The organism is Burkholderia contaminans (assembly GCF_029633825.1).
Taxonomy (GTDB): Bacteria; Pseudomonadota; Gammaproteobacteria; order Burkholderiales; family Burkholderiaceae; genus Burkholderia; species Burkholderia contaminans.
Genome location: NZ_CP090640.1, coordinates 623919 through 1546664, shown reverse-complemented (window position 1 = coordinate 1546664; position 922746 = coordinate 623919). Strand labels below are relative to the sequence as shown.

At 66.2% G+C, this 922746-nt stretch carries 818 protein-coding genes, 13 tRNA genes, 6 rRNA genes, 30 pseudogenes and 4 riboswitches (1 of these 871 cut by a window edge); of the genes and pseudogenes, 371 read left to right on the top strand and 496 right to left on the bottom strand.

Annotation, left to right across the window (positions count from 1 at the left end; translation table 11 throughout):
• Positions 1-257: 257 nt before the first annotated feature.
• The 3 genes from gabP to LXE91_RS07250 all read right to left on the bottom strand — a co-directional run bounded on the left by gabP (position 258) and on the right by LXE91_RS07250 (position 3810).
• Complete coding sequence (gene gabP, locus LXE91_RS07260) at positions 258-1649, bottom strand: GABA permease (RefSeq protein ID WP_039352153.1); 1392 nt, start codon at positions 1647-1649, stop codon at positions 258-260.
• 414 nt (positions 1650-2063) lie between these two features.
• Complete coding sequence (locus LXE91_RS07255) at positions 2064-2408, bottom strand: MmcQ/YjbR family DNA-binding protein (protein ID WP_039352150.1); 345 nt, start codon at positions 2406-2408, stop codon at positions 2064-2066.
• Between the two features lie 82 nt (positions 2409-2490).
• Complete coding sequence (locus tag LXE91_RS07250) at positions 2491-3810, bottom strand: MFS transporter (protein WP_039352147.1); 1320 nt, start codon at positions 3808-3810, stop codon at positions 2491-2493.
• A gap of 192 nt (positions 3811-4002) precedes the next feature.
• Here LXE91_RS07250 and gcvA point away from each other — a divergent pair, with 192 nt between their 5' ends.
• The 3 genes from gcvA to ettA all read left to right on the top strand — a co-directional run bounded on the left by gcvA (position 4003) and on the right by ettA (position 7181).
• Positions 4003-4920, top strand: coding sequence for a transcriptional regulator GcvA (gene gcvA, locus LXE91_RS07245; protein WP_039352144.1), 918 nt, complete (start codon positions 4003-4005; stop codon positions 4918-4920).
• A gap of 80 nt (positions 4921-5000) precedes the next feature.
• On the top strand, positions 5001-5309 hold the full coding sequence (locus LXE91_RS07240) for a DUF3761 domain-containing protein (protein ID WP_039352141.1): 309 nt from the start codon (positions 5001-5003) through the stop codon (positions 5307-5309).
• 204 nt (positions 5310-5513) lie between these two features.
• Positions 5514-7181, top strand: a complete 1668-nt coding sequence (ettA, locus tag LXE91_RS07235) for an energy-dependent translational throttle protein EttA (RefSeq protein WP_039352138.1) — start codon at positions 5514-5516, stop codon at positions 7179-7181.
• Between the two features lie 136 nt (positions 7182-7317).
• On the opposite strand, the gene LXE91_RS07230 is transcribed toward ettA, so the two are convergent.
• Genes LXE91_RS07230 through LXE91_RS07215 form a run of 4 tightly spaced genes read right to left on the bottom strand, consistent with a single transcriptional unit; the run spans position 7318 to position 10632 of the window.
• Complete coding sequence (locus LXE91_RS07230) at positions 7318-7941, bottom strand: HAD family hydrolase (protein WP_039352135.1); 624 nt, start codon at positions 7939-7941, stop codon at positions 7318-7320.
• Positions 7938-8489 carry a cysteine hydrolase family protein gene (locus tag LXE91_RS07225; RefSeq protein ID WP_039352132.1) on the bottom strand — a complete coding sequence of 184 codons (552 nt, stop codon included), beginning with the start codon at positions 8487-8489 and terminating at the stop codon, positions 7938-7940. Before LXE91_RS07225 ends, LXE91_RS07230 begins: the two co-directional genes overlap by 4 nt.
• 55 nt (positions 8490-8544) lie before the next feature.
• Positions 8545-10359 (bottom strand): aminopeptidase P family protein, encoded by a 1815-nt coding sequence (locus LXE91_RS07220; RefSeq protein WP_039352246.1) that lies wholly within the window; start codon positions 10357-10359, stop codon positions 8545-8547.
• A gap of 18 nt (positions 10360-10377) precedes the next feature.
• On the bottom strand, positions 10378-10632 hold the full coding sequence (locus LXE91_RS07215) for a hypothetical protein (RefSeq protein ID WP_039352130.1): 255 nt from the start codon (positions 10630-10632) through the stop codon (positions 10378-10380).
• Positions 10633-10803: 171 nt separating this feature from the next.
• Here LXE91_RS07215 and LXE91_RS07210 point away from each other — a divergent pair, with 171 nt between their 5' ends.
• The 7 genes from LXE91_RS07210 to LXE91_RS07180 all read left to right on the top strand — a co-directional run bounded on the left by LXE91_RS07210 (position 10804) and on the right by LXE91_RS07180 (position 16930).
• A complete protein-coding gene (locus LXE91_RS07210) occupies positions 10804-11565 on the top strand; it encodes a response regulator transcription factor (RefSeq protein ID WP_039352126.1) in 762 nt (253 codons plus the stop codon).
• Positions 11566-11591: 26 nt separating this feature from the next.
• Positions 11592-12890 (top strand): glutamyl-tRNA reductase, encoded by a 1299-nt coding sequence (gene hemA, locus LXE91_RS07205; RefSeq protein ID WP_039352123.1) that lies wholly within the window; start codon positions 11592-11594, stop codon positions 12888-12890.
• A gap of 93 nt (positions 12891-12983) precedes the next feature.
• Complete coding sequence (gene prfA / locus LXE91_RS07200) at positions 12984-14066, top strand: peptide chain release factor 1 (RefSeq protein WP_039352121.1); 1083 nt, start codon at positions 12984-12986, stop codon at positions 14064-14066.
• A 7-nt stretch (positions 14067-14073) separates the two neighbouring features.
• Positions 14074-14916 (top strand): peptide chain release factor N(5)-glutamine methyltransferase, encoded by an 843-nt coding sequence (prmC, locus tag LXE91_RS07195; protein WP_039352118.1) that lies wholly within the window; start codon positions 14074-14076, stop codon positions 14914-14916.
• Between the two features lie 75 nt (positions 14917-14991).
• On the top strand, positions 14992-15303 hold the full coding sequence (gene grxD / locus LXE91_RS07190) for a Grx4 family monothiol glutaredoxin (protein ID WP_021161789.1): 312 nt from the start codon (positions 14992-14994) through the stop codon (positions 15301-15303).
• A gap of 28 nt (positions 15304-15331) precedes the next feature.
• Complete coding sequence (locus tag LXE91_RS07185) at positions 15332-15928, top strand: UbiX family flavin prenyltransferase (RefSeq protein WP_039352114.1); 597 nt, start codon at positions 15332-15334, stop codon at positions 15926-15928.
• Between the two features lie 210 nt (positions 15929-16138).
• On the top strand, positions 16139-16930 hold the full coding sequence (locus LXE91_RS07180; protein ID WP_039352112.1) for a DODA-type extradiol aromatic ring-opening family dioxygenase: 792 nt from the start codon (positions 16139-16141) through the stop codon (positions 16928-16930).
• A gap of 111 nt (positions 16931-17041) precedes the next feature.
• Here LXE91_RS07180 and LXE91_RS07175 read toward each other — a convergent pair whose 3' ends face one another.
• Positions 17042-18640 carry an APC family permease gene (locus LXE91_RS07175; RefSeq protein ID WP_039352109.1) on the bottom strand — a complete coding sequence of 533 codons (1599 nt, stop codon included), beginning with the start codon at positions 18638-18640 and terminating at the stop codon, positions 17042-17044.
• A gap of 420 nt (positions 18641-19060) precedes the next feature.
• Between LXE91_RS07175 and LXE91_RS07170 the strand changes: the two genes are divergently transcribed.
• Positions 19061-19264, top strand: coding sequence for a cold-shock protein (locus LXE91_RS07170; protein ID WP_006477070.1), 204 nt, complete (start codon positions 19061-19063; stop codon positions 19262-19264).
• Positions 19265-19363: 99 nt separating this feature from the next.
• On the opposite strand, the gene LXE91_RS07165 is transcribed toward LXE91_RS07170, so the two are convergent.
• The 3 genes from LXE91_RS07165 to LXE91_RS07155 form a co-directional block, all read right to left on the bottom strand.
• Positions 19364-20614 (bottom strand): Hsp70 family protein, encoded by a 1251-nt coding sequence (locus LXE91_RS07165; protein WP_039352103.1) that lies wholly within the window; start codon positions 20612-20614, stop codon positions 19364-19366.
• A 187-nt stretch (positions 20615-20801) separates the two neighbouring features.
• The gene (locus tag LXE91_RS07160) at positions 20802-21407 is read right to left on the bottom strand and encodes a nitroreductase family protein (protein ID WP_039352100.1); all 606 of its coding nucleotides are present in this window, start codon (positions 21405-21407) and stop codon (positions 20802-20804) included.
• 164 nt (positions 21408-21571) lie between these two features.
• Positions 21572-22855: an MFS transporter gene (locus LXE91_RS07155; RefSeq protein ID WP_039352098.1), complete on the bottom strand. Its 1284-nt coding sequence runs from the start codon at positions 22853-22855 to the stop codon at positions 21572-21574.
• 219 nt (positions 22856-23074) lie between these two features.
• Here LXE91_RS07155 and LXE91_RS07150 point away from each other — a divergent pair, with 219 nt between their 5' ends.
• Positions 23075-23695 carry a TetR/AcrR family transcriptional regulator gene (locus LXE91_RS07150; protein WP_039352095.1) on the top strand — a complete coding sequence of 207 codons (621 nt, stop codon included), beginning with the start codon at positions 23075-23077 and terminating at the stop codon, positions 23693-23695.
• Positions 23696-23750: 55 nt separating this feature from the next.
• On the top strand, positions 23751-24323 hold the full coding sequence (locus tag LXE91_RS07145; protein WP_039352093.1) for a DUF1415 domain-containing protein: 573 nt from the start codon (positions 23751-23753) through the stop codon (positions 24321-24323).
• A gap of 79 nt (positions 24324-24402) precedes the next feature.
• Here the strand turns inward: LXE91_RS07145 and LXE91_RS07140 are convergent, their stop codons facing one another.
• The 3 genes from LXE91_RS07140 to LXE91_RS07130 form a co-directional block, all read right to left on the bottom strand.
• Positions 24403-25293: a class I SAM-dependent methyltransferase gene (locus tag LXE91_RS07140; RefSeq protein ID WP_039352243.1), complete on the bottom strand. Its 891-nt coding sequence runs from the start codon at positions 25291-25293 to the stop codon at positions 24403-24405.
• An 89-nt stretch (positions 25294-25382) separates the two neighbouring features.
• Positions 25383-26516 (bottom strand): methyltransferase, encoded by a 1134-nt coding sequence (locus tag LXE91_RS07135; protein WP_039352090.1) that lies wholly within the window; start codon positions 26514-26516, stop codon positions 25383-25385.
• A gap of 133 nt (positions 26517-26649) precedes the next feature.
• The gene (locus tag LXE91_RS07130) at positions 26650-27144 is read right to left on the bottom strand and encodes an LEA/WHy family protein (RefSeq protein WP_039352087.1); all 495 of its coding nucleotides are present in this window, start codon (positions 27142-27144) and stop codon (positions 26650-26652) included.
• A 644-nt stretch (positions 27145-27788) separates the two neighbouring features.
• Between LXE91_RS07130 and LXE91_RS07125 the strand changes: the two genes are divergently transcribed.
• The gene (locus LXE91_RS07125; RefSeq protein ID WP_039352084.1) at positions 27789-29957 is read left to right on the top strand and encodes a M1 family metallopeptidase; all 2169 of its coding nucleotides are present in this window, start codon (positions 27789-27791) and stop codon (positions 29955-29957) included.
• Between the two features lie 124 nt (positions 29958-30081).
• Here LXE91_RS07125 and LXE91_RS07120 read toward each other — a convergent pair whose 3' ends face one another.
• Both LXE91_RS07120 and LXE91_RS07115 read right to left on the bottom strand, forming a co-directional pair.
• Positions 30082-30237, bottom strand: coding sequence for a hypothetical protein (locus LXE91_RS07120; protein ID WP_278068124.1), 156 nt, complete (start codon positions 30235-30237; stop codon positions 30082-30084).
• A 65-nt stretch (positions 30238-30302) separates the two neighbouring features.
• A pseudogene (locus tag LXE91_RS07115) lies at positions 30303-31001 on the bottom strand (LysR family transcriptional regulator); the annotation flags it as partial.
• Between the two features lie 161 nt (positions 31002-31162).
• Between LXE91_RS07115 and LXE91_RS07110 the strand changes: the two are divergent.
• Together LXE91_RS07110 and LXE91_RS07105 are read left to right on the top strand one after the other, a co-directional pair.
• Positions 31163-32140, top strand: a complete 978-nt coding sequence (locus tag LXE91_RS07110; RefSeq protein ID WP_039352079.1) for a quinone oxidoreductase family protein — start codon at positions 31163-31165, stop codon at positions 32138-32140.
• Between the two features lie 24 nt (positions 32141-32164).
• Positions 32165-32314, top strand: a pseudogene (locus LXE91_RS07105) (DUF1427 family protein); the annotation flags it as partial.
• A gap of 27 nt (positions 32315-32341) precedes the next feature.
• Here LXE91_RS07105 and LXE91_RS07100 read toward each other — a convergent pair.
• Positions 32342-33367, bottom strand: coding sequence for a transporter (locus LXE91_RS07100; RefSeq protein WP_039352239.1), 1026 nt, complete (start codon positions 33365-33367; stop codon positions 32342-32344).
• A gap of 206 nt (positions 33368-33573) precedes the next feature.
• Complete coding sequence (locus LXE91_RS07095) at positions 33574-34530, bottom strand: hypothetical protein (RefSeq protein ID WP_039352076.1); 957 nt, start codon at positions 34528-34530, stop codon at positions 33574-33576.
• 121 nt (positions 34531-34651) lie between these two features.
• Between LXE91_RS07095 and LXE91_RS07090 the strand changes: the two genes are divergently transcribed.
• From LXE91_RS07090 to LXE91_RS07075, 4 genes are all read left to right on the top strand, one after another.
• A complete protein-coding gene (locus tag LXE91_RS07090) occupies positions 34652-35497 on the top strand; it encodes a M15 family metallopeptidase (protein WP_039352071.1) in 846 nt (281 codons plus the stop codon).
• 301 nt (positions 35498-35798) lie between these two features.
• A complete protein-coding gene (tssM, locus tag LXE91_RS07085) occupies positions 35799-39743 on the top strand; it encodes a type VI secretion system membrane subunit TssM (RefSeq protein WP_039352067.1) in 3945 nt (1314 codons plus the stop codon).
• Positions 39740-40729, top strand: coding sequence for a type VI secretion system-associated protein TagF (gene tagF, locus LXE91_RS07080; protein ID WP_039352064.1), 990 nt, complete (start codon positions 39740-39742; stop codon positions 40727-40729). The genes tssM and tagF overlap by 4 nt, the downstream gene beginning before the upstream one ends.
• 4 nt (positions 40730-40733) lie before the next feature.
• Positions 40734-41696 (top strand): OmpA family protein, encoded by a 963-nt coding sequence (locus LXE91_RS07075; protein ID WP_039352061.1) that lies wholly within the window; start codon positions 40734-40736, stop codon positions 41694-41696.
• A gap of 81 nt (positions 41697-41777) precedes the next feature.
• Here the strand turns inward: LXE91_RS07075 and LXE91_RS07070 are convergent, their stop codons facing one another.
• From LXE91_RS07070 to LXE91_RS07010, 13 genes are all read right to left on the bottom strand, one after another.
• A complete protein-coding gene (locus LXE91_RS07070) occupies positions 41778-44039 on the bottom strand; it encodes a DUF2235 domain-containing protein (RefSeq protein WP_039352058.1) in 2262 nt (753 codons plus the stop codon).
• Positions 44026-44946 carry a DUF3304 domain-containing protein gene (locus LXE91_RS07065; protein ID WP_171026756.1) on the bottom strand — a complete coding sequence of 307 codons (921 nt, stop codon included), beginning with the start codon at positions 44944-44946 and terminating at the stop codon, positions 44026-44028. Before LXE91_RS07065 ends, LXE91_RS07070 begins: the two co-directional genes overlap by 14 nt.
• A 155-nt stretch (positions 44947-45101) precedes the next feature.
• The gene (locus tag LXE91_RS07060; RefSeq protein ID WP_039352052.1) at positions 45102-46151 is read right to left on the bottom strand and encodes a DUF4123 domain-containing protein; all 1050 of its coding nucleotides are present in this window, start codon (positions 46149-46151) and stop codon (positions 45102-45104) included.
• Complete coding sequence (locus LXE91_RS07055) at positions 46151-48709, bottom strand: type VI secretion system Vgr family protein (RefSeq protein WP_039352049.1); 2559 nt, start codon at positions 48707-48709, stop codon at positions 46151-46153. Before LXE91_RS07055 ends, LXE91_RS07060 begins: the two co-directional genes overlap by 1 nt.
• A gap of 122 nt (positions 48710-48831) precedes the next feature.
• Complete coding sequence (gene tssA / locus LXE91_RS07050; protein ID WP_039352046.1) at positions 48832-49953, bottom strand: type VI secretion system protein TssA; 1122 nt, start codon at positions 49951-49953, stop codon at positions 48832-48834.
• A gap of 42 nt (positions 49954-49995) precedes the next feature.
• On the bottom strand, positions 49996-52665 hold the full coding sequence (tssH, locus tag LXE91_RS07045; RefSeq protein ID WP_039352044.1) for a type VI secretion system ATPase TssH: 2670 nt from the start codon (positions 52663-52665) through the stop codon (positions 49996-49998).
• A gap of 43 nt (positions 52666-52708) precedes the next feature.
• A complete protein-coding gene (tssG, locus tag LXE91_RS07040; protein ID WP_039352040.1) occupies positions 52709-53809 on the bottom strand; it encodes a type VI secretion system baseplate subunit TssG in 1101 nt (366 codons plus the stop codon).
• Positions 53773-55608, bottom strand: coding sequence for a type VI secretion system baseplate subunit TssF (gene tssF, locus LXE91_RS07035; RefSeq protein WP_039352038.1), 1836 nt, complete (start codon positions 55606-55608; stop codon positions 53773-53775). Before tssF ends, tssG begins: the two co-directional genes overlap by 37 nt.
• Before the next feature lie 77 nt (positions 55609-55685).
• A complete protein-coding gene (gene tssE / locus LXE91_RS07030) occupies positions 55686-56171 on the bottom strand; it encodes a type VI secretion system baseplate subunit TssE (RefSeq protein ID WP_021161818.1) in 486 nt (161 codons plus the stop codon).
• A 62-nt stretch (positions 56172-56233) separates the two neighbouring features.
• Positions 56234-56737 (bottom strand): Hcp family type VI secretion system effector, encoded by a 504-nt coding sequence (locus tag LXE91_RS07025; protein ID WP_006477093.1) that lies wholly within the window; start codon positions 56735-56737, stop codon positions 56234-56236.
• A gap of 70 nt (positions 56738-56807) precedes the next feature.
• Positions 56808-58298, bottom strand: a complete 1491-nt coding sequence (tssC, locus tag LXE91_RS07020; protein ID WP_006477094.1) for a type VI secretion system contractile sheath large subunit — start codon at positions 58296-58298, stop codon at positions 56808-56810.
• Positions 58299-58313: 15 nt separating this feature from the next.
• Positions 58314-58829: a type VI secretion system contractile sheath small subunit gene (tssB, locus tag LXE91_RS07015; protein ID WP_027783377.1), complete on the bottom strand. Its 516-nt coding sequence runs from the start codon at positions 58827-58829 to the stop codon at positions 58314-58316.
• Between the two features lie 46 nt (positions 58830-58875).
• Positions 58876-59505: a tetratricopeptide repeat protein gene (locus LXE91_RS07010; protein WP_039352030.1), complete on the bottom strand. Its 630-nt coding sequence runs from the start codon at positions 59503-59505 to the stop codon at positions 58876-58878.
• 373 nt (positions 59506-59878) lie between these two features.
• Between LXE91_RS07010 and tssJ the strand changes: the two genes are divergently transcribed.
• The 3 genes from tssJ (at position 59879) to icmH (ending at position 62719) form a co-directional block, all read left to right on the top strand.
• Entirely contained in the window at positions 59879-60490 is a 612-nt protein-coding gene (gene tssJ / locus LXE91_RS07005) for a type VI secretion system lipoprotein TssJ (protein WP_039352027.1), read from the top strand.
• 103 nt (positions 60491-60593) lie between these two features.
• Positions 60594-61940 carry a type VI secretion system baseplate subunit TssK gene (tssK, locus tag LXE91_RS07000; RefSeq protein ID WP_039352024.1) on the top strand — a complete coding sequence of 449 codons (1347 nt, stop codon included), beginning with the start codon at positions 60594-60596 and terminating at the stop codon, positions 61938-61940.
• A complete protein-coding gene (gene icmH, locus LXE91_RS06995; protein ID WP_039352021.1) occupies positions 61937-62719 on the top strand; it encodes a type IVB secretion system protein IcmH/DotU in 783 nt (260 codons plus the stop codon). The genes tssK and icmH overlap by 4 nt, the downstream gene beginning before the upstream one ends.
• A gap of 89 nt (positions 62720-62808) precedes the next feature.
• Here icmH and LXE91_RS06990 read toward each other — a convergent pair whose 3' ends face one another.
• From LXE91_RS06990 to LXE91_RS06925, 14 genes and pseudogenes are all read right to left on the bottom strand, one after another.
• A complete protein-coding gene (locus tag LXE91_RS06990; protein WP_039352016.1) occupies positions 62809-63126 on the bottom strand; it encodes a DUF7716 domain-containing protein in 318 nt (105 codons plus the stop codon).
• A gap of 66 nt (positions 63127-63192) precedes the next feature.
• Positions 63193-63345, bottom strand: coding sequence for a hypothetical protein (locus LXE91_RS06985; RefSeq protein WP_157644956.1), 153 nt, complete (start codon positions 63343-63345; stop codon positions 63193-63195).
• A 77-nt stretch (positions 63346-63422) separates the two neighbouring features.
• Complete coding sequence (locus tag LXE91_RS06980; RefSeq protein ID WP_223274415.1) at positions 63423-64145, bottom strand: hypothetical protein; 723 nt, start codon at positions 64143-64145, stop codon at positions 63423-63425.
• A gap of 630 nt (positions 64146-64775) precedes the next feature.
• A complete protein-coding gene (locus LXE91_RS06975) occupies positions 64776-65117 on the bottom strand; it encodes an immunity protein Imm33 domain-containing protein (RefSeq protein ID WP_039352014.1) in 342 nt (113 codons plus the stop codon).
• 58 nt (positions 65118-65175) lie between these two features.
• The gene (locus tag LXE91_RS06970) at positions 65176-65505 is read right to left on the bottom strand and encodes a hypothetical protein (RefSeq protein WP_135370751.1); all 330 of its coding nucleotides are present in this window, start codon (positions 65503-65505) and stop codon (positions 65176-65178) included.
• 21 nt (positions 65506-65526) lie between these two features.
• Positions 65527-65806: pseudogene (locus LXE91_RS06965) on the bottom strand (RHS repeat-associated core domain-containing protein); the annotation flags it as partial.
• Positions 65807-65838: 32 nt separating this feature from the next.
• On the bottom strand, positions 65839-66309 hold the full coding sequence (locus LXE91_RS06960) for a hypothetical protein (RefSeq protein WP_039352008.1): 471 nt from the start codon (positions 66307-66309) through the stop codon (positions 65839-65841).
• Positions 66306-66500 carry a Tse2 family ADP-ribosyltransferase toxin gene (locus LXE91_RS43885; RefSeq protein ID WP_439710996.1) on the bottom strand — a complete coding sequence of 65 codons (195 nt, stop codon included), beginning with the start codon at positions 66498-66500 and terminating at the stop codon, positions 66306-66308. The genes LXE91_RS06960 and LXE91_RS43885 overlap by 4 nt, the downstream gene beginning before the upstream one ends.
• A 173-nt stretch (positions 66501-66673) precedes the next feature.
• Positions 66674-66975, bottom strand: a pseudogene (locus LXE91_RS43740) (RHS repeat-associated core domain-containing protein); the annotation flags it as partial.
• 117 nt (positions 66976-67092) lie between these two features.
• A complete protein-coding gene (locus LXE91_RS06950; protein WP_039352006.1) occupies positions 67093-67476 on the bottom strand; it encodes an Imm10 family immunity protein in 384 nt (127 codons plus the stop codon).
• Between the two features lies 1 nt (position 67477).
• A pseudogene (locus LXE91_RS06940) lies at positions 67478-68652 on the bottom strand (RHS repeat-associated core domain-containing protein); the annotation flags it as partial.
• A 46-nt stretch (positions 68653-68698) separates the two neighbouring features.
• The gene (locus LXE91_RS06935; protein ID WP_135370750.1) at positions 68699-69202 is read right to left on the bottom strand and encodes a hypothetical protein; all 504 of its coding nucleotides are present in this window, start codon (positions 69200-69202) and stop codon (positions 68699-68701) included.
• Positions 69171-73772, bottom strand: a complete 4602-nt coding sequence (locus tag LXE91_RS06930) for an RHS repeat-associated core domain-containing protein (protein ID WP_223274414.1) — start codon at positions 73770-73772, stop codon at positions 69171-69173. The genes LXE91_RS06935 and LXE91_RS06930 overlap by 32 nt, the downstream gene beginning before the upstream one ends.
• 37 nt (positions 73773-73809) lie before the next feature.
• Positions 73810-76989 carry a type VI secretion system Vgr family protein gene (locus LXE91_RS06925; RefSeq protein WP_046543639.1) on the bottom strand — a complete coding sequence of 1060 codons (3180 nt, stop codon included), beginning with the start codon at positions 76987-76989 and terminating at the stop codon, positions 73810-73812.
• Positions 76990-77310: 321 nt separating this feature from the next.
• On the opposite strand from LXE91_RS06925, the gene LXE91_RS06920 reads away from it, so the two are divergent.
• Positions 77311-78111, top strand: a complete 801-nt coding sequence (locus tag LXE91_RS06920) for a transporter substrate-binding domain-containing protein (RefSeq protein WP_039366599.1) — start codon at positions 77311-77313, stop codon at positions 78109-78111.
• A 59-nt stretch (positions 78112-78170) separates the two neighbouring features.
• On the opposite strand, the gene LXE91_RS06915 is transcribed toward LXE91_RS06920, so the two are convergent.
• Both LXE91_RS06915 and LXE91_RS06910 read right to left on the bottom strand, forming a co-directional pair.
• On the bottom strand, positions 78171-78374 hold the full coding sequence (locus tag LXE91_RS06915) for a hypothetical protein (protein WP_039366802.1): 204 nt from the start codon (positions 78372-78374) through the stop codon (positions 78171-78173).
• A gap of 356 nt (positions 78375-78730) precedes the next feature.
• Positions 78731-79273 carry a hypothetical protein gene (locus tag LXE91_RS06910; RefSeq protein WP_039366603.1) on the bottom strand — a complete coding sequence of 181 codons (543 nt, stop codon included), beginning with the start codon at positions 79271-79273 and terminating at the stop codon, positions 78731-78733.
• Positions 79274-79749: 476 nt separating this feature from the next.
• Between LXE91_RS06910 and LXE91_RS06905 the strand changes: the two genes are divergently transcribed.
• Positions 79750-80772 carry a sensor histidine kinase gene (locus LXE91_RS06905; protein ID WP_371295957.1) on the top strand — a complete coding sequence of 341 codons (1023 nt, stop codon included), beginning with the start codon at positions 79750-79752 and terminating at the stop codon, positions 80770-80772.
• 1 nt (position 80773) lies between these two features.
• Positions 80774-81508 (top strand): LytR/AlgR family response regulator transcription factor, encoded by a 735-nt coding sequence (locus tag LXE91_RS06900; protein ID WP_039366605.1) that lies wholly within the window; start codon positions 80774-80776, stop codon positions 81506-81508.
• A 69-nt stretch (positions 81509-81577) separates the two neighbouring features.
• On the opposite strand, the gene LXE91_RS06895 is transcribed toward LXE91_RS06900, so the two are convergent.
• From LXE91_RS06895 to LXE91_RS06860, 8 genes are all read right to left on the bottom strand, one after another.
• Entirely contained in the window at positions 81578-82129 is a 552-nt protein-coding gene (locus tag LXE91_RS06895; protein WP_039366608.1) for a hypothetical protein, read from the bottom strand.
• Between the two features lie 82 nt (positions 82130-82211).
• Positions 82212-82287, bottom strand: a tRNA-Thr gene (locus LXE91_RS06890).
• Between the two features lie 18 nt (positions 82288-82305).
• Entirely contained in the window at positions 82306-82833 is a 528-nt protein-coding gene (locus LXE91_RS06885) for a ClpXP protease specificity-enhancing factor (protein WP_039366611.1), read from the bottom strand.
• Between the two features lie 71 nt (positions 82834-82904).
• Complete coding sequence (locus tag LXE91_RS06880; protein ID WP_006400565.1) at positions 82905-83516, bottom strand: glutathione S-transferase N-terminal domain-containing protein; 612 nt, start codon at positions 83514-83516, stop codon at positions 82905-82907.
• A 92-nt stretch (positions 83517-83608) separates the two neighbouring features.
• On the bottom strand, positions 83609-84367 hold the full coding sequence (locus LXE91_RS06875; RefSeq protein WP_039366615.1) for a cytochrome c1: 759 nt from the start codon (positions 84365-84367) through the stop codon (positions 83609-83611).
• 21 nt (positions 84368-84388) lie between these two features.
• A complete protein-coding gene (locus tag LXE91_RS06870; protein WP_095145952.1) occupies positions 84389-85771 on the bottom strand; it encodes a cytochrome b in 1383 nt (460 codons plus the stop codon).
• Complete coding sequence (gene petA / locus LXE91_RS06865; RefSeq protein WP_039366620.1) at positions 85768-86388, bottom strand: ubiquinol-cytochrome c reductase iron-sulfur subunit; 621 nt, start codon at positions 86386-86388, stop codon at positions 85768-85770. Before petA ends, LXE91_RS06870 begins: the two co-directional genes overlap by 4 nt.
• Positions 86389-86606: 218 nt before the next feature.
• Positions 86607-87353: a Nif3-like dinuclear metal center hexameric protein gene (locus LXE91_RS06860; protein WP_039366622.1), complete on the bottom strand. Its 747-nt coding sequence runs from the start codon at positions 87351-87353 to the stop codon at positions 86607-86609.
• 21 nt (positions 87354-87374) lie between these two features.
• Here LXE91_RS06860 and LXE91_RS06855 point away from each other — a divergent pair, with 21 nt between their 5' ends.
• Entirely contained in the window at positions 87375-88580 is a 1206-nt protein-coding gene (locus LXE91_RS06855; RefSeq protein WP_039366626.1) for a Do family serine endopeptidase, read from the top strand.
• A 210-nt stretch (positions 88581-88790) separates the two neighbouring features.
• Here the strand turns inward: LXE91_RS06855 and tatC are convergent, their stop codons facing one another.
• From tatC to LXE91_RS06710, 29 genes are all read right to left on the bottom strand, one after another.
• Entirely contained in the window at positions 88791-89579 is a 789-nt protein-coding gene (tatC, locus tag LXE91_RS06850) for a twin-arginine translocase subunit TatC (protein ID WP_039366629.1), read from the bottom strand.
• Between the two features lie 41 nt (positions 89580-89620).
• Positions 89621-90142 carry a Sec-independent protein translocase protein TatB gene (gene tatB / locus LXE91_RS06845; RefSeq protein ID WP_039366632.1) on the bottom strand — a complete coding sequence of 174 codons (522 nt, stop codon included), beginning with the start codon at positions 90140-90142 and terminating at the stop codon, positions 89621-89623.
• Between the two features lie 26 nt (positions 90143-90168).
• Positions 90169-90399 carry a Sec-independent protein translocase subunit TatA gene (tatA, locus tag LXE91_RS06840; RefSeq protein ID WP_021161850.1) on the bottom strand — a complete coding sequence of 77 codons (231 nt, stop codon included), beginning with the start codon at positions 90397-90399 and terminating at the stop codon, positions 90169-90171.
• A 93-nt stretch (positions 90400-90492) separates the two neighbouring features.
• A complete protein-coding gene (locus LXE91_RS06835; RefSeq protein ID WP_039366637.1) occupies positions 90493-90858 on the bottom strand; it encodes a histidine triad nucleotide-binding protein in 366 nt (121 codons plus the stop codon).
• 31 nt (positions 90859-90889) lie between these two features.
• On the bottom strand, positions 90890-91282 hold the full coding sequence (locus LXE91_RS06830) for a DUF4870 family protein (RefSeq protein ID WP_011350734.1): 393 nt from the start codon (positions 91280-91282) through the stop codon (positions 90890-90892).
• Between the two features lie 69 nt (positions 91283-91351).
• Positions 91352-91717, bottom strand: coding sequence for a phosphoribosyl-ATP diphosphatase (locus LXE91_RS06825; protein WP_006485344.1), 366 nt, complete (start codon positions 91715-91717; stop codon positions 91352-91354).
• Entirely contained in the window at positions 91714-92130 is a 417-nt protein-coding gene (hisI, locus tag LXE91_RS06820) for a phosphoribosyl-AMP cyclohydrolase (protein ID WP_039366640.1), read from the bottom strand. Before hisI ends, LXE91_RS06825 begins: the two co-directional genes overlap by 4 nt.
• On the bottom strand, positions 92130-92903 hold the full coding sequence (gene hisF / locus LXE91_RS06815; RefSeq protein WP_039366643.1) for an imidazole glycerol phosphate synthase subunit HisF: 774 nt from the start codon (positions 92901-92903) through the stop codon (positions 92130-92132). Before hisF ends, hisI begins: the two co-directional genes overlap by 1 nt.
• A 105-nt stretch (positions 92904-93008) precedes the next feature.
• A complete protein-coding gene (hisA, locus tag LXE91_RS06810) occupies positions 93009-93764 on the bottom strand; it encodes a 1-(5-phosphoribosyl)-5-[(5-phosphoribosylamino)methylideneamino]imidazole-4-carboxamide isomerase (protein WP_039366646.1) in 756 nt (251 codons plus the stop codon).
• 163 nt (positions 93765-93927) lie between these two features.
• Positions 93928-94569 (bottom strand): imidazole glycerol phosphate synthase subunit HisH, encoded by a 642-nt coding sequence (gene hisH / locus LXE91_RS06805; RefSeq protein ID WP_011350730.1) that lies wholly within the window; start codon positions 94567-94569, stop codon positions 93928-93930.
• Positions 94566-95186, bottom strand: coding sequence for a YchE family NAAT transporter (locus LXE91_RS06800; RefSeq protein WP_039366649.1), 621 nt, complete (start codon positions 95184-95186; stop codon positions 94566-94568). The genes hisH and LXE91_RS06800 overlap by 4 nt, the downstream gene beginning before the upstream one ends.
• Before the next feature lie 66 nt (positions 95187-95252).
• Entirely contained in the window at positions 95253-95840 is a 588-nt protein-coding gene (gene hisB / locus LXE91_RS06795) for an imidazoleglycerol-phosphate dehydratase HisB (RefSeq protein WP_039366652.1), read from the bottom strand.
• A 65-nt stretch (positions 95841-95905) separates the two neighbouring features.
• A complete protein-coding gene (gene hisC, locus LXE91_RS06790; protein WP_039366656.1) occupies positions 95906-96979 on the bottom strand; it encodes a histidinol-phosphate transaminase in 1074 nt (357 codons plus the stop codon).
• A 144-nt stretch (positions 96980-97123) separates the two neighbouring features.
• Positions 97124-98440: a histidinol dehydrogenase gene (gene hisD / locus LXE91_RS06785; RefSeq protein WP_039366659.1), complete on the bottom strand. Its 1317-nt coding sequence runs from the start codon at positions 98438-98440 to the stop codon at positions 97124-97126.
• Between the two features lie 24 nt (positions 98441-98464).
• Entirely contained in the window at positions 98465-99118 is a 654-nt protein-coding gene (hisG, locus tag LXE91_RS06780) for an ATP phosphoribosyltransferase (RefSeq protein ID WP_011350725.1), read from the bottom strand.
• Positions 99115-100464 (bottom strand): UDP-N-acetylglucosamine 1-carboxyvinyltransferase, encoded by a 1350-nt coding sequence (gene murA, locus LXE91_RS06775; protein ID WP_039366660.1) that lies wholly within the window; start codon positions 100462-100464, stop codon positions 99115-99117. The genes hisG and murA overlap by 4 nt, the downstream gene beginning before the upstream one ends.
• A 14-nt stretch (positions 100465-100478) precedes the next feature.
• Positions 100479-100718, bottom strand: coding sequence for a BolA family protein (locus tag LXE91_RS06770; protein WP_006477131.1), 240 nt, complete (start codon positions 100716-100718; stop codon positions 100479-100481).
• Positions 100719-100774: 56 nt separating this feature from the next.
• Positions 100775-101530 carry an ABC transporter permease gene (locus tag LXE91_RS06765; protein WP_039366662.1) on the bottom strand — a complete coding sequence of 252 codons (756 nt, stop codon included), beginning with the start codon at positions 101528-101530 and terminating at the stop codon, positions 100775-100777.
• A complete protein-coding gene (locus LXE91_RS06760; RefSeq protein ID WP_011350722.1) occupies positions 101527-102453 on the bottom strand; it encodes an ABC transporter ATP-binding protein in 927 nt (308 codons plus the stop codon). Before LXE91_RS06760 ends, LXE91_RS06765 begins: the two co-directional genes overlap by 4 nt.
• Before the next feature lie 192 nt (positions 102454-102645).
• A complete protein-coding gene (locus LXE91_RS06755) occupies positions 102646-102921 on the bottom strand; it encodes an STAS domain-containing protein (RefSeq protein ID WP_039366665.1) in 276 nt (91 codons plus the stop codon).
• Entirely contained in the window at positions 102918-103547 is a 630-nt protein-coding gene (locus LXE91_RS06750) for an MlaC/ttg2D family ABC transporter substrate-binding protein (protein WP_039366807.1), read from the bottom strand. The genes LXE91_RS06755 and LXE91_RS06750 overlap by 4 nt, the downstream gene beginning before the upstream one ends.
• A gap of 111 nt (positions 103548-103658) precedes the next feature.
• Positions 103659-104624, bottom strand: a complete 966-nt coding sequence (locus LXE91_RS06745) for an MlaA family lipoprotein (RefSeq protein ID WP_039366809.1) — start codon at positions 104622-104624, stop codon at positions 103659-103661.
• A 30-nt stretch (positions 104625-104654) separates the two neighbouring features.
• Positions 104655-105215: an outer membrane lipid asymmetry maintenance protein MlaD gene (gene mlaD / locus LXE91_RS06740; RefSeq protein ID WP_039366668.1), complete on the bottom strand. Its 561-nt coding sequence runs from the start codon at positions 105213-105215 to the stop codon at positions 104655-104657.
• 24 nt (positions 105216-105239) lie between these two features.
• Positions 105240-106007 (bottom strand): lipid asymmetry maintenance ABC transporter permease subunit MlaE, encoded by a 768-nt coding sequence (mlaE, locus tag LXE91_RS06735; RefSeq protein ID WP_039366670.1) that lies wholly within the window; start codon positions 106005-106007, stop codon positions 105240-105242.
• The gene (locus LXE91_RS06730) at positions 106004-106825 is read right to left on the bottom strand and encodes an ABC transporter ATP-binding protein (protein WP_039366673.1); all 822 of its coding nucleotides are present in this window, start codon (positions 106823-106825) and stop codon (positions 106004-106006) included. Before LXE91_RS06730 ends, mlaE begins: the two co-directional genes overlap by 4 nt.
• A gap of 84 nt (positions 106826-106909) precedes the next feature.
• Positions 106910-108034 (bottom strand): thiamine phosphate synthase, encoded by a 1125-nt coding sequence (gene thiE / locus LXE91_RS06725; protein ID WP_278068123.1) that lies wholly within the window; start codon positions 108032-108034, stop codon positions 106910-106912.
• Entirely contained in the window at positions 108031-108846 is an 816-nt protein-coding gene (locus LXE91_RS06720) for a thiazole synthase (protein WP_039366676.1), read from the bottom strand. Before LXE91_RS06720 ends, thiE begins: the two co-directional genes overlap by 4 nt.
• A 38-nt stretch (positions 108847-108884) precedes the next feature.
• Positions 108885-109082 carry a sulfur carrier protein ThiS gene (gene thiS / locus LXE91_RS06715; protein ID WP_039366679.1) on the bottom strand — a complete coding sequence of 66 codons (198 nt, stop codon included), beginning with the start codon at positions 109080-109082 and terminating at the stop codon, positions 108885-108887.
• Between the two features lie 32 nt (positions 109083-109114).
• The gene (locus LXE91_RS06710; protein WP_278068122.1) at positions 109115-110251 is read right to left on the bottom strand and encodes an FAD-dependent oxidoreductase; all 1137 of its coding nucleotides are present in this window, start codon (positions 110249-110251) and stop codon (positions 109115-109117) included.
• Between the two features lie 225 nt (positions 110252-110476).
• Positions 110477-110600, bottom strand: a riboswitch (TPP riboswitch).
• A gap of 269 nt (positions 110601-110869) precedes the next feature.
• Between LXE91_RS06710 and LXE91_RS06705 the strand changes: the two genes are divergently transcribed.
• The 4 genes and pseudogenes from LXE91_RS06705 (at position 110870) to LXE91_RS06690 (ending at position 116255) form a co-directional block, all read left to right on the top strand.
• Positions 110870-112639 (top strand): ABC transporter ATP-binding protein/permease, encoded by a 1770-nt coding sequence (locus tag LXE91_RS06705; RefSeq protein WP_039366685.1) that lies wholly within the window; start codon positions 110870-110872, stop codon positions 112637-112639.
• A pseudogene (locus LXE91_RS06700) lies at positions 112636-113411 on the top strand (SDR family NAD(P)-dependent oxidoreductase). The gene LXE91_RS06705 and the pseudogene LXE91_RS06700 overlap by 4 nt, the downstream one beginning before the upstream one ends.
• Before the next feature lie 236 nt (positions 113412-113647).
• Positions 113648-114910, top strand: coding sequence for an MFS transporter (locus LXE91_RS06695; protein ID WP_039366691.1), 1263 nt, complete (start codon positions 113648-113650; stop codon positions 114908-114910).
• Positions 114911-114935: 25 nt separating this feature from the next.
• Complete coding sequence (locus LXE91_RS06690; protein ID WP_039366695.1) at positions 114936-116255, top strand: D-amino acid dehydrogenase; 1320 nt, start codon at positions 114936-114938, stop codon at positions 116253-116255.
• A gap of 100 nt (positions 116256-116355) precedes the next feature.
• Here LXE91_RS06690 and thpR read toward each other — a convergent pair whose 3' ends face one another.
• Both thpR and LXE91_RS06680 read right to left on the bottom strand, forming a co-directional pair.
• The gene (thpR, locus tag LXE91_RS06685) at positions 116356-116922 is read right to left on the bottom strand and encodes an RNA 2',3'-cyclic phosphodiesterase (RefSeq protein WP_039366704.1); all 567 of its coding nucleotides are present in this window, start codon (positions 116920-116922) and stop codon (positions 116356-116358) included.
• A complete protein-coding gene (locus LXE91_RS06680; RefSeq protein ID WP_039366708.1) occupies positions 116919-118409 on the bottom strand; it encodes an alanine/glycine:cation symporter family protein in 1491 nt (496 codons plus the stop codon). The genes thpR and LXE91_RS06680 overlap by 4 nt, the downstream gene beginning before the upstream one ends.
• Before the next feature lie 534 nt (positions 118410-118943).
• On the opposite strand from LXE91_RS06680, the gene LXE91_RS06675 reads away from it, so the two are divergent.
• Complete coding sequence (locus LXE91_RS06675; RefSeq protein ID WP_076841678.1) at positions 118944-120077, top strand: lipid II-degrading bacteriocin; 1134 nt, start codon at positions 118944-118946, stop codon at positions 120075-120077.
• A 75-nt stretch (positions 120078-120152) separates the two neighbouring features.
• Positions 120153-120536, top strand: a complete 384-nt coding sequence (locus LXE91_RS06670; protein ID WP_039366710.1) for a hypothetical protein — start codon at positions 120153-120155, stop codon at positions 120534-120536.
• Between the two features lie 56 nt (positions 120537-120592).
• Here LXE91_RS06670 and LXE91_RS06665 read toward each other — a convergent pair whose 3' ends face one another.
• The 3 genes from LXE91_RS06665 to LXE91_RS06655 form a co-directional block, all read right to left on the bottom strand.
• Positions 120593-122059, bottom strand: coding sequence for a glutamate synthase subunit beta (locus LXE91_RS06665; RefSeq protein WP_039366713.1), 1467 nt, complete (start codon positions 122057-122059; stop codon positions 120593-120595).
• An 85-nt stretch (positions 122060-122144) separates the two neighbouring features.
• Positions 122145-126848, bottom strand: coding sequence for a glutamate synthase-related protein (locus LXE91_RS06660; protein WP_039366715.1), 4704 nt, complete (start codon positions 126846-126848; stop codon positions 122145-122147).
• Positions 126849-127137: 289 nt separating this feature from the next.
• Complete coding sequence (locus LXE91_RS06655) at positions 127138-127851, bottom strand: transposase (RefSeq protein ID WP_006477151.1); 714 nt, start codon at positions 127849-127851, stop codon at positions 127138-127140.
• A 192-nt stretch (positions 127852-128043) separates the two neighbouring features.
• Here LXE91_RS06655 and LXE91_RS06650 point away from each other — a divergent pair, with 192 nt between their 5' ends.
• Positions 128044-128775: an OmpW/AlkL family protein gene (locus tag LXE91_RS06650; RefSeq protein WP_039366719.1), complete on the top strand. Its 732-nt coding sequence runs from the start codon at positions 128044-128046 to the stop codon at positions 128773-128775.
• Positions 128776-128963: 188 nt separating this feature from the next.
• On the opposite strand, the gene ugpQ is transcribed toward LXE91_RS06650, so the two are convergent.
• The 12 genes from ugpQ to LXE91_RS06590 all read right to left on the bottom strand — a co-directional run bounded on the left by ugpQ (position 128964) and on the right by LXE91_RS06590 (position 141079).
• A complete protein-coding gene (ugpQ, locus tag LXE91_RS06645; RefSeq protein WP_039366722.1) occupies positions 128964-129734 on the bottom strand; it encodes a glycerophosphodiester phosphodiesterase in 771 nt (256 codons plus the stop codon).
• Between the two features lie 28 nt (positions 129735-129762).
• Positions 129763-130848 (bottom strand): sn-glycerol-3-phosphate import ATP-binding protein UgpC, encoded by a 1086-nt coding sequence (locus LXE91_RS06640; protein ID WP_039366725.1) that lies wholly within the window; start codon positions 130846-130848, stop codon positions 129763-129765.
• Positions 130849-130880: 32 nt separating this feature from the next.
• Positions 130881-131726 carry a sn-glycerol-3-phosphate ABC transporter permease UgpE gene (ugpE, locus tag LXE91_RS06635; protein ID WP_039366729.1) on the bottom strand — a complete coding sequence of 282 codons (846 nt, stop codon included), beginning with the start codon at positions 131724-131726 and terminating at the stop codon, positions 130881-130883.
• Entirely contained in the window at positions 131723-132607 is an 885-nt protein-coding gene (gene ugpA, locus LXE91_RS06630) for a sn-glycerol-3-phosphate ABC transporter permease UgpA (RefSeq protein ID WP_039366730.1), read from the bottom strand. Before ugpA ends, ugpE begins: the two co-directional genes overlap by 4 nt.
• A gap of 103 nt (positions 132608-132710) precedes the next feature.
• A complete protein-coding gene (ugpB, locus tag LXE91_RS06625; RefSeq protein WP_039366734.1) occupies positions 132711-134045 on the bottom strand; it encodes a sn-glycerol-3-phosphate ABC transporter substrate-binding protein UgpB in 1335 nt (444 codons plus the stop codon).
• 90 nt (positions 134046-134135) lie between these two features.
• A complete protein-coding gene (locus tag LXE91_RS06620; protein WP_039366737.1) occupies positions 134136-135344 on the bottom strand; it encodes a deoxyguanosinetriphosphate triphosphohydrolase in 1209 nt (402 codons plus the stop codon).
• 41 nt (positions 135345-135385) lie between these two features.
• Complete coding sequence (aroB, locus tag LXE91_RS06615; RefSeq protein WP_039366738.1) at positions 135386-136465, bottom strand: 3-dehydroquinate synthase; 1080 nt, start codon at positions 136463-136465, stop codon at positions 135386-135388.
• On the bottom strand, positions 136462-137016 hold the full coding sequence (aroK, locus tag LXE91_RS06610) for a shikimate kinase AroK (RefSeq protein ID WP_039366741.1): 555 nt from the start codon (positions 137014-137016) through the stop codon (positions 136462-136464). Before aroK ends, aroB begins: the two co-directional genes overlap by 4 nt.
• Positions 137017-137056: 40 nt before the next feature.
• Positions 137057-138688 (bottom strand): type IV pilus secretin PilQ, encoded by a 1632-nt coding sequence (locus LXE91_RS06605; protein ID WP_039366744.1) that lies wholly within the window; start codon positions 138686-138688, stop codon positions 137057-137059.
• Positions 138685-139551 (bottom strand): hypothetical protein, encoded by an 867-nt coding sequence (locus LXE91_RS06600; RefSeq protein ID WP_039366747.1) that lies wholly within the window; start codon positions 139549-139551, stop codon positions 138685-138687. The genes LXE91_RS06605 and LXE91_RS06600 overlap by 4 nt, the downstream gene beginning before the upstream one ends.
• Entirely contained in the window at positions 139548-140156 is a 609-nt protein-coding gene (locus tag LXE91_RS06595) for a fimbrial protein (protein ID WP_223274465.1), read from the bottom strand. Before LXE91_RS06595 ends, LXE91_RS06600 begins: the two co-directional genes overlap by 4 nt.
• Positions 140153-141079 (bottom strand): type IV pilus biogenesis protein PilM, encoded by a 927-nt coding sequence (locus LXE91_RS06590; RefSeq protein WP_039366753.1) that lies wholly within the window; start codon positions 141077-141079, stop codon positions 140153-140155. Before LXE91_RS06590 ends, LXE91_RS06595 begins: the two co-directional genes overlap by 4 nt.
• A 226-nt stretch (positions 141080-141305) precedes the next feature.
• On the opposite strand from LXE91_RS06590, the gene LXE91_RS06585 reads away from it, so the two are divergent.
• The gene (locus tag LXE91_RS06585; RefSeq protein WP_095145958.1) at positions 141306-143690 is read left to right on the top strand and encodes a penicillin-binding protein 1A; all 2385 of its coding nucleotides are present in this window, start codon (positions 141306-141308) and stop codon (positions 143688-143690) included.
• A 90-nt stretch (positions 143691-143780) separates the two neighbouring features.
• Here LXE91_RS06585 and cyaY read toward each other — a convergent pair whose 3' ends face one another.
• Positions 143781-144110, bottom strand: coding sequence for an iron donor protein CyaY (gene cyaY / locus LXE91_RS06580; protein WP_039366759.1), 330 nt, complete (start codon positions 144108-144110; stop codon positions 143781-143783).
• A gap of 36 nt (positions 144111-144146) precedes the next feature.
• Between cyaY and lptM the strand changes: the two genes are divergently transcribed.
• Complete coding sequence (gene lptM / locus LXE91_RS06575) at positions 144147-144425, top strand: LPS translocon maturation chaperone LptM (protein ID WP_076841676.1); 279 nt, start codon at positions 144147-144149, stop codon at positions 144423-144425.
• Between the two features lie 78 nt (positions 144426-144503).
• Here the strand turns inward: lptM and msrQ are convergent, their stop codons facing one another.
• The 5 genes from msrQ to LXE91_RS06550 all read right to left on the bottom strand — a co-directional run bounded on the left by msrQ (position 144504) and on the right by LXE91_RS06550 (position 150634).
• Positions 144504-145190, bottom strand: a complete 687-nt coding sequence (gene msrQ / locus LXE91_RS06570) for a protein-methionine-sulfoxide reductase heme-binding subunit MsrQ (protein WP_039366765.1) — start codon at positions 145188-145190, stop codon at positions 144504-144506.
• 20 nt (positions 145191-145210) lie between these two features.
• Positions 145211-146206: a protein-methionine-sulfoxide reductase catalytic subunit MsrP gene (gene msrP / locus LXE91_RS06565; protein WP_039366768.1), complete on the bottom strand. Its 996-nt coding sequence runs from the start codon at positions 146204-146206 to the stop codon at positions 145211-145213.
• A 158-nt stretch (positions 146207-146364) separates the two neighbouring features.
• On the bottom strand, positions 146365-147555 hold the full coding sequence (gene ccsB, locus LXE91_RS06560; RefSeq protein ID WP_046543638.1) for a c-type cytochrome biogenesis protein CcsB: 1191 nt from the start codon (positions 147553-147555) through the stop codon (positions 146365-146367).
• A gap of 4 nt (positions 147556-147559) precedes the next feature.
• The gene (locus tag LXE91_RS06555) at positions 147560-149776 is read right to left on the bottom strand and encodes a cytochrome c biogenesis protein ResB (RefSeq protein WP_039366773.1); all 2217 of its coding nucleotides are present in this window, start codon (positions 149774-149776) and stop codon (positions 147560-147562) included.
• 204 nt (positions 149777-149980) lie between these two features.
• Positions 149981-150634: a c-type cytochrome gene (locus LXE91_RS06550; protein ID WP_011350684.1), complete on the bottom strand. Its 654-nt coding sequence runs from the start codon at positions 150632-150634 to the stop codon at positions 149981-149983.
• A 214-nt stretch (positions 150635-150848) separates the two neighbouring features.
• Here LXE91_RS06550 and yihA point away from each other — a divergent pair, with 214 nt between their 5' ends.
• Together yihA and hemB are read left to right on the top strand one after the other, a co-directional pair.
• Positions 150849-151508 carry a ribosome biogenesis GTP-binding protein YihA/YsxC gene (yihA, locus tag LXE91_RS06545; protein WP_039366777.1) on the top strand — a complete coding sequence of 220 codons (660 nt, stop codon included), beginning with the start codon at positions 150849-150851 and terminating at the stop codon, positions 151506-151508.
• A gap of 252 nt (positions 151509-151760) precedes the next feature.
• Positions 151761-152759: a porphobilinogen synthase gene (gene hemB / locus LXE91_RS06540; RefSeq protein ID WP_021161736.1), complete on the top strand. Its 999-nt coding sequence runs from the start codon at positions 151761-151763 to the stop codon at positions 152757-152759.
• Between the two features lie 154 nt (positions 152760-152913).
• Here the strand turns inward: hemB and dsbD are convergent, their stop codons facing one another.
• From dsbD to LXE91_RS06295, 49 genes and pseudogenes are all read right to left on the bottom strand, one after another.
• Positions 152914-154776 (bottom strand): protein-disulfide reductase DsbD, encoded by a 1863-nt coding sequence (dsbD, locus tag LXE91_RS06535; protein WP_039366781.1) that lies wholly within the window; start codon positions 154774-154776, stop codon positions 152914-152916.
• A complete protein-coding gene (gene cutA / locus LXE91_RS06530; RefSeq protein ID WP_039366785.1) occupies positions 154769-155095 on the bottom strand; it encodes a divalent-cation tolerance protein CutA in 327 nt (108 codons plus the stop codon). Before cutA ends, dsbD begins: the two co-directional genes overlap by 8 nt.
• A gap of 202 nt (positions 155096-155297) precedes the next feature.
• Entirely contained in the window at positions 155298-155693 is a 396-nt protein-coding gene (rplQ, locus tag LXE91_RS06525; RefSeq protein WP_039366787.1) for a 50S ribosomal protein L17, read from the bottom strand.
• A 137-nt stretch (positions 155694-155830) separates the two neighbouring features.
• On the bottom strand, positions 155831-156808 hold the full coding sequence (locus LXE91_RS06520) for a DNA-directed RNA polymerase subunit alpha (protein ID WP_006477176.1): 978 nt from the start codon (positions 156806-156808) through the stop codon (positions 155831-155833).
• A 124-nt stretch (positions 156809-156932) separates the two neighbouring features.
• Positions 156933-157556, bottom strand: a complete 624-nt coding sequence (gene rpsD / locus LXE91_RS06515; protein WP_021161733.1) for a 30S ribosomal protein S4 — start codon at positions 157554-157556, stop codon at positions 156933-156935.
• Positions 157557-157710: 154 nt separating this feature from the next.
• Positions 157711-158112 (bottom strand): 30S ribosomal protein S11, encoded by a 402-nt coding sequence (gene rpsK, locus LXE91_RS06510; protein ID WP_004197937.1) that lies wholly within the window; start codon positions 158110-158112, stop codon positions 157711-157713.
• 28 nt (positions 158113-158140) lie between these two features.
• Entirely contained in the window at positions 158141-158506 is a 366-nt protein-coding gene (gene rpsM / locus LXE91_RS06505; RefSeq protein ID WP_006477178.1) for a 30S ribosomal protein S13, read from the bottom strand.
• A gap of 38 nt (positions 158507-158544) precedes the next feature.
• The gene (gene rpmJ, locus LXE91_RS06500) at positions 158545-158661 is read right to left on the bottom strand and encodes a 50S ribosomal protein L36 (RefSeq protein WP_004199844.1); all 117 of its coding nucleotides are present in this window, start codon (positions 158659-158661) and stop codon (positions 158545-158547) included.
• 20 nt (positions 158662-158681) lie between these two features.
• Positions 158682-158900, bottom strand: a complete 219-nt coding sequence (gene infA / locus LXE91_RS06495; protein ID WP_004521905.1) for a translation initiation factor IF-1 — start codon at positions 158898-158900, stop codon at positions 158682-158684.
• A 7-nt stretch (positions 158901-158907) separates the two neighbouring features.
• Positions 158908-160257 carry a preprotein translocase subunit SecY gene (gene secY, locus LXE91_RS06490; RefSeq protein ID WP_006482915.1) on the bottom strand — a complete coding sequence of 450 codons (1350 nt, stop codon included), beginning with the start codon at positions 160255-160257 and terminating at the stop codon, positions 158908-158910.
• Between the two features lie 42 nt (positions 160258-160299).
• Positions 160300-160734, bottom strand: a complete 435-nt coding sequence (rplO, locus tag LXE91_RS06485; RefSeq protein ID WP_006477180.1) for a 50S ribosomal protein L15 — start codon at positions 160732-160734, stop codon at positions 160300-160302.
• 26 nt (positions 160735-160760) lie between these two features.
• Positions 160761-160943, bottom strand: coding sequence for a 50S ribosomal protein L30 (gene rpmD / locus LXE91_RS06480; RefSeq protein ID WP_006400644.1), 183 nt, complete (start codon positions 160941-160943; stop codon positions 160761-160763).
• Positions 160944-160958: 15 nt separating this feature from the next.
• Complete coding sequence (rpsE, locus tag LXE91_RS06475; RefSeq protein WP_006482895.1) at positions 160959-161477, bottom strand: 30S ribosomal protein S5; 519 nt, start codon at positions 161475-161477, stop codon at positions 160959-160961.
• Between the two features lie 14 nt (positions 161478-161491).
• Entirely contained in the window at positions 161492-161857 is a 366-nt protein-coding gene (rplR, locus tag LXE91_RS06470) for a 50S ribosomal protein L18 (protein ID WP_006477183.1), read from the bottom strand.
• A gap of 12 nt (positions 161858-161869) precedes the next feature.
• Complete coding sequence (rplF, locus tag LXE91_RS06465) at positions 161870-162400, bottom strand: 50S ribosomal protein L6 (protein WP_006758786.1); 531 nt, start codon at positions 162398-162400, stop codon at positions 161870-161872.
• Between the two features lie 18 nt (positions 162401-162418).
• Complete coding sequence (gene rpsH / locus LXE91_RS06460; RefSeq protein ID WP_011350677.1) at positions 162419-162814, bottom strand: 30S ribosomal protein S8; 396 nt, start codon at positions 162812-162814, stop codon at positions 162419-162421.
• Positions 162815-162828: 14 nt separating this feature from the next.
• Positions 162829-163134 carry a 30S ribosomal protein S14 gene (gene rpsN, locus LXE91_RS06455; RefSeq protein ID WP_011350676.1) on the bottom strand — a complete coding sequence of 102 codons (306 nt, stop codon included), beginning with the start codon at positions 163132-163134 and terminating at the stop codon, positions 162829-162831.
• Between the two features lie 7 nt (positions 163135-163141).
• Positions 163142-163681: a 50S ribosomal protein L5 gene (rplE, locus tag LXE91_RS06450; RefSeq protein WP_006477186.1), complete on the bottom strand. Its 540-nt coding sequence runs from the start codon at positions 163679-163681 to the stop codon at positions 163142-163144.
• Positions 163682-163697: 16 nt separating this feature from the next.
• The gene (gene rplX, locus LXE91_RS06445) at positions 163698-164006 is read right to left on the bottom strand and encodes a 50S ribosomal protein L24 (RefSeq protein ID WP_006477187.1); all 309 of its coding nucleotides are present in this window, start codon (positions 164004-164006) and stop codon (positions 163698-163700) included.
• A gap of 9 nt (positions 164007-164015) precedes the next feature.
• The gene (gene rplN, locus LXE91_RS06440; RefSeq protein ID WP_006482918.1) at positions 164016-164384 is read right to left on the bottom strand and encodes a 50S ribosomal protein L14; all 369 of its coding nucleotides are present in this window, start codon (positions 164382-164384) and stop codon (positions 164016-164018) included.
• 309 nt (positions 164385-164693) lie between these two features.
• Complete coding sequence (gene rpsQ / locus LXE91_RS06435) at positions 164694-164966, bottom strand: 30S ribosomal protein S17 (RefSeq protein WP_006477189.1); 273 nt, start codon at positions 164964-164966, stop codon at positions 164694-164696.
• Positions 164963-165157: a 50S ribosomal protein L29 gene (rpmC, locus tag LXE91_RS06430; protein WP_006400652.1), complete on the bottom strand. Its 195-nt coding sequence runs from the start codon at positions 165155-165157 to the stop codon at positions 164963-164965. Before rpmC ends, rpsQ begins: the two co-directional genes overlap by 4 nt.
• 9 nt (positions 165158-165166) lie before the next feature.
• Positions 165167-165583, bottom strand: a complete 417-nt coding sequence (rplP, locus tag LXE91_RS06425; RefSeq protein WP_006482873.1) for a 50S ribosomal protein L16 — start codon at positions 165581-165583, stop codon at positions 165167-165169.
• A gap of 2 nt (positions 165584-165585) precedes the next feature.
• Complete coding sequence (gene rpsC / locus LXE91_RS06420) at positions 165586-166386, bottom strand: 30S ribosomal protein S3 (RefSeq protein ID WP_006482899.1); 801 nt, start codon at positions 166384-166386, stop codon at positions 165586-165588.
• A gap of 11 nt (positions 166387-166397) precedes the next feature.
• Entirely contained in the window at positions 166398-166727 is a 330-nt protein-coding gene (rplV, locus tag LXE91_RS06415) for a 50S ribosomal protein L22 (RefSeq protein WP_004199272.1), read from the bottom strand.
• Between the two features lie 12 nt (positions 166728-166739).
• Positions 166740-167015, bottom strand: coding sequence for a 30S ribosomal protein S19 (rpsS, locus tag LXE91_RS06410; protein ID WP_004199273.1), 276 nt, complete (start codon positions 167013-167015; stop codon positions 166740-166742).
• Between the two features lie 10 nt (positions 167016-167025).
• The gene (rplB, locus tag LXE91_RS06405) at positions 167026-167853 is read right to left on the bottom strand and encodes a 50S ribosomal protein L2 (RefSeq protein ID WP_006482900.1); all 828 of its coding nucleotides are present in this window, start codon (positions 167851-167853) and stop codon (positions 167026-167028) included.
• Between the two features lie 2 nt (positions 167854-167855).
• Positions 167856-168170 carry a 50S ribosomal protein L23 gene (gene rplW / locus LXE91_RS06400; protein ID WP_004199275.1) on the bottom strand — a complete coding sequence of 105 codons (315 nt, stop codon included), beginning with the start codon at positions 168168-168170 and terminating at the stop codon, positions 167856-167858.
• Positions 168167-168787 carry a 50S ribosomal protein L4 gene (gene rplD, locus LXE91_RS06395; RefSeq protein ID WP_011350675.1) on the bottom strand — a complete coding sequence of 207 codons (621 nt, stop codon included), beginning with the start codon at positions 168785-168787 and terminating at the stop codon, positions 168167-168169. The genes rplW and rplD overlap by 4 nt, the downstream gene beginning before the upstream one ends.
• The gene (rplC, locus tag LXE91_RS06390) at positions 168787-169437 is read right to left on the bottom strand and encodes a 50S ribosomal protein L3 (RefSeq protein ID WP_006482922.1); all 651 of its coding nucleotides are present in this window, start codon (positions 169435-169437) and stop codon (positions 168787-168789) included. The genes rplD and rplC overlap by 1 nt, the downstream gene beginning before the upstream one ends.
• 178 nt (positions 169438-169615) lie before the next feature.
• Positions 169616-169927 (bottom strand): 30S ribosomal protein S10, encoded by a 312-nt coding sequence (gene rpsJ, locus LXE91_RS06385; RefSeq protein WP_004199280.1) that lies wholly within the window; start codon positions 169925-169927, stop codon positions 169616-169618.
• Between the two features lie 286 nt (positions 169928-170213).
• On the bottom strand, positions 170214-171404 hold the full coding sequence (gene tuf / locus LXE91_RS06380) for an elongation factor Tu (RefSeq protein ID WP_011350666.1): 1191 nt from the start codon (positions 171402-171404) through the stop codon (positions 170214-170216).
• 39 nt (positions 171405-171443) lie between these two features.
• Positions 171444-173546 (bottom strand): elongation factor G, encoded by a 2103-nt coding sequence (fusA, locus tag LXE91_RS06375; RefSeq protein ID WP_039339232.1) that lies wholly within the window; start codon positions 173544-173546, stop codon positions 171444-171446.
• A gap of 123 nt (positions 173547-173669) precedes the next feature.
• Positions 173670-174140, bottom strand: coding sequence for a 30S ribosomal protein S7 (gene rpsG / locus LXE91_RS06370; RefSeq protein ID WP_006477195.1), 471 nt, complete (start codon positions 174138-174140; stop codon positions 173670-173672).
• 172 nt (positions 174141-174312) lie between these two features.
• Positions 174313-174693, bottom strand: coding sequence for a 30S ribosomal protein S12 (rpsL, locus tag LXE91_RS06365; protein ID WP_006400662.1), 381 nt, complete (start codon positions 174691-174693; stop codon positions 174313-174315).
• 227 nt (positions 174694-174920) lie between these two features.
• Positions 174921-176768: a DNA helicase RecQ gene (gene recQ / locus LXE91_RS06360; RefSeq protein WP_039339229.1), complete on the bottom strand. Its 1848-nt coding sequence runs from the start codon at positions 176766-176768 to the stop codon at positions 174921-174923.
• Between the two features lie 198 nt (positions 176769-176966).
• A complete protein-coding gene (rpoC, locus tag LXE91_RS06355; protein WP_039339226.1) occupies positions 176967-181211 on the bottom strand; it encodes a DNA-directed RNA polymerase subunit beta' in 4245 nt (1414 codons plus the stop codon).
• 21 nt (positions 181212-181232) lie between these two features.
• On the bottom strand, positions 181233-185339 hold the full coding sequence (gene rpoB / locus LXE91_RS06350) for a DNA-directed RNA polymerase subunit beta (protein WP_039339224.1): 4107 nt from the start codon (positions 185337-185339) through the stop codon (positions 181233-181235).
• Between the two features lie 377 nt (positions 185340-185716).
• A complete protein-coding gene (gene rplL / locus LXE91_RS06345; protein WP_021161757.1) occupies positions 185717-186091 on the bottom strand; it encodes a 50S ribosomal protein L7/L12 in 375 nt (124 codons plus the stop codon).
• A 63-nt stretch (positions 186092-186154) separates the two neighbouring features.
• A complete protein-coding gene (gene rplJ / locus LXE91_RS06340; protein ID WP_021161756.1) occupies positions 186155-186652 on the bottom strand; it encodes a 50S ribosomal protein L10 in 498 nt (165 codons plus the stop codon).
• Between the two features lie 304 nt (positions 186653-186956).
• Entirely contained in the window at positions 186957-187655 is a 699-nt protein-coding gene (rplA, locus tag LXE91_RS06335) for a 50S ribosomal protein L1 (RefSeq protein WP_006482906.1), read from the bottom strand.
• A complete protein-coding gene (gene rplK / locus LXE91_RS06330; protein ID WP_006477201.1) occupies positions 187656-188087 on the bottom strand; it encodes a 50S ribosomal protein L11 in 432 nt (143 codons plus the stop codon).
• Positions 188088-188229: 142 nt separating this feature from the next.
• Positions 188230-188787 carry a transcription termination/antitermination protein NusG gene (nusG, locus tag LXE91_RS06325; RefSeq protein WP_006400672.1) on the bottom strand — a complete coding sequence of 186 codons (558 nt, stop codon included), beginning with the start codon at positions 188785-188787 and terminating at the stop codon, positions 188230-188232.
• A 1-nt stretch (position 188788) separates the two neighbouring features.
• Positions 188789-189169: a preprotein translocase subunit SecE gene (gene secE / locus LXE91_RS06320; protein WP_006482892.1), complete on the bottom strand. Its 381-nt coding sequence runs from the start codon at positions 189167-189169 to the stop codon at positions 188789-188791.
• 42 nt (positions 189170-189211) lie between these two features.
• Positions 189212-189287: transfer RNA gene (locus tag LXE91_RS06315), tRNA-Trp, on the bottom strand.
• A 59-nt stretch (positions 189288-189346) separates the two neighbouring features.
• Positions 189347-190536, bottom strand: a pseudogene (gene tuf, locus LXE91_RS06310) (elongation factor Tu).
• A 66-nt stretch (positions 190537-190602) separates the two neighbouring features.
• Positions 190603-190677 (bottom strand) — tRNA-Thr (locus LXE91_RS06305).
• Positions 190678-190701: 24 nt separating this feature from the next.
• Positions 190702-190775: transfer RNA gene (locus tag LXE91_RS06300), tRNA-Gly, on the bottom strand.
• 44 nt (positions 190776-190819) lie between these two features.
• Positions 190820-190905 (bottom strand) — tRNA-Tyr (locus LXE91_RS06295).
• 774 nt (positions 190906-191679) lie between these two features.
• Between LXE91_RS06295 and LXE91_RS06290 the strand changes: the two genes are divergently transcribed.
• The gene (locus LXE91_RS06290) at positions 191680-192453 is read left to right on the top strand and encodes a hypothetical protein (RefSeq protein WP_135370748.1); all 774 of its coding nucleotides are present in this window, start codon (positions 191680-191682) and stop codon (positions 192451-192453) included.
• Between the two features lie 564 nt (positions 192454-193017).
• Here the strand turns inward: LXE91_RS06290 and rrf (LXE91_RS06285) are convergent.
• The 6 genes from rrf (LXE91_RS06285) to LXE91_RS06260 all read right to left on the bottom strand — a co-directional run bounded on the left by rrf (LXE91_RS06285) (position 193018) and on the right by LXE91_RS06260 (position 200060).
• A 5S ribosomal RNA gene (rrf, locus tag LXE91_RS06285) occupies positions 193018-193130 on the bottom strand.
• A 153-nt stretch (positions 193131-193283) separates the two neighbouring features.
• Positions 193284-196160, bottom strand: a 23S ribosomal RNA gene (locus LXE91_RS06280).
• A gap of 277 nt (positions 196161-196437) precedes the next feature.
• Positions 196438-196513, bottom strand: a tRNA-Ala gene (locus tag LXE91_RS06275).
• A gap of 39 nt (positions 196514-196552) precedes the next feature.
• Positions 196553-196629 (bottom strand) — tRNA-Ile (locus tag LXE91_RS06270).
• A gap of 64 nt (positions 196630-196693) precedes the next feature.
• Positions 196694-198225, bottom strand: a 16S ribosomal RNA gene (locus tag LXE91_RS06265).
• 566 nt (positions 198226-198791) lie between these two features.
• Positions 198792-200060 (bottom strand): SGNH/GDSL hydrolase family protein, encoded by a 1269-nt coding sequence (locus LXE91_RS06260; protein ID WP_039366900.1) that lies wholly within the window; start codon positions 200058-200060, stop codon positions 198792-198794.
• Positions 200061-200259: 199 nt separating this feature from the next.
• On the opposite strand from LXE91_RS06260, the gene paaA reads away from it, so the two are divergent.
• The 8 genes from paaA to LXE91_RS06220 all read left to right on the top strand — a co-directional run bounded on the left by paaA (position 200260) and on the right by LXE91_RS06220 (position 206537).
• The gene (gene paaA, locus LXE91_RS06255) at positions 200260-201258 is read left to right on the top strand and encodes a 1,2-phenylacetyl-CoA epoxidase subunit PaaA (RefSeq protein WP_039366897.1); all 999 of its coding nucleotides are present in this window, start codon (positions 200260-200262) and stop codon (positions 201256-201258) included.
• Between the two features lie 40 nt (positions 201259-201298).
• Positions 201299-201583: a 1,2-phenylacetyl-CoA epoxidase subunit PaaB gene (gene paaB / locus LXE91_RS06250; protein WP_039366894.1), complete on the top strand. Its 285-nt coding sequence runs from the start codon at positions 201299-201301 to the stop codon at positions 201581-201583.
• Between the two features lie 10 nt (positions 201584-201593).
• Positions 201594-202397, top strand: a complete 804-nt coding sequence (paaC, locus tag LXE91_RS06245) for a 1,2-phenylacetyl-CoA epoxidase subunit PaaC (protein WP_039366891.1) — start codon at positions 201594-201596, stop codon at positions 202395-202397.
• 27 nt (positions 202398-202424) lie between these two features.
• Entirely contained in the window at positions 202425-202985 is a 561-nt protein-coding gene (paaD, locus tag LXE91_RS06240; protein WP_039366887.1) for a 1,2-phenylacetyl-CoA epoxidase subunit PaaD, read from the top strand.
• 5 nt (positions 202986-202990) lie between these two features.
• Positions 202991-204079, top strand: a complete 1089-nt coding sequence (gene paaE / locus LXE91_RS06235) for a 1,2-phenylacetyl-CoA epoxidase subunit PaaE (RefSeq protein WP_039366883.1) — start codon at positions 202991-202993, stop codon at positions 204077-204079.
• A gap of 128 nt (positions 204080-204207) precedes the next feature.
• Complete coding sequence (locus LXE91_RS06230) at positions 204208-205032, top strand: DUF1835 domain-containing protein (protein ID WP_039366879.1); 825 nt, start codon at positions 204208-204210, stop codon at positions 205030-205032.
• Between the two features lie 16 nt (positions 205033-205048).
• On the top strand, positions 205049-205654 hold the full coding sequence (locus LXE91_RS06225; RefSeq protein ID WP_006482923.1) for a TetR/AcrR family transcriptional regulator: 606 nt from the start codon (positions 205049-205051) through the stop codon (positions 205652-205654).
• A 235-nt stretch (positions 205655-205889) separates the two neighbouring features.
• On the top strand, positions 205890-206537 hold the full coding sequence (locus LXE91_RS06220) for a GNAT family N-acetyltransferase (RefSeq protein WP_039366876.1): 648 nt from the start codon (positions 205890-205892) through the stop codon (positions 206535-206537).
• Positions 206538-206595: 58 nt separating this feature from the next.
• Here LXE91_RS06220 and LXE91_RS06215 read toward each other — a convergent pair whose 3' ends face one another.
• Entirely contained in the window at positions 206596-207120 is a 525-nt protein-coding gene (locus LXE91_RS06215) for an Lrp/AsnC family transcriptional regulator (protein ID WP_039366874.1), read from the bottom strand.
• A 212-nt stretch (positions 207121-207332) separates the two neighbouring features.
• On the opposite strand from LXE91_RS06215, the gene hppD reads away from it, so the two are divergent.
• The gene (hppD, locus tag LXE91_RS06210; protein ID WP_039366871.1) at positions 207333-208430 is read left to right on the top strand and encodes a 4-hydroxyphenylpyruvate dioxygenase; all 1098 of its coding nucleotides are present in this window, start codon (positions 207333-207335) and stop codon (positions 208428-208430) included.
• A 132-nt stretch (positions 208431-208562) separates the two neighbouring features.
• Here the strand turns inward: hppD and LXE91_RS06205 are convergent, their stop codons facing one another.
• Positions 208563-208757 carry a hypothetical protein gene (locus tag LXE91_RS06205; RefSeq protein ID WP_039366868.1) on the bottom strand — a complete coding sequence of 65 codons (195 nt, stop codon included), beginning with the start codon at positions 208755-208757 and terminating at the stop codon, positions 208563-208565.
• Positions 208758-209087: 330 nt separating this feature from the next.
• Between LXE91_RS06205 and LXE91_RS06200 the strand changes: the two genes are divergently transcribed.
• Positions 209088-212678, top strand: a complete 3591-nt coding sequence (locus LXE91_RS06200; protein WP_039366865.1) for an indolepyruvate ferredoxin oxidoreductase family protein — start codon at positions 209088-209090, stop codon at positions 212676-212678.
• 149 nt (positions 212679-212827) lie between these two features.
• Here LXE91_RS06200 and LXE91_RS06195 read toward each other — a convergent pair whose 3' ends face one another.
• Positions 212828-215098 carry an NADP-dependent malic enzyme gene (locus LXE91_RS06195; protein ID WP_039366863.1) on the bottom strand — a complete coding sequence of 757 codons (2271 nt, stop codon included), beginning with the start codon at positions 215096-215098 and terminating at the stop codon, positions 212828-212830.
• A 460-nt stretch (positions 215099-215558) separates the two neighbouring features.
• Between LXE91_RS06195 and LXE91_RS06190 the strand changes: the two genes are divergently transcribed.
• From LXE91_RS06190 to LXE91_RS06160, 7 genes are all read left to right on the top strand, one after another.
• On the top strand, positions 215559-216245 hold the full coding sequence (locus LXE91_RS06190; RefSeq protein ID WP_011350651.1) for an orotate phosphoribosyltransferase: 687 nt from the start codon (positions 215559-215561) through the stop codon (positions 216243-216245).
• 255 nt (positions 216246-216500) lie between these two features.
• Positions 216501-217094 carry a YbhB/YbcL family Raf kinase inhibitor-like protein gene (locus LXE91_RS06185; protein WP_039366859.1) on the top strand — a complete coding sequence of 198 codons (594 nt, stop codon included), beginning with the start codon at positions 216501-216503 and terminating at the stop codon, positions 217092-217094.
• Between the two features lie 216 nt (positions 217095-217310).
• Positions 217311-217883, top strand: coding sequence for a flavodoxin family protein (locus LXE91_RS06180; protein WP_039366855.1), 573 nt, complete (start codon positions 217311-217313; stop codon positions 217881-217883).
• Positions 217884-218037: 154 nt separating this feature from the next.
• Positions 218038-218988 carry an N-acetyl-gamma-glutamyl-phosphate reductase gene (gene argC, locus LXE91_RS06175; protein ID WP_039366852.1) on the top strand — a complete coding sequence of 317 codons (951 nt, stop codon included), beginning with the start codon at positions 218038-218040 and terminating at the stop codon, positions 218986-218988.
• Between the two features lie 433 nt (positions 218989-219421).
• Positions 219422-220852 carry a DUF2957 domain-containing protein gene (locus LXE91_RS06170; protein ID WP_039366847.1) on the top strand — a complete coding sequence of 477 codons (1431 nt, stop codon included), beginning with the start codon at positions 219422-219424 and terminating at the stop codon, positions 220850-220852.
• A 150-nt stretch (positions 220853-221002) separates the two neighbouring features.
• Positions 221003-222253, top strand: coding sequence for a DUF2957 domain-containing protein (locus LXE91_RS06165; protein ID WP_039366843.1), 1251 nt, complete (start codon positions 221003-221005; stop codon positions 222251-222253).
• An 18-nt stretch (positions 222254-222271) separates the two neighbouring features.
• Complete coding sequence (locus LXE91_RS06160; RefSeq protein WP_039366841.1) at positions 222272-223105, top strand: OmpW/AlkL family protein; 834 nt, start codon at positions 222272-222274, stop codon at positions 223103-223105.
• Between the two features lie 184 nt (positions 223106-223289).
• Here LXE91_RS06160 and LXE91_RS06155 read toward each other — a convergent pair whose 3' ends face one another.
• The gene (locus LXE91_RS06155) at positions 223290-224219 is read right to left on the bottom strand and encodes a LysR family transcriptional regulator (RefSeq protein WP_039366838.1); all 930 of its coding nucleotides are present in this window, start codon (positions 224217-224219) and stop codon (positions 223290-223292) included.
• A 97-nt stretch (positions 224220-224316) separates the two neighbouring features.
• Between LXE91_RS06155 and LXE91_RS06150 the strand changes: the two genes are divergently transcribed.
• Positions 224317-225612 carry an MFS transporter gene (locus LXE91_RS06150; RefSeq protein WP_278068121.1) on the top strand — a complete coding sequence of 432 codons (1296 nt, stop codon included), beginning with the start codon at positions 224317-224319 and terminating at the stop codon, positions 225610-225612.
• Between the two features lie 87 nt (positions 225613-225699).
• Here LXE91_RS06150 and LXE91_RS06145 read toward each other — a convergent pair whose 3' ends face one another.
• Both LXE91_RS06145 and LXE91_RS06140 read right to left on the bottom strand, forming a co-directional pair.
• The gene (locus LXE91_RS06145) at positions 225700-226341 is read right to left on the bottom strand and encodes a LysE family translocator (RefSeq protein WP_039366835.1); all 642 of its coding nucleotides are present in this window, start codon (positions 226339-226341) and stop codon (positions 225700-225702) included.
• A gap of 76 nt (positions 226342-226417) precedes the next feature.
• Positions 226418-227374, bottom strand: coding sequence for an NAD(P)-dependent oxidoreductase (locus LXE91_RS06140; protein WP_223274453.1), 957 nt, complete (start codon positions 227372-227374; stop codon positions 226418-226420).
• A gap of 9 nt (positions 227375-227383) precedes the next feature.
• On the opposite strand from LXE91_RS06140, the gene LXE91_RS06135 reads away from it, so the two are divergent.
• Positions 227384-228145: a Mut7-C RNAse domain-containing protein gene (locus tag LXE91_RS06135; RefSeq protein ID WP_039366832.1), complete on the top strand. Its 762-nt coding sequence runs from the start codon at positions 227384-227386 to the stop codon at positions 228143-228145.
• 82 nt (positions 228146-228227) lie between these two features.
• On the opposite strand, the gene LXE91_RS06130 is transcribed toward LXE91_RS06135, so the two are convergent.
• A complete protein-coding gene (locus LXE91_RS06130) occupies positions 228228-228458 on the bottom strand; it encodes a hypothetical protein (RefSeq protein ID WP_039366831.1) in 231 nt (76 codons plus the stop codon).
• Between the two features lie 358 nt (positions 228459-228816).
• On the opposite strand from LXE91_RS06130, the gene LXE91_RS06125 reads away from it, so the two are divergent.
• The 4 genes from LXE91_RS06125 to LXE91_RS06110 are packed head-to-tail and all read left to right on the top strand — an operon-like array spanning position 228817 to position 233077.
• Positions 228817-230022 (top strand): efflux RND transporter periplasmic adaptor subunit, encoded by a 1206-nt coding sequence (locus LXE91_RS06125; RefSeq protein WP_039366828.1) that lies wholly within the window; start codon positions 228817-228819, stop codon positions 230020-230022.
• Positions 230023-230027: 5 nt separating this feature from the next.
• Positions 230028-230726, top strand: a complete 699-nt coding sequence (locus LXE91_RS06120) for an ABC transporter ATP-binding protein (RefSeq protein WP_039366825.1) — start codon at positions 230028-230030, stop codon at positions 230724-230726.
• Between the two features lie 21 nt (positions 230727-230747).
• Positions 230748-231902 carry an ABC transporter permease gene (locus LXE91_RS06115; RefSeq protein WP_039366822.1) on the top strand — a complete coding sequence of 385 codons (1155 nt, stop codon included), beginning with the start codon at positions 230748-230750 and terminating at the stop codon, positions 231900-231902.
• Between the two features lie 8 nt (positions 231903-231910).
• Positions 231911-233077, top strand: a complete 1167-nt coding sequence (locus tag LXE91_RS06110; RefSeq protein ID WP_039346754.1) for an ABC transporter permease — start codon at positions 231911-231913, stop codon at positions 233075-233077.
• A gap of 19 nt (positions 233078-233096) precedes the next feature.
• On the opposite strand, the gene LXE91_RS06105 is transcribed toward LXE91_RS06110, so the two are convergent.
• Both LXE91_RS06105 and LXE91_RS06100 read right to left on the bottom strand, forming a co-directional pair.
• Positions 233097-234428 (bottom strand): carotenoid oxygenase family protein, encoded by a 1332-nt coding sequence (locus LXE91_RS06105; protein WP_039346756.1) that lies wholly within the window; start codon positions 234426-234428, stop codon positions 233097-233099.
• A gap of 17 nt (positions 234429-234445) precedes the next feature.
• The gene (locus LXE91_RS06100; RefSeq protein ID WP_039346758.1) at positions 234446-235078 is read right to left on the bottom strand and encodes a DUF2239 family protein; all 633 of its coding nucleotides are present in this window, start codon (positions 235076-235078) and stop codon (positions 234446-234448) included.
• A gap of 311 nt (positions 235079-235389) precedes the next feature.
• On the opposite strand from LXE91_RS06100, the gene LXE91_RS06095 reads away from it, so the two are divergent.
• Together LXE91_RS06095 and LXE91_RS06090 are read left to right on the top strand one after the other, a co-directional pair.
• On the top strand, positions 235390-236730 hold the full coding sequence (locus LXE91_RS06095) for an MFS transporter (RefSeq protein ID WP_039346759.1): 1341 nt from the start codon (positions 235390-235392) through the stop codon (positions 236728-236730).
• A 62-nt stretch (positions 236731-236792) separates the two neighbouring features.
• A complete protein-coding gene (locus tag LXE91_RS06090) occupies positions 236793-238190 on the top strand; it encodes an enolase C-terminal domain-like protein (RefSeq protein WP_039346852.1) in 1398 nt (465 codons plus the stop codon).
• A 165-nt stretch (positions 238191-238355) separates the two neighbouring features.
• On the opposite strand, the gene LXE91_RS06085 is transcribed toward LXE91_RS06090, so the two are convergent.
• The 9 genes from LXE91_RS06085 to LXE91_RS06045 form a co-directional block, all read right to left on the bottom strand.
• A complete protein-coding gene (locus LXE91_RS06085; protein WP_226251529.1) occupies positions 238356-240149 on the bottom strand; it encodes a flotillin family protein in 1794 nt (597 codons plus the stop codon).
• Between the two features lie 90 nt (positions 240150-240239).
• A complete protein-coding gene (locus tag LXE91_RS06080) occupies positions 240240-240899 on the bottom strand; it encodes an OB-fold-containig protein (protein WP_039346762.1) in 660 nt (219 codons plus the stop codon).
• Between the two features lie 33 nt (positions 240900-240932).
• Entirely contained in the window at positions 240933-241583 is a 651-nt protein-coding gene (locus LXE91_RS06075) for a PspA/IM30 family protein (RefSeq protein WP_223274454.1), read from the bottom strand.
• Positions 241584-241700: 117 nt separating this feature from the next.
• The gene (locus tag LXE91_RS06070) at positions 241701-242204 is read right to left on the bottom strand and encodes a hypothetical protein (protein ID WP_223274455.1); all 504 of its coding nucleotides are present in this window, start codon (positions 242202-242204) and stop codon (positions 241701-241703) included.
• A gap of 136 nt (positions 242205-242340) precedes the next feature.
• Positions 242341-242416: transfer RNA gene (locus LXE91_RS06065), tRNA-Ala, on the bottom strand.
• A gap of 66 nt (positions 242417-242482) precedes the next feature.
• The gene (locus LXE91_RS06060) at positions 242483-242845 is read right to left on the bottom strand and encodes a c-type cytochrome (RefSeq protein WP_039346766.1); all 363 of its coding nucleotides are present in this window, start codon (positions 242843-242845) and stop codon (positions 242483-242485) included.
• Positions 242842-243642, bottom strand: a complete 801-nt coding sequence (locus LXE91_RS06055) for a BON domain-containing protein (protein ID WP_039346768.1) — start codon at positions 243640-243642, stop codon at positions 242842-242844. Before LXE91_RS06055 ends, LXE91_RS06060 begins: the two co-directional genes overlap by 4 nt.
• A gap of 17 nt (positions 243643-243659) precedes the next feature.
• Positions 243660-244244, bottom strand: a complete 585-nt coding sequence (locus LXE91_RS06050; RefSeq protein WP_039346770.1) for an SIS domain-containing protein — start codon at positions 244242-244244, stop codon at positions 243660-243662.
• 126 nt (positions 244245-244370) lie between these two features.
• Complete coding sequence (locus tag LXE91_RS06045) at positions 244371-244799, bottom strand: YraN family protein (RefSeq protein WP_039346771.1); 429 nt, start codon at positions 244797-244799, stop codon at positions 244371-244373.
• Between the two features lie 46 nt (positions 244800-244845).
• Between LXE91_RS06045 and rsmI the strand changes: the two genes are divergently transcribed.
• Positions 244846-245727, top strand: coding sequence for a 16S rRNA (cytidine(1402)-2'-O)-methyltransferase (gene rsmI / locus LXE91_RS06040; RefSeq protein ID WP_039346773.1), 882 nt, complete (start codon positions 244846-244848; stop codon positions 245725-245727).
• Between the two features lie 108 nt (positions 245728-245835).
• Here rsmI and LXE91_RS06035 read toward each other — a convergent pair whose 3' ends face one another.
• A complete protein-coding gene (locus LXE91_RS06035) occupies positions 245836-246447 on the bottom strand; it encodes a septal ring lytic transglycosylase RlpA family protein (RefSeq protein WP_039346774.1) in 612 nt (203 codons plus the stop codon).
• Between the two features lie 657 nt (positions 246448-247104).
• Between LXE91_RS06035 and LXE91_RS06030 the strand changes: the two genes are divergently transcribed.
• The 3 genes from LXE91_RS06030 (at position 247105) to LXE91_RS06020 (ending at position 248955) form a co-directional block, all read left to right on the top strand.
• The gene (locus LXE91_RS06030; RefSeq protein ID WP_039346776.1) at positions 247105-247749 is read left to right on the top strand and encodes an MBL fold metallo-hydrolase; all 645 of its coding nucleotides are present in this window, start codon (positions 247105-247107) and stop codon (positions 247747-247749) included.
• Positions 247746-248405, top strand: coding sequence for a 3'-5' exonuclease family protein (locus tag LXE91_RS06025; RefSeq protein WP_039346779.1), 660 nt, complete (start codon positions 247746-247748; stop codon positions 248403-248405). Before LXE91_RS06030 ends, LXE91_RS06025 begins: the two co-directional genes overlap by 4 nt.
• A gap of 79 nt (positions 248406-248484) precedes the next feature.
• Positions 248485-248955 (top strand): Lrp/AsnC family transcriptional regulator, encoded by a 471-nt coding sequence (locus LXE91_RS06020; RefSeq protein ID WP_011882933.1) that lies wholly within the window; start codon positions 248485-248487, stop codon positions 248953-248955.
• A 48-nt stretch (positions 248956-249003) separates the two neighbouring features.
• Here LXE91_RS06020 and LXE91_RS06015 read toward each other — a convergent pair whose 3' ends face one another.
• From LXE91_RS06015 to LXE91_RS06005, 3 genes are all read right to left on the bottom strand, one after another.
• Entirely contained in the window at positions 249004-250161 is a 1158-nt protein-coding gene (locus LXE91_RS06015) for a cation diffusion facilitator family transporter (RefSeq protein WP_039346781.1), read from the bottom strand.
• A gap of 242 nt (positions 250162-250403) precedes the next feature.
• Positions 250404-250697 (bottom strand): H-NS histone family protein, encoded by a 294-nt coding sequence (locus LXE91_RS06010; RefSeq protein ID WP_006491875.1) that lies wholly within the window; start codon positions 250695-250697, stop codon positions 250404-250406.
• Between the two features lie 365 nt (positions 250698-251062).
• A complete protein-coding gene (locus tag LXE91_RS06005; protein WP_039346785.1) occupies positions 251063-251722 on the bottom strand; it encodes a HugZ family pyridoxamine 5'-phosphate oxidase in 660 nt (219 codons plus the stop codon).
• Between the two features lie 249 nt (positions 251723-251971).
• On the opposite strand from LXE91_RS06005, the gene LXE91_RS06000 reads away from it, so the two are divergent.
• Positions 251972-253189 carry an MFS transporter gene (locus LXE91_RS06000; protein WP_171026822.1) on the top strand — a complete coding sequence of 406 codons (1218 nt, stop codon included), beginning with the start codon at positions 251972-251974 and terminating at the stop codon, positions 253187-253189.
• Positions 253190-253273: 84 nt separating this feature from the next.
• On the opposite strand, the gene LXE91_RS05995 is transcribed toward LXE91_RS06000, so the two are convergent.
• Both LXE91_RS05995 and LXE91_RS05990 read right to left on the bottom strand, forming a co-directional pair.
• On the bottom strand, positions 253274-254416 hold the full coding sequence (locus LXE91_RS05995; protein ID WP_039346789.1) for a branched-chain amino acid ABC transporter substrate-binding protein: 1143 nt from the start codon (positions 254414-254416) through the stop codon (positions 253274-253276).
• 416 nt (positions 254417-254832) lie between these two features.
• Positions 254833-255912 carry an NAD(P)H-dependent flavin oxidoreductase gene (locus tag LXE91_RS05990; RefSeq protein ID WP_039346791.1) on the bottom strand — a complete coding sequence of 360 codons (1080 nt, stop codon included), beginning with the start codon at positions 255910-255912 and terminating at the stop codon, positions 254833-254835.
• A 223-nt stretch (positions 255913-256135) separates the two neighbouring features.
• Between LXE91_RS05990 and LXE91_RS05985 the strand changes: the two genes are divergently transcribed.
• Complete coding sequence (locus tag LXE91_RS05985) at positions 256136-256828, top strand: dienelactone hydrolase family protein (RefSeq protein WP_039346793.1); 693 nt, start codon at positions 256136-256138, stop codon at positions 256826-256828.
• An 82-nt stretch (positions 256829-256910) separates the two neighbouring features.
• Positions 256911-258389, top strand: coding sequence for an amidase (locus LXE91_RS05980; protein ID WP_039346858.1), 1479 nt, complete (start codon positions 256911-256913; stop codon positions 258387-258389).
• Positions 258390-258478: 89 nt separating this feature from the next.
• Here the strand turns inward: LXE91_RS05980 and metF are convergent, their stop codons facing one another.
• The 9 genes and pseudogenes from metF to LXE91_RS05935 all read right to left on the bottom strand — a co-directional run bounded on the left by metF (position 258479) and on the right by LXE91_RS05935 (position 268905).
• On the bottom strand, positions 258479-259309 hold the full coding sequence (metF, locus tag LXE91_RS05975) for a methylenetetrahydrofolate reductase [NAD(P)H] (protein WP_039346795.1): 831 nt from the start codon (positions 259307-259309) through the stop codon (positions 258479-258481).
• A 27-nt stretch (positions 259310-259336) separates the two neighbouring features.
• A complete protein-coding gene (locus tag LXE91_RS05970; RefSeq protein ID WP_006477367.1) occupies positions 259337-259690 on the bottom strand; it encodes a phage holin family protein in 354 nt (117 codons plus the stop codon).
• 160 nt (positions 259691-259850) lie between these two features.
• Positions 259851-261269, bottom strand: a complete 1419-nt coding sequence (ahcY, locus tag LXE91_RS05965) for an adenosylhomocysteinase (RefSeq protein ID WP_039346797.1) — start codon at positions 261267-261269, stop codon at positions 259851-259853.
• Positions 261270-261301: 32 nt separating this feature from the next.
• Positions 261302-261417: riboswitch (S-adenosyl-L-homocysteine riboswitch) on the bottom strand.
• Positions 261418-261526: 109 nt separating this feature from the next.
• Positions 261527-262261, bottom strand: coding sequence for an RNA polymerase sigma factor FliA (locus LXE91_RS05960; RefSeq protein WP_006484033.1), 735 nt, complete (start codon positions 262259-262261; stop codon positions 261527-261529).
• Positions 262262-262283: 22 nt separating this feature from the next.
• Positions 262284-263126 (bottom strand): nucleotide-binding protein, encoded by an 843-nt coding sequence (locus LXE91_RS05955; protein WP_039346799.1) that lies wholly within the window; start codon positions 263124-263126, stop codon positions 262284-262286.
• Positions 263119-264863 (bottom strand): annotated as a pseudogene (gene flhF / locus LXE91_RS05950) (flagellar biosynthesis GTPase FlhF). The gene LXE91_RS05955 and the pseudogene flhF overlap by 8 nt, the downstream one beginning before the upstream one ends.
• Entirely contained in the window at positions 264860-266959 is a 2100-nt protein-coding gene (gene flhA / locus LXE91_RS05945; protein ID WP_039346804.1) for a flagellar biosynthesis protein FlhA, read from the bottom strand. Before flhA ends, flhF begins: the two are co-directional and overlap by 4 nt.
• Positions 266956-268152: a flagellar biosynthesis protein FlhB gene (gene flhB / locus LXE91_RS05940; protein ID WP_039346806.1), complete on the bottom strand. Its 1197-nt coding sequence runs from the start codon at positions 268150-268152 to the stop codon at positions 266956-266958. Before flhB ends, flhA begins: the two co-directional genes overlap by 4 nt.
• A gap of 372 nt (positions 268153-268524) precedes the next feature.
• Entirely contained in the window at positions 268525-268905 is a 381-nt protein-coding gene (locus LXE91_RS05935) for a DUF805 domain-containing protein (protein WP_039346808.1), read from the bottom strand.
• Positions 268906-269296: 391 nt separating this feature from the next.
• Here LXE91_RS05935 and LXE91_RS05930 point away from each other — a divergent pair, with 391 nt between their 5' ends.
• Complete coding sequence (locus LXE91_RS05930; protein ID WP_039346810.1) at positions 269297-269701, top strand: hypothetical protein; 405 nt, start codon at positions 269297-269299, stop codon at positions 269699-269701.
• Positions 269702-269777: 76 nt separating this feature from the next.
• On the opposite strand, the gene LXE91_RS05925 is transcribed toward LXE91_RS05930, so the two are convergent.
• The 16 genes from LXE91_RS05925 to flhD form a co-directional block, all read right to left on the bottom strand.
• The gene (locus LXE91_RS05925; protein ID WP_039346812.1) at positions 269778-270275 is read right to left on the bottom strand and encodes a VOC family protein; all 498 of its coding nucleotides are present in this window, start codon (positions 270273-270275) and stop codon (positions 269778-269780) included.
• 168 nt (positions 270276-270443) lie between these two features.
• Positions 270444-271679: a DUF3443 family protein gene (locus tag LXE91_RS05920; RefSeq protein WP_039346814.1), complete on the bottom strand. Its 1236-nt coding sequence runs from the start codon at positions 271677-271679 to the stop codon at positions 270444-270446.
• Between the two features lie 16 nt (positions 271680-271695).
• Entirely contained in the window at positions 271696-272199 is a 504-nt protein-coding gene (locus LXE91_RS05915) for a DUF2844 domain-containing protein (protein WP_039346816.1), read from the bottom strand.
• A gap of 261 nt (positions 272200-272460) precedes the next feature.
• Positions 272461-273192: a protein phosphatase CheZ gene (gene cheZ, locus LXE91_RS05910; protein WP_039346817.1), complete on the bottom strand. Its 732-nt coding sequence runs from the start codon at positions 273190-273192 to the stop codon at positions 272461-272463.
• A gap of 1 nt (position 273193) precedes the next feature.
• Entirely contained in the window at positions 273194-273589 is a 396-nt protein-coding gene (gene cheY, locus LXE91_RS05905) for a chemotaxis response regulator CheY (protein WP_039346818.1), read from the bottom strand.
• A gap of 67 nt (positions 273590-273656) precedes the next feature.
• Positions 273657-274748, bottom strand: a complete 1092-nt coding sequence (locus LXE91_RS05900; protein ID WP_039346820.1) for a protein-glutamate methylesterase/protein-glutamine glutaminase — start codon at positions 274746-274748, stop codon at positions 273657-273659.
• Positions 274745-275470, bottom strand: a complete 726-nt coding sequence (cheD, locus tag LXE91_RS05895) for a chemoreceptor glutamine deamidase CheD (RefSeq protein ID WP_039346822.1) — start codon at positions 275468-275470, stop codon at positions 274745-274747. The genes LXE91_RS05900 and cheD overlap by 4 nt, the downstream gene beginning before the upstream one ends.
• Complete coding sequence (locus LXE91_RS05890; protein ID WP_039346824.1) at positions 275467-276441, bottom strand: CheR family methyltransferase; 975 nt, start codon at positions 276439-276441, stop codon at positions 275467-275469. Before LXE91_RS05890 ends, cheD begins: the two co-directional genes overlap by 4 nt.
• 3 nt (positions 276442-276444) lie before the next feature.
• Complete coding sequence (locus LXE91_RS05885; RefSeq protein WP_039346826.1) at positions 276445-278424, bottom strand: methyl-accepting chemotaxis protein; 1980 nt, start codon at positions 278422-278424, stop codon at positions 276445-276447.
• Between the two features lie 37 nt (positions 278425-278461).
• A complete protein-coding gene (cheW, locus tag LXE91_RS05880) occupies positions 278462-278977 on the bottom strand; it encodes a chemotaxis protein CheW (protein ID WP_006486165.1) in 516 nt (171 codons plus the stop codon).
• Between the two features lie 51 nt (positions 278978-279028).
• Positions 279029-281275, bottom strand: coding sequence for a chemotaxis protein CheA (gene cheA, locus LXE91_RS05875; RefSeq protein WP_039346829.1), 2247 nt, complete (start codon positions 281273-281275; stop codon positions 279029-279031).
• A 33-nt stretch (positions 281276-281308) separates the two neighbouring features.
• Positions 281309-281686, bottom strand: coding sequence for a response regulator (locus LXE91_RS05870; RefSeq protein ID WP_011350594.1), 378 nt, complete (start codon positions 281684-281686; stop codon positions 281309-281311).
• Positions 281687-281710: 24 nt separating this feature from the next.
• Positions 281711-282736 carry a flagellar motor protein MotB gene (gene motB, locus LXE91_RS05865; RefSeq protein ID WP_039346832.1) on the bottom strand — a complete coding sequence of 342 codons (1026 nt, stop codon included), beginning with the start codon at positions 282734-282736 and terminating at the stop codon, positions 281711-281713.
• Between the two features lie 13 nt (positions 282737-282749).
• Positions 282750-283610: a flagellar motor stator protein MotA gene (gene motA / locus LXE91_RS05860; protein ID WP_011350592.1), complete on the bottom strand. Its 861-nt coding sequence runs from the start codon at positions 283608-283610 to the stop codon at positions 282750-282752.
• Positions 283611-283788: 178 nt separating this feature from the next.
• Positions 283789-284343 (bottom strand): flagellar transcriptional regulator FlhC, encoded by a 555-nt coding sequence (gene flhC / locus LXE91_RS05855; protein WP_011350591.1) that lies wholly within the window; start codon positions 284341-284343, stop codon positions 283789-283791.
• A 92-nt stretch (positions 284344-284435) separates the two neighbouring features.
• On the bottom strand, positions 284436-284756 hold the full coding sequence (flhD, locus tag LXE91_RS05850) for a flagellar transcriptional regulator FlhD (protein WP_039346834.1): 321 nt from the start codon (positions 284754-284756) through the stop codon (positions 284436-284438).
• Positions 284757-285419: 663 nt separating this feature from the next.
• On the opposite strand from flhD, the gene LXE91_RS05845 reads away from it, so the two are divergent.
• Positions 285420-286484: a glycosyltransferase family 4 protein gene (locus tag LXE91_RS05845; protein ID WP_039346836.1), complete on the top strand. Its 1065-nt coding sequence runs from the start codon at positions 285420-285422 to the stop codon at positions 286482-286484.
• Between the two features lie 105 nt (positions 286485-286589).
• Here the strand turns inward: LXE91_RS05845 and LXE91_RS05840 are convergent, their stop codons facing one another.
• A complete protein-coding gene (locus tag LXE91_RS05840) occupies positions 286590-286886 on the bottom strand; it encodes an H-NS histone family protein (protein ID WP_021162849.1) in 297 nt (98 codons plus the stop codon).
• Positions 286887-287185: 299 nt separating this feature from the next.
• Here LXE91_RS05840 and aqpZ point away from each other — a divergent pair, with 299 nt between their 5' ends.
• Positions 287186-287926 (top strand): aquaporin Z, encoded by a 741-nt coding sequence (aqpZ, locus tag LXE91_RS05835; RefSeq protein WP_039346839.1) that lies wholly within the window; start codon positions 287186-287188, stop codon positions 287924-287926.
• A gap of 117 nt (positions 287927-288043) precedes the next feature.
• Here the strand turns inward: aqpZ and LXE91_RS05830 are convergent, their stop codons facing one another.
• Both LXE91_RS05830 and LXE91_RS05825 read right to left on the bottom strand, forming a co-directional pair.
• Positions 288044-288868 (bottom strand): Cof-type HAD-IIB family hydrolase, encoded by an 825-nt coding sequence (locus tag LXE91_RS05830; protein WP_039346841.1) that lies wholly within the window; start codon positions 288866-288868, stop codon positions 288044-288046.
• Positions 288869-289004: 136 nt separating this feature from the next.
• Positions 289005-289878: pseudogene (locus tag LXE91_RS05825) on the bottom strand (glucosamine kinase nucleotide-binding domain-containing protein).
• A gap of 150 nt (positions 289879-290028) precedes the next feature.
• Between LXE91_RS05825 and LXE91_RS05820 the strand changes: the two are divergent.
• Complete coding sequence (locus LXE91_RS05820) at positions 290029-290631, top strand: DNA-3-methyladenine glycosylase I (RefSeq protein ID WP_039346845.1); 603 nt, start codon at positions 290029-290031, stop codon at positions 290629-290631.
• A gap of 365 nt (positions 290632-290996) precedes the next feature.
• Here the strand turns inward: LXE91_RS05820 and rpsU are convergent, their stop codons facing one another.
• Positions 290997-291209, bottom strand: a complete 213-nt coding sequence (rpsU, locus tag LXE91_RS05815) for a 30S ribosomal protein S21 (protein ID WP_006401410.1) — start codon at positions 291207-291209, stop codon at positions 290997-290999.
• A gap of 543 nt (positions 291210-291752) precedes the next feature.
• On the opposite strand from rpsU, the gene LXE91_RS05810 reads away from it, so the two are divergent.
• The 3 genes from LXE91_RS05810 to LXE91_RS05800 all read left to right on the top strand — a co-directional run bounded on the left by LXE91_RS05810 (position 291753) and on the right by LXE91_RS05800 (position 294508).
• On the top strand, positions 291753-292571 hold the full coding sequence (locus LXE91_RS05810; RefSeq protein WP_039346846.1) for a flagellin domain-containing protein: 819 nt from the start codon (positions 291753-291755) through the stop codon (positions 292569-292571).
• A 193-nt stretch (positions 292572-292764) separates the two neighbouring features.
• Positions 292765-294183, top strand: a complete 1419-nt coding sequence (gene fliD, locus LXE91_RS05805) for a flagellar filament capping protein FliD (RefSeq protein ID WP_039346847.1) — start codon at positions 292765-292767, stop codon at positions 294181-294183.
• A gap of 28 nt (positions 294184-294211) precedes the next feature.
• Complete coding sequence (locus LXE91_RS05800; protein WP_039346848.1) at positions 294212-294508, top strand: flagellar protein FliT; 297 nt, start codon at positions 294212-294214, stop codon at positions 294506-294508.
• A gap of 255 nt (positions 294509-294763) precedes the next feature.
• Here the strand turns inward: LXE91_RS05800 and LXE91_RS05795 are convergent, their stop codons facing one another.
• From LXE91_RS05795 to LXE91_RS05785, 3 genes are all read right to left on the bottom strand, one after another.
• A complete protein-coding gene (locus tag LXE91_RS05795; protein ID WP_039346850.1) occupies positions 294764-297250 on the bottom strand; it encodes a tetratricopeptide repeat protein in 2487 nt (828 codons plus the stop codon).
• Positions 297247-299445 carry a tetratricopeptide repeat protein gene (locus LXE91_RS05790; protein WP_039351296.1) on the bottom strand — a complete coding sequence of 733 codons (2199 nt, stop codon included), beginning with the start codon at positions 299443-299445 and terminating at the stop codon, positions 297247-297249. Before LXE91_RS05790 ends, LXE91_RS05795 begins: the two co-directional genes overlap by 4 nt.
• A 241-nt stretch (positions 299446-299686) precedes the next feature.
• Positions 299687-301474, bottom strand: coding sequence for an O-linked N-acetylglucosamine transferase, SPINDLY family protein (locus LXE91_RS05785; RefSeq protein WP_039351299.1), 1788 nt, complete (start codon positions 301472-301474; stop codon positions 299687-299689).
• Between the two features lie 406 nt (positions 301475-301880).
• Here LXE91_RS05785 and LXE91_RS05780 point away from each other — a divergent pair, with 406 nt between their 5' ends.
• The 6 genes from LXE91_RS05780 to LXE91_RS05755 are packed head-to-tail and all read left to right on the top strand — an operon-like array spanning position 301881 to position 310013.
• Positions 301881-302666, top strand: coding sequence for a class I SAM-dependent methyltransferase (locus LXE91_RS05780; protein WP_039351301.1), 786 nt, complete (start codon positions 301881-301883; stop codon positions 302664-302666).
• Positions 302663-304048, top strand: coding sequence for an NAD(P)/FAD-dependent oxidoreductase (locus LXE91_RS05775; RefSeq protein WP_039351302.1), 1386 nt, complete (start codon positions 302663-302665; stop codon positions 304046-304048). The genes LXE91_RS05780 and LXE91_RS05775 overlap by 4 nt, the downstream gene beginning before the upstream one ends.
• Entirely contained in the window at positions 304045-304767 is a 723-nt protein-coding gene (locus LXE91_RS05770; RefSeq protein WP_095145721.1) for a WbqC family protein, read from the top strand. The genes LXE91_RS05775 and LXE91_RS05770 overlap by 4 nt, the downstream gene beginning before the upstream one ends.
• 10 nt (positions 304768-304777) lie before the next feature.
• The gene (locus LXE91_RS05765) at positions 304778-305425 is read left to right on the top strand and encodes a class I SAM-dependent methyltransferase (RefSeq protein ID WP_039352185.1); all 648 of its coding nucleotides are present in this window, start codon (positions 304778-304780) and stop codon (positions 305423-305425) included.
• Positions 305426-305484: 59 nt separating this feature from the next.
• Entirely contained in the window at positions 305485-306642 is a 1158-nt protein-coding gene (gene rffA, locus LXE91_RS05760) for a dTDP-4-amino-4,6-dideoxygalactose transaminase (RefSeq protein WP_039351306.1), read from the top strand.
• A 2-nt stretch (positions 306643-306644) separates the two neighbouring features.
• Positions 306645-310013, top strand: coding sequence for a glycosyltransferase family protein (locus LXE91_RS05755; RefSeq protein ID WP_039351308.1), 3369 nt, complete (start codon positions 306645-306647; stop codon positions 310011-310013).
• 70 nt (positions 310014-310083) lie between these two features.
• Here LXE91_RS05755 and LXE91_RS05750 read toward each other — a convergent pair.
• Together LXE91_RS05750 and LXE91_RS05745 are read right to left on the bottom strand one after the other, a co-directional pair.
• Positions 310084-311633 (bottom strand): annotated as a pseudogene (locus LXE91_RS05750) (TIGR04222 domain-containing membrane protein).
• A gap of 154 nt (positions 311634-311787) precedes the next feature.
• On the bottom strand, positions 311788-312117 hold the full coding sequence (locus tag LXE91_RS05745) for a helix-turn-helix domain-containing protein (protein WP_039351312.1): 330 nt from the start codon (positions 312115-312117) through the stop codon (positions 311788-311790).
• A 487-nt stretch (positions 312118-312604) separates the two neighbouring features.
• On the opposite strand from LXE91_RS05745, the pseudogene LXE91_RS05740 reads away from it, so the two are divergent.
• From LXE91_RS05740 to LXE91_RS05725, 4 genes and pseudogenes are all read left to right on the top strand, one after another.
• A pseudogene (locus tag LXE91_RS05740) lies at positions 312605-312919 on the top strand (transcriptional regulator).
• The gene (locus LXE91_RS05735) at positions 312912-313196 is read left to right on the top strand and encodes a helix-turn-helix domain-containing protein (protein WP_039351314.1); all 285 of its coding nucleotides are present in this window, start codon (positions 312912-312914) and stop codon (positions 313194-313196) included. The pseudogene LXE91_RS05740 and the gene LXE91_RS05735 overlap by 8 nt, the downstream one beginning before the upstream one ends.
• A 76-nt stretch (positions 313197-313272) precedes the next feature.
• Positions 313273-313533, top strand: coding sequence for a recombinase family protein (locus tag LXE91_RS05730; RefSeq protein WP_082139590.1), 261 nt, complete (start codon positions 313273-313275; stop codon positions 313531-313533).
• 122 nt (positions 313534-313655) lie between these two features.
• Complete coding sequence (locus LXE91_RS05725) at positions 313656-314060, top strand: hypothetical protein (RefSeq protein ID WP_039351316.1); 405 nt, start codon at positions 313656-313658, stop codon at positions 314058-314060.
• A 23-nt stretch (positions 314061-314083) separates the two neighbouring features.
• Here LXE91_RS05725 and LXE91_RS05720 read toward each other — a convergent pair whose 3' ends face one another.
• From LXE91_RS05720 to LXE91_RS05700, 5 genes are all read right to left on the bottom strand, one after another.
• Positions 314084-314428, bottom strand: a complete 345-nt coding sequence (locus tag LXE91_RS05720; RefSeq protein ID WP_039351319.1) for a hypothetical protein — start codon at positions 314426-314428, stop codon at positions 314084-314086.
• Between the two features lie 3 nt (positions 314429-314431).
• Positions 314432-314785 (bottom strand): hypothetical protein, encoded by a 354-nt coding sequence (locus LXE91_RS05715; RefSeq protein WP_039351322.1) that lies wholly within the window; start codon positions 314783-314785, stop codon positions 314432-314434.
• Complete coding sequence (locus tag LXE91_RS05710; RefSeq protein ID WP_039351325.1) at positions 314782-315597, bottom strand: hypothetical protein; 816 nt, start codon at positions 315595-315597, stop codon at positions 314782-314784. Before LXE91_RS05710 ends, LXE91_RS05715 begins: the two co-directional genes overlap by 4 nt.
• Positions 315597-316136, bottom strand: coding sequence for a PAAR domain-containing protein (locus tag LXE91_RS05705; RefSeq protein WP_046196264.1), 540 nt, complete (start codon positions 316134-316136; stop codon positions 315597-315599). Before LXE91_RS05705 ends, LXE91_RS05710 begins: the two co-directional genes overlap by 1 nt.
• 105 nt (positions 316137-316241) lie before the next feature.
• Positions 316242-316727, bottom strand: a complete 486-nt coding sequence (locus LXE91_RS05700; RefSeq protein ID WP_039352189.1) for a hypothetical protein — start codon at positions 316725-316727, stop codon at positions 316242-316244.
• Between the two features lie 119 nt (positions 316728-316846).
• Here LXE91_RS05700 and LXE91_RS05695 point away from each other — a divergent pair, with 119 nt between their 5' ends.
• On the top strand, positions 316847-317509 hold the full coding sequence (locus tag LXE91_RS05695) for a DUF448 domain-containing protein (protein WP_172625583.1): 663 nt from the start codon (positions 316847-316849) through the stop codon (positions 317507-317509).
• A gap of 244 nt (positions 317510-317753) precedes the next feature.
• Positions 317754-317954: pseudogene (locus LXE91_RS05690) on the top strand (transposase); the annotation flags it as partial.
• A gap of 130 nt (positions 317955-318084) precedes the next feature.
• On the opposite strand, the gene LXE91_RS05685 reads toward LXE91_RS05690, so the two are convergent.
• A tRNA-Arg gene (locus LXE91_RS05685) sits at positions 318085-318160 on the bottom strand.
• Positions 318161-318411: 251 nt separating this feature from the next.
• On the opposite strand from LXE91_RS05685, the gene LXE91_RS05680 reads away from it, so the two are divergent.
• Positions 318412-319302, top strand: a complete 891-nt coding sequence (locus tag LXE91_RS05680; protein ID WP_278068120.1) for a c-type cytochrome — start codon at positions 318412-318414, stop codon at positions 319300-319302.
• Between the two features lie 87 nt (positions 319303-319389).
• Here the strand turns inward: LXE91_RS05680 and LXE91_RS05675 are convergent, their stop codons facing one another.
• The gene (locus tag LXE91_RS05675) at positions 319390-321477 is read right to left on the bottom strand and encodes a UvrD-helicase domain-containing protein (protein WP_039351330.1); all 2088 of its coding nucleotides are present in this window, start codon (positions 321475-321477) and stop codon (positions 319390-319392) included.
• A gap of 286 nt (positions 321478-321763) precedes the next feature.
• On the opposite strand from LXE91_RS05675, the gene LXE91_RS05670 reads away from it, so the two are divergent.
• From LXE91_RS05670 to LXE91_RS05635, 8 genes are all read left to right on the top strand, one after another.
• Positions 321764-322471 carry an SGNH/GDSL hydrolase family protein gene (locus LXE91_RS05670; RefSeq protein WP_039352192.1) on the top strand — a complete coding sequence of 236 codons (708 nt, stop codon included), beginning with the start codon at positions 321764-321766 and terminating at the stop codon, positions 322469-322471.
• A 236-nt stretch (positions 322472-322707) separates the two neighbouring features.
• Positions 322708-323760, top strand: a complete 1053-nt coding sequence (locus LXE91_RS05665) for an oxidoreductase (RefSeq protein ID WP_046544124.1) — start codon at positions 322708-322710, stop codon at positions 323758-323760.
• A 157-nt stretch (positions 323761-323917) separates the two neighbouring features.
• Positions 323918-324280 (top strand): hypothetical protein, encoded by a 363-nt coding sequence (locus LXE91_RS05660; RefSeq protein ID WP_039351336.1) that lies wholly within the window; start codon positions 323918-323920, stop codon positions 324278-324280.
• Positions 324281-324393: 113 nt separating this feature from the next.
• Positions 324394-324494: riboswitch (glycine riboswitch) on the top strand.
• A 34-nt stretch (positions 324495-324528) separates the two neighbouring features.
• Positions 324529-324662, top strand: a riboswitch (glycine riboswitch).
• An 84-nt stretch (positions 324663-324746) separates the two neighbouring features.
• Positions 324747-325865, top strand: a complete 1119-nt coding sequence (gene gcvT, locus LXE91_RS05655; protein ID WP_039351339.1) for a glycine cleavage system aminomethyltransferase GcvT — start codon at positions 324747-324749, stop codon at positions 325863-325865.
• 117 nt (positions 325866-325982) lie between these two features.
• Complete coding sequence (gene gcvH / locus LXE91_RS05650; RefSeq protein WP_039351343.1) at positions 325983-326363, top strand: glycine cleavage system protein GcvH; 381 nt, start codon at positions 325983-325985, stop codon at positions 326361-326363.
• A gap of 58 nt (positions 326364-326421) precedes the next feature.
• A complete protein-coding gene (gene gcvP, locus LXE91_RS05645; protein ID WP_039351346.1) occupies positions 326422-329349 on the top strand; it encodes an aminomethyl-transferring glycine dehydrogenase in 2928 nt (975 codons plus the stop codon).
• Between the two features lie 151 nt (positions 329350-329500).
• Positions 329501-330637, top strand: coding sequence for an alginate lyase family protein (locus tag LXE91_RS05640; protein WP_039351348.1), 1137 nt, complete (start codon positions 329501-329503; stop codon positions 330635-330637).
• A 30-nt stretch (positions 330638-330667) separates the two neighbouring features.
• Positions 330668-332056: an L-serine ammonia-lyase gene (locus tag LXE91_RS05635; RefSeq protein WP_039351351.1), complete on the top strand. Its 1389-nt coding sequence runs from the start codon at positions 330668-330670 to the stop codon at positions 332054-332056.
• Between the two features lie 70 nt (positions 332057-332126).
• On the opposite strand, the gene LXE91_RS05630 is transcribed toward LXE91_RS05635, so the two are convergent.
• Positions 332127-332528 carry a type II toxin-antitoxin system VapC family toxin gene (locus tag LXE91_RS05630; protein WP_039351354.1) on the bottom strand — a complete coding sequence of 134 codons (402 nt, stop codon included), beginning with the start codon at positions 332526-332528 and terminating at the stop codon, positions 332127-332129.
• Positions 332528-332764, bottom strand: a complete 237-nt coding sequence (gene vapB / locus LXE91_RS05625; RefSeq protein ID WP_039351357.1) for a type II toxin-antitoxin system VapB family antitoxin — start codon at positions 332762-332764, stop codon at positions 332528-332530. The genes LXE91_RS05630 and vapB overlap by 1 nt, the downstream gene beginning before the upstream one ends.
• Positions 332765-333124: 360 nt before the next feature.
• Here vapB and LXE91_RS05620 point away from each other — a divergent pair, with 360 nt between their 5' ends.
• Together LXE91_RS05620 and LXE91_RS05615 are read left to right on the top strand one after the other, a co-directional pair.
• Complete coding sequence (locus LXE91_RS05620) at positions 333125-334828, top strand: thiamine pyrophosphate-binding protein (RefSeq protein WP_039351360.1); 1704 nt, start codon at positions 333125-333127, stop codon at positions 334826-334828.
• Complete coding sequence (locus LXE91_RS05615) at positions 334825-335922, top strand: glycosyltransferase family protein (RefSeq protein WP_039351363.1); 1098 nt, start codon at positions 334825-334827, stop codon at positions 335920-335922. Before LXE91_RS05620 ends, LXE91_RS05615 begins: the two co-directional genes overlap by 4 nt.
• A gap of 117 nt (positions 335923-336039) precedes the next feature.
• Here the strand turns inward: LXE91_RS05615 and LXE91_RS05610 are convergent, their stop codons facing one another.
• The 3 genes from LXE91_RS05610 to exaC all read right to left on the bottom strand — a co-directional run bounded on the left by LXE91_RS05610 (position 336040) and on the right by exaC (position 339695).
• Positions 336040-337071 (bottom strand): helix-turn-helix domain-containing protein, encoded by a 1032-nt coding sequence (locus LXE91_RS05610; RefSeq protein WP_039351365.1) that lies wholly within the window; start codon positions 337069-337071, stop codon positions 336040-336042.
• Between the two features lie 218 nt (positions 337072-337289).
• The gene (locus LXE91_RS05605; RefSeq protein WP_039351368.1) at positions 337290-337844 is read right to left on the bottom strand and encodes a hypothetical protein; all 555 of its coding nucleotides are present in this window, start codon (positions 337842-337844) and stop codon (positions 337290-337292) included.
• Positions 337845-338168: 324 nt separating this feature from the next.
• On the bottom strand, positions 338169-339695 hold the full coding sequence (gene exaC / locus LXE91_RS05600) for an acetaldehyde dehydrogenase ExaC (RefSeq protein ID WP_039351370.1): 1527 nt from the start codon (positions 339693-339695) through the stop codon (positions 338169-338171).
• Between the two features lie 322 nt (positions 339696-340017).
• On the opposite strand from exaC, the gene LXE91_RS05595 reads away from it, so the two are divergent.
• Complete coding sequence (locus LXE91_RS05595) at positions 340018-340446, top strand: pyridoxamine 5'-phosphate oxidase family protein (RefSeq protein WP_039351373.1); 429 nt, start codon at positions 340018-340020, stop codon at positions 340444-340446.
• A 108-nt stretch (positions 340447-340554) separates the two neighbouring features.
• On the opposite strand, the gene LXE91_RS05590 is transcribed toward LXE91_RS05595, so the two are convergent.
• A complete protein-coding gene (locus tag LXE91_RS05590) occupies positions 340555-342168 on the bottom strand; it encodes an MFS transporter (RefSeq protein WP_039351375.1) in 1614 nt (537 codons plus the stop codon).
• Positions 342169-342322: 154 nt separating this feature from the next.
• Here LXE91_RS05590 and LXE91_RS05585 point away from each other — a divergent pair, with 154 nt between their 5' ends.
• A complete protein-coding gene (locus tag LXE91_RS05585; RefSeq protein ID WP_039351377.1) occupies positions 342323-343207 on the top strand; it encodes a LysR family transcriptional regulator in 885 nt (294 codons plus the stop codon).
• Between the two features lie 42 nt (positions 343208-343249).
• Here LXE91_RS05585 and eutC read toward each other — a convergent pair whose 3' ends face one another.
• The 4 genes from eutC to LXE91_RS05565 form a co-directional block, all read right to left on the bottom strand.
• Entirely contained in the window at positions 343250-344044 is a 795-nt protein-coding gene (gene eutC, locus LXE91_RS05580; protein WP_039351381.1) for an ethanolamine ammonia-lyase subunit EutC, read from the bottom strand.
• On the bottom strand, positions 344041-345438 hold the full coding sequence (locus tag LXE91_RS05575) for an ethanolamine ammonia-lyase subunit EutB (RefSeq protein WP_039351384.1): 1398 nt from the start codon (positions 345436-345438) through the stop codon (positions 344041-344043). Before LXE91_RS05575 ends, eutC begins: the two co-directional genes overlap by 4 nt.
• Positions 345439-345528: 90 nt before the next feature.
• Entirely contained in the window at positions 345529-346941 is a 1413-nt protein-coding gene (gene eat, locus LXE91_RS05570; protein ID WP_039351387.1) for an ethanolamine permease, read from the bottom strand.
• A gap of 327 nt (positions 346942-347268) precedes the next feature.
• Positions 347269-348732 (bottom strand): mechanosensitive ion channel, encoded by a 1464-nt coding sequence (locus LXE91_RS05565; protein ID WP_039352195.1) that lies wholly within the window; start codon positions 348730-348732, stop codon positions 347269-347271.
• A gap of 277 nt (positions 348733-349009) precedes the next feature.
• On the opposite strand from LXE91_RS05565, the gene LXE91_RS05560 reads away from it, so the two are divergent.
• On the top strand, positions 349010-349888 hold the full coding sequence (locus LXE91_RS05560) for an AraC family transcriptional regulator (RefSeq protein WP_039351389.1): 879 nt from the start codon (positions 349010-349012) through the stop codon (positions 349886-349888).
• 92 nt (positions 349889-349980) lie between these two features.
• On the opposite strand, the gene LXE91_RS05555 is transcribed toward LXE91_RS05560, so the two are convergent.
• Both LXE91_RS05555 and LXE91_RS05550 read right to left on the bottom strand, forming a co-directional pair.
• Positions 349981-350340 carry a zinc ribbon domain-containing protein gene (locus tag LXE91_RS05555; RefSeq protein ID WP_039351392.1) on the bottom strand — a complete coding sequence of 120 codons (360 nt, stop codon included), beginning with the start codon at positions 350338-350340 and terminating at the stop codon, positions 349981-349983.
• A gap of 10 nt (positions 350341-350350) precedes the next feature.
• Positions 350351-352969 carry a heavy metal translocating P-type ATPase gene (locus LXE91_RS05550; RefSeq protein WP_423191623.1) on the bottom strand — a complete coding sequence of 873 codons (2619 nt, stop codon included), beginning with the start codon at positions 352967-352969 and terminating at the stop codon, positions 350351-350353.
• 80 nt (positions 352970-353049) lie between these two features.
• Between LXE91_RS05550 and cadR the strand changes: the two genes are divergently transcribed.
• Positions 353050-353481, top strand: a complete 432-nt coding sequence (gene cadR / locus LXE91_RS05540) for a Cd(II)/Pb(II)-responsive transcriptional regulator (RefSeq protein ID WP_011350541.1) — start codon at positions 353050-353052, stop codon at positions 353479-353481.
• Between the two features lie 68 nt (positions 353482-353549).
• Positions 353550-354122 (top strand): PadR family transcriptional regulator, encoded by a 573-nt coding sequence (locus LXE91_RS05535; RefSeq protein ID WP_039351398.1) that lies wholly within the window; start codon positions 353550-353552, stop codon positions 354120-354122.
• Between the two features lie 45 nt (positions 354123-354167).
• On the opposite strand, the gene LXE91_RS05530 is transcribed toward LXE91_RS05535, so the two are convergent.
• The 4 genes and pseudogenes from LXE91_RS05530 to LXE91_RS05515 form a co-directional block, all read right to left on the bottom strand.
• A complete protein-coding gene (locus LXE91_RS05530; protein WP_039351401.1) occupies positions 354168-355598 on the bottom strand; it encodes an FAD-binding oxidoreductase in 1431 nt (476 codons plus the stop codon).
• A 12-nt stretch (positions 355599-355610) separates the two neighbouring features.
• On the bottom strand, positions 355611-356399 hold the full coding sequence (locus LXE91_RS05525) for an ABC transporter substrate-binding protein (RefSeq protein WP_039351402.1): 789 nt from the start codon (positions 356397-356399) through the stop codon (positions 355611-355613).
• Between the two features lie 85 nt (positions 356400-356484).
• Positions 356485-357639, bottom strand: a complete 1155-nt coding sequence (locus tag LXE91_RS05520; protein WP_039351404.1) for a pyridoxal phosphate-dependent aminotransferase — start codon at positions 357637-357639, stop codon at positions 356485-356487.
• 209 nt (positions 357640-357848) lie between these two features.
• Positions 357849-358516: pseudogene (locus LXE91_RS05515) on the bottom strand (TetR/AcrR family transcriptional regulator).
• 120 nt (positions 358517-358636) lie between these two features.
• Here LXE91_RS05515 and LXE91_RS05510 point away from each other — a divergent pair.
• Complete coding sequence (locus LXE91_RS05510; protein WP_039351408.1) at positions 358637-360289, top strand: acyl-CoA dehydrogenase family protein; 1653 nt, start codon at positions 358637-358639, stop codon at positions 360287-360289.
• Positions 360290-360349: 60 nt separating this feature from the next.
• The gene (locus LXE91_RS05505) at positions 360350-361858 is read left to right on the top strand and encodes a class I adenylate-forming enzyme family protein (RefSeq protein ID WP_039351411.1); all 1509 of its coding nucleotides are present in this window, start codon (positions 360350-360352) and stop codon (positions 361856-361858) included.
• 118 nt (positions 361859-361976) lie between these two features.
• Here the strand turns inward: LXE91_RS05505 and LXE91_RS05500 are convergent, their stop codons facing one another.
• The 4 genes and pseudogenes from LXE91_RS05500 to hemE all read right to left on the bottom strand — a co-directional run bounded on the left by LXE91_RS05500 (position 361977) and on the right by hemE (position 371337).
• Complete coding sequence (locus tag LXE91_RS05500) at positions 361977-363116, bottom strand: branched-chain amino acid ABC transporter substrate-binding protein (protein WP_039351413.1); 1140 nt, start codon at positions 363114-363116, stop codon at positions 361977-361979.
• Between the two features lie 84 nt (positions 363117-363200).
• Positions 363201-367135, bottom strand: a pseudogene (gene putA, locus LXE91_RS05495) (trifunctional transcriptional regulator/proline dehydrogenase/L-glutamate gamma-semialdehyde dehydrogenase).
• A gap of 391 nt (positions 367136-367526) precedes the next feature.
• Positions 367527-369788, bottom strand: a complete 2262-nt coding sequence (locus LXE91_RS05490) for a primosomal protein N' (protein ID WP_039351420.1) — start codon at positions 369786-369788, stop codon at positions 367527-367529.
• Between the two features lie 454 nt (positions 369789-370242).
• Positions 370243-371337, bottom strand: coding sequence for a uroporphyrinogen decarboxylase (gene hemE / locus LXE91_RS05485; RefSeq protein ID WP_039351423.1), 1095 nt, complete (start codon positions 371335-371337; stop codon positions 370243-370245).
• Between the two features lie 149 nt (positions 371338-371486).
• Here hemE and LXE91_RS05480 point away from each other — a divergent pair, with 149 nt between their 5' ends.
• Together LXE91_RS05480 and LXE91_RS05475 are read left to right on the top strand one after the other, a co-directional pair.
• Positions 371487-372287, top strand: coding sequence for a transporter substrate-binding domain-containing protein (locus LXE91_RS05480; RefSeq protein ID WP_039351426.1), 801 nt, complete (start codon positions 371487-371489; stop codon positions 372285-372287).
• A 280-nt stretch (positions 372288-372567) separates the two neighbouring features.
• Positions 372568-372723, top strand: coding sequence for a hypothetical protein (locus tag LXE91_RS05475; protein ID WP_171026772.1), 156 nt, complete (start codon positions 372568-372570; stop codon positions 372721-372723).
• A 286-nt stretch (positions 372724-373009) separates the two neighbouring features.
• Here the strand turns inward: LXE91_RS05475 and LXE91_RS05470 are convergent, their stop codons facing one another.
• The 25 genes from LXE91_RS05470 to LXE91_RS05350 form a co-directional block, all read right to left on the bottom strand.
• Positions 373010-374737, bottom strand: a complete 1728-nt coding sequence (locus LXE91_RS05470) for an AMP-binding protein (RefSeq protein WP_039351428.1) — start codon at positions 374735-374737, stop codon at positions 373010-373012.
• A 254-nt stretch (positions 374738-374991) separates the two neighbouring features.
• Complete coding sequence (locus LXE91_RS05465; protein ID WP_006477288.1) at positions 374992-375417, bottom strand: F0F1 ATP synthase subunit epsilon; 426 nt, start codon at positions 375415-375417, stop codon at positions 374992-374994.
• A gap of 150 nt (positions 375418-375567) precedes the next feature.
• Complete coding sequence (gene atpD / locus LXE91_RS05460; protein WP_011350527.1) at positions 375568-376962, bottom strand: F0F1 ATP synthase subunit beta; 1395 nt, start codon at positions 376960-376962, stop codon at positions 375568-375570.
• A gap of 66 nt (positions 376963-377028) precedes the next feature.
• On the bottom strand, positions 377029-377904 hold the full coding sequence (atpG, locus tag LXE91_RS05455; RefSeq protein WP_039351431.1) for a F0F1 ATP synthase subunit gamma: 876 nt from the start codon (positions 377902-377904) through the stop codon (positions 377029-377031).
• Positions 377905-377973: 69 nt separating this feature from the next.
• Positions 377974-379515, bottom strand: a complete 1542-nt coding sequence (atpA, locus tag LXE91_RS05450; RefSeq protein WP_021160444.1) for a F0F1 ATP synthase subunit alpha — start codon at positions 379513-379515, stop codon at positions 377974-377976.
• A gap of 44 nt (positions 379516-379559) precedes the next feature.
• Positions 379560-380099, bottom strand: coding sequence for a F0F1 ATP synthase subunit delta (locus LXE91_RS05445; RefSeq protein ID WP_011350524.1), 540 nt, complete (start codon positions 380097-380099; stop codon positions 379560-379562).
• Positions 380100-380101: 2 nt separating this feature from the next.
• Positions 380102-380572, bottom strand: a complete 471-nt coding sequence (locus LXE91_RS05440; RefSeq protein WP_039351436.1) for a F0F1 ATP synthase subunit B — start codon at positions 380570-380572, stop codon at positions 380102-380104.
• A 129-nt stretch (positions 380573-380701) separates the two neighbouring features.
• A complete protein-coding gene (atpE, locus tag LXE91_RS05435; protein ID WP_006482730.1) occupies positions 380702-380971 on the bottom strand; it encodes a F0F1 ATP synthase subunit C in 270 nt (89 codons plus the stop codon).
• Positions 380972-381046: 75 nt separating this feature from the next.
• Positions 381047-381898, bottom strand: a complete 852-nt coding sequence (gene atpB, locus LXE91_RS05430; RefSeq protein ID WP_039351439.1) for a F0F1 ATP synthase subunit A — start codon at positions 381896-381898, stop codon at positions 381047-381049.
• Positions 381899-382007: 109 nt separating this feature from the next.
• Positions 382008-382532, bottom strand: a complete 525-nt coding sequence (locus LXE91_RS05425; RefSeq protein WP_039351442.1) for an ATP synthase subunit I — start codon at positions 382530-382532, stop codon at positions 382008-382010.
• Positions 382533-383100: 568 nt separating this feature from the next.
• Positions 383101-384231, bottom strand: coding sequence for an SLC13 family permease (locus LXE91_RS05420; protein ID WP_039351445.1), 1131 nt, complete (start codon positions 384229-384231; stop codon positions 383101-383103).
• 10 nt (positions 384232-384241) lie between these two features.
• Complete coding sequence (locus LXE91_RS05415; protein WP_039351447.1) at positions 384242-385135, bottom strand: ParB/RepB/Spo0J family partition protein; 894 nt, start codon at positions 385133-385135, stop codon at positions 384242-384244.
• Positions 385136-385166: 31 nt separating this feature from the next.
• Positions 385167-385946 carry a ParA family protein gene (locus tag LXE91_RS05410; protein WP_039351450.1) on the bottom strand — a complete coding sequence of 260 codons (780 nt, stop codon included), beginning with the start codon at positions 385944-385946 and terminating at the stop codon, positions 385167-385169.
• A gap of 56 nt (positions 385947-386002) precedes the next feature.
• Positions 386003-386689, bottom strand: a complete 687-nt coding sequence (gene rsmG, locus LXE91_RS05405; protein ID WP_039351453.1) for a 16S rRNA (guanine(527)-N(7))-methyltransferase RsmG — start codon at positions 386687-386689, stop codon at positions 386003-386005.
• Positions 386686-388656, bottom strand: a complete 1971-nt coding sequence (gene mnmG, locus LXE91_RS05400; protein ID WP_039351456.1) for a tRNA uridine-5-carboxymethylaminomethyl(34) synthesis enzyme MnmG — start codon at positions 388654-388656, stop codon at positions 386686-386688. The genes rsmG and mnmG overlap by 4 nt, the downstream gene beginning before the upstream one ends.
• Positions 388657-389259: 603 nt before the next feature.
• Complete coding sequence (locus LXE91_RS05395) at positions 389260-390015, bottom strand: ABC transporter ATP-binding protein (protein WP_039351459.1); 756 nt, start codon at positions 390013-390015, stop codon at positions 389260-389262.
• Positions 390015-391799 (bottom strand): branched-chain amino acid ABC transporter ATP-binding protein/permease, encoded by a 1785-nt coding sequence (locus LXE91_RS05390; protein WP_046196265.1) that lies wholly within the window; start codon positions 391797-391799, stop codon positions 390015-390017. The genes LXE91_RS05395 and LXE91_RS05390 overlap by 1 nt, the downstream gene beginning before the upstream one ends.
• Before the next feature lie 4 nt (positions 391800-391803).
• A complete protein-coding gene (locus tag LXE91_RS05385) occupies positions 391804-392859 on the bottom strand; it encodes a branched-chain amino acid ABC transporter permease (RefSeq protein WP_039351461.1) in 1056 nt (351 codons plus the stop codon).
• Positions 392860-393067: 208 nt separating this feature from the next.
• On the bottom strand, positions 393068-394225 hold the full coding sequence (locus tag LXE91_RS05380; protein ID WP_039351464.1) for an ABC transporter substrate-binding protein: 1158 nt from the start codon (positions 394223-394225) through the stop codon (positions 393068-393070).
• A 1075-nt stretch (positions 394226-395300) separates the two neighbouring features.
• Positions 395301-396275 carry a branched-chain amino acid ABC transporter permease gene (locus tag LXE91_RS05375; RefSeq protein ID WP_039351467.1) on the bottom strand — a complete coding sequence of 325 codons (975 nt, stop codon included), beginning with the start codon at positions 396273-396275 and terminating at the stop codon, positions 395301-395303.
• A complete protein-coding gene (locus LXE91_RS05370) occupies positions 396275-397159 on the bottom strand; it encodes a branched-chain amino acid ABC transporter permease (protein ID WP_011350508.1) in 885 nt (294 codons plus the stop codon). The genes LXE91_RS05375 and LXE91_RS05370 overlap by 1 nt, the downstream gene beginning before the upstream one ends.
• Before the next feature lie 128 nt (positions 397160-397287).
• A complete protein-coding gene (locus tag LXE91_RS05365) occupies positions 397288-398487 on the bottom strand; it encodes an ABC transporter substrate-binding protein (RefSeq protein ID WP_039351470.1) in 1200 nt (399 codons plus the stop codon).
• Between the two features lie 77 nt (positions 398488-398564).
• The gene (locus LXE91_RS05360; RefSeq protein WP_039351472.1) at positions 398565-399320 is read right to left on the bottom strand and encodes an ABC transporter ATP-binding protein; all 756 of its coding nucleotides are present in this window, start codon (positions 399318-399320) and stop codon (positions 398565-398567) included.
• Entirely contained in the window at positions 399317-400096 is a 780-nt protein-coding gene (locus tag LXE91_RS05355; RefSeq protein WP_021160426.1) for an ABC transporter ATP-binding protein, read from the bottom strand. The genes LXE91_RS05360 and LXE91_RS05355 overlap by 4 nt, the downstream gene beginning before the upstream one ends.
• Positions 400097-400563: 467 nt before the next feature.
• Positions 400564-402249: a GMC family oxidoreductase gene (locus tag LXE91_RS05350; RefSeq protein WP_039351478.1), complete on the bottom strand. Its 1686-nt coding sequence runs from the start codon at positions 402247-402249 to the stop codon at positions 400564-400566.
• 171 nt (positions 402250-402420) lie between these two features.
• Between LXE91_RS05350 and LXE91_RS05345 the strand changes: the two genes are divergently transcribed.
• Together LXE91_RS05345 and LXE91_RS05340 are read left to right on the top strand one after the other, a co-directional pair.
• Positions 402421-403320: a LysR family transcriptional regulator gene (locus LXE91_RS05345; protein ID WP_039351479.1), complete on the top strand. Its 900-nt coding sequence runs from the start codon at positions 402421-402423 to the stop codon at positions 403318-403320.
• A gap of 236 nt (positions 403321-403556) precedes the next feature.
• On the top strand, positions 403557-404090 hold the full coding sequence (locus LXE91_RS05340; RefSeq protein ID WP_039351482.1) for a class IV adenylate cyclase: 534 nt from the start codon (positions 403557-403559) through the stop codon (positions 404088-404090).
• Positions 404091-404156: 66 nt separating this feature from the next.
• Here the strand turns inward: LXE91_RS05340 and LXE91_RS05335 are convergent, their stop codons facing one another.
• A complete protein-coding gene (locus LXE91_RS05335; RefSeq protein WP_006408082.1) occupies positions 404157-404642 on the bottom strand; it encodes an Lrp/AsnC family transcriptional regulator in 486 nt (161 codons plus the stop codon).
• Positions 404643-404781: 139 nt separating this feature from the next.
• Here LXE91_RS05335 and phhA point away from each other — a divergent pair, with 139 nt between their 5' ends.
• Together phhA and LXE91_RS05325 are read left to right on the top strand one after the other, a co-directional pair.
• Entirely contained in the window at positions 404782-405675 is an 894-nt protein-coding gene (gene phhA / locus LXE91_RS05330) for a phenylalanine 4-monooxygenase (protein ID WP_039352202.1), read from the top strand.
• A 175-nt stretch (positions 405676-405850) separates the two neighbouring features.
• A complete protein-coding gene (locus LXE91_RS05325) occupies positions 405851-406159 on the top strand; it encodes a 4a-hydroxytetrahydrobiopterin dehydratase (RefSeq protein WP_039352208.1) in 309 nt (102 codons plus the stop codon).
• Between the two features lie 92 nt (positions 406160-406251).
• Here the strand turns inward: LXE91_RS05325 and LXE91_RS05320 are convergent, their stop codons facing one another.
• On the bottom strand, positions 406252-406482 hold the full coding sequence (locus LXE91_RS05320; RefSeq protein WP_039351485.1) for a DUF3717 domain-containing protein: 231 nt from the start codon (positions 406480-406482) through the stop codon (positions 406252-406254).
• Positions 406483-406604: 122 nt separating this feature from the next.
• Here LXE91_RS05320 and LXE91_RS05315 point away from each other — a divergent pair, with 122 nt between their 5' ends.
• Positions 406605-407297, top strand: coding sequence for a response regulator (locus LXE91_RS05315; RefSeq protein ID WP_006401494.1), 693 nt, complete (start codon positions 406605-406607; stop codon positions 407295-407297).
• Between the two features lie 118 nt (positions 407298-407415).
• Positions 407416-408900 (top strand): sensor histidine kinase, encoded by a 1485-nt coding sequence (locus LXE91_RS05310; RefSeq protein WP_039351489.1) that lies wholly within the window; start codon positions 407416-407418, stop codon positions 408898-408900.
• Between the two features lie 134 nt (positions 408901-409034).
• Here LXE91_RS05310 and LXE91_RS05305 read toward each other — a convergent pair whose 3' ends face one another.
• The 7 genes from LXE91_RS05305 to mnmC all read right to left on the bottom strand — a co-directional run bounded on the left by LXE91_RS05305 (position 409035) and on the right by mnmC (position 417922).
• Positions 409035-409565 (bottom strand): SET domain-containing protein, encoded by a 531-nt coding sequence (locus tag LXE91_RS05305; RefSeq protein ID WP_039351492.1) that lies wholly within the window; start codon positions 409563-409565, stop codon positions 409035-409037.
• A gap of 180 nt (positions 409566-409745) precedes the next feature.
• Positions 409746-410858 (bottom strand): NADH:flavin oxidoreductase/NADH oxidase, encoded by a 1113-nt coding sequence (locus tag LXE91_RS05300; RefSeq protein ID WP_039351495.1) that lies wholly within the window; start codon positions 410856-410858, stop codon positions 409746-409748.
• Between the two features lie 215 nt (positions 410859-411073).
• The gene (locus LXE91_RS05295) at positions 411074-411784 is read right to left on the bottom strand and encodes a glutamine amidotransferase (RefSeq protein WP_039352211.1); all 711 of its coding nucleotides are present in this window, start codon (positions 411782-411784) and stop codon (positions 411074-411076) included.
• Positions 411785-411812: 28 nt separating this feature from the next.
• Positions 411813-412451 carry a MarR family winged helix-turn-helix transcriptional regulator gene (locus tag LXE91_RS05290; RefSeq protein ID WP_027788730.1) on the bottom strand — a complete coding sequence of 213 codons (639 nt, stop codon included), beginning with the start codon at positions 412449-412451 and terminating at the stop codon, positions 411813-411815.
• Positions 412452-412959: 508 nt separating this feature from the next.
• Entirely contained in the window at positions 412960-414075 is a 1116-nt protein-coding gene (locus tag LXE91_RS05285; protein WP_006490006.1) for a YbdK family carboxylate-amine ligase, read from the bottom strand.
• A gap of 14 nt (positions 414076-414089) precedes the next feature.
• A complete protein-coding gene (locus LXE91_RS05280; RefSeq protein ID WP_039351502.1) occupies positions 414090-415304 on the bottom strand; it encodes a cation:proton antiporter in 1215 nt (404 codons plus the stop codon).
• Positions 415305-415975: 671 nt separating this feature from the next.
• Positions 415976-417922 (bottom strand): bifunctional tRNA (5-methylaminomethyl-2-thiouridine)(34)-methyltransferase MnmC2/FAD-dependent 5-carboxymethylaminomethyl-2-thiouridine(34) oxidoreductase MnmC1, encoded by a 1947-nt coding sequence (gene mnmC / locus LXE91_RS05275; protein WP_039351504.1) that lies wholly within the window; start codon positions 417920-417922, stop codon positions 415976-415978.
• Between the two features lie 388 nt (positions 417923-418310).
• Here mnmC and LXE91_RS05270 point away from each other — a divergent pair, with 388 nt between their 5' ends.
• Complete coding sequence (locus LXE91_RS05270) at positions 418311-418589, top strand: HU family DNA-binding protein (protein ID WP_006401505.1); 279 nt, start codon at positions 418311-418313, stop codon at positions 418587-418589.
• 118 nt (positions 418590-418707) lie between these two features.
• Here the strand turns inward: LXE91_RS05270 and LXE91_RS05265 are convergent, their stop codons facing one another.
• Together LXE91_RS05265 and LXE91_RS05260 are read right to left on the bottom strand one after the other, a co-directional pair.
• Positions 418708-420021, bottom strand: a complete 1314-nt coding sequence (locus LXE91_RS05265) for a GTP-binding protein (protein ID WP_039351508.1) — start codon at positions 420019-420021, stop codon at positions 418708-418710.
• Between the two features lie 159 nt (positions 420022-420180).
• The gene (locus LXE91_RS05260) at positions 420181-420630 is read right to left on the bottom strand and encodes a lytic transglycosylase domain-containing protein (RefSeq protein ID WP_039351509.1); all 450 of its coding nucleotides are present in this window, start codon (positions 420628-420630) and stop codon (positions 420181-420183) included.
• Positions 420631-420996: 366 nt separating this feature from the next.
• Here LXE91_RS05260 and gspD point away from each other — a divergent pair, with 366 nt between their 5' ends.
• Genes gspD through gspF form a run of 3 tightly spaced genes read left to right on the top strand, consistent with a single transcriptional unit; the run spans position 420997 to position 426057 of the window.
• Positions 420997-423339 (top strand): type II secretion system secretin GspD, encoded by a 2343-nt coding sequence (gene gspD / locus LXE91_RS05255; protein WP_039351512.1) that lies wholly within the window; start codon positions 420997-420999, stop codon positions 423337-423339.
• On the top strand, positions 423336-424835 hold the full coding sequence (gene gspE, locus LXE91_RS05250; protein WP_039351516.1) for a type II secretion system ATPase GspE: 1500 nt from the start codon (positions 423336-423338) through the stop codon (positions 424833-424835). The genes gspD and gspE overlap by 4 nt, the downstream gene beginning before the upstream one ends.
• Before the next feature lie 4 nt (positions 424836-424839).
• Positions 424840-426057: a type II secretion system inner membrane protein GspF gene (gene gspF / locus LXE91_RS05245; protein WP_039351519.1), complete on the top strand. Its 1218-nt coding sequence runs from the start codon at positions 424840-424842 to the stop codon at positions 426055-426057.
• 35 nt (positions 426058-426092) lie between these two features.
• Here gspF and LXE91_RS05240 read toward each other — a convergent pair whose 3' ends face one another.
• Entirely contained in the window at positions 426093-426503 is a 411-nt protein-coding gene (locus tag LXE91_RS05240; RefSeq protein WP_039351532.1) for a type II secretion system protein N, read from the bottom strand.
• 175 nt (positions 426504-426678) lie between these two features.
• Here LXE91_RS05240 and gspG point away from each other — a divergent pair, with 175 nt between their 5' ends.
• From gspG to LXE91_RS05200, 8 genes are read left to right on the top strand one after another with little or no spacing between them, the layout of a single operon-like run.
• On the top strand, positions 426679-427131 hold the full coding sequence (gspG, locus tag LXE91_RS05235; protein ID WP_039351904.1) for a type II secretion system major pseudopilin GspG: 453 nt from the start codon (positions 426679-426681) through the stop codon (positions 427129-427131).
• A 38-nt stretch (positions 427132-427169) separates the two neighbouring features.
• On the top strand, positions 427170-427739 hold the full coding sequence (locus LXE91_RS05230; RefSeq protein ID WP_039351907.1) for a GspH/FimT family pseudopilin: 570 nt from the start codon (positions 427170-427172) through the stop codon (positions 427737-427739).
• The gene (gspI, locus tag LXE91_RS05225) at positions 427736-428143 is read left to right on the top strand and encodes a type II secretion system minor pseudopilin GspI (RefSeq protein ID WP_076841317.1); all 408 of its coding nucleotides are present in this window, start codon (positions 427736-427738) and stop codon (positions 428141-428143) included. Before LXE91_RS05230 ends, gspI begins: the two co-directional genes overlap by 4 nt.
• 7 nt (positions 428144-428150) lie before the next feature.
• Positions 428151-428810, top strand: a complete 660-nt coding sequence (locus LXE91_RS05220; RefSeq protein ID WP_039351910.1) for a PulJ/GspJ family protein — start codon at positions 428151-428153, stop codon at positions 428808-428810.
• 2 nt (positions 428811-428812) lie between these two features.
• Complete coding sequence (gene gspK / locus LXE91_RS05215) at positions 428813-429946, top strand: type II secretion system minor pseudopilin GspK (RefSeq protein WP_039351913.1); 1134 nt, start codon at positions 428813-428815, stop codon at positions 429944-429946.
• A gap of 26 nt (positions 429947-429972) precedes the next feature.
• Positions 429973-431334, top strand: a complete 1362-nt coding sequence (gene gspL, locus LXE91_RS05210) for a type II secretion system protein GspL (RefSeq protein WP_278068118.1) — start codon at positions 429973-429975, stop codon at positions 431332-431334.
• Positions 431331-431837 carry a type II secretion system protein GspM gene (gene gspM / locus LXE91_RS05205; RefSeq protein WP_039352217.1) on the top strand — a complete coding sequence of 169 codons (507 nt, stop codon included), beginning with the start codon at positions 431331-431333 and terminating at the stop codon, positions 431835-431837. Before gspL ends, gspM begins: the two co-directional genes overlap by 4 nt.
• Positions 431838-431868: 31 nt before the next feature.
• On the top strand, positions 431869-432657 hold the full coding sequence (locus tag LXE91_RS05200; protein WP_039351919.1) for a type II secretion system protein N: 789 nt from the start codon (positions 431869-431871) through the stop codon (positions 432655-432657).
• 22 nt (positions 432658-432679) lie between these two features.
• Here LXE91_RS05200 and LXE91_RS05195 read toward each other — a convergent pair whose 3' ends face one another.
• Both LXE91_RS05195 and LXE91_RS05190 read right to left on the bottom strand, forming a co-directional pair.
• Positions 432680-434251 (bottom strand): efflux transporter outer membrane subunit, encoded by a 1572-nt coding sequence (locus LXE91_RS05195; protein WP_039351922.1) that lies wholly within the window; start codon positions 434249-434251, stop codon positions 432680-432682.
• Positions 434252-434490: 239 nt separating this feature from the next.
• Entirely contained in the window at positions 434491-434775 is a 285-nt protein-coding gene (locus LXE91_RS05190) for a multidrug ABC transporter ATPase (protein ID WP_011350474.1), read from the bottom strand.
• Between the two features lie 174 nt (positions 434776-434949).
• Between LXE91_RS05190 and LXE91_RS05185 the strand changes: the two genes are divergently transcribed.
• Entirely contained in the window at positions 434950-435441 is a 492-nt protein-coding gene (locus LXE91_RS05185; protein WP_039351931.1) for a MarR family winged helix-turn-helix transcriptional regulator, read from the top strand.
• 177 nt (positions 435442-435618) lie between these two features.
• Positions 435619-437178 carry a DHA2 family efflux MFS transporter permease subunit gene (locus LXE91_RS05180; protein ID WP_039351934.1) on the top strand — a complete coding sequence of 520 codons (1560 nt, stop codon included), beginning with the start codon at positions 435619-435621 and terminating at the stop codon, positions 437176-437178.
• 261 nt (positions 437179-437439) lie between these two features.
• Here LXE91_RS05180 and LXE91_RS05175 read toward each other — a convergent pair whose 3' ends face one another.
• Positions 437440-438366 (bottom strand): LysR family transcriptional regulator, encoded by a 927-nt coding sequence (locus LXE91_RS05175; RefSeq protein WP_039351937.1) that lies wholly within the window; start codon positions 438364-438366, stop codon positions 437440-437442.
• 140 nt (positions 438367-438506) lie between these two features.
• Here LXE91_RS05175 and LXE91_RS05170 point away from each other — a divergent pair, with 140 nt between their 5' ends.
• The 17 genes from LXE91_RS05170 (at position 438507) to LXE91_RS05090 (ending at position 456405) form a co-directional block, all read left to right on the top strand.
• Entirely contained in the window at positions 438507-438983 is a 477-nt protein-coding gene (locus tag LXE91_RS05170) for a CidA/LrgA family protein (RefSeq protein WP_039351940.1), read from the top strand.
• 13 nt (positions 438984-438996) lie between these two features.
• The gene (locus LXE91_RS05165) at positions 438997-439719 is read left to right on the top strand and encodes an LrgB family protein (RefSeq protein WP_039351943.1); all 723 of its coding nucleotides are present in this window, start codon (positions 438997-438999) and stop codon (positions 439717-439719) included.
• 253 nt (positions 439720-439972) lie between these two features.
• Positions 439973-440509 carry a flagellar basal body-associated protein FliL gene (fliL, locus tag LXE91_RS05160; protein WP_046196266.1) on the top strand — a complete coding sequence of 179 codons (537 nt, stop codon included), beginning with the start codon at positions 439973-439975 and terminating at the stop codon, positions 440507-440509.
• 22 nt (positions 440510-440531) lie between these two features.
• Complete coding sequence (gene fliM, locus LXE91_RS05155; protein WP_039351949.1) at positions 440532-441530, top strand: flagellar motor switch protein FliM; 999 nt, start codon at positions 440532-440534, stop codon at positions 441528-441530.
• Entirely contained in the window at positions 441523-442014 is a 492-nt protein-coding gene (gene fliN / locus LXE91_RS05150; protein ID WP_039351952.1) for a flagellar motor switch protein FliN, read from the top strand. Before fliM ends, fliN begins: the two co-directional genes overlap by 8 nt.
• On the top strand, positions 442011-442583 hold the full coding sequence (fliO, locus tag LXE91_RS05145) for a flagellar biosynthetic protein FliO (protein ID WP_039351955.1): 573 nt from the start codon (positions 442011-442013) through the stop codon (positions 442581-442583). Before fliN ends, fliO begins: the two co-directional genes overlap by 4 nt.
• A gap of 36 nt (positions 442584-442619) precedes the next feature.
• A complete protein-coding gene (gene fliP, locus LXE91_RS05140; protein WP_039351958.1) occupies positions 442620-443381 on the top strand; it encodes a flagellar type III secretion system pore protein FliP in 762 nt (253 codons plus the stop codon).
• Positions 443382-443401: 20 nt separating this feature from the next.
• A complete protein-coding gene (gene fliQ, locus LXE91_RS05135; RefSeq protein ID WP_039351961.1) occupies positions 443402-443674 on the top strand; it encodes a flagellar biosynthesis protein FliQ in 273 nt (90 codons plus the stop codon).
• 23 nt (positions 443675-443697) lie between these two features.
• A complete protein-coding gene (fliR, locus tag LXE91_RS05130) occupies positions 443698-444480 on the top strand; it encodes a flagellar biosynthetic protein FliR (protein WP_039351963.1) in 783 nt (260 codons plus the stop codon).
• 166 nt (positions 444481-444646) lie between these two features.
• Positions 444647-445651, top strand: coding sequence for an ABC transporter substrate-binding protein (locus LXE91_RS05125; protein ID WP_039351966.1), 1005 nt, complete (start codon positions 444647-444649; stop codon positions 445649-445651).
• 121 nt (positions 445652-445772) lie between these two features.
• Entirely contained in the window at positions 445773-446570 is a 798-nt protein-coding gene (locus LXE91_RS05120; RefSeq protein WP_039351969.1) for an ABC transporter ATP-binding protein, read from the top strand.
• 37 nt (positions 446571-446607) lie between these two features.
• Positions 446608-447465 carry an ABC transporter permease gene (locus tag LXE91_RS05115; protein WP_113976523.1) on the top strand — a complete coding sequence of 286 codons (858 nt, stop codon included), beginning with the start codon at positions 446608-446610 and terminating at the stop codon, positions 447463-447465.
• 88 nt (positions 447466-447553) lie between these two features.
• Entirely contained in the window at positions 447554-448921 is a 1368-nt protein-coding gene (locus LXE91_RS05110; RefSeq protein ID WP_039352229.1) for a sensor histidine kinase, read from the top strand.
• Positions 448922-448934: 13 nt separating this feature from the next.
• Positions 448935-449612: a response regulator gene (locus LXE91_RS05105; RefSeq protein ID WP_039351972.1), complete on the top strand. Its 678-nt coding sequence runs from the start codon at positions 448935-448937 to the stop codon at positions 449610-449612.
• A 281-nt stretch (positions 449613-449893) separates the two neighbouring features.
• Entirely contained in the window at positions 449894-451024 is a 1131-nt protein-coding gene (locus LXE91_RS05100; RefSeq protein ID WP_039351975.1) for a porin, read from the top strand.
• A 336-nt stretch (positions 451025-451360) separates the two neighbouring features.
• Complete coding sequence (locus LXE91_RS05095) at positions 451361-453379, top strand: site-specific DNA-methyltransferase (protein ID WP_039351978.1); 2019 nt, start codon at positions 451361-451363, stop codon at positions 453377-453379.
• On the top strand, positions 453379-456405 hold the full coding sequence (locus tag LXE91_RS05090) for a type III restriction-modification system endonuclease (RefSeq protein ID WP_039351981.1): 3027 nt from the start codon (positions 453379-453381) through the stop codon (positions 456403-456405). The genes LXE91_RS05095 and LXE91_RS05090 overlap by 1 nt, the downstream gene beginning before the upstream one ends.
• A gap of 99 nt (positions 456406-456504) precedes the next feature.
• Here the strand turns inward: LXE91_RS05090 and LXE91_RS05085 are convergent, their stop codons facing one another.
• From LXE91_RS05085 to egtB, 4 genes are all read right to left on the bottom strand, one after another.
• A complete protein-coding gene (locus tag LXE91_RS05085) occupies positions 456505-456759 on the bottom strand; it encodes a glycine zipper 2TM domain protein (RefSeq protein WP_039351984.1) in 255 nt (84 codons plus the stop codon).
• 37 nt (positions 456760-456796) lie between these two features.
• Positions 456797-457099, bottom strand: a complete 303-nt coding sequence (locus LXE91_RS05080; protein ID WP_039351987.1) for a hypothetical protein — start codon at positions 457097-457099, stop codon at positions 456797-456799.
• A gap of 297 nt (positions 457100-457396) precedes the next feature.
• The gene (gene egtD / locus LXE91_RS05075; protein ID WP_039351989.1) at positions 457397-458410 is read right to left on the bottom strand and encodes an L-histidine N(alpha)-methyltransferase; all 1014 of its coding nucleotides are present in this window, start codon (positions 458408-458410) and stop codon (positions 457397-457399) included.
• Positions 458394-459617 (bottom strand): ergothioneine biosynthesis protein EgtB, encoded by a 1224-nt coding sequence (gene egtB, locus LXE91_RS05070; RefSeq protein WP_039351991.1) that lies wholly within the window; start codon positions 459615-459617, stop codon positions 458394-458396. Before egtB ends, egtD begins: the two co-directional genes overlap by 17 nt.
• 566 nt (positions 459618-460183) lie before the next feature.
• Here egtB and LXE91_RS05065 point away from each other — a divergent pair.
• Complete coding sequence (locus LXE91_RS05065) at positions 460184-460660, top strand: carboxymuconolactone decarboxylase family protein (RefSeq protein ID WP_039351993.1); 477 nt, start codon at positions 460184-460186, stop codon at positions 460658-460660.
• Positions 460660-461541: a sigma-70 family RNA polymerase sigma factor gene (locus LXE91_RS05060; RefSeq protein ID WP_039351995.1), complete on the top strand. Its 882-nt coding sequence runs from the start codon at positions 460660-460662 to the stop codon at positions 461539-461541. Before LXE91_RS05065 ends, LXE91_RS05060 begins: the two co-directional genes overlap by 1 nt.
• 101 nt (positions 461542-461642) lie before the next feature.
• Here LXE91_RS05060 and LXE91_RS05055 read toward each other — a convergent pair whose 3' ends face one another.
• Both LXE91_RS05055 and LXE91_RS05050 read right to left on the bottom strand, forming a co-directional pair.
• On the bottom strand, positions 461643-462146 hold the full coding sequence (locus tag LXE91_RS05055; protein WP_039351996.1) for a DUF2628 domain-containing protein: 504 nt from the start codon (positions 462144-462146) through the stop codon (positions 461643-461645).
• A 308-nt stretch (positions 462147-462454) separates the two neighbouring features.
• Positions 462455-462531: transfer RNA gene (locus LXE91_RS05050), tRNA-Val, on the bottom strand.
• A 738-nt stretch (positions 462532-463269) separates the two neighbouring features.
• On the opposite strand from LXE91_RS05050, the gene LXE91_RS05045 reads away from it, so the two are divergent.
• From LXE91_RS05045 to LXE91_RS05030, 4 genes are all read left to right on the top strand, one after another.
• The gene (locus LXE91_RS05045; protein WP_039351999.1) at positions 463270-463941 is read left to right on the top strand and encodes a hypothetical protein; all 672 of its coding nucleotides are present in this window, start codon (positions 463270-463272) and stop codon (positions 463939-463941) included.
• A gap of 186 nt (positions 463942-464127) precedes the next feature.
• On the top strand, positions 464128-467298 hold the full coding sequence (locus LXE91_RS05040; RefSeq protein WP_046544125.1) for a type VI secretion system Vgr family protein: 3171 nt from the start codon (positions 464128-464130) through the stop codon (positions 467296-467298).
• A 50-nt stretch (positions 467299-467348) separates the two neighbouring features.
• Positions 467349-472094, top strand: coding sequence for an RHS repeat-associated core domain-containing protein (locus tag LXE91_RS05035; protein ID WP_052760208.1), 4746 nt, complete (start codon positions 467349-467351; stop codon positions 472092-472094).
• Entirely contained in the window at positions 472091-472456 is a 366-nt protein-coding gene (locus LXE91_RS05030; RefSeq protein ID WP_223274482.1) for a hypothetical protein, read from the top strand. Before LXE91_RS05035 ends, LXE91_RS05030 begins: the two co-directional genes overlap by 4 nt.
• 260 nt (positions 472457-472716) lie before the next feature.
• Here LXE91_RS05030 and LXE91_RS05025 read toward each other — a convergent pair whose 3' ends face one another.
• Positions 472717-473031: a hypothetical protein gene (locus LXE91_RS05025; protein ID WP_135370746.1), complete on the bottom strand. Its 315-nt coding sequence runs from the start codon at positions 473029-473031 to the stop codon at positions 472717-472719.
• 142 nt (positions 473032-473173) lie between these two features.
• Between LXE91_RS05025 and LXE91_RS05020 the strand changes: the two genes are divergently transcribed.
• The 3 genes from LXE91_RS05020 to LXE91_RS05010 all read left to right on the top strand — a co-directional run bounded on the left by LXE91_RS05020 (position 473174) and on the right by LXE91_RS05010 (position 475507).
• Positions 473174-473491, top strand: a complete 318-nt coding sequence (locus LXE91_RS05020; RefSeq protein WP_039362541.1) for a hypothetical protein — start codon at positions 473174-473176, stop codon at positions 473489-473491.
• Positions 473492-473816: 325 nt separating this feature from the next.
• On the top strand, positions 473817-474140 hold the full coding sequence (locus tag LXE91_RS05015; RefSeq protein ID WP_039362539.1) for a hypothetical protein: 324 nt from the start codon (positions 473817-473819) through the stop codon (positions 474138-474140).
• A gap of 806 nt (positions 474141-474946) precedes the next feature.
• Entirely contained in the window at positions 474947-475507 is a 561-nt protein-coding gene (locus LXE91_RS05010) for a hypothetical protein (RefSeq protein ID WP_039362536.1), read from the top strand.
• A 247-nt stretch (positions 475508-475754) separates the two neighbouring features.
• Here the strand turns inward: LXE91_RS05010 and LXE91_RS05005 are convergent, their stop codons facing one another.
• Together LXE91_RS05005 and LXE91_RS05000 are read right to left on the bottom strand one after the other, a co-directional pair.
• Positions 475755-476513, bottom strand: coding sequence for an anti-sigma factor family protein (locus LXE91_RS05005; RefSeq protein ID WP_039362531.1), 759 nt, complete (start codon positions 476511-476513; stop codon positions 475755-475757).
• Positions 476510-477031, bottom strand: a complete 522-nt coding sequence (locus tag LXE91_RS05000; RefSeq protein ID WP_039362528.1) for a sigma-70 family RNA polymerase sigma factor — start codon at positions 477029-477031, stop codon at positions 476510-476512. The genes LXE91_RS05005 and LXE91_RS05000 overlap by 4 nt, the downstream gene beginning before the upstream one ends.
• 156 nt (positions 477032-477187) lie before the next feature.
• Between LXE91_RS05000 and LXE91_RS04995 the strand changes: the two genes are divergently transcribed.
• From LXE91_RS04995 to rrf (LXE91_RS04975), 5 genes are all read left to right on the top strand, one after another.
• Positions 477188-478282, top strand: coding sequence for a catalase family peroxidase (locus tag LXE91_RS04995; RefSeq protein ID WP_039362525.1), 1095 nt, complete (start codon positions 477188-477190; stop codon positions 478280-478282).
• A complete protein-coding gene (locus tag LXE91_RS04990; protein WP_039362522.1) occupies positions 478282-478812 on the top strand; it encodes a cytochrome b in 531 nt (176 codons plus the stop codon). The genes LXE91_RS04995 and LXE91_RS04990 overlap by 1 nt, the downstream gene beginning before the upstream one ends.
• Positions 478813-479386: 574 nt before the next feature.
• A 16S ribosomal RNA gene (locus LXE91_RS04985) occupies positions 479387-480914 on the top strand.
• 398 nt (positions 480915-481312) lie between these two features.
• Positions 481313-484191 (top strand): 23S ribosomal RNA (locus LXE91_RS04980).
• Positions 484192-484344: 153 nt separating this feature from the next.
• Positions 484345-484457 (top strand): 5S ribosomal RNA (gene rrf / locus LXE91_RS04975).
• 243 nt (positions 484458-484700) lie between these two features.
• Here the strand turns inward: rrf (LXE91_RS04975) and LXE91_RS04970 are convergent.
• Entirely contained in the window at positions 484701-485033 is a 333-nt protein-coding gene (locus tag LXE91_RS04970; RefSeq protein WP_039364662.1) for a hypothetical protein, read from the bottom strand.
• A 752-nt stretch (positions 485034-485785) separates the two neighbouring features.
• Between LXE91_RS04970 and LXE91_RS04965 the strand changes: the two genes are divergently transcribed.
• A complete protein-coding gene (locus tag LXE91_RS04965) occupies positions 485786-487312 on the top strand; it encodes a DNA cytosine methyltransferase (protein ID WP_225935937.1) in 1527 nt (508 codons plus the stop codon).
• Here the strand turns inward: LXE91_RS04965 and LXE91_RS04960 are convergent.
• Positions 487309-487773 (bottom strand): very short patch repair endonuclease, encoded by a 465-nt coding sequence (locus LXE91_RS04960; protein ID WP_076841763.1) that lies wholly within the window; start codon positions 487771-487773, stop codon positions 487309-487311. The genes LXE91_RS04965 and LXE91_RS04960 overlap by 4 nt on opposite strands.
• Positions 487774-487929: 156 nt before the next feature.
• Positions 487930-489999 carry an AIPR family protein gene (locus tag LXE91_RS04955; protein WP_157644953.1) on the bottom strand — a complete coding sequence of 690 codons (2070 nt, stop codon included), beginning with the start codon at positions 489997-489999 and terminating at the stop codon, positions 487930-487932.
• 113 nt (positions 490000-490112) lie between these two features.
• Here LXE91_RS04955 and LXE91_RS04950 point away from each other — a divergent pair, with 113 nt between their 5' ends.
• The 7 genes and pseudogenes from LXE91_RS04950 (at position 490113) to istB (ending at position 503086) form a co-directional block, all read left to right on the top strand.
• Positions 490113-491129 carry a hypothetical protein gene (locus LXE91_RS04950; RefSeq protein ID WP_046544042.1) on the top strand — a complete coding sequence of 339 codons (1017 nt, stop codon included), beginning with the start codon at positions 490113-490115 and terminating at the stop codon, positions 491127-491129.
• Positions 491130-491180: 51 nt separating this feature from the next.
• Entirely contained in the window at positions 491181-492764 is a 1584-nt protein-coding gene (locus LXE91_RS04945) for a hypothetical protein (RefSeq protein ID WP_135370745.1), read from the top strand.
• Between the two features lie 326 nt (positions 492765-493090).
• Positions 493091-494548 (top strand): ATP-binding domain-containing protein, encoded by a 1458-nt coding sequence (locus LXE91_RS04940; protein WP_158077543.1) that lies wholly within the window; start codon positions 493091-493093, stop codon positions 494546-494548.
• Positions 494545-498231: a helicase-related protein gene (locus LXE91_RS04935; protein ID WP_082139534.1), complete on the top strand. Its 3687-nt coding sequence runs from the start codon at positions 494545-494547 to the stop codon at positions 498229-498231. The genes LXE91_RS04940 and LXE91_RS04935 overlap by 4 nt, the downstream gene beginning before the upstream one ends.
• A complete protein-coding gene (gene drmB, locus LXE91_RS04930) occupies positions 498228-500318 on the top strand; it encodes a DUF1998 domain-containing protein (RefSeq protein WP_157644952.1) in 2091 nt (696 codons plus the stop codon). Before LXE91_RS04935 ends, drmB begins: the two co-directional genes overlap by 4 nt.
• 450 nt (positions 500319-500768) lie before the next feature.
• Positions 500769-502321 (top strand): annotated as a pseudogene (gene istA / locus LXE91_RS04925) (IS21 family transposase).
• 15 nt (positions 502322-502336) lie between these two features.
• A complete protein-coding gene (istB, locus tag LXE91_RS04920) occupies positions 502337-503086 on the top strand; it encodes an IS21-like element helper ATPase IstB (protein WP_046543512.1) in 750 nt (249 codons plus the stop codon).
• 119 nt (positions 503087-503205) lie between these two features.
• Here the strand turns inward: istB and LXE91_RS04915 are convergent, their stop codons facing one another.
• The 4 genes from LXE91_RS04915 to dnaA all read right to left on the bottom strand — a co-directional run bounded on the left by LXE91_RS04915 (position 503206) and on the right by dnaA (position 511013).
• Positions 503206-504903, bottom strand: a complete 1698-nt coding sequence (locus LXE91_RS04915) for a hypothetical protein (protein WP_135370744.1) — start codon at positions 504901-504903, stop codon at positions 503206-503208.
• 591 nt (positions 504904-505494) lie between these two features.
• Positions 505495-507969, bottom strand: a complete 2475-nt coding sequence (gyrB, locus tag LXE91_RS04910) for a DNA topoisomerase (ATP-hydrolyzing) subunit B (RefSeq protein ID WP_039364634.1) — start codon at positions 507967-507969, stop codon at positions 505495-505497.
• Between the two features lie 191 nt (positions 507970-508160).
• On the bottom strand, positions 508161-509267 hold the full coding sequence (gene dnaN, locus LXE91_RS04905) for a DNA polymerase III subunit beta (RefSeq protein ID WP_039364632.1): 1107 nt from the start codon (positions 509265-509267) through the stop codon (positions 508161-508163).
• Positions 509268-509435: 168 nt separating this feature from the next.
• Positions 509436-511013, bottom strand: coding sequence for a chromosomal replication initiator protein DnaA (gene dnaA / locus LXE91_RS04900; protein WP_039364630.1), 1578 nt, complete (start codon positions 511011-511013; stop codon positions 509436-509438).
• A gap of 421 nt (positions 511014-511434) precedes the next feature.
• Here dnaA and rpmH point away from each other — a divergent pair, with 421 nt between their 5' ends.
• The 4 genes from rpmH to yidC all read left to right on the top strand — a co-directional run bounded on the left by rpmH (position 511435) and on the right by yidC (position 514061).
• Positions 511435-511569 carry a 50S ribosomal protein L34 gene (gene rpmH / locus LXE91_RS04895; protein WP_004198824.1) on the top strand — a complete coding sequence of 45 codons (135 nt, stop codon included), beginning with the start codon at positions 511435-511437 and terminating at the stop codon, positions 511567-511569.
• A gap of 15 nt (positions 511570-511584) precedes the next feature.
• The gene (rnpA, locus tag LXE91_RS04890; protein WP_039364627.1) at positions 511585-512046 is read left to right on the top strand and encodes a ribonuclease P protein component; all 462 of its coding nucleotides are present in this window, start codon (positions 511585-511587) and stop codon (positions 512044-512046) included.
• 75 nt (positions 512047-512121) lie between these two features.
• A complete protein-coding gene (gene yidD / locus LXE91_RS04885; RefSeq protein WP_006750110.1) occupies positions 512122-512388 on the top strand; it encodes a membrane protein insertion efficiency factor YidD in 267 nt (88 codons plus the stop codon).
• An 8-nt stretch (positions 512389-512396) separates the two neighbouring features.
• Positions 512397-514061 carry a membrane protein insertase YidC gene (yidC, locus tag LXE91_RS04880; protein WP_039364625.1) on the top strand — a complete coding sequence of 555 codons (1665 nt, stop codon included), beginning with the start codon at positions 512397-512399 and terminating at the stop codon, positions 514059-514061.
• Positions 514062-514166: 105 nt separating this feature from the next.
• Here the strand turns inward: yidC and LXE91_RS04875 are convergent, their stop codons facing one another.
• Complete coding sequence (locus tag LXE91_RS04875) at positions 514167-514598, bottom strand: transcriptional regulator (protein WP_039364623.1); 432 nt, start codon at positions 514596-514598, stop codon at positions 514167-514169.
• A gap of 345 nt (positions 514599-514943) precedes the next feature.
• On the opposite strand from LXE91_RS04875, the gene mnmE reads away from it, so the two are divergent.
• Entirely contained in the window at positions 514944-516338 is a 1395-nt protein-coding gene (gene mnmE, locus LXE91_RS04870; protein ID WP_039364660.1) for a tRNA uridine-5-carboxymethylaminomethyl(34) synthesis GTPase MnmE, read from the top strand.
• Positions 516339-516832: 494 nt separating this feature from the next.
• Here the strand turns inward: mnmE and LXE91_RS04865 are convergent, their stop codons facing one another.
• On the bottom strand, positions 516833-516958 hold the full coding sequence (locus tag LXE91_RS04865) for a DUF6402 family protein (protein WP_223274412.1): 126 nt from the start codon (positions 516956-516958) through the stop codon (positions 516833-516835).
• Between the two features lie 478 nt (positions 516959-517436).
• Here LXE91_RS04865 and LXE91_RS04860 point away from each other — a divergent pair, with 478 nt between their 5' ends.
• Positions 517437-517964 carry a hypothetical protein gene (locus LXE91_RS04860; RefSeq protein ID WP_052760150.1) on the top strand — a complete coding sequence of 176 codons (528 nt, stop codon included), beginning with the start codon at positions 517437-517439 and terminating at the stop codon, positions 517962-517964.
• Positions 517965-518182: 218 nt separating this feature from the next.
• Here the strand turns inward: LXE91_RS04860 and LXE91_RS04855 are convergent, their stop codons facing one another.
• The 4 genes from LXE91_RS04855 to LXE91_RS04840 form a co-directional block, all read right to left on the bottom strand.
• The gene (locus tag LXE91_RS04855) at positions 518183-518305 is read right to left on the bottom strand and encodes a hypothetical protein (protein WP_256093573.1); all 123 of its coding nucleotides are present in this window, start codon (positions 518303-518305) and stop codon (positions 518183-518185) included.
• Positions 518306-518452: 147 nt separating this feature from the next.
• Positions 518453-519814, bottom strand: coding sequence for a sensor domain-containing diguanylate cyclase (locus LXE91_RS04850; protein WP_039364621.1), 1362 nt, complete (start codon positions 519812-519814; stop codon positions 518453-518455).
• 110 nt (positions 519815-519924) lie between these two features.
• The gene (locus tag LXE91_RS04845; RefSeq protein ID WP_039364619.1) at positions 519925-520173 is read right to left on the bottom strand and encodes a DUF2795 domain-containing protein; all 249 of its coding nucleotides are present in this window, start codon (positions 520171-520173) and stop codon (positions 519925-519927) included.
• 135 nt (positions 520174-520308) lie between these two features.
• Positions 520309-520479 (bottom strand): hypothetical protein, encoded by a 171-nt coding sequence (locus LXE91_RS04840; protein ID WP_039364617.1) that lies wholly within the window; start codon positions 520477-520479, stop codon positions 520309-520311.
• 138 nt (positions 520480-520617) lie between these two features.
• On the opposite strand from LXE91_RS04840, the gene speG reads away from it, so the two are divergent.
• From speG to LXE91_RS04825, 3 genes are all read left to right on the top strand, one after another.
• Positions 520618-521160 carry a spermidine N1-acetyltransferase gene (gene speG / locus LXE91_RS04835; protein ID WP_039364655.1) on the top strand — a complete coding sequence of 181 codons (543 nt, stop codon included), beginning with the start codon at positions 520618-520620 and terminating at the stop codon, positions 521158-521160.
• Between the two features lie 502 nt (positions 521161-521662).
• Positions 521663-522010 (top strand): surface attachment protein Sap1, encoded by a 348-nt coding sequence (gene sap1, locus LXE91_RS04830; protein WP_011353606.1) that lies wholly within the window; start codon positions 521663-521665, stop codon positions 522008-522010.
• 189 nt (positions 522011-522199) lie between these two features.
• A complete protein-coding gene (locus LXE91_RS04825; RefSeq protein WP_039364653.1) occupies positions 522200-522754 on the top strand; it encodes a YaeQ family protein in 555 nt (184 codons plus the stop codon).
• Positions 522755-522775: 21 nt separating this feature from the next.
• On the opposite strand, the gene LXE91_RS04820 is transcribed toward LXE91_RS04825, so the two are convergent.
• The gene (locus LXE91_RS04820) at positions 522776-523189 is read right to left on the bottom strand and encodes a VOC family protein (RefSeq protein ID WP_039364615.1); all 414 of its coding nucleotides are present in this window, start codon (positions 523187-523189) and stop codon (positions 522776-522778) included.
• 444 nt (positions 523190-523633) lie between these two features.
• Here LXE91_RS04820 and ada point away from each other — a divergent pair, with 444 nt between their 5' ends.
• The 3 genes from ada to gshA (LXE91_RS04805) all read left to right on the top strand — a co-directional run bounded on the left by ada (position 523634) and on the right by gshA (LXE91_RS04805) (position 527771).
• On the top strand, positions 523634-524725 hold the full coding sequence (gene ada, locus LXE91_RS04815; protein ID WP_039364613.1) for a bifunctional DNA-binding transcriptional regulator/O6-methylguanine-DNA methyltransferase Ada: 1092 nt from the start codon (positions 523634-523636) through the stop codon (positions 524723-524725).
• A complete protein-coding gene (locus tag LXE91_RS04810) occupies positions 524722-525681 on the top strand; it encodes a DNA-3-methyladenine glycosylase family protein (protein ID WP_039364611.1) in 960 nt (319 codons plus the stop codon). Before ada ends, LXE91_RS04810 begins: the two co-directional genes overlap by 4 nt.
• 476 nt (positions 525682-526157) lie before the next feature.
• Complete coding sequence (gene gshA, locus LXE91_RS04805) at positions 526158-527771, top strand: glutamate--cysteine ligase (protein ID WP_039364609.1); 1614 nt, start codon at positions 526158-526160, stop codon at positions 527769-527771.
• Between the two features lie 102 nt (positions 527772-527873).
• On the opposite strand, the gene LXE91_RS04800 is transcribed toward gshA (LXE91_RS04805), so the two are convergent.
• Positions 527874-528185: a DUF4148 domain-containing protein gene (locus LXE91_RS04800; protein WP_039364649.1), complete on the bottom strand. Its 312-nt coding sequence runs from the start codon at positions 528183-528185 to the stop codon at positions 527874-527876.
• A 472-nt stretch (positions 528186-528657) separates the two neighbouring features.
• On the opposite strand from LXE91_RS04800, the gene LXE91_RS04795 reads away from it, so the two are divergent.
• Positions 528658-530298 (top strand): L-lactate permease, encoded by a 1641-nt coding sequence (locus LXE91_RS04795; RefSeq protein WP_039364607.1) that lies wholly within the window; start codon positions 528658-528660, stop codon positions 530296-530298.
• A 95-nt stretch (positions 530299-530393) separates the two neighbouring features.
• On the opposite strand, the gene LXE91_RS04790 is transcribed toward LXE91_RS04795, so the two are convergent.
• Positions 530394-531311: a LysR family transcriptional regulator gene (locus LXE91_RS04790; protein WP_039364606.1), complete on the bottom strand. Its 918-nt coding sequence runs from the start codon at positions 531309-531311 to the stop codon at positions 530394-530396.
• A 228-nt stretch (positions 531312-531539) separates the two neighbouring features.
• Here LXE91_RS04790 and LXE91_RS04785 point away from each other — a divergent pair, with 228 nt between their 5' ends.
• Positions 531540-533714, top strand: a complete 2175-nt coding sequence (locus LXE91_RS04785; protein ID WP_039364604.1) for a phosphocholine-specific phospholipase C — start codon at positions 531540-531542, stop codon at positions 533712-533714.
• Between the two features lie 206 nt (positions 533715-533920).
• Positions 533921-534649, top strand: a complete 729-nt coding sequence (locus LXE91_RS04780) for a phosphonate utilization associated transcriptional regulator (protein WP_039364602.1) — start codon at positions 533921-533923, stop codon at positions 534647-534649.
• A gap of 116 nt (positions 534650-534765) precedes the next feature.
• On the opposite strand, the gene LXE91_RS04775 is transcribed toward LXE91_RS04780, so the two are convergent.
• From LXE91_RS04775 to LXE91_RS04755, 5 genes are all read right to left on the bottom strand, one after another.
• Entirely contained in the window at positions 534766-536154 is a 1389-nt protein-coding gene (locus LXE91_RS04775) for an FAD-dependent oxidoreductase (RefSeq protein ID WP_039364600.1), read from the bottom strand.
• Positions 536155-536262: 108 nt separating this feature from the next.
• On the bottom strand, positions 536263-537393 hold the full coding sequence (locus tag LXE91_RS04770) for a 2-aminoethylphosphonate--pyruvate transaminase (protein WP_046196339.1): 1131 nt from the start codon (positions 537391-537393) through the stop codon (positions 536263-536265).
• 48 nt (positions 537394-537441) lie between these two features.
• Complete coding sequence (locus tag LXE91_RS04765) at positions 537442-539169, bottom strand: putative 2-aminoethylphosphonate ABC transporter permease subunit (RefSeq protein WP_039350147.1); 1728 nt, start codon at positions 539167-539169, stop codon at positions 537442-537444.
• Positions 539166-540257: a putative 2-aminoethylphosphonate ABC transporter ATP-binding protein gene (locus LXE91_RS04760; protein WP_039350150.1), complete on the bottom strand. Its 1092-nt coding sequence runs from the start codon at positions 540255-540257 to the stop codon at positions 539166-539168. Before LXE91_RS04760 ends, LXE91_RS04765 begins: the two co-directional genes overlap by 4 nt.
• 97 nt (positions 540258-540354) lie before the next feature.
• On the bottom strand, positions 540355-541410 hold the full coding sequence (locus LXE91_RS04755) for a putative 2-aminoethylphosphonate ABC transporter substrate-binding protein (RefSeq protein WP_039350152.1): 1056 nt from the start codon (positions 541408-541410) through the stop codon (positions 540355-540357).
• A 208-nt stretch (positions 541411-541618) separates the two neighbouring features.
• Here LXE91_RS04755 and phnA point away from each other — a divergent pair, with 208 nt between their 5' ends.
• The 5 genes from phnA to LXE91_RS04730 all read left to right on the top strand — a co-directional run bounded on the left by phnA (position 541619) and on the right by LXE91_RS04730 (position 546753).
• Complete coding sequence (gene phnA / locus LXE91_RS04750) at positions 541619-542857, top strand: phosphonoacetate hydrolase (RefSeq protein ID WP_039350206.1); 1239 nt, start codon at positions 541619-541621, stop codon at positions 542855-542857.
• 29 nt (positions 542858-542886) lie between these two features.
• Positions 542887-544341, top strand: coding sequence for a phosphonoacetaldehyde dehydrogenase (gene phnY, locus LXE91_RS04745; RefSeq protein WP_039350155.1), 1455 nt, complete (start codon positions 542887-542889; stop codon positions 544339-544341).
• A gap of 179 nt (positions 544342-544520) precedes the next feature.
• Positions 544521-545303, top strand: coding sequence for an amino acid ABC transporter substrate-binding protein (locus LXE91_RS04740; protein ID WP_039350157.1), 783 nt, complete (start codon positions 544521-544523; stop codon positions 545301-545303).
• Positions 545304-545317: 14 nt separating this feature from the next.
• Positions 545318-545998 carry an amino acid ABC transporter permease gene (locus LXE91_RS04735; RefSeq protein WP_039350160.1) on the top strand — a complete coding sequence of 227 codons (681 nt, stop codon included), beginning with the start codon at positions 545318-545320 and terminating at the stop codon, positions 545996-545998.
• Entirely contained in the window at positions 545995-546753 is a 759-nt protein-coding gene (locus tag LXE91_RS04730) for an amino acid ABC transporter ATP-binding protein (protein WP_039350163.1), read from the top strand. Before LXE91_RS04735 ends, LXE91_RS04730 begins: the two co-directional genes overlap by 4 nt.
• A gap of 37 nt (positions 546754-546790) precedes the next feature.
• Here LXE91_RS04730 and LXE91_RS04725 read toward each other — a convergent pair whose 3' ends face one another.
• Positions 546791-547606: an alpha/beta fold hydrolase gene (locus LXE91_RS04725; RefSeq protein WP_039350208.1), complete on the bottom strand. Its 816-nt coding sequence runs from the start codon at positions 547604-547606 to the stop codon at positions 546791-546793.
• Positions 547607-547687: 81 nt separating this feature from the next.
• Between LXE91_RS04725 and LXE91_RS04720 the strand changes: the two genes are divergently transcribed.
• Positions 547688-548302: a CGNR zinc finger domain-containing protein gene (locus tag LXE91_RS04720; protein WP_039350164.1), complete on the top strand. Its 615-nt coding sequence runs from the start codon at positions 547688-547690 to the stop codon at positions 548300-548302.
• Between the two features lie 54 nt (positions 548303-548356).
• Here LXE91_RS04720 and LXE91_RS04715 read toward each other — a convergent pair whose 3' ends face one another.
• Together LXE91_RS04715 and LXE91_RS04710 are read right to left on the bottom strand one after the other, a co-directional pair.
• Positions 548357-549406 (bottom strand): DUF3592 domain-containing protein, encoded by a 1050-nt coding sequence (locus tag LXE91_RS04715; RefSeq protein ID WP_039350168.1) that lies wholly within the window; start codon positions 549404-549406, stop codon positions 548357-548359.
• A 187-nt stretch (positions 549407-549593) separates the two neighbouring features.
• Positions 549594-549669 (bottom strand) — tRNA-Lys (locus LXE91_RS04710).
• A 189-nt stretch (positions 549670-549858) separates the two neighbouring features.
• Here LXE91_RS04710 and LXE91_RS04705 point away from each other — a divergent pair.
• Together LXE91_RS04705 and LXE91_RS04700 are read left to right on the top strand one after the other, a co-directional pair.
• Positions 549859-550263, top strand: a complete 405-nt coding sequence (locus LXE91_RS04705) for a PaaI family thioesterase (protein WP_006477449.1) — start codon at positions 549859-549861, stop codon at positions 550261-550263.
• Positions 550264-550271: 8 nt separating this feature from the next.
• Positions 550272-551138: a patatin-like phospholipase family protein gene (locus tag LXE91_RS04700; RefSeq protein ID WP_039353747.1), complete on the top strand. Its 867-nt coding sequence runs from the start codon at positions 550272-550274 to the stop codon at positions 551136-551138.
• Positions 551139-551187: 49 nt separating this feature from the next.
• Here the strand turns inward: LXE91_RS04700 and LXE91_RS04695 are convergent, their stop codons facing one another.
• Positions 551188-552201, bottom strand: a complete 1014-nt coding sequence (locus LXE91_RS04695; RefSeq protein ID WP_039353916.1) for a D-2-hydroxyacid dehydrogenase family protein — start codon at positions 552199-552201, stop codon at positions 551188-551190.
• Positions 552202-552627: 426 nt separating this feature from the next.
• Here LXE91_RS04695 and LXE91_RS04690 point away from each other — a divergent pair, with 426 nt between their 5' ends.
• Positions 552628-553677 carry a LysR family transcriptional regulator gene (locus LXE91_RS04690; RefSeq protein WP_039353749.1) on the top strand — a complete coding sequence of 350 codons (1050 nt, stop codon included), beginning with the start codon at positions 552628-552630 and terminating at the stop codon, positions 553675-553677.
• Between the two features lie 128 nt (positions 553678-553805).
• On the opposite strand, the gene LXE91_RS04685 is transcribed toward LXE91_RS04690, so the two are convergent.
• The 3 genes from LXE91_RS04685 to dprA form a co-directional block, all read right to left on the bottom strand.
• Positions 553806-556403, bottom strand: a complete 2598-nt coding sequence (locus tag LXE91_RS04685) for a DNA topoisomerase III (protein WP_039353751.1) — start codon at positions 556401-556403, stop codon at positions 553806-553808.
• Positions 556404-556596: 193 nt separating this feature from the next.
• On the bottom strand, positions 556597-556977 hold the full coding sequence (locus LXE91_RS04680) for a thioredoxin family protein (RefSeq protein ID WP_039353754.1): 381 nt from the start codon (positions 556975-556977) through the stop codon (positions 556597-556599).
• 36 nt (positions 556978-557013) lie between these two features.
• Positions 557014-558360, bottom strand: coding sequence for a DNA-processing protein DprA (gene dprA, locus LXE91_RS04675; RefSeq protein ID WP_039353756.1), 1347 nt, complete (start codon positions 558358-558360; stop codon positions 557014-557016).
• Positions 558361-558545: 185 nt separating this feature from the next.
• Here dprA and def point away from each other — a divergent pair, with 185 nt between their 5' ends.
• The 14 genes from def to LXE91_RS04605 all read left to right on the top strand — a co-directional run bounded on the left by def (position 558546) and on the right by LXE91_RS04605 (position 571394).
• The gene (def, locus tag LXE91_RS04670; RefSeq protein ID WP_006477461.1) at positions 558546-559049 is read left to right on the top strand and encodes a peptide deformylase; all 504 of its coding nucleotides are present in this window, start codon (positions 558546-558548) and stop codon (positions 559047-559049) included.
• A 34-nt stretch (positions 559050-559083) separates the two neighbouring features.
• Positions 559084-560067, top strand: a complete 984-nt coding sequence (gene fmt, locus LXE91_RS04665) for a methionyl-tRNA formyltransferase (RefSeq protein WP_039353758.1) — start codon at positions 559084-559086, stop codon at positions 560065-560067.
• A 120-nt stretch (positions 560068-560187) separates the two neighbouring features.
• Positions 560188-560823: a LysE family translocator gene (locus LXE91_RS04660; protein ID WP_039353762.1), complete on the top strand. Its 636-nt coding sequence runs from the start codon at positions 560188-560190 to the stop codon at positions 560821-560823.
• Between the two features lie 101 nt (positions 560824-560924).
• On the top strand, positions 560925-561782 hold the full coding sequence (htpX, locus tag LXE91_RS04655; protein ID WP_011353570.1) for a zinc metalloprotease HtpX: 858 nt from the start codon (positions 560925-560927) through the stop codon (positions 561780-561782).
• A gap of 232 nt (positions 561783-562014) precedes the next feature.
• Positions 562015-563406 (top strand): 16S rRNA (cytosine(967)-C(5))-methyltransferase RsmB, encoded by a 1392-nt coding sequence (gene rsmB, locus LXE91_RS04650; RefSeq protein WP_039353766.1) that lies wholly within the window; start codon positions 562015-562017, stop codon positions 563404-563406.
• Positions 563403-563993: a DUF4390 domain-containing protein gene (locus LXE91_RS04645; RefSeq protein ID WP_039353770.1), complete on the top strand. Its 591-nt coding sequence runs from the start codon at positions 563403-563405 to the stop codon at positions 563991-563993. Before rsmB ends, LXE91_RS04645 begins: the two co-directional genes overlap by 4 nt.
• On the top strand, positions 563983-566397 hold the full coding sequence (gene esaS, locus LXE91_RS04640; RefSeq protein WP_039353773.1) for a sensor histidine kinase EsaS: 2415 nt from the start codon (positions 563983-563985) through the stop codon (positions 566395-566397). Before LXE91_RS04645 ends, esaS begins: the two co-directional genes overlap by 11 nt.
• Positions 566398-567099 carry a response regulator transcription factor EsaR gene (gene esaR / locus LXE91_RS04635; protein ID WP_021163978.1) on the top strand — a complete coding sequence of 234 codons (702 nt, stop codon included), beginning with the start codon at positions 566398-566400 and terminating at the stop codon, positions 567097-567099.
• Positions 567100-567160: 61 nt separating this feature from the next.
• A tRNA-Phe gene (locus tag LXE91_RS04630) sits at positions 567161-567236 on the top strand.
• Positions 567237-567596: 360 nt separating this feature from the next.
• Positions 567597-568331, top strand: a complete 735-nt coding sequence (queC, locus tag LXE91_RS04625) for a 7-cyano-7-deazaguanine synthase QueC (protein ID WP_011353565.1) — start codon at positions 567597-567599, stop codon at positions 568329-568331.
• A 75-nt stretch (positions 568332-568406) separates the two neighbouring features.
• The gene (gene queE, locus LXE91_RS04620) at positions 568407-569039 is read left to right on the top strand and encodes a 7-carboxy-7-deazaguanine synthase (RefSeq protein ID WP_011353564.1); all 633 of its coding nucleotides are present in this window, start codon (positions 568407-568409) and stop codon (positions 569037-569039) included.
• A gap of 18 nt (positions 569040-569057) precedes the next feature.
• The gene (gene queD / locus LXE91_RS04615; protein ID WP_021163975.1) at positions 569058-569510 is read left to right on the top strand and encodes a 6-carboxytetrahydropterin synthase QueD; all 453 of its coding nucleotides are present in this window, start codon (positions 569058-569060) and stop codon (positions 569508-569510) included.
• Positions 569511-569835: 325 nt separating this feature from the next.
• Positions 569836-570621, top strand: coding sequence for an HpcH/HpaI aldolase family protein (locus LXE91_RS04610; protein WP_039353780.1), 786 nt, complete (start codon positions 569836-569838; stop codon positions 570619-570621).
• On the top strand, positions 570618-571394 hold the full coding sequence (locus tag LXE91_RS04605; RefSeq protein ID WP_039353783.1) for a tetratricopeptide repeat protein: 777 nt from the start codon (positions 570618-570620) through the stop codon (positions 571392-571394). Before LXE91_RS04610 ends, LXE91_RS04605 begins: the two co-directional genes overlap by 4 nt.
• 105 nt (positions 571395-571499) lie before the next feature.
• Here the strand turns inward: LXE91_RS04605 and rodA are convergent, their stop codons facing one another.
• The 5 genes from rodA to LXE91_RS04580 all read right to left on the bottom strand — a co-directional run bounded on the left by rodA (position 571500) and on the right by LXE91_RS04580 (position 577809).
• Positions 571500-572648, bottom strand: a complete 1149-nt coding sequence (gene rodA / locus LXE91_RS04600; protein WP_039353786.1) for a rod shape-determining protein RodA — start codon at positions 572646-572648, stop codon at positions 571500-571502.
• An 11-nt stretch (positions 572649-572659) separates the two neighbouring features.
• Positions 572660-574939, bottom strand: coding sequence for a penicillin-binding protein 2 (mrdA, locus tag LXE91_RS04595; RefSeq protein ID WP_039353789.1), 2280 nt, complete (start codon positions 574937-574939; stop codon positions 572660-572662).
• 115 nt (positions 574940-575054) lie between these two features.
• Positions 575055-575567, bottom strand: coding sequence for a rod shape-determining protein MreD (gene mreD, locus LXE91_RS04590; protein WP_009687274.1), 513 nt, complete (start codon positions 575565-575567; stop codon positions 575055-575057).
• On the bottom strand, positions 575564-576640 hold the full coding sequence (mreC, locus tag LXE91_RS04585) for a rod shape-determining protein MreC (RefSeq protein WP_039353794.1): 1077 nt from the start codon (positions 576638-576640) through the stop codon (positions 575564-575566). Before mreC ends, mreD begins: the two co-directional genes overlap by 4 nt.
• 125 nt (positions 576641-576765) lie before the next feature.
• Positions 576766-577809 carry a rod shape-determining protein gene (locus LXE91_RS04580; protein ID WP_004189550.1) on the bottom strand — a complete coding sequence of 348 codons (1044 nt, stop codon included), beginning with the start codon at positions 577807-577809 and terminating at the stop codon, positions 576766-576768.
• A gap of 367 nt (positions 577810-578176) precedes the next feature.
• Between LXE91_RS04580 and gatC the strand changes: the two genes are divergently transcribed.
• From gatC to LXE91_RS04555, 5 genes are all read left to right on the top strand, one after another.
• On the top strand, positions 578177-578476 hold the full coding sequence (gene gatC / locus LXE91_RS04575) for an Asp-tRNA(Asn)/Glu-tRNA(Gln) amidotransferase subunit GatC (RefSeq protein WP_039353798.1): 300 nt from the start codon (positions 578177-578179) through the stop codon (positions 578474-578476).
• A 69-nt stretch (positions 578477-578545) separates the two neighbouring features.
• Positions 578546-580036 carry an Asp-tRNA(Asn)/Glu-tRNA(Gln) amidotransferase subunit GatA gene (gene gatA, locus LXE91_RS04570; protein ID WP_039353802.1) on the top strand — a complete coding sequence of 497 codons (1491 nt, stop codon included), beginning with the start codon at positions 578546-578548 and terminating at the stop codon, positions 580034-580036.
• 4 nt (positions 580037-580040) lie between these two features.
• A complete protein-coding gene (gene gatB / locus LXE91_RS04565; protein ID WP_039353805.1) occupies positions 580041-581516 on the top strand; it encodes an Asp-tRNA(Asn)/Glu-tRNA(Gln) amidotransferase subunit GatB in 1476 nt (491 codons plus the stop codon).
• Positions 581517-581634: 118 nt separating this feature from the next.
• Entirely contained in the window at positions 581635-582474 is an 840-nt protein-coding gene (locus tag LXE91_RS04560) for a polyphosphate kinase 2 family protein (RefSeq protein ID WP_039353807.1), read from the top strand.
• Between the two features lie 40 nt (positions 582475-582514).
• The gene (locus LXE91_RS04555; RefSeq protein WP_039353809.1) at positions 582515-583288 is read left to right on the top strand and encodes an exodeoxyribonuclease III; all 774 of its coding nucleotides are present in this window, start codon (positions 582515-582517) and stop codon (positions 583286-583288) included.
• Positions 583289-583397: 109 nt separating this feature from the next.
• Here LXE91_RS04555 and LXE91_RS04550 read toward each other — a convergent pair whose 3' ends face one another.
• Positions 583398-584450, bottom strand: a complete 1053-nt coding sequence (locus tag LXE91_RS04550) for an NAD(P)-dependent alcohol dehydrogenase (RefSeq protein ID WP_039353813.1) — start codon at positions 584448-584450, stop codon at positions 583398-583400.
• Between the two features lie 227 nt (positions 584451-584677).
• On the opposite strand from LXE91_RS04550, the gene LXE91_RS04545 reads away from it, so the two are divergent.
• The gene (locus LXE91_RS04545) at positions 584678-585634 is read left to right on the top strand and encodes an AraC family transcriptional regulator (RefSeq protein WP_039353816.1); all 957 of its coding nucleotides are present in this window, start codon (positions 584678-584680) and stop codon (positions 585632-585634) included.
• A gap of 64 nt (positions 585635-585698) precedes the next feature.
• Here LXE91_RS04545 and LXE91_RS04540 read toward each other — a convergent pair whose 3' ends face one another.
• From LXE91_RS04540 to argB, 7 genes are all read right to left on the bottom strand, one after another.
• Complete coding sequence (locus tag LXE91_RS04540) at positions 585699-586760, bottom strand: M48 family metallopeptidase (RefSeq protein ID WP_039353818.1); 1062 nt, start codon at positions 586758-586760, stop codon at positions 585699-585701.
• Positions 586750-588171, bottom strand: a complete 1422-nt coding sequence (locus tag LXE91_RS04535; protein ID WP_039353821.1) for an AmpG family muropeptide MFS transporter — start codon at positions 588169-588171, stop codon at positions 586750-586752. Before LXE91_RS04535 ends, LXE91_RS04540 begins: the two co-directional genes overlap by 11 nt.
• Positions 588172-588278: 107 nt before the next feature.
• A complete protein-coding gene (gene metW, locus LXE91_RS04530; protein WP_011658215.1) occupies positions 588279-588887 on the bottom strand; it encodes a methionine biosynthesis protein MetW in 609 nt (202 codons plus the stop codon).
• Entirely contained in the window at positions 588884-590029 is a 1146-nt protein-coding gene (gene metX, locus LXE91_RS04525; protein WP_039353828.1) for a homoserine O-succinyltransferase MetX, read from the bottom strand. The genes metW and metX overlap by 4 nt, the downstream gene beginning before the upstream one ends.
• A 264-nt stretch (positions 590030-590293) precedes the next feature.
• A complete protein-coding gene (gene slmA / locus LXE91_RS04520) occupies positions 590294-590959 on the bottom strand; it encodes a nucleoid occlusion factor SlmA (protein ID WP_039353831.1) in 666 nt (221 codons plus the stop codon).
• Positions 590926-591717: a pyrimidine 5'-nucleotidase gene (locus LXE91_RS04515; protein ID WP_039353833.1), complete on the bottom strand. Its 792-nt coding sequence runs from the start codon at positions 591715-591717 to the stop codon at positions 590926-590928. The genes slmA and LXE91_RS04515 overlap by 34 nt, the downstream gene beginning before the upstream one ends.
• The gene (gene argB / locus LXE91_RS04510; protein WP_006490510.1) at positions 591714-592613 is read right to left on the bottom strand and encodes an acetylglutamate kinase; all 900 of its coding nucleotides are present in this window, start codon (positions 592611-592613) and stop codon (positions 591714-591716) included. The genes LXE91_RS04515 and argB overlap by 4 nt, the downstream gene beginning before the upstream one ends.
• 306 nt (positions 592614-592919) lie before the next feature.
• Here argB and LXE91_RS04505 point away from each other — a divergent pair, with 306 nt between their 5' ends.
• The 3 genes from LXE91_RS04505 to LXE91_RS04495 all read left to right on the top strand — a co-directional run bounded on the left by LXE91_RS04505 (position 592920) and on the right by LXE91_RS04495 (position 595211).
• Positions 592920-593144 (top strand): cysteine-rich CWC family protein, encoded by a 225-nt coding sequence (locus LXE91_RS04505; RefSeq protein WP_039353835.1) that lies wholly within the window; start codon positions 592920-592922, stop codon positions 593142-593144.
• 92 nt (positions 593145-593236) lie between these two features.
• Positions 593237-594655 (top strand): ATP-binding protein, encoded by a 1419-nt coding sequence (locus LXE91_RS04500; protein WP_278068117.1) that lies wholly within the window; start codon positions 593237-593239, stop codon positions 594653-594655.
• A 13-nt stretch (positions 594656-594668) separates the two neighbouring features.
• The gene (locus tag LXE91_RS04495) at positions 594669-595211 is read left to right on the top strand and encodes a response regulator transcription factor (RefSeq protein ID WP_021156278.1); all 543 of its coding nucleotides are present in this window, start codon (positions 594669-594671) and stop codon (positions 595209-595211) included.
• A gap of 71 nt (positions 595212-595282) precedes the next feature.
• Here LXE91_RS04495 and hslU read toward each other — a convergent pair whose 3' ends face one another.
• From hslU to dapF, 8 genes are all read right to left on the bottom strand, one after another.
• Positions 595283-596626: an ATP-dependent protease ATPase subunit HslU gene (gene hslU / locus LXE91_RS04490; protein ID WP_039353843.1), complete on the bottom strand. Its 1344-nt coding sequence runs from the start codon at positions 596624-596626 to the stop codon at positions 595283-595285.
• Positions 596627-596636: 10 nt separating this feature from the next.
• Entirely contained in the window at positions 596637-597173 is a 537-nt protein-coding gene (gene hslV / locus LXE91_RS04485; protein WP_006477497.1) for an ATP-dependent protease subunit HslV, read from the bottom strand.
• Positions 597174-597408: 235 nt separating this feature from the next.
• Positions 597409-597825 (bottom strand): RNA polymerase-binding protein DksA, encoded by a 417-nt coding sequence (dksA, locus tag LXE91_RS04480; protein ID WP_006477498.1) that lies wholly within the window; start codon positions 597823-597825, stop codon positions 597409-597411.
• Positions 597826-598322: 497 nt separating this feature from the next.
• Positions 598323-599402, bottom strand: coding sequence for a CobW family GTP-binding protein (locus tag LXE91_RS04475; RefSeq protein WP_039353847.1), 1080 nt, complete (start codon positions 599400-599402; stop codon positions 598323-598325).
• Positions 599403-599602: 200 nt separating this feature from the next.
• Positions 599603-600817 (bottom strand): class I SAM-dependent rRNA methyltransferase, encoded by a 1215-nt coding sequence (locus tag LXE91_RS04470; RefSeq protein ID WP_039353919.1) that lies wholly within the window; start codon positions 600815-600817, stop codon positions 599603-599605.
• 76 nt (positions 600818-600893) lie between these two features.
• Positions 600894-601814 carry a tyrosine recombinase XerC gene (xerC, locus tag LXE91_RS04465; protein ID WP_046544044.1) on the bottom strand — a complete coding sequence of 307 codons (921 nt, stop codon included), beginning with the start codon at positions 601812-601814 and terminating at the stop codon, positions 600894-600896.
• Between the two features lie 14 nt (positions 601815-601828).
• A complete protein-coding gene (locus LXE91_RS04460; protein WP_039353854.1) occupies positions 601829-602557 on the bottom strand; it encodes a DUF484 family protein in 729 nt (242 codons plus the stop codon).
• 37 nt (positions 602558-602594) lie between these two features.
• A complete protein-coding gene (dapF, locus tag LXE91_RS04455; RefSeq protein WP_039353857.1) occupies positions 602595-603464 on the bottom strand; it encodes a diaminopimelate epimerase in 870 nt (289 codons plus the stop codon).
• A 385-nt stretch (positions 603465-603849) separates the two neighbouring features.
• Between dapF and LXE91_RS04450 the strand changes: the two genes are divergently transcribed.
• The gene (locus LXE91_RS04450) at positions 603850-604152 is read left to right on the top strand and encodes a HigA family addiction module antitoxin (protein WP_039353860.1); all 303 of its coding nucleotides are present in this window, start codon (positions 603850-603852) and stop codon (positions 604150-604152) included.
• A 21-nt stretch (positions 604153-604173) separates the two neighbouring features.
• Here the strand turns inward: LXE91_RS04450 and lpxL are convergent, their stop codons facing one another.
• Positions 604174-605058 carry a lauroyl acyltransferase LpxL gene (lpxL, locus tag LXE91_RS04445; RefSeq protein ID WP_039353863.1) on the bottom strand — a complete coding sequence of 295 codons (885 nt, stop codon included), beginning with the start codon at positions 605056-605058 and terminating at the stop codon, positions 604174-604176.
• A 265-nt stretch (positions 605059-605323) separates the two neighbouring features.
• Between lpxL and metK the strand changes: the two genes are divergently transcribed.
• Positions 605324-606511 carry a methionine adenosyltransferase gene (gene metK / locus LXE91_RS04440; RefSeq protein WP_039353866.1) on the top strand — a complete coding sequence of 396 codons (1188 nt, stop codon included), beginning with the start codon at positions 605324-605326 and terminating at the stop codon, positions 606509-606511.
• Positions 606512-606647: 136 nt separating this feature from the next.
• On the opposite strand, the gene LXE91_RS04435 is transcribed toward metK, so the two are convergent.
• Positions 606648-606989 (bottom strand): hypothetical protein, encoded by a 342-nt coding sequence (locus LXE91_RS04435; protein WP_039353869.1) that lies wholly within the window; start codon positions 606987-606989, stop codon positions 606648-606650.
• A 352-nt stretch (positions 606990-607341) separates the two neighbouring features.
• Between LXE91_RS04435 and LXE91_RS04430 the strand changes: the two genes are divergently transcribed.
• Complete coding sequence (locus tag LXE91_RS04430; protein WP_039353871.1) at positions 607342-608115, top strand: phytanoyl-CoA dioxygenase family protein; 774 nt, start codon at positions 607342-607344, stop codon at positions 608113-608115.
• Between the two features lie 149 nt (positions 608116-608264).
• Here LXE91_RS04430 and LXE91_RS04425 read toward each other — a convergent pair whose 3' ends face one another.
• Positions 608265-608471 carry a DUF3185 family protein gene (locus LXE91_RS04425; RefSeq protein ID WP_039353880.1) on the bottom strand — a complete coding sequence of 69 codons (207 nt, stop codon included), beginning with the start codon at positions 608469-608471 and terminating at the stop codon, positions 608265-608267.
• A 193-nt stretch (positions 608472-608664) separates the two neighbouring features.
• Between LXE91_RS04425 and mgrA the strand changes: the two genes are divergently transcribed.
• On the top strand, positions 608665-609708 hold the full coding sequence (mgrA, locus tag LXE91_RS04420; protein ID WP_039353883.1) for an L-glyceraldehyde 3-phosphate reductase: 1044 nt from the start codon (positions 608665-608667) through the stop codon (positions 609706-609708).
• Positions 609709-609816: 108 nt separating this feature from the next.
• On the opposite strand, the gene LXE91_RS04415 is transcribed toward mgrA, so the two are convergent.
• Both LXE91_RS04415 and LXE91_RS04410 read right to left on the bottom strand, forming a co-directional pair.
• Positions 609817-610002 (bottom strand): hypothetical protein, encoded by a 186-nt coding sequence (locus LXE91_RS04415; protein WP_011353526.1) that lies wholly within the window; start codon positions 610000-610002, stop codon positions 609817-609819.
• A gap of 303 nt (positions 610003-610305) precedes the next feature.
• Positions 610306-611187, bottom strand: a complete 882-nt coding sequence (locus tag LXE91_RS04410) for a DMT family transporter (RefSeq protein ID WP_039353922.1) — start codon at positions 611185-611187, stop codon at positions 610306-610308.
• A 296-nt stretch (positions 611188-611483) separates the two neighbouring features.
• On the opposite strand from LXE91_RS04410, the gene LXE91_RS04405 reads away from it, so the two are divergent.
• The 3 genes from LXE91_RS04405 (at position 611484) to LXE91_RS04395 (ending at position 613276) form a co-directional block, all read left to right on the top strand.
• Positions 611484-611633 (top strand): hypothetical protein, encoded by a 150-nt coding sequence (locus tag LXE91_RS04405; protein WP_157644975.1) that lies wholly within the window; start codon positions 611484-611486, stop codon positions 611631-611633.
• 349 nt (positions 611634-611982) lie between these two features.
• Positions 611983-612195 carry a hypothetical protein gene (locus LXE91_RS04400; RefSeq protein ID WP_011353523.1) on the top strand — a complete coding sequence of 71 codons (213 nt, stop codon included), beginning with the start codon at positions 611983-611985 and terminating at the stop codon, positions 612193-612195.
• A 58-nt stretch (positions 612196-612253) separates the two neighbouring features.
• Positions 612254-613276 carry a serine/threonine protein kinase gene (locus LXE91_RS04395; RefSeq protein ID WP_321199746.1) on the top strand — a complete coding sequence of 341 codons (1023 nt, stop codon included), beginning with the start codon at positions 612254-612256 and terminating at the stop codon, positions 613274-613276.
• A 72-nt stretch (positions 613277-613348) separates the two neighbouring features.
• Here LXE91_RS04395 and LXE91_RS04390 read toward each other — a convergent pair whose 3' ends face one another.
• The gene (locus LXE91_RS04390) at positions 613349-614791 is read right to left on the bottom strand and encodes a coniferyl aldehyde dehydrogenase (RefSeq protein WP_039353893.1); all 1443 of its coding nucleotides are present in this window, start codon (positions 614789-614791) and stop codon (positions 613349-613351) included.
• A 720-nt stretch (positions 614792-615511) separates the two neighbouring features.
• Between LXE91_RS04390 and LXE91_RS04385 the strand changes: the two genes are divergently transcribed.
• Entirely contained in the window at positions 615512-617152 is a 1641-nt protein-coding gene (locus LXE91_RS04385; RefSeq protein WP_039353899.1) for a GMC family oxidoreductase, read from the top strand.
• Positions 617153-617179: 27 nt separating this feature from the next.
• Here LXE91_RS04385 and LXE91_RS04380 read toward each other — a convergent pair.
• From LXE91_RS04380 to fliF, 6 genes and pseudogenes are all read right to left on the bottom strand, one after another.
• A pseudogene (locus tag LXE91_RS04380) lies at positions 617180-618540 on the bottom strand (flagellar hook-length control protein FliK).
• A gap of 31 nt (positions 618541-618571) precedes the next feature.
• Positions 618572-619030: a flagellar export protein FliJ gene (gene fliJ / locus LXE91_RS04375; RefSeq protein WP_039353905.1), complete on the bottom strand. Its 459-nt coding sequence runs from the start codon at positions 619028-619030 to the stop codon at positions 618572-618574.
• A gap of 5 nt (positions 619031-619035) precedes the next feature.
• Entirely contained in the window at positions 619036-620559 is a 1524-nt protein-coding gene (fliI, locus tag LXE91_RS04370) for a flagellar protein export ATPase FliI (RefSeq protein WP_220497548.1), read from the bottom strand.
• Between the two features lie 32 nt (positions 620560-620591).
• A complete protein-coding gene (gene fliH, locus LXE91_RS04365) occupies positions 620592-621275 on the bottom strand; it encodes a flagellar assembly protein FliH (RefSeq protein WP_278068116.1) in 684 nt (227 codons plus the stop codon).
• A complete protein-coding gene (gene fliG, locus LXE91_RS04360; RefSeq protein ID WP_039354740.1) occupies positions 621268-622263 on the bottom strand; it encodes a flagellar motor switch protein FliG in 996 nt (331 codons plus the stop codon). The genes fliH and fliG overlap by 8 nt, the downstream gene beginning before the upstream one ends.
• Positions 622253-624016 carry a flagellar basal-body MS-ring/collar protein FliF gene (gene fliF / locus LXE91_RS04355; protein WP_039354745.1) on the bottom strand — a complete coding sequence of 588 codons (1764 nt, stop codon included), beginning with the start codon at positions 624014-624016 and terminating at the stop codon, positions 622253-622255. Before fliF ends, fliG begins: the two co-directional genes overlap by 11 nt.
• A gap of 248 nt (positions 624017-624264) precedes the next feature.
• Between fliF and fliE the strand changes: the two genes are divergently transcribed.
• The 7 genes and pseudogenes from fliE to LXE91_RS04320 all read left to right on the top strand — a co-directional run bounded on the left by fliE (position 624265) and on the right by LXE91_RS04320 (position 628436).
• The gene (fliE, locus tag LXE91_RS04350; protein ID WP_039354748.1) at positions 624265-624609 is read left to right on the top strand and encodes a flagellar hook-basal body complex protein FliE; all 345 of its coding nucleotides are present in this window, start codon (positions 624265-624267) and stop codon (positions 624607-624609) included.
• Positions 624610-624803: 194 nt separating this feature from the next.
• Complete coding sequence (gene fliS, locus LXE91_RS04345) at positions 624804-625238, top strand: flagellar export chaperone FliS (RefSeq protein WP_039354751.1); 435 nt, start codon at positions 624804-624806, stop codon at positions 625236-625238.
• Positions 625235-625567 (top strand): flagellar protein FliT, encoded by a 333-nt coding sequence (locus tag LXE91_RS04340; protein WP_039354754.1) that lies wholly within the window; start codon positions 625235-625237, stop codon positions 625565-625567. The genes fliS and LXE91_RS04340 overlap by 4 nt, the downstream gene beginning before the upstream one ends.
• A 130-nt stretch (positions 625568-625697) precedes the next feature.
• Positions 625698-627118 (top strand): annotated as a pseudogene (gene fliK, locus LXE91_RS04335) (flagellar hook-length control protein FliK).
• On the top strand, positions 627115-627432 hold the full coding sequence (locus tag LXE91_RS04330; RefSeq protein ID WP_039354759.1) for an EscU/YscU/HrcU family type III secretion system export apparatus switch protein: 318 nt from the start codon (positions 627115-627117) through the stop codon (positions 627430-627432). The pseudogene fliK and the gene LXE91_RS04330 overlap by 4 nt, the downstream one beginning before the upstream one ends.
• A 38-nt stretch (positions 627433-627470) precedes the next feature.
• Positions 627471-627605: a hypothetical protein gene (locus tag LXE91_RS04325; RefSeq protein WP_256093614.1), complete on the top strand. Its 135-nt coding sequence runs from the start codon at positions 627471-627473 to the stop codon at positions 627603-627605.
• Between the two features lie 96 nt (positions 627606-627701).
• Positions 627702-628436, top strand: a complete 735-nt coding sequence (locus LXE91_RS04320; protein WP_039354762.1) for a PepSY-associated TM helix domain-containing protein — start codon at positions 627702-627704, stop codon at positions 628434-628436.
• A gap of 104 nt (positions 628437-628540) precedes the next feature.
• Here the strand turns inward: LXE91_RS04320 and LXE91_RS04315 are convergent, their stop codons facing one another.
• The 8 genes from LXE91_RS04315 to LXE91_RS04280 all read right to left on the bottom strand — a co-directional run bounded on the left by LXE91_RS04315 (position 628541) and on the right by LXE91_RS04280 (position 637049).
• The gene (locus LXE91_RS04315) at positions 628541-629566 is read right to left on the bottom strand and encodes an XdhC family protein (RefSeq protein WP_039354764.1); all 1026 of its coding nucleotides are present in this window, start codon (positions 629564-629566) and stop codon (positions 628541-628543) included.
• Between the two features lie 374 nt (positions 629567-629940).
• The gene (gene bcaP / locus LXE91_RS04310) at positions 629941-631347 is read right to left on the bottom strand and encodes a branched-chain amino acid transporter BcaP (RefSeq protein WP_039354768.1); all 1407 of its coding nucleotides are present in this window, start codon (positions 631345-631347) and stop codon (positions 629941-629943) included.
• Positions 631348-631555: 208 nt separating this feature from the next.
• Positions 631556-632212 carry a response regulator transcription factor RqpR gene (rqpR, locus tag LXE91_RS04305; protein ID WP_039354771.1) on the bottom strand — a complete coding sequence of 219 codons (657 nt, stop codon included), beginning with the start codon at positions 632210-632212 and terminating at the stop codon, positions 631556-631558.
• 7 nt (positions 632213-632219) lie between these two features.
• Positions 632220-633035, bottom strand: coding sequence for a quorum system sensor histidine kinase RqpS (rqpS, locus tag LXE91_RS04300; RefSeq protein ID WP_039354774.1), 816 nt, complete (start codon positions 633033-633035; stop codon positions 632220-632222).
• A 703-nt stretch (positions 633036-633738) separates the two neighbouring features.
• Complete coding sequence (locus LXE91_RS04295) at positions 633739-634509, bottom strand: ferredoxin--NADP reductase (protein ID WP_034179295.1); 771 nt, start codon at positions 634507-634509, stop codon at positions 633739-633741.
• Positions 634510-634872: 363 nt separating this feature from the next.
• Complete coding sequence (locus tag LXE91_RS04290; protein ID WP_039354781.1) at positions 634873-635688, bottom strand: endonuclease/exonuclease/phosphatase family protein; 816 nt, start codon at positions 635686-635688, stop codon at positions 634873-634875.
• 5 nt (positions 635689-635693) lie between these two features.
• Positions 635694-636182, bottom strand: coding sequence for a hypothetical protein (locus LXE91_RS04285; protein ID WP_039354784.1), 489 nt, complete (start codon positions 636180-636182; stop codon positions 635694-635696).
• Between the two features lie 147 nt (positions 636183-636329).
• Positions 636330-637049, bottom strand: a complete 720-nt coding sequence (locus LXE91_RS04280) for a nitroreductase (RefSeq protein WP_039354833.1) — start codon at positions 637047-637049, stop codon at positions 636330-636332.
• A 227-nt stretch (positions 637050-637276) separates the two neighbouring features.
• On the opposite strand from LXE91_RS04280, the gene LXE91_RS04275 reads away from it, so the two are divergent.
• From LXE91_RS04275 to LXE91_RS04230, 10 genes are all read left to right on the top strand, one after another.
• Positions 637277-638257 (top strand): AAA family ATPase, encoded by a 981-nt coding sequence (locus LXE91_RS04275; RefSeq protein ID WP_039354787.1) that lies wholly within the window; start codon positions 637277-637279, stop codon positions 638255-638257.
• 175 nt (positions 638258-638432) lie between these two features.
• Positions 638433-639542, top strand: a complete 1110-nt coding sequence (locus tag LXE91_RS04270) for an NAD(P)/FAD-dependent oxidoreductase (RefSeq protein WP_039354790.1) — start codon at positions 638433-638435, stop codon at positions 639540-639542.
• Between the two features lie 446 nt (positions 639543-639988).
• A complete protein-coding gene (locus LXE91_RS04265; protein WP_039354792.1) occupies positions 639989-640300 on the top strand; it encodes a high-potential iron-sulfur protein in 312 nt (103 codons plus the stop codon).
• A 191-nt stretch (positions 640301-640491) separates the two neighbouring features.
• Complete coding sequence (locus LXE91_RS04260) at positions 640492-641799, top strand: MFS transporter (protein WP_039354795.1); 1308 nt, start codon at positions 640492-640494, stop codon at positions 641797-641799.
• Positions 641800-642125: 326 nt separating this feature from the next.
• Positions 642126-643754 (top strand): ABC transporter substrate-binding protein, encoded by a 1629-nt coding sequence (locus tag LXE91_RS04255; protein ID WP_039354798.1) that lies wholly within the window; start codon positions 642126-642128, stop codon positions 643752-643754.
• A 117-nt stretch (positions 643755-643871) separates the two neighbouring features.
• Positions 643872-644882, top strand: a complete 1011-nt coding sequence (locus tag LXE91_RS04250; RefSeq protein ID WP_039354802.1) for an ABC transporter permease subunit — start codon at positions 643872-643874, stop codon at positions 644880-644882.
• Positions 644883-644886: 4 nt separating this feature from the next.
• Positions 644887-645804, top strand: a complete 918-nt coding sequence (locus tag LXE91_RS04245) for an ABC transporter permease subunit (RefSeq protein WP_039354804.1) — start codon at positions 644887-644889, stop codon at positions 645802-645804.
• A gap of 2 nt (positions 645805-645806) precedes the next feature.
• Complete coding sequence (locus LXE91_RS04240) at positions 645807-646805, top strand: ABC transporter ATP-binding protein (protein WP_039354807.1); 999 nt, start codon at positions 645807-645809, stop codon at positions 646803-646805.
• The gene (locus LXE91_RS04235) at positions 646802-647818 is read left to right on the top strand and encodes a peptide ABC transporter ATP-binding protein (RefSeq protein ID WP_039354810.1); all 1017 of its coding nucleotides are present in this window, start codon (positions 646802-646804) and stop codon (positions 647816-647818) included. Before LXE91_RS04240 ends, LXE91_RS04235 begins: the two co-directional genes overlap by 4 nt.
• Positions 647811-648956, top strand: a complete 1146-nt coding sequence (locus LXE91_RS04230) for a TraB/GumN family protein (protein WP_039354812.1) — start codon at positions 647811-647813, stop codon at positions 648954-648956. Before LXE91_RS04235 ends, LXE91_RS04230 begins: the two co-directional genes overlap by 8 nt.
• A gap of 560 nt (positions 648957-649516) precedes the next feature.
• On the opposite strand, the gene pxpA is transcribed toward LXE91_RS04230, so the two are convergent.
• The 3 genes from pxpA to pxpB all read right to left on the bottom strand — a co-directional run bounded on the left by pxpA (position 649517) and on the right by pxpB (position 652075).
• Entirely contained in the window at positions 649517-650281 is a 765-nt protein-coding gene (gene pxpA / locus LXE91_RS04225) for a 5-oxoprolinase subunit PxpA (protein WP_011353486.1), read from the bottom strand.
• A 73-nt stretch (positions 650282-650354) separates the two neighbouring features.
• On the bottom strand, positions 650355-651422 hold the full coding sequence (locus tag LXE91_RS04220; RefSeq protein WP_039354815.1) for a 5-oxoprolinase subunit C family protein: 1068 nt from the start codon (positions 651420-651422) through the stop codon (positions 650355-650357).
• Positions 651419-652075, bottom strand: coding sequence for a 5-oxoprolinase subunit PxpB (gene pxpB, locus LXE91_RS04215; RefSeq protein ID WP_039354818.1), 657 nt, complete (start codon positions 652073-652075; stop codon positions 651419-651421). The genes LXE91_RS04220 and pxpB overlap by 4 nt, the downstream gene beginning before the upstream one ends.
• Positions 652076-652223: 148 nt before the next feature.
• Here pxpB and LXE91_RS04210 point away from each other — a divergent pair, with 148 nt between their 5' ends.
• Positions 652224-652736: a winged helix DNA-binding protein gene (locus LXE91_RS04210; RefSeq protein ID WP_039354820.1), complete on the top strand. Its 513-nt coding sequence runs from the start codon at positions 652224-652226 to the stop codon at positions 652734-652736.
• Positions 652737-652810: 74 nt separating this feature from the next.
• Here the strand turns inward: LXE91_RS04210 and LXE91_RS04205 are convergent, their stop codons facing one another.
• Positions 652811-653419, bottom strand: coding sequence for a 5-formyltetrahydrofolate cyclo-ligase (locus LXE91_RS04205; protein ID WP_046196291.1), 609 nt, complete (start codon positions 653417-653419; stop codon positions 652811-652813).
• Positions 653420-653427: 8 nt separating this feature from the next.
• Between LXE91_RS04205 and LXE91_RS04200 the strand changes: the two genes are divergently transcribed.
• The 4 genes from LXE91_RS04200 to LXE91_RS04185 are packed head-to-tail and all read left to right on the top strand — an operon-like array spanning position 653428 to position 658330.
• Positions 653428-655380: a lytic transglycosylase domain-containing protein gene (locus LXE91_RS04200; RefSeq protein WP_039354823.1), complete on the top strand. Its 1953-nt coding sequence runs from the start codon at positions 653428-653430 to the stop codon at positions 655378-655380.
• A gap of 57 nt (positions 655381-655437) precedes the next feature.
• Entirely contained in the window at positions 655438-656397 is a 960-nt protein-coding gene (locus tag LXE91_RS04195) for a complex I NDUFA9 subunit family protein (protein ID WP_039354826.1), read from the top strand.
• A gap of 47 nt (positions 656398-656444) precedes the next feature.
• Entirely contained in the window at positions 656445-657092 is a 648-nt protein-coding gene (locus LXE91_RS04190; RefSeq protein WP_039354828.1) for a glutathione S-transferase family protein, read from the top strand.
• A complete protein-coding gene (locus LXE91_RS04185) occupies positions 657089-658330 on the top strand; it encodes a multifunctional CCA addition/repair protein (protein WP_039354830.1) in 1242 nt (413 codons plus the stop codon). The genes LXE91_RS04190 and LXE91_RS04185 overlap by 4 nt, the downstream gene beginning before the upstream one ends.
• Before the next feature lie 365 nt (positions 658331-658695).
• Here LXE91_RS04185 and LXE91_RS43735 read toward each other — a convergent pair.
• A pseudogene (locus LXE91_RS43735) lies at positions 658696-659151 on the bottom strand (helix-turn-helix domain-containing protein); the annotation flags it as partial.
• Between the two features lie 438 nt (positions 659152-659589).
• Between LXE91_RS43735 and LXE91_RS04175 the strand changes: the two are divergent.
• The gene (locus LXE91_RS04175) at positions 659590-661440 is read left to right on the top strand and encodes a M24 family metallopeptidase (RefSeq protein ID WP_039369182.1); all 1851 of its coding nucleotides are present in this window, start codon (positions 659590-659592) and stop codon (positions 661438-661440) included.
• Positions 661441-661459: 19 nt separating this feature from the next.
• Here LXE91_RS04175 and LXE91_RS04170 read toward each other — a convergent pair whose 3' ends face one another.
• The 4 genes and pseudogenes from LXE91_RS04170 to flgA form a co-directional block, all read right to left on the bottom strand.
• The gene (locus tag LXE91_RS04170) at positions 661460-662815 is read right to left on the bottom strand and encodes an SGNH/GDSL hydrolase family protein (RefSeq protein WP_052760151.1); all 1356 of its coding nucleotides are present in this window, start codon (positions 662813-662815) and stop codon (positions 661460-661462) included.
• A gap of 171 nt (positions 662816-662986) precedes the next feature.
• Positions 662987-663427 (bottom strand): flagella synthesis protein FlgN, encoded by a 441-nt coding sequence (locus LXE91_RS04165; RefSeq protein WP_039369179.1) that lies wholly within the window; start codon positions 663425-663427, stop codon positions 662987-662989.
• Between the two features lie 73 nt (positions 663428-663500).
• Positions 663501-663830: a flagellar biosynthesis anti-sigma factor FlgM gene (gene flgM / locus LXE91_RS04160; protein ID WP_039369176.1), complete on the bottom strand. Its 330-nt coding sequence runs from the start codon at positions 663828-663830 to the stop codon at positions 663501-663503.
• 118 nt (positions 663831-663948) lie between these two features.
• Positions 663949-665133, bottom strand: a pseudogene (gene flgA, locus LXE91_RS04155) (flagellar basal body P-ring formation chaperone FlgA).
• Positions 665134-665337: 204 nt separating this feature from the next.
• Between flgA and flgB the strand changes: the two are divergent.
• The 13 genes from flgB to LXE91_RS04090 all read left to right on the top strand — a co-directional run bounded on the left by flgB (position 665338) and on the right by LXE91_RS04090 (position 678898).
• The gene (gene flgB, locus LXE91_RS04150; protein WP_039369170.1) at positions 665338-665826 is read left to right on the top strand and encodes a flagellar basal body rod protein FlgB; all 489 of its coding nucleotides are present in this window, start codon (positions 665338-665340) and stop codon (positions 665824-665826) included.
• A gap of 40 nt (positions 665827-665866) precedes the next feature.
• Positions 665867-666292, top strand: a complete 426-nt coding sequence (gene flgC, locus LXE91_RS04145; RefSeq protein WP_011353470.1) for a flagellar basal body rod protein FlgC — start codon at positions 665867-665869, stop codon at positions 666290-666292.
• A gap of 48 nt (positions 666293-666340) precedes the next feature.
• A complete protein-coding gene (locus LXE91_RS04140; protein ID WP_039369167.1) occupies positions 666341-667096 on the top strand; it encodes a flagellar hook assembly protein FlgD in 756 nt (251 codons plus the stop codon).
• A gap of 33 nt (positions 667097-667129) precedes the next feature.
• Complete coding sequence (gene flgE, locus LXE91_RS04135; protein ID WP_039369164.1) at positions 667130-668371, top strand: flagellar hook protein FlgE; 1242 nt, start codon at positions 667130-667132, stop codon at positions 668369-668371.
• Between the two features lie 19 nt (positions 668372-668390).
• Complete coding sequence (flgF, locus tag LXE91_RS04130; RefSeq protein ID WP_039369161.1) at positions 668391-669149, top strand: flagellar basal-body rod protein FlgF; 759 nt, start codon at positions 668391-668393, stop codon at positions 669147-669149.
• Positions 669150-669183: 34 nt separating this feature from the next.
• Positions 669184-669972: a flagellar basal-body rod protein FlgG gene (flgG, locus tag LXE91_RS04125; protein ID WP_039369158.1), complete on the top strand. Its 789-nt coding sequence runs from the start codon at positions 669184-669186 to the stop codon at positions 669970-669972.
• A gap of 20 nt (positions 669973-669992) precedes the next feature.
• Positions 669993-670685, top strand: coding sequence for a flagellar basal body L-ring protein FlgH (gene flgH / locus LXE91_RS04120; protein ID WP_039369155.1), 693 nt, complete (start codon positions 669993-669995; stop codon positions 670683-670685).
• 5 nt (positions 670686-670690) lie between these two features.
• On the top strand, positions 670691-671875 hold the full coding sequence (locus LXE91_RS04115; protein WP_039369190.1) for a flagellar basal body P-ring protein FlgI: 1185 nt from the start codon (positions 670691-670693) through the stop codon (positions 671873-671875).
• Positions 671876-672859, top strand: a complete 984-nt coding sequence (gene flgJ, locus LXE91_RS04110; RefSeq protein WP_039369153.1) for a flagellar assembly peptidoglycan hydrolase FlgJ — start codon at positions 671876-671878, stop codon at positions 672857-672859.
• A 220-nt stretch (positions 672860-673079) separates the two neighbouring features.
• Positions 673080-673835 carry a flagellar brake protein gene (locus LXE91_RS04105; protein WP_039369150.1) on the top strand — a complete coding sequence of 252 codons (756 nt, stop codon included), beginning with the start codon at positions 673080-673082 and terminating at the stop codon, positions 673833-673835.
• 196 nt (positions 673836-674031) lie between these two features.
• On the top strand, positions 674032-676014 hold the full coding sequence (gene flgK, locus LXE91_RS04100) for a flagellar hook-associated protein FlgK (RefSeq protein ID WP_039369148.1): 1983 nt from the start codon (positions 674032-674034) through the stop codon (positions 676012-676014).
• 22 nt (positions 676015-676036) lie between these two features.
• A complete protein-coding gene (gene flgL / locus LXE91_RS04095) occupies positions 676037-677278 on the top strand; it encodes a flagellar hook-associated protein FlgL (protein WP_039369145.1) in 1242 nt (413 codons plus the stop codon).
• A gap of 312 nt (positions 677279-677590) precedes the next feature.
• A complete protein-coding gene (locus LXE91_RS04090; protein WP_039369143.1) occupies positions 677591-678898 on the top strand; it encodes a solute carrier family 23 protein in 1308 nt (435 codons plus the stop codon).
• 58 nt (positions 678899-678956) lie between these two features.
• Here LXE91_RS04090 and LXE91_RS04085 read toward each other — a convergent pair whose 3' ends face one another.
• Complete coding sequence (locus LXE91_RS04085; RefSeq protein ID WP_039369140.1) at positions 678957-679841, bottom strand: transcriptional regulator GcvA; 885 nt, start codon at positions 679839-679841, stop codon at positions 678957-678959.
• 96 nt (positions 679842-679937) lie between these two features.
• Between LXE91_RS04085 and LXE91_RS04080 the strand changes: the two genes are divergently transcribed.
• From LXE91_RS04080 to gor, 6 genes are all read left to right on the top strand, one after another.
• Positions 679938-680576 carry a chromate transporter gene (locus tag LXE91_RS04080; protein ID WP_039369137.1) on the top strand — a complete coding sequence of 213 codons (639 nt, stop codon included), beginning with the start codon at positions 679938-679940 and terminating at the stop codon, positions 680574-680576.
• Entirely contained in the window at positions 680573-681100 is a 528-nt protein-coding gene (locus LXE91_RS04075) for a chromate transporter (protein WP_039369134.1), read from the top strand. Before LXE91_RS04080 ends, LXE91_RS04075 begins: the two co-directional genes overlap by 4 nt.
• A gap of 57 nt (positions 681101-681157) precedes the next feature.
• On the top strand, positions 681158-681859 hold the full coding sequence (locus LXE91_RS04070) for a YoaK family protein (RefSeq protein WP_039369131.1): 702 nt from the start codon (positions 681158-681160) through the stop codon (positions 681857-681859).
• A 315-nt stretch (positions 681860-682174) separates the two neighbouring features.
• Positions 682175-683296, top strand: a complete 1122-nt coding sequence (locus LXE91_RS04065) for a porin (RefSeq protein ID WP_039369128.1) — start codon at positions 682175-682177, stop codon at positions 683294-683296.
• A gap of 375 nt (positions 683297-683671) precedes the next feature.
• Complete coding sequence (locus LXE91_RS04060; RefSeq protein WP_039369187.1) at positions 683672-683902, top strand: hypothetical protein; 231 nt, start codon at positions 683672-683674, stop codon at positions 683900-683902.
• 243 nt (positions 683903-684145) lie between these two features.
• A complete protein-coding gene (gor, locus tag LXE91_RS04055) occupies positions 684146-685504 on the top strand; it encodes a glutathione-disulfide reductase (RefSeq protein ID WP_039369125.1) in 1359 nt (452 codons plus the stop codon).
• Positions 685505-685579: 75 nt separating this feature from the next.
• On the opposite strand, the gene LXE91_RS04050 is transcribed toward gor, so the two are convergent.
• The 11 genes from LXE91_RS04050 to LXE91_RS04000 all read right to left on the bottom strand — a co-directional run bounded on the left by LXE91_RS04050 (position 685580) and on the right by LXE91_RS04000 (position 698474).
• Positions 685580-686881 (bottom strand): NAD(P)/FAD-dependent oxidoreductase, encoded by a 1302-nt coding sequence (locus LXE91_RS04050; protein ID WP_039369122.1) that lies wholly within the window; start codon positions 686879-686881, stop codon positions 685580-685582.
• Between the two features lie 25 nt (positions 686882-686906).
• Positions 686907-688211 (bottom strand): NAD(P)/FAD-dependent oxidoreductase, encoded by a 1305-nt coding sequence (locus tag LXE91_RS04045; protein WP_039369118.1) that lies wholly within the window; start codon positions 688209-688211, stop codon positions 686907-686909.
• Between the two features lie 111 nt (positions 688212-688322).
• Positions 688323-689900, bottom strand: a complete 1578-nt coding sequence (locus LXE91_RS04040; RefSeq protein WP_039369115.1) for a DUF3138 family protein — start codon at positions 689898-689900, stop codon at positions 688323-688325.
• 115 nt (positions 689901-690015) lie between these two features.
• Complete coding sequence (locus tag LXE91_RS04035; RefSeq protein ID WP_011353448.1) at positions 690016-690855, bottom strand: ABC transporter permease subunit; 840 nt, start codon at positions 690853-690855, stop codon at positions 690016-690018.
• Positions 690852-691838, bottom strand: coding sequence for an ABC transporter permease subunit (locus LXE91_RS04030; protein WP_039369110.1), 987 nt, complete (start codon positions 691836-691838; stop codon positions 690852-690854). Before LXE91_RS04030 ends, LXE91_RS04035 begins: the two co-directional genes overlap by 4 nt.
• Before the next feature lie 10 nt (positions 691839-691848).
• Positions 691849-693003 (bottom strand): ABC transporter ATP-binding protein, encoded by a 1155-nt coding sequence (locus tag LXE91_RS04025; RefSeq protein WP_039355329.1) that lies wholly within the window; start codon positions 693001-693003, stop codon positions 691849-691851.
• Between the two features lie 186 nt (positions 693004-693189).
• On the bottom strand, positions 693190-694308 hold the full coding sequence (locus LXE91_RS04020) for a polyamine ABC transporter substrate-binding protein (RefSeq protein ID WP_039355331.1): 1119 nt from the start codon (positions 694306-694308) through the stop codon (positions 693190-693192).
• 63 nt (positions 694309-694371) lie between these two features.
• The gene (locus LXE91_RS04015) at positions 694372-695814 is read right to left on the bottom strand and encodes an aspartate aminotransferase family protein (RefSeq protein ID WP_046196290.1); all 1443 of its coding nucleotides are present in this window, start codon (positions 695812-695814) and stop codon (positions 694372-694374) included.
• Positions 695815-695851: 37 nt separating this feature from the next.
• Positions 695852-697189 (bottom strand): glutamine synthetase family protein, encoded by a 1338-nt coding sequence (locus LXE91_RS04010; RefSeq protein ID WP_039355335.1) that lies wholly within the window; start codon positions 697187-697189, stop codon positions 695852-695854.
• A gap of 27 nt (positions 697190-697216) precedes the next feature.
• On the bottom strand, positions 697217-698005 hold the full coding sequence (locus LXE91_RS04005) for a gamma-glutamyl-gamma-aminobutyrate hydrolase family protein (RefSeq protein WP_039355337.1): 789 nt from the start codon (positions 698003-698005) through the stop codon (positions 697217-697219).
• A gap of 283 nt (positions 698006-698288) precedes the next feature.
• Positions 698289-698474 carry a hypothetical protein gene (locus tag LXE91_RS04000; RefSeq protein ID WP_039355339.1) on the bottom strand — a complete coding sequence of 62 codons (186 nt, stop codon included), beginning with the start codon at positions 698472-698474 and terminating at the stop codon, positions 698289-698291.
• 455 nt (positions 698475-698929) lie between these two features.
• On the opposite strand from LXE91_RS04000, the gene LXE91_RS03995 reads away from it, so the two are divergent.
• Positions 698930-699481: a cupin domain-containing protein gene (locus LXE91_RS03995; protein ID WP_039355404.1), complete on the top strand. Its 552-nt coding sequence runs from the start codon at positions 698930-698932 to the stop codon at positions 699479-699481.
• Between the two features lie 96 nt (positions 699482-699577).
• Positions 699578-701068, top strand: coding sequence for an aldehyde dehydrogenase (locus tag LXE91_RS03990; protein WP_039355341.1), 1491 nt, complete (start codon positions 699578-699580; stop codon positions 701066-701068).
• A 63-nt stretch (positions 701069-701131) separates the two neighbouring features.
• Here LXE91_RS03990 and LXE91_RS03985 read toward each other — a convergent pair whose 3' ends face one another.
• A complete protein-coding gene (locus LXE91_RS03985) occupies positions 701132-701332 on the bottom strand; it encodes a heavy-metal-associated domain-containing protein (protein ID WP_011353438.1) in 201 nt (66 codons plus the stop codon).
• Between the two features lie 330 nt (positions 701333-701662).
• On the opposite strand from LXE91_RS03985, the gene LXE91_RS03980 reads away from it, so the two are divergent.
• Positions 701663-701995 (top strand): cupredoxin domain-containing protein, encoded by a 333-nt coding sequence (locus LXE91_RS03980; RefSeq protein ID WP_039355343.1) that lies wholly within the window; start codon positions 701663-701665, stop codon positions 701993-701995.
• A gap of 12 nt (positions 701996-702007) precedes the next feature.
• On the top strand, positions 702008-702844 hold the full coding sequence (locus tag LXE91_RS03975) for an FTR1 family iron permease (RefSeq protein ID WP_039355345.1): 837 nt from the start codon (positions 702008-702010) through the stop codon (positions 702842-702844).
• Positions 702845-702915: 71 nt separating this feature from the next.
• On the opposite strand, the gene LXE91_RS03970 is transcribed toward LXE91_RS03975, so the two are convergent.
• The 9 genes from LXE91_RS03970 to LXE91_RS03930 all read right to left on the bottom strand — a co-directional run bounded on the left by LXE91_RS03970 (position 702916) and on the right by LXE91_RS03930 (position 710058).
• Positions 702916-703134 (bottom strand): hypothetical protein, encoded by a 219-nt coding sequence (locus tag LXE91_RS03970; RefSeq protein WP_021162109.1) that lies wholly within the window; start codon positions 703132-703134, stop codon positions 702916-702918.
• Positions 703134-703595 carry a hypothetical protein gene (locus tag LXE91_RS03965; RefSeq protein ID WP_039355406.1) on the bottom strand — a complete coding sequence of 154 codons (462 nt, stop codon included), beginning with the start codon at positions 703593-703595 and terminating at the stop codon, positions 703134-703136. Before LXE91_RS03965 ends, LXE91_RS03970 begins: the two co-directional genes overlap by 1 nt.
• A gap of 67 nt (positions 703596-703662) precedes the next feature.
• Positions 703663-703983: a helix-turn-helix domain-containing protein gene (locus LXE91_RS03960; RefSeq protein ID WP_039355347.1), complete on the bottom strand. Its 321-nt coding sequence runs from the start codon at positions 703981-703983 to the stop codon at positions 703663-703665.
• Entirely contained in the window at positions 703976-704341 is a 366-nt protein-coding gene (locus tag LXE91_RS03955) for a type II toxin-antitoxin system RelE/ParE family toxin (RefSeq protein ID WP_039355349.1), read from the bottom strand. Before LXE91_RS03955 ends, LXE91_RS03960 begins: the two co-directional genes overlap by 8 nt.
• Before the next feature lie 129 nt (positions 704342-704470).
• Positions 704471-706288, bottom strand: coding sequence for a glutamine--fructose-6-phosphate transaminase (isomerizing) (glmS, locus tag LXE91_RS03950; RefSeq protein ID WP_039355351.1), 1818 nt, complete (start codon positions 706286-706288; stop codon positions 704471-704473).
• A gap of 55 nt (positions 706289-706343) precedes the next feature.
• Entirely contained in the window at positions 706344-707705 is a 1362-nt protein-coding gene (gene glmU, locus LXE91_RS03945; protein WP_039355353.1) for a bifunctional UDP-N-acetylglucosamine diphosphorylase/glucosamine-1-phosphate N-acetyltransferase GlmU, read from the bottom strand.
• Positions 707706-707839: 134 nt separating this feature from the next.
• Entirely contained in the window at positions 707840-708835 is a 996-nt protein-coding gene (ttcA, locus tag LXE91_RS03940) for a tRNA 2-thiocytidine(32) synthetase TtcA (RefSeq protein WP_039355355.1), read from the bottom strand.
• Entirely contained in the window at positions 708832-709236 is a 405-nt protein-coding gene (locus tag LXE91_RS03935; RefSeq protein WP_039355357.1) for a dihydroneopterin aldolase, read from the bottom strand. The genes ttcA and LXE91_RS03935 overlap by 4 nt, the downstream gene beginning before the upstream one ends.
• A 78-nt stretch (positions 709237-709314) precedes the next feature.
• Positions 709315-710058: an SDR family oxidoreductase gene (locus tag LXE91_RS03930; RefSeq protein WP_278068115.1), complete on the bottom strand. Its 744-nt coding sequence runs from the start codon at positions 710056-710058 to the stop codon at positions 709315-709317.
• 13 nt (positions 710059-710071) lie between these two features.
• Here LXE91_RS03930 and LXE91_RS03925 point away from each other — a divergent pair, with 13 nt between their 5' ends.
• Together LXE91_RS03925 and LXE91_RS03920 are read left to right on the top strand one after the other, a co-directional pair.
• The gene (locus LXE91_RS03925) at positions 710072-711265 is read left to right on the top strand and encodes a class I SAM-dependent methyltransferase (RefSeq protein ID WP_039355360.1); all 1194 of its coding nucleotides are present in this window, start codon (positions 710072-710074) and stop codon (positions 711263-711265) included.
• 11 nt (positions 711266-711276) lie between these two features.
• On the top strand, positions 711277-711471 hold the full coding sequence (locus LXE91_RS03920) for a DUF2905 domain-containing protein (protein ID WP_039355363.1): 195 nt from the start codon (positions 711277-711279) through the stop codon (positions 711469-711471).
• Between the two features lie 22 nt (positions 711472-711493).
• Here LXE91_RS03920 and LXE91_RS03915 read toward each other — a convergent pair whose 3' ends face one another.
• The 6 genes from LXE91_RS03915 to LXE91_RS03890 form a co-directional block, all read right to left on the bottom strand.
• Complete coding sequence (locus LXE91_RS03915; RefSeq protein WP_039355365.1) at positions 711494-711715, bottom strand: hypothetical protein; 222 nt, start codon at positions 711713-711715, stop codon at positions 711494-711496.
• A gap of 101 nt (positions 711716-711816) precedes the next feature.
• Entirely contained in the window at positions 711817-712725 is a 909-nt protein-coding gene (locus tag LXE91_RS03910; protein WP_039355366.1) for a carbohydrate kinase family protein, read from the bottom strand.
• Positions 712722-714002 carry an AGE family epimerase/isomerase gene (locus LXE91_RS03905; RefSeq protein ID WP_039355369.1) on the bottom strand — a complete coding sequence of 427 codons (1281 nt, stop codon included), beginning with the start codon at positions 714000-714002 and terminating at the stop codon, positions 712722-712724. Before LXE91_RS03905 ends, LXE91_RS03910 begins: the two co-directional genes overlap by 4 nt.
• Complete coding sequence (locus tag LXE91_RS03900; protein WP_039355370.1) at positions 713999-715018, bottom strand: LacI family DNA-binding transcriptional regulator; 1020 nt, start codon at positions 715016-715018, stop codon at positions 713999-714001. Before LXE91_RS03900 ends, LXE91_RS03905 begins: the two co-directional genes overlap by 4 nt.
• Positions 715019-715381: 363 nt before the next feature.
• On the bottom strand, positions 715382-717220 hold the full coding sequence (locus LXE91_RS03895; protein WP_046196342.1) for an EAL domain-containing protein: 1839 nt from the start codon (positions 717218-717220) through the stop codon (positions 715382-715384).
• A gap of 439 nt (positions 717221-717659) precedes the next feature.
• Positions 717660-718691: a bile acid:sodium symporter family protein gene (locus LXE91_RS03890; protein ID WP_039346494.1), complete on the bottom strand. Its 1032-nt coding sequence runs from the start codon at positions 718689-718691 to the stop codon at positions 717660-717662.
• Between the two features lie 347 nt (positions 718692-719038).
• Between LXE91_RS03890 and LXE91_RS03885 the strand changes: the two are divergent.
• The 3 genes and pseudogenes from LXE91_RS03885 to LXE91_RS03875 all read left to right on the top strand — a co-directional run bounded on the left by LXE91_RS03885 (position 719039) and on the right by LXE91_RS03875 (position 722099).
• Positions 719039-719535, top strand: a pseudogene (locus LXE91_RS03885) (peptide-binding protein).
• A gap of 343 nt (positions 719536-719878) precedes the next feature.
• On the top strand, positions 719879-720955 hold the full coding sequence (locus LXE91_RS03880; protein ID WP_039346488.1) for a porin: 1077 nt from the start codon (positions 719879-719881) through the stop codon (positions 720953-720955).
• A 181-nt stretch (positions 720956-721136) separates the two neighbouring features.
• Positions 721137-722099 carry a LysR family transcriptional regulator gene (locus LXE91_RS03875; RefSeq protein ID WP_039346485.1) on the top strand — a complete coding sequence of 321 codons (963 nt, stop codon included), beginning with the start codon at positions 721137-721139 and terminating at the stop codon, positions 722097-722099.
• A gap of 97 nt (positions 722100-722196) precedes the next feature.
• Here LXE91_RS03875 and LXE91_RS03870 read toward each other — a convergent pair whose 3' ends face one another.
• Positions 722197-723156: an NAD(P)H-dependent flavin oxidoreductase gene (locus LXE91_RS03870; protein ID WP_039346483.1), complete on the bottom strand. Its 960-nt coding sequence runs from the start codon at positions 723154-723156 to the stop codon at positions 722197-722199.
• 266 nt (positions 723157-723422) lie between these two features.
• Here LXE91_RS03870 and LXE91_RS03865 point away from each other — a divergent pair, with 266 nt between their 5' ends.
• Entirely contained in the window at positions 723423-724319 is an 897-nt protein-coding gene (locus tag LXE91_RS03865) for an alpha/beta fold hydrolase (RefSeq protein WP_039346480.1), read from the top strand.
• Positions 724320-724372: 53 nt separating this feature from the next.
• On the opposite strand, the gene LXE91_RS03860 is transcribed toward LXE91_RS03865, so the two are convergent.
• The gene (locus LXE91_RS03860) at positions 724373-724864 is read right to left on the bottom strand and encodes an Lrp/AsnC family transcriptional regulator (RefSeq protein WP_011353413.1); all 492 of its coding nucleotides are present in this window, start codon (positions 724862-724864) and stop codon (positions 724373-724375) included.
• Positions 724865-724976: 112 nt separating this feature from the next.
• On the opposite strand from LXE91_RS03860, the gene LXE91_RS03855 reads away from it, so the two are divergent.
• Complete coding sequence (locus tag LXE91_RS03855) at positions 724977-725879, top strand: DMT family transporter (protein ID WP_039346542.1); 903 nt, start codon at positions 724977-724979, stop codon at positions 725877-725879.
• Positions 725880-726143: 264 nt separating this feature from the next.
• Here LXE91_RS03855 and LXE91_RS03850 read toward each other — a convergent pair whose 3' ends face one another.
• From LXE91_RS03850 to LXE91_RS03835, 4 genes are read right to left on the bottom strand one after another with little or no spacing between them, the layout of a single operon-like run.
• The gene (locus LXE91_RS03850) at positions 726144-726356 is read right to left on the bottom strand and encodes a DUF1289 domain-containing protein (protein ID WP_039346477.1); all 213 of its coding nucleotides are present in this window, start codon (positions 726354-726356) and stop codon (positions 726144-726146) included.
• On the bottom strand, positions 726353-726859 hold the full coding sequence (locus tag LXE91_RS03845; RefSeq protein ID WP_039346541.1) for a YbaK/EbsC family protein: 507 nt from the start codon (positions 726857-726859) through the stop codon (positions 726353-726355). The genes LXE91_RS03850 and LXE91_RS03845 overlap by 4 nt, the downstream gene beginning before the upstream one ends.
• 26 nt (positions 726860-726885) lie before the next feature.
• On the bottom strand, positions 726886-727818 hold the full coding sequence (locus LXE91_RS03840; protein WP_039346473.1) for a hydroxymethylglutaryl-CoA lyase: 933 nt from the start codon (positions 727816-727818) through the stop codon (positions 726886-726888).
• A 26-nt stretch (positions 727819-727844) separates the two neighbouring features.
• Complete coding sequence (locus tag LXE91_RS03835) at positions 727845-728786, bottom strand: 2-hydroxyacid dehydrogenase (RefSeq protein ID WP_039346470.1); 942 nt, start codon at positions 728784-728786, stop codon at positions 727845-727847.
• A 335-nt stretch (positions 728787-729121) separates the two neighbouring features.
• Between LXE91_RS03835 and LXE91_RS03830 the strand changes: the two genes are divergently transcribed.
• The gene (locus LXE91_RS03830) at positions 729122-729745 is read left to right on the top strand and encodes an RBBP9/YdeN family alpha/beta hydrolase (protein WP_039346467.1); all 624 of its coding nucleotides are present in this window, start codon (positions 729122-729124) and stop codon (positions 729743-729745) included.
• A 51-nt stretch (positions 729746-729796) separates the two neighbouring features.
• Here LXE91_RS03830 and LXE91_RS03825 read toward each other — a convergent pair whose 3' ends face one another.
• From LXE91_RS03825 to LXE91_RS03815, 3 genes are all read right to left on the bottom strand, one after another.
• A complete protein-coding gene (locus tag LXE91_RS03825; RefSeq protein ID WP_039346464.1) occupies positions 729797-731917 on the bottom strand; it encodes a phosphocholine-specific phospholipase C in 2121 nt (706 codons plus the stop codon).
• Between the two features lie 45 nt (positions 731918-731962).
• Positions 731963-732253 carry a hypothetical protein gene (locus tag LXE91_RS03820; protein WP_039346461.1) on the bottom strand — a complete coding sequence of 97 codons (291 nt, stop codon included), beginning with the start codon at positions 732251-732253 and terminating at the stop codon, positions 731963-731965.
• A 249-nt stretch (positions 732254-732502) separates the two neighbouring features.
• Positions 732503-733423 (bottom strand): LysR substrate-binding domain-containing protein, encoded by a 921-nt coding sequence (locus tag LXE91_RS03815; RefSeq protein WP_039346458.1) that lies wholly within the window; start codon positions 733421-733423, stop codon positions 732503-732505.
• Between the two features lie 112 nt (positions 733424-733535).
• Between LXE91_RS03815 and LXE91_RS03810 the strand changes: the two genes are divergently transcribed.
• Complete coding sequence (locus tag LXE91_RS03810) at positions 733536-734174, top strand: glutathione S-transferase (protein WP_039346455.1); 639 nt, start codon at positions 733536-733538, stop codon at positions 734172-734174.
• A gap of 56 nt (positions 734175-734230) precedes the next feature.
• Here the strand turns inward: LXE91_RS03810 and LXE91_RS03805 are convergent, their stop codons facing one another.
• Entirely contained in the window at positions 734231-735499 is a 1269-nt protein-coding gene (locus LXE91_RS03805) for an MFS transporter (protein WP_039346451.1), read from the bottom strand.
• A 106-nt stretch (positions 735500-735605) separates the two neighbouring features.
• Here LXE91_RS03805 and LXE91_RS03800 point away from each other — a divergent pair, with 106 nt between their 5' ends.
• The 3 genes from LXE91_RS03800 (at position 735606) to LXE91_RS03790 (ending at position 737362) form a co-directional block, all read left to right on the top strand.
• The gene (locus LXE91_RS03800; protein WP_039346448.1) at positions 735606-736658 is read left to right on the top strand and encodes a LysR substrate-binding domain-containing protein; all 1053 of its coding nucleotides are present in this window, start codon (positions 735606-735608) and stop codon (positions 736656-736658) included.
• 96 nt (positions 736659-736754) lie between these two features.
• Positions 736755-736982, top strand: a complete 228-nt coding sequence (locus LXE91_RS03795) for a type II toxin-antitoxin system Phd/YefM family antitoxin (RefSeq protein WP_039346445.1) — start codon at positions 736755-736757, stop codon at positions 736980-736982.
• Complete coding sequence (locus LXE91_RS03790) at positions 736982-737362, top strand: type II toxin-antitoxin system VapC family toxin (RefSeq protein WP_039346442.1); 381 nt, start codon at positions 736982-736984, stop codon at positions 737360-737362. Before LXE91_RS03795 ends, LXE91_RS03790 begins: the two co-directional genes overlap by 1 nt.
• A gap of 21 nt (positions 737363-737383) precedes the next feature.
• Here LXE91_RS03790 and dapA read toward each other — a convergent pair whose 3' ends face one another.
• On the bottom strand, positions 737384-738277 hold the full coding sequence (gene dapA / locus LXE91_RS03785; RefSeq protein ID WP_039346440.1) for a 4-hydroxy-tetrahydrodipicolinate synthase: 894 nt from the start codon (positions 738275-738277) through the stop codon (positions 737384-737386).
• Between the two features lie 452 nt (positions 738278-738729).
• On the opposite strand from dapA, the gene LXE91_RS03780 reads away from it, so the two are divergent.
• The gene (locus LXE91_RS03780) at positions 738730-739749 is read left to right on the top strand and encodes a sulfate ABC transporter substrate-binding protein (RefSeq protein ID WP_039346437.1); all 1020 of its coding nucleotides are present in this window, start codon (positions 738730-738732) and stop codon (positions 739747-739749) included.
• Between the two features lie 170 nt (positions 739750-739919).
• A complete protein-coding gene (locus tag LXE91_RS03775) occupies positions 739920-740882 on the top strand; it encodes an ion channel (RefSeq protein ID WP_039346434.1) in 963 nt (320 codons plus the stop codon).
• Positions 740883-740933: 51 nt separating this feature from the next.
• Here the strand turns inward: LXE91_RS03775 and LXE91_RS03770 are convergent, their stop codons facing one another.
• Positions 740934-741548, bottom strand: coding sequence for a glutathione S-transferase family protein (locus tag LXE91_RS03770; RefSeq protein WP_039346431.1), 615 nt, complete (start codon positions 741546-741548; stop codon positions 740934-740936).
• A 369-nt stretch (positions 741549-741917) separates the two neighbouring features.
• Between LXE91_RS03770 and LXE91_RS03765 the strand changes: the two genes are divergently transcribed.
• The 3 genes from LXE91_RS03765 (at position 741918) to LXE91_RS03755 (ending at position 747987) form a co-directional block, all read left to right on the top strand.
• Positions 741918-742475, top strand: coding sequence for a sugar O-acetyltransferase (locus tag LXE91_RS03765; protein WP_039346428.1), 558 nt, complete (start codon positions 741918-741920; stop codon positions 742473-742475).
• Between the two features lie 376 nt (positions 742476-742851).
• Positions 742852-743103 carry a hypothetical protein gene (locus tag LXE91_RS03760; RefSeq protein ID WP_039346426.1) on the top strand — a complete coding sequence of 84 codons (252 nt, stop codon included), beginning with the start codon at positions 742852-742854 and terminating at the stop codon, positions 743101-743103.
• A 1311-nt stretch (positions 743104-744414) separates the two neighbouring features.
• Positions 744415-747987 (top strand): indolepyruvate ferredoxin oxidoreductase family protein, encoded by a 3573-nt coding sequence (locus LXE91_RS03755; RefSeq protein ID WP_039346423.1) that lies wholly within the window; start codon positions 744415-744417, stop codon positions 747985-747987.
• A gap of 89 nt (positions 747988-748076) precedes the next feature.
• Here LXE91_RS03755 and LXE91_RS03750 read toward each other — a convergent pair whose 3' ends face one another.
• Positions 748077-749744: a Na+/H+ antiporter gene (locus LXE91_RS03750; RefSeq protein WP_039346420.1), complete on the bottom strand. Its 1668-nt coding sequence runs from the start codon at positions 749742-749744 to the stop codon at positions 748077-748079.
• A gap of 297 nt (positions 749745-750041) precedes the next feature.
• On the opposite strand from LXE91_RS03750, the gene LXE91_RS03745 reads away from it, so the two are divergent.
• The 4 genes from LXE91_RS03745 (at position 750042) to LXE91_RS03730 (ending at position 753089) form a co-directional block, all read left to right on the top strand.
• Entirely contained in the window at positions 750042-751328 is a 1287-nt protein-coding gene (locus LXE91_RS03745) for a sensor domain-containing phosphodiesterase (protein ID WP_039346416.1), read from the top strand.
• Positions 751329-751484: 156 nt separating this feature from the next.
• Positions 751485-751868, top strand: a complete 384-nt coding sequence (locus LXE91_RS03740) for a hypothetical protein (protein WP_039346413.1) — start codon at positions 751485-751487, stop codon at positions 751866-751868.
• Positions 751865-752269 (top strand): hypothetical protein, encoded by a 405-nt coding sequence (locus tag LXE91_RS03735; protein WP_039346410.1) that lies wholly within the window; start codon positions 751865-751867, stop codon positions 752267-752269. Before LXE91_RS03740 ends, LXE91_RS03735 begins: the two co-directional genes overlap by 4 nt.
• Before the next feature lie 94 nt (positions 752270-752363).
• A complete protein-coding gene (locus tag LXE91_RS03730; RefSeq protein WP_039346407.1) occupies positions 752364-753089 on the top strand; it encodes a copper homeostasis protein CutC in 726 nt (241 codons plus the stop codon).
• A 205-nt stretch (positions 753090-753294) separates the two neighbouring features.
• Here the strand turns inward: LXE91_RS03730 and bioB are convergent, their stop codons facing one another.
• From bioB to aceK, 9 genes are all read right to left on the bottom strand, one after another.
• A complete protein-coding gene (gene bioB / locus LXE91_RS03725) occupies positions 753295-754317 on the bottom strand; it encodes a biotin synthase BioB (protein WP_039346404.1) in 1023 nt (340 codons plus the stop codon).
• A gap of 54 nt (positions 754318-754371) precedes the next feature.
• Positions 754372-755091 carry a dethiobiotin synthase gene (bioD, locus tag LXE91_RS03720; RefSeq protein ID WP_039346400.1) on the bottom strand — a complete coding sequence of 240 codons (720 nt, stop codon included), beginning with the start codon at positions 755089-755091 and terminating at the stop codon, positions 754372-754374.
• On the bottom strand, positions 755088-756446 hold the full coding sequence (gene bioF / locus LXE91_RS03715; protein ID WP_046196289.1) for an 8-amino-7-oxononanoate synthase: 1359 nt from the start codon (positions 756444-756446) through the stop codon (positions 755088-755090). Before bioF ends, bioD begins: the two co-directional genes overlap by 4 nt.
• The gene (bioA, locus tag LXE91_RS03710) at positions 756443-757789 is read right to left on the bottom strand and encodes an adenosylmethionine--8-amino-7-oxononanoate transaminase (protein ID WP_039346397.1); all 1347 of its coding nucleotides are present in this window, start codon (positions 757787-757789) and stop codon (positions 756443-756445) included. Before bioA ends, bioF begins: the two co-directional genes overlap by 4 nt.
• 465 nt (positions 757790-758254) lie before the next feature.
• Positions 758255-759529, bottom strand: coding sequence for a dienelactone hydrolase family protein (locus LXE91_RS03705; RefSeq protein ID WP_039346393.1), 1275 nt, complete (start codon positions 759527-759529; stop codon positions 758255-758257).
• A 106-nt stretch (positions 759530-759635) separates the two neighbouring features.
• Entirely contained in the window at positions 759636-760073 is a 438-nt protein-coding gene (locus LXE91_RS03700; RefSeq protein ID WP_039346391.1) for a YchJ family protein, read from the bottom strand.
• A 39-nt stretch (positions 760074-760112) separates the two neighbouring features.
• A complete protein-coding gene (locus LXE91_RS03695) occupies positions 760113-760790 on the bottom strand; it encodes an SDR family oxidoreductase (protein ID WP_039346388.1) in 678 nt (225 codons plus the stop codon).
• A gap of 111 nt (positions 760791-760901) precedes the next feature.
• Entirely contained in the window at positions 760902-761669 is a 768-nt protein-coding gene (gene can, locus LXE91_RS03690; RefSeq protein ID WP_039346539.1) for a carbonate dehydratase, read from the bottom strand.
• A gap of 55 nt (positions 761670-761724) precedes the next feature.
• Positions 761725-763542, bottom strand: a complete 1818-nt coding sequence (aceK, locus tag LXE91_RS03685) for a bifunctional isocitrate dehydrogenase kinase/phosphatase (RefSeq protein ID WP_046544045.1) — start codon at positions 763540-763542, stop codon at positions 761725-761727.
• Positions 763543-763846: 304 nt separating this feature from the next.
• Between aceK and LXE91_RS03680 the strand changes: the two genes are divergently transcribed.
• Positions 763847-764926 carry an MBL fold metallo-hydrolase gene (locus LXE91_RS03680; RefSeq protein ID WP_039346382.1) on the top strand — a complete coding sequence of 360 codons (1080 nt, stop codon included), beginning with the start codon at positions 763847-763849 and terminating at the stop codon, positions 764924-764926.
• A 16-nt stretch (positions 764927-764942) separates the two neighbouring features.
• On the opposite strand, the gene LXE91_RS03675 is transcribed toward LXE91_RS03680, so the two are convergent.
• From LXE91_RS03675 to argS, 6 genes are all read right to left on the bottom strand, one after another.
• The gene (locus tag LXE91_RS03675; RefSeq protein ID WP_039346379.1) at positions 764943-766589 is read right to left on the bottom strand and encodes an ABC-F family ATP-binding cassette domain-containing protein; all 1647 of its coding nucleotides are present in this window, start codon (positions 766587-766589) and stop codon (positions 764943-764945) included.
• A gap of 199 nt (positions 766590-766788) precedes the next feature.
• Entirely contained in the window at positions 766789-768384 is a 1596-nt protein-coding gene (locus tag LXE91_RS03670; protein WP_039346376.1) for an ABC transporter substrate-binding protein, read from the bottom strand.
• A 385-nt stretch (positions 768385-768769) separates the two neighbouring features.
• A complete protein-coding gene (locus LXE91_RS03665) occupies positions 768770-769543 on the bottom strand; it encodes an SDR family oxidoreductase (RefSeq protein WP_039346374.1) in 774 nt (257 codons plus the stop codon).
• 19 nt (positions 769544-769562) lie between these two features.
• Positions 769563-770201 (bottom strand): thiol:disulfide interchange protein DsbA/DsbL, encoded by a 639-nt coding sequence (locus tag LXE91_RS03660; RefSeq protein WP_039346369.1) that lies wholly within the window; start codon positions 770199-770201, stop codon positions 769563-769565.
• Positions 770202-770270: 69 nt separating this feature from the next.
• The gene (locus LXE91_RS03655; RefSeq protein WP_039346359.1) at positions 770271-771176 is read right to left on the bottom strand and encodes an SPOR domain-containing protein; all 906 of its coding nucleotides are present in this window, start codon (positions 771174-771176) and stop codon (positions 770271-770273) included.
• A 103-nt stretch (positions 771177-771279) separates the two neighbouring features.
• On the bottom strand, positions 771280-773076 hold the full coding sequence (gene argS / locus LXE91_RS03650; RefSeq protein ID WP_039346357.1) for an arginine--tRNA ligase: 1797 nt from the start codon (positions 773074-773076) through the stop codon (positions 771280-771282).
• Between the two features lie 200 nt (positions 773077-773276).
• Between argS and LXE91_RS03645 the strand changes: the two genes are divergently transcribed.
• A complete protein-coding gene (locus LXE91_RS03645) occupies positions 773277-773600 on the top strand; it encodes a DUF1840 domain-containing protein (RefSeq protein ID WP_011353361.1) in 324 nt (107 codons plus the stop codon).
• A 304-nt stretch (positions 773601-773904) separates the two neighbouring features.
• Here the strand turns inward: LXE91_RS03645 and LXE91_RS03640 are convergent, their stop codons facing one another.
• The 6 genes from LXE91_RS03640 to LXE91_RS03615 form a co-directional block, all read right to left on the bottom strand.
• Complete coding sequence (locus LXE91_RS03640; protein ID WP_039346355.1) at positions 773905-774492, bottom strand: hypothetical protein; 588 nt, start codon at positions 774490-774492, stop codon at positions 773905-773907.
• 189 nt (positions 774493-774681) lie between these two features.
• Positions 774682-777399, bottom strand: coding sequence for a methionine synthase (metH, locus tag LXE91_RS03635; RefSeq protein WP_039346353.1), 2718 nt, complete (start codon positions 777397-777399; stop codon positions 774682-774684).
• 42 nt (positions 777400-777441) lie between these two features.
• Entirely contained in the window at positions 777442-778509 is a 1068-nt protein-coding gene (locus LXE91_RS03630) for a homocysteine S-methyltransferase family protein (RefSeq protein ID WP_039346538.1), read from the bottom strand.
• A gap of 200 nt (positions 778510-778709) precedes the next feature.
• Positions 778710-778967: a BTH_I0359 family protein gene (locus LXE91_RS03625; protein ID WP_006477667.1), complete on the bottom strand. Its 258-nt coding sequence runs from the start codon at positions 778965-778967 to the stop codon at positions 778710-778712.
• A 254-nt stretch (positions 778968-779221) separates the two neighbouring features.
• Positions 779222-780523 carry a DUF3108 domain-containing protein gene (locus tag LXE91_RS03620; RefSeq protein WP_039346352.1) on the bottom strand — a complete coding sequence of 434 codons (1302 nt, stop codon included), beginning with the start codon at positions 780521-780523 and terminating at the stop codon, positions 779222-779224.
• 127 nt (positions 780524-780650) lie between these two features.
• Entirely contained in the window at positions 780651-781517 is an 867-nt protein-coding gene (locus tag LXE91_RS03615) for an IclR family transcriptional regulator (RefSeq protein ID WP_039346350.1), read from the bottom strand.
• 130 nt (positions 781518-781647) lie between these two features.
• Between LXE91_RS03615 and LXE91_RS03610 the strand changes: the two genes are divergently transcribed.
• The 6 genes from LXE91_RS03610 to rfaE2 all read left to right on the top strand — a co-directional run bounded on the left by LXE91_RS03610 (position 781648) and on the right by rfaE2 (position 787676).
• A complete protein-coding gene (locus tag LXE91_RS03610) occupies positions 781648-782640 on the top strand; it encodes a fumarylacetoacetate hydrolase family protein (protein ID WP_039346348.1) in 993 nt (330 codons plus the stop codon).
• Between the two features lie 137 nt (positions 782641-782777).
• On the top strand, positions 782778-783605 hold the full coding sequence (locus tag LXE91_RS03605) for an enoyl-CoA hydratase/isomerase family protein (protein WP_039346345.1): 828 nt from the start codon (positions 782778-782780) through the stop codon (positions 783603-783605).
• Between the two features lie 88 nt (positions 783606-783693).
• A complete protein-coding gene (locus tag LXE91_RS03600; protein WP_039346342.1) occupies positions 783694-784446 on the top strand; it encodes a PhaM family polyhydroxyalkanoate granule multifunctional regulatory protein in 753 nt (250 codons plus the stop codon).
• A gap of 24 nt (positions 784447-784470) precedes the next feature.
• A complete protein-coding gene (locus LXE91_RS03595) occupies positions 784471-785697 on the top strand; it encodes a patatin-like phospholipase family protein (protein WP_039346338.1) in 1227 nt (408 codons plus the stop codon).
• A 464-nt stretch (positions 785698-786161) separates the two neighbouring features.
• Positions 786162-787040, top strand: a complete 879-nt coding sequence (locus LXE91_RS03590) for a ferritin family protein (protein ID WP_011353352.1) — start codon at positions 786162-786164, stop codon at positions 787038-787040.
• Positions 787041-787190: 150 nt separating this feature from the next.
• Positions 787191-787676, top strand: coding sequence for a D-glycero-beta-D-manno-heptose 1-phosphate adenylyltransferase (rfaE2, locus tag LXE91_RS03585; RefSeq protein WP_039346335.1), 486 nt, complete (start codon positions 787191-787193; stop codon positions 787674-787676).
• Positions 787677-787692: 16 nt separating this feature from the next.
• Here rfaE2 and LXE91_RS03580 read toward each other — a convergent pair whose 3' ends face one another.
• The 6 genes and pseudogenes from LXE91_RS03580 to LXE91_RS03555 all read right to left on the bottom strand — a co-directional run bounded on the left by LXE91_RS03580 (position 787693) and on the right by LXE91_RS03555 (position 793664).
• On the bottom strand, positions 787693-787935 hold the full coding sequence (locus LXE91_RS03580) for a hypothetical protein (protein WP_039346534.1): 243 nt from the start codon (positions 787933-787935) through the stop codon (positions 787693-787695).
• A gap of 195 nt (positions 787936-788130) precedes the next feature.
• Entirely contained in the window at positions 788131-788922 is a 792-nt protein-coding gene (locus LXE91_RS03575; protein ID WP_039346332.1) for a type III pantothenate kinase, read from the bottom strand.
• Entirely contained in the window at positions 788919-789839 is a 921-nt protein-coding gene (locus tag LXE91_RS03570) for a biotin--[acetyl-CoA-carboxylase] ligase (protein WP_278068114.1), read from the bottom strand. The genes LXE91_RS03575 and LXE91_RS03570 overlap by 4 nt, the downstream gene beginning before the upstream one ends.
• A gap of 113 nt (positions 789840-789952) precedes the next feature.
• Entirely contained in the window at positions 789953-790498 is a 546-nt protein-coding gene (locus tag LXE91_RS03565) for a hypothetical protein (protein WP_039346328.1), read from the bottom strand.
• Between the two features lie 243 nt (positions 790499-790741).
• Positions 790742-791586 (bottom strand): annotated as a pseudogene (locus tag LXE91_RS03560) (tetratricopeptide repeat protein).
• An 8-nt stretch (positions 791587-791594) separates the two neighbouring features.
• Positions 791595-793664 (bottom strand): bifunctional 2',3'-cyclic-nucleotide 2'-phosphodiesterase/3'-nucleotidase, encoded by a 2070-nt coding sequence (locus LXE91_RS03555; RefSeq protein WP_039346322.1) that lies wholly within the window; start codon positions 793662-793664, stop codon positions 791595-791597.
• Between the two features lie 293 nt (positions 793665-793957).
• Between LXE91_RS03555 and LXE91_RS03550 the strand changes: the two genes are divergently transcribed.
• The 10 genes from LXE91_RS03550 (at position 793958) to LXE91_RS03505 (ending at position 803019) form a co-directional block, all read left to right on the top strand.
• A complete protein-coding gene (locus LXE91_RS03550) occupies positions 793958-795082 on the top strand; it encodes an MlaE family ABC transporter permease (protein WP_039346320.1) in 1125 nt (374 codons plus the stop codon).
• The gene (locus LXE91_RS03545; RefSeq protein WP_039346317.1) at positions 795079-795993 is read left to right on the top strand and encodes an ABC transporter ATP-binding protein; all 915 of its coding nucleotides are present in this window, start codon (positions 795079-795081) and stop codon (positions 795991-795993) included. The genes LXE91_RS03550 and LXE91_RS03545 overlap by 4 nt, the downstream gene beginning before the upstream one ends.
• A 17-nt stretch (positions 795994-796010) precedes the next feature.
• Positions 796011-796940, top strand: a complete 930-nt coding sequence (locus LXE91_RS03540) for an MlaD family protein (protein WP_039346314.1) — start codon at positions 796011-796013, stop codon at positions 796938-796940.
• 38 nt (positions 796941-796978) lie between these two features.
• Positions 796979-797602, top strand: a complete 624-nt coding sequence (locus LXE91_RS03535; RefSeq protein WP_039346306.1) for an ABC-type transport auxiliary lipoprotein family protein — start codon at positions 796979-796981, stop codon at positions 797600-797602.
• A gap of 19 nt (positions 797603-797621) precedes the next feature.
• Positions 797622-798773, top strand: coding sequence for a VanZ family protein (locus LXE91_RS03530; protein WP_039346303.1), 1152 nt, complete (start codon positions 797622-797624; stop codon positions 798771-798773).
• Between the two features lie 186 nt (positions 798774-798959).
• On the top strand, positions 798960-799277 hold the full coding sequence (locus LXE91_RS03525; protein ID WP_011694422.1) for a (2Fe-2S) ferredoxin domain-containing protein: 318 nt from the start codon (positions 798960-798962) through the stop codon (positions 799275-799277).
• A gap of 13 nt (positions 799278-799290) precedes the next feature.
• Positions 799291-799935, top strand: a complete 645-nt coding sequence (locus tag LXE91_RS03520; RefSeq protein WP_034198940.1) for an alpha/beta hydrolase — start codon at positions 799291-799293, stop codon at positions 799933-799935.
• A gap of 487 nt (positions 799936-800422) precedes the next feature.
• Entirely contained in the window at positions 800423-801736 is a 1314-nt protein-coding gene (locus LXE91_RS03515) for a D-alanyl-D-alanine carboxypeptidase family protein (protein ID WP_039346288.1), read from the top strand.
• 48 nt (positions 801737-801784) lie between these two features.
• Positions 801785-802711, top strand: a complete 927-nt coding sequence (locus LXE91_RS03510) for a D-amino acid aminotransferase (protein WP_039346286.1) — start codon at positions 801785-801787, stop codon at positions 802709-802711.
• The gene (locus LXE91_RS03505) at positions 802711-803019 is read left to right on the top strand and encodes an HP0495 family protein (RefSeq protein WP_011353335.1); all 309 of its coding nucleotides are present in this window, start codon (positions 802711-802713) and stop codon (positions 803017-803019) included. Before LXE91_RS03510 ends, LXE91_RS03505 begins: the two co-directional genes overlap by 1 nt.
• A 25-nt stretch (positions 803020-803044) precedes the next feature.
• Here the strand turns inward: LXE91_RS03505 and LXE91_RS03500 are convergent, their stop codons facing one another.
• A complete protein-coding gene (locus LXE91_RS03500; protein WP_039346283.1) occupies positions 803045-804016 on the bottom strand; it encodes a transcriptional regulator GcvA in 972 nt (323 codons plus the stop codon).
• Between the two features lie 102 nt (positions 804017-804118).
• On the opposite strand from LXE91_RS03500, the gene LXE91_RS03495 reads away from it, so the two are divergent.
• The 6 genes from LXE91_RS03495 to LXE91_RS03470 all read left to right on the top strand — a co-directional run bounded on the left by LXE91_RS03495 (position 804119) and on the right by LXE91_RS03470 (position 809342).
• Positions 804119-804445: a DUF2917 domain-containing protein gene (locus LXE91_RS03495; RefSeq protein ID WP_039346529.1), complete on the top strand. Its 327-nt coding sequence runs from the start codon at positions 804119-804121 to the stop codon at positions 804443-804445.
• An 84-nt stretch (positions 804446-804529) separates the two neighbouring features.
• Positions 804530-805288 (top strand): lipoyl(octanoyl) transferase LipB, encoded by a 759-nt coding sequence (lipB, locus tag LXE91_RS03490; protein WP_039346281.1) that lies wholly within the window; start codon positions 804530-804532, stop codon positions 805286-805288.
• Entirely contained in the window at positions 805281-806273 is a 993-nt protein-coding gene (lipA, locus tag LXE91_RS03485) for a lipoyl synthase (RefSeq protein ID WP_039346279.1), read from the top strand. The genes lipB and lipA overlap by 8 nt, the downstream gene beginning before the upstream one ends.
• Positions 806274-806525: 252 nt before the next feature.
• Positions 806526-807542 (top strand): taurine ABC transporter substrate-binding protein, encoded by a 1017-nt coding sequence (tauA, locus tag LXE91_RS03480; protein WP_039346278.1) that lies wholly within the window; start codon positions 806526-806528, stop codon positions 807540-807542.
• Positions 807543-807582: 40 nt separating this feature from the next.
• Positions 807583-808380 (top strand): taurine ABC transporter ATP-binding protein, encoded by a 798-nt coding sequence (locus LXE91_RS03475; protein WP_039346277.1) that lies wholly within the window; start codon positions 807583-807585, stop codon positions 808378-808380.
• A gap of 71 nt (positions 808381-808451) precedes the next feature.
• Positions 808452-809342, top strand: a complete 891-nt coding sequence (locus tag LXE91_RS03470; RefSeq protein WP_232352855.1) for an ABC transporter permease subunit — start codon at positions 808452-808454, stop codon at positions 809340-809342.
• A 130-nt stretch (positions 809343-809472) separates the two neighbouring features.
• On the opposite strand, the gene LXE91_RS03465 is transcribed toward LXE91_RS03470, so the two are convergent.
• The 3 genes from LXE91_RS03465 to LXE91_RS03455 all read right to left on the bottom strand — a co-directional run bounded on the left by LXE91_RS03465 (position 809473) and on the right by LXE91_RS03455 (position 814481).
• Positions 809473-811236, bottom strand: coding sequence for a YadA family autotransporter adhesin (locus tag LXE91_RS03465; RefSeq protein ID WP_039346274.1), 1764 nt, complete (start codon positions 811234-811236; stop codon positions 809473-809475).
• A gap of 333 nt (positions 811237-811569) precedes the next feature.
• Positions 811570-813447 (bottom strand): gamma-glutamyltransferase, encoded by a 1878-nt coding sequence (gene ggt, locus LXE91_RS03460; RefSeq protein WP_039346273.1) that lies wholly within the window; start codon positions 813445-813447, stop codon positions 811570-811572.
• A gap of 71 nt (positions 813448-813518) precedes the next feature.
• Entirely contained in the window at positions 813519-814481 is a 963-nt protein-coding gene (locus tag LXE91_RS03455; protein ID WP_039346271.1) for a LysR family transcriptional regulator, read from the bottom strand.
• A gap of 250 nt (positions 814482-814731) precedes the next feature.
• Between LXE91_RS03455 and LXE91_RS03450 the strand changes: the two genes are divergently transcribed.
• The 9 genes from LXE91_RS03450 to LXE91_RS03410 all read left to right on the top strand — a co-directional run bounded on the left by LXE91_RS03450 (position 814732) and on the right by LXE91_RS03410 (position 827740).
• Entirely contained in the window at positions 814732-816864 is a 2133-nt protein-coding gene (locus tag LXE91_RS03450) for a 3-hydroxyacyl-CoA dehydrogenase NAD-binding domain-containing protein (RefSeq protein WP_039346269.1), read from the top strand.
• A gap of 29 nt (positions 816865-816893) precedes the next feature.
• Entirely contained in the window at positions 816894-818102 is a 1209-nt protein-coding gene (locus LXE91_RS03445) for an acyl-CoA dehydrogenase family protein (RefSeq protein ID WP_039346268.1), read from the top strand.
• Between the two features lie 14 nt (positions 818103-818116).
• Complete coding sequence (locus LXE91_RS03440; protein WP_039346266.1) at positions 818117-819253, top strand: acyl-CoA dehydrogenase family protein; 1137 nt, start codon at positions 818117-818119, stop codon at positions 819251-819253.
• Between the two features lie 32 nt (positions 819254-819285).
• The gene (locus LXE91_RS03435) at positions 819286-820491 is read left to right on the top strand and encodes a CaiB/BaiF CoA transferase family protein (protein ID WP_039346263.1); all 1206 of its coding nucleotides are present in this window, start codon (positions 819286-819288) and stop codon (positions 820489-820491) included.
• A 120-nt stretch (positions 820492-820611) separates the two neighbouring features.
• Entirely contained in the window at positions 820612-820917 is a 306-nt protein-coding gene (locus LXE91_RS03430) for a DUF485 domain-containing protein (RefSeq protein ID WP_039346261.1), read from the top strand.
• An 11-nt stretch (positions 820918-820928) separates the two neighbouring features.
• Positions 820929-822614, top strand: a complete 1686-nt coding sequence (locus tag LXE91_RS03425) for a cation acetate symporter (RefSeq protein WP_039346527.1) — start codon at positions 820929-820931, stop codon at positions 822612-822614.
• 357 nt (positions 822615-822971) lie between these two features.
• The gene (locus LXE91_RS03420) at positions 822972-824261 is read left to right on the top strand and encodes a dicarboxylate/amino acid:cation symporter (protein ID WP_039346259.1); all 1290 of its coding nucleotides are present in this window, start codon (positions 822972-822974) and stop codon (positions 824259-824261) included.
• Between the two features lie 4 nt (positions 824262-824265).
• Positions 824266-826290: a sensor histidine kinase gene (locus LXE91_RS03415; protein WP_039346257.1), complete on the top strand. Its 2025-nt coding sequence runs from the start codon at positions 824266-824268 to the stop codon at positions 826288-826290.
• A 94-nt stretch (positions 826291-826384) separates the two neighbouring features.
• Positions 826385-827740 (top strand): sigma-54-dependent transcriptional regulator, encoded by a 1356-nt coding sequence (locus tag LXE91_RS03410; RefSeq protein ID WP_039346255.1) that lies wholly within the window; start codon positions 826385-826387, stop codon positions 827738-827740.
• A 97-nt stretch (positions 827741-827837) separates the two neighbouring features.
• Here LXE91_RS03410 and LXE91_RS03405 read toward each other — a convergent pair whose 3' ends face one another.
• Positions 827838-828374 carry a peroxiredoxin family protein gene (locus LXE91_RS03405; RefSeq protein WP_039346524.1) on the bottom strand — a complete coding sequence of 179 codons (537 nt, stop codon included), beginning with the start codon at positions 828372-828374 and terminating at the stop codon, positions 827838-827840.
• A gap of 160 nt (positions 828375-828534) precedes the next feature.
• Between LXE91_RS03405 and LXE91_RS03400 the strand changes: the two are divergent.
• A pseudogene (locus LXE91_RS03400) lies at positions 828535-829108 on the top strand (hypothetical protein).
• 333 nt (positions 829109-829441) lie between these two features.
• Here the strand turns inward: LXE91_RS03400 and LXE91_RS03395 are convergent.
• Positions 829442-831072: pseudogene (locus LXE91_RS03395) on the bottom strand (YifB family Mg chelatase-like AAA ATPase).
• 318 nt (positions 831073-831390) lie between these two features.
• Positions 831391-831642: an accessory factor UbiK family protein gene (locus tag LXE91_RS03390; RefSeq protein WP_006489451.1), complete on the bottom strand. Its 252-nt coding sequence runs from the start codon at positions 831640-831642 to the stop codon at positions 831391-831393.
• A 355-nt stretch (positions 831643-831997) separates the two neighbouring features.
• On the opposite strand from LXE91_RS03390, the gene LXE91_RS03385 reads away from it, so the two are divergent.
• From LXE91_RS03385 to ptsP (LXE91_RS03355), 7 genes are all read left to right on the top strand, one after another.
• Complete coding sequence (locus LXE91_RS03385; RefSeq protein ID WP_006398175.1) at positions 831998-832336, top strand: P-II family nitrogen regulator; 339 nt, start codon at positions 831998-832000, stop codon at positions 832334-832336.
• A gap of 37 nt (positions 832337-832373) precedes the next feature.
• Positions 832374-833888, top strand: a complete 1515-nt coding sequence (locus LXE91_RS03380; protein WP_039346245.1) for an ammonium transporter — start codon at positions 832374-832376, stop codon at positions 833886-833888.
• Positions 833889-834132: 244 nt separating this feature from the next.
• Positions 834133-835422 carry a glutamate--cysteine ligase gene (gshA, locus tag LXE91_RS03375; RefSeq protein ID WP_011353295.1) on the top strand — a complete coding sequence of 430 codons (1290 nt, stop codon included), beginning with the start codon at positions 834133-834135 and terminating at the stop codon, positions 835420-835422.
• A 26-nt stretch (positions 835423-835448) separates the two neighbouring features.
• Positions 835449-836405 (top strand): glutathione synthase, encoded by a 957-nt coding sequence (gene gshB, locus LXE91_RS03370; RefSeq protein ID WP_039346241.1) that lies wholly within the window; start codon positions 835449-835451, stop codon positions 836403-836405.
• A 230-nt stretch (positions 836406-836635) separates the two neighbouring features.
• Positions 836636-837106, top strand: a complete 471-nt coding sequence (locus LXE91_RS03365) for a PTS sugar transporter subunit IIA (protein WP_039346239.1) — start codon at positions 836636-836638, stop codon at positions 837104-837106.
• Positions 837107-837179: 73 nt separating this feature from the next.
• Positions 837180-837449 (top strand): HPr family phosphocarrier protein, encoded by a 270-nt coding sequence (locus tag LXE91_RS03360; protein ID WP_006477716.1) that lies wholly within the window; start codon positions 837180-837182, stop codon positions 837447-837449.
• A 201-nt stretch (positions 837450-837650) separates the two neighbouring features.
• Positions 837651-839423 (top strand): phosphoenolpyruvate--protein phosphotransferase, encoded by a 1773-nt coding sequence (ptsP, locus tag LXE91_RS03355; RefSeq protein ID WP_039346522.1) that lies wholly within the window; start codon positions 837651-837653, stop codon positions 839421-839423.
• Between the two features lie 74 nt (positions 839424-839497).
• Here the strand turns inward: ptsP (LXE91_RS03355) and LXE91_RS03350 are convergent, their stop codons facing one another.
• From LXE91_RS03350 to gpmA, 3 genes are all read right to left on the bottom strand, one after another.
• The gene (locus LXE91_RS03350; RefSeq protein ID WP_039346236.1) at positions 839498-840250 is read right to left on the bottom strand and encodes a HesA/MoeB/ThiF family protein; all 753 of its coding nucleotides are present in this window, start codon (positions 840248-840250) and stop codon (positions 839498-839500) included.
• A 103-nt stretch (positions 840251-840353) separates the two neighbouring features.
• A complete protein-coding gene (locus LXE91_RS03345; RefSeq protein ID WP_039346234.1) occupies positions 840354-841901 on the bottom strand; it encodes a S41 family peptidase in 1548 nt (515 codons plus the stop codon).
• Positions 841902-842183: 282 nt separating this feature from the next.
• A complete protein-coding gene (gpmA, locus tag LXE91_RS03340; protein ID WP_012329275.1) occupies positions 842184-842930 on the bottom strand; it encodes a 2,3-diphosphoglycerate-dependent phosphoglycerate mutase in 747 nt (248 codons plus the stop codon).
• 135 nt (positions 842931-843065) lie between these two features.
• Here gpmA and LXE91_RS03335 point away from each other — a divergent pair, with 135 nt between their 5' ends.
• The 5 genes from LXE91_RS03335 (at position 843066) to LXE91_RS03315 (ending at position 845998) form a co-directional block, all read left to right on the top strand.
• Positions 843066-843488 (top strand): rhodanese-like domain-containing protein, encoded by a 423-nt coding sequence (locus tag LXE91_RS03335; RefSeq protein WP_039346230.1) that lies wholly within the window; start codon positions 843066-843068, stop codon positions 843486-843488.
• Entirely contained in the window at positions 843485-843745 is a 261-nt protein-coding gene (gene grxC, locus LXE91_RS03330) for a glutaredoxin 3 (RefSeq protein ID WP_039346228.1), read from the top strand. Before LXE91_RS03335 ends, grxC begins: the two co-directional genes overlap by 4 nt.
• A gap of 107 nt (positions 843746-843852) precedes the next feature.
• Positions 843853-844335 (top strand): protein-export chaperone SecB, encoded by a 483-nt coding sequence (gene secB / locus LXE91_RS03325; protein ID WP_011353285.1) that lies wholly within the window; start codon positions 843853-843855, stop codon positions 844333-844335.
• A 28-nt stretch (positions 844336-844363) separates the two neighbouring features.
• On the top strand, positions 844364-845362 hold the full coding sequence (locus tag LXE91_RS03320; protein WP_039346225.1) for an NAD(P)H-dependent glycerol-3-phosphate dehydrogenase: 999 nt from the start codon (positions 844364-844366) through the stop codon (positions 845360-845362).
• A 102-nt stretch (positions 845363-845464) separates the two neighbouring features.
• On the top strand, positions 845465-845998 hold the full coding sequence (locus LXE91_RS03315) for an O-acetyl-ADP-ribose deacetylase (RefSeq protein ID WP_039346215.1): 534 nt from the start codon (positions 845465-845467) through the stop codon (positions 845996-845998).
• Positions 845999-846032: 34 nt separating this feature from the next.
• On the opposite strand, the gene trmL is transcribed toward LXE91_RS03315, so the two are convergent.
• Together trmL and LXE91_RS03305 are read right to left on the bottom strand one after the other, a co-directional pair.
• Positions 846033-846503: a tRNA (uridine(34)/cytosine(34)/5-carboxymethylaminomethyluridine(34)-2'-O)-methyltransferase TrmL gene (trmL, locus tag LXE91_RS03310; protein ID WP_021164234.1), complete on the bottom strand. Its 471-nt coding sequence runs from the start codon at positions 846501-846503 to the stop codon at positions 846033-846035.
• Between the two features lie 105 nt (positions 846504-846608).
• Positions 846609-847405: pseudogene (locus tag LXE91_RS03305) on the bottom strand (ComF family protein).
• An 81-nt stretch (positions 847406-847486) separates the two neighbouring features.
• Between LXE91_RS03305 and LXE91_RS03300 the strand changes: the two are divergent.
• From LXE91_RS03300 to LXE91_RS03265, 8 genes are all read left to right on the top strand, one after another.
• Positions 847487-848452: a methyltransferase domain-containing protein gene (locus LXE91_RS03300; protein WP_039346210.1), complete on the top strand. Its 966-nt coding sequence runs from the start codon at positions 847487-847489 to the stop codon at positions 848450-848452.
• Positions 848453-848647: 195 nt separating this feature from the next.
• Complete coding sequence (locus LXE91_RS03295) at positions 848648-849172, top strand: DUF2244 domain-containing protein (RefSeq protein ID WP_046196288.1); 525 nt, start codon at positions 848648-848650, stop codon at positions 849170-849172.
• 55 nt (positions 849173-849227) lie between these two features.
• A complete protein-coding gene (gene coxB, locus LXE91_RS03290) occupies positions 849228-850823 on the top strand; it encodes a cytochrome c oxidase subunit II (RefSeq protein ID WP_039346207.1) in 1596 nt (531 codons plus the stop codon).
• A 43-nt stretch (positions 850824-850866) separates the two neighbouring features.
• Entirely contained in the window at positions 850867-852474 is a 1608-nt protein-coding gene (gene ctaD / locus LXE91_RS03285) for a cytochrome c oxidase subunit I (protein ID WP_031401318.1), read from the top strand.
• A 69-nt stretch (positions 852475-852543) separates the two neighbouring features.
• Positions 852544-852684 (top strand): cytochrome oxidase small assembly protein, encoded by a 141-nt coding sequence (locus tag LXE91_RS03280; RefSeq protein ID WP_027789063.1) that lies wholly within the window; start codon positions 852544-852546, stop codon positions 852682-852684.
• A gap of 35 nt (positions 852685-852719) precedes the next feature.
• Positions 852720-853328 (top strand): cytochrome c oxidase assembly protein, encoded by a 609-nt coding sequence (locus tag LXE91_RS03275; protein WP_039346202.1) that lies wholly within the window; start codon positions 852720-852722, stop codon positions 853326-853328.
• Positions 853321-853545, top strand: a complete 225-nt coding sequence (locus tag LXE91_RS03270; RefSeq protein ID WP_039346197.1) for a DUF2970 domain-containing protein — start codon at positions 853321-853323, stop codon at positions 853543-853545. Before LXE91_RS03275 ends, LXE91_RS03270 begins: the two co-directional genes overlap by 8 nt.
• A gap of 141 nt (positions 853546-853686) precedes the next feature.
• Positions 853687-854544, top strand: coding sequence for a cytochrome c oxidase subunit 3 (locus LXE91_RS03265; RefSeq protein ID WP_039346195.1), 858 nt, complete (start codon positions 853687-853689; stop codon positions 854542-854544).
• 171 nt (positions 854545-854715) lie between these two features.
• Here the strand turns inward: LXE91_RS03265 and LXE91_RS03260 are convergent, their stop codons facing one another.
• On the bottom strand, positions 854716-854925 hold the full coding sequence (locus tag LXE91_RS03260) for a twin transmembrane helix small protein (RefSeq protein ID WP_011353273.1): 210 nt from the start codon (positions 854923-854925) through the stop codon (positions 854716-854718).
• A gap of 84 nt (positions 854926-855009) precedes the next feature.
• On the opposite strand from LXE91_RS03260, the gene LXE91_RS03255 reads away from it, so the two are divergent.
• From LXE91_RS03255 to LXE91_RS03235, 5 genes are read left to right on the top strand one after another with little or no spacing between them, the layout of a single operon-like run.
• Positions 855010-855720: an SURF1 family protein gene (locus LXE91_RS03255; protein ID WP_039346516.1), complete on the top strand. Its 711-nt coding sequence runs from the start codon at positions 855010-855012 to the stop codon at positions 855718-855720.
• 60 nt (positions 855721-855780) lie between these two features.
• Complete coding sequence (locus LXE91_RS03250) at positions 855781-856404, top strand: SCO family protein (RefSeq protein ID WP_039346194.1); 624 nt, start codon at positions 855781-855783, stop codon at positions 856402-856404.
• 24 nt (positions 856405-856428) lie between these two features.
• Positions 856429-857541 (top strand): COX15/CtaA family protein, encoded by a 1113-nt coding sequence (locus tag LXE91_RS03245; protein ID WP_039346192.1) that lies wholly within the window; start codon positions 856429-856431, stop codon positions 857539-857541.
• A gap of 8 nt (positions 857542-857549) precedes the next feature.
• The gene (cyoE, locus tag LXE91_RS03240) at positions 857550-858452 is read left to right on the top strand and encodes a heme o synthase (RefSeq protein WP_006477738.1); all 903 of its coding nucleotides are present in this window, start codon (positions 857550-857552) and stop codon (positions 858450-858452) included.
• 18 nt (positions 858453-858470) lie between these two features.
• Positions 858471-859088, top strand: a complete 618-nt coding sequence (locus LXE91_RS03235) for an SCO family protein (protein WP_039346188.1) — start codon at positions 858471-858473, stop codon at positions 859086-859088.
• A gap of 151 nt (positions 859089-859239) precedes the next feature.
• Here LXE91_RS03235 and LXE91_RS03230 read toward each other — a convergent pair whose 3' ends face one another.
• Both LXE91_RS03230 and LXE91_RS03225 read right to left on the bottom strand, forming a co-directional pair.
• Positions 859240-859530, bottom strand: a complete 291-nt coding sequence (locus tag LXE91_RS03230; RefSeq protein ID WP_039346187.1) for a YciI family protein — start codon at positions 859528-859530, stop codon at positions 859240-859242.
• A gap of 50 nt (positions 859531-859580) precedes the next feature.
• A complete protein-coding gene (locus LXE91_RS03225; RefSeq protein WP_158077542.1) occupies positions 859581-859754 on the bottom strand; it encodes a hypothetical protein in 174 nt (57 codons plus the stop codon).
• Positions 859755-859770: 16 nt separating this feature from the next.
• Here LXE91_RS03225 and LXE91_RS03220 point away from each other — a divergent pair, with 16 nt between their 5' ends.
• Complete coding sequence (locus tag LXE91_RS03220) at positions 859771-861375, top strand: methyl-accepting chemotaxis protein (RefSeq protein WP_039346512.1); 1605 nt, start codon at positions 859771-859773, stop codon at positions 861373-861375.
• A 204-nt stretch (positions 861376-861579) separates the two neighbouring features.
• Positions 861580-862395, top strand: coding sequence for a MetQ/NlpA family ABC transporter substrate-binding protein (locus LXE91_RS03215; protein ID WP_039346185.1), 816 nt, complete (start codon positions 861580-861582; stop codon positions 862393-862395).
• A 113-nt stretch (positions 862396-862508) separates the two neighbouring features.
• Here LXE91_RS03215 and LXE91_RS03210 read toward each other — a convergent pair whose 3' ends face one another.
• Entirely contained in the window at positions 862509-862817 is a 309-nt protein-coding gene (locus LXE91_RS03210; RefSeq protein ID WP_039346509.1) for a VF_A0006 family four-cysteine protein, read from the bottom strand.
• A 334-nt stretch (positions 862818-863151) separates the two neighbouring features.
• Between LXE91_RS03210 and LXE91_RS03205 the strand changes: the two genes are divergently transcribed.
• The 3 genes from LXE91_RS03205 (at position 863152) to LXE91_RS03195 (ending at position 865949) form a co-directional block, all read left to right on the top strand.
• Positions 863152-864117 (top strand): ABC transporter substrate-binding protein, encoded by a 966-nt coding sequence (locus LXE91_RS03205; RefSeq protein WP_039346183.1) that lies wholly within the window; start codon positions 863152-863154, stop codon positions 864115-864117.
• Positions 864118-864256: 139 nt separating this feature from the next.
• Entirely contained in the window at positions 864257-865153 is an 897-nt protein-coding gene (locus tag LXE91_RS03200; protein ID WP_039346181.1) for an ABC transporter permease, read from the top strand.
• Position 865154: 1 nt separating this feature from the next.
• Complete coding sequence (locus LXE91_RS03195) at positions 865155-865949, top strand: ABC transporter ATP-binding protein (protein ID WP_039346172.1); 795 nt, start codon at positions 865155-865157, stop codon at positions 865947-865949.
• A gap of 419 nt (positions 865950-866368) precedes the next feature.
• Here the strand turns inward: LXE91_RS03195 and gmtX are convergent, their stop codons facing one another.
• From gmtX to LXE91_RS03140, 11 genes and pseudogenes are all read right to left on the bottom strand, one after another.
• Positions 866369-867031, bottom strand: coding sequence for a gamma-mobile-trio protein GmtX (gene gmtX / locus LXE91_RS03190; protein WP_012431293.1), 663 nt, complete (start codon positions 867029-867031; stop codon positions 866369-866371).
• Entirely contained in the window at positions 867028-869634 is a 2607-nt protein-coding gene (gmtZ, locus tag LXE91_RS03185) for a gamma-mobile-trio integrase GmtZ (protein ID WP_278068113.1), read from the bottom strand. The genes gmtX and gmtZ overlap by 4 nt, the downstream gene beginning before the upstream one ends.
• Positions 869635-869662: 28 nt before the next feature.
• A complete protein-coding gene (locus LXE91_RS03180; RefSeq protein ID WP_223821070.1) occupies positions 869663-870127 on the bottom strand; it encodes a site-specific integrase in 465 nt (154 codons plus the stop codon).
• 668 nt (positions 870128-870795) lie between these two features.
• Complete coding sequence (locus LXE91_RS03175) at positions 870796-871047, bottom strand: hypothetical protein (protein ID WP_278068112.1); 252 nt, start codon at positions 871045-871047, stop codon at positions 870796-870798.
• 84 nt (positions 871048-871131) lie between these two features.
• Complete coding sequence (locus tag LXE91_RS03170) at positions 871132-872325, bottom strand: MFS transporter (RefSeq protein ID WP_481622969.1); 1194 nt, start codon at positions 872323-872325, stop codon at positions 871132-871134.
• Positions 872326-872343: 18 nt separating this feature from the next.
• A complete protein-coding gene (arsH, locus tag LXE91_RS03165; protein WP_012431289.1) occupies positions 872344-873108 on the bottom strand; it encodes an arsenical resistance protein ArsH in 765 nt (254 codons plus the stop codon).
• A gap of 21 nt (positions 873109-873129) precedes the next feature.
• A complete protein-coding gene (gene arsN2, locus LXE91_RS03160; protein WP_012431288.1) occupies positions 873130-873576 on the bottom strand; it encodes an arsenic resistance N-acetyltransferase ArsN2 in 447 nt (148 codons plus the stop codon).
• Positions 873577-873585: 9 nt separating this feature from the next.
• Positions 873586-874646: pseudogene (gene arsB / locus LXE91_RS03155) on the bottom strand (ACR3 family arsenite efflux transporter).
• Positions 874633-875153, bottom strand: a pseudogene (locus LXE91_RS03150) (arsenate reductase ArsC). The pseudogenes arsB and LXE91_RS03150 overlap by 14 nt, the downstream one beginning before the upstream one ends.
• Positions 875150-875607, bottom strand: a pseudogene (locus LXE91_RS03145) (ArsI/CadI family heavy metal resistance metalloenzyme). Before LXE91_RS03145 ends, LXE91_RS03150 begins: the two co-directional pseudogenes overlap by 4 nt.
• On the bottom strand, positions 875604-875936 hold the full coding sequence (locus LXE91_RS03140; protein WP_012431285.1) for an ArsR/SmtB family transcription factor: 333 nt from the start codon (positions 875934-875936) through the stop codon (positions 875604-875606). Before LXE91_RS03140 ends, LXE91_RS03145 begins: the two are co-directional and overlap by 4 nt.
• 276 nt (positions 875937-876212) lie before the next feature.
• Between LXE91_RS03140 and imuA the strand changes: the two are divergent.
• The 8 genes and pseudogenes from imuA (at position 876213) to nagE (ending at position 889262) form a co-directional block, all read left to right on the top strand.
• A pseudogene (gene imuA / locus LXE91_RS03135) lies at positions 876213-876906 on the top strand (translesion DNA synthesis-associated protein ImuA).
• Positions 876839-878334: pseudogene (locus LXE91_RS03130) on the top strand (Y-family DNA polymerase). The pseudogenes imuA and LXE91_RS03130 overlap by 68 nt, the downstream one beginning before the upstream one ends.
• Before the next feature lie 6 nt (positions 878335-878340).
• Positions 878341-881547 carry an error-prone DNA polymerase gene (locus LXE91_RS03125; RefSeq protein WP_039346127.1) on the top strand — a complete coding sequence of 1069 codons (3207 nt, stop codon included), beginning with the start codon at positions 878341-878343 and terminating at the stop codon, positions 881545-881547.
• Between the two features lie 323 nt (positions 881548-881870).
• A complete protein-coding gene (locus LXE91_RS03120) occupies positions 881871-882605 on the top strand; it encodes a GntR family transcriptional regulator (RefSeq protein ID WP_039346124.1) in 735 nt (244 codons plus the stop codon).
• A gap of 98 nt (positions 882606-882703) precedes the next feature.
• On the top strand, positions 882704-883807 hold the full coding sequence (nagA, locus tag LXE91_RS03115) for an N-acetylglucosamine-6-phosphate deacetylase (protein ID WP_039346122.1): 1104 nt from the start codon (positions 882704-882706) through the stop codon (positions 883805-883807).
• Positions 883800-884807: an SIS domain-containing protein gene (locus LXE91_RS03110; protein WP_039346120.1), complete on the top strand. Its 1008-nt coding sequence runs from the start codon at positions 883800-883802 to the stop codon at positions 884805-884807. Before nagA ends, LXE91_RS03110 begins: the two co-directional genes overlap by 8 nt.
• A gap of 15 nt (positions 884808-884822) precedes the next feature.
• Entirely contained in the window at positions 884823-887405 is a 2583-nt protein-coding gene (ptsP, locus tag LXE91_RS03105) for a phosphoenolpyruvate--protein phosphotransferase (RefSeq protein WP_046543584.1), read from the top strand.
• An 87-nt stretch (positions 887406-887492) separates the two neighbouring features.
• Positions 887493-889262, top strand: a complete 1770-nt coding sequence (gene nagE, locus LXE91_RS03100; RefSeq protein ID WP_039346116.1) for an N-acetylglucosamine-specific PTS transporter subunit IIBC — start codon at positions 887493-887495, stop codon at positions 889260-889262.
• Between the two features lie 165 nt (positions 889263-889427).
• On the opposite strand, the pseudogene LXE91_RS03095 reads toward nagE, so the two are convergent.
• From LXE91_RS03095 to rpoH, 6 genes and pseudogenes are all read right to left on the bottom strand, one after another.
• A pseudogene (locus LXE91_RS03095) lies at positions 889428-891910 on the bottom strand (family 20 glycosylhydrolase).
• 586 nt (positions 891911-892496) lie between these two features.
• The gene (cydX, locus tag LXE91_RS03090) at positions 892497-892613 is read right to left on the bottom strand and encodes a cytochrome bd-I oxidase subunit CydX (RefSeq protein ID WP_011353251.1); all 117 of its coding nucleotides are present in this window, start codon (positions 892611-892613) and stop codon (positions 892497-892499) included.
• Between the two features lie 62 nt (positions 892614-892675).
• Entirely contained in the window at positions 892676-893812 is a 1137-nt protein-coding gene (gene cydB / locus LXE91_RS03085) for a cytochrome d ubiquinol oxidase subunit II (RefSeq protein WP_039346099.1), read from the bottom strand.
• A gap of 31 nt (positions 893813-893843) precedes the next feature.
• A complete protein-coding gene (locus tag LXE91_RS03080) occupies positions 893844-895424 on the bottom strand; it encodes a cytochrome ubiquinol oxidase subunit I (RefSeq protein ID WP_039346098.1) in 1581 nt (526 codons plus the stop codon).
• Positions 895414-895692, bottom strand: a complete 279-nt coding sequence (cydP, locus tag LXE91_RS03075) for a cytochrome oxidase putative small subunit CydP (RefSeq protein ID WP_039346097.1) — start codon at positions 895690-895692, stop codon at positions 895414-895416. The genes LXE91_RS03080 and cydP overlap by 11 nt, the downstream gene beginning before the upstream one ends.
• Positions 895693-896059: 367 nt before the next feature.
• Positions 896060-896995: an RNA polymerase sigma factor RpoH gene (gene rpoH / locus LXE91_RS03070; RefSeq protein ID WP_039346096.1), complete on the bottom strand. Its 936-nt coding sequence runs from the start codon at positions 896993-896995 to the stop codon at positions 896060-896062.
• Positions 896996-897353: 358 nt separating this feature from the next.
• Here rpoH and LXE91_RS03065 point away from each other — a divergent pair, with 358 nt between their 5' ends.
• Positions 897354-897923 (top strand): acyloxyacyl hydrolase, encoded by a 570-nt coding sequence (locus LXE91_RS03065; protein ID WP_039346092.1) that lies wholly within the window; start codon positions 897354-897356, stop codon positions 897921-897923.
• A 45-nt stretch (positions 897924-897968) separates the two neighbouring features.
• Positions 897969-898352 carry a nuclear transport factor 2 family protein gene (locus LXE91_RS03060; protein ID WP_039346091.1) on the top strand — a complete coding sequence of 128 codons (384 nt, stop codon included), beginning with the start codon at positions 897969-897971 and terminating at the stop codon, positions 898350-898352.
• A gap of 143 nt (positions 898353-898495) precedes the next feature.
• Here LXE91_RS03060 and leuA read toward each other — a convergent pair whose 3' ends face one another.
• Entirely contained in the window at positions 898496-900142 is a 1647-nt protein-coding gene (gene leuA, locus LXE91_RS03055) for a 2-isopropylmalate synthase (RefSeq protein WP_039346090.1), read from the bottom strand.
• Positions 900143-900522: 380 nt separating this feature from the next.
• Positions 900523-901497 carry a DNA-binding protein YbiB gene (gene ybiB / locus LXE91_RS03050; RefSeq protein WP_039346089.1) on the bottom strand — a complete coding sequence of 325 codons (975 nt, stop codon included), beginning with the start codon at positions 901495-901497 and terminating at the stop codon, positions 900523-900525.
• Between the two features lie 188 nt (positions 901498-901685).
• Between ybiB and maiA the strand changes: the two genes are divergently transcribed.
• The gene (maiA, locus tag LXE91_RS03045; protein WP_039346506.1) at positions 901686-902330 is read left to right on the top strand and encodes a maleylacetoacetate isomerase; all 645 of its coding nucleotides are present in this window, start codon (positions 901686-901688) and stop codon (positions 902328-902330) included.
• A gap of 85 nt (positions 902331-902415) precedes the next feature.
• On the opposite strand, the gene ftsY is transcribed toward maiA, so the two are convergent.
• Entirely contained in the window at positions 902416-903570 is a 1155-nt protein-coding gene (gene ftsY / locus LXE91_RS03040) for a signal recognition particle-docking protein FtsY (protein WP_039346088.1), read from the bottom strand.
• Between the two features lie 215 nt (positions 903571-903785).
• On the opposite strand from ftsY, the gene rsmD reads away from it, so the two are divergent.
• From rsmD to LXE91_RS03025, 3 genes are all read left to right on the top strand, one after another.
• Positions 903786-904400, top strand: coding sequence for a 16S rRNA (guanine(966)-N(2))-methyltransferase RsmD (gene rsmD, locus LXE91_RS03035; protein ID WP_039346086.1), 615 nt, complete (start codon positions 903786-903788; stop codon positions 904398-904400).
• Between the two features lie 111 nt (positions 904401-904511).
• Positions 904512-905009, top strand: coding sequence for a pantetheine-phosphate adenylyltransferase (coaD, locus tag LXE91_RS03030; RefSeq protein ID WP_039346084.1), 498 nt, complete (start codon positions 904512-904514; stop codon positions 905007-905009).
• A 59-nt stretch (positions 905010-905068) separates the two neighbouring features.
• Positions 905069-905335 (top strand): YfhL family 4Fe-4S dicluster ferredoxin, encoded by a 267-nt coding sequence (locus LXE91_RS03025; RefSeq protein ID WP_039346082.1) that lies wholly within the window; start codon positions 905069-905071, stop codon positions 905333-905335.
• An 83-nt stretch (positions 905336-905418) separates the two neighbouring features.
• Here the strand turns inward: LXE91_RS03025 and hisC (LXE91_RS03020) are convergent, their stop codons facing one another.
• From hisC (LXE91_RS03020) to LXE91_RS02985, 8 genes are all read right to left on the bottom strand, one after another.
• Entirely contained in the window at positions 905419-906486 is a 1068-nt protein-coding gene (gene hisC, locus LXE91_RS03020) for a histidinol-phosphate transaminase (protein WP_039346080.1), read from the bottom strand.
• A 114-nt stretch (positions 906487-906600) separates the two neighbouring features.
• Positions 906601-907200 carry an aminoacyl-tRNA hydrolase gene (gene pth / locus LXE91_RS03015; RefSeq protein ID WP_039346068.1) on the bottom strand — a complete coding sequence of 200 codons (600 nt, stop codon included), beginning with the start codon at positions 907198-907200 and terminating at the stop codon, positions 906601-906603.
• Between the two features lie 121 nt (positions 907201-907321).
• On the bottom strand, positions 907322-907927 hold the full coding sequence (locus LXE91_RS03010) for a 50S ribosomal protein L25/general stress protein Ctc (protein WP_039346059.1): 606 nt from the start codon (positions 907925-907927) through the stop codon (positions 907322-907324).
• A gap of 161 nt (positions 907928-908088) precedes the next feature.
• Positions 908089-909051, bottom strand: coding sequence for a ribose-phosphate pyrophosphokinase (locus LXE91_RS03005; protein WP_027789096.1), 963 nt, complete (start codon positions 909049-909051; stop codon positions 908089-908091).
• A 44-nt stretch (positions 909052-909095) separates the two neighbouring features.
• Positions 909096-909172 (bottom strand) — tRNA-Gln (locus tag LXE91_RS03000).
• A gap of 55 nt (positions 909173-909227) precedes the next feature.
• Positions 909228-910109, bottom strand: a complete 882-nt coding sequence (ispE, locus tag LXE91_RS02995; RefSeq protein WP_039346048.1) for a 4-(cytidine 5'-diphospho)-2-C-methyl-D-erythritol kinase — start codon at positions 910107-910109, stop codon at positions 909228-909230.
• Positions 910110-910134: 25 nt separating this feature from the next.
• The gene (lolB, locus tag LXE91_RS02990) at positions 910135-910755 is read right to left on the bottom strand and encodes a lipoprotein insertase outer membrane protein LolB (protein WP_039346042.1); all 621 of its coding nucleotides are present in this window, start codon (positions 910753-910755) and stop codon (positions 910135-910137) included.
• Entirely contained in the window at positions 910755-912578 is a 1824-nt protein-coding gene (locus LXE91_RS02985) for a tetratricopeptide repeat protein (protein WP_039346039.1), read from the bottom strand. The genes lolB and LXE91_RS02985 overlap by 1 nt, the downstream gene beginning before the upstream one ends.
• Positions 912579-912664: 86 nt before the next feature.
• On the opposite strand from LXE91_RS02985, the gene mutM reads away from it, so the two are divergent.
• Positions 912665-913492, top strand: a complete 828-nt coding sequence (mutM, locus tag LXE91_RS02980; RefSeq protein WP_039346036.1) for a bifunctional DNA-formamidopyrimidine glycosylase/DNA-(apurinic or apyrimidinic site) lyase — start codon at positions 912665-912667, stop codon at positions 913490-913492.
• Positions 913493-913516: 24 nt separating this feature from the next.
• Positions 913517-914620 carry an A/G-specific adenine glycosylase gene (gene mutY, locus LXE91_RS02975; RefSeq protein WP_039346033.1) on the top strand — a complete coding sequence of 368 codons (1104 nt, stop codon included), beginning with the start codon at positions 913517-913519 and terminating at the stop codon, positions 914618-914620.
• 215 nt (positions 914621-914835) lie between these two features.
• On the opposite strand, the gene LXE91_RS02970 is transcribed toward mutY, so the two are convergent.
• The 10 genes from LXE91_RS02970 to LXE91_RS02925 all read right to left on the bottom strand — a co-directional run.
• A complete protein-coding gene (locus tag LXE91_RS02970; protein ID WP_039346030.1) occupies positions 914836-915471 on the bottom strand; it encodes an LON peptidase substrate-binding domain-containing protein in 636 nt (211 codons plus the stop codon).
• 27 nt (positions 915472-915498) lie between these two features.
• Positions 915499-916407, bottom strand: a complete 909-nt coding sequence (gene rapZ / locus LXE91_RS02965; protein WP_039346027.1) for an RNase adapter RapZ — start codon at positions 916405-916407, stop codon at positions 915499-915501.
• 75 nt (positions 916408-916482) lie between these two features.
• On the bottom strand, positions 916483-917451 hold the full coding sequence (gene hprK / locus LXE91_RS02960; protein WP_011353227.1) for an HPr(Ser) kinase/phosphatase: 969 nt from the start codon (positions 917449-917451) through the stop codon (positions 916483-916485).
• Between the two features lie 129 nt (positions 917452-917580).
• On the bottom strand, positions 917581-918120 hold the full coding sequence (locus LXE91_RS02955) for a PTS sugar transporter subunit IIA (RefSeq protein ID WP_011353226.1): 540 nt from the start codon (positions 918118-918120) through the stop codon (positions 917581-917583).
• Positions 918121-918288: 168 nt separating this feature from the next.
• Positions 918289-918648 carry a ribosome hibernation-promoting factor, HPF/YfiA family gene (gene hpf / locus LXE91_RS02950; protein WP_006477786.1) on the bottom strand — a complete coding sequence of 120 codons (360 nt, stop codon included), beginning with the start codon at positions 918646-918648 and terminating at the stop codon, positions 918289-918291.
• Positions 918649-918806: 158 nt separating this feature from the next.
• A complete protein-coding gene (locus LXE91_RS02945; protein ID WP_039346023.1) occupies positions 918807-920312 on the bottom strand; it encodes an RNA polymerase factor sigma-54 in 1506 nt (501 codons plus the stop codon).
• Positions 920313-920470: 158 nt separating this feature from the next.
• Entirely contained in the window at positions 920471-921247 is a 777-nt protein-coding gene (gene lptB, locus LXE91_RS02940; RefSeq protein WP_039346017.1) for an LPS export ABC transporter ATP-binding protein, read from the bottom strand.
• Complete coding sequence (gene lptA / locus LXE91_RS02935) at positions 921244-921909, bottom strand: lipopolysaccharide transport periplasmic protein LptA (protein WP_039346006.1); 666 nt, start codon at positions 921907-921909, stop codon at positions 921244-921246. The genes lptB and lptA overlap by 4 nt, the downstream gene beginning before the upstream one ends.
• A 20-nt stretch (positions 921910-921929) precedes the next feature.
• Positions 921930-922544 carry an LPS export ABC transporter periplasmic protein LptC gene (gene lptC / locus LXE91_RS02930; protein WP_039346004.1) on the bottom strand — a complete coding sequence of 205 codons (615 nt, stop codon included), beginning with the start codon at positions 922542-922544 and terminating at the stop codon, positions 921930-921932.
• Between the two features lie 3 nt (positions 922545-922547).
• Positions 922548-922746, bottom strand: partial view of a KdsC family phosphatase gene (locus LXE91_RS02925; RefSeq protein WP_039346001.1) — the 3' portion only. It continues 338 nt past the right edge of the window; only the last 199 of its 537 coding nucleotides appear in the window; the start codon falls outside the window, past its right edge; the stop codon is at positions 922548-922550.

Below are 922746 nucleotides of genomic sequence, written 5' to 3'. Positions count from 1 at the left end.
AACGCAAGTCGACCTCATCGTTCACTTCGGTTCTCGAAGCGATCAATGTATGGCGTTGCCGTTGGCAAAGGAATCAGACGAGTTCGATTTTGACGCGTTCGCACATCAACGATCGCGGGGTACGAAAGACCGGACAGCGTGACGTCACGTGTGTCCGCGTACCCGCGCAAAAAAGCAATTGGCCCGACCGGCAAACGCCGATCAGGCCATTTTCACGCCCGGGAATTCGCGCCCCGTCGTTACCTCATTCGATCAGATCACGTCGCCGAAACCTGCCGCCCCGCGTTCGCCTGCGCATCGCGCCCACGCTTGTTCAGCCACGACGCCAGCAGCACGATCAGCGCCAGCACGGCCGTCGCACCGACTTCCATCCGGTGGTCCTCGCTCACGAGCATCACGGTCAGCGTGCCGCAGATGAACAGGATCACCGCCCACGTGAGCCACGGGAACAGCCACATCCGCAACGTCAGGTCAGCGCCGGTCGATTCGAGCGTCTTGCGCATCCGCAGCTGCGAGATCGCGATCACGAGATACACGAGCAGCGCGATCGCGCCCGACGTCGCCAGCAGGAAGCCGAACACCTGTTCCGGCATCAGGTAGTTCGCGATCACGGTCACGAAACCGAACGCGGTCGATGCGAGCACGGCCGCGCGCGGCGTGCCGGTCGAATCGGTGCGGTGCAGGAACGCGGGCGCATCCTTGCGCTTGGACAGCGAAAACAGCATCCGCGAGGCGGTGTACAGCGCAGAATTCAGGCAGCTCGCGACCGACACGAGCACGATCACGTCGATGATCGCCTTCGCGTTCGGGACGCCGATCAGCTCCATCGCGCGCTGATACGAGCCGTGCTTCGGCAGCAGCGGGTCGTTCCACGGCACGATGGCCGCGACGACGAGAATCGAGCCGAGATAGAACAGCGTGATACGCCAGATCACCGAATTCGTCGCGCGCACGATCTGGCGTTGCGGGTTGTCCGATTCGGCGGCCGCGATCGTCACGATCTCGGTGCCGAGGAACGAGAACATCGTCGTCAGCATTGCCGCGAGCACCGCGCCGGCGCCGTGCGGCATGAACCCGTCGTGCACGAACAGGTTCGACACGCCCGACACGGCCGGCGCCGGAATGATGCCGACGATCGCCGCACCGCCGATGCACAGGAACACGACGATCGCGACGACCTTGATCAGCGCAAACCAGAATTCGAATTCGCCGTAGTTCTTGACCGAGAAGAGATTGGTCACCGTCAGCACCAGCGTGATGCCGAGCGCGAAGACCCAGGTCGCGACGCCGGGGAACCAGGCATTGAGAATGGTCGCGGCGGCGGTCGCCTCGATCGGAATCACCAGCACCCAGAACCACCAGTACAGCCAGCCGATCGAGAAACCGGCCCAGTGGCCGATCGCGCGATCGGCATAGGTGGAGAACGAACCGCTGTCCGGATGCGCGACGGCCATCTCGCCTAGCATGCGCATCACCAGGACGACCAGCACCCCCGCGATCGCATACGCAAGGATCGACGCCGGGCCGGCTTCCGCGATGGCGTGGCCGGAGCCGACGAACAGGCCCGCGCCGATCACGCCGGCAATCGACATCATCGTCACGTGCCGCTGCTTCAGGCCCGTACCGAGGCCTGTGTTGCTTCCACTCATCTGTCTCTCTCCAAAAAACGGTTCCGGTATGGCCGGGTATCGCGTGAAGGCAGCAGGGGGGATTGTGGTTCTTGAGCCGTGCCGGATGCGGCACCTGCATGGTTGCAGGCGCGCAGCCGGATCGGGGGCCGTTCCGGAACGGGTCGCGACGCAGTCTGCGAAGCTGCGGGTGCGATGCGGCACGCAGGGCGCCGGCGCATCGCGTGCGCCCTTTCCGTCGGCTTTTGTCAGCTGCCTTCGAAGCGAAGGAGTGTAAGCATCAAACGGTTCTTCACTAAGAACCAATTGAAGAATTTCGATGGAACCACTTGTTGCATCGACATCGATCGATGCAACGCTTGTGCCGTTCGTGGCGACTCGCGAGCGCGCCGAAACCACCCGGCGACACCGGGTCAGCCAGTCGCAACCGGCGCGTCAGCGCGTTCCGTTCGCCATCTCGTCACGCCATTTGGCGGGGACGACGGCCTGCCATTCTCGCAGAAGCAGGTTTTTCACGGCGTCCGGACGGGCCACCGACAGCCGCACCAGCACGATCGGCCAGCCGACGTAGTGATCCGTCACGTAATACACGTCAGGTTCCGATTCGATCAGCCACGCGCGCTCGTCGGGGCCGACGCCTTTCACGACAAGCGTGTCGCCGTCTTCGCGCAGTCGCGCGAGCATCCTGCCCTTCACCTTGAGTGCGGGCGTGCCGTATGACGTGCCTTCCTCGACGCCGCGCCACGCCAGTGCGATCCGCCGGACTTCGTCGAATGTCATGGAGCCTCCCGGCTGGATGCCGTCGGTTCACGATCCGCCACCCTACCGGAATTCGCGCGATGGTGCGTCGACCTAAGCGCGCCTATCCGCGCGCCGCACGTGCGGCCGTCGACGCACGCCCTGTCGTGGCGACGATCGCGAAGGCGATCGCATTCGCGGCAGCGCTGGCCAGGATCGGCACGAGATAGCCGCCGCCCGCGTCGTAGATGAAGCCTGCCGCGGTCGGCCCGATCAGCGTGCCGAATGCGACGCTCGTATAAAGCACGCCGATGATCCCGCTCACGTTACGGCCGCCGAAATAGTCCATCACGACTGCCGGCAGCACGGCGACCCAGCCGCCATAGAACACGCCGAACACGAGTGCGAACGCGGCAAGTGTGGCGACGGTGCCGGCACCGGCCCACGCGACGAGTGCAACGGCCATGCCCGCGAACATCGCGAGCAGCGACGTGCGGCGGCCGAAACGGTCGGCCAGGCCGCCGAGGAAGAAACGGCCGGCCGTGCTGCCGACGCCGATCGCGCCGAGCAGCAGCACGGCCGTCGATGACGAGACGCCATGATCGAGCGCGTACGGCACGAGATGAACGAACGGGACGAACACGCCGAACGAGCAGATGAGGCATGCCGCGTAAAGGCTCGCGAACGGACGCGACGTGACGGCTTCGCGCACCGTCGCGCCGGCAGACGTCGAAGCCGCAACAGGCTTGTGGCCCACTGCCGCGCCGGACACCGAAGCGCCTGCATCGCGCCCGGTGACCTTCGCGCCGCCGCCTTCCACCGGCTCATGCGCCGCCTCCCCGTCCGGCAGCAACCCCCGTCCGCGCGGATCGTTCTCGATCAGCAGCGACATCCCCGCGCCGATCACGATCGCGATCACGGCCAGCGTGAAATACGCGCCGCGCCAGCCGACATGCGCGATCAACGCGGATGCAAGCGGCGGCATCACCAGCGTACCGACGCCGATACCGGCGACCGCGAGCCCCGACGCGAAGCCGCGCCGGCGCACGAACCAGCGCTGCACGGCGCCGACGGCCGGCACGTACGCGCAACCGACGCCGAGCCCGACACCGAGACCGTACGCGACATAGACCTGCATCAGCGTCTGCGCGGCGCCGGCAGCCGCGAGCCCGATGCCCGTCAGCAGCATCCCGGCGACGGCAAGCCGCCGCGAGCCGAAGCGGTCGGCGAGCGGCCCGCTGATGATGCCGAAACCGAAATACAGGAAGCCGGCAAGCGAAAACACGAGCGAGATCTGCCCGCGTGACGCGGCGAAATCCCGCTGCAGCGACTCGACGAACGCGCTGAACGTGTATGCGCTGCCGAAGCCGACGCACGTGACGGCAAACGCGGCCGCAACCACGTACCAGCCGTAGAAAAGGCGCGATGCGCGCGGGCGGTTCATGACGATGCTCCTCTCAGGTTCCACCGGCAGCACGCGGCGTCCGGATTGCCTCCTGGATATAGTTGAACTATGTTGATCGCACTGGCCGCCGACAGGCAGTCGCGAAGCCTGTGATCCGATGCGTCAACGGTACTCGCGCGTACGCATCGTCTCAAACGATATTTCGTCGGACTTTCGATTTAGAAAAACTGAATGAATCGTTCCCGTTTGCCACCTCTCAACGCGCTGCGCGCATTCGAAGCGGCCGCCCGCCACCTGTCGGTGAAGGTGGCTGCCGAGGAGCTGTCGGTCACGCCCGGCGCGGTAAGCCAGATGATCCGCACACTCGAGACGCATCTCGGCGTGCAGCTGTTCGAGCGCGTCAACCGCGGCATCCTGCTCACGGCCGCCGGCCGAGACTACCTGCCGCCGGTGCGCAACGCGTTCAGGCAGATCGCCGATGCGTCGCAGCGCGTGTCGGGCGCTGCCGACAGCGGCGTGCTGACGGTGAGCGTCACGCCATTTTTCGCATCCGCTTGGCTCGTCCCGCGCCTCGCGCAGTTTCGTGAAGCTTGCCCGGACGTCGACCTGCAGGTCGTCACGAGCCACGCGCTGGCGGATTTCTCGCGCGACGGCGTCGACGTCGCGATCCGTCATGGCCTCGGGCGTTACATCGGGCTGTGCAGCGAGCGCCTGCTGACGGTGGAGATCGTCGCGCTCGCGTCGCCCGAACTCGTCGCGCGGCTCGGCATGCCGGCGACGCCGGCCGACCTGGTCGGCTGGCCGCAGTTGCACGACGCCGAGCGCAAGGGCTGGCACATCTGGTTCGGCGCGCAGCGGATCGACGATTTCGGCCCGCCGCGCGGCCCTGCATTCGACGACTCGGGCCTGTTGCTGCAGGCGATCGTCGCCGGCCAGGGCGCCGGGCTGCTGCCGGCCGCGATGGTGCGCGGCGAGCTAGCGAGCGGCCGGCTCGTGCAGCTCGCCGACGTCGCGTGGCTCGACGATTTCGCGTACTACCTCGTCTATCCGCCGCACCACGCGGAACGGCCGAAGGTCGCCGCATTCCGCCGATGGATCCTCGACGCCGCACTGGCCGATGGCGCGGCATCGATGTCCGGCACGACGTAGCGCCGTCCCTCACGGCGCGGTTCCTCGGCCGATCGGCTAACATGCGGCCCGACACCGATAACAACAGACCGAGAGAGACCATGCCTGCCCTGCTCCGCCGCGCGACACGCATCGCGACCTTGTCCGCCGCGCTCCTTGTCGCGTGTGCCGCGTTACCGCCTGCCGCGCATGCCTACCGCGCATCGCCCGGCTACGGCAACGAAGCCGATCTCGACCGCCACGACACGTATCGCAACCGCGACGGCGACACCGTCCACGCCCCCGCTCATTCGAAATCGGGCCGCGTGCCCGACGGCGCGAGCGCGCGCTGCCGCGACGGCACGTACAGCTTCAGCCGTCACCGGCGCGGCACGTGCTCGGGGCACGGCGGCGTTGCCGCGTGGCTGTAGCCCCGGCCGAACGGCCAGTCCGGACCGCTGCCGCCACCCGCCGCTGTCAGCGACACTCGGCGGCGAAGTACAATAGCCGCTCGCGCCGCCGACACGCGGCGACGCCGCCGCGCCCGGCGCGGCACGCTCCGTACCGAATCACCCGACGCCGCCACGCCCGCGCGCTGCGCGGCAGTCTCAACCACTTCTGAATTTCACACCGAAATGGCCCAATACGTTTTCACGATGAACCGGGTCGGCAAGATCGTGCCGCCCAAGCGCCAGATCCTGAAGGACATCTCGCTGTCGTTCTTTCCCGGCGCGAAGATCGGCGTGCTCGGCCTGAACGGCTCGGGCAAGTCGACGCTGATCCGCATCATGGCGGGCGTCGACAAGGACATCGAAGGCGAAGCGACGCCGATGCCGAACCTGAACATCGGCTACCTGCCGCAGGAGCCGCAGCTCGACCCGACGAAGACGGTGCGCGAAGCCGTCGAGGAAGGCCTCGGCGACCTGTTCCAGGCCAACAAGAAGCTCGAGGAAATCTACGCGGCGTATGCAGAGCCGGACGCCGACTTCGACGCGCTCGCAGCCGAGCAGGCGAAGTACGAAGCGATCCTCGCATCGAGCGACGGCGGCAGCCCCGAGCAGCAGCTCGAAGTGGCCGCCGACGCGCTGCGCCTGCCGTCGTGGGACGCCAAGATCGAACACCTGTCGGGCGGTGAAAAGCGCCGCGTCGCGCTGTGCAAGCTGCTGCTCGAAAAACCCGACATGCTGCTGCTCGACGAACCGACCAACCACCTCGACGCGGAATCGGTCGACTGGCTCGAACAGTTCCTGGTGCGCTTCCCCGGCACCGTCGTCGCGGTTACCCACGATCGCTACTTCCTCGACAACGCGGCCGAGTGGATTCTCGAACTCGACCGCGGCCACGGCATTCCGTGGAAGGGCAACTACAGCAGCTGGCTCGACCAGAAGGAAGAGCGTCTGAAGCAGGAAGAAGCGTCGGAATCGGCGCGCCAGAAGGCGATCAAGAAGGAACTGGAGTGGGTGCGCCAGAACCCGAAGGGCCGCCAGGCGAAGTCGAAGGCGCGTATCGCGCGCTTCGAGGAGCTGAGCAGCCAGGAATACCAGAAGCGCAACGAAACGCAGGAAATCTTCATTCCGGCCGGCGAACGCCTCGGCAATGAAGTGATCGAGTTCAAGAACGTCAGCAAGTCGTTCGGCGACCGCCTGCTGATCGACAATCTGAGCTTCAAGATCCCGGCCGGCGCGATCGTCGGCATCATCGGCCCGAACGGCGCCGGCAAGTCGACGCTGTTCAAGATGCTGACCGGCAAGGAACAGCCGGATTCGGGCGAAGTCGTGATGGGCCCGACCGTGAAGCTCGCGTACGTCGACCAGAGCCGCGACGCGCTCGACGGGTCGAAGACGGTGTTCGAGGAAATCTCGGGCGGCGCCGACGTGCTGACGGTGGGCAAGTACGAAACGCCGTCGCGCGCGTACATCGGCCGCTTCAATTTCAAGGGCGGCGACCAGCAGAAGATCGTCGGCAACCTGTCCGGCGGTGAACGCGGCCGCCTGCACCTCGCGAAGACGCTGATCTCGGGCGGCAACGTGCTGCTGCTCGACGAACCGTCGAACGACCTCGACGTCGAAACGCTGCGCGCGCTGGAAGACGCGCTGCTCGAATTCGCGGGTTCGGTGATGGTGATCTCGCACGATCGCTGGTTCCTCGACCGGATCGCGACGCACATCCTCGCGTTCGAAGGCGATTCGCAGGTCACGTTCTTCGACGGCAACTACCAGGAGTACGAAGCCGACAAGCGCGCGCGTCTCGGCGAGGAAGCCGCGAAGCCGAAGCGCCTGCGCTACAAGCCGATCAGCCGCTGACCGGCACGGCCCGGGTGCCTGGCACCGCGGCAACGCAGGGCCGGTCGCCGAGGGTGGCCGCTTCAGGAGCAGCACAACAAAAAAGCGGGCCGCCGGCCCGCTTTTTCTATCTGATGGCCGGCTGCGCGCCCGCCGCTTACGCGAGCGCGCCCAGCTCGCGCAGCCGCGCCTCGGTCACCGCCGCACTCGTATGATGAATGCCGTGCCAGCCGAGCGCCGTCGCGGCCGCGGCATTCTTCGCGTTGTCGTCGATGAACACGAGTTCGTGCGGCGCGATGCCCGGCAAGTGCGGCTCGATCCGCGCGTGCATCTCGCGGTAGATCGCCGGATCGGGCTTCACGAGCTTCACACGGCCCGACACGACGATCTCCTTGAAACGCCGCAGCACCGGGAAGTTGTCCCATGCATACGGGAATGTCTGCGCGGACCAGTTCGTCAGCCCGAACAGCGGCATCCCCTGCGCTTCAAGGCGATCGACGAGCGCGGCGCCCTCTTCGAGCACGCCGCCGATCATTTCGTGCCAGCGCGCGTAGAACGCGCGGATCAGCGCCTCGTGCTCCGGAAACTTCGCGACGAGCTCGGCCGTGCCTTCTTCGATCGTTTGCCCGCCGTCCTGACGGATCACCCAGTCCATCGCGCACACGTGCGTGAGGAACCAGCGACGCTCCGCGTCGTCGGGAATCAGCTCCCGGTAAAGGTACTCCGGGCTCCAGTCGATCAGCACGCCGCCGAAATCGAACACCACGGCCTTGATCGTCATGCGAACTCCGTCGAAAGAACCTCCGCGAGCGGACGCGGCGTCACCGGGTTGCCCGACAGCGAATTGTTTTGCCATACGAAGTGATGGTGCGCGACGATCTGCGCGGCCGACAGGTGCGTGCGCTCGTTCGTCGTGTGCAGATCGGATACGACGGTCGTCCGGTAGCCGAGCAGCGCCGCGCGGCGTGCGGCCGAATCGACGCAGAACTCGGTCGCATAGCCGCAGATCAGCACCGAACGGATGCCGTGGCGGTCGAGCTGCGCCGCGAGCGGCGTGTCGTGGAACGAGTCGCTCACCTGCTTGCGCACGCGCCAGTCGTCGTTCCCGACGACCAGCCCCGCATGCAGCTCCCAGCCCGGCGTGCCGGGCACGATGTCGTCGTCCGCATCGCCGTCGTGCTGCACGAAGCACACGGGCGCGTTCGCTGCGCGCGCCGCCGCCGTCAGCCGGTTGATGCCCGATACCACGTCATCGAGCCGGTAAGCGGGCCGTGCCCGCTGCACCAGCCCGCGCTGCATGTCGACCACGATCACTGCGGTGTCCGCCATTGCCTGCCCTCGGTTGTGTCGTTCGGCCGTTGTCCGGCCGTTATCGCCTGTTGTGTCAGATCGGCTGCGTGCGCGCGTCGAGCCACGCTTTCGCATCGCCGCGCAGGTGCCGGCCGACGCGCTCGCGCACCGTCGCGTGATACGTGTTCAGCCATGCGCGCTCGTCGTCGTGCAGCATCTCGATCAGCACGCAGCGCGTGTCGATCGGGCACAGCGTCAACGTCTCGAACGCGAGGAAATCGCCGAATTCCGTCTGCCCGGCCGCGCGGTTCACGACCAGGTTCTCGATCCGGATGCCCCACTGGCCGGGGCGGTACACACCCGGCTCGATCGACGTGATCATGCCTTCTTCCATCGCCGTGTGCGGCTCGGCCGGCGCGTAGTGCGAGATGACCTGCGGGCCTTCGTGCACGTTCAGGAAGTAACCGACGCCATGCCCCGTGCCGTGGCCGTAGTCGAGCCCCGCCGCCCACATCGGTGCGCGCGCGATCGCGTCGAGCATCGGCGAGCGGATGCCGCGCGGGAAGCGGGCACGCGACAGCGCCATCATCGACTTCAGCACGATCGTGAAATCGCGCCGCTGCAGGTCGCTGACGGTGCCGACCGGCACGACGCGCGTGATGTCGGTCGTGCCCGTCACGTACTGGCCACCCGAATCGATCAGCAGCAGGCCGTCGCCGGCGATCGTCGCGTGCGACGCCGGCGTCGCATGGTAGTGCGGCATCGCGCCGTTCGCGTTGAAGCCCGCAATCGTCGCGAAACTCGCCGACACGTAGCCGGGGCGCCGGGCGCGGGCGGCCGTGAGCTTTTCCTCGATCGTCAGCTCGGTGATCGTCTCGCGGTTCACCGCCTGCTCGAACCACGTGAAGAATTCCGCGAGCGCGGCGCCGTCGTGTTCCATCGTTACGCGCACGTGCTCGATCTCGGCGGACGTCTTGCGCGACTTCGCGAACGTCGACGGATTCACGGCCTCGACGAGCTTCACGCCGGCCGGCACGGCCTCGAGCGTGCCGAACGTCACGCGGCGCGGGTCGATCAGCAGCGTCGCGCCGTCGGGCAGCGACCCGAGCGCGGCGCGCGCGGCGTCGTAGGCGCGAACGTCGACACCATCCTTCGCGAGCGACGCGGCCAACGCCGGCGACACCTTTCCGTCGGCGACGAACAGCGTCGCGCGATCGGCGCCGATCATTGCGTGCGCAACGAATACGGGATTGAAGTTGACGTCGGCGCCGCGCAGGTTGAACAGCCATGCGAGGTCGTCGAGCGTCGAGACGAAATGCCATTGCGCACCCTGCGCGCGCATCGCGCGGCGCACTTCGGCCAGCTTGCTCGCGCGCGTCGTGTCGGCCTGCGGCGCCGTGTGCTCGAACACCGCGTCGCCGGGCAGGCCCGGCCGCTCGGGCCAGATCGCGTCGAGCAGATCGAGATCGGTGCGCAGCGCGATGCCGCGTGCATTCAGCGCGCCGGTCAGCCCGCGTGCGGCGGCGACGCCGAGCACGGCGCCGTCGACGCCGACCGTCGCACCTGCCGGCACGTTCTGCGCGAGCCAGTCGACGTGCGGCGCGCTCTGCTGGCCGCCCGTCATCTTCATCAGTTGCACGCCCGTGCCGGCCAGTTCGGCATCGGCCTGCACCCAGTAGCGGCTGTCGACCCACAACCCCGCGAAATCCGCGGTCACGACCAGCGTGCCGACCGAGCCCGTGAAGCCGGACAGCCAGCGGCGGGCCTGCCAGCGCTCCGGCAGGTACTCGGACAGATGGGGATCGGCGGACGGCACGAGATAGGCGGCCAGGTCCTCGCGGGCCATGGCGCCACGCAGCAGCGCGAGGCGGGCCGGCACCGGCGAGACTTCGGGAAGACGGGCATTCATGATTTCACCTGAGAACATTCAGCGACGGGCCGACAGCGTAACCGTCACGGCTACGACGAGGAACGCGACACCGGTGCAGACCGGCCATTCGAGCGTCTCGCCATCGTAAAACAGTCCCGAGAGATTGCCGGCCATGCGGGCCGCCCCCGCGCCGACGATGCCGGCGAGCACCGCGATCCACCACGCCGGCCGGCCCGTGCGCCGCATCGGATGCAGCCATCGGCCGAACAGCCCGACGGCCGCTCCCAGGACAAGGATTCCAAACCAGTTCATTCGACGCCTTCTATAAATTCAGATTCGTCCCATAGGCGTGAACGTTGCCAGCGGCTAGCATCGATTTATCCATCGAACCCGAGATCAGCCGGGTGCCGCCAACATTCGAGTTTAGGGGCCGACTCGACGTTATGGCAAGCGCGCGCCGGCTGCCGTATTGAAGATATTCTCATGCGAATCGCTCTGATCGATCCGGAAGCGCGCCATGCCGCGCTCCTGAACCGCCTGCTCTTCGCAGGCGGTCATGTGTGCCACGCGTTTTCGTCCAGTGCTGCGTTCTTCGAGTGGCTCGCCACCGACACCTGCGACATGCTGATCACCGGCCATTGGGCCGGCGATCAGCCGGCCGAGGAAGTCATCCCGCGCGCGCAGGCCATCCTGCCCGGGCTGCCGGCCATCGCCGTGATGCAGCTGCCGCGCGAAAGCGAAATCGTATCGTGCCTGCACGCGGGCGCCGACGATTGCCTCGTGCGCCCCGTGAGCGGGCCCGAGATGCTCGCGCGCGTCAACGCGCTGAGCCGGCGCGCCGGCGTGCGCCGGCCACCCACCCGCTCGCGCGAAATGTATGGCGAATACGCTTTCGATGCCACGCATTGCCTCGTCCGGTTCGACGACGCAATCGTTTCACTCACGCCGAAGGAGTTCCGGTTCGCGCAGCTGCTGTTCACGAACCTGTCGCGGCCGGTGTCGCGCGCCCATATCCTCGAAACGGTGTGGGGGCGCCGCCGCGACATGAAGTCGCGCACGCTCGATACCCATGCGTCCCGGCTGCGCAGCAAACTCCGGCTGCTTCCGGAGCGCGGCTACCGGCTGCTGCCGCTCTACGGCTACGGCTATCAGCTCGATCGCGTGCCGATCGAGCCCCCAAATTCCCGGCCCCGCCACGCTGATGCCCGGTATGCAGCGAGTGAGGAAATCGCTGAAACGCTATAATATGGGGCTAAACGATAGCCCTCGATATGCAACTCCTCACGATCGGAATCAATCACCACACTGCGCCTGTCGCCTTGCGCGAACGCGTGGCGTTTCCGCTCGAGCAGATCAAGCCGGCTCTCGTCACGTTCAAGAACGTGTTTCTCGGCCCCCAGGCGCCCAATACGCCCGAAGCGGCGATCCTCTCCACCTGCAACCGCACCGAACTCTATTGCGCGACCGACGATCGCGCGGCACGCGAAGGCGCGATCCGCTGGCTGTCGGAGTATCACCGGATCCCGGTCGGCGAACTCGCGCCGCACGTCTATGCGCTGCCGCAGTCGGAAGCGGTCCGGCACGCATTTCGCGTCGCATCCGGTCTCGATTCGATGGTGCTGGGCGAAACCCAGATTCTGGGCCAGATGAAGGACGCCGTTCGCACCGCGACGGAAGCCGGCGCACTCGGCACCTATCTGAACCAGCTGTTCCAGCGTACGTTCGCGGTAGCGAAGGAAGTGCGCGGCACGACCGAAATCGGCACGCAGTCGGTGTCGATGGCCGCCGCCGCGGTGCGCCTCGCACAACGGATCTTCGAAAAGGTGTCGGATCAGCGCGTGCTGTTCATCGGCGCCGGTGAGATGATCGAGCTGTGCGCGACGCACTTCGCCGCGCAAGGCCCGCGCGAACTCGTCGTCGCGAATCGCACGGCCGAACGCGGCCAGCGGCTCGCCGAACGCTTCAACGGCCGTGCGATGCCGCTCGCCGACCTGCCGACCCGCATGCACGAGTTCGACATCATCGTGTCGTGCACGGCGTCGACGCTGCCGATCATCGGCCTCGGCGCAGTCGAGCGCGCGGTGAAGGCACGCCGCCACCGGCCGATCTTCATGGTCGACCTCGCGGTGCCGCGCGACATCGAGCCCGAAGTCGGCAAGCTGAAGGACGTGTTCCTCTACACCGTCGACGATCTCGGCGCGATCGTGCGTGAAGGCAATGCATCGCGCCAGGCTGCGGTCGCGCAGGCCGAGACGATCATCGAAACGCGCGTGCAGAATTTCATGCAATGGCTCGACACGCGCAGCGTCGTGCCGGTGATCCGTCACATGCATACGCAGGCCGACGCACTGCGCCGTGCCGAAGTCGACAAGGCGCAGAAGCTGCTCGCGCGCGGCGACGATCCGGCCGCCGTGCTCGAAGCGCTGTCGCAGGCGCTGACCAACAAGCTGATCCACGGCCCGACGAGCGCGCTCAACCGCGTGAACGGCGCCGATCGCGATTCGCTGATCGACCTGATGCGCGGCTTCTACCAGCACGCACCGCGCTCGAACGACCAGTCCGGCCACTAGCGCCGGCCGATCGCCCTGCCGCCGGCCGGTCGTTGTCCCGCTGCCGGCCTATCCTTTCCGAATACCCCTTGCCCGGGAGCGCCGCTCCACACCATGAAGACGAGCATGCAACGCAAGCTCGACCAGCTGTCCACACGGCTGGCCGAACTGAACGACCTGCTGAGCCGCGAAAACGTCACGGCCGACCTCGACCAGTACCGCAAGCTCACGCGTGAACATGCGGAACTCGGCCCGGTGGTCGAACAGTACGCGCTGTGGCGCCAGTCGCGCAGCGACGAGACGGCCGCGCAGGAGCTGCTCGGCGACCTGTCGATGCGCGACTTCGCGGAAGACGAAATCCGCAGCGCACGCGAGAGCATGGCCCGCCTCGAGACCGAACTGCAGAAGATGCTGCTGCCGAAGGATCCGAACGACGACCGCAACATCTTCCTCGAAATCCGCGCGGGCACGGGCGGCGACGAATCGGCGCTGTTCGCGGGCGACCTGCTGCGCATGTACCTGCGCTTCGCGGAACGCCAGCGCTGGCAGGTCGAAATGATGTCGGAGAGCGCGTCGGATCTCGGCGGCTACAAGGAAGTGATCGTACGGATCGCGGGCCAGGGCGCGTATTCGCGCCTGAAGTTCGAATCGGGCGGCCATCGCGTACAGCGCGTGCCGGCCACCGAAACGCAGGGGCGCATCCACACGTCCGCATGCACGGTCGCGGTGATGCCGGAAGCCGACGAAATCGGCGAGGTCGAGATCAATCCGGCCGACCTGCGGATCGACACGTTCCGCGCGTCCGGCGCGGGCGGCCAGCACATCAACAAGACCGATTCGGCGGTGCGCGTCACGCACATCCCGACCGGGATCGTCGTCGAGTGCCAGGACGACCGTTCGCAGCACAAGAACAAGGATCGCGCGCTGAAGGTGCTCGCGGCACGCATCAAGGACAAGCAGTATCACGAGCAGCACGCGAAGGAAGCGGCCACGCGCAAGAGCCTGATCGGCTCCGGCGACCGCTCGGAACGGATCCGCACGTACAACTTCCCGCAGGGCCGGATGACCGACCACCGGATCAACCTGACGCTGTACCGGCTCGAGGCGCTCATGGACGGCGATCTCGACGAACTGATCAGCGCGCTGGTCAGCGAACACCAGGCCGAACTGCTCGCGTCGCTCGGCGATGCCGACTGAGGCCGCGATGCCCGACACTTCCGCCGACGAACTGCTGCGCGCGTCGCCGCTCGACGCGGTCGATGCGCGCGTGTTGCTCGCGCACGCGCTCGGCTGGACCCGCACGCAATTGATCACGCGCGGCGACGCGCCGCTCGACGCGGCCGCGGTCGAACGCTACCGCGCGCTCGAGGCGCGCCGCCTGGCCGGTGAACCCGTCGCGCAGCTCGTCGGGATGCGCGAATTCTTCGGCCGGCCGTTCGACGTGACGCCCGACGTGCTGATCCCGCGCCCCGAAACCGAACTGCTCGTCGAAGCCGCACTCGAAGCGATCGACGGGCTGCCGCATCCGGCCGTGCTCGATCTCGGCACGGGCAGCGGCGCGATCGCCGTGTCGATCGCCGCCGAGCGTCCCGATGCGCGCGTGTGGGCGCTCGACCGTTCGCCGGCCGCACTCGAGGTCGCACAACGCAACGCAGGCAAGCTGCTCGACGCGCGCCGCCCCGGCGGCCCGCTGCACTGGCTGGAGAGCGACTGGTACGCGGAGCTCGATCCGGCGCTCGCATTCGACACGATCGTCAGCAACCCGCCGTACATCGCGCAGCACGATCCGCACCTCGAGCAAGGCGACCTGCGTTTCGAGCCGCGCGGTGCACTCACCGACGATGCCGACGGCCTCAGCGCGATCCGCACGATCGTCGCGGGCGCCGGCACCTACCTGAAACCGGGCGGCACGCTCTGGATCGAGCATGGCTACGACCAGGCCGAGGCCGTGCGCGCGGTGCTCGTCTCGCACGGCTTCATCGCGGTCGAATCGCTCGCCGATCTGGCCGCCATCGAACGCACGACAGGCGGCCGCCTGCCGGGCTGATGCCCGGCCCGCCCGGTTGAAATCCGCTATCATTTCGATCTACCGCCCCGCTAACGCAAGAACGCAAGGTCAGTCATGGACACCCAACAACGTATCAAGCAAATCGTCGACGAAAACCAGGTCGTGCTCTTCATGAAGGGCAACGCGCAATTCCCGATGTGCGGCTTTTCGGGCCGCGCCATCCAGGTGCTGAAGGCCTGCGGCGTCGACCAGTTCAAGACCGTCAACGTCCTCGAAGACGACGAGATCCGCCAGGGCATCAAGGAATTCTCGAACTGGCCGACCATCCCGCAGCTCTACGTGAAGGGCGAATTCATCGGCGGCTCGGACATCATGATGGAGATGTACCAGTCGGGTGAGCTGCAGCAACTGTTCGCCGCCGCGTAATACGCCCCGCACGCCCCGCCTCCTTTCGATGGCATCTCCCAACGCGCCGCCACGCCGGCTGATCGTTGCGATAACCGGCGCGACCGGCGCGATCTACGGCATACGGCTGCTCGACCTGCTGAGTGCCGCCGGCGGCGTCGAAACGCATCTGCTGGTTTCGAACGCCGGCTGGCTCAACATCCAGCACGAACTGAAGCTGTCGAAGGCCGATGTCGAAAGCCGTGCGGATGTCGTGCATTCGGTGCGCGACGTCGGCGCGACGATCGCATCGGGGTCGTTCGCGACCGACGGGATGGTGATCGCGCCCTGCTCGATGAAGACGCTCGCGAGCGTCGCGCACGGGCTGTCCGACAACCTGATCACGCGCGCAGCCGACGTCACGTTGAAGGAGCGCCGCCGCCTCGTGCTGATGGTGCGCGAAACGCCGTTCAACCTCGCGCATCTGCGCAACATGACCGCCGTCACCGAAATGGGCGGCATCGTCTTCCCGCCGCTGCCCGCGTTCTACGCGATGCCGAAGACGATCGAGGAACTCGTCGACCAGACCGTCACGCGCGTGCTCGACCTGTTCGCGCTCAGCGCACCGCAGACGACGCCGTGGGCCGGCATCCGGCACGCGCAGTAAGCGCACGCTCGACGATCCATTCGTCGCACATCTGCGCCGATTTCCACCGAAATTCATTCTATTTCACGAATACAGCGTCCAGCTGCCGTGAAACGCATGGCGTCGCCCGGATTATCAACAAACAAGCGTCAATCAAATTCCGGATCGCGGATTTATCAATGTGCGGTGCGCGTCTATAGTCACAGGCAAATCCCTTTGCAGGCCACCACCATGAACCGCTTGCCTTCGCTCTACCTGTCCCACGGCGCCCCGACGCTGCCGATCGACCCGGCCCTGCCGTCTGGCGCATTCACGCACCTCGCCGCCGAATTGCCGCGCCCGCGCGCGGTGCTGATGCTGTCCGCGCACTGGGGCACGCAGCGCCCCGTCGCCAGCATCGCCGCGCATCCGGAAACGATCCACGATTTCTACGGCTTTCCGCAGGCGCTGTACGACATCCGCTACCCGGCGCCCGGTGCACCCGACGTCGCCGAACGTGCGGCCGGGCTGCTGAATGCGGCCGGCATCGAGACCGCGACGACCGAGCACGGCCTCGACCACGGCGCGTGGGTGCCGATGCTGCTGATGTTCCCGGAAGCCGACGTGCCGGTGGCGCAGCTGTCGATCCAGCCGCGCGCGGATGCCGCCCACCACTTCGCGCTCGGCCGCGCGCTGCGACCGCTGCGCGACGAAGGCGTGATGGTGATCGGCTCCGGCCAGATCACGCACAACCTGCGCGCCGCCGATTTCGGTGCGGCGCCCGAGGATGCGGACCCGCGCGTCACGGAATTCACCGACTGGTTCGAGGCGAAGCTGGCCGCGCGCGACGTCGACGCGCTGCTCGACTACCGCCGGCAGGCGCCGCACGCAGCGCTGATGCATCCGACCGACGAGCACCTGCTGCCGGTGTTCACGGCGCTCGGCGCGGCGGACGACGACTACCAGCTCGGCATCCAGTCGCTCGGCACATACCAGCGCGTGCTCGCGATGACGAACTACGTGTTCGCCGGCACGGCCGCCTGACCAGCAGACAGCGGACGGCGACCGTCCAACAAAAAGCCCGCCCGAGCATCGCTCGGGCGGGCTTTTTTACGCTGCTTGCTGCCGCCGCCGGATCCGGCGGCAGGTCACGCGTCAGGCACCGACCCCTTCGAGGATCTCGTCGTGCGACTCGCGCTCGTCGAGATACTGGGTCCGGTAGCCCGTATTCACACCCCAGAAGTAGAAAACCAGCGAGATCGCCGCGACGATCAGCATGTCCCAGCCGTACGGCAGGTAGCCGTGACCGCCAAATTCCTTGCTGCCGATCAGCGACAGCACGGCCATCGTCGGCAGGTACGCGACCAGCCACCATGCGGCCTTCAGGTCGGCGCCCCAGCCGGTCCAGCCCGATTTCGCCTGGAAGTAGAAGTACACCGGAAGCGCGACGATCATCAGCAGGATGATTTCGCCCGTCAGCGGCCACTTCGCCCAGTACAGGATCAGCGATGCGCACACGAATGCGAACGGGGCGATCAGCTTCATCAGCGGAATCGACAACGGACGCTCGATGTCGGTCGCGGAGCGGCGCAGCGCCATCAGGCTGATCGGGCCGGTCAGGTACGAGATCACCGTCGCGACCGAGATCACCGCCGCGAGCGAGCTCCAGCCGCGGAAGAAGAACAGGAAGATGAACGACACGAGCAGGTTGAACCACATCGCCTGGCGCGGGACGCCGTAGATCGGGTGCACGTTGCCGAACATCTTCGGCATCGTGTTGTTGCGCTCCATCGCGTAGATCATGCGGGTGGTCGTCGCCATGTAGGTCGTCCCGGTGCCGCTCGGGCTGATGAACGCGTCGACGTACAGCAGGATCGCCAGCCAGTTCAGGTTCAGCGCGATCGCGAGTTCCGCGAACGGCGACGAGAAGTTGAAGTGCGCCCAGCCCTTCGCGACGTCGGCCGGATTCACCGAACCGATGTAGGCCATCTGCAGCAGCACGTAGATCACGAGTGCGAGCAGGATCGACGTGATCACCGCGAACGGCACGCTGCGCGACGGGTTGCGCGCTTCGCCGGCCAGGTTCACCGGGCTCTGGAAGCCGTTGAACGCGAACACGATGCCACTCGTCGCGACTGCGGTCAGCACGGCCGACCATCCGTACGGTGCGAAGCTTGCATTGGATGCGGTGCCGAGGTTCTCCGCATGGAAGCTCGTCAGCATCAGGCCGAGGATCGTGAGGCCGGGGATCAGGAACTTGAAGATCGTGATCGCCGTGTTCGCCCGCGCGAAGGCCTTGACGCCCCAGTAGTTCAGCATGAAGTAGATGACGACCAGCACGGCCGACAGCAGCAGGCCGAGTGTCTGTAATTCGCCGTTCACGAACAACGCATGCGCCCACGGATACGGCCACGTGCTCATGTACTGGATCGACGCTTCAGCCTCGATCGGGATCACGGATACGATCGCGATCCAGTTCGCCCACGCACTGATGAAGCCCACCAGCGAACCGTGCGAGTAGCGCGCATAGCGCACCATGCCGCCCGACTCGGGGAACATCGCGCCCAATTCCGCGTAAGTCAGTGCAATTGCGAGAATCACGACAGCGCCGATGATCCAGGCGCAGATCGCCGCCGGACCGGCAATCTTCGCGGCCTTCCAGGCGCCGAACAGCCAGCCCGAGCCGATAATCGAACCCAGCCCCGTCAGCATCAATGCAAACGGGCCGATGTTCCGTTGAATAGAACTCTTCACATCCTCTCCTGTGTCTCAAAAAGCATGGTCGGCCTGCGGTCCGGGATCGGCTCGGACAGCACCGCGCACGCAATTTTGGGGGGACGTGTCACCCGATCGGGGCAACCCGTCCACGCGGCGCGTAGTTTAACGGTTGCACCTCAAACGTGGCGCCAAAATCGTTCGGCCCCTACAAAAAATTCGCATCGTTTGCAAGCTTTGTAAACCTGATCTCCGCAATAACCCTGAGTCCATGGAAATACGGTTGACCACACGGTTGATTAGCCGTATAAAGGACTTCGCAGGATTTCAAGTGGCGAGTGAATTGGTTCTTTCGTAGTTCGCCCATCAACGGTACTCCGGTTGGTCCTATTACCCCTTCCTTGATTTTCCGCACCCCATGGGCCTCGGCCCCGTTTTATCTTTTTAGGAACAAGTAACATGGCAACCGGTACCGTCAAGTGGTTCAATGACGCAAAGGGCTTCGGCTTCATCACCCCGGAAGGCGGCGGCGACGATCTGTTCGCGCACTTCTCGGAAATCCGCGTCGAAGGCTTCAAGACGCTGCAAGAAAACCAGAAGGTTGAATTCGAAGTGAAGACGGGCCCGAAGGGTCTGCAAGCTGCGAACATCCGTCCGGTCTAAGCTTGGCGCGATAATTCGTGAAAAAAAGCCCCGCTTCGGCGGGGCTTTTTGTTTTTCGGCGCCGGTCGACCGGCATGGCGGCCTTTGGGCCGCCCGCATTCAACCGAACAATCGCTGCGCGTGAATGCCGAGACCCGTCGCGACGCTCGCGAGGCGGTCGCCGAACACCGGCTGCGCATCCGGGAATGCACCCGCCAGCGCGCCCGACAGGAACGCGAGCCCCGTTGAGCCGCCGGTGAAGTACAGCGCGCCGACATCGCGCGGCGCCACGCCCGCGAGCCGCACCGTCTCGCGCGCGGCGTCGACGATGCGCGCGGTGTCGTCGCGGCTCGCGTCGACGAGCCGGTCGGCATCGAATGCGATCTGCAGATCCTCTTCCACGTCGTTCAGGTCGATCATCGTCTCTCCGCCCGCCGCGACGCCGATCTTCGCTTCTTCCGCGCGCGCCATCAGCGCATGGCCGAGCCGCTGCTCGACCACGCTCGTGAGCCGGTCGTACTGGCGCACGTCCCGGTACAGGTGTTTCATCAGTTTCAGCTCGCCGAGCCGCTTCGGCGTGTAGACCGTGTTGATCAGGTGCCAGGTGGCGAGATCGAAGTAGATCTTGTTCGGCAGCTCGCGCCCTTCCGGGTCGAGCGAACGGTAGCCGAATGCGGGCAGGATCGCCGCCAGCTCGACACGCCGGTCGTAATCGGTGCCCGCGACGTGCACGCCGTGGTGGGCCAGCACGTCGTCCTTGCGCTCGAGCCGCGCCATCCGCTCGGGCCCGACACGCACCAGCGAGAAGTCGGACGTGCCGCCGCCGATGTCGGCCACGAGCACGAGCCGCTCCGCCTGCTGGCGCGACTCGTAGTCGAACGCGGCCGCGATCGGTTCGTACTGGAACTGGACGTCCGTGAAGCCGACCGATCGCGCGGCGGCCTCGAGCTGGTCCTGGGCGAGGCGGTCGGCACGCGGATCGTCGTCGACGAAGAACACCGGCCGGCCGAGTACCGCACGGCCGATCGGCGCGCCCGCGCGGGCTTCGGCCTTGCGCTTCAGGTGCGTCAGGAAGCGCGCGATGATTTCGGTGTACGCGATCGCGCTGCCGTCGCCGAGATCGGTCGTCGTTTCCGCGAGCGGCGAGCCGAGGATACTCTTCATCGACCGCATCAGCCGGCCGTCGAAACCGTCGATGTACGAAGCCAGCGCCGCACGGCCGTATTCGACCGTCTCTTCGTCGTTGTTGAAGAAGATCGCGGTGGGCAGCGTCAGGTGGTCGCCCTCGACGGGCGCGAGGCGCATGCCGTCGCCGTCGGGCAGCGCCACGGCGGAATTGGACGTGCCGAAATCGATCGCGCAGTAAGTCATGGGAAGTTGCCGCAGCAGGGCCGGCGCGAAAACGGAAAGGACGGGCTTTTTAACATGAAGCCCGCGGGATCACAACCGGGGCCGGCCACCGGTACGGCGCAACGGGCCTCGGCGGGACGGCGCGCGGCCTGGCGCGCCGGGGAAACATGCGGGCGGGATGCGCGATGCAGCCCGCCCGTCAGGCGGGTCAGGCTGCCGCGTCGAAACCCTTCTTCCACGCGCCCGCATAGACGACCTCACCGATCGCATGGCGCGTGCGCGGTGCCTTCTCGCGATCGCGCAGCACCGGATCGAGCTTGTCGACGTTGCCGTAGTGACCGAGCGAGATGATCGCCGGAATCGCGACGTCGGCCGGAATCTCGAACGCGTCGCGGAACGCCTTCGCGTCGAAGCCGCTCATCTGGTGGGCGGCCAGGCCCAGTGCGTGTGCCTGCAGCACCAGCGACATCGCGGCGGCGCCCGCGTCGTACAGCGCGGTCGGAGCCGGCTCACCCTTCGGCGTGAGCGTGTGCGCGGTCACCGCGATCAGCACGGGCGCCGGTGCGTTCCAGCCCTGGTTGAACGGCACCAGCGTCGCGAACGCGCGTTTGAATGCGTCTTCGTCCTGAGTGCGGTCGAATACGATGAAGCGCCACGGCTGCGCGTTGTAGGCGGACGGCGCCCAGCGGGCGGCTTCGAGCACCGCGTGCAGATCGCCGGCGCTGACGGCTTCATCCGAATACGCGCGCGGGCTCCAGCGGCCCGCGATCAGATCGTGAATCGAAACAGTGGTGGGAGCAGGTTTGACGGACATGCGAATCCTCGCTGACATCGAAGAAGGGGCGCGAACGCCTGACGAACCGCAAGCATACCCGCTTGAGCCGATGCGCGCCCGATCCTCCCGCGCTATGCAAATCTCCGTACGTGCGTTGGCCGGCCGTTCGCCGCGCGGCCGGCGCGGCGCACGGATTGCCGCGGTCAGGCCGCCTGCGCGGCTGCGCGCGACGGGCCGCGGTTGATCCGCAGCACGATCAGCGCGCCGATGATGCACAGCCCGCCCGAGATCATCGACGCGATCGTGTAGGTGCCAAGGCTCGCGCGCAGCAGCCCCGCGCCGAGCGCCGCGAACGCCGCGCCGAGCTGGTGGCCGGCGACGATCCAGCCGAACACGACCGGCGCCGCGGCCTTGCCGAACACGTCGGTCGCGAGGCGCACGGTCGGCGGCACGGTCGCGATCCAGTCGAGCCCGTAGAACATCGCAAACAGCGGCAGCCCGAAGAAATCGATCCCGAACGCGTGCGGCAGGTAGATCAGCGACAGCCCGCGCAGCCCGTAATACCAGAACAGCAGCACGCGGTTGTCGTATCGGTCGGACAGCCAGCCCGACAGCGTCGTGCCGAACAGGTCGAACACGCCCATCGCCGCAAGCAGCGACGCGCCCTGCACTTCCGTCATCCCGTAGTCGCTGCACATCGCGATCAGGTGCGTGCCGACGTAGCCGTTGGTGCTCGCACCGCAGATGAAGAAGCTGAAGAACAGCAGCCAGAAATCGCGCGACCGGCTCGCCGTCAGCAACGTCCGGAACGCGACCGCGAGCGGGTTCTCCTTCGTCCCCTCGGGCGCGGGCGGCGCATCGGCCGGCTCGCCGTACGGGCGCAGCTGCACGTCGGCCGGCCGTTCGGGCAACAGGAACGCCACCAGCGGAATCACGATCGCGGCCGCGATCGCGACGACCAGCACGACCGGGCGCCAGCCATGGCGCTGCGCGATCGCCGCGAGCATCGGCAGGAACACGAGCTGGCCGGTGGCCGTGCTCGCGGTCAGGATCCCCATCACGAGGCCGCGGCGCGCATGGAACCAGCGCGTGACGAAGGTCGCGGACAGCGTCAGCGCGACCACGCCCGTCGAGCAGCCGACCATCAGGCCCCAGATCACCACCATCTGCCAGCTCTGCGTCATCATCGACGACAGCGCGACGCCCGCGCTCATCGTCACGAGCGCGGTGAGAATGGTCGGACGCAGCCCGAAGCGCTGCATCGCGGCAGCGGCGAACGGGCCCGTCAGTCCGTACAGCGCGATATTCACCGAGATCGCCAGCGAAATCGCCGCGCGGCTCCAGCCGAGCTCGCGTTCGAGCGGCACCATCAGCACGCTCGGCGTCGCGCGCGTGCCGGCCGCCGCCAGCAGGATCAGGAATACCACCGCCGCCGCGAGCCATCCGTAGTGGAAGCGCCCGCCGATTCGTGTCACCGCCCAATTCATCTTCGCGTTCTCCTGTTGGCGGCTCCGGTGCCTCCGCACCCGCGCCGCTCGCCCTGCCAGGCCACCTCCGCCGCACGCTGCATCGGCTGACCCGGGCCGACGCTTGGCATTTGTCTGTCGATCCGGTCAGCATTGTTACCGACCGGTCACAAGTGTGTTGCGATCGTAGTGACCAATCGGTAACATGTCAAGCAATCCAATATGCAGTCGAGGGTCATCATGTCGGGCATCGAGATCGCCAAACCGCTGCCGCGCCGCACGCGCCGGCCGATCGACGGCGCTACCGCGCAGGAGCACCTGCTGCGCGCCGCCGAGGAGCTGTTTTACAAGGAAGGCGTTCGGACGGTGGGCGTCGAGGCGGTCGTGGAGCGTGCGGGCGTCAACAAGATGAGCCTGTATCGGCAGTTCTCGTCGAAGGACGAGCTGATCCTCGCGTACCTGGAGCGGATGGATGCGTGTTTCTTCGACCGCTTCAACACGAGCGTCGCGAAGCACCCGGGCCAGCCGAAAGCGCAACTGATCCAGTATTTCGTCGATCTCGCCGAGCGCGCGACGCAGAAGGATTACCGTGGCTGCCCGTTCGTCAACGTCGCGGCCGAATTCCCGGATGCGTCGCACCCGGCGCGCGAGCGCGTCGCGCAGAACAAGGAACAGCTGATGAAGCGGCTCGTCGCATTGTGCGATGACGCCGGCGCGCGGCAGCCGCAGGCGCTTGCCGACTCGCTCGCGCTGGTGATCGAGGGCATCTACGCGGCAAGCCAGACCTATCGGCACGGCGAAACACCGATCGGCGTCGCGCCCGCGCTCGTCACGCAGTTGATCGAAGCCGCCTGCGCGTGACGGCTCGCCCGCTACAATGCGGCCCTCGCCGCCCTTCCGCCCGACTGGTTTCACGATGACCGACACCCGCCCCGAATCGCACGACGACATCCTCGCCGCCACGCGGCACTGGCTCGCGCGCGCGGTGATCGGGCTCAATCTGTGCCCGTTCGCGAAAAGCGTCTATGTGAAGGAACAGGTGCGCTACGCGATCAGCGAAGCGACCACGCTGGAGGATGCGCTCGCCGAACTCGAAACCGAGCTGCGTGCGCTCGACGCGGCAGACCCGCGGCAGGTCGACACGACGCTCGTGATCTTCCCGCATGCGTTCGCCGATTTCATCGACTACAACGATGCGCTGTTCTTTGCCGACCGGCTGGTGCGGCAACTGCGGCTCGACGGCGTGCTGCAGATCGCGAGCTTCCATCCGGACTATCGGTTCGAGGGCAGCGAGCCCGACGACATCGAGAACTACACGAACCGCGCGCCGTATCCGATCCTGCACCTGCTGCGCGAGGACAGCATCGCACGCGCGGTCGACGCGTTCCCGGACGCGGCCGCGATCTACGAAAAGAATCAGGAAACGCTGCGGCGCCTCGGCCATGACGGCTGGCGCGAATGGATGCGCCGGCCGGGCGACGAGGTCTGACGCGCCGTGCAACGGACGGCGTGTAACGTGCGACGTTCAACGGGCGGCGTACAACTTGCGCGACGCGCCCGCGCGCACGTCAGCTGGCGGCCGGCTCGACGGCCTCGCCGCCCGCCGCCGCGGCCTCCGGCACGAAGAAGCGCGCGTTCAGCTCGGCCAGCCCGAACATCCCGAGGATCTCGTTCAACCGCTCGCCGGGCCGCCGGCGCGGCAGGTTCTTGTATTGCGCGATGATCAGCTCGTTCTTCATCGAATGCTCCCAGCCGACCAGCTCGGTCACGCTGACCTGGTAGCCGTGCGCTTCGAGCTGCAGGCAGCGCAGCACGTTGGTGATCTGGCTGCCGAATTCGCGCGTATGCAGCGGATGCCGCCACACTTCCGTCAGCGCGTTCGCGAGCGACTTGCCCTTGTTCTTGCGCAGCACGCCCGCGACTTCCGCCTGGCAGCACGGCACCAGCACGATGTGCTGCGCGCGCTTCGCGAGCGCGAAGCGGATCGCGTCGTCGGTCGCCGTGTCGCATGCGTGCAGCGCGGTGACGACGTCGACCGTTTCAGGCAGTTTCGGCGACGTGATCGAATCGGCAACCGACAGGTTCAGGAACGACATGCCGCCGAACCCGAGCCGCGCGGCAAGCTCGGCCGAGCGCGTGACGAGCTCCTCGCGGGTCTCGATCCCGTACACGTGCGACGCGAACGCCGGCGTGCCGTGCCCCGGCTGCTGCTTGAAGAACAGGTCGTACAGGATGAAGCCGAGATACGACTTGCCGGCGCCGTGATCGACGAGCGTCACGCTGCCACGCTCGGCCTGCACGCCGGCGAGCAGCGGCTCGATGAACTGGAACAGGTGATAGACCTGCTTCAGCTTGCGGCGGCTGTCCTGGTTCAGCTTCCCGTCGCGGGTGAGGATGTGCAGTTCCTTCAGCAGCTCGACGGACTGCTCCGGGCGGATTTCGTGGGTCTTGTTCGACATCGTGAAGCGGCGCCGGGCCACGGTCGGTCGACCACGGCCCGGCGGCGGGAATTCGTGAGGAATGGCGGTAGTTTACCGAAAATGCGCGGTCAGGCTCGCGCGCCGAGCCGCCAGAGCGACGTGACCTCGGCCTGGCGTGCCGCATGCAGCGGATCGTCGGCATCCATCGCCTTCGGGTGTGCGGGGCGGATGTCGTCGCGGCCGAGCACGACGAGGCCGGCTTCGTCGATCCATTGCAGCAGCGTGTCGCGCGGCCGCAGGCCGAGATGCTCGGCGAAATCGGACAGGATCAGCCAGCCTTCACCGCCCGGCTCGAGGTGCGCGGCGAGCCCTGCGAGAAAACCGCGCAGCATGCGGCTGTCCGGATCGTAGACCGCATATTCGATCGGGGCGCTCGGCCGAGCCGGCACCCACGGCGGGTTGCAGACCACGAGCGGCGCACGGCCGGCCGGGAACAGATCCGCCTCGACGACTTCGACGCGCCGCGCGTGGCCCAGTCGTTCGATGTTCTCCCGCGCACAGGCGAGCGCGCGTGGATCCTGGTCGGTCGCGACGACACGCTCGACGCCGCGCGACGCAAGCACGGCCGCCAGCACGCCGGTGCCCGTGCCGATATCGAACGCGAGCGACGTCGCCGGCAGCGGCGCACGCGCGACCAGTTCGACGTATTCGCCGCGCACCGGCGAGAACACGCCGTAGTGCGGGTGGATCGGCGCGCCGCCGAGCGCCGGGATCGGCACCCCTTTCTTGCGCCATTCGTGCGCACCGACGAGGCCGAGCAGTTCGCGCAGCGACACGACCGACGGCGCGCCGCCGGGCCCGTACGCCTCTTCGCATGCGGCGCGCACGTCGGGCGCGCGGCGCAGCGGAATCGTGTAGTCGGCGTCGAGCGGGATCAGCAGCATCCCAAGCGTGCGGGCGCGCTGCGACTGCGCGAGACGATGCAGGTTGAATGCGTCGACGCCGGCCGCGGCTTTCGCCTTCTTCGGCTTGCGCTCGACACGGCGCGCCATCGCCTGCACGAGCTGGCGCGCATTCTGGAAATCGCCCTGCCAGACGAGCGCGGTACCCTCGCAGGCGAGACGGTACGCCGCGTCGGCGGTGAGGCGGTCGTCGGCGAGCACCGCGCGCTTCGGCGGTTGCACGCCGGCTTCGGAGCGCCAGCGCACGGCATGATCGGCGCCGTCGGCGTCGGTCCAGTGGAAAACAGGGAAATCGGTCACGCGAACTCGGTTACGGTTGGCTTCAACGGGCGGCGCGACTGTATTGCGGGCGCCGCGCGGCTCACACCATACCGCGCTTTGCCCGCGCGGCAAAGCGCGGGGGCCGGCCCGCGCGGCGCGGCGCTCGCCCGGCTCAGCCGCCCCACCCCGGCATCGCGGGCAGGCGCAGCGTGCCGGCATCGTTGAAGTGCACGGTGCCGAGCACGCCGCCCGCGAGCCGGCCGCGCAGCGCATACGGCAGCTCGCCGCTCGCGGCGGCGCCGGGCAGGTTCCACGCCTGTCGCGCGGCGGCGAACGCCGACACAGAAACCGGCACGTCGAGCACGGCCTCGCCGAAACGCGGCACGGTGCCCGAGCGATCGCTGACGCCGCTCGCGAACGGCGTGCCGTTCAGGTCGAGCGCCACCGAGATGCCGTCGTAGTCGATCGGCGCGTCGTTCGGGTTCTGCACGCGCAGCTTCAGGCTGAAACGCATCTCGAGGCCCTGCCCGACGAGCGGGTCGAGCCCGGCGACCGTCACGCGCACCGGGTCGCGCGTGAGCCCCGCGCAGCCGCCGAGCAGGAGCGCGGCAACGAACAGCAGCAGCACGGCGCGCAGCGGCGCGATACGGAACAGGGTGCGTGACATGGGAGAACCTCCTCGCGGCAAATCGGTGAGCGGATCGTCGCTGCATTGTACCGAGCATGCCCGGGTACGCCGGGTTTCGTAGTTTTCGCAGTCCCGCGAGATCGTTAATAGATTAAAACTACGAAAATAACAGTCAGACGGAAAGCGCATTAATGCTTCCCAGCATTCAATGAAGCACGGCGAATTCAATAGATGCAATTTCTAAATTTTTCGTTTCCTTTACCCAAAACCATCAAGTATATTTACGCATCCTTCGAGCAAGCCGACAAACCTTGAAAGCGCATGACGGTGATTTTACGGAACGGCGACATGCCTTCCTGCCATCCTGCGACGAGGCCCGGCCAGCCCCGTAGGTCGTCTGTTCAAAGGGGAAAGCGCGCCCGCCCAGGGCGTGCGGCTCCGTGTCGTGCGCGCGAAATCAATTCAGTACAACACGCGCCCGGCCATTTTGAACCGGCAAGTTAACCGACATCCGGAAATCCAGAGGGGGCAGTAAACCATGATTACCTTCACGTAGTCGGCCGCCGTCTTTTCGAATAATCCGTCATTGGCATTTTCATCGCTGTTGATTAACGGCGAGGGGATTGTTTTTGCCGGCGTTTTCGCAGCACTGAACGATTCTTTCAACAATCGAGGTTTCAGTCATGTCGATCAACATTCGCAAGATGCGTTATCTGCCGATCGTCGCCGCGCTCGCGCTAGCCGGGTGCGGCGGCGACGACGGCGGCGCGGGCTCGGCGTCCGCGCTCAGCTCCGCCGGCGCGCCGCACTCGGGCTCGTCGCCCACCGTCACCGCGCCGCCGAGCGCATCCAATGTCGACAAGAGCGTCTCGCCTGTCGAGTTGCCGGACACCGTGGTACCCGTGAACTACCGGCTGTGGTTCCGCCCGAACGACGCGCTGAACGCGTTCGACGGCCGCGCCGACGTCGAGATCAAGGTGCTGAAGCCGGTCAACAACATCGTGATCGCCGGCCACCGGATCAAGTTCACGAACGGCCGCATCACGCTGCAGCCGGGCAACATCCAGTTGATCGCGACACCGCAGGACAAGGGCGACTTCTACCAGCTGCGCCCCGTGAGCGGCACTATCTCGCCGGGCAACTACTCGCTGCACATGGAGTGGTCGGGCATCATCAACTTCAAGTCGTACGACGATCCGGTCGCGAAGACCGGCGGCAGCTGCGGCGACGATCCGTATCCGGGCTGCTCGGCCGCGGAAGGCATCTTCCGCGTCGACCTGAAGGGCACCGACGGCAAGACGAGCGGCGCGATCCTCACGCAAGGCGAAACCAACCTGTCGCGCCAGTGGTTCCCCGGCTGGGACGAGCCGGCATTCCGCCCGACCTATGAAGTGACGGCCGAAGTGCCGCAAAGCTGGCGGGTCGTGTCGAACGCGGCCGAGAAACCGTCGACCAACGTCGGCGGCGGCTACAAGCTCGTGCAGTTCGAGAAGACCCCGCCGATGCCGTCGTACCTGCTGTTCTTCGGCGGCGGCCTGTTCGACACCTACGAGGACGACTTCACGAGCCCGCTTCCGGGCGGCAAGGGCGGCCTGCACCTGCGCGTGTTCACGCCTCCGGGCATGAGCGACTGGGCGAAGCCGGCGATGGACCGCACCAAGCAGGCGCTCGACTTCTACTACCGCTACACGGGCATCGCGCTGCCGCTCACGAAATTCGACACGGTGGCCGCGAACGACGCGTTCAAGGAGCAGAAGGACCTGAACTTCGGCGGGATGGAGAACTGGGGATCGATCCTCGAGTTCGCCGACGACATCCTGCCGCAGCCGGGCCAGCCGATGTCGCACTACGGCAACGAAGTGCTGACGCACGAAGTCGCGCACCAGTGGTTCGGCGATCTGGTCACGACCGACTGGTGGGACAACGTATGGCTCAACGAATCGTTCGCAACGTTCTTCGAGACCAAGACGACGATCCAGTTCTTCCCCAACGAGTTCAGCTGGCTCGACCAGGTGAAGAACAAGTACCGCGTGATCAATCGTGACATCGGCCCGAACGCGTTCCCGGTCGCACCGAACTTCAACGGCTGGGCGTCGAACGACTTCGTGCTGAGCGCCAGCGCGTTCACGTACGACAAGGGCGGCCACGTGCTGAAGACGCTCGAGAACTACCTCGGCGAGCAGACGTTGCGCAAGGGTCTGCAGCAGTACCTGGTCGACTACTCGTTCGGCAACGGTACGCCGAAGCGTCTGTGGGATGCGTTGTCGAAGGAGAGCGGCCAGGCGATCGGCGCGATCGGCGACAGCTACGTCCGCCAGACCGGCGTGCCGCTGATCTCGCTCGACACGCAGTGCGACCTGACGAAGAACCAGACGGTCATCACGCTGAAACAGCAGCCGTTCCCGAACAAGAACGCGTATCCGGGCCTGCAATGGACGGTGCCGATCACGCTCGCGTACGGCCAGGGTCTCGCGAAACGCACGACGCTCGCGCTGAAGGATACGCAGACGCAAACGCGCATCGACGGCTGCACGGGCGTGGTCGCCGACCCGAGCGGGCTCGACTACTACGTCGTGAACTACAGCGACGCGGCCTGGAGCGGGCTGCTCACGCAGGTCAACGGCTCGACCGATCCGGTCCTGCTCGCGAACCTGAAGAGCGAGGCCGCACTGCTCGTCGCGAACAACCTCGCGCCGGCATCGCGCTCGACGTCGATCGGCTCGGTCGCTTCGCCGGCCGCGATGAAGCTGCGCCAGACGCCGACCTTCGGCGGCCTCGAGCCGGTGACGAAGGAACGCCCGGCACTGCAATACCAGGGCATCTTCAAGCCGCGCAAGGTAGTGACGCAGTAACAGTGCGCATTCGGCCGGTGCCGCGCAGCCTGCGGCTGCCGGCCGGCGTACCGGCTTCTCCGACCTTTGACGGGCCTCGCATGCGAGGCCCTTTTTTTCTTTCGGCACGGGCGCCCGCCCGCCGTCATGCCCACGCGGCATCCCACGCCGGCTGCGCGAACCACGTTGCGAGAAACGCGACGAGCCGCGACGCGCGCGCGGTGCCGCGCGCCTGCTGGCGCAACACGTGGATCGTCGCAGGCTCGGGCGCCGCCGTGAACTGCGGCAGCACCGTGCGCAAGCGTCCGTCGCGCAGCGCGCCGCCCGCGAGCCGGTCGGCAGGTGCGCGAGACCGAGCCCGTCGATCGCGGCTTCGAGCAGCGCTTCCGAATGATTGCTGCGAAACCGCGGCTGCGCCGGCACGTGGCGGCGCTCGCCGAAACGCCACGCGCCCGGCGGCGGCGCACCGTGCCATGCGAGGCAGTCGTGGCCGGCGAGCGCGTCGGGCGACTCGGGCTCGCCGCGCCGCGCGAGATACGCCGCGCTCGCGCACAGCACGCGCCGCTGCGGCGCCAGCACGGTCGCGACGAAGCGCGTGTCCTCGAGCGGGCCGATGCGCACCGCGAGATCGACGTCGGAGCCGAGCCGCGCGCCCTGCAGGTCGACCATGCTGTCGGTCAGCACCAGGTCGACCTGCAGCGCCGGATGGCGCTGCATGAAGGCCGCCAGCGCGGCCATCAGGTGCCGCCGGCCGAACGGCGCCGGACAGTCGACGCGCAGCAGCCCGCTCGGCTCGTCGTGCTGGCTGTGCAGGTCTTCCTGCAGGCCGCGCAGCTCGGCCAGCATCCGCGTCGCACGCCCGTACAGCAACTGTCCGGCCTCGGTCGGCCGCAGCGCGTGCGTCGTGCGATGCAGGAGCCGGATGCCGAACTGCGTCTCGAGCCGGTCGATGCGCCGCGTGACCGACGACGCGGCGACACCCAGCCGGCGCGCGGCCGCCGAGAAGCTCTGCTGGTCGACCACGTCGACGAACAGCGCCAGATGCGGGGAAAGGAAGTCGTCCATTCGGTGCCTTCGGAGTTGGCTATGCGTTTTGTGCAAAGCAATCATCCGCCTTTGCACGTTTCCGCGTCAAACCGGGCCGACTAGACTGCAGGCATCCTTTTCACCCGCTGTACGCCCCGCCCCATCGGGCCGCGCGACAGCCATCCGCCACGGAGATCATCATGCGCAGCATCCGCTTCGACGCCCCCGCCGCCGACATCGAGTCGCTCGACGCGCGGGTCAGGGAAATCGACCCGCCCGTACCGGCCGACGGCCAGATGCTGATCGAGGTGCGCGCGGCCGGCGTGAACCCGAGCGACGTGAAGGCCGCGCTCGGCCGCATGCCGCACGCGGTGTGGCCGCGCACGCCCGGGCGTGACTGGGCCGGCATCGTGCGCAGCGGCCCGGACGGCTGGATCGGCGCGCCGGTGTGGGGCTCGGGCGGCGATCTCGGCGTGCATCGCGACGGCTCGCACGCGGAGTGGCTCGTGCTCGACGCGGCCCTGGTGCGCCGCAAGCCCGCCGTGCTGACGCTCGACGAAGCGGCCGGCGTCGGCGTGCCGTTCGTCACCGCCTATGAAGGCTTGCGCCGCGCCGGCATGCCGAAGGCCGGCGACGTCGTGCTCGTGTTCGGCGCGAACGGGAAAGTCGGCCAGGCGGCGATCCAGCTCGCGACCGCGCACGGCGCGACCGTGATCGGCGTCGAGCGCAGCGCCGGCGGCTATCGCGGCCACGCATCGGGCGACGTGCGCATGATCGACGCGTCGAAAGAACCGGTGGCCGACGCGGTACGCGCGGCCACCGGCGGCCACGGCGCGGACATCGTCTACAACACGGTCGGCAGCCCGTACTTCGAAGCGGCGAACGCGTCGATGGCGATCGGCGCGCGGCAGATCTTCATCTCGACGATCGACCGCAGCGTGCCGTTCGACATCTTCGCGTTCTATCGCGGCCAGCACACGTTCGTGGGCGTCGATTCGCTGCAGCTCGACGGCGCCACGGTGGCGCAGATCCTCGACACGCTCGCGCCGGGCTTCGGCAACGGCACGCTGCGCCCGTTCCCGATCGGCGACGACTACGTGTACCCGCTCGAGCGCGCACACGACGCGTATCGCGCGGTGCTGGCCGGTGCGCGCGAGCGCGTCATCCTCAAGCCCTGACGCCTGACCACACGGGAGACTGCCATGACGGAATACGTGACTTCGCTCGCGGTGGGCCTCGGCGTCGGCGTGCTGTACGCGCTGCTGCACGTGCGCTCGCCGGCCCCGCCGCTCGTCGCGCTCGTGGGGCTGCTCGGGATGGTGATCGGCGAACGCGCGATCGCGCTGCTGCGCTGACGCGCCGAGGCGGCGCCGGTGGTGCTAGCGATCGTCGCGCCGGCGGAACGCCCACCATGCGGCGAGCCCCGTGAAACCCGCGACGAGCAGCACCATCAGCCAGAAGCCGTGCTTGTTCTCCGAGAACGGCACGCCGCCGACGTTCATCCCGAAGAAACCGGCGACGATGTTGATCGGCAGCGCGATCACGGTCACGAGCGTCAGCGTGAACAGCGTCCGGTTGTTCTGCTCGTCGAGACGCGAACCGATCTCTTCCTGCAACAACTTGATCCGCTCGTTGAGCCCCGCCAGATCGGCCAGCACCAGCGAGAACTCCTCGGTCGATTCGCGCAGCTCCTGCACGTCTTGCAGATGCAGCCACGCAGGCGGTTTCGCGAGCAGCCGAAAGATCGACCCGGGCTCGGGCGCGAGCATGCGCTGCAGCCGCGTCAGCGTGCGGCGCATCGCGCCGAGCTCGATGCGGCTCGACGTGAGCCGCTGCGACAGGAAGCGATCCTCGATGCGGTCGACGTCGACACTCGTGCGCCGCATGATCTGGCTCAGCAGGTCGGCCTGGTCGCGCAGCAGGTGCACGAGCAGCTCGGCCGGCGACCTGAACTGCTCGCCGTCGCGCACGCACGCGCGCAGCGTGTCGACCGAGCGCAGCGGCTTGAGCCGCGCGGTGACCATGATGCGCCGCTCGACGTGGACGAACAGCGTCGCGATCTCCGACGGCGTCAGTTCGAGGTTGAACATCACGTCGTTGACGATCGCGCGCAGCACGCCGTCTTCCTGCTCGATGCGCGTCGAGCGCGAGCCTTCGTGGAGGAATTCGAAGAAGCTGTCGGGCAGGCCGAGGTGCGTGCGCATCCAGCGCTCGCTCGCGCCGTGCGCGAGATTGAAGTGCAGCCAGACGAAATCGTCCGACGCGGCATCGTGCTCGCGGCACGTGCGCAGCCACGCCGCAGCCGCGTCCGCATCGAGCGTCGCGCCGGAACCGCCGGGAACGAAGCGGAATCCGCACACCATGCCGGACGTATCGGCGCCGTAAGTCTGTACGATCAGGTCCATCGTGTCGAAGGTCGTGCTGCGCACGGCGCGCCGCGCAAAGCGGGTCGCGCGCCCGCGCCGGAAAAGGAAAGGAGACGTATGCCCGACGGGCATGACGCGCCGGTGACAGCGTCACGCCGCATCATACCGGCCGATTCCGCGCCTCAAAAACAACGCGCCGCCCAACGGGCGGCGCAGGTGCGGCGGGTCGACACGCGCGGGACGCGTTACTGCCGCGTCTCCGACTGCGCGGCGCTCGGGCACGCCGGGTCCTTGCCCCAGTGACCATCGCAGACGCGCCAGCGGCACAGCTGATCCTCGAAGAAACCGCGCTCCGAACACTCCTTCACGCGCGACGCCAGCGAGCCGGTCGTCGCGGCCGTCTTGGTCGGCACGGGCTGCGCCTTCTGTGCAGCGAGCTTCTTGTCGGCCGGCTTCGTGCGCGCGACGAGCGCCGCGAGCAGGTCCGCATCCGGATCGTCCTTCGTGCCCGCCTTCGCGGTGCGGGCCGGCGTCGCGTCGCGATGCTTCTTTGCCTGCGCGAGTTCGGCCTGCTGTTCCTTGTGACGCTTGCGGGCCTCGGCTTTCGTATCGGCCTTCGTATCGGTCTTGCCGTGCGCGGCGACCTTCGCGCCCTTTGCGGCGTCGCCCTTGGCGGTTTTGGTCGTGGCAGCAGCAGCGGCGGCGGCCGCGCCGGCCGTGGCCGCACCCGATGCGTCGTCGGCGCCGTTGGCGAGCGCACGCGACAGGCGGCTGTTGTCCGCGGCGGGCGCGGACGATGCGGACGCAACGGTTCGGGAAGCTGCGTCGTCGTTGACGATCGTGGCCGGTTGTACAGCGGATGCGGCGGACGCGGCATTCTGCGCGACCTGCACGGCGGCATCGCTGGCCGCTGCGGCCTTCGCCGGTGCGGCGGCTGCCGGCGCAGCCTCGGCCGTGACGGCGGGGGCCTGCTCGCCCGCATGCTGCATGCGCCATGCACCCCAGCCGCCGACGGCGACCACCAGGGCCACGACGGCGGCGATCGGCGCCTTCAGCGAACGGCGCGGCGGCTCGGCCGGCGGCGTGACACGTCCTTCCAGATTCGCGAGAATGCGCGACTGCTGAGCTCCGTCGCCTGCCGGTTTGGTATCGGACAGCAGGCTGGGCGGAGATTTCGAATTTGAATTTTCCGGCGCACTCATTCAGCGTCTCATTGAATCCTGGTTTAATTCACCGCGATAATATAGCCCGGCCTCTCGAAGCAGCCTGATTCTAAGAGCAAGCATTGCAAAACACAATCAATTCCAATTTCCGGGGATTTCTTTGATTGCCGTCGCACTCGTCGCCTATTTCGCCCTTGCCGTAGCGGTTGCGGCACTGTTGCTTTTACCGGGTATCCGCGCGACCGTATTCGAATCCGTCGCCCAGTTTCACGGCCGCCTGACGCGCCGTGCGAACGATCGCGCCTCGCGTACGCGAAGTCAGATTGTTAAATCGGCAAGCGTTACGCGCGGGGCTTTAAACGACGTGCAAAATTTACTGATTCGCCGGCGCTTGATGATTATGGTATCGGCAGGTATTCTTGCGACGCCGCCATTGGTCGCCATTGCGTTACGCGGCCGGCAATTGTTCCAGTACGACGACACGGCGCGCGTGCCCGACGAGAAGATCGCCGCGCTGCTGCAGGGCGAACAGCTCGTGCCGCCCCCGCCGCTGCCGCCGGAAGTCTTCGCGACCAAGGAAGTCGAGCAGGTACGCCCGGCGCTGAAGGATGCGAGCCGCGACTGGAACCTGCTGGATCCGGATTTCCGTACGCGTTTGCTGCTGGTCTACAAGATCATGCACGAACAATATGGTTATGAAATGGCGCTGCTGGAAGGTTATCGGAGCCCGGAACGGCAGAACCGGCTGGCGCAGATGGGCAGCAACGTGACCAACGCGGCCGCCTTCCAGAGTTATCACCAGTTCGGGCTGGCGGCCGACAACGCATTCCTGCGCGACGGCAAGCTGGTCATTTCCGAGAAAGATCCATGGGCGATGCGCGGCTACCAGTTGTACGGCCAGGTCGCCGAGCAAGTCGGCCTCACCTGGGGCGGCCGATGGAAAATGATGGATCTCGGGCACGTGGAATACCATAAACCCGGTTTTAAACTGGGACGCGGCAGCTAGTCAGGGCTGCCGGACAAGAAATAATGAGGGCGGCATGGGGCTTTTTAATCACCCGGCAGGAAACGATTTGGGCGGCGCAAACAATCGGGCATTCCGGTGCGCGATTTTTTCCGGCCGCCGCTTCCGTTTTAAATCTCACAGCGTCCTTTCGTTAATGCGCGCGCCTTCTCCGATGCCGCGGGCGCATTGATGCCAGCCTCCTTCATCCCGTTTGACAGCATGGCGACACATCGCGGCGCCACTCTTGCCGCTCGGCGCGCCTGCGTCGCCTCATCGAATCGCACCGGAACCTGAACGTCCTATGCAACGCATCCTCAACGTGCTGACTCATCCGCGTACGCTCTCGATCGTCGGGATCGTCGCGCTAGCGGCCATTCTCTTCATCGTCGCCGACATGCTGCAGCTGCCGCTCCTGTGGGCGGCGATCGCCTTTGCGGCGATCCTCGCGCTGTGGCTCGTCGTCGCGCTGTGGCGCCGCTGGCGCGTGAAGCGCGCGAACCAGCAGCTCGGCCAGGTGCTGGAAGAGCAGGCGGAAACCGGCAAGATCGCCGCGCCCGCCGCCGCCGCGCTCGCCCCCGACGCGAAGACGGCCGACCTCGACGTGCTGCGCACGCGCCTGTCGGATGCGGTGAAGACGATCAAGACGTCGAAGATCGGCCAGGTGTCGGGCGGCTCCGCGCTGTACGAACTGCCGTGGTACATCGTGATCGGCAACCCGGCCGCGGGCAAGAGCAGCGCCGTGCTCAATTCCGGCCTGCAGTTCCCGTTCGCGGACAAGAACAGCGCCGTGATCCACGGCATCGGCGGTACGCGTAACTGCGACTGGTTCTTCACGACCGAGGGGATCCTGCTCGACACGGCCGGCCGTTATTCGGTGCACGAGGAAGACCGCAGCGAGTGGCTCGGCTTCCTCGGCCTGCTCAAGCGCTACCGCCCGAAGGCGCCGATCAACGGCATCATCGTCACCGCGAGCATCGCCGAACTCACCGGCAACCGCCCCGAATTCGCGATCAACCTCGCGAAAAACCTCCGTCAGCGTGTTCAGGAGCTGACCGAAAAGCTCGAAGTGTTCGCGCCGGTCTACGTGATGTTCACGAAGGCCGACCTGATCACCGGCTTCACCGAATTCTTCAGCAGCAGCGACAAGCACGAGTACGACCGCGTGTGGGGCGCCACCCTGCCCTACGAACCGGACGACAAGCGCGACGTCGTCGCGCAGTTCGACACGCACTTCGAGGAACTCTACGAAGGGCTGAAGGAGATCAGCGTCGCGCAGCTGTCGCTGTCGCGCGGCAACCAGCTGTCGCCGGGCCAGTTGAGCTTCCCGCTCGAATTCTCGACGATCAAGCCGTCGCTGCGCGCATTCCTCGCGACGCTGTTCGAGAACAACCCGTTCCAGTACAAGCCGATCTTCCGCGGCTTCTACTTCACCAGCGCGCTGCAGGAAGGCGAAACCAACAGCGCGGCCGCGCAGCGCATCGCGCATCGCTTCGGCCTCGACGGCGCCGCGCTGCCGAAGCCGCACAGTGCGTTCTCGAAGAACGGCTTCTTCCTGCGCGACCTGTTCTCGAAGGTGATCTTCGCGGACCGCCAGACGGTGCGGCAGTTTGCCAGCCCGACCAAGACGCGGCTGCGCTACGCGACCTTCTTCGGCTTCGTCGCGGCGCTCGCGCTCGCGCTCGGCGGCTGGACCTGGTCGACGATCGGCAACCAGCAGCTCGTCGCCAACGTGCAGGCCGACCTCGACAACGTCACGCGCCTGCAGCAGGGCCGCAACGACCTGCAGTCGCGCCTGCAGGCGATGGACATCCTCGAGGACCGCATCGAGCAGCTCGAGCAGTTCCGCCGCGACAAGCCGATTTCGGTGTCGCTCGGCCTGTACCAGGGCGACCGTCTCGAGCAGCATCTGCTGACCGAGTACTACAACGGCGTGCGCCAGATCCTGCTGGCCCCGGTGTCGCAGAACCTCGCGTCGTTCATGAAGGACGTGAACGCGCACCCCGAACAGCTCGTGCCGATGACGCGCCCGCCCGAATCGGGCGCCGTGCAGGGTGGCACGATGCCGGTGTCGACCAACGCGGCGGGCGCCGCGCCGCAGGCCGGCGCCGCACTGGCCGCGTCCGGCGCCGCGCCGGCCGCAGCGCAGCAGCCGGCCGCACCGCAGGGCGGCCTCTACAGCGACGCGTCGCCGACCAACGTGCAGGACGCGTACAACGCGCTCAAGACGTACCTGATGCTGTCCGACAAGCGCCACGTCGAGCAGGCGCACCTGACCGACCAGCTCGCCCGCTTCTGGCGCGGCTGGCTCGAGACGAATCGCGGCAACATGCCGCGTGACGAGATGATCAAGAGCGCGGAGCGCATGATCTCGTTCTACCTGTCGCGCGTGAACGACGACAACTGGCCGATGATCGACGCGAACCTCGCGCTCGTCGACCAGACCCGCGAGAACCTGCGCCACGTCGTGCGCGGAATGCCGGCCCGCCAGCGCGTGTACGAGGAAATCAAGGCGCGCGCGTCGACCCGCTTCGCGCCGATGACCATCGCGCGCATCGTCGGCGACGGCAACCAGGGGCTCGTGGCAGGCAGCTACGCAATTCCGGGCACGTTCACGCGCGAAGCGTGGTTCGACTACGTGCAGCCGGCGATCCGCGACGCGGCAACCAAGGAACTGCAGGCGAAGGACTGGGTGCTGAACACGTCGACGCAGGACGACCTGACGCTCGAGGGCAGCCCCGAGCAGATCCAGAAGACGCTGGTCGGCATGTACAAGACCGAGTACGCGCAGCACTGGCAGAAGTTCATGCAGGGTATCGCGGTACAGGGCTTCACCAGCTTCGGCCAGGCCGTCGACGGGATGAACCGCCTCGGCGACCCGCAGGATTCGCCGATCCGCAAGATCCTCGAGACCGCGTACGACCAGACCTCGTGGGACAACCCGTCGCTCGCGAACGTGACGATCAAGAAGGCGCAGACGGGCGTCGTGAACTGGGTCAAGCAACTGTTCTCGCGCTCGCAGGCCGGCCAGGTGGCGGCCGCCAACATCGACATCAACGGCAATCCGGCCGAGGTGCCGATGGGTCCGATCGGCCAGGAGTTCATCGGGCTCGCGCGGATCGTCGCGACGCATGACGGCACGTCGATGCTCAAGGGCTACATGGATTCGCTGTCGAAGGTCCGCACGCGCTTCAACGTGATCAAGAACCAGGGCGACCCGGGCCCGGGCGCGCGCCAGCTGATGCAGCAGACGCTCGACGGCAACGGTTCGGAACTCGCCGATTCGCTGAAGCTGGTCGACGAGCAGATGCTGACGGGCCTCACCGATTCGCAACGCAAGTCGCTGCGCCCGCTGCTGGTGCGGCCGCTGATGCAGGCGTTCGCGGTCGTGATCCAGCCGGCCAGCGCCGAAGTCAACAAGGTGTGGAACGCGCAGGTCTACCAGCCGTTCCAGAACTCGCTCGCGACGAAGTACCCGTTCGCGGCGAGCGCGAAGGTCGAGGCCGGCGCCGGTGAAATCGCGCAGGTGTTCGGCCCGGACGGCTCGATCGCGAAGTTCGTCGGCACGACGCTCGGGCCGCTCGCGGTGCGCCGCGGCGACACCCTCGCCGCCCGCACGTGGGGCGACATGGGCATCGGCCTCACGCCGGACTTCACGAACGGCTTCGCACGCTGGGTCGCGCCGCTTGCCGGCGGTGCGGCTGGCAGCGCCGCCGCGTCGTCCGAGCCGCAGACCGTGTTCCAGATCCTGCCGCAGCCGAGCACGGGCACGACGGAGTACACGATCGCGATCGACGGCCAGCAACTGCGCTACCGCAACACGCCGCCGCAGTGGACCAACTTCGTGTGGCCGAACCCGCAGGGCTCGCCGGGCGCGACGCTGTCCGCGACGACCTTCGACGGCCGCACGGTGCAGCTCGTCAACGAGCCGGGCCGCTACGGTCTCGAGAAGCTGATCAACTCGGCGCAACGCAAGCGCCGTCCGGACGGCACCTTCGACCTGACGTGGGCGCAGGGCAGCGTGAACGTGTCGGTGACGATGCGCATCATCAGCACGTCGCAACCGTCCGGCGGCGGCGGTGACCAGCCGCAGCAGCAGAGCCTGCGTGGCCTGCAGCTGCCGTCGTCGGTCGCCGACGCAAGCGCGGGCGCCGCGCAGAACGCAACCCAGACCACCGGCACGGGCACGCCGGCCGCAGCGCCGGCCGTCGCGGCCGCCAACGCAACGCATGCCCAGGGGGCGCAATGACGCAAACCGTACAGGCGCAAATCGCCTACTTCGGCAAGATTCCGTCGCGCGGCGACTTCGTGAAGAGCGCGCACAACCCGCAGTTGCTGCAGACGCTCGACCGCTGGATCGCGCAGGCGCTCGAACTGCTCGCGGAAGATCCGCGCTGGAAGCTCGTCTACGAGGATGCGAAGCCGATGCATTTCGCGTTCCTCGGCTCGCGCAGCAAGCTCGCGATCGCGGGCCACATGGTCGCGAGCCACGACGTGTCGATGCGCCGCTTCCCGTTCCTCGGTGCGACCGCGCTGGAGGTCGACCGGCCGGTCGCGTTCCTCGCGCGCAGCCCGCTCGCGTTCGCGCGGCTGTGGTCGCGCGTCGCCGCGCAGATTCCGCCGCTGCTCGGCAAGGACGAGCCGCCCGGCGCGCTGCAGGCACTCGGCGACACGCAGGTGCCGATCGACGTCGGCGGCCCCGGCACGTCGCATGACGGCACCTTCAACGATTTCGTCGAACACCAGACGCTGTACGGCCTGCAGGAGATGCTGCTCGAAAGCGGTCATCCGGTGCGGCTGCGCGGCGCGATGCTCGCGCTCGGCTCGCTGCTGCGGCCGGTGATGCAGAGCGGCTCGTCGCACATCGAGCGCGGCCTCACGCTGCCGCTGCCGGTCGATCCGTTCTACCGCAGCCTCGTCGCCGCGTTCTGGCTCGAGCTGATCGCGCCGTTCGTCGCGCAGGCCGACTTCGAGCTCGCGATCTTCATCGGCACGATCGCCGAGCGCGAACGGCTCATCATCGGCTTCAACGGCGCGTCGGCCAAGACGCTGCTGAGCGTCGTCGACCCGCAGACCTACGCCGCCCACAACATCGACATCGACGATCCCGAGTGGATCGACGCCCATGCGCAAAACGATCAGCAGATCAGCAAGCTCGTCAGCTACCTCGACCAACCGCAACTCTCGCTGCGCGTCGCCATCGACGCGTTCCGCGAAGCGTTCATCGGAGGCTGACGGGATGCATCGCACGATTCAAACCCGGCGCGCGCGTTTTTCGGCCGCGCTCACGCCCGCCGTCGCCGCCCTTCTCGCCGCCGGGCTGTTCGCCAGCGGCGCAGCGTTCGCGCAGAACACGGGCGCGACCGTCACGCCGGTCGGCAACGGCACGGTTGCGACCACCGCGCTCTCCGCGAACCCCGGCGCCGCGCCGGGGACGGCCTCCGGCGCCGTCGTGCACGGCACGGCCGGCACCGCAAACACCGTTACGCCGCCGGCCGCGACCACGACGCCCGGCCAGGTGGTCGTCGGCGGCAAGGTGCCCGACGAGGCGACCAAGGCCGCCGTGCTGCAGAAGCTGCGCGATACCTACGGCGCGACGAACGTCGTCGACCAGATCGAGGTGGGCGACGTCGCAACGCCGCCGAACTGGAGCGCGAACGTGCAGAAGCTGCTCGGCACGCAGCTCAAGCAGATCAGCAAGGGGCAGCTGAAGATCAACGGTACGCAGATCGAGATGAAGGGCGAGGTGCACAACGAGGCGCAACGCCAGCAGCTCGCGAGCGACATGGCGAACACGCTGAACCCGACGTACACGATCAAGAACGGGCTGCGCGTGTCGGCTTCCGAACAGGGCGTGCTCGACCAGACGCTCGCGAACCGGACGATCGAGTTCGAAACCGGCAGCGCGACGCTTACGCCGCAAGGCAAGCTGATCCTCGACCAGATGGCGGCCGCGCTCGCGAAGATGCAGAACCGCACGGTCGACATCATCGGGCACACCGACAACTCGGGGAATCGCACGTCGAACATCGCGCTGAGCCAGGCGCGCGCGGATGCGGTGAAGGGTTATCTGATCACGAAGAGCATTCCGCCGCAGCAGATGACGACGACGGGCGTCGGGCCGGATCAGCCTATTGCGCCGAATGATACGGCGGATGGCAGGGCGAGGAATCGGCGGATCGAGTTCCGGGTGGGGCAGTGAGTTTGCGGGGGGCGGCTCGGGATTAGCCGCCCCGATACGACGGGGCGTCAGCGGTACGCGATTGCGCGCCACCGAATGACGTCAATGTGTCGGTGGCGTCCCCTGGTAACCTCTCGCCCATTGCTGGCTCTGCTTGCTAGCCTGTTCGACCCGTTTGGCGGTGAGATCGTCGCTCTTGCGCTGCTTGTCTTCCTTCGCATAGTCCGTCTTTCCGAACACGTCCTTGTCCCGTGTCCTGAAGTACAGTGACGGCGCGAGCACGTGATCCTGCCAACTCGTCAGCAACGTATCGTGGACGAGCATGTCGAACATCGCCATCACCTCGGCCGGAAGCGGGTTCTTCCCCGCATACCCCTGCTCCCAGGCCTTGACCAGTGCAACCTCGTCCTCGTTCAGCTCAACATGGTGTGCAAACGCGGGCGCAAGGAACAGCGGCGTATAGGTCGGCTTGTTGTTGAACGACTGCGTGAAGCGGCGCTGTTGCTCGGCCTCGTATTCCGGTCGCATCTTCTCCCACTTGCCAGTCATTTCCTTCGCCTCCTTGTCGAGACGCTGCCAGACCGTCGTGTAGTTGCTCGGCGGAACATCCTTCCATAAATCGTTGTAACGTTTGTCCGCCGCCTGCTTCGCGAGCTTCAGCTTCTGAATCTCGGGCGAGTCCATCCGCTGGCTGCCCATCATCGCCCAGTCAAGCTTCGCCTTTGCGTCGCGCCGGTCGTAGTCGGCTTTTTCGACGTCCTTGCGCCACTCGGTCGCCGGGTCGGTCACGGAATGACGGAATTCCGGATCCTGGTATCGCACGGCGATCCAGCGCAGGAATACCTCCGCATGCGGCAGAAAGTTCACGCCTTGCGTGTCCGGAACGACCTTGCGGTACGCATCGACAAGCGCCCTGATCCTGTATTGCTTGCCTTCATAGGTGATCGGCGTCGCAATCGAGAAGCGACTGAATACATCAGGCCGCCGCTTGGCTAGCGTTTCCATGTCGAGAAGCGCACTACCGGCCTTGAGCGCTTCGAACAGCATGTCCCTGAGCGGAATACGCATCAGCTCTGCATTGAAGCCCAGCGAGCCGTGCAACGAACCGCCCGCGATGTCGCTGCTCGTTCCCGGATAGAGTCGTTGCTCGGCACGGGTCTTTTCCAGGCTGTCGAGGCGCTGGTACATGCGCATCTCGTGAGCGGCGGCGAAATGCACACATCGCTGCACGCTTGCGGGCACGGCAAGCGACCGGTCCTTGTAATTCGGCTTGATGGTGCCGAGAAACGGCAGGATGCCGATAATCTCGCCGGCCTCTTCCGACATGATCGACGACACCGCATCCAGTAGACCGACGAACTTTATTTCGAGCGAAATGCCGTTGAGCGCAAGGTCCTGATCGTCGCGACGCTTGTACTTGGTCGCCAGATCGTTGACGAACGCGCGTGCCAGCACACAACCGCGATCGGCGCCAAACACCGACACTTCGATCTTCCGAATCTTCGACGCCTGCCCCTTGACTGCCTCGACCGCTTTTTCCAACTGCTCCTTCGCGGCAACGAGCCGTGAATCGACGCCCGTACCGAAGTACGCGCTCATCACCTGCGTATCGCGCACGATCGGTACGTTTTCGATCGCGATTCCCGTAATGACCTGACGGACTGTCGATTGCACGATCTTGAGCGGATTGCGTTTCGCGTCGTTCTTCGCGTTCCGGAACACCGCGATGCCGCCTGCCTTCGTGCGCTCCCAGATCCGCTCCGGCGACGCGTCCAGTACGTTCGCGATGCGACGCGCGGTTCGGGGGATGTTCTGGATGTCTTTCTTGAAGTCGTTGAAAGCACTCAGCATCGGCCGAAACGAGAACTCCGAGGCGGCCTGCTTGGCTGCCGTCGTCACGCGACCTTTCACGTCCAGTTGCTTGATCGGCTGGTTCACACGTGCGACCGACTCCGCCACGCCTTTCGTTGCGGCGAGCACCTTCTTGCCGATCATTTTCCCCGCGGCCAGGCCGGCATTGAGCCAGTCGTTGGACTTTGCATCCGCGTTGAGATCCGTCCCGAGGCCCGAATAGTAGAGACGGAACCAGAACTGATTCACGGGACGATCGGCGTCCTGGTTGGTGCGGTGCGCATCGAAAAGACGCGAGATGTTCGAGTACAGCCCGCTGTCCGGATCGTCTTCGTCCCTGCTGCGACCAAACGCATCGAAGAATACGCCGATACGGATCGTTGCCCCGCACGGCAGGCAGTCTCCCTTTGGATAGTTGGCAGCCACCATCTTGTCGACTGCCATTCGCACGCTCTGCGGCGTAGCGTCGTCCGGATCAAGTCGAATGGCGTTTCGATCGTTAGCCCCGGCCATGGCTATTCTCCTCACGTGGCGGCGGCACCAGACCCGCCGGAATCGACGGTACTGCAACCGCCTGGAATCGGTTCTGCCCAAGCTCCTTCACAACGGTCGGTGATAGCGCGGCGGCCGCCTTCGCGAATGCGCCCGGCTTCCCCTTGATCGACTGAATGAGCTTCTGCACCTCCGGGTGAGCGTCGAACCGGGGATTCACCAGAAGCGCGTAATAGGCGTATTGCTCGAGGTCGCTGCGATCTGTGAAGCGGTACTTGATCCAGGCTTCCGCAACTGTTCTCGAAATCCTGCGGTGCGACTGGGCGTCATTGTCTTCGTATTTCTTGTCGAGCCGCTTGCCGTACCGTTTCGTCAACTCACGCGACACGTCCACGATCGGCAATCGGGTACTGCCCAGCATCTCGCCAGGAAACGCCAGCTCGACATGACGATCGGGGTAGAAGTGGACCTCGAGAATGCGTGAGCCGATCGAGTCCGGCTCCTTGGTTGGCGGCAACGAAACGTCCGTCTCTGCCTGCTGTTTCTTCACCTGCTCACCCGGCCGCCAGTCGTCCGCATCGTAATACGTCCACTGAACCTTGAAATCGTTGCCCTTCAGCAAGTAACAGCAGGCGATGCTGCCTTCCCCGGCCCCGGGTTCCAGGTCGCCACCACCGCGTGCCTTGTTGCCGAACCGGTCGGTGATCGTGAACCGAACGAGGTTGTATGGCAGGTAGTTCAACGCCTCCGTTGAAATGCTGGTGTAGGTCGGATCGGACTTGCTGCACGCCGCCATCGACACGAAGAACAAGCCTGCCGCGGCGACTCGCAACGCCGCGGAGAACCGTCCGCGAGCGGCGCGCGCACCACGTCGGCCTGGATCGATCGCACGGAATTCCGGTGCAGCGTATTGCATGACATCAGGCATAAGCACTCTCTTCACATGGCCGCGGCAGCATGCCGTCGGGACCTGCCGGTACGGCGACCAGCTTGATATTGTCGTTCGTCGAGTCGAACAGCGGCCTCTTCGGCATCCACGCCGTGCGTGTATCGACCTTGCCGGCGCAAGCGGCAATCGCAGACTTACGCCACACCGCTGCGTTCCTCCAGAAGGCTGCGATCGTAGTCTTCACGAATTGCATTCCACGTCGCGTCATCGATCGTCAACAGCGCATCGTCGAGGCTCTTCTCTCCGCAAGACACGGCCACAAGACAAGCCTGCACTGCCGGATGCTCGTCGAATCGGGGGGCGACCTGCACACCGGTCAATACGTAATACAGCGTCTGCTGCTCGTCGACGATCCCGTAGTTGGCCGCGCGTGCCAGTTGCTCGACGACCCGCTCATACAGTTCCACATCGGACAGGTGCTCGATCGACGCCCCCATCGTCTCGCGAAACTTCAGCACGAGCTTGTCCGGATACCCGAGCTCGATCAACCGAGCGTGCTGCTGCTCGCTCAGGCCCGGCGCATCACTCGCCGGCGCCGCGCCTTCGATCGCCGGTGCATCGTTGCGCCACACGACCTCGTCAAGCCGCCGATCGCGATACCGAATTTCGGTGAACGGCGCAACGAACTGCTGCGTCTGCGTATCGCTCCACACCTGTCGAAGTCGCGCCAATACGTGGTTGTCGAAGAAGAACAGGTAGTACGAACGACCGTTGGCCAATTTGTACTGTACATACCGGCGCAGATGCGCGTCGAGCGCATCGAACGACCACGTCGACCACAGCCACGTCACCGCATGCAAATCCACTGCATCCAGCCACAGTTGACGCAGCAGCCTGTGCTGCTCGGCATGCTCGTCGTCGAGCGCGTCGCGGTCGAACGCGATCAGGTACGGCGCGATATCCGTATAGGCATCGAGCCCGGTATCGACCCAGAGCGACGCATAGCGCAGGCCGCGTACCATCGCCAACTGCACATCCAGCTCCTGATAGCTGCGCGTATCGACAAGCGCATAAAGCCGCATCGCCCTGCCGTCGTCGTCCGCATGCGCCAGCGAAGCTTTCAGTGTTTCCAGGAACGCCGGCCACGCGGGCTCGCGTGGATTCGGCGCGGTGTCGACGGCTTCGCTTGTCTCGACGGCGTCGTCCCGATCGACCACGTCGCCCGTATCGTTGACGTCGCCCATCAATCCGCCTCGACCATCGATTCGCGCCCGCTATGTGCATTCAACACGCATTGCTTGCACGTGCCGCCCGGCATCGCGGGCAGCGGATACGGCATGCTCGTCGGCCCGCTGAACGCGTGCTGCGCGCCCTTGAAATCGATCTTCCCTGGCGCGTGAATCTCGATGTTGCCGCCCTTGATCCGGATATAGGCGCCGCCCGACGTCAGCAGGACCTCCTGCTTCGCGGCCACATCAACGACCTCGGTCGCCGCCACCAGCTTCACGGTCTTCTGCGCGGTAAGCTCGATGTTGTCCGCGTGCGCCTGGACCTCGACGTTGCCCTTCGCGGCGAACAGCTTCATTCCGGCATTCTGCGCGAACAGGCTGATGCGGTCACGGATGCCGGCGATCAGCGACTTGCCGCTCGTGATGAAGGTGCTTTGACCGCTGACGATATTGGTCTGCCGATCGCTCGCCAGGTGCACCGACTGCTGCGACGCCATCCCGATCCCCGCCGGGCTCGCGAACAGCATCACCGGTTCCTTGAACGCATTCGCGTTCCCCGTCCCGCCGCCGGCGGTCCGGCCGCCGGACGACGCCCCCGCTGCGCTTTCCTGCGTCGCGTCGGTGAAGGTCTTCAGCGCGTCTTGACCGTTACCAAGGCTTTCCGCCTGATGCGCTTCGCTGACCTGCGACAACGATTCGATCAGCCCCTCGGCATTGACGAGCTGCTGTTGCGTCTCGCGCACGTCGAGCGGCTGGCTATTCACCTGCTTCGGATGCGTCGTGACGTACAACCCCTGCCCGGCGCGCACGGCGCCGTACGCATCCGTGCGCAAGTCGAACCCCGAGCCGAGATACGCGCCGCGCGTGTTGCCGTTCTGCTCGATCAGATAGCCGAGGTGAAGCAGCGAATTCGCGCTGCTGCTGAACAGGCGCGCGCGGTTCTGCCCGGTCGCGTCGTCGAGCACCATCTCGTTGTGCCCCGACCCCGCGTACTCCTTCGACCGGAAGCCCGACAGGATCCCGTCGCTATGCCACTGCGGCTTGGTTGCGCCGTTGTAGACGCGATGCATGACGATCGGCCGGTCGCAGTCCCCGCCGATGTAGCCGACCATCACTTCCTCGCCGACCCGCGGAATATGAACGGCCCCGTAGCCGCCGCCGGTATCCGACTGCACGACACGCATCCAGCACGATGCGGTTTCGGTGCCCCCGTTCTGCCGGTCCCAGACGAACATGACCTTGATCCGGTTCAGCTCGTCCGTATACACCTCTTCGCCCTTCGGCCCGACGACGACGGCCGTCTCGAGCTGCATCACGGGCTTCTTGTGCTCGAACGGGCTGCGATACGGCACCGCCGCACGTTGCACTTCGACCTCGACGAGATAGAACCCGGCCGAACCGTCGTCATGACCCACTTCGAACGAAACAGCCGAACCGTGACCGGCTTTCGCCTGCGCGAGCCGCGCCTGCAGGCTGTGCGGGAAGTTCGCTTCGTGGTCCGAGATCGGCAGGTTGTTCTCGATGTACCGCGACACCTTCAAGGCCGCAAATTCCCGGTCCTGCGCCGAATCGCGGTCGTGCTCGGGATGGTCGGCCAGCGTGAAGCGTCGCCCGGCGTCGATCCCCCGCACGCCACCCACGCCGAAGAAGCGTTTCGCGCGCGACTCCCATTCCTCGAGGCGGATCTTCGACAGATGTTCGCCGCGGTCCTGCCCCGCGTACGTGTATGCGCCGGTGTATTCGTAGATTTCCATCTGGCCCGGCAGATCGCCCTGGCCGGCCTTCGTGGGCAACGTCGTGCCGTTCGGATTGCCGGACGTCGACGGCGATTTGTAATCGAACGTGCGCGTGGTGTGCTGCGCACTCTGCAAGGTGCGCGACGCGGCCCATTGCGTGAATCCGGTGGCTTCGCTCCCGGCTCCGGAGCGGTCGAACCGGACGACATTCGGCGACACTTCGTCGAGCGCGTGCAGGTCGTCGGTGATGACGAGCGTGTGCGCGCTGCCGTCCCCCGCATGTCGCCAGAAGCCGAACAGCCCTTCGTCTTCCATCAGGCGATGCACGAAGTTCCAGTCGGTTTCGCTCTGGCGACAGTAGGAGCGCGACGGCAGCGGCTTCGACAGCGCAAACTGATAGCGCCCCTTGGCCTGTGGATGCGTATCGAACACGTCGGCCAATATCGCGTCGACCGACTTGTCCTGCCAGTACCGCATGTCGCTGCGGAACTTGAGGAAGTGCATCCACGACGCGAAGGTCAACTGGTAGCCCGACAGGCTGCCGTCCGTGCCGAGCCGGCGCGCCGTATGGACGTAGCCGTTGATCGGGAGATACGACTGGTCGACCTGCTGGATCCACAGCGTCATCGGCTGCGCGATGAACGTCTTGAGTTCGACGTCGCTCGCGGTGGACACGAGATCGAGCGTCACGCTGAAGTCGCGGCCCAGTTCTGAACAGATCACGGCCCGGCGCGGCACCAGCGCGTTGTTCGGCAGCGACGGGATGTCCGTCTTCAGCAGGCGATCCTGCTGAATCAGGCCACCATGAATCGCCTGTGCCAGTTCGGTCATGTTCATGCGTCACTCATCTTCTTGTTTGCCGCGGACCCGCCGGGGTCCACGCTCTCAGGAAAGAGCCCTTCTCTCACCGCACGACGGCACCCGGGCCCGCGTCACGCGCGCCGCCACCACATCGTCGCTCACGACTGCTCGTCCGGCCTCACACCCAGCAACTCACGAATATGCGACAGCGAGCCGTCGTCCTTCACGACGCTCTCGAGCCACTTGTGCAGCGGCATGTCGGCCCATTCGGCGGCCTTGTCGGCGAGATACGCGACCGGGCTGTGCGGCTCGGTATGGCGGAAATAGCGGGCGACCGCGCGCAACTGGTCGACGGCCTGCGCACGGTTCTGGATGCCGGCGATCATCTGCGGCACCGGGGCGCGCGGAACGGGCTGCGGCTGCACGTGAGTCTCCTCCGTCTGGATCGGGTTGCCGAACACCGGCTCGATGCGCTCGGGCTGCGCCTGCGGTGCCGACTGCGTGTGGGGCGCGCTGCCCGTATAGCCCTGCTCGCGCGCAAAGCGCTCGGCGAGCCGGTACACGGTCTCGAACGCGTCGCGCGCCTGACGGAAGCTCGGCGCCGAATCGCCCGCGCGCTCGACGAGCCGCTCCTCGAACGCGTCGAGCGCGAATTCGAACGCCTTCAGGTTCGCGAGCAACGCGGTGTAGAACGCGATCGACGTCACGCGACGCGACGAGTCGATCTGCTCGATCGACGGCTTGCCGCGCGCGATTTCGTCCGCGTGTTCGGGGTCGCGCTTGATGGCCTGGGCAACGTGCTGCGCCACTTCCCAGTCGAGCGTGCTGAACGCGTTCGACGCGCCGTCCGTCATCGGCACCGCACGCAGCAGCTCGGCCGTACGGCCGGACAGCCATGCGACGTTGCCGAGCCGGTGTTCGGTGTCGTCGTCCTCGGGCAGCGGGTGCACGGTGTCCCAGAAGTCGCGGCAAAGGCCCTCGAGCAGCGCATAGCCTTCGGTGAGGCCGGTGATGCCGTCTTCGAGCGCGAGCGCCTCGGTCAGCCACACGGCGAGCCGCAAGTCCTTCGTGCGCGTGCGCAGCAGCTCGCCTGCATGGTCGACCACGAAGCCCCAGTCGGCCTCCTTGATCTCGGTCACCCACTCGCCCTGGTCGAGCGTCGGATCGTCGTAGCGCCGCGCATCCTGGATCGCGTCGAATTCGTTCGAAAACAGCAGGTCGTCGCCGCTGGGCGACGCATCGCTGATCGGCGTCAGCAGCTCGGGGAGATTGATCGGCATGGTTCGGTCAGTTCATCAAATGCTTGCGTTGCACGGCCGCGCTCATTCGACGGTGTACGTGAATTCGCCGGCCTCGTCCGCGCGCACCGCGATGCGCGCGATGGCCTCGCCGTCGGCGATCCGGCCGAGCACGTGGCCCGCGATCTCCGGCAGCAGCGTGCCGTTCAGGATGTGGTCGACGTTGCGGGCGCCCGAATCGACTTCGGTGCAGCGTGCGAGCACCGCATCGACGAGCGACTCGTCCCATTCGAACGCGGCCTTGTGGTTCGTCTCGATGCGGCGGCGGATCCGCTCGAGCTTCAGCTCGATGATCTCGGCCAGCACGTCGTCGGAAATCGGGTAGTACGGCACGACCTTCATCCGCCCGAGGAACGCGGGCTTGAAGGTCTTGTACAGCTGCGGGCGCAGCGTCTCCGCGAGCGCGTCCGGATCGGGCAGCTCTTCGGCCGGCTTGTTCAGGCACGCCTGCATCACCGCGGCGGAGCCGACGTTCGACGTCAGGATGATCAGCGTGTTGCGGAAGTCGATCTCACGGCCTTCCGCATCGTCCATCGCGCCCTTGTCGAATACCTGGAAGAACATCTCCAGCACGTCGGGGTGCGCCTTCTCGACCTCGTCGAGCAGCACGACGGAATACGGGTTGCGGCGCACGGCCTCGGTCAGCACGCCGCCTTCGCCGTAGCCGACGTAGCCCGGCGGCGAGCCCTTCAGGCCCGACACGCTGTGCGCTTCCTGGTACTCGCTCATGTTGATCGTGACCATCTTGCGCTCGCCGCCGTACAGGATGTCGGCCAGCGCGAGCGCCGTCTCGGTCTTGCCGACGCCCGACGGCCCGACGAACATGAACACGCCGCGCGGCTTGTTCGGATCCTCGAGGCTCGCGGTCGCGGTGCGCACGCGCTGCGCGATCGCCTCCAGCGCGTGGTCCTGGCCGATCACGCGCGCGGCGAGCAGCGGCTGCAGGTTCATCACGGTGTCGATCTCGTCCTTCACCATCCGGCCGAGCGGAATGCCCGTCCACGCGGCGACGATCTCGGCCACCACGTGTCCGTCGACCTGCAGCGGCACCATCGGCTCGCCGCCCTGCAGCGCGTGCAGCGCCGCGACGCGTTCGGCGAGCTTGTCGCGGGTGGCCTGCACATCGACCGGCTGGCCGTCTTCCGACGGGCCGCGTGCCTTGTCGAGCGCTTCGCGCAGCGCGGTGATCTCGGCGACGATCACGCGCTCGGCTTCGTAGCGCGCTTCGTCCTTCGCCAGTTGTTCGAGCGCCGTGTCGCGCGCACCGCGCAGCTCGCCGAGCCGCTCGTCGTGCGACGCGCCGCCGGCCGCCTCGCGCTCCAGCGACGCGATCTCCGCGTCGATCCGCTCGATGCGCTTCTTCGTGTCGTCGATCGCCGCCGGCGTCGCACTGTGCGCGAGCGCGACCTTCGCGCACGCGGTGTCGAGCACGCTGATTGCCTTGTCCGGCAGCTGGCGGCCGCTGATGTAGCGGTGCGACAGGCGCACGGCCTCGATGATCGCGTCGTCGAGGATCCGCACGTTGAAGTGCTTCTCCATCAGGCCGGACATCCCGCGCAGCATCGCGGCCGCGAGCGGCTCGCTCGGCTCCTCGACCTTCACGACCTGGAAGCGCCGCGCGAGCGCCGCATCCTTCTCGAAGTACTTCTTGTATTCGCTCCACGTCGTCGCCGCGATCGTGCGCAGCTCGCCGCGCGCGAGCGCCGGCTTCAGCAGGTTCGCCGCGTCGTTCTGGCCGGCCTGGCCGCCCGCGCCGATGATCGTGTGCGCCTCGTCGATGAACAGGATGATCGGGTGCGCGCTCTTCTTCACCTCGTCGATCACGCTCTTCAGGCGGTTCTCGAACTCGCCCTTCACGCTCGCGCCGGCCTGCAGCAGCCCCATGTCGAGCACGTGCAGCGCGACGCCGCGCAGCGGCGGCGGCACGTCGTCGGCCGCGATGCGCAGCGCGAGGCCCTCGACGACCGCCGTTTTGCCGACGCCGGCCTCGCCGGTCATGATCGGGTTGTTCTGGCGGCGGCGCATCAGGATGTCGATCGCCTGGCGGATCTCGGCTTCACGGCCGATCACCGGGTCGATCTTGCCGTCGCGTGCGCGCTGCGTGAGGTTGGTCGTATACGTGTCGAGCGCGGGCGTCTTCGACGGGCCGGCCGCAGCGGCGAACCCGTCGGCGGCCGGCGCGACGTCGCTGCCGTCGTCGTCCGCCTGGCGCGGCTCGGCCTCGCTCGAGCCGGCCATGATCTCGTCGAACTTGTGTTTCAGGTCCGTCACGTTCATTTCCGCGAACTGCGACGACATCCGTTGCGCGAACTGCGCGAGATCGGGTGCGGTCAGCAGCGCGAGCAGCAGGTGCCCCGAACGGATGCGGCCGAGCTGCGAGTCGAGCGACGCGATCAGCCATGCCTGTTCGAACAGCGCGATCAGGTGCACGGAGAACACCGGCGTGCGCGTGTTGCCCGTCTTCAGGCGCGTCAGTTCGCGCTCGAGGTCGGCATGCAGCGCGTGCGGATCGACACGGCTCGCGCGCAGTGCGAGCGGCAGGTCGCCCGTCGCTTCCTCGAGCAACGCGAGGAACAGGTGCTCCAGATCGACCTCGTAGTGGCCGCGCGCCAGGCACGCGCTCGCCGCACGCTCGGTCGCGTGGCGGCACAGCGGGTTCAGTTTCGTGATCAGGGTCTTCAGAGGCGTGCTCATGGCGTCGATCTCAGGTTCGATTGCGTGTTGTTGTCGTTCGGAATCAGTGAATCACGTGCAGTTCGTAGCGGGCGTCGGAGCGGTCCTCTATCGCGTCGCGCGTGCAGAGGAATGCGTCCCAGCCGAGCCGCGAGCCTGCGCCGAGCACGCTCGCGCCGACTTCGGTGCGCTTGAGCACGAGCTTCACTTCGTATTCGAGCGTGACGCCGGCGAGCAGCGTCAGCATCCGCTCCAGTGCGATGGCGTGCGCGCCGCCAGGCAGGAACGCCTCGTAGTCGCGCTTGGACAGCGGGCCGACGACGATCCGCGCGCGCATGTCGCGCTGCCACACGCGTTCGCCGACGAGCGCCGTCCCGCCGAGCACCGCGTTGACTTCGCCGAGCACGCTCAGCTGGTCAGGCGGCACGTCGTACCACTTGCCGACGAACTGGTCGATCTTCACCGGCACGCGGAAATAGTCGGACAGCGTGCGCTGCAGGTAGGCGGCCGACATCGGCCGGTGCCGCGCGGCGAGCGCATAGCCGGCCACGGCCTCGTCGAGCACGCCGCCCACGCCGGCCGCGAGGCTGTCGCGCACCTCGTCGCTCGGCACGCCCGCGATCGCGAGCAGCAGCGGCAGATAGCGTTCGTCGCGGTCGAGCTCGTAATGGAACGGCAGCCGGTATTTCTTCCACGCGGCATAGAACAGCGCGGTCGCGCGGTTCGAGAACACGTCGAAGAACGCGCGCGCCGCATGGTCGCGCTTCAGATGCTCGCGCGCGACGATCTGCTCGGTGTAGTGCAGCGGCAGCGCGCCCTGCCCGCCGAGCAGCCCGAAGAACGCGGGCGTCAGCTCGACGTGGCCGAGCTCGCCGGCCGCGAGTGCGGCGCCGCGCGCCTCGCCCGTGTCGAGGTGGGTGCCGTCGTCGTCGAACGAGCGCGCGCCTTCGATCTCGCTCGGCGGAAAGCCGAGCGACAGCGTGTTGCGGAATTCGATGCGCTGCGCGACCACGTCGCCCTGCCGCCACGCGCCGGGCGCATCCGACGCCTGTCGCGCGAACAGCCCTTCGAGCACGCGCACGGCCTGGAAGAACTCGAAGCGGTGCGGTTCGTCGAGCAGCGCGTCGACTACGCCAGGATCGATTCGCCGGTCCGGGGCTTGCATCGGATGATCTCCTCGCCGGTGCGCTTCGACACGACGACTAGTTGAACGAAACTGTTGAGGTGCACGTACAGCCCGAAGAAGCTGTCGAGCACACGCACGAACGAGGCCAGGCTCGCGCCCACGAAGTGTTCCTCGTCGATCGTCAGGCGGATCTCGATGCCGCGCACGAAGGTCGCGAACGGCTTGCCGGGCAGCCACTGCACGGCGCCGCGCTGCTCGACGCCGGCGAGGCCGTCGATCTGGCGCATCGACACGGCGGTGCGCCGCAGGTCGTACAGCGTCAGCATTTCCTTCAGCGGCGCGAGGCCGTGCGCGACCAGCGACACGTGATTGAGCGCGAGGTGCGACACGAGCCGCCAGTGCGCGGCGCGACCGCGCTCGAAGCGCACGCTCTGCGTCGGGCGGCGCAGCAGTGAAATGCCGCTCGTCTGCGCACCGCCTTCCTGGAACAGGTCGCCGCCTTCGAGCCCGAACGCGAGCATCGCCGGCAGGTCGCGGTTCGTACAGGTGAGATCGAGGCTCAGCGTGTCGGTCTGCGGCGACGTCGGCTCGAAATCGATATCGACGATCGAAATCTCGGTTTCGTAGCCGGGGCTCTTCTGCGCGACCCAGTCGTTGCGGCGCGCGAACCAGTAATGGCCGATCCGCGCCGATTCGCCGTGATGCAGCGAATAGAACGGCCGGAACTCGATTACCGACTCCTCGTGCGCCTGCTGCCTGACGAGCTTCACCGAATCGATCGAATACACCTCGTACGCGAACGCGCGCCGCGCCTCGGCGATCACCGGGTAGGACACCGCGCGATGCGTGATGCGGATCGGCTCGCCGTGCTGGCGGAACAGGTTGACGATCGGCGTGCAGAACAGCCGGAAGTGGCTCGCCGTCAGCAGTTCGAGCAGCCGCGCGACGTGCGAATCGCTGCGCACGTCCTGCAGCACGAGATGCAGCGTCGCGCGCTGGCAGCGGCCGCTCGCGCGCGCGATCGCCGCGAGGTCGAAGTCGACGAAATCGAACTTGTCGGGGAACGCGAAGTATTCGGTGAGCAGGCGATACGCGGGATGCGATTTCGCCGGGTAGTCGATCAGCGCGTCGTCCTCGTCGAAGCCGGCGTGCGCGATCGGCAGCTTGCGCAGCGCGGTCCAGCGGCCGTTGCGCTCGGGCTCGACATACGCGCCGAGCACGTTGACGAACAGGCAGTCGGTCAACGCGGCGACGAACGACTGCTCGCCGTGCAGGTGCGCGCGCAGCGTCGGCAGCTTCAGCGCGCCGAGATCGAGCTGCGCGGCGAGCGATTCGAACGTGATCGAGATCACGCCCGTCGCATTGGACGGCAGCACCGTCGCGCTCGGCGCGAGCGCGACCGGCGTGTAGCGGGCTTCCGAGATGCGGATCGGCGCGAGCGTCACGTCATAGGCGGTGCGGAACCGGCATTGCACGCCGCGGATCGGGCGGCTCTTCAGCTCGGTGCCGCGATCGATCACGACCGGTTCGGTCTGCTGGCCGGGCGACGCCGGCGTGAACTGCGCGATCGAGCACGACGGGAACGGCCGCAGGTAGTGCGGATACAGCACTTCCAGCAGCGCTTCGGTGAATTCCGGGTAATCGTCGTCGAGCTTCTTGTTGATGCGCGCGCCGAGCAGCGCGAACGACTCGATCATCCGCTCGACGTGCGGATCCTCGCAATGCTCGCCGGACAGCGCGAGCCGCGCCGCGATCTTCGGATAGCGTTCGGCGAAATCTCGCGAATAGCGCCGCAAAAACGATAATTCGCGCTCGTAATACGGCAGCAATTCTTCCATCGACGACCCCGAACCTCAATATTTCCTGCCGGACCCTGATCCACCACCGGGCGGTCCGGCCCGCTCGGCGGCTTGATTTACTGCATTCTTGCGGCGCGTGCGCGCGTGACCGAATACTGCAGCGTGGAGGGCTGCAGCATCGCGTCGAAACTCACCGGCTCCTCGGCCGGGTGCACGACGAGCAGCGCCTGGATCGCGAAGTAAAGCGCGTTGGTGGCCTGCTCGTTCAGCTCGAACGTCACCTGCACCTGCTGCAGGCGCGGCTCGTGGCGCGCGATGGCCTGCTGGATCGACTTGCAGATGAACGCGCGATCGTAGTGACTCGCGAGGCTCAGCCCCGCGAAATCGTTCAGCCCGTAGGTCAGCACCGACTTCTGGCACTCCGGCAGCGTGGCCAGCTCGTTCTCGGTGTGCGCAATACGGGTATTGAGGATCGCCTCGACGTCGCGGGCGACCGTGTTCTTGAGCTCATCCAGCGACAATTGCCGCATCGCTGCCGAGGCCGGCAGGTGCGGTTCGTCGTCGAACAGCTTGTCGAGAAAACTGGGTTCGAATCGTTTCATCGGCCGGTGTGGACAGCGAAAACGGCAACGGGACGCCGTGCGCCCCGTTGCCGCAACCGACCTTAGACCGCGTAGGTCTTGTCGTTCTTCGTCAGACTCCAGGCGCCTTGCGTGTTGCCGCCCTGGTTGCCGCCGATCTTCTGCTGGGTTTGCTTCCACTGCACAGCTGCGTACTTCAGCGAGAACGTCTCGAGCGGCAGACCTTCTTCGCGAACGCTCGGGGCGATGCTCGAGATGATCACGTACTTGAGCTTGACTTCCAGATACTGCACGCGCTTGCCTTCACCGTCAGCGCGCGAGAAATGGACCGTCACCTCGTCGAACGTGGTGCCGCCCGAAGCGTGTTGGTACAGCAGCGGGCTCGACGAATCGATTTCCTTCGTGAAGATCATGTCGCCGTGTTCGCAACGCGTCATCGTGTGACCGCCAGCGGTCGATGCGGTTGCCGAACGCGGCTGAACGATCGAGTGATCCCATGACTTCAGTTCGATCCAGCCCTGGTGGTCCTTGTCCGCGGATTCGCCCTTCACCGCGGGACTACCAAACTGCAAGTGCATATGTAACATGGCCCTTCGACTCCCCAAAGAGGTGGTTTTAACGTCCTACCCAGGCGGCCCGCCCGGGCGATTTACTCGCTTATGAATTTGCCGGTTTGGGCAGATCAGCGACAAGTCGCAGAGAAATCGAGAGTTCGTCGAGCTGAAAGTGCGGGCGCAGGAACGCGACCGAACGATACGAGCCCGGCTTGCCCGGAATCTCCGACACTTGTATGGATGCCTCGCGCAGCGGAAATTGCGCTTTCTGTTCCTGCGAGGCGTTGTCGTCGAGCAGGACGTACTGCGAAATCCACCGGTTGAGGAAAGTCTCCACGTTCTGCGCCGATGCGAAGCTGCCGATCTTGTCCCGCATCATCGCCTTCAGGTAGTGCGCGACGCGCGATACCGAGAAGATGTACTGAAGCTGGGCGGACAGGACGGCGTTCGCATTCGCGCTGTCGGTGCTGTATTTCTTGGGTTTCTGCACCGACTGCGCAGCGAAGAACGCGGCGTAATCTGAGTTCTTGCAATGGACGAGCGGGATGAAGCCGAGGTCGCTCAGCTCCTTCTCGCGGCGATCGGTGATCGCGATTTCGGTCGGGCACTTCAGCGCGACTTCACCGTCGTCGGTCTTGAACGTGTGGGTCGGCAGATCCTCGACGAGGCCGCCGCCTTCGACGCCGCGGATCGCCGCGCACCAGCCGAAGTCGTCGAATGCGGCCGTCAGGCGCGCAGCGAACGCCCACGCGGCGTTGCACCACAGGTACTTGTCGTGGTCGGTGCCGTCGACGTCCTCGACGAAGTTGAAGTTCTCCGCGGTCTGGCCGTCCTTCGGATTGAACGGCAGGCGGCCGAGGAAGCGCGGCAGCGTCAGGCCGACGTAGCGCGAATCTTCGGCGTCGCGGAACGACTTCCACTTCGCATATTCGACCGTATCGAACACCTTGCCCAGGTCGCGCGGCTTGCCGAGGTCGGAGAACGACTCGAGGCCGAGCAGCTCGGGCGATGCCGACGCGATGAATGGCGCATGCGCGGCCGCTGCAACGTGCGACATCTGCTCGATGAAGTACATGTCTTCCGGCTGGCGCGAGATCTCGTAATCGCCGATCAGCGCACCGAACGGCGAGCCGCCGAACGTGCCGAATTCTTCTTCGTAGACCTTCTTGAACAGCGCGCTCTGGTCGAACTCGCTCGCGCCCTTGAAATCGCGCACGAGGTCGCGCTTCGGTGCGTGCAGCGCCTTGATCTTGATCGTCTGGCCGGTGTTGCTTTCCTTGACCAGGTAGTCCATCCCGCGCCACGTGCTTTCGAGGCGCTGGAATTCCGGCGCGTGCATCACTGCGGAAAGCTGCGTGGAAATCAGGCGGTCCAGTTCCGCGACGCGCGCGTCGATCGTGGCCGACAGGTTGTCCGACACGATCACCGTGCCGTCGAGCACCTGGTGCACGAGTTCGCCGATCAGGTCCTTCGCACGCGCATGCTCGGAATCGGATTTCGCGACCTTGCTCTTCTCGACGATGTCGTCGAGCAGCGAAGTCCCGGCGGCGTATTCCGCGCCGCTCGCTTGGGCCGCAGCCGTTTGCTGGTTCATCTCAACACTCCGTCGTCATTCGCCGTCTTTGTCGCTGCCCGTGCCCTTCGCGAGCTCCTGCAGCTGCTGCGTGTTCTTCAGCACCTCGGACAGCAGATCCTCGAGCTTGTCGTTGCCGGCGAGCTTGTTGCGCAGGTCGGCGAGCTTCGAGCGCGCCTCGAGCAGGCGGCGCAGCGGCTCGACCTGTTCGACGACTTCGTCCGGGCTGAAATCCGACAGCGAACGGAACTTCAGGTCGACCGCGAACTTGCCGCCTTCCGGGCTCAGGCGGTTTTCCACCTGGAACGCGGCACGCGGCTCGATCGCCTTCATCACGTCGTCGAAATTGTCGCGATCGATGTTGACGAATTTACGGTCGCGCAGCTTCGGCTGCTCGATTTCGGACTGGCCCGCCAGATCGCCGACGACCCCGACGACGAACGGCAGTTCCTTCACCTCGATCGCATCGCCCTTCTCGACCTCGTAGGTCAATTGGACGCGCGGCGGCCGTATTTTCTGCAAGCTTTTCTGAATGCTTTCTTTCTTGGCCATCTCGACGGCTCCCAGGTTAGTTGTGGTTATCGCGTCAGTTTTGCGGTCAGTTGCGCAGTGCGCCGAACGGGTCCGCGCCGCCCTTCTGCGGCGTGGCGGGCGGCGTCGGCGTGCTGGTCGCCGCTGCTTCGGCCGCAGGTGCAGCGCCGTTCTTCGCACGATGAACGGCACGGCGCGGCGGGCGCGGCTTCACGACCTTCGTTTCCGGCGGGAACAGCGCCGATTCGCCCAGCGTATCGCGCAGCTGCTTCGCGAGCGCCTGCGCATCGGACTTCGCGTCACCCGCGAGCGACGAATCCTGGCGCAGCTCGCCGAGCGACTGCGTCGCGATCCGCAGGCCGGCCACGGCCAGCACGCTCTTTGCCTGACGGTCGGTCGCGTCGCGCTGCAGCGCTTCCTGCGCGGCAACGATTGCCTGACCGTAGTGGTTCTGGGCGAACTGGATTTGCGCGATGCGCGACCACGGCTCTTCGCGCGTCGGATCCGACTTCGCGAGCTGCTGATACAGGCCGAGGGCCTTGTCCTGGTCCCCTGCCTTCGCAACTGCGTCCGCATCCGCCAGCGACTTGTTGAACACGTCGGCGGTCGGCGGCGCGGGGGGCTGGCTCGCACAGCCGGCGATCACGCCGCAAGCCACTACTACCCCAGACAGTTTTGCGAAGAGACGGTCTTTCATCGTTATATCCACCGGCGCGTGAGTTTTAATCGTTGAGAATCTGGTTCTTTTGCTTTGCAAGAAGCGCGCGGGTATAGTACCGATCAATTTTTCATAATTCAATCGTCGTGTGAAGAGTAATTCCTTTTAAAACCGGGCGCTACCCCCTCCAATGGCCTCTCGCAGCGGGCTCGCAGCGATTTTTCTGGCGGCCGGAATGGGCAAGTTTTACTGGTTTGGCGACCTGCCGCCCGGATGGCGGAAAAAATTTCCGGGCGCCTGCCATGACGCGGGCGTGCTTAATAGTTGAACGGTGCAATGTCGGGGATACGCAGCGAACGCGGAAATACCCGGCAGATTTGACAGGGATAAAAGGCAGCCCGCCGGATATACGATGAGATCGCTGATGATTCGCTACGCGCTGCCACTGGTTGCCTGCGCCCTTCTGGCCGGATGCGCGGCCGCCCCGCTGCTCGGCTCCGCCGCCAGCGCCGTGATGTCCGCGGCCGGCATCGGCAAGCCCGAGCTGCCCGACGCGCAGAAGCCCCCGCGCAACCTCGGCATCACGCTCGCCGCGGCGCCGAACCTGAATGCCGCGACCGACAACAAGCCGCTCGCGCTCGTCGTGCGGCTCTATACGCTGAAGGACCCGACGTCGTTCCAGCAGGCGCCGTTCGACGCATTCACGGATCCGACCAAGGAAAAGGCCGCATTGGGCGCGGATCTGCTGAACGTGCGTGAAATCACGCTGATTCCGGGCCAGCGCTATACGGCGACCGAGAAGGTTTCGCGCGAGGCGCAGGCATTCGGCATCGTCGCGCTGTTCCGCGATCCCGCACTGCAACGATGGAAACTGACGTTCGACCCGGTGAAGTCGGAGAAATCCGGCATAATCATCGGCCTGCATAATTGCGCGATGACGGTCACCGACGGCACTGTCATCGCACCGCAACAGGGTGCGCCTTCACAACCGCTGAATTTGCTTTCTTCGGTCTCCTGCGGTTAAACAATGACGCACGAATGTCAATTAACAAGAGTTAACAATTGCCGATTTAATTCGGGCACGAACAAATCGATTACATCGCAACGCGACATTAACCGGATTTGACATGAGTTATTCGGCCAAGGTGCTGTGGGGGGAAGGGCTGTTCCTCCGGCCTCAACACTTTCAGCGGCAGGACGCGTACCACGAAGCGCGCCTGTTCGAATCGATCCAGGCGATCCAGCCGTACAACTGGGGCGTGCGCTCGGTGCGCATCGACCGCGACGCGCTCGGCAGCAACGTGCTGCGGGTGGCCGAGCTGGCGCTCGTGTTCCCGGACGGCGCGCTGTATGCCGCGCCGCAGGCCGACGACCTGCCGCCGCCGATCGCGCTGGACACGCTGCCTGACGGCATCAACGAGTTCGTGTTCTATCTCGCGCTGCACCCGCTGCGCGAGAACGGCACCAACTACAGCGACGATCCGGCCGCCGGCTTCATGACGCGCTTCGTCAGCGAGCAGACGAGCGTCGGCGACAACTTCACCGACGCCGCCGAAGCCGACATCACGTTCCTGAAGACGCAGGTCAAGCTGATCGCGCACAGCGAACCGCGCGACCAGCTGCTGTCGGTGCCGCTCGTGCGGGTGCGCCGCACCGCGACGTCCGGTTTCGAGATCGACGACAGCTTCGTGCCGCCGTGCCTCGCGATCGACGCGTCGCCGATCCTCCACCAGCGGCTGCGCCAGCTCGTCGACGCGCTGCAGGCGAAGGTAAACGCGCTGTACGGCTTCCACCGCGAGCCGTCGAAGAACATCATCGAATTCCGCTCGGGCGACATCGCGTCGTTCTGGCTGCTGCACACCGCGAACGCCGCGTTCGCGACGCTCGCGCACCTGCACCAGCATTCGGCGCTGCACCCCGAGCGGCTGTTCCAGGAACTGCTGCGCCTCGCAGGTCAGCTGATGACGTTCTCGAAGGGCTACACGCTCGCCGACCTGCCGGTGTACCGCCATGACGATCCGGGCCCGAGCTTTGCGCGTCTGGACCTGATGCTGCGCGAGCTGCTCGACACCGTGATTTCGACGCGCTACTTCGCGATCACGCTCGACGAGGTGCGCCCGTCGTTCCACCTCGGCCGCCTCGATTCCGGCAAGATCGACGACAAGACCGAGTTCTACCTGGCGGTGTCCGCGGACATGCCGAGCGTCGAGCTCGTCGATGCGGTGCCGGCCCGCTTCAAGGTCGGCGCGCCCGACGACGTCGACAAGCTCGTGCTGTCGGCGATGCCCGGCGTGCGGCTCTCGTACACGCCGCAGGTGCCGCCCGCAATTCCGGTGCGCCCCGGCGCATGCTACTTCGCGCTCGATTCGCGTAGCCCGCTGTACGAGCGCATGCTGCAGGCCCAGTCCGCGATGATCTACGCGCCGACTGGCATCAATGACCTGAAATTCGAACTGATCGCGGTCACATCATGAGCTACGCGCCTTCCCTGTTCGGCGACAACGCGCCGGCACCCCTGCATACGCCGGCGTCGACCGACGCCTCGTTCCAGGCCCGCTCGCTGCTCGACCTGCTGTACGACGGGTTCTTCATGCTGTTCCTGCTCAAGAACGGGCGGGAGCCGGAGAGCGCGGGCGAGTTCAGCACGCGCATCCAGGAATTCCTGTCGGACTTCGAGCGCGGGGCGAAGAAGCTGAATATCGCCGCTGAAGACGTGTACGGCGCGAAGTTCGCGTTCTGCGCGGCGATCGACGAGATGGTGCTGTCGTCGCAGTTCAAGATCCGCACGGAGTGGGAACGCCGGCCGCTGCAGCTCGTGCTGTTCGGCGAGCAGCTCGCGGGCGAGAAGTTCTTCCAGTATCTCGAGGATTGTCGCGCGCAGGGCGCGGCGCGGCTGCAGTCGCTCGAGGTATTTCATATGTGCCTGCTGCTGGGGTTCCAGGGGAAGTATCTGCTCGAGGGGCCGGAGAAGCTGGCTTACCTCACTGCGCGGCTGGGGGACGAGATTGCGCATATGAAGGGCAAGCGGGCGCCGTTTGCGCCGCATTGGCCGCTGCCGGATCAGATCGCGCACCGACTCAAGCGTGAGGTGCCGGTTTGGGCGATTGGGGCGGTTTTTGCGCTGGTTGCGCTGCTTGGGTATCTTGGGCTCAACACGTATCTCAAGGACAAGACGCTGCAGGCGCTGGCGCCTTATTCGCAAGTCATCAAGGTCGGGCCGGAGTCGGCTAATTTGACGATTTCGTTGCCTTGAGGGGTGGGCTTCGCTCCGGCGCTGATGCTTCATGAGAAAAGGACCGCTTGGCGGTCCTTTTTTGTTTGTGACGTGCTCGCGGCGTGACGTCAGAACAGGATGAACGCGTCGTTATCGACGTAGAACACGAACGCGTCGAACAACTGCGCCGCGCTCGGTTCGTCGATCTGGTCGTGCGCGTTGATCACGATGTCCTCGATCGTCGCGCTATCCAGCGCCACGTGCCAGCCGGGCTGCCGGGCAATGGCCGACACTGCATCGTCTCCGGCGTCTTTGGTGTCTTCGGAGAATGCCCCCTCCGTGTCGAGCGTCCATGGCGTCGGCGGGAGATAGAGCCATCCGGAGAAATCGCCCGGGCGTTCGAGAATGTGTTTCAGCGACACGACGGTCGCGAGGGTGGTCGACATGGGTATTGCGGTTGTATCGAAGTGAATGCGGCATGGCCGCCACAAGATCGCAGCGGCCGCGCGTGATTATGCCAATTCCACGCCAGCGTGATTGGCAAGTTGTCGTCGCAGGTCGATCTGCTGGTTACTGGATGGCGGGTCGTGATCTGCGAGACCGACGATATGCACGCCGTCTTCGGACGTGCCAGTCACGACGTCCGCAACGAATCCGGTGTCCATTTCGCTCGGCTCCTGACGGACGTTGTGCTCACTCGATGTAACAGGTTCCAAGCCGAATTCCGGCGAATTCAAACCCGCTATGTCGGTTTCCCGAAATACACGATATCGAATGCTTCGATCCAGCCCGACCATTCAACGGGTAACGCGTCACGCCACATCCGGTTCGTGTCGATGCGACTATCGGACGCGAACAGTACCACGTCCCGCATCGAAGCGACGTCGATGGTCAACACGATCAGATTGCCAGCCCGCCCGGTAAACGCGGCACGCCGGCAGGTTCCGGGATCTTCGACATCATCGAAGAACACCACGCCGGAGGCAGCGAGGTCAGCCTCTCGGCAACGCATGTATCCCCAGTCCGCAATCCGCACCGGGTGTGCCTGAAATGCAGCGGCAAGTGAGGGGTACTGAACCGTCGTCACGATCGGGATTACCTCGATCCGCTCAGGATCGTGGAAAGCTGAAGCTGCGTGCCTGCCGGGTCGAGCCGGTAACGCGGTCCTGTTCAGATATTCGTCAAAGCATTTTTCGCAAACAGGGACAAGCCCGCCAAAGACAGTCGCATGCGCTTCTTCGAAATCCGGGCCAAATGGTGTGTCACCAGGCTCGGGCAACCCGGACTGCTTCGCAATATCCGCCGAAACGAAGTACGAGATGTCGGGGAGCCCATCTCCAAGCCAGTCGATGTCATAGCGGAACGTCTGCAATCGCCCCGCGTCTTTTTTCATATCGGCCGCGATATCACTTGAAACATGCACCACGCCGGAAGCGCGGTGCGTTTTGCACAATATCCTGCCCATGTCTCGTCCTATTGATGCCGCTCGTTCGCAAGTAACCATTTGATGGCTCCCCGGACGCAAGGCAACCTCGCTAACCGCAAGGGCCGCAACTGCGGCTCTTGCGGTTACTGAAGCCAATCCATAGCAAGCTTCAGAATTTCCTGCAAATTACCAGGACCGCCGGACCGATGAACTCCGTTTCAGTGGCACTTGTGCTGATCCATTCCTCATCATCACGCTCAATGTTGATATCGGTCGGTATCCTGACTGAAGCACCATTTATCTTGCCCCTCGAGCCCGCACAGCAGACGGCCGGGCGAGCGGGGCTAACTTTCTCTTTCTGGCCGCTTCGCAGCCCCAGACTTCGCTAATTGCCAGCGCATATTTACCCCCGCCCCCTCCTCACCCTCGCCCCGCAGGGGCGCTGACCTTTACGACTGACCATCCTCTTCCGACTCCGCATCGATGGTCGCCAACAACTCGGCCGCCGCGCCTCGATCCAGCGTCGCCGGGTGCGTCTCCATCAATCATATCGCCTGCGAGATCTCTATCTCTTCCGATCTTGGATGACCACATACATCAAGGGCCGCGACAGCGGCCCTTGATGTATCGCTCGCCTGTTCCGGACACTTTCGTCCGAATTTTCCCTCATCACTGGACCATCCACACGTCTTCGTACCCTTGATCATCAATGATGAACTTTGATCCTGGCGGAAGTCGCAAATATTTCAATACGGAAGGGAGCAGTTCCGACAGGTGCTCTGCATGCACAGGCTGATAAAAATCATCCCCGTCAGAGTATTCGCCGCAGTGAAAGAACCAACTGATGTTCCCTCCTTCCGACAATACTATCCGTGTCCCATACACTGGCATTTTCTCTAGCGTCGAGATTGCGACAGCAACCATCTCCTCGGAGGCCGCCTCTGGAAGAGCCAGCCGTTTGCATGTGTCTTGCTGAAGCTTGAGCAAGTCCTGCGAATTCCACTGTTCCATTATCAAAGTCCTAACTTACCTTTCATGCATTTCGAGAAGAGTATGCATGGCCCCTTGCCTAAGGCGACGCCCTGGAAACCTGAACGTCATTAGCAATTATCATTAGTAACGGATCATCGGTCCAGGCTGATATAAAGCCAAATTCCCTGTACCCATCGACTGGCTCCTCAGCCGCTTCACATGTAGCAACAAGATAACCTCCACCCTTGCTCTCTGCCAAATGAGACAAATCTTGTCCTTCTGGAGAAATTGCTCTCATGCCGAGAACAGCGTGGAAGACAACTTCAAACACCCTATCATTGGCCTGCACAAGCACCGACAGATGCGCATCTCGATAAGAAAAGGACTTAATCCGTGCATCCGCGACACAAAGACCACTACTTTTCATTTATCAACTTCCCGGGAAATTCGACACCTCCCACACCACATCCCCCATACTCATCCGTGAGAAGCTGCGGCGTGACGATCTGGTCACCGTGGTAATAGAACAGCTTCGCGCCGGCCCGCCGTTCCGGTACCTTCTGCAGCGGGTCCTCCTCCGGCACATACCGGTCGGTACTCTTCCACTCCGGCGTCTCGGTCCCCTCGACCGGCTCGGCCACGTATTGCGCCAGCGGCACGAATGCCCCCCCAGGCTCGCAGACGCAAGTGCGTCCACACTCTATGTCGCTTTCAAACGTGAACGTATCGATACATCGCCCTAACTGCCCCTTTGACCAATTTATCGATACAGAAAATCTTCCCCAGCCTCTTTAATGTCCTCGTCGGAACTATCCAGAGCACGCCTCGCCAGCGTAGTCATCAGATTTTTATCCAGCTTATAGCACAGCTCCAATAGACATCGATACTCCTCGTACCCACCATCAATCAGCATCTTTTCAATTTCAAATTCGATGTTTCCCATTACCCAATCTCGAGGCAAGTCCAGTATCAAATCCCTACACTCCTCTGCAAAGCCATTAACATAGCTAGCCATTGAAATTAGTTGCCTAAAAAACACAATCCGATCTTCATTCGGATAGAGCGACACCAACTCTATGGCCAACGCCCTGTCCTCGGGCACGCCGAAGGCTTTCTGGATCAATGAAATAGCAGACGGATTTTTCACGAAATCGATCCGCTGCACCACATAATCACGAAAGGCACACTTAAGCCTCCCCCACAATTCGACGTCCCGATCATCCATAATCATTTCTTCCCAGCCTTAACCCAAGGCATATTTTTAAATTTCTCAATAAATGTCTGCCCCGACATACGCTTAGACGGACAAATAGTGTGATGAGTTGCGGCATGCAATCCGCCGACGTCCTTGCCATCAGCGACCACATCTATCCCGTCTGGCAACTCCGTTCCCGCTGGAAGTCTATGATAAGTTCCGCTTATAGGCGCCTTATTGACATCACGAATGTCGATGCCCCGCCCTCAGTAGTAGGCCCCACCATTCCTTCTGCATCAGCAGCCAAGTCTGCGTTTTGTCCTGGTTTTGTATTTACCCCATGTACTCTGGGTTCGCGCGGGCCACTAGCATTACCGAATGCATATAAGTCACACGTTGTCTTTGCCAAGCCCAGAGGGTCAATCCACTGTACAGGCGAAGGGACGTAGGCGTACATATTGATCCCGCCTGCCAGCCTGATGGGGTCGTTACTAATAAATCTGCCGGTATCGGAATCGTAGTACCGATACCGGTTATAAGCGAGCCCCGACTCCTCATCAACCTGCTGCCCCTGAAACCGCAGCGAATTCCGCGCCACGATCCCCGCCGCCTTCGAGGCCCGCGCGATCACCTCCCGTGCTTCCCCCCCACGCCTTATAACGACGCCGCCCTCATCACGTCGCCGTCATCACCCGTCCGCAATTATGGTGTACCGATCAGGTTTTCGAGTGCCTTAGGATCGGTCCTGGTTACCTCACCAGAAACCGTTGTCAGATACTGCTCGACCTTCGATTGAATCATAAACTACAGCCGGCTCATCTAATCAAGTGCAATCGAGGTACTCGTACCAGAGAATATAGCCAACAGCCATGCTTTCAACCCCTCAAGGTCCTTCGCTGCTTGTACATCGATCTGTATCGACGACAAATCTTCTCTCCACTTGGCATCATCTTCAAGTTCGATGCTCAACTTGCCGGCATTGAGTGTAACGGACTTGACCCCCCCATATCCTGCGACCCCGTCGGCACAAACCTCTATGTAATACGTATCTTGGCCCAACTTCCGGTCTTGCTCGTCGAATTCAGTCCCGCGCTGCAAGATAACGTAGTCGTGCGGCTCATTTCCGCGATCAACCATCCCCAGAACATGAACCCCATCCTCGTACGTATAGGACACATCATTTGCGACAAATTCAAATTTCATTTTATTTGCACCCTTTGGAAGGATTGGCCATCCACGTCTTTTGCTGCCCGTCTTCTTGCCAGTTATATTGGATCGTCGCACCTGACTGCAAAGCCCGTGCGTTCATCTTGCCCTTGCAAGATGTACATGGTGGGTACTGTCCGTCGATGATCATATGATCTCCAGGCGCTAGTGGAACTTGCGAAACCGCACGCGCCTCAGTATGAGTAGCAAGAGTATTCTGCGGAAATCCTAAAGCCTTTTCCTCTGGCGTCATGTTACCGCTTTGAAATACGCCACAGTGCCTTTGGGAGCCCTCCGCGCTGCGAACGGTAACTTGAGCCGTATGCGTCCCTTTCCCTGATCCGAAACGAGCCAACCCTAGCGGATCAATCCAATTCACAGAATTGGGCGCGTACTGCCACCGATTCAGGCCACCGGCGAGCCCGATGGGATCCTTGCTGACGAACCGCCCGCTACTCGGATCGTAATACCGATATCGGTTATAGTGCAGTCCCGTTTCGTCATCAAATTGCTGCCCCTGGAACCGCAGTGCACTTCGAGGAGTAATCCCCGCTGCCTTCGACGCCCGCGCGATCACCTCCCGCGCTTCCCCCACGCCTTATACGACGCCTCCCACACCACATCGCCTTCGTCATCCGTCAGCAATTGCGGCGTACCGATCTGGTCACAGTGGTAATAGAACGCGTGCGCATCACCCACCCGCTCCGGCAACCGTTGCAACGGATCGTCTTCCGGTACATAGCGATCGGTTTCACGGCGTGACGGCGTCTCGAACCCGTCTACCGACGCACTCGCGTACTGCATCATCGGCACGAACGAACCCGCTTCGTAAAGGTAGTGCGTGCTGCCCTGCTCCCCGCTCTCATACGCCAGCGTATCGCCATCCCACCCGAACACCGTGCGCTCGCCGTTCACCTCTTTCGCAATCCGACGGCCCAGCGCATCGTAGTAGTACCGCGACTCGCTCCTGCGAGTGACCTCTTCAACCGTCGCCGCAGTCATCCGATTGAACGCGTTCCACTCGTAACGCTGCTCACCTGCTGGCGATCTGCGATGAACGAGATTGCCGCGCGCGTCGTACGCGAAATGCTCCCCTGCGTATTGCTTCAACAGGTTGCCCAACACCTTGGGCACCTCCGCAGGCAACGTACTCTCCGTTGCACGTACCGGACTCGCCGGCTCTCCGTGCGAGCCGGTTCAACACGTGCCGGGTCTCGTTCTAATCTCCTATCCAGGATGGCTCGTCCTCGTAACAGTAAAGAATCGAATAGACACTTGACGATTGATCACCAAAAATCAATCTTTTATTCAACACTTCAACTGAAGTAAAAATCATACCAATCTCCTTCATGCGATTTATCAACTGGCACATAGAGTCGGTTGATGGAAAATCGATGCTCGGCGATTTTTGACTTCCGTCCGACGACAATTCCGACAAATAATAGTACGGACCAACAATTGATACCCGGAATATGAAATTCGCAGCGCCACCCCTCAAAAAATATCCGTAACTCACGTCAGTATTAGGCTCCGTATCCTCCGAAAAATCATAATTCTTCGCAAGAAATCGAATCACGTCAGGGTATTTTTCCTTAGAAAAATACACTTTAGCGAAAGAATAGTCCGGGGATTCAAAACTCCCGTACGACTCGATCACGGAACGCGAGAATTTCTCCCAATCAAAATGGGAATCATGGGCTTTCTGGGCCTTTGGGATGTCCATGTATTTTTCCTCCATTGTCTTGGTGAACGCGCACTGAAGTTTGAGTGCCTCCGTTGGGGCCAAAACCTATGGGCGTCTTGAAATCGTGGTCTCGTACATTGGGGCGTCCCGGGACGGGACTACCCTTGCTCCAAGCCTCATCTGTGTACTGCACTGCATCGTCCCAATCACAAAAACACGAGGTTGGCTTCCCTTGCTTAACTCGATTGTCGTACTGGGGCTCGCCCAGTACATGGCCTGCTTGCTTCTGCCGTGATATATGCGGTGGAACCGATGGTTTCTTTTGCAAACCGAGCGGATCAATCCACACAATCGGATTTGGTGCATAGTGGAAGACGTTGATCCCCCCCACGAGTCCGATCGGATCCTTCGACACGAACCGCCCACTGTTCGGATCGTAGTACCGATACCGGTTATAGTGCAGCCCCGTTTCATCATCAAATTGCTGCCCCTGGAACCGCAACAGATTCCGCGGCACGATCCCCGCCGCCTTCGACGCCCGCGCGATCACCTCCCGCGCCTCTCCCCACGCCTTATACGACGCCTCCCACACCACATCGCCTTCATCATCCGTCAGCAATTGCGGTGTGCCGATCTGGTCGCAGTGGTAATAGAACGCGTGCGCCTCGCCAACCCGTTCCGGCAGCCGTTGCAACGGATCGTCTTCCGGTACATAGCGATCGGTCTCACGGCGTGACGGCGTCTCGAACCCGTCTACCGATGCACTTACGTATTGCACCATCGGCACGAACGAGCCCGCTTCGTAAAGGTAATGCGTGCTGCCCTGCTCCCCGCTCTCATACGCCAGCGTATCGCCATCCCACCCGAACACCGTGCGCTCGCCGTTCACCTCTTTCGCAATCCGACGGCCCAGCGCATCGTAGTAGTACCGCGACTCGCTCCTGCGAGCGACCTCGTCAACCGTCGCTGCAGTCATCCGGTTGAACGCGTTCCACTCGTAACGCTGCTCACCCGCCGGCGATCTGCGGTGAACGAGATTGCCTCGCGCGTCGTACGCGAAATGTTCCCCCGCATATTGCTTCAGCAAGTTGCCCAGCACCTTGGGCACTTCCGCAGGCAACGTACTCTCCGCAGCACGCACCGGACTCGGCCGGCTCTCCGTGCGAGGCGCTTCAACACGTGCCGGGTCGATGATATTGCTGGCCGGATCGAACGCGAATCGTTCCTTGCCCGCCGGTCCGATCGACTCCAGCAACCGTCCGACCGGATCGTAACGATAGTCCGTCAATCCTCTGCGATTGTCTTCAATCTGCACGAGTTGGCCCGCCGCGTCGTAACGATACCGGCGCTCTGCCAGCGGCGCGGGTGCATTCGCACGCTGTACCGTACGCTGCGCCAATCTGCCTGCGCGATCGTATGCCGTGTGTTGATCGATCTTGCTCGGCAGGGTACGCAATGTTTCCCGATGCAGATCGTCCCGCTCGATCTGAACGAGTTCCTTGCCGTCCAGCATCAGCCCGTGGACGTGTCCCGAGCCATACGTGAGCCAGTCGACAGCATGGCCGTCCGGCCTGACCGTTCTGATTCGGTTACCGATTTCGTCGTACTGGTGATGCCACACGAAGCTCCGGCTCGCGCCGAACAGGTCGTAAGCGTGATGCTCGCGCACCAGATTGCCGACGGGGTCAAAGAACCGTTGAACCCGGCTATATCGATTGCTGGCCTCGATCAATCGTCCCAACGGATCGTAGGCGAAACGCTCCGCCTCTTCGCCGACCGAACGGCCATCAAGCCGTCCACCGCGATCGTGGGACATCGTCATGACTTGTCCCGCCTCGTCGACCGACTCGAGACGGCTGCTCGCCTCGTCATACGAATAGCGCGTGGCCTTCCCGTCGAAATCGATCTCCTCGATCAATCGGCCTGCTACGTCATAGCGGAACGTGTAATTCGCGTGATTCTGGTCGGTCAGCCCGACGATCCGCCCGAGCCGGTCATAGCGATACGACAGCGATTGTCCCAATGCATCGGTGCGGATATTGATACGCCCGCTCGCGTCGTAGCCGTAACGCGTGTTGCGGTTCAGCGGATCGATATGCGTCAGCAGACGCCCTTCCGCGTCGTAGCTCAACTGCTCGCGCCCCGCCGGCGACACGACTTCGATCAACTGGCCATTCGCGCCATAACGGTATGCCGTTACCCCACCCTCGGCATCTTTCGCTTCCGAGAGGCGACCCTGGGCGTCATACGCCCACTGCGATGTCTTGCCCGAGCAGTCGGTATAGCTGATCAGCTGGCCGACGTCGTCATACTTCAGCGCTTTTACGCCCCCCTTGGCATCCTTGATCCGGGTAAGCAGCCCTCGCTCGTCGTACGCATACTCGGTCTTGTGGCCGAGCGGATCGACCTCCGCAACCATGTTCCCCGCATCGTCATATTCACGCAGCCACGGGTGCCCAAGCGGATCGGTCACGCGAACGAGTTGGTCCTTCTGGTCATACGCCATCTCGACCACGCTGCCGTCGGTACGTTGATGGCGGACGAAGTTGCCGCGCGCATCGTATTCCATGCGCTCAACGGTACCGTCGCGATGGATGTACTGAACGAGTTTGTCGTTCGCATCCCGGTACATCCACTCTTCGCTACCGTCCGGATGAATCACACGGAACGAATAACCCTTGCTGTCGTAGTAGTGGTGCGTGACATTGCCAAGCGCATCGGTCACGCTGACCATCCGGAAGTCCGGATGCCACGCGAGGCGAACCTCATCGCTGCCGTCATCGGCGTATTCGCGGAAGCATTTTGCCTTCGGCCCGTCACCGTTCCACTCGAGGTTCACACCTCGACCGGTGCGATCGGTATATCGCGTCACGAGGTGATGTCGATAACGGTATTCGCGGCGATTACCGTAGCGATCCGTCGCCCCGATCAAGTCGTTCTCGTCATCGTACTCATAGTTCGCAAGCGTGCCGATGTATTCGCCCTGCGCATCATGATGAGTAACGCCTACGATCCGCCCCCGCACGTCATGTCGGAACGCAACCTGAACGTGCGGTGCAATCAGGCGATGCAACCACCCTTCCGCATCGTAGTCGAGCGTCACCTGATTGCCGGCACGGTCCTTGACGAATGCAAGACGGAACACGTTGCCGTGCCGTTCGTACGCTTCGAGCAGCACATGCCCGCGCGTCACCGTCAGCCACTGCTCGTCCAGCCGCAGTAACGTTTGCCCCTCGGAAAGATCATCGTGCGCACTTCCCACGCCGAGCAACGGGTACTCGACACTTCGTCCGGTGGCATCGTGGTAGACGAGTTTTTCCGCGGCAATATCGAAACGAGTCGTATAGGGCGTAATCCAGCGTGCGCCCAATTCGCCATGCTCGTCGTTCGCGTCGAAGAACGACCGATAGGTACGTTGCCAGACAATAGGCAACGGCCCGTCGATCGCGAAGTCTTCGTGATTGATTTGCTCGTCGCCGAGCGCGAATCCGATTGAATGGAGGGTGGCGGCAGGAGGCGTCTTCACCGGGGTATGTGTAAGGCAACAATTCGGTCCCGGATGATGCGCTTCAGTGGTCTGTTGAAGCGCTTCGACGCGATGCTCCGCCCGCTTTTCCTCGACCTTCGTCGTCTTGTGTTCCTGAACCCCCGTGGCGTGCGGCTTCGGATTGCGCTTGCGCCAGCTCCGCATGCCGTCTTCACCGATCGTGATGATCCACCCGATCTTGCCCGCATCGTTCCCATCGAGCTCGCGAATGCACTTCTGGACCGTCGGAATCCGCTTGTAGATATCGTCAGCGAAGAGCTGCAGCTTCTTCGTCGAATTCGAGTCGATCAAATCAGCAGCCGAGGTCACCGTGTTGATAACGACCTTCCCCTCGACCTTCCGAATGTCCGAGAAGAATCCACCGATATTGTCGAGGACCTTCCTGCCGTCATACGCAACGATAGCCGCCCCGACACCCTTCAGATGCGACCCGGCCGACTTCACGTTGTGCCCGACTTCGTACTTTTTCCCCGCCGCGTGGGCGAACACGTCGGCAATCGCCTTCATCAGATCGCCGATGAATTTGGCGCAGTGGTCGAGCAGTTCCTTCAGCCCATCACGTATCACCTTCAGGAATTTCTCGATCTCGCCCGCGTAACGCTCCTGCACGTTCGCCACCATCGCCGAGATGATCGAATCGCGCAGCGCCAGCATGGCAGCCTCCCCTGCTGCCTTGCCGCTCTCGACGACCTTCTGTCGAATCAGCTTCAGCACCGGCCGCGCGCCGAGCCGAAGCTCGGCGGTGGCCGGCGGCAGCGGCACGACCCCGATCAGGTCGAGACCGAGGTTGACCCAGTCGAACATGTCGATCGGTTTGTCGCCATGCTCGATCATCGCCTTGATATCGAGCACCGCATCGACTGCCGCAAAGATATTGGCCAGAACCGGCACGTTCTCCGCGACCGTCTTCAGCCGGCCGACGTTGACGACGCCGCCGCTGACCTTGATCAGCCACTTGTCGAATGAATCGATGCCAGCTTGTACATCGGCCTCCGTGATCTTCATGATCGGAGACACGAACACATCGGTAGGTTTGGGTTGAAGGACGCCCGCAGCGGTCATGATTTTTCTGTTCTCGAATAGGTGAAAGGGGCGATGCTCAGCTCATTTTCAGCACGGCTGCGGCGCTACGCGCCGTCTGCGCGAGACCGCTGACCTGCTGGGCGGCGGCACTCAACTGGCCCGCTTGCGACAGCGCCGCCTGCGCCCCCGCCGGCAGCATATTGGCCGCAGCCTGCTGCGCGATACCGAGGCCCTGGCCTGCCACCGCCTTCGCCAACGCGGCTCCGCCCTGCGACGCCGAGCTCGCCAATCCCGCGACCGTTTTCGCCGCCCCCAGTGCATTCGACGCACCCGCCGGCAACATGCCGCCTACCGCCTGCTGCGCCATGCCCATGCCTTGACCAACGGCGGCCTTCGCCAGCGCCGCGCCACCCTGCGTCGCCGCACCGGCCAGGCCCGTCAGCGCGCCGGCGGCACTGCCTGCCACCGGCAGAAACGAGCCGAGCTGCGCCTGCGCGGTTTCCGCGGCGCCTGCCGCCGGCGCCGGATTGGCCGGCCACGGCGCCACGTCGAAACGGCTCGACTGCTGATCCTGCGAGCGCGGATCCTCCCCGAACTTGACCTGCACCGCCCCCGGTGGCAGGCCGCTCACGATCATGTGCCCGTTGTTGTCGAGCGCTCCTTTCTTCAACAGCCCGCCATTCGCATCGAACACCGAGAACAAGCCGCCCTTCACCGGTTGGCCGTTCCCGTACGTATGCAACAACTCCAACTGCCCCGGCTGATCCGGCCGCGGGCTCGGCAACGGATACCCCATGCTCGCCGGCCCCGCGAACGTATGCGACGCCCCCTTCACGTCGATCGTCCCGGGCGCATGGACCTCGACATTGCCATCCTTGATCCGGATGTATGCCCCGCCGCTCGTCAGCAGGATCCCCTGATCGGCCGCGATCTCGATCCGGTCCGTCGCCGACACCACCTTCACCGCCTTCTGCGCGGTCACCTCGATGTTGTCCGACTGCGCCTGGATCTCCACCTTGCCCTTGCCCGCGAACAGCTTCATCCCCGCGTTCTGTACGAACAGGCTCAGCTTCTGCCCGATGCTCCCGATCAGCGACTTGCCTGCGGCCACATGCACGCTCTGCCCGCTCGCCACGTTCACGTGATCGTTCGCGACCACATGCACCGACTGCTGCGTCGACATCCCGATCCCCGATGGGCTGCCGAACAGCATCACCGGCTCCTTGAACGCGTTCGCGTTACCCGTGCCGCCGCCGGCCGTACGCCCGCCCGACGCGCTACCCGATGCGCTGTCTTGCGTCGCATCCGTGAACGCGCGCATCGTGTCCTGCGCGTCCTTCAGGCTTTCCGCCTGATGCTGCTCGCTCACGCCCGACATCGCCTCGACGAGGCTCTCGCCCGTCACGAGCTGCTGCTGCGCTTCCTTCACGTCGAGCGGCTGGCTGTTCGCCGCCTTCGGATGCGTCGTCACGTACAGGCCCTGGCTCGCCCGCACCGCGCCATACGCATCCGAGCGCAAGTCGAAGCCGCTGCCGAGATACGGCCCGCGCGAATTGCCGTTCTGGTCGATGATGTAGCCCAGATGCAGCAGGCTGTTCGCGCTACTGCTCATCAGCTGCACGCGGTTCTGCCCGGTCGCGTCGTCCATCACGAGCTGGTTGTAGCCGCCGCCCGAATACTCCTTCGACCGATACCCGGACAGGATCCCGTCGGTATGCCACTGCGGCTGGTTCGCGCCGTTGTACACGCGCCCGACTGCGAGCGGCCGGTCGCAGTCGCCGCCGACGTAGTCGATCAGCACTTCCTCGCCGATGCGCGGCACATGCACGCCGCCGTAGCCGCCGCCCGTATCCGACTGCACGACGCGCACCCAGCACGACGCGTTCTCGTTGCCCGGGTTCAACCGGTCCCACACGAACTGCACACGGATCCGGTTCAACTCGTCGGTATAAACCTCCTCGCCTTGCGGCCCGACGACGATCGCCGTCTCGAGGTGCATCTCCGGCTTGTGATGCTCGAACGGGCTGCGATACGGCACGCTCACACGTTGCGCTTCGACTTCGACGAGATAGAAGCCGGCCGATCCGTCGTCGTGCTGCACGCGAAACGCGGGATCGGTACCGTAGTTGTCCTGTGCCTGCGTCAGCGCTTCGCGCAGGCTGTACGGAAAGTCCGCGCTGTCGCTTGCAACAGGCAGATTGTTCTCGATCCACCACGCCACCTCGATCGCGACGAATTCGCGCTGATCGGCGGGATCACGATCGTGCTCGGGATGGTCGGCCAGCGTGAAGCGTCGGCCGGCATCGATCGCGCGCACCCCGCCTGCGGCATGGAAGCGCTTCGCCCGCGACTCCCACTCCTCCATCTTGACCTTCGTCAGATGGTCGCCGCGGGTCTGGTCGAGATACGTGTAGGCGCCCGTGTACTCGTAGACTTCGAGTTGATCCGGCAACTCGCCCTGGCCGCCCATCGTCGGCAGCGACGTGCCTTTCGGGTTCGACGGCTGCGAAGGATTCTTGTAGTCGAACGTGCGCGTCGTGCGCGTCACGCTCTGCAGCGTGCGCGTACCCGACCATTGCGTGAACGCGTCGGGTTCGCTGGCCGCGTCGCCGCGATAAAAACGCACGGTTTCCGGCGACAGCGGCGCGAACGCCTGCAGGTTGTCGGTGATCACGAGCGTATGCGACTTGCCGTCGTCGGCCTGCTGCCATGCGCAGTAGAGCCCCTCGTTCTCCATCAGCCGATGCACGAAATGCCAGTCGGTGTCGTGCTGGCGCGTGTACGACCGGTTCGGCAGCGGCTTCGACAGCGCGAAGCGGAAATGCCCCTGCGCCTGCGGATGCTGGTTCAGCACGTCGCTGATGATCTGGTCGACGGTCGTGTCGTTCCAGAGCCGCTGATCGCGACGGAACTTCAGGAAGTGGGTGAAATCGGCGAACGCGAGCTGATAGGTCGTGAGCCCGCCGTCGGCACCCAGCCGGCGCGCGGTATGCACGTAGCCGTTGATCGGCCGGTAGCCGAGATCGCCCTGCTGGATCCACAACGTGACGGGCTGTGCGATCAGCTTTTTAAGTTCCACATCGCTGTCGGTCGACAGCACGTCGAGCGTGAACTCGTATGCGCGCCCGATACGTGAGCGACCGACTGCCCGCTGAACGGTCAGGACGTTGGCCCCCAATGGCGTATCGAGCTTCAGCAACCGGTCCTGCTGAAGCAATCCGCCGCGCAACGCGGCGATTGTGTTCTGCATGTTCATGAACGGCCTTTTTTCTTTTGACACGCCCTCGGATGGCGCGAGCATTCGATTTTGCTCGCGCGATTTTACAGACAAAACTTCGCACGCTCTCGAATCTGACCTGATTTAAACGAGCGGAATCCGATCAGCCCGCGTGTCACGCTGGCGGACGGCAATCACGCCCGCCGTCCGGCATATCGATGAAATCGCTTTCAATCAGGGCCAATTCGACTTCCGGCGCGGCCCGGTTGCGAGTAGTGTCTACGTGCCCGTCTTGCGGCCCGCCGCGCCCACCCGGCGCCGGCGCTCACCTCACACCACGCTGACCACTGGAGATCTGCGATGAAACGTTCGAAGTTCCTGCTGTCGGGCCTGCTGCTCGCGTCGGCCCTCGGCTTTACGGCCGTCTCCGCGCACGCGGACGACCTGCTCGATTCAGTGAAGAAAGCCGGCGTGCTGCGCGTCGGCCTCGAAGGCACGTATCCGCCGTTCAACTCACGCGGCACGTCGGGCCAGCTCGAAGGCTTCGACGTCGACGTCGCGAACGCGGTCGCCGGCAAGCTCGGCGTGAAGACGCAGTTCATCCCGACCGAATGGAGCGGCATCATCGCCGGCCTGCAGGCCGGCAAGTTCGACGTGATCGTCAACCAAGTCACGATCACGCCGCAGCGCAAGGAAGCACTCGACTTCAGCCAGCCGTACACGTATTCGGCCGCGCAGCTGATCCAGCGCAAGGACGACTCGCGCAACTTCAAGTCGCTCGACGACTTCAAGGGCAAGAAGCTCGGCGTGACGCTCGGCACCAACTACGACCAGATGGCACGCACCGTGCCCGGTATCGAGGTGCAGACGTATCCGGGCGCGCCGGAGAAGCTGCGCGACCTCGCCGCGGGCCGGATCGAGGCGACGCTCGACGACCGCCTGATGCTGCCGTACATGATCAAGACGTCGAACCTGCCGCTGCGCGCGGGCGCGGTGCTGAACGGCGGCAAGCAGGAAATGGCGATCCCGTTCCGCAAGGGCAACCCGAAGTTCGAGAAGGCGATCAACGATGCGCTCGACTCGCTGCACAAGGACGGCACGTTGAAGAAGATCTCGATGCACTGGTTCGGCAGCGACGTGACCGTGCCGGTCGCGCAGTAAGCGGCCCGGCGCTTCAACGCGTCACGTCCTTCGTTCCGACGAAGGCGTGACGCTGCCCTTCAAGCCGCTTCGTCGAAGCGCGCCAGCAGCATCTGGCCGATCGGTGTCAGCGCCGGGTGCGCGGCCACGGCATTCATGCGTACCTGCGTATCGTCGACCAGCCGTTTCTCGACCAGCACGGCAAAGGCCGGATTCGACGGATCGACGCTGTCCGGCGCACGCGCGACGCGCAGCAGCATCGAGAATTCATGCGGACTCAGCATGGTCCCTGTCTCCTGATCGTCCGCGGTCCGGTTCGAACCGTCGCCGATCGTATTTTCGAATGAAATGGCGCGATGCGTGACCGCTGCGCCGCCGGGCGCGAGATCCCGGTCGGCCCCCACCTGCGACTTGGGCACGTCGTCGCGAGCGGGTTGCGCACGTTCCCGGTCCGGCGGTGCCGCCGCGACGGGAACGTGCAACGTTATGGGCGCCCCATGACGCGACCGTGACAGGAAACGGGGTGCAAATCGGGGCCCGTCACACGCCGCTTCGGTTCGATGCCGCCCCCGATTGACGAAGACGGGCCGCATCGCCTGTCAGGCCGTCAGGTGCCCGCTCGCGGGCCGTTTCGCACCCTTCATCGCGGATCGACCGAATACGGGAAACTCCCATGCTCCGCTCCGTTCGCATGGCGCATGCAGCGCACGACCACGTTCACCGCGCGCCCGAGCGTCATCCCGACGAGCACGCCCCATACCGCGAACGACACCATCACGAAGCCGCCCGTCGCCGCCCACGGTGCATGCACGGCGACCGCGTAATGGATGCCGGTTTCGGCGACGAACGTCAGCATCAGCGTGACGAGCAGGCTCGCGTCGCCGGGCAGGCGCACGCGCAGGCCCGACGAGGCCCGGCGGTACGCGAGCCGCCACCGGCTCGCGTGCAGCCAGCCCAGCGCCGCGCCGCCCAGGACGGCTGCCAGCGCGATCGCATTCGCGTCGACACCCGCATGCGGAAAAAGTCCGTTCAGGCTGGCGATGCCGAGCATCCCGAACGCGACCGGCGAGATCAACGGTCGGACAGCCGGCACCTCGCGCGGGAAACAGCGCTTGATGCCGATATAGAGCAGCACGCAGAACATCACGTACAAGTAAGGCTTCAGGTGAAGGAGCGCGGACATGGTCGGAGTCGCCTGATCGGATGGACACGGCAACACCGTACTGCCCGATCGCGGCAGGCGGCGGGGCTTGCGACGGGCGGCCGGAATTCGCGGACGAGTGGCGCGTCGCGACGATGATCGTTCGCCTGATCGGGCACACCGATGCGCCCACGAATCCGGAGGCCGGCAACTTCCGAACCGAAAAGTCGGCCTTCGACGAGCCGGCCGACGCTTCATGCTCGACGCGAAACCGGCCACGCCCTGTGTCCTTCCGCAGCCCCTTCCACTACACTCGTGACGGAAACCGGCCAACCATCGGCAGCGGAAGCGCTTCGTCGAAGCCGCGCACCGTTCGTCGCAATGCGTGCGCAGTCGGGCCGTCCGGCAGTAAGGTCAGACCATCAGCGCATCGCGCGCCATCCTCACCCGATACCATGCGAGCCACGTCCGACCCTTCGCCGATTCCGCAGCCACCCGCCGGCGCCGAGCCGCGATTGCTGCGCGATCCGGCCGCACTGCTCGCGTTCGCGTGCTTCAACTCGGTCGTCGGCCTGGGTTTCTGGGCGCTCCATTTCCAGGAGCCGCTGTTGCCCGACCTTGTCGTCGCCAACGCGATCGGCTTCTCCGCGCTGCTGCTCAGTCACGCCGGCGACTGGCTCCTGCCGCGCAAGCCGGGGCTCGCGCTCAAGGCCATCGTGATCGCACCGGCCAGCGTGCTCATCGGTTTCGAGATCACGGCAGCGCTCACCAGCGGAAACGTGCCGCACGTGTTCGGGCGCGCCCGCATCGGCACGTGGGACAACTACGGGCCGTCGTTTCTCATCTCGGCGATCCTGTTCGTGTGCGTGTCGCTGTTCCTGCAGTCGATGCGCATGCGCGCGACGCTCGAGACCGAGCGCCGCGAAGCCGCCGAAGCCCGCCAGGCCGAGACGGCGGCGCGCCTGGCGCTGCTGCAGGCGCAGATCGAACCGCACTTCCTGTTCAATACGCTCGCGAACGTGCAGAGCCTGATCGAGCGCGATCCGGCGCGCGCGTCGACGATGCTCGACAGCCTGAACCGCTACCTGCGTGCGAGCCTGCGACGCACGCGCGATGCGACGTCGACGCTCGGCGAGGAGCTCGAGCTCGTCGACGCGTTGCTGAAGATCGCGTCGATCCGGCTCGGCGAGCGGCTTTCATATGCGATCGACGTGCCGGCGGATCTGCATGCACTGCCGTTCTCGCCGCTGCTGCTGCAACCGCTCGTCGAGAATGCGCTGCTGCACGGGATCGAGCCGTCGATCGACGGCGGCGTGATCGTGATTCGCGGCAGGATGCGGGGCGACTGCCTGGAACTGAACGTGATCGATACGGGCGTCGGCCTCGGCAATGGCAACTCGCGCCTGCATGGCGGCGTCGGGCTCGCCAACGTCGCCGCGCGCATCCGGACGCTGCACGGCGAGCGCGGCCGCGTCTCCGTCGAGACGAACGCCGCCGCCGCGCATGGCGTCACCGCGACCCTTCTGATTCCGATCGACTGACATGCCGACCGCACTCATCGCCGACGACGAACCAAACCTGTCCGCCTCGCTCGCGCAGCGGCTCGGTCAGCTCTGGCCCGAACTGGACATCGTCGCGATGCCGCGCAACGGCATCGAAACGCTGGCCGCGCTGAACGCGTCGCCGCGCCCGGACATCGCGTTTCTCGACATCCGGATGCCCGGCATCGACGGCCTGAAGCTCGCGGCGCTGGCACCCGACGTCCATGTCGTGTTCGTCACGGCCTACGACGAATACGCGGTCGATGCGTTCGATCGTGCGGCGGTCGACTACCTGCTGAAACCGGTGACCGACGAGCGGCTGCTGCGCTGTATCGCGAAGCTGCAGCGCGGCGGGCCGGCGCTTGCGCATGCCGATGCGCACGCACAGGTGGCGCAAGCGCGGGACGCGGCGCCGATCCGCTGGCTGACGGTAGGCGTGAAGGATGCAACGCGGCTCGTCTCGGTCGACGACGTGCTGTACTTCCAGGCTTCGGAGAAATACACGGTAATCGTGACGGCCAGCGAACGGCTCGTGATTCGCACGCCGCTGAAGGAATTGATGCAGCGGCTCGATCCCGAGCGGTTCGCGCAGGTGCATCGCGGCGTGATCGTTGCGTACGCAGCGATCGATCGTGTCGAGCGCGATCTGTTGGGAAGGTTGCGGATTCGCGTGCACGGGCAGCGGGAGATGCTGCCGGTCAGTCGGGCGTATGCGGGGTTGTTCAGGCAGATGTGATGCTATCTGCCTCCATGCGCTGTCCCCGGTGGGACGACACTGCCGCCATGCCGTTCGCCGGCGCACGGATCAATTACAGGCGTCGAGCCCGAGCACACCTGTTCGCAGCATCACACGTCCCTTGTCCTTGATGAACGACAGACTGTATGCGCGAATGCGCTGCCCGGCGACACACTGGGCACGGCTTGTATCGATCGAGTAATTGAATTCGGAAACGCACTGCCCGACAGGGAACGTCGACGACATACGCACGGCATCGGGACTGTGGTCGCGTCCGGGATAGTACAGATAGGCCGCGTCATGCGCGTTCTTGAACGATCCGAACACGTCCGGATGCTGCGCAAGGAATATGGCAACGGCGCGCGCCCGTGCCGGACCGCTCGTCGTGGCCGCAAGCGACCGCGACAGTTCCGTGATGTTCGTGCCGAGCGAAAACTTCGGTGCCGCATACATCGCGAAACCGTCCGGCGACGGGTATGTCGCCCAGAAGTCGCGATCCATCTGCTGGACCTCGGCTTGCGTCAGGCAGACTTGCGCCAACGGTCGGGATAATGCGGCAGTACTACCACCAGCCAGCACCGAAACCAGGACAGTGACGCACCACGTTTTAACGATCTGCATTTTCTTTTTCTGGGCAAAGGGAACGCGACCGCAGAAACGACAAAGGGCCGGGAGGCAAAACCTCCCGGCCCTTCGTTCAATGTGGTGCCGGCTGCAGGACTCGAACCCGCCACCTGATGATTACAAATCAACTGCTCTACCAGATGAGCTAAGCCGGCGTAGCGCGAGATTCTACCTCATTTCACGATCTTGAGGCGAGGTCTGCTGCCACCTTTTGAACCGTCGCCATCGCCGTCGGTTTTCGGCGGCTCGTCGGCGCCTTCGGAGGGTTCCTCGTTCGCGCCGCTGTCGGCCACCGGCGTCAACACGGCCGGCGATTCGTCGCGCTGCGCATCATCCGTCTGCGGCGCATCTTCATCGAACGCACCCGAATCCGCGCCTTCACCCGCGACCGCATCGACCTGGAACGCCATGCCCTGCCCGTTCTCGCGCGCATAGATCGCGAGCACGTTGGCAACCGGAATCTCGATCTTGTGCGCCTTCCCGGAGAACCGGGCCGTGAACTCGATCCACTCGTTGCCCATCTGCAACTGGCTCGTCGCCTCGAAGCTGATGTTGAGCACGATCTCGCCGTCACGCACGAACTGACGCGGTACGCGCGTCGAGTTGTCGACCCTCACCGCGATATGCGGCGTGTAACCGTTATCGGTGCACCACTCGTACAACGCGCGCAGCAGATAAGGCTTCGTTGAAATCTCTTGCATCACAATCCTCGAACCCGGAGCGGGGGCGCGGCACGCCGCGCCGCCCTCTCCGTCATGCACTCATTGCACCATCAACGACGCATGACCTTTTCGGACGGCGTCAGTGCTTCGATGTAGGCCGGACGGCTGAAGATCCGCTCGGCGTACTTCATCAGCGGCGCGGCGTTCTTCGACAGCTCGATGCCGTAGTGATCCAGACGCCACAGCAGCGGCGCGATCGCGACGTCGAGCATCGAGAATTCTTCGCCGAGCATGTACTTGTTCTTCACGAAGATCGGCGCGAGCTGCGTCAGGCGATCGCGAATCGCGAGGCGTGCCTTCTCGTGGTTCTTCTCTGCTGCCTTGCCCTTCTCGTTCTCGAGCGTGCTGACGTGGACGAACAGTTCCTTCTCGAAATTGAGCAGGAACAGGCGTGCACGTGCGCGCTGCACGGGATCGGCCGGCATCAGTTGCGGATGCGGGAAGCGCTCGTCGATGTACTCGTTGATGATGTTCGATTCGTACAGGATCAGGTCGCGCTCGACCAGGATCGGTACCTGACCGTACGGGTTCATCACCGAAATGTCTTCCGGCTTGTTGAACAGGTCGACGTCACGGATTTCGAAATCCATGCCCTTCTCGAACAGCACCAGCCGGCAACGCTGGGAGAACGGGCAAGTTGTGCCGGAATACAGAACCATCATGTTTGCGTTTCCTCAAAAAAGCCGAGGGCCGGCACGCGGCGAACTCCTTGCGGGGTTCCACCTTGCGCCGGCCCCACGCCGGTCAGGCGTGATTACTTGATATCTTTCCAGTACGCGGCATTGAGCCGCCAGGCCAGGAAAGTCAGGACACCGAGAAAGATCAGCACCCATACGCCGAGGCGTTTGCGGGTCTGCTGAGCCGGCTCGGACATCCAGGTCATGTACGCCACCAGGTCGGCAACCGCAGAATCATAATCCACTGCGGACAGTGTCCCCGGTGTGACCTGCTGGAAGCCGACGAGCGTATGGACCTTCTCGCCCGTCTCCTCGTCCGTCTTGTCTTCGAATTTGGCGGTGCGCTGCCCCTGCAGCTGCCACAGTACATGAGGCATGCCGACGTTCTCGAACACCGCGTTGTTCCAGCCGCTCGGCCGCGTGTCGTCGCGGTAGAAACTCCGCAGATACGTATACAGCCAGTCGCGGCCGCGCGCACGCTCCTCGACCGACAGGTCGGGCGGCGAGGTGCCGAGCCAGTTCTTCGCGTCTTCGGGCCGCATCGCAACGGACATCGTGTTGCCGACCTTGTCGGTCGTGAACAGGAGATTCTTTTCGATCTCCTTCTGGGATATGCCCAGATCCGTCAGACGGTTGTAGCGCATCAGGTTCGCGCTGTGGCAGTTCAGGCAATAGTTTACAAACAATTGCGCGCCGTGCTGAAGCGAAACGAGATTTTCCGTGTTATCGGGCGCCCGGTCGAGCGGAAAATTACCTTCCGCCCGAACCGCCGGCGCCACCAGCAGCGCACAGGCGGTCGCCCCGATCAGCGCGAGTGTCGAAAGCAGTTTCTTCATGTCGTTCTCTCCTCGCTCACGTTAATGGGGCTTGAAGCGCACCCGCTCCGGCGGCTGCTTGAACGTGCCAAGCGGCGTCCAGACGGGCATGCCGAGGAAGAACGCGAAGTAGATCAGCGCACAGGCCTGCGCGATCAGTGTCGAGGCCGGCGATGGCGGTCGCGTGCCCAGGAACCCGAGGGTCAGGAACGCCACGACGAAGATCCCGAGAAACACCTTGTGGAACAGCGGCCGGTAGCGGATCGACTTCACCGGGCTGCGGTCGAGCCACGGCAGGAAGAACAGCGTGATCACCGCCGACCCCATCACGACGACGCCCCAGAACTTCGACTCCGTCAGGTACATGAACACGACGATCGCCGCGGCCAGCACCGGCAGGCTGACCTTCCACTTGCCGCGCGCGCGGATCAGCGCGAGCACGCCGAGCAGCACGATCACGATCATCAGCACGATCTTGAACGGGTCGGTGGTCGCGCGCAGCATCGCGTAGAACGCGGTGAAGTACCAGACCGGCGCGATCTCGGGCGGCGTCTGCAGCGGGTTCGCCGGGACGAAGTTGTTCGCCTCGAGGAAGTAGCCGCCCATTTCCGGCGAGAAGAACACGATCAGCGCGAACACCATCAGGAACACGCACACGCCGAGGAAATCGTGCACCGAGTAGTACGGGTGGAACGGGATGCCGTCGAGCGGAATGCCGTTGTCGTCCTTCTTCGCCTTGATCTCGATGCCGTCCGGGTTGTTCGAGCCCACTTCGTGCAGCGCAACGAGGTGCGCGATCACGAGGCCGACCAGCACGAGCGGAATCGCGATCACGTGGAACGCGAAGAAGCGGTTCAGCGTGACGTCCGACACGACGTAGTCGCCGCGAATCCACAACGACAGGTCGGGGCCGACGAACGGGATCGCCGAGAACAGGTTCACGATCACCTGCGCACCCCAGAACGACATCTGGCCCCACGGCAGCAGGTAGCCGAAGAACGCCTCGGCCATCAGGCACAGGAAGATCGCGCAGCCGAAGATCCACACGAGCTCGCGCGGCTTGCGGTACGACCCGTAAAGCAGCCCGCGAAACATGTGCAGATAAACGACCACGAAGAACATCGACGCGCCCGTGGAGTGCATGTAGCGGATCAGCCAGCCCCACGGCACCTCGCGCATGATGTACTCGACCGACGCAAACGCGAGCGTCGAGTCGGGCTTGTAGTTCATCGTCAGGAAGATGCCCGTGACGATCTGGTTGACGAGCACCAGCAGCGCGAGGGAGCCGAAGAAGTACCAGAAGTTGAAGTTCTTCGGCGCGTAGTACTCGGAAACGTGCTTCTTCCAGGTGGACGTGAGCGGGAAGCGCTGATCGATCCAGCCGGTGAGACCTGTCGTGGAGACTTCCTTGTTGTCGGCCATCACGCTTCTCCTTTCTCGTCCTTGCCGATCACGAGGGTCGTTGCCGACGTGAACATGTAGGGCGGGATGTCGAGATTCTGAGGCGCCGGTTTGTTCTTGAACACACGGCCGGCGAGGTCGTAGGTCGAACCATGGCACGGGCAGAGGAAGCCGCCCGGCCAGTCGTCCGGCAGGTTCGGCTGCGGACCCGGCGTGAAGCGTTGGCTTGGCGTGCAGCCGAGGTGCGTACACACGGCCATCACGACGAGAATGTTCTTGCGATCGGCCCGCGCGCGATATTCGTTCGCGCAATACGCGGGCAACGGCATCGTATAGGGCTTTTCGGTGGTCGGATCGGCCACTTCCTTGTCGGCCTTGACCACGTCGGCCAGCATTGCGTCGGTGCGGTTCAGGATCCACACCGGCTTGCCGCGCCACGGAACGGTCACCATTTCACCGGGCTTCAGCCCGCTGATGTCGACTTCGACCGGTGCACCGGCCGCTTTCGCTTTCGCGGACGGCGCAAGCGACGCCGCGAAAGGTATGACGGTGGCTACGCCTCCCACGCCACCTGCTACGGATGTCGCAATCAGCCAGGTACGGCGGCCGCTGTCGACGCGTTTCTCTTCCTTGTCTCGCATCACACGCCCCACTTCTGAGTTGGATTTTCCGTCACGACTTTTCATTCCGCCGCTAGTTTGCGCGAATGGAGTCGCCATTTACAAGGCCCGGAGATGAAAATCCCTTCGAAGTGATTGATAGTCAAGGGTTTTCCCCCACTATCGGAGCGATTAAATCATTTCGCTTTTAAGTGTTCGCTACATTGCGAAATTTCGATGCGCTGCCGCAAATCCGGCATTCAGACGGGGTTATGAATATCGATAAAAAGGTGTTCGATATCGAATTCTTCGGACAAGTGGGCGCCAAGTGCCTGGATTCCGTAGCGCTCGGTCGCATGGTGCCCTGCCGCAACGAACGCGACGCCGCTCTCGGCAGCCGTATGCGTCACGTATTCGGACACCTCGCCGGTCAGGAACACGTCCGCGCCCGCGTCGATCGCCGCGTCGAAATAGCTTTGCGCGGCGCCCGTGCACCACCCGATGCGGCGCAACTGCATGTCCGGATCACCGAGCACGAGCGGCGTGCGGCCGAGCGTACGCTCGACCTTCGCGACGAAGTGCTCGAGCGTGACGGGCATCGGCAGCGTCGCCATCCAGCCGAGGTCGCCTTCGCCGAACCGCTGCTCGCCGATCAGGCCGAGCCGCTCGCCGAGCTGGGCGTTGTTGCCGTATTCGGGATGCGCGTCGAGCGGCAGGTGGAACGCAAAGAGGTTCAGGTCGTTCGCGAGCAGCAGCTTCAGGCGCTGGTACTTGCGGCCCGTGATCTGCGGCGGTTCGTTGCGCCAGAAATAGCCGTGATGGACCAGCACGGCATCCGCCCCCCATTCGAGCGCGGCTTCGAGAAACGCGACCGACGCCGTCACGCCGGTGGCGATCTTCTCGATCTTGCGACGCCCCTCGACCTGGAGGCCATTCGGGCAATAGTCCTTGAAGCGCGCGGTTTCAAGGGTATTGTTCAAGTACAATTCAAGTTCGATCCGATCCATATAAACCTCTAATCCATTCAGATGCTTAGACGCTTCTGGCTGTTCTTCGCGCAGGCGGTCACCGTACTGCTCGCGCTGATGTTCATCGTCGTGACGCTCAAGCCGCAATGGCTGCAACGGCAAGGACAGCTCGGCAAGCAGCTCGCCACGCCGATCGTTGCGCTGCGAGAAGTCGCGCCGGGCATCGGCGGCGCACCGGCGACCACGTCGTACGCCGAAGCCGCGCAAAAGGCGATGCCGGCCGTCGTCAACGTATTCTCCAGCAAGGACGGCTCGCTACCGCCCGACCCGCGCGCGAAAGATCCGCTGTTCCGCTACTTCTTCGGCGACCGCAACGCCCGCAAGCAGCAGGACGAACCGGCCGCGAACCTTGGCTCGGGCGTTATCGTGAGCCCTGAAGGTTACATTCTAACGAACCAGCACGTCGTGGACGGCGCCGACCAGATCGAAGTCGCGCTCGCCGACGGCCGCACCGCCACCGCGAAGGTGATCGGCAGCGATCCCGAGACCGATCTCGCGGTGCTGAAGATCAACATGACGAACCTGCCGACGATCACGCTCGGCCGCTCGGACCAGTCGCGGGTCGGCGATGTCGTACTCGCGATCGGCAACCCGTTCGGCGTCGGCCAGACGGTCACGATGGGGATCATCAGCGCGCTGGGCCGCAACCACCTCGGCATCAACACGTTCGAGAACTTCATCCAGACCGATGCGCCGATCAACCCCGGCAACTCGGGCGGCGCGCTGGTCGACGTGAACGGCAACCTGCTCGGCATCAACACTGCGATCTACTCGCGTTCGGGCGGCTCGCTCGGCATCGGCTTCGCGATCCCCGTGTCGACCGCGCGCACGGTGCTCGAAAGCATCATCACGACGGGCTCGGTCACGCGCGGCTGGATCGGCGTCGAGCCGCAGGACGTCACGCCGGAGATCGCCGAGTCGTTCGGGCTGACGCAGAAATCGGGCGCGATCGTCGCCGGCGTGCTGCAGGGCGGCCCGGCCGACAAGGCCGGCATCAAGCCGGGCGACATCCTGGTCTCGGTCAACGGCGACGAGATCACCGACACCACGAAGCTGCTGAACACCGTCGCGCAGATCAAGCCCGGCACGCCGACCAAGGTGCACGTCGTGCGCAAGGGCAAGGAGCTCGATGTGAGCGTCGTGATCGGCAAGCGCCCGCCGCCGCCGAAGCAGACGCTCGACGAGCAGGACAGCGATACGGAGTGACGTCCGGCGAGCGGCGCACGGCCGCATGCCCCGGATACCACCGTCTGAAAGTAAAAGGGCAGCCGGTTGGCTGCCCTTTTACTTTGTATCGAAAAAACTTGTTGCCAGGAAGATGGCCCCGCCATCCGCCCCCCGGCCGACTACGTTCACCGGGTTTTACTCAAGCCTGGCGCCGAAGGTCCGGCCGCCGCGCGCCGCCCGGCACACTCATCAACTGGCGGCTTCGCCGTTCCCCGCCTCGCCTTCCTCGGCCGGCTTCTTCGGCACGAAGAACCGCGCGGCCAGCAGCCCGATCTCGAACAGCACGACCAGCGGCAATGCGAGCATCAGTTGCGAGAACACGTCCGGCGGCGTGACGACCGCCGCGACGACGAACGCGCCGACGATCACGTACGGCCGCATTTCCTTCAGCTTCTTCAGCGACAGCACGCCCATCCGGACGAGCAGCACGACGACGATCGGCACCTCGAACGTGACCCCGAACGCGATGAACATCCCGAGCACGAAGCTCAGGTAGTTGTCGATGTCGGTTGTCATTTCCGCGCCAAGCGGCGCGTTGTAGTGCGCCATCACGCGGAAGATCGTCGGGAACACGAGGAAGTACGCGAACGCCATCCCGCACAGGAACAGCAGGTAGCTGCTGCCGACGAGCGGCGCGACGAGCTTCTTCTCGTGCTGGTACAACCCCGGCGCGACGAATGCCCAGATCTGGTACAGCACGATCGGCAGCGCGATCACCAGCGCGACGAGCATCGTGACCTTCATCGGCACGAAGAACGAGCCGGTGACGTCGGTGACGATCATCTTGCCGTCTTTCGGCAGGTTCTCCATCAGCGGCCGCGCGAGCAGCCGGAAGATGTCGGGCGCCCAGTAGACGAGCCCGAGGAACACGACGATCACGGCCGCGCCCGCGCGAATGATGCGATCGCGAAGCTCGACGAGATGGGAAATGAAGGTTTCTTCCGGGGCGTCGCCCGGGTTCTGCTGGGGGTCGCTCACACCGGCCCTCGGTAGGATTGACGAGCGAGCATGCGCTCGACTCAGAAGAAGCGCGTCGGCCGGCGCAGGCTGGCCGGCTGGTGGCGCGCGACACGCGCGGCGCCCGACTGCACGTGCGTACGGCGGGTGGTCGCGCGCTTGTACCAGGCAGGCGCAGCCGCCTGCTTGACGCGCCAGTTGCGGCGCTTCGGCGCGAGCGCGGCCGTACTGCCGCGCCACGACGGCATGTCGGAACCCGTCGAACCGGCGTCGCCCGCCGCTTCGTTGAGACTGCCGACCGCGGAATGCCACGTGTCGTTCAGGTCCTTCTCGTGCTCACGCAGGTTGTCGTGAATCGTCGTCTCGACATTGCGCGCGGCCGTCTCGAAATCGGTCTTCATCGTCCGCAGCGCGTCGAGTTCGATTTCGCGCGAGACCTCGGCCTTCACGTCGTTGATGTACCGCTGCGCACGGCCGAACAGCGCGCCTGCCGTACGCGCAACGCGCGGCAGGCGCTCGGGGCCGAGCACCACGAGCGCGACGACGCCGATCAGCGCCATCTTCGAAAGACCGAGATCCAGCATCGCGAATGCCTGTCAGCGTAACGGCGTTACGCCTTGTTCGAGTCGGAACGCGTCGTTTCCTTCGCGTTGACGTCGACCGAGCCCGAACGCGGCAGTTGCTGCGCGTCCGCCGGTGCTTCACCGTCCTTCATGCCGTCCTTGAAACCCTTCACGGCGCTGCCGAGATCGTTGCCGATGTTGCGCAGCTTCTTGGTACCGAAAACCAGCGCGACGATCAGCAGCACGATCAGCCAGTGCCAAATGCTCAATCCACCCATGATGAAACCTCTCCTCAACCACGCCGCCAGGCGGCGTAAATCGCCGGCAACGCGCCGGCTTCGACCATCGATGCGGGGAAACGCCCCGCGCCGTCAACCCATCCGCTGCCAGGGGCGCGGGCCGGCCAGGATATGCGCGTGCAGGTGGTAGACCTCCTGCCCGCCGCCCGGGCCCGTGTTGATCACCGTACGGAAACCGGTTTCGCCTCCCGTATACGCGACGCCGAGCTGGCTGGCGAGACGCGAGACGAGCAGCATCAGCCGGCCGAGCATCGGCGCATCGGCGTCGTTCGCCGCCGACAGCGTCGGCAGATGCTGGCGCGGAATCACGAGCACGTGTGTCTCGGCCGCCGGGCGGATGTCGCGGAACGCGACGAATTCGTCATCCTCGTGCACCTTCGTGCTCGGGATCTCGCCTGCCGCGATCTTGCAGAACAGGCAATTCGGATCGTGACTCATGTTGCTCCTGCAGACGCCCGCCCGCGGCCGGTCAGAACCAGGCCTGCGGATCGAGCGGCTTGTTGTCGTTCAGGTACAGCCAACCCTTGATGATACGGTACAGCGTCCAAATCCATGTGACAAACATCACCGCGAATCCGATCACCACGAACATCAGCGCGAACCCGATCACGTACGCAATCAGCGCACGCCAGAACGTGCGGATCTGCCACTCGAAGTGAGCCGCATACGGCGTACCGGCCACATCGTCGCGCTTCACGTAGTTGATGATGATCGCGATGATGCCCGTGACGCCGCCCGTCAGCCAATGAAACGCATAGAGGCCGTAGAGCACGTGAGTCAGCGTGCGCAGCCCGTTCAGGCGCTCGGCGTCCGCGGCCCCCGGCACCGACGGCGGCGGAAACTGGCTTGGCGTATCGGTCATGATGCTACCCCCGTTAGATGACAATTCTTACAGCTTACCGCACTGTGGCCATCCCGCGACAAGGGGCTGTCACCCGCCGTTTTCCTCGCGCTCGCGACGCTTGCGCAGGGCCTTCTCCTCGATACCCGACAGCCCTTCGCGGCGCTCGAGCTCCGCGATCACGTCGGCCGGGCTCAAGTCGAAATGCGACAGCATCACGAGGCAGTGGAACCACAGGTCGGCCACCTCGCCGACGAGTGCGGTCGGCGCGCCGCCCTGGCGCACGTCCTTCGCAGCCAGCACGACTTCCGTCGCCTCTTCGCCGATCTTCTTCAGCACCGCGTCGTCGCCCTTGTGGAACAGGCGCGATACGTACGATTGATCGGGATCGCCGCCCTTGCGGCTATCGATCACGGCCGCGAGGCGCAGCAGCGTGTCTTCGGTCGATTGCGTCATTTGTAGATGTGTTCGGGATCTTTCAGCACCGGTTCGACCGCGACCCAGTCGCCGCTGTCGACGGTGCCTTCGAATTTCTGGAAGAAGCACGAATGCCGGCCGGTGTGGCACGCGATGCCCGACACCTGCTCGACCTTCAGCAGCACGACGTCCTCGTCGCAGTCGAGCCGCACCTCGTGCACGTGCTGCACGTGGCCCGACTCCTCGCCCTTGAACCACAGGCGCTTGCGCGAGCGCGAATAGTAGACCGCGCGCTGCGTCTCGATCGTCTTCGCCAGTGCCTCGCGGTTCATCCACGCGAACATCAGCACGTCGTTCGTCGACGCCTCCTGCGCGATCACCGGCACGAGGCCGTTGTCGTCCCAGCGGACCTTGTCGAGCCACGCGGGCAATGCATTCGTTTCCGTATTCATCACAGCCTCACCGGGATGCCCTGGTCGGCCATGAAGCGCTTCGCCTCGCCGACCGTGTGCTCGCCGTAGTGGAAGATGCTCGCGGCCAGCACCGCATCGGCGCGGCCGTCCTTGATGCCGTCCGCGAGATCCTGCAGGCAACCGACGCCGCCCGACGCGATCACCGGCACCGGCACTGCATCCGACACGCCGCGCGTGAGCGCGAGGTCGAAGCCGGACTTGGTGCCGTCGCGGTCCATGCTCGTGAGCAGGATCTCGCCCGCGCCGAGCTCGGCCATCTTGCGCGCCCATTCGATCGCGTCGAGGCCCGTGTTCTTGCGGCCGCCGTGCGTGAAGACTTCCCAGCGCGGCGTCTCGCCATCGGCCGACACGCGCTTCGCGTCGATCGCGACGACGATGCACTGCGAGCCGTACTTGTCGGCCGCGTCGCGCACGAGCTGCGGGTTCGCGACTGCAGACGAATTCATGCTGACCTTGTCCGCGCCCGCGTTCAGCAGGCGCCGCACGTCCTCGACGGCGCGCACGCCGCCGCCGACGGTCAGCGGAATGAAGACCTGCGACGCGACGGCCTCGATGATCGGCAGGATCAGGTCGCGCTGGTCGGACGTCGCGGTGATGTCGAGGAAGGTCAGTTCGTCGGCGCCCTGGTCGTCGTAGCGGCGCGCGATTTCGACGGGATCGCCGGCATCGCGCAGCTCGACGAAATTGACGCCCTTGACGACACGCCCGGCAGTCACGTCCAGGCAGGGGATGATGCGTTTAGCTAGAGCCATGATGTTGCGCCAAATGCCGCGCTGGGACGGCCGGTTACGGAAGCCTCGCGCGAGGCTTCCGGTGGAGCCGCCTGCAGGCAGCCCCGGCGAGCGGGACAACCGCGCTTACGCGTTGTCGAGTTCGCCGTTCAGTTCGTCCGCGCGCTTTTGCGCGGCCGCGAAATCGAGATCGCCGGAGTAGATCGCACGGCCGCAGATCACGCCTTCGACGCCGTGCTCTTCGACTTCGCACAGGTTCTCGATGTCCGTGAGGTTCGACAGGCCGCCGCTGGCGATCACCGGGATGCCGACCGCCTGCGCGAGCTTCACGGTCGCCTCGATGTTGATGCCCTGCAGCATCCCGTCGCGGCCGATGTCCGTGTAGACGATCGATTCGACGCCGTAGTCCTCGAACTTGCGCGCGAGATCGATCACTTCGTGGCCGGTCAGCTTGCTCCAGCCGTCGGTCGCGACCTTGCCGTCCTTCGCGTCCAGGCCGACGATGATGTTGCCGGAGAACGCGGTGCACGCGTCCTGCAGGAAGCCGGGGTTCTTCACGGCGGCCGTACCGATGATCACGTAGGACAGGCCGGCGTCGAGATACTTCTCGATCGTCTCGAGGCTGCGGATGCCGCCGCCGAGCTGTACGGGGATTTCATCGCCGACTTCGTCGAGGATCGCTTCGATCGCCTCGAGGTTCTTCGGCTTGCCGGCGAATGCGCCGTTCAGGTCGACGAGATGGAGCCGCCGGGCGCCGAGATCGACCCACTTGCGGGCCATCGCCGCCGGGTCCTCGGAGAAAATCGTGGCCTGGTCCATATCGCCCTGTTTGAGGCGCACACACTGACCGTCTTTGAGGTCGATGGCCGGAATCAGCAACATAGCAATCGGGTGTCGTCGTGGAAAAAGAAAAGAATCCGGCGCGTACCGGCCAATCCGGTACCGCGCCGTCTCGCTAGTTTAGTACAACTCTTTCGGCACATAAGCGCGCAAGCCCCGCGCGACGGGCCTTTCCGGCCTGCCGACTGTGGTTCGCGCACCACGTTTACGGTTTCCAGTGTACGAAGTTGCGATACAGACGCAACCCGACCTCCGCGCTTTTCTCGGGGTGGAATTGGGTCGCGAAGAGATTGTCCCGCGCGACCGCGGACGTAAACGGCGCGCCGTAGGCCGTTTCGCCAACCGTATGCGCCGGGTTGTCCGGCGTCACGTAATAGCTGTGCACGAAGTAGAAATACGCGTCGTCGGGCACGCCGTCCCACAGCGGGTGCGGCTGCGACTGGCGCACGCGGTTCCAGCCCATCTGCGGCACCTTGAAGCGCGAGCCGTCGTCCTGCAGGCGGCCGTCGAGCTCGAAACGCACGACCTTGCCGGGCAACAGGCCGAGGCCCTTCGTGTCGCCTTCCGCACTCCAGTCGAACAGCATCTGCTCGCCGACGCACACGCCGAGTAGCGGCTTCGTGCGCGAGGCCTCGATCACGGCCTCCTGCAGGCCCGATTCGCCGAGGCTGCGCATGCAGTCGGGCATCGCGCCCTGGCCGGGCAGCACGACACGGTCGGCCGCGCGGATCGCGGCCGGCGTGTCGACGATCGCCACGTCGGCGGCCGGTTCGGCCTTCTTGAGCGCCTGCGCGACCGAGCGCAGGTTGCCCATCCCATAATCCACAATCGCAATCGAAGTTTTCATCTCAGTGCAGGCAGTAGCGCCCTCAGTCCGTTGACGATGAATTCCACCGCCAGCGCCGACAGCATCAGACCCATCAGCCGCGTGGCGATGTTGATGCCCGTGCGGCCGATCCAGTTCGCGATCGGCTCGGCGAGCCGCATCGCGACGAAACACAGAAAAGCCAGGACCGCGCCGATCGCGACCAGCCCGGCCCGCTCATACCAGTGATGCGAGTTCGCCGCATAGATGATCACCGTGCTGATCGAGCCGGGGCCCGTGAGCAGCGGAATCGCCAGCGGCACGACCGCGATGTTGTCCTTCAGCTCGGCCTCGTGGCGCTCCTCCGGCGTCGATCGCGTGTTGCCGATCTGCGCGTTCAGCATGTTGATCGCCATCAGCAGCATGATGATCCCGCCGCCCACTTCGAGCGAGCCGACCGAAATGCCGAAGAAGTCGATGATCTGCTGCCCGAGCAGCGTCGTCACCGTGATCACGCAGAACACCGATACCGACGCGATCCGGATCGTGCGCCGCCGCTCGGCATCCGTCTGCTGCGCCGTCAGGCTCAGGAAGAACGGCACCGCGCCGACCGGGTTGATCAGCGCCAGCAGCGAAATGAACGATTTGAGCAGATCCATCGCAAGCCGGCGCCGCGCGCCGAAGCCGTGAGGTTGTCCTTGACGCTCCGTCCGGTCAGTTCAGGTTCAGAGACTGCCCTTCGTCGACGGGATCTGCCCCGCCGCACGCTCGTCCAGCTCCACCGCTGCGCGCAGCGCACGGCCGAAGGCCTTGAACACCGTCTCGAGCTGATGGTGCGCGTTGATCCCGCGCAGGTTGTCGATGTGCAGCGTGACGCCCGCGTGGTTCACGAAACCGCGGAAGAATTCGATCGACAGGTCGACGTCGAACGTGCCGATCCGCGCCCGCGTGAACGGCACGTGGAATTCGAGGCCCGGCCGGCCGGAGAAGTCGATCACGACGCGCGACAGCGCCTCGTCGAGCGGCACGTACGAATGGCCGTAGCGGCGGATGCCCTTGCGGTCACCGATCGCCTTCGCGACGGCCTGCCCGAGCGTGATGCCGACATCTTCGACCGTGTGGTGGTCGTCGATATGCGTATCGCCATGCGCTTCAACCTCGAGATCGACCAGACCGTGTCGCGCGATCTGGTCGAGCATATGGTCGAGGAACGACACGCCGGTGGCCAGCTTCTGCTGGCCCGTGCCGTCGAGATTGAGCTTCACACGGATCTGCGTTTCGCTGGTATTGCGAACGACTTCCGCCACACGCATGGCAATTCCTTGACTGAGTCGATGTAAATGGGGATTGATCGTTTCGCGCAGCGGCGACCAGAGGCTCAACCGGGCAGCGCGAGTTTCAAAGCGGCCAGCAGGCGCGCGTTTTCGTCGGGAGAACCGACGGTCAGCCGCACGCATTCAGCCAGCAACGGATGCATTTTACTCACGTTTTTGACCAAAACCCGCTCGGTGAGCAGCGCGTCGAACACGGCGGCCGCGTCCGGCACGCGCACCAGCAGGAAATTGCCGGCGCTCGGGAACACCGTCGTGCCCGGCAGCGCGGCCACTTCCTGTGCGAGACGCGTGCGTTCCGCCCGCAGGTCGGCCGCCTGCGCGTCGAGCACGTCGAGGTGGTCGAGCAGGAAGTCGGCGGTCGCCTGGGTCAGCACGTTGATGTTGTACGGCGGGCGCACCTTGTCGAATTCGGTCAGCCACGCGGGCGAACCGACCAGATAGCCGAGGCGGATGCCCGCGAGGCCGAGCTTCGACACCGTGCGCATCACGACGACGTTGTCGAACTCGGCGGCGCGCGGCAGCCACGAGCGAACGGCGAACGGCTGGTACGCCTCGTCGATCACGACCAGGCTGTGCCGCGCGGCCGCGACGATCCGTTCGATGTCGCCATCGTCGTACAGCGTGCCGGTCGGGTTGTTCGGGTACGCGAGATAGACGAGCGCCGGACGATGCTCGGCGACAGCCGCGAGCATCGCGTCGACGTCGAGCGTCAGGTCGGCCTTCAGCGGCACGCCGACGAATTCGAGCTGCGCGAGCTTCGCGGACAGTTCGTACATCACGAAGCCCGGCACCGGCGCGAGCACCTTCGCGCCCGGCTTCGCACAGGCCATCGACATCATGCTGATGATTTCGTCCGAACCGTTGCCGAGCAGCACGTCGCAGCCGGGCGGCACGCCCATCGCATGGCGCAGCTTGTCGAGCAGCGCGGTCGGGCGCGGCGCCGGGTAGCGGTTCAGCGCGACCTGCGCGAGACGCTCGCCGAGCGCCGCGGCGAGCGGTTCGGGCAGCGGGTACGGGTTCTCCATCGCGTCGAGTTTCACGAACCCGCTCGCGTCCGGCACCGGGTAGCTCGTCATCGCGAGCACGTCGCGGCGGATGATGTCTTGTGGCGTCGTCATGGTCTCAAGCCGGCGTACGTCGCGCCGGCGTCAATGGGTCGGCAGGGCGGCGGCTGCCGCCCTGCACAGGAGTCTCCCGCCCCGGCCTTCGGGGGCCGGCCGGGCGGCACATCAGCGCCGGCTGCGGCCCCGCGCAGCGTGCGGTCAGTTCTTCATCCGGAACTCGGCGCTCTTCGCGTGCGCCTGCAGCCCTTCGCCGTACGCGAGCTCGGACGCGATCTCGCCGAGCGTCTGCGCGCCTTCCGCGCTGACCTCGATCACGCTCGAGCGCTTGATGAAGTCGTACACGCCGAGCGGCGACGAGAAGCGCGCGGTGCGCGACGTCGGCAGCACGTGGTTCGGGCCCGCGCAGTAGTCGCCGAGGCTTTCGCTCGTGTAGCGGCCAAGGAAGATCGCGCCCGCATGGCGGATCTGCTGGCCCCATTGCTGCGGCTCAAGCGCGGAAATTTCCAGGTGCTCGGGCGCGATGTCGTTCGCGATCCGGCACGCTTCGGCCATGTCGCGCACCTTGATCAGCGCGCCACGGCCTTCGAGCGACGCGCGAATCACGTCCCGGCGCGGCATCGACGGCAGCAGCTCGTCGATCGCCTTTTCGACGCGCTCGAGGAACGCACCGTCCGGGCACAGCAGGATCGATTGCGCGAGTTCATCGTGCTCGGCCTGCGAGAACAGGTCCATCGCGACCCAGTTCGGATCGGTCGTGCCGTCGCACAGCACGAGAATTTCCGACGGCCCGGCGATCATGTCGATGCCGACCGTGCCGAACACGCGGCGCTTCGCCGACGCGACGTACGCGTTGCCGGGGCCGCAGATCTTGTCGACGGCCGGCACCGTCGCCGTGCCGTACGCGAGCGCGCCGACCGCCTGCGCACCGCCGATCGTGAACACGCGATCGACGCCGCCGAGCAGCGCCGCGGCGAGCACGAGGTCGTTCTTCACGCCGTCCGGCGTCGGCACGACCATCACGATCTCGCCGACGCCCGCGACGCGCGCGGGAATCGCGTTCATCAGCACCGACGACGGATACGCGGCCTTGCCGCCCGGCACGTACAGGCCGACGCGGTCGAGCGGCGTGATCTTCTGGCCGAGCACCGTGCCGTCGCTTTCCGTGTACTGCCAGCTGTGCGTGCCGCACTCGATTTTCTGCTTCTCGTGGTACGCACGCACCCGCGCGGCAGCGGCTTCCAGCGCCGCGCGCGCCTTCGGCGCGAGGCCGTCGAGCGCCGTCTGCAGCGCGTCCTGCGGCAGCTCCAGCGCGGCGACGCTCGTCGCGTTCAGCCGGTCGAAGCGGTTCGTGTACTCGAGCACCGCGGCGTCGCCGCGCGACTTCACGTCGGCGAGGATCTGCGCGACCGATTGCTCGATCGCCGCATCTTCGCTCGCCTCGAATGCGAGCAGCGCGCGCAGCTCGGCGCCGAAGCCTTCGCTCGTCGAATCGAGCTTGCGGATGGTGATGGACATGGGAGTTCCGTTACGGTGATGCGCTCAACCGCCATTCTGCGACGCGCGTTCGAACGCGTCGAGAATCGGCTTGAGCGCCGTGCGCTTCAACTTCAGCGCAGCCTGGTTCACGACGAGGCGCGACGAGATCGCCATGATCTCCTCGACCTCGACCAGATTGTTCGCCTTCAGCGTGCCGCCCGAGCTGACGAGGTCGACGATCGCGTCGGCCAGCCCGACCAGCGGTGCAAGCTCCATCGAGCCGTACAGCTTGATCAGGTCGACGTGCACGCCCTTCGCGGCAAAGTGTTCGCGTGCGGTTTCGACGTACTTCGTCGCGACGCGCAGGCGCGCGCCCTGGCGCACGGCGCTCGCATAGTCGAAACCGGCCGACACGGCCACCGACATCCGGCAGCGCGCAATGTTCAGATCGATCGGCTGGTACAGGCCCGAGCCGCCGTGCTCGACCAGCACGTCCTTGCCGGCCACGCCGAAATCGGCCGCACCGTATTCGACATAGGTCGGCACGTCGCTCGCGCGCACGATGATCACGCGCAGGTCGGGGTTCGTCGTCGGCAGGATCAGCTTGCGCGACGTTTCCGGATCCTCGGTCACCTGCACGCCGGCCGCGGCCAGCAGCGGCAGGGTTTCCTCGAAAATCCGGCCCTTCGACAGGGCAAGGGTCAGCGGCGCGGTCATGCTTGGCTCCCGGAAAGGCGGCGCACGTTCGCGCCGACGGCGGTCAGTTTGGCTTCCATGCGGTCGTAGCCGCGGTCCAGATGATAGATGCGGTCGACCAGCGTTTCGCCGTCGGCGCGCAGCCCGGCGATCACGAGGCTCGCCGACGCGCGCAGGTCGGTCGCCATCACGTTCGCGCCCGACAGTTTTTCGACCCCCGTCACGAGAGCGGTGTTGCCGTCGATCGTGATGTTCGCGCCGAGCCGGTTCAGCTCCTGCACGTGCATGAAACGGTTCTCGAAAATGGTTTCGACCACTTGCGCCGTGCCCGTCGCGATCGTATTGAGGGCCATGAACTGCGCCTGCATGTCGGTCGGGAACGCCGGGTATTCCGACGTGCGGATCGTCACCGCCGACGGCCGGCGGTCCATCTTCACGCGCAGCCAGCTGTCGCCTTCCTCGATCGACACGCCGGCTTCGCGCAGCTTGTCGATCACCGCGTCGAGGATGTGCGGGCGCACGCCCGTCAGCATCACGTCGCCGCCCGCCGCCGCGACCGCGCACAGGAACGTGCCGGCCTCGATGCGGTCGGGGATCACCGAATGGCGCGCGCCGTGCAGCCGCTCGACACCCTGGATCACGAGGCGATCGGTGCCGATGCCGTCGATTTTCGCGCCCATCGCGACCAGCAAGTGTGCGAGATCGCTCACTTCCGGCTCGCGCGCGGCGTTTTCGATCACCGTCTCGCCGTCGGCGAGCGTCGCGGCCATCAGCAGGTTTTCCGTGCCCGTCACCGTGATCATGTCGGTCACGATGCGCGCGCCTTTCAGGCGCTTCGCGCGGGCTTCGATGAAGCCGTGCTCGATGCTGATCTCGGCGCCCATCGCCTGCAGGCCCTTGATGTGCTGGTCGACCGGACGCGCGCCGATCGCGCAGCCGCCCGGCAGCGACACCTTCGCCTCGCCGAAGCGCGCGAGCAGCGGCCCGAGCACGAGGATCGACGCGCGCATCGTCTTCACGAGCTCGTACGGCGCGACGAGGTTGTCGACGCGCGACGCGTCGAGCTGCACGCGGCAGCCGTCGGTCTCGCTCTTCACGCCCATCTGGTTCAGCACCTTCAGCGTGGTACGCACGTCCTTGAGATTCGGCACGTTGTCGAGATCGACCGGATCGGCAGTGAGAAGCCCCGCGCACAGGATCGGCAGCGCGGCATTCTTCGCGCCCGACACGACGATCTCGCCCGACAGGCGGCGGCCGCCTTCGATCACGAGCTTGTCCATCCCATGGCCATGCGCTTCCCCGTTGGCGGCCGGGTGTGCCGTGGCGACGCTCTGGACGGCGTCGCGCTCGTTGACGGTGACTTGCACTCAGTGATTTCCGGTTATGCGTTCTGCCATTCGGCGGGCGTCAGCGTCTTCATGCTGAGCGCGTGGATTTCCTGTTTCATGCGATCGCCGAGCGCCGCATAGACGAGCTGGTGCCGCTGGATCGGCCGCTTGCCTTCGAAGGCCGCCGACACGATCGTCGCGAAGAAATGCTGGCCGTCGCCTTCGACTTCCAGATGCGTGCAGGCGAGACCGCCGGCGATGTATTGCTTGACCTGTTCGGGAGTCGGCAACATGGTGTAAGGCTCCTGTCGGCGCGCGCCGCCCGGATGGCGGCCGCTGCCTGTCGATATCAATGACGCAGTTTGTAGCCGGTCGCGAGCAGCCGCATCGCGATCAGCGCGAGCAGCACGAAGAAACCGGTGACGATCGCGAGGCTCGCGAACGGGTTGATGTCGGACGCGCCGAAGAACCCGAAACGGAAGCCGTCGATCATGTAGAAAAACGGATTGAGACGCGAGATCTCGCGCCACACGGGCGGCAGCGAGTGCGTCGAATAGAACACGCCGGACAGGAACGTCAGCGGCATGATCAGGAAGTTCTGGAACGCGGCGAGCTGGTCGAACTTCTCGGCCCAGATCCCGGCGATCAGGCCGAGCGTGCCGAGGATCGCCGAGCCGAGCAGCGCGAACGCAATGATGAACAGCGGCGCCGCGAAATGCATCGGGACAAACCAGATCGTCACGACGAACACGCCCGCGCCGACCGCGAGCCCGCGCACCACGGACGCGAGCACGTACGCGCCGAAGATGTCGCGATACGACAGCGGCGGCAGCAGCATGAACACGAGATTGCCGGTGATCTTCGACTGGATCAGCGACGACGAGCTGTTCGCGAACGCGTTCTGCAGCACGCTCATCATCACGAGGCCCGGTACGAGAAAGCTCACGTACTCGACGCCCGGATACACCTCGACACGGCCAGACAGCGCGTGGCCGAAGATCGTCAGGTACAGCAGCGCCGTGACGATCGGTGCGCACACCGTCTGGAACGACACCTTCCAGAAACGCAGCAGTTCCTTGTAGAACAGCGTTTGAAAACCACTCATGCCAATCCCTCGATGACGTCTGCCCCGTTCATCACCTGGACGAACACATCTTCGAGGTCGGCCTTGCGGACCTCGATCTCGTCGAACGTGCAGCCCGCCGCGCGGCATTGCGCGAGGATGCGCTCGACATCGTCATAGCTCGTCAGGCGCAGCAGGTGCTCGCCCGGCGCGCGGGCGGCCGGATCGGACTCCAGCCCGCGCAGCTCGGACGGCAGCGCGCCGGTCGCGAGGCGCAGGTAGAGCTGCAGCCCCGCGAAGCGGCGCAGCAGCGCGTCGGTGCGGTCGAGCGCGACCACTTCGCCACGGCGCAGCATCGCGATGCGGTCGCACAGCGACTCGGCTTCCTCGAGGTAATGGGTGGTCAGCACGATCGTGTGGCCTTCGCGGTTCAGGCGCGAGATGAATTTCCACAACGTCTGGCGCAATTCGACGTCGACACCGGCGGTCGGTTCGTCGAGCACGATCACGGGCGGCCGGTGCACGAGCGCCTGCGCGACCAGCACGCGGCGCTTCATCCCGCCCGACAGCGCGCGCATGTTCGCATCGGCTTTCTCGGTGAGGTCGAGATTGGCCATCACTTCGTCGATCCAGTCGTCGTTGCGGCGCAGTCCGAAATAGCCGGACTGGATTCGCAGCGTCTCGCGGACGGTGAAAAACGGATCGAACACGAGTTCCTGCGGCACGACGCCGAGTGCGCGACGCGCGCCACGGAAGTCCTTGACGACGTCGTGACCGCGCACCGAGATACTGCCTTCGTCGGCCCGGGCGAGCCCGGCGAGGATACTGATGAGCGTGGTCTTGCCTGCGCCGTTGGGGCCGAGCAGACCGAAAAACTCGCCTTCCTCGACCGACAGGCTGACGCCCTTGAGCGCCTGAAGCGACTTGTAGCGCTTCTTGACGTGACGGATTTCTATGGCTGACATGACTGTGCGCGACGCCAGGGCCGCGACGCCTATTCTGTGCTTGCTGCGAATGAAAATGGGGGCCGGACGCCGATTGGCTGCCCCGCAAAACGCTTGATTATAGGGCAAACCGGCTGGGGGAGCCGGTACCGGCGGCACGCGGCCTGAAGCTTGCGCGCGCCGGGCGGCGCGGCAGGCTCCGGTCGGACAGCGTCAATGTCGCCCGGTGCCTTCGATGAGCGTGTCGACGCCGTAGGCGCGCGCGAGGCTGGCGAGCTTCGGGGGGAGATTGAGGATGTCGAGGGTCGCGCCGCGCGCTTTGGCGGCACGTTGCCATGCGAGCAGCACGGCGAGCGCGGACGAGTCGAACTGCGTCAGCGTCGCGCAATCGACGGCGGTCGCGCCGCCGCCGATGCGCGCGAGACCGTCCGCGAGCGCGGACTTCGCGCTCGCGACGGTCAGCGAGGAACCGGCTTCGAAGCCGCTCACGACGCTTGCTTGCCGGCGGCAAGTTGCTGGTTGCGCTGCGTGAGGAACTGGATCAGGCCGTCCACGCCGCTTTGCTGGATCTTCTCGTTGAACTGCTGCTGGTACGTCTGGATCAGCCATGCGCCGAGCACGTTCAGGTCATACACCTTCCAGCCGCCGGACGTCTTGTACAGGCGGTAATCGATCTGGACCGGCTGGCCGTTGTTCATCGCGACGGTCTTGACCACGACATCGGTATCGGCCGGATCGGCGCGGAACGGCGGGTACTGGATCTGCTGGTCCGGCTTCAGCTGCGCCAGCGCGCCCGAGTACGTGCGGATCAGCAGCAGCTTGAACTGCTCCTGAACCTGCTGCTGCTGCTCGGCCGTCGCGGTGCGCCAGTTGCGGCCCATCGCGAGCTGCGTGGTGCGGCGGAAATCGGTGTACGGCAGGATGTCCTTGTTGACGATCGTGATGATGCGGTTGGTGTCGCCCTGCTTGATCGTCTGCTGCTTGACTTCGTCGAGCACCTGCTGCGTCGCCGTCTTGATCAGCGCCTGCGGGTTCGACTGGTCGACTTGCGCGTGGGCTGCGCTGCCGAACGAGAACAGCGCCGCGAAAACGGGGATCAGGAACAGTTTTTTCATCATAGTGACCTGCATGAATGAGTCGATGCGGAGGTTGGAGCAGGTAGCTTACGCGCAAGTTCGCGCACGCTACCGACTGAATCGTTTCCGGCTGTAACGAATGTAAATCCGTCAGTGCAGCCGGATGCTCGGGAAGCGGAACCCGCCCGGCGACGGCGGTGCGACCTGCATCGCCGGCACGTTCGTCTCGCTGGCCGGGTTCGGCGATTCGGCCGTGCCCGAAGCCGGTGCGGCCACCGCCGCGCCCGATGCGCCTGCCGGCGCCGTTGCACCGCCCACCGCCGCTGCGCCCGCCGCACCGGCCGCGCCGGCTGCCGCCGGTGCCGCGCCGTCGTCCGGCAGGTCGTACTTCGGCAGCGCATCGTTGCTCGACGTCGCGGCCGCCTCGCCGCGCGCGTTGCTGATCAGCATCTGGCGGCGTTGCAGGTACGCGTTACGGACGAACGAATACTTGTCGAGCGCCGCGGCATCCAGCACGTCGCCCGCCCCGAGCAGGTTCGAACGCGTGTTGACGAGGTTGACGCCGAACAGGCCCCAACTCAGGCCATCCGGCTTCACGTAGGTCAGCGGGTTGCCGACGTAGTCGACGCCCAGGCCCGCCGTGTCGCGCAGCGTGCTCGGCCCGAGCAGCGGCAGCACGAGGTACGGGCCCGACGGCATGCCGTAGCGGCCCATCGTGATCCCGAAGTCGGCCGTGTGCTTCGGCAGCTTCGCGATCGTCGCGACGTCGAACAGGCCGCCGACGCCGAACACCGTGTTGATCACGACGCGCATGATGTCGCCGACGCCGTCGGCAATCCGCAGCTGCACGATGTTGTTCGCCGCGATGTAGACGTCGCCGATGTTCGAGAAGAAGTTCGTCACGCTGTCGCGCACCGGCTGCGGCACCACGTACTGGTAGCCCTTCGCGACCGGCTTCAGCGCATACGTGTCGACCGTGTCGTTGAACTTGTACATCGACCGGTTGAAGCCTTCGAGCGGATCGCCCTTGGTCGGCGTCTGCACGGTCGCGCAGCCGCTCAACGCGGCGACTGCCGCTACCGCCAGCGCGGCCTGCCTGATGCGGATCGTCTGCATGGTCATTCCCTCTTGTTTTCTCTCGTGTGGTTATTGGGCCGCCGAACCGGACGCGGCGGACACCGCCGACGCCGGCACCGCCACCGGTGCGGGTGCGGCCGGCGCACCGGCTGCAGGCTTCGCACCGCCCGCATCGGCGGCCTTGCTGTACAGGAACTGGCCGATCAGGTTCTCGAGCACGATCGCCGATTGCGTCATCGTGATCGTATCGCCCGACTTCAGCATTTCGGTGTCACCGCCCGGATCGAGGCCGATATATTGCTCGCCGAGCAGGCCCGACGTCAGGATCTTCGCCGACGAATCCTTCGGGAACTGATACTGGCCGTCGACATCGATCGTGACAAGTGCCTGGTACGTATTCGTGTCGAAGCCGATCGACTTCACGCGGCCGACCACGACGCCCGCGCTCTTCACGGCCGCGCGCGGCTTCAGCCCGCCGATATTGTCGAATTTCATCCTCACGGAATAGGTCGGCTGAAACGACAGCGAGCTCATGTTGCCGACCTTCAGGGCCAGGAACAGCACCGCAAGGAAGCCCACCACCACGAACAGGCCGACCCAGAAGTCGAGAGCAGTCTTTTTCATCGTCATCCCAAAATTTGGCTTGGCTGAGGCTTAGCTGAACATCAGCGCGGTCAGCAGGAAATCGAGGCCGAGTACGGCGAGCGACGCGAACACGACCGTCTTGGTGGTCGCGCGCGACACGCCCTCGGGCGTGGGCTTCGCTTCATACCCTTGAAACAGTGCAATGAAGGTCACGGCGAACCCGAACACGATGCTCTTGATCACGCCGTTGCCGACGTCGGCCCAGACTTCGACCCCGCCCTGCATCTGTGACCAGAACGCACCCGGATCGACGCCGATCAGCACGACGCCGACCACGTAACCGCCGAGCACGCCGACCGCGTTGAAGATCGCGGCCAGCAGCGGCATCGCGATGATGCCGGCCCACATGCGCGGCGCGATCACGTTCTTGATCGGATCCACCGCCATCATCTCGAGCGCGGTGAGCTGCTCGCCGGCTTTCATCAGACCGATCTCGGCCGTGAGCGACGTGCCCGCGCGGCCCGCGAACAGCAGCGCGGTGACGACCGGCCCGAGCTCACGCACGAGCGACAGCGCGACCAGCAGGCCGAGCGCCTGCTCGGAACCGTAGCGGTTCAGCGTGTAGTAGCCCTGCAGGCCGAGCACGAAACCGACGAACAGTCCCGACACGGCAATGATCACGAACGAGTAGTTGCCGAGGAAGTGGATCTGCTTCGTGACCAGCCGCGGCCGGCGCAGCAGCGGGAAGAACTCCAGCACGAGGCGCACGAACAGCCGCGTGCCGTAGCCCGCGCGTTCGAGGCCGCCGATGACGTAACGTCCGATCGCGCTGATCATGCGCGCCCTCCGCCGAGCCCGAAATCCGCTGCAAGCGGCGGGCTCGTGTAATGAAATTTGAACGGGCCGTCCGGCGCGCCGTCGATGAACTGCCGCACGCTCGGATCGGTCGACGCGCGCAGCTCGTCGGGCGTGCCCTGTGCGAGCACGCCGCCGTTGGCCAGGAAATACACGTAGTCGGCGATCGCGAACGATTCCGGCACGTCGTGCGTGACGAGGATCGACGTCGCGCCCAGCGCCTGGTTCAGCGTGCGGATCAGGTTCGCGGTGATGCCGAGCGAAATCGGATCGAGGCCCGCGAACGGCTCGTCGTACATGATGAGCTGCGGATCGAGCGCAATCGCGCGGGCCAGCGCGATACGGCGCGCCATCCCGCCCGATACCTCGGACGGCATCAGGTCGCGCGCGCCGCGCAGCCCGACCGCGTTGAGCTTCATCAGCACGAGGTCGCGGATCAGGTCTTCGGGCAGGTCGGTGTGCTCGCGCAGCGCGAACGCGACGTTCTCGAACACCGACATGTCGGTGAACAGCGCGCCGAACTGGAACAGCATGCCCATCTTGCGGCGCAGCGCGTACAGGCCGTCGCGCGTTTGCGCGCCGACATCGGCACCGTCGAACAGCACCTGGCCGCGGCGTGCGCGCACGAGGCCGCCGATCAGGCGCAGCACGGTCGTCTTGCCGCAACCCGACCCGCCCATGACCGCAACGACCTGCCCCCGCCCGAAGCGCAGGTTCAGGTTGGACAGGACGAGGCGGTCGCCGTAGCCAAAGTCGACGTCGCGAAGTTCCAGCAGTGACTCGGTAGGAGTGGGGCTCACGGAGCTGACAGTCCTTTTACGCAGAACGCCGAATTATAGGGCCTGCATTGGAATGATGTCGTGAAGCCGTTCCGGGCCCTGCGGTCAATGATTGTCAAATTGTCCGGGAAAACATTGCTGCAGCGCAGCAATAGCGGCCCGATAGTCGGTCGCGCCCGTCACCGCACTGACTACCGCGACACTGCCGACGCCCGTTGCCAGCACGCCCGGCAGCGCATCGAGCCCCACCCCGCCGATCGCGACGAGCGGCGCCCGGGCGCCCGCGAAGCGCGCATAGCGGGCGATCCGGGCGAGGCCCTGTGGCGGCGCAGCAACGGCCTTGGTCGCCGTCGCATACACGGGGCCGAGCGCGAGGTAGCTCGGGCGCTCATGCAGCGCCCGCAACATTTCGTAATAACCGTGGCTCGAAAGTCCGAGCCGCAGGCCCGCGCGCGCGATCGCGGCCAGATCGGCCGTTTCGAGGTCTTCCTGGCCGAGATGAACGCCGTACGCACCCTCTTCTGCGGCAATCTGCCAGTGATCGTTGATGAACACGCGCGCATCGGGATAGCGGCGCCCGGCCGCGACCGTGCGGGCGACTTCCCGCCGCATCACGTCCGGCGTCGCGCCTTTCACACGCAGTTGCACGGTTCGCACGCCGCAATCGAGCACGCGCTCGACCCATTCGGCGTCCGGCACGACCGGATAGAGGCCGAGTTGCGCGGGGCACGGCGCGAATGCAGGTTCGGGCGCGGCCGGCAGCCCGGCAACACGCGGGAACTGTGCGGCGTCGACCGGCCACGTATCGGCGGCGCGCGTTTCATCGCCGTCGCGCCAGGCCAGCGCCAGCACCAGCGCGTCGATCGGCGCGAAGCCGCAATCGAGGAACGCCGCGAGCGCGGCGATCCAGTCGTCTCCGAGCGGATGCGCGGCGTCGAGTGCGTAGCGCGCGCCCGCCGTGTGAAGCACCGCGCCCTGCTCGTCGAATTCGATCGCGACCGCGCCCGGCGCCGCGGGCCGCGACGCAGCCGACGCGCGCGCCCGGGCAGCGCGGTCGCCTGCCGAAACGATCAGCACGTCGCCATCGGCCGGCACATCGGGCACCGCGACGCAGAGCCGCCACGGCGCAGCACCGCGCGGCCAGTCGCCGAGCCGCGCGCGAATCCGTTCGGCCGCTTCGGCCAGTTCGTCGGCCGGCGGCCAGAATGCATCGGCGAAACGCGCGCTCATGCGCCGCCTCCGTCCTGGTGCCAGAACGGCATCCCGACGACCGGCGTGCTCGCATGCGCGGTCTCGCGCGCATCCATCGGCCCGGCGAGATAGGCGGCGCGGCCGGCCTCGACGCCCTGCGCAAACGCGCGCGCCATGATCTCGGGGTGCGTGGCCTGCGACACGGCGGTGTTCAGCAACACGCCGTCGAAGCCCCACTCCATCACCTGGCACGCGTGCGACGGCACGCCGAGCCCCGCGTCGACGATCAGCGGCACGTCAGGCAGCCGCTCGCGCAGCACTCGCAGGCCGTACGGGTTCACGATACCCTTGCCCGTGCCGATCGGCGCGCCCCACGGCATCAGCGCCTCGCAGCCGACGTCGAGCAGGCGCCGGCCGATCACCAGATCCTCGGTGCAGTACGGCAGCACCTTGAAACCGTCCTTGATCAGTTGTGCGGCCGCTTCGATCAGGCCGACCGGATCGGGCTGCAGCGTGTAGTCGTCGCCGATCAGTTCGAGCTTGATCCAGTCGGTGCCGAAGACTTCGCGCGCCATGTGTGCGGTCGTCACGGCTTCGGCGACGGTCTGGCAGCCGGCCGTGTTCGGCAGCAGCGGCACCGCGTGACGCTTGAGCAGGTCGAAGAAGCCGGCTTCGGCCGTGCCGCCCGTCATTTGGCGGCGCAGCGCGACCGTCACCATCCCGGGACGCGACGCGGCGATCGAATCGGACAGCGACTGCAGCGACGGATAGCGCGACGTGCCGAGCAGCACGCGGCTTGCGACGGTTTCGCCGTACAGCGTCAGCGCGTCGGCGGAGGTGAGGGACGTCATGTCGTTTTCCTGAAATAGCGGGGACGAACCGGCGGCGCTCAGCCGCCCGCGACCGGGTGCACGACGTCGAGCTTGTCGCCCGCCGCGAGTGCGCGCGCCGCGTGCTGCGTGCGCGCGACGAAGTCGCCGTTCAGCGCGACCGCATACGGCGGACGCGCGCCGTACGCGGCGAGTGCGTCGGCCACCGTGGCGCCGTCGGGCAACGTCAGGTTCTGTTGATTGATCTGGATATCCATGAGGCTTCGTCGAATTCGGTCGGCAGCACGCGTCAGGCCGGCTGGCGCGCGTCGTTGCGGTGATGAAGGAGCGCCGGCCAGCGCTCGGCGTCGCGCCACGCGGCGAACGCATCGGCATCGCCGAACGCGCCGCCGAGCGCGGCTTCGGCGACTGCAACCGCCGCGTGCGCGACTTCCGGCGCGATCATGAAGCCGTGCCGGTACAGGCCGTTGACGGCGAGCGTCGACGCGCCGTCCCAGATCACCGCCGGGCGATGATCGGGCAGCGTCGGCCGGCACTGCGCATTGAGCTCGAGGATGCGCGCCTCGCCGAAGGCCGGATGCACGGAGAACGCCGCGCTCAGCAGTTCGAGCGCGGAGCGCACGCTGACGGGCGACATGTCCTCGCCCTCGACCTCGGTCGCGCCGATCACATAGAGATCGCCCTGCTTCGGTGCGATGTACAGCGGGTAGCGCGGATGCAGCAGCCGCACGGGCCGGGTGAGCCCGATGCCGGGCGCGTGCACACGCGCGACTTCGCCGCGGATGCCGCGCAACGCGGGCAGCGCGGGTTTCGCGCCGAGCCCGCGGCAATCGATCGTGAAATGCGCGGCGGGCAGGTTCGCATCGTCGATCGTGACGTGCCAGTGCAGCTCGACGCCGCGCTCGGCGAGGCCGGCCGCGAGCGCACGCAGCGCCCGGCGATTGTCGAGCTGGCCTTCGTTCGGCAGCAGCAGGCCGCGCGCGAAGCGGCCCGCGAGCACGGGCTCGGCCGCGTCGACCTGCGCGCCGGCGAGCGTCACGAAACCGCGGTCGAACAGGTCGGCCGGCGCGTTCGCACGCACGCGCCGCTCGAACAGCGGTGCCTCCGCGCGATCGGCGTGATGCCAGACGACGAGCGTGCCGTGACGCTGGAAGAAGACGGGTTCGGGCAGTTCCGCGAGCCACTGCGGCCAGCGCGCGAGCGACGCGGCGCCCAGCTCGGTGATCAGCAGCTCCGCGCTCGCCGCCTCCGCGAGCGGCGCGAGCATCGCGGCCGCGATCCACGCGGCCGACTGCTCGCCGTCCGGGCCGCCGCGCTCGTAAAGCGCGACGCGGTGCCCGTCGCCCGCGAGCCGCCAGGCGATCAGGCGGCCGACGAGGCCGCCGCCGAGCACCGCGAAATCGGGTCGGGAATCCCGGGCGTTCATCGCGCGCCCTCCGCACGAGCACGCACGACGAGCGTCGACGCGCACGCGCCGCCGCATGCGAACGCACGCGGCATCGGGCCGGAAACCATGCAAAAGACTGAAGATTGTGCGGTCATCATTCCTTCCGTAACGCGCAAGGCGCGTACCCAAAAGGACGAAACCGGCAGCAAAGGCCGGCCGGGCGGGACAAGGGCGCTGACCATGTGGGATGGCAGCCAGCGCGACCCGGCGGGATCAGAAACTTCCCTCGCCGGTATTACCCGGATCGGGTGCGAAGGGTCTTTCTCAGCCTCATCGCGCTGCCCGGAACATCTGCCGGCCGCGCCACGAAGCACCCCTGTTTCGTCGTCGGCCATTAGACCATAAAAGCGGAAAGCGCCGCAAACTGTCCCCCTTGCGGCAAATTCGCCGTCGTGCCGCGCCGCTCTGGCACAATGCCCGCAGGCCGGCCGCGCGAGCGGCCGGTTGCCGCGTCACCGCCGGCCTTAAGTGCCGTTTAAGACGCGCGGGCGAACATCCGGACGCCCGTCGTCAGTCGGCGCCGCGTCCCGGCATGCCGTATCGCGGCGCGCGCCCGGCTTCGCCCGGCCCGCGCGCCGGCTACTCATCAGGAAGCACATGACCCAATCGATCGATCCCGTCCGCTCCGCCTCCGACGCGCCGCAGGACGACCGCCCGGTATCCGCATGGAGCCTCATCAAGCCCTACTGGGTATCGTCCGAATGGAAAATCGCGTGGGGCCTGCTGGTCACGATCATCGCGATCAACCTCTGCGTGGTCTGGATCAACGTCCGGCTGAACAAGTGGAACGCGGAGTTCTACAACGCGCTGCAGTCGAAGGACGTCCACGACTTCCCGAACCTGCTGATGCAATTCTCCGCGCTCGCGTTCGCGTTCATCATCCTCGCCGTGTACGGCCGCTACCTGCGGCAGATGCTCGGCTTCCGCTGGCGCCAGTGGCTCACCGACCGCTTTCTCGGCCAGTGGCTCGGCGATCGCGCGTTCTACCGGATCGAGCGTGACCGCCTCGCCGACAACCCCGACCAGCGGATCACCGACGACCTCCAGTCGTTCGCGACGACCACGCTCGCGCTGTCGCTCGACCTGCTGTCGACGGTCGTCACGCTCGTGTCGTTCATCACGATCCTGTGGTCGCTCGCCGGCGCGCTGACGATTTCGCTCGGCGCGACGCCGATCGCGATCCCCGGCTACATGGTGTGGGCGGCCGCGCTGTACGCAGTGGTCGGCTCGCTGATCATCCAGAAGGTCGGCCATCCGCTCGTGTCGATCAACTACCAGCAGCAGCGCGTCGAGGCCGACTTCCGCTTCGGGCTGATCCGCGTGCGCGAGAACGCCGAGCAGATCGCGTTCTACGACGGCGAGAAGACCGAGACCGGCAACGCGCAAAACCTCTTCGCGCGCATCCGCGACAACTGGTGGCGCGTGATGAAGTACACGAAGCGGCTCACGTTCGTGCTGAGCTTCTACGGGCAGATCGCGATCATCTTCCCGCTCGTCGTCGCCGCGCCGCGCTATTTCGCGGGCGCGTTCTCGTTCGGCGTGCTGATGCAGATCTCGTCCGCGTTCGGCACCGTCAGCGATTCATTCTCGTGGTTCATCAACAGTTACTCGACCCTCGTCGAGTGGCGCGCCACCGTCAACCGTCTGCGCGAATTCAAGCGCGTGATGGGCACGTCGCACCTGAAGGAAAGCCTGTCGCCCGCGACCGAGCACGGCGGCATCAACCTGCACTACGTCGACGACGCGAAGCTGTCGACGTCGTCGCTCAAGCTCGCGCTGCCGAACGGCAACGCGCTCGCGACCATCGGCAGCGTCACGATCGAGCCCGGCTCGCGCTGGCTCGTGGTCGGCAAGTCGGGTTCCGGCAAGAGCACGTTCATGCGCGCGCTCGCGGGCCTGTGGCCGTTCGGCGACGGCGCGATCGATGCGCCGGTCGGCGCGCGGATGATGTTCGTGCCGCAAACGAGCTACCTGCCGATCGGCACGCTGAAGGCCGCGCTCACCTATCCGGCGACGGCCGACGCGTTCAGCGACGAAGCCTGCCGCGACGCGCTGCGCGCATGCCGCCTCGAGGATTACGTCGACCGCCTCGACGAGACCGCGCACTGGACCCGCGTGCTGTCGCCGGGCGAACAGCAGCGCCTGGCCGGCGCGCGCGTACTGCTGCACAAGCCCGACTTCCTGTTCCTCGACGAAGCGACCAGCGCGCTCGACGCCGACAACGAAGCGCGCCTGTACCACCTGTTCGCCGAACGGCTGCCGAAGGCCGCGATCGTCAGCATCGCGCACCGCGAATCGCTGGCCGCGTTCCACGTCGGCACAATCAACGTCGAACGCGTGAACGACAGCGACAAGGTCGCGGCTTGAACGCACGCGCCGCGCACATCGCACGGATTGCGCTGATCACCGGCGCGGGTTCCGGGATCGGCGCGGCGCTCGCGCGGCGGCTTGCGGCGCCCGGCATCGCGCTGGCGCTGCACGCGCGCGGCGCGGACGAAGCGGCGCGCGCCCGGCTTGCCGATGTCGCCCACGCGTGCACGGCGGCCGGCGCGGCATGCGTCACGCTCACCGGCGATCTCGGTGAGGCGGGCGTCGCCGCGTCGCTCGTCGATGCAACCGCGGCACGCTTCGGCGGGCTCGATCACCGGTCGCCAACGCGGGCTTCGCCGCCCGGCAGTCCTTTTCCGGTCTTTCCGCGGACGCGCTCGCGTCCGCCTTCGCGGCGATGCCCGGCGCGTTCTCCGCGCTCGCGGGCCGCGCGCGGCCGCTTCTCGAAGCGTCGGTGGCGCCGCGGATCGTCGCGGTCAGCTCGTTCGTCGCGCACCGCTACCGCGCCGACGCGCCGTTCGCAGCCACCGCCGCAGCGAAGGCCGCGCTCGAATCGCTCGTGCGCTCCGCCGCTGCCGAATTCGCCGCGCGCGGCATCACCGTCAACGCGGTCGCGCCCGGCTTCACGCGCAAGGACCACGGGCCGAGCGCCGGCAACGCCGCCGCGTGGGCGCAGGCCGAACAGGCGACACCGCTCGGCCGGATCGCCGAACCCGACGACGTCGCCGCGCTGATCGCGTTCCTGCTGTCGGACGCCGCGCGACAAATTACCGGCCAGGTCATTCATGTCGACGGTGGCCTGACGCTCTGAAGCAAGGGCTTGCGCGCCGTGCCGGCGCACGGGCCGTCACACCGTTGCCCGGGCCTGCATGGCGCCCGAGCGCGAACGGATCGGGCCATCACGCTTTCCCCGAACGCACGCGCACCGCCCTCACCGTTCGTTGCGCCGCCACACACCCGCACCCGCCTTTTTGGCACCCCGCATCCCGCCCGTAAAATAGCCGCCAGACGGCAGCGCGAGACGAGACAAAAGAGGGGGCGGCAAGCATGCAGGCATTCCAGTGGTTCAACGAATTGTCGACGCGCGAGCGCAGGACGCTGTACGCCGGCTTCGGCGGCTACGCGGTCGATGCGTTCGACTTCATGATCTATTCGTTCCTGATTCCGACGCTGATCGCCACCTGGGGCATGACGAAGAGCGAGGCCGGGATGATCGCGACGAGCTCGCTGATCTCGTCGGCGCTCGGCGGCTGGGTCGCCGGCATCCTCGCCGACCGCTACGGCCGCGTACGCGTGCTGCAGTGGACGATCGCGACGTTCGCGCTGTTCACCTGCCTGTCCGGTTTCACCCATTCGTTCTGGCAACTGCTCGCGACACGCACGCTGCAGGGCTTCGGCTTCGGCGGCGAATGGTCGGTCGTGACGATCATGATGGCCGAGACGATTCGCTCCCCCGAGCATCGCGGGAAGGCGGTCGGCACCGTGCAGAGCAGCTGGTCGTTCGGCTGGGGGGCGGCCGCGATCCTCTACTGGGCGTTCTTCGCGCTGCTGCCCGAGCAGGTCGCGTGGCGTGCGTGCTTCTGGATCGGCATCGTGCCCGCGCTGTGGATCCTGTACATCCGCCGCAACGTCACCGATCCCGACGTTTACACGGCCACCCGCCGCGCGCGCGACGAAGGTCGCGTGTCGGGCCACTTCCTCGAGATCTTCTCGCTGCCACACCTGCGCGCGACGCTTTTCGGCAGCGCGCTGTGCACCGGGATGCTCGGCGGCTACTACGCGATCACGACGTGGCTGCCCACCTACCTGAAAACCGTCCGCCACCTGTCGGTGTTCAACACGAGCGGCTATCTCGTCGTGCTGATCGTCGGCTCGTTCGTCGGCTACGTGGTCGGCGCGATCCTGTCCGACCGGCTCGGCCGCCGCGCGTCGTTCATCCTGTTCGCGATCGGCTCGTTCTCGCTCGGCATGGCGTACACGATGCTGCCGATCACCGATACCGCGATGCTGCTGCTCGGCTTCCCGCTCGGCATCGTCGTGCAGGGGATCTTCGCGGGCATCGGGGCTTATCTTTCGGAGCTGTATCCGGGTGCGATCCGCGGTTCGGGCCAGGGCTTCTGCTACAACCTCGGGCGCGGGCTCGGTTCGTTCTTCCCGATCCTCGTCGGCTCGCTGTCGCAGTCGATGTCGCTCGTGAAGGCGATCGGCCTCGTGGCGGGCGGCGGCTACCTGCTCGTGATCGTCGCCGCGCTCGTGCTGCCGGAAACGCGCGGCAAGTCGCTCGTCGACGGCCCGGCCGTCGCGTCGTGAGCGGCCTCTTCATTCCGGAAACCGCATGCACGTGATCGTTCTCGGCGCCGGCGTGATCGGCGTCACCACCGCCTGGCACCTGCGCGAAGCAGGCTGCGACGTCACCGTGATCGAGCGCGAGTCCGATGTCGCGCAGGCGACGAGCCTCGGCAACGCGGGCGTGATCGCGCCCGGCTACGTGACGCCATGGGCCGCGCCGGGGATGCCCGGCAAGATCCTCAAGTACCTGTTCAAGCCCGCTTCGCCGCTGATTTTCCGGCCGACGCTCGACGCCGCGCAGTGGCGCTGGATCGCGCGCTGGCTGCGCGAATGCGAATTCGAGCGGTTTCGCGTGAACAAGCAGCGGATGCAACGCGTCGCGTATTACAGCCGCGCGTGCCTGCATGCGTTTCGCGACAGCCATCCGTTCGACTACGGCGCGAGCCGCGGCTACCTGCAACTGCTGCGCGGCGCGTTCGACGTCGAGATGGTGCAGCCCGCGCTGAAGGTGCTGCGCGACGCCGGCATCGCGTTTCGCGAACTCGACGCGGCCGGCTGCACGGCAATCGAGCCGGGCTTGCGGTGGGCACGACAGGCGCCCGTCGGCGGCATCTACCTGCCCGACGACGAAGCCGGCGACTGCGCACGCTTCACGCGCGAACTGCGGGCGCTGTGCGAAACCAACGGCGTGACGTTCCGCTTTCGCACGGGAGTGCAGGCGCTCGACGTTGAAGCCGGCCGGGTGCGCGGCGTGCGAATCGTCGGCAACGGCAACGGCGGCGAGGACGGCGGACCGCATCCGCACGCATCGAACGCCGGCGGCCAGCACCGCGACGCGCGGCTTGCGGCCGATGCGATCGTCGTCGCGCTCGGCGTCGACAGCGCCGGCCTGCTGCGGCCGCACGGCATCGACGTGCCGCTGTATCCGGTGAAGGGCTACTCGGCGACGCTCGCCGTCGTCGACGACGAAAAATCGCCACACGCCGCGCTGATGGACGAATCGCTGAAGACGGCGATCACGCGTTTCGGCCCGACGCTGCGCGTCGCGGGTACCGCGGAACTCGGCAACCGGCACGCGGCGCTGCGCCAGCAGGCGCTCGATACGCTGATGAAGGTGCTCGACGACTGGTTCCCGCACGCGGCCGATCGGGCATCGGCACGCTTCTGGGTCGGCCGCCGGCCGATGACGCCCGACGGGCCGCCGCTGCTGGGCGCGAGCGGGATCGACGGACTCTGGCTGAACGTCGGCCACGGCTCGACGGGCTGGGCGATGTCGATGGGGTCGGGGAAGGTGGTGGCGGATCTCGTCACCGGGCGAGAGCCGGAGATCGATCTGTCGGGGTTGACGCTCGCGCGCTACGGGTAGCAGGCCGGGCGGCGCGCAACGTCACCGAAGCGCGGCAACCCACCCGCATGACGCATGACAACGATGACGGCGGCCCATCGCCAGGTCTCGCCACAACAGCTCAACCCGCCGCCTCGCCATCCGCCCGCGCAATCGGCGCCGATACGATCGGCCGATGCGACACGCCTTCATGCGACAGCCGGCTTTCGAACAGCGTGAGCGCGTCGAACCGCAGCGCGACCGGCCGCTTCACCGCACCGCCGTGCGCCGGCTGCCCGATCGCATCGTGCGGCAGCCGCGCGAGCGTCACATGCGGGCGGAACGGCCGCCGGTCGGCCGGCACGCCGAGCTCGCGCAGCTTCGCCGACAGCGCGGCATTCAACGCCGCACACGCCGGTTCGGCGGCCAGTTCCGCGACGATCAGCCGTGCGCGCGGCAGGCTCGGCCACCACGCGATCCGTTCGACCGGCATCAACGGCAGCGCATGCGCGGCCGCAAGCGCCGGCAGGCACGCGGCCAGTTCGTCGCAGCACACCCGCTCGATCGCCCCGACGAACGCGAGCGTCACATGCAGTTGCGCGGGCAGCGGACGCCGCGCGCCCCGGGTAACCGGCAACACGTGCAGCGCGTCGCGCGATGCCGCATCGGGCATCAGCGCAACGAACACGCGCAGCCGGTCGCCGTTCATGACTCGCTCGCCACCGCGCGCGGCACGCGCGTCGGATCAGTCGCGACCGGACGCTGCGGCAACGGGCCATGCTCGCCCCACACGTCGATCGGCAACACGTTCGCGAGTTCCGGAATCGTGTTGCGCGTGAACACCGGATCGGCCACGCCTTCCGCGCGCTGGCGGCGATAGTCGCGCCATGCCGCGTGCGCGTACTTGCCGAGCGCGAGGATCGCGATCAGGTTGATGATCGCCATCAGCCCCATGCTCGTGTCGGCCATCGCCCACACGAGCGGCAGTTGCCCGACGCTGCCGAACATCACCATCGCGAGCACCGCGACGCGGAACAGCGGCAGCACGCCGCGCCGCTTCGTGATGAATTCGACGTTGCCTTCCGCATACGCGTAGTTGCCGATCACCGACGAGTACGCGAAGAAGAAGATCGCGAACGCCATGTAGATGCCGCCCCAGTCGCCGACGTGGCTCGCGATCGAGCGCTGCGTGAGCGCCGCGCCTTCCATGCCGGTGCCCAGCGCGTACTGGCCCGACAGCAGGATCACGAAGGCGGTCGCGCTGCAGATCACGATCGTGTCGACGAACACGCCGAGCATCTGGATCAGCCCCTGCACGACCGGATGCCGCGTGCTGGCCGTTGCCGCCGCATTCGGCGCGCTGCCCATGCCGGCCTCGTTCGAGAACAGCCCGCGCTTCACACCCATCGCAACCGCTTGGCTCACTGCATAGCCCGTCAGGCCACCCGCCGCCTGCTCGAGACCGAACGCGCTCTTCACGATCAGCGCGATCACGCCCGGCACCAGCGCGATGTGCGTCGCGACCGCATAGACCGCCAGCGCGAGGTAGCCGATCGCCATCACCGGCACGATCACCTGTGCAACCGCCGCGATCCGGCGGATCCCGCCGAAGATGATCGGCGCGGTCAGCAGTACGAGCCCGAGACCGACGCTCGCGCGGCTCCAGCCGAACGACGTGTCGAACGCATCGGCGATCGCGTTGGCCTGCACCGCATTGAACACGAAGCCGAACGCGAGGATCAGCGACAGCGAGAACAGCACGCCGAAGCCGCGCGAGCGCAGGCCCGTCTGGATGTAGTACGCAGGGCCGCCGCGATAGCTGCCGTCCGGGTGCGACACCTTGAAGATCTGCGCGAGCGTCGCCTCGACGAACGCGGACGACATCCCGACCAGCGCCGTCATCCACATCCAGAAGATCGCGCCGGGCCCGCCAACCGTCAGCGCAACCGCGACGCCGGCGATGTTGCCGGTGCCCACGCGGCTCGCGAGCCCGGTCGCGAACGCCTGGAACGACGAGATGCTGCCCGGCTCGCCCTTGCTGCCGACCAGCTTCACGCTGAGCAACAACGCCTTCAGTTGGATCATCCGGAACCGCAACGTGAACCACAGGCCTACGCCAAGCAGCAGCGCGATCAGCACGTAGTTCCACAACACGCCGTTGACGGCGTCGATCAGCCCTTGCACGAGTGCTTCCATCCAGAATCCTTGTAAATAGGGTCGGTCATGTGAGGCGGCCGCGCGAATGCGACCGGAGGGGCGACATGATATGACAACTTACAAGAGAAATTACAAATTGAAAGGATGCGACGCATCGATTAAACGTTCCATCCCTTCCAAGTGGAGCGGCGTCGATGCTCTCTCAATTTAATCAATCCTGTGACCGTTTGACACATTGCTGTCCCAACCGCGGTATGCCGATGGGAACGTCTCTACGTCCGGATTTCGTCACGCGTACCGGGAGGATATGCGGCGGTAGCTGATAGGCCTATCGACCGCACTTCGTCGGAATCTCCTCTGCCGGCGCGGGTTTCGGGTCAATTCCGGGATAAGGAAAGCCGTCGCGCCTCCTCACGGGTCCTTTCTTGATATCGCTTTGCAAAAGCATTTCGGACGACTCCGTCGCGAACGGTGGTGTACAAATTTCTTGCAGATCGCTCAGAAAAAAATGACTGTCGCAGTCTTAAGGCATGCGAATCGACAGTTCAATTTAACCACTGCACGGGATATGAAATGACGCAGCGCAATCCTCTGAAACATGTAACTCGGCCATCGGAAGAAAACCAACAGTCTTTGATGCGGCGGCGCCTTCTGTTTGCGTCAACCGCACTTCCATTTGGCGCGCTACTCAAACACACAGCCGCCATGGGTCAAAGTAATGTTCTCCCCCCGATCACGATCACAACATCCAGGCCCCCAGACTTCAATTTTGGTGACTTCGGCATCAAGGTAAATGAGATTCCCGGCGCTAACCCTGGCGCCGGGATTCCAGCGCCTACCGTTTGCTTCAATGAATATTGCACATCGAATTTCATGCTGCATTTTGCAAACACGGGAAACATGGTCCGCACTACCGAGATGTTTCTCAAGCATCTCCAGATCTTCGGCAGCAACGACACAAAATTCTGGCGCAATCAGCTAACACTGGTTGGCGGCTTCACTCCGTGGCTGGCCATCGGCGGCTACAAACATCTACCCGGCGCCAACCAATACGGGTTCAACTTCGAACCCGGACAATATGCCAACATCACCGCTCTATTTGGCATATATGTTGGTCAGTCACACGGCATCCCTCCAACGAGCACATTCGAATCGTATGGCAATCCACTGATGTTCGTCGAAGCAATAAATCATTGGATACACGGAGACGGAACCCAACGAACCGTTAACATTGAATCACTAAATTTAAAAATGGGCGTCGCCGATTTCAGAGAAATAACGAAGGCCATTGAAAATCCAGGATATGGCCCTGGTGTCTATTCGTTCGACACTGCTTTCAGCACCAACATTTTCAGTCACGGGACACAAGATCTCTGGAGCGCCTCAGTCTTTGGGCGAGTATCCGGCAGGATACGTGGCACGCTTGTGATGCTTGAAGACGATACATATCGGTTTGACGGCTACTACTCACTCAATCCCGACAAGTTCGATGCAGATCCTTCCAACCGACCGTTCTTGCAGGAGGCTGCGACAACATTTCTGGCCAAACTCGGTTCCATCTTGGGACACAAGGACTATCAAATTAATTTTTTCGGTGAAAAAAAGCTCTCGTTCTCAGGCCAACGACCTGTCAAGAATGCAGGCGTACATCCCCCGCAGGCAGTCCACAGGCCATCGCTCGGTGGATTGATGCGGCCACCCCGCTAACATGCTCCCGGGCAGTTCCAGCCACTTGGCTGCCCGGGCACCTCGCAAGTTGTTTGCGCCTATATCGAGCAATTCATGATTTCCAAAGTCGTGCGCGGCGTTCTCAAACTAGTTCTTGGGCTAGTTGTCGCAGTGATCTGCGCCTACACGCTGCTGTTCGGCATCGTCGCAACTTCCCGGTATGAAAGAACGGAAGGCAGTTGTCCCGACATGTCTCTCGATAAGCTGCGAGAAAAGGTCCTGCTGCGTCTTGGGGAACATGGAGTACCACCGGGCAGCATCCGGTTCGACGGTGCGCCGCAGTATCACGCGTGGAAGCTGGGCGTATGGGAATTCCCACTGCGCGTCGCCGAAACCCGATACACCGCGATGATCGATTGCAACGAGCAACTTGCGAGCTACGGGCAGACGGTTGCCCCAGCCGGACAAGCTCGCAAGCCCCCGCTGCTTCAGAAATGAAAAAAACCGGGCGCCCTTTCGGACGCCCGGTTTCTACGACGGCTACCGACCCGCGCTTAACGCGGCAGGTTCGAATGCCCCATCAGGTACGCATCGACCGAGCGCGCGCACTGACGGCCTTCGCGGATCGCCCACACCACGAGCGACTGGCCGCGGCGCATGTCGCCCGCCGCGAACACCTTGTCGACCGACGTGTAGTACGAACGATCGCCTTCGGTCGCCGCACGCGCATTGCCGCGCGCATCCTTCGCGACGCCGAATGCCTCGAGCACCGGTGCCGCCGGCTGCGTGAAGCCCATCGCGAGCAGCACGAGGTCGGCCTTCATTTCGAACTCGGAGCCCGGCACTTCCTGCATCTTGCCGTCCTTCCACTCGACGCGCACCGCGATCAGCTTCTCGACCTTGCCGTTCTTGCCTTCGAGACGCTTCGTCGCGACCGCCCAGTCGCGCTCGCAACCTTCTTCATGCGACGACGACGTGCGCAGCTTGATCGGCCAGTACGGCCACACGAGCGGCTTGTTTTCCTCTTCCGGCGGCTGCGGCAGCAGCTCGAACTGCGTGACCTGCTTCGCGCCATGACGGTTCGACGTGCCGACGCAGTCCGAACCCGTGTCGCCACCACCGATCACGATCACGTGCTTGCCCTTCGCGAGCAGCTGGTCGACGAGCTTGTCGCCCGCGTTCACGCGGTTCTGCTGCGGCAGGAAGTCCATCGCGAAATGCACGCCCGCGAGCTCGCGGCCCGGCACCGGCAAATCGCGCGGCGTTTCCGAACCGCCGGCGATCACGACCGCGTCGAATTCTTCCTTCAGCGTGTCCGGCGAGATGGTTTCCTTCGCGAGACTGCCGATCGACTCGGGCAGCGGATCCTTGCCGATGAACACGCTGGTGCGGAACGTCACGCCTTCCGCTTCCATCTGGCGCATGCGGCGGTCGATCAGCCACTTCTCGAGCTTGAAGTCGGGGATCCCGTAACGCAGCAGGCCGCCGACACGATCGTTCTTCTCGAACACCGTCACGTCGTGGCCGGCACGCGCGAGCTGCTGCGCGGCGGCGAGGCCCGCGGGTCCCGAGCCGACGACCGCGACCTTCTTGCCCGTCTTGTGCTCGGCCGGCAGCGGCTTCACCCAGCCTTCCGCCCAGGCCTTGTCGATGATCGCGTGCTCGATCGACTTGATGCCGACCGGGTCGTTGTTGATCCCGAGCGTGCACGCTGCCTCGCACGGCGCCGGGCAGATGCGGCCCGTGAATTCCGGGAAGTTGTTGGTCGAATGCAGGACTTCGATCGCCTGCTGCCAGTCCTGGCGGTAAACGAGATCGTTGAAGTCCGGAATGATGTTGTTGACCGGGCAGCCGTTGTTGCAGAACGGGATGCCGCAATCCATGCAGCGCGCGCCCTGGACCTTCGCGTCCGCGTCGGTCAGTGCCGCGACGAATTCCTTGTAGTGCTTCACGCGCGTGAGCGGTGCTTCGTACGCCTCGTGGCGGCGTTCGAACTCCAGAAAACCGGTTGCCTTGCCCATAAGGTGCTCTTCTGTTCGGTGTATCGGGTGGGGGAGCCGCGCGCGGCAGTCATGCGCGCGCGGCATTCGCTAAGTCGTTCGTCGCTCAGGCGGCCAGTTCTTCCTTCGCCGCCTTCTTCGCACCGATCTCGCCCAGCGCGCGCTTGTATTCGTGCGGGAACACCTTCACGAACTGGCGGCGCGCCGCGTCCCAGTTTTCCAGCAGCGACTTCGCGCGCGGCGAACCCGTGAACTGGAAATGACGCTCGACGAGCCCCTTGAGCAGCGCTTCGTCCGTCGTGCCTTCGTGCCAGAGCGCGCGATCGACCGTGCGCTCCTGCTCGGCCTGCTGCAGCACCGGCTCGAGCGCGACCATCGACTTGTTGCACTTGGCCGCGAACGTGCCTTCCGGATCGTAGATGTACGCGAGACCGCCCGACATGCCGGCCGCGAAGTTGCGCCCGGTCTCGCCGAGCACGACGACCGTGCCGCCCGTCATGTATTCGCAGCCGTGGTCGCCCGTGCCTTCGACGACCGCCGTCGCACCCGAGTTGCGCACGCAGAAGCGCTCGCCCGCCACACCGCGGAAGAACGATTCGCCTTCGATCGCGCCGTACATCACCGTGTTGCCGCAGATGATGTTTTCCTCGGACTTGCCGCGGAAGTCGTTGGTCGGGCGGATGATGATCCGGCCGCCCGACAGGCCCTTGCCGACGTAGTCGTTGCCGTCGCCGACGAGGTCGAGCGTCACGCCCTTCGCGAGGAACGCGCCGAAGCTCTGGCCGGCCGTGCCCTTCAGCTGGATGTGCACCGCGTCGTCGGCCAGGCCGTCGTGGCCGTGCTTCTTCGCGATCACGCCCGACAGCATCGCGCCGACCGTCCGGTTCACGTTGCGCACCGGCTGGATGAACGACACATGCTCGCCGTTCTCGATCGCGGCCTTCGCCTTCTCGATCAGCACGTGGTCGAGCGCGCGCTCGAGGCCGTGATCCTGCACGTCGACGTGACGCGGCGCGACGTCCTCGCACTCTTCCGGCTGATAGAACACACGCGAGAAGTCGAGGCCCTTCGCCTTCCAGTGCTCGATGCCCTTGCGCGTATCGAGCAGGTCGGCACGGCCGATCAGGTCGTCGAACTTCGCGATGCCGAGCTGCGCCATGATCTCGCGCACTTCCTCGGCGACGAAGAAGAAGTAGTTCACGACGTGCTCGGGCTGGCCCTTGAACTTCGCACGCAGCACCGGATCCTGCGTCGCGACGCCGACCGGGCACGTGTTCAGGTGGCACTTGCGCATCATGATGCAGCCCTCGACGACGAGCGGAGCCGTCGCGAAGCCGAATTCGTCCGCGCCGAGCAGCGCGCCGATCACGACGTCGCGGCCGGTCTTCATCTGGCCGTCGGCCTGCACGCGGATGCGGCCGCGCAGGCGGTTCAGCACCAGCGTCTGCTGCGTTTCGGCGAGGCCGAGTTCCCACGGCGTGCCTGCGTGCTTGACCGACGACAGCGGCGACGCACCCGTGCCGCCGTCGTGGCCGGCGATCACGACGTGATCGGCCTTCGCCTTCGCGACACCTGCCGCGACCGTGCCGACGCCGACTTCCGACACCAGCTTCACCGAGATGCTCGCACTCGGGTTCACGTTCTTCAGGTCGTGGATCAGCTGTGCCAGATCCTCGATCGAGTAGATGTCGTGGTGCGGCGGCGGCGAGATCAGGCCGACGCCCGGCACCGAGTAACGCAGCTTGCCGATGTATTCGGACACCTTGTGGCCCGGCAGCTGGCCGCCTTCGCCCGGCTTCGCGCCCTGCGCCATCTTGATCTGGATCTGGTCGGCCGATGCCAGGTACTCGGCCGTGACGCCGAAGCGGCCCGACGCGACCTGCTTGATCTTCGAGCGCAGCGAATCGCCGTCCTTCAGCGGAATATCGCTGACGATTTCATCGCCGATCACCGACTTCAGCGTCTCGCCCGACTTGATCGGAATGCCGCGCAGTTCGTTGCGATAGCGCTTCTCGTCCTCACCGCCTTCACCCGTGTTCGACTTGCCGCCGATCCGGTTCATCGCGATCGCGAGGGTTGCGTGCGCTTCCGTGCTGATCGAACCGAGCGACATCGCGCCCGTCGCGAAACGCTTGACGATGTCCTTCGCCGGCTCGACGTTTTCGATCGGAATCGCCTTGGTCGGCTCGACCTTGAACTCGAACAGGCCGCGGAACGTCATGTGACGCTTGGTCTGGTCGTTGATCAGGTGCGCGTATTCCTTGTACGTCTGGTACGAGTTGCTGCGCGTCGCGTGCTGCAGCTTCGCGATCGAATCCGGCGTCCACATGTGGTCTTCGCCGCGCACGCGGTATGCGTACTCGCCGCCCGCGTCGAGCATGTCGCGCAGGACCGGGTTGTCGCCGAACGCGTCGCGGTGCAGGCGGATCGCTTCTTCCGCGACTTCGAACAGGCCGATGCCGCCGACCTTCGACGCCGTGCCCTTGAAGTACTTCTCGACGAGGTCGCTCGACAGGCCGAGCGCTTCGAAGATCTGCGCGCCCGTGTACGACATGTACGTCGAGATGCCCATCTTCGACATCACCTTCTGCAGGCCCTTGCCGACCGCCTTCGTGAAATTGTAGACGGCCTTCTCCGGCGACAGGTCGCCCGGCAGGCCTTCGGCCATCTTCGCGAGCGTTTCCATCGCGAGGTACGGGTGCACGGCTTCCGCGCCGTAGCCCGCGAGCAGCGCGAAGTGGTGCGTCTCACGCGCGGAGCCCGTCTCGACGACGAGGCCCGTGCTCGTGCGCAGCCCTTGCTGGACGAGGTGCGTGTGGATCGCCGACGTGGCGAGCAGCGCCGGAATCGCGACGTGCTCGGCGTCCGTCTTGCGGTCCGACACGATCAGCATGTTGTAGCCCGACTTCACCGCGTCGACGGCTTCCGCGCACAGCGACGCGAGACGCGCCTCGATGCCTTCCTTGCCCCAGGCGACCGGGTAGCAGATGTTCAGTTCGTACGCGCTGAACTTGCCGCCCGTGTACTGGTCGATCGCGCGGATCTTCGCGATGTCCTTGAAGTCGAGCACCGGCTGCGACACTTCGAGACGCATCGGCGGGTTGATGTTGTTCGTGTCGAGCAGGTTCGGCTTCGGGCCGATGAACGACACGAGCGACATCACCATGTTCTCGCGGATCGGGTCGATCGGCGGGTTCGTGACCTGCGCGAACAGCTGCTTGAAGTAGTGATAGAGCGTCTTGTTCTTGTTCGACATCACCGCGAGCGGCGAGTCGTTGCCCATCGAACCGACGGCCTCTTCGCCCTGCTGCGCCATCGGCGCCATCAGGAACTTCAGGTCTTCCTGCGTATAGCCGAACGCCTGCTGGCGGTCGAGCAGCGCAGCGCCCTGCGTGCGGCCGGCCGCGACTTCCTCGGCCTTCGGCTCGATCTCGTCGAGCTTGATGCGCACCGCGTCGATCCAGCTCTTGTACGGCTTCGCGTTCGCGAGATTGTCCTTCAGTTCCTTGTCGTCGATGATGCGGCCGTGTTCCATGTCGATCAGGAACATCTTGCCCGGCTGCAGGCGCCACTTCTTGACGATCTTCGATTCGGGGATCGGCAGCGTGCCGGCTTCGGACGCCATGATGACGAGGTCGTCGTCGGTCACGATGTAGCGCGCCGGGCGCAGGCCGTTACGGTCGAGCGTCGCGCCGATCTGGCGGCCGTCGGTGAACGCGATCGCGGCCGGGCCGTCCCACGGCTCCATCATCGCGGCGTGGTATTCGTAGAACGCGCGGCGGTTCTCGTCCATCAGCGTGTGCTGTTCCCACGCTTCCGGGATCATCATCATCACCGCATGCACGAGCGGGTAGCCGGCCATCACCAGCAGTTCGAGGCAGTTGTCGAACGATGCGGTATCCGACTGGCCCGGGTAGATCAGCGGCCACAGCTTCGGCAGGTCGTCGGCGAGCACGTGCGACGCGATCGCGCCGGTACGCGCGTTCAGCCAGTTCACGTTGCCCTTCACGGTGTTGATCTCGCCGTTATGCGCGATCATCCGGTACGGGTGAGCCAGTTCCCACGCCGGGAACGTGTTGGTCGAGAAGCGCTGGTGCACGAGCGCGAGCGCCGACACGACGCGCGCGTCCTGCAGGTCGCGGTAGTACACGCCGACCTGGCCCGCCAGCAGCAGCCCCTTGTAGACGATCGTGCGCGCCGACATCGACGGCACGAAGTATTCCTTGCCGTGCTTGAGCTTCAGCGCCTGGATGCGGTGGCTCGCGGTCTTGCGGATCACGTACAGCTTCCGCTCGAGCGCGTCCGTCACCATGATGTCCTTGCCGCGGCCGATGAAGATCTGGCGGATCAGCGGCTCGCTCGCCTTGACCGTCGGCGAGATCGGCATCGCATGGTCGACCGGCACGTCGCGCCAGCCGAGCACCACCTGGCCTTCGGCCTTCACCGTCCGCTCGAGCTCCTGCTCGCACGCGAGACGCGACGCGTTTTCCTTCGGCAGGAAGATCATGCCGACCCCATATTCGCCGGCCGGCGGCAGATTCACGCCCTGCTTCGCCATTTCCTCGCGATAGAACGCGTCCGGAATCTGGATCAGGATGCCCGCGCCGTCGCCCATCAGCGGATCGGCGCCGACCGCGCCACGGTGATCGAGGTTCTCGAGGATCTTCAGACCCTGCTGGATGATCTCGTGGCTCTTCTTGCCCTTGATGTGAGCGACGAAGCCGACACCACAGGCGTCGTGTTCGTTTTGCGGGTCGTACAGACCTTGTGCGGCGGGCACCGCGGCGAGCGGCTGCTGGTGGTCGTTCATGGGGACACCGTCGTAAAGGGGGCCTGGAGGCCGTTGAACCATTTTCTTGTTGCCGTCGATCCCGCTCCCGACGGGAGACGGCACGGCCGACAGTGGATGGGCATGCTTCGCCCGGGCCACCGGAATTCGGAATATACGCGACGAATCAAAGGAATAGCAACAAAAACCGCTTGATCGAACCCCAATTAAACGAACGCATCGATCTGGTGCTGTTTTATTGGGGTCGTATCGTTTTGGTGCAAAAAGAAGCGGCGCCCGCAGCGCCGCCTCCTGAACCGCCGTTCCTGCGTTACTGCTGGATCGGCGGCGTGTTTTCACGCACCTTTCTGGGGCGTCCGCGCGGCAGCGGCGACACGCGCCGGTTCGCGGTACGCGCCGCCCACTCGCGGTAATTCTCGCCGCCGAGCACCCAGCCCTTCAACGTCGCCTGCTGCAGCTGGTCGGCCTGCCGCTCGTCGAGCGGCTGTTCGCACAGCTCCTTGTACGCGCGCTGGCGGTCGAACGGCGTATTGCCGAGCGCCCAGTAGAGCGGATGGTCGGTGATCAGGCTGTCGACGGTGAGCCCGACGTGGTGCCGGTAGCTCGACCAGCGATAGGCCTCGGGCGTCGCGACGAGCTGCGCGCGCACCGGGCTCATCTCGACCACGCGGCTCGCGAGCAGGAAATAGCGCTCGCCTTCGATCACGGTCGCGCGATAGCGGCCTTCCCACAGGGTGCCGCGCCGCGAGTAGCGCCGGTTGAAATGCGCGACGTAGCGACGGCCGACGGCCTGCATCGCTTTCGGCAGGCTCGCTTCGTCGCTCGGCGTCACGAGCAGTTGCACCTGGCGCGGCAGCAGCACGTAGGCATGCACCGACAGGTGATGATCGCGTGCGGCGGCCTTCAGGCAATCGATGAAGAGTTCGTAGTCCTGGTCGTCGACGAACGCGGGTTGCTGATCCAGGCCGCGCAGTATCACGTGCTGCGGCTGGTCGGGAACGTAGAGTCGTGCTAACCGTGCCATGCTGAATGTCCGTTTGAACGCGTTAGGAAATACCCGGGGGTCCGAAATGCGCACCTGCGTTGAATCCCTGTCCCCGCTGGGCGCGAAAGCGTACGGTCGTACGAAACCTAGGGAGAAAACTCTAACTTACGAGCTTGTTTGGTTTTAAACGCAGTCGTCATAATGAGCACGCCTTTGATCGGAGGAGACACAATGAAACGAAAACTGGCCATTACGGGGGCCGCAGCGCTCGCATTCACGTTTGCGGGCGGTACGGCACATGCACAATCCGCAGGTGATTTCTACGTCAGCACCGGCTGGTTCCACCTCGCGCCGCAGGACAGCAGCGACCCGCTGTTCGTCTACGGCGTAGGCGGCACGCCCATCAACCAATCGATTCCCAACACCGGTGCCGGCATCAACGACGCTGATACGCTTGGGCTCGCAACGGGCTACTTCATCACCGACCATATCTCCACCGAGCTCGTTATGGGGATACCGCCGAAGTTCGACATTACCGGCAAGGGTCAGTTCGAAAGATTCGGCGTACTCGGCCGTGCGTACCAGTGGAGCCCCGCCGTACTGCTGCGCTACCACTTCAACGACGCCAACGCGAAGTTCCGTCCGTATGTCGGCATCGGCGCGACGTACGTCTGGTTCACCGGTGCAAAGATCACGAACAGCAGCTTCGAGAACGGCGTGCTCGGCGGCCCGACCAGCGCTACGACCAGCAACCAGTGGGCGCCTGTCTTCAACGCCGGCTTCACGTACAACTTCACGAAGCACTGGTTCGCAGGCCTGTCGCTCTCGTACATCCCGGTCAGCGTGACGGCGACCTTTACGACGGCCCGCCGAACGCCGGTCGGCACACTGACGGAAACGTCGAAGGCCCACATCTCGCTGAACCCGATCGTCACGTACCTGAACGTCGGCTACCGCTTCTAAGCGTAGTCGAATATTTGGGGAATGGTTAATCCTGCTGCAATTTGTAGCGGATTTTTCCTGGCGTAACGTCTCCACGATGCAAAACGCCCCGGCGGAAATCCCGTCGGGGCGTCGTTTTTTCGCGTCAGGCACGTTCCGCGCAAGGGTTTCGCCGGGCCCTGGCGCGGCTCACGCCGTGGCCCGGGCCATCAGACGACCTCGATGTCGTCCAGCGCATCGGGTGCGATCAGGTCGATGCGGTCCGTGCAGACGGCATCGACGCCCCAGCGCGCGAGTTCGCGTGCCCGTTCGAGGTCGTTCACCGTGTAAACCAGGATGCGCAGCCCGGCAGCCTTGATCGCGCGCACGAGCGATTCGTCGAGCCGGATGTGGTCTGCATGCAACGATACGCAGTCCAGCGCATCGATCACCTGCGCATGCCAGTCGTCCGGCACGACTTCGTAGAGCATCCCGCGCGGCAGGCCCGGCACGGTCGCGCGCGCCTGCTGCAATGCGTCGAACGAGAATGACGACAGCAGCGGCGCCACAGCGGCATCGTGCCAGTACGCGGCCGCGTCGGCGGCCACGCGCCGCCCCGTTTCGCGCTCGCGCCCCGGGCACGGCTTGATCTCGACGTTCGCGGCCAGCCCGTGCGCGATGCAGCGCGCCGCGGCCGCCGCGAGCGTCGGCATCCGTTCGCCCGCGAAGCGCGCATCGCGCCACGCGCCCGCGTCGAGCGCGGCCAGCGCCGCATAACGCATGCCCGCCGCCGCTCCGTGGCCGTTCGAGGTCCGGTCGACCGTGTCGTCGTGCAGCAGGAACGTCACGTCGTCGGCCGACAGCTTCGCGTCGAACTCGACCATCCGGTGACCGCGCCGCGCGCCCTCGTCGAGCGCGGCAAGCGTGTTCTCCGGCGCGAGCGTGCCGCCGCCGCGATGAGCGACGACGCGCGGATAGGGCCAGTCGGTACGGGTGATCATCGTCGGTCTCTCCGCGGATGCAGCGGTTTCAGCCGGCACGCTTGCCGGTCTCGGGATCGAAGAAATGCAGCCGGTGCGCAGGCAGCGCGGCCGCCAGCGCCGTGCCGCGCGCGGGGCGATCCGCGTGCGGCAGGCGCACCGCGACGTCGTGATTGCCCCAGCGGCCGTGCGCGAGATTGTCCGCGCCGAGCAGCTCGCACGAATCGACCGGCAGCGTCGCCTGCGCGACGCCCGGCTGCGGCGTCATGTGTTCCGGCCGCACGCCGAGCACCCAGTCGCGCCCGACGGCGATCTCGCGGCCGATGCCGGGCGCGCCGGAGACCGGCAGCGCGGGGCCGCCGCCCGCGACAGTGAAAGTCGCGCCGTCTTCCGACAGCCGGCCGTGCATCAGGTTCATCGCAGGAGAGCCGATGAAGCCCGCGACGAACACCGTCGCCGGTTTCTCGTACACGTCGACCGGCGCACCGATCTGTTCCGCGTAGCCGCGGTTCATCACGATCACGCGCTGCGCGAGCGTCATCGCCTCGATCTGGTCGTGCGTCACGTACACGCTCGTCGTCGCGAGCCGCGCATGCAGCCGCTGGATCTCGAGCCGCATCTGCACGCGCAGCTTCGCATCGAGGTTCGACAACGGCTCGTCGAACAGGAACACCGACGGCTCGCGCACGATCGCACGCCCCATCGCGACGCGCTGCCGCTGGCCGCCCGACAGCTCGCGCGGCCGCCGCGCGAGCAGCGGCTCGAGTTCGAGGATCTTCGCGGCCGCCGCCACCCGCGAGTCGATCGTCGCGCGCTCGATCCCGCGGATCTTCAACCCGTAGCCCATGTTCTGCGCGACCGTCATGTGCGGGTACAGCGCATAGTTCTGGAACACCATCGCGATGTCGCGATCCTTCGGCTCCAGCGCGTTGACGACGCGCTCGCCGATCGCGATCTCGCCGTCCGTCACCGTCTCGAGCCCCGCGATCATCCGCAGCAACGTCGACTTGCCGCAGCCCGACGGGCCGACCAGCACGATGAATTCGCCGTCGGCGATCTCCACGTCGATGCCATGCAGCACGTGCTGCTTGCCGTCGTAGGATTTCCTGACGCCCTTCAAGCTCAGCGCAGCCATTCTTGGTCTTTCTCCCGGTTGCCGTCCGTCATTCATTTCTCGGAATCGACGAGGCCGCGCACGAACCAGCGCTGCATCGCCAGCACGACGACGAGCGGCGGGATCATTCCCAGCAGCGTCGCCGCCATCACGTATTGCCATTCGGTCGCGGCATCGCCGCTCGCGATCATCGTCTTGATGCCCACCACCGCCGTCGACAGCGAAGCCTCGGTCGTGATCAGGATCGGCCACAGATACTGGTTCCAGCCGTAAATGAACGTGATCACGAACAGCGCCGCGATGCTCGTCTTCGACAGCGGCAGCACGACGTCCCAGAAGAACCGCAGCGGCCCCGCGCCGTCGATGCGCGCGGCATCCATCAGCTCGTCGGGCAGCGTCATGAAGAACTGGCGGAACAGGAACGTCGCGGTCGCCGATGCGATCAGCGGCAGCGTGAGCCCCGCGTAGGTATTCGTCAGATGCAGCGTCGACACGACCTGCACGGTCGGGAAGATCCGCACTTCCACCGGCAACATCAGCGTGACGAAGATCAGCCAGAACGCCGTGTTGCGGAACGGGAAGCGGAAATAGACGATCGCGTACGCGGACAGGATCGACACCGCGATCTTGCCCACCGCGATGCCGAGCGCCATCGCGAAGCTGTTCACCAGCAGGCGGCCGAACGGCGCCGTCGTGCCGCCGCTGCCGTGCCCCCAGATGTACGCGACGTTCTCGAACAGGTGCGTGCTCGGCACGAGCGACAGCGGCACCGTGAACACTTCCTGCGCATTCATCGTCGCCGCGCAGAACGCGACGTAGACGGGAAACACGATCAGCACCACACCCGCGATCAGCACCGCGTGGCAGAACAGGTCGAAGCCCTTGCGATTTTCGATCATGCGTATTGCACCCTGCGTTCGACGAAGCGGAACTGGATCACCGTGAGTCCGACGACGATGATCATCAGCACGACCGACTGCGCACCCGAGCTGCCGATGTCGAGCCCCTGGAAGCCCTCCGCGAAGATCTTGTAGATCAGCGTCTTCGTGCTCTGCGCCGGGCCGCCGCCGGTGGCTGCGTCGATCACCGGGAACGTGTCGAAGAATGCGTAGACGAGGTTCACGACCAGCAGGAAGAAGCTGGTGGGCGACAGCAGCGGCAGCACGATGTTGAAGAAGCGCCGCACCGGCCCGGCGCCGTCGATCGCGGCCGCCTCGATCAGCGAGCGCGGGATCGCCTGCAGGCCCGCGTAGAAGAACAGGAAGTTGTAGCTCACCTGTTTCCACACCGACGCGAGCACGACCAGGAACATCGCCTGGCCGCCGTTCAGCGCGTGGTTCCACACGATGCCGCTCTTCGCGAGCGCATAGGTGATCAAGCCGATGCTCGGGTTGAACAGGAATGCCCACAACACGGCAGCGATCGTCGGCGCGACCGCATACGGCCAGATCAGCAGCGTGCGGTACACGCGCGCGCCGCGGATCACGCGATCGGCGCACGCGGCGAGAATCAGCGACACGACCAGTCCGCTCACCGTAACGAGTGAACTGAACACCAGCGTCGTGCGGAACGAATCGAGATACAGCGGATCGGCGAACAGGTGCGTGAAGTTCGCGAGGCCGACGAATTCGCTCGACGTGCCGAACGCGTCCTGCATCTGCGTCGACTGCCACAGCGCGACGCCGGCCGGCCACAGGAAGAACACGGCGGTGATCGCGAGCTGCGGCGCGATCAGCAGGTACGGCAACAGGCTCGTACCGAAACGGGAACGGGATTGCATCGCGGATATCCGGTCAGGCGCAACGGAAAGGTGGCCGTGCCGCCGGCCGGCGCGTGCATCCGGGCAGGATGCGACGCGGCCGGCGGCACGGTGCGATGCGGGCTCAGCCGCCCGACTTCTCGAAGCGGCGCAGCAGTTCGTCGCCGCGCGACGCGGCCGAATCGAGCGCGTCCTTCGGCGACTTCTTCTGCGCCCAGACCTGTTCGAACTCCTCGTCGACCACCGTGCGGATCTGCGGCATGTTGCCGAGACGCAGCCCCTTCGTGTACGGCAGCGGCGGCTTGTTCAGCATCTGCTTGATCGCGGTTTCGGCGCTCGGGTTCTTCGCGTAGAAGCCCTGCTGGCGCGTGAGGTCGTACGCGGCGGTCGTCACGGGGAGGTAGCCCGTGTCCTGATGCCATTTCGCGGCGACCGCCGGCGAGGCCAGGAACGCGAGGAATTTCGCGACGCCCTTGTAGGTCGCCGGATCCTTGCCCGCCAGCACCCACAGGCTCGCGCCGCCGATGATCGCGTTCTGCGGCGCACCCTTCACGTTCGCGTCGTACGGCATCATGCCCGTGCCGTAGCTGAACTTCGCGAACTTCTGCACGTTCGCGAGCGCGCCCGACGACGTCGTCAGGATCCCGCAGTCGCCGCTGTAGAACTTCGCCGACGCTTCATCCTTGCGGCCCGCGTACGTGAACGTGCCGTCCTTCGCCATCTGCTGCAGGAACGAGACGTGTGCGATCTGCTGCGGCTTGTTGAACTCCAGAACGGCGTCGGCGCCGTCGAAGCCGTTGTTGCGGCTCGCGAACGGCAGCCCGTGCCACGCGCTGTAGTTCTCGAGCTGGATCCAGCCCTGCCAGCCGGTCGTGAACCCGCATGCCATCCCCGACTTGCGCAGCTTCTCGGCATCGGCCTGCACGTCGGCCCACGTCTTCGGCGGCTGGTTCGGGTCGAGGCCGGCCTTCTTGAACGCGTCCTTGTTGTAGTACAGCACCGGCGTCGAGCTGTTGAACGGCATCGAGACGAGATGGCCCGTCTTCGCGTCGCTGTAGTAGCTCGCGATGGTCGGCACGAACCCTTTCTCGTCGAGCGGCACGCCGGCCTGCTTGAACACGTCGTAGACCGGCACGACGGCCTTCTTCGCCTGCATCATCGTGGCCGTGCCGACTTCATAGACCTGGAGGATCGCCGGCGCGTTGCCGCTGCGATAGGCGGCGATACCGGCCGCGAGCGCCTGGTCGTAGGTGCCCTTGAATACCGGCACGATCTTGTAGTCGCTCTGCGACGCGTTGAACTGGTCGGCGATCGCATTGACCCGCTCGCCGAGCGCGGCTTCCATCGCATGCCAGAACTGGATTTCCGTCGCGGCGAGCGCCACGTGCTGTGCCCCGAACATCAGCGCGCCGCCGAGCGCGATCGAACGAACCAGTGTCCCCGCAGGCTTCTTCTTCATCGACCTCTCTCCTATGAAAACGTTACCAACAGCGTGTGCAACATTTCCGTCGCCATTGAACCGGCGAAGTCTAGTGATCGTTTGTGACAGTCAGTTGTCGCTGATGACGAACAGGCGCTGATATTCCTTCAGCGCGAAGCGGTCGGTCATGCCGGCGATGTAGTGCGCAACGAGGCGCGGCTGCTGCGCGGCGTCGTCGGACTGGTAAGGCGGCGGCAGCAGGCGCGGATCGTCGATGAACGCATCGAACAGACCGGTGACGACGCGCTGCGCCTTGCTCGCCATGCGCATCACCTTGTAGTGGCGATAGAGGTTCTTGAAGAGGAAACGCTTGAGGGCGGCCGCCTGTGCGGCGACAGATTCGCTGTGCGACACGAGCGGCGGCGCGGCGCGCACGTCGTCGAGCGACGCGGGCGCGACGCGCGCGAGATTGCGCGTGGTTTCGTCGATCAGGTCGACGATCAGCGTGTTGATGATGCGGCGCACCGTCTCATGCACGAGGCGGCGGCCTTCGAGATTCGGGAATTCGGCGAGCGCCGCCTCGTAGTGGCGCTGCCACAGCTCGACTTCCGCGAGTTGCCCGATCGTGATCAGGCCGGAACGCAGGCCGTCGTCGACGTCGTGGTTGTTGTACGCGATCTCGTCCGCGATGTTGGCGAGCTGCGCTTCGAGCGACGGCTGGCGGCCCTGCAGGAAGCGCTCGCCGAGTGCGCCGAGCTTGCGCGCATTCTCGCGCGAGCAGTGCTTCAGAATGCCTTCGCGCGTCTCGAAGCACAGGTTCAGTCCGTTGAACGCGCCGTAGTGCTCCTCGAGCTCGTCGACGACCGCCAGGCTCTGCAGGTTGTGCTCGAAGCCGCCGTGGTCGCGCATGCAGGCATTCAGTGCGTCCTGCCCGGCATGGCCGAACGGCGTATGGCCGAGATCGTGGGCGAGCGAAATCGCCTCGACGAGATCCTCGTTCAGGCGCAGGTTGCGCGCGACCGAGCGCGCGATCTGCGCGACTTCGAGGCTGTGCGTGAGGCGTGTGCGGAACAGGTCGCCTTCGTGATTGACGAAGACCTGCGTCTTGTATTCGAGCCGGCGAAATGCGGTCGAGTGGACGATGCGGTCGCGGTCGCGCTGGAATTCGGTGCGCGCCGCCGGCGGTGTCTCCGGATGGCGGCGGCCGCGCGACTGCGACGCGTGCGCGGCATACGGAGCGAGATGGGCTTCCAGCGCCGCCAGCGTCGGCGGCTCGGCCACCGGCGCAACGGATGCGCGACCGGCTTCGGGCAGTATGCTGCTGGATGTCTCGCTCACGTCTCCTCCATGTCAGGGGCGCCGGGGCATCCGGGCCGCCGTTAGCGGGTGGTCTGCGCCAGTGTAGCGGACACGGCTTCGTCCGGCGCCTGAGTGATCAGCGTATCGCCGAATCGCTTCAGCAGGATGAACTTGATCGCACCGGCCTCGGCCTTCTTGTCGACGCGCATCAGGTCCATGTAGCGCGCGTCGCCGAGCGCGGGCCCGCGGGTCGGCAGATGCGCGGCCGCGATCACCGCATCGAGGCGCTGCCGCGAAGCTTCGTCGAGCAGGCCGAGCCGCACCGACAGGTCGCCCGCCATCACCATCCCGCAGCCGACCGCCTCGCCGTGCAGCCACTCGCCGTAGCCGAGCCCGGCCTCGATCGCATGACCGAACGTATGGCCGAAGTTCAGGATCGCGCGCAGGCCGCCTTCGCGTTCGTCGGCTGCCACCACGCTCGCCTTGATCTCGCACGAGCGCTTCACCGCATGCGCGAGCGCAGCCGGATCGCGACGGTTCAGCGCGTCGACGTTCGCCTCGATCCAGTCGAAGAACTCGGCATCGGCGATCGCGCCGGTCTTGATGACTTCGGCGACGCCGGCCGCCAGTTCACGGTCGGGCAGTGTCGTCAGCGCGCCGATGTCCGCGATCACGGCCTGCGGCTGGTAGAACGCGCCGATCATGTTCTTGCCGAGCGGGTGGTTGATGCCCGTCTTGCCGCCGACCGACGAGTCGACCTGCGACAGCAGCGTCGTCGGCACCTGGATGAACGGCACACCGCGCATGTAGCACGCGGCCGCAAAGCCCGTCATGTCGCCGATCACGCCGCCGCCGAGCGCGACGAGCGTCGTCTTGCGGTCCGCGCGGTCGGTCAGCAGGCCGTCGAAGATCAGGTTCAGCGTTTCCCAGTTCTTGTACGCCTCGCCGTCCGGCAGCACGACCGTCGACACGCGCTTGCCGAGCGGCGCAAGCGCCGCGCGCAGGGCATCGCCGTAAAGCGGATCGACCGTCGTGTTCGTGACGATCGTGACGGACGAACCCTTGATATGCGGGGCGAACAGCTCGGCGCGGCCGATCAGGCCGGCGCCAATGTGAATCGGGTAGGCGCGGTCGCCCAGGTCGACGTTGACAGTAATCATGCTTGTAGCGGTTTGGCGATGACGCCGGCCAGTTCGAGTTGCATCAGCACCATGTTGACGAGACCGTTGACCGACGGACGGCCGGTCTCGATGACGAAATCCGCGCATTCGCGGTACAGCGGGTCGCGTACCTCGTACAGCGCTTCGAGGCGCCCCTTCGGATCTTCGGTCTGCAGCAGCGGGCGGTTCTTGTCCTTGCGCGTGCGCAGCCACAGATCGTGCGGATTGGCGCGCAGGTAGACGACGATGCCATGGCTTTTCAGGCAGTCGCGGTTTTCCGGGCGCAGCACCGCACCGCCGCCCGTCGCGAGCACGATGTTCTCGCGCTGCGTGAGATCGGCGATCACCTGCGTTTCGCGATCGCGAAACCCGGCCTCGCCCTCCATCTCGAAGATCACCGGAATGCGCGCGCCCGTGCGGGCCTCGATTTCGTGGTCGGAGTCGAAGAACGTCCTGTCGAGACGACGCGCGACCGCACGGCCCACGGTGGTCTTACCCGCTCCCATAAGGCCGACGAAAAATACGTTTGCATGTGGGTCCCGCGCTTGCAACGGCTTCCTCTGCTTCAATCTTGCTGGTGTGTGGCGCAGCTTACTGGCAAAGCGGCTGCCTTGTCGAGCCTGCGCCGGCGGCTTCCGGCCCCGTTTTCTCGGCATCCGCGCCGCCCGCGCCGCGCGCATTGCAGCGCGCATCGACGACGGTCGGCGTGATGAAGACGACCAGTTCGTTACGCTGATCGCGTTGCGCGCGGTGCCGGAAAAGCGCGCCCAGAAACGGTATTTTGCCCAAGAGCGGCACGCGCGTCACATCGTTCCGGTTCAGTTGTTCATAGATCCCGCCGATCGCGACCGTCCCGCCGTTCTCGACCTCGACGCGCGTCTGGACGTGTTTCGTATGGATCGCCGGACCGGCTGCCGTCGGCTCGCCGATGCTGTCCTTCGTCACGTCCAGGTCGAGCACCACGCGCCCGTCAGGCGTGATCTGCGGCTCGACCTCGAGCTTGAGCGTCGCCCGGCGGAACTGCACGCCGCTCACGCCGTTGCCGACCTTCGCCTGGTACGGCAGCTCCGAGCCCTGTTCGACGATGGCCTTGACGCGATCGGCGGTCACCACGCGCGGACTCGAAACGATCTGGCCCCGACCTTGCGCCTCGAGCGCGCTCAGTTCGACGTCGAGCACACGGCTGAGCGGCGCGGCGAACAGCGTGAAGCCGGCGGTTGCCGCTTCGAAGCCGCCGAGCGGCCGCGCAGCCAGGTCGAGCGCGTTGCGGGCACCGGTCGCAAACGTCGCGCTCTCGCCCGACGGCGGCCGCCCCTGCGCCCTCAGCGCGACGCGCGCGCCGAGGTTGCGCGAAAAACCCTGCTCGCCCTCGACGATGCGGGCTTCGATCCGGACCTGCCGCGACGGCCGGTCGATCGCCTCGATCAGGCTCGCGATCTGGTCGAGACGCGGCGCGAGATCGGTGACGAACAACAGGTTCGTGCGCGGATCGGCCGCCGCGGCGCCACGCTTCGACAGCAGGCGCTGGCCGGTCGCGCCGGCCAGCAATCGTTGCACGTCCTGCGCACGCGGGTAGTGCAGCGCGAACGTCCGGCTCGCCAGCGGCTCCAGATCGGCGGCCCGCGCGTGCATTTCGAAACGCTCGCGTTCGCGCGCGGCCAGCTCGGCCGCCGGCGTGACCCATATCACGTCGCCCCGCCGGGACATCGCGAGCCCGTGCGTATCGAGCAGCGTGTCGAAGGCATCGCGCCAACGCACGTTGTTCAGACGTAACGTGACGGTGCCGCGCACCTGCTCGCCGACGACGATATTGAGTCCGGTGAACCGCGCGAGTGCGTCGAACGCGGCCGTGAGCCCTGCTCCCTGCAGATTCAGCGAGATCCGCCGCTTGTCGTCCGCATCGCCAGGTTGCCGGGCCGTAGCGCCCCCCATCCGGGCCGGCGGCGCCAACGGGATCGGCGGCCCCTCCAGCCCGGGTGCCGGGGTGGCGGCCTCGGTCTGAAGCGCCGCGCGAGCCGCCTGGTCGAACGGCGGTGGGCCGGCCTCCGTCGCTACGGTGTGATCCGCACCGCCCACCGCGCCTTGTGGCAACGGTAGGCCCGGCACCTGCATATCGAACGACGCGGCAGGCCAGACGGCCGGCAGCGGCGGCAATGACGCGCTTGCACTGGCCGCGGTCAATCCGGCCCAGACGGCGAGCACCCGGCTTCCGTGCTTGATCATGGCCGCCTCCCGTCGTCCAGCATGACCCGGTACGCACCGTCCGCGGTCGCGAGCGTCACGGCGACGGGATCGACTCGCACCACCCGCGCGGCCCCGAGGGTGTCGCCGGGGACCACGGCCGTGAACGCACCGTTACCGTCGTCGAACAGCGCAAGACCGGTACGCCCGTCGCGAATCGTGCCGGCCAGGTGGGCAGCCGCCCCCTCCGCTTCGGACGCACCGGCCTCGCCGAACGGATCGGCGCCGGGCACGTCGGCCAGAACCGGCGCCTCCCCGCCCTTGGACGCTGGCGCCGGCAACTCCGGAAACACGTCGACGGACATTTCCACGCGCGCGGCCTCCTTTCCCCGTTCGACACGCAGCGCGGACGGCACTACCAGCACCGGGAAGCGGGCCAGCCCGCCGACCGTCTGCAGCAACGCGTGAAAACCGCCGTCCGCGACGATACGCACCGTGCGCCTGCCGTCCGGCACCGCGCCATCGGCGCGCAGCGGTTCGATCGATACGTCGCGCAGCCCGCTCGACGCGGCGCGATCCACCAGTTCCAGCATCAACGCAGCCCATTCCGGCGTACGCGGCACGCGATCGCCGTGTGCCGCCGCCGGCTGCACGCCGCGTTGCCGTGCAGCGGCTGCCAGGACACGCCGCGCGTCGGCCTCCCGCATCTGCGCCGCTGCGAGCAACGCGCGGCTATGCGCGAGCCCGCTCCAGTCGGCGGCATTCACCAGATGAATGCCGCCCACCAGCACGGCCGCGAATGCGAGGCCGCAGCCCGCGACGTGCGCAGCCGCCGGCGACACGCGCCGCATGCCGCCCCGCCATCCGTCACCGCGCAGTGCGGACCGATGCGCGAGCGCGGTCATGCGCCACCTCCCGGCGCTTCCCGGGACGCCACCGCGTCGTGCCAGCGCAGCCGGACCGAGAACCGGAACGGCATCCCGCCCGTAACGACCGGAACATCGGAAGCAGGCTTCAACACATCGATGTCGATCCGCCAGCCACGTTGCTCGCGTGCCATCCCCGCGAGCCATCGCGCGGCCGCCCGGTAGCTCGCGGCGCGTGCATCGATCACGGCGCCGGCGGACGTCGTGCGCAGCGCGTCGAGCCGGACGGTGCCGTCGCGCACCTGCGCCAGTGCGGCCAGCAGCCCTGCGACGTGCCGATAAGGCGCGGCAAGCGCGGCCGCCTGCGCGTCGCGTTGCGCGGCAACGGCCGCGGCCTTGGCAGCGCGCGTCGCGGCCCCCACCTGCGGCTGCAACTGCCGCAGCCGCGCCTCCACACTCTCGCGCTCGGCATCCACGCGCCACCGCGCCCCGGTGACAACGCCCGCCCACAGGCCGACGCCGAGCGCACCGAACAGAATCGCCGCACCGCACTGCGCGGCCCGGCGACGTCGCAACGCCTGCGCCAGCCGTTCACGGTATGGCAGCAGGTTGAAACCGCCCGGCTCCGCACGACAGGCCGTCATTCCCATACCCCGCGCAATGCCAGCCCGAACGCGACGGCCCATGCCGTGCCGCCCGGCATGCCGGCGGGCGGGCACGGTTGCCCGCTCCAGCCCGTGCAGTCGAACGACACCGCAACCGCGCCGAGCACGTCGCCAATCTCGGCGACAGACGTATCGAAGCGGGCGATACACCGTTCGTCCCCGGACACGAGTACGCAGCACACCGCCCCGAGCGCGCGCTGGCGCAATGCATCGGAAAATGCCCCCGGCACGGCGCCGGACAGCGTCAGCACCGGTACGGCCAACGGGCCGTCGATTCGCCAGCCGTGCACGCCCGAGTCATGGAACCAGAGCGCCGCGTAGGGGCCCGCCTGCGCGTCGGGTTCGAATTGCGCGGCATAGCGCAACGCACGCAGCGCCGCGGCCGACTCGCCGTCGACCACCGTCAGGTCGACACCGGCCTGGGCGGCCACGTCGATCCGCCGTTCGAGCAGCGCCAGCGGGGCCACGGCAACCTCGATCTCGCCTGCTCCCGCGCCGCCCTCCTGCCGCCAGTCGAACGCGAGACTGTCCGGCGCCAGCCCCGAGATGCGTTCGGCCGCCTGCCGCGCGGCATCCTCGATGTCGCCGCGCCCGGCCAGATCGAGCGTCGCGGTCCGCATCTCGTCATCGTGCAACGCCATCACGCCACGCGCGTCGCACCGCACGCCGGCCGCCGACAGCCTCGACACGGCGGCGGCCAGCGCACGCGCGACCGCCGCCCAGCGCGCATCCTCCGGGCCGCCCGCCAACCCGACCGGCTCCCGCTCGAGCCCCTCGACGCACACGTCCGCGCCCCGGCCGCGCCGGCTCAGCACGACCACCCTCACCTCATCCGCACCGACGTCGATTCCCGTCGACCGGTGCCCACCCTGCCCAAACCGTGCTCGCCATCGTCCCGCCATCCCAGTCTCCTGAAATCGTCGCGGCCCGTGCCGCGTTTCCGAGACTTGATTCTGCAAATCGGCGCGTGCGGCCGACAGTCGGCCTAACGGCCAGCATCCGCTCGCGACGGGCATGCGCGGGCTATGCTGGAAGCACGCCAGGCCGCGTCTTCGCGGCGGCCGCCCCCCGCGTCAGGACCGGTCTTACCGGGCAGCTATAATCGCGGGACTGTTTTCCGGTATGCCTATGCAATCCACGACTCCTACGTCCCCGCCTCCCGCCCCGGAGCCGAAGAAGCGGCCCTGGTGGCAAAAAGTCCTGCTCGGATTCGCCACGATGTGCATAGCGCTCGTCGTGGCCGGCGGGCTCGTGCTCGGCTACGCGCTCGTCGTTGCGTGGCCGAACATGCCGTCGCTCGACGCGCTGACCGACTATCGGCCGAAGGTGCCGCTGCGCATCTATACGTCCGATCACGTGCTGATCGGCGAATTCGGCGAAGAGCGCCGCGACGTCGTCCATTTCAAGGACGTGCCCGACTCGCTGAAGAAAGCGATCCTCGCAATCGAGGACGCGCGCTTCTACGATCACGGCGGCGTCGACCTCACCGGCATCGTCCGCGCCGGCTTCGTCGCGCTGACGAACGGCCATGCGTCGCAGGGTGCGAGCACGATCACGATGCAGGTCGCGCGCAACTTCTTCCTGTCGAGCGAGAAGACCTACACGCGCAAGATCTACGAGATGCTGCTCGCGTACCGGATCGAGCGTGCGCTGACGAAGGATCAGATTCTCGAGGTCTACATGAATCAGATCTATCTCGGCCAGCGCGCGTACGGCTTCGCGAGCGCCGCGCGGGTCTACTTCGGCAAGGACCTGAAGGACATCACGCTGGCCGAAGCCGCGATGCTCGCGGGGCTGCCGAAGGCGCCGTCCGCGTACAACCCGGTCGTGAACCCGAAGCGCGCGAAGGTGCGCCAGGAATACATCCTGCAGCGGATGCTCGAACTGAACTTCATCTCGCGCGAACAGTACGACGAGGCCGTCGCACAGCCGCTCGTCGTCAAGGGGCCCGGCCGCGATTTCAGCGTGCACGCCGAGTACGTCGCGGAAATGGTCCGACAAATGATGTACGCGCAGTACCGTGAGGAAACCTACACGCGCGGCTTCAACGTCGTCACGACGATCGACTCCGCGGACCAGCAGGTCGCGTACACCGCACTGCGCAAAGGCATCATGGATTACGAACGCCGGCACGGCTACCGGGGGCCGGAAGGCTTCATCGAGCTGCCGGCCGGCGCCGACGACCGCGAACAGGCGATCGACGATGCGCTGCTCGAACACCCCGACAACGGCGAACTGATCGCCGCGGTCGTCACGGCCGCCAGCCCGCGCCAGATCACGGTCGCGTTCATCGACGGCAGCAATGCGACGATCGAGGGCGACAACCTGCGCTTCGCGTCGGGCGCGCTGTCGGCCAATGCGCAGCCGAATCGCCACATCCGCCCGGGCGCGATCGTCCGCGTCGTGAAGAACGACACCGGCAAGTGGTCGATCACGCAGTTGCCGCAGGTCGAGGGGGCATTCCTGTCGATCGTCCCGCAGGACGGCGCGATCCGCTCGCTCGTCGGCGGCTTCGACTACAACAAGAACAAGTTCAACCACGTCACGCAGGCGTGGCGGCAGCCGGGTTCGTCGTTCAAGCCGTTCATCTATTCGGCGTCGCTCGACAAGGGCCTCGGGCCGGCAACCGTGATCAACGACGGCCCGCTGTATTTCAGCGCCGCCGAAACGGGCGGCCAGCCGTGGGAGCCGAAGAACTACGGCGGCGGCTTCGAAGGCCCGATGTCGATGCGCACCGCGCTGCAGCGCTCGCGCAACCTCGTGTCGATCCGGATCCTGAACCACATCGGCACGAAGTACGCGCAGCAGTACATCACCCGCTTCGGCTTCGACGCCGAACGCCATCCGGCCTACCTGCCGATGGCACTCGGCGCGGGCCAGGTCACGCCGCTGCAGATGGCGGGCGCGTACTCGGTCTTCGCGAACGGCGGCTATCGCGTCAATCCGTACCTGATCGCCGAAGTCACCGATCCGAACGGCGCGATCGTCGTGCGCGCGCAGCCGCTCGTCGCCGAGCAGAATGCGCCGCGCGCGATCGACCCGCGCAACGCGTACGTGATGAACAGCCTGCTGCAGAGCGTCGCGCAGCGCGGCACGGGCGCACGGACCAACGTGCTGAAACGCACCGACCTCGCGGGCAAGACCGGCACGACGAACGACTCGCACGACGCGTGGTTCGCCGGCTACCAGCACACGCTCGCCGCGATTGCGTGGATCGGCTACGACAATCCGCGCAGCCTCGGCGATCGCGAAACGGGGGGCGGCCTGTCGCTGCCGGTCTGGATCGACTACATGGGCGCCGCGCTGAAGGGCGTGCCCGAGTTCAAGCCGACGGTGCCGGACGGCGTCGAGTCGCTCGGCGGCGAGCTGTACTTCACCGAGTTCGCGCCAGGCCACGGCTTCGTGTCGACGGTCGGCGTACCGCAGGCGCCGGCCGCGCAGAACGTCGACGCCACCGTGCCGCACGTCGACGAGCAGGAAAAGCAGGACATCATGAACCTGTTCGCGCACTGACCACCGGCCCGGACATGAAAAAAGCGCCCCCGCGGGGCGCTTTTTCTTTGGCTGCGCGTCGACGCGCAGCCCCGGCTTCGGCCGGAGCGGTTACGGCGCGCTGAACGTGATCGGCAGGCCGGCCTGCTGCGTCGCGTATTCGGTGAGCGCCGAGAAAAACTCGGTGCCCGTGCGCGTATCGCGCCATTCGCCATCGATGAAACGGTAGTGGAAACCGCCCGCCTTCGCGGCGATCCACACTTCCTTCATCGGCGGCTGCAGGTTGACGATGATCTTCGAGCCGTTCTCGAACGTCAGCGTCAGGACGCTGCCGTTGCGCTCGAGATCGATGTCGTGATCGCCGTCGTTGGCGTCGTCGACGGTACGCTCGACGGCCGCCAGCACGGCCTCGGCACGGGTCAGGTATTCGGTATCGGACATGCTAAACTCTATCGGTTCAATTGTTCAGGGACGATCATGCGAGTCGTTTTCCGGATGAGCGCGATTGTAGCGGCTTTGGCGATTCTTGCCGGCTGCGGTCAAAGCGGCGCGCTCTATCTGCCCACCGTGCCTCCGATGCCCAAGCCACTCCAGCAGCAGGACACACCGCCGTCGGATGTGAAGCCGACCGATGAAAACGCGTCGTCCGACAGTGTGCCCGATTCGTCCGGCACGCCGCTCACGCTGTCACCCGAATTGTCGAGCAGCGCATCGTCCATGCCTGCATCGGCGTCGAGCCCGGCCGTCGCAAAGTAACGGCGCGCCGCCTGCACGGCTCACGAAACAAGGCGATGACTTCCCGGTCATCGCCTTTTGTTTTTTCAGGCTGCGCCGTCACGCGCGCACGCGCCGCCATCCCCATGCGATGAGCCGCCAGCCGAGCAACGCGGCCACGACTGCCGCATAAAGCTTCGGCTGCGCGAGATTGTGCTTGCCGGCCCTCATCCACCAGAAGTGCAGCACACCGAATAGCGCGATCGCGTAGATCGCGCTATGCAGGGTCGCCCAGTGGCGGCCCAGGCGGCGCACCATCGCGCGCGGCGACGTTGCCGCGAGCGGAATCAGCAGCACGAACGCGGCAAAACCGACCGTGATGAACGGGCGCTTGCCGACGTCCTTCAGGATCTCGCCGACGTCGAACCACTTGTCGAACCACAGGTAGGTCGTGAAGTGCAGCGTCGCGTAGAAGAACGCGAACAGCCCGATCATCCGGCGAAAGCGCAGCAGCGTGGCGAACCCCGTCATGCGCCGAAGCGGCGTGACGGCGAGCGTGATGCACAGGATCACGAGCGTCCAGAGACCCGTCGAGCGCGTGATGAACTCGATCGGATTCGCGCCGAGCCGGTCGGTCAGCCCGAACAGCACGAGACGCGCGAGCGGATAAAGGCCGGCCGCGAAAACCAGCACCTTGGCCGGCGCGAGCCAGCGCGGCGCGGCGGGACGGATCGCGCCGCTCCGTGCGGCACCGGCAGCCTGGCCAGCGCGGGCTGTAGGCGCGGCCGTCAACGTCGAAGGGGGCATGTCGTTTCTCACCGTCGCCCTCAGAAATTCTTCTTCAGGTCCATGCCCTGGTACATCGACGCGACCAGGTCGCCGTAGCCGTTGAACATCAGCGTCTTGCGCTTCGGCGTGAAAAAGCCGTCCTCGCCGATGCGCCGCTCGGTCGCCTGGCTCCAGCGCGGATGATCGACGTTCGGGTTCACGTTCGAATAGAAGCCGTACTCGTTCGCGGCGTACGTGTTCCAGCTCGTCTTCGGCTGCTTGTCGACGAAGCGGATCTTCACGAGCGACTTCGCGCTCTTGAAACCGTACTTCCACGGCACGACGATCCGCACCGGCGCGCCGTTCTGGTTCGGCAGCACCTGCCCGTAGACGCCCATCGTCAGCAGCGTCAGCGGATTCATCGCCTCGTCCATCCGCAGCCCTTCCGAGTACGGCCAGTCGAGCACGGGCGTCGAGAGGCCGGGCATCTGCGACGGATCGGCCAGCGTGACGAACTGCACGTATTTCGCGTTGCCGGTCGGCTGCACGCGCTTGATCAGCTCGGACAGCGGCACGCCGATCCAAGGGATCACCATCGACCATCCCTCGACGCAGCGCAGCCGGTACACGCGCTCCTCGAGCGGCGCGAGCTTCAGCAGCTCGTCGAGATCGAACACCTTCGGATGCAGCACCTCGCCCTCGACGCTCACACGCCACGGGCGCGGCCGCAGCGTGCCGGCGTTCTGCGCGGGGTCGCTCTTGTCGGTGCCGAATTCGTAGAAGTTGTTGTAGGTGGTGATGTCCTTGAACGGCGTCACCTTGTCGGCTGCGACGAACTTCGGATTCGTCTTCGCCGCAAGCTTCGCGGCCCGCGCATCGGGCGACGCATAGGCGGCCCATGCTGCGCCGCTGCCACCGAGCAGCCCGCCCGCCGCCGCGAGGCCGGCCGCCTGCAATACGCGCCGCCGGTTCTCGAACACCGCACGCGGCGTGATTTCGCCGGGTGCAATATCGCCGCCGGTCAGTACGTTCCGCAAAGGGCGTTTGATCCACATCGTGCTGCTCCTCCTGCCTGCGCCGCGCGCAGTTTCATGAGCGTTCGACCCGACCCGTCCCGCGCCGTTCGACGCCCGGGCCGCCCGCCCGTTACAAAAGAAAACCGCCGGGCACGCAATGCACCGGCGGTTTCATAGTCGGACGAACAGCGGAAATCTTACAGCTTGCCGTAGCTGTGCAGCCCGGACAGGAACATGTTGACGCCGAGGAACGCGAAGGTCGTCACGAGCAGGCCCGTGAGCGCCCACCATGCAGCCACCGTGCCGCGCAGGCCCTTCATCAGGCGCATGTGCAGCCACGCCGCGTAGTTCAACCACACGATCAGCGCCCAGGTTTCCTTCGGGTCCCAGCTCCAGTAGCCGCCCCATGCTTCGGCGGCCCACAGCGCGCCGAGGATCGTCGCGATCGTGAAGAACGCGAAACCGACCGCGATCGACTTGTACATCACGTCGTCGAGCACGTCGAGCGTCGGCAGGCGATCCGCGAGCACGCCGCGCTCCTTCATCAGGTACGCAACCGACACCATCGCCGACAGCGCGAAGCTGCCGTAGCCGATGAAGTTCGCCGGCACGTGGATCTTCATCCACCAGCTTTGCAGCGCCGGTACGAGCGGCTGGATCTGCTGCGCGTCGCGCGCGACCGAGTACCACATCAGGAAGCCGACGGCCGCGCTGATCACCAGCAGCACGAACGCGCCGAGCGCGCGCGTGCCGTAGTGGCCTTCGTAATACAGATACAGCAGCGCGGTGATCAGGCTGAACAGGACGAACACCTCATACAGGTTCGACACCGGAATGTGCCCGACGTCCGCCCCGATCAGGTAGGACTCGTACCAGCGCACCATCAAGCCGGTGAAGCCCATCAGCACGGCGACCCACGTGAGCTTCTGTCCGATCGCGGAACCCGACGCCGAGCGCGCGAGCAAGCCGATCCAGTAGAAGATCGTCGCGAGCACGAACAGCGCGCTCATCCACAGGATCGCGGACTGGCTCGACAGGAAGTACTTGAGGAAGAACGCAGAATCGGCGCGCGCGAGATCGCCCTGGTAGATCTGGATCGACAACAGCGCCAGCACGGCGATCGATGCCATCATCAGCCGCGCGGGCTTCCAGCGCCAGCCGAGCGCGATGAGCGCCGGCACGGTGCCGATCATCACCGCCTTGTCGTAGTAATCCATGTGCGCGTTGTAGTGCACGAGCGCATAGCCCGCGCCCACCACGAGCGCCAGTGCGAACAGCCAGTCGAGCAGCGACAGGCGCGCGAGGAACGGACGGTCGTCGAACAGCGGCCCCGTAACCGGAGCCTGGGCCGACGCCCGATGGGAAGAGGAAACTTGCGTGAGATCCATGATGTTACCGGGTGGAATTCTCGGAATCGGAACCGGCGCCGGCAGGCGGACGGGCCGTCGATGCCGCACCGGCCGGCGCGGCGTCGCGAGGTGCGGCGTGCAAGGCGGCACCGGCCGCGTCGCGCGTCTGCACGAACTCTTTCTCGAAATCGAAGGTCTTGCGGGCCGTGGACATTGCCATCACCACATCGACGCCCGAACCGGCGTCCTTCAACCAGAACCAGAGGCGCCGCTCGCGCACGTAGAACATCGAGAAGATGCCGGCGACCAGCAGCAGGCTGCCAAGATACACCAGATTCTTGCCGGGTGCGCGCGTCAACTGAAATACCGAAGCTTGCACCTGCTTGAATGAGTCAAGCTGCAAATAGACCGGCGATCCATACAGAAAGCTGTCGGATAGCGCATTGATCGCGTTCTGCACGAAGCGGATCGTGTCGGTGCCCTGCTGCGCCGCCGGCTCGCCCGCGCGCTCGCGCGCGATCTGCCAGACCTCCCACATCGAGCCCTCGAGCATCCGCAGCAGCAGGCTCGCGGCCTTCTCCTGCTCGGCCTTCGGCACCGAGCGGTCGATGAACGTCGCCACGGCCTGGAAGCCGCCGATCGGCTGGCCGTCGGCGCCACGGCCGACGCTGTCGTCGCCCGCCGCAAAAAGGGTCAGCACCTTCAGCGCGCTGTCCTGCAGGCGGCTGCGCAACGATGCGTCCATGCCCGGCAGCGAACGCTGCGCGAAGCGCGTAGCAGCCTCGGCGCGCGCGGACGGATCCTCGAGCGCGGCACGCAGGTGCATCCATTCGCCGATCGAATCCTGGCTGTCGGCCGGAATCCGCATGTAGCGGAACGGGTCGTTCGGGCTCGCACGCACGCCGGCGAGGAACACGCGCTCGCCGTTCATGTCGACGGGCAGCATGTAGTTGTTGAATTCGCGCGCCTGGCCGTCCTTGCCGCGGATCTTGTACTGCACGGACGGGCCGATGTTGTGGAGCTGCGTCGGCTTCGACGTCTTCGCGCCGGAGCCGAGGCGTTCGTCGAACGCTTCCTTCAGCGAGCTCGTCGTCGCGACCCCGCGCACGTCCGGCTTGCCGTTCGCGTCGGCCATGTTCTCGACGTTGATCGCACGGAAATCGGAGAACTCGATCGTGTCGCCGTCGTTGCCCGGCATCTGCAGCGGCGCCGAACTGCCGATCGTCCCCTTCACGGGGAAGGTCTTCGCGTTGCCGCCCGTCATCGGGTAGGCCGTCATCTGCATCTGCGAGCCGCCGTCCTGGAAGCTCGACTGGTAGATCGACACGCCCTTGTACGTGAACGGCTTGTTGACCTCGACGCGCGCCGGGATCTTCTGGCCGGTCTCGCGATCGATCACGACGATGTCGCTCGCGAACAGCTTCGGCATGCCCGTCGTGTAGTAGTCGACGATGAACTTGTTGAGCTGGATCGAGAACGGCAGGTCCTGGATCAGCGAGCCGCTCGGCTGGTTCAGGATCGCGGTCGACACGAACTGCCCCTCGGGCACCCACGCGTAGCCGCGGAACGTCGGGTTCGACGCGGACAGGCGATGGTCGGGCGAGATCTCGCTGATGGTCGCGCTCGTGTTGACCGGGCTCTTGCCGAACATCCACATCTGGAATTTGATCGGCAGGTTGCTGTCGAGCAGGCCGCCGATACAGATCACGACGATCGCGAGATGCGCGGAGATGTAGCCCCACTTGGTCATGGCACCACGTTTCGCGGAGATCAGCGTCGCGCCTTCGTTCTCACGCACGATGTGCTTGTAGCCGGCCTTGGTGACGAACGCGGCGAGCGTCGCCGTGACGGTCGCGCGCGTGCCGGACGTCGTGTATTCGGCCTTGTGGTGGAACGCCCGCAGGCTGCCTTCGCGAACCTTGTCCTTCCAGCTCTTCGCATCGGCGAGCATCTTCGGCGCATTGCGGATCACGCACAGCGAGATCGACACGACGAGGAAGATCAGGATCAGCATGAACCACCACGCGCTGTACACGCTGTACAGGCCGAGCGAGCGGAAGATGTCCGCCCAGAACGGCCCGAACTGGTTCACATAGTTCGGATACGGATCGTCCTGGGTCAGGACCGTGCCGATGATGCTGGCAATCGACAGCACCACCAGCAGCGCAATCGCGAAGCGCATCGAGCTCAGCAACTCGACCGCGCGCTTGGACGCACCCTGACCCGACTTCGACTGCAACCCCGACGTGGTAACGCTCATTCAAACTCCGACTCGGGGGAAACAGCCCCCAACGCTCACTTTGATTATTGCCCCCGAAGGGGCGGCCAGCACGCTCGTGACAGCCGGCGCGCGCTGACAAAAAAGAAGGGCGAGGCAACCGCAACGATGCGGCGCCCCACCCTTTTCTTGTTCTGACTCCGGCCGCCCTTCGGGCGCCCGGTCATTCCATTCGCGGCTGACCGCTCAACGCAGGCCCGCGATGTAATCCGCGACGGCCTTGATCTCGTTGTCCGACAGCCGCGTTGCGATCTGATGCATCGCCTCGTTGTTGTTGCGCGCGCCGGCACCCTGCTGGAACGCGGTCAACTGCGCGACCGTGTAATCGGCCCACTGCCCCGACAGACGCGGGTACTGGACCGGGATCCCTTGCCCTGTCGGCCCGTGGCAGCTCGCGCAGGCGGGTACGCCCTTCTCCGCGATGCCGCCGCGATAGATCTTCTGGCCGATCGGCACGGTTGCCGCATCGCGTGCGGTGCCGAGCTTCGTCGTCTGCGACCCGTAGTACGCGGCGACGTTGCGCATGTCGTCCGCGCTCAGCGCGCTCGCGAATCCGACCATCACCGCGTTGGTACGCACCGGCCCCTTCGCGCCCGGTTGCGTCTTGAAGTCGTTCAACTGCTTGACCAGATATTCGGGATGCTGGCCGGCAAGCTTCGGGAAACTGCCCGACGCGCTATTGCCGTCGGCGCCGTGACACGACGCGCAGACCTGCCCGGCAATCGCCTTGCCACGGTCGAGATCCGGCTTTGCCGCATCCGCCGCGTTTGCCTCCGCTACGAAACCTACGAACCCTGCTGCAACCTGAAGCACCATCAGAGACTTGCACAGTCGATTCATTCGCACACCCTGTTTCGTCTTGTGGGAATTTGAGGTTCTGCAAAAAACGACGGCGTTCAGTCTACCGCAGAAGCTACATAAAAGCGCGAGGCAGGCGCCCGGTAGCCTTCGGTAAAACCGCCGTATTGTACAATATCGTGTTGAAAGCTCCGGCGCCTATCGGGGCTACCCCGCCTCCACCAAGCGGCTCGCGCCGCCCGTCCTTCCGGTTCCCATGGCCTTTCTGCTCCATCAAGCCCGCTTCTACACGACCGTCAACCATCTGCGCGACCTGCCGCCGACGGTCCAGCCGGAAATCGCGTTCGCGGGCCGCTCGAATGCCGGCAAGTCGACGGCGATCAACGTGCTGTGCAACCAGAAGCGGCTCGCCTTCGCGTCGAAGACGCCCGGCCGCACGCAGCACATCAACTACTTCTCCGTCGGCCCGGCCGCCGAGCCCGTCGCGAATCTCGTCGACCTGCCCGGCTACGGCTACGCGGAAGTGCCCGGCGCCGCCAAGGCCCATTGGGAAATGCTGCTGTCGTCCTACCTCGCGACCCGCTCGCAGCTCTGCGGCCTGATCCTGATGATGGATTCGCGCCGTCCGCTGACCGATCTCGACCGGCGCATGATCGAGTGGTTCGTACCGACCGGCAAGCCGATCCACACGCTGCTGACGAAGTGCGACAAATTGACGCGGCAGGAAAGCATCAACGCGCTGCGGACCACGCAAAAGGGGCTCGATGCGTATCGTGACCAGGGTGTTCAGGGCAAGCTGACGGTTCAGCTGTTCTCGGCGATGAAGCGCATTGGGCTCGACGAGGCGCACGAGCTGATCGAAAGCTGGGTGCGGCCGTCCGCCGCCGACGAAAAAAGCGAGCCTGTAGCACAATGATCGGGCAACGCGCGGCCGGGATCGGCGGCGCGCACCTGACGGCGCCTGCGGTTTCGGCCGGCTCATAAAAAAACCCGCCGTTGAACGGCGGGTCAAACAGCCTAATCGAAAAACGACAGGCACCCGCTCAGGGAGGAGAAGCGGGGAGTTGCACGCAGCGCGTGCCGCTCGATCGCTATCATATACCAACGCTCCCGAAAATGACCTAAGGGTTCCGTAAGGTCTTACTGCCCTGATTTCTACCCAATCGCCATGAGCTTCCATCCGCTTCATCGTCCGCGCCGGATGCGCCGCGACGACTTCTCCCGGCGCCTGATGCGCGAAAACCGCCTGACCACCGACGACCTGATCTATCCGGTGTTCGTCGTCGAAGGCACCAACGAACGGCAGCCGGTGCCGTCGATGCCCGGCGTCGAACGCGTGTCGGTCGATCTGTTGATGCACGTCGCCGAGCAGTGTGTCGAACTGGGCGTGCCCGTGCTGTCGCTGTTCCCGGCCATCGAGCCGTCGGTGAAAACGCCTGACGGCCGCGAGGCGGCCAATCCGGAAGGCCTGATCCCGCGCGCGGTGCGCGAGCTGAAGAAGCGCTTCCCCGAACTCGGCGTGCTGACCGACGTCGCACTCGATCCGTACACGAGTCACGGCCAGGACGGCGTGCTCGACGAAAACGGCTACGTGATCAACGACGACACGATCGAGATCCTGATCGATCAGGCGCGCGCGCAGGCGGAAGCCGGCGTCGACATCGTCGCCCCGTCGGACATGATGGACGGCCGCATCGGCGCGATCCGCGAAATGCTGGAAAGCGACGGCCATATCCACACGCGGATCATGGCCTATTCGGCCAAGTTCGCATCGGCGTTCTACGGCCCGTTCCGCGACGCGGTCGGCTCGGCATCGAATCTGGGCAAGGGCAACAAGATGACCTACCAGATGGATCCCGCGAACAGCGACGAAGCGCTGCGCGAAGTGCGCCTGGACATCGACGAAGGCGCCGACATGGTGATGGTCAAGCCGGGCATGCCGTACCTCGACATCGTGCGCCGCGTGAAGGACGAGTTCCGCTTCCCGACCTACGTGTACCAGGTGAGCGGTGAATACGCGATGCTGAAGGCCGCCGCGATGAACGGCTGGCTCGACCACGACAAGGTCGTGCTCGAATCGCTGCTCGCGTTCAAGCGCGCGGGCGCCGACGGCGTGCTCACGTACTTCGCACTCGACGCCGCGCGTCTGCTGAAAGCGCAACGCTAAGCGCCTGCCTGCAGGCGAAAAGACAAACGGCGGGACACTTCGGTGTCCCGCCGTTTTTTGTTTGCCGTCGATCGCGGCCGCATGCCTTGTCGATCGTCAGCTCATCTCACGCAAGCGTGCCGGTTCGCCACCAGCGCGCACGCGATCCGCATGGTCATACCGTCGGGACCGCAGCCCGGTCGAGGCTGCGCAGGAACGTCTCGGCCGCCTGATAGCCGACCACGCGCCCGATCTCGTTGCCGCTTCTATCGAAGAAGATGATGCCCGGCGGCCCGAACAGGTTGAAGCGTTTCAGCAGCGCCTGGTCGTCCGGGTTGTTCGCCGTGACATCCGCGCGCACGAGGTGAAGCCGCGCGAGCCGCGCCTGCACGCGCGCGTCGGTAAACGTCAGATGCTCCATCTCCTTGCAGCTCACGCACCAGTCGGCGTAGAAATCGAGCATCACGGGCTGGCCCGACGTCTTCAGCAGCGTGTCGAGTTCGCCACTCGAGCGCACCGATGCGAATGCGGGCCCATCCTGCGCGGCGGCGGCGCCTGCCGCCGCCGTGCCGCCCGACGCAACCGTGCGTGCCGCCAGCACCGCCAACGGCTTGACCGGATCGGTCGATCCCGCGGCCAGGCCGACGAGCAGCGTGGCCGCCCAGATCGCGAGCGCAGCGCCCACGCCACGGCCGAGGCGACGCCAGATCGACGTGGCGCCGGCGTTCGGCGTGAACAGCCCGAGCGCCGCGGCCGCGATCAGCAACCACAACGCGGCGAGCATCATCTTCAGGCCACCGGCAAGCACCGGCCACACGATCCACAGCGCGGCTGCGAGCAGCACGATGCCGAAGAACACCTTCACGCCGTCCATCCATGCGCCGGCGCGCGGCAGTACCGTCCCGGCACCGACGCCGACGACCAGCAGCGGCACGCCCAACCCCAGCCCCATCGCGAACAGCGCGGCACCGCCGAGCAGCGCATTGCCCGTGTGTGCGATGAAGGCGAGCACCGCGAACAGGGGCGCCGTCATGCATGCGCCGACGACCAGTGCGGACAGCGCGCCCATCGCCGCGACCGCGGCGAAATGGCCGCCCTGGCGCGCGCTCGATGCCCCGGCCGCGCCGTTCTGCCAGCGCGCGGGCAGCGCGATGTCCTTGCCCGAGATCAGCGAGACGGCAAACGCGGTCAGCAGCACGCCGAATGCACCGAGCACCCACGGGTTCTGCAGCCACGCGCCGAGGCTCTGGCCGACCAGCGCCGCGGCGATGCCGAGCACCGTGTACACGAGCGCCATGCCGACCACATAGGTCAGCGACAGCGCGAAGCCGCGCGCATGCGTCGCGCGTGTGCCCTGGCCGATGATGATCGCCGACACGATCGGAATCATCGGATACGAACACGGCAGGAGGCTCAGCACGACGCCCGCGACGAAATACAGCGCGACGATCGTGAAGAAGCCATGCCCTTCGAGCAGCGACTGCGCGAAATCGGCGCTCGTGACCTTGTCGAACCAGCTGCCCGCGGCCGCCGCATCGCCGGACGACGGCGACGGTGACGACGAAGCGGCGCCCAGCGCGGCGCCGTCGACCTTCACGACGTGCTCGGCCGGCGGATAGCAGATGCCCTCGTCCGCGCACCCCTGCGACGTCACCGCGAGCTCGAACGGGCCGGCCGCCTGCTTGACGGGCACGTGCACGACGACTTCGTCACGGTAGGTCTCGACATTCTTCTGGAACGTCTGGTCGAACTTCACGTGGCCGGGCGGGAATTGCGGATCGCCCAGCGTCGCCTGCCCGCTCTTCACCGCGAACGCGAACCGCTCGCGGTACAGGTAATAGCCATTGGCGACCTTGAAGCGGACTTCCACCTGTCCCGGCGATTCGCTCGCGCTGAACTTGAACGCCACCGACGGATCGAGGAAATCGTCGGCCGCACGCGCGACCGACAAGCCGCCCAGCACGAGCATGAACGACAACAGGACTGCGAGGAATCGCAGCGCGCGCACGCGCACGGGAAGCGCCATACCGTTAAACATGAAATAGACGTTGAGTTTCGCTGGTCACCCACTGGCCGTATGCGGCCGATGCCGTCGTCTGCCACGAGACGATTTCGGGCGTCTCGTAAGGATGATGCGCGAGAATAAATCGCTCCAGTTCGAGCGCCCGCACGGGGCTCGTCTTGAACAGCAACTGGATCTCGTCGGCCGTTTCGACCTTGCCCTGCCAGTGGTAGCGCGACTTGATCGCACCGAGCTCCGACACGCACGCGGCAAGCCGCGCATCGAGCGCACCGTCTGAAAGCGTCCTGGCGGTCTCGGCATCGGGCACCGTCGTCAACATCAGCACCACTATCATCCGGGCCCTCCTGGCTGGTCTATCGGCTCCTGCCGACGCGGATTGCCCATCTGGAACGCGCGCCGGCTGCCCCGTATCGTAGCGCAGCGCGCGCAACGCTGCCGGCACCGCCCTGCGACAATCGATCGCAGCCGGCGCCCGAAAAACAAAAAGGGCCAAGCATTTGCTCGGCCCCTTTCAGATACTGCTGCGTACCGGAAGCTTACTCAGCTTCTTGCACGTCTGCCGTTTCGTCGACTTCCGGACGATCGAGCAGCTCGACCAGTGCCATCGGTGCGTTGTCGCCCACGCGGAAGCCGAACTTCAGCACGCGCAGGTAGCCGCCCGGACGGTTCGCGAAACGCGGACCGAGCACGTCGAACAGCTTCGCCACCGAGTCACGATCGCGCAGGCGGTTGAACGCCAGGCGACGGTTTGCCAGCGACGGCTTCTTGCCGAGCGTGATCAGCGGCTCGACGACTTTACGGAGTTCCTTCGCCTTCGGCAGCGTCGTCTTGATGACTTCGTGCTCGATCAGCGAGTTGGACATGTTACGGAGCATAGCCAGACGGTGGCTGCTCGTGCGGTTCAGTTTCCGCAGACCATGACGATGGCGCATTTCAGTTTCCTTGATTCAAAGTTTTGATCCAGCTCTTCTATCGCACCCCATGGGTGCACGGGCCGGTAACGAAAAAAAACAAGATGCGGATTTTAAAGGAAAATCCGCATCTTTGCCAACTACAGTAACAACCAGGCTTACTTGTCGAGACCAGCCGGCGGCCAGTTTTCGAGCTTCATGCCCAGCGTGAGACCGCGCGAAGCGAGCACTTCCTTGATCTCGTTGAGCGACTTGCGACCGAGGTTCGGCGTCTTCAGCAGCTCGTTTTCCGTGCGCTGGATCAGGTCGCCGATGTAGTAGATGTTCTCGGCCTTCAGGCAGTTCGCCGAACGAACCGTCAGCTCGAGATCGTCCACCGGACGCAGCAGGATCGGATCGATCTGCGGTGCACGCGACGGCGCTTCGGCTGCCGTTTCCGTGCCTTCCAGCGCCGCGAACACGGACAGCTGGTCGACCAGGATGCGGGCCGATTGACGGATCGCTTCTTCCGGCGTGATCACACCGCTCGTCTCGATGTTCATCACGAGCTTGTCGAGGTCGGTACGCTGCTCGACACGTGCGCTTTCGACAGCGTAGCTCACACGGCGAACCGGCGAGAACGATGCGTCGAGGACGATGCGGCCGATGATCTTGGCCGTGTCTTCGCCGTAGCGACGAACGTTGCCGGGCACATAGCCGCGACCCTTTTCGATCTTGATCTGAACGTCGAGCTTGCCACCCTTCGACAGGTGCGCAATCACGTGATTCGGGTTGATGACTTCGCAGTCGTGAGCCAGCTCGATATCGCCGGCCGTGACAACGCCTTCACCTTCCTTGCGCAGCGTAACCGTCACTTCGTCACGGTTATGCAGCTTGAACACCACGCCCTTCAGGTTCAGCAGCAGGTTGACGACGTCTTCCTGCACGCCATCCAGCGTCGAGTACTCGTGCACCACGCCCGCGATCGTCACTTCGGTCGGCGCGTAGCCAACCATCGACGACAGCAGCACGCGGCGAAGCGCATTGCCCAAGGTGTGGCCGTAACCGCGTTCGAACGGTTCCATGACCACCCTCGCGTGGTTCTCGCCCAGCGATTCCACGGCGATGATCTTGGGTTTCAGCAAACTGGTTTGCATGGGCTTTCCTTTTCAATACCCTCGGCTCGTTACACCGATAAGGCTGACCGGTAACAACCAGAAAATAAACAGCCGAGGCCCCTCCTTGCGCAACGCAATCGGGGTACCTCGGCCGTCAATCGGATTAACGCGAATACAATTCGACGATCAGGCTTTCGTTGATGTCGCCTGCGATTTCAGCGCGTTCCGGCATTTGCTTGAACGTGCCTTCGAACTTCTTCGCATCGACTGCAACCCAGCTCGGCATGCCGCCTTGCTCGGCCAGCGACAGCGCTTCGACGATACGTGCCTGCTTCTTCGCCTTTTCGCGGATCGCGACGATGTCACCTGCCTTCACTTGCTGCGACGGGACGTTCGCGACGACGCCGTTCACGGTGATCGACTTGTGGCTCACCAGCTGACGCGCTTCAGCGCGGGTCGAGCCGAAGCCCATGCGATACACGACGTTGTCGAGACGCGACTCGAGCAGTTGCAGCAGGTTTTCACCCGTGTTGCCCTTGCGGCGGTCGGCTTCAGCGAAGTAGCGGCGGAACTGACGCTCCAGCACGCCGTAGATACGCTTGACCTTCTGCTTTTCGCGCAGCTGCGTACCGTAGTCGGACGTACGTGCGCCCGAGGTACGGCCGTGCTGACCCGGCTTGCTGTCGAGCTTGCACTTGTCGGCGAGCGAGCGGCGCGCGCTCTTCAGGAACAGGTCGGTGCCTTCACGGCGGGACAGCTTGGCCTTCGGGCCGATATAACGTGCCACTTTGCATTCCTCTATCAATCAGTCACGCAGATCTGAATCCGCGCTAGTTCGCGCCCTTTGGGGCGAACGGTGGGCTTAGTCAATCAAAAAAGCAACGCCCGTCGACGCTGAGCGGCGACAGGCAATGTGCTAGCACGAACGTGCCAGCACACCTTTAGATACGACGACGCTTCGGCGGACGGCAGCCGTTGTGCGGAATCGGGGTGACGTCCGAAATCGCGGTGATCTTGATGCCGAGGCCGTGCAGTGCGCGCACTGCCGACTCACGACCCGGGCCCGGGCCCTTGATCCGCACTTCCAGATTCTTCACGCCGTATTCCATCGCGACGCGGCCAGCCGACTCGGCTGCGACCTGGGCAGCGAACGGCGTCGATTTGCGCGAGCCCTTGAAGCCCTGACCGCCCGACGTCGCCCATGCCAGTGCGTTGCCTTGGCGATCGGTGATCGTGATGATCGTATTGTTGAACGACGCGTGAACGTGAACCACGCCTTCAGCGACGTTCTTCTTAACCTTCTTGCGAACGCGTTGCGCCGCGGTGTTCGAAGCCTTAGCCATTACGTTTTCCTGTAACTGTCAGTTCCGCTTACTTCTTCAGCGCTTGCGCTGCACGACGCGGACCCTTGCGAGTACGTGCGTTCGTACGCGTACGCTGACCGCGCATCGGCAGGCCCTTGCGATGACGAACACCACGGTAGCAACCGAGGTCCATCAGGCGCTTGATGTTCATCGTCACTTCACGGCGCAGATCGCCTTCGACGACAAACTTGCCCACTTCTTCACGCAGCTTTTCCAAGTCTGCGTCGGTCAAGTCCTTGACCTTCTTCGAAAAATCGACGCCAGCTGCCACGCAGATGCTGCGCGAACGGGTGCGGCCGACACCAAAGATTGCCGTCAGGCCGATCTCGGTGTGCTGGTGATTCGGGATGTTAACCCCTGCGATACGAGCCATTGTTTTTCCTCAAACAAAAAGCGCAAACAAACGCGCGGTCAGCCTTGGCGCTGCTTGTGGCGCGGATCCGAGCTGCAGATCACGCGAACGACGCCTTTGCGCTTGATGATCTTGCAATTGCGGCAAATGCGCTTAACCGATGCCATCACTTTCATGATAATACCCTTTTTTCAAATCACTTCGCCCGGAACACGATCCGCGCACGAGACAGATCGTAAGGCGTCAATTCAACCGTCACCTTGTCGCCCGGCAGGATGCGGATGTAGTGCATCCGCATCTTTCCGGAAATATGCCCCAACACGACATGGCCGTTTTCCAGCTTCACGCGGAAGGTCGCATTCGGGAGGTTTTCAATCACCTCACCCTGCATCTGGATTACATCGTCTTTGGCCATAGTCCTTTCAACGCATCGGGATGTTGCCGCCCTTGAAGTTTGCCTTCTTGAGCAGTGACTCATACTGTTGCGACATAACGTACGACTGCACCTGCGCCATAAAGTCCATCGTGACGACGACAATGATCAGCAGCGACGTTCCACCAAAATAAAACGGCACGTTCCAGCGCAGCACCAGAAACTCCGGCAGCAGACACACGAAGACGATGTAGATCGCACCGGCCAGCGTCAGACGCGTGAGGATGCGGTCGATATATCGTGCGGTCTGGTCGCCCGGGCGGATACCCGGAACAAACGCGCCGCTCTTCTTCAGGTTGTCTGCGGTTTCCCTGCTGTTGAACACCAGTGCGGTGTAGAAGAAGCAGAAAAACACGATCGCCAGCGTGTACAGCAGCACATAGACCGGCTGGCCCGGCTTCAGCGCTTCCGCAACGTTATGCAACGTATTGGAAATCCAGCTTCCCGTCGGCTGACCGGTACTGAACCAGCCGAGAATCGTTGCCGGGAACAGAATGATCGACGATGCGAAGATCGGCGGAATCACACCCGACATGTTCAGCTTCAGCGGCAGATGCGACGACTGCCCACCGTAGATCTTGTTGCCGACCTGGCGTTTCGCGTAGTTCACGAGGATCTTGCGCTGACCGCGTTCGATGAACACGACCAGGTAAGTCACCGCGGCGATCAGGACGACGATGATGATCGCCGAAATGATGCTCATCGAACCCGTCCGCACCAGCTCGAACAACCCACCCACGGCATTCGGGAACCCTGCTGCGATCCCGCCGAAGATGATGATCGAGATACCGTTGCCCAGACCACGCTCGGTAATCTGCTCGCCGAGCCACATCAGGAACATCGTGCCCGTAACCAGCGTCACGACCGTCGTCAGACGGAACAGCATGCCGGGATCGGTGACGAGGCCCGGCTGGTTTTCCAGCGCAGCCGCGATACCGAACGCCTGGAAGGTCGCGAGCACCACGGTGAAATACCGCGTGTACTGCGTGATCTTCCGTTGCCCTGCCTGCCCTTCCTTCTTCAGCGCCTCGAGCTGCGGCGAGACAATCGCCAGCAACTGCATGATGATCGACGCCGAAATGTACGGCATGATCCCCAGCGCAAAGATCGTGAAGCGGGAAAGCGCGCCACCCGAGAACATGTTGAACATGCCCAGGATGCCGCCCGCCTGGCTCTGGAACAGCTTAGCCAGTTGATCCGGATCGATGCCCGGCACGGGAATGTGCGCGCCGATGCGATAGACGATCAGCGCCAGGAGCAAGAACATTGCTCGCCGGCGCAGATCGCCGAATTTCGCCGTGCTTCGACCGGGTTTTGCAAGACTCGGGCTGTTAGCCAAGTACCTTCTCCGATGAATGCAAGTGACGACGCGCTACGCGTGTCACTCGGCGAACGAACCGCCAGCCGCTTCGATCGCAGCGCGCGCACCCTTGGTGGCACCGAGACCCTTCACGACGATCTTGCGCTTCAGTTCGCCCGTCGCGATGATCTTTGCGCTCTTCGTCAGCTCACCGACCAGGCCGGCTTGCTTCAGTGCGAGCAGATCGATCTCGTCGACCGGCAGCTTCTCGAGGTCGCTCAGGCGCACTTCACCGACGAATTCCTTCGTCAGCGACGTGAAACCGCGCTTCGGCAGACGACGTTGCAGAGGCATCTGACCGCCTTCGAAACCGACTTTGTGGAAGCCGCCCGAACGCGATTTCTGACCCTTGTGACCACGGCCAGCCGTCTTGCCGAGGCCCGAACCGATGCCACGGCCGACGCGACGCTTGGCGTGCTTGGCGCCAGCTGCCGGCTTCAGGTTATTCAATTCCATATCAACTCCTTGATCCGTAGGGCCGCTTACGCGATGACCTTAACGAGGTACGAGACCTTGTTGATCATGCCGCGGACCGCCGGCGTGTCCTGAAGCTCGCTGACCGAGTTGAGTCGGCGCAGGCCCAGGCCACGCACGGTCGCGCGGTGCGATTCGCGGGTCCCGATCAGGCTCTTAACGAGCTGAACCTTGACAGTTTTTTCAGACATGGTGACCACCCGGGCTTAGCCCAAAATTTCTTCGACGGACTTGCCGCGCTTCGCCGCGATGTCTGCCGGGGTGGACTGCTTGCGCAGACCGTCCAGCGTGGCGCGAACGAGGTTGTACGGGTTCGTCGAACCGTGGCTCTTTGCCACGACGTTCTGAACGCCCATCACGTCGAACACTGCGCGCATCGGGCCGCCGGCGATCACGCCCGTACCTGCCTTCGCCGGAGCGAGGAGGACAGCGGATGCGCCATGCTTGCCGTGCACTTCGTGTTGCAGCGTGCCGTTCTTGAGCGGCACCTTGAACATGTTGCGGCGAGCTTGTTCCATTGCCTTCTGGACAGCGACCGGCACTTCCTTCGCCTTGCCCTTGCCCATACCGATGCGGCCATCACCGTCGCCAACCACGGTCAGTGCGGCGAAGCCGAGAATACGGCCACCCTTCACGACCTTGGTCACGCGATTGACCGAAATCATCTTTTCGCGAAGGCCGTCGTCGCGCTCGTCAGCCTGAACTTTCGCTTGCATCTTTGCCATGACGAATTCCTTCCTTAGAACTTGAGCCCAGCTTCGCGAGCTGCCTCAGCCAGCGCCTTGACGCGGCCGTGGTAGCGGAAGCCCGAGCGGTCGAAGGCGACGGATTCGATGCCGGCAGCCTTTGCCTTTTCGGCAATACGCTTGCCGATCAGCGTCGCAGCATTGACGTTGCCGCCCTTGCCCGACTTGTCGGCCAGTTCTGCGCGCACTTCAGCTTCGAGCGTCGACGCGCTAGCGAGCACCTTGGTGCCGCAGGGCGAGAACACTTGAGCGTAGATGTGCGTGTTCGTGCGATGCACGGCGAGACGCGCGACCTGCAGCTCAGCGATCTTGATACGCGTCTGGCGAGCGCGGCGCAGGCGAGATTGAGTCTTATCCATGATTGCGCACCCTTACTTCTTCTTCGTTTCTTTGAGGATCACAACCTCGTCGGAATAGCGCACGCCCTTGCCCTTGTAGGGCTCCGGCGGACGGTAACCGCGGACTTCCGCAGCCACTTGACCGACTTGTTGCTTGTTGATCCCCTTGATCACGATTTCGGTTTGCGTCGGGGTTTCTGCCTTGACGCCTTCCGGCATCTGGTGCACCACCGGGTGCGAGAAACCCAGCGACAGGTTCAGCTTGTCGCCTTGCGCTTGCGCACGATAACCGACGCCAACCAGCGTCAGCTTGCGCTCGAAACCCTTCGTCACGCCGTGCACGGCATTCGCGATAATCGCGCGCATCGTGCCCGACAGTGCATTTGCTTCGCGGCTTTCGTCCACCGGCGACAGGTTCAGCGTGCCGTCGTTGTTCGCCACGTTCACGAGCGGATTGATCGCTTGCGTGATGGTGCCCAGCGGGCCCTTGACGGTGATCGCACCGTCGGCCAGCTTGACTTCCGCGCCTTGCAGCGCGATCGGGCTCTTACCTACTCGAGACATGTTTCTCTCTCCTCGGCTTTAAGCGACGTAGCAGATGACTTCGCCGCCGACGCCGGTAGCGCGCGCCTTGCGGTCGGTCATCACGCCCTTCGGCGTCGACACGATGGCCACACCGAGGCCATTCATGACCTGCGGGATGTCGTTACGGCCGCGGTACACGCGCAGGCCAGGCTTCGACACGCGTTCGATGCGCTCGATAACCGGACGGCCAGCGTAGTACTTCAGCGCGATATTCAGTTCGGACTTCGCACCTTCCGCCTTCACGGCGAAATCGTCGATATAGCCTTCGTCTTTCAGGACTTGCGCGATTGCAACCTTGACTTTCGACGAGGGCATCGACACCGATACCTTCTCGACCATCTGCCCGTTGCGGATGCGAGTCAGCATATCGGCGATAGGATCACTCATGCTCATTTACGTTTCTCCTATTACCAGCTCGCCTTGGTCAGGCCAGGAATCTCGCCACGGAATGCGATTTCACGAATCTTGTTACGCGCGAGGCCGAATTTACGGAACGTGCCACGCGGACGGCCCGTGATCGCGCAGCGGTTACGCTGGCGGGTCGGGTTTGCGTTGCGGGGCAGTTGCTGCAGCTCAAGGCGTGCTTCGTAGCGCTCTTCTTCCGACTTGCTTTGGTCTTCGACGATCGCCTTCAGCGCATCGCGCTTTGCTGCGAACTTCGCGACCAGGCGGGCGCGCTTCTTTTCACGTTCGATCAGTGCCAGTTTAGCCACGGTAACCTCAGTTTCTGAACGGGAACTTGAAGCTGGCGAGCAGAGCCTTTGCTTCGTCGTCGGTCTTCGCAGTCGTCGTGATGCTGATGTTCAGCCCACGCAGTGCGTCGATCTTGTCGTAGTCGATTTCGGGGAAAATGATCTGCTCTTTCACACCGATGTTGTAGTTGCCACGGCCATCGAAAGCACGACCCGACACACCGCGGAAGTCACGCACGCGGGGCAGGGCGACCGTCACGAAACGGTCGAGGAATTCGTACATTGCCTGGCCACGCAGCGTCACCATCGCGCCGATCGGGTAACCCTGGCGGATCTTGAAGCCTGCGATTGCCTTGCGTGCCTTCGTCACGACCGGCTTCTGACCAGCGATCTTCGTGAGGTCGCCAACGGCGTTCTCGATGATCTTCTTGTCAGCGATCGCTTCGCCAAGACCCATGTTCAGCGTGATCTTGGTGATGCGCGGCACTTCCATGACCGACTTGTAACCGAACTTCTCGATCAGGCCGGGCACAACCTTTTCTTTGTAAAACTCTTGAAAACGAGCCATTTTTTACTCCGCTGCGTCAGGCGCTCAGTACAGCACCGGTCGTCTTCAGGAAGCGAACCTTCTTGCCTTCCTCGACCTTGATGCCAACACGCGACGCCTTGCCATTCGCGTCGACCAGTGCGACGTTCGAAATATGCAGGGGCATCGTCTTCGCTTCCACGCCGCCAGTCGTACCCTTCATCGGGTTCGGCTTCACATGCTTCTTGACGAGGTTGATACCTTCAACCGTCACATGCTCTGCACCGACTGCCAGCACGACGCCGCGCTTGCCCTTGTCCTTGCCAGTGACGACGATGACTTCGTCACCTTTGCGAATCTTGTTCATCGCGACTCCTTACAGCACTTCCGGCGCCAGCGAAACGATCTTCATGAATCGTTCGCTACGCAGCTCACGCGTGACCGGCCCGAAGATACGGGTGCCGATCGGCTCGAGCTTGTTATTCAAAAGCACAGCGGCGTTGCCGTCGAACTTGATCAGCGAGCCGTCTTGACGGCGCACGCCCTTGGCGGTGCGGACCACCACGGCGTTGTAAATTTCGCCTTTCTTCACGCGCCCGCGCGGCGTTGCCTCTTTGACGCTCACCTTGATGATGTCGCCAATGCCGGCATAACGACGCTTCGAGCCGCCGAGCACCTTGATGCACAGGACTTCACGTGCACCCGTGTTGTCGGCTACTTCGAGCCGAGATTCGGTCTGGATCATGGTTTGTCTTTCCCAACTTAATCCGGATGCACCACCATGATGCATTCGGTCAGTCTTGGTCCCGTCAGCCAATCGGCTGCTTGGGTTGGAACAGCAGCGACGGCAAACGAAACCCGCCATCGCAATTCGGTGAATCTTTCGGACAGGCAGGCGCCAGTCCGCTTCCCCCACCAACTTCGCCCGCGACGGGGCTCCCATAAAGAGGGAAGACCAGGATTATAACAAATAATCCTGGTCACGCAAGCAAATACTTTGCAATTTCAAGCACTTCGCGGAGAAGTGCCTGTTACTGCCTACTGCGCTGCCCGCTTAGATGACGCGAGCTGCTTCGACGAGGCGCGACACCGTCCAGGCCTTCGTCTTCGAAACAGGACGAGTTTCCTGGATTTCGACGAGATCGCCTTCGTTGTAGGTGTTCGCTTCATCGTGCGCGTGGTACTTCTTCGAACGCACGACATACTTGCCGTAGATCGGGTGCTTGACGCGGTGCTCGATCAGCACGGTGACGGTCTTGTCCATCTTGTTGCTGACGACCCGACCGACCAGCGTCCGCTTCAGCGAGGTTTTCACGCTATCGTTCATTTCTGGTTCGCCTTCTGAGTCATGACGGTCCGCACACGTGCGATGTCGCGACGAACCTTCTTCAGCTGGCTCGTGTTGGTGAGCTGCTGGGTCGCGAGTTGCATGCGCAGGCCGAATTGCGCCTTCAGCAGGTCCGCCAGCTCCTTGTTGAGCGCGGCCTGGTCTTTCTGGAGAAGTTCGGAAGCCTTCATATTTTCTCCTTAGGCGCCGAGCTGGCGCACGATGAACGCCGTCTTCAGCGGCAGCTTGGCTGCAGCCAGACGGAACGCTTCGCGTGCCAGTTCTTCGGTTACGCCGTCCATTTCATAGAGCATCTTGCCCGGCTGAATCTCGGCGACGTAGTACTCCGGGTTACCCTTACCGTTACCCATACGCACTTCGGCCGGCTTCTGCGAAATCGGCTTGTCCGGGAAGATCCGGATCCAGATGCGGCCGCCACGCTTGATGTGACGCGTCATTGCACGACGCGCCGCTTCAATCTGGCGTGCGGTCAAACGACCGCGACCGATAGCCTTCAGGCCGAATTCACCGAACGACACTGCGTTGCCGCGCGTCGCCTTGCCGGTGTTACGACCCTTCTGCTCTTTACGATACTTTCTGCGTTTCGGTTGCAGCATCGTTATTCTCCAGTCTTGCCGTCTTCGGGCTTGCCGGCGCCACGGCGCGGTGCGCCACGACGAGCACCCGGAGCGCCGCCTTCGCCGTCACGGCGCGGACGACGGTCGCCCGGACGCGCATTGCGACGCGGACGCTTGTCTTCGGCTACTTCTTCCACCACCGGTGCGTCGTTGCGGCCGAGCGTATCGCCCTTGTAGACCCACACCTTGACGCCGATGATCCCGTAAGTCGTCTTCGCTTCCGAAGTCGCGTAGTCGATATCAGCACGCAGCGTGTGAAGCGGCACGCGACCTTCGCGATACCATTCCGTACGAGCGATTTCGATACCGTTCAGACGGCCTGCGCTCATGATCTTGATGCCTTGGGCACCCAGACGCATCGCGTTCTGCATCGCACGCTTCATCGCGCGACGGAACATGATCCGGCGCTCGAGCTGTTGCGTGATCGAGTCAGCGATCAGCTGAGCATCGGTTTCCGGCTTGCGGATTTCTTCGATGTTGACGTGAACCGGCACGCCCATGCGGCGTTGCAGTTCCGTCTTCAGCTGTTCGATATCCTCGCCCTTCTTGCCGATGACCACGCCCGGACGCGAGCTGTAAATCGTGATGCGCGCGTTCTTCGCCGGACGCTCGATGACCACCCGACCGACCGAAGCGTTCTTCAGCTTCTTCTTCAGGTATTCACGAACACCGATGTCTTCCTGCAGCATCGCCGCGAAATTGTTGTTGTTCGCGTACCAACGCGAAGCCCAATTGCGGCTGACAGCCAGGCGGAAGCCAGTCGGATGAATTTTCTGTCCCATCGTATGGCTCCTTAATTCCCGACCGTCACAGTGATGTGACAGGATTGCTTCTCGATGCGGTTACCGCGGCCCTTGGCGCGCGCGGTGAAACGCTTGAGCGATGCAGCCTTGTCGACGTAGATGCTCTTGATCTTGAGCTCGTCGATATCAGCGCCTTCGTTGTGCTCCGCATTCGCGATTGCCGACAGCACAACCTTCTTCACGATGCCAGCCGCCTTCTTCGGCGAGAACGTCAGAACGTTCAGCGCCTTGTCGACCGGCAAACCGCGGATCTGGTCAGCCACAAGGCGCGTTTTCTGCGCCGAGATGCGGGCACCGCGATGAATTGCTTTCACTTCCATCTTGATTGCCCCTTATTTCTTGGCCTTCTTGTCGGCTGCGTGACCCTTGAACGTACGGGTCAGTGCGAACTCGCCAAGCTTGTGGCCGACCATGTTTTCCGAGATGTACACCGGAACGTGTTGACGGCCGTTGTGAACAGCGATCGTCAGGCCGATGAAATCCGGCAGAATCGTCGAGCGACGCGACCAGGTCTTGATCGGCTTTTTGTCGCGCGAAGCTGCAGCCGCCTCAACTTTCTTCAGCAAATGGGCGTCGCAGAACGGACCTTTTTTAACAGAACGTGCCATTGCCTACTCCTTAACGCTTGTGACGGCGCTGGACGATCATCGTCGTCGTGCGCTTGTTGCTACGGGTGCGATAACCCTTAGCCGGCGTACCCCACGGGCTAACCGGATCGCGACCTGCAGCCGTCTTGCCCTCACCACCACCGTGCGGGTGATCAACCGGGTTCATCGCAACGCCACGCACCGTCGGGCGGATACCGCGCCAGCGGTTCGCGCCAGCCTTGCCGATCTGGCGCAGGCTATGCTCTTCGTTGCCGACTTCACCGATCGTTGCACGGCACTCGATGTGCACGCGGCGGATTTCGCCCGAACGCAGACGAACCTGCGCGTAGACGCCTTCACGCGCCAGCAGCATGGCCGACGTACCAGCCGAACGCGCCATTTGCGCGCCCTTGCCCGGCAGCATCTCGATGCAGTGGATCGTCGTACCGACCGGAATGTTGCGGATCGGCAGCGTGTTGCCTGCGCGGATCGGCGCTTCCGAACCCGACATCAGCTGTTGGCCGACGGTCAGGCCCTTCGGGGCGATGATGTAGCGACGTTCGCCGTCTGCGTAGAGCACCAGCGCGATGTTCGCGCTACGGTTCGGGTCGTACTCGAGACGCTCGACCTTTGCCGGGATGCCATCCTTCGTGCGACGGAAATCGACGATACGGTAGTGCTGCTTGTGACCACCACCCTTGTGACGCGTGGTGATACGACCGTTGTTGTTACGGCCGGCGGTCGAGCTCTGCGAGTCGAGCAGTGCCGCGAACGGCTTGCCCTGGTGCAGGTTCTTGTTGACCACCTTGACCATCGCGCGGCGACCCGGCGATGTCGGCTTAACTTTAACGATTGCCATGATTACTTGGCCTCCGCTTCAAAGTTGATTTCCTGGCCGGGCTTCAGGCAAACGTACGCCTTCTTCACGTCCTTGCGACGGCCCATCGAACGGCCGAAGCGCTTTTGCTTGCCCTTCTGAACCAGCACGTTGACCGAATCAACTTCAACCTTGAACAGCAGCTCGACAGCCGCCTTCACTTCCTGCTTCGTGGCATCCGGTGCGACTTCGAACACGACTTGCTCGTTCTTGTCGGCAACCAGCGTCGCCTTTTCCGAGATCACCGGTGCGAGCAGGACCTGCATCAAACGATGATCGTTCTTGCGAATCTCGCTCATGACAGCAACTCCTCGATCTGGGCGACCGCAGCCTTCGTGACCAGCACTTTCTTGAAGTAGATCAGCGAGAGCGGGTCAGCGTAGCGCGGCTCGACAATTGCCACGTGCGGCAGGTTGCGCGATGCCAGGTACAGGTTCTCGTCGACCGTGTCGGTGATGATCAGCACGGAGTCGAGACCCATGGTCTTGAATTTTTCGGCCAGCAGCTTGGTCTTCGGCGCTTCGAGGATGATGTCCTCAACGACCGACAGACGGCCTTCACGGGCCAGCTGCGAGAAGATCGAGCAGAGACCTGCGCGATGCATCTTCTTGTTGACCTTGTGCGAGAAGTTTTCTTCCGGCGAATTCGGGAAGATACGACCACCGCCACGCCACAACGGGCTCGACGACATACCGGCACGAGCGCGGCCCGTACCCTTCTGGCGCCACGGCTTCTTCGTCGTGTGCTTGACTTGCTCACGGTCCTTCTGTGCGCGGTTACCTTGGCGAGCGTTCGCCTGGTAAGCGACGACGACCTGGTGGATCAGCGCTTCGTTGTAGTCACGACCGAACACGACGTCCGATGCGTTGACCACTGCACCTTCCTGACCATTTTCGTTCAGGAGCTTGAGTTCCATTATTTCGCCCCCTTGGTCTTGACGGCCGGCGTCACGAAGACCTTGCCGCCCTTCGCGCCCGGAATCGCACCCTTCACGAGCAGCAGCTTGCGCTCTGCGTCGATACGAGCGATTTCGAGGTTCTGCACCGTCACCGTCACGTCACCCATGTGACCCGTCATGCGTTTACCCGGGAAAACACGACCCGGATCCTGCGCCATACCGATCGAGCCCGGCACGTTGTGCGAGCGCGAGTTACCGTGCGTAGCACGGCCGGAGGAGAAGTTGTAACGCTTGATCGTACCGGCGTAGCCCTTACCGATCGACACGCCTTGCACGTCGACCTTCTGGCCCACTTCGAAAAGATCTGCACCGACCACGGCGCCATTCGACAGCTCGGCTGCCTTGGCCGCGTCAATGCGGAATTCCTTGAGGATTTCACCGGCTTCGACACCGGCTTTGGCGAGATGACCTGCCAGCGGCTTCGTCACGCGCGAGGCACGACGGGAGCCGAATGCAACCTGCACGGCCGTGTAGCCGTCGGTTTCAACAGTCTTGATCTGCGTCACGCGGTTGTCCGACACGTCCAGCACGGTGACGGGAATCGAATCCCCTTCCGCCGTGAAGATACGGGTCATGCCAACCTTGCGACCTACGAGTCCAAGGCTCATCATTTTCTCCATTCCCGACTGCGATTGGTCGGGGCTGATTTACAAAATGCCGGGCACGCAAGGCCCAACTTTTTTTGCGCGAATACGCGAAAAGCCAAGCATTATAGCCCGCCCTCGCGTTTTCCGCAAGCAATCAAAGACTTAGCGCCGCCCGGCAAGCCGACCGGCGCTGGAAGCCTTACTGCAGCTTGATTTCCACGTCGACGCCAGCCGGCAGGTCGAGCTTCATCAGCGCGTCAACCGTCTTGTCGGTCGGATCGACGATGTCCATCAGGCGCTGGTGGGTACGGATTTCGAGCTGATCGCGCGACGTCTTGTTGACGTGCGGCGAACGCAGGATGTCAAAACGCTGAATGCGCGTCGGCAGCGGCACCGGGCCACGGACGATTGCGCCAGTCCGCTTCGCGGTATCGACGATCTCGGCAGCCGATTGATCGATCAGACGATAGTCGAATGCCTTCAGGCGAATGCGGATTTTCTGTTGCTGCATGACGATTCCTTGGAAAGAGCGAGGCGATGTTGCATCGCCGGACACTAAAAGAACGTGAAACATGACGCCTGCGGGGAGCGAGACATCAGGTTCCGGACGGTACTTCCACTGCTAAGCCCGCGATTCTACACGAAATTCTGGAGCGATGGTGCGAGTTTCTCGCCCCGCGCTTTCGCGTGACGGAAAAACAAAACCGGGTGCCAGCGCAAGCTGGACACCCGGTTTCGGCGGTACTGGCTGCATACCGCGGAATCGCGGATCCCGTGGGATCCGCGGATCGTCGATATTACTCGATGATCTTGGCGACGACGCCGGCGCCGACCGTACGGCCGCCTTCGCGGATTGCGAAGCGCAGACCTTCTTCCATCGCGATCGGAGCGATCAGCTTCACCGTGATCGACACGTTGTCGCCCGGCATCACCATTTCCTTGTCCTTCGGCAGCTCGATCGAGCCCGTCACGTCCGTCGTACGGAAGTAGAACTGCGGACGGTAGTTGTTGAAGAACGGCGTGTGACGGCCGCCTTCGTCCTTGCTCAGCACGTACACTTCAGCCGTGAAGTGCGTGTGCGGCGTGATCGAACCCGGCTTCGCCAGAACCTGGCCACGCTCCACGTCTTCACGCTTCGTGCCGCGCAGCAGGATACCAACGTTGTCGCCCGCTTGACCTTGGTCCAGCAGCTTGCGGAACATTTCAACGCCCGTGCAGGTCGTCTTCACCGTCGGCTTGATACCGACGATTTCGATTTCTTCGCCGACCTTCACGATGCCGCGCTCAACGCGACCCGTCACGACCGTACCACGGCCCGAGATCGAGAACACGTCTTCAACCGGCATCAGGAACGCGCCGTCAACTGCACGCTCCGGCGTCGGGATGTACGTGTCCAGCGCGTCGGCCAGGCTCATGATCGCCACTTCGCCCAGCTCGCCCGTGTCGCCTTCCAGCGCCAGCTTCGCCGAACCCTTCACGATCGGCGTGTCGTCGCCCGGGAAGTCGTACTTCGACAGGAGTTCGCGAACTTCCATCTCGACCAGCTCGAGCAGTTCAGCATCGTCCACCATGTCGCACTTGTTCAGGAACACGATGATGTACGGAACGCCAACCTGACGTGCCAGCAGGATGTGCTCGCGCGTTTGCGGCATCGGGCCGTCTGCTGCCGAGCAAACCAGGATCGCGCCGTCCATCTGCGCTGCGCCCGTGATCATGTTCTTCACATAGTCAGCGTGGCCCGGGCAGTCGACGTGTGCGTAGTGGCGGTTAGCCGTTTCGTACTCGACGTGTGCCGTGTTGATCGTGATGCCGCGCGCCTTTTCTTCCGGTGCCGCGTCGATCTGGTCGTATGCCTTCGCTTCGCCGCCGAACTTCTTCGTCAGAACCGTCGTGATCGCTGCCGTCAGCGTCGTCTTGCCGTGGTCAACGTGACCAATCGTACCAACGTTCACGTGCGGCTTGGTCCGCTCGAATTTACCTTTTGCCATGATTCTCTTCTTTCAAAAATTATCGATTGAGATAACGATTTACTTCGACTTCGCGCTGATGATCGCGTCAGCAACGTTGCGCGGAGCTTCAGCGTAGTGCTTGAACTCCATCGTGTACGTTGCACGACCTTGCGTCAGCGAGCGCAGCGACGTCGAGTAACCGAACATTTCCGACAGCGGTACTTCGGCGCGCACGATCTTGCCGCCGCCAACCATGTCTTCCATGCCCTGGACGATACCGCGACGGCCCGACAGGTCGCCCATCACGTTGCCCATGTAGTCTTCCGGCGTCTCGACTTCGACAGCCATCATCGGCTCGAGGACGACCGGGTTCGCCTTGCGCATCGCTTCCTTGAACGCCATCGAACCGGCCATGCGGAACGCGTTTTCGTTCGAGTCAACGTCGTGGTACGAACCGAACGTCAGGTGAACCTTCACGTCAACGACCGGGAAGCCAGCCAGCACGCCCGACTTCAGCGTGTCCTGGATACCCTTGTCGACCGCCGGGATGTATTCACGCGGAATCACACCACCCTTGATCTCGTCGAAGAACTCGTAGCCCTTGCCTTGTTCGTTCGGCTCGAGCGTGATGACTGCGTGACCGTACTGGCCGCGACCACCCGACTGCTTGACGAACTTGCCGTCGACGTCCTTCGCCGTCGAACGGATCGTTTCGCGGTATGCAACCTGCGGCTTGCCGACGGTTGCTTCCACGCCGAATTCACGCTTCATCCGGTCGACCAGAATTTCGAGGTGGAGCTCGCCCATGCCCGAAATGATGGTCTGGCCCGACTCTTCGTCGGTCTGCACGCGGAACGACGGATCTTCCTGAGCCAGACGGTTCAGTGCGAGGCCCATCTTTTCCTGGTCAGCCTTGGTCTTCGGCTCGACAGCCTGCGAAATCACCGGCTCCGGGAACACCATGCGCTCGAGCACGATCGGATTTGCCGGATCGCACAGCGTGTCGCCGGTGGTCGCTTCCTTCAGGCCGACCGCAGCAGCGATGTCGCCTGCACGGACTTCCTTGATTTCTTCACGCTGGTTCGCGTGCATCTGCAGAATACGGCCGAGGCGTTCCTTCTTGCCCTTGGTCGAGTTCAGCAGCGTGTCGCCCGAGTTGACGACGCCCGAGTACACACGGAAGAAGATCAGCTGGCCGACGAACGGGTCGGTCATGATCTTGAACGCGAGCGACGAGAACTTCTCTTCGTCCGACGCCTTGCGCTCTGCTTCTTCACCGTTCTCGAGCTCACCCTTGACCGGCGGGATGTCGACCGGCGACGGCAGGAAGTCGATCACGGCGTCGAGCATACGCTGCACGCCCTTGTTCTTGAACGCGGTACCGCACAGCATCGGCTGGATTTCGCACGCGATCGTACGGTCGCGCAGCGCCTTGACGATGTCGGCTTCCGGCAGATCGCCTTCTTCCAGGTACTTGTTCATCAGGTCTTCGCTGGCTTCGGCAGCCACTTCGACCATCTTCTCGCGCCATTCCTTGCAGGTCTCTGCGAGCTCGGCCGGGATGTCGACGTAGTCGAACTTCGTGCCTTGCGACGCTTCGTCCCAAATGATCGCCTTCATCTTGATCAGGTCGACGACGCCCTTGAAGTTTTCTTCCGCGCCGATCGGCACCACGACCGGAACCGGGTTCGCCTTCAGGCGCAGACGGAGCTGGTCGTAGACCTTGAAGAAGTTCGCGCCGGTACGGTCCATCTTGTTGACGAACGCGAGACGCGGCACCTTGTACTTGTTAGCCTGGCGCCACACCGTTTCCGACTGCGGCTGCACGCCGCCCACTGCGCAGTACACCATGCACGCGCCGTCGAGCACGCGCATCGAGCGCTCAACTTCAATCGTGAAGTCGACGTGGCCCGGCGTGTCGATGATGTTGATGCGGTGTTCCGGATAGTTGCCGCCCATGCCCTTCCAGAAGGCGGTGGTAGCAGCGGACGTGATCGTGATGCCACGCTCCTGTTCCTGCTCCATCCAGTCCATCGTGGCTGCGCCGTCGTGGACTTCACCGATCTTGTGGTTCACACCGGTGTAAAACAGAATGCGCTCGGTCGTCGTCGTTTTGCCGGCGTCGATGTGAGCGCTAATACCGATATTGCGGTAGCGCTCGATAGGAGTCTTGCGAGCCACTTTGATCCTCTACTGGGATGACACGATGCAGCCCTGCTGCATCATGCTTCAACACAAACGGGCGAGGCGCCTGAAAAGCGCACCCGCCCGGAATTTATTTCCGCTAAAAGCCCAGCCAGGCGCTTAGAAACGGAAATGCGAGAACGCGCGGTTGGCTTCTGCCATGCGGTGAACTTCGTCGCGCTTCTTCATCGCGCCGCCACGGCCTTCGGCCGCTTCGGAGAGTTCACCTGCCAGGCGCAGGGCCATCGACTTCTCGCTACGCTTCTTCGCAGCCTCACGCAGCCAGCGCATCGCCAATGCCATACGACGCGACGGGCGCACTTCGACCGGAACTTGATAGTTGGCACCACCAACGCGACGGCTCTTCACTTCGACCACCGGCTTGACGTTGTTGAGCGCAACCGTGAACACTTCCAGCGGGTCCTTGCCACCCTTGGTCTGGATTTGTTCGAATGCGCCATAAACGATGCGCTCTGCGACCGACTTCTTGCCGGACAGCATCAGCATGTTCATGAACTTGGCTACATCAACGTTACCGAACTTCGGATCCGGCAACACTTCCCGCTTGGGGACTTCGCGACGACGCGGCATGATTCTTCCTTTACTTGTTCAGTTGGAGCTGGTTCCAGCTCCGCGGCCACCAACAAACCCGATCACATCTTCACGACTAACCAGCTTGGCCGGGTGACCACTTACTCGACAGCACCGGCAATCCGGCACTCCCGCCTTGACCGCCCTGTGGCGATCCCTGATCAAAAACTGCTTACTTTGCAGCCTTTGCACGCTTCGCGCCGTACTTCGAGCGCGCTTGCTTACGGTCCTTGACGCCCTGGGTATCCAGCGAGCCGCGAACCATGTGGTAACGCACACCCGGCAAGTCCTTCACACGGCCGCCGCGGATCAGCACAACCGAGTGTTCCTGCAGGTTGTGGCCTTCACCGCCGATGTACGAAATCACTTCGAAGCCGTTCGTCAGACGAACCTTGGCGACCTTACGGAGTGCCGAGTTCGGCTTCTTCGGCGTCGTCGTGTACACACGGGTGCACACGCCGCGACGCTGGGGGCAGTCCTGCAGGGCCGGGCTCTTGCTCTTCGTCGTTTCCGACTGACGGCCTTTGCGAACCAGTTGGTTGATGGTTGGCATTGTTTATTCCTGAAATTGAACAAAATCTGCGCATCGATTTCGGGCAAAGCGAGAATCGACGCACAGTTGACTTCCGAACCGGCGAAACGGGTGCGAACGTTGGAACGCGACTCGGCCCACCGAATACCGGAACCCAGCATGATATTCCGGAAATGCCAACTAAGTCAACGGCTTGCGTGATTCGCCAGCCGGACACGTGGTTTACCGGAAGGGTCGGAACACCTGTGTCAGGCCGACTCGACGACGTCGATGATCTCGTCGCCGAAGCGCTCGAGCTTGCGCACGCCCATGCCGGGGATATGGCGCAGGTCGTCGATCGTCTCCGGCGCGTTGCGTGCGATCTCGGCAAGCGTCGCGTCGTGGAAGATCACGTAGGCGGGCACGCCGTCCGTTTTCGCGGTTTCCGCACGCCACGCGCGCAGCGCATCCCACCGTGCGCGCTCACGCGTGCCCATGCCGGCCGTCGGATCGACGCGCGTACCGCTGCGGCTCGACGACTGGCGCGTGCGCTGCGGCTTCACGTAGCGGCGCAGCGTGACCTTCTCCTCGTTCTTCAGCACGGGCTTCGCGGCCTCGGTCAGCATCAGTGCGCCGAAGCCGCCATGGTCGACGGCCAGGTAGCCGTACGCGACGAGCTGCCGGAAAATCGCACGCCACTCCGGCTCGGACAGCGCCGCGCCGATTCCGAACGTGCTGAGCTGGTCGTGGCCGCGCTGCAATACCTTCTCGGTGCGCCCGCCGCGCAGGATTTCGATCAGGTGGCTCGAGCCGAAATTGAAGCCGCTCGCGCGCTGCGCGCGGAACACGCACGACAGCGCCATCTGCGCCTCGCGCGTCGCGTCCCATGAATCGGGCGGCTCGAGGCACGTGTCGCAGTTGCCGCACGGCTTGCTCTCCTCGCCGAAGTAGTTCAGCAGCCTCACGCGGCGGCACGAGATCGTCTCGCACAGCCCGAGCAGCGCGTCGAGCTTCGACGTCTGGACGCGCTTGTGTGCGTCGTCCGCATCGGATTCGTCGATCATCTTGCGCTGCTGGACGACGTCGCCGAGGCCATACGCCATCCATGCATTCGCGGGCATCCCGTCGCGGCCGGCGCGGCCGGTTTCCTGGTAGTAGCCTTCGACGCTTTTCGGCAGATCCAGGTGCGCAACGAAGCGCACGTCCGGCTTGTCGATGCCCATGCCGAACGCGATCGTCGCGCACATCACGATGCCTTCCTCGCGCTGGAACATTTCCTGGTGCTTCTGCCGTACCTCGAACTCCATCCCCGCGTGATACGGCAACGCACGCACGCCCTGCGCCTTCAGCCATTCGGCCGTTTCCTCGACCTTGCGGCGTGACAGGCAATAGACGACGCCTGCATCCGTCGTACCGTCGGCATTCGTGTGTTCGGCGCGGATGAAATCGAGCAGTTGCGAACGCGCGTTGTCCTTTTCGACGATCCGGTAGCGGATGTTCGGGCGGTCGAAGCTCGATATGAATACGCGTGCATCGTCGAGCGCGAGACGGTGGATGATCTCGTCGCGCGTGATCGCATCGGCCGTGGCGGTCAGCGCGATGCGCGGCACCGACGGGAACCGCTCGTGCAGCACCGACAGCTGAATGTACTCCGGGCGGAAATCGTGCCCCCATTGCGACACGCAGTGCGCTTCGTCAATCGCGAACAGGCCGATCTTCGCGCGCTCGAGCAGGTCGAGGAAGCGCCCCGTCATCAGCCGCTCCGGCGCGACGTAGAGCAGATCGATCTCGCCTTCGCGCAACGCGCGCTCGGTCGCCGCAGCCTCGGCGCCCGACTGCGTCGAATTCAGGTACGCGGCGCGCACACCCACTTCGCTCAGTGCGGCGACCTGGTCCTGCATCAGCGCGATCAACGGCGACACGACGATGCCGGCGCCCTGCCCGGCCTCGCGGCGCAGCAGCGCGGGAATCTGGTAGCACAGCGACTTGCCGCCGCCGGTTGGCATCAGCACGAGGCAATCGCCGCCGCCGGCGACGTGTTCGACGATCTCGCCCTGCTGGCCGCGAAATGCGGGATAACCAAATACTTCGTCGAGGATTTCGAGGGCGCGGGACATGAATGAGGAGAGGGACGGCTAAGCGATGACCGCAATTTTAACAACCCGCTCGCGCGACGCGTGGCGAATCATGCGGATTTGGCCGATTGGCCAGGATTCGTTCACTCGCATGAACGACGGACGAAAAAAAACCGCCCGGCAGAACCGGGCGGTTTCGGTGACAGCGAGGTAAGGCAAGGCGGCTCGCGCCGCCCGCACTTACTCGGCTGCCGGGTGTTGCTGCGGCTCCTCTGCCGGCGCGCTCGGCGTGCCGAAGTCGAATGCCTCTTCCGCTGCGATCTGGTCGAAACGCTCGCGATCCGACGATTCCTTCGCCTTGCGTGCCTTGTGGAACGCGAGACCCGTACCGGCCGGAATCAGACGGCCGACGATCACGTTTTCCTTCAGGCCACGCAGATCGTCGCGCTTGCCCATGATCGCCGCTTCGGTCAGCACGCGGGTCGTTTCCTGGAACGATGCCGCGGAGATGAACGAGTCGGTCGACAGCGATGCCTTCGTGATACCGAGCAGCACGTTGTCGTACGAAGCCGGACGCTTGCCCTCGGCGATCATGCGATCGTTCTCGTCCAGCATGTCGGAACGCTCGACCTGTTCGCCCGGGATGAAGCGCGTATCGCCGTTGTCGGTGATCTGCACACGACGCAGCATCTGGCGAACGATCACCTCGATGTGCTTGTCGTTGATCTTCACGCCCTGCAGACGATACACGTCCTGCACTTCGTCGACGATGTAGCGCGACAGCGCCTCGATACCCTGCAGACGCAGGATGTCGTGCGGATCGGCCGGACCGTCCACGATCATTTCGCCCTTGTTGACGACCTGGGCATCGTGAACCAGAACCTGCTTTTCCTTCGCGATCAGGAACTCGTGCTGATTGCCCTCGAGGTCCGTGATGACGAGACGCTGCTTGCCCTTCGTGTCCTTACCGAACGACGTCGTACCGGTGACTTCCGCGAGAATGCCGGCATCCTTCGGCGAACGCGCTTCGAACAGTTCCGCCACCCGCGGCAGACCGCCGGTAATGTCACGCGTCTTCTGCGCTTCCGTCGGGATACGTGCGAGCACTTCGCCGACCTGCACCTGCTGACCATCCTTCACGGTGATCAGTGCGCCGACCTGGAAGCCGATCTGCACCGCGTGCTCCGTGCCCGGAATCTTCACTTCTTCGCCGTTCGCGTCGAGCAGCTTGACCTGCGGACGCACGCTCTTCGAAGCTTGCGAGCCACGACGCTTCACGTCGATCACGACCAGCGTCGACAGGCCGGTCACGTCGTCGATCTGCTTCGCGACGGTCACGCCTTCCTCGACGTTCTCGAACTTCACCGTACCACCGTACTCGGTGATGATCGGACGCGTCAGCGGATCCCACGTGGCGAGCTGCGTGCCTGCCTTGATCGTCGCGCCGTCGAGCTGCAGCAGCGTCGCGCCGTACGGCACTTTGTGACGCTCGCGCTCGCGACCGAAATCGTCGGTGATCATCGCTTCGCCCGAGCGGGAAATGACGATCTGCTCGCCCTTCGCGTTCGTGACGTAGCGCATCGTCGCCGTGAAGCGCACGATACCGTTGCTCTTCGCTTCGACCGACGAAGCCACTGCCGCACGCGAAGCCGCACCACCGATGTGGAACGTACGCATCGTCAGCTGCGTGCCCGGTTCACCGATCGACTGTGCCGCGATCACGCCGACTGCTTCGCCGACGTTCACGAGCGAGCCGCGGCCGAGGTCACGGCCGTAGCAGGCTGCGCACAGGCCGTAACGCGTTTCGCAGGTCAGCGGCGTGCGCACGCGCACTTCGTCGATGCCGAGGCGTTCGATTTCCTCGACCGCCGTTTCGTCGAGCAGCGTGCCCGATTCGTACACCGTTTCCTGCGTTTCCGGGTTCACGACGTCCGCAACCGCAACGCGGCCGAGGATACGGTCGCGCAGCGCTTCGACGACTTCACCGCCTTCGACGAGTGCCTTCATCGCCACGCCGTTCGACGTGCCGCAATCGTCTTCCACCACGACCAGATCCTGCGTGACGTCGACGAGACGACGCGTCAGGTAACCCGAGTTCGCGGTCTTCAGTGCCGTATCAGCCAGACCCTTACGTGCACCGTGGGTCGAGATGAAGTACTGCAACACGTTCAGGCCTTCGCGGAAGTTCGCGGTAATCGGCGTCTCGATAATCGAGCCGTCCGGCTTCGCCATCAGGCCACGCATACCGGCCAGCTGACGAATCTGAACCGCCGAACCCCGGGCGCCCGAGTCGGCCATCATGTAGATCGAGTTGAACGATTCCTGGCGCGTTTCCTTGCCGTCGCGGTCCGTCACCGGCTCCGTCGACAGCTGCTCCATCATCGCCTTGCCGACCGCTTCCGACGTTGCCGACCAGATGTCGACCACGTTGTTGTAGCGTTCCTGCGCGGTGACGAGACCCGACATGTACTGACGGTCGTACTCCTTCACCTTCTTCGCGGCGTCGCCGACGATCGTTTCCTTCTGCGGCGGCACGAGCATGTCGTCCACGCAGATCGAGATGCCGGCACGCGTCGCGAGACGGAAACCCGACTGCATCAGCTGGTCGGCGAACACCACCGTCGCACGCAGACCGCACTTGCGGAACGCCGTGTTGATCAGGCGCGAGATTTCCTTCTTCTTCAGCGGCTTGTTCAGCACCGAGAACGGCAGGCCGTGCGGCAGAATCTCCGACAGGATCGCGCGGCCGACGGTCGTCGCGTACAGCGAGATCTTCGGCACGAACGGCGGTGCGCCTTCCGACGTGTCTTCGTTGTGGACCATTTCGGTGATCCGCACGTTGACGCGCGATGCCAGCTCGACTTCCTTGTTCTCGTACGCGCGGATCACTTCCGACACGCCCGTGAACGACAGGCCTTCGCCCTTGGCGTTAACCGCTTCGCGGGTCGCGTAGTACAGACCCAGCACGATATCCTGCGACGGCACGATCGACGGATCGCCGTTGGCCGGGAACAGCACGTTGTTCGACGCCAGCATCAGCGTACGCGCTTCCATCTGCGCTTCGAGCGACAGCGGCACGTGAACGGCCATCTGGTCACCGTCGAAGTCGGCGTTGAACGCCGCGCAGACGAGCGGGTGCAGCTGGATTGCCTTGCCTTCGATCAGCACCGGCTCGAACGCCTGGATACCGAGACGGTGCAGCGTCGGCGCACGGTTCAGCATCACCGGGTGCTCGCGGATCACCTCTTCGAGGATGTCCCACACCACCGGCGTCTGGTTCTCGACTTCCTTCTTCGCAGCCTTGATGGTCGTCGCGACGCCCATCACTTCCAGCTTGTTGAAGATGAACGGCTTGAACAGCTCGAGCGCCATCAGCTTCGGCAGACCGCACTGGTGCAGCTTCAGCGTCGGGCCGACCACGATGACCGAACGGCCCGAGTAGTCGACGCGCTTGCCCAGCAGGTTCTGACGGAAACGACCGCCCTTACCCTTGATCATGTCGGCGAGCGACTTCAGCGGACGCTTGTTGGCGCCCGTCATCGCCTTGCCGCGACGACCGTTGTCGAGCAGCGAGTCGACGGCTTCCTGCAGCATCCGCTTTTCGTTGCGGACGATGATTTCAGGTGCCTTCAGCTCGAGCAGACGCTTCAACCGGTTGTTACGGTTGATCACGCGGCGATACAGGTCGTTCAGGTCCGACGTCGCGAAACGGCCGCCGTCCAGCGGCACGAGCGGACGCAGTTCCGGCGGCAGCACCGGCAGCACTTCGAGGATCATCCACTCGGGCTTGATGCCCGAGCGCTGGAATGCCTCGAGGACCTTCAGGCGCTTCGCGTACTTCTTGATCTTCGCTTCCGAGCCGGTGTTCTTCAGCTCGGTGCGCAGCGTCTCGACCTGCTCGTCGATGTTGATCGCGCGCAGCAGCTCACGCACGCCTTCCGCGCCCATTTCGGCACGGAATTCGTCGCCGTATTCCTCGACCTTGTTGTAGTAATCCTCTTCGGTCATGATCTGCCGCGCCTTCAGCGGCGTCATACCCGGTTCGATCACCACGTATGCTTCGAAGTACAGCACACGTTCGATGTCGCGCAGCGTCATGTCGAGCACCATGCCCAGACGCGACGGCAGCGACTTCAGGAACCAGATGTGAGCGACCGGCGAGGCCAGCTCGATGTGGCCCATCCGTTCGCGACGCACCTTCGCCAGCGTCACTTCGACGCCGCACTTCTCGCAGATCACGCCGCGGTGCTTCAGACGCTTGTACTTGCCGCACAGGCACTCGTAGTCCTTGATCGGCCCGAAGATCTTCGCGCAGAAGAGACCATCGCGTTCCGGCTTGAACGTACGGTAGTTGATGGTCTCCGGCTTCTTCACTTCGCCGAACGACCACGAACGGATCTTGTCGGGCGAGGCCAGACCGATCTTGATCGCGTCGAAAACTTCTTCCTGTTGGACTTGCTTGAATAGATCGAGCAGAGCTTTCATTGCTTTCTCTCCGTAGTCCGATTAATTGCGGTCGAGATCGATATCGATACCGAGCGAGCGGATTTCCTTCACGAGCACGTTGAAGGATTCCGGCATGCCTGCATCGATCACGTGGTCGCCCTTGACGAGGTTTTCGTACACCTTCGTCCGGCCGGTCACGTCGTCCGACTTCACCGTCAGCATTTCCTGCAGCACGTAGGACGCGCCGTACGCTTCGAGTGCCCACACTTCCATTTCACCGAAACGCTGGCCACCGAACTGCGCCTTACCACCCAGCGGCTGCTGCGTGACGAGCGAGTACGGGCCGGTCGAACGCGCGTGCATCTTGTCGTCGACCAAGTGGTGCAGCTTCAGGTAGTGCATGTAGCCGAGCGTCACGCGACGTTCGAACATTTCACCCGTGCGGCCGTCGTACAGACGGACCTGGTTCTTCGACGGGTTCATGCCGAGCTGTTCAGCGATGTCGTCCGGGAACGCGAGGTCGAGCATCTTGCCCATTTCTTCCTCGGTCGCACCATCGAACACCGGCGTTGCGAACGGCACGCCTTCGCGCAGGTTCTTCGCGAGTTCGAGGATCTCTTCGTCGGTGAAGCTTTCCAGGTCTTCCTGGCGGCCCGAGTCGTTGTAGATCTTCGTCAGGAACACGCGCAGTTCCTCGATCTTCGCCTGACGCTGCAGCATTTCGCCGATACGCCAGCCGAGGCCCTTCGCGGCCCAGCCGAGGTGCACTTCCAGAACCTGACCCACGTTCATCCGCGACGGAACGCCGAGCGGGTTCAGCACGACGTCTGCCGGACGGCCATCGGCCATGTACGGCATGTCTTCGATCGGAACGATCTTCGACACGACACCCTTGTTACCGTGACGGCCTGCCATCTTGTCGCCAGGCTGCAGGCGACGCTTGACCGCGAGGTACACCTTGACCATCTTCAGCACGCCCGGCGGCAGTTCGTCGCCTTGCGTGAGCTTCTTGCGCTTCTCTTCGAACGCGAGGTCGAACTGGTGACGCTTTTCTTCGATCGAGTTCTTGATCGCTTCGAGCTGCGCCGCTGCTTCGTCGTCCGCGAGGCGGATGTCGAACCAGTGGTAGTGGTCGAGATCTTCCAGGTAAGCCTGGTCGATCTTCGTACCCTTCGCGAGCTTCTTCGGACCGCCGTTCGCGACCTTGCCCACGAGCATGCGTGCGAGACGCTGGAACGCGTCGCCTTCCACGATGCGCAGCTGGTCGTTCAGGTCGAGACGGTAACGCTTCAGTTCATCGTCGATGATCTGTTGCGCACGCTTGTCGCGCTGGATGCCTTCACGCGTGAATACCTGGACGTCGATCACGGTGCCGCTCATGCCCGACGGCACGCGCAGCGACGTGTCCTTCACGTCCGAAGCCTTCTCGCCGAAGATCGCGCGCAGCAGCTTCTCTTCCGGCGTCAGCTGGGTCTCGCCCTTCGGCGTGACCTTGCCGACCAGCACGTCGCCTGCTTCGACTTCAGCACCGATGTACACGATGCCCGATTCGTCGAGACGGCCGAGCTGGACTTCTGCCAGGTTCGAGATGTCGCGCGTGATTTCTTCCGGCCCGAGCTTCGTGTCGCGTGCAACGACGTTCAGCTCTTCGATGTGGATCGACGTGTAGCGATCGTCGGCCACGACCTTCTCCGAGATCAGGATCGAATCCTCGAAGTTGTAGCCGTTCCACGGCATGAACGCGATCAGCATGTTCTGGCCGAGCGCGAGCTCGCCCAGGTCCGTCGAGGCGCCGTCGGCCAGCACGTCGCCGCGCGAGACCTTGTCGCCCATCTTCACGATCGGACGCTGGTTGATGTTCGTGTTCTGGTTCGAACGCGTGTACTTGATCAGGTTGTAGATGTCGACACCGACTTCACCTGCGACTGCTTCGTCGTCGTTCACGCGAATCACGATACGGCCTGCGTCGACATAGTCGACGACGCCGCCGCGGAACGCCTGGACCGTCGTACCCGAGTCGACCGCACAGGTGCGCTCGATGCCCGTACCGACGACCGGCTTTTCCGGACGCAGACACGGCACGGCCTGACGCTGCATGTTCGAACCCATCAATGCACGGTTCGCGTCATCGTGCTCGAGGAACGGAATCAGCGAAGCTGCCACCGACACGATCTGCGACGGCGCGACGTCCATGTACTGGATACGGTCAGGCGTGACCATCATCGTTTCGCCGGCTTCACGCGACGACACGAGTTCGTCGATCAGCTGGCCGTTCTCGTCGATCGCGGCGTTTGCCTGAGCGATCATGTAGCGGCCTTCCTCGATCGCCGACAGGTAGTCGATCTGGTCGGTCACCTTGCTGTCCACGACCTTGCGGTACGGCGTCTCGAGGAAGCCGTACTCGTTCAGGTGCGCATACAGTGCGAGCGAGTTGATCAGGCCGATGTTCGGACCTTCCGGCGTTTCGATCGGGCACACGCGGCCATAGTGGGTCGGGTGCACGTCGCGGACTTCAAAGCCAGCGCGCTCGCGCGTCAGACCGCCCGGGCCCAGTGCGGAAACACGACGCTTGTGCGTGATTTCCGACAGCGGGTTGGTCTGGTCCATGAACTGCGACAGCTGCGACGAACCGAAGAACTCGCGAATCGCCGACGAAATCGGCTTCGAGTTGATCAGGTCGTGCGGCATCAGGTTTTCGCTTTCGGCCTGGCCGAGGCGTTCCTTGACCGCGCGCTCGACACGCACGAGACCGGCGCGGAACTGGTTTTCCGCCAGTTCGCCGACGCAACGCACGCGACGGTTGCCGAGGTGGTCGATGTCGTCCACTTCGCCCTTGCCGTTGCGCAGCTCGACGAGGATTTTGATCGTCGCGAGGATGTCGTCGTCCTGCAGCGTCATCGGGCCGGTGATCTCGTCACGGCTGACGCGGCGGTTGAACTTCATACGGCCGACCTTCGACAGGTCGTACGCTTCTTCGCTGTAGAACAGACGGTTGAACAGCGCCTCGACTGCTTCCTCGGTCGGCGGCTCGCCCGGACGCATCATGCGGTAGATCGCGATGCGCGCGGCCGTCTTGTCGGTCGTTTCGTCGACACGCAGCGTCGACGAGATGTACGGGCCCTGGTCCAGGTCGTTCGTGTAGAGCGTCTGGATGTCCTTGATGCCCGCTTCGCGCAGCTTCTCGAGCACGCTTTCCGTGACTTCGTCGTTCGCGCTCGCGATCACTTCGCCGGTGTCGCCGTCGACGACGTTCTTCGCCAGCACGCGGCCGAGCAGATAGTCTTCCGGCACCGAGATGAACTTGGTCTTCGCGGCTTCGAGGTCGCGAATGTGCTTCGCGTTGATCCGCTTGTCCTTCTGGACGATGACCTTGCCATCACGATCCGTGATGTCGAAGCGCGCGACTTCACCACGCAGGCGCTCGGGCACGAACTCGAGTTGCGCGCCTTCGTCCATCAGCGTGAAGTTGTCGAACACGAAGAAGTTCGCGAGGATCTGTTCCGGCGTGAGGCCGATGGCCTTCAGCAGGATCGTGACCGGCATCTTGCGGCGACGGTCGACGCGGAAGTACAGGATGTCCTTCGGATCGAATTCGAAGTCGAGCCACGAGCCGCGGTACGGAATGATCCGTGCCGAGAACAGCAGCTTGCCCGAGCTGTGCGTCTTGCCCTTGTCGTGTTCGAAGAACACGCCCGGCGAACGGTGCAGCTGCGAGACGATGACACGCTCGGTGCCGTTGATGACGAACGAGCCCGTCGGCGTCATGAGCGGAATTTCGCCCATGTACACTTCCTGCTCTTTCACTTCCTTGACGACCGGCTTGTTCGGCGATTCCTTGTCGAGGATGACAAGGCGGACCTTCGCGCGCAGCGCGGAGCAGTACGTCAGGCCGCGCTGCTGGCATTCCTTGATGTTGAATGCCGGCGCGGACAACGCATAGCTCACGAACTCGAGACGTGCGAAACCGTTGTGCGAAACAATGGGAAATACCGATGTGAACGCAGCCTGCAAACCTTCAGGCTTGCGTTGCGTGGCCGGCACATCGGCTTGCAGAAACGTGCTGAATGATTCAAGCTGGGTAGCCAGCAAGAAAGGAACTTGGTGAACGATGGGGCGCTTCGCGAAACTCTTGCGAATGCGCTTCTTCTCGGTGAAGGAATATTGCATACGATCTCCGAATCACGGCGGGTGCTATCGAGGCGGAATACCTGGACGTTTCAAACCCGAGTGTTCACCGACTGAGACCCGATGGCCGTCCGACGGCTTGAACGAGCCGAGAAGCTTGGTGGTTGGCCGCTACCAACCGCTGGCTGACGGCAGCGGATGCCTGTGTTGCCCGCTACCCGACCAAACTTGCCTTCTGCAGTCGCTTCAGAAGACAAAGAGAACCGCCATTCGTGACCAATGACAACGATCAGGCGGTTTTCTTTGGCTTCTGGGGCCGATTATTCGGGCTCCCGAATGAGTGCCAGAATAACGTCCCCACAAAGCACAAAAAGGCCGGCGGTGAAAATACCGCCAGCCTTCGCACAGCGCGCCGAAACTTACTTGACTTCGACCTTCGCGCCTGCTTCTTCCAGCTTCTTCTTGGCTTCTTCAGCAGCAGCCTTGTCGACGCCTTCCTTGACAGCCTTCGGTGCGCCGTCAACGACGTCCTTCGCTTCCTTCAGGCCCAGGCCCGTCAGTTCGCGAACTGCCTTGATGACTGCAACCTTGTTGCTGCCTGCTTCAGCCAGAACGACCGTGAATTCGGTCTTCTCTTCTGCTGCAGCAGCTGCGCCGCCGCCTGCCGGGCCAGCGACTGCCACTGCAGCTGCCGACACGCCAAACTTCTCTTCGAATGCCTTGACCAGTTCGTTCAGTTCCAGAACGGTCATCCCTTCGACTGCTGCCAGGATGTCTTCTTTTGCGATTGCCATTTGAAATACTCCTAAATTGAATTCGGATACAGCCAGCGATCAATGACGCTGATGCACGTTCGATTACGCAGCTTCCGCTTGCTTCTTCTCGGCCAGCGCGGCCAGAGCGCGCGCGAAGCCCGAAACAGGCGATTGCATAACGAACAGCAGCTTCGAGAGCAGTTCTTCGCGGCTCGGGATGCTTGCCAGCGCTTGCACGCCAGCCTTGTCCATCACCTTGCCATCGAACGAACCAGCCTTGATGACCAACTTGTCATTGCTCTTGCTGAAGTCGTTGACGACCTTAGCAGCAGCAATTGCATCTTCCGAGATGCCGTAGATCAACGGGCCAGTCATCTGCTCTGCCAGCGGAGCAAACGGCGTACCTTCAACAGCGCGACGCGCCAGCGTGTTCTTCAACACGCGCAGGTAAACCTGTTGCTCACGCGCTTTCGCGCGCAGCTTGGTCAGATCGCCAACCGCAATTCCACGATACTCAGCCAGCACAACGGTCTGGGCCTTCGCGACTTGCGCGGAAACCTCAGCGACGACGGCTTGCTTGTCTTCTCTATTAAGCGGCACGGTTAGCCTCCAGAAACGATACGTTCGGCGTGGCCGGCATGGCCGAAACCTCACGTACCTCGTTCAACAACGGCGTCCGACCTCGTTAGGAGTATTTCCACCTCACGCCGGGAATCGCTTCGCGGCCTGCGGCTTCACCACTGCAAAACTTTTTCGGGTTCGCCATCTGCGTTGGCTTGAATTAAGGGATCACCTGACTGCTGCGCCCCACCAACGGTCTTTGATAACCGGTTGCCCGCCCTACCGCACGAACAACCGCCCAAAGCCCATGTAGGCCGCTTCACGAACGAAGCGGCCCGAATACTTACTGTGCTGCCAGCGTAGCCTGGTCGACACGCACGCCGACGCCCATCGTGCTCGACAGTGCGATCTTGCGCAGGTAGACGCCCTTGCTCGTTGCCGGCTTTGCCTTCTGCAGCGCTTCGATCAGTGCCGACAGGTTCGAACGCAGTGCGGTCGGCTCGAACGATGCACGGCCGATGGTCGCGTGGATGATACCGGCCTTGTCGACACGGAATTGCACCTGACCAGCCTTCGCGTTCTTGACGGCGGTTGCGACGTCCGGCGTGACCGTACCGACCTTCGGGTTCGGCATCAGGCCGCGCGGGCCGAGGATCTGACCGAGCGTACCGACGATACGCATCGTGTCCGGCGAAGCGATCACGATGTCGAAGTCCATCTGGCCAGCCTTGATCTGCTCTGCCAGGTCTTCCATACCGACGATTTCCGCGCCTGCAGCACGTGCTTGCTCAGCCTTCTCGCCTTGCGCGAACACAGCAACGCGAACCGACTTGCCCGTACCTGCCGGCAGAACGACCGAACCACGAACGACTTGATCCGACTTCTTCGCATCGATGCCGAGCTGGACTGCGACGTCGATCGACTCGTCGAACTTCGCGCTCGCGCATTCCTTCACGAGGCTCAGTGCGTCTTCGATCGCGTACAGCTTCTGACGATCAACCTTGGCAGCAAATGCCTGACGGCGCTTGGAGATCTTAGCCATTTACACGCCCTCCACAGTGATGCCCATCGAGCGTGCGCTACCAGCGATGGTGCGAACGGCTGCGTCCAGATCAGCTGCCGTAAGGTCCGGCATCTTGGTCTTCGCGATTTCTTCAGCTTGAGCGCGCGTGATCGAACCGACCTTGTCGGTGTGCGGCTTGCTCGAGCCCTTGTCCACCTTCGCCGCCTTCTTGATCAGGACGGTCGCCGGCGGCGTCTTCATCACGAACGTGAAGCTCTTGTCAGCGAATGCCGTGATGACCACCGGCACCGGCAGACCCGGCTCCATGCCTTGAGTCTGCGCGTTGAACGCCTTGCAGAACTCCATGATGTTCAGGCCGCGCTGGCCCAGTGCCGGACCGACCGGCGGCGACGGGTTGGCTTTACCTGCAGGGATCTGCAGCTTGATAAAGCCGATAATCTTCTTTGCCATTTGTGAACCTCATTGGAACGCCGGAGAAGGCGTTCGGTGAGTAATAACGCGCTTTCGCCACTGGCTACTGACGCTCCTCAACGGCCATGACGCGGGCCGTAAGCGCGAAGGTGGGCAGCCTAGGCTGCCCACCGAATCGGGATCAAACTTTTTCGACCTGGCCGAACTCAAGTTCGACCGGGGTGGATCGACCAAAGATAGTGACCGACACACGCACGCGCGATTTTTCGTAGTTGACTTCTTCGACGGTGCCATTGAAGTCCGTGAACGGGCCTTCCTTGACACGCACCATCTCGCCGACTTCGAACAGGGTCTTCGGGCGCGGCTTCTCAACGCCTTCCTGCATCTGCGACATGATCTTCTCGACTTCCTTCGGGGAAATCGGGGTCGGGCGGTTACGCGCACCGCCGACGAAACCGGTGACCTTCGCGGTGTTCTTCACGAGGTGCCACGTTTCGTCCGTCATTTCCATCTCGACCAGCACGTAGCCGGGGAAGAAACGACGCTCGGTCACTGCCTTGTGGCCGCCTTTGACTTCGACCACTTCTTCGGTCGGAACCAGGATCTGACCGAATTTGTCCTGCATGCCAGCACGTTCAATGCGCTCCTGAAGCGCACGTTGCACGCTCTTCTCCATACCGGAGTAGGCGTGCACGACGTACCAACGCTTTCCGCTCGGGGATGCCGGAGTATCGCTCATATCATTTCCAACCCAGAATCGCCGAGAAAATCACCCATTCGATCGATTTGTCACTCAACCAGAGGAAAATCGCCATCACGAGCACGAAACCGAACACGACGAGTGTGGTTTGCGTTGCTTCCTTGCGGGTGGGCCAAACGACCTTCCGGACTTCCTTGTACGAATCCTTGGCAAAAGCGATGAGGCTCTTGCCAGGTGCGGACATCAGCCCGACGGCCACGCCGGCGATGATACCTACCGCCAACGCGGCACCGCGGACATACCACTGCTGATTGGCCAGCCAGAAGAAGCCCACGAATCCGGCCAAGACCAACAATACGCCCAGGGCCAGCATCAGCTTATCGCCGGAGGTATTTACAGTTTCGACGGATGGATTCGCCATAACACCTTAAAACAAATGCCACGTAGGACACGTGGCTATTTTTGGCAGGGGCAGAGGGAATCGAACCCCCAACCTTCGGTTTTGGAGACCGACGCTCTGCCAGTTGAGCTATACCCCTAAACCATGCTGGGGCTGGCTGTTGCCAGCCCCAAAACTGTCGATCAACGAATAACTGGCTTACTCGATGATCTTGGCGACGACGCCGGCGCCGACCGTACGGCCGCCTTCGCGGATTGCGAAGCGCAGACCTTCTTCCATCGCGATCGGAGCGATCAGCTTCACCGTGATCGACACGTTGTCGCCCGGCATCACCATTTCCTTGTCCTTCGGCAGCTCGATCGAGCCCGTCACGTCCGTCGTACGGAAGTAGAACTGCGGACGGTAGTTGTTGAAGAACGGCGTGTGACGGCCGCCTTCGTCCTTGCTCAGCACGTACACTTCAGCCGTGAAGTGCGTGTGCGGCGTGATCGAACCCGGCTTCGCCAGAACCTGGCCACGCTCCACGTCTTCACGCTTCGTGCCGCGCAGCAGGATACCAACGTTGTCGCCCGCTTGACCTTGGTCCAGCAGCTTGCGGAACATTTCAACGCCCGTGCAGGTCGTCTTCACCGTCGGCTTGATACCGACGATTTCGATTTCTTCGCCGACCTTCACGATGCCGCGCTCAACGCGACCCGTCACGACCGTACCACGGCCCGAGATCGAGAACACGTCTTCAACCGGCATCAGGAACGCGCCGTCAACTGCACGCTCCGGCGTCGGGATGTACGTGTCCAGCGCGTCGGCCGGCTCATGATCGCCACTTCGCCCAGCTCGCCCGTGTCGCCTTCCAGCGCCAGCTTCGCCGAACCCTTCACGATCGGCGTGTCGTCGCCCGGGAAGTCGTACTTCGACAGGAGTTCGCGAACTTCCATCTCGACCAGCTCGAGCAGTTCAGCATCGTCCACCATGTCGCACTTGTTCAGGAACACGATGATGTACGGAACGCCAACCTGACGTGCCAGCAGGATGTGCTCGCGCGTTTGCGGCATCGGGCCGTCTGCTGCCGAGCAAACCAGGATCGCGCCGTCCATCTGCGCTGCGCCCGTGATCATGTTCTTCACATAGTCAGCGTGGCCCGGGCAGTCGACGTGTGCGTAGTGGCGGTTAGCCGTTTCGTACTCGACGTGTGCCGTGTTGATCGTGATGCCGCGCGCCTTTTCTTCCGGTGCCGCGTCGATCTGGTCGTATGCCTTCGCTTCGCCGCCGAACTTCTTCGTCAGAACCGTCGTGATCGCTGCCGTCAGCGTCGTCTTGCCGTGGTCAACGTGACCAATCGTACCAACGTTCACGTGCGGCTTGGTCCGCTCAAATTTACCCTTGGCCATTTTCGACTCCCAGAAGGAATTTCACAGGTTGCGCCGCGCGCAAACAAGACACTGACTTTTTACTGCTGGTGCCCATGGGCAGGATCGAACTGCCGACCTCTCCCTTACCAAGGGAGTGCTCTACCACTGAGCCACATGGGCGCTTTACGCTTCAACTTCGCGGTCTGGAGCGGGTGAAGGGAATCGAACCCTCGTCGTAAGCTTGGAAGGCTTCTGCTCTACCATTGAGCTACACCCGCACGGGCCACAAACGATTCCTTACCGCTCACTGCGCTGATAATCTTGGTGGAGGAGGTTGGATTCGAACCAACGTAGGCGTAAGCCAACAGATTTACAGTCTGCCCCCTTTAGCCACTCGGGCACCCCTCCGTAGAGAACTGACGATTATGGGGGTGCATCGCACTTCTGTCAAGCGGACCCGGAAGATTATTTTCACTTTCTTCCCGACACCTGCTTGACCACCGATCTCCCGCCCTTGCCCGGCTAAGGCAAGCATGGGTCCTACTGATCAGTGCCACATCTTCGTCAGACTTCGCCCTCAACGTCGATCTGCATCTTCGCTGAAAACGAAAGACCGCCATCATACGACCTCTTTCGCGCTCTGCCAAGCAGGTAAACGAAAAATTTCCGCAAATTTCGTGCCGGGCGGATTCGATGATCCGTCCCCGGTACTTTTCGGGATACTGCCGGCGATCTCACGCGTTGTGTGGCCGCACCTGCAGGCGATATACACGACGAGCCTTTCATGCGTTTCCGGGCAACAGCTTCGGGCTCTGCGGCCGGCTCTGCCGACCGGAAGTCATGGGCGCGACCGACCTTTGCCGACTTCAGCGACAGGCGCGATACCGTCACCGGTCAACTGCCCGCCTCCGGTTCGGATCCTCATGGCTCTAACCGTGCATGCGGCCGTTGTGTCGGGCGCCTGGCGTCGCCAGGTATGACCATCAGGATCCGCCAGCAGACGCTGGCTGACAGCCACGCTCCTGAACGCCCGGCAGCAACCGTGGTGCAAGCCAGTATATGATCGACTGAAGCCCCGCACTGGATGTCGGGGGCCTCGGCGCGGCGCACGTCGGTTCCGCTGGGGCATCCCCGTTAAGCCAAGATGCGATCGCATATGCGTGGCTACTCAACGATGCGTCCATGTATCTCGTCGGCGCCGGCTATAACGCCCCCGAATGTGAATTCGGCAGCCCGGCCTGCATCGATCCATTGCAGCCATTACTCACCGACAATAAGCGACCTCGCCCAGGTCTGCCCCGCAGACTTGGCCATGCGATCTCGGCGAACATTCTGCAATGTGCCGCCCACTGCATCTTGCCGTCGTGCAAGCCGACGAACGTCAGTAACTGGTCGGTCTATCGCAGCGAATCCTCGGCATACAAGCGACATCCCGCGTGCCCGTACGATGCCCGTCTCGTGCAGTTGAGCATCAATGCCTGCGCAGGGTTAGACGCCGGCGCGTTTTCCGCTCCGCATCAGTCCGACGACGACGAAGGAAAGCCGGCATGCGACATCCAGTCTTCAGCATCTACTGCTCGCCACCCGGCGTTGGTCGTGCCAATCCAAGAGCAAGGCCGGAACATGCCGTGCCGGTTTTCGCCCGTCGATGGCTCCGCACTCCGCGATTCGAGTACCGCATGCACGGTGCGATCGGCGTCGACGCCGGCGGCACACACTTCGCGTTCGTGGGCGAAGGGCGCGACTGCTTTGGCCGCACGGCCAATTCACGCGAAGAAGCATGTGTTGCGCGATGGGCAACTCGTGCTCGCCCAAAAGAGCGCGGATTTCTGGTGCTATCCGGTCGATGAACTCGCGGACGCGCAGCTCGCGCTACGCATCGATTTTTGGCTCCGACTGGTTACGTGTGCCCGTTTCTTCGAATGCGTCGACTTGTGCGAAGATGCAAGGAATTGAGACGCGAACAACTCTGGATAACTTCACGATGTCATCCTGGGCGCATCCGTCTTCACTCGCTCGATGGGTAACAGTCGCTCAGCGCTCGCGGCAAGAACACGCCCGGAACGTCCGATAGAGGCAACCCGTTACCCGGGTCTTGCTGACGGTTCACGCGGTAACGGAGGCCGCGGAACATGCTCGATCGGCACGGAATCGCAATGGTGATTTTAAGGCGTGGATGAGCTCAATACGCTGACGAACGGGCCTCGATAGGCAGCAATCGACGGGTTGGTGATGCCACACCGGGCCACAGCCCGCGACGCTCAAATCTACGCCGAGAGGTACAGCGGGAGGGTGGATGTTTGAATGTGGGCTTCGGCCAGCGCCAGCCACGAGTGCGACGCCAGCTCGATCGGTTTCATCAGCCGCGCAGAGAGCTGCGAATTGCTCGAGAGTGGTAGATGCCTAGATCGGCGCATTCGGCGCTGCAGCTCCAGCCAGGCCGTCATCCCGCCCCCATGCATTTCTGCCGCGCCAATGCAAAAACCCCCGCCTTTCGGGCGGGGGTTCTTGGCTTAGGGAGCCTGACGATTACCTACTTTCACACGGGAATCCGCACTATCATCGGCGTAGAGTCGTTTCACGGTCCTGTTCGGGATGGGAAGGGGTGGGACCGACTCGCTATGGTCATCAGGCAAAGAGGGTTGTTGCGCTGGCTTCGCAGCGCAACCAATCCTGGAAGAAGCAGTAATTTAGGTTGTGTGTATCACACACGAGAATCCAACTTGTCGCTTTGGATCGCAGCCAGTGCTATCGCACGGCGCCGATCTACAAGGCAGACTTGTTATAGGATCAAGCCTTACGGGCAATTAGTATCAGTTAGCTGAACGCATTACTGCGCTTACACACCTGACCTATCAACGTCCTGGTCTCGAACGACCCTTCAAGGGGATCTAGTCCCCAGGGATATCTCATCTTAAGGCGAGTTTCCCGCTTAGATGCTTTCAGCGGTTATCTCTTCCGAACATAGCTACCCGGCGATGCCACTGGCGTGACAACCGGTACACCAGAGGTTCGTCCACTCCGGTCCTCTCGTACTAGGAGCAGCCCCCTTCAAATATCCAACGCCCACGGCAGATAGGGACCAAACTGTCTCACGACGTTTTAAACCCAGCTCACGTACCTCTTTAAATGGCGAACAGCCATACCCTTGGGACCGGCTACAGCCCCAGGATGAGATGAGCCGACATCGAGGTGCCAAACACCGCCGTCGATATGAACTCTTGGGCGGTATCAGCCTGTTATCCCCAGAGTACCTTTTATCCGTTGAGCGATGGCCCTTCCATACAGAACCACCGGATCACTATGACCTGCTTTCGCACCTGCTCGACTTGTCGGTCTCGCAGTTAAGCACGCTTATGCCATTGCACTATCAGCACGATTTCCGACCGTACCTAGCGTACCTTCGTACTCCTCCGTTACGCTTTGGGAGGAGACCGCCCCAGTCAAACTGCCTACCATGCACTGTCCCCGACCCGGATCACGGGCCAAGGTTAGAACCTCAAACAAACCAGGGTGGTATTTCAAGGACGGCTCCACCGAAACTAGCGTTCCGGTTTCATAGCCTCCCACCTATCCTACACAGATCGGTTCAAAGTCCAATGCAAAGCTACAGTAAAGGTTCATGGGGTCTTTCCGTCTAGCCGCGGGTAGATTGCATCATCACAAACACTTCAACTTCGCTGAGTCTCGGGAGGAGACAGTGTGGCCATCGTTACGCCATTCGTGCAGGTCGGAACTTACCCGACAAGGAATTTCGCTACCTTAGGACCGTTATAGTTACGGCCGCCGTTTACCGGGACTTCAATCAAGAGCTTGCACCCCATCATTTAATCTTCCGGCACCGGGCAGGCGTCACACCCTATACGTCCACTTTCGTGTTTGCAGAGTGCTGTGTTTTATTAAACAGTCGCAGCCACCAGTTTATTGCAACCCCTTCACCCTTCTGGCGCAAGCCAGTCAAGCTAAGGGCGTACCTTATCCCGAAGTTACGGTACCAATTTGCCGAGTTCCTTCTCCCGAGTTCTCTCAAGCGCCTTAGAATACTCATCTCGCCCACCTGTGTCGGTTTGCGGTACGGTCATCGTTAGACTGAAGCTTAGAGGCTTTTCTTGGAACCACTTCCAATTGCTTCGCTCCCTAAGGAGCTCGCGCCACACCCTTGAATTCCGCGCCCGGATTTGCCTAAGCGCCTTCTCCAATGCAGCGACCGGGACTTCCAACACCCGGACAACCTTCCGCGATCCGTCCCCATCGCATCTAACAATGGTGCAGGAATATTGACCTGCTTCCCATCAGCTACGCATTTCTGCCTCGCCTTAGGGGCCGACTCACCCTACGCCGATGAACGTTGCGTAGGAAACCTTGGGCTTACGGCGAGGGGGCCTTTCACCCCCTTTATCGCTACTCATGTCAGCATTCGCACTTCCGATACCTCCAGCACCCTTTACAAGGCACCTTCGCAGGCTTACGGAACGCTCTCCTACCATGCGTGCTAAGCACGCATCCGCAGCTTCGGTATATAGCTTAGCCCCGTTACATCTTCCGCGCAGGACGACTCGATCAGTGAGCTATTACGCTTTCTTTAAAGGGTGGCTGCTTCTAAGCCAACCTCCTGACTGTTTTAGCCTTCCCACTTCGTTTCCCACTTAGCTATATTTGGGGACCTTAGCTGGCGGTCTGGGTTGTTTCCCTCTTGACACCGGACGTTAGCACCCGATGTCTGTCTCCCGTGATTGCACTCTTCGGTATTCGGAGTTTGCTATGGCGGGGTAATCTGCAATAGACCCCCCAACCATGACAGTGCTCTACCCCCGAAGGTGAGACACGAGGCACTACCTAAATAGTTTTCGGAGAGAACCAGCTATTTCCAGGTTTGTTTAGCCTTTCACCCCTATCCACAGCTCATCCCCTAACTTTTCAACGTTAGTGGGTTCGGACCTCCAGTACGTGTTACCGCACCTTCATCCTGGCCATGGATAGATCACCTGGTTTCGGGTCTACGCCCAGCAACTGAACGCCCTATTCGGACTCGCTTTCGCTACGCCTGCCCTATACGGTTAAGCTTGCTACTGAACGTAAGTCGCTGACCCATTATACAAAAGGTACGCCGTCACCCCTTACGAGGCTCCGACTGTTTGTATGCATGCGGTTTCAGGATCTATTTCACTCCCCTCCCGGGGTTCTTTTCGCCTTTCCCTCACGGTACTGGTTCACTATCGGTCGATCACGAGTATTTAGCCTTGGAGGATGGTCCCCCCATCTTCAGACAGGATTTCACGTGTCCCGCCCTACTTGTCGCACACCTAGTTCTTTCATACTGTTTTCGCCTACAGGGCTATCACCTGCTATGGCCGCACTTTCCAGAGCGTTCGGCTAACAATACAAATAAAGAGTGCAAGGCTCATCCCATTTCGCTCGCCACTACTTTGGGAATCTCGGTTGATTTCTTTTCCTGCGGTTACTTAGATGTTTCAGTTCACCGCGTTCGCTTCGCATGGCCTATGTATTCAGCCATGGATACTCCAAAAGGAGTGGGTTTCCCCATTCGGACATCTACGGATCAAAGCTCGTTTGCCAGCTCCCCGTAGCTTTTCGCAGGCTACCGCGTCCTTCATCGCCTGTGATCGCCAAGGCATCCACCACATGCACTTGTTCGCTTGACCCTATAACGAGTCTGTCTCGTTACAGGTTGAGTTCTCGCGTTGTGCCGTATTCCAATTTAAGTCGAACATAGAGTTCGAATCATCTTGAGATACATCGATACAATCACAACCCGGATAACTTTCACGTCCATCTCAAGACGCTTCCGCTATCCAAATTACTTACTTCTTCCAGATTGTTAAAGAACGACAGCCGATATCTGTTGATATCCTCTGACTGGCTCAATCGCCAATGACAAAGACTCGAACAATCGTCATTCGAATGTTTGTCATTGAAGATTGGTGGAGGCAGACGGGATCGAACCGACGACCCCCTGCTTGCAAAGCAGGTGCTCTCCCAGCTGAGCTATGCCCCCATTGAGTACAGATGACCTCAGGTACCTACCGCCAGACAATGGTGGGTCTGGTTGGATTCGAACCAACGACCCCCGCCTTATCAAGACGGTGCTCTAACCGACTGAGCTACAGACCCCTGAGTCTGTCTTTAAATTTACAGCCGATAAGCGTGAGCGCTCAACTTCGCGAGATAGCTCTGGAAAGGAGGTGATCCAGCCGCACCTTCCGATACGGCTACCTTGTTACGACTTCACCCCAGTCATGAATCCTACCGTGGTGACCGTCCTCCTTGCGGTTAGACTAGCCACTTCTGGTAAAACCCACTCCCATGGTGTGACGGGCGGTGTGTACAAGACCGGGAACGTATTCACCGCGGCATGCTGATCCGCGATTACTAGCGATTCCAGCTTCATGCACTCGAGTTGCAGAGTGCAATCCGGACTACGATCGGTTTTCTGGGATTAGCTCCCCCTCGCGGGTTGGCAACCCTCTGTTCCGACCATTGTATGACGTGTGAAGCCCTACCCATAAGGGCCATGAGGACTTGACGTCATCCCCACCTTCCTCCGGTTTGTCACCGGCAGTCTCCTTAGAGTGCTCTTGCGTAGCAACTAAGGACAAGGGTTGCGCTCGTTGCGGGACTTAACCCAACATCTCACGACACGAGCTGACGACAGCCATGCAGCACCTGTGCGCCGGTTCTCTTTCGAGCACTCCCACCTCTCAGCGGGATTCCGACCATGTCAAGGGTAGGTAAGGTTTTTCGCGTTGCATCGAATTAATCCACATCATCCACCGCTTGTGCGGGTCCCCGTCAATTCCTTTGAGTTTTAATCTTGCGACCGTACTCCCCAGGCGGTCAACTTCACGCGTTAGCTACGTTACTAAGGAAATGAATCCCCAACAACTAGTTGACATCGTTTAGGGCGTGGACTACCGGGGTATCTAATCCTGTTTGCTCCCCACGCTTTCGTGCATGAGCGTCAGTATTGGCCCAGGGGGCTGCCTTCGCCATCGGTATTCCTCCACATCTCTACGCATTTCACTGCTACACGTGGAATTCTACCCCCCTCTGCCATACTCTAGCCTGCCAGTCACCAATGCAGTTCCCAGGTTGAGCCCGGGGATTTCACATCGGTCTTAGCAAACCGCCTGCGCACGCTTTACGCCCAGTAATTCCGATTAACGCTCGCACCCTACGTATTACCGCGGCTGCTGGCACGTAGTTAGCCGGTGCTTATTCTTCCGGTACCGTCATCCCCCGACTGTATTAGAGCCAAGGATTTCTTTCCGGACAAAAGTGCTTTACAACCCGAAGGCCTTCTTCACACACGCGGCATTGCTGGATCAGGCTTTCGCCCATTGTCCAAAATTCCCCACTGCTGCCTCCCGTAGGAGTCTGGGCCGTGTCTCAGTCCCAGTGTGGCTGGTCGTCCTCTCAGACCAGCTACTGATCGTCGCCTTGGTAGGCCTTTACCCCACCAACTAGCTAATCAGCCATCGGCCAACCCTATAGCGCGAGGCCCGAAGGTCCCCCGCTTTCATCCGTAGATCGTATGCGGTATTAATCCGGCTTTCGCCGGGCTATCCCCCACTACAGGACATGTTCCGATGTATTACTCACCCGTTCGCCACTCGCCACCAGGTGCAAGCACCCGTGCTGCCGTTCGACTTGCATGTGTAAGGCATGCCGCCAGCGTTCAATCTGAGCCAGGATCAAACTCTTCAGTTTAAACCTGTTACTGTTTTCGGTTCAGTTAAGAACCGGTCGCTCACTCAAAGCTGACAGGAATATGAATCACTTCATAAACCTGACTTACTTTAGTGTGAGACTCTTGATACTTTCGCTATCTGATCCGAGGATCAGCTCGCTGCCATCAAGCGCCCACACTTATCGGCTGTTAATTTTTAAAGAGCATTCTGCGAGGAACTTCGTGTTTCCCGGCAGCGCTGCGTTTTCAGCAGCAGAGAAGCGAGATTATGAACCGTGTTTCGCAGTTCGTCAACAACTTTTTACACTACATCGTTGCGACTGCGGGGCTCAACTTCCAGGCCGGTTGCGCGCTTCAGACTGCTGCGCTCCACCAACCTTGCTTCCCTCTCCCGCGCCGCGTTTCCGTTAGCGCGAAAGAGGCGTGATTCTAAGCACCCACCCCCAACTCCGCAAGCCCCTTTGTGAAAATATTTTGAAAAAGCCCCCGTGCGCTGACGCGCACGGGGGCTTCGGGCTCGACGTGCCAAATGGCGCCACTGACCTACGCGTTGCCGGCAACACTTCCCTCTATATACAGCGGTGCGTCACTTGCCGCCCACCGCAGCCTGCAGCTGCTCGACCGGCACCGCGTCGGCCATCGCCGTGTAGCCGGCGTCGCTCGGATGAATGCCGTCCCCGCTATCGTATCGACGCTGCAGCACGCTCGGGCGCGCCGGATCGCGCAGCACGGCATCGAAGTCGGCCACACCGTCGAACCCGCCACCGCTTCGGATCCATCGGTTCACCTCAAGGCGGGTCGCCTCACGCCCCGCCGGCAGCCCGGCCGGCGTCAGCGTCGCGCCGAAGACCTTCACGCCGTGACGGTGCGCCGCTTCGATCAGCCGGCGGTAGCCGTCGATCAAGGATGCAGCCGTGACCTGCGTATGCGGATGGTCGCAATCGAGCCCCGCGCGCGGCGGCATCGCCGCGAAATTGATGTCGTTGATCCCGATCAGCACGATCGCCGCCTTCACCCCCGCACGCGACAGCGCATCGCGCTCGAACCGCGAGGCCATCGACGTGCCGTAGCACGCCGAATCGCTGAGCAGCCGGTTCCCGCTGATCCCAAGATTCGCGACGCCGATCGACTCCGCCCCAGAGGCGGTCAGTCGACGCGCCAGTGCGTCCGGCCAGCGGCGGTTCCGGTTCACGCTCGAGCGCAGCCCGTCGGTAATCGAATCGCCGATCGCCGCTACGCTCGCGCGCGCCGAACCAGCCTCGACCGCGAGCTCGCTCACCCATGCATATTGAGTAAAGCGAGTGCGGAACAGCGCGGCGCCCGGATCACTCACGTGATCACCGGGTGCAGACACGTAATTGAACTGGTTCGACACGCGGTGCCAGACCGTCATCCGCTGGTTTGCCCCCATTTGGAGGCTGATCGCATAAGGTCGCCCGGCCGCCACGTCGATCGCCACCGGATCGCTTTCGAGCTCCTGGCCCGGCGCAAGCGTCACCGACGCCTTGCCGCCGAACCGGACCGGCACCGCCGCGCCGGCAAGCGCCGCCCCTTCGCCTGCGCGCGCGAGGCTCGCCGCCACCACGACCAGCGGCGCACGGGAGTAGGCATTGCTGATGCGGATCCGCGCAGCACGCCCCGACACCGTCGGGTAGACGATCTGGCGCACGGCCCGTCCAGCCACGTCGGGCGCGCGATAGAGCGGCGGCGGTGCGGCAAGATCGGGAATAGGCTGCAGCGCGGTCGCCCACGCCGCCACCCATCCGGCCGGCGCAGCCGAAGCCGACGCCACGGGCGGCGAGACAAAGACGGCCGCACCCAGCACGACTGCGGCGATACTGCTTCGAAATGACATCGGCAAAATCCTCGTCGGAAAGCGGGCATTGTGCCGCAGAAGACGCGAACCCCACGCGCCGGACCACCATCACACCCTCCGATCGCACCCCGACGTCCCTCGTTTACCCGAGTCTCGCCGCAAATCCACAACAAATTTATTAACCGACCGGTCGGTTGGTTTATACTTCGCACACATTCAACCGGACGAGAGCCTCGCCATGTACACGCAATCCCTCGACATCCCCGGCAACGTCGCGCCGCTCGACGCCGCAGCCGAGTCGCCCGAGCAGGCGCGGTTCGATGCGGTCATGGCCGCCGACGGCAAGATCGAACCGCAGGACTGGATGCCCGACGCCTATCGCAAGACGCTGGTACGCCAGATCTCGCAGCACGCGCATTCGGAAGTCGTGGGCATGCTGCCCGAAGGCAACTGGATCTCGCGCGCGCCGAGCCTGAAGCGCAAGGCGATCCTGCTCGCGAAGGTCCAGGACGAAGCCGGCCACGGCCTCTATCTGTATAGCGCGGCCGAAACGCTCGGCGTATCGCGCGACTCGCTGATCGACGCGCTGCACGCCGGCAAGGCGAAATATTCGAGCATCTTCAACTACCCGACGCCGACCTGGGCGGACGTCGGCGTGATCGGCTGGCTCGTCGATGGCGCCGCGATCATGAACCAGATCCCGCTTTGCCGCTGCACGTACGGCCCGTACGCGCGCGCCATGATCCGCGTGTGCAAGGAAGAATCGTTCCACCAGCGCCAGGGCTTCGACGCACTGTTGTCGATGATGAAGGGCACCGACGCGCAACGCGCGATGGTTCAGCAGGCCGTGAACCGCTGGTGGTGGCCGGTGCTGATGATGTTCGGCCCGAGCGACGCCGATTCGGTCCACAGCAACCAGTCCGCGAAATGGGGCATCAAGCGGATCACGAACGATGACCTGCGGCAGAAGTTCGTCGACGCGACGGTCGACCAGGCGAAGGTGCTTGGCGTGACGCTGCCCGACCCCGACCTGAAGTGGAACGAGGCGCGCGGCCATCACGACTACGGCACGATCGACTGGGACGAATTCTGGCGCGTGGTCAACGGAGACGGCCCGTGCAACAAGGAACGCCTCGCGACTCGCGTGAAAGCGCATGAGGACGGCGCATGGGTACGCGAAGCCGCCCTCGCCCACGAAGCGAAGCGCCGCGCGCGCGCAGAACAGCACGCCGCCTGAGCAGCGGCACACCATCGAATTCAGGATTCAGGAGAAAGTGATGAACAAGGAATGGCCGATCTGGGAAGTGTTCGTGCGCAGCAGGCAGGGGCTCGATCACAAGCATTGCGGCAGCCTGCACGCCGCCGACGCGTCGATGGCGCTGCGCATGGCGCGCGACGTCTACACGCGCCGCCAGGAAGGCGTGAGCATCTGGGTGGTGCCGTCGTCGGCGATCACCGCGTCGGATCCGAGCGAGAAGGCCGAGCTGTTCGAGCCGGCGGGCGACAAGATCTACCGTCACCCGACGTTCTATACGCTGCCCGACGAAGTCAACCACATGTAACGCCCGCGCCATGACGATCACGCCCGAACACCTCTCCTACGTGCTGCGCCTCGCGGACAACACGCTGATCCTCGGTCAGCGCAACGCCGAATGGTGCGGCCACGGCCCGATCCTCGAGGAAGACATCGCGCTCACCAACATGAGCCTCGACCTCATCGGCCAGGCGCGCATGCTGTATACGCATGCGGCCGAACTCGAGCGCCAGCTCACCGGCGCAACGAAGACCGAGGACGACTACGCGTACTTCCGTACCGAGCGCGAGTTCGCGAACTTCACGCTCGCCGAGCTGCCGCACTACGGCCCGCTCGCCGGCACCGCGCACGCCGACAAGGACTACGCGGTGACGATCGTGCGCAACTTCCTGTACTCGGTGCTGATGCTGCACGTGTGGAACGCGCTCGAAACGTCGACCGACACGCAGCTCGCCGCGATCGCCGCGAAATCGGTGAAGGAGACCCGCTATCACGTGCAGCACGCACGCGAGTGGCTCGTTCGCCTCGGCGACGGCACCGACGAATCGCACCGTCGCGCTCAGCGCGCGCTCGACTACCTGACGCCGTACACGCGCGAATTCTTCGCCGCCGATGCGATCGATGACGCGGTCGCCGCCGAGGGCATCGCCCCCGCCCCGGCCACGCTCGAAGCAGCATGGCGCGCGGACGTGGACGACGCGCTCGCGGAAGCGACGCTCACGCTGCCGGCCCCCGTGCAGCACGTGACGACCGGCAAGCAGGGCGAGCACTCGGAACACATGGGCTACCTGCTCGCCGAACTGCAAAGCCTCGCACGCCAGCATCCCGGCGCGAGCTGGTAACCGGCCGCCCCGCCACGGAGCCCGACGATGTCCGTCCAGACCGCCCCCGCCAACGCCGTGCCCGCCGCGCGCCACGCCGACCCGCTGCTCGCTCGCGCATGGGACGTGCTCGAAGCCGTGCCCGACCCCGAGATCCCGGTCGTGTCGATCCGCGAGCTCGGCATCCTGCGCGACGTCCGCCGCGCGGAAGACGGCCAGCTCGAAGTCGTGATCACGCCGACCTACTCGGGCTGCCCGGCCATGTCGCAGATCGCGGAGGACATCGCGGCCGCGCTGCAGGCCGCCGACCTCCCGCCGCACCGGATCGAGACGGTGCTCGCGCCCGCGTGGACGACCGACTGGATCACGCAGGAAGCGCGCGACAAGCTGCGCGCGTACGGCATCGCGCCGCCGGTCGGCCAGTGCGGCATCGCCACGCCGCGAGAAAACGTCGTGCGCTTCGTGCCGCGACCGGTCGCGGCACCCGCGTGCCCGCGCTGCGGCTCCGCCCGTACCGAGCGTCTCGCGCAATTCGCGTCCACGGCCTGCAAGGCGCTGTATCGCTGCGTCGACTGCCGCGAACCCTTCGACTACTTCAAACCCTATTAATCGATATGGCGACCCCGCAATTTCATCCGCTGCGTATCCGCGACGTGCGGCCCGAGACCGCCGACGCCGTAACCGTCTCCTTCGACGTGCCGCCCGAGCTGCGCGACGCGTACCGCTTCACGCAGGGCCAGTTCGTCACGCTGAAGACCCACATCGACGGCGAGGAAACGCGCCGTTCGTATTCGATCTGCGTCGGCACGACAGACTACGATCGTGACGGCGAACTGCGCATCGGCATCAAGCGGGTGCGCGGCGGCCGCTTCTCGAACTTCGCGTTCGACTCGCTCAAGCCGGGCCACACGATCGACGTGATGACGCCGGACGGCCGGTTCTTCACGCACCTGAACGCCGATCACGGCAAGCAGTACATCGCGTTTTCCGGCGGCTCCGGCATCACGCCGGTGCTCGCGATCGTGAAGACGACGCTCGAACTCGAGCCGCGCAGCACGTTCACGCTGATCTACGGCAACCGCAGCGTCGACGCGATCATGTTCGCGGAGGAGCTCGAGGACCTGAAGAACCGCTACATGAGCCGCTTCGTCCTCTATCACGTGCTGTCGGACGACCAGCAGGACGTCGCGCTGTTCAACGGCGTGCTCGACCAGGCGAAATGCGCGGAATTCCTCGACACGCTGATGCCGGCCGACGCGATCGACGAGGCATTCATCTGCGGCCCCGCGCCGATGATGGATGCGGCCGAGGCCGCGCTGAAGGCCGCCGGCGTGCCGCAGGCGAAGGTGCACGTCGAGCGCTTCGGCACGCCGTTGCCGCAGGCCGGTGCGCCGGTCGTCGAAATCACCGACCAGACGCCGGCGGCCGACCTGGAAATCGTGCTCGACGGCAAGAAGCGCAAGCTGCGCCTGCCATACGAAGGCGTGAGCCTGCTCGATGTCGGCCTGCGCGCGGGCCTCGCGCTGCCGTACGCGTGCAAGGGCGGCGTATGCTGCACGTGCCGCGCGAAGGTGCTCGAGGGCGAAGTGCGGATGGAGAAGAACTACACGCTCGAAGAGCATGAAGTGAAGGACGGCTTCGTGCTCACTTGCCAGTGCCACCCGATCAGCGACAAGGTCGTCGTGAGCTACGACGAGCGTTGAGCGACGTCGCGTCGCGGCGCCAGACGGTTTCTCGCCGTCACACATCTCGCTTACACTAGGGGCCGCCGGCCGGCTGGACATCGCAACGTCCGCCCGGCCGGCGGTTTTCTTTTGTTGACGACAGGCCGATGAGTACCATTCATGTGATTCAGGGCGGCACCGCCGCCGCGTCGCTGCGCGAGGCACTTGCGCAAGCCGGACGCGACGAGCGCGTCGTCGGATTGCTCGACGATCTCGGCGTCGGGCCGCTCAAGGGCGCCGACGAGACGCCCGACACGCGCGCAGCCTTCTGGCAGCGCGTGCTCGGCGACCAGATTCCCGACTGGAATGCAGAGATCGAAGGCGAATTCGCGCGCCTCGACCAGCTCGCGACCGATACGGACCAGGTAGTCGTGTGGCATGCGCCGAGCGTCGGCGACAAACTGCTGCTGCGCCGCGTCGCCTATCACCTGCGCAACGTCCCGCAGCGCCTGAACGAAGTGCGGCTGTCGGCCGCCGATCTCGACTCGGCGCAACGCGCGGCGCTATCGCGCACCGACCAGGCGTGTGCGACCGGGATGTTCTCGCCGGCCGAGCTGGCGCGCAAGCGCCCGGTGGCCGCACCGATCTCGGTGCTGCGCATCGGCCGCCTCGCGCTCGAATGGCAGGAGGCGAAGCACCTGAACGCCGAGCTGCGCTACTGGGTCAGCAACACCATCAAGAGCGGCTACTATGAGGACCTCGACGCGCTGATCATCGCGCGTGCGGAAGCCGACTGGCGGCCTGCGGCGCGCCTCGTCGGCAGCATCATGGCTGACGCCGACCGCGGCGGGCTGTTCGTCAGCGACTCGATCGCCTGGTGGCGCTGCCGCGAACTCGCGGCAGCCGGCCGGCTCGAGCTGCAGGACGACGCGCCCGACGCCCTCTCTTCCACGCAGGTGCGCGCAGCCCGCACGGCCACCCCGCACCGCTAATCTTCCGCATTCGACCATGGCCCGTACCCGAGCGCCCGACCACGAATCCCAGCGCGAGCAGATCCTCGATCTGGCCGCCGAGAAATTCGCGCAGACGAGCTACCCGAGCACGTCGATGTCCGATCTCGCGACCGCGAGCGGCACGTCGAAGGCGCGCCTCTATCACTATTACGAGAGCAAGGAAGCGATCCTGTTCGACCTGCTCGACCGCTACACGAAACGGCTGATGCTGATCATCGCCGAGGTCGAAGGGGCGAGCCAGCGGCGTGGCCTCAGCGAGCGCGACGCGTTCGCCGAGCTCGTGCGCGCGTTCCTCGCCGAGTACGAGACGTCGCACAGCCGGCACGTCGCGCTGCTCAACGACGTGAAGTATCTGGAGGACGCACAGCGCGAAATCGTGCTCGACCGCCAGCGCGACATCGTCGCGGCATTCACGCGCCAGCTCGCACGCGCGTACCCGGACCGCATCTCGAAGGAAAACCAGACATCGGTGACGATGATGGTGTTCGGGATGATCAACTGGACGTTCACATGGCTGAAGCCGGGCGGCCGCCTCGGCTACCGCGACTTCGCCGAGCAGGTGATCGACCTGATCGAACGTGGGCTGTCGACGGCGGCCTGATTGCCGCGCAGCAGCATGCGTTGCGCGACGGGTACACTGCGACCGCCCGTCGTGCGTTTCATATGATGAATTTTAAATCCATTAAAAATCAAATACATACAGGATTAACTAAGCGGTTTTAGAATTTCCCCTCGGCACAAATAACGTCAAATACGGGTTTTCCCCAACCCTCGTCGGGTAAAATGCTGTTGCATTGCACAACCCGTTTGTGCAGCCACACACTGAGGAACCCACGATGAACACGCAATTCAACGGCCCAGCCGAAGTCGTCGGCACGGTCGGCAGTGCGCCGGTTCTCGTCAGGGAACTGGCTTCCAAAGACCGTGAGCAGATGCTCACCCACTTTCTCTCGCTCGACGAAGAGGATCGCCTGCTGCGCTTCGGCCAGATGGTGCCCGACCACGTGATCGAGAACTACGTCCGCACGATCGACTTCGGCCGCGACACCGTGTTCGGTGTATTCGACCACGACCTCGAACTGATCGGCGTCGGCCACCTGGCCTACCTGCCGGCCGAGGGCGACAAGCGCACGGCCGAATTCGGCGTGTCGGTGCTCGAAAGCGCACGCGGCCGCGGCGTCGGCTCGAAGCTGTTCGAGCGCGCGGCGATCCGCAGCCGCAACACGCACGTGACGATGCTGTACATGCACTGCCTGTCGCGTAACGCGACGATGATGCACATCGCGAAGAAATCCGGGATGCGGATCGAGTACGCGTACGGCGAAGCCGATGCGTACCTGTCGCTGCCGCCGGCCGACCACTCGACGATCATCGCCGAGATGCTGCAGGAGCAGGCCGCGGTATTCGACTACGCGATGAAGCGCCAGGCGCGTCGTACCACGAAGTTCATCGAATCGCTGATGCCCGCCGCGCTGACGGCGTAATGTCGGCCAGCCGGGCCGCGCGTGCCGCGCGCCCGGCCTCTCCCGTCCCCGCCGCGCACTAGCGCACCGAACGAATCGGCAACGCCGTCGTTTCCTTGAAGCATTCGAGCGAAAAGCTCGTCTTCACGTCGATCACCGACGGGTGATGCAGCAGGTGCTCCTGCACGAAGCGGGAGAAATGCGCCATGTCCTCGACCTGCACGCGCAGCAGGTAATCCATGTCCCCCGTCATCGCGTGGCACGCGACCACTTCCGGCCAGGTCTGCACGGCCGCGCGGAACAGCTCCGCATGGGTCGCGCCCGCCCGCGCCGACGTTTCGTCGGCCCGCATCGGCGCCAGGCCGCCGCGCTTCTCGAGCCGCACGCTCACGTACGCGAGCAGATCGAGCCCGAGCTTCTGCGGATCGAGCAGCGCGACATAGCCGGTGATCACGCCGATCTCCTCGAGCCGCCGGATCCGCCGCAGGCACGGGCTCGGCGACAGGTTCACACGCTCGGCGATCTCCTGGTTCGACAGGCGCCCGTTCTCCTGAAGAATCGCGAGGATTCGCCGATCGATGGCATCCAATTCGGCTTGCGCCATCTTCTGCCCTCCAATGAATGGTTTGAGACTGGAAATTGCGCCATCGTAGGTTCGGGCAATTAAGTTCGCAAGTTTACGCTCACGGCTGCCCGCTACACTCTGTCGCACGTACCGATTCGTCGCGCTCGCCGCCGCGGGCGCCACGTTCGACATCGAACCAGGCCGGGCCTGCGCACGTCGCCCCGGCCGATCGCCCCCACAGGAGACACGCCATGCAGATCCCGAACTGGGACAACCCCGTCGGCACCGACGGCTTCGAATTCATCGAATACACGGCACCGGACCCGAAAGCGCTCGGACAGCTGTTCGAACGGATGGGTTTCACCGCGATCGCGCGCCACCGCCACAAAGACGTGACGGTGTACCGCCAGGGCGACATCAACTTCATCATCAACGCCGAACCCGATTCGTTCGCGCAACGCTTCGCGCGCCTGCACGGGCCGTCGATCTGCGCGATCGCGTTCCGCGTGCAGGACGCCGCGAAGGCGTACAAGCACGCGCTGGAGCTCGGCGCATGGGGCTTCGACAACAAGACGGGCCCGATGGAGCTGAACATCCCGGCGATCAAGGGCATCGGCGATTCGCTGATTTACTTCGTCGACCGCTGGCGCGGCAAGAACGGCGCGCAACCGGGCGCCATCGGCGACATCAGCATCTATGACGTCGACTTCGAGCCGATCGCCGGCGCGAACCCGAACCCGGTCGGCCACGGCCTCACCTACATCGACCACCTGACGCACAACGTGCATCGCGGCCGCATGCAGGAATGGGCGGAGTTCTACGAGCGCCTGTTCAACTTCCGCGAAGTGCGCTACTTCGACATCGAAGGCAAGGTGACGGGCGTGAAGTCGAAGGCGATGACGTCGCCGTGCGGCAAGATCCGCATCCCGATCAACGAGGAAGGTTCGGATACGGCCGGCCAGATCCAGGAATACCTCGACGCTTACCACGGCGAAGGCATCCAGCACATCGCGCTCGGCGCCACCGACATCTACCAGGCGGTCGATGGCCTGCGCAGCAAGGAAGTGAAGCTGCTCGACACGATCGACACGTATTACGAGCTGGTCGACCGCCGCGTGCCGAACCACGGCGAATCGCTGGACGAACTGAAGAAACGCAAGATCCTGATCGACGGCGCGCGCGACGACCTGCTGCTGCAGATCTTCACCGAGAACCAGATCGGGCCGATCTTCTTCGAGATCATCCAGCGCAAGGGCAACCAGGGCTTCGGCGAAGGCAACTTCAAGGCGCTGTTCGAATCGATCGAACTCGACCAGATCCGCCGCGGCGTCGTGCAGGACAAGGCCTGACGCATCCGGCGGGCGGCTGCCCGGGGCAACCCGGCAGCCCGCACGATCCGGCGGCGCAAAGAAAAAGGGCGGGAATCCGAGGATTCCCGCCCTTTTTGCATTCCGGCGCGGCCCGCTGGCCGCGCGAGCGGATCAACGCGCGTTCGCCTTCGACTCGACGGCGCGCTCGGCCGACTGCTGCGCGACGGCGTCCTGGGCCGGCACGATCTGCTGCATCTGCGCGCCGGCTGCCGCCAGTGCGCTCGCGCCTCGCGCGTGCACCGGGCCGGTCATCGAGAAAAACGCGGCGGACACGATCAGGAAACTCTGGATATGACGTGTGTTCATTGCACCTCCTGTAAAACTGCCGGCGCCTCCCCGATTGCGTCGAAACAAGCCAACGCGGCCGGGCACCTCCGGCAGGCCGACAAGATTAACGGCGTTTGCACGAAGATGGGGCAGGCTTTACATGCTTTTACATGATGTAACGCATGGTTCTGCCCTGTTTTTCTGACGCAGCGCCGCAATCCCCCCGCATTCCAACCGATGGGCGGCGGGTTTGCCCCAGTGCTACCATCGCTTAAAACCGGCCAATATGCCGGCCACTGCCGACGCGTCCACAAGATGCCCGAAGCAGGCGAGTTTTGGTGATCCCAAACTGGGTGGAGGAGACTGTTAATGAATGCCCCGCTAGACGCAGGCCAACGCGCATCGCTAGAAGCCGCGCTGAAGTCCGTCACGCTTGACGACAAATACACACTGGAACGCGGTCGCGCGTACATGAGCGGCATCCAGGCCCTCGTGCGCTTGCCGATGCTCCAGCAGGAACGCGATCGCGCCGCCGGTCTCAATACGGCAGGCTTCATCTCCGGCTACCGCGGATCGCCGCTCGGCGGCCTCGATCTGTCGCTCTGGAAAGCCAAGCAGCACCTGGCCGCCCACCAGATCGTCTTCCAGCCCGGCCTCAACGAAGATCTCGCCGCCACCGCCGTGTGGGGCTCGCAGCAAGTGAACCTGTACCCCGGCGCGAAGCACGACGGCGTGTTCGGCATGTGGTACGGCAAGGGCCCGGGCGTCGACCGCACGGGCGACGTATTCAAGCACGCGAACTCGGCCGGCTCGTCGAAGCACGGCGGCGTGCTGGTGCTCGCCGGCGACGACCACGCGGCGAAATCGTCGACGCTCGCGCACCAGTCCGAACACATCTTCAAGGCCTGCGGGCTGCCGGTGCTGTTCCCGTCCAACGTGCAGGAATATCTCGACTTCGGCCTGCACGGCTGGGCCATGAGCCGCTACTCGGGCCTGTGGGTCGCGCTCAAGTGCGTGACGGACGTGGTCGAATCGTCGGCATCGGTCGATATCGACCCGCATCGCACCGAGATCGTGCTGCCGACCGACTTCATCCTGCCGGAAGGCGGCCTGAACATCCGCTGGCCCGACCCACCGCTCGTGCAGGAAGCACGGCTGCTCGACTACAAGTGGTACGCGGCGCTCGCCTACGTGCGCGCGAACAAGCTCGACCGCATCGAGATCGATTCGCCGAGCGCGCGCTTCGGGATCATGACCGGCGGCAAGGCGTACCTCGACGTGCGCCAGGCGCTGACCGACCTCGGCCTCGATGACGAAACCTGCGCGCGAATCGGCATCCGGCTCTACAAGGTCGGCTGCGTGTGGCCGCTCGAAGCACAGGGCGCACAGGCGTTCGCGCGCGGGCTCGACGAAATCCTCGTCGTCGAGGAAAAGCGCCAGATCCTCGAATACGCGATCAAGGAAGAGTTGTACAACTGGCCCGACGGGCAACGCCCGCGCGTGTTCGGCAAGTTCGACGAGAAGGACGGCGCCGGCGGCGAATGGTCGGTGCCGATGGGCAACTGGCTGCTGCCCGCGCACTACGAACTGTCGCCCGCGATCATCGCGAAGGCGATCGCGACGCGCCTCGAGAAGTTCGAGCTGCCGTCCGACGTGCGGGCACGCATCGCCGCGCGCCTCGCCGTGATCAACGCGAAGGAAATGGCGCTCGCGAAGCCCCACGTGCAGACCGAGCGCAAGCCGTGGTTCTGCTCGGGCTGCCCGCACAACACGTCGACCAACGTGCCGGAAGGCTCGCGCGCGATCGCGGGGATCGGCTGCCACTACATGACCGTGTGGATGGACCGCAGCACGAGCACCTTCAGCCAGATGGGCGGCGAAGGCGTGCCATGGATCGGCCAGGCGCCGTTCACGGACGAAAAGCACGTGTTCGCGAACCTCGGCGACGGCACCTATTTCCACTCGGGCCTGCTGGCCGTGCGCGCGGCGATCTCGTCGAAGGCGAACATCACCTACAAGATCCTCTACAACGACGCCGTGGCGATGACGGGCGGCCAGCCGGTCGACGGCGTGCTGACGGTGCCGCAGATCACGCACCAGCTCGCGTCGGAAGGCGCGAAGAAGATCGTGATCGTCACCGACGAGCCGGAGAAGTACGACAGCCAGAAGGCGCTGCTCGCGCCGGGCGTGACGATCCACCACCGTGACCAGCTCGATGACGTGCAGCGCGAGCTGCGCGAGATCGAAGGCACGACGATCCTGATCTACGACCAGACCTGCGCGACCGAGAAACGCCGTCGCCGCAAACGCGGCACGTATCCGGATCCGGCCAAGCGTGTCGTGATCAACGACGCGGTGTGCGAAGGCTGCGGCGACTGCTCGGTGCAGTCGAACTGCCTGTCGGTCGAGCCACTGGAAACCGAATTCGGCACGAAGCGCCAGATCAACCAGTCGAGCTGCAACAAGGACTTCTCGTGCGTGAAGGGCTTCTGCCCGAGCTTCGTCACGGTCGAGGGCGGCCAGTTGAAGAAGCCGAAGGCCGTGTCGGTCGACGGCAACGCACTGCCGCCGATCCCGGAGCCGACGCTGCCGGACATCGACCGCGCATACGGCGTGCTCGTCACGGGCGTCGGCGGCACGGGCGTCGTCACGATCGGCGCGCTGCTCGGGATGGCCGCGCATCTGGAGAACAAGGGCGTGACCGTGCTCGACGTCACCGGTCTCGCCCAGAAGGGCGGCGCCGTGATGAGCCATGTGCAGATCTCGCACGCGCCGACCGACATCCATGCGACGCGAATCGCGATGGGCGAGGCCGACCTCGTGATCGGCTGCGATGCGATCGTCACGGCCGGCGACGAGTGCACGTCGCGGATGCGCCACGACACGACGCGCGTAGTCGTCAACAGCGCGCAGACGCCGACCGCCGAGTTCATCAAGAACCCGAACTGGTCGTTCCCGGGCCTGTCTGCCGAGAACGACATCCGCGCGGCAGCAGGTGAAGCCGTCGATTTCATCGACGCGAACCGCTTCGCGGTCGCGCTGCTCGGCGACGCGATCTACACGAACCCGTTCGTGCTCGGCTACGCGTGGCAGAAGGGCTGGCTGCCGCTCACGCTCGCGTCGCTCGTCCGCGCGATCGAGCTGAATGCGGTATCGGTGGAGAAGAATCGCGCGGCCTTCGACTGGGGCCGCCGCGCCGCGTACGACCTGGCGAGCGTGAAGCAGGCTGCGGCCGGCGACGCGCGCCCCGTGCAAGGCGCCACGGTGATTTCGCTGCACACGAAGAAGGCCGTCGACGCGCTGATCGCGAAGCGTGTCGAATTCCTCACCGCGTACCAGAACGCCGCGTACGCGTCTCGCTATGCGGCATTCGTCGACAAGGTGCGCGCGGCCGAGCGCACGCTGGCAGACGGCGACACGATGCAGGAGCCGCTGACCGAAGCGGTCGCGCGCAACCTGTTCAAGCTGATGGCGTACAAGGACGAATACGAGGTCGCGCGGCTGCAATCCGATCCGGCGTTCCTCGCGCGCCTGACCGCGCAGTTCGAAGGCGACTGGAAGCTGAAGTTCCACCTCGCGCCGCCGCTGTTCGCGAAGACGGACGCCCACGGCCATCTCGTGAAGAAGGCCTACGGCCCGTGGATGATGTCGGCGTTCCGGATGCTCGCGAAAGCGAAGTTCCTGCGCGGCACCGGGCTCGACCCGTTCGGCCGTACTGCGGAGCGTCGCACCGAGCGTGCGCTGATCGGTGAGTACGAAGCACTGATCGACGAGGTGCTCGCCAAGCTGAACGCGGCCAACCGTCCGCTCGCCGTCGAGCTCGCGGCGCTGCCGGACGGCATTCGCGGCTACGGCCACGTGAAGGAGAACAACCTGCGCGCGGTACGCCAGAAGCGGGACACGCTGCTCGCGAAGTGGCGTTCACCGTCGGGCGGCCAGTCGCACCAGCAGGTCGCTTGACGGCACGCGGCGGGCATTCGCGGCCGGATGCCCGCCGGCGAGCGGCTATCCGTTCACGTCGCGTCACGATAAAAAAACGCCACGGAACGCAGGTTCCGTGGCGTTTTTCATTGCGCCGCGCGTAAAGCGCGGCACACGCGGGCGTGGACTTACTTCGTGTTCACGTTCGCGGCGGCAACGGCCGTCATGTTGATGATCCGGCGCACGGTCGCAGCCGGCGTCAGGATGTGAGCCGGCTTCGCCGCGCCGAGCAGGAACGGGCCAACCGTCACGCCTTCGCCGCCGACCATCTTCAGCAGGTTGTACGCGATGTTCGCCGCTTCGACGTTCGGCATGATCAGCAGGTTCGCTTCACCCGACAGCGTCGTGCCGGGGAATGCCTGCTTGCGGATCAGCTCCGACAGCGCCGCGTCGCCGTGCATTTCGCCATCGACTTCCAGGTTCGGTGCGCGTTCGACGATCAGCTTGCGAGCCTCGCCCATCCGGCGCGACGACGCCGACGGCGCGCTGCCGAAGTTCGAGTTCGACAGCAGCGCAGCCTTCGGCGCAATGCCGAAGCGCTCGATCTCGGCCGCGGCCTGGATCGTCATGTCGGCGAGCTGTTCGGCGCTCGGCAGTTCGTTCACGTACGTATCGCACACGAACAGGTTGCGGCCCGGCAGCATCAGCAGGTTCATCGCCGCGAAGTGCTCGGCGCCCTTCGCACGGCCCAGCACCTGTTCGATGAACTTCAGGTGGCTGTGGAACGTGTCGATCATCCCGCAGATCATCCCGTCCGCGTCGCCCAGATGCACGAGCATCGCGCCGATCAGCGTGTTGAACTTGCGCATCGCGGCCTTCGCGACTTCCGGCGTCACGCCGTCGCGCGCGCCGATCTCCTGATACGCCTGCCAGTAGCGGTGGTAGCGCGCATCGTCTTCCGGGTCGACGATCTCGAAATCGGTGCCGGCCTTCAGCTTCGAGCCGATCTTCGCGAGGCGCATGTCGATGACCGACGGACGGCCGACGAGGATCGGCTTCGCGATCTTTTCCTGCAGCACGAACTGCGCGGCGCGCAGCACGCGCTCGTCTTCGCCCTCGGCGAACACGATGCGGGCCTGCTTCTGCTTCGCGGTGGCGAACACCGGACGCATCACCATGCCGGTGCGGTAGACGGTCGCGCCGAGCTGCTCGCGGTACGCGTCCATGTCCTGGATCGGGCGGGTGGCAACGCCCGAGTCCATCGCGGCTTGCGCGACGGCCGGCGCGATCTTGATGATCAGGCGCGGGTCGAACGGCTTCGGAATCAGGTAGTCCGGCCCGAATTCGAGCGAGTGGCCTTCATACGCCTTCGCGACTTCTTCGCTCTGGTCGGTTTCCTGCGCCAGCTCGGCGATCGCGCGCACGCACGCGAGCTTCATTTCTTCCGTGATCGTCGTCGCGCCGACGTCGAGCGCGCCGCGGAAGATGAACGGGAAGCACAGCACGTTGTTGACCTGGTTCGGGTAGTCCGAACGGCCGGTCGCTACGATCGCGTCCGGACGCACGGCCTTCGCGTCTTCCGGGCGGATTTCCGGTTCCGGGTTCGCGAGCGCCAGGATCAGCGGCTTGTCGCCCATCGTCTTGACCATGTCCTGCTTCAGCACGCCCGCGCTCGAGCAGCCGAGGAACACGTCCGCGCCGACGATCGCGTCGGCGAGCGTGCGTGCGTCGGTGGTCGCCGCATAGCGCTGCTTCGACGGATCGAGGTTGCCGCGCCCTTCGTAGATCACGCCCTTCGAATCGGCGACGAGGATGTTCGACTTCGTCAGGCCGAGGTTCACGAGCAGGTCCAGACACGCGATGGCCGCTGCGCCCGCGCCCGAGCACACGAGCTTCACTTCGGACAGCTTCTTGCCGACGACCTTCAGGCCGTTCAGGATCGCGGCCGACGCGATGATCGCGGTGCCGTGCTGGTCATCGTGGAAAACGGGAATCTTCATGCGCTCGCGCAGCTTCTGCTCGATGTAGAAGCATTCCGGCGCCTTGATGTCCTCGAGGTTGATGCCGCCGAGCGTCGGCTCGAGCATCGCGATCGCCTCGACGAGCTTGTCGGGGTCGGACTCCGACAGTTCGATGTCGAACACGTCGATGCCCGCGAATTTCTTGAAGAGGCAGCCCTTGCCTTCCATCACCGGCTTCGCGGCGAGCGGGCCGATGTTGCCCAGGCCGAGCACGGCGGTGCCGTTCGTGATGACGCCGACGAGGTTGCCGCGCGACGTGTACTTCTGCGCGTCGAGCGGATCGGCGTGGATCGCTTCGCACGCAGCGGCGACGCCCGGCGAATACGCGAGCGACAGATCGAGCTGGTTCGACAGCGGCTTGGTCGGGGTGACCGAAATCTTGCCGGGTTTCGGGTTCAGGTGATAAGCGAGTGCGGCCTGCTTCAGTTGTTCGTCCATGATTGACCTGCGAGAGACATGCGAAATATTGACGGTTCAGTACACAGCACCTTCGGCCGCGTCTGCTTGAATCGAGGGGGTGATCGACTGCGAGACGGCACGCGACGCGCCGGATCGGCACGCCATCGAACCTTGGCGGGTGGCAAGAGGAAAGTACAAAGTACTGAACGATTTCTAAGGGTCGCCTAGTGTACACCCCCTAAATGACGCATGTTGGTGCAACGCCGCATCCTCCGCCTCAGCGCGCGAGCGATCCAGCCCCGTTTGTTTCGCCGGTGGTGAGCCGCGCGTCGAACCCGCGCGAATTCCGCCGAAAACCGGCCTGAATCGGGTAAAATAGCGGGCTACGCGCGCAGCGATGCGATTGGCCGTCCGATCGCGCCCCGGCCCCCTGGGCAGGTTCCCCTTGCTGCGCCACCGGGCCCGCGCCCGCTCTTCGCTCATCACCCAAGGAATGCCCATGACAGGCTACGATCGTCAGTCGATCTCGGATACGACCGCCAAAATCCTGCTCGAAGTACAGGCAGTGCACTTCAACGCAGAAAAACCGTTCATCTTCACGTCCGGCTGGGCAAGCCCCGTCTATATCGACTGCCGCAAGCTGATTTCGTACCCGCGCGTGCGCCGCGCGCTGATGGAAATGGCTGAAACGACGATCACGCGCGACATCGGCTTCGAGCAGATCGACGCGGTGGCGGGCGGCGAAACGGCCGGCATCCCGTTCGCGGCGTGGATCGCGGACCGGATGATGGTGCCGATGCAGTACGTGCGCAAGAAGCCGAAGGGTTTCGGCCGCAACGCGCAGATCGAAGGCCATCTGGAAGAAGGCTCGCGCGTGCTGCTGGTGGAAGACCTGACGACCGACAGCCGCAGCAAGATCAACTTCGTCAACGCGCTGCGCACCGCGGGCGCGACGGTGAACCACTGCTTCGTGCTGTTCCACTACAACATCTTCAAGGAAAGCGTGTCGGTCCTGAAGGACATCGACGTCGACCTGCACGCGCTCGCGACGTGGTGGGACGTGCTGCGCGTCGCGAAGGCCTCGGGCTACTTCGAGACGAAGACGCTCGACGAAGTCGAGAAATTCCTGCACGCACCGGCCGAGTGGTCGGCTGCGCACGGCGGCGCAACGTCCCCGAAGGATTGATGCCGCGCCGGCCCGCCGGCCGGCGTCCTGGCTGAACGAGCCGCCCGCTTCATCGCGGGCGGCTTTTTTTCGTCCGTCGATTTTGCGCCCGTCGATTCGCGCAGGAAACGATCGCGACCACGGGTCGCGGCGTGCGTCGCTCATCGAACCCTAATGCTAGACTTGATCCATCGCTGCCATCAGTTGCGCAGGCAACGCACGACGCCAACAACGCCGGACGCATCGGTCCGGCCCACGTGACGGGAGAAGCGCCATATGCGTGTGGATCGCCGGATCACTCCGCCTGCGCCATCGGGTCGCCCGTCGCCGTTCCTCGCCGCCCTCCTTTACGCCGTCGTCCTCTCTGCCCTGCCCGCGCATGCGGAAGGCCCGTTCACCGTGACGAGCGATGACCTGACGCCGGGCGGGCGCGTCCGCGCCGCGAACGTGTTCGACCGCGGCGACTGCAAGGGCGGCAACCACTCGCCGCAACTCACCTGGCACAACCCGCCGCCCGGCACGCGCGGCTATGCGGTCACGGTCTTCGATCCCGATGCTCCGGGGCACGGCTGGTGGCACTGGGCCGTGGCGGGCATTCCGGCGACGGTCACGAGCCTGCCAGCCGACGCAAGCGCGTCCGGCTTCCTGCGGCGCATCGGTGCGAGCGAGGCGCGCAACGACTTCGGGATCGACGGCTACGGCGGCCCGTGCCCGCCGCCGGGCAAGCCGCACCGCTACGTGATCACCGTCTATGCGCTCAAGGGCGACGACCTGCGCGTCGCGCAGGGCCGCCCCGCGCCGATGTTCGAGCACGAGATCGGCACGCTGGCGATCGGCACCGCGCAACTCACGGTCAACTACGGGCAGTAACGCGCATGGGCCGCCGGGCATCGCACGCCGCCGCGATTGCCGGCCGCCGCGAAATAACGTTCTCCGCGCTCACGCGTTTTCCCGTCATTTCGGCTTGCTAGACTCGTCGTCACCGGTCGCGGCGCCATGCCGCGCATCCGTCGCGCCGCCCACCGGCGACGCGTGACGCGGCGAGCCTGCGGTCCGCCGTTCCCGTTCCTTTCCGGAGAACGCTTCATGTCGAACATCGTCATCGTCTATCACAGCGGCTACGGTCACACGCAGAAACTGGCCGAAGCCGTGCACGCGGGCGCGCAGGATGCCGGCGCGACCGTGCGCCTGCTCGCCGTCGGCGACGTCGACGACGCGGGCTGGGCCGCGCTCGACGCGGCCGACGCGATCGTCTTCGGCGCGCCGACCTACATGGGCGGCCCGTCGGCGCAGTTCAAGCAGTTTGCCGACGCGACGTCGAAAGCGTGGTTCACGCAGAAATGGAAGGACAAGATCGCCGCGGGCTTCACGAACTCCGCGACGATGAACGGCGACAAATTCTCGACAATTCAATATTTCGTCACGCTGTCGATGCAGCATGGGATGGTGTGGGTCGGCACGAGCCTGATGCCGGCCAACTCGAAGGCGGCCACGCGCAACGACATCAACTACCTGGGCGGCTCGACGGGCCTGCTCGCGCAGTCGCCGGCCGATTCGACGCCCGACGAAGGCCCGCTGCCGGGCGACCTCGAGACGGGCAAGGCATTCGGCCGGCGCGTCGCCGAAGCGACCGCCCGCTGGGTTGCCGGCCGCGGCTGAGCGCGCCCCGGCGCCCGCTGCGGCCGGCGCCAAAGGGACACAAGACGGCCCGCCGGCCGTCTTTTTTTCGCCCCGCGCGGTGCAGGCCCGCCGGATGACGTCTTAAAATGGCGGTTTCAGGGCGCGGGCCCCCGTTTCATTCAGTGAGAGCGAAATGAGCACCAAAGTTTTTGTCGACGGCCAGGAAGGCACAACCGGCCTCAAGATCTTCGAATACCTGTCGGCACGCAGCGACATCGAGATCCTGCGTATCGAGGAAGCGAAGCGCAAGGACGTCGACGAGCGCCGCCGCCTGATCAACGCGTCGGACGTCACGTTCCTGTGCCTGCCGGACGTCGCGTCGCGCGAATCCGCGTCGCTCGTCGAGAACCCGAACACCACGCTGATCGACGCGAGCACCGCGTTCCGCACCAGCGCCGACTGGGCCTACGGCCTGCCCGAGCTGACCCGCGCGCAGCGCGAGAAGATTCGCACGTCGAAGCGTATCGCGGTGCCGGGCTGCCACGCATCGGCGTTCGTGCTCGCAATGCGGCCGCTCGTCGATGCGGGCATCGTCGCGCCGACGTTCGCCGCGCACAGCTACTCGATCACCGGCTACAGCGGCGGCGGCAAGTCGATGATCGCCGAGTACGAGAACGCGGCGCCGGGCGGCAAGCTCGCGAGCCCGCGCCCGTACGCGCTCGGCCTCGCGCACAAGCACCTGCCGGAAATGGCCGCGCACACGGGCCTCGCGAACCCGCCGATCTTCACGCCGATCGTCGGTCCGTTCCTGAAGGGCCTCGCGGTGACGACCTACTTCACGCCCGAGCAGCTCGCGAAGCGCGCGACGCCGCAGGACGTGCAGCGCGTGTTCGCCGAGTACTACGCGGACGAAGCGTTCGTGCGCGTCGCGCCGTTCGATGCGGACGCGAACCTCGACGGCGGCTTCTTCGACGTGCAGGCGAACAACGACACGAACCGCGTCGACCTGTTCGTGTTCGGCAACGCGGAGCGCTTCGTCACGGTCGCGCGCCTCGACAACCTCGGCAAGGGTGCGTCGGGCGCCGCGATCCAGTGCATGAACCTGAACATCGGCGCGGCCGAGGACGCCGGCCTCAAACGCTGATTCATCATCGCATGCAATGCAAAGCCGGCCACTGGCCGGCTTTTTATTTACCCGTATCAGGCAATAAATAAAAATCCGGATCGCGCATTTACAAATATTTACAAGCTTTCCATTGCGCGATTACCAGTGAATTAATCCCGCCCCTTCTTTATCCAGTCAATCCCGAATAGGGATAAACCGGATACCGCCGCTTTAAACGCTGCCGTTATACGCAGGAAGGCTCTGCGCCGGCCTGTCCGGCGTCGCACATCCCCCACTCTGGCCGCTTTCGGCAGCCTGTCCCACGTTTTAATTCTTACCGAATGCCGTGTCGGACAAGGATTCAATACACGACACCCGTTTCAATCGCCTTTTTTAGACGGGTTCATCAATTGACAGCAAAAATCAAGGCGGCGACATTAGCTCGCACAATTAAACGATTGGAGACAGCGGCATGTCGCACACCTTATCGAAGGGGGTGGCAACGGCCTTTGCCATTGCCCCTTTCCTGGTTGCATGTGGTGGGGGGGACGGCGGCGCACCCGCGCCGATCAATGCGCCCCAATGTTCCGGATCCAGTTGCGGCACGCAAGGGCCGCCGCCGTCGCAGCCCATCAACGGCGCACTGTGCCCGGCCAACGCCGACATCGTGAAGAGCACGTACCTCGGCGGCGCCGGTAGCGGCGAGATCGTCAGCGTCAACATCGACGCGGTGGCGATGACCTACACGCTCAAGTGGCTCGAATCGCCGATTCCGCTCGCGACCGGCACGGTCACGCCGAGCCGCGCCGGCACGACGATCACCGGTGCAGTCATGCACCCGCCGACCGGCGTACTGCCGACCGCCGAGCAGACGCGCTGCGCGTTCATCCTCACGCCGGGCTCGGGCAAGGCGCCGAACGGCACGACCTATTCGACGGCCGCCGACTTCAACCAGGCGAACCCGCCGATGCTGCTGGTCGGCATGGGTGTCGCGGGCGGCGGCATTCCGGGCGCGACGATCCAGTACGACGGGCTGACGATCGCCATCGGTCCGGTCGTGGTGGCAAAGGACGTCGGCAAGGTGCCGAACCGTCACTTCGATTTCTACCCGTTCCTCGGCTTCGCGAACACGACGACCGACCTCACGAAGCTGCCGGGCACGTACAACGCACTGATCTACCACCTCGTGCCGTCGGGCAACTATGCGACGAAGGGTTCGAACTCGAGCGAGACGTTCGACGCGAACGGCGCGTGCACGTCGACGAGTTCGGGCGGCTGCCAGACGACCGGCAACCCGTGGACCGCGAACACCGCGAACGGCGGCTACTTCGACAGCGCGAAGGCGCCGCAGACGCTGCCGCAAACGCAGTTGCCGATCGTCGGCGCGACCGGCAAGTCGGCGACCGCGCACATGGTGATCGGCCAGCTCAACGGCGCGACGGTGCCGGTGATCGTGCGCACGGGCAACGTGAACCTCGGCACGCCGCCGCTGCACACCGACGCGCAGGTCGACGACGAATCGGGCATCGCGGTGCTCGGCGCGGCGACGGCGATCACGTCGGGCGCGATCGACGGCGGTTACGCGGGCGCGGACTCGAACTTCAAGTACACGGCCGCACTGATCCGCGGCAGCAACGCGTCGTTCATCAACCCGTCCACGCAGGTCGAGGAAGACGGCTTCACGCTCGACTACGGCCAGACGACGCCGGGCCTGCTGAACGCGACGACCGCCCCGCCAAGCGGCGCGGCCTACCCGTCCGCATCGGGCGTGGTGATCGCGACGGGCGGGCTGTACGCGGCGCTGATCCAGGGCACGGTGAACGGCGGCGTCACGCCGACGTCGGCGAATTCGACGACGTCGTCGACACCGTACTTCGGCGTGGGCGCGCAGATCAGCAAGTAGCGAACGAGGGCGCGACGGCGGGCTGACCGCCGTCGCGTGACGCAGGGAAGGCACGAAGGCGCTCGGCACGGCGCAAGCAGGACGAGCACGACCAACAGAAGCGGCCGACAGGGAGCTGGCCGCCGCACAAGACAAATCTGGAGGAGCAACATGAAGCGCAACCTCATTCTGGCGGCGGCCTTTGCCGCCCCCCTTCTTTCCGCTTGCGGCGGCAGCGGCAGCGGCGGCGACAACCCGCCCCCGCTCGTCGAAGACCGGCTTTGCCCCGCCACGCTCGACTACAACACTGTATTCACGGGCGGCGCAGGCAGCGGCGAGCTCGCGAAAGTCCAGCTCGACACGACCAAGATGACCTGGCAGGTCACCTACGTCGAATCGGCCGTCCCGCAAAAGACCGGCACCGTCACGCCGACCCGCGCAGGCACCGTCGACAGCGGCACGCTCACGCAGGAAACGCTGCTGCCGACCAACAAGCTGAACCAGTGCGCGTTCCGGCTGAACGGCGCGAGCCTCGATGCGTCGCGCCCGGCGCGCATCTTCGTCGGCTTCGGCGTGGCGGGCGGCACGATCCCCGGCAAGGAAATCCAGTTCGACGGCGTGCTCGGCCAGGCCGCGGTGCCCGATACGAAGTTCCCGTACTACCCGTTCATCGGCTTCTCGTCGATCGAAACCGACATCACGAAGGTCGCGGGCACGTACAGCCACATCGGCTTCGGCGAAGTGCCGTCGCAGAAGTTCGCGCCCGCGTCGATCGACGCGAAGGTGACGATCAACGCGGACGGCACGTGGACCAAGTGCGATACGACCGGCCAGTTCGCGGGCGGCGCCTGCACGCAGCAGGGCACGAACTTCGCGCAGTCGGCCGACGGCAGCGGCGCGTTCCAGTCGAACAACTACGCGAGCCAGCTGAAGCCGACGCTGTCGGCGACGCCGCAGGGCAAGGGCTTCATGATCGTCGGCAAGCTGCGCAACCAGCTCGTGCCGATCCTCGTGCGCACGGGTGTCGCGAACCCGAACCCGACGCCGGACGCCAACGGCGTGCCGGGCCTCACCGCCGATGACGAATCGAGCATCTCGATCCTCTCGCCACAGACGGCGATCGCGACCGGCTCGCAGAACGGCGAGTACATCGGCGTCGACAGCCAGTTCGATTACCGGACCACCGCGCTGATCGACAAGCAGGCCACGCTGCTCGATCCGTTCAACGCGTCGCAGGCCTCGCTCGCGACCGCGCTCGATCTCGACTACACGCAGAAGGTGCCGGGCACGGTCACGACGATTCACACGGGCTCGGGCAGCACGTCGCCGACCGGCAAGTTCATCTTCACGGGTGGCGTGTTCGGTTTCCTCGACAACGCGGGATCGACGCCGTATTTCACGATCGGCGCATTCGTCCAGTAAGCGGAGGGGAAAGCCGTGATGAAGAAGACCCTTCTCTGCGCGGCGGCCGGCGCCGCCGCCGTGGCGCCGCTCGCGGCGCACGCGCAGAGCGCTGGCAGCAACGTCGTGACGCTGGGCTGGTTCCATATCATGCCGCAGCAGAGCAGCACGCCGATGACGACCAACGTCGCGCCGACGCCGATCAACACGCCGCTGCGGCTGCCGCCGTCGTTCACGTCGCCGGGCACCGGGCTGCACACGAGCGGCGCCGACACCGTGGGCCTGACGGTCAGCCACTTCCTGACCGACCATATCGCGGTCACGTCGGTGGCCGGCGTGCCGCCGGTGTTCAAGGTGTCGGGCCAGGGCACGATCAAGCCGCCCGGCCCGGCCGGCGCGCTCGGCACGCAGAACATCGGGCTGGCCTCGGTCAACCCGATCGTGAAGAGCGTGCGGCAGTGGAGCCCGGCGGCGATCCTGCAGTACTACTTCGGGGCGGCAAACGCGAAGTTCCGGCCGTTCCTCGGCCTCGGCGTGTCGTACAACTGGTTCAGCGACCTGCAGCTCAACACGAACTTCATCAAGCAGACGCAGGACAACCTCGGCGCGGTTCTCGCGGCGGGCGCGGGCAAGCCGGGTACGACCTCGGTGGAGGCGAAGGCGTCGTCGTCATGGCAGCCGGTGTTCAACGCGGGCCTGCAGTACAACATGACCGAGCATTTCGGGCTGATCGCGTCGGTCACGTACATCCCGCTGAAGACGACGTCGACGGTGACGATCAAGGCGGCCGACGGCACGGTGCTCTCGGAGTCGAAATCGGACCTGAAGGCCGATCCGATCATCAGCTACGTCGGGATGACGTACAAGTTCTGAGCGCGGCGACGGACGAGGAAGGGAAGACCGCGACAAAATCGCAGGCAAAAAAAAGCCCGCCTAAGAGGCGGGCTGAATCCATATCAGAGGAGACATGGAGGAGACAGGTGCAACTATAGCGAATCGGTTTCCGCAATGCAACATTTCCGTAGAGAAAATAAGGATTTTCCCTCGAATGCTGCCTCTAGACCGCCTTCGCCGCATCTGACCCCACCCTGTTTTCCCGGTCGAGCACTTCGGCCAGCGCATCGCGCAGCAGCGCGACCGGCCGCACCAGCCGGCCCGGCAGCGCGCCGTGCACGATCCACACGTTGATCCGCGTCTCCAGCCCCACCGTTTCCACCACCCTCAGCGCATCGCGATGGGCGCTGCGCGCCAGCGCGTTCGGCGCGGCGATGCCGATGCCCGCGCCGCGCGCGACGAGCGACAGCTGCAGCTCCGAGCCGAACGCCTCGACCGCGACGTCGAACGGCAGCCCGGCCGCGCCGAGCATGCGGCTCAGCGCCGAACGCATCCCGCAGCCGTCCTGGCTCAGCACCCACGGAAAACCCGACAGCGTGTCGATCGACAGCGGACCGTCCGGCAGCGGATAGTCGCGCGCGGCGACGAGCACCGTCGGCTGCGTGCCGAGCAGCGTCGACGCGAACGTATCGGGCAGTGTCGAACTGGCCGGCACCATCACGGCGGCGACGTCGAGCGTGCCGCGCTCGATGCCCTGCATCAGCGCCGGCGACCAGCCGGCCGTCACCCGCAGCGTGAGACGCGGAAACGCGTCGCGCAGCCGGTCGATCGGCTGCTCGAGCGCCAGCTCGGACAGGAACGGCGGCACGCCGATGCGCAGCTCGCCCGACGGCTCGCTGTCCGGCGCGCCCGCCGCCATCAACTCGTCGACCGCGCCCAGCACGTTACGCGCGAGCGCATAGACGTCGCGCCCGGCGGCCGTCGGCTTCAGCGGCTTGCTTTGCCGTTCGAGCAGCGGCATGCCGAGCAGCGTTTCGAGGTTCTGCACGCGCCGCGTCAGGCCCGGCTGCGTCAGGTGGAGCTTCGCGGCCGCGGCAACCATCGACCCGCTGTCGACCACCGCGACGAATGCCTGGAGATCACGCGTATTCAAAGCAAACTCGCATAATCATGTTAGAGATATTTCAATTGTCGCATAAACATCGGGCACCTACGATGGGGACTCCTTCGACTCACTCGCCAGGCTTCCGATGAACTGCCCTGCCAACCGTTGCCCCGCCGCCGCGCGCCCGCCCGTCAGCGCGCCGGCCGGCCCGCCGCCCGCGCTGAGCGCCGGCATGACGCTGTTCTTCGCCGCGACGGTCGGCGTGATCGTGATGGACCTGTTCGCCGCGCAGCCGCTGACGGGGCCGATCAGCGCCGACCTGCACCTGCCGCCCGGCCCGGCCGGCCTCGTCGCGATGCTGCCGCAGCTCGGCTATGCGGCCGGGCTCGTGCTGCTCGTCCCGCTCGTCGACCTGCTCGAGAACCGCCGCCTGATCGTCGCGACGCTGGCCGCGTGCGCAGCCGCGCTCGCGCTGCCGGCGTTCACGCGGTCGGGCACCGTATTCCTGCTGGCGACGCTCGTGGCCGGCGCCGCGTCGAGCGTGATCCAGATGCTCGTGCCGATGGCCGCGTCGATGGCGCCCGAGGCGCAGCGCGGCCGCGCGGTCGGCAACGTGATGAGCGGGCTGATGCTCGGCATCCTGCTGTCGCGGCCGCTCGCGAGCCTGATCGCGGGGTCAGCCGGCTGGCGCGGGTTCTACGTGCTGGCCGCGCTCGCGAACGCCGCGATCGCCGTGGTGCTCGCGCTGCGCCTGCCGTCGCGCACGCCGTCGATCTCGGCCGGCTACCGCACGCTGCTTGCGTCGATGGGGCGCCTGCTCGCCGATGAGCCGGTGCTGCGCCGGCATGCGCTGTCGGCCGCGCTCGCGATGGCCGCGTTCAGCGCATTCTGGACCTCGGTCGGGCTGCGGCTCGCGCAGCCGCCGTTCGGCCTCGACCTGCACGGCATTGCGCTGTTCGCGTTCGCCGGCGCGAGCGGTGCAATCGTCACGCCACTCGCAGGCCGTGCCGGCGACCACGGCCATGGCCCGGCCGCGCAGCGGATCGCGCACGGCACGATGCTCGTGGCGCTCGTCGTGCTCGGGATCGCGGGCGCCGGCTGGTTCGGCTTCGACGCACGCATGCATCGCGGCCTCGCGCTCGCGCTGCTGGCCGGCGGCGCCGCGCTGCTCGATGCGGGCGTGATCGTCGACCAGACGATCGGCCGCCGCGCAATCAACCTGCTGAACCCGGCCGCGCGCGGCCGCCTGAACGGGCTGTTCGTCGGGCTGTTCTTCATCGGCGGCGCGCTCGGCGCGGTGCTCGCAGGCAGCGCGTGGGCCTCGGGCGGGTGGAGCGCGGTGTGCGGCGTGGGGTTTGCGTTCGCCGGCGCGGCCGCCGTCTTCGGGCTCGCGGCCGGACGCGGCGCCGGCGCAGCGGCATTGACGCGCCCGCGTGCATGAGCGGGCGCGTGACGGAGGCCCGAAAAGCAGAACGCCCCGCCCGCTTGCGAGGGACGGGGCGTTCTGCGTGCCAGCGTCAGTTCGACATCAGTGACGAACCAGCGCCATCATCGCGCCGAAGCCGACGAACAAGCCACCCGTCAGCCGGTTGAAGATCTTCGCCACGCTCTGGCTCTTCAACGTCGCGCCGATGCGCGTGCCGAACGATGCGTAGACGAGATACCAGCTCACCTCGATCACCGCGAACGTGACGACGAGCACGCCGAACTGCGGCAGCGTCGGCTCGGCGGCGTTGATGAACTGCGGCAGCAGCGCGGCCGCGAACAGGATCGCCTTCGGGTTGCTGCCCGCGACCAGGAAGCCGTTGCGGAACAGCGTCCCGCGCGATGCCGGCGCGCCCTGGCGCGACACGGTCTCGACGTCGGCGGCAGGTTGCTCGTCGTCCACGCGTGCGCGCCACGCCTTCACACCGAGGTAGATCAGGTAGGCCGCACCCGCAAAGCGCAACGTGTTGAACATCGCCGGCCAGGCTTCGAGCACCGCGCCGAGACCCGCCGCCGACACCGACAGCATCAGCACCAGCGCGGTGAGGCAGCCGGCCATCGTCCACGTCGAGCGCCGCAGCCCGTGCCGCGCGCCGTGCGTCATCACCAGCAGCATGTTCGGGCCCGGAATCGCCGACACGACGAACACCGTCGCCACGAAAAGCCACCACGTATGCAAGTTCATGCCCGCCTCTGCGTCGATGTAAGGGAAAACGAAACGTCGATTATGCCGGTGCGCCGGACTTCTGTCGCGCGACGGATCAGCGGCCCGCGCGGCGCAGCGCGACTTCGCCGAGCACCGCGAAATCCTGCTCGCCACCGCCGTGCGCCAGCGCGTCGAGCAGGTTGTCGCGCACGACGCTTGCCACCGGCAGCGGCACCGACACGGCGTCGCCGGCTTCCAGCGCCAGGCGAACGTCCTTCAACCCGAGGCGCGCCTTGAAGCGGGCGGGCTCGTAGCGCCGCTCGGCAATCATCGAGCCGTAGCCCTCGTAGACGGGGCCCGGAAACACGCTGCCGGTGATCACGTCGAGGAAATCGCGCATCGCGACGCCGTGCGCGCCGAGCAATGCAGAGGCCTCGCCGAGCGTCTCGATCGCCGACGCGAGCGTGAAGTTCGCGGCGATCTTCGCGACGTTCGCGTGCTGCGGCAGCGAACCGAACCGCCAGGTCTTCTGGCCGATCGCGTCGAACAGCGGCTGCACGCGGTCGATCGCCTCGGCCGGGCCACCCGCCATGATCGTGAGGCGCGCGGCGGCTGCCACGTCCGGCCGGCCCATCACCGGCGCGGCGACATAATGGATGCCGCGCGATGCATGCGCGTGCGCGAGCGATTCGGCCAGCGCGACCGACACCGTCGCCATGTTGACGTGGATCAGGCCGCGCGGCGCCTGGGCGAGCAGTGCGTCGTCGAAGATCGCGCGTGCCGCGGCGTCGTCGGCCAGCATCGAAAACACCGCGTCGCCGCGAAACGCGTCGGCCGGCGTGTCGACGATCTGCGCGCCGACGGCCGCGAGCGGCTCGGCGCGCTCGCGCGACCGGTTCCAGACCCGCACCGTGTGCCCGGCCTTCAGCAGGTTCGTCGCGATTGCCTGCCCCATTTCACCCAGCCCGATAAATCCGAGATCCATTTTCCGCTCCTTCGCTCCGTGAAGCGGGGAGTTAAACACAGATGCGTGGCGCCTGCAGGGCACGCGGCCGGCCAAGCACGGTGCCATACTGCCCGCATGGCGACCGCGACCTTCCGCTTCCACGACGAACTGAACGCCTTTCTCCCGCGCGCGCAGCGCGACCGCGCGTTCGGGCACGCATGTGCGCGCGACGCGACGGTGAAGCACGCGATCGAGGCGCTCGGCGTCCCGCACACCGAAATCGGCCGGCTGTGCGTGAACGACGCGCCGGCCGCGCTCGACCGGCCGCTCGACGACGGCGACCGGGTCGAAGCCTTTCCGGAGCGCGCGCAGTCGGCCACCGTGAACGGAGCCACCGCGCCGCCACCGGCGCAATGGTGCTTCGTCGCCGACGCGCATCTCGGCGGCCTCGCGCAACTGCTGCGCCTCGCAGGCTTCGACACCTGCTACGACAACCATTACCGCGACGACGAGCTCGCGGCGCTCGCCGCGCGAGAGGGCCGGATCGTGCTGACCCGCGACCGCGAGCTGCTCAAGCGGCGCGCGGTCGCGCGCGGCTGCTACCTGCACGCGGTGCAGCCGGCCGACCAGCTGCGCGAACTGTTCGAGCGGCTCGACCTCGCGCCGCACATGCGGCCGTTCCGGCTGTGCCTGCGCTGCAATGCGCCGCTGCATCCGCTCGACGCGGCCGCCGCCGCGCCGCGCGTGCCGGCCGGCGTCCGGCAACGGCACCTGCGCTTCGCCGCGTGCGACGTGTGCCGGCGCGTGTTCTGGGAAGGCTCGCACTGGCGGCGCATGCGCACGGTGGTCGACGCGATGCGCGCGCCGCCGCCGGCCGGTGAACAACACGAGGCCTGAAAAAAACAAAACCCCGCATGCCTGAACATGCGGGGTCTCGCGACTGGCGGCCGGCGGTGCCGGCCCCGGCGCAACGCGCTTCTTAGTTCTGCGCGCCTGCGTCGTTCGTGCCGGCGGCCGATGCGGCTGCGGCCTTCGCCTGGCCTTTCTTCGAGCCGTGGTGCTTCAGCTGGTGCTTCGGCTTGCTGTGATCCTTCTTGGCCGGTGCAGCGGCCGACGTGTCGGCTGCCGGTGCCGACGCATCCTGTGCGAATGCCGAAACCGATGCGAGCGCGAATGCTGCGGCGATGATCGAAGCGAGCGTCTTCTTCATTGTTCTTCCTTTAGCGGAGAAAAAATCAAACGTACCGGTAAGTAAAGATGCGAGGCATTCGCATCGGAGCCCCAGGCCGCGAGGCCGGCATTTGCCGTGCCGTCGCGACAAAACCTGACGCACTGGTTCCATAACGCACCGTGTTTGCGGAAAGTTGACACGTTGCTTGCGCCCCTCGGGTTTCCCCGGGGGCGCACCCGTATCCCGGGTCGGCGACCGTCCGGCGGCGGCCGCGGCGGCGCTGCAAACCGGCTCGCGAACCGTCGGGGCGACGCTTATACTGGCGTCCATCCGTCCCTTTCCCCGGAAACCGGGTCGCGGCCGGTCGTCAGACCGCCGCCGTCTCGAGGCGCTCAAATTGCCCGATCACAACCTGGACAAACTGAAAATCGACCGGCGTCCGCTCGCACCGGCGCCGCGCCGGCGCCGCTGGGTGCGCTATACGGTCGCCGCCGCGCTCGCCGTCATCGCGATCGGCGCCGGCCTCGCGCTCACCGGCCGGCCGACCGTCGACACCACGTCCGTCACGTCCGCCTACCCGTACCAGAACGACACGCAGCTCAATGCGACCGGCTACGTCGTGCCGCAGCGCAAGGCCGCGGTCGCGTCGAAGGGCCAGGGGCGCGTCGAGTGGCTCGGCGTGCTGGAAGGCACGCGCGTGAAGCAGGACGAGATCATCGCGCGGCTCGAAAGCAACGACGTGCAAGCGTCGCTCGCGCAGGCACGCGCGCAGGTGCAGGTGTCCCGTGCGAACCTCGGTGTCGCACAGGCCGAGCTGAAGGACGCCGAGATCGCGCTGCGCCGCACCGCCGCGCTCGCGCCGAAAGGCGCGGTGCCGGCCGCGCAGCTCGACACCGACACGGCCCGCGTGAACAAGGCGCGCGCGACGCTCAACAGCGACCAGGCCGCGATCGTATCGGCCGAGGCGAACGCGCAGGCCGCGCAGGTGGCGGTCGACCAGACGGTGATCCGCGCGCCATTCGACGGCATCGTGCTCGCCAAGCACGCGAACGTCGGCGACAACATCACGCCGTTCTCGTCCGCGTCGGACAGCAAGGGCGCGGTCGTGACGATCGCCGACATGAAGACGCTCGAGGTCGAGGCCGACGTCGCCGAATCGAACATCGCGAAGATCCGCGCCGAGCAGCCGTGCGAGATCCAGCTCGACGCGCTGCCCGACATGCGCTTCGCCGGCCGCGTGTCGCGCATCGTGCCGACCGTCGACCGCTCGAAGGCCACCGTGCTCGTGAAGGTGCGCTTCGTCGACCGCGACGAGCGCGTGTTGCCCGACATGAGCGCGAAGATCGCCTTCCTGTCGAAGCCGGCGACCGCGCAGGACCGGCAGCCGGTGACGGCCGTGCAGGCGAGCGCCGTGGTCGAACGCGATGGCCGGCCGGCGGTGTTCGTCGTGAAGGACGACGTCGTGCATGCGGTGGCCGTGACGAAGGGCGTGCGAATCGGCGAGCTCGTCGCGGTGCGCGGCGTGACACCCGGCGACACGGTCGTGCTCGCGCCGGGCGCGAAGCTGAAGGACGGCGCGAAAGTGACCGTCGCGAAGAAGTAGCGCGCGTGAACGACGCCCGGCCACCCCTCGTCGAGCTCAGCCACGTCGCGAAGTCGTACCGGCGCGGCAACCAGATCGTGCCGGTGCTGACCGACATCACGCTCGACATCGGCGAAGGTGACTTCGTCGCGCTGATGGGGCCGTCGGGCTCCGGCAAGAGCACGCTGCTGAACCTGGTGGCCGGCATCGACCGGCCCGACAGCGGCGAGCTGCGCGTGGGCGGCCTCGACATCTCCCGGCTCGCCGAGGCGCAACTGGCCGAATGGCGCGCGGCGAACGTCGGCTTCATCTTCCAGTTCTACAACCTGATGCCCGTGCTCACCGCGTTCGAGAACGTCGAGCTGCCGCTGATGCTCACGCACCTGTCGCGCCGCGAGCGGCGCGAGCGCGTCGAACTCGTGCTCGACATGGTGAACCTCGGCGACCGGACGAGCCATTACCCGTCGGAACTGTCGGGCGGCCAGCAGCAGCGCGTCGCGATCGCGCGCGCGCTGATCACCGATCCCGTGCTGATCGTCGCCGACGAGCCGACCGGCGACCTCGACCGCGCATCGGCCACCGACGTGCTCGCGATGCTGCAGCGGATGAACGCCGAGCTCGGCAAGACGATCATCATGGTGACGCACGACGCGCACGCGGCCGGCGCCGCACGCTCGCTCGTCCATCTGGAAAAAGGGGAGCTGATCGATGGGCACGCCGGCTGACCGGCTGCGGGAGCGCGCGCGATGTACGTGCTGAAGCTGATCGCGCGCAATGCGCTGCGGCACCGGCTGCGCACGCTGCTGACCGTGCTCGGGCTCACGATCGCCGTGCTCGCGTTCGGGCTGCTGCACACCGTGGTCGACGCGTGGTACGCAGGCGCGGCCGCCGCATCCAGCGGGCGGCTCGTCACGCGCAACGCGATCTCGCTCGTGTTTCCGCTGCCCGTCAACTACGAGAACCGGATCCGCGGCGTCGAAGGCGTGACGGCCGTGGTCCGGTCGAACTGGTTCGGCGGCATCTATCGCGACCCGAAGAACTTCTTCGCGAGCTTCGCCGTATCGGACAACTATCTCGACCTGTACCCGGAATTCATCATCCCGGCGCAGCAGCGCGCCGACTACGATCGCGACCGCCGCGGCTGCCTCGTCGGCCGCCAGCTCGCGACGCAATTCGGCTTCAGGATCGGCGACGTGATCCCGCTGAAGGGCACGATCTACCCGGGCACGTGGGATTTCGTCGTGCGCGGCATCCTGGACGGCCGTGACGACTCGACGATCACGCGGCAGCTGGTGTTTCACTGGGAATACCTGAACGAGACGGTGCGCCAGCGCACGCCGAAGCAGGCCGACCAGGTCGGCGTATTCGTGCTCGGCGTCGCGAACCCCGACGACGGCGCGTCGATCGCGCGCAACGTCGACGCAGTGTTCAAGAACTCGCTCGCCGAGACGCTGACCGAGACCGAGCAGGCGTTCCAGCTCGGCTTCGTCGCGATGTCGAACCAGATCATCGCGGCGATCCGCGTCGTGTCGTACGTGGTGATCCTGATCATCATGGCCGTGATGGCCAACGCGATGGCGATGAGCGCGCGCGAGCGCACGGCCGAATACGCGACGCTGAAGGCGCTCGGCTTCGGCCCCGGCTTCCTCGCGCTGATCGTGTTCGGCGAATCGGTCGTGATCGCGGTGGCCGGCGGCGGGCTCGGGATCCTCGCGACGCCGCCCGCCGCGAGCCTGTTCAAGCAGGCGGCCGGCGGCATCTTCCCGGTGTTCAAGGTGTCGACCGAAACGGTCGTGCTGCAGGCCGTGTGCTCGGTCGCGGTCGGCTTCGCGGCGGCGATCGTGCCGGCGTGGCAGGCGGCGCGCGTGCGCGTGGTCGAAGGCCTCAGGGCAATCGGTTAGGTTGGCGCATGGCGATCCCGCTCAACTACATCGCGCGCAACCTGTGGACCCGGCGGCTCACCACCGCGCTGACCGCCGGCGGGATGGCGCTCGTGATCTTCGTGTTCGCGACCGTGCAAATGCTCGACGCGGGGCTCACGAAGACGCTCGTGTCGACCGGCGAACCCGACAACGCGGTGGTGATCCGCAAGGGCGCCGAAACCGAGATCCAGAGCTCGATCGACCACCAGCAGGCCAATGCGCTCGAAATGCACCCGGCCGTCGCGCTCGGCCCCGACGGCCGGCCGCTCGTGTCGAAGGAAGCGGTCGTGCTGATCTCGCTGGTGAAGACGTCGACCGGCAAGCCGTCGAACGTCGTGATCCGCGGCGTGTCGCCGTCCGGCCTCGCGCTGCGCCCGCACGTGAAGCTCGTCGCCGGCCGCATGTTCGCGCCCGGCTCGTCGGAAATCATCGTCGGCAGCGCGATCGCGAAAGGGTTCAGCGGCACGCAACTCGGCGACAGCCTGCATTTCGCGCAGCGCGACTGGACCATCGTCGGCATCTTCGACGCGGGCGGCAGCGGCTTCGATTCGGAGATCTGGGGCGACGTCGACCAGCTGATGCAGTCGTTCCGGCGCACCAGCTATTCGTCGATGGTGCTGCGCATCCCGAGCGCCGGCGGCTTCGCGCGCTTCAAGGCCGACATCGACGTCGACCCGCGGCTCACCGACGAGGCGAAACGCGAACAGACCTTCTACGGCGACCAGTCGAAGGCGCTGTCGACGTTCATCAACATCCTCGGCATCACGCTGTCGACGATCTTCTCGATCGCCGCGATGATCGGCGCGATGATCACGATGTATGCGTCGGTCGCGAACCGCGTCGCCGAGATCGGCACGCTGCGCGCGCTCGGCTTCAAGCGCACGAACGTGCTCGCCGCGTTCCTGCTGGAAGCGCTGCTGCTCGGCTTCGTCGGCGGCGTCGCGGGGCTCGCATGCGCGTCGCTGATGCAGTTCGCGTCGTTTTCGACGACCAACTTCCAGACCTTCGCGGACCTGTCGTTCCGCTTCGTGCTGACGCCCGCGATCGTCGTGAAGACGCTGCTGTTCTCGCTGGTGATGGGGCTCGTCGGCGGCTTCCTGCCGGCGATGCGCGCCGCGCGGCTGAAGATCGTCGACGCGCTGCGCGCGCAGTGACGCGCGCCGCCGCTCACGTTCAACGTTCGCGCGGCACCCACGCGCCGTGGAATCCGGCCGGCACGCGGCGCGGCAGGTGCACGGTGGCGACCGGCCCCGCGTCGATCGCGCGCGCATCGAGGATCACGACGTCGCTCGTATCGGTCGCCGCGCGGTAGACCATCACCAGCAGCCAGCCGTCGTCCTCGTCCGCACCGCCCGGGCGCGGCACGAACACCGGCTCGCTGTTCTGGTCGCCGGGCGGCACCGCGTAGCGCGTCGTCGTGCCGCTCGCGTGATCGAAACGCATCACGCCGCGCATTTCCACCGGGTTCGGCTGCTCCACCGCATACAGGTAGCGGTAGCGGCGCCCCGTCCGGCTTTCGTTGATGCGCGGCATCTCGATGCCGCCGTCGGCGAGCGGCCCTTCGTCGATCAGCCCGTTCGCCGTATCGATCACATAGCGCCACAGCTCGCCGACCGGGTTGTCGGCGAAGCGGCCCGTGCCCGCGTCGAGCCGCAGGTACGACGGATAGCGCACCGCATCGAGCACGATGCACGACGCGTCGCAGTCATATGCGTTCACGACGTGCAGGATGAAGCACGGCTCGACGTCGAACCACCGCACCGTGCCGCCGTGGCGCGGGAGCACGCCGATGCGCGCGGGCCGGTCGTCGTGCCAGCGCAGCGGCATCCGGTGGCCCTGCTTCAGCAGCGAGAAGTCGTAGCCGACGTTCAGGTCGAGCAGCAGGCTGCGGGTTTCGGTGATCGCGAGGTCGTGCATCATCGACGGCGCATTCAGGTCGATCTCGAGATCGACGCGCTGCACGCCCTGCGCGTCGGCCACACCGTAGCGCAGCCACGGCGCGCGCCAGTCCGCGCGGAACGCGATCAGCTCGCCGGTCACCGGATCGACCTTCGGATGCGCGGTCATCCCGCCGCCGAGGCCCGCGTGCCGTGCGGGCACGCCGAGCGAATCGAGCGCGGCCGTGATCGCGAACGGTGCGCCGCCCTCCGACAGCGCGAGCAACTCGCCGGCATGCTGCAGCACGCTCACGTTCGGATTGGTATCGGGCAGTTGCCGCGCCTCACCGGGCGCATGCACGGCCGCCCAGCGCTGCGTGCGCGCCCAGCGGTTCCGGTAGCCGGTCGCGCGGCCGCCTTCGAACGCGATCGCATGCAGCATCGCGGCTTCCGGCCACCACGACAGCACGTCGCTCCCTTCGAAACGGCCGCCCGGCGGATTCGGGCCGTTGCGCAGCAACGTGCCGGCGAGTTCGTGCGGGATCGCGCCGCTCACGCGCAGGTCGACGAGATCGACCTCGTCGGCAACCGGCGCGAGCGCGCCGCGGTTCAGATCGAATGCGGTCATGGCGTCCGTTGCTCCGGTCAGCAGTCTTCGGTGGACGGCGGCAGCTCGCCGCGCGCCAGCGCAAGCGCATGGTCGCGCACGTCGTCCGGCCAGCCGGCGATCAGCTCGGCGACGCGTGTCAGGTCGTTCGCATACAGCGCGCGCACGGCCTCCTCGAAACCGGGCAGGTCGCCCGCCATCGCCGACATGAAGTGATACGCGCGCGCCTGCGCGTCGCGTCGCCGGTCGGCTTCCGCGTGGGTGCGCCGTGCGTCCTCGACGAGCTTGCGCAACGCGACCGACGCGCCGCCGGGCTGCGTGGCCAGCCATTCCCAGTGACGCGGCAGCAGCGTGACCTCGCGCGACACGACGCCGAGCTTCGGCCGGCCGCGGCCGCGCTGCTCGCCCGCGCCGGCGCCTGCCGGCTCGTCGGAACTGCCGGATGCGTCGCCCGACGGCGCCGCATAGCGTGCGCGGATGTCGGCCGCCGTGCCGCGCAGGTCGAGGTCGATCGAGCGGCCGGTCGCGTCGTCGAAGATCAGGATCGTGCCGGGCATCGCGTCGCCGGCCGCCTGCCGGACCGCGAGCGCGACCGTCGAGAGCGGGCCCGACGCGAGCCGCCGGTGGCCGTCGAAGGCCGTGTACGAAGGAAGCAATGGGATGGTAGTCATCGTGGTCGCCCGCAGGCTGGAATCGGAATGACGCTATTTTTATCCGGGTATTAATTGGATGTCAATATTATCCGGGTAAAAATATGTTGACGACATCCGCACCGCCTCGGTCCATCGATTCAATTGCTGAATCGATCAAGTCAGCAATTGGCATGAAAGCGCAAATATCGACGTGACAGAATGGCCGGGACGCCCTGCCCGCCCCGGGCGTCCGGTGCCCGGCCTCCGCCGGCGGCATCAATACACAACATGCGCGCAACCGACGCGCCAGCCGCACGACGGCACCTTCCGCCCTTCGGAGGAGACAAGTCATGAATCCGCTTCAAGCGCTGCCGGCGTCCGCATCGGCAACGGCCCGGCGCTCCCGCGTGCGCTGGCTGGTGCTGGCCGTCCTGTTCGCGGTCACGACGATCAACTACGCGGATCGCGCGGCGATCGCGATCGCGGGCCCGAGCCTCGCCCGCGCGCTGCACTTGAGCCACGTGCAGATGGGCTTCATCTTTTCCGCGTTCGGCTGGTCGTACGTGATCGCGCAATTGCCGGGCGGCTGGCTGCTCGACCGTTACGGATCGCGCATCGTCTATGCGTTCAGCATCTTCTTCTGGTCGCTGTTCACGCTGCTGCAAGGCGGGATCGGCTTCTTCGGCGGCGCGGCCGCGTTCGCGCTGCTGTTCGGGCTGCGCTTCCTGGTCGGCGCGGCCGAGGCGCCGTCGTTCCCGGCCAACAGCCGGATCGTGTCCGCGTGGTTCCCTGCGCCCGAGCGCGGCACCGCGTCGGCGATCTTCAACGCCGCGCAGTACGCGGCGACCGTCGTGTTCGCGCCGCTGATGGGCTGGCTCGTGCACGCGTTCGGCTGGCAATCGGTGTTCGCGGTGATGGGCGTGCTCGGCTTCGCGTTCGTGCTGGTGTGGAACCGCACGATGTACGACCCGAAGGACCACCCGAGCATCAACCGCGCGGAACTCGACTACCTCGCCGAAGGCGGCGCGCTCGTCAACATCGACCAGGCGACCGGCGAACGCGACGGCGGCCCGTCGATGCGCCACGTGAAGGCGCTGCTGAAGAGCCGGATGCTGGTCGGCGTGTATGTCGCGCAGTACTGCATCAACGCGCTCACCTATTTCTTCATCACGTGGTTTCCCGTCTATCTCGTGCAGGCGCGCGGGATGTCGATCCTCAACGCGGGGCTCGTCGCGTCGATCCCGGCCGTGTGCGGCTTCCTCGGCGGGATTCTCGGCGGCGTCGTGTCCGACGGGCTGCTCAGGCAGGGTCGCTCTCTGTCGGTCGCGCGCAAGGTGCCGATCGTGTTCGGCATGCTGCTGTCGATGTCGATGATCGTCTGCAACTACACCGATTCTCACGTGCTCGTCGTGCTGTTCATGGCGCTGTCGTTCTTCGGCAAGGGGCTCGGCGCGCTCGGCTGGGCCGTCAACGCCGACACCGCGCCGCGCCAGATCGCGGGCTTGAGCGGCGCGCTGCTCAACACGTGCGGCAACCTCTCCAGCATCACGACGCCGATCGCGATCGGCTATATCGTCGACCGCAGCGGCTCGTTCAACGGCGCGCTGGTCTATGTCGTCGCGCACGCGCTCGTCGCCGTGATCTGCTACCTGTTCGTCGTCGGCGAGATCCGCCGCGTCGAGCTTCAATGAACCGCGCGGGCCGCGCCGGCGCGGCCGGCGGCCCGTGCACCACCGGAACCAGGAGCGAACCGATGTCCGAATCCCGCCGTGCCGGCACCCCGCACGTCACGCGCATGCAGGTGATTCCCGTCGCCGGCCGCGACAGCATGCTGCTCAACCTGTGCGGCGCGCACGCGCCGTACTTCACGCGCAACCTCGTGATCCTCGACGACAGCAGTGGACACACGGGCGTCGGCGAAGTGCCGGGCGGCGAAGGCATCCGCCACGCGCTCGAACGCATGACGGATCTCGTGGTCGGTCAGTCGATCGGACGCTATCAGGCGACGCTCAACGCGGTGCGCGCGGCGCTGTCCGGCGCGGGCCCGGGTGCGGGCCGCACGATCCGGCACGAGGTGACGTCGGCGGGCGAAGCCGCGGTGCTGCGCCAGCCGCACGAGATCAACCTGCGGCTCGACAACGTGATCACCGCGATCGAGGCCGCGCTGCTCGACCTGCTCGGCCAGCATCTCGACGTGCCGGTCGCGGCGCTGCTTGGTGAAGGCCAGCAGCGCGACGCGGTGCCGATGCTCGCTTATCTGTTCTACCTCGGCGACCGGCGCCGCACCGATCTGCCGTACCGCGACGAGACGCACGCGTCGGACGCCTGGTTCCGGCTGCGCAACGAGGAAGCGCTCACGCCGGCCGCGATCGCGCGGCAGGCCGAGGCCGCGGTCGAGCGCTACGGCTTCGCCGATTTCAAGCTGAAGGGCGGCGTGATGGCCGGCGCCGACGAGATGGAAGCGATCGCCGCGATCAAGGCGCGCTTCCCCGATGCCCGCGCGACGCTCGACCCGAACGGCGCGTGGTCGCTCGACGAAGCCGTCGCGCTGTGCCGCGGGCAAGGCCACCTGCTCGCGTATGCGGAAGATCCGTGCGGGCCGGAAGGCGGCTATTCGGGCCGCGAGGTGATGGCCGAATTCCGCCGCGCGACGGGCATTCCGACCGCGACCAACATGATCGCGACCGACTGGCGGCAGGTGGATCATGCGGTGCGGCTGCAGGCGGTCGACATCCCGCTCGCCGACCCGCATTTCTGGACGATGCAGGGCTCGGTGCGGCTCGCGCAGCTTTGCCGTGACTGGGGGCTCACGTGGGGCTCGCACTCGAACAACCATTTCGACGTGTCGCTTGCGATGTTCACGCATGCGGCAGCGGCCGCGCCCGGCAAGATCACCGCGATCGACACGCACTGGATCTGGCAGGAAGGCGATGCGCGGCTCACGCGCGAGCCGCTGAAGATCGTCGGCGGCCAAGTGGCCGTGCCGGAGCGGCCGGGCCTCGGGATCGAGCTCGACATGGCGCAGGTCGAGGCCGCGCATGCGTTCTATCGGCAGGTTGGCGGTACAGCGCGCGACGATGCGGTCGCGATGCGCTATCTCGTGCCGGGGTGGACGTACGATCCGAAGCGGCCGAGTGTCGGGCGGGGGTGAGGGAGGTAGCGGGCGGTTGATGGCAAAACAGGCCCGATCGCTCGATCGGGCCTGTCCGATGCCGACGGGAACGCAAGGCAGGCGTGACGCGGCTTCATCGCGCTGCGCCATCCGCGTCCAACCCGGTGCTACGGGGCACGGACGGCGTGCCTCACACCCCGCGCGTCATGCCACTGCGCCGTCGGCTTTGGGCGATGCACTGCCGACCGGGTGGACGGTGATCGGTGCGGGTGCCGGTGCATAAGCCGATGCGTGTACCGGTGTGTGTGCCTGTGCCGGTGCGTGTGTCGGTGCCGACACCTCCGTCCCGACACCCGGCACGAGCCCTTGCAGCGAACCGCCGGACAACCCGATTTCACCGAGCAGCGAATCGATCAACGGCGCATGTGCGCGATAGGACAACGCCGCCGACATCGCTTGCTCGGCCAGGTTGCTACCGTTCGCAGCAGGCGCGACGCCGTCCGCGGCGCTACCGCCACGGTTGAGCCCGTCGACCTGGATAATCTTGATGCCGTCGATTGCCTTCATCGGCTCGACCGTCTGCTGGATCACGGCAGGCAGTGCCTGCAGCAACGCCAGCTTGAACTTGAGGCTCGTCTGGTCCGACGACAGCGCATTGATCGCGTCGTTCAGCGCACGCTGCGCTTCCGCTTCGGCGAGCCCCTTCTTGCGCGCAGCCTCGGCCAGCTCGACCATCGCGGCCGCCTGCATCTGGGCCGCATCGCGCTCTGCACGTGCCTGTGTCGTGATATGGACGGCCTGCGTTTCCGCCGCCTGCGCTGCCTCGATCAGCGCGACCTGCTTCGCCCGATCGGCTTCCGCGGTGCGGCGCGTCGTCTCGACCTGCTGCTCGGCCCGCACCGCATCCGCGAGCGACTCGCTCGCGCGCGCCTGCGCCTGGGACTGTGCCTCGGACTTCTCCGCGATCACGATGGCCTTTTCCTGCTCCGCGATTTCAGTCACCTTGGCCTGCTCGATCGCGGCCATCTGCGTGACACGCGTCTGCTCGATCTCCTTCACGCGCACTTCGCGCTCCGCTTCCACCTTGCGGGTGCGCACAGCCTGCTCGCGCTGGATCTCCGATTCCTGGATCTGCCGCTCGGCGCCGATCCGGCTCTGTTCGGCCTCCTGGTGACGCTCGGCCTCGTACGCGGCGATCCGCGCGTTCTGCTCGGCGGTGCGCGTCTTGACCTGCTGCTCCTGCTCGAGCTTCATGAACGCTTCCTGCTGATCGATCTCGAGCTTGCGTGACAGCGCGTCGCGGTTCTTCTCGCGCACGGCCACCTCGGTGTCCTGCTCGACCTCGTTGCGCTCCTTGCGGCGGCGCTCGGTTTCCTGCGTGAGCTTGGTCAGGCCTTCGGCGTCGAACGCGTTGTTCGGGTCGAAGTATTGCTTCGACGTCTGGTTGAAGTTGGTCAGCGACACGCTTTCCAACTCCAGCCCGTTCTTCGTCAGGTCCTCCGCGACCGTGTTCTGCACGCCCTGCACGAATTTTTCGCGTGCGTCCTGCAGATCCTGCATCGTCATTTGCGCGGCGGTCGAGCGCAGCGCATCGACGAACTTGTCGTCGACGAGCGCGCGCAGGTTTTCGGGCGCCAGCGTGCGCTGGCCGAGCGTCTGTGCGGCGGTCGACACGCCCTCTTCGGTCGGCGCGACCCGCACGAAGAAGGCAACGACCACGTCGACGCGCATCCGGTCCTTCGTGATCAGGCTGTCGTGCGTCGCGCGGCTCACTTCGAGCTTCAGCGTGTTCATGTTGATCGGGATCACTTCGTGAAACACCGGCAGCACGACCGCGCCGCCGCTCATGATCACCTTCTGCCCGCCCAGCCCGGTGCGGACGAAGGCCCGCTCCGCCGACGCTCGCACGTAAAGACGCGCGAAGATCATGCCGATCACGCAGATACCCACCATCACTGCCAATGCGACAGCGCCCCAGAAAGAGAGTGCATTCATCATGATGTTTGTTCGACTCCTGTGTACGGATGGTGACAGCAAGGTGCGCCAGTCCACGCCGCTCTCAACGGCGGTGGCCTGGTGAAACGGGATTCAGAGCAACTCGGGCCGGGGATTTTCTATGGCGTGGTAACGCGAACCCGAAATACGCGATACAAGCAGGACCGTCGTGCCTTTCGTGAAGGTCCGGCCGGCCTCGTCCGGTTCGACGCGGACGTAGTGCTGCTGGCCGTGCTCGTCGACGAGCCGCGCTTCGGCCGGATTGCCGAACGACGCTTCGCCGGTGACGATCCGTGCGGTGCGGCCGATGAAGTCGGCTTCGGATACCGCCGTGGTTTCAGTCTGCGGAAGAAAGCGCGCGAAGAACTTGCCGGTGTGGCGCACGAACGGCAATGCCGCAAGCACGGCCAGCACGACGGCCAGCCCGGTGGGCATCGTGAAGCCCGCGACGGCCTGCATCGACGTCTGCAACGCGAGCCCGACCACCGAAAAGCCGAGCAGGAAGAGGATCAGCAGGATCAGCAGCGGCACCCGGCCCACGTGCAGCCAGCCGAGAAACTGGCCGACGACGCCGGCATCGGGCCCGCCGTCCGCGTGATCGAGACCGAAATGCAGGACCAGCAGGTTGCCTGCATGCTCGGTCAGGCTGAGCCCCATCAGCATCGACACGCACTCCAGCACGCCGATCACGATCATCAGCCCGATCGCGGCGACGAACGGCGCATTGCCCGGCAGCATCAGTGAAGAAGTCATTGTTGTTTTGCTCTCAGGATCGGGGGCGAATCATCAAGACATGTCGTCCGCCAGCTTGCCAGATTGCGACTTCAGGCGGGCGACACGCTCCTCGATTCGCTGTTCCTTGTGCAGGGTTTCCAGACGATGCAACAGCGATGGATCGGCCGACGATGAACCGGTGCCCAACCCGACCGCTCCGGTCGCACCGGCCATCGTCCGGTTGAACCCCTGTTCGAGCTGCTCAGCTCTCGGATCGGCGCCCGCGAAGCCCGTTGCCTCTTCCGCCCGGCGCTCGCCGTCGCCTGGCACACGCGCCGCGATCAGTTCACGCAGCCCTGCTTCCATCTCCGCGCGTTTCGCGCGCAGCCCGAGCAGGTCCGCCTCGGCAGCCTGTGCGCGCTCGCTTGCGTCATGAAGCGATTGCTGCAGCACGCCGAGTTGATCCTCCAGCTCGATCTGCCGCTCCGCACCGGCACGCACAGCCGCATCGTCGTTGCGGGCCAGCGCGGTGCCCAGCAGGTCGTTCAGTCGTTCGATCTCGTTGTTGATGCGCGCGATCGCCTTGGCCGCCTGGTACCGCGCCGCTTCGTGCCGGCCGAGCGCCACCCGCGCCTGCGCGATCACATCGTCGAATTCGCGCAGGTACTGCTCGAGGATCGCTTGCGGCATGCGGCTTTCCAGCGAACCGATCAGCGCGTGCACGTTCGCGGTCATCAACCTTTTGACTCGGATACCGAAATGTTCTGTCGTCACGACTTGTCACTCCTTCTGGGATTCAGGTGGGCCGACCTGCCGCCTCGCACCGGGTTCGCGGGCATCTCACGAATGGGCCTGAGCCGGTTGAATGAGGTTCGCCAGCTCCTTGACCTCGTGCACGTACGGATCGAGCACGTCAGGATGATAGGCGGGAGGGTTGCCGGTCACGGCCAGGCGCAGCAGGCCGAGCAGCATGCGCATGCTCTTCGCGGTCAGCCGCGCCTCGAGCTCGCCAGCCGCCTCGCCGATCGGTTTGCCCGGCGGCGCAGCCGTCACGAGGCTGGCCATGAGTTCGGGGAGTTGCGCGGCGAGCAGCGTCACGATTTCCGAGCGGTGATGCGTCGCGTGCTCGTACGCGTCGATCGCATCCAGCACCGGCCGCACCTGCTCCCTGAACAGCGCGGCGCAGCGCACGAAGTCATGCGCGCCCTTGACGCGGCGGCGCGCGTCGGCGATCAGCGCGCGAATCTTGTCGCTCGGACTCGTCGCGTCGGGCAATTGCAGTTCGACCAGCCACGCGAGGTCGTCTTCCGGAATTCGTACCGATACGGTTTGCATGACGTCCATCCCTTCGAATCGATGACTCAAAGCATAGTGCGTCCGTATGCAAATGTATACGTTTGTATTTCGAGATAGATGCGCTGCTTCCGGGCGCCAAAAACAAAAAGGGCTCGATCTTGTGATCGAGCCCTTCGAATCCCGTTGGTGGAGCGGAGGAGGATCGAACTCCCGACCTTCGCATTGCGAACGCGACGCTCTCCCAGCTGAGCTACCGCCCCAACAGTCAACCATCATACACACGCATTTCTGCGCTTGGCAATAGGGGTTGAATCGCCCCTCGAACCTTACTTTGACGGCGCGCCAGCCAGCACCCATTCGACCACCGAACGCACGTCGGCGTCGCTCATGCGCGGGTGCGCGGGCATCGGAATGGCGCCCCAGACGCCGGAGCCGCCTTCCTTCACCTTCTTCGACAGCTTGGCCACGGCCTGCGGATCGGCCTTGTAGCGGGCGGCGATATCCTTGAACGACGGGCCGACGAGCTTGCGGTCCACCGCGTGGCAGCCCATGCACGCGTTGCCGCGCGCGACCTTCAGGCCGTCACCGACATCCGCGTGCGCGACGCCCAGCGTGCCAATCACGAGCGCCGCGACTGCGGCGCCCTGCACCATCCACTGTTTCATCTGCTTCATCTGCCTGTTCTTCATTGCGACGGGGCCTTCGGGTTGCCCGGGTGCACGTTCGACGAATTCGAGATCGGTGCGGGCGGCTGCAGCGGCGTGGACTGCACCGACGCGTCGGGCACGGCGCCCACCGTCGCGGTATCCGCCGGCGCGGCGACAGCCTGCGCGCCGGATGCGCCGCTTGCGGGCGATGCGTTCTGCAGCGCCTGCGCGTCCTGCGGCTTCACGTACTGGAACACCTTCACGACCTTCTCGACGCCCGGCACCTGGCTGGCGGCTTCCGCACCGCGATTGCCCTCGTCGACCGTCACGAGCCCCATCAGGTAAAGGTTGCCGCGTTCGCTGACGACCTTGTAGTAGTTCGCCGAGATGCCCTTCGTCGCGATCAGCTCGGACTTCACGCGTCCTTCGAGGTACGAGTCGTTCGCACGCGACGACAGCGACGACGCCGGCTCGACCGACAGCTCGTTGACGATGCCGTTCACGTTGTTGATGGCCCGCACGATTTCCTCGGCGCGCTGCTTCGATGCATTGTTCGGCACTTCACCCGTCAGCAGCACGCGGCGGTTGAACACCGTCACGTTCACGTGGGACTGGTCGGGCAGCCCGTTGTTGATCTGCGAGAGCGACTTGACCTGGATCTCGCGATCCTCCGTCTGCGCACCGAGCGTACGGCGATCGGTCGCGATCAGCGCGCCGCCGCCGGCCGCTGCGCCCACGACCCCGAGCACACAACCTTGCAGCGACACGGCGAGGCCCGCCGTCAACGCAGCGAGCAGCGTGGTTCTGACGAGCGTCTGTTTGACGCGGCTTTGATTCATCGACGGCTCTCCTTCGTTCAATCCTCACCCAGCAGCATCGCGTCGATGCCGTCGCACAGGCAGTGGATGGTCAGCAGATGGACTTCGTGGATGCGCGCCGCGCGAACGGCGGGCACGCTGATCGGAATATCGGTATCGGACAGCGCGGCGGCGACCGCATGGCCTTCGCCGCCCGTCAGCGCGACGACGGTCATCTCGCGCTCGTGCGCTTCGTCGATCGCCGCCAGCACGCGCGGCGACGCGCCGGCCGGATCGAGCACCAGCAGGATGTCGCCGGTCTGGCCGAGCACGCGCACCTGCTGCGCGAACAGCTGATCGGCGGACACCGCGCCCGCGAGGCCGCCCTGCGACGCATCGGTGGCCAGCGCGATCGCGGGCAGGCCCGGGCGCTCGCGCTCGAAGCCGCCGACGAGCGACACGGCGAGGTAATGCGCGGCGGCGGCCGACGGGCCGTCACCACACGCGACGATCTTGTTGCCGTTCGCCAGCGCGGCGAACATCGCATCGACCGCGGCTGCGATCGGCAGCGACAGCGCGTCGGCCGCTTCGGCGTGAAGCGCGGCGCTGTCGCGGAAATGTTGCTGAATACGTTCGACTGACATCGATTCCTGGTGAACTGGGCGCGCGGCACGCATCGCGCGACATCGTGGGTGCGGCGAGTTTACCGTACTCCGGCACCCTCTCCGGGGGTCCGGCAAGAACTCTTTACATCTCGTCACAGCTCGCGGCTACGCATCGTCGGCACGAAATGCGTCGCGCAACCACGCGAGCCGGCCGGCCTCGAACGCGACGACGTCGAAGCGGCACGCGGCGCCGGCGCCGTGCCGCGCCCAGAACTGGAGCGCGGCCGCCACCAGGCGACGCCGCTTGCGCCAGCCGACACTCGCGGCCGCGCCGCCATGCCGGACGCTGCGCCGCGCGCGCACCTCGACGAACACGAGCATGCCGTCGGGCTCGCGCATCACGAGATCGAGCTCGCCGCCGCGCATCGTCACGTTCGCGGCGATGAACACGAGGCCGCGGCGTTCGAGAAACTGCCGCGCACGGAGCTCGAACACCGCGCCGACCGGTTTGGATCGCGCCGCATCCGAAAAGTTGTCGCCGGCGCGTACCAAACCGCGCCCGCCGCCCGGCCGGGCCGGCGCCGCGTGGCACAATGCCGTCCTTGTTCCGCTTGCGCCGCGATTGCGCGCATTGCCTGCCATGACTGCCCTCCTCGAACTCGCCCGCACGCAGCACTACCCGGACGCCGCGCTCTACGTGGTCGCCACGCCGATCGGCAACACCGCCGACATCACGCTGCGCGCGCTGCACGTGCTCGGCCTCGCCGACCGCATCGCGGCCGAAGACACCCGCAACACGGGCCAGCTGCTCGCCCGCTACGGCATCTCGAAACCGCTCGTCGCCGTGCACGAGCACAACGAACGCGAAGCCGCGCAACGCGTGATCGAACTGCTGCGCGGCGGCGAACGCGTGGCCTATGTATCGGACGCCGGCACGCCCGGCATCTCGGACCCCGGCGCGCGGCTCGTCGACGCGGTGCGCGCAGCCGGCTTCGCGGTGATCCCGCTGCCGGGCGCGAGCGCGGCGGTGACCGCGCTGAGCGTGGCCGGCGACTGGGCCGGCGCGTTCACGTTCGCGGGCTTCCTCCCGCCGAAGGCGAAGCAACGCGCGACCGCGCTGCAGGCGCTGGTATCGCACCCGTATGCACTGGTGTTCTACGAAGCGCCGCACCGGATCGCCGAAACCGTCGCCGCACTCGCCGACGCATTCGGCTCCGCGCGCCGGCTGCTGATTGCGCGCGAGCTCACCAAGCTACACGAGCAGTTGTTCCAGGGCACCCTGGCCGAAGGACAGACCTGGCTCGCCGGCGATGCGAACCGGCAGCGCGGCGAGTTCGTGCTGGTGGTCGAGGGCGCACCGGCGACGAGCGGCGAAGCCGACGACACCGCGCACGACGCGCTGCTCAAGCTGCTGCTGGAAGAGGTGCCGGTGAAGAGCGCGGCCAGGCTCGCGGCCGCGCTGACGGGCGCGTCGCGCAGCACGCTCTATGCGCGTGCGCTCGTGCTGAAGGACGAAAGCTGACGCGCGAAGCGGCCGGCACCCGGAAGCCGGCGCCGGCATCGCGCTGCGCAGGAAAGACAAAGGGCTGCCCTGGGGCAGCCCTTTTGCATGAGCGGTCGAGCCGCTGCGTTACTTCGTCGAGACCGACGCGAACATTTGGTCGCGCGCCTCGCGCGCTTCCTGCGGCGACAGCCCTTCGATCTTCACGCGGCCCGTGCCGGCGTGCACAAGGCCGATCATCTTGGCAGCTGCATACGACAAGTCGAGCACGCGGCCGCGCTTGAACGGCCCGCGATCGTTGACCTTCACGACGACCCACTTGCCGCTCGACGCGTTCGTCACCTTGATGTAGGACGACAGCGGCAGCGTGCGGTGTGCGGCGGTGAGCGCGTTCATGTTGAAGCGCTCGCCGTTCGCGGTGCGGCGGCCGTGGAAATCCCGCCCGTACCACGATGCGCGGCCCGTCTGGCGGAAATCGGACACATCCTTGCCATCGATCGGCTCGGCGTCCGCCAGCGACGACTTCTTCGCGTCCTTGCTGTCGGCAGCCGGCATCGACGCCAGCGCGGAATCAAAACTGAGTTGCTGCTTGTCGTCGTCCGCTTTCGCGGCAGCGGCCGTCTTGTCGACCGCTTTCTTCTGGTTCGCGCTGCTGGTGGTCTGGCTGGGTGGCACCGCGCAGCCCGTCAGCGCAAAAAACAATGCAATGGTCCCGAATCGACTCGGAAAACGTAAATTCATCGACGTGTCGCCTTCTGGTTCGGACCGCTCCGTCGTCACGCCGATTCACAGCGCAGACATGCGGCCCGGACGGCAAATGCGTGCACGCCCCGCTCGGATGCGAGCAGGCGGCTTGCATGGGCGCGGCTTTCGTCTAGGCCGCAACCGTCCTGATTAGTTTTCACGTCTGGCGCAACCTGTCCCCAACAGCCTGACCAGACCCCACATGCCGCCATCGAACATGGCTCCACGTTCGCGCGCGTCGAAACGACCGACTCACAGGAACGGCGGCACAGGCCTCATCCGGCGGCGCGGCAGCAGGGCCGCAGACGGGCGCGCAGCACCCGGCCGGACAAGACGTGAGCACCGAATATTCGGTGCCGGATACACCGCCGGACTCCCCGGCGGCTGATGCTTGACGGTGCCTCCGACGCCCCTCCTTTAACGGGGCCGAAACACCAGCGAATTGCGTGAAATTCACGCTCAATGGGGCGCATTATACATAAACCAAAACGTCGTCTCGAAAAGCACCCCCGGCAGACCATTGATTCTCACTATGGGTGTAACAATCGACATGCTCCGGGAATGCCCGGAGGCGTCCACCGTGACGCACGTCGCGCGACCGGCAGGCGGCACGCGCGACCGGTACAATCGCTCCTTTTAGCCGCCGGTGCCTCCATGAAAGTCACGCTCATTCCGGTCACGCCGTTCCAGCAGAACTGCTCGCTGCTCGTTTGCGAGAAAACGGGCCGCGCCGCCGTCGTCGATCCGGGTGGCGATCTCGACCGGATCGAACAGGAAGTCGCGCGGCAGAACGTGCAGGTCGAGAAGGTGCTGCTCACGCACGGGCACATCGATCACTGCGCCGGCGCGAAGACGCTCGCGACGCACTACGGCGTGCCGATCGAGGGGCCGCAGGAAGAAGAGCGCTTCTGGATCGAGAAACTGCCGATGCAGAGCGAACGCTTCGGCTTTCCGGCCGCCGACACTTTCGAGCCCGATCGCTGGCTGAACGACGGCGACACCGTGCAGTTCGGCGACGAGACGCTCGAGGTCTATCACTGCCCGGGCCATACGCCCGGCCACGTCGTGTTCTTCAGCCGCGCGCATCGCGTCGCGATCGTCGGCGACGTGCTGTTCGCCGGCTCGATCGGTCGAACCGATTTCCCGCGCGGCAATCACGAGGATCTCGTCCGGTCGATCAAGGAGAAGCTGTGGCCGCTCGGCGACGACGTGACGTTCGTGCCGGGCCACGGCCCGGTGTCGACGTTCGGCGACGAGCGCCGCACGAACCCGTTCGTGTCCGACAAGGTGTTCGGATGAACCAGACCGCCATCCCGGAAATTTACGTCAGCACCGATGTCGAGGCCGACGGCCCGATTCCCGGCCCGCACTCGATGCTGAGCTTTGCCTCAGCCGCCTATACCGAGGACAAGCAGCTGATCGCGACGTTCTCGGCGAACCTCGAAACGCTGCCGGGCGCGCAGGCGCACCCGGTGCAGGAAGCGTGGTGGAAGACCGAGCCCGAAGCATGGGCCGCGTGCCGAAAGGATCTGCAGGCGCCCGAGGCGGCGCTGCTCGCGTACGTCGACTGGGTCGAGGCGCTGCCCGGCAAGCCGGTGTTCGTCGCGATGCCGGCCGGCTTCGATTTCACGTTCATGTTCTGGTACATGATGCGCTTCGCGGGACGCTGCCCGTTCTCGTGGTCGGCGCTCGACATCAAGACGCTCGCGTTCGCGATGACGGGCCTGCCGTACCGCAAGGCCATCAAGCCGCGGTTTCCGAAGCACTGGTTCGACGACCATCCGCACACGCACGTCGCGCTCGACGATGCGATCGAGCAAGGCGCGCTGTTCTGCAACATGCTTGCCGACCTGCGCCGCCAGCAGGCTGCGCTCGCCGGCCTCGCGGTGTCGGACACCGATCGGTCGGAAAACGCAGGCGCGGGACAAAATCCCACGGATCCACGAGCAAATTAGCGAATCTCGCTCAACAACGCGACGCCAGATTGCCTTTCCTTTCCCGGCCCTCTAACATTCAGCGTGTTGTAGCTGCCGCATGGAGGCGCAGGTGACGCTCGATTCCTTTTCGCAAAAAATCCTTCGCCTGTTGCAGCTCGACGCGCGCCGCTCGGTCCAGGAAATCTCGGACCAGGTCGGCCTGTCGAGCACGCCGTGCTGGCGCCGCATCAAGGACATGGAACAGTCGGGCGTGATCCAGCGCTACACGGCGCTTCTCGATCGCGAGAAGCTCGGCCTGCACGTCTGCGCGCTCGCGCACGTGCACCTGACCCGCCACAACGAAGGCGGCGTCGAGCAGTTCGAGCGCGAGATCTCGACCTGCCCGGAAGTCACCGAGTGCTACAGCACGACCGGCGAAGCCGATTACATCCTCAAGATCGTCGCGCCGGACATCAAGGCCTACGACGTGTTCCTCCACGAGCGCATCTTCAAGATCCCCGCCGTGTCGCAGGTGCGCACGAGCGTCGTGCTCCGCGAGATCAAGTTCGACACGCAACTGCCGCTGTAACGCGCCGGCACGCGCCGGCGGCCTTCCGTCCCGTGTGCCCGCGGCGGGTCACGCCTGCGCGGGCATCGTGCGCGTGAAGCCGATCCGGCGCGCGCCGAACTCGCGCTTCAGCGCGTCGGCGTCGAGCCGGCCGGCCAGCGCCGCGTCGGTGTCGTGCGTATCGCAGGCAAGCGTCACGTCGATCTCGAGCCCCGTACTCAGGTAATGCAGGTCGATGGCCGCCGCATGCAGCCCGCGCTGCGCGAGCGCGGCCTCGACCCGTGCCACGATCTCGCCGCGCGGCGGCAGCGCGAGCGCCGGACGGCGCGCCGCGTCGTTCTCGGGATCGACATGGATCAGCGCATCGAGCACGCGCGGGTCGGTCAGCACGCGCGCACGCGCGGTCTCGGCGATGTAGTGCCCTTCGGAGACGGAGATTTTCGGATCGACGAGGATGTGCGCGTCGACGAGCGCGGCATCGCCCATCTTGCGCGTGCGCAGGTCATGCACGTCGCGCACGCCCGGCGTCGCCGCGAGCAGCGCGCGGATCTCGGCGGTATCGGTCGTATCAAGCGCGCGATCGGAGAGGTCCTGCAACGCGTCATAGCCGAACGTCCAGCCCATGCGCGCGACCATGAAGCCGACGATCGCCGCCGCGATCGGGTCGAGCAGCCGCACGCCGGCCAGGCTGCCGACGATGCCGATCGCAACGACGAGCGACGATGCGGCGTCCGAACGCGCATGCCACGCGTTCGCGACGAGCAGCGCCGAGCGCACGCGCCGCGCTTCGCGCAGCATGTAGCGAAACAGCGCCTCCTTCGACACGAGCACCGTCAGCGCGACGAGCAACGCGGAAAAATGTACCGCCGGAATGTTTTCGAGATTAACGAGACGGTCGCCGGCCCGCCAGAGCATGCCGACGCCAACCGCAATCAGGATCGCGCCGAGAAACAGCGAGGCGACGGTCTCGTAGCGGCTGTGGCCGTAATTGTGGTCGGCATCCGGCGACGCGCCGCTATGCCGATTCGCAACCAGCACGACAAAATCCGAGATCAAATCGGAAATCGAATGCACGCCGTCGGCAATCAATGCCTGCGAATGCGCGATCACGCCGACGACGATCTGAAATGTCGCAAGCACGACATTCAGCACAATACTGACGAACGTGCTCTTGCGTGCAACCGCGTGCTTATCTGCGCTCTGCGCGTCGCCAGAAAACGTGGACATGAAATATGGGATATGGGTGTGCGGAAACCCGATTCTATCAAGTGCGCCCCGCGAACCCCGCCAATACCCACAAATTTCTTATTTAAATCAATCGCTTATGCGAACAGGTCGCATTTTCATTCACACCGGATCATTACACTTTCATGACAACACCATGTGACCGGCGACCGCTGAAAACAAAAAAGCCGCGCTCCTTGACGGACACGCGGCTCTTTTGAAGAGCAGGCTATTTAAACAGACGTTTAAATCGCAAACTGCTCGCGGTTCTTGCCTGCGATCCAGCGCGGCGGCTTGCCGCGGCCCGACCACGTCGCGCCCGTTTCCGGATCGCGATATTTCGCGGCAACGCCTGCGCGCGGACGGCCAACCTTACCTGCCTTCGCGCGGCTGAGACCGAGTTCGGCGAGCGAAAAGCCGTAGTCGGCAATTTTCTGCTTCACGTCATTCAGCACTTCAGCGTATTCACGCGACTTTGCTTCTTCGATTTGCTTCTCCAGCTTCTCCCGCTGGGCCAGCAGGTCCTTGTAAGAAGACATAGTTTCCCTTTCTATCTGACCAATGGCGCCGGTCTGCAGCCAGCTCACCATTCATGAAATATATGTGCCTCGGATTTTCGAAGGCAGAGATTAGCACAAAAAAGATTTGATAGAAGCGAGATTCATGAAAATCCCGAGATCAATTGAAATTCACACGTGTCATTTTGACCGGTCGCGGCCTTTTCTCAAATTTTTACGTTCCTACACAGAGATTAGGACATTAGCGATTGGCTATTAGGCCTATCAACATACGCAATTACCCTGCATTTGAAAAATAGAAGCTTTCATCGGACGACAGTTTTACGAAAATCGGATGGCGCGACTCGCTAAACGGGCAATGCGCGGACCGGCCGGTATCCGCGGCGTCACGTCACATCCCGCGCGCACGCGATCAGCCGCTCGTGTAATTCGCCCGCGCCGGCCAACGGCGTATCAAACGGTGTGCGCACGCGGCGGCCGTCATGCCGCCAGTCGGCGCCGTGGCGATCGACACCGAGCAATTCGAGCCCGTCGCGGCGCGCGGCGCCGGCATCGTACGCGTCCCATAACGCCTGTTCCTCGTCGAACGCGAGCGGCGGCAGCGCATCGAGATGCGTGCCGTCGACCCAGCCCATGCGCCCGAACCCTCCGATATAGCGCAGCCGTTCGACGTCGAGTGCCCAGAACGTGAAATCGCCGAGCGCGAGATAGCGCGCGGCATCCGGCTCATAACGGCAGTAGCGCGCGGTGACGTGCGGATCGTCGCCGAGCGGCACGAACCGGCCGAGCAGCGTCGCGCGCTCGGCGTTCAGCACGTCGCCGCCGGGTGCGTCGACGACGAGGAAGCCCGCGCGCGGATCGGCGGCCAGATTGCGCGTGTGCTCCGCGATGCCGCTCACGAGGATCACGGGACGATGGCTTGCATCGGGTGCAAACGGGACGACCGTCGGATACGGGAAACCCTGCGGATCGCGCGAATGGGTGGCGAGCGTGCCGAGCGCGCAGCGGTGCAGCAGATGCACGGCGAGAGCGGGATCGATGTTCAAGAGGACTCCTGCGGTCGAAGGGCGGCGCGCCGGGCACGCCATGCGCTCCGATGTTACTCGCGGGCGCGCCGCGCCGCGCATCGGCCGAACGGCCGAGGCAGTCGATGCGGCCGAACGCGGGTCACCGGCCAATCGCCGGATCACCGGCCGAACGGCCAACGCCCGGCAGGATCGTAAGCGGTTCGATAGAATCGGACGAATCCGAAGGGCGCCGCGTGCGTCCGTGCATTTCTTTTGATGAGCGTCATCGTGTCCGAATCCTCCTCCCCCGAATCGTCGTCCCCGTTCGCCGCGCCGCCCGACGCGCATCGCGTGCTGTCGCTACCGGCCCGCCAGCGGGCGCGCGCGGCGTCGATGGCGCTGTTCTTCGTCGCCGGCATGATGTTCGCGTCGTGGGGCGTGCACGTGCCGACCGTGCGCGACAAGTTCGCGCTGAACCCCGGGCTGCTGTCGATCGCGCTGTTCGCGGTCGCCGTCGGCTCGATCGCCGCGATGCTGACCATCGCGCGCTGGATCGCGCGGGTCGGCTCGCGCACCGCGTGCCTCGCGGGCGGGCTCGTGATGTCGGCCTGCGCGGCGCTGATCCTCGTCGTGCCGGATTACCCGATGCTGCTCGCCGTGCTCGCGCTGTTCGGCTTCTCGATGGCGACGCTCGACGTCGCGATGAACGCCGAGGCCAGCGCGGTCGAAATTGCGATCGGCAGGCCGATCATGTCGTCGCTGCACGGCATGTTCAGCATCGGCGGGATGGCGGGGGCGGCCGCCGGCGGCGCGCTGCTGTCGGCCGGCATGGCGCCGGCCGTGCATCTCGCGCTCGCGGCGGCGACCAGCGCGACGGTGCTCGTGGCCGCCAGCCCGGCCGTGCTGCCGCATGTGCCGCACCACGAGCACGCGCACGGCGGCGGCAACCGCTGGCGCTCGCCGGCGTTGTGGATGCTCGGCGGCATCGCGCTCGTCGCGCTGATCGCCGAAGGCGCGATGTACGACTGGGCGACGGTCTATATGCGCGACGTCGTCGTGGCGAGCCCCGCGCTCGCGAGCGCCGCCTATGCCGCGTTCTCGGGCGGGATGGCCATCGCGCGCTTCGCGGGCGACGCCGTGCGTGCCCGCTTCGGCGCACCGCAGCTCGTGTTCGCGAGCGCGTCGCTCGCCTGCGCGGGGATGATCGGCGCGCTGCTGCTGCCGTATCCGGCCACGGTGCTGACCGGCTTCACGCTGATGGGCATCGGCCTCGCGAACATGATGCCGGTGCTGTTCGCGGCCGCCGCGCGCGTGAAAGGCATCCATGCGGCCGAAGGGCTTGCGCACGTGGCCGGCCTCGCGTATTTCGGCATGCTGTTCGGTCCGGTCGTGATCGGCGCCGTCGCGCAAGCGTCGAACCTGACGATCGGCCTGTCCGTCGTCGCGCTGTGCGCGGCGCTCGTCGCGGCCGTCGCGCCGAAGGTGCTGGCGCGGCTGAAGATCTGACGGCGCGGCCGCGCCGGCCAAAAAGAAAGCGCGCATGCGTTGCCGCATGCGCGCTTTCACCCCTTCTGTTGACCGCTTGTATCGTTACATCTTCACTTCGTCGAGCAGCGACTTCTTGCCGCCCTTGTAGTTGTACAGCGAGATCACGCCGTGCTGGAGGTCGCCCTTCGAGTCGAAGGTCGTCGTACCGATCACGCCCGAGTAGTTCGTCGCCGGCATCGCGGCGAGGATCTTCGCCGGATCCGCCGAGTTCGCGCGCTTCATCGCATCGACGATGATGTACACGGCGTCATACGTGAACGGTGCGTAGATCTGGATCGGCTGGCCGAAGCGCTTCTCGTACTTCGCCTTGAACGCTGCGCCGCCCGACATCTTCTCGAGCGAAGCACCGGCTTCCGAGCACACCACGTTGTCGGTCGCGTCGCCGGCCAGGTCGGCCAGCTTTTCCGTGCACACGCCGTCGCCCGCGAAGATCTTCGCGCGCAGGCCGAGCTGCTTCGCCTGCTTCGCGAACGGGCCGCCCGTTGCGTCCATGCCGCCGTACATGATCGCGTCAGGATTCTCGCCCTTGATCTTGGTCAGAATCGCGCGGAAGTCGACCGCCTTGTCGTTCGTCGCGTCATGCGACACCACCTTCAGGCCGAGCGCCTTCGCCTTCTTCTCGAACTCGTTCGCGAGACCCTGGCCGTATGCGGTCGAATCGTCGACCACGGCCACGCTCTTGATGCCCTTCGAATGCGCGTAGTTCGCGAGTGCCGGGCCCTGCTGCGCATCGGTGGCCACCACGCGGTACGTGGTCTTGAAGCCCTGCTGCGTGTAGGCCGGGTTCGTCGCCGACGGCGAAATCTGCACGATGCCCGCATCGCTGTAGATCTTCGAGGCCGGGATCGACGTGCCCGAGTTCAGGTGGCCGACCACCGCGACGACCTTGTCGTCGACGAGCTTCTGCGCAACCTGCGTGGCCTGCCGCGGGTCGGCCGCGTCATCCTGCGGGTCGAGTTGCAGCGTGATTTTCTGGCCGCCGACCGTGAGACCCTTGGCGTTGATCTCTTCGACCGCGAGACGTGCGCCGTTTTCGTTGTCCTTGCCCAGGTGTGCAATGCCGCCCGTCAAGGGCGCGACGTGGCCGATCTTGACGACTTGATCGGCCGCTGCGTTGCCCGCAGCTGCAGCACACAACATCGCGGCCGCGGTGATCGGCAACAGCTTTTGCATCTTGATATTCATGTAAGTCTCCAGTTTCGGTCCCAATAAACGCCATCGCCCGGTGCCCCGCTGCCATCCCTGTGTTTGCAATCACTGGACGATTCGCCGGTTGCATCGTTCATGCACTTGGCCTCAAGCACGTGAAAACCACCGCTTTTAGCGGCCGCCCGTCCGTACTTGCGCGCAAGTGTAGGTGATCAAATTAATTTGTGGGACTTTTTTGGGGTAGTGGTAACACTACCGATATGCGCACTTTGGAACGACTACTCGAGTATCGCTGCGAGCCCCGCCGGATAAGGGTTTCCGCTAATTCCGGACGACTTCCTGAAAGGTCGTTTCAAAACATTCCCGGGGCATTTCGATTCGGTATTTTGTGCCCGCGATCGTTGAATGAAACGCGCGTGACAACGCGCGTTTCGTCGTCGGATACGAACGATTCAGGCAGCCGCCGCACGCCATTCGGCATCGAGCGCGGCGACGAGCCGCGATGTCGTCAGCGCATCGCCGCGCCGCCGCGCGAGCGGTGCGCCCTGCCCGGCCCACAGCGACAGGTACTCGCCGTCGTTGGCACGCGCGGCGGCCTGGCGCAGCGGCTGCGTCAGCGCGTTCTGCACCGGGTACGGCGCGGCGTCGGCCACGCGTTCGCCGAGCCGGGCCATCAACGTGTTGCGCAGCCCGCGCGCGTGGCGGCCGGTGATCGCGCGCGTGACCTGCGTCGACGTGTCGGCGCTCGCGAGCAGGCGCGCCTTCCAGTCCGCCGCGATCGCGCTTTCCGTGCAGGTGAGGAACGCGGTGCCGAGCTGTGCGCCCTGCGCGCCGAGCGCAAGCGCGGCCGCGATCCCGCGGCCGTCCATGATGCCGCCCGCGGCGAGCACGGGCAGGCCGGTTGCGTCGACCAGTTGCGGCACGAGCGCGAGCGTGCCGATCAGCGCATCGTCGGCGCAACCGATGAACGTGCCGCGATGGCCACCCGCCTCGGCGCCCTGCGCGGACAGCGCGTCGGCGCCGGCCGCCTGCCACGCGAGGCCCTCGGCCACGTGCGTCGCCGTGCCGATCACGTAGGTGCCGGCCGCCTTCAGGCGCGCGACGTCGGCCGCATCGAGCACGCCGAACGTGAAGCTCGCGACGGGCACGCGCAACGCCACGAGTGCGTCGAGCTGCGCGCGGAAGTCGGGCGCGTAGCATGCGGGCGCGGTGCCCGGCGGCAACCCGAGCGCTGCATTCAGCGGGTCGATCGCGGCGAGCGCACGGGCGACGGTCGCCGCGTCGGGCGCGGCATCGGGCAGCACGAACAGGTTGACCGCGAACGGGCGATCGGTCGCCGCGCGGATGGCTTCGACTTCGGTCGCGAGGCGCTCGGGCGCGAACGCGGCGGCGCCGAGACTGCCGAGTGCGCCGGCATTCGACGCGGCGGCGACCATCGCGGTCGTGGTCGCGCCGACCATCGGCGCCTGCACGAGCGGCAGGCGCAGGCCGAAGCGTTCGGAAAAGGGCGTGGAGAACAGACGGGCAGACATGGCGAATCCTTCGATGACGATGCGCGAAAGCGCTTTGTAAAGGCCGGCGCATCGACTCTATCGAAGCGGCGCAGCGCCGAAAAATGAATAATCGAGATCGAAACGATCGCTGCGCGAGAAGCGGGCGCGTTCGCTGCAATGACACAGGATCGGTGGCACACTAGGCCGCCCTCTTTCACCCCGGGGCGCGCACCGCGCACCCCGTTCGCCAGGAGTTCAGAACGTGACTGCCCAATGGATCGACATCCCCGCCGGTAACGACAGCTTCGGCGGCTATCTCGCGCTGCCCAAGCGCGGCAAAGGCCCTGCCGTCATCATCATCCAGGAGATCTTCGGCGTGAACTCGCACATCCGCGCGGTCGCCGACCAGTACGCGTCCGACGGCTTCGTCGCGCTCGCGCCGGACGTATTCTGGCGCACGCAGCCGCGCGTCGAGCTGACCTACGAGGGCGCGGATCGCGACAAAGGCATCGAGCTGATGAAAAAGACCGACGTGGGTCTCGCGGTCGCGGATATCGGCGCGGCCGCCGATGCCTTGCGCGCGCGCCCGGAAGTGGCCGGCAAGATCGCCGCGATCGGCTACTGCTTCGGCGGCCAGCTCGCGTACCGCGCGGCCGCGACGGGCAAGATCGATGCGGCCGTGGCCTACTACGGCGGCGGCATCCAGAACGCGCTCGACCTCGCCGGCAAGATCACGCAGCCGATCCTGTTCCACTACGCTGAAGACGACCACGCCATCCCGCTCACGGCCGTCGACCAGGTGAAGGCCGCCTTCGCCGGCCACGGCGATGCGTCGTTCCACGTGTATCCGGGCGCCGAGCACGGCTTCAACTGCACGGACCGCGCGTCGTACAACCAGCGCGCGTCGGCGCTCGCGCACGGCCGCACGCTGACCTTCCTCGCCGAGCACCTCTAAAAACTGCCGGCCGCGGGCCCCCGCGTACCGGGCCCGCGTTATGCTGCTGTCATCGCCACGAGTCACAACGGGGATGACAGCGATGCATTCGGACTATCTCGCGCACGACGCGATCGGCCTTGCCGCACTGGTACGTGAACGCAAGGCGAGCCCGCGCGAACTGCTCGACGCCGCGATCGGCCAGGCCGAAGCGGTCAACGGCGCGATCAACGCGATCGTGCTGCAGGACTACGAAGCCGCACGCCAGCGTGCGGCCGCCACACCCGACGGCGGCGCCGGCGCGCCGTTCGCCGGCGTTCCCTATCTCGTGAAGGATCTCGGCGCGGCGGTCGCCGGACTGCCCCTGTCGATGGGTAGCCGGCACTACCGGTATTTCGTGCCCGCCGACGATTCGCCGGTGATCGCGCGCAGCCGCGCAGCCGGTCTCAACGTGTTCGGCAAGACCAACACGTCGGAGATCGGCCAGATGCCGTACACGGAACCCGAACTGTTCGGCGCATGCCGCAACCCGTGGAATCTCGATCACACGCCCGGCGGCTCGAGCGGCGGTGCGGCGGCGGCCGTCGCGGCCGGCATCGTGCCGATCGCGCATGCGTCCGACGGCGGCGGCTCGATCCGCATTCCGGCGTCGTGCTGCGGGCTGTTCGGCCTGAAGCCGAGCCGCAACCCGGTACTCGTCGACCTGCCGTCGAACGGCGAACTGGTCGTCCAGCATGCGGTCACGCGCAGCGTGCGCGACAGCGCGCTGCTGCTCGACGTGACGACCGGCCAGACCTTGCCGGCCGGCGCGCCCGGCACGTTCCTCGGCGAGCTCGACACGCCGCCCGGCTCGCTGCGGATCGGCCTCGTGCTCGACCCGATGCTCGCGCCGGCACTGGCCGACGACACGCGCGCGGCGCTCGACGACGCGGCCGCGCTGCTCGAATCGCTCGGCCACCATGTCGAGCCGGCGACGCTGCAGGTCAACTACGCGCGTGCGGCCGAAACCTTCGTCACGTTGTGGGCGACGATCGCCGAGGAGATGGTGCTCGGCGCGCGCGCGCTGACCGGCCGCACGCCGAAGCGTGGCGAATTCGAGGCCGCGACGTGGGCGATGGCCGTGGTCGGCCGGCGCCTTGCGCGCACGCGCCTGCCGGACGTGCTCGAATGGCAGCGCCAGCTCACCGTGCAGGTGGCCGGCCTCGTGTCGCGCTACGACGCGATCCTGTGTGCGTCGCTCGCGGGCCCGCCGGTGAAGATCGGCGAATTGCAGCCGACGCCGTTCGAAGCGGCGCAGATGAAGGTGCTCGGCGCGCTGCCGGTGAAGCCGCTGCTGAAGGAAATGCTCGCGAAGTCGTCGGAAAAGGCGTTCACGTGGGCCGGCTGCACCGAGCTGTTCAACCTGACCGGCCAGCCGGCGATGTCGGTGCCGCTCTACTGGAACGCGCGCGGGCTACCGATCGGCGTGCAGTTCGCCGCGCGTCACGCCGACGACGCGCTGCTGCTCCGGCTCGCCCGGCAGCTCGAACAGGCGCGGCCGTGGTTCGAGCGCCGCCCGCCGCTGATGCAGGCACAGCGCTGACGCACGCGGCCGCGCGCCGCCGTCAACGTAAAAAAAGCCCCGCCGGCACGGCCGGCGGGGCTTTGACGCACGCAATCGCGCGAGCGCGCTTACATGACGAGCCGTTCACAGATCGTCCGCGTCGCGGCCGCCGTGTTCAGCGTATAGAAATGCAGCCCGGGCACGCCCGCGTCGATCAGACGCTGGCACAGGCCCGTGACGACATCCGCGCCGAACGCGCGGATCGACTCGCGATCGTCGCCGAAGCTCTCGAGCCGGCGCGCGACCCAACGCGGCACTTCCGCCCCGCACATCTCGGAGAAGCGCATCAGCTGCGAGAAGTTCGTGATCGGCATGATGCCCGGCACGATCGGCACGTCCACACCCAGCTTGCGCGCATCGTCGACGAAGCGGAAATACGCGTCGGCGTTGAAGAAGTACTGCGTGATCGCGGAATTCGCGCCGGCTTTCACCTTGCGCGCGAAATTCTCGAGATCGGCCTTCGGCGAGCGCGCCTGCGGGTGGTACTCCGGATAGCCGGCAACCTCGATGTGGAACCAGTCGCCGTGCTCGGCGCGGATGAAGCTGACGAGCTCGGACGCGTAGCGCAGTTCGCCGACTTCGCCCATCCCCGACGGCAGGTCGCCGCGCAGCGCGACGATGTGGCGGATGCCGTACGAGCGGTACTGGTCGAGGATCGCGCGCAGGCTGTCGCGCGACGAACCGATGCACGACAGGTGCGGCGCGGCCTCGAGGCCGTCCTTCTGCATGTCGAGCACCGTATCGAGCGTGCCCTGCTGCGTCGAGCCGCCGGCGCCGAACGTGCAGGACACGAATTTCGGCTTCAGCGGCAGCAGCTGCGCACGCGTGGCGCGCAGCTTCTCGACGCCTTCCGCCGTCTTCGGCGGGAAGAATTCAAACGAGAGTTCGATCGTTTTCATGATTCTGAGGGAACAGGCCCGGGTGCCTCAGCCGATGTCGCGCTGACCGAAGATCAGGGCGGACAGCAGCCACGACACGATGCTGTACAGGATCGAACCGAAGAACGCGGACCAGAAGCCCGACACCTCGAAGCCCTTCAGCAGCGACGACGCGAACCAGAAGCACAACGCGTTCACGACGAGGATGAACACCCCGAGCGTGACGATCGTGACGGGCAGCGTCAGCAGGATCAGCACCGGACGGATCACCGTGTTGATCAGGCCGAGCACGACCGCGATGATCAGCGCCGTGCCGAAGCTCTTGATGTGGATCGACGGCACGAGGTACGTGATGATCAGCAGCGCGAGCGCGTTGATGACCCAGGTGAGGATGACGCTCATGGAGTGCTCCGGTTCGGTTGTCGATCGGTACGATCAGTGGCCGCCGCCGGCCGCCGCGGGTGCCCGAAGGCGCGCCGCGGCAGCCAGCGATCCCGCGCCGTGCCGCCGTACCGGGTGCGCGAGTGACGTGCGCACGGCACCGCGGCAGCGGCGCACCGGATCAGTAGCGGTAGTGGTTCGGCTTGAACGGGCCGTCCTTCTGCACGCCGATGTACGAAGCCTGCTCGTCCGACAGCACGGACAGGTTCGCGCCGATGCGCGCCAGGTGCAGGCGTGCGACCTTTTCATCGAGGTGCTTCGGCAGCACGTACACCTTGTTCTCGTACTCGTTGCCGCGCACGAACAGCTCGATCTGCGCGAGCGTCTGGTTCGCGAACGAGTTCGACATCACGAACGACGGGTGGCCGGTCGCGCAGCCGAGGTTCACGAGGCGACCTTCCGCCAGCAGGATCACACGCTTGCCGTCCGGGAAGATGATGTGGTCGACCTGCGGCTTGATGTTTTCCCACTGGTACTGGCGGGTGGACGCGACGTCGATTTCCGAGTCGAAGTGACCGATGTTGCAGACGATCGCGTTGTGGCGCATCGCCTTCATGTGATCGTGGTTGATCACGTGGTAGTTGCCGGTGGCCGTCACGAAGATGTCGGCCTTGTCGGCCGCGTATTCCATCGTCACGACGCGGTAGCCTTCCATCGCCGCCTGCAGTGCGCAGATCGGGTCGATTTCGGTGACCCACACGGTCGCGCCCAGGCCGCGCAGCGATTGCGCGCAGCCCTTGCCCACGTCGCCGTAGCCCGCGACGACCGCGACCTTGCCCGCGATCATCACGTCGGTCGCGCGCTTGATGCCGTCGACCAGCGATTCACGGCAGCCGTACAGGTTGTCGAACTTCGACTTCGTGACCGAATCGTTCACGTTGAACGCCGGGAACGGCAGGCGGCCGTCCTTTTCCATCTGGTACAGGCGGTGCACGCCGGTCGTGGTTTCTTCGGTCACGCCCTTGATGTGCGCGAGGCGCGTCGAGTACCAGGTCGGGTCGGCGTCGAGATGCTTCGCGATCGACTTGTACAGCGCGACTTCTTCCTCGTTGGTCGGCTTCGCGATCACCGAACGGTCCTTCTCGGCCTTCGCGCCGAGGATCAGCAGCAGCGTTGCGTCGCCGCCGTCGTCCAGGATCATGTTCGCGAATTCGCCGTTCGGCCATTCGAAGATGCGGTGCGAGAATTCCCAGTATTCGTCGAGCGATTCGCCCTTGAACGCGAACACCGGCGTGCCGGCTTCGACGATCGCGGCAGCAGCGTGGTCCTGCGTCGAGAAGATGTTGCACGAGGCCCAGCGGACGTCCGCGCCGAGCGCCTTCAGCGTCTCGATCAGCACGCCCGTCTGGATCGTCATGTGCAGCGAACCGGCAATGCGCGCGCCCTTCAGCGGCTGCTGTGCCTTGTATTCGTCACGGATCTGCACGAGGCCCGGCATTTCGGTCTCGGCGATGTTCAGTTCCTTGCGGCCCCAGCCGGCCAGCGCCATGTCGGCGACGACGTAATCGTGGGTAGCTTTGGAATCGATAATGGCGTTCATCACGCCCTCCTTTCTAAAAAGTTTCTAGATTGGTGACGTGAGCGCCGTTCAGGAAGCGGGGCCGAAGCGGTTGTGCCGCACGGCTGCTTGGTGAAGCCTTCCGAGCCTGGCGGACACAGAGTGGTCCGTCGCAACGCTCCTCGGAAAGCGGAGAGGATTGTAGCAAATCGGCGCGCTGAATGCGCAAGCACGGCGCACATACGGTGCGTACCCGGCACAAGCGCGCGCCGTCGGCGCGCGTGGCCGTCAGGAAAGGGTCAGGACTCCGCGCCGACCCACGCCTGTTCGCGCAGCCGTGCGCGCAAGCGCGCGACGGCCTGGCTGTGCAGCTGGCACACGCGCGATTCGCTTACTTCGAGCACCGCGCCGATCTCGCGCAGATTCAGACCCCGTTCGTAATACAGCGACATCAGCAGCTTCTCGCGCTCCGGCAGGCGCTCGATCGCCTCGACGAGCGCTTCGCGCAGGTGCTCGTCGAGCAGCGCCGACAGCGGATCGGCGTGATCGACGCGATAGCGGTCGAGGAACGGCTCGTCGTCGGCCGCGCGGTCGAAATCCTCGTAGTAGATCAGCTGGCTGCCGTGCAGGTCCTGCAGCATCCCCTGGTATTCGTCGAGCGGCATGTTCAGGTGCTGCGCGATCTCGGTCTCGCTCGCCGAGCGGCCGAGATGCTGCTCGACCTGGTGCACCGCGTGCTCGACCTCGCGCGACGTCTTGCGCAGGCTGCGCGGCAGCCAGTCGTTGCTGCGCAGTTCGTCGAGCATCGCACCGCGGATACGCTGGGTCGCGTAGGTCTCGAACTGCGCGCCCTGGTCCTCCTTGTAGCGGCCGGCCGCGTCCATCAGGCCGATCATGCCGGCCTGGATCAGGTCGTCGAGGTCGACGCTCGCCGGCATCTTCGCGACGAGCTGCAGCCCGAGGCGTCGCACGAGCGGCGCATACTGCGCGAGCACGTCGGCCTGGGACATCTTTCCTTGAGCGTTGTACATCATGGCTCTCTCCTTCCGATGGCGCTCACGCGGCGTGTGCCGCGCCCGCCTCATACGACGGCTTGCCGCCCGCGTGCACGGCGCGGCCCGCACCCGCACCCGCACCCGCACCCGAACCCGAACCCGGGCGCATCGGCCAGTACAGCAGGTCGGCGGCGATCTGCCGGTAGTCCCGCGCGGCGGGCGACGACGGGAACGCGTCGACCGCGGCGCGCGTCAGCTCGCGTGCATGCTCGACGAGCGGATCGGCGCTCACGCAGCCCGCGTCGGCGATCGACACGGTCAGGTAGCGGCTCGCGACGCCCGCGAGGTTGTCGAACGCGACCTTCGCGTCCGCATGACTGCCGACGTGATTGGTCAGCACGCGGAACTGCGCGAACGCATGCGCGAAATGCAGCCGCTTCATGTATGCATACGCCTCGGTGATCGCCTGTGCGGCGACCCGCGTGACGACCAGCACGTCGTGCGCTTCGCGTGCGAGCGCCGATAACGAGCCGTCGGCGCCGAGCTGCGCGTCGACGAGGACGATGTCGGCCGGCCCGTCGATGAAATCGCTCAGCTGCGCATCGGTGTAGCCGGTACGCGCGAGCCGCGCCGCGGCGCACAGGCCGAAGCCGGCCGCGACCCGCATGCGCTCGCCGTCGCGCAGCCACGCGCCCGCCAGCGTCGCGCTGGCCGAATGCACGTCGGCTCGCTCGTCGACGACGAGCACATCCTTGCCGAGCGACGCGAGCGCCGCCGCCAGGTTCACGACGGTGGACGTGCAGCCGACACCCGCCGGCCCGCCCGCCACCGCGACGATGCGTGATGCGCGCCCGGCCAGCAGGCGCCGCAGCCCTTCGGCCTGGTCGATGATTCGTTTATCCAAATCGCACCTCGTGAAGCTCGGCGGTGGAACGTGCGGTCAGTGCGGAAAGCAGCGTCGGCATGTCCTCGTCTTGCGGCACGAAGGGCGAGCCGTCGCGCGGGACACAGAACGCGCTCTTCAGCAGGAATTTGGTCGAGGCGACGTACAGGTTCTCCGGCACTTTCTGGCCGGTCGACACGTAGTGGATCGGCAGCTTGTAGCGGATCACCGTGTCGAGCACGCCGCCGAGGTGGGTCGCCTCGTCGAGCTTCGTGAGGATGCAGCCGGCCAGGTCCGGATGCTCGCCCGCGCTGCGGTACGCCTGCACGACTTCGTTGAGCGTGTCGCCGTGGCTCGTCGCGTTGAGCAGCAGCAGGCGCTGCACCGGCGCGTTCGCGCCGTGCAGCATCGCGATCTGGTCGGATACCGCGCGGTCGCGCTGGCTCATGCCGATCGTGTCGATCAGCACGATGTGCTTGTTGCGCAGCTCGGACAGCGCGAGCGCGAGGTCGCCCGCATCCTTCACCGCGTGCACCGGCACGCCGAGGATCTTGCCGAAGATGCGCAGTTGCTCGTGGCCACCGATCCGGTAGCTGTCGGTGGTCAGCAGCGCGACCTTGCTCGCGCCGAAGCGCATCACGCAGCGTGCGGCCAGCTTCGCGGTGGTGGTCGTCTTGCCGACGCCCGTCGGCCCCATCAGCGCGAACACGCCGCCGCGCTCCATCAGCGCATCTTCGCTGTCGAGCACCGGCAGGTTCGACGCGAGCACCGACTGCGCCCATTCGGCGGCCTGTTCGAAGGTCTGCGCGCCGTCGCCGGCCGGCATGTTGTCGACCAGCATCCGCACGAGCTGCGCGGAGAAACCGGCCGCGAACAGGTGCTTCGTCAGCGCGCCGTGCACGGCGCTGCGACGCTGGCGGTCGTGCCACATCAGGCTGTCGAACTGCTCCGCCATCATCCCGCGCAGTTCGCCGAGCTCCTGCATCACCGTATCGTTGACGATCCGCTCGATGCGCGACTTCACGGCGTCGGCCACCGCGGCGGCCGCGTCGGCGGACAGGCGCGTGCGCTCGGCCGCCTTCGCGGCATGCGCGGCGCTCGGGTTCGTGTCGGGCGCACGGGTGGCGGCGGCCGGCATCCGGCGTTCGGCGTCGCGCACGATGTCGCGTGCCCAGTTGGGCGGCGTCGCGCTCGCGGCGGCCTGCGGGGCAGGCGCGCTCGCTTGCGGCGCGGCTGGCGTCGCCTGCGCACGCGCTATCAGCGCGTCGCGCTGCTGCGTCAGGCGCTTCGCGTGCTCGACGAGCCACGGCGCGGGTTCGGAGGCGGCGGCCGGAGCGGGAGCGGCGGAAGACGGCGCTGCCGCGGCCGGCGCTTCGTCATCGATCGCCGAAGGTTGCGCCGTCGCCTCGTCCGCGTCGGCGCTTGCGCCGAACACCGACGAGAACACATCCGGCAGCCCGCCTTCGCCTGCTGCATACGGATTGACCGTCGGGCGGCCCAGCGCCGCGCCCGGGCGCGACACGATGCCCGGCACGGCGGCAGCCGGCACCGATTCCGGCATGCGCGACGCAGCGATGCGCGGGCGCGCCGCGGCCGGCGGCGTCACGGCGGCCGGTCCGAATCCGCCAGGGCGACGATTTCCACGCTGCCGTCATCGAGCGTGCGGTTCGACAGCACGACCGCGTCGGCGCCGAGCGCCTCGCGCACGAGACGAAGTGCGTCGCGGCTCGTTGCGCCGGTGAATTTGCGAATGTTCAAGCGGAACCCCCGATGACGTTAACGACTTTGATCGTGCGTGTGTCCGGCACTTCGGCATACGACAGCACTTTCAATTGCGGCAGGCTGCGGCGCAGGAAACGCGCGAGCATCGCGCGCAGCGCGTGCTGCACCAGCAGCACGGGCGGCAGCCCGAGATTCTGTTGACGCAGCATCGCCTGTTGCGTGCCGGTCAGAAGGTTGTGCGCGAGGCCGGGTTCGAGGCCCGGGTTCGCGCCGGTGGCGAGCGCCTGCGACAGCACGCGCTCGAGATTCGAGTCGAGGCCCATCACCTGCATCTCGCCGGCACCCGGATACCACTGCTGCGTGATCGCGCGGCCGAGCGACAGCCGCACCGCGGCCGTGATCTCGAACGCATCGCCGCGGCCCGCATGTTCGGACACGGCTTCGAGGATCGTGCGCATGTCGCGGATCGGCACGCCTTCCTCGAGCAGGTTCTGCAGCACTTTCTGCAGCGTCGTCAGCGAAATCGTCTTCGGCACGAGGTCCTCGACGAGCGACGGCGCGTCCTTGCCGGTGTGCTCGACGAGCGACTGCACCTCCTGGCGGCCGAGCAACTCGGCCGCGTGCTGGACGACCAGATGGTTCAGGTGCGTCGCGACGACCGTGCTCGCGTCGACCACCGTATAGCCGTACACCTGCGCCTGTTCGCGCATCGCGACGTCGATCCACACGGCCGGCAGCCCGAACGCGGGATCCTGCGTGACGGCGCCCGGCAGCGCAGCCGTCACCTGGCCCGGGTTGATCGCGAGCCACTGGCCCGGGAACACTTCGCCGACGCCGATCTCGACGCCCTTCAGCGCGATCCGGTACGCGTTCGGCCGCAGCTCGAGGTTGTCGCGGATATGGATCACCGGCGGCAGGAAGCCGATTTCCTGCGCGAATTTCTTGCGGATGCTCTTGATGCGCTTGAGCAGTTCGCCGTCGCTGTTCTTGTCGACGAGCGGGATCAGGCGGTAGCCCACTTCCAGCCCGAGCGGGTCGATCAGCTGCACGTCGTCCCAGGTCGCCTCGTGGCTGTCCGACGGCAGCACCGCGGGCGGCGCGATGTCGGTCAGGTCGCCGGCCGCCTTGCGGGCCGCTGCGCGCTTGGTCTGCGTGCGGGCCAGCCAGATCGCGCCGCCGCCGAGTGCGAGGAACGCGAAGTGCGGCATGCCCGGGATCAGCCCCATCAGCACGATGATCGCGCCGGTGATGTTCAGCACGCGCGGGTTCGTGAACAGCTGGCCGGTGATCTGCGTGCCGATGTCCTCGTCGGTCGCGACGCGCGACACGATCACGCCGGCCGCGGTCGAGATCACCAGCGACGGGATCTGCGCGACGAGGCCGTCGCCGATGGTCAGCAGCGTGTAGTTGGTGCCGGCCGCGGCAAACGACATGTCGTGCTGGACCATCCCGACGATCAGCCCGCCGATCACGTTGATCGCCATGATGATCAGGCCGGCGATCGCGTCGCCGCGCACGAACTTCGACGCGCCGTCCATCGACCCGTAGAACTCGGCTTCCTGCGACACGGCCAGGCGGCGCTTGCGCGCCTGCTCTTCGTTGATGAGGCCCGCGTTCAGGTCGGCGTCGATCGCCATCTGCTTGCCGGGCATCGCGTCGAGCGTGAAGCGCGCGGACACTTCGGCGATCCGCCCCGCGCCCTTCGTGATCACCATGAAGTTGATGATCATCAGGATCACGAACACGACGATGCCGACCGCGAAGTTGCCGCCGACCAGGAAGTGGCCGAACGCCTCGATCACCTGGCCGGCCGCGTCCGGGCCCGTGTGGCCTTCGAGCAGCACGACGCGCGTCGATGCGACGTTCAGCGACAGGCGCAACAGCGTCGAGAACAGCAGCACGCTCGGGAACGCCGCGAAGTCGAGCGGCTTCATCGTGTACATGCTGACGAGCAGCACCATCACGGACAGCGCGATGTTGAACGTGAACAGCAGATCCAGCAGCATCGGCGGCAGCGGCAGGATCATCATCCCCAGGATCATGCAGATGAGGATCGGGCCCGCGAGCGCGCGCAGGTTGGTACCCGCGAGCACGTTCGGACGCTTCGCGAACAGGCCGGTCGGGGTGCTCATGCCGTGCCTCCCTTGCCGAGCGTGTCTTCCTGTTCTTCGCGCTCGTCTTCGGCGGACACCGACGCGCCCTTGTCGAGCTCGGCCGGCACTTCCAGATCGACCGGCATCGCCGGGAACGCGCCGCCTTCCGAACGGAAGCGCTTGAGCTGGTAGACCCACGCGAGCACTTCGGCGACGGCCGAGTACAGCGAGCCGGGAATCTCGCGTTCGAGTTCGACGTTGTGATACAGCGCACGCGCGAGCGGCGGCGCTTCGAGCAGCGGCACGTTGTGTTCGGCCGCGAGTTCGCGGATGCGCGCGGCGACGAGGTTCACACCTTTCGCGACGACCTTCGGCGCGCGCATCTCGCCGTCCGTGTATTGCAGCGCGACGGCGAAGTGCGTCGGGTTCGTCACGACCACGTCGGCCTTCGGCACGGCCGCCATCATCCGGCGGCGCGCGATCGCACGCTGCTGCTGGCGGATCCGCCCCTTCACGTGCGGATCGCCTTCGTTCTCGCGATGCTCGCGCTTCACTTCTTCCTTCGTCATGCGCAACTTCTTGTTGTACTGCCAGATTTGGTAAGGCACATCGAGGGCGGCAACCACCAGCATCCCGGCAACCGTCGTGCCGCAACACACGGCGATGAGGTGCATCGCGTCGGGCACCGCCACGCGGAGCGGCTGCGTCGCGAGAGCAAGCAGCTCGTCCTTGCTGCGCCAGATCGCGATGCCGCCGATCCCGCCGACGACCAGCGTCTTCGCGAACGACATCCCGAGCTGGATCGGCCCCTGGATCGAGAAAATCCGGCCGAGGCCCGAGATCGGGTTCAGGCGGTCGAACTTCAGCTCGAACGTCTTCGACGAGATCAGCCAGCCGCCGAGCGCCATCGGCGCGAGCAGCGCGGCGACGCCGGTGAGCGCGAGGATCGGCAACAGCGCGGCGAAGCCTTCGAGGCTCGCGCTGCCGGCCGCCGACAGCATCCGGTTCGTGTCGAAGGCGATCGCGCGATCGAACGTGAACGCGCCGCGCAGCATCGCCTGCAGATGCCCACCCGTCGGGCCCGCGAGCAGCCACGCGCCGTAGAACCCGGCCGCGAGCAGCGCGAACGAAGCCAGCTCGCGCGAACGCGCGACCTGCCCCTCCTCACGCGCCTTCTCGAGGCGCCTGGGAGTGGCGGCTTCGGTCTTGTCGAGATCGCTCTCGTCTGCCACGGGGCCTCCAGTCGGGTACGGCGGAATGCCGCTTTCCAGTGACACCGATTATTCATGGAGGCGTCAAACGCCGATCGGTCGAGCAAAGCCGGGAAAGGGGGGTATTTCGGGGAATCGGGAGAGCCGGCGCGAACGGGGCCGGACGGGGGACGGAACGGTGTACGGCGCGGCGGAAAAACGTGCCGATCGGTGCGAATCGGCGCGACACGCGGGGGCCGGCGCCGGACGGAGCGACGACGACGTGAAGCGGGGAAAAGGCGAAGAAGCGGTGAAGAAGCGGCGAGGAAACGCTGAAGCAGTGAAGCGACGCAGCGGATGCGGCGCGAGATCGGGCCCCGACGCAGCGGCGTCGCGCGTCGGGGCAGGCGTCGGTCAGGCCGCCACGATCGGGTCCGCGCCGAAGCGGTTCGGACCTTCGGTGCCGCGCGAGCACATCCACACGAGCAGCAGGATGCCGCCGACGATCGGGATCAGCGCGAGCAGCAGAAACCAGCCCGAGCGGCCCGTATCGTGCAGCCGCCGCACGCTGACCGCGATGCTCGGAATGATCAGCGCCAGCGAAACCAGAGCGATCACGGCGAGCAGCAGCAGCGTGATCAGGCCAGCGTCGCGGCCGGCCGCGCCGATGACCTGCGCGGCGATCGACAGCACGCAGGTCAGCAGCGCGAAATACCAGTATTCGGCACGACGCGCACGGCCTTCGAATGTCGCGTATTTATTGAGTGCGGAACGAACGGCTTCGGAAAAATTCATTTTATTACCCTCATGTTTTATATAGACGACCCCGGAAACAACGCCGGCATTATATGTTTGAATGTCGCCGGACTCCATCCCTTTTCGCATACCGGGTAGTGCGCGCACCGGCCGTCTCGCGGGCCCGCGCCACGCTGGAATGGCGTGGAAATGGCGGCAACAGCGGAATGCGGCGCCATCGGCTTGCATGCCGCGTCATTTTAATAATCTTGAAGACCTGACAGAAACGACAGCCCCCGATAATCCGGCATTTGATTACATCCGGATGAAATCGAGTGCGATCGATAATCGGCATCCCGTGTGCCGCATTGGATTAACCGGCCGGCATTACGCGGGCGTGCAAAGCGCGCTACGCTTCGCCATGACTTGCCGATTCCGGTCGAACCGCACCATGCTTCGTCATCCGCTCGCGCCGTTGCTGTCGCTTGCCTGCGCGCTGACCGCCGGCTGCGCGGGCACGCCGTCCCTGCCGCCCGGCGCACAGGCGCCTGACGCGCCGCACCCCGGCACGATCGCACTGCACCATGCGTGGAACGGATCGACGCAAACCCTGTACGCGCAGGATTTCCCCGCGAGCTTCGCCTTCCGCTGCGTCGACACGCGCGGCGAGCCGGCGGAACACGCTCGCGCGGCCTCGTGCGTGCCGGTCGTCGAGATCGAATCGATGTCGGTCGATGCCGCCGGGCGCCCGGTCGCGCCAGCCGACGCCGTCCGGATCGAAAGCACCGCGTACGGGCCCGGCCACCGTTTCCTCGACCACACGCGCCTGATGCGCGACGGCCGGCCACCGGGCTAGCGCCCGTTCCGGCCGCTCACGGGCTTGCGCGGCCCCTGGCGCCGGTTCGCCGGTTCACGCCTGCAACGGGCTCCCCCTATCCCGCCGCCGCCCGCTGCAGCGCGTCGAGATCGAGCTTCTTCATCGTCATCACCTGCGCCATCACGCGCTCCGCGCGCGCCGGATCGCCCGTCATCAGCTCGCTCATCTGCACCGGCACGACCTGCCACGACACACCGAAACGGTCGCGCAGCCAGCCGCACTGCTGCGCACGCTCGTCGCCGCCTTCCGACAGGCGCGCCCAGTAGCGGTCGATTTCGTCCTGGTCCCGGCAATTGACGACGAACGACACGGCCGGCGTGATCTGGAACACGGGGCCGCCGTTCAGCGCGACGAACGCCTGCCCGTCGAGCTCGAACGCGACGGTCATCACCGCGCCCTCCGCGCTGCCGGACGCGTGCGCGCCGGCCTTGCCGTAGCGCGCGACGTGCACGATGCGCGCGTTGTCGAACACCGATACGTAGAAACCGGCGGCCGCCTCGGCGTCGCGGTCGAACCACAGGAACGGCGTGATGCGTTGTATGCGCGGCTTCATGGCGCTGCCTCCTCGATGTCGTGCCGGCATGGGTGCCGGTATTACATCGTAGGCGCTATGCCCGCGCGCGGCGGGCCGCCGGTCGGCCCCGTCGTGCCGTGCACGGCCGGCGCATAAAAAAAGGGGGCGATCGCTCGCCCCCTTGTTCCCGCATCCCGCCGCGCCGCGTCAGAACGCGACGAAAGGCGCCGCGCCGCCGCTCGCGGTCTTGTCCATCCCGAAGTAGATCGTCTTGCCGTAGAAGTGCGGCATGCCGATATCGAGCCAATTGGACGAACCGAACGGGCCCGCGATGTCGTTGAACGCGAACGTCGACGAGTTCGAGAACAGCGAATCCGCGTTCGCGACGGGCATCGTCACCGTGCCGCTCACGCCGTTCTGGCCGGTCAGCGTCGCCGAATTGCTGGTCGTCGACGACGGGCAGTAGAACTGCGTGTTCTTCGGGCAGGTCGGCAACGTGCCCGACGTATCGTTGAAGAAGTACGCGTTCGAACCCGTATCGAAGAAAGCGGTCACGTTGCGCCCCTGGAACGTCGCGCTGACGTCGCCCGTCGTGGTCGACGTCATCACCGTCTTCCCGGTCAGGTCGGGGAGGCCGAACGTCAGCGTCCCGGTCGCACTCGCCTGTCCGTTGTTCGAGATGCTCGGCATCGTCACGCTCACCCCGCTGCTGTCGGCGAAGCGATGCACCGGGTTCGCCACCTGCTGCGCCACCGGCACGAGCGCGACCGTGCAGTTCGCGTTGTTGCCGTTCGGGCATGCGTAATAGTTGTTGTTCGTCGACGTCGACGTCGCGCAGGTCGTGCCGCAGTCGACCGGCGCCGGCCCGATGCCGAGGATCCCGTTCGCGCCGAGCGCGCTCGCCGAGTTGGCCGACGTGCCTCCGTTCGTGCACGAGCTCGGCACGTTCGTCGTGCCGAGGTCGCCGATGATCTGCACGGGCAGCGAAGCGGCCTGCTCGCTGCCGATCGACAGGTCGACAGTGCGCACCGAGCCCCACGTGTAGCTCGACACGAACTTGCCGCATTCGGCGACCGGCGCGCCGCCGCTCGTCACCTGCGGGAGGCTGCCGAGCACGCCCGACACCGCGCTGCCGACGAGCCGCAGCCCGTAGGACGCGGTATCGACGAGCACGTTGTTGACGATCTGGCAGTTCGACGTGCCCGGCACGCAGACCTTGAGGCTGACGGTCGGGATGTTGATCACGTTCGCGACACCGGCGTTGACGGTGATGACGGCCGTGTTCCCGGAATTGCCGTCCGAGCCGCCGTTACCGTTGTTGCCGTTGTTGCCCGAGCTGCCGCCGCCGCCGTCACCGCCGCCGCATGCCGTCACGAGGACGGCCGTCGCCGCCGCGAGGCCCAGCACGCCGAGCCAGCGCTTGAATGTACGAGGAATTCTCAAGATCGCTCTCCCGCTGTCACTGGATGTCGGTGCCGGTCAGGCCGGCAGGCAGCGCCGCCGGCAGCCACGCCTGGCCCGAGAAGGCGCCCATGTGGCCGCCTGTCCGGATCACGAGGCCGCTCGTGTCGACGGATACGGGCGCGCGCCAGCCGCGCGCCTTGTGCGCCGCCTGGACGCCTGCGGTGTACTGCGGGAAATAGCTGCCGAGCAGCGACGCGAGATCCGGCATCGTCGGCCCTTGCCACGCGAGGCCGAACACGCTGCCGGCGGCCGACGTGTATTCGTGGATGACGGTGCCCGATCCGAGCGTGATCTCGCGGACGGTATAAGCGGCCGTGCTCGTCTGCATGCCGTCTGCCGAACGCATCGCGCGCTGCAAGGCGCGTACGGTTGCGGCCTGATCGTCCGCCGGCGGCGACATCGGCGCGCCGCCCAGTTCAGCATATGCGTGGACACTCCACAGCACACCCATTGCAGCCGTCGCGTGCGCGACGGCCCAGCCCAAGCGTTTCAGCTTCACGTTCCCCCCCAAGGGACTGGCTTTGTTGCCGGCGGTGCGGCCATCGCGCCCGCGCCACCTGCCAACATATGAAATCGTACGAATGACGCTACGTTGCTGCTGACGCGTAGTATGCCTGCTGAGTGTGTCGAAGTGTCAATTTGACGACGGATGACCCGGCGCCACGCGGGAATCGCGTGCGCGGTGAAGCAGTGCGGGGGACGATGTGGCGCGGGCATCGGCGCCGCCGCGACAGGCGGCGCACCGATGCCTGCGGCAGGGTCAGAAGCCCAGGCTGGCGAGCAGGTCGTCCACCTGCCCCTGGTCCTGGACCACGTCGGTCTTGCCTTCCGGCGCGATCTGCGGGCCGTTCAGCAGCGACTCGGGGCTGCCGGTCGAGCTGATCTGCTCGGCCGCGAGCGCGGCCGCGGTGGCCGCGAACTGCTCGCGCCGCTCGGGCGCGATGTTCTCGACGAGCACCGTGAGAAGCTGCTGCTCGATCAGGTAGACCATGTCCATGATCTTCTTGATCACCTGCCCGGTCAGGTCCTGGAAATCCTGCGCGAGCATGATCTCGAGCAGTTGCGCGCTGGTGGCCGAAGCCGATTCGGGCAGCGTACGCAGGAACGTGCGCGTATCGTCCATCAGCTCGCGCACTTCCGCGTGCTCGATCGGCGCCGCATACCACTGCGCCCAGCGCGCGTCGAGCGCCTCGGCCTCGTTCTGGATGCGCTCCTGCATCGGCTTCGCGACCTCGATCGCATTCAGCACGCGCACGGCGGCCTGCTCGGTCATCGTGGCGACGTAGCGCAGCCGGTCGCGCGCATCGGGCACGGCTTCGGCCGCCCGCTCGACATGCTTGTCGAGCCCGAGCTCGCGCATCGAATCGCGCAGCGTGCGCGTGACATGGCCGATGCGCGCGAGGATGCGGTCGCTCGCGAAATCGGCGCCTTCGGCGTGGCCGTCGGCGCTGAACCCGGCGCCGGTCAGCGCGGCATGGATCGGCTCGTTCACGTCAGCTCCCGGTCTTCGCCATCTTGTCGATAATCTTGTTCAGCTTCTCGTCGAGCGTCGCGGCCGTGAACGGTTTCACGACGTAGCCGCTCGCGCCGGCCTGCGCGGCCGCGATGATGTTCTCCTTCTTCGACTCGGCCGTGACCATCAGCACCGGCAGGTGCGTGAGCGTCGCGTCCGCGCGGATTTCCTTGAGCATCGCGAGACCGTCGAGGTTCGGCATGTTCCAGTCGGAGATCACGAAGTCGAAACCGCCGCCGCGCAGCCGCGCGAGGCCGGCCGCGCCGTCCTCGGCCTCGTCGACGTTCGAGTAGCCCAGTTCCTTGAGCAGGTTGCGGACGATCCGGCGCATCGTCGGGAAATCGTCCACCACCAGGATTTTCATGCTCTTGTCCATCGTCGTTCCTTTCCAGATTCGTTTCCGTCGGGACGCGTATCGTGGCACGCGCCCCGTGACATTCCATTCAAACGCGCTGCACGCGGTCGCCCATCGTCGCCAGGCGCGCCATCACGCGACGGCTCATCTCGGCGAGCGGCACGATCTCGTCCGCGCCGCCGAGCGCGATCGCCTCGCGCGGCATCCCGAACACGATGCAGCTTGCTTCATCCTGCGCGAACGTGTGAGCGCCCGCGCGTTTCATTTCCAGCAGGCCGGCCGCGCCGTCGCGGCCCATCCCGGTCAGGATCACCCCGAGCGCGTTCTTGCCCGCGTGCGTCGCCGCCGAGCGGAACAGCACGTCGACCGACGGGCGGTGCCGGTTCACCGGCGGCTCGTCCGACAGTTGCGCAATATAGTTCGCCCCGCTTCTCGCAAGCAACAGGTGCGCGTGGCCCGGCGCAATATACGCGTGGCCCGGCAGCACGCGCTCGCCGTGCTCGGCTTCCTTCACCGCGATCCGGCACAGGCCGTTCAGCCGTTGCGCGAACGACTTCGTGAAGCCCGGCGGCATGTGTTGCGCGATCAGCACGGCCGGCGCATCCGGCGGCAGCGGCGTCAGCACTTCGCGGATCGCCTCGGTGCCGCCCGTCGACGCGCCGATGATGATCAGCTTCTCGGTACTGACGAGCGGGTTGTTGATCATCGGCGCGGCCGAGTGGCTGTCCGCCGTGCGCGCGGCGGCCTGCGGCTGCGGCGCCTGGCGCACGCGCGCCCGCGACGCCGCGCGGATCTTGTCGGCGAGCTTTTCCGCGTAGTCGAGCATCCCGTCGCGAATCCCGACGCGCGGCTTCGTGACGAAATCGACCGCGCCGAGTTCGAGCGCGCGCAGCGTGATTTCCGAGCCGCGCTCGGTCAGCGACGACACCATCACGACCGGCATCGGCCGCAGGCGCATCAGCTTCTCGAGGAAGTCGAGCCCGTCCATGCGCGGCATTTCGACGTCGAGCGTGAGCACGTCGGGGTTGTGCTGCTTGATGAGCTCGCGCGCGACGAGCGGATCGGGCGCGGTCGCGCACACCGTCATGTCGGGCTGGCTATTGATGATCTCGGTCATCAGGCTGCGGATCAGCGCCGAATCGTCGACGCACAAAACTTTGATCTTCTGCACTGCGGTCATGCCTCCTGCTTTCTTGATAGGTTCGCCGCCCGCACGCCGCCGGCCGGCGCCGCGCTGCGCGCGCCGAACAGCTCGATGCGCGGCCGCGCCGGCTGCGGCGGCGCCGGACGCTTCGCCGCGAACAGCTCGACCTGCGGACGCGGCCGTGCGGTGCGGGCGCGATCGGCCTCGCGGGCGAGCGCGGCTTCGCGTTCGGTGACGCCCGGCACCTGCAGCCGCAGCTTCTTCACCGCCGCGCGCCCCGTGGCCGCCATGAACGCGACCTTGCGCGGGTGCACGCCCTGCAGGTCTTCCGCTGTAATGCGGATGCGCTCGAGCGCCAGGTAGCGGCGCACGAAATCCGCGTTGCGGTCGCCGATGTTGATCGTGGTCATCCCGGCCAGCACGGCGGCGCCCCCGAACACCTTCGCCTCGAAGCGTTCGCGGCGCCCGCCGGCCTTGATCATCTCGTTGATCAGCACTTCCATCGCATACGCGCCGTAGCGCATCGATTCCGACGCGGCCGCGCCCGGATCGGCGCCGTCGTCGGGCAGCATGAAGTGGTTCATCCCGCCGATGCCCGCGTACGGGTCGTGCAGGCACGCGGCGACGCACGAGCCGAGCACGGTCATCAGCACCATGTCCTCGGACGTCGTGTAGAACTCGTTCGGCAGCAACTTCACGCCGGGACGGCCGAAGTGGTTGTCGAAGTAGCGATTGGTGGCGATCGGCAGGGCGCTCATCCGCGCACTCCAGGAGCTGATGCGGCACGCGCATGCGCGGCGGACAGCATCGCAGGCGCCTGCGCGCCCCGCGGCCGCGCGCCCTGTGCGGCGTCGCGGGTCAGTTCGTACACCGTCTGCCCGCGCAGCCGGAACGCCTGCGTGACGTACGTGAAGTTTTCGGAATGACCGGCGAACAGCAGCCCGCCCGGCTTCACGAGCGGCTCGAAGCGCGACAGCACCTGCCCCTGCGTCGGCTTGTCGAAATAGATCATCACGTTGCGGCAGAAGATCGCGTCGAACGGCTTCGCGATGCCGTAATCCGCATCGGTCAGGTTCAACTGCTCGAAGCGGATCATCGCGCGCAGCTCGGGACGCACCTTCACGCGGCCGGCCTGCGCGCCCGTGCCCTTCAGGAAGAAGCGCTTCAGCCGCTCCGGCGCCAGGTGCTTGACCTGGTCGTACGTGTAGATGCCGGCCTCCGCCTTCGCGAGCACCTGCGTGTCGAGGTCGGTCGCGAGAATCGACGCGCCGCGCGCGGCCGATTCGCCGAGCGCCTCGATCAGCGTGATCGCGATCGAGTAAGGCTCCTCGCCGGTCGACGCCGCCGAGCACCAGACCGATACCGGTGCCGGCCGCCCCTTCACGAACTCCGACAGGATCGGGAAATGGTGCGACTCGCGGAAGAACGCGGTCAGGTTCGTCGTCAGCGAATTGGTGAACGCTTCCCACTCGAGCGGATCGTCTTCCTGCTCGAGCAGGTCGAGGTAGTCGCGAAACGTGTCGAGGCCGCGTGCCCGCAAGCGGCGCGCGAGACGGCTGTACGCCATGTCGCGCTTGTGCTCGGACAGCGAGATCCCCGCGCGTTGATGGATCAGCGCGCGAATGCGTGCGAAATCCGCGCTGGTGAACGCGAAGTCGCGCCCCGGCTCGCCCGCGCGAGGCGAGGCATCCGGTACATCGGGTCGAAACGGCGCGCGCGCGTGCGGCATGGTTTAGAAGGTCTCCCAATCGTCATCGGACGTGCCGGCCGTGGCCGGCGCCGGCTTTTCGCCGTTCAGCGCCGGGCGCACGAGCGCGGGCTTCGCGGCCGGCTTGTCGGCCGGCGCGGCGGTTTTCGCGAGACGCGGCCCGTAGCCGCCCGCAGCCGTGCCGCGCGAAGCCGGTGCATCCTTCTGCGCGTGTGCGCCCGTATCGGCCGCACGCTTCGGTTCATGGCCTGCGCCCGACGCAGCTGCAGCGGCACCGGCAGCACGCGGCGCCGGCGCGGCGCGCCGTGCCGGTTGGGCGTTGGCTTGCGGAGCCGGCAGCGCGGCGACCGGCGCCGCGTCGAAACGCGGCTCGGACGTCAGCGCGGGCCCGGCCGCCGGTTCATGCGCGACCGGTCGCGCGACACCGCGCGACGGCGCGAGCACGATGCCGCCCGCCACGCGCCAGCCCGACACGATCGCCTTCATCTGGCGCGTCTGCTCCTCGAGCGACGCGGCCGCGGCCGCCGCCTGCTCGACGAGCGCCGCGTTCTGCTGCGTGACCGAATCCATCTGGCCGACCGCGCGGTTGACCTGCTCGATGCCGGTCGACTGCTCGTCCGACGCGGCGCTGATCTCGCCCATGATGTCGGTCACGCGGCGCACGGCCTGCACGATCTCGTCCATCGTCGAGCCGGCGCGCGACACGAGCGCCGACCCGCTTTCGACCTTCTCGGCCGAATCGCCGATCAGCTGCTTGATTTCCTTCGCGGCGCTCGCGCTGCGCTGCGCGAGCGAGCGCACCTCGCCCGCGACCACCGCGAAGCCGCGGCCCTGTTCGCCGGCACGCGCGGCTTCGACCGCCGCGTTCAGCGCGAGGATGTTGGTCTGGAACGCAATGCCTTCGATCGTGCCGATGATGTCGACGACCTTGCCCGAGCTCGCCGCGATGTCCTGCATCGTCGACACGACCTGGCCGACCACTTCGCCGCCCTGCGTCGCGATGTCCGATGCGTTCACCGCGAGCTGGCTGGCCTGCCGCGCGTTCTCCGCGTTCTGCCGCACGGTGCCCGTCAGCTGCTCCATGCTCGACGCGGTTTCCTGCAGCGACGCGGCCTGCTCCTCGGTGCGCTGCGACAGGTCGGTGTTGCCGGTCGAGATCTCGCGCGCGCCGACGTCGATCGACTCGGTGCCACGATGCACGGCCTGCACCATCGTCGTGACCGCGTCCTGCATCCGCTTGATGCCGCCGAACAGGCGGCCGATCTCGTTGGTGCTGAACACGTTCACCGGCTGCGTGAGGTCGCCGCCGGCGATGCGCTCGAAGTGCGCGATCGCGTCCTCGAGCGGCTGCACGATCAGGCCGCGCAATGCAAAGCGGATCGCGATCACGACGACGAACGCGATCGCGATGCCGGCCGCGATCAGGCCGATCATCAGCGAGATCTGCGACTGCGTCGCGGCCTGGCGATCTTCCGCGCGCTTCTGCAGTGCGGCGATCACGGCCGCCGCCGTCTGGTCGAACGCGATGAACATCGGGCTGATCTTCGTGTCGGCTACCGCGTGGTACGCCGCCATGTCGCCCGCGCGCGCCGCCGCGAATTCGGGCTCGACGCCTTCCTTCACGATCGTCGAGTAGCGTGTGGAAAGCTCGTCGAGGAGCGCCTGCTCGACGCCGAGCTTCGGCAGCGACTGGAACGCCTGCCAGTTCTGGTTCGACTTCGCGAACAGCTCCTGCGCGCGATCGAGCACCTTCGTGGCGTCGGCCCCGTTGCCGGCTTCGGTCAGCGTACGGAAGCGATCGAGCGCCACGCGCGAGCGCAGCAACTGCGCGGCCGTGTCGTCGAGCGCGTGGATCGCCGGCAGGTCGACGTGCGCGATCTCGTCGAGCGAGCGGCTCGCGTGATTGAGCGCGTAGAGGCCGAGCCCGCCGACGGCGGCGGCCAGCGCCACGAGGATGAGTCCGATCGCCGTAAGCGTCGTGCGGATCGACCAGTTATGCAACATTGCAGATTCTCCCGAAATTCCTGCGCGCGCGGCGCGCTTAACCGCCGAGCGTCTCGATCAGCGCCATTTCACGGCTCGACATCAGCTTCTCGATGTCCATCAGGATCAGCATCCGGCCGTCGACCGTGCCGAGGCCCGTCAGGTACTCGGTCGTCAGCGTCGCGCCGAATTCCGGCGCCGGCATGATCTGGTCCGTCTGCAGCGTCAGCACGTCCGACACGCCGTCGACCACCATCCCGACCACGCGGTTCGACACGTTCAGGATGATCACGACGGTCTGGTGGTCGTACTCGACGCGGCCGAGATGGAACTTGATCCGCATGTCGACGATCGGCACGATGATCCCGCGCAGGTTGATCACGCCCTTGATGAACTCCGGCGCGTTCGCGATGCGCGTGACGCTGTCGTAGCCGCGGATTTCCTGCACCTTCAGGATGTCGATCCCGTATTCCTCGTCGCCGAGCGTGAAGACGAGAAACTCCTGGCCCGTCGCGTCGCCTTGTTCTGCATCGCGGCGGCTCGTTGCCGCGTTCGCCGCGGCCGGATTGATCATTTGGACTTCAGCAGACACGTTTGCCCCCAATCGGTTGAATGGCGAGTGACATCAGAACATCGCGAGCTCGGCGCCGGCTCGGGCGCCGTGCGTCGCACGGGTTTCGCGGTTCAGCGCCGCGACGTCGACGATCAGCGCGACGCTGCCGTCGCCGAGGATGGTCGCTGCCGAGATGCCGTGCACCTTGCGGTAATTGGTTTCGAGGTTCTTCACGACCACCTGCTGCTGGCCGACCAGCTCGTCGATCAGCATCGCGAAGCGGCGCCCCTCGGTTTCCATGATCGTGACGATCCCCTGCGTCGGGTCGGTGCGCGCATCGTCGACCGAGAACACCTCGTGCAGCGCGACCAGCGGCAGGTATTCGCCGCGCACGCGCACCACGCGCTCGCCGTTGCCGACCGTGTAGATGTCGTCGTTCGACGGCTGCAGCGACTCCATCACGAAGTTCAGCGGCAGGATGAAGATCTCGTTGCCGACCTTCACCGACATCCCGTCGAGAATCGCGAGCGTGAGCGGCAGCACGATCCGCGTGGTCGTGCCGCGGCCGGCCACCGACGTGATTTCCACGTGGCCGCCCATCGACTGGATGTTGCGCTTCACGACGTCCATCCCGACGCCGCGGCCCGACACGTCGGTCACCGTCTCGGCGGTCGAGAAGCCCGGCGCGAAGATCAGCTGCCAGACTTCGTCGTCGCTGATGTTGTCGGACACCTGCATGCCCTGTTTCGCGGCCTTCGCGAGGATGCGCTCGCGGTTCAGGCCCGCGCCGTCGTCGCTCACCTCGATCACGATGTTGCCGCCGTGATGCGCGGCCGACAGCACCAGCTGGCCGACCGCGTCCTTGCCGGCGGCCACGCGCTTGTCGACCGTCTCGATCCCGTGGTCGAGGCTGTTGCGCACGAGGTGGGTCAGCGGATCGATGATGCGTTCGATCAGGCTCTTGTCGAGCTCGGTCGCCTGGCCGAACGTGACCAGCTCGACCTGCTTGCCGAGCTTGCCGGCGAGGTCGCGCACGAGGCGCGGGAAGCGGCTGAACACGTAGTCCATCGGCATCATGCGGATCGACATCACCGCTTCCTGCAGGTCGCGCGCGTTGCGCTCGAGCTGCGCCATCCCGTTGAACAGGCGGTCGTGCAGCGCCGGATCGAACGCGCTCGCGGTTTCCGCCAGCATCGCCTGCGTGATCACGAGCTCGCCGACCAGGTTGATCAGCTGGTCGACCTTCTCGACGCCGACGCGGATCGAGCTGCCTTCGGCGCCCGATGCCGCCGCGGCGGCCGGGCGGGCGCGCTTGTCGTCGTGATGCGCGGCGGCCTGCGGCGCGTGGTCGGCGTGCGCCGGCTGGGCCGGCTGCTGCGCTTGCGCGGCGGCGGCCGGCGCGGCGGGCGCGGGTGCGGCCGGTGCCGGTGCAGCCGGTTGCGGTGCCGCGGCCTGCGGCGCGAATACCTCGGCGCGCACCGGTTGCGCGGCGGCGGCCGGTTCTGCTGCCGGCGCCGCGGCGTCCTGCGCGGCAGCGGGTGCGGCCGGCGCCGTGCCGTGCCCGACGCGGATCTGGCTTTCGTCGATCACGAAGCAGCACACGGCGACGATGTCGTCGGACGGCACGTCCGATTCGACCCACAGCGTCAGGTCGGCGCCCACTTCCTCGCGGCCGACGATCCGGCCGAGGTTGCCGAGTTCTTCGGTGAGCAGTTCGCGATCCTTCGCATCGACGCCCACGAGCGTGATCTTCAGGTGCGGGCCGCCTTCGTCCGCACCGGCGTCGGCCGTCGGATGGGCAGCCGCGACGGCCTGCTCGATCACGTGGTCGGGCACGCGATCGTCGCTGGCGGCCGGCGCAGCCGGTGCGACGGCAGCGGCGACCGGCGCCGCGGGCTCGGCCTCGGCAGCTGCCGGCGCACCCGCGCCGCTCTCGGCCTTCAGCCGTTCGAGCTTCGCGCAGATCGTCGCGGCGGCGGCCGCGTCCGGTTCGGCGCTCGCGCGGTAGTCGACGAGCTGGTCGGACAGCACGTCCTTGGTCTCCAGGAACGCGTCGACCATTTCCTTGGTCAGCGTCAGCTCATGGTTGCGTGCGCGGTCGAGCAGCGATTCGAGGATGTGCGTCGTGTCGGTCAGCGCGGAAAAGCCGAACGTCGCCGCACCGCCCTTGATCGAATGCGCGGCGCGGAATATCGCGGCCAGATCCTCGGGGTCGGGCGAACCGACGTCGAGGTTCAGCAGCAACTGCTCCATCTGCGCGAGCAGCTCGTCCGCTTCGTCGAAAAATGTCTGGTAGAACTGAGTGATGTCGAGAGTCATGCCCGGTCCCGGGTTGAAAGCGTCGCGTGAATGTCAGGAAGCGGCCGGCTCGGACAGCGTCGCGACCAGGTCGACCAGCACGGCGGGGTCGATCGGCTTTTCGATCCATCCGGTCGCGCCCGCGTCGCGCGCGGCGTCCTTGAACGCGTCGCTGCCTTCGGTCGTCAGCACGAGGATCGGCGTTTCCGTATAGGCAGTGAGCTTGCGCAGCGCGGCGATCACTTCGAGCCCGCTCTTGCGCGGCATGTTCTGGTCGGTCAGCACCAGGTCGTACGGCACGGTGGCCGCCAGGTCGAAGCCGGCCTCGCCGTCCGGCGCCACCGTCACGTCGTACCCGGCCTGCATCAGCGTGGCCTGCAGCAGCGCACGCATGGTCGCGGAGTCGTCGATGGCGAGAATGGTTCGGATCATGTCTGTCTCGGAATCTTGTCGATATCAGGGTTTCGGCACGGCGACGGCGGACGCCGCGAGCGCCGGGCGCACGGCCGGCGCCGGGGCCAGCTGCTGCGCGAGCTGCTGCGAGCCGGCCGCATCGGCCGACAGCGTCGTGGTCGTCGCATCGTCGCGCATCAGCGCCTCTTCGGATTTGCGGTTCAGCACGATCACGCTGATCCGGCGGTTTTCCGGATCGAGCGGGTCGGCCTTGTTCAGGTTCTGGGTCGACGCGAGGCCGAGCACGCGCAGCACTTTCGCCTCGCCCATGCCGCCGGCGATCAGCTCGCGGCGCGACGCGTTCGCGCGGTCGGCCGACAGCTCCCAGTTGCTGTAGCCGCCCTCGCCGCCCGCGTACGGCACGGCGTCGGTGTGGCCCTGGACGATGATGCGGTTCGGCACGTCGTTCAGCGTCTTGCCGATCTCGCGCAGGATGTCGCGCATGTACGGCTCGACGTGGTCGCTCGACATCGCGAACATCGGCCGCTTCTGCGAATCGACGATCTCGATGCGCAGCCCCATCAGCGTCGAATCGATGCGGATCTGCTGCTTGAACTGGCGCAGCGTCGGGTTGGCCTCGATCGCGGCCATCAGCTTGATCTGCAGGTCGTGCAGGCGCGCCTGCTCGAGCCGGTCCTGCGCGGCCTGCGCGTTCTGCGCCTGCGAGCGGGAATGCTCGTCGCCCATCTTCGCGAGGCGTTCGGCGAGCTGCGTCGTGCCGTCGGTGCGGCGCAGCGTGCCGGCGTCGACGCTCGACAGGTCGCGGCCGCCGCCGTTGATGATGCTGGAATCCTGCGAGCTGCGGTCGCCGCTGCCGAACAGCGCGGCCTTCAGCGGCGTGTTGAAGTATTCGGCGATCCCCTTCAGCTGCACCGGCGTGACCGAGCTCAGCAGCCACATCAGCAGGAAGAACGCCATCATCGCGGTCATGAAGTCCGCGTACGCGAGCTTCCAGGCGCCGCCGTGGTGGCCCTTCTTCGCGGGGGCCACCCGCTTGACGACGATTGCGCGATCCTTGCTCTTGCTCATTGGGCGCTCCGCGTCACTTCGCCTTCACGCGGCGCACGTGCTCTTCAAGCTCCGAGAACGACGGGCGCTCGGTCGAGAACAGCACCTTGCGGCCGAATTCGACCGCGATCGCCGGCGCATAGCCGTTCAGCGTCGCGAGGATCGTCACCTTGATGCACTGGAACATCTTGGTCGACTCGGCGACGCGCTGCTCCGCGAGGCTCGCGAGCGGCCCGATCAGCCCGTACGACAGCAGGATCCCGAGGAACGTGCCGACCAGCGCCTGCGCGATCATCGCGCCGAGCACCGCGGGCGGCTTGTCGGCGGACGCCATCGTGTGCACGACGCCCATCACGGCCGCGACGATACCGAACGCCGGCATCGCGTCGCCGACGCGCATCAGCGCATGCGCGGGGCCTTCGCCTTCCGCGTGGTGCGTCTCGATCTCCTCGTCCATCAGGCTCTCGATCTCGAACGCGTTCATGTTGCCGCCCACCATCAGGCGCAGGTAGTCGGTCAGGAATTCGACGATGTGGTGATCGGCGAGGATCTTCGGGTATTGCGTGAAGATCGGGCTCTTTTCCGGATCGTCGATGTCGGCCTCGAGCGTGAGCGTGCCTTCCTTGCGTGCCTTCGCGAGCAGCACGTAAAGAAGCGCCATCAGCTCCATGTAGACATCCTTCGTGTATTTCGAGCCCTTGAAGAGCGTCGGCAGCACGCGCAGCGTGGCCTTGATGGTCTTGCCGCCGTTGCCGAGGATGAACGCGCCGACACCCGCGCCCACGATCATCAGGATCTCGACGGGCTGGATCAAGGCGCCCAGATGCCCGCCTGCCAGCGCATAACCGCCGAAGACGGACAACAGCGTCACGAGTGTTCCCACGATAATCAGCACTGCCTGTCCCTCACGAATGACCGGCGGGGAGACCGCCGTTAAACAGGTTTACGGCAGTCGGCAGGAAAACTTTCGCGGGCGGCCAGGCGGCGGCCCGACGGTGTTTACCAGCAATTCGCAGACGATTCGCGCCGCCCGGCGCGGCCTGAACGCCCCGCCCGGCCCCGCCAGACGGTGCTCAGGCCGCGGCGGCAGCCAGTTCGGCGCGCGCGGCGGCGGCCTTGCGGGTCTTGCCCGCGCGCGACGGCGGCTGGCAAAGGCCGCAGACGAAACCTTGATGCGGATCATGCGCATGCGCGACGAAGTGGCCGCCGCAGCGCGTGCACGGGGTCATCTGCAGCATCCCCGAATCGAAGAAGCGCACGAGCGTCCATGCGCGCGTGAGGCTCAGCGCGGCCTCGTCGCCGGACAGGTTCACGTGCTCCTGATAGAGCCGGTACGCCTTCACGATCGACTGGATCGGCTCGCAACGGCCGTGGTCCTGCATGAACCGGTAGATGTTGTAGAACAGCGACGAGTGGATGTTCGGCTGCCACGTCATGAACCAGTCGGTCGAGAACGGCAGCATCCCCTTCGGCGGCGACACGCCCTTCAGTTCCTTGTACAGCTTGATCAGACGGTCCCGCGACAGGCTCGTCTCCGCTTCCAGCAGCTGCAGCCGGGCGCCCAGTTCGATCAGTTCGATGGCGAGGGTGATTTCCTTCACCTCGATCACGACGCTTTTGCTTGCCATGGTGATAACCGTCCGCTTGACGTTTTTCGGATGGATGGCCAATACGCTGCCCACCGGCGCGGCACGCCGGGACAAACGCAAGGCGGGATGGATCAGCGGACGCCTTCGACCTGCTGCCCGGCCATCAGGATGGCCGAGTGGGCGTGCGCGACGACATCGCTGCGGCCCTTGTCGGCGAGCGACGAGAGCAGCGCATGATCATCGAAGCGGAAGCGGCACAGCATCTGGTTCGACGCAGCCAGCTTCACGGTCTGTGCGAGCGTGAGGTTGGCGAGCAGGTCGGCGAGTTCCTGGGAGATTCCCATGCGGAACATGCCCATCGCTTTGTCTTCCCGCAGCAGGCGCTGCGCGAGGAGGAGGTACGACAGGTTGACCTCTTTGATCTCACTGAGCATTTCGCTGGTAGCGCTCATGATTCCCCCGTTAAGAGCTTTGCTTTGGCCATTCGTGTTATGAAAACGTTTGCTCGATCAGAGCGCTCTGGGCGCTCAGTCGGCTCGTTTATAGTCTTACAGGGCGAATTTTGGCCAAACGGCATTTATGCCGGTATCAGCGAAGTGGCGTATGCCATGCAGGATTTGTCTGTAAACCGTGTAGGAATTTTTCCGACAAGGCGAATTGAAAGCGGCAATGGGGAATGCGGGTGACAGCGCGAATTCGGCTGAGATGTGCCCGATGGCCTCCGCGCAGTGGCGAAAGGCTTGCCGGCGAGGCGGCCGACAATCGGATCGGTAAAAATTATAGTGGTTTTTCACGATAGCGCAACAATAGTTGTGACCATCTCGATTCATGAATTCGCGCCCCTTTTCTCGGGGTTTTCGCGTATTTCATCGTGTAACAAGCCTTAAGTGTTTGAAAAAACACTCGAACCCCCCGGGGCGATATCGATAATGGACTCCAATGGGCGGCGGCGCGAGCCGTGCCGGCCCGCCCCGCAGCTTGCCGTCCGGCGCCCCGCGCACCCCGCCCAGGGCACGGCCCCGTACCGCCAACCGCGTACGCCGGCGAGTTTCGCAACCTTGCACGGGATCCGCATCGGCGCCACCGCGCCCCCGGATCAACACAGGAGAACATCCATGCGAATTGCCCAGATCGCGCCGCTTTACGAAGCCGTTCCGCCGAAACTCTACGGCGGCACCGAGCGTGTCGTGTCCTACCTCACCGAGGCGCTCGTCGATCTCGGCCACGACGTGACCCTGTTCGCCAGCGGTGACTCGGTCACGTCGGCCCGACTCGAGGCGGCCTGGCCGCGCGCGCTGCGGCTCGACCCGTCGATCCGCGATTCGATGGCGCCCCATATGCGGCTCCTCGAACAGGTCGCCCGGGTCGCGCACGAATTCGACGTGCTGCACTTCCACCTCGACTACCTGCCGTTCCCGCTGATGTCGCGCCTCGACACGCCGTACGTGACGACGCTGCACGGCCGCCTCGACCTGCCGGAACTGCAGCCGGTGTTCGACGCATTTCCGGACGCGCCGGTCGTGTCGATCTCGAACAACCAGCGCAAACCGCTGCCGCAGGCCGCGTGGGCCGGCACCGTGTATCACGGGCTGCCCGACACGCTGCTCACGCCGCAACCGGGCGTGAAGCCCGAATACCTCGCGTTCCTCGGCCGGATCTGCCCGGAAAAGCGCGTCGACACCGCGATCCGCATCGCCGCGCAAAGCGGGCTGCCGCTGAAGATCGCCGCGAAGGTCGACAAGGCCGATGCCGACTACTTCAAGGAAGTGATCGAGCCGCTGCTCGACCAGGCGCACGTCGAATTCATCGGCGAGATCAACGAGGCGCAGAAGCCCGCGTTCCTGTCCGGCGCGAAGGCGCTGCTGTTCCCGATCGACTGGCCGGAGCCGTTCGGCCTCGTGATGATCGAGGCGATGGCCTGCGGCACGCCGGTCGTCGCGTTCAACCGCGGCTCGGTGCCCGAAGTGATCGAGGACGGCGTGACCGGCTTCATCGTCGAGGACGTGCAAGGCGCGGTCGGCGCGCTGCACCGGATCGACAGCCTGTCGCGTACCGCCATCCGCGAGCGTTTCGATACGCGCTTCAGCTCGAAGGCCATGGCGCAGCGGTACGTCGAAACTTACGAATCGCTTTGCGCGGGAGCCCGCCAACCGGCATTGCGCCAGGTCGCCGGCGCCTGACACGGAATTCCGCAAGGAAATATTCCGTAATCCAATCCGCGCCGGAATTGGCGCGGATAACAAAAGAGCCGCATCTCGATGCGGCTCTTTTGTTTGGGCTTTCGGTCATTCGATGAGGAAACGATCGCGGTTTTTACCGACGATCCAATTCGGCGGCTTGCCGCGCCCGCTCCAGGTCGCGCCCGACTTCGGGTCGCGGTATTTCGGGGGCAGCGGCGCCTTCTTCGGCGGGCGCCCGCGCTTCGCTCGCTCCGCGAAGCCCAGATCCTGGGCAGTCAGCCCATATTCGGCAATCTTTTGCTGGACTTCCGCAATCACCGCCGCCACTTCCTGGCGGCGCACATCGTCCGCCTGGGCCTGCAGATCGGCGATCTGCGCCTTGAGTTTCGCGTATTGAGACATTTTTCGACTCCCCTTTTGATGATGCGGCCCCGGCGAATCCGGCCGGGACACCAACATCCGTTACGCCATCCGCACTGCCGCCCTGCCCTTCGAAATTAATGCTGCCATCTTTAACCGATTCGGCTATATCGAGAATGCGGACTTATTCTAATAAAAGGCATTCGTCAGCCATTCAAATTTAACAATCGTTGACCCTCCCCCACCCGATTCATTTCCTATAATCCAGACCAATTCCGGGTGACGGTTTAAATCCGTCGCGTCGTCCGGTTGTCTTCAATCCACTTGAACGAGGTCCTTACATGAATCTTTCTCAGCGTCTCGCTGCAGAGGTATTCGGCACGTTCTGGCTGGTGCTCGGCGGGTGCGGAAGCGCCGTGCTGGCCGCCGCCTTTCCGGGCCTCGGCATCGGCTTTGCCGGCGTCGCACTTGCCTTCGGCCTGACTGTGCTGACGATGGCATTCGCAATTGGCCACATTTCCGGCTGCCACCTGAATCCGGCGGTGAGCGTCGGCCTGACGGTCGCCGGCCGCTTCCCCGCACGCGATCTCGTGCCGTACATCGTCGCGCAGGTGGTCGGCGCGACGCTCGGCGCATTCGTGCTGTACCTGATCGCGACCGGCAAGCCGGGCTTCGACGTCGTCGGCAGCGGCTTTGCGACGAACGGCTTCGGCGAGCGCTCGCCCGGCCACTACGCACTCGGTTCGGCGTTCATTTGCGAAGTCGTGATGACGGGCTTCTTCCTGTTCGTGATCCTGGGCGCCACCGACAAGCGCGCGCCGGCCGGCTTTGCGCCGATCGCGATCGGCCTGTGCCTGACGCTGATCCACCTGATCTCGATTCCGGTCACCAACACGTCGGTGAACCCGGCCCGCTCGACCGGCCCCGCGCTGTTCGTGGGCGGCGATGCGATCGGTCAGCTCTGGCTGTTCTGGGTGGCGCCGATCATCGGCGCGGCACTCGCCGGGATCATCTACCCGCTGGTCGCTGGGCGTGACAACGCCGTCGACCTGCTGCCGGCATCGGCTCGCACAAGCGAATAAAACACTACGGGGTCAAGCGAGCAGAGCAGCGAGCCTCACGCTGTCAAAGAAGATCGAGGCAGGTAATTTCGACGGGCGCCACTGGCGCCCGTTTTTCATTTCCGCCGGGCAGGACGTTCAGGATGCGGCGACGTTGTCTTCGAGCGAGAACAGCGTGCGCAGGTGGCGGGCGACGCCCGCGTCGAAGTTGTTGCCGATCCGCGGGATGTGCGGCAGCCGCGCGACCAGGTCGGGATTCGCGTTGTTCATCATGAACGCGTGGCCGGCGGTTTCGAGCAGGTCGATATCGTTCATGTTGTCGCCGAACGCGATGCAGTGGCCGGTGTCGACGCCGAGCCGGGCCAGCACCGAGCGCAGCGCGCGGCCCTTCGACACGTTCGCGGTCATCACTTCGAGGCAGTCGGGCAGCGAGTACGTGACGTACAGCGCATCGCCGAAGCGCACGCGCATCTGCTCGGCGACGACCGCCAGATCGGCCGGATCGCCGATGTACAGCACCTTCGCGATATCCGCGCCGTCGTGCGCGGGCATGTCGATCACGTCGTAGCGGAAGCCCGAATCCTGGTGGAATTCGAGCAGGTGCGGCGCCTCGCGGTCGATCAGCCAGCCCTGGTCGGTGAACAGGTTGACGATCACGCGGCCGTGCGCGCCGACGACATCGGGCTGCACGAGGCCGCGGACGATTGCCGGATCGATGTCCTGCGCGTGGATCGTCGTGTCGTCCGGCGCATGCACGCGCGCGCCGTTCGACGTGATCAGGTACGGCCGGATGCCGAGCACGTCGCGAATGCCGGCGACGTCCGCGTAATGGCGCCCGGTGGCGATCACGAACTGCAGGCCGTCGCGCTCGAGCCGGCGGACGGTGTCGATCGTGTACGGATCGAGCTGGTGGTCGCTGTTCAGCAGGGTACCGTCGAGATCGGTGGCGATGACTTTGTACATGGGACGGAAGCGTGGCGCTCAGGGCTCTGCGGAACGGCCATTTTAACGTCGTGCCCGGTTGCCCGCCGGACGGTTCGCGGTCGATCGCCGCGAGCGGCGCGGTTGCGGCGTGCTTTCCTCCGGCGTCGAAACGCCGTCAGCTCCCCTCCTCCGCCCGCAGCGCCTGCAGCGCGAGCCGCAGCGCGCCGTGCGCGGAATCGTCGAGCGGCGCGCGCAGCCGGGCGGCATGGCGCGCCGGCACGGCCGGTGCGAGGGCGTCCGCCAATCCGCCGCACAGCGCCACCGGCAGCGCCTGCTGCGGATCGAGCGCATCGATCATCTTGCCGATCTCGTCGCCCGCCTGCGCGATCAGCGCGCCCGCGACCGGATGCGTACGATGCGCGAACACGACCGGCGCCAGCCGCGCGTAGATCGTCTGGTTCGCATCGCACGACCACTGGACGAGCGCGTCGCGATCCTGCGCGCCCGTTTCCGCGAGCAGCGCGTTGGCGAACGCGTCGCGCGGCACGCGGCCGTCGAGCGCCTGCTGTGCATACGCGAGCGCGCGCACGCCGAGCCATGCGCCGCTCGCCTCGTCGCCGGACGGGAAGCCGAAGCCGCCCGCGATCCGGCACGCGCCGGCCGCATCGAGCGCCGCCGCGATACTGCCGGTGCCGAGCGCGACGATCAGCCCCGGCGCGCCGCCGTGTGCGCCGACGACGGTCGTACTACGCGTCGCTCTCGACCGCGAGCGCGCCGAGCGGCGCCTGCGCGCGGAACGCGGCCAGCCACGCCGCATTGTTGACGCCCGCGAGCCCGCAGCCGAGTGCGCACTGCGACCAGTCGAGTGCATAACCGGCCCGTGTGAAGGCATCCGCGCAGGCCGCGCCGATCGACGCCCACGCGCGCTCGATGCCGAGCCCGAGCCCCGACGGGCCGCCGCGCCCCTGCGCGAGCTCGCGCCCGTGCCGGTCGGCCAGCACCGCGCGCGTGCCCGTGCCGCCTCCGTCGATGCCGATCGCAAAAGTAATGCCGCCATGCCTTCATCCCGCTGATTCGAACAGGCGCCAAGCTTAACCGGATCGGCGCCGCGCGCCCATCTGCCGTTCGGCCGGCTGTTCCGTGAAAAGGGCTTCCGCTATGCTGACGCGATCGAATCGATACGAAAAGCGAGGCAAGCGATGTCGCAGCGGTGCAACTGGGTGAAGACGGAAGCGGATGCTCACTATCACGATACCGAGTGGGGCGTGCCGTCGCACGACGATCGCCACCTGTTCGAAATGCTGATCCTGGAAGGCGCGCAGGCCGGGCTGTCGTGGTCGACGATCCTGAACAAGCGCGCGGGCTACCGTGAAGCCTTTGCGGATTTCGACGTCGATGCCGTCGCGCGCTTCACGCCGAAACGCATCGAGAAGCTGCTGGAGAATCCCGGCATCGTGCGCAACCGCGCGAAGGTCGAATCGGCGGTCACCAATGCGCGCGCCGTGCAGCGCATCCGCGAAGAGCACGGGTCGCTCGCCGCGTTCCTGTGGTCGTTCGTCGGCGATGCGCCGGTCCAGAACGCGTGGCAGTCGTACCGCGACGCGCCCGCGTCGACCGAGCAGTCCGACGCGCTCAGCAAGGCGTTGAAGGCGTATGGCTGCAAGTTCGTCGGTTCGACGATCTGCTATGCGCTGATGCAGGCCACCGGCATGGTCAACGATCACGAAGCTGGCTGCCCGTGCCACGCGCAATGCGCGGCGCTCGGCGGCAAGCAGCCCGCACGCCGGCGCAAGGCGGGCTGACGGCGAGCGGCCCCGGTTCGACAGGATGCGGGGCATTCGAGGTCAGGCGCCGCGCACGAGCGGGCCGGCCGCCGCTAGCGAGGCCGGATGCCCCTGCGCGCGGCATGGAACAGTTGCGCGTTCGACGGGTGTTGAAACGATGCGTGACATTCCATACCCATGCAAATGATTCCTGGTTCCGTTGGTATTCATTCGCCATGACCGTCAGCCTCGCCTGCCCTCGCGTCCGTCCACGTCGCGTGCCCGCCCGGTAGCGCGCCCCGCTCGCCCAGGCACCGGGATTTTCCCGACCCCCAAAAGCAAAACGGCGGAGCGACTTCTTTCGAAGCACGCTCCGCCGTTTCGCGGCGAACCGTAAGACGCTCTTAGTGGAGCTTCTTCGGCAGCATCTGGCTGCGCAGGCGCTTGTGCAGGCGCTTGACGGCTGCTGCCTTCTTGCGCTTGCGGACTGCGGTCGGCTTTTCGTAGGACTGGCGTTCGCGCAGTTCAGCGATCAGGCCATTTTTTTCGATAGCACGGCGAAAGCGGCGAATCGCCACTTCGAACGGCTCGTTTTCTTTCAGAAGAATCGTCGTCATGTCGTTCCTAAATTGCTTAAACGGTCAAAAACGTAGCGGCCAAGCGCCACGCACCGGCCATCCGAGCGTCCCCACAAACAGGCGAAACGAGCGGAAATACGGCCTCGGAGGCCGGAAAAGAGAGGCGGAAAGCACCGCGAGTACGCTTCACAGCCGCGTGCAGCGCCGCGTTTGACTGCCAGCAGACGTGCCGAAAACGGCAGAGGCTTGACAGAAATCTCAATTCAGCCCGCCATCATAGCAGAGAATCACAGATAAAACTATCCTTTTGCATCTTCCGGTTCGTCGCTCCGCGTGGCACGGCCGATCGCCTCGTCGAACGGGGCCGGGTGCCGCGCCTGCCCGCGGCCCGGCCGGCCAAGCCGGGCGTGCCTTTCGGCCGACCGCCATCCTTCCGTCCCGAATTTACCCAAACATCCCTCTAAAGTTTTCGCCGGGTGCCGCCGTCAACCAGGAAAGGCGGGCAGCGCCAGTCGCGATAAAGCGCAACGCCGATATCAGAACCTGTCTGTATCCCAGGCATTTTCCAAAACGAGGAAGCAAATGCTGAACATCAACACCAACATCCTTTCGCTGACGACGCAGACGAATCTGTCGGGCTCGCAAAGCGCACTGTCGCAAGCGATCAACCGCCTGTCTTCGGGCAAGCGCATCAACACCGCTGCTGACGATGCAGCAGGCCTGGCGATCTCGACGTCGCAAACGGCGGCAATCAACGCGCTGACGCAAGGTGTTGCAAACGCGAACAACGGCATCTCGATGATCCAGACCGCCAACGGCGCGCTGCAATCGACCGTCGACAACCTGCAGCGTATCCGTACGCTGGCGCAACAAGCCGGCGACGGCTCGCTGGATTCGAGCGCTCGCGCGAACCTGCAAGCTGAAGTGTCGACGCGTCTCGGCGAAATCGACCGTGTCGCATCGCAAACGACGTTCAACAGCCAGACCATCCTGGGCGGCACGGGCAGCGTCACGTTCCAGATCGGCGCAGCAGCGAACCAGGTCGTTACCGTCGACTTCGGCACGGCGAACTGGAACAGCACGGGCATGAGCGTGAACACCCTGAGCGTCGCCACCCAGTCGGGCGCGCAATCGGCGATCACGGCGATCGACGCGGCACTGAAGCAAGTCAACACGTTCCAGGCAACGCTGGGCGCAGCACAGAACACGTTCCAGGCTGCGATCTCGACGACGCAAACCCAGGCAACCAACATGACCGCCGCTCGCTCGCAGATCACCGACGCGGACTTCGCGACGGAAACGGCGAACCTGAGCAAGGCGCAAGTGCTGCAACAAGCTGGTATCTCGGTTCTGGCGCAAGCGAACTCGCTGCCGCAGCAAGTCCTGAAGCTCCTCGGCTAATCGAGCAGCACCCGCGGCGGGCCACGCGCCCGCCCGCCTCCGGGCCCGGCGGCGTCGCCATGCAACGCATCGCGATTCCGCCGAAACCGCCCGGACCAGAATTTTCCAGGGAGGCACGCCTCCCTCTTTGCATTGAACCGCGGCGCCCCGCCGCATCGCGCACGTTGATAGCGCGGACGACCGGAGCAACGGCATGGCCACCACGACCCCCGTCAGCAGCACGGACATCACTACCCTCCTGTCGCAGGCCGGACAGTCGATCATCAGCGGCGCGACCAATTCGTCGCTCGACGTCAATACGCTCGTCACGACGCTGGTGAACGCGAAGACGGCCGGGCAATTGCAGACCCTGCAGACCCGCCAGACGAACGACAATACGCAGCTGTCCGCGATCGGCCAGTTGAAGGGTGCGCTGTCCGCGCTGCAGACCGCGCTCACCGGCCTCTCGAACGGCACCACGCTCGGCAGCCTGGCCGCGACGGCAAGCGGTACCGGCATCGCGACGACGGTCACGAGCGGCAGCGGCGCGGTGGCCGGTTCGTATTCGGTCAATGTCACGCAGCTCGCGACCGCCAACAAGCTGTCGTCGGCCGGCGTGACGTCGGCGGACACGATCTCGGCCGGCTCGCTGAGCATTACGTTCGGCAGCAACCCCGCATTCAACGTCAACGTGGCGGCCGGCGCATCGCTGTCCGACATCGCGTCGTCGATCAATTCCGCATCCGGCAATGCCGGCGTCACCGCGTCGGTCATCACCGGTTCGGACGGCCAGCATCTCGTGATGCAGTCGAACGCCACCGGCGCGGCCAACACGATCTCGATCTCGGGCACGGGCGTCAATTCGAAACTGACGTCGGGCTACTCGACGGTCACGCCGGCCGCCGACGCGAAGCTGACGATCGACGGCACGCCGGTGTCGAGCGCGTCGAACAACGTGTCGGGCGCGCTGACGGGCGTCACGCTGGCGCTGTCGCAGGCCGCCGTCGGCACGACGCAAACCGTCACGCTGTCGCAGGACACGGCAGCGGCGACGACCGCGATCACCAATTTCGCGACCGCGTATACCAACTTCGTGAATACCGCGAAGTCGCTGACGAGCTACGACCCGACCGCGAAGACCGCCGGCCCGCTGCTCGGCGACGCGATGATGAACACGATCAGGAACACGCTCGCGACAACGCTCAGCAGCGGCGTCACGACGGGCGGCACGACCTATGCGCTCGGCAGCATCGGCATCAACGTGGACTCGACCGGCGCGATGTCGGTCGACACCGCCGCGCTGACCACCGCGCTCAAGTCGAACGGTTCCGCGGTGGCGGCGATCTTCAACCAGACGAACGGCATCGCCCAGGCGCTCAATGCGAACATCAACACGTACACGCAGACGTCCGGCCTGATCGACCAGCGCACTACCGCGATCAATGCCGACCTGACGAGCGTGCAGAATCAGGCCACGCAGCTGCAGACCTACTCGAGCCAGCTGACCACGCAATACACCGCGCAGTTCACCGCGCTGAACACGCTGATGGCGCAGATGGCGAACAACACCCGCTACCTGACCCAGCTGTTCGGCGGCCAGAACAGCGCCGGCGCGATGGCCACCAACAAGTAAGTCGCAACCGCACCGAACGGAACTGACCATGACGAACGACACCCTGTCCCGCGCCTTCGACCTGACCCGCGCCATGCAGTCGGCGGCCGACGCACGCGACTGGGTGCGCGTCGCGGCCCTCGTCGACGAACGCTCGCCACTGCTGATGAACCTGTCCGGCGAGCAGACGCCAGAGGCACTGGACCGCGTGCGGCAGATCATGGCGATCGACGCGTCGATCACCGAGCATGCGCAGACGGACCGTGACCGCCTGGCTGCGGAATTCGCGCAGTCGCAGGAGCGGATCAAGGCCGCGAGCCAGTACCAGAAGGCCGGCATGCTGTGACCGGCCGGGCGTCTTGCCCGCCGTGCATTTCGAATAAAATTTCGAATTAAAAGACGCCGCCAGTCGAGCGGTCCGTTGTCGCCGTACCGTCGAGCCGCTTCAATGCGGCTTTTTTTTTCGCCTGGAGGCGGGAGCGCGAGCCGGATCGCGCCGGCTACGCCCGCGTCGCCCGCTCGACGGCCGCGTCGATCATGCTCGGGCGGCCGGCCCGACGATGCGCGAGCGCGGCTTCCAGCCGCGGCGCGATCCCGCTCGTCACGCGTCCCGGGGCGCCGTGTCGCCGGCCGCGTAGCTGGCCCACATGCCGTGCAGCGCGTCCTCGAGGTTGCGTGCGAAGCGCGACGCATCGCACAGCGGCGACGCCAGCGCGCGCTCGCGCAGCGTTGCACGCAGCGTCGCCAGCCCGTCGCGGTCGCGCGCGAACGCAACGGCCTTCGCGAGGTACGCCGCCTCGTCTTCCGCGATCCATTCTCCCATGCCCGCCGCGTGCAGCAGGCTCTCGCAAATGTGCGTGACGAAGCGGCTGCCCTTCATCCCGAGCACCGGCACGCCCATCCACAGCGCTTCGGCGGTGGTCGTGCCGCCCGGGTACGGGAACGGGCTCAGCGCGATGTCGATGCGGTTATACGCGGCGAAATACTCCGCACGCGGCGAGCCGCCCTCGAGGATCAGCCGATCCGGGCCGATGCCATGCCGTGCAAAGCGGTCGAGCGTCGCCTGGTTCACGTCGCCGGCGCCGAGTTCATGGGCCTTCAGCAGGAGGCGTGCGTCCGGCAGCGCGTGCAGGATGCGCGACCACAGCGCGACGACCGCGTCGCTGATCTTGATCAGCTTGCCGAAGCAGCCGAACGTGACGCCGCCATGAGCCGCCATCGGCAGCGGGCCGACCGCGATATCGTACGGAGGCGGCGTGAAGCACAGGTAGCTGTCCGGCAGCCGCCACGGCCGTTCGGTGAAGTGATGCGCCTCGTCGGCCGGCAGCGTATGCGCATCGCCGATGAAATAGTCGATCGCGCGGCAACCGGTCGTCGCGAAGAAACCGAGCCAGCTCGCCTGCACCGGCGCGGGCTTGTGCCCGAAGATCGGCAGGCCGCTCCAGTTGGTGTGTCCTGCCATATCGATCAGGATGTCGATGCCGTCGTCGCGAATCAGTTGCGCGGCCTCCTCGCGGCCCAGGCTGACCACCTTCTTCCAGCTCGCGAAGTTCGGCCTGAGCCGCGTGGTCACGTCGTCCTCGCCGACGAACGTCACATACGCATGCGGCTCGATGCGCGACCGGTCGATCCGCGCGAGCACGCTTTCAAGGAAGATGCCGACCGGGTGCTGCCGCAGGTCGCCCGACACGAAGCCGACGCGCAGCGGCCGCCCCTGCGCCTGCGCGACACGCTGCGCGCGATCGTGCTCGAACGGATGCGCGTCGCGCTCGAGATGTTCGCCGTAGCGGCGCGCTTCAGCGACCCACTCCTGCGGTTCGAACGCGGGCGAACTCGACATGTTGAACAGCATCCGCGAGTACGCGCGATGCAGGTCGTGCCGGATCGCCGAGCGGAACGCATCCAGCGCGCCGGCGAGATCCCCTTTCGCCCACAGGATGTCGCCGAGCGTCATCTGGACCTTCAGCGGATCGATGCCGAGCGCCCGCGCGATCTCGGTGTGCTTCATCGCCTCGTCGAGCTTCTCGAGCCGAAACAGCGCGGCGGCGAGGTTGTGATGCGCGTCGGCATCGTCCGGGTTCAGGTCGATCGCATGCCGGTGGCTCAACTCCGCGGCGGCCAGCAAGTTGAGGTTGTGATACGCGAAGCCAAGGAAGTTGTATGCGTCGGCCAGTTCGGGATCGAGCTCGATCGCACGCCGGCACACCTGCACCGCCTGCCCGTATTCGCCCTGCTGGTTGCGCAAATCGCCGAGCCACGCCCATGCCTGTGCATACGCGGGGTCGATCGCGACCGCCTGCTCGAGCAGTTCGAGCGCCTTGTCGAAATCGCCGATGCGCTGCAGCAGCCTTGCCAGTACGCAGTGCGCGTGCGCGTCGCCCGGATCGAGCCCCTCGCGCGCATGGTCGACCGCACCCCGCAGATCACCTGCCGCGCGCAGCGTCGCGCTCAACCCCTGGTGCGCGACGCGGAAGCCCGGTTGCAGCGCGATGGCGCGACGATAGGCATCCGCAGCGTCGTCGAATTTCTCCTGCGCATGCAGTGCGTTGCCGAGATTGCAGTACGCATCCGCGTATTGCGGCTGGTGCGCGACCGCCTTCGCGTAGCTCGCGGCCGCCGCTTCGTGCTCGCCCAGATCCTGCAGCGCGTTGCCGAGGTTGTTGTACGCCTGCGCGTAACCGGGCCGCAGTTCGATCGCGCGCGCGCAGCTCTCCATCGCAGCCGCCGGCTCGCGCGCGTCGCGCAATGCATTGCCGAGGTTGTTGTGCGCCTCCGGGTAGTCCGGCCGCAGCGCCACCGCGCGCCGGTAGCGCGCGATCGCGTCGTCGAGCCGGCCGCTTTCGCGCAGCATGTTGCCCAGGTTGTTGAAGTACGACGCGTCCGGCCGCTCGACGAGCGATTGCTCCATCAGCGCGAGCCCTGCGTCGTACTGCTTCAGCTGGCACGCGAGCAGCCCGAGGAAATGCAGCGCATCCGGCTGGCCCGGCTGCGCGGTGAGGATCGCGTCGTACAGTGTCTTCGCTTCCGCGAGACGCCCCGCCTGATGATGCGCAAGCGCGGACTGCAGCGTGTCGTGGATATCGTTCATGCTTCCTGCTCCGAGTTTGTATACCGTTGCCACATGGCGAGGAACGCCGCTTCGAGATGCGCGGCGAACCGGCGCGCGTCGCACAGCGGCGATGCGAGCAGCTGCGCGCGCAGGCCGGCGCGCAGCGCCGCAAGCTGCTCGCGATCGCGCACCGCCGCGATCGCCTTCGCGACATAGGTGTCCTCGCCGTCAGCGACCCATTCGCCCATGCCCGCCGCGTGCAGCACGCTTTCGCAGATGTGCGTGACGAACCGGCTGCCCTTCATCCCGAGCACCGGTACGCCCATCCACAGCGCTTCGGCCGTGGTCGTGCCGCCCGGGTACGGGAACGGGCTCAGCGCGACGTCGATGCGGTTGTATGCGCCGAAGTATTCCGCGCGCGGCGAACCGCCCTCGAGGATCAGCCGGTCCGCGTCGATGCCATGCCGCGCGAAGCGCGCGGCGGTCGCGTCGCACACGCCCTCGCGGCCGAGCTCGTGCGCCTTGAGCAGCAGCCGCGCGTCCGGCAGCGCGTGCAGGATGCGCGACCATGCGCGCACGACGTCGTCGCCGATCTTCACGAGCTGGCCGAAGCAACCGAACGTCGGATGGCCGCTCGCCGCCATCGGCAGCGGGCCGACCTCGACGTCGCAGGCCGGCGGCGTGAAGCACAGGAAGCTGTCCGGCAGCCGCCACGGCTTCTCGACGAAGTGATGCGCTTCGGCGTCCGGCAGCGTGTAGCGGTCGCCGATGAAGTAGTCGATCGCGTCGCAGCCGGTCGACGCGAAGAAGCCGAGCCAGCTCGCCTGCACCGGCGCGGGTTTCCAGCCGAACACGGGAAGCCCGCTCGACTGCGTATGGCCCGCGAGGTCGACGAGGACGTCGATTTCGTCGTCGAGAATCATCCGCGCGGCCGCCTCCGGACCCAGCGCGGCGATGGAGCGCCAGCCGTTCGCGTGCGGCTTCAGTTTCGCGGTGATCGCGTCCTCCTCGTCCGTGGTCACGTACACGCGCAGGTCGATGCGCGTGCGCTCGAGGTGCGCAAGCACGCTTTCCAGAAAGATGCCGACCGGGTGCAGGCGCAGGTCGCCGGACACGAAGCCGACACGCAGCGGCCGCCCTTGTGCGCGCACGGCCCGCTCGCGCGGATCGTGCGCATGGCGCGTCGAACGCGCGGCCAGGTGCCGGCCGTAGCGCCTCGCGTCGGCCAGGTAGTCGGCGGGGTTCACGCACGCGGACGCCGCCGCGCTGAACAGCAGCCGGTTCAGCACGGTCGCCGCGACGTCGTCGGCGGCGTCGCGCACCAGCGCGAGCGCCTCGCGATACGCGTGGACCGCGGCATCGACGTTGCCCTGCGCGCGCAGGATGTCGCCGAGATTGACGTGCATCAACACGGCCGGCGGGCCGGCCTGCAACGCCTGCCTGCAATACACGAGCGCCTCGTCGAGCCGCTGCAGCTTCAGCAGCACGACGGACAGGTTGTGACACGCGCCGGCGTCCGCCGGATTGAGCGTGACGGCCGTGCGATGGCTGGCCTCGGCCGCGTCGAGCCGGTCCAGTCCGTGATACGCGTTGCCCGCGTGGTTGTGCGCTTCGGCGAGGTTCGGCGCGAGCCGGATCGCGTCCAGCGCATGCGTGAGCGCCTCCGCGCAGCGCAGCTGCTTGTGACGCACGGCGCTCAGGTTCGCGTGGGCCATCGCCATCGATGCGTCCAGCTCGATCGCGCGGACGTAATGCGTGGCGGCGCCGTCGAGGTCGCCCAGATCCTGCAGCGCGTTGCCGAGGTTGTTGTACGCCTGCGCGTAACCGGGTCGCAGCTCGATCGCGCGCGCGCAGCTCTCCATCGCAGCCGTCGGCTCGCGCGCGTCGCGCAATGCATTGCCGAGGTTGTTGTGCGCCTCCGGGTAGTCCGGCCGCAGCGCCACCGCGCGCCGGTAGCGCGCGATCGCGTCGTCGAGCCGGCCGCTTTCGCGAAGCATGTTGCCCAGGTTGTTGAAGTACGACGCGTCCGGCCGCTCGACGAGCGAATGCTCCATCAGCGCAAGCCCCGCGTCGTACTGCTTCAGCTGGCACGCGAGCAGCCCGAGGAAATGCAGCGCGTCCGGCTGGCCCGGCTGCGCGGTGAGGATCGCGTCGTACAGCGTCTTCGCTTCCGCGAGATGCCCCGCCTGATGATGCGCGAGCGCCGCCTGCAATGCCTGTCCTGTTCCGTCCATCTCGTTTGCCCTGCTAATTACGGATGCGGTTCGCGTCCGAAGTCGATCAGCCTGCCGCCGTGACCCATCGTCACGGCCAGCGCCGCCATCCCATCGCATGCCATCCCGACGACGGTGTCGCGCACGCGCCACCGGTCGGAACGACGATCACGTCGGCCGGCGCGGTGTTCAGCGCGAGGGGCGCCATGTTCCGCTTGCCGCCGGCGTCGGAATACCCACGCACGTCACGTCGTGAGCGGCCTCACACGGATGCGACCGGCGCGGCTTCGACGTGCTGCGCCCACATGCCGTGCAGTGCGTCCTCGAAGTGGCGCGCGAAGCGGGGCGCGTCGCACAGCGGCGATGCGAGCACCTGCTCGCGCAGCGTCGTGCGCAGCGCCGCCAGCCCGGCGGGCTGGCCGACCTGCGCGACGGCCTTCGCGACGTACGCGTCGTCGTCGTCCGCGATCCACTCGGGCAGCCGCGCCGCATGCAGCAGGCTCTCGGGGATGTGCGACAGGAAGCGCTCGCCGCGCCGGCACAGCACGGGCACGCCCATCCACAACGCTTCGGCGGTCGTCGTGCCGCCCGGATACGGGAACGGGCTCAGCATCAGGTCGACGCGCCGGTACGCGGCCAGGTATTCGGCGCGCAGCGAGCGGCCTTCGAGGATCAGGCGCTGCGCGTCGATGCCGTGCGCCGCGAAGCGCGTGGCAAGCGCCTGCTGCTGGTGAGGATCGTCGAGATGCTCCGCCTTCACGAACAGCTTCGCGCCCGCGACCGATTGCAGCACGCGCGACCAGACCGCGACGACGTGATCGGTGATCTTCGCGAGCTTGCCGAAATAGCCGAAGGTCGGATGGCCGCTCGCGAGCATCGGCAGCGCGCCGACGTCGACAGGCTCGGCCGGCGGCGTGAAGCAAAGATAGCTGTCCGGCAGATGCCACGGCCGCTCGGTGAAATGCGCGGCCTCGGCGGGCGGCAGCACGTGACGGTCGCCGATCACGTAGTCGATCGCGCGCACGCCGGTGCTCGCGAAATAACCGGGCCAGCTCGCCTGCAGCGGCGCGGGCTTCCACGCGAACAACGGCAGGCGGTTGTAGACCGTGTGGCCCGCCGCGTCGAGCAGCACGTCGATGCGGTCCGCGCGGATACGCGCGGCCGCCGCTTCGTCGCTCAGGCCGGCAATGCAGGTCCACGTCGCGAAGGCCGGCTTGATGCGGGCGGTCACGTCGTCCTCGAGGTCGCGCGTCGGGTACGCATGCATCTCGATCCGGTTCGCGTCGAGGTGCTTCAGCATGCTCTCGATGAAATAGCCGACCGGATGCGCCTTCAGGTCGCCCGACACGATGCCGACCTTGAGCGGCCGCCCGGCGCGGGCGGTCAGGTCGACGAGCCAGTTCGTCCACGGCGTCGCGCACCGCGTGACGACTTCGTCGTAGCGCGCGGCCTCGGCGAGATAGGCGTCGTGGTCGAACGCTTCGCTGCAGTGGCTCGCGAACAGCAGGTTGCTGCGCGGCTCCGGCAGTTCGGGGCGCAGCGCGACCGCGTGCCGGTAAGCCTCGAGCGCGGCCGGAATCTCGTTCAGGTCGAACAGCGCATTCGCAAGGTTGTTGTAGGCCTGGCCGTTGTCCGGCTTCAGCGCGATGGCCTGGCAGAACGCATCGACGGCCGCGCGGGCGTCGCCGGCGAGCCGCAGTGCGTTGCCGACGTTGTTGTACGCATCGACGTAGTCGGGTCGCAGCTCGATGGCGAGACGGAAGCACTCGGCGGCGGCGGCGTGACGGTTGTCCGCCTGCATCACGTTGCCGAGGTTGTAGTAATAGATCGCGTCCGGCTTGACCTCGATCGCCGCCATGATCAGGTCGGATGCCTCCTGATAGCGCCCGTACTGATGGCCGATCAGGCCGAGGAGGTGAAGCGCGTCCGCGTGCCGGGGATCGGTGTCGAGGATCCGCCGGTACAGCGTCTCGGCCTCTTCCAGCCGGTCGGCCTGATGGTGCGCCAGCGCCTGTTCGATCGTGGCGGCGGCGGGGGAGGTGGGCATCATGAGCTAAGTCGTCCTGGTAGCCAATACGGGATTCGAATCGCGGCCGGCGCCGCCGCGTCGGCGCACGCCTTCGCCCGCGGACGCACGCACCGACGGTCTCCGACGTGTCCGAATTCTCCCCGCGCACGCCGCGTTCCAATCTGGCGAGCAGGTGCTGGAATTGGTCGCTATTCCCGCTACTGCGAGCCGCACCCGCGGGCGCCCGGAATTCGCGCCGGATGCCCGCGAATCCATCGAAATGCGGGGTGAAACCACCCGCTAATCCGACATTCGATCCTGGCGGCGCTCGCTAGACTTGATCGCAGAAAGATGCCCGACCTGCGACGCTCGGACGGTTGCGCATTCCGATGCCACCGCGCCGACGCGCGCTCGTCCGGTCACACCCTTTGTGCCTGGAGCCCTGTGTATGCACGAATCAGCGATCATCACCAACGCAGATGGCGATCAGCTCGCGGCGCGCCGCGAACTGTTCGACCTGATGCAGACCTACCCCGCGACGCGCGAGGAACTGGAACGGTCGCTCGGCCTGTTCGTGCGCGGCTCGCTCCTCGCACGCATTCTCGCGACCTTCGAAATCTATCAAAAAATCGTGCCGCTGCCGGGCGCGATCCTCGATCTCGGCACGTGGCGCGGGCAGACCGCCGTGCTGTGCGAGAACTTCCGCGCGATTCTCGAGCCGCTGAACTTCCAGCGCCGCATTCACGCTTTCGATACGTTCACGGGCTACACGGGCTTCGCCGAGCACGACACGCGCGACCGCAAGCTGTTCTCCGACGGCACGTACTCGCTGTCCGGCGAGTACGCCGACTTGCTGCGCAAACTGCTGAACCTGCACGAGCGCAGCAACGCGATGGGGCACGTGCATGACAAGCACCACGTGTGGGAAGGCGACTGCCGCGACACGCTGGCGGCGTTCGGCGAAGCGCATCCCGGCGAGATGGTCGCGCTTGCGTGGTTCGACCTGAACGTGATCGAGCCGACCCGGCACGCGTTCGACGCGGTGATGGAGCGGCTGGTGCCCGGCGGCATCGTCGCGTTCTGGCAGCTCACCCGCGGCGGCCAGCTGCCCGCGGAAGGCATCCATTACCTGCGCGACCTGCTCGGCAACCGTCCGCACCAGATCCACAAGGCCGCGGCCTATCCGTCGCTCTGCTACCTGTCATTCCCCGAAGGCGGGGGCGCACGCAAATGAAGATCGCAATCCTCGGCAACGGCATTCTCGGCCTGATGACGGCCCGCGCATGGCAGCAGGCCGACCCGGGCGTCGAGCTCGTGATCGTCGGCCACGCGCATCGGCCCGGCTCGGCCACGCGCGCTGCGGCGGCGATGCTCAATTCGTTTACCGAACTGGAAGGCGATTCGCTCGGCACGCCGATCGACCGCTTCAAGTTCGAGCTGAGCCGCGGCGCGACGGCGGCCTGGCCCGCCGTATTCGCTGAAATCTGCACGCCGGAGCGCGCGATCGCGTACGGCTTCGGCACCTTCGTGCTGAACAATGCCGCGACCGACGCGCTCGACGACGAGAACTTCGCGGCCATGCAGCGGTTCTGCCGCGAATTCGAGGAGCCCTGCGAGGCGGTCGATCCGTCAGGCATCCCGAACTATCATCCGGACCCGCGCTATCGCGCGCTGAAGGCGGTCTTCCTGAAGCGCGAAGGCTGGGTCAATCCGAAACAGTTTCTCGACGCGCTGACCCAGTCGGTCGCGCAAGCCGGCAACGTGCGCTTCATCGACGCCGAGGTCGAGCGGCTCGACACCGCGGCCGGACGCGTCACCGGGGCACGCCTGTCCGATGGCAGCGTGCTCGGCGCGGACCGCTTCATCCTCTGCAACGGCGCCAACGTGACGCGCGTGCTGCAGGCAAGCCTGCCCGAGCTGCCGGTGCAGCGGATGTTCTACGGCATCGGCATGTCGATCGAACTGCAGAGCAAGGAGAACGTGCACACGCACTGCGTGCGCACGACCAACCGCGGCCTCGCGTGCGGCGTGTATTCGGCGCCGCACGGGCCTGACCGGACCCTCGTCGGCGCCAGCAACTACATCAGCCCGGTGCCGCACGACCACGGCCACGCCGGCAGCGCGTACACGCTGCTCAAGTCCGCGATGGACCAGATCAACACCCGCTTCTCGCGCGCGAACCTGCTCAACGTCAACGTCGGCTGGCGGCCGACGACGTCCGACCTGTATCCGCTGTTCGGCGAAACCAGCGTGCGCGACCTGTGGATTCTCGGCGGCACCAAGCGCGACGGCTTCCACCTGTCGCCGGTGCTGTGCCGCGATCTCGTCGCGGCGATGCGCGGCGAGCCGATCGATCCGCGCTATGCGGAACTCGCGCCCGAACGCCCGCTGATCCGCAACATGACGCGCGAGGCCGCGATCGCGAAGACGGTACGTCACCAGATCAATGCCGCGTACCAGCACGACTTCGTGCCGGCGCGCAACCGCATGGTCGAGCAGCTGCAGAACGCGATACGCGCGGACCTGGAGGCGCTGCACGACAAGCTGGGCGCGACGGACTGGGGCATTCCGCCCGAGCTCGTCGACATGTACCGGTACGGCCACATTCCGGCATGAGCGGTGCGACCATGAACCGTGACGCGAAGCGGGTGGCGATCGTCCAGTCCAACTACATTCCGTGGAAGGGCTACTTCGACCTGATCGCCGCCAGCGACGAGTTCATCCTCTACGACGACGCGCAGTACACGCGCCGCGACTGGCGCAACCGCAACCAGATCAAGACGCCGCAGGGCGTGCAATGGCTGAGCGTGCCGGTGAAGGTGAAGGGCAAGTATCACCAGTCGATCCGCGAAACCGAGATCGACGGCGCCGACTGGGCACAGCTGCACTGGAAGGCCCTGCAGCAGAACTACGCGCGCGCGCCGCACTTCGCGCGCTATGCGGACGAGCTCGAAGCGCTCTACACCGGTCGCACCTACGGGATGCTGAGCGAGCTGAATGTCGCGATGCTGACGTGGGTTCTCCGGCAGCTGGAGATCGGCACGCGCGTGTCGTCGACGTCGGACTATGCGCTGCACGGCGACCGCACCGAGAAGCTGCTGAACCTGTGCGTGCAGGCGGGCGCGACCGAGTACCTGTCCGGCCCGGCCGCGCGCAGCTACCTCGACGAGAACCTGTTCGCCGATGCCGGCGTCGCGGTGAGCTGGTTCGACTATCCGGCCTATCCCGAGTATCCGCAGCAGTGGGGCGACTTCGTCCACGGCGTGACGGTGCTCGACGTGCTGTTCAACTGCGGTCCCGAAGCGCGCCGGTACGCGCTGACCTCGAAAGACTGAGGTGATGTCCATGAGCGAATCCCGGCATGCGAGCCTGCTGGAAGATGTGGCCGCGTACTACAGCGCGCGGCTGGCGGAGCACGGCGCGACCGCGCGCGGCGTCGACTGGAACGGCGAAACCGGCCAGTTCCTGCGCTTCGAGCAACTGACGAAAATCCTGCCCGCGTCCGGCGGCCACTCGGTGAACGACATCGGCTGCGGCTACGGCGCGCTGGTCGATTTCCTGAAGGCGCGCGCGCTGCCCGACGGCTTCGCGTATGCGGGCTACGACATCTCGTCCGACATGGTCGACGCCGCGCGACAGCGCTACCGCGACGACGCGAACGTGGCGTTTCATGTCGGCGCGGAGCCGCAGGCCGCGTCGGACTACGGGATCGCATCCGGCATCTTCAACGTGAGGCGCGGTCACGGCGACGACGCGTGGCTCGACTACATCCACGCGACGCTCGACACGCTGCACGCGACGAGCCGCCTGGGCTTCGCGTTCAACTGCCTGACGTCGTATTCCGATCCGCCGTTCATGCGCCCGGACCTCCTGTATTACGCGGACCCGTGCGCGCTGTTCGATCGCTGCAAGCGCCGCTATTCGCGCCACGTCGCGCTGCTGCACGACTACGGCCTGTACGAATTCACGATTCTCGTCCGCAAGGACATCTGAGCGGCGCCGCGCGCGAACCGCGCGGCCGAACGTCCCACCCCTTGACGCGGAGCCTGACCATGTTCGGCCCACCCAATCTCGACAGCATTCCGTTCGGCCGCCCGTTCGTGGTCGGCAAGGAGCTCTACTACATCGCGAAAGCGGTCGAGCAGGGCGGCCTCGCCGGCGACCAGGCGTTCACGAAGCTCTGCCACCGCTGGCTGGAAGCGCGCATCGGCTGCCAGCGCGCGCTGCTCACGCACTCGTGCACGGCAGCGCTCGAGATGGCCGCGATCCTCGCCGACGTGCAGCCCGGCGACGAAGTGATCATGCCGTCCTACACGTTCGTGTCGACCGCCAACGCGTTCGTGCTGCGCGGCGCGACGCCGGTGTTCGTCGACATCCGCCGCGACACGCTGAACCTCGACGAGACGCAGATCGCCGCCGCGATCACCCGGCGCACGCGCGCGATCGTGCCGGTGCACTACGCGGGCGTCGCATGCGACATGGACGTGATCGGGCAACTCGCGGCGGACCACGACCTGTGGGTGATCGAGGACGCCGCCCAGGCGCTGCAGTCGACGTGGAACGACAAGCCGCTCGGCAGCCTCGGCCACCTCGCGTGCCTCAGCTTCCACGAGACCAAGAACGTGATCTCGGGCGAAGGCGGCGCGCTGCTGGTCAACGACCCGCGCCTCGTCGAGCGCGCGGAGATCATCCGCGAGAAGGGCACCAACCGCAGTCAGTACTTCCGCGGACAGGTGGACAAGTACACCTGGGTCGACGTCGGCTCGTCGTTCCTGCCGGGCGAGCTGATCGCGGCGTTCCTGTACGCGCAGTTCGAGCACGCGGACGTGATCACCGCGCAGCGGCGCGCGACCGTGCAGCGCTACCAGGACGCGCTGCAGCCGCTGCACGCGGACGGGCTGATCGAGCTGCCCGCGATTTCGCTCGCCGAGCGCGGCAACGGCCACATGTTCTATTTCCTCGCACGCGACCTCGCCGAACGCACCGAGCTGCTGCAGCAGATCCGCGCGGTGGGCGTGAACGCGGTGTTCCACTACGTGCCGCTGCACAGTTCGCCGGCCGGCCAGCGCTACGGGCGCTGCGGGTCCGGCATGGCGGTGACGGATCTGGTCGCCGACCGGCTCGTCCGGCTGCCGCTTTACCACGACATGACCGAAGCCGAACAGGATCGCATCCTCGACGTGGTCTTCGATTTCTACCGCACCCGATAACGATGACGACTCCCAAACCTGGCCTCGCGCACGGCGGTTCGCGCATTTTTACGCGACTCGACCACCCGTACTACATACTCGCGCCGAATTTCCGGCAAACCTCCGGCGGGATCCGCGCGATGCACTACCTGTGCCACGTGCTGAACCTGCTCGGTCAGGAAGCGTACGTCTGCACGCCGGTCGTGCATCCCGACCTGCGCACGCCGCCGCTGACCAACGACATCGTGCAGGCGCACGCCCGCGCGAATCGCAGCCCGATCGTCGTCTACCCGGACGTCGTCACCGGCAATCCGTTCAACGCGCGCTGCGTCGTGCGCTACCTGCTGGCCGAGCCCGGCCGCATCAACGGCGAACCGATCACCCTGCAGCCGGACGACCTCATCTTCACGTTCGGGCCGTCGCTGGTGCCCGAAGAATGGAAGGCGGACCTGCTGCGCATGCCGCTGGTCGACACGCGCATCTTCAACAGCGACGGAGTCGACGACGCGCGCCGCAACGGCACGGCCGTCTTCATCAATCGCCACCTGCGGCGCGGCGGCACGCTGCATCCGGTCACCGCCGAGTCGATCGAAATCTCGACCCGCGTGCCGGAACGTTCGGCGCACGAACTCGCGGCGCTGTTCCGACAGGTCGAGTGCGTGTACATGTACGAATGGTCCACCGCCGTGTTCGAAGCGCTGCTGTGCGGCTGCCCGGTCGTGTGCATCATGAATGACGCGTCGCTGTCGGAGCCGACCCGGTGGGTGATGGACGGCAAGGGCATCGCGTGGGGGCTCGACGAACACGAGATCGCACACGCGAAGGCCACCGTTCACGAAGCGCGCAGCGTCTACCTGAAGGAGGAGGAGGCGTTCTGGCAGCAGTTGCAGCACTTCGTCGAGCGGACCCAGGCCCATGCGGACAAGCTGGATGCGCAGGCCGTCGCGACGGGCGCCGCCGCCCCGGGACAGCCCGCGTCCGCGCCGCGCTCGTGCATCGCGGTCGTCACCGCCGAAGCGGCCGACCACGCGCGCACCAGCCTGCGCTTCGCGCAGCCGTTCGCGCGGCTGGACCGCGAATGGGCGCTGACGTTCCCTGTCACGCAAGCCGGCATCGATCCCGACGCGCTGCAGCGCGCGGACCTGATCGTGCTGCAGGGCGACACGCCGGGCCTGCTGTCCGCCGCCACGCTGGAACACCTGTTCTCGCTCGGCAAGCCGGTCGTCCTTGAGATCGACGCGCCGCTCGACACGCTGCTCGCCGACATCCCCGGCGCGGCCGACAACGCGCGCCGCAAGGCAGGCATCCGCAGCGCGGTGCAGCGCGCGCATGCGATCGTCGTGCCGTCGGAAGCGCTGGTGCGGGAGTACCGTCAAGTCAACGCATCGGTCCACGTGCTGCCGACCGGCGTCGATCTCGAGCGTCTGCACCGCGCGGCGCCCGGCGTGCGCGACCACGTGAACCTTGCGGTTTCCGGCACCGGTCTCGACGGCGTGCGTCTCGAGCAGGTCCGCCACGCGCTGGCCGAGCTCCGCCGTCGGTTTCCGGGGAAGCTCCGCGTGTCGTTCGTCGGCGCGGCGCTGCCGGCCGGCTGGGACCGCGAACCGGACGTCACGCTGATTACGGAGCCCGCCCCTTACGACAGCTACGCCGACGCGCTGAAGCGCGCGGACCTCGACATCGCGCTGGTCGCGGCGCCGGTCGCGTTGCGCGACGATGCGCCGCCGCGCGCATGGCTCGAATACTCGGCGGCCGGCGCGGCCACGGTGCTCGTCGCTACGCCGGCGCAAGGCGGCCCGGTTGTCCACGGCAGCACGGGCTCGCTCGTCGCCGACACCGCCGACGCGTGGGTCGACGCGATCGCGCACCTGATCGAACATCCGCAAACCCGCGCGCAACTCGCCGCAGCCGCGCAGGATGCGATCCGCGCGCAGCACGACATCGGCCGCAACGCCGCGCGCCACGGTGCGCTGTACGCCCGGCTGCTGGCGGAGAACCGGACGCTGGCGCCCGTCGCCGCGACTGCGGACGCCGCACCGCGCCGCAAGCGCCTGGTCGTGTATTCGATCGATCCGGACGCATGCGCGTCGTCGCGCATTCGCCTCACGCTGCCGTTCGGTCTGCTGAGCGACGAATGGGAACTCGTCCCGGGCATCCGGGACGGCCAGATCGACAGCAGCGTGCTGGCCACGGCCGACGCCGTCCTGCTGCACCGGCTGACGCCCGGCCTGCTGACGGGCAACGACCTGTACACGATCTTCAAGCATGAAAAGCCGGTGATCTACGAGACCGACGACCTGCTGACCGAACTGCCGCCCGCGCATCCGCTCGCCGCGCAAGGCGGGATGGCCCGCGCGGGGATCGAACTCATGCTGCGCAACGCGGACGCCGTGATCGTATCCACGCCGTTCATCGCCAGCCGCTACCGGCTGTCGCACCCGCGCGTTCACGTGCTGCCCGACAGCGTGGACTTCGACCGGTTCTACCGCCCCGTGGCGGCGCGCGGCGACGACTGCGTGACGATCGGCATCGCCGGCGCGTCGCTGCGCGCCGACAACTTCGCGCTCGTCGACGCGGCGCTGCACGCGATCTGCGCGCGCCATCCCGGCAAGGTCAGGGTGAGTTTCGTCGGCGCGGACGTCCCGCCGGGCTGGGCCGGCCATCCGGCCGCCGCGTGCGAGCCCGAGCTTCACGACTACGACGCGCACGCACGACGCCTGCCGGAACGGCGCTGGGACATCGCGCTGCTGCCGCTCGCCGACCATGACTACAACGCCGCCACGAGCACGATCCAGTGGCAGGAATACGCGGCGGCCGGCATCCCCTCGATCGTCAGCGACCGGCCGGCCTATCGCTTCGCGCTGCACGACGGCTGCGACGGCCTGCTGGTCCCGGATGCGCCGCAGGCCTGGGTCGACGCGCTCGACCGGCTGATCGCGAACCCGGCGCTGCGCCGCGGGCTCGCGCGCACGGCGCAGGCGAAGGTCCGCAAGCATCACGCGCTGCAGCAGGCGCTGCCGCGCTATCGCCACGTGTATCAGCAGTGCATCGACAAAGGCGCTGTCGGCAACCCGCCCGGCCGGCCGGATGCGCCGATCGCCGGCGCGCTGATCCTGGACGCCGAGGGCGACCTCGACCAGGTCCGGCTGAGCCTGCAGGAAATCGCAAGGCGGCCGGAACAGGATCTGCTGGCGGTCGTGGTGACCACGTCGCAGGCGCCGCTGCCCGAATGGACCGACAAGGTGCGCTACCTGCACGCGCCCGCGCACGAGTACACGGCCACCGTCGAGCAGCTCTGCGCGCTGCCGGCGTTCGACTGGACGCTGATCGTCGAGGCGGGCGACGGGCGTGCCGCGCAGGCACGAACGCCTGCCGATGCCGCGATCGCGTAGTTCGGCGCGCGCCGTGCCGCCTGCCTGACGCTGGCGGCACGGCGCGCTATCCCGGCAGCGCGCGCTGTGCTCAGGTGCTCGAACAGCCGCCGCAACTGCTCGAGCTGCATGAGCTCGACGAACTGCACGAACTCGACGCTCCGCACGAGCTCGAACTGCTGTCCCCGGCGCCCGAGTCGGACGAACCGCTCGACCCGCCGGTTTTCACGGCGATAGGCGGCGCCATCAGCACTTTCGAATGCGCGGCCCACACGGTGCCGGCGAGCGCACCGGCGCCGAACAGCGCGGCCGTCCACAAGAGCCCGTCCGGCGTCGCGCGCTCGCCCCGGCGTTCGTCGCGGTGCGCGTCGAGCGCCGCCGGCCGCCGCGCGTCATGCCGCCGCGCCCCAGGCCGGGCAGGCGTCCGACCATGAAGTGGTACGCGACCATGAACGCCGTCATGACAATCATCAGCAGCAGCACGGGCCGGCCGCGGGTCAGGCCGACCGCGAGCTTCGCCGCGCCCGCGCCGTACACGAGCAGCAGGATCGCGCGCGCGGCCATCCGCGTCGCCCGCATCTCGCCCGGCGCCCAGAGCCAGCCTTTGCGCTGCAACGCCGCGGCGCATTCGGCTTCGCGCCACGCGAGACGCTGACGAAACGCGTGGCAGCTCGCCTCGCCGCCGGGCTGCCTCCTCAGCCATTCCCAGTCGGCGCCATAAGCGCCGGCTTGTCGCGGATCGTCGATCCGCACCCGCGCGCCGTGGGCCTTGCTCATCCGCAGCTCGATCGCACCGGCATGCGCGAGCGACAGCATCGCGACCTGCGCCATGCGCGCACCGCCGCCCGCGAGATACGCCGCTTCCTCCGCGCTCAGGTCGGGCGACGATTCGGCGGCGCGCGTTCCCCACACACGGTGGCGGTATTCGAGCCACTGCAGGCCGGCGATCAGCAGCAGCGCGGCGATGCAGAGCGGCACGTAGAACAACCCGAGAAAGTCCGGCCCCGAGAAGTCCAACACATTGAAATCGCTCGCGCTCGCGCAGGTCGCCGCGACGCTGATCGCCGCCGTCGGCCAAGCGAGCTTCGCGAAGCGCCGCCAGCGTCGCGGGCGTGCGGCGGGCTCGCTAGACGGGCCATCGCGCGGTTCTGCGCGCTGCGCGGGGGCGTCGGCGGGCACGGCCACGGGGCGCGGCCAGATCGCTTCGGGCGGCTCGCAGCCGAACAGCCTGCGGTAGCTGTCGAGCGTCTGCCGGTAGTGCCGCGCGTACTGCGCGGCCTCGTCGGGCGCGCCCGCACCCGGCACGTGATGCAGCGGCGCGCGCAGCACGTCGGCGCAGAACACGTCCCAGTATTCGCGCGTGTATTGCAGGTGCAGGTGCCAGGCGGCGTCGACCGCGTGCGACGGCGTGACCGGATGGCCGGCCGCCTGCGCGAGGAACGCGAAGCGCTTGTATTCGTCGATCACGGCCAGCGCGTGCGCATGCGACCAGCGTTCGGCTTCGGCAAGGCGCCGGCTGTACGGCAGCGGTGCATCGGGCGCGTCGGGGGAATACGCGTGCAGACGCGCAAGCAGCGCCTGCTGCGCATCAGTCAGCACGCGGGCATCGACTGCGGTCGAGGTAGACACGATGGCAGCCATCGGAAGTCGGCGCGATGCGCGGACGGCCGCCGCGATCGTCGCTTGGAGTGGTTGTTGCGGGCGATTCTCGCACAACGGCGAGGCAACACGACACCGGCACGGCGGCTGCGGCACGGGGCGCCCGGCATGCCCGGTGCGCTCGCCGGCCCGTGCGTCAGAAGTCGAGCTGCGTCAGCGTGATGCCCAGCGCTGCCGCGATCTTCCGGCGCTGCGGCTTGCGCAGCTTCTCGCGCTTCTCGCGTTTTGCGTAGTCCGAGCGACTGATGCCGAGCCGCTGCGCGACCTCGGCCCGCGTCAGCCCGAGATATTCGCGCCACGCGCGCACGGGCGAACTGCCGTCGAACACGGCGCGCGTCACGACTTCGTGCGGTACCGGAGCGGGCGTGACCCGCTGCTGCGCGACATAGTCGGCGTACGGAATCACGACGAAGGCCGGTGTGCCGTCCGGCCCGTTGATGAACTGAACGGGGAGTGATTTGCTCATGCGGTGATCGCCGCCTATGGTGCGGCGCGGCTCCTTCTCGTTTCGGTCGACATTTTCAATCCACGCTGCCGGGTGGGCTTCGAGCAGGTCGAACCGGATCGGCGGAAGATTGCGCCGGGTCGGATGCCACGCGATCGAAAACCGCCAACCGGCCGGGATATTACTGCAAACGGGAAACCGCCGAGTGTCTGAGCAGGCATGTTTTGGCGCGCCCGGCAGGGATCGAACCAGCAACCCCTGCCTTCGGAGTTTTACCGGCACCCGACGATCTCTTATAAATCAATGCCTTGCGCGGCATAGAAGAGCGCCCCGTCGAGCGCCACGCGGCCTGTGCAGGCGTACTTAAAAACCACTCGTTTTGGCGGGCAGGTGTGGAGCTGGTACAACTGCGCCCCCCTCCTCTGCAATCTCGCTCTCCCGCACTATCAGACTCCATAACCACATGAATTCGCGTTGCGATTATACGGCATTGCCGTATAATCCGCCCCTGTACACGGTCATCGAAACGGAAGTATTCCAGTGGTATGCCACTGACATCTGGCGCGATGGTGAGCGGGAAGCCTTCATCGTCTGGTTGGCCACCAATCCGCTCTCAGGGGACGTCATTCCCGGGAGTGGCGGATTGCGCAAAGTTCGGTGGTCGCGCGCCGGCATGGGTAAACGCGGTGGCGCCCGAGTCATCTATTACAACGTGCTCGACGATTGATGTATCTGGCTGCTGATCGCCTACACGAAGGCGAAATTTGACAATCTGCCGGTGGACTTCCTCAACCGGCTACGTGAAGAGGTCGAAAATGGATAAGGAACTCGAACAGTTTCAGGCCGACCTGCTGAAGTCGGTTAGCGATATGAAGGCGGGAAAACGCGCACGCGTCACCAAGGTGGAACCGACCGTAGCATCGTTGGCACGCACGAAAGTTGGTCTGTCGCAGAGCGCTTTCGCTTTACTGCTCGGGGTGTCGGTACGGACGCTGCAGGATTGGGAACAAGGGCGCCGCGAACCAACCGGCGCCGCGCAGACCTTGCTGCGAATCGCGGCGCTTCATCCCGAAGCGCTACGCGATTTGCAAGCAGCCTGACCGCAAGGTCCGCAGGCCAATAGCCTGCCACTGGCTAGCTGTATTTTCGCTGTACCGGGAAAAACGATGAAGTAAACTGGTCTTTCACCTGTTTGCCTCGCTGGCCGAGTTCGAGCGAGAGCTTGTGAGGGAGCGAAGGCGCGCCGGCCTCGATGCGGCGCGCGCTCGCGGCCGCAAGGGAGGCCGGCCGCATGCTTCGGACCCAAAGCAGCGCAAGGCTGTACTAGCGATTATGCGGAATCGGGACATGTCGATAGCGGAAATCAGCCGACACTTCGGGGTGTCGCGCTCGACCCTGTACAACATTCAGTCGGCAAGTCGAGAGATGCTCGAATAGCGCCGACGCCCCACGGGAAAATCGCGACCGCGAGTGCAACGGAAATTTCGCTCGTTGGTACCGGATTCAGGGTTCAGCACGCCGACCTCATTGCCGATATCGTTTCTGAGGAGGCAATTGTTATGACGCATCTAAAGTTGGTCGCGGGCACGGCGGTGCCCAACATCCGTCAAAAAGATTTCCACACGACGAACGATGGGGCACTGAAAGCAGGAGGCACCCGGGTGGCTGAACTAGAGGCGCGGGCACGCACGGCAATCCGTAAGCTGAAGCCAGGTCTCGACGATTTGACGGTGGAAGAACTGTTTGCCGAAACGAACCGTAATCGTGGCGGGGTGACCATGCCCATGGCCGCGGCACTTCACCGAAATGGACAGATTCGGCACGCTTTGCGAGTCGCGGGCATTCACGCGAACGCTGCGCTGGACGTGTCTCTCTATGGCGTCGTCATCGAGCCCGAAAAACTCCTGATGGCGTGCCCAGCGCTCAAGCCGTATGCCACTGTTCTGGAAGGCATCACGCTATAGACGCGTGCGCCGTAGCAGCGCCCTCAATAGGGCCGAACACCGATGCGAGGGTTCACGCAGGCGTAGATAAGAGTAAGGGCGATGAACACGAGCAGGAAGGAGGCTACTGCCTTGCCCACGTCGCCGGCCCGCCGCGTTCTCGTGAACAGAATGCTCCCGATGAGCACCAACGCGATACCCATGAAGAAGTCGGTCGCCAGGCCGCCGGCGGTCTGACCGTCCACAAAGCTGAGGTAGTCGAAGCTCAGTAGGCGATGGAGTTGGTCCAAGCTCTTGAGGGAGAGCAGCGCACCAATGCTGAAGACCATGCCCGCCAGGGAGAGAATGGATGCCGCTGTCGCAAGCACGATTTGCGTCCACTTCTTCATAGGTTACCCGACCGTATAGAAAGCTTCGGTTTGCGCATAGAGCAGGATGACGAGCAATGCAACGGACCACCCGAGCACAAATGCAAAGGCCTTGCCGTCGCGCGCGCCGCGGAACACCAATCCACCCGCTGCCAAGCTGATGGCCGCCAACACCAAGACATAAAAACGGCCCGCCAGCAGTTCCGCGTCGGGTATCGCGCGGTCCAGTCGGTTGGCCCAGTGATAGGTGATTGGCTTCAATGCGAGGCCCCCTCCTATTACGGAAGGCTTAAAGAGCAATCCGATGGAGGGGGCACCAGCTACGACGTAGCACAGCATGAGCGCAGCAAGCACCGCGATGGTAAGTCTCAGTTTCATAGATTGTTGAACTCGGCGAAGTTCCAGCGCACGTGCTTGTTCATGCTTCCCCATACATCGGCGTCCCAGTCTCGATAGTCGCCGTAGAGACGCTGATACATCCACTTGCCATTGCGCTGCTCGTACACGGCATTCTGAACAGGGGAGCCCAGGTAGTTCGAGCTTTCCCGGTTGCCAGTATTCGTCGCGCGAATCCAGGGACCGAGTTCCAGATAGCTTGTCCACTTTCGGCGAGGTGTCTCGCCCGGTCCAGGGAAGTTGCCCTGCATGATTTCTACCCGCCCTGGCCCCACCCCGGTTACGACCTGGATATGCCCGCCGTTAAATTCGACGAAGAGGTCGCCCGGCAACAGGTTGCTGTCAGCTACGGGAAGCGAGTTTTTCAGCACGTCGGGCGCCCCGCTGGCATAAGCAACATCAAGAGCAAATCCAGCCGGTGTCGGCGGAGCCGTCTTGTTTCCGGACTTATAGTCCATGTCGATGTTTTTAAAAACCGCGGAGCCGGTCTTGATTTTCAAGGGCAACTTGTTGCGTGAGGCAAACTCAATGAGAATTTCGAAGGCGAAATCCTCACAGGTAAATCGGTTCGTGTCATTCCCACCGGTAGGTGACCCGTCGATGGGTTCGCTCTCCAGCTTCGACATATCGACCTTTCGAGCCTGTATTTCCTTGGCCAGTGCAGGTACTGCAGCATGGTATTGAGCTATCCACTGGGCGTTCCATTCATGCCGATGAATCCAGTAGATTTTGTGTTGAACCGTGACGGCCTTACGTTCGTCCTTGGGGGTCATCAGCGCGTTGGCCAGTTGCATTACTCACTCCCTCCCGCCAAGTGAAGAAAGAACTGGACATCATGCGCTTGGTCAGCCGAGATGAGTTCGGTTTTCCCGTTCGCTGATGTAATGCCTTGCACGGTTTTTCCATCCGCGCTCTTGAGCATATAAGGCAACCCTTCCACTGGTTCCCCATCGCTGTTGATAATCCGAAAGTGCTGGTCGTGCGTCTTGAACGCGTGCTCAATCAACTCGCCGCTTGGCGCAAAACCGAGGTCGGCCAAATGATTGCTCTCGAAGGTCATGTACATGTCGGTCTGAGAGGCAATCATCACCGGGGGCGGGTCGCATTTACAGGCGCAGATGTCACCTTCCAGCGCTGGCTCCTTACCCATCATTGAACTCGGCCAGCGCGGCCCCGTCGGGACAATACGGCCGACGGATTTGCAGGCAGGACAAGTCACCTGCGCACCGAGAAAGGTCGGTTCGGTGCCGTGATGGGTCGTCATAGGCACCCCTTCAATCACCGTTCCGTTGGCAGACGACTTGTCGCCCACCATCAAGTAGCTGCGCCTCATGCTGGTGATACCTTTAAAAACGTTGAACAGGCTAGTGGCCGTAGAACCATCCTGGCTTCCCGCAAATCCGTTCTTGCCGGGAAACCAACGACTTCAGTCGTCGAGTCAAAGCTTTGCCAGTGGCGCGGGGGATACAAAATGCCACTGCTCGAACTCAGCGTCGTAGAGCGCCATCTGGTTGTACTCGCTCCCCGCCGGCGCGAGGCCGCCCATCTTTTGCACGGCCGCCGTAACGGCTCGGTTGCGGCGCGTTTCAGGCCAGCCCATCATCGTGTTGAACGTCTCTCGATACGCAAACAGGCCGGCGCTCATATATAGCTCGTCGAGAACTGCCAGGGTGCCCTGTTCAAGTCTGAACGCGATGTGATGAGCGTGCTCGGGTGGAACCTGCATCTCGTGATGCGAAGCGCAGGAGACGGGCTTGCCGTTGCGCCGGGCAATCAACTGGCCGTTCCGCGCCGGCCAGCCCAGGTGCACGTCGAGCGCAAGACGACCGTTGTTGTCATCAATGAATGTCGTCGGAACGAATCCGCTGGCGGGAATTGCGTAGTAGCGCTTGCCTTGCTTCGAGGCGAAGATTGCGTCGAGCATGGCATCCACCGGCGAGAGGTATGCGCAGATTGCGTCGCCCCCATCGTGCCGTTCGCACAACACGTTGACCCAATTCGGATTGTCCGGGCGAGGCTCATAGTTCGCCACCAGATACAGGGATGGCTCAGGGAAAAATACCTGCCCGGGCGAAAAATCGCTTTGTGCTGTTCGTGTTATCAAGACGTCTCTCTACGTCATTATCGCCACGCGAATTATTAGGTCAGAAGAATGTGTTTGTCCATCGGGCGACTGCATGTAGCGGCTGCTTAGCCAGCGAATTGACACATTTTCACGATGGCGCCGTACCGACGAGTACGCGCCGTCCCGGAAGCGCAACGCCGTCCGTCAATCGCACCATCACCATGGTGAAGTCACCAGCCATATCGTGCGCGAAGCAAAAACGCAGCGCACCCGCGAAACCGAGGTCTTGCGTTGAGCGAGAGAACGTCTGTGATAGGCTTCTTCGTCGATTCGTGGTGTCGGCTGATGGTTCGATCCAAGAGGACAATATGGACAAAACAACAAAAGGTGCGTGGCTGCTGGCGCAATCTAAATGCTTGGACGCTGTAACGGGGGCGGGACGGCTAGAAAACATCGCATATGCGGGCCGTGTCGGCAGGCTATATAACCTGCTGCGACGCAACATCATTGATGAGCCGAGCCCGACGATCAACGCGGAGACGGTACGCAATATTTGCCAGATGAACGGAATCGACCGGGCGTCTCGCGAGGCTGAGGGACACTATCTGCGGTCGTTTGTAACCCAACGCGATGAACAGTAACTTGTAACCCGTCGAGTCCGCGAAGCCTCATCGCTTCGCGGAGGCCCCCTGAAACTGCCCTTGATTGTGAATCAACGTGTGTGCGCGCTTCGAGACGGGAAAGTCATCCCAAAGCATCCTTGCTCAACGTGAGCCGGCCATATTGACCAAGGCGTTAAATTCGTAAGCAGCGTAGTCGGCATCACACCCTGGATAAGAAAAGTATGTGAAAGAGGCGACTATCTGATATGAGCCGTCGGGCAGCAACAAAGCCGTCTATCTGGCTTTGGGCATTCAGGCCGATGGCCAGCGCGACGTGCTGGGCCTCTGGATCGAGCAGACCGAGGGCGCCAAGTTCTGGCTCAAGGTGTTCAACGAACTCAAGACGCGCGGCTGCCAGGACATCCTGATCGCCGTGGTGGACGGCTTGAAGGGGCTGACCGAGGCCATCAGCGCGGCCTATCCTGTTCGGAGACCGATTTATGCAGGCGCGCGGATAACCCGCTGTTCAACCGCCTCGCCCACAAAAATGCGGACAGGTTCCAGCGACCGGAAAGTCGCCCAGCTCTCTAAGTCTTTGTTCTACTGGGAATTCTTGGCGCGCCCGGCTGGGATCGAACCAGCAACCCCTGCCTTCGGAGGGCAGTACTCTATCCATTGAGCTACGGGCGCCTGTGACAGTGAAGCGACCCCAATATACAGGCCGCCCACGATTGGCAAGACAGCAAGGATACCCGGTTTCCCATGATGCGTCCACCTTGCCCGACGAATCCCCGCCGGGCCCCGCTGCGTGCGGGTAAACACGCGCCATCGCACCGCTCGCCGTGATGTAAACGTTCCGTCTATAATCGACCGGGCTTCATTGGACTGCCATTTGCCGTTGCACCGCGCTCACAATTCCTATTCACGGAGACGAGGCAAGCATGAGCGAAGCACCCCACGAATCTCCCGTCAAAACCCCCGGGCAGCTGATTGCCGTCATCATCGCGTCGTTCGCGATTCCGATCATCCTGATCGTCCTGTTCGCCAACTATGCGAACCATGCGTTCCGTTCCGGCGCCGGCACGGACGCGCTATCCGACGAACAGGTCGCCGCACGCGTCGCCCCGCTCGCGAAGGTCGACGTGAAGGACGCCAACGCGCCCCGCACGTACAAGACCGGCGAGGAAGTCTACAAGGCCGTCTGCGTGACCTGCCACGGCACGGGCGCCGCCGGCGCGCCGAAGTTCGGCAACAAGGACGACTGGGCGCCGCGCATCTCGCAAGGTTTCGACACGCTGCTGAAGACGGCACTGGCCGGCAAGGGCGCGATGCCGCCGCGCGGCGGCACGAGCCCCGACGACGTCAGCGACTATGAAATCGCCCGAGCGATCGTCTACATGGCGAACAACGACGGCGCGAACTTCCCCGAACCGGCCGCGCCGGCCGCCAACGCGGCGCAACCCGCCAGTGGCGCCGCAGCCGCGTCGGGCGCGGCTGACGCCGCGAGCGCGCAAGTCGCCGCGGCCCGGGCAGCGATCGCCGCGATCCCGAAGGCCGGTGAAGCGCCGGCAGCCGCTGCCGCCCCGGCCGGGGCCGACGCCGGCAAGGCGCTGTACACGTCGACCTGCCAGGCCTGCCACGCGGCGGGCGTGCTCGGCGCGCCGAAGTTCGGCAGCAAGGAAGACTGGGCGCCGCGCCTGAAGGACTCGATGGATACGGTCTACAACTACGCGCTGCACGGCAAGGGCGCGATGCCGGCGAAGGGCGGGTCGAACGCGTCGGACGCCGACGTGAAGGCGGCCGTCGACTACATGGTCAACGCGTCGAAGTAACCCGCCCGGCCGTCAGTAAAAAACCCCCGCGGCGCTCACGCGTCGCGGGGGTTTTGTTTTGCGGTCACTCAGCCGGAACGCCCGGCGTCACTTCTGCAGCAACGCCTTCAGGCTCGCGAGCCGGTCCTTCGGCGACATCGGCGCCTCTTCCGGCGTCGGCGGCGGCGCGTCGTCGAGCCCCATCTCCGGGATGAAGCGCGACGGTTCGCACACGACCGTCTCGCGCGCCCGCTTGCGCTTCTTGCACCAGTTCAGGTGCAGGCTGCGCTGCGCGCGCGTGATCGCCACGTACATCAGCCGGCGCTCCTCCTCGATCCGCTCGTTGTCGATCGGGCCGTCGTCCTCGGAGCCGCCGCGGTGCGGCATGATGCCTTCCTCGACGCCGACCAGGAACACGTGCGGATACTCGAGCCCCTTCGACGCGTGGACGGTCGACAACCGCACGGCGTCCGGGTCTTCGTCCTTGCCCTCGAGCATCGACATCAGCGCGACGGTCTGGATCAGGCCGAGCAGGTTCTTGCCCGTATCGGCGAGGCCGTCCGCGTTGTGGAAGCCTTCCGCCTCACCGTCGACCGCTTCCGCCTCGGGCTTGGTGCCCTTGCGCTTCAGCCATTCGAGGAATTCGAGCACGTTCTGCCACTTCGACTGCGCCTGCCGTTCGTCGAACGCGTCGTACAGGTACGCCTCGTAGTGGATTGCCTCCATCATGTCGTCGAGCACGGCGGTGGCCGGATCCTTGTCCGCGCGCTCGGTCAGGCGCTGGATGAAGTCGCAGAACATCCGCAGCGGCTCGACCTGGCGCGCGGACAGCCGCGCCTCGATCCCGCCCATGTACACGGCCTCGAACAGCGACACCTTCGCCTGGCCCGCGAACGAGCCGAGCGCTTCGAGCGTCGTGTTGCCGATCCCGCGGCGCGGCGTAGTGACCGCGCGGATGAACGCGGGATCGTCGTCGGCGTTCGCGATCAGCCGCAGGTATGCGCACAGATCCTTGATCTCGGCCTTGTCGAAGAACGACTGGCCGCCGGACAGCACGTACGGGATCCGCTCGCGGCGCAGCACCTGTTCGAAGATCCGCGCCTGGAAGTTGCCGCGATACAGTATCGCGTAGTCGCGGAACTGCGCGCGCCGCTCGAACTTGTGCGCGGACAGCCGGAACACGACCGATTCGGCTTCATGCTCTTCGTCATTGCACGGCGTGACGGTGATCGAATCGCCCATTCCGTGCTCGGACCACAGCTTCTTCTCGAACAGCTTCGGGTTGTTCGCGATCACGTTGTTCGCGGCAGTGAGGATGCGCACCGTCGACCGGTAGTTCTGCTCGAGCTTGATCACGTGCAGCTTCGGGAAATCCTTGCCGAGCTGCGCGAGGTTCTCGAGCGTCGCGCCGCGCCAGCCGTAGATCGCCTGGTCGTCGTCGCCCACCGCCGTGAACGCCGCGCGCGGGCCCGCGAGCAGCTTCAGCAGCTCGTACTGGCACGCGTTGGTGTCCTGGTACTCGTCGATCAGCAGGTAGCGCAGCTTGTTCTGCCAGCGGTCGCGCACCTGTTCGTTCTTCGCGAACAGCTCGGCGGGCAGGCGGATCAGGTCGTCAAAGTCGACCGCCTGGTACGCGTGCAGCGTCGCGACGTAGTTGCGGTAGACCAGCGCGGCCTGGTGCTCGTCCTCGTTGGCCGCGATCGTCATCGCCTCGTCGGGCATGATCAGGCCGTTCTTCCACAGCGAGATGGTGCTCTGGATCTTGCGGATCAGGCCCTTGTCGGTCGTGCCGATCTGCTCCTGGATCATCCCGAAGCAATCGTCCGAATCCATGATCGAGAACTGCGGCTTCAGGCCGACGTGCTCGGCCTCCTGGCGCAGGATCTGCACGCCCAGCGAGTGGAAGGTGCAGACGGTGAGCTGGTTGACGGGCACCTTGCGGCCTTCCTTGCCGGGCGTGGTGAGCGTCTTGCCCTCGAGCAGCTTCGACACGCGCTCGCGCATTTCGGCGGCCGCCTTGTTCGTGAACGTGACGGCGGCGATGTGGCGCGGCTCGAAGCCTTTCGCTTCGATCAGGTGCGCGATCTTCTGCGTGATCACGCGGGTCTTGCCGCTGCCCGCGCCGGCGAGCACGAGACAGGGACCGTCGAGGTAGCGCACCGCTTCGTTCTGGGCGGGATTCAGGCCTGCGGACATGATGGCGGATGGTGTTGCGGTTGACGGCGGAACGCCGGGAGGATGCCGTGCGCGGCGGGCTGGCGAAGCAGGCGGACACGCGGGCAGGACGCGCATGTTAACACGTCGGCGGCGCGCTTTTCGGGAGCGCCGCCGGACGGGGCCGCGCGGGCCGGCCAGCCGGCCGCCCCCTGTCCGTTCGGCCAATCCGGCCCCGTTCGCGCACCGATCGGCCACAATACGTCCACGCCGGCGCCGCCCCGCGCCGGCCCGTTTGCGTCACCTGAACCGCCACCGGATCGACATCATGGGATACCCGTTCGCCACCGCTGCCCTTGGCCCGCTGCTGTTCGCGCAGGGGCGCTACGTGCGCCGCGTCACGCCGCGGCTGCCCGAGGCGGCCGGCCCGCGCGACGGCGTGGCGGGCGATGGGCCGCCGCTGCGCGTGCTGGTGGTCGGCGATTCGGCCGCCGCGGGCGTCGGTGTCGCGACGCAGCGCGACGCGCTGTCCGGGCAGCTGGCGAGCGCGCTCGCGGCCACCCACCGCGTGAGCTGGAAGCTGCTCGCGCGCACCGGCCTGACCACGCGGGAATTCGTCGACTGGCTCGCCGCCGAGCCGGCCGAGCCGTTCGACGTGGCCGTCACGTCGCTCGGCGTCAACGACGTGACGGGCGGCGTGCCGCCGGCCCGCTGGCAGGCGCAGCAGGCCGAGCTCGTCCGGTTGCTCGCCGCGCGCTTCCGGGTCGGGCACGCGATCCTGTCCGCGGTGCCGCCGATGGAGCGCTTTCCGGCGCTGCCGCAGCCGCTCGCGTGGTATCTCGGGCTGCGCGCGAAGCGGCTCAACACGGCGCTCGCCGGGTGGGCCGCCACGCAGCCGCACTGCACGTTCCTGCGCGTCGAGCTGCCGCTCGAGCGCCGCCTGATGGCCACCGACGGCTTCCACCCCGGCGCAACCGCCTGCGCGGTGTGGGCCGAGCAGGTCGCCGCCGCCGTGCGGCAGCGGGCAGCCGTATGACGCCGGGCGACGCCCCTGCGGCAGCCGCTCATTGCACGGGCGCAGGCGGGCAAACCCCGCCCGCACGGGCCGCCGGCCTGCGCAAATGCCGGCTTTCCTTGCGCAAGCGCCGCATCGCACCGTGCAATTCGCCCGAACGCGCCGGTGCAAGCGGCGGCGCCATGCCAAAATAGCCGGTCGTCTTCGCGCCGTCTCGGCGCGCCATCCTTTAGTTTCCTTCGCAGCCAGGAATTGCCATGTCGTCATTGCTCAGGATTGGTTTGATGGGTTTCGGTTTCGCCGGCGCGACGTTCCACGCGCCCGTGATCGCCACGAGCGGCCGCACTGAAGTCGCCGCGATCGCGACGGGTCAGCCCGATCGCGCGCAGGCGGCGTATCCGGGCGCGCGCGTCGTTCCGGATCTCGACACGCTGCTCGGCCTCGACGACATCGAGTGCGTGGTGATCGCCACGCCGAACGACACGCACTTCGCGCTCGCACGCCAGGTGCTCGAAGCCGGCCGCCACGTGGTCGTCGACAAGCCCGTCACGCTCACCGCCGACGAGGCGCTCGCACTCGCGCGGCTCGCGAACGCGCGCAGCCGGCTGTTCGCGCCGTTCCACAACCGCCGCTGGGACGGCGATTTCCTCACCGTGCGCGACATCGTCAAATCGGGCGAGCTCGGCCGGCTGACCTTTTTCGAATCGCACTTCGACCGCTTCCGCCCGACGCCGCGCACGCGCTGGCGCGAGGAGCCGGCCCGCGGCGGCGGCTTGCTGCTCGACCTCGGCCCGCACCTGATCGACCAGGCGCTCGCGCTGTTCGGCCTGCCGGAAACGGTGGGCGCGACCGTCAAGACGCGCCGCGACAACGGCACCGCGCCCGATTTCGTGCACCTGCAGCTCGGCTATCCGGACAAGGACATCGCGCTGCATGCGAGCGCGCTGTCGGCGATCGAACCCGCGCGCTTCACGCTGCACGGCACGCGCGCCAGCTACCAGAAGTTCGGGCTCGACACGCAGGAAGACCAGCTCAAGGCCGGCCTCACCGCCGACGACGTCGAATTCGGCGGCGGCAACCCGCCCGGCCTGCTGCGCGTGCTCGACGGCGAAGTCGAGGTCGAGCGCCCGGTGCCGACGCTCGATGGCCAGTACGCGGAGTTCTACCGCGCGCTCGCCGCGTCGATCCGCGACGGCGCGCCGTTCCCCGTCACCGCGCAGGACGCCGTCGACGTGATGACGATCATCGAGCTCGCCGCGCAGAGCGAGCACGACGGCCGCCGCCTGCCGTTCGTGCGCCGCACGATCTGACACCGCGCGCCGGCCGGCGGCGGCCGGTCGGCGCCGGTGCATGGGATCAGCCGGAACATTCGGTTACAAATGCCGGGGGAACGAAAGTCAGCGGCAGACTAGTCTGATGCGTTTCTCAAAAAAGTCGATCCGACACCAATCCGTCAGGAGAATGTTGATGCAACGGTTGATTCGCGCAGCAGTGTGCTGTGCCCTGGTTTCCTCGCTTGCGGCCTGTATCGTGCAGCCGCAGCAGCCGGTCCGCCCGGCCCCCCCGCCACGGCCGAATCCGCAGGTCGTCGCGAACGAGCGGATGCAGCAGATCCAGGGCCGGATCGACAACCTGCACCGCCGCATCGATGCGCGCGTGAACGGCGGCTACTACCCGCCGCCGTACGGCGCGCAGCTTCATCATCGCCTCGACGTGATCCGCCAGGAATCGAACGACATGTCCGCGCAGCACAGCGGCGGCCTGTCCGGCGACGAGCAGCGCGTGCTGAACCAGGAACTCGACACGGCCGCGCGCGCGATCGGCGAGTAACGCACCGGCGCCCGCCGGAGCGGAAAAAGCGGCGGCACCGGTTGCCGCCGCTTGTCGCGAAGCGACATTCTTTTGCTCAAATTGACAAGGCCCACCCGCTCGCGTACAGTCGCCCGCACGCGTCGGGAGAGCGTGTGACCGGGCTGTTTCAGCCGGTTGCGCCGCCGAAGGGGCACACCCGCAAACTCTCAGGCAAAAGGACCGACCGCGTCGGGGAATCCCGTCCGCGCATTGCGCGGGCCACACTCTCCCCGCACTCTGGAGAGCGGCAGTAGCCCGCAGCGCATCCGCTGCGCGGGCAAGCTGCCCACCGAAGGGGCGCGCGTTCGCCAGGCCTGGCCGGCAACGCAATCTCTCAGGTATCGAGGACAGAGGGGCATGTACCGGATCGCTCGCAGGCCATCGGCCGCGGTGGTCGGCACATGGCCGTTCTGATCCGCGCGCAAGCGCCTTGCCTGAGGCCTCGATGACTGCACTGAATCACACCCCGCTCAACGCCGCGCACCGCGCGCTCAATGCCCGCATGGTCGACTTCGGCGGCTGGGACATGCCCGTCAACTACGGCTCGCAGATCGAAGAACATGAAGCCGTGCGCACCGACGCCGGCATGTTCGACGTGTCGCACATGTGCGTCGTCGATTTCACCGGCAGCCGCGTGCGCGCATTCTTCGAGCATGCGATCGCGAACAACGTCGGCAAGCTCAAGACGCCCGGCAAGGCCCTCTACTCGTGCCTGCTCAATCCGCAGGGCGGCGTCATCGACGACCTGATCGTCTACTACTTCACCGAAGAATTCTTCCGCGTCGTCGTCAACGCCGGCACGGCCGAGAAAGACATCGCGTGGTTCAACCAGCTGAACGAGCAAGGCGGCTTCGGCGTCACGATCGCGCCGCGCCGCGATTTCGCGATCATCGCCGTTCAAGGCCCGAACGCCCGCGAAAAAGCCTGGGCGACGGTGCCCGCCGCGCGCGCCGCCACCAGCGAACTGAAGCCGTTCAACGCCGCGCAGGTCGCCGGCACGCCGTTCGGCGATCTCACCGTCGCGCGCACCGGCTACACCGGCGAAGACGGTTTCGAAGTGATCGTCCCGGCCGTGCACGTCGAAGCGCTGTGGAACGCGCTGCAGCAAAACGGCGTGCGCCCGTGCGGGCTCGGCGCGCGCGACACGCTGCGCCTCGAGGCCGGCATGAACCTGTACGGCCAGGACATGGACGACACCGTATCGCCGCTCGACGCGGGCCTCGCATGGACGGTCGACCTCAGCACGCCGCGGGACTTCGTCGGCCGCGCGGCACTGGAAGCCAACGGCACCCGCGCAGCTTTCGTCGGCCTGATCCTGCAGAAGGAAAACGGCAAGGCGGGCGGCGTGCTGCGCGCGCACCAGAAAGTCGTCACGCCGCACGGCGACGGCGAGATCACGAGCGGCACGTTCTCGCCGTCGATGCAGGAATCGATCGCGTTCGCACGCGTGCCGGCGGCCGTCCAGATCGGCGACACCGTCCAGGTGCAAATTCGAGACAAGAATCTTCCCGCGCGCGTGGTAAAACTGCCGTTCGTGCGCAACGGCAAGGTCCTCGCTGCGTAACGGCCGGGAGGCCCGCCTCCCGGTAAGCCGGGAAATGGCGCCCGGCGCAACCCCCTACCCGGCGCGCCCCGGCGGCGCGCCAGCAGAACGAACAAACCCTTTTATCAGGAGCATCCGATGAGCAACGTCCCGGCCGAGCTGAAATACACCGACGAACATGAGTGGATCCGCACCGAGGCGGACGGCACGCTGACGGTCGGCATCACCGATCACGCGCAGAGCACGCTCGGCGACATCGTCTTCCTCGAACTGCCGCAAGTCGGCAAGTCGGTGAATGCGGGCGACGCGGTCGGCGTCGTCGAATCGGTGAAGGCGGCATCCGACATCTACTCGCCGGTGTCCGGCGAGATCGTCGCCATCAACGAAGCCGCCACCGATGCGCCGGAGGAAGTGAACAGCGACGCGTACGGCGTGTGGCTCTTCAAGATCAAGCTTGCGGCCGGCGCATCGACCGACAAGCTGATCGACGCCGACGCGTACAGCAAGCTGATCGACTAATTTCCCTACCCGAACCGCGCGGCGCCGGCCTCGGCCCGCGCGGGACCAGAGTCACGCCATGAAGCTCGAACACCCGGACCGCCTGATGAACCGCACGCCCCTCTCGCTCGCCGCGCTCGAAACGCACGACGCGTTCGCCGAACGCCACATCGGCCCCGACGCCGCCAGCCAGCAGGCCATGCTCGACACGCTCGGCTTCGCGTCGCGCGCCGCCCTGATCGACGCCGTGATCCCGGCCTCGATCCGCCGCGCCGAAACGCTGCCGCTCGGCCCGTTCGCGCAGCCGAAGAGCGAAGCCGAAGCCCTCGCCGCCCTGCGGGTTCTCGCGGACAAGAACCAGGTGTTCCGCTCGTATATCGGTCAGGGTTACCACGACACGCACACGCCGGCCGTCATCCTGCGCAACGTGCTCGAAAACCCGGCGTGGTACACGGCCTACACGCCGTACCAGCCCGAAATTTCCCAGGGTCGCCTCGAGGCGCTCCTGAACTTCCAGCAGATGGTCGCCGACCTCACCGGCCTCGCGATCTCGAACGCGTCGCTGCTCGACGAAGCCACCGCCGCCGCCGAAGCGATGACGCTGCTGCAGCGCACCGGCAAGCCGACGTCGAACGTGTTCTACGTCGCCGACGACGTGCTGCCGCAAACGCTCGAAGTGATCCGCACGCGCGCGCTGCCGGTCGGCATCGAGGTCAAGACCGGCCCGGCCGCCGACGCCGCGCAAGCGAATGCGTTCGGCGTGCTGCTGCAGTACCCGGGCGTGAACGGCGACGTGCGCGACTACCGCGCGCTCACCGACGCGATCCACGCGGCCGGCGGCCACGTGGTCGTCGCGGCCGACCTGCTCGCGTTGACCGTGCTCACGCCGCCGGGCGACTGGGGTGCGGACGTCGCGATCGGCAACACGCAGCGCTTCGGCGTGCCGATGGGCTTCGGCGGCCCGCACGCAGCGTATCTCGCGGTGCGTGACGAATTCAAGCGCCAGATGCCGGGCCGCCTCGTCGGCGTGACGGTCGACGCGCAGGGCAAGCCCGCGCTGCGCCTCGCGCTGCAGACGCGCGAACAGCACATCCGCCGCGAGAAGGCCACGTCGAACGTGTGTACCGCGCAGGCGCTGCTCGCGATCATGGCCAGCATGTACGCGGTCTACCACGGCCCGCACGGCCTGAAAACGATCGCGCTGCGCGTGAACCGCATCGCGGCGCTGCTCGCCGCCGGCGTGAAGCAGCTCGGCTTCGCGACCGTCAACGACACGTTCTTCGACACGCTGACGATCGACACCGGCGCGCGCACCGCGCAGGTTCACGAATTCGCGAAGGCGAAGCGCATCAACCTGCGCCGCGTGAGCGACACGCAAGTCGGCGTGTCGGTCGACGAAACGACGACGCGTGACGACCTCGCCGATCTCCTCGCCGTGTTCGCGCAGGCCGCGGGCGGCACCGCACCGGCCGTCGACGCGCTGGACGCGGGCCTCGCCGGCGTCCCCGCGCTGCCGGCCGGCCTCGAGCGCACGAGCGCGTACCTGACGCACCACGTGTTCAACCGCCACCATTCCGAAACCGAAATGCTGCGCTACCTGCGCAGCCTGTCGGACAAGGATCTCGCGCTCGACCGCTCGATGATCCCGCTCGGCTCGTGCACGATGAAGCTGAACGCGACGTCGGAAATGCTGCCCGTCACGTGGCCCGAATTCGGCCGCATCCACCCGTTCGCGCCGGCCGAGCAGACCGTCGGCTACCGCGAGATGATCGACCAGCTCGAGCAGATGCTCGTCGCGGCCACCGGCTACGCGGCCGTGTCGCTGCAGCCGAACGCGGGCTCGCAGGGCGAGTACGCGGGCCTGCTGATCATCCACGCTTACCACGCATCGCGCGGCGAAGCCCATCGCGACGTGTGCCTGATCCCGGCGTCCGCGCACGGCACGAACCCGGCATCCGCGCACATGGCCGGCATGAAGGTCGTGGTCGTCGCCTGCGACGCGCAGGGCAACGTCGACATCGCCGACCTGAAGGCGAAGGCCGAGCAGCACGCGAAGGATCTCGCGGCGATCATGATCACGTACCCGTCGACGCACGGCGTGTTCGAGCAGAACGTGCGCGAGATCTGCGAAATCGTGCACGCGCACGGCGGCCAGGTGTACGTCGACGGCGCGAACATGAACGCGATGGTCGGCCTCACCGCGCCGGGCCAGTTCGGCGGCGACGTGTCGCACCTGAACCTGCACAAGACCTTCTGCATCCCGCACGGCGGCGGCGGCCCGGGCGTCGGCCCGGTCGCGGTCGGCGCGCACCTCGCGAAGTTCCTGCCGAACCAGCGTTCGACCGGCTACACGCGCGAAGAAGACGGCATCGGCGCGGTATCGGCCGCGCCGTACGGCTCGGCGTCGATCCTGCCGATCTCGTGGATGTACATCGCGATGATGGGCGCGAAGAACCTGACCGCCGCGACGGAAACCGCGATCCTCAATGCGAACTACATCGCGAAGCGCCTCGCGCCGCACTACCCGGTGCTGTATTCGGGCCCGGGCGGGCTGGTTGCGCACGAGTGCATTCTCGACCTGCGTCCGATCAAGGAATCGAGCGGCATCACCGTCGACGACGTCGCGAAACGCCTGATGGACTACGGCTTCCACGCGCCGACGATGAGCTTCCCGGTGCCGGGCACGCTGATGGTCGAACCGACCGAATCGGAGTCGCAGGAAGAACTCGACCGCTTCATCGCCGCGATGATCGCGATCCGCGATGAAATCCGCGCAGTCGAGGAAGGCCGCGCCGATCGGGAGGACAACCCGCTGCGTCACGCACCGCACACGGCGGCCGTCGTCACCGCGAACGAATGGCCGCACGCGTACTCGCGCGAGCAGGCTGCGTACCCGGTCGCGTCGCTGGGCACGAACAAGTACTGGCCGCCGGTCGGCCGCGCGGACAACGTCTACGGCGACCGCAACCTGTTCTGCTCGTGCGTGCCGATGTCGGAATACGCATAACGCGCGCCAGGCCAGGAGCCGCCCGATGGCGACCGCACCGCACGCAACCCGGAGTTGCGTGCGGTTTTTTTGTTCGCCGCTCGAACCGGTTCACGTTCGTCCGCCAATCCGGCTAACATCACACGCGATCCAGCCAATGAAGGAGTTCCGCATGGTGCGTCCGATGTTTCCGGGCCATGGTGCAATGCAAGGGCGGCCGCGCGCGCGCCGCGTCGTGCCGATGCTCGTCGCGTCGCTGTCGTTTGCCGCCGCCGGCCTCGGCGCGTCCGGCAGCGCGCGCGCGGCGATGAATTTCTGCGCGGCGCCGGCACTGCAGGCGAGCGAGACGACACAGGCCGAGCCGGGCATCCAGGCGCTGATCCGCAGCGTCGACGCGCGCATCGGCGAGCAGCCGAAGGCGATGGCGCGCGTGCACACCGAGGGCACGCTGCCGCACGAAGGGATCTACGACCAGAGTGCCGCCGCGCTGAAGGATCTCGACCTGATGCGCGATGCCGCGCTCGCATGGCGCGTGACGAACGCGCCGCGCTACCTGCAGCTCGTCGACCGCTTCCTGTCCGCGTGGGTCGCGATCTACCAGCCGAGCTTCAACCCGATCGACGAGACGCGTTTCGAAAGCCTGATCGTCGCGTACGACATGACCGCGAGCGCACTGCCGGTGAAGACCCGCAACGCGACGGCCGCGTTCATCGCGAAGCTCGGCGCCGGCTACGTCGCGCAGATCGACGCGCAGAAGCGCCCGCTCACGGGCACCTGGCGCAACAACTGGCAGAGCCACCGAATCAAGCTGATCGCGCTGTCCGCGTTCACGCTCGGCGATCGCAAGATGATGAACGCCGCGCAGCGGCTGTTCGTCGAGCATCTCGCCGACAACATCGGCCCGGACGGCAAGACCTGGGATTTCGAGGAACGCGATGCGCTGCATTACGCGGTCTACGACCTGCAGCCGCTGGTGACGGCCGCGCTCGCCGCGCGCCGCTTCAACCGCAACTGGCTGCGCGAACGGGGCGCGAACGGCGCGACGCTCGCGGCCGCGCTCGACTGGCTCGTGCCGTACGCGCTCGGCGAGAAAACCCACGAGGAATTCGTGAACTCGCCGGTGCCGTTCGACGCGAAGCGCCGCGAGGCCGGCCTGCCCGGCTACACGGGGCAGTGGGACCCGAAAAACGCCACCGAACTCTTTCATCTGGCCGCGCGGCTCGACGGGCGCTACGCCCGCGTCGCGCAGCAACTTTCCCCAACGCCGCCCGCATGGCTCGCCGCGTGCCTGCCATTGCAGGCGCGCTAGCAATATTCTTAAAGCAAGGCAGGAATCGAAATGGCAGTCAGCGTCTTTGACCTCTTCAAGATCGGTATCGGTCCGTCCAGCTCGCATACGGTCGGGCCGATGCGCGCGGCGCTGATGTTCGTCCAGGGCCTCGAGCGTGACGGGCAACTCGACGCCACGGCCCACGTGAAGGTCGAGCTGTACGGCTCGCTCGGCGCGACCGGCAAGGGCCACGGCACCGATCGCGGCGTGATGCTCGGCCTGCTCGGCGACGCGCCCGACACCGTCGATCCGGACACGATCGACGCGCGGCTGGAAGACGTCCGCAAATCGAAGCAGCTCGCGCTGCTCGGCACGCATCCGGTGCCGTTCGTGCTGAAGGAGAACATCGCGTTCTACCGCCAGGCGCTGCCCGAGCACCCGAACGGCATGAAACTGCGTGCGTCCGACGCGAGCGGCAACGTGCTGGTCGAGCGCACCTACCTGTCGGTCGGCGGCGGCTTCGTCGTGACGGCCGGCGCACCGAACACGAAGGTGCTGAGCGCGGCCGAGCAGATGACCCACCCGTTCCGCACCGGTGCCGAGCTGCTCGCGCTGACCGAGTCGACCGGCAAGTCGATCGCGCAGCTGATGTGGGAAAACGAGCGCGCGTGGCACACCGAGGAAGAGACGCGCGACGGCCTGCTGAAGATCTGGGCCGTGATGCAGTCGTGCGTGTCGCGCGGCTGCGGAATCGGCAACCCGGACGCCGACGGCAACCTGCCCGGCCCGTTCCAGGTCAAGCGCCGCGCGCCGCAGCTGTACCGCACGCTGACGGGCAGCCCGGAGCGCGCGCTGCAGGACCCGCTGTCGATGATCGACTGGATCAACCTGTACGCGATCGCGGTCAACGAGGAAAACGCGGCCGGCGGCCGCGTCGTCACCGCGCCGACCAACGGCGCGGCCGGCATCATCCCGGCCGTGCTGCACTACTACACGCGCTTCACGCCCGGCGCGAACGAACAGGGCGTGATCGACTTCCTGCTGACGGCTGCCGCGATCGGCATTCTTTACAAGCTGAATGCGTCGATCTCCGGTGCGGAAGTCGGCTGCCAGGGCGAAGTGGGCGTCGCGTGCTCGATGGCGGCCGGCGCGCTTGCGGCCGTGCTCGGCGGCACGCCGCAACAGGTCGAGAACGCGGCCGAAATCGGCATGGAACACAACCTCGGCCTCACCTGCGACCCGGTCGGCGGGATGGTGCAGATCCCGTGCATCGAGCGCAACGCGATGGCGTCGGTGAAGGCGGTCAACGCCGCGCGCATGGCATTGCGCGGCGACGGCTCGCACTACGTGTCGCTCGACTCCGTGATCAAGACGATGCGCGAGACGGGCGCCGACATGAAGACGAAGTACAAGGAAACGTCGCGCGGCGGGCTGGCGGTGAATATCGTCGAGTGCTGATGCCGGATCCGAGGGTCATGCGGGACAATCCGACGTCTCGCATGACCCTCGGGCGCCCTGCGTGCCCTGATCAATCGTCCAGCCAGTTCTCCAGCCGCAGTCCCGGATAGCTCACGAAATCCCGCTCGTTGTTGGTCACGAGTACGACATCGAGCGACACCGCATGCGCGGCGATCAGCTTGTCGAGGTGATCCTTCTTCCGCTCCCGGGTTGCCTCGCGGACCGGGCCATACGCTTGCGCGGCCGCGACGTCGAACGGCGCAACGGGAATGTCGTCGATCAGCGCGGCAAGATTGCCGCGCTCCCGCGCAGGGCTCGCGCACGCCGCGACGCCGTACTCGAGCTCGGCGTACGTGATCGCCGACATCACGACGTCCCCCGTGTAGCACTGCGCAAACCGTCTCGCAACCTGCTCCGGCTGATTCTTCATCAGGTAGATGCACATGTTGGTGTCGAGCATGTAGCGCGGCATCACAAACCCTCGCGATCGGCCTGCTCGTGGTCACCGCGCCCATCCGCCATGAAATCCGGCCCGAATTTAGCGAATTTCTCAAGGACGCGGGTCAACGGCCGCCGCGCCGGCCGAATGCGGATTTCGTCACCAATGCGCTCGATTTCCAGTTCGATATCGCTGCGTTCATAGGCAAGGTCGGCAGGAATTCGCACGGCCTGCGAGTTGCCGTTCCGAAATACCCTCGTCGTATGCATGTCGCCCCAACATCCGGATGTACTGTGGATGTACAGTATATCCGCTTGGCCGACGATGTAAATCCATGTGTGTACATCCGCGCTGACCTCGGGATCGATTCGGAAGCGAACGCCGGCACGCCGTTCTTTTCATCGCGGTCAGGGCCCCTTCCGTCACGCCCACGGCAAGCGGGCCGACCAGGCATTCGTAGCGTCCAATTCTTCTGCGTTGGGGATGCACGCACAAGCTGGCCGTTCGGCCGAAACCGCGGTGCATGCCCTGCCTCCCTGCGCGTTCCGGCACTTTTCCGCGGCCGGCGCACCGGCGGCCGTCCAACCGGCGTAAGCTGTACGTCCCGCTACCCAGGGAGACGGCAGCCCATGTCGCATTCCAAGGATCTCGAGCAGCCCGCCACCACCGGCGCGCGACTGCTCGTCGATGCGTTGCTCGCCAATCACGTCGAACGCGTGTTCTGCGTGCCGGGCGAGAGTTTCCTCGCCGTACTCGATGCGCTGGCGGACGATACCGCGCGCATCCAGACGGTCGTCTGCCGCCACGAGGCGGCCGCCGCGAACATGGCCGAGGCCGTCGGCAAGCTCACCGGCCGCCCCGGCATCGCGTTCGTCACACGCGGCCCCGGCGCGACCCACGCGTCGATCGGCGTGCACACCGCGTTCCAGGATTCGACGCCGATGATCCTGTTCGTCGGCCAGTGCGCACGCGAGCACCTCGACCGCGAAGCCTTCCAGGAAATCGACTACCGGCGGATGTTCGGCCAGATGGCGAAATGGGTCGCGCAGATCGACGACCCGCGCCGCATCCCCGAATACCTGAGCCATGCGTTCCACGTCGCGACGTCCGGCCGCCCCGGCCCGGTCGTGCTCGCGCTGCCGGAAGACGTGCTGTCCGACGCGTGCGCGCCGCAGCCGGTCGTGCCGGCTGCGAAACGCGTTGCCGCCGCGCCGTCGGCCGCGCAGATCGACGAGCTGCGCGAGCGGCTCGCGCGCGCGGAACGGCCGTTCGCGATCGTCGGCGGCAGCGGCTGGACACCCGACGCGTGCGCCAACCTGCGCACCTTCGTCGAGCGCTGGCAGTTGCCCGTGGCCTGCGCGTTCCGCTACCAGGACACGATCGACAACGCGCACCCGAACTACGCAGGCGACGTCGGGCTCGGGATCAACCCCGCGCTCGCGAAGCGCATCCGCGACGCCGACCTGCTGCTCGTGATCGGGCCGCGCCTCGGCGAAGCGACGACCGGCGGCTACACGCTGCTCGACATCCCGAAGACGCGCCAGACGCTGATCCACGTTCATCAGGGCGCGGACGAGCTTGGCCGCGTGTATGCGGCCGACCTGCCGATCGTGTCGGGCATGCCCGAAATCGCCGCGCCGCTCGCCGCGCTCGAGGCGCCCGAGCCCCCCGCGTGGGCCGGCACCGCTGCCGACGCGCATCGCGCGTATCGCGAATGGCATGCGCCGCTGCCGATGCCCGGCGACGTCCAGCTCGGCGACGTGATGGTGCAGCTGCGCGAGCGCCTGCCGCATAACGCGATCCTCACCAACGGCGCCGGCAACTACGCGATCTGGCTGCATCGCCACTTCGCGTACCGGCACTTCCGCTCGCAGCTCGCACCGACCAGCGGCGCGATGGGCTACGGCGTACCGGCCGCGCTTGCCGCGAAGTCGCTGTACCCGTCGCGCGCCGTCGTCGCGCTCGCGGGCGACGGCTGCTTCATGATGGCCGGCAACGAGCTCGCGACCGCGATGCAGTACGGGTTGAACATCGTCGCGATCGTCGTCAACAACGGGCATTTCGGTACGATCCGCATGCATCAGGAGCGCAATTACCCGGGGCGCGTGCATGGCACGGGGCTCACGAATCCCGATTTCGCCGCGTATGCGCGTGCGTTCGGCGCGCATGGCGAGACCGTCGAGCGCACCGCCGATTTCGCGCCCGCGCTCGAGCGCGCGCTGACCTGCGGGCTGCCCGCGCTGATCGAGATTCGCATCCCGCAGGACGCCAGCACGCCGGCCGCGACGCTCGAACAGATCCGCGAACAGGGCCGCCGCGCGCGCGGCGGATGACGATGGACACGCACGCCGCGCCGCCCGACGTCGCGTTGTCGCACGACGACGCGCTCACGCTTCCCGGCACGCTGCTCTCGCCGGACGGCACGCTCGTCGCGCCGTACGACCTGGAGCACGGCGGCGCGCATGCCGTCGGCCACGTGCCGGCCGCACCCGCGCGGAGCCTGCTGCACGCCGCGCACCGGCCGTTCCGGCTCGACTACGACCGCGCACGGCACGTGCACGTGATCAACGGGATGGGCGTCACGCTCGGCGATTCGGTGATCGGACTCACCGCCCTCGCCGCGCTGCGTACCGCGCACCCGGGCCTGCACTTCACGCTGTACCGGCCGGCTTGCGCGCCGCGCTACGTCGAGGCGCTGTATGCGCTCGCGGCCGACCTCGTCGCACCGTCGCGCGCGCTGCCGTACCGCGCCGACGCGCTGCCGGCGGATGCACCCTGCATCGACGTCGGCAATCACCTGTACTGGCCCGCGTTTGCGCGGCTGCCGATGATCGATTTCTTCCTCGACGCGCTCGGCGTGGAACCCGCGTCGGTGCCGGCGTCGGCCAAGCGCAACCGCTGGCTCGCGCGGCTGCCGCTGCCGGAGTTGCCTGAGCAATGGCGGCGTCCGTACGTGCTCTTCTGTCCAGTCGCGAGCACCGCGTTGCGCAGCGTGCCGCCCGCGCTGCGGGCAACGTTCGTCGATCAGCTTGCGCAGCGCTACGGGTTGCCGGTGGCCGGGTTCGGGCCTGTCGCGCACCCCGCCTATGTCGACGTGAGCGCCGATGCGGCCGACGATACGGCCCGGTTCATTGCGTGGGTCAAAGGCGCCAGCCTGCTGTTCGCGCCGGACACGGCCGCGCTCCATCTCGCCGACGGTTTCGACGTGCCGACGCTCGCGTGCTTCACGTCGATCGGGCCGGCGCTGCGCGTGCGCGACTATCCGCATTGCGTGCCGGTCGCGCTCGACGTGCCTGCCGAATTGCACGGAATGCATCGCAGCGAACGGCACGCCGATCTCGCGGCGGTCGAAGCCGCCTATCGCGCGATCGACTGGGATTCGCTGGCATGGCCCGCGCCGCGCGAAGCGGCGGCTACGGCCGAATAGGGAAACGGGGTGCGGCGGCCGGTTGCGAGGCCGAAAGGGTCGCTGCGTGTAGGCGCCGCCTGAGCCTGAGCCGAAGCCGGCATCCAAACCAGACCCGCTTCGACTACCGCTCCACGCTCACCCCACCGCCACCATCACCGCGCGATCGCGCAGTGTCTCCGAAGGCCGCTTGCCGAACAGCCGCCGGTAATCCGTCGCGAACTGGCTGAGATGCCAGAAGCCCCACGCCTCCGCCACGTCCTGCACCGAGCCGGCCGCGCGGCCGCACAGGTCACGCCGCGCGCCGTTCAGCCGCAGCGTGCGCAGATAGGTGGCAGGCGCCATGCCAAGCACGTCCTGGAAGCAGTACTGCAGCGTGCGCCGGCTCACGTGCAGCTGCTCGCACAGCTCGGGCACGCCGACCGGGCGTGTGCGGTGCGCCAGCACGTAGTCACGTGCCTGTTCGACGATCCAGCGGCGCATCGACGGCGCACGGCCGGCGTCGTCCGCCGGTTGCGCGCACACGTCGAACAGCGCGGCCAGCACCTCGGCCTGCAGGTCGTCGCGCTGCGCATCGGGCAGCGGGCCGGCCATCGCCATCGCTCCGTCGAGCCGTCGGCCGAGCAGCGCGCACAGACCCGCGAGACGCGCATCGCCCACCTGCATCACGCGCTGCGTAAACAGCCGCTCGTCGAGCGGGCGGCGTTCGACCTCTTCCGCGTAGTGACGCAGCACGTCGCCACGCACGACGACGCCGTAGATCGAGAACTGCGCGGGCGTCACCAGTTCGAATTCGACGTTGCCCGGCCGGAACGCGAGCGCGCCGGGCCCGATGCGGCACGCATCGACGCGCGCGGTGCCGTCGCTCGCGAGCGGGATGCCGAACCAGTAGGCGTCGCCGCGCACCTCGCACGCCTGGCGCAGCAGGTGGCTCGTCGATTCGCGAAACAGCTTCATCGTGTCGAGCGGCAGCTCGGTCAGCGTGCCGACGAAGCGGCCGGCCGCGAGCTGGTCGTAGGTCTGGCGCCAGCCGATCAGGTTGCGTGCCTGCTCGTCGGCGTCATGCGCGACGCTGACGACCGCCTGCCCGGCCAGCGCATCGTCGCCCAGTGCGTTGCGCCGCGTGTCTTCGGCCGTCGGTTCTTCGCTGCACGCCACGTATTGGTCCATCGTGTCCTCCCTCACCTGCCCGGAACCGCACCTGTGATGCAAGTCCCGTGCCGAACTGGGCGCAACTCGCGCAAAGTCCGTTATTCGACGCTGCGCGGCACGGACGCGCCATGCGGGCATGCCCGAACGCCTCGTCGCGCGCACCCCGTCGGTGCGGTACGCGCCACGCCGGCGCAGCCGGTGCGCGCCCCCCGGCCGGCGATGCGCGAAGGCCGGAGTCAGCCACCGTTCGCGGGCCGCAGCCGCACGACCCGCGTGCCGCAATTGCCGTACGCCTGCGCGACCGCCAACTCGACGATCGCGCTACCGACCGGCCACGGCGCCGCGTCCGCATCGGACAGATCCGTACGCAGCGTCGCGCGCCCGTTGATCCGGTAACGGATACCGCGCATGAAATCGACGAACAGCAATCCGACGCCGCTGCCATTGCACCGCCCCGCGTCAATCCGGCCGCCATCGCGCTCGCCGTACACCGGCAGCACGAAGCGCAGCGTCTTCGTATCGATCACGCGCACGACCGGCAGCAGGCCGCCATTCGCGTCGCGCCGGCTTTGCACGATGTCGCAGGTCACGCCCGCCTGCCCGCCGTACGCCGTGCCGACGAACATGAAGGGCTGCGTCTCGATGAATTGCCGCACGCCGATGCTCAGCCGCGTCGTCACGACGTCGCTCATCCGCTCGGCTTCGTCGGCGACGCCGAAGTGGTGATGCGCGTCGAGTTCGCCCGCGTGGAACACGGGATGGCGCGGATAGGTTCGAGGCGGTTCTGACATGGGGTTTTGCGTCCGGCGCGCCGGCTCGATTTTCCGCGGCAAACGAACGGCCGTCGGTAACGTTTCCGGCGAAGGCCGCGACAATGCGCGGACGGTATCAGGTTGCGAATGCGAACGGGCCGAAACGGTCAAAGCGGTCAATCTCCGCATCGCCGGTCGGTCGCGCGGCACGCGTTCGCGCACCCGTGGGCCAGGCAACCACCGTCGCCCGGCGCGACACGCATCCGACGACCCTCCGGTATCCGAAGCTTCGCCGCGCAAGCCTGCGCCCCGACCGGCCGACGCATACCGCGCCGCCGGCCGGCCAGGACGCCCGCGCGCGGATCAGAAGAACCCGAGCGCCTCGGCCTGGTAGCTCACCAGCAGGCACTTCGTCTGCTGATAGTTCGACAGCGCCATCTTGTGCGTCTCGCGGCCGATCCCCGACTGCTTGTAGCCACCGAACGCCGCATGCGCGGGATACAGGTGGTAGCAGTTGGTCCACACGCGGCCGGCCTCGACCTCGCGGCCCATCCGGTACGCCCGCGTGCCGTTGCGCGTCCACACGCCCGCGCCGAGCCCGTAGAACGTGTCGTTCGCGAGTTCGATCGCCTCCTGCTCGTCCTTGAACGTCATCACCGACGCGACCGGCCCGAAGATCTCTTCCTGGAACACGCGCATCTTGTTGTTGCCGAGCAGCATCGTCGGCTTCACGTAGTATCCCGTGCCGAGGTCGGCGGCCGGCGCCGTGCGCTCGCCGCCCGTCAGGCATTGCGCGCCTTCGCCGCGGCCGATGTCGATGTACGACAGGATCTTGTCGAGCTGCTGCTGCGAAGCCTGCGCGCCGATCATCGTCTGCAGGTCGAGCGGGTGGCCGGCCTTGATGCGCTCGACCCGCGCGACCGCCTTCTCGATGAACTTCTCGTAGATCGATTCCTGGATCAGGATCCGCGACGGGCACGTGCACACTTCGCCCTGGTTCAGCGCGAACATCGCGAGCCCCTCGAGCGCCTTGTCGAGGAATGCGTCGTCCTGGTCGAGCACGTCGGCGAAGAAGATGTTCGGGCTCTTGCCGCCCAGTTCGACCGTCGACGGGATCAGGTTGTCGGCCGCGGCGCGCAGGATGTGCTTGCCGACCGGCGTCGAACCCGTGAACGCAATCTTCGCGATGCGCTTGCTGGTCGCGAGCGCTTCGCCCGCTTCCTTGCCGAAGCCGTTCACGATGTTGATCGTGCCGGCCGGGAACAGGTCGCCGATCAGCTCCATCAACACCAGCACCGACGCGGGCGTCTGCTCGGCCGGCTTCATCACCACGCAACAGCCGGCCGCGAGCGCCGGCGCGAGCTTCCATGCGGCCATCAGCAGCGGGAAGTTCCACGGGATGATCTGGCCGACGACGCCGAGCGGCTCGTGGAAGTGGTATGCGACGGTGTTGTCGTCGATTTCGGAGATGCCGCCTTCCTGCGCGCGGATGCAGCCCGCGAAGTAGCGGAAGTGGTCGATCGCGAGCGGCAGGTCGGCCGCCATCGTCTCGCGCAGCGGCTTGCCGTTGTCGATCGTTTCGGCCACGGCCAGCAGCTTCAGGTTCTTTTCCATCCGGTCAGCAGCGGCGAGCAGCAGGTTCGCGCGCTCGGCCACCGACGTCTTGCCCCACTTGCGGCGTGCGGCGTGCGCGGCGTCGAGCGCGAGCTCGATGTCGTCGGCGCCCGAGCGCGGCACGCGGCAGAACGGCTGGCCGTTGATCGGCGACACGTTCTCGAAGTACTCACCTTTCGTCGGCGGAACCCACTTGCCGCCGATGTAGTTGTCGTATTGCTGACGGTACGGGTATTCGACGTCGAGGCCCAGTTGTTTCAGGTCAAACGGGTTCATACATGTCTCCTGTTCATCGTGCTTGTGTGAGTACAGCGCCAGTTGGAATCGCGCTGCCCTCGTTTACGCAACATGCGTGCCAAACAGGACGCAAGCACGGCGATCACGGCCGGCCCGCGTCCCCGCCGTGCCGTGTTCACCGACGCAGCATGGCGGGTGTCCCGAATCTGAACAGCGCGACTGCGCCGCGCGCCGGGGCGGTGTTCGATATCTCCACAGTGCGCAGGCGCACCTGCGCGCGGAGGCAGACCGGGCCGCGTGGCATGTCGCTTGCGTGCGCCCTGCGCATTCCCACGCAACGGCGCGTGCGCCGACCGACACCATGAACGACCGCGCCCCCCTGACCGACGACGCCATTGCGTTCATCCGCGAGCAGGCATTCCTGATCGTCGCGACCGTCGACGCGGCCGGCAACAGCGACTGCTCGTACCGTGGCCGCCAGCCACGCGCGGACGGCTCGTTCGAGCCGCTCGTCGACATGCCCGACCGCCGCACGCTCGTGCTGCCCGACTTCGCGGGCAACAACCTGTTCAACACGATCGGCAACCTGCTCGTGAATCCGGCCATCGCGCTGCTGTTCGTCGACTTCGTGCGGCAGACGACCTGGCTCGTGCAAGGCCGCGCGACGATCGACGAGGATGCGGGAAGCCGCGTGCATCTGTGGCCCGATGCGCGGCGCTATGTGGTGGTTGAAGTGGAGCATGCGCAGGCACGGGCGGACGCGGCACTGCCGCCGCTGGTGCTGGTGTGACGGGCGCGACGGGCGTGGCGGTTCGTCGGCGTGCGAACGCAGCCGACGCAATGGAAACGGCGCTCCGGCCGTCCAGGCCGAAGCGCCCCATGCGCGATGACGCGACGCTCAACGCCCTTGCGTCTCCGTACACGCGGCTTCGATCCGGTTGCGCACCGGCACGTCGGCATGCGCGTGCCCGTCGGTATCGTCGCCCGATTCGGTAGCCACCCGCCGCCCGCCGAGAAACGCGAACACCACCCCCGCACACAGCACCGTCACGACCGCCAGCCCGATCAGCAACCGATCGAACGCATGCGTGTAACTCGCGAGCAGCGCTGCGTGCCCGACACCCGGCAACGCTACCGCCGCACCCGCGAGATCGCCGGTCCCGAGCCGCGCCGCCGCACGCAGCGTCGCGTCGGGCGTGCCGGCAGCGCCCGCCGCCTGCGTCAACCCGGTCCGCGCGAGCCCAGCCAGCACCGCACCAACGATCGCGAGCGCGATCCCCTCGCCGGCCACGCGCGTCGTGCTGAAGATTCCGGTCGCCATCCCCGCGCGTTCCTTCGGCACGACGCTCACCGACAGCCCGTCCATCAGCCCCCACGGCATGCCGGCCCCGATGCCGATCGTCACCATCGGCGCGATCGCCGCAGCCCCCGCGCCACCGCGCAGCGCGATGCCCAGCCACACGAGCCCGGCTGCCGCGATCAGGAGCCCGAGCCCCGAGATCACGCCGGCCGACAGCCAGCGCGTGAGCGTCGCCGCGATGAACGGCACGACCAGCATCGGCGCGGAAATCGCGAGCATCAGCCAGCCGGCGTCGATCTCGCTGAAGCCGTCGATGCCGATGAAGCGCAGCGGCAGCACGACGAGCAGCACGATGTAGCAGCAGCAGGTCGACACCGGCAGCACCTGCACGCCGACGAAGCGCGCGATCCGGAACAGCGACAGGTCGAGCATCGGCCGCGCGACCCGCGTCTCGATCGCGACGAACGCACCTGCGCCGAGCGCCGCGCCCGCCAGCAGCGCGATCACCAGCGGGCTCGACCAGCCGCGCGCGGGTGCCTCGATCACGCCGAACGTGAACAGCGTCAGCGCGGTGGTGAACGCGGCCGTGCCGGGCCAGTCGAGCCCTGTCGCATGCGGGTCGCGCGACTCGTGCATGCGCGGCAGCCCGAATACGAGCGACAGCCCGCCGGCCACCGCGCTCGTCACGAAGATCGCGCGCCAACCGTAATGCCCGATCAGCGCGCCGGCCAGCACCGGCCCGAACGCGAGCCCGATGCCGAAGGTCGTGCCGAGCAGGCTGAATGCGCGCGTGCGCGCCGCACCGTCGAATTCCTGCGCGAGCGCGGCCGTGCCGCCCGCGAGCGCCGCGGCCGCCGCGAGCCCTTGCGCGGCGCGCAGCAGGTCGACCGCGAGCATCGACGGCGCGAACGCGAGCGCGACCGACATCAGCGTGAAGCCGCCGACGCCGATCGCGAACAGGCGCTTGCGGCCGAACTGGTCGGCCAGCGCGCCGGCCGCCATCAGGAAGCTGCCGAACGCGAGCATGAACGCATTGGTGATCCAGTTCATCGCGACCGTCCCGCCGTGCAGGTCGCGGCCGATCGCGGGCGTCGCGACCGCGCCGCCCGAAAACGACAGCGGCAGCGCGACCGCGGCCATGCAGACGGCGGCCAGCACCCACGCACGCCGGCGTGCCGACAGGTCCGAAGCGCCTGAAAAAGGGTGATCCATCATCGCTCCTCGAAAAGCCGGCGCGGATGCGCCGTCAGAGCGACAGAAGATAAATCCGATTCAATCCGCGAAAAACTACGCAAAGCTCCGCATATAACGGACTAGAATTCCGCAATTCACTCGGCCACGTGCATCGCCGCACGCCTTCGACTCGATGGACAACCTGACCGGCATCGTCGCCTTCGTCCGCACCGCCGAAGCATTGAGCTTCGTCGCGGCCGGCCGCGCGCTCGGCATCTCGGCGTCGGCGGTCGGCAAGACGATCGCGAAACTCGAGCAGTCGCTCGGCGTGCGGCTGTTCAACCGCACGACCCGGCGCGTCACGCTCACCGAAGAAGGCCGGCACTTCTACGAACGCTGCCAGCGGATCCTCGAAGATTTCCGCGACGCGGAAGCAACCGTGACGGCCTCCGCACAGCGCCCGCGCGGCAAGCTGCGCGTGAGCCTGCCGGTGATCGGCTACCGGTTCCTGCTGCCGGTGCTGCCCGAATTCCGGCAGCGCTACCCGGACGTCGAGCTCGACCTCGATTTCAACGACCGGATGGTGGATGTCGTCGAAGGCGGCTTCGACGCGGTGATCCGCAGCGGCCCGCTGTCGGATTCGAGCCTGATGTCGCGGCGGCTCGGCCCGTTCGCGTTCGTGCTGTGCGCGACGCCCGCGTATCTCGCGCAGGCCGGCACGCCGCGCACACCGCGCGATCTCGAAGCGCACGAATGCGTGCGCTACTGCTTCCCGACCACCGGCAAGCTGCAGGACTGGGCGCTCGCGGCCGACGACGGCACGCCGCTGAAGCTGCGCACCGCGCTGACCTGCAACAACATGGAGGCGCTGCGCGGCACCGTGCTCGCGGGGCTCGGCATCGGCTACATGCCCGACTTCCTCGCGCGCGACGCGCTCGAGCACGGCGCACTCGTCACCGTGCTCGACGACTACCGGATCGCGCCGGGGCAATTCTCGATCGTGTGGCCATCGAGCCGGCAGCTGTCGCCGAAGCTGCGCGTGTTCGTCGATTTTCTGTGCGAGCGGTTGTTCAGGTAGGCGGGTGGCGAAAGCCGCGACAGCGGCCCTGCACGCCCCGTTTCAGTCCGCCCCGATCCGTTCCGCCTGCGCCTGCGGCAGCAACGCATCACTGTCGTCCTTCAGCCCGACGCCCGTCAGCCCGAGCCGTCGCGCGTGCGTCATCAGGTAATGCAGCTTGTGCGCGGCCCCCGCGTACGGCAGCCCTTCAGGCCGCACGTTCGAGATGCAGTTGCGCAACGCATCGTGGCAGCCGACCTTCGGCGCCCACGTCAGGTACACGCCGAGGCTGTCCGGCGAGCTGAGCCCCGGCCGTTCGCCGATCAGCATCGCGACGACCTTCGCGCGCAGCAGCTCGCCGATCTCGTCGCCGAGTGCGACGCGCGCCTGCGTCGCGACCACCACCGGGCCGATCCGCCAGCCGTCCGCGTCGAGCCGCGGCCGCACGGCCTGCAGCAACGGCAGCGCCTGTTTGGCGGCCGCGAACGCCGACAGCCCGTCGCCGACCACGAACACGACGTCGGGCGCATCATCGAGCGCCGCGCCGTAGCCGGCAAGCAGGCCGCGGCTGTCGTCCGACAGCTTGCGGCCAAGATCGGGCCGGCGCAGATAGTGATCGCGGTCCGGCGCGGCGCTCTGCACACCGAGCGTCGGCAGCAGGCCGGCCGCCTCGATCTCCCGCCGCAGCGCGCCCACGTCGAGCGGCTGGTGCACCGCGTCGCGCGCCTGCGCATGCGACAGGTTGAACGCGAGCAGCGGCGCCGTCGGCAGGCTGTTGCCCGCGCGGCCGAGCGCGATCCGCGCATTCGTGAACGACTTCAACTGCGCCCACGGGTTCTTTTCGACGGCGTCGCTCATGCCGAAATCCCCATCCAGTCGTTCGCGCCCGCAAGCAGCGGCACGCGCGAAGTCGCCGCACGCAACGCGCCGTGCGCGTCGGCGATCTCCATCGTCTCCAGCCACTCCTCGAATTCCGGCGCGCGGCGCAGGCCGAGCACCTCGCGTACGTAGAGCTGGTCGTGGAACGACGTGCTCTGGTAGTTCAGCATCACGTCGTCCGCGCCCGGAATCCCCATGATGAAGTTGATGCCGGCCGCGCCGAGCAGCGTCAGCAGCGTGTCCATGTCGTCCTGGTCGGCTTCCGCGTGGTTCGTGTAGCAGATGTCGCAGCCCATCGGCACGCCGAGCAGCTTCCCGCAGAAGTGATCCTCGAGCCCCGCGCGGATGATCTGCTTGCCGTCGTACAGGTATTCCGGCCCGATGAAGCCGACCACCGTGTTCACGAGGAACGGCTCGAACTTGCGCGCCACCGCATACGCGCGCACTTCGCAGGTCTGCTGGTCGACGCCGAAGTGCGCGTTCGCCGACAGCGCGCTGCCTTGCCCCGTCTCGAAGTACATCAGGTTGTTGCCGACCGTGCCGCGCTTGAGCGACAACGCGGCCTCGCGCGCCTCGGCGAGCAGCGCGAGCGAGATCCCGAAGCTCGTGTTCGCCTTCTCGGTGCCCGCGATCGACTGGAACACGAGGTCGACCGGCGCGCCCTTCTCGACCGCCGCGATCGTGTTGGTCACGTGCGTGAGCACGCACGACTGCGTCGGCACGCCGTAGCGTTCGCGAAAGCCGTCGATCATCGCGAGCAGCTTCACGATCGCCGCGAGGCTGTCGGTGGCCGGGTTGATGCCGATCATCGCGTCGCCGCAGCCGTACATCAGCCCGTCGAGCATCGACGCGGCGATGCCTTTCACGTCGTCGGTCGGGTGGTTCGGCTGCAGCCGCACCGACATCCGGCCCGGCAGCCCGACCGTGTTGCGAAAGCGCGTGACGACGCGGCGCTTCCTCGCCGCCGCGATCAGGTCCTGGTTGCGCATCAGCTTCGACACGGCCGCGACCATCTCGGGCGTGAGGCCGGGCGCGATCCGTTCGAGCGCGGCGCCGTCGGCGGCCGGCGACAGCAGCCAGTTGCGGAAATCGCCGACGGTGAGGTGCGAGATTTCCGCGAAGGCAGCCGCATCGTGGTCGTCGACGATGAGGCGCGTGACCTCGTCGTCTTCATACGGGATCACCGCTTCGTTCAGGAACGCCTTCAGCGGCACGCCCGCGAGCGCGATCTTCGCGGCGACGCGCTCCTCCTCGCTCGCCGCCGCGACACCGGCGAGCTGGTCGCCGGAACGCAGCGGGCTCGCCTTCGCGAGCAGCGTCTTCAGGTCCGCGAAGCGGTACGTGCGCGGACCGATCGTCTCCGTATAGGACATCTGCGAATCTCCTTGCCTAAAGCCGACGGCGCGCCCGTTCGACGGGGCGCGCCGGATGCCGTCAGGAACGGCCGTTCAACTTCACCCTGCTCACTCCTCCAGCAGCACGTCGCCCGGCGCACTCGCACGCTGCGAACGCGTCGCGAGGAAGTACGCATAGCCGAACGCGAGGAAGCCGAGGAACACCAGCGCGACCAGCCCGTTGAAGTAAATCATCGTACCGAGACAGACGAGCGCGGCCAGGATCGCGAATGCCGGGAAGATCGGGTACAGCGGCGCGCGGAATGGCCGCGCCATGTTCGGCTGCGAGCGGCGCAGCTTGAACAGCGACGCCATGCTCACGATATACATCACGATCGCACCGAATACCGACATCGTCACGATATTCGCGGTGAGCGTCTGCCCGCCGAACTGGATCAGCTCGTCGCTGTAGATCGCCGCGATCCCGACCACGCCGCCCGCGAGAATCGCGCGATGGGGCGTCTTGAAGCGCGGATGCACCTTCCCGAGCCATTCCGGCAGGTAGCCTTCGCGGGCCAGCGCGAAGATCTGGCGCGAATAGCCGAGGATGATCCCGTGGAACGACGCGACCAGCCCGAACAGCCCGAGCCACACGAGCATGTGCATCCAGCCGCTGTTCGCGCCGACGATGTACTTCATTGCCTGCGGCAGCGGGTCGTTGATGTTCGCGAGCTTCGTCCAGTCGCCCGCGCCGCCGGCGAACACCATCACGCCGATCGCCAGTGCAACGAGGGTCAGGATCCCGGCCACGTACGCGATCGGGATCGAGCGCTTCGGGTTCTTCGCTTCCTCGGCGGCCATCGCGACGCCTTCGATCGCGAGGAAGAACCAGATCGCGAACGGGATCGCCGCGAACATCCCGTGGAACGCGCCCACGCTGAAATGATCGGCGCCCGACCAGCCGCCCTTCATGAAGTTGCTCCACGCGAAGCCCGGCGACACGACGCCCATGAACACCAGCAGCTCGAAGATCGCAAGCAGCGTGACGACCAGCTCGAAGGTCGCCGCGATCTGCACGCCGACGATGTTCAGCGCCATGAACACGAGATACGCGCCCATCGCCGCATGCTTGGGCTCGAGGCCCGGGAACTGCACGTGCAGGTACGCGCCGATCGCGAGCGCGATCGCCGGCGGTGCGAACACGAACTCGACGAGTGTCGCCGCGCCGGCGAGATAGCCGCCGGTCGGGCCGAACGCACGGCGCGCATAAGCGAACGGGCCGCCCGCGTGCGGGATCGACGTCGTCAGCTCGGTGAAACTGAAAATGAAGGTGGTGTACATCGCCGCGACGAACAGCGCGGTGACGACGAAACCCAGCGTGCCGGCGCTCGCCCAGCCGTAGCTCCAGCCGAAGTACTCGCCGGAAATCACGAGGCCGACCGCAATGCCCCACAGTTGCCAGGTCCCGAGCGTCTGCTGCAGCGCGGGCTGGCCGGACGACTTGGCGCCGGCGGCGGGCCGGCCATTCGACTCTGCTTTCATCGGACTCTCTCCTCAAAGGCGCCGTGCCTGCCGGCCTGCGCGACTGAGAATCGATGCTAGAGAGTCATTAAACGACGTGTTATCGAAATTCGGCAAAGATCGCGGCTGACATTTCGCTTGCAGAAATGCAGGCGCGGAACGGCTGACGAAGCCGACACGCCGCAGGCGGCACGGCGGCCGCCATCTGCCGACAGCCGCGACAGCCGGCCGCTGGCGGCGCCGCGCGAGCGGACGCTGTCGCGTGCCGTTCTCGCCCGGCTGGATACACACGCTGCCGCAGCGCCGTCCGGCCATGCCGCGCGGCCGGACGGATGCTCGACGGTGGCTTTACTGGCCGCCGCCGCGCTGGTTGAACCAGCGGTCGAGCAGCTTGCCGGCCGCTTCGCGACCGCCGAGACCGAACGACAGCGCCACCGCCACCGCGATCGCGCCGAGCACGAGGCCGAATGCGAGCTGGACGATCTCGTTGGCGATGCCCATCGCGCGCAGCCCCATCGCGAACACGAGGCCCAGGATCGCGAATTGCGCGATGCGCGCGAACAGCACGCTGTGCTCGCGGTCGGCCTGCTCGATCACGCGGCGCGCGAGGCCCGCGAGCCACACGCCGATCACGAGGATCACGCCGCCCATCAGCACGTGGCCGCCGAATTCGATGAACAGCGTGACGACGTCGCGCACCTGCGAGAAGCCGAGCCGGTTCGCCGCTTCGACCGACGCGAACAGCATCGCGAAGAACACGATCAGCCGCGCGACCAGCACCGACGGCTGCAGGATCCCGGAAAACACGCGCTCGACGCCGAGCACGGCCGGCAGCCCGTCGACGCCCGCGGCTTCCAGCAGCTTCTGCGCGAGCGACGCGACGAAGCGCGCGAAGTAGAACGTCACCAGCACGATCACGATCGCCGCGACGATGTCCGGCACCGCGCCGAGGAACTGGTTCAGCATGTTGGTCGCGGGGATCGAGATCGCGTCGATCTTCAGCGCGTCGAGCGCGGAGATCAGCGTCGGCACGAACACGAACACGTAGACGATCGTGCCGACCAGGCTCGACACGCGCACGGGTGTCGGGCTGTCGATGCCCTGCGTGAGACGGTCGGCGCCGGCGGCGACGAGCAGGTTCGTCACGAGGCCGCGCAGCACGCGCGCGACGATCCAGCCGACGAAGCCGATCACCGCGGCCGCGAAGACGTTCGGCACGATCGCGAGCAGCTTGTCGACCATCCCCTGCACGGGCGACAGCAGCCCCGACAGCGCGAACGACGCGAGGATCGCCGGCAGGAACATCAGGATCACGAGCCAGAACAGCACGTCGCCGAGATAGCCGCTCATCGGCCGCATGCCGGCGCCTTCGGACAGCTTGTCGTCGATCTTGCTCGCCTTCAGCGCGCGGTTCGCGAGGCTGCGCAGCATCGACGCGATCAGCCACGCAATCAGCGTCAGCGCCCCGCCGCCGATCAGGTTCGGCAGGTAGTTGACGATGTGCGTGACGAGCAGCGAGAACGGGTTCGACACCGCGTACAGGTTGAGCACGTTGAAGATGCCGACCGCGGTGATCAGCAGCACAAGCCAGAACAGGCCGCCGGCGATGATGCGCTCGACGCAGGCGCCCTGGCCGGTGCTTTCGTTGATCCGCTGGTCGACCTTCAGCGCGCTGAGCAGGCGCAGCGCGCCGGCCCGCACCACGACGGCGATCAGCCAGCCGATCACCAGGATGCCAATCGCGCCGGCGATCTTTGGCAGATACCCCCCTAGCGTGGTCTGCAGCGACGTGATGAAGCTGGAAGCATCCATTTCTTCTTCTCCCGAAAACGTGGTGTTGCGATTGAACATCGACGAACTACCTGCGTACTTCGAAAAACGTGCTGCCCCGACTGAGCAACTTACCCGAGAAAAATGACGCGATCACCCGATTTCACCGTCTTTAACTTTAGTTCTAGATCTGGGAGGGGCAAGACCCCATTTCGTCAAAATAAAATGGGGCTCGATTCATCGGCTTCCTACGCATTTCCGCAAGATTTATCAAATCGGGCCGTGCTACCGTGGCGTCGGTTCCTGCCCTGACACGCCGATGACCATCGAAACGAGACCCGACCCGCCCGCCTGGATCCGCTACGCAGCGAGCGTGGCGCGCGTCCACGAGTACATCCGCGCGCACCTCGACGACCCGCTCGACCTGAACCGGCTCGCCGAAGTCGCGTGCCTGTCGCCGTATCACTGGCAGCGCGTCTATCGCGCGCTGTACGGCGAGTCGATCGTGCTGACGGTGCGGCGGATGCGGATCGTGCGCGCGTCCGAGGATCTCGTGTGCACGGCGCGGCCGATCGACGAGATCGCGCGGCGCGCGGGCTACGGTTCGACACATGCGTTCGCGCGGGCGTTTCGCGACGCGTACGGCGTGCCGCCTGCGCAGCACCGGCGCACGGGCAGCCACCGGCCCATCTATCCGTTACAACGAGGAGAGGAAGACATGTTCAAGCATGAAGTCGAGATCCGGCGGCTGCCGGAATTACACGGCTATGCGGTGGCGCACACCGGTTCGTACTTGAAGGTGGGGGACGCGTTCGCCCGGATCGGCGCGTGGGTCGGTCCGCGCGGGCTGATCGGCCCGGGCGCGAAGATGATCGGCATCTTTTACGACGATCCGGACACCACGCCCGAAGCGCAGTTGCGCGCGAAAGCGTGCTTCATGCCGGCCGACGGTGCGCCGGACATCGAACCCGCGCCGCCGGTGGAGCGCGTAACGGTGGCGGGCGGCGAATACGCGGTGCTGCTGCATACGGGGCCGTATGCGGACCTGAAGACGGCCTACCAGTGGCTCTACGGCGACTGGTTGCGGCATTCGGGCCGCGAAGCCGCCGATGCGCCGCCGTTCGAGCTGTACCTCAATACGCCGATGGACGCGGCGCCGGCCGACCTGCGCACCGAGATCTACCTGCCGCTGCGCTGATCGAAAGGCCGGTGGCGACAGCCCCGGCCCTGAAACGAAGCGCGCCGGCCGGCGTTCGCACGCCGCCGGCGCGAATGCGCTGACCAACCGACTCAAGCAGCCTGCGTCCCGCACCCGGGACAGAACCGCGCGTCGGCCGCCAGCGCCGAGTGGCAGCGGCTGCAGGACTTGCCGCGTTGCGCGGCGCCGCACTGCGCGCAGAAACGCGCATCCGACGCGTTGAGCGCACCACAGCCCGCGCAGGCAAGCTGACTCAGCGGCACGTTGCCGCCGCTTTGGCCGCTTCGACTGTCGGCCGGCGCCTGCCAGCCCCAGCCGTAACGATCGCGGCCGCGCGCCTCGTGGCCGCCGTGGCCGTCCTGGCGCTGCCCGCCGTGATGCCCGCCGCCATGGCCGCTGTTGTTGCCATGTCCGCCGCCATGGCCGCCCAGGATTCGTTTCAGAAAGCTCATCGCCTGCTCCTCAACGCTTGGCCTGCGCGCTGCCGAACGCCCCCGAGGACGACAGCAGCCGCAAACCGTTGGCCACGACGATCAGGCTTGCGCCCGCGTCGGCGAAGACCGCCATCCACATCGTGCCGAGCCCCGCGACCGTAAGGCCGAGGAACACGATCTTCACGCCGAGCGCGAAGCCGATGTTCTGCACCAGTACGCGATGCGTCGCACGCGACAGCCGCACGAACGCGGGAATCTTGCGCAGGTCGTCGTCCATCAGCGCGACGTCGGCCGTCTCGATTGCGGTGTCGGTGCCCATCGCACCCATCGCGAAGCCGATGTCGGCGCGCGCGAGCGCCGGTGCGTCGTTGATCCCGTCGCCGACCATCCCGACCGCGCCCGTGCCGCCGGCCGACAGTTCCTCGACCGCCGCGAGCTTGTCTTCCGGCAACTGGTTGCCGCGCGCATCGTCGATGCCGGCCTGCTGCGCGATCGCCTGCGCGGTATGCGGGTTGTCGCCGGTCAGCATCGCGGTGCGGATGCCGAGCGCATGCAGATCGGCGATCGCTTCACGGCTCGTGTCCTTGATCGTGTCGGCCACCGCGAAGATGCCGAGCACGCGCGCTTCGTCGACCAGCACCACGACGCTCTTGCCCTGCCGCTCGAGCGCATCGAGCTTCGCTTCGAGCGCCGGCGAGCAGCGCTCGAGCTCCTCGACGAGCCGGTGGTTGCCGAGCCAGTAGCGCGTGCCGTCGATCGTGCCCTGCACGCCGCGCCCGACGATCGCTTCGAAGTCCTGCACATCGGCGAATGCCGTCGTGCCGGTGTCGCGCGCTGCAGTTGCGATCGCCTGCGACACCGGATGATCGGAGCGCGCCGCCAGGCTCGCGCCGAGGTGCCGCACACGTGCCGCATCGGCGTCGGTCGCATGCAGGTCGAAGTCGGTCTGCACCGGCTTGCCGTGCGTGATCGTGCCGGTCTTGTCGAGCGCGAGCCACGCGAGCTTGCGCCCTTCTTCCAGGTACACGCCGCCCTTCACGAGAATCCCGCGTCGCGCCGCGGCCGCGAGGCCCGACACGATCGTCACCGGCGTCGAGATCACCAGTGCGCACGGGCACGCGATCACCAGCAGCACCAGCGCGCGGTAGATCCAGTCGTGCCATGCCCCGCCCATGACGATCGGCGGCACCACCGCGACCAGCAGCGCGACCGCGAACACGATCGGCGTATAGACGCGTGCGAACTGGTCGACGAAGCGCTGCGTCGGCGCCTTCGCACCTTGGGCTTCCTCGACCGCGTGAATGATCCGCGCGAGCGTCGAGTTCGCCGCGACGGCCGTCACGCGATAGTCGAACGAACCCGATTCGTTGATCGTGCCCGCGTACACGGCGTCGCCGGTCGTCTTTTCGACGGGCAGGCTCTCGCCGGTGATCGGCGCCTGGTTCACCGTCGAGCGGCCCGCGACGACTTCGCCGTCCAGCCCGATCCGCTCGCCCGGCTTCACGCGCACGACTGCACCGAGCGCCACCTGTGCGGCCTCGATCGTGCGCCACGCCCCGTCGGCGTCCTGCACGGTCGCGGTGTCCGGCGCGAGCTGCATCAGGCCCTGGATCGCATTGCGGGCGCGGTCGAGCGACTTCGCTTCGATCAGCTCGGCGATCGTGAACAGCACCATCACCATCGCTGCTTCCGGCCACTGGCCGATCGCCATCGCGCCCGTCACCGCGATGCTCATCAGCGCGTTGATGTTCAGGTTGCCGTTGCGGATCGCAATCCAGCCCTTCTTGTACGTGGTGAGCCCGCACGCGAGCACCGCCGCGAGCGCGAGCGCCGCCGCGAGCCACACGGGCAGGGCCGCCCGGGTCGCGCCCTCGGACGCGATCGCAGCGACGCCGGCCAGCGCCAGCGGCCACCACGGCTTCGCGGGCGCGTCGGCGGCGCGGGCGGCCGGTGCGCCTGCCGTTGCCGCCTCGGGCGTCATCCCGAGCGAGCGGATCGCGCTTTCGATCGCGGGCTGGGCATCCGGCACGTGCTCGACGGTCAGCATCCGCTGCATCAGGTTGAATTCGAGCGCCGACACTTCGCTCATCCCGCCGAGCTTCTTGCGGATCAGCGTTTCCTCGGTCGGGCAGTCCATCTGCATGATCCGGAATGCGGAGCGCACGTGGCCCGACGCGGTCGCCTGCGCGACCGGCAGCGGCGCGAGCGTCAGCGCGGCAGGCGCGCAGCAATCGCCGGCCGCGTGGTCGTGGTCGTGGTCGTGGTCGTGCGCGGCGCTGCCGTGTGCACAGGCGGCGCCATGGACATGCCCGTCGCCGTGCTCGTGCGCAGGGCCATGACCTTGGTCGTGGTCGTGTTCCTTGCCGCTGCCGTGGTTGCAACCGGCGCCGTGGGCATGGCCCTCTTCACGAACCGCATGCGCGTGATCATGATCATGATCATGATCATGCTCGTGGTCGTGGTCGTGGCTGTGGGCATGCGACTGCGCGCCGCGCGCTGCGGCGGCCTTGCCATGCGCGTGCTCGCCGGCCGTCGGCGCCGCCTCGGCGACGGTGGCCGTATCCGTATCGTGCGCGTCGGCGCAGCACGGAGCGGCGCCGCCGGCATGACGGTGTCGTGGGTCGTGGGTACGCTGGGCGTCGGTCATGACAACCTCCTCAATGGCTAACGGTGTAGAGTTAACACCCTGAAGCCACTACAAGGTCAACCCTTACACGGGAGAAAGGCATGAAGATTGGCGAACTGGCCAAAGCGGCCCGCTGCACACCCGAGACGATCCGTTTCTACGAGAAAGAGGGTCTGATGCCGGATGCGGAGCGCACCGACTCGAACTACCGCAACTACACCGACGTGCACGTCGAACGCCTCCGCTTCATCCGCAACTGCCGTGCGCTCGATATGGCGCACGACGAAATCCGCGCGCTGCTGCAGCTCACCGACACGCCGGCCGACCCCTGCGATTCGATCAATTCACTGCTCGACGAGCACATCGGGCACGTCGATGCACGCCTCGCGGAACTCACGCATCTGCGCGACCAGCTCACCGAATTGCGCCGCCAGTGCGTCGGCGAACATTCGGTCGAGGATTGCGGCATCGTGCACGGTCTCGCGACGATGGAAACCGTCGCCCCGGCTGCGAAGCGCTCTCACCTCGGCTGAAACCCTTGTGAAATATGATAGTCTGGTCGAGAATAGTTATATTCTTACTAGATATTGAATAACTATTCATGTCCACCAGTCGTCCGTCCCCGCTAGCGCTGGCCGTCCTCGCGACGCTTACCGAAACGCCGATGCATCCCTACGGGATGCTGCAGCAACTGAAGGCTCGCGGGTACGACGAAGTCGTCAACGTGCGCCAGCGCACCAGCCTTTACCAGACGATCGACCGGCTGCTGCGCGACGGGATGATTGCCGTGCACGACACCGAGCGCGACGGTGCGTTTCCGGAGCGCACGCTGTATGCGCTGACCGAGGCCGGGCACACGGCCGGGCAGGCGTGGCTGCATGCGCTGCTCGCGGAGCCCGCGCGTGAATTCCCGGCGTTCGGCGCCGGTCTCGCGTTCCTGCCGCTGCTCGACGCCGAAGATGCCCGCCACCAGCTCGAGCTTCGAATCACGCGGCTCGACGCGGAGCGCGAGCGCCTCGAAACGCTGCGCGCCACCGCACAGGCCGACCAGGTGCCGCGCCTGTTCCTGCTGCAGAACGAGCATGCGCTCGTGCTGCTCAATGCCGAACTCGACTGGGCGCGCAGCGTCGTCGAACACCTGAAGATCGGCGCGCTGCGCTGGGTGGACGGCTGACGCGTCGCGCTGGCCGGCTCCCGCCGGCAACGTGCATCGCACCGATCAAAGCACCTTGCCGGGATTCAGGATGCCGAGCGGATCCAGCGCGGCCTTCAGGCGTCGCATCAATCCGATTTCCGCGTCGCTGCGCGTATGCGCGAGATAAGCGCGCTTGAGCACGCCGATCCCGTGTTCGGCCGACACCGACCCGCCCATCTCGCGCACCACCGCGTACACGCAGTGATCGAGTGCATCGAGGTCCGCGTCGGTCATCCCCGCCAGCGACACGCCGATATGCACATTGCCGTCCCCGACATGGCCGAAGAACAGGCACATGACGTCCGGCCAGCGCGCCCGCAACGCCGCCTCGCAGCGCTCGGCGAACGCACCGAGCTCGCCCGTCGGCAGGCTCACGTCGAAGTTGACGAGATGCGGCAGCGCGTCGATCGCGAGGCCTTCGCGCAGCGTCCACAAGTCGCGCGCCTGCCGCTCCGACGTCGCGAGCACCGCATCCTCCACGAGCCCCGCGTCGAACCCCGCCGCGAGACCGGTTTCCAGCGCCTGGTGCGCGTCACCGCCCGGCGCGCTCGTCGCGCATTCGATCAGTACCGCGAAGCCGTCGTCGCCGACGAACGGAGCCGAAACGCCCGGCGTATGACGCGCGACGTAGTCGTAGAACGCCGGCCACATCGCCTCGAAACTGACGACCTCCGGCAACATGCGCACGCGGTTCCACAGCGCGACCACCGCGTCGTAGTCGCGCACGCGGCAGAGCGCCGTGGCCGGTGCGGCCAGCAACGGATGCAGCCGCAGCACCGCACGCGTGACGACGCCGAGCGTCCCTTCGCTGCCGATGAACAGCTGCTTGAGGTCGTAGCCCGCGTTGTTCTTCAGCATCCGGTTCATCGACGACACGACCGTGCCGTCCGCGAGCACCGCCTCGAGCCCGAGCACCTGCTCGCGCATCATCCCGTAGCGGATCGCCCGCGTGCCACCCGCGTTGGTCGCGAGCATGCCGCCGATCTGGCATGAACCGCGCGCGCCGAGATCGACGCCGAACGTGAAACCCGCCGCTTCCGCGGCTTCCTGCACCGTCTGCAACGGCGTCCCGGCGCGCACGGTCATCGTGCCGGCCGCCGCGTCGAGCGCCTCGATGCCCGCGAAGCGTTCCATCGACAGCACCACCTCGCCGCCCAGCGCGACCGCACCGCGCGCGAGCCCCGTCAGGCCGCCCTGCGGCACGACCGGCTGGCCGAAACGCGTGCACAGCGCGAGCGTGCGCGACACGTCGTCGATGCTGCGCGGGCGCACCAGCGCATGCGGCCGCGCGCCGGCCGGCTCGTTGTACGCGGTGAAATAACGCGGATCGATGTCGGCCGAGCGGGTGACGAGCGCATCGCCCAGTTCGGCGACGAGCACGGCTTCGAGTCCGTCACCCGGCAGCGGCGCGCCGCCCCGATCGCTACCCGTGGCGGCCGTGTTCCGGTTCTGCATCGCGCGGCCCGCTTACTTCGCCGAGATGTCGATGTCGCCGAAATACTTCAGGCCGAGCGTCTTCACCGTCCCGTCCGCCTTCAGCTTGTCGATCGCCGCATCGAGTTTCGCCTTCAGCGCGCTGTCGCCTTTACGCAGCCCGAATGCGATGCCGTTGCCGAGGATCTTGTCGTCGCGCACCGGCTGGCCGACGAACGAGAAGCCCTTGCCGTCCGGACGCGACAGGAAACCGCGCTGGCCGGACGGTGCGAGCACGAGCGTCGCGTCGAGACGCCCGGACACGAGGTCCGCGTACGCCTGGTTCTGGTCCTGATACGGGACGACCGTGACGCCGGCCGGCTCCCAGTGCGCCTTCGCGAAGGTTTCCTGGATCGACGCCTGCAGCACGCCGACGCGCTTGCCCTTCAGCGATTCCGGCGTCGGCAGCAGGCCGCTGCCGGTGCGGGCGATCAGCTGGGTCGGCACGCGATAGATGATCGTCGTGAAGTCGATCGCCTGGCGCCGCTGCTCGGTCGCGTTCATCGCCGAGTTGATGGCGTCGAACTTGCGGCCCTGCAGCGCGGGAATCAGGCCGTCGAACGACGTCTCGATCCATTTGCACGACAGCTTCGCCGTCTGGCAGACGGCATTGCCGACGTCGACGTCGAAGCCCTGCAGGTCGCCGTTCGGCGCTTTCGATTCGAACGGCGGGTATTGCGCCTCGAGGCCGAAGCGCAGTGTCTGCGCTTCGGCGAGCGCCGCGCCCGAGCCGATGGCGCACGCGAGTGCGAACGCGAGTTTCAAGGGGGCCGTGTGCTTCATCGTGATCTCCTGTGTCTGGTCGGTGCGACGTTCCCGTCGCCGGATGCCCGTCGCCGGATGCCCGTCGCCTGTTTCCGTACGGGCCTTACAGCGAACGCAGCCGCCGCGCGCCTTCGATCAGCGTCGCGTCGTCCTTCGAAAAACTGAGCCGGATCACGCCGGCGTCGGTGCCGTCGGTATAGAACGCCGACAGCGGAATCGTCGCGACGCGCGCGTCGCGGATCAGGCGCAGCACGAAATCGCTGTCGCTTTCGTCCGAGAAGTGCCGGAAGCGCGCCAGCATGAAGAACGAGCCTTCGCTCGGCAGCAGCTCGAAACGCGAATCGGCCAGCTCTCGCGCGAGCAGGTCGCGCTTGGCCTGGTAGAACGCCGACAGGCCGAGGTAGCTGTCCGGCCGCGCGAGGATCTCCGCGAACGCGACCTGCATCGGCGTGTCGGCCGCGAACACCATGAACTGGTGCACCTTGCGGATCTCGTCCATCAGCTCGGCCGGCGCAAGGCAATAGCCGACCCGCCAGCCCGTCACGTGGAACGACTTGCCGAACGACGACACGATCACACTGCGCTCGGCCAGCTCGCGATGGCGCGCCATGCTCTGGTGCTGCGCGCCGTCGAACACGACGTGCTCGTAGACCTCGTCGGACAGGATCACGATGCCGGTATCGCGCGTGAGCTGCGCGAGCCGTTCGAGATCGTCGGCCGAGAACACGGTCGCGGTCGGGTTGTGCGGCGTGTTGACGATGATCATCCGCGTGCGCGGGTTGATCGCCGCGGCGACTTCGTCCCAGTTCACGCGGAAATGCTCGGGCGACAACTTGATCGCCACCGGCGTCGCGCCCTGCAGCCGCACGATCGGCGCATAGCTGTCGAACGACGGCTCGAAGTAGATCACCTCGTCGCCCGGATGCACGAGCGCGCTGATCGCCGCGTAGAGCCCTTCGCTCGCGCTGGCGATCACCGTGATCTCGGTGGCCGGGTCGTAGTGCGTGCCGTACAGCGCCTCGGTCTTCTCGGCGAGCCGCTCGCGCAGCGCCATGACGCCGGCCATGGGCGCGTACTGGTTGTGTCCGTCGCGCATCGCGCGCGCAACGCCTTCGACGAGCGCCGGATCGGGCGCGAAATTCGGCGCCCCTTGCGACAGGTTCAACGCGTCGTGGCGGGCAGCCAGTTGGCCGATCACCGTGAAGATCGTCGTCCCGACGTCGGGCAATTTCGAGCGGGGCGCGGTGGCGCTTCGCATGACTCCTCCTTCTGATGTCCTTCGGGCGGCCGCGCGCGACGCGCACGGCCTGCATCCGTCGCACGATTTAGCCCGAGCCAATATCGGCGGACAATCGAAAGTTCGTCATGGCGACCATGCATTTTTCTCATGGCTCGCCGCGAGGAGTACGCAGCGGCAAGGCAAGCCTGCCGGAGCGACATGCGAATCAGGCATTTCCCCTAGGAATGCTACCGGCCGGCCGCCGCCAGGTAGGCGAGCAGCACGGCCCGCAGTTCGTCGCGCAGCGCGGCGATGTCGAACGCGGGCCCGAGCGTCAGCAACGCCTGCGAAAGGCCGCCGTAGCAGATCGCGTGCGCCATCCGCGCGAGCCCGTCGAGCCGCGCGGCCGGCGGCGGATCGGCCGCGTGCGCGAGCGCGTCGCGCCACAGCGCGACATACGCGTCGTAATGCCGACGGTAGGCGGTGAGCGGCGACACCTGCCGCTCCAGCGCGAAGAGCGCGCCCCACAGCGCCGCGTCGGCGCCGATCGCCTCGACCTGCAGGTCGACGAGCGCGGCGGCCAGTTCGGCCCGCGGCGCTCGCGCAGCCGCGCCACGGTGTCGCGCAGCCGGTCGGCCAGCGCCAGCACGTGCCGGTGGATGCAGAGCGCCGCGAGGCTCTGCTTGTCGCCGAAATATTCGTAGAAGGTGCCGATGCTCACGCCCGCGACCGCCGCGATCTCACGGATCGTCGCCTTCGCGTAGCCGCGTTCGAGCAAAAGCTGAACGAACGCCTGCTGCAGCGCGTCGGAACTCGCCTGCGCGCGCGACTGGCGCGGCCGGCGGCGCAAGGCGGGCGCGGGTTGCGCCGCCGGCTGGCCGGGCGGCGCCGGAACCTGAACATGTCGCGGCGGCATATTTGCTACTCTGGAAATCAGCAGGGAATGCGTTTTACCGGGGGCCGGAGCCGGCGCCGAAGCGTCATCCGTGCGGCATGACGCCGGCCGCCCGCGAAGCATGAGACCGGAGACACCTCGATGACCGAATCGACTCACGCCGTCACGAACCAGTTCGACGAACTGGTCGACTATAACCTCTTCACGACGGACATCGCGCTGCGCGACGCGCTCACCCGCGCGGGCGCCGACTGGGCCGTGCCGCAGCTCGACGCCTACGGCGCGCGGCTCGGCAGCGCCGACACCGCACGGCTCGCCGACGAAGCGAACCACCACACGCCGGAACTGCACACCTTCGACCGGCGCGGCCGGCGCATCGACCGCGTCGACTTCCACCCGGCCTGGCACACGCTGCTCGGCCAGTACCGCCACGAAGGCTTCGTGTCGCTCGCGTTCCGCGACACGCGCCGCGGCCGCTGGGCCGCGACGGCCGCCGGCTTCTACCTGCACGGCCAGATCGAGGCCGGCACGCTGTGCCCGGCGACGATGACGCAGGCCGCGATTCCCGTACTGCAGAAGGAGCCCGCGCTGTGGGACCTGCTGCGCGACAAGCTCTACAGCGACGACTACGATCCGCGCGACGTGCCGGTCGCCGACAAGCGCTCGATCTGGTTCGGCATGGGCATGACCGAGAAACAGGGCGGCTCCGACGTGCGCGCGAACACGACGCTCGCGACCGCCGTCGGCGCGGGCGGACGCGGCGGCGAATACCGGCTGCGCGGCCACAAGTGGTTTTTCTCGGCGCCGATGTGCGACGCGCATCTCGTCGTCGCGCGCACCGAAGCCGGCAGCCCTTCGTGCTTCTACGTACCGCGCTGGCGGCCGGACGGCACGAAGAACGCGGTCGAGATCCAGCGGCTGAAGGACAAGGTCGGCAACCGCAGCAACTCGAGCAGCGAGATCGAGTTGAACGACGCGTGGGGCATCATGCTCGGCGACGAAGGCCGCGGCATTCCGACCATCATCGAGATGGCCACCTACACGCGGCTGAACTGCGTGCTCGGCAGCGCGGCGATGCTGCGCCAGGGCGTCGTGCAGGCGATCGCGTACACGCGCCAGCGCCATGCGTTCGGCCGCGCGCTCGCCGAGCAGCCGCTGATGCGCACCGTGCTCGCCGATCTCGCGCTCGAAAGCGAAGCGGCGCTGTCGCTGTCGATGCGTCTCGCCGACGCGTTCGAGCGCGACGACTCGCCGCGCGAACGCGCATGGAAGCGCATCGTCACGCCCGCCGCGAAATTCTGGGTGTGCAAGCGCGCGGTCGAGCTGACCGGCGAGGTGATGGAAGTGTTCGGCGGCAACGGCTACGTCGACGATGGCCCGATCGCGCGGCTGTTCCGCGAGGCGCCCGTCAACTCGATCTGGGAAGGCTCGGGCAACGTGATGTGCCTCGACGTGCTGCGCGCGATATCGCGCGAGCCCGACGCGGCCGCCGCGCTGTTTGCCGAACTCGCCGATCTCGGCGCGGGCGAACCGCGCATCCGCGCGGCGCTCGATGCGCTGCGCGCGATGCTCGCGGCGCCTGCCGACACGCTCGAGGCATCGGGCCGCGTGGTCGCGCAGCGGCTCGCGGTGGTCGCGCAAGCCTGCCTGCTGCACCGCGATGCGCCGGCGCCCGTTGCCGACGCATTCATCGCGACGCGGCTCGCCGCGCCCGACTGGGGCCGCATCGCGGGCGGCTTCGATCCGCACACGATCGACGTCGCCGCGCTGCTGCAGCGCGCGTACCCGGCCTGATGCCGTTTCGGACAACGCAATACGACCCCGTTCGCCTTCGATCGCCCGCCCGGAGTTCCGATGAACCTCGTCGCCGCCCTTGATCGCGCCGCCCGTGCGACGCCCGACCAGCCGTTCCTCGTCAGCGAATCCGCGACGATCACCTATGCCGCCGCGCGCGAGCGCTCGCACCGCGCGGCAGCCGTGCTGAGCGCGCTCGGCGTCGCGGCCGGCGACCGTGTCGCCGCGATGTGCTTCAACACGCCGGCGTTCGTCGACCTGATGTTCGGCGCGTGGCGGCTCGGCGCGACGTTCGTGCCGGTCAACCACAAGCTGCAGGCGCCGGAAGTCGACTACGTGCTCGAACACAGCCGCAGCAAGGCGCTGCTGTTCGACGTCGCGCTCGCGCCGGTGGTCGAACGCCTCGTGCATCCCGCGCGGCGGCTCGTGACCGAAGGCGAACTCGACGGCGTGCCGTGCTTCGACACGCTGTGCGCGACGATGGACGGCCTCGCGGGCATCGAGCCGGCCGACGGCGACATCGCGCAGATCCTCTATACGTCGGGCACGACCGGCCACCCGAAAGGCTGCGTGCACAGCCACCGCACCGTGACGCTCGCGGCGATGCAGGCGGCGCTCGCGACCGGCATCGGCCGCCACGAGCGCACGCTGATGGCGATGCCGATCTGGCATTCGTCGCCGCTCAACAACTGGTTCGGCGGCACGTTGTACGCAGGCGGCACCGTCGTGCTGCTGCGCGAATACCATCCGCTGCGCTTCCTGCAGACTATCGAGCGCGAGCGCGTGACGCTGTATTTCGGTGCGCCGGTGTCGTACCTGCTGCCGCTCGACACGGTCGACGGCTTCGCGGCGTTCGACCTGTCGAGCGTGCGCGCCTGGCTGTACGGCGGCGGCCCGATCGGCCCCGCGCAGGCCGAACGTCTCACGCGTGCGTATCGCAGCGATGCGTTCTTCCAGGTGTACGGCATGACCGAAGCAGGCCCGGCCGGCACGACGCTGTATCCGGACGAGCAGATCGCGAAGGCCGGTTCGATCGGCCGCACCGGCGGCCCGGGTGTCGACCTGCGCGTCGTGCGGATCGACGGCCTCGACGCGCACCCGGGCGAGACCGGCGAGATCTGGCTGAAGACCGACAGCATGATGCTCGGCTATCTCGACGATGCGGCCGCAACGCGCGCCGCGTTCGCGCCGCACGGCTGGTATCGCACCGGCGATATCGCGCGAATCGATCAGGATGGCTACCTGTTCATCGTCGACCGGCTGAAGGACATGATCGTGACGGGCGGCGAGAACGTCTATTCGAAGGAAGTGGAGGACGTGCTCGGCGCGCACCCGGACATCGCCGAGGCGGCCGTCGTCGGCGTCCCGCATCCCGAGTGGGGCGAGACGGTCGTCGCGCACGTGGTGCTGCGCGCGGGCACCGTGCCCGACGCGGATGCGCTGCGCGCGTTCTGCGGCGAGCGCCTCGCCGCGTACAAGATCCCGCGCGAATTCACGTTCGCGCAGGCGCTGCCGCGCACGCCGACGGGCAAGCTGCAGAAGTTCCTGCTGCGCGTGCGTCGCGAATAGCCGCTCGAGCGGCCGCGGCAAAAGAAAAAGCCACCCGGCCCGACGGCCCGGTGGCTTTTTCGCATGATCGACGGGGCGGCGGCATGCGCCGCCGCCTGCGCGTCACATCAAAGGCTGCTTACTTGCCGCCGATGCTCTTCAGCGGCTTCCACTCGCCCTTCTCGACCTTGTACATCGTGATGCCGCCGTTCTTCAGGTCGCCCTTCGCGTCATACGCGACGTGCGTCGACGTCACGCCGGCCATGTCGGTCTTCGCGAGCACCGGCAGGTACTTCGCCGGATCGGTCGAATCGGCCTTCTTCATCGCGTTGAACAGCGCCATCGCACCGTCGTACGCATACGGCGAGTACGTCTGCACGTCTTCGCCGAAGCGCTTCTTGTACTTGTCGGCGTACGTCTTGCCGCCCGGCATTTCTTCCAGCGGGAGGCCTGCCAGCGAAGCGATCGTGCCGTCCGCCGCGGTGCCCGCGATCTTCAGGAACGTCGGTGTCTTCACCATTTCGCCGCTCATCAGCGGGGCGGTGATGCCGAGCGTCTTCATCTGCTTGACCATCGGTGCCGCCTGCGAATCCGCGCCGCCGTAGTAGACGAGATCCGGCTTCGCCGCCTTCAGCTTGGTCAGGATCGCCTTGAAGTCGACAGCCTTGTCGTTCGTGAATTCACGGTCGACGATCGTCGCGCCGCCGGCCTTCGCGGCCTTCTCGAACTGGTCGGCGAGACCCTGGCCGTAGGCCGTGCGGTCGTCGACGATCGCGATCTTCTTCATGCCGAGATCCTTCGACGCGAACGTGCCGGCCACCGAGCCCTGCTGCGTGTCGGACGTCATCATGCGGAAGGTCGTCTTGTAGCCCTGCTGCGTGTATTCCGGTGCGGTCGCCATCGCGATCTGCGGAATGCCCGCGTTCGCGTAGATGCGCGAAGCCGGAATCGTCGTGCCCGAGTTGAAGTGGCCGAGCATGCCCTTGATGCCGTCGTCGACGAGCTTCTGCGCGACCGTCGTGCCGGTGCGCGGGTCAGCCTGGTCGTCCTGCGTGTCGAGCACGAACTTCACCGGCTTGCCGCCGATCTTCGGGCTCGTCGCGTTGAAATCCTCGATCGCGAGCGCGATCCCGTTCTGCATATCCTTGCCGTAGTGCGCCTGCGCGCCCGTCATCGGCCCTGCGTAACCGATCTTCACGTCATCCGCATGGGCCGTCCCCGCCAGCGACATGACCGCGACGAACGTCGCGCCTGCCAGCTTTTTCATCGTGTGTTGCATAGCATCTCCTTGGTACCAGGGTAAATGGAGCGGCTTCGGGATCGCCTAGCCGCTTCCTTTGTTTGATCCGAACGGCAAGGATGATCAGCCGATCGTCATCAAATTCGCATTGCCACCCGCCGCGGCCGTGTTCACGCTCACCGAGCGCTCCGTCAGCAGCCGTTCCAGCGCGTAATCTTCCGCATCGCCGTTCTCGAACGCGCCTACCGACACGCCCTGCACCGACACGATCGGGCCCGGCCGCTGCGCGACGTCCTTCACGAGCGTCTGCAGTTCGTCGCTGTCGCCTTCGAACAGCACCGCGTCGAACGGCGCGTCGGCCTGCTTGCGCACGGTCGCGTGAGCCTTCAGCGAGGCCGGCAGCGCGGCAACCAGCGCCTCGCCGGCCGCACCCGCGAACAGCGCGCGGTTACCGGTCGCCAGCACCGCCGCGAACTGCGCGCGCGCACCGCCCGGCGTCGCCGCGACACACAACACCGTGCCGCGCGGGCCGAGTGTAGGCTCGTGTTTCGCTCGCCCGTCGGACCGGTCAGCACCGCGGTTGCACCGGCCGGCACCTGCGCCAGGTAGCCGTCGCAACGTGCCGCCAGTGCCGGCTCGCGCTGCTCGATCAGCCAGTCGCGCAGCGTCGTGAGCGCCGCCGCCGGGTTGCCGCGTGCGTCGCCCTCCACCGCGCCGTCCGCGATCAGCATCTGCGCGAGCGAACGCGGCAGGCCCGACGGCCGCGTCGCGAGCAGGCGCTGCAGGTACAGCGCGCCGCCGGCCTTCGGGCCCGTGCCCGACAGCCCTTCGCCGCCGAACGGCTGCACGCCGACCACCGCGCCGATCACGTTGCGGTTCACGTAGATGTTGCCGACGTGTGCATTCGAGATCACGTGCGCGATCGTCTCGTCGATCCGCGTGTGGATGCCGAGCGTCAGCCCGTAGCCGGTCGCGCGGATCTGCTCGAGCAGTTTGTCGAGCTGGCTGCGGCGGTAGCGCACCACGTGCAGCACGGGGCCGAACACTTCGCGCTTCAACTCGTCGATGCTGCCGATCTCGATCAGCGTCGGCGGCACGAACGTGCCGTGCGCGCAGGCTTCCGGCGCAGGCAGTTGCGTGACCGCGTGGCCCTTGTCCTTCATCGCCGCGACGTGCGTGTCGATCGTCTGCTTCGCTTCGGCATCGATCACCGGGCCGACGTCGGTCGACAGCCGGTCGGGGTTGCCGAGCGCCAGCTCGTGCATCGCGCCCTTGAGCATCGTCAGCGTGCGGTCCGCGACGTCGTCCTGCAGACACAGAACGCGCAGCGCCGAACACCGTTGACCGGCCGAGTCGAACGACGACTGCATCACGTCCGCGACGACCTGCTCCGCGAGCGCCGACGAGTCGACGATCATCGCGTTCTGGCCGCCCGTTTCGGCGATCAGCGGAATCGGCTTGCCGTCCGGGTCGAGGCGCGCGGCGAGCGTCTTGTTGATCAGCCGCGCGACTTCGGTCGAACCGGTGAACATCACCGCGCGGGTACGCGCGTCGGCCACCAGCGCCGCGCCGACGGTCTCGCCGGTGCCCGGCAGCAGCTGCACCGCACCGGCCGGCACGCCGGCCTCGCGCAGCAGGCGCACGGCCTGGGCGGCGATCAGCGGCGTCTGTTCGGCCGGCTTCGCGAGCACCGTGTTGCCGGCGGCCAGTGCCGCGGCCACCTGGCCCATGAAGATCGCGAGCGGGAAGTTCCACGGGCTGATACAGACCACGGGGCCGAGCGGACGGTGCGTGTCGTTCGAGAACTCGTCGCGGATCTGTGCGGCGTAGTAGCGCAGGAAGTCGACCGCTTCGCGGATTTCGGCGATCGCGTTCGGCAGCGATTTGCCGGCTTCGCGCACGATCAGGCCCATCAGCGTGTGCATCTGCGCTTCGAGCAGGTCGGCCGCGCGCACCAGGCAATCGGCGCGGGCATCGACTGGCGTCGCCTGCCAGATCGGCGCGGCGGCCACCGCGTGCGCGAGCGCCGCGCTCACGTGTTCGGCCGTCGCTTCGCTGACCGTGCCGACCGGGTCGCGCTGGTCAGCCGGGTTGCGCACGTCGCGGGGCGGCGCGTCGGCGAGCGTGTCGTCGGCGAGCATCGGCGCCGCACGCCACGGGAAATGCGCACTTGCGAGCAGCGCCGACGACAGCGACGCGAGACGGTGTTCGTTCGACAGGTCGAGGCCCATCGAGTTGGGGCGCTCGTCGCCGTACAGGTTGCGCGGCAGCGGGATCTTCGCGTGCGGCGCGCCGAGCGGCACGACCTTCGATGCCTCGTCGACCGGATCGGCAACCAGCTCCTTCACCGACACCGATTTATCCGCGATGCGGTTCACGAACGACGTGTTCGCGCCGTTCTCGAGCAGGCGGCGCACCAGGTACGCGAGCAGCGTCTCGTGCGTGCCGACCGGCGCGTACACGCGGCACGGGCGGTTCAGCTTGTCGCGGCCGGTGACTTCCTCGTACAGCGGCTCGCCCATCCCGTGCAGGCACTGGAATTCGTACTGGCCCGGGTAGTAGTTCTGGCCCGCGAGCTGGTAGATCGCGGCCAGCGTGTACGCGTTGTGCGTCGCGAACTGCGGGTACACGGCGTCCGGCGCCGCGAGCAGCTTCTTCGCGCACGCGAGGTACGACACGTCCGTGTAGATCTTGCGCGTGTAGACCGGATAGCCTTCGAGGCCGTCGACCTGCGCGCGCTTGATCTCGGTATCCCAGTACGCGCCCTTCACGAGGCGGATCATCAGGCGGTGACGGCTGCGGCGCGCGAGATCGATCAGGTAGTCGATCACGAACGGGCAGCGCTTCTGGTAACCCTGCACGACGAAGCCGATGCCGTTCCAGCCCGCGAGATCCGGATCGAAGCACAGCGCCTCGAGCAGGTCGAGCGACAGTTCGAGGCGGTCGGCTTCTTCGGCATCGATGTTCAGGCCGATGTCGTAGCGGCGCGCGAGCAGCGCGAGCGCGCGCACGCGCGGCAGCAGCTCGCTCATCGTGCGGTCCTGCTGCGAGCGCGAGTAGCGCGCGTGCAGCGCCGACAGCTTGATCGAGATGCCCGGGCCTTCGTAGATGCCGCGGCCGCCGGCTGCCTTGCCGATCGCGTGGATCGCCTGTTCGTACGACGCGTAGTAGCGCTGCGCGTCCTCTTCGGTCGTTGCCGCTTCGCCGAGCATGTCGTACGAGTAGCGGAAGCCGCGCGCTTCGTACTTGCGGCTGTTCGCCAATGCTTCGGAAATCGTCTCGCCGGTGACGAACTGCTCGCCCATCAGGCGCATCGCCATGTCGACGCCCTTGCGGATCAGCGGCTCGCCGCCGCGGCCGATCAGGCGCGTGAGCGCCGACGACAGCCCGGCTTCGCTGTTGGTCGTCACGAGCTTGCCGGTGATCATCAGCCCCCACGTGGCCGCGTTCACGAACAGCGACGGCGCGTGGCCGACGTGCGAGCGCCAGTCGCCCTTGCTGATCTTGTCGCGGATCAGCGCATCGCGGGTCGCGCGATCGGGAATGCGCAGCAGCGCTTCGGCTAGGCACATCAGCGCGACGCCTTCCTGGCTCGACAGCGAGAACTCGTGGATCAGCCCTTCGACGCCACCGCCGGAGCTCTTCTCGCGCAGCGCCTCGACGAGCTTCGTCGCGAGCGCCTGCACGTCCGCCTGCAGGTTCGCGGGCAGGCGCGCCTGACCGAGCAGGAAGGGCACGCATTCCGGCTCGGGGCGGCGGTACGCCGCCGTGATCGCCGCGCGCAGCACCGATTGCGGTTGCACGTTCTGCGCGAACTCGAGGAACGGATGCGGCGAGTTGTCGTCGTCGCCGTCCGCGGACTGACCGTCGGCGAGCTCCGTCACGCCGCTGTGGCCCGACAGCTCGGGCGGCAACTGGCCGTGCTCGATCCGCTCGAGATACGCGAAGATCGCCTGCTTGATCAGCCAGTGGGGAGTGCGCTCGAGACGCGCGGCGGCGTCCTTGAGGCGCGAGCGGAGAAGGTCGTCGACCTTGACGCCGAGAGTCGTGCTTGCCATGGTGGGTTCGTGCGCCGGTGCGAGCCCGGCAATGTGGTGTGAGAGGATGCGCGAAATCCTACGGCACGCAATAAAAAGGTGCAACCAAATTACGAGATGGGTTGCACCCTTAGGTTACTCAATATAATCAGCCACTTATGCGGTTGCAACCTAGGAGTTGCCCGTGGTCGGAGGCTCGGTGTTTTCCCTGATCGGGCCGGTTTGACATGCGTGCGCAACCTTTCGCGCGCGTCGCGGCGGACGAAAACGGGTTGCACTGGGTATGGGGGAAGGTGCGGCGCCCGGGCGCGGGCGGGCGGCAAGAGATGGTTCGCGGGTACCCGGCCCGGCGGCCGGGGGTGCAACGCAGCGGCAAGCAGCACGGCGGCCGCATGCCGCGCCGCCGCTCAGCTCAGATATCCAGCGGATCGACCTCGACGCTCCAACGCAGCACGCCCTTCAGCGCGCGCAGCTCAGGCTGCCATGCGCGTAGCGCATGCTGCAGCGCCGCCCGCGATGCGCTTTCGAGCAGCAACTGCGCGCGATGCACGTTCGCGACCTTGACGATCGTCATCGGCACCGCGTCGTAGACCGTCACGCGATCGGCGCCCGGCAGCCCCGGCAACGCGGCCGCGGCTTGCAGCAGGAACGCGAGCGCGGCGTCGAGCGTGCGCCCTTCGGCGCGCAGCAACGCCTGGTAGACGAACGGCGGCAGGTGCGCGTCGCGGCGCTCGCCGAGCGTCGAATTCGCGAAGCCGACGTAATCCTGCCGCCCGAGCGCGTGGTACAGCGCGTGACGCGGGTAACGTGTCTGCACGAGCACTTCGCCCGGCAGCCCCGCGCGGCCCGCGCGGCCGCTCACCTGCATCAGCTGCGCGAACAGCCGTTCGCTCGCGCGGAAGTCGTGCGAGAACAGCGCGGTGTCGGCATTGAGCACGCCGACGAGCGACACGCGCTGGAAGTCGTGCCCCTTCGCGATCATCTGCGTGCCGACGAGGATATCGACCTCCCCCGCATGCACGTCGGAAAAGAGCGCCTGGGCGCTGCCCTTGCGGCGCGTGCTGTCCGCGTCGATCCGCAGCACGCGCGCGCCCGGCACGGCTTCGGCGAGCGCTTCCTCGATCCGTTGCGTGCCGCGCCCGAGCGGCGCGATGTCGACGTTGCCGCACTCGGGGCACGACCGCGGAATGCGCGACTCCCAGCCGCAGTGATGGCAGCGCAACGCGTGCTCGGGCTTGTGCAGCACGACGTACGCGCTGCAGCGCGGGCAGCCGGCGACCCAGCCGCAGGCGTCGCACGCGAGCTGCGGCGCATAACCGCGCCGGTTCAGGAACACGAGGCTCTGTTCGCCGCGCTCGAGCCGCGCCTTCAGTGCCGCGACGAGCGGCCCCGACAGCCCGCCCATCGACGCGCGACCGCGGCGCCGCTCCTCTTCGAGGTCGATCAGCCGCACGGTCGGCAGCGTCGCGTCGGCCACCGCGCGACGCGACAGCGTGAGCCGCGTGTAGCGGCCCTGCTCGGCCTGCCACCAGCTTTCGAGCGACGGCGTCGCCGAGCCGAGCACGACCGTGATGCCGAGCTGCTTCGCGCGCCACACGGCGAGATCGCGCGCCGAATAGCGCAGCCCTTCCTGCTGCTTGTAAGCGGGCTCGTGCTCCTCGTCGACGACGATCAGCGCGAGCGTCGGCATCGACGCGAGCACCGCGAGGCGCGTGCCGAGCACGATCCGCGCGCGGCCCGTGTGCGCGGCGAGCCAGTTGCGCGCACGTTCGCCCTCCGCGAGCCCGCTGTGCAGCGTGACGATCGCGTCGTCGGGGAGCGCCCCCGCGAAACGCGCGCGAAACGCGGCTTCGAACTGCGGCGTCAGGTTGATTTCGGGAACGAGCACGAGCGCCTGCGCATCCGGCCGCGCGTCGAGCAGCGACGCGAGCGCGTGCAGATAGACCTCGGTCTTGCCGCTGCCCGTCACGCCGTGCAGCAGGAACGGCGCGAAGCCCTGCGCGGCGCGGATCGCGTCGAGCGCCTCGGCCTGCTGGTCCGTGAGCGCCGGCGGCACAGTTCGTCCACCGGCTGCCAACAGGTTATCCACAGCTTTGGGCACAGGCGCATCGGCCCAGCCGATCTCCTCGACGTCGACCCAGCCGCGCGCCGCCCAGTCGTCGAGCGTGGCCGCCGCCTTCGGGTGCAGCGCGCGCGCGTCCGGCAGCGCCAGCGAGCCGGTGTCGACCAGCGCCTGCGCGAGCCGCCGCAGCGCGGCCCCGCGCGCAGGCAACGCGTCGGGTAGCGCCGCGCGGCCGGTTTCCGTCGGCCGGTAACGCACCTCCGGCGCGAGCAGCCGCCCCCAGCGCCCGGCATCGCGCAGCGCCTGCGGCAGCGCCGGCAACGCGACCTCGCCACGCCCGCGCTGGTAGTAATCCGCGGCGAACGACACGAGCGCGAGCCAGTCCGGCGACAACGGCGGCAGGTCGGTGCAGATCGCGTCGATCGCGCGCAGCCGCGACGGCGGCACGTCGGTGTGAGTCGTCACTTCGCAGACGAGCCCGACGGCCTGCCGCTTGCCGAACGGCACCTGCACGAGCGTGCCGGGCCCGGGCGCCGGTTGCGCGTCGCAGCGGTAGTCGAACAGGGTGGCGAGCGGATGGTCGAGCGCGACGCGCAGATAGGTGCCGCTCATCCCCACGCTCCGGCGGCGGCGTGCGCCGCATGGGCCTGGACGGCCGACATCCGCGCCCGCATCGGGGCAGCGAACTTAAAGTAAAACTTCAGATTCGGCGCTAAGTTTTGGATTCGCATTAGGAATCGCCGTATACCCTGGCCAGCCTGTGGATAACTTTGTTGAGAACTCGCCGCTCGATGGCCGCAACGCGCGCGGGGCCGCGCTTTGCGCTGATTTTCGCCGCTTGTTGCGGTGCCCCGCGGAGCCTTATTCCATAAGGCTGCTATTCAAATTACCGAACCATAGCGAGACAAATTGACCGATACAGGGCTCTACCGCGCTGCAACGTGGAAAATGTGTATAAGTCAAGTCTTGACAAGCACTGAATCGGCAACCGGTGCGGGGTTGCGCCCTGTTTAGTGCCGATAACGAAACGCAGTCACGCCGCAGTGCAGCATGACAGCGCTTGCGTTCAGCCGGCGGCTCCGCTACGGATCGCGCGGCTGTGGCTATGCACTTCGTCGACGAGTTCGGCAACGTGATCGGGCGACGTGAATTGCGAAATACCGTGCCCAAGGTTGAATACGTGGCCCGGATGGTTGCCATAGCTGTCGAGCACCGCGCGCGCCTGCTCGCGCACCGCGGCCGGCGGCGCAAACAGGATCGTCGGGTCGAGGTTGCCCTGCAGCGCGACCTTGCCCGCGACGCGTTCGCGTGCCTTGCCGAGGTTGACCGTCCAGTCGAGCCCGACCGCGTCGACGCCGGTCGCCGCGATCTCCTCGAGCCACAACCCGCCGCCCTTCGTGAACGTGATCACCGGCACGCGCTCGCCGTCGTGCTCTCGCTTGAGCTGCGACACCACGCGGCGGATGTAGTCCAGCGAGAAGCGCTGGTACGCGCCGTCCGCCAGCGCGCCGCCCCATGTATCGAAGATCATCACGGCCTGGGCGCCCGCTTCGATCTGCGCGTTCAGGTACGCGGCCACCGCCTGCGCGTTCACGTCGAGGATCCGGTGCATCAGGTCGGGGCGCGAATACGCCATCGACTTCACCGTGCGGAAATCGTCCGACCCGCCGCCTTCGACCATGTAGCACGCGAGCGTCCACGGGCTGCCCGAAAAGCCGATCAGCGGCACGCGCTGGCGGCCCTGGCCGTCGGTGAGCGCGCGACGGATTTCGCGCACCGCGCCCGTCACGTAGCCGAGCGTTGCTTCGATGTCCGGCACCGCGAGCTTCGCGACGTCGGCCTCGGTGCGCACCGGATGCGCGAACTTCGGCCCTTCGCCGACCTGGAAGTCGAGGCCGAGCCCCATCGCGTCGGGAATCGTCAGGATGTCCGAGAACAGGATCGCGGCGTCGAGCGGAAAGCGCTCGAGCGGCTGCAGCGTCACTTCGGTCGCGTAGTCGGGATTCTTCGCGAGACCGAGGAAGCTGCCGGCGCGTGCGCGCGTCGCATTGTATTCGGGCAGGTAGCGGCCGGCCTGGCGCATCAGCCAGATCGGCGTGTAGTCGGTCGGCTCGCGCAGAAGCGCACGCAGGAAGGTGTCGTTGAGCAGGGTATGGGCCACGGTAGGAGCGACGATGCGAGAGCAAAGCGGCATTTTACCGGACAGCCGCCGTCGGGCTGCGCATGCCGACGCGATGGCGGCCATATGACGCGCGCGATGGCTCCGTTATGATCGGACGCTCATATCGAACGAAACGAAGGAGGAGACCGATGAAGACATTCGCCACGCTCGCCGCCACCGCATTGCTTTGCTGCGCCGCCGCGCACGCGCAGACCGGCGCGGGCGCTGCTGCTACCGCACCGGGCGCCGGCTCGCGGCTCGACGACGTGCTCGCGCGCGGCACGCTGCGCGTGTGCACGACGGGCGACTACAAGCCGTATTCGTACTACCGCGCGGACGGCCGCTTCGAGGGCATCGACATCGACATGGCCGAATCGCTCGCGAAGTCGCTCGGCGTGAAGACCGACTACGTGAAGACGAGCTGGCCGAACCTGACCGGCGATTTCGTCGCGAAATGCGACATCGCGGTGGGCGGCGTATCGACGACGCTCGAGCGCCAGAAGCGCGTGTTCTTCACGCAGCCGTACGTGGTCGACGGCAAGACGCCGATCGTGCGCTGCGCGGACGCCGACAAATACCAGAGCGTCGCGCAGATCGACCGGCCGGAAACGCGCGTGATCGTGAACCCGGGCGGCACCAACGAGCGTTTCGCGAAGCAGTATTTCACGCACGCGAACCTCACCGTCTATCCGGACAACGTAACGATCTTCAAGCAGATCCTCGCCGGCAAGGCGGACGTGATGGTGACGGATGCGTCCGAGACGCTGCTGCAGCAAAAGCTGAATCCGGGCCTGTGCTCGGTGCATCCGGACAAGCCGTTCCAGTTCGGCGAGAAGGCGTACATGGTGCCGCGCGGCGACGTCGCGTTCCAGCAGTACGTCGATCAGTGGCTGCATCTCGCGCTGTCGACCGGCGAATACCAGGCGATTTCGGATAAATGGCTGAAGTAAGCAGGCTCGTGCGTGGCGGCCGGTAGCGGGCACCGACCCCGCATCCGCTGCCCGCAAAAGTCGCTGCGCGGCGGTGGCCCGATCACCGTCGTTACACTTCGGTGCCGCGCGCCCACACCCGGGAAATCGGCCCGACGCGAACGAATTGGCCGAACGGCCGACTTCCGCGCATGCCAATCACGTTTCAAAATCTTTCTGACGAATGAATCGTCATGCGTGGTATCGGCCGAAAGACGCATTTTCTCGCGTGCAAATCGGCAATTCGTCGAGCCTGATACGCATGAAAAACGCATTGCGCGCATGCGCTGAAAACGCTGCGGAAAATATGGGTAAAAATGACCTTTTTCAGGCCCTCAAAAACAGCAAAAAATCCCGGAAAGCCTTATCTGGCGGGCGTTACAACCTGAAACACTTTGTTACCGCGAGGGGTCATTAATTCGCCCACAATGGCCTCAACGGTTTCAACACGGATGCGGTCTCGTGTGCCAAGTGTGAGCGGACGCGAAGCGCTGCGAGCCAGTCGGTCACGTACCGAAGCCCTTCCGAGGGGCATCCCTGTTGGAGTCGTTTCCGGCCCCCCGCCGGACTCGGTTTCATCTTTGGTCTCCTCGCGCTAACCCCGTAGCGTGTGGTTTTTAGCGGGCTAATAAGCCCGCTTTTTTTCGTCCATCGAAAACGCAACGGCCCGCAGGCCGCCGCGTTTATCCCGCCTTCACGCCGCGCTACGCGGTCTTCTGCACGTCGAGCTTCAGCTCCTCGATCATCCGGTCGCGCATCACGAACTTCTGCACCTTGCCCGTCACCGTCATCGGCAGCTCGTCGACGAAGCGGATGTAGCGCGGGATCTTGTAGTGCGCGATCTGCCCGTTGCAGAACGCGCGCACGTCGTCTTCGGTCATCTGCTCGTCCGCGCGCAGCACGATCCACGCGCACAGCTCCTCGCCGTACTTCGCATCGGGCACGCCGAATACCTGCGCGCTCTGGATCTTCGGATGCCGAAACAGGAATTCCTCGATCTCCCGCGGATAGACGTTCTCGCCGCCGCGAATCACCATGTCCTTGAGCCGGCCGACGATGTTGCAATAGCCGTCCGCATCGAGCGTCGCGAGGTCGCCCGTATGCATCCAGCCGTCCACCAGCACCTCGCGCGTCTTCGCATCGTCGTCCCAGTAGCCGAGCATCACCGAATAGCCCTTCGTGCACAGCTCGCCCGTCGTGCCGACCGGCACGATGCCGCCGCTCGGATCGACGATCTTCACTTCCAGGTGCGGCTGAATGCGCCCGACCGTCGTCGTACGCTTCTCGAGCGGATCGTCGGTCGAACTCTGGAACGAAACCGGGCTCGTTTCCGTCATCCCGTACGCGATCGTGATCTCCGACAGGTGCATCTGCGACACGACGCGCTTCATCGTCTCGATCGGGCACGGCGAGCCGGCCATGATCCCGGTGCGCAGCGTCGACAGGTCGAATTTCGCGAACTCGGGGTGATCGAGCTCGGCGATGAACATCGTCGGCACGCCATGCAGCGCGGTGCAGCGCTCCTCCGCCACCGCCGCGAGCGTGGCGACCGGGTCGAACGCTTCGCCGGGGAACACCATCGCCGCGCCCTTCGACACGCACGCGAGCACGGCGAGCACCATCCCGAAGCAGTGATACAGCGGCACCGGAATGCACAACGTGTCGTGCTCGGTGAAACGCATCGCCGTCGCGATCGAGCGCCCGTTGTTGACGACGTTGCGGTGCGTGAGCGTCGCGCCCTTCGGGCTGCCCGTCGTGCCGCTCGTGAACTGGATGTTGATCGGCTCGTTGGCCTCGAGCGTCGCGCCGAGCGCATCGAGCAATGCGGGATCGACGGCCTGGCGGCCGCGCGCCATCAGGTCCGCGAAGCGGAACATGCCGGCCGGCGCGACGTCGCCCATCGACACGACCGTGCGCAGGCTCGGCACGCGCGCCGCATGCAGGTCGCCCGGCGTCGCGGTCGCGAGTTCCGGCGCGATGGTCTGCAGCATCTCGACATACGCGGACGTCTTGAAGCGTTCGGCGGCGATCACCGCCTTGCAACCGACCTTGTTCAACGCGTATTCGAGTTCCGACAGCCGGTAGGCCGGATTGATGTTGACGAGCACCGCTCCGATCCGCGCGGTCGCGAACTGCGTGAGCAGCCATTCGCTGCGGTTCGGCGACCAGATGCCGACGCGATCGCCCTTCACGATGCCGAGCGAAGCCAGGCCGGACGCCAGCACGTCGACTTCGTTCGCGAACTCGCGCCAGGTCCAGCGCACCTGCTGCTCGCGGAACACGACGGCCGGACGATCGGGAAAGCGCCCGGCCGTGTCGAGCAGGAACCGGCCGATCGTCGCTTCGGAGAGCGGCACGTCGGTTGTGCCACGTACGTACGACAAGCCGTTTTCGGGCGAGATCAGCGCGCCCACGCCAAGGTCTGCTGCCATGAATGTCTCCGTCCTTTTTTGTCTGGTCGGCCTGCGCGCTTGCGGCGCCCGCCTCCGCCGCGCATTCGCGACGGACGGCCTCGACACGGATGATGACGCGCGCGGCTGACGATACTCTGACAGCAAATCGCGGCGGACGGATGAAATAGCACGACCGGACGGAATGATCCGGCCCGCAAAAAAACAGACGAAAACGGAGGGCGAAAAAAAAGCAGCCCGAAGGCTGCTTTCTTTCGCGGGATACGCGGCGCGGCTCAGTGCCGGCTGCGGATCTTCGCCAGACGCTGGATCGCCTCGAGCTGCGCCATCGCGGTCGCGAGCTCGGATTGCGCCTTCGCGAGGTCGAGATCCGACTTCGCGTTCTGCAGCGTTTCCTCGGCACGCTTGCGTGCTTCCTCGGCTTTCGCCGCGTCGAGGTCCTTGCCGCGGATCGCGGTATCGGCGAGCACCGTCACGGCGCCCGGCTGCACTTCGAGAATGCCGCCCGCGACGAACACGAATTCGTCGTTGCCGCCCTCGACTTCGATGCGCACCGCACCCGGACGAATCCGCGTGATCAGCGGCGTGTGGCCCGGCAGAATGCCCAGCTCACCCGTTTCGCCCGGCAGCGCGACGAATTTCGCCTCGCCCGAGAAGATCTGCTCTTCCGCGCTGACGACGTCTACTTTGATGGTTGCCATATCGACTCCTGTCGATCGGAGCGGGCACTTGCGCGCCTGCGCCGATCCCATGCACGGCGGATTGAGCGTGTTGCGGTCGGCGCGACCGGCCGGGATTGTCAGTCCGACTGCCAATCCCGACTAGAACGCGCCGTGCGACTCACCCGATCCTTACGAGATCTTCTTGGCCTTTTCGAAGGCTTCGTCGATCGTGCCGACCATGTAGAACGCCTGTTCCGGCAGGTGGTCGCACTCGCCGTCGACGATCATCTTGAAGCCGCGGATCGTTTCCTTCAGCGGCACGTACTTGCCCGGCGAGCCCGTGAACACTTCAGCAACGTGGAACGGCTGCGACAGGAAACGCTGGATCTTACGAGCGCGTGCGACCGACAGCTTGTCTTCCGGCGACAGTTCGTCCATACCCAGAATCGCGATGATGTCGCGCAGTTCCTTGTAGCGCTGCAGCGTCTGCTGGACGCGACGGGTGATCGAGTAGTGCTCTTCACCGATCACGTTCGGGTCGATCTGGCGCGACGTCGAGTCGAGCGGGTCGACCGCCGGGTAGATACCCAGCGAAGCGATGTCACGCGACAGAACGACGGTTGCGTCCAGGTGGCCGAAGGTCGTAGCCGGCGACGGGTCGGTCAAGTCGTCCGCAGGGACGTACACGGCCTGGACCGACGTAATCGAGCCCTTCTTGGTCGACGTGATGCGCTCTTGCAGCTTGCCCATTTCTTCAGCCAGCGTCGGCTGATAGCCCACTGCCGACGGCATACGGCCGAGCAGTGCCGACACTTCGGTACCGGCCAGCGTGAAACGGTAGATGTTGTCGACGAAGAACAGCACGTCGAGGCCTTCGTCACGGAAGTGCTCGGCCATCGTCAGGCCGGTCAGCGCGACGCGCAGACGGTTGCCCGGCGGCTCGTTCATCTGGCCGTACACCAGCGCGACCTTGTCGAGAACGTTCGAGTCCTTCATTTCGTGGTAGAAGTCGTTCCCTTCACGGGTACGCTCGCCCACGCCCGCGAACACGGAGTAACCGCCGTGTTCCTTCGCGATGTTGTTGATGAGCTCCATCATGTTGACGGTCTTGCCCACGCCAGCACCGCCGAACAGGCCAACCTTGCCGCCCTTTGCGAACGGGCAGATCAGGTCGATGACCTTGATACCCGTTTCGAGCAGTTCGGTCGACGGCGACAGTTCGTCGAACGCCGGAGCCTTCTGGTGGATCGAACGCGTCGTTTCGCTTTCGATCGGGCCGGCTTCGTCGATCGGACGGCCGAGCACGTCCATGATTCGGCCGAGGGTCGGCTTGCCGACCGGCACCGAGATCGGCTTTGCCGTGTTCTTCACGGTCAGGCCGCGGCGCAGGCCGTCGGATGCACCCAGACAAATGGTACGGACCACGCCGTCGCCCAGCTGTTGCTGGACTTCGAGCGTCAGTTCCGAGCCATCGAGAATAAGCGCGTCGTAGATCTTCGGCATGCTGTCGCGCGGGAATTCCACGTCGATAACGGCGCCGATGCACTGTACGATCTTGCCTTCTACCAAAGCAGCAGTACTCATCGCTTTTCCTTTAAATACCTGATTCTTTACTCGCGCAAAGGCGCAGTTGTCGTCCCGGGCGCGCGCTTAAACAGCGGCTGCGCCGCCGACGATCTCCGACAGTTCTTTCGTGATCGCGGCCTGACGGCTCTTGTTGTACACGAGCTGCAGTTCGCTGATCACCGTCTTCGCGTTGTCGGACGCGGCCTTCATCGCGACCATGCGCGCCGATTGCTCGGACGCCATGTTTTCCGCGACGGCCTGGTACACCAGCGCCTCGACGTAACGCACGAGCAGTTCGTCGACGACTGCCTGCGCGTCCGGCTCGTAGATGTAGTCCCACGACGTGGCCGGCGTACCGTCATCGGCTTCGAAGTGTTCCGACGACAGCGGCAGCAACTGCTCGATCACGGCTTCCTGCTTCATCGTGTTGACGAAGCGCGTGTAAGCGATATAAACCGCCGACAGCTTGCCTTCCGAGTACAGATCGAGCTGCGTCTTCACGGCGCCGATCAGCTTGTCCAGGTGCGGGGTGTCGCCGAGGTGCACGACCTGCGACATCACCTTCGCGCCGAAGCGGTTCAGGAACCCGAGGCCCTTGCTACCGATCGCGGTGGCTTCGACCTTCTGGCCCTTCTCTTCCAGCTCCTTGAACTTCTGCACCGTCGCACGCAGCACGTTGGTGTTCAGACCGCCGCATAGCCCCTTGTCCGTCGTGACGAGGATGATGCCGGCCGTCTGCGCGCCTTCGTTCGCCACCATGAACGGGTGGCGGTACTCGGGGTTCGCGCGGCTCATGTGCGCGGCGATGGCACGGACCTTGTCCGCATACGGACGAGCGGCGCGCATGCGTTCCTGCGCGCGGCGCATCTTCGATGCGGCCACCATCTCCATCGCCTTCGTGATCTTGCGCGTGTTCTGCACGCTCTTGATCTTGCCGCGAATTTCCTTCATTCCAGCCATAGCTTGCTCCTTGACCGAAGCAGCGCGGGCGCATCAGCACCCGCGCGGCCTCAGTGTGTCACTCGCGGATCAATAGGCACCGGACTTCTTGAAGGATTCGATCGCCGAGCGCAGTGCGCCTTCGTCGTCCTTCGAGAGATCCTTGGTGTCTTCGATGCGCTTGATGAGGTCAGCGTGGCTGGTCTTCAGGTTTTCGCGCAGGCCCTTCTCGAACGACAGCACTTGCTTGACGTCGAGGTCGTCGAGGTAGCCGTTGTTTGCGGCGTACAGCGACACGGCCAGTTCCCACACCTGCAGCGGCTGGTACTGCGGCTGCTTCAGCAGTTCCGTCACGCGGCGGCCGCGCTCGAGCTGCTTGCGGGTCGCTTCGTCGAGGTCCGATGCGAACTGCGCGAATGCGGCCAGTTCACGGTACTGCGCGAGGTCGGTACGGATACCGCCCGACAGCTTCTTCACGACCTTCGTCTGAGCGGCGCCACCGACTCGCGACACCGACACGCCGGCGTTGATTGCCGGGCGGATGCCTGCGTTGAACAGGTCGGTTTCCAGGAAGATCTGGCCGTCGGTAATCGAGATCACGTTCGTCGGAACGAACGCGGTCACGTCGCCAGCCTGCGTTTCGATGACCGGCAGTGCCGTCAGCGAACCGCTCTTGCCCTTCACTTCGCCGTTCGTGAACTTCTCGACGTACTCTTCCGACACGCGAGCAGCACGCTCGAGCAGACGCGAGTGGAGATAGAACACGTCACCCGGGTACGCTTCACGGCCCGGCGGGCGGCGCAGCAGCAGCGAGATCTGACGGTATGCCCACGCTTGCTTGGTCAAGTCGTCATAGATGATCAGCGCATCTTGACCGCGGTCGCGGAAGTATTCGCCCATCGTGCAGCCGGCGTACGGTGCGAGGTACTGCATCGCTGCCGAATCCGAAGCCGAAGCGGCGACGACGATCGTGTATTCCATCGCGCCCGTTTCTTCGAGCTTGCGAACCACGTTCATGATCGACGAAGCCTTCTGGCCGATCGCGACGTAGATACAGATCAGGTCCTTGCCCTTCTGGTTGATGATCGCGTCGAGCGCCACCGCGGTCTTGCCGCACTGACGGTCGCCGATGATCAGCTCACGCTGGCCACGGCCGATCGGCACCATTGCGTCGATCGACTTGATGCCCGTCTGCACCGGCTGCGACACCGACTTACGCCAGATCACGCCCGGGGCGATCTTTTCGATCGCGTCGGTCAGCTTCGCGTTGACCGGGCCCTTGCCGTCGATCGGGTTGCCGAGCGCGTCGACCACGCGGCCGACGAGTTCCGGGCCAACCGGGACTTCGAGAATGCGCCCCGTCGTCTTGACGATGTCGCCTTCCGAGATGTGTTCGTATTCGCCGAGAATCACCGCGCCGACCGAGTCGCGCTCGAGGTTCAGCGCGAGGCCGAACGTGTTGCCCGGAAACTCGAGCATTTCGCCCTGCATCACGTCCGACAGGCCGTGGATACGCACGATACCGTCGGTCACGGAGATCACGGTGCCCTGGTTGCGAACGTCTGCGCTCGCTTCAAGGCCCTGGATCCGGCTCTTGATCAGCTCGCTGATCTCAGAGGGATTGAGTTGCATTATTCGCTCCTGATAGTCAATTCTGTTGCGTGCCGGCGTGGCGCTCAGGCGGTCAACGCAGCCTGCATCGATGCGAGGCGCGCGCGAACCGAGGTGTCGAGCACTTCGTCGCCGACCGTCACGCGCACGCCGCCGATCAGCGACGAATCGACTGCGACCGTCGGTTTCAGCTTGCGCTTGAACTTGCGTTCGAGGCCCGAGACGAGACTCTCGAGATCCGCGCCGTTCAGCGGGAACGCGCTCACGATCTCGGCGTCGGCTGCACCTTCACGTTCGTTCTTGAGCGCCTCGAACTGCTCGGCAATTTCCGGCAGCAGCGCGATGCGATGATTGTCGACCAGCATCTGCACGAAGTTCTTCGCTTCGGCGCCAGCTCCGAGCGGCGACTTCACCGCAGCAAGCAGCAACTCGGCTACTTGCGTGCGCGTCACCTTCGGGCTCGACGCGACCGACAGGACTTCCGGCAGACGCGCAACCTGGGCCAGCTCTTGCACGAGCGTGGACCAGGCGGCGATGTCACCGCCCTCGGCCACGCGGAACAGCGCTTCTGCGTAAGGGCGGGCGATGGTTGCAAGTTCGGCCATGATCAGAGCTCGGCTTTCAGTTGATTCAGCAGTTGGGCGTGGGCCGTTTGATCGACTTCGCGCTTCAGGATCTGCTCGGCGCCCTTCACGGCCAGCGTAGCGACTTCGCCACGCAGCGCTTCGCGCGCCTTCACGATTTGCTGTTCTGCTTCCGCCTTCGCCTGGGCGATGATGCGGGCGGCTTCAGCTTGGGCGTTGGCCTTGATTTCCTCGGCGACCGCCTGGGCACGCTTTTCAGCGTCGGCGATGCGCTGCTGGCCGTCATTGCGGGCCTGCGCGAGTTCCTGGTCCACGCGCTTGTGCGCTGCGTCGAGTTCTGCCTTGCCCTTCTCGGCGGCGGCGAGGCCGTCGGCGATCTTCTTCGAACGTTCGTCGAGGGCGTTGATCAACGGCGGCCACACGAATTTCATCGTGAACCACGCGAGGACCAGGAACACGACCATTTGCGCAAACAGAGTTGCGTTGAGATTCACGGTGTTTCCTTATCTGCTATTCCGGAAAAATGAAACGGTAAGGCGCTCATCGAGTTGCATTCGATCAGCGCCCCAAGTCTCCGTTCCGCCCTGCGCCGGCTTGCGCCGGACGCAAATTTCCGAGGAACCTTAGCCTGCGAGCTTCGACAGGAGCGGGTTCGCGAACGCGAACAGCATTGCAACACCCACGCCGATCAGGAATGCCGCGTCGATCAGACCAGCCAGCAGGAACATCTTCGTTTGCAGCGGGTTGATGAGTTCCGGCTGACGTGCGCAGGCTTCGATGTACTTACCACCCATCAGCGCGATACCGATACAGGCGCCGATTGCACCCAGGCCGATGATGATGCCGATACCGATGGCGGTCAGACCTTGGATGTTGGCGATGTAAGCTTGCATGATCACTCCTTTGTGAAAAGACTTGGAACTGAGATTTAAAAAACTAAAACGGAAACTCTTTCTTGCACGCCGCGCTTAGTGCTTGTCGTGCGCTTGGCCGAGATACACCAGCGTCAGCATCATGAAAATGAATGCCTGCAACAGAACAATCAGGATGTGGAAGATTGCCCAGACGCTACCCGCGATCACGTGACCAACGAAGCCGAGGAACGTTGCGTCGCCACCGAAGCTCCACATGCTGCCGAGCAGGGCGATCAACAGGAACAACAGCTCACCCGCGTACATGTTGCCGAACAACCGCATACCGAGGGAGACGGTCTTCGCGAGGTATTCGACGATGTTGAGCGCGAGGTTCGGGATCCACAGCAGCGGGTGGGCGCCAAACGGTGCCGACAGCAGCTCATGCACAAAGCCGCCCGCGCCCTTGATCTTGATGCTGTAGTAGATCATCAGGACGAACACGCCGAGCGCGATGCCGAGCGTGCCGTTCAGGTCGGCCGTCGGGACGATGCGATGGTGGGAAATCACGTCCGACAGACCGAGCAGGCCGATCACGCGGCCCGGCAGGTCGACGGGGAGGAAGTCGAGGGAGTTCATCAGCGCGACCCACACGAACACCGTGAGCGCGAGCGGAGCGATGAAGGTACGATTGCCGTGGACGATGGCCTTCGATTGGTCTTCGACCATCTCGACGAGCATCTCGATCGCGCACTGGAAACGGCCCGGCACGCCCGACGTCGCCTTGCGGGCAGCCAGACGCAGCAGGAGGATCGTCACGATGCCGCAAACGATCGACCAGAACAGCGTGTCGAGATTCCAGACGTGGATGTCGAAAATCGACGTCTGATGCGAGGTGGAGAAATTCTGCAAGTGGTGCGCAATGTACTCGGACGGATCCGGACCGCGCGTGCCTTCGCTAGCTGCCATATCGTTAATGCCACCCAAATTGTCGAAAATCGTTTCGCCAGTTCCGCAACACGCTATTGCGGGAACGGGCCGGTGCGGTTCGTTGTCGAAACCGCACGCTGCTTGTTCCTTACCGCCAGGCCAGCGCGATCCAGTACGTTTTCAGCACGACGAGGTACGTGACGAGGAACGGCACCCAGTGCACGCCGGACCAGCCGAACGCCACTGCTGCGAACATCCCGATCGTCAGAGCGAGTTTCAGGGCTTCGCCCATCACCCAGCTCATCACGGTGGCCGAGCCACCTGCCTTCAGTCGTGCCACGAATACCGCACTGGGCACCCAGCCAATCGCTCCGCCCAGAAACGCGGATTGCGCAGCGGCGCCCGGCGACTTCGAAAACAGCCACCACGCCAGCGTTGCAACCAGGGACAGAACCACTTGCGCGAATACCACCTTATAAGGGGTCACGCGCGAGGGCTTGCTCACGTTCGGGCCGAACAGCTTTTCGGCTTCTGCCCGCGTGAGCGGAACGATGTTGTTATCTTGCTGCTCGGCATCCCAGTCATCATCGAATTCGCGCCGCTCGCCGGCCGCTGAAGCGGTGCGTTGCGTGCGCTGATCATCGTGCCTGTCGTCCGGCGCCTGACCCGCCATCGCAATCTTCCGCAAAATCCTTGAACCCGGCCCCAAGCTTTCTGAAAGCTTTCAGGGGTGCCTAGCTAACAAATCCGGGCGATTGTAAGCGATAGTTGCAAGTGATTCAAGGCTTTAGACGCGACAAAAACCTGCGTAAAACGACGCCTCATCATGTGAAAAAAGCTGCGATTCGACGACGTACGATGACAGTTGTAAGGTCGCTTTTTTGCACCGGTATTTCTTGCCCGAAAAAATGCGGCGACGAGGGAATCGCGAGGAAACGATGCCCGGCGCGGGCGCCGGCGGGGCGTCACGACCGCCGCCCAGAACCCGCGCTGTGACGCGGCTCCAGCCTCGGGCTCGGCACGAAGCCCCGAGCAGGCGAAACACTGTGACCACCCGGCCACGTCGGATGCATGACATCCGGACCGACGCTGACGCAGCGCATCATCCAATCAGTTGTCATGCCACCACAGTCGAGCGACTGTGGATTGCGGCACTTATCAACAGCCCCGCACCAACGCGAATGCTGTGCACCCTCCCCGCCACCCGAATGGCACGCCTGTGCCACGCGCACCGGCATCGCTCAACCGTGAACGAGCAGCCACGCGCCAAGTGCCGCGCTGGCGAGCGCGAATGGAATCGAGACCAGGTGGAACGGCAGCCACATGCGCGGCTCCTTCGCGAGACGCACCGCAATCAGGTTCGCAAGCGAGCCGATCGCGAAACCGAATCCGCCGACCGATACGCCGAATGCTAGCGCACGCCAGTCATGCGTGAACTCCGACAGCAGGATCGCGGCCGGCACGTTGCTGATGCCCTGAGACAGCACGGCACCGGCTGCAAAGATGCGCAGCGGTGAATCGAGATTCGCATGCGCAATCGCGTCATGGATGACGGGCAGCGCCGCCGCGCTGCGCAGCACGACGAACATCAGCACGAAGATCAGCAGCAGCAGCCAGTCGATCTTCAGGACTGCGTCACGTTTGACGACGAGCAGCACGATCGCGACGGCAAGCAGGCCGGGCAGCGGATGGTGCGCATCGGCGAGCAGCACGAATGCCGCGAACAGCACTGCCGCGATCAGCGCATGCATGCGTTGTACGGGAACGGCGACGACGTCGCCGGACAGGTCGAGCGGTTTCGCACGAAACGCGCACGCGGTCAGCACGAGCAGCAGCGCCATCAGCGCGAGCGCGAGCGGGCCGAGCGTCACCACGAAACGGCCGAACGACACGCCGCTCAATTGCCACAGGAAGAGATTCTGAGGATTGCCGAGCGGCGTCGCGACGGACCCCGCGTTGACGGCCAGCGCGACGACGATCACGAGCCGCCGGAACGGCAGTGGCGTCAGCGCGCGCAACGACACCATCAGCGGCACGACGACGAACAGCGCGACGTCGTTGGTGAGCCACATCGACAGCAACGCGGCGAACCCGACGAGCAGCATCGCGAGCCCGCGTTCGGAGTGCACGTGATGCACGATGCGGTGTGCAAGCCACATCAGGCAACCGGACAATTCGAGCGCCTTGGTCAGCATCAGCAGGCCCGCAAGCGTCGCAACCGTCTGCCAGTCGACGCGATCGGCCAATACGGAAAATGGTTGCGGACGCACCCATTGCAGCACAATCAACCCAAGCACGAGCACCGATAGCACGGGCTCCTGCGCAAGCCACCCCAACCACCGGCGCGGCGCCGGTGCGCCCGTCTCCTCCATGCGCCGCCCTTTATTCTTCGGTTGCGACGTTGCCGCGCAGTCGCGCGAGAATGCCTTCGAGCGCGTCGAGGTTGCCGAAGTCGATCGTCACCTGCCCTCGCCCGCGGCGGCCGAGCTTGATCTTCACCGTTGACGCAAGCAGGTCGGACAACTCTTCCTCGAGACGGCGCGTATCGCGACCGCCATCGTCCTTCGCGCGCGCCTTCACGGCCGGCACTTCCTTCGTCGTGTGCGTGACGAGCTTCTCGGTCTCACGCACCGACATGCGCTTGTTGACGACCTGATGGGCAAGCGTGATCTGCGTGGCCGCATCGACGGCGAGCAGCGCGCGCGCATGCCCCATGTCGAGATCACCGGCCAGCAGCATCGTCTGCACCGGCGAAGCCAGGTTCAGCAGGCGCAGCAGGTTCGATACCGCGCTGCGCGAACGGCCGACCGATTCGGCCGCCTGTTCGTGCGTGAAACCGAACTCGTCGAGCAGACGCTGGATACCGTGGGCTTCTTCAAGCGGGTTCAGATCCTCGCGCTGGATGTTCTCGATCAGCGCCATCGCCGCGGCGGCCTGATCCGATACGTCCTTCACGAGCACCGGCACTTCATCGAGACCGGCCAGGCGCGCCGCACGGAAACGGCGCTCACCCGCGATGATCTCGTATTTGTCTGACGAAATGGGCCGTACCAGGATCGGCTGCATCACGCCCTGCGCGCGAATGCTTGCCGCGAGCTCCTGCAGGCTGCCCTCGTCCATCCGCGTACGCGGCTGGTACTTGCCGGCCTGCAGCTTGCCGAGCGCGAGCGTGTTCGGCGCCCCTTCGATCTTCACCGCTTCGGTGATATCGGCACTGCCGCCGAGCAGCGCTTCGAGGCCACGTCCCAAGCCCTTCTTCTTTGGTACCGCGTTCATGTCTTTCTTCCTCGCTTCGCTCATGTCCGGATCACGACACCTCGAACGCGCGAACGCGGTCGATCATTTCGGCACCGAACTGGAGATACGCTTGCGCACCACGCGAGCTGCGGTCGAACACGACGCCCGGCAGCCCGTAACTCGGCGCTTCCGCCAGGCGAACGTTACGCGGAATCACCGCGTCGAACACCTTGTCGCCGAAGTGCGCTTTCAGTTGATCGGAGACTTGCTGCTGCAGCGTGATGCGCGGATCGAACATCACGCGCAGCAAGCCGATGATCTTCAGGTCGCGGTTCATGTTCGCGTGAACCTGCTTGATCGTGTTGACGAGGTCCGACAACCCTTCCAGTGCGAAGTACTCGCACTGCATCGGAATCACGACGCCGTGCGCCGCGCACAGCCCGTTCAGCGTCAGCAGCGACAGCGTCGGCGGACAGTCGATCAGCACGAAGTCGTAGTCGTCGGCCACGCGCTCGAGCGCAGCCTTCAGCCGGCGCTCGCGGTTGTCGATGCTGATCAGTTCGATCTCGGCACCGGACAGCTCGCGGTTCGCAGGCAGCACATCGTAGGTGACGCCGTCCGGGCGGATACGCGCGTCGGTCACCGACACGCCGTCGACCAGCACCTCGTACACGGTCGCTTCGCAGGCAGCCTTGTCGATTCCGCTGCCCATCGTCGCGTTACCCTGCGGGTCGAGATCGATCAGCAGGACTCGTTGCTCCTGCGCTGCAAGGCTTGCGGCGAGATTGACCGATGTCGTCGTCTTGCCGACGCCCCCCTTCTGGTTCGCAACGCAGAAGATCTTTGCCATCGTTGGTGTGTTCCCTTTACCTTCAAACAAACGGCGCGCTACTGCGCGCCGGCCCTTCAATTCGCTTCGTCGACGGCCACTTCGATCAGATGCCGTTCGGCATCGAGCATCGGAACCGCCAGCCGTATCGTCTGCTTCACGCGGCTGCCCTCCGGCAATCGCGCAATCTCGTCGTCCGGATGGACGCCCTTCATCGCCCAGATCGATCCGCCCGGCGCGACCAGATGTCGAGCAAGTTTAACGAAGTCGGATAGATCCGCGAAAGCGCGGGATACGATCATGTCGAATTTTTCCGGCACTTCGACGCCGGGCTGAAGCGATTCGACCCGACCGGTGACCACCGACAGGTTCGCGAGCTTCAGCTCCGCACGCATCTGAGTCTGGAATGCAGACTTCTTATGCACGATATCGTTCAGCGTGATCAGCCAGTCGGGCTCGACGATCGCCAGCACGATACCCGGCAACCCGCCGCCCGAGCCAACGTCGAGCACGCGGGCCGATGCAGGGCCACGCAGATGCGGGACGATGGAGAGCGAATCGAGAATGTGCTGGATCAGCATCTGCTTCGGGTCGCGGATCGCGGTCAGGTTGTAGACCGCGTTCCACTTGCCGAGCAGCGCGACATAGTCGAGCAGCTGGTTGCGCTGTGCATCCGTCAATGCGAGGTCGAGCGCCGTCGTGCCTTCGACGAGCATCTGTTCCAGTACGTCCCGATTAACCGCCGGCGCGCGACGCGCCGTCATTGTTGCGTCGGGACGGCGCCGTCCCCCTGCTCCGTTGCCTCTATGGCAGTGCCATTACGGCGCCCCAGGCCGCGGCGCTTCAGGTGCACCATCAGCAGCGAGATCGCTGCCGGCGTGACACCCGAGATGCGCGACGCCTGCCCGATCGTTTCCGGCCGGAACTCGTTGAGCTTCTGGCTCACCTCGAACGACAGGCCGCGGACTTCGCGGTAATCGATACCGTCCGGCAGGCGCGTGTTCTCGTTCGCGTCGTTGCGTTCGATCTCGGAGGCCTGGCGCTCGATATAGCCCTGATACTTGATGCCGATCTCGACCTGCTCCTTGATCTGCTCGAGCATCACCGGATCGTCGGCCAGCGGCTCAGCCGGGCCGCATTCGCCGCCCTTCAGTCCACACACGCCGTCGTAGCTGATCCCCGGGCGGCGCAGCAACTCGGCGAGGCTGTATTCGTGGTCGATCGCCTTGCCGAGGAGCGCGGTCGCCTCTTCCGCCGGCAACGTCTTCGGCGTGACCCACGTCGACTTCAGGCGTTCGGTTTCACGTGAAACAGCGTCGCGCTTCCGGCTGAATGCGTCCCAGCGCGCGTCGTCGACGAGCCCCAGTTCGCGGCCGATCTCGGTCAGGCGCATGTCGGCATTGTCTTCACGCAGGCTCAGGCGATACTCGGCGCGGCTCGTGAACATCCGGTATGGCTCGGCCACGCCACGCGTCACGAGATCGTCGACCAGCACGCCAAGGTAGGCCTGGTCACGGCGCGGGCACCAGGCGTCCTTCTCCTGCACGTAGCGGCCCGCATTGAGGCCGGCCAGCAGACCCTGCGCGGCCGCCTCTTCATAGCCGGTCGTCCCATTGATCTGGCCCGCAAAGAACAGCCCGTTGATCGCCTTCGTCTCCAGCGACGCCTTCAGCGCACGCGGGTCGAAGTAGTCGTACTCGATCGCATAGCCGGGGCGCAGGATATGGGCGTTCTCGAGGCCGCGCATCGAATGCACGAGCTCGAGCTGGACATCGAACGGCAGGCTCGTCGAGATCCCGTTCGGATAGAACTCGTTGGTCGTCAGCCCTTCCGGCTCCAGGAAGATCTGGTGCGACTCCTTCGACGCGAACCGGTGAATCTTGTCCTCGATCGACGGGCAATAGCGCGGCCCGACGCCTTCGATCACGCCTGTATACATAGGCGAACGGTCGAGACCGCCACGAATGATGTCGTGCGTGCGCTCGTTCGTGTGCGTCACCCAGCACGGCAGCTGCTGCGGATGCTGCTCCGCTCGGCCGAGGAACGAGAAGACCGGGATCGGATCGAGATCGCCCGGTTGTTCGGTCAGCTGCGAGAAATCGATCGAGCGGCCATCGATACGCGGCGGCGTACCCGTCTTCAGGCGGCCCTGCGGCAGCTTCAGCTCCTTCAGGCGCGACGACAGCGACACGGCCGCCGGATCGCCCGCGCGACCGCCCGTGTAGTTGTTCAGGCCGACGTGGATCTTGCCGTCGAGGAACGTACCGGCGGTCAGCACGACCGCACGGGCGCGGAAGCGGATGCCGATCTGCGTAACGGCGCCCACCACGCGATCGCCTTCGACCATCAGGTCGTCGACGGCCTGCTGGAACAGCCAGAGATTCGGCTGGTTCTCGAGCCGGTGACGGATCGCGGCCTTGTACAGGATGCGATCGGCCTGCGCACGCGTCGCGCGCACAGCCGGGCCCTTCGACGAATTGAGGATCCGGAACTGAATACCGCTCTCGTCCGTCGCGGCGGCCATTGCGCCGCCCAGCGCATCGACTTCCTTGACCAGATGGCCCTTGCCGATACCGCCGATCGACGGATTGCAGCTCATCTGCCCAAGCGTTTCGATGTTGTGGGTCAGCAGCAGTGTCTTTGCGCCCATACGGGCGGACGCCAGCGCAGCTTCGGTGCCGGCATGACCGCCACCGACGACGATGACGTCAAATTCTGTGGGAAAAAGCATGGTGGATTCCGTCCGCAGGACTGCGCACGAACCTATCTGAGAAATGTATGGGGCGAATTATAGCGGGTTCGCTTTTCGCCCGAATGCCGTCCGAATGGTAGGGTCTGTGCATTTCGGCGATTTTTCGGTGGCGAACCGACGAATCTGTGGTTCAGCGCCCACGCCTGCGAAGCCTCCGGCCCGCCCTCCGCACATCGCTGCGCCTGTGCAGCGATCCATTTGGCGGGAAATTTCACGTGGAACACACAACACGTTCGAGGCCTGTGCCCCGCCCCCAACACCCTGAGGAAATACCCTGTGCAAACCATCCGCCCCCTTCCGCACAGAATTTCCGTCGATTCGCTCGGCACTTATCCCCTGTGACGCCGTACATCGTCGGCCAGCGGAACGACCGATCAACTCCGAACGACAACCAGGATCGCCATCTGCACTGTGGATATCTCGCGACCCGCCGCCGCTGCACAGAGCTTTTTGATGGTTCCTCCGGTACTTATCCCCTGGTTATTAACCGTCGATGCATCGACATCACATCTCGCCCCGAAAACAAAAGCGGCGTGTTTCACGTGAAACACGCCGCCCATTTCCCGCCAACCGCGCCACCGATCAAGCCGTTTTCTTCGCCAGCCCGAGGTAGGTTTCGATCACGCGCGGATTCTGCGCGAGTTCCGCCGCCGGCCCTTCCAGCGCAAACTCGCCCGTCTCCAGCACATAGCCGTAGTCGGAGATCTGTAGCGCAGCCCGCGCGTTCTGCTCGATCAGCAGCGTCGCCACACCCGTCCCGCGCAACGCGCTGATGATATGGAAGATCTCCTTCACGATCAGGGGCGCCAGGCCGAGGCTCGGCTCGTCGAGCATCAGCAGGTCGGGCTTGCCCATCAGCGCGCGGCCAACCGCGAGCATCTGCCGCTCGCCGCCGGACAGCGTGCCGGCCGCCTGCCTGCGTCGCTCCCTCAGCCGAGGAAACAACGCGAACACGTGATCGAGCTGGTCGAGGAAGTTCGCCTCACCGGCCAGCTTGCGCCGATACGCGCCCAGCACGAGGTTGTCCTCAACCGTCATCGTGCTGAACAGCTCACGCTTTTCCGGCACGAGGCACATCCCGCGCGCGACGCGCTGCTCGACCGGCAACGCACCGACGTCGTGACCGCGATACACGACCGCGCCCGACGCATGCCCGTTCACCGGCAGTGCGCCCATGACCGCGTTCAGCAGCGTCGACTTGCCGGCTCCGTTCGGTCCGATCACGCTGACAATCTGCCCCGCACCGACCTTGATCGCCGTGCCGTGCAGCGCCTCCACCTTCCCGTATCGGACCGCCAGCCCGCGCACTTCGAGAATCGGTATCGTCGTGTCCGTCATCACTCCACCCCGCCCAGATACGCTTCGAGCACCGCCGGATCCTGCTGCACGTCCTGCGGCAGCCCTTCCGCGATCCGCGTGCCGAACTCCATCACCACCAGCCGGTCGGTGAGATTCATCACGAAATCCATGTCGTGTTCCACGAGCAACACGCTCATGCCTTCCGCCTTCAGCCGCCGCAGCAGGTCGGCGAGTTGCTGCTTCTCTTGGTAACGCAGCCCGGCGGCCGGCTCGTCGAGCAGCAGCAGTGTCGGGTCGCAGCACAGCGCGCGCGCGATTTCGAGAATCCGCTGCTGGCCCAGCGCGAGGCTGCCCGCTTCGTCGTACATGTGCTTCTCGAGCCCGACGCGGCGGATCTGCTGTGCGGCCTCGGCCAGCAATTGCGCTTCCTCATGGGCATTGAGCCGCGCGACGCTGCGCCACACGCCCGTATGGCCACGAAGGTGCGCGCCGATCGCGACGTTCTCGAGCACCGTCATCGCCGGCAACAGCTTCACGTGCTGGAACGTCCGGCCGATGCCGCGGCGGACGATCTGGCGCGATGTGAGCCCATCGATGCGCTCGCCACGGAACGTGATCGTGCCGCCCGTCGGCTTCAGCACGCCCGTCACGAGGTTGAACGTGGTCGACTTGCCGGCGCCGTTCGGGCCGATCAGCCCGATGATCTGCCCCGCTTTCACGTCGAAGCTGACATCGTTGACGGCCACGAGCCCGCCGAACTGCTTGCGCGCGTTGTCGACGACGAGCAGCGGCTCGCCGGCCGCAGGCTTCGCGCGTTGCGGCAACGGATCGGCATGCTCGGGCACATGCGCACGCGGCCCGTGCGGGAACAGCCTGGCGACGAACGGCCACACGCCCTGGCGCGCGTACTGCAGCAGCAGCACCATCAACACGCCGAACACGATGATCTCGAAGTTGCCTTCCGAGCCGAGCAGCTTCGGCAGCAGCGTCTGCAGGTAGTCCTGCAGCACGGTCAGGATCGCCGCGCCAAGCACTGCGCCCCACACGTGCGACACCCCGCCGACCACGGCCATGAACAGGAACTCGATCCCGTGATTCAGCCCGAACGGTGTCGGGTTCACCGCACGCTGCAGGTGCGCGTACAGGAAGCCCGATACGGCCGCGAGCACGGCCGCATAGACGAAGATCACGACGCGCATCCACGCGGTGTTCACGCCCATCGCCTCGGCCATCACGCCGCCGCCGCGCAGCGCACGGATCGCTCGGCCTGGGCGGCTGTTCAGCAGGTTCTGCACTGACACGATTGCAGCCAGCACGACGGCCCAGATCAGGAAATACAGGCTGCGGCCGCTTTCGAGCGTGATGCCGAACAGGTTCAGCGCCGGAATACCGTTGATCCCGTCGTACTTGCCGAGCAGTTCGAGATTGCCGAACAGGTAGAACAGCGCGAGGCCCCACGCGATCGTGCCGAGCGGCAGGAAGTGGCCGGACAGCCGCATCGTGACCGCCCCGAGCACGAGCGCGACGAGCGCCGTCAGCACGACGCCGACGATCAGCGCGAGCCACGGCGACACGCCATAGCGCGTCGTCAGGAACGCGGTCGCGTAGGCGCCGATGCCGACGAACGCGGCCTGCCCGAAGCTCGTCATCCCGCCGACGCCCGTGAGCAGCACGAGCCCGATCGCGACGATCGCGTAGAGGCCGATGTAGTTCAGCAGCGTGATCCAGTATTCAGGCACCTGTAGCGCGCCGGGCAGTACCGGCAGCGCGAACAGCACCACGAGAAATACCCAGAAGGTCTTGTTGCGTACCATCGTCTTCATCGCATCACTCCTCTTCCTCTTCCGCGTGCGGCGTCGCGAAGCTCCGCCACAGCAGCACCGGAATGATCAGCGTGAACACGATCACCTCCTTGTAGGCGCTCGCCCAGAACGACGAATACGATTCGAGCACGCCGACGAGCAGCGAGCCGGCAGCCGCGAGCGGATAGCTGACGAGCCCGCCGATGATCGCGCCGACGAAGCCCTTCAGGCCGATCAGGAAGCCCGAGTCGTAGTAGATCGTCGTCAGCGGGCCGACGAGGATCCCGGACAGCACACCGAGCCCCGCCGCGAACGTGAACGCGAGCCGCCCCGCCTCGGTCGTGCCGATGCCGACGAGCCGCGCGCCGAGCCGGTTCACCGAGGTCGCGCGCAGCGCCTTGCCGGCGATCGTGCGGCCGAAGTACACGTAGAGCGCGCCGATCAGCACGAGCGCCGTCACGACGACCAGGATGCTCTGCACCGACACGGTCATGCCGCCGATCGACAGCGACGCATCAGAGAAGCCGTTGGTGCGCGAACCTTCCGCGCCGAACATCACGAGCCCGAGGCCGACCATCGCGAAGTGGACGGCGACTGACACGATCAGCAGCAGCAGCGTCGTGCCTTCGGCGATCGGCTGGTAGACGAGCCGGTAGACGAACGGCCCCATCGGCACGACGATCGCGAGCGTCAGCGCGATCTGCGCGAGCATCGGCAGCGGCTGCGCGGCGAAGCTGCGCGTGATCGCGAATACTGCGAGCGGCAGCAGGATGTAGCGGCTGCCGAGTGTCGCGAGCGTGCGTCCGAGCTGATGGCGCCGTTCGCGATGCCGGATCAGGCCGCCGACTTCGAGCAGGAAGCACGCGATGCCCATCACGAACAGCAGCCAGCAGGTGGCGGGAAATTTCTGCGCCTGCAACGCGGCAAGCGTCAGCGCACCATAGGCGACGAATTCGCCCTGGGGAATGAAGATCACCCGCGTGACGGAAAACACCAGTACGAGCGCCAGCGACAGCAATGCATATATGGCGCCGGTCGTGATGCCGTCTTGCGCGAGGATCGCTGCAATCGAGAGATCCATACGTTTCGTGTATCGAGAATGCTGCGGAGAAACGAAAGACAGGAACGGCCGGGGCGCACGCGCCGCAAGATCGGCGCGTCGCGCGCCACGCAGCGAGCCCCGGTGGTTCCATACGACATGGGCACGGTCGCGGGCCGGTCGGGTCCGGCGCGCTGCCGGCGGCATGCACGGCGCCATTCGCGCCGCGCACGCCGGTTTCACGTGACGCTTATTCGGCCTGCAGCTTCCACTTGCCGTCGACGATCTGCACCATCACGCGCGCACGCGTGTCGAAGCCGTTGTGGTCGGTCGGCGTCATGTTGATCACGCCGTGCGATACGGGCAGGTCCTTCACGTTCTCGATCGACGCACGCAGCGCCTCGCGGAACGCCTCGGTGCCCGGCTGGCCCTTCTTCAGCGCTTCCGGAATCGCACGCTGCAGCAGCAGCCCCGCATCCCACGCGTGGCCGCCGAACGTCGCCAGCGAGCCCGCGCCGTACGCCTTCTCGTACGCGGCCTTGTAGCCGAGCGCCGGCTTCTTCACCGGGTTCGAATCGGGCAGCTGGTCGGTCACGAGCACCGGGCCGGCCGGCAGGATCTCGCCTTCGCAATCCTTGCCGCACACGCGCAGGAAGTCGTTGTTCGCGACGCCGTGCGTCTGGTACACCTTACCCTTGTAGCCGCGCTCCTTCAGCGTCTTCGCCGGCAGCGCCGCCGGCGTGCCCGAGCCGGCGATCAGCACCGCATCCGGATTCGAGCCCATCAGCTTCAGCACCTGCCCCATCACCGACGCATCGGTCCGGTTGAAGCGCTCGTTCGACACCAGCTTCAGCCCGTTCTTCGCCGCCGCCGCATCGAACGTCTTGTACCAGCTGTCACCGTACGCATCGGCGAAACCGATGAAGCCGACCGTCTTCACGCCGTGCTTCGCCATGTAGCCGGCGATCGCGTCAGCCATCAGCTGGTCGTTCTGCGGCACCTTGAACATCCATGCGCGTTTCGCGTCCATCGGCGAGATGATCTGGGCGCTCGCCGCGAGCGAGATCGTCGGCGTCTTGCCCTGCGATACGGGGTCGAGCATTGCGAGCGAGTTCGGGGTGACGGACGAGCCAATGATCGCGTCGACGTGATCTTCATCGATCAGCTTGCGCACGTTCTGCACCGCGCGGCTCGTGTCGGATGCGTCGTCGAGCACGATGTACTGCACGCTCTTGCCGGCGATTTCCTTCGGCAGCAGCGCGATCGTGTTCTTCTCCGGAATCCCGAGCGATGCGGCCGGCCCGGTGGCCGACAGCGTCACGCCGATCTTCACCTGCGCCGACGCCGTTGCCGCCGCGCACACGAGGCCCGCGGCAAGCAGCGCCTCCATCCATCGATTCATCTTCATTTACGTTGTCTCCAAACGCTGCTCGAAAAAACCACGGGTCGCTCGGCGGCTCCCGGTCCCCAAACAAGTTAATATCTTAATTATCCCGCCCGGCCACGCCCATGCTCGTTTTCCCGTGAAATGCCGCACCCATGCGCCGCATGCCGGCCGCAACGGTCGTTCGACCGTCACGATGCGCAATGGCAATGTCGTCGCGATGAAGAAGGCGAAGAAATGCAGGATCGTGCGGGAGATCGATGCGAGCGCAACGATAGCGGGAACGCACACCGATCCGGCCTGATGCGACCGGATGGACAAGCGGTGAAACGTCGGAAAGCCGGCGGCTCATGAGGCAGCGGGTATGGATGCGAACGCAACGACCTGCGATGGCGCCGGAACGGGCATACAGGCCGTGGAACAGCTCGGGAAAGCCGCGACGAGCTGCCCCCTTCCCCACGGCGAACGAACGGCACCCGCCGCCTCTCCTGCCCCGAACCATCGTCCTGCGCTGCTCATCCAACCGTACTCCCTCTTCTGCATTCTGCTTGTAGGAGAACTGCCGACCGTTTTCCCGACCGCGCGGTCGGCGAAAGCTGAGTGTAACGGACGCGTTTCGCGCACGCCAACCGGGTAAGCCCGGACGGCATGCGCGCAACAGCGCGCTGTCCGCGAACGAACAACCGGAACAGGAAAAAACGAAGGGACGGCGCGAAGCGCGGAAGAGAGGCGGTGCGAATGCAGGCGCACGACAGGATGATCGCGCAGGCCGGTGCACCATCGAGGGAAATCCGTGCACGCAAATGAAAAAGCGCTGTTGGATTCCGTCCAACAGCGCTTTGGGGTCCGGGCACTTTGTGCCTCGATTGTCTCCTCGTTCTCCACCTGCAAATTCGTTTCGCGGTGCATCAGAACTAGAGTGAATCTTAAAGAGGCTTAAGCACCACGGCAACTTAGCATTTACCCCTATGGTGCATCGCCGCACGGAAATGGGGCACTAGTCTGCCTCACGGCACCGGCCCGAGCCCGCTCCTGCGCCCTTCCGGAGCATGCAGGATGGTGCTTCGCATCAACGCCCGGTGACGCGCGCAGCACGCATTCAGGACGCCCTGAGCGGCTTGATCCGCGCGACCATCTCGCCGACGATGCCGCGCCGGAACGCCAGCACGCACGCGATGAAGATCAGCCCCGTGACGATCGTCGCCGATTCGCCGAGCGAATGGAACCACGCGACGCCCGTCGTCGATGCGAGCCATTCGCCGATGTCGCCGAGCCGGTCTTCCAGTGCGACGATCAGTGCCGCGCCCAGCAGCGGCCCGAACAGCGTGCCCATCCCGCCGACGAGCGTCATCAGCACGACGAGGCCCGACATCGTCCAGTACGCGTCCGACAGCGTCTCGAAACCGAGCACCAGCACCTTCAGCGAGCCGGCCAGCCCCGCGATGCCCGCCGACAGGATGAATGCGAGCAGCTTGAAGCGGTCGGTGTCGTAACCGAGCGAGATCGCGCGCGCTTCGTTCTCCTTGATCGCGACGAGCACCTGGCCGAACGGCGAATGCACGACCCGCACGATGAACGCGCACGCGGCGACCACCACCGCGAGCACGACGTAGTACAGCGCGACGTCGTTCGACAGGTCGAGCAGCCCGAACAGGTGGCCGCGCGGCACGCCCTGCAGCCCGTCCTCGCCATGCGTGAACGGCGCCTGCAGGTAGATGAAGTAGACCATCTGCGCGAACGCGAGCGTGATCATCGCGAAGTAGATGCCCTGCCTCCGGATCGCGAACAGCCCGACGACGAGCCCGAGCAGCGTCGCGGCAACGGTACCGACCAGCACGCCGAGCTCGGGCGTGAAACCGAGCGTCTGCATCGAATAACCGGTCGCATAGCCGGCGGTCGCGAGGAACATCGCATGGCCGAACGACAGCAGCCCCGTATAGCCGATCAGCAGGTTGAACGCGGCCGCGAACAGCGCGAACGTGAGCACCTTCATCACGAACACCGGGTATGCGCCGATGAACGGCGCGGCGAGCAGTGCGGCGAGCAGCACGCCGTAGAGCACTTTTCTCTGCATCATTTTTCCTTGCCGAAGAGGCCTGCCGGGCGGAACAGCAGCACGATCGCCATGATCACGAACACGACGGTGGCCGACGCTTCGGGGTAGAACACGCGCGTGAAACCCTCGATCACGCCGAGCAGCAGGCCCGTGACGATCGAGCCGAGGATCGAGCCCATCCCGCCGATCACGACCACCGCGAACACGGTGATGATCATCGGCTGGCCCATCAGCGGCGAGACCTGGATCACCGGCGCGGCCAGCACGCCAGCGAACGCGGCGAGCGCGACGCCGAAGCCGTAGGTGAGCGTGATCATCATCGGCACGTTCACGCCGAACGCCTCGACGAGCTTCGGGTTCTCGGTGCCCGCACGCAGGTACGCGCCGAGGCGCGTCTTCTCGATCACGAACCACGTCGCGAGACACACCGCGAGCGACGCGACGACGACCCACGCGCGGTAGTTCGGCAGGAACATGAAGCCGAGGTTGGTGGCGCCGGACAGCTGCGACGGCACGTCGTACGGCTGGCCCGACGAGCCGTAGATCGACCGGAACACACCTTCGACGACCAGCGTGAGCCCGAACGTGAGCAGCAGCCCGTACAGGTGATCGAGCTTGTACAGCCAGCGCAGCATCGAGCGCTCGATCAGGATCCCGAATGCGCCGACCACCAGCGGCGCGATCACGAGCATCGCCCAGTACGGCAGCCCGAAGTACGACAGGCCCATCCACGCGAGCATCGCGCCCAGCATGAACAGCGCGCCGTGCGCGAAGTTGATCACGTTGAGCAGCCCGAAGATCACCGCGAGCCCGAGGCTCAGGATCGCGTAGAACGAGCCGTTGACGAGCCCGAGCAGCAACTGGCTCAGCATCGCCGGCAACGGAATGCCAAAGATTTCCATCGACTTAGCCGTCAGAATGAGTGTCGTTGCGTGCGCAACTTTCAAGCGTCGCACGCGCGGGCGGCGCAGCGGGCACATCGCCGCAGCCGCCACCGAGCGGCGCGCCCGCGCGCGCCGCTACGCCCTGCCTACTTCCACAACGCGCAGCGCGTTTCCTGCTTGGTCCCGAACGCCTGCTCGCCCGGAATCGTCGCGAGCACCTTGTAGTAGTCCCACGGCTCCTTCGATTCCGACGGCTTCTTCACTTCCATCAGGTACATGTCGTGGATCATGCTGCCGTCCGTGCGGATGTAGCCCTTCGCGTAGAAGTCGTTGATCTTGATCTTCTTCAGCTCGGCCATCACCTTGTCGGAGTCGGTCGTGCCGGCGGCCTGGACCGCCTTCAGGTAGGTCGTCACCGACGAGTAGTCGGCCGCCTGCAGGCTCGACGGCATCTTCTTCATCTTTCCGAAGTAGCGCTGCGCCCACTGGCGCGACGCCGCATCGCGGTTCCAGTACCAGCTGTCGGTCAGCACCAGGCCCTGCGTCGTCTCGAGCCCGAGGCTGTGTACGTCGTCGATGAACATCAGCAGCGCGGCGAGCTTCATCGTCTTCGTGATGCCGAACTCCTTCGCGGCCTTGATCGAGTTGATCGTGTCGCCGCCCGCGTTCGCGAGGCCGAGGATCTGCGCCTTCGACGATTGCGCCTGCAGCAGGAACGACGAGAAATCCGATGCCGACAGCGGGTGGCGCACCGCGCCGAGCACCTGGCCGCCGTTCGCCTTCACGACGTCCGACGTGTTCTTCTCGAGCGCCTTGCCGAACGCGTAGTCGGCCGTCAGGAAGAACCACGACTTGCCGCCCTGCTTCACCACCGCCGAACCGGTGCCCTTCGCGAGCGCCATCGTGTCGTACGCATAGTGGACCGTGTACGGCGTGCACTGCTCGTTGGTCAGCGTGTCGGCGCCCGCGCCGATGTTGATGTACACCTTCTTCTTCTCGGCCGCGACCTGGTTCATCGATAGCGCGGTGGCCGAGTTCGTGCCGCCGACCAGCAGGTCGAGGCCGCCGCGGTCCATCCATTCGCGCGCCTTCGACGCGGCGATGTCGGCCTTGTTCTGGTGATCCGCGTAAACAACCTCGATCGGCTTGCCGAGCACCTTGCCGCCGAAGTCGGCCACCGCCATGCGGATCGCCTCGAGGCCCCCCTGCCCGTCGATATCCGCGTAAAGCCCCGACATGTCGGTGATGAAGCCGATCTTCACGGTATCCGCCGCGTGTGCTGCGCCGGCGGTGAACGCGGCGCTCGCGAGCGCGAGGCAGGCCTGTGCGAGGGTCTTCATTTTCATTGACGTCTCCTGTTGTTCTGATGCGTTGTGGTTGTTCGAGGGCCGCCACGGCTAGCGGCAAGGCAAACGGGGCGGCGTCACACCCCGAGCAGGTCGTGCAGGGTCGGCATCTTGCTTTCCAGTTCGGCCGCCTGGAAATGTTCGACGATGCTGCCGTGCTCCATCACGTAGAACCGGTCGGCAAGCGGCGCGGCGAAGCGGAAATTCTGTTCGACCATCACGATCGTGTAGCCGCGCGCCTTCAGCGCGACGATCATCCGCGCCAGCGCCTGCACGATTACCGGTGCGAGGCCTTCGGAAATCTCGTCGAGCAGCAGCAGGTTCGCGCCGGTGCGCAGGATCCGCGCGACCGCGAGCATCTGCTGCTCGCCACCGGACAGCCGCGTGCCCTGGCTTTGCCGGCGCGACGCGAGGTTCGGGAACATCGCGTAGATCTCGTCGATCGGCATCGCGTGCTCGCGCGGCCCGATCAGCGGCGGCAGCATCAGGTTCTCCTCGCACGACAGGCTCGAGAAGATCCCGCGCTCCTCCGGGCAGTAGCCGATGCCGTAATGCGCGATGCGGTGCGTCGCGAGGCCGATCGTCTCGTTGCCCGCGACCTTGATCGACCCGCTGCGGCGGCCCGTCAGGCCCATGATCGCGCGCAGCGTCGTCGTGCGGCCCGCGCCGTTGCGGCCGAGCAGCGTGACGACCTCACCGCGATGCACCGTCAGGTCGACACCGTGCAATATGTGGGATTCCCCGTACCAGGCCTCCAGGCCCGTGATCTCCAGCGCGGGCGTACCGCTTTCGACGCCGCTCAATTCGCGTTCCTCCCGTTCGCTGTGCTTCATGCGTGCGCCCCCGCGAGCGCCGCGTCGGCGCTGCCCATGTAGGCCTCGATGACGAGCGGATTCTTCGACACTTCCGCGTACGAGCCTTCGGCCAGCACCTCGCCGCGTTGCAGGACGGTGATCGTGTCGGAGATACCCGCGATCACGTTCATGTTGTGCTCGACCATCAGGATCGTGCGGCCGCTCGCGACCTTCTTGATCAGCGCGGTCACGCGATCGACGTCCTCGTGGCCCATCCCCTGCGTGGGCTCGTCGAGCAGCATCAGTTCGGGCTCCATCGCGAGCGTGGTCGCGATCTCCAGCGCGCGCTTGCGGCCGTATGCGAGCTCGACGGTCGGCACCTGCGCGAAATCGGTGAGGCCGACCTGCGTGAGCAGGTCCATCGCACGGTCGTCGAGCCGCTTCAGCGTGCGTTCGCTGCGCCAGAAATGGAATTCGGTGCCGAGCGCGCGCTGCAGCCCGATGCGCACGTTCTGCAGCGCGGTCAGGTGCGGGAAGACAGCCGAGATCTGGAACGAGCGGATGATGCCGCGGCGGGCCACCTGCGCGGGCCGCTCGTCGGTGATGTCGATGCCGTTGAAGACGATCTGGCCGGCCGTCGGCGTCAGGAATTTGGTGAGGAGGTTGAAGCAGGTCGTCTTGCCCGCGCCGTTCGGTCCGATCAGCGCATGGATCGCACCCCGACGCACACGCAGGTTCACGCCGTTGACGGCCGTGAAACCCCTGAATTCCTTCGTCAGTCCGCGTGTTTCCAGAATCGTGTCGCCGAGAATCATGTTCCCTTCCGTACGAAGTCAGGCGATGCACCGGGAAGATTCGCGAGAAGCGTCCGCGAAACAGGTCAGCGGATGAGCGGGCTGCCCCGGGCGCCGTGTTACGCCTCGAGGGTGGTCTCCCGCGCCGACGCGTATGCACACTGCGCCACATTGTCTCGCCGTTGGTGCAGTGCAATCATCGGGATTTGCACTTATAGGGGTGGCCGCCATGTCGCATGCGGCTGTGCACGGTTTTTCACGCCGTTTTTTTGACACGTGCATCATCGTGCGTTGACCATCCGCACGGCCCCGCACGCACGCACGCAACAAAAAAGCCGTGCGGCTGCACGGCTTGCATGGATCTTGCCGGACGCACCGGCGTTATTCGAAACCATCGGCACCGCCGCTGCAACAGCAGCAGCTTGTTTCGCATAGCGAATCAGCGGGCGTCATCATGACGGCCCGCTGTCGTGCGTGTCAGCGTGCCGTCACGCGGCCGTCACCGCCGGCTCCGTGCGCACCGGCGTCGCTTCGCGCGCCGCGCGGCGATCGGCACGAATCATGTCGCTCGCGCGCTCGGCGATCATCAGCGTCGGCGAATTGGTGTTGCCCGATGTAATGAACGGCATCACCGATGCATCGACGATTCGCAGCCCGGCGACGCCGCGCACGCGCAGCCGGCTGTCGACCACCGCGCGCTCATCGTCGGCACGCCCCATCCGGCACGTGCCGACCGGATGGAAGATCGTCGTGCCGACCGCGCCGGCCGCCTCGATCAGCTCCGCTTCGCTCCGGTATTGCAGGCCCGGCAGGATTTCCTCGGGACGATAGCGCGCGAGCGCCGGCGCGGACGCGATCCGGCGCGTGAGGCGCAGCGCGTTCGCGGCAACGCGGCGATCGTGGTCGGTCGACAGATAGTTCGGTGCGATCGCGGGTGCCGCGCCCGGATCGGCGCTCGCGATATGCACGCTGCCGCGCGACGTCGGCCGCAGATGGCACACGGACGCCGTGAACGCGTTGAGGCTGTGCAGCGGCTCGCCGAAGCGTTCGAGCGACAGCGGCTGCACGTGGTATTCGAGATCGGGGCGCGTGAGCGCGGGATCGTCGGGATCGGATTTCGCGAACGCGCCGAGCTGCGACGGCGCCATCGACATCGGCCCACGCTGCAGCAGCGCATATTCGGCGCCGATCATCAGCTTGCCCCACCAGTGCGCGGACAGCGTGTTGAGCGTGCGCACGCCTTCGACGCGAAACGCCATCCGCAATTGCAGGTGATCCTGCAGGTTTTCGCCGACGCCCGGCAGATCCTGCACGACGTCAATGCCGAGCGCCTGCAGCCGCCGGCCATCGCCGATACCCGACAGTTCGAGCAACTGCGGCGAATTCACCGCGCCGGACGTCAGCAGCACCTCCGCGCGTGCCCGCGCGACGTAATCCGTGCCGCCGCCGTGGTATTCGACACCGACCGCGCGCCGCCCGTCGAAGATCACGCGCTGCGCGTGCGCGCCGGTGATCACGGTCAGGTTCGGGCGCGCCATCGCGGGCCGCAGGAACGCCTTCGACGTATTCCACCGCACGCCGCGCTTCTGGTTCACCTCGAAATAGCCGACCCCGGAATTGTCGCCACGGTTGAAATCGTCGGTTGCCGGGATGCCTGTCTGCTGCGCGGCCTGCGCGAACGATTCGAGGATCTCCCAGCGCAGCCGCTGCTTCTCGACACGCCAGTAGCCGCCCGCGCCGTGCGCGTCGCTCGCGCCCCCATGATGATCCTCGCTGCGCTTGAAGATCGGCAGCACGCTGTCCCACGACCAGCCGGCGTCGCCGGTTTCCTGCGCCCAGCTGTCGTAATCCTCGCGCTGGCCGCGCATGTAGATCATCCCGTTGATCGACGAGCAGCCGCCGAGCACACGGCCGCGCGGATACGACAGCGCGCGGCCGTTGAGCGCGGCTTCGGGTTGCGTCTTGTACAGCCAGTCGGTGCGGGGGTTGCCGATGCAATACAGATAGCCGACCGGGATATGGATCCAGTGATAGTCGTCCTTGCCGCCGGCTTCGAGCAGCAGCACGCGGATGTCGGGATCCTCGGTCAGGCGGTTCGCGAGCACGCAGCCCGCGGTGCCCGCGCCGACGATCACGTAATCGAATTCGCCTTCTAGCGTGCGTTGGGTAGTCACGGTTTGTCTCCTGTCACGCGGCGCAACGCCGCGCGTCATTTTCAGCATAGTGCGTCGCGAGCCGCGCTTGCGACCCCGCGCGCCACGACCGATGAAGCGTACTCCGGCCGCCGGCCGCCGATCCAATGAGTTATGCTGAACTGCGTTATAAGCTGCGCTCATATCACGACGATGGATCTCACCCTGCTCCGCGCGTTCGCGACGGTCGCGCGCGAAGGCAACCTGACGCGCGCCGCCGTGCAGCTGCACCTGACGCAGCCGGCGGTCAGCCTGCAGATCAAGCATCTGCAGGAAACGCTCGGCGTCACGCTGTTCACGCGCACGTCGCGCGGCCTCGTGCTCACCCGCGACGGCCAGACGCTGCTGCCGCATGCGGAACGCGCGCTTGCCGCGGCCGCCGACGTGCAGCGCGCCGCTGCTGCGCTGCGGCACGAGGTGCGCGGCCGGCTGCGGATCGGCACGATCCTCGATCCGGGTTTCCTGCGGCTCGGCGGCTTCCTGCGCGCGCTCGTCGAAACCCACCCGCAGATCGAGACGGCGCTGCGCCATGGGATGTCGGGCTGGGTGATCGAACAGGTGCGCACGCAGGCGCTCGACGTCGGCTACTACATCGGCCGGCCGGGCGAGGACGATCCGCTCGACGGTGCGCTGTTCCACACCGTCACGCTCACGCATTTCCAGTACCGCGTGCTCGCACCGGCCGGCTGGAAGGAGCGCGTGCAGCGCGCACACGACTGGCGCTCGCTTGCCACGCTGCCGTGGATCTGGACCCCGCCGGCATCCGCGCACCACCGGCTGCTGTCGCGTCGCTTCGCGGAGGCCGGCGCGCAACCGCTCAAGGTTGCCGAAGTCGATCAGGAGCAGTCGATGCTCGATCTCGTCAAATCGGGGATCGGGTTGACGCTCGCGCGCGACTCGACCGCGCTGGCCGAAGCGCACGCGCATGCGCTGACGATCGTCGAACCCGTGACGGTGCCGACCGAGCTGACGTTCGTGACGCTCGCCGCGCGGCGCGACGAACCGGCGATCGCGGCCGCGCTGCGGCTGATCGAAGCGCAGTGGGCGATATGAGTCCTGCTGATGGCACGTCGGCTGGCCGCGCACCGGGCGTCAACGCCCAACCCCGTCTCCGGCCGGCAGCCGGCGACCGTGCGGGCCGTCGCGTGCGCGTGAACCGTGCAATCACGGGGCCGAACCTCCCGGCCGCGTCGTGTCGCCGCGTCCCGCCGCTCGTCACGCCACCTTCGCGGGCTTTTTGCTAGATTGTGCGTTCGCACACCGCGAGACCCCGATTGAAGGAGACCCGCATGGCCCGCAACATCGAGATCAAAGCCCGCGCCCGCGAATTCGACCGGCTGCGCGAACGCGCGGCGACCCTCGCGACCGAAGCGCCGCTGTTCTATCGCCAGCAGGATTTCTTCTATGACGTGCCGCGCGGCCGGCTGAAGCTGCGCCGCTTCGAGGACGGCACGCCGGCCGAACTGATCTTCTACCAGCGCGACGACCGCGACGGCCCGAAGGCGTCGTACTACACGCGCAGCCCGGTGACAAATCCCGATGCGATGCACGCGCTGCTGGCCACCGCGCTGACCACGCGCGGGATCGTGACGAAGGAACGGCACGTGTACCTCGCGGGCCGCACGCGCATTCACCTCGACCGTGTCGACGGTCTCGGCGATTTCATCGAGCTGGAAGTCGTGCTCGGCCCCGACGACGACGAAGCCGGCGGCGAAGCCGAAGCACACGACGTGTTCGCGAAGCTCGGCGTGTCGCAGGACGATCTCGTCGCGGTCGCGTACGTCGACCTGCTGAACGCCGACACGCCGCACGAAGTGGCCTGATCCGGCCCTGCCCCAAGGCGGCGCAACCCGCGCCGCCTTCAACCCTGCCGCCGCGCGGTTGCCGCGTCAGGCGGCGCCGGGCGCCAGGTGCGCGAGCGGCAGCGCACCGTTGCGCTTGAAGGTCGTCAACACGATGTTCGATCGCACGCTGTCGACGCCCGGCACGCGCATCAGCTTCTTCATCACGAACTGCGACAACGCGTTCAGGTCGGGCGCGACGATCCGCAGCAGGTAGTCGGCATCGCCCACCACCGCGTGGCATTCGAGCACTTCGGGCAGCACGTCGATCTGCTGCTGGAACTGCTCGATGATCGAATCGCCGTGGTGCTTGAGCTTGAGGCTCGTGAACGCGGTGACGCCGAGCCCGAGCTTTTCGGGGCGCAGCATCACACGGTAGCCTTCGATCACGCCGGCCGCCTCGAGCCGCTGCAGCCGCCGGCCGATCTGCGACGGCGACAGCGGCACCTCCTCGCCGAGCTGCTGATGCGTCGCGCGGCCGAAGCGCTGCAGCACGTCCAGCAGCGCGAGATCGAAGTGATCGAGTTCCAGCATGAGCATTCTCCGCATTGATTCGTTGTTTGATGCGCGATTATCGCATCACTGAGCGAATTTACGCCAACTATGCGCCCATTCCGCGCGAAGCTCGCTCTACACTTGCATGGTTCCAACCCGCCACGTGCAGAGCCAGATCATGTCCACCGTCGTCACCGCGAAACTGCAGGAGCAGTTCGATGCGGGCCTCGAAACCCGCGCCGATTTCACCATCGACCAGCCGCTTGCACGTTACGGCCAGGTCGACCACGCGGTGTGGAAGCAGCTCTATGCACGCCAGTCGGCGCTGTTGCGCGGGCGCGCATGCGACGCGTTCGTCGCGGGACTCGGGAAGATCGACCTGCCGGCCGACCGCGTGCCGTCGTTCGACGACGTGAACCGTCAGTTGAAACCGGCGACGGGCTGGGAGATCGTCGCGGTGCCGGGCCTCGTGCCCGACCGGGTGTTCTTCGAGCATCTCGCGAACCGGCGCTTCCCCGTTACCTGGTGGATGCGCCGCCCCGACCAGCTCGACTACCTGCAGGAACCCGACTGCTTCCACGACCTGTTCGGCCACGTGCCGCTGCTGATCGACCCGGTGTTCGCCGACTACATGCAGGCGTACGGCCGCACCGCGCTCGCGGTCGCCGACGATGAAGCAGCGCTGGCGCGCCTCGCGCGGCTCTACTGGTATACGGTGGAATTCGGGCTGATTCGCGATCCGCGCGGCACGAACGGGCTGTCGATCTACGGCGCCGGGATCGTGTCGAGCAAGGGCGAAAGCCTGTACAGCCTCGAAAGCGCGGCGCCGAACCGGCTCGGCTTCGACCTCGAGCGCGTGATGCGCACGAAGTACCGGATCGATACGTTCCAGAAGACCTACTTCGTGATCGACGATTTCGCGCAGCTGTTCGCGCTCGCCGACGTCGACGGCCGCGCGCTGGCCGACCGGCTGGCGGCGCTGCCCGAGTTCGCGGCCGGCGCGGTGCTCGAGACCGATCGCGTGCTGCATCGCGGCACGGGCGAAGGCTGGCCGGACGACGCCGATGCGTGACGTTCGAGGGCGCCGGAACGCGCCACGGCCGGCCTCCCGATCGCCGTTCCCGGACGGCCGTCCCCGGATACCCGCCCCCGGATGCCCATCCCACAACTATGAAACAATGACCGGTGCCGGCTTCGCCGCGCGGCGCAGCCGTGCGCGGGCGCCGTTACCGACCGAGAGGTGCAAGATGATCCACAAGCTCACATCAGAAGAACGCAAGACCCGGCTCGAAGGCCTGCCGCTCTGGACGGCCGTCCCGGGCCGCGATGCGATCCAGCGCAGCCTGCGCTTCGCCGATTTCAACGAAGCGTTCGGCTTCATGACGCGCGTCGCGATCAAGGCGCAGGAAATGAACCACCATCCGGAATGGTTCAACGTGTACAACCGTGTCGATGTCACGCTGTCGACCCACGATGCCGACGGGCTGACCGAACGCGACATCGAACTGGCGCTGTTCATCGACCGTGCCGGCGCACACGCGCAACCAGCCGCCTGAGGCCTTCCTCTACCGCCGCGCGTCTTTCGATGCGCGGCGCGTCAACTTTTCATTTCGATGAACGTTTTCTAGGATGTAGTGAGCGAAAGCCTTCAGCTTTCCAAGCCATCCTTAAGGCGCACGTAAGTCTCGTACGCATTCCGCGCCTTGGGGTCCAATCCTTCCAGTTGCAGCGCGCTTTCGCGCTGTACAATCAGCAGCGCATACGGCTTGGAAAGCGCGCTGGCCTCTTCGCAGAGTTTGAGTTCGTCGCCGCTCGACGGCGAGCGGGCGCGCCAGAAATTGATCGCGGCTTCTAGGTCGTTGATCGAAATATCGGACATGTTTGGATTTAATCGTTCGCTGGCCGCCATGCTTGATGTCAGGTGTTGCGGCGCCCCTGTGGAAACGGCGTCGTGCTGTCCGCGTGCCTGAACCGCCAACCCATTGTACTTGAGCGAACTTCATGCGACTCCTTCTGATCGAAGACGACCGCCCCATCGCACGCGGTATCCAGAGCAGCCTCGAGCAGGCTGGCTTCACCGTCGACATGGTGCATGACGGCATCTTTGCCGAACAGGCGCTGGCACAGAACCGCCACGAACTCGTGATCCTCGACCTCGGCCTGCCGGGCATCGACGGGATGACGCTGCTCACGCGCTTCCGCCAGACCAACCGCCATACGCCCGTCATCGTGCTGACCGCACGCGACGAGCTGAACGACCGGATCCAGGGCCTGAACTCCGGCGCCGACGACTACATGCTCAAGCCGTTCGAGCCGGCCGAGCTCGAAGCGCGCATCCGCGCGGTGATGCGCCGCAGCGGCCCGCACAGCGACATGCCGCGTCCGGAAGTGTCGCTTGGCGGTGTCCGCCTGTCGGGCGTCGATCGCCGCATCTTCAACGACGACAAGCCGCTCGAACTGTCGCCGCGCGAATTCGCGGTGCTCGAGATGCTGCTGCTGCGTCACGGCCGCGTGGTCAGCAAGGCCCAGCTGCAGGATCACCTCACGCACTTCGGCGGCGATCTCGGCGACACCGCGATCGAAGTCTACGTACACCGCGTGCGCAAGAAACTCGAGCAGTGCCGTGTCGAAATCGTCACGGTGCGCGGCTTCGGCTACCTGCTGCAGGAAATCCGCCAGACGGCGAGCGTCTGAGCGGCACCGCACGCCGGGCGGCCACGTGCCGCCCGCGTGTACGTGCTGCTTCGCGTCGCCGCCCGGCGCACGACCGCGCCGCTCCCCGTGAGCGGCGCTTATCCATTTGCCCGTCGAAATGTCTCCTGATCCGGCTGTGACCACCAGCCTGCGCCGCTCGCTGCTTCGGCGCCTCGCCGCCCCGCTGTCGATGCTCGCGCTGATGAGCGGCCTGATCGCCTACTGGCTCGCGTGGCAATACACGCAGCACGTGATCGACCGCTCGCTCGCCGATCTCGCGACCGCCATCTCCAAACAGATCCAGATCGCCGGCCCCGACGCGCCGTTCACGGTGCCGCCGCTCGCGCAGGCGATGTTCTCCGATCCCGCCGAAGCGCTGATCTACCGGATCAGCGACGGCGAACAGGAACTCGCCGGCGATCCCAAGCTGCCGCTGCAGGGCATCAACGTGCGCCGCATGCATCACGCGTACGTGTTCGAGGCCGAGTACGACAACCGCGCGGTGCGGGTTGCGCAGGTGCGCGTCGACGACGTCGAAGGCGGCAAGCCGATGGTCGTCGAGGTCGCGCAGCCGGTGCGGCACCGCTACCGGATCGCGGCCGAATTCCTCGTCGCAATCATGATGCCGCTGCTGCTGCTGCTGCTCGCGGGCTGGGGCATCGTGTGGCGCGTCGTGAACCAGCAGCTCGGCCCGCTCACGCACCTGGCCGATTCGCTGAACCGGCAGACCCACACGTCGCTGGAACCGGTCGACGAAACCGAAGTGCCGCTGGAAATCCGGCCGCTGACGAGCGCGATGAACGCGCTGCTCGGCCGCCTGAAGACCGCGCTCGACGCGCAGCGCAAGTTCATCGCCGATGCCGCTCACCAGTTGCGCACGCCGCTCACGGCCGTGAAGCTGCATGCCGAGCAGGCGGCCGTGGCGCGCGACCCGCACCAGACCTTCGCCGCGGTGCGCGAACTGCGCGCGGCCGCCGACCGCGCGGTGCGGCTGTCCAACCAGTTGCTGTCGCTCGCCCGCGCGGAGCCAGGCGAACAGGCCGCGCGATTCGTCGACGTCGACCTCGCGGCGATGGCGTTCGAGACAGGTGCCGAATGGGTGCCGCGCGCGCTTGCGTCGCACGTCGACCTCGGCTTCCAGCGCACCGACGATCCGGGTGACGACGAGAAGCTGGTCGTGCGCGGCAACCCCGTGCTGTTGCGCGAGGTGATCGCGAACCTGCTCGACAATGCGCTGAAGTACGTGCCGCTCGCGCGGCCGGACGGCGCACGGATCACGGTGAACGTTGCGCGCGGCACACTCGAAGACGGCCAGCCGGCCGCCGAGATCGTCGTCGAGGACAACGGCCCCGGCGTGCCCGCCAACCAGCAGGCCGACCTGTTCAAGCGCTTCTTCCGCGGCGACGCGCAAAGCGGCAACGGCGTCGAGACGGGCGCCGGGCTCGGCCTCGCGATCGTGCACGACATCATCGCGATGCACGGCGGCACCGTCTCGTACGAGGATGCATCGGAAGGCGGCTCGCGCTTCGTGGTGCGGGTGCCGCTGGTCGCGCGCACCGAGAAGCCGGCCAGCGAAACACCGACCGCCGCGTCGACGCACTGAAGAACTGAAGACTCGCGGCGGGTGGCCGCTGATCGGGCCGCGCGCCGGATGAGGAAGGCGGAAAGCACGGCTGCACGATGCGGCAGCCTTCCGCTGAAACGGCAGCGGCAGCGCACGATGCGCCGCCCCCTGCGTCACTTCTTGCTTTTCTTGTCCTTCGGCCGGGACTCGGACTTGCCGTCCTTCTTGTCCTTCTTCTTTTTCTTCTTCCCGCCCTCGTCGGACGTCGCGAGCAGCGTGCCGCGGCACGACGCCGCGCCGCAATGGCACGCGTACTCGCGCTTGAGCTTCTTCGTCAGCTTCGCGTCGATCACGAGGCCGTAGTCGTAGAACAGTTCCTCTTCCGGGCCGATGTCGCGCAGCGCGTGGATGTACACGCGGCCTTTGACTTCCTCGGCTTCGCAGTTCGGCGCGCACGAGTGGTTGATCCAGCGCGCGCTGTTGCCGTCGATCTTGCCGTCGATCACGCCGCCCTCGTCCAGTGCGAAGTAGAACGTATGGTTCGGTTCGCTCGGGTCGTGCGGGTGGCGGCGCAGCGCCTCCTTCCACGAAATTCGTTCGCCCTTGTATTCCACTACGCGCTCGCCGGCCTTGATCGGCGCCACGGCGAACACGCCCTTGCCGTGTACTCCCGAGCGGCGCACCGCGATCCTGCGTGAACTCATCGAACGAATCCTTGTGAAGACGACTTGAATGGAATCCGGCCGTAATCACGGCCCGGCGTCGCGCAAAACGAAAACGCGGCACCGGTGGGTGCCGCGTCGGGGCATGCGGCGAATCACCCGCATCCTACACGTTCACGATTGCTTCGTTCAACATCACGCGCAATATTGCGCGCGCGGTGCTCAACGCTGGCCGAATGCGATGTCGCCGAACAACGCCTTGTGCTCGCGCGGCTGCGAGCGCCAGTATTGCGGCGGCGCCGTCACCTGCGCGCCGAGCTCGGCCGCCGCGTGCCACGGCCAGCGCGGGTCGTACAGCATCGCACGCGCCATCGCGACGAAATCGGCATCGCCGGCCTCGATGAGCCGGTTCGCGTGTGCGGGCTCGTTGATCAGGCCGACGGCGATCGTCGGCATGCCGACCGCACGCTTCACGGCCTGCGCGAACGGCACCTGGTAGCCGGGCGACAGCGGAATCTTCTGCAGCGGCGACACGCCGCCGGACGACACGTCGATCCAGTCGCAGCCGCGGCGCTTCAGTTCGTGCGCGAACGCGATCGTATCGTCGAGCTCCCAGCCGCCTTCCACCCAGTCGGTCGCGGACACGCGCACGCCGACCGGCCGGTCCTCCGGAAACGCCGCGCGCACGATCTCGAAGATCTCGAGCGGAAAGCGCATGCGGTTTTCGAGCGAGCCGCCGTATTCGTCGGTGCGCTGGTTCGCAAGCGGCGACAGGAACTGATGCAGCAGGTAGCCATGCGCCGCGTGCACTTCGATCGCGTCGATGCCGAGCCGTGCGGCCCGCTTCGCCGCGGCCGCGAACGCGTCGCGGATCCGCTTGAGGCCGGCAGCATCGAGTGCGAGCGGCGGCGTCTCGCCGTCCTTGTGCGGCACGGCCGACGGCGCATGCGGCAACCAGCCGCCGTCGGCGACGGACACGAGCTGGCCGCCCTGCCATGGCACGTTGCTCGACGCCTTGCGCCCCGCATGCGACAGCTGCATCGCGACGCGGACCGGCGAATGCTTGCGGATCGCGGCCAGCACCGGCTTCAACGCGGCTTCGGTCGCGTCGTCCCAGAGGCCGAGGTCGCCATGCGTGATGCGCCCGTCGGGTTCCACCGCGGTCGCCTCGATGCAGAGCAGCCCCGCGCCCGACAGCGCGAGATGGCCGAGGTGAATCATGTGCCAGTCGGTCGCCTCGCCGCGTTCGGCCGAATACTGGCACATCGGGGAGATCACGATCCGGTTCGGAAGGGTCACGCCGCGCAGCGTGAACGGGGAAAACAGCGCAGTCATGGAAGCCGCTCGCCAGGAAAGGTAAGAGCGGACGAGCGTAGCATGCAGGCGGCAAGCTTGCCGACGGCGCGCTCGGCAGTAAGCGGATGGTCAGGTACGACCGGCGGCAGGTTGCCGGCAACGAAGAAAAGGCGGCGCATACGGCGATGCGCCGGCCTGCAACGAATGCGGGCCGGGCAACCCCTGCGCGGCGAACGGCGGTGCCGCTGGCGGCGTCAGAGTCCGACGCTGTCGAGCCACTCCGCGAACATGCGTCGCGCGGCCGCCTCGAGCGCGGGGCCGTGCTGAGCGGTATCGGCGCGCAACTGGCGCGCGTCGATGCCGGGCGTCGCCGCGATTTCGCCGGCGTTCGCGATCAGCCACGGTTCGAAACGGTCGGTGCGGATTTCCGGATGGCACTGCAGCGCCAGCACGTGCCGGCCCCATGCGAATGCCTGGTGACGGCAGGCCGGGGTCGATGCGAGATGAATCGCCCCGCCCGGCAGGTCGAACGTGTCGCCATGCCAGTGCAGCATCGACGTCGCCGCACCATCGAGATGGCGCAGCGGCGACGCGCGACCGGCATCGGTGAGCGTCAACGGCGTCCAGCCGAGTTCATGCCGGGCAGCCGGATAGACGCGCGCACCGAGTGCCCGGGCGATGAACTGCGAACCGAGACAGATCCCGAGAATCGGCAACCCGGCGTCGATGCGCTGGCGCACGAGCGCCGCGAGCGGCGCGATCGTCGGATACTGCGCATCGTCGTACACGCTGAGCGGCCCGCCGAGCACGACGAGGAGCGACGGCTCGAGCACGTCGAGCACCTCGACCCGCGACGACCCGACGTCGACGTAGCGCACCCGCCTGCCCCGTTCGCCGAGCACCTGCTCGAAGCTCCCGAGATCCTCGAAATGCACGTGGCGGATCGCCACGACTTCAGCGTTCATCATCGGCCTCCCGGTCGATCGACGGACGTCAGCCGGCGAAAATCTTCCAGGTCTTCTTCTGCGTCGCCGCGTCGGCCTCTTCCTGCACCGAGCAGTCGAGACGCAGATCGCTGTCGGACATCGAGATGTCGAGCGCCGCGCAATGATGCACGGTCTTCTTCGACAGCTTGCCCGGCTGGAAGTGAGCGCACGTCAGGCACATGCGCTGCGGCGGCGTCGCACCGGCCACCTGCAGTTCACGCAGCGTCTTCAGCAGCGCGCGATACAGTGCGCCCTGCTCGTCCGCGCCGAGCTTGCCGACCGCTTTCGTCAGGAATTCAGGCCATTGCAGCGCCTTCTTCGCGGCCGTCCGGCCACGGGCCGACAGGCGCACGGCCAGCGCGCGGCCGTCGTCCAGCGCACGGCGCTTCTCGACGAGCCCCTTCGTTTCGAGCGTGCTCACCGCATCGCTCGTGGTCGCCGCGGTCAGCTGCGTCTCGCGCGCAATCTCGCCGAGCCGCATCGGGCCCTTGCGCTGCAGCAGCAGCACGAGAATCTCGCCCTGCGTCGGCGTGAGGCCTGCGCCTTCCGCCCAATCCCATGCCTGGCTTCGCATGGCCGTACTCAACCGCAGCAGGCTGTGGGTCACACGTCCCGAAGCCTGATTCCCGTAAACGCCTTCGCTCATAGTCTTTTCGCTTTGCCGCCGCCCGGTTTGCCGAGCGGCCGTAGTGTGGAGATCGAATGTCTATCTCAAAACAGACATGCTCTTGCGAGTATGTCAGCACGGCCGTCGCGAGGGCACACGCGGCGGTCGCGTTCGCGGCGACCGGTAAGACACGCATCGTTCCGGTGTCCGCAAAGCCGACATTCTAAGCGAGAGCGGAAAATCGCACAGCTAAGTTATCCCCTTCATTCTGTGGAAAATCGTTGGATAACCAAAATTTTTCGTTGTGCCTGCTATGCCGAACGCCCGCCGAACGGTGCGCAAGGGCATTTTCCTGTTCGGATCGGCCATCGGGCCGACCGCAATGATCCACCGGGTTATCCCGCGCACAGACCGTTGACTTTGCTGAGGAATATCAGGTTATCCACAGATTTTCAGGACAACCGGCAACGATTTCGGCGGCAATCGGGGCCGCTGCTCGTTCAGTGAATCGCGACTTGGTCGACCCCGTAATCTGCAAAACATTTTTTCACTCGCGCCAACGTAAGCACTGCTGGCGGACCGTCTCATTGAGCGATTTTTCCTGTTTGAAAACGGTTCTCAACCACGATGCGTCGTTCACGCGCGCCTTGGCGAGCGCACCGATCTCGTCGAGCGCCGCGCGCGAACCGAGCGCGGCCGCATGCGGCGCGATCCGGTCGAGCGTGTCGAGGATGTCTTCGGCGATCGTGCGGCGCTCACCCGTCTGAGGATTCACGCAGGTGCCCTCGAGCCCGAAGCGGCACGCCTCGAAACGGTTGAACGTGTAGACGAGGTAGTCGTCCTCGGACAGCTTCAGCGGCCGGTCGGTCAGCAGGTAGCGCGCGAGCGTCTGGATGTAGCAGGCGATCGCCGCCGCGCGGTCGACCGACAGCGGCGTGTCCATCACGCGCACCTCGATCGTCCCGTAGCCGGGCTTGGGCCGGATGTCCCAGTAGAAATCCTTCATCGAGTTGACGACGCCGGTGTTCACCATCTTCGTGAAGTACTCCTCGAAGCTGTCCCAGGTCAGCACGAACGGCGCGCGGCCCGACAGCGGGAACGCGAACACCGAATTCAGGCGTGCCGAATGGAAGCCGGTGTCGACGTTCTGCACGAACGGCGACGACGCGGACAGCGCGATGAAGTGCGGAATGAAGCGCGACATCGAGTGCAGCAGGAACAGCGCGCTGTCGGGATCGGGGCAGCCGATGTGCACGTGCTGGCCGAACACGGTGAACTGCTTCGCGAGATAGCCGTACAGCTCGGAGATGTACTGGAAGCGCGGCGCATCGTAGATCTGCCGGTCGCTCCATTGCTGGAACGCATGCGTGCCGCCGCCGGCCAGCCCGACGTTGAGCTGGTCGGCCGCCTTCACGAGCACGTCGCGGATCGCATGCAGCTCGCTCACCGCCTGCTCGTGCGAATGGCAGATGCCGGTGGACAGCTCGATCATGCTCTCGGTGATTTCCGGCGTGATGTTGCCCGGGAAGGTCTCGCCCTGGATCAGGCGCATCAGGTCGGAGGCCGCTTTGGTCAGGTCGTAGTTGTGCGTGTTGACGACCTGGATCTCCAGTTCGACGCCGAACGTAAAGGGCTCGGAATTGACGAAGGTTTCGAGTGCCATGGCAGGTTCCGGAATCAGTTGCCGTCGCTGCGTTCACCGACCGCCGACAGGCAGCGGTACACGATGAACGGGCTGACGAGCTGCAGGATCACGATCGTGCACATCACGATCGCGCGCAGGTGCGGGTCGAAATTCGGATAGAGCTGGTAGGTGTCGTCGACGAGCAGGTACGACAGCGCGGACATCGGCGTGAGCGCGATGCCGAGCGCGATGCCCTGCTTCATCCCGATGCCGCTCGGCTTCGCGAACGCGACGACGCCGGCCAGCTTCGCGACGAGCCGCGTGACGATCAGCACGATCGCGAGCAGCCCGCCGAGCGCGATGTCGCCCCACGTGAACGACGTGAGCGTGAGGACGAACAGGGTCACCGTCAGCAGCCAGCCGGCCGTACCGAAGTGCTCGGGCCACAGTTGCGGACGCGCTTCGAGGTTCTTCACGATGATGCCGGCGAGCAGCAGCGTCAGTAGCGTCGACAGCTTCAGCGCCTGGGCAACGGCGATCGCGAGCATCACGAGCCCGAACAACGCGACGAACGAATGCTCGTCGCGCATCGTTGCCGTCATGTGGCGGAACAGGTAGTTGCACGAACGCGCAACGACATACGCGACGATGAACGAACCCGCGAGCAGGTAGAGCGGCTGCAGGATCGTCGCGAAAACGTTGCCGTACGCTTCCTGGTGGAGCCAGCTCGTCACGAGCTTGGTCAGCACGATCGCATAGACGCTGTTGAGCGCGGTGAGCGTGATGAGGCGTTGCGACACCTGCCCTTCCGCGCGCAGTTCGGTCTTCAGCTGGATCACCATCGATGGCGACGTCGCGATCGCGATCGCCGACAGCACCAACGCGACCATTCCCGACACACCGAGCGCGAGCATCACGAACAGCACCAGCACGAACGTCAGCGTGGCTTCGGCGAGGCTCGACGCGATGAGCCAAGGATTGCGCCGGATCCAGCGCAGGTCGAGGCGGCTGCCGAGCTCGAACAGCAAGAGGCCGAGCGCGACGTCGATCAGGAGCCGCGAGGTTTCGTCGGTGCTGGCATCGATCACGCCGAATCCGAACGATCCGGCGATGAGGCCGATCACCGCATAACCGGTGATGCGAGGCAGACGCCATGCGCGATAGCAAAGCTCGCCACACAGGCCGGCCGCGAACAACGCGAGCCCGGCCCAGAACACGGCATCCGGCGTAAGCGGCCAGTTGGGCAGGAATGAGAACGCCGACTTCATCGTGGTGACTTCTCCTTTGGAAGCGACCGCCAGCGACGCGGGGTCAAGCGTCAGAAATGGATGCGCGCCGGCTGGGTATCGCCCCGAATGTGATTGTTGTGTCGACGACGGCGGGACATGGGATCCGCCTTTTCCACCACAGGGCGGAAAGTCGTTCAGGTTGCCGATCTGGATTGTCGGCCTGGTGTGTGAACGGACTGCGCAGTCTCGAAGATTCAGATTCGAAATCGTGCCGACCGTTCCATTGAAGCATGTCCGGCGCCTGGCCGGATGAACGCGAAGGAAACCGATTGTGCCACAGCTTTTTCGGTCTGGAACCCATTGAATCGACTCGCGGCGCTGTGCGGCACCACAGGTCTTTGGTTTCAAAGGTTTACTTGTATATATACATAGTAGAAGTTAACAAAGGACCCACAGTTCTGTGGATAACTCCGGTTTACGCTGATGGATCAATGCGTTGGCGAAACCATAACCGGTTGCACAGGCTGTTCGTGCACAGACATTTGAGTTGAGCAACTTTTGGGCCGCTTCACAGCTGTGCCGAGTTGCCCAGTTTACGTCCACTGTGATTACACACGAAGTGCGCGCGGATTTCGTGCGGTTATCCACAGCGTCGAGTGGATAACCTTGCGCGAAAAAGTCGGGAAACTGTGAGCGGCTCGAGTGAGCGGTCAACCGGCCTGGCCGACGCGGCGCGCGCGCAATGCGCGGATCAGGAAGCGTGCGGGGTCGACGGCATCGGCGAGTTCGCGCTCGAGCGGCCACGGCTCGCCTTCGAGTTGCGAGGCGATCAGTTCGGCGCCGAGTGCCGCCCATACGAGGCCGCGCGAGCCGAAGCCGAATGCGCCGTAGAGCCCGGGCAGGCGCGGCAGGTCGCGCGCCTGTGCGCCGCCCAGCGCGCGAGCATTGGCGATGGCGCCTGCTTCGTCGGCAAGCGGGCCGAGCAGCGGCAGGCGGTCGCCGACGACCCAGCGGAACGCGACGCGGCCGCGCAGTGCGTCGGGATCCGGCAGGTCGCCGATCAGGCCCGGTAGCAGATGCCGTACGCGCTCGATGTTTTCGAGGTGGCCGGCCGCGCGCATCGCGGGATCGACGTCGTCGGGTTCGAACGTCGCGCCGATCAGCAGCGTGCCGTCGTCGAGCGGCACCGCGTAACCGTCGCCGATCGTGGGGCACGGCAACGGTGCCGTGCTGCCGGCCGGCAGCAACGTGAGTTGGCCACGCACCGGTTGCAGCGCGACATGTTGCAGCCCGGCGAGACGCGCGGCGTCGCCGGCATTCGCGACCACGACGACAGGCGCTTCTGCCAGCGTGCCGCCCGCATCGTCGAGTGCATGCCACGCGTCGCCCCGGCGTTCGAGCTTGGCAACGCGGGTGGACGCGAGCAAGCGCACGCGCTCGCCGGCCGCCGCGTATTGGGCCGCGCAAAGGCCGGCCGGCCAGACGGCGCCGCCGTGCGGAAACAGCAGGCCGCCCTGCGCGACCGGCAGGTTCAGATGCGCGCGCGCGGCGTCGACGCCGAGGAGCGACACATAGTCGGGCGGTGCGCCGAACGCATCGAATGCCTCGCGCATCCGCTCGAAGTCGTCGGCGGATTCCGCGAGATGGATCATCCCGTGCGTGCTGCGCGCGAATGCGTGGCCGGCACGTTCGAGTGCGCGCCAGCGTGCGATCGCATGCAGGAAGCCGCCGCGCGTGAGCCGGCTCGCGACGTTGTCGTCGCGTGTCATCAAAGGATGGAATACCCCTGCCGGATTGCCCGACGCGTCGCTCGCGATCCGCTCGTGCCGCTCGATCAGCGTGACTTCCCAGCCGCGCGCGGCCAGACGTTCGACGACCGCGCAGCCCGCCAGCCCCGCGCCGATCACGATCGCACGGCGTGTCGCAACAGGCAGGGCGAGCGGCGGCTCGTGCCGGCGCGCGCGCCAGCGCGGCGCATATTCGCCGACGAGCAGATCGTCGACTTCGCGATACGTGAAACCCGATTTGCCGAGCGCGTGTTTCAACGCATCGGAACTCGCATGCGCTGCAAACGTGGCGTGTTCCCCGGCGATTTTCGACAGCGCGCGAACTGCGTCGGTCGACTGAAGATCCGCGTCGCTCGATGACGCGAGGCCGTCGAGACAGAACGCGTCGGCGCGCGCGACGATCTTCCCCAGCATGTCGATTGCATCGCCGAACGCGAGCGTGAGCACGACGCGCCCTTCGTCGAATTCGAGTCGATGAAGGCCCGGTACGAGCATCGGCCACGCGTCGGCAAGTGCATCGACATCCGCCGATATGGTTGTGTCCGCAACGATATGGGAAGCTGCACGGCGCAGGTCGTCGCGCGTGAACGGATGCGGCTCGACTGCGACAAAATGCAGCCGCTCGCAGCGCGCGGGATCGTCGCGCCATGCGGCCCAGGCCGCGAGAAAGCTGCCGCCCGCGCCGAATCCGGTCGCCACGATCGTGAACGTGCGGCGGCCCTGCCAGCGCGCCGGCAGCCCGTTGCCCGCGACGAACACGCGATGCGCCAGCGCGCCGGATGCACCGCGGTGGAGATCGCCGAACTCGGGCGAGGCGAGCGTGCCGTCGTCGCGAAGCGCGAGCGTGGCGGGAACAAGTCGGTCGGTCATGCGAAACAAAAAACGTGGCAGCCAAGCCTGGCAAGGGATTGCGCGGGGCCGTCCGACCGGTCGTTGGAAAAAGCCAACGGCGCGGCGCACGGGCGGACCGCGCTGCGTATCCTGTCCGGCTGGCGCTGGTCAAAAAACGGGCAGTCGATGATTCATTCGGCGAAATACCGATGAAAATCTTTGAAACCCTTGTCGTTATTGGGTTTGCGCTGCGCTATCATAGCAACGCCGTACCGCGGGGTGGCCACCGGCTCACCGGAGGGCGCGTCGCGCGGGCCAGGATTCGGCGCTGTGTCGTCGGAGTCTGACTCTCGACGGCACGGTTCGCGCACGTATAATCGGCGCGTTCGCGCTGTTCGTGTCAACCTAACCTGATAAAGGAACCTTAATGAACAAACAGGAACTGATCGACGCCGTCGCCGCCCAAACGGGCGCCAGCAAGGCTCAAACCGGCGAAACGCTGGACACGCTGCTCGAAGTCATCAAGAAGGCCGTGTCGAAGGGTGATGCGGTTCAGCTGATCGGCTTCGGCAGCTTCGGTTCGGGCAAGCGCGCAGCACGTACGGGCCGCAACCCGAAGACGGGCGAAACCATCAAGATCCCGGCAGCCAAGACGGTCAAGTTCACGGCTGGCAAGGCGTTCAAGGACGCCGTCAACAAGCGTTAAACCAGCGCCTGTTCCAAGAAAAACCCGCCGAGAGGCGGGTTTTTTGTTGGGCGCGCGCGGCATTTTCGCCACAGTCCGCGCCCCTCTTGCAAGATTTAACGGTTGTTTTTACAACGCGTTACGCGTGCACGATCTGCGTGTCGCCGTGATCGTCGTCGTCGTGGGAATCGACATCCCACGCCGGGAACGGATCGTCGAACGCGTGCCATCCGGCCGCGCCGAGCGCGAATTCCGCATCGGTCAGCAGGCACGCATCGAGCTTCGCGCGCCATGCATCCGCGTCGATCGCGATGCCGATCAGCACGAGTTCCTGCCGGCGATCGCCCACTGCGCGATCGTCGAGATCGCCGTGCCATTCGGCGCGGATTTCACCGAGCAGCTCGTCGTCGTCCGGCCATTCCGCGCGATCCTGCGCCGCCCACCAAAGCCCCGCCGGGCCATGCCGGCAGACGCCGCCCGCCTGCGACAGCGAACCCGCGATGTCGTTGCGCGTCGCGAGCCAGAAGAAGCCCTTGCTGCGCAGCACGCCCGGCCACTCCTGATGCAGCAGCGCCCAGAGTCGCGCCGGATGAAACGGCCGGCGCGCGCGGTAAACAAAATTACCGATGCCGAATTCGTCGGCTTCGCCGTGCACGTGCGCATGATGTTCGTCATGGCAGTCCGGGTCGTCGCAATGCGTGTGATCGTGATCGAGCGACGCGAGCCAGCCCGGCGCGTTCGCGGCCTCGTCGAAATCGAAGCGGCCCGTGTTCAGCACTTCGTCGAGCGGCACGTTGCCGAACGTCGACACGACCTGGTGCGCGCGCGGGTTGAGTCGCGCGAGGATGTGCTGCAGACGAGCGAGGTCGTCCGCGGCGACGAGATCGGCCTTGTTGATCACCAGCACGTCGCAGAATTCGATCTGCTCGATCAGCAGCTCGACGAGCGTGCGGTCGTCCTCTTCCGATGCGGCGATGCCGCGCGTCGCGAGCGCATCGTCCGAGCCGTAGTCGCGCAGGAAGTTGTACGCGTCGACCACGGTGACGAGCGTGTCGAGCCGCGCGATCGTCGACAGCGACGTGCCGTCGTCGTCAACGAACGTGAAGGTTTCGGCGATCGGCATCGGCTCCGCGATACCGGTCGATTCGATCATGATCGCGTCGAAGCGGCCTTCCGACGCGAGCGTGCGGATCTCGACGAGCAGGTCGTCGCGCAGCGTGCAGCAGATGCAGCCGTTCGACATCTCGACGAGGCGTTCCTCGACGTGCGACAGCGCCTGCGCGTCGCGCACGAGCGACGCATCGATGTTGACCGCCGCGAGATCGTTGACGATCACGGCGACTTTCAGGCCCGCGCGGTTCGCGAGGATGTGATTGAGCAGCGTGGTCTTGCCGGCGCCGAGGAAGCCGGACAGCACGGTGACGGGCAACGGCTGGTTCATTGCCGGATTCATAGCGATATGCACCAACGGAAAAATTGAAAAAGCGGCCGCGACGCCCTTCCGGGGCGCGATCGTCCCGCGGACGGGCGAAATTGCGGCGTGAGATCCGCATTGTGCATCAAACGCGCGCCGGCCGGCCGCTACGGCGTCAGGTCGCGCTGCGGCGCGGGGTCACTGCACGGGCGGCAGCAGCTTCCACTGCGTCAGGATGCCGGCGATCTGCCGTGCATACTTGTCGCGCAGCGACGGGGTTTCCGAATGATAGGCGCCGACCGCCTGCCACGTGTTGCCGTAGCGGTTCATCTTCTGCTTGAGATGCCATGCGGCGATGTACACGTTCTTGCACGGCTCCATCAGCGTGTCGCGGCCGATTCCATAGCGCGACAGCGTCGGCAGGTGAATCGAATTGATCTGCATCAGGCCGTAGTCGACCGAGCCGTTCGTGTTCTTGTTCAGCGCCTCGGGCCGGTTGCGCGACTCCTGCCACGCGATCGCGCGCAGGATCAGCGGATTGACCTGCTGATATTTAGCGGCTTCGTCGAAACAGTCCGCGCGAGCGTTCGCGCTGGCGAAACACCCGCCGGCGGCGATCAACACGACCGAAACGAACCGTCTGTTCATGGTGCGGAATCGACAAGAAAATGCGTGAGGGTCGGGAAAACCCGTGCCTGTTATTCGTGCGACGAGAAACGTGCCGCCCGTATCATACCGACAGTCCGTCAGCTTGCGACATACAGGAATACGGCCGCCCGGTTATACCGCATTTCCGTGTCGGTTCATCGTGAAACGGGGGCGATGGCCGCATGCCGAGAATAGCGTTGAATCTTACATATCGCATACGGTTCGCCGGATACATGTCGTATGTGAGACAGTCTTCGGATCAATGTGATATTTCGGACATGAAAAACTGCTAATGTCGCCTCTTTCGGACTTGGATCCCAGCACTACCGCCGGAAGTGGCCTGAGCCGGCATCGACCCATTCATCCATGACAAGAAATCGCTTCGTTATGCGGCGTGTCGCCACGACCTTGATCGTCGCCGGCATCATCGTCTCGCAGGCCGCCTACGCTCAGGTCACGCTCAATTTCGTGAATGCGGATATCGACCAGGTCGCCAAGGCGATCGGCGCCGCAACCGGCAAGACCATCATCGTCGACCCTCGTGTGAAGGGGCAGCTCAACCTCGTGGCCGAACGGCCGGTGCCGGAAGACCAGGCGCTGAAGACGCTGCAGTCGGCACTGCGCATGCAGGGCTTCGCACTCGTGCAGGATCACGGCGTGCTGAAGGTCGTGCCCGAGGCCGACGCGAAACTGCAGGGCGTGCCGACCTACGTCGGCAATGCGCCGCAGGCGCGCGGCGACCAGGTGATCACGCAGGTGTTCGAGCTGCACAACGAATCGGCGAACAACCTGCTGCCCGTGCTGCGGCCGCTGATCTCGCCGAACAACACGGTCACCGCGTACCCGGCGAACAACACGATCGTCGTGACCGACTACGCGGACAACGTGCGGCGCATCGCGCAGATCATCGCCGGCGTGGACAGCGCCGCGGGCGCGCAGGTGCAGGTCGTGCCGCTGCGCAACGCGAACGCGATCGACCTCGCCCAGCAGTTGCAGAAAATGCTCGACCCCGGCGCGATCGGCAACAGCGACGCGACGCTGAAGGTGTCGGTCACGGCCGACCCGCGCACCAACTCGCTGATGCTGCGCGCGTCGAGCGCATCGCGCCTCGCGGCCGCCAAGCGCCTCGTGCAGCAGCTCGATGCGCCGAGCGCGGTGCCCGGCAACATGCATGTCGTGCCGCTGCGCAACGCCGATGCGGTGAAGCTCGCGAAGACGCTGCGCGGGATGCTCGGCAAGGGCAGCGGCAGCGACAGCGGCTCGTCGGCGTCGTCCAACGATGCAAACAGCTTCAACCAGAACGGCGGCTCGTCGTCGAGCGGCAACTTCTCGACCGGCACGTCGGGCACCCCGCCGCTGCCGTCGGGCGGCCTCGGCGGCTCGTCTTCCTCGTCGTCGTACGGCGGCACGTCCAGCAGCGGCGGGCTCGGCAGCGGCGGCCTGCTCGGCGGCGACAAGGACAAGGGCGACGACAACCAGCCGGGCGGGATGATCCAGGCCGATGCGGCGACCAATTCGCTGATCATTACCGCATCGGATCCGGTCTACCGGAACCTGCGCTCGGTGATCGACCAGCTCGATGCACGGCGTGCGCAGGTCTATATCGAAGCGCTGATCGTCGAGCTGAACTCGACGTCGCAGGGCAACCTCGGCATCCAGTGGCAGGTGGCGAGCGGCCAGTTTCTCGGCGGCACGAACCTGAACCCGGGGCTGGGCCTGGGCAACAGCATCATCAACCTGACGGCGGGCGGCGTGACCAACGCCGCCGGCGGCATCACCGGCGGCGGGCTCGCGAACAATCTCGGGGCGCTGAGCCAGGGGCTCAACATCGGCTGGCTGCACAACATGTTCGGCGTGCAGGGGCTCGGTGCGCTGCTGCAGTATTTCGCGGGCGTGAGCGACGCGAACGTGCTGTCGACGCCGAACCTGATCACGCTCGACAACGAGGAAGCGAAGATCGTCGTCGGCCAGAACGTGCCGATCGCGACGGGCTCGTATTCGAACCTGACGAGCGGCAATACGAACAACGCGTTCAATACCTACGATCGTCGCGACGTCGGCCTGACGCTGCACGTGAAGCCGCAGATTACCGACGGCGGGATCCTCAAGCTGCAGCTCTACACCGAGGATTCGGCGGTCGTCGCGGGCACCACGAGCGCGCAGACGGGCCCGACCTTCACGAAGCGCTCGATCCAGTCGACGATCCTCGCGGACAACGGCGAGATCATCGTGCTCGGCGGCCTGATGCAGGACAACTACCAGGTGTCGAACAGCAAGGTGCCGCTGCTCGGCGACATCCCGTGGATCGGCCAGCTGTTCCGTTCCGAATCGAAGGTGCGCGCGAAAACCAACCTGATGGTGTTCCTGCGCCCGGTGATCATCTCCGATCGCAATACCGCGCAGGAAGTCACGTCCAACCGCTACGACTACATCCAGGGCGTGACGGGGGCGTACAAGTCGGACAACAACGTGATTCGCGACAAGGACGATCCGGTCGTCCCGCCGATGCCGATCGGCCCGAGCCAGGGCGGCACGGCCGCCGGCAACCTGTTCGATCTCGACAAGATGCGTCGCCAGCAGCTGCAGCGCCAGGTCGCGCCGGTGCCGGCCCAGCCGTTGCCGGAAGCGGCGCCCGCACAGCCGCAGAGCGTGCCGCAGCAAGTCGTGCCGCAACAGCCGCTGACGGCCACGCCGGGAGCGTCGCAGTGAGCGACGTGCACGCCTCTTCCACCCACGACGGCGCGCCGGGCGAACGGCAGCCGCCGTCGCCGCTCGCCGCGCGACTGTTGCCGTACGGCTTCGCGAAGAGCGGCCAGGTGCTGATCGCGCACCAGCTCGACGACACGCTCGAGGTGTGGATCAGCGAACGCACGAGCGATGCCGCGCTCGCGGAGATCGCGCGCAACTTCGGCTCGATCTCCGTGCATCGCGTGCCGGCCGACGAGCTCGCGCAGGCGATCAACCATGCGTACGCACGCCAGGACGGCAGCGCCGCGCAGGTGGTCGGCGAGGTCGAAGGCGAAGTCGATCTGTCGCGGCTGATGCAGGACATTCCCGAAGTCGAGGATCTGCTCGAGTCGGAAGACGACGCGCCGATCATCCGGATGATCAACGCGCTGCTCACGCAAGCTGCACGCGAACAGGCGTCGGACATTCACATCGAACCGTTCGAGAATGCGTCGGTCGTGCGCTTTCGCGTCGACGGCACGCTGCGCGACGTCGTGCGCCCGAAGAAGGCGCTGCACGGCGCGCTGATCTCGCGGATCAAGATCATGGCGCAGCTCGACATCGCCGAGAAGCGCCTGCCGCAGGACGGCCGCATCACGCTGCGCGTCGGCGGCCGGCCGGTCGACGTGCGGGTGTCGACGCTGCCGACCGGGCACGGCGAACGTGCGGTGCTGCGTCTGCTGGAAAAGGATGCGCAGCGGCTGAACCTCGAAGCGCTCGGGATGGGCCGTGACACGCTCGTGCAGTTCGACAAGCTGATCGCGCGCCCGCACGGCATCGTGCTCGTCACGGGCCCGACGGGTTCGGGCAAGACGACCACGCTGTATGCGTCGATGTCGCGGCTCGAAACCGCGACGACGAACATCATGACCGTCGAGGATCCGATCGAATACGACCTCGGCGGCATCGGCCAGACGCAGGTGAACGAGCGGATCGGGATGACCTTCGCCCGTGCGTTGCGCTCGATCCTGCGTCAGGATCCGGACGTGATCATGATCGGCGAAATCCGTGACCTCGAAACCGCGCAGATCGCGGTGCAGGCGTCGCTGACGGGCCACCTCGTGCTCGCGACGCTGCACACGAACGATGCGGCCTCGGCCGTCACGCGTCTGACCGACATGGGTGTCGAGCCCTACCTGCTCGCGTCGTCGCTGCTCGGCGTGCTCGCGCAGCGGCTGGTGCGGCAGCTCTGCCCCGTCTGCAAGGAAGAACGCCAGGAAGAAGGCCGCACCGTGTGGCATCCGGTCGGCTGCGACAAGTGCGGGCACTCGGGATATTCGGGCCGGCGCGGTGTGTACGAGCTGCTGCTGGTCGACGAGTCGATCCGCTCGCTGATTCACCGCAACGCGGCCGACGCGGAGATTCTCGCCGCCGGCCGGGCGGAAGGGATGCGCACGCTGCGCGACGACGCCGAGCGCTGGCTCGCGTCCGGTGCGACGTCGCTCGAGGAAGTGCTGCGCGTGACGGGAGGCGCATAGCGCGATGCCGGCATTCCGTTTCGAAGCAATCGATTCGGCGGGACGCGCGCAGAAAGGCGTCATCGATGCCGACAGCGCACGCGCCGCGCGCGGGCAACTGCGTACGCAGGGACTCACGCCGCTCGTCGTCGAACCGGCCGCCAGCGCGACGCGCGGCGCGCGTTCGCAGCGGCTCGCGTTCGGCCGCAAGCTGTCGCAGCGCGAACAGGCGATCCTCACGCGCCAGCTCGCGAGCCTGCTGATCGCCGGGCTGCCGCTCGACGAGGCGCTCGGCGTGCTGACCGAGCAGGCCGAGCGCGACTACATCCGCGAACTGATGGCCGCGATCCGCGCCGAGGTGCTCGGCGGTCATTCGCTCGCGAATGCGCTGGGCCAGCATCCGCGCGACTTCCCCGAAATCTACCGCGCGCTCGTCGCCGCGGGCGAGCACACCGGCAAGCTCGGCATCGTGCTGTCGCGCCTCGCCGACTACATCGAGCAGAGCAACGCGCTGAAGCAGAAGATCCTGCTGGCGTTCACGTATCCGGGGATCGTCACGCTGATCGCATTCGGCATCGTCACGTTCCTGCTGAGCTACGTGGTGCCGCAGGTCGTCAACGTGTTCGCGAGCACGAAGCAGCAGCTGCCCGTGCTGACGATCGTGATGATGGCGCTGTCGGATTTCGTGCGGCACTGGTGGTGGGCGATCCTGATCGCCGTCGTGCTGATCGTGTGGTTCGTGAAGTCGACGCTGTCGCGCGACGGGCCGCGCCTCGCGTTCGACCGCTGGGTGCTCACCGCACCGCTCGCGGGCAAGCTCGTGCGCGGCTACAACACGGTGCGCTTCGCGAGCACGCTCGGCATTCTCACCGCGGCGGGCGTGCCGATCCTGCGCGCGTTGCAGGCGGCCGGCGAAACGCTGTCGAACCGCGCGATGCGCGCGAACATCGACGACGCGATCGTGCGCGTGCGCGAAGGCTCCGCGCTGTCGCGCGCGCTGAACAACGTGAAGACGTTTCCGCCGGTGCTCGTGCACCTGATCCGCTCCGGTGAAGCGACGGGCGACGTGACGACGATGCTGGATCGCGCGGCCGAAGGCGAAGCGCGCGAGCTCGAGCGTCGCACGATGTTCCTGACGAGCCTGCTCGAGCCGCTGCTGATCCTGGCGATGGGGGGCATCGTGCTCGTGATCGTGCTGGCCGTGATGCTGCCGATCATCGAGCTGAACAACATGGTGCAGTGACGGCCTGACCGCGGGTCGGGCCGTCGCCTTCGGCTTCAGCGCACGTAGATCGCCGGGGACGGCGTGTTGGCGGGCAGCTGGACTTCGGTGCGGGCGCCGTTGCGCTCGACGATGATCGAGCGCGGGCGGACTTCGGCGAGCTTCGCGCCGGACGTGACGTCCGCGCCGAGCGACACGGCACGCGGCGGTTCGCCACCGACGCCGATGATCGCGGCGCCGCCATGGTCGAGCGCGAGGATGCCGAACAGGTGGATGTCCTGCACGGCATTCTTGTCGAGCTGACCGCCGAAGAGCGCCGCGGCGTCCTCGGTGCGGATCGGCAGCCGCGCGGCGGCGGCGGGCAGCGGCGCTTCGCGGGCGGACAGCGTGACGACCCAGTAGGTGGCCGTCGCGCACAAACCCGCGAAGAGGGCTAGGGAGAGGATCCGGATCGAGAGCGCGTTCATGCGCGCTATTGTACGGATGTATATGAAATTTGCGTTGGGTGAAAGCCCTCGGCAATGCGCGCCTTACAATGCGTGCTCCGCGCCCGCGGGTTCGGAAGGTTGCCGTCAGGCAATCGTCCGGTGCGCCGGGCGCGTCACTCAACCCACGACATTTTTTGGAAAGAGGTAGTCAGTCATGCAAACGTGGATCACTCGCCGCAACGCGGCCGTGCGTCGTCAGCGCGGTTTCACGCTGATCGAGATCATGGTGGTGGTCGCGATCCTCGGGATCCTGGCGGCGCTGATCGTGCCGAAGATCATGAGCCGCCCGGACGAGGCACGCCGCATCGCCGCGAAACAGGACATCGGCACGATCATGCAGGCGCTCAAGCTGTACCGTCTCGACAACGGCCGCTACCCGACGCAGGATCAGGGCCTGAACGCGCTGATCCAGAAGCCGACCACCGATCCGATCCCGAACAACTGGAAGGACGGCGGCTATCTCGAGCGCCTGCCGAACGATCCGTGGGGTAACGGCTACAAGTACCTGAACCCGGGCGTGCACGGCGAGATCGACGTGTTCAGCTACGGCGCCGACGGCAAGGAAGGCGGCGAAGGCAACGACACCGACATCGGTTCGTGGCAATAAGCGCTCACTGACCGGCCCTACGCTTCGTTCCCTTCTTCATGCTCGCCACTCGCACGACCTTCCGCTGCGGCCGCGATCGCCGTGTGCGTCGCGGTGCGGCTTCGTCCGCGCCGGTGCGTGCCGACGGCGGGCAGGCGTTGCATGGCGCGCGGCGTCGTCGCGCGCGCGGCTTCACGCTGCTCGAAATGCTGGTCGTGCTCGTGATCGCGGGGCTGCTCGTGTCGCTCGCGTCGCTGTCGCTCACGCGCAATCCGCGCACCGACCTGCGCGAGGAAGCGCAGCGCATCGCGCTGCTGTTCGAGACGGCCGGCGACGAAGCGCAGGTGCGTGCCCGGCCGATCGCGTGGCAGCCGACCGCGCACGGCTTCCATTTCGACGTGAGCTCGCCCGACGGCTGGCGCACGCTGCGCGACGACCTGCTGCGCCCGCGCGACTGGGACGGTGGCGTCACGGGCGCCGACATCGACTATCCGGGGTCCGACACGCATGCGAATCGCGTCGTGTTCGGTACCGAGAGCATCGACACGCCGGTACGCGTGACGCTGCATTCGGCTGTCGGCAGCGCGACGATCGTCGGCACCGGCAACGGCCGCTACGAGGTGCAATGACGATGCGTCGTCGCCTGCCCTCTTCCGTTTCTTCATCGCGCGGTTTCACGATGATCGAGGTGCTGGTCGCGCTCGCGATCATCGCGGTCGCGCTCGCCGCGTCGATCCGCGCGGTCGGCACGATGGCGAACAACGCGTCCGACCTTCATCACCGCCTGCTCGCCGGCTGGAGCGCCGACAACGCGCTCGCGCAGATGCGGCTCACGCATGCGTGGCCGGAGGTCGGCGAACAGAGTTTCGACTGCTCGCAAGGCAACGTGCAGCTCGTCTGCACGCAGCGCGTGAGCACCACACCCAACCCGGTGTTCCGGCGCGTGCGGATTTCAGTGAGCATGCCCGGGCACACCGGCGTGCTCGCGCAAATGGTGACGGTGGTCGCGAATGAAACCAGCCGTCCGCTCTGACGCGCCGATGCGACGCCCGCTCGCCCGCCCCGCCCGCGGCTTCACGCTGATCGAGCTGATGATCGCGATCGCGATCCTCGCGGTGGTCGCGATCCTCGCGTGGCGCGGGCTCGACCAGATCATGCGCGGTCGCGACAAGGTCGCGGCCGCAATGGAAGACGAGCGCGTGTTCGCGCAGATGTTCGACCAGATGCGCATCGACGCGCGGCTCGCCGCGACCGACGACGAGGCCGGCCAGCCGGCGATCGGCGTGGCCGGCAATACACTGCAGATCGTCCGCGAACTCGAGGTGCCGGGCGTGGCGCCGCGGCTGCAGGTGGTCCGCTACCGGATCGCCGGCGGGCGCGTCGTGCGCTATGCATCGCCGCCGATCGACGACGCGAACCGGTTGCGCAACATGCTGAAGGACAGCAGCGTCGAAGGCTGGAGCTGGGTCGCGCTGATGGGCGGCGTCGGCGCAATCGACGCGAAGCTGTACGTGCCGCGCGTGGGCTGGACCACCAACCTGCAGACGGCCAACGACGCGCTCGCGCAGAACAACGATGCGCTCAAGGTGCCGCAGATCGGCAACGCGCCGCCCGCACGCGCGGTGACGGGGCTGCAGGTCAGCATCGGCGCGACGTCGCTGCGCGTGCCGGTCACGCGCATCTTCCTCGTCGGGGAATGACCATGCGCGCGCGCCCTCACCGCTCATTGTTCGTTGCCCGTGCCGCCGGTCGCGCGCGGCCACGCGGCCACCAGCGCGGCGCGGCGATCATCACCGCGCTGCTGGTCGTCGCGCTGTCGGCGATTCTCGTCTCGGGGATGCTGTGGCGCCAGCAGGTGCAGATCCGCCGGATCGAGAACCAGCGCGTGATCGCGCAGGCGCAGTGGGTCGCGCGCGGCGCGCTCGACTGGACGCGGATGATCCTGCGTTCCGAAGGCGACACGGCGCCCGGCATCACGTATCTCGGCGGGATCTGGGGCGTGCCGATCGCGAAGACGAAACTGTCGGACTTCCTCGGCCGGATCGGTGCGCCCAACGACACCGGCGGCGAAGACACCTATATCTCCGGCTCGATCGAGGACGCGCAGGCGAAGTTCAACCTGCGCAACCTCGTGGCGTCGCCGGCGCCCGGCGTGCTGCAGTTGAACGTCACGCAGGTCCAGGCGTTCCAGCGCCTGCTGACGACGCTCGGCTACGACGGCGCGCTCGCGAAGCGCATCGCGCTGCAGGTGCGCGCGAGCCTGCTGAATTCGGCGACGCGTTTCCAGATGCCGACGCTGCCGGGTGGCGGCACGGCGCCGCCGGTCACCGCGCCGGTGACGACCGATCAGCAAGGCGGCGGCGGCTTCACCGACGATCCCGGCATGACGGGCGGCGATCGCGGGCCCGCGCCGCTGATGATGACGGGCGTCGACAGCCTGCTCGACGTCGACGGCGTGACGCCCGAGATGGTCGCGCGGCTGCGCCCGTTCGTCACCGTGCTGCCGACCACGACGCCCGTGAACATGAACACGGCGCCGGCCGAGGTGATCGCGGCGCTGATGCCGGGGATGAGCGTGTCGTCCGCGCAGGCGCTCGTGTCGCGCCGCGAGACCGTGTTTTTCCGCAACGTCGCCGACGTGCAGCTCGCGCTGCGCGGCGCCGGTGCGCCACCGAACGTGACGCCCGACTCGAGCCTTGTCGACGTCAATTCGAGCTATTTCATCGTGCATGGCCGGATCCAGCACGAACGCGCGGAGGTCGATCGCACCTCGCTCGTGTATCGTGATCCGACCACGCACTCGACACGGGTCGTGCGCATTCGCGACCAGCTATAACGACGCCAATCGGGAGAGGAGCTCTTGTGAGCACGTTGATTGTTTCTTTGCCGCCGCGCGAGCCTGCCGTGCCGTTGCAGGAATGGCAGTGGCCCGAGCTGCCGTTCACGCTCGTCGACAAGGCCGGCCACGTGCAGCGCGCCGGCCGCGCCGCGCTCGCGCTGCTGCCGCGCGCGAATGCGACCGTGCTGATCGTCGCCGCGCGCGACGTGCTGCTGCTGGCCGCGACCGTGCCGCCGCTGAAGGGACCGAAGCTGCGCCGGGCGCTGCCCAACATCGTCGAGGATCAGCTGATCCAGGATCCGCTCGGCTGCCATATCGCGCTCGATCCGGACCCGCTGCCCGACGGGCGCCGCGTGCTGGCCGTCGTCGATCGCGCGTGGTTCCGCACGATCTGCGAAGCGTTCACCGCGGCCGGCCACCGGCACCTGAGCGCGGTGCCCGCGACCCGCTGCCTGCCGGCGCCGCGCGTCACCGCCGCGCCGGCCGACAGCGAAGTCGACGCCGCCGCGGTGGCTGCCGACGCCGTCGAGGCGCCGCCCGCCCGTCCGGCGACGGTGGCCGCGGTGCTCGGGCTTGCGGCATCGGTCGAGCCGGTACTCGTCGAGGCCGGCGCGCTGCCGGCTGCAGCCGGTGCGCCGCGTCTCGAACTCGCGGTCGCGCGCGGTGCGCTCGGCGAAGGCTTCGCGGCGCCCGCGTCGCGTGCGGCCGGCACGCTGGCCGCGCTCGCGGGTGGCGGCGACGTCGAACTGTACGAACTCGGCGACCCGGGCGCGGAGCCGCGGCTCGCATCGGTCGGTCGCACCGACGGCGGCCCGCTGCTGCCGGGCGCCGCGCCGCTGTCGTTCGACGCGTTCGCGCGGCGCGCGCTGACCGAGAAATTCGACCTGTGCCAGTTCGAATTCGAATCGCAGCCGTGGCGCTTCGACCGCGCGACGGTGAAGCGCCTGCGCGTGCCGCTCGCCCTCGTCGCGGCGACGCTCGGCGTGGCGGTGATCGGGATGAACCTGCACTGGTGGAAGCTGTCGCGCGAGCGCGATGCGCTGTCCGCGCAGATTACCGAGACGCTGCTGTCCGCGTTCCCGAAGACGACGACGGTGCTCGATCCGCCCGCGCAGATGCAGCGCCAGCTCGACCAGTTGCGTCTCGCGGCCGGCGAGCTGTCGCCGAACGATTTCCTCGCGCTGGCGAGCGGGCTGTCGCGTTCGATGGGCGCGCTGCCGCTGAACGGCATCGCGTCGCTCGACTATCACGACCGGCGGCTCGACGTCGGCTTCAAGCCGGAGGTCAAGGTCGATCCCGATTTCACGCAGCGCCTCGCGCGTAACGGACTGTCCGGCGAAGTCGACAGCAATACGGGCAAATGGACGATCCGGAGCCGCTCATGAAGACCGAACAACTGAACCAGACGCTGGCCCAGTTCTGGGGCGAGCGCTCCCAGCGCGAAAAGATGCTGCTCGGCTGGGGCGGCGCCGTGCTGGCGGTCGCGATCGCGTATTCGGTGCTGTGGTCGCCCGCTCAGGAAGGCCGCGCGCGGATCCAGCGCGAGCTGCCGACGATGCGCCGCGAGCTCGCGCAGATGACCGCGCAGGCGAACGAGGCGAAGTCACTGACGGCCGCCGCGCAGGGCGTGGCGCCGACCGGCCTCGCGCTGAAGGACGCGCTGACCGCGTCGCTGGCCGATCACGGGCTGCAGGGTGCGCAGGTGCAGATCGTCGGCAACGGCGTGCAGATCCAGATGAAGAACGTGTCGTTCCCGGCGTGGACGCAGTGGCTTGACGATGCGCGCCGGCAGTTCAAGGTGCAGGTCGGCGAGGCGCATGCGACCGCGCTGAAGGACGACGGCCAGGTCGACCTGATGGCCGTGATGCAACCGTCTACGCAGAAATGACGCAGTGGATGAAGCACGTGGCGGTCGGCCGATGAGGCCGGGATTGAAGCGGCTCGCCACCGCATTGCCGTGGGTACTGGCGGGTGCCGTGGCGACGGCGGTAACGCTCGTCGCGCTCGCGCCGGCCGCATGGATTGCGCCTCAGTTCGCGCGTGCGACCGGCGGGCACGTGAATCTCGTCGATCCCGACGGGTCGCTGTGGCACGGCTCGGGCACGCTGATGCTGGCGCCGGGAGCCGACCAGAGCGCGGCGACGCTGCTGCCCGGCCGGGTCGAATGGACCACGGGCTTCTGGCCGCTGCTGACCGGGCGCGTGCAGATGCGCATGCGGCAGACCGAGGCGATGCCCGACGCGGTCACGCTCGATGCGACGTGGCGCGGCGCGGTGCTGTCGGCGGGCACGATGGCCGTGCCCGCGTCGCTGCTCGCCGGGCTCGGCACGCCGTTCAACACGCTCGACCTGCAGGGCGACGTGCGGCTCGGCTGGAGCGACTGGCGCCTGATCGGCAACAACGCGTTCGGCCAGCTGACGGTGACGATCGATTCGATGAGTTCGCGCGTCTCGCGCGTGAAGCCGCTCGGTTCGTACCGCGCGGTGCTGCAGGCGAAGGGGGCCGGCGCCGATCTCGACCTGTCGACGACGCAGGGTCCGCTGTTCCTCGACGGCCACGGCAGCTTCGGCCCGGGCCAAGGCTCGTTCCGCGGCACCGCGCACTCGGCGCCCGAGCAGCAGGCGAACCTCGCGGGGCTGCTGAACCTGCTCGGCCACCCGATCGGGAACAACGAGGTGTCGCTGATCTTCGGCGACGCGCAGCGCTGACGCGCGCGTCGCCCTTTCCTTCCTACTTCTGCGCGAGCGGCGCGGCGACCGACGGTGCGGTGGCCGCGGGGGCGGCTGAACCGGACGCCGGCACCGGTGCCGGCGCCGCCATGTCGCCGTTCTCGCGCGCCATCTCCGCGACGTTCCAGCCGCCGCCGAGCGCCTTCACGAGCCCGACCGACGACGTCATCCGCTGCCCGGCGATCGTCGCGAGCTTCTGCTGCGCGGTGAACGCCGTGGTCTGCGCGGTCAGCACGTTCAGGTAGGCGACCGTGCCGGCCTTGTACTGGTTCGTGACGATCGCGAGCGAATGCTCGGCGCTGTCGACGGCCTGCCGCTGCACGTCGATTTCCTGCGCGAGGATGCGCTGCGACGCGAGGTTGTCCTCGACGTCCTGGAACGCGGTGAGCACCGCGAGGCGGTACGCGGCGACGTCCTGGTCGTAGGTCGCACGCGCGGCGTCGGTCTGCGCGGCGCGCAGCCCGGCGTCGAACAGCGTGGCCGCGAGCTGCGGGCCGACCGTCCAGAAGCGCGCCGGCAGCGTGAACAGCTGCGACCACACCGAGCTCTGGAAGCCGCCGGTGGCCGACAGCGTGAGCGTCGGGAAGAACGCGGCGATCGCGACGCCGATCTGCTCGTTTGCGGCCGCCGCACGGCGCTCGGCCGCCGCGACGTCGGGCCGGCGCTCGAGGATCGCGGACGGCACGTCGACCGGCGTGATCGGCGGCTCGGCCGTGAGCGGATTCGGCGGTAGCGAGAAGGTCGACGCCGGTTCGCCGATCAGCGTCGCGATCGCGTGCTCGTACTGCGCGCGGGCCACGCCGTTGTCGATCGACGCGGCCTGCGCGCTCTGCAGCTGCGTCTGCGCCTGGATCACGTCCGCGCGCGCGGCGACGCCCTGCGCGTACTGGTTCTGCGTGAGTTTCAGCGACTGTTCGTACGACTTTACGGTGTCGTCGAGCAGCTTCTGCAGCGCATCGGACGTGCGCAGCTGGAAATAGGTTTGCGCGAGCAGCGCCTGCTGCGACAGCCGCGCGTTCGCGAGATCGGCGGCGGCGGCCGCTTCGCCGGCACGCTGCGCGCTGACGGTACGACTCACCTTGCCCCACAGGTCGGGTTCCCAGCTCGCGTCGAGGCCGACGCTGTAGCTGTTGTTGATCGAGCCGGACGAGCCGCCGCCGAAGCTCGACGACGAACTCGACGACACCGACGTGCGCGGCGTGCGGGCGCGCGAGCCCGACGCGGTCAGCCCGACGGTCGGGAAATAGGCGGCCCGCGCTTCGGTGACGAGCGCGCGCGCCTGCCGGTACGCGGCCGCCGATTGCGCGATGGTCTGGTTCGACGCGTTGAGCCTGCCGATCAGCGCATCGAGCTGCGGATCGTTGTAGACGGTCCACCACGCGCCGCGGTCGGTGCGGTCGGCGGGTTGCGCGACCTTCCAGCCGGCCGGCGCTTCCTTGTAGGCGGCGGGGATCGACGTGTCGGGCCGGTGATAGTCGGGCCCGACGGCGCAGCCGGCGAGCAGCACGGCCGTCGCAACGGCGACGGCGGCGCTCAGCGGGCGAACGGCGCGCGGGAGGGAGGCGTACGGCATGGTGGTTTTCCTGTCTGGGCGCGACGTCCGGCGAGCGGCGTCGCGCGATGCGGTCGTCGTGCCGCTGGCGGACAAATGGTAACTGACGGCGAGAAAGCTGCGCAGCCCCAAGGGTACGGTGCGCGGGGACAGGAATGTGTTACCGGTGCGCGCGGCCGGTTTACCGGCCATTACGGCTCGCTGACGGAAAGCCGGGGGCGCTCGGCCAGGGCAGTCAGGAAGGCGGGAGACGCGCGCGGTCAGTGGCAGCGCGCGGGCAGCGGGAGCGGTTCGGCGGCGGATCGCCATGTCGACGGCTCCGTCGCGGCCGGCTGGCCCGTGCGGCGCGCGCCGTCTTTCGCGTTGCGCTGCCGGCGATGATCGAACCATGCGAACCCGAGCGCCGCGAGCGAGCCGCCCGGGACCACCAGCATCGTCACGTACAGTGCGATCTTCCAGCCGCGGTGCGGCCCGGAAAACGCATGATGAGCGGTATCGGTCAGGTTGCGGCGCAGCGCGCCGGCGGCATTTTTCAGGAACAGCATCGCGAACATCCTCGGGGTGCCCGCAGCGCGGGCGCATCGGTCAGAACATAGTCTCCGGCAGTGCAACATGCACGTCGTAACTGGTTGCCTCAAATAATATTGACTATGCAATCAATTTTCAAGATACTGGGCGCGTCCAAATCCGAAACGCACTATTGCTGCGCGCGCAATCGCATGACCGGCGGCCTCTACGATCCCGAGAACATCGCGCTGGAAACGAGCCTCGGCTATTACCTGTCGAAGGCGAAGCAGGCGCTCGTCGAGCGGATGGACCGTGCACTCGAGCCGCACGACCTCACCGCGCAGCAGATCGGCGTGATCCTGCTGCTGTCGCGCGGCTATGCGCGCACGCCGTTCGAGCTGTCCCGCAAGATGTCGTACGACAGCGGGTCGATGACGCGGATGCTCGACCGGCTCGAACGCAAGGGGCTGGTCGCCCGCTCGCGCAGCGAGCAGGACCGCCGGATGATCGAGCTGACGCTGACCGAACGCGGCGCCGAAGCCGCCCGGGCGCTGCCGTCGCTGATCGCGAACGCGCTCAACGCGCAGCTCGAGGGTTTCTCGGCCGACGAGCTCGTGACGCTCACCGGCCTGCTGCAGCGCTTCATCGCCAACGGCCCCGGTGCGACCGGTTGCCCGAAACCCGACGAAGAAGCGGACAGCTGATGTGCGCGGAGGCCCCATGTCTAGGTTAAGCACTCGTTTATTTATCTGTCTGGGCAGAAGATGACAGGGCACGCGCTCCCCTTTTCCCTTTATCCGTTCCACCCGGCCGGGCGGCGCTGCGGCGCACACCCGTGCGTTGTGCCGGCGCGTCGCGCGCGCCGCGTCTAGGAGATTCCGATGTCCGCCACCACGGCATCCGCCGCCCCCGTCGCCGAACCCGCGCCGCTGTCCGGCGGTGCGCTCGCGCTGCTCACCGTCGGGCTCGCGCTCGGCACCTTCATGGAAGTGCTCGACACGTCGATCGCGAACGTCGCGGTGCCGACCATTTCCGGCAGCCTCGGTGTCGCGACGAGCGAAGGCACCTGGGTGATCTCGTCGTACTCGGTGGCGTCCGCGATCGCGGTGCCGCTCACCGGCTGGCTCGCGCGGCGGGTCGGCGAGGTGCGGCTGTTCACGTTGTCGGTGCTCGCGTTTACGATCGCATCGGCGCTGTGCGGCCTCGCGACCAACTTCGAGACGCTGATCGCGTTCCGGCTGCTGCAGGGCCTCGTGTCGGGGCCGATGGTGCCGCTGTCGCAGACGATCCTGATGCGCAGCTACCCGCCCGCGAAGCGCGGGCTCGCGCTCGGGCTATGGGCGATGACGGTGATCGTCGCACCGATCTTCGGCCCGTTGCTGGGCGGCTGGATCAGCGACAACTACACGTGGCCGTGGATCTTCTACATCAACCTGCCGATCGGCATCTTCTCGGCGACCTGCGCGTACTTCCTGCTGCGCGGCCGCGAGACGAAGACGTCGAAGCAGCGGATCGACGCGATCGGCCTGGCGCTGCTCGTGATCGGCGTGTCATGCCTGCAGATGATGCTTGACCTCGGCAAGGACCGCGACTGGTTCAACTCGACGTTCATCGTCGCGCTCGCGCTGATCGCGGTCGTGTCGCTCGCGTTCATGCTCGTGTGGGAGGCGACCGAGAAGGAGCCGGTGGTCGACCTGTCGCTGTTCAAGGACCGCAATTTCGCGCTCGGCGCGATGATCATCTCGTTCGGCTTCATGGCGTTCTTCGGCTCGGTCGTGATCTTCCCGCTGTGGCTGCAGACGGTGATGGGCTACACGGCGGGCAAGGCCGGCCTCGCGACCGCGCCGGTCGGGCTGCTCGCGCTCGTGCTGTCGCCGCTGATCGGCCGCAACATGCACCGGCTCGACCTGCGGATGGTCGCGAGCTTCGCGTTCATCGTGTTTGCCGGCGTGTCGATCTGGAACTCGACGTTTACGCTCGACGTGCCGTTCAACCACGTGATCCTGCCGCGGCTCGTGCAGGGGATCGGCGTCGCGTGCTTCTTCGTGCCGATGACGACGATCACGCTGTCGAGCATCTCCGACGACCGGCTTGCGAGCGCGTCGGGGCTGTCGAACTTCCTGCGCACGCTGTCCGGCGCGATCGGCACCGCGGCGAGCTCGACGTTCTGGGAGAACGACGCGATCTACCATCACGCGCGACTGTCGGAATCGGTGAGCGTGTATGCGCAGGGCACGACCGACTACCAGGGCGCGCTGTCGCAGCTCGGGATCGTCGGCCAGACGGCCAATGCGCAGCTCAACCAGCTCGTCACGCAGCAGGGCTTCATGATGGCGACCAACGACTTCTTCCTGCTGTCGGCATTCATGTTCGGCGCGCTCGCGGCGCTCGTGTGGGTCACCAAGCCGAGGAAGGGTGCGGGGCCGGCGATGGGGCATTGAAGCAGGTGTGGCGGGATGAAAGGTCGGCGCGTTGGCGCGCCTCTTCCGATCAAACTGGGCCGGCTGGATGTTTGAGTTCGGTTGATCGGGGAGGCGCAATGCGAATCCACGTACCGATCGACATGCCGGAGCCTGCTCCTCGGAGTCGGATCGGCTTCATGAAAGGCCAAATCCACGTCCCGGCCGACTTCGATTCGATGGGACGCGATGTCATTTGGACGCTGTTCGAGGGCAACCGCTGATCGCCGGGCCCGCCGGACGTCACTCCCTCGCCCGCAACCCGCCGAACGCCAGATCGTCACCCGGCGCGATCGGCAGCGTCGCCCGCGCCACGTCGAGCCACGCGCGCGCCGCGTGCGACAGATACCCCTTCTTCAGCCAGCCGAGCGCGATCGCCCACGTGATCTCGGGCTCGACGATCGGCCGGCACGTGAACTGGCCCGCGTCGAGCCGCCTGCAATACGGCTCGGGCAGCAGCGCGATGCCGACCCCCGCATGCACGAGCGCGGCCATGAAATCCCAATGGCCGCTGCGGCTCACGATCGACGGCGTGAAGCCGGCCTGCCGGCACGCGTCGAGCACCGCATCGTGCAGCGCGAGGCTTTCCGCGTAGAACACGAACGACTCGCGCGCGAGATCCGCGAGCGGCACGGTCGCGTGATCCTCCCAGCGCGACTCGCGCGGCGCGACGAGCCACAGCGGCGCGCGCACCATCGGCAGCCGCTCGAAGGTGCCGGGATCGACCGGCTCCAGCAGCCCGCCCAGCTCCAGCTCACCCGACATCAGCGCGGCCTCGATCATCCGCGCGCCCTGCTCGAACAGCTTCAGCTCGATGTTCGGGTAGCGCTGCTTGTACGCGGCGATGATCGGCGTGAACAGCGAGCCGCCGAGCGGCGGGATCCCGATCGTCAGCTCGCCGCGCCCGAGCGTGCCGAGATCGTTCAGCTCCGACTGCAGCTGCGCCTGCGCGGCGAGCACGTCCTGGCCGCGCTGGAACACGATCCGCCCCGCGTCGGTCAGCACCATCTGCCGGCCGTCGCGCAGCAGCAGCGGCGATCCGATTTCGTCCTCGAGCGCCTTCACCATCTTGCTGATGGTCGGCTGGGTCACGAACAGCTTGTCGGCGGCCGCCGTGAAACTCTGCTGGCGAACCACCTCGACGAAGTACCGCAACGCGCGCAATTCCATCGATGTCTCCCCAAAATGGTGCGGCGATCCCAATATGAATTCCGGATTGGAATGACAAGGATAGAGACAAGTCATTTTATTTATGGTTAGGGGAAACCCTATACTCCCACCATCAACGGAATATCTGTAGGGAGCCCGCCATGACCAAGCCGACCGCCGCACCCGCCGCCCGCCCCGCTGCTTCGCCCAGCCTGGCGCACACGGGCCGCATCGCGCTGCAGGCCGCCGCGCTCGGCGCGCTGTGGATGGCGGTCGACTGGGCCGTGCGCAAGATCGGGCTGCCGATTCCGTCCGGCGTGATCGGCCTCGCGGTGCTCCTCGTGCTGCTGTTCTCGGGCCGCGTCGCGCCCGCATGGGTGAAGGACGGTGCGAACTGGCTGCTGTCCGACATGCTGCTGTTCTTCGTGCCGGCCGCCGTCGCGGCCGTGCAGTACGGCGGGCTGTTCCGCGAGGACGGCTGGCGCATCGCGCTGGTCATGCTCGCCGGCACCGCGTTCGTGATGGTTGCGGTGGCCGTCGCGGTCGACCTCGCCGCGAAGCTCGAGCGCCGGCTCGCCGCGCAGCGCGTGTTCGCCGAACGCCGCCGCACGCGCCTCACCGCCGCGTCCGCCCACTGAGCCGGAGCCTGCCATGCTTGCCGCATTGTCGAACCTGTCCGCCGACCAGGCGAACACCGCGATCTCGTTCGGCTGCTTCGTGCTGACCGTCGTGCTGTATTTCGCGTCGAAGCGGCTCTACGCGTACAAGAAGACGCTGCTGTTCTCGCCGCTCGTGTTCGTGCCGGGCGTGCTGGTGCTGCTCGTCCTGCTGACCGGCATCCCGTATTCGGTCTACTTTCACGACACGCGCTGGCTGATGTGGCTGCTCGGCCCGGCGACGATCGCGTTCGCGGTGCCGATCTACGACTATCGCGACCTGATCCGCCGCCACTGGCTGTCGCTGTCGGTCGGCGTCGCGGTCGGGATCTGCGCGGGCGTGTGCGGGTCGCTGCTGCTCGCGAAGCTGCTGCACCTGTCGCCCGAGCTGCAGCGCTCGCTGATGACGCGCTCGGTGTCGACGCCGTTCGCGCTCGCCGTGTCGGACAAGATCCACGCGCCGAAGGATCTCACCGCGCTGTTCGTGATCGCGACCGGCATCTGCGGGATGCTGCTCGGCGAACTGGTGCTCGCGCTGGTGCCGATGCGCACGCGGCTCGCGCGCGGCGCGCTGTTCGGCGCAGCCGCCCACGGCGTGGGCACCGCGAAGGCGCGTGAGATCGGCAGCGAGGAAGGCGTCGTGTCGAGCCTGACGATGATGATCGCGGGCGTCGCGATGGTGCTGATCGCACCGCTCCTGACGCTGCTGCCGATCTGACCGGGCGGCGCACGCCCGTCAGGCGCGGGCCCGGCGCGATCGTTCCTGCCGCCCTCGGCGCGGCAGGCTCCGCGAGGCAGGAACGACGCCCACGCCCGGCCACGCCCGGCCACGCCCGGTTCGGCCGCCATCCCGGCGGCCCTTTCCGCCCCCACTTACCCTGCATCCGGCCGACACCCGGCCGACAATCGGCTGAGATAGCCGCAAATCCCCCCTCTTTTCCGCCCATCGGCCTCGGCCCGGATGCCGAACAATGCATGCTACGAGACATCACGCACGCATTCACATGGCCTCCACGACCGCAAACCCGACCGCCGACAAGCCGGCTTCTTCCGGCAAGTTCAAGCGCATCGCGCTCATCGCCGTCATCGCGCTGGGCGCGGCGGCCGCCGCAGCCGGCGGCATGTACGTGTTCCTGAGCAAGGAAGGCGTCGGCCATGCGAGCAAGCCCGCCGAGCCGGCGCCGCTGGCCGCGCCGGTGTTCTTCCCGCTCGACGCGCTGACCGTGAACCTGCAGTCCGACGACGGCGCGCAGCACTACCTGCGCGTCGGCCTGTCGCTGAAGCTCACCGACCCGAAGGCGCAGGAGCAACTGACCGCGCGGATGCCTGAGATCCGCAGCCGGATCCTGCTCGCGCTGTCGAACAAGCATCCCGAGGATCTCGCGACGCCGGACGGCAAACGTTCGCTCGCGAAGGAACTGCGGGAGCTGATCGAGCAGCCGACGCAGCCGGGCAACCAGCGCGCGAAGGTCGACGACGTGCTGTTCACCGAGTTCGTCGTCCAGTAACGCGGCCGAGAAAGGAGCGCGTATGGGTCACCAGGAGTTCATGTCCCAGGAGGAGGTCGATGCCCTCCTCAAGGGCGTCACGGGCGAAGCCGATTCAGTCGACGAAAAGCGCGACACATCGGGCGTCCGCCCCTACAACATCGCGACGCAGGAGCGGATCGTCCGCGGCCGGATGCCCGGCCTCGAGATCATCAACGACCGCTTTGCGCGCCTGCTGCGGATCGGCATCTTCAACTTCATGCGGCGTACGGCGGAAATCTCCGTCAGCCAGGTGAAGGTGCAGAAGTACAGCGAGTTCACCCGCAACCTGCCGATCCCGACGAACCTGAACCTGGTGCACGTGAAGCCGCTGCGCGGCACGTCGCTGTTCGTGTTCGACCCGAACCTCGTGTTCTTCGTCGTCGACAACCTGTTCGGCGGCGACGGGCGCTTTCACACGCGCGTCGAGGGCCGCGACTTCACGGCCACCGAGCAGCGGATCATCGGCAAGCTGCTGAACCTCGTATTCGAGCACTACACGACCGCGTGGAAGAGCGTGCGGCCGCTGCAGTTCGAGTTCGTGCGCTCGGAAATGCACACGCAGTTCGCGAACGTCGCGACGCCGAACGAGATCGTCATCGTCACGCAGTTCTCGATCGAATTCGGGCCGACCGGCGGCACGCTGCACATCTGCATGCCGTACTCGATGGTCGAGCCGATCCGCGACGTGCTCGCGTCGCCGATCCAGGGCGAGGCGCTCGAAGTCGACCGCCGCTGGGTGCGCGTGCTGTCGCAGCAGGTGCAGGCCGCCGAGGTCGAGCTCACCGCGAACCTGGCCGAGATCTCGTCGAACTTCGAGAAGATCCTGAACCTGCGCGCGGGCGACGTGCTGCCGCTGGAAATCGAGGACACGATCACCGCGAAGGTCGACGGCGTGCCGGTGATGGAATGCGGCTACGGAATTTTCAATGGTCAATATGCGTTGCGCGTGCAGAAGATGATCGGCGCGGGCGATTCGATGAAGGAAGGTGGATATGAGTGAGCTGAACCAGACGCCCGAGGACGACGCACAAGCGATGGCCGACGCGGCCCTCGCGGCATCGGCCGCCGCCGCGCAGGCGGCACCGGCCGCGGCGGAAGAGGATCCGGGCATGGACGACTGGGCGGCCGCGCTCGCCGAGCAGAACGAGCAGCCGGTGCAGGCCGGTGCGACCGGCGCCGGCGTGTTCCAGCCGTTGTCGAAGGCCGCGGCGAACTCGACGCACAACGACATCGAGATGATCCTCGACATCCCGGTCAAGATGACCGTGGAGCTCGGCCGCACGAAGATCGCGATCCGCAACCTGCTGCAGCTCGCGCAGGGGTCGGTCGTCGAGCTGGACGGCATGGCCGGCGAGCCGATGGACGTGCTCGTGAACGGCTGCCTGATCGCGCAGGGCGAGGTCGTGGTCGTCAACGACAAGTTCGGCATCCGCCTGACCGACATCATCACGCCGGCCGAACGCATCCGGAAGCTGAATCGATGAACGTTGTGAAGCCGGGCCGTCGCGTGCGCGTCGCAAGCGTGGCAGCGGCTGCCACGGCCATTGCGGCGTCGCTCGCCTGCGCGCCGGCCGTCGCCGCCGACATGAACGCGGTGAACCACGCCGGGGCGATTGCCTCGAGCGTGATGGTCGGTTCGGCCGCCCCGTCGCTCGGCTTCGGTGCGGTGCTGCAGACGCTGGTCGGGCTCGCGGTCGTGATCGGTCTCGTATTCGCGTGCGCGTGGCTCGCGCGCCGCTTCGGCTTCCAGCATGCACGCCGCGGCGGCCCGCTGAAGGTCGTGTCGAGCGTCGCGGTCGGCGCGAAGGAAAGCGCGACGATCGTCGAGATCGGCGACACCTGGCTCGTGCTCGGCGTCGCGCCGGGCAACGTGCGATTGCTGCACACGCTGCCGGCCGGTTCGGCGGCGGCTACCGCAACGACGGCTTCCGCCGACGCGCCCGCCGGCGCCACCGCGTCCGACGGCGGCCTGCCCGGCACGTTCGGCTCGCGGTTTCGCGACGCGCTCGCGGGCGAAGCCGCGAAGCGCCTCGGTCGCGGCAAGGACCGCTGACATGGCGCCGCGCCCTCTTTCCGACCCCGCATTCCGATGAAACACGCTTTCCTGCATCGCGCGGCGCGCTTCGCGCCCGTGCTGATCCTCTGCCTTGCCCCCGCGCTCGCGTATGCGCAGGCGAACGGCCTGCCCGCGTTCAATACAAGTCCGGGCCCGCACGGCGGCACCACGTATTCGCTGAGCGTGCAGACGATGCTGCTGCTCACGATGCTGTCGTTCCTGCCGGCGATGCTGCTGATGATGACGAGCTTCACGCGCATCATCATCGTGCTGTCGCTGCTGCGCCAGGCGCTCGGCACCGCGACGACGCCGCCGAACCAGGTGCTCGTCGGCCTCGCGATGTTCCTCACCTTCTTCGTGATGTCGCCGGTGCTCGACCGTGCGTACAACGACGGCTACAAGCCGTTCTCCGACGGCTCGATGCCGATGGAGCAGGCGGTGCAGCGCGGCGTCGCGCCGTTCAAGACCTTCATGCTGAAGCAGACCCGCGAGACCGATCTCGCGCTGTTCGCGAAGATCTCGAAGGCCGCGCCGATGCAGGGGCCCGAGGACGTGCCGCTGTCGCTGCTGGTGCCGGCATTCGTCACGAGCGAGCTGAAGACCGGCTTCCAGATCGGCTTCACGGTGTTCATCCCGTTCCTGATCATCGACATGGTCGTCGCGAGCGTGCTGATGTCGATGGGGATGATGATGGTGTCGCCGTCCACCGTATCGCTGCCGTTCAAGCTGATGCTGTTCGTGCTGGTCGACGGCTGGCAGCTGCTGATCGGCTCGCTCGCGCAGAGCTTTACGTAAGCCGCGGAGGAACACGCACGATGACGCCCGAACAAGTCATGACGCTCGCGCACCACGCGATGATGGTCGGCCTGCTGCTCGCGGCCCCGCTGCTGCTGGTCGCGCTCGCGGTCGGCCTCGTCGTGAGCCTGTTCCAGGCCGCGACGCAGATCAACGAGGCGACGCTGTCGTTCATCCCGAAGCTGCTCGCGGTCGCCGCGACGCTCGTGATCGCTGGCCCGTGGATGATGACGACGATGCTCGACTACCTGCGGCAGACGCTGCTGCACGTCGCGACGCTCGGCGTCGGCTGAGCCGCGCGCACCACCCGGCGGCGATGTTCTCGGTTACCTACGCGCAGCTCAACGGCTGGCTCACGGCGTTCCTGTGGCCGTTCGTGCGGATGCTCGCGCTCGTCGCGACCGCGCCCGTCGTCGGCCACGCGTCGGTGCCCGTGCGCGTGAAGATCGGCATCGCCGCGTTCATGGCGCTGGTCGTGGCGCCGACGCTCGGCGCGATGCCGGACGTCACCGTGTTCTCCGCGCAGGGCATCTGGATCCTCGTCACGCAGTTCCTGATCGGCGCCGCGATGGGCTTCACGATGCAGATCGTGTTCGCGGCCGTCGAGGCGGCCGGCGACTTCATCGGGCTGTCGATGGGGCTCGGCTTCGCCACCTTCTTCGATCCGCACACGAGCGGCGCGACGCCCGCGATGGGCCGCTTCCTGAACGCGGTCGCGATGCTCGCGTTCCTCGCGGTGGACGGCCACCTGCAGGTGTTCGCCGCGCTCGCCGCGTCGTTCCAGTCGCTGCCGGTGTCGGCCGACCTGCTGCACGCGCCCGGCTGGCGCACGCTCGCATCGTTCGGCACGACGGTGTTCGAGATGGGGCTGCTGCTCGCGCTGCCGGTGGTCGCGGCGCTGCTGATCGCAAACCTCGCGCTCGGCATCCTGAATCGCGCGGCACCGCAGATCGGCGTGTTCCAGGTCGGCTTTCCGGTGACGATGCTCGTCGGGCTGTTGCTCGTGCAACTGATGATCCCGAACCTCGTGCCGTTCGTGGCGCACCTGTTCGACATGGGGCTCGACGCGATGGGCCGCGTGCTGGGCGGCTGGCGCTGAGCGCCCCCTTCCCCGTTCTCCCGCCTGTTCCGGCCCCGCGTTGCTGGAAAACCCCTAAAGGAATCGCCCGCCCGCGAAAGGTAGCGGAAGGTTTCGTCTCCCTATACTCGTCGTGACGATGCAGCAAGCATCGCGCCATACGAATACAACGAACGGAGACGACCCGATGCGACCCATCCTGCGCACCCTCGCCGTTGCAGCCAGCCTGAGCTGCGCGCTTGCCGCTCAACCCGCTTTCGCCGACGACGGCGGCAAGATCACGATCATGGTCGGCGGGATCGCGAAGCTCATCTACCTGCCCGCACGCCTCACGCAGGAGCTCGGCTACTTCAAGGCCGAAGGGCTCGACGTCGAGCTGCTGTCGCAGCCGGCCGGCGTCGACGCCGAGAACGAACTGCTGGCAGGCGCCGTGCAGGGCGTGGTCGGCTTCTACGACCACACGGTCGACCTGCAGAGCAAGGGCAAGGACGTGAAGGCGATCGCCGTGCTCTGCCAGGTGCCGGGCGAAGTCGAGATGGTGTCGACCAAGGCCGCGCCGACCTTCAAGTCGATGGCCGACGCGAAGGGCAAGACGCTCGGCGTGACGGGCCTCGGCTCGTCGACCAGCTTCCTCACGCAATACCTCGCGCTGCAGCACGGCGTGCAGTCGACCCAGTACACGATGCTGCCGGTCGGCGCCGACGCGAGCTTCATCGCCGCGATCAAGCAGGGCCGCATCGATGCCGGGATGACGACGGAGCCGACGGTGTCCGCGCTCGAGAAGATGGGTGACGCGAAGGTGCTGGTCGACCTGCGCACGCTGGAAGGCACGCGCGCCGCGCTCGGCGGCACCTACCCGGCCGCGAGCCTGTACGTGCAGTCGGCCTGGGCCGATTCGCACAAGGATCAGGCGACCAAGCTCGCGCACGCGTTCGCGAAGACGATGCAGTTCATCCACACGCACAGCGCCGACGAGATCGCCGCGAAGATGCCGGCCGACTACCAGAAGGACAAGGCGCTGTACGTGAGCGCGCTGAAGGCGTCGCTGCCGATGTACACGGCCGACGGCAAGATGCCGGCCGACGGCCCGGCGACCGTGCTGAAGGTGCTGTCGGCATTCAACCCGTCGGTGAAAGGCAAGCACATCGACCTGGCACGCACCTTCACGAACGATTTCGTGAACGCGAAGTAAGCGAACCCGGTAGCGGCGCCGGCGGCGGCGATCCCGCCGCCGTGCGTTCCCCGTTCCGGCCCGGTTGACCGGCCCGGCGTCGCCACGATGCGACGCCCTCCTCACCCGCAGGATCAATGCGATGAACCAGGCAGTCTCCCCGAGCACACCGGCGATCGAGTTTCGCAACGTGTCGTGCCGCTTCATTTCGCCGGAAGGCAAGGCCACCGTCGCGCTGCGCGACTTCAGCATGAGCGTCGCGCGCGGCGAGTTCATCGCGATCGTCGGCCCGACCGGCTGCGGCAAGTCGACCACGCTGAACCTGATCACCGGGCTGCTCAAGCCCGCGACGGGCGAAGTGCGCGTGATGGGCCGACCGGTCGACGGGATCGACCCGCGCATCGGCTTCGTGTTCCAGGCCGACGCCGTGTTCCCGTGGCGCAACGTGATCGACAACGTCGCGGCCGGCCCGCTGTTTCGCGGCCGCTCGAAGGACGTCGCGTACACGCAGGCCGAGGAATGGATCCGCAAGGTCGGCCTCGACAAGTTCACGAAGCACTACCCGCACCAGCTGTCCGGCGGGATGAGGAAGCGCGTCGCGCTCGCGCAGACCTTCATCAACCAGCCGGAAATCCTGCTGATGGACGAGCCGTTCTCGGCACTCGACATGCAGACCCGCACGCTGATGCAGGACGAGCTGCTGCAGCTGTGGTCCGCGAACAAGGGCTCGGTCGTGTTCGTCACGCACGATCTCGAGGAAGCGATCGCGCTCGCCGACCGCGTGTTCGTGCTGACCGCGCGGCCCGCCACGCTCAAGCGCGTGTACGAGATCGACCTGCCGCGCCCGCGCGTCACGTCGGAGATCCGCTACGACACGCGCTTCATCGAAATTTCCAAGGACATCTGGCACGACCTGCGCGAAGAAGTGCAGATCGGCTGACGCATACGCTCAAGGCAAGGACCGCAAGGACAGGAGCATGACCGACATGACGCTTCCCCCCACCGCCATTCCGGCAACGTCGCTCGAGGACGAGTCGCGCGCCGCTCAAACCCGCCTGCGCCGCCGCCGGCAACTGATCATCGGCCTGCGGATCGCCGTACTCGTGATCGTGCTGGGCGGGTGGGAACTCGCCGCCCGGCTGAAGTGGATCGACCCGTTCTTCTTCTCGCAGCCGACGCTGATCTTCGCGCAGATCGAGGACTGGTTCGTGAACGGCACGTCGCAGGGCCCGCTGCTCACGCAGGTGTGGGTCACGCTCGAGGAAACCGGCATCGGCTTCGTGATCGGCTCGGTGGCCGGCGTGATCTGCGGGATCGTGCTCGGCCGCAACAAGCTGATGGCCGACGTGTTCGGCCTGTACATCCAGATCGCGAACTCGATTCCGCGCGTCGTGCTCGGCTCGATCTTCGTGATCGCGCTGGGCCTCGGGATGGCGTCGAAGATCGCGCTGGCCGTCGTGATGGTGTTCTTCGTCGTGTTCGGCAACGCGTTCCAGGGCGTGCGCGAAGCCGACCGCTACCTGATCGCGAACGCGCAGATCCTCGGTGCGTCGCGCCGGCAGATCACCACGTCGGTCGTGATCCCGTCCGCGCTGAGCTGGATTCTCGCCAGCCTGCACGTGAGCTTCGGTTTCGCGCTGGTCGGCGCGGTCGTCGGCGAATTCCTGGGTTCCAAGCAGGGCATCGGCCTGCTAATCTCCACCGCCCAGGGCGCGTTCAACGCGAGCGGCGTGTTCGCGGCGATGATCGTGCTGGCGGTGGTCGCGCTGGCTGCCGACTACCTGCTGACCTGGCTCGAGAAGCGGCTGCTGAAGTGGCGCCCCGCGGCGTTCTGAACGCCGCAGACGCACGCCTGACATGACACACCCGACCGCGCCGGCGCTCCCGGCGCGGTTCGGCATTTCGGAGAAGGAGCGCAACAGGATGGCGCACAGCCTGCGCGGACGGCTGCTGTGGTGGCTGCTGCTGCCGCTCGCGGTGTTCGTGCTGATCGCCGGCGCGATGTCGTACGACACCGCGCGGACCACGGCCGCGCTCGTGCAGGACAGCGCGCTCGTCGCGTCCGCGCGCACGATCGGCGAGGACGTCGAATGGCGCAACGGGCGGCCGGCGGCCGACGTGCCGCCGGCCGCGCTGGAGATCTTCGAATCGCCGTCGCGCGATTCGGTGTTCTACAAGGTGGTCGACGGCCACGACCGCCTGCTCGCGGGCACGCCGGCGCTCGACGTGCCCGCGCGGCACGGCATCGAGCCGACGCTGTACGACACGTCGCTCGACGGCGTGCCGCTGCGTGCGGTGGCCTACGATCGCCAGCTGTACGACGAGGGGCAGATCGAGACGGTGACGGTGGTCGTCGCGAAGACGACGCGTTCGTACGGCGCGATGGTCGCGACGATCTGGCGGCCGCAGCTCGTGCGCCTGTCGCTGATGCTGATGCTCGCGATGGGGCTCGTGTACCTCGGCCTCACTTTCGAGATGCGCCCGCTGATGAAGCTGAAGGACGACGTGGCCGACCGCGGGCCGATGGAGCTGGAGCCGATCCGCCCCGAGCGGCTGCAGAACGAGCTGCGGCCGATCGTCGACGCGATCAACCAGTGCATCGCGCGGCTCAACACGCACACGGCCACGCAGCGCCGCTTCATCGCGGATGCCGCGCACCAGTTGCGCACGCCGATCGCGGTGCTCGACACGCAGATCCAGTATGCGCAGCGGCGCGGGCACGACGACCCGGAGCTTGCAGCGGTGCTCGACAGCATGCAGCGCAGCAGCCGCAAGATGGCCGACGTGACCGACAAGCTGCTGCTGCTCGCGCATGCGGAAGCGACGCCGTCGACGCTGCTGACCCATCGCGTCGATCTCGCGGCCGTGGTGTCGAGCGTGCTCGAGGAAACGATCGTGCTCGCGCAGCGGCGCAATATCGATCTCGGGGCCGACCTCGGCGAGCGGCTCGACGTCGCGGGCAGCGACAGCCTGCTGACCGCGCTGGTGATGAACCTCGTCGACAACGCGGTGCGCTACACGCAGCCGGGCGGCTGCGTGACGGTCTGCGCCCGCCGTGACGGCGACGCGATCGTGCTCGACGTGGTCGACAACGGCCCCGGCATCCCGGCCGAAGCGCGGCCGCACGTATTCAAGCGGTTCTACCGCGTGTCGGCCGATACCGAAGGCTCGGGTCTCGGGCTCGCGATCGTCCGCGAGATCGCGCAGGCGCACGGCGGCAGCGCGTCGCTCGCGCCGGGCGCCGGCAATCGCGGTATCGTCGTAACCGTACGGCTGCCCGCCTACGAATGAAGAGAAGGCCGTCATGAAACTCCTGCTGGTCGAAGACAACGCCGAGCTCGCGCACTGGATCGTGAACCTGCTGCGCGGCGAGGATTTCGCGGTCGACTCCGTCGGCGACGGCGAGCGCGCCGATACGGTGCTGAAGACCGAACGCTACGACGCGGTGCTGCTCGACATGCGCCTGCCCGGCATCAGCGGCAAGGAGGTGCTCGCGCGGCTGCGGCGCCGCAACGACAACGTGCCGGTGCTGATGCTGACCGCGCACGGCTCGGTCGACGACAAGGTCGACTGCTTCGGCGCGGGTGCCGACGATTACGTCGTGAAGCCATTCGAATCGCGCGAGCTGGTCGCGCGGATCCGCGCGCTGATCCGCCGGCAGGCCGGCGTCGGCACGACGCAGCTCGTATGCGGCGATCTCGTCTACGCATTCGGCACGCGCGAATTCCGCTGCGGCGAAACGGTGCTCGCGCTGCGCCGCCGCGAGCACGCGATCCTCGAAACGCTGATGCTGCAGCAGAACAAGACGGTGTCGAAGGCCCGCCTGATGGACAGCGTGTTCGCGCTCGACGACGAGCCGAGCGCCGATGCGATCGACATCTACATCCACCGGCTGCGCAAGCATCTCGCGGGCGGCACGGCCGAGATCATCACGCTGCGCGGGCTGGGTTACATCCTGCGCATGAAGAGCGCGCAGGACTGACGGGCCGCTTTGCGGGCCCTGAATACCGATTCGTAGCACGAAACGTCATCGACGCATGCCGGCGCCCCCGGCTTGCCTGCTTCCGCCCGCCTGCCCGATCCGCGATCGTTGCGCGTTCGGTGTTTTCACCGATCCGATTCTTTACTCCGGGAAAGCGTCGTGAAGGATTGCCCCCTCTACGATGCTATGCGTCGGCCCTCTCGCTGTGGCCGGCAAGAGTCGGCATACATTGCGTACTGCCAACGACCAGATTCCAATGCGGCAGCTCGGAGGAGACGATCTTGAAACGAAAAACCCTTGCCCTTTCCATCGCGGCGGCTGGCCTGTGCGCCGGCACCCACGCGCATGCGCAATCGAGCGTGCAGCTCTACGGCCTGATGGACCTGAGCTTTCCGACCTACCGGACCCACGCCGACGCGAACGGCAATCACGTGATCGGCATGGGCAACGAAGGCGAGCCGTGGTTCAGCGGCAGCCGCTGGGGCCTGCGCGGCGCCGAGGACATCGGCGGCGGCACGAAGGTCATCTTCCGCCTCGAAAGCGAATTCGTGGTCGCGAACGGCCAGATGGAAGACGAAGGCCAGATCTTCGACCGTGATGCTTGGGTCGGCGTCGAGGACGAGCGCTTCGGCAAGCTGACGGCCGGCTTCCAGAACACCATCGCGCGCGACTCGGCGGCGATCTACGGCGATCCGTACGGCTCCGCGAAGCTCACGACCGAGGAAGGCGGCTGGACCAACTCGAACAACTTCAAGCAGATGATCTTCTACGCGGCCGGCCCGACCGGCACGCGCTACAACAACGGCGTCGCGTGGAAGAAGCTGTTCAGTAACGGCATCTTCGCGAGCGCCGGCTACCAGTTCAGCAACTCGACCTCGTTCGCGACCGGCTCCGCGTATCAGGCCGCGCTCGGCTACAACGGCGGGCCGTTCAACGTGTCGGGCTTCTACAACCACGTGAACCACAACGGCTTCCGGAACCAGACGTTCTCGGTCGGCGGCAACTACACGTTCAGCATCGTGCGCCTGAATGCCGGCTACTTCCGCTACAACGGCGACCAGGGCCCGCTCGGCCAGCGTCACGACGATTCGTGGACGGTGTCGGTGAAGGTGGCGCCGCCCGGTGCGCTCGACTACGAGCTCGGCTACCAGCAGATGCGCATCAAGAACGCCGCGAACAACGCGGACGGCTTCACGCCGAATGCGAACCTCGGCGCGTTCAGCCTGACCAACGGCGTCGCCAACGGCTTCAAGGAAACGATCTACGGGTCGGTGTTCTATCACCTGAGCAAGCGCACCGAGGTGTACCTGGCCGGCGACTACATGAAGCTGCATGGCGGCTACACGGTGTCGTCGACGTTCGGCGCGAAGAACCAGCTCGAACTGACGTCGGGCATCCGCACGCGCTTCTGACCTGAAACGGGGCCCGACGGGCTCCGCCGCATCCTCCACCCGGGATTCTCCGTGCGGGCACGCCGGCGCTTGGCGCCGACCGTGCCCTTTTTTTCGTCTTTTTCCGAACGCGCCCGGGACGCCCGCCAGCCCCCCGCCGGCCGGCCATGCGACAACCCGCCTGAAGCCGCTTGCGGCCCGTCCGGCGGGCGATCGCGGCCGATACCCGCACGTTCGGCCCACATCGGTGCTTGACCTGCGCCGACCGACTCGATAGCGTTTCGGGTTTGCCCGGGCGGCCATTGCCGCCGGTGCCGCGAGCGCGCCCGACGTCCTGGCGCGCGCGGCCGGGCTCCGATGGAAAAGACGATGCAGAAACTCGATGCGGCCAGCCCGCAGGCGATGTCGACGGATTTCACCGCCGACAACGTCGCGCGCCTGAAGGCGCTGTTCCCCGAACTCGTGACCGAAGGCCCCGGCGGCGCGTCGGTCGACGTCGATGTGCTGAAGGCGCTGGTCGGCGACCGCACGGTCGGCGACGCCGACGAGCGCTACGGCTTTCACTGGCACGGCAAGCGCAGCGCGCGCCAGGCGGCGCTCACGCCGTCGACGGGCACGCTGCGACCCTGCCCCGACGACAGCGTCGCGTGGGACGACACGCGCCATCTGGTGATCGAGGGCGACAACCTCGACGTGATGAAGCTGCTGCACAAGAGCTACGCCGGCAAGGTGAAGCTCGTCTACATCGACCCGCCGTACAACACCGGCAGCGATTTCGTCTATCCGGACGATTTCAGCGACAGCATCCGCCACTACCTGGCGATGACCGGGCAGACCCAGGGCGGCGTGAAGCGCAGCACCAACACCGAGGCGAACGGCCGGTTCCACACCGACTGGCTGAACATGATGTATCCGCGCCTGAAGCTCGCGCACGCGCTGCTGTCCGACGAAGGGCTGATCGCCGTGCACATCGACGAGCATGAAGTGCATGCGCTCGTGCTGATGCTGCGCGAGATCTTCGGCGAGGAGAACGAGCTCGGCGTGGCCGTGTGGGACAAGCGCAACCCGAAGGGCGACGCGCGCGGCGTCGCGTACCAGCACGAATCGCTGGTGCTGTTCGCACGCAACGCCGAGACGCTGCTCGAACAGGCGCCGCTCAAGCGCCCGAAGCGCAATGCGCAGCGCATGCTCGACGCCGCGCACGACGCCGTGTACCGCAGCGGCAACGCGAAGGACGCGCAGAAGGCGTACCGCGCGTGGATGAAGGCGCAGACCAACCTGTCCGGCGGCGAGGTGATGTACGACCGGCTGTCGGCGGAAGGCCGCGTGTACCGCCTCGTGTCGATGGCCTGGCCGAACAAGAAGAAGGCGCCGGACGAATATTTCACGCCGCTGATCCATCCGGTCACCGGCAAGCCGTGCGCGATGCCGGCGCGCGGCTGGCGCAACCCGCCCGCGACGATGCAGGCGCTGCTCGAGCGCGGCCAGATCGAATTCGGCCCGGATGAAACCACGCAGCCGCAGCGGATCTACTACCTCGACGAGAACATGTACGAGAACGTGCCGTCGGTGCTGCCGTTCGCGGGCTCCGACGACGCGCTGCTGAAGACGCTCGGCATCCCGTTCGACCTGCCGAAGCCGGTCGACTTCGCGGCCGCCGTGATCGGCTGGTGCACGCGCGGCGACGACATCGTGCTCGACTGCTTCGCCGGCTCCGGCTCGACCGGCCACGCGGTGATGCAGGTGAACGCGACCGACGGCGGCGCGCGCCGCTACATCCTCGTGCAGCTGCCCGAGGCGCTCGACCGGCGCGACAAGACGCAGACGGCGGCCGCCGATTTCTGCGCGAAGCTGAAGAAGCCGCTGACGCTCGCCGAAATCACGAAGGAACGCCTGCGCCGCGCCGCGCAGCAGGTCGCGCGCGACTATCCGGAAAGCTATGGCGACCTCGGCTTTCGCGTGTACCGGCTCGACACGACCAACGTGATCGAGTGGGACCCGCGCCGCGACGACTTCGACCACGCCCTCTTCGCATCCGTCGAGCACGTGAAGACCGGCCGCACCGAGGACGACCTGCTCGCCGAGCTGACGCTGAAGCTCGGCCTCGACCTGTGCACGCCGGTCGAGCATCACCAGGTGGCCGGCAAGACCGTGCACCTGATCGGCCGCTCGATCGTCGCGTGCTTCGACGCGCGCATTTCGCGCGACGACGCGGGGCCGCTCGCCGACGGCATCGTCGACCTGCTCGATGCGACCGGCACCACGCACGACGTCACGTGCCTGTTCCGCGACAGCGGCTTCGTCGACGACGTCGCGAAGCTCAATCTCGCCGCGCTGCTCGAACAGCACGGCGTGAAGCGCGTGCGGAGCCTGTGATGCGGCTGCATTTCGAAGCGGATCTCGACTACCAGCGCGAGGCGATCGACGCCGTCTGCGACCTGTTCCGCGGCCAGGAATCGTATCGCGGCGACTTCAGCGTGCTCGCGAACGCCGCCCCCGGCACGACCGCCGCCGCGCAAGGCTCGCTCGGCTTCGCCGTGTCGGAACAGGGTGTCGGCAACCGGCTGTCGCTGACCGACGACGCGCTCGCGCGCAATCTCGCCGACGTGCAGCTGCGCGGCGGGCTGCCGCCGTCCGGCCTGCCCGGCTCGCGCGACTTCACCGTCGAGATGGAAACCGGCACCGGCAAGACCTACGTGTACCTGCGCACGATCTTCGAGCTGAACCGCCGCTACGGCTTCACGAAGTTCGTGATCGTCGTGCCGTCGATCGCGATCAAGGAAGGCGTGCACAAGACGCTCGCGATCACCGAGGATCACTTCCGCGCGCTGTATGCGGGCGTGCCGTACGACTACTTCCTGTACGACTCCGCGAAGCTCGGCCAGGTGCGCCACTTCGCGGCGAGCGCGGCGATCCAGATCATGGTGATGACGGTGGCCGCGATCAACAAGAAGGAAATCAACAACCTCTACAAGGACAGCGAGAAGACCGGCGGCGAGAAGCCGATCGACCTGATCCGCGCGACGCGGCCGATCGTGATCGTCGACGAGCCGCAAAGCGTCGACGGCGGGCTCGAAGGCCGTGGCCGCGAAGCGCTCGCCGCGATGGCGCCGCTCTGCACGCTGCGCTATTCGGCCACGCACGTCGACCGTCACCACATGGTGTACCGGCTCGACGCGGTCGACGCGTACGAGCGCAAGCTCGTCAAGCAGATCGAGATCGCGTCGGCGATCGTCGAGGATGCGCACAACAAGCCGTACGTGCGGCTCGTCGGCGTGTCGAACCGGCGCGGCGCGATCAGCGCGCGCATCGAGCTCGACGTCGCGACCACGGCCGGCGTGAAGCGCCAGATCGTGTCGGCCACCGACGGCGACGATCTCGAACGCCTGACGAAACGCGCGCTGTATGCGGGGCTGCGGATCGGCGAAGTCCATGCGGTGAAGGGCGCCGAATACGTCGAGCTGCGCCATCCGGAAGGCGAGGCGTTCCTGTCGCTCGGCGAGGCGTTCGGCGATATCGATACGCTCGCCGTGCAGCGCGAGATGATCCGCCGCACGATTCGCGAGCATCTCGACAAGGAGCTGCGCCTGGCCGAACGCGGCGTGAAGGTGCTGTCGCTGTTCTTCGTCGATTCAGTCGAGCGTTATCGCCGCTACGACGAGAACGGGATGCCCGTGAAGGGCGACTACGCGCTGATCTTCGAAGAGGAATATGCACGTGCTGCGCGCGTGCCGGCCTATCGCGCGCTGTTCGACGGCGTCGACGTGGCGCTCGAAGTCGGGCGTGCGCACAACGGCTACTTCTCGATCGACCGCAAGGGCGGCTGGACCGACACGAGCGAAAGCAGCGCCGCGGCCCGCGAAAACGCGGAGCGCGCGTACGGCCTGATCATGCGCGAGAAGGAAGCGCTGCTGTCGTTCGACACGCCGCTGAAGTTCATCTTCTCGCACTCGGCGCTGAAGGAAGGCTGGGACAACCCCAACGTGTTCCAGATCTGCACGCTGCGCGACATCCAGACCGAACGCGAACGCCGCCAGACGCTCGGCCGCGGGCTGCGCCTCGCCGTCGACCAGGACGGCGAACGCGTGCGCGATCCGGGCGTGAACACGCTCACCGTGATCGCGACCGAGCGCTACGAATCGTTCGCGGAGAACCTGCAGAAGGAAATCGAGGCCGATACGGGCATCCGTTTCGGGATCGTCGAGGAACACCAGTTCGCAGCGCTGCCCGTGCAGGAAAGCGACGGACCCGCGCATGCGCTCGGCACCGAGCTGTCGCGCGTGCTGTGGAACCACCTGCACGAGCAAGGCTACGTCGACGCGCAGGGCAAGGTGCTCGACCGGCTGAAGGATGCGCTGCGCCAGAGCGCGCTGGTGCTGCCGGAGGCGTTCGAGATGCTGCGCGCGCCGATCGTCGCGACGCTGCGCAAGCTGTCGGGCCGCTTTGCCGTGCGCAACGCGGACGAGCGCCGCGCGATCGCGCTGCGGCGCGATGCGTCGGGCAAGGCTGTCGTGTTCGGCGAGGATTTCCGCGCACTGTGGGACCGCATCCGCCATCGCACGGTGTACCGCGTCGAGTTCGACAACGCGAAGCTCGTGCGCGACTGCGCGGCCGCGCTGCACGCCGCACCGGACATCGCGCGCGCACGGCTGCAGTGGCGCAAGGCCGAGATCGACATCGGCAAGGCCGGCATCGAGGCGATCGAGGTGGCCGGCGCCGGCACGGTGCTGCTCGACGAAGGCGAGCTGCCGCTGCCCGACCTGCTCACCGAACTGCAGGACCGCACGCAGCTCACGCGCCGTTCGCTCGCGACGATCCTGGCCGACAGCGGCCGGCTCGAGGATTTCCGCGTGAATCCGCAGCAATTCATTGCGGTCGCGGCCGATGCGATCAACCGCTGCAAGCGCCACGCGCTCGTCGCGGGCATCGCGTACCGCAAGCTCGGCGAGCGCCATGTGCATGCGCTGGAATCGTTCGAGAGCGAGGCGCTGACCGGCTACCTGCGCAACCTGCGGCCCGATGCGCAGAAGTCGATCCACGAGGCGGTCGTGTGCGAGACGGACGCGGAGCGCGCGTTCGCCGATGCGCTCGAGGCGCACGACGGCGTGAAGCTGTACGCGAAGCTGCCCGCGTGGTTCCGCGTGCAGACGCCGCTGGGCAGTTATCACCCGGACTGGGCGGTGCTCGCGGAACAGGACGGCGGCGAGCGGCTGTACTTCGTCGTCGATACGCCGAATGCGGACGGCAACGTGCCGAGCGAGCACGAGCGTGCGAAGCTCGCGTGCGGCGAGGCGCATTTCCGGGCGCTGGTGGACGGCGACGGTGCGGCGCGCTTCGTGCGCGTCAGGCAGGCCGATGCGTTGTTCGAACCTGCGGCGCCGCTGGCGGGCGCCGGGCGGTAAAGCGAAGGGCGGCGTTGAGCCGCCCTTTTTTCATGAGGCACGCACCGGGCGCACTGGGCGGGGCAACCCGCCACAGCGCCGCCCCGGTGACGACGGTGCTTACTGCGCCGGCTGCAGGCCCTGCGCGGCGGCCTTGTGCTGCGCGGCCTGCTCCTGCGCCTGCTTCTTCGCCATGTGGTGGCCGACGATACAGCCGCCCACCGCGCCGACGACCGCGTGGTGCCCCGCATAGTGGCCGGCCACACCGCCGACCACCGCGCCCTTCATGCAGCCCGCCGCGTGCGCGCTGCCGATCGTGGCAAGCGCAACGATGGCCGCGGTGGCGCACAGCCTGATGTGTCGAATGGGCATCATGTCTTGATTCTCCTCTTGTTGTGGTCAGTCGAACCGCTTAATCCCAACGGCCGCCGCGCCAGCCGCCATGATCGCGCCATTCGTGCTCGCGCCATTCACGGCGGCGCCACTCGTGTTCGCGCCATTCGCGCTCACGCCAGCCGTCGCCGCGCCAACCGTCATCGCGATAGCCGACCGGCGCGTACATGACGGGCGGAGGCGGCGCTACGTAGACAGGCGCCGGCGCCACATAGGCAGGTACACCGATGCCGACCGACAGGTCGACGTGGGCCGAGGCGACGCCCGAAGCTGCCAGCGCCGCTACACCGAGAACTGCACCGAGAATGAGTTTCTTGTTCATCTCGCAACTCCCTGCACGTGTCGTGCGTCATGTGAATACGGTTCGGAGTCTAGGCACCGGACACAGACACAGGTGAAACGGGTATGCGAGACAGGTAACGGACGTTTACGGGTTCCCGCAAAGCCTTGCCGGACAAGGAAGAGGCCGCCTTCCAAACACCGTTGCGGCGGTGCATCGGACCGGTAAAAAAGGGATTTTCGGCACGAAACCGCGCGATCGGCACGCGCCGACGTGCATCGGAATGCGTTGAAAGCGAACCGCCCGCACCCTACGCGAGCGGTTCGCAAGCGGCGCGCATCACGCGCGAATGTCGTCGACGCTGCGCAGCCAGTGCACGCTGAACAGGTTGTCCGCGTCGGTCCACACGGTATCGGGCACGAACCCTGCACGGCGCGCGATCGCACGGAAGCCGTCGATCGTGAACTTGTGCGAGTTCTCCGTGTGGATGCGCTCGCCGGCGTCGAAGCGGAACGCATGGCCGCGCACGTGCACGGTCTGCGCGATGTCGCTGACGAGATGCATCTCGATGCGCTGCCGTGCGCGGTCGTAGAACGCGCAATGCGAGAACGCGTCGACGTTGAAATCCGCGCCGAGCTCGGTGTTCGCGCGCGCGAGCAGGTTCAGGTTGAACTGCGCGGTCACGCCCTGCGCATCGTTGTACGCGTCGTGCAGCCTGCGCTCGTCCTTCACGAGATCGGCGCCGACCAGCAAGCCGCCGCCGCGCAGCAGCCGCGCCGCATCGCGCAGGAACGCATCGGCCTCTTCCGGCGAGAAATTGCCGATCGTCGAGCCGGGAAAGAAGCCGATGCGCCGCGCCGGTGTCGCGGTCAGCGCGGCCAGTTGCTCGGCCTTCGTGTAGTCGGCCGCGATCGGCGCGACGTCGAGCCACGGATAGGCCGCACGCAGCCGAGCGGCCGCGTCGTGCAGGTAGTCGGCCGAGATGTCGACCGGCACGTAGCGTGCCGGCGCGTTCGCATAGTTGCCCGCGAACGCGTCGAGCAGCACGCGGATCTTCTCGAGCGAACCCGCGCCGAATTCGACGAGTTCCGCATGCGGGCCGACGCGCCGCACGATCTCGGCCGCGCGATCGCGCAGGATGCCGAGCTCGGTGCGGGTCGGGTAATACTCCGGCAGTTCGCAGATGCGATCGAACAGCGCGGAGCCGGCTGCATCGTAGAAGTATTTCGGCGGAATGCTGCGCGGCGTGCGCGACAGCCCGTCGATCAGGTCGCGCTCGAACGCGCTGGGCCGCGAATCGCGGGCGGGTTGCTGGCCACTGCTCGTGGCCGTCTGGTCAGACGTCTCGCGCAAGTCGCACTCCCGTGAATTGCCAGCGCGCGGCCGGCGGAAAGAAATTGCGGTACGTCGGCCGTTCGTGCCCGGGCGGCGTCGCGATGCTGCTGCCGCGCAGGACTTGCTGGCCGACCATGAACTTGCCGTTGTATTCGGCAGCTACCCCGGAGAGCGGCCGAAAGCCCGGGTACGGCTCGTAGGACGAGCGCGTCCATTGCCACACGTGCCCGAGCATCTGCCGGATGCCTTCGGCGGGAAACGCGGCTTCCCATTCGAATTCGGTCGGCAGGCGCGCGCCGGCCCATTCCGCGTACGCGGCCGCTTCGTAGAAGCTCACGTGACACACCGGCGCGTCGGGTGCGAGCGGCTCGACGCCGTGCAGGCCGAACGTGCGCCGTACGCGCGTGGCGGCCGCATCGTCATCGTCGGGCATCCAGTACGCGGGCCCTTGCCACCCTTCCCGCTGCACCGTGGCCCAGCCGTCCGACAGCCAGAACTCGGGGCGCGCATAGCCGCCGTCGGCGACGAACGCCGCGAATTCCGCATTCGTCACGAGGCGGTCCGCGATCTCGTATGGCCGCACGAGCGCCGTATGGCGCGGCCGTTCGTTGTCGAACGAGAACGCATCGCCGTCGTGGCCGATCTCGACGAGCCCGCCCGGCTGGTGCAGCCAGTGCTGGGCGCCGGCATCGCCCGCGGCCATCGCGCCCGCGTCCGTTCCGTTGCGCGGCCGGAACGCCGGCTTCAGCGGGTTGCACGAGAACGCGTGCAGCATGTCGGTGACGATCAACTCCTGGTGTTGCTGCTCGTGATGCAGGCCGAGCTCGACCTCGGGCGCGATCGTCTCGAGCAGCGCCGCGTCGGCGCCGGCCAGCACGCGCAGCATCGCGTCGTCGACGTGCTGCCGGTACGCATGCACCTCGTCGAGCGACGGGCGCGTGAGCAGCCCGCGTTGCGGCCGCGGATGGCGCGGGCCGAGCGCTTCGTAATAGGAATTGAAGAGGAACTGGAAGGCCGCGTCGAACGGCGCGTAGCCGGGCACGCGGCGCATCAGCACGACGGTTTCGAAGAACCAGGTCGTATGCGCGAGGTGCCATTTCGTCGGGCTGGCGTCGGGCATCGACTGCACGGCCTGATCCTCGGCGGATAGCGTCGCGGTCAACGCGACGCTATGGGCGCGCACGTCCTGGTAACGGCGCTGAAGCTGCGATGCAAGAAGGCTCATCGGTTTACCGTCCACGTCGCGATTCGCTGCGTTGCGTGTTGTCGGAAAAGGGAAAGCCTTGCGCGTGATGCGCGCGGCTGACGTGCGACCTGCTGCTGCGTCGTCGGGCAGCCGGCGCGCGCGCCGGGCCGCGGATGCGACATCACTTCATCTGCCCGTGCAGAACAGTATGGTCCAGAAATGTGAATGTTGCTGACCGAGATGCGGACGAAACAGCAGATAAATGTAAATGAAAGTAATCGATCACCTGCCAATTGCTGACATCAGCGCGTATCGATGGGTATTCGGAGGGGCATGCGTCGGCCGTTGTGATCGACGCACGCCGCGGACGTCCGCGCGGCCGCGATCATCACCATGACGTGAATGCGAAATCGTCTGACCAGCACGGGCGTGCAAAGCATGCTCGCTGCGCTTATTGCGTTCGACGCGCACCCTGCCCGCCTTTGCCTTGCGGCCTTCTGCGCCGATTCGCTCGCCGGCTTCGAAAAAAAAATTTCGCGTCGATGTCACACACGCGGGGGGCTCGCTCGTCATATCGGCGGAACCCACACGAAAGGAGAAGGACCATGACTGCGAAGCTCAATCCGTTTGCCGCCGCGCCCGCCCTGATGAAGCACTGGATGACCGTCTCGATCGCCGCCGCGCAGAGCCTCGAGCCGACGCTCATCGAACTGGTCAAGATCCGCGCATCGCAGATCAACGCGTGTGCGAACTGCATTAACATGCACGCGGCCGAGGCGCGCGAGCAAGGCGAGACCGAGCAGCGCATCTACCTGCTGTCCGCGTGGCGCGAAGCGCCCTGCTACACCGACCGCGAACGCGCGGCGCTCGGCTGGACCGAAGCACTCACGCGGCTGTCGGAGGGCCACGCGGCGCACGAAGCGGCCTACGCGGCGCTGAACGACCACTTCAGCCAGGAGGAACAGGTGAAACTCACGCTGATGATCAACGTGATCAACGGCTGGAACCGGCTCGCGGTCGGCTTCGGGCTGTGGATCGAGCCGGCCGATGCAAAGGCCGCCGCCGCGAAGATGGTGGCCTGATGCCGAATCTCGACCCGGCCAAGGACAGCGCCGAAGCACGGGCCGATGCGGCGGCGAGCTTCGACCCGCTGCGCCGCACGCTGATCCGCGTCGCGTACCGGATGCTCGGTTCCGTCGCGGATGCCGAGGACATGGTGCAGGAGGCGTTCATCCGCTGGATGGACGTCGACCGCACCGAGGTGCGCGTTCCTGAAGCGTTCCTGCGCCGCATGGTGATGCGCATGTGCCTCGACCAGTTGAAGTCCGCACGGCACCAGCGCGAGACCTATATCGGCCCGTGGCTGCCCGAGCCGGTCGTCGAGGAAGACGAGCAGGAGGACGTCACACTGCCGCTGCTGCTCGCGCTCGAACGGCTCTCGCCGCTCGAACGCGCGGCCTTCCTGCTGCACGACGTGTTCGGCCTCGAGTTCGACGAGGTGGCCACGACGATCCAGCGCGACCCGGCCGCGTGCCGGCAGCTCGCCGCGCGGGCCCGCACGCATGTGCGCGAGGCGCGGCCGCGTTTTCACGTCGAGAAGCAGCGCGGGATCGAATTGGCGGAAGCGTTTTTTGCGGCGTCACGCAGCGGCGACATGCGCGCGCTCGGCGCGATGCTCGCCGAGGACGTGAGCCTGCATTCGGACGGTGGCGGCAAACGCACGGCTGCCGGCAAGCCGGTGTTCGGCTTCGAGCGCGTGATGAAGGTGCACGAATTCCTGGCCGGGCTGTTCGCCACGCATGCGTCGAAGTTCGTGCGTGCGGGGTTCATCAACGGGTTGCCGGGTTTCGTCACGCTGGAATCTGACGGCGAGTTGCAGACCACCGCGCTCGAGATCGAGGACGGGAAAATCGTCGCGATCTATGTCGTGCGGAATCCTGACAAGTTGAGGCATCTGCACTGAGCGCAGCGAGATCACGCGTCGTGTGCCGTGCGCATGCGTGGCCGCGATGCGCCCTGTTCTCCGTCCTGCCGCCCTGCTTTACCGGCCGCCGGCTCCTGCGATCAATATGTCCCGGCCACGATATAGATCAGGAAGCCGAGCAACGGCGTCGCGATCGCGAAACCGGCTGCCGCGAGCCCGTTCGTGCCGCCCTGCGCTTCCAGCAGCGCGAGCAACGATTCGCGGGACGTCGCGCTCGGGCGCAGTTTTTCGATCTGGCGTACGACGTGCGTCCTGTAGAGGCTGTTCCCGCACCAGCCGAGCGCGACCGCGATCCCGATGGTGATCGGGTCGAGCGCGCTCGATTCGAAGTATTTCGGGAAGAACAGCAGCTCGACCAGCGTGATCGCGAGCGTCGCGCCAAGAACGGCCGCCGCCTGCCAGTACATGCAGCGATACGCCATCCACACCGGGCCCAGGAAACAGGCTGCCCAGTTCCACGACTGCCGGTTCTTTCTCGATGCGGCGATCTCCAACTTCTTCTCGAACCAGGCGGCTTTCTTGCCGACGTAAGCGGCGATCTCGTCGTTGCTCGCGGAGGATGTGGCGGTCGTGACGTCGGACATGGTCGTGTGCTCTCAGTCGCGCGGATCGCGCGTCGTTGTTTTGATGTGCTGGAAATCGGGCGACGGTCGGAACGGTCGCTTCGATGCGCACACGATTCTACGCGCGGCGCGGTGGCCGTTGCATGGCAGATCGAGGTGCCGGCGAGGAAGGATGCGATGCCGCGGATCGCACAACGCATCGGGGCGACATGCGTTGTTTCGGCCGGAAAAAGAAAAACGCCACGCGATGTTGCCGCGTGGCGTTTGTATGTTGGCGAGCCGCATTGCCTGTAGGCAAGTTGTGCTGCCAGACCCCTTCATTTGTTCGTTGGTAGGCTCGATTGGATTCGAACCAACGACCCCCACCATGTCAAGGTGGTGCTCTAACCAACTGAGCTACGAGCCTAAGAAGCCGCGAATTATAGAGAGGGTTTTTGAGGAGCACAAGCCCCTTCGTGAAAATTTTTTGAATCGGCGTGCGTGAGGGCCGACGATCGATGTTGCCTCGTGATGCCGGGAGCGTTGGCTTCACCGGTTCGCATCACAGCAAAACGCGTCGATGCGCTGTGATGTTATCCACATTGCCCTCTGGATAACCATCCGGCAAGCCTCTGGATTCACAGTGGAACGATTGAGGATATGTCGCCGCGGCTGTGAATCGACGAAAAGTTGTTCTGTGCTTCCCGGCGCTGTTCACGTGGCTCACCCAGGGTTATGCATTCTGCTTCCCGTCGAGAATTCATGAGGTTAGGGACGTTATCCACTGTGAGGCACAGGGTTTGTTAACTATCACTACGTATGTATACGAACTCTGTTAACACCTTTGGATAAGCACAGTCCGTCGACTGTGATCCGGGCAGGATATGCACTGCGTGCAGTGATCGGATAAACGAAACGGCAAGCTGTGAGGGCATCGGACGATGCGCGAGCCGCTGTGTCTGTAGAATCGCCGGCATTCAGGATGCGAAGGCCTGGCGCACAGGTTCACGACAGGTGAGTAATTCTTCGTTGGCCCGGCTATCGATGTTTTCCGCGACGAGATGAACCCAGGCAAAAAGCAGGGCGATACCAACGATGATGCTCGCAAGGGGAGCCAGTGATGGGACCGATTGTTTGCCATCGACACGGGTTCAACGTTGTCAGAATGACCTCGGAACGTGTCCGTGCACGCGTCCGGGTGCGCGGCCAGTTTGCGCCCGGGGAACTGGTCAAGGTCTCGCTCGACCGGCCGAAGTACAGCCGTGAAATGTGGGTGCTGCGTGCCGAGTTCGACGAACTCGAGGTCGAAGCGCCGTTCGTCGGGAACGTTGCTCATGTCACCGCGTTCCCGAAAATTGCAGCGCTCGAGCGTTTGCGGGCCTATGGCTGCTCGACGTGTGTTGACGAGTTGCTCGTGCGGTCTGGTGAAACACCACGTGAGCCCAGGTCGCTGCAGCAGGTATTCGACACGTCCGTCGTCGCGGCCGATGCGACATGGCCGGAGGGTTTCGTGCAATGCGAGCGTCACGGGTTGATCTCGCCGGTACCGACATCGCCTGATATCGAAGCAGCGATCCTGTCGACCGGCGGGATTCGCGATTGTCGTGTCGTGCAGGTGATCGATGGCACAACGAGGCATGAGCAGAAGTACTGGTTCAGCGAAGCGTTTCTGCATCAGGTGCTTGGGCCGGGAACCGGGGTCGAGGATTCGGCGCTCAGAATCGCTGACGAGGAAGCGTTCCGGGTGTTGTGGAATGCCGGCGAACCCGTGTGCCGGTACTGCCTGCGCGAAACGTTGAAACGCAGCGGCCTGGGTGACGACGACACACCAGCCTGAACTGAACGAAGCGACGACGGCTGGGGTGATCCACATGACGGATCGCACAGCGCGTGTTCGTGCCATGTCCCTGTTTCTGTTTCTGATCCGACGATTAACATTGACGCATTGATTAAGCGGTAAAATCTCGCCCGACTAAGTCACAGACACCATCCGAGGGTGCTGAAATAAAAAAAGGGCTGCATCATGGATATGCCGGACATTGGCGCCGCGATTCGCGGTGGCTTGCTTCAGCAGGATCGTTTGCTCAAGTTGGACACCCCCCTGGGCGCCAACGCACTTGCCGTACAGCGCGCGGTCGGCCGATCGCGGATAGGCAGGGACTACTCATTCACACTCGATGTCGTATCGAACAATGACAGTCTTGAACTCAAGAAGCTGATCGCTCAGCCTGCGACGCTCTGGATTCAGCTCGAGAACAATGCGTACCGGCCTGTCAGCGGCTATCTCTATACCGCGCGTCGGCTGGGCGCGAACGGCGGCCTGACGACCTATCAGCTTGAGCTGCGTGCCTGGATGCATGTGCTCCGGTTCCGCCGCGACGAGAAGATCTGGATCGACAAGAACGTCGAGGAAATCATTTCCGACGTGCTTGGAATGCACCCGGAAGCACGCGGGCGTTTCCGCTTTGCGTTGTCGCAGCCTTTGGCGAACCGTTCGTACACGCGGCAGAGCGAAACGGACTGGGACCTCGTGCACCGATTGATGGAGAGCGAAGGGCTCTACAGCGCATGGCAGCAGGCCGACGACGGCAAGTCGCATACGCTCGTGATCACCGACAACCTGCAGGCGTTCGCCCCGCTGTCGCCGGAAACCGTGCGCTTTTATCGCGGCGACGCGGCCAGCGAACCCGACGCGTTCACGCAATGGTCGGGTACGCGCACGCTGCAGAGCGTGACGCTCACGACGCGCACGTTCGACTACAAGAATCCTTCGCAGCCGTCGAACCCGAAAGGCACGTCGCTGCCGACGATGGGCGGCCAGGGCGAGTTGCCGGATCAACTCGAAGTCTACGAGTACACGGGCGCTTACACGTATCTCGATCAGACGCGCGGCGACCATCTGACGAAGGTCAAGATGGAGGAGTGGGAGTCGCGGGCGAAGCGCTTCCATGGTTCTGGCGGGGTTCGCGCGATCGATGCCGGCCGGCGCTTCACGCTGGCCGATCATCCGGTGCATGATCGCGACGTGGCCGACCAGCGGGAGTTCGCCGCGATCGAGGTGGCGTGGTGGATCGAGAACAACTTGCCCGTACCCGCTAGCGATTCGGATTTCCCGCATAGCTTGAAACGTTCGATTGACCGGACGCGAGTGCGATACGAAAACACGCCAGGGCTTCAGGTTTCGCATAACGACGGATCGGTCGGCTTCTATCTCGTCGAAGTCGAAGCGCAGCGTGTGAGCGTGCCGTATCGCAGCCCGTTCGAGCATCACAAGCCCGAGATGCACCTCGAGACAGCGATCGTCGTCGGGCCGCAGGGCGAGGAGGTTTATACCGACGAGTTGAACCGGATCCGCGTGCAGTTCGTGTGGGACCGGTTGAATCCGGGCAACGAGAACGCGTCGTGCTGGGTACGCGTCGTGCAGTCGGATACGGGCGGCGGCTACGGCGGCGTGCACGTGCCGCGCGTCGGCGAGGAAGTGCTGATCGACTACGTCGGCGGCGACTGCGACCGGCCGCTCGCAGTCGGGCGCGTGTACAACGGCGCGAACCAGCCGCAATGGCATACCGACGGGACCCTGTCCGGGTATCGGTCGAAGGAGTATTCGGGCGGCGGCTACAACCAGCTCGTGATGGACGACGCGACCGGGCAGAACCGCGTGCAGCTGATGAGCAGCAGCGCGAACAGCCTGCTGCATCTGGGCTACATCATCGACCAGAACGGCAATTCGCGCGGGCCGTATCTCGGCAGCGGCTTCGACTTGCGCTCGGATGCGTATGGCGCGGTGCGGGCGAGCCAGGGCCTGTACGTGACGACGCATCCGAAGGCGGCGAACAGCCAGCCGCTCGACGTGAAGGAAGCGCAGCAGCAGCTCGTGACGGGCGAGAGCCTCGTCGAGGCGATGTCGGGCGTGAGCGAGCAGCATCAGGCGGAAAGCCTGAAGGACGCGCAGGACACGATGCGCGCGTTCACGGATGCGACGCAAGACAGCGCATCGGGTAGCGCGTCGGGCGGGCGTACGGCCGGCGGCGGCACGGGTAACGCGAACGCGTTCAAGGAGCCGGTGATGCTGTTCGGCAGCCCGTCGGGGATCGGGATGTCGACGCAGCAGTCGGTGCATGTGGTCGCGAACGATCACGTGAACGTGGCGAGCGGGCAGAGCGTGCATGTGGCCGCAGGCAAGTCGCTGATCGGGAGCATCGGGCAGAAGCTGAGCCTGTTCGTACAGAACGCGGGGATGAAGCTGTTCGCGGGCAAGGGCAAGGTGGAGATCCAGGCGCAGTCGGACAACATCGAGGTGACCGCGCAGAAGGCGGTGAAGGTGGTGTCGGCGACGGACCGGATCGAGATCGCGGCCGATCAGGGGATCCTGCTGACGAGCGGCGGGGCATACATCCGGATCAAGGATGGCAATGTCGAGGTCCATGCGCCCGGGACGATCGACGTGAAGGGGGCGTCGCATACGTTCGCGGGGCCGGCGAGCATGGGGTATCCGTTGCCGAGCCCGCGGCCGGATCAGCCGGGACAACTGGAATTGCTGCACCAGTACGCGAATGGCGAGGGTTTCAAGGGCGGCAAATTCAAGGTGCTGGACGCCAGCGGTGGCGTGTTGAGAGAAGGTGCGCTGGATGCAAAGGGGCATACGATCGTGAGCGGCTTGCCGGCCGGCGCAGCGCAGGTCCAGTTCGGCGAAGATCCGCGCAATCAGTACGATCCGTCGAGCGTATTCAAGACGGCGCAATGGCCAGCTAAGCCGATGCAGGAAGGGAATGCGGCTGCGACGGCGATGTCTCAGCTGAGCGGCCTGTTGCCACCTGGGGCGCTGCCGGGTGCGACGAAGGTTGCAGCCGTCGCGGGGCAGGCCGCCCAGGGCGGCATCGGGAAGGCGTTGAGCGGACAAGTGACGGGGCTCGCGCAGGGGGCGCTTGCTAACGCGTTGCCGTCAGACGCGATGGGCGCGGTGTCGGGGGCGACCCAACTGGCCGGCATGGCGGGGCAGGTTGTCCAGGGAGGTGTTGGTCAGGCGTTGAGCGGACAGGCGGTGAGCCTCGCCAAAGGTGCCCTTGCCAGCGCATTACCGTCTGGTGCCGGTGCGGCCCTTTCGCAGGCCAACCAACTCGGCGCCGCAGCCCACCAGGTCGGTGCGCTCGCCCAAGCCGCGCGAAGTGCCGTGCCTGCGCTGAAGGTTCTCTGAGTATCCGCTCGCGCAAGGCGCGATCCATCACTTTCGAATAAAGAACAACCATGACCGCTTCTTCGGGCGTCATTCTTCCCAAGCCGACTGAGGTCTATGTCGCGCCGTTGCTGCAGATCGAGACCATCGATGTAAAGGCCGGCGTCAAGGCTTGTGACCGGTGGTTGCGTGCCATCAGCCACGACTTCATCACCATCGAGCGGATCGAGATGGTTGCCAACGCGCTGCCGGTGGTGGCGAACATCATGGCAGCCGTCGATCTCGTGCTCGATATCAAGGACATGATCGAGCATGGACAGAGCGGCAAGCATCCCGATGTGTTCGACTATCTGAACCTCGGTCTCGACTTGATCGGGATCATCCCGATTCCACCCGGGACTGCCGAATTCCGGATGGGTGTACGTCCGGTGATGAAGCTCGTGCGGCAAAAGGTCGTCGAAAGCGGCAAGGCAGTCGGTGAAGCGACATTGCAGGTCATGCAGACCGCACTGCTGCAGGCACTCATCGACAGTCTGAGCGAGCAGTTCGCCGGCCGTATTCAGAGTTTCGTCGATGGCGTGAAGAAAGAGCTGGACAACCTGCTCAAGACTTGCGCTGATTACATCGAGAAATTCATGATCGGCTTCGCGCGCCTGTTCGAGGAGGTGGCGGGCGAGAAGCAATTGAGCGTCGCGCACAATGTGCGGGCGGTTGGGCAGCATGCGGGCCAGGTTGCATCTGGCTTCGCGGCGCATGATGCACGCAAGACGTTTGCGGGGCTCGGTCATCTGATCGTCGACTTCGTGAAGATCGAGGCGAAGGAGCTCATCAATACAGGGACGCAGGTGGCGAAGGCACTCGATCTCAAGTATCGCGAGCCGCTGCTGAACATGGCGAAGACGTTGCGCACCTTGGTGCCGGTGATCAAGGAAAAAATCCTTGCGCTCGGCGGCGTAGACGCGGGCAAGATCGGTTGGCTGATCAATCTTATCCAGGTCGCCATCGACAAGAAGCGCGACTTTTTGCATCGTCAGCGCAAACACCAGACCGGAATCAAGGAGCAAGGCAGCACGAAAGTGCACCGCCAGGAGGGTGAAGGCCAGAAGGAATCGGTCCGGCATACGGAAGAGGCGCAGCATCCCGGCCCGAACGACTGCAAGCTCGGATGTCCGGCGTCGACGCCCGCGGCGGCGACGAGACGTTCAGTCGGGTTTGCGCTGGGCGACGAACGGGTGACCCATCAGGATTTTGTCCTTCCCGGCGTGATGCCGATCATGTGGAGCCGCACCTATCGGTCTTTCTTCGACGCAAATGACGTGCATGGCGAGCTCGGCGCCCGATGGATCACATCATTGACGACGCGCATCGACATGCATGCATCGAAGCTCGTATATCACGATGCGACCGGTCGCAGCATCGACTATCCGCTGCTTTCCCCGGGCGACGCGCATGATGATCGCGGCGAAGGATTGACCTTGTTGCGGCTGGACGAGTCGTGGGTCACTGTCACGCGAGGCCACGAATTGCTTGAAGCATACGAGAAGCGTGGCGACGCGTTTCGTCTCGCATTCATCAAGGATCGCTCCGGTAATCAGCTGACACTCGACTACGACGCGCAGCAACGCCTTTCTCGGATCATCGCGCCACAAGCGATTGTTGCGTTCGCATACGACGAAAAGCATCGCATCGCCGAGGTGTTGCATCACGATAGCGAAGGAACACGGGTCGGCACGCTTGCGCGTTACGAATACAGCGAGGACAACGATCTCGTCGCGGCAACGGATCGCAACGGCAACCGCCGTGAATATGCGTACCGTCACCACCTGATCACGCGCTATACGGACCGCACCGGTCGTGGCACCAACCTTGAATGGAGCGGAACCGGACCGAAGGCAAAATGTGTTCGCGAATATGCGGATGGTGGCAGCGACGAGACGCGCTTCGCTTGGCACCCCGACTTCCGGATGGTGAGCGTGACCGATGCGCTCGGCAACGTCACGCGACACTACTACGACCGTTACGGCTATCCGTTCAGAATCGTCTATCCGGAAGGCAGCGAGGAGTGGATGTATCGCGATGTGCACCACAATCTCGTGCAGCATACGTATCCGGATGGCGGCAACGAGAAGATGGCGTACGACGCCCGCGGCAACATGGTGCGCCACCAGCGTGTCGACGGCAGCGTGATCGAGATGGAATATGACGAGAAGGATCAGATGATCCGCATTGTCGATCCGCAGGGGCATGCATGGAAACGCGGCTATGACGAAGCGGGGAACGTCGTGCTGGAGACGGACCCGCTCGGCCACGAGACGAAATACAGCTACAACGCGCAGGGGCTGCCGAGTGAAGTGACCGATGCGAAGGGCGGCACGACGGTCATGGCATACGATGAGGCTGGACGACTAACTGCGCATACCGATTGTTCGGGCAAGACGACGCAGTGGAAATACGATGCGCAAGGTCGGTTGGTCGAAGCCACGGATGCGATGGGTATCGCGACAGCGTTCGGCTATGGCGCAAACGGCTGGCTGAATGAGGTGCGTACGCCAGCGGGCGTCGAACGCTTTCAATACGACGCGGAAGGGCGCCTCCTGAATTACACCGATCCAATGAACCGCACGACGCGCTACGGCTACGATGCGGCGGGCCGGTTGCATACGCGCAGTGATGCCCTCGACCACACGCTGAACTACGGCCACGATCGCCTCGGCCGGCTGGTTAGTCTGATCGATGCGAATCAGGCCAGCTATCGGTTCACCTATGACCCTGTCGGCCGGCTGCTCGAAACGGTCGATTTTGACGGGATAGTGACGCGTTACGGCTTCGATGACGAAACGAGTCGCCTGTCGACCATCGACGTTGCGGGAAAGGTCACACGGGTCGAATACGATGGAGCAGGCCGGCTGACACGCCGCGTAAGCGGCGATGCCGACGAGCGCTTCGCTTACGATGCGCTCGGTCGTCTGGCCGACGCGCAAAATGCATTCAGCCGGGTGCAGCATTTCTTCGATCCGGTCGGCAATCTGGTTCGCGAACATCACGCGTACGACTTGTTCGGTGTCAAGCGCAGCTACGTGTGGCATCACACGTATGACGAGCTGGGCAACCGCAAGCGGACGATCCGACCGGATGGCCACGCGATCGACTGGTTGACCTACGGTTCCGGGCATGTCCATGGGATGCTGCTCGACGGCGACGAACGGATGCAGTTCGAGCGGGACGATCTGCACCGTGAGGTCCGGCGTGTGCTGCCGAGCAAACTGATCCAGAGCACGGGTTACGATCCGGCGGGCCTGATCCGCAGCCAGACTCTCCAGCGCGAACATGCGCCCGCACCGCTGAGCGGCAGACATTACCGCTACGATCTCGCGGGTCAGCTGACGCATGTCGAAGACAGTCGGCGCGGATTGAGCGACTACCGATACGATCCGATCGGACGATTGATCGAGTCGATCGGGCCCGGAGGCACGGAGCGGTTCGCGTTCGATCCGGCGAGCAATGTGATCGACGCACGGAGTCCTGATCATCCTCAGGCGCGCACGCCGGCGAGCCCGGTTCGGCCTGAAAGCACGTTGCCACCGCAGGTATCGAAGGTGCTCGGCAACCTGCTTCGTGCGTATGCGGGCAAGCAACTCGAGTATGACCCGCAGGGCAACCTCGTCGAAACCCGAGCGGCGGGCAGCCTGCAGCGCTTCGAGTGGGACGGATTCAATCGACTGGCACGGGCCCTGACTGAAACCGAGGCACGCCGCAGCGAGGCACGTTACTTCTACGATGCGTTCGGGCGACGAATCGCGAAGGAAGTCGATGGTGTTGTGACGACGTATGGCTGGGAAGGCAACGCGCTCGCATACGAAAGCGGCGCCACGAGCAGTACGCATTACGTGTACGAGGCTGATTCGTTCGTGCCGCTCGCCCAGTATGTCGGCGCGGCGGTCGAGGGTGTGGAAACGCCGAGCCACGATGCCGCGATGCGTCATACGCCTGAGGGTGATCCACTGCGGCGAATTCCGGAACCGAAGTCGAAGGCAGGGGTGTACTACTACCACTGCGATCAGATCGGCACGCCGCTGTTGTTGACCGACGAGCTTGGGGACGTGGTGTGGGAGGCCAGTTACAAGGCTTGGGGTGACGCGCGAGAAGTCATCGAGCGCGTATCGCGTGCCACGGGCTTGACGGTGCGCAATCCGATCCGGTTCCAGGGGCAGCAACTGGATGACGAGACCGGGCTTGCCTATAACCGGCATCGTTACTACGCTCCGGAGAGCGGACGTTTCATTTCGAAGGATCCTGTCGGCTTGCAGGGCGGACTGAATACGTATCGGTACGGCCCCAATCCCACGGGCTGGATCGATCCGTTGGGCACGACCTGCAAGAAGTTCAAGTCCGGCCGGTTTGCGACGCCAGATGGTGCGGCAAAGGCCGCCTTGCTCCGATACAACGACAAGTCGATTCGCGACAACCTGGAATATGGCGGACTCATCTATCGGACACCGGATGGTCGGTTCGACTATACGAAGGCGATCCGGGGCGATGGGGCTGAGGTTAATCCGTGGGATTCACGCGCTCCCCAACCTCCGAATTGCGCACAAGAGGTCGGTTACTGGCACACGCACGGCGACCATTCGGATCGGCGCGGGAACAGAACGACGAAAGGACGGGATTACTACAATAGCAACGAATTTTCGCCGGCAGACAGGAATGCGGCTGTAATTGGGCTGGACGAATATCCTGACTACCGGGGTTACCTTGGGACGCCGAGTGATGGTCACAAGGGATACCAGGCCGCCAAGGACCATGAATATCGTCTATGAAAGCATGTCTCTTAATTGTTGCCTTAATTTTTCCTATATCCGCCATGAGTGATTTGAATTTTGGCTCGATGAATAGAAATAGTATTATTCTCAACACTGCAACTACAGTTGGATTGAAGGCTGCGTATGAGGATTTCGAAAAATCAGGGCAGGACTTGAATAATTTCGAAGTCCATATTCGCGATGTGAAAGCCTCAAAGGAAGATGCGACAGATGAGGAAAATTTTATATCTGTGGCATTTGTGGCAAAGTTTATCCAAGGGAAGCGTGGGCTTGGTAACGCAAATCGCCTTGGGGAGTCAATTAACTACCTTATATCTCCCGAGGATGGGAAAATAGTTAAGATATATGGTACGAAATGATCGAATGAAGTGATGTATGTCGAGCCATTTCCGTCGGCGAGTTCGGGATCGATGGAAATTTTCGCCGGTATCGGAAGGTTGGCGCGTGGCGATACGTGTCGACAGGTCGCGTGAGCTTGTAGATGAAAGCTCCGTCGGACGACGCGATACCTGCGACTAGACGAGAGCAACACACATTGTCCGAAGTTGCATCGCGCGCGACCTTGGTCGCTGCCAATTCCGGCGATGTGGCCGCCGCAGGGCGGCTGTACATCTACTATTCATTCGGTGAATACGATTACGCCGGTGCCGATCACTGGTGCTTGACGGCCGCTCGCCTCGGTTCTGAGTGTGCGCAGTGTGCTCTGGCGGTCGGGTTGATGGATGCACAACCGCCGGAGATGAACAAGGCCCGCAAGTGGGCTGCTGCTGCGGAAGCGGCCGGAAGCGCACTGGGTCATCACCTTGCCTGCCGAATCGACGATTGCCTGCGGCGTTCTGGTCGCGAGTCGAGTTGAGCGAAGGTCGGCCAGCAGTACAAAGAGGAGCGGGCGTGGTTCGACATGGCTTTTCTTCGCCATCGATACGAGTTGCATTCGCGAGACCAGGTCGGTGGCCGAGATGGGGCTGGGTGATGATCCCGACTACCGAGGGGACCTTGGCACGCCAAGCGATGGTCACAAGGGCTACCATGCCGCCACGAAAACACTATGACGCATATCGATACCTGTGCTTGCCATGAGTAAAACAATTTTTGGTGATGCGGACAACGATCGCGTCACCCTCAATACCGCAACAGTCATCGGGCTGCGCTCGGCCTATGCCGACTTCGAAAAGAGCGAGCAGGACATCAATAATTTCGAAGTGTCCGTCTACGAACGAAAGGCATCCAACGGCGAAGGTGTCGATGGAAAAGACGTCATTGGCGTATCGTTTACCGCAAAGTTCATCCCGGGAATGAAGGGCCTTGGCAACGCAAACCGGCTCGGGAAGTCGATCAACTACGTCATCTCGCCAGAGAACGGAGAGATCCTTGCGATCTATCTGGCGAGGTAGTCGATCACGCAACCGGCTTTATACGGTCGACGAGTGGCGGGAATGAGTGGAGTGCGTTTCTCGCGGGCCGCATTGAAGGATGCGCAGGCGGCAGAGCTGAACGAGGCCAGCAATTCGGCTGCCGCTGCAGAAGCGGCTGGAAGCGCACCGGGTCATCAGCTTGCCTGCCGAATCGACGATTGCGTGCAGCGTTCTGGTCGTGAGTCGAGTCGAGCGAAGGTCGGCCAGCAGCACAAAGAGGGGAGGGCGTGCTTCGACATGACTTTTCTTCGCCATCGATACGCGTTGCATTCGCGAGATCAGGTGTCAGGACAACGGAGGCTCGATGCCGTTAGTGCATTGCTCGTATCACGGATGCGGCGGTGGCGAGCTTGTTACGCAAGCCGTGCGCCATCTCGTCAATGATCGTCAGAGCTGGAGGGACGATGATGGTGTCGTGCCTTTGACGCTTGTTCGTGACGAGATCGAATATCCGGGTTTCATGCTCGATTCGGGGAGAGGGAATATCGCCGATTTGGGCGGCACGTACGAGGATGGTGATGTTTATCGCTTCAGCGACGACGAATCGATGGAGGCGGCGATCGGTTTATTGACAACGACCTGCGGCGCTTGCCTTCGTGAATTTAGGGCGCTGTTCGAGACGGGATAAGTGATGCCAGCGCGCGACATGTGTTCGCGCGGCCTCGGCAACGCGAGTCCGCTCGGGACCTCGATGAAGTACGTCGTTTCTCCGGAAACTGGCGAGATTCTCAGGGTTTATCTGACCAAGTGACTTCGGAGGTGGTGAAGGTCGTCAGCCTTCACGTGTGGACAACCGCGGCCCAAAGCGACGCGAAACGCTGTGCCGAAACAAGGTGAGCATTTGCCCGGACCACAAGCTGGGCGCGGATCTCGGCGAATGTTGACCTCGACAAGCCGATCAGAATGTTCGAGCACGCGACTGGACGGAGAGAAGCAAGCCCTGAGAACGGGGTGCATGCGGAACGTGCATCGCGTTTCGTGCGCGTGTCGACAGCGCGTATGTGGACAACCCGCACGCCCAACCAGTCGAATCGCTGTGCGTCGAACAGGTGAGCGCCCTGCATTCGACCATGCGAATCAGCCCGAACGCCTTGTCTGACAGGGATTTTCCGGAATAGCGCAGGCGACGTGGGGCGTCTTCGCGCGATCCGCAGTGATGGAATGTCTGGTGGATATCGAGCGGCCAACGCACTCGAAACCCTGTGCATTCAACGGGTGAGGGTACGCGAATTCGGCGAGGATGTTCGCGTTACTTCACGGGTCGTGGCTATCGCGCTTTCATACAACTCGACTCCACGATTCCCGACGCGCTCCAGGCACCGACTCGACAAGCGTCGCGAGAGAAGGCGGCATATGCCATGACAAAGTCGCACAGCGAGGATGTCCGTTCGCTATGCTGCCGGTGACAACGCACCGATTCCCTCCGCGATACACATGAGCGCAACTGCACGGACCATTCTCAAAGCCATCCTGAGCATCCCCATTGCCTTTGGGCTTGCCTATCCGCTTGTCCATCCCTCCGAAGACGGAGGCGTTCTCGGCGAAATAGCAGTGCTTGGGACGATCGGAAGCATCGTCGTCATCGCGGTTTTCCTGGCGCTGGTCTATGCCTACGCGAGCGACCTCAGGACGACCCTGAAATCGGTCAACCGAGGATCGCGTGCGGCCGAACCCAACAGCGTCTGGCTGATGTTCCTCTTGGCCTACAACTTCATCGAGGACTTCTTCATTATTTCCAACGTTGCGAAGTCCCTGGAAGCGGAGTCTCGTATCAATCCGGCTCTGTCGGGGTTGCGCTCGTTCGGCCGGATCAGCGGCATCGGATGGTGTCTTGCCCAGGTTCTTTCGTTGATACCCAATGCCATTGGCTCGATCGCTGGCGGTGTCGCGGTTTTCCTCTGGGTTTGGCACTGGGTGTTCGTGCGCCGGACGAACAAGATGCTTGCCGGCAGCCAGGTCTCCGTGGCGACGCTACCTGGACGGACAGGATCGTAGCCCTCACTGGAAGCCAGATCGCTTACCCGTGATCGATGTGGATATCCCGTTCCGCGTCGACTCGAAACCCTGTGATTCCAAAGGTGAGGGCGCCGGCGTGGCGCGATGTGCATAACAGCTGGGGAAAGTCAGTCGAAACGCTGTGCAGGCGAATGGTGAACGGGCGCCCGTTCAAGCCCGCCGGGCCGTGCCACCAAAGGCGCTGGCGGCCGCCACCAACCGCCAGCCGCGCGCGCATCCTGCCACTTCAAGTCTGTTGGTCGAGCGCCTGCACGACTGCCTTTTCGCCAAGACTCCCCGTCGGCCCGACCACTGCATAGTTGAGCCCGTTCACCGATCCATATCGCGCGAGCAGCGCACCGTCCACGCGTTGCCCGGCCGGCAGCAGCCGATGTTTCGATTCCGCCGGCCGGAGATAGAAGCTCAGCGTCCGTCCGGCCTCGTCCTCATAGAGCACCATCGCGGCAGTCGCCCCGCTGTCCGTCGTGAACAGCCGCCCACCGACCGGCCTGAACCCCGCCGCGCTCAGATCCGGCAGCTTCGCCGATGCGCCCACGCCTCTGGTGAGCCATCCCTGCAAATCGCCCGCACCGGTCGGCCGGTAATCGACCTTGGCCGTTCGATCGACCACCATCATCTGGTAAGCCTTGACCGCATCGCTCATCGGCGCGATGGGCGGCGGCGCGTTCCACCCGCGCGCCTGCCATCCGCCGAACGTCCCGAGCCCGACGCAGAACACGAACGAAGCGGCCATCGCGAACCGCATGCGCGCGCGATCGGCCCGCCGGCCCCGAATCGCGGCTGGATCCAGCGCGGGGTTGTCCGCCGGCATCCGCACGCTTTCCAGCGCGGCCCGCAACCGCTGCGCGTCCTGCTGCCATTGCTTCACCTGTTCCGCGCGCGCCGGATGCAGCGCGAGATAGCGCTCGACCGCGGCGCGCGCATCGTCGTCGAGCTGGCCGTCGACGTAGGCCTGGAGGTCATGTTCGTTCGGAGGCGTGTTCATTTTTTCATCAACCGCAAGGAAGGAGCGGGAAGTTCACCGTCGCTGAGCTGGCGCAGCGCCTGGCGCGCGCGAGAGAGCCGCGACATCACGGTGCCGATCGGAATGTCGAGCAGGTCGGCGACTTCCTGATAGGTGAAACCTTCGACCGCGACGAGCAGCAGCAGGCTGCGCTGCTCGTCGGAGAGCCGGCCGAATGCTTCGAGCGTCGCGCGCGCCGCGAATTCGCGTTCGGCGGACGGCCAGTGCGCTTCATCGTCGTCGCTAATGCGCCCAAGCAGCCACGCATAGCGCTTCGCGCTGCGTTTCCCGTCGAGAAACTGCCGGTACAGGATGGTGAAGAGCCAGCTGCGCAGCGACGCGTCGTCGCGGCGGCTCGACCAGCGCGACAGCGCGCGCTCGAGCGTCGACTGGACGAGATCGTCGGCCGCGTGGACGTCGCGCGCGAGCCAGAGCGCGAAGCGTCGCAGCCTGGGGATGAGTTCGCGCAGTGCTTCGTCGTCGAGGGCGGTGGAGGGCATGGCCGGGCCGGTTGCCGAAAGGGTCGAGATGCCACGTAGGACGCCGGTCGGCGCCGCTTATTCCACCAGCATACGAAAAAACTTTTCGTGGAATAAAGCGGCGCGGGCGGCGTCCTACGCGGGTTCGACAATGACCTGATGGTCGGGAGCCTATATATGGAGCGATCTTCTTCCTCTTCTTCGCCGCAGCGCGAGCCCGGGCGCGGGTGGTGGCGCTGGGCCGCGATCGGCGGCGCGGTGGCCGGCGTGGCCGTGGCGTTCGGATACGTCGGCGGCTGGTTCGCACCGGCGCGTCTGACCCCGCACCGGATCGTCGATGCATTGCAGACGGCCGGCGGCGGCATTCACCCGGGTTTCCGGCGCAATCACGCGAAGGGCGTGTGCGTGACCGGTTACTTCGAAGGCAACGGTGCGGCGAGCGCGTATTCGGTCGCGCCGTTCTTCCAGGCGGTGCGCACGCCGGTGGTCGGGCGCTTCGCGTTGCCGGGCGGGAATCCGTATGCGCCCGACAGCAGCGTGCCGATCCGCAGCCTCGCGCTGAAGCTCACCGCGCCCGATGGTGAGCAATGGCGCACCGGGATGAACGCGATGCCGGTGTTTCCGGTCGCGACGCCGCAGGCGTTCTACGCGCAATTGGTGGCGACGCGAGCCGATCCGAAGACGGGCAAGCCCGATCCGGCGAAGGTGAAGGCGTTTTTCGGTGCACACCCGGAGACGGCCGCGTTCCGCGAATGGGTGAAGGGTGCGAAGCCGAGCGCGAGCTACGTCACCGAAAGCTATTACGGATTGAACGCGTTCTACTTCGTCGACGCGGCGGGCAAGCGCCAGGCGGTGCGGTGGCGCGTCGTGCCGGAGCAGACGGCCGGCGCCGGAGACGTCGCAACGGCGGCGGACCCGAACGTGCTGCAGCAGGACGTGACGCAGCGCATCGCGGCCGGCTCGCAGAAATGGAAGCTGCTGGTCACGCTGGCGGAGCCTGGCGACCCGGTGGACGACGCGACGAAGGTCTGGCCCGCGCAGCGCACGACGATCGATGCGGGCACGCTCGTGCTCGACCGCGTGGAGGCGCAGGACAGCGGGCCGTGCCGCGACGTGAATTACGACCCGACGGTGCTGCCGCAGGGGATTCAGGTATCGGGGGATCCGTTGCTGGCGGCGCGGTCGGCGGCTTATGCGGATTCGTATCTGCGCAGGACGAGTGAAGAGGCCGGGGTAGCGGGCGTGGCGCGATTGAGTGGGGAGGGACGGTGATGAAGGCTTCGACGACGTTTGGCTTGCCGGCGCGGGTGCTGCACTGGGTGATGGCCGCGATGATCATCGCGATGCTGTTCATCGGGGTGGGGATGGTGGCGTCCGTTTCCGAGCGGCATGCGCTTCTGGTGGCGATTCACAAGCCGCTGGGCATTGCCGTGCTGGCGCTCGTGTGCGTGCGGATCGTGGTGCGGGTTCTGTCGAAGCCGCCGGCGCTGCCCGAGGATCTGCCGTGGTGGCAGAAGGTTGCCGCGCACGGCTCGCATCTCGTGCTGTATGCGCTGATGCTCGCGATGCCGCTGATCGGCTGGGCGATGCTGTCGGCGGGCGGGTATCCGGTGACGCTGGGCGGTGGTGTGCAGCTGCCGGCGCTGGTGTCGGCTGATCCGGTGACGTTCGCGTGGCTCCGGGTCGCGCACCGGGTGCTGGCCTATCTGTTCTTCGCGACGTTCCTCGCGCACTTTGCCGCGGCGCTGTATCACGGGCTGATTCGACGGGACGGTGTGGTGAGGGCGATGGTGGGGCGGTGAGCGGCGGAGGATTGCGCTCGATGCGGCGGGGCGGTTCACGGGCAACCGGGGCTGCTCCTGCCGTGTCGCATATATATGACCGGAGGACAGGTTCAGCGACCCTCGCTACCACATGTCAAAATAATTTCACAAAAGGGCTTGCGTAGTTGGGGGTGGGTGCTTAGAATCACGCCTCTTTCGCGCTAACGGAAACGCAGCGCGGGGAAAGAAGGGAAGCGGTGCTGTTGAAGTCGGTTTTATCGATTCCAGTGCTGACGAAATTAAACCGCAGTCGTCGCAACGAAGTAGTTAAAAAAGTTGTTGACGGATTTAAAAAAACGGTTGATAATCTCGCTTCTCTGCTGCTGAAAACGCAGCGCTGCCGGGAAACACGAAGTTCCTCGCAGAATGCTCTTTAAAAATTAACAGCCGATAAGTGTGGGCGCTTGATGGCAGCGAGCTGATCCTCGGATCAGATAGCGAAAGTATCAAGAGTCTCACACTAAAGTAAGTCAGGTTTATGAAGTGATTCATATTCCTGTCAGCTTTGAGTGAGCGACCGGTTCTTAACCGAACCGAAAACAGTAACAGGTTTAAACTGAAGAGTTTGATCCTGGCTCAGATTGAACGCTGGCGGCATGCCTTACACATGCAAGTCGAACGGCAGCACGGGTGCTTGCACCTGGTGGCGAGTGGCGAACGGGTGAGTAATACATCGGAACATGTCCTGTAGTGGGGGATAGCCCGGCGAAAGCCGGATTAATACCGCATACGATCTACGGATGAAAGCGGGGGACCTTCGGGCCTCGCGCTATAGGGTTGGCCGATGGCTGATTAGCTAGTTGGTGGGGTAAAGGCCTACCAAGGCGACGATCAGTAGCTGGTCTGAGAGGACGACCAGCCACACTGGGACTGAGACACGGCCCAGACTCCTACGGGAGGCAGCAGTGGGGAATTTTGGACAATGGGCGAAAGCCTGATCCAGCAATGCCGCGTGTGTGAAGAAGGCCTTCGGGTTGTAAAGCACTTTTGTCCGGAAAGAAATCCTTGGCTCTAATACAGTCGGGGGATGACGGTACCGGAAGAATAAGCACCGGCTAACTACGTGCCAGCAGCCGCGGTAATACGTAGGGTGCGAGCGTTAATCGGAATTACTGGGCGTAAAGCGTGCGCAGGCGGTTTGCTAAGACCGATGTGAAATCCCCGGCTCAACCCGGGAACTGCATTGGTGACTGGCAGGCTAGAGTATGGCAGAGGGGGTAGAATTCCACGTGTAGCAGTGAAATGCGTAGAGATGTGGAGGAATACCGATGGCGAAGGCAGCCCCCGGCCAATACTGACGCTCATGCACGAAAGCGTGGGGAGCAAACAGGATTAGATACCCCGGTAGTCCACGCCCTAAACGATGTCAACTAGTTGTTGGGGATTCATTTCCTTAGTAACGTAGCTAACGCGTGAAGTTGACCGCCTGGGGAGTACGGTCGCAAGATTAAAACTCAAAGGAATTGACGGGGACCCGCACAAGCGGTGGATGATGTGGATTAATTCGATGCAACGCGAAAACCTTACCTACCCTTGACATGGTCGGAATCCTGCTGAGAGGTGGGAGTGCTCGAAAGAGAACCGGCGCACAGGTGCTGCATGGCTGTCGTCAGCTCGTGTCGTGAGATGTTGGGTTAAGTCCCGCAACGAGCGCAACCCTTGTCCTTAGTTGCTACGCAAGAGCACTCTAAGGAGACTGCCGGTGACAAACCGGAGGAAGGTGGGGATGACGTCAAGTCCTCATGGCCCTTATGGGTAGGGCTTCACACGTCATACAATGGTCGGAACAGAGGGTTGCCAACCCGCGAGGGGGAGCTAATCCCAGAAAACCGATCGTAGTCCGGATTGCACTCTGCAACTCGAGTGCATGAAGCTGGAATCGCTAGTAATCGCGGATCAGCATGCCGCGGTGAATACGTTCCCGGGTCTTGTACACACCGCCCGTCACACCATGGGAGTGGGTTTTACCAGAAGTGGCTAGTCTAACCGCAAGGAGGACGGTCACCACGGTAGGATTCATGACTGGGGTGAAGTCGTAACAAGGTAGCCGTATCGGAAGGTGCGGCTGGATCACCTCCTTTCCAGAGCTATCTCGCAAAGTTGAGCGCTCACGCTTATCGGCTGTTGATAAAGACAGAAAGACTGTCTGTTAGCGGTTTAATCGGTTATAATGCCGGCCGCTTTCGATAATCATCAATGACAAACATTCGAATGAAGTTTGGTTCGAGTTTTTCTCATTGGCGATTGAGCCAGTCAGAGCGGTACGTAGTACGTATCGGCTGTCGTTCTTTAACAATCTGGAAGAAGTAAGTAATTTGGATAGCGGAAGCGTCTTGAGATGGACGTGAAAACTATCCGGGTTGTGATTGTATCGATGTATCTCAAGATGATTCGAACTCTATGTTCGACTTAAATTGGAATACGGCACAACGCGAGAACTCAACCTGTAGCGACTGTCGATGAGACAGACTCGTTATAGGGTCAAGCGAACAAGTGCATGTGGTGGATGCCTTGGCGATCACAGGCGATGAAGGACGCGGTAGCCTGCGAAAAGCTACGGGGAGCTGGCAAACAAGCTTTGATCCGTAGATGTCCGAATGGGGAAACCCACTCCTTTTGGAGTATCCATGGCTGAATACATAGGCCATGTGAAGCGAACGCGGTGAACTGAAACATCTAAGTAACCGCAGGAAAAGAAATCAACCGAGATTCCCAAAGTAGTGGCGAGCGAAATGGGATGAGCCTTGCACTCTTTATTTGTATTGTTAGCCGAACGCTCTGGAAAGTGCGGCCATAGCAGGTGATAGCCCTGTAGGCGAAAACAGTATGAAAGAACTAGGTGTGCGACAAGTAGGGCGGGACACGTGAAATCCTGTCTGAAGATGGGGGGACCATCCTCCAAGGCTAAATACTCGTGATCGACCGATAGTGAACCAGTACCGTGAGGGAAAGGCGAAAAGAACCCCGGGAGGGGAGTGAAATAGATCCTGAAACCGCATGCATACAAACAGTCGGAGCCTCGTAAGGGGTGACGGCGTACCTTTTGTATAATGGGTCAGCGACTTACGTTCAGTAGCAAGCTTAACCGTATAGGGCAGGCGTAGCGAAAGCGAGTCCGAATAGGGCGTTCAGTTGCTGGGCGTAGACCCGAAACCAGGTGATCTATCCATGGCCAGGATGAAGGTGCGGTAACACGTACTGGAGGTCCGAACCCACTAACGTTGAAAAGTTAGGGGATGAGCTGTGGATAGGGGTGAAAGGCTAAACAAACCTGGAAATAGCTGGTTCTCTCCGAAAACTATTTAGGTAGTGCCTCGTGTCTCACCTTCGGGGGTAGAGCACTGTCATGGTTGGGGGGTCTATTGCAGATTACCCCGCCATAGCAAACTCCGAATACCGAAGAGTGCAATCACGGGAGACAGACATCGGGTGCTAACGTCCGGTGTCAAGAGGGAAACAACCCAGACCGCCAGCTAAGGTCCCCAAATATAGCTAAGTGGGAAACGAAGTGGGAAGGCTAAAACAGTCAGGAGGTTGGCTTAGAAGCAGCCACCCTTTAAAGAAAGCGTAATAGCTCACTGATCGAGTCGTCCTGCGCGGAAGATGTAACGGGGCTAAGCTATATACCGAAGCTGCGGATGCGTGCTTAGCACGCATGGTAGGAGAGCGTTCCGTAAGCCTGCGAAGGTGCCTTGTAAAGGGTGCTGGAGGTATCGGAAGTGCGAATGCTGACATGAGTAGCGATAAAGGGGGTGAAAGGCCCCCTCGCCGTAAGCCCAAGGTTTCCTACGCAACGTTCATCGGCGTAGGGTGAGTCGGCCCCTAAGGCGAGGCAGAAATGCGTAGCTGATGGGAAGCAGGTCAATATTCCTGCACCATTGTTAGATGCGATGGGGGGACGGATCGCGGAAGGTTGTCCGGGTGTTGGAAGTCCCGGTCGCTGCATTGGAGAAGGCGCTTAGGCAAATCCGGGCGCGGAATTCAAGGGTGTGGCGCGAGCTCCTTAGGGAGCGAAGCAATTGGAAGTGGTTCCAAGAAAAGCCTCTAAGCTTCAGTCTAATGATGACCGTACCGCAAACCGACACAGGTGGGCGAGATGAGTATTCTAAGGCGCTTGAGAGAACTCGGGAGAAGGAACTCGGCAAATTGGTACCGTAACTTCGGGATAAGGTACGCCCTTAGCTTGACTGGCTTGCGCCAGAAGGGTGAAGGGGTTGCAATAAACTGGTGGCTGCGACTGTTTAATAAAAACACAGCACTCTGCAAACACGAAAGTGGACGTATAGGGTGTGACGCCTGCCCGGTGCCGGAAGATTAAATGATGGGGTGCAAGCTCTTGATTGAAGTCCCGGTAAACGGCGGCCGTAACTATAACGGTCCTAAGGTAGCGAAATTCCTTGTCGGGTAAGTTCCGACCTGCACGAATGGCGTAACGATGGCCACACTGTCTCCTCCCGAGACTCAGCGAAGTTGAAGTGTTTGTGATGATGCAATCTACCCGCGGCTAGACGGAAAGACCCCATGAACCTTTACTGTAGCTTTGCATTGGACTTTGAACCGATCTGTGTAGGATAGGTGGGAGGCTATGAAACCGGAACGCTAGTTTCGGTGGAGCCGTCCTGAAATACCACCCTGGTTTGTTTGAGGTTCTAACCTTGGCCCGTGATCCGGGTCGGGGACAGTGCATGGTAGGCAGTTTGACTGGGGCGGTCTCCTCCCAAAGCGTAACGGAGGAGTACGAAGGTACGCTAGGTACGGTCGGAAATCGTGCTGATAGTGCAATGGCATAAGCGTGCTTAACTGCGAGACCGACAAGTCGAGCAGGTGCGAAAGCAGGTCATAGTGATCCGGTGGTTCTGTATGGAAGGGCCATCGCTCAACGGATAAAAGGTACTCTGGGGATAACAGGCTGATACCGCCCAAGAGTTCATATCGACGGCGGTGTTTGGCACCTCGATGTCGGCTCATCTCATCCTGGGGCTGTAGCCGGTCCCAAGGGTATGGCTGTTCGCCATTTAAAGAGGTACGTGAGCTGGGTTTAAAACGTCGTGAGACAGTTTGGTCCCTATCTGCCGTGGGCGTTGGATATTTGAAGGGGGCTGCTCCTAGTACGAGAGGACCGGAGTGGACGAACCTCTGGTGTACCGGTTGTCACGCCAGTGGCATCGCCGGGTAGCTATGTTCGGAAGAGATAACCGCTGAAAGCATCTAAGCGGGAAACTCGCCTTAAGATGAGATATCCCTGGGGACTAGATCCCCTTGAAGGGTCGTTCGAGACCAGGACGTTGATAGGTCAGGTGTGTAAGCGCAGTAATGCGTTCAGCTAACTGATACTAATTGCCCGTAAGGCTTGATCCTATAACAAGTCTGCCTTGTAGATCGGCGCCGTGCGACAGCACCGGCTGCGATCCAAAGCGACAAGTTGGATTCTCGTGTGTGATACACACAACCAAAATTACTGCTTCTTCCAAGATTGGTTGTGCTGCGAAGCCAGCGCAACAACCCCTTTTGCCTGATGACCATAGCGAGTCGGTCCCACCCCTTCCCATCCCGAACAGGACCGTGAAACGACTCTACGCCGATGATAGTGCGGATTCCCGTGTGAAAGTAGGTAATCGTCAGGCTCCCTAAGCCAAGAACCCCCGCCCGAAAGGCGGGGGTTTTTGCATTTCAGCGGCGGAAATGTGCGCGGAGTATTCGGCATGGCTGCATGTCGTGCTGCACGCATTGATGCATCGCGATGCCGCAGGATGCGGAGAAGACGGAACGCAACTTTTCGTCTGTTGTGACGATTGTTGAAGTTGCCTGCAACCTCACCGCGGACCATTTGCGTCAACGCGTGTGCCGAAGTGCTTCGCGCCGAACCATCACCAGGCAGTAGAGCCGCGCAAAGCGGCCAGCGCTGCGTAGTCCTCAGCCTCATCCTCTTCTTGGGCAGCTGCACCATACGGCTGCTCTCGCCAGTTAAGCGCGCTGTAGTCGGGCGTGATGATGACCCTTCGGGAAGCAAAGCTGAACCGAAGATAGACGCGATCACCCGGCTTGAATCCGAACATCTCGAAATGCGCGTCGATGGCGCGCATCCATGGCATGTACGGTTGGCCATCCTGGGGAAGGTCCGGCTTGTTGCCGAGGGTCAGCTCAACCTCGGGATACTGTTTGAGCTTCTTGGGACGTGACTTACTATTGGCGTTAGCCATTTCCGACTCCGTGTTCGAGTTGGTGGTGGTCAGCGGGTCGTATGGGTGGCAGCCCATGCGGCCCGCGCTTTTTGCGGTGATGCCGTTTGAGTCTATCTAATTGGGCATCTCGAAATGTGGAAAATTCGAGGAATGGCCAATCGGTATAGCTTCTTGAGTTTTCATTGCAGAAAATTACGGTGTAGGTGTCGGTATCGATGTCCGACGAGTCCTGCGAGGCAATCCGCCGTTCAACGTAAACGACTGGTATGGCAAACTCCCGTGCGGCAACAAGCACTGGACCCACTGCGACCCACCGGTCGGGAACGCAAACAACGCCTAGATTCAACACCTCATTCACCATCTCGCCTACCTGCGGACGGAGTTGATGGCTTTAGACATGGCACTGGCGCAACGTCACGCAAAGGGCGTCATAGGCATTCCGATCAAGATTGCTGCGCGACCATAGTCTATGGATGGACCATCGCCTAGCGAGTCGCAGACCGCCAGCCAGCGTCATGGTCGTGGCAGGCGACTCGCCGGCCGGAGGTGGACAACTCGCAGTCTCACTGCTATACGGCAGAGTTCCGCGCGCTTAAAAATTGGCCGCCCAACCGTCCACGGAAACTGGTCAACCTCCAGCTCGGTCAGCCGAACATCTCGGCTTGTAGTCTCTTGTTTTGGCCCAAGACCTGGTAAAGTACAGGGCAAATCAAGACAAACTTCAAAAAATGAGTGTCCCAGTAATAGACTTGTTCGCGGGCCCCGGAGGGTTGGGCGAAGGCTTTTCTGCCGTTCGTGACACGAAAGGGCGTCGCATCTTTGACATCCGTGTATCAATCGAGAAAGATGCCATCGCGCACCGCACGTTAACATTACGCGCCATGTTCCGTGCCCTATCGGAGCATGGAGTCCCTGACGCATACTACGACTATGTTCGTGGCGATATCGATCGGCCAACCTTGATGAGCGATCCGACAGTTGCTTCGGTACTGAAGTCGGTCAACCAAGAAGCACACTGCCTAGAATTAGGTGGTGCTCCTGAGTCGCAGATAGATGACCTCATCCGGGCCGGCATCAACGGCAACAGTGAGTGGGTGCTGATTGGCGGCCCCCCTTGTCAAGCATATTCCCTAGCAGGAAGGTCACGTCGGAAAAACGTTGACCCATCATTCGAGCAAGATCCCAAGCACCTCTTGTACCGCGAATATCTGAGAATCATTCGTGATTTTCAGCCTGCAGTTTTCGTCATGGAAAACGTAAAGGGAATGCTATCGTCTACTCACGACGGGCAGCGCATCTTTGAACGCATTCTTGGAGATCTCTCCGAACCCGCGCCCGGAGTCCATTACGACATTCGCTCGTTTACGACGGCGTCCCGGCCAGAAGGTCTTGACCCTGCAGACTTCCTCATTCGAGCGGAGGATTATGGTGTTCCACAGATGCGCCACCGGGTAATTCTCTTGGGGATTCGCTCTGACCACGCCTCGCGAAATCACGAATTGCTCACCCGTTTCCGGGAGAATGTGACCGTTCGAAGCGTACTTGCCGATCTCCCCGCATTGCGAAGTAAACTATCCCGGCAGCCCGACTCACATGAGACATGGCTCAAGATATTGAATTCCGCACCCAATACACTCGGCGGCTGGCGTTGTGAGACTCGGGACCACATCAAGCACCGCATGGAGGAAGCCGCATGTCTTGCCCGACACGTAAACCAAACTGGCGGCCAATTTCTCGAAAACGACGTCCCCTTCTTTCCAGGCCTCCCCACAGATTTGGCGGCGTGGTACCGCGACGACCGTCTCGGAGGAGTATGTCAACACGAAACGCGAAGTCATATGGCCTCGGATCTGCATAGATATCTATTTGCTTCAAGCTTCGCGAGGCAACAGCAGTACTCTCCAAAACTAGATACCTTTCCACCTAAACTCTTGCCAGCACACGGCAACGTTGGCGACGAAAATATTCCGTTCGATGATAGATTTAGGGTGCAGATTGCGGATTCGCCGTCAACCACTATCGTCTCGCATATTGCCAAGGACGGGCATTACTACATACATCCCGATCCTTCACAATGTCGCAGTCTGACGGTGCGCGAAGCAGCGCGCTTGCAGACTTTCCCGGATAATTATTTTTTTGAGGGAAACCGCACACAGCAATATCACCAGGTCGGCAATGCCGTGCCGCCCTTCCTCGCAAAGCAGCTTGGTGAGTCGGTGGCGCGCTTCCTGAAAATACCTGTGTGCGTCGATAGTCAGATACGCCAATCCGAAGGCAAAGTGGTAACCGGATCCTAGGGTGATTGTGGCAGTGGGAGCGGAATCTCGCCATACTCATCGCTGCCCACCAGCCACTTCATCGTCCATGCCAATAAATCTTCACGATGCCTGGTAGATCTGGTTGCACACTCCCAGATGACCAGTACACGCCACCCTTGGGATCTCAGGGCATCAATCTGGCGAGTGTCGCGTTCGCGATTCGCAGAAAGTTTCGTTCGCCAGAATTGCTCGTTTGATGCCGGTATCGAAAAATACTTACAGCCGTCATGCGCATGCCAGAAACACCCGTGTATCAGGATGGCTGCTCGATATTTTGGCAAAACGAGATCAGGTGTACCAGGCAAATTCCGGCAATGGAGCCGGTATCGTAGCCCCGCTCCGTGAAGCAGTCGCCGGACCACGAGCTCCGGTTTGGTGTCGCGGCCTCTTATGCCGGCCATCATCCGACTACGCTTTGCCTTATCGACAACGTCGACCACTCCGTAGTACCTCTTGTCGTGCGAACTGCGGACCAAGTGTCGGAATTGTGCACTTACTGCGAAGCAAAGGAACTGACCTCAATTCAGTCAACGGCTCGGAGCCACACAAGTGAGTCACGACACTAGTTCTCATGGTACTCAACGCGATACGTCGCCTCAAGTTAAAGAAAGCCCTTCGCGCTCAAGGTTACTGTGAATCTTGAGAATGGCCTCCGCTTGCCTGTCTGTCGGCAGTCGCCCCGGCGTTGTCGCCATCAACAGTAACTGCTCCTCCTTAGGAGTCAGCAGCCGTCTTTCGAGTCCCCACTGCCTAATTCGCCGCCAATCTGATGGCTTCGTTGCTAGAACTTTGGTGACTGCAGCAAGACCACGATCAATGGCAGCGTCACCTTCTGCATCTCTGAACGCTCGCTTACCATCTTCAGCCGCGACAAGTTCGGCCACGAAATCCGGCAGAAGTTCGACTTGCGCTTCCTGAGAGTGCTCCCACGCCAAGGCCTTTTTACTCCATTCGGTGATGTTCTCGCTTCCTTGTTGGTCTGGCGTTGTAATGACCGTATACATGACTCTGGCGATAAGGCGCAATTGCTCGTGCAACGCAGGCGAAATAGCCTGCCGCCGCCAGATTCCTTGATAGTCCAGCGCTCGTCCCAAGGTTCTGGTTTGCAGTATGTGGGAGAGTTTGGCAATCGAATAGGTGACAATATTGGCGCGATAACCGCCTTCGTACCACGCTTCGTCTGGAATCAGTTTTTCGAGTTTTCGAAAAATAATGGCGTGAACCACGATCCGTCTAAAATATTCGTCGTTGAACTGTAAAGGTTTGGATGCCCACTCTGTGACGATGTACTTACTGAATACGTCGAAATTCTTTTGAGCTCCTTTACTGACTTCGTGGGGCAGGCAGCGCCACGAGTTTTCGATCTTTGCTAGATCTGTTTTCGTGAGAAGTTGAAGTTTCGGATTGTCTGCCTCGAAGCGCTGCTTCTCTGTCGGGCTCATCTTCGCAGTCTCTATTCGATACTGTCCCTTAGCACGCTCGTAAAACCATGATGTGGGGCGTTGTGCTCCGTTAGTTGGAGGCGCTTTGATTCGCCGAGAAAGCTCTTCCAGTTTACGGTGATACTCATGATTGGAAAAAAGATCCGAATCGGAGACCTTGTTTTGCTTGTTTGCGTACTCGGAGATCTTCGGAATCAGCGTTCCCGATAATTCCTCCGGAACCACTGATAGTTTCATCTGAACAAAGATGGCTGAAAGATCAGAGCCGTCTCTGCGCTTCGTAAACGTTAGCGAAGCCGTAGTTTGACCACCGTTCACGATCTGCAGGTCAGTTGCAGATATCAAACGCGAACCATTTGGCGTCTGCTCGACGACAACCGTCGATGCGGTTGCAGATATGCCATTGTTGAACGCGAAGAACATTTCGGGCTCGCGCAGAATGGTCTCACGAATAGCCTTATTAACTTTGCCAGTCTTGCCCAAAAATGAACGAACATTGCCTTCGAGAAGCCGGCTGCCGTAGCTGTCGTAAATCTGGGCCAGGGTATCTCCCGGAATGACGCAAAGATACGAGCTGTATTCTGAATGGAACAAGCTTGCCTGCAGGCACGGAATGCCTCCATTGGATAGCTGGGAAAAATCCACGGTTAGCGCTTCTCGCCCGCTTTGCGAAGATAGCGCCCCACGGAATCGCGACATATCCCAGATGTGAAAGTCCGTTGGGATGTCGCAGATGTTCGACGCAGGCCAGTCGCGTATCCGGTCACTGAGGATTCCGTCCGTTGCCAGATAAAGACGTAACCGCGAAATTGATGTGCGGTGCGACTGCAGGAGATCAGCAAAGTCCACGACAGGATCATCATCAACAGGTAAACCATCATCGATGTCTGCGAAGGTATCTTCGATGAACGCGGTCAGTTTTGCAAACTCGGTTCTGGCCGCTGTCTGGGTCATAGTGGTTGGCTCATCCCCGCCGTAAAAGGCCGTGATGACGACGCGAAGCGAACCGTCTGCGTCATCGAACGCATAGCCGTCAACCCCGATATTGCGACGGCGCGCTCCGGTCCCTCGGAATGGGCAGAGCATGTAATCCGCGCACTCTTCTGCTTCCTCCAACATTTGCCCAGTGATCGTGGCAAATCCAACTGCCGAGTCCCGCTCTGCGAACTCGGATTGCACTCGCAGAATGACGTTCTGCCTGAAGGCCGACACCTCGTCGTTCAATCTATCCCCCCGCATACAGGAAACATTTCATTGTGTCGTCAAGAGCCGCTCACAATTTGTAACATCTGGCATTATACTCAATCGAATATCAATTATTCCGGGGAGCGCGCGCGATGCAGCAGGTGGATACAGTGATGGGAGCCGTGCACCGCGAGCGACTTTCCGTTCGAACCGACGGTGGCTCATGTCCGATGCCTGCTTGGGCGGACTGGCTCATCTGGCTGGGCGCGTGGCTGCGCAGTCAGGCTGCGCTTAGCGGACGCCGGGTAACGGTTGTGCTCTTACCCACCCGCCGACTGGCCGCCGCCTTTGTTGGCTTGGGGGCGATGCTGGCGGCCTCGCGCCTCCACGACGACATACTCGATTGGGAGGCGCTGCAAGCGCTACCTGTCGGTACGTTGGTTCACTGGCGAGACCTGAAGGGGAAAAATGGTCGGGCAGTCAGTTATTCCGGCACAGTTGACGGAATTTGCGACATCGACGGCAATCAGTTCCTCGCGATAGTGGGGCAAACTCCCGCAAAATCAAAGGGGGTGACCTACCGGCTTTCGCGCGCCTCTGCTCTGCGCTACGGTGTAACCCGGGGAGCCGTAACGAAACGTGGAGAAGACACCCTAGCTCGAGCTGCATCGCTGATGAAGAATATCGTTGACGCTTCATCGACGACATGGATTCGCTCGCCGATGGCCGATAGTACGGTGATCACGGAGAGGTCGTCGTTCCTAGCCGACCTCGACGGGGTGCTCTTGGAAACCGATAACGTGCCCGCCGTGTCATTGCGGGAAACTCTGGTTCTTACGGATTCAGAAGGCCGACATGGCAAATTACGGCTCATACCGGTCAGAGGTCTGGATAGCGACGATGTTCTGCAAGGCGTGACGATCCTCGATGGCGCCCGCGCAACCTCGCGACTTGGCCAAGTCTCGGCGCGGAGCACTGTCGTGCTACTGGATCACGCGGACTTTGACGAGGAGGTCGCCAACGTTCTTAACCGATTCCTAGCTTATTCCGTCGACGAGGGAATTCACGTGGGTGAAGGCGTAAATCCCGTGATTGAACCACCGACCTCAATCAACTCGTTTATCTTTGCTTTGCCGGAAGGTAAAGATATTTTCGATGGCGAAATTTGAAATGTGGATGCGACTTATCTCCAGTCTCGGTAGGCGTAATTGTTGCGAAAAATGAGCTCGTCTTCCTTATTCGACCTCGTCACCACGCAGCATCTGCAGGCTAGCGCTGCAACGCGGCGCTATTTGACCATCGACTTTCCCCCCGCGTACGAACTAGCTCGCGCATGCAACAGTATTTTCGCCCTAGTGGACAGAGACGACATTGACCAGCAAGAAGCGCCTCGACTTGCTTGGCGACTCAAGTTGACTGTATTGCAGACGCTACTGCCGTTTGACGACGAACGACTGCGCCTCCGTCAAATGGCGGAGAGCCTGTCGATCTTGGCAGAGGGAATGCACGCGATAGCGGCTCCAGCACGAACTATCGACAATATCGTTACAGCATTACTCGAGAGTCCGAAGAACCCCAAGCTGGAACGTATTGCAATGGGACTTGGTAGCACGAATCGTAGCCGTAGCGCGATCTTTGCTGGCCTGCAGCGAGTGAATTCGCCCGGGTGGCCATTGACAGTAGATTCGGAACGAGACCTTGGCCTGCAAGGAGTCGCCATACTTCGCTCTCGACGTGATTTGCATAGCCAGGTTTTCTCGCGGATTGTCGTTCCCGGAACGCTGCGATTTTCGGCGAAGCCCCTGGTTCACGATTTGCTCCTCGGGGGACGAGCGAGTGAAATCGTAATCGCCGCGTACCGAGGTGAGCGTATTCAAATTCCTGAGCGCCTTGAACTGCCTCGCGACACAGTATTTTCTTCAGCAGCCAGTTCTCGAAAATTTCCGATAGTCGTCATAGACGAAGCTCAAGATGAGCCGCTGGACAAATGGGTTAACGACTCGTCTTGGGAAAGCATCAGAGCTCAGATCCCAAACTTGACGCCCATATCGGATCGGGACATCTCTGTAAGCGCACGGTTCGTACTATTTGCCGACGCCAGCGGCGCGTTTCTCCCCAATGATGGAACCATAGTGGAGATATCCGATCTGCTTGATCGCAATTTCGAAGTAGACGTAAATCACTTACCTCGCAAAGCCGTCGATTCTCTTGAAGAGCACGATCTGATACTGCTCCGGCTGTCGGGCAGCGGCGACTATCTGGACGAAGTCGCAGACACCCTTATGGCAAGTGAGGGACGACCGAATCTTCGCCACGAAGCCACTGAGTGGAAGTCGTTATTGTGCAACGCACTGAAACGTCACGGTGAAGGAGTTATCGCAAGCGCATTTCGAGCACTTGGGGGGCGACTGCGGTCCGCTAGCTATCTCTGGGTCTGGGCCGGAGACACGGTCATCGCTCCGCAGAGCTACGACACGTTTCGCTACCTGACCGCCGTCTTGGCAGAGTTCGCATCTCGACAATTCTCTACGGATCTGGACGCTTACGCGAAGACGAAATGGGATCAAATGGAATTGGTCAAGGGCTACCAACATCGCGCAGGGGGCGAGATTCGAACCGCGCTCTTAGAACGAGTCAGGAAACTAATCGCCGAGCGCCAAAGAATCGAAACTGTTTTATCCATCGCCCTCCCGGGTGTCGAGTCTGGACAGATGGGATTGCTCAGGGTTTCAGCGATCGATGGGCAGTCAGTTCGTGTTCCATACTCGACGCTGTTTCATAAGCATTCGGTGGAGATGAAATAGTGGCTAGGATGATTCCTCCTCATATCTCAGCGAAGGCACCAGGCAGTGAACGACTGCTATACCAGAAGCTGAAGGAAGACCCAGCAACACGGGAATGGATTGTGTTCCATTCGTTTGACATCCGGCGCCATATTGCCCGGACGCAAGGAGAAGCTGACCTCGTCGTAGCCGTTCCGGGGCTAGGAGTATTGTGTATCGAGGTCAAGGGGTGCGGCCTCCAACGACGCGACGGTCTATGGATCTATCAATATGACCCGCCCAAAATATCTACCGTGGGACCCTTCCGACAGGCGAGCGACGCTGCACACTCGGTTCGCAAATACGTTATGGGCAGGGACGCGACACTGGCGAATATCGTCTTTACGTCTGCAGTATTTTTCACGGAAATTGACTTCACGGAGCGATCGCTGGAATGGGAGCCTTGGCAGGTTGTCAACAAGACTGATCTACTGAGAAATCCGGTGTCGTCAATTGTGACCCGAATCCTGGAGGCAGAACACACACGCCTCAGGAATACGGCCGCCACACGTACTTGGTATTCTCCGCGAAGTCGCCCGAATCGTCGACAGGTCGAGAGCATAGTCTCGGTGCTTCGGCCGGACTTCGAATATGCAGCTATTGGAAATGACAAAGACGAACTCGTTGAGCGATCAATCCGCAAGTTTACGGAGGAGCAGTTTCATGCACTAGATATGCTCGAAGATAACCGGCGTATCTTGTTCAAAGGGCCGGCCGGCACCGGCAAGACTTTGCTGGCCATCGAGGCTGCGCGCCGAGTGGTGCGTAGCGGCCGAAGAGTCATGCTCCTGTGTCACAACTCACTGCTTGGAAATTGGCTTAAGGGCCAAACGGAGTCAATCGCGGCAGAAGCTCAAGCTGCAGAAACGTCGATGAGCGTTGGGACCGTCTCATCACTGTTGTTGAGGATTGCAGGTATCGAGGTTCCCATAGAAGCCGGCAAGGAATTCTGGTCATCCGAACTACCTGAGCGGGCTTTGAACGCCCTGTTGCGCGACGATAGTCAGTTCAAGCCCTTCGATATGTTGATTCTTGACGAAGCGCAAGACCTGATGACAGAGGAAATTTTGGACGTCTTGGAACTGATCATTGCTGGTGGACTTGCAGGTGGACGGTGGGCCATGTTCGGCGACTTTGAGCGGCAAGCCATTTATGCAAATAGCAATGCTCAACCGGGATTGGAGCGACTCAAGAGCAGATCCGGACAGGGGTTCACAACCTGCCCTATCCGTATCAACTGCCGCAACACAAGAAATATCGCCGATGCTGTTACGCTCACGAGTGGTTTAACCCCAGGATACAGCCGTGTCCTTCAGTCCGAGGAGGGGGTGGACGTTGCTCCAATCTTCTATCGGAATCAGGCTGACCAAGATTTGAAACTCGCTGATAGTCTCCGCCAGCTTAGCCGTAGATACGGCCCAGACGGGATTGTGGTGCTGTCGATGCGCACCGATGCAGCTGCATGTGCAGCTAGGCTGAAGGGAGTCGTCGATAAAGTACCTGTACTTCCCTTTGGCAAAACGTCGAACTCGGCGCAAGCCATAGTCCACTACGGCAGCGTATATGCATACAAAGGCATGGAATCTCCAGTGGTTATCCTCACTGATGTTGAGGAACTCGATTGCGACCAAGCTGCTGCGCTGCTGTATGTAGGCATGACGCGTGCAAGACTCGCACTTCACATGTTAATGAACGAACGACTTCGTAGCGTCTATGGGCGGCTACTAATTCAAGGACTCAAGGCACAACGGGAAGGCTCCGCATGAAGACGCTCGACAAAAACCTACTAAATCGCGAGCTGATGCTACGGCGCCTCAGAGCTGAGGTTGTCGGGCCCGATCCCGCAGGCAAGTCAGTCGCTTTAGTTGAAAAACAGGCAATGAGTTGGGAAGAGTTCCGGACTGCCCGTTGCCAACCTGACGGTGAAGAGATCGTTTGGCAGGATCCCCCTGTAAAACGATTTGGTGCCGGGATCCTGTTTCCACAAGGAATCGACGAGCTTGCATCTGAACAAGCATCTGAATTTGCTGAAGGTTCGATAGACGAGTCACCCGAGCTTCGGGCTGGTGTCGAATTGAGTGACGATGTTGCTGCCAAACTAGAGAAGAAGGCTAGCAACGTTGCCTCTATCGACGAAGCGGACAATGAGGACGTAACGTTGGCCAACGCGTTCCGGCCTTCCGCTCTCGGAGTTAGCTTGCTGGCGGATCTCGGACGGGAGGAGCTTGGGATCTCCGTCGAACTACTAAATGTCGGACGGGTTGGGGCCGAAAAAACGATTGAAGGTCCGTGCGGCATTTACAAGCCTCTGACGCTAGTGATCGGTGCGGCGGTTGGCAAGCAGGGGACCGAGAGAAAGATCTGGCTAAGACGATCTGTCGTTACAGACGACGGCAAATGCCCTGTCGTGAAGGTGGGTAAAGCGGAACTCCTCAAGGCGACAGAACCGCTGCGCTTTCCTATTGGCCCAGTGGAGGCAGGTCTGCAGTTAGTCATCCTGTCACGGTCGTGGCGTGGAGCGCCAACAGCGAACCACCGGCTACTTACGATTTCGATCATCAATACACTCAGAGCTTCTCGGGAGAATCTCGACGGCACTTGCCTGTTTCAATCCGGTCTCCGGGTCTCAGGTCAGTCCGGGGGCACCTGGATTGACCCCTACCCCGAATACTTCTCCAGCGAATTTGACAATCCGGATCCCCGCGCCGACGAGAACGTGAATCGTATCCTCTATCGCAACGACAGAACGTTCGCGATCGGCCATGGTTGTGGTGCAGACTGGATCCATGGCCGTCCGGAACGGGTCGGTGCCGTGTGGAGCGATAGCCTCCCGGTCTTCGAAACGCCCTCGACAAGCGCTGATCTTGCCGTTAAACAACCGGATGGGTCGATGTCCAGCCTCAGGGTGAGTATGCGCAAGCTCGCCGGGCTGGAGCCGGGAGACGACGGACTGAACGATGCAGCGACACTGATAAGTGAATACCGGCGTTGGATTGTCTCTCTCGAATCCACGGTGACTTCGATACCATTAAGGGATCGGCCCACAGCGACGGCGCTAATTGACGACTGTCGGGTCTGCGCAGATCGGATCGACGCCGGGCTGAAGCTATTGCGCGCTAGGGATGCATCAGGTAATCAAGCACGCCAAGCGTTTCAACTAGCCAACCACGCCATGTTGATCGCACAGCTACGTGCAGGACAAGAAATGCGCTCGCCATTGCACGATGATCTAGGCCGCGTGACGTGGCCTCCCGCAACACAATTCGATCCGACTGTCCCGGACGCCGGTCGGGGCTACTGGCGACCTTTCCAGATCGCCTTTTTGTTAATGTCCCTGCAAGGCATCGCTGACTCGACGCACATCGAACGGGAAATAGTCGATCTCATCTGGTTCCCGACGGGTGGTGGCAAGACAGAGGCGTACCTTGGGTTGACCGCATTTACGGTGTTCTTCAACGCCATTTCGGGGGACGCTGCCGGCGGAGTCGATGTCCTGATGCGGTACACGTTGAGGCTCCTGACGGCGCAGCAGTTCCAGCGCGCCGCGACCCTCTTCTGCGCGATGGAACACCTGCGACGTGCAAATCCTGGCTCCCTCGGTACGCGGTCATTCGAGATCGGACTCTGGGTAGGCGGTAGTGCCACTCCGAACAAGCGGGACGATGCTATTAGCAAGCTGCGAAAGCTCCAACGTGATCCTGACGCAGAAAATCCCTTCGTTCTGTTGCGCTGTCCATGGTGCGCGGCCAAGTTCGGACCTCAGGAATCTGCGGGATTGGAGGCTCGGGGCAGCAGGCAGGTATTTGGGAGAACGAAGACCCATTCTGGTGCCATCAATGTTCTGGGGTACTCGAAGGAACGACGTGGTTCGGCAGATACGGTTGTCTATCGCTGCAGCGACAAAAACTGTGAGTTTGGCGGCCTTCCCGGCTCCGGGAGGCTGCCGCTGCCCATCGTCGTCATCGACGAGGATGTCCTTGAGCGTCCCCCCAATTTGCTGATCGGGACCGTCGACAAGTTCGCGATGCTCGCTTGGAGCCCCCGTGCGCGAAGCATCTTCGGTATCGATGAATCCGGACGGCACAAAGGAAGGCCACCGACACTCGTCATCCAGGACGAACTGCATTTGATCTCTGGACCGCTTGGCTCCATGGTGGGGGCCTATGAGACTGTCATCGAGGCGCTTTGCATCGACCCGTTGGGTGGCATGGTACGTCCGAAGATCGTCGCCTCGACGGCAACTATTAGTCGAGCACGGGAACAAGTATGCGCGCTCTATGCGCGCGGGGCGGTCGCGCTATTCCCGCCGTCAGGACTTGATGCGTCAGACTCATTCTTCGCACGCGAAGCTATGGACGAAGCCGGTCGGCCGTTGCCCGGCCGACTTTACGCTGGCGTGTTGGCTCCTGCCCACGTTTCAGTACAGACGTCGGAAACACGGATTTTTGCAGCTTTAATGCAGCATGCCGCTCTGCTGGATGGCGACCCAGCCGACCTGGATCCTTGGTGGACGCTCTTGGTTTTCTTCAATTCACTCAGAGAGCTCGGTGGCGCTTTGACGTTGTTCTCCGCGGACACGCGCGAATATCTGCGAGTGGTTCTGACGCGCCACGGTGTGGACTATGAACGCATTCGACAGCTCCTTCACGTAGAGGAGCTGACTAGTCGCATCCGCGGTGACCACATCCCGCGCCTGCTGGAAAAACTCGACGTGCCACTGCGCGAGAGCGAGCGGAAATCGGCGAATTCCCCTTCGCCGCTCGATGCCTGCCTTGCTTCGAACATCATAGAAGTTGGTGTTGACATACAGCGGCTGTCCTTGATGGCAATCGTCGGCCAGCCGAAGACGACTTCTCAATACATTCAAGTTTCGAGCCGCGTGGGGCGGGATCGAAACAAGCCAGGCTTAGTTGTCGTGATCTATGGTCAAACCAAGCCACGAGATCGAAGCCATTACGAACGTTTCCGGTCCTATCACCAAAAACTCTATGCTCAGGTTGAGCCTACAAGTGTCACGCCATTCAGCCCGCCAGCTGTCGAGCGCTCACTGCATGGATTGATAGTGGCGCTGGTGCGCCAGCTTGGTCGACTGGACTCGGATGCGGAACGACCCGATCCATTCCCGTTGTTATCCGGAAGCGATCTGCGGAATCGCTTGGAAGAAATGGTCCGGGCTCGCGTGCGTCAGATCGCTCCGTCGGAGGAAGAGGCAGTGATGGCACGCCTGAGATATCGACTAGACCAGTGGCGAGCTTGGAATCCGGCGCAGTATGGAGGCTTCGGTCAGGCACCCGAAGATGCGCCCTTGATGCATCCTGCTGGAAGCGCTGAACGCACAGAATGGAATGGACGCAGTTGGCCGACGATGTCGTCGCTACGGAACGTAGATGCCAGCTGCGAAGCAGAGATCACAGACCGTTATCGGCCTGTTGTAGGAGGTACGACATGAGCCGCCCTGTTCGCAGGTCACAAGCATTATCACCGTTCGGTATAGGAGCACTGGTCGACTTTCCTGGCCCCGTTTCTCTTGTCCACGCAGGTTTGGATGCTTGGCCATTCGAACCGACCAATCCTGACCACCGGGAGTTCAAAGTCGAAGACGAACCGCGGCTAGCGCGTCGCTTGGGCGTAGATTTTTTTGTTCAACCACCGGATTTCCGTCAGGTTGATAGCGCGGCAGGCGTAAATGCCGTCAACATCGGACTGAAACTGCCTTTCCTGAGATTTCCACTGTGGCACTCCTGTCCAAGATGCGGACGCATGGCCGAAGCACGTTATCACGATCGTCAATCGCCATTCTGCGACGGCCCGATCGGAAGCGGGGGACAGAAGGGCACGAGTCACAAGCGCCGAAAGATGGTCCAAGTGCGTTTCATTGCAGCTTGCCGCGATGGACATATGAGGGATTTTCCTTGGGTTGAGTGGCTTGGCCTCGATCGCGACGAATGGGGACGCGGCAGGTCGGACCGCTGGTTGCGACTACTCTCTACAGGCTCGGCATCAGCAGCAGGTATTGTTGTCGTGGCTGAGCGTCAGGACGTATCGGGGATAGTCGAAATCAAGCGCCGATCGCTTTCTGGTGCACTGGGACTTGATTTGGGAGTCAAGTGTGACAGCCAGAATCCGGCTCTGGGTATCGGGCATGGCGGCGATGACGACGGCGAAGCGTGTGGAACACCCCTACAAGCGGTTCTTCGGGGGGCGAGCAATCTCTACTTTGCAGATGTTCGAAGTGCCATCTATGTTCCCGAAGTTATCGATGCAACTATCCCTCAGGATGTGCTCGACCTGCTGGACGATCATGCGCTCAAGCAGGATCTGTTGGCTGGCGCTTTAGCATCCGATACGGGGCAACTCACAAAGAGGTCCGCGGGCCTAGTTCTGAAAAAACGGCGGCCCGAGTCGCAAGTCGATCCGGCAGTGCTGGCCGACGCAGTCAACAAGCACATCCTGATCGAAATACTCACACAGGACCGCTATACTGCCACTGCACTCATGCAGCAGGCTCAGATCGCCATTGATGGCACCCTGTCCGAGCAGGTCGTTGCTAGCGTCGTCGCTGCATCCTCATTCCATGACTGGGCAATCATGGCTTCAGTACTCGTTGAGCCACTGAACAAATGGGTCCAAGCGCGAAAGAACAATGAATCAGATTCCGACGGGACAATTGACGCATCCGAAGGAACGTTCCGGTCGGAAGAGTATGCCGCCTTCAATCGGGATGGTCAGGAGGGCTCTCCCAAGGTTAATCTACTCGTGCGAAGTTACCCGATTGCTGAGTATGAAGACGTGGTTCGCACTCGCTTCTCCCGTGTCGCGCTACTAGACAAACTCCGGGAGACTAGGGCTTTCGTGGGGTTCAGTCGCTTATTAGCCGCGCCCGTTATTGACACTGACAAGCGCTGGGGGCTGATATCGCGCCAGAAGATGAACTGGTTGCCCGCTGTCGTCGTACGTGGTGAAGGAATCTTTCTCGTCTTTGATGCTGGTCACCTGGATGTGTGGGACAAGCAACATGGAGAATTTCACCGTCAGCGTCTCCTCTCAGTTAACCGCAATCTTCACGAGCAGGCGCACCGTCGCCAAGTGCATGTTGTAGACACAACGCCTAAGTTCGTTATGCTCCACACATTCGCACACGCCCTCATCAATCAGCTCACGTTCGATTGTGGATACGGTTCGTCATCGCTACGAGAGCGCATTTACTGTTCGGATGAGGACCCGCGGATGCACGGTGTTTTGATATATACGGCAGCTGGCGACGCGGAAGGAACAATGGGGGGATTGGTACAGATGGGTATGCCGGGATTATTGGAGCGCACGGTTGCTAGGGCGATCGATCGTGCAAGGTGGTGCTCTACAGATCCGATCTGCATCGAGAGTCCCGGCCAAGGACCCAACAACTGTAATCTCGCCGCCTGCCACGCTTGCTCGCTTCTACCCGAAACGTCGTGCGAGCAACAAAACCGGCTTCTTGATCGGGCAACGCTAGTGGGAACTCTAGATAGGCCGGACACAGGCTTCTTTTCGTTCTGACTCTCAATGGAAAAACGGGGAGGGGACCGACTACCTTTCAGATCCAGTTCTTGCTAATACACTTGATCCGTTACGGCCGAGCTCAAATGGTTCGGCTCGATGGACGATATGAACCGCCCCGGATTTTATGGAGGCTCCAGCAGCTTGACTGCGTATTTCGGCGAAGCCGAACACGGATTTCGGTTGAAGTCGAACAGGGTTTCCGGAGGAAGGTGAACAGCCGTTTCGCTTGAAGTCGAACAGTTTCGGGGTATTCCGAAATTGGTGTTCGGCGTTCCGAAACGCGTGTTCATCTTCCCGAAATCGGTGTTCAGCCCGCCGAAACGGCTGTTCACTGCGCCGAAATGTGTGTTCGGCGTGCCGAAACGAAAGGCGCGGTTTCGGTTGGCGGTACTGCGGATGGCTCAATCGGCCGGCGGTTAAGGTTGCTCCTTTTGGGAGAAACCGACTATGCCGGCTCACCGGACGACCATGCGCAAAATAAAAGATGTGCTTCGCCTGAAATGGACCTGTAATCTGTCTCACCGGCAAGTGAGCGGCGCGCTCGGCGTCGGGCTCGGTACCATTACCCAATATTTGCAGCTTGCCGCCTCGGCCGGCTCGGACTGGGCGAAGATCGAGCCGCTGTCCGAGGCAGAGCTGGAGCAGTTGCTCGTCAACGGCGCCGTTCCGACGACGGCCGCAGGCAAGCGCATGGAGCCTGACTGCGCCTGGATTCATCGGGAGTTGCGCCGCAAAGGCGTAACCTTGCAACTGCTGTGGGAGGAGTACGTCGGCGCGAACCCCGGCCAGAAGACCTTGCGCTACACGCAGTTCTGTCAGCGATACAAGGACTGGGCCCAGACGTTGAAGCGCTCGATGCCCCAGCAACATTACGCCGGCGAGAAGTTGTTCGCCGACTACGCCGGGCAAACGGTGCCGATTCTCGATCGCACCGGCGGCATTGCGTTCAAGGCGCACATCTTCGTCGCCGTGCTCGGCGCATCGAATTACACGTATGCGTGCGCTACGCGATCGGAAGCGACACCCGACTGGATCGGTGGCCTCATTGACGCGATGGAGTTCTGCGGCGGCGTGCCCGCTCTGCTTGTGCCCGACAACCCGAGGGCACTGATCTCGAACGCCGACCGCTACGAACCCACGCTCGGCCTGACCACGCAGGACTTCGTGAACCATTACGGTACCGCGATGCTGCCCGCGCGCCCGCGCAAGCCGAAGGATAAGGCGAAAGTTGAGGTCGGCGTACAGATCGTCGAACGATGGATTCTCGCCCGCCTCCGGAATTACCGGTTCTACAGTCTGGCCGAACTGAACAAGGCGATCGCCGGGTTGATCAATGACCTGAATACGCGGCCGTTCAAGAAGCTCGATGGCACTCGACGCGAGTGGTTCGAGCGGCTCGACAAACCGGCGCTGCGCCCGTTGCCGACGCGTCGCTACGAAATCGCCACCTTCCAGAAGTGCCGCGTCAACATTGACGCGCACATTGAGGTAGACGGTCACTACTACAGCGCACCGCACAGTCTTGTGCGTCAGGAAGTCCACGCGCGCGTGACGCGTTACGGTGTAGAAGTCCTGCACGGCGGCAAGCGCGTTGCCGCCCACGCTCGCAGTCGGCTCAAGGGAAGTACACCACCGTGGCCGAGCATATGCCTGCGGCTTACCGCGCCCACATGGAATGGACCCCGAGCCGGCTGCTGCACTGGGGTACATCGATCGGCGTCAGCGCTGAGGCGATCGTCAGGCATTTGCTGACGAACCGTCCGCACCCGGAAATGGGATACCGGGCCTGCCTGGGTCTGCTGTCGCTGTCGCGCAAGTACGGCAAGGAGCGGCTGGAAGCGGCGTGTCAGCGCGCACTCGTGATTGGCGCGCCGACCCAGCGGTCCGTGCGCACCATCCTGCAAACCGGCGCCGACAAGCATCCACTGCCACAAAGCGGGGCCACCGAATGGCAGTCGCCCCTGCACGAGAACGTGCGAGGGCCCAAGTATTACCACTGACCCAAGGAGGTCGCGATGTTGATGCAGCAAACCCTCTCCCAGCTCAAGGCCCTCAAGCTGGACGGCATGGCTCGCGCGTTCGAGGAACAGGCGGCGCTGACGGCCAGCACGAGCCTGTCGTTCGAGGAACGCTTCGGCATGGTCGTGGATCGTGAGATCGCCTGGCGCGATACCCGGCGGCTCGAGCGATTGCTCAAGTCTGCGAAGCTCAAGAATCCCCAGGCCTGCGTTGAGGACATCGAGTACCGGCAGAGCCGTGGGCTCGACAAGGGTATCGTCGCTACGCTCGCCGGCTGTGACTGGATCCGCAATGCACAGAACCTCATCCTGACAGGGCCGACTGGCGCCGGAAAAACATGGGTCGCCTGCGCCTTCGGCCAGCAGGCCTGCCGACAGGGATTCTCCGTGCTGTACGTGCGCGTCGCCCGGCTGTTCGAGGAATTGAAGATCGCCCATGGCGACGGCAGCTTCACACGTCGGCTCGCGCAGCTCGCCAAGATGGACGTCCTGTTGCTCGACGACTGGGGACTGCAGGACGTCGACCAGGGCGCGCGCAACGACTTGCTCGAAGTGCTCGACGATCGCGTCGGCACGCGATCCACGATCATCACATCGCAATTGCCCCTTGAACACTGGCACGCCTGGCTGCAAGACCCGACTCTCGCCGACGCAATCCTCGACCGCCTCGTCCATCAGGCTCACAAGCTTGCATTGAAGGGCGACTCGATGCGCAAGAAGAACGCACCTGATCAAAAAGTAGCCTGATCTCGAACACCTGCAGTACAATCTAAGCACAACGCAGCACCTCCCTCCTGGCCTGTTCGACTTCACCGAAACGGGCGTTCAACTTCCCCGAAATACGCAGCTTGACGCGACGAACGCCGTCAGGGTTCCTCCTCGCGACACATTTTCAATTCGACCGTCAAGTCCGGGAAACTAAAAGTCATGATACGGGGGCGGTCGAACACAAAGCGCCGGACATGACGCTCCACTGCGTGGGCCAAATCTGCCAGCGGTTCTGTGTGGTCAAGATCATCCAAGATATGCAGTAACTCAAACCAACTCAACCAGGCTGCACGACTATCACGGTCAGACTCGCCGCTAAATCTTGCTGTGTAGCGAGTTATCACATACATCAGTGGGGCGGCGGAAGCAGTGACGTCTTTTATGCCGAGTTGCTTTGCAACTTCAACTGCGCTGCGCCCGTCGATCCACGACACAACCTTATCCACCCATTCGTTAGCCTTCTTGACGACGTTGTTTCGCCGGCTTTGCCATTCGCGTAATGAATGCCCAAACACGTCGTTCCACTTAAGTTGTACGAACGCCATCGCTCCGGACTCAGTGTCGACGATTACCGCGTCTAAGTCCGTCAATTCGGAGCCATCCGCTCGACGGATGCTAAAACCGTGAGTGGGAACGTGGAACCTAGGCGCGCCGAATGCGCTGGATAAGTCCCGGCGAAAGACATTCTCTTTTTCGTCAACGGCGTGGTCCCAGTCATCCTTGTAAATTGTTTTCAAATGCCGAAAGAATGACACATACGGGTTCGATAATGCCCCAAAGCAAGGGAGGAGCACGAAGTCTTGCCCCAACTCAACATAGTATGGGCAAGGAATTTCAAAATTTCCTTCCCAATCCCACTCGTCGAGCGTATCGCTCGACAGTGTCAGTGCGCGCATCGTTGATGGAACAAGGTCTCGAGATATCCCAGCCTCTTCAAGAACAGCTTCGACGTCTTCCTTTCGAGCGAAGATAGTTGTGATATTTGCGAGTAAAATTTCCGGCTGCTTTATCCGAAGCTCGTAGGAAAAATCAATGTGACAGAGAACTCTTCCGAGCGCTTCGTTACTTGAATCTCTCCACTCCTTGAATGTTCTGCCGCCTATTATGACATTGTCTGGCAATGCTTCGCGTTCGGGAAATCTTCTGCCGTAACTCTCGGCCTTCTTTCGATAGGCGTGCACGATATCCCAGTCATTGTCATACCGAATGAACCATCCATCTGGGGTATCGACATACGATTTCATACGATTTCGGAGTTTTTCCTCAAACTTTTCATCCTCGGGATCCGGAGCGTTACCATGCACCAAAACTGAGTCCGCAGCAAATCGCTGAGAGATCTCTTCGAGGCCGACATCAACTTCTATGAGAGGGCCGGAATCCCGCATAGTCGATTTAGATAATCCATATCGCTCGAGTTGCGCCATGCGTCGCAAGTTGATGAGTTGACCACACGTAATCAGATATGAATAGGCCCAGCTCATCCACTCTGGAACAATTGGTCCCCACGGTACACCTCCACCAATGCTTCTCACAGTTGTCAAAAATGGCTTCAATGCCGATGCGAGCCCCAATTTGGCAAAATACCGAGCCTCTTCACGCTCAGTAGGTAGTTCGCGGTTTGCATCCATGAAGTCGGCAATAGCGATTGTGTCTAGGGCGCGAACTATCGTTATCAACGCCTCTTGCTCATACCCCTTCCACAGCCTCGCAGCTTTTTCTTGCACGCGATCGATCTGTTGAACAATAAGAGCTTCCACCTCACTACAAGTATTTCGGTAATCCTTCTGTTGATTCACGGAACATCTCCTGTTTGCCGATGTTTCCCATGAGGTCCGCATATGCCAGAACAGACCAATTATTCAATCGTAGCGAAATCGATATTGCATCAGATGGGCCTCTCAGGCAATGGACTTGCGTCGATTTGGTAATGCCACGCATTTAGGCGAGCCCGGCGAACTTCCAGATCGGCAAGTGGCCGGGATATCTCCCCCGATGTGGAGGCATAATACCTGGTTCGGATTAAGCTGTGACCAGAGTCCCTCAAAACTGCGCCGAAATGCCTTCGGCTGTCAACCGACGTCGCGATCCTGAAATGGAAACAATCTTCGCGTAGCGGGCGTCGGAGGTGACGCAGCGAAGGTGGACGGCTTATCCTCTATCGAGATTTCTTTGCAGGCGAGCAATGAAGATGACACCTGGGACGAGTGAAACGACGTAAGCGCTGAGAGCGCAACGGAAGGCCTACTGGAAGGCGATCGGCGCACGAGAGATCGGACGCGTCGGCGACTCGCCGACGAGTTCGTGCTATTAACAACAAAAAAAGACCCATAAGTTTTTCAACTTACGGGTCCGTTTTTCTTGGCTTATGTCGCTATCTACAGGCAGTATTAGACATCAATATTCCCCGCCCGCAATGCATTCGACTCAATAAACGCCCGCCGCGGCTCGACATCATCCCCCATGAGGGTAGTAAAGATCCCATCCGCCGCAATCGCGTCTTCGATCTGCACACGCAGCAGTCGCCGGACAGCCGGATCCATCGTCGTTTCCCACAGCTGCTCGGGGTTCATCTCGCCGAGCCCCTTATAGCGTTGTTTGGAGACGTTGCGTTCAGCATCCGCCAGCAGCCACTTCATCGCGCTCTTGAAGTCCGCCACGGCCATGCTGCGCTCACCGCGCTTGATGACCGCGCCTTCCCCAATAAGCCCCTTGAACGTATTCGCGGTGGTCACGAGCTGTTGATAATCCGCCGTGTGCTGGAATTCCTGGTCGATGACCGAAACGCGCACGTTGCCGTGATGCGTCCGCTCGACATGCAGCGCCCGCTGTTCGCGAACCGGGTCATACGAAGGCACAACCCGCACTTCGTTCTTCAGCGCTTCATCATGCAACGCAGCGTGCAGCGCCTTCGCCGAAGCCTCGGTCGACTCTTCGTTGGAAAGATCGATCACCACGCCGTCCATGACCGCTTCCAGCGCGGCCGGGTCATACAACCGGCTCAACCGCTCGATCACGCTCTGCGACAGCAGATACGACCGCGCCAGTTCCCCAAGCGCATCGCCGGAAATCGCAGCCGCATTCTCACCCGGCACCAGCTCCGACCCTTGCAGCGCCAACCGCAGCATATGCGCGTTGAGCTCCACGTCATCCTTCAGATACCGTTCGTCCTTGCCCGCCTTGATCTTGTAAAGCGGCGGCTGCGCGATATACACGTACCCGCGCTCGATCATGTCCGGCATCTGACGATAGAGGAACGTGAGCAGCAGCGTCCGGATGTGCGCACCGTCGACGTCCGCGTCGGTCATGATGATGATGCGGTGATAGCGGAGCTTGTCGAGGTTGTAATCCTCTTTGCCGATCCCGCAGCCGAGCGCCGTCACGAGCGTGACGATCTGTTCCGACGACAGCAGCTTGTCGTAGCGTGCCTTCTCGACGTTCAGCACCTTGCCGCGCAGCGGCAGGATCGCCTGGAACTTCCGGTCACGCCCTTGCTTGGCCGACCCACCTGCCGAGTCACCCTCGACGATGTAGATTTCGCACTTCGCCGGGTCTTTCTCCTGGCAGTCCGCGAGCTTGCCGGGCAGGCCGACGCCGTCGAGCACGCCCTTACGGCGCGTCATCTCACGCGCCTTCCGCGCAGCATCACGCGCACGAGCCGCTTCAACGATCTTCCCGCAGATGATCTTCGCGTCGATCGGCGTTTCCAGCAGGAACTCTTCCAGCGCCTTCGCCACAACTTCTTCAACCGGCGCACGAACCTCGGAAGAAACCAGCTTGTCCTTCGTCTGCGAGCTGAACTTCGGCTCCGGCACCTTCACGGAGAGCACGCACGACAGCCCTTCGCGCATGTCGTCGCCGGTCGTCTCGACCTTCGCCTTCTTCGCGATTTCGTTGTCGGTGATGTACTTGTTGATGACGCGCGTCATCGCGGCCCGCAGGCCGGTCAGGTGCGTGCCGCCGTCGCGCTGCGGAATGTTGTTCGTGAAGCACAGCACGTTCTCGTTGTAGCTGTCGTTCCACTGCATCGCGACTTCGACGCCCACGCCATCCTTCTCGCCATTGGCGAAGAACACGGTCGGGTGCAGGTTGGTCTTCGTCTTGTTGATGTACTCCACGAAGCCCTTCACACCGCCGGCGAACGCGAAATCGTCTTCCTTGCCCGAACGCAGATCGGTGAGGCGAATCCGCACACCGTTGTTCAGGAACGAAAGCTCGCGCATCCGCTTCGCGAGGATGTCGTAGTGATACTCGACCGTACCGAAAATCGTCGGATCGGCCATGAAGTGCACTTCGGTGCCGCGGTTCTCGGTATCGCCAGTCACGAGCATCGGCGACACTTCGACACCATCCACCACCTCGAGCACGCGATCCTGCGCGACACCGCGGTGGAACTCCATGAACCGCTTCTTGCCGTCACGGCGCACCGTGAGGCGCAGCCAGCTCGACAGCGCGTTCACGCACGACACACCCACGCCGTGCAGGCCGCCCGACACCTTATAGCTGTTCTGGTCGAACTTGCCGCCGGCGTGCAGCTCGGTCATCACGATTTCCGCGGCGCTGCGCTTCGGCTCGTGCTTGTCGTTCATCTTCACGTCGGTCGGAATCCCGCGGCCGTTGTCGGTCACGGAAATCGAGTTGTCGGCGTGAATCGTCACGTGGATGTCGTTGCAGTACCCGGCCAGCGCTTCGTCGATCGAGTTGTCGAGCACCTCGAACACGAGGTGGTGCAGACCGGTGCCGTCCGACGTGTCGCCGATGTACATCCCGGGGCGCTTGCGCACCGCTTCCAGACCTTCGAGGATCTGGATCGACGAGGCGCCGTAGCTGCTGTTATCGGGTTGCGAATTGTGCTGTTCACTCATGGATATCTTCCGGTTCTGCGGGGCCACTCACGTGGCGGCGCGGTGCGTTTCAGCGAGAAATCGCCGGGCCGCTCCAGTTTCCTGGCCCGCCCCAAGTGCCGAAAAGGCACCAAAAGGGCGGGTTGTCGGTTCGCCATAAAAACGCCAAAGGGGCTTGCCGCCCCCTGGTGTGTGTCGCGATGTCGAGCGCGTCAGATGCGCATCGGCATCACGACATACTTGAACTCGTCGTTCTCGGGCACGGTGATCAGCGCGCTCGAGCTGGCGTCGCCGAGGCTCACCTGCACGGTGTCGACCTTCAGGTTCGCGAGCACGTCGAGCAGATACGTGACGTTGAAGCCGATGTCGACGGTATCGCCCTGGTAGGCGATTTCGAGTTCTTCCTGCGCCTCTTCCTGATCGGCGTTGGTCGACATGATCTTCAGCTGGCCCGGCGCGATGATGCAGCGCACGCCCTTGAACTTGTCCGAGGTCAGGATGGCCGCGCGCTGCAGCGAGCGCTGCAGCTCTTCACGGCCGATCTCGAACGTGTTCTTGTGCGCCTTCGGGATCACGCGCTGGAAGTCGGGGAACTTGCCCTCGACGAGTTTCGACACGAGCTCGACCTGGCCGAACGTGAACTTGGCCTGGGTTTGCGCGATGTCGATGGTGACGGTGTCGTCGATGTCTTCGAGCAGGCGTTGCAGCTCGAGAATCGTCTTGCGCGGCACGATGACTTCCTGGCGGCCGAACGTGCCGCCTTCGAGCTTCATCGACGAGAACGCGAGGCGGTGGCCGTCGGTGGCCACGGCCATCAGCTGGTCGCCGTCGACGACGAGCAGCATGCCGTTCAGGTAGTAGCGGATGTCCTGCTGCGCCATCGCGAAGTGCACCATGCCGAGCAATTGGCGGAACGACTTCTGCGGGACGGTGAGCGTGGCGCCGAAATCCTTCGCCTGCGCGACGGTCGGGAACTCGTCGGCCGCCAGCGTCTGCAGTGCGAAACGGCTCTTGCCGGATTGAACGGTGAGGCGCTTGTCGGCGAGCGACAGCGTGACCTGGCCGTCAGGCATCGCGCGCAGGATGTCGAGCAGCTTGCGCGCTGCGACGGTGGTCGCGACCTGGTCGCCGCCGACGCCGAAATCGGCGCGCGTGGTGATCTGCAGCTCCAGGTCGGTCGACAGGAACGAAACGTCCGAGCCGTTCTTGGTGATCAGCAGGTTGGCGAGGATCGGCAACGTATGGCGGCGTTCGACGATGCCGCTGACCGTTTGCAGCGGCCTGAGGAGGGTGTCTCGTTCGGTCTTGACCAGTTGCATAGAGTTCCTTCGTTGAGTAACGGCCTGCAGCGCAGCAGCCTCGCAGCGCCCCGCCGGCCGGGCTCTTGGCCCGCCACCACCGGGGCGGTCAAACCAGTATTGTGCCTCAAAACCGAACCGCCCCCCTTAAATTGGGGCGGAGGCCGAATTATCAAGCGCGCCGCGCGCTCAGCCCTTCAGCGTCTGTTCCAGCACGTGCAGCTCGTGGTTGAGCTGCGCGTCCTTGCTGCGTTCGTCGGCGATCTTGCGCACCGCGTGCAGCACGGTGGTGTGGTCGCGCCCGCCGAACAGCTCGCCGATTTCCGGCAGGCTCTTCTGCGTGAGTTCCTTCGCCAGGTACATCGCAATTTGCCGCGGCCGCGCGATGTTCGCGGGGCGCTTCTTCGAGTACATGTCCGCGACCTTGATGTTGTAGAAGTCGGCGACGGTCTTCTGGATGTTCTCGACCGAAATCTGCCGGTTCTGCACGGTCAGCAGATCCTTCAGCGCTTCCTTGGTCAGCTCGATCGAAATCTCGCGGCCGTGGAACTTCGAATACGCGAGGATCTTGCGCAGCGCACCTTCGAGCTCGCGCACGTTCGAGCGCAGGTGCTTCGCGACGAAGAACGCGACGTCTTCCGACAGGTTCACGCCTTCCGACTGCGCCTTGCGCATCAGGATCGCGACGCGCATTTCCAGCTCGGGCGGCTCGATCGCGACGGTGAGGCCCGAGTCGAAGCGCGAGATCAGGCGATCGTCGATGCCCGAGATTTCCTTCGGATACGTGTCGCTGGTGATGATCACCTGCGCCTTGTTCGCGACCAGCGCCTCAAACGCGTAGAAGAATTCCTCTTGCGTGCGCGACTTGCCGGAGAAGAACTGGATATCGTCGATCAGCAGCAGGTCGAGCGAATGGTAGTAGCGCTTGAAGTCGTCGAACGCCTTGCGCTGGTACGCCTTCACCACGTCCGACACGTATTGCTCGGCGTGGATGTAGCGGATCCGCGCGCCGGCCTTGTCGAGCAACAGCTGGTTGCCGATCGCATGGATCAGGTGGGTCTTGCCGAGGCCGACGCCGCCGTACAGGAACAGCGGGTTGTACGAGATGCCCGGGTTGTCCGCGACCTGGATCGCGGCGGCGCGTGCGAGCTGGTTCGCCTTGCCGGTCACGAAGTTGTCGAACGTGAGCACGGGGTTCAGCTTCGAGCGTTCGTACATCGAATCGGCTTCGCCGCCGTTGGCCGGTGCGGCACCCGGGCCCGGGCGCCACGTGCGACGGCCGGCGGCCGCTTCGTGCGCGGGCAGGCTCGGCAGGTCGATGTCGGCGTCGTCGGCGTTCAGGTGATGCGCGGCGGCTGCCGACGGCGTCATCGGCACGTCGGCCGGCGCGGCGGGGGCGGCCGAAGCATTCGCGGTCAGGTTGGCGGCGATCGCGGCGACCGTCGCGGCGGGGCCGGTCGGGGCCAGCGGCGCACGCGGCGTGGCCTGCGCTGCACCGGCGGGGGCGCTACGCATGCCTGCCTTCGGATCGAGGACGAACTGGACTTCGATCGGCGTGTTCCAGAATTCCCGGGCCAGATCGCTGATCCGTCCCGAAAACTGGCTCTTGACCCAGTCCAGCTTGAAGCGGTTCGGCGCGGCGATGGACAGCGTGTTCGCCGACGCATCGAAGGCCACCGGGGCCAAGGGTTTGATCCACGTCACGTACTGCTGGGGCGTCAGCTCGCGCTCCAGCAGTGCGGAACAGTGTTGCCAGAAATCGTTCATCAAGTAACTGTCGTTTTTTGCGTGCACAGCGCGGCTCGCCGGCGCCCTTGTCGCGATGGTGCAACAAGGCCCGAAGCGGTCGTGCGAGCGTGCCTCGGACGCCTGCATCACAGTGTTGGAGGGGCAGGCGCGAGCCGAGGCGGCGTGCGGGATTCTTGGAGATAAGGCGAGATTCTACCGCCAAACGCGGCCACAGAGCGAGTTATCCACAGGCCGGTTGTGTGGGGCGCGGGGCCGGATCGCTCGGGGCGGGCACAGGCGATCGACTCCTAAAGTATTGACCGTCAACGGAAAAACGGTTTAAATAGCGGGTTCCGCGAAAACCAATCCTGTATTCCCGGCGATTGCGTTCGCCCGAATGCCTCCGGTTAAGGGCACGCGGTCCCCTGAATTTCGACATTCTCGAACAAGTGAGAACATCATGAAACGTACTTACCAACCGTCCGTGACGCGCCGCAAGCGCACCCATGGCTTCCGTGTCCGCATGAAGACGGCAGGTGGCCGCAAGGTCATCAACGCTCGCCGCGCGAAGGGCCGCAAGCGCCTCGCCATCTAAGGCAGGTTGCGCGCTGTGTCCGCCGTCCGCAGTCCTGCGGAAGGTGCCGTCGAGCCGGGTGCGAATCCGTCGCAGACGAAAGCCGCCTTCCCGAAAGCTGCGCGACTTCTGAAAACGGATGAATTTTCATCCGTTTTTCGTTTGCGCCCCTGGCGGCGCTCCGCGCACTTCGTGATTTACGGCAAGCCGACCGGTCAGCCCGCGCGTCTGGGGCTCGTCGTCGGCAAGAAGTATGCGCCGCGTGCGGTGACCCGCAACCTCGTGAAGCGGCTGGCGCGCGATCAGTTTCGCCTGCGCCGCGCCGAATTCGCCGGTTACGACCTGCTGCTGCGGCAGCACACGCGCTTCGACAAGAAAGCGCTGCCGAGCGCGGCTTCCGCCCCGCTCGCGGCGATGTGTGCGGCCGAGATCCGCGAACTGCTCGACAGGGCAGTCCGGGAGATCGCCCGCCGTGCGTCGAAGCCCGCGTCCGAGTGACGCATCCGTGCCCGGTGCGGCGTTCGCGCCTGCCCGGCCGGTTTTGACGCGGCGTCGTACGGCGCCGCCCAAGGTATGGAAACGGTATTGATCGCCTTGCTGCGCTTCTACAAGGTTGCCGTGAGCCCGATGCTCGGCAACCGTTGCCGTTTTTATCCTTCCTGTTCGGATTACGCGCGCGAGGCAATCCAGTATCATGGCGCCGCGCGCGGCACGTATCTCGCCGTCAGGCGCGTGTGCCGATGCCATCCGTTTTCCGCGGGCGGCATCGACCTCGTCCCGCCGCCCAACTCCGACACTCGCGCTCGCGGCGAAGCCGACGCGCGGTCCCATCGACTCTGAGACAACGCATGGATATCAAACGCACCGTCCTATGGGTGATCTTCTTCATGTCAGCTGTCATGCTGTACGACAACTGGCAGCGGGACCATGGACGCCCGTCGATGTTCTTCCCGAGTGCCACGCAGACGGCCCCCGCGGCCGCTGCCGGCGGTGCATCGGGCACGGGCGCGACGACGACCGCAGGTGAAGTGCCTGCCGCCGCAGCCGGCGCCGCACCGTCGACGACGGCACCGGCCGCCCAGGCGCAACTCGTGAAGTTCTCGACCGACGTGTACGACGGCGAAATCGACACGCGCGGCGGCACGCTCGCGAAGCTGACGCTGAAGAAGCAGGGCGACGGCAAGCAGCCCGACCTGTACATCACGCTGTTCGACCACACGGCCGGCCACACGTATCTCGCACGCTCGGGCCTGCTCGGCGGCGATTTCCCGAACCACAACGACGTCTACACGCAGTTGAACCCGGGTACGACGTCGCTGACGGGTGACCAGAACGCGCTGAAGCTGTCGTTCGAATCGCCGGTGAAGGGCGGCGTGAAGGTCGTGAAGACCTACACGTTCACGCGCGGCAGCTACGTGATCGGCGTCGACACCAAGATCGACAACGTCGGCACGGCGCCTGTCACGCCGACGGTCTACATGGAACTGGTGCGCGACAACACGGCCGTCGAAACGCCGATGTTCTCGCACACGTTCCTCGGGCCGGCGGTCTACACGGACGCGAAGCATTTCCAGAAGATCAACTTCAGCGACCTCGACAAGAACAAGGCCGACTACGTGACCTCCGCCGACAACGGCTGGGTCGCGATGGTGCAGCACTACTTCGCGTCGGCCTGGATTCCGCAGCAGGGCGTGAAGCGCGACATCTACGCTGAAAAGATCGATCCGACGCTGTACCGCGTCGGCGTGAAGCAGCCGGTCGCCGCGATCGCGCCGGGCCAGTCGGCCGACGTGCAGGCTCGCCTGTTCGCCGGTCCGGAAGAAGAGCGCATGCTCGAAGGCATCGCGCCGGGCCTGGAACTCGTGAAGGACTACGGCTGGGTGACGATCATCGCGAAGCCGCTGTTCTGGCTGCTCGAGAAGATCCACAGCTACGTCGGTAACTGGGGCTGGTCGATCGTGCTGCTGACGATCCTGATCAAGGCCGTGTTCTTCCCGCTGTCGGCTGCGAGCTACAAGTCGATGGCGCGCATGAAGGAAATCACGCCGCGCATGCAGGCGCTGCGCGAACGCTTCAAGAGCGATCCGCAGAAGATGAATGCCGCGCTGATGGAGCTGTACAAGACCGAGAAGGTCAATCCGTTCGGCGGCTGCCTGCCGGTCGTGATCCAGATCCCGGTGTTCATCTCGCTGTACTGGGTGCTGCTCGCATCGGTCGAAATGCGCGGCGCGCCGTGGGTCCTGTGGATTCACGACCTGTCGCAGCGCGATCCGTTCTTCATCCTGCCGGTGCTGATGGCCGTGTCGATGTACGTGCAGACGAGCCTGAACCCGACGCCGCCGGACCCGGTCCAGGCGAAGATGATGAAGTTCATGCCGATCGCGTTCTCGGTGATGTTCTTCTTCTTCCCGGCTGGCCTCGTGCTGTACTACGTCGTGAACAACGTGCTGTCGATCGCGCAGCAGTACTACATCACGCGCAAGCTCGGCGGGGCCAAGAAGAAACCGGCCTGACGCCTGTTGCATACGCGGGGCGGCGCGTTCGCCCCGCGATGCACGAAAAAAAGCCGCATGGTTCGCCCATGCGGCTTTTTTGCTTTTTGCGGATCCGGTGCGGGCTCAGCCCTTCTTCGCTTCGCTCGCGTCGCCGTAGAACTGTTCGACCAGTTCCTGCACGAGATAGCGATGATGCGGCGACAACGCTTCGATCTTCGACGCGAGTTCGATCGTCTCGGGTGTCGGCGGATAGCGTTCGTCGCGCGGCAGCGGCTGCGGCGTCGGGTGTTCGATCACGCTCGGCGACGGGCCATAATGCAGCCAGTGGACTTCGACGCGCAGCCATTCGGCGAGCGTGGCAAGTTTGTCCGACGTCGGGATCGTGCGGCCCGTCAGCCATTTGTGCGCGGTTTGCGGCGAAACGGGCTGCGCTCCGCGGTGGCGCAGATTGAATCGGTTCGCCAGCTCCGTCGCACCGGTGACCTTCTCCGGGCTGCGCCGCAGGGCGAATTTCAGGCGTTCCGAGAACGCGGCTTTTTCTTCGGATGTCGGCATGGGAGAGATTGTGCAATTCCACCACCGCGTCTAAGACAACCATTCAGGCTAAACGTATCTTGTTTAGACGAATCCCGGTCTTGATCGGGGTGGGTGGTGGAATTAAGGGCCGCAGCGTTGCGCCGCTCCAGCAGGCATACTCGTCCGAAACGGGGGCGGCGACATCGCGCCAGAATGATACTTGGCTTATCCCCGGCGGGATAAATTCGGGCACGTCCGAAGCTTGCGCGGCGGCCGGTGACGCGTGTGCCGGCAGGCTACAATGCCGGCGTTCCGATGCCCGAAGTGTTGCGCGGGCGCACCATATTCACCGATTACCTGATTCATCCAATTCATCCGATTCCTATGCTCGCTACCGATTCCGATCCGATCGTCGCCATTGCCACTGCTGCCGGCCGGGGGGGCATCGGGGTCGTCCGCGTGTCGTTCGGGCGCGGGGGCGAGGCGGCCGCGTTGCCGCTGATCGACGCGTTGTGCGGGCAGAAGCTCGCACCGCGCCATGCGAGCTATGTGCCGTTCCTCGACGAGCACGGCGCGCCGCTCGACCGCGGGATCGCGCTGTACTTCCCGGCGCCGCATTCGTACACGGGCGAGCACGTGCTCGAGCTGCAGGGGCACGGCGGGCCGATCGTGATGCAACTGCTGTTGCAGCGTTGCCTCGATGCGGGGCGCGGTTTCGGGCTGAGGCTTGCGGAGCCCGGCGAATTTACGCGGCGCGCGTTTCTGAACGACAAGCTCGACCTCGCGCAGGCCGAGGCCGTTGCCGACCTGATCGAGGCGAGCACCGAAGCCGCCGCGCGTTCGGCCGGGCGTTCGCTCGACGGCGCGTTCTCGCGGCAGATCCATGCGCTCGTCGACGATGTGATCACGCTGCGGATGCTGGTCGAGGCGACGCTCGATTTTCCGGAAGAAGAGATCGATTTCCTGGAGGCGGCCGACGCGCGCGGCAAGCTCGCGAAGATCCGCGCGCAGCTCGCGCACGTGCTCGGCGACGCGCGGCAGGGGGCGTTGTTGCGCGAAGGGCTGTCGGTGGTGCTCGCGGGGCAGCCGAACGTCGGCAAGTCGTCGTTGCTGAATGCGCTGGCCGGCGCGGAGCTGGCGATCGTCACGCCGATCGCGGGCACGACGCGCGACAAGGTTGCGCAGACGATCCAGGTCGAAGGGATTCCGCTGCATATCATCGATACGGCCGGGCTGCGCGAGACGGAGGACGAGGTCGAGCGGATCGGTATCGCGCGCACGTGGAGCGAGATCGAGCGCGCGGATGTCGTGCTGCATCTGCTGGATTCGCGCAGCGGGATGACGGCGGATGACGAGACGATTGCGGCACGGTTCCCGAGCGGCGTGCCGGTGGTGCGCGTGCTGAACAAGACGGATCTGACCGGTGTGGCGGCGTGTGTCGAGCATCCGGCTGCGGAAGGCGATCTGACTGAAGTGCATCTGTCGGCAAAGCGCGGCGACGGGATCGACATGCTGCGCGCGGAACTGCTGCGGATTGCAGGGTGGCAGGCGGGGGCGGAAGGGGTATATCTGGCGCGGGAGCGGCATCTGATCGCGCTGCGGGCCGCGCAGGAGCATCTCGCGCAGGCGGCTGATCATGCGGAGCAGAGGGCGCAGTCGCTCGATCTGTTTGCCGAGGAGCTGAGGCTCGCGCAGGAACAGCTCAATGCAATTACCGGGGAATTCACTTCGGATGACCTGCTGGGGGTGATTTTCAGCAGGTTTTGTATCGGGAAATAGAAGCGAAAACGATTGCAGGCCGGGAATGGCACAGCCATCTCCCGGCAATAGAACGCGCCTGCATCCGCGTGACGACTGCCAGTCAGATTGACACTGTGGTTTTACAGATGCGGGCGGGCCGCTAGCATCCGGTCGACAAACGATGGCGGCAGCGATATATATACAGAATCATCTCCGCCATCACCTTTTGAAAAGGACACGTAGGCCTCGCTATAACTATTCCAGGAAATTTCGGGAATCGGTGTACTGAATGTGTGCTGGGCTATTAACCTCCCGGTTTGTGCGATGTATACGCGACCAACATATCGCGAATCTCCACCCGGAACCCAAGCTAAAAGGCACAGGTCTGCAAGATACATCCCATCTGGAGATGTCGACGTTCTGCACTCCTCCCCTCGAGGCGTTCGATCAAAGGCAAAGATGCTAATCAGTGCCATGATGAGTAGCGTGTAAGTAATTCGCAAAAAAACTTCATGATTTATTGTTGGATTTGATTATAGTGAAATTTCTATGGGAGGTGAGATTGGGATGAATTTTTTGTCAGAATAGATGATAAAGTCGCCACCTCTGCCATGTATATCAGACCATTTTCTAAAATCAACGTTTTCTATCGGATTGATGACATTTCTATTTTCGGATCCAATGATGTTGGGCGGTATGCGCGATGCCTGCTACGCTAGCGTGATGACGCCCGTAAGATCAATCGGACTAGTTCGAAATGGTTGTTAACGTGACTGGGTTTGGGGCCAAATATGCTTGGGGGCTTTCTTGGCCGTCTAATTGCACTGGGATCGTGAGGTCGTCAATAGGTATGCTAATAGTCAAAGGAGTTGCGACTTTTCATTTTTCTTGGCAAGGTGGCTGGTCGAGCGTTCGCTGTTGTTGTGCCGGCGGCAACGTTGGTCGGCGCACCGGGTACTCCAGAGGTAGAACATCCCGTTGTGGTCGATGATGGGCGAGTCGTGGGAAATGTCTACTACTCGGTCTGGAATAACTCATTTCGCGAGTGAAGTAGTGTTATCGGCCGGATGGTGATTTAATTATTTTTTCAGATTGCCGCTATGTAACGTTGCGGGAACCCATCAGGCTTCGATTCGCATGAACGTGAACATTAATGAGTCGGGCATGTGGTTGATGCCGGGTCTGCTGGCGATAATATTGCCCGTTATCGTGCTCGCTTCGATGGTGCGGTTGCTGAACGCTTTCTTATCTGGCTCAAGAGGTTGGGCTGATGTTGTTGAAAATGAGATTTGGATTTTCGTTCGACGCGCATTCGTTTTGGCTGCGGTCGTCACTGTCCTCGGGCTTGGCTGGAGTTACTGGAAAGACGTACAACTGCGCGCAACTTGCGCTTCACGCGAACAAAAGGTCGAGCGCTCCCCGCACGGCGGCTATCGGGCACGATACTGCTATTTTGGAGATACGATTGTTCTCAGGCTTTACGACAGGGAGGGCGAGCGCCTCGTCGCCGAGCGAACGTATCGGGACGGGTCTCGCATACCCGTTGAGCTTCATTGGGCCAAGGAGGCATTGATGTACCCCCAAGGGCTGGAGTTCGGCGAAACATTTGGCGAAATCAGTTTGCCGCCGACTTTTCTTGACCGGATGATGGCGCGGCTCCCCTAGCAGGTAACGTTGGGCGCCTATGCTTCGCAAACAGGTCGCCCTCAAGGGATGGGCCGCCGATTGGGCGACGGTCGATGCAAATGGCATCGACAGCGTGCTAGATGAATGTACCTGCTGGCATGCCGAGCAGACCACGTTCGCCTGATGGCGGTGCGGTCCGGATCATCGACTCTGCATGGGCTCGCATGCCGATCGCCCCATCCGGACCCTCACCCACATCAATCCCAATGACGATGATGGTGGTAATACCCGTCGCCGTAATACCCGCCGCCGTCAGGCACCACGATACAGCCGCTCAACAACACGGCGACGCTGGCAATCAGCAAAAGGACCTTCTTCATCGTGTTCACCTGCTCGGGTTCAATATGAAACCCAGCATAGCGAGCGGCCCCGGCCCAGGCTGTAAGCGATCGTTTCCCCGCGCTGCAATCCGTAACGGCGGATTATTCCGGTCACAATGACCGTAACAAATAGCCAAACAGCAGACGTTATGAGGCGGCGACTACCCGGTTTCGCCCCATATCCTTCGCACGATACAGCGCGGCGTCGGCGGCTTCGATCAGCGCATCGGGTGTCGACAGATCGTCGGCCGACACGGTCGCGCAGCCGACGCTCACGCTCACGCGCCCGGCAGGTGACGTCGGCATCGCGAGATCGAGCCGCAGCACCGCTTCGCGCGCCTCCTCGGCCACCACCCGCGCGCCGCGCGCCCCCGTGTTCGGCAGCACGATCGCGAACTCCTCGCCGCCGTAACGCGCGACGATGTCCGCCGGCCGCCGCACCGCACCGGCCAGCGCGTTCGCGACCGCGATCAGGCATGCGTCGCCCTTCACGTGACCGAACGCGTCGTTGTACGCCTTGAAGCGGTCGACGTCGACCATCAGCAGCGACAGCGGTTCGCCTTGCCGCCGCGCCTGCAGGAACAGCGTGTGGAAATGATCGTTGAAGTGGCTGCGGTTGAACGCGCCCGTCAGGCCGTCGCGTGCGGACGAACGGATCAGGGTCGCGTGCGCCTCGAACAGCCGCTGGTACAACATTGTCACTTCCCACGCGAGCACGCACACGAGCACGCCCGGCGTGAACATGCTGAACACGCGCGCGAGGTACCAGCCGACCGTGAAGCGATTGGTGCTCATCAGGTTCAGCGTCGTGTCGGTGAGGCACGCGAGCACCGCGATTGCGAGCCACAGGTCGAGCGTCGTGCGCAGCCGGCCGGTGGCCAGCACGGCCACGAGCGCCAGCGCATTGAGCAGCCACACGATCAGCGCGACGGCGTTGACAGGCAGCACGGCCGCGTCGCCCGGCGGATGAAACGCGGGTGGCAGCGACACGTTAAGCGCGAATAGGCAAAGTAACCCGGCGACGACAGCAGGCCCACCGATCAGCGCGGCCGTCCACCAGCGTGTCTGCTGCGCGCCGATCGGTGCGCGCGCCAGCCGCTCGCGCGCGAGCAGCGCGACCATCACGAAACCCGGGAAGCCCGCATGCCAGAAGATCCACATCCACGCGGCGCTCTGCGGTTGCGCGCCGAACAGCCCGTGCGGCGCGAACACGCCGGGAAAGGTGAGCAGCTGCAATGCGACGGCGAGCGCGGTGAACGCGTAGGCGCCACCGAGCGCGCCGAGCACCGGCTGGCGAGTCACGGTGAACTGCGCGCCGAGAAAGAATGCCGCGATGCTCGCGGTGGTGAACACGGTGAGCGCGCACATCGGCATGAACGGCTCGATGGCCGGCAGCGGGACGTTCGCGTGCGGCGCGGCGATCCCGAGCGCGAGCACGATGACGAGCGCCGTCAGTGCGCCGAACCAGAGCTGACGGCGTGTCGTGTGCTGGATCAGGATGCCTTCCATGGAGTTCCCCAGGCGCGTAGGCGGAAACGCCCGGTCTTGCGCCGGGCGACACGCAGCCGGTCGCTGCGCGACCCGCTGCGGCCCGATCCTATCGCGTTATGAGGGCGCGCTCAAACCCCGAGGCCGGGACCGAAGTTGCCGGCGACCCACTGCGTGACGGCGTTCACGTCCGCATAGTCCTGTTCGGGCAGGCCGTCGAGCATCGACAGCACTTCGTTGCTGGCGCCGGCGTCGCGCGCGGCATCGACGATCGCATCCTTGTTGGCCGGGTAGCGGACGGTCGCCAGCACGTCGGCAATCTGCAGGTCGATCGTTTCGCGGGGAATGTCGTGCGGAGGCTGGGCGGGCTGGTCGTTCACGGCGGCGTCTCGCGGAGTGAGCGGATCAAGTGGGAATCGGATCGAGGCGAAATTCGGGTGCTGAACAGGGTGCGTCACGCGTTGACGTTCCGAGGCGGCCGGGCCGGCGCGCCCCGCGGATGAACGGCAATCGACTCAATGCCCGCGTCGCACGCGGCGCCACGGATGCTTCCAGTCGATGTGCGGTGCGTTTTCGTCGCGCGGATGCTGGCGCCGATGTTCCTGCCAAAGTTCGTCGGAGAACAGCGCCGCGACGATCACGAGCGGCAGCACGAGGAATATTCCGAGTATGACTTGCTCGAACACGATAGCCTCCTTGCGGTGGCAGGAACCCTTGCTCCCATTCTAGGCTCTGAACTTCGCCCGCGTTCAACTTCTTACAGTGCGAAACAGGCCCGGATGCGGCCTTGTCGCACCTGCGCCGGCATCAAAAAGGACATGAACATGCAACTCCAGAACGATACCAACACGCTCGCGCTGCGGCCGCTTGAGCGCCAGGACCTGCGCTTCGTCCACGAACTGAACAACGACGCCAAGATCATGCGCTACTGGTTCGAGGAGCCGTACGAAACCTTCTCGGAACTGTCACAACTGTACGACCGCCACGTGCACGACCAGCGCGAGCGCCGTTTCGTCGCGGTCGACGCGCAAGGCGAACTGGTCGGCCTCGTCGAGCTGATCGAGCTCGACTACATCCATCGCCGCGGCGAGTTCCAGATCATCATCGCGCCGCAACGCCAGGGGCGCGGCTATGCGGGCCAGGCGACGCGTCTCGCGATCGAGTACGCGTTCAAGGTGCTGAACATGCGCAAGCTGTACCTGATCGTCGACACGTCCAATGCGGCGGCGATTCACGTGTACGAAAAATGCGGATTCCAGCACGAGGCTGAATTGAAGGAAGAATTTTTCGGAAACGGCGCGTATCACAACGCTTATCGCATGTGCATTTTTCAGCGCGATTATTTCGAGCGCCAGCAAGCCACCTGAATAAATCAGGGTAAACACGCTGAAGAAAGGCGCTTGCGGCGGGGCTTTCGCCGGCGCTGAAACCATGCGGCGAAGTACGGATAAATACGGATGCGCTTATACCTGGCATTTTTCTTGTATCAGGTAAATGCGATTCCGCGCTGCGGTAAAGTCGAATCGTTTCGGATGACTTTATGTGCGGCGCATCAAAATGATCCGGATAGCGAAATGGATTATCCAAACCGTTCAATCGCCGTGTTGTAACTTTGATGAAAGTGTTGCTGAGTAACGCTTTCCGCCCGGCGGCGCGAGCCAGTTCGTCGGACGGAGCGCGTCGTCGTGCCAGTGCGGGGTGTGAAAAACGGTCTGCGCACGGGGTGCGACAATCCGCCGCTATTGCGGTCGCACAACAAATGTGCTTGCTATCGCTTGCCGGTCTTCTAAAGTGAAAAACGCGGGTTCACGATCACCTTTAAACACATAGCTAACCCAAGCCTGGTGCCCGCAAGCCTGGAGACAGAACATGATGAAACGTACCGGTATCCTTTTTGCCCTCGTCGGCGCATTTTGCGCGGTGTCGATTGCCCAAGCCGGCGGCGATTCGGCCGTCAAGCCGAAGCAGGAAATCCAGTTGACGAAGAACGCATGGGGCTGCCTGTCGAAAGACAATCTGGACTCCGTACTGAGTCACGAGCGTGACGGCAAGTCGCAGGCGAAGCAGCAATACTTCGACGACTACCGATGCCTGTCGGTGCCGGAAGGCCAGCGTTTCCGCGTGGTGTCGGTCGACCAGGGCGACGTGCAGTTCGTCAGCGCCGACAACAGCGACCAGCAGGGTCTCTGGACCGATTCGCGCTTCGTCAAGCAGTAACCGTCCATTCACCGCGCCGTCACACGACGCGCGAGCGCGCCGGCCCGATGAGCCGGCGGCGCGAACCGAACACGGCCCGGCACATGCCGGGCCGTTGCGCTGTGGGTGGCGCATGACACGCGCCGGACGGCGCGCATTCGGTATCATCACGGCCCGACCGAACCGAATGCCCGCCCGGGCCGCATCCGCATGGCGCTGAAATCCACGATCTACAAAGCAGAACTTCAAATCGCCGACATGGATCGGCATTACTACGCCGATCACGCGTTGACGGTGGCGCGCCATCCGTCGGAAACCGACGACCGGATGATGGTGCGCATCGTCGCGTTCGCGCTGTTCGCGCACGAGCGGCTCGAATTCTGCAAGGGGCTGTCGGACGTCGACGAGCCCGACCTGTGGCAGAAGGACCTGACGGGCGCGATCGACGTCTGGATCGAAGCCGGCCAGCCCGACGAGCGGCGCATCTCGAAGGCGGCCGGCCGCGCCGGGCAGGTCACGGTGATCGCATACGGCGGCAAGACGTCGGATATCTGGTGGCAGGGCGTGCGCAGCAAGGTCGAGCGGCTGCGCAACGTGCAGGTGCTGTCGTTGAACGACGGTGTCGCGGCCGCGCTCGGGAAACTCGCGGAGCGCACGATGCGCCTGCAATGCACGGTGCAGGACGGCGCCGCGTGGATCTCGAGCGCCGACCACGATCCGGTGGCGGTCGAGTGGACGGTGCTGAAGGCGCGCGCGGACGCGTGACGGCTCGCACGCCGGCCGCGTTCAGCCGATCGAGGCCGGCGGCCCCTTGAATTCCAGCATGTTGCCTTCCGGGTCGAACAGGTAGATAGACGGCCCGTAGCCGCCGGCGCCGTAGCGCTCCGCGGGCGCGCCCGGCTGTGCGCCATGCGCGGCAAAATGGGCGGTCAGGGCGTCGGGATCGAACGGCTCGACGCGCAGGCACAGGTGATCGAGATTGCGTCCGGTGCCGGGTGGGCCGCTGTCGGGGCGGTCGATCGGGCTGCCGACCGACAGCAGGTCGATCAGCGCGTCGCCGGCGCGCAGCTGTACAAGGCCCAGATCGGGCTGTTCCTTCTCCACATGGCAGCCGACGGCGTCGCAGTAAAAGCGCGTCATCGCAGCCATGTCGGTCACGCGCAGCACGATGTGATCGATCGCGCGGATGGTCGGTTTCATGGGCAGGCACTCCTTCGCAGCGCACGAGCATCGAGTGTAGACGCATCGCGCCTGCGCCGCCGGCCGGAACGCGGCACAATCGACGGACGAAAAAAAGCCCGTTCACGCAGAGCGGAACGGGCTTAATCCATATCAGGAGGAGACATGGAGGAGACAGTTCCAACTATACACACGGCGATGGTGCGACGCAATATTCCGAATGCAAAAAAACGTCAGGACGGCGATTTGTCGCATCCGCACTGCAGCAAAACGGTGACAGTACGATGACGAAATCCGCGCTCGAGCAGCCGGCGCGCGCGTTTTGCCGGATTTATTCCTGATCGATGCGCCCCCGATTATTCGGGGCGAGTCAGAGCAAGAATCACAGAGCAAGATTCAGGGCGCGACGGCACGTGCCGATCTCTAAAGTGGGCACCATCTACACTAGATGAGTGCGAGGTTCAGATGAAAACCGCCTATCCGACCGATGATGCCCGCTGGGGCGCCGTCACCGAGCGCGATCCGCATGCGGACGGCGCGTTCTTCTATGCCGTGAGCACGACCGGCGTGTTCTGCCGCCCGACCTGTGCGTCGCGGCTGCCGCGTCGCGAAAATGTGTCCTTCTTCGCCGATACGGCCGCCGCGCGTGCGGCCGGCTTCCGGCCCTGCAAGCGCTGCCAGCCGGAAGGGCTGCCGCGCGAGCTCGAGATCGTCAACCGCGCGTGCGCGGTGCTCGACGCACATGCCGAACGGCTCACGCTGCAGCAACTGAGCGATGCCGTGCACGTGAGCCCGTTTCACCTTCAGCGGCTTTTCAAGCGCGTGGTCGGCGTGTCGCCGCGGCAGTACCAGGCGGCGCAACGCGGCGCCGCGTTGCGGCAGGCGCTGCAAAGCGGGCAGCCGGTCACGCAGGCGGCCGTCGACGCGGGCTTCAACTCGCCGTCGCGGCTCTATGCATCGGTGCCGCGCGAGCTCGGGATGGCGCCGTCGGCGTTCCGCCGGCAGGGCGCGGGTCTGCGGATCGACTATGCGACCGCGTCAACGTCGCTCGGCACCGTGCTCGTTGCCGCAACCGGACAAGGCATCTGCCGGATCGCATTCGGTGACGAACCGGCCGCGCTTGTCAGCGAGCTGAAGGATGCGTTCGCACGTGCCGAGCTGGTCGAGGCACCGGCACGACTCGCGCCGTTCGTCACGCAGATCCGCGCGTACCTGGACGGCACGCGGCACGCGTTCGACCTGCCGCTCGACATCGCGCCGACCGCGTTCCAGCAGCGCGTGTGGGAGGCGCTGACGCATATTCCGTACGGCGAAACGCGCAGCTACTCGGAGATCGCCGAGGCGCTCGGTGCGCCGCGCGCGGTGCGCGCCGTTGCGTCCGCGTGTGCGTCTAATCCGGTCGCGCTCGCGATCCCGTGCCACCGCGTCGTACAGAAGGGCGGCGCGCTTTCCGGGTATCGTTGGGGCGTGCGCCGCAAGGCGACGCTGCTCGCGTCCGAGGCGCGTCATGCGCACGACGATCAGACCGAATCCGTTGCGGAGGGCAGTGCAGTTTGAGCATCGCAAAAACAACCATCACCTCCATCGTGAACGGCGGCCATGTGCCGCCGTCCGCGCAAATGGAACTGCGCTTCAATGCGCCTTACGACTGGGCGCGCGTGCTGCGCTTCTTCAGCGGGCGCGCAATTCCGGGTGTCGAGCAGGTGGCGGACGGCGTGTATCGCCGCATCGTCGACCTGCACGGCGATGCCGGCCGGCTCACGGTCGCGAAACATCCGCGCAAGCACTGCCTGGTCGCGACGGTCGAAGGCGCGGTCGCGCGTCACGTCGACGATGCGTTCGCGATGCGCGTCGCGACGATGTTCGACCTCGGCGCCGATCCGGCCGCCATCGGCGACGGGCTCGCGCGCGATCCGTGGTTCGCGCCGCTCGTCGAGGCCGCGCCGGGGCTGCGTGTGCCGGGCGCATGGTCGGGGTTCGAGCTGGCCGTGCGCGCGATCGTCGGTCAGCAGGTGAGCGTGAAGGCCGCGACGACGATCGTCGGCCGGCTCGTCGAGCGGGCCGGAGAGCGTGTGGTTCATGAAGACGACGGCGCGCCCGCATGGCGCTTCCCGACGCCCGACGCGCTGGCCGCCTGCGATCTCGACAAGATCGGGATGCCCGGCAAGCGGGTGGCGGCACTGACGGGCGTGGCGCGCGCGGTGGCGGCCGGCGACGTTCCGGTCGATCGCGAGCACGCCGATCTCGCGACGCTGCGCAGCGCGTGGCTCGACCTGCCCGGCATCGGCCCGTGGACCGTCGAATACATCGCGATGCGCGCATGGCGCGATCCGGACGCATGGCCGGCCTCCGATCTCGTGCTGATGCAGTCGATCGCCGCGCGCGATCCGGCGCTCGACCGGCTCGCGACCCAGAAGCACCGTACCGAAGGCTGGCGGCCGTGGCGCGCCTATGCGGCGCTGCATTTGTGGAACGAAGTGGCCGACCGGGCGGGCGGCGCGCGCGGCGGGTGAGAGCGGCGGGGATCGCCGAGGCTTGCAGCCGGGTGTGACCTGGCGAGGCTGCGAGGCAACCCGTTGCGCGGGTTGTGCCGACATGCGTAGGCTAACCACCGAACGCCGGCCGTCACGGCGATTCCGCGCATCCATCGTCGGCCGGATGCCGTGCGCGCGATGTCCCCATATCCCGCTTTCAGCGATCAGTCCGGCGGCAGGGTTGCACCTGCCGCCACCCGTTCGCGCATCACGTTCCGTCTGACGAATTCGCGTAACCGGCGTGCCCGTTGCCACCGCATGGAACCGGCCGCAGATGCAGTGACCGCCGCGACCGGCCCGCCCGGCGGCCTGCTCCGGCCCGCGCAGCGCGCCCGGCGCCACCTCAAGCGCGTGTTTCGGCGAGATGTTAAAGTGCCCGCTACCAACGAAGCGACCAACAATCCAGCCGGCCGCGCGCGGCGTTCTGCGCGCGGCCGTCACGCACTTGCGTCTCCATGTCGAACACCATGACTCACCGCCAGTCCGAACTGCTGCTGAAACGCCTCGACGCGCTGAGCTCGGGCCCGACGCGGCAGCATCTGCCCGACGGCCTGCGCGGCATCGAAAAGGAAAGCCTGCGCGTGACGCGCGACGGGATGATCGCATTCACGCCGCATCCGCGCGCGCTCGGTTCGGCGCTCACGCATCCGGCGCTGACGACCGACTATTCCGAAGCGTTGATCGAGCTGATCACGCCCGCGGAAGGTGACGCCGCGATCACGCTCGAGCGTCTCGACGACCTGCATCGCTACGTCTATGCGTCGCTCGGCGACGAGATGCTGTGGAACGACTCGATGCCCGGCCTGCTGCCGGCCGACGACCAGATCCCGATCGCCGACTACGGCACGTCGAACATCGGCCGCCTGAAGACGGTGTACCGGCGCGGCCTCGCGTATCGCTACGGCCGCACGATGCAGTGCATTGCCGGTATCCACTACAACTACTCGCTGCACGAGGAAGTGTGGCGGCGCCTGCATGCGGAAGAAGGCTCGACGGCCACGCTCGTCGATTACCAGTCGGAACGCTATCTCGCGCAGATCCGCAACTTCCGCCGCCGCAGCTGGCTGCTGATGTACCTGTTCGGCGCGTCGCCCGCGCTCGACACGAAGTTCCTGCGCGGCAAGCCGCACCGGCTCGACACGTTCGATGCCGATACGCTGTACCTGCCGTATGCCACGAGCCTGCGGATGAGCGATCTCGGCTACTCGAACACGACCGCGCAGGCCGCGCTGCACGTCGACTACAACACGCTGCCCGGCTATCTCGACGCGCTGTCGAAGGCCGTGAGCGAGCCGTATCCGGCCTACGAGGCGATCGGCACGCATCGCGACGGCGAGTGGATCCAGATCAACACGAACGTGCTGCAGATCGAGAACGAGTTCTACTCGACGATCCGGCCGAAGCGCGTCACGTATTCGGGCGAGCGGCCGCTGCATGCGCTCGCGTCGCGCGGCGTGCAGTACATCGAGGTGCGCTGTCTCGACATCGATCCGTTCGAGCCGACCGGCATCGCACTGGAAACCGCGCGCTTCATCGACGCGTTCCTGCTCGCGTGCGCGCTCGACGAAAGCCCGGCGCTCGATTGCCCCGCGTACAAGGAAGCGAACGCGAACTTCGGCAGCGTGACGATGGAAGGGCGCAAGCCGGGGCTTACGCTGCAGCGCGACGGCGAGACGGTCACGTTGCAGGCGTGGGCGGACGCGCTGATGGCCGATATCGAAACCATCAGCCGCCGCCTCGACGAAATCCGCGGCGGCGACGAGCATGTGCGTGCAATCGCCGCGCAACGCGAGAAGCTTGCCGATCCGGAGCGCACGCCATCTGCGCGTGTGCTGCGCACGATGCGCGAGCGCGGTCAGTCGTTCCTCGAGTTCGCGCTGACGCAGAGCGAAGCGCATGCCGCGCATTTCCGGGCGAATCCGCCGTCGGCGGAGACGCTGCGTACCGAGCAGGCGCTCGCCGCGAAATCGCTGGCCGAGCAGGCCGAGCTCGAAGCGAAGGAGGCCGGATCGTTCGACGCGTTCGTCGCGGCCTATCGCGCCTATACGCTGAACCGCTTCAGCGTGTGATGCCTGCGCACGTGCATCGCGTCGGTCGGCGCGGTGTGCGATGCGTCTCTCCGTCGCCGGTCGGGTCGCACCGTGGTGCGCTCGATCCGGTTGAGTCCGATGTCAGTGATGCGCGTAGGTGCCGCGGTCGATTGCGTGCGGCTGCGCCGGCTTGCCCGATTCCACGTTTGCCCTGCCTTCACTGCCGTAGCCGGTGTCCTCGCCGCGCGCCTGCGCGGCACGGCGCATGATCGCCTGCATGTGGTCCGGAAAGTCGGGACTGCTCGCGAGGTTCGCCCGGTAGCCGGCGGCCTGCAGTTCCACGAGTTCCTGGCGGACCTCGGCACGCGTCAGCGTCGACGCGGCCTGCGCGTGAGCGGCGAAGGCCGCGCCGATCAGCACGAACGCGCATGCAGCCTGCTTCATCGTTTTCATCGTGTTCACTCCGTGAAGTTCCGGTGCCGTGCCTGCCGTGGCCGGCGCGGGCGGAATCGATGCGACCAGTCTAGGCTTCGGACGCCAAACGAAACATCCCGCCCGCCGTCAGGCACCTTTGTCGCATGTGCAACATTGCGCGGGGGACCGCTCGCGGGGGGCTTTCTGTCGAATGCGACAGCAGGCTGCCCGCTGCTGGCCAGCGTGTGGCGGCTGCTCCGTATCGGGTCGGCACGCATCGGGCTTGTCCCCCCTTGTACAAGCGCCGTGCGCCTCCTAACCTCTTTTAAGCAACCGATCGGTTGGGCGTGCGACGTCGTTGCGTGCGCAAGCGCTTGATCCCGGTCGTGACCGCAGGACATCGCCTTGTACCGAACCCGGGGCATCCCGATGCCAGCTCGGGTCGTCAGCGCAAGGCATGGGACCCGAGTAAGCGCTAAAGCGCCAACTCGGGTCGACATCTGGAGACACGATGAACCCCACCGACGCCCTACCGCCCGGCATCGTTTTCGCACAGCCGCTGACGCCAGTCGCCAACTCGCTGCTGCTGTCCTTCCTCGTCGCCGCGATCCCGATCGCGGTTGCGCTGATCGCACTCGGCGTGCTGCGCCGCCCCGCGTGGCAGGCGTCGCTCGCCGGGCTCGTCGCCGGCCTCGCGGTCGCGATCGGCGCATGGGGCATGCCGGCCGGGCTCGCGTTCAACGCGGTCGGTGCGGGCATGGCGCTCGCGGTCGTGCCGGTAATGTGGATCGTCTTCAACGCATTGCTGCTGTACAACATCGCGGTGAAGTCGGGCCGCTTCGACCAGTTCCGGCAGTGGATGCTCGACAACCTGCCCGACGATCGCCGGCTCGTGCTGCTCGTCGTCGCGTTCTCGTTCGGTTGCCTGCTCGAAGGGATCTCGGGATTCGGCACGCCGGTCGCGATCACGAGCGCACTCTTGATCGCGCTCGGCTTCCCCGCGCTCGAGGCGCTCACCTACACGCTGCTGTTCAACACGGCGCCGGTCGCGTTCGGCGCGCTCGGCGTGCCGATCACCGTGCTCGGCGCGGTGACGTCGCTGCCGCCCGCGACACTCGCGCAGATGGTCGGCCGCCAGTTGCCCTTCTTCGCGCTGCTGCTGCCGTTCTACGTGGTCGGCGCGTACGGCGGGCTGCGCTCGATCTCGAAGCTGTGGCCGGCGCTGCTCGTGTCGGGCGGCAGCTTCGCGATCGCGCAGTTCGTCACGTCGAACTTCCTCGGCTACCAGCTCACCGACGTGCTGTCGTCGCTCACGTCGCTGATCGTCACGATCGGCTTCCTGCAGGTGTGGAAGCCGCAGCCCGATCCGCAATACGCACTCGCGCGCAGCGTGCCGGCAACGGCCGGCGCCGCACGCGCGGGCTTCGGCGGCTGGCTGCCGTGGCTCGTCGTGTCGGTGGTCGTGATCGTTTGGGTGCACGCGAACATCGCGGCGATCGGCGACGTGAAGATCAAGTGGCCGGGCCTGCACAATGCCGTGTTCGTGTCGCTGTACCACAAGCCGTATGCGGCGATCTGGGATTTCCAGCCGCTCGGCACGGGCACCGCGATCCTGGTCTCGGCGATCGTCACGGCCGCGCTGACGCGCACCGGCGTGGGCGACTTCTTCGAATGCGTGGTCAAGACCTGGCGGCAGACGTGGATCGCGATCGTCACGGTGATGATGATCGTCGGGCTCGCGTACCTGCTGAACTACTCGGGGATCAGCTACACGCTCGGCACCGGCGTCGCGTCGACGGGGGCGCTGTTCCCGCTCGTGTCCGCGTCGCTCGGCTGGATCGCGGTGTTCCTGTCCGGCAGCGACACGTCGGGCAACGCGCTGTTCGGCAACCTGCAGGTCGTGGCCGCCCGGCAGCTCGGCCTCGATCCGGTGCTGATGGCCGCGACCAACTCGTCCGGCGGCGTGATGGGCAAGATGATCTCGCCGCAGAACATCGCGACGGGTGTATCGACGACGGACCTGAAAGGGCAGGAAGGTGTCGTGTTTGCGCGCACCTTCTGGCACAGCGTGATTCTCACGCTGCTGCTCGGCGTGTTGGTGTTCCTCCAGCAGCACGTGCTGACGTGGATGATTCCGGCACTGCCGAAATGATGTGAGCGCAACGACAGAAGGAAGGCACGAGGAAAAACGAGGGAAGGCGCGGGAAAAGCGCCAGCAAAGTGCGGACCCGGTGAGCGCGCGGCAGTTCAGCGCGCGCTCACCCGCCGCGCCGTTCGTCCGGCGTCGTCCGCTGCGGCTGTGTCGCTGCCGGCCGGCAGGATGCACGCGAGGAATGCGTCGATCGCGGGGCTCTGGCGCCGCGCCTTCAGGTAGTACACGTATTCGTCGATCGTCGTATCGACGCCGCGCAGCGCGATCACGCGCAAATCCGGATGACGTTCGGCCTCGCCGAGCGGAAACAGGCTGCCGCCCACGCCGTGCAGGATCGCCTCGCGGATCGCTTCGCGGCTGCCGATCTCTGCCACCGATACGGCCGCGACACCTGCCGCCTCGAGAATCGTCTCCGTGCAGCGGCGCGTGACCGAGCCTTCCTCGCGAATCAGCAGCCGCACGTCGGCGAGCTGCGCCGGCTCGATCGCGTCGAAGCGCGCGAGCGGATGGTTGCGATGCACGACGAGCACGAGCGGGTCGGTCGAGATCACCTTGCGTTCGAGGCCGTCGGCATCGTTGCGCTGCGACGAGACGGCGAGGTCGATGCGGAATTCCTGCAGCGCCTGCAGGATCTCCTCGGAGTTGCCGATCCGGCACGTGAGCGCGATCGACGGGTGCGCGTTCGAAAAGCGGCCGACCGCATCCATGATGTAGTACGGCCCCGTCGCGCCGATCCGCAGGTGGCCTTCGAACAGGCCGCCGACGTTGCGCAGCATGATGTCGGCCTGCGCCTCGAGCGCGATCATCTTCTCGACGAGCGGCAGCAGCTCGATGCCCGTTTCGGTGATCTCGAGCTTGCGACCGCTCCGGTAGAACAGCTCGACGCCGTATACCTGCTCGACCTGACGGATCTGCGCGGCGATCGTCGGCTGGCTCACGCCCAGGTGGCGCGCGGCGCGCGTGATGCTGCCCTGCCGGACGGTCGCGTGGAACGCCTTCAGCTGATCGAACACGACTCGGCTTCTCCCCTCTGTATCGCGCGTCAGCGTAGCGCATGCGTATGTCGGCCGGATGAAAGCCGCGTCATGCGCCGCTTCGACAAAATTCCTGTGGGTAACCCAAAGAAACATGCGGTAACCGGTCACGCGCGGGACATGCCGGTGCGGGGTAATAACGGCAACGCAAACCGCCGGCCCCGCTCGACTGGCGCCCCCACTCCTACCGACCACAGGGTTCTCTTCATGTCCTCGAACAATCGACGCGATTTCCTGCGCCTTGCCGCGCAGTCGGCCGGCGCGATGGCCGCCTACGCGGGCTTTCCGCCCGCGATCCGCAATGCGCTGGCGATGCCGGCCGCCTATCGCACGGGCACGATCCGCGACGTGGAGCACGTCGTGATCTTCATGCAGGAAAACCGTTCGTTCGACCATTACTTCGGCGGGCTGCGCGGCGTGCGCGGCTTCAACGACCCGCGTCCGCACCTGCTGCCAAGCGGTGCGCCGGTGTGGCAACAGCCGCCGGCGTCGGTGTTCACGAAGAACTACCATTCGCGCGGCCTCGATCCGTCGGCGCCGTACGTGCTGCCGTTCTACCTCGATCCGAAGCAGACGACCGAATTCCAGCCGGGCACCAACCACGGCTGGAGCAGCGGCCACCTGTCCTGGAACAATGGCCAGTGGGACCAGTGGGTGAACCAGAAGCAGGACGTGCTGACGATGGGCTACCTGAAGCGCCAGGATCTCACGTACCACTACGCATTGGCCGACGCGTTCACGATCTGCGATTCGTACTTCTGCTCCGCGCACGCCGACACCGCGCCGAACCGCATCTACCTGTGGACCGGCACGGTCGACCCGCGCAACATCTACGGCAACCCGCCGAACGGCCCGGGCATCGGCGAGCGCGACGACGTGAACGGCTACACGTGGACGACCTACGCGGAACGCCTCGAGAACGCGAAGATCAGTTGGAAGGTGTACCAGGGCGGCACGGGCATCCCGGGCGACCCGACCGACAACTACACCGACAACTCGCTGATGTTCTTCAAGCGTTTCCAGGTGAAGGAGGGCGCGAGCGGCCCGCTGGTCGACAAGGGCGCGTCGGACCACACGCTCGCCGAGCTGAAGGCCGACGTGCAGGCGAACCGGCTGCCGCAGGTGTCGTGGATCGTGTCGCCGTACAAGTACAGCGAGCACCCGCAGGCTTCCCCGACCGACGGCGCGTTCTACATCAACATGGTGCTCGAGGCGCTCACGTCGAACCCGGAAGTGTGGGCGAAGACGGTGTTCATCCTGAACTACGACGAGAACGACGGGCTGTTCGACCACGTCGTGCCGCCGGTGCCGCCGGTCACGAGCGGCGTGGGCGGCCAGGGCATCGTGTCGTCGAACCTGCTGTCGAACCTCGGCGACGAACTGCTCGACCTGAACAAGTACCCGGGCGAAATGAGCCCGCTCGTGCCGGGTGCGGACCCGGGCGGCATCCAGCCGATCGGCCTCGGGCCGCGCGTGCCGCTGATCATCATCTCGCCGTGGACGAAGGGCGGCTGGGTCTGCTCGGAGACGTTCGACCATACGTCGGTGCTGCGTTTCCTCGAAGCGCGTTTCGGCGTGAAGGAGCCGAACATCAGCGCGTGGCGACGTTCGATCTGCGGCGACCTCACGTCGGCATTCGACTTCTCCGCGCGCCCCGACACGCGCACGGTGAGCTTCACGGTGCCGCAGCACATCGCGACGGCCGGCCAGGCGTACCAGGTGCCCGCGCAGCAGTCGATGCCGGCGCAGGAGCCCGGCACGCGCCCGGCACGTGCGCTGCCGTACGAGCTGTTCGTGCACAGCCGCGTGAGCGCGCACGACGACACCGTGTCGCTCGACTTCGCGAACACCGGTGATGCAGGCGCCGCGTTCTACGTGTACGACCGCCGCAACCCCACGACGCCGCCGCGCCGCTATGCGGTGTCCGCGCACGACCGCTTCGTCGATACGTGGAATACGTCGGCCGCACGCGGCGATTACCATCTCGCGGCATATGGCCCGAACGGCTATCTGTGCGAGTTCCAGGGCAACACGCGGCTCGCGGCGGACGGCCGCCACGCGAACCCCGAAGCGCGGATCGGCTACGACGTGCGCAACCGCCACGTGTACCTGCAACTGCGCAACAGCGGGCGCGCGACGTGCCGCGTGACGGTCGACAACGCATACAGCCACAAGCATGCGCGGACCTACACGCTGGAGCCGGGCGAGCGCATCGAGGATCACTTCGAGCTGTCGTCGAGCCACGGCTGGTACGATCTGACGATCACCGCGACGACGCTGCGCGGCGGCGACGACAAGGTCGTGCGCCGTTTCGCGGGCCACGTCGAGACGGGCCGGCCGAGCCAGAGCGATCCGGGGCCGGTGAAGCACCCGACGGCCTGACGGTCGGCACGCGTCGCGCGACGCGGGCGAGGTCGGCCCGACGCGCGACCGCCGCCTGCCGGCTGTGCTTCGCGGGCATTCCGGCAGGCGGAATTGGCTTTTGGAGACTGAAGACTGTTGACAATGTGTCGGGGCGAGGGTATACAAGGATCATTCGCCGATATGGCGCCCTCGTTTTCTACCGCAGCCTTGCTGCCTGCCCGACCATGACAGCCCCGAACGCGCTCAGCGCCATCGAACTCCTGCAAAGCCAGTCGCTCGCGATGATCGTCCAGGACATGCTCGAGCGCGCGATCGTCTCCGGCGAATACGCACCTGGCGAGAAGCTCAACGAAGTCGAGATCGCGACCAAGCTGAACGTGTCGCGCGGCCCCGTGCGCGAAGCGTTCCGCGCGCTCGAACAGGCCGGCCTGCTGCGCAACGAGAAGAACCGCGGCGTGACGGTGCGCGTCGTGCCGCTGCGCGAGGCCGAGGAGATCTACGAAGTGCGCGCGATGCTCGACGAGTCGGTCGCGCGCGCGCTCGCGAAGCGCATCTCGCCCGACACGCTGAAGGTGCTGAAGGGCATCATCCAGTCGATGAAGGACGCCGCGAAGACGCACGACGTCACGCGCTACACCGAACTGAACGTGCAGTTCCACGACGCGATGGTCGTCGGCGTCGGCAATACGCATCTCACCGATACCTACCGCCGGCTCGTGCGCCAGCTTGGGCTGCTGCGCCAGGCCGCGATCGAGGCCGAGGAGAATGCGATCGCGGTGTCGGCGGCCGAGCACGACAAGATCGTGCAGGCGCTCGCGAGCGGCGACGAGGAGCAGGCCGTGGCACTCGTGCGCGAGCACCTGTCGCACGGTCTCGAGCGCATGCGCCGCACGCACGAGCAGGGGTTGCCCGCGGCGGGCAAGGCGGCGCGGGAAAAGCCCGTGCGCGCGTAAGCGCCCGGCAACGCCTGCGCGGGTTGCCGCGCGCGGCACAAAGCAAAGGGACGCTTCGCAGCGTCCCTTTTTCGTTGTGTCTTCAAGTCACTCAGGTCCTGCAGGTCGACACATCGTTACGCCTTGTCGGCCTTCCCCGCCGCGCTCGCGAATTTCGCGAGCCACGTGTCGACCCTCGCCGGCCGCCGGCTCTCGTCTTCCGCGCGCTCCTTGCGGCGGATTGCATTGCGCACGACGTGCGCGCCGACATAGCGGATCGGCTCCGGCGGGAACGCGCCGAGCGGGCCGCGCACGATCGGGCTGCGCGTCCACGCGTTGTCGAGGCCGAGCACGAGCGACGACAGGATCTGCCCGCCCATGTAGGTCGGCCCCACGCCGTTACCCGAGTAGCCGAAGCCGTAGAACACGTTCGGCGCGTCGTCGAGGCGGCCGAAGAACGGGAAGCCGGTGACGGAGCGATCTGACGGCCCGTTCCAGCTCGCGGTGACCGGCACGCCCGCGAGCGAAGGAAAGAATTCGCGCAGGCTCTGCGTGAGTTGCGCTTCGTAAGGCGAGCGCCGGTCGAACACGGGCGCGATGCGGCTGCGCCATGAGAACGTGTTGCCGCCCTTGCCGAGCATCAGCCGCCCGTCGGCGGTGGTGCGGTAGTAGTAGACGAAGATCCGCGAATCGAGCACCGACACGCCGTCGACGAGCCCGGTCTTTTCGAGCAGCGCCGGGCATTTCTCGGTGATGACCATGTCGCTCGACACGACCGCGATCGTGCGCTCGAACTGCGGGAAGCGGCTCGCCATCCATGCGTTGATCGCGAACACGAGCCTGCCCGCGCTCACGCTGCCGGACGGCGTGCGCACGACGGCGGGCTGGCCGGGCGTGAAGTCGAGCATCGGCGTGCGTTCGTAGATCCGGATGCCCATCGCGAGCGCGACGCGGCGCAGCCCGCGCACGAGCTTGCCGGGATGCACGGTCGCGGCGATCGGCGAATAGACGCCGTCGAGATTGCGCGCCGACCCCGAGCGGCGCGCGACTTCGGCGGGCGGCAGCGGTTCGTAGCTGTGGATGCCGCATGCGGCGAGCGCGTCGAGCACCGGCGCGAGCGTGCCGACCTGCGCACGCGACGTCGCGGTGTACAGCGTGCCGTCGAGCCGCAGCTCGGCATCGATGTCGTGCGCGCGGCAGAAATCGGCGATGTGCTGCACGGCCGCTTCGGATGCCTTCACGAGCCGGATCGCCTCGGCCTCGCCGAACAGCCGCCGCAGCGTCAGGAATTTTGCAGACCACGTGAGCAGGCAACCGCCGTTGCGGCCGCTCGCGCCGGCACCGCACAGGTCGGCTTCGACGATTGCGATGTCGAGCGCGGGATCCTGCTGCTTCGCCTGGATCGCGGTCCAGAGCCCGGTGAAGCCGCCGCCGACGATGCACACGTCGGCACGCGTCTCGCCTTGCAGCGCGGGGGCGAGATCGCCGTCGTTGAACAGCGCTTGTTCGATCCAGAAGGGTCGCATGGGAGGGTTCGTCGAAAAGGGGCCGTGCCGCGCACTGCCGAAAAAACGGCCGCCGCATGCGAACGTGCATGCGGCGGGGACCATCACGTCACGTCGTCATGCGTCACGTCAGGCGGCGGCTTCCGCCGACACGCGGCGCACGCCCATCGCCCGCAGCGTGTCGGCGATCGCGGCGACGGCGCCCGGGATGCCGGCTTCGCCGAAGTGGCCGATGCAGCCGACCCGGAACGTCTCGACCTCGGTCAGCTTGCCCGGATACAGGATGTAGCCGCGCTGCTTGACCTCCTGGTAGAAGCGCTTGAAATCGTAGTTCGGATCGTCCGGCGCATGGAACGTGACGATGATCGGCGCCTGGATCGCCGGATCGAGGAACGGCCGGAAACCGAGCGCGAGCATCCCGTCGATCAGCGCGCGATAGTTGCGCTGGTAGCGGCCGCCGCGCGCGGCGAGCCCGCCTTCGTCGACGTATTGCGCAACGGCCGCGTCGAGCGCCGCGACCACGTGCGTCGGCGGCGTAAAGCGCCACTGCGTCGTGCGCTGCATGTAGACCCATTGGTCGTACAGGTCCATCGCGAGCGAGTGGCTGTTGCCTTCGCAGCGTTCGAGCGCACTGCGCTTCGCGATCACGAAGCCGAGCCCCGGCACGCCTTCGAGGCATTTGCCGGATGCGGCGATCACCGCATCGAACGGCGTCGTGCGCGCATCGATGTCGATCGCGCCGAACGAACTCATCGCGTCGACGATCAGCCCGCGGCCATGCTTCGCGACGACCTGCGCGACGTCGTGCAGCGGGTTCAGCACGCCGGCGCCGGTTTCACAGTGCACGAGCGCGACATGCGTGATGGTCGGATCGGCCGCGAGCGCGCGCTCGACGTCGGCCGGATCGACGCGGCGGTCCTCGCTGTAGTCGATCGTCGTGAGCGTGCGGCCGAGCACGCGGCAGATCTTCGCGAGGCGCGCGCAGTACGCGCCGTTGTTCGGCACCAGCACGTGGCCGTCGCGCGGCACGAGCGTGCCGATCGCCGCTTCGACCGAGAACGTGCCGCTGCCTTGCAGCGGCACGCATTCGTGCGTGCCTTCGCCGTGCACGATCTGCAGCAGGCGTTCGCGCAGCCGCGCGGTGATCGCGTTGAAGTCGCTGTCCCACGAGCCCCAGTCGCGCAGCATCGCGTCGCGCGTGGTGTCGGAGGTCGTCAGGGGGCCGGGGGTGAGCAGGATGGGCTGGGCGGCGAGCGTCATGGTGTCTCCTTGATGAAGTCGGGACGTCACGTGAATACAGTCAGGGAATCAACGGCGATGTGGATTGCGCCAGGCCTGCGTGCGGCGCAACAGGCGGTGCGAGATGCACGCGAACAGCACGCACGCGAACGACGAGGTCGCGAGCACGAGCGTGGCCATCGCGGCAGCCGGGCCCATCTGGCCCGCGTCGTCGAGGTTCAGGATCGCGACCGACGCGGGTTGCGTATCGGGCGAGTAGAGGAACGCGACGGCCGAGACCGTCGTCATCCCGTTGACGAACAGGTAGCGCGCGATCAGCAGGATCGCGGGCAGGCACACAGGCACGGTCACGCGCACGAAGGTCTTGTAGAACGGCACCTTCAGCGACGCGGACACGGCCTCGAACTCGCTGTCGATCTGCCGGAGCGCGGTGACGGCGGTCAGGTGGCTCGACGCGTAGTAGTGCACCACCGTGACGATCGCGAGCAGCCACAGCGAGCCGTACAGCCCGTTCAGCGGATTGCCGGGTGCGTTGAACAGGAAGATGTAGCTGATGCCGAGCACGAGCCCCGGCACGCCCATCGGCAGGATCGCGCACAGCGCGATGAAGCCGCGCAGCCAGCGCGCGCCGCGCGTCTTCTCGATCAGGTACGCCCCGCCGAACACGACGATCGTGCCGCCGAGCGCGACCGTCGCGGCCATCCGCAGGCTGTTCTTGTACGCGTCGAAGATGCCGGCGCCGATCAGCCCCATCTCGTAGTGCTGCAGCCCGAGGCTCATCTGGTACGGCCAGAACTTCACGAACGACGCGAACACCGAGATGCCGACCACCGCGATGAAGAACGTGCACACGATGCCGCAGTACGCGAGCATCGCGGCATCGAAGCCGCGCGACGGCTTCGGCTGGTACGGCGTCGAGCGCGCGCCGAGCTGCGACTGCTGGCGGCGGCGAATGAAGAAGTCGACGCCGAACGCGACCAGCGCCGGGCACAGCAGCATCAGGCTCACGACCGCGCTGCGGTTGAAGTCCTGCAGGCCGATGATCAGCTTGTAGATGTCGGTCGACAGTACGTTATACGAACCGCCGATCACCACCGGTACGCCGAAGTCGTTGATGCACATCGTGAACGCCACCATCGTCGCGCTGATCAGCCCGTACTTCGCACCCGGCAGCGTGATCGTGAAGAACTTGCGCATGCGGCGCGTGCCCATCGCGTCGGCGGCTTCGTAGAGCCGGCCGTCGGCCAGCGACAGCGCGGTGACGAGGATCATCAGCACGTGCGGGAACGACGCATACACCATGCTCAGCACGATGCCCGGCAGCCCATAGATCGAATGGCCGTGCAGCAGCGGCTTCAGCAGCCCCGCGTTGCCGAACCAGTAGATGAACGACACCGCGGACAGCAGCGTCGGCGCGAGCAGCGGCAGGAGAGCGATCGTGCGCGCGGCGTTCTTCAGCGGCATGCACGAGCGCGTCAGCGCATATGCGAACGTGAACGCCATCGGCACGACGATCGACGTGACGAGTGCGCCGACCGTCAGCGAATGCAGCATCGAGCGCAGCACGCCGCTGTCCTCGAGATACTCGACGAAGTTGTGCGCGCCGACGAAGCGCCCGTCCGCATCGACGAAGCATTTCTGCACGACGAGCGCGAGCGGCAGCAGCAGGAACATCGACATCAGCGCGGCCATCGCGACGAGCGCGAGCTGCGCGAGGCGGTCGTGCCAGTGCGTGATCTGCCGCACGTCGGCGGGGACGGAGGCGCCGCGGCGGCGCTCGGTCAGGACGGTGCTCATTGCAGTCGCTCCTTCGCGCTCGGGAACACGCGGACATGCTCGCGATCGAGCGCGAGGTCGATGCGCGCGCCGGCCTGCACGCCGGTGCGGTCGACGTCGTGATACGACAGGTCGGCGACGATCTCCTGGCCGTCGAGCCCGTCGATCCGGAAGCTCACGCGGCAGAACGCGCCGAGGAATTCGAGCTTCTCGACGCGGCCGGCCAGCACGTTGTCGGCCGTCTCGCCCGGCACGCGGATGCGCAGGTCCTCGGGCCGCACGTAGACCGATACCGCCGCGCCTTGCGTGGGGCGGGCCGCACCGTGGCGGCAGTCGAGCCCGACCGCGCCTGCGCGCAGCGTGCCGTCCTGCGCGACTTCGGCCGGAATCGTGTTCACGCGGCCGATGAAGTCCGCGACGAACGGCGACGCGGGCTGCCGGTAGATTTCGAGCGGCGTGCCGATCTGCTCGATCACGCCGTGGTTCATCACGACGATGCGGTCGGCCATCGACAGCGCCTCTTCCTGGTCGTGCGTGACCATGATCGTCGTCACGCCGAGCCGCTGCTGCAGCGCGCGGATCTCCTGGCGCAGCCGCACGCGCACCCGCGCATCGAGCGCCGACAGCGGCTCGTCGAGCAGCAGCAGGCCGGGGGAGGAGGCGAGCGCGCGCGCCAGTGCGATGCGCTGCTGCTGGCCGCCGGACAGCTGGCCCGGATGCTTGCGATGGCTGTCGGGCAGGCCGACCAGTGCGAGCAGCGTGTGCACGCGCTCGTGGATCGCGTCGCGCTTCATCCTGCGGTTCACGAGCCCGTACGCGACGTTGTCGTACACCGTGAGGTTCGGGAACAGCGCGTACGACTGGAACACGATGCCGTAGTCGCGCAGTTGCGGCGGCAGCCGCGAGATGTCGCGGCCGTCCTGCATGATGTGGCCGGCGTTCTGCGTCTCGAGCCCTGCGATGATCCGCAGCAGCGTGGTCTTCCCGCAGCCGGACGGCCCCAGGAAGCAGATCATTTCGCCCTTCATCACGCTCAGGTTGATGTCGGTCAGGACCTGCGTGTCGTTGTACCGCTTCTCGATGCGTTCTGCGCTCAGATAAGGTGCCATGCGCGCCTCCATGCTGGGGCGGCCCGGGGGCCGGATTCGACGATGGAAAGGGTGGCGCGGGGCGGCGCGCGGCGCGGCCCCGCGGCGGGTCGCGGTGTTACTGCTGCGCTTTCGCGCCGTAGCGCTTCTGCCACGTATCGAGAATCGACTGGCGGTTCTTCGCCGACCATACGAAGTCGTTCTTCACGAGCAGCGCCGAGTAGTTGTCGGGGATGCCGGCGAGCTTGCGTGCGACACCCGGGTACGCGACGATCGCCCACCAGCGCGCGGTGATCTGGTTCGCCTCCTTGCTCGCCATGAAGTCGGCCAGCTTCTTCGCGGCATCGGGCTGCTTCGTCGTCTTCATGATCGCCGTGCCTTCCATGTCCCAGCCGAGCCCTTCCTTCGGGAACACGAGATCGATCGGCGCGCCCTGCGACTGCAGTTCATGGCCGCGGAACTCGAACGAGATGCCGATCGGGAATTCGCCGGTGCCGGCGAGCGTGCACGGCTTGGAGCCCGAGTGCACGTATTGCGCGACGTTCTTGTCGAGCGCGTCCATGAATTTCCAGCCGCGGTCGTCGCCGAAGGTCTGCAGCCACGCGGTCACGTCGAGGTAGCCGGTGCCGGACGAAACAGGGCTCGGCATCACGATCGCGCCTTTATAGACGGGCTTCGTCAGGTCTTCCCACGACGTCGGCTTCGGGATGCCCTTCGCCTGCGCGGCGACGCGGTTGTAGCAGATCGTCGCGCCCCACACGTCCATGCCGACCCAGTGCGGCGGCGTGTTCGCGTCGCTGTACTTGCGCGTGAGCTGGTCGAAGCCCGTCGGCGCGTACGGCAGCAGCATCCCCTGCAGGTCCAGCAGCGTCAGGCTCGACGCGGCGAGGCCGAGCACGACGTCCGCGCGCGGGTTGTTCTTCTCCGCGAGCAGCTTCGCGGTGACCGAGCCGGTCGAGTCGCGCACCCAGCGGATCTCGATGTCGGGGTTCGCTTTCTCGAACGCATCTTTGTAGGGCTTCATCGCCTCGTCTTCCAGCGCGGTATAGACGAGCAGCGACGTCTTCGCGTGCGCCGCCTGCACCGCGCCGAGCGCGACCGCCGCGGCCAGCGCGAAGCGGGCCGCGCCCGCCGCCCATGCGTTCAAACGCTTGTTTACCGGCACTTCGTTCATCTTCAGACCCCTTGACTGTGGCGCCGCGGCACGCGGCGGATGAGTGGAGACCAGCCCTCTTGCTGCTGCGTTGTTTTGCTTTCTGTTCTCTGCATGTTGTTGACAATCTACAAATCATCAATTTTAATGTCAAGCATGGAAAACACCTCCCTTCGGCGCGGCGCGGGCGCCGACGGCTCACCCCTTCGAACTGAAAGGAATGAACGTCATGAATGAAACGCCTGTATCCGTGGAAGTGAACGGCCGCCGCTACAACTGGATGAGCCGGCCCGTGGTGGTCGTGTGCGTCGATGGCTGCGCATACGAATATCTGGAGGAAGCGGCCGAGGCCGGTGTCGCGCCGTTCCTGCGCACGCTGCTGAAGCCGGGCACGGCGCTCAAGGGCGAGTGCGTGGTGCCGAGCTTCACGAACCCGAACAACCTGTCGATCGTGACAGGCGTGCCGCCGGCGGTGCATGGGATAAGCGGCAATTACTTCTACGACCGCGACACCGGCGCCGAAGTGCTGATGAACGATCCGAAGTACCTGGTCGCACCGACCGTGCTCGCGACCTTCGCGGAGCAAGGTGCGAAGGTCGCGGTCGTCACCGCGAAGGACAAGTTGCGCCGCCTGCTCGGCAAGGGGCTGAAGGGCATCTGCTTCTCGTCGGAAAAGGCCGATGAGGCGAGCGTCGAGGAAAACGGCATCGACAACGTGCTCGAGCTGGTCGGCAAGCCGGTGCCGAGCGTGTACAGCGCGGATCTGTCGGAATTCGTGTTCGCGGCCGGCGTGCGCCTGCTCGAGACGCGCCCGATCGACCTGATGTACCTGTCGACCACCGACTACGTGCAGCACAAGTGCGCGCCCGGCACGGAAGGCGCGAACGCGTTCTACGCGATGATGGACACCTACCTGCAGCGTCTCGACGCGCTCGGTGCGATCGTCGCGATCACGGCCGACCACGGGATGAACGCGAAGCACGACGATGAAACCGGCGAGCCGAACGTGATCTACCTGCAGGAGCTGTTCGACGAGTGGCTCGGCGAGGATGCGGCGCGCGTGATCCTGCCGATCACCGATCCGTACGTCGTGCACCACGGCGCGCTCGGCTCGTTCGCGACCGTCTACGTGCCGGCGACGGCCGACGCCGAAGCGCTGCGCGCACGGCTCGCCGCGGTCGACGGCATCGAGGTCGTGCTCACCGGCGCCGAGGGCTGCGCGCGCTTCGAGCTGCCGCCGGCGCGCATGGGCGACCTGATCGTGATCTCGAAGCAGGACGTCGTGCTCGGCACGCGCCGCATCAGGCACGACCTGTCGGGCCTCGACGTGCCGCTGCGCTCGCACGGCGGAATCTCCGAGCAGATCGTGCCGCTGATCTTCAGCAAGCCGGTCGCCGGCGACGTCTCGGGCCGCGCGCGGCTGCGCAACTTCGACATCATCGACATCGCGCTCAACCATCTGCAGTGATGCGCATGCATCCGTAAGGGGACACACTCATGAACGCCATTGCAGCATCGACGGACGTCAGCGAGATTCGTCGCGAAGCACTGCGAATCGATGGGGAACGGATTCATCGGGACGCGGTAATCGAAGTGCGCAACCCGTACGACGGCTCGCTGGTCGGCACCGTGCCGAAGGCGACGCTGGACGACGTGCGGCGCGCGTTCGCGGCCGCGCGTGCCTACCGGCCGACGCTCACGCGCCACGATCGCGCGGCGATCCTGCGCCGCGCGGCCGATATCGTGCGCGCGCGCACGGCCGAGATTGCAGCGCTGATCACGGCCGAGGCCGGCCTGTGCATCAAGGATTCGACATACGAAGCCGGGCGCGTGGCCGACGTGCTGACGTTCGGCGCCGGTGAAGTGCTGAAGGACGACGGGCAGATCTTCTCGTGCGACCTGACCCCGCACGGCAAGAAGCGCCGCGTGTACACGCAGCGCGATCCGCTGCTCGGCGTGATTTCGGCAATCACGCCGTTCAACCACCCGATGAACCAGGTCGCGCACAAGATCGTGCCGTCGGTGGCCACCAACAACCGGATCGTCGTGAAGCCGTCGGAGAAGGTGCCGCTGTCGTGTTACCTCTTCGCGGACATCCTTTACGAAGCCGGCCTGCCGCCGCAGATGCTGCAGGTCATCACCGGTGATCCGAAGGAGATTGCCGACGAACTGATCACGAACCCGGCGATCGACCTGATCACGTTCACGGGCGGCGTGTCGATCGGCAAGTCGATCGCGTCGCGGATGGGCTACCGCCGCGCGGTGCTCGAACTCGGCGGCAACGATCCGATCATCGTGATGGAAGACGCCGATCTCGACGAAGCGAGCACGCTCGCGGTGTCGGGCTCGTACAAGAACTCGGGCCAGCGCTGCACCGCGATCAAGCGGATGCTCGTGCACGAGTCGGTGGCCGATCGCTTCACGGCGCTGGTGGTCGAGAAAACGCGCGCATGGTCATACGGCAATCCTGCCGATCCGTCGGTGGACATGGGTACGGTGATCGACGAGGCGGCCGCGAAGTTCTGCGAACAGCAGGTGAACGATGCGATCGCGCGCGGTGCGCGGCTGCTGGTCGGCAACGTACGCGAAGGCGCGCTGTACTCGCCAACGGTGATCGATCGCGTGACGCCCGACATGCCGCTGGTGAAATACGAAACCTTCGGCCCCGTGTCGCCCATCATGCGCTTCCGCGACATCGACGACGCGATCCGGATGTCGAACAGCACCGACTACGCGCTGTCGTCGTCGGTCTGCACGAACCGCTTCGACCACATCACGCGCTTCATCACCGAGCTGGAAGTCGGCAGCGTGAACGTGCGCGAAGTGCCGGGCTACCGGCTCGAGCTGACGCCGTTCGGCGGCGTGAAGGATTCGGGGCTCGGCTACAAGGAAGGCGTGCAGGAAGCGATGAAGAGCTTCACGAATACGAAGACGTATTCATTGCCGTGGTAAGTGGCGTGTAAGCCGCGCGCACCGGTTTCGCGGCCGGTGTGCGCGTTATTCGATCGGCTCATATCGTTAGCCGATTTGCTTTTTTGCCGGGCCTCGACGCATCGGTAGAATTCGCGGACCTCTCGAACGGCACGTATGTGCCGCGGGAATATTCCCTCCTATCATTCGGGGTCCGCACCATGAAATTCCTTCGCTCCATCCTGGTCGTCGCCATGCTGCAGGCCGTTTCGGTCACGAGCGCACTGGCAGCCGACGACCTGTCGCAGATCAAGTCGTCCGGCGTGTTCCGGGTCGGTACCGAGGGCACGTACGCGCCGTTCACGTACCACGACGAAACCGGCAAGCTGACGGGCTTCGACGTCGATATCGCGACCGCGATCGCGCAGCGCCTCGGCGTGAAGCCGCAGTTCATCGAAGGCAAGTGGGACGGGCTGATCGCCGGCCTCGACGTGAACCGCTACGACGCGGTGGTCAACGAAGTGTCGATCACCGACGCGCGCAAGGCGAAATACGATTTCTCGACGCCGTACATCACGTCGCGCGCGGTGCTGATCGTGCGTGCGGACAACACGACGATCCACTCGTTCGACGATCTCAAGGGCAAGAAATCCGCGAACACGCTGACCAGCAATTTCGGCAAGCTCGCGGCCGCGCACGGCGCGGACGTCGTCCCCGTGCAGGGCTTCAACGAATCGATCGACCTGCTGAGCTCGGGGCGCGTCGACGCGACGATCAACGATTCGCTGTCGTACCTCGATTTCCGCAAGCACAAGCCGGACGCGAAACTGAAGATCGCGGCGACCGACACGGGCGGCGCGAGCGACGCATCGGGCGTGCTGCTGCGCAAGGGCAGCCCCGCGCTCGTGGCCGCGATCGACAAGGCACTCGCTGACATCAAGGCCGACGGTACCTACGCGAAGATCTCGCAGAAGTATTTCGGCCGCGACGTGTCGCAGCCGTGACGCGAGGCTGAACGATGCCGGCCTGGCTTCACCTGATGGCGGAATCGCTGCGGCCCCTGCTGGTTGCGGGGCTCGTGTTTACGGTACCGCTCACGCTCGCGTCGTTCGCGATCGGCCTGCTGCTCGCCTTCGGCGCGGCGCTCACGCGGCTGTTCGGGCCGCGCTGGGCGCAAGCCGTCGTACGTTTCTACATCTGGCTGTTTCGCGGCTCGCCGCTGCTCGTGCAGTTGTTCGTGATCTTCTATGGTTTGCCGAGCGTCGGCATCGTGCTCGATCCGCTGACGGCCGCGGTGATCGGCTTCTCGCTGAACGTCGGTGCGTACAACGCCGAGGTGATCCGCGGCGTGATCGAATCGATTCCGAAGGGGCAGTGGGAAGCCGCGTACTCGATGGCGATGACGCGCCCGCAGGCGCTGCGCCGCGCGATCCTGCCGCAGGCCGCGCGCGTCGCGCTGCCCGCACTGTCGAATTCGTTCATTTCGCTCGTGAAGGACACGTCGCTCGCGGCCGTGCTGACCGTGCCGGAGATCTTCCAGGCCGCGCAGCGGATCGCGGCCGTGACCTACGAGCCGATGATTCTCTATACGGAAGCCGCGCTGGTCTATCTGCTGCTCAGCTCGGTGCTGTCCACGCTGCAGCGTCGCCTCGAAGTCCGCTTCGGCCGTCATGCGCTGTTCCAGGCGGAACTGCGATGATCCGGCTCGAAGGCATCGACAAGTCGTTCGGCACGCATCGCGTGCTGCACGGGATCGACCTCGCATTGCAGCCCGGCAGCGTGACGGCGCTGATCGGGCCGTCCGGCAGCGGCAAGAGCACGCTGCTGCGTTGCGTGAACCTGCTCGAAGTGCCCGAGGCGGGCGCGCTGACGGTCGGCGACGCACGCATCGACTTCTCCCCGGCGCATCGGCCGGCGCGCGACGCCGTGTTCGCGGTGCGCCGCCAGACCGGCATGGTGTTCCAGAACTTCCAACTGTTTCCGCACCTGAGCGTCGTGCAGAACGTGATGGAGGGGCTCGTCACCGTGCAGCGCTGGCCGCGCGAACGGGCCCGTGAACGTGCGCTCGCGCTGCTCGAGAAGGTCGGCATCGCGGACAAGGCCGACGCGTGGCCCGGTACGCTGTCGGGCGGCCAGCAGCAACGTGTTGCGATCGCGCGTGCGCTCGCGCCGTCGCCGCAGGTGCTGTTGTGCGACGAGCCGACGTCGGCGCTCGATCCGGAGCTGTCCGTCGAAGTGGTCGAGGTGCTGCGCCAGCTCGCACGAGAAGGCACGACGATGCTGATGGCCACCCACGACCTGCGCCTGGCCGCGTCGATCGCACACGATGCGGTGTTTCTCGCGGAGGGCCGCGTGGTCGAGGCCGGTGCGTCGCGCGACCTGTTCGGCGATCCGCGCGATCCACGCACCGCGAAGTTCATCTCGACGCTTGCGCAGGGCGTGCCGGTGTTCTGACGCGGCACGCGAAAAGCGATATGCGGTACGGCGGGCGTCAACCTTGCCCTGGCCCGTCGAGCACCGCCGCCACGATCGCCTCCGGCGCATCTTCCTGCACCAGATGGCCCGCGCGCGGCACCCGGATCAGTTGGCCGTTTGCGATGCGATCGGCCAGCGCCTGCCCCTGGTCGAGCGGAATCCACGCGTCGTCCTCGCCCCACACGATGCGCACCGGAAAGTCCGGCGGCGCGTAACGAGCCTCGGCTTCCTCGATGTAGCGCTGGCGCATCTGCGCGATCTGTCGATAGAACGCGGCCTGACCGTCGGGCGTGAGCCACGGCGCACGGTAGATCGACAGCGCCTCGTCGCTCAGCGGCCGGGCGACCGCCTTGCCGAGATAGGCCGACACGAGCGCGTGATGCGCATACGCGGGCAATCCGGTGAACGCGGCCTCGTGCTGCGCGACATGGCGCACGAACGTCGAGCCCTGCGGCGCGATTGCGACCGGATTCACGAGCGTGAGGTCCGCATAGGCGACGCCGTCGAGGAAGTGCGCGCGCAGCACGGTTGCGCCGCCGTAGTCGTGCGCGAGTACGCGGGGGCGTGAGATTTTCCACGCATCGAGCAGCGCGCCGAACAACCCGTTCTGGCGGCCGAGCGACACATCCGCGTCCGGCATGTCGGACTGACCGTAACCGAGCAGGTCGTAGAAGAACACGCGGTGACGCCGCGCGAGCCACGGTGCGATCCGGCGCCACACCTGCGACGAAAACGGCGTGCCGTGCACGAGCACGAGCGGCGGACCTTCGCCGATCGTTCCCCAGGCAATCCGGTGGCCTTCGAAAGTGAAGCGGTTGGCGAGTTCGAGCATCGGCATCTCCGTGCTAACCTGTTTTGGTTGTTAACAGGTTACTCCGGATTGCCCGGGTGTGAAACCGATAGGTGAAAATAAATGGTTACTCGACACGAGCCCGCGCGAGCCGCGCAAGAATGGGGTGCAGCCGATTTCGTCGGCGGCCATCCGGCGCTCGACTTCCTCAACACGGTGGCCGACACGGGCAAGACGCGCGACGCGGACAAGCTCGTCGACTGGCCGGCCGTGCATGCGTGGGCGCAGCGATCGGGGTTGCTGGCGCCGGCCGGTCTGGCGCGGCTTCTGCGTCACGCGCGGCAGGACGACGCTGACGCGCTGGCGGCGCTGCATCGTTTTCGCGAGGATGCCTACGCTGCGATCGCGCACCTGACGGCCGGAGGCGGCGGCACGGCCGGCGCGCGCGCGGCGGACCGGCTCGCCGTCGCGATTCGCGAGGCGATCGGGCGCAGCGCATTCGATGCCGTCGACGGCCGGTTCGCGTGGCGGCCCGACGCGCGTGCCGCGTCGCGCTGGGTCGACGCGGCCGCACTCGGCTTCGAGCAACTGCTGCGCAGCGACGATTTCGCGCGCGTGAGGCAGTGCGGCCGGTGCACGTGGTTCTTCGTCGATCGCGGCCGCGGCGTCGGGCGCCGCTGGTGCGACATGCGCACGTGCGGGAACCGCGCGAAGGTGGAGACGTTCAGGGAGCGGTGATGCGCGCGCTGCGCCGGTTGTCGTGCCACGCGGTGCGCGGCCGGCGCGCGAGCGTCATGGCACGGTTTCGTGCGACCGATGGTCCGGCCACAGCGTCGCGGCGACGAACAGTCCGGCCGCGAGGAACGGCGCACCGATTGCGAGCAGGATGGCCGTGAGGCCCCAGCGATCCCAGAAGCGGTCGACGACCGCGCGCTCGGGTGTGACGGGGTCGTACAGCACGTTGACCGCTTCGCCTTCGCGCAGGCCCGGATGCGACGACGCCGCGCCCTGGGCGAACGTGATCTGGCGCCCGCTGTCGGTCGTGAACGCGACGATCGCCGAATACAGCGACGTGCGCGAGCGGGCCGACCGCGCATTTTTTGCGATCTCGACGACATGGCCGGTCGAGCGCGCGTAGTGGTGAGCGATCTGCCACTGACGCAGGCCGGCTGCACCGGCACCGGCAATGAAGCCCGTGCCGATCGTGATCGGAATCAGCACGATTGCGATATCCCAGCGGCGTCGCACCTGTTTGCGCCGGGCCCGGGTCGGCGGTGCATCGGATTGCATGCGATGGCGCTTGCCGGCGATCAGCAGGGCGCCGATCGCGAACGACGCGACGGCGAGCAGTGCCGACACCGCTGCCGGAAACCAGCGTTGCGCGAAATCGTCGATCAGCGCGGGGCGCTCGGGATGGACGGGATCGAGCAGGACGTCGACGTTCTCGCCGATGTCGTAGGCGGGGATGGTCGAGGCGGTATTGCCGGCGACCTCGCGGCGCTGGCCGTCGCTCGCAAGATACGCGACGATCGGCCGGTACGCGCGCATCGCGTCGCTGTCCTGCACGATACGGACGACCGTGCCCGGCGTGCGGACGAGGTGGCCGGTCGCCTGACCGGTCGTGACGGCGAGCACGCCTGCCAGTACGAGCAGCACGGCGCCGAGCGCCAGCGCGACGAGCGCGTCCTTACCCGGCATGACCGGATCCGGTTCGTGCGTCGCACTGTGGATGCCGGCGTGATCGTTGGAGCGGCGTGTCCCGATGGACTTGCCGATATCGGCGCAACCAGGCCCTCTGAATGGTCGCGTCTCGGTTACATGCTTCCATGTCTGACGTCCCATGTTCTCTCAGTGCCGGCGGGCAAACGGCAGTGCCTGCGCCGGTCGTGTGATATTTGTCGGACGATTCTAGCGGAAACGATGCGGAGCAGGCGTGCGGTGGCGTACTGCGACAGGGCGCGCGCCGCGTGTGCGACGGCGGAAAAGGAAAAAGCCCGGTTAGCTTTCGCTAACCGGGCTTCGGAATTCCTGGTGGGGCGTGAGTGACTCGAACACTCGACCTACGGATTAAGAGTCCGCTGCTCTACCAACTGAGCTAACGCCCCAACAGAAGAAAGATTATGCATGGGTATTTCGAGTCTTGCAAGCTCTTTCTGCAAATTTCCTCAAAATATTTCGCAACGACGGCGGCAGCTGTCGGCCCTTTGACGAGCGATCGCAGTTTCCGCGCTCCCGGTATGATGACGCCACACGTGTTGCGCGGCGGTCGCGCAACGCTTTCTGGGCTTTCGAAGATGGACGAAAACGCAGTCCGCGAATTGCTGGATCGCCTGCTGGCCCCCTGGGTCCGCTCGCTCGGTCTGGTCCCCGTGTCGATCGGCGACGACAGCGTCACGCTGCGCCTGCCGTTTTCCGGCGAATTCCGCCATTCGGGCGGCATCATCTGTGGCCAGGTGTTCACGGCGGCCGCCGACACCGCGATGGTGGTCGCGATCTCGGCCGCGCTCGGCGAGTTCCGGCCGATGACCACCGTATCGCTGAACACGAACTTCATGCGGCCCGTGCGCAAGGGCGACGTGCTCGTCACCGCGCGCGTGCTGCGGATGGGCCGCAACCTCGTGTTCGGCGAAGTCGAGCTGTTCGACGAGGACGGCAAGATGGCCGTCCACGCGACGTCGACCTACGCGCTCGTCAGTTGAGCGGCGCGATGTTCGACCAGATCGTCTTTGCGGGCGGCGGCAATCGCTGCTGGTGGCAGGCTGGCTTCTGGGACATCGCCCAGCCGGCGCTCGGCCTGCGCCCGCGCGTGATCACCGGCATCTCGGCCGGCGCGGCGACCGCATGCATGCTGTATACGCGCGATGCCGCCTGGGTGATGCGCTATTACGAAGAGGCGCTGCGCCACAACCGGAAGAACGCGTACTGGGGCAACCTGTTCGGGCGCGAGCCCGTGTTTCCGCATTACCGGATTTACCGCCAGGCGCTGCTCGACATCTACGGCGAGCCGTTCGCGCAGCTTGCCGCGGCACCAGAGATCCGCATCGGCGTGTCGCACGTGCCGCGCTGGCTCGGCGCGCGCAGCGCAGTGGCCGCCGGCCTCGTCGCGTACAACATCGAAAAGTACGTGCGCAAGACGCTGCACCCGACGCTCGGGCGCACGCTCGGCTTTCGGCCGGAATTCGTGCGCGCGCAGGCCTGCGCGAGCGTCGACGAGCTCGCCGACCTGATCCTGCAGTCGTCCTGCACGCCGCCGTTCACGCCGGTGCTGCGCCGCGGCGGCCGGCCCGTGCTGGACGGCGGGATGGTCGACAACGTGCCGGTCGACGCGCTCGACCCCGCGCCCGGCGACGTGCTGGTGCTCGTCACGCGGCTGTACCCGCGCCCGCAGATGTTCACGGTCGCGCATGGCGAGCAGCGGCGGCTGTACGTGCAGCCGTCGAGCAAGGTGCCGATTTCGAGTTGGGATTACACGAGCCCGTCGCAGATGCGGCATGCGTACGACCTCGGGCGGCGCGACGGCGAGCATTTCCTCACGCGCGTCGGCGCGATGACGGGCGGCCGCGTGGCCGCCTGAAGACGGGAAGCAGGATGCAGGGCCGCGCGGCAGGCGCGGCCCGCGGCGCTCAGCGCACGCGGCGCGGCGTCAGTGCTTCCGGATTGACGACGCTCGACATGTCGCCCTGGTCGAACGCCAGGATGTTCCGGAATGCCGCGCTGAAGTAGAGCTCGTAGCTTTCGCGCTCGACGTAGCCGATGTGCGGCGTGCAGATCACGTTTTCCATCCGCAGCAGGCTGTAGCCCTGCAGGATCGGCTCGCTCTCGAACACGTCGATCGCGACCATTCCCGGACGGTTGTGCGACAGCGCGTTGACCAGTGCATTTTCCTCGAGCAGTTCGGCGCGGCTCGTGTTGACGAGCAGCGACGTCGGCTTCATCCGCATCAGGTCTTCCTGCTTCACGATCCCGCGCGTGTCGTCATGCAAGCGCAGGTGCAGCGACAGCACGTCGCTCTGCTCGAACAGCGCCTCGCGGCTTTCGGCGGCCGTATAGCCGTCGGCGCGCGCGGCCTCGAGCGAATGCTCGCGGCCCCAGATCAGCACGTTCATCCCGAACGCCTTGCCGTAGCCGGCGACGAGCCGGCCGATCTTGCCGTAGCCCCAGATGCCGAGCGTCTGGCCGCGCAGCACCTGGCCGAGGCCGAAGTTCGGCGGCATCGCCGACGTCTTCAGGCCCGACTGTTGCCATGCGCCCTGCTTCAGGTTCGCGACGTATTGCGGAATGCGGCGCTGGGCGGCCATCACGAGCGCCCAGGTCAGTTCGGCGGGGGCAATCGGCGAGCCTGTGCCTTCGAGCACCGCGATGCCGCGGTCGGTACACGCGTCGAGATCGATGTGGCTCGAAATGCGGCCGGTCTGGCTGATCATGCGCAGGTTCGGCAGCTTGGCGAGCAGTTGCGACGAAATCGGGGTCCGTTCGCGAATCAGCACGAGTGCCTCGACTTCCGCCAGACGGCTGGCGAGTTGTCCCAATCCGCGCACCGTATTGTTGAAGACCTTCACGTCGTGGTCGGCAAGCATCTCGAAGCAGTTCAGCTTGCGGACGGCGTCCTGGTAGTCGTCGAGGATGGCAATTTTCATGGTGAGCGGGTGTCGCGCGTTGAAAGCGGCGGTGGCGGCGGCGCACGTTGCGCACCCGTCCCGCCCGGCCGGGGCCGACATGATGCTACGTCGGCCGCCTTCATGGTGTCTTTTTAACAGGTTGTTACGCTCCGCGGCAATTGGCGGCAGCCTGACCCGGCGCCGCTCGCGCGGCGGGCGGAAGGGTGCGCTGTTGTGTCGCATCAAATACGTCCTTCCTGATTCGGCCGCTTACTCGACGAGGTTCACCCAATTGTTGCTCCAATCAGAATAATTGGATCAACTATCCGCGGGAGCCGAGGATTTTTGACTATTTTTATCGCCAAGAGGGGCCTTGTTGAGCAACTCTGCATCATTTCCGCTGTCGTAGGAGAATTACGCATTTGCTTCATCTTTTTGAAGTTGTAACAGCGGCAGGAGTCGTTTATGGATCATTTGCAGTCGATGCGCGTGTTCGTCAAGGTTGCAGATCTCGGCAGTTTTGCGCGGGCCGCGAGTGCAATGGATATCTCCAACGCGGTCGCGACGCGTCACGTCGCCGATCTGGAAGGCCGGCTCGGCACGCGTTTGCTGAACCGCACTACGCGCAGTCTTTCCCTGACGGAGTCAGGCCAGGTCTATCTGGAGCGGGCTCGCCAGATCCTCGATGAGCTCGAGGACGTCGAGCAGATGGTCGTCGCCCGCAATCACGAGCCGGTCGGAACGTTGCGCATCGTTGCGCCTGTCGTGTTCGGCCTGCACAACCTTGCGCCCGTGTTGCAGTCGTACACGGAGAATTTCCCGAAAGTGGTGCCCGATCTCACGCTGGTCGACCGGCAGGTTGATCTCGTCGAGGAAGGCTTCGACGTCGGCATCGTCGTCACGCGCCAGATGCGTAGCGCGAGCATCGTCACGCGGCGCCTGACCACCGGCTGCATGACCGTGTGTGCGACGCCGAGCTACCTGGAGAAGCACGGCGTGCCGACCCATCCGGAGCATCTCGCCGAGCACCCGAGCCTGAGCCTGCCGACCGAATACTGGGGTGACGAGCGTGTGTTCACGGGGCCGGACGGCGAAGTGCGCGTGCGCCCGACCAACGTGATCGTTGCGAACAACACCGCGATGCTGCGCCAGTTCGCGCTGCTCGGGATGGGTGTCGCGATCCTGCCGAGCTACCTGATCGGCGGCGATATCGCGCGCGGCGCGCTCGTGCGGCTGCTGCCGGATTTCCGGCTGCCGCAGGTCGAGATCAACATCGCTTACCCGAGCCGGCGCCATCTGCCCGCGAAGGTGCGCACGTTCATCGACCACCTCGTCGAGCATTTCAGCCACTCGACCGACGCGACGATGGGCGAGCAGTGGGCCGCGCAGAGTTCGGTGCTCGCGCCGATCGGTGTCGAGACGCGTGCCGAGCAGCCGGAGTCGGCCGACCCGAACCTGTCGCCGCGCCTGCCGCGTTCGCCGCGCACGCGCGTCGCGGCGCCGTCGCCGCTGTAACGGCGCGATGGCCGGGCGGCGCTTGTCGCCGGCACAAAGAAAAACGCGGATCGAGCAATCGATCCGCGTTTTTTATGGCTACCTGCCGGCGTTCGGCATGGCCGGGAGAACCCCGGCCCGTCAGGCCGTCACGAGCCAGTCTTGCGCGCCGTCGTCTTGCGTGCGGCGGTTTTGCGAGCCGGTGCCGGTTTCTCCTCGGCGCCTTCCGTCACGGTTTCGGCGTCCTTCGTCGCCGATTTTGCCGTCTTCTTCGCGGCAGCGGCCTTCGGCTCCTTCTTCTCGAACTCGAAGCCGATCTTGCCGTCCGGCTGCTTCACGAGGAAGGCCTTGAAGTTGCGGCCCGTGCGCGACGACTTGAAGTTCGGCAGCAGATCCGTACGGCCGTCGGCAAGCAGCTTGCCCATCTGCTCGCGCGTGATTTCCTGCTGCAGGATCACCTTGCCCGAGCGGAAGTCGCAGGTCTTCGGGTTGGCCACCGAGTGCTCGCACACGTAGCTCATCCCGTGCTCGAACACACGGCCCTTGCACTTCGGGCACGCGCCGACGGGCTCCTGTGCGGAGAAATCGGGCGCCTCGCCCTCCTCGCCGCCCGTGTCCTGACCGAAGTCGAACTCGAGCTTGTAGTTCTTCGTCTCGTCGTCGAAGGACAGCTTGAGGATCGCCGAGAACGGGCGGCCCATCTTGCTGCGGAAGCCGGACAGCGGGCCGATCGTCTTCTCGCGCAGCAGCTCCTCGACTTCCGCGATCTCGAACTGCCGGCTGCCCGGGATCTTCGAGATCGAGAACTCGCACTTCGTGCATGCGAAGCGGCGGTAGTTTTCCTTCACCTGGCCGCCGCAGTTCGGGCACGGCGTCTCGAGCGTCGCGTAATCGCCGGGGATCGTGTCCGAATCGTATTCCTTCGCGCGCTTCACGATCTGCTGCGTCATGCGGGCGATTTCCTGCATGAACGCTTCGCGCCCGAGGTTGCCGCGCTCCATCTGCGACAGCTTATATTCCCATTCGCCGGTGAGCTCGGGCGCGGTGAGTTCCTTCACGCCGAGCCCGCGCAGCAGTGTCATCAGCTGGAATGCCTTCGCGGTCGGGATCAGTTCGCGGCCTTCGCGCACGAGGTATTTCTCGCCGAGCAGGCCTTCGATGATCGCCGCGCGCGTGGCCGGCGTGCCGAGGCCCTTCGCGGCCATCGCCTCGCGCAGTTCGTCGTCCTCGACGAGCTTGCCCGCGCCTTCCATCGCGGACAGCAGCGTCGCTTCCGAGTAGCGTGCGGGCGGTTTCGTGACGAGCGCGACGGCGGCGATTTCGTCCGTCTTCACCTTCTCGTCCTTCTGCACCGGCACCAAGTTCGCATCCGCGCCTTCGGCGTCGCGGCCGTACACCTGCAGCCAGCCCGGCTCGACGAGCACCTTGCCTTCGGTCTTGAAGTGATGGCCGGCGACTTCGGTGATCCGCGTCGTGACGCGGAATTCGGCGGCCGGGAAGAACACGGCGAGGAAGCGCTTCACGACCATGTCGTACAGCTTCTGCTCCGGCTCGGACAGCGACTTCGGCGCCTGCAGCGTCGGGATGATTGCAAAGTGGTCGCTGATCTTCGAGTTGTCGAAGATCCGCTTGTTCGGCTTCACCCAGCCCTTGTCGAGCACCTGCTTCGCATGCGGCAGGTAGTTGTTGCTCTCCTTGAGCATCTCGAGCGTGGACTGGACCGTCGACAGGTAGTCTTCCGGCAGCGCGCGTGCATCGGTACGCGGGTAGGTCAGCACCTTGTGCTTTTCATACAGTGCCTGCGCGAGGCCGAGCGTGTTCTTCGCGGAGAAGCCGAAGCGGCTGTTCGCTTCGCGCTGCAGGCTCGTCAGGTCGAACAGCAGCGGCGACAGCTGCGTCGACGGCTTCGATTCCTCGGAGACCGTGCCGACCTGGTCGCGACACGCGGCGACGATCGTTTCGGCGGCCGGCAGGCTCCACAGGCGGGAGTCGCGCTTTTCCGGATCGAATTCGTCGCGCTTGAATTTCGGGTCGTACCACTTGCCTTCGTAGAAGCCGCCCGCGCACGCGAATTCGGCCTTCACTTCCCAGTAGTCGCGCGGGACAAAGCGGCGGATTTTCTCTTCGCGTTCGACGACGATCGACAACGTTGGCGTCTGAACGCGGCCAACTGTCGTCAGGAAGAAGCCGCCGCCCTTGCTGTTGAACGCGGTCATCGCGCGGGTGCCGTTGATCCCGACGAGCCAGTCGGCTTCCGAGCGGCAGCGTGCGGCGTCGGCGAGCGGCAGCATGTCCGCGTCGCTGCGCAGGTTCGCGAAGCCGTCGCGGATCGCCTGCGGGGTCATCGACTGCAGCCACAGGCGCTGGACCGGCTGTTTCGCCTTCGCGTGCTGCGCGATCAGGCGGAAAATCAGTTCGCCCTCGCGCCCCGCGTCACATGCGTTGATCAGACGGTCGACGTCCTTGCGCTTCAGCAGCTTGGTGAGCACCTTGAGGCGCGACTCGCTTTTTGCGATCGGGTTCAGGTCGAAATGCGGGGGGATGACGGGCAGATGCGCGAAGCTCCATTTCCCGCGCTTGACCTCGTACTCTTCCGGGGCGGCGATTTCCAGCAGGTGGCCGACAGCGGACGAAAGGACGAAATCGTCGCTTTCGTAATACTCGTCATGCTTGGTAAAGCCGCCCAAAGCGCGTGCGATGTCGTTCGCGACAGAAGGCTTTTCCGCAATGATCAGTGCTTTGGACATGACAGGTGTGTGTTGGTAGACCGGGTTCGCCGGTTGTGGGTCCCTTTTACGACCGCTTTATAGCACACGCCGCAGCGATGGCGGCTCAGCGCGTAAAAAGCGGCCCATCATAGAGGGGGGCCGCAACGGCGGCAAGCGCCCGGCGCGGCGGGGCGCGCAAACGCGCGCAAAACCACCGGGCCGGCTCGCGAATTCAGGCTTCGACGGCCAGGATATTGCGCAATTTCGGTGCGTGCGGCGCACCGGGTACCGCGCTCAGGTCGGACAGCATGCGCTCGACGATCGCCGCATGCGGCAGCACCGTGCCGAAGAAGCGGGCGGTGTGGGTATCTTCGATCAGGATCGTCGGGAAGTTCTCGACGTCGAGATCGTCGAGCTGGTCGGCATGCGTTTCGATGTCGATCCAGGCGAAGCAGGCGTCCGGATGTGCGTCGGCGAGCTGGTCGAAGGCCGTCCGGTAATCGCGGCACGTGCCGCACCACTCGGCGCACAGGCAGGCGACGAGCAACGTGCCGGGATCGGCGAGGCGCTCGGCGATCCGATCCGCATCGGTGTCGAGATTCAGCGCGGGCATGGGTTTCCTTGGGTATCGTCGGCGGCCGGGCCGCCCCTATGCGGGGGAATGTAGCACGCCGTGCATGGGCGGGGTGCGCGCCACGTCAAGCCGTGCGAAGCGTCCGCCGGGAAGGCTGGCGACGCGGCCGGCCAGTTCCAGCGCAAGCAGCGCACGGTGCAGCACGTCGTCAGACAGGCCGCTGTGCTCCGCGAGCCATTCGTAGGTGACAGGGCCGTATCCCAAGGCGGCGAGCACGGCCTGTTCGGACGGGGTGGCGGGCAGCGCTGGCGCCGGCAACGGAGCTTCGTTGCGGGCCGGCGCGGTGGCCGGAACGGCGTCGCCAGTCTGGATAACCGCGGCGGCGGCACGCCGAGCGGCGGCTTCGTCTTCGCGGGGGCCACCGGTATCCGTGCACGGATGCCCGGAACACGCCGCACCGCCCGCCGTGCCGGCTTTCGCTTCGCCCAGCCCGTATTCCTCGAGTACATCGAGCGGCGCCGCCGTGAGTTTCGCGCCGTCGCGGATCAATGCGTGGCAGCCCTGCGCGAGCGGCGCGTGGATCGAGCCCGGCATCGCGAATACGTCGCGCCCCAGTTCGTTCGCGAGCCGCGCGGTGATCAGCGAGCCGGAGCGCGGCGCGGCCTCGACGACGAGCGCGCCGACCGCGAGCGCGGCGATCAGCCGGTTGCGTTGCGGGAAGTGGGCGGCGCGGGCCGGCGTGCCGAGCGGCCATTCCGACACGATCGCGCCGTGCGCGGCGATCTCGTGGGCGAGTGCACGGTGCCGCGCCGGATAGACGAGATCGGCGCCGGTCGCGATCACCGCGACCGTGCCCGACCGGCCGTCGAGCCCGCCACGATGTGCGGCGGCATCGATCCCGAGCGCGAGGCCCGACACGATCGGCAGCCCGGCGTCGGACAGCTCGCGTGCGAAGTGCGTTGCGTCGGCGAGCCCCTGCGGCGTGGCGTGACGACTGCCGACCACGGCGAGACTGCGCGCGTGCAGTAGGTCGAGCCGGCCCTTTACATATAGCAGCAGCGGCGGATCGTGCAGGTCGCGCAGCCGCGGCGGATAGGCCGGATCGTTGAGCGTGACAAGCGCGTTGCCCGGCGCGTCGAGCCACGCGAGCGCGGCGTCGGTGCGCGCGTCGAGATCGCCGCGCTCGCTTGCGCGCACGGCCAGGGCCGCGGCGGCGCTGGTTACGGCGGCGATGGCGTGGTCGGACGCACGCAGCAGCGCGTCCGGCGAGCCGAACGCATCGAGCAGTGCCTGCAGCGCCGCGGGGGCGAGCCCGGGCGCATGCGCGAGCTGCAGCCACGCGCGCACGGCGGAGGTGGTCAGCGCGTGCGGCGACATGAGGCGCCCCTCGAATGCGGTGGCCAGCGGACCGCGTGGCGCCATGATAAAATTTTCATCATCCGAAATACTCGACAGGGCCGCGCGCGCAGGCGCCCGGCCGATTGCAGGAGGCATGATCCGCGGCATTGATTCGCCGCGCGTCCGCCTCATCTTCATTGCATCCCGGCGGCAGCGCCAGCCGGCCGGATGGCCGATGCGGCACGCCGCTCCACCGAATACCGAACGCCATGGCTTTACTCAATATTCTTCATTACCCCGACAAGCGGCTGCACAAGGTCGCGAAGCCCGTCGACAAGGTCGACGACCGGATCCGCAAGCTCGTCGCCGACATGGCCGAGACCATGTATGCGGCGCCGGGCATCGGCCTTGCGGCCACGCAGGTCGACGTGCACGAGCGCGTGATCGTGATCGACGTCTCCGAGGAGAAGAACGAGCTGCGCGCGTTCATCAACCCCGAGATCGTGTGGTCGAGCGATGCAAAGCAGATCTATGAAGAGGGCTGCCTGTCGGTGCCCGGCATCTACGACGAAGTCGAGCGTCCCGACCATGTGCGCGTGCGTGCGCTCAACGAGCAGGGCGAGACTTTCGAGCTCGACTGCGAGGGCCTGCTGGCCGTGTGCGTCCAGCACGAGATGGATCACCTGATGGGGCGCGTATTCGTCGAATACCTGTCGCCGCTCAAGCAGACGCGCATCAAGACGAAGATGAAGAAACTCGAACGCGCGATGTAACGCGCGTTCGCCCAGCCCGACCCCGAACGCTGTCATGACCCATACGTTGCGCGTAGTTTTTGCCGGCACGCCGGAATTCGCCGCGGCTGCCCTCGCCGCGATCCACGAGGCCGGTTTCCCGGTGCCGCTCGTGCTCACCCAGCCCGATCGCCCTGCCGGGCGCGGAATGAAACTGCAGGCGAGCGCGGTGAAGCGCTACGCCGTCGAGCACGGGATGCCCGTCGCGCAACCGCCGTCGCTGCGCCGCGCGGGCAAGTACCCGGCCGAGGCGGCCGACGCGATCGAGCTGCTGCGCTCGACGCCGCATGACGTGATGGTGGTCGCCGCATACGGCCTGCTGCTGCCGCAGGAAGTGCTCGACATTCCGCGCGACGGCTGCATCAACATTCACGCGTCGCTGCTGCCGCGCTGGCGCGGCGCCGCGCCGATCCACCGCGCGATCGAGGCCGGCGACGCCGAGACGGGCGTCACGCTGATGCAGATGGACATCGGCCTCGACACCGGCGCGATGATCGAGGAAGCGCGCGTGACGATCGCGCCCGACGAGACGACCGCTACGCTGCACGACCGGCTCGCCGCCGAAGGCGCGCGACTGATCGTCGACGCGCTCGTGAAGCTCGAGCGCGACGGCGTGCTGCCGGCGACGCCGCAACCGGCCGACGGCGTGACCTATGCGGAAAAGATCGGCAAGCACGAAGCGGCGCTCGACTGGCGCAAGCCGGCCGACGTGCTTGCGCGCCAGGTGCGTGCGTTCGATCCGTTCCCGGGCGGCGTCGCGACGCTCGACGGCGCGGCGATCAAGCTGTGGGCAGCCGAGCCGGTGGCGGCGCGCGGCGACGCGGCGCCCGGCACGATCGTCGAAGCCGCGCCGGAAGGCGTGGTCGTCGCATGCGGCAGCGGTGCGCTGCGCGTCACGCAGTTGCAGAAGCCGGGCGGCAAGCGGCTGCCTGCGCGCGAATTCCTGGCCGGCTCGCCGCTCGCCGCGGGCCAGCGTTTCGCGCTGACCGACGTTGCCTGACGCGACCTGACCGTCATTCGACACGGCCTGCCGGGCGTGCGCAATCGGCCGGATGGCCGAGTCGCGCGGCGCGGCAGGCGCGCGTAGAATTTCCCTGCGCTCCCCGGTTTCGAGGTTTTCATGTTCGGCATCACCCATTTCGGCTTCTTCGTGCTGGCGGTCTTCCTGCTGAACGTCACGCCCGGCCCCGATACGGCCTATATCGTCGGCCGCAGCGTCGCGCAGGGCCGCGGCGCGGGGCTGATGTCGGCGCTCGGCATTTCGGCCGGCTGCTGCGTACACGCGCTCGCCTGCGCCTTCGGCCTGACCGCGCTGCTCGCGGCATCGGCTGCCGCATTCACGGTGATCAAGCTGGTCGGCGCCGCCTACCTGATCTACCTCGGCGTGCGGATGATCATCGCGAAGCAGGCAGCCGGGCCGTCCGGCACGGCGGCCACGCAAGCCGAAAAGCCGCTGCGCCAGCTGTTCATGCAGGGCTTCTGGACCAACGTGCTGAACCCGAAGGTCGTGCTGTTCTTCGTGTCGTTCTTCCCGCAGTTCGTGTCGGCCGACAGCCCGCACAAGGCATGGGCGTTCCTGACCCTCGGCGGCGTGTTCGTCGCGATGAGCACGGTGTGGACCAGTCTCGTCGCGTGGGTCGCGGGCAGTGTCACGGCGCGCTTCTCCGGCAAGCCGGGCGTCAGGAAATGGCTCGACCGCACGGTCGGCAGCGCTTTCGTCGGCCTCGGTCTTCGTCTTGCAACATCGCAACGGTGAGATTGAATTTTTCCGGCAAGACCTTATCTAACAAAACGCTTACAATTTTCCGTCGCGCCCTTTTGATGCGCGGCGGGTCCCCTGACGGATAAGGAGTGGGTATGTTCAATTGGGTCAAAACGGCGATGCTGATGGCCGCGATCACGGCCCTGTTCATCGTGATCGGCGGGATGATCGGCGGTTCGCGGGGCATGACGATCGCGCTGCTGTTCGCGCTCGGCATGAATTTCTTCTCTTACTGGTTCTCGGACAAGATGGTGCTGCGCATGTACAACGCGCAGGAAGTCGACGAGAACACGGCGCCGCAGTTCTACCGGATGGTGCGCGAGCTGGCCACGCGCGCGAACCTGCCGATGCCGCGCGTCTACCTGATCAACGAGGATGCGCCGAACGCGTTCGCGACGGGCCGCAACCCCGAGCACGCGGCGGTCGCCGCGACGACGGGCATCCTGCGCGTGCTGTCGGAGCGCGAGATGCGCGGCGTGATGGCGCACGAGCTCGCACACGTGAAGCACCGCGACATCCTGATCTCGACGATCACCGCGACGATGGCGGGCGCGATCTCGGCCATCGCGAACTTCGCGATGTTCTTCGGCGGGCGCGACGAGAATGGCCGGCCGGCCAACCCGATCGCGGGTATCGCGGTCGCGCTGCTCGCACCGATCGCAGGCGCGTTGATCCAGATGGCGATTTCGCGGGCACGCGAGTTCGAGGCCGACCGGGGCGGCGCGCAGATTTCCGGCGATCCGCAATCGCTCGCGACCGCGCTCGACAAGATCCATCGCTATGCGGCGGGCATCCCGTTCCAGGCGGCCGAGCAGCATCCGGCCACCGCGCAGATGATGATCATGAACCCGCTGCACGGCGGCGGCCTGCAGAACCTGTTCTCGACGCACCCGGCCACCGAGGAGCGCATCGCGCGCCTGATGGAGATGGCGCGTACCGGCCGCTTCGACTGAGCCACGGCACACCGTGCGGCAGTTGCCGCGCGGGGGCCGCCGCACCACCCCGCATGCCCCGCGCTGCGGGGTGTTTCATTTGCACGAGCCGTAAAGGGGCCAAAGGGCCTGCAGCATCGCACGCTACAATGCCCGGTTTGGGATCGCAGGGCCCACGGGCGCCGCGATCCCGCCGTTTGCCGCATTTGCTTGCTGTGCCCGTTTGCCGCGCTTGTTTGCCGAATTTGCTCCGATGACACGAACCCGTTCTACCGCTCCGTCTTCTTCCGGCCGCCCGGCGCGCCTGTCCGCGCTGCATCTCGCGCCCGATTCGCTCGGCTTCGCACTCGACGCGGCCGCGCAGGCGGTCGATGCGGTGCGGCGCGGCACCGCGCTGCCGGCAGCGCTGTCGGCGGTATTCGCGCAGATGCCGTCCGGTGCGCAGGCGCTCGCGCGCGGGGCGACGCAGGACGTCGCCTACCGGACGATGCGCCGCCTCGGCAGTGCGGACTGGTTGATCGGCCGACTCATCAGCAAGGCGCCGCCCGCCTACGTGCACGCGGTGCTCGCCGGTGCGTTCGCGCTGCTGCTCGACCCGGCGGACGAGGCCACGTATCCGGCGTTCACGGTGGTCGACCAGGCCGTGACCGTGATTGGTGCGCGCCGCGAATGCGCGTTCGCGAAGGGGATGGTCAACGCGGTGCTGCGCCGTTTCCTGCGCGAGCGCGACGCGCTCGTCGCGGCGCTGCAGGACGATGTCGTCGCGCGCTGGAACTACCGCGCGTGGTGGGTCGATTCGGTGAAGCGCGCGTGGCCCGACGCATGGCAGGCGATCCTCGCGGCCGGCGAGCGGCAAGGGCCGCTGACGCTGCGCGTGAACGCGCGCCGCGCGAGCGTCGACGCCTATCTCGAGACGTTGCGCGCGAACGGGATCGAAGCGACCGCGATCGGCCGACATGCGGTGCGGCTCGCGTCGGCGCTGCCGGTCGATCGCATTCCGGGGTTTGCCGACGGCGTCGTGTCGGTGCAGGACGCCGGCGCGCAGCTCGCAGCCGAATGGCTCGGTGCGCGCGACGGCATGCGCGTGCTCGACGCATGCGCGGCGCCCGGCGGCAAGACCGGCCATATTCTCGAGCTGGCCGATGCGGAAGTCGTTGCGCTGGAAAGCGATGCCGCGCGCGCGGCACGGATCGGCGAGAACCTCGTGCGGCTGTCGCTCGAAGCGGACGTGCGTGTCGGCGATGCGGGTGCCCCCGACGCGTGGTACGACGGGCGCCCGTTCGACCGCATCCTTGCCGACGTGCCGTGCTCGGCGTCCGGCATCGTGCGCCGGCATCCCGACATTCGCTGGCTGCGCCGCGAGGCCGACATCCCGGCGCTCGTCGCGGAACAGCGCCGCATCCTGTCGGCGTTGTGGCCGCTTGTGAAGCCGGGCGGCGAACTGCTTTACGTGACCTGTTCGGTCTTCCCCGAAGAAGGCGAATGGCAGGCCCGCTGGTTTGAAGCGGCCTGTGAAGATGCGGTACGATTGGACGCCCCGGGCCAGCTGCTGCCGGGCGGAGTGCAGGGAGGGGCGGCCGCCGGCGCACTCGACCAGAACACCGATCACGACGGATTTTTCTACGCGCGGTTTCAGAAACGGTGACGATCAAACACCTTTTTCCACTTCGGCTCGCGGCCGTCCTGATGGTCGCGTTGACGCTGTGCCTGGCCGTCGTCCGGCCGGCGCATGCCGAGTCGATCGCCGTGCAGCGCGCGTCGCTCCAGTCCGACGGAAGCGGCTGGGCGCTCGACGCACGCTTCGATTTCGAGCTGAACCCGAACCTCGAGGATGCCGTCAACAAGGGCATTCCGCTTTATTTCACGACCGACTTCGAGTTGAGCCGTGCGCGCTGGTACTGGTTCGACGAGCAGCCGGTGGCGGTGACGCAGACGATCCGCCTGTCGTTCCAGCCGCTCACGCGCGAGTATCGCGTGTCGACGGGGGGCCTGCAGCTCGGCTTCCCGTCGCTGAAGGACGCGCTTGCGGTCGTCAGGCACATCACGTCGTGGCACGTGATCGACCGCAACCAGGTGCGCGCCGGTGAAACCTACACGGCATCGGTGCGGATGCAGCTCGACACGGCGCTGATGCCGAAGCCGTTCCAGGTCGATGCCGTGAACAACCGCGACTGGACGCTCGGGTCGGACTGGAAGCGCTTCAACTTCACGGTGACCGAACGTGCTAAATAAAGTGCGCCGCGCGGCCAGCGGGAAGAGCCTCCTCATTCGCGTGATCGTCTCGACCGTCGCGCTCACCGCGCTGCTGCTGCTCGTGCTGCTCGCGGCCGCAAGCGCGAATACCGAATTCTTCGACCGCTACTACTCGTGGCTGTACGCGACGAACATCGTCGTCGCGCTCGTGTTCCTGCTCGTGGTGCTCGGGCTGATCGGGATGATCGTCGTGCGCCTGAGGAAGGGCAAGTTCGGCACGCGGCTGCTCGCGAAGCTCGCGGTGTTCTTCGCACTCGTCGGCGTGGTGCCGGGCGGGATCATCTACATCGTGTCGTACCAGTTCGTGTCGCGCAGCATCGAGTCGTGGTTCGACGTGAACGTCGAGACGGCGCTGACGGCCGGCCTGAACCTCGGCCGCGGGATGCTCGATGCTTCGCTGTCCGATCTGCAGACGAAGGCGCGGCTGATGTCCGACCAGCTCGCGAGCGTCGATGCGAACACGAACGGCACGACGCTCACGCTGCTGCGGCTGCGCGACCAGTTCGGCGTGCAGGACGCGACGATCGTCGAGCCGAGCCGCGCCGGCTCGGGGGCGGCCCCCGACCTGCACATCGTCGCGCAGGCGTCGGGCAATTTCGCGGCGCTGATTCCGGACGACCTGCCGACGCCGCTGATGCTGAACCAGGCCCGCGAACACGGTGCGTACGCGGCGATCGAGGGCGAAGTCGACGGCGACCCGCGCGCGCATGGCGCGAAGGGCGCGCTGCGGTTGCGCGTGGTGCGGCCGATCCCCGATGCGTCGACGTCGCTGCTGCAGCCGGCGGAACGCTTCCTGCAGCTCACGCAGCCGGTGCCGCCGACGCTTGCCCACAACGCGGATGCCGTGCAGCGCGCGTATCGCGAGTACCAGGAAAAGTCGCTCGGCCGCACGGGGCTGCGCAAGATGTATATCGGCACGCTGACACTTGCGCTGTTCCTCGCAACCTTCATCGCGATGATGCTCGCGCTCGCGCTCGGCCAGCAGCTCGCGCGGCCGCTGTTCCTGCTCGCGCAAGGCACGAAGGAGATCACCGAAGGCGACTACACGCCGAAGCGCGAGATCAAGACGCGAGACGAGCTCGGTTTCCTCACGCAGTCGTTCAACGCGATGACGCGCCAGTTGTCCGAGGCGCGGCTCGCGGTCGAGAAGAACCGCATCGCGCTCGAGCATTCGAAGACGTATCTCGAGAGCATCCTCGCGAACCTGACGGCCGGCGTGTTCGTGCTCGACCGCCAGTTCCGGCTGACGACCGCCAATCGCGGCGCCGAGCGGATCTTCCGGCAGCCGTTCAACGCGCTGATCGGCACGACGCTCGACCGGATCGGCGTGGCCGCCGGGTTCGGCGCGATGGTGCGCAAGGCGTTCGCCGATCGCGAAGCGGCGTCCGACGGCGCCAGCGGCGATCGCGGCCACTGGCAGCAGCAGTTCGCGATCGAGGTACCGGGCGAAGCCGATCCGTTGACGTTGCTCGTGCGCGGCACGCGCCTCGTGTCGACGGTCGAGGGGCAGGCCGACGATCCGCAGACGTCCGGTTACGTCGTGGTGTTCGACGACATCTCCGATGTGATTTCCGCGCAGCGCTCGGTCGCGTGGGGCGAAGTTGCGCGCCGGCTCGCGCACGAGATCAAGAATCCGCTGACGCCGATTCAGCTGTCGGCGGAACGGCTGCAGATGAAGCTTTCCGACAAGCTCGCACCGCCCGATGCCGACGTGCTCAAGCGCGGTGCGACGATGATCGTCAACCAGGTGGCCGCGATGAAGCGGATGGTCGACGATTTCCGCGAGTACGCGCGCACGCCGCCGGCGGTGCTCTCGAACCTGCAGTTGAACGAACTGGCGAGCGAGGTGCTCGGGCTGTACGGTGTGGGCGAAGGCAAGAGCGCGATCGTCGCCGAGCTCGCGCCGTCGCTGCCGGTGATACGCGGTGATGCGACGCAACTGCGCCAGGTGATTCACAACCTGCTGCAGAATGCGCAGGATTCGGTCGCGGAGTCGGCGCATCCGCGTGTGTTGATCGAAACCAAGACAGTAGAATATGGCGATCCCGACGCCGAGGGCAAAACGCGCGTCGCGGTACGTCTTACCGTGTCCGACAACGGGCCCGGTTTTCCGGCGCGCATCCTGACTCGCGCGTTCGAGCCTTATGTCACGACGAAGGCGAAGGGCACGGGTCTGGGGTTGGCCACGGTCAAGAAGATCGTCGATGAGCACGGTGCGCGGATCGATCTGCGCAACCGGATGCACGGCGAGACCGTCGAGGGTGCGCAGGTGTCGATCCTGTTCCTGCAGATGGCGAGCGATGCGCCAGGCGCCGAATCGGGCGTGCAGGACGGGGCGGCCCCCGCCAAGACAAAAGCAAGTGAGCAGACAAAGGCAGCGTAAATGGCAACCATCCTGGTGGTAGATGATGAAATGGGCATCCGGGAATTGCTCTCGGAGATCCTCAGCGATGAAGGACACGTCGTCGAGGCGGCGGAGAACGCGCAGGCCGCGCGGGAATACCGGTTGAATCAGGCGCCCGATCTCGTGCTGCTCGATATCTGGATGCCCGATACCGACGGCGTGACGTTGCTCAAGGAGTGGGCGGCGCAGGGGCTGCTGACGATGCCCGTGATCATGATGTCCGGGCACGCGACGATCGATACGGCCGTCGAGGCAACGAAGATCGGCGCGCTCGATTTCCTCGAGAAGCCCATCGCGCTGCAGAAGCTGCTGAAGTCCGTCGAGCACGGTCTCGCACGCGGTGCGGCGCCGGTGTCCGCGAACGCGGCGGCGAAGGCCGGCGCAGGGCAGGCGGCGGGGCCCGCGGCGGTTGCGTCCGCAGCTGCGCTGCCGACGCTCGGCGACGACATGGCTTCGGCACTCGGCCTCGCGGGCCAGACAGCCGCGATCCCGTTCGACATCCCGTTGCGCGAAGCGCGCGATGCGTTCGAGCGCGCGTACTTCGAATATCACCTCGCGCGCGAAAACGGCAGCATGACGCGCGTCGCGGAGAAGACGGGCCTCGAGCGCACGCACCTGTATCGCAAGCTCAAGCAGCTCGGTGTCGAGCTCGGCAAGAAGCCGTCCGAAGGCGCCGTATAAAATATTTTGCGAAAGTACTTGATCAAGTAACGAAGGGTGGATATACTTTCTCTTCTTCGTTGGCCCGGTAGCTCAGTTGGTAGAGCAGCGGATTGAAAATCCGCGTGTCGTTGGTTCGATTCCGACCCAGGCCACCAGAATTTTAAAACCCCGAGAATCGGAAGATTCTTGGGGTTTTTCGTTTGTGGTGGGGTTTGCGTGACGAGTGGCGTGGGATGGCGTGCCCGGCAGTGTTCATGAGGGCATGATAAAATCCGTGTCCGCTCAATAACTTAGCGCATCGCTTCATGCGCACGGCAGGCTGCCAGCGTGGCGCCGCCGTGGCGCGCGGCAACGATGCCGCGCGATGGGCGGTATAAGCGCTCCGCCGCGTTCGCGGCCGATTGCGCTGCCTATACTGGTCGAGCCGGCCCAGGCCGGCACGCGTCGGGCCGCCCGGCGGCAGCCGGCCCCGGCGCGCAGCGCGACGCGAGCCTACACATTCACGGAGTATCACGGTGATTCGGACAGACGCTAAAGACGGCGCGCTCGTGTTGTTTTCCGGCGGGCAGGACTCGGCCACGTGCGTGGCATGGGCCCTCGAACGCTACCAGACGGTCGAGACGCTCGGCTTCGATTACGGCCAGCGCCACCGCGTCGAGCTCGAATGTCGCGAAGGCGTGCGCGAAGCGCTGAAGCGTGACTTTCCCGCCTGGTCGGACCGGCTCGGCGACGATCACATGATCGACCTGTCGGTGCTCGGCGCGATCAGCGATACCGCGATGACGCGCACGATCGAGATCGAGACGGCGGCGAACGGCCTGCCGAACACGTTCGTGCCGGGCCGCAACCTGATGTTCATGACGATCGCCGCGGCGATCGCCTATCGCCGCGGGCTGCGCGTGCTGGTCGGCGGGATGTGCGAGACGGATTTCTCGGGCTATCCCGACTGCCGCGACGACACGATGAAGGCGCTGCAGGTCGCGCTGAACCTCGGGATGGATACGCGCGTCGTGCTCGAGACGCCGCTGATGTGGCTCGACAAGGCACAGACGTGGCAGCTCGCCGAACAGCTCGGCGGCGAAGCGCTCGTCGAACTGATCCGCGTCGAGACGCACACGTGCTACGTGGGCGAGCGCGCGGAACTGCACGATTGGGGCTTCGGCTGCGGCGAATGCCCGGCCTGCAAGCTGCGCAAGCGCGGCTACGAGGCCTACCTGAAGGGCGAGCGGGTGACCGAAGCGCCGCTGTGACGCGGGTGTGCGGGCAGCGCTGGATGGATAACGGATTCTGATCGACAACGAGTGGCGCGAGCCGGACGAAGCACGATGACTTACGCGGTCAAGGAAATTTTCTACACGTTGCAGGGCGAGGGCGCGAACGCGGGCCGGCCGGCCGTGTTCTGCCGGTTCGCCGGCTGCAACCTGTGGTCGGGCCGCGAAGAGGATCGTGCGGAGGCCGTGTGCCGCTTCTGCGATACCGACTTCGTCGGCACCGACGGCGAGAACGGCGGCAAGTTCAAGGATGCCGAAGCGCTCGTCGCGACGATCGCCGGCCTGTGGCCGGAGGGCGAGGCGCACCGCTTCGTCGTCTGCACGGGCGGCGAGCCGATGCTGCAGCTCGACCAGCCGCTCGTCGACGCGCTGCACGCGGCCGGCTTCGAGATCGCGATCGAGACCAACGGCTCGCTGCCGGTGCTCGAATCGATCGACTGGATCTGCGTGAGCCCGAAGGCCGACGCGCCGCTCGTCGTCACGAAAGGCAATGAGCTGAAGGTCGTGATCCCGCAGGACAACCAGCGGCTGGCCGACTACGCGAAGCTCGACTTCGAGTATTACCTCGTCCAGCCGATGGACGGCCCGTCGCGCGACCTCAATACGAAGCTCGCGATCGACTGGTGCAAGCGCCATCCGCAGTGGCGGCTGTCGATGCAGACCCACAAATATCTGAACATTCCCTGAGCCCCGGCTTTTGACATCGTGCTGATTACCCGAAAACTCGAATTCGACGCGGGCCACCGCATTCCCGATCACCGCAGCCAGTGCCGGAACCTGCACGGCCATCGCTATGTGCTCGAAGTCACGCTGCGCGGCGATCTCGTCGATACCGAGGGGGCGCCCGACCGCGGCATGGTGATGGATTTCGCCGACGTGAAGGCACTCGCGATGGAGCACCTGGTCGGCAAGTGGGATCACGCGTTCCTGGTCTATGCGCGCGACGAGGTCGTACGCTCGTTCCTCGAGCAGATGGCCGATCACAAGACCGTCGTGATCGACCGGATCCCGACCGTCGAGAACCTCGCGGCGATCGCGTTCGACATCCTCGCGAACGTGTACGACGCGCACTACGGCGTGAACCTGCGGCTCGAGCGCGTGCGCCTGTACGAAACGCCGAACTGCTGGGCTGACGTCGAGCGTCAGCCCGGCCGCTGATCCCGCCTTCCCGGCAGCCCCGCCAGCCCCGCCAGCCCCGCCAGCCCGCGCGGGCTGCCTGACGCCGCACCCTGCGGCCTCGTCCCGCCCGGCTCCCCGTCCGTTTCCACATTCCGCGTAACGCCGCGCTATGATCGTTGCGTGGCGCCGAAAAGCGCAGCCGTGCGCGGGTCGTGCGGCCGGCGCTGTCAGATCGGCCGCCCACGACCGACCAACGTTCCAGGGCCCGGTCCCGGCGCCGCCGTGCTTCGCTGCCCGGCGTGTCGCTCCGCTTTGCCCGTTGCTTGTCCCGTTCGATTGCCGTTCCGTCCCGGAGGCCGTATCGATGAGCACGCTCACCAATTCCCTCAAACAACGCCTGCGCGACGGCGACGAGCCGCTGTACGGCCTGTGGCTGTCGCTCGGCAGCGACTCGGCCGCGGAAGCGCTCGCGCATGCCGGCTACGACTGGCTTTGCATCGACATGGAGCACGCGCCGAACGACAGCCGCGATGTTGCATCGCAGTTGCGCGCGATTGCAGCCGCCCATCTGCCGAGCGAGCCCGTCGTGCGCGTGCCGGCGCGTGAGCCGTGGCTCGTGAAGCGCGCGCTCGATGCGGGCGCGCGCACGCTGATGTTTCCGGGTATCGAGACACCGGACGACGCCGCGCACGCGGTGCGGCTCACGCGCTATCCGTCGCCGGATTCGCCGGACGGGCTGCGCGGCGTCGCGGGCATGGTGCGCGCGGCGGCGTTCGGCATGCGCCGCGATTACGTGCAGACGGCGAACGCGCAGGTCGCGGTGATCGTGCAGATCGAATCGGCCCGCGGCGTCGATGAAGTCGAGCGGATTGCGGCGCTGCCCGGTATCGATTGCCTGTTCGTCGGCCCGGCCGATCTCGCGGCGAGTCTCGGGCATCTCGGCGATATCCGTCACCCGGACGTCGAAACCGCGATGGCGCGCGTGCTCGCGGCCGGCAGGCAGGCCGGCGTCGCGGTCGGCATCTTCGCGGGCGATACGGCGGCCGCGCGCCAGTATCGCGAGGCCGGCTACCGGATGATCACGGTGTCGGCCGACGTCAGCTGGCTGTTGCGCGCAACGCGGCAGGCGCTGCAGGAGGTACGGTCATGAACGATGGCGACGGCGCGTACCGTGGGCGCGCGCAGGGTGGGATCGGGGTACGCGGGCAGGTCGGCGCGCTGCTCGGCCTGTGGACCGTATGTATCGCGGTGGCCGCGCAGGGTGCGCCGCAAGCGAAGCCCGATCCGTCGCACGAGACGCAATCGGCGGTCGCCGACTACAACGCCGGCGACTATCGCGCGGCGCTGGTGCAGTTCCACGACGCGGCCGAACGCGGCGACCGTCTCGCGCAATTCAACTACGCGATGATGCTGCTGACCGGCGAAGGCGTGACGGCGAACGTCGACGAAGGGCTGCGCTGGTTGAAGCGCGCGGCCGATGCGAACATGTCGCATGCGCAGTATGTGTATGGCCGGATGTTCGACGACGGCGAGTTCGTCACGCGCGATCCGGCCGAGGCGCATCGCTGGTTCCTGCGGGCGGCGAAGCAGGGGCACGTGCAGGCCGAGCTGTCGCTCGCGAACCAGTTCCTCGACGGGCGCGGTACGCCGCGCGACAACCGGCAGGCGTTTGCGTGGTACAAGCAGGCGGCCGACGCGGGCGAGCCGACCGCGCAGTACGTGACCGCGTCGTTCTACGAGCGCGGTGGCGACGGCGTCGCGCAGAACCTCAACATCGCGCGGGCGTATTACGCGGCGGCGGCCGCGCAGGGCGACGAGACGGCCGGGCTGAAATTCAAGGAGCTGAGTGCGCGGCTGAAGGCGCAGGGGCCGGCATCGGGAGCCGGCGCGGAGCCGGGCGGGGCGCACGCGCCGCCGCCGTGAGCGGGGCGGGCGCCGGGCGGCACTGCGTGGCCGCGTTTGTCGTCCGCGGTCGAAAAAAAACGGCGCCGAAGCGCCGTTTTTCTTGATGCGGTGCGTGCTGCACGGTCAGCTCTTCATCAACCGCCGCTGTCGCCCGACGCTCATGATCATCCCGATCGCGATGCCGAGCGTCGTGAGGGCGGTGCCGCCATAACTCATGAACGGCAGCGGCACGCCGACGACCGGCAGCACGCCGCTCACCATCCCGATGTTGACGAACGCATAGACGAAGAACGCGAGCGTGAGCGAGCCCGCGAGCAGGCGGCCGAACAGCGTCGCACCCTGCGCGGCGATATAGAGCCCGCGCGCGATCAGCGCCATGTACAGCGTCAGCAGCACGAGCCCGCCGACGAGCCCCCATTCCTCGGAGAACACCGCGAAGATGAAGTCGGTGTGCTTCTCCGGAATGAATTCGAGGTGCGCCTGCGTGCCTTTCAGGTAGCCCTTGCCGAGCACGCCGCCCGAGCCGATCGCGATCACGGCCTGGATCGTGTGGAAGCCCTTGCCGAGCGGGTCGGAAGTCGGGTCGAGCAGCGTGCACACGCGGTGCTTCTGGTAATCGTGCATCAGCGGCCACTGCACTTCGGGCTGGCAGATGCGCTCTTCGAACACGGCGATCGAGCCGACCGCGATCACGCCCGCGACGAGCACCGGCACGATCAGCTTGAACGACAGGCCGGCGAGGTAGATCACGAAGAAGCCGGCCGCGAACACGAGCAGGCCCGTGCCGAGGTCGGGCTGCTTCGCGATCAGCCCGACCGGCACCAGCAGGATCCCGAACGCGGCGATGAAGTCGTACCAGCGCAGCCCGCCTTCGCGGCGCTGGTAGTACCACGCGAGCATCAGCGGTGTCGCGATCTTGAGGATTTCCGACGGCTGGATCACGACGCCGACGTTCAGCCAGCGCTTCGCGCCCTTCTTGGTCATCCCGAACAGCGCGACCGCGACCAATAGCGCGACCCCGAACGTGTAGAGCGGGACCGCGAAGCGCATCAGCGTCGTGGGCGGGATGTTGGCGATCACCCACATCAGCACGAACGTCAGCAGGATGTTGCGCAACTGGTCCTCGACCCGGCCCGGCATGTCGATCGCCGCGCTGTACAGCGTGACGATGCCGACGCACAGCAGCAGGAACACGATGAGGGCGAGCGGGCGGTCGAAGCCCGCGAACATCTGCTTGATCTTGTCGAGCCAGGCGCGCTTGTCGAATTGCATGCCTTTCTCCGTTAATGAGCGGTGCCGGCGTCCGCCGCTTTCGCGGGGGCCGTTGCACGGTGATTGTCGTCGCGCGGCGTGGCGACGAGCGGCTGCGCATCGCTGGCGGGCCGGCGTGGCCGGTGCGGGCGCCGGATCGGCGGCAGGCTCGCGGCCCTCGGCGCAGCGGCACTGGCCGGCGGGGCAGCGCTCGCGGCGGCGGCAGCCGACGCTTCGGAAGCGGCCGCGGCCGATGCCGCTTCCGCAGCGCTGGCCGCGGTCGGCACGACCGGCTGCGGCAGCGCGGTGAAGCCGGCCGCGACGGCAGCGGGCTTGTTCGCGTCGCCGATCACCGGCGCGTTGACGGGTTCGGTCGCCGACGCCGCGGCAGCCACGGCCGCGGCTTCGTTCTGCGGGTTCTGGCGGTCGACGAGGTAGAAGTCGAGCACGCGGCGCGCGATCGGGCCGGCGGCCTGCGCACCCCAGCCACCGTTCTCGACGACCAGCGCGACGGCGATCTGCGGATGGTCGACCGGCGCGTACGCGATGAACAGCGCGTGGTCGCGCAGGTGCTCGGCGAGCAGGTGGCCCTTGTAGTTGGAGCCTTGCAGCGAGAACACCTGCGCGGTACCGGTCTTGCCGGCGGCGAGGTACGGCGCGCCGCGGAACACCTTGTACGCGGTGCCGGACGGGTTCTCGATCACGTTCTCCATCCCGCGCTTCACGACGTCGATGTCGGCCTGCTTGAGCGGGATCGTTTCGCTTTCCTTCGGCACGGTCAGGCGGCGCCCGCGCGTGATCGGATCTTCGACTTCCTTCACGAGGTGAGGCTTCATCACGACGCCGTTGTTCGCAAGCGTCGCGGTCGCGTGCGCGAGCTGCAGGATCGTGAAGGAGTTGTAGCCCTGGCCGATCCCGAGGCTGATCGTCTCGCCGTCGAACCACTTCTGCTGTGCGGCCTTCTTGAACGCCTTCTTCTTCCAGTCGGTCGACGGCAGGATCCCGCGCGCCTCGCCCTGGATGTCGATCCCGGTGATCTGGCCGAAGCCGAACGGCTTCATGAAATTCGCGATCGAGTTCACGCCGAGGTCGCGCGCGAGCATGTAGAAGTAGGTGTCGTTCGACACCATGATCGCCTTGTTCATGTCCACCCAGCCCTGGCCCGAGCGCACGTCGTTGCGGAACGTGTGGCCGCCGAACGTGAAGTAGCCGGGATCCTGGAAGCCCCAGCCCGGCGTGCGCTTGCCGAGCGTCAGGCCGGCGAGCGCCATGAACGGCTTGTACGTCGAGCCGGGCGGGTAGGTGCCGTGCAGCGGGCGGTTCAGGAGCGGCTTGTCGGTCGAGTTGTTCAGCTCGTCCCAAGTCTGCTGGTCGATGCCGTCGACGAACGAGTTCGGGTCGAAGCTCGGCGACGACACGAACGCGAGCACGTCGCCCGTCTTCGGCTCGATCGCGACCAGCGCGCCGCGCTTGCCGGCGAACGCCTGCTCGGCCACCTGCTGCAGCCCGATGTCGAGCGACAGCACGAGGTTGTTGCCGGGCGTCGCCTGCGTGCGCGACAGCGTGCGCACCGGCCGGCCGCCGGCCGTCACCTCGACTTCCTCGAAGCCCGTGAGGCCATGCAGCTCGGTCTCGTAGCTCTGCTCGACACCGATCTTGCCGATGTAGTCGGTGCCCTTGTAGTTGTTTGCGTCGCGGCGCGGATCGTAGTTTTCCTGATCGCTGTCGTTGTCGTCGCTCATCGCGTCGATGCGATCCTGGTCGCGCTTCGAGATCCGGCCGATGTAGCCGATCACGTGCGCGGCCGTCGTGCCGAGCGGATATTGCCGGAACAGCCGCGCGCGCACGTCGACGCCGGGGAAGCGGAAGCGCTGCGCGGTGAAGCGCGCGACTTCGGCGTCGGTGAGGCGGGTGCGGATCGGCAGGCTCTCGAAGTTCTTCGAGTCTTCCTGCAGCTTCTTGAAGCGGCGGCGGTCGCGCGCGTCGATCGGGATGATCTCGGACAGCTTGTCGATCGTGTTGTCGAGCGTGTCGTCGAGCTTCGACGGCGTGATCTCGAGCGTATAGGCCGAATAGTTCTTCGCGAGGATCACGCCGTTGCGGTCGGTGATGATCCCGCGGTTCGGCACGATCGGCGCGACGGAGATGCGGTTTTCCTCGGCCTGCAGCGCGTATTTGCCGTGCTGCATCAACTGCAGGTAGAAGAAGCGGCTCGCGAGCAGCCCGAAGCAGACGAACACGAACACGCCCGCCGCCGCGACGCGCAGGCGGAACTTCGAGAGCTGCTGTTGAGTGTCGTTGAATTCGGTCATGCGGTTAGGAGCGATCTGGCCCGCACGGCGCCGTGCGGGCGCGGGCGAGGTGCCGCCCCGGAGCGCGGCGCTCGGCGGGCGTGGAGGCGGCGGGTATTCAAGGCAGGCCCCTGGCTCAGATGGGGCGCGTATCGTCCGGATCGACCGGGCGGCGTTGCGGCATCAGCAGCAGGTGGCTCGCGATCGGCCACAGCGCGGCTTCGACGAAGCCGTCGACCAGGTAGCGCCAGCCCGGGAACGCTGCGCCCATCACGAGGCGGATCACGAACGGGACGAGCTGCGCGACGACCAGCAGCGGCGTGACGTACAGCACTTGCACGCCGATCGGCATCCACAGCACGCGGCGGTGGATCGTGATCGCGCCGTACGACAGCAGCGTATAGGCGAGCGCATGCTCGCCGAGCAGCCCCGCGTCATGCACGTCCATCAGGATGCCGAGCGCGAACGCGACGCCCATCCCGACCTTGCGCGGCTGGTGGATGTTCCAGAACAGCAGCACGAGCGCGACGAAGTCGGGCACGCCGGGCAGGCGGCCCCACGGCATCAGGTTCAGCAGGAACGCGGCGGCGAGGCTGAAGACGATGAAGTACGGATTGACCGGCTGCAGGATGTATTGCGGGCGATTCATCGCGGGGCTCCTGATTGCCCGGCCGCGGGCTTCGCGGGCGTGGCGGCGGGCTTGGCCGGAGCGGCCGGTGCCGCAGGCGCGGGCTTCGCGCCGGGCTGGGCCGCGGCGGCCGGCTTCGCGTTCGCGTCAGCCTTGTCGGCCTTCTCGCTCTTCTCGCCCTTGGCGGCGGCTTTCGCGCCCTTCTTGCCCTTCGCGTTCTTGTCGGCGGCCGGATCGGGCTCGACCGGGCGCGGCGGGATGTCGTTCTGGTAATGCAGCACGAGCATCTGGCGCGCGCCGCGCACGGCGGCGATCGGCGCGCACGTCACGCGCGCGAACGCCGTGTCGGCGAGCTTGTCGACGCGCACGACCTTCGCGACCGGCAGGCCGGGCGGATAGACGCCGTCGAGGCCGCTCGTGACGAGTTCGTCGCCGACGACGAGATCCGCGCTGGTCGGCACGAAGCGCAGGTCGAGCGAATCGCCCTTCGGCGTACCGTAGATCACGCTGCGCAGGCCGGTGCGCAGCACCTGCACGGGAATCGCGAGATCGCGGTCGGTGACCAGCGTGACTTCGGACTGCAGCGGGAATACGCGCGTGACCTGGCCGACTACGCCGTTCTCGCTGACGACGGGCGAGCCGTTCTGGATGCCCTGCTGCGAACCCTGGCCGATCACGATCTTCTGCGTGAACGGGTCGCTCGTGTCGTACTGGATCTCGGCCGGCGTCGATTGCGTCGCGATGTGCTGGCGCAGCTCGAGCACCGCGCGCAGGTGCGCGTTCTCCTGCGTGAGCACGGCGGCCTGGTTGGCTTGCGTGGACAGTTGCAGGTTGCGCTTGCGGAGGTCGTCGTTCTCGTGGCGCAGCGACGCGCCGGTGACGGCGATGTCGGCCGCGCCCATGAACAGGTCGCGCGGCACGAGCGCGGCGCGCTGCAGCGGATAGAGCACGGTGCCGAGCACGCCGCGGACGATTTCGAGCGTGCTGAAGCGCGCGTCCGAGACGAGGAGCGCGATGGCGAGGGCAACGAAGAAGATGAGCCGCGCGAGCGCGGGCGGACCTTGCTTGAAGAGGGGCGGCGGACTGTATTCCATGGTCGGCGCCGGGCGCGAATGATCGGTTAAATGATGCTCAGACGCGCAAACGGCGCGGCGGTTCGTTCTAAACGAGCGAGCCGGCCACGCCGCGGTTGCGTCATGTCAGGGAACTGCCTGGACGATCACTCGTACGAGAAGATGCTGCCCAGCTTGTCCATGCGCTCGAGCGCCATGCCCGAACCACGCACGACGCAGGTGAGCGGATCTTCCGCGACGAGCACCGGCAGGCCCGTTTCTTCCGCCAGCAGGCGATCGAGGTCGCGCAGCAGTGCGCCGCCGCCCGTCAGCATCATCCCGCGTTCGGCGATGTCGGCGCCGAGTTCCGGCGGCGTCTGTTCGAGCGCGATCTTCACCGACGACACGATCTGGTTCAGCGGATCGGTCAGCGCTTCGAGGATTTCGTTGCTGGAGATCGTGAAGCTGCGCGGAATGCCTTCCGACAGGTTGCGGCCCTTCACTTCCATTTCCTTGACTTCGGAGCCCGGGAACGCGGAGCCGATTTCCTTCTTGATCGCCTCGGCGGTCTGCTCGCCGATCAGCATCCCGTAGTTGCGGCGGATGTAGTTGACGATCGCCTCGTCGAACTTGTCGCCGCCGACGCGCACCGAACCCTTGTACACGATGCCGCCGAGCGAGATCACGCCGACTTCCGTCGTGCCGCCGCCGATGTCGACGACCATCGAGCCGGTGGCTTCCGACACCGGCAGGCCCGCGCCGATCGCAGCGGCCATCGGCTCTTCGATCAGGTAGACCTGCGATGCGCCGGCGCCGTGCGCGGCTTCCTTGATCGCGCGGCGCTCGACCTGGGTCGAGCCGCACGGCACGCAGATGATGATGCGCGGCGACGGCGAGAACATGCGCGACTCGTGAGCCGTCTTGATGAACTGCTTGATCATCTGCTCGGTGACGGTGAAGTCGGCGATCACGCCGTCCTTCATCGGGCGGATCGCCTCGATGTTGCCCGGCACCTTGCCAAGCATCTGCTTGGCTTCCTTGCCGACTGCCTGGATCGTCTTCTTGCCGTTGGGGCCGCCTTCCTGGCGGATCGACACGACGGAGGGCTCATCGAGCACGATGCCCTTGCCGCGCATGTAGATCAGGGTGTTTGCGGTGCCGAGGTCGATCGCAAGATCGTTGGAGAAGTAGCTGCGCAAAAAACCGAACATTCAGAATCCTGTTTCGCTCTGGGCCGGCCCTGCATAGCGAGCGCTGAGGGCGGCAGCGGAAAAAATAACAGCCTCGGGAAGCGTGGCGGAAGCGGCCGCCGCGGCGCACGAAGCTGCGAGTGATGTCTACCGGGGATCGCACGAAGCACGCACGGCTCGCCGAAGCGGGGCGAAACGGTGCGGGAAAAGGCTGCCGGGTTTGGGTCGAACGCGTAATGATACCTTATAATTTCACGGTATTTGAATCGAAACGGGCGGTATTTTTGCCGCTTCGGCCCCGATTTTTGAGGGTGGGATCGCACCCTCCAACCCCCCGCCGCAGTGCTGCTTTTGATGCGCTGCGCAGCCTTGTTTTTCCGGTGATCGCATGGCCCTGACCCTGACCGATGTGAAACGCATCGCGCACCTGGCGCGACTCGAAATGGCCGACGCCGACGCCGAGCACATGCTCGGCCAGCTCAATGAACTCTTCGGCCTCGTCGAGCAGATGCAGGCGGTCGACACCGCCGGCATCGCGCCGCTCGCCCACCCGATCGAACAGATCCAGGAAGTCGCGCAGCGCCTGCGCGACGACGCCGTGACGGAAGTCGTCAATCGCGACGACAACCAGCGTCCGGCGCCGGCCGTCCAGGACGGACTCTATCTCGTGCCGAAGGTGATCGAGTAAGCATTCGATGACAAGCGCGCCGCCGCCTCTGCGCCGCGCGCCACCCAGAATTCCCAGGAAAACCACTCAATGCACGCAAAAAGCCTGACCGAACTGCGCGCCGCGCTCGCTGCCAAGGAATGCTCGGCCGTCGAGCTCGCGCAGCTCTACCTGAAACGGATCGAAGCCGCGCGCGACCTGAACGCATTCGTCCACGTCGACGCCGATCTCACCCTCGCGCAGGCGAAAGCTGCCGACGCGGAGCTCGCGCGCGGCGCGGGCGGCGCGCTCACCGGCCTGCCGATCGCGCACAAGGATGTCTTCGTCACGCGCGGCTGGCGCTCGACCGCCGGCTCGAAGATGCTCGCGAATTACGAGAGCCCGTTCGACGCGACCGTCGTCGCCCGCCTGCAGGCGGCCGGCATGGTCACGCTCGGCAAGACCAACATGGACGAGTTCGCGATGGGCTCGTCCAACGAGAATTCGGCGTTCGGCGCGGTGAAGAACCCGTGGGACACGAACGCGGTGCCGGGCGGCAGCTCGGGCGGCAGCTCGGCCGCGGTGGCCGCGCGCATCGCGCCGGCCGCGACCGGCACCGACACCGGCGGCTCGATCCGCCAGCCCGCGTCGTTCGCGGGCGTCACCGGCATCAAGCCGACCTACGGCCGCGTGTCGCGCTACGGGATGATCGCGTTCGCGTCGTCGCTCGACCAGGGCGGCCCGATGGCGCAGAGCGCGTCCGACTGCGCGCTGCTGCTGAACGGGATGGCCGGCTTCGACGAGCGCGACTCGACGAGCCTCGAGCGTGACGACGAGGATTTCACGCGCCACCTCGGCCAGCCCTGGGCGGCCGGCAACGACGCGGGCAAGCCGCTCGCCGGCCTGCGTATCGGCCTGCCGAACGAGTATTTCGGCGACGGCCTCGCCGACGACGTGCGCGCGGCGATCGACGCGGCACTGAAGCAATATGAAGCGCTCGGCGCGACGCTCGTGTCGGTGTCGCTGCCGAAGACGGAACTGTCGATTCCCGTGTACTACGTGATCGCGCCGGCCGAAGCCTCGTCGAACCTGTCGCGCTTCGACGGCGTGCGCTTCGGCCACCGCGCCGCGCAGTACGGCGACCTGCTCGACATGTACAAGAAGTCGCGCGCGGAAGGCTTTGGCCCCGAGGTGAAGCGCCGGATCCTGGTCGGCGCGTACGTGCTGTCGCACGGCTACTACGACGCGTACTACCTGCAGGCGCAGAAGATCCGCCGCATCATCGCGAACGATTTCCAGGAAGCGTTCAAGTCCTGCGACGTGATCATGGGCCCGGCGTCGCCGACGGTTGCATGGGATCTCGGCTCGAAGGGCGACGATCCGGTGCAGATGTATCTCGCGGATATCTATACGCTGTCGGTGAGCCTCGCCGGCCTGCCCGGCATGAGCGTGCCGTGCGGCTTCGGCGCGGGCGCGAATGCGAAGCGCCCGGTCGGCCTGCAGATCATCGGCAACTATTTCAACGAAGCCCGGATGCTGCAGGTCGCGGATGCGTTCCAGCGCGCGACCGACTGGCACAAGCAAGTTCCGGCAGGGGTGTAAGCATATGGCTACTCAATGGGAAGTCGTCATCGGTCTCGAGACGCACGCGCAACTGTCGACCGTCTCGAAGATTTTCTCGGGCGCGTCGACGCAGTTCGGCGCCGAGCCTAATACGCAGGCGTGCCCGGTCGACCTGGCGCTGCCGGGCGTGCTGCCGGTGCTGAACCGCGGCGCGGTCGAGCGCGCGATCCGCTTCGGCCTCGCGATCGGCTCGACCATCGCGCCGCGCAGCATCTTCGCGCGCAAGAATTATTTCTACCCCGATCTGCCGAAGGGCTATCAGATCAGCCAGTACGAGATTCCGGTCGTGCAGGGCGGCCAGATCACGATCCAGGTGCCCGCCAATGAAAAGGCCGGCAAGCCTGCGTACGAGAAGACCGTCAACCTGACCCGCGCGCACCTCGAGGAAGATGCGGGCAAGTCGCTGCATGAAGACTTCGCCGGGATGACGGGGATCGACCTGAACCGTGCGGGCACGCCGCTGCTCGAGATCGTCACCGAGCCGGAAATGCGCAGCGCGGCCGAGGCGGTCGCCTACGCGAAGGCACTGCACGGGCTTGTCGTGTGGCTGGGCATCTGCGACGGCAACATGCAGGAAGGCTCGTTCCGCTGCGACGCAAACGTGTCGGTGCGCCCGGTCGGCCAGGAGAAGTTCGGCACGCGCGCGGAAATCAAGAACCTGAACTCGTTCCGGTTCCTCGAGGAAGCGATCAATTTCGAAGTGCGTCGCCAGATCGAGCTGATCGAGGACGGCGGCGAGGTCGTGCAGGAAACGCGCCTCTACGATCCGGACAAGCGCGAGACGCGTTCGATGCGCAGCAAGGAAGACGCGCACGATTACCGCTACTTCCCCGACCCCGACCTGATGCCGCTCGTGATCGGCCAGGACTGGATCGAGCGCGTGCAGTCCGGCATGCCCGAGCTGCCGGCCGCGATGCAGCAGCGTTTCGCCGACGAATACGGCGTGTCCGCGTACGACGCGGGCGTGCTGACGTCGAGCAAGGCGATGGCCGCGTACTTCGAGGCCGTGGTCGCGAAGGCCGGCACCGCGAACGCGAAGATCGCCGCGAACTGGCTGATGGGCGACGTGTCGTCGCAGCTGAACCGCGACGGCATCGAGATCGACGCGATTCCGGTCTCGGCCGCGCAGCTCGCGCTCGTGCTGCAGCGCATCGCCGACGGCACGATCTCGAACAAGATCGCGAAGGAAATCTTCGCGACGATCTGGGACGAGAAGGCGACCGACGAAGGGGCGGCCGACCGCATCATCGACGCGAAGGGGCTGAAGCAGATCTCCGACACCGGCGCGCTCGAAGCGATCATCGACGAGGTGCTCGCGGCGAACGCGAAGTCGGTCGAGGAATTCCGTGCGGGCAAGGAGAAGGCGTTCAACGCGCTGATCGGCCAGGCGATGAAGGCGACCAAGGGCAAGGCCAACCCGCAGCAGGTCAACGAACTGCTGAAGAAGAAGCTCGGCTGAGCATGACCGCGCGCCTGAACCGCGCATGACGACGGGCCGCCCCGAACCGGATCGGGGCGGCCCGTTGCGTTTGGTGGATGCGTTATCGTATGCACCACAGCGTCCAACGGAGGAACGAATGGCGAAACAACCGTCGCTCGACGATTTCCGCGTGCCGTACAGCACGCGCGAGAAGGAAGCCGCAGCATTCAAGCTGGATGCGTTCGACCCGGCCGCGAAGCCGTTCTCGTCCGGTTCGAAGGACGACGACCGCGCGCGGCTGTCGGCCGTGTCGACCGAGCTCGACGTGCAGCAGGAGCGCCTGCACACGCAGCAGAAGAAGCGCGTGCTGCTCGTGCTGCAGGGGATGGACACCAGCGGCAAGGACGGCACCGTGCGCGCGGTATTCCGCGAGGTCGATCCGCTCGGCCTGCGCGTCGTGCCGTTCAAGGCGCCCACGCCGATCGAGGCCGCGCACGATTTCCTGTGGCGCGTGCATGCGCAGGTGCCGGCCGCGGGCGAGCTCGCGATCTTCAACCGCAGCCACTATGAAGACGTGCTCGTGCCGCGCGTGCTCGACCTGATCGACGCGAAGGAGTGCGAGCGCCGCTACCGGCAGATCCGCGATTTCGAGACGATGCTGTTCGAGAACGGTACGACGATCGTCAAGTGCTTCCTGCACATCTCGAAGGACGAGCAGCGCGCGCGGCTGCAGGCGCGCATCGACGATCCGACCAAGCACTGGAAATTCGACATCTCCGATCTCGATGCGCGCAAGCACTGGGACGCGTACCAGGGCGCGTACCGTGACGCGCTCGCCGCGACGTCGGCCGAGCACGCGCCGTGGTACGTGATCCCGGCGAACTCGAAGACGCACCGCAACGTGATGATCGCCGAGCTGCTGCTGCGCACGATGACCGACATGAAGCTGGAATTCCCGCCGGCGAAGCCTGAACTCGAAGGCGTGAAGATCCGCTAAGCTGCACCCCTGAAAAACATCGAACTGAACGGAATCCGACATGATGCGAGTGATTACCGCCAACCTGAACGGCATCCGCTCCGCCGCGAAGAAGGGCTTCTTCGAGTGGCTCGGCGAACAGAACGCCGATTGCGTGTGCGTGCAGGAAATCAAGGTCTCGGCCGATGACCTGCCGGCCGAATTCGTCGAGCCGCACGGCTTCAAGAGCTATTTTCACCACGCCGAGAAGAAGGGCTACAGCGGCGCGGGCGTGTATAGCCGCCGCGAGCCCGATGACGTGATCATCGGCTTCGGCAGCAGCGAATTCGATGCCGAGGGGCGCTACGTCGAGGCGCGCTACGGCAAGCTGTCGGTCGTGTCGGTGTACGTGCCGTCCGGCTCGAGCGGCGAAGAGCGCCAGCAGGCGAAGTACCGCTTCATGGACGAGTTCATGCCGCACCTCGCCGCGCTGAAGAAGAAGCGCGAGGTGATCCTGTGCGGCGACGTGAACATCGTCCACAAGGAAATCGACATCAAGAACTGGAAGAGCAACCAGAAGAACTCGGGCTGCCTGCCGGAAGAGCGCGAGTGGCTCACGAAGCTGTTCGACGACGTCGGCTACATCGACGTGTTCCGCACGCTCGATCAGCGCCCGGAACAGTACACGTGGTGGAGCAACCGGGGCCAGGCGTATGCGAAGAACGTCGGGTGGCGGATCGATTACCAGATCGCGACGCCGGGCGTGGCCGGCACCGCGAAAAGCACGTCGATCTTCAAGGACATCAAGTTCAGCGACCATGCGCCGCTGACGGTGGACTACGACTACAAGAAGTGATGTTCCGCGCTGCGCCGCGCGCGCAGCAGCCGGATGCAGAAACGGGCCGCATGTCGAACATGCGGCCCGTTTCGTTTGGGGCGGCGATCGTGCGTATCGCCTTCGGCGCTTACTGCTTGAGCGACGCCATGTCGATCACGAACCGGTACTTCACGTCGCTCTTCAGCATCCGCTCGTAGGCCGCGTTGATCTGCTGCATCGGAATCGTTTCGATATCCGACGTGATCCCGTGCTCCGCGCAGAAGTCGAGCATTTCCTGCGTTTCCGCGATCCCGCCGATCAGCGAGCCGGCGAGGCGGCGGCGCTTGAAGATCAGGTTGAACACCTGCGGCGACGGATGGTCGTGCTCCGGCGCGCCGACGAGTGTCATCGTACCGTCGCGCTTCAGCAGGTGCAGGAACGGGTTCAGGTCGTGCTGCGCGGCGACCGTGTTCAGGATGAAGTCGAAGCTGTTCAGGTGCGCGTTCATCTGCGCTTCGTCCTTCGAGATCACGACTTCGTGCGCGCCGACCCGCTTGCCGTCCTCGATCTTCGACGGCGACGTGGTGAACAGCACGACGTGCGCGCCCATTGCGCGCGCCAGCTTCACGCCCATGTGGCCGAGGCCGCCGAGCCCGACGATGCCGACCTTCTTGCCGGGGCCGACGTTCCACTGCCGCAGCGGCGAGTAGGTCGTGATCCCCGCGCAAAGCAACGGCGCGGCACCGGCCGGGTCGAGCGTCTCGGGCACGCGCAGCACGAACGCCTCGTCGACGACGAGCTGCGTCGAATAGCCGCCGAACGTGATGTCGCCCGTCACGCGATCCTGGCCGTTGTAGGTGCCGACGAAGCCGTTCTCGCAATATTGCTCGAGGCCGTCGGCGCAGCTCGGGCAGGTGCGGCACGAATCGACGAGGCAGCCGACGCCGACCAGTTCGCCGACCTTGAAGCGCGTCACTTCCGGGCCGGTCGCGGTCACGCGGCCGACGATTTCATGGCCCGGCACGACCGGATAGATCGTGTTGCGCCATTCGTTGCGGGCCTGGTGCAGGTCCGAGTGGCAGACGCCGCAGTAGAGGACGTCGATCTGGACGTCGAGGTCGCGCAGTGCGCGACGCTGGAATTCGAACGGGGCGAGCGGCGAGCGCGAATCGGTCGCCGCGTAGGCATAGGTAGTGCTCATGCGATGGGCTCCTTGTCCGGAAAGCATCCGGTGAAACGGACTGCCGTCGCATCATGTGGCGATGCGGCGAGGCAGGACGTCATCGTAAGGAGCGCGGCGCCGCAGTGAAATACACGAAGGTCTGGAAGATTTGCCTATTCCTCTCGAACTGCGTGCAAACAGCCGTCAAAACGCATTCAAGGTGCTACATTGCGAGCCAGATTCTCTTGCCGGACAGGACCGCACAGATGAGCTTCGAGCCCCTTTTCAACGACTCGGGCGACCGGATGCAGCGCCGCATGGTCGAGCTGCATACGCGCCTCGCGCCGAACGAGGGCGACACGCTCGCGGCGATCGACGGCGTGCGCTTCATCCGCGTGAGCCGTCCTGCGCCGCGCATGCCGGTGCTGTACGAGCCGAGCATCATCGTCGTGTGCCAGGGGCGCAAGCTCGGCTATCTCGGCGAGCGCTCGTTCGTGTACGACGCGCAGCAGTACCTCGTGCTGTCGGTGCCGCTGCCGTTCGAATGCGAGACCTTCGCGAGCCAGGACGAGCCGTTTCTCGCGATCTCGATCCGCGTCGATCTCGCGGTGATAGCCGAGCTCGCGATCCTGCTCGACGAGACGCTCGGCGCGGCCGTCAGCGAGCCGCTCGGCGTCTATTCGACGCCGCTCGATGCGCCGCTGGCGGATGCCGTGCTGCGGCTGCTCGAAGCGCTCGCGTCGCCGCACGACACGCGCGTGCTGGGCCCCGCGATCATGCGGGAGATCGCGTATCGGGTGCTGACGGGCGAGCAGGGTGACGCGATCCGCGCGGCGCTCGTCCAGCAGCATCACTTCGGCCGCATCGCGAAGGCGCTGCGGCGCATCCATGCCGACCTGAAGGCCGATCTCGACGTCGAGACGCTCGCGCGCGAGGCCGGGATGAGCCTCGCGGTGTTCCATGCACAGTTCAAGCACGTGACGGCGACATCGCCGATGCAGTACGTGAAGGCCGCCCGGCTGCACCAGGCGCGGCTGATGATGGTGCAGGACGGGGTCGGCGCCGGTGCGGCGGCCGCACGCGTCGGCTATGCGAGCGCGTCGCAGTTCAGCCGCGAGTTCAAGCGGCTGTTCGGCCGGAGCCCGGGGGACGAGGTGCGCTGGATGCGTGAGAGCGGAAGCCGGCCGGTTGGCGATCGGGCTGCGATCGACCTGACGACCTGAGCGAACGGCGGCGCGCAGCGGCGGTGCCACGCGCGGGGAAGCGGTGTGCAGCGCTGCCGCGTGCTCAGCGCCGCACGATCTTGCGCCGCTGTGCGCTGATGCCCGCGTAGTCGGGCAGCGTGTCGACACGCTTGCCCACGGCCTTCGCGTACAGCGGCATCAGATCCGGCAGGCGGTTCAGCAGGTCCTGGCGGCGGGCAGTGCTGTACGGGTGCGTATAGATGAAGCCCGTCGCCTTGTTCCCGCGCGTCGCGACCGCGAGCTTGTCCCACAGCGTGATCGCCGCGCGGGGATCGAAGCCCGCACGTGCGGCGATGTCGCCGCCGATCACGTCGGCCTCGGTCTCGTCGGTCGGGTCGTAGTGAAGCGACTGCAGGCGTTCGCCGAGGTTCAGTGCCTGCGGCAGCGGCTCGCCGACACCGAACAGCGGCGGCAGCGCGGCCGCGCGCAGCGACGTCTGCGAGGTCGCGCTGAAGTTGCTGCGCGCATGTTCGCGCAGCGCGTGCGCAATGCCGTGCGCGAGCAGCACGCCGAGCTCGTCGTCGTTCAGGCGGACGCGGTCGAGCAGGCCGCCGTACACGAGCACCTTGCCGCCCGGCAGGCAGGTCAGGCGAATGTCGCGCGAGCGGATCGCGTTGACGTCCCACGCCCAGCTCTTCACGCGGTCGTTCCATTTCACCGAATACGGCGCGAGCTTCGCGACGATCGCACGCAGGCGCTTCACGCGCGGCTGGTTTGCGGGCAGCAGGCGATTGCTGTCGGCGGCGGCCTGCACGATCTGCGCGTATTCGTTCGCGGTGAGCTGCTCGAGCAGCGGCGACGGAATCAGCGTGCGAAACGCAATGGCGTCGCCGTAACGGACCTGCTGCGAGGACTGCGCATAAGCTTTCGTCGACGCGGTGGCGCCGGTCGGCTGCGCGGGTTCGGCGGTGGCTGGCTGAGCGGGTGCGGCGGCCGTTGAATTCGCCGGCGGCGAAGCCGGTGCCGCGGCCGGTGCGGAACCCGCGGCGGTGGCCGCGGACGTGCCGGCGTCGGTCGCATGGGCGAACCCCGCGGCAAGCGCCGCAGCACCGACGCTCAACGAAGCCGCAACGCGCGCGAGGCGATGCAGGCCGTTACTGCGCACGGCTGGCCTCGCCGTTGCGTGCGGTCCCGTTCCACGGCGCGATCTTGAACAGCAACAGCATGCCGGGAATCGCGAGCGCGGTGCACACGATGAAGTAGTCGAACCAGCCGATCTTCGCGACGATGAAGCCGCTCGCGGCCGATGCGAGCGTGCGCGGCACCGACGCGAGGCTCGTGAACAGCGCGAACTGCGTGGCCGTATAGCGCGGGTCGGTCGTGCTCGCGATGTACGCGACGAACGCGGCCATCGTCAGGCCCGTCGTGAAGGTTTCGAAGCCATAGACGAGCGCGAGCGCAACGGTCATCGGGCTGAATTGCGGCGTGACGGCCATGCCGAATACCGACAGCACCGACGCGATCGCATGGCTCGTCGACACGGTGAAGTCGTACAGCATCGCGAGCACGGGCGAACCGGGGCCGAGCTGCGCGAGCCACGCGAAGCCGAGCGTCGACACCATCTGCAGCGCGCCGAAGATCCACAACCCGCGGCCGATGCCGATCTTCACGAGCCAGATGCCGCCGATGATGCCGCCGGCGACGCTCGCGACGAGCGCGGTGGTCTTCGCGACGATGCCGATCTCGGTGCGAGAGAAGCCGATGTCGAGGAAGAACGACGTCGACAGCGTGGTGGCCATCGTGTCGCCGATCTTGAACAGGAAAATGAACGCGATGACGAGCAGCGCGCCGGCCCAGCCGTCGCGCTGGATGAATTCGCGGAACGGCAGCACGATCGCGTCGCGCAGGTTGCGCGGCGGCGCGCCGACCACTTCGGGCTCGCGCACGACGAGCGTCATCAGGATGCCCGGCAGCATGAACGCGCCGGTGAGCGCGAACACGACGTCCCACGGCAGGTGGTCGGACAGGATCAGTGCCAGCGAGCCGGGGATCAGCGCGGCGAGCTTGTACGCGTTCACGTGGATGGCGTTGCCGAGGCCCTGCTCGGTGTCGCGCAGCAGCTCGCGGCGGTAGGCGTCGATCACGATGTCGGCGCTCGCGCCGAAGAACGCGACGAGCGTGGTGAGCGCGGCCACCGTCCAGATCGAGTCGCGCGGCGACACGAAGCCGAGTGCGGCGATCGCGCCCGCCACCAGCAGCTGCGTGAGCAGCAGCCAGCCGCGCCGGCGGCCCGGCCGCCAGCCGGGCAGGCGCGGGACGTAGCGGTCCATCAGCGGCGCCCACAGGAACTTCCACGTGTACGGGAACTGGATCAGCGCGAACAGGCCGATTTCCTTCAGGTTCACGCCCTCGGAGCGCAGCCATGCCTGCACGAGGTAGACGAGCGTGAAGAGGGGCAGACCCGACGTGAAACCGAGGAACACGCAGATCAGCATGTGCGTGTTCAGGTAGGCTCGCCAGCCGGGGTGATCCTCGTGAGCGGTGAGTGCGGGCGCCTCGTGTGGCGTTTTCGACATGGAATGGAACTGGATAGCGTTGACCGATGGCGGCGACAGCGCGGGTAGCGCAGCGGCGCGGCTGCACGTGCGTGCAGGCCGACGGCGTCCGTCAACGGCTCCCCGGCTCAGCTGCGCTTGACGCGGTAGACAGCAAGACTACCACGCCAGTTCGCTCCCCATCGAATCGGTTGGCCTTCGTGCAGCACGACGCGGTCGAGGATCGTCACGCCGACTTCGGGCGCGAGCGCCTCGAAATCCTCGATCGTCAGCACCCGCACGTTCGGCGTGTTGTGCCACTGGTAAGGCAGCGCCTTCGACACCGGCATCCGGCCGTTCAGCACCGACAGCCGGTGCGGCCAGTAGCCGAAATTCGGGAACGACACGATGCATTCGCGTCCGACCCGCGCGGTTTCGCGCAGGATCGCGGCCGTCTGGTGGATCGTCTGCAACGTCTGCGACAGGATCGCGATGTCGAAGCTGTGGTCCTCGAACAGGCGCAGGCCGTCTTCGAGGTTCTGCTGGATCACGTTGATGCCGTTCTTCGCGCTCGCGAGCACGCCCGCGTCGTTCAGCTCGATCCCGTAGCCGGTCACGTCCAGCTCTTCCATCAGCAGCGCGAGCAGCGAGCCGTCGCCACAGCCGAGGTCGAGCACCGTCGAACGCGGCTCGACCCAGCGCGCGATCGTGCGGAAGTCCGCGCGTGCGGACAGGGAATTCAGCGCTTGCTGGTTCATGCGCCCACCTCGTTGGCGATTCGTTCGTAATACGCGCGGATCAGGTTGTGATAGCGCGCGTCGTCGAGCAGGAAAGCGTCGTGGCCGTGCGGCGCGTCGATTTCCGCGTAACTGACCGTGCGCTTGTTGTCGAGCAGCGCCTTCACGATCTCGCGCGAGCGGGCCGGCGCGAAACGCCAGTCGGTCGAGAAGCTCGCGATCAGGTATTTCGCCTGCGTGTGCGCGAGCGCGGCCGTCAGGTTGCCGTCGAACGCCTTCGCCGGGTCGAAGTAGTCGAGCGCGCGCGTGATCAGCAGGTACGTGTTCGCGTCGAAGTAGTCGGCGAACTTGTCGCCCTGGTAGCGCAGGTACGACTCGACCTCGAACTCGACGTCGAAGCTGAAGTTGTAGGCGTCGAGCGCGCCGTCGGCGCGGCGCAGCGCACGGCCGAATTTCTCGGCCATGTCGTCGTCGGACAGGTACGTGATGTGGCCGATCATCCGCGCGACGCGCAGGCCGCGCTTCGGCTTCACGCCGTGCGCGTAGTAGTCGCCGCCGTGGAAGTCGGGATCGGACAGGATCGCCGAGCGCGCGACCTCGTTGAACGCGATGTTCTGCGCGGACAGCTTCGGCGTCGACGCGATGTCGATACAGTGCGCGACGCGCTCCGGATACATCAGGCTCCACGCGAGCGCCTGCATCCCGCCGAGGCTGCCGCCCATCACGGCGGCGAAGCGCTCGATGCCGAATGCGTCGGCGACGCGTGCCTGCGCGTGCACCCAGTCCTCGACGGTGACGACCGGAAAGCTTGCGCCGTACGGCTTGCCGGACGACGGGTCGATGCTCATCGGGCCGGTCGAGCCGAAGCACGAGCCGAGGTTGTTCACGCCGATCACGAAGAAGCGGTTGGTGTCGAGCGGCTTGCCGGGCCCGACCATGTTGTCCCACCAGCCGGTGCTGCGCGGATCGTCCGCGTAGACGCCGGCGACGTGGTGCGACGCGTTGAGCGCGTGGCAGACGAGCACCGCGTTCGAGCGCGCGGCGTTGAGTTCGCCGTACGTCTCGACGACGAGCTGATAGTTGCCGATCACGCTGCCGCTTTGCAAGCGCAGCGGTTCGGCGAAGTGCATGGTCTGTGGAGCGACGATGCCGATCGATTCCATTCGTTCCGCCTTATGACTGGGCAGCTAAATGGTGTCGGCGATGCGCGGAGTCGGAGATGCGCGGCTGACGACCTCTTTAGCCGCATTTGTAGTGAACCGCCGGGACGAAGACGAATCAAGGCCCTGGCTGGTTCGCGCGCCCGCAATCGAGTCAGCAAATCGGCGCGTTCTGGCTGCCGCCCGAGGGGCGACAGTCGGCAAAGTATAGCGGAAATTGCGGCGCGCGGATTCGGGCGCGGGCGGGGCCGCCGCGGCCGCGTCGTCTCACTGCAGGATCAGCCGCAGATGCGCATCGGCCTGTTCGCCGGGCGGTTTCTGGAACCCGCCCTTCGCGAAGCGGTGCCACCGGCCGATCACGTAGCTGACGAGCAGGCTCGCGCGGGCGGCCGGATCGTAGTCGGCCGGAAGCACGAATGGCGCCGCGCCCTCCTGCGGCGCGTTCGCTTCGGTGCGCGCGACGCGCAGGCATTGCTTGACGGTCGCCTCGATGCGGTCGAGCAACTGGTTCACGCGCTCGGTCAGCCGCTCGTCCTCGCCGACCAGCGCCTCGCCGGTCAGCACGCGCGTCATGCCCGGGTTCTTCGCGGCGAAGTTGAGCATCGTCAGCGCGATCGTGCGCGCCTGCTGCACGCCGTTCGGCTCCTTCGCGACGATCTGGTTGACGAGCCCGAACAGCGCCTGCTCGATGAACTCGATCAGCCCTTCGTACATCTTCGCCTTGCTGGTGAAATGCCGGTAGAGGGCAGCCTCCGACACGTCGAGCCGGGCCGCGAGCGCGGCGGTCGTGATTTTCTCGGGTTTCGGCGCCTCGAGCATCGCGGCGAGCGTCTGCAGGATCATCACGCGCCGCTCGCCCGGCTTCGGGCGCGGGCGGGACGGCGTGGCCTGGTCTTCCTTTACGGCTTGGTCCTGCGGGTAAGTCGGCTGCATTTCTGTCGCCCCGATCGTGTGCCCAGTCGGAGCGATTTTAACGAACGAATGCGTTGGTCGACATAATGCGGACGGCCAATGTTCGGCAGATGGCCCGGAAGGTGGCCGGTGATCCATACGGTGCCGATGCCGAGACGCTTGTAGCGCTTCAGGTGGCTGCGGGTGTCTTCGACGAGGATCGCGTCGGCGAGCCGGGCATGCGCGGCGCGCAGCGTCCGGCGCAGCATCGCGTGGTCGGGCTTCGCGCGCCACGTGCGGCGGTCGCGCATGTGCTCGATCGCGATCACGCGCTCGAACAGCCGCTCGATGCGCAGCTCGCGCAGCACCGCGCGCGCGTAGTTCTCCGGCGCGTTGGTCAGGATCAGCTTGCGGCCCGGCAGCGCGGCGACGATGCGCGCGAGGCCGCGCTCGGCGCGGATCATCGCAGGCAGGTCGGAAAACGTGTGGACCACGCGCAGGAAATCTTGCGGATCGATCGGATGGTGGCGCGCAAGGCCGAGCAGCGCGGCGCCGTAGCGCTCGGTGTAGCCGGTGCGCAGGCGGTCGGCTTCGGCGCGCTCGACGTGCAGCGCGTCGATGATGTACTGCGTCATCGCGCGGTTGATCTCGGGAAAGATCGCGTGCGATGCGTGGTGAAGCGTGTTGTCGAGATCGAACAGCCAGACGGGCGCGCCGGCGCGCGGCCGGCTGCGGGAGATGCGCCGGCGTCGCAGCGACGCCGGCAGGTCGGGAGCAGGGGACTGGCGGCGCGTGCTCAATGCGAGCGGATCATCGTGCCGAACGGCTGCTCGGTCAGGATTTCCAGCAGCACCGAGTGCTCGATCCGGCCGTCGACGATGTGCACCGACTTCACGCCGCTCTTCGCGGCGTCGAGCGCCGACGAGATCTTCGGCAGCATGCCGCCGGAGATCGTGCCGTCTTCGAACAGCGCGTCGATCTCGCGCGCGGAGAGATCGGTCAGCAGGTTGCCGTCCTTGTCCATCACGCCCGGGATGTTGGTCATCATCAGCAGCTTCTCGGCGTTCAGCACGGTGGCAAGCTTGCCCGCGACGAGGTCGGCGTTGATGTTGTACGACAGGCCGTCCTCGCCGAAGCCGATCGGCGAGATCACCGGGATGAACGCGTCGTCCTGCAGCGCCTTCACGACGGCCGGGTTGATCGCCTCGACTTCGCCGACCTGGCCGATGTCGATGTACTGGCCCGGGTTGTCGCGGTCCGGCATCAGCAGCTTGCGCGCATGGATCAGGCCGCCGTCCTTGCCCGTCAGGCCCACCGCGTGGCCGCCGAAGTGGTTGATCAGCATCACGATGTCCTGCTGCACTTCGCCGCCCAGCACCCATTCGACGACTTCCATCGTCTCTTCGTCGGTGACGCGCATGCCCTGGATGAAGGTGCCGGCCTTGCCGATCTTCTTCAGTGCGTGATCGATCTGCGGACCGCCGCCGTGGACGATCACCGGATTGATGCCGACCAGTTTCAGCAGGATCACGTCGCGCGCGAAGCCTTGCTTGAGCCGCTCTTCCGTCATCGCGTTGCCGCCGTATTTGATGACCACGGTCTTGCCGTGGTAACGACGGATGTACGGCAGCGCCTCGGCGAGGATTTCTGCTTTCAGCGTAGGGGCGATCTGCGAGAGGTCGATGGGCTCGGACATGGCGGCGGCTCTGGCTGGGAACGGTTGAAACACGGCGAATTGTACAGGAGTGGCGCAGCGCAGCATCGGGTTTTTGGACGGGCCGGAACACCGGCGGCGGCGCCCGGGCACCGCACGCGGCGGCCCGCCGGCTATGGCGCGGCGCGATGTGGGCAGCGATCCGGGCAGCGCTGCGCGGGCGGTGGCGGCGGGGCGGTTCGCGGGCGTTGGGAATGGCCCTCGGCCTGACGGCCGGCGTGCAAAATCCGTTCGTCGCGCTATGCTTGTCGCGTCGGGCGGCTTCACGCCCGCTCGAGCGCTTCCGCCATGACCGATCCTGCCGTCGACGCCCGTTCCGCCCCGCGCCGTGCACGGTGCCCGCACTGCGGGCGCAGCTTCGACTGCGGCGCCCGCACGCAGCCGTTCGAATGCTGGTGCGCGTCGATGCCGGTCTTGCCCGGCGGTACGCCGCCCGCGGCCGGCGCACGCTGCCTCTGCCCCGAGTGCCTGGCCGACGAGATCGCGCGGCGGATGGCCGGCGCGGCCCGCTGACGGCATCGGCCGCGCACGCGTGGCGTCCCGTTTGCCTCGTGCCGATCCGGCCCCGCTAGGGGCGCCGCCCGCTAAACGGGTAAACTGCTCGGATGCAACGAATCACCACCACCGGGCGCGTCAACCTCAGTCACCTGTTCTGGCTCCGCAATCTCGCGATCATCGGCCAGCTCGTGACGATCGGTGTCGTGCAGACCTATTTCGGCGTGCATCTGCCGTTGCCGGCGATGCTGATGGTCATCGCGCTCGAAATCGTTTTCAACGCACTGACCTGGGTGCGCGTGCTGCGCGCGCGGCCCGAGACCAATTTCGAGCTGCTCGGCCAATTGTGGGTCGACCTCGGCGCGCTGTCCGCGCTGTTGTTCCTGTCGGGCGGCACGACCAACCCGTTCGTGTCGCTGTACCTGCCTTCGCTCGCGATCGCGGCGGCCGTGCTGCCGTGGCACCTGATGATCTGGCTCGCAGCGTTCGCGGTCGCGTGCTACGCGGCGCTCGGCTTCGACTCGGTGCCGCTCAACATGGACAATCCGGCGAACCTGTTCGACTACTATCGTACCGGCATGTGGGCGAACTTCATGGTCAGCGTCGGGCTGATCGCGTGGTTCGTCGCGCGCATGTCGAACGCGCTGCGCCAGCGTGACGCGGCGCTCGGCGAGGCGCAGCAGCATCTGCTGCGCGACGAGCGGGCCGTTGCGCTCGGCGTGCAGGCCGCTACCGTCGCGCACGAAATGGGCACGCCGCTGTCGACGATCGCGATGCTCGCCGAAGAGCTGCGCGACGCCGCACGTGACGATCCGGGGCTGGCCCGCTACGACGCCGACCTGAAGGTGCTCGAGGAACAGATGACGCTCTGCACGTCGGCGCTCGCGCGCCTGCGCAGCCGGGCGAGTACGCCGGCGAGCCGCCAGCCGGTGGACGACTGGCTCGATACGTTCGTCGAGCACTGGCGCCTGCGGCATCCGCACGTACAGTTCGAATTGCTCGGCGCGCGCCCGGCGGGCGTCGCGCTCGACGACACCGTCGCGGCCGGCCAGATCCTGACGATCCTGCTCGACAACGCCGCGCGCGCGAGCCCGCAGCGCGTGACGCTGGCCGCGAAGGTCGCGCACGCCGGGGCGGCTGACGAGATCGAATTCGAGGTATGCGACGACGGGCCCGGCATTCCGGCCTCGCTGCGTGAATCGCTCGGCGCGATGCCGGTCGACAGCACGCAGGGCGGGCACGGGGTCGGCCTGTATCTCGCGTTCAGCGCGGCCGCGCGGCTCGGCGGCGAGATCGAACTGTCCGATATCGTGCCGCGCGCGTCGGGCGGCAACGGGCGGGCGGGCAGTGCGGCGAATGGTCACGCCGCGGCAGGATCGGCACAGCGCGCGGGCCAGCGCCCGGCCGAAAGGGCAACCGGCACGCCGGAGAGTCGCCCGGCCGGTACGACCGCCGCGCGCGGCACGCGGGCCGTGCTGCGGCTGCCGGTCGTGCGCGTCGCGGCGTCGGCCGCCTCAACCAACACGTAGACGGAGAAACCACATGAGCGAGAACAATTTCCTGGTGATCGACGACAACGAGGTGTTCGCGGGCACGCTCGCGCGCGGCCTCGAGCGCCGCGGTTATGCGGTCCAGCAGGCGCACGACAAGGAGGCGGCGCTCCGGCTCGCCGCCGGCGGCAAGTTCCAGTTCATCACCGTCGACCTACATCTCGGCGAGGATTCTGGCCTGAGCCTGATTGCGCCGCTGTGCGACCTGCAGCCCGACGCGCGGATCCTGGTGCTGACCGGCTACGCGAGCATCGCGACCGCCGTGCAGGCGGTGAAGGAAGGCGCCGACAACTATCTCGCGAAACCCGCGAACGTCGAGTCGATCCTGGCCGCGCTGCAGACCAACGCGACCGAAGTGCAGGCCGACGAAGCGTTGGAGAATCCGGTCGTGCTGTCGGTCGACCGGCTCGAATGGGAACACATCCAGCGCGTGCTGGCCGAGAACAACAACAATATTTCAGCGACTGCGCGTGCGCTGAACATGCACCGCCGCACGCTGCAGCGCAAGCTCGCGAAGAAGCCGGTGCGGCAGTAAGCGGCGCACCAGCGAAAACGGGCGGCCCCCGACGAAAGGGGCCGCCCGTTTTTCATCCGGCGCCGTGCGCGTTACAGCACGTAGCGCGACAGGTCTTCGTCCTGCGACACTTCGCCGAGCGCGCGATCGACATACTTCGCGTCGATCGTCACGCGCTCGCCGGCGTGGTTGCCGGCCGAGAACGACACTTCCTCGAGCAGCTTCTCGATCACCGTATACAGGCGGCGCGCACCGATGTTCTCGGTCTTCTCGTTGACCGAATAGGCAATTTCCGCGAGGCGGCGGATGCCGTCGTCGGCGAATTCGAGCTGCACGTCTTCGGTCGCGAGCAGCGCCTGGTACTGCTTGACGAGGCTTGCGTCGGTCGCGACGAGGATCGCTTCGAAATCGTTCACCGACAGCGAGTCGAGCTCGACGCGGATCGGAAAGCGCCCCTGCAGTTCCGGAATCAGGTCGCTCGGCTTCGCGAGGTGGAATGCACCGCTCGCGATGAACAGGATGTGATCGGTCTTCACCATCCCGTACTTCGTGTTGACCGTCGTGCCTTCGACGAGCGGCAGCAGGTCGCGCTGCACGCCCTGGCGCGACACTTCGCCGCCGCTGCCTTCGTTGTTGCGCGACGTGATCTTGTCGATTTCGTCGAGGAACACGATGCCGTTCTGCTCGACGTTCTGCACGGCCTTCGTCTTCACTTCCTCGTCGTTGAGCATCTTCGCCGCTTCCTCGTCGGTCAGCAGCTTCAGCGCTTCCTTGATCTTCACCTTGCGGCGCTGCTTCTTGCCGCTGCCGAGGTTCGAGAACATCGAGCGGATCTGCTCGGTCATCTCTTCCATTCCCGGCGGCGCCATGATGTCCATGCCGGCCGACGGCTGCTCGAGGTCGAGCTCGACTTCCTTGTCGTCGAGCTGGCCTTCGCGCAGGCGCTTGCGGAACGTCTGGCGCGTCGCGTTGTTGTCGTCGTTCGCGTGTTCGGCGTTGCCGCCGAAGCCCACCGCGCGCGGTTGCGGCAGCAGGATGTCGAGGATGCGGTCTTCCGCCTGGTCGGTCGCCTTGCTGCGCACCTTGCGCATCTCGGATTCGCGCGTCTGCTTGACCGAGATCTCGATCAGGTCGCGCACGATGCTGTCGACGTCACGGCCGACGTAGCCGACTTCGGTGAACTTGGTTGCTTCGATCTTGATGAACGGCGCGTCGGCGAGCTTCGCGAGGCGGCGTGCGATTTCGGTCTTGCCGACGCCCGTCGGCCCGATCATCAGGATGTTCTTCGGCGTGATTTCCTGGCGCAGCGGGTCGGCGACCTGCTGGCGGCGCCAGCGGTTGCGCAGCGCGACCGCGACGGCCTTCTTCGCCTTCGCCTGGCCGATGATGTGCTTGTCGAGTTCCGAGACGATCTCGGCAGGGGTCATGGTGCTCATGGGGCTGTCCTTACTCGATCGTTTCGATGATGCGGTTGTGGTTCGTGTAGATGCACATGTCGCCGGCGATCCCGAGCGACTTCTCGACGATCTCGCGCGGCGACAGCTCGGTGTTCTCTACCAGCGCGCGGGCCGCGGCCTGCGCATACGCACCGCCCGAGCCGATCGCGCAGATGCCGCCTTCCGGGTCGAGCACGTCGCCGTTGCCGGTGATCACGAGCGTGGTGGTGGCATCGGCCGTGATCAGCATCGCCTCGAGGCGGCGCAGCATCCGGTCGGTGCGCCAGTCCTTCGCGAGCTCGACGGCCGCGCGGGTCAGGTTGCCCTGGTGCTTCTCGAGCTTCGCCTCGAAGCGGTCGAGCAGCGAGAACGCATCGGCGGTGCCGCCCGCGAATCCGACCAATACCTGGTTGTTGTAGATCCGCCGCACTTTCCGCGCGCCACCCTTCATGACGATGTTGCCGAGGGTTACCTGGCCGTCGCCGCCGAGCGCGACCTTGTCGCCGCGCCGGACCGAAACGATGGTCGTGCCGTGAAATTGCTCCATCTGCGTTCCTTGAGAAAAACGGGGAAGAGTCGGGGGCGCGAGGCGCCGCCGCGTAACTCGCCGTGCGCCGGGAAGCGGCCCGGCGCGCGTCCGATTCATTTTAGGGCGGGCGCCGGGATATCAAGAGGCCGGGTGGGCAAATCGACGGACCGGGAAGCGGTGCCGGAAAAACAAAAAGCGCGCGGCAGGCCGCGCGCTTTCGGGAAGCAGCGTGTTTGAGCGGAACGCCGCTCGATCAGTCGCCGAACAGCTTCTGGCGCAGCTCGCGGCGCTCCTGCGCCTCGAGCGACAGCGTGGCGGTCGGACGCGCGAGCAGGCGCGGAATGCCGATCGGCTCGCCGGTTTCCTCGCACCAGCCGTAATCGCCGGAATCGATGCGGGCGAGCGACTGCTGAACCTTCTTGAGGAGCTTGCGTTCGCGATCGCGCGTACGCAGTTCGAGCGCGTGCTCTTCCTCGATCGTCGCACGATCGGCGGGATCGGGGACGATCACCGTCTCGCGCAGGTTCTCGGTCGTCTGGCCTGCATTCTTGAGGATGTCCGCCTGCAACTGTTCGAGCCGATTTTTGAAGAAGGCGAGCTGATCCTCATTCATGTAATCCTTGTCGCTCATCTTCAGGATTTCGGCTTCGGTCAAGAGTTTCTTCGTCATCTGCTTGCTTCTTCAATGTGCGGCAAATCGAGAGATATTGCCTGCACTTTGGGATTACCCGCAACCGCGTTTGCATTCATTTGCGATTTGCCGCCGCGGGGCCGAAAGCCTCTGGAAAACCGGTTCTCAAATACCAGGATAGGCCTGGCGCGGAGTTGCGCGCGCTGCGAACCGGTGTGCTGCGCGGCACATCGCATCGGCCGCGGCCGGGAGGCGGATTGGCGATCCGGCGCGGTTGCGATGCCCGGAAAACTGGTTCAGCAAGAACCGGGCCTGTTTGTTGCCGTACTCCAGCGGGCACGTATTGTAACTGAATCGCAAGCGGGCGCCGTATCGGGTCGATCCCCGTCGGCTGCGCCAATATCTAGAAAATATAACGCGCAAATCGCGAAAAAGCGATGACGGCGAAACCCTGCCCAAAAAGGGCGCTCCGCGGCCGCCGCAGCCGCCTGCGAGGCGGCCGCCCGGCGGCGTGTGCGGCGCTTGCCCCGTGCGCGTCAGGCGAGGCAGGCGTCGAGGCCGTCGGTGATCAGGTCCTGCGGCAGATCGACGCCGATGAACACCATCTTGTTCGTCTTCTTCTCGACCGGCAGCCACTTCGACGCGAGGTCGCTGCCCATCATCTGGTGCACGCCCTGGAACACGACCTTGCGGTCGACGCCCTTCATGTACAGCACGCCCTTGTAGCGCAGCATCCGCTCGCCGTAGATCTGCAGGATGCCGCCGAGGAAGTCTTCCAGCTTGTTCGGGTCGAACGGGCGGTCGTTGCGGTACACGAACGACTTGATCTTGTCGTCGTGGTGCGCGTGGTGGTGATGGTGGTGGCCGTGGTCGTGATCGTGCGCGCATTGGCCGTGATCGTGGTCGCAACTGGCGTGATCGTGATCATGGTCGTGATCGTGGTGGTGATGCGCGTGATCGTCTTCGGCGAGGAAGTCGGGGTCGATCTCGAGCTTCGCGTTCAGGTTGAAGCCGCGCAGGTCGAAGATTTCCTTGATGTCGGCTTCGCCGAAGTTCACGACCTTGATCGCGGCCTTCGGGTTCATGTGCATCAGGCGGTGCTTCAGGCCGGCCACCGTCTGGTCGTCGACCAGGTCCGACTTCGTGATGAACAGGCGATCGGCGAAGCCGACCTGGCGCTGCACGACTTCGTGCTCGTCGAGCTGCGCGTTCGCGTGCTTTGCGTCCACCAGCGTGATGACCGCGTCGAGCAGGAAATCGTCGGCGATTTCGCTGTCGATGAAGAAGGTTTGCGCGACCGGGCCCGGGTTCGCGAGGCCGGTCGTTTCGATCACGATGCGGTCGAAGTCGAGCTTGCCTTCGCGCTTCTTCGCGGCGAGATCGCCGAGCGTGCGCGCGAGGTCGCCGCGGATCGTGCAGCAGATGCAGCCGTTGCTCATCTGGATGATCTGCTCGTTCGAATCCTGGATGAGGATCTCGTTGTCGATGTTCTCTTCGCCGAACTCGTTCTCGATCACGGCGATCTTCATGCCGTGCTGTTCGTTCAGGATGCGCTTGAGCAGCGTCGTCTTGCCGCTGCCGAGGAAGCCGGTGAGGATGGTGACGGGAGTGGCCATGTCAATCGCCTGTGGTTCGTGAATCGGGGTCAAAACCAGGATGTGCGTCGCGCCCGGGGCTTTGCCAGCCGGGGCGCACAACCATCCATTGAAACATACCTGTCAAGCCCTCGCCCGTCGTCCGAACGACAGGCGGGAGCGCGGATCCGCCGGGCGCGGGGCCGCGGCCGGCGAACGGTCACGCGCGTAGATCGGGGCAATCAGACGATTTGCAACAGCAGGCCCTTCAGATATTCGCCTTCCGGGAACGCGGCGAGCAGCGGGTGATCGACGCCCGCGCCGAGGCGCTTCAGGATGCGCGCGTCGACCTTCGCGTCGGCGGCCGCGCCCGCGACGATCTTCTGGAACAGGTCCATGTCGATCGCACCCGAGCACGAGTACGTGAACAGCAGGCCGCCCGGACGCAGCAGCTTGAAGCCGCTCAGGTTGATGTCCTTGTACGCGCGTGCCGCGCGATCGACGCTGTCGCGGGTCGGCGCGAACTTCGGCGGATCGAGCACGATCAGGTCGAAACGCTCGCCTTCGTCGACGAGGCGGCGCAGGGTCTTGAATGCGTCGGCGTCGAGCCAGGTCGCGCGTTCGGCGTCGAAGCCGTTGGCGACGACGTTCTGCTGCGCGAGCGCGAGCGCATCGCCCGACGAGTCGATCGATACGACGCGCTTCGCGCCGCCCTTGAGTGCGGCGAGCGAGAAGCCGCCCGTGTAGCAGAAGCAGTTCAGCACGTCACGATCGGCCGCGTATTGCGCCACCAGTGCGCGGTTGTCGCGCTGGTCGACGTAGAAGCCTGTCTTGTGGCCGTTCGGCACGTCGACGTGATAGCGCACGCCGTTTTCGTTCGAGATCAGCGTCGCGGGCGGCGCATCGCCGGCCAGCACGCCGGTCGTCTGTTCGAGCCCTTCCTTGTCGCGGATCGACACATCCGAGCGTTCATAGACGTTCGGGCAGTCCGTGGCGCCGACGAGCGCCTTCACGATCGCATCCTTCCATGCCTCGACGCCCGCGGCCATGAACTGGCAGACCAGCTGGCCGCGCGGCGCGGCGCCGGCTTCGGCGGTGTCCGCGACGTAATAGTCGACGATCAGCCCCGGCAGCCCGTCGGCTTCGCCGAACACGAGCCGCACCGCGCCCGTGCCCGACACCATCGTCGTGCGGTGCGTGACCGCGCGCTGCACGCGGCGCTTGAAGAACGCGTGGTCGATCGGCTCGTTCTCGTCGAAGCTCCACACGCGCACGCGGATCTGCGATTGCGGGCTGTACGCGCCGCGCGCGAGGAAGCGGCCGTCGTGCGCGCGCACGATCACGGTCGCGCCGGGGGCGGGCTTGCCGTCGACGCGGTCGATCGCATTGGCGTAGATCCACGGATGGCGGCGCAGCAGCGATTTTTCCTTGGACGGCTTGAGGGTGACGGTTTGCATGATGAGATCGAAATGGGCCGTGCGCGACACCGACCGTTGCAGGTCGCCGCGCGCGGCGGGTCATACGGGACGCGCGTCAGTCGCGCTTCTTCGCGCGCGGATGCGCGCTGTCGTAAATCTTCGCGAGATGCTGGAAGTCGAGCGACGTATAGACCTGCGTCGCGGAGACGCTCGCGTGGCCGAGCAGTTCCTGCACCGCGCGCAGGTCGCCGCTCGACTGCAGCACGTGCGTCGCGAACGAGTGGCGCAGCACGTGCGGATGGCCGTTGGCGGGGATGCCCGCGGTGAGCGCCGCGCGCTTCACGCGCTCGCGCACGACGCCCGGCGACATCCGGTTGCCGCGCACGGACACGAACAGCGGATGCGGATCGTGCTTCACGAATTCGCTGCGTACCGCGAGCCATGCGTTCAGCGCGTCGATCGCCTTGCGGCCGACCGGCACCTTGCGCTCCTTGTTGCCCTTGCCGCGCACGGTGACTTCGGCTTCGGCGAGGTCGAGCCAGCCGGCCGAGCGGTAGCCGTCGGCCTGCGTGTACATGACGTCGAGCCCGATCAGCTCGGCGAGGCGCAGACCGGACGAATAGAACAGCTCGAGGATCGCGTGATCGCGGATGCCTTCGGTCGTGTTGGCGAGCGGCGCGTCCATCAATGCGGAAGCATCGTCGACCGACAGCGCCTTCGGCAATGTCTTTGCGCGTTTCGGCGCGCGCACCGCGGCGACCGGGTTCGCGGGCATCTCGACGCGCTGCGCGAGCCAGCGGTAGAACGCGCGCCACGCGGACAGCCGGTGCGAGATCGACCGGGCAGACAGCCCGCCCGAATGCGCGCGCGCGACCGCGCCGCGCATGTCGGCGGCCGTCAGCGCTTCGAGCGGCCGGCCGTTCGCGAGCTTCTTCAGTTCGTCGAGTTCGTGCGTGTAGCCGCGCAGCGTGTGTTCCGACAGCTGCCTGACGTGCTTCAGGTTCGACAGGTAGGCGGCGATCGGATCGTCTGTCATCGCTTGCGGAAGGATCAGTGCGGCAGCAGGCGCGTGAGCGCGGCGCTCGCGAGCGTCGCGATCTGCGCGAGGAAGTCGGTGGCCATCCCGTCGTGGAAGCGGCGCGGGTCGGGCGAGCCGAGCACGAGCAGGCCGAACGCGGGCGCATCGTTGCCGGCGAGCGGCGCACGCAGCGCGAGCAGCGCGACCGACGCGGCCGAGCCGTCGCCGGCCGGCGGCGCGGCGTCCGCGCCCTCCGCCGCATTCGCGGCCGGGGCGGCGATCGCGGGCGCGAGCCACTGCGCGGCCTCGAAGCCCGTGTTCGCACCGCAGTACGGCGTCGACAGCCCGTTCGTGAACAGGCGCACTTCCTCGCCGACCTGGCGCGCGAAGTCGGCCTGCGAGTAGGTGTCGGCGACATCCCACACGCGCAGCGCCGTCTGCGGTACGTCGAAGACTTCGGCGATACCGTCGGCGATCGTGCGCGGCAGCGCGTACGGATCGCGTTCCGCGATCACGCGTGCCGTCCAGCGGCTGAACTTCGCGGACAGGCTGTCGTTCTCGTGGCCATAGCGCACGAGTTCGGCGAGCCGGCGCTCGAGATGCTTGTTCTTGTCGCGCAGCATCTCCATCTGCCGCTCCTGCAGCGAGATCGCGGCCTTGCCGTGCGGGTTCGCGAGGCGGATCGTCGCGAGCAGTTCGGCGTGCCGCGCGAAGAATTCGGGATTGGCGAGCAGGTAGTCGGCGACTTCGCGATCGTTCATGTGGCTGGAGCGTTCAGTTATCAAGGACGTTGCAGGGTCAGGCGGGCAGGTCGATCTCGCCTTCGAACACGGTCGTGGCGGGCCCGGCCATCATCAGCGCGGCGGCTTCGTCGCGCGCGCCGTCCCAGCTGATCGTCAGCGTGCCGCCGTGCGTGTGCACGGTCACGGGCGAATCGAGCAGGCCGCGCCGGATGCCGGCCGCGACCGCCGCGCATGCGCCGGTGCCGCACGCGAGCGTCTCGCCTGCCGCGCGTTCGTACACGCGCAGCTTCACCTCGCTGCGCGACACGATCTGCATGAAGCCGGCGTTCACGCGCTCCGGGAAGCGCGCGTGATGCTCGATCAGCGGGCCTTCTTCCAGCACCGGATACGCTTCGGTGTCGTCGACGACCTGCACCGCGTGCGGGTTGCCCATCGTCACCGTCGAGATCCAGCGTGTCGCGCCGCCGACGTCGAGCGGCCACAGCGTGTCGCGGCCCTCGGTGCGGCCTTCGAGGCCCGCTGCGTCGAACGGCACCTGCGCCGGCGTGAACACGGGCGCACCCATGTCGACGACGACTTCGCCGTTGTCCTGCATCGTCAGCGTGATCAGGCCCTTCATCACCTGCACGCGCACGCTGCGCTTGTCGGTCAGGCCGCGGTCGCTGACGAACTTCACGAAGCAGCGCGCGCCGTTGCCGCAGTGTTCGACCTCGCCGCCGTCGCAATTGAAGATCCGGTACTTGAAATCGACGCCGTCGACGGTCGGTTTTTCGACGAGCAGCAGCTGGTCGGCGCCGATGCCGAAGTGACGATTGGCGAGCGCACGCACCTGCGCTTCGGTGAGCGGCGGCAGTGCGCGCGAATAGCCGTCGAGCACGACGAAGTCGTTGCCCGCGCCGTGCATCTTGGTGAACGAGAGTTTCACTGGGTCCGGATTTCCATGGCGAACGAGGCGGTCAGCGCGGCGTGCTCGACGCCGCGCCATGCGGGGCCGCCTCGTTCGTCGTGCTGATCTCAACCGCAAATGATACATGCAGCCGACAGGGGCGTCCTGCGCGGGCGGGGGCGGGTGGGGGCGAATTGGGGCGCATCTGTCGATCGGTCGACTGGGCGCGTGTGCGACAGGCGGGCAGATTGACGAGATGTGGCGGGCCTGTCGTCGTGCGAGCAGGTTCGGCGAACGCACGGGATGGCGCGGGCGCGTACTTTCGTACAGGTCAAATTGACGAGGCAATCAAGATCTTTCAGCTTTGAGGGTGCCGACGCTGTTCTGGTCGATTACCAGGACTACCACTGAGGTAATTCAAACCATGACCCGTATCTTCAATCCGCCGCATCCAGGCGAAGCGCTGCGCGACGACGTGCTGCCGGCATTCGGCCTGACCGTCACCGAGGCCGCGGCGCAACTCGGCGTCACGCGTGCGGCGTTGTCGCGCATTCTGCGTGGTCATGCAGGGATCTCGCCGGAAATGGCGTTGCGCATCGAGGCGTGGCTTGGCGAGGAGAACGGCGGTCGCGCGGATCTGTGGCTCGCGCAGCAATCCGCTTACGATTTGTGGCAGGCGCGCGCGAAAGGCGTGCCCAAGATAGCGAGAGCGCGGGCACGCACGTGACCGCGCTCTCGTGAGCATGGCTCAATACAGGCTCGGCTCGCCGTTCGGGCGCGTCTTGAAGCGCTTGTGCACCCAGTAGTACTGCTCGGGCAGCAGCGGGATCTGCTCCTCGAGGAATTCGTTCATCCGCCGCGCGTCGAGATCGTCGTCGCCGGTCGGGTAATGCTCCCACGGCTTGAATACCTTCAGACGGTAGCCTTTGTAGTTCGGCAGCACCTCGCCGATGAACGGCACGACCTGCGCACGGCCCGTCTTCGCGAGCCGGCCGACCGCCGTCAGCGTGCAGGCGGGCACGCCGAAGAACGGCACGAACGTCGAATTGCGAAGCCCGTAGTCCATGTCGGCGCCGAGCATCACCGGCTTGCGGTCGCGCAGCCAGCGCAGCACGACGCGTGCGCTGTCCGCGCGGCCGACCATCTCGGCGTCGAAACGCCCGCGCGCCTTCTTCGCCTCCTCCTCGAGCACCGCGTTCGAGAACGGCTGGTAGAGCGACCCGCAGCGGCGATGCAGCGAACGATTCAGCCAGATCGAGCCGGCCTCGATGCCGACGAAATGCAGGCCGAGGAACAGCGTCGGCGGCAGGTCCGGATCGTCGAGATCGACCGCGCTGTCGACCTGGATCAGCTTCGCGAGCTTTTTCTCCGAACCGAACCACTGCACGCTGCGTTCGACGTAGCTGCGGATCGCATGGCGGAAATGCTGCCCGGCAATTTCCTCGCGGCGCTCGTCGCTCCAGTCAGGGAAGCAGAGTTTCAGATTGGTGTGTACGATGCGTTTTCGCCGGCTGGGGATCTTGTAGAGCAGCCAGCCGAGACCATCGCCGAACCGTGCGGTCAGGCCGTACGGCAACAGGGCGAGCAGTTTCAGCAAGCCAATGGCGAGGTGCGTGGCTAGACGACCTAGCATGCGAAACCTCCGTGGGACCGGCTGGCCGGCGCTTTGCAAACAGGGTGGTGAGACAGCGGAAGATGCAGCACGGGCGGCGCTCTGTGACAATTCAGGAAAGCCGCTATAATACGGGCTTCGCCGAGTTAACTGACAACTTGCGGGGCGAAGCCGGTTGGCGTCACACACGCTGCCCGGTCCTGGTAATCCGCTAAAGCGTCGCCGCTTCAGGCCCAACGAAGCTGGCTACGTGAAACCAACCGTAACCACACAGGAGCCTGAAAAAGTGGCAAACGATTATTTCTTCACGTCCGAATCCGTCTCCGAAGGCCATCCGGACAAAGTCGCGGACCAAATCTCGGACGCGATCCTCGACGCCATCCTCGAGCAAGACAAGTATTCGCGCGTTGCGGCGGAAACGCTGTGCAACACGGGTCTCGTCGTCCTGGCCGGTGAAATCACCACGACGGCCAACATCGACTACATCCAGATCGCGCGCGACACGATCAAGCGCATCGGCTACGACAACACCGACTACGGCATCGACTACAAGGGTTGCGCGGTGCTCGTCGCGTACGACAAGCAGTCGCCGGACATCGCCCAGGGCGTCGATCGTGCACACGACGACAACCTCGACCAGGGCGCGGGCGACCAGGGTCTGATGTTCGGTTATGCGTGCGATGAAACGCCGGAACTGATGCCGCTGCCGATCTACCTGTCGCACCGCCTCGTCGAGCGCCAGGCCAGCCTGCGCCGCGACGGCCGCCTGCAATGGCTGCGCCCGGACGCGAAGTCGCAGGTGACGGTCCGCTACGTCGACGGCAAGCCCGATTCGATCGACACCGTCGTGCTGTCGACGCAGCACGCACCGGACATCGAGCTGCCGGCGCTGCGCGAAGCCGTGATCGAGGAAATCATCAAGCCGACGCTGCCGGCCGACCTGATCAAGGGCGACATCAAGTTCCTGGTGAACCCGACCGGCCGGTTCGTGATCGGTGGCCCGCAGGGCGACTGCGGCCTGACCGGCCGCAAGATCATCGTCGACACCTACGGCGGTGCCGCACCGCACGGCGGCGGCGCGTTCTCGGGCAAGGATCCGTCGAAGGTCGACCGTTCGGCCGCATACGCAGGCCGCTACGTCGCGAAGAACATCGTTGCCGCCGGCCTCGCGTCGCGCGCGCTGATCCAGGTGTCGTACGCGATCGGCGTGGCCGAGCCGACCTCGGTGATGGTCAACACGTTCGGCACGGGCCGCGTGTCGGATGCGGTGATCACGAAGCTCGTGCGCGAGCATTTCGACCTGCGTCCGAAGGGCATCATCAAGATGCTCGACCTGCTGCGCCCGATCTACGAGAAGACCGCTGCTTACGGCCACTTCGGCCGCGAAGAGCCGGAATTCTCGTGGGAAGCGACCGACAAGGCGCTCGCCCTGGCCGAAGCGGCCGGCGTCGAGCCGACGGCACGCGTCGCGTAAGCGTCCTTAGCCTCAAATGAAAAACCCCGGCATTGCCGGGGTTTTTTTATGGGTTCCGATCGCCGGGGCAGTCGGGCAACGGCGCGGGCAGCGACGCGACGGCGATCGCCGCGCTGCGGGGCCCGCCGGCGTGCGCTCAGCGTGCGCCGAACCCGAACCAGCCGTTGCTGGCCGCGAGGCGGCGCGGGCGGTTGACGCGGCGCTGCGGGCCGAGCGTGCGGCGCAGCGCGAGCGCGCGCAGCGACGACGGCTTCTGCAGCAGCGAGCGCAGGCCGGCACGGCGCGAGAACGCCTGCGCGCTCATCATCGAGAAAAATGCGTGGAACCACGCACGGATACCGTCCAGCCGGCTATGTGCGGGCGTACGCTCCGCCAGCGCCTGCGTGCGTGCGCGGTGATGGCGCAGCGAGCGGGCAGGAGCGGGCGGCACGACGCGCTTCGCAGCGCGGCTGAGACGGGAAGTCAGACGGAATGGCATGTGAACGATGCTTCGCTTGTATGGATGGCGCCCTTGGGAGCGCACTGGTATGAACGGCCTCGGATTGCGCAACGGATCTTACCGAAACCCGCTGCGCGCCGCGCCCGCCAGAATTGACAGGCCGCGACAGGCTACAGGGGATTCATGACGGGCAAAAGTCGCGATAAACCCTTGTGCCACAAGGCGTGTGCCGCATACCGCCTGTGGGTGAGGCCAGCACCGCGCCGTACAGTTCCCTTGAGCCGGATCAAATTCGAGATTGGCATGCCCCTGCGCACGACAATGGTGCTGTTCGCGGTATCCGGTGCCGATTTACAATCGTCACATTCACACAATAAACGTCTGGCATCCCATGTCGTCTCCATTGCAGTCGGAATCGATCCGCGCGCAAGTCGCGGAATTGCGCGAGCGGGGCTTCGTCGTCGCGCGTGGCCTCGTCAGCGCCGAGCAGTGCGCGGCGCTCAGGCAGGTCGCGGAGCGCCAGTTGCAGGAGGCGGCCGAGCCGATCGAGTTCGAGGCGGACCTGCGCTACCCGGGCGCGCCCGAGTCCAAGCATGCGCCGGGCGGGCACACGGTGCGGCGGTTGCTCGATGCGTATTCGCGTGATCCGGCCTTCGCCGAGCGCGCGACCGCACCCGAAATCGGTGCGTGGATGCGCGAGTATTTCGGTGAAGAACCGGTGCTGTCGCGCGCGCATCACAACTGCATGATGACCAAGCACCCGGCGTACGGCAGCCTGACCGGCTGGCATCGCGATTTCCGTTACTGGGCGTTCGAGCGTCCGGACATGGTGTCGGTGTGGCTCGCACTCGGCCCGGAAACGAACGAGAACGGCGCACTGTGGCTCGTACCGGGGTCGCATACGGCCGAATTCGGGCCCGAAGCGTTCGACGATGCGAAGTTCTTCCGCAGCGACCTGCCGGCGAACAGGAAGATGATCGACGCGGCCACGTGCCCGTCGCTGCAGACGGGCGACGTCGTGTTTTTCCACAGCAACACGCTGCATTCGGCCGGGCAGAACCGTTCCGACCAGGTGAAGTTCTCGCTCGTGTACACGTACCACGGCGCGAGCAACCGGCCGTTGCCGGGCACGCGTTCGGCGTCGAAATCGGAAGTGCCGTTCTAGGCGCGGAGCGGGCGGCCCTCAAGGCCGCGGCGATTCCGCGATGCACCGCATCGCGGGGGCATGGAACAACGGGCGGCCTGGCCGCCCGTTTCGTTTGGCGCGGCCCGAACGCAAGACGCAGGCCGTGCGCGCATCGCGCGACTGCGCGCTCAGCGCTTGTTGCCCGGCATCGCGAGGCCGATCAGGCCGATGAACGATGCGACGGCACCGCCCACGATCAGCAGGATCGTCTTCGTCGCGGGCGAACCGGTGAAGAAGCGCGACACGTTGTCGTTGATCGAATGGAACGACTGGCCGCCGAAATACAGCAGCACGACGCCGCCGACGAGCAGCGCAACCGAGATGACCCGGGACATACCAACCTCGCTGAAACGGTGATTCGAGACGCCGCAGTGTAGGCGACCACCGCGGCCGCGTCCATCGCCGTGCCGACGAGCGCGATCCGGCCGCTTTCGCTACCATAGTCGTCGTATGACTCCTTCGCCGCCGTCGCGCCGCAAGCGCGGCCGGCGCGCGTCCTTTCCCCCGATGTCCTGACGGAACCGACTCATGGCCTACGAAGCAGCTTCCGAACGTTATGCCGACATGCAATACCGCACCTGCGGCAAATCCGGGCTCAAACTGCCCGCACTGTCGCTCGGCCTGTGGCACAACTTCGGCGACTCGACGCCGATCTCGACGCAGCGCGAGATCCTGCGCACCGCGTTCGACCTCGGCATCAACCACTTCGATCTCGCGAACAACTACGGGCCGCCGTACGGCAGCGCGGAAATCAACTTCGGCCGGTTGCTGAAAGAGGATTTCCGGCCGTATCGCGACGAGCTGCTGATTTCGACGAAGGCCGGCTGGGACATGTGGCCGGGGCCCTACGGCAGCGGCGGCGGATCGCGCAAGTACGTACTCGCGAGCCTCGACCAGAGCCTGCAGCGGATGGGGCTCGACTACGTCGACATCTTCTATTCGCACCGCTTCGACGCGCACACGCCGCTCGAGGAAACGGCGGGCGCGCTTGCGTCGGCCGTGCAGCAGGGCAAGGCGCTCTACATCGGCATTTCGTCGTACTCGGCGGCGAAGACGCGCGAGATGGCCGAGCTGCTCGCGCAATACAAGGTGCCGTTGCTGATCCACCAGCCGTCGTACAACCTGCTGAACCGCTGGGTCGAAACCGAACTGCTCGGCACGCTCGACGAGATCGGCACGGGCAGCATTGCGTTCACCCCGCTCGCGCAGGGGCTGCTCACGTCGAAGTACCTGAACGGCGTGCCGGCCGATGCGCGCGTGAACAAGCCGGGCGGCGGTTCGCTGAAGCAGGATCACCTGAGCGCGGACAATCTCGATCATGTGCGCAAGCTCAACGCAATCGCCGAACGGCGCGGGCAGAGCCTCGCGCAGATGGCGCTCGCGTGGGTGCTGCGCAACGGCCGCGTCACGTCCGCGCTGATCGGTGCAAGCCGCGCGGAGCAGGTGCGTGAAAACGTCGGCGCGCTGAAGAACCTCGAATTCTCGGCGGAAGAACTCGCGGAGATCGATCGTTACGCGACGGAAGGCGGCATCAATCTGTGGGAAAAGCCGTCCACCGACCAGGCGATCTGACCGGCAGTCGATACGGCATGCGAAACATCGCGTGCCGTATCAATGGCTGGCGCGCAGCATATCGCATCGCTGCACTGCAGCGATGCGCGCCGCGCACGGGTTGCGCCGCTAGATCAGCGCAGGCAGGCCTTCGACGAGCAGCACCGCGACGCCGACGCCGAGGATGACGCCCAGCACGCGCAGCAGGTTGTGGCGGAATTCGGTTGCGCACGGCACCGCGCCGAGAAACAGCGCTCCGGCCAGCGCCATCGGAATCAACAGGATGAAGTCGCCGATCGTGAAGTAGGTCGTCATGCGTGTCTCCAAGGTCGACCGGAGTGGGCGCTTGCGCGCTTGCTCCGGCCCCATGCCGGGTGTTTCTAGTATTGGTCCGGCCCGATTGCGAGCGGGGCGGTCAATTCGAGTATAGGCAACCGGCAGTGCTTTTCGCTATCCGAACCATTAAAAATCGGCGGAAAGCCTGACGAATCACGCATTCTTCCCCGCAAGTCAGACGAATGCCTTGCGTATGTCTTTCTCGTGCCTTTCGACTTTCGCGGATTCGTCGTATGTGTCCGATGCGTGCCGCCGCACTCGCTGGCGCGGCGGCACGCCCGCTCATGCGCGGTCGGGTTGCATGCGGGGCGCCGGCGCGCGGAACACGAGTGCGAGCCCCGCGATGATGGCCCCCATGCCGGCGAGTGCGAGCGGCTCGGGCCGGTTGCCGAGCCACGCGGCATCCATCAGCGTGGTGACGACGGGCACGAGATAGAACAGGCTCGTCACGTTGACGAGATCGCCGCGCTGCATCAACCGGTAGAACAGCAGTTGCGCGATCACCGAAATCACGATGCCGAGCCACAGCAGCGGGATCACGAATGCCCAGCTCATGTCGAACGACACCGGCCGGAACGGCACGATCGCCACGCACAGTGCGAGGCCGATCGTATTCTGCAGCGGCAATACGTCGGCGGGCGCCGCTCGTACGCGCTTTTGCAGCAGCGAGCCGGCGGTCAGCGCGACGAGCGCGGTGAGCGCGCATGCGATGCCCGCAAGCGACAGGCCGCCGTCCCCTACGCCGCGGAGCACGACGAGCGCGAGGCCGGCCAGCGACAGCGCGAGCCCCGCGACACGGACGAGCTGCCAGCGCCGCTCGACGATCGCGAGCGTGAGGATCGGCTGCACGCCGAGGATCGTCGCGAGCACGCCCGGCGCGATCCCGCGTTCGAGCGCGAGCAGGTAGAAGATCGAATAGCCGCCCATCATCAGCAAGCCGGTCAGCGCGGCCATGCGACGCTCGCCGCGCGGCGGCAGCCAGCGTTTGCGCACGAAGGCCAGCCAGAGCAGCACGAGCGATGCCAGTGCGAAACGTGCGGTGAGAAAGACGAACGCGGAGGCGTGACGCAGACCGAGTTCAGCGAAGATCGCACCGCTGCTCCACAGCAGCACGAAGAGCGACGTCGCGCCATGCGCGGCGAGCGCGCGTTTGAACGAAACCATGTGAATCCACCTGTCGAACGGATCGGAATGTTCCATCCGCACGCGCAGCAATCCGCCGTGCGTCACGACGCACGAATGCAAGCCTGCGGGCGAATGGAGGACGAAACGAAAAGCCGGCGGGTCAGCCGGCGCGTGCCGCCGGCGGGGGCGGCGCGGCGCCGACGAGCGGCGGTGCGACAGGAGGAGGAAGGACCGACGGATGCGCGCACGCCTGCGGCCGCGAGTCGAACTGCGGCCGGGATTTTGCGAGGACGGACGTGAGCGGATGCATCGTGTCGGAATGCGCTGGAACGCGAATGAGCATCAAAGGTACCGCAACGCCTGCACCGGACGCAACATCTGTCGGCGGCGCATCGCATGACGAAGGGCGCTGGGCGATGCGTGCGCAACCGTCGCTGTGCCGGCTGCGTTCGAGGCAGGGGGAAGGTGATGACGACGTCGCGTGATTCGGCAATCGCAGTCGCGCGAAATTGCCTGGCGACCCGATACCGGATTCACGGTGCACGTGGAGCGTGGGTCACGTGCGCGCCGCGGTGATGCCGGGGATTCGGCGGGCAGTCACATTCGACAGGGTATGATGGGGGTAACCGGGCGGGCAAGCGCCTGCTCCGGCGTAGTGGTTGATTGGAGACATTCGACGAATTCGCGGCACTTCGCCTGCTTCTTCTTCTTTTCGTGCTTCGATAAACCGTGAACAATGGGATTACGCGCAACGCTCCGTCGAGAGCGCGCGGATCGTGCATTTGCCGGCTCGCCAGCGGGCCGGGTTTCAAGATTCAAGAGTGGGGAACCATCATGCATGTCGGGTCGATTGTCTGCACTACCCATATCGCGGTGCCGAAGGGCGCGCGCGGCATCGTCCAGCGCGTCCTGGGCGACATGGCCATGGTGACCTGGTACGCGGGCGTACCGGGCGAGTCCAAGGAACTCAACACCGAGCCGTTCTTTCTCGAGGACCTGATCGACACCGGCGAATCCGTGCTGCCGGCCGGCGCGGCGCTTCACTAAGCGCAACCACCGCACCGGGCGCTCGTCTTTCAGCCCGGCTGGCGGCACAATGCGGGGCATGAAAGACGTCACTTCCGCTCCCGCTTCTCCCGCCGGCCCGCCGTTCGCCGGACTCACGCCCGAGTGCGTGCTCGACGCGCTCGACAGCGTGCTGATACCGGCCGGCCTGCGCACCGACGGGCGCCTGCTCGCGCTCAACAGCTACGAAAACCGCGTCTATCAGGTCGGCATCGAAGACGGCCCGCCGGTCGTCGCGAAGTTCTACCGTCCGGCGCGCTGGTCGGACGAAGCGATCCTCGAAGAGCACGCGTTCGTCGCCGAACTCGCCGCGCGCGAGATTCCGGCGGTGCCCGCGCGCACCTTCGACGGCCGCACGCTGCACGCGTTCGACGGCTTCCGCTTCTCGATCTTCGAGCGGCGCGGCGGCCGCGCGCCCGATCTCGATCGCAGCGACACGCTCGAATGGCTCGGCCGCTTCATCGGCCGGATCCATGCGGTCGGCGCGACGCAGCCGTATGTCGCGCGCCCCGTGCTTGACATCAACACGTTCGGCTACGAGCCGCGCGACTACCTGCTCGCGCACGATTTCATTCCGGACGATGTGCGGCCCGCATACGAGACGGCCGTGACGCTCGCGCTCGAAGGTGTCGAGGCCGCGTTCGAGCGGGCGGGCGAGATCCGCCTGCTGCGCACGCACGGCGACTGTCATCCGAGCAACGTGCTGTGGACCGATGCCGGCCCGCACTTCGTCGATTTCGACGACAGCCGGATGGCGCCCGCGATCCAGGATCTGTGGCTGCTGCTGCCGGGCGATCGCGAAGGCGCGTCGCGCGCGTTGGCGGACCTGCTGGCCGGCTACGAGGATTTCTGCGAATTCGAGCCGCGCGAGCTACATCTCGTCGAAGCGCTGCGCACGCTGCGGCTGATCCACTACGCGGCATGGCTCGCGCGACGCTGGGACGATCCCGCCTTTCCCGCCGCGTTTCCGTGGTTCAACACGCATCGCTACTGGGAGGCGCGCGTGCTCGAGTTGCGCGAGCAGATCGGCGCGATGCAGGAAGGGCCGCTCTGGCCCGTGTGACGGCGCGCGCGGCACCCTTGCCGCGCGGCATGCACGTGCGGGCCGCGGCGCGATGCGCGCGGCCCGTTCCCCTCAGAACTTCAGCATCAGCTTGATCAGCGCGGCGAAGCGCTTGCCGTACGGCGGCGCGAGCAGGTTGCGCGCGTTCAGGCGCGCCTGCGTGAGCACCGGCTTCATCTTCGAGAACGTCACGAAGCCGTCGTAGCCGTGATATGCGCCCATGCCGCTCGCACCGACACCACCGAACGGCAGACTGCCGCACGCGATGTGCATCAGCGTTTCGTTGATCGACACGCCGCCCGAGATCGTTTCGCGCATCACGCGGTCGATCGTGCCGCCGTCCTCGTCGAACAGGTAGAGCGCGAGCGGACGCGGGCGCGCATTCACGTATGCGATCGCTTCGTCGAGCCGTTCGTACGGCACGAGCGGCAGCAGCGGCCCGAAGATTTCCTCCTGCATCAGTTGCGACGCGGCCGGCACCTGCGTGACCGCGCACGGCACGAAGCGGCGCGATGCGGGATCGGATTGCGCATCGGACAGCGGATGCAGCTGCGCGCCGGCCGCCTGCGCGTCGCTCGCGAGCTGCTGCAGCCGCGCGTAGTGGCGCGGCGACACGATCGTCGTGTAGTCGCCGTTGGCCGACAGGTCGGGATACAGCTTCGCGAACCGTGCGCGCGCGCGCTCGATGAACGCGGCTTCCATCCCGCGCGGCAGCAGCACGTAGTCGGGTGCGATGCAGGTCTGGCCCGCATTCAGCGTCTTGCCCGCGACGATCGCGTCGACCGCTGCATCGAAGCGCGCGTTCGGGCCGACGATCGCCGGCGACTTGCCGCCGAGTTCGAGCGTGACGGGCGTGAGGTTGTCGGCGGCCGCGCGCATCACGTGGCGGCCGACGTGCGTCGAGCCGGTGAACAGCAGATGATCGAACGGCAGCCCGCTGAACGCGGCGCCCACTTCCGCATCGCCGTTCACGACCGCGACGTGGTCGCGCGTGAAGGTCTTGGCGATGAGCTGCTCGAACAGCGCCGACGTGCGCGGCGTCAGTTCGGACATCTTGATGATCGCGCGGTTGCCGGCCGCGAGCGCGCAGATCAGCGGGCCGGCCGCGAGCAGCACCGGGTAGTTCCACGGCACGACGATGCCGACCACGCCGAGCGGCTGCGGAATCACCTTCGCGCGCGCCGGGCGCAGCCACTTGTTCATCGGTTTGCGGATCGGCTTCATCCAGCGCTTGCCGTGCTTGAGCGCGTCGTCGATCTCTTCCTTCGCCATCCAGATTTCCGACAGCAGCACTTCCTGCTTCGCGCGATGACCGAAATCGGCGCTGATCGCTTCGGCGAGTGCATCCGCATGGTCGATCAGCATCGTGCGCAGCGCGCGCAAGTGCTTCATGCGCGTTTCCCATGCCGGATACGGCGCGCGCAGGTAGGCCGCGCGCTGGTCGCGCAGCAGCGCCGTCAGCGCATCCACCGACGGCAGCGCTTGCGGGGCCAGTTCGGGCAGGTCGTTCTTCATGTCGTCTCCTCCAGTTGGGCCGGGCTGGTCGGCCGGCCGTCACGCCGCACGCGCACGCTCGGCGAGCGCGGCGACGCGGATCGGGGTGGTGCGGGTCGCGCGGCACGGGGCCGGATGCGACGTATGCTCGAAAACCGGTTGAAGCGTGCAGCGGGCGTCGCATCCACGCGACGGTGTGCGCATCCGGAAACCGTGTCGATGCGCATGTGCAGGTGGCGCTATGCGACTGTTGCCGGGCGCGCGACGCGGCTGCCCGACTACCCGCCGGCGCTCCGAAGCGGGGCAGCGCGACGGGTCCGTCACATCATGCCGCGGCGCATCGTGCCGCTGCGGCGACCAACCGTCCAAACGGTCGGCGACGACACGTGCCGTTCGATTTCGATCGACCGTGCGCATGACGTCGTGCATCCGCGCACGGGCAGCCGTTTGAAATGAAATGCGGGCTGCGCGCATCGCATCCGGACAACCCGGTCGACACGCGGCCTGCAGAACCTGGCGCTGCATCGTCGTCACTCCCGTTTCGCGACGGATCGGCTTCTCGTGGCCGGCGCGTCGCGCAAAGCGAATCGATACATCTTAAATTTAGTTCACGCGGGCGTTTAGAGGAATCGCTCTTGAATCCGCGCGCCGCGTGCGCGACGGCCATTCCTACAATGCCCGAACATTACAAGAGGGGACGCGGTCGCGTGGCGGCCTTTCATGACACGACGGAGACGTGACATGCAATACGACTACATCATCGTCGGCGGTGGTTCGGGCGGCTCGAGCCTGGCAGGCCGTCTCGCCGATGCCTGCCCCGATGCAACGATCGCGCTGATCGAGGCCGGCTCGCACACGGAGCGCAACCTGCTCGTCAACATGCCGGTCGGCATCGCGGCACTGGTGCCGTTCAAGCTCGGCACGAACTACGGCTACGAGACGGTGCCGCAGCCGGGCCTCGGCGGGCGGCGCGGCTACCAGCCGCGCGGGCGCGGGATGGGCGGCTCGAGCGCGATCAACGCGATGATCTACACGCGCGGCCACCCGGGCGACTACGACGAATGGGCGCAGCTCGGCGCGACGGGCTGGGGCTGGCAGGACGTGCTGCCGTATTTCCGTCGTGCGGAAGGCAACGCGCGCGGCGCCGATGCGTGGCATGGCGCGGACGGCCCGCTCACGGTGTCGGATCTGCGCTTTCGCAATCCGTTCTCCGAACGATTCATCCAGGCCGCGCACGCGGCCGGCTATCCGCTGAACGACGACTTCAACGGCGCGACACAGGAAGGCGTCGGCTTCTACCAGGTCACGCACCGCGACGGCTCGCGCTGCAGCGTCGCCCGCGCGTATATCTATGGCCGCAACCGGCCGAACCTGCATGTGATCACCGATGCGACGGTGCTGCGCGTCACGTTCGACGGCAAGCGGGCGGCCGGCGTCGCTGTCGCGCGCAACGGGCGCGTCGAGGTGCTCGACGCGCGCGCGGAAGTGATCCTGTCGGCCGGCGCGTTCAATTCGCCGCAACTGCTGATGTGCTCCGGGATCGGCCCGGCGGAGCAGTTGCGCCGGCACGGGATCGCGGTCGTGCAGGACGCGCCGGACGTCGGCACGAACCTGATCGACCATATCGATTTCATCATCAATACGCGCGTGAATTCATCGGAGCTGGTCGGCGTGTGCCTGCGCGGGATCGCGAAGATGACGCCCGCGCTCGCGCGCTATTTCTCGAGCCGCACCGGGATGATGACGAGCAACGTCGCGGAGGCCGGCGGCTTCATCAAGAGCGATCCGTCGCTCGAGCGTCCCGACCTGCAGCTGCATTTCTGCACGGCGCTCGTGGACGACCACAACCGCAAGATGCACTGGGGTTTCGGCTATTCGCTGCACGTGTGTGCACTGCGGCCGTTCAGCCGTGGCACGGTGGCGCTCGCGAGCGGCGATGCGCGCGACGCACCGCTGATCGATCCGCGCTTCTTCAGCGATTCGCGCGATCTCGACCTGCTCGTGCGCGGCACGCAGGCGATGCGCAAGATCCTGTCGCAGGCGCCGCTCGCGTCGCAGGGCGGGCGCGAGCTGTACACGCGGGCGGACCAGAGCGAAGCGGAGCTGCGCAAGACGATCGTCGAGCATGCCGACACGATCTACCACCCGGTCGGCACCTGCCGGATGGGTTCGGATGCGCGCGCGGTCGTCGATCCGCAACTGCGCGTGCGCGGCGTCGAAGGATTGCGCGTGGTGGATGCGTCGGTGATGCCGACGCTGGTCGGCGGGAATACGAATGCGCCGTCGGTGATGATCGGCGAACGCGCGGCGGATTTCATCGTCGCCACGCGCAAGGGCGCGGCGCCGCGCGGCGAGGCGGCCGCGGCGGTGCACGGCCGCTGAGCGGCGCGCGCACGGCGGCGGCCATGCTCAGGCAAACGTATCGACGAGGCCGGCGCGGCTCACGCTCGCGGCGGCCGGTGCGGATTGCGCAGCGTCGACCGGTGCATCGCCGGCTGACGATCCGCCGCTCCCGCGCCGCGACGGCTGGCCGTGGGCGAAGGTCTGCTGCGGGTTCTGTTGCTGCGAGGCGAAGCCGCCGTCGCTGACGGTCGCGCTGCCCAGCCCGAGGCCGCCCGCTTCCATGGCCTCGCGCAGCTTCGGCAGCGCGGCTTCGACCGCTTCGCGCACCTGCGGGTGCTGCGACACGAACAGCGCGTGCGCGTTGTTGTCCGCGACGCGCAGCACGACCTGCAGCGGCCCGAGATCGGCCGGATTGAGCGTCAGTTCGGCGCTCTGCTGGTGCGCATTCGACAGGAACACGACCTTCTGGCTCAGCGCGTCCGTCCAGTCCGGCGTGCTGATGTGCGGCGCGAGCACGTGCGCGTTCGCGGCGGCGATCGCCCCGCGGCCGGCGACAGCTGCAGGTTCGCTCGGGCCGCGGCCGCAGCCGTGGCGCCGGCCGCGAGCGTCGCGCTGGCGGCCGGGTCCGCCGCGCCGCTGGCTGCCGCGAGCGCGTGCTGCTCGCCCGACTGCGCGTTCGCGTTGGCCTGCAGCGCCTGTGCGGTGGCTTGCGCGGGCGCTTGCTGGGTGGCGAGCGCGCCCTTCGCGTCGGCGAGCGTGCGGTCGAAGGTCGGCACCTTCGGCGTCAGCGGCGCGGCCGTGGCGGTCGCCGCGGTCGACGCGGTCGACGCGGGTGCGGACGCCGTCGTACCGGCCGCGGGCATCGCGATCGCACCCGAGCCGCCCGTCAGCCCGGCGAGCGCTTCCTGCAGCGCGTCGCGGCTCGTCGCCGGCGTGGCTCGGGCGGTCTGGGCGGCCGCGTCGCTGGCCGCGTGATCCGCCAGCGTGGCCGTGGCATCGGGTTGGCCGGACACGGCGGTCTTTTGCGCAGCGGCCGCGGCGGCAGCCGCATCGGTCGGCACCGCGTTGTCCGTGCGCGCCTGCAGTTGCGCCTGCACGGCCGCGGCCGCCGCGAGCGCGGCGGCGTCGGGGTTGGTGGCGGCGTTCGTGGTCGTATCGTCGGTCGTGTCGTCGTCATCGTTGACGGACGGCTTCGTGCCGGCGGCCGGCTTCGACGAAGCCTGTTGCGTCGACGCATCCGGCACGTCGGCATTCGACGCGTCGCGACGGGTGGTGACGCTTTGCTTCAGCGTCTGCGCGAACGGCACGGCGGTCGTCGCGGTCGCGGCATCGTTGCCGGCGGCGCTGGACGCACCCGCGCCGCGGGCGGCCTTGAGTGCGGTGCCGGCGGTGTCGAGCAGCGCGCCGAGCAGGGGCAGGGGAGGCATGTCGGTTCTCTCGTTCGAATGCGGTGGTCGGTTACGACGAACGGGCCGCGTCGGCCCGCATGCGCAGGATCTTCGCGGCGTGTTCGTCGGCGTCGCGCTGTTCGCGCCGGGCGTCGCGTTTCGCTTCCTGCGCGACGCCGCGCGCCTGCAGGATTTCAAACGAGCCGACGGTGCGTTTCTTGTTTTGCCAGTTCGGGCGTGCTTCGTCGATACGGACTTCGGCCGCGGCCAGCACGCTGCGCTGCTGCGCGATCGCGGCGTCGAGCGTATCGATGAACGCCTGGAAATTGCGCCAGTTGCCTGCCGGCATCCCGTGCTGCGCGGATTGCGAGAAGCGCGCGTGGTATTCGTCGCGGTAGCGCAGCAGCGCGTCGAGCTGCTCGGCGGCCGCGGTGCGGTCGCGCTGCGCGGTGCCGAGCTGCTTCGTGGCGGAGTCGAGATCCTCCTGCGCGCGGTCGAGCAGCAACTGGAGGGGAAAGCCGTGTGCCATCTGGATCAGCCTCCGTAAGCGTCGAACAGTGCATCGAGCCCGGCGAGGCTCGACGCGAACGGTGCGCATTCGCGAAAGCCCTGCTGCAGGAACGCCTCGATGCGCGGATAGAGCGCGATCGCGCGGTCGAGCTGCGCGTCGCGGCCGGGCGCGTACGCGCCGACCGCGATCAGGTCGCGATTGCGCTGGTAGCGCGACAGCATCTGCTTGAACTGCCGGACGTGGTCGAGGTGCGTTTCGTCGATCAGCGCGGTCATCGCGCGGCTGATCGACGCCTCGATGTCGATCGCCGGATAGTGGCCGGCCTCGGCGAGCGCGCGTGACAGCACGACGTGGCCGTCGAGGATCGCGCGCGCCGAATCGGCGATCGGGTCCTGCTGGTCGTCGCCTTCGGTCAGCACCGTGTAGAACGCGGTGATCGAGCCGCCGCCTTCCGGCCCGTTGCCGGTACGCTCGACGAGCGCGGGCAGCTTCGCGAACACCGAAGGCGGGTAGCCCTTCGTCGCGGGCGGCTCGCCGATCGCCAGCGCGATCTCGCGCTGCGCCATCGCGTAGCGGGTCAGCGAATCCATCAGCAGCAGCACGTGCTTGCCCTGGTCGCGGAAATACTCGGCGAGCGACGTCGCGTAGGCCGCGCCCTGCATCCGCAGCAGCGGCGACACGTCGGCCGGCGCCGCGACGACGACCGAGCGCGCGAGCCCGTCCTCGCCGAGGATCTGTTCGATGAATTCCTTCACTTCGCGGCCGCGTTCGCCGATCAGCCCGATCACGATCACTTCCGCGCTCGTGTAGCGCGCCATCGTGCCGAGCAGCACCGACTTGCCGACGCCGGAGCCCGCGAACAGGCCCATCCGCTGCCCGCGGCCGACGGTGAGCAGCGCGTTGATCGCGCGCACGCCGACGTCGAGCACGTGGTGGATCGGTTCACGCTCGAGCGGGTTGATCGACGGCGCCGACAGCGGTGCATCGACCTTCGACGCGAGCGGCCCGAGGCCGTCGAGCGGGCGGCCCGACGCGTCGACGACGCGCCCGAGCATTTCCCAGCCGACCGGCAGCCGCTTCGCGCCCGCGAGCGGATCGGCGACGGGCGCGCTTTCGCGCGGCCATACGCGCGCGCCGGGCAGCACGCCCGCGACGTCGGTGGTCGGCATCAGGAACAGGCGATCGCCGGCGAAGCCGACGACTTCCGCTTCCGCGTGCGGCAGCGTGCTGCCGGGCGGCAGTTCGATCGTGCATTCGGCGCCGACGGACAGGCGCAGCCCGATCGCTTCCAGCACGAGGCCGGCCGCACGCGTCAGGCGCCCGCACGGCCGCAGCGGCAGTGCGCGCCGGCTGCGCGCGGCGAGCCCGTTCAGGTGGGTGCGCCAGTGCGCGAGATGCGGGTTGTGCGGTGCGCGCGGCGTGGCGCCGGCTGCGTCGGCCGCTGCAGCGGCGGCGTGCGGGGTGGTGTCTTGGGCGGTGTCCAGCGCGGCGTTGTGCGCGTCCGGGCCGAACGACGCGAGCGCGAGTTCGCGCTCGAGCGGCGTCATGCCGTCGTGCGCGAGCGCCTCGGGCGGCCGCGTCACCACGTGCTCACCTTGCCGATCGCGGCGGCGACGCGTTGCCAGCGCGTGGGCAGCGTCGCGTCGACCTCGCCGGTCGCGGCGTGGGCGCGGCAGCCGCCGCGCTCGATCGATGCGTCGGTGCGCACGGTCCAGCCGAGCGTATCGAGATCGTCCTGCAGATAGGCTTCGACGACGGGCAGGTCGGCCGGATTGACCGCGAGATGCGGCGCACCGGACAGCGCGGGTTCGGCCGCGAGCACGTCGCGCACGGCGGCAACCAGCGCGGCCGGGTCGTGCTTCACGTGCTGGCGGACCACCTGCCGCGCGATGTCGAGCGCGAGCTGCGCGATGTCGGCGGCGAGATCGTGCTCGATGGTCGACACGGCCTCGCGAAACGACGCGGCGAGCGCCGCGAGCTGCGCGGCCTGTTCACGCGCGTCGGCCTGGCCGGCTTCGAAACCCTGTTCGCGGCCCCGGTCGAAACCGGCACGGTAGCCGAGCGCCCGGCCTTCGACGTGGCCGGCCGCATGGCCTTCGGCGTGCGCGGCGTCGCGCACGCGCTGCAGATCCTCGGCGAGCGCGGCGGCGGCCGCTGCCGCGTCGTCGGGCGGCGGCGGGGGCGGCGGCGGGTCGAACGACGCCATCTCCCACCGCTGGTAGGCGGTGAGGGTGCCCGCGCGATCGCTCGCCGAATCAGACATATGCGTCTTCCGCCTTGCCGCCGATCGCGATCGCGCCGCTCTCGGCCAGGTTGCGCACGATCTGCAGGATGCGGCGCTGCTGCGTTTCGACGTCGGACACGCGTACCGGGCCGCGCGCGTCGAGATCCTCGGCGAGCAGTTCGGCCGCGCGCTGCGACATGTTCGCGAGGAATTTCTGGCGCAATGCCGGCGGCGCCCCCTTCAGCGCGATGATCAGCGTTTCCGACTCGACTTCCTTGAGCACCATCTGGATCGCGCGATCCTCGAGGTCGAGCAGGTTCTCGAACACGAACATCTGGTCGATGATCTTCTGCGCAAGTTCGGCGTCGTACTGGCGCACGCTTTCGAGCACGCCTTCCTCATGCACGCTCGTCATGAAGTTCAGGATTTCGGCCGCGGTGCGGATGCCGCCCATCGGGCTGCGCTTCAGGTTGTCGCTGCCGGACAGCAGGCCCGTCAGCACGTCGTCGAGCTCGCGCAGCGCGGCCGGCTGGATGCCGTCGAGCGTCGCGATCCGCAGGATCACGTCGTTGCGCAGCCGCTCGGTGAAGCACGACGCGATTTCCGACGCCTGGTCGCGGTCGAGGTGCACGAGGATCGTCGCGATGATCTGCGGATGCTCGTTCTTGATCAGTTCGGCCACCGCGGCCGAATCCATCCATTTGAGGCCCTCGATGCCGCTCGTGTCGCTGCCCTGCAGGATGCGGTCGATCAGCACGCCGGCCTTGTCCTCGCCGAGCGCCTTGGTCAGCACCGAGCGGATGTAGTCGCTCGAATCGAGCGACAGCGCGGTGTGCTGCTCCGCTTCCTTCGCGAATTCGTGCAGCACGCCCTCGACCTGCTCGCGCGTGACGTTCTTCAGCGCGGCCATCGCGGCGCCGATTTTCTGGACCTCGCGCGGCGCGAGGAACTTGAATACCTGCGCGGCCTCTTCCTCGCCGATCGACATCAGCAGGAGCGCGCTCTTGGTCAAGCCTTCAGCGTTCATCGGACACCCAGTTCTTCACGACGGTGGCGACGATCTTCGGATCCTGGCGGGCGATCGTGCGCGCATAGTCGAGGTTGCGTTCGTAACGGTTCTTCTCGCTCTCGAACCCGAGCAGCAGCGCGTCGGGTTCCTCGGCCTTCTCCGGCGCCGGCAGGCCGTCGAGCGCGACCGGATCTTCCGGCGCGGCGAGCGCCGGCGCGGCCGGCTCGGGCGGCGGGAACGCGCGGCGCATCGCCGGGCGCACGAACATGAAGTAGAGCGCCGCCGCGGCTGCCGCGATGCCGAGCCACTTCGCCGCTTCCTTCGCCATCGCGATCATGTCCGGCTGGCGCCACCACGGCAGGTCGGCGTACGGATCGCTCGCGGTCGAGAACGCGCTGTTCACGACGTTCACCGAGTCGCCGCGCTTCTCGTCGTAGCCCATCGCATCCTTCACGAGCTGTTCGACCTGCGCGAGCTTCGCGGGCGGCAGCGGCTGCATCGTCACGTGGCCCTTCGCGTCGGCGACCGGCTGGTAGTTGACGACGACCGCGACCGACAGCCGCTTCACGCTGCCCATCGGCTGTTCGAGATGGCGGATCGTCTTGTCGACTTCGTAGTTGGTCGTCTGGTCCTTGCGGTCGCTCACCGGCGTCGTCTGCGGCGCGTTCGCGCCGTTGCCGGCGACGATCGGCGCGGAAGCCGGCTGCGGCGGCGTGTTCGACAGCGCGCCCGGCACGCCCGACGCGCCGCCCTGCGCGAGTTCGGTCGAGCTGCTGGTCTGCTGGCTGCGGATCGTGGCCTGTTGCGGCGTGCCGTTCGGGCCGTAGCTTTCCGACGTCTGCTCGACCTTCGAGAAATCGAGGTCGGCGCTGACCTGCGAGCGCGCGTTGCCGGCGCCGAAGATCGGCGCGAGGATCGCGTCGATGCGCTTCTGCGTGTTGTGCTCGACCTGCTGCACGTACTTGAGCTGGCTCGCGTCGAGGCCGGATGCCGACGCGGTCTGGGTCAGCAGGTTGCCGTCCTGGTCGACGATCGTCACGTTCTTCGCGGGCATGTCGGGCACGCCGGACGACACCATCCGCGTGATTGCCTGGACCTGGCCTTCGTCTAGCACGCGGCCCGGGTAGAGGTCGACGAACACCGACGCGCTCGGCGCTTCCTTGTCGCGCACGAACACCGACGGCTTCGGGATCGCGAGATGCACGCGCGCGCCGCGCACGGCGTTGATCGATTCGATGGTGCGCTGCAGCTCGCCTTCGAGCGCGCGCTGGTAGTTGATCTGCTCGGCGAACTGGCTGATGCCGAATTTCTGGTTGTCCATCAGCTCGAAGCCGACCGAGCCGCCCTTCGGCAGCCCCATCGCGGCGAGCTTCAGGCGCGTTTCATGCACCTGGTTCGACGGCACGAGGATCGCGCCGCCGGCATCGGCGAACTTGTAGGGAACGTTTGCCTGCTGGAGCGCGGCAATGATCGCACCGCCGTCGCGATCCGACAGGTTGCTGTACAGCACGCGGTAGTCGGGCGCGCGGCTCCACAGCACGAGCGCGGTGATGACGGCGATCGCGAATGCAACGGCGATCAGGAACGGCAGCTTCGGGTTGCCCTTCATCCGCGAGATGCCGGGGATGCGTTCCGCGAAGCCGCCAAGCCCGAAGTCCGCGCCTGCGCCACCCGCGCCCGGCAACGCGGCGGCCGCGGCGGCGCCGGGCACCGGGCTGGCGAGGCCCGCGCGGGCGTCTGGGTTGATCAGCGAGTTGGCCTGCGAATCCATGCGTCGAGTTTCTCCGGAGCGGGACGACTGAGCTCGCTCGGACGAGCGGGCGGACAATGACACGATGCGATTATCGTGACCAGGGCCGCACTCCGATCGACCGAAAAGAGCGGGGTTTCCCCCGTACTTTCGCGGCTTTGACGCGCGGCGCGCTGCTATCCTTTTTCGGAATCCGGCATGGTGCGCGTGGTGCGGCACCGGCGGATCTCCCGGTGCGTCCGGGTCTCTCTCTCAGTTTTGGGGACAGCATGACTGCGAACGTCAGCGGAATCGGTTCGGTGTTGCAACAGATGCAGTCGATGGCCGCGCAGGCATCAGGCGGCGTCGCGAGCCCGACGGCGGCCCTGGCCGGCTCGGGCGCGGCGACGGCCAGCACGTTTGCCAGCGCGATGAAGGCGTCGCTCGACAAGATCAGCGGCGACCAGCAGCACGCGCTCGGCGAGGCGCAGGCGTTCGAGGTCGGCGCGCCGAACGTGTCGCTGAACGACGTGATGGTCGACATGCAGAAAGCCAACATCGGCTTCCAGTTCGGGCTCCAGGTCCGCAACAAGCTAGTGAGCGCTTACAACGAAGTCATGCAGATGGCGGTTTGACAAGGCGGCTATTCGGGGAAAGCGATCCGTGGGCGCCCATCCGGCCCGGTCCGCGGGCCGGCCTTGCTGCGCCAGGCGGCATGCGCCGCTTGCCTAAAGCTTTCCAAATCCCTTCCGATAACTCCGGTGAAGGCCGCGTCGTGCGATGCACGGCGGCGGCTCCCGTATAGCCAGGACATAACAAGGAGAAGCGCATGTTTTCCCCAGGACACGCTGGAGCCAGTGCATACGCGCGTGTCGGCGTCGAGACCGGGGTGATGGGCGCTTCCCCGCACCGGTTGATCGCGATGCTGTACCAGGGCGCGCGGCAGGCGGTTGCGCTGGCGCGCATGCATCTGCAGCAAGGCAGTGTGCCCGCGCGCGGCGAAGCGATCGGCAAGGCGATCCGGATCGTCGACAGCGGGCTGAAGGCGTCGCTGAACCTCGATGCGGGCGGCGAGATCGCGGCGCGGCTGGATGCGCTGTATGCGTATATCTGCCGGCGTCTGGTCGAAGCCAATGCGCAGGCGAGCGACGCCATGCTGATCGAGGTCGACAGGCTGCTCGCGACGCTCGAGGAAGCATGGACGGGCATCGGCCCGGAAGTCGCGCGGATGGCGGCGCAACAGGCAGTGGAAGCATCGAGATGAATCGCAAGGCCGAATACTTCGAACGTTACGAGGCGCTCGCCGCCGTGTCGGGCCGGATGCTGGGCGCCGCCCGCAGCGCCGACTGGAGCGCGTTGCCGGGGTTGCAGGCCGAATTCATGCAGTTGGTCGACGGGCTGAAGGAAGCCGATCCGGGCGTCGTGCTCGACGAGTCGGATCTCGGCCGCAAGCTCGACCTGATCCGCCGCATCCTGGCCGACGACGCCGCGATTCGCGATCTCGCGAGCCCGGACGTCGCGCGGCTGTCCGCGCTGTTCGAGGCGCGGCGCTCGACCAAGGTATTGACCGATCTCTACCGCGCGCGCGGGTAGGGCCCGTTTCCGGGGAAACGGGCGCGGGGGCGCACGGGCCCGCTGTGGCAGGCGCGCAGTTCCCGCGGACGGCACCGGCGTGCCGTTCCCGGATTCGCAACGATGTGGCTGAGATGAGCAGGCTCCGATCATGACCGGTATCGACTCCGTTGCGGCCGCACTGCTGGCGAGCCGCCTCGACAGCCTGCTGACCGGCACCGTGTCGGCGCCCGCCGGCGGCGGCGCGACTTCGCAGGTCGGCACGCAGGGCGCCGGCGCGTCGTCCACGCCTTCGGCCGGCAGCCCGCCCGCCGCACCACCCGCTTCGGCCCAGACGGCCCTGTCCGATGTCGGGCGCGTGCTCGACGCGATCTCGCGTGCCGGCGGCGACTCGACGCCGGCCATTGCCGGGCGTGCACCGCTGCTGGCCGATCCCACCGTGCTGCTGACCGACACGGCTGCGCCGGCCCGCGTGCCAGCCGCCGCCGATCCGGCTGCGTCTTCCACGCCCGCTTCAGCCGCTGCGTCGTCGGCTGCGTCTGCCACGCCGCCTTCATCTGCTGCGACGTCGGCTGCGGCCGCGCGCGACGCGGCTGCGACGTTGCCCGTCGCGGCGCTGCGCGCGGCGCTCGCGCAAGCCGTGAGCGAAAGCGGCCTTTTCTACGAATCCCATCTCGCACAGTGGCTGGCCGGCCAGCGTCCGCTCGCCGCGCTGATGCGCGAGCCGCAGGCGCGCCTCGCGGCCGCGCCCGCGCCGGCCGATCCGGAGGCCGCGGAGCACGGCTCGACCGACCTGCTCGACGAGCTGCTCGCGCAGCGCCCGCCATTGCCCGCGACCGCGCGCGCAACCGCGCAGCCGGGCGCGCCGGGCACGCTGGCCCAAGGCGGCGCGCCGGCTCGCGATCCCGCGCAGGCGTTGCCGGCTGGCGCGCGGCAAGGGCGTCGCTGCCGCACGATACGGCCGATCTGCTCGGCGACCGGCCCGACCCGCGCTGGACGCCCGCGCGGGCCGAGCTGGCCGCCGCGTCGTCCGATTCGCAGGCGCAGACGCTTGCGACCGTGCATCCGGCCGCCGTGCCGCTCGTCAGGCAGCAACTCGACGCGCTCGCGACCGACCAGTTCCGCTGGGCGGGCGAGGCGTGGCCCGGCGCGCGGCTCGACTGGACGATCGAGCCCGACGATCCGGGCAACCGTGCGCCGCACGGCGACGGCGACTCGGGTGACGGTATCGCCTGGCGCACGCGCCTCACGCTGACGTTGCCGTCGCTCGGCACGGTCGACGCGGAGCTGGTGCTGAACGGCACGCAGCTCGTCGCGCGGCTGCGTGCGAACCAGACGGGTGCCGACCGCCTCACGCGGCACGAGGCGGCGCTGCGGCAGCGGCTCGAAGTGTCGGGGCTCAAGGTGGGCGGGCTGTCGATCCGTGCGGTCGACCACGGCCCGGACGGCTTCGACCTGTTTGCGGCTCAGGCGGCGGCCGCCGCGTATGCGCGGGGTTCGGCCTCGGCCTCGGCCTCGGCCAGCAGCCCGGCGACGCGTGCGCCGGATACCGACGACGAGGCGCTGCCATGAGCATGACGTCCCGCAAGCGCGCGGCCGCGCTCGTCTACGATCCGAAGGGCGGCGATGCCGCGCCGCGCGTGGTCGCGAAGGGCTACGGCGCGCTCGCCGAGATGATCGTCGCGCGCGCGCACGACGCCGGGCTGTACGTGCATACGGCGCCGGAGATGGTGTCGCTGCTGATGCAGGTCGATCTCGACGACCGGATTCCGCCGCAGCTCTACCAGGCAGTCGCGGATCTGCTCGCGTGGCTGTACTCGCTCGACCGTACCGAACCCGCGCCGGATGACGCAGCATCCCGCTTTCCGTTGCCGCCGCTGCGCTGAACGGCTCGGCGTCGCGCGATTTCTGACGAAATGCCGTCTTGACCTTGCAAGGTCATTCTGCCGGTATTTCTCACCTATCGATCGGCATCATGCTGCAACGCTCGCGCTTCGTCCGCCTTTCCTCGCTCGACGGGCTTGCCGCTGCGTATCCGGGCGGATTGAGCCGGCAATAGATTTGTGTAATGATATCCATTCTCATTTTCATGCTGCCCGGGCGGCGCGCACGCTTTGCGCGCCGCCCGTTGCTTTGAACGAATGGAATCTCTCGCGTGAACGCGCCCGAAACGATCAATCCGCCCAAGACGGGAGCTTCCCGCGCGGGCGTCACCGTGCTGCACCCGGCGGCCCGCCCGCTGAGCGACGACGAATTGGCCGCGCGCCGCCAGCGTTCGCGCCGCGCGACCTTCATCAAGTGGCTGCGCAAGGTGCATGGCTGGGTCGGGCTGTGGGGCGCGGTGCTCGGGCTGCTGTTCGGCGTGACAGGCGTGCTGCTCAACCACCGCGCGCCGCCGCTGAAGATTTCGACCGGCGAGCCGCAGGTCGAGGAGATGCAGATCGCGCTGCCCGATCCGGCGCCGAAGACGCCCGCCGCGATGACGAAGTGGCTGCAGCACGAACTGCATTTCGACGGCAAGCCGGGCCGCATGCGCAAGGAGCCCGCGCAGCCCGTCGCGTGGGGCGACAAGCGCGTGATGCAGCCGGAGCACTGGCAGATGGGCCTGTTCGGCCCGCACCAGAACGTGCAGGCCGAATACTGGGTCGGCAACGGCTACGTCGCGGTGAAGCGCACGGGCAACACGTTCCTGACGACGCTGAACAACTTGCATCGCGGCGTCGGGATGAATCTCGGCTGGGTGCTGCTGATGGACACGATCGCGGGCTCGCTGATCCTGCTGTCGCTGACCGGCGTGCTGCTGTGGACCGAGCTGAACAAGCGCCGCACGGTCGGCGTCGTGCTGGTGGTCGGTTCGGTCGCCGCGGCGCTGGCCGCCGGCCTGGCCTGACCGGCGGCACGCGCCGGCCGGGCGCGTGCGCTTTCGTCGGTTTCGTCCGCTTCGCCCGTCGCGGGCGCGTGCCCGGCGCGACCGCGCGCCGGAGACGCCAGCGATCAGAGGCCGCAGGCCGCGCCGCTGTTCGCGGCGATCTCGCGCGCGGCCTTCGCGCCCTCGACCTGAAGGATCGTCGGCAGCGACACATTGTTCTTCGCGGCGGTGATCTCGGCGAGGATCGAGATCGCGATTTCCGGCGGGGTCCGGCTGCCGATGTAGATGCCGGCCGGCCCGTGCAGCCGGGCCAGTTCCGCTTCGTTCAGGTCGAATTCGCGCAGCCGCTCGCGCCGTGCCGCGTTGTTGCGCCGCGAGCCGAGCGCGCCCACGTAGAACGCGGGCGTCTTCAGCGCTTCCATCAGCGCGAGATCGTCGAGCTTCGGGTCGTGCGTGAGCGCGATCACCGCCGAACGCGCATCGAGGTTCATGTCGAGCACCGTATCGTCGGGCATCGTGTGCACGACGCGCGTGCCCGGCACGTCCCATGCATCCGTGTATTCCTCGCGCGGATCGCACACCGTCACCTGGTAGTCGAGCCCGACCGCGATCTGGCACAGATAGCGCGACAACTGGCCGGCGCCGATCACGAGCATCCGGTAGCGCGGCCCGTGGATCGTCACGAGCCGCTCGCCGTCGAACGCGAGCCCGTCGGCTGCCTGCGCCGGCGACAGCGATGCGCGGCCGGTCGCGAGCGTCATCGTGCGGGTGACGAGGCGGCCGGCCTCGACTTCCGCGCACAGCGCGGCAATCCCGCTGTCGCGCGTGAGCGGCTCGAGCACGAGCTGGATCGTGCCGCCGCACGGCAGCCCGAAGCGGTGCGCTTCCTCGGCCGTCACGCCGTACTTGAGCGCTTCCGGGCGCGCGTCGGCCGCGATCCCGCTCGCGTGCACGCGGGCGATCAGGTCGTCCTCGATACACCCGCCGGACACGGAGCCGACCACCAGCCCGTCCTCGCGCACCGCGAGCATCGCGCCTTCGGGGCGCGGCGACGAGCCCCACGTCTTCACGACCGTCACGAGCAGCACGCGGCGCCCTTCTTCGAGCCAGCGCGCGCTGGATTTCAATACATCGAGATCGACGCTTTCCATCATCTTCTTCCTGTTGCCGGGCGACACCGCCGATGCGGGCCGCCGTTCGATGGCGCGATTATGAACCGGGCGCGGCAAGCGTGCAGGCAAGGGGGAGCGCGCAAGATGGGGAAGGGATTGGCGGGGCGGCGAGGAAGGCGGGCAGGGCGGCCCGGGAGGGGCCGCCGGCAGGTCGCCGGGCGGAGGCATCCGCCCGGCCGGTCGCTCCGTCAGAGCGAGCCCAGGTACTGCGTCAGGTTGCGGATGTTGTTGTCATACGCGTTCGGCGAGCCGAGCTCGACGCCGCCGCTGCGCACGTAGTACTCGAACGGCACGGAGCGGGCCGGTGCCCGGCCCCGCGGGTGCGCACCGTGCCGCGAGCGGCACGGCGGCGCTCAGTGCGCGTCGTGGTGACCGTGCGCGAGCTTCGAGTGGTGGCGCGAGTACAGGAAGTAGATCACGAGGCCGATCACGAGCCAGATGCCGAACGCGGCCCACGTGACGGGCTGGAGGTTCAGCATCAGGAACAGGCACGACGCGACCGCGAGGATCGGCACCACCGGCACGCCGGGGCAGCGGAACGCACGCGGCAGGTCGGGGTGCGTGCGGCGCAGCACGAGCACGGCGATCGACACCATCGAGAACGCGGCGAGCGTGCCGATGTTGATCAGCTCGGCGAGCACGTTGAGCGGCACGAGCGCGGCGATCAGCCCGAAGAACAGGCCGACGAGCCAGGTCGTCAGGAACGGCGTCGCGTAGCGAGGGTGCACGCGCGACAGCGCCGCCGGCAGCAGCCCGTCGCGCGACATCGCGAAGATCACGCGCGTCTGGCCGTAGCTCATCACGAGGATCACGGTCAGCATGCCGAGCACGGCCCCGAGATCGATGAAGCCCGCCACCCACGTTTCGCCGGCCTTCTGCAGCGCATACGAGATCGGGTGCGAGATGTTCGCGTACTGGGCCGACGGCACGATGCCGGTCGCGACCGCGGCGACCGTCACGTACAGCACCGCGCACACCGCGAGCGACGCGATGATGCCGATCGGCAGGTCGCGCTTCGGGTTCTTCACTTCCTCGGCCGCCGACGACACAGCGTCGAAGCCGATGAACGCGAAGAACATCACGGCCGCCGCGCCGAACACGCCGTTCCAGCCGTGCGGCATGAACGGCTTCCAGTTCGCGGGCGTCACGTGGAACACGCCGACCGCGATCACGAGCAGCACGACCGACACCTTGATGAACACCATGATGTTGTTGATGCGGGTCGACTCGCGGATGCCGATCGACAGCAGCGTCGTGATCACGATCATCACGAGGAACGCGGGCAGGTTGAACCACGTGACGACGCCCGGCACCGCACCGGGCGCGGCCGTCAGCACGGTGGGCAGCGTGAGCCCGAAGCCCTGCAGCAGCGACTGCAGGTAGCCCGACCAGCCGACCGACACGGCCGACGATGCGAGACCGTATTCGAGCATCAGGTCCCAGCCGATGATCCACGCGACGAGCTCGCCGAGGGTGGCGTACGAGTACGTGTAGATCGAGCCGGCGACGGGGATCGTCGACGCGAACTCCGCGTACGACAGCGCGGCGAGGCCGCACGCGATCGCGGCGATCACGAACGACAGCATCAGTGCGGGGCCGGCCTGCACGGCGCCGGTACCGGTCAGCACGAAGATGCCGGTGCCGATGATCGCGCCGATGCCGAGGAAGGTGAGGTCGATCGCGCCGAGCGCTTTCTTGAGCCCGGCGGCATGCGCGCCGGCGATCATGCGATCGACGTTTTTCTTGCGGAAGAGAGACATTGCGGAGGAATCGCCAGCGCGCGCGGGCGCGATAGCGCTGACTGAGTGAAAACCCGCAATTTTAGCCGATTTGACGCACAAGCCCCGCTGCAGTGCGTCGATAAATCGTCCGATAAAACAAGCGCTTGCGCTTCAGGCGGGCGACAGCGGGCAGCGGCGCGGCATGCGCCGCGTCGCTGGATCGGATGAACCGGGTGGCTCGGGGAAATCAGGCGCCGGCCGTGGGCGCCATGTCGACTAGCCGGTTGCTCATCACGTAGAAGGTGAGCTCCGCGTTGTTCGACAGTCGCATCTTCTCGAGCAGACGCGACCGGTACACGCTCACCGTCTTCACGGATAGCGACAGCGTGTTCGCGATGTCGGTGAGCCGCTTGCCCGACGCGAGCATGCAGAGCGTCTGGTATTCGCGATCGGACAGCTTCTCGTGCGGCAGCGGCTCGTTCTCGAACGACACGTATTCGGCGAGCGCCTCGGCCATCGCGGGGCTCACGTACTTGCGGCCGGCCGCGACCTGCTGGATCGCGCCGATCATCTGCGCGGCGTTGACCGTCTTGGACAGGTAGCCGGCGGCGCCGGCCTTCAGCGCGCGCACCGCGTACTGGTCCTCGCGATACATCGAGAACATCAGCACGGGCGTGCGCGGCAGCTTGCGCTTGAGGCGCTTGAGCACCTCGATGCCGTTCGTGTCCGGTAGCGAGATGTCGAGCAGGATCACGTCGAATTCCTGTTTGTCGACGGCCGCCATCGCGTCGCCGCCGGTTTCGGCCTCGGTGACGTCGCGCGCGACGCCGCGGTCGATCAGCAACTGGCGGATCCCTTGCCGGACGATCGCGTGATCGTCCACGAGCAGGATGTTCAGGCTCATGACGACCTCACGAAAGCGACGCGCGGCGGGCCGCGGCGGGCACCGCGAGCAGCGAATCCCAAGCGAAGCGCGCGGTGACGCGCGTGCCGTGGCCGGTTGCCGGCGTGGCCGTCTCGAAGCTGCCGCAGAACGCCTCGCAGCGGGCGCGCATGCCGGCCAGACCGTAGCCGGTGCGGCGGCTACGGGAGAAACCGGTCCCATCGTCGGAGACAATCAGTGACAGGTGGGTGCCGTCAGTGGCGATCCGCACGTCGACCGACGTCGCGCGTGCGTGCTTCGCGACGTTCGACAACGCTTCCTGGGCGACGCGGAACACCGCGAGCGCGCTGGCGCCGGCGATCTGCGTCAGGCGTGCGTCGGCCGCACAGACGAAGCTGGTGCGCAGGCCGGTGCGGGCCGCATGGGTGTCGGCCCACGACGACAACGCGCCGACCAGGCCCGCGTCGAGCGCCGGCGTGTCGCGCTCGTCGATCAGCCGGCGATTCGCGTCGGTCGCGGCGTCGAGCGCCTGCTGCGCCAGCTCCAGCGCGCGCAGGCAACCGTCCGGCGCATCGGCCGGCAGCCACGTTTGAACGTTTGCGAGCGCGAATCGCGCAGCGGTGAGTTCGGCGCCGAGCCCGTCATGCAACTCGCCGGCCAGGTGGCGGCGGGCCGCTTCATCGGCGGCGAGCAACTGGGCAGACAGCGCTGCGATCCGCGCGGCGGCGGCGCCACGTTTGGATGCGGCGTCGGCAATGGGCGGAGTCGCGACGCAGCCCGGCACGAGCTGTTGCGACGGGAACGGGGCGTGGGCGCCCGAAGGCGCGTTAAGCGACGTATCCATGACTCTCCCTGCTGTCAGAAAGCGGTTCAGACACCGGCTGGCTGCGTGGATCGGCTGCCGTTCCGATGACGGTTGCCGCCAGAGAATCGCCCCCTGCCGAGGTAACAAAAGTTACGTTTTGTAACACTTGCATCCGACCCTTCCACTCCCATCCGAACGGCAACCACGCGCGGCGAATAATATCTCAAAATTTTCGAAAAAGTCATGACAGGCGGACATTTAAGGGTAAATGTGAATGATTGGGATGAACGTGTTGTAGGAAAAACACTGACACCCGAGCGCCGGACGATGACGTATCCAAATGTAACTATTTGAGATGGGATGATCCCAATTTGTTACGAATTCGCCAAGTAGGGACGAAAAAAAACCGGAGCTTTCGCTCCGGTTCTTGATGGTGCGCAATTAGGGCCTGTTCCCGCCAATAACGGGCTTGCGAACGTGCCTTGCCGGCTGTAGTGGAAGGAGCGAGGAGCGCCGTTTGGCCGAGCCAAACAAGCGACGAACGACGCCGCAATACGGCCGGCAAGGCGCGTTCCCCTGTTTGGAAAAATGCATTCGTGGGGCTGGCCGTCAGAAGGGCCGATCGCTGCGTCATGCTCCTCGCGAATACGTCGAGTATTCGCTTCGTCGCAATCCTTGCGCTCGGCCCTTCTGACGGCCAGCGCAAGCCCGTTATTGGCGGGAACAGGCCCTAAGGGATCGATCAGTCCACGAACGCGCGCTCGATCACGTAGTGGCCCGGTGCGCTGTTCTTGCCTTCGACGAGACCGGCCTGCTTCAGCAGGTCGGTCGTGTCCTTCAGCATCGCGGTGCTGCCGCACAGCATCACGCGGTCGTTTTCCGGCGAGAACGGCGGGACGTCGAGATCCGTGAACAGCTTGCCCGTTGCGATCAGGTCGGTGATCCGGCCTTCGTTGTCGAACGCTTCGCGCGTGACCGTCGGGTAGTAGACGAGCTTTTCCTTGATGATGTCGCCCAGGTACTCGTGGCCCGGCAGGTCGTGCTTGATGTAGTCCATGTACGCGAGCTCGCCCTTCAGGCGGCACGTGTGCGTGAGGATCACCTTGTCGAAGCGGTCGTAGATGTCCGGGTCGCGGATGATCGACATGAACGGCGCGAGGCCCGTGCCCGTCGACAGCATCCACAGCGTCTTGCCCGGCAGCAGGTTGTCGGCGACCAGCGTGCCCGTCGGCTTCTTGCCGATCAGCACCGTGTCGCCCACCTTCAGGTGCTGCAGGCGCGACGTCAGCGGGCCGTTCTGCACCTTGATGCTGAAGAATTCGAGATGCTCTTCGTAGTTCGGGCTGACGATCGAGTAGGCGCGCGCGAGGGGCTTGCCGTCGACCTCGAGGCCGACCATCGTGAATTCGCCGTTGTTGAAGCGCAGGCTCGCCTCACGGGTGCAGGTGAAGCTGAACAGCGTGTCGGTCCAGTGATGGACGGATTGGACGGTGGCGGTGTCGTATTTGCTCATGGCTTTGAAAACGGACGCGCGTAGCGAACGCGAGTAACGGGCCCAAAAACGGGCAAAAAACCGAGTGCGACGGCCCGATCACGGATCGGCCGGCCGGCGCGTCGGACACGCGCCTTCTCGATGACAGACGATTGAGGAACTCGTTATTTTACCCTGTTGACGCGGATCGCGGGCTTGACCCGCGTGGCCGCGCGGATTTGGCGCAACGAATTATTTCAATCAGCTTTCGGTTTTTCAGCGCTCGGCCACGAGTTTCGCGCCGAGGCCGACGAGCGCCACGCCGCACAGTGTGTCGAGCGGGCGGCGCGCGGCTGCGCTGTGGCGGCGCGCAATCCGGCTGCTATCGGGCCGGGATCGGGAGCGTTATTGCGGATCCAGGCGCAGGCGCGCGATGTACGGGAGATGGTCCGACAGCCACGCGGCCTCGCCGGACGGCGCACGCCATTCGAGCGGCGTCAGCCCGCGCACGAACATCTTGTCGAGCGCGAGCGCCGGCGAGAACGCGGGGAACGTGCGGCCCGATTCGCCGAGCAGCGTCGCGACCTCGGACAGCCCGATCTCGCCGAACAGCGCGACCGAATCGTTGCGCCAGTCGTTGAAGTCGCCGGCGAGCATCAGCGGGCCGTCGCCTGCGTTGCGCACGATCCAGTGCGCGATCCAGTGCATCTGGCGCAGCCGCGCGGCGCGCGTGAGCGCGAGGTGCGCGCACAGCAGCGTGACCGGGCGGGCGCCCGCGAGCGTCGCGCGCGCGACCAGCAGCCCGCGCCGCTCGAAACGGTGCGCGGAGATGTCCCAGCGGCCGCCGAGATCGAGCGGATGCGGTGACAGGATCGCATTGCCATGCCGCCAAGACGGCTTGAACACGTTCGGCCCGAGCGCGATCTGCCAGTCGAGCGCATGTGCGATCTCGGTGGCCTGGCAGTGCCAGACGTCGTCGACCGCGTCGTCCATCGGCGCGCCGAAGCCGGGCGCGAGCACGGGGCGCGGCATGCGGCGCGCCATCGCTTCCTGCAGGAAATACACGTCGGCGTGCGTCGACTGCATCCAGTTGCGCATCGCGTTCCACGCGGTGAAGCCGAGCGGCGAGCGGCCCTTGTGCAGGTTCCAGCTCACTGCGGTGATTTCGTCGGGGGCGGCGTGCGGTTCGGCGAACGGCAGGGACAGGGCGTCGGCGGACATGACGCTCAATCCTTCGCGACGTGCGCACGCACGCGGTACACGAGGTGCGGATGTTGCTCGACGAGCGTCCAGTCGGTCCACGCGTCGGCGCCGACCATCAGGCCCGGGTGGCTCGCGACGATTTGCCGCGGCGACACGGGCACGCACGGATCGGCGGGCTTCGCGCCTTCGTCGTCGATCGTTTCCTGCACGTCGAGCGCGAGCGACACCGTGTTCGCGCCGGTATCGACGGTGAGCGGGGCGACCGTCACCGAGCGCGAACGCTCGGTCGGCACGACGCGCGCGGCATTGCCGCAGCCGACCGGCACGGCGGACGGATAGCGATGGGTATCGGTACGGGTCTGACCCACGGTGGTGCGCTGCTGGAACGTGTCGATGGTCTGACCGTCGCGTACGACCTGGATCTCCCACGAGACGGAGGCCGGTGCGGGGCTCTGCGCATGGGCGGCGAGCGCGATGCTCGCGAGCAGGACGGCCAGGCCGTGTTTCAGCATGAAACGTCTCCGGAAACGCGGAAATAGCGGGGAACGGACGCACATCTTACGCCCGATCGATTTCGATCGCGATGTGACAGGACGCGTCGCCGCAGGTTCGCCGCACGATGCGTTCCTGTTCGAAAGGTAGGGCCGCGTCGTGCGTTTTCAAGCGAAAAAGCGCGTGAACTCGGCGACGGGCGCGCGCTCGGTGACGAGGCGATTCTCGATCGCGTCGGGGTCCGCATGGCCGAGCGACATACCGCAGACGAGCTGTTCGTTGGCGGGAATGCCGAGGTGTTCGGTGATGATCCGGTGAAACGGCACGAACGCGGCCTGCGGGCAGGTATCGAGCCCGCGTGCGCGCGCGGCCGTCATCACGCCCTGCAGGAACATCCCGCAGTCGAGCCAGGCACCGTAGGTCATGACCCGGTCGAGCGTGAAGAACAGCGCGACCGGCGCATCGAAGAAACGGAAGTTGCGTGCGTGCTGCGCATGCATGCGCGCCTTCTCGTCGCGGCCGATGTTCAACAGGCCGTACAGGTCCCAGCCGACCTTGCGGCGCCGGTCGATGTACGGCGACACCCATTCGCGCGGGTAGTAGTCGTACTCGGCGACGTATTTCTCGTCGCGCGCGGGATCGTCGTGGGCCGCGGTGAGTGCCGTGGCGAGCGCATCGCGCGTGGCGCCCGTTGCGACGTACACGCGCCACGGCTGGATGTTGGTGCCCGACGGCGCGCGGCTCGCGGCTTCGAGGATGGCCTCGAGCGTGTCGCGCGGCACGGGCGTCGGCAGGAACGCGCGGACCGCGCGGCGCGACGTGAGCGCAGCGTCGACGGCGTCGATCGCATCGGCATCGACGCGCGGGACAGCAGAGGGGACGGACATCGGCATACCTTCGGGGCGGGCCCGACGCGCCGCGCGGGCGCGGTCGGCAAGGCCGGTGTGGCGGGTGGGGGACCATCGATCATACGCCGCGGCGCGCCGGCGTGCAGCGCGCGCGGGTGTTAGCAGCAGACGCACGCGGCTGCTTGCTTGCGCGGAGATACGGGATCGCTACACTGAAATCGTAAGGGTCTGATGATCATGTGACGGCAAGCAGCAGCGAGGTTGGTATGACGACGGCGATGGTGAAACAGGAACTGGCGGTGGCATCCTTCAGCACGGTGTACGACCTCGAGCAGGTCGAGACGGCGCTGAACGACCTGAACGAGAGCGCGAGCGACGCACTGCGCGCCACCTACGAGAGGATGCTCAAGACGGGCAATCTGCGCTTCTGCGTGAAGCCGAACCGGATGCCGTCGTTCGACGCGCTCGGCGAGGCATTGCCCAATTTCGCCGAGCCGCTCGATGACGTGCGCAAGCAGGTCGCGCTGTGCCTCGAAACGGAAGACCGGCTCGAACTGATGCCGATCCTGCTGCTCGGGCCCCCGGGCATCGGCAAGACGCACTTCGCGAAGGCGCTCGCGCAACTGCTCGGCACCGCTTACCACTACGTGCCGATGAGTTCGCTGACGGCCGGCTGGATCCTGTCGGGGGCGTCGTCGCAATGGAAGAACGCGAAGCCCGGCAAGGTGTTCGATGCGCTCGTGAACGGCAGCTACGCGAACCCGGTGATCGCGGTCGACGAGATCGACAAGGCCGGCAGCGATGCGCAATACGATCCGCTCGGCGCGCTGTATGCGTTGCTCGAGCACGACACCGCGCGCGCATTCATCGACGAATTCGCGGAAGTGCCGATCGATGCGGGCAACGTGATCTGGATCGCGACCGCGAACGAGGCGCACGCGATTCCGGAGCCGCTGCTCAACCGGATGAACGTGTACGAGATCGAGCCGCCCGACGCGGCCGGCGCGCGCCGGATCGCGCAGACGATCTACGACGAGATCCGCACGTCGCATGCGTGGGGGCGGCGCTTCCCGGACACGCTCGGCGACGACGCGCTCGACGTGCTGGCCGCGACCCCGCCGCGCACGATGCGCCGCGCGCTGCTGCACGCGTTCGGCGCCGCACGGCTCGCCGGCCGCGACGCGATCGGGCCGCGCGACATCCGGGCCGACGAAGGCGCCGCGAAGCGCCGGACGATCGGCTTCTGAACGAGCGGCGCGCGCACGGCGGCGGCATGCGCACCGTGCCGCGCCGTGCGTCGTGCCGTGCGTCGCGCGTCATGCGCGTCGTCGTCGCGAGACGCTGCACGACCTTCGGCAAGCGGATGAACCGGGACGTACAATTCTCTTCTCTCCCCTCGACGCGCTAGCGGCGCGAAACGTCATGGAGCAGATGGATTGTGTCGTGATCGGCGCGGGTGTCGTCGGTCTGGCGATTGCGCGCGAACTGGCCGCGCGCGGGCGTGAAACGCTCGTGCTCGAGGCGGCCGATGCGATCGGCACCGGGTCGAGTTCGCGCAACAGCGAAGTGATCCATGCGGGGCTCTACTATCCGCGCGGGTCGCTGAAGGCGACGTCGTGCGTGCACGGGCGCGACCTGCTGTACGAATTCTGCGAGACGCATCATGTGCCGCACCGGCGCGCCGGCAAGCTGCTCGTCGCCACGAGCGCCGCGCAGGTGAAGCAGTTGAGGGCGATCGCCGCACGCGCGGCCGAAAACGGCGTGCTCGACCTGATGCCGCTCACGCGCGCCGAGGCGCAGACGCTCGAGCCCGCGCTCGAATGCGTCGAGGCGCTGTTCTCGCCGTCCACCGGCATCGTCGACAGCCACCAGCTGATGCTCGCGCTGCTCGGCGACGCGGAGCGCGACGGCGCCGTGTGCGCGCTGAAATCCCCGGTCGAATCGATCGACGTGCTGCGCGGCGGGCGCTTCGTCGTGCGCACGGGCGGCGACGCGCCGACGGAGATCGAGGCCGCCTGCGTGATCAACAGCGCGGGCCTCGGTGCCCAGGCGCTCGCGCGCCGCACGCGCGGCCTCGACCCGCGCTGGGTGCCGCCGCTCTATCTCGCGCGCGGCAACTACTTCAGCCTGTCGGGGCGTGCACCGTTTTCCCACCTGATCTACCCGATGCCCGACCGCGCGGGGCTCGGCGTGCACCTGACGCTCGATCTCGGCGGGCAGGCGCGTTTCGGCCCGGACGTCGAATGGTGCGATGCGCTGCGCTATGAAGTCGACCCGGCGCGTGCGACCGCGTTCTACGCGTCGATCCGCGCCTTCTGGCCGGGCTTGCCGGATGGCGCGCTGCAGCCGGCGTATGCGGGCATCCGGCCGAAGGTCGCGGGCCCCGGCGAGCCGCCGGCCGATTTCATCGTGCAGGGCGCCGCGCAGCATGGCGTGCGCGGGCTCGTGAACCTGTTCGGCATCGAGTCGCCGGGGCTCACCGCGTCGCTCGCGCTCGCGCAGCGGGTGGGCGACATGGCGGCTTACCGCTGACGCGCGCGCGTGTGGCGGGCAGGGGCGTATCGGCGTTGTGGCGGCCGTGTGAAATTCCTTATCTCTGGAATTTCGGCACGCACATTTACTCGCTTGAGCGTTATTCTGTCGAACGGCTGTACAGGGTCTGTCTACCGATGGAACACGCATGCGAAGGCCCGAAATCGCTCGCAGGGCAAGGAGGGAGGAGCGCCGTTTGGCCGAGCCAAACAAGCGACGACCGACGCCGCCATGCGGGCGATTTCGGGCCTTCCCGTGGAAACGATATCAATTTGGGGTTGCCCCGAGAAGGGCCGCTCGCCGCGTTGCGCTCCTTGCGAATACGTCCAGTATTCGCGGCGTCGCGCGCCTCGCGAGCGGCCCTTCTCGGGGCAACGCATGCGTGTTCCATCGGTAGACAGACCCTCGAACAGCTTTCAAACCGATAACGTTGGAGCGAGTCCCCCATGAAAACATCCCGTCGGAGTTTCCTGATTACGAGCATTGGTGCCGTGTCCGCGCTGGCGCTGTCGCGTGAAGCGCTGGCCGATGCGCCGATGCTCGCGGAAAGCGACCCGACCGCGACGGCACTCGGCTACAAGGCCGATGCGACGAAGGTCGACAAGACGAAGTACCCGAAATACGCAGCAGGCCAGGATTGCGCGGCCTGCATGCTGTACCAGGGCAAGAAGGGCTCGGCCTCGGGCCCGTGCGGCGCCTTCCCCGGCAAGCAGGTGTCGGCGAAGGGCTGGTGCAGCGCCTTCTCGAAGATGGGTTGAGGCCCGTGCGGCATCGTGCGATGCCGCATTGTGGCGGAAACCGCACAACGCCCGCCGTCGAAAGACGGTGGGCGTTTTTTATTGCTTGAAAACGGTTCCGTCGCTTTCTACACTCGCTGCAAACCGGCGCGCCGCGGGCATCCCGCGCGCCGCGCAGCCCGGCACGGCGAACTGACGAGGACGAGGCACGCATGGCGACGATTGCGAATTCAACGAAAACGATCCGGCCCGAGCGTGCGCTGAACCGGCGTGCGGTCGCGGCCGCCGTGATCGGCAACGCGCTCGAGTGGTACGACTTCACGGTGTTCGGCTTCATGACGGTCGTGATCGCCGAGCTGTTCTTCCCGACCTCCAGCGAATACTCGTCGCTGCTGCTGACCACCGCGACGTTCGGCGTCGCGTTCTTCATGCGCCCGATCGGCGGCATCGTGTTCGGGCTGTACGCGGATCGCGCGGGCCGCAAGGCCGCGCTGTCGCTCGTGATCCTCCTGATGACCGCCGGCATCTTCCTGCTCGCGATCGCGCCGCCGTATGCGGCGATCGGCATCGGCGGCCCGATCCTGATCGTGCTCGGCCGCCTGCTGCAAGGCTTCTCCGCGGGCGGCGAATTCGGCAGCGCGACGGCGCTGCTGATCGAGGCCGCGCCGTTCTCGAAACGCGGCTTCTACGGCAGCTGGCAGATGGCGAGCCAGGCGGCCGCGCTGCTGATCGGCGCGCTCGTCGGCGCGGCCGTCACGCGCGGGCTGTCGCACGAGGCGCTGCGCAGCTGGGGCTGGCGCGTGCCGTTCATCCTCGGGCTCGTGATCGGCCCGATCGGTTTCTACATCCGCCGCCATCTCGCCGATTCCGAGGCGTTCCTGCACGCCCAGCAAAGCGCGCGCCGCGCGACGCTCGGCGAAGTGTTCACGCGCCACCCGCGCGAGGTGCTGTGCGGGCTCGGCTCGGTGATCGCGCTGACGGTGACGATCTACGTGCTGATCAGCTATCTGCCGACCTTCGCGGTGAAGCAGCTGAAACTGCCCTACGCGGAATCGTTCTACGCGGTGATCGTCGGCAACCTGCTGCTGATGGTGCTGTCGCCGATCGCCGGTGCGTGGTCGGATCGCATCGGCCGCAAGGGGCTGTCGCTGTGGTCGCTCGCGCTCACGCTCGTGCTGATGTATCCGCTGTTCGCCTGGCTCGACGCGGCGCCGAGCATCGCGCGGCTGATCGCGGTGCAGGCCGTGCTGTCGGTCACGCTCGCGGGCTACTACGGGCCGTTCGGCGCGATGATAGCCGAGCTGTTCCCGGCCAACGTGCGCTCGACCGGGCTGTCGATCGCGTACAACGTCGCGGTGATGCTGTTCGGCGGCTTCGGGCAGTTCATCGTCACGTGGCTGATCAAGGTAACGGGTACGCCGCTCGCGCCGACCTACTATGTGATGGCCGGGATCGCGCTGTCGATCGTCGCGGTCGCATTCGTGCCCGTGCGCAGCGCCGACCTCGATGCGCCCGCGTGACGACTCGACGACATGACGATTTGACGACGTTCACCGGATCATTTCGCAAAACGCAATGATGTGCTGCAGTCCGTGGCAAAGCGGTGAGTCGATCCTTCGTGTTCGCGCCCGAATTGTTTAGTTGTCGAACGAAACTTGCGCGAAATGAACGAAATTGGTGCTCGCGCGCGTTGTCGCATTTTTTACCCCCACTAAACATCGGCAAAAACCCGGCGGGCATCCAGAAGAGTTTTTTCTCCAGCTTGTTGCCACATCGTTAGCTCAAGTAATATCCGCGTACGCCGGCCCCTGGCGGGCCGGTTCCGATCTGGAGACCTGGAGGAAACATGGAATACAACCGTCTGTTGCACACCCTGCGTGTTACCGCCATTGCAGGCGTGGCAGCGGCATCGCTCGGCGTCGCGGGTTCTGCATTCGCACAGATCCCGAACAAAACGCTCGTCTACTGCTCAGAAGGCAGCCCGGCGGGTTTCGATTCCGCGCAATTTACGACCGGCGTCGATTTCACCGCAGCTACGTTCACCGTCTACAACCGCCTCGTCGAATTCGAGCGCGGCGGCACGAAGGTCGAGCCGGGCCTCGCCGAGAAGTGGGACGTGTCGTCGGACGGCAAGGTGTACACGTTCCACCTGCGTCACGGCGTGAAGTTCCATACGACCGACTTCTTCAAGCCGACGCGTGAATTCAACGCGGACGACGTGCTGTTCACGTTCCAGCGCATGCTCGACCCGAACCAGGCGTTCCGCAAGGCGTACCCGGTGTCGTTCCCGTACTTCACCGACATGGGCCTCGACAAGCTGATCACGAAGGTCGAGAAGGTCGATCCGTACACCGTGAAGTTCACGCTCGCCGAGCCGAACGCGCCGTTCATCCAGAACATGGCGATGGAATTCGCGTCGATCCTGTCGGCCGAATACGGCGACCAGCTGATGAAGGCAGGCAAGGCCGCCGACATCAACCAGAAGCCGGTCGGCACGGGTCCGTTCATCTTCCGCAGCTACACGAAGGACGCGACGATCCGGTTCGACGGGAATCCTGATTACTGGAAGAAGGGCGAAGTGAAGATCTCGAAGCTGATCTTCTCGATCACGCCGGATCCGGGCGTGCGCGTGCAGAAGATCAAGCGCAACGAATGCCAGGTGATGAGCTATCCGCGTCCGGCCGACATCGCGACGCTGAAGGCCGATTCGAACGTCGACATGCCGTCGCAGGCAGGCTTCAACCTCGGCTATCTCGCGTACAACGTCGAGCACAAGCCGGTCGACAAGCTCGAGGTGCGTCAGGCACTCGACATGGCGATCAACAAGAAGGCGATCCTCGAGTCCGTCTACCAGGGCGCAGGCCAGGCGGCAAACGCGCCGATGCCGCCGACCCAATGGTCGTACGACAAGAACCTGAAGATGGCGCCGAACGACACCGCGAAGGCGAAGGCGCTGCTCGCGAAGGCCGGCTTCCCGAACGGTTTCGAGATCACGCTGTGGGCGATGCCGGTGCAGCGCGCGTATAACCCGAATGCCCGCCTGATGGCCGAGATGATCCAGGCCGACTGGGCGAAGATCGGCGTGAAGGCGAAGATCGTCACGTACGAGTGGGGCGAGTACATCAAGCGCGCGCACTCGGGTGAGCAGGACACGATGCTGATCGGCTGGACGGGCGACAACGGCGACCCGGACAACTGGCTCGGCACGCTGCTCGGCTGCGAAGCGATCAAGGGCAACAACTTCTCGCACTGGTGTTACAAGCCGTTCGACGAGCTGGTCCAGAAGGGCCGCACGACGACGGGCCAGGACGCGCGCACGAAGCTCTACATGCAGGCTCAGCAGATCTTCGCGCAACAGCTGCCGTTCTCGCCGATCGCGAACTCGACGGTCTACCAGCCGGTGCGCAAGACCGTGGTCGACATGCGTATCGAGCCGCTCGGCTATGCCCGCTTCGACGGTGTTAGCGTGAAGTAACACGCGTGTCGTAAGCTGTCTACGAAGACCGAGACCGGCTAATTCATCCGGCGGCGGGAGGCCAAAAGCTTCCCGTCGCCGGTCGCACATTTCCCACAAGAAAATCCGAGACGCATCATGTTCACATTCGTGTTGCGCCGCGTGGGCATGGTGATCCCGACTTTCATCGGCATCACCATCCTGGCGTTTGCGCTGATTCACCTGATACCGGGCGACCCCATCGAAGTGATGATGGGCGAGCGCGGCGTCGATCCCGCGATGCATGCGGAGGCGATGAAACGCCTCGGGCTCGACCAGCCGCTGCCCATGCAGTACATCCACTACATCGGCCGGGCGCTGCATGGCGACCTCGGCACGTCGATCATCACCAACACGAGCGTCGCGGGCGAATTCTTCGCGCGCTTCCCGGCGACCGTCGAGCTGTCGCTGTGCGCGCTCGTGTTCGCGCTCGCGGTCGGGCTGCCGGCCGGCGTGATCGCCGCGCTGCGGCGCGGCTCGGTCATCGACCACGGCGTGATGGGCACCGCGCTCACCGGTTACTCGATGCCGATCTTCTGGTGGGGACTGATCCTCATCATGGTGTTTTCGTCATACCTCGGCTGGACGCCCGTGTCGGGGCGCATCGCGGTCGAATACGACTTCCCGCACCCGACGGGCTTCATGCTGATCGACGCGCTGCTCGCGCCGGATGAAGGCTCGTTCAAGTCGGCGGTCAGCCACCTGATCCTGCCCGCGATCGTGCTCGGCACGATCCCGCTCGCGGTGATCGCGCGGATGACGCGCTCGTCGATGCTCGAAGTGCTGCGCGAGGACTACATCCGCACCGCACGCGCGAAGGGGCTGTCGCCCGCGCGCGTGGTCGTCGTGCACGCGCTGCGCAATGCGCTGATCCCGGTCGTCACCGTGATCGGCCTGCAGATCGGCACGCTGCTCGCGGGCGCCGTGCTGACCGAGACGCTCTTTTCGTGGCCCGGTGTCGGCAAGTGGCTGATCGATGCGATCGGCCGCCGCGACTATCCGGTCGTCCAGGGCGGCATCCTGCTGATCGCGACGCTCGTGATCGTCGTGAACCTGGTCGTCGACCTGCTGTACGGCGTGCTGAATCCGCGCATCCGCCACACGAGGTAATCCCATGAGCAATCTGCAAAATACCCTGCCGACCGAATCCGCGCCGGCCGGCGGCCGTGCGCTCGCGCTGCGCGAGTTCTGGGCGAACTTCTCGCGCAACCGCGGCGCCGTCGGCGCCGGCATCGTCGTGATCGTGCTGATCCTGGTCGCGCTGCTCGCGCCGCTGCTCGCGCCGCACAGCCCGGTCGAGCAATACCGCGACTTCGTGAAGATCCCGCCCGCGTGGCTCGACGGCGGCAACTGGAAGTTCATCCTCGGCACCGACGAAGCGGGCCGCGACATTCTCTCGCGCCTGATGTACGGCGCGCGGATGTCGTTCTGGATCGGCTTCGTGTCGGTCGTGCTCGCGCTGATCCCCGGCATCGTGCTCGGGCTCGTCGCCGCGTTCTTCCAGAAGTGGGCCGACACGCCGGTGATGCGCATCATGGACGTGCTGCTCGCGCTGCCGTCGCTGCTGCTCGCGGTCGCGGTCGTCGCGATCATCGGCCCGGGCCTCACCAACACGATGTTCGCAATCGCGATCGTCGCGCTGCCGGCCTATGTGCGCCTCACGCGCGCATCGGCGCTCGGCGAGCTGCAGAAGGAATACGTGACGGCGTCGCGCGTGGCCGGTGCCGGCACGCTGCGCCTGATGTTCTCGCAGGTGCTGCCGAACTGCACGGCGCCGCTGATCGTGCAGGCGACGCTCGGCTTCTCGTCGGCGATTCTCGACGCGGCCGCGCTCGGCTTCCTCGGCCTCGGCGTGCAACCGCCGACCGCCGAATGGGGCGCGATGCTGGCCTCCGCGCGCGACTACATCGACAACGCATGGTGGATCGTGACGATGCCGGGCCTGTCGATCCTGATTTCGGTGCTCGCGATCAACCTGCTCGGCGACGGGCTGCGCGACGCGCTGGATCCCAAACTGAAACGGATGGCCTGACCATGAGCCAAGATCTTCTGACCATCCGCAATCTCGCGGTGAATTTCAACGGCCTGCCCGCCGTCGACCGGATCAACCTGTCGATCGCGCCGGGCGAGGTGGTGGGCGTCGTCGGCGAATCGGGCTCGGGCAAGAGCGTGACGATGATGGCGCTGATGGGCCTGATCGACGCGCCGGGCAAGGTGACGGCCGACGAGGTCACGTTCAACGGCGTCGACCTGCTGAAGGCGTCGCCGAAGGCGCGCCGCAAGATCGTCGGCAAGGACATCGCGATGGTGTTCCAGGACGCGCTCACCAGCCTGAACCCGAGCTATACCGTCGGCTACCAGATCAAGGAAGTGCTGAAGCTGCACGAGGGCTTGCGCGGCGACGCGCTGCACCGGCGCGCGCTCGAACTGCTCGACCAGGTCGGCATTCCCGACGCGAAGAACCGCATCGCGTCGTTCCCGCACCAGATGTCGGGCGGGATGAACCAGCGCGTGATGATCGCGATGGCGGTGGCGTGCAACCCGAAGCTGCTGATCGCCGACGAGCCGACCACCGCGCTCGACGTGACGATCCAGGCGCAGATCATGGACCTGCTCGTGAAGCTGCAGAAGGAGCGCGGGATGGCGCTCGTGCTGATCTCGCACGATCTGGCCGTGGTGTCGGAAGTCGCTCAGCGCGTGGCGGTGATGTACGCGGGCGAGGTGATCGAGACCAACAGCGTGCCCGACATCTTCCGCGCGCCGCATCATCCGTACACCGAAGCGCTGCTCGCGGCGATTCCCGAGCACAATCAGGGGGCGCGTCGCCTTGCCGCATTGCCGGGCATGGTGCCGGGCCGCGATGATCGCCCGTCCGGGTGCCTGTTCGCGCCGCGCTGCAAGTACGTCGTCGACGATTGCCGCAAGGCGCGGCCGGCGCTCGACACGCTGGTGCAGGGCAACGACGCGATGCGCGCACGCTGCATCAAGCCGCTCAACGTTTCCAACCTCGACCTGACGGGAGGTGCACGATGAATGCAGTCAATCAAACGCCTCGCGTGTCGCACGACGAGGAAGCCGTGCTGGTGGCCGACGGCCTCGCGAAACACTATTCGGTGAAGCGCGGGATGTTCGGGCAGGGTACGGTGAAGGCGCTGAACGGCGTGTCGTTCTCGCTGAAGCGCGGCAAGACGCTCGCCGTCGTCGGCGAATCGGGCTGCGGGAAGTCGACGCTCGCCCGCCAGCTGACGATGATCGAGACGCCCACGTCGGGCAGCCTGACCATCGACGGCAAGAACGTCGCCGGCGCAAGCCGCGAGACGGTCGCCGACCTGCGCCGCCGCGTGCAGATGGTGTTCCAGAACCCGTTCGCGTCGCTGAATCCGCGCAAGACCGTCGAGCAGACGCTTTCCGAGCCGCTCGAGATCAACGCGAACCTGACTGCCGCGGAACGTGCGCAGCGCATCGCGCAGATCATGCGCACGGTCGGCCTGCGGCCCGAGCACGCGAAGCGTTATCCGCACATGTTCTCGGGCGGGCAGCGCCAGCGTGTCGCGATCGCGCGCGCGATGATCCTCGATCCGCGCATCGTCGTGGCCGACGAGCCGGTGTCCGCGCTCGACGTGTCGATCCAGGCGCAGATCCTGAACCTGTTCATGGATCTGCAGGAGCAGTTCAAGACGAGCTACGTGTTCATCTCGCACAACCTGTCGGTGGTCGAGCACGTCGCGGACGACGTGATGGTGATGTACTTCGGCAGCGTCGCGGAGCTGGGCGACAAGGCGACGATCTACGCGCGGCCGCGCCATCCGTACACGCGCGCGCTGATGTCGGCGACACCGGCGATCTTCGAGGAAGACCGCCGCGTGCAGATCAAGCTGCAGGGCGAACTGCCGTCGCCGCTCAATCCGCCGTCGGGCTGCGCGTTCCATCAGCGTTGCCCGTATGCGGTCGAGCGCTGCCGGGTGGAGGAGCCGCAACTGCGCGAGGTCGACGGCCGGCGCGTGGCCTGCCATCGGGCCGAGGAAGTCGGGGAGGAGAATGCCTGAAGCGTTGGCGGCGCGCGCGTCCGGCGTGCGCCGTGCGGGGGCAAGCAGCGCGCGCGTGATGCGCGCGTACCGCTACGCGCGGCGCTGGAGCGTGCGTACCGTCACGGGCGCGGCGCTGGCCGGCGCGTGTGTGGCGGCCAGCCTCGTGGTTCCCGTCGAATCCGCGCGCGCCGAAGGGCGCGCGCCGGCCACTTCACCGATCCATCCGTCGCAAGTCCCGCCGCCCGGCATGAGCCTGCCGGGCTTTCACGCGCCCGCCGTGTCCGACGGCACGGTATCGCGCGGCACCGTGCGCGTGCAGCCCGCGCGCATGCCGTTCTACGTCGCGACCAAGGGCAAGGTCACGCTCTACGTGCTCGGCACGCTGCACACCGGCGACCCGTCCGACTACCCGAGCGCGCAGCCATTCCGGCCGCGCATCCTCGCGGCGCTCGCCGCGTCGCCGACGCTCGCGCTCGAGCTGTCGCCGGACGACCTGCTCGAATCACAGGACGACGTGTCGAAGTACGGTGTCTGCCGCTACCCGTGCCTGCAGCGCCTGCTGCCCGAGCCGCTGTGGCAGCGGCTCGCGGCGCGCCTGCGCGGCAACCCGGCCGCGCTCGCCGAGATTCGCAAGATGCGGCCGTGGCTCGCGGCGCTCGTCGTCGAGACCTACGATTCGCTGTCGGCCGGCCTGCAGACGGAATACGGCACCGAGGCGCAGCTGCAGAACGTGTTCCTGAAGAAGAAGGGCGGCCGCGTGATCGGACTCGAGACGCTCGCCGAGCAGATGCGCGCGTTCACCGGGCTGACGCTCGCCGAGCAGCGCGAGATGCTCGCGCAGGACATGGTGCAGACGCCCGCGCAGAACGCCGACGACATCAAGGCGCTGCATCGACTGTGGCGAATTGGCGACGCCGATGCGATCTCGGCATGGGCGGTCGCGAAGAGCGAACGGCTCGCGCGTTCGAAGGCGTTGTCGGACGCGATCGACAACAAGATCGTGTACGAGCGCAACCGGCGCTTCGTTGCACGGATGACGGCAATCGCCGCACCGAACCGGCCGCTGTTCGTCGCGATCGGCGCGCTGCACTTGGGCGGCCCGCGCGGCGTGCTCGAATTGTTGCGTCAACAAGGTTACAGGGTCGACGCGAACTGATCGCCGTCACCGCGCCCGAACCGATCCTCCCCTGTTTGATTGACGTCGTGCGAACGGCTCGAACGCCTGTATGGGCACGCGGTTCGATAAGGAAAACCCTCGAATCATCAGAAAATAGCGTTTCAAACGATTGACATCCCGATCTGCCAATATCTATTCTTCGATCCACAAGTTGAAAAAATGAAAAGAATAGAAAAAGTTCTACGGGGTAGCAGAAAATAAAGCGCGGGGTGAGCGCGTTGCCGGCACGTGGTGCACGTGCCGGCCGCGGAAGTGTCTGCATGTACGGCGGGGCCAAACATCGTCGAACAACAATCAGGCATGCAGGCCGACTTGCGGGATAAGCGACGTTCCGTCGTCCCACCGGGGAAAGGCAGTGATCGGGCGGCGGCGGACGTTTTTTAATCCGGAATAATTTTCCGGTCACCGTCGCAAGACGGTTTCGGGGGGTGAATCGACAGACGGCGAAGCCGCAACGATTGCGCCAACGGAAAAGCGCCACGAGGGCGCTTTTTTCTTTTGTACGACGGATCGTGCGTTCGCTCGTGTGATCGGCCGGATCAGGCGCGTTCGTCGGCCTGCAGCATCCCGGGCGCGACCACGTCGACGCCCACCGCCTCGAGCGCGGCGCGAATCCGTTTCGCGAATACCAGCGCGTGCGGCCCGTCACCGTGCAGGCAGACGGTCTGTGCATTGAGCATCACCCATTCGCCGCCGATCGCACGCACCTGCCGGCTGCGCACCATGTCGAGCGTGCGCGCGATCATCGTGTCCTCGTCGTCGATCAGCGCGCCGGGCTGGTTGCGCGGCACAAGCGAGCCGTCGGCGCGGTAGCCGCGATCGGCGAACACTTCCTCCACCGCGGCGAGCCCCGCGTGCCGCGCGGCCGCGACGAACACGCTGTTCGCGAGCCCGAACACCGCGAGCGACGGGTCGAAATCGCGGATCGCGGACACCACCGCATCGGCGATCATCGGGTCGCGCGCGGCCTGGTTGTACAGCGCGCCGTGCGGTTTGACGTGCGCGATGCGCCCGCCTTCCGCCTGTGCGATCGCCGACAGCGCGCCGAGCTGGTACAGCACGCCCGCGTAGATGTCGCTGGCCGGCAGCTGCATTTCCTTGCGGCCGAAATTCTCCGGATCGTGAAAGCTCGGGTGCGCGCCGATCGCCACGCCTTTCTGCACGGCCCAGCGTACGCAGTCGCGCATCGCGTTCGCACCGCCCGCATGCCACCCGCATGCGATGTTCGCGGACGTCACGAGGTCGAGCAGCGCCTCGTCCGAACCGCATCCTTCGCCGAGATCGGCATTCAGATCGATTTGCATGATGTTCCTCGTCCACTGATTGCGTGGCCCGTCTTCTCTACTGCGACTGCCTCCGGTACCGCTACCGCTATTGTCACGCCGCACGCGACTCGGCGCGGCGGCGCGCTTCCTCGCGCAGGTCGATCGCCACGTCGATCTGCCGCAGATACGCACGTTCGGCGGCCAGCGCGGCGCGCGCGGCGTCGGGCGTCGTGCGCACGAAGCGGATCGGCAGGTTGAGCCGCGCCTGCGCGAGTTTCCACAGATCCGCACGGATCACCGTGCCGATCTTCGGGTAGCCGCCGGTGGTCTGCGCGTCGTGCATCAGCACGATCGGCTGGCCGTTCGGCGGCACCTGGATCGTGCCGGGCAGCACCGCGTGCGACAGCAGCTCGGCCGGCCGCTCGCGCACGAGTTCGACACCGGCAAGCCGGTAGCCCATGCGGTTGCTGTTCGCCGTGACCAGCCATTCTTCATCCCAGAACGCCTGCTGCGAATCGGCGGCGAACGACGCGTAGTCGGGGCCCGGCAGCACGCGCACCGGCATCGCCCACGGCGCATGCGCGGGGCGGTGACGGCGCGGCGGCTCGTCGACGCGCACGAACGCGCACCACGCCGGCGCCTTGACGCCGAATTCGGGGGCGTCGGCCGCGAGGCAACCCATTCCGGCCGGAAGCACGCCGACCGGGAGGCGATCGCCGTCGCGCAGCGCGCGGCCGCCGAGGCCGCCGAAGCGCGAGGCGAGATCGGTGCTGCGCGAGCCGAGCATCGGCAGCACGTCGATGCCGCCGGCGATGCACAGGTAGCCGCGCATTCCGCGTTTCGCGGCAGGCAGCACGAGCGTCTGCCCGGCCTCGACCGGCAGGCTCCACCATGAATATACGCGCCGGCCGTCGAGCGTCGCACCGAACTCGGTGCCGGTGATCGCGATGCGGGTCGCGCGCGTGAAGCGGAAAGCGGCCGGGCCGATCGTGATCTCGACGGCCGCCGCATCGGGGCGGTTGCCGACCAGCCGGTTGCCGACTTCGAGCGCGAGGCCGTCGAGCGCGCCGCCCTGCGCGACGCCGAGATGGCGCGCGCCGCGGCGCCCGAGATCCTGCACGGTAGTCAGCGGGCCGGCCCGCACCACCTCGATGGTGCCCGGTACGTTGCTCTGGGTCATCGTGCGTCGACTCCCGCAATGGTGAAGCGCACGCGGTCGCCGGGCAGCAGCAGCGTCGGCTGCGGCCGCGCCGGATCGAACAGCACGTGCGACGTGCGGCCGATCAGTTGCCAGCCGCCGGGCGACGTGGCCGGGTAGATGCCTGTCTGCGCGCCGCCGATGCCGACCGAGCCGGCCGGCACCTCGAGGCGCGGCGCCGCGCGGCGCGGCATGTGCAGCGCGGCGTCGAGCCCGCCGAGATACGCGAAGCCCGGCTGGAAGCCGACGAAGAACACGACGTAGGCGCCGGCCGCGTGGCGCGCGACGACCTCGTCGACCGACAGGCCGGTATGCGCGGCGACGGCCGGCAGATCGGGGCCGGCGGCGCCACCGTATTCGACCGGGATCTCGACCTCGCGGCCGTCCGCGTGCTCGACGTCGGCCGTCTCCCACGCGTCGCGCAGCGCCGGCGTGAGCGAATCGGCCGTCGTGGCGAGCGCATCGAATACGATCGTCAGGTTGTTCATGCCGGGCACGACGTCGATCACGTCGGGCCACGCGCGCGCGGCCTCGGCAACGGCCCAGACGCGGCGCTGGCAATCGAGCGTGGCGGGTGGCGGCACCTCGCAGACGAGGGCTGTATCACCGAGCGGATAAATGCGGGGTTGCGTCATCGGACTGGCACGGTTCGGACGGCAATGTTAGCGCACATTGTCGATAAAATATCGACAACTTCCCAATAAGCGTTTTCGCCTAGCCCGTATGTCGGGGCTTCTGGCGTACACTCGGCACACCCTGTCATCCGGCTTGCTCCGCCTTTCCATGAAGCGTCCTGCGACCAAGATCGTGTCATCCGAACACCTCGTTTCCGATTCGAGCGCGGAGCTGTCGGAACTCGAATACGGCCTCATCATGGCAGGCAATGCTTTCAATCGGTGGATGGTGCGCTGCATGTCGGCGGCCGGCGCGAAGGACATGACGGCGGTCGAGGTGTCGCTGCTGCATCACGTCAGCCATCGCGAACGCAAGAAGAAACTCGCCGACATCTGCTTCGTGCTCAATATCGAGGATACGCACGTCGCGACCTATGCGCTGAAAAAACTGATCGCCCGCGGCTATGTGAAGAGCGAGAAGAACGGCAAGGAAGTGTTCTTCTTCGCGACCGACGCGGGCCGCGAGCTGTGCCTGAAGTACCGCGAGGTGCGCGAGCATTGCCTGATCGAGACGCTGAAGGACAGCGGGCTCACCAACGAGCAGATCGGCGACGCGGCGCAGTTGCTGCGCAACGCATCGGGCCTGTACGACACGGCCGCGCGCGCGGCGGCGTCGCTGTAAACGGTTGCGCCGCGGGTGGCGTGCGGCACTGCGCTGACGGGCGCGCGACGACGGATGCGGCGCCGGCCGCCGCGTCATCCGCCGGCCGGGTGCAGCGCGCCGTCGGTCACGATCCAGTGCAGCGCGAGATCGTGCGCTTCGGCCGGCAGCGCGTCGACGCGGCACGCTTCATACGCGATGCCGACCGTCACGGGCGGTTCGCTGCCCGGCCATGCGGCAAGCGTGCGGTCGTAGTAGCCGCCGCCGTAGCCGAGCCGGTAGCGCTGCCGATCGAATCCCACGCAGGGAATCAGCAAAAGGTCGGGCACGACGACGATTCCCGACGCCGGTTCCGGAATCCGGTGATGACCTTCGCGCATCGGCGTGTGCGCGTCCCACGCATGGAACTCGAGCGGCGTGTGCCGTTCGTCGATCACGGGCAGTGCGGCCTGCCTGCCGGCACCGGCCGCGCACCACGCGAGCACCGCGTCGCGCGCATCGAATTCACCCGGCAGCGGCCAGTAGAACCCGACCGTGCGCGGCGCGAGCCGTTCGAGCAGCGTGCGCAGCCGCGCGTCGAGCGCGGCGTTCGCGGCGGGTTGCGACGCGGCGTCGCGACGCGCGCCGGACAGCGTTTTGCGTAGTGCAACCTTCGGGTTCGGCACAGGGTTGCGTGCTATGCTTTCGCTCACTTCGTGCTCCATTCAAAACGATGTCGAACAGCCTTTTTCGAGTATATCGCGCGGTCGCGCTGACGCTTTCGGCCGCAGCGCTCGTCGCGGGCACGGCCGCATGCGCCGCGCCGAACGACGATACGGTCTCCGGGGACGACCAGACCTTCGTGCAGCTTCGTGAAGCCGCGCGTCGCAACGACGCCGCGAAAGCCGCGCAGCTCGCGTCGATGATCCCGAACTATCCGGTACCGTCCTACGTCGAGTATTTCCAGATCAAGCCACAGTTGTTCGATTCGACGGGCCGCGCGCGCGTGGACGCGCCGGACGCGCCCGTGCAGTCGTTCCTGCAGCGCTACGACGGCCAGGCGATCGCCGACCGCCTGCGCAACGACTACCTGCTCGTGCTCGGCGCGCGCCACGACTGGCGCAACTTCGACGAGCAATACAAGCGCTTCGTGCTCGACGACGACACGCAGGTCAAGTGCTATGCGCTGGAATCGCGCGCGGCGCGCGGCGAGAACGTCGCCGAAGCGGCACGTGCGCTGCTCGTCGAGCCGAAGAACTACGGCGACGCGTGCGTCGACCTGATCACCGCGCTCACGGTCAACCAGCAGTTCACGAGCGACGACGTGTGGCAGCAGGCGCGCCTCGCATACGAGCAGAACTACACGACGCTCGGCGGCAAGATCGTCGATGCGCTCGGCCCGCGCCCGGTCGGCTTCGACCAGGCGACGAGCGCGCCGCCGCTGTACCTCGCGCGCGGCGTCGGCCCCGACGCCACCTCGCACCAGATCGCCCTGATCGCGCTCAGCCGCATGGCGCGCAACGATCCGGACGCCGCCGCCGGAATGCTGACCACGGTCGCCCCGTCGCTGACCAAGCAGGAGCAGGCGATCGCGTGGGGCGCGATCGGCTACCAGGGCGCGATCAAGCGCTCGCCGCTCGCATCGGTCTGGTACGCGAAATCGACGAATGCGCCGCTGTCGAACCCGGGCTACGAATGGCGCACGCGCGCCGCGCTGCTCGCCGGCAACTGGCCGATGGTGCGCTGGTCGATCGAGCAGATGCCGCCGTCGCTGCGCAACGATCCGGCGTGGATCTACTGGCATGCGCGCGCGCTCAAGCAGAGCGGCGACACGCTGCAGGCGAACCAGGAATTCGAGCAGGTCGCGGGCCAGTTCAACTTCTACGGGCAGCTCGCCGGCGAAGAGCTCGGCCAGCGCACGACGATCCCGCCGCGCACGAAGGTGAGCGACGCCGAGATCGATGCGATGAGCAAGATTCCGGGCTTCGCGCTCGCGCAGCGTTTCTACGCGCTGAACCTGCGCCTCGAAGGCAACCGCGAATGGAACTGGCCGCTGCGCGGGATGACCGATCGCCAGCTGCTGGCCGCGGCCGAATACGGCAAGCGCGTCGAGTTGCTCGACCGCACGGTCAACACGGCCGACCGCACGAAGGCCGAGCACGATTTCACGCTGCGCTACCCGTCGCCGTACCGCAACATCGTCGAGCGCTATGCGCAATCGACGGGCCTCGACATCGAGTGGGCGTACGGGCTGATCCGCCAGGAATCGCGCTTCATCATCAGCGCGCGTTCGTCGGTGGGCGCGGGCGGCCTGATGCAGCTGATGCCGGCCACCGCGCAGATGGTTGCGAAGAAGCTCGGCATGGGCACGATCTCGCGCGCGCAGATGCACGACATCGATACCAACATCCAGCTCGGCACCTGGTACCTGGCGGACATCTACAACAACTTCGACAGCTCGCCGGTGCTCGCCACGGCCGGCTACAACGCGGGCCCGGGCCGGCCGCGCCAGTGGCGCCAGGTGTTGACGCAGCCGGTCGAAGGCGCGATCTTCGCAGAAACGATTCCGTTCAACGAGACGCGCGACTACGTGAAGAACGTGCTGTCGAACACCGTCTATTACGCGGCGCTCTTCGAGGGCAAGCCGCAGTCGTTGAAGAAACGTCTAGGCATGATCTCGCCCTGATACGCAACCTTCACACTGCCGCGCGAGACGCGGCAGTGTTCTTTTGAGGCTCACGACATGGATCGCCAGACCGTCGCGCTGCTGGGCGGCACCGGCTTCATCGGCAGCCGGCTCGTCAATGCGCTGATCGAATCCGGCAAGCAGGTTCGGATCGGCACGCGCCGGCGTGACCACGCGCGCCACCTGCAGATGCTGCCGGTCGAAATCGTCGAGCTCGACGCGCTCGACACGCGCACGCTTGCGCGCTTCGTGGCCGGTGCGCACGCGGCGATCAACCTCGTCGGCGTGCTGCACGGCGGCCGCGGCACGCCGTACGGGCCCGGTTTCGCGAGCGCACACGTCACGCTGCCGGCCGCGCTCGCGACCGCCTGCACCGAGGCGGGCGTACAGCGCCTGCTGCACATGAGCGCGCTCGGCGCCGATTCGCACGGCGTGAGCATGTACCAGCGCTCGAAGGGCGACGGCGAGGCCGCGCTGCATGCGATCGCGGCGACCGATTCGCTTGCGCTGACGATCTTCCGTCCGTCGGTCGTGTTCGGCCCCGGCGATGCATTTCTCAACACGTTCGCGGCCCTGCAGCGCTCGGTGCCGGTGCTGCCGCTCGCGATGCCCGACGCGCGCTTCCAGCCGGTGTTCGTCGGCGATGTCGTGCGCGCGTTCGTCAACACGTTCGATCTCGCGGCCGCACACGGCAAGACCTACGAACTCGGCGGCCCGACCGTCTACACGCTCGAGCAGCTGGTGCGCTATTGCGGCACGCTGGTCGGCCGGCAGGCACGCATCGTGCGGCTGCCCGACGCGCTCGCGCGGCTGCAGGCGAGCGTGTTCGAATGCCTGCCCGGCGAGCCCGTGCTCACGCGCGACAATCTCGCGACGATGTCGGTGCCGAACGTGCTGTCGGGGCCGCTCGCGCCGGAACTCGGGATCTCGCCCGCGAGTCTCGAAAGCATCGCGCCCGCGTATCTCGGTCAGGCCGCGCAGCGCTCCCGGTTCGACTGGTTCCGCTCGCGCCGCTAGGCCGGCAGCGTCTCCCCTTTCACTTTCGCGTTTTCCGGATCACCGTCATGAAACTCGTCATTGGAGACAAGAACTATTCGTCGTGGTCGATGCGCCCGTGGCTGCTGCTCACGCATTTCGGCATCCCGTTCGACGAGATCGCGATCGAGCTGCGCCACGATGACACGGCCGCGCGCATCCGCGAGTATTCGCCGTCCGGCAAGGTGCCGTGCCTGGTCGACGACCATGGCGTCGCGATCTGGGATTCGCTCGCGATCGCCGAGATGCTCGCCGAACGCTATCCGCAGTTTCCGATGTGGCCGGCCGATCCGCTCGAGCGCGCGCATGCGCGCTGCGTCTCGGCCGAGATGCATTCGGGCTTCGCGGCGCTGCGCACGCAGATGGGCATGAACGTGCGCGCGTCGATGCCGGGGCGCGGCGCGACCCCCGACGCGCTCGCCGATGTCGCGCGCATCGATGCGCTGTGGAGCGCGTGTCTCGAGGCGTCGGGCGGGCCGTTCCTGTTCGGCGAATTCGGCATTGCCGATGCGATGTACGCGCCCGTCGTGATGCGCTTCAACACGTACGCGCCGGGCCTGTCGCCGGAAGCGGCGGGCTATGCGGCCCGCGTGACGGCGCTGCCGGCCGTCCAGCGCTGGATCGACGCCGCGCGCCGCGAGACGAACGTGATCGCCGAATACGAGCCTCAGCCATGAATATCTACGCAGTAGGCGGCGCCATCCGCGACGAACTGCTCGGCGTGCCCGTGCAGGACCGCGATTACGTGGTGGTGGGCGCGACCCCCGAGCAGATGGCCGCGCAGGGGTTCCGGCCGGTCGGCAAGGATTTCCCGGTATTCCTGCATCCGCGGACGCAGGAGGAGTACGCGCTCGCGCGCACCGAGCGCAAGACGGCGGCCGGCTATCACGGCTTCCAGTTCCACTACGCGCCGGACGTGACGCTCGACGAGGATCTCGCGCGGCGCGACCTGACGATCAACGCGATGGCGCGCGAGGTGAGCCCGGAGGGCGACCTGGTCGGGCCGGTGATCGATCCGTTCGACGGGCAGGCCGACCTGCGTGCGCGCGTGTTCCGGCATGTGAGCGATGCATTCGTCGAGGATCCGGTGCGGATCCTGCGCATCGCCCGCTTCGCTGCGCGGTTTGCGGATTTCACGGTGGCGGACGAAACGCTCGCGCTGATGCGGCGGATGGTCGACGCGGGCGAGGTCGACGCGCTCGTGCCTGAGCGCGTGTGGCAGGAAATCGCGCGCGGGCTGATGGAAGCGAAGCCGTCGCGGATGTTCGCGGTGCTGCGCGAGTGCGGCGCGCTCGCGCGCATCCTGCCGGAAGTCGATGCGTTGTGGGGCGTGCCGCAGCGCGCCGACTACCACCCGGAAGTCGACACGGGCGTGCACGTGATGATGGTCGTCGACTACGCGGCGAAGCAGGGTTATTCGCTGCCGGTGCGCTTCGCGGCGCTCACGCACGATCTCGGCAAGGCGACGACGCCCGCCGACGTGCTGCCGCGCCACGTCGGCCACGAGGGGCGCAGCGTCGACCTGCTCAAGCCGTTGTGCGAGCGGTTGCGCGTGCCGAACGAATGCCGCGATCTCGCGCTGGTCGTCGCGCGCGAGCACGGCAACCTGCATCGCGTGATGGAGATGGGTGCGGCCGCGCTGGTGCGGCTGTTCGAGCGCAGCGACGCGCTGCGCAAGCCGGCACGTTTCGCCGAAATGCTGCAGGCGTGCGAATCGGATGCGCGCGGACGGCTCGGGCTCGAAGCGCAGCCGTATCCGCAGGCCGAGCGGCTGCGCGTCGCGCTCGCGGCCGCGCGCAGCGTCGATGCCGGCGCAATCGCGCGCGGCATCGGCAACGATACGGAGAAGATCAAGGACGCCGTGCATCGCGCACGGATCGAGGCCGTCGCGCAGGCGCTCGAGATCGGCGAATAGGGGCGGTGAATAGGGCCGGCGGGAAGGGCGTGCGTCGCCCTCCCGGCAACCGTTAAGACTTCTTCTTGCGCGCCGGCTTCGCGGCCGCCGGGCGTTTGCCGGCGGATGCGCGCGGCTTGGCCGCGGCCTTTTGCCTTTCCCGTCGTGCCGGCGTCGCGATCGCGCTCCGCCCGCTTGGGCGCCGGCCCGCGGCGGCTCACGCGCGGCTCGCCCGGCGTCGCACGCGCGGCGGGCGCCGGTTTCCCGGCGTCCATCGTCGCCGACACGAACCCGGTGCCACGGTCGTCGAACAGCGGCAGCGTGCCGACCGTGATCACCTCGGCCGGCCCGTCGCCCACGTTGGCGACCCGGTGCCGCTTGCGCGCGTCGAAGTGCAGCGAGTCGCCGGGCGACAGTGGGTAATCCTTCTTGCCGACCGTGTAGCAGATCCGGCCGGCCAGTACGTACACGAATTCGTCGCCGCCGTGCGCGACCCATTCCGAGCGGTAGCCTTCCATCATCTGCACCTTGACCGCATTGATCTGGCTGCCGTCGAACGTGGTGGAGAGGCGCTCGTACCACTGCGACCTGGCGTCGAGCGCGTACGGCTTGCGGCGGCCCTCGTACGAATCGGGCCGGGCCTGGCGCGGCTGGTCGACCAGCGCGCCGAGCGGCACGCCGAGTGCCTTCGCGACGTTGACGAGCGACGACAGCGAGATACCGGTGAGGTGGCGCTCGACCTGGGACAGGAACCCGACCGACAGTTTCGCTTCGGTCGCGACTTCCAGCAGCGTCTTCTTCGCTTCCCGGCGCAGGCGGCGAATGCGCTGGCCGATACGCATGATGTCTGAATCCATGAATCTCTTTCGTGACAACGAGTCGGGAGGCGAGCGGACGGGCGGTGCAGTCGCCGGACGGTGATTTTCGCGCATCGCCCGAAGCACGGCCGTCGGGACGGCGAATTGTACCGCGCAGCATCGCCGGACGAATTCCCGTTGTGCCGGGATGCGCAGGCGCCGCGCCGATTTTAGCCCTACGAAAATTTGAGCTTGACCTCAATTTCGACGTGCTCTAGATTCTGTCGCGCGTATCAAAAAAAGTTAAGTGGGACGAAAATTTTTTTAAGGACCTGCTGCCGGAACGGCACGGCGGTCCGGCGCCGTGCCGCGCCGGGCCGAACGTCCACCCGCAGCGGCGCCGTGCCGCATCAGGCCTGCCTCGGGCCTGCACCCCCGCCGCGTCACCGCCGGCCGCCGACAACAATGCATAACGGGCTTCCGATGATCGATCGACTGAAATACAGCTTCTCCGGCCTTCCCCCGTACGACGCGTCCGTCGTCGACACGCAGGCGGGCCTGTCGCGCCTGCTCGATGCCGCGCGGCTCGACGCGGTGCTGGTCACGTCGCAGGACGAATACGTGACCGAGTACCTGCCGCTCCCAAACAATCCGCGCTACGCGGTGTCGGGTTTCGACGGCTCGGCCGGCTGCGGGATCTTCCTGAGCGCGGCGACCGCGCAGGCGCTCGATCTGCCCCCGTTCGTGCTGTTCGTCGACGGCCGCTATCACCTGCAGGCCGAGCAGCAGTGCGATCCGGCGCGCGTGCGCATCGAGAAGCTCGGGATGAACGTGACGATCTGGCAGGCGATGGCCGACTGGCTGGTCGCGCACGGCAGCCGGCTCGCGCGGGTCGGCTACGACGCGCGGCGGATCAGCGTCGCGCAGCGCGATCGCCTGTTCGAGCAGACGCAGGCCGCGTCGCTCGACTGGACGAGCCTCGCCGACCGGGAGATCGATCGTGCGATCGCGCTGCCGGGCTGGGTCGTCGAGCGGCCGATCTTCGAAGTGCCGGAAGCGGCGACCGGCCTGAGCGTCGCGCAGAACCTCGACACGCTGAACCGCCAGCTCGCCGCGCATACCGGCGCGCCGGACGGCAAGACCGCGTTCTTCACCTGCGCGTCGGACGATCTCGCGTATCTGCTGAACAGCCGCGGCTATCACATTCCGAATGCGTCGTCGCACCTCGGCTTCCTGTTCGCGGTCGGCGGCCAGGTGGCGTTGTTCCTGCCGGAAGGCTGCGACCGCTGCGAGGTCACGCTCGCGTCGTATCCGGCGCTGCACGTGATCCGGCGCGATGTCGCGGCGCTCGAGCGCTTTCTCGCGCAGTTCGACGTCGAGCACGTGTGCTACGGCTTCGAATCGGTGAACTGCGCGCTCGTCGACGCGGTGAAGCGCGCGTGGCCGCATGCGCGGCAGGCCGACTTCAACCCGGTCGAGGCGATGCGGGCCAGCAAGACGCCGGCGGTGCTCGACCGGTTCCGCGACGCGTTCGCGCGCAGCTCCGCGGCGATCGCCGAGACGATGCGCTGGGCGAAGGCCGGCGAGCCGGGCGTGCGCCACACCGAATACGACCTGGCGCGCACGATCAACGACGCGTACGGCGCACGCTCGGCGGTGGCGCTGACGTTTCCGTCGATCGCGGCGAACGGCGCGAACAGCGCGTTCGCGCATTACACCGCGGCGAGCGCCGACGTCGAGCTGACGGAAGGCGAACTCGTGCTGCTCGACAGCGGCGCGTACTACGAAGCGGGCTTCGCGACGGACTGCACGCGTGTGGTACTGCGCCGGACCCGGCCGGAGACGGTCGCGCAGCCGTGGCAGCGCGAGATCTACACGGTCGCGCTGAAGGCCTGCATCAAGGGGCTCGTCACACGCTTCCCGAGCACCGCGAAGGGCGGCGACGTCGATGCGCTCGTGCGGCAGGTGTGCCGCGACCACGGCCACGATTTCGGTCACGGCACCGGGCACGGCGTCGGGATTCACGTGCACGAGGGCGGCGTGCGGTTCGCGCCGGGCGCGAAGTACGGGCTCGTGCCCAATGCGGTGGTTTCGGTCGAGCCGGGCATCTACGTGCCGGGCAAGGGCGGCGTGCGGATCGAGAACATCGTGATCATCCACCGGGACGACGCGCAGCCGGATACCGTCACGTTCGAGAACATCGTGACGGTCGGCTACGACTGGGACCTGATCGATCTCGACCTGCTGGACGACGACGAGCGCGCGTACCTGCGCGACTACGAGCGGCTGTGCGTGGAGCGCGGCACGCAGGTCACCGCGTGTCCGCTGCTGTAGGCACTGCCGCCCGCGCCGGTCAGTTCAGCAGGCGCGCACGCACCAGCGGCGCGATCCGCTCGGCGAGCCACGCATGCGTGCGCGTGGTGGGGTGCAGCGTGTCCCAGAATACGAAGCGCGCCGGATCGCGGCAGTCCGCACGCGGCGTCTGCGCGCTCACGTAGGTGAGCGACGACGGCTTCGGGATGTCGAGGCACGAACGCTTCGCGTCGTCGAAACCGTACTGGGCCGGGTGGCTCAGCAGGTCGTCGAACAGCGCATACGCGTCGAATACCTCGAGCCGCAGCGTCGCGCCGTAGCGGGCGCGCAGCGCGGCGGCCGCGTCCGCGAGGCGCCGGTTGTAGTCCTTCACCTGCGCGGCGACGCTCGCGGTGTCGGTGCGGGTCGCGAACACCGGCGCGCGCGACACGTCCGGCAGCGCGACGAGCAGGATCCGCGTCGCGCCGACCGCGGCGAGCCGCTCGAGGCTGTCGCGCACCGCATTCGCCGCCTGCTCGGGCGAGCGCCCGTAGTTCACCAGGTCGTTGCCGCCCGCGAACACCGCGAACAGCGTGTTGGCGGGCCGGTAGTCCGGCGCGCGATCCATGTATTCGCGCCACGAGTCGATCTGCTGCACGAGGCCCGGCACCACGAGGTACTGGTCGGTCGCCGCACCGCCGATCGCCCAGTTGTAGAACGGCAGCCGCAGCGCGTTCGCGAGATATTCGGCCCACACCGGGCCGTTGCTGAAGCGCCCCGCCTGCCAGCTCGTGCCGTTCGGCAGCTTCCACTGGCTCGCGTTGAACATGTTCTGCGTGTCGGACAGGCTGTCGCCGAACACGATCAGCTTGTTGACGCGCGCGTCCTGCTGCGCGGCGTCGATGGTCCACACCGTGTAGTTGAACGACAGCGCGTTGTTCGCCGCGACCGCCTGCACCAGGTCGGACTTGATGCCCTTCGCGGCCAGCGTCTTGCGGCACACGTCGGCGAGCGTGTCCTGCGTCGTCGTGCTGTAGAACATGTTCTTCCACTGCGTGATGCCGTCGGCCCACCAGTACCCGGACACGCGATACCAGTCGCCGCCGGCGGGATTGCGCGCCCATTCGTAGGTCGCGGCCGGCTTCAGCGGATCCGCGTCGATCCGGTACCAGCAGCGCAGGTACGTGTAGGTGTCGGATCCGCGGCGCGACGCGCGCGGCGCGGCGCCTGCCGAGCTCGATGCGGCCGGCGGCACGATGTCGGGGCCGGCCGGCGACAGCGCCATGTCGCCCGTCGGCGTGGGCAGCGGCGCGGCGCTGGCGGCGTGCGCGACGGGGAGCGTCAACGCGGCGCCCAGCGTGGCGACAGCGTAAACAGCGGCGACGCGGGATGAAAACGGAATGCGGAAATATGGCATGCGGCCCTCTTCTGATTGTTGTGACGGGACGGCGGCGCGGCTGCGCGACCGTGTATCGGAAGGGACCGTGAGTGCCGGGCTCGGGCCCGGTCTGTCGAAACGTGAAATGCCGCGCATGGCGGCGCAATGCGGAAAGTACGGTGGCGGCGCTGCCGCCGGTCGGTCAGTGTATCAGCGCGCGAGAGCCGACACGCGCCCGTCGGGGCCGTAGACGCCGGCCGGCGCGGGCGCCGAGCGCAGTACCGCGAGCGCGCGCTCGTTGTAGTCCATCCGGATCCGGATCAGCATCCCGTTGTTCGCATTGGCCTGGCGCGCGCGTTCGGCGGACTGCTGCAGCAACTGCCAGCGGCCGGCGAGGCGGGCATCGCGCTCGGCGGCCTGGTCCATCCCCTTCTTGCCGGCCGGAAAGCCGAGTGCGGAAAGCTGCGTGTCGCGCGTGCGTTCGAGCTGCGCGAGCCGGTCGATCAGCTCGCTTTTCTTCTCGACGATTCCGGGCAGCATCTCGAGCGGCTGCGCCATCGTCAGCGCCTTTTCCTCGTACGCGAGCAGGGACGCGAACGCCTCGACCGTCGCGTGTTCGTCGTTGACCGTGGCCAGCAGCTCTTCTCTCATCGCGTCATGCTCGTCGCGCCGGCGCGGGTAAATGCGCCGGCAAACCGGGGGGGCCGGCCTTGCGAGGCCGGCTTCAGTTGCCCGGGCGCTGCTGCTGCAGCAGCTCTCGGGCGGTATTCAATACGCCGTCGGCGATCTTGTTCGCGTCGATCGTCAGCGTGCCGTTGTTCAGCGCGTCCTTGATCGACTGGACCAGGCCCGCGTCGATATCGCCGTTGCCGGACGCGGATACCGAGCGCAACCGGCCGGACAGACCCGACAGGTTCACGCTCGTGTCACCGCCGGTCGACCCCGCATCGGCCGCCTGCGCGGACGAAGACGAGGCCGTGCCGGATGGCGCACGGGTCGCGCCGTTGCCGGTCGGCGCCAGGGGGCTCGGGTTCGGAGTGGAATCGATCTTCACGATGGGTTTCCTGTTCGGTTTGACCCAGATAACGGCCGGGTCGGCCCGAACTTTAGCATCGCGAGCCCCAAATGCTCCGAATAAACAATTCTTTACATTCTTGCCGCTGGATCCGTCCCTATAGCGGAATTTCCACGGTGCCGGCGTCCTTGACGATCGCCGTGACGATCTGGCCCGCTGCCATCCGCACCCGCACCGACTGGCCGGGTGCCGCATTCGCCAGCGCACTGCCCTCGGCCGAAATCGTGAAGCCGGGCCCGGCCGCGACGACCCGCACCGTCTGGCCGGCCGACACCGACGCCGCGCTCTTCAGCAGGTCCTGCCGCAGCGGCAGCCCGGCCGAGATGCGCGCGAGCGCGGTCGCGCCGATCGCCTGCGCCGGATCGGTGATCACCGCGAGCGGGAGCACCGTCAGGTCGCCGTCGCGGGCGACCAGGTCGGCCGCGGAAAGCGGCTCGCCGGGCGCGATCTGGCGCGCGGCGACGTAGTAGGTGGCCTGCACGGTGACTTTCGCCTGCAGGTAGACGGTCCACGGCCGCTCGCCCGCGCAGCGTCACGCCGACCGTCGTGCGGCCCCACAGGCGCGCGCCGGTCGGCATGAACGGTTCGAGCGTGGTGCATGCGGCGAGCCCGCGCGGAAACGCGGTCGTGACCGTCGCGGTGGCCTTGCCGGGCAGGCCCGCGATCTGCTGCTGCAGGAACGCGAGGGCTGCGCGGCGGATCGACTCGGGATCCTGCTGGCCGGGCGGCGTCGCGGGCTGGGCCGCGTTGGCGGCATTGGCCGCCGGGGCCGGGTTCGCGGAAACCGGGGCGGCGCGCGGGGCCGGTGCGGCCGACGCGGCACGGGCCGTCGCGATCGCGTTCGGATCGGCGGCGCGCGGCGCGCCATATCCGGTTGTAGCGTTCATGCGGGCGGCTGCGTAGACAGGGCGCGGCGCTGGCGCAGGAGCCGGCGGCGGGACGGTCGTCACGACCATCGTGCCGGCCGGTTGCGCCGCGTAGCCGGTACCGGACGCGCCGGCGGCGACGCCCGCGCTCCCGCCCGCGCCGCTCGCTGCGCGCCCGTGTCCGGCGCCGGGCCCGCACCCGGCGCCATCGCCGCATTCCCGCCGAACTGCCCGCCGCTCGCTGCATTGGCGTGCGCGATTGCGGTTTCTGCCGTCTCGCCGCGCCCGGGAATCACGATCATCCCGTCGTCAGCGTGCGCGGCCGGGGCGGCGATCCACAGCGCCGCGGCGAGCGCAAACGCACGCCGGACGTGCGTGAGCCGCCCGTTCCTTTCGCGAAGTGCGCTGCCAGTCATCGCCGTATCCCCGATCCGTTGCTCCGCTTCGCATTCTAGGGAGCGGGGCGGTCGCGCAAACGATGAATAGAGGGGGCCTTTGCCGCGTTATTCGCCCGATTGCCGGTTGCGTCCGACGCCTACCATCGCTGTCATGGAAAAAAGCCTCTCGCGTCGCCATCCGGCATGAGGGGCGTGCAGCGCTTCATACGGAGAGACGCACACATGCTGGACAAACTCGATGCGGAATTCGCGTTCGGCCGACAGGCGCTGGACGTGCGCGCCTACCGGCAGGAACTGCTGTCGTCGAACATCGCGAACTCCGACACGCCCGGCTACCAGGCCCGCGACGTCGATTTCGCGTCGACGCTCGCGCGCTCGCTGAAGCAGGCGGGCGGCGGCCTCGCGCCGAGCAACGCGGCGCAACTGCCGATGGCGCAGCCGGCCGGCGTGACGAACGGGATGTCGATGGTGTCGACGGCGGCGGGCCACATGGCCGGCACCGCGAAGCTGATCCCGACGGGCGGCCCGTCGGACGACTACGGCCGTGCGCAATACCGGATGCCGCTGCAGCCGGCGCTCGACGGCAACACGGTCGATCTCGACGTCGAGCGCGTGCAGTTCGCGAACAACGCGCTGCACTACCAGACCGGGATGACCGTGATGACCCAGCAGATCAAGGCGATGATCGCCGCGATCACGTCGAACCAGTGATGGCGCGCACCGCGTCCGAATCCGAGCAAAAGGAGCTTCCATGCCTTCGTTGATGAACATCTTCGGCGTCGCCGGCTCGGCGCTGTCCGCGCAGTCGCAGCGCCTGAACGTCACCGCGTCGAACCTGGCGAACGCCGACAGCGCGACCGGCCCCGACGGCAAGCCGTACAAGGCCAAGCAGGTCGTGTTCGCGACCGACCCGATCGGCGGCGCGCGCACCGCGTCCGGCCAAGGCGTGGGCGGCGTGCGCGTGACGAAGGTGATGGACGACCCGTCGCCGATGAAGTCGACCTACGACCCGTCGAACCCGGCCGCCGATTCGAACGGCTACGTGCAGATGCCGAACGTCGATCCGGTGCAGGAGATGGTGAACATGATCTCGGCATCGCGCTCGTACCAGGCCAACGTCGAGACGCTGAACACCGCGAAGACGCTGATGCTCAAGACGCTGACGATCGGCTCGTAAGCCGCGCCGACCGACCTTACAGACAGTCCAGAAACAAGGCCACCCAGGATGACTTCCTCCAGCACGACGATCGGCGGCAACGGCACCAACGTGTCGAACCTGCCGACCGACACGATGAACACCAACAAAGTGTCGACCAACGGCACGTCGGCGAGCGACCTGCAGGCGACGTTCCTGAAGCTGCTCGTCACGCAGCTGCAGAACCAGGATCCGACCAGCCCGGTCGACAGCTCGCAGATGACGTCGCAGCTCGCGCAGATCAACACGGTGAGCGGCATCGCGCAACTGAACACGTCGCTCACGTCGCTGTCCTCGCAGCTCACGGCCGGCCAGCAGACGCAGGCCGCGCTGCTGATCGGCACGAACGTGCTCGCGCCGGGCAACGCGGTCGCGGTGAAGAGCGGCGCGGCGTCGCCGTTCGGCGTGTCGCTCGCGAGCTCGGTGTCGAACCTGACGATCACCGTGAAGAACGCGGCGGGCACCGTGGTGAACACGATCAACGCGGGCGCGCAGTCGGCCGGCACCGTGCCGTTCAACTGGACGCCGACCGACGCGGCGGGCAATGCACTGCCGGACGGCAAGTACACAGTCAGCGCGTCGTACACCGACAGCAACGGCACGCCGCAGCCGGCCACGACGCTCGCGGCGTCGACCGTGCAGAGCGTGATCAAGCAGGCGGACGGCACGGCGGGGCTCGTGCTGTCGAACGGCACGACCGTGGGGCTGACCCAGGTTGCGTCGATTTTCCCGAATACCACGTCGTCCGCGTCGAATTCGTCCGGCAGCGGCACCCCCTCCAACTGATACTGACCGAGCAATCTCGAAACGGAGACCGAAATGGGTTATCAACAGGGTCTGAGCGGCCTCGCGGGTGCATCGAACGCGCTCGACGTGATCGGCAACAACATCGCGAACGCGAACACGGTCGGCTTCAAGTCGAGCACCGCGCAGTTCGCCGACATGTACGCGAACTCGGTCGCGACGTCGACCAACACGCAGATCGGTATCGGCACGACGCTGAACGCGGTGGCGCAGAATTTCGGCCAGGGCACGATCAACACGACGAGCTCGTCGCTCGACGTCGCGATCAACGGCAACGGCTTCTTCCAGATGTCGAACAACGGCGTGACGACGTACTCGCGCGACGGCACGTTCCAGCGCGACAAGAACGGCTTCATCGTCGACTCGCAAGGCCGTAACCTGATGGGCTACGCGGCCAACAACGGCGGCGTGATCAACACCGCGCAGACCGTGCCGCTGCAGGCGCCGACGACCAACATCGCGCCGACCGCGACGACCAAGATCTCCGCGCAGTTCAACCTGAACTCGCAGGACACGGTGCCGACCAAGACGCCGTTCAGCGCGACCGACAACACGACCTACAACTACTCGACGTCGATCCAGGTGTACGACTCGCTGGGCGGTTCGCAGGCGGTCAACATGTACTTCGTGAAGTCGGCGGCCGGCACGTGGGAAGCGTACGCGGGCGTGCAGGGCGGCGCCACGACCGATCTCGGCACGGTCACCTTCAATTCGTCGGGCGCGATCCAGAGCACGACCACGGGCACGCCGCCCGCGCCGACCACGTCGGTCGGCCAGTTCCAGTTCACGGTGCCGAACACCGACGGCTCGGCGACGCCGCAGAGCCTCACGCTCGACCTGACCGGCACGACGCAGTACGGCGGCAAGGACGGCGTGAACAACCTCGCGCAGGACGGCTACGCGAGCGGCACGCTCACGACCTACACGATCGGCACCGACGGCAAGCTGACCGGCAACTACTCGAACGGCCAGACCGCCGTGCTCGGCCAGATCGCGCTTGCGAACTTCAACAACCCGAACGGGCTGGTGAACCTCGGCGGCAACCAGTACGCGGAAAGCTCCGCGTCGGGCGTGCCGCAGATCTCCGCGCCGGGCAGCACGAACCACGGCAAGCTGCAGGGCAGCGCGCTGGAAAACTCGAACGTCGACCTCACGTCGCAGCTCGTCAACCTGATCACCGCGCAGCGCAACTACCAGGCGAACGCGCAGACGATCAAGACGCAGCAGGCCGTCGACCAGACGATCATCAACCTGTAAGCGCGGACAACCGGCAGCCATGGACCGACTGATCTACACGGCGATGACGGGCGCGTCGCAGTCGCTCGACCAGCAGGCGGTGGTCGCGAACAACCTCGCGAACGCATCGACGACGGGCTTTCGCGCGCAACTCGCGACGTATCGCGCGGTGCCGATGAATTTCGGCGACGGCAGCAACGTCGACCCGACCACGACGCGCACCTACGTGCTCGCGTCGACGCCCGGCGCCGACTACGCGCCGGGTCCGATCACGCGCACCGGCAACCCGCTCGACGTCGCCGTGCAGGGCGCGGGCTGGCTGGCGGTGCAGGCGGCCGACGGCAGCGAAGGGTACACGCGCGCCGGCAACCTGCACGTCGACGAGAACGGCCAGCTCGTCAACGCGAGCAACCTGCCGGTGGTCGGCAACGGCGGCCCGATCTCGGTGCCGCCGAACGCGGAAGTGACGATCGGCAAGGACGGCACGATTTCCGCGCTGATGCCGGGCGACCCGCCGACGGCGGTCGCGATCGTCGACCAGATGAAGCTCGTGAACCCCGACCCGGCCACGCTCACGCGCGGCAACGACGGGCTGTTCCGCACCGCCGACGGCAATCCGGCCGACGCCGACCCGAACGTGGTCGTCACGCCGAATTCGCTCGAAGGCAGCAACGTCAACCCGGTGAGCGCGATGGTCGCGATGATCGACAACGCGCGTGCGTTCCAGCTTCAGTCGAAGCTGATCCAGACGGCCGACCAGAACGAGCAGACGGCGAACCAGCTGCTCAACTTCAGCTGAGCGCCCGCGCCAGCCTACGCAGGAGACCTGACAAATGAACCGTTCGCTCTACATTGCCGCCACCGGCATGAATGCGCAGCAGGCGCAGATGGACGTGATTTCGAACAACCTCGCGAACACCAGCACGAACGGCTTCAAGGCGTCGCGCGCGGTGTTCGAGGATCTGCTGTACCAGACCATCCGCCAGCCGGGCGCGAACTCGACGCAGCAGACGGAACTGCCGTCGGGCCTGCAGCTCGGCACCGGCGTGCAGCAGGTCGCGACCGAGCGCCTGTACACGCAGGGCGGCCTCACGCAGACCGGCAACTCGAAGGACGTCGCGATCAACGGCGCGGGCTTCTTCCAGGTGGTGATGCCGGACGGCACGAACGCCTACACGCGCGACGGCTCGTTCCAGACCAACGCGCAGGGCCAGCTCGTCACGTCGAGCGGCTACCAGATCCTGCCGGCGATCACGATCCCGCAGAACGCGACGTCGCTGACGATCGGCAAGGACGGCGTCGTGACGATCACGCAGGCGGGCTCGACCAATTCGGTGCAGATCGGCTCGCTGCAGGTCGCGACCTTCATCAACCCGGCCGGCCTCGAGGCGCGCGGCGAGAACCTGTTCTCCGAGACGACGTCGTCGGGCGCGCCGAACGTGTCGCAACCGGGCCTGAACGGCGCGGGCACGCTCAGCCAGAACTACGTCGAATCGTCGAACGTGAACGTCGTGCAGGAGCTCGTCAACATGATCCAGACGCAGCGTGCCTACGAGATCAACAGCAAGGCCGTGACGACGTCCGACCAGATGCTGCAGACCGTCACGCAGATGAAGAGCTAACCGGAACACCCGCCGTCGCCATGAAGCAGGTTCGCCTCCTCCCGTCAGCCACCGTCCGCGCCGCATGCGCGGTCGCGGTGGCGGCGCTCGCCGCCGGTTGCGCGCAGATTCCACGCGATCCGATCATCCAGCAGCCGATGACGGCGCAGCCGCCGACGCCGATGTCGATGCAGGCGCCCGGCTCGATCTACAACCCGGGCTACGCGGGGCGGCCGCTCTTCGAGGATCAGCGTCCGCGCAACGTCGGCGACATCCTGACGATCATGATCGCGGAGAACATCAACGCGACCAAGTCGTCGGGCGCGAACACGAACCGGCAGGGCAACACCGACTTCAACGTGCCGACGGCCGGCTTCCTCGGCGGGCTGTTCGCGAAGGCGAACCTGTCGGCGGCGGGCAACAACAAGTTCGCGGCGACCGGCGGCGCGAGCGCGGCGAACACGTTCAACGGCACGATCACGGTGACCGTCACCAACGTGCTGCCGAACGGCAACCTCGTGGTCAGCGGCGAGAAGCAGATGCTGATCAACCAGGGCAACGAATTCGTGCGCTTCTCGGGTGTCGTGAACCCGAACACGATCTCGGGCGCGAACTCCGTCTACTCGACGCAGGTCGCCGACGCGAAGATCGAATACTCGTCGAAGGGCTACATCAACGAAGCCGAGACGATGGGCTGGCTGCAGCGCTTCTTCCTCAACATCGCGCCGTGGTGATGACGATGAAGAAGATGCTTCTCGACCGCTTCCCGGCCCGCGCGCAGGCCGCCGCACGGCTCGCCGTCGCGTTCGCGGCGGTGGCCGCGGCGTGCTTGCTCGGCGCGGCGCCCGCGCACGCGGAACGCCTGAAGGATCTCGCGCAGATCCAGGGCGTGCGCGACAACCCGCTGATCGGCTATGGCCTCGTCGTCGGCCTCGACGGCACGGGCGACCAGACGATGCAGACGCCGTTCACGACGCAGACGCTCGCGAACATGCTCGCGAACCTCGGCATCTCGATCAACAACGGTTCGGCCAACGGCGGCGCGTCGCAACTGAGCAACATGCAGCTGAAGAACGTCGCGGCCGTGATGGTGACCGCCACGCTGCCGCCGTTCGCGCGGCCGGGCGAGGCGCTCGACGTCACCGTGTCGTCGCTCGGCAACGCGAAGAGCCTGCGCGGCGGCACGCTGCTGCTGACGCCGCTGAAAGGCGCGGACGGCCAGGTCTACGCGCTCGCGCAGGGCAACATGGCGGTCGGCGGCGCCGGCGCCAGCGCGAACGGCAGCCGCGTGCAGGTGAACCAGCTCGCGGCCGGCCGGATCGTCGGCGGCGCGATCGTCGAGCGTTCGGTGCCGAACGCGATCGCGCAGATGAACGGCGTGCTGCAGCTGCAACTGAACGACATGGATTACGGCACCGCGCAGCGGATCGTGTCCGCGGTCAATTCGAGCTTCGGCCCGGGCACCGCGACGGCGCTCGACGGCCGCACGATCCAGCTGGCCGCGCCGGCCGATTCGGCGCAGCAGGTCGCGTTCATGGCGCGGCTGCAGAACCTCGACGTCAGCCCGGACAAGGCGGCGGCGAAGGTGATCCTGAACGCGCGCACCGGCTCGATCGTGATGAACCAGATGGTCACGCTGCAGAGCTGCGCGGTCGCGCACGGCAACCTGTCGGTCGTGGTCAACACGCAGCCGGTGGTATCGCAGCCGGGGCCGTTCTCGAACGGGCAGACGGTGGTGGCGCAGCAGTCGCAGATCCAGCTGAAGCAGGACAACGGCGCGCTGAAGATGGTGACGGCCGGCGCGAATCTCGCCGACGTCGTGAAGGCGCTGAACACGCTCGGCGCAACGCCCGCGGACCTGATGTCGATCCTGCAGGCGATGAAGGCCGCCGGCGCGCTGCGCGCCGACCTGGAGATCATCTAAATGGCAGCCAGTCTCCCGAATGCGAACGACCTCACGCAGCGCTTTGCGCTCGACGTGCAGGGTTTCGACGCCCTGCGCGCGCAGGCGAAGCAGTCGCCGCAGGCCGGCGCGAAGGCGGTCGCCGGCCAGTTCGACGCGATGTTCACGCAGATGATGCTCAAGAGCATGCGCGACGCGTCGCCCGACGGCGGGCTGTTCGATTCGCATACGTCGAAGATGTACACGTCGATGCTCGACCAGCAGCTCGCGCAGCAGATGTCGACGCGCGGGATCGGCGTGGCCGACGCGCTGATGAAGCAGCTGCTGCGCAATGCGGGGCAGGGCGCGGGCAGCGACACGGCGGCCGACGTCGGCGCGGCCGGGCTGGGCGCGGCCGGCCTCGGCGGGTCCGGCAACGAAGGCGGCCTCGCCGCGATGAACGCGATGGCGAAGGCCTACGCGAACGCGGCCAACAACGGCGGGCTCGCCGGCACGCGCGGCTATTCGGCCGGCAGCGCGCTGACGCCGCCGCTGAAGGGCGCGAGTGGCGTGCAGGACGCCGACGCGTTCGTCGACCGGCTCGCGGGCCCCGCGCAGGCGGCCAGCGCGTCGACTGGCATCCCGGCGCGCTTCATCGTCGGGCAGGCGGCGCTCGAATCGGGCTGGGGCAAGCGCGAGATCCGCGCGACCGACGGCTCGACGAGCTACAACGTGTTCGGCATCAAGGCGACCAAGGGCTGGACGGGCCGCACGGTGTCGGCGCTGACCACCGAATACGTGAACGGCACGCCGCGCCGCGTTGTCGCGAAATTCCGCGCGTACGATTCGTATGAGCACGCGATGACCGATTACGCGAACCTGCTGAAGAACAACCCGCGCTACTCGGGCGTGCTGAGCGCGAGCCGCAGCGTCGAAGGGTTCGCGCACGGGATGCAGAAGGCCGGCTACGCGACCGACCCGAATTACGCGAAGAAGCTGATCTCGATCATGCAGCAGATCGGCTGACGGCCCCCGTCGGCTCCCGCCTGTTGCACCCTCTGGACCGCGCCCGGCAGCCCGCCGCGCGCGGTTTCAACGTTTGCGCGAAAAAAATCCCCAATTCGATCTAAACTTTCGGTCAGCACTGCCGCTAAGTGTGAGAGACCTGCGACCGGGCCCCCGTTCTGGCCCGGTTTTATTGCGCACCGGTTGCCCGGGCGCCCATGACAAGAAAGACCGGCTAGCCATGAATATCGAAACGTCGACGGACCCCAGCCTGGATGCAGGCCACTCCGGGCCCGACTATGCCCGCCGCAATCCGCTGGAAATCGGCGTGCAGCTGCGCAACCTCGTCAATCGCGGCGATTTCCTGACCGTCCAGTACCCGGGCGGCCAGCTCGTCACGCGCCTGCTCGAGGTGGATGTCGGCGCACGGACGTTTACGTTCGACTGGGGTGCGCTGGCGGAGCAGAACGCCGGCATCCTCGGCGCGTCGCACTGCACGTTCGCGGCCGCGCCGGAGGGCGTGCGCGTCGAATTCTCCACGGGCACGCCGCGCGAGACGCGCTACGAAGGGCTGCCCGCGTTCGTCGCCGATTTCCCCGACGTGCTGATGTGCATCCAGCGTCGCGAATATTTCCGCGTCGATGCGCCGATCGTCGATCCGTTCCTGTGCCGCGGCAAGCTGCCGGACGGCGAAAGCTTCCTGTTCGAGGTGCACAACCTGTCGCTCGGCGGCGTGGGGCTGCGCACGGCCGACGAACGCGTCGAGGCGCTCGAGGTCGGCACGCTGCTGCCCGACGTCGAGCTCGAGCTGACGGGCCACGGCAAGCTGTCGCTCGACCTGCAGCTCGTGTCGCAGCGTTCGACGCAGATGCCGAACGGGTCGCGGCGCTTCCAGCTCGGCTTCCGCTACATGTCGCTGCCGGGCAGCGCGGAAAACACGCTGCAGCGGCTGATCACGCAGCTCGAGATGAAGCGCCGCTCGCTCGCGCGGGCCTGACGCGCAAGCGGCGGCCGGCCCCGCCCGGGGCGGCCCGCACGGCGTTTGCGGCCCCTCGGCCGCACGCCTGAACCGGCGACGCGCAAGTGCGCGTCGCGCGTGCATTTTTTCCTCAATTTTTTCGATTGGCGGCCGTTATACCGGGAGTCACGCAACCCGGCGGCCGCGACGCGCGGCCGGCTCATCAGGATCGCGCATGTCCAACACACTCATGAACCTCGGCGTCAGCGGCCTGAATGCCGCGCTCTGGGGCCTCACGACGACCAGCAACAACATCAGCAACGCGGCGACGCCCGGCTATTCGGTCCAGCGGCCCGTGTATGCGGAAGCGAGCAGCCAATACTCGGGCAGCGGTTACATGCCGCAAGGCGTGAACACCGTCACCGTGCAACGGCAGTACAGCCAGTACCTGAGCGACCAGCTGAACACCGCGCAGACGCAGGGCGGCGCGCTGTCGACGTGGTACACGCTCGTCGCGCAGCTGAACAACTACATCGGCAGCCCGACGGCGGGCGTCTCGACCGGGATCACGAACTACTTCACCGGGCTGCAGAACGTCGCGAACAACGCGTCCGACCCGTCGGTGCGGCAGACCGCGATCAGCAACGCGCAGACGCTGGCCAACCAGCTCAACGCGGCCGGCCAGCAGTACGACGCGCTGCGCCAGAGCGTGAACACGCAGCTCACCAGCACCGTGTCGCAGATCAACACGTACACCGCGCAGATCGCGCAGCTGAACCAGCAGATCTCGGCGGCGAGCAGCCAGGGGCAGCCGCCGAACCAGCTGCTGGACCAGCGCGACCTCGCGGTGTCGAACCTGTCGGGCCTGGCCGGTATCCAGGTCGTGCGCAACGACAGCGGTTACAGCGTGTTCATGTCGGGCGGCCAACCGCTCGTCGTCGCCGACAAGAGCTACCAGCTTGCGGCCGTCACGTCGCCGTCGGATCCGAGCGAGCTGACCGTCGTGTCGCAGGGGATCGCCGGCGCGAAGCCGCAGGGGCCGAACCAGGCGTTGCCCGATTCGTCGCTGTCGGGCGGCACGCTCGGCGGCCTGCTCGCGTTCCGCAGCCAGACGCTCGACCCCGCACAGGCCCAGCTCGGCGCGATCGCGACCAGCTTCGCCGCGCAGGTCAACGCGCAGAACGCGCTCGGCATCGACCTGTCGGGCAACAAGGGCGGCAACCTGTTCACGACGCCGTCGCCGACCGTGTACGCGAACCAGGGCAATACCGGCAACGCGACGCTGTCCGTGTCGTTCGCGAACGCGTCGCAGCCGACCGCGAGCGACTACACGCTGTCCTTCGACGGCGCGAACTACACGCTGACGGACCGCGCGAGCGGCGCGGTGGTCGACCAGAAGGCGGGGCCGATGCCTGTTTCGCTCGGCGGCCTGAATTTCTCGATCCCGACGGGCTCGATGAGTGCCGGCGACAAGTTCACCGTGCTGCCGACGCGCGGCGCGCTGAACGGCTTCGGCCTCGCCACGACGAGCGCGTTGGCGATCGCGGCGGCATCGCCGGCCGTCACGTCGGCGGCGAGCACCAACACCGGCACGGGCAAGATCACGCTGGGCGGCGTAACCGCGGGCTATCAAGTGCCGACGACCAAGCTGACCTACGACGCGACGGCGAAGACGCTGACGGGTTTCCCGGTCGGCACCACGGTGACGATCGGCACCACGCCGCCGACGTCGGTCACGATCAACGCCTCGACGGACACCGTCCCGTACGATCCGGCGGCCGGCGCGACGATGACGATGTCGGGAACGGCAGCGGGCGCGCTCAACGGCGTGAGCGTCACGCTGTCCGGCGCACCGGCGACCGGCGACTCGTTCACGATCGGGCCGTATGCGGGCGGCACCAGCGACGGCTCCAACGCGCTCGCGCTGTCGAAGCTGGTCAATTCGAAGGCGTTCGGCAACGGCACGACGACGCTCACGGGCGCATATGCGAGCTACGTGAACGGCATCGGCAACACGACGACCCAGTTGAAATCGTCGAGCGCCGCGCAAACCGGGCTGATTGGCCAGATCACCGAGGCGCAGCAGTCGGTGTCGGGCGTGAGCACCAACGAGGAAGCGGCCAACCTGATGCAGTACCAGCAGTTCTACCAGGCGAACGCGAAGGTGATCCAGACGGCGGCGACGCTGTTCCAGACCGTGCTCGGCCTGTTCAATTGACCGGATTCGAGGGATAGAAGCGATGCGGATTTCCAGCGCCCAGTTCTTCCAGCTGAACGTTTCACAAATGAACGATCAGCAGGCCCAGCTTGCGCAGCTGTATCAGCAGATCTCGAGCGGTGTGAGCCTGCAGACGGCGGCGGACAATCCGGCCGGCGCGGCGCAGGCCGTGCAGCTGTCGATGACGTCGGCGACGCTGTCGCAGTACGCGACCAACCAGAACGCGGCGCTCGCGTCGCTGCAGGCCGAGGACCAGACGCTGCAGAACGTGAGCACCGTGCTGACGAACACGCAGTCGCTGCTCGTGCGCGCCGGCGACGGTTCGATGTCCGACAGCGACCGCTCGGCGCTCGCCACGCAGCTGCAGGGTTACCGCGACCAGTTGATGACGCTCGCGAACACCAACGACGGCGCGGGCAACTACCTGTTCGCCGGCACGAAGAATTCGGCGGCGCCGTTTTCGACGACGTCGAGCGGCAGCGTCAACTATGTCGGCGACACCGGCACGCGCCAGGTGCAGATCGCCGATTCGAGCACCGTGTCGCAGGGCGACTCGGGCGCGGCCGTCTTCATGTCGGTGCAGGCGATCGGCAGCTCGCCGGTGCCGTCGGCCCTCGCGGGCAACACGGGCACCGGCACGATCGGCGCGGTCACGGTGACGAACCCGGCGATCGCGACGAACGGCCATCAGTTCTCGATCACATTTGGCGGTACGGCCGCCGCGCCGACCTACACCGTGACCGACAACTCGGTCACCCCGCCGACCACCACGCCGGCGCAGGCCTATTCGTCGGGCGCGGCGATCTCGCTCGGCGGCGGAATGACGGTGGCGGTGTCGGGCACGCCGTCCGCCGGCGACAAGTTTGCTGTCGAGCCGGCGCCGCAGGCGAGCGGCGGCTCGGACGTGTTCTCGACGCTCGACGCGATGATCGCGGCGCTGAAGACGCCCGTGACGGGCAACCCGGTGGCGGTCGCGGGGCTGAAGAACGCGCTGATGACCGGCTCGACCAAGCTTGGCAACACGATGCGCAACGTCACGACGATCCAGGCATCGGTCGGTGGCCGCGAGCAGGAAGTCAAGGCGATGCAGACCGTCAACCAGACCGCGTCGCTGCAGGTCACCAGCAACCTGTCCGACCTGACGAGCACCAACATGGTGACGACGATCAGCCAGTTCCTGCAGATGCAGAACGCGCTGACGGGCTCGCAGAAGGCGTACGCGCAGTTGCAGAACCTGTCGCTGTTCCAGTACATCAACCCCTGATGTCAGCCGCGCCGGCCGCGATGTGAGCGCACGCTTGCGTCGCCGCCGGCGCCGATCGCCGCCCGCGCAGGTTTCCGCGCGGACGGGCGATTCACCGGGGCGCACCATCGTGCCCCGTCTCGCACACGCGGCAAGCCGCGCATCGTGCTCGCCGGCCCCGCTCGGCGGCCCGCTTTTCAGCCCGCGTATCGGCCTGCTTGCCAGCCCGCTCGCCAGCCCGCTTGCCAGCCCCATTTCCGCTCCGTAAACTCGCGCCAGATTCCAGACCGGCGCATCCTCCGCAGCCGGCGACCGACAGGAGCTCTTTTCCCCATGTCCGATTCCTACTTCCCGCGCTGGCGGGTGCAATCGACCGGCGCGGCCTCGCGCGTGGTCGGCCCCGACGAGCGCCTCGCGTGGCCGCAGATGGTCGCGCTGGGTGTGCAGCACGTCGTCGCGATGTTCGGCTCGACCGTGCTCGCGCCGCTGCTGATGGGCTTCGACCCGAACCTGTGCATCTTCATGTCGGGCATCGGCACGCTGCTGTTCTTCGTGCTGGTCGGCGGCCGCGTGCCGAGCTACCTCGGCTCGAGCTTCGCGTTCATCGGCCTCGTGATCGCGGTGACCGGCTACGGCGGCAGCGGCCCGAACCCGAACATCCCGGTCGCGCTCGGCGGGATCGTCGCGTGCGGCGTCGTGTACGTCGCGCTCGGCCTGCTGGTGCAGGCGATCGGCACGCGCTGGATCGAGACGCTGATGCCGCCCGTCGTGACCGGCGCGGTGGTCGCGGTGATCGGGCTGAACCTCGCGCCGATCGCGGTCAAGGGCGTGTCGGGCTCGACCTTCGAATCGGTGATGGCGCTCGTCACGGTGCTGTGCGTCGGTGGCGTCGCGGTGTTCTCGCGCGGCATGGTGCAGCGCCTGCTGATCCTCGTCGGGCTGGTGATCGCCTACTTGATCTATGCGGTCGCGACCAACGGGATGGGACTCGGCAAGCCGATCGATTTCTCGATCGTCGGGCAGGCGGCCTGGTTCGGGGTGCCGAGCTTCCGCGCGCCGGTGTTCGATCCGCACGCGATGCTGATGCTCGCGCCGATCGCGGTGATCCTGGTCGCGGAAAACCTCGGCCACATCAAGGCCGTCAGCGCGATGACGGGCACCAGCCTCGATCGCTACGTGGGCCGCGCGTTCATCGGCGACGGGCTCGCGACGATCGTGTCGGGCAGCGTCGGCGGCACGGGCGTGACGACCTACGCGGAGAACATCGGCGTGATGGCCGTCACGCGGATCTACTCGACGCTCGTGTTCGCGGTTGCCGCGGTGATCGCGATCGTGCTCGGCTTCTCGCCGAAGTTCGGTGCGGTGATCCAGACGATTCCGGGCCCGGTGCTCGGCGGCGTGTCGATCGTCGTGTTCGGGCTGATCGCGGTGACGGGCGCGCGGATCTGGGTCGTCAACAAGGTCGACTTCTCCGACAACCGCAACCTGATCGTCGCGGCCGTCACGCTGGTGCTCGGCGCCGGCGATTTCTCGCTGAAGATCGGCGGCTTCGGGCTCGGCGGGATCGGCACCGCGACGTTCGGCGCGATCATCCTGTACGCGATCCTGCGCAGGGAAAAGGAACCGGGCCCGGTGGTCTGAGCTTCCGGCGGGCGGCGCCCTGCCGCCCGCGTCATCTTTGGCGTCGAACGTCGACGCGCTACGCGCCGACGTTCGACTGCGTCTGCAGCCACGCGCAGAACTGCGCGACGAGCGGATCGTCCGCCGGCGCGCGCGGCGCGATCCACCAGTAGCTGCGCGTTGCGATGCGCGGCCCGTCCAGCGGCATCACCAGCCGCCCGCTCGCAAGCTCGTCGTCGATCAGCGGCAACGGGCCGAGCGCGACGCCCAGGCCGTCGACGGCCGCCTGCAGCGCCAGGTAGAAGTGGTCGAACGACTGCCGCTTGCGCCCCTTCATCGCCACGCCGGCCGCCGCGAACCAGTCGCGCCAGCCTTCCGGCCGCGTATCCGAATGCAGCAGCACGTGGCGCGCGAGATCGTCCGCGCGCGCGATCGGCGCGCGCTTGAGCAGCGCGGGGCTGCAGACGGGAATCACGCTTTCGTCGAGGAAGTGGCCGCTCGTGCAGTTCGGCCAGTGGCCGGGGCCGCGGCGGATCGCGACATCGAAGCCGTCGAGCGCGTCGAGCGGCGCGTTCGACGTCGACAGCTTCAGCTCGACGTTCGGGACGTCGCGCTGGAACCGCGACAGGCGCGGCAGCAGCCACTTCATCGCGAAGGTGGGCAGCGCATTGATGCGCAGCACGCGTGCCGCGCCCGTGTTGCGCAGCTGCTCGGTCGCGAGCGCGATGCTGTCGAATGCCGCGCGCACGGTGTCCAGGTAGCGGCGGCCTTCGTCGGTGAGCTTCACGCGCTTGCCGTAGCGGTGGAACACCGGCTTGCCGAGCCACGCCTCGAACCCGGCGATCTGACGGCTGATGGCACCGTGAGTCACATGCAGCTCGTCGCCGGCGGCGCTGAAGCTTTCATGTCGTGCCGCGGCTTCAAAGGCCCGAAGCGCGGAAAAGGGCGGGAGATCGCGTGCCATGCTTGTGATTCTAGATCACAAGGGCGCGCCGATAAAATCGTTTTGCCGGCATTCCGAACGGCGGTAACCTCGGTTCACCGTTTGATAAGGAACCCCATGCAATCCGCTTCTCCGCCGGCCGCCCCGCCGCCGGCCGCATCACCTCGCAGCATCGGCCTCGCCGAGCTGTTCACCGGTTTCCTGTCGCTTGGCCTCATGTCGTTCGGCGGTGCGCTGCCGTTCGCGCGGCGCACCATCGTCGAAGAGCGCAAGTGGCTGTCCGCCGATGAATTCACCGATCTGCTCGGCCTGTGCCAGTTCCTGCCGGGCGGCAACGTGATCAACCTGTCGGTGGCCGTCGGCATGCGCTTTCGCGGCGTCGCCGGCGCGTTCGCCGGCATTCTCGGGCTGATCGCTGGCCCGACGCTCGTCGTCGTCGCGCTCGGCGTGCTGTACGCGAAGACGCAGAACGATCCGCGCGTGCAGCACCTGTTCGCGGGCCTTGCGGCGGCGGCGGCCGGGCTGCTCGTCGCGATGGCGGTGAAGGTCCTGAAGCCGCTGCGGCATGCGCGGGCGGCCGCCGGCATCGCGGCGCTCGCGTTCGTCGCGATCGCGGTGCTGCGCATTCCGTTGCTGACCACGATGCTCGTGCTGACGCCCGTCAGCGTGTGGCTCGCGTCCCGGCGCCGCGACGCGGGCACGCCGCAGCCGGCGCCGGCCGCCGCGCGTGACACGCAGCCGGGAGGCCGGCCATGAACGACACGCTGATCGCGATCGCGACGATCTTCAGCCAGTTGTCGCTGCTCGCGTTCGGCGGCGGCAACACGATCCTGCCGGAGATGCAGCGGCAGGTCGTCGACGTCCATCACTGGATGAGCGCGCACGAGTTCACCGCGCTGTTCGCACTGGCCCAGGCGGCGCCCGGGCCGAACATGATGATCGTGTCGCTGGTCGGCTGGCACGTGGCCGGCTGGAGCGGGCTGCTGGTTGCGTCGCTCGCGAAGTTCGGGCCGTCGTCGATCGTCACCGTGCTTGCGCTGCATGCGTGGGAGCGCTTTCGCGACCGGCCGTGGCGCCGCCATGTGCAGCAGGGGATGATGCCGGTCACCGCCGGGCTCGTCGCGGCGAGCGCGGTGCTGATCTCCGAGGCATCGAACCGCACCGCGATCCAGTGGGGCATCACGGCCGCGTGCGCGGTGCTCGCGTGGCGCACGCGCATCCATCCGCTGTGGCTGCTCGCGGGCGGCGCGCTGATCGGGCTCACGGGCATCGGGCAGTGACCGGCGCACGTTGACCGCCCGTAGGCCATACTGGCGCGAATCTTCACGGGAGGCTCGATGGATCTCGACGGCGCCAGCCGCAATCTCACTGTCGCCGCGTTGCTGACGCTGTCCGGCGGATACCTCGACGCGTACACGTACGTCGGCCACGGCCACGTGTTCGCGAACACGATGACCGGCAACGTCGCGCTGCTCGGCATCAACCTGTCGGCCGGCGAATGGGGCGCCGCGCTGCATCACGTGCCGCCGCTCGTCGGCTTCACGATCGCGGTGTTCGTCGCGCACCTGCTCGGGCTTGCCGCGCAGCGCGGCTGGATGAAGCACACGGCGTTCGCGTGCCTGCTCGTCGAGATCGCGTTTCTCGGCGTCGCCGCGAGCGGCCTCGTCGGCGCGTCGAGCGGCTGGCTGATTCCGGGCATCTCGTTCGTCGCGACGCTGCAGACGCTGTCGTTCACTCATCTCGAGGAGCTCTCGTACACGTCGGTGATGACCACCGGCAACCTGCGGCGCGCCGCGCAGAAGCTGTTCGTCGGGCTGATCCCGCGCTATGACGCGGGCGCGCTGCACGATTCGGCGCTGCTCGCGACGATCAGCTTCTGCTTCCTGGCCGGTGCGGTGGTCGGCGGGCTCGTGACGCGGCTCATGCCCGAAGTCGCGCTGTGGGGCGCCGTGCTGCTGCTCGTCGGCGCGTTCGCGGAAATCGTGCGGCGCGCGTGGCGCCGGCACTCGGCCGACGGCGGGCCGGCGGCGGCCGCGTGACCGCGCGGCCCGCAGGCGCACCCCTGCGTGCGCCCGTTGCGCGGCACCTGCTGCGAGATCCTTACAGATCCGACGTACCGTAAGCCGCCCGCGGTCGCTGCCGTGCGGCGCCCGCCGCCCGCCGGGCAGGCCTCGCGCGCCGCAACGTTGTGCGCGGACGACAGTTCCGGCGTTACCGCGCATTTCAATTTCTTTCGGCGATTGCACTCGTCATATGATTCAGCCCACATCGCGCGCGCCAAGAACGCGAGCGATCGCCACCCGGCTGCGCAAGCGGCCGGCCATGAATGGAGACACCTACAAAAGGGAAAGCTCATGAAGCAGACCACCCGACTCGCAGCCATCGCAGGGGGCGCCGCGCTCGCATTTGCCAGCCAGTACGCGGCCGCACAAAGCTCGGTCACGCTCTGGGGCGTCGCCGACGCCAGCATCCGCTACCTGACCAACGCCAACGCCAAGAACGACGGCCTGCTGTCGATGACCAACGGCGCGATCACGAACAGCCGCTTCGGCATCTACGGCACGGAAGACCTCGGCGGCGGCCTGAAGGCCGTGTTCAACCTCGAGAGCGGCGTGAACCTGCAGAACGGCGCGTTCGCCGACAGCGGCCGCCTGTTCAACCGCGCAGCGTACGTCGGCCTGCAGAGCCCGTACGGCACGGTGACCCTCGGCCGCCAGAAGACGCCGCTGTTCGACCTGTTGTCGGACACCTACGATCCGCTGACGGTCGGTAACTACCTCGAAAACGCATGGCTGCCGGTCGCGCTCGGCGGCGGCCTGTATGCGGACAACCAGATCAAGTACACGGGCAAGTTCGAAGGCCTGACCGCGAAGGCGATGTACTCGACCGGCACCAACTACGAATCGACCGGCGCGGGCGGCTTCTCGGGCCAGATTCCGGGCTCGCTCGGCAAGGGCAATGCGTGGGGTGTGTCGCTGTCGTACGTGATGGGCCCGCTCAGCATCGCGGCCGGCGCGCAGCAGAACAGCGACAACTCGGCGCGCAAGCAGACGATCTACCACGCGAACGTCGTGTATGCGTTCAGCAAGGCGAAGATCTACGCGGGCTACCTGCGCTCGAAGGACGACACGGGCTTCGTCGACAGCCTGCTCGCACAGCAGACGATTCCGGTCGCGAAGGGCACCGGCCGGATCGACGACGGTCCGTTCGCGGGCGTGAGCTGGCAGGTCAGCGCGCCGCTGACGCTGACGGGCGCGTTCTACTACGATCACATGCGCAATGCGATGACCACCAACGGCACGCTCGCGAGCGGCAACCGCTACGCGATCGTCGGCATCGCCGAGTATGCGCTCAGCAAGCGCACGGAAGTCTACGGCACCGTCGACTTCAACAAGACGAACGGCGCGGCGAACGTCGAGCTGCCGGGTCGCAGCAACCAGACCGGCATCGCGATCGGCCTGCGCAATATCTTCTGACGAACGTCGGAACGCATGCGCCGGCAGTCGTCCGGCATGCATCGAAGGGGCGCCGCGAGGCGCCTCTTTTTTTTCGTCACGCGACCTTCATACGCGCGCACGACTATTCGGCGAATGCTTCATCACGCGACCCCCGCGCCGTAAGGGTTTCGTCGGCAATCCAGAACATACTTTTACAGTGCGCGCGGAGGCTTTCCGCTACGCTGCGAGCATCGCCCGTTGCGTGCCGCCAGGCGCGCGCGTGCGTCGTTCCGGTCGCGCTCGGCGAGTGCGGCCGGCCTGGTGCGTAACTTGTGTATCCGGTGATGACAATCACGGTCCGCCGGTTTTTTTCGTGGGACGATGCGCTCACGATTTTCTTGAAAGGGGATGACGATGGGTATCCTGAACACCGTGGGTGAAATCGCTGGCGCAGTCGCCGCTGTCGAAGGCGCGGAAAAGCTGGATCCGGATGCGGGCCTGCTGACCAAGGCGGCCGCTGCCGTCGCCGGCTTCAAGGGCGCGGAAGCGCTCGAAGGCCTGATCGAGAAGAAGAAGGAAGACCAGCCCGAACAGGCTGCGGACGACACGCAGGCGACGGACGGCAGCGACACGTCGCAGGCATGAGCATGGCGGCTGGTCCGGCCGTGGTGCGCCCTTCGCGCGCCCGGGCGGACCGGTGCCGCGCAGCCGGCAGGTCGGGCATGCGGTCGATCGGTGACGCATGACACACCCGGCAGCCGGTTTGACCGGCGAGAGGCAACGTCTCTCGCCGTTTTTTATTGGGCGCGCGCGTAGCTGCACCGTGCGCCGCAAGAATGCCGGAATCTTGCTATCGTGCCTTCATCCGAACTGCGATGAGGGAATGCGATGGATTTCGACTACGACCTGTTCGTCATCGGCGCCGGCTCGGGCGGCGTGCGGCTCGCACGCATGTCCGCGTCCTACGGCGCGCGTGTCGGCATAGCGGAAGAAGAGCAGATCGGCGGCACCTGCGTGCTGCGCGGCTGCATTCCGAAGAAGCTGCTCGTCTACGCATCGCACTACCCGCATGAAGTCGAGGACGCGAAGGGCTTCGGCTGGACCTTCGGCGCCGGCACGCTCGACTGGCCCGCGCTGATCGCCGCGAAGGATCGCGAGATCAACCGGCTCAGCGACATCTACATCAACCTGCTGCGGCAATCGGGCGTCGAGATGCACGCGGGGCGCGCGACGCTCGTCGATGCGCACACGGTCGCGATCGGCGAGCGCACGATCCGCGCGCGCCACATCGCGATCGCGACCGGCTCGCGCCCGTCGCTGCCGCCGCGGCCCGGCATCGAGCACGCGATCACGTCGCGCGAGGCCTTGTCGCTCGCCGCGTGCCCCAAGCGCATCGCGGTGGTCGGCGGCGGCTATATCGCGGTCGAGTTCGCAGGCATCTTCAACGGCTTCGGCAGCCACGTCGACCTGTTCTATCGCGGCGAGAAGATCCTGCGCGGCTTCGACGACGACGTGCGCCAGTTCCTGACCGACGAGATGACGAAGCAGGGCGTCACGATCCATGCGCGCTCGGTGGTCGAGTCGATCGAGCGCGCGGACGACGGCACGCTGAGCGTGCGCGCCGGCGATGCGCGGCACGGGCCGTACGACCAGGTGCTTTATGCGACCGGCCGCGTGCCGAACGTCGACGGTCTCGGGCTCGAGCAGGCGGGCGTGATGCTCGACGCGCGCGGCGCGATCGCCGTCGATGCGTATTCGGCGACGTCGGTGCCGTCGATCCATGCGATCGGCGACGTCACGTCGCGGCCGCAGCTCACGCCGGTCGCAACGCGCGACGGCGGGTTGCTCGCCCGCACGCTGTTCGGCGGGTCGCGCATCGCGGCCGATCACGAATGGGTGCCGTCGGCGGTGTTCAGCCAGCCCGAGGTCGCGACGGTCGGGTTCACGGAGGCGGCCGCGCGCGACCTGTACGAAGGCGACGTCGATATCTACCGTACGTCGTTCAAGGCGTTGCGTCACACGCTGTCGGGCCGCGACGAGCGCACGCTGATGAAGCTGGTCGTCGCGCGCGACAGCCAGCGCGTGGTCGGCGCGCACATGGTCGGCCGCGATGCGGGCGAGATCATCCAGGGCATCGCGATCGCGATTCGCGCGGGCGCGACGAAGGCGCAGTTCGACGACACGATCGGCATTCACCCGACCGCGGCCGAAGAGTTCGTGACGATGCGGCAGAAGGTGGCGGATTAGCGGGGGCGCGTCAGCGCACGGCGGCAAAGGAGCGGCTGCGCTTCGGCGCGGCCGTCTCTCGTTGATGCGTCCCGCTCAATGCACGCCGAACGCGTCGAGCAGCCGGTACCAGCTCATCGCGAGCACCAGCGCCGGCGTGCGCAGCGCCTCGCCGCCGGGGAAGTCGCGGTGGCGGATCTTGTCGAACAGGTCGAAGCGGCTCGCCTGTCCGTTGATCGCCTCGGCGATCAGCTTGCCCGCGAGCGCGGTCGTGTTCACGCCGTGCCCCGAGAACCCCTGCGCGAAGTACATCGTCGGCGCGATGCGGCCGAAGTGCGGCGCGCGGTTCATCGTGATGTCGACGAAGCCGCCCCACGCGTACTCGACCTTCACGTCCGCCAACTGCGGGAACGTCTTCAGCATGTCCGCGCGCATCGCCGCCGCGAGATCGCGCGGCTCCCGCGTCGAATAGCTGACCTTGCCGCCCCACACGAGCCGCGTGTCGGGCGCCGGCCGGAAATAGTCGAGCACGAAGCGGCTGTCGCAGATCGCCGCGCGAGCAGGCATCAGCGCGGCGGCGCGCGCGTCGCCGAGCGGCTCGGTCGCGATCACGTAGGTGCCGACCGGCATGATCTTCTTCGACAGCGCGGGCGCGAGCGTGCCGACGAAGGTGTTGCACGCGAGCACGACGAAGCGCGCACGGACGTTGCCGCCGCTCGTCTCGACGACATGGCCGCCCGCGACGTCGCGCACGCGCGTCACGCAGCTGTCCTCGTGGATCCGCACGCCCGCCTCGGTCGCCGCGCGGGCGAGGCCGAGCGTGTAGTTCAGCGGATGGAGATGGCCGCTGTCCGGGTCGTACAGGCCGCCGCAATAGCGCTCGGACTGCACGTAGTCGCCGAGTTCGTCGGCTTCGACGAAATGGAAGCGGTCGTAGCCGAAGCGCTTCGCGGCTTCGTCGCGCCAGCGCTTCAGCCCGTCGGCATCGCGCTCGGTGTTCGCGGCGGTCAGGTAGCCGGGTACCAGCGCGCAGTCGATGTCGTGCTGCGCGATGCGCGATTTCACGAGCGACAGCGTTTCGAGCCCCATGTCCCAGATGCGCTTCACGTCGCCTTCCGGCATGAACTGCCCGAACGTGTCGATGTCGCACGCGAACCCGCCGATCAACTGCCCGCCGTTGCGGCCGCTCGCCGCCCATCCGACCCGCGACGCTTCGAGCACGGTCACCGAATGGCCGCGCTCGGCGAGGTTGAGCGCGGCGGACAGGCCCGTGAGGCCCGCGCCGATCACGCACACGTCGGCATCGATCGTGCCGGCGAGCGGCGCGTGGCGGGTCGTATCGTTGGCGGTCGCCGCGTAGTAGGACGCGACGTGCGGCTGGTTGGCGAATGTCTGCATGGTCAGGAGAACGGATGAAGTGGGCTCAGAACAGCTCGCGCACGCGGTGGTACAGCATCCCGAGTTCGAGCGCGGGTTGCCGCCAGGCGTCGCCGCCGGGGAAGCGCCGGTGGCGCATGCGGGCGAACAGGTCGAACGCGCGCGTGTCGCCCGCGATCGCGCCGGCAACCGCGCGCCCGGCGATGCCGGTGAGTGCGACGCCGTGGCCGCTGAAGCCCTGAACGTAGAAGAAGTTCGGATCGAGCGCGCCGAAATCCGGCGCGCGGTTGCGGGTGACGTCGACGAAGCCGCCCCACGCATGGTCGACGCGCACGTCGCCGAGCTGCGGGAACACGCCGGCCATGCGGCGCCGGATCGTTTCGGCGAGCGTGGCGGGCGAAGCGCCGGCCGAATTCGCGCGGCCGCCGAACAGCATCCGGTGGTCGGCCGACAGCCGAAAATAGTCGAGGAAGAAGTTGTTGTCGCACACGGCTTCGCGCCGGGCGATCAGCGCATCGGCGCGCGCCTGGCCGAGCGGCTCGGTCGCGATGATGTACGACGCGATCGGCGCAATGCGCGCGGCCGTCGCGGCCGGCAGCACGCCGCCGGGGCCCGCGTTGCAGCACGACACGACGAACCGGCAGCGCACGTCGCCCGACGGCGTGCGCACGACGGGCCGCTCGCCGCGCACGACGTCGAGCGCGGGCGTATGCGCATACAGCGCGACGCCTTCGCGGCGCGCGGCATCGGCGAGGCCAAGGCAGTACTTGAGCGGATGCAGGTGGCCCGACAGCGGATCGTAGACGCCCGCGAGATAGCGCGTCGACGCGATGCGTGCGCGAATCTCGCCGGTGTCGAGCCACGACAATGACGGATGGCCCCAGCGCCGGGTTGCGGCGTCCATCCATGCGTGCAGGTCGTCGATGCGACGCGGCTTCGTCGCGACCGTCAGGTAGCCGCGCGTGAAGTCGCAGTCGATCCCGTAGCGCGCGATCCGCTCGGCGATCAGCGCGACACCGTCGAGCGACAGCGACCACGCGGCGCGCGCGCCGTCGGCGCCGAGCTGCCGCTCGATCTCCTCGTCCTTCGCGAAGCCGGTGATCGCCTGGCCGCCGTTGCGGCCCGACGCGCCCCAGCCGGGCCGGTGCGCGTCGATTACCGCGACGGACAGGCCGCGAGCACGGCAGTCGAGCGCCGTCGACAGGCCCGCGAAGCCGGCGCCGATCACGCAGACGTCGACGTCGATCGTCCCGTCGAGCGCGGGATCGTCCACGGCGGGGCGCACGGCCGTCGCTTCGTAGTACGAGTCGCGCGCGAGCGCATCGGCGCGGCGGGTGAAAGACTGCGTCATGAATCCGACTCCCTCGTTGCAGCCGGCGGCGGCGCGTCGCGCACCGTCATCCGGCCGGTAAAAACGGCGCGGGACGCCGTGCACGCGGCACGGCGTCCCGCGCGGGCTGCGTCAGAACGAATAGATGAACTGCGTCGCGAGCAGGTCGTTGGACTTGCCGTACGACCCGTCGTTGCGCAGGAACACCTTGTTGTTCGCCCAGTCGTGGCGATATTCGACCTTCACGGTGATCTGCTGGGTCGGATAGAACAGCAGGTCGAGCGCGACGTCCTGGCGCACCGCGCCCTTGCACTCGAAGCCCAGGCCGCCGCCGGCCTTCGACTGCGCGAGGCAATCCGCGTCGACGCCGAAGCCGTTGCTCGGGTCCATTCCGTTGCCGTTCAGCGCGATGCCGCCACCGCCGCCGCCGTTCTTCGAGTTCGCGAGCAGGTCGTAGCGCAGCGTCACGCCCATGCGGCCGACCACCGGCGCGTTGAACTTGCGGTGCGCGAGCAGCGACAGCCCGTACCACTGCGCGAGCCCGCCGTTGAACGCCGCATGCTGCTGACGGCCGTAGTCGACTTCCGCGTTGTACTGAATGTCGGCGAGCGTGTAGGTCGCATCGAGTTCGCCGAAGAAGAACGAACCGTAGCCGCTCGGTGCCGCGCCGCCCGGGCCGTAATGGACGACGCCGTTCGAATCGATCGCGCTCGCGAGCGTCTGGCGGCCGATGTTGAACGAACCGCCGATGTCGAGCGCGCTCGACCACGTGTAGTCTGCGCGCGCGGTGAAGGTCGGCACCTTGTTGCTGGTGCTGATCGGGTCGCCGAGTGCATTGGTGCCCGTCTGCGTGACCGAACCGTAGGTGCGGTACTGCTCGTTGCCGAGGAAGAACTTCCACGCCCAGTTGCCCTTCGTGTAGTTCGCACCGGCACCGATGTAGCTGCCCGGATCGGAGAAATCGTACAGCAGGTTGTGCGTGAGCGTGAGCATCTGGTTCGACTGCTGCACCTCGTAGCCGCCGAAGCTGGGGATCAAACCGGCGACGAGCGTCGTCGTCGCGGAGATCGGCACGTTGACGACCGCCGTGTTCAGGATGTTGTTGCCGATGTTGCCGCGCGAGTTCTGCAGCAGCGTGATGCCGTTGCCGCGGTTCGGCATCAGCGTGATCTCGGCCGACGGCGCCATCGGGCCGACGCCGAACGTCTTCTTGATGTCGAGGTAGAGGTCGCCGAACGTGCTGTTGAAGTAGTTGTACGCGCTCTCGTGGTTCGCGAACAGGAACGACGACGTGCCGGCCGCGCGGTTGTAGATGTAGGTCGGGTCGATGTAACCGGTGACCGACAGGCCGGCGAGCGGGCCCGTGTTGGCCGCGTCCGTCAGCGAGTCGACCTTCAGCTGCTGGTTCGCGATCTGTTGCTTCATTTCGCCGACCTCGTCGTTGGTCAGCGTGGCCTGCGCCTTGCCGTAGTCAGGCGAGCCCGGGTCGACGGCCACGGCGGCCGGCGCGGCGCCAGCCGCTGCCTTCGTGCCGGCCTGGGCGGTCGCGGTGCCGCCCTTCGCCGACAGTTGCGCCTGCATCGCCTTCATCTGTTTCTGCAGCGCCGCTACCTGCGCCTGCAGCGCCTTGATCTCGGCGGATGTCGAGTCGGCCAGCGCGATGCCCGGTAACGCGCCGGCCACCAGCAGGCAGATCAGTTTCTTCTTCATTGCGGATTCTCCTTGTCGTGCGCCTGTCAAATCGGAATCGAATCGCGCGCCCCCCTGGAGCGGCGCGTCTTGCTTGTCTGCAATGCTTGTTATCGTTGAAGCAGGAGGCCTGCCGTCACGCCACCGCGAACGCCGCCTTCATGTCGGCGATGCGGCGCCGTTCGCGCGCGATCATCATCCGGTTCACGACGATCACGCCGATCGTCACCGCCGTGATGAACAGCGTCGCCAGTGCGTTCATCTCCGGGTTCAGCCCCAGCCGCACGCGCGAGAACACCACCAGCGGCAGCGTCGTCGAGCCCGGCCCCGACAGGAACGCCGACAGCACCAGGTCGTCGATCGACAGCGTGAACGACAGCAGCCACCCCGACAGCAGCGCCTGCGAGATCAGCGGCAGCGTCACCACGAAGAACACCTTCAGCGGCGTCGCGCCCAGATCCAGCGCCGCCTCTTCCAGCGACTTGTTCATCTCCTTCACGCGCGACTGCACGATGATCGCCACGTACGACACGCACAGCATCACGTGGCCGATCCAGATCGTCACCATCCCGCGCCCCTTCGGCCAGCCGAACATCTGCTCCAGCGCAACGAACAGCAACAGCAGCGAGATGCCCTGGATCACTTCCGGAATCACCAGCGGCGCGTTGATCATCCCCGTGTACAGCGTGAAGCCCTTGAAGCGGCCGAAGCGCGCGAGCACGAAGCCCGCCCACGTGCCGATCACGACCGACGCGGTAGCCGTCAGCAGGCCGATCTTCAGCGACAGCCACGCGGCGGTCAGCAGCTCGTCGTCGTCCAGCAGCGCCGAGTACCACTTCAGCGAGAAGCCCGACCACACCGTCACCAGCTTCGACTCGTTGAACGAGTACACGACCAGGCTGATGATCGGGATGTACAGGAACAGGAAGCCGAAGGCGAGGACGCCCGTCGACAGCGGTTTGCTCGGCTTGATCATTTCGCATCCTCCAGTTCCTTGACCTGGTAGTACTGGAACAGCGCCATCGGCACCAGCAGCAGCATCACCATCGCGACCGTCACCGCGGACGCCATCGGCCAGTCCATGTTGTTGAAGAATTCATCCCACATCACGCGGCCGATCATCAGCGTGTCGGCGCCGCCGAGCAGCTCCGGAATCACGTACTCGCCCACCGCCGGGATGAACACCAGCAGGCTGCCGGCGATGATCCCGTTCTTCGACAGCGGCAGCGTGATCCGCGTGAACGCGACCCACGGCTTCGCGCCGAGGTCGTACGCGGCTTCGAGCAGCGTCAGGTCCATCTTCACGAGGTGCGCGTACAGCGGCATCACCATGAACGGCAGGTACGAATAGACCATCCCGATGTAGACGCCCGCGTCGCTGTGATAGAGGCGCAGCGGCGTGTGGATGATGCCCAGCGCGATCAGCGTGTGGTTCAGCAGCCCGTCATCCTTCAGGATGCCGATCCATGCGTACACGCGGATCAGGAACGACGTCCAGAACGGCAGCATCACGGCCATCATCAGCACGTTGCGGCGGTTCGGCTCCGAACGCGCGATGTAGTACGCCATCGGGTACCCGATCAGCAGGCACAGCACCGTCGACACGGCGGCCATCTTCAGCGAGCTGAGGTAGGTCGCGATGTACAGGTCGTCCTGCAGCAGGAACGCGTAGTGCGACAGCTGCAGCGCGAAGTGCACGACGCCGTCCTTCATCTCGACGAGCGACGTGTACGGCGGGATGCCCATCACCTGGTCGGCGAAGCTGATCTTCAGCACCAGCACGAACGGCAGCGCGAAGAACACGGCAAGCCACACGAACGGCACGCCGATCGCGACGCTGCGGCCCGACGGCAGGAAGCGCGACAGAAAGTCGAAGCGGCCCGGGCGGGCGCGGCCGGCGCCGGCGCTCGCGGCGCCGGTCGACACCGGCGCGGACGGATTGGAGGCGGAGGTTCTCATCGCGGCGTCCTCACTGCGTCAGCACGACGCCGCTGGCCGGCGACCACGACACGAACACGTCGTCGTTCCACGCCGGTGCGTTGTCGTTCATCAGGTGCGAGCTCGACAGGTTCGACACCACCGTCTTGCCGCTCGGCAGGCGCACGTGGTACAGCGAGTAGCTGCCCATGTACGCGATGTCGGTCACGACGCCGCGTGCCCAGTTGTGTTTCGAGCCCGGCTTCTCGCGCGACACGTGAATGCGCTCCGGGCGCACCGAGATGCCCACCGGCATGCCGAGCGGGCCCGTGACGCCGTGGCTCACGTACATGCGCGCCTCGAGGTCGTCGCTCTCGACGAAGATGTGATCGGGTTCGTCTTCGACCACGCGCCCTTCGAACAGGTTGGTCGAACCGATGAATTCCGCCGAGAAGCGGCTGTTCGGGAATTCGTACACCTCGCCCGGCGCACCGATCTGGACGATCTTGCCTTCGCTCATCACCGCGAGGCGGCTGGCCATCGTCATCGCTTCTTCCTGGTCGTGCGTGACCATCACGCAGGTCACGTCGACCTTCTCGATGATGTTCACGAGTTCGAGCTGGGTCTTCTGGCGGATCTTCTTGTCGAGGGCGGACATCGGCTCGTCGAGCAAGAGCAGCTTCGGCCGCTTGACCAGCGAGCGGGCGAGCGCGACACGCTGCTGCTGGCCGCCGGAGAGCTGGTGCGGCTTGCGCTGCGCGTACTTGCTCATCTGCACGAGGGCGAGCGCATCGGCCACGCGCTCCTTGATCTCGTTCTTGGGCGTGCCTTCCTGCTTCAGGCCGAACGCGACGTTCGATTCGACCGTCATGTGCGGGAACAGCGCGTACGACTGGAACATCATGTTCACCGGGCGGCGGTACGGCGGCAGCGACGCAAGGTCTTCACCGTCGACGAAGATCTTGCCGGAGGTGGCCGTCTCGAGCCCGGCGAGCATGCGCAGCAACGTCGACTTGCCGCAGCCCGAGCTGCCGAGCAGCGCGAACAGCTCGTTCTTCGCGATCGTCAGGTTCACGTTGTCGACAGCGGTGCTGTCGCCGAATTTCTTCACGACGTTCTCGATGCGCACGAAGGCGTCGTTTTGCGTGCGGGCCGCGGGGGCCGGTTGGGTCTGTCGTGCAGCAGCGGAAGAGGGTATCGATTGCATGGGATTCACCATTCGTTCTTCACGGATTGCAGGCGTGAGGGTCTCCGCGCGAGACGCATGGCGCGACTCGCGGACGACGGCTCGCGCCGGATGGAACAGTGCGCGCGGCGCGCGCGGGCGGACGGAGGTCCGCGGATCTCAGGCGGGCAGGCGACAAGAGGCGCCTGCCCGCCGGAATTCAGGCGATCAGTGGCCGGTCTTCAGCTGGGCCCACAGACGGTTCTCGAGGCGCAGGATGTCGGCCGGCATCGGCTTCATCAGCACCATCTTCTTCAGCACGTCTTCAGGCGGGTAGACGGTCGGGTCCTGTGCGACGGCCGGCGTGACGAACTGGTGCGCGGCCTTGTTCGCGGTCGGGTAGAACACCGTGTTGGTGATCGCCGCGTTGACCTTCGGATCGGACACGTAGTTGATCCACTTCAGCGCGGCCTCGGGGTGCGGCGCATCCTTCGGGATCACCATCACGTCGAACCACAGCAGGCCGCCTTCCTTCGGGTTCGAGAACTTGATGTCGTACGAACGTTTCGCTTCCGACGAACGGCGGTGCGCGATGCCGACGTCGCCCGACCAGCCGAGCGCGACGCACACGTCGTTGTTCGCGAGGTCGTTGATGTAGCCGGACGAGTTGAACTGGGTGATGTACGGGCGGACTTTCTTCAGGACTTCGAACGCAGCCTGGTAATCGCCGGGATTCTTGCTGTTCGGATCCTTGCCCATGTATTGCAGCGTGGCGGCGAACACGTCGACGGCCTGGTCGAGGAACGACACGCCGCAGCCCTTCAGCTTTTCCATGTTGGCCGGGTCGAACACGAGCGCCCAGCTGTCGACCGGCGCCTTGTCGCCGAGTGCCTTCTTCACCGCCTGCGCGTTGTAGCCGATGCCGTCCGTGCCGTAGGCCCAGGGCACGCCGTACTGGTTGCCCGGATCGGCGTCCGAGATCATCTTCATCAGCAGCGGGTCGAGGTTCGCGAGGTTCGGCAGCTTCGACTTGTCGAGCTTCTGGTACACGCCGGCCTGGATCTGCTTGGCCATGTAGTTCGACGTCGGCACGACGATGTCGTAGCCCGAACTGCCGGCCAGCAGCTTCGCCTGAAGCGTGTCGTCGCTGTCGTAGTTGTCGTACTTGACGTGGATACCCGTCTGTTTCTGGAAGTTCGGGATCGTGTCGGGTGCGATGTAGTCGGACCAGTTGTAGACGTTCAGCTCGTCGGCCGCGTGTGCCGTCGGGCTGGCGACCGACGTGAACGCAGCCGCGGCGGCAAGGGCGGCAACGGAACAGGCTTGGCGAAGAATGCAGGCACGCATGGTGGAATTCCCTTGGGTTATGGCGGCGTGCAGCGCCCGCCGCACGCCTGTAGGCAAAAACCGTTACGAAATACCCAGTTGCTGGGCGGTTGCATCGACTGCTTTTTTCGCCTTCGATACGAGTTCATCGATTTCCTGGCGCGAGATCACGAGCGGCGGCGACAGCAGCATCCGGTCGCCGGTCGCGCGCATGATCAGGTTGCCGTTGAAGCAGAAGTCGCGGCAGATCGTGCCGACGTCGCCGCCGTTCGCGAAGCGGCGGCGTTCGGCCGGCGATTCGGCGAGCTGCAGGCTCGCGACGAGGCCGTGGCCGTGCACCTCGCCGACGATCGGGTGACGTGCGAAGGTTTCGCGCATCAGCGCCTGGAAGTACGGGCCCGTGTCGTTCTTCACGCGCTCGACGATCCCTTCGTCGCGCAGCAGCTTCAGGTTCGCGACCGCGACGGCCGCCGCGACCGGGTGGCCCGAGTACGTGAGGCCGTGGTTGAATTCGCCGTTGTCGATGATCGGCCGCGCCACGCGCTCGTGAATGCCGACGGCACCCATCGGCACATAACCCGACGTGAGGCCCTTGGCCATCGTGATGAGATCGGGTTCGAAACCGAAGTGCTGGTGTGCGAACCATTCGCCGGTGCGGCCGAAGCCGCCGATCACTTCGTCGGCCACCAGCAGGATGTCGTACTTGCGGCAGATGCGCTGGATTTCCGGCCAGTACGTCGACGGCGGGAAGATCACGCCGCCCGCGCCCTGGAACGGCTCGCCGATGAACGCCGCGACGTTCTCCGCGCCGAGCTCGAGGATCTTCGCTTCGAGCTGCTGGGCGCGCGCCAGGCCGAACGCTTCCGGCGTTTCGCTGGCCGCCGCTTCGCCGAAGAAATACGGCTGGTCGATGTGCACGATGTTCTCGACCTTCGACGGCATCTGCTCGTGCATGTAGCCCATCCCGCCGAGCGTGCCGCCGGCGATCGTCGAGCCGTGATAGCCGTTCTTGCGCGAGATCACATACTTCTTCTGCGGCTGGCCCTGCACGCGCCAGTACTGATGCACGAGGCGCAGCACGGTGTCGTTGCCTTCCGAGCCGCTGTTGCAGTAGAAGAAGTGGTTGAAGCCGGCGGGCGTCACTTCCGCGAGCATCGCGGAGAGTTCGATCACCGGCGGGTGCGTGGTCTTGAAGAACGTGTTGTAGAACGGCAGTTCCTGGATCTGGCGATACGCGGCGTCGGCGAGTTCCTTGCGGCCGTAGCCGACGTTCACGCACCAGAGGCCGGCCATCCCGTCGATCACCTTGTTGCCGTCCGAGTCCCACAGGTAGACGCCGTCGGCCTTCACGATCACGCGGCTGCCTGCACGGTTCAGCGCGCCCATGTCCGAGAACGGGTGGATGTGGTGCGCGGCGTCGAGCGCGCGGTATTCGGCGGTCGTGCGTGCCTGCGTTGCGCGCGGTGCGGCGGCCGTGGCGCTCGGTGCGGCCGGCTGGACCCAGGCTGATTCGTTGCGGTACGTCATGTTTCCTCCGTGATTCCGTATTCGGTCGGGTGCACGCTCAGACGTGCAGCAGCAGATGGCGGCGTTCCCACGAGCTGATCACGCGGAAGAACGCTTCGTATTCGGTTTCCTTCAGCGCGAAATACGCCTTCAGGAACTTGTGGCCGAGGATCTCGCCGAGCGGCTCGCAGGCGGCCATCAGCGTCAGCCCTTCCTCGAGGTTGCGCGGCAGCTGGTACGGCAGCTCGTAGCCGTCGCTGACGAGCGGCTCGGTCGGCTCCAGGCGCTGGGTCATGCCGAGATAGCCGGCGGCGAGCGTCGCGGCGAGTGCGAGGTACGGGTTGCAGTCGACACCCGGAATGCGGTTTTCGATGCGGCGCGCCGACGGGCCCGAGTGCGGGATGCGGAAGCCGACCGTGCGGTTGTCGTAACCCCACTGCACGTTGATCGGCGCGGCCATGAAGCGCGACAGGCGGCGGTACGAGTTGATGTACGGCGCGAAGATCGGCATCAGCGCCGGCGTGTACTTCTGCAGCCCCGCGAGGTAGTTGTAGAACATCGACGTTGCGCCGCCGGTTTCCTGCGACGTGAACAGGTTCTGGCCCGTTTCCTCGTCGACGATGCTCTGGTGCACGTGCATCGCCGAGCCCGGTTCGTCTTCCATCGGCTTGGCCATGAACGTCGCGTACATGTTGTGACGCAGCGCGGCCTCGCGCACCGTGCGCTTGAACAGGAACACCTGGTCGGCCAGCGACAGCGCGTCGCCGTGCATGAAGTTGATCTCCATCTGCGCGGCGCCGACTTCGTGGATCAGCGTGTCGATGTCGAGGTTCTGCGCTTCGCAGTACTCGTAGATGTCCTCGAACAGCGGGTCGAACTCGTTGACGGCCTCGATCGAATACGACTGGCGGCCCGTTTCGGGGCGGCCCGTGCGGCCGACCGGCGGGCGCAGCGGCAGGTCGGGGTCCTTGTTCATGTCGACCAGGTAGAACTCGAGTTCCGGCGCGACGACCGGCTTCCAGCCCTTCGCCTTGTACAGGTCGAGCACGCGGCGCAGCACGTAGCGCGGCGAGATCTCGACCGGCGAGCCGTCGAAGTGCACGCAGTCGTGGATCACCTGCGCGGTCGGGTCGACGGCCCACGGGATCAGGCGGATCGTCGACGTGTCGGGCACGCATACCATGTCGGGGTCGGTCACGCCGGTCAGCGAGCCGTCTTCCGGATATTCGCCGGTGACGGTCTGCACCATCACGGCCTGCGGCAGGCGCATCGATTCGCCGGACGTGAACTTGTTGCGCGGCGTGATCTTGCCGCGCGCGATGCCGGCCATGTCGGGGATGATCGCTTCGACTTCAGTGATCCGGTGCTGCTTCAGAAAATCTTCGATGTCTTGCATGTCTGTTCTCGTTGGTTTGGTCGGCGCTCAGGCGAGCGCGGCGGCGGCCATGGCGCGCGTTCGGGCAGCGCGGCGGGCGCGGCAGGCATCGCCGAAGGCGCGGAAGATCGCGCTCGACAGCGGGTCCTGCGCATGGCGCCATTCCGGGTGCCACTGCACGGCGAGGGCGAAGGCCGGTGCATCGACGACGCTCACGGCTTCGATCAGCCCGTCCGGCGCGACGGCTTCGACGGCGAGGCCGGAGCCGAGCTGGGCGATGCCCTGCTTGTGCAGCGAGTTCACGTGCACTTCGTCGCGGCCGCCGGCGAGCGCGTGCAGCTTGCCGCCGGGCGTCAGGCGCACGACGTGCGCGGGGCCGTACTGCGTATCCATCGGCGCGTCGTCGTCCTCGCGGTGATCGGCGAGGCCCGGCACTTCGTGCACGCGCTGGTGCAGCGTGCCGCCGCAGGCGACGTTCAGCTCCTGGAAGCCGCGGCAGACGGCCAGCACGGGCACGCCCGCGGCGATCGCCGCGCGCAGCAGCGGCAGCGTGGTCGCGTCGCGGGCCGGGTCGTGCTTCGTGCCCGGTGCGCTCGGTTCGCCGCCGTACCGATGCGGCTCGACGTTCGAGTAGCTGCCGGTAAACAGCAGGCCGTCGACCGTGTCGAGTACGTCGTCGGCCGACTGGCGCTCGCCGAGCGCGGGCAGCACCATCGCGAACGCTTGCGCGCCGTCGACGATCGCGGCGACGTACTTGTCGCCGACCGTATGCGACGCGTGTGCGCCGATTTGCGTGTGGTCGGCGGTGATGCCGACGAGGGGTTTCCTTCTATCCATGACGTCAATCAGTTATCCGGAGGGTTGTTGCGTCCTGCTTGCCGGATGTGGCGAAACGCCGGCGTGCAACAGCCCCGCAGCCTTGCGCGAGATGCAAGGCCGCTGGTGAATGGGCGCAACGGGATGGCGTGGCGATCCGCGCTGCGCGCGACGATCAGGCCGTCGTTCGTTTCTTTGCGAGTCGCGACGCGGCAATGCATGCGCGAACGCGTTCCGTCACCGCACGGACAATGCGGTTGGCGAATCAGCAGATGAAACGAACGACGTAAAGAAAGGAGAGGCGCTACGGCAGCAGCGACGCCACTTCGTCGGTGTCGACGGCGACGAATGCGCGTGCGGAAACAGCGTTGTGACGCCGAACGGAACGACGGGACAGGATGGTGTAGATCGACAGGTGAAGCAGGCGAGGACTATGCCAGCCGCAACTGCCGTCGTCGGAAGCGGACGACGCGCTGCGCAAACTTCGCACATCGCCTCGATCCCACCTCACCAGAGGGCCACGGACTCTCACGATTACACTCGACTGGGTTGTTGAAAGTATTGAACACCTGACCGTTTCGACGCGCTGGGCGTTTAAAATAATCAAGGTGCCGGTTACGCGTTATTTACATTGATGGGCATCAATTTTTGCGTTGCAATAACGTTTTTTGGTGCCGATGAACGTTCGATGACGCTAACCTGAGAGCCAGCATATACGAGCCAAAAACGGCGTCAAATGTTTTTTAACGGTGCTGCATCAGGGCTTTCCCGAGCAGTGCGAACAAAAGATTCGTAAAAGGAATACTCGACGGGCTGTTCATTATTTCGAACGCCTTTCAGGGTTTTCCCCGCTGATGCGCGGCATAAAGTGATTAGAATATTCAACGGCTGTCCACCGCGTCGTTTCACTTTGTCATCGCACTTATCGTGTCCGAAACCGAATCGATGTCCACCGAAGTCGCCGAGCGCCTGCGTTTCGTGCGCAACAAGCAGGGCCTGTCGCAGCGCGAACTCGCGAAGCGGGCCGGCGTGACCAACGGCACGATCTCGCTGATCGAACAGGGCCGCGTGAGCCCGTCGGTCGGTTCGCTGAAGAAGCTGCTCGAATGCATCCCGATGAGTCTCGCGGAGTTCTTCACGTTCGAGCTGATCGAGTCGCGCGCGGTCGTGTCGCGTCGCGACGAGATGCCGAACCTCGGCAACGACACGCTCGCGTTTCACCTGGTCGGCGCGAGCATGAAGGACCGCAACATGTGCATCCTGCGCGAGATCTATCAGCCGCAGGCCGATACGGGGCCCGAGATGCTCGTGCACGCGGGGCACGAGGGCGGTGTCGTCGTGTCGGGGCGGCTCGAGCTGACCGTCGACGGCGCAACGTGGCTGCTCGACCCCGGAGACGGCTACTACTTCGAAAGCCGTTTGCCGCACCGTTTTCGCAATCCCAGCGCGGACCTGATCTGCGAGGTCGTCTCGGCCAATTCGCCGGCGACCTTCTGACCTTCCCCCGCGCGTCACTGCATTCGCTGCCGGCCGGCTGCGCGTCATGCGCAGCGGCGTGCCGCATCGCGAATGCCAAAAAACTGAGGCATCCTGATGAACAAGTTGACTTTGGCTGACTGGCAGGACAAGGCGGCGTCGCTCGAGATCGAAGGGCGCGCATTCATCGACGGCGCGTTGCGCGACGCGCACGGCGGCAAGACGTTCGACTGCGTGAGCCCGATCGACGGCCGCGTGCTCGTGAAGGTCGCGGATTGCGGCGAAGCCGACGTGAACGCGGCCGTTGCTGCCGCGCGCCGTGCGTTCGACGCAGGCGTGTGGGCCGGACTGAACCCGCGTGCGCGCAAGGCCGTGCTGCTGCGCTGGGCCGCGCTGATGCGCGAGCATCTCGACGAGCTGTCGCTGCTCGAAACGCTCGACGCCGGCAAGCCGATCGGCGACACGACGACGGTCGACGTGCCGGGCGCCGCGTATTGCGTCGAATGGTTCGCGGAAGCGATCGACAAGGTCGGTGGCGAGGTTGCGCCGGCCGATCATCATCTCGTCGGTCTCGTCACGCGCGAGCCGGTCGGTGTGGTGGCCGCCGTCGTGCCGTGGAACTTCCCGATCCTGATGGCCGCGTGGAAATTCGGCCCCGCGCTCGCGGCGGGCAACAGCGTCGTGCTGAAGCCGTCGGAGAAATCGCCGCTGACCGCGATCCGTGTCGCGCAGCTCGCGGTCGAGGCCGGCATGCCGGCCGGCGTGTTCAACGTCGTGCCGGGCGCGGGCGAGCCGGGCAAGCTGCTTGCGCTGCATCGCGACGTCGACTGCATCGCGTTCACGGGCTCGACGGCGGTCGGCAAGCTGATCATGCAGTACGCCGCGCAGTCGAACCTGAAGCGCGCGTGGCTCGAACTCGGCGGCAAGTCGCCGAACATCGTGCTGCCCGATTGCCCCGATCTCGACCGCGCGGCGCAGGCGGCTGCCGGCGCGATCTTCTACAACATGGGCGAGATGTGCACGGCGGGTTCGCGGCTGCTCGTGCATCGTGACATCAAGGACGCGTTCATCGAGAAGCTCGTCGCGGCCGCGCGCGCGTACGTGCCCGGCAATCCGCTCGACCCGTCGGTGTCGATGGGCGCGATCGTCGACGGCATCCAGCTCGAGCGGGTGCTCGGCTATATCGAAGCCGGGCGCAGCGAAGGCCGGCTCGTCACGGGCGGTGCGCGCGTGAAGGCGGAAACGGGCGGCTTCTACGTGGAGCCGACGGTGTTCGAGGTGAAGCCCGATGCGAAGATCGCGCGCGAGGAGATCTTCGGGCCCGTGCTGTCGGTGATCGTGTTCGACGACGTCGACGAGGCCGTGCGGATCGCGAACGACACCGAATACGGGCTGGCCGCAGCCGTGTGGACGTCGAACCTGACGACCGCGCACGACGTGTCGCGCCGGCTGCGTGCGGGCACCGTCTGGGTGAACTGCTACGACGAGGGCGGCGACATGAACTTCCCGTTCGGCGGCTACAAGCAGTCGGGCAACGGCCGCGACAAGTCGCTGCATGCGCTCGAGAAATACACCGAGCTGAAGTCGACGCTGATCCGATTGCGCTGACGCGCAATCGGCCGCGGGCGCAGCGCCGGTCGGCGGCGTGCCCGCGGTTCGCAGTGTGCGGCGTTATGCGGCGCGCAGCGCGGGGTGGAAGCCGGCGGCCTCGATGATCGACTGCACGCGCTCGGCGCCTTGCGCCGATTCGACCTTGACGATCTTCGCCGCGACGTCGATGTCGAGCTTCGCGGCGGGATCGGCGGCCGTCACCGCGCGCGTGATCGCGTTGGCGCAGCCGCCGCAGGTCATGTCCTGGACTTCGAATTCCATCGTGTTCTCCTGAGTTGACGATTGACAAGCATCGACAGCATGAAGCTTGTCACGGTGGGAAGGTCAAGCGTACGCGTGTCGCCTCGCGGCGGCGACAGTATTTTGTAAACGTGAAGTCTGATGAATCGCGATCGATCCTTTGACGTCATTCGGAACTTGTCCCGATTGACGGCGAAGCATGCCGCGCCTTTCGGGGCGGGCGCCTTGCCGGACAAAGCGCGGCGGCGATCCATGAAGCATGATCACCATGTCGCCAGTAAGGGTACGCAAGTTGAAAATGCGAATCGATCTTAATATCGGTTCTCTTCGATATTTCAATTCGTTACCCTCATGAATCGTTTCGCTTTCGGCTTCGCGCTGGCCCTGCTGGGCGCATCGGCAACGTCCGCATTCGCGGCCGACGATGTCGTCAACCTGACCCTGAAGGACCACAAGTTTTCGCCGGACGGCGTGACGATCCCCGCCGGCAAGAAGGTGAAGTTCGTCGTGAAGAACCTCGACGCGACGCCTGCCGAATTCGAGAGCGACGACTTCAAGGCGGAGAAGGTCGTGCCCGCGGGCAAGTCGGTGGAAATCATGGTCGGGCCGCTGAAGGCCGGCACGTACGAATTCCACGACGAGTATCACGAAGCGCAGTCGAAGACGCACCTGACCGTCAAATAAGCCCATATCGCCATGTTGTCTACTGCCCTGATCGTCTTTCGTGAAGTGCTCGAGGCCGCGCTGGTGGTGTCGATCGTGATGGCCGCCACCAAGGGCGTGCCGCGGCGCGGCTGGTGGGTCGGCGGCGGGCTGGTCGGCGGCGTGATCGGCGCCGGCCTGATCGCCGCATTTGCCGACGTGATTTCGCAGTGGGCGTCCGGCATGGGGCAGGAGGTGTTCAACGCGGGCGTGATGTTCGTTGCGACGCTGATGCTCGCGTGGCACAGCATCTGGATGAGCCGGCACGGCCGCGAGATGGCGATGCAGATGAACGCGGTCGGGCGCGCCGTCGCGGACGGCAGCAAGCCGCTGACGGGGCTGGCGATCGTGGTCGGCGTCGCGGTGCTGCGCGAAGGCTCCGAGGCCGTGCTGTTCCTGTACGGCATCGCGGCGGGCGATCCGGGGCAGACGCCGCAGATGATCGTCGGCGGGCTGCTGGGTGTGCTTGGCGGCGCCGGGCTCGGCTACGGGATGTATGCGGGCCTGCTGCAGATTCCGCTGAAGCGCCTGTTCACCGTCACCAACTGGCTGATCGTGCTGCTTGCGGCGGGGATGGCGAGCCAGTGCGTCGGCTTCCTGCTCTCGGCGGGCCTCGTGCCGTCGTGGGGCGATGCGATCTGGGATACGTCGTGGCTGCTCAAGGATTCGAGCCTCGTCGGCAAGGCGCTGCATACGCTGATCGGCTATACCGCGCGACCGGCGGGCATCCAGATCGTCGCGTATCTCGCGACGCTGGCCACGATCGTCGGGCTGGCGCGGCTGGTCGGCCGGCCGCAGACGGCGATTCGGCCGCCACGGCCCGCGGCTTGAGTTGCACGGGTTCGAACAGGAAAGGGGCGTCCATGACGCCTCTTTTTTTCATGTGCGCACGCCGCGCCTGCTCAGCGGTGGCTGTCGATCCAGGCGCGAGCCCATTCGAGCCCCGCTTCGCGCGCGTCGTCCTCGGTGTCGAACACGCCGAGCACGCCGGATGCCTCGACCAGCTTGTTGTTCTGCGTGATCGTGCCGCTCGCCGCGAAGCGCTCGGGCTGCAGGATCTCGTCCTGCTGCAGGATCGCGTGGCCCCAGATCTGGTAGCCGTGGTAGGTCTGCGCTTCCATTATCGAGTCACCTCCGCGGCGCGGCCGTGCGTGCCGACCTGCAGCACGTTGCCGTCCGGTGTGTATTGACGCGGGATGTTGGAGTAACTCAGTGCGTGCGGCGCATCGGGCGCAGCCGGCTGCATCACCGTCAGGCGTCCTGGTGCAGGCTGCGCAACGGGGCGCGGAGCGGCCGGCGCCTCGGCCGCGGGCGGACGATGCGAATCGGCTTTCACGGCCTGCACGACGCGGCGCTTGTGCGGCTTCGCCGCGGCTTTCGGGGTGGCATTCGCGTGCTTCTCCGCGCTCTTGCCGGCGCGTGCGTCGGCGCCCGTGTGCGTGGCCGGGGTACGGGCTTCCGGCGCGTGGGCTGCCGGCTGCCGCGCCTCGGGCGGATTCCAGACCTCGACGTAATGCTCGGCGGCCCAGCCCGTCGACGCGAACGTCAGCGCCAGCACACCACATCCAATCAGTCTTGCCATTGTCTCTCCGTCATATTCCTTGCGACCCGCGTTCGGCAGGCCGTGCATGCGCATTCGGGGCAGCGGCTCAGGTGAACACCTCGAGCCCGTGCTTCTCGACGATCTGCAGCATCCGGGCCGCGATGCCGCTCGGCCGCTTGTCGCCCTGTTCCCATTGGCGGATCGTCGAGGCCGTCGTGTTCAGGTAGAGCGCGAACACGCTCTGGCTGACGTTGACGGATTTGCGGATGCGGGCGATTGCCTCAGGGTCGAACTGCGGCGCGGCTTCGATGCAGAGATCGTCGTATTCGCGCATCGTTTTCTTGTCGATCAGCTTGGCGCGATAGAGGCCCGACGCCGCGCTGTGGATCGCCTCCGTCGCATCGCTCTTGAATCGACTCTTAGCCATTGCAAATCTCCACAAGCTCTTTCAATGCGATCAGCGTCGCGACCTCGGTGTCGCTGCGGCGCCCGATGTCGGCGGCGAGCTTCCTGAAGGCGCGCAGTTCGCGTTCGTCGATGTCGTCCCGATCACGTTTCGCGAACAGGAACACGAACACCCACGCTCGCCCGACCTTGCTCAGCACGATCCCGCGCTGCCGATTGCCGTCCAGGCGCTTTTTCCAGACGTTGCCGCCGAGCTCGACGCCCTGGCCGCGTGCCAGTTCCTGCGCGGCGCGGCAGAGTTCGGTATCGGCGATCCCTGATTTTCTCGCTGCCTTGTGAAACCACTTCGTCTTGAAGACGCGTCGTACGGAAGCAGGCATGTCGGGCCCGTCGAGTTTGCACAGGATTATATACCACTACGTGGTATATATTTCGACCCGGCCGAATGGCCTGCTTCACGCCGGACCGCGCCCGGGACGGCCCGGCGGAGGCCATCCCGGTGACCGGTTTTATTCCACCGTCACCGACTTCGCGAGGTTGCGCGGCTTGTCGACGTCGGTGCCGCGTGCGCACGCGGTGTGATACGCGAGCAACTGCAGCGGCACGACGTGCAGGATCGGCGACAGTTGCCCGTAGTGCTCCGGCATCCGGATCACGTGCAGGCCGTCGTCGTTGACGATCTGCGTGTCGGCATCGGCGAACACGTACAGCTCGCCGCCGCGCGCACGCACTTCCTGCATGTTCGACTTCAGCTTCTCGAGCAGCGTGTCGTTCGGCGCGACCGTGACGACCGGCATCGCTTCCGTGACGAGCGCGAGCGGCCCGTGCTTCAGTTCGCCGGCCGGATAGGCCTCGGCGTGGATGTACGAGATTTCCTTCAGCTTCAGCGCGCCTTCGAGCGCGATCGGGTAGTGCAGCCCGCGGCCGAGGAACAGCGCGTTTTCCTTGCGCGCGAATTCCTCCGACCACGCGATGATCTGCGGCTCCAGCGCGAGCACGCTGTTCAGCGCGGCCGGCAGGTGGCGCAGCTGCTTCAGGAATTGCGCTTCCAGCGCGGCGTCGACGTGCCCGCGCAGCTTGCCGAGCGTCGCGGCCAGCACGAACAGCGCGACGAGCTGGGTCGTGAACGCCTTCGTCGACGCGACGCCGATCTCGGTGCCCGCATGCGTCAGGAACTGCATCTCGGTGAGGCGCACCATCGCGCTCGTCGCGACGTTGCAGACCGCGAGCGTGTGCGTGTGGCCGAGCGACTGCGCATGCTTGAGCGCCGCGAGCGTGTCGGCCGTCTCGCCCGATTGCGAGATCACCAGCACGAGCTGGCGCGGGTTCGGCACCGATTCGCGGTAGCGGTACTCGCTGGCGATTTCGACCTGGGTCGGGATCTTCGCGATCGATTCGAGCCAGTATTTCGCGGTCAGGCCCGAGTAGTAGCTCGTCCCGCACGCGAGGATCAGCAGGCTGTCGATGTCCGCGAACGCGGCGGGCGCGGCGGCGCCGAACAGCGTCGCGTCGAACGCGTCCGTCTGCGGCACGGTATCGCTGATCGCGCGCGGCTGCTCGAAGATTTCCTTCTGCATGAAGTGACGATACGGCCCGAGTTCGACCGCGCCGCCGTAGGCGCTGACCACGCGGATCTCGCGCTGCGCGGTGGCGCCGTTGCGGTCGACGATCTTCACGCCGTCGAGCGACAGCTCGCACACGTCACCTTCCTCGAGGAACGTGAAGCGGTCGGTGCTGCCGGCCAGCGCGAGCGCATCGGACGCGAGGAAGTTCTCGCCGTCGCCGTGGCCGACCACGAGCGGCGAACCCTGGCGTGCGCCGACGACGGTATGCGGCTGGTCCTTGTGGATCACGGCGATCGCATACGCGCCGTGCAACTGGCCGACCGCTTCGCGCACCGCGTCGAACAGGTTGCCGCGATACAGGCTGTGCACGAGGTGGGCGATCACTTCGGTGTCGGTCTGCGACACGAACTCGTAGCCCTTCGCGCGCAGCGCGTCGCGCAGCGATTCGAAGTTCTCGATGATGCCGTTGTGGACGAGCGCGAGCGCATTCGACGAGAAGATCGGGTGCGCGTTGTGCGTGACGGGCGCGCCGTGCGTCGCCCAGCGCGTGTGCGCGACGCCGGTGGTGCCTTCGAGGTGCGATTCGCGCACCTGCGCGTCGAGATCGGCGACGCGCGCGACGCTGCGCGCACGCTTCGGTGCACCGGGCTCGAGCACGGCGACGCCGCACGAGTCGTAGCCACGGTATTCGAGGCGCCGCAATCCTTCGATCAGCACCGGAACGATATTACGCTGCGCAACTGCGCCGACAATGCCGCACATGAATGAGTGAGTCCTGTAAGTCGACGCGGACGCCGCCGGGGCGCCCGCAAAAGGTTCAGCTTTTCTTCTTGACCGGGCGGACGTAGCCGCTCTTCGCGGTCTGGGTCTTCTCGTTCAACGCGAGCAGGCCGTCGGCTACGTCTTTCCAGATCGTCGTGCCGGCGGCGATCGTCACGCCGCGGCCGACGCGCACGGGCGCGACGAGCTGCGTATCGGAGCCGACGAACACGTCGTCCTCGATCACGGTGCGGAACTTGTTCGCGCCGTCGTAGTTGCAGGTGATCGTGCCCGCGCCGATGTTCACGCGCGCGCCGATGTCGGCGTCGCCGATGTAGGTGAGGTGGTTCGCCTTCGAGCCGTGGCCGATCACCGCGTTCTTCACCTCGACGAAGTTGCCGACGTGCGCTTCGTCCGCGAGCTGCGCACCGGGGCGCAGCCGCGCGTACGGGCCGATCACGGTGTGCGCGCCGAGCTCGGCGCCGTCGATGTGCGTGAACGCGTCGATGCGTGTGCCCGCGCCGACCGACGCGTTGCGGATCACGCAGTTCGCGCCGATCGTCACGTTGTCGGCGAGCGTCACGTTGCCTTCGAACACGCAGTTCACGTCGATCGACACGTCGCGGCCGCAGCGCAGCGTGCCGCGCACGTCGACGCGCGCCGGATCGGCGAGCGTGACGCCGTCGACGAGCAGTGCGTCGGCGATGTTGCGCTGGTGGATGCGCTCGAGCTCGGCGAGCTGCGCCTTGCTGTTCACGCCGAGCGTCTCCCATTCCTCGTCGGGCTGCGCGGTAACGACGTCGAAACCGGCCTCGATCGCCAGTTCGACGACGTCGGTCAGGTAGTACTCGCCCTGCGCGTTCTCGTTCCTCAGCGCGCCGAGCCACATCGACAGCTGGGCCGTGGGCGTGACGATGATGCCGGTGTTGATCTCGGCGATCTTCAGCTGTTCGGGCGACGCGTCCTTCTGTTCGACGATGCGCGTGACGAAGCCGGCCGCGTCGCGCACGATGCGGCCGTAGCCGGTCGGATCGTCGAGGGTGACCGTCAGAATCCCGTAACGGCCTTCGCGTGCGGCGTCGACGAGGCGCTGCAAGGTCGACGCGCGCGTGAGCGGCACGTCGCCGTACAGCACGAGCGTCGGTTGCGCGGGATCGAGGAGCGGCAGCGCCTGGCGCACCGCGTGGCCGGTGCCGAGCTGTTCGGCTTGCACCGCGAACTGGACGTCGGGTGCGGCGACGGCGGCCTGGACCTGCTCGGCGCCATGACCGACGACGACGACGAGCCGGGACGGCTGCAGCGTGCGCGCGGTATCGATGACGTGGGAGAGGAGCGGCCTGCCGGCCAGCGGGTGAAGCACTTTCGGCAGGGCGGAACGCATGCGCTTGCCGGTGCCTGCCGCCAAAATCACGATATTCATGGCGCGCGCTTGGGTCAGAGTTCGAAGCCGTCCATTTTAGCACGCGGCCCTTGTCGCTCCGGGCCTGTCGCGGCGGGGCGACAACGCCGAAACGAGGCCGCCGGCCCCGGTTTCGGTGGGTGTTCGGTCCCTGCTTACAGATCGTCGAACTGGACGATCGAGATCGGTTGGGCGCCACCCGGCGCGGCGCTCTCGTCGCCCGACGCGCACGGCTCCTCGTCGAACGCGATGTCGCCCTGCGGATCGGCCTCGCCCGTCGCGCGCAGCGACTGGAACGGGTACAGCGTCGTGTCCATCAGGTGCGACGGCACGACCTTCGCGAGCGCGTTGAACATGTTCTCGACGCGGCCCGGGAAGCGCTTGTCCCATTCGCGGATCAGCGCCTTCATTTCCGCGCGCTTCAGGTTCGGCTGGCTGCCGCACAGGTTGCACGGGATGATCGGGAATTCGCGCAGTTCCGCGTATTTCTCGAGATCGGTTTCCTTCACGTACGCGAGCGGGCGGATCACGATGTTCTTGCCGTCGTCCGACTGCAGCTTCGGCGGCATCCCCTTCAGCTTGCCGCCGTAGAACATGTTGAGCAGCAGCGTCTGCACGATGTCGTCGCGATGGTGGCCGAGCGCGATCTTGGTCGCGCCGAGCTCGCCGGCCACGCGGTACAGGATCCCGCGGCGCAGCCGCGAGCACAGCGAGCAGGTCGTCTTGCCCTCGGGCACGAGCCGCTTGACGATGCTGTAGGTGTCCTGGTTCTCGATGTGGAACGGCACGCCGACCTGTTTCAGGTATTCCGGCAGCACGTGCTCGGGGAAGCCCGGCTGCTTCTGGTCGAGGTTCACCGCGACGATGTCGAAATCGATCGGCGCGCGTTCGCGCAGGCGCAGCAGCACGTCGAGCATCGCATAGCTGTCCTTGCCGCCAGACAGGCACACCATCACCTTGTCGCCTTGCTCGATCATGTTGAAGTCGCCGATCGCCTGGCCGACCTGGCGCACGATCCGCTTGAACAGCTTGTTGTTCTCGTACGCGTCCTTCTGCTCGCGACGCGTCAGCGCCGGGCGGCCGGCCGGCGCGGCGGGCGTGTCGAGGGTGGCGGCATCGGCCGTCATGTCATTCATGTGGGGGGCGTTCATGTGCGCTCCTCGTCCTTGATGCGAAAGACTTCGACGCCGACGGCGTCGCAGTCCGGATAAGCGTCCGGTTTCTCGGTACAGACGCGTACCGCGCGCACGGCATCGTGCGCCAGCAGGCGCGCGGCGATCGCGTCGCACAGCGTTTCCTGCAGGTGGATGTGGCCGCGCGCCAGGCATTGCGTGACGCTCTGCTTCATCAGATCGTAGTCGACGATTTCATGCAGCCGGTCGTCGACGGGGGTGGACAGCGCGAGCGGCACGAACAGGTCGATATTGATGACGACGCGCTGCTCGCCGCGCTTCTCGTGTTCGAAGGCACCGATGTTGATGTGCACTTCGTAGTCGCGCAGGTAGAGCCTGCGGCAGTCCGCGAGGCGGGGGTGCAGGAGAGCGGAAAACATGGTCGTCCCAGTCAAATTGGCGTGCGCACACGCAAAGCGGCGCGGGCGGCGGCAGTCAGGCCGCGCGTTCCGCGCAGTTCATTCATTCGGGCCGGCGGCGGGCGGCACGAGGTGCTCGCCGCCGTCGACGGTCAGCGTCGCGCCGGTGACGCCGGGCGCGCTCGCGAGATAGCAGGCGGCTGCCGCGATGTCGTCCGCGTGCGGCGCGTGGCCGCGCACGAGTGCCGCGACCCGCACCTTCGGCGCGAGCGCCAGCGCCAGCGCCGACGTCGCGCGGTTCAGCGCGGCCTGCATCAGCGCGTGCGACATCTGCGCCGGTGCCGGGTGAAACAGGGCCTGATCCAGCACGTGGATCGCGCACGCGCGCAGCGCTTCGTGCTCGCGCGCGGCGTCGGGCGTCGCATCGGCGAGCGCGCGGGCCAGCGCGAGCGGCGCCGTCACGTTGCGCGCGAGGGCGCCGGCGAGCGACACGCCGTCCACCGTGTGCGCGTCGTCGGCGCCGGCGCTGGCACTCACGAACACCGCGCACGCGGGCCGGCCGAGCGCCGCGCCGCACGCGGCGACGAGTCCGGCGGCGTCGGCCTCCGGGGCCAGATCGGCGTCGAGCACGACCGCGCGGCGGCCGAGCGCAGCGACTTCGGCGACGAGTGCGTCGGCCGCCGCATGCGGCGTGCCGTGGCTGCGCTGCAGCGCGACGTCCCAGCCGCGCCGGGCGAATCCCGTGGCGAGCGCACGACCGATCGACGCGGCGTCGGCTGCGCTGCCCAGGGCACCTGTGACGAGCGCCACGCGCTGGGTCGACGTATCGGCTGAAACGGTCATTTACAATGCCGGGATGAACCCGAAAGCTCACGAACCCGCTAGTTTACCTGCTCCCGGCCCTGACGCGCTCGCGCAGTCCGAAACCCTCGCCGCGCAACTGCGCGACGAGATCGCGGCGGCCGGCGGCTGGCTGCCGTTCGACCGCTTCATGGAGCGCGCGTTGTATGCGCCCGGCCTCGGCTATTACAGCGGCGGCGCGCGCAAGTTCGGGCGCCGTGCCGATGACGGCAGCGACTTCGTCACCGCGCCCGAGCTGTCGCCGCTGTTCGCGCAGACGCTCGCGCAACCGGTCGCGGAAGCGCTCGCGGCGAGCGGCACGCGCAGCGTGATGGAATTCGGCGCCGGCACGGGCAAGCTCGCGGCCGGGTTGCTCGCGGCGCTCGACGCGCTGGGTGTCGAACTCGACGCCTACCTGATCGTCGATCTCTCGGGCGAGCTGCGCGAGCGGCAGCGCGACACGATCACGGCCGCCGCCCCGGCGCTCGCCGCGAAGGTGCGCTGGCTCGACGCGCTGCCCGAGCGGTTCGACGGTGTCGTGGTCGGCAACGAGGTGCTCGATGCGATGCCGGTGCGCCTGTTCGCGAAGGCGGGCGGCGCATGGCACGAGCGCGGTGTTGCGCTCGACGCGCGGCAGGCGTTCGTGTTCGAGGACCGGCCGGCCGCACCGGCCTGCCTGCCGCCGGTGCTCGCGGGCCTTGACGATGCGGCGGACGGCTACGTGACCGAGACGCACGAGGCCGCGCTGGCGTTCACGCGCACCGTCTGCACGATGCTCGGGCGCGGTGCGGTGCTGCTGGTCGACTACGGCTTTCCCGCGCACGAGTACTACCACCCGCAGCGCGACCGCGGCACGCTGATGTGCCACTACCGTCACCACGCGCACGACGATCCGTTCCTGTACCCGGGGCTGCAGGACATCACCGCGCACGTGGAATTCACCGGCATCTACGACGCGGCTGTGGCGACTGGCGCCGATTTGCTCGGTTACACGTCGCAGGCGCGCTTCCTGCTGAACGCGGGCATCACCGACGCGTTGTCCGCGATCGATCCGTCGGACATCCACGCCTTCCTGCCGGCCGCGAACGCGGTGCAGAAGCTGATTTCCGAAGCCGAGATGGGCGAGCTGTTCAAGGTGATCGCGTTCTCGCGCGGCATCGACGGCACACTCGACGCGTTCGCGCGCGGCGACCGCTCGCACGCCCTCTGACGGGAGCCGACATGCTGCGCTGGCTGATGACGTCGTTCGTCGCGGTGATGATCCTGACGCGCTGCTGGCCGTGGCTCGGCAAGCTCGGCATCGGGCGGATGCCGGGCGACGTCACGCTGACGCTCGGCGGGCGGCGCTACCCGTTCCCGTTCATGTCGACGCTGGTGCTGACGATGCTGCTGTCGATGGTGGCGCGGCTGCTCTGAGCCGCGCCTGAATGGCGGCGCGCTACAGCTCGATTTCGCCGAGGATCCGGTGCGCGAGCGCCTTCGCCTCGTCGAACGCTTCCTCCTCGCTGGGGCTCGTCGAGTGGACGTCGTAGCGCGTGTTCTCGGTATCGTCCCCGTCGTCCCGCGCGAGGATCACGTAACCCTGGAACTGCCCGTTGCCCACTTGCTGGGTATGCGCCTTGGCCGTGTAGATGCCCTTCGTGAACGTGTTGGTGTCCATCGTGCTCTCCCGCAAAAGGACACTTCATCGTAGCACTGCGGCGCAGCATGTACAGCGCCGCTTATCGGTGACCGAACGGGCTCCGGTCGCCCTCCGTCCCGTCATCGTTCGATCAGTGCGACGACCTCGTCGAGCGTCGGCGCGTGCGCGCCCGTATGGCGGCACGCCGCGGCGCCCGCCGCCAGCGCGAACACGAGATGCTCGCGCCACGATCGCTGCGGCGCGGCCATCAGGCTGAACAGCATGCCGCCGATCGACGCGTCGCCCGCGCCGACGGTGTCGGCCACCTCGACGCGCGGCGGGCTGGCTTCGTGCATGTCGCCGTCCGCATAGAGCGTCGCCGCCTGTGCGCCGCGCGTGACGAGCACCGCCGCGCGCGGGTTCAGCGCGCGCACCGCGCCAATCGCGTCGGGGCCGTCGCCGCCGAACAGGTGCCGCAGGTCCTCGTCGGACACCTTGATCAGGTCGGCGAGCGCGGCCATCTTTTCGAGCGTCGGCCGGAACGCGGCCGTCATCAGGTTCCGGACGTTCGGGTCGAAGCTGATCTTCACGCCGCGCGCGTGCAGGTCGGCCGCGAGCGCGGCCAGCGTGCCCGCGAGCGGTTCGCGCACGAGGCTGATGCAGCCGAAATGCGCCCATTGCACGTGGTCGGTCCAGCCGGCCGGCAGTCGCGCCGGATCAAACGCGAGATCCGCGCTCGCTTCGCCGATGAAGAAGTACGCGGGCGGGCGGGTCTCGTGGACGATCGCGAGCAGCGGCGGCCGCGCGACGCGCTGCAGGAAGCGCAGGTCGAGCCCCGCCGCTTCGCTCGTGCGCCACAGCACGTCGGAGAAGCAGTCTTCGCCGATCGAGCCCGCGAGCGCGCTCGGCACGCCGAGCCGCGCAACCGCGCGCGCGACGTTCCAGCCGGCGCCGCCCGGCACCGAGGTCCATTGCGCGTCACCCGCGCGCACCATGTCGGTCAGGATGTCGCCCGCCGACACGAAAGCCGGAAACGTGCCGCCGCTCATTGCGTCGGCTCGCTGCGCTGCGCACGCGCGAGGGTCGCGAGCACGTCGTAGCACGCGCCCATCGTGTGATAGTCGGTCTTGCCGGCCGGGCTCTTCTCGTCGCTGTACTTGCGGTTGTCGCAGGTGAGGATGCGGTACCACGCGCCGTAGCGGTGATCGACGAAGTGCGCCCAGCTGTAGCGCCAGATCTCGTCGTACCAGTCCCAGAAGCGTTCGCTGCCAGTGCGCGCGCCGAGCATCGCGGCGGCCGCGAAGGTTTCCGCCTGCACCCAGAAATACTTGTTGTGGTCGCAGATCGTGAAGTCGGGGCCGAAGCCGTAACACAGGCCGCCGTGATCGGTGTCCCACGCGTGCGTGAGCGCGGCGTCGAACAGCTCGGCCGCGCGCGGCACGAGCCAGTCGAGCGGGCGGTGCCGCTCGAGGATCAGCAGCAGCTTCGCCCATTCGGTCTGGTGCCCGGGCTGGAAGCCCCACGGACGGAAGATGTTCGAGCTGTCTTCCTTGTTGTAGTCCCAGTCGACCGACCAGTCCGCATGGTAGTGCTCCCACACGAGCCCGCCCGACAGCGCGGCCTGGCGCTGCGTCACGTGGGACGCGAGCTTTTCCGCGCGATCGAGGTACGTGAGGTGGCCGGTCGCCTCGTACGCGGCGAGCAGTGCCTCCGTCATGTGCATGTTCGCGTTCTGGCCGCGGTACGACGACACGACCCAGTTCGGCGTCGCGTCGTCCGCATAGAGGCCCGCGGCCGCATCCCAGAAACGGTGCTCGGCGAGCTCGAAGGTGGCCGCGATCAGCGGGCGGGCCTCGTCGATGCCGGCCATCGTCGCGTGCGCGGCCGCGAGCAGCACGAACGCGAGCCCGTAGCAGTGGCGCGTGCCGTCGAGGGTCGAGCGCTTCGCGCCGTCGCGCCAGTCGAGTTCCCAGTCGTAGCCCTGCCGTTCGTCGTCCCAGTGCGCGTCGCGCAGGAAGCGCAGCCCGTGGCGCGCGTATTCCAGGTGGCGCGGATCGCCGAAATGCCGGTACGCCATCGCGTAGTTGAAGACGAACCGGCAACTGCTGACGAGGTGGCGCGACGTGCGGTTGTAGATGCTGCCGTCGTCGCGGAAGTAGTGGTAGAAGCCGCCCGTCGGGTCGAATGCGTTCGTGGCGTAGAAGCGCAGCGTGTCCTCGATGTGCGACAGCAGGAACGACGGGTCGCGAAAGCTCGCGACGAACGGCGCGGCTTGCGTGTGGGCGGCCGGCGCGGCCGTGCAGGGTTGGACCGGGGGCATGTTCATGATTCGGTGACCGTGGCGGTATCGAGTGCCGGGGAGCCGGCGGGCTGGCTGCTGGCCCGCACGATCAGCTCGACGGGCAGGGAAATCTCGGTGCGCTCGGGCGCTTCCGCGAGCAGCAGCTCGACGCCGCGGCGGCCGAGCGCCTCCTTGTCGACCGCGAGCGTCGTGAGCGGCGGGCTCGCGTGCGCGGCAGCGGGGATGTTGTCGAAGCCGACGATCGCGATGTCGTCGGGAATGCGCAGCCCGCGCGCGGTGCACACGCGCTGCGCGGCGAGCGCGGCCGCGTCGTTGTACGCGAAGACGGCTTCCGGGCGCGGGCCCGGCGCGTCGAGCAACTGCTCCATCGCCCGCGCGGCGCCGGTGTCGGGATCGAGCCCCGCATCGATCGTCACTTCGTACGCGGGATCGAACAGCCGCCCGGCCTCGAAGAACGCGCGCCGGTAGCCGATCGCGCGCTGCGCGATGCTGTAGTGCGCGGGCGAGCCGCCGATGAACGCGATCCGCGTGCGGCCGGTGGCGAGCAGGTGGCGCATCGCGAGCGCCGCGCCCGTCGCGTTGTCGATGTTCACCGAGCGCAGCCCGGGCGCCCATAGGTCGATCAGCACGAGCGGGCGGCCGGTCGCGGCGAGCGCCTCGATCGTCTCGGGCTCGATGAAGCCGGCCACCGCGATCGCGTCGGGCGCGTGCGGGCGCATCTGGCGCAGCACGTCGTCGTTCGGCCCGACCGTGAGCAGCGTCGGCACGATGCCACGCTCGCGGCACGCGTCCTCGACGCCGTGCAGCACGTGCGAGAAGAACGGGCTGGCCGGAAAGCGGTTGTGCTGGCGATGCAGCAGGAAGGTGAGCCGGCGGATGCGCGGCCGCAGTTGCGCGGGATCGTAGCCGAGCCGCTGCGCGATCTCGACGATGCGCGCACGCGTGGCTTCGGAGAGGCCCGGCTGGTTTTTCAGCGCGCGGGAGACGGTGCCGATCGAGACCTCTGCCGCCCGCGCCACATCGCGAATGGTCGTACCCATCGTTCGGGGTCCGGTTTGTTTAGGGTGAAAGCGATTGTATAGTAAAACGTATTGCGGAATTCGGGCCGGATAACCGGGGAATACCCGCAAATTCCCGGGTTTTAAGCGCTAATCTGCGAAAACGCCGTTACTAAAAATACTAAACAAAACGCGAAAAAGGCAAGGTGAACATGCGCGCGCCTCGCGAGCGGGAAACGGGCGGCAAGCGGGCTGGCTTCATGCGTTCGCCGGGCGGTGCCCCGATCGCCTCCGCGGGCCACCGCGAAGCCGGTGTGCAACTAACGGTCTGGTTGGCTGGCGGGTGAATGACCGCCATCGCCGCGCCGGGCGCCGCCGTGTCTGCAAGCGGCCGTCGCCCGCCGTTCAGCGGATTGCCACGGCCGGCGGCTCGCCGCGATGGCGCAGCGCGGCGCGGCCCGCGTCGAGGTCGACGACCGCGAGCCCGTCCGGCTGCTGTTTCGCCCGCCGCTTCGCGAGCGCGGCGACCGACGCGATCTCGTCGCTGCCGTAGCGCTTCGCGCCGTGCGCGCCGGGCGCCACGCCGACCGCGCCGATCGCCATCGTCACGAAGCCGAAGAACGCCGGGTTGCCGTGGCGATCCTCGCCGTGCAGCCCGCCCGCCTGCCGGTCGGCCTGCGTGTAGAAGAGCTGCGCGCCTTCGTTGAAGCGGGCGATCGCGTCGGCGGCGCGTTCGCGCCAGTCGTCGCGCTGGAACAGCACGAGGAAATCGTCGCCGCCGACGTGCCCGAGAAAGTCGCGCTGCGGGTCGCACACGCCGGCCAGCACCGTCGCCGCGAACTTCAGCACCTCGTCGCCCTGCCAGTAGCCGTACTGGTCGTTGAACGGCTTGAACTGGTTCAGGTCGACGTAGCACGCATGAAAACCGGCGTCGCGCTGGAGCAGGCGGTCGATGTGCGCGCTGATCGGGATGTTGCCGGGCAGGAACGTCAGCGGATTCGCGTAGCGCGCGGCCTCGATCCGCATCTCGGTCACCGCGCGCACCAGGCTCTCGCCGGTGCCGAGCCCGACGTAGCGGCCGTGCTCGGTGATCACGAAGCCGTCCGCGAGATAGCGCTGGTCGTGGCTCGCGAGCAGCATCGCGAGCTGCTCGAAGGTCGTCGCGTTGTCGATCATCAGCGGCGCATCGTTCGCGAACTGCAGGCATGGCTTCTTTCCGAACACCTCGCGGTGGTACGGCAGTGCGAAGCGGTCGATGAAGCCGCGGCGATTCACGAGCGCGACGGGCCGCCCGCGTTCGACGAGCGCGACCGCATGCAGGTCGGGCATCCGGTTGAACAGGTCGAGCACGTCGTTGCTGGTCGCGTCGCGCGGCAACGCCGGCGCCGGCACGAGCATCTTTCCGGCGATCGTGCCGGCCGGCCGCACCGAGCGCGTCGCGCCGGGAAACACCGCGATGTGCGGCGCGCGGATCGCATCGCGCGCGGCCGGCGCGACGACCCGCGACGGCTGCGCGTTGGGCCGACCGAGCAGGAAGCCCTGCACGCAACAGATGCCCATGTCGCGCACGACGATCAGGTCGCATTCGTTCTCGATGCCTTCCGCGATCAGTTTCGCGCCGCTCGCCTGCGCGAAGTGCTGCATCGCCTTCACGGCTTCGAACTTCAGCGGGTCGCGCGCGATGTCGTGGATGAAGAAGCGGTCGATCTTCACGACGTCCGGATTCAGGCGCAGCCACAGGTTCATGCTCGCGTTCGCGGTGCCGTAGTCGTCGAGCGCGAACTGGATGCCGGCGTCGCGCAGCGAGGCGACGGCCGGCCCGATCTGGGCGACGTCGGGAATCGCATTCTGCTCGGTCAGCTCGATCACGATGCGCTCGGCGCCGATCCGCGCGCGCACGAGGAGCTGGCGCGCACGCTCGCGTTCGCTCGCGAGCTTCAGGATCGTCCCGGCGCTGAAGTTGAGGAACAGCTTGCCGTCGCAGCCGAGCGCCGCGAACGCGTCGAGGCAGGTGAGCGCGGCCGCCTGTTCGAGCGCGATCGTTTCGCCTTCGCGCGCGGCCTGCGCGAACAGCGCGGCGGGCGGCTCGAGGTCCGTGCCGTGCGGGCCGCGTATCAGGCCCTCGTAGCCGACGACCGTCCCCGACCCGAGATCGACGATCGGCTGGAAGACGGCGGCGAGCGCGCGATCCGCGATCAGGCGCGTGATGCTGACGGCAGCGGAGTCGGGGTGGGGCGCGGGCATGGGCGAGGGCAGCCGAATCGACAGGACGCCCGACTTAACGGCATCGCCCGCGGAGAATTGAATGAAGATTTCGTGACGCGATGGGCGCTGATGGTGCATCGCGCTTGGAATGGCGGTGCGATGCGAAGGGCGGGAAGGCGGGAAGGCGGGAAGGCGGGAAGGCGGGAAGGCGGGAAGGCGGGAAGGCGGGAAGGCGGGAAGGCGGGAAGGCGGGAAGGCGGGAAGGCGGGAAGGCGGGAAGGCGGGAAGGCGGGAAGGCGGGAAGGCGGGAAGGCGGGAAGGCGGGAGGGCGGGAAGGCGGAAGGCGGAAGGCGGAAGGCGGAAGGCGGAGGGGCGGAAGGGCGGAGGGGCGGAAGGGCGGAAGGGCGGAAGGGCGGAAGGGCGGAAGGGCGGAACACCGGGACGGCACCACGCGCGGACCATCCCGCCGCCCTGCTCGTCAGCGCTTGCCCGCGCTCAGCGCGCCGGACGCCGACGTCGCGCCGCCCTCGTCATGCTCGCCGCTCATGTCGCGCGCGCCCCAGCGCTGCGCGAGCGCCGCGCACGCCATCAGCTGGATCTGGTGGAACAGCATCAACGGCAGCACGATCGCGCCGACCGCGTTCGCCGAGAAGATCACCTTCGCCATCGGCACGCCGGCCGCGAGGCTCTTCTTCGACCCGCAGAAGATGATCGTGATCTGGTCGGCGCGGTTGAAGCCGAGCCGCTTGCTGACGAACGCGGTCAGCAGCAGCGCGATCGCGAGCAGCACGAGGTTGACGACGAGCAGGCCGCCGAGCGCGCGCGGCGGGATCTGGTGCCACAGGCCTTCGTTGACGGCCTCGCTGAAGGCGACGTAGACGACGAGCAGGATCGAGCCCTGGTCGACGAAGCGCAGCACGCCGCGGTTGCGGTCGATCCAGCCGCCGATCACGGGCCGCAGCAACTGGCCGGCGATGAACGGCACGAGCAGTTGCATCACGATGCTGCCGACGGTGCTCCACGGCGACGCAGCGGCCGCCGACTGCGACGTGATCATCAGCCCGACGAGTGCCGGCGTGACGAAGATCCCGAGCAGGCTCGACGCGGATGCCGCGCACACGGCGGCCGGCACGTTGCCCTTCGCGATCGACGTGAACGCGATCGACGACTGGACCGTCGACGGCAGCGTGCACAGGAACAGCACGCCCGCATATAGCGTCGGCGTGACGAGCGGCTGCAGCACGGGTTTCAGCGCGAGGCCGAGCAGCGGGAACAGCGCGAACGTGCTGAGCAGCACGACCGCATGCAGCCGCCAGTGGGTCGCACCCGCGATGACGGCTTCGCGCGACAGCTTCGCGCCGTGCAGGAAGAACAGCAGGCCGACGGCGATGTTGGTCGCCCAGTTGAACGCATGGGCGGCCGCGCCGCGGCACGGCAGGAAGCTCGCGAGCACGACGGTGCCGACCAGCGCGAGTGTGAAGTTGTCGGGAAGAAAACGGGGACGGGCCATCGGGAACTCGATTCGGAAACGACGGAGGCGCGCGTCGCGCGCGCGGATGGCGCCATTGTCCCGGTCGGCGATTCACTACACAAATGCATTGTGTGAATCGATTGATGATCTGAACTCATGGGGGCGGCACTGATGCCACCGGGCCGACCGCGCGCAAAACGGCAGAAGAATGTTCTGTCGCGCTCGCGCCCGGAAGTGAAAAAACCTAGCAGTAACATGGTGTTACACCGATGCCGGCGACATAACACTTTTTGGCTCGACACGCTTTCGGCCCGCTCATAAATTACTGCTGAAAGCCTTGGGTCGGCCGAAAGGAGCCGGCGGCGGGCGTGGACAGGCACTGAACGATGACGGAACGGGTGAAACGGAAGATCGGACGATGGGTGGCAGGCGTGCTCGGCGCGCTGCTGTTGCCGCTCGCGCTCGCGCAACCGCCTCACGGCGGTCATGCGTTCGGTGGTCAGGGCTTCGGCGGCCACGGCTTCGGCGGCGGCGACATGCGCGCGTACGGTCAGCCGGCTGGTGGCGGGTCCGTCTGGCGCCGCGTGGCACCCCGCCCGGTGCACGCGCCGGCGGCGTGAACGGCTACGGCTCCCGCTGGGGGCTGCGGCCGACGCCGTCGTATGGCCATTACGCCGCGCAAAGCCCGTATCGTCCGATCAGCGCCGACGTGCGTCAGGTGCCGCGCCCGCCGGGCGGCGGCAACGTGCCGCTGCGTGCCGGTTCGATCCGCGCCGACGTCGCGCGCTACAACGAGGAGCGCGGCGGACGTCCGATGCCGCCGCCCCGCTCGCAGGACGAGCCTGCGCACTCGCCGTCTTTCTCCCCGTTCTACCGAAACTGAGCGCCCGCGCGCGTCCCTCCGCCGGCTGATGCGAATTCGCCACAGTCGCGCACAGATTTCCGCTGATTTTCCCGTCGCATTGCGCTATCTTTCGCGCCCGGCTCGCGTGTGCCACGCCGCCGCCCCGCCGCGCGACCGCGTTTGCGCGGGGCCGCCGACGGGTGCCCGGCCACGTATCGATTCCGCGAAGTTAATGCCGCCGCTATACCCGCAATAAGTGTGCGCAATTTTGACCGGACGAATGATCCGTAAAGATGGCTGCGCCCCATACGACGCAAGCACTCGGCTCCAAAAAACAACGCTCGCGCCACTTATCGACTATTCGACAAAATCTGGAGATCCAATGAAAGCATTCGCTCGCCGTGCGTCGCGCACGTCCGTCAAGCTGATCGCCGCGGCCGCCTGCGTGGCGGCTACCGCTCCCGCCCATGCACAGTCGAGCGTGTCGCTCTACGGTCAGGTCGACGAATGGGTCGGCGCAACCAAGTTCCCGGGCGGCGACCGCGCGTGGAACGTGAGCGGCGGCGGCATGTCGACGTCGTACTGGGGCTTGCACGGCGCCGAGGATCTCGGCAACGGCTACAAGGCGATCTTCACGCTGGAGAGCTTCTTCCGCGCGCAGAACGGCCAGTTCGGCCGCTTCCAGGGCGACACGTTCTTCGCACGCAACGCGTACGTCGGCATCGATTCGCCGTACGGCACGGTGACGGCCGGCCGCCTGACGACGCACCTGTTCCTGTCGACGATCCTGTTCAACCCGTTCTACGACTCGTACACCTTCTCGCCGATGGTGTACCACGTGTTCCTCGGCCTCGGCACGTTCCCGACCTACCCGAGCGACCAGGGTGCCGTCGGCGATTCGGGCTGGAACAACGCACTGTCGTACACGTCGCCTTCGTTCGGTGGCCTGAATTTCGGCGCGATGTACGCACTCGGCAACCAGGCCGGCGACAACGGCTCGAAGAAGTGGAGCGCGCAGTTCAACTACGCGAACGGCCCGTTCGCGGCGACCGCGGTCTACCAGTACGTGAACTTCAACAACGGCCCGCGTGACCTGAGCGCGCTGGTGGCCGGCATGAAGAGCCAGGGCATCGCGCAAGTCGGCGCGACCTACGACCTGAAGTACGTGAAGCTGTTCGGCCAGTACATGTACACGAAGAACGACCAGGTTGCGGGCAGCTGGCACGTGAACACCGCGCAGGGCGGTGTGTCGGTGCCGCTCGGCGTGGGCAACGCGATGGCATCGTATGCGTACTCGCGCGATTCGGGCGGGCTCGACCAGACGCGCCAGACCTGGGCCGTCGGCTACGACTATCCGCTGTCCAAGCGCACGGACGTCTACGCTGCGTACATGAACGATCACATCAGCGGCCTGTCGAACGGCAACACGTTCGGCGCCGGCATCCGCGCGAAGTTCTGACGCGCACGCGCGAGCGGCGCGCCGGACGCGCGCGAAAAGCGCGTCCGGACTGCATGTTTTTCCGCCAAAACGGCGCTGCGACCCCGCGGCGCCGTTTTGCCTTTCTTGACCTTTCTGTTTCCCCGCCTTTGTTACCCTATCTCGTAATTGGACCATTCCCCCGTCATTACGAGCTAGTTCGATGGATACCCTCGTCAGCATGAATGTGTTTCGCTACGTCGTCGAAGTGGGCAGCTTCGTCGGCGCGGCCGAGCGCATGCAGATGTCGGCTGCGATGGCGAGCAAGCACGTGATGCATCTCGAGCAGCAGCTCGGCGCACGGCTGCTGCATCGCACGACACGACGCGTCGCCCCTACCGAGGCGGGACGCGAATACTATGAGCGCCTCGTGCAGGCGCTGTCGGAACTCGACGAAGCCGGGCAGGCCGTCGGCGCCGCGAGCGTGGTGCCGCAAGGCAGGCTGCGCGTCACGTCGCTATCGGCGTTCGGGCTGCGGCACGTGATGCAGGCCGTCACCGATTATGCGGGCCGGTTCCCGGACGTGACCGTCGACATGACGCTGTCCGATCGCGTGGTCGACCTGATCGAGGAAGGCTACGACGTCGCGGTGCGCGCGGCGCCGAACGGGCTGAAATCGTCGTCGCTGGTCGCGCGGCAGATCGCGACCGCGCACATCCTGCTGGTCGCGTCGCCCGAGTATCTCGAGAAGCACGGCACGCCCGCGACGATCGGCGATCTCGCGCACCACAACTACCTGCGGCGCGACTCGAATTCGACGATGCTCGACTCGCTGGTGATCGACGCGGCCGCCGCGTCGCGCGTGAACCTCAACGGCAACCTGATCGTGAACCATCTCGAAGGGCTGCGTGCGGCCGTGCTCGCGGGCGCGGGCATCGCGCTGCTCGGCACCGAGGTGGTCGGCGACGACATCGAGTCCGGCCGGCTCGTGCCGGTGCTGCTCGATGCGGTGCCGCCGCACGAGGCGCCGATCTACGCGGTGTACGCGAGCCGTCGTCACGTGTCCGCGAAGGTGCGTTCGTTCGTCGACTTCCTGGCGGCGCGTTTCGAAGGGCAGTCGCTGTGCCCGTCGATCGAATCGCGCCTGCGCGTGCTGCCGATCACGCGGATGAAGCGCGCGGTCTAAGCCGTCTTTCCCGCAACAGCGGAGCAATGAAAAAGCGCGAACCGCAGCGGTTCGCGCTTTTTGTTTTGTCCGGCGGCATTCGCGCCGGCGGCGGCCGTCAGCGCGGAATGCCGAGCCGCGCCTTCGCGTCGTCGTACTCGCGCTTCAGGCGCTCGACGAGCGCGCCCACGCTCGGCAGGTCGTCCATCAGGCCGACGCCCTGGCCGGCGCCCCAGATGTCCTTCCACGCCTTCGTCTTGTCGCTGCCGAAATTCATCTTGGTCTTGTCGGATTCCGGCAGCGCCTCCGGATCGAGGCCGGCCTTCTCGATGCTCTCGCGAATGTAGTTGCCGTGCACGCCCGTGAACAGGTTCGTGTAGATGATGTCCGACGATTTCGCGTTCACGATCGCATGCTTGTAGTCGTCGATCGCGTGCGCTTCCTGCGTCGCGATGAAGCGCGTGCCCATGTACGCGAAGTCGGCGCCCATCGCCTGCGCCGCGAGGATCGAGCCGCCGTTCGCGATCGCGCCGGACAGCACGATCGGGCCGTCGAAAATCTTGCGGACTTCGCCGACGAGCGCGAACGGCGACGTCGTGCCCGCATGGCCGCCTGCGCCGGCCGCGACGAGGATCAGGCCGTCGACACCGGCTTCGAGCGCCTTCTGCGCGTGGCGCAGGTTGATCACGTCGTGCAGCACGATGCCGCCGTAGCTGTGCACCGCGTCGACGATCTCGCGCGCCGGTGCGCGCAGGCTCGTGATGAAGATCGGCACCTTGTGCTCGACGCACACGCGCACGTCATGCTCGAGCCGCGCATTCGACTGGTGGACGATCTGGTTGACCGCGATCGGGCCGATCACCGCGCCGGGATTTTTTGCCTGGTGGTCGGCGAGCTCGGACTGGATCTGCGTGAGCCACTCGTCGAGCAGTTCGGCCGGACGGGCGTTGAGTGCGGGAAACGAACCGACGATGCCCGCCTTGCATTGCGCGAGCACGAGTTCGGGGTAGCTGACGATGAACATCGGCGACGCGATGACGGGCAGCGTCAGGTTCTGCAGGACGGTGGGCAATGCCATGTGATGTCTCCAGTCTCCAGGGGCGCCCGCGCGGTCGCGCCGACGCCATGCTTTGCGGTCGAACGGTGATTCCAGTGTAGCTGCGAAACGAGGTCGTCCTTATTAATACGAACGATCGTGCGATTCTACGCGAGCTTAACAAAACGCGTGGTGTGCCGGCAATCGAGTGAGTGTTCTCTTTCTACGGATTCCGGCTGTTGCCCCGCTGTGCAGATGCACGAGCGCTCATAAAATAGCCGCCATAACAAACCAACGAGAAACAAACCATGTCGTTTGAGGCGTTTGCACCGTTTCGCGTGACGGTGCGGGACACCGACATCTTCGGTGTCAAAGGCGGCGCGGGTCCGCCGCTCCTGTTGCTGCACGGACATCCGCAAACCCACATGATCTGGCATCGCGTCGCCGCGACGCTCGCGAATCATTTCACGGTGATCGCCACCGACTTGCGCGGGTACGGTGCGTCGGGCAAGCCGCCGAGCGACGCGCAGCACATGCCGTATTCGAAACGGGCGATGGCGGCCGACCAGGTCGCCGTGATGCGGCATTTCGGCTTCGACCACTTCCATGTGTGCGCGCACGATCGCGGCGCGCGGGTTGCGCACCGGCTCGCGCTCGATCATCCGGACGCCGTCGAGCGGATGATGCTGCTCGACATCGCGCCGACACTCGCGATGTACGAGAAGACCGATCGCGCGTTCGCGACCGCGTATTTCCACTGGTTCTTCCTGATCCAGCCGGAGCCGCTGCCCGAGACGCTGGTCGGCGCGCATACCGATGCGTACATCGAGCGCGTGATGGGCAACCGGTCCGCCGGCCTCGCGCCGTTCGCGCCCGAGGCGCTCGCCGCGTACCGGGCCGCGCTCGCGCAGCCGGGCGCCGTGCATGCGATGTGCGAGGACTACCGCGCATCCGCGACGATCGATCTCGAGCACGACCGTGCGGATCTCGAGCGCGGCAACAAGGTCGCGTGTCCGCTGCGCGTGCTGTGGGGCGAGAACGGGATCGTCGGCCGCTGCTTCGATCCGCTCGCCGAATGGCGCCGCGTGGCGCGCGACGTCAGCGGCCGCGCGCTCGAGTGCGGGCACTACATTCCGGAAGAGGCGCCCGTCGCGCTGATCGACGAACTGCTGGCGTTCTTCGAGGCGCGCGACGCGGCTGCATGACGGCACGCGTGGGCATGCGTTAGCGCGGGCGGCACGGCCGCGTACCGGCTCGTTCAGCGGTGCGCGCCGTCGTCCTCGACGAGCGGCGGTAGCCGCCGCGGCACCGGTGTCGATTTGACGATCGCAGTGCTCGTCTCGGCGCGCTCCGTCACTTTCGACAGGATGTCGTCGAGGTGCGCGATCGTGCGCAGGTAGAGCCGGCAGATGAAGCAGTCGTCGCCGGTCACCTTGTCGCACTCCACGAATTCGGGAATCCGCCGCAGCATCTCTTCGACCAGATGCAGCTGGCCGGGCAGCGGCTTCACGCGAACGATCGCCTGCAGCGTGTAGCCGAGCGCGCGCGGGTCGAGCTCGACGGTGAATGCGGCGATCACGCCTTGCGCTTCGAGCCGTCGCACGCGGTCGGCGGTCGCGGGCGCCGACAGCCCGATCTGCCGGGCGAGTTCGCTGGTGGCGATGCGCGCGTCGTCGGCCAGCGCCGCGAGAATCGCGCGGTCGGTCGCGTCGAGCGACGCGACGGCGGGCGGGGAAAGGCGTTTCGGCATGATCGCTTTGCTTTCGAAGGTGAATCGGACGATTCACTTCAGTTTAGCCGTGGTTGCCGCGAAAGCAAGTTTCTAGAATCGAAGTCATCCACTCTTCCGAACGGGGTTCATGATGGCTTCGAATGAAATGCGCCGCGGCGCCGCCGAGATGGTCGTCGCGATGATGATGTCCGGCACGATCGGCTGGCTCGTGATGTCGTCGCAGCAGCCGCTGACGAACGTCGTGTTCTTCCGCTGCCTGTTCGGCGCCGCGACGCTCGCGATCGTCTGCGCGGCGTTCGGGTTCCTGCGCCGCGCGCTGTTCTCGCCGCGAATGCTCGCGCTGGCGACGCTCGGCAGCGTCGCGATCGTCGCGAACTGGCTGCTGCTGTTCGCCGCCTATTCGCGCGCATCGATCTCGATGGCGACCGCCGTCTACAACACGCAGCCGTTCATGCTCGTCGCGCTCGGCGCGATCGTGTTCCGCGAGCGGATCACCGCGTCGACGGTCGCGTGGCTCGCGCTCGCATTCGTCGGCCTCGTCGCCGTGGTGCGCGTCGAGCCGTCCGTGCTCGCGGTGCCGGGCGAATATCTGGAAGGCGTCGCGCTGTCGCTCGGTGCCGCGTTCCTTTACGCGATCTCGTCGATCGTCACGAAGCACCTGAAGGGCACGCCGCCGCACCTGCTCGCGTTGCTGCAGGCCGGCCTCGGGGTCCTGCTGCTCGCGCCGTTCGCACACTTCGGCACGTTGCCGGCGACTGCCGGGCAGTGGCTCGACCTCGTCGTGCTCGGCGTCGTGAATACAGGTCTGATGTATGTGCTGCTGTACGGCGCAATCCAGAAGCTGCCGACCGCGATGACCGGTGCGCTGTCGTTCGTCTATCCGGTCGTCGCGATCGTCGTCGATCGCGTCGCGTTCGGGCAGACGCTCGCGTGGACGCAGGTGCTCGGCGCGCTCCTGATCCTGCTCGCGGCGGCCGGCGTGAACCTCGGCTGGCGCATCGTGCCCGCGCGTCGCGCGGCCGTCGGCAACTGAAACGATCGTGCGATTCGGTGCCGCTGCGGGGCAGTGCAGCGGTTCGTCGAATGCGTATTTCAGGAGCGCGTATTGCGGGCAGACGATGCGCGCATGGCGAGCAAAAGCCGTGCGCGCGCACGCGTGGAAGACGCTGTAAGAAGTTGTAGGGAAACACCCGATGCGATGCGGCCGCGTCGCTCGTATGATGCGGGCTGTGACGTTGATCACGTTCACAGGATTCCGATCTCATGCCGTTCGCCCGCCAGGCTGAACGGCTTTTTTTTATGCGCCGCTCCTCGCCAGCAGGCGCCGCCGCGCATCGAGCCGCGCGAGCAACGCGCGCCTTGCGTCATCGTCCGACGCACGCCATCCCTTGATCTCGTCGCGCGTGCGCAGGCAGCCCGCACACCAGTCGGTGCGCGGATCGATCCGGCATACGTCGGTGCACGGCGACGCGACCGTGCCGACCGGCACCGACACCGGCACGTCGCTCATGCGGGCTCCCGCAGAGCGACGTCCGCGACCGGCGCGCCCGTCAGCGACACGAGTTCGTTCGGCGACAGGTTGAACACCGCGTGCGGATGGCCGGCGGCCGCCCACAGGCTGTCGAGTTCGAGCAGGTCGGCGTCGATCAGCGTGACGGGTTCGACGAGATGGCCGATCGGGCAGACGCCGCCGATCGCATAGCCGGTGTTGTCGCGCACGAACTTCGCGTCCGCACGGCCGACCGCGCCGACCTGCGCGGCGACCTTCTTCTCGTCGACGCGATTGACGCCGCTCGCGACCACGAGCACCGGCGCGCCGTCCGACTGGCGGCGAAACAGGATCGACTTCGCGATCTGCGCGACCGAGCAGCCGAGCCCGGCCGCGGCTTCGGCCGACGTCTTGCCGGTTTCGGCGAGCATCACGATGCCTTTCGCATGGCCGCGTTCGCGCAGCAGCAGCGCGACGCGTCGCGCGGAATCGGGGAGAGAATCGAATGAAGCGGGTGTCGTCATGTTGAGGAATCCATCGAATACCGGGGTCATGCGCAGTTCGCAGCGTCGGCCGCGCTCTGCGCCTTGGCGAGCAGTGCGCGACCGGCGCGCGACACGTTAGTGCGGCCGATCGCGTTCGAGATGAAGTCGCCGGCGGCGACGACCTGTGCGAGGTCGATGCCGGTGTCGATGCCGAGGCCCTGCATCAGGTACAGCACGTCCTCGGTCGCGACGTTGCCGGTCGCGCCCTTCGCATACGGGCAGCCGCCGAGGCCGGCCACCGACGCGTGGAAGATCTCGATTCCTTCGAACAGCGCCGCGTAGATGTTCGCGAGCGCCTGGCCGTAGGTGTCGTGGAAGTGGCCCGACAGGCGTTCGCGCGGGAACACGCGCGTGACGGCCGCGAGCACTTCGCGCGTGCGCTTCGGCGTGCCGACGCCGATCGTGTCGGCGATGTCGATCTCGTCGCAGCCGAGCGCCGCGAAGCGCTCGACCACGTCGACGACCGATGCGACAGGCACTTCGCCCTGGTACGGGCAGCCGAGCGTGCACGACACGCTGCCGCGCAGCCGCAGGCCCGCATCCTTCGCCGCCTTCGCGACGGGCTCGAAGCGCGCGATGCTTTCGGCGATGCTGCAGTTGATGTTCCGCTGCGAGAATGCCTCGCTCGCCGCGCCGAAGATCACGACTTCGTCCGCGCGCGCAGCGACGGCATTCTCGAAGCCCTTCAGGTTCGGCGTGAGCACCGAGTACACGGTGCCCGCGCGGCGCTCGATGCCGGCCATCACGTCGGCGCCGTCGGCCATCTGCGGCACCCATTTCGGCGACACGAACGACGCGGCCTCGACGTTGCGGAAGCCGGCGTGCGACAGCCGGTCGACGAGCGCGATCTTCACGTCGGTCGGCACGAAGGTCTTCTCGTTCTGCAGCCCGTCGCGCGGGCCGACTTCGACGATCTTGACGGCGGTGGGGAACGTCATGGTTGTCTCCTGATTTGCTTGTAGGTTCAGTAGCCGCGTGTGTAGTCGACGATGCCGCCGACGCGCTCGCCGCGCTCCAGTGCGCGGATCTTGCCGGCGATCTGGGCGACGGCTTCGTCGCGCAGCGTCTCGGCCGAGCTGTGCGGCGTGATCGTGATGCGCGGCGCGTGCCAGAACGGATGGTCTTCAGGCAGCGGCTCGCGATGGAATACGTCGAGCGTCGCGGCGGCGACCTGGCCGCTCGTGAGCGCGTCCAGCAGATCGGCTTCGACGAGATGCGCGCCACGCGCGACGTTGACGACATACGCGCCCGGCGCGAGCCGCGCGAACGCGCGCGACGACAGGATGCCGTCGGTGTCGGGCGTGCTCGGCAGCAGGTTGACGAGCACCTTCGCCCCGTCGATGCACGCATCGAATGCGCCGTCTCCGGCGAAGGTCGTCACGCCGTCGAGCTGCTTCGCGCTGCGGCTGTAGCCGCGCACGGGCAGGCCGAGCGCGGCGAGCGCGCGCGCGACCTGCGCGCCGAGCACGCCGAGTCCGAGCACGGCGACGGTGAAGCTCGCGCGCGCATGCGGTTCGAGCGGCTGCCAGCGGCGCTCGCGCTGCAGCACTTCGTATTCGTCGAAGCGGCGCAGGTAGCGCAGCACCGCGTGCGTCACGTATTCGACCATCTGCTGCGCCATGCCCGAATCTTCGAGCCGCACGAGCGGCACGTGCCGCGGCAGCGTGCCCGGATGCGCGTGCTCGAGCGCGAGCAGCGCGTCGACGCCGGCGCCGAGGTTGAAGATCGCGCGCAGGCCGTCGCGCGGGGCGAAGAATTCACGCGGCGCGCGCCAGACCAGCGCGTAGTCGGCGGCGGCCGTGTCGCCCGGCTGCCACGCGCGCAGTTCGGCTTCCGGCAGCGCATGCGCGATCTCGTCGCGCCACGCGCTGGCTTCCTGATGCGGGGAGTGGAACAGGATCTTCATCGGGTGACGGCGCGCGCGCCGGCGAGGCGCGTCACGGGAACGGCGAGAAGGGCCGGGCGCAGCGCGCCGGCGGGCGTAGCGGACATCGGACGTCTCCTGACGGCCAGGCGCCCGGCGCATCGGCGCCCGGCCCCGGTTCCATGTGAAGCTGACGGGAAGCCCACATTCTACGGTCTCGCGGCGCATCGCGCGTCGGTGCGCGGGGCGGGTAACCGCCCCGGATGGCCTGCCCCCGGATGGCCGGCCCAGGCAAAAGCAAAGCACAAAATATTGGTTCGGCCGCCGGGGGCGCCGCGCCACAATCGAATCCCGTCTTCAAGCAAGCGAGGGCAATCATGCGCGCATGCAGCAAATCGGCGTGGCCGCCGCGGCTCGTGACCGTTCCGGGCCTGCACGGCAGCGAAGGTGCTCACTGGCAGACCTGGCTCGAACGGCAGTTCCCGCGCGCGCTGCGCGTCGAGCAGGACGACTGGGACGCGCCCGATCTTGCGCGCTGGGCGCAATCGGTGCGTGCATTGCTCGACCGCGAACGCGGCCCGTTCGTGCTGGCCGCGCACAGCTTCGGTTGCCTCGCGGCCGCACATGCGCTTGCGCAGTGGCCGCACACGGGCGATGTCGCGGGCGTGCTGCTCGTCGCACCCGCCAGTCCGAAGAAATTCACGTTTGCCGGGCCGTTCGACGCACGCCGGCTCGCCGTGCCGTCGATCGTGATCGGCAGCGAAACCGATCCGTGGATGCCGCTCGGCGACGCGCGCACGCTCGCGCAGCACCTGGGCAGCGCGTTCGTGAACCTCGGCGACGCGGGGCACATCAACACCGCGGCCGGCTTCGGGCCGTGGCCGCGCGCGAAGTACTTCATCGACACGCTCGTCCATTGCGCGGCACCGCTGCGCTTTCGCGACGCGGACGACGGCTTCGAGACCGCACTCGTCGATCGCGCGCTCGCGCATGCGGTCTGACGCGCCGGGCGAGCGGTACGGCGGGCGCCGTGCCGCTCCGCGCCGTTAGGCTTACGCCGCGGAGACGGGCCGCACCGCCGCCGGATCCGAATAGCTCGGCCGGCCGTTCTCGACGTGGCCCGCGAAGCGGCGCGAGAAGGTGCCGGCCGCGCCGTCGCTCACCGTCACGTCATACCATTGGTGGCTCGACGCGAGCATCCATTGCTCGACGCGTTCGTCGCCGCCATGCAGCGTCACCTGCCGCGACGGCGCGCCGTACGCGTTGTCGGTCAGCGTCAGCGTGACGTGGGCCCCGCCATGGTTGCGCAGCTTCAGGTACAGGTTCCCGTTCGCGACGTCGTAGCCGGCCTTCACTTCCGGTTGCGCAGGGTTGCGATGCGGTGCGGCCGGGGCCGATACGTTGCCCGAGAACACGCGCACGAATCCGTTCGGCCCGTACACCGCGAACGTGTACGCGCCGTTCGTCACCGTCAGGTCGAAGTCCGCATGCAGCACGCGGCGCGCGCCGACCGTGTAGCGCCACGGGCCGTCGGTGCGGTTCGTCGCATACACGTGGAAGTGCGCGCCCTGGTTGCCGCGGTTCGCGAACTCGATTCGAAGTTTGGTCCCGCCGTAGACGCTCGCGTTCACGTGCAGCTCGTACGGCAGCGCACGCGCCGGCCGCACGCCGGGTTCCTGCGGGTCGATCGGCGATGGCGTCGCGGGCACGGTCGGCGCGGGCTGCGATGTGCACTGCTGGTCGGCGATCGAGCGGTACTGGCTCGTGTCGGGCAGCGGCGGGAACGACGCGTCTGACGAGCGGAAGTCGAAGGCGGCGGTGAGGTCGCCGCACACCGTGCGGCGCCACGGCGTGATGTTCGGTTCGTCGATGCCGAAGCGCTCGCCGATGAAGCGGATCACCGACGTGTGGTCGAACACCTGCGAGCACACGAAGCCGCCTTTTGTCCATGGCGACACGACCGTCATCGGCACGCGCGGCCCGAGGCCGTACGGCAGGCCGTCGGCCGTATAGCTGCCGCCGCGGCCGGGGTTCACGACCGTGTGCAGCTCGCCGTCGGTCGTCACGGTCGATGCGCCCTGCGCGGCCGACGTCGGCGGCTGCGGCGGCACGATGTGGTCGAAGAAGCCGTCGTTCTCGTCGTACATGATGAACAGCACGGTCTTGCGCCAGACGTCCGGGTTCGACGTGAGCGCGTCGAGGATCTGCGACGTGTAGTTCGCGCCGTATGCGGGCGTGTATTTCGGATGCTCGGAGAACGCGGCGGGCGGACACAGCCACGACACCTGCGGCAGCCGGTCGTTGATCACGTCGTCCTTCAGGTTGTCGAGCGTGCGCACTGTCTGCGCGCGCTGGTACAGCGACGAGCCGGGTTTCGCGTTGATGAAGTTCGCGAAGTTCTGCAGCACGTTCGTGCCGTAGTTGCCGTTGTACGGATCGTTGCCCGTCGTGCCCTGCTGGTAGATCTGCCACGACACGCCGTGCGCTTCGAGACGCTCGGGAAAGGTCGTCCACGACAGCAGCTGGTAGGCGGGCGGCCCGTCGCCGTCGACATAGTCGCTGTTGTCGAGCAGCGGGCCGCCGAACTTGCCGGTCGGGTCGACTGTGCCCGTCATCAGGTACGAGCGGTTCGGGTGCGTCGGCCCCGGCAGCGAGCAGAAGTAGTTGTCGCACACGGTGAACGCATCGGCGAGCGCGTAGTGGAACGGGATGTCCTCGCGCACGTGATAGCCCATCGTCATGTCGGTCTTGTTCGCGGGCCACTGGTCGTAGCGGCCGCCGTCGATCGCCGCGTGCGTCTTGTACCACGAGTGGTCGAGGTCGCCGACGCACTGCGCGCTCGTCGTCAGCGTGTTCAACCGGAACGGCAGCACCGGCTTGCCCGGGTCGGCCTTCGACGGCTGGTACCACACCGGCTTGCCGCTCGGCAGCGGGATCGGGAAGCGGTCGTTGTAGCCGCGCACGCCGCGCAGGTGTCCGAAGTAATGATCGAACGAGCGGTTTTCCTGCATGAACACGACGATGTGCTCGACATCGCGGATCGTGCCGGTGCCGCGCGCGGCGGGAATCGCGAGCGCGCGGCGGATCGATTCGGGGAAGGCGTTGAGCGCGACGGCGGCGCCCGCGGATTGTGCGACGGTATGCAGGAAACGGCGGCGGCTCGATGACGTCATGTTATTTCACCTCGGTTCTGCGGTCGGGGGACGGAAGCGGCGGGATCAGCCAGGTGACGACGCTGCCGCGCTCGACGCGGCCGCGTTTGCCGCATTTGCCGCGGGCTTTGCGTCGTCGTCGTCATCGGGCGGGTAGTGCACGACGGGCGGCGCGAGCGGCGCGGCATCGGACGCAGCGGGGTTCGCGGCTGCGTCGTTGTTGAATGCGCTGGCGGAGCCGGACGATGCGCCGGCCTGCTGCGAGGCGTCGGTCGCGTGTGCGTCGTGCGGAGCGTCGTCACTGCAGGCGGCGACGAAAGCGGCGACACAAAGAACGACGACGGAAACGCGACGCATGACTTCTCTCCTGGCTGGCTGATCGGGAAACGTTTTCGAGTATGCCGACGCGATGCGACGTTTCGGTGAATCGTTTGCGACCGGTGCGTGATCGCGAATGCTTTCGATATCCTGACCAGTCACTTGCACGGGATTGCGAGGGCGCAAAAATTTCCCGGCGGGCGATGCGAGTCGGGCACTTTTACGCGGGCATGCCGTACGCCACGGCATCGCCATTCATGATGAACGTATGCAGCCGATCGCGTGACCTCAGCGCCGCGGCGTGCGTCGCCGCACCTCGCTGCGCAGCCAGTCGAGCCACGTGCGGATCGCCGCTTCGTACGGATGGTCGGGGCGCCACACGACGTAGTGCGCGTACACGTCGGTGATGCGCACCGTCGACACGCGCACGAGCGTGCCGTTCGCGAGTTCGGGCTCGATCAGCGAGCGGCGCGCGAGGGCGACGCCGAGGCCTTTCAGCGCCGCGTCGATCAGCGCATTCACATCGGTGAAGCGTGGCGCGCGCGCGGATTCGGTGAGGTCGATCCGCGCGGCCTGGAGCCAAGGTTCCCACGGCTGCGCGGGATGGCGCAGCAGCGTCGCGCGCACGAGATCGGCCGGCACGCGCGGCGCGACGCCGTCGCGATTGCGGTACGCGGGGCTTGCGACCGGAAAGATCGTCTCGTTCATCAGCTTCTCGGCGACGACGCCCGGCCACGTGCCGGGCCCGTAACGCAGCGCGACGTCGATGCGGTCGCGCTTGCGCAGCGGCGCGAGCGCCACCTCCGGGTGCAGCACGATCGCGATGTGCGGGTGCGCGGCCGTGAAGCGCGGCAGGCGCGGTGCGAGCCAGCGCTCGGCGACGCTCGGCAGCACGCTGACGTTCAGCGTGACGTCGCAAGTGCGTGGGCGGCTGCGCACGGCGAGTGCCGGCTCGAACGCGCGTTCGAGCACGCTGAGGCCCTGGCGTACCTGCAGTGCGAGCGCGTGCGCGGCGTGCGTCGGCGTCGCGCCGTTACGCTCGCGCGTGAAGAGCGGATAGCCTAGCTGCGCCTCGAGCGTGCGGATGTGCTGGCTCACGGCGCCTTGCGTGAGCGCGAGCGCGTCGGCCGCGCGCGTGAAGCTCTGCAGCCGCACGGCGGTCTCGAATGCACGCAGCGTCTGTAGCGGAGGAAGGTGGATGCGTCGCATGCGGGTATTAGTAACACTAATGTTCGAGCACGACAATTCATCGTTTGCGGCGGGCCGGCACGCGTTCCTACACTCGGTTCCGTCTTCCACAGCCCCGTCGGGCCCTACCACCATGAACGCATACCGTCTCTATCTTTCGCCGGGCGCGTGTTCGCTCGCCGTCCATATCGCCCTGGAGGAAACCGGCGCGCCGTTCGACGTCGAAATCGTCTCCCTGCAGAAGCAGCAGAACCTCGAGGCGCGCTATCTCGCGATCAACGCGAAGGCGCGTGTGCCGGTGCTCGCGATTCCGGGCGAGCCGCACGTGCTGACCGAAACGCCGGCGATCCTCACGTATCTCGCGCGCCGTTATCCCGATGCGCAATTGCTGCCGCTCGGCGACCCGCTGCGCGAGGCACGGTGCCACGAGTGGCTCGCCTGGCTGGTCGGCTGGGTGCATGGCGTCGGCTACGGCGCACTGTGGAGGCCGGGCCGCTTCATCGGCGATCCGGCGCTGCACAGCGAGGTCAGCGCGCACGGGCGACGCACGATCGAGGCCGCGAACGAGGCGATCGAAGCCGCGCTCGCCGACCGTCGCACATGGGCCGAGCCGGGCGCGCATTCGATCGTCGATCCGTTCCTGTTCGTGCTGTATCGCTGGGGCGTCGCGATCGGGCTCGACATGACGCGGCATCCCGCGTGGACCGCCCACGCGCAGCGCGAGGCCGAGCGGCCGGCTGCGCGACGTGCGTTGGCGCGCGAAGCGGCTTGACGGATGGCGCGGGCGTCGTGGCGTGCGCTGCGACGCCCGCGTGAGACGAGCGGCTGCTATTTCGCGGCGAACAGCGGATAGGTCGCGCCGGCGACCAGCGCGGCCGCGAGCCACACGACACTCCACGAACTGACTGCGAGCAGCGGTGGAATCGCGAGGGGCGTCGCGAACAGCCCGAGGTAGACGATCGTATTGGCCATCCCGAGTGCGGTGCCCGCCTGATTCGCGCCCGCGAGCGTCGCGAGCTCCGTGTACGCGACGCCGTGCCACGCGGACACGCAGATGCCGGCGAAGACGAGAATCGCGACGATCGCGGCGAGCGGCACGTGCGCACTGCCAGCCGTTGCGGCTGCGAGCACCGTGAACGAGCCGGCCGCGACGAATACCGATCCGCGCAGATACGCGCGCCGGTTGCCGTGCCGGTCGGTATGACGGCCGCTCCACACGCGCATCACCATCGCGCCCAGCTGCAGCGCGACCATCGCCGCACTGATGCCGGCGAGGCCGAGCCGGCCGAAGTCGTGCAGGAACACTGTCGCGAACGTGAGCACCGCGAACTGCGGCGCGCACAGCAGGCCGATGCCGAGCACGATGCGCCACACGGGGACGCTCGCGAGCGGGTTGCGCACCTGTCGCGCGGATTGTTGCTCGACGGGGCGATGCGTGGCGGGTTGCGCGACGGCCGGTTCGGCCGGCGGCTCGTGCAGCCAGCGCCAGGTGAGCGCGGCAGAACCCGCGCACAGCACCATCAGCGCGCCGAATACCGCGGCGAAGCCCAGGTGCGATGCGAGCGACGGCAGCAGCGCCGCGCCGATGCCACCGCCGAGCGGCACGGCCGTCTGGCGGATGCTCATCGCGAGCCCGCGTTCACGCTCGCCGAACCAGCGCATCACCGCGCGCCCGCTCGACCCGTTCACGCTGCCGCCGAGCAGGCCGACGCAACACATCGCCGCCACGACGCGCATCAGCGGCGGCACGCCGTGCGCGGTCGGGACGATCGTGCCCACCATCAGCGCGAACATCGCGGCCGTCGCGACGAGCCCGGCGAGCAGCACGCGGCGGTCGCCGAAGCGGTCGGCAGCCATCCCCCACGGCAGTTCGGACAGCGCGACGCCGAAGCCGAGCGCGCCGAGCACGAGGCCGAGCGCGCCGTTGTCGAGGTGATAGGCGGAGCGCATCCACACGGCCGTGGTCGGAATGCCGGCCGCCGCGGCCGAAAAGCTCATGTTCGCGGCGACGCCGGCCGCCAGCACGCGCCAGCGATGAGCCGCGCCGCGCACGTCGCGGGCGGGCGAGGAGGGGGAAGCGATGCACGAGGTATCCATGACGGCAGGCCCGGTTGGAAATTGACATCCACAGTCTGGCGTCCTACATTCATCCTGAAAATCGGAAAGTTCTTGATGAATCATTCGATAAAACAGGATGGTTGAGATGTCCGGACAAGACATTCCACGCGACGACGGCGAGTCGCGCGAGCTGGCCGATGCCACGCTGGCCCGGCCCAACTTCGACGTGGCGGCGCTGCGCAGCCTCGTCGCCGGGGTGGATCTCGGCAGTTTTGCGAAGGCGGCCGACCGCGTCGCGCGCTCGTCGTCGGCGGTGAGCGCGCAGATCCGCAAGCTCGAGGAGCAGGCCGGCACGCCGCTGTTCGTGAAGGCAGGCCGCGGGCTGGCGCTGACCGATGCCGGCGACGCGATGCTGCGCTATGCGCGGCGGATGATCGAGCTGAACGACGAGGCGGCCGCGGCCGTGCGCGGCATGAATCTCGACGGTTGGGTGCGTGTCGGGCTGCAGGAGGATTTCGGCGAGGCGATTCTGCCCGACGTGCTCGGGCGGTTCGCGCGTGCGCATCCGAAGGTGCGGATCGAGGCGCGCGTGGCGCGCAATGCCGATCTGCTCGACCGGCTCGATGCGAACCAGCTCGATCTCGCGCTGGTGTGGGGCGACCCGGCGTCGGCGGCGCTGGTGGCGCGCGCGGGGATCGACAGCGAAGCGATCGCGCAGGTGCCGATGCAGTGGGTGGGGGCGGCGGGCTCGGTCGCGACCGGCTTCGGCATGCCGGGCGGCGGTGCGGAGGAGGAAGACGGTGCGGACGAAACGGGCGGCCGCGCGGTGCGCGCGCCGGGCGAGCCGCTGCCGCTCGTCGTGTTCGACCGGCCGTGCCGGTTCTTCGGTGCGGCGACCGGTGCGCTCGACCGCGCGGGCGTGCCGTGGCGCGTTGCGTTCACGACGCCCAGTCTTGCCGGGCTATGGGCCGCGGCGGCGGCCGGCCTCGGGCTGACGGTGCGCTCGCAGTACGGGCTGCCCGCGTCGGTGCGCGTGCTCGATGCGGCTTCGTGCGGGTTGCCGGCACTGCCGAGTTTGCCGCTGATATTGCTGCGGCGCACGTCGTCGACGACACCGACCGTCGATCGGCTCGCGCGGATCGTGAAGCAGGCGGTGCGGGATGCGACGGAGGGGGCCGGGGCGGCGCTGGCGGCGTGATGCCGATCGATACGTATGCGGTCGACTGGACAATCGGCCTATTGGAGGAACGGAGCGAAGGTCGTAACAATGGTGGCTCACTCAATGGAGCCCATCATGCAAGTTGCCACTGTCCCTGAAGCCGCGCTCGACCTGCAGCGGCTGCTCGATGCCGCGATCGCGGGTGAACGCGTCGTGATTGCGCAGGACGGCAAACAGTCGGTCCGGCTGGTGCCGCTTGAACCCATCCATCGGTTCGGTGCCCTCAAGGGGCAGATATGGATGGCCGACGACTTCGATGCGCCCCTCTCCGCCGAAGAGTTGGCCGAGTTCGAAGGGAAGTAATGCGGTTGCTGGTCGATACGCACATCTTCCTGTGGATGTGGGGTGACGATCCGAAACTGAGCGTTCGTGCGCGCAGGCTGATCACCTGCGCCGATGCCGTGTTCGTCAGCAGCGCGAGCATCTGGGAGATGGCGATCAAAGCCGGGAAGGGAAAGCTGGACGTCGACGTGGATCGGCTCGTCGGTGAGATCAAGACGAGCAAGTATCGCGAGCTACCGGTCCGGGCCACGCACGGCGCTGCCGTGCGTCATCTGCCCCATCATCATGGCGACCCGTTCGACCGGTTGCTCGTTGCGCAAGCGTGGTGCGAACCGCTGTTGCTCGTCACGGCCGACAGCCACCTCGCGCAGTATGGCGCGTCCCGAATCCTGACAGTCTGAAACAGTTTCGGAAGCGAAATCCTACGCTGCCGCGACAGCTTGCGGGGACGTTTCCAGTTCCCTGCAAATGGTCGCCAGCCGCTCCCTCAATCCTTCACTCGCCGGCACGAACGGTAGCCGCAATCCGTCTTCGCACCACCCTTGCGCGGCCAGCACGGCCTTCACCGGCGCCGGGTTCGGCTCCGCGAACAGCGCCGCGACGAGCGGCTGCAGCGCGACCGACAGGCGCCGCGCGTCGGCGAGCCGACCGTCGCGCAGCAGCGCGTGGATGCGCACATGCCATTCGGGCAGCACGTGCGCGCTGCTCGCGATCGCGCCGTGCGCACCGGCGCACATCGCCGCGAAGTTCTGGTTGTCGTCGCCGGACAGGATCGCGAGCGGCGTGTCGTGCACGAGCCGGCTCATCCGGTCGAGCGTGCCGCCGCATTCCTTGATGCCCGCGACGCGCGGGTCGCGCGCGAGCGCCTGCAGCGTGTCCAGTTCGACGTTCACGCCGGTGCGGTACGGGATGTTGTAGACGAGCACCGGCAGGTCGGCCGCGTCGACGATCGCCTCGACGTGGCGGCGGATGCCGTCCTGCGTCGGCCGCACGTAGACGGGCGGCGTGACGAGCAGCCCGTCGGGCCGCAGCGCCGCGAGTTCGCGCGCACGGGCGGCCGCGAAATGCGTCGCGCTCGCCGTTAGCCCGACGACGATCGGCAGCCCGGGTGCCGCGTCGCGCAGCGTCGCGAACACGGCGTCCTGTTCGCGCGCGTCGAGCAGCACGCCTTCACCGGTCGTCGCGCCCGCGACGAAGCCCGCGAGGCCCGTGGCCGCATAGTGGCGTGCGAGTCGCGCGAGCGCGGCATGGTCGACTTCGCCGTGGTGGAACGGCGTGATGATCGGCAGCCAGATACCTTCGAAACGTGTGTTCATGCAGAGCCTCATGGTGGAAACGGAGTGGGAAGGAACCGTTCCGCCGGCGGAGTACCGGAGCGAGGCGTGCGAGCAAGGAGAAAGAAACGACCTGCGGGCATCCCGTCCGGCATTCGCCTGACGGGACGCGACGTCCCCGTCAGTCGAGGAGTCGTTTTTTCAGTTTCAGCCCGGCCGCGCGCGCACCTGCCGCGACGGCGGCGAGGATCGGAAGCGAGCGCAGGGCAGCGGACATGGAGGAACCGGGAAATGGGCTGAGCGGCGATCTTAACACCGGATCCGATCCGCGCGCGAGCGTCCGCCGCCGTTTAGCAGAATTCGAGATTTGCTTTCCACGACTGATTGGAAAGGGCGCTGCGCCCGGCCGCTAGAATGCCCGCTTACGTTTCGATGACAGCGCGTACGCGTGCCGTCACGCACATTCACCACCACTGGAAACGGGGCATATCACGATGGCAAGCATGAAGGGGATCGGCCGCTGGCTGCACACGGGCGCGGCGGCGGCGCTGGTCGTGGCGGCAACGGCCGCGCACGCGGATACGTCGATCCTGAACGTGTCGTACGACGTGACGCGCGAACTCTACAAGGACATCAACGCGGGTTTTGCCGCTGCCTACAAGCAGAAGACCGGCGAGACGATCGCGATCAAGCAGTCGCACGGCGCGTCGAGCGCGCAGGCGCTGTCGGTGCTGCAAGGGTTGCAGGCCGACGTCGTGACGATGAACCAGCCGAACGACATCGACCTGCTCGCCGAGCGCGGCCAGCTGCTGCCGAAGGACTGGCGCGCGCGTTTCCCCGACAACAGCTCGCCGTACTCGACCACGATGGTGTTCCTGGTGCGCAAGGGCAACCCGAAGGCGATCAAGGACTGGAGCGATCTCGCGAAGCCGGGTGTCCAGGTAATCATCGCGAACCCGAAGACGTCGGGCAACGGCCGCTATGCGTATCTCGCCGCGTGGGGCTTCCAGAAGCAGAAGGGCGCGACCGACCAGCAGGCGATCGACTTCGAGAAGGCGATCTTCCGCAACGTGCCGGTGCTCGACTCCGGCGGCCGCGGCGCGACGACGACGTTCACGCAGCGCGGCATCGGCGACGTGCTGGTCACGTTCGAGAACGAAGTCGCGCTGATGGACACCGGTGCGTCGGGCGCGCAGTTCGACGCGGTGTACCCGTCGTCGAGCATCCTCGCGGAGCCGCCCGTCGCCGTCGTCGACAAGGTCGTCGACAAGAAGGGCACGCGCAAGGTCGCGCAGGCGTATCTCGACTACCTGTACACGCCGGAAGCACAGGAAATCATCGCGCAACATCATCTGCGCCCGCGCGACGCGAACGTGCTGAAGAAGCATGCGGCCGAATTCAAGCCGCTGAAGACGTTCAGCGTCGAGCAGGTCTTCGGCAGTTGGGCGAACGCGCAGAAGACGCACTTCGCGGACGGCGGTACGTTCGACCAGGTGATCGTCGACCGCAAGTGAGCGCCGCGCGCTTGCTCGCACACCGACGACGCAGCCGGCCGCTTTCGCGGCCGGCTTTTTTTGCGCCGCGCGGCCGGCGGTGCAACGGATTTCCATTCCGAACCCGTACGCATACCCGGCTGCCGCCGCGCGTGCTACGCTCATCGCCTCCCTGTTTCCGGCACCGCGCGATGAACGTCGATTCGTCCTCCCCAGCCTCCCGCGGCCGTGGCCGCAAGCTCTGGTCGGGCACCCGCCCGGTGATCGCGTACGGGATGCCGCCGCTCGGCTGGCGCGACCTCTATCACCGTGCGCTGACGGTGAGCTGGCCCGTGTTCTTCCTGTCGCTCGCCGTGCTGTTCCTGCTGCTCAACGGCGCTTTTGCGACGCTCTACCTGCTTGGCCATGCACCGATTGCGAACCAGTCGCCGGCCGGCTTCGGCGGCGCGTTTTTCTTCAGTGTCGAGACACTCGCGACCGTCGGCTACGGCGACATGCATCCGCAGACCGTGTATGCGCACCTGGTCGCGACGTTCGAGATCTTCGTCGGGATGTCGGGCATCGCGATGGCCACCGGGCTCGTGTTCGCGCGGTTTTCGCGGCCGCAGGCGAAGATCCTGTTCGCACGCTACGCCATCGTCCGGCCGTTGAACGGCAGGATGACGTTGATGGTGCGCGCCGCGAATGCGCGCCAGAACGTGATTGCCGAAGCGCAGGCGAAACTGCGGCTGATGCGCGTCGAGGGCACGCACGAGGGCTATACGCTGCGCAAGATCCACGACTTGGCGCTCGTGCGCAGCGAGCATCCGATTTTCCTGCTCGGCTGGAACCTGATGCACGTGATCGACGAATCGAGCGCGCTGTTCGGCGAGACGCCCGAATCGCTCGCTGCGCGCGACGCGTCGTTGCTGATCACGATCGAAGGCTCGGACGAGACGACCGCGCAGGTGATGCAGGCGCGTCATTCCTGGGAGCATGACGAGATCCGCTGGCGTCACCGCTATGTCGACCTGATGCACGACGAAGACGGCATCACGCACATCGACTACACGCATTTTCATGAGGTGGTGCCGGTTGACGCCGATACGGACGAGCGCGGTTCACCGGGTGCGGTGGTCAATGCAGGCGCCGCGACGTCGGGCCCGGCTGCGTAGGTGTGCTCGCGGGCGGCCGGCAGCGCCGCCCACGCGCTGCACGTCTACACGTCACGCATGCAGCAGGCGCGCCGCTTCGCGCTGTTCGATTGCGACCGCGCGGCGGAATGCGTCGCGATCCTCGGCGCGCGCGACGTAGTCGCCGAGCACGCCTTCGTGCGGCAGCAGATGCGCGTCGAACGCGATCTTCAGCGTGCTGGCGAGCAGCAGGTCGGCCGCGGTGAAGCGGTCGCCGATGAGCCATGGACTATGGGCGAGCGCTTGCGCGAGTGCGCGCTGCACGCGCGTGATGTTGCCCCAGCCGAACGCGACCGGATTGCCCGACGCGCCGGTGAATTTTTCGGCCATCGCCGGTTCGAGGCAGGTCGGCGTGAAGAACATCCATTGGAGGAAACGGCCGCGCAGCGGATCGTCGGGCGCGATGCCGAGCCCGGCGCCCGGACAGCGGTCGGCGAGATAGAGCAGTACGGCGCCGGATTCGGCGAACGGCACGCTGCCGTCGTCGAGCGCGGGCAGCTTCGCCATCGGGTTGACCTGCACGAACGCGTCGCTGCCCTGTTCGTGCGAGCGCAGGTCGATCGGCACGAGTTCATACACCACGCCGAGTTCTTCGAGCATCCACAATGCCCGGAATGCCCGGGTCTTCGGCCAGTAGTAGAGCTTCATCGTGCCTCCGCGTTTGGGTGCAACTGTCGGTCCGGTGGATGCTCAAGCGTACCCGAGCAGCGGAGGTTCGGACAGGGGCGCCCGGCCAGGGGCGCCCGGCGAGGCGGGGCCATCGGTGTGATGGCCGGATGCGCTGCGTGTCGAGCGCGAGTCGGGTGGAAGGCTGGGTAACGCCTTGTGTCATAAGGGGGTTTATTCATAACTAGTAATGTTAAGACTAGTTATGAATGGGGCGGAAGCCCGGCGTGAACCGGTATTCCTCGCAAGGCACCCCGAAGCCCGCCGCGCCCGCACATACAGCAACACTGGCATCCTGCCGCAATCGCCGATGCATCGCGAAACAGGAATATCCCGGGAGACAACTCACACATGGCAAACGACGATCGCACCACGATCATTCCGAGAAGAACGCCGGAATCGGCGGCGATGGTGGCCGAGGTCAAGCGGGCGATGTCGATCGCCGCGCGGATCAATCGCCTGACGTTCGACGACGCCGCCGAGGTTCGCACATTGTTCGGAGAACTGATCGGCATGCCAGTGGACGACGGCTTTGCATTGATCCCGCCGTTCCATGCGACGGGCGGCACCGGCATGAAGCTCGGGCGCAACGTGTTCATCAACCAGAACTGCACGTTCTACGATCTCGGCGGGCTCGAGATCGGCGACGACGTGATGATCGGGCCGAACGTCAGCCTCATCACGTCCGGTCATCCCGTCGAACCTTCGCGGCGGCGCGACTTCGTTCTCGCGAAGCCGATCGTGATCGAGCGTAACGTGTGGATCGGCGCCGGCGCGACGATCATCGGCGGTGTGACGGTGGGCGAGAACTCGGTGGTCGCGGCAGGGGCCGTCGTCACGCAGGACGTTCCGCCGAATGTGCTGGTCGGCGGCAATCCGGCAGCGGTCATCCGGTCGATTGCCGAGTAATGCGGCTCGAGGGCGCATGCCTGTTCGATGCAGTCTCGTTGGACCGATGTGGATAACCCACCCCCAAGGCGACTCGGAACACTGTGCATTTGAATGGTGAGGGTGCCGCCGAGGCCGTCTGGACGGGGCTTTCCGGTAAATGCCCGATAGCCGTCGGCGAATGCGCGGGCCGTTCCAGTCGAAGGTCTGACGAAGGTCGCGTCGAGCGATCGGTTGTGGATATCCTCACGCCGAAACGACTCGGCGCCCTGTGCATTTCACAGGTGAGGGTCACCGGATGATACGGAATGCATGGAGCGGGTTGTGGACAACTCGCCCTCGCAACGACGCGAAATGCTGTGGAATTCAACGGTGAGGGGCGGCGCCCGATCGGACGATGCGCCTGTCCTGGCGCGGCTTTCCGGTCTTTGCGCGGTTCGAAGCGTCGCGCATTCTAGCCGAACGCGCGCATGTGTGCGCCGAGCCGCGCGTGCGCCGCGAAGTGGCTATCCGGTTCCGGAACCTCCCCCGGAAGGCCGTGCATTTTAACGGTGAGCGCGAGCGCGTGGTCTGCAATGCGCAGATTTCGCTGCGCATCGCCGCGTTCGCAAGCGACTCGAAACGCTGCGCGATGCAGCGGCGAGCATGAATACGCGATCGGTGGTCGGCGCGGCAAGACACGATCGTTCGGCGAGCGGTTCCGTCCGACGCGGCGTGCACGTCCGGTTCGGACGCGAGCGTGCTAGCGGGGGCAACGCGAGCCCCCGTGTGGATATCCGGTCACCGAAACGACTCGCGGCACTGTGCATTTCGACGGTGAGCGTCAGTACTCGATCGGTCGGTGAGCCGCTTCCAGCATGGATTTCCCGCCGGTCGCACTCTCCGCTGTACGCATCCGTTGTCGCATCGGAGGATGCGCATGCATGTGGATATCCTGCGTCCCGGACCACTCGGAGCGCTGTGGTTCTCAACGGTGAGGGTGCCCGCGTGGCTGGTCGGCAATGCCGGATCGGGCGTGGATAACCGCTGTCGCAGACACTCGAAGCCCTGTGTCTTTCAATGGTGAGTGTGAGCCCGCGATTGTGCAGCATGCGCGTTCCGCCGTACATGTCCGGCCGATAAACCCGCTCAACCCGCTCAACCCGCTCAACCCGCTCGCGTCCCGGCGTGTTTCAACGGTGAAGGCAGGCCAGCGATTGCGCAGCATGCGGGTTCCGGCGTGCCTGTTCGGCCGATAAGCCCGCTCCCGACCCATTGCATTTCCATGGTGAGCGGGAGCCCGCGATTGGCAGCATGCGGGTCCCAGTGTGCCCGTCCGGCCGACAAACCCACTCGCGCCCCCGAGCATTCGAACGCTGAGGCGAACTGCCGATCGATGCAATACACCCTCGCCGATGTGGATATCCGCCGTTGAAACTCACTCGCCGCGCTGTGAATTTCAGTGGTGAGCGTCGAGGCAAGCGCCATATTCATGCCGACAACGATGTGGACATCCCGGCCCCCACGCCACTCGAAATTCTGTGCAATCGAACGGTGAGCGCGCGAGCCCGGTCGGCCAAGGGGTGAGGCGTTGTGGACATCCCGAGCCACCGACCAATCGCAATGCTGTGCATTTCAATGGTGAGAGTCACCGCCACGAGGCGCTGAAACCCTTGTCACACGGGGCGCGAGCATCACCCGCCACCTACCCGGGCCACCGTCGGACCGCCACGCGTTTCCCCGGCAAACGACCCGCCCGCTCCGACACGTCGCCGATCTCGCCCGACCGCCGTGCGCGAAAACTCTCTCAAATCCCGGCAAAAAGCTGCGCGGTCTTTCTCACAGACGGCCCGCCCGAGCAAGATGAGAAAAAACATTCTCGGCTGCGCGCGAAAAAATAGAGCCATTCGCAGCCGCCAGTCACGCGTCGCCCGACGCCCTGCCGAGCCGCCCAGAACAGCACAATCCGGAGACATCCCCCATGACTGCCCGCCTGCCCGTCGACGGCACGCCTGCCCTGTCCGACTACCGCCTGACCGACAACCTGACCGCGACGCGCGGCCGGATCTTCCTGACCGGCACGCAGGCGCTGGTTCGCCTGCTGCTGATGCAGCGCACGGTCGACGCCGAACAGGGGCTCAACACGGCCGGCTTCGTCAGCGGCTATCGCGGCTCGCCGCTCGGCATGGTCGACCAGCAGCTGTGGAAGGCGAAGAAACTGCTCGACGCCGGCGGCGTGCGCTTCCTGCCCGCGATCAACGAGGAACTCGGCGGCACGGCCGTACTCGGCACGCAGCGGGTCGAGGCCGATCCCGAGCGCACGGTCGAGGGCGTGTATGCGATGTGGTACGGCAAGGGCCCGGGCGTCGATCGCGCCGGCGATGCGCTGAAGCACGGCAACGCGTACGGCTCGTCGCCGCATGGCGGCGTGCTCGTCGTCGCGGGCGACGACCACGGCTGCGTGTCGTCGTCGATGCCGCACCAGAGCGACTTCGCGATGATCGCGTGGCACATGCCGGTCGTGAACCCGGCGAACATCGCCGACATGCTCGAATTCGGCCTGTACGGCTGGGCGCTGTCGCGCTACTCGGGCGCGTGGGTCGGTTTCAAGGCGATCTCCGAAACGGTCGAATCGGGCTCGACCGTCGACCTCGACGCGTTGCAGACGCAGTGGCCCGCACCGGAAGGCTTCACGCCGCCGACGGGCGGCCTGCACAACCGCTGGCCGGACCTGCCGAGCCTCACGATCGAGGCGCGCCTCGCCGCGAAGCTCGACGCGGTGCGCCATTTCGCACGCACCAACAGCATCGACAAGTGGATCGCGCCGAGCGCGCAGGCGAACGTCGGCATCGTGACCTGCGGCAAGGCGCACCTCGACCTGATGGAAGCGCTGCGCCGCCTCGACCTGACGGTGGCCGATCTCGACGCGGCCGGCGTGCGGATCTACAAGATCGGCCTGTCGTACCCGCTCGAAATGACGCGCGTCGAAACCTTCGTCGACGGGCTCGCCGAAGTGCTCGTGATCGAGGAGAAGGGCCCCGTCATCGAGCAGCAGATCAAGGACTATCTGTACAACCGCACGGAAGGCGCGCGTCCGCGCGTGCTCGGCAAGCACGACGCCGTCGGCGGCTGCCTGCTGTCGGAGCTCGGCGAGCTGCGTCCGTCGCGCATCCTGCCGGTGTTCGCCGACTGGCTCGCGCGCCACAAGCCGGCGCTCGACCGCCGCGAGCGCGTGGTCGACCTCGTCGCGCCGCAGATCCTGTCGAACGAGGCGGACGCGGTGAAGCGCACGCCGTACTTCTGCTCGGGCTGCCCGCACAACACGTCGACGAAGGTGCCGGAAGGCTCGATCGCGCAGGCCGGCATCGGCTGCCACTTCATGGCGTCGTGGATGGAGCGCGACACCACTGGCCTGATCCAGATGGGTGGCGAAGGCGTCGACTGGGCCGCGCACGCGATGTTCACGAACACGAAGCACGTGTTCCAGAACCTCGGCGACGGCACCTACTTCCACTCGGGCATCCTCGCGATCCGCCAGGCGGTCGCCGCGAAAGCGAACATCACGTACAAGATCCTCTACAACGACGCGGTCGCGATGACGGGCGGCCAGCCGGTCGACGGCAGCATTTCGGTGCCGCAGATCGCGCGGCAGGTCGAGGCGGAGGGCGTGTCGCGCTTCGTGGTCGTGTCCGACGAGCCGGAGAAGTACGACGGTCATCACGGCCAGTTCCCGCCGGGCACGACGTTCCATCACCGCAGCGAACTCGACACCGTGCAGCGCGAGCTGCGCGAGACGCCGGGCGTCACCGTGCTGATCTACGACCAGACCTGCGCGGCCGAGAAGCGCCGCCGCCGCAAGAAGGGCGAATTCCCCGACCCGGACAAGCGCCTGTTCATCAACGACGCCGTGTGCGAAGGCTGCGGCGATTGCGGCGTGCAGTCGAACTGCCTGTCGGTCGAGCCGCTCGAAACGCCGCTCGGTCGCAAGCGCCGCATCGACCAGTCGTCGTGCAACAAGGATTATTCGTGCGTGAACGGCTTCTGCCCGAGCTTCGTGACGGTCGAAGGCGCGGCGCTGAAGAAGGCCGCCGGCGCTGCATTCGACGAAGCCGCGCTCGCCGCGCGCGTCGACGCGCTGCCGGTGCCGGCCACGCATCTCGACGCGGCGCCGTTCGACATGCTCGTGACGGGCGTCGGCGGCACGGGCGTCGTGACGGTCGGCGCGCTGATCAGCATGGCCGCGCACCTCGAAGGCAAGAGCGCGTCGGTGCTCGACTTCATGGGCTTCGCGCAGAAGGGCGGCTCGGTGCTGTCGTTCGTGCGGATCGCATCGAGCGACCGATGGCTAAACCAGGTGCGCATCGATACGCAGCAGGCGGACGTGCTGCTCGCGTGCGACATGGTCGTCGGCGCGAGCGCCGAGGCGCTGCAGACGGTGCGTCACGAGCGTTCGCGGATCGTCGTCAACACGCACCGGATCCCGAATGCGTCGTTCGTGCAGAACCCCGACGCGAACCTGCACGCGGATGCGCTGCTCGAGAAGATGCGCCACGCGGCCGGCGACGGCTACCTGTCGAGCTGCGACGCGCAGGCGCTCGCCGCGAAGTTCCTCGGCGATTCGATCGGCGCGAACATCCTGATGCTCGGCTATGCATGGCAGCTCGGCCTCGTGCCGGTGTCGCTCGCGGCGATGATGCGCGCGATCGAGCTGAACAACGTCGCGGTGCCGATGAACAAGCTCGCGTTCTCGATCGGCCGGATGGCGGCCGGCGACGCGGCGGGCCTCGATGCGTTGTGGAACGCGCGTCACACGGTGGCCGCGCATGCCGCGCCGGAGACGCTCGCCGAGCTGATCGCCGATCGCGAAGCGCGTCTCGATGCTTACGGTGGCGCACGCTATGTCGAGCGCTATCGTGCGCTCGTGAGCGCGGCACGTGCGAAGGGCGACGACGCGCTGACGCGCGCGGTCGCGACGACGTTCTACCGGCTGCTCGCGGTGAAGGACGAATACGAAGTCGCGCGGCTGTACACGGACGATGCGTTCCGCACGGCGCTCGAAGCGCAATTCGAAGGCGTGCCGGGGCAGGCGTATCGCGTGAAGTTCAACCTGGCGCCGCCGACCGTCGCGAAGGCCGGCCGCGACGGCAGCGCACCGAAGAAGCGCGTGTTCGGCCCGTGGATGTGGCCGGTGTTCGGCATGCTGGCGCGCGTGCGCAGCCTGCGCGGCACGTGGCTCGATCCGTTCGGCCGCACCGTCGAGCGCAGGATGGAGCGTGCGCTCGCCGACGACTACGAGACGACGCTCGCGCGTGCGCTCGCGGCAACGACCGCCGGCAATGCGGCGCAGGTCACGCAACTGGCCGACCTGCACGCACGCGTGCGCGGCTTCGGTCACGTGAAGGTGCGCAACCTGGCCGGCGTGAAGCGCGCGGAGCGCGAGCTCGCACTGCAGCTCGGCATCGAAGCGGCGACGAGCGCGGCCGTGCAGCACGCGCTCGACGAGATGAAGGGGGCGGGGATGCTGAAGGGGATTCCGGTCGTCGTCGCGAAGTAACGCGAACGCGGGCGGATGTGAAAACGGCGACGCTCGAGCGTCGCCGTTTTTTATTGGGCAGCCGCCGCGTTCAGGCAGCCGCCGAGCCTTTAGACAAGGCCTTTCTTGCGCGTCGACAGCGCGGTTTCCGACAGGTCGATCTCGCGGAGCAGCTTCGTCAGCGTCTCGTCGGAAATCTTGCTCTCGCTGCGCAGCCGATACAGCGCGGAGCGTTCCGCGCGCACGGCGGCGATCCGCATCTGCAGTTCCATCGTTTCGGCCTGCTTCGCTTCCGCGCGCGGCGTGGGGCCGTCGTCGGCGAGCGTCGCGAGGCGGCGGCGGTACTGGTCCATCACGCGCGCGGAGATATCCGCGCAGCGTGCGGCGCCCGATTCGTCGAGATCGACCGAGATCGCGTCGTGCGACGAATCGATCGCGCGGATCGCGGCCTGCGCGGCGGCCGCGCGCGCGGCGCGTTCCTCGTCGCCGAGCGGGCTGCGCGACGAACGCACGCCGCGCAGCAGCAGCGGCAGGCCGATCACCGCGACGACGAGCGAGCCGAGGATCACGGCCGACGCGACGAAGATCGCCGTATCGCGGCCCGGCAGCGGCACGCCGTCGGACAGCGCGACCGGAATCGACAGCACGCCGGCGAGCGTGACCGCGCCGCGCACGCCGCCGACCGTCATCACCGCGATCGTGCGCACGCCGGCCATCGTGCCCGCGAGGCCGTGGCGCGCGGCGCGACGGCTCGCGAACCAGCGCAGCAGCCAGACCCACAGGAAGCGGATCGCATACAGCGCGAGCATCATCGCGCAGACGTTGAAGATCATCCGGCCGACGAGCGCGTCGCTCGTGTGGTGCGCGTCGACGAGCGTGCGGCCGATGATGTGCGGCAGCTGCAGCCCGAGCATGATGAACACCATGCCGTTGAACACGAACTCGATCATCGCCCACGTGCTTTCGGCACGCACGCGCGACGCGACGGTGCTTTTACGCGAGAAGCTCGTGTAGTTCATCATCATCCCGGCCGACACGGCCGCCAGCACGCCCGACAGGTCGAGGTGCTCGGCGAACAGGTAGGCCGCGAACGGCACGAGCAGCGTCATCACGATGCCGGGGGCCGGATCGCCTTCCTGCTCGGCGTTCAGGAAGCGGGTCGACAGCGCGCTGAACGCCCACGACACGATCGCGCCCGTCGCAAGCCCGCCGGCCGCGACGATCACGAACGTGACCGATGCGTCGCGCAGCGAGAACATGCCCGTCAGTGCGGCGGCGATCGCGAATTTCAGCGCGACGAGGCCCGACGCGTCGTTCATCAGCGCCTCGCCTTCGAGGATGTGCATCAGCTGCGGCGGAATGCGACCCTTGCCGGCGATCCCGGACAGCGCGACCGCGTCGGTTGGCGACAGCACGGCCGCGAGCGCGAACGCGATCGGCAGCGGCAACTCGGGTATCAGCCAGTGCGCGAAGTAGCCCACTGCGAGTACCGTCATGAACACGAGCCCGAATGCGAGCATCAGGATCGCGCGGCGCTGCAGGTACAGCTCGCGCTTCGGAATCCGCCAGCCGTCCGCGAACAGCAGCGGCGGAATGAACAGCAGCATGAAGATTTCGGGATCGAACGTGACGTGCAGGTTCAGCTTCGGCCACGCGAGCATCGCGCCGAACGCGATCTGCATCAGTGGCAACGGCAGTTGGAACGGCAGGATGCGTGTGACGGCGCCGGACAGCGCGACGGTCAGCAGCAGGATCAGGACTGTGAAGACGATTTCCATCGATACGGCGAATACGGGGAATGAAACGATCGTACGGAGTGTAGCCTGCTGGCGTAACGGCTGCGTTCAAGCGGCCGGTGCGCGCGCACGAAAATGGTGCGCGCGACCTGCGCCGGGATGGTGCGGCAGGCCGGCGCGAGGCGCACGGCGCAAGGGTTGTCGGCGCCTTGCACGGAGCTTGCTTGATATGGGGCAGCCGCCCGGCGTCGACCGGGCAACCGAGGGTCCAACCAAGACAATGCACGCGCCGCTCGCTGTGTCGGGCGCCGCGTTCGAAGGCAATACCAGGAGGAACGCATGACGATCGTGCAACAGGAGCGTCCGGCCGCCGCGTCGCCGTACCGGTTCGAGCGGGAGGTGAGTTCCGGCTTCGAACGTCTGGCGACGCAGCACCGCGACATGACGCTGACGACCGTATTCCAGCCGATTTTCAGCCTGTCGCACCAGCGTGCGGTGGGTTACGAGGCGCTGCTGCGCGCGCACGATGCGCTCGATCGCGCCGTGTCGCCGCTCGACGTGTTCGGCGAAGCCGCGCGCCAGGGCGAGCTGCTGCAGCTCGACCGGCTCGCGCAGGCGCTGCATCTCGAGAACTTCGCGCTGCTCGGCGCCGAGCGCGAGTGGCTGTTCCTCAACGTGCATCCGGGTGTGCTCACCGACCCGTTCCAGGCGGCCGCGCTGCTCGCGAACCTGAAGCGGCTCGGCATGCCGCCGCGCCGCGTCGTGCTCGAAGTGCTCGAACAGCGCGCGGAAGACGTCGAGCGGCTCGCCGAGGCCGTGCGCGAATTCCGCACGCACGGTTTCCTGATCGCGCTCGACGATTTCGGCGCGGGTCACTCGAACCTCGAGCGGATCTGGCAACTGAACCCGGACATCGTGAAGCTCGACCGGATCATGCTGTCGCACGCGGCGCACCGCACGGGGCTCACCGCGATCCTGCACGGGCTCGTGACGCTGCTGCACGAGGCCGGCAAGCTGGTGCTCGTCGAGGGCATCGAGACCGAGCACGAGGCGCAGATCGCGCTGTCGTGCGAGGCCGATTTCGTGCAGGGCTACTATTTCGGCCGGCCGGCGCCGGGGCTGCCGGACAGCGCGGCCGCGACGGGCTGCATCGGCGAGCTGACCGAGCGCTTCCGGCAGCAGACCGACGCGCGCGAGCGGCGCGATGCGCAGCGGCTCGCGCCGTACCTGCGCGCGTTCGAACGTGCGGCCGAGCGTCTCGCGGCCGGCGAGCCGCTCGACGAGGTGTGCTGGAACTTCCTCGCGCTCGACGCGGCCGCGCGCTGCTTCCTGCTCGACGCGCACGGCCGCCAGTCGGGCCGCAACGTCGTGCTGCGCGCCGACCGCGCACTTGCCGAGGCACGCTTCTCGCCGCTGGCCGACGCGCAGGGCGCGAACTGGCTGCGCCGGCCGTATTTCCGCTCGGCGATCGCCGAGCCGGGGCGCGTGCAGGTCACGCGGCCTTACCTGTCGATCAACGAGGCGCAGCCGTGCGTGACGCTGTCGGTGGCCGTGCGCATCGGCGACGCGCAGCGCGTGCTGTGCGGCGATATCGACTGGCGCGACGACGAAGCGGACGCCGGCTAGCGCCGCGCGCACCGGCGCCGGCGGATGGGGCGAGCGGAACGGGGCGGCCGTTGCGTTCGCGTTGCGCTTCCCCGACAATGGCCCGACCGCGGCCATCGTGACCGCGAGCGCGCCGTCCCGGGGGCCACCATGGCGGCGAATAACAAGGAAAACACAATGAAAAGACCGATTTCGCTGACCATTCTCGCGTGGATCATCATCGTGACCAACGCGATCACGTGCGTCTATACGCCATTCACGATCGGCATGCCGACCACCCAGGCGCTGCTGTCGCACTACCTGCTGCCCGTCTGGGCGACGCTCGGCATCAGCGTGATCCTCGAAGCCGTGAACGTCGCGATCGGCATCGCGATCCTCAAGGGCCGCGAATGGTCGCGCAAGGCCTATATCGCGACGGCCGTGCTCGGCTTCGCGTTCTCGTTCGTCAACATGCCGGCGTCGATGTATGCGGTGCTGATTCCCGGCGTCCTGCTGTTCGCGCTGTTCGTCTACCTGCTGTTCCGGCGTCCCGCGACCGCGTATTTCCAGGCGAACGCATGAGTTTCGCGCGCAATGCGCTCGCGATCATGCTGTTCACGATCGCGGGCATGTGCGTGATCACCGCGCAGATGATGGCGTTCATGAAAGTCGGCCACGCGGGCGCGACCGTCGTATTCGTCGCCGTGCTGTTCGCGGTGTCGGCCCTGTTGCTCGCTGCGGGCGCGTTTGCCGGCGCATTCCGGCCGCGTGCGCGCGGCGCGGGCATCGTGTTGCTCGTCGCGGCCGCGACCACCGCGCTCGGGATGGTGGGCTGGGGGATGCTCGTGCTCACACCGGCGATCGTCGACGTGATGCAGCAGCAGGGCGCGTACTTCAACGCGCGCATGTTCCGCTTCGTGCCCGGCACCGCGGTGACCGGCTTGTCCGCGCTCGTCGGCGTGTGGCTCGTGCGGCGCGGTTGACTGCGTCGTTCACGGCGCCGCGGCCGGCACACTGGCGTCCGTCACGCGGCTCGGCTAGGATGCGCGAATTGTCCAGACGAATCGCGGGCCGCCCATGAACCGAAACGCCGCCTCCTCCGTTCTCCTCGAAGTGATCGCCACGACCGTCGGCGATGCGAAGGCCGCCGCCCGCGCGGGCGCCGACCGCCTCGAACTCGTGACCGCGATCACCGAAGGCGGGCTGACGCCGAGCGTCGGCCTGATCGAAGCCGTCGTGGCCGCCGTGCCGATCCCCGTCAACGTGATCGTGCGACCGCACAGCCGGTCGTTCGTCTATGACGCCGACGATCTCCGCGTGATCGAACGCGACGTGCGTGCAGCCGTCGCGGCCGGTGCGAACGGCGTCGTGTTCGGCGCGCTCGACGCACGCGGCGACGTCGATCTCGACGCACTGGCGCGCATCGCGGCCGCAGCGGACGGTCGCGCACTGACCTTCCACCGCGCGTTCGACGTCTCGCGCGATCTCAACGCCGCATTCGACGCGCTGCTGCGCGTGCCGTCCGTCACGTCGGTGCTGACGTCGGGCGGCCATCCGTCGGTGCTCGACGCGGTCGCGACGATCACGCGGCTGGTGCGGCAGGCGGCAGGCTCGACCTGCACGGTGCTGGCCGGCTCGGGGCTCACGGTCGATGCGGTCGGCGATTTCGTCCGCGCGACCGGCGTGCGCGCGGTGCATTTCGGTTCGGGCGTGCGGCCGCGCGGGGAGGTGCTGGCGCCGGTCGATCAATCACTCGTCGAGCGCGTGCGCGCGGCGATCGACGGCGCGGCGGCACACGTGTGACGCACACGGCGCACGGTAGCGGCCGCTACCGTGCGCGTCGATACGACACACAGATACGCCGGCGGGAAGCGGGGGCCACATGACGGGCGAGTCACCTGCTACGCGGGACGGCGCGCGAGGCTTTCCGGTGCAGACGATCGGATGAAAAAAGCCGGGACGTATCCCGGCTTTTTCATGTGGCGAACGAACTCGCCGTGCGTGCCGCTTACGCGTTCGCCGTCATCGCGTCCGCATCGCTCGAACGGATGCCGAGGCGTTCGAACAGCGCGCGGTCCTTCTGCGACTGCGGGTTGCTCGTCGTCAGCAGCTGGTCGCCGTAGAACATCGAGTTCGCGCCGGCGAGGAAGCACATCGCCTGCAGGCCGTCGTCGAGCTGCTCGCGGCCGGCCGACAGGCGCACCACGGCCTTCGGCATCGTGATCCGCGCCACCGCGATCGTGCGCACGAATTCGAACGGGTCGAGCGGCGCGGTGCCTTCGAGCGGCGTGCCTTCGATTGCGACGAGATTGTTGATCGGCACCGAATCCGGATACGGGTTCAGGTTCGCGAGCTGCGAGATCAGCCCCGCGCGTTCGCGGCGCGATTCGCCCATCCCGATGATGCCGCCGCAGCATACGTTGATGCCCGCGTCACGCACGCGGTCGAGCGTGTCGAGGCGATCCTGGTAGGTGCGCGTCGAGATCACCTGGCCGTAGAACTCCGGCGACGTGTCGAGGTTGTGGTTGTAGTAGTCGAGGCCCGCGCTCGCGAGCTCCTGCGCCTGCTCGTCTTCCAGCATGCCGAGCGTCATGCAGGTCTCGAGGCCGAGTTCCTTCACGCCGCGCACCATCTCGGTCAGCGCCGGCATGTGGCGCTCCTTCGGGTTGCGCCACGCGGCGCCCATGCAGAAGCGGCTCGCGCCGTTCGCCTTCGCCGCGCGCGCGGCGTCGAGCACCGCGTCGACGTCCATCAGCTTCTCGGCCTTCAGGCCCGTGTCGTGGTGCGACGACTGCGAGCAGTAGCCGCAATCTTCCTCGCAGCCGCCCGTCTTGATCGACAGCAGCGTCGACAGCTGCACCGCATTCGCGTCGAAGTGCTCGCGGTGCACCTGCTGCGCGCGGAAGATCAGGTCGTTGAACGGCAGCTCGAACAGCGCGACGACGTCGGCGACGCGCCAGCGCTGCGAGACCGGAGCGGCCACGGGAATCGCGTCGGGTTGCACGGTGGTGGCAGTCTGGGCTTGGGTCATATCGTTTTCCTGTCCTGGTCGGGGATGAGGGATCGGGGATCTGTTTCGGTTGGGTCAATGCTGCGCGGCGCGCAGCGTCTCGACGAGCGCGGCGATGTCGAGCATCGCCGCGGCGGATTCGGGATCGGCCGGGCTCATGTGCGGAATGCGGCCGAGCAGCGGCGCGCCGTGCTCGCGCGCGAGCCAGTCGCGCATCGTTGCAATGTTCTCGTCGGGGAACGACATCGCCGGGTCGACGTGGTTCGCGACCCAGCCGGCGAGCGTGAGGCCGCGCGCGGCGATCGCGTCGGCGGTCAGCAGCGCGTGGTTGATGCAGCCGAGCCGCACGCCGACCACGAGCACGACCGGCACGCCGAGCGCGACCGCCAGATCGGCCATGTCCTGCGTGTCGTTCATCGGCACGCGGAAGCCGCCGGCGCCTTCGACGACGACGATCTCCGCGCGCGTCAGCGCTTCGCGATGGCAGGCGACGATCGTGTCGATGTCGAGCGTCACGCCTTCCTGCGCGGCGACGATATGCGGCGCGGCCGGTGCCTTCAGCAGGAACGGCGTGCGCAGCTCGGGCGGCAGCACGACGTTCGCGGCCGCGTCGAGCTGGTCGGCATCCTCGTTGCACCACACGCCGTCGCGTTCATACGCGCCTGCCGCGACGGGTTTCAGCGCGGCTGCGCGCAGGCCATGCCGCGCGAAGGCGTGCAGCATCGCGGCCGATACGAAGGTCTTGCCGATTTCGGTGTCGGTGCCGGTAACGAACAGCGAGAGCGGGGCGGTCATGCCGCAGTCTCCCGCCGGGCCGCCCCAAGGGAGGCTGCGGCCCCCTCGGGGGGCAGCGAACGAAGTGAGCGTGGGGGCTGTTCTGCCTCCCGCCGGGCCGCCCCAAGGGAGGCTGCAGCCCCCTCGGGGGGCAGCGAACGAAGTGAGCGTGGGGGCTGTTCCGTCTCCTGCACGGCCTGCGCCTCGCTGGCTTCGATCAGCGCGGCTTCCAGCCGCGCGAGATCGTCGAACGAATGCGCGGCCGACAGCGACACGCGCAGCCGCGACGTGCCGACGGGCACCGTCGGCGGCCGGATCGCGGGCACCCACAGGCCATGCGCGTCGAGCGCGCGCATCGCCGTGAGCGTTGCGTCGTTGCTGCCGATCACGAGCGGCTGCACGGCCGTGTGCGAATCGACCGGCTGCCAGCGCGTGTTGCGCAGCAGCGCGCGCGTGCGCTCGATCAGCGCGGCGAGATGCGCGCGTCGCGCGTCGCCTTCGTCGCCCGCGATCACCTTCAGGCTGGCCGATACCGCGTGCGCGACGGACGGCGGCGCGGCCGTCGTGAAGATGTAGCTGCGCGCGCGCTGGATCATCCATTCGATCACGGTCTCGTGCGCGATCACGAACGCGCCCGCGACGCCGGCGGCCTTGCCGAGCGTGCCGACGTACACGAGATGCGGCGAGCGCAGCGCGGCGGCCGCGAGCGCGCCGCGGCCCTGCGGGCCGAGCACGCCGAAGCCGTGCGCATCGTCGACGACGAGCCACGCGCCGTGGCGTTCGGCCAGCGCGACGAGCTCGGCGAGCGGCGCGATGTCACCGTCCATGCTGAACACCGTGTCGCTGACGATCAGCTTCGTTTCGGCATCCGATGCGTCGAGCAACGCGGCGAGCGCGGCCGTGTCGGCATGCGGATAGACCTGCACGTTCGCGCGCGACAGCCGCATGCCGTCGATCAGCGACGCGTGGTTCAGCGCGTCGGAGAAGATCGTCGCGCCCTTGGCCGTCAGCGCTGTCATCGCGGCGAGGTTCGCCATGTAGCCGGTGCTGAAGTACAGCGCGCGCGGCGCGTCGGAGAAGCCGCCCGAGAAGGCGGCGAGTTCGTCTTCGAGCGTCGCATGCGCACGCGAATGGCCGCCGAGCAGGTGCGAGCCGCCGCTGCCGGAGCCGTAGCGCTGCGCGCCTTCGGCGAACGCGGCGACGAGCGCCGGATGCGCGGCGAGGCCGAGATAGTCGTTGCTCGCGAAGCCGACGATCTCACGGCCGTCGACGGTCATGCGCGCATCGCACGCGGTGTCGGCGGTGCGGCGCACGCGGCGCAGCCCTTGCGCGTCGAGCTCGGCGAGGCCGCGTTGCAGGGTATCGAGCAGGCTCATCGGACGAGACCCTCCAGCGTCGCATCGAGCGTGTCGCGCGTGCTTTGCGCGAGCCACGCGATGTCGTCGTCGCTCATCACGTACGGTGGCATCAGATACACGGTCGTGCCGATCGGGCGCAGCAGCAGCTCGCGTTCCAGCGCGCGTTCGAAGAAGCGTCGCGAGAAGCCGCGCGCCGCGTCGCCGTCGAGCGCGACGTCGAACGCGAACAGCGTGCCGCGCTCGCGCAGGTGGCGTACCTGCGGGTGGGCGTCGAGCGGCGCGAGCGCTGCGCGCAGCGTCGCCGACTTGCGGGCATTGGCCGCGAGCACGTCGTCGCGCTCGAACAGGTCGAGCGTCGCGACCGCCGCGCGGCACGCGAGCGGGTTGCCGGTGTACGAATGCGAGTGCAGGAAGCCGCGCGTCGTGTCGTCGTCGTAGAACGCGGCGAACACGTCGTCGCGCGTGAGCACGAGCGACAGCGGCAGGTAGCCGCCGCTGATGCCCTTCGACAGGCACAGGAAATCGGGCCAGACGCCGGCCTGCTCGCATGCGAAGAAGGTGCCGGTGCGGCCGCAGCCGACCGCGATCTCGTCGGCGATCAGGTGCACGCCGAATTCGTCGCACAGCGCGCGCAGGCCGCGCACGTATGACGGATCGTGCATCGCCATGCCGGCTGCGCACTGTACGAGCGGCTCGACGATCAGCGCGGCGATCCGGTCGCCGCGTTCGACGAACAGGCGCCGCACGTCGGCCAGCGCACGGCCCGCGACGTCGGCGGCCGTTTCGCCCGGCAGCGCGCCGCGTGCGTCGGGTGACGCGACGACGTGTGCATGGCGGATCAGCGGGTCGTACGCGTCCTTGAACAGCGCGACGTCGGTCACGCCGAGCGCGCCGATCGTCTCGCCGTGATAGCTGTTCGCTACACAGACGAATTCCTGCTTGTTCGCGCGGCCGCGGTTGCGCCACGCGTGGAAGCTCATCTTCAGCGCGATCTCGACCGCCGACGCGCCGTCCGACGCGAAGAACGCATGGCCGAGCGTGCGCGCGGTGAGCGCGTGCAGCCGCTCCGCGAGCTCGATCGCGGGCTCGTGCGTGCAGCCGGCGAGCATCGCGTGCTCGAGCGTGTCGAGCTGGTCCTTCAGCGCCGCGTTGATGTCCGGGTTCGCATGGCCGAACAGGTTGACCCACCACGAGCTGATCGCATCGAAGTAGCGGCGGCCGTCACGGTCGTACAACCACAGGCCCGCGCCGCGTGCGACGGGGATGAGCGGCAGGCGCTCGTGATGCTTCATCTGGGTGCAGGGATGCCAGACCGCGCGCAGGCTGCGCGCGACCCAGTCGTCGGTGGCTGGCGTACTCAAGGCGACTCCGGGGGATAAAACGGCTGCGCGGCATCGTCGGGATGCCGCGCGGCGGGACACGAAACGCGCTGAGATTAGCGTGTTCCGCGACCCGTTGCACTACCGGTTACAAACGCCGCAAAGCCTTGCCCGGCGGGAGTTCGGCGCAGATCGGGGCGGCTCGGGACGGTACGGTTCAGATGTCCCGAAATGACCGCAGATGACGACGTTCGAGTGAGCCCCCCCAACCGAAAAAATCGTGGGCCGCGGGCGGCGGCGGGGTGAAGAAATCAGGGCGCGAAGGGGAATCGATGGCGCGTCATGATGTGGCCCCACGTGATCGGAACACGCTCGACGGTGAGCGGTGACAAGAGACATTCGGGCGCAGGGTTGCGAGACGGCGCATTCACGCTGGCACGCGTGGGGTGCCGCATGGGCGACGAAAGGAGGGGGGAAACGAAAAACGGCGGCGACGGCCGCCGTTCGTCAACGCGAAGCCAGCGCCGGCGTGCCGGTGTCGCGTGCGTTGCTGTCGTCGCTGTCGGCCGTCTGCGTCGCGTTGTTCCACACGACCCGGTCGTTGACCGCATACAGCCTGCACGAACCTGCGCCCTGCTTCGCGCAGTTGTCGAGCGCGAGCGCCATCGGATCGTCGCCGCCTTCGGCCCACGACCACGCGCCTTCCGACGACACCGCGAATGCGCGGCTCGGATGCTGGTTCAGGAAGCGCCGATAGCCTTCGCGGCCGGCTTCGTCGACATACGGCACCGCGTTGACCGAGTCGATCGACGCATAGCCGCTGGCCTTCGGCTCGTGCGGGTTCGCGACCGCGTAGCGCACCGAGGTCGGCAGGTTCAACTGCGCGAGGAACGCGTTGACCGCCGGCCACCATACGGGCACGCCGTCGCGATCGACGATCAGGCGGTGCGCGTCGTCCTTGTAACGGCCGAAATCGATGAACTGGGCCTGCGTGCCGTGCGAAACGTACGCGCCGTGCATCTGCGCGACGAGCCCGGGCGTCCACACCGAATCGTTGTCGCCGTACAGCCACAGCGACCGCACGGCCGTGTGTGCGCCGTACTGGTCGAACGCGTCGACGAGGTTCTTCTGCCAGCCGTCGCAGAGATCCTGGCGCAGCCCGCCGGAGAAGTTGATGATGCCGCGCACGCCCGGTGCGGCTTCGGTGCCGTACGCGACCGATACGAGGCCGCCGTGCGACGTGCCGGCGACGACGATGCGCGACGCATCGACGTACGACTGGTGGGACATGTAGCGCACCGTCGCGTCGACGTCGGCCGCCTGCGCGAGGCCGTTCTTGCCGACGTTGCAGCCTTCCTGCTGGTACGTGCCGTCCGAGCCCGCGAAGCCCTGGCGGTTCGGCGCGACCACCGCATAGCCGCGGCGCACGAATTCGCGCGCGAACGCGAGCGGCCGGCTGCGCGGCTGCAGATGGAGATCGCCGGTGTTCTTGCCGTGATTGAAGACGACGAGCGGGAACGGGCCCGGGCCGTTCGGCTTGAAGAGCGTGGCTTCGAGCGTGACGGTGCCCGATGCGTCGGCCGGAATGCGCAGGATCTGTTCGTTCAGGTCGGCGGCGACCTGCGGCAGGTTCGAATCGCTGTAGTCGAAGCGTTCGGCGTGGGCGAGCGACCCGCTGGCGCCGGCACCCGTCCCTGAATCTGCGCTCGACAGCGTACCGGCCTGAGCGGCCGACAGCGCACAGGCCGCCATCCATCCCACCAATACCTTGCTGAACGCCATTCGTAAGCCCTGCCATGCAACATGACCAATTCGAGGTCATCGTAGCCGGACAAAATGGGGTTGTGCAATGCGGGAATTACCCGGCGTCTGACACAGCAACTATTTGTCAACGTTCACTTACTTCGCCGTCGACATAGCGCCAGAATCCCTGTTCGTCGCGCTCGAAACGGCTCGTCTCGTGGAGCCGGTAAGCGCGTCCGCCGACCTTGTAGCGCGCCACGAACTCGACCTCCGCGTGCCGCTCGTCGAGCGGCGCGTGGCGTTTGACCGCGAGCCCGAGCCAGCGCGGCGCGTCCGGTGCGTCGGGGTCGGTGTCGAGATCGGCCGGGCAGGTGCGCGCGGCCCAGGTCGCGCGCAGGTAGTCGGTCGCGCCGAGCACGTACGCGCTGTACCGCGAGCGCATCAACTCGAGCGCGGTCGGCGCGGCTTGGCCGCCGTCGATGAAGCGGCCGCAGCAGGCCGCATAGCGGGGCGCCGGCGCTTTGCCGGCGGGAGCGGGGGACGCGCCGCCGCACGGGCACGCGTCAGGTCGGTTCAAAATCATGCGAAACGGGAATTAACGACGCCAGGTTGTGATGCTGGCTCACCAGCTGAGCTCGACGCCGTCGTACTGGAAGAAGCGGCCGTTTGCCTGCGACACGTCCGCGCCGGATTCGGCGATCACGCGGCGCATGCCGGTCACACTGGTTTCCGGGTCGATCGCGGCCTGCGCGCCGCCCATGTCGGTGCGCACCCAGCCGGGATGGAGCGAAATGCACGCGGCGTGGCGCGTCTGCAGCGACGCGATGCGCAGCGCGTCGTTCAGCGCGGCCTTGCTCGCGCGGTACAGCCAGCCGGTCGTGCCGGTCGCCTCGGCGATGCTGCCCATCCGGCTCGACACGACGGCCAGCACGCCGCGCGCGTCTTCGACGAGCGGCAGCACGATCGGCAGCAACTGCATCGGCCCGCGCACGTTCGTATGCATCACCGCGTCGAAATCCTCGGCGGTGACCGTCTCGACCCCCTCGGTGCGCGGCCCGTACACACCCGACACCAGCACGGCCGCATCGAGCCGCTCGCCGTCGAGCTTCCAGCCGAGCGCCGCGATCTGCTCGGGCTGCGTGATGTCGAGCGCATGCGCGTGCGCGCCGAGCGCGCGCAGCGCGTCGAGCGACGCGTCGTCGCGCGCGGTGGCGATCACGTTCCAGCCGTCGCGCCGGTATTGGCGGACGAATTCACGGCCGAGGCCGCGCGATGCACCGACGATCAATGCGGTTTTCATGCCCGTCGCTCCTTTGCTTGGCGCCGCCGTGGCGGCAGCGCCGGTGTCAGATCCGTTCGATGGGTGGCACGGCGGTACGCCTGCGCGGTGTCCGCCGCGCGGGCCGCTGCGTTACTTCGCGTCGTCGCACGGCTTCAGCGTGGCGGCGACAGCCTGCGCGACGCCTTCGAGCCGCGCGGCGTCCGCCGCGATCATGTCGTTGTCCGGTGCATGCTCGCCGCCGGCGACGAGTGCGGCCACGCAGCGCTTGTAGGTCTCGTCGAGCGCGTCGAAGCTCGACACGGCCATCCCGAGGTTGCGCATCCGGCCGTCGTGCACGCCATACACGAGCCCGTGCACGGTAAGCGACTGGCCGCGCGCCCACGCGTCGTTGACGATCGTCGTGCGGCACACGTTGACGACCTGCTCGATCGCGTTCAACTCGATCAGGCGACGATAGCGCGCTTCGCCCACCGGCCATGCGTCGAGCAGCGCCGTGTGGCGTTCGCGCACGTCCTGCACGTGATGCAGCCAGTTGTCGGCGAGGCCGACGCGGCGGTTGAGCAGGGCGGCATTCACGCCCGAGCAGCCGTAGTGGCCGACGACCATGATGTGCTTCACGCGCAGGATATCGACCGCGAACTGGATCACCGACAGGCAGTTCAGGTCGCTGTGCACGACCACGTTCGCGATATTGCGGTGGACGAACACTTCGCCCGGCGGCAGGCCGATGATCTCGTTCGCGGGCACGCGCGAATCCGAGCAGCCGATCCACAGATATTCCGGCGCCTGCTGGTGGGCGAGACGCGCGAAGAATTGCGGGTCGTCCTCGAGCTTGTGCTTGACCCAGGCGTCGTTGTTGTCGAACAGGTGTGAAAGCGGATTGTCTTGGGGGTTCATCGGTGTGGATTCCGTTGGCGGAAATCGGGTCGCAATCGGTGCGGTAAAGCGGGCGTCAGGCGGCGCGCTGCGCGTCGCCTGCGGCATCGCCCCGCTCCGTCGCGCCGAAACGCGCGGGGTAGCGCACGCAAAAGCGCAGCGCGGTGTCGTATGGATAGAAGTCGGGCAATTCGCCCTGGATCAGCTTGTCCTTGCTGGCCTGCCACAGCGCGGGATCGAAAAAGTCCGCGTGATGTTTCATGAAGACGTCGCGCACGCGCGGGTCGCCGAGCAGGAACGGCCCGTAGGTCTCCGGAAAGATGTCGTGCGGGCCGACGGTATACCACGGTTCGCCGGAGAGCTCGTCTTCCTCGTTGCGCGGTGGCGGCACGCGGCGCACGTTGCAGTCGGTCAGGTACTCGATCTCGTCGTAGTCGTAGAACACCACGCGGCCGTGGCGCGTGACGCCGAAGTTCTTGTACAGCATGTCGCCCGGGAAGATGTTCGCCTTCATCAGCTCCTTCACCGCGTTGCCGTACTCCTTCACGCCGTGCTCGACGTCGGTGTCGGAGCCGTTCTGCAGGTACAGGTTGAGCGGCGTCATCCGGCGCTCGATGTACAGGTGCTTGATGACGAGATTGCCGTCCTCGTATTCGAGCAGCGACGGCACTTCCTTCTCCAGCTCGCGCACGAGCGCGTGGTCGAGCCGCGCGAGCGGCAGCGCGACGCTCGAATACTCGAGCGTGTCGGCCATCCGCCCGAGGCGGCCGTGGCGCTTCACGAGCTGGTACTTCTCCATGATCTGCGCGCGCGTGGTTTCCTTCGGCGGCGGGAAATGATCCTTGATGATCTTGAACACGTACGGGAACGACGGCAGCGTGAACACGAGCATCACGAGGCCCTTGATCCCGGGCGCGATGATGAAGCGGTCGCTCGAATGCGACAGATGGTGCAGCAGGTCGCGATAGAACAGGTTCTTGCCCTGCTTCTGCAGGCCGACCGACGTGTAGATCTCCGCCTTCGGCTTGCCGGGCATGATCGTGCAAAGGAAGTCGACGTACGCGGACGGCACGCCCATGTCGACGAGGAAATACGAGTGCGAGAAGCCGAAGATGATCATCAGCTGGTCGCGGCGCAGCAGCACGGTGTCGAGCGAGAGCACGCCCGGGCGCACGTGGCGGATCGGCACCGCGAACGGCAGCACGCGGTCGGCGTTGATGATGCGGCCGACGATGTACGCGCTCTTGTTGCGGAAGAACAGCGACGACAGCACGTGGATCTGGAAATTCGGCGCTTCGTCGAAGTGGCCGAATTCGTCGTGGATCGCCTCCATCACACACGCGATGTCGCGCGGGAGATCGTCGAACGCCGGCTCGAGCTGGAAGTTCGTGACGATCCGCTCGAGCGCGGCCGCGAGCCCGTCGGTGCCCGGATAGTACGCGCGGTAGGTCGGCTTCGCGGCCGGCTCGTCGTTCTCCAGATACTCGGTCGAGATCGCCGGGCGCACGAAGATGAAATCGTTGCTGAAGTACGAGCGGTGCAGGATCTTGCAGCACACCGAATTGAAGAAGGTTTCCGCGCACTCGGGCTGGCGGTGCGACGTGAGCAGCCCGATGTAGTGCAGCTTGATCTGCTGCCACACTTCGTCGTCGATGTTCTCCGCGTCGTATTCGTCTTCCAGCACCTCGACGCATTCCTTCACGCGATCGTCGTACGACGTGATCCGCTCGCGCGCGAGCCGCTGCAGCCCGTGCCAGTCGCCTTGCTCGTACAGCGTCTTCGCCTCGACGGCCGCGTCGCGGAAGATCCGGTAGTGGCGGTCGAAGTTCTCGAGCAACGTCTGCGCGACGTCGAAGCCGATCTGCGAAGACAGCAGTTTGGGGAAGTGATTCATCGCGTGCAGGCTCGTTCGGGAGGGGCTGTAAGCACTCGCCATTTTAGCGCCCAAGCGGGCAATTCAAGGGCTTTGCGGCAAGGCGCGGCCGGCCGGCAGGCGGCGGGTTGCCCGCCGTTGGGTGCCGTTCGGTGCATCTTCGCGTAAAGATACGGGTACGGAACCGATTCTGGCACGAACTTTTTTTGACGGGCGGCAAGCCGCCGGGCACGCGTTCCTCGGGACGGCGATAGAATCGACGCACCGCCCGCCGCGGCCTGCCGCCGGCGCGCAATCGCACCGATAATGACGAGACGCCCCACCGATGAACGCACTGGAACACCAACTCGACTATCCCTTCGCCGATACGCTGCCCGCCGCGGGCGACACGTTCGAGGTCGCGCCCGGCGTGCGCTGGCTGCGCATGCCGCTGCCGTTCTCGCTCGATCACATCAACCTGTGGCTGCTGCGCGACGAGATCGACGGGCAGCCCGGCTGGACGATCGTCGATTGCGGGATCTCGTCGGACGCGATCCGCACGCACTGGGAGCAGATCTTCGACACGCATCTCGACGGCCTGCCCGTGCTGCGCGTGCTCGTCACGCACTGCCACCCCGATCACTTCGGCCTCGCGAACTGGCTGTGCGAAGGCGGCGACAAGGGCCGCTGGAACGTGCGGCTGTGGATGACGCTCGGCGAGTACATGTTCGGCTGCCTGATGGCGGCCGGCAACGGCTCGAACGCGGGCGGCGCGGCGGCCGCCGATCACTTCGCGCGCCACGGGCTGACCGATCCGGCCGCGCTCGACAAGCTGCGCAACCGCCGCAGCTACTACTCGGATCTCGTGCCGGCCGTGCCGCCGCGCTACCGGCGCCTGCGCGAGGGTGACGTGGTGACGATCGGCGCGCGCACGTGGCGCGTCGTGACCGGCTTCGGCCATTCGCCTGAACATTGCGCGCTGCACAGCGAAGCGGACGGCGTGCTGATCTCCGGCGACATGGTGCTGCCGCGCATCTCGACGAACGTGTCCGTGTTCGACCTCGAACCGGAAGCGAACCCGCTCGCGCTGTACCTGCAGTCGCTCGGCCGCTACGAGACGATGGCGCCCGATACGCTGGTGCTGCCGTCGCACGGCAAGCCGTTCCGCGGCGTGCGCACGCGCATCGCGCAACTGCGCGAACACCACGACGCGCGCCTGGCCGAAGTGCGCGTCGCGTGCGCGGAAAAGCCGATGAGCGCAGCCGACGTCGTGCCGATCATGTTCCGCCGCCGCGAGCTCGACATCCACCAGATGACGTTCGCGCTCGGCGAGGCGCTCGCGCACCTGAACCTGCTGTGGCTCGCGGGCGAACTCGTGCGCGAGCAGGGCGACGACGGCGTGCTGCGGTTCCGCACCGCCGGCTGATACCGCTGCGTTCTCCTCAGGCGACGGGTTCGTAGCGCCACCCGTCGCGATGCCATTGCATCGTGTGCGTCGGGTCGAGCGCCGCGAGAAACGCGGTGTCGTGCGACGCGACCACGATCGCGCCGGGAAAGCCCGCCAGTGCGGCTTCGATCGCCCGCACCGATTCGAGATCGAGGTGATTGGTCGGCTCGTCGAGCAGCAACAGTTGCGCGGGCACGCCGCGCCACAGCGCGCAGGCGAGCGCGGCCTTCAGCCGTTCGCCGCCGCTCAGCTGCCGCGCGGGCTGCGTCGCGCGCACCGCGTCGAGCTGCAGCAGTGCGAGCCGGCTGCGCAGGTCGCCTTCGGCGAGCGGCGTATCGAGCAGCCCCAGTTGCTCGACGATCGAACGATCGGGATCGAGCAGCGCGAGCCGCTGGTCGAGATACGCGGCGCTCACGTGCGTCGTGCATGCACCTGAACGCGGTTCGAGTTCGCCGGCCAGCATTCGCAGCAACGTCGATTTGCCGCAGCCATTCGGGCCGGTCAGCGCGATGCGTACGGGCCCGCTCGCCGACCACGTGATCGTGTCGGCATCGCCGGCGATGCGCCACGGTAGTCGTGCGCGTTCGAACGTGAACAGCTGCCGGCGCGCGCTGACCTCGGTGCCCGGCAGCGACACCAGCACGGGCGCATCGGCTTCGACGCGTGCGGCTGCTTCCTGTACCCGTTCGTCGAGTGTCGCCTTGAACTCGTTCTGGTGGCGCCGTACCGTGCCCATGATGCTGCGCGCGGCGCCCTTGCGACCCTGCTTTGCCATCGACGACAGGTTGGCCGTCTTCGCGTCGCGCAGTGATGCGGCCGCGTGACGCTGGATCGTGTCGTGTTCCTGTTCGAGCCTGCGCCTGACGCGTCCGCGTTCGGCACGCGCGTTGTCGAGCACGGACTGTGCGGCATCCTGTTCCGCGTCGCGCTGCGCGCGGTAGAGCGTGTAGTTGCCGCCATACGAGCGCAGGCCTTGCGGCGTCAGCTCGACGATCCGTTGCACGCCGGCGAGCAGCCCACGGTCGTGGCTCACGATGACGACGCCGCCGCGCCAGCCGTCGAGCGCCGCGCGCAGCCACGCACGGCCCGGCGCGTCGAGATGGTTGGTCGGTTCGTCGAGCACGAGCAAGCCCGCGCCGGACAGCAGCGCGCCGATCAGCGCGACGCGCGCGAGCTGGCCGCCGCTCAATGCCTGCGCGGGCATGTCGGCGCGCACGTCGTGCAGGCCCGCTGCGTCGAGCGCGATGCGCAGCCGCTCCGCGAGATCCCAGCGGTCGCTGATCAGGTCGAAGTCGTGTGGTTCCGCGCGACCGTCGGCGAGACGCGCGAGTGCGCCGAGCGGCGCGTCGAGCGCGGCAATCTGCGCGACGGTTCGCGGGCCGGCCGATACGTCGCCGTCGTCATGCTGCTGCGCGACGTAGACGACTGACGTGTGCCGCTCGATCGTCCCCGCGCTCGGCGCGCAGCGCCCCGCGATCAATTGCGCGAGCTGGCTCTTGCCGATGCCGTTGCGGCCGACGATGCCGGTCGGCGTGCGGTCGATGGACAGGTCGAGCGAATCGAACAGCGTGAAGCCGTCGTCGAAGCGGAAGGAAACGTGATGAAGCGCGACGAGCGCGCCGGTGGGCGTGGCTGCAGCCATAAGCACCTCCAAAAATGCGTGAAGACCTTCGCGCGCGGCGTGCGTGGCACGGCGGCGAAAACATTTCGGGAAGGCTTAGTTGTTCACTTTGGCTGGCGTCCGGTATGAGGAATGAGCGCGCAGTGTAGCGCGCGCCGCGCGCGGGCGGCAAGCGACGGTCGGACGCACCGTCGCCTGCGCGCCACGCGCGAGGGTCGCGTTACTGCACGGCGACGGTCGTGAAGTTCTGCCGTCCGAACGGACTCACGTGATAGCCGCTCACGTTCGTGCGCGTGAGCGCGGCCGCGGTCGGGTAGCCGAGCGGAATCCACAGCGCCTGGTCGTGGATGATCTTCTGCGCGGCTTCGTACAGTTTCGCGCGCTTGGCCTGGTCGGCGGTCGACTTGCCGTCGGCGATCAGCTTGTCGAGCTGCGTGTCGCAGAAGCGCGCGAAGTTGATGCCCGACTTCACCGCATTGCAGCTGAACAGCGGCGACAGGTAGTTGTCCGGATCGCCGTTGTCGCCGGCCCAGCCCATGAACAGGATGTCATGCTGGCCGAGCTTCGCCTGCTTGATCAGCTCGCCCCATTCGATCACCTTGACCTCGGCCTTCACGCCGATCTTCGCGAGGTCGGCCTGCAGCAGCTCCGCGCCGACCTTCGGGTTCGGGTTCAGCACGCTGCCGGTCGGGCGCGTCCAGATCGTCGTCGAGAAGCCGTTCGGGAAGCCCGCCTGCGCGAGCAGCTGCTTCGCCTTCGCCGGATCGTACGCATACGGCGCGACGTCCTTCGCGTAGCTCCACGTGTTCGGCGGATACGGGTTGTTCGCGGCCGTCGCGGTATTGTCGAACACGACCTTCAGGTAGGTCGCGCGGTCGAACGCGAGGTTCAGCGCTTCGCGCACCTTGTCGTTGTCGAGCGGCTTCTTCTGCGTGTTCAGCGCGACGAACGCGGTCATGAACGCGGGCGTCTGCACGACCTTCAACGCGCTTTCGCCCTTCGCGGCGAGCACGTCCTGCGGCTTCGGCGAAAGCGCGATCTGGCATTCGCCGGCCTTGACCTTCTGCAGGCGCACCGACGGGTCGGGCGTGATCGCATAGATCAGCCGGTCGACCTTCGGCTTCGTGCCCCAGTAGGTCGGGTTCACGTCGTAGCGGATCAGCGCGTCCTTCGTGTAGCTCTTCAGCACGAACGGGCCGGTGCCGACCGGCTTCGCGTTCAGGTCGGTCTGCTTGCCGGCCTTCAGCAGCTGGTCTGCGTATTCGGCCGAGTAGATCGATGCGAAGCCCATCGTCAGGATCGGCACGAACGTCGCGTTCGGCTCGTTCAGCACGAACTTCACGGTGTTGTCGTCGACCTTCGTGACCGACTTCACCAGCTTCACGAGGCCCATCGACTGCGCGTGCGGGAAGCCGCTCGCGCCGGCCACCTTGTGCCACGGATTCGAGTCGTCGAGCATCCGCGAGAACGTGAACACGATGTCGTCCGCGTCGAGCGAGCGGGTCGGCTTGAAATAGTCGGTGGTCTGGAACGCGACGTTCGGGCGCAGGTGGAACGTGTACGTGAGGCCGTCGGCGCTCGCATCCCATTTGTCGGCGAGCGCGGGCACGACCTTCTTCGCGGCTTCGTCGTACGACACGAGCGTGTTGAAGATCACGTCGGCCGATGCGTTGGTCGTGACGAGCGAGTTGTACTGCACGACGTCGAAGCCGTCCGGGCTCGATTCCGTGCAGATGGTGAGCGGCTTGGCGGCGGCGAGGCCGGGGGCGGCGAGGGCGGCGGCGAGCGTGGCCGCGGCGAACAGCTTGACCTGCATAGGATCTCCCACGTGGCTTGTGTTTTTGCTGGGTGACGGGATGCGGGCGCGGCCCGGAAGCGGTCAGGGCCGGCGCGGCTGGCGAATAGCATACCGTCAAAGCGCACGGCGCGTGAAAAAAGGCGCCTGAACGCGGCGAATTGACCGAAAAACGGCTGCGTTCGCGACGGAACGGGTGTTGGGGCGGCGAGTGGGGCGACGGAGGCTGCGGGTGGAAGAGCGCTGGGGCCCGCGATGCTGGGCAGCGGCGCGTCGGGGGCGGCGCGGGAGCGGTGCGGGCGTGCCGCGAATCGAAGCGTCGAAGCCGCTTGGCGTCGGTGTGGAGAGACGGAGAGACGGAGAGACGGCCCTCGAAGCATCGCGCGGGCCGGCACTCGCCGTTGCGTCAGTGCGCTCCGGCCTTCGGCTTGCGCGGTGCCTTCTCGAACAGGCGGTCGTACAGCCAGCGCGGCAACACATGCAGCACCTTCGCGACGACGCCCATCTGCCACGGAATCACGCGGAACGCGTGCTGCCGGGCGATTGCCTGGGCCGCGCGCGCCGCGAAGCGGTCGGCGTCCATCAGGAACGGCATCCGGTACGGGTTGTGTGCGGTCATCGGCGTGCGGATGTAGCCGGGCGCGATCGTCACGACGCCGACGCCGGCCGGCCGCAGCTCGACGCGCAGCGCTTCGAGATACTTGATCGCGGCCGATTTCGACGCGCTGTACGCGCCGGAGCCGGGCAGCCCGCGCACGCCGGCAACGCTCGCGACACCGACCAGCGTGCCGTGGCGCGTGGCCGTCATCGGGCCGACGAACGGCTCGAACGTCGCGACCATCCCGTAGTAGTTGATGTCCATCACGTTGCGGAACGTCGCGAGATCGCCCTGGCCCGTGACGGCACCCTGGCTGATGCCTGCGTTCGCGATGACGACGTCGGGGCAGCCGTGCGTCGAGATGAACGACGCAGCCGCCGTCGCGAGCGCATCGGCGTCGCGCACGTCGGCGGAATAGACGGAGATGGACAGCTTCGGGAACCGCCGCGCGAACGCATCGAGGGCATCGGTGCGTCGCGCGACGAGTGCGAGCGTGGCGCCCTGGCGGGCGTATTCCTCGGCCATCGCGAGGCCGAGGCCGCTCGATGCGCCGGTGATGAAGACCTTCAGCGGAGTAGTCATGCCGGCGCGCGGGCGGGGATCAGAGCTTCTTGTCCTGAACCTGCTTCACGAGGAAGTCGAGCACCTGGGCGGTACCCGGGATGCTGTTCGTGTAAGCGGGGCCCGTCTTGTACTTGCCCTGGATGACGACCGTCGGCACGCCGTCGATCGCGTAGTCCTTCAGCAGCTTGGCCGACTGATTCACTTCGCCCTGCACGCTGAACGAGTTGTACGCGTCCGTGAACTTCTTCTTGTCGACGCCCTGCGTGGCCAGGAAGTCGGCCTGCGCCTGCGGCGTCAGCAGGTAGTTCTTCTGCTTGTGGATCGCGTTGAAGATCGCCGGCGTGACCTTCTCGGAGATGCCGAGCGCGGACACCGCGTAGAACAGCTTCGAGTGCGGGACGAAATCGTCACGGAATGCGACGGGGACGCGCTTGAAGTCGATGTTGTTGCCTTGCTTCTTCACCCAGGCCTCGATCGTCGGCTCGAATTCGTAGCAGTGCGGGCAGCCGTACCAGAAGAATTCGATCACCTCGACCTTGCCGGCCGGCGCGGACACCGGCTGCGGCGACTTCATCACCTCGAAGTCCTTGCCGGCGACCGGTGCGGCGGGCGAAGCCTGCGCGAGGCCGGCCGCCAGGCCCAGGGACAGAAGGAGCGTGCTAAGCAGTTTTTTCATGTTGTGAACGTCGAATCAGTTGCTCGGGTTACGAAACGTAACGGGTTCTGAGTGGGCTCGGCAGGTTGCTTACTGCTTCGTGAAACGAATCACCGCCGTGTCGACACCTGCATCGGACAGGCGCTGGCGAGCCGAGTTCATATCCTCGAACTTCGAGAACGGGCCGACGCGCACGCGGAAGTACGTCACGCCGCTGACATCGCGCTTCGACACCTTCGACTCGAAGCCCTGGAAGCCGAGGCGCGCGCGCTGCTGCTCGGCGTCGCCTTCCGTCTTGTACGCGCCCACCTGCAGGAAGTAGCCGGTATTCGCGTCGTTCGCGGTCGGCGGCTTCGCTGCCGCGGCGGCCGCGGCCGACGACGTCGGCTTCGGCGTGTTCGCCGCCAGTTGCTGTTGCTGCTGCTTTTGCGCGGCGGCTTGCTGCGCCTGCTTCTGCGCGGCGAAGCGGGCGAGATCGTCCTCGCCGCCTTGCTGCTGTTGCTGCTGCGCTTGCTGCGTCTTCTTCGGCGGCGGCGTGGTGTCGGCCGGCTTCGGCGCGACGGCGACGCCGTTACCCGACGACGTATTGTTCGACGCGGTCGAGTTGTTCGAGCTGCCGGTGTTGTTCGAGCCGCTCGACCCGTTGGCCTGCGGCGGCACTTCGACGATCTGCGGTTCGGGCAGCAGGCCGCCCTGGGTCTGGTTCGCGGCCTGGCCGGGCGCGGTGTTCGGCGGCGCCGACTGCGCGGCCTGCGGCACCGGCTGCCCCGGCGTCTTGCCCTGCAGCGCACGGTTCGGATCGAACTGCTGCGGCTGGCTCGCGGCGTTGTCGGCCGGCGGCGGCGCGACCTTCGACACGAAAGGCGACGGGGAACGCGTGATGTAGAGCGCCACCACCACGGCGATCGCGAGGCCGACGATCAGGCCCAGCACGATTCCAAGAAATGTTCCTCCGGCTTGTTTCGATTGCTTCGAAGTTCGGCGTGGTTGTGCCATTGCTTGAGTCACCTGCAAAAAGAATCGTGAGAGGGCCGGGGCGGCCACCCGACGGCGGGCGCTGCCGCGGCCGTTCACAGCCCGGATCGGGCTGCTTGCGTCCTTACATCTTGGCGGGCGCGGACACGCCGAGCACCGCCAGACCATTCTCGAGCACCTGCCGGGTCGCGGCGAGGAGTGCTGCGCGTGCATTGCGCGGCGCTTCGTCGTCCACCAGCACGCGCTCCGCATTGTAGAACGAGTGGAATTCGCCAGCGAGGTCGCGCAGGTAGAACGCAACGGCGTGCGGTGCCAGTTCGTTGGCCGCGTGCGTGAGCATGTCCGGGTACTCGGCCAGCTTCTGCATCAGCGACGCCGCTTGCGCGCTCGTCAGCTGCGACAGGTCGGCGCCAGGCAGCTGTGCGACGTCGACGTTGTAGCGCGCTTTCAGCTCGTTGAGCACCGAGCAGATCCGCGCGTGCGCGTACTGGACGTAATAGACCGGGTTTTCGTCGTTCTGTTTCAGCGCGAGGTCGATGTCGAACACGAACTCGGTATCGGCCTTGCGCGAGATCAGGAAGAACCGCACCGCGTCGCGGCCGCGCGTGATGGTCGCCTCGTCGATCAGGTCGGGCGCCGCTTCCTGGCCCGCCGCCGCGCCACCCGACCATTCGATCAGATCGCGCACCGTCACGTAGCTGCCCGCGCGCTTCGAGATCTTCACTTCCTGGCCGTCGCGCATCACGGTGACCATCTTGTGCAGCACGTAGTCGGGGTAGCCCTTCGGGATCCCGATGTGCAGGCCCTGCAGGCCGGCGCGCACGCGCGCGATCGTGCCGTGGTGGTCCGAACCCTGGATGTTGATCACCTTGGTGAAGCCGCGCTCCCACTTCGTCACGTGGTACGCGACGTCCGGCACGAAGTACGTGTACGTGCCGTCCGACTTGCGCATCACGCGATCCTTGTCGTCGCCTTCGTCGGTCGTGCGCAGCCACAGCGCGCCGTCCTGCTCGTAGGTCATGCCGGCCTTGATCAGCGCGTCGACCGTCTTCTCGACACGGCCTTCGCTGTACAGCGACGACTCGAGGTAGTACTGGTCGAACTTCACGCCGAATGCCTGCAGATCCATGTCCTGCTCGCGACGCAGGTACGTGACCGCGAACTTGCGGATCGCGTCGAGATCCTCGACGTCGCCCGTGCCCTTGACCGGCTCGCCGTCCGACGCGGCGACCGTTTCGCCGTTCAGGAAGTCGCGTGCGATGTCGGCGATGTATTCGCCGTTGTACGCGGCTTCCGGCCAGCCCGCGTCACCCGGCTTCAGGCCGCGTGCGCGCGCCTGCGTCGAGATCGCGAGGTTGCCGATCTGCACGCCTGCATCGTTGTAGTAGAACTCGCGGTGCACCGCGTAGCCCTGGCTCGCGATCACGTTCGCGAGCACGTCGCCGAGCGCGGCCTGGCGGCCGTGGCCGACGTGCAGCGGGCCGGTCGGGTTCGCCGACACGAATTCGAGCAACACTTGCTTGCCTTTCTCGCGATCGGACGTGCCGAACGCGCGGCCCTGGTCGAACACGGCGGCGATCACCGCCTGCTTCGCGGCGGCCGACAGGCGCAGGTTGATGAAGCCGGGGCCGGCGATCTCGGCGGCTTCGACGAGGCCTTGCGCGCCCGGCTGGGCGGTGAGGGCGGCGACGATCTGCTCGGCGAGCTGGCGCGGGTTCGTGCCGAGCGGCTTAGCGAGCTGCATCGCGACGTTGCACGCGACGTCGCCGTGCGCGGCGACCTTCGGGCGCTCCAGCGTGATGGCGGGGGCGACGAACGTGACGTCGGCGTTTGCCGCGTCGGCGCCTTTCAGCGCGTGTGCGACCTGCTTGACGCTATCCGCGAGCAGGGCTTCGAGGGTCTGTTTGTGTGCTGGCAGCATGCTGGTAGAAGGCTTCGTTGGTGGCGGCCGGAAACGCCGGCCCGCCGGCGCGCTTTTTAAGCGCGCGTTTCAGGGATCGCAGAATTTTAACAGGTGCTAATATGCCGCTCAGGCGGCCCGCGTCCGCGAGGCCGGACGCCGGTCTGTCGGCGTTCCCCAACCGCGCCGCGCAGGCACAACAAGATGAAAAGGGAATTGTCATGATTACGTTCAAGAGCAAGGCGGCACAGGATCTCGACGTGCTGAAGGATTTCGCCGTGTATGTGCTGGGTCTCGTCGGCAAGCAGCTGGGCGAGCGCGGTGTGATTACGCACGACGAACTGGACCACGCGATCGCCAAGCTGGAAGGCGCGGTTGCGCAGGCGAAGCAGGAACGCGCCGAGCACGCCGGCCATTTCCACGAAGACGAAGCCGACCACGCGCACCACGAAGTGCCGCCGAGCCTGGCACAGCGCGTTGCCCCCTTCCTGACGATGCTGCGCGAGGCGAAAGCCGGCGAAGCCGACGTGCACTGGGGCTTCTGAGCCTGCTTGCCCGGCCGCTCCGAAAGGATCGAAAGGCAGGAAAAAGCCCGCTTCCGAGCGGGCTTTTTCTTTTGTCTGATGAAAATACGCCGAGCGGTGGTGCGCCCGGAGCGGGCGGTGGCGGCAGGGCTCGCCTTGACCGAGAGGTGAATTTCCTTATAATTCAACGCAAGACTATGTGAAAGCGGGTGCGAAAACATAGCGCCGCCCGAGCGATCGGGCCCCACCTGGAGTGGGTACTTCGTCGAGAGACGGAAAGAGAATCCCGCATGCGACGGCTGCCGAAAGGCGGCCGTTGGTTTTTCTACGCCCGGATCTTGCGGCCTTCCAGGCTTGCGCGCAGCAACGTGCGCAACGCGACTTTCCGGGCTTCCCGCTGGCGCCGGTTCAGGCCGCCATCCAGCATGTAGGCCGACTGCACGCGCAGGATGAGCCGGCGTTTCCTGATCCGGTCTTTCGAAACCTCGAAGAACACCGCATACACGCGTTGCGTGCCGTCCGATGCGACCGTTTCCACCGTGACGAAATTGGGTTGCCGTTCATCCGCGACGACGATCCGGCGCGTCGCCAGTCCGACGATCACGCCGCGCAGCAGCTGCCGTGACGCGCGGTACCGGTCCGCGCAGAGCACGCGTGTCTCGCGGCCGTCGTCGTAGATCTCGTCGTCCGGAATGGCGTCGCGGGTGCGTCCGTCCCATTTGAAGCTGCGTGTGAAGCAGTGACAGGAGAACAGGACCAGAACCGTCACGTCGAAGCCGGTTTCCAGGTCGCAGGTGAACGTCAACGGACGCAGATGGCTCAGATCCCAGCGCTCGCCGCGGTAGATCGTCGACGGGAACGAGCTCCCGCTGTCCGCTGGCGTTTCGGTAATCCGGATCTCGAAGATCGACATGGCGGGAATGATTTTAGGGAGAAGGGTGCGTCATCTCGCCCGCGCGCGTTGGCCCGAAGGCTCGGCGTTGCAGGGACGTCGATCTCGATTATTGAGATTAGGTGTCCTGATGAATCACGGCGTTGTGCGACGCGCCCCTGGATCGGGGCGCGTGGCGATGGACGCGGCGGGGCGCCGCAGTCGGTGCGATTACAACTGCGGCGCGAGCGCGCGGCGCGCGTCGTCGAGCGACAGCGCCATGCGTTGCGCATAGTCCTCGAGCTGATCCTGCCCGATTTTGCCGACCGAGAAATACGTGCTGTCCGGATGCGCGAGATAGAAGCCCGACACGCTCGCGGCCGGCAGCATCGCCAGCGAGTCGGTCACGCTCATGCCGATCTCGTCCGCGCGCAGCACGTCGAACATGTCGCGCTTCACCAGGTGGTCGGGGCAGGCCGGGTAGCCGGGCGCCGGGCGGATGCCCGCGTACTTCTCGGCGATCAGCGCGTCGTTGTCGAGCGTCTCGCCGCTCGCGTAGCCCCACAGCTCGCGCCGCACGCGCGCGTGCATCGCTTCCGCGAAGGCTTCCGCGAAGCGGTCGGCGAGCGCCTTCAGCATGATCGCGCTGTAGTCGTCGTGGTCGGCTTCGAACTGCTTTTCCTTCGCGTCGACGCCGAGGCCGGCCGTCACCGCGAACATCCCGATGTAGTCGGCGACGCCCGATTCCTTCGGTGCGATGAAGTCGGCGAGCGAGCGGTTCGGCCGCATCACGCCGTCGACCACCGGGCGCACGCTCTGCTGGCGCAGGTTGCGCCAGGTCAGCAGCACCTCCGAGCGCGACTCGTCGCTGTAGATCTCGATGTCGTCGTCGTTGACGGTGTTCGCCGGCAGCAGCGAGATCACGCCGCTCGCGGTCAGCCAGCGGCCCTGGATCAGGCGCGCGAGCATCGATTTCGCGTCGGAGAACACGCGCCGCGCCGATTCGCCGACGATCTCGTCGTTCAGGATCGCCGGGTACGGGCCCGCGAGATCCCAGGTCTGGAAGAACGGGCCCCAGTCGATGTACTGCGCGAGCTCGTTCAGGTCGTAGTTCTTGAACACGCGGCGGCCGATGAACTTCGGTTTCACCGGCTGGTAGCCCGCCCAGTCGACCTTGGTCTTGTTCGCGCGCGCTTCGGCGAGCGTGACCATCGGCTGCGCCTTGCGGTTCGCGTGCTGGTCGCGGATGCGTTCGTAGTCGGACTTCAGCTCGTCGAGGTACTTCGTCGCGCCTTCGTCGGACAGCAGGCTGGAGGCGACCGACACCGAGCGCGACGCGTCCGGCACGTAGACCACCGGGCCTTCGTAGTGCGGCGCGATCTTCACGGCCGTGTGCACGCGCGAGGTTGTCGCGCCGCCGATCAGGAGCGGGATCTTCTTCACGCGGAAGTAGTCGTCGCGCTGCATTTCGGACGCGACGTACGCCATTTCCTCGAGGCTCGGCGTGATGAGGCCCGACAGCCCGATGATGTCTGCGCCCTCGACCTTCGCCTTCGCGAGGATCTCGTTGCACGGGACCATCACGCCCATGTTGACGACTTCGAAGTTGTTGCACTGGAGCACGACCGACACGATGTTCTTGCCGATGTCGTGAACGTCGCCCTTCACGGTCGCGATGACGATCTTGCCCTTCGCACGCACGTCGCCGCCCGCTTCCGCGAGCAGGCGCTTTTCTTCCTCGATGAACGGAATCAGGTGCGCAACCGCCTGCTTCATCACGCGCGCCGATTTCACGACCTGCGGCAGGAACATCTTGCCCTGGCCGAACAGGTCGCCGACGATGTTCATCCCGTCCATCAGCGGCCCTTCGATCACGTTGATCGGGCGGCCGCCGGCCGCGGCGATCTTCGCGCGCACTTCCTCGGTATCCTCGACGATGAAGTTCGTGATGCCGTGCACCAGCGCATGCGAGAGCCGCTTCTCGACCGGCTGGTTGCGCCACTCGAGGTTCTCTTCCTTCTTCGCGCCGCCCGCCTTGAACTTGTCGGCGATCTCGAGCAGCCGGTCGGTCGAATCGTCGCGGCGGTTCAGGATCACGTCCTCGACGCGCTCGCGCAGCTCCGGGTCGAGGTCGGCGTACACGCCGAGCTGGCCCGCGTTGACGATGCCCATGTCCATCCCCGCCTGGATCGCGTGGTACAGGAACACGGTGTGGATCGCCTCGCGCACCGGGTCGTTGCCGCGGAACGAGAACGACACGTTCGACACGCCGCCGCTCACCTTCGCGTACGGCAGGTTCTGCTTGATCCAGCGCGTCGCCTCGATGAAGTCGACCGCGTAGTTGTTGTGCTCCTCGATGCCCGTCGCGACCGCGAAGATGTTCGGGTCGAAGATGATGTCTTCCGGCGGGAAGCCGACTTCGTTCACGAGGAAGTTGTACGAGCGCGTGCAGATCTCGATCTTGCGCTCGTAGGTGTCGGCCTGGCCGGTTTCGTCGAACGCCATCACGACGGCCGCCGCGCCGTAGCGGCGGATCAGGTGCGCGTGGTGGCGGAACGCGTCCTCGCCTTCCTTCAGCGAGATCGAGTTCACGATCGCCTTGCCCTGCACGCACTTCAGGCCCGCCTCGATCACTTCCCACTTCGACGAGTCGATCATGATCGGCACGCGCGCGATGTCCGGCTCCGACGCGATCAGGTTCAGGAAGCGCACCATCGCCGCCTTCGAATCGAGCATCGCCTCGTCCATGTTGATGTCGATCACCTGCGCGCCGTTCTCGACCTGCTGGCGCGCGACCGCGAGCGCCTCGTCGAACTGGCCGTTGAGGATCATGCGTGCGAACGCCTTCGAGCCGGTGACGTTGGTGCGTTCACCGACGTTGATGAAGAGCGTTCCGGACGTGACGTTGAACGGCTCGAGGCCGGCGAGGCGCATCATGTGATCGGTCATGGCGGTGCGAATTCTGGTGATGAAGGACGTGGGGCGGTCGGGTCAGGCGTTGTCGCTGTACTGGTTCGGCCAGCGGCGCGGCTTCACGTCGGCGAGCGCCTTCGCGATCTCGGCGATGTGTTCGGGCGTCGTGCCGCAGCAGCCGCCCGCGAGGTTCACGAGCCCGGCTTGCGCGAATTCCTTCAGGAGGCCCGACGTGACGTCCGGCGTCTCGTCGAAGCCCGTCTCGGCCATCGGGTTCGGCAGGCCCGCGTTCGGATAGCACGACACGTAGGTGTCGCACAGCTTCGCGAGCTCGGCGATGTACGGGCGCATCAGCGCCGCGCCGAGCGCGCAGTTCAGGCCGAACGTGAGCGGCTTCGCATGGCGCAGCGAATTCCAGAACGCCTCGACCGTCTGGCCCGACAGGATCCGGCCCGACGCATCGGTGACGGTGCCCGAGATCATGATCGGCAGGCGCTCGCCGGTGTCCTCGAACAGTTCGTCGAGCGCGAACAGCGCGGCCTTTGCGTTCAGCGTGTCGAAGATCGTCTCGACGAGGAACAGGTCGACGCCGCCGTCGAGCAGCGCCTTCGCCTGCTGGTAGTACGACGCGCGCAGTTCGTCGAACGTGACGTTGCGTGCGCCCGGGTCGTTGACGTCCGGCGAGATGCTGGCGGTCTTCGGCGTCGGCCCGATCGCGCCCGCGACGAAGCGCGGTTTTTCCGGCGTCGCGTATTTCTCGGCCGCTTCGCGCGCGAGCTTCGCCGATTCGATGTTCATCTCGACGACGAGATCTTCCATCTCGTAGTCGGCCTGCGCGACGGTCGTCGCACCGAACGTGTTGGTCTCGACGATGTCGGCGCCGGCCGCGAAGTACTGGTCGTGGATCTCGCGGATGATCTGCGGCTGCGTGATCGACAGCAGCTCGTTGTTGCCCTTGATGTCGCGCGGGAAATCCTTGAAGCGCTCTCCGCGATACGCGGCTTCGTCGAGCTTGTAGCGCTGGATCATCGTGCCCATCGCGCCGTCGAGGATCAGGATGCGCGATTTGAGCAGCGCGGGCAGCGCGGCGCCGCGCGTGTAGGGCGCGTCGAGCGGGACGGAAGCGGCGAGAGGAGTCGCAGACATGGGCGAGAGACCGGCGAAGACGGGAAAACCGTCATTGTAGCCGGTGCGCATGGGCGCCGCCCGCCTTGCGCCGCGCCGGCCGGGCCGCCAAATGAAAACCCCCGCCGGCGAACCGGGCGGGGGCAGGATCGGAGTGCTCGCAGCGCCGCGTCGATGCGCGGCGAATGGCCCGGCCGCACGAAGCGCCGGGCCGCGGGTCGTCAGTGCAGCACGACGGGCATCATCATCAGGCTGTCGAATTGTCCGAGGAATTCGTCGACCTCATCGAGCGACGGTTCATCCTCGATCAACTGCTTCACGTGCGCGCGGAATCGTTCGGCAAGTTCGCCGTCGATGAAGATTTCGCGCTGCGCGTTCTTGTCGACGATTTCATATCCGCCGGCATTCATCAGGTGGTGGCCGGCCTGCGGCGCGAATTCGACGACGCAGTAGTTGGGGCTGTTGTAGATCATTTGCATGGCGGCACTCCTCTTCGCAGTGGCATCTGGCCTTGTTGTCCCCTAGGTGGGGCGAGCCTTGCCGGTTTCAAGGGGCTTGCGCTGCACACCCCGTTCCCGTTTGCGTGGGGTGTATCGGTTAGAAGCCGATGTCTATGAAACGTTTCCCATTGTCTGCCGGTGGACTGAAATAGTTGTTAAAGAGTGTCATCGGCCATTTCACGGAAATCTGTAATCGGTCGAAATTGCCGAATCGCGCGCATTGGCGAGCGAGTTCACTGTGTGACAGGCGATGTGACAGGCGATGTGACAGGCGAGGGCGCGGGCGGTGCAGCCGGCTGTGCCGGCGGTTGCACGGTGGCCGGCGGTGCGGGTTGTGCCGGTTCCGCAGCGGGAGCGGTCGATGCGTCCGGCGCCGGTGTACCGGCGGGCGCATGCGTTGCGCCGCCTGCCGGTGCTTCGTCGGACGGCGCGCCCGGCGCCGCGAGCCGGCCATGCCACAACAGCTCGATCTGCGCGCCGTTCGGTTCGGTCTGCACGAGCCGCGCGGGCAGCCAGCCGAGCGACGGCGCGAGCCACATGTCGATGCGGCGCGTGTCGCCGTCGCGCCGCGGCAGGCGCATGAAGTGCCGCGCGCCGATGATGCCGGCCTGCGTCTGCACCTGCTCGTCGCCGATCACGGTGATCGGCCAGGTTTCGCCGCTGTTGTTGTCGATCACGAAGAACTGCTGCGTGACACCGGGCTTGTACGCAGACGGATTGCCGCGCACGAGCCCCGACAGCTGCATCAGCATGCTGAAGCGATCCTGCACGCCATCGGGCAGCGGTGCGTTGTTCGGCGTGCGCGTGAACACGACCTGCCGGATCTCGCGGTTGAAGATCGCGATGTCTTCCGGCCGCTTGCCGCGCTTCTCGACGTAGCGGTCGGGCGCGACGCCGAACGCGTCGATGCGGCCCTCGCTGCGGTAGTTGAACGGGCCGACGAACGGCACGGGCATCGACACCGACAGGTCGTAGGTGCGCCCGTCGGTGCGCCAGTGGATCGTGCCGATCATGTTCTGCATGCCGTTGTAGAACGTGTCGTACTGCAGGTCGCCGGACGGCGGCGCGGCGAACTTCACGCCGTTCGTCGCGGGGCCCGGAGTCACGGTGGTGGCGGCGCTGGCGGCACCGGCAGCCGACGCGGCATGCGCGCCCGATGCGGCAGGCACGCCACTCGCTGCGGACGCGGCGGCCGGCGGCTCGCCGTGTTCGTCCGTCTGCGTCGATGTGAGGACGGGCTCAGGCGCGGGTTTCGGTGCGGCTGCCTTCGGGGCAGCCGGGGCGGGCGCGGCCGGCCGCTCGACCGGCTTCGGCGCAGGCGGCGCGGGCTGGCGCTCGATCGGTTGCGGTTTCAGCAGCTCGATCTGCACGGGGACTTCGGCGGGCGCGGGCGGCGTGAACGCATCGCGGTTGCGCATCAGCCAGAACGCGGCAAGCGCGTGCAGCACCAGCACGACGACGAGCGCAATGCCCACGCGCAGCCAGTGGCGGGGCAAGGCGTGACTCGGGCGGGTGTCGGCAGGCTGCATGGGCATCGGAACAGGATCGGGGCGTCGCGTGACGTCGGGGGCGCAGCGCGCGCCACAGGAATCGGACTGTCGGATGCGCCGCGCGTTCGCGCTGCTTGACGGGCAGGTGCCGGGGGGGCGGGTGCCGGATGCGTCAGGCGTCGCGTGCGTCGGGACTATAGCCGAGTTCGTAAGACAGTTTCTGCGCGCAGGCGCGCAGCGCGGTGTCGATCTCGCCGCCCCATGCGATGTCGAACGAGCCTTCCTGGCCGAGCGCGACGATCGCGAGCGAGAGTTCGCCGACCGCATCGAACACGGGCATGCAGAACGCGTGGATCGTCGGCAGCAGCATCCCCTCGACGCGCGCGGCCTCGTGCCGGCGTACGTCGGCGAGCACGGCGTCGACCTCGTCGAGCGTGCGCGGGCCGCCGTGATGCGGCGAGCGGCGCGTATCGGCGAGTTCGCGCTCGAGCATCGCAGCGGTCTTGCTGCGCGGCAGGTACGCGGCGAACAGCAGCCCCGTCGCGGAGCCGAGCAGCGGCATCACGTCGCCGAGCTTCAGCGACGCCTTCGCCGGGTGGCTCGATTCCATCCAGTGCACGATCGTCGGCCCCTGGTTGCCCCATACCGCGATGCCGACCGTCTGGTCGAGGCGGTCGCGGAATTCGGTCAGTGCGATCCGCGCGAGCTTCACGCCGTCGACGCGCGCAAGCCGCGCGAGCCCCATCTGCAGCGCGAAGCCGCCGAGCTCGTAGCGGCCCGAGACGGGGTCCTGCGACACCACGCCGAGCCGCGAGAAGCTGACCAGGTAACGGTGCGCCTTCGCAGGACTCATGCCCGCGCGCTGCGCGAGGTCGCGCAGCATCATCGCGCGCGGCTCGCTCGTCAGCACGTCGAGCAGGCGGAAGCCGACCTCGATCGACTGGATGCCGGAACGGACCTTCTCGCCGTGCTCGCCGGAAGCGGCGTCGTCGGTGTCGGAGTCGGCGAGATCGTCGTCGGGAAGCGGGCTGGCGGGCATGGGCGGCAGGTGCGCGAAAAGGCGGCAGGAATCGGGGAGAAAACAGCGCGCACAATCGCAGCGCGCCGCAGGGATTCACCATCGTAAAATAGATTCCCTCCATCGTCACTACAACGGCAGAGTCCCCCTTATGAAACTTGCTTCGCTGAAGGACGGCACGCGCGACGGCCAGCTGATCGTCGTGTCGCGCGACCTGCACACCGCGGCGATCGCCGATGCGATCGCGCCGACGCTGCAGCGCGTCCTCGACGACTGGGCGTTCTACGCGCCGCAACTGCGCGACCTGTACGACGCGCTGAACCACGGCCGCGCGCGCAACGCGTTCGCGTTCGATCCGGCCAACTGCATGGCGCCGCTGCCGCGCGCGTTCCAGTGGGCCGACGGCTCCGCGTATGTGAACCACGTCGAGCTCGTGCGCCGCGCGCGTGGTGCCGAGATGCCGCCCGAATTCTGGACCGACCCGCTGATGTACCAGGGCGGCAGCGACGATTTTCTCGGAGCCCGCGACGACGTCGTGTGCCCGTCCGAGGAATGGGGCATCGATTTCGAGGCGGAAGTCGCGGTGATCACCGGCGACGTGCGGATGAGCGCGACGCCCGACGAAGCGCTGAAGGCCGTGCGGCTCGTGACGCTGGTGAACGACGTGTCGCTGCGCAACCTGATTCCGGCCGAGCTCGCGAAGGGCTTCGGCTTCTTCCAGAGCAAGCCGGCCACCGCGTTCGCACCGGTCGCCGTGACGCCCGACGAGCTCGGCGACGAATGGCGTGAAGGCCGCGTGCACCGGCCGATGATCGTCCACTGGAACGGCAAGAAGGTCGGCCAGCCCGATGCCGGCACCGACATGGTGTTCCACTTCGGCCAGCTGATTGCGCACGCGGCGAAGACGCGTAACCTGCGCGCCGGCTCGATCGTCGGCTCGGGCACGGTGTCGAACAAGGACGCGAAGCGCGGCTACTGCTGCATCGCCGAGAAGCGCTGCCTCGAGACGATCGAGCACGGCGCGCCGCAGACGGAATTCATGCGCTACGGCGACACCGTGCGCATCGAGATGTTCGACACGGCCGGCAAGTCGATCTTCGGCGCGATCGAGCAGTCGGTCGCGCCGCCCGACGGCGCGGCGTAAGTCACGCGGAGCACGCAGCGCGCCGCTTTCGCGAAACCCGGGCCCGGCCCGCGCGCCGGGTTTCGCCTGATGTTTGCCCGCGCGGGCTTGGCTACACTCGATTCAGGGGTTCGAGAACCTCGAGCAAGGAGGAGCGCATGGCCGATCTCGCCGCGTACGGCGGTTACGAAGCACTGAAGGTGACGCGCCGTGACCACGGCGTGCTCGACATCGTGATGAGCGGCGAGGGCGCGAACCGAAGCGGCCTCGCGACCGCGAACGCGCGCATGCATCGCGAGCTCGCCGACATCTGGCGCGACGTCGACCGCGATCCCGACACGCGCGTCGCGGTGATCCGCGGCGAAGGCAAGGGCTTCTCGGCGGGCGGCGACCTCGCGCTCGTCGAGGACATGGCGAACGACTTCGACGTGCGTGCCCGCGTATGGCGCGAGGCGCGCGACCTCGTCTACAACGTGATCAACTGCAGCAAGCCGATCGTCTCGGCGATGCATGGCCCGGCCGTCGGCGCGGGGCTCGTCGCCGGGCTGCTCGCCGACATCTCGATCGCCGCGAAGGATGCGCGCATCATCGACGGTCACACGCGGCTCGGCGTCGCGGCCGGCGATCACGCGGCGATCGTGTGGCCGCTGCTGTGCGGGATGGCGAAGGCGAAGTACTACCTGATGCTGTGCGAGCCGGTGAGCGGCGAGGAGGCCGAGCGGATCGGGCTGGTGTCGCTCGCGGTCGAGCCGGCCGACCTGCTGCCGAAGGCCTACGAAGTGGCCGAGCGGCTCGCGCACGGTTCGCAGTCGGCGATCCGCTGGACCAAGTACGCATTGAACAACTGGCTGCGCACGGCCGGCCCGACCTTCGATACGTCGCTGGCGCTCGAATTCATGGGCTTTTCCGGGCCCGACGTGCAGGAAGGCATCCGCTCGCTGCGCGAGCGCCGCCCGCCCGAATTCCCCGGCGACGCGCCGTTCTGACACGCGCCGGCGCTATGATCGATCCAGGCGCGGCTCGCGCGACGCATGGCGGCCGCCTCGCTCTCACCCAGTCAACCAGGATGCCCGTATGACGACCGATGCCTCCGGCTCCAACCCTTTCGCCGGCTTTGCCGGCTTCAAGCCCGCCGACATGATGGACCGGATGTGGGACATGATGCGGATGTCGCCGTTCGGCGGGATGACGTCGTTCCCGGGCGCCACGCAAGGGCTGCCGCCGTCGCTGTCGAGCATGTCCGACATGATGGCGCCGCTCACGAGCGTCGAGGAACTCGACAAGCGGATCACCGATCTGCGCGCGGTCGAGCAGTGGCTGAAGCTCAATCTCGGGATGCTGCAGTCGGCGATCCAGGCGCTCGAGGTGCAGCGCGCGACGCTCGCGACGCTGCGTGCGTTCGGCGCGTTCGCGCAGAGCTCGATGTCGGCGGCCGAGGAAGCGGCCGTCGCGGCCGCGCATGCGGCGAAACACGCGTCGGGCGATGCATCGCCGGCACCGGAAGCCGACGCGTCGGATGCGGCGGCGGGCGACGCCGCGCAGCAGGCCTTCGACCCGTCGGGCTGGTGGAACCTGCTGCAGTCGCAGTTCAACCAGCTCGCGAGCCTCGCGATGGCGCAGCCGGGCATGCAGCCGGCCGCGCCGGGCGATGCGCCGCCGGACGCGGCCGCTTCGCCGGAGCCTGCCGCGAAGCCGGCACCGGCCGCCGCCGCGCCGCGCAAGCCTGCCGCGAAGCGCGCGAAGTCCGCCGGCTCGGCCGGCTCGGCCGCGGCGCGTGCGGCTGCCGCTTCGTCGCCCGAAACCCGTCCGCCGAAGCGTTCGACGTGACGCGGCGCAGGTAGCAGGTCGATCATGCGGCTCGCGCTCGTTCTGATGGGAGGCGGCGCACGCGCCGCCTATCAGGTCGGCGTGCTGAAAGCGCTGGCCGAGATCGCGCGCGAGGCCGATCCGTTGCGGCACACGCTGCCGTTCGCGGTCGTGTGCGGCTCGTCGGCCGGCGCGATCAACGCGACGTCGATCGCGAGCCACGCGGACGACTTTTCCCATGGCGTGCGGCGCCTGCTCGAATTCTGGGAGCCGTTGCGCGCCGACTACGTGTATCGCACCGACTGGCTCGGCATCGCGGCCGCCGGCGCACGCTGGCTGGCGACGATGACCTTCGGCTGGGCGGCCCGCCGCTCGCCGCGCGGGTTGCTCGACAATGCGCCGCTCGCGCATCTGTTGCAGCGCGAGCTGAGCTTCCACCGGATCGAGCAGATGCTCGAGGCGCGCCTGCTGCACGCGCTCGCGGTGACGGCGCTCAGCTACTCGAGCGGCCGCCACCTCACGTTCTACCAGGCGGCGCAGCCGATTCAGGCGTGGCGGCGCGCGCAGCGCACCGCGCGGCTCGTCGACCTGTCGGCGTCGCACCTGCTCGCGTCGTCGGCGATTCCGTTCGTGTTCCCGGCCGTGCCGCTCGTGCTCGACGGGCAGATCGAATACTTCGGCGACGGGTCGATCCGGCAGATTGCGCCGCTGTCGCCGGCCATTCACTTCGGCGCGGACCGGATCGTCGTGGTCGGTGCGGCCGACCCGCGGCCCGAGATTCCGGCCGCGAACGGCCACGGGCTGGTGCGCGGCTACCCGACGCTCGCGCAGATCGGCCAGCAGGTGCTCGCGAGCGTGTTCCTCGACTCGATCGGCTCGGATATCGAGCGCATCGAGCACATCAACCGGATGATCGAGCACCTGCCGCACCAGGTCGAGGTGGACAGCGGCTGGCGGCACGTCGACGTGCTCGCGATCGCGCCGTCCGAGCGCATCGAGCTGATCGCCGCGAAGCACCTGAAGCAGATGCCGGCGACGATGCGCGGGCTGCTCGGCGCGATCGGCGGCAGCCAGCCGGCCGGCGCGTCGTTCGCGAGCTACCTGCTGTTCGAGGAGGCATTTACGCGTGAACTGATCGAGCTCGGCTACCGCGACGGGCGCGCGCAGCGCGACACGCTGGCCGGCTGGATTGCGCAGGCGGACGGCGGCAGCGCACCGGCCGCCGGCATGCCGCCGGAAGACGGGCTCGCGACCGGCGAAATACGGGTCTGATGCTTGCAGGACAATGTAAGGTTGCGTTTTCGCGACGGTCGGCCGCGACCGATCGCCGCACCGCGATTGGCGGCGCACGACCGGGCGGGCGTCTCGGAACCGTCATGCACGCGTGATATCATGGCCGCCGCCGTATACACCATATCGAGCAGCCCGCCGATCCGGCATCCGCACGGGACCTTTCGGGGAACCCGCCTGGGGCAGGGGACGGGCGCGCCAACGAGCCGGCCAGCGCCGGCCCCCACTCAGGCAAGCGTGCAGCCGGTTCCGTTCGCGGAGCGGCTGCGGCATGCCGCAACGGCGGCGCGCGGCCGCCCGGTTGCCGGACGAGGAATCACCGTCCGGCGGGCCGGTTTCCCGCGTAAAATTTGAGTCTTGGCTGCAAAAGGCGCGCTCGGGCGTGCTTGCGCGGCAACAGTCACGTTTAGAGAAGTCGCATTGCGCAGAACAGGGGTGGGACCATCATGAACACGATGCTTTATCCGGAACTTTACCGATCGCTCGAAGCCGTCCGCTGGGACATGGAGAAGGACATTCCGTGGGACAAGTTCGACGCTTCGCTGCTCACCGACGAGCAGGCGAAGACGATCAAGATGAACGCGATCACCGAATGGTCGGCGCTGCCCGCGACGGAAATGTTCCTGCGCGACAACCAGCACGACAGCGACTTTTCGGCGTTCATGAGCGTGTGGTTCTTCGAAGAGCAGAAGCATTCGCTCGTGCTGATGGAATACCTGCGCCGCTTCAAGCCGGAAATGGTGCCGACCGAAGAGGAACTGCACGCGGTGCGCTTCCAGTTCGACCCGGCGCCGCCGCTCGAGACGCTGATGCTGCACTTCTGCGGCGAGATCCGCCTGAACCACTGGTACCGTTGCGCGGCCGACTGGCACACCGAGCCGGTCATCAAGCAGATCTACGAAACGATCTCGCGCGATGAAGCACGCCACGGCGGCGCGTACCTGCGCTATATGAAGAAGGCGCTGAACAACTGCGGCGACGTCGCACGTGCCGCGTTCGCGAAGATCGGCGTGCTGATGGCGTCGGCGCGCCGCACCGAAAAGCCGCTGCACCCGACCAACCTGCACGTGAACCAGGCGCTGTTCCCGCGCGACACCGTGCAGTCGCGCCTGCCCGATCCGGAATGGCTCGAGCGCTGGCTCGACGAGCAGATCCGTTTCGACGGCGAATGGGAAAAGAAGGTCGTCGAGCGGATCCTGCACAACCTGTCGATCCTGTTCGAGCGCACGTTCGCGACCGCACAGGAGCTGAACCGCTACCGCAAGGAAGTCACCGGCCGCCTGCAGGCCGAAAGCGGCCCGTCGTCGGCCGCGCAGCCGGCCTGAGGCCGGTTGGCGCCGCAGCCGGCGTGAATCGCGCCGGCCGCGTCGCGTGATGTCGTACCCGTTGCATGAAGCCCGCCCGGTCAGTCCGGCGGGCTTTTTATCTGGCGCCGCCGCCGCGTGCGCCGTTGCCCATTCCGTCCGACTTCCATCATGTCCGCCACCTTCGAACGCAAGCTGATCACCCGTGATGCCCTCGTCGCCCTGCGCGCCACGCTGCCGTCGCCCGTCGTGTTCACCAACGGCGTGTTCGACATCCTGCATCGCGGCCACGTTACGTATCTCGCCGACGCGAAAGCGCTCGGCGCGTGCCTGATCGTCGGCGTGAACAGCGACGCGTCGGTGCGCATGCTCGGCAAGGGCGACGACCGGCCGATCAATCGCGAGGAAGACCGCGCGGCGCTGCTCGCGGCGCTGGAAAGCGTCGACTGGGTCGTGACGTTCGAGGAAAAGACGCCCGTGTCGCTGATCGAGGCCGTCCGGCCGGACATCCTCGTGAAGGGCGGCGACTACGACATGGATGCGTTGCCGGAATCGGCGCTGGTGCGTGGCTGGGGTGGCCGGGCGCTGGCGATTCCGTTCGAGCACGATCGCTCGACCACCGCGTTGCTGAAGAAGGTGCGCGCGCAGCAGTCCTGAGCGCGGCCCGGCGCCGTCAGGGCGCGGATGCTGCGAGCGGCTCGGCGGGGACGCCCGGCGGCGCGATCGGGGCGCCGATGACGGGCTGGTCGGCGGCCTGCGCGAGCGGCGTCACGCGCAGCGCCTCGGGCCGCACCTGCCGCGCCAGCACGCCGGGTTCGCGCGGGCCGGCCGCCGGCAGCGGCCCGAACACGCCGCGCGCCACCACGAACGCAAGCATGTTGGCGAGAAAGAGAACAGCGATCAGCCAGCGCAGCATCGTCGACACTCCTCGTCGTCATTGAAGTGGTTCACGTCATTCAATCGGGCCGGCCGCATCGCCGGCTATTTCATGCCATCCGTTGACCGCGCGGGCGGGCTGCCGTCATGGCGCGGCCCGTCTCCACCGTCATCGTGACGCAGGCCCGAACGGGCGGATGTTGCCGTGCGCCGGCGCGATGCCGGCGCTTTCCCCTCACTTCGGTGCCGCCGCCGCTTCCGCGGCGATCAGCGCGAGCCCGGACAGGATCAGCGCATCGTGCCGCGTATGCGGGAGCGTCAGCGCTCGCGCGACGTCGTCCGCCGCGCCGCCGGCCAGCACGAGCCGCACGGGCGCCTGCCATGCATCCGCGAGATCGCGCCACGCGCGCTCGATCAGCCCGGCCTGCGCGTACAGGCAACCGGCCGACAGCGAGCGCGGCGTGTCGACCTGGAACGGTTCGGCCTGCGCACCCGCGAGCAGGCCGCTCGCGATGTCGGTGGTCAGCGTCGGCAACTGCGCGGTGTGCGTGCCGAGCGCGCGCATCATCAGTGCCCAGCCCGGTGCGATCAGCCCGCCCGTGAAGCGGCCGTCCGCGCGCAGCGCCTCGAGCGTCGTCGCGGTGCCGAACGTCGCGATCAGCAGGTGCTCGCCCGGAAACGCCGCGTGCGCGCCGATCAGGCCGGCCCAGCGGTCGCTGCCGAGCTGGTCGGGCGTCGTATAGCCGTTCGTCACGCCGCATTGCGTCTGACGCGAGCGTATCGTCGTGCGCGGCAGGCCCGGCCAGCGTGCGTCGAGCAGCGTGTCGAGCCGGGCGGCCACCTCGGCGCCCGCGACGTTCGAGATCCAAGCGCCGCGCGGACGCGGCAGCGTCGACCAGTCCGGATCGGCGCCGCCGTCGCGTGTGTGGCCGAACGCGCCCGTCTCGACGAGCGTGCGCTGCGCATCGGCGAGCGCCCACTTGATCCGGCTGTTGCCGGCGTCGATCAGCAGGTGCGGCTCGTTCATTGCGCTTCGCGTAGCGACACGTCGCCGGCGGCGATCGCCTGCACGCCGTCCGGCGTATCGAGCAGCAGCTGGCCGGTCGCGTCGATGCCCGTCGCGATGCCGCGTACGCGTTCGACACCCTGTTCGAGCAGGACGACTTCGCGCCCCGCGTACGCGTGCAGCGCGTGCCAGCGCGGCAGGAACGGCGCGAGCCCTTCGGCGCCGAACTGCGCGAGCGCCGGTGTGAGCGCATTCAGCGACGCGGCGAGCGTATCGGTCAGGTTGGCCGATGCGCACGCGATCGACAGCGCGGCGGGCGGCAGCCCGCTCGCGAGCGTCGCTTCGCGCGCACGCAGCGCGTCGACCTGCGCGGCGACGGCCTCCGCGCCGCGCACGTTGATGCCGAAGCCGATCACGACGGCGGTGGCGTCGGCGGTGGTCCACGCGGTTTCGATCAGGATCCCGGCGAGCTTGCCGACAATGCGTGGCGTGCCGTCGTCGGTGGCGGTCAGCAGCAGGTCGTTCGGCCATTTGAGCGCGACGCGCGTATGGGCGTCGAGCGGCAGCGTGGCCAGCCCTTCGGCGAGCGCAACGCCGATCGCGATGCTGAGGCCGCCGAGTGCTTCGACGGGGCGCGGCACGATGCAGCCGACCGAGCACAGCAGCGCATTACCGGGCTGCGCGAACCACGGGCGGCCCTGCCGGCCGCGGCCGGCCGTCTGCTCGAACGCGACGCGCACGAGCGGCGCGGGCAGCGCGTTCGCCTTGCGCGGCAGCGCCTTGAGCCGGGTCGCGACGTCGGCGTTGGTCGAGCCGGTGGCGGCGACGATGTCGAGCGGCCACGCACGCGGCGCGGCGTCCGTGTGCGCCTCGAGCCGGTTGCGCGCGATGTGCGCGTCGCCGGAATCGGGCGTGTCGGAGGAGGTGGGGGCGTTCATGGCGCCTATTGTAGCGACAGGGGACGATGGCGCGCGTCGGGCGACGCACGCGGCCGCGGAGGAGGGTGGCGCGCGGCCGCCCGCATGCGAACGGCGCCGCGGCGCCGCCTGGCTCAATGCCTTTCCATCCGCTCCAGCGCCTTGATGTCCTCCTCGGACGTCATTTCGCACGTCAGCAGCGTCTTGCCCTTCAGTGCCGGGCCCTGGCGGGCCGACACGAGGATCAGCGCACCGCCCGGGCCGCGGACCGTCAGCCGGCGCGAATAGCCGACGGACGACGCGCCCAGCAGGTTGCCCTTCTCGAGGGTGAGCTGGTAGCGCTTCGCGAGCTGGTCGGCGACCTCGCCGTCCACGAGCACGCCGATCCCGGTACTGACGAACACGACCTGCTGCGTCGTGAAGCCATCGTGGTGGATCGGCTCCGGCAGGCGATAGACCGCGGCGCCCAGCATCGACTCGTCCGGTTTCGGATCGGCTGCCTTGGCGGTGTTGTAGATCGAGTCCATCAGGTCCGACGTGAACGGCGGCTTGCAAAGCGCGGCGTTGAAGATGTCGGGCTGGGCGGGCGGCGCGGCGAGTGCGGTGAGCGGGGCGGCGGCGATGGCAACGGCGACGGCGCCGACGGCAGCGGCACCACGCCAGGAAAGGCGATGGGACATGGATGCAGATCTCTCAGGTTTTATTGTGAGGCTGCATGTTAATGCATTGCCGCACGCCGAACGACCGGCATGGAGCGGCCCGACGGCGGCAATGCAAACGGCGCGCGGGCCCGCGCCCCGCGATCGATTCCGTTGCCGTGTGATCGATGCGCGGGGCGTCGGGGCATGCGCGTCATGCAGCCGGCGGGATGCCGGCGGGCTGCCGGTTCGCGCATGCGTGTGCGCCTGCGGGCGGAAGCATCGTCAAGGCGCGACGACGGGGTGCTTCAGCGCGTGCGCGGTCTCGATCCACTGCGCATGGAACTCGTCCGCGTCGGGCTTGAGCCCGAGCTCGCCGTTGCGATAGGCCATCGCGAGCGTCTGCACGGCTTCCGGCAGCTCGTGCTCGGCGGCGCGGCGATACAGCGCCAGCGCGCGCGCCTCGTCGCGCGGCACGCCGCTGCCTTCGCGGTACGCGTTCGCGAGCATGAAGTCCGCGGCCGGGATGTCCGCGCGCGACGCGACGTCGAACCAGTGCGCGGCCTGCACGGGATCGGCGGCGACGCCGTAACCGCTGCGATAGATCAGCCCGAGGTAATACGCGGCGGCCGGGTCGCCCTGCGCGGCCGCTTCGCCGAGCAGCGTGCGGGCGCGTGCATAGTCCTTCGGCATGTCGCTGCTGCCGAGCAGCAACGCCTTGCCGAGCGCGAGCTGCGCACGCCGCGCGGCCGGCGCGTCGGCCTTGCTGTTTGCTGCCGCGGCCGTTTCCAGCCAGCCGCGCCCCTCGTCGCGCAGGCCCGGTTCGCGCGCGTCGACGAGCGCGATGCCGAGCGCCGCCTGCGCGTCGCCCGAACCGCGGCGCGCCAGCGTGCGCAACTGCGCGAGTGCGTGCGGCTCGGTGGCCTGCGTGACCATCGCCTGCCACTCGTCGAGCTGCGCGGCGCTCGGCGCGGGCCGGCGCCGCGCAGGCCGGTCGCCGCGACGACGGCCGCGACGGTCACGGCCGCCATCGCGAGCAGCGCGGCCGGCGGAAGTTTCGCGCGCAGCAGACGCCGCGCGGCGGCGGAGAGGCCGGTTTCGGCCGGCCGCATCGTCCGGATCGGTTGCATCGCGGGTCTCATTGCGTGAGGTCGATTTCGTAAGTGGCGAGGTTCTTGCCCGAGCCGTCGTCGGCCGCGACCTGCGTGATGCCGGTCAGGCCGGCCGCCGCCGCGTCGCCGAGGCGATTCGGCGCGGACGCGAACTGCACGTGCGCGACCGAGCTCGCGAGCTTCGTGAAGCGCCAGCTGCGCTGGGCGCCGTCGGCCGCGCGCGTGATTGCGCCGCGCTTCTTGATGAACGCGATCAGCACGTCGCGGTTCGCATCGGGCGACGCGAAGATCGTCTTGCTGCCGTCGAGGCCCGGGAAGTTGCCGCCGCCGCTCGCGCGGTAGTTGTTGGTCGCGACGATGAACTGCGCGTTCGGGTCGATCGCCGCACCCTTGTACGTCAGGTTCTTGATCCGGCTGCCGACCGGCTGCGTGACGTCGATTTCATACGCGAGATCGGCCGACGTGAACATGTCGAAGTTGTAGCCGGGGAACGTGCTGACGAGCGGCTGCACGGTCGCCTTGGTCGGGTCGATGCGGTTGAAGCGCTTCGCGGCCGTTTCGAGCCAGTTCTTCACGTCGGCGCCGCTCACCTTCACCGCGTACACGGTGTTCGGGTACAGGTACAGGTCGGCCGCGTTGTTGATCGCGAGCGCGCCCGGCGCGACGTCGGTGTAGTCGGTGCCGCCGCCGAAGCCGCTCTTGAACGGCGCGCTGACCGACAGCACCGGCAGCGACGCGTATTGCGGCAGGTTCGCCTGCACGTAGGTCTTCACGTAGTCGGCCTGCGCCTCGTTGACGATCTGGATCGCGCCCGGGTCGCCGACATCGGCGAAGTACGAGTTCATCCGGTAGTCGGTCGAGCCGATCGGCGTCTTCACATAGTCGATCGTCGCCTGGTGCTCGGCGGCGATCGCGGCGGACACGGACGGATCGGCCGCGACGTAGCTCTTGTCGGCGTTCTGGATCGGCCGCGCCTCGACGGTCGTCTGCGACTTGTCGACGCTCCACGTCTTGCCGTCGAATTTCAGGCCGAGCTTGATCACGCCGAGGTGCTTGCCCCAGTAGTTGGCCATCACGGTCGGCACGCCGTTGACGGTGCCCTTGACCTTGTCGACGCCCGGCAGGTTGAACTGCGACACGGTGCTGTTCGCGTCCGGGAACACCTGGTGCGAGTGGCCGATCAGCATCGCGTCGATACCGGTCACCTTCGACAGCCACCAGCTGCCGTTCTCCATCGTCGGCGAATACGCGGAATTGTCGAGGCCGCCGTGCGAGATCGCGACGACGAGATCGGCGCCCTTCGCGCGCATCTCCGGAATGTACTTCTCGGCGGCTTCCTTCAGGCCGGTCGTGTAGACCTTGCCGTCGAGCCAGCGCTTGTCCCAGCTCATGATCGCGGGCGGCGTGAAGCCGATGATGCCGATCTTCACGGGCGCGCTGACCGTCTTGCCGTCCGGCGTCGTCGCGGTCACGGTGCGGGTCAGGATCGTGTACGGCGTGAACAGCGGCGCGTTGGTCTTCGCGCTGATCACGTTCGCGAGCACCTGCGGGAAGTTCGGGCCCGCGCACTTCTTCTGCTGGGCCGGCGCCGGCAGGCCGTCGACCTCGAACGTGTTGCCGGTCACCTGCGACAGGTACGGCAGCCCGTAGTTGAATTCGTGATTGCCGATCCCGCCGCCGTCGAATTTCGCCGCGTTCATCACCTTGTAGATCGCGAGCGTCTGGTCGCAGCCGACCGGCTTCACGAGCGCCTGGTAGTCCGACAGCGCGGTGCCCTGGATCGTGTCGCCGTTGTCGAGCAGCAGCGTGTTCGGATACTGCGCGCGCGCTTGCGCGATCAGCGTCGACACGCGCTCGAAGCCGAGCGAGTTGTCGGCGGCGAGCTTGAAATAGTCATACGACAGCACGTTGGTGTGCAGGTCGGTCGTCTCGAGCAGGGCGAGCGTGGCCGTCGTGCCGACGGGCGCCTGGGCCGCCGGCGGCGTTACCGGCTGCGAGGTGACGTCGTCGCCGCCACAGGCGGCGAGGATGAAGGCGAGGCTGGCGAGCGCGGCGATGGCCGGCACGCGACGGCGGGAAAGCAGGGGGAGACGCATCGGTTGTCCTGTTCGGTGTTCTGTTTTATGGAATGCGAGAGTCGCAACGCATGGCGGCGCGGGGCGCCGACGGCCTGAGGTGCGGCGCGTGAGAGTATCGAAAGGAATCGTGACGGAAGAATGAAAGGTGACGAAGCCGGCAACGGGCCGGCGGCGTCGGCTCTCGCGCATCCCCCGGAGCCGGTGTTCCCGGCCTGGCTCCCCCGGCCGGGCGCCCCGCCGAAATCCTCACGTCGCGTCGTCGGACGGTTCGCTACAATGGCCGCTGTCACCTTTTTGCAAACAACCTGCCCTTGGACTTCGAGACTCCTCCCGGCCTGTCGGTCGACGCCGGCGGCCAGGGCCAGACGGTGCGCCTGACCGGTCAGTGGACCGCGCTCGCGCTTGCACGCAATCGCGGCGCGGTGGCGCGCCGCATCGCGAGCATCGCGTCCGGGCGCGTGAGCGAATGGGATCTGTCCGGCATCGAGCGGCTCGACCACGTCGGCGGCCAGGCGCTGTGGCGCGTTTGGGGCCGCAAGCTGCCGGCCGGCGTCGCGCTGAGCGCCACGCAGCGCACGATCTTCGAGCGTATCGAGCGGCTCGACAGCCAGCGCGAGGCGCCCGAGCGCATCGTGCGGTTCGATCCCGTCACGCGGCTCGGCCAGGCGATCTTCGCGTTCGGCGAACACCTGCAGGGCGGCATCGCGATGTTCGGCCTCGTGATTCTCGATGCGCTGTCGGTGCTGCGCCGCCCGAAGACGATGCCGTGGAAGGAAACCTCGGCGAACATCTACAGCGCCGGCGCGCAGGCGCTGCCGATCACCGCGCTCGTCGCGTTCCTGATCGGCATCGTGCTCAGCTACCTGTCCGCGCAGCAGCTGCAGATGTTCGGCGCGAACCGCTACATCGTGAACATCCTCGGGCTGTCGGTGATCCGCGAGCTCGGCCCGGTGCTGTCGGCGATTCTCGTCGCGGGCCGCTCGGGCTCGGCGATCACCGCGCAGATCGGCGTGATGCGCGTGACCGAGGAACTCGACGCGATGCGCGTGATGGGCATCCCGCACGGGCTGCGGTTGATCCTGCCGCGCGTGCTCGCGCTCGGCATTGCGATGCCGCTGCTCGTGATGTGGACCAACATCATCGCGCTGACGGGCGGCGCGCTCGCCGCGAAGCTCGTACTCGGCATCGACGTCAACTATTTCGTGCGCTCGCTGCCGGGCGTCGTGCCGATTGCGAACCTGTACATCGGGGTCGGCAAGGGCGTCGTGTTCGGCATGCTGATCGCGCTGGTCGCCTGCCATTTCGGTTTCCGGATCAAGGCGAACTCGCAGAGCCTCGGCGAAGGCACGACCACGTCGGTCGTGTCGTCGATCACGGTCGTGATCCTCGCCGACGCGGTGTTCGCGATCCTGTTCCAGAACGTGGGGCTCGGATGAACGCTTCGAACGAAACGACCGCGCACGCCGCGGCCATCGGCGCCGGGGCGGTCGCTGCCGGGCCGGCTGCGGCGGACGATGCAGCCGACCTCGTGATCGAGGTGCGCAACCTGACCAAGCGCTACGGGCGCAACATCATTCACCAGAAGCTCGACTTCGACGTGCGGCGCGGCGAGATCGTGGCGATCGTCGGCGGCTCGGGCTCCGGCAAGACCACGCTCGTGCGGCAGATCCTCGGCCTCGAGCGGCCGACGTCGGGCACGATCAAGGTGTTCGGCGAAGATACGGCGACGATCGACGACGCGAGCGCGCGGATGATGCGCACGCGCTCCGGGATGCTGTTCCAGCAGGGCGCGCTGTTCTCGTCGATGACGGTATTCGACAACGTCGCGCAGCCGCTGCGCGAGCTCGGCCGCGTGCCGCCGGACCTGCTGCACGACATCGTGATGCTGAAGCTCGAGATGGTCGGGCTGCCGTGCAAGCATGCGTCGAAGATGCCGGCCGCGCTGTCGGGCGGGATGGTCAAGCGGGTGGGCATCGCGCGCGCGATCGCGCTCGAGCCCGAGCTGCTGTTCCTCGACGAGCCGACGGCCGGCCTCGATCCGCAGGCGTCGGACGAATTCGTCGAGCTGATCGCGACGCTGCACCGCACGCTCGGGCTGACCGTCGTGATGGTGACGCACGATCTCGACACGATGGTCGCGCTGTCGACACGCGTCGCGGTGCTGGCCGACCGCAAGGTGCTGGTCGCCGCGCCGGTCGAGGAGGCCGCGAACGTCGACCATCCGTTCATCCACGAATATTTCCTGGGGCTGCGCGGGCGCCGCGCATTGCAGGCGCTGCCGCCCGAGCGGCGCGCGAAGCTGCCGAAGGCGGCCCTCGAACCGGCGCTGTCGAGCGTCGAGCTGTAGGAGCAAGGAATCCGCGAATGGAAAACAAATCACATGCGTTCTGGGCCGGCCTGTTCACGATCGCGCTGACGCTCGCGATCGCGGGCACCGTCTTCTGGTTCAACGTCGACCGCACCGTGCGCGTGCCGTACGACCTGCTCGCGCGCACCAACGTGACGGGGCTGTTCCCGGACGCGGCCGTGCGCTTTCGCGGCCTCGACGTCGGCAAGGTGCAGTCGATCGGCTTCGATCGCTCGCACCCGGGCCAGATCCGGATCCGGATCCTCGTCGACCAGGACGCGCCGATCACGCAGTCGACCTACGGCAGCCTCGGCTTCCAGGGCGTGACGGGCATCGCGTTCGTGCAGCTCGAGGACACGGGCCGCGATCTCGCGCCGCTGCCGTCGTCGGCGAAGGCGATCGCGCAGATCCCGATGCGCCCGAGCCTGTTCGACCAGATCCAGGAGCGCGGCGATGTGCTGCTGCGGCAGCTCGAACTGGCCGCGAAGAGCGCGAATGCGCTGATGTCGCCCGAGATGCGCGAGCAGTTGCGCGCGACCGCCGAGAGCCTGCAGCACGCGGCCGATGGCGCCGCCACGCTGACGAAGCAGCTCGGCCCGGCGGTCACCGCGTTGCCGGAGACGATGCACGAGGTGAACCGCGCAATGGCGTCGGCGAACACGCTGCTGCAGCCGAACGGGCCGCTCGTGTCGAACCTGAACAAGGCCGGCACGGCCGCGGAGCAGGTCGGCGTCGCGCTGAACGACCTCAACGCGCGCGTGCAGTACGACACGCTGCCGCGTTTCAACGCGCTCGCCGGCAACGTCGGCGACGCATCGCGGCAATTGAAGGACGTGGCCGGTGAACTTGGCCGCAATCCGCGCAGTCTGTTGTTCGGTTCGCCCGGCGCGGCGCCGGGGCCCGGCGAGCCCGGCTTCGTCTGGCCGGGTGCGACGGCCGGGCAGTGATACCCATCGAAACCGGAAACATCATGCAGGAACACGCCATGCCACGAATCCTTGACCGCGCGCTGCGTCCCGCCGCGGCCGCGCTTGCCGTGCTGACGCTGTCGCTCGCCGCCGGCTGCGCCGGCAACAGCGCGGTGCTGTCGAATGTGCGCTACGACCTCGGGCCGGCCACATCGGTCGTGTCCGCAGGCCCGGGGCCCGCGCTGAAGGTGCTCGACGTCGCCGCGCCCGACGCGCTCGACTCCGACAAGTTCGCCTACCGCCTCGCGTATGTGGACGCACAGCATGTGGCCGTCTACCGCGACAGCCGCTGGACTGCGCCGCCCGCCCAGCTGCTCACGCAGCGGCTGCGCGGCGCGCTGTCGTCGCGCGGCACGGTGCTCGAAGGCACCGACGGCGTGCGCGCGCCGACCCTCAAGGTCGACCTGAACGAATTCGAACAGGTGTTCGACGGCCAGTCGCAGAGCCACGGCGCCGTGACCGCGCGCGCGACGCTGATGCTGGACGGCAAGGTGCTCGGCCAGCGCACGTTCGTTGCACGAGCGCCGTCGAGCACGCCCGATGCGGCGGGTGGCGCCCGCGCGCTCGCGACGGCGAGCGATCAGCTCGTGTCGCAGATCGCCGCGTGGGTCGGCATGCAGGCGTACGCGGGCACGCCGTGACGCGTGCCGCGCAGCCGCGATGAGCGCGACCGGCACCCCTCGCGCATCGCCGCTCGCGCGGCGGGCCTTTGCCGCTTACGCGGCGCTCGTCGTCTACGCGTCGCTGTATCCGTTCGACGGCTGGGTGTCGCTCGGCATCAGGCCGTTCGACTACCTGTTCGCGCCGATGCAGCGCTACGTGACCGCATTCGACGTCGTCACGAACGTAGTCGGCTACATGCCGTTCGGCGCGCTCGCCGTGCTCGCGCTGCACCCGCGCTGGCGCGGCGTGGCCGCGACGCTGATCGCGGCCGGGCTCGGCGTGCTGCTGTCGGGCTCGATGGAAGCGCTGCAAACCTACCTGCCGACGCGCGTCGCGTCGAATCTCGATCTCGCGGCCAATGCGCTCGGTGCGCTGCTGGGCGCCGCGCTCGTCGCGCCGGCCACCGGTGCGCTGCTCGATCGCGGCGCGCTGCGCCGGCTGCGCTTCGCGTGGTTCGAGGACGACGGCGCGACGCCGCTGCTGCTCGCCGGGTTGTGGCCGTTCGCGATCCTGTTCCCGTCGCCGTTCCTGTTCGGCATCGGCGACTGGCCGGCCGCGCTGTGGGAGCGCGCCGACGCGTCGATGCAGGACGCGCTGCTTGCGTGGCTGCCGGCCGCATGGCGCGTGGGCGAATGGCCCGAACGCGTCGACGGCTGGCTGTCCGATTCCGCATGGGAGGCCGCGCTCGGCGGGTTGATGCTGTTCGCCGCACTGACGATCGCGTCGCTCGCGATGCGGCCGCGTGCGCCGCGCATCCGGCTCCTGATCGCCCTCGTCGCCGCGACCCTCGTGCTGAAGGCGGCCGCGACGTTCATGCAGTCGGCCACCGGCCTCGTCGTCGTGTGGGCGACGCCCGGCGCGCGGCTCGGGATCGAGCTCGGCTTCGCGGCCGCGCTTGTCGCGCTGCACGTGCCGGCGACCGGGCGCGCGATGCTCGCGGCGCTCGCGCTGCTGGCCGGCGTGGCGCTCGTGAACCTGCTGCCGGTCAATCCGTTCTTCGACTTCACGCTGTCGGGCTGGCGGCAGGGCCGCTACGTGCACTTCAACAGCCTCGCGCGCTGGCTCGCGTGGATCTGGCCGTACGCGGCGCTGATCTGGCTCGGCCAGCGCGTCGAGCATGCATGGCTGCCGTCTGCCTTGCGCCGGTGACGCGAGGGCTGCGGCGCCGCGGTCGCGGCGGTATCGCAGGCAGCGGCGCGTGCCGCTCGCTATAATCTTCGGCATGAGTGCAGTGTTCGGCACCCATCGGCACCGAACACGACACGCCCGTTGCCCCGCGCAGCGACAACCGCTCCTCTTTCCGCACGGCCTCGCGCCGGGCCGCTCGTCACCATCATGGATTCCTACTACCAGCACCACGTCTTCTTCTGCCTGAACCAGCGCGAACCGGGCGCCGAACGCCCGAGCTGCGCGCAATGCGACGCGCAGACCATGCAGGAATACGCGAAAAAGCGCGTGAAGGAACTCGGCCTCGCGGGGCCCGGCAAGGTCCGCATCAACAAGGCCGGCTGCCTCGACCGCTGCGAGGAAGGGCCCGTGATGGTCGTGTATCCGGAAGGCACGTGGTACACGTATGTCGACCAGGCCGACATCGACGAGATCGTCGAGTCGCACCTGCGCGACGGCAAGGTCGTCGACCGCCTGAAGATCTGAGCGGGCCGGCCGAATGAACGTTCATACGCAGAAGTCGCTGATCGCGGGCCCGGTCGGGCAGATCGAAATCGCCGTCGACCTCCCTGACGCAGTACGCGAAAGCGGCGCCGCGCCGCGCGGCATCGCGCTCGTCGCGCATCCGCATCCGCTGTTCGGCGGCACGATGGACAACAAGGTCGCGCAAACCCTCGCGCGCACGCTCGTGCAGCTGAACTACGTCGTGTTCCGGTCGAACTTCCGCGGCGTCGGCGCGACCGAAGGCGTGCACGACAACGGCACCGGCGAGGCCGACGACCTGCTCGCGGTGCTCGCGCACATGCGCGCGCAGCCCGCGTATGCCGACCTGCCGCTCGTGCTCGCGGGCTTCTCGTTCGGCACCTTCGTGCTGTCGCACGTCGCGAAGCGGCTGCGCGATGCGGGCGAGACGATCGAACGGATGGTGTTCGTCGGCACGGCCGCGAGTCGCTGGCAGGTGGCCGACGTGCCCGAGAACACGCTCGTGATCCACGGCGAAACCGACGACACGGTGCCGATCGCGTCCGTGTACGACTGGGCGCGGCCGCAGGAACTGCCGGTCGTCGTGATCCCCGGCGCCGAGCATTTCCTGCATCGCAAGCTGCACGTGCTCAAGCGCATCATCGTCGACGCATGGCGCTAGCCAGTGTGCGGTTGCCGGCATGACGCCGGCGGCCTGCGTCGCTTCCTGCACATGACCTCCGGCCCTCGCCCGAGGCGCGCTTCCCCCAAGCGTCATCGCGCCGCCCCGTGCGGCGCCACCCCGCTTCCACCTCGCCTGCGCATGCCTTTCGCACACCTTCGCGTGCGATGACGGGCAACTTGCCGCCACCCCGCGCCCGATGCCGATGTGCAACCGTCCGGCGCCAGGTTCGCGAAAACGCCCTGCGCGCCCACGTATAATGGCCGGATTCCGCGTCGCCCGCGGCCCGGCTGGGCCCATTGCGGCGCTCGTTTCGCCGCCTGTCCGCCCGCTCGCGACGGCCGCGAACCGAACGCGTCCGCACGAGTCCAACCGGCGCGTTTCGCGTCGCCCGACGATGTCGGGCGAGTGCCCGAAACGCCCGCCGCCTTGCCGTTCAACCCTGCGCGTTTCGCACCGCACTTTCTGCCATCAGCCTGAATCGATCATGCGTCTGTCTCCCCAAGGCCTCAAGTCCCTCGCTTCCTCCATCGCCTTCGGCACCGCCGCGCGCAACGTCGCGCTCGGCGTGATGCTGCCCGTCGCGCTCGCATCGACGATCGTCGTCGCCGAGGCGAAGCCGGCCGCCAAGGCCAAGGCCGCGCATGCGGCGCCGGCCGCCACCGAGCAGTTCACCGGCGCGCCCGCGACCTACATGCCGGGCGCGGTGCCGCCGCCGGGCGTGAATGCGCGCTCGTGGGTGCTCGTCGATGCGACCAGCAACACGGTGCTCGCATCGGGCAATGCCGATGAACGCGTCGAGCCCGCGTCGCTGACGAAGCTGATGACCGCGTACCTCGTGTTCGAGGCGCTCGACAAGAAGAAGATCTCGATGGAGCAGATCGTCACGCCGAGCGAAGCCGTGCGCCGCGTCGGCCGCGACGAGTCGCGCATGTTCATCGAGGCGAACAAGCCGGTGTCCGTGCACGACCTCGTGTACGGGATGATCATCCAGTCGGGCAACGACGCCGCGATCGCGCTGGCCGAACTCGTCGGCGGCAGCGAAGGGCAGTTCGTCACGCTGATGAACGACGAGGCGCAGCGCCTCGGCATGAAGGGCACGCACTTCGCCGACGTGAACGGCATGCCCGACCCGAACCACTACACGACGGCCGGCGACCTCGCGAAGCTGTCCGCGCACCTGATCCGCGATTTTCCGCAGTACTACGGCATCTTCTCGGAGAAGGAGTTCAAGTACAACAACATCCGCCAGGGCAACCGCAACCGTCTGCTGTGGCTCGACCCGACGGTCGACGGCCTGAAGACGGGCCACACGCAGGCGGCCGGCTATTGCCTGATCGCGTCGTCGAAGCGCGCGATTCCGGGCGTGGACGGCCAGCGCCGTCTCGTGTCGGTGATGATGGGCGAGCAGAAGGAAAGCGACCGCACGCAGGACAGCATGAAGATGCTGAACTACGGCTACAGCGCGTTCGATTCGGTGCGCCTGTTCAAGGGCGGCCAGGCGATGTCGACGCCGCGCGTCTACAAGGGCAAGGAAAACACCGTGCAGGTCGGCGTGAAGGGCGACCAGTGGGCGACCGTGCCGCGCGGCCTCGGCGACAAGATCAAGACGGAAGTCGACGTCAACGCGCCGCTGATCGCGCCGCTCGCGGAAGGCCAGCAGGTCGGCACCGTGAAGATCGTCGCCGACGGCAAGACGCTGTCCGAATTCCCGGTCGTCGCACTGCAGGCCGTGCCGGAAGCGGGTATCTTCGGGCGTATCTGGGACTCGATCCTGCTGATGTTCAGCAAGAAGAAGTAAGCACGACGGGCCTTTGTTTTCACGACTTCATCCCCATCTGTCATCGCTATGAGCCAAGCCGAATTCGAACCGATCGTCTACCTCAGCGTATCGTCGCAGGAGGAAATGGTGCCGCTGTCGGAAGCCCGTGTACCGGTGCTCGACCGCGGGTTCATCTTCGGCGACGGCGTGTATGAAGTTGTCCCCGTTTATGCGCACGACGGCGCGCACGTGCCGTTCCGGATCGAGCAGCATCTGGCGCGGCTCGAGCGCAGCCTGAAGAAGATCGGCATCGCGAGCCCGCACGACGACGCGGGCTGGCGTGCGCTGATCGAGCGCGTCGTCGCGGCGAATGCCGAAGGGCTCGGAGCGGCCAACGCGCTCGTCTACCTGCAGGTGACGCGCGGTGTCGCGAAGCGCGGCCACGCGTTCCCGGCGAACGCGGTGCCGACGGTGTTCATGATGACGAGCCCGCTGCGCCTGCCGTCGGAAGAAGAGCGCGCGAAGGGTGTGCGCTGCGTGACGGCCGAGGATCGTCGCTGGCTGCATTGCGACATCAAGTCGATCTCGCTGCTCGGCAACGTGCTGATGGCGCAGCATGCGGCCGAACGCGATGCGTTCGAGACGCTGCAACTGCGCGACGGCAACCTGACGGAAGGCTCGTCGTCGAACGTGTGGATCGTGAAGAACGGCGAGCTGCTCGCGCCGCCGCGCAGCAACAAGATCCTCGAGGGGATCCGCTACGCGCTGATCGAGGAACTGGCGGACGAATGCAAGATCCCGTTCGTCGCACGCGAGATCAGCGAAGTGGAGTTGCGCGCGGCCGACGAAATCATGATCACGTCGGCCACGAAGGAAGTGCTGCCCGTCACGTCGCTCGACGATCTGCCCGTGCATGGCGGCAAGCCGGGCCCCGTATTCGCGGCGTTGTATGACGCGTACCAGCGCGCGAAAGCGCGCGAGTTTGAACAGTTTGACCTAACCCGGAGCAAATGATGAGCGAACCCACCAAAACCATCGAGGTGACCGGCGCGATCGATACCCGGAAGGAGTCGCTGCTGGAGTTCCCGTGCGATTTCCCGATCAAGATCATGGGCAAGGCGCACCCGGAGTTCAAGGACACGATCTTCAAGGTCGTGGCCGTTCACGACAACGAGATCGATGTCGAGAAGATCGAGGAGCGTGCGTCGAGCGGCGGTAATTACACGGGCCTCACGATCACCGTGCGGGCGACGAGCCAGGAACAGCTCGACAACATCTACCGCGCACTGACCGGCCATCCGATGGTCAAGGTCGTACTCTAGGGCCTGTTATTAGCGGGAACAGGCCCTACACCCTCCATCCTCCTTCCTGCGCGCACTCGGCCGGGGTCTTCCCCGCCGCGCGCCGCGCGTCCAGTTCGTCGCACAGCCGCTTGTATTCGGCGACTTCCTGAAGCAGCCAGGTCCTGAACGCCTGCACCCGCGGCGTGTTCAGGAGCGGCGGCGGACACACGAAAAAATAGTGCCACGGGCTCGGCCCGTCGATGTCGAACAGGCGCACGATGCGCCCGTCGAGCAGGTCGTGCACCGCGAGCGAGCGGCGCACCAGCGCGATGCCCTGGCCGTCGATCGCGGCCAGCAGCAGGTTCGACGAGTCCTGGTACAGAATCCCCCGTTTCGGCTCGGTCAGCGTCTTGAGCCCGGCCGCGTCGAACCACGGCCGCCACAGCTCGTCGTCCGAGCGCAGCAGAGGGTAGTGCACGAGATCGGCGGGCGTTTGCGGCAGCTTGCCGCCGTTCAGCGTCGGCGCGCACGCCGGAAAGAACACCTCGTCGAACAACGGCTCGACGTGCAGCCCCGGATAGTTGCCCTGACCGAACCGGATCGCGAGATCGACGTCGTCGCGCGCGAAATCGGTGAGCGAGTTGGTGGACTGCAGCTCGACGTCGATTTCCGGATGCCGCTCGATGAACGTGCCGATGCGCGGCGTGATGAAGCGCGCGGCGAACGACGACAGCATCGACACCACGAGCCGCCGGTCGCGGTCGCTCGCGCGCACGTCGCGGGTCGCGTCGGCGATCACCATCAGCGCGGTGCGGATCTGCTGCGCGTAGCGCATGCCGGCGTCGGTCAGGCACAGCCGCTTGCCGTTGCGCGTGAACAGCTGCACGCCGAGCTCCTCCTCGAGTGCGCGGACCTGGTGGCTGACCGCGCCGTGCGTGACGAACAGCTCGTCGGCGGCGCGCGAGAAATTCTCGTGACGGGCGGCGGCTTCGAACGCGCGAATCGCGTTCAGCGCAGGTAGCTGGCGGAGGTCCATTTGCTAATTTTCCTCACATCGACGTGAAAATTGGTCGTTTTGTCTGACGCCTTGGAGTGACTACGATTGTAGCCATCGGAGCACTTATTGGCGGAGTCGATCATGCAAGAAATTTCTTCAAGCATCACGTTCGAAATCCCCGCGGGCGAAACCGTGCCGATGAAGGTACAACGCAGCACGCGGCTGATCGTCCAGAGCGGGCCGGTGTGGGCGACGCGCAGCAACGACGTCAACGACTACTTCCTGGTCGACGGCGAAACGCTGAAGCTGCGTCGCGGCGAGCGGCTGTGGCTCAGCGCGGAAGGCCGGGAGGGCACGCGCGTCGCGTTCTCGGTGTCGCGGCCGCCCCGGGAAGTCGCGCTCGGCGGGCTGGCACGGCTGCGCGAACGCCTGACCGCGCTGCTTCACGACGGCTGGCGCACCGTCTGACCATCATTTCCTCCGACGGATACCGGCGATCCGTCCCTCTCCCGAGGCCGGCGAGACCCACGGGTTTTCGGTAAACTACCGCCCATGTCCGTCTCGCCGGTTTCCATCGTGTCCACGCCTGTTGCCGTTTCCGCATCGCCCGCCGGGTCCCCGGATCAGCCGGCCCCGCCGGTCACCGTGCGGTGGCGGGGCGTCGAGACCTACGAGGCGAGCTTCGACGCGATGCGCGCGTTCACCGACACGCGCACGGCCGATACCGGCGACGAGATCTGGCTGGTCGAGCACCCGCCCGTCTACACGCTCGGCCAGGCCGGCGACCCGGCCCACCTGCTGGTGGCCGACAGCGGCGTGCCGCTCGTGAAGGTCGACCGCGGCGGGCAAATCACTTACCACGGCCCCGGCCAGATCGTCGCGTACCTGCTGCTGGACCTGCGCCGGCGCAAGCTGATGGTGCGCACGCTCGTGACGAAGATCGAGGAGGCCGTGATCGAAACCCTCGCGGCGTATAATCTCGCTTCGGTCCGCAAGGCGGGCGCGCCCGGGATCTACGTGGCGTCCGGCGTGCACGAGGGCGCGAAAATCGCGGCCCTCGGCCTGAAGATCCGCAACGGCTGCAGCTATCACGGGCTGAGCCTGAACGTGAAGATGGATCTGCGCCCGTTTCTTGCGATCAACCCGTGCGGCTATGCCGGACTGGAAACTGTCGACATGGCGAGCCTCGAGGTTGCCGCCGACTGGAACGACGTCGCCCACACGCTGGTGCGCCGTCTGATCGCCAACCTCGACGGCGCATCCGCGGCCGCCGACAAGCCGCAGGCACTGGAACAACATTCGAATGACTGACGTTACCGCTTCCCCCGCACCGGCCGATTCGGCCGCGACTCCTGCCTACGATCCGACCGCCAAGCAGAAGGCGCAGGCGAAGACGGCGCGCATTCCGATCAAGGTCATTCCGATCGAGAAGCTGAAGAAGCCCGAGTGGATCCGCGTGAAGGCGGCCACCGGCAGTTCGCGCTTCAACGAGATCAAGACGATCCTGCGCGAGCACAACCTGCATACCGTGTGCGAGGAAGCGAGCTGCCCGAACATCGGCGAATGCTTCGGCAAGGGCACCGCGACGTTCATGATCATGGGCGACAAGTGCACGCGCCGCTGCCCGTTCTGCGACGTCGGCCACGGCCGCCCCGATCCGCTCGATCCGGACGAGCCGAAGAACCTCGCGCGCACGATCGGTGCGCTTAAGCTCAAGTACGTGGTGATCACGAGCGTCGACCGCGACGACCTGCGCGACGGCGGCGCCGGCCACTTCGTCGAGTGCATCCGCGAAGTGCGCGAACAGTCGCCGGAAACGCGCATCGAAATCCTGACGCCGGACTTCCGCGGCCGTCTCGACCGCGCGATCTCGATCCTGAACGCCGCCCCGCCGGACGTGATGAACCACAACCTCGAAACGGTGCCGCGCCTGTACAAGGAAGCGCGCCCGGGTTCGGACTACGCGCACTCGCTGAAGCTGCTGAAGGACTTCAAGGCGCTGCATCCGGACGTCGCGACGAAGTCGGGCCTGATGGTCGGCCTCGGCGAAACCGAAGAGGAAATCCTGCAGGTGATGCGCGACCTGCGCGCGCACGATGTCGACATGCTGACGATCGGCCAGTACCTGCAGCCGTCCGAGCACCACCTGCCGGTGCGCGCGTACGTGCATCCGGATACGTTCAAGATGTACGAGGAAGAGGCGTACAAGATGGGCTTCACGCACGCGGCCGTCGGCGCGATGGTGCGCTCGAGCTATCACGCCGATCTGCAGGCGCACGGGGCCGGAGTGGTCTGAGCGTCCTTGCTTCGCCGTCTTCCGGCGAACCCGAAAAAAGCCCGCAGCGATGCGGGCTTTTTCGTTGATGCGGACGCCATTCCTGCGTTCGCACGGCAATCGCCACCCGACCGGACGCGCAATCCGGTCAAGCATGAAAAGCAAAGCTGAAACGGCATCGATAGCTTCGCAGGATAAGTTCGCTCCCACCGCGCGCAAAGCTCCTATAGTCGGCTCTCCCGCAGCAATGCCCGCATTCCGAAGGAGAGCCGCATGTCCCGTTTCAGCTTCATCCGCCGCGCCGTCGTCGCGCTGACCGCCTTTGCCGCGCTCGGCGCGGCGCACGCCGAAACGCGCGAAGTCGTGATCGCGTACCAGGACATGGTGGTGCCGTGGCGCTATGCGCAGGCGAGCGGTGAAGTCGAAAAGGCGACCGGCTACAAGGTCACGTTCCGCAAGCTCGACAGCGGCGCCGACGTGATCCGCGCGCTCGCGTCGGGCTCCGTGCAGCTCGGCGAAGCCGGCTCGAGCCCGATCGCGGCCGGGCTGTCGCAGGGGCTCGACATCTCGCTGTTCTGGGTGCTCGACAACATCAACGACGCCGAGGCGCTCGTCGCGCGCAACGGCTCGGGCGTCACCAACATCGCATCGCTGAAGGGCAAGAAGATCGGCGTGCCGTTCGTGTCGACGTCGCATTTCCACACGCTCGTCGCGCTGCAGGCCGCGGGCGTCAATCCGAACGACGTGAAGATCGTCAACCTGCGTCCGCCCGAAGTCGCGGCGGCGTGGGCACGCGGGGACATCGACGCGACCTACATCTGGGATCCGGTGCTCGCGAAGGTCAAGCAGTCGGGCACCGTGTTGACGACGTCGGGCCAGGTTGCGAAAGAAAGTGGCAAGGCGACCTTCGACGGCTTCGTCGTGAGCCGCAAGTTCGCGCGTGAAAACCCCGAGTTCGTCACGCGCTTCGTGAAGGTGCTCGCGGCGGCCGATGCCGACTACCGCGCGCATGCGGCGGCGTGGAAGGTCGGCTCGCCGCAGGTCGCGGCGGTCGCGAAGGTATCGGGCGCGAACGCGCAGGATGTGCCGGCCAGCCTCGCGCTCTACGCGTTCCCGACGGCGGCCGAGCAGGCTTCGCCGACGTGGCTCGGCGGCGGTGCGCAGTCGGGCGCCGCGAAGTCGCTCGCGGCCACGGCCACGTTCCTCAAATCGCAAGGCACGATCCAGACGGTGCTCGCCGACTATTCGGCCGGCGTCGATCCGCAGTTCGTGCAGAAGGCCGCGCGCTGAGCGCGGCCGTTCAGCCCATTCGTCGCGGAGCCCGTCGATCATGAGCACGCTGGAAGTCCGTCAGGTATCGGTCGCCTATCCGGGCGAGCGCGGCAGGCCGACGACGCAGGCGCTCGCGCGCGTCGACCTGCGTATCGAGTCCGGTGAATTCGTCGTCGCGCTCGGCGCGTCCGGGTGCGGCAAGACGACACTGCTGAACTGCATGGCCGGCTTCGTCGCGCCGACGACCGGCGACGTGTGCGTCGACGGCGTGCCGGTCACGGGCCCCGGCGCCGATCGCGGCGTCGTGTTCCAGAAATACGCGTTGCTCCCGTGGCTCGACGTGCTCGACAACGTCGCGCTCGGGCTGCGTTTCGCGCGCGTGTCGAAAGCCGAACGCGAAGCGCGCGCGAAAGAGATGCTCGCGCTCGTCGGTCTCGAGCGCCATGCGCATGCGCGCGTGTATGAACTCTCCGGCGGGATGCAGCAGCGTGTCGGCATCGCGCGTGCGCTCGCGAGCGACCCGCGCGTGCTGCTGATGGACGAGCCGATGGGCGCGCTCGATGCAATGACGCGCGGCACGATGCAGGCACTCGTGCTCGACGTGTGGGCGCGCACCGGCAAGACCGTGTTCTTCATCACGCACGACGTCGAGGAGGCGTTGTTCCTTGCGACGCGTCTCGTCGTGATGACGCCCGGCCCCGGCCGGATCGCGGAAACCTTCGAGCTGCCGTTCGCGCGCCGCTATGTCGAATCGCGCGACGCGCGCGCGGTGAAATCGTCACCGGACTTCATCGCGTGGCGCGAGCGGCTGATCGCGTATCTGCATCGCGACGAAGCGGTCGCGGCGGCCGCGTGACGCATGAATTCGCGCGACAGGGCGCGTCGGTCGGACGCGGTCGGATCAGCACTTTGCACAGGCAGGACAGCATGAGCACGCAGGAGTCGTGGGCGGCCGATCGCACGGCCGCAGGTTTCGAGGAAGGCGATCGCACGCGGGCTCCGGCGGCGCAACGTCGTGCACCGTCGTCGCGCCGCTACCGGTTGCCGGGCGAAGGGAAGACGGCGGCCTTGAGCACGGCGACGGTCGCGGTGCTGGCCGTGCTGTGGTGGGTCGCCACGCATCGCCAGTGGTTGCCGCCGCTGTTCCTGCCCGCACCGGAGGCCGTATGGACGGCATTCGTCGATGCGTGGCATGGTCGCATCCAGGGCGGCTTGCCGTTGTCCGAGCATCTGTTGTGGAGTGCCGCGCGCGTGTTCGGCGCGTTCCTGCTCGCGACGGCGATCGGCGTGCCGGCCGGCATCCTGATGGGCGTGAGCCGCGTTGCGCGCGGCGTGCTCGATCCGCTGCTGGAGTTTTACCGGCCGCTGCCGCCGCTCGCGTACCTGCCGCTCGTCGTGATCTGGTTCGGCATCGATGAAACGGCGAAGCTCGTCGTGATCTTCCTCGCGTGCTTCGCGCCGATCGCGATGGCCGCGCGCGCCGGCGTGCGCGCGGCAACCGTCGAGCAGATCAACGCCGCGTATTCGCTCGGCGGTAGTTTCGCGCAGATCGTGCGCCACGTCGTGCTGCCGGCCGCGCTGCCGGAAATCCTCACCGGGCTGCGGATCGCGATCGGGTTCGGCTGGACGACGCTCGTCGCCGCCGAGATGGTTGCCGCGACGGCGGGGCTCGGGCAGATGGTGCTCAACGCATCGAGCTTCCTGCGCACCGACATCGTCGTGATGGGGATCCTGATCATCGGCGCGATCGCATGGCTGTTCGATCTCGCGATGCGCTGGGTCGAGCGGCGGATCGTGCCGTGGAAGGGGCGCGGATAGACAGGTTCCGGGATGCGTCGGGGCGTGACGAAGGACGATCGCCCCGCGTCGCAAACGAACAAGGGCCGGGCTTCGCGTCGAGCGAAGCCCGGCCCTTGTCGCGTGATACCGGTGGCCGTGTGGCGACGGCTTACCAGCGATACCCGGCGCCGGCGCCGACCGCGACCGTGCCGCGCGTGTTGGTGGAGCCCGACGCCTTGACCACCCAGCGCCCGTTGCGCGTGGCGGTGGACAGGCCGAACGCGACGGCCGACTGCCCGCTATATGTGCCGCCGGCGATCGAGACCATGCTTTCACCGGCCAGTGACGCCTGCGGCAGGTTCGCGATCGCGACGGCGGACGCGATACCGCCGCTCGCATCGCGACGATAGTGATCGATGTCGTTACGCACGCTGCCGATCTGGTCGTGCAATTGCTGCACGTTCACGGCATCGGTCGGCGCGGTACCGGCCTTGACGTTGGTGATCTGCCGCTCCTGGCCGGGTGCGCCGACGGAAACGGTGTCGTCGCGGTCGGCGACGGAGTTGTTGCCGAGAGCGACCGAGTTCTTGCCCGATGCTTTCGCGTTGTTGCCGAGCGCGAGACTGTCGTCACCGGATGCGCTCGAGTTGTTGCCCAGTGCCATCGAATTCGAACCGGTCGCGCCGGAGCCGTCGCCGAGTTGTGCGAACTGGTTGCCAAGGTCACCCGTCGGCGGCGTGACGCTCGGGCCGTTCTTCTCGATGTCCGACAGACGCGTATTCAGCGTGTCGAGGCGGCTGTCGAATTGCTGCTGCATCGTGAAGAGCTGCCCGCCGTTGACGGCCTGCATGCCGCCCGCGACGATCGCACCGGGCCGCACGTTGTCGAGCAGCGTGCCGCCGACACCGCCGAGCGTCGCGCGCCCGAGCGACAGGTCGTCGTACACGAGCGCACTGAGCGGCTTGCCGTCCGGGTCGACCAGGCCGGTTGCCTTCAACTGCGCGATCGTCACGGCGTCGGTATCGCCCACGCCGTTCGACAGGCCGGTGAGCGTACGCGTGCCGTTCGCAGCGGCGACGCTGACCGACGTGCCGCCCTTGTCGGCGCCGATCGAGATCGCGAGGCTGGCGGGGTCCTGCCTCACGAGGCCGGTCGTGCCGTTGTCGAGCCGCGTGCCGAGATCGTCGACGTCGTAGCGGATCGACTTGACGTCGGTTTCGACCGTCGATACGCGCCCGTCGAGGTTCGTCAGCGCACTGCCGACCGTGGTGAAGGTCTTGCCGTCGATCGTGTAGCTCGGGCCGCGAACGGAGCCGTCCGCATTGATGGCTGCGTCGCCGCCGAGTGCGTCGACGACAGGCTTGAGCTGCGACAGGTTGATCGCGTCGGTGTCGGTTGTGCCGGCGCGCAGGTTGGTGAGCTGGCGCTCGTTGCCGGCTTTGCCGATCGACACGGTGTTGCGCCGGTCGGCGACGCTGCCTTGCCCCAGTGCGACGGAGTCGTGCGCGGTGACCGTCGCGTCCGCGCCGAGCGCGATCGCGCGGTTTGCGCTGACGTTCGAAGAGACGCCGAACGCGCTCGAGCGGTCGCCGTGAACCTTCGCCTTCTCGCCGATGGCGATGGTCGCCTGGCCGTCGGCCTCCGCCGCCGAGCCGATCGCGATCGCCGAGTAGTCGCCGCCGGTTTCGCCGTTTGCCCGCGCGCCGACCCCGAGCGCGATCGAGCCGGCGCCCGAGGCGGTCGCCTCGCCTCCCGCGCCGGATATCACGATCAGTTTGCCGAGGTCGAGATCTTCAGCATGGGTGTAGCCGGGCGCGAGTGCGGCTGCCAGTGAAAGCGCGAGCGCGGACAGACGGGCGCCCTTTGCAAATTGCGATTGGGTCCACGCGTGCCGGGAGGGGCGTTCGGGGAGCGTCGAGAAAATGCCGATCATGAATCGTAGTCCTGAATGATGTGAGTCGTTCGGCCGGGCGGAAGGTATCGACGTGCATCATCGGCAACGGAAAGCGGCGCCGTTGTCTGCCTACGTCGCGCCGAGGCCCCATAGCTGAAACGCGAACGAGCGACTATACGGAGCAGGGGATGTTCCGTCGATCAGACAGATACGAAATTGTGGATGGAGGAATGGGACGCGACATCGCGTACGAATCCGGATGTCGCGAAATGGACTGCGGAGGATCCAAAGGCGGCCGACAGTTGTCGGCCGAATCAACACATTGTTGCCGCGTGGGGCGAACGATATCGGCGCATGCGTCGCACGAACGGATCACTCTCCCATCGCCAGCCCTTCCCGCCGCGGATCGGCCCCGCCGAACCACACCGTCTGCCCCTGCACGTTCAGCCGCTGGATCCCCTGCAGCCCCGAGTTCATCTCGACGATCTGCACGTCGTGCCCGCGGCCCTTCAGCCCGTCGGCAAGCGCCTCCGACACGCGGCCGCGTTCGAGCTGCGTCGGCCCGTTCATCGACCCGAAGTTCGGCAGCGCGATCGCCTGCTGCATCGTCATCCCCCAGTCGAGCACGCCCACCAGCGTCTTCGCGACGTGATTGATGATCGCGGGGCCGCCGGCCGAGCCGGCGATCATCGTCACTTGCTTCGTCTTCTTGTCGAACACGAGCTCCGGCGACATCGCCGAGCGCGGCCGCTTGCCGGGCTGCACGCGGTTCGCGACCGGCCGGCCGTTGTCGTTCGACACGAACGAGAAATCGGTGAGCTGGTTGTTCAGCATGAAGCCGCGCACCATCAGCCGCGAGCCGAATGCATCCTCGATGCTCGTCGTCATCGACAGCGCCTGGCCGTAGCGGTCGACGATCGCGATGTCGGACGTCGACGGCAACTCCGGGCTGCGGTCGTCGGCCATCGCGAGCGTCGCGCCCTGCGGCGTGCCGGCCTGCGCGACGCCCATGCTGCTGTCGCCGATCAGGTGCGCGCGCTGCGCGAGATAGGTCTTGTCGGTGAGGCTCGCCCAGCTGCCGCCCGGCAGCGGCACGAAATCGGGATCGGCGACATAGCGCGCGCGGTCCGCATACGCGAGGCGCCCGGCTTCGCTGAACAGGTGCGCGGCGAACGGTGTCGGCTCGTAGCCGACGTCGTTGCGCACCGGTTTCTGCGCGCCGATCTGCTGCCAGTCGGGCATTGCCTCGAGGATGCCGAGCATCTGCGCGATCGCGAGGCCGCCCGACGACGGCGGCGGCATCCCGCACACGACCGAGCGCCGGTAGTCGGTGCACAGCGGCGTGCGCACCTTCGCCTTGTAGCGCGCGAGATCCTGCAGCGACAGCAGGCCCGGGTTGGTCGGGTGCTTGCGCACCTTCGTGACGATGTCGCGCGCGATCGCGCCGCTGTAGAACGCGTTCGCGCCGCGGTCGGCGACCTGGCGCAGCACGGTCGCGAGCGCGGGGTTCTTCAGCACCGTGCCGGCGGCCTTCGGCGAGCCGTCCGCGTTGTAGAAGTACGCACGGGCGGCCGGATCGTTCTTCAGGTATCGGTCGTTCGCGATCAGCATCGCAAGCCGCGGGCTGATCGTGAAGCCGTGCTCGGCGAGCCGGATCGCCGGCTGGAACAGCCGGCGCCACGGCAGCTTGCCGTGCGCGCGATGCGCGGCGTCGAGCATGCGCAGCACGCCCGGCGTGCCGACCGAGCGCCCGCCGACGACACCTTCATAGAAGCTCATCGGCTGGCCGGTCGGCCCGTAGAACAGGCGCTCGGTCGCGGCGGCCGGCGCGGTCTCGCGGCCGTCGTAGGCCTGCGTCGCCTTCCCGTCGAAGTACAGCATGAACGCGCCGCCGCCGATCCCCGACGATTGCGGTTCGACGAGCGCGAGCACCATCTGCGTGGCGATCGCCGCGTCGATCGCGGTGCCGCCGGCCTTCAGCATGTCGAAGCCGGCCTGCGTCGCGAGCGGGTTCGCGGCGGCGATCATGAAGTGCTGCGAGGTCCAGCCCGGCTTGTCGGTCCAGCCGGACGACAGCTCGGGCGCGTGGAAGCCGGGCAGCGGCACGGCGGCGCCCGAGGCGGCGGCGACGGGCACCACCGCGCCCGACGGCGGTGTGGACGGGGACGTGCAGCCGGCGTTGAACGCGACGAGCGCGACGGCGGCGAGCAGCGTCCAGGAGCGCGATTGCGGGCGAATCCGGTCGAACATTGAACCCTCGGCAGCAGTGAATTCGAAGGAGGCGACGGTGCCGGCGAAACGCGGCTGCCCGCCCCGGCGCGCTATTGTCGCCGCGCGCCCGGCGGCTTGTCACCCGACAGGAAACCCTGACGCATCGCGCCGGGCCCGCCCCGGCCGGTCTTTCCGGCCTGTTCGAGGATGAACTCTATGAATGTCGACGTCGCACGCGTGTGGTGCCGGTTCGGCATGTAGAGCATGTACATGTGCGTGCCGAAGATGCTGAGCCGGTACGCGTCGAGCGACGTGACGACCGTGCCGCGCCGGATGTCGTCCTGCATCACGTAGTCGGGCACGATGCCGACCCCGATCCCGCCGAGGATCGCCTGCCGCAGGAACAGGAAGTTCTCCGAAATCAGCGTGGGCTCGAGCAGCACCTCGTGGCGTTCGTCGCCGAGATACGCGGCGATCCTGAGCTGCCGGCCCATTACCGTCGCGGTGACGACGGGGGCGGCGGACAGCGCGCCGAGGCTCGCCGGCATCCCGTGCTCGGCCGCGAATTCGGCGGACGCGCACGCGACGTAGCGCACCGCGCCCATGTCGCGCGCGACGAGGTTCTGCGGCGGCTCCGGCATCACGCGCACCGCGATGTCGATCTCGTCGCGCATCAGGTCTTCCACGCGGTTCTCGAACACGACGTCGAGCACGATGCCCGGATGCAGCCGCTTGAAGGCAAGCAGCCAGTCGGACATCACCATCTGCCCGTAACCGCTCGGCACCGACAGCCGCACGCGGCCCTGCAGGTCCTGGCCGAGCGTCGTCACCGATTCCTGCGCGGCGAGCAGTTCGTTGCGGATGCGCCGGCCGTGCTCGTACAGCTTCAGCCCGATCTCGGTCGGCTCGATGCGCCGCGTCGTGCGCCGCACGAGCTGCTGGCCGATCGAGCGCTCGAGCTGGTTCAGCCGGTAGCTGACGTTCGCGCGGCTCATCTTGAGCCGCTGCGCAGCCTTGCTGAGATTGCCGGCGTCGAGAATCTCGACGAGCAGCGTCAGCGCGTTCAGGTCCATGCGGCGCGTCTCCCGATCCGGCCCGTTTAATGGTCGGAAACATTCAGTGTCAAGTCAGACTTGACAGCTTGTAAAAGTGGGAGGGAATTGTCAATGAATCTCGATCAATCGAGAATCGGGTCATGCCCGGCGTACGGCCGGATCTTGTCCCGCTTCGTGCGGGACCGGGGGCCGGTGCCCCGGCGCCGCTCGCGTGGCCGTGAGCCACGAACCGGCGTCGACGCATCGGCCGACGCGTCAAGGAGACACGATGAACTCACCCGCTTCCCCCGCCAGCCCGGCCGGCACCGTCACGCGCGAACGGCGCGACAAGGTGCTCGTCGTCACGATCGACCATCCGCCCGTCAACGCGCTGTCCGCCGATGTGCGGCGCGGCCTCGCCGACGCGCTCGACGCCGCGCAGGCCGACGCCGCGATCCGCGCGGTGCTGATCGTCGGCGCCGGCCGCAACTTCATCGCGGGCGCCGACATCCGCGAATTCGGCAAGCCGATCGTGCCGCCGTCGCTGCCCGACGTGTGCGAGCGGATCGAATCGGGCACGAAGCCGGTCGTGGTCGCGCTGCACGGCGCGACGCTCGGCGGCGGCCTCGAAGTCGCGCTCGCCGCGCATTACCGGCTCGCGGTGCCCGGCGCGAAGCTCGGGCTGCCGGAAGTCACCCTCGGCCTGCTGCCCGGCGCGGGCGGCACGCAGCGCGCGCCGCGCCTGATCGGTGCGAAGGCCGCGCTCGACCTGATGCTGACGGGCCGCCATGCGAGCGCCGAGGAAGCGCTCGCGCTTGGCCTCGTCGATCGCATCGCGCACAGCGACGACACGCTCGCTGAAGGCCTCGCCTATGCGCAGGAACTCGTGTCGCTCGGCGCGCCGGTGCGCCGCACGCGCGATGCGCAGGGCCTGGCCGACCGCACGGCCGCGCAGGCTGCGATCGAGGCGGCGCGCGCCGAGCTGCCGAAGAAATCGCGTGGCCTGTTCTCGCCCGCGAAGATCGTCGATGCGGTCGAGGCCGCGCTCACGCAGTCGTTCGACGCGGGGATGAAGCTCGAGCGCAGCCTGTTCCTGCAGTGCATCGACAGCCCGCAGCGCGCGGGCCTCGTGCATGCGTTCTTCGCGGAGCGCGAGGCGGCGAAGGCGCCCGAGGCACGGCGCGCGAGCGCGCGGCCGGTCGAGCGGATCGGCGTGGTCGGCGGCGGCACGATGGGCGCGGGCATCGCGGTCGCGGCGCTCGATGCCGGGCTGCCGGTGACGATGATCGAACGCGACGAAGCCTCGCTCGCCCGTGGCCGAGCGCACGTCGAGAAGGTATATGACGGCCTGGTCGCGAAAGGGCGGATGACGCCGGCCGCGCACGCGGCGCGGCTCGCGCGCTTCAAGGGCAGCACGTCGTACGACGCGCTTGCGCAGGCCGACGTCGTGATCGAGGCCGTGTTCGAGGACATGGCGGTGAAGAAGGGCGTGTTCGCCGAACTCGCGTGCGTGTGCAAGCCGGGCGCGGTGCTCGCGACTAACACGTCGTATCTCGACATCGACGAACTGGCCGCGAGCATCGACCGGCCGGCCGACGTGATCGGCCTGCATTTCTTCTCGCCGGCCAACGTGATGAAGCTGCTCGAGATCGTCGTGCCGGCGCGCGTAAGCGCGGACGTCGTCGCGACCGCGTTCGCACTGGCCAAGCAACTGAAGAAGACGCCGGTGCGCGCCGGCGTGTGCGACGGCTTCATCGGCAACCGGATCCTCGCGGTCTATCGCACGGCGGCCGACTACCTGATGGAAGACGGCGCGTCGCCGTACCAGATCGACCGCGCAGTGCGCGAATTCGGTTTCCCGATGGGCCCGTTCCAAGTGGTCGACCTGGCGGGCGGCGACATCGGCTGGGCGACCCGCAAGCGCCGCGCGGCGACGCGCGACCCGCGCTCGCGCTACGTGGAGATTTCCGACCGGCTGTGCGAGCGCGGCTGGTTCGGCCAGAAGACGGCGCGCGGCTACTACCTGTATCCGGACGGCGCGCGCGTCGGCGCACCGGACCCGGAAGTCGAGACGATCGTCGCCGAAGAACGCGCGAAGAAGGGCATCACGCCGCGAACCTTCACCGACGACGAGATCCTGCGCCGCTACCTCGCCGCGATGATCAACGAAGGCGCGAACGTCGTGCACGAGAAGATCGCGCTGCGCCCGCTCGATGTCGACGCGGTGTTCCTGTACGGCTACGGCTTCCCGCGCTATCGCGGCGGCCCGATGCATTACGCGGACACGATCGGCCTCGCGAACGTGCTCGCCGATATCCGCGCGTTCGCGAAGGAGGATCCGCTGTTCTGGAAGCCGTCGCCGCTGCTCGCCGATCTCGTCGCGCGCGGCGCGGATTTCGCGAGCTTGAACCGCATCGACTGAACGCCCACCGCATTCGCCACGGACCGAAGATGGACCTCAATTTCACTCCCGAAGAGGAAGCCTTCCGCACGGAAGTGCAGCGCTTCCTGCAAGCCGAACTGCCCGCGCGCATCGCGCGCAAGGTGAAGGGCGGCCTGCATCTCACGCGCGACGACATGCGCGAATGGCACGCGATCCTCAACGCGCGCGGCTGGCTCGCGAGCCACTGGCCGCGCGAATACGGCGGCCCCGGCTGGAGCGTCGCGCAGAAGTTCCTGTTCGACAACGAATGCGCGCTCGCGGGTGCGCCGCGCATCGTGCCGTTCGGCGTGAACATGCTCGGCCCCGTGCTGATCAAGTACGGCAACGAAGCGCAGCAGCGCCACTGGCTGCCGCGCATCCTCGACGGCACCGACTGGTGGTGCCAGGGCTACTCGGAGCCGGGCGCCGGTTCCGATCTCGCGGCGGTGAAGACGAGCGCGGTGCGCGGCATCGACGCGCAGGGCGAGCACTATCTCGTGAACGGCCAGAAGACATGGACCACGCTCGGCCACTACGCGAACATGATCTTCTGCCTCGTGCGCACCGCGACCGACGTGCGCAAGCAGGAGGGCATCAGCTTCCTGCTGATCGACATGAACACGCCGGGTGTCGAGGTGCGCCCGATCATCACGCTCGACGGCGAGCACGAAGTCAACGAGGTGTTCTTCACCGACGTGCGCGTGCCGGCGGCAAACCTCGTCGGCGAAGAGAACCGCGGCTGGACCTACGCGAAATACCTGCTCACGTACGAGCGCACCAACATCGCTGGGATCGGCTTCTCGACGGCCGCGCTCGACCGGCTGCGCGCGGTGGCCGCGAAGGTCACGAAGAACGGCCGGCCGCTCGCGGACGATCCGTTCTTCGCGGCGCGCGTAGCACGCGTCGAGATCGAGCTCGAGAACATGCGCACGACCAACCTGCGCGTGCTGGCCGCGGTCGCGGGCGGCGGCGCGCCCGGAGCGGAAAGCTCGATGCTCAAGATCCGCGGCACGCAGATCCGCCAGGAGATCACCGCGCTGATGCGGCGCGCGATGGGGCCGTACGCGCAGCCGTTCGTCGAGGAAGCGCTCGATGCCGACTACGACGGCGAGCCGGTCGGCCCGGACGACGCCGCGAGCGCCGCGCAGCAGTATTTCAACAACCGGAAGCTGTCGATCTTCGGCGGCTCGAACGAGATCCAGAAGAACATCATCGCGAAGATGATGCTCGGGCTGTAACGAGGGACGCGACGATGGATTTCCAGCACACAGAAGACCGCCGGATGCTGGCGGATACGTTGAACCGCTTCATCGCCGAGCAGTACGCGTTCCCGGTGCGCGATCGCATCGCGCAGTCGGCCGAGGGGTTCGATCGCGCGATGTGGCGGCGCTTTGCCGAACTCGGCACGGTCGGCGCGCTGTTTGCCGAAGCCGACGGCGGGTTCGGCGGCGCGGGCTTCGACATCGCCGTGGTGTTCGAATGCCTCGGGCGCGGGCTCGTCGTCGAGCCGTTCCTCGGCGCGCTGCTCGCGGGCCGTGCGCTGTCGCTCGCCGGCGGCGCCGCGCATCGCGACCGGCTGGCCGCGCTGATCGACGGCCGCGCGAGCGCCGCGTTCGCGCATGACGAGCCGGGCTCGCACTACGAACTGACGACCGTGCGCACGCATGCCGAACGCTCGGGCGACGGCTGGGTGCTGACGGGCGCGAAGGGTGTCGTCGACCAGGCCGCGCAGGCGGCATTCTTCGTCGTCAGCGCGCGCGTGTCGGGTCATGACGACGATGCAGCCGGCATCGGCCTGTTCGTCGTGCCGGCCGATGCAGCGGGCGTATCGCTGCGCGACTACCGGAAGATCGACGGCGGCCGCGCGGCCGAGGTGCGCTTCGAACGCGTCGTGCTGCCGGCCGATGCCGCGCTCGGCACGCACGACGGCGACGCCGGCGCCGAGCTGCTCGAACGCGTGCTCGGCTACGGGCTGCTCGCGCTGTCGGCGGAAGCGCTCGGCGCGATGGATGTGGCGAAGGAGTACACGCTCGACTACCTGCGCACGCGCAAGCAGTTCGGTTTGCCGATCGGCAGCTTCCAGGCGCTGCAGCACCGGATGGCCGACCTGCTGCTCGAAGTCGAGCAGGCGCGCTCGGCGGTGATCAACGCGGCCGCGCAGCTCGATGCGCCGCGCGTGGTGCGCGAACGCGCGCTCGCCGCCGCCAAATACAGCATCGGCCGGATCGGCACGCTCGTCGCGGAGGAGAGCATCCAGCTGCACGGCGGGATCGGGATGACGTGGGAGCTGCCGCTGTCGCACTACGCGAAGCGGCTCGTGATGATCGATCACCAGCTCGGCGACGAGGATCATCACCTCGCGCGCTACATCGCGCTGTCGAAACAGTAAAAAAGCGAACGACGCGAATGGAGGAGACAAGGATGACGAACGAATCGCGCGCATTGCCGCTGGCCGGCGTGAAGGTGCTCGATTTCTCGCGCGTGCTCGCGGGCCCGTGGTGCGCGATGGTGCTCGCCGATTTCGGCGCGGAAGTGATCAAGGTCGAGCATCCGGCGCGCGGCGACGACACGCGCGACTGGGGCTTGAGGATCGGCGACACCGAGACGACCTACTTCAACAGCGTGAACCGCAGCAAGCGCTCGATCTGTCTCGACCTGCAGACCGAAGCAGGGCGGCGCCTCGCACGCGAGCTGGCCGCGCAGGCCGACGTGGTGCTCCACAACTTCAAGTTCGGCGGCGCGGAAAAGCTCGGGCTCGGCTACGACGCGCTGGCCGAGCTGAATCCGCGCCTCGTGCACTGCGCGATTTCCGGCTACGACCGCTCGGGCGCCGAGGCCGCGCGGCCCGGCTACGACCTCGTCGTGCAGGGCGAGGCCGGGCTGATGGCGCTGAACGGCGAGGCAGGCCAGCCGCCGCTGAAGTTCGGCGTCGCGGCGGTCGACCTGTTCACCGGCATGTATTCCGCGCAGGCGATCCTCGCCGCGCTGTACGAGCGCCATGCGACCGGGCGCGGGCGACGCATCGAGATGGCGCTGTTCGACTGCGGGCTGATGATCACCGCGTACTACGGGCTCGACGCGCTGCTGATGGGCGAGGACCCGCCGCGCTACGGCAACGCGCATCCGTCGGTCGTGCCGTACGGTGTGTTCGACGCGGCCGACGGCCCGCTCGTGATCACGGTCGGCAACAACACGCAGTTCGCGCGTTTCTGCGATGCGATCGAGCGGCCCGATCTCGCGGCCGACGCGCGCTACAAGACCAACCTCGGCCGCTCGGAAAACCGCGCCGAGCTGCTGCCCGAGATTTGCGGCGAACTCGCACGCCGGCCGCGCGCGGCGTTGCTCACGGCGCTCGCCGATGCAGGCATTCCGTGCGGCGAAGTGCTCGGGCTGCACGAAGCGCTGAAGTCGGAACGCGCGACGCGCGCGGGGCTCGTCACGCGACTGCCGCACCCGGTCGCGGGCGGCGTCGACGTGCTTGCGCCACCGTATCGCTTCGATGGCGCACGGCTGCCGGTGCGCGGTGCGCCGCCGGTGCTCGGCGCCGATACGGACGCGGTGCTCGGCGGCTGGCTCGGGATGTCGGCTGACGAGGTCGCGCGGCTGCGTGCGGATCGCGTGGTCTGAGCGCACGCCCATGCACGGGCAGGACACATTGCATTGCACCGCCGCGGCGCGGGCGGATCGGTTGACGCGCCGGCCATCCACAAGACACGCCTTGCGAACAGACGAGGCGAAGGAGACACCATGGAGCTTTCCGTCATCGAATCGGTCACGGCGCGCCGCGACTACCAGCAGCTCGTGCGGGCGCGGCGCCGCTTCAGCTTCACGCTGACGGCGCTGATGATCGCCACGTACTACGGTTTCATCCTGCTCGTCGCGCTCGCGCCGCACGTGCTCGCCGCGCCGCTGTACCGCGGTGCGACGATGACGGTCGGGATTGCCGCGGGCGTCGCGATCATCCTGGTCGCGATCAGCCTGACCGCGTGCTACGTGCTGCGCGCGAACCGTGCGTTCGACCGCCGCGTCGACGCGATCCTGCAGCGTTCGTGACGGAGGCCGACATGCGACGACTCTCGATGGCGCTCGGCGCGCCTGCCGTTCTCGTTTCCTCCGCCGCCCACGCGGTATCGGTCGCGGGCCCGATGCCCGACAAGGTCGAGCTGAACCCGGTCGCGATCGGAATGTTCTTCGCGTTCGTGTTCGCGACGCTCGCGCTCACGCGCTGGGCCGCGCGCCGCACACGCTCGACACGCGACTTCTACACGGCCGGCGGCGGCATCACCGGGCTGCAGAACGGGCTTGCCATCGCGGGCGACTACATGTCGGCCGCGTCGTTCCTCGGGCTGTCCGGGATGGTGTTCATGTTCGGCTTCGACGGGCTCATCTACTCGATCGGCTTTCTGGTCGGCTGGCCGTTCGTGATGTTCCTGATCGCCGAGCCGCTGCGCAACCTCGGCAAGTTCACGTTCGTCGACGTCGTCGCGTACCGCTTCGCGCAGCGGCCGATCCGGCTGCTGACGTCCGCGAATTCGCTGACCATCGTCGTGCTGTACCTCGTCGTGCAGATGGTCGGCGCGGGCAAGCTGATCCAGCTGCTGTTCGGGTTGTCGTACGGCACGGCCGAGCTGATCGTCGGCGTGCTGATGGTCGTCTACGTGTTCTTCGGCGGGATGACGGCCACCACCTGGGTGCAGGTGATCAAGGCCGTGCTGCTGCTGTGCGGCGCGACGCTGCTCGTCGTGCTCGCGCTCGGCGAATTCGGCTTCAGCGTCGACGAGATGTTCCGCCGCGCGGTGGCCGTGCATCCGGGCGCGCTGTCGATCATGGGCCCCGGCAAGCTGATCCGCGATCCTGCGAACGCGCTGTCGCTCGGCATCGCGCTGATGTTCGGCACGGCCGGCTTCCCGCACATCCTGATGCGCTTCTTCACGGTGCCGAACGCGAAGGAGGCGCGCAAGTCGGTGCTCTACGCGACCGGCTTCATCGGCTACTTCTACCTGCTGACCTTCGTGATCGGCTTCTCGGCGATCGTGCTGCTCGCGCAGCATCCGGAGTTCTTCAAGGTCGGCGCGAACGGCACGTTCAACCTGACGCACGACCTGCTCGGCGGCTCGAACATGGTCGCGGTGAAGCTCGCGCAGGCGGTCGGCGGGAACTGGTTCTACGGCTTCATCGCGGCCGTCACGTTCGCGACGATCCTCGCGGTGGTCGCGGGCCTGACGCTCGCCGGCGCGACGACGATCTCGCACGACCTGTATGCGCAGATGTGGGCGCGCGGCAAGCCCGACGAGCGCGTCGAGATGCGCATTTCGCGCGCGGCGACGATCGCGCTGTCGGCGGTCGCGATCGGGTTGTCGATCCTGTTCGAACACGTGAACGTCGCGTTCATGGTCGGCCTCGTCGCGGCGGTGGCCGCGAGCGCCAATTTCCCGGTGCTCGCGATGTCGATCTTCTGGCGCGGGATGACGACGCGCGGCGCGGTGCTCGGCGGCGGGCTCGGCCTCGTGTCGGCGGTCGCGCTCACGGTACTGTCGAAGTCGGTGTGGGTCGACGTGCTGCACCACGCGCACGCGCCGGTGTTCCTCGACAACCCGGCGCTCGTGTCGGTGCCGCTCGCCTTCATCGGGATCGTCGTCGGCTCGCTCGCGGATCGCGGCGAGCGCGCACGCCGCGAGCGCGACGCGTTCACGCAGCAGGAGTTCTACGCGCAGACGGGCGTGCTGGCCGGCCGGGCCGTGCAGCATTGATTCGTCTGATGAAACGATGCCTCCGTCCGGATCGCCGGACGGATATTTTCCGGAAATCCGGAATCCCGGATTTCCTTGCCTGCCGCATTATGAGAAATACAATGAATACAAAGGTTTGACGGGTTTCAGGAACCTGGCATTGACCTTGCAATATAAAGCGCACGGCCATCCCACGGCCGAACTACTACAGCAAGCAAGGAGACAATCGATGACCACTGCCTTCCTCCCCCTCCGGACGTCCTGAGGCATCGCTTGTTGCGGCACGGCAGCCGCGCGGGCGAATGCCTTTCCCCTGAGACATTCGTCCGCGCGCGTGACGCCGTTTCCATCGGCTCATCTACTTCTGCAGGAACCATCGTGAAGAAGAAACCCTTCTACAAAGTGCTCTATGTGCAGGTGATCTTCGCCATCATCGTCGGCGTGATCCTCGGCCACTTCTACCCGTCGATCGCCACCGACATGAAGCCGCTCGGCGACGGCTTCATCAAGCTGATCAAGATGGTGATCGGCCCGATCATCTTCTGTACGGTCGTCACCGGCATCGCCGGCATGGAGGACATGAAGAAGGTCGGCCGCGTCGGCGGCAAGGCGCTGCTGTACTTCGAGATCGTGTCGACCTTCGCGCTGGTGCTGGGCCTCGCGGCCACGCACATCCTGCGTCCGGGCGTCGGCTTCAACATCGATCCGGCGACGCTCGACGGCAAGGCCGTCGCGTCGTACGCGGCGAAGGCGCACGGGCAGTCGACGGTCGACTTCCTGATGCACATCATCCCGAACACGATGGTCGATGCATTCGCGCAGGGCGAAATCCTGCAGATCCTGCTGATCGCACTGCTGTTCGGCAGCGTGCTCGCGCACCTCGGCGAGCGCGGCAAGGTCGTCACCGACTTCATCGACGGGCTCACGCGCGTGCTGTTCGGCATCGTGCACATCGTCACGAAGCTGGCCCCGATCGGCGCATTCGGCGCGATGGCGTTCACGATCGGCAAGTACGGCGTCGGCTCGCTGGTGCCGCTGCTCAAGCTGATCGGCACGTTCTACCTGACGTCGGTCGTGTTCGTGCTGGTCGTGCTCGGCACGATCGCGCGCTTCACCGGCTTCTCGATCATCCGCTTCGTGTCGTACATCAAGGAAGAGCTGCTGATCGTGCTCGGCACGAGCTCGTCGGAAGCCGCGCTGCCGCAGCTGATGGAAAAGCTCGAGAAGGCAGGCTGCTCGCGTTCGGTCGTCGGCCTCGTCGTGCCGACCGGCTATTCGTTCAACCTCGACGGCACCAACATCTACATGACGATGGCCGTGCTGTTCATCGCGCAGGCGACCAACATCGAACTGACGTGGATGCAGCAGCTCACGCTGCTGGCCGTCGCGATGCTGACGTCGAAGGGCGCGAGCGGCGTCACGGGCGCGGGCTTCATCACGCTCGCCGCGACGCTGGCCGTCGTGCCGACGATCCCGCTGTCGGGCATGGTGCTGATCCTCGGTATCGACCGCTTCATGAGCGAGTGCCGCGCGCTGACCAACATCGTCGGCAACGGCGTCGCGACGGTCGTCGTGTCGGCCTGGGAGAAGGAACTCGACCGCAACAAGCTGCGCCAGGCGCTGAAGGGCGGCGGCGAAGTGACGCCGACCGAGACGGCCGGCGTCTGACGGCATGAAGGAGCAGGCGGCGGCACCGCCCGCCGCCGGCGCGGCCCGCGGCGGCCAGCGCAGAGGGGCGGGGGCCTATGACACAATAGGCGATCCGCATCGCCAGGAAGCCTCGACCGTGACGCGCCGCCTGCTCATTCTCGTCGTGCTTGCCGCCGCGCTCGCCGCGGCGTGCGCGCTGACGTGGACGATCACCTGGCGGCGCGGCGTCGCCGAGCTGCAGCGCAACGCCGCGGTGCGCGTCGACCGCACCACCAACGCGCTCAAGAGCACGCTCGACCGCTACGAGTCGCTGCCCTATCTGCTCGGCAGCCACCCGTACGTGCAGGAGCTGCTTGCCGATCCGAAGCGCGCCGACTACACCGGGCGCGTCAATCGCTATCTCGAAGACCTCAACGAACACGCGCACGCGACCGTCACCTACGTGATCGGCGCGGACGGCCTGTGCGTCGCCGCCAGCAACTGGCGTGCGCCCGACAGCTTCGTCGGAACCGAATACCGTTTCCGCCCGTATTTCCTCGACGCGATGAACGGCCAGGTCGGCCGCTTCTTCGGGATCGGCACGATCTCGCGCGATCCGGGCTACTACATCTCGCAGCCGGTGTGGCGCGACGGCAAGATCGCGGGCGTCGTCGTCGTGAAGCTCAATCTCGAATGGTTCCAGGGCGCCGATGCGTCCGAGCCGCTCGTTGTCGCGGACGATCACGGCGTCGTGTTCCTGTCGTCGGTGCCCGCATGGAAGTACCACACGCTGCGGCCGCTCACGGGGCCCGTCGCCGAGTCGATCTACGAGACGCGCCAGTACGCGCAGCAGCCCGTCACGCCGCTGCCGCTGCGCATCGAGCAGGTGCTCGGCCCCGATGCGGAGATCGTGCGCCTCGGAGCGGCCGGCGTAGGCCCCGGCCTGCGCGCGCCGCGCTACCTCGCGAGCAAGCGCCGGATCGGCGAGCCCGACTGGCTGCTCGTCACGCTCGCGCCGATCGCGCCCGTCGACGCCGATGCGCGCAACGCGACGATCGTCACCGGTTTCGGCTTCGTGTCGGTCGCGCTGCTTGCGTTCTACTGGCGAATGCGCCGCGCGCGCGTGCGGGAAATGATCCGCGGCCGCGCGCTGCTGCAGCAGGCCTATGCGGAGCTGAACCGGCGCGTCGAGGAGCGCACGGCCGACCTGTCGGAGGCGAACGAGCAGTTGCAGAAGGAAGTCGGCGACAGGATCCGCGCGGAGCAGGAGCTGCGCGCCGCGCACGACGAACTGATCCAGGCGAGCAAGCTCGCCGCGCTCGGTCAGATGGCGGCCGGCATCACGCACGAACTGAACCAGCCGCTTGCGGCGCTGCGCAGCTTCTCGGACAACACGCGCGTGCTGCTCGATCGCGGCGAGCAGGCGGCCGCGCGCGAGAACCTGGAGGCGATCGCCGCGCTCACCGAGCGGATGGGCAAGATCACGAACCAGCTGAAGCTGTTCGTCGGCCGCGCGAAGCCGCGCAACGAGCAGGCGCTCGTCGTGCGCGCGCTGCGCAGCGTGCTGTCGCTGCTCGACGAGCGCCTGCGCGGCGTTGCACTCACGCTGACGCTCCAGGACGCGACCGTGTCGCCCGCGCACGATGCGCCGCTCGACCTGGCGCGCGACTATCCCGAGCTCGTCGCCCGTTGCGAGGATCTTCGCCTCGAACAGGTGCTGATCAACCTGCTCGGCAACGCGCTCGACGCGGTCGCAGGTGTGGCGGCGCCGGCGATCGAGGTGACGATCGCGGTGTCGGCGGCCACGCTCGCGGTCGAGGTGCGCGACAACGGAAGCGGCATCGCGCCCGACCTGCTGCCGCGCCTGTTCGAGCCGTTCTTCACGACCAAGGAAATGGGGCGCGGGCTCGGGCTCGGCCTCGCGATCTCGTCGTCGATCGCGAGCGATGCGGGTGGTGCGCTCACAGCGCGCAACGCGCCGTCGGGCGGCGCGCTGTTCGTCTTGACGCTGCGGCGCGCCTGCACGCATCATCCGGACTTCGTGTCCGAGCCGGCGGGCTCGCGCTAGGCGCGCCACGCCGCCCGCCCGATCGGCGCACGATCGGTATCAACGACGCCGCGCGCGCTGCCGCCGCGCGGCCCGTCAGGAGCAAGTGAGTACGATGGCCAACCGGCTGCAAGTGATCTATATCGAAGACGATGCGCTCGTTCGCCGGGCCAGCGTGCAGAGCCTTCAGCTGGCGGGGTTCGACGTCGCCGGCTTCGAGTCGGCCGAAGCGGCCGAGAAGGCGATCGTCGCGGATACCGCCGGCGCGATCGTCAGCGACATCCGGCTGCCCGGCGCGAGCGGGCTCGACGTGCTCGCGCAGTGCCGCGAGCGCGTGCCCGACGTGCCCGTGATCCTCGTCACCGGGCACGGCGACATCTCGATGGCCGTGCAGGCGATGCGCGACGGCGCGTACGACTTCATCGAAAAACCGTTCGCGGCCGAGCGCCTGATCGAGACGGTGCGCCGCGCGCTCGAGCGCCGCGAGCTCGTGCTCGAGAACCACGCGTTGCGGCGCGAGCTGGCAGGGCAGAACGTCGTCGCGCCGCGCATCATCGGCCGCAGTCCGGCAATCGAGCAGGTGCGCAAGCTGATCGCGAACGTCGCGCCGACCGATGCGTCGGTGCTGATCAACGGCGACACCGGCGCCGGCAAGGAGCTGATCGCGCGCAGCCTGCACGAGCTGTCGCCGCGCCGCGACAAGCCGTTCATTGCGGTGAACTGCGGCGCGCTGCCCGAGCCGATGTTCGAGTCGGAGATGTTCGGCTACGAGCCCGGCGCGTTTACCGGCGCCGCGAAGCGCCGTGTCGGCAAGCTCGAATATGCGTCCGGCGGCACGCTGTTCCTCGATGAAATCGAAAGCATGCCGCTCGCGCTGCAGGTGAAGCTGCTGCGCGTGCTGCAGGACGGCGTGCTGGAGCGGCTCGGCTCGAACCAGCCGATCCGCGTGAACTGCCGCGTGGTGGCGGCCGCGAAAGGCGACATGAGCGAGCTAGTCGCGGCCGGCACGTTCCGGCGCGACCTGCTGTACCGCCTCAACGTCGTGACGATCGCGCTGCCGCCGCTCGCCGAGCGCCGCGAGGACATCGTGCCGCTGTTCGAGCATTTCATGCTCGATGCGGCCGTGCGCTACGCGCGGCCCGCGCCGGTGCTGACCGACCGGCAGCGCGCGAGCCTGATGCAGCGCGACTGGCCCGGCAACGTGCGCGAGCTGCGCAACGCGGCCGACCGCTTCGTGCTCGGCGTGGCCGACATGCCGCAGGAGACGGGCGCGAGCGGCGACGACGCCGACAACGAGCAGACGCTGAAGGAGCGCATCGAGCAGTTCGAGCGCGCGGTGATCGCCGAGGCGCTGAACCAGACGGGCGGCGCGGTCGCCGCGACGGCCGACCGGCTGCATGTCGGCAAGGCGACGCTGTACGAGAAGATGAAGCGCTACGGGCTGTCGGCGAAAGGCGAAACCGAGCGCTGAAAAGCAAACGGACCGCGGAACCGGATTGCCCGGTCATGCGGTCCGTCGTGCGGGGAAGGGCGCGGTGCGCGGCCCTTCGAGCCGGATCGGGCGGCGCTCAGGCCGCGTTGCCGTCGAGTGCCTTCTTGAGCAGTGCGTCGAGTTCCGCGAACTGCGGCGCGCCGACGTAGCGCTTCAGGATCTTGCCGTCCTTGTCGACGACGAAGGTCGTTGGCGTGAGCTGCACGTTGCCGAACTGCTTCGCGACGCTGCCGTCGTCGAGCGCGACCTTGAACGGCAACTGTCGCGTCTGCGCGTAGTTCGCGACGTACATCGGCGGATCGTAGTTCATCGCGACCGCGACGAATTCCAGACCCTGACCCTTGAAGCGGTTGTAGGTATCGACCATCTGCGGCATTTCCTGCATGCAGGTTGCGCAGCTCGTCGCCCAGAAGTTCACGAGATAGACCTTGCCTTTCAGATCGCCTGCAGTCGAGACCTTCTGGCCCGACAGCAGCGTGAACGTGGCGTCCGGCACGCTCGACTTGCCGTTGAATGCGAAGAAGCCGGCGACGGCGATCGCCGCGACTACGACGGCGGCGACGATGTAGCGGGCGGGGCCGGCGCTGCGCCGGACGGGAGGCGTGGTGTTCATCTGGTGCTCTCGGAGTCGGTCGATGACGCGGATCAATGCAAAGGACATCGAAATTCGACGATCATTTTAGCGCGAATGCGGCTTGCGCACCGACGGCGGGCACACATCCCGGATTTCACGTTCAGCGGATAATGCCCGTTTTGCCTGCCCGATCCACGCCATGCCGAAGGAAGTCATCGTTTCGTTGCGCCCCCTTTTTCGTCCGTTGCGACACTTCGCCGCGCTCGCGTGCGTGAGCGCGGCACTGGCCGCGTGCTCGCCGTCGTACGACTGGCGCACGCTGCACAACGATGCCGGCTACACGATCGACCTGCCGGCGAAGCCGACCGTCGAGGAGCAGCCGGTGGCGATCGGCGGCGCGTCGATGCCGATGCGGATGCAGGCCGCGCACGTCGACGGCGCGGTGTTCGCGGTCGGCACGCTGACGCTGCCGGACGACCGTGACGACACGCGCCGCGCGGCGCTCGAGTTCCTGCGCGCCGGGCTGTCCCGCAACCTCGCGGGCGCCGCCGCAGACGGCGTCGGTGCCCGTGCCGCTCGCGGCCGGCGGTGCGGTGAACGGGCTCGAGCTGCGCGTCGCGGGCGCGGCGGCCGGCGGCGATCGCACGCACAAGACGATCGTCGCGCGGCTCGCCGCGCGCGGCCGGCACGCGTACCAGGCTGTCGTGATTGCCGACGGGCCGCTCACGCAGGAGCAGCTCGACCAGTTTTTCGGGTCGTTCAAACTCGACTGACGGCGGCCGGCGAGGGCGCTCAGACACGCGGTGGCAACTGAAAGTTCATTCGCAGCTTTCGACGCTAGTCGCCGGATTTTGCGAGGTTTTTTCGGCTATCCACAGCGCATGTGGATAACTTTGTTGAAAAGTTGCCCGGATTTCCCGCCAAGCCGCGCGGGACGGCCTTCCGGCCTGTTTGGCCGTTCGCTTGCCTTTTGGGAAAGGTGAATCAAAACAAGGAGATACGGATTCCGTGCCGCAAAGGTCTCGCCGAGACCTGATGCGGGGCCGGATTCGCGGAATTGTGCATAAGTCAAGTCTTGACAGCCGGATTTTGTCCTCCGAGGGCGTTCAAAGCGCCGTCAGCGCGCGCCGGTAGCGGATCGCTTCGGCGATCTGCGCGGCCGTCGGCAGCGGGTCGCCGGCCAGGTCGGCGATCGTCCGCGCGACCTTCAGCACGCGGTAATACGCGCGCGCCGACCAGCCGAAGCGCTCGCCGGCCTCGCGCAACAGCCGTTCGCCTTCGTCGGTCGGCCGGCACAGGTCGTCGGTCTCGCGGCCGCTCAGCATGTGGTTCGTCTTGCCCTGCCGATCGAGTTGCAGCGCACGCGCCTGCGCAACCCGCGCGGCGACCGCGGCACTCGGCTCGCCGGGCGCCGATGTGCGCGTCGCCAGTTCGGCGGGCGACAGCGCGGGCAGGTCGATCTGGATGTCGATGCGATCGACGAGCGGCCCCGACAGCTTGCGCAGGTAGCGTGCGGCGACGTCGGGCGAGCAGCGGCAGCGTCCTGACGGATCGCCGTGCCAGCCGCACGGGCACGGATTCATCGCGGCGATCAGCTGGCAAGCGGCCGGAAAGTCGGCCTGCTGGGCCGCACGTGAAATCGTGATGCGGCCGGCCTCCAGCGGCTCGCGCAGCATTTCGAGCACGTGCCGGTCGAATTCCGGGAGTTCGTCGAGGAACAGCACGCCGAGGTGCGCGAGCGTGATCTCGCCCGGTTGCGGCGGGTTGCGGCCGCCGACCAGCGCGGCGGCGCTCGACGAGTGGTGCGGCGCACGGAACGGCCGCCGGCGCCACTGCGCGGGCGAGAAGCCGAGGCGGCTCGCGGAGAGGAGCGCCGCCGACGTCAGCGCCTCATCGTCGGTCAGCGGCGGCAGGAGGCCCGGCAGCCGCGCGGCCAGCATCGACTTGCCGGCCCCCGGCGGCCCGACCATCAGCATGTGATGGCCACCCGCGGCCGCGACTTCCAGTGCGCGGCGGGCGCCGCGCTGGCCGACCACGTCGGCGAGATCGGGCGCGGCCGGCATCGGCAGGCCGTCGAGGCACGGCGCCGCGACCGGCGCGAGCCGTCCGTCGGGCGCGCCGGTGAGGTGCGCGCACAGCGCGGGCAGGTCCGGCGCGCCGAACACGGTGACGCCCGGCACGAGCGCGGCCTCGGCGGCGCTGGCTAGCGGCAGGTACAGCTCGGGGCGTCCGACGCGGCGGCGGAGTGCGGCTGCGGGCCGGCCTCCCGGCCACCGTCGCCTGAACCGGAGAGCGTGCCTGAACCCAGGCCGGAAGCCGCGCCGCTTTCCGCCACCTGCCAATCCCGCGCCACGCCGCACGCCATCGCGAACGCGCCGCGCATCGGCCGCAGCGCGCCCGTCAGCGACAGTTCACCCGCGAATTCGCGGCCGGCCAGTGCGTCGGCCGGGATCTGGCCGTTCGCGGCGAGGATGCCGAGCGCGATCGGCAGGTCGAACCGTCCCGACTCCTTCGGCAGGTCGGCCGGCGCGAGGTTGACGGTGATGCGGCGCACGGGGAAGTCGAAGCCGCAGTTCTGCAGCGCGGCGCGCACCCGCTCGCGGCTTTCGCGGACTTCGAGATCGGGCAGGCCGACGATCGAGAACGACGGCAACCCGTTGGCGAGATGGACTTCGACGGTGACGTCCGGCGCACGGCCGGAGGCGGGCGCGCGACTGCGCACCACGGCGAGCGACATGGCGAGGCTCCTGAAAAAAGACGGACGACGGCCGTTCGAGGCCGCATGCCGCGGGAATCGGAGGAACGGTGCGCGCTTGCCGGCGTGGCGCGGGGAAAGAACGAGGAACAGCGGAACGACGGACTGCGAAGAGCGAAGAACAGCGAAGAGCGGGGGTGCTGCGTAGAACGACGGACGACGAAGAGCGGTACGGTGACTTCAGTGCTTCAGTGCTTCAGTGCTTCAGTGCTTCAGTGCTTCAGTGCTTCAGTGCTTCAAGGCGGCGGGCGCGGGCCGCGCGAGGCGGCCCGCGCCCGGACCTTGCGGCCGGGCAGGGCGTCAGGCTTGCGGCGCGGCGAGCTTCTGCTCGAGTTCCGCGACGCGTTTCTCGAGCTCCTCGAGGCGCACGCGGGTGCGGGCGAGCACCTGCGCCTGCGTGTCGAATTCCTCGCGCGTGACGAGATCGAGTTTCGAGAAGCCTTGCGACAGCATGGCCTTCACGTTGCGCTCGACGTCCTTGGCCGGCGAGTTTTTCAGCAGATCGCTGACGCGCGACTGCAGATCGTTGAAAACGTCGCTGGGTTGCTTCATGTGATTCCCCTTCCTTGCACAAAAAATGTGCATCTTCAGTTGCGTACGTGCCCATGATGCACGCATGACCGGAAATGGTGCGCCCGGAGCGCGAATTCCGGGCATGGCGCCCGCATGGGTGAATGCCCCGGCGATCCGGGACGTGCGTGCACTCTAGCAACGATCCTTTCGCCGCGCCAGCAAACCGGGCCACGTTGGCCATTCGGCCGGGCTTCCGCGCCTTACATCGCGCGATGCGACCCCTTGATGAAGCCCTTTGAAACGGTGCTCGAACCGACTTGGCATGCGAGTTGCTGAGAAGAGTCCGTTACAACATTCCAACCAATTCGACGGGACAACTCTGCGAGAGGACTTCATGAAACTCATTACCGCAATCATCAAGCCGTTCAAGCTCGATGAGACGCGCGAAGCGCTGTCGGCGCTTGGCGTCTCGGGCATCACGGTGACGGAGGTAAAAGGGTTCGGGCGCCAGAAGGGGCATACCGAGCTGTACCGCGGCGCCGAATACGTGGTCGATTTCCTGCCGAAGATGAAGATCGAGGCGGCCGTGTCGGACGATCTCGTCGACCAGGCGGTGGAAGCGATCGAGCGGGCTGCGCGCACCGGCAAGATCGGCGACGGCAAGATCTTCGTCACGCCCATCGAGCAAGTGATCCGGATTCGCACCGGGGAGACCGGCGCTGACGCGCTGTAACAGAACAGACAAGACAAGCGACAAGAGGAAACCCAAGATGCGCAAACTTCTGATGTCCCTGCTGATGGCCGGCTCGCTGATCGCGGCCGGCGTCGGCTCCGCGCTCGCCGACGACGCGGCGTCCGCCGCGGCTGCGTCCGCGCCCGCCGCAACGGCTTCCGACGCATCGGCTGCTGCCGCTCCGGCCGCTTCGGCACCGGCTGCCACCGACGCGTCCGCAACCGCCGCTGCCGCCGCGCCGGCCTCGAGCGCCACCGACGCGTCGGCTGCCGCCGCTGCTTCGGCACCGGCCGCTCCCGCTGCGCCGACCGCCCCGTTCTCGGTCGATTCGTCGAAGATCAGCGCGGGCGATACCGCGTGGATGCTGACGTCCACCGCGCTCGTGCTGTTCATGACGATCCCCGGCCTCGCGCTGTTCTACGCGGGCATGGTCCGCAAGAAGAACGTGCTCGCGACCGTGATGCAGAGCTTCGCGATCACCGCGGTGATCACGGTGCTGTGGACGGTGGTCGGCTACAGCCTCGCGTTCACGCCGGGCAGCGGCTTCATCGGCGGCCTGTCGCGCGCGTTCCTGCACGGCATGAACTACATCCACGGCGACAAGGCGACGACGCTGACCGTCAGCCACCTGGCACCGACGATTCCGGAATCGGTCTACTTCGTCTACCAGATGACGTTCGCGATCATCACGCCGGCGCTGATCTGCGGCGCGTTCGCCGACCGGATGAAGTTCTCGGCGATGCTCGTGTTCATGACGCTCTGGTCGCTGATCGTCTACGTGCCGATCGCGCACATGGTGTGGGAGCCGACCGGCTGGCTGTCGGCTGACGGCGTGCTCGACTTCGCGGGCGGCACGGTGGTGCACATCAACGCCGGTATCGCGGGCCTCGTGTCGTGCCTGGTGCTCGGCAAGCGCGTCGGCTACGGTCGTGAATCGATGGCACCGCACAACCTCGTGCTGACGATGATCGGCGGCTCGATGCTGTGGGTCGGCTGGTTCGGTTTCAACGCGGGCTCCGCAGTCGCGGCCGACGGCCGCGCCGGCTTCGCGATGCTGACGACGCAAGTCGCGACGGCGTGCGCGGCGCTCGGCTGGATGTTTGCCGAATGGATCGCGAAGGGCAAGCCGTCGGTGCTCGGCATCGTGTCGGGCGCGGTCGCGGGTCTGGTGGCGATCACGCCGGCAGCCGGCTTCGTCGGCGTGGCAGGCGCGCTCGTGATCGGTATCGCGGCGGGCGTCGTGTGCTTCTGGTCGGCGACGTGGCTCAAGTCGAAGCTCGGCTACGACGATTCGCTCGACGCGTTCGGCGTGCACGGCATCGGCGGGATTCTCGGCGCACTGCTGACCGGCGTCTTCGCGGTCAAGGATATCGGCGGCGCCGACGGCAGCCTGCTGCTGCAGGCGAAGGGCGTCTTGATCACGCTGGTCTACAGCGGCGTGCTGAGCTTCGTGCTGCTGAAGCTGATCGACCTGACGATCGGCCTGCGCGTGTCGGAAGAAGAAGAGCGCGAAGGCCTCGACGTGATCCTGCACGGCGAGCATGTCGAATAAGTCACAAGGATGACCGGCGGGCCGCCGCGACGACGGCGCCCGCCATGAATGAGCGCAGCGACTTGGGCCCGCCTCACCCGGCGGGCTTTTTTTCTTCTGTCACGCGCTGCCGTAGCGGATAACCCTTCACTCTATCGGGTCAATAGCCGAAAACTTCCTCCATATCCTTGTGAAGCCGGGAACAATCCCCAAATGGGCAGGGCAATTGCTCTACAATCTTCATTCTCCCGCTCGCGAGTGATTCATGGTTCCCCACCTCGTTACCGCGTTGAACGGTCCGCTGCTCGAACTCGAGCAGAAGATCCTCGACGCGACGCCTGCGATCGAACGCTGGTTCAGGCTCGAATGGCAGGAACACACCCCGCCGTTCTATTGTTCGGTGGACCTGCGCAACGCCGGCTTCAAGCTGGCGCCCGTCGACGCGAACCTGTTTCCCGGCGCGTTCAACAACCTGCCGTCCGAAGTGCTGCCGCTCGCCGTGCAGGCGGCGATGGCCGCGATCGAGAAGATCTGCCCGGACGCGAAGAACCTGCTCGTGATTCCCGAGCTGCCGACCCGCAACGCGTTCTACCTCGAAAACGTCGCACGTCTCGCCACGATCATGCGCCAGGCCGGCCTGAACGTGCGCTTCGGCTCGCTCGACCCGAGCATCACCGACATGACGCCGATCACGCTGGCCGATGGCCAGAAGATCGTGCTCGAACCGCTCGAGCGTTCGCAGCGCCGCCTCGGCCTGAAGAATTTCGATCCGTGCTCGATCCTGCTGAACAACGACCTGTCGGCCGGCATTCCGGCCGTGCTGGAAAACCTGCACGAGCAGTACCTGCTGCCGCCGCTGCACGCGGGCTGGGCCGTGCGCCGCAAGTCGACGCATTTCTCGTGCTACGACGACGTCGCGAAGAAGTTCGCGAAGATGGTCGGCGTCGATCCGTGGATGGTGAATCCGTATTTCGCGCACGTGGAAGGCGTCGACTGGCAGGCGCATGAAGGCGAGCAGGCGCTCGCCGATGCGATCGACGGCGTGCTGAAGAAGATCGCGCGCAAGTACCGCGAATACGGGATCAGCGAGAAACCGTACGTCGTCGTGAAGGCCGACGCGGGCACGGCGGGGCGCGGCGTGATGACCGTGCACGATGCGGCCGAGATCGGCCGCATGTCGAAGGCCGAGCGCGCGCAGATGGCCGAGTCGAAGGCCGGCCTCGCGGTGCGCGACGTGATCGTGCAGGAAGGCGTGTATACGTTCGAGCGCGTCGGCGACGAAGTCGCCGAGCCCGTCGTGTACATGATCGACCGCTACGTGGTCGGCGGCTTCTACCGCACGCACGCCGGCCGCGAGCGCGACCAGAACCTGAACGCGCCCGGCATGCACTACGTGCCGCTCGGCTTCGAGCACACCGCGCTGCCGGATGCGGGCGCGAAGCCGGGTGCCGCGCCGCCGAACCGTTTCTACATGTACGGCGTCGTCGCGCGGCTGTCGCTGATCGCGTCGTCGATCGAACTGGAAAAGACCGACCCCGAAGCCATCCAGGTGTAACGGACCTTCGCTACGTACAGGACCTCATGGACATTCTCTTTATCGCCGACCCGCTCGAGCGCTTCAAGATCTACAAGGATTCGACCTACGCGATGATGGCGGAGGCGGCGCGGCGCGGGCATGCGGTGTACGCATGCGAGCCGCACCAGCTCGCGTGGACGGGTTCGGGCGTCGAGGCGGACGTGCAGCGCGTGACGATCGTCGGCGATACGGCCGATCTGCACCGCCATCCGTGGTACGAGGCGGCCGCGCACGAATCCCGTGCGCTGACGTCGTTCGGTGCGGTGCTGATGCGCAAGGATCCGCCGTTCGACATGGAATACGTGACGGCCACGTGGATGCTCGAGCTTGCCGAGCGGGCGGGCGCGCACGTGTTCAACAAGCCGCAGTCGATCCGCGATCACTCGGAAAAGCTCGCGATCGGCGAGTTTCCGCAATTCGTCGCACCGACGCTCGTCACGCGTGATGCGGCGCGCCTGCGCGCCTTCCACGCCGAGCATGGCGACGTGATCGTCAAGCCGCTCGACGGCATGGGCGGGATGGGCGTGTTCCGTGTGAAGGCCGACGGGATGAATCTCGGCGCGATCATCGAGATGCTCGGCCACGACGGCACGCGCTCGCTGATGATCCAGAAGTTCATTCCGGAGATCAAGGCAGGCGACAAGCGCATCCTGCTGATTGCGGGCGAACCGGTGCCGTTTTCGCTCGCCCGGATTCCGCAGGGCAGCGAAGTGCGCGGCAATCTCGCGGCGGGCGGGCTCGGCGTGGCGCAGCCGCTGACCGCGCGCGATCGCGAGATCGCCGAAACGCTCGGGCCCGTGCTCGCGGCACGCGGGTTGCTGCTGGTCGGCCTGGATGCGATCGGCGACTGGCTGACCGAGGTGAACGTCACGAGCCCGACGTGCTTCCGCGAGATCATGGAGCAGACGGGCTTCGACGTCGCCGCAATGTTCATCGACGCGCTGGAGCGGGCAGCCGCGTAGGCTGCTTTCCCGCGCAACCCCGGCGGCGGCCGCGCAGGTCCCCCGTCGCCGAGCAGTTCGACCGGCCTGCTACAATGCCCGCTTGCCCGGTGCCGCGCTCGCGCACCCAAGGCCCGGCGGTCGGGCCGAAACTGTTGCAAGGCTGAACATGGAACGTTTCCCACACTCGCTACGCTCATTGCCCCGCCGCGGGGTATTGGCCCGCCAGGGGCGGCCGGGAGCGATCTGACATGGCCGGGATCCTGATCATCGCGCACGCCCCGCTCGCCACCGCGCTGCGGGACTGCATCGCGCACATCTATGGCGGCGTGCCCGCCCGCATCGGCTGTATCGACGTGATGGCGGACAGCGATCCGACCCAGGTGATGGCGTTCGCGCACGCGGAGCTCGCGCGTCTCCGGGAAGAGAACGGCGTGGTCGTGCTGACCGACATGTACGGCGCGACCCCCGCGAACATCGCGGGCCAGCTCGCGAAGCTCGACAACGTGCGCGTGCTGGCCGGCGTGAACCTGCCGATGCTCGTGCGTGCCGTCTGCTACCGCACCGTGCCGCTCGACAAGCTGGTCGACAAGGCGCTGTCCGGCGGCGCGAAGGGCGTGCACGAGGTGTCGGCCGGCACGCCGCCGCCGCCGAGCGAAACCGGCTGCGGCCAGTGCGCGCCGATTCCGCCCGAACCGCAGCCGCGCACCGAATCGCACTGAGCCTCCGTTTTCCGTTTTAGACCGACCCGCCTGCGCGCGCCGCCGGCGGTCCCGACCGACCCGACCGAGAATCATGCTTCAACAAGAAACCACCATCGTCAATAAATTGGGGCTCCATGCGCGCGCATCGGCCAAGCTTACGCAACTGGCCGGCAACTTCCAGTCGGAAGTCTGGATGACACGCAACGGGCGCAAGATCAATGCGAAGAGCATCATGGGCGTGATGATGCTGGCGGCCGGCATCGGCAGCACCGTGACGATCGAGACCGAAGGGCCCGACGAGCGGGAAGCGATGGACGCGCTACTGAAGCTGATCGCCGACAAGTTCGGCGAAGGCCAGTGATCCTCGCGCGGGATAGTTGCCGTTTCCAGTCAGAATGCCGCGGATTCCGCGGCATTTTTTTCGTCGGAAGCATTGATGCGAAATGCGCAATGCTGCGGTGCATGCAGTCAGCGGGGAGTCGCGGAATTTATAATCGCTAACCGGGGTCATAAGCGCATCGCAGCAGTGTGCCGCGGCTTTACTTGTACAGAGGAGGTGCGCGTGTCCTTCACGCTGCATGGCATTCCCGTCTCACGTGGTATCGCGATCGGGCGAGCGTATCTGATCGCGCCGGCGGCGCTCGACGTCGCCCATTACCTGGTCGAGGCGAACCAGATCGATGCGGAGGTCGAGCGCTTCCGCACCGCGCTCGAGGTCGTGCATCACGAACTCGAAGCGCTGCGCGCCGACCTGACCGACGACACGCCGAGCGAAGTCGGCGCATTCATCGACGTCCACGCGATGATCCTGAGCGACGAGATGCTCGTGCAGGAAACCATCGACCTGATCCGCACGCGCCGCTACAACGTCGAGTGGGCGCTGACCGAGCAGCTCGAGCTGCTCACGCGCCACTTCGACGATATCGAGGACGAATACCTGCGCGAGCGCAAGGCCGACATCGAGCAGGTGGTCGAGCGTGTGCTGAAGGCGCTCGCCGGCGCACCGTCCGCGTCGCAGGCGCTCGACCGTGCGGCCAAGAACGGCACGAACGAGATGATCGTCGTCGCGCACGACATCGCGCCGGCCGACATGATGCAGTTCAAGTCGCAGTCGTTCCAGGCGTTCGTCACCGATCTCGGCGGGCGCACGTCGCACACGGCGATCGTCGCGCGCAGCCTCGGCATTCCGGCCGCGGTCGGCGTGCAGCATGCGAGCGCGCTGATCCGCCAGGACGACCTGATCATCGTCGACGGCGACCAGGGCATCGTGATCGTCGATCCGGCGCCGATCGTCCTCGAGGAATATTCGTACCGGCAGTCCGAGAAGCTGCTGGAGCAACGCAAGCTGCAGCGCCTGAAGTTCTCGCCGACGCAAACGTTGTGCGGCACCAAGATCGAGCTGTACGCGAACATCGAGCTGCCCGACGACGCGAAGGCGGCCGTCGAGGCCGGCGCGGTCGGCGTCGGCCTGTTCCGTTCCGAGTTCCTGTTCATGCATCAGAAGGAGATGCCGGAGGAGGAGGAGCAGTTCGCCGCGTACAAGCGGGCCGTCGAGTGGATGAAGGGCATGCCGGTGACGATCCGCACGATCGACGTCGGCGCGGACAAGCCGCTCGAGGCGCTCGACGAAGGCTACGAGACGGCGCCGAACCCCGCGCTCGGCCTGCGCGCGATCCGCTGGAGCCTGTCCGAGCCGCAGATGTTCCTCACGCAGTTGCGCGCGATCCTGCGCGCGTCCGCGTTCGGCCAGGTGAAGATCCTGATCCCGATGCTCGCGCACGCGCAGGAGATCGACCAGACGCTCGACCTGATCCGCGAGGCGAAGCGCCAGCTCGACGACGCGGGGCTCTCGTACGACCCGAACGTGCGCATCGGCGCGATGATCGAGATCCCGGCCGCGGCGATCGCGCTGCCGCTGTTCCTGAAGCGGTTCGATTTCCTGTCGATCGGCACGAACGACCTGATCCAGTACACGCTCGCGATCGACCGCGCGGACAACGCGGTCGCGCACCTGTACGACCCGCTGCATCCGGCCGTGCTGCACCTGATCGCCTATACGTTGCGCGAAGCGAAGCGCGCGGGCGTGTCCGTGTCGGTGTGCGGGGAAATGGCGGGGGACCCGGCGCTCACGCGCCTGTTGCTCGGGATGGGGCTGACCGAGTTCTCGATGCACCCGAGCCAGTTGCTGGTCGTGAAGCAGGAGATCCTGCGCGCGCACCTGAAGGCGCTCGAAAAGCCGACGGCCGACGTGCTCGCCGCGTTCGAGCCGGAGGAAGTGCAGGCCGCGTTGCAGCGCCTGTCGGTGGCGGAGCCGCGCGCGGATGCGGCTGCGTAGCAGGCGCCCGCGTCTGCGCTAATCGTAGCGAAGTGTCACCATGCATGCGCCGCCGGGCGCATGCCCGTCGCGCGTCAGTGCCGGCCCCCGCACACGGGGCAGTCGGCCTGGCGCGCGATTTTCATCGTCGTCCATTCCATCCGCAGCGAATCGAGCATCATCAGGCGCCCGTTGAGCGTCTTGCCGATTTCCCCGATCACGCGCAGCGCCTCGGCGGCCTGCATCGCGCCGATGATCCCGACCGTCGGCGCGAACACGCCCATCGTCGCGCACGCGACTTCCTCGAACGGCTGGTCTTCCGGAAACACGCACGCGTAGCAGGGCGCGGCCGGGTCGCGGAAGTCGAACGTGCTGATCTGCCCGTCGAAGCGCAGCGCGGCGCCCGATACGAGCGGCACGCCATGCGCGACGCAGGCGCGGTTGATCGCGTGCCGCGTCGCGAAGTTGTCGGTGCAGTCGAGCACGACGCTCGCGTGCGGCACGTGCGCGTCGAGCCATGCATCGTCGACACGCTCCGCGACCGCGTGCACTTTCACCTCGGGGTTCAGCTGCGCGAGCGCGTCGCGCCCCGATTCGACCTTGTGGCGGCCGACCGAAGCCGTCACGTGCAGGATCTGCCGCTGCAGGTTCGTGAGATCGACCGTATCGGCGTCGACGAGCGTGATCGTACCGACGCCCGATGCCGCGAGGTACATCGCGGCGGGCGAGCCGAGGCCACCCGCGCCGACGACGATCGCATGCGCATCGAGAAAGCGCTGCTGTGCCTCGATGCCGATTTCGTCGACGAGGATGTGACGGGAGTAGCGAAGGAGTTGATCGTCGTTCATGGGGAGTCGTGGCGAGGCGGCGTATGTGTCGTTATTTTAGGCGCGCATGAAAAACGGGCCATCGCGGTCTTCCCGCGATGGCCCGTCGGATGCCGGCCGGCGCTTACTTCGGCGCCGACGCGGGCTTCGGTGCGGAAGCCGGCTTCGCGCTGGCGCCCGATGCCTTCGAGGCCGTGGCGGCCTTGCCGGCCGGGCCCTTCGTGCTTTCGGCGAGCAGCGACTTCGATTCCTGGACCGGCTTGCCTTCGAGCTTGTTGAGCGCCTGCTGCATCATGAAGTCGTCGGCGCTGCCGAACTCGATCGGCTTGCGATCGCGATCCTTCTGGCGCTGCTCCGGCGTCTTCTTGTCGTTCTGCTCTTCAAGCACGCGCAGCTGATCCATCCGGCGCTGCTCGCGGTCTTCCTGTTCCTTCTTCTCGTTCGGATCCTGCGTGTTCGCGAGGTGGTTCGTGTAGTCGACCTCGCGCGTCACGAGCACGTCGTCCGGATCGCCATCCGCGTACTGGTCGACCGGCACGTCCGGCGTGATGCCCTTGTTCTGGATCGAACGGCCGCTCGGCGTGTAGTAGTACGCGGTGGTCAGGCGCAGCGCGGTGTCGGCCGTCATCGGGCGGACCGTCTGCACCGAACCCTTGCCGAACGTCGTCTTGCCCATGATCTGCGCGCGCTTCGAATCCTGCAGCGCACCGGCGACGATTTCCGACGCGGACGCCGAATAGGCGTTCGTCAGCACGATCATCGGCACGGTCTTGAACACCGGCGGCAGGTTCTTCAGCGGATCGCCATCGAAGGACGGCAGGCGATAGTTGTCGTACGTATCGCGGTAGACCTGCTTCGAATCGGCGATCTGGCCGTTGGTCGACACGACGACGGAGTCGGGCGGCAGGAACGCGCCGGCCACGCCGACCGCGCTCTGCAGCAGGCCGCCGCCGTTGTTGCGCAGGTCGAGGACGAGGCCCTTCAGGTTCGGCTGCTGGCGTGCGATGTCCTGCAGCTTCTGGGCGAGATCGGGCGTCGTGCGCTCCTGGAAGCTCGTGATGCGGACATAGGCATAGCCCGGATCGAGGATCTTCATCTTCACGCTCTGGACCTTGATGATCGCGCGCGTGACGGTGACCGGGAACGTGCGGTCGTCGCTCTTGCGGAAGATCGTCAGCGTGACCTTGGTGCCCGGCTCGCCGCGCATCTGCTTCACGGCCTTGTCGAGCGTCATGCCGCGCACCGGCTTGTCGTTGATGCGGGTGATCAGGTCGCCCGGACGGATGCCGGCGCGGAACGCGGGGGTATCCTCGATCGGCGAGATCACCTTGACGAGGCCGTCTTCCTGCGAGATCTCGATGCCGAGACCCGCGAAGCGGCCCTTCGTCTGCTCCTGCAGCTCGTCATAGTCGGTCTTGTCGAGGAACGACGAGTGCGGGTCGAGGCTCGACACCATGCCCTTGATCGCGGCCGTCAGCAGCTTCTTGTCGTCGACCGGTTCGACGTACTCGCGCTTGATCTGTCCGAAGACTTCCGCGAACAGGCGGAGCTGGTCGAGGGGAAGCGGCGCCGTGGCGGTCTGCTCGGCCGATGCGGAAACCTGCAGCGTGGCGAACACGCCCGTGGCGAGGCCCGCGGCAATCAGGCCGATGTTCTTCAATTTCATTCGCATAGAGATCTGGTGCGGTCGGGAAGCGCGTGGCGGTAGCGGGGATGATGTAGCGGACAAGTATAACTGTTCGTCCGATAACTCAGTGGAACGGCGCGAAAAGCGTCGAACAGGCCCGGAGCCGGCCCGGCGGGGCGCCGCCGGATGCGCTGCGGGTTCGAAAGCGGTTTCGACAGCGCCGGGGCCGCGAAGGTTCGCGCGGCGCTCGCGACAAGGGCACGGGGCGGGGCCGGACGGGCCGCAGCGGACGCCGCCCGCCCGCCCGGCTCGCCCGGCCGACGGGCGTCAGCCCGCCTTGCCCTGCTTCGCGACGGCGGCCTGCGCCTGCGCGATCGCGTCCTGGTCGCCGAGGTAATAGTGCTTGATCGGCTTCAGGTTCTCGTCGAGCTCATACACGAGCGGCACGCCGTTCGGGATGTTCAGGCCGACGATGTCGCTGTCCGAGATGCCGTCGAGGTACTTGATCAGCGCGCGCAGCGAGTTGCCGTGCGCGGCGATCAGCACCTGCTTGCCGGCGCGGACCGCCGGGGCGATCGACTCGTTCCACAGCGGCAGCACGCGCGCGACCGTGTCCTTCAGGCACTCGGTGAGCGGCAGCTGCTCGCGCGGCACCTTCGCGTAGCGTGGGTCGTTGAACGGCGCGCGTTCGTCGGTCGGCTCGAGCGCGGGCGGCGGCGTGTCGTAGCTGCGGCGCCACACGAGCACCTGCTCGTCGCCGAACTTCGCGGCCGTTTCCGCCTTGTTCAGGCCCGACAGCGCGCCGTAGTGGCGCTCGTTCAGGCGCCACGAATGGACGACCGGCAGGTACATGAGGTCCATCTTGTCCTGCACGTGCCACAGCGTGCGGATCGCGCGCTTGAGCACCGACGTGTACGCGATGTCGAACGTGTAGCCGGCCTCCTTGAGCAATTCGCCGGCCTGGTAGGCCTCGTTGCGACCCTGCTCGGTCAGGTCGACGTCGACCCAGCCGGTGAAGCGGTTTTCCTTGTTCCACGTCGATTCGCCGTGGCGGATGAGAACGAGTTTGTACATGGATCTTGCGGTCGGTAGTGAAGGAAGCGGTGGCGCGTCGTGCAGGACCCGACCCGGGCCCGCCATCGCGCAAGACGGTTATTTTATAATGGCGGGATTGTCCTCATCCGATTTCTCTTTTTCCGGCGGAATTCCGTGACGTTCTTTACCAATTACACCAACCTGGCCCTTATCGCGATCCTGGTGGTATCCGGCGGCCTGCTGGCCTGGCCCGCGCTGCGCCGCGGCCGCGGCGGCCTGTCCGCCGCAGAGGCGACGCAACTCATCAACCGCCGCAACGCGGTCGTGATCGACGTGCGCGCGCCGGCCGATTTCGCTGCCGGCCACCTGCCGTCGGCACGCCAGGTCGCGGCGGGCGAGATCGGCACGAAGATCGCGCAGGTCGCGAAGAACAAGAGCACGCCGGTGCTGCTCGTCTGCCAGAACGGCCAGCAGTCGCAGAAGGCGGCGCGCGAGGTCGAGGCGGCGGGTTACGCCGAGGTGCACGTGCTCGAGGGCGGCGTGGCCGCCTGGCAGCAGGCCGGGATGCCGGTCGTCAAACAAGGAGTGGCGAAGTGAACAAGGTTTTGATGTACAGCACGCAGGTGTGTCCGTATTGCATCCAGGCCGAGCGCCTGCTGAAGCTGCGCGGTGTCGAGCAGATCGAGAAGGTGCTGATCGACCGCGATCCGGCCCGCCGCGACGAAATGATGACGCGCACGGGGCGCCGCACGGTGCCGCAGATCTATATCGGCGACACGCACGTCGGCGGTTACGACGATCTGTCGAAGCTCGACCGCGAAGGCGGGCTCGTCCCGCTTCTGCAAGCGGCCTGATTAGGGCAGAATGGCCGCCGGCCGCGCCGCGGATTGGGCGCGCAGGATTCATCCGTGGCGGCCGGCGAGAAGCCGGGCCGCCCCGTCACCACTTTTAGGGAAACACCATGTCCGACGTCGAAAACCAACCGTTCTTCAACATCCAGCGCGTCTACCTGAAGGATATGTCGCTCGAGCAGCCGAATTCGCCGGCGATCTTCCTCGAGCAGGACATGCCGTCGGTTGAAGTCGAAGTCGACGTCAAGGCCGACCGCCTCGCGGAAAGCGTGTTCGAAGTCGTCGTGTCGGGCACCGTCACCGCGAAGGTGAAGGACAAGGTCGCGTTCCTGATCGAAGCGAAGCAGGCCGGCATTTTCGACATCCGCAACATTCCGGACGAGCAGCTCGACCCGCTCGTCGGCATCGCATGCCCGACGATCCTGTTCCCGTACCTGCGTTCGAACATCGCCGACGCGATCACGCGTGCTGGCTTCCCGCCGATCCACCTGGCGGAAATCAACTTCCAGGCGCTGTACGAACAACGCCTCGCGCAGCTTCAGCAGCAGGCCGGTGCCGCAGCAGGCGCACCGAATGGCACGACGCTGAACTGACGTTTCACTCGGAGGACCGGTGCTGGGTATGAAAGTAGCCGTTCTCGGCGCCGGTGCTTGGGGCACCGCGCTCGCGGGCCATCTGGCCGCGCGGCACGATACGCTTCTGTGGGCGCGCGATGCCGCGCTCATCGCCGGGCTGCAGGCCCGGCACGAAAATTCCCGCTATCTGGACGGCATCGTGCTGCCTGACGCGTTGCGCTACGACGCCGATCTCGGCGCCGCGCTCGCGCATGGCGCCGCGGACGACGCACTGTGCGTGATCGCCGCGCCCGTGGCCGGGTTGCGCACGCTGTGTCACGCGATGCGCGACGCAGGCTGCGTGCCTGCGCATGTCGTCTGGGTCTGCAAGGGCTTCGAGGCCGACACGCATCTGCTGCCGCACCAGGTGATCGCGGCCGAGTTGCCCGAACAGCACAGCAACGGCGTGCTGTCGGGGCCGAGCTTCGCTCGCGAAGTCGGGCAGTCGCTGCCCGTCGCGCTGACGGTGGCGAGCACGTCCGCCGAATGCCGCGAGCGCACGCTCGCCGCGTTCCATCACGGCGCGATGCGGATCTATACGGGCGACGATGTGGTCGGCGTCGAGGTCGGCGGCGCGGTGAAGAACGTGCTCGCGATCGCGACCGGCATCGCCGACGGTCTCGGCCTCGGGCTGAACGCGCGCGCCGCGCTGATTACGCGCGGCCTCGCCGAAATGTCGCGGCTCGGCGTCGCGCTCGGCGGGCGAGCGGAAACCTTCACGGGCCTCACGGGCCTCGGCGACCTGATCCTCACCGCCACGGGCGACCTGTCGCGCAACCGCACGGTCGGCCTGCAACTGGCGGCCGGCCGCACGCTGAACGATATCCTCGGCGCGCTCGGCCACGTGGCCGAAGGCGTGCGCTGCGCGCAGGCCGTGCTGGCCATCGCGCGCGCGCAGTCGATCGAAATGCCGATCACCGAAGCCGTGTGCGGCGTGCTGTTCGACGGCATCGCGCCGCGCGACGCAGTCAGCGGCCTGCTGCGGCGCGACGCGCGCGCCGAGTAACGCGGCCCGGCGCCGTTCGGCGCCGCGTTCGCGTCGGGCGCGCGGCGCCCGGCGTCAAAGCGCGCTACGCTTGAACAGTCTCCGGCGTTCCGGGAGGTTGTCATGCTGCAGATCCATTCCACCACGCTCGATGCGCAGGTCGTCGACATCACGACGCTCGATGTCGACGCGATCGTCAACGCCGCGAACGGTTCGCTGCTCGGCGGGGGCGGTGTCGACGGTGCGATCCACCGCGCGGCCGGCCCCGGCCTGCTTGCCGAGTGCCGCACGCTCGGCGGCTGCGAGACGGGCGACGCCAAGCTCACGCGCGGCCACGGGTTGCCGGCGCGCTATGTGATCCACGCGGTCGGGCCCGTGTGGTACGGCGGCGGGCGCGGCGAGGCGGATCTGCTTGCGTCTTGCTACCGGCGCGCGATCGAGCTGGCCGAGGAGGTCGCGGCAACGTCGATCGCGTTCCCGGCGATCAGTTGCGGCATCTATCGCTATCCGGCCGAGGAAGCCGTCGAGATCGCGGTCGGCACCGTCGCCGAAATGCTGCCGCAGGCGCCGAACCTCGCACGCGTGATGTTCGCGTGCTTTTCTCCCGACATTTACGACCTGTATCGCGCACGGCTCGCACGGCTCGCGCGGGCGTGACGCGTCCCGCGGTTCCGGGTGCGCCGCGCAAGCGTCATGCGCCGCCTTCGAAGCCGGCCTGGCGCCACGCCTCGAACACGACCACCGCGACCGTGTTCGACAGGTTCAGGCTGCGGTTGTCCGGCCGCATCGGCAGGCGTACGCGCTGTTCGTTCGGGAAGCGCTCGAGCAGCTCGGCGGGCAGGCCGCGCGTTTCAGAGCCGAACACGAACCAGTCGCCGGGCAGGAACGCATGATCGTGGAAGCGGCCCGAGCCGCGCGTCGTGAACGCGAACATTCGCGCGGGATCGGGCGTTTCCGCCGCGATGAACGCATCCCAGTCGCGGTGCACGCGCATCTGCGCATACTCGTGATAGTCGAGGCCCGCGCGGCGCATCCGCGCGTCGTCGAGCGGGAAGCCGAGCGGCTCGATCAGGTGCAGGCGCGCGCCCGTGTTGGCGCACAGGCGGATCACGTTGCCGGTGTTCGGCGGAATTTCGGGAGCGACGAGGACGACGTTGAACATGTTTCGGTCTGGCTGGGCCGGCCGGGGCGGCGCCATGTGCGCGTTCCCGGCCGGCCGGTTCGTGGCGGCCGCCGCCGTGTTCGGGCGGCTGGCCTCTCTCTCTAATTAATCCCTGGCGGTGCGCAGCGCAACCAGATTCGTCACGCGCGCGGCGCCCGCCGCCTTCAGCGCGTGCGCGGCGGCCGCAAGCGTCGCGCCGGACGTCATCACGTCGTCGACGAGCGCGACGTGGCGGCCGGCGACGCCACCCGCCACCGCGAATGCCGCCATCACGTTGTCGCGCCGTGCGTGCCGGTCGAGCCGCGACTGCGGCGCGGTATCGGCGACCCGCGCGAGCAGCGCCGCATCCGCACGCACGCCGAGCCGCCGCGCGAGCGGGCGCGCGATCGCCCACGCACGGTTGTAGCCGCGCGCGACGAGCCGCCGGTGCGACAGCGGCACCGGTGCCACCGGTCGAAGCCGCCGGCGCCGGGCGTATCGTCGACCAACCGGGCGAGCCGCGCGGCGAATTCGGTGCCGAGCGCGAGTTTCCGGTGAAACTTCAGGCCGCGCGCGAGCCCGTCGAGCGGCGCGCAGTAATCCGCCAGCGCGAGCGTCGCATCGAATGGCGGCGGCGCCGCGCGGCACGCGTCGCACCGGTACGCGGTAACGCGGCCGTTGCGAGCGCCGCGTCGCGAGGGCGAACGCGGTGGCCCGATGCCCAGCGGCAGCGCGCAGACGTCGCAGCGCAGCCGCGCTTCGTTCCAGTAAGCGGCGTCGCAAGCGCTGCAAATCACGGCGTGTGACAAATTGCCGCACAGTGCGCAGCGATTCGGCAGCGCGACCGCGGCGACACGCACTGCCAGCGCGCGAACCTGCGACAAAGCGACGCGCATCGTGCGCCGGGCGGAACTGCGGATCATCGCAACACTCCTGACACCCCGCCTCAATGAAGCCCGCGGGGCGAGCGAGTATACTTCGGGCTCTTCGCCAGTGTGCCCGACATGTCCCCAGCTTCGACTTCAACCGGCCGTCCGGCCAATGACGCAAGGCGCCTGCGGCGGATCTTCGACCGCCGTGCCGCCACGTTCGATGCGGTCGCGTTCCTGCCGCGCGAGATCGCGCAGCGCATGAACGAGCGCCTCGAATACATCAAGGTGAGCCCCACAGCCGTGCTGGACGCGGGCTGCGGCCCGGGCGACGACCTGCCGGCGCTGCGCGCGCGCTTTCCCGAGGCGCCCGTATTCGGCGTCGACCTGTCCGGCGCGATGCTCGCGCAAGCGGGGCAGCGCGAGGTCGAGCAGGCGAGCTGGCGCCGCTGGCTGCCGGCCTCGCTCGGCCGCGCACTGGGCCAGCGCGGCCCGCGCGTCGCGCAGGCCGATTTTGCCGCGCTGCCGTTCCCCGGCGGCGCGTTCGACCTGATCTGGTCGAATCTCGCGCTCCACTGGCATTCGCGCCCGGACGCGGTGCTGCCCGAATGGCAGCGCGTGCTGCGCGTGAACGGGCTGCTGATGTTCAGCACGCTCGGCCCCGATACGCTGCGCGAGCTGCGCGCGGCCTGTGCGGACGCCGAAGCGGCGCTCGGCATGGCGCCGCCCGCCCCGCGCGTGATCGATTTCGTCGACATGCACGACCTCGGCGACATGCTCGTCGAGAGCGGCTTCGAGATTCCCGTGATGGATCAGGAAGTGCTGACCGTCACCTACAAGTCCCCCGGCTCCCTGCTGGCCGACGTGCGCCGCTGGGGCGCCTATCCGTTCGACCGCGACGCGCCGCAGCGCGCGACGCGGCGCTTTCGCGCGGCGCTCGACGACGCGCTGGAGGCCCGCCGGCGCGCGGACGGCACGATTCCGCTGACGTTCGAAGTGATCTACGGCCACGCGTGGAAGGCCGTGCCGCGCACGACCGCCGAAGGGCACGGGATCGTGCGCATCGAGGACATCGGAAAGGGGCGTCCGAAGAATCGGTAAAGCGGTAAAGAGGGGTTTTGTTATGTCTGAAATTAGCGGCGCAAAGCGGGGTCGAATTGTCGCCTGAAATGGCCGGAAAGCTTGTCGCGCTTGGCTCCCGGGCCGATAGTCGCTTGCTTGTGGATGCCATTGAACCCGCCTATAATGCGTCAGCTTGTCGTCCCGGGGTCCCCGCAATACGGGGCGACGAGTCCGATGCAGGCATGCATCGCATGCCATTCGCGTGAGGCGGCGATGGAAGCAGCGAGGGTTTTGGCGGAGACGACGAACGGCGAGCCGGTCCTCGAAGACTGGCTCATGAAACGCAACTGTTCGGCGTCGCCGCGCCAGTTCGTGCTGTTTTACGCGTCGCTCGCGGGCTTCTCGCTGGTGATTGCGACATTGCTGATGTGGCAAGGGGCTTGGCTCGTCATGCCCTTCACCGGAATCGAGTTGCTGGCTGTGGGTGTCGCATTTGCGATCTATGCTCGCCATGCGGTCGATTACGAACGCATCAGGCTGTATCCGCACCGGCTCGTGATCGAGCGGATGGATGCGGAGCGGCTCACGCAGATCGAATTCAACCCGCGCTGGGTGCGGGTCGAGCCGGGTGCGACGCCACGCGATCCGATTCGGCTGGTATCGCGCGGGCAGACCGTCGTAATCGGGCAGCATCTCGCGCAGTACAAGCGCGCGCAGTTCGCCGACGAACTGCGCGTATCGCTCAGGCGCTGCGGCTGACGAGGCGCGGGCACCGGCGGATAGGGCCGGTAGCTTGCGACGGGGGAGGGTTTGAATGGAAATTTTGGGTAAGGATGCTATGAAAACAATCAAGCGAGCCCTCGCGGGCGTGCTGGCATGCAGCGGATTGCTCTTTGCCGGTGCGGCCCTGGCGGTCGGTGATAGCCCGGGCGGCCCCCGTGTCAACGAGATCAACTTTCAGCCGCCTGTCACGAAGATCGCCGAGGAGCTCTACGATCTCCACACGATGATGCTCATCCTGTGTACGGTGATCTTCGTCGGCGTGTTCGGCGTGATGTTCTATTCGATCTTCGCGCACCGCAAATCCAAGGGCCACAAGGCCGCCAATTTCCATGAAAGCACGACCGTCGAGATCATCTGGACGATCGTGCCGTTCGTCATCGTCGTGCTGATGGCGCTTCCGGCGACGAAGGCCGTCGTCGCGATGAAGGACACGACGAACGCCGATCTCACGATCAAGGTCACCGGCTACCAGTGGAAGTGGGGCTACGACTACGTGAAGGGCCCGGGCGAGGGCATCGGCTTCCTGTCGACGCTCAGCACCCCGCGTGACGAAGTGATGGGCAAGAAGCCGATCACCGACACCTATCTGCAGGAAGTCGACAACCCGCTCGTCGTGCCGGTCAACAAGAAGATTCGCATCATCACGACCGCGAACGACGTCGTCCACTCGTGGTACGTGCCCGCGTTCGGCGTGAAGCAGGATGCGATCCCCGGCTTCGTGCGCGACACGTGGTTCAAGGCCGACAAGGTCGGTACGTTCCGCGGTTTCTGTACCGAGCTGTGCGGCAAGGAACACGCGTACATGCCGGTCGTGGTCGAAGTCCTGTCGGATGACGACTACGCGAAGTGGGTCACCGCGCAGAAGGCCAAGCTGGCCAGCGCCGCAGTCGATCCGAACAAGGTCTACACGATGGCTGAACTCGTCGCGCACGGCGAGGAAGTCTACAAGGCGAACTGCGCGGCCTGCCACCAGGTGAGCGGCAAGGGCCTCGGCGCGTTTCCGGCCATGGACGGCAGCCCGATCGTGAACGGCCCGATCGCCGGCCACGTCGAGCGCGTGCTGCACGGCAAGGGCGCGATGCCGTCCTGGGCGTCGCTGTCGGATCTCGACATCGCGTCGGTCATCACGTACGAACGCAATTCGTGGGGCAACCACAAGAACGACCTGCTGCAGCCGAAGCAAGTGGCCGACGCGCGTAACGGCAAGATGCCGGAAGACGCGGCGGGCGCAGCGGCAGCGGCACCGGCGGAAGCCGCTTCGGCGCCGGCGCAAGCCGCGTCGGGCGCGGAGCAGCCGGCCGCAGCGGCATCGGCCGCACTGTCGACGATCTACTTCGAGACGGGCAAGAGCGTGCTGCCGGCCGACGCGAAGGCGGCGATCGCCGCCGCGGCCGACTATGCGAAGGCGCATCCGGACGCGAAGCTCGCGCTGTCGGGCTTTACCGACAAGACGGGCTCGGCCGACGCGAACGCCGAACTGGCGAAGCATCGCGCGCAAGCCGTGCGCGACGCGCTGAAGGCAGCAGGCGTGGCGGAAGACCACATTATTCTCAAAAAGCCGGAAACGATCACGGGCGGGGCTGACGCGAAGGAAGCCCGGCGTGTCGAGATCGGCCCGGCGGCTTGACGTGTCGCTGAGTTAGTCGACGTATTCGCATTAGGAGATTCTCATGTCTAGCATCGGGCACGACGTAGCCGCGGACCACGCGCACGACGACCACGCGCACGAAATGCCGCACGGCTGGCGGCGCTGGCTGTTCGCCACCAACCACAAGGACATCGGTACGCTGTACCTGTTGTTCTCGTTCATCATGTTCCTGTCGGGCGGCGTGATGGCGCTCGCCATCCGGGCCGAGCTGTTCGAACCGGGCCTGCAGATCATGCGTCCGGAGTTCTTCAACGAACTCACGACGATGCACGGCCTGATCATGGTGTTCGGTGCGATCATGCCGGCGTTCGTCGGCTTCGCGAACTGGATGATTCCGCTGCAGATCGGCGCATCCGACATGGCGTTCGCGCGGATGAACAACTTCAGCTTCTGGCTGCTGCCGGTCGCGGCCGTGCTGCTGGTCGGTTCGTTCTTCGCGCCGGGCGGCGCGACGGCCGCCGGCTGGACGCTCTACGCGCCGCTGTCGACGCAGATGGGCCCGGGCATGGACTTCGCGATCTTCGCGGTCCACATCATGGGCGCATCGTCGATCATGGGCGGGATCAACATCGTCGTGACGATCCTGAACATGCGCGCTCCGGGCATGACGCTGATGAAGATGCCGATGTTCGCGTGGACGTGGCTGATCACGGCTTACCTGCTGATCGCGGTGATGCCGGTTCTGGCAGGCGCGATCACGATGGTGCTGTTCGACCGCCACTTCGGCACGTCGTTCTTCAACGCGGCAGGCGGCGGCGATCCGGTGATGTACCAGCACATCTTCTGGTTCTTCGGCCACCCCGAGGTGTACATCATGATTCTGCCGGCGTTCGGGATCGTGTCGCAGGTGATCCCGGCGTTCGCACGCAAGACGCTGTTCGGCTATAGCTCGATGGTGTACGCGACGGCTTCGATCGCGATCCTGTCGTTCATGGTCTGGGCGCACCACATGTTCGCAACGGGCATGCCGGTCACCGGCCAGTTGTTCTTCATGTACGCGACGATGCTGATCGCGGTGCCGACGGGCGTGAAGGTGTTCAACTGGCTCGCGACGATGTGGCGCGGCTCGATGACGTTCGAAACCCCGATGCTGTTCGCGATCGGCTTCCTGTTCGTGTTCACGTTCGGTGGTCTCACGGGCCTGATGCTCGCGATGGCGCCGCTCGACATCCAGTATCACGGGACCTACTTCGTGGTGGCGCACTTCCACTACGTGCTGGTGGCCGGCTCGTTGTTCGCGCTGTTCTCGGGCTGGTACTACTGGGCACCGAAGTGGACGGGCTGGATGTACAACGAGACGCGCGGCAAGATCCACTTCTGGGCGTCGATGATCTTCTTCAACCTGACGTTCTTCCCGATGCACTTCGTCGGTCTCGCCGGCATGCCGCGTCGCTACGCGGACTACCCGGCGCAGTTCACGGACTTCAACCAGGTGGCGACGATCGGCGCATTCGGCTTCGGCCTCGCGCAGGTGTACTTCCTGTTCGCGGTCGCGCTGCCGGCCTACCGTGGCGGCGGCGAGCTGGAAAAGGCGTCGGACAAGCCGTGGGATGGCGCGACGGGCCTCGAGTGGACGGTGCCGAGCCCGGCTCCCTTCCACACGTTCGAGCAACCGCCGCACGTCGAGTAAGTTTCACAGTGCGCTCCGCCGCTGCCTGCCGCGCAGGCCGGCGCGGCGGGCGCCGAACCGAAGTGTCAGATGAACCGGAATCCACAACAAAGACGAACGCCCGAGCAGATCCGCGCGGGCAACAAGCGGCTCGGCCTCATCCTGCTCGTCATCGCCGCCGTTTTTTTTGTGGGTGTCGTGATCAAGCAGTGGTGGCTGTCCACTCACTGATGCAGCAACAGACGCAGTAGCGAGGAAGTTGTCGTATGTCGAAGCCGGAAGAGGGCGCCGTCGATCGCGCGTTCAATCGTTCGATGCTGGTGAAGCTCTTCGTCGTGGCCGGGCTGATGTTCGGTTTCGGCTTTGCGCTGATCCCGATGTATCGGGCGATCTGCCAGATCACCGGCATCAACAACCTGGTGCAGCGCGATGTCAGCGAGCGCGAGGTGAAGAATTCGCAGGTCGATACCAGCCGTACGGTGTCGATCGAGTTCGATGCGAACGCGCGCGGCCCGCTCGGTTTCAAGCCGGAGCACAACAGCCTCGACGTGCATCCGGGCGAGCTGACGACGATCGTGTACGACGTGACGAACGGGCAGGGCCGGCCGGTCGTCGCCCAGGCGATTCCGAGCTACGCGCCGAAGCAGGCGACGGAGTTCTTCAAGAAGATCGAGTGCTTTTGCTTTACGCAGCAGACGCTGGCCGCGAACGAGTCGCGCAAGATGCCGGTGGTGTTCGTGATCGATCCGAAACTGCCGAAGGACGTGAAGACGATCACGCTGTCGTACACGTTCTTCGAGCTGAATACGCCGGCCACGCCGGCGCCGGCGCCGGGCAAGACCGCCGCGCAGGGCGCGGCGAAGCCGGATGCATGACGACGGAGGCGGGGCGATGACGGGGGACAAGCGGGGCGGGTCGTTCGGCCAGGCGTTGAAAGCGGTGCTGTGGTCGTTCTTCGGGGTGCGCAAGCGGCGCGACCTGGAGGCCGACGCGACGCAGCTCAATCCGCTGCACGTGCTGATCGTCGCGTTGTTGGCAGCCGGTGTGTTCATCGGCGTGCTGATCCTGATCGTGCGTGCCGTCGTGGGCTGAAGCCCGCGGCCACGAAAGAAGAATGCAGTGCGCGGCGCCACGGCGGCGCGTGCAGGAAGGAGCGGCGGTGGTCACGCCGCGCAAGAAATAAAGCCGGAGCGGTTTCCGGTACACAAATTGGACAGAAGTGGAGAATCAAGCATGAGCGGTCAAAACCAGACCCCGTACTATTTCGTGCCGCATCCGTCGCAGCATCCGATCAGCGCGGCCATCGGCCTGCTGGTCATGCTCGGATCGACAGCGCTGTGGATCAACGGTCACGACTGGGCGCCGTTTACGGCGCTGCTCGGCCTGCTGTGGTTGCTCTTCACGCTGTATCACTGGTTCGGCGACGCGATCGCCGAATCGGAAGGCGGTCATTACGGCAAGAACGTCGACAAGTCGTACCGCTGGAGCATGAGCTGGTTCATCTTCTCGGAAGTCATGTTCTTCGGCGCGTTCTTCGGTGCGCTGTTCTATGCGCGTGAAATCGCGCTGCACCAGCTCGGCAGCCTCGACTACAAGCTGATCTGGCCGGACTTCTCCGCCGTGTGGCCGAACGAAGGCCCCGCCGCGCTCGCCGGTCACTTCAAGACGATGGGCCCGTGGCCGATCCCGACGCTGAACACCGCGTTCCTGCTGTCGTCGGGCGTGACGCTGACGATCTCGCACCACGCGCTGCGTGACGATCATCGCAAGAAGGCGATCGCCTGGCTCGCCGCGACGCTCGTGTTCGGTATCTGCTTCCTGTTCCTGCAGGGCTTCGAGTACTACCACGCGTACAATGAACTGAACCTGACGCTGAACTCGGGCGTGTACGGTTCGACGTTCTTCCTGCTGACCGGCTTCCACGGCTTCCACGTGTTCCTCGGCGGCACGATGCTCGCAGTGGTGCTGGTGCGGATGATCCGCGGCCACTTCAAGCCCGATCACCACTTCGCATTCGAAGGCGCCGCGTGGTACTGGCACTTCGTCGACGTCGTCTGGCTCGGCCTGTACGTCGTCGTCTACTGGCTGTAAATGGAACAACGGCCCGCGCAGCAATGCGCGGGCCGTTTTCATTGGGTCGGCCGGGCAGCGTGACTGCCGGCCTTCACCCTCCGGGCGCCGCCGCGACTCAGTCAGGCGGCGCTTTTGCTTGGTGCGGCGGCCATGTGGCGAAATGTCACAGCGGCCGCGGCGGCAAATCGGTCAACGCCCGATCGGCAGGCCGGTCGAATGGATCCAGCCCATCCAGTTCGCGATCAGGATGAGCAGGAACAGCGACACCGACAGCCCGACGCGGGTGGCGAGCGACCAGACCATGCGTTTCGTATGGCCGCGGTCGTGCATCATGAAGTAGAGCGCCGAGCCCATGCTGGCAATGATGAGGACGAAGGCGATGGGAACGAGTATGTGCATGACACGAACCGGACGACGGCAATTCGAAAGGAAGAGGATAATTATCGCACCTCGCTTGTCAGCATGTGCCGGGCGGGCCGCATGATGAAGATCCGCTGGCTGCCCGCGCTGCTGATCCTCGTCGTCGTCGCGGTCACGATCCGTCTCGGTTTCTGGCAGCGCGAGCGCGCGCACCAGAAGGAAGCGCTGCAGGCGAGCATCGAGCGCTACGAGCAGGCGGCGCCCGTCGACGTCGGCGCGCAGCCGATGCCGCTCGCGTCGATCGAGTTTCATCGCGTGCGTGCGAAGGGCCGTTTCGTGCCCGAGCAAGCCGTGTTTCTCGACAATCGGCCGTATAACGACCAGCCGGGTTTTTACGTCGTGATGCCGTTTAAACTCACGGGCGGCGGCGTCGTGCTCGTGAACCGCGGCTGGCTGCCGCGCAATATTTCGGATCGCACGGCGATCGAGCCGTTCGCGACGCCCGCGGGCGACGTCGAGATCGTGGGCATCGCGCGTGCTGACGCGTCGCGTGCGTTCGAGCTCGGCGAAGGCGGGTCGGCCGCGCACCAGAAGATCCGGCAGAACCTGGACGTCGCCGCGTATGCGAAGGAAACGGGGCTGCCGCTGCAGCCGTTCGTGATCCAGCAGACGAGCGACGACGGCGACAAGCTCGTGCGCGACTGGCCGGCGGCGACGACCGGCGTCGAGCGCAATTACGGTTACATGTTTCAGTGGTGGGCGATGGCGGCGGCCGCGCTCGGCTTCGGCCTGTACGCCGCGCGGCGTGCGGCGAAGAAGTCGGCCGGCGCGTGAGTGCCATGCCAGGACGCGGCGTCGGCGCCGCGGGTTCGTTTCGAGAGGTCTGATTTGTCCATGCAATCTTCCCGTCAGGGTCCGGCCGCTGCGCCGTCGCCTGCGGCCCGCAAGCGCGGCCGCTGGATGCTCGTGCTGCTGGGTCTCGTGTGCGCCGCACCGATGATCGCGTCGTACTTCACCTATTACGTGATCAAGCCGAAGGGCGGCTCGACCAACTACGGCACGCTGATCGAGCCGCAGCGCCCGATCCCCGCGGATCTGCAGGTAACCGACGAAACCGGCAAGACCGTGCCGCTGTCGTCGCTGCGCGGCGTGTGGCTGTTCGTGATGACCGACAGCAGCGCGTGCGACGAAGCCTGCGTGAAGAAGCTCTATTTCATGCGCCAGATCCGCGTCACGCAGGCAGGCGAGCGGCACCGGCTCACGATGGTGTGGCTGCGCAGCGATGCGGGCGCGACGCCGCAGAAGGTGCTGGACGCGTACCCGGACACGCGCCGTCTCGTCGCCGACCCAGCCGCGGTGGCCGCGTGGCTGCCCGCCGACGCGGGCACGAAGGACAGCGACCACATCTACATGGTCGACCCGAACGGCAACCTGATGATGCGCTTCCCGAAGGATCCGAACCCCAGCAAGATCAAGTCGGACGTGACGAAGCTGCTGAAGTGGTCGAGCATCGGCTAAGGCAAGACGAGAGGCATTGAACCGATGGCGTATCTACTGCAACTCGGCCTGATCGGCTTCTGCATCGCGCTGCTGCCGCTGTCGTACGTGTGGGTGAAGGCCGACGACAACAAGTTTCGCAAGCTGGTGTGGATCACCACCTTCCTGACGCTCGACCTGGTGATGTTCGGCGGCTTCACGCGGCTGACCGATTCGGGGCTCGGCTGCCCGGACTGGCCCGGCTGCTACGGCACGTCGTCGCCGTTCATCGCGCACGCCGCGATCACGGCCGCGCACCAGGCGATGCCGACGGGCCCCGTCAGCATGTCGAAGGCATGGATCGAGATGATCCACCGCTATTTCGCGATGGCGATCGGCGTGCTGATCATCGCGCAGGTCGTGATCGCGTGGTCCGCGCGGCTGCGCCGCCGCCCGCTGCACGTGTCGCCGTGGTGGCCGACGAGCCTGCTGCTGCTGATCCTCGTGCAGGGCGCGTTCGGCGCGTGGACGGTCACGATGAAGCTGCAGCCGGTGATCGTCACGATTCACCTGCTGCTCGGCCTCACGCTGCTCGGCACGCTCGGCTGGCTCGCGGCACGGCAGACGCCGCTGCCGTCGCATGATCCCGAAGCCGGCCGCTATCGCGCGGCTGCGCTCGCGGCGCTCGTGCTGCTCGTCGTGCAGATCGCGCTCGGCGGCTGGGTGAGCACCAACTACGCGGTGCTCGCGTGTACCGACTTCCCGACCTGCAACGGCCAGTGGATCCCGCCGATGGACTTCCAGCACGGCTTCCACCTGTGGCGCGCGCTCGGGATGACGAAGGACGGCGAAGCGATCACGCAGGACGCGCTGGTCGCGATCCACTGGACGCACCGCACGTTCGCGTTCGTCGTGGTCGCATACCTGGTCGCGTTTGCGCTGAAGATGCGCCGTTTCGAATCGCTGCGGCGGCCCGCGAACGGCGTGCTGCTGGTCGTCCTGCTGCAGTTCGTGACGGGCCTGACCAACATCGTGCTGCAGTGGCCGCTGCCCGTCGCCGTTGCGCACAACGGCGGGGCCGCGATCCTGCTGCTGCTCGTCGTCATGTTAAACTTTCGCATCCTTTCAAGCCGCCCCGGCCGTGTCGCGCAGCCTGCGCGCGACGCCGCCCCGGCGTGACCGCCCCCATGCAAAGCACCCTCTCCCAATCGCCCGGTAGCCGGTTTTCGCAGTACATGGCATTGACGAAGCCGCGTGTCACGCAGCTCGCGGTGTTCTGCGCGGTGATCGGCATGTTCCTCGCGACGCCGGGCATGGTGCCGTGGCATGTGCTGATCGGCGGTACGGTCGGCATCTGGCTGCTGGCCGGCGCCGCGTTCGCGATCAACTGCCTCGTCGAACAGAAAATCGATGCGATGATGCGCCGCACCGCGTGGCGCCCGTCCGCACGCGGCGAGATCACGACCCCGCAGATCCTGCTGTTCTCGGCGGTGCTCGGCAGTGTCGGCGCATGGACGCTCTATACGTTCACGAACCCGCTGACGATGTGGCTGACGATCGCCACCTTCGTCGGCTACGCGGTGATCTACACGCTGCTGCTCAAGCCGATGACGCCGCAGAACATCGTGATCGGCGGCGCGTCGGGCGCGATGCCGCCGGCGCTCGGCTGGGCCGCGGTCACCGGCGCGGTGCCGGGCGACGCATGGATCCTCGTGCTGATCATCTTCGTGTGGACGCCGCCGCATTTCTGGGTGCTCGCGCTGTATCGCCGCAAGGACTACGAGAACGCGGGGCTGCCGATGCTGCCCGTCACGCACGGCGAGAAGTTCACGCGGCTGCACATCCTGCTGTACACGGTGATCCTGTTCGCGGTCACGCTGATGCCGTTCATCTCCGGGATGAGCGGGGCCGTCTACCTGACGAGCGCAGTGCTGCTCGGTGCGGTGTTCCTCGCGTATGCGTGGAAGATCCATCGCGACTACTCGGACGAACTCGCCCGCAAGGCCTTCCGCTACTCGATCGTCTACCTGTCGCTGCTGTTCGCCGCGCTGCTCGTCGATCACTATGCACGCCCGCTGCTCGGCGTGTAACCGCACGGTTTGAACGCAATGCTCCAATCACGGTTCGGGCGCCGCGCGCGCCAAGGCTGGATGCTCGCATGCGCATTCACGGCAGCGCTGCTGCTCGCCGGATGCGACAACGCGCCGAAATTCCAGAATCTCGACATCACCGGCAACACGCAGTTCGGCAGCGACTTCTCGCTGCCCGATACGGCCGGCAAGGTGCGCACGCTCGCCGACTTCAAGGGCCGTGCCGTCGTGATGTTCTTCGGCTATACGCACTGCCCGGACGTCTGCCCGACGACGATGGCCGAGCTGTCCGAAGCGCTGAAGCAGCTCGGGCCCGATGCCGCGAAGCGCGTGCAGGTGCTGTTCGTCACCGTCGACCCGGAGCGTGACACGCCCGCGCTGCTCGGCCAGTACGTGCCCGCGTTCGATCCGTCGTTCATCGGCCTGCGGCCGGCCGACGAAGCCGCGCTGAAGAAGGTCACGAAGGATTTCCGCGTGTACTACGCGAAGGTGCCCGGCAAGACGCCCGGCAGCTACACGATGGATCACACGGCCGCGAGCTACGTGTTCGACCGCGACGGCAAGCTGCGCCTGTTCGTGCGCGACGGCCAGGGGCCCGGCCCGTGGGTCCACGACCTGAAGCTGCTGATCGACTGACCGGCAGCCGCCGGGCGCCCGGCCCGGCGATCACGTGACGGCCGCTTCGCGCCGTCACGCTTTCCCTCTCTCTTCGTTGTTCGCATGCGCCGCCCGTCGGGCGGCGTAGCGGCCTGCGCGCGCATCGCGCGGAGGTCGCGCAGGCGTTGCGTTACGGCAGTGCGGGCACGTTGAAGCCGGATGCGGCACGCGTGATCCGGAATTCCGTCACGCGATACGTGGCGAGCCCCTCGGTGACGAACGGATCGGTCTTCAGGATCGCATCCAGCTCGTCGCGATCGATGCGGGCCGCGAGGATCACGCCGCCTTCGCGCGGCACCTTCGGCCCCGCTGCGATGAAGATGCCCTTGTCGAACTGCGGCTGCAGGAATGCGCGATGGCGTTCGAGTGCGTCGTCGATGCGCTCGAGCGATGCGGTGTAGTGAATGTCGATGACGTACATGGGGCCCCCGGAATGACACCGGCGCTTCGTGTGCCGGCCAGCCGGTCTTTTTAGCACAGCGGACGCGGACTGTCGCGCCGGCGGTCGCGGTGCGGTGCGGGCGGCATGTCGATCGCCGGTTTGCGGCGCCGGCCCGTATTCAAGTTGTAAGCCTCGGTGCCGTAAATGAATGGGCAAGCGTTTGCGCGCGGCAGGCCGTTCGCGCGCAGCGTGCGCATCGACATCGACAAAGGCACGCAGATGAGCAGAATGAGTTTGAACCGCAAGCTGTGGCTCGCGCTTGCGCTGGTATGGATCGGTCTGCTGGGCGTCGGCGCATGGAGCGCGTACGAGACGCGCGCGACGATGCTCGCCGAACGCAAGGCAGGCATCGCGAATCTCGTCGATTCGGCGGCCGGCATCGTGAAGGCGTATCACGCGCTCGCGCAGAACGGCACGCTGCCCGAGGCCGACGCGAAGCGCGACGCGCTCGCGAGCCTCGCCGCGATGCGCTACGGCGATGCGGGTTACGTGTTCGTGATGGACTCGAAGCCGGTCGTGCTGATGCATCCGACGCTGCCGAAGCTGGTCGGCACGCAGGTCGGCGACTATCTCGACCCGGACGGCAAGCCGCTGTTCGTCACGATCCTGAACGCCGCGAAGGAAACCGGCAGCGGCTTCGCCGAGTACCGCGGGCGTCTGCCGCACAGCGAGACCGCCGTACCGAAGATCAGCTACGTCACGCGCTTTGCGCCGTGGGACTGGAACATCTCGAGCGGCGTCTTCCTGAAGGACATCGACACCATTTACTACCGGACGCTGCTCGGCCACCTCGCGGTCGTGCTCGTGATCGGCTTCGTGATCAGCGCGGCGATGCTGGTGATCATCCGCAACGTGCGCAGCAGCCTCGGCGGCGAGCCCGACGAAGCGGCCGCGCTCGCCGCGCGCATCGCGCAGGGCGACCTGACGCAGCCGGTGCCGGTGCGTGCGGGCGACCGCACGAGCATGATGGCCGCAATGCACGACATGCAGGCACGGCTGCAGGCGACGATCGGCGGGATTCGCCAGTCGGCCGGGTCGATCGCGTCGGCGAGCCGCCAGATCTCGGCCGGCAACGACGACCTGTCGCAGCGCACCGAGGAGCAGGCCGCATCGCTGGAAGAAACCGCCGCGAGCATGGAGCAGCTGACTGCGACCGTGAAGCAGAACGCCGACAACGCGCGGCAGGCGAGCGGGCTCGCGAACAGCGCATCGGAGATCGCGCGCACGGGGAGCGACGTCGTGAACCGCGTGATCGGCACGATGGGCGAGATCGACGACAGCTCGCGCAAGATCGCCGACATCATCGGCGTGATCGAAGGGATCGCGTTCCAGACCAACATCCTCGCGCTGAATGCGGCGGTCGAAGCCGCGCGCGCGGGCGAACAGGGCCGCGGCTTCGCGGTGGTCGCGGGCGAAGTGCGGTCGCTCGCACAGCGCAGCGCGACGGCGTCGAAGGAGATCCGCGAGCTGATCGTCGACTCGGTCGAGCGCGTGCGCAACGGGTCGGCGCTGGTCGGCCAGGCCGGCACGACGATGGGCGAGATCCTGCAGGCCGTCGCTCGCGTGACCGACATCATGGGCGAGATCGCGGCCGCGTCCGAGGAGCAGGCGAGCGGCATCACGCAGGTCGGGCGCGCGGTTACGCAGATGGATCAGGTGACGCAGCAGAACGCGGCGCTCGTCGAGGAGGCCGCCGCGGCCGCCGCGTCGCTGCAGGAACAGGCAGCGCGGCTGCGCGATGCGGTCGGCGCGTTCCGGGTGGGCGGCCAGGTGGGCGAGCCGGCGTTCGAGACGAAGGCGGCCGCCCGGGCAGCGGTGGCGTGACGCGCTCGGGCCGATGCGCGGCTCGCATGAACGCAACTAACGGCCAAGTCGCGCAGCCTCCGCCAGCACCGCTGCGGTGCATACCCATATGAGCGGGATGTATTTCACTTCCCGCTGTTCCTGTGACACCATTTGCCCCTTCCTGCGAGTCGGGGCATACCCGTATCGCGCCCCATTTCAGTCAAGCAAGAAAGCGAGAAACAGATGAAGCGTCGCAGTCTCCTGAAGGTATTTTCCGTGCTGGCCACCGGCGCCGCGCTGACGTTGTCGGCCGGTGCGCACGCCGAAGACAAGGTGATCAAGGTCGGCACGGTCGCCGGCCCGGATGCGGAAGTGTGGCAGCTCGTGCAGAAGGTCGCGAAGGAGAAGGAAGGCCTGAACGTGAAGGTCATCGAGTTCAACGACTACGTGCAGCCGAACGCGGCGCTCGACTCGGGCGACCTCGATGCGAACAGCTTCCAGCACCAGCCCTACCTCGACAGCCAGGTGAAGCAGCGCGGCTACAAGCTGGTCACGGCAGGCCTGACCTACATCTCGCCGATCGGCGTGTACTCGAAGAAGTTCAAGTCGCTGAAGGATCTGCCGCAGGGCGCGAAGCTCGCGGTGCCGAACGATCCGTCGAACGAAAACCGCGCGCTGCTGCTGCTTCAGACGCAAGGCGTGATCAAGCTGAAGGCCGGCGCGGGCACGGGCGGCAACAACGCGACGGTGCTCGACATCGCCGAGAACCCGAAGAAGCTGAAGATCTCCGAACTCGACGCCGCGCAACTGCCGCGCGTGCTGTCGGACGTCGACGCGGCCGTGATCAACACGAACTACGCGCTCGCCGCCAACCTGCAGCCGACCAAGGACGCGATCGCGCTCGAATCGCTGACGAGCCCGTATGCAAACGTGATCGCCGTGCGCGCGAAGGACAAGGATCAGCCGTGGGTGAAGAAGCTGGTCAAGGCGTACCAGTCGCCGGAAGTACGCGAATTCATCAAGAAGCAGTTCAAGGGCTCGATGGTCGCGTCGTTCTGAACGCCGCACACCGGTCGGACCGTTGAACGCAAGGGGCCTGCATCGCGCAGGCCCTTTTTCATTGGCGCGGCCGAACGGCGAAGGCCGCACGGTGTGGCGCGTTCAACGCCGCGTCACATCTCGCCGCGCCGTGAGCAGATCGACATGATCTGCTGGATCGCATAGTTGTCGCGCACGCCCGGCAGCGACTGCACGACACACTCGTGAAAACGCCGCTCGCGCGGCAGCAGCATCGCGTTGTTGCGATACAGCGCGTCGCACGAGCGCTGGATCAGTTGCGCCGCCGCACCGTTGCGGCTTTCGCGCAGCGCATTGAGCATGCAGTCGTCGTATTGCGCACTGCCGTCGGTCAGCGCGAACGCCGCGCCCGGCAACGCCAGCGCGACGGCCGCGAATGCGATGGCTCTGACTCCCCGTTTCATGTGCCCTCCGATGGCGTGGATGGGGTCGGTCGACAGCATAACGTAAAGCCGCGAGCGCGGCTGACGCGTTGCGCAGAGGCCGGCGGAAACCGCCGCCGGCCGGGCTTCGCACGCGTTCGCGGGCTTCGGCGGGCGCGGCGATCCGGGGCATGCCGCGAAAGCGCGGAGTCAGGCGGTGGTCTGCGGAAATGGTATCCTCGTGCGTTCGCCGCTGCGCGCTTTCCCGGAGCGTGCGCGGGCCGTTCGCCAGCGCGTCGTACGCATGGCGGCGCCCGCCCGACGGCGGCGGAAATCCATCATCCAGAACCGACACAAATACGGGGGAGACACACCCATGAAGCGTTTCAAGACTTTCGCGATCCGTTCGATCACGGCCGGCGTGGCCGCACTCGCGTTGGCCGGCGCCGCGCATGCACAAACCGTCAAGGTGCTGTCGATCGTCGACCATCCGGCGCTCGACGCGATCCGCGACGGCGTGCGTGCCGAACTGAAGGCGGAAGGCTACGGCGACGACAAGCTCAAGTGGGAATACCAGAGCGCGCAGGGCAACACGGGCACGGCCGCGCAGATCGCGCGCAAGTTCGTCGGCGACCAGCCCGACGTGATCGTCGCGATCGCGACGCCGGCCGCGCAGGCGGTGGTTGCATCGACGAAGAGCGTGCCGGTCGTCTATTCGGGCGTGACCGATCCGGTCGCCGCGCAGCTCGTGAAGGGCTGGGGCCCGTCGGGCACCAACGTGACGGGCGTATCCGACAAGCTGCCGCTCGATCGCCAGGTCGCGCTGATCAAGCGCGTCGTGCCGAAGGCGAAGACGGTCGGGATGGTCTACAACCCGGGCGAGGCGAACTCGGTCGTCGTCGTGAAGGCGCTCGCGGAGATCCTCGCGAAGCAGGGCATGACGCTGAAGGAAGCGGCCGCGCCGCGCACTGTCGACATCGGCCCGGCCGCGAAAAGCCTGATCGGCAAGGTCGACGTGATCTACACGAACACCGACAACAACGTCGTGTCCGCGTACGAAGCGCTCGTGAAGGTCGCGAACGAAGCGAAGATCCCGCTCGTCGCCGGCGACACCGACAGCGTGAAGCGTGGCGGCATCGCGGCGCTCGGCATCAACTACGGCGACCTCGGCCGCCAGACGGGCAAGGTCGTCGCGCGCATCCTGAAGGGCGAGAAGCCGGGCGCGATCGCGTCGGAGACGAGCAGCAACCTCGAACTGTTCGCGAACACGGGCGCGGCCGCGAAGCAGGGCGTGACGCTGTCGCCGGATCTGCTCAAGGACGCGAAGACGGTCATCAAGTAAGCCGCGGCCCGACCGCCGCGCTTGCGGGCCCGATCCGGGCCTGAACGACACCGCCGGACGGGCGGCTCCCACCCGGGGCCGCCCGTTCGCTTCGCCCGGCCGTACACGTGAGGCCGGGAAGCAACAGGATTTCCCCATCATGTCTCTGTTCTCGTTTCTGGGCGCACTGGAGATCGGCCTGATCTTCAGCCTCGTCGCCCTCGGGGTGCTGATTTCATTCCGCATCCTCAACTTCCCCGACCTCACCGTCGACGGCAGCTTTCCGCTCGGCGGCGCCGTCGCCGCGACGCTGATCTCGGCCGGCTACGACCCGTTCAGCTCGACCTGCATCGCGATCGTCGCGGGCGCGGTGGCCGGCTTCATCACCGGCTGGCTCAACGTGCGCCTGAAGATCATGGACCTGCTCGCCAGTATCCTGATGATGATCGCGCTCTATTCGGTGAACCTGCGGATCATGGGCCGGCCGAACGTGCCGCTCATCACCGAGCCGACGATCTTCACCGTGCTGCAGCCCGACTGGATGCCCGACTACGTGCTGCGCCCGGCGCTGCTCGCGATCGTCGTCGTGGTCGCGAAGCTCGGCCTCGACTGGTTCTTCTCGTCGCAGCTCGGCCTTGCGATGCGCGCGACCGGCGCGAACCCGCGGATGGCGCGTGCGCAAGGCATCGCGACCGGCCGTGCGACGCTCGCCGGGATGGCGCTGTCGAACGCGCTCGTCGCGCTCGCAGGCGCCTTGTTCGCGCAGACGCAAGGCGGTGCGGACATCTCGATGGGGATCGGCACGATCGTGATCGGGCTGGCCGCCGTGATCATCGGCGAGACGCTGCTGCCGGCGCGCCGGCTCGTGCTGACGACGCTCGCGGTCGTGCTCGGCGCGATCGTCTACCGCTTCTTCATCGCGCTCGCGCTGAACAGCGAATTCATCGGGCTGAAGGCGCAGGATCTGAACCTCGTGACGGCCGCGCTCGTCACGATCGCGCTGGTGCTGCCGGCGACGCGCAAGAAACTGTTCGCTCGCAAGAACGGAGGGGCCTGACATGCTGTCCGCACAAGACCTGAAACTCACGTTCAATCCCGGCACGCCGATCGAGACGCGCGCGCTGCGCGGGCTGTCGCTCGAGATTCCCGACGGCCAGTTCGTCGCGGTGATCGGCTCGAACGGCGCCGGCAAGTCGACCTTCCTCAATGCGGTCAGCGGCGACCAGGCCGTCGATGCGGGACGCATCTCGATCGACGGCACCGACGTGACGCGCAAGGCCGCGTGGGATCGTGCGCACCTCGTTGCGCGCGTGTTCCAGGATCCGATGGCCGGCACCTGCGAGGCGCTGACGATCGAGGAGAACATGGCGCTCGCGATGGCGCGCGGTGCGCGGCGCGGCTTCCGGGCCGCGCTCGACCGGCCGTCGCGCGAGCTGTTCCGCGACAAGCTGCGGCTGCTGAACCTCGGGCTGGAAAACCGGCTGACCGACCGGATCGGGCTGCTGTCGGGCGGCCAGCGGCAGGCGGTGAGCCTGTTGATGGCGTCGCTGCGGCCGTCGCGGATCCTGCTGCTCGACGAGCACACCGCCGCGCTCGACCCGAAGACGGCCGCGTTCGTGCTGGAGCTGACCGCGCGCATCGTCGCCGAGAGCAAGCTGACGACGATGATGGTCACGCACAGCATGCGGCAGGCGCTCGACTACGGCGACCGCACGGTGATGCTGCACCAGGGGCAGGTCGTGCTCGACGTGTCGGGCGACGCGCGTCGCGGGCTCGACGTGCCGGACCTGCTGCAGATGTTCGAGAAGGTGCGCCACGAGCAGCTCGACGACGACGCGTTGCTGCTCGGCTGACGGGCGGCCGGCGGGCCGGCGCGGCGCGGTGCGGGGTGTTGCATCGTGCCGGTTCGCCGGCGGGTTGGCGTGCAGGCCCGGCCGGGCGACACGATCCGGCCACGCTTGCTCCGGCGCGGCGTAACATGACGGCCGCGCCGGCTTTCCCGTCGTTTTTCCTCTGACGAAAACCGGTTTTGCACCGGTGCTGTGCGACGCGAGCGCATTGCCATATACTGTATATCCATACAGTTGTGGGTGGCATCATGCTCGCATCCTCCATTTCTCCCGAATCCCTTCATCCGTCGCTTTGGACCTATACCCGTGGAGTACATAGTTTGAGGGCGAAAAGCGTGAAAGCGTTCTGCGGTGGGGTCGCCAAGGACTCTCCGTTTCGATGTATGCATACATCGAAATACATCGTTTCGGTTATCGGCTGTTCAGGCTCCGAGGATCTTTCGTATTGCACGCGCGAAGCCGACATCGAACACTGTCCGACCGTGTTCGTTCACGATCTCGCCATGGCTGCCTTCGTGTAAGCCATGTCTTTCGAGGTAGTCGGCAGAGACCGCCTTCCCCAGCGCTTCACGTTCTGAAGGAGTGAGCTGCGCGTTGTGGCCGTTTGTCGTTGTTGGCAACGCGATGGCGTCTCCTGACGCGCGCACACCGATTGGGCGTCGATCCACGACGACTTGCGCGTTGGATTTCAGAAGGTTGACCTCGGCCCGGAGCTTGTCTCGTTCCCCGATGATTGCTTGCATGATGGAGCGGATCGCGGGGTCGTGAATACGCATGAGGTATTCGTGGCTTGCCAGCGGTTTCGATGGTCGAAGTGTCGGTGGCCCGGCATACGTCGCCCAGGCCGAAATCAGCTCGCGGTAGTCTGCCGATTGCATGTTGTAGAGGACGCGTCCCTTTAGGACGCCTTCCGCCTCGGCCAGGCGACCAATGGTTGAGAGAGAAAAATCGCGCGAGCCTGATTCCTGATGCCTGCGACAAATCTCGTGCAGCGCTTTTAGCCTAGCAAGCCGATGGGCACGACCACCCTTGGCGAGCAGCGTGCCGAGAAGCACGTTCGGGTGGTCGAATGTCGCGCTGTTCATGCTTGCGACTCGTCGATTCGTTGAGGCTTGCGCTTGAGCATGCCGGTGGCATTGCATTCCGGCAGAAACGTGGCGAAATCAATGCCAAATCGCTCGCTGAGACTCCGGCCGGCGTCCATCAGGTTGATGACCTGCCGCGTTCCCAGCACTGGATTAGCGGGGTTCATCTGCCGCGCGAGACGGCGCATGAATGCGTTGCCAACGCGGAGTTGTTCTTCTTCGCCCAGCGTCATGAAGACGGGCGCAAGGTGATCGCGATAAAGCACGGCATCGAGCAACTGACTACGACGGAATACTGCCTTGCCTGCATCGAGATCCGGATAGAGCTCGACATCGTCGCAAACTCCAGCGAGCTGAAGCAATTCCGATTCGGTCTCTTCGAACGCGATGTGCACATCGCTCGCGGTGCCCACCGCCACTAGTTGAGTAGAGTCTTCGACGGCCCGGTCGAGCGCAGCCTTGCAGCGCTCAATGAGCCGCCAACAAGCGGTGAGATCCTCCGCGAAGTCGTTAAATCGCTTCATCGATCCTTCCCACACGCGCTCAGCTTGCCGAAAGGCATCGAGATGAAGGAAGACCTCGCCAGCGTCTTCAGCGTCAGCCTTCTGCTTCTTTAGGTCAAGAAGCACGCGTTCATTCGCGAGGCAAGCATTGCGGGCCTCGTCGAAATGGTAGGCGATCGTGTTGAAGTGCGCGGCGAGCGATGGAAGGTAGTGAGGCTCCGTCACGAACCAGCGGCATCGAACGCAGTTGCGATTCCCTCCCGGAACGGGAGCGTGCTTTGCGTTGCCAACGGCAGTCCCCGGCAAAACCATCGGACCTCCGTTGTGGCATCCGCCAATCGAACGATTCTCCATCGAATCGCTGGCGTTTCCTCCAGCGAGGCAAAGGCCGTGGTGCATTGGCATCCAGCCCAACGCGTTTCTTGCCGCTGGATGCTCAGGGATTGCATCTGAAACACTGCTCACACTATTGCAGATCGCACTTCGGACAAGTTCGTCGTGTGCGGTATCGAGCAGAAAGTTCTGAATGCTCGCATTCTTATTTGCATCCAGGCGAGCCTTCGCATCGAGGAGGACGTCGCGAATATGGGTGGCTCCAGGCTTGGTGTAGTACAAGGTCATGACCAACCGGCTATGACCGACAAGCTTCTGCAGCACAGGGAACGGCACCTGTCCTTCCAAGGCCAGTGCAGTGACAAGGGAGACTCGCAAACTGTGAAGTGGGAACAACGTTCTCTTCTTGGACTGGGGCGGCAGCAGCCGAATCGGTGTTCCGTTGTGGTGAGTTTCGGAACGCCCGGCGAGCCGTGATTCGAATGCCTTCAGCAAATAGAACCAGCACGAATTGAGCGCCTGATCCTGAAGCGGAAAGTTACGCATTCGTGCCGTTGGATATTCTGGCAATCGGAAGAGAAAGCACGCGTCAGGATAGCGCGCCAACTGAAAATCAGTCTTGGCAATGATATGTCGACGATCAAGTTCTGCCCATGAGGTCCGACGCGAGATGGGGTTGTACTTCTCTTGCCAGTTGCGCAGCTTCTCGATCCAGTAGAAAACATTCTGGTGAAGCGCCCCGCCGTGCGTCCATGGCAGTAAATAGCCCTTCTCTGGCCCTGACTTAGAGACGTCGGCGGTCTTGTTCGTGTTGATATAGAGGATCGCCAGTGCGTTCTCGTTGTTGTTGCGATCATAGTCGCGCCGGAACACACCCTGCTGTAGCGGCCGAGATTCGCTTCCTTCTGCTATCTCGCTGCTGTTTCGCTCCCAACGTCCTGCCGCATAGCGCCAGGTGTCTGCCTCTCCGGAGTCAAGTACGCGGACCTGGCTAGTTCGTAAGGGCAAGATAAGCTTCACAAGCAGTGCAACCCATCGGACTGGACTCCACATCTGCAACACTTGACCACCGCGATAGTTTCGACTCAGCTTACGTATGCGCCAGACGCAATCCGGATCGTCGCGATCAATCTCGTCTTCAGTCACGTCGAGCCAATCAGGCGCGCTCGCACCCATATGGCCGATCTTGCTCCCGAGCGCACCATGTGCCCATTGCCAATCGCGAAAATGGGGTCCCGCCGCCAGCATCTGCCGAAGTTGGTCGATGTAGCCATAAGGCAGTGGTGAATAAACGCTCTCGCCGCGCTTCGGCAACCCCGCTTTCGACATACGACGTACCGGGTTGTGATAGCCCTGCATTAATACGGCGTTATCGTTTTTACCAATCTGACTGAAATGCCGAAGCAACACAAACTGCAGAAAAGCGTGGATAAGATTGTTCGCGCTGATGCCCCAAGGAGAGTCAGGACACGCCGTTCGGTGAAATTCTGGAACCTGTGTCGTTTGCGCCAGGAATACACTCGGGTCCAGCGGCAGGCTCTGCAGAATGAGGTAGCGCTCGAAGAAAGTCGATAGGGCCTGCAGCCTTTGGTGTAGACCATGCGTTTCCCCACCGAGCCACTCCAAGGCGAAGCCTCTCCGGGCTGCAAGTTCTGGATAGAACTCCACCACCCAGGTCAGGGTTGCATCCGAATCGCGTCGCATGCTGCGCTCGGTCCTTGCCGCCTTGCGACGCCCCTTGGGTTTAGTTGGAGAGGTCTTGTACATGTGTTTGCTCGGTCACGTGGAGATGTGGCTAGTCAGATGAACGGACCAAATCGGACAGAGGCGTCGTAAGAAGTCCATCCAGCCGGTGCGCCGCTTGCTGAAGTGCTTCTCGGGCTTCGCTAAAGCTTGCTTGTGTGTAGATCTCCTGGCTCTCGATCGATGCGTGATGCATGAAGCGGCGAATCATCGGCTTGTCGATTCCCGCGTGCTTCAAACGCTGGCCGTAGGCGTGTCGGTGCCCGTGCGGAGTTGTGCCAAGCGCCTTGCCAACTTCGAGGCCAATGCGTTTGCACGCGGCCGCGTGAGCCTTGTTGTACTGCGTGAGGGTGTATATCGCACCATAGGGTGCGCGCCGCAGGTTCACGAAAGCGAACGGATGATCCCGATCGAAATGCGCAAGCTGCTTCAGATAGCGATGCCAAAGTTCCAGAAACCACTCGCCGTACTCCGGCACGAACCAGTACGCCTGCTTGTAGTACGGACCGTCGTGCATGCCGCCTTTCCAGCCAGCATGCCGACGGTCCATCAAGTTCTGTACGCGGCACAAGGCCGAAGCGCTGGCCGAGGTATTCTGCTCGGTTCGATTTACGTGGTCGTCCTCGCTCGTCGCACCAGTCAGCAGGCGCGGCCCCGTAGTGCGGATGGTGGATGAGGACCTTGGCTTGACGCGGGTCCTGTGGATCTGGAAATACGTCCTGAACGTAAAGGTGAAAAGGCTCCGACTCTCGAAATCCCGCGCCATGGAGCAGTAGCGTGATCAAGATGCCACGATAGTCGTAACGATCGCCGTTGCGAAAGCCTTTGAAGAGCAACGCTTCAAAGTGACGTTCTGGAAAAGCTGGCGGCTCACCTCGCGCGACCTTCGGGATTCTCCGGTAGCGAAGCCAATATCCTGTGGCGCGCGCGGTGGCATTCGACGCCCACGTATGCCCAAGGAAGGCCTTGCTTCTACGATACTGGTAAGCGGCTTCATCGATCTGTCGATCGAACGTGCTGCCGACGTACCGAGGATTGACGCTGGCTGCTTCAGGACGAACTTCGCCCAACCAATTGAAGAAGTCGCTCAAATGGATGATGATGCGTGCCGCGTCGTGCGGCGAGCGAGGCGGCCAGCAAAGGCCCGTGGCGTCGATTCCTGTTTCGCGATTGAACGTTCCTGTATCACAGGCGCTTCGCGAAATTCTGAAACAGTCGATGAGGGTCGCGTTCGGCGGGGTTGAGTTGGATGTACTCAAGAAAGAGCCGCACCGATCGCGTCACCTTGCGCATCCATTCCAGACTGCGATCGTGGCTTCTATGCAGGAAATAATCAATCAGCGGCTCGAGTATCCCCGTCGCGGCGAGCAGGGCGGGGATCTCAGTGTAGACGCCGGTTTCGTCCGTGAGGACCTTTGCTTTGATGCTGACGAACATCGCTCGACAGAAAAAGCAAACACTCTACGCACGCTTTAAGTCACCACGTTGACCGTTGTAAGTCATCGCTGCTCCCGAATCGACTCACCGATAAGAGGGACGTGCCGACGCGCACTTCGCTGCGATAAAAAAGCTGACGGCGGATAGCGCGGAGACAAGCAACACCGTCCATTCGACGGCGACATATCCATCCGTCAATCCCCAGATGCTGGCCGCTGCGATGGGCGCGATGCCCTTCGCAATGTTCGACGGAAACGACAGCATGCCGCTGATCGCGCCGTAGCCCTCCGTCCACAGAAACTGCTGGACGATCGTGCCGCGCAGGATCGTCATCATTCCGTTGGCGGCGCCATAGCAGAGCGCGAAGATCCACAAAAGCGCAGCGGATTTGCCAGCCACAATCAGGACGACCGTCGAGACGGGAAAGAGTGTCACCACGATGAAACCAACTGTCGTGATGGTGACCTTGCGATCGAATGCGAACCAGACCGCGCGGGCGATGACTTGCGCGGGTCCTATCAGCGCCATGGTGATGTCCAGGACCGTGTTGGTGACGCCGCGCTCGACCATCAACGGGACCAGATGAAATGTGAGCGCGGCGAAGGTCGCGTAGTAGGTTGTGAAGCACAGTGCGAGCGCCCAGAAGGTAGGCGTGCGCAGTGCACGTCGCGTTGCCGCAGCATCGACCGCCGTGCGCTCCGCGCTCGGCTGGGCAGCGTTCGGGTCGATTCGTGAGGAGCGGATTGCGAAGACATGAATCGGCAGGCAAATGATTAGATTGCACGCGGCAAGTGCGACGAGCGCGAGACGCCAACCGGCCAGATCCACGAGGAACTGCGTGACCGGAATGAAAACCGTGCTCGCGAATCCCGCAACGAGCGTCACCAGTGTGATCTTGGTCTTGTATCGCAGCGGATAGCGATGCGTGAGCACGGCGAAGAGCGGGTCATAGAAGGTCGCAGCCATCGACAGGCCCAAGCCGATCCACGCTACGAAGAGAATCGTGAGCGACGATGTGGCCGACCACATCAGAAGCATGGCGGCCGCGATCAGCGATCCAATGGCCATGATTCGACGTCCGAGCCCGTGGTCGATCCATTTGCCCACCGGATACGCCACGAAACCCGAGACCAGCAGTCCGAGCGAGAGGGCAGCATTCGTGGACGTGCGGCTCCAGCCCATGGTCTGCTCCATGGGTACGACCAGCAGCGAAAACGAATAGTAGACCGAGCCCCACGACACCAGTTGGGCGAGCGCGAGCGCCCGGTGGCCAGCGATTCGGCGCGATCCGTCGAGTTACTCGACTTCACTGTCGTCGGTGTCGGCGTTCTGTGCGCTGTGCTCATGGCTCATGGCTGCATTGGCGAGGACGGAAACTGATGCCGGAGCCTTCTCTTTACGCTCACTGTACCGGTCGGTCAGGTAATCTGAGCGGTCGCGCACGAGTAGCGTGAACTTATACAGTTCCTCCATCACATCGACCACACGATCGTAGTACGACGAGGGCTTCATGCGACCGCTCTCATCGAACTCCTGGAACGCCTTGGCTACCGAACTCTGATTGGGAACGGTCACCATGCGCATCCAGCGGCCGAGCACGCGCAAAGCGTTCACCGCGTTGAAGGATTGCGAGCCGCCCGACACCTGCATGACCGCGAGTGTTCGCCCTTGCGTCGGCCGGATGCTTCCGGAGTCGAGCGGCAGCCAGTCGATCTGGTTCTTGAACACGCCGGTCAGCGCGCCATGTCGTTCCGGGCTGCACCAAACTTGGCCTTCGGACCAGATGGACGCTTCGCGCAATTCGAGGACCTTCGGATGGTCGGCGGGCACGCTGTCGGCGAGTGGCAGACCATGTGGATCAAACACTCTGGTCTCGGCGCCTAACTTGCGAAGGATGCGCTCAGCCTCGAGTGTCAGCAAGCGACTATAGGAGGTCGGACGGAGCGAACCGTAGAGCAGCAAGATGCGCGGCGGATGATCCGAGATCGTCCGGGGTTCGAGCTTTGTGAGATCGGGCGTGTCGAGATGAGAAAGACTGACGTTCGGAAGATCGGTGGACATCGTATGGAAGCGGCTAAAGAGCTACGGGGTGATGGGGCGTGAGAGCAAAATCGCTGTGGCCGGGCACAGTTCAACGGCCTGGCGCGTGGCGAGGATCGCGGCAGGCGCGGTCTCGCGGCTCACAAGGTTGAATCCGGTCTTCTCGAAGAAGGCTTGTGCGTCAGTCGTAAGGAGCCACGCAGTTCTGGCGTCCGCGTCGAAGGCCTGACGCAGCAGCACCGCAACGAGATTCCGGCCGATGCCCTTGCTTCGACAGCTTGGCTCGACTGTCACCGAGCGGATCAGCACATCGCGCCCGTATTGTTCGAAGCCGCCGTATCCGACGTGCGAACCGGCAAGCGTCGTGAACCCGAAAAAGCGGCGCTGCGGTTCGTTGAGGTCATCGACCGGGAGGCCGTCACGGACCAGGGCCTTGACCAGACCGACGTCACTTCCGACGGTCTCGTGTGCAATGATTATGGCGCTCACACTCGCTCCTCAGGCCGTCTCGTACCAGCGCTGCGAGCGATTCACGACGCCAACCACCAGCAGCATGACTGGCACTTCGATCAGTACGCCAACGACTGTCGCCAGCGCCGCGCCAGACTGGAACCCGAAAAAGCTGATGGCGGTAGCAACGGCCAGTTCGAAGAAGTTGCTCGCGCCGATCAGACTGGACGGACCCGCCACGCAGTGCGCGACCCCGAGCTTGCGGTTCAGCAGATAGGCCAACCCGGAGTTCAGAAACACCTGAATGAGAATAGGGACTGCGAGCATCGCAATGACCAGCGGCTCCCGGACGATTGCTTGCCCCTGAAACGCGAACAGCAGCAACAGCGTGGCGAGCAGCGCGCAAATCGAATAAGGCCCGAGGCGGGACACCGTGCGATTGAAGTGGGTCTCACCCTTCGCGAGCAGCACGCGACGCAATAACTGCGCGATGACGACTGGAATGATGATGTAGAGACCCACCGACGCGATCAGCGTATTCCAGGGAACGGTGATGGCGGACAGGCCAAGCAACAGTGCCACGATCGGCGCGAATGCGACAATCATGATCGCGTCGTTCAGCGCCACCTGCGACAAGGTGAAATAGGGATCGCCCTTGCAAAGCTGCGACCAGACGAACACCATCGCCGTGCAGGGGGCGGCAGCCAGCAGAATGAGGCCGGCAATGTAGCTGTCGAGTTGCGCTGCGGGCAACCAGGCGGCGAAGACGTGGCGCACGAATATCCAGCCCAGTAGCGCCATGGAGAAAGGTTTGACGAGCCAGTTCACGAACAGCGTAACGCCGATCCCGCGCCAGTGGCCCTTGACCTGCGCCATCGCGCCGAAGTCGATCTTGATGAGCATCGGAATGATCATCACCCAGATCAGCACGCCCACCGGCAGATTGACCTGCGCCAATTCCATGCGACCGATCGCCTGAAAAGGGACGGCAACCACTGGCCCAGCGCGATGCCCGCGACGATGCACAGCGCAACCCACACCGTCAGGTATCGCTCGAAGAAGCCAATGACCGGACGGCTCGCGCGAGCGACCGAATCAGTGCTGCCCATTGGATTCCTCGGCGGGACGTTCGCCAATCGCGCGCACTTCATTCTGGGCGGCATTGCGATCGAGTACGTGCAACGGCAGGTTCACAAACTGGCTCACCCGCGTCAGAATCTGCCGATAGACCTTGGTGAAGACCGCGCGCTTCTCTTCGTCGCTGCCCACGAATGCGGCAGGGTCTTCAAAACCCCAGTGCGCGGTGATCGGCTTACCGGGCCATATCGGGCACACCTCGCCAGCCGCCTGGTCGCACACGGTGATCACGAAGTCCATTTGCGGCGCGTCGGGTGCACCGAACTCATCCCAGCTCTTACTGCGCAGCCCGGCCGTGTCGTAGTCCAGCGACTCGCAGCGCTCGATCGCAAACGGATTGACCGCGCCTGACGGGTGACTGCCTGCGCTGAACGCGTGGAATCGACCCTTGCCTAGCGTGTTAAAAGCGCCTCGGCCATGATGCTTCGGGCACTGTTGCCCGTGCAAAGGACCAGAATGTTGTAGGTCTTGTCGTTCACGTCTTGCTCCGATTGAGATCTGCGCCGGCGCAGCAGGCATTTGAAGAAACGCGGGCTTCGCGCGAACGATCGCGCGACTCTCCATAAACAGGGGCGTGCTCAAGCGTTTGAAACGTCTCCCATGCGACGCCCTGTGGGTCCACGGTCCAGGTCTTATCCGACTTTGCATAACAGCAGGTCGTCGCCGTCTGATTCGTGACAGGCAATTCAGCGCTCGCGAAACGCGCTCGCATCTCGGCAAGTTCCTCGTCCGATTCGACCTGAATGCAAGGTGATCAATGCCGGGCTTTACGCCACGCTGCGAAATAGCGAAGTTGACCTTCGGATCGCTCAACTCCCATTTGCGGTAGTGCGACTTCGATACCGTCGGTTTCGCGCCTCCAAACATGGCAACGTAGAACCGGGTGCTCGCATCAATATCTTCGACAGCAACGTGGATGTGCATGCGTTTCATGATTTAGCTCCTTGGCACTGCGACACAGCTTGAACGGAACAGTCAGCGCCCGCACAGCAGTTCTCGGTCAGAAACCCGAGCAGTGCGTTCATCGCATCGAAGTTGGCTGAATAGAAGATGAACCGTCCCTTCTGCTCGCTGTTGACGAGGCCCGCATGCGACAGGTCTTTAAGGTGGAACGACAAGCCAGACGGCGAGAGGCCAAGCTGCTGAGCAATCTCACCAGCCGGCATGCCTTCGGGGCCCGCGACAACCAGTGCGCGGAAGATCGCCAGGCGCGATTCATGAGCGAGCGCGCCGAGCGCGCGTACAACGAGGTTCGAGTCCATGGCGGCATCATAGACCTGTCGATTCAAAGATTCAAGTAATCTTGAAACGATGCGGCCACGGTGTTTGATGGTCAATTAGGGACGGTAGATAGCGAGTGGAGGGAAGAAAGTTGAACCCGCCCTCCAACCCTCAAACTCGAAATCTTGGGCTAGAATACCTGTATATTTATACAGTACTCCTGGAGCCAGATCGTGGGTCGGCCTGTCTTAGCCGCACAGCAGTTACGCACGCCCGAGGAACGGGCGCGCTCCCTCGATGCTGCGCTCGACAGAAATATGTATTCGGAGTCGGGGGGAATAACGCTGTGGCGCGGCTCGCAGCTCGCGCGCGGCGGTCCGCGCACGATCGAGACCGGCTTCGCGCCGCTGTCGGCCGAGTTGCCGGGCGGCGGCTGGCCGGTCGGCGGGCTCGTTGAACTGCTGGCCGCGCAGCCGGGCTGCGGCGAGATGCGGCTGCTCGCGCCCGCGCTCGCGCGCACCGTCAGCGCCCGGCGGCCACTCGCGCTCGTCGCGCCGCCGCAGTCGCCGCATGCGACTGCGCTCGCCAGTCTCGGCGTGCCGTCCGACGCGCTGCTAGTGGCTGCGTGCCGGCAGCCACACCGATGCGTTGTGGGCTGCCGAGCAGGCACTCAAGACCGGTTGTTGCGGCGCGCTGCTGCTGTGGCAGGACGCGCGGCCCGATGCGCTGCGGCGCCTGCATCTCGCGGCCGCGCGCACGGGCGACACGCTGTTCGTGATGCTGCGCCCGCTGTCGGCCGAGCGGCAACCATCGCCGGCCGTGCTGCGCGTCGCGCTGTACCCGGTGCCGGGCGGCGTGTCGCTCGACATCGTCAAGCGGCGTGGCCCCGCCCGCAGCGAGCCGCTCGTGCTCGACCTGCCGTCGCCCATCGTGGAGAGCCGCTATGCGCGTCTTGCTCGGCATCCATCTGCCGCGCCTGCCGCTCGACGTGTGCGTCGCGCTTCCGTCTGACGGTGAGGCGGGCGAGGCTGGCGGCGCAGGCTGTGCGGTGCTCGAGCAGGGTGTCGTGCTGATCGCCGACGCGGCCGCGCGCCGGCAGGGCGTGCGCGCGGGCATGAAGCGCGGCGGCGTGCTCACGCTCGCGCCGCACACGCAACTCGTCGAACGCGATCCCGCGCGCGAGGCCGATGCGCTGCGCGCGGTCGCGCTCGCGTTGCTGCGCTTCTCGCCGTGCGTCGCGCTCGGCGACGAAGCCACGCTGCTCGTCGACGTCGGCCCGAGCCTGCGCCTGTTCGGCGGGTTACCGTCGCTGTGCCGCCAGTACGTGCGACGCTCGCGGCGCTCGGCTATGCGGCACGCCTGTCCGCCGCGCCGACCGGGGGCGGCGCGTGGCTGCTCGCGCGCGTGTCGGCTCGTGCGCGCATCCGGCGCCGTGTCGCGAGCCCGGCCTCGCTTGTCCGTGTGCTCGACAGGCTGCCCTGCGTGCTGCTGCCCGACGCGCGTCCGTATGCGGGCTGGTTCGACGGCCTCGGTTGCCGCACGCTCGCCGATCTGCGCGGGCTGCCGCGCGCGGGGTTGCAGCGCCGCTGCGGTCCCGCGCTGCTGGCCGCGCTCGATCGTGCGTATGGCGACGCGGTCGAGCCGCTTGCATGGATGGCGGTGCCGCCGGTGTTCGACGTGCGGCTCGAATTGCAGGAGCGCGTCGAATACGCCGAAGCCGTGTTGTTCGTTGCGCGGCGGCTCGTCGTGCAGCTGTGCGGCTGGCTGGCCGCGCGGCAACTGTCGCTGGCTGCGATGACGTTCGATCTCGAACACGAGCGCGGTCGCCAGGCCGTACCGCCGACGCCGCTCGAACTGGCGTTCGCGTCGCCGGTGCGTGACGAGGCGCATTTCATGCGGTTGCTCGGCGAGCGGCTCGCGCGCGTCGAGCTGCCGGCCGCGGTGATCGCGGTGCGTCTGAAGGCCACGCGCGTCGAGTCGGTCGCGCCGCCGGCAGACGATCTTTTCCCCGAGCCGGGCGGCACGAAGGAGACGCGTGCGCGGCTCATCGAGCTGCTGGCCGCGCGGCTGGGCACGGACAACGTATTGCGTGCGGCGCCCGTCGCTGATCACCGGCCCGAGGCCGCGAACCGCTGGCTGCCGCTCGATGCGCAAGCGGGCAAGCCGGCCGGCGGGCTGCCGGCCGTGCCGCCGCGTCCCGCGTGGTTGCTGGCCGAACCGCTGCCGCTGCTGATGCGCGGGGAGCGGCCGGTATTCCGTACGCCGCTCAGGATGATGTCGTCACCCGAGCGGATCGAAGCGGGGTGGTTCGACGGTCAGCTCGTCGCGCGCGATTACCACGTCGCGCAGGACGAAGAGGGCGCGTGCTATTGGGTGTTCAGGGAGCGGACGAGCAGCCAGGCGAATCCGCACTGGTTCCTGCACGGCCTGTTCGGGTGAACGACGATGATGGCGGATTTCAGCGGGCTGCCCGATTACGCGGAGTTGTTCTGCCGTTCGAACTTTTCGTTCCTGCATGGCGCGTCGCATGCGGAGGAACTGGTCGAGCGCGCGGTCGAGCTCGGCTATCGCGGCATCGCGATCACCGACGAATGTTCGCTCGCCGGCGCGCCGCGCATGCACATCGCTGCGAAGGCGAAAGGGCTGCCGCTCGTCATCGGTTCGTATTTCGACATCACGCCGGACGAAGTCGCGCCCGGCCAGGATCCCGGCCCTGGTGCGTTCGGGCTCGTGCTGCTCGCGCAGAATCGCGAGGGCTACGGCAATCTTTCCGAGCTGATTTCGTGGCGGCGGATGGCCTCGCCGAAGGGCACTTACACGCTGACGTCGCGAATGCTGTCGAGGCCGCCCGAAGCATTCGCACACCTGCGCGGGATGCCCGACTGCTTCGCGATTCTCGTGCCCGCGTATCCGGTGCGTGCTGATGTACTCGATGCGCAGGTCGCGTGGTTTCGCGCAACGTTCGGCGAGCGTGCGCGGCTCGGGCTCGTGCAGTTGCAGCGGGCGCTGGACGGCCCACAGCGCGAGGAGATTCGCGAGGCCGGTGAGCGGCGACGCGTGCGGATCGTCGCGCTCGGCGACGTGACGATGCACGTGCGCTCGTGCAAGCCGCTGCAGGACGTGATGACGGCGATTCGCGTCGGGATGCCCGTCTCCGAATGCGGGTACGCGCTTGCGCCGAATGCAGAGCAGCATCTGCGTACGCGCGGGCGGATCGCGAAGTTGTTTTCGGCGGACGAGATCGAGGAGACGTGCGCGATGCTCGATGCGTGCGATTTCGAGCTCGATTCGTTGCGCTATGAGTATCCCGACGAGATCGTGCCCGAGGAGCATACGCCGACGAGCTACCTGGAACAGGAAACCATGGCGGGCGCGGCCGATCGTTATCCGCAGGGTGTTCCCGAGAAGGTCGAAAAGCAGATCCGCCATGAACTCGACCTGATCGCGAAGCTGAAATACGAGCCGTTCTTCCTGACCGTCTACGACATCGTCAAATACGCGCGCAGCCAGAACATCCTGTGCCAGGGCCGCGGCTCGGCCGCGAACTCGGTCGTCTGCTATTGCCTCGGCATCACCGAGGTCGATCCCGACCAGAGCACGATGCTGTTCGAGCGCTTCATCAGCGCGGAGCGTGGTGAGCCGCCCGATATCGACGTCGACTTCGAGCACCAGCGACGCGAGGAAGTGATCCAGCATATCTACAAAAAATACGGCAAGGATCGCGCCGCGCTCGCGGCCGCCGTATCGACGTATCGCCCGCGCGGCGTGCTGCGCGAAACCGGCAAGGCGCTCGGTGTCGATCCGATGCTGGTCGATCGCGTCGCAAAGGGGCATCGCTGGTTCGACGGCAGCCGCGACCTGCTGCAGCAATTCTCGTCGACCGGGCTCGACCCGCAAACGCCGCTGATCCGCACCTGGGCCGAACTCGCCGCCCGCTTGCTCAACTTCCCGCGCCACCTGTCGCAGCACTCGGGCGGCTTCGTGATCAGCCGCGGCAAGCTCACGCGGCTCGTGCCGGTCGAGAACGCGGCAATGGACGGGCGGCGCGTGATCCAGTGGGACAAGGACGATCTCGAAGCACTCGGGTTGATGAAGGTCGACGTGCTCGCACTCGGCATGCTGTCGGCGCTGCATCGCGCATTCGACATGCGCACCGCGTGGCGCGGGCCGCCGGAGCCGGGTGGCGAGCCGTTCACGCTGAAGCACATTCCGCAGGATGATAAGGCGACCTACGACATGATCTGCCGTGCCGACACGGTCGGCGTGTTCCAGATCGAATCGCGCGCGCAGATGTCGATGCTGCCGCGCCTGCGTCCGAAGACTTACTACGATCTGGTGATCGAGGTTGCGATCGTGCGGCCGGGGCCGATCCAGGGCGGGGCCGTGCACCCCTATCTGAAACGCCGCCAGGGACTCGAAAAGGTCAGTTATCCGAAGGAGGACCTGAAGCCTGCACTTGAACGTACGTACGGCGTGCCGATCTTTCAGGAACAGGTGATGCAGATCGCGATGATCGCGGCAGGCTTCACGCCCGGCGAGGCTGATGAACTGCGCCGCGCGATGGCCGCGTGGAAGCGCAAGGGCAATCTCGAGAAATATCACAGCAAGATCGTCGACGGGATGCGCGAGCGCGACTATCCACCCGACTTCGCCGAACAGATCTTCGAACAGATCAAGGGCTTCGGCGATTACGGTTTCCCCGAAAGCCACGCAGCAAGCTTCGCGAAACTCGCGTACGCCAGCAGCTGGCTCAAATGCCACGAACCGGCGATCTTCCTCGCCGCGCTGCTGAACAGCCAGCCGATGGGTTTCTACCCGCCGTCGCAGCTCGTGCAGGATGCGAAGCGGCACGGCGTGCGGGTGCTGCCGATCGACGTGACGCAAAGCAACTGGGAAGCATCGCTCGAAGCGCTGCCCGACCAGCCGCCTCCGCACGGCCAGCCGGCCGTGCGGCTCGGCCTGTCGCTCGTGCGCGGCCTCGGCGAAGCCGCCGCACGCCGCATCGAAGCCGCCCGCACGGCGGCCGGCCCGTTCGACAACGTCGACACCCTCGCGCGTCGCGCGCAACTCGAACGCCGCGATCTCGAAGCGCTCGCCGCCGCGAATGCGCTTGCGACGCTCGCCGGCCATCGCCGCGATGCGCTATGGCAAGCGGTTGCCGCCGCCCCCGAACGCGACCTGCTCGCGACCGCGCCGATCGACGAACCCGAGCAGCCCGCACTCGGCGCGCCGTCGGAAGCCGACGACATCCTCGCCGATTACCACACCACCGGCCTCACGCTGAACCGCCACCCCGTCGCGCTGCTGCGGCCCGAGCTGCGCGCGCGGCGGCTGTCGTCCGCGGCCGAATTGCACGACCGCCCCGACGGCCGGCTCGCGCGTGCGTGCGGGCTCGTGACCGCACGGCAGATGCCGGGCACCGCGAAAGGCGTGATGTTCATGACGCTCGAGGACGAAACGGGCTGCGTGAACCTGATCGTCCGGCCCGAGCTGCTCGCGCGGCAGCGCCGCGAAACCCTCGATTCGCGGCTGCTTGCCGCGTCCGGCGTGTGGCAGGTCGCGAGCGACGTGAGGCATCTCGTCGTGCAGCACTTCGAGGATCTGACGCCGCTGCTCGGCGGCCTGCGCACGTCGAGCCGCGAGTTCCACTGACGCAACCGGCGCGCTGCCGAACGCGTGGTGTCTCGCCATCCGTGCATACCAGTCGGCTCAACTGGTTCTATCCAGGTCTCATATTCCCGCCTAAAACCCGGACGAACCGCGTACCGGAACTGTCCCCTTGCATACCAATCCGGGTAAATCCCTACCCCGTACTTCGTTGTAAACAAAGGGTTTATGAGGACTAAAACGCTTGCCGGGCAAGGCTTCCGGCGATTTCGGCATAGCTAATACCAGTTCGTTGACTGGTATTATTGTGGTTATATAATGCGTTCACTTTCGACGATCGTGGATCGTCGTCCGACACCCGGAGGCACATGGAAACCGGCTGGTCCGAACTGGCGCCCGATCCCCTCAGCGACACGCCGCTTTATCTGCAGCTCGCCCGCAACCTGGCGAGCGCGATCCACGCCGGCGCGTGGCGGGCCGGCGAGGCGCTGCCGTCGGAGCGGCTGCTGTCGGTGTCGGTCGGCGTGTCGCGGATCACGGCCCGTCGCGCACTCGCGCTGCTGGTCGAGCAGGGGCTGATCAAGCGGGCGCGCGGGGCGGGCAGCTTCATCACGCCGCGTGTCGCCGATCCGCTGTCGCGTCTCGTCGGCTTCACCGCGAAGATGCAGCAGCGCGGCTTCGTGCCCGATTCGGTGTGGCTGTCGCGGACGCTGCGTGCCGCAAACCGCGACGAGATCACGCGGCTCGGCCTCGCGCCCGGTGCGACGGTGGCGCGGCTCGAACGGCTGCGCCGCGCGGACGGCATCGTGATGGCCGTCGAGCACTCGACGCTGCCGGCCGCGGTGGTGCCCGATCCGCAGGCGCTCGGTGCGTCGCTGTACGAATACCTCGAAGCGCGCGGCATGACCGTCGTGCGCGCGCTGCAGCACTTTCGCGCGGCGAACGCAACGCACGCGATCGCGAAATGGATGGCGGTGAAGCCGGGTTCGGCACTGCTGGTGATCACGCGGATCGGCTACGGCGCCGACCAGCGCGCGATCGAAGTGAGCGAAACGTATTGCCGCGACGATTACTACGACTTCGTCGCCGAACTGAAACGCTGACGCGCGAGACTGCCCGCGCGCGACACGCGTGAAGCAACGACACGGATTTGCAAATCACGACGCGGATGCCCGCGTCACCAGATCATCAAGAGAACGTCATGCTGACTGGAAACATCCTTACCCCCGACGGCTGGATTCACGGTTCGCTCGATAGCGAGAACGGCCGCATCACGACCCTCGACGGCAAGCCCGTCGATCCCGCGACGAACGACGCGCCCTACATCCTGCCCGGCTTCATCGACCTGCACGTGCACGGCGGTGGCGGCGCCGACGTGATGGAAGGCGGCGACGCGATCGAGACGATCGCCCGCACGCACGCGCAATTCGGCACGACGAGCCTGCTCGCGACGACGATGACCGCGCCGCGCGACGAACTGATGCAGGTCGTCGCGAACCTCGGCACCGTCGCGCGCACCCGCACGCCGGGAGGCGCCCGCGTGCTCGGCGTGCACCTCGAGGGCCCGTACATCAACCCCGGCAAGCTCGGCGCGCAACCCGACGCGGCCGTGTCGGCCGTGCTCGACGAAGTGCTGAAGTACCTGTCGATCGCACCGATTCGCGTCGTCACGCTCGCGCCGGAAATTGCCGGCCACATCGAGATCATCGGCGAGATGGCCGCGCGCGGCGTGCGCGTGCAACTCGGCCATTCGCTCGCGACCTACGACGACGCGGTGGCCGCGCTCAAGCACGGCGCGTGCGGTTTCACGCACCTGTTCAACGCGATGTCGCCGCTGCATCACCGCAACCCGGGCCTCGTGGGCGCGGCGCTTGCTCATGCCGAATACGCGGAAATCATCCCCGACCTGCTGCACGTCCACCCGGGCGCGATTCGTGCTGCGCTGCGCGCGATCCCGCGCCTGTACGTCGTGACCGACAGCACGTCCGCAACCGGCATGCCCGACGGCGAATACCGGCTCGGCAGCCAGCACGTGACGAAGTGCCTCGGCGGCGTGCGCCTCGCCGACGGCACGCTCGCCGGCAGCACGCTGACGATGGACCAGGCGCTGCGCAACCTCGTGTCGCTCGGCCTGCCGATCGCCGACGTGTCGAACCGGATGTCGCGCTACGCGGCCGACTACCTCGGCGTCGCCGATCGCGGCCGCCTCGAGCGCGGCGCATGGGCCGACCTCGCGGTGTTCGACCGCGACCTGAACCTCACCGCGACCTACGTCGAAGGAGAATCGATTGTCGAATATGCTTAAGGAAGCGCGCGAGTCCGCCCAGGTCGTCGCTGCGCAGCTCGCCGACACCACGCGCGTCGAAGCGCTCGCCGGCCAATTGCTCGACCACCCGCCGGCCGTCGCGCTGACGGTCGCACGCGGCAGCTCGGATCACGCCGCGAGCTATTTCGCGAGCCTGACGATGAGCCGCCTCGGCGTGCCGGTCGCATCGCTGCCGATGTCGGTCGCGACGCTGCAGCAGGCGCCGCTGAAGGTGCAGGACCAGCTCGCGATCGCCTTCTCCCAGTCGGGCAAGAGCCCCGATCTCGTCAATACGATGGCCGCGCTGCGCGAAGCCGGCGCGCGCACCGTCGCCGCGGTGAACGTGCTGCCGTCGCCGCTCGCCGACGCGTGCGAGCACCAGTTGCCGCTGCTTGCCGGCCCCGAACTGTCGGTCGCCGCGACGAAGAGCTATATCGCGATGCTGTCGCTGTCCGCGCAGATCGTCGCGTACTGGCAGCGCGACGCCGCGCTGACGACCGCACTGCGCGGCCTGCCCGACGTGCTCGCGCAGGCCGGCCGGCTCGACTGGTCGCAGGCGGTGGCCGCGCTCGCGGGTGTCGAACGGATGATCGTGATCGGCCGCGGCCTGGGCCTCGCGATCGCGCAGGAAGCCGCGCTGAAGCTGAAGGAGACGTCCGGCATCCAGGCCGAGGCGTTCTCGAGCGCCGAAGTCCGTCACGGCCCGATGGAGCTGATCGACCGCGACTATCCGCTGCTCGTGTTCGCTCCGCCGGGGCCCGAGCAGGCCGGCCTGCTGCAGCTTGCCGCAGACATGCGCGCCCGCGGCGCCGCCGTGCTGCTCGCGGCGCCCGCCGGCATACCCGGCGCGACGCTGCCGCTTGCGCAGTCTGCCCATTCGGCGCTCGACCCGATCGCCGCCATTCTTTCGTTCTACGTGATGGCGGCGGATCTCGCCGTTGCGCGCGGCCGCAATCCCGACACGCCGCGCCACCTGAACAAAGTCACCGAAACGCACTGATAGCCGAGACCGCCGATGAGACGCGCCGAGGAGTCCCAGTTGAAGAGCCCCACCCACGATCAGATCGTCCTGCTTTCCCCGTTGACGGGGCCGATCGTCGCGCTGGCCGACGTGCCCGATCCGGTGTTCTCCGGCGGGATGTTCGGCGACGGCATCGGTGTCGACCCGCTCGCGGGCCAGCTCGTCGCACCGTGCGCGGGCGTCGTGTCGCATCTCGCGCGCACGGGCCACGCGGTGACGATCACGACGCCGCAGGGCGCGGAAGTGCTGCTGCACATCGGCATCGATACCGTCGAGCTGAACGGACAGGGTTTCATCGCGCACGTCGAGGCGGGCGCGCGTGTCGAGGCGGGCACGCTGCTGATCGAGTTCGACCAGGACGCGGTGGCGCGCAGCGCGCATTCGCTCGTGTCGGTGGTCGCGATCGCCAACTCGGATGCGTTCGAGGTCGTCGATCGTGCCAGCGGCTTCGCGACGGCCGGCAAGACGCCGCTGCTCGTGCTGCGCGGCAAGGGCGAAGCGGCCGTGCAGGCGGCGCAAACCGGCGCCGCGGCGCAGAACGAAGTGCGCCGTGAAATCGTGCTGGCGCAACCGGGCGGCCTGCATGCGCGGCCGGCCGCGCGGGCGCGCGAAGCCGTGCGCGGGTTCGACGCGACCGTCGACGTGCTGTTCGACGGCCGCAAGGCGTCGATCGCGAGCGTCGTCGGCCTGCTCGGCCTCGGCGCCGGCGAAGGCGCGACGGTCGAGCTCGTTGGTCGCGGCGCCCATGCACAGCAGGCCGTCGATGCGGTCGAGCACGAGCTGCTGCGCGAAGCGCACGGCGAAGTCGAGGAGCAACCGGCGCGGCTGAAGTCGCCCGCGCCGCAGACGGTCGCACGCAACGTCGGTGCCCCTGTCGAACCCAACACGCTCGCAGGCGTGTGCGCGGCGCCCGGCATCGCGGTCGGCACGCTGGTGCGTCTCGACGATGCGGAAATCGTGCCGCCCGAGCAGGCCGCCGGCACGCCGGCCACGGAAAGCCGCCAGCTCGACCAGGCGCTGAAGGCGGTCGACGCCGAACTCGCCGAAACCGTGCGCAACGCATCGGCGCGCGGCGCGGTCGGCGAAGCGGGCATCTTCGCGGTGCACCGTGTGCTGCTCGAGGACCCGACGCTGATCGACGCGGCGCGCGACCTGATCAGCCTCGGCAAGAGCGCAGGCTTCGCATGGCGCGCGACGATCCGCACGCAGATCGATACGCTGTCGAAGCTCGACGATGCACTGCTCGCCGAACGCGCGGCCGACCTGCGCGACATCGAGAAGCGCGTGCAGCGTGCGCTCGGCCATACGAACGGCGCCGCGCGTGTGCTGCCCGACGAAGCGGTGCTCGCAGCCGAGGAATTCACGCCGTCCGACCTGTCGTCGCTCGATCGCCAGCGCGTGACCGCGCTCGTGATGGCGCGCGGCGGTGCGACTTCGCACGCGGCGATCATCGCGCGGCAGCTCGGCATCCCGGCGCTGGTTGCGGTCGGCGATGCGCTGTACGCGATTCCGGACGGCACGCAGGTCGTCGTCGATGCGAGCGCGGGCCGGCTCGAACACGCACCGACCGCGCTCGACGTCGAGCGCGCGCGGCACGAGCGCCAGCGTCTGGACGGCGTGCGCGAGGCGAACCGGCAACTGGCGGGTGAAGCGGCTGCGACGGTCGACGGTCGCGCGATCGAGGTCGCCGCGAACATCGCGACGCTCGACGACGCGAACACCGCGGTCGACAACGGCGCCGACGCAGTCGGCCTGCTGCGCACCGAACTGATGTTCATCCATCGCCAGGCCGCACCGACGGCGGTCGAACACCAGCAGAGCTACCAGTCGATCGTCGACGCATTGCAGGGCCGCACGGCGATCATCCGCACCCTCGACGTCGGCGCCGACAAGGAAGTCGACTACCTGACGCTGCCGCCCGAACCGAACCCGGCGCTCGGCCTGCGCGGCATCCGTCTCGCGCAGGTGCGCCCCGATCTGCTCGACGATCAGTTGCAGGGCCTGCTCGCGGTGAAGCCGTTCGGCGCGGTGCGCATCCTGCTGCCGATGGTGACCGACGCGGGCGAGCTCGTACGGCTGCGCAAGCGCATCGACGAATTCGCGCGTGCGCAGGGCCGCACCGAGCCGATCGAGGTCGGCGTGATGATCGAGGTGCCGTCGGCCGCGCTGCTGGCCGACCAGCTCGCGCAGCACGCGGATTTCCTGTCGATCGGCACCAACGACCTGACGCAGTACACGCTCGCGATGGGCCGCTGCCAGGCCGATCTCGCTGCGCAGTCCGACGGCCTGCATCCGGCCGTGCTGCGCCTGATCGACATCGCGGTGCGCGGCGCCGCGAAGCACGGCAAGTGGGTGGGCGTGTGCGGCGCGCTCGGCGGCGATCCGCTCGCGGTGCCGATCCTGGTGGGTCTCGGCGTGACCGAACTGTCGGTCGACCCCGTATCGGTGCCGGGCATCAAGGCGCGTGTGCGCCGTCTCGATTACCAGTTGTGCCGTCAGCGCGCGCAGGATCTGCTCGCGCTCGATTCGGCACAGGCGGTAAGGGCAGCAAGCCGCGAGGTCTGGCCGCTCGACTGAGCGTCGACGGCAGGTTCGCGACCGGTTTCAAGACGAAAGCAATTAGGTCAACGACGATTAATGACGAGACAAGGATTGGAGGACTGAATGAACGGGAATCCGTTTCTGAAAATACAGGGCCTGGGCCGGGCGCTGATGCTGCCGATCGCGGTGCTGCCGGTTGCCGGCATCCTGCTGCGGCTCGGCCAGCCGGACGTGTTCAACATCAAGATGATCGCCGACGCCGGCGGTGCGATCTTCGACAACCTGCCGCTGCTGTTCGCGATCGGCGTGGCGGTCGGTTTCGCGAAGGACAACAACGGCGTGGCAGCGCTCGCGGGCGCGATCGGCTACCTGATCGAAACCGCGATCATGAAGGACATCGATCCCAAGCTGAACATGGGCGTGCTGTCCGGGATCATCGCGGGTGTGGTCGCGGGCCTGCTGTACAACCGTTATAAAGACATCAAGCTGCCGGACTACCTTGCGTTCTTCGGCGGCAAACGGTTCGTGCCGATCATCACGGGGCTGGTCTGCGTGATACTCGGCATCGCGTTCGGGTACGTCTGGCAGCCGATCCAGCATGCGATCGACGCGGCCGGCCAGTGGCTGACGACGGCGGGCGCGATCGGCGCGTTCGTGTTCGGCTTCCTGAACCGCCTGCTGCTCGTCACGGGCCTGCACCACATCATCAACTCGCTCGCGTGGTTCGTGTTCGGCAACTTCACGCCGCCCGCCGGCGGCGAGATCGTGCACGGCGACCTGCACCGCTTCTTCGCGGGCGACCCGACCGCGGGCACTTTCATGGCCGGCTTCTTCCCGATCATGATGTTCGGCCTGCCGGCCGCGTGTCTCGCGATGCTGCACGAAGCGCCGAAGGAACGCCGCGCGATGGTGGGCGGCCTGCTGTTCTCGATGGCGCTCACGTCGTTCCTGACCGGCGTGACCGAGCCGATCGAATTCAGCTTCATGTTCCTCGCACCGGTGCTGTACGTGATCCACGCGGTGCTGACGGGGCTGTCGCTCGCGATCTGCCAGATCCTCGGCGTGAAGCTCGGCTTCACGTTCTCGGCCGGCGCGATCGACTACGTGCTGAACTACGGGCTGTCGACGAAGGGCTGGATCGCGATCCCGCTCGGCATCGCGTACGGCGCCGCGTACTACGGGCTGTTCCGTTTCTTCATCCGCAAGTTCAACATGGCCACGCCGGGCCGTGAGCCGGCATCGGCCGATGCGGCCGAGCAATCGTACGCATCGGGCGGCTTCGTCGCACCGGCGGCCGGTGCCGCGGCTACGGCTGCCGCGCCGCGTGCGCAACGCTACATCGCCGCGCTCGGCGGCGCAGGCAACCTGTCGGTCGTCGACGCGTGCACGACGCGCCTGCGCCTGACCGTCGTCGATCCGGAGAAGGTGTCGGAGCCGGAGCTGAAGTCGATCGGCGCGCGCGGCGTGCTCAAGCGCGGCGGCAACAGCGTGCAGGTGATCATCGGGCCCGAGGCCGACATCATTGCAGACGAGATGCGTGCCGCGATCGGCAGCGGCGCGGCAGGGGCGGCATCGACGGCGACGGCCGCTGTCGCACAGCCCGTCACGGGCGCGGCCGCCGGCCCGCTCGATCCGGAGCCGACGCGCTGGCTCGCGGTGTTCGGCGGTGCGACCAACGTCGTATCGCTCGATGCGGTCGCGACCACGCGCCTGCGTGTGGTCGTGCGCGATCCGTCGGCGGTCGATCGCGATCGTCTCGGTGCGCTCGACGTCGCGTGGGTGTCGCTCGACACGTTCCACATCGTCTGCGGCAACGCGGCCGCACGCTATGCCGAACAGCTCGGTGCGCGCCTGCCGCCGTCGGGCAGCGGGGCGGCTGCTCAACCGGCCTGATGCGGATGCGATGAAGCCGTCCTGATCCGCGCTGCGGGTTCGGGCCGGCCGGCAAAACGAAAACGGCTTGCGATGCGTCGCAAGCCGTTTTTCCTTGGTGCGGGCGACGGCGTGACGCGTTCGCCTGCGTCGCGCCGTCGCGCAGCCATGCAACCGCTCAGCCGGTCACGGATTCGTCAGCGTGAAGGTCGGCTTCCGGTAGCCGACGCCGGCCCGGTCGAGCTTCGGCAATTCGCGTTGCGTGAGCAGCGTCGCGAAACCTGCCCAGTCGCGCTGCAGCGCGGCGATGTCGACGTGATGCGTGTCGCCGCGCTTGAAGCGCACGCCGGCCGCATACGACAGCTCCCAGTCGGCCCGGTGCCATGCGCGCTCGGCGAGCGCGAGCAGCCGCGGATAGGCCATGTATTCGAGGAAGGTGTCGTTGCGCATCACCTCGCCCCACGCCTGCCCCTGCATGCCTTCGATGCGCGGCGCGGGGCCCGTGCCCGTCACCTCGAACGTGTTGCCGTCGCGGTCGCCCATCACTTCGGCGTTCTGCGGCAGGTTCTCCGGTGCGAGCGAGAACACCTTGTACTCGTCCGTCGCGTGCGAGCCCCAGTAGTAGCCGCGCTCGCGCGGGTTGAGCGTGTACGGGAAGTCGAAGTACAGGTAGTCGGGCAGCGCGAGCACCGTCAGGTAGCCCTTGCCGCTCAGGTCGCGTGCGCTGTCCGAGGCGCCCCAGAAGATCGTGTCCCACAGCGACACCATCACGTGGCGCGTGCTGAAGTCCTGCGGCCCGTTCGCATGCTTGATGCCGTCCTGCCACGCGGCCATCGTGTCGATCCCGTTCGCGTTGACCGCCGCGCTCACCTGTTGCGCGAAACGCGTCGGCAGCTCGTCGATCGACTTGATCTCGCCGCGCTGGAGCAGCGCCGTGCACGCGGGCGAACGCGCCCACGGCTTGTCCTGCGCGGCGAGGTCGATGCGTCCCTTGTTCGGGGCGGTGCCGTTCAGCGGCTGGAGCCCCCGCCGAGGAAGATGTTCTTCGCCTCGTCGCCGCCGTAGTGCCAGGTGTGAAGCGGCGCCTGCGCGTCCGCATGCATCGCCGCGATCTCGCGGATCACCTTCGACGCGAAATTGAGCGCGCCCGGCACGCACGGGTTCAGGTCGCTGCGCCGGTCGTAGAACTGCACCGTCGTCAGGTTCGACGTGTCCTGCGGATCGAGCAGCCGGTATGCGTTCGCTTCCTGCTCGCGGCCGGCCGCATGCAGCCGCTTGTAACGTGCCTCCATCGTCACGACGGCCGCGCGCGCATGCGCGGGCATGTCGATCTCCGGGATGATCTCGACGAAATGCGCGGCCGCGTAGCGCACCAGCGACACGTAGTCGTCGCGCGTCAGGTAGCCGCCGCCGGAGCGGTTGTCCGGGCCGGAGCCGAGCTGCGGCAGCAGGCAGCGCGTCTCGCTCGGGTCGTGGCAGCGGCGTCCTCCGATCTCGGTGAGTTCGGGCAGGCCGGGAATCTCGATGCGCCAGCCCTCGTCGTCGGACAGATGCAGGTGCAGGCGATTGAGCTTGTACGCGCTCATCTGGTCGATCAGGCGGCGCAGCGTCGCCGGATGCTTGAAGTTGCGCGCGAGATCGACGTGCATCCCGCGATGCGTGAAGCGCGGTGCATCCTCGACGAGCATCGCCGGAATCGGGCCGCCGCCAACGGGCGCGAGGGAGTAGAGCGTCTGCACGCCGTAGTAGAGACCGGCGCGATCGTACGCTTCGATGAACGCACCGCGCGGCCCGATCGCGAGCCGGTAACCGCCCGGCGTTGCGATGTCGGCCGGCAGTCGGCGCGGCGCGACCACACCCCATACCGGCACGCGTGCACCGTCGAGCCCGAGTGTGCTTGCGCGTTCGCGCAGTGCCGCGACCTGCGCGTCGGGCAGGTTCGGCAGCGCGAGCTCGACGCCGCGCAGGTCGAGTGTGCCGGGCAGCGGCTGCTCGCGCTTCACGCTCGGCAGCGCGCGGCTCGCGTCGGGCCGCGCGGCGACGGGCGGCGCATTGCCGGTCGAGTTGTTCTGCGCGTCGGCCGGCAGCGATTCGACGTAGCGCAGCTCGTCGTCGGTGTCGTTGTAGCGGAGCACGGCGGCCGGCGCGCCATCGACGACCACGTACGGGCGCGGGATCACGTCGCTGTACCGCAGCAGCCAGTATTCGGCGACGAACGGCAGCTCGATGCGCTCGCCCGGTGCCAGCCGCACCGAGCCCGGTTGCGGCGTCAGTTCGTACAGGTCGCCGGTGAGCCGCCGCAGCGCGAAGCCGGGGCGGTCGATCCGCAGCAGGCGGCGGATGCTGTGCAGGTAGAGCTTCCAGCCGCCGTCGGCGATCGCCTGATGGCCGCGGTTCTGCAGGATCAGGCGGCCGGTCGCGCAGGCCGCGCCGTCGGCGCCGAGATCGGCGCACGGCACGCCGGCCGCGGCCGCGTGATTGTTGTCGACGGCGACGCGCAGCGCGAGGCCGTTCGACAGCAGCGCCGCGAGATCGGCCGGCGGCACGGGTGGACGGACGGTGCCGGCCGTCGCGACCGCCGCGCTCGACGCCGGCAGCGCGCCGAGCGCGACCGGCGACAGTGCCGCGATCAGCAGGCCGGCAAACAGGGTGGACAAGGTTCGGTTCATGCGGACTCCTGAGACAAAAGGGGGCGTAGCGGCGTCACGGGATGACGTCGCTGCGAACGGGGCTTGCAACGGAGCTGCGGGGACAACAGGGTGCGCGGGCGATGCGGCTGCCCGCGCGGTGTCGGCACGCGGGCGCGTGCGTTACGGAACGGGTGGCGGGCAGGCGTGCCGGTCGGATCGGCGCGGGCGGATGCGCGTCTTCATCGGCGGCGCACGGCAGCGGCGGCTGCTGATGTTGATGCCGTGACGACGTGCCCATGGGCCAAGGCGCGTGCGCGACCTGCACGGTCGAAAGCGGTCGCGCTTGCCGACGACGCACAACCGGCCGCCGCGTGCAGACGACGAGACGGCGCGCAGTCGCGCGCCCCATACGGGATTCGCATGTCTCCCCCACCCGGAAGGATTCGGCCTGTCAGCGGCCGTGTCCAAAGATCTTATGAAACCTTTTATTGGTATTCAAGTGGTATCAATCTGGCGCTAAATTGGCATCGGTGTGACGGACCTGTCCGGCCGGCCCCGGGCGAAAAAAAACCTCGCGCGAGGCGAGGTTCCTTCGGGACGGCGGCGGCGCGATCGGCCGCGCGCGTCAGTCGTGGCGAACGCGTGCTTCCTGCGTCTTCTGCCGCGCTTCGAGCCACATCGCATTGACGATGCCGAACGACAGCGCGACGCCGATACCGAGAATCCAGCTGAAATACCACATGATCCGACTCCTTGCGAAACGGTGGGCGGGGGCACGTGCGCGCCCCGGCCCGGTTCAAAGCATCAATACATCGAATGCTTGTTCTCTTCGAGCACCTCGCGCGTGACCTTGCCGCGCATCACGCGGTACACCCAGCTCGTGTAGAGCAGGATGATCGGCAGGAACACGATCACCGCGAACAGCATCACCTGCAGCGTCATGTGGCTCGACGTCGAATCCCATACGGTCAGGCTGCTGCGCGGGTCGAGCGACGACGGCATGATGAACGGGAACATCGAGAAGCCGGCGGTGAGGATCACGCCCGTGATCATCAGGCCCGTGCAGAAGAACGCCGTTTTTTCCTGCTTCGAGCCGGCGAGCAGCAGCGCGAGCAGGCCGCCGGCGATCGCGACGACGGGCGCCGCGATCATCCACGGATACTCGCCGTAGTTCGCGAGCCACAGGCCCGAGCCGGCTGCGACGTCCTTGAGCAGCGGGTTCGCGACGGTGTCGGTCGGTGCGGCGTGCGTGATGTGGAAGCCGCCGATATACGACGCGATCAGCACGCCGGCCAGCACGAACAGCACGACCGCGAGGAACGACGCTACGCGCAGTGCGACCGACGCGCGGCGCGCGATCACGCCTTCCGTCTTCATCTTGATGAAGGCGGCGCCGTGCGCGACGAGCATCGTGAGGCTGACGAGCCCGCACAGCAGCGCGAACGGGTTCAGCAGCGCCCAGAAGCCGCCGTAGTAGGTCACGCGCAGGTCGCTGTCGAACTTGAACGGCACGCCTTGCAGCAGGTTGCCGAACGCGACGCCGAACACCAGCGCCGGCACGAAGCCGCCGACGAACAGGCCCCAGTCCCAGCCCGCGCGCCAGCGCGGGTCCGGCCGCTTGCTGCGGTAGTCGAAGCCCACCGGCCGGAAGAACAACGCGAACAGCACGAGCAGCATCGCGAAGTAGAAGCCGGAGAACGACGCGGCGTAGACGAGCGGCCAGGCCGCGAACATCGCGCCGCCGGCCGTGATCAGCCACACCTGGTTGCCTTCCCACGTCGCGCCGACCGTGTTGACGATGATGCGGCGTTCCTCGTCGGTCTTGCCGAGGAACGGCAGCAGCGCGGTCGCGCCCATGTCGAAGCCGTCGGTGACGGCGAAGCCGATCAGCAGTACGCCGACGAGCAGCCACCAGATCAGCTTGAGAGTTGCATAGTCCATAGCGATTCCTTGTTCGGTTGCGACAGCGTGCTCAAACCGCGGCCCGCTCGCCGGTGGCGGCGAGTTCGTGGTGATAGCGGCCGGTATGCAGCGACGACGGGCCGAGGCGTGCGTACTTGAACATCAGCTTGATCTCGATGACGAACAGCGCGGTGTAGAACGCGATGAAACCGGCGAGGCTCAGGTACAGGTCCGTTGCCGTCAGGCTGGACGCCGACAGATGCGTCGGCAGGATGCCCGCGATCGTCCACGGCTGGCGGCCGAGCTCGGCAACGACCCAGCCGAATTCCGCGGCGAGCCACGGCAGCGGGATCGCCCACACCGCATAGCGCAGGAACCAGCGGCGGTTGTCCTGCAGCAGTTGCCGGCGCGCGCAGAACCAGAACGCGGCGACGAAGGTCGCGAGGAACAGGAAGCCGAGGAACACCATGATCCGGAACGAGAAGAACACGGGCGCGACCGGCGGGATCGTCTTCTTCGCGGCGGCCTTGATCTGCTCCGGCGTCGCATCGATCACGTTCGGCGTGAACTGCTTGAGCATCAGTCCGTAGCCGAGATACTGCTTGTGCTGGTCGAACAGCGCGCGGGTCGCGTCGCTCTTGTCGCCTTCCTTGATCTTCTGCAAGGCGCCATACGCGACCATCCCGCTCTGGATGTGTTCCTCGCTGTGCTTCGCGAGCTCGCGCAGGCCGATCACCGGCTCGTCGATCGAGCGCGTCGCGATCAGGCCGAGCGCGTACGGGATCTTGATCGCGTAGTCCGTGCGTTCTTCCTTCTGGTTCGGGATCCCGATCAGCGTGAACGATGCCGGTGCCGGTTGCGTTTCCCATTCCGATTCGATCGCGGCGAGCTTCATCTTCTGCACTTCGCCCGTCGTGTAGCCCGACTCGTCGCCGAGCACGATCACGCAGAGCGTGGCCGCGAGGCCGAAACCGGCCGCCACTGCGAACGAGCGCAGCGCGAAGTCGACGTCGCGCTTCCGCAGCAGGTACCAGGACGAGATGCCGAGCACGAACATCGCAGCCGTCACGTAGCCGGCCGACACGGTGTGCACGAACTTCACCTGCGCGACCGGGTTGAACAGCACGTCGAACAGGCTCGTCAACTCCATGCGCATCGTCTGGTAGTTGAACTCGGCGCCGACCGGGTTGTTCATCCAGCCGTTCGCCACCAGGATCCACAGCGCGGACAGGTTCGAGCCCAGCGCGACGAGGAACGTGACCATCAGGTGCTTGACCTTCGACAGGCGGTTCCAGCCGAAGAAGAACAGGCCGACGAAGGTCGATTCGAGGAAGAACGCCATCAGGCCTTCGACCGCGAGCGGCACGCCGAAGATGTCGCCGACATAGTGCGAGTAGTACGACCAGTTCGTGCCGAACTGGAATTCGAGCGTGATGCCGGTCGTCACGCCCATCGCAAAGTTGATCCCGAACAGCTTGCCCCAGAACTGGGTCATGTCCTTGTAGACCTGCTTGCCGGTCATCACGTATACGGCTTCCATGATGACGAGCAGCCAGGACAGGCCGAGCGTCAGCGGCACGAACAGGAAGTGGTAGAGCGCCGTGATGCCGAACTGCAGACGTGACAGATCGACGACTTCGCTACTTATCATGGTGGTCTCCCTCGGTGGATGCAGGCGCCGGTACCGAGAGCAGCTTCTCGGCGACGGCGGCAGGCGGCAACGACATGTGCTCGGCCTGCGGATGATTGAAGAATGCGTATTTGAGCGACATCAGGAGGATCAGCTTGACGATCAGCACCAGGGTGATGTCGCGGGCGAGGGTCGGGCCGCGTGCCCACGCGGCAATGCACGCGCGCCAGCCGATCGTTCCGGCCGGCCGCGGCGGAGGCGGCGCAGGCTCTTTATTGATCGAGATCAAGGTGATTATCCTGAATCGATTTAGGTGCGATTTGGGGCGACTTTACGTCGGATTTATGACGGCCGTGAAGCTGTTTTAATCCTTTTGCGCCTGACATGCCAATTTTAAAATGACGGCTTTCCGATGCCGAGTGCTGCGCTGCGGCAGACCGTCGCGAAACACGGGCCGAAACTTGAGGCAGATCAAGGTTATGCGGAAGGGGCCCGCAAACGGCCTATTACCTGACGAATCAGGTCAATTAATCCGCACTGAAACGGGCCGAAAAACGTACGAAGAAGCGAATGAGAAGCAGCGGAAATGACGGGCGAAAAAAAACCGCTGCCGGTCGGGCAGCGGTTTTTGATGAAGCGCTCTAATTCGCAGCGATTTACGCGTATTCGGCGAGGGCAGTGCGCATCTTTTTCATCGCGCTCGCTTCGATCTGGCGGATGCGTTCCGCCGACACACCGAACTCGGCAGCGAGATCGTGCAGCGTCGAGCCGCCCGAGCCGTCGTCGTCGACGTGCAGCCAGCGTGCCTCGATGATGCGGCGGCTGCGCGCGTCGAGTGCGCCGAGTGCCTGCGCGATGCCGTCCGTCTGCAGCGTGTCGCGCTGACGCGCGGCCAGCACGGCGGTCGGTTCGTTGTGCGAGTCGGCCAGGTAGGCGATCGGCGCGTACGATTCCTCGCCGTCCTCGACCTGCCCTTCGAGCGCGATGTCGCCGCCCGACAGGCGCGTTTCCATTTCGGTAACGTCTTCGCGCTTGACGTTGAGTTCCTTCGCGAGGCCGTCGATTTCCTCGGGCGTCATCGCCTGCAGGCCCTTCTTGTGGCTGCGCAGGTTGAAGAACAGCTTGCGCTGCGCCTTGGTCGTCGCGACCTTCACCGTGCGCCAGTTGCGCAGGATGTACTCGTGGATCTCGGCCTTGATCCAGTGGATCGCGTACGACACCAGGCGCACGTTTTGCGCCGGGTCGAAGCGCTTCACCGCCTTCATCAGGCCGATGTTGCCTTCCTGGATCAGGTCGCCGTGCGGGAGGCCGTAGCCGAGGTAGTTGCGCGAGATCGACACGACGAGCCGCAGGTGCGACAGCACCAGGCGGCGTGCCGAGTCGAGGTTGTTGCTTTCGCGGAATTCGGTCGCGTACTGGCGTTCCTCTTCGACCGTCAGCAGCGGAATGCGATTGACGGCCTGGATATACGCGTCGATGTTGCCGAGCTGGCCCGGCAACATCGATTGGGCTGCGAGCGCCAGCGAGCCTGCCGATGCGGCCTTGGCCGGCGTCGGGCTCAGGGTGTTCGGGAGGGTCAGGGCGTTGCTCACTAAAAACTCCTTTGGAATCAGGGACAAACCCCCGGTCTCGGATGAGATTCCGGGAGCCATCTTAGCACTCCCGGAAACCGAGTGCTAATTCCTTAGAGCAAGCGTGGGCATCGGAGTTCCCGTTTTTCTATCGAGTAAGTCGAGTCGATAGTCTATTCTGCGACAGGGAGCGCGGAGCGAAGTTCCGTAAGCCGTTGTTTCTGATGGGAATCGGTAGACGATTTCAATTTTTGTCGTTTTGGAAGCAAGCCATTTCGCTTTGTGATGCCGATCCGAAAAGTCCTTTACCATACCATTCAGTTCGCTCGAGCCGGCCGAAGCGGCTGGCTCCATTCAACCCCCAAAGTTGGAGTGACAGATGAACAATAAGAAGAATCGCCGGCCCCGCAGCCGGCTTGCGCTGCACGCGATGCTGGCGGCGTCCCTTCTGGGCGGATCGGGCGCGGCATGCGCGGATCGATGGGGGATCCAGGCGGGCGGCGGTTTTTCGGATCGCCGCGGGGTCGACAAGGCCGACCTCGGCGTGGTGTGGGATCCGGGCTGGAACTGGTGGGAAATCGGCGGCTGGCACTTCGCGTTCGTCGTGGAAGGGCATGCCGGCTACTGGCACACGGGCGGGAACGTCCACGGCAACATCGGCGAATTCGGCGTGACGCCGATGTTCCGCTTCATCAAGAGCGCCGGGGAGGTCCGCCCGTTCATCGAGGCCGGCGGCGGCGTCAGGCTGCTGACGCACCCGACGATCTCGGATCGCTTCTCGATGGGCACCGCGTTCCAGTTCGCGCCGACGGCGGGGGTGGGCGTGCAGTTCGGCCAACGGCAACAGTATCAGGTCGGCTACCGTTTTGAACATGTGTCTAACGCGGGTATCAAAGAGCCGAATCCTGGTATAAATTTCCACCAGTTCTACTTGCAGTACAACTTCTGATCCGCACGCCCGCGCACGGCGTGCGCGTTGCCGAGGAGTCAGGCGATGGCGAAGGTGGTCGATGCGATCCGCGCGCTCGAGCGCGATCGGTTCCGGGCGATGGTGGACGGGGACGGCGAGGCGCTCGACACGCTTTTGTCGGACAAGGTGTTCTTCGTGCACACCAACGGCAAACGCGAAACCAAGCAGCAGTTCATCGACGCCATCGTCGCCGGCCGCCGCCGCTATCGCCAGATCGAAATCCAGTCGCAGGACGTGCTGCCCGTCGGCGATGAAACCTGCGTCGTCACCGGGCGCGCGTTGATCGAGATGGAAACGAACAACGGCGGCCTGGTCTTCCCGATTGCCTATACCTCGGTCCATACCCACGAGCAGGGCCGCTGGAGCCTGTTCGCGTGGCAGGCGACGCGGTGCGCGACCGAGACATGAGCGCGCGTGGCGCTCCTTTTCATGTCCCGACCGAAGCGGCCTTCTGGGCCGCTTTTTACTGCCTCGTGCGGCGCGGATCGCGCGGCGCACGGGCGGTCACGCCCCGCTCGCTGACGTTTGAACCCTGAAACGGAACCGGGCGCTCAGGCCGCCGCGCGGCGATCCGCGCAGTGCCAGGCCGAGCGGTTGATCGCGCTGACGACCGCGTCGAGCGCGGCGCTCGACGCATCGGCATGCAGGCCGACGCCGTGCCGCAGCGGCGCATCGCCGACCCGGCAGCCGACCGATACCGCGATCCGTCCGTCCGTCGTGCGGGTGTGTTCGCACGACGCGACGTTGATCGCCGCGCCGGCGGCCGCCGCGAATTCCGCGGCCAAATGTCGCACGGCCTCGTCGGGCGGGGTATCTGCCGCGGGCGCTGCCGCGATCTCGCGGTTCTGCCAGCGCGCGCCGTTGCCGTGTCGCGCGGCCGGCCCGTCGGTGTCGAAGAATTCGCGCGCGAACAGCGCGCAGATCGCATCGCCCGTCACTTCCTCGCCGGACGCGTCGGCGAGCGTCTGCACCGCACGGCTGAATTCGATCTGCACGCGGCGCGTCGGCGTGAAGCCCATCCCGCGTTCGAGCAGGAACGTCGCGCCGCCCTTGCCGGACTGGCTGTTCACGCGGATCACCGCGTCATAGCTGCGGCCGAGGTCGGCCGGGTCGATCGGCAGGTACGGCACTTCCCAGGCCGCGTCGGGGCGCTGTTGCGCGAAGCCCTTGCGGATCGCGTCCTGGTGCGAGCCCGAGAACGCGGTGAACACGAGGTCGCCCGCGTACGGGTGGCGCGGATGCACCGGAATCTGGTTGCAGCGTTCGACGACGCGGCGCACCGCGTCGATGTCGGAGAAATCGAGGCCCGGATCGATGCCCTGCGTGTAGAGATTCAGCGCGAGCGTGACGAGATCGACGTTGCCGGTGCGTTCGCCGTTGCCGAACAGGCAGCCCTCGATGCGGTCGGCGCCCGCGAGCAACGCGAGTTCGGCCGCCGCGACCGCGGTACCGCGATCGTTGTGCGGATGCACGGACAACACGATGCTGTCGCGGTACGCGAGGTTGCGGTCCATCCACTCGATCTGGTCGGCGAACACGTTCGGGCTGGCGGCCTCGACGGTGGCCGGCAGGTTGACGATCATCTTGTGATCGCGGGTCGGCCGCCAGGTTTGGGCGACCGCGTCGCAGATCTCGCGCGCGAACGTCAGCTCGGTCATGCTGAAGGTTTCCGGCGAGTACTGGAAGGTCCACTGCGTGTCGGGGCGCGCGGCGGCGTGTTCCTTGATGATGCGCGTGCCGTCGATCGCGAGCGCCTTCACGTCGGCCTTCGACATCCCGAACACGATGCGGCGGAACGACGGGCACACCGCGTTGTACAGGTGCACGATCGCGCGCGGCACACCTTCGAGCGCTTCGAACGTGCGGGCGATCAGGTCTTCACGCGCCTGCACGAGCACTTCGATCGTCACGTCGTCGGGAATCCGCTTGTCGTCGATCAGCTTGCGGACGAAATCGAAGTCGGTTTGCGACGCCGACGGAAAACCGACTTCGATCTCCTTGAACCCGATCGCGACCAGCATTTCGAAGAACTCGAGCTTCTGCTCGATGCTCATCGGCTCGATCAGCGACTGGTTGCCGTCGCGCAGGTCGGTGCTCATCCAGACGGGCGCGCGCTCGATGGTGCGCGACGGCCATTTGCGGCCATTGAGGCGGACGGGCTCGAACGGACGGTACTTGTCTTGCGGATTGCGCTGCATCTTCTGGACCTCGGGTCTCAAGTCGCGAGCGAAGACGGGCGGCATGGGCGACGGTTGGCGCTGCCTCGCTCCGCGGCACGTGGACGCGCTGCGGATGCGGATGATCTTCGCGAGTCGGCCGACGGATAGACGGACGAATGCTGACGACTTCGGGTTGTAAAAACTACGAGAGGGGTACTGCGAGGAACTGCTGGGAGGGACCGTGCGGACAGCACACGGCGCTACGACAGCCTTAGGCTAGTCGTAGCGATAGCGGCCGCGCTAGGCGGCCGGAGGTAATTCGGAGGGTGTTCGGAAAGGAACGCATGAGGACAACTCTATGCCAGGATGCGCTCGCGTGTCAAATGCCCTGCGATCGGGGCCGGCTCGCGAGCGCGCCTTCAGCGTGCGATACGGGCGATCTGGACGATCGTCGCGACCTGCCGGGCGACCGTGTCGGGCACCGGCACTTCGCCGCGCAATACGGCGTCGGTCCACGCGGCCGTCGTGGCCGCATCGCGCGATTCGGGCAGCGCGACAGAGGGCGCGTCGGTCGACGAGCGTTCGGCCTCGATCAGCGTGTCGCACACGCCGTCGTGCAGCCAGTCGACCTGCACCTGGCGCCGCGTGTCGGCAACGGCTTCGCCCTCGGTGCCGCGCGCCAGCAGCGCGCCGCCGAGCGCGGCGTCCGGATGGTCGCGGAACAATTGCGCCAGGCTGTCGCGGTACGGCGGGTGCGTGTAGTTGACGAGCCGCAGGCCGGCCGGCGCGAACGGCTGCAGGATCTTCACGAGCGTGTGCGTCGAGTTGCGCACGCCGAGCACGCTGCGCATCGACAGCAGGCGGGCGATGCGCGGCGCGAGCACCTCGATCGACGCGAACGCGACGCGGCGCTCGGCGAGCATGTCCTCGATTGCATCGTGCGACGTCGACGGCGCGATCGACAACGCCGAGAAGATCTCCGCGCTCGTCACGCGGCCGGGATCCCGCTCGACGCCATGCACGAGCACCGGCACGCCTTCGCGCGCGAGCAGCAGCGCGAGCAGCGGCACGAGGTTCGGTTGCTTGCGCGCGCCGTTGTAGCTCGGGATCGACACGGGGCGGAACGCGGCATCCTGCACGTGCACCGGCTCGAACGACGCCTGCGCGGCGGCGAGCATCGCGGCCAGCTCGTCGGCGGATTCTCCCTTCAGCCGATAGGCGATCAGGATCGCGCCCAGTTCGACGTCCGACACGCGCGCGTCGAGCATGGCGCGATAGAGCTCGAACGTGTCCTCGGCGGACAGGGCGCGCGCGCCGTTCGGGCCGCGCCCGATTTCCTTGATGAAGCGGGCGCAAGGGAACGGAGCGGCGGCGGGATCGTGGGAGGCGGTCATCGGGGCGTGGGGCGGGCGGCCGGCGTCGGGCCGCGCTGTGAGCGGTGAGGAATGCCCCGAGTATCGCACGGGTGCGGCTGTCGCCAGGCGAGGCCGCGCGGCGCGCTACACTCTGATTCCCGGCGGTGCGCGCGGGCTGCGCCGCGCCCGTGCCGTCGCCGGCCGAATACGACTACGAGAGACATCCCATGAAGCTTTACAGCTATTTCCGCAGCTCCGCGTCGTACCGCGTGCGGATCGCCCTGAACCTGAAGCAGCTGCCGTTCGACTATGTCCCCGTGCACATGCTGCGAGACGGCGGCGAGCAACTGAAGGACGCGTATCGCGCGCTGAATCCGGATGCGGTCGTGCCGACGCTGACCGACGGCGACGCGACGCTGCAGCAGTCGCTGGCGATCATCGAATATCTCGAGGAAACCCATCCGGAACCGGCGCTGCTGCCGAAGCAGCCGGTCGATCGCGCGTATGTGCGCGCGGTCGCGCTGCAGATCGCATGCGAAATCCATCCGCTCAACAACCTGCGCGTGCTGAAGTACCTGAAGCACACGCTGCAGGTGCCCGAAGAAGCGAAGAACGCGTGGTACCGGCACTGGATCGAGGCGGGCTTCGACACGCTCGAGACGCGCCTCGCGAGCGATCCGCGCACCGGCAAGCTGTGCTTCGGCGACACGCCGACGCTCGCCGACGTGTGCCTCGTGCCGCAGGTGTTCAACGCGAACCGCTTCTCGATCGACACGACGCGCTATCCGACGATCCAGCGGATCGTCGACCATGCGTCGACGCTCGATGGGTTCAAGGCCGCCGAGCCCGGCGTGCAACCCGACGCCGAATGAGCGTGCCGCGCTCGGGCCACGCATGACCGGGCCCGCATGAAAAAGGGCGCCCGAAGGCGCCCTGTGCCATGCGTGCAGGCGATGTTCAGCCGAGCAGCGCGTCCGCGAATTCGACCGCGCTGAACGGCTGCAGATCCTCGACCTTTTCGCCGACGCCGATGAAGTAGACCGGCACCGGACGCTGACGCGCGATCGCAGCGAGAATCCCGCCCTTCGCGGTGCCGTCGAGCTTCGTGACGATGAGGCCGGTGAGGCCGAGCGCGTCGTCGAATGCCTTGACCTGCGTGAGCGCGTTCTGGCCGGTGTTCGCGTCGATCACCAGCAGCACCTCGTGCGGCGCGCCGTCGTGCGCCTTCGAGATCACGCGCTTCACCTTCTTCAGCTCTTCCATCAGGTGGAGCTGCGTCGGCAGGCGGCCGGCCGTGTCGGCCATCATCACGTCGATCTTGCGCGCGCGCGCTGCGCTGACCGCGTCGAAGATCACCGCGGCCGGATCGCCGCTTTCCTGCTGCACGACCGTCACGTTGTTGCGCTCGCCCCAGACTGCCAGCTGTTCGCGCGCGGCCGCGCGGAACGTGTCGCCCGCGGCCAGCAGCACCGACTGGTCGAAGCTCTGCAGATGCTTCGCGAGCTTGCCGATGCTGGTCGTCTTGCCGGCGCCGTTCACGCCGGTGATCATCATCACGAGCGGCTGCGCGCGGCCGAGCATCAGCGATTTCTCGAGCGGCGTCAGCAGCTCGACGAGCAGGTCGTGCAGCGCGGCCTTCACCTGCTGCGGGTCGGTCAGGCGGCCGGTGCGCACCTTTTCGCGCAGCGCGCCGAGCAGGTACTCGGTCGCGTCGACGCCCGCGTCGGACATCAGCAGCGCGGTTTCGAGCTCCTCGTACAGATCCTCGTCGATCTTCGTGTTGACGAACACGCCGGTGATGCTCGAGCCCGTCTTCGCGAGCCCCGTTTTCAGGCGCGCAAGCCACGATTTCTTCGCGGTGGCGTCCTGCAGCGGCGGCGGGACGATCTCGACCGTCTCGACGACTTCGTCGCGGCCGTCGTTGGTCGGCGTGACCGTCATCACGACGGCCGGCGCGGCCGGTTGTGCGGGCGCTTGCGGCACGTCGGCCACAGGCGGGGCCTCGACCGCGGGCGCGTCGGACGGCTCGTCCGTTTGCTGCGCGTCGGCCGATTGCGATTCCGCCGGATCGGGCTCCTGCGTTTTCTTGAATCGTTTGAAGAAGCTGAACATGGTCTGACGTCGGGAAGAGGGCGGGCCGCCGTGAGGGGCGGGCACCGGACGGGCCGTTCTGCGTTCGCGCGGGCGCGGCGCACGGCGGCCGAAACCGTGCATTTTATCAGTGCGGCGTGGCGCTCGCGCCAGTGTGCATCGCCGCTGTGGTAACGTGCGCCTGTTTGGCGGTGCGCCCCCGCGCGCGCCCGGTCCCTCCGTCGTCGATATTCCGTATGTCCCGTTCCTCTCCCGGCCGCCCGGCGGCCCCTTCCGGTCGCGGCAAGCCGCACACGATCCGCATCATCGGCGGTGACTGGAAACGCACGCCGCTCGCGGTGCTTGACCTGGACGGCCTGCGGCCGACCCCCGATCGCGTGCGCGAGACGCTGTTCAACTGGCTCGGCCAGGATCTCGAAGGCCGGCGCTGCCTCGACCTGTTCGCGGGCACCGGCGCACTGGGTTTCGAGGCCGCGTCCCGCGGCGCGGCGAGCGTCGTGATGGTCGAGCGCCATCCGCGCGCGGCGCAGCAGCTGCGTGCGATCAAGGACAAGCTCGGCGCGCGTGCGGTCGAGGTCGCGGAGGCGGACGCGCTGCGGCTCGCGGCCGGGCTCACACCGGGCGCGTTCGACGTCGTGTTTCTCGATCCGCCGTTCGACGATCAGGCCGTCCTCGAGCGTGCCATTGCGCTGGCGGCGCCGCTCGTCGCGGCGGGCGGCGCGCTGTACGTCGAGACGGGGGCGGAACTCGATCCGGCCGCGCACGAGGCGCTCGCAGGCTGGCAGGTCGTGAAGCACGGCAAGGCCGGTGCGGTTCACTATCATTTGCTGCGGCGCGAAAATGATGAATAATGCGCGTTCCATACGAGGCGGCGCGCCGCAAAGGCGACGTATGCCCATCTCGGCAGCGGCGCGTGCATCGCACGGCTGCCATCCCGTTTGCGTGATGACAGGAGGAGCGACATGGTAGTCGCCGTGTATCCCGGTACGTTCGATCCGCTGACGCGCGGGCACGAAGACCTCGTGCGGCGTGCGTCGAGCATTTTTGATACGCTGGTGGTCGGTGTTGCCGACAGCCGCGCGAAAAAGCCGTTCTTCTCCCTCGAAGAACGTCTGACGATTGCGAACGAGGTGCTCGGCCATTATCCGAACGTGAAGGTGATGAGTTTCACCGGCCTCCTGAAGGATTTCGTCCGCACCAACAATGCGCGCGTGATCGTGCGCGGCCTGCGCGCCGTGTCCGATTTCGAATATGAGTTCCAGATGGCGGGGATGAACCGCTACCTGCTGCCCGACGTCGAGACGATGTTCATGACGCCGTCCGATCAGTACCAGTTCATCTCGGGGACGATCGTGCGCGAAATCGCGCAGTTGGGCGGCGATGTCAGCAAGTTCGTGTTTCCGTCCGTCGAGAAGTGGCTGACCGAGAAAGTCGCTGCGATCGGAGGCCCTGCCGCGTAATGCGGTGCCGGCCGGTTTCGTTGCGAAGCCGGCAGCCGGCCTGAAGAAGTGAGATCAGTATGGCTTTGATGATTACCGACGAGTGCATCAATTGCGACGTGTGCGAGCCCGAGTGCCCGAACGGCGCGATTTCGATGGGCCCGGACATCTACGTGATCGACCCGAACAAGTGCACCGAGTGCGTCGGCCATTTCGACGAACCGCAGTGCCAGCAGGTGTGTCCGGTCGAATGCATTCCGCGCGATCCGCAGCATGACGAATCGCACGCGCAATTGATGGAGAAGTATCACGCGTTGATCGCCGATAAAGGCGACGACGCGTCGTGACCCCGTAGTGGCGCGCGCGCTCGAGTCCTTCGGCACGCCCGTCACGCATTCGGATCGGCGCCGCCCGGCGCCGGTTCTCTCGTTCAGGCCAGCAGTTCGCGCAACGCCGCGACGAGCGCGTCGCATTCGGCATCGGTGCCGACGGTGATGCGCAGGTGCTGGTCGATCCGCGGCAGCCGGAAGTGCCGCACGAAAATTTCCCGTTCCTTCAGTTTCGCCGCGATCGCGCCCGCGTCGTGCGCGGGATGGCGCGCGAACACGAAGTTCGCGGCCGACGGCACGATGTCGAAGCCGAGCGCGTCCAGCGCATGCGTCAGACGCGTCCGGCTGTCGATCACGCGCCCGCAGGTTGCGTTGAAATAATCGATGTCTTCATAGGCGGCCTGCGCGGCAACTTGCGCGAGCCGGTCGAGCGGGTACGAGTTGAAGCTGTCCTTTACGCGGTTCAGCGCGTCGATCAGCGCTGCGTCACCGAATGCGAAACCGACGCGCATGCCCGCGAGCGAGCGCGCCTTCGACGTGGTGTGGACGACGAGCAGGTTCGGGTAGCGGTCGATCAGCGTAATCGCGGACTGCGCGCCGAAGTCGACATACGCTTCGTCGATCACGACGACCGACGACGGATTCGCGGCTGCGATCCGCTCGACGTCGGCAAGCGGCAGTGCGCGCCCGGTCGGTGCGTTCGGGTTCGGAAACAGCACGCCGCCGGCGTCGTCGAGATAGTCGTCGACGCGGATCGAGAAATCGTCCGCGAGCGGCACGATCGACGTCTGGACGCCGTACAGGCGCGCATAGGTCGGATAGAAGCTGTACGTGATGTCGGGGAAGCGCAGCGGCCGGTCGTGCTTGAGCAGCGCCTGGAACGTGTGCGCGAGCACCTCGTCGGAGCCGTTGCCGACGAACACCTGCTCGGGCTCGATGCGGTGATGGGCCGCGACCGTTTCGCGCAGCGCGCGCGCAACCGGATCGGGATAGCGGCGCAGCGTGTCGCCGGTCTCGCCGAGTTCGCGTGCGATCGCCGCGACGACGCGCGGCGACGGCGGATAGGGATTCTCGTTGGTGTTCAGCTTGACCGGGTGTGCGAGCGCAGGCTGCTCGCCCGGCACGTAAGGCACGAGTTGCTGAACGATGTTGCTCCAGTAACGGCTCACCGCTTGGCTCCTGTCGGGCAAAGCGACCAGATTACCGCATGTGCGCGCAGGGTGGGGCGGGCGGGCCGTCCGGCGAAACCGGACGGCTCTATGCACTGGAGCGGTGCGATGCGATCAGTTGCGATGCAGCTGCATCGTCGCGCGGTCGAGTTCGCCCTTGACGACCATCGGCATCACGGCGAGTGCGCGTTCGATCGACGCGTCGATCACGTCCTGTTCCTCGCGACGCGGCGGCTTCAGCACGAAGTTCGCGACGTCGGGCTTCGCGCCGGTGCGCGCGCTTTCCGGAATCAGGTCGCGCGGATGGCCGATGCCGATCCGCAGCCGCCAGTACTGCTGCGACGACAGGTGCGCGGTGATGTCCTTCAGGCCGTTGTGGCCGCCGCTGCCGCCGCCGAGCTTGAGCTTCACGGTGCCGGGCGGCAGGTCGAGCTCGTCGTGCGCGACGAGGATCTGGTCGGGCAGGATCTTGAAGAATTGCGCGAGTGCGACGACCGACTGGCCGGAGCGGTTCATGTAGGTTTGCGGCTCGAGCAGGTGGACTTCTTCGCCGTGCAGGCGCGCTTTCGCGTAGAAGCCATGGAAGCGGCGCTCGTCGCGCAGCGTCGTGCCGGCTTCGCGGGCGAGCTGGTCGATCAGCCAGAAGCCGGCGTTGTGGCGCGTCGCGGTGTATTCCGCCCCGGGATTGCCGAGGCCGACGATCAGTTTGATCATGACGTTTCGAAGGCGGCAACGGCCGCCTGGGCGCAGAAAAAGAAAAACCCGCCGGGCAAGCCGCGGCGGGTTGCGTCGACCGTTTCGTGAAACGGATCGATGGGGCGCGTTGGCAGCCCGCTCAGGCAGCCGGCGTTTCGCCTTCTGCTGCGTCCGACACGGCACCAGCCGGGACCGTCGCCGATGCGACAACCGGGTTTTCCGCGTCGACGTGCGCGACCAGCGCGACGCCCTTCGGCAGCGTGATGTCCTTCGCGTGCAGCGATTGACCGGCTTCGATCTTCGACAGGTCGACTTCGAGGAACTCCGGCAGGTCAGCCGGCAGGCACTCGATTTCGATTTCCGTCGCGACGTGCGAAACGATCGCGCTCGACAGCTTCACGGCCGGGCTGATTTCCGCGTTCAGGAAGTGCAGCGGAGCCTTCGTGTGCAGCTTCTTCTTCGCGTCAACGCGTTGGAAGTCCACGTGCAGCACCAGTTGCTTGAACGGGTGGTATTGCACGTCGCGCAGCAGAACCTGTTGCGACTGGCCAGCCACTTCGAGGTCGAGGATCGACGAGTGGAAAGCTTCCTTCTTCAGGGCGTGCCACAGGGCGTTGTGATCGAGTTCGATCTTTTGCGGGGCTGCTTCGCCACCGTAAACGATACCCGTGGTCTTACCAGCGTTGCGCAGGCGGCGGCTCGCACCCGTACCTTGCTCTTGGCGCTCGAAAGCGACGACTTTCATGTGATTCTCCAATAGCTGCCCGCGACCAGGCAGTAAAACGGGGCCGTCAAACTGCGGCCCCCGATGAAACGAACGGGGTTTCGTCTATCCCGCCCGATTGTGCAAAAAGCGAAGCGTTGCCGCTTCGCTTTCTGCGCATGCTTTGTTCAGTCGATTCGCGATCAGGATTCCGCGAACAGCGACATCACGGAGTCGCCGCGGCGGATCCGCGAGAACGTTTCGGCCAGCAGGCTCGCACTCGTCAGTGCACGGATCTTCGAGCAGCCGAGCGATTCGGCGGACAGCGGGATCGTGTCGGTGACGACCAGCTCGTCGAGTGCCGATGCGGCGATGCGATCACCTGCGCCACCCGACAGCACCGGGTGCGTCGCGTAGGCGAAGACCTGCTTCGCGCCGCGCTCTTTCAGCACTTGCGCGGCCTTGCAGAGCGTGCCTGCCGTATCGACCATGTCGTCCATGATCACGCAGGTGCGGCCTTCGACTTCACCGATGATGTTCATCACTTCGGAGACGTTCGCCTTCGGGCGACGCTTGTCGATGATCGCGAGATCGCAGTTGAGCTGCTTCGCGAGTGCCCGGGCACGCACCACGCCGCCGACGTCCGGCGACACGACGAGCAGATCCGGGTAGTTCTGCTTGCGCAGGTCACCCAGCAGGATCGGCGTTGCGTAGATGTTGTCGACCGGGATGTCGAAGAAGCCTTGAATCTGGTCGGCGTGCAGATCCATCGTGATGATCCGCTCGACGCCGGCAATTTCCAGCATGTTCGCGACGACCTTCGCCGAGATCGCGACGCGCGCCGAACGCGGGCGGCGATCCTGACGGGCGTAGCCGAAGTAGGGGATGGCTGCAGTGATCCGGCCGGCGGATGCGCGCTTGAGCGCATCGACCATGATCATCAGTTCCATCAGGTTGTCGTTCGTCGGTGCGCACGTGGATTGCAGGACGAAGACGTCCTTGCCGCGCACGTTTTCCTGGATCTCGACCTGGATCTCGCCGTCGGAGAAACGGCTGACCATTGCTTTGCCGAGGGGGATTCCAAGGATATTGACGACTTCCTGGGCGAGCGCGGGATTCGCGTTGCCAGTAAAGACCATCAGGCCATCATGGCTGTGGCTGCTCATCGTGCACCTGCTTCAGGCTTGGGCGGGAAATGCGGGAAAATTTTTGGCAGGGGAGGAAGGACTCGAACCCTCGCATGCCGGAATCAAAATCCGGTGCCTTGACCAACTTGGCGACTCCCCTACACTTAACTGATAACTTTACCGAACTCGTGTAGGCCGTTCGACAAAGTAAAACTTCATGACGCGAAAGCGAAGAGCGGATGCTCATTCAGGCTCTCGGCAACTGCGCCATTCCAACTGGCGGGCAGCTTGGCTTTCGCCGCTTCTGCCTCGTGCTTGCTGCGAAACGCTGCAAACACGCTTGCTCCGGAACCGGTCATCCTCGCGGGGGTCACATCATACAACCATTTGACCACCTGCGCAACTTCCGCGTACTTACTTGTCACAACTTGCTGCATATCGTTCCGACCGAAACTATCTGGCCATCCCGCGTCGCTGCTTTGCCGTGCAAGAAAGTCCGTAATTGTGACGCGCTTCGAATCTCTTGTCAACAACTCATCTGAAAATATTTCAGCGGTTGGGACATGAACGCGGGGCGTTACAACCAAGAACCAGCGAGTCGGCAATTGTACCTCAGCTAATTCTTCTCCGATACCCTCTGCGAACGCATTTTTTCCAAAAATAAAAAACGGGACGTCAGCGCCGAGTTTTACCGCGAGCGATTGAAGCTCGGCGCGCGGCAGGTCGAGTTGCCACAGGCGATTCAGCGCGAGCAGCGTCGTCGCCGCGTCGGAGCTGCCGCCGCCGAGGCCGGCCCCCATGGGCAGGCACTTGTCGATCTCGATGTCGACACCGTGCGCGGTGCCCGTATGCGCTTTCAGCAGGTTGGCCGCGCGCACGACCAGATCGCTTTCCTCGGGCACGCCGTGCACGTCGGTGACGCGCGCGACGCGACCGTCGTCGCGCAGCGTGAAGTGCAGGGTGTCGCCCCAGTTCAGCAACTGGAACACGCTCTGCAGATCGTGATAGCCGTTCGGGCGGCGGCCGGTGATGTGCAGGAACAGGTTGAGTTTCGCGGGCGCAAGGCAGTTGCGCAGCGAGCGGGTCGAATCGGTCATGCGTATATCTGGGCTGGGCGGGTGCTCACTGATCGAGCACGAGCTTGATGTCGAGCGGCGGTGTCGCGCGCACGAGGTTGACACGTTTGACGCCCGTGGCCGGGGCATCCGCGTAGGCAAGGTAGTCGATCGTCCAGCCGTCCTGGCGGATCTGCTTGACGTGGGCACCGTCGGCCGGATCGCGCACCGTTTCCGCAGGCGTGGCAGGCGCGGCGGTCGGCAGCAGCCAGTAGCGCAGGCCCGCGAGCGGCAGTTCGAAGCCGAGCGTTTTCTGCATCAGGTCGCCGACGTCCGGCGCATATTGCGTCGGACGGTTCGGCAATTCGAGCGATGCCGCCTGCGGCGTCGACTTCACGACCGCAAGCGTCTGGCCGAGCGGGCTGCGCAGCTCGAGCGACACGTCGTCGCCGTGCTCCTGCCAGTCGAAGTTGCCGTACACGTTCTGCGGATTGCCGAGACGATCGTCGTACCGTACCGCGAAGCGGCCATGGTAGGCATGCGTCGCGGCCGTCTGCAGCGCGGCGCCCGTCGGCGCGTTGGCCGACGGCGGCGTGCTCGCGCAGCCGGCGAGCGTAAGCGCCGCGCCGGCCGCGGCCAGCGTGCGCTGCGCACGGGAGGACAGGGAAAACATCGGGAACATCTGCATCAGAGGCCGTTGATCTGCAGGCGTTTGAGCGTCTGCACGAGCGTTTCGTTGTCGGGCTCGAGCTTCTGCGCGTCACGCCATGCGGAACGCGCATCGTCCTGCGCGCCGCTCTTCCACAGCACTTCGCCGAGATGCGCGCCGATCTCGGCGTTCGGCTGCAGTTCGTACGCGCGCCGCAGCACCTTCGCCGCGCCGGCCGTATCGCCCATCCGGTACTTCACCCAGCCGAGGCTGTCCATGATGTACGCGTCGTTCGGCGCGAGCGTCATCGCCTTGTCGATCAGCTTGCTGGCTTCGGGCAGCCGCTGGTTGCGGTCGGCGAGCGAATAGCCGAGTGCGTTGTACGCCTGCGGATTGTCGGGCTGCGTGCGGATCAGCTCGCGCAGCTGCTTTTCCATCGTCGTGTAGTGGCCGGTCTTTTCGGCCGCCATCGCGTAGTCGTAGCGCAGGTCGGGATCGTCGGGGAAATCCTGGACCGCCTGCCCGAGCCGTGCCTCGGCTTCCGGGTAGCGCTTCGCGGTGAACAGGATCGACGCGTCGGTGCGTGCGACCACGGCCGCATCGCGCGGATCCGTGATCGGCAGGTCGTCGAGCACCTTGCGCGCCTCGTCGGTCTTGCCCTGTTTCTGCAGCAGCTGCGCGCGCGTGATCTGCGCGGGCAGGTAGTGCTGGCTCGTCTGGTCGACCTTGTCGAGCCACTGCGACGCCTGGGCGTCGTTGTTCTGGTCGATCGCGATCTGCGCGAGGTAGATGTAGCCCTGGCCGACGTCGAGGTTCGGCTGCTTGTCGCCGAGCTGTACGTACTGCTTCAGGTAGCCGGTCGCTTCGTCGAGCTTCTTCTGCTGGATCTTGATCAGCGCAAGCGCCATCAGCGGCGTCGGATCCTTCGAGTCGAGCTTGCGCATCGTCTCGAACTGCTTCTGCGCGTCGTCGAGGCGATCGTCGGCGAGATAGAGCTGCGACAGCGCGAGCCGCGCATCGCGCGACTTCGGATTCTGCTGAACATACTTCTCGAACGACGCGATGCCCGCCGCGCGTTCCGCCGGCCCCATCTGCGACAGCATCAGGGCCGCCGGCAGGTAGTCGGGGCGGAGCTGCAGCGCCTGCTTCAGCGACTGCGCGGCGCCGTCCTTGTCGTCGACCGCGAGCTGCTGGCGCGCGATCGCGAGCTGGGCCTCGGGCCGGTTCAGGTCGTTCTTCAGCATGTCCTTCAGCACCGCGAGGCCGCCGACGCGGTCGGAGCCGCGCACGAGCAGCGCCTGCAGCGCGAGGATGGCCGGCCCGCGCGTCTCGCCGGTCGCCCGGGCCAGTTCGCGCGCGAGCATCGGCTGCGCGTCGGCCGGCTTGCCGGCGAGCACCAGCAGCGCGGCGTCGACCTGCGATGCGCGGTTCGAATCCGGTGCGTACTGGCGCCACAGGTTCGCGGCAGACAGCGCGTCGGCCGGGCTCTGCGCGCCGAGCGCGATCTCGGTCGCACGCTGCGCCATGCGCGGATCGCGCGTGTCGCGGGCGAGCGCGAGGTAGGTCTGGTAGGCCGGCGCGGGCTGGCTACGCTGCAGCGCGACCTCGGCGGCGAGCACCTGGTAGACGATCTGGCTCGTCAGCGGAACGCCGGGGAGATCCTTTTTCTCGTCCGGCATCACATGCTCGAACGCACCCTGCGACTCCGCGTCGTCCGATGCCGGATCCTGCGCGTGGGCCGGGAAGGCGGTGAGGGTCCAGGCGGCAAACAGCGCGGCGCCGAGTGCACGGCGGACCGGGAAGGCGCGCGCGCCGCGCACGGCGGCGGGGCGCTTCTGAAGCAGCTTCGAGGGCAAGGTCATGGAAATCCGTTCGATGTTTCAACCGATTGTAACGCGCTCGCTACAATACACGCACGATCGTGAATCCAGTCTCAGACCCGCAAACAATGCCAGAGTTGCCAGAAGTCGAAGTCACGCGCAGGGGCATCGCGCCCTTTGTCGCGGGCCGCCGTGTCGAGCGTGTCGACGTCCGTACCGAGATGCTGCGCTGGCCCGTGCCGGCCGGGCTCGCCGAGCAGTTGCGCGCGCGCGAGGTGCTCGCCGTCGAGCGTCGCGGCAAGTACCTGCTGTTCGAGGTCGACGCGGGCTGGTTCATCGTCCACCTCGGCATGACGGGCACGCTGCGCGTGCTGCCCGCGGCTGGCGTGCCGGTCGCCGCGAAGCATGACCACATCGACTGGATCTTCGACGAATTCGTGCTGCGGTTCCGCGATCCGCGCCGCTTCGGCGCGGTGCTGTGGCACCCGCGCGAAGCGGGCGACGTGCACGCGCATCCGCTCCTCGCGAGCCTCGGCGTCGAGCCGTTCTCGCCGGCGTTTACCGGCGCGCTGCTGCACGCGCGCACGCGCGGGCGCACCGTGTCGGTCAAGCAGGCGCTGCTCGCGGGCGACATGGTCGTCGGCGTCGGCAACATCTATGCGTCGGAGAGCCTGTTTCGCGCCGGCATCCGGCCGACGACAGCCGCCGGCAAGGTATCGCTGCCGCGCTACGAGCGGCTGGCCGACGCAGTGCGCGCGACGCTTGCCGACGCGATCGAGCGCGGCGGCAGCACATTGCGCGATTTCGTCGGCAGCAACGGCGAAAGCGGCTATTTCCAGCTCGACTGTTTCGTCTACGACCGCGCGGGCCTGCCATGCCGCGTGTGCAACACGCCGATTCGCCAGATCGTGCAGGGTCAGCGGTCGACCTATTTCTGCCCGACCTGCCAGCGTTGAAACCCCTTTCCCCGATCAGATAACTTGAAGCCGCCCCGCATCGCCCCCGCTCCGTTCCCCGTCACGCCGCTGCATCGCTCGTTCGCCACGCGCCTGGTCGCGTGGCAGCGCGAGCATGGCCGCCACGACCTGCCGTGGCAGAACACCCGTGATCCGTACCGGATCTGGCTGTCGGAAATCATGCTGCAGCAGACGCAGGTGTCGACCGTCATCCCGTATTACACGCGCTTTCTCGAACGCTACCCCGACGTCGCCGCGCTTGCGGCCGCGCCGACCGACGACGTGATGGCGCTGTGGGCAGGGCTCGGCTACTACTCGCGAGCGCGCAACCTGCACCGCTGCGCGCAGGTCGTCGTCGCCGAGCACGGCGGGGCGTTTCCGGCAACGCCCGACGCGCTGGCCGAGCTGCCGGGCATCGGCCGTTCGACGGCCGCGGCGATCGCGTCGTTCGCATACGGCGCGCGCGCGACGATTCTCGACGGCAACGTGAAGCGCGTGCTTGCGCGGGTGTTCGGCGTCGAGGGCTTCCCGGGCGAGAAGCGTGTCGAGAACGACATGTGGGCGCTTGCCGAATCGCTGTTGCCCGACGCCGCGAACGCGGCCGACGTGAGTGCGTATACGCAGGGCCTGATGGATCTCGGCGCGACGCTGTGCGTGCGTGGCAAGCCCGATTGCGCGCGCTGCCCGTTCGCGGGCGACTGCGTTGCGCAATCGACGGGCCGCCAGCGCGAACTGCCGGCCGCGCGTCCGAAGAAGGCCGTGCCGACCCGCAAGACCTGGATGCTCGTGCTGCGCGACGGTGACGCCGTGCTGCTCGAGCGGCGGCCGCCGACCGGCATCTGGGGCGGGCTGTGGAGCCTGCCGCAAGCGGACGGTGACGCCGCGCTCGCGGAACTCGCACGCGGCTTCGGCGGCGGCGGCACGGTGCGGCTCGCGCCGCTCACGCACACGTTCACGCATTTCCGGCTCGAGATCGAGCCGCGCCTGAGCGACCTGGCTGCCGGCGGCCTGCCCGCCGGCGCGCGGGACGCGGACACCGCCTGGGTGCCGCTGAGCCGGCTCGACGCGTATGGTGTGCCGGCGCCCGTGCGCAAGCTGCTCGATGCGCTGAGCGGGCCGCTGCTGTAACGACGGGGGAGGGGCGCGGCGCATGCCGCGCTTTCAGGGAAACGTCGGACGCTCGTGGTTATTCGCGACGACGTAGGTCGCCTCTGCCTGGCTGGCGCGAAGCGGCTGTTTGGGGCGCTTCGGAAAACGCCGGCCCGGCCTTTCGCCTGGAAGAAAGCCCCTCGCGGGACGCCATCTCCCGGATGGCCCGGGCAAAGCGACAGCTCCCGGGCGCGCTATAACCAGCCGTGCCGGTCCAGCACGTGGTGCACGGCGTCGATGCGCGCGCCGACGTCCGGAAACTCCATCAGCTTCTGCCGTGCACGCAGGTCGAGCGGCAGCAGTTCCGCGAGCCGGTTCGACACCCAGCTCGGATCGTCGAGGCGGAACGGTTCGCCGAACGGCATTTTCTCCGGATCGGACTTCTTCAGTGCGTTGATGATGCGCTCGAGCACCTCGGCGCACGAGCCGAACTGTGCGAGCGTCTGCTCGCCTTCGAGCGGGATGTCGTCGGGCAGCGGTTCCGCGATGCCGACCAGCAGCCCGTTGCCTTCGACGCGATACGACAGCAGCTCGAAACGCTGCGTGCCGACCGCCTGCAAGTACAGCATGCCGAATTCACCGGTATCGCATTCGGTGATGCGCGCCATGCAGCCGATGGTCTCGGGCACCGACACCGCGCCGTCCTGCGCGACTTCCGGCCCGCTCTTCAGCAGGCACACGCCGAACGGCGCGTCGTCGCGCAGGCACGCGCGGGCCATGTCGAGATAGCGCGCCTCGAACACCTTGAGCGGGAGCAGGCCCCCCGGGAACAGCACCGTGTGCAGGGGAAACAGCGGCAGGTCGATCAGGGTGGTCGATAGGGAGGACATGGCGCGCGGGCGTTGGGGCGGGCGTCGCTAGGGTCGGTCGACCTCGGAGACGAGCCGCGACGACGCGTCGACATCCACTGGCGCGTCACGATGCCGCACGATCACGTTCGCGTCGTGCGCCAGGCGCGCGGCGAGCGTTTCCGCGATGAATACCGACCGATGCTGCCCGCCCGTGCAGCCGATGGCGACGGTCAGGTAGCTGCGGTTGTCATCGCGGAAGTGCGGCAGCCATTTCATCAGGAACGCATGGATGTCGTCGATCATCTGGTGGACGATCGGCAGTGCGTCGAGAAAGGCGATGACCGGCTGGTCGAGCCCGGTGAGCGGGCGCAACTCGTGGTCGTAGTACGGATTCGGCAGCGCGCGCACGTCGAACATCAGGTCGGCGTCGAGCGGCACGCCGCGCTTGAAGCCGAACGATTCGAACATCACCATCAGGTCGTTGTTCTTCTGCTCGATGAAGCGCTTGACCCAAGTACGCAGCGCGTTCGCGCGCAGCGTGCTGGTGTCGATCTGGTGGCCGAATTCGGCGAGCGGCGCGACGAGCTCGCGCTCGCGCTCGATCGCCTCCTCGAGCGACGACAGCAGGCCGACGTCCGCATCGTGCGACCGCGAGCCCGACAGCGGATGGCGGCGGCGCGTTTCGGAGAAGCGCTGGATCAGCGCCTGGGTGCTCGCGTTGAGGAACAGCACGCGCACGTCGTGCTCGCGCGACAGCTCGCGGATCAGGCCGGGCATTTCGTCGAGCGACGCGCTCGAGCGCGCGTCGATCGCGACCGCGAGCCGGCGCTGGCCATCCTCGGCGAGGTAGCGGGCGAGTTCGGGGAGCACGTGCGGCGGCAGGTTGTCGACGCAGTAATAGCCTGCGTCTTCGAGCGCGTTCAGCGCGACGGACTTGCCTGAGCCGGAGATGCCGGTGATGAGGACGATGCGCATGGGAAGCAGAGAATCCTGACGTTTCATCATAGCACCGGCTCGACGCGTCGGCGTGGCGTGGCCGGCGCGTGCGGGTTACACCAGTTTGCCGGGGAACTGACTGTCGGGATCTTGCATCGCGAGTCGTTGCCGATCCATGAAATCTCGCAACGTGTCGATTCCGCGCAACTGCAGGATCGTGTTCCGGACGGCCGCCTCGACGAGCACCGCGAGGTTGCGGCCGGCCGCCACCTGGATCGTGACCTTGCTGATCGGCAGGCCGAGCACGTCGACGGTCTGGCTTTCGAGCGGCAGGCGCTGGAATTCGCCGTCGGGGCGCCGCACGAGCTGGACGATCAGCTTCAGCTTCATTTTCCGCCGCACGGCCGTTTCGCCGAAAATCGTCTTGATGTCGAGCAGGCCGAGGCCGCGTACTTCAAGGAGGTTCTGCAGCAGCGGCGGGCAGCGCCCTTCGACGAAATCGGGGCCAAGTCGGACGAAATCGACTGCATCGTCGGCGACGAGGCCGTGGCCGCGGCTGATCAGCTCGAGGCCGAGTTCGCTCTTGCCGAGGCCCGAATCGCCGGTCAGCAGCACGCCCATCCCGAGGATGTCGATGAACACGCCGTGCAGCGTCGCGCGCGGCGCGAGGATGCGCGACATGTAGAGCCGCAGGCTGTCGATCACCGCGGCGGCCGACATGGGCGTGGTGAACAACGGGGTCGACGAGCGCGTGCAGCGCAGCACGAGTTCGGGCGGCGCCGCGGCGCCGCCGGCGACGACGAGGAACGGCGGCTCGAGCGCGATCAGCTCGGCCATGTGGCGCGAGCGGTCTTCGTCGGTTTGTCGCTGGTAGTAGTCGATTTCGGCTTCGCCGAGCACCTGGATCCGGTTCGGGTGGATCAGGTTCAGGTGGCCGACGAGGTCGGCGCTCGAGGTTGCATTGCCGACGGTGTCGGCCGAAAAGCCGCGCTCCCAGCCTTCATGCCCCGTCAGCCAGCTCAATTTCAGCGTGGCCGCGTTGTCGTCGAAGATGCTCTGGGCGTTGATGCTGGACGTATCCATGACTCTCGTCACTCCAATGGGCCGGTGCGTACGCGCGGCGACGGACGTCGCCATGCCGGGCCGGCGCCGGGCGGCCCTGAACGGCGGCGTGTGCCGCCGCGTACGGGAAAATATTCCGCCCGGATCAACTCAAGGTTGCCACTGAGTGAGCAGGCGATGCAACTCGGCGATATCCGTTTCGTTGTGCAGACGCTCGCGCGCGTCGCGATCGGACAGCAGTTGCGCGATTTCCGACAGGATCTCGAGGTGCTGCTGGGTGGCTTGCTCGGGCACGAGCAAGAAGATCAGGAGGCCGACCGGTTGGCCGTCGGGGGCTTCGAACGGGATCGCATCGGCGAGCCGGACGAACGCGGCGAGCGGGTGCTTGAGACCCTTGATGCGCCCGTGCGGAATCGCGACGCCTTCGCCGAGCCCGGTCGAGCCGAGGCGCTCGCGCGCGAACAGGTTGTCCGTGACGGTGCTGCGGGCGATGCCGTTCTGATTCTCGAACATCAGCCCGGCTTGTTCGAACACGCGTTTCTTGCTGGTGACTGAGAGGTCGATGACGACGTTCTCTATGGGCAGGATTTTGGCTAGGCGATTCATGTTGGCAGGCGATTGGGCGGCCTGGGGTCTCCTTGCGGCGGCAGACTGATTATCCATGTTCGGCGATATCAAGGCGTTCGGCATCGGCAACCTGCAAGGCAGCTACCGCATCCAGCACCCCCCGGCGATAACCGGAACATTATAGAGCACAGCCGCGTGCGTGGCGCAGCGCGGACGGACCGGTTACACCACTGCGCGGAGTCGCAAAAAAAACGCCCGGCGAACCGGGCGACGTGTGTGTTGCGGTGAAGGTTACTGCGGCGGCAGTTCGATCTGGTCGATCGACGGTTGAAGCTTGATCGGGTCGTGCGCGTGCGTTTGCAGGCGCTCCATGTGCTTGACGACCTGGCGGTCCAGCTTGTCGATCAGCAGGTCGATCGCGGCATACAGGTTACCGTTCGCGCTTTCGACGAAGATGTCCTTGCCCTTCAGGTGCAGATTGATTTCCGCGCGCTGCTGCTTGTCCTTTTCCTTGTGGTTGTCGACCGAGAGGATCACAGTGCCATCGATCACCTGATCGCTATGCCGTAGCACCCGGTCCAGCTTGGTGATCACGTATTCGCGAATTGCAGGCGTGACTTCGAGATGATGTCCACTGATCTTCAGGTTCATAGTGCTTCTCCAAGCGAGTGACCACCCGGCCGCATCGAGGCGGCGCTCCGGTCGACTTGCCCGTACCGCACGAGGCGGTGTACCGCGGACAGGTCGCCCGGCCTGTTCCCCGTGTGCGCGGTGGCCGGAACACGCCTGCCGCCGGGCAGGCAGCAGGCTTAAAGAGACTTGCGCAGATTCACTGCCGGGATCTTGAGGGCTTCGCGATACTTCGCAACCGTGCGGCGCGCGACCACGAATCCTTGTTCTGCCAGCAGCTCGGCAATGCGGCTGTCCGAAAGTGGCGATTTAGGGTCTTCAGCTCCTATCAGTTGCTTGATGAGGGCTCGGATGGCTGTCGACGAAGCGGCGCCACCGGTGTCGGTCGAAACGTGAGATCCGAAGAAGTACTTAAATTCAAGCGTCCCGAACGGGGTCAGCATGTACTTCCCGGTTGTCACACGGCTGACAGTCGACTCGTGTAGGCCCAGCGTATCAGCTATTTCCCGCAAAACCAAGGGGCGCATGGCAATTTCACCGTGCGCAAAGAAGTTCTTTTGACGCTCGACAATCGCCTGCGCGACACGCAGGATCGTGTCGAAACGCTGCTGGATGTTCTTGATCAGCCAGCGTGCTTCCTGGAGCTGCTGCTTGAGCGAACCGGCCGACGGATCGCCGCGGCTGTTGCGCAGGATGTTCGCGTAAAGGTTGTTGATCCGCAGGCGCGGCACGACCTCCGGATTGAGCTCCGCGAGCCATCCCTGGCCGGCCTTCTTCACGATGATGTCGGGCACGACGTAGTCGGCCTCGGCCTTGCCGTATGCGGCGCCGGGGAACGGCTCCAGCGAACGGATCAGCGCGTGCGCGTCGCGCAGCGCGTCGTCGCTCGCCTTCAGGTGCTTGCGCAACCGCGTGAAGTCGCGGGCGGCGAGCAGTTCGAGATGCTGCGACACGATCTCGAGCGCGAGCGTGCGTGTCGGGGACGGATCGAGGCGCAGCAACTGCAGCTTCAGGCATTCGGATGCCGAACGGGCACCGACCCCGGCCGGATCGAAGCTGTGCAGCAGCGCGAGCGCCGCGTTCAGTTCGTCGCAGTCGATCTCCAGCTCGGGCGGCAGGTCGGCGAGCACTTCATCGAGCGTGGCGGTCAGGTAGCCGTCGTCGTCGAGCGATTCGATCAGGAACATCACGAGCGCGCGATCGCGCGGGCCGGCCTGCGTGACGCGCAACTGCGCGGACAGGTGGTCGCGCAGCGACGTCGCCGCTTCCTGTACCTGCAGCGGCGGGAGGTCGTCGTCGTCGGATGCGCCGCTCGAGCGGCCGAATTCGTCGAGGTTCCACTGCGGGCCGTCGTTGCCGTCGCCGGACCCGTAACCGTCGTATTCGTCCGCGCCGGCCGGCTCGTCGCGCTCGGCACGATCGCTCGACGAACTGCTACCGTTTGTCGCAGTGGGCTCGGTGTTCTGCGCGGGAGGCGTCTGCGCGATCAGCGATCCGTCCGCGGCGACACGCAGCGGGCTCGCGATCCATTCGTCGTCGTTCTCGAGCAGCGGGTTCTGCGCGACGGCCATCGCGACTTCCTGCTGCAATTCGAGCGTCGACAACTGCAGGAGCCGGATCGACTGCTGTAGCTGGGGCGTCAGCGCCAGGTGTTGCGACAGGCGGAGTTGAAGGCTGGCTTTCATGGCAAGGAGGGAGTCATACCGGCAGTTTGCCACGACCCAGGCGCGTTGAGCCATCCGCGATTACGCGCGGCGCGCCGCCCGGCCGCGGGCATGGCCGCGAAGCGGGCGCGGCCCCGCGCGGCCATGCCGGGCGGGGTGCAGCCAGCCACGAGGAGGAGTTACATCCGGAAGTGTTCGCCGAGGTACACGCGGCGTACGCTTTCGTTTTCGATGATTTCGCTCGGCGCACCGGCGGCGAGCACCGAGCCGTCGCTGATGATGTAGGCGTGGTCGCAGATGCCGAGTGTTTCGCGGACGTTGTGATCGGTAATCAACACGCCGATGTTGCGCTGCTTCAGGAACTTGACGATCTTCTGGATCTCGAGCACCGCGATCGGGTCGACGCCGGCGAACGGTTCGTCAAGCAGGATGAAGTTCGGGTTGGTGGCCAGCGCGCGCGCGATTTCGACCCGGCGCCGTTCGCCGCCCGACAGCGACAGCGCGGGATTCTCGCGCAGATGGGCGATCTGCAGCTCGTCGAGCAGTGCTTCGGCGCGCGACGAGATCGCGTCCTTCGACAGCCGCTTGCCGTCTTCGCCGTGCTGCAGCTCGAGCACCGCGCGGATGTTTTCCTCCACGGTCAGCTTGCGGAACACGGACGCTTCCTGCGGCAGGTACGACAGGCCGAGCGATGCGCGCTTGTGGATCGGCAGCAGGCTGATCGAGCTGCCGTTCAGCGAGATCTCGCCCGCGTCGAGCGGCACCAGGCCGACAATCATGTAGAACGACGTGGTCTTGCCGGCGCCGTTCGGGCCGAGCAGGCCGACGACTTCGCCGCTTTTCACGTCGAGCGACACGTCCTTGACGACCGTGCGCGAGCCGTAGCGCTTCTTCAGGTTGCGGACGACGAGCGAGCTCGTCGTGCCGGCCGGCTGGCGGTTCGGTAGCGCGTTCATTGGCCCGGCGCCCCCTGGATCGTGGTCGACGGCGACAGCTTTGCCGGCGCGCCATTCAGCGGCGCGGGGCCGCCGTTCTTCGGCGACAGCATCGCGCGCACACGGCCGTTCGGGTTGCCCGGCGCGGCGACGTCCTTGCCGCCCTTCGCAGTGTAGAAGTCGCGCTGGCCGTCGTACGTGATCACGCTGCCGTGCACGGTATCGGCGATGGTCGACGTACCCTGCAGGCGGCGCACGGTCGCGGCGGTGGTCAGCGTGGTCAGGTCCTGCTTGCCGTCGTAGTCGATGCGCTCGGCGTCGCCGTCGATGTATTCGTCGAGGCCTTCGCGCTTCTGGCGGAACGTCGCGTGCTTCTTGCCGCTGCCGAACGAAGTGGCGTACTGATAGCCTTCCGGGTCCTGGCGCACTTCGACGCGATCGCCCTTGATGATGATCGTGCCCTTCGTGATCACGACGTTGCCGGTCGCGACCGTGACCTGCTTCAGGTCGTCATAGGTCAGGTTGTCGGCCTCGACGTTGATCGGCTTGCTTTGGTCGGCCTTCTCGGCATGGGCGAGCGGCGCCAGCCCGACGAGCGGGAGCGCCACGAGCGTCGCGGCAAGCGCGGCGCGGACGGCGCGCGCAGCGCCGCCGGAAATCTGTCGAGGGAACGATTCGTTCATGCAGTCACGTGAGGGATGCGTCACTTGGGTTGACCTTTCGAGCCGCCGGACGTGTCCTGCGCGGCGATCGTGCCGCGCACGTTGCCGTAAAGCTCGATGACCCGGGTGACGTTGTTGTACTTCATGCCGTCGGTCGCGTTGACGAGCGACAGGCCGCGCTGAAGTTTAACCGGCTTTTCGGTCTGGATCACATCGTCATTGACGAAGATGCGGAAATGCTGGGAATCAGCCTGCATCTGCGGATCGCCGCCGCCGGCCGCACGCAGGATGCGCGCGTCGTCGTACAAGTCGACGATCGACACGTCGCCGTTGACGGTGCCGCGCTTCGAGGTGGTCGTCACGACCGGCTTGCCGGGCTGGAACGCGCGCATGGCCGGATCGGTCAGGTCGCTGTCTTCGGTGTCTTCGTAATGGATCAGCTTCGCGGCCGTCAGCCGGTACTGGGTCGTGCCGGTCTGGTCGAGCTCGGTGACCGAGAAGTTGTCCGCGAAATAGTCGGGCGTGTGGCGCTTCGGTTGCACGGTGCCCTCGCCGGGCGGCGGCAGCGTGGCCTGCAGCAGCCACCAGGTGATGCCCGCGAGCGCGGCGACCGCGGCGAGCGGCAGCAGCTGGGTCCAGCGGAAATGCTTGTTCATCCGTCAGGCTCCGCAGGCGGCCGCGAGCAGCGCATCGTAGCGGCGCTGCGCCCGCAGGATCGCGTCGCAGACTTCGCGGACGGCGCCATGGCCGCCGCGGGCCTCGGCCACCCAGTGCGCGCGGGCGATCACCTCGGGGTGCGCGTTCGCGGGGGCAGTCGCGAGGCCGCAGCGCAGCATCACGGGCAGGTCGGGCCAATCG

Coding starts and splice junctions, on each gene's coding strand:
- gabP (WP_039352153.1), bottom strand. CDS start 1,649: ATGAGTGGAAGCAACACAGGCCTCGGTACGGGCCTGAAGCAGCGGCAC.
- LXE91_RS07255 (WP_039352150.1), bottom strand. CDS start 2,408: ATGACATTCGACGAAGTCCGGCGGATCGCACTGGCGTGGCGCGGCGTC.
- LXE91_RS07250 (WP_039352147.1), bottom strand. CDS start 3,810: ATGAACCGCCCGCGCGCATCGCGCCTTTTCTACGGCTGGTACGTGGTT.
- gcvA (WP_039352144.1), top strand. CDS start 4,003: ATGAATCGTTCCCGTTTGCCACCTCTCAACGCGCTGCGCGCATTCGAA.
- LXE91_RS07240 (WP_039352141.1), top strand. CDS start 5,001: ATGCCTGCCCTGCTCCGCCGCGCGACACGCATCGCGACCTTGTCCGCC.
- ettA (WP_039352138.1), top strand. CDS start 5,514: ATGGCCCAATACGTTTTCACGATGAACCGGGTCGGCAAGATCGTGCCG.
- LXE91_RS07230 (WP_039352135.1), bottom strand. CDS start 7,941: ATGACGATCAAGGCCGTGGTGTTCGATTTCGGCGGCGTGCTGATCGAC.
- LXE91_RS07225 (WP_039352132.1), bottom strand. CDS start 8,489: ATGGCGGACACCGCAGTGATCGTGGTCGACATGCAGCGCGGGCTGGTG.
- LXE91_RS07220 (WP_039352246.1), bottom strand. CDS start 10,359: ATGAATGCCCGTCTTCCCGAAGTCTCGCCGGTGCCGGCCCGCCTCGCG.
- LXE91_RS07215 (WP_039352130.1), bottom strand. CDS start 10,632: ATGAACTGGTTTGGAATCCTTGTCCTGGGAGCGGCCGTCGGGCTGTTC.
- LXE91_RS07210 (WP_039352126.1), top strand. CDS start 10,804: ATGCGAATCGCTCTGATCGATCCGGAAGCGCGCCATGCCGCGCTCCTG.
- hemA (WP_039352123.1), top strand. CDS start 11,592: ATGCAACTCCTCACGATCGGAATCAATCACCACACTGCGCCTGTCGCC.
- prfA (WP_039352121.1), top strand. CDS start 12,984: ATGAAGACGAGCATGCAACGCAAGCTCGACCAGCTGTCCACACGGCTG.
- prmC (WP_039352118.1), top strand. CDS start 14,074: ATGCCCGACACTTCCGCCGACGAACTGCTGCGCGCGTCGCCGCTCGAC.
- grxD (WP_021161789.1), top strand. CDS start 14,992: ATGGACACCCAACAACGTATCAAGCAAATCGTCGACGAAAACCAGGTC.
- LXE91_RS07185 (WP_039352114.1), top strand. CDS start 15,332: ATGGCATCTCCCAACGCGCCGCCACGCCGGCTGATCGTTGCGATAACC.
- LXE91_RS07180 (WP_039352112.1), top strand. CDS start 16,139: ATGAACCGCTTGCCTTCGCTCTACCTGTCCCACGGCGCCCCGACGCTG.
- LXE91_RS07170 (WP_006477070.1), top strand. CDS start 19,061: ATGGCAACCGGTACCGTCAAGTGGTTCAATGACGCAAAGGGCTTCGGC.
- LXE91_RS07165 (WP_039352103.1), bottom strand. CDS start 20,614: ATGACTTACTGCGCGATCGATTTCGGCACGTCCAATTCCGCCGTGGCG.
- LXE91_RS07160 (WP_039352100.1), bottom strand. CDS start 21,407: ATGTCCGTCAAACCTGCTCCCACCACTGTTTCGATTCACGATCTGATC.
- LXE91_RS07155 (WP_039352098.1), bottom strand. CDS start 22,855: ATGAATTGGGCGGTGACACGAATCGGCGGGCGCTTCCACTACGGATGG.
- LXE91_RS07150 (WP_039352095.1), top strand. CDS start 23,075: ATGTCGGGCATCGAGATCGCCAAACCGCTGCCGCGCCGCACGCGCCGG.
- LXE91_RS07145 (WP_039352093.1), top strand. CDS start 23,751: ATGACCGACACCCGCCCCGAATCGCACGACGACATCCTCGCCGCCACG.
- LXE91_RS07140 (WP_039352243.1), bottom strand. CDS start 25,293: ATGTCGAACAAGACCCACGAAATCCGCCCGGAGCAGTCCGTCGAGCTG.
- LXE91_RS07130 (WP_039352087.1), bottom strand. CDS start 27,144: ATGTCACGCACCCTGTTCCGTATCGCGCCGCTGCGCGCCGTGCTGCTG.
- LXE91_RS07125 (WP_039352084.1), top strand. CDS start 27,789: ATGTCGATCAACATTCGCAAGATGCGTTATCTGCCGATCGTCGCCGCG.
- LXE91_RS07110 (WP_039352079.1), top strand. CDS start 31,163: ATGCGCAGCATCCGCTTCGACGCCCCCGCCGCCGACATCGAGTCGCTC.
- LXE91_RS07100 (WP_039352239.1), bottom strand. CDS start 33,367: ATGGACCTGATCGTACAGACTTACGGCGCCGATACGTCCGGCATGGTG.
- LXE91_RS07095 (WP_039352076.1), bottom strand. CDS start 34,530: ATGAGTGCGCCGGAAAATTCAAATTCGAAATCTCCGCCCAGCCTGCTG.
- tssM (WP_039352067.1), top strand. CDS start 35,799: ATGCAACGCATCCTCAACGTGCTGACTCATCCGCGTACGCTCTCGATC.
- tagF (WP_039352064.1), top strand. CDS start 39,740: ATGACGCAAACCGTACAGGCGCAAATCGCCTACTTCGGCAAGATTCCG.
- LXE91_RS07075 (WP_039352061.1), top strand. CDS start 40,734: ATGCATCGCACGATTCAAACCCGGCGCGCGCGTTTTTCGGCCGCGCTC.
- LXE91_RS07070 (WP_039352058.1), bottom strand. CDS start 44,039: ATGGCCGGGGCTAACGATCGAAACGCCATTCGACTTGATCCGGACGAC.
- LXE91_RS07065 (WP_171026756.1), bottom strand. CDS start 44,946: ATGCCTGATGTCATGCAATACGCTGCACCGGAATTCCGTGCGATCGAT.
- LXE91_RS07060 (WP_039352052.1), bottom strand. CDS start 46,151: ATGGGCGACGTCAACGATACGGGCGACGTGGTCGATCGGGACGACGCC.
- LXE91_RS07055 (WP_039352049.1), bottom strand. CDS start 48,709: ATGAACATGACCGAACTGGCACAGGCGATTCATGGTGGCCTGATTCAG.
- tssA (WP_039352046.1), bottom strand. CDS start 49,953: ATGCCGATCAATCTCCCCGAGCTGCTGACGCCGATCAGCGATGCGTCG.
- tssH (WP_039352044.1), bottom strand. CDS start 52,665: ATGAGCACGCCTCTGAAGACCCTGATCACGAAACTGAACCCGCTGTGC.
- tssG (WP_039352040.1), bottom strand. CDS start 53,809: ATGCAAGCCCCGGACCGGCGAATCGATCCTGGCGTAGTCGACGCGCTG.
- tssF (WP_039352038.1), bottom strand. CDS start 55,608: ATGGAAGAATTGCTGCCGTATTACGAGCGCGAATTATCGTTTTTGCGG.
- tssE (WP_021161818.1), bottom strand. CDS start 56,171: ATGAAACGATTCGAACCCAGTTTTCTCGACAAGCTGTTCGACGACGAA.
- LXE91_RS07025 (WP_006477093.1), bottom strand. CDS start 56,737: ATGTTACATATGCACTTGCAGTTTGGTAGTCCCGCGGTGAAGGGCGAA.
- tssC (WP_006477094.1), bottom strand. CDS start 58,298: ATGAACCAGCAAACGGCTGCGGCCCAAGCGAGCGGCGCGGAATACGCC.
- tssB (WP_027783377.1), bottom strand. CDS start 58,829: ATGGCCAAGAAAGAAAGCATTCAGAAAAGCTTGCAGAAAATACGGCCG.
- LXE91_RS07010 (WP_039352030.1), bottom strand. CDS start 59,505: ATGAAAGACCGTCTCTTCGCAAAACTGTCTGGGGTAGTAGTGGCTTGC.
- tssJ (WP_039352027.1), top strand. CDS start 59,879: ATGAGATCGCTGATGATTCGCTACGCGCTGCCACTGGTTGCCTGCGCC.
- tssK (WP_039352024.1), top strand. CDS start 60,594: ATGAGTTATTCGGCCAAGGTGCTGTGGGGGGAAGGGCTGTTCCTCCGG.
- icmH (WP_039352021.1), top strand. CDS start 61,937: ATGAGCTACGCGCCTTCCCTGTTCGGCGACAACGCGCCGGCACCCCTG.
- LXE91_RS06990 (WP_039352016.1), bottom strand. CDS start 63,126: ATGTCGACCACCCTCGCGACCGTCGTGTCGCTGAAACACATTCTCGAA.
- LXE91_RS06985 (WP_157644956.1), bottom strand. CDS start 63,345: ATGGACACCGGATTCGTTGCGGACGTCGTGACTGGCACGTCCGAAGAC.
- LXE91_RS06980 (WP_223274415.1), bottom strand. CDS start 64,145: ATGGGCAGGATATTGTGCAAAACGCACCGCGCTTCCGGCGTGGTGCAT.
- LXE91_RS06975 (WP_039352014.1), bottom strand. CDS start 65,117: ATGGAACAGTGGAATTCGCAGGACTTGCTCAAGCTTCAGCAAGACACA.
- LXE91_RS06970 (WP_135370751.1), bottom strand. CDS start 65,505: ATGAAAAGTAGTGGTCTTTGTGTCGCGGATGCACGGATTAAGTCCTTT.
- LXE91_RS06960 (WP_039352008.1), bottom strand. CDS start 66,309: ATGATTATGGATGATCGGGACGTCGAATTGTGGGGGAGGCTTAAGTGT.
- LXE91_RS06950 (WP_039352006.1), bottom strand. CDS start 67,476: ATGAAATTTGAATTTGTCGCAAATGATGTGTCCTATACGTACGAGGAT.
- LXE91_RS06935 (WP_135370750.1), bottom strand. CDS start 69,202: ATGGACATCCCAAAGGCCCAGAAAGCCCATGATTCCCATTTTGATTGG.
- LXE91_RS06930 (WP_223274414.1), bottom strand. CDS start 73,772: ATGACCGCTGCGGGCGTCCTTCAACCCAAACCTACCGATGTGTTCGTG.
- LXE91_RS06925 (WP_046543639.1), bottom strand. CDS start 76,989: ATGAACATGCAGAACACAATCGCCGCGTTGCGCGGCGGATTGCTTCAG.
- LXE91_RS06920 (WP_039366599.1), top strand. CDS start 77,311: ATGAAACGTTCGAAGTTCCTGCTGTCGGGCCTGCTGCTCGCGTCGGCC.
- LXE91_RS06915 (WP_039366802.1), bottom strand. CDS start 78,374: ATGCTGAGTCCGCATGAATTCTCGATGCTGCTGCGCGTCGCGCGTGCG.
- LXE91_RS06910 (WP_039366603.1), bottom strand. CDS start 79,273: ATGTCCGCGCTCCTTCACCTGAAGCCTTACTTGTACGTGATGTTCTGC.
- LXE91_RS06900 (WP_039366605.1), top strand. CDS start 80,774: ATGCCGACCGCACTCATCGCCGACGACGAACCAAACCTGTCCGCCTCG.
- LXE91_RS06895 (WP_039366608.1), bottom strand. CDS start 82,129: ATGCAGATCGTTAAAACGTGGTGCGTCACTGTCCTGGTTTCGGTGCTG.
- LXE91_RS06885 (WP_039366611.1), bottom strand. CDS start 82,833: ATGCAAGAGATTTCAACGAAGCCTTATCTGCTGCGCGCGTTGTACGAG.
- LXE91_RS06880 (WP_006400565.1), bottom strand. CDS start 83,516: ATGATGGTTCTGTATTCCGGCACAACTTGCCCGTTCTCCCAGCGTTGC.
- LXE91_RS06875 (WP_039366615.1), bottom strand. CDS start 84,367: ATGAAGAAACTGCTTTCGACACTCGCGCTGATCGGGGCGACCGCCTGT.
- petA (WP_039366620.1), bottom strand. CDS start 86,388: ATGCGAGACAAGGAAGAGAAACGCGTCGACAGCGGCCGCCGTACCTGG.
- LXE91_RS06860 (WP_039366622.1), bottom strand. CDS start 87,353: ATGGATCGGATCGAACTTGAATTGTACTTGAACAATACCCTTGAAACC.
- LXE91_RS06855 (WP_039366626.1), top strand. CDS start 87,375: ATGCTTAGACGCTTCTGGCTGTTCTTCGCGCAGGCGGTCACCGTACTG.
- tatB (WP_039366632.1), bottom strand. CDS start 90,142: ATGCTGGATCTCGGTCTTTCGAAGATGGCGCTGATCGGCGTCGTCGCG.
- tatA (WP_021161850.1), bottom strand. CDS start 90,399: ATGGGTGGATTGAGCATTTGGCACTGGCTGATCGTGCTGCTGATCGTC.
- LXE91_RS06835 (WP_039366637.1), bottom strand. CDS start 90,858: ATGAGTCACGATCCGAATTGCCTGTTCTGCAAGATCGCGGCAGGCGAG.
- LXE91_RS06830 (WP_011350734.1), bottom strand. CDS start 91,282: ATGACCGATACGCCAAGCCAGTTTCCGCCGCCGTCGGTGCCGGGGGCC.
- LXE91_RS06825 (WP_006485344.1), bottom strand. CDS start 91,717: ATGACGCAATCGACCGAAGACACGCTGCTGCGCCTCGCGGCCGTGATC.
- hisI (WP_039366640.1), bottom strand. CDS start 92,130: ATGAATACGGAAACGAATGCATTGCCCGCGTGGCTCGACAAGGTCCGC.
- hisF (WP_039366643.1), bottom strand. CDS start 92,903: ATGGCTCTAGCTAAACGCATCATCCCCTGCCTGGACGTGACTGCCGGG.
- hisA (WP_039366646.1), bottom strand. CDS start 93,764: ATGTTGCTGATTCCGGCCATCGACCTCAAAGACGGTCAGTGTGTGCGC.
- hisH (WP_011350730.1), bottom strand. CDS start 94,569: ATGAAAACTTCGATTGCGATTGTGGATTATGGGATGGGCAACCTGCGC.
- LXE91_RS06800 (WP_039366649.1), bottom strand. CDS start 95,186: ATGGATCTGCTCAAATCGTTCATTTCGCTGCTGGCGCTGATCAACCCG.
- hisB (WP_039366652.1), bottom strand. CDS start 95,840: ATGCGTGTGGCGGAAGTCGTTCGCAATACCAGCGAAACGCAGATCCGT.
- hisC (WP_039366656.1), bottom strand. CDS start 96,979: ATGACGACGCCACAAGACATCATCCGCCGCGACGTGCTCGCGATGACG.
- hisD (WP_039366659.1), bottom strand. CDS start 98,440: ATGTCCATCACCATCCGCAAGCTCGATTCGACGAGCGAAGGCTTCGGC.
- hisG (WP_011350725.1), bottom strand. CDS start 99,118: ATGACCGCGCCGCTGACCCTTGCCCTGTCGAAGGGCCGGATTTTCGAG.
- LXE91_RS06770 (WP_006477131.1), bottom strand. CDS start 100,718: ATGTTGCCGACTCCCGAACAGGTCAAGCAATACATCGCCGGCGGTCTC.
- LXE91_RS06765 (WP_039366662.1), bottom strand. CDS start 101,530: ATGAGTGGTTTTCAAACGCTGTTCTACAAGGAACTGCTGCGTTTCTGG.
- LXE91_RS06760 (WP_011350722.1), bottom strand. CDS start 102,453: ATGTCAGCCATAGAAATCCGTCACGTCAAGAAGCGCTACAAGTCGCTT.
- LXE91_RS06750 (WP_039366807.1), bottom strand. CDS start 103,547: ATGAAAAAACTGTTCCTGATCCCCGTTTTCGCGGCGCTGTTCTCGTTC.
- LXE91_RS06745 (WP_039366809.1), bottom strand. CDS start 104,624: ATGCAGACGATCCGCATCAGGCAGGCCGCGCTGGCGGTAGCGGCAGTC.
- mlaD (WP_039366668.1), bottom strand. CDS start 105,215: ATGACGATGAAAAAGACTGCTCTCGACTTCTGGGTCGGCCTGTTCGTG.
- mlaE (WP_039366670.1), bottom strand. CDS start 106,007: ATGATCAGCGCGATCGGACGTTACGTCATCGGCGGCCTCGAACGCGCG.
- thiE (WP_278068123.1), bottom strand. CDS start 108,034: ATGAGCGCGCGTTTCGCCGATGCATTCTGGCCGCCGGCCGACGAACTG.
- LXE91_RS06720 (WP_039366676.1), bottom strand. CDS start 108,846: ATGACGTCCCTCACCTCCGCCGACGCGCTGACGCTGTACGGCGAAACC.
- thiS (WP_039366679.1), bottom strand. CDS start 109,082: ATGGATATCCAGATCAATCAACAGAACCTGACGTTGCCCGACGGCGCC.
- LXE91_RS06710 (WP_278068122.1), bottom strand. CDS start 110,251: ATGAACGCCCGGGATTCCCGACCCGATTTCGCGGTGCTCGGCGGCGGC.
- LXE91_RS06705 (WP_039366685.1), top strand. CDS start 110,870: ATGACCCAATCGATCGATCCCGTCCGCTCCGCCTCCGACGCGCCGCAG.
- LXE91_RS06695 (WP_039366691.1), top strand. CDS start 113,648: ATGCAGGCATTCCAGTGGTTCAACGAATTGTCGACGCGCGAGCGCAGG.
- LXE91_RS06690 (WP_039366695.1), top strand. CDS start 114,936: ATGCACGTGATCGTTCTCGGCGCCGGCGTGATCGGCGTCACCACCGCC.
- thpR (WP_039366704.1), bottom strand. CDS start 116,922: ATGAACGGCGACCGGCTGCGCGTGTTCGTTGCGCTGATGCCCGATGCG.
- LXE91_RS06680 (WP_039366708.1), bottom strand. CDS start 118,409: ATGGAAGCACTCGTGCAAGGGCTGATCGACGCCGTCAACGGCGTGTTG.
- LXE91_RS06675 (WP_076841678.1), top strand. CDS start 118,944: ATGACGCAGCGCAATCCTCTGAAACATGTAACTCGGCCATCGGAAGAA.
- LXE91_RS06670 (WP_039366710.1), top strand. CDS start 120,153: ATGATTTCCAAAGTCGTGCGCGGCGTTCTCAAACTAGTTCTTGGGCTA.
- LXE91_RS06665 (WP_039366713.1), bottom strand. CDS start 122,059: ATGGGCAAGGCAACCGGTTTTCTGGAGTTCGAACGCCGCCACGAGGCG.
- LXE91_RS06660 (WP_039366715.1), bottom strand. CDS start 126,848: ATGAACGACCACCAGCAGCCGCTCGCCGCGGTGCCCGCCGCACAAGGT.
- LXE91_RS06655 (WP_006477151.1), bottom strand. CDS start 127,851: ATGGCACGGTTAGCACGACTCTACGTTCCCGACCAGCCGCAGCACGTG.
- LXE91_RS06650 (WP_039366719.1), top strand. CDS start 128,044: ATGAAACGAAAACTGGCCATTACGGGGGCCGCAGCGCTCGCATTCACG.
- ugpQ (WP_039366722.1), bottom strand. CDS start 129,734: ATGATCACCCGTACCGACTGGCCCTATCCGCGCGTCGTCGCTCATCGC.
- LXE91_RS06640 (WP_039366725.1), bottom strand. CDS start 130,848: ATGGCTGCGCTGAGCTTGAAGGGCGTCAGGAAATCCTACGACGGCAAG.
- ugpE (WP_039366729.1), bottom strand. CDS start 131,726: ATGATCGAAAATCGCAAGGGCTTCGACCTGTTCTGCCACGCGGTGCTG.
- ugpA (WP_039366730.1), bottom strand. CDS start 132,607: ATGCAATCCCGTTCCCGTTTCGGTACGAGCCTGTTGCCGTACCTGCTG.
- ugpB (WP_039366734.1), bottom strand. CDS start 134,045: ATGAAGAAGAAGCCTGCGGGGACACTGGTTCGTTCGATCGCGCTCGGC.
- aroB (WP_039366738.1), bottom strand. CDS start 136,465: ATGATTACTGTCAACGTCGACCTGGGCGACCGCGCCTACCCGATTCAC.
- LXE91_RS06605 (WP_039366744.1), bottom strand. CDS start 138,688: ATGATCAAGCACGGAAGCCGGGTGCTCGCCGTCTGGGCCGGATTGACC.
- LXE91_RS06600 (WP_039366747.1), bottom strand. CDS start 139,551: ATGACCGCGCTCGCGCATCGGTCCGCACTGCGCGGTGACGGATGGCGG.
- LXE91_RS06595 (WP_223274465.1), bottom strand. CDS start 140,156: ATGACGGCCTGTCGTGCGGAGCCGGGCGGTTTCAACCTGCTGCCATAC.
- LXE91_RS06590 (WP_039366753.1), bottom strand. CDS start 141,079: ATGGCGGGACGATGGCGAGCACGGTTTGGGCAGGGTGGGCACCGGTCG.
- LXE91_RS06585 (WP_095145958.1), top strand. CDS start 141,306: ATGCAATCCACGACTCCTACGTCCCCGCCTCCCGCCCCGGAGCCGAAG.
- cyaY (WP_039366759.1), bottom strand. CDS start 144,110: ATGTCCGATACCGAATACCTGACCCGTGCCGAGGCCGTGCTGGCGGCC.
- lptM (WP_076841676.1), top strand. CDS start 144,147: ATGCGAGTCGTTTTCCGGATGAGCGCGATTGTAGCGGCTTTGGCGATT.
- msrQ (WP_039366765.1), bottom strand. CDS start 145,190: ATGCCCCCTTCGACGTTGACGGCCGCGCCTACAGCCCGCGCTGGCCAG.
- msrP (WP_039366768.1), bottom strand. CDS start 146,206: ATGTGGATCAAACGCCCTTTGCGGAACGTACTGACCGGCGGCGATATT.
- ccsB (WP_046543638.1), bottom strand. CDS start 147,555: ATGGATCTCACGCAAGTTTCCTCTTCCCATCGGGCGTCGGCCCAGGCT.
- LXE91_RS06555 (WP_039366773.1), bottom strand. CDS start 149,776: ATGAGCGTTACCACGTCGGGGTTGCAGTCGAAGTCGGGTCAGGGTGCG.
- LXE91_RS06550 (WP_011350684.1), bottom strand. CDS start 150,634: ATGAATCGACTGTGCAAGTCTCTGATGGTGCTTCAGGTTGCAGCAGGG.
- yihA (WP_039366777.1), top strand. CDS start 150,849: ATGGCCTTTCTGCTCCATCAAGCCCGCTTCTACACGACCGTCAACCAT.
- hemB (WP_021161736.1), top strand. CDS start 151,761: ATGAGCTTCCATCCGCTTCATCGTCCGCGCCGGATGCGCCGCGACGAC.
- dsbD (WP_039366781.1), bottom strand. CDS start 154,776: ATGTTTAACGGTATGGCGCTTCCCGTGCGCGTGCGCGCGCTGCGATTC.
- cutA (WP_039366785.1), bottom strand. CDS start 155,095: ATGATAGTGGTGCTGATGTTGACGACGGTGCCCGATGCCGAGACCGCC.
- rplQ (WP_039366787.1), bottom strand. CDS start 155,693: ATGCGCCATCGTCATGGTCTGCGGAAACTGAACCGCACGAGCAGCCAC.
- LXE91_RS06520 (WP_006477176.1), bottom strand. CDS start 156,808: ATGCAAACCAGTTTGCTGAAACCCAAGATCATCGCCGTGGAATCGCTG.
- rpsK (WP_004197937.1), bottom strand. CDS start 158,112: ATGGCTAAGGCTTCGAACACCGCGGCGCAACGCGTTCGCAAGAAGGTT.
- rpsM (WP_006477178.1), bottom strand. CDS start 158,506: ATGGCTCGTATCGCAGGGGTTAACATCCCGAATCACCAGCACACCGAG.
- rpmJ (WP_004199844.1), bottom strand. CDS start 158,661: ATGAAAGTGATGGCATCGGTTAAGCGCATTTGCCGCAATTGCAAGATC.
- infA (WP_004521905.1), bottom strand. CDS start 158,900: ATGGCCAAAGACGATGTAATCCAGATGCAGGGTGAGGTGATTGAAAAC.
- rplO (WP_006477180.1), bottom strand. CDS start 160,734: ATGGAATTGAATAACCTGAAGCCGGCAGCTGGCGCCAAGCACGCCAAG.
- rpmD (WP_006400644.1), bottom strand. CDS start 160,943: ATGTCTGAAAAAACTGTCAAGGTTCAGCTCGTTAAGAGCCTGATCGGG.
- rpsE (WP_006482895.1), bottom strand. CDS start 161,477: ATGGCAAAGATGCAAGCGAAAGTTCAGGCTGACGAGCGCGACGACGGC.
- rplR (WP_006477183.1), bottom strand. CDS start 161,857: ATGGATAAGACTCAATCTCGCCTGCGCCGCGCTCGCCAGACGCGTATC.
- rplF (WP_006758786.1), bottom strand. CDS start 162,400: ATGTCTCGAGTAGGTAAGAGCCCGATCGCGCTGCAAGGCGCGGAAGTC.
- rpsH (WP_011350677.1), bottom strand. CDS start 162,814: ATGAGCATGAGTGATCCTATCGCCGATATGCTGACTCGCATCCGCAAC.
- rplE (WP_006477186.1), bottom strand. CDS start 163,681: ATGGCTCGTTTTCAAGAGTTTTACAAAGAAAAGGTTGTGCCCGGCCTG.
- rplX (WP_006477187.1), bottom strand. CDS start 164,006: ATGAACAAGATTCGCAAAGGTGACGAAGTCATCGTCGTCACTGGCAAG.
- rplN (WP_006482918.1), bottom strand. CDS start 164,384: ATGATCCAGACCGAATCTCGGCTCGAAGTAGCCGACAACACGGGTGCA.
- rpsQ (WP_006477189.1), bottom strand. CDS start 164,966: ATGAACGATAGCGTGAAAACCTCGCTGAAGCGGACGCTGGTCGGTCGG.
- rpmC (WP_006400652.1), bottom strand. CDS start 165,157: ATGAAGGCTTCCGAACTTCTCCAGAAAGACCAGGCCGCGCTCAACAAG.
- rplP (WP_006482873.1), bottom strand. CDS start 165,583: ATGCTGCAACCGAAACGCAGAAAGTATCGTAAAGAGCAGAAGGGTCGT.
- rpsC (WP_006482899.1), bottom strand. CDS start 166,386: ATGGGACAGAAAATTCATCCGACTGGCTTCCGCCTGGCTGTCAGCCGC.
- rplV (WP_004199272.1), bottom strand. CDS start 166,727: ATGGAAGTGAAAGCAATTCATCGCGGTGCCCGCATCTCGGCGCAGAAA.
- rpsS (WP_004199273.1), bottom strand. CDS start 167,015: ATGGCACGTTCTGTTAAAAAAGGTCCGTTCTGCGACGCCCATTTGCTG.
- rplB (WP_006482900.1), bottom strand. CDS start 167,853: ATGGCAATCGTTAAAGTTAAGCCGACATCGCCGGGTCGCCGCGCGATG.
- rplW (WP_004199275.1), bottom strand. CDS start 168,170: ATGAGCGAGATTCGCAAGAACGATCATCGTTTGATGCAGGTCCTGCTC.
- rplD (WP_011350675.1), bottom strand. CDS start 168,787: ATGGAACTCAAGCTCCTGAACGAAAATGGTCAGGAAGGTGCAGTGGTC.
- rplC (WP_006482922.1), bottom strand. CDS start 169,437: ATGAGCCTTGGACTCGTAGGTCGCAAGGTTGGCATGACCCGTATCTTC.
- rpsJ (WP_004199280.1), bottom strand. CDS start 169,927: ATGCAGCAACAGAAAATCCGCATTCGCCTGAAGGCATTCGACTATCGT.
- tuf (WP_011350666.1), bottom strand. CDS start 171,404: ATGGCAAAAGGTAAATTCGAGCGGACCAAGCCGCACGTGAACGTTGGT.
- rpsG (WP_006477195.1), bottom strand. CDS start 174,140: ATGCCGCGTCGTCGCGAAGTCCCCAAGCGGGAAGTGTTGCCGGATCCG.
- rpsL (WP_006400662.1), bottom strand. CDS start 174,693: ATGCCAACCATCAACCAACTGGTTCGCAAAGGCCGTCAGTCGGAAACG.
- recQ (WP_039339229.1), bottom strand. CDS start 176,768: ATGTCCCGCGCCCTCGAAATCCTCGACGAAGTATTTGGTTATCCCGCA.
- rpoC (WP_039339226.1), bottom strand. CDS start 181,211: ATGAAAGCTCTGCTCGATCTATTCAAGCAAGTCCAACAGGAAGAAGTT.
- rpoB (WP_039339224.1), bottom strand. CDS start 185,339: ATGCAATATTCCTTCACCGAGAAGAAGCGCATTCGCAAGAGTTTCGCG.
- rplL (WP_021161757.1), bottom strand. CDS start 186,091: ATGGCAATCGCAAAAGAAGACATCCTGGCAGCAGTCGAAGGGATGACC.
- rplA (WP_006482906.1), bottom strand. CDS start 187,655: ATGGCTAAGATCTCCAAGCGCCGTCAGGCATTTGCTGCCAAGGTTGAT.
- rplK (WP_006477201.1), bottom strand. CDS start 188,087: ATGGCAAAGAAGATTATCGGCTTTATCAAGCTGCAGATCCCTGCAGGT.
- nusG (WP_006400672.1), bottom strand. CDS start 188,787: ATGAGCGATACTCCGGCATCCCCGAGCGGAAAGCGTTGGTACGTCGTG.
- secE (WP_006482892.1), bottom strand. CDS start 189,169: ATGGCGAATCCATCCGTCGAAACTGTAAATACCTCCGGCGATAAGCTG.
- LXE91_RS06290 (WP_135370748.1), top strand. CDS start 191,680: ATGTATCTCGTCGGCGCCGGCTATAACGCCCCCGAATGTGAATTCGGC.
- LXE91_RS06260 (WP_039366900.1), bottom strand. CDS start 200,060: ATGTCATTTCGAAGCAGTATCGCCGCAGTCGTGCTGGGTGCGGCCGTC.
- paaA (WP_039366897.1), top strand. CDS start 200,260: ATGTACACGCAATCCCTCGACATCCCCGGCAACGTCGCGCCGCTCGAC.
- paaB (WP_039366894.1), top strand. CDS start 201,299: ATGAACAAGGAATGGCCGATCTGGGAAGTGTTCGTGCGCAGCAGGCAG.
- paaC (WP_039366891.1), top strand. CDS start 201,594: ATGACGATCACGCCCGAACACCTCTCCTACGTGCTGCGCCTCGCGGAC.
- paaD (WP_039366887.1), top strand. CDS start 202,425: ATGTCCGTCCAGACCGCCCCCGCCAACGCCGTGCCCGCCGCGCGCCAC.
- paaE (WP_039366883.1), top strand. CDS start 202,991: ATGGCGACCCCGCAATTTCATCCGCTGCGTATCCGCGACGTGCGGCCC.
- LXE91_RS06230 (WP_039366879.1), top strand. CDS start 204,208: ATGAGTACCATTCATGTGATTCAGGGCGGCACCGCCGCCGCGTCGCTG.
- LXE91_RS06225 (WP_006482923.1), top strand. CDS start 205,049: ATGGCCCGTACCCGAGCGCCCGACCACGAATCCCAGCGCGAGCAGATC.
- LXE91_RS06220 (WP_039366876.1), top strand. CDS start 205,890: ATGAACACGCAATTCAACGGCCCAGCCGAAGTCGTCGGCACGGTCGGC.
- LXE91_RS06215 (WP_039366874.1), bottom strand. CDS start 207,120: ATGGCGCAAGCCGAATTGGATGCCATCGATCGGCGAATCCTCGCGATT.
- hppD (WP_039366871.1), top strand. CDS start 207,333: ATGCAGATCCCGAACTGGGACAACCCCGTCGGCACCGACGGCTTCGAA.
- LXE91_RS06205 (WP_039366868.1), bottom strand. CDS start 208,757: ATGAACACACGTCATATCCAGAGTTTCCTGATCGTGTCCGCCGCGTTT.
- LXE91_RS06200 (WP_039366865.1), top strand. CDS start 209,088: ATGAATGCCCCGCTAGACGCAGGCCAACGCGCATCGCTAGAAGCCGCG.
- LXE91_RS06195 (WP_039366863.1), bottom strand. CDS start 215,098: ATGGACGAACAACTGAAGCAGGCCGCACTCGCTTATCACCTGAACCCG.
- LXE91_RS06190 (WP_011350651.1), top strand. CDS start 215,559: ATGACAGGCTACGATCGTCAGTCGATCTCGGATACGACCGCCAAAATC.
- LXE91_RS06185 (WP_039366859.1), top strand. CDS start 216,501: ATGCGTGTGGATCGCCGGATCACTCCGCCTGCGCCATCGGGTCGCCCG.
- LXE91_RS06180 (WP_039366855.1), top strand. CDS start 217,311: ATGTCGAACATCGTCATCGTCTATCACAGCGGCTACGGTCACACGCAG.
- argC (WP_039366852.1), top strand. CDS start 218,038: ATGAGCACCAAAGTTTTTGTCGACGGCCAGGAAGGCACAACCGGCCTC.
- LXE91_RS06170 (WP_039366847.1), top strand. CDS start 219,422: ATGTCGCACACCTTATCGAAGGGGGTGGCAACGGCCTTTGCCATTGCC.
- LXE91_RS06165 (WP_039366843.1), top strand. CDS start 221,003: ATGAAGCGCAACCTCATTCTGGCGGCGGCCTTTGCCGCCCCCCTTCTT.
- LXE91_RS06160 (WP_039366841.1), top strand. CDS start 222,272: ATGAAGAAGACCCTTCTCTGCGCGGCGGCCGGCGCCGCCGCCGTGGCG.
- LXE91_RS06150 (WP_278068121.1), top strand. CDS start 224,317: ATGAACTGCCCTGCCAACCGTTGCCCCGCCGCCGCGCGCCCGCCCGTC.
- LXE91_RS06145 (WP_039366835.1), bottom strand. CDS start 226,341: ATGAACTTGCATACGTGGTGGCTTTTCGTGGCGACGGTGTTCGTCGTG.
- LXE91_RS06140 (WP_223274453.1), bottom strand. CDS start 227,374: ATGGCACCGTGCTTGGCCGGCCGCGTGCCCTGCAGGCGCCACGCATCT.
- LXE91_RS06135 (WP_039366832.1), top strand. CDS start 227,384: ATGGCGACCGCGACCTTCCGCTTCCACGACGAACTGAACGCCTTTCTC.
- LXE91_RS06130 (WP_039366831.1), bottom strand. CDS start 228,458: ATGAAGAAGACGCTCGCTTCGATCATCGCCGCAGCATTCGCGCTCGCA.
- LXE91_RS06115 (WP_039366822.1), top strand. CDS start 230,748: ATGTACGTGCTGAAGCTGATCGCGCGCAATGCGCTGCGGCACCGGCTG.
- LXE91_RS06110 (WP_039346754.1), top strand. CDS start 231,911: ATGGCGATCCCGCTCAACTACATCGCGCGCAACCTGTGGACCCGGCGG.
- LXE91_RS06105 (WP_039346756.1), bottom strand. CDS start 234,428: ATGACCGCATTCGATCTGAACCGCGGCGCGCTCGCGCCGGTTGCCGAC.
- LXE91_RS06100 (WP_039346758.1), bottom strand. CDS start 235,078: ATGACTACCATCCCATTGCTTCCTTCGTACACGGCCTTCGACGGCCAC.
- LXE91_RS06095 (WP_039346759.1), top strand. CDS start 235,390: ATGAATCCGCTTCAAGCGCTGCCGGCGTCCGCATCGGCAACGGCCCGG.
- LXE91_RS06090 (WP_039346852.1), top strand. CDS start 236,793: ATGTCCGAATCCCGCCGTGCCGGCACCCCGCACGTCACGCGCATGCAG.
- LXE91_RS06085 (WP_226251529.1), bottom strand. CDS start 240,149: ATGATGAATGCACTCTCTTTCTGGGGCGCTGTCGCATTGGCAGTGATG.
- LXE91_RS06080 (WP_039346762.1), bottom strand. CDS start 240,899: ATGACTTCTTCACTGATGCTGCCGGGCAATGCGCCGTTCGTCGCCGCG.
- LXE91_RS06070 (WP_223274455.1), bottom strand. CDS start 242,204: ATGGACGTCATGCAAACCGTATCGGTACGAATTCCGGAAGACGACCTC.
- LXE91_RS06060 (WP_039346766.1), bottom strand. CDS start 242,845: ATGAAGAACAGGCAGATGAAGCAGATGAAACAGTGGATGGTGCAGGGC.
- LXE91_RS06055 (WP_039346768.1), bottom strand. CDS start 243,642: ATGAATCAAAGCCGCGTCAAACAGACGCTCGTCAGAACCACGCTGCTC.
- LXE91_RS06050 (WP_039346770.1), bottom strand. CDS start 244,244: ATGTCAGTCGAACGTATTCAGCAACATTTCCGCGACAGCGCCGCGCTT.
- rsmI (WP_039346773.1), top strand. CDS start 244,846: ATGACTGCCCTCCTCGAACTCGCCCGCACGCAGCACTACCCGGACGCC.
- LXE91_RS06035 (WP_039346774.1), bottom strand. CDS start 246,447: ATGAATTTACGTTTTCCGAGTCGATTCGGGACCATTGCATTGTTTTTT.
- LXE91_RS06030 (WP_039346776.1), top strand. CDS start 247,105: ATGAAAGTCACGCTCATTCCGGTCACGCCGTTCCAGCAGAACTGCTCG.
- LXE91_RS06025 (WP_039346779.1), top strand. CDS start 247,746: ATGAACCAGACCGCCATCCCGGAAATTTACGTCAGCACCGATGTCGAG.
- LXE91_RS06020 (WP_011882933.1), top strand. CDS start 248,485: ATGGAGGCGCAGGTGACGCTCGATTCCTTTTCGCAAAAAATCCTTCGC.
- LXE91_RS06015 (WP_039346781.1), bottom strand. CDS start 250,161: ATGTCCACGTTTTCTGGCGACGCGCAGAGCGCAGATAAGCACGCGGTT.
- LXE91_RS06010 (WP_006491875.1), bottom strand. CDS start 250,697: ATGTCTTCTTACAAGGACCTGCTGGCCCAGCGGGAGAAGCTGGAGAAG.
- LXE91_RS05995 (WP_039346789.1), bottom strand. CDS start 254,416: ATGAATATCAAGATGCAAAAGCTGTTGCCGATCACCGCGGCCGCGATG.
- LXE91_RS05990 (WP_039346791.1), bottom strand. CDS start 255,912: ATGTCTGCCCGTCTGTTCTCCACGCCCTTTTCCGAACGCTTCGGCCTG.
- LXE91_RS05980 (WP_039346858.1), top strand. CDS start 256,911: ATGCATTCGGACTATCTCGCGCACGACGCGATCGGCCTTGCCGCACTG.
- metF (WP_039346795.1), bottom strand. CDS start 259,309: ATGAAAACGATCGAACTCTCGTTTGAATTCTTCCCGCCGAAGACGGCG.
- LXE91_RS05970 (WP_006477367.1), bottom strand. CDS start 259,690: ATGAGCGTCATCCTCACCTGGGTCATCAACGCGCTCGCGCTGCTGATC.
- ahcY (WP_039346797.1), bottom strand. CDS start 261,269: ATGAACGCCATTATCGATTCCAAAGCTACCCACGATTACGTCGTCGCC.
- LXE91_RS05960 (WP_006484033.1), bottom strand. CDS start 262,261: ATGATGTACAACGCTCAAGGAAAGATGTCCCAGGCCGACGTGCTCGCG.
- flhA (WP_039346804.1), bottom strand. CDS start 266,959: ATGAGCACCCCGACCGGCCTGTTCGCGAAGCGTCCGAACGTGCTCGCG.
- LXE91_RS05935 (WP_039346808.1), bottom strand. CDS start 268,905: ATGAATTTTTCCGAAGCCGTTCGTTCCGCACTCAATAAATACGCGACA.
- LXE91_RS05930 (WP_039346810.1), top strand. CDS start 269,297: ATGCTTCGTCATCCGCTCGCGCCGTTGCTGTCGCTTGCCTGCGCGCTG.
- LXE91_RS05925 (WP_039346812.1), bottom strand. CDS start 270,275: ATGAAGCCGCGCATACAACGCATCACGCCGTTCCTGTGGTTCGACCGC.
- cheY (WP_039346818.1), bottom strand. CDS start 273,589: ATGGACAAGAGCATGAAAATCCTGGTGGTGGACGATTTCCCGACGATG.
- LXE91_RS05900 (WP_039346820.1), bottom strand. CDS start 274,748: ATGACCGCAGTGCAGAAGATCAAAGTTTTGTGCGTCGACGATTCGGCG.
- cheD (WP_039346822.1), bottom strand. CDS start 275,470: ATGAGCGCCCTGCCGATCGCCACCAATCGCTACTTCGACAACCACTTC.
- LXE91_RS05890 (WP_039346824.1), bottom strand. CDS start 276,441: ATGCCGCACGCGCGCGCGCCGTTTCGACCCGATGTACCGGATGCCTCG.
- LXE91_RS05885 (WP_039346826.1), bottom strand. CDS start 278,424: ATGTTGCATAACTGGTCGATCCGCACGACGCTTACGGCGATCGGACTC.
- cheW (WP_006486165.1), bottom strand. CDS start 278,977: ATGATCAATCCGGCCGCGGCGAACGCGGCAACGAGCCGCCGCGATGCA.
- cheA (WP_039346829.1), bottom strand. CDS start 281,275: ATGACTCTCGACATCACTCAGTTCTACCAGACATTTTTCGACGAAGCG.
- LXE91_RS05870 (WP_011350594.1), bottom strand. CDS start 281,686: ATGATCCGAACCATTCTCGCCATCGACGACTCCGCGACCATGCGTGCG.
- motB (WP_039346832.1), bottom strand. CDS start 282,736: ATGAGCAAGAGCAAGGATCGCGCAATCGTCGTCAAGCGGGTGGCCCCC.
- flhC (WP_011350591.1), bottom strand. CDS start 284,343: ATGGCAAGCAAAAGCGTCGTGATCGAGGTGAAGGAAATCACCCTCGCC.
- flhD (WP_039346834.1), bottom strand. CDS start 284,756: ATGAGCGCTACCAGCGAAATGCTCAGTGAGATCAAAGAGGTCAACCTG.
- LXE91_RS05845 (WP_039346836.1), top strand. CDS start 285,420: ATGCGAATTGCCCAGATCGCGCCGCTTTACGAAGCCGTTCCGCCGAAA.
- LXE91_RS05840 (WP_021162849.1), bottom strand. CDS start 286,886: ATGTCTCAATACGCGAAACTCAAGGCGCAGATCGCCGATCTGCAGGCC.
- aqpZ (WP_039346839.1), top strand. CDS start 287,186: ATGAATCTTTCTCAGCGTCTCGCTGCAGAGGTATTCGGCACGTTCTGG.
- LXE91_RS05830 (WP_039346841.1), bottom strand. CDS start 288,868: ATGTACAAAGTCATCGCCACCGATCTCGACGGTACCCTGCTGAACAGC.
- LXE91_RS05820 (WP_039346845.1), top strand. CDS start 290,029: ATGTCGCAGCGGTGCAACTGGGTGAAGACGGAAGCGGATGCTCACTAT.
- rpsU (WP_006401410.1), bottom strand. CDS start 291,209: ATGACGACGATTCTTCTGAAAGAAAACGAGCCGTTCGAAGTGGCGATT.
- LXE91_RS05810 (WP_039346846.1), top strand. CDS start 291,753: ATGCTGAACATCAACACCAACATCCTTTCGCTGACGACGCAGACGAAT.
- fliD (WP_039346847.1), top strand. CDS start 292,765: ATGGCCACCACGACCCCCGTCAGCAGCACGGACATCACTACCCTCCTG.
- LXE91_RS05800 (WP_039346848.1), top strand. CDS start 294,212: ATGACGAACGACACCCTGTCCCGCGCCTTCGACCTGACCCGCGCCATG.
- LXE91_RS05795 (WP_039346850.1), bottom strand. CDS start 297,250: ATGAACGATATCCACGACACGCTGCAGTCCGCGCTTGCGCATCATCAG.
- LXE91_RS05790 (WP_039351296.1), bottom strand. CDS start 299,445: ATGGACGGAACAGGACAGGCATTGCAGGCGGCGCTCGCGCATCATCAG.
- LXE91_RS05785 (WP_039351299.1), bottom strand. CDS start 301,474: ATGATGCCCACCTCCCCCGCCGCCGCCACGATCGAACAGGCGCTGGCG.
- LXE91_RS05780 (WP_039351301.1), top strand. CDS start 301,881: ATGCACGAATCAGCGATCATCACCAACGCAGATGGCGATCAGCTCGCG.
- LXE91_RS05775 (WP_039351302.1), top strand. CDS start 302,663: ATGAAGATCGCAATCCTCGGCAACGGCATTCTCGGCCTGATGACGGCC.
- LXE91_RS05770 (WP_095145721.1), top strand. CDS start 304,045: ATGAGCGGTGCGACCATGAACCGTGACGCGAAGCGGGTGGCGATCGTC.
- LXE91_RS05765 (WP_039352185.1), top strand. CDS start 304,778: ATGAGCGAATCCCGGCATGCGAGCCTGCTGGAAGATGTGGCCGCGTAC.
- rffA (WP_039351306.1), top strand. CDS start 305,485: ATGTTCGGCCCACCCAATCTCGACAGCATTCCGTTCGGCCGCCCGTTC.
- LXE91_RS05755 (WP_039351308.1), top strand. CDS start 306,645: ATGACGACTCCCAAACCTGGCCTCGCGCACGGCGGTTCGCGCATTTTT.
- LXE91_RS05745 (WP_039351312.1), bottom strand. CDS start 312,117: ATGAGCAAATCACTCCCCGTTCAGTTCATCAACGGGCCGGACGGCACA.
- LXE91_RS05735 (WP_039351314.1), top strand. CDS start 312,912: ATGGATAAGGAACTCGAACAGTTTCAGGCCGACCTGCTGAAGTCGGTT.
- LXE91_RS05725 (WP_039351316.1), top strand. CDS start 313,656: ATGACGCATCTAAAGTTGGTCGCGGGCACGGCGGTGCCCAACATCCGT.
- LXE91_RS05720 (WP_039351319.1), bottom strand. CDS start 314,428: ATGAAGAAGTGGACGCAAATCGTGCTTGCGACAGCGGCATCCATTCTC.
- LXE91_RS05715 (WP_039351322.1), bottom strand. CDS start 314,785: ATGAAACTGAGACTTACCATCGCGGTGCTTGCTGCGCTCATGCTGTGC.
- LXE91_RS05710 (WP_039351325.1), bottom strand. CDS start 315,597: ATGCAACTGGCCAACGCGCTGATGACCCCCAAGGACGAACGTAAGGCC.
- LXE91_RS05705 (WP_046196264.1), bottom strand. CDS start 316,136: ATGAGGCGCAGCTACTTGATGGTGGGCGACAAGTCGTCTGCCAACGGA.
- LXE91_RS05700 (WP_039352189.1), bottom strand. CDS start 316,727: ATGCTCGACGCAATCTTCGCCTCGAAGCAAGGCAAGCGCTACTACGCA.
- LXE91_RS05695 (WP_172625583.1), top strand. CDS start 316,847: ATGGCTCAGGGAAAAATACCTGCCCGGGCGAAAAATCGCTTTGTGCTG.
- LXE91_RS05680 (WP_278068120.1), top strand. CDS start 318,412: ATGAGCGAAGCACCCCACGAATCTCCCGTCAAAACCCCCGGGCAGCTG.
- LXE91_RS05675 (WP_039351330.1), bottom strand. CDS start 321,477: ATGTCCGCAGGCCTGAATCCCGCCCAGAACGAAGCGGTGCGCTACCTC.
- LXE91_RS05670 (WP_039352192.1), top strand. CDS start 321,764: ATGGGATACCCGTTCGCCACCGCTGCCCTTGGCCCGCTGCTGTTCGCG.
- LXE91_RS05665 (WP_046544124.1), top strand. CDS start 322,708: ATGTCGTCATTGCTCAGGATTGGTTTGATGGGTTTCGGTTTCGCCGGC.
- LXE91_RS05660 (WP_039351336.1), top strand. CDS start 323,918: ATGCAACGGTTGATTCGCGCAGCAGTGTGCTGTGCCCTGGTTTCCTCG.
- gcvT (WP_039351339.1), top strand. CDS start 324,747: ATGACTGCACTGAATCACACCCCGCTCAACGCCGCGCACCGCGCGCTC.
- gcvH (WP_039351343.1), top strand. CDS start 325,983: ATGAGCAACGTCCCGGCCGAGCTGAAATACACCGACGAACATGAGTGG.
- gcvP (WP_039351346.1), top strand. CDS start 326,422: ATGAAGCTCGAACACCCGGACCGCCTGATGAACCGCACGCCCCTCTCG.
- LXE91_RS05640 (WP_039351348.1), top strand. CDS start 329,501: ATGGTGCGTCCGATGTTTCCGGGCCATGGTGCAATGCAAGGGCGGCCG.
- LXE91_RS05635 (WP_039351351.1), top strand. CDS start 330,668: ATGGCAGTCAGCGTCTTTGACCTCTTCAAGATCGGTATCGGTCCGTCC.
- LXE91_RS05630 (WP_039351354.1), bottom strand. CDS start 332,528: ATGCCGCGCTACATGCTCGACACCAACATGTGCATCTACCTGATGAAG.
- vapB (WP_039351357.1), bottom strand. CDS start 332,764: ATGCATACGACGAGGGTATTTCGGAACGGCAACTCGCAGGCCGTGCGA.
- LXE91_RS05620 (WP_039351360.1), top strand. CDS start 333,125: ATGTCGCATTCCAAGGATCTCGAGCAGCCCGCCACCACCGGCGCGCGA.
- LXE91_RS05615 (WP_039351363.1), top strand. CDS start 334,825: ATGACGATGGACACGCACGCCGCGCCGCCCGACGTCGCGTTGTCGCAC.
- LXE91_RS05610 (WP_039351365.1), bottom strand. CDS start 337,071: ATGGACCAATACGTGGCGTGCAGCGAAGAACCGACGGCCGAAGACACG.
- LXE91_RS05605 (WP_039351368.1), bottom strand. CDS start 337,844: ATGTCAGAACCGCCTCGAACCTATCCGCGCCATCCCGTGTTCCACGCG.
- exaC (WP_039351370.1), bottom strand. CDS start 339,695: ATGAACCCGTTTGACCTGAAACAACTGGGCCTCGACGTCGAATACCCG.
- LXE91_RS05595 (WP_039351373.1), top strand. CDS start 340,018: ATGAACGACCGCGCCCCCCTGACCGACGACGCCATTGCGTTCATCCGC.
- LXE91_RS05590 (WP_039351375.1), bottom strand. CDS start 342,168: ATGGATCACCCTTTTTCAGGCGCTTCGGACCTGTCGGCACGCCGGCGT.
- LXE91_RS05585 (WP_039351377.1), top strand. CDS start 342,323: ATGGACAACCTGACCGGCATCGTCGCCTTCGTCCGCACCGCCGAAGCA.
- eutC (WP_039351381.1), bottom strand. CDS start 344,044: ATGAGCGACGCCGTCGAAAAGAACCCGTGGGCGCAGTTGAAGTCGTTC.
- LXE91_RS05575 (WP_039351384.1), bottom strand. CDS start 345,438: ATGTCCTATACGGAGACGATCGGTCCGCGCACGTACCGCTTCGCGGAC.
- eat (WP_039351387.1), bottom strand. CDS start 346,941: ATGAAAGCAGAGTCGAATGGCCGGCCCGCCGCCGGCGCCAAGTCGTCC.
- LXE91_RS05565 (WP_039352195.1), bottom strand. CDS start 348,732: ATGGATGCTTCCAGCTTCATCACGTCGCTGCAGACCACGCTAGGGGGG.
- LXE91_RS05560 (WP_039351389.1), top strand. CDS start 349,010: ATGACCATCGAAACGAGACCCGACCCGCCCGCCTGGATCCGCTACGCA.
- LXE91_RS05555 (WP_039351392.1), bottom strand. CDS start 350,340: ATGAGCTTTCTGAAACGAATCCTGGGCGGCCATGGCGGCGGACATGGC.
- LXE91_RS05550 (WP_423191623.1), bottom strand. CDS start 352,969: ATGACCGACGCCCAGCGTACCCACGACCCACGACACCGTCATGCCGGC.
- cadR (WP_011350541.1), top strand. CDS start 353,050: ATGAAGATTGGCGAACTGGCCAAAGCGGCCCGCTGCACACCCGAGACG.
- LXE91_RS05535 (WP_039351398.1), top strand. CDS start 353,550: ATGTCCACCAGTCGTCCGTCCCCGCTAGCGCTGGCCGTCCTCGCGACG.
- LXE91_RS05530 (WP_039351401.1), bottom strand. CDS start 355,598: ATGCAGAACCGGAACACGGCCGCCACGGGTAGCGATCGGGGCGGCGCG.
- LXE91_RS05525 (WP_039351402.1), bottom strand. CDS start 356,399: ATGAAGCACACGGCCCCCTTGAAACTCGCGTTCGCACTCGCGTGCGCC.
- LXE91_RS05520 (WP_039351404.1), bottom strand. CDS start 357,639: ATGCGAAGCGCCACCGCGCCCCGCTCGAAATTGCCCGACGTCGGGACG.
- LXE91_RS05510 (WP_039351408.1), top strand. CDS start 358,637: ATGACCGAATCGACTCACGCCGTCACGAACCAGTTCGACGAACTGGTC.
- LXE91_RS05505 (WP_039351411.1), top strand. CDS start 360,350: ATGAACCTCGTCGCCGCCCTTGATCGCGCCGCCCGTGCGACGCCCGAC.
- LXE91_RS05500 (WP_039351413.1), bottom strand. CDS start 363,116: ATGCAACACACGATGAAAAAGCTGGCAGGCGCGACGTTCGTCGCGGTC.
- LXE91_RS05490 (WP_039351420.1), bottom strand. CDS start 369,788: ATGAGCGGCACCTATCTGCGCGTCGCGCTCGACCATCCGCTCGCCACC.
- LXE91_RS05480 (WP_039351426.1), top strand. CDS start 371,487: ATGAAGACATTCGCCACGCTCGCCGCCACCGCATTGCTTTGCTGCGCC.
- LXE91_RS05475 (WP_171026772.1), top strand. CDS start 372,568: ATGAAAAACGCATTGCGCGCATGCGCTGAAAACGCTGCGGAAAATATG.
- LXE91_RS05470 (WP_039351428.1), bottom strand. CDS start 374,737: ATGGCAGCAGACCTTGGCGTGGGCGCGCTGATCTCGCCCGAAAACGGC.
- LXE91_RS05465 (WP_006477288.1), bottom strand. CDS start 375,417: ATGGCAACCATCAAAGTAGACGTCGTCAGCGCGGAAGAGCAGATCTTC.
- atpD (WP_011350527.1), bottom strand. CDS start 376,962: ATGAGTACTGCTGCTTTGGTAGAAGGCAAGATCGTACAGTGCATCGGC.
- atpG (WP_039351431.1), bottom strand. CDS start 377,904: ATGGCTGGAATGAAGGAAATTCGCGGCAAGATCAAGAGCGTGCAGAAC.
- atpA (WP_021160444.1), bottom strand. CDS start 379,515: ATGCAACTCAATCCCTCTGAGATCAGCGAGCTGATCAAGAGCCGGATC.
- LXE91_RS05445 (WP_011350524.1), bottom strand. CDS start 380,099: ATGGCCGAACTTGCAACCATCGCCCGCCCTTACGCAGAAGCGCTGTTC.
- atpE (WP_006482730.1), bottom strand. CDS start 380,971: ATGCAAGCTTACATCGCCAACATCCAAGGTCTGACCGCCATCGGTATC.
- atpB (WP_039351439.1), bottom strand. CDS start 381,898: ATGGCAGCTAGCGAAGGCACGCGCGGTCCGGATCCGTCCGAGTACATT.
- LXE91_RS05425 (WP_039351442.1), bottom strand. CDS start 382,532: ATGGCGGGTCAGGCGCCGGACGACAGGCACGATGATCAGCGCACGCAA.
- LXE91_RS05420 (WP_039351445.1), bottom strand. CDS start 384,231: ATGGAGGAGACGGGCGCACCGGCGCCGCGCCGGTGGTTGGGGTGGCTT.
- LXE91_RS05415 (WP_039351447.1), bottom strand. CDS start 385,135: ATGAACGCGGTACCAAAGAAGAAGGGCTTGGGACGTGGCCTCGAAGCG.
- LXE91_RS05410 (WP_039351450.1), bottom strand. CDS start 385,946: ATGGCAAAGATCTTCTGCGTTGCGAACCAGAAGGGGGGCGTCGGCAAG.
- rsmG (WP_039351453.1), bottom strand. CDS start 386,689: ATGACGGCGCGTCGCGCGCCGGCGGTTAATCGGGACGTACTGGAACAG.
- mnmG (WP_039351456.1), bottom strand. CDS start 388,656: ATGCTTTTTCCCACAGAATTTGACGTCATCGTCGTCGGTGGCGGTCAT.
- LXE91_RS05395 (WP_039351459.1), bottom strand. CDS start 390,015: ATGACGGACACGACGATACCGATTCTCGAAGTGCGCGGGCTGGCGGTC.
- LXE91_RS05390 (WP_046196265.1), bottom strand. CDS start 391,799: ATGAAGACGATGGTACGCAACAAGACCTTCTGGGTATTTCTCGTGGTG.
- LXE91_RS05385 (WP_039351461.1), bottom strand. CDS start 392,859: ATGGATCTCTCGATTGCAGCGATCCTCGCGCAAGACGGCATCACGACC.
- LXE91_RS05380 (WP_039351464.1), bottom strand. CDS start 394,225: ATGAAGATGAATCGATGGATGGAGGCGCTGCTTGCCGCGGGCCTCGTG.
- LXE91_RS05375 (WP_039351467.1), bottom strand. CDS start 396,275: ATGCAGAGAAAAGTGCTCTACGGCGTGCTGCTCGCCGCACTGCTCGCC.
- LXE91_RS05370 (WP_011350508.1), bottom strand. CDS start 397,159: ATGGAAATCTTTGGCATTCCGTTGCCGGCGATGCTGAGCCAGTTGCTG.
- LXE91_RS05365 (WP_039351470.1), bottom strand. CDS start 398,487: ATGAAAATGAAGACCCTCGCACAGGCCTGCCTCGCGCTCGCGAGCGCC.
- LXE91_RS05360 (WP_039351472.1), bottom strand. CDS start 399,320: ATGAAGCACAGCGAACGGGAGGAACGCGAATTGAGCGGCGTCGAAAGC.
- LXE91_RS05355 (WP_021160426.1), bottom strand. CDS start 400,096: ATGATTCTCGGCGACACGATTCTGGAAACACGCGGACTGACGAAGGAA.
- LXE91_RS05345 (WP_039351479.1), top strand. CDS start 402,421: ATGGATCTCACCCTGCTCCGCGCGTTCGCGACGGTCGCGCGCGAAGGC.
- LXE91_RS05340 (WP_039351482.1), top strand. CDS start 403,557: ATGGCCCGCAACATCGAGATCAAAGCCCGCGCCCGCGAATTCGACCGG.
- LXE91_RS05335 (WP_006408082.1), bottom strand. CDS start 404,642: ATGCTGGAACTCGATCACTTCGATCTCGCGCTGCTGGACGTGCTGCAG.
- phhA (WP_039352202.1), top strand. CDS start 404,782: ATGTCCACCGTCGTCACCGCGAAACTGCAGGAGCAGTTCGATGCGGGC.
- LXE91_RS05325 (WP_039352208.1), top strand. CDS start 405,851: ATGATCCACAAGCTCACATCAGAAGAACGCAAGACCCGGCTCGAAGGC.
- LXE91_RS05320 (WP_039351485.1), bottom strand. CDS start 406,482: ATGTCCGATATTTCGATCAACGACCTAGAAGCCGCGATCAATTTCTGG.
- LXE91_RS05315 (WP_006401494.1), top strand. CDS start 406,605: ATGCGACTCCTTCTGATCGAAGACGACCGCCCCATCGCACGCGGTATC.
- LXE91_RS05310 (WP_039351489.1), top strand. CDS start 407,416: ATGTCTCCTGATCCGGCTGTGACCACCAGCCTGCGCCGCTCGCTGCTT.
- LXE91_RS05305 (WP_039351492.1), bottom strand. CDS start 409,565: ATGAGTTCACGCAGGATCGCGGTGCGCCGCTCGGGAGTACACGGCAAG.
- LXE91_RS05300 (WP_039351495.1), bottom strand. CDS start 410,858: ATGACTGCGCTGTTTTCCCCGTTCACGCTGCGCGGCGTGACCCTTCCG.
- LXE91_RS05295 (WP_039352211.1), bottom strand. CDS start 411,784: ATGAACGCTGAAGTCGTGGCGATCCGCCACGTGCATTTCGAGGATCTC.
- LXE91_RS05290 (WP_027788730.1), bottom strand. CDS start 412,451: ATGAGCGAAGGCGTTTACGGGAATCAGGCTTCGGGACGTGTGACCCAC.
- LXE91_RS05285 (WP_006490006.1), bottom strand. CDS start 414,075: ATGGCACTCGAAACCTTCGTCAATTCCGAGCCCTTTACGTTCGGCGTC.
- LXE91_RS05280 (WP_039351502.1), bottom strand. CDS start 415,304: ATGAAGTCGGCGTTCTCATTCCTGCCCAACTGGCCGCTTACGCCGGAT.
- mnmC (WP_039351504.1), bottom strand. CDS start 417,922: ATGACCGACCGACTTGTTCCCGCCACGCTCGCGCTTCGCGACGACGGC.
- LXE91_RS05270 (WP_006401505.1), top strand. CDS start 418,311: ATGAACAAACAGGAACTGATCGACGCCGTCGCCGCCCAAACGGGCGCC.
- LXE91_RS05265 (WP_039351508.1), bottom strand. CDS start 420,021: ATGAATCCGGCAATGAACCAGCCGTTGCCCGTCACCGTGCTGTCCGGC.
- LXE91_RS05260 (WP_039351509.1), bottom strand. CDS start 420,630: ATGAACAGACGGTTCGTTTCGGTCGTGTTGATCGCCGCCGGCGGGTGT.
- gspD (WP_039351512.1), top strand. CDS start 420,997: ATGACAAGAAATCGCTTCGTTATGCGGCGTGTCGCCACGACCTTGATC.
- gspF (WP_039351519.1), top strand. CDS start 424,840: ATGCCGGCATTCCGTTTCGAAGCAATCGATTCGGCGGGACGCGCGCAG.
- LXE91_RS05240 (WP_039351532.1), bottom strand. CDS start 426,503: ATGAACGCGCTCTCGATCCGGATCCTCTCCCTAGCCCTCTTCGCGGGT.
- gspG (WP_039351904.1), top strand. CDS start 426,679: ATGCAAACGTGGATCACTCGCCGCAACGCGGCCGTGCGTCGTCAGCGC.
- LXE91_RS05230 (WP_039351907.1), top strand. CDS start 427,170: ATGCTCGCCACTCGCACGACCTTCCGCTGCGGCCGCGATCGCCGTGTG.
- gspI (WP_076841317.1), top strand. CDS start 427,736: ATGACGATGCGTCGTCGCCTGCCCTCTTCCGTTTCTTCATCGCGCGGT.
- LXE91_RS05220 (WP_039351910.1), top strand. CDS start 428,151: ATGCGACGCCCGCTCGCCCGCCCCGCCCGCGGCTTCACGCTGATCGAG.
- gspK (WP_039351913.1), top strand. CDS start 428,813: ATGCGCGCGCGCCCTCACCGCTCATTGTTCGTTGCCCGTGCCGCCGGT.
- gspM (WP_039352217.1), top strand. CDS start 431,331: ATGAAGACCGAACAACTGAACCAGACGCTGGCCCAGTTCTGGGGCGAG.
- LXE91_RS05200 (WP_039351919.1), top strand. CDS start 431,869: ATGAGGCCGGGATTGAAGCGGCTCGCCACCGCATTGCCGTGGGTACTG.
- LXE91_RS05195 (WP_039351922.1), bottom strand. CDS start 434,251: ATGCCGTACGCCTCCCTCCCGCGCGCCGTTCGCCCGCTGAGCGCCGCC.
- LXE91_RS05190 (WP_011350474.1), bottom strand. CDS start 434,775: ATGCTGTTCCTGAAAAATGCCGCCGGCGCGCTGCGCCGCAACCTGACC.
- LXE91_RS05185 (WP_039351931.1), top strand. CDS start 434,950: ATGACCGGCGGCCTCTACGATCCCGAGAACATCGCGCTGGAAACGAGC.
- LXE91_RS05180 (WP_039351934.1), top strand. CDS start 435,619: ATGTCCGCCACCACGGCATCCGCCGCCCCCGTCGCCGAACCCGCGCCG.
- LXE91_RS05175 (WP_039351937.1), bottom strand. CDS start 438,366: ATGGAATTGCGCGCGTTGCGGTACTTCGTCGAGGTGGTTCGCCAGCAG.
- LXE91_RS05170 (WP_039351940.1), top strand. CDS start 438,507: ATGACCAAGCCGACCGCCGCACCCGCCGCCCGCCCCGCTGCTTCGCCC.
- LXE91_RS05165 (WP_039351943.1), top strand. CDS start 438,997: ATGCTTGCCGCATTGTCGAACCTGTCCGCCGACCAGGCGAACACCGCG.
- fliL (WP_046196266.1), top strand. CDS start 439,973: ATGCATGCTACGAGACATCACGCACGCATTCACATGGCCTCCACGACC.
- fliM (WP_039351949.1), top strand. CDS start 440,532: ATGGGTCACCAGGAGTTCATGTCCCAGGAGGAGGTCGATGCCCTCCTC.
- fliN (WP_039351952.1), top strand. CDS start 441,523: ATGAGTGAGCTGAACCAGACGCCCGAGGACGACGCACAAGCGATGGCC.
- fliO (WP_039351955.1), top strand. CDS start 442,011: ATGAACGTTGTGAAGCCGGGCCGTCGCGTGCGCGTCGCAAGCGTGGCA.
- fliP (WP_039351958.1), top strand. CDS start 442,620: ATGAAACACGCTTTCCTGCATCGCGCGGCGCGCTTCGCGCCCGTGCTG.
- fliQ (WP_039351961.1), top strand. CDS start 443,402: ATGACGCCCGAACAAGTCATGACGCTCGCGCACCACGCGATGATGGTC.
- fliR (WP_039351963.1), top strand. CDS start 443,698: ATGTTCTCGGTTACCTACGCGCAGCTCAACGGCTGGCTCACGGCGTTC.
- LXE91_RS05125 (WP_039351966.1), top strand. CDS start 444,647: ATGCGACCCATCCTGCGCACCCTCGCCGTTGCAGCCAGCCTGAGCTGC.
- LXE91_RS05120 (WP_039351969.1), top strand. CDS start 445,773: ATGAACCAGGCAGTCTCCCCGAGCACACCGGCGATCGAGTTTCGCAAC.
- LXE91_RS05115 (WP_113976523.1), top strand. CDS start 446,608: ATGACCGACATGACGCTTCCCCCCACCGCCATTCCGGCAACGTCGCTC.
- LXE91_RS05110 (WP_039352229.1), top strand. CDS start 447,554: ATGGCGCACAGCCTGCGCGGACGGCTGCTGTGGTGGCTGCTGCTGCCG.
- LXE91_RS05105 (WP_039351972.1), top strand. CDS start 448,935: ATGAAACTCCTGCTGGTCGAAGACAACGCCGAGCTCGCGCACTGGATC.
- LXE91_RS05095 (WP_039351978.1), top strand. CDS start 451,361: ATGGAAAAGACGATGCAGAAACTCGATGCGGCCAGCCCGCAGGCGATG.
- LXE91_RS05090 (WP_039351981.1), top strand. CDS start 453,379: ATGCGGCTGCATTTCGAAGCGGATCTCGACTACCAGCGCGAGGCGATC.
- LXE91_RS05085 (WP_039351984.1), bottom strand. CDS start 456,759: ATGATGCCCATTCGACACATCAGGCTGTGCGCCACCGCGGCCATCGTT.
- LXE91_RS05080 (WP_039351987.1), bottom strand. CDS start 457,099: ATGAACAAGAAACTCATTCTCGGTGCAGTTCTCGGTGTAGCGGCGCTG.
- egtB (WP_039351991.1), bottom strand. CDS start 459,617: ATGAGCCTTCTTGCATCGCAGCTTCAGCGCCGTTACCAGGACGTGCGC.
- LXE91_RS05065 (WP_039351993.1), top strand. CDS start 460,184: ATGACTGCGAAGCTCAATCCGTTTGCCGCCGCGCCCGCCCTGATGAAG.
- LXE91_RS05060 (WP_039351995.1), top strand. CDS start 460,660: ATGCCGAATCTCGACCCGGCCAAGGACAGCGCCGAAGCACGGGCCGAT.
- LXE91_RS05055 (WP_039351996.1), bottom strand. CDS start 462,146: ATGTCCGACGTCACGACCGCCACATCCTCCGCGAGCAACGACGAGATC.
- LXE91_RS05045 (WP_039351999.1), top strand. CDS start 463,270: ATGACCTCGGAACGTGTCCGTGCACGCGTCCGGGTGCGCGGCCAGTTT.
- LXE91_RS05040 (WP_046544125.1), top strand. CDS start 464,128: ATGGATATGCCGGACATTGGCGCCGCGATTCGCGGTGGCTTGCTTCAG.
- LXE91_RS05035 (WP_052760208.1), top strand. CDS start 467,349: ATGACCGCTTCTTCGGGCGTCATTCTTCCCAAGCCGACTGAGGTCTAT.
- LXE91_RS05030 (WP_223274482.1), top strand. CDS start 472,091: ATGAAAGCATGTCTCTTAATTGTTGCCTTAATTTTTCCTATATCCGCC.
- LXE91_RS05025 (WP_135370746.1), bottom strand. CDS start 473,031: ATGCAACTCGTATCGATGGCGAAGAAAAGCCATGTCGAACCACGCCCG.
- LXE91_RS05020 (WP_039362541.1), top strand. CDS start 473,174: ATGAGTAAAACAATTTTTGGTGATGCGGACAACGATCGCGTCACCCTC.
- LXE91_RS05015 (WP_039362539.1), top strand. CDS start 473,817: ATGCCGTTAGTGCATTGCTCGTATCACGGATGCGGCGGTGGCGAGCTT.
- LXE91_RS05010 (WP_039362536.1), top strand. CDS start 474,947: ATGAGCGCAACTGCACGGACCATTCTCAAAGCCATCCTGAGCATCCCC.
- LXE91_RS05005 (WP_039362531.1), bottom strand. CDS start 476,513: ATGAACACGCCTCCGAACGAACATGACCTCCAGGCCTACGTCGACGGC.
- LXE91_RS05000 (WP_039362528.1), bottom strand. CDS start 477,031: ATGCCCTCCACCGCCCTCGACGACGAAGCACTGCGCGAACTCATCCCC.
- LXE91_RS04995 (WP_039362525.1), top strand. CDS start 477,188: ATGGAGCGATCTTCTTCCTCTTCTTCGCCGCAGCGCGAGCCCGGGCGC.
- LXE91_RS04990 (WP_039362522.1), top strand. CDS start 478,282: ATGAAGGCTTCGACGACGTTTGGCTTGCCGGCGCGGGTGCTGCACTGG.
- LXE91_RS04970 (WP_039364662.1), bottom strand. CDS start 485,033: ATGGCTAACGCCAATAGTAAGTCACGTCCCAAGAAGCTCAAACAGTAT.
- LXE91_RS04950 (WP_046544042.1), top strand. CDS start 490,113: ATGCAGCAGGTGGATACAGTGATGGGAGCCGTGCACCGCGAGCGACTT.
- LXE91_RS04945 (WP_135370745.1), top strand. CDS start 491,181: ATGAGCTCGTCTTCCTTATTCGACCTCGTCACCACGCAGCATCTGCAG.
- LXE91_RS04940 (WP_158077543.1), top strand. CDS start 493,091: ATGGGCAGGGACGCGACACTGGCGAATATCGTCTTTACGTCTGCAGTA.
- LXE91_RS04935 (WP_082139534.1), top strand. CDS start 494,545: ATGAAGACGCTCGACAAAAACCTACTAAATCGCGAGCTGATGCTACGG.
- drmB (WP_157644952.1), top strand. CDS start 498,228: ATGAGCCGCCCTGTTCGCAGGTCACAAGCATTATCACCGTTCGGTATA.
- istB (WP_046543512.1), top strand. CDS start 502,337: ATGTTGATGCAGCAAACCCTCTCCCAGCTCAAGGCCCTCAAGCTGGAC.
- gyrB (WP_039364634.1), bottom strand. CDS start 507,969: ATGAGTGAACAGCACAATTCGCAACCCGATAACAGCAGCTACGGCGCC.
- dnaN (WP_039364632.1), bottom strand. CDS start 509,267: ATGCAACTGGTCAAGACCGAACGAGACACCCTCCTCAGGCCGCTGCAA.
- dnaA (WP_039364630.1), bottom strand. CDS start 511,013: ATGAACGATTTCTGGCAACACTGTTCCGCACTGCTGGAGCGCGAGCTG.
- rpmH (WP_004198824.1), top strand. CDS start 511,435: ATGAAACGTACTTACCAACCGTCCGTGACGCGCCGCAAGCGCACCCAT.
- yidD (WP_006750110.1), top strand. CDS start 512,122: ATGGAAACGGTATTGATCGCCTTGCTGCGCTTCTACAAGGTTGCCGTG.
- yidC (WP_039364625.1), top strand. CDS start 512,397: ATGGATATCAAACGCACCGTCCTATGGGTGATCTTCTTCATGTCAGCT.
- LXE91_RS04875 (WP_039364623.1), bottom strand. CDS start 514,598: ATGCCGACATCCGAAGAAAAAGCCGCGTTCTCGGAACGCCTGAAATTC.
- mnmE (WP_039364660.1), top strand. CDS start 514,944: ATGCTCGCTACCGATTCCGATCCGATCGTCGCCATTGCCACTGCTGCC.
- LXE91_RS04860 (WP_052760150.1), top strand. CDS start 517,437: ATGAACGTGAACATTAATGAGTCGGGCATGTGGTTGATGCCGGGTCTG.
- LXE91_RS04855 (WP_256093573.1), bottom strand. CDS start 518,305: ATGAAGAAGGTCCTTTTGCTGATTGCCAGCGTCGCCGTGTTGTTGAGC.
- LXE91_RS04850 (WP_039364621.1), bottom strand. CDS start 519,814: ATGGAAGGCATCCTGATCCAGCACACGACACGCCGTCAGCTCTGGTTC.
- speG (WP_039364655.1), top strand. CDS start 520,618: ATGCAACTCCAGAACGATACCAACACGCTCGCGCTGCGGCCGCTTGAG.
- sap1 (WP_011353606.1), top strand. CDS start 521,663: ATGATGAAACGTACCGGTATCCTTTTTGCCCTCGTCGGCGCATTTTGC.
- LXE91_RS04825 (WP_039364653.1), top strand. CDS start 522,200: ATGGCGCTGAAATCCACGATCTACAAAGCAGAACTTCAAATCGCCGAC.
- LXE91_RS04820 (WP_039364615.1), bottom strand. CDS start 523,189: ATGAAACCGACCATCCGCGCGATCGATCACATCGTGCTGCGCGTGACC.
- ada (WP_039364613.1), top strand. CDS start 523,634: ATGAAAACCGCCTATCCGACCGATGATGCCCGCTGGGGCGCCGTCACC.
- gshA (WP_039364609.1), top strand. CDS start 526,158: ATGTCGAACACCATGACTCACCGCCAGTCCGAACTGCTGCTGAAACGC.
- LXE91_RS04800 (WP_039364649.1), bottom strand. CDS start 528,185: ATGAAAACGATGAAGCAGGCTGCATGCGCGTTCGTGCTGATCGGCGCG.
- LXE91_RS04795 (WP_039364607.1), top strand. CDS start 528,658: ATGAACCCCACCGACGCCCTACCGCCCGGCATCGTTTTCGCACAGCCG.
- LXE91_RS04785 (WP_039364604.1), top strand. CDS start 531,540: ATGTCCTCGAACAATCGACGCGATTTCCTGCGCCTTGCCGCGCAGTCG.
- LXE91_RS04780 (WP_039364602.1), top strand. CDS start 533,921: ATGACAGCCCCGAACGCGCTCAGCGCCATCGAACTCCTGCAAAGCCAG.
- LXE91_RS04775 (WP_039364600.1), bottom strand. CDS start 536,154: ATGCGACCCTTCTGGATCGAACAAGCGCTGTTCAACGACGGCGATCTC.
- LXE91_RS04770 (WP_046196339.1), bottom strand. CDS start 537,393: ATGACGCTCGCCGCCCAGCCCATCCTGCTCACCCCCGGCCCCCTGACG.
- LXE91_RS04765 (WP_039350147.1), bottom strand. CDS start 539,169: ATGAGCACCGTCCTGACCGAGCGCCGCCGCGGCGCCTCCGTCCCCGCC.
- LXE91_RS04760 (WP_039350150.1), bottom strand. CDS start 540,257: ATGGCACCTTATCTGAGCGCAGAACGCATCGAGAAGCGGTACAACGAC.
- LXE91_RS04755 (WP_039350152.1), bottom strand. CDS start 541,410: ATGAACGAAGTGCCGGTAAACAAGCGTTTGAACGCATGGGCGGCGGGC.
- phnA (WP_039350206.1), top strand. CDS start 541,619: ATGAATGAAACGCCTGTATCCGTGGAAGTGAACGGCCGCCGCTACAAC.
- phnY (WP_039350155.1), top strand. CDS start 542,887: ATGAACGCCATTGCAGCATCGACGGACGTCAGCGAGATTCGTCGCGAA.
- LXE91_RS04740 (WP_039350157.1), top strand. CDS start 544,521: ATGAAATTCCTTCGCTCCATCCTGGTCGTCGCCATGCTGCAGGCCGTT.
- LXE91_RS04735 (WP_039350160.1), top strand. CDS start 545,318: ATGCCGGCCTGGCTTCACCTGATGGCGGAATCGCTGCGGCCCCTGCTG.
- LXE91_RS04730 (WP_039350163.1), top strand. CDS start 545,995: ATGATCCGGCTCGAAGGCATCGACAAGTCGTTCGGCACGCATCGCGTG.
- LXE91_RS04725 (WP_039350208.1), bottom strand. CDS start 547,606: ATGCTCGAACTCGCCAACCGCTTCACTTTCGAAGGCCACCGGATTGCC.
- LXE91_RS04720 (WP_039350164.1), top strand. CDS start 547,688: ATGGTTACTCGACACGAGCCCGCGCGAGCCGCGCAAGAATGGGGTGCA.
- LXE91_RS04715 (WP_039350168.1), bottom strand. CDS start 549,406: ATGGGACGTCAGACATGGAAGCATGTAACCGAGACGCGACCATTCAGA.
- LXE91_RS04705 (WP_006477449.1), top strand. CDS start 549,859: ATGGACGAAAACGCAGTCCGCGAATTGCTGGATCGCCTGCTGGCCCCC.
- LXE91_RS04700 (WP_039353747.1), top strand. CDS start 550,272: ATGTTCGACCAGATCGTCTTTGCGGGCGGCGGCAATCGCTGCTGGTGG.
- LXE91_RS04695 (WP_039353916.1), bottom strand. CDS start 552,201: ATGAAAATTGCCATCCTCGACGACTACCAGGACGCCGTCCGCAAGCTG.
- LXE91_RS04690 (WP_039353749.1), top strand. CDS start 552,628: ATGGATCATTTGCAGTCGATGCGCGTGTTCGTCAAGGTTGCAGATCTC.
- LXE91_RS04685 (WP_039353751.1), bottom strand. CDS start 556,403: ATGTCCAAAGCACTGATCATTGCGGAAAAGCCTTCTGTCGCGAACGAC.
- LXE91_RS04680 (WP_039353754.1), bottom strand. CDS start 556,977: ATGCCCGCGCTGAATCTCGACACCGATGCGGATCGGATCGCCGAGCGC.
- dprA (WP_039353756.1), bottom strand. CDS start 558,360: ATGGCGCCACGCGGTCCGCTGGCCACCGCATTCGAGGGGCGCCTCATG.
- def (WP_006477461.1), top strand. CDS start 558,546: ATGGCTTTACTCAATATTCTTCATTACCCCGACAAGCGGCTGCACAAG.
- fmt (WP_039353758.1), top strand. CDS start 559,084: ATGACCCATACGTTGCGCGTAGTTTTTGCCGGCACGCCGGAATTCGCC.
- LXE91_RS04660 (WP_039353762.1), top strand. CDS start 560,188: ATGTTCGGCATCACCCATTTCGGCTTCTTCGTGCTGGCGGTCTTCCTG.
- htpX (WP_011353570.1), top strand. CDS start 560,925: ATGTTCAATTGGGTCAAAACGGCGATGCTGATGGCCGCGATCACGGCC.
- rsmB (WP_039353766.1), top strand. CDS start 562,015: ATGACACGAACCCGTTCTACCGCTCCGTCTTCTTCCGGCCGCCCGGCG.
- esaR (WP_021163978.1), top strand. CDS start 566,398: ATGGCAACCATCCTGGTGGTAGATGATGAAATGGGCATCCGGGAATTG.
- queE (WP_011353564.1), top strand. CDS start 568,407: ATGACTTACGCGGTCAAGGAAATTTTCTACACGTTGCAGGGCGAGGGC.
- LXE91_RS04610 (WP_039353780.1), top strand. CDS start 569,836: ATGAGCACGCTCACCAATTCCCTCAAACAACGCCTGCGCGACGGCGAC.
- LXE91_RS04605 (WP_039353783.1), top strand. CDS start 570,618: ATGAACGATGGCGACGGCGCGTACCGTGGGCGCGCGCAGGGTGGGATC.
- rodA (WP_039353786.1), bottom strand. CDS start 572,648: ATGCAATTCGACAAGCGCGCCTGGCTCGACAAGATCAAGCAGATGTTC.
- mrdA (WP_039353789.1), bottom strand. CDS start 574,939: ATGACCGAATTCAACGACACTCAACAGCAGCTCTCGAAGTTCCGCCTG.
- mreD (WP_009687274.1), bottom strand. CDS start 575,567: ATGAATCGCCCGCAATACATCCTGCAGCCGGTCAATCCGTACTTCATC.
- mreC (WP_039353794.1), bottom strand. CDS start 576,640: ATGGAATACAGTCCGCCGCCCCTCTTCAAGCAAGGTCCGCCCGCGCTC.
- LXE91_RS04580 (WP_004189550.1), bottom strand. CDS start 577,809: ATGTTCGGTTTTTTGCGCAGCTACTTCTCCAACGATCTTGCGATCGAC.
- gatC (WP_039353798.1), top strand. CDS start 578,177: ATGGCCCTGACCCTGACCGATGTGAAACGCATCGCGCACCTGGCGCGA.
- gatA (WP_039353802.1), top strand. CDS start 578,546: ATGCACGCAAAAAGCCTGACCGAACTGCGCGCCGCGCTCGCTGCCAAG.
- gatB (WP_039353805.1), top strand. CDS start 580,041: ATGGCTACTCAATGGGAAGTCGTCATCGGTCTCGAGACGCACGCGCAA.
- LXE91_RS04560 (WP_039353807.1), top strand. CDS start 581,635: ATGGCGAAACAACCGTCGCTCGACGATTTCCGCGTGCCGTACAGCACG.
- LXE91_RS04555 (WP_039353809.1), top strand. CDS start 582,515: ATGATGCGAGTGATTACCGCCAACCTGAACGGCATCCGCTCCGCCGCG.
- LXE91_RS04550 (WP_039353813.1), bottom strand. CDS start 584,450: ATGAGCACTACCTATGCCTACGCGGCGACCGATTCGCGCTCGCCGCTC.
- LXE91_RS04545 (WP_039353816.1), top strand. CDS start 584,678: ATGAGCTTCGAGCCCCTTTTCAACGACTCGGGCGACCGGATGCAGCGC.
- LXE91_RS04535 (WP_039353821.1), bottom strand. CDS start 588,171: ATGTCGAAAACGCCACACGAGGCGCCCGCACTCACCGCTCACGAGGAT.
- metW (WP_011658215.1), bottom strand. CDS start 588,887: ATGAACCAGCAAGCGCTGAATTCCCTGTCCGCACGCGCGGACTTCCGC.
- metX (WP_039353828.1), bottom strand. CDS start 590,029: ATGGAATCGATCGGCATCGTCGCTCCACAGACCATGCACTTCGCCGAA.
- slmA (WP_039353831.1), bottom strand. CDS start 590,959: ATGCAGCCGACTTACCCGCAGGACCAAGCCGTAAAGGAAGACCAGGCC.
- argB (WP_006490510.1), bottom strand. CDS start 592,613: ATGTCCGAGCCCATCGACCTCTCGCAGATCGCCCCTACGCTGAAAGCA.
- LXE91_RS04505 (WP_039353835.1), top strand. CDS start 592,920: ATGACCGATCCTGCCGTCGACGCCCGTTCCGCCCCGCGCCGTGCACGG.
- LXE91_RS04500 (WP_278068117.1), top strand. CDS start 593,237: ATGCAACGAATCACCACCACCGGGCGCGTCAACCTCAGTCACCTGTTC.
- LXE91_RS04495 (WP_021156278.1), top strand. CDS start 594,669: ATGAGCGAGAACAATTTCCTGGTGATCGACGACAACGAGGTGTTCGCG.
- hslU (WP_039353843.1), bottom strand. CDS start 596,626: ATGAGCACCATGACCCCTGCCGAGATCGTCTCGGAACTCGACAAGCAC.
- hslV (WP_006477497.1), bottom strand. CDS start 597,173: ATGGAGCAATTTCACGGCACGACCATCGTTTCGGTCCGGCGCGGCGAC.
- dksA (WP_006477498.1), bottom strand. CDS start 597,825: ATGACGAAGAAACTCTTGACCGAAGCCGAAATCCTGAAGATGAGCGAC.
- LXE91_RS04475 (WP_039353847.1), bottom strand. CDS start 599,402: ATGGCCACTCCCGTCACCATCCTCACCGGCTTCCTCGGCAGCGGCAAG.
- LXE91_RS04470 (WP_039353919.1), bottom strand. CDS start 600,817: ATGCAAACCGTCACCCTCAAGCCGTCCAAGGAAAAATCGCTGCTGCGC.
- xerC (WP_046544044.1), bottom strand. CDS start 601,814: ATGACAGACGATCCGATCGCCGCCTACCTGTCGAACCTGAAGCACGTC.
- LXE91_RS04460 (WP_039353854.1), bottom strand. CDS start 602,557: ATGAACGATCGCGAAGTCGCCGACTACCTGCTCGCCAATCCCGAATTC.
- LXE91_RS04450 (WP_039353860.1), top strand. CDS start 603,850: ATGACCCGTATCTTCAATCCGCCGCATCCAGGCGAAGCGCTGCGCGAC.
- lpxL (WP_039353863.1), bottom strand. CDS start 605,058: ATGCTAGGTCGTCTAGCCACGCACCTCGCCATTGGCTTGCTGAAACTG.
- LXE91_RS04435 (WP_039353869.1), bottom strand. CDS start 606,989: ATGCCATTCCGTCTGACTTCCCGTCTCAGCCGCGCTGCGAAGCGCGTC.
- LXE91_RS04430 (WP_039353871.1), top strand. CDS start 607,342: ATGTCGTCTCCATTGCAGTCGGAATCGATCCGCGCGCAAGTCGCGGAA.
- LXE91_RS04425 (WP_039353880.1), bottom strand. CDS start 608,471: ATGTCCCGGGTCATCTCGGTTGCGCTGCTCGTCGGCGGCGTCGTGCTG.
- mgrA (WP_039353883.1), top strand. CDS start 608,665: ATGGCCTACGAAGCAGCTTCCGAACGTTATGCCGACATGCAATACCGC.
- LXE91_RS04415 (WP_011353526.1), bottom strand. CDS start 610,002: ATGACGACCTACTTCACGATCGGCGACTTCATCCTGTTGATTCCGATG.
- LXE91_RS04410 (WP_039353922.1), bottom strand. CDS start 611,187: ATGGTTTCGTTCAAACGCGCGCTCGCCGCGCATGGCGCGACGTCGCTC.
- LXE91_RS04405 (WP_157644975.1), top strand. CDS start 611,484: ATGAGCATCAAAGGTACCGCAACGCCTGCACCGGACGCAACATCTGTC.
- LXE91_RS04400 (WP_011353523.1), top strand. CDS start 611,983: ATGCATGTCGGGTCGATTGTCTGCACTACCCATATCGCGGTGCCGAAG.
- LXE91_RS04395 (WP_321199746.1), top strand. CDS start 612,254: ATGAAAGACGTCACTTCCGCTCCCGCTTCTCCCGCCGGCCCGCCGTTC.
- LXE91_RS04390 (WP_039353893.1), bottom strand. CDS start 614,791: ATGAAGAACGACCTGCCCGAACTGGCCCCGCAAGCGCTGCCGTCGGTG.
- LXE91_RS04385 (WP_039353899.1), top strand. CDS start 615,512: ATGCAATACGACTACATCATCGTCGGCGGTGGTTCGGGCGGCTCGAGC.
- fliJ (WP_039353905.1), bottom strand. CDS start 619,030: ATGGCACACGGCTTTCCCCTCCAGTTGCTGCTCGACCGCGCGCAGGAG.
- fliI (WP_220497548.1), bottom strand. CDS start 620,559: ATGACGCCGCTCGAGCGCGAACTCGCGCTCGCGTCGTTCGGCCCGGAC.
- fliH (WP_278068116.1), bottom strand. CDS start 621,275: ATGTCTGATTCGGCGAGCGATCGCGCGGGCACCCTCACCGCCTACCAG.
- fliG (WP_039354740.1), bottom strand. CDS start 622,263: ATGAACGCTGAAGGCTTGACCAAGAGCGCGCTCCTGCTGATGTCGATC.
- fliF (WP_039354745.1), bottom strand. CDS start 624,016: ATGGATTCGCAGGCCAACTCGCTGATCAACCCAGACGCCCGCGCGGGC.
- fliE (WP_039354748.1), top strand. CDS start 624,265: ATGACTGCGAACGTCAGCGGAATCGGTTCGGTGTTGCAACAGATGCAG.
- fliS (WP_039354751.1), top strand. CDS start 624,804: ATGTTTTCCCCAGGACACGCTGGAGCCAGTGCATACGCGCGTGTCGGC.
- LXE91_RS04340 (WP_039354754.1), top strand. CDS start 625,235: ATGAATCGCAAGGCCGAATACTTCGAACGTTACGAGGCGCTCGCCGCC.
- LXE91_RS04330 (WP_039354759.1), top strand. CDS start 627,115: ATGAGCATGACGTCCCGCAAGCGCGCGGCCGCGCTCGTCTACGATCCG.
- LXE91_RS04315 (WP_039354764.1), bottom strand. CDS start 629,566: ATGGAAAGCGTCGATCTCGATGTATTGAAATCCAGCGCGCGCTGGCTC.
- bcaP (WP_039354768.1), bottom strand. CDS start 631,347: ATGTCTCTCTTCCGCAAGAAAAACGTCGATCGCATGATCGCCGGCGCG.
- rqpR (WP_039354771.1), bottom strand. CDS start 632,212: ATGAGCCTGAACATCCTGCTCGTGGACGATCACGCGATCGTCCGGCAA.
- rqpS (WP_039354774.1), bottom strand. CDS start 633,035: ATGGATACGTCGCTTAACGCGCCTTCGGGCGCCCACGCCCCGTTCCCG.
- LXE91_RS04295 (WP_034179295.1), bottom strand. CDS start 634,509: ATGAGCAAATACGACACCGCCACCGTCCAATCCGTCCATCACTGGACC.
- LXE91_RS04290 (WP_039354781.1), bottom strand. CDS start 635,688: ATGTCCGCCGACGCCCTGTCCCTGCCGTTCGCCGAACCGCACGCCGCC.
- LXE91_RS04285 (WP_039354784.1), bottom strand. CDS start 636,182: ATGCTGAAACACGGCCTGGCCGTCCTGCTCGCGAGCATCGCGCTCGCC.
- LXE91_RS04280 (WP_039354833.1), bottom strand. CDS start 637,049: ATGTCCGTCCCCTCTGCTGTCCCGCGCGTCGATGCCGATGCGATCGAC.
- LXE91_RS04275 (WP_039354787.1), top strand. CDS start 637,277: ATGACGACGGCGATGGTGAAACAGGAACTGGCGGTGGCATCCTTCAGC.
- LXE91_RS04270 (WP_039354790.1), top strand. CDS start 638,433: ATGGAGCAGATGGATTGTGTCGTGATCGGCGCGGGTGTCGTCGGTCTG.
- LXE91_RS04265 (WP_039354792.1), top strand. CDS start 639,989: ATGAAAACATCCCGTCGGAGTTTCCTGATTACGAGCATTGGTGCCGTG.
- LXE91_RS04260 (WP_039354795.1), top strand. CDS start 640,492: ATGGCGACGATTGCGAATTCAACGAAAACGATCCGGCCCGAGCGTGCG.
- LXE91_RS04255 (WP_039354798.1), top strand. CDS start 642,126: ATGGAATACAACCGTCTGTTGCACACCCTGCGTGTTACCGCCATTGCA.
- LXE91_RS04250 (WP_039354802.1), top strand. CDS start 643,872: ATGTTCACATTCGTGTTGCGCCGCGTGGGCATGGTGATCCCGACTTTC.
- LXE91_RS04245 (WP_039354804.1), top strand. CDS start 644,887: ATGAGCAATCTGCAAAATACCCTGCCGACCGAATCCGCGCCGGCCGGC.
- LXE91_RS04240 (WP_039354807.1), top strand. CDS start 645,807: ATGAGCCAAGATCTTCTGACCATCCGCAATCTCGCGGTGAATTTCAAC.
- LXE91_RS04235 (WP_039354810.1), top strand. CDS start 646,802: ATGAATGCAGTCAATCAAACGCCTCGCGTGTCGCACGACGAGGAAGCC.
- LXE91_RS04230 (WP_039354812.1), top strand. CDS start 647,811: ATGCCTGAAGCGTTGGCGGCGCGCGCGTCCGGCGTGCGCCGTGCGGGG.
- pxpA (WP_011353486.1), bottom strand. CDS start 650,281: ATGCAAATCGATCTGAATGCCGATCTCGGCGAAGGATGCGGTTCGGAC.
- LXE91_RS04220 (WP_039354815.1), bottom strand. CDS start 651,422: ATGACCCAGAGCAACGTACCGGGCACCATCGAGGTGGTGCGGGCCGGC.
- pxpB (WP_039354818.1), bottom strand. CDS start 652,075: ATGACGCAACCCCGCATTTATCCGCTCGGTGATACAGCCCTCGTCTGC.
- LXE91_RS04210 (WP_039354820.1), top strand. CDS start 652,224: ATGAAGCGTCCTGCGACCAAGATCGTGTCATCCGAACACCTCGTTTCC.
- LXE91_RS04205 (WP_046196291.1), bottom strand. CDS start 653,419: ATGGAGCACGAAGTGAGCGAAAGCATAGCACGCAACCCTGTGCCGAAC.
- LXE91_RS04200 (WP_039354823.1), top strand. CDS start 653,428: ATGTCGAACAGCCTTTTTCGAGTATATCGCGCGGTCGCGCTGACGCTT.
- LXE91_RS04195 (WP_039354826.1), top strand. CDS start 655,438: ATGGATCGCCAGACCGTCGCGCTGCTGGGCGGCACCGGCTTCATCGGC.
- LXE91_RS04190 (WP_039354828.1), top strand. CDS start 656,445: ATGAAACTCGTCATTGGAGACAAGAACTATTCGTCGTGGTCGATGCGC.
- LXE91_RS04185 (WP_039354830.1), top strand. CDS start 657,089: ATGAATATCTACGCAGTAGGCGGCGCCATCCGCGACGAACTGCTCGGC.
- LXE91_RS04175 (WP_039369182.1), top strand. CDS start 659,590: ATGATCGATCGACTGAAATACAGCTTCTCCGGCCTTCCCCCGTACGAC.
- LXE91_RS04170 (WP_052760151.1), bottom strand. CDS start 662,815: ATGCCATATTTCCGCATTCCGTTTTCATCCCGCGTCGCCGCTGTTTAC.
- LXE91_RS04165 (WP_039369179.1), bottom strand. CDS start 663,427: ATGAGAGAAGAGCTGCTGGCCACGGTCAACGACGAACACGCGACGGTC.
- flgB (WP_039369170.1), top strand. CDS start 665,338: ATGCTGGACAAACTCGATGCGGAATTCGCGTTCGGCCGACAGGCGCTG.
- flgC (WP_011353470.1), top strand. CDS start 665,867: ATGCCTTCGTTGATGAACATCTTCGGCGTCGCCGGCTCGGCGCTGTCC.
- LXE91_RS04140 (WP_039369167.1), top strand. CDS start 666,341: ATGACTTCCTCCAGCACGACGATCGGCGGCAACGGCACCAACGTGTCG.
- flgE (WP_039369164.1), top strand. CDS start 667,130: ATGGGTTATCAACAGGGTCTGAGCGGCCTCGCGGGTGCATCGAACGCG.
- flgF (WP_039369161.1), top strand. CDS start 668,391: ATGGACCGACTGATCTACACGGCGATGACGGGCGCGTCGCAGTCGCTC.
- flgG (WP_039369158.1), top strand. CDS start 669,184: ATGAACCGTTCGCTCTACATTGCCGCCACCGGCATGAATGCGCAGCAG.
- flgH (WP_039369155.1), top strand. CDS start 669,993: ATGAAGCAGGTTCGCCTCCTCCCGTCAGCCACCGTCCGCGCCGCATGC.
- LXE91_RS04115 (WP_039369190.1), top strand. CDS start 670,691: ATGAAGAAGATGCTTCTCGACCGCTTCCCGGCCCGCGCGCAGGCCGCC.
- flgJ (WP_039369153.1), top strand. CDS start 671,876: ATGGCAGCCAGTCTCCCGAATGCGAACGACCTCACGCAGCGCTTTGCG.
- LXE91_RS04105 (WP_039369150.1), top strand. CDS start 673,080: ATGAATATCGAAACGTCGACGGACCCCAGCCTGGATGCAGGCCACTCC.
- flgK (WP_039369148.1), top strand. CDS start 674,032: ATGTCCAACACACTCATGAACCTCGGCGTCAGCGGCCTGAATGCCGCG.
- flgL (WP_039369145.1), top strand. CDS start 676,037: ATGCGGATTTCCAGCGCCCAGTTCTTCCAGCTGAACGTTTCACAAATG.
- LXE91_RS04090 (WP_039369143.1), top strand. CDS start 677,591: ATGTCCGATTCCTACTTCCCGCGCTGGCGGGTGCAATCGACCGGCGCG.
- LXE91_RS04085 (WP_039369140.1), bottom strand. CDS start 679,841: ATGGCACGCGATCTCCCGCCCTTTTCCGCGCTTCGGGCCTTTGAAGCC.
- LXE91_RS04080 (WP_039369137.1), top strand. CDS start 679,938: ATGCAATCCGCTTCTCCGCCGGCCGCCCCGCCGCCGGCCGCATCACCT.
- LXE91_RS04075 (WP_039369134.1), top strand. CDS start 680,573: ATGAACGACACGCTGATCGCGATCGCGACGATCTTCAGCCAGTTGTCG.
- LXE91_RS04070 (WP_039369131.1), top strand. CDS start 681,158: ATGGATCTCGACGGCGCCAGCCGCAATCTCACTGTCGCCGCGTTGCTG.
- LXE91_RS04065 (WP_039369128.1), top strand. CDS start 682,175: ATGAAGCAGACCACCCGACTCGCAGCCATCGCAGGGGGCGCCGCGCTC.
- LXE91_RS04060 (WP_039369187.1), top strand. CDS start 683,672: ATGGGTATCCTGAACACCGTGGGTGAAATCGCTGGCGCAGTCGCCGCT.
- gor (WP_039369125.1), top strand. CDS start 684,146: ATGGATTTCGACTACGACCTGTTCGTCATCGGCGCCGGCTCGGGCGGC.
- LXE91_RS04050 (WP_039369122.1), bottom strand. CDS start 686,881: ATGCAGACATTCGCCAACCAGCCGCACGTCGCGTCCTACTACGCGGCG.
- LXE91_RS04045 (WP_039369118.1), bottom strand. CDS start 688,211: ATGACGCAGTCTTTCACCCGCCGCGCCGATGCGCTCGCGCGCGACTCG.
- LXE91_RS04040 (WP_039369115.1), bottom strand. CDS start 689,900: ATGAAGAAGAAACTGATCTGCCTGCTGGTGGCCGGCGCGTTACCGGGC.
- LXE91_RS04035 (WP_011353448.1), bottom strand. CDS start 690,855: ATGATCAAGCCGAGCAAACCGCTGTCGACGGGCGTCCTCGCCTTCGGC.
- LXE91_RS04030 (WP_039369110.1), bottom strand. CDS start 691,838: ATGAGAACCTCCGCCTCCAATCCGTCCGCGCCGGTGTCGACCGGCGCC.
- LXE91_RS04025 (WP_039355329.1), bottom strand. CDS start 693,003: ATGCAATCGATACCCTCTTCCGCTGCTGCACGACAGACCCAACCGGCC.
- LXE91_RS04020 (WP_039355331.1), bottom strand. CDS start 694,308: ATGCGTGCCTGCATTCTTCGCCAAGCCTGTTCCGTTGCCGCCCTTGCC.
- LXE91_RS04015 (WP_046196290.1), bottom strand. CDS start 695,814: ATGACGTACCGCAACGAATCAGCCTGGGTCCAGCCGGCCGCACCGAGC.
- LXE91_RS04010 (WP_039355335.1), bottom strand. CDS start 697,189: ATGCAAGACATCGAAGATTTTCTGAAGCAGCACCGGATCACTGAAGTC.
- LXE91_RS04005 (WP_039355337.1), bottom strand. CDS start 698,005: ATGGATAGAAGGAAACCCCTCGTCGGCATCACCGCCGACCACACGCAA.
- LXE91_RS03995 (WP_039355404.1), top strand. CDS start 698,930: ATGTCCACCGAAGTCGCCGAGCGCCTGCGTTTCGTGCGCAACAAGCAG.
- LXE91_RS03990 (WP_039355341.1), top strand. CDS start 699,578: ATGAACAAGTTGACTTTGGCTGACTGGCAGGACAAGGCGGCGTCGCTC.
- LXE91_RS03985 (WP_011353438.1), bottom strand. CDS start 701,332: ATGGAATTCGAAGTCCAGGACATGACCTGCGGCGGCTGCGCCAACGCG.
- LXE91_RS03980 (WP_039355343.1), top strand. CDS start 701,663: ATGAATCGTTTCGCTTTCGGCTTCGCGCTGGCCCTGCTGGGCGCATCG.
- LXE91_RS03975 (WP_039355345.1), top strand. CDS start 702,008: ATGTTGTCTACTGCCCTGATCGTCTTTCGTGAAGTGCTCGAGGCCGCG.
- LXE91_RS03970 (WP_021162109.1), bottom strand. CDS start 703,134: ATGGAAGCGCAGACCTACCACGGCTACCAGATCTGGGGCCACGCGATC.
- LXE91_RS03965 (WP_039355406.1), bottom strand. CDS start 703,595: ATGGCAAGACTGATTGGATGTGGTGTGCTGGCGCTGACGTTCGCGTCG.
- LXE91_RS03960 (WP_039355347.1), bottom strand. CDS start 703,983: ATGGCTAAGAGTCGATTCAAGAGCGATGCGACGGAGGCGATCCACAGC.
- LXE91_RS03955 (WP_039355349.1), bottom strand. CDS start 704,341: ATGCCTGCTTCCGTACGACGCGTCTTCAAGACGAAGTGGTTTCACAAG.
- glmS (WP_039355351.1), bottom strand. CDS start 706,288: ATGTGCGGCATTGTCGGCGCAGTTGCGCAGCGTAATATCGTTCCGGTG.
- glmU (WP_039355353.1), bottom strand. CDS start 707,705: ATGAATATCGTGATTTTGGCGGCAGGCACCGGCAAGCGCATGCGTTCC.
- ttcA (WP_039355355.1), bottom strand. CDS start 708,835: ATGAACGCCCCCCACATGAATGACATGACGGCCGATGCCGCCACCCTC.
- LXE91_RS03935 (WP_039355357.1), bottom strand. CDS start 709,236: ATGTTTTCCGCTCTCCTGCACCCCCGCCTCGCGGACTGCCGCAGGCTC.
- LXE91_RS03930 (WP_278068115.1), bottom strand. CDS start 710,058: ATGACCGTTTCAGCCGATACGTCGACCCAGCGCGTGGCGCTCGTCACA.
- LXE91_RS03925 (WP_039355360.1), top strand. CDS start 710,072: ATGAACCCGAAAGCTCACGAACCCGCTAGTTTACCTGCTCCCGGCCCT.
- LXE91_RS03920 (WP_039355363.1), top strand. CDS start 711,277: ATGCTGCGCTGGCTGATGACGTCGTTCGTCGCGGTGATGATCCTGACG.
- LXE91_RS03915 (WP_039355365.1), bottom strand. CDS start 711,715: ATGGACACCAACACGTTCACGAAGGGCATCTACACGGCCAAGGCGCAT.
- LXE91_RS03910 (WP_039355366.1), bottom strand. CDS start 712,725: ATGAGCGGCGGCACGTTTCCGGCTTTCGTGTCGGCGGGCGACATCCTG.
- LXE91_RS03905 (WP_039355369.1), bottom strand. CDS start 714,002: ATGAACATGCCCCCGGTCCAACCCTGCACGGCCGCGCCGGCCGCCCAC.
- LXE91_RS03900 (WP_039355370.1), bottom strand. CDS start 715,018: ATGGGTACGACCATTCGCGATGTGGCGCGGGCGGCAGAGGTCTCGATC.
- LXE91_RS03895 (WP_046196342.1), bottom strand. CDS start 717,220: ATGCCCGCGCCCCACCCCGACTCCGCTGCCGTCAGCATCACGCGCCTG.
- LXE91_RS03890 (WP_039346494.1), bottom strand. CDS start 718,691: ATGGCCCGTCCCCGTTTTCTTCCCGACAACTTCACACTCGCGCTGGTC.
- LXE91_RS03880 (WP_039346488.1), top strand. CDS start 719,879: ATGAAAGCATTCGCTCGCCGTGCGTCGCGCACGTCCGTCAAGCTGATC.
- LXE91_RS03875 (WP_039346485.1), top strand. CDS start 721,137: ATGGATACCCTCGTCAGCATGAATGTGTTTCGCTACGTCGTCGAAGTG.
- LXE91_RS03870 (WP_039346483.1), bottom strand. CDS start 723,156: ATGGCATTGCCCACCGTCCTGCAGAACCTGACGCTGCCCGTCATCGCG.
- LXE91_RS03865 (WP_039346480.1), top strand. CDS start 723,423: ATGTCGTTTGAGGCGTTTGCACCGTTTCGCGTGACGGTGCGGGACACC.
- LXE91_RS03860 (WP_011353413.1), bottom strand. CDS start 724,864: ATGCCGAAACGCCTTTCCCCGCCCGCCGTCGCGTCGCTCGACGCGACC.
- LXE91_RS03855 (WP_039346542.1), top strand. CDS start 724,977: ATGGCTTCGAATGAAATGCGCCGCGGCGCCGCCGAGATGGTCGTCGCG.
- LXE91_RS03850 (WP_039346477.1), bottom strand. CDS start 726,356: ATGAGCGACGTGCCGGTGTCGGTGCCGGTCGGCACGGTCGCGTCGCCG.
- LXE91_RS03845 (WP_039346541.1), bottom strand. CDS start 726,859: ATGACGACACCCGCTTCATTCGATTCTCTCCCCGATTCCGCGCGACGC.
- LXE91_RS03840 (WP_039346473.1), bottom strand. CDS start 727,818: ATGACGTTCCCCACCGCCGTCAAGATCGTCGAAGTCGGCCCGCGCGAC.
- LXE91_RS03835 (WP_039346470.1), bottom strand. CDS start 728,786: ATGAAGATCCTGTTCCACTCCCCGCATCAGGAAGCCAGCGCGTGGCGC.
- LXE91_RS03830 (WP_039346467.1), top strand. CDS start 729,122: ATGCGCGCATGCAGCAAATCGGCGTGGCCGCCGCGGCTCGTGACCGTT.
- LXE91_RS03825 (WP_039346464.1), bottom strand. CDS start 731,917: ATGACGTCATCGAGCCGCCGCCGTTTCCTGCATACCGTCGCACAATCC.
- LXE91_RS03820 (WP_039346461.1), bottom strand. CDS start 732,253: ATGCGTCGCGTTTCCGTCGTCGTTCTTTGTGTCGCCGCTTTCGTCGCC.
- LXE91_RS03815 (WP_039346458.1), bottom strand. CDS start 733,423: ATGCGACGCATCCACCTTCCTCCGCTACAGACGCTGCGTGCATTCGAG.
- LXE91_RS03810 (WP_039346455.1), top strand. CDS start 733,536: ATGAACGCATACCGTCTCTATCTTTCGCCGGGCGCGTGTTCGCTCGCC.
- LXE91_RS03805 (WP_039346451.1), bottom strand. CDS start 735,499: ATGGATACCTCGTGCATCGCTTCCCCCTCCTCGCCCGCCCGCGACGTG.
- LXE91_RS03800 (WP_039346448.1), top strand. CDS start 735,606: ATGTCCGGACAAGACATTCCACGCGACGACGGCGAGTCGCGCGAGCTG.
- LXE91_RS03795 (WP_039346445.1), top strand. CDS start 736,755: ATGCAAGTTGCCACTGTCCCTGAAGCCGCGCTCGACCTGCAGCGGCTG.
- LXE91_RS03790 (WP_039346442.1), top strand. CDS start 736,982: ATGCGGTTGCTGGTCGATACGCACATCTTCCTGTGGATGTGGGGTGAC.
- dapA (WP_039346440.1), bottom strand. CDS start 738,277: ATGAACACACGTTTCGAAGGTATCTGGCTGCCGATCATCACGCCGTTC.
- LXE91_RS03780 (WP_039346437.1), top strand. CDS start 738,730: ATGGCAAGCATGAAGGGGATCGGCCGCTGGCTGCACACGGGCGCGGCG.
- LXE91_RS03775 (WP_039346434.1), top strand. CDS start 739,920: ATGAACGTCGATTCGTCCTCCCCAGCCTCCCGCGGCCGTGGCCGCAAG.
- LXE91_RS03770 (WP_039346431.1), bottom strand. CDS start 741,548: ATGAAGCTCTACTACTGGCCGAAGACCCGGGCATTCCGGGCATTGTGG.
- LXE91_RS03765 (WP_039346428.1), top strand. CDS start 741,918: ATGGCAAACGACGATCGCACCACGATCATTCCGAGAAGAACGCCGGAA.
- LXE91_RS03760 (WP_039346426.1), top strand. CDS start 742,852: ATGCGCCTGTCCTGGCGCGGCTTTCCGGTCTTTGCGCGGTTCGAAGCG.
- LXE91_RS03755 (WP_039346423.1), top strand. CDS start 744,415: ATGACTGCCCGCCTGCCCGTCGACGGCACGCCTGCCCTGTCCGACTAC.
- LXE91_RS03750 (WP_039346420.1), bottom strand. CDS start 749,744: ATGGAAATCGTCTTCACAGTCCTGATCCTGCTGCTGACCGTCGCGCTG.
- LXE91_RS03745 (WP_039346416.1), top strand. CDS start 750,042: ATGACGATCGTGCAACAGGAGCGTCCGGCCGCCGCGTCGCCGTACCGG.
- LXE91_RS03740 (WP_039346413.1), top strand. CDS start 751,485: ATGAAAAGACCGATTTCGCTGACCATTCTCGCGTGGATCATCATCGTG.
- LXE91_RS03735 (WP_039346410.1), top strand. CDS start 751,865: ATGAGTTTCGCGCGCAATGCGCTCGCGATCATGCTGTTCACGATCGCG.
- LXE91_RS03730 (WP_039346407.1), top strand. CDS start 752,364: ATGAACCGAAACGCCGCCTCCTCCGTTCTCCTCGAAGTGATCGCCACG.
- bioB (WP_039346404.1), bottom strand. CDS start 754,317: ATGACCCAAGCCCAGACTGCCACCACCGTGCAACCCGACGCGATTCCC.
- bioD (WP_039346400.1), bottom strand. CDS start 755,091: ATGACCGCCCCGCTCTCGCTGTTCGTTACCGGCACCGACACCGAAATC.
- bioF (WP_046196289.1), bottom strand. CDS start 756,446: ATGAGCCTGCTCGATACCCTGCAACGCGGCCTCGCCGAGCTCGACGCG.
- LXE91_RS03705 (WP_039346393.1), bottom strand. CDS start 759,529: ATGGCGTTCAGCAAGGTATTGGTGGGATGGATGGCGGCCTGTGCGCTG.
- LXE91_RS03700 (WP_039346391.1), bottom strand. CDS start 760,073: ATGATTTTGAACCGACCTGACGCGTGCCCGTGCGGCGGCGCGTCCCCC.
- LXE91_RS03695 (WP_039346388.1), bottom strand. CDS start 760,790: ATGAAAACCGCATTGATCGTCGGTGCATCGCGCGGCCTCGGCCGTGAA.
- can (WP_039346539.1), bottom strand. CDS start 761,669: ATGAACCCCCAAGACAATCCGCTTTCACACCTGTTCGACAACAACGAC.
- aceK (WP_046544045.1), bottom strand. CDS start 763,542: ATGAATCACTTCCCCAAACTGCTGTCTTCGCAGATCGGCTTCGACGTC.
- LXE91_RS03680 (WP_039346382.1), top strand. CDS start 763,847: ATGAACGCACTGGAACACCAACTCGACTATCCCTTCGCCGATACGCTG.
- LXE91_RS03675 (WP_039346379.1), bottom strand. CDS start 766,589: ATGGCTGCAGCCACGCCCACCGGCGCGCTCGTCGCGCTTCATCACGTT.
- LXE91_RS03670 (WP_039346376.1), bottom strand. CDS start 768,384: ATGCAGGTCAAGCTGTTCGCCGCGGCCACGCTCGCCGCCGCCCTCGCC.
- LXE91_RS03665 (WP_039346374.1), bottom strand. CDS start 769,543: ATGACTACTCCGCTGAAGGTCTTCATCACCGGCGCATCGAGCGGCCTC.
- LXE91_RS03660 (WP_039346369.1), bottom strand. CDS start 770,201: ATGAAAAAACTGCTTAGCACGCTCCTTCTGTCCCTGGGCCTGGCGGCC.
- LXE91_RS03655 (WP_039346359.1), bottom strand. CDS start 771,176: ATGGCACAACCACGCCGAACTTCGAAGCAATCGAAACAAGCCGGAGGA.
- argS (WP_039346357.1), bottom strand. CDS start 773,076: ATGCTGCCAGCACACAAACAGACCCTCGAAGCCCTGCTCGCGGATAGC.
- LXE91_RS03645 (WP_011353361.1), top strand. CDS start 773,277: ATGATTACGTTCAAGAGCAAGGCGGCACAGGATCTCGACGTGCTGAAG.
- LXE91_RS03640 (WP_039346355.1), bottom strand. CDS start 774,492: ATGTCGATCTTCGAGATCCGGATTACCGAAACGCCAGCGGACAGCGGG.
- metH (WP_039346353.1), bottom strand. CDS start 777,399: ATGACCGATCACATGATGCGCCTCGCCGGCCTCGAGCCGTTCAACGTC.
- LXE91_RS03630 (WP_039346538.1), bottom strand. CDS start 778,509: ATGTCTGCGACTCCTCTCGCCGCTTCCGTCCCGCTCGACGCGCCCTAC.
- LXE91_RS03625 (WP_006477667.1), bottom strand. CDS start 778,967: ATGCAAATGATCTACAACAGCCCCAACTACTGCGTCGTCGAATTCGCG.
- LXE91_RS03620 (WP_039346352.1), bottom strand. CDS start 780,523: ATGCCCATGCAGCCTGCCGACACCCGCCCGAGTCACGCCTTGCCCCGC.
- LXE91_RS03615 (WP_039346350.1), bottom strand. CDS start 781,517: ATGCCCGCCAGCCCGCTTCCCGACGACGATCTCGCCGACTCCGACACC.
- LXE91_RS03610 (WP_039346348.1), top strand. CDS start 781,648: ATGAAACTTGCTTCGCTGAAGGACGGCACGCGCGACGGCCAGCTGATC.
- LXE91_RS03605 (WP_039346345.1), top strand. CDS start 782,778: ATGGCCGATCTCGCCGCGTACGGCGGTTACGAAGCACTGAAGGTGACG.
- LXE91_RS03600 (WP_039346342.1), top strand. CDS start 783,694: ATGACGACCGATGCCTCCGGCTCCAACCCTTTCGCCGGCTTTGCCGGC.
- LXE91_RS03595 (WP_039346338.1), top strand. CDS start 784,471: ATGCGGCTCGCGCTCGTTCTGATGGGAGGCGGCGCACGCGCCGCCTAT.
- LXE91_RS03590 (WP_011353352.1), top strand. CDS start 786,162: ATGAACACGATGCTTTATCCGGAACTTTACCGATCGCTCGAAGCCGTC.
- rfaE2 (WP_039346335.1), top strand. CDS start 787,191: ATGTCCGCCACCTTCGAACGCAAGCTGATCACCCGTGATGCCCTCGTC.
- LXE91_RS03580 (WP_039346534.1), bottom strand. CDS start 787,935: ATGCTGCGCTGGCTGATCGCTGTTCTCTTTCTCGCCAACATGCTTGCG.
- LXE91_RS03575 (WP_039346332.1), bottom strand. CDS start 788,922: ATGAACGAGCCGCACCTGCTGATCGACGCCGGCAACAGCCGGATCAAG.
- LXE91_RS03570 (WP_278068114.1), bottom strand. CDS start 789,839: ATGAACGCCCCCACCTCCTCCGACACGCCCGATTCCGGCGACGCGCAC.
- LXE91_RS03565 (WP_039346328.1), bottom strand. CDS start 790,498: ATGTCCCATCGCCTTTCCTGGCGTGGTGCCGCTGCCGTCGGCGCCGTC.
- LXE91_RS03555 (WP_039346322.1), bottom strand. CDS start 793,664: ATGCGTCTCCCCCTGCTTTCCCGCCGTCGCGTGCCGGCCATCGCCGCG.
- LXE91_RS03545 (WP_039346317.1), top strand. CDS start 795,079: ATGAACGCTTCGAACGAAACGACCGCGCACGCCGCGGCCATCGGCGCC.
- LXE91_RS03540 (WP_039346314.1), top strand. CDS start 796,011: ATGGAAAACAAATCACATGCGTTCTGGGCCGGCCTGTTCACGATCGCG.
- LXE91_RS03535 (WP_039346306.1), top strand. CDS start 796,979: ATGCCACGAATCCTTGACCGCGCGCTGCGTCCCGCCGCGGCCGCGCTT.
- LXE91_RS03530 (WP_039346303.1), top strand. CDS start 797,622: ATGAGCGCGACCGGCACCCCTCGCGCATCGCCGCTCGCGCGGCGGGCC.
- LXE91_RS03525 (WP_011694422.1), top strand. CDS start 798,960: ATGGATTCCTACTACCAGCACCACGTCTTCTTCTGCCTGAACCAGCGC.
- LXE91_RS03520 (WP_034198940.1), top strand. CDS start 799,291: ATGAACGTTCATACGCAGAAGTCGCTGATCGCGGGCCCGGTCGGGCAG.
- LXE91_RS03515 (WP_039346288.1), top strand. CDS start 800,423: ATGCGTCTGTCTCCCCAAGGCCTCAAGTCCCTCGCTTCCTCCATCGCC.
- LXE91_RS03510 (WP_039346286.1), top strand. CDS start 801,785: ATGAGCCAAGCCGAATTCGAACCGATCGTCTACCTCAGCGTATCGTCG.
- LXE91_RS03505 (WP_011353335.1), top strand. CDS start 802,711: ATGAGCGAACCCACCAAAACCATCGAGGTGACCGGCGCGATCGATACC.
- LXE91_RS03500 (WP_039346283.1), bottom strand. CDS start 804,016: ATGGACCTCCGCCAGCTACCTGCGCTGAACGCGATTCGCGCGTTCGAA.
- LXE91_RS03495 (WP_039346529.1), top strand. CDS start 804,119: ATGCAAGAAATTTCTTCAAGCATCACGTTCGAAATCCCCGCGGGCGAA.
- lipB (WP_039346281.1), top strand. CDS start 804,530: ATGTCCGTCTCGCCGGTTTCCATCGTGTCCACGCCTGTTGCCGTTTCC.
- lipA (WP_039346279.1), top strand. CDS start 805,281: ATGACTGACGTTACCGCTTCCCCCGCACCGGCCGATTCGGCCGCGACT.
- tauA (WP_039346278.1), top strand. CDS start 806,526: ATGTCCCGTTTCAGCTTCATCCGCCGCGCCGTCGTCGCGCTGACCGCC.
- LXE91_RS03475 (WP_039346277.1), top strand. CDS start 807,583: ATGAGCACGCTGGAAGTCCGTCAGGTATCGGTCGCCTATCCGGGCGAG.
- LXE91_RS03470 (WP_232352855.1), top strand. CDS start 808,452: ATGAGCACGCAGGAGTCGTGGGCGGCCGATCGCACGGCCGCAGGTTTC.
- LXE91_RS03465 (WP_039346274.1), bottom strand. CDS start 811,236: ATGATCGGCATTTTCTCGACGCTCCCCGAACGCCCCTCCCGGCACGCG.
- ggt (WP_039346273.1), bottom strand. CDS start 813,447: ATGTTCGACCGGATTCGCCCGCAATCGCGCTCCTGGACGCTGCTCGCC.
- LXE91_RS03455 (WP_039346271.1), bottom strand. CDS start 814,481: ATGGACCTGAACGCGCTGACGCTGCTCGTCGAGATTCTCGACGCCGGC.
- LXE91_RS03450 (WP_039346269.1), top strand. CDS start 814,732: ATGAACTCACCCGCTTCCCCCGCCAGCCCGGCCGGCACCGTCACGCGC.
- LXE91_RS03445 (WP_039346268.1), top strand. CDS start 816,894: ATGGACCTCAATTTCACTCCCGAAGAGGAAGCCTTCCGCACGGAAGTG.
- LXE91_RS03440 (WP_039346266.1), top strand. CDS start 818,117: ATGGATTTCCAGCACACAGAAGACCGCCGGATGCTGGCGGATACGTTG.
- LXE91_RS03435 (WP_039346263.1), top strand. CDS start 819,286: ATGACGAACGAATCGCGCGCATTGCCGCTGGCCGGCGTGAAGGTGCTC.
- LXE91_RS03430 (WP_039346261.1), top strand. CDS start 820,612: ATGGAGCTTTCCGTCATCGAATCGGTCACGGCGCGCCGCGACTACCAG.
- LXE91_RS03425 (WP_039346527.1), top strand. CDS start 820,929: ATGCGACGACTCTCGATGGCGCTCGGCGCGCCTGCCGTTCTCGTTTCC.
- LXE91_RS03415 (WP_039346257.1), top strand. CDS start 824,266: ATGAAGGAGCAGGCGGCGGCACCGCCCGCCGCCGGCGCGGCCCGCGGC.
- LXE91_RS03410 (WP_039346255.1), top strand. CDS start 826,385: ATGGCCAACCGGCTGCAAGTGATCTATATCGAAGACGATGCGCTCGTT.
- LXE91_RS03405 (WP_039346524.1), bottom strand. CDS start 828,374: ATGAACACCACGCCTCCCGTCCGGCGCAGCGCCGGCCCCGCCCGCTAC.
- LXE91_RS03390 (WP_006489451.1), bottom strand. CDS start 831,642: ATGAAGCAACCCAGCGACGTTTTCAACGATCTGCAGTCGCGCGTCAGC.
- LXE91_RS03385 (WP_006398175.1), top strand. CDS start 831,998: ATGAAACTCATTACCGCAATCATCAAGCCGTTCAAGCTCGATGAGACG.
- LXE91_RS03380 (WP_039346245.1), top strand. CDS start 832,374: ATGCGCAAACTTCTGATGTCCCTGCTGATGGCCGGCTCGCTGATCGCG.
- gshA (WP_011353295.1), top strand. CDS start 834,133: ATGGTTCCCCACCTCGTTACCGCGTTGAACGGTCCGCTGCTCGAACTC.
- gshB (WP_039346241.1), top strand. CDS start 835,449: ATGGACATTCTCTTTATCGCCGACCCGCTCGAGCGCTTCAAGATCTAC.
- LXE91_RS03365 (WP_039346239.1), top strand. CDS start 836,636: ATGGCCGGGATCCTGATCATCGCGCACGCCCCGCTCGCCACCGCGCTG.
- LXE91_RS03360 (WP_006477716.1), top strand. CDS start 837,180: ATGCTTCAACAAGAAACCACCATCGTCAATAAATTGGGGCTCCATGCG.
- LXE91_RS03350 (WP_039346236.1), bottom strand. CDS start 840,250: ATGAACGACGATCAACTCCTTCGCTACTCCCGTCACATCCTCGTCGAC.
- LXE91_RS03345 (WP_039346234.1), bottom strand. CDS start 841,901: ATGCGAATGAAATTGAAGAACATCGGCCTGATTGCCGCGGGCCTCGCC.
- gpmA (WP_012329275.1), bottom strand. CDS start 842,930: ATGTACAAACTCGTTCTCATCCGCCACGGCGAATCGACGTGGAACAAG.
- secB (WP_011353285.1), top strand. CDS start 843,853: ATGTCCGACGTCGAAAACCAACCGTTCTTCAACATCCAGCGCGTCTAC.
- LXE91_RS03320 (WP_039346225.1), top strand. CDS start 844,364: ATGAAAGTAGCCGTTCTCGGCGCCGGTGCTTGGGGCACCGCGCTCGCG.
- LXE91_RS03315 (WP_039346215.1), top strand. CDS start 845,465: ATGCTGCAGATCCATTCCACCACGCTCGATGCGCAGGTCGTCGACATC.
- trmL (WP_021164234.1), bottom strand. CDS start 846,503: ATGTTCAACGTCGTCCTCGTCGCTCCCGAAATTCCGCCGAACACCGGC.
- LXE91_RS03300 (WP_039346210.1), top strand. CDS start 847,487: ATGTCCCCAGCTTCGACTTCAACCGGCCGTCCGGCCAATGACGCAAGG.
- LXE91_RS03295 (WP_046196288.1), top strand. CDS start 848,648: ATGCAGGCATGCATCGCATGCCATTCGCGTGAGGCGGCGATGGAAGCA.
- coxB (WP_039346207.1), top strand. CDS start 849,228: ATGGAAATTTTGGGTAAGGATGCTATGAAAACAATCAAGCGAGCCCTC.
- ctaD (WP_031401318.1), top strand. CDS start 850,867: ATGTCTAGCATCGGGCACGACGTAGCCGCGGACCACGCGCACGACGAC.
- LXE91_RS03280 (WP_027789063.1), top strand. CDS start 852,544: ATGAACCGGAATCCACAACAAAGACGAACGCCCGAGCAGATCCGCGCG.
- LXE91_RS03275 (WP_039346202.1), top strand. CDS start 852,720: ATGTCGAAGCCGGAAGAGGGCGCCGTCGATCGCGCGTTCAATCGTTCG.
- LXE91_RS03270 (WP_039346197.1), top strand. CDS start 853,321: ATGCATGACGACGGAGGCGGGGCGATGACGGGGGACAAGCGGGGCGGG.
- LXE91_RS03265 (WP_039346195.1), top strand. CDS start 853,687: ATGAGCGGTCAAAACCAGACCCCGTACTATTTCGTGCCGCATCCGTCG.
- LXE91_RS03260 (WP_011353273.1), bottom strand. CDS start 854,925: ATGCACATACTCGTTCCCATCGCCTTCGTCCTCATCATTGCCAGCATG.
- LXE91_RS03255 (WP_039346516.1), top strand. CDS start 855,010: ATGAAGATCCGCTGGCTGCCCGCGCTGCTGATCCTCGTCGTCGTCGCG.
- LXE91_RS03250 (WP_039346194.1), top strand. CDS start 855,781: ATGCAATCTTCCCGTCAGGGTCCGGCCGCTGCGCCGTCGCCTGCGGCC.
- LXE91_RS03245 (WP_039346192.1), top strand. CDS start 856,429: ATGGCGTATCTACTGCAACTCGGCCTGATCGGCTTCTGCATCGCGCTG.
- cyoE (WP_006477738.1), top strand. CDS start 857,550: ATGCAAAGCACCCTCTCCCAATCGCCCGGTAGCCGGTTTTCGCAGTAC.
- LXE91_RS03235 (WP_039346188.1), top strand. CDS start 858,471: ATGCTCCAATCACGGTTCGGGCGCCGCGCGCGCCAAGGCTGGATGCTC.
- LXE91_RS03230 (WP_039346187.1), bottom strand. CDS start 859,530: ATGTACGTCATCGACATTCACTACACCGCATCGCTCGAGCGCATCGAC.
- LXE91_RS03225 (WP_158077542.1), bottom strand. CDS start 859,754: ATGTCGATGCGCACGCTGCGCGCGAACGGCCTGCCGCGCGCAAACGCT.
- LXE91_RS03220 (WP_039346512.1), top strand. CDS start 859,771: ATGAGCAGAATGAGTTTGAACCGCAAGCTGTGGCTCGCGCTTGCGCTG.
- LXE91_RS03215 (WP_039346185.1), top strand. CDS start 861,580: ATGAAGCGTCGCAGTCTCCTGAAGGTATTTTCCGTGCTGGCCACCGGC.
- LXE91_RS03210 (WP_039346509.1), bottom strand. CDS start 862,817: ATGAAACGGGGAGTCAGAGCCATCGCATTCGCGGCCGTCGCGCTGGCG.
- LXE91_RS03205 (WP_039346183.1), top strand. CDS start 863,152: ATGAAGCGTTTCAAGACTTTCGCGATCCGTTCGATCACGGCCGGCGTG.
- LXE91_RS03200 (WP_039346181.1), top strand. CDS start 864,257: ATGTCTCTGTTCTCGTTTCTGGGCGCACTGGAGATCGGCCTGATCTTC.
- LXE91_RS03195 (WP_039346172.1), top strand. CDS start 865,155: ATGCTGTCCGCACAAGACCTGAAACTCACGTTCAATCCCGGCACGCCG.
- gmtX (WP_012431293.1), bottom strand. CDS start 867,031: ATGAACAGCGCGACATTCGACCACCCGAACGTGCTTCTCGGCACGCTG.
- gmtZ (WP_278068113.1), bottom strand. CDS start 869,634: ATGTACAAGACCTCTCCAACTAAACCCAAGGGGCGTCGCAAGGCGGCA.
- LXE91_RS03180 (WP_223821070.1), bottom strand. CDS start 870,127: ATGCACGACGGTCCGTACTACAAGCAGGCGTACTGGTTCGTGCCGGAG.
- LXE91_RS03175 (WP_278068112.1), bottom strand. CDS start 871,047: ATGTTCGTCAGCATCAAAGCAAAGGTCCTCACGGACGAAACCGGCGTC.
- arsH (WP_012431289.1), bottom strand. CDS start 873,108: ATGTCCACCGATCTTCCGAACGTCAGTCTTTCTCATCTCGACACGCCC.
- LXE91_RS03140 (WP_012431285.1), bottom strand. CDS start 875,936: ATGGACTCGAACCTCGTTGTACGCGCGCTCGGCGCGCTCGCTCATGAA.
- LXE91_RS03125 (WP_039346127.1), top strand. CDS start 878,341: ATGATGGCGGATTTCAGCGGGCTGCCCGATTACGCGGAGTTGTTCTGC.
- LXE91_RS03120 (WP_039346124.1), top strand. CDS start 881,871: ATGGAAACCGGCTGGTCCGAACTGGCGCCCGATCCCCTCAGCGACACG.
- nagA (WP_039346122.1), top strand. CDS start 882,704: ATGCTGACTGGAAACATCCTTACCCCCGACGGCTGGATTCACGGTTCG.
- LXE91_RS03110 (WP_039346120.1), top strand. CDS start 883,800: ATGCTTAAGGAAGCGCGCGAGTCCGCCCAGGTCGTCGCTGCGCAGCTC.
- ptsP (WP_046543584.1), top strand. CDS start 884,823: ATGAGACGCGCCGAGGAGTCCCAGTTGAAGAGCCCCACCCACGATCAG.
- nagE (WP_039346116.1), top strand. CDS start 887,493: ATGAACGGGAATCCGTTTCTGAAAATACAGGGCCTGGGCCGGGCGCTG.
- cydX (WP_011353251.1), bottom strand. CDS start 892,613: ATGTGGTATTTCAGCTGGATTCTCGGTATCGGCGTCGCGCTGTCGTTC.
- cydB (WP_039346099.1), bottom strand. CDS start 893,812: ATGGACTATGCAACTCTCAAGCTGATCTGGTGGCTGCTCGTCGGCGTA.
- LXE91_RS03080 (WP_039346098.1), bottom strand. CDS start 895,424: ATGATAAGTAGCGAAGTCGTCGATCTGTCACGTCTGCAGTTCGGCATC.
- LXE91_RS03065 (WP_039346092.1), top strand. CDS start 897,354: ATGAACAATAAGAAGAATCGCCGGCCCCGCAGCCGGCTTGCGCTGCAC.
- LXE91_RS03060 (WP_039346091.1), top strand. CDS start 897,969: ATGGCGAAGGTGGTCGATGCGATCCGCGCGCTCGAGCGCGATCGGTTC.
- leuA (WP_039346090.1), bottom strand. CDS start 900,142: ATGCAGCGCAATCCGCAAGACAAGTACCGTCCGTTCGAGCCCGTCCGC.
- ybiB (WP_039346089.1), bottom strand. CDS start 901,497: ATGACCGCCTCCCACGATCCCGCCGCCGCTCCGTTCCCTTGCGCCCGC.
- maiA (WP_039346506.1), top strand. CDS start 901,686: ATGAAGCTTTACAGCTATTTCCGCAGCTCCGCGTCGTACCGCGTGCGG.
- ftsY (WP_039346088.1), bottom strand. CDS start 903,570: ATGTTCAGCTTCTTCAAACGATTCAAGAAAACGCAGGAGCCCGATCCG.
- rsmD (WP_039346086.1), top strand. CDS start 903,786: ATGTCCCGTTCCTCTCCCGGCCGCCCGGCGGCCCCTTCCGGTCGCGGC.
- coaD (WP_039346084.1), top strand. CDS start 904,512: ATGGTAGTCGCCGTGTATCCCGGTACGTTCGATCCGCTGACGCGCGGG.
- LXE91_RS03025 (WP_039346082.1), top strand. CDS start 905,069: ATGGCTTTGATGATTACCGACGAGTGCATCAATTGCGACGTGTGCGAG.
- pth (WP_039346068.1), bottom strand. CDS start 907,200: ATGATCAAACTGATCGTCGGCCTCGGCAATCCCGGGGCGGAATACACC.
- LXE91_RS03010 (WP_039346059.1), bottom strand. CDS start 907,927: ATGAAAGTCGTCGCTTTCGAGCGCCAAGAGCAAGGTACGGGTGCGAGC.
- LXE91_RS03005 (WP_027789096.1), bottom strand. CDS start 909,051: ATGAGCAGCCACAGCCATGATGGCCTGATGGTCTTTACTGGCAACGCG.
- ispE (WP_039346048.1), bottom strand. CDS start 910,109: ATGACCGATTCGACCCGCTCGCTGCGCAACTGCCTTGCGCCCGCGAAA.
- lolB (WP_039346042.1), bottom strand. CDS start 910,755: ATGCAGATGTTCCCGATGTTTTCCCTGTCCTCCCGTGCGCAGCGCACG.
- LXE91_RS02985 (WP_039346039.1), bottom strand. CDS start 912,578: ATGACCTTGCCCTCGAAGCTGCTTCAGAAGCGCCCCGCCGCCGTGCGC.
- mutM (WP_039346036.1), top strand. CDS start 912,665: ATGCCAGAGTTGCCAGAAGTCGAAGTCACGCGCAGGGGCATCGCGCCC.
- LXE91_RS02970 (WP_039346030.1), bottom strand. CDS start 915,471: ATGTCCTCCCTATCGACCACCCTGATCGACCTGCCGCTGTTTCCCCTG.
- rapZ (WP_039346027.1), bottom strand. CDS start 916,407: ATGCGCATCGTCCTCATCACCGGCATCTCCGGCTCAGGCAAGTCCGTC.
- hprK (WP_011353227.1), bottom strand. CDS start 917,451: ATGGATACGTCCAGCATCAACGCCCAGAGCATCTTCGACGACAACGCG.
- LXE91_RS02955 (WP_011353226.1), bottom strand. CDS start 918,120: ATGCCGAACGCCTTGATATCGCCGAACATGGATAATCAGTCTGCCGCC.
- hpf (WP_006477786.1), bottom strand. CDS start 918,648: ATGAACCTGAAGATCAGTGGACATCATCTCGAAGTCACGCCTGCAATT.
- LXE91_RS02945 (WP_039346023.1), bottom strand. CDS start 920,312: ATGAAAGCCAGCCTTCAACTCCGCCTGTCGCAACACCTGGCGCTGACG.
- lptB (WP_039346017.1), bottom strand. CDS start 921,247: ATGAACGCGCTACCGAACCGCCAGCCGGCCGGCACGACGAGCTCGCTC.
- lptA (WP_039346006.1), bottom strand. CDS start 921,909: ATGAACGAATCGTTCCCTCGACAGATTTCCGGCGGCGCTGCGCGCGCC.
- lptC (WP_039346004.1), bottom strand. CDS start 922,544: ATGAACAAGCATTTCCGCTGGACCCAGCTGCTGCCGCTCGCCGCGGTC.